Genomic DNA, 922,746 nt, shown 5'->3' with positions numbered 1-922,746 from the left:
GACCACGCGAAGAAGTCCGCGCTGTTCAACTCCGGCGCCGAGGCGGTGGAGAACGCGGTGAAGATCGCCCGGTCGTACACCAAGCGCCCCGCGGTGGTGGTGTTCGACCACGGCTACCACGGCCGGACCAACCTCACGATGGCGCTGACCGCGAAGAACATGCCGTACAAGGAGGGCTTCGGGCCGTTCGCGCCGGAGGTGTACCGGGTGCCGCTGGCGTACGGGTACCGCTGGCTGACCGGGCCCGAGCACGCGGCGGAGGAGGCCGCGGCGCAGGCGATCGACATGATCACCAAGCAGATCGGCGCCGACCACGTGGCCGCGATCGTGATCGAGCCGATCGCGGGCGAGGGCGGCTTCATCGAGCCGGCGAAGGGCTTCCTGCCGCGGATGGCGCAGTTCGCGAAGGACAACGGCATCGTGTTCGTGGCGGACGAGATCCAGACCGGCTTCTGCCGGACCGGGCAGTGGTTCGCGTGCGAGGACGAGGGCGTGGTGCCGGACCTGATCACCACGGCGAAGGGCATCGCGGGCGGGCTGCCGCTGGCGGCGGTGACCGGCCGAGCGGAGATCATGGACGCGGCGCACTCCGGTGGCCTGGGCGGCACCTACGGCGGCAACCCGGTGGCGTGCGCGGCCGCGCTCGGCGCGATCGAGACGATGCGGGAGCTGGACCTGCCGGCGCGGGCGCGGCGGATCGGCGAGGTGATGACGCCGCGGCTGCGGGCGATGCAGGAGAAGTTCCCGGTGATCGGGGAGGTGCGCGGCCGGGGTGCGATGATCGCGGTCGAGCTGGTGCAGCCGGGCACGAAGGAGCCGAACCCGGCGGTGACCGGCGCGGTCGCCAAGGCGTGTCACGCGGCCGGCCTGGTCGTGCTGACGTGCGGCACCTACGGGAACGTGTTGCGCTTCCTGCCGCCCCTGGTGATCGGCGAGGATCTGTTGAACGAGGGCTTGGACATCATCGAGGAGGCCCTCGCCGGCGTGTGAACCAGGCGGTCCGTGTGACGGATGTGAACCGTGCGACACGGGGGACGGGGTCGTGAAGAAGGTGTGCGAGCCTGATGGCGGACGGGTGATCGACGACCCTGATGAGCCGCCTGTGACGTACGGTTTCCGAGGAACACCCCGCACGTGGCCGAATCCCAGCGAGGAGGCCGCGGGCGACACCGCGCCGATGAATCCCCATCACCGGCGCAGCAGTGCCCTCGCGCACGAAGCAGCCGGGACCTTTGGCTCCGGCAATCCTCGCCGATCGGCTGGCCGTTCGTCCCAAACCCCCCGGGACGGACGGTACGGCGATCGCCCTGGCCGCCCCGGAACTCTCCCCCCTGTTCCGGGGCGGCTGACTCCTTTCCGGGCGCTCTTCGCGCTGCTCACCGTCTTCGCGCTCGCCGTCACCGCCTTCTGCCTGCTGACCTGGCAGGTGTCGGCCGGCGGCCGGCTGGTCGCCGACGACGGGCGGCTGCTGCGCGACGTACGGCGCACGGCCGCCGCGCATCCCGGCTACGACGGGCTCGCCCATCTGCTGTGCGACCTCGGCGACATCGCGGTGGCCGTGCCGGTGCTGCTGGTCGCCCTGGTCCTGGCCGCCCGTCTGGGGCGCCGGGCGGGGCTGCCGCGCTGGTGGGTGCCGCCGGGCGCGGCGGCGCTGGCGATGTGCCTGCTGCCGGTGCTGGTGGGTGCGGTGAAGTCGGGGGTGGACCGCCCGGCGCCGGGCCGGGTGCACGCCGACCCGAACTACGGCTACTTCCCCTCCGGGCACACCGCGACGTCCTCCATGGCGTTCGGGCTGGCCGCGCTGGTGCTGCTGCCGTTCGTCCGCCGTACGGCGGTGCGCGCGCTGCTGGCCGCGGGCACCGTGCTGCTGGCGCTGCTGGTGGGCGTGGCGCTGGTGTGGTGCGACTACCACTGGCCGCTGGACGTGCTGGCGAGCTGGTGCCTGGCGGTGGCGCTGCTGTCGGCCGCGGCGGCCGCGCGGCTGGTGCCGGGGGCGGCCGGCCGCGGCGGCGGCAGCGACGAGGAGGCGGACGGGGATGCGGGCGGGGACGGCACGGGCGGCGACGCCACGGAGGACGGCGCCCGCGGGGGCCGCGACGGGGTCTGAGCGGCGCCCGCGGGGTCGGCAGGGGGTCAGGAGTTGGTCGGGAAGCCCAGGTTCAGGCCCGCGTGCGAAGGGTCGGGCCACCGCTGCGTGACCGCCTTGCCGCGGGTGAAGAACCGCACCCCGTCCTCGCCGTAGGCGTGCGCGTCGCCGAACAGCGAGGACTTCCATCCGCCGAAGGAGTAGTACGCGACCGGCACCGGGATCGGCACGTTGATGCCGACCATGCCCACCTCCACCTCGTGCTGGAAGCGCCGGGCGGCGCCGCCGTCGCAGGTGAACAGCGCGGTGCCGTTCCCGTACGGGTTGGCGTTGATCAGCGCCAGGCCCGCGTCGTAGCTGGGCACGCGGACCACGGAGAGCACCGGGCCGAAGATCTCGTCGTCGTACACGGACATGCCCGGGCGGACGTGGTCGAAGAGGGTCGGGCCGAGCCAGAAGCCGCCGGGGTCGCCGTCGATCGCGTGCTTGCGGCCGTCGGTGGCGAGGACGGCGCCGTCGGCGGTGCCGGCGTCGAGGTAGGCGGTGACCTTGTCGCGGTGCGCGCCGGTGACGAGCGGGCCCATCGCCGAGCCGGGCGCCGAGCCGGGGCCGACGGTGAGGGTGGCGATGCGCTGCTTGATCCGCGCCACCAGGTCGTCGCCGACCGGGTCGACCGCGACCAGCACGGACACCGCCATGCAGCGCTCGCCCGCGGCGCCGTAGCCGGCGTTGACGGCCGCGTCGGCGGCGAGGTCCAGGTCGGCGTCGGGCAGCACCAGCATGTGGTTCTTGGCGCCGCCCAGGGCCTGGACGCGCTTGCCGTGGCGGGTGCCGGTCTCGTAGACGTGGCGGGCGACGGGGGTGGAGCCGACGAAGGAGACCGCCTTGATGTCGGGGTGCTCCAGCAGCCGGTCGACGGCCGCCTTGTCGCCGTGCACGACGTTGAACACCCCGTCGGGCAGCCCGGCTTCGCGCCACAGCCCGGCGAGGAAGTTCGCGGCGGACGGGTCCTTCTCCGACGGCTTGACGACCACCGTGTTGCCGGTGGCGATGGCGAGCGGGAAGAACCACATCGGCACCATGGCGGGGAAGTTGAAGGGCGAGATGATCGCGACCGGGCCGAGCGGCTGGCGCAGCGAGTAGACGTCGACGCCGGTGGACGCCTGCTCGGTGTAGCTGCCCTTGGCCAGCTGCGGGATGCCGCAGGCATACTCGACGACTTCGAGGCCGCGGGCCACCTCGCCGAGCGCGTCGGAGTGCACCTTGCCGTGCTCGGAGACGATCAGCGCGGCCAGTTCGTCGCGGCGGGCGTTGAGCAGCTCGCGGAAGGCGAAGAGCACTCCGGTGCGCTTGGCGACGGAGGTGTTCCGCCACTCGCGGAAGGCGTCGACGGCGGCGCCGACCGCCTCGTCCACGACCTCGGGTCCGGCGAAGTCCACCTGCGCGGTGATGCGGCCGGTGGCCGGGTCGTAGACGTCGCCGTGCCGCTCGGCGGTGCCCGTCCAGGGGCGGCCGGCGATCCAGTGGGTGAGGTGCGAGGTCGTCACGGGGTGAACCCTTCCGTCGTCGTCTGCCGCCAGTGTCGCCACGGGCGGCGGGCTGCCACAAGCACCCGGGCCGGGCCGGAGGGCCCGGGACCTACCCACCGGCGAGCTGGGCGGCCGCCTCGTGCATCGCCAGTTCCAGCACCACCGGGTCGGTGAGGTGCCCGGAGCCGTCCGGGGGGACCAGCCAGCGCACTCCCCCGGTCGGCCGGCCGGGGTAGGGCACCACGATCCAGGTGCCGCGCCCGGCCCCCCGCACCCCGGTGCCGAGCCAGCGGGCGGCGGTGCCCGGCGGCACGAAGAACCCCATCCGGGCGTCGCCGAAGTCGGCGAGCACCGGGCCGGTCCGGCCCATCAGCCGGGTCAGCACGTCGAGCGTGGGATAGCCGATCCTGCCGGGCAGGATCAGCACGTCCCACTGCCGCCCGGCGGGCAGCAGCGCCACCCCGAGCGCGCTGCGCTCCCACTCCCACCTGCACCCCCGCGGGTCGTCCGCTACCGAAGCCAGCCACTCCACCGCGCTCTTCGCGCCTGCGTCGGCCATCGTGGGCCCCCTCCGTCTCTCGTGTGACGCGTCTGCCGTCACACGAGAGACAGGGGTGGGGCCGGATCATTACGCGGGTTTCGCTACCCATTGGTAGTGATCCGGCTCACAGCCGGGGAGGCGCGGGCCGGGTGCGGGCCGCTCACGAGTCGAAGCCGAGACCGGCCCGGTCCAGGGCGCGCAGCCACAGGTTGCGCCGCCCCTGCGCGCGGTCGGCGCGGGCCAGTGACCACTGGGTCAGCCCGATCCCGGCGGTGGCCAGCGGCTCGGGCGGGAAGGGCAGCGGGCGCTCGCGCACCATGGTGAGCGCGGTGCGCTCGGTGGGCCGCCCGGCCAGCAGGTCGAGCATCACCTCGGCGCCGAACCGCGTGGCGCCGACGCCGAGTCCGGTGTACCCGGCCGCGTACGCGACCCTCCCGCCGTACGCCGTGCCGAAGAACGCCGAGAAGCGGGTGCAGGTGTCGATCGCGCCGCCCCAGGCGTGGCTGAACCGCACCCCCTCCAACTGCGGGAAGCAGGCGAAGAAGTGCCGGGCCAGCCGCAGGTACGTCTCCGGGCGGTGGTCGTACGCGGCGCTCATCCGGCCGCCGCGCGGGTAGATCGCGTCGTAACCGCCCCACAGCACGCGGCCGTCGGCGGTCAGCCGGAAGTAGTGGAAGCGGTTGGCGCTGTCGCCCAGGCCCTGCCGGCCGCGCCAGCCGATCGCGGAGCGTTGGTCGGCGGTGAGGGGTTCGGTGGTCAGGGCGTAGTCGTAGACCGGCACGGTGTGGTGCCGGGTGCGGCGCAGCAAGGAGGGGAACACGCCGGTGCCCAGGGCCACATGGTGGGCGAGCACCCTGCCGTACGGGGTGCGCACGGCGAGCGCGGCGCCGTGCCGGACCAGGGCCGTGGCGGGGGTGTGCTCGTGGATGCGCACGCCGGCCCGGGTGGCGGCGCGCTTCAGGCCCCAGGCGAGCTTGGCCGGGTGGACCAGCGCGACGCCCCTGCGGTCGTACAGGCCGGCGCGGAAGGTGGGCGAGTCGACCTCGGCGCGCACCTGGTCGCGGTCGAGCAGTTCCAGGTCCAGGCCGTGCCGCACGGCGGTGGCGTGGGCCTCGCGCAACTCCTCGACCTGGTGGTCGGCGGTGGCCACGTCGATCTCGCCGGTCCGCTCGAACTCGCAGTCCAGGCCGTAGCGTGCGACGGCGGCCTCGATGGCGTCGAGGTTGCGCTCGCCGAGCGCCTGGAGGGTCGCGAACTCCTCGGGCCAGCGCGCCAGTCCGTTGGCGGTGCCGTGGGTGAGGCTGGCCGCGCAGAAGCCGCCGTTGCGGCCGGAGGCGGCCGCGCCGATCCGGCCGCCCTCGACCAGCACCACGTCCCGGTCCGGGTCGCGCTCCTTCGCCAGCAGCGCCGTCCACAGCCCGCTGTAGCCGCCGCCGATCACCAGCAGGTCGCAGTGCTCGGCGCCGGCCAGGGCCGGCTCGGCGTCCGGCCGGGCCGGGTCGTCGAGCCAGTACGGCAGCGGGCGGGCGGCGGCGAGCGCGCGGGCCGGGTCCATGTCAGCCACGCGCCTTCCTGCGGCCCCCGACCAGCTGCCCCGCCAGCACCAGCAGCACCGCGAGCACGAACACGGCGGTGCCGATCACGTTGACCTGTACCGGGGTGCCGCGCTGCGCCGAGCCCCAGACGAACATCGGGAAGGTGACGCTGTTGCCGGCGTTGAAGCTGGTGATGATGTAGTCGTCGAAGGACAGCGCGAACGACAGCAGCGCGCCGGCCGCGATGCCGGGTGCCGCCAGCGGCAGCGTGACCCGCAGGAAGGTCTGCGTCGGGGTGGCGTAGAGGTCCTGCGCGGCCTGCTCCAGCCGCGGGTCCATGCTCATCACGCGGGCCTTGACCGCGGTCACCACGAAGCTCAGGCAGAACATGATGTGCGCGATGAGGATGGTCCAGAAGCCGAACTGGATGCGCATGTTGAGGAAGAGGGTGCCGAGCGAGGCGCCCATCACCACCTCGGGCATCGCCATCGGCAGGAAGATCAGCATGTTGGTGGCGGCTCGGCCGCGGAAGCGGTAGCGGGCCAGCGCGAAGGCGGTCATGGTGCCGAGCACGGTGGCGGCGAGGGTGGCGTAGACCGCGATCTTCAGGCTGAGGGTGAGCGAGCCGCACATGCCGGCGACGCCGCAGGGGTGCTGCCAGGCGTCGGTGGAGAACTGGTTCCAGGTGTAGTTGAAGCGGCTCTTGGGCTTGTTGAAGGAGAAGGCGAGCACCACCAGGTTCGGCAGGATGAGGTAGCCGAGGGCGAGGACGCCCGCGATCACCACGAGGTTGGCGCGCAGCCGGCGGATCAGGCGCATCAGACCAGCTCCTCCGTTCCGGCCCGGCGGATGTAGAGGGTGACGACGGCGAGGATGACGGCCATCAGGAGGAACGAGAGGGCGGCCGCCGTCGGGTAGTCGAGCACCCGCAGGAACTGCGACTCGATGACGTTGCCGATCATCTGCTGGTTGGTGGAGCCCAGCAACTCGGCGTTGATGTAGTCCCCGGAGGCGGGGATGAAGGTCAGCAGGGTGCCGGCCACCACGCCGGGCATCGACAGCGGGAAGGTCACCTTGCGGAAGACGGTGAACGGGGTGGCGTACAGGTCGCCGGCCGCTTCGTGCAGCCGGCCGTCGACCCGCTCCAGCGAGGTGTACAGCGGCAGGATCATGAACGGCAGGAAGTTGTAGGTCAGGCCGCACACCACGGCCAGCGGGGTGGCCAGCACCCGGTCGCCCTGGGTGATCCGCAGCCAGGACGTCACGTCGAGCAGGTGGACGTCGTTGAGGAAGGACACCACCGGCCCCTGGTCGGCGAGGATCGTCTCCCAGGCGAGGGTGCGGATCAGGAAGCTGGTGAAGAACGGCGCGATCACCAGGATCAGCAGCACGTTGCGCCACCGCCCGGCCCGGAAGGCGATGGTGTACGCCAGCGGGTAGCCGATCACCAGGCACAGCGCGGTGGCGATGCCGGCGTAGACCAGGGAGCGCACGAAGTGCGGCCAGTACTCGCTCAGCGCGTCCCAGTAGGTGGCGAAGTGCCAGGTGACCTTGAAGCCGTCCTCCAGGGTGCCGGTCTGCACCGAGGTGGACGCCTGGTAGACCATCGGGGCGACGAAGAAGACCAGCAGCCAGGCCACCCCGGCCAGCAGCAGCAGGTAGGGCACCCGACGCCGGCGGGCGGCGGCCCGGCGCATCGCCTTGGGCGGCCGGGGCGGCGCCGCGGCGGGCGGCGGCAGGGGTTCGGTGGCGGCGGTCATACGGCGGCCCCCTCGGCGGACTCGGTGCGGTCGGTGCCGCCGGCCCGCGACTCGGCGCCGCCGGTCCTCCCGTCGCCGGCCGCGTCGTCCAGCCCCGCGTCCAGGCCGGCGCCGATGTCCTGTCCCGCGTCGAGTCCGAAGGTGTGCTCGGGGTTCCAGTGCAGGACGACCGGCGCGCCGGGCACCAGCCGGGCGTCGCGCTCCACGTTCGGCACGAAGACCTCGAGGCCGGTGCAGACCGGGCTGTCGACCACGTACTGGGTGGACACGCCGATGAAGCTGGAGTCCACGATCCGGCCGGATATCCGGTTCCGGCCGGCGGGCACGCCGGCCGCGTCGTCGCGGTGCACGAGGGTGATCTTCTCCGGGCGGACCCCGGCCAGCACCCGGTCGCCGCGGGCCGCCTCGGTACGGCAGCGGGCGGCGGGCAGCGCCAGTTCCTGCCCGGCGCGGGTGAGCGTGAGGGTGCCGTCGGCGACGCCGGTGACCTCGGCCTCGATCAGGTTGGAGGTGCCGAGGAAGTTCGCGACGAAGGTGGAGGAGGGGTTCTCGTAGAGGTCGGCGGGCGCGCCCATCTGCTCGACCCGGCCGGCGTTCATCACCGCGACGGTGTCGGCCATCGTCATGGCCTCCTCCTGGTCGTGGGTGACGTGGATGAAGGTGATGCCCACCTCGGTCTGGATGCGCTTGAGTTCGAGCTGCATCTGGCGGCGCAGCTTCAGGTCGAGCGCGCCGAGCGGCTCGTCGAGCAGCAGCACCTTCGGCTGGTTGATCAGCGCGCGGGCCACCGCGACGCGCTGCTGCTGGCCGCCGGAGAGCTGGTGCGGCCGGCGCCGGGCCAGCGGGCCGAGCTGCACCAGTTCGAGCATCTCGCCGACCTGCTTCTTCACCGGCTTGATGCCGCGCCGGCGCAGCCCGAACGCCACGTTCTCGTAGACGTCCAGGTGCGGGAAGAGCGCGTAGTTCTGGAAGACGGTGTTGACCGGGCGCTTGTACGGCGGCAGCGCGGTGACGTCCTGGCCGCCCAGGTGCACCGCGCCGGTGCTGGGCGTCTCCAGGCCGGCGATCATCCGCAGGGTGGTGGTCTTGCCGCAGCCGGACGCGCCGAGCAGCGCGAAGAACGAGCCGGCCGGCACCGCCAGTTCGAGCGGGTGGACGGCGGTGAAGGCGCCGTAGGACTTGCTGATCCCGGTGAGGCGGACGGCGGCGTCGGCGGACTTCGCTGTGCTCGTGCTGGGGGTCGTCATGGGTTGTCCTCGGGGGGTGCGGGAGCAGGCCGGGGTCAGGCGCCGATGAGCTTGGAGAACTTGTCCTCGTACCGCGCGTCCTGGGCGTCGGTGAGCGAGCGGAAGTCGTGGCCCTTGGCGTCCATGGCCGCGTCGGGGATGATCAGCGGGTTGCTCGCCAGCTTCGGGTCGATCTTCGCCAGGTACGGCTTCACCCCGGCGACCGGGCACACGTAGTTGATGTACGCCGAGACCTGCGCGGCGACCGCGGGCTCGTAGTAGTAGTCGATCAGCCGTTCCGCGTTCGTCTTGTGCCGGGCCTTGTCGGGGATCAGCAGGTTGTCGGTGGACGACAGGAAGCCCGAGTCGGGGAAGACGTACTCGATGTCGGGGTCGTCGAGGCGCAGTTGGACCAGGTCGCCGGCCCAGGCCAGGCAGGCGGCGATGTCGCCCTTGCTGAGGCCGTCGGTGTAGTCGTTGCCGGTGAACTTCCGGATCTGCTGGCTGTCGACGGCCTTCTGGATGCGGGCGACGGCCGCGTCGAAGGTGTCGTCGGTGACCTTCTCGGGCAGCTCGCCCATGTCGAGCAGGGTCATCCCGATGGTGTCGCGCATCTCGGAGAGCATGGCGACCTTGCCCTTGAGCGAGCTGTCGTCGAGGAGTTGGGAGACGGAGCTGATCTTCCGCCCGCCGGTGGCCTTCTTGTTGTAGGCGATACAGGTGGCGATGCCCTGCCAGGGGTAGGAGTAGGCGCGGCCGGGGTCCCACTCGGGGCTGCGGAAACGCTGCTCCAGGTTGGCGTAGGCGTGCGGCAGGTTCGCGGAGTCGAGTTGCTGCACCCAGCCGAGCCGGATCATCCGGCCGGCCAGCCAGTCGGTGAGCACCATCAGGTCGCGGCCGGTGTCCTGGCCCGCGGCGAGCTGCGGCTTGATCTTGCCGAAGAACTCGACGTTGTCGTTGATGTCCTCGGTGTACTTGACCTTGATCCCGGTGCGCTTGGTGAAGGCGTCGAGGGTCGGATGGTGCTTGCCGTCGTCGGTGACGTCGATGTACTCGGTCCAGTTGGAGAAGTCGACCACCTTCTCCTGCGCCGAGTGGTCGGTGGAGACGGTGTCGCCCTTGCGGCCGGCCGCGGGGATGCCGCAGCCGGTGAGGCCGACGGTGGCGACCGCGCCGAGCCCGGCGGCCCGCAGCAGCGAACGGCGGGCGAGCGCTCCTCGTCCGCTGGTCATGCTGCGCGCCATGGCGGCGCGCTGGGGCGGTGTGAGGGTCTCGAACAGCTCCATGGGTGGTGCCCTTCCGAGGGATCGGCCGGGTGGCGCCGGGCGGGTGGGCCGGGGGCCGGACGGGAGGACCGGCCAGGGGTGGCCGGGGCGCCCCGCCGGGGTCGCGAATCCATGTACCAGCGTGGTCAAAGCCTGGATTGATGGCTGATCCTGGCAGAGCCGACCGCCTCCAACAAGGGATTCCGTTGTTGCCTTTTGGTTAATCGACGAAATCTGTGCTCCGACCTTTCGCTACGCCCCGCGCCGGCAGGACCCGTACCCGGGGGCGGGGCGCATTACGATGAACGGCACCGGCCGCGCGCCGGCCCGTCCCGCACGCCCCTCCGGAGGAACCCCGCATGCCCGAGACCGTCCCCGGCCCCTCCCCCGCCGCCGTCCCCGCCGCCGGCGCCGGTCTTGACTCCTTCATCGCCGGGCTGCCGAAGGCCGAGCTGCACGTCCACCACGTGGGCTCCGCCTCGCCGCGGATCGTCTCGGAACTGGCCGCCCGGCACCCGGACTCCAAGGTGCCCTCCGACCCGGCCGCGCTCGCCGAGTACTTCACCTTCAAGGACTTCGCGCACTTCATCCAGGTCTACCTGTCCGTGGTGGACCTGATCAGGGACGCCGAGGACGTACGGCTGCTGACGTACGAGGTGGCGCGGGACATGTCCCGGCAGCAGATTCGCTACGCCGAGCTGACCGTGACGCCGTACTCCTCGACCCGCCGGGGCATCCCCGAGCAGGCGTTCATGGAGGCGATCGAGGACGCCCGCAAGGCCGCGGAGGCGGAGTTGGGCGTGGTGCTGCGCTGGTGCTTCGACATCCCCGGCGAAGCGGGCCTGGAGTCGGCGGCGGAGACCGCGCACCTGGCGGTGGACCTGCGGCCGGAGGGCCTGGTCTCCTTCGGGCTCGGCGGGCCCGAGATCGGGGTGCCGCGGCCGCAGTTCAAGCCGTACTTCGACCGGGCCCGGGCGGCCGGGCTGCACAGCGTGCCGCACGCCGGCGAGGCCACCGGCCCGCAGACGATCTGGGACGCGCTGGACGTCCTGGGCGCGGAGCGGATCGGCCACGGCACCAGCGCCGTGCAGGACCCCCGACTGCTGGACCACCTCGCCGAGCACCGCATCCCGTTGGAGGTCTGCCCGACCTCCAACATCGCCACCCGGGTGGTGCCCACGCTGGAGGAGCACCCGATCCGGCGGATGGTCGAGGCCGGCGTCCTGGTCACCGTCAACAGCGACGACCCGCCGATGTTCGGCACCGACCTGAACACGGAGTACGCGGTCGCCGCCCGGCTGCTGGAGCTGGACCGGGCGGGCCTCGCGGAGCTGGCGAAGAACGCGGTGCACGCGTCGTTCCTCGACCCGGCGGGCAAGGCGCGGCTGGCGGCGGAGATCGACGCGTACACCGCCGCGTTCGTCGACGCCTCCACCGGCGGCACCGGCGTCCCCGCCGCGCGGGGCTGACGCCATGGCCCCGCGCCCTGGACACCGGGTAACGGTCGTCGCCCATAGGGGCGACCCTTACGTGCACCGCGAGAACACCCTGCCCTCGGTGCGCTCCGCCCTGCACAAGGGCGCCGACGTCGTCGAGGTGGACATCCGCCTCACCCGGGACGGCGTGCCGGTGCTGCTGCACGACGCGACCCTGGAGCGGCTGTGGGGGCGCCCGGCGCCGGTGACCTCGCTGACCTACGACGAGGTGGCCGAGGCCACCGGCGGCGGCGTGCCGGCCTTCGCGGACGCGCTCGCCGAACTCCTGCGGCGGCCCGGCCCGGCCCGGATGCTGATCGACCTCACCGAGGTCCCGCAGGCGGCCGCGGCGATCACGGCGGTACGGGAGGCGGGCGCGGCCGACCGGGTCTACTACTGCGGCGAGTTGGCCGCGATGCGCGAGGTGCGCGCCCTGGAGCCGTCGGCCGAGGTCGCCATGACCTGGACGACCTCCGCGCGCCCCACCGACTCGCTGATCGACGGCCTCGGCCCGCGCTGGCTCAACCTCCGCTTCGGGCTGGCGAATCCGGCCACCGTCGCCTGGGCGCACGACCGCGGCCTGCTGGTCGCCGCCTGGACCGCGGACTGGCAGCGCTCGATGTCCCGCCTGGTGGCGGCCGGGGTGGACGCCATCACCAGCAATCGGCTGGACGCGCTGCTGCGCGTGGCGTCCCGGCCCGCCTGACCGCCCGGCCTCACCACCCCTGCCAGTGCAGCACCTCCGCACGCGGCACCCGCCGGGCCGGCCGGAAGTCGGTGCCGATCGTGTACGCGACGGGGATGAACGCCACCTGCATCAGCCGCTCGTACGGCACTCCCAGCGCCCGGGACAGCTCGCGCTCGTACGCCAGGCCGCCGGTGGTCCAGCAGGAGCCGAGGCCGCGTTCCCGGGCGGCGAGCATGAAGCTCCACACGGCGGGGAGGATCGAGCCCCAGGTGCCGGCCTGGCGTTCCACGGAGGCGCCGTCGGTCCGTCCTTCCACATAGGGGACGACCAGTGCCGGCACCCGGTGGAGGTTCGCGTGGAGGTGGGCGAAGCCGGCGCCGACCCGCGCCATCCGGCCGGACGCCACGTTGGCGCGCCGGACGTCGCGGGCGGTCAGCGGCTCGGCGTCGCCGGGCGCGGCCGCGCTGGCCCGCCAGATGTCGGCGACCTCGCGGCGCTTGTCCTCGTCGGTGACGATCACGAAGTGCCAGCGCTGCCGGTTGCGGCCGGTCGGCGCCTGGACGGCCAGGTCGACGCACTCCTCCAGCAGGTGCCGCGGCACCGGGCGGTCGAGGTCGAGCCGCAGCCGTACCGCGCGGGTGGTGGACAGCAGCTGGTCGGAAGTCAGGTCCAGGTTCATGGTGTTGAGGGTGGCGGGCGGGAGCGTCTGGCGGCCAGCGCCGCATTCCACCCAGTGGAAGGCGGCCGGTTGGAGCCTTGCCCGGGGGAAGTCCGCCGGTGGAGGCCACCTGGTGGAAGCCGCTTCCGCCCCTGGAAGCGGGGGTACACCCCCGGTCGAGTCGGCGAAGGGCGAGTGAGATGTCCGGCAACTCCCGTACCCCGGGGCGCACCGTGTCCGCGAAGCTGCTGGCGGTGCTCGACGCGTTCACGCAGCGGACGGGGACCGGCCAGGCACCCGCCGGCGGTCTGCGGCTCAGCGAGATCGCGCGGCGCGCGGACCTGCCCGCGCCCACCGCCCTGCGTCTGGTGCGCGAACTCGTGGCGTGGGGCGGCCTGGAGCGGTTCGCCGACGGTTCGTACCGGCTCGGCACCCGGCTGTGGGCGATCGGCGGGACCTCACCGTGCCCGCACCGCCTGCGCGCGGTGACCCGCGAGCCGCTGCGGGACCTCGCCACCGCCACCGGCGGCCGGGCCGAGGTGGCCGTGCTGGAGCGCGGCGCCGCGCTGGTGCTGGAGGGCGCGGGCCCGGGCGCGGGCGGCGGGGCGGACCGGTTGTCGCTGCACGCCACCGCGCTCGGCAAGGTGCTGCTCGCCTGGGGCCCGCCGGCCCCGGTCGGCCCGACGGAGCGCTTCACCGCCCACACCCGTACTGCGGGTGGCCCGCTGGAGCGGGAGTTGCGGCGGATACGGCAGGCCGGATTCGCGCTGGCCAAGGAGGAGTTCCGGCTCGGCGAGGTGGCGGCGGCGGTGCCGCTGCGTACGGAGGAGGGCAGGGTGGCCGCCGCGCTGGGCGTCACCGTGCTGTCCACGGTGCCCGTGGCGCGGGTGCTGCCGCACCTTCGACGGGCCGCCGCCAGGGCCGGGGTGGTCGGCGGCCCACCGGGGTGGCGGGACGGGTGAGCGCGGGACGGTGCCCGAACGGGCGGCCCGCCCCGGCCCGTCCCGGCCCGACCGACACCGGGATGACAGCCGGCCCGGTGCGGTCACGGCACTACGGCCTGCTCACGCCTCCAGCGACGTCATGACGTGCTTGATCCGGGTGTAGTCCTCGAAGCCGTACGCGGACAGGTCCTTGCCGTAGCCGGACTGCTTGAACCCGCCGTGCGGCATCTCGGCGACCAGCGGGATGTGGGTGTTGATCCACACGCAGCCGAAGTCCAGCTTCTTGGACATCCGCATCGCCCGGCCGTGGTCCTTGGTCCACACCGAGGAGGCAAGGCCGTAGTCCACGTCGTTGGCCCAGGTGAGGGCCTGCTCCTCGTCGGTGAACGACTGCACGGTGATGACCGGGCCGAACACCTCGCGCTGCACGGCCTCGTCGTCCTGCAGCAGCCCGGAGACGACGGTGGGCGCGTAGAAGTAGCCCTCCTCGCCGACCCGGTGGCCGCCCGCCTCGACCTTGGCGTGCGCGGGCAACCGCTCGATGAAGCCGGTGACCTGGGCGAGCTGGTTGGCGTTGTTGAGCGGGCCGAAGAGCACGTCCTCGTCGTCGGGTAGGCCGGTCCTGGTGCCGGCGGCGGCCTTGGCCAGCGCGGCGGTGAACTCCTCGCGCACGCCTTCCTGCACCAGCACCCGGCAGGCGGCGGTGCAGTCCTGGCCGGCGTTGAAGAAGCCGGCCACCGCGATGTCCTCGGCGGCCTTGGCCAGCGCCGCGCTGTCGAGGTCGTCGAAGACCACCACGGGGGCCTTGCCGCCCAGCTCCAGGTGCACCCGCTTGACGTCCTTGGCGGCGGACCCGGCGACCTCGATACCGGCCCGCACCGAGCCGGTGATGGACGCCATCGCCGGCACCGGGTGCTCGACCATCAGCCGGCCGGTGTCGCGGTCGCCGCACACCACGTTGAAGACGCCCTTGGGCAGGACGCCGGCGATGATCTCGGCGAGCAGCACCGTGGAGGCCGGGGTGGTGTCGGACGGCTTGAGCACCACGGTGTTGCCCGCCGCGATCGCCGGGGCGAACTTCCACACCGCCATCATCATCGGGTAGTTCCAGGGCGCGACCTGCGCGCACACCCCGACCGGCTCGCGCCGCACGATGGAGGTCAGGCCCTCCATGTACTCGCCCGCCGAGCGGCCCTCCAGCATCCGGGCGGCGCCGGCGAAGAACCGGATCTGGTCCACCATCGGCGGGACCTCCTCGCTCGCGGTCAGCGCGAGCGGCTTGCCGGTGTTCTCACTCTCCACCGCGACCAGCTCGTCGGCGCGCGCCTCGATCGCGTCGGCGATCTTGAGCAGGGCCTTCTGCCGCTCGGCGGGAGTGGTGTCGCGCCAGCCCGGGAAGGCGGCCTTGGCGGCGGCCATCGCCGCGTCGACGTCGGCCTGGCCGGACAGCGGAGCGGTCGCGTACGCCCGCCCGGTGACCGGGCTGACCACCTCGGTGGTACGCCCGTCGGCGGCGTCGCGGAATTCTCCGTCGATGTGGTTGCGCAGAGTACGGAGTTCGGTCACGGCGCTTGCTCCCTGGTCCTTCTGGTCCATGTCCATGGGGTGAGACGCAGCCCAGCTTAGCGCCAGAACTGCCGTATTCGACACACCCGCCCGGCCAGGACAACCGATTCGGTGTTACAGAAGGCTTAACACAACGGAATTCATCGTGAAGGGCTTGCGGGACCGTCGACCTCTCCTGCACAGTGGTGCGCGTGGCCACTCGTGACATGAACGGCACTTCCGCCTCGATAGACGCGGTGTCGAAGGCGATCATCGAACAGCTCCAGGAGGACGGGCGCCGCCCGTACGCGGCGATCGGCAAGGCCGTGGGGCTGTCGGAGGCCGCGGTGCGCCAGCGGGTGCAGAAACTGCTCGACCAGGGCGTGATGCAGATCGTCGCGGTGACCGACCCGCTCACCGTGGGCTTCCGCCGCCAGGCGATGGTCGGCGTCAACGTCGAGGGCGACCTCGAACCGGTCGCCGACGCGCTCGCGGCCCTCGACGAGGTCGAGTACGTCGTGCTCACCGCCGGCTCCTTCGACCTGCTGGTGGAGATCGTCTGCGAGGACGACGACCACCTGCTGGAGATGATCAACAAGCGCATCCGCGCGCTGCCAGGCGTCCGCTCCACCGAGACCTTCGTCTACCTCAAGCTCCGCAAGCAGACCTACACCTGGGGAACCAGATAGCCATGACCGCTCCGAACGCCGATCAGCCTGATCTGTCGAAGTCCGCGTACGACCACCTGTGGATGCACTTCACCCGCATGTCGGACTACCAGGACGCCCCGGTGCCGACCATCGTCCGCGGCGAGGGCTCCTCCATCTACGACGCGCACGGCAAGCGCTACATCGACGGCCTGTCCGGGCTGTTCGTGGTGCAGGCCGGGCACGGGCGGCACGAACTGGCCGAGACCGCCTACAAGCAGGCGCAGGAGCTGGCCTTCTTCCCGATCTGGAGCTACGCCCACCCCAAGGCGGTCGAACTCGCCGAGCGGCTGGCCGGATACGCCCCCGGGGACCTCAACAAGGTCTTCTTCACCACCGGCGGCGGCGAGGCGGTGGAGACCGCCTGGAAGCTGGCGAAGCAGTACCACAAGCTCACCGGCAACCACACCAAGTACAAGGTGATCTCGCGTGCGGTCGCCTACCACGGCACCCCGCAGGGCGCGCTGTCGATCACCGGACTGCCCGCGCTCAAGGCCCCGTTCGAGCCGCTGGTGCCCGGCGCCCGCAAGGTGCCCAACACCAACATCTACCGCGCCCCGATCCACGGCGACGACCCGGAGGCGTTCGGCCGCTGGGCCGCCGACCAGATCGAGCAGGAGATCGTCTTCGAAGGCCCCGAGACGGTCGCCGCGGTCTTCCTCGAACCGGTGCAGAACGCCGGCGGCTGCTTCCCGCCGCCGCCCGGCTACTTCCAGCGGGTCCGCGAGATCTGCGACCGGTACGACGTCCTGCTCGTCTCCGACGAGGTGATCTGCGCGTTCGGGCGGCTGGGCACGATGTTCGCCTGCGACAAGTTCGACTACGTCCCCGACATGATCACCTGCGCCAAGGGCATGACCTCCGGGTACTCCCCGATCGGCGCGTGCATCATCTCCGACCGGCTGGCCGAGCCGTTCTACCGCGGCGACAACACCTTCCTGCACGGCTACACCTTCGCCGGCCACCCGGTCTCCGCCGCCGTGGCCCTCACCAACCTCGACATCTTCGAGCGCGAAGGGCTCAACCAGCACGTGCTCGACCACGAGGCCGCCTTCCGCGCCACCCTCGACAAGCTGAGCGACCTCCCGATCGTCGGCGACGTACGCGGCAACGGCTTCTTCTACGGCATCGAACTCGTCAAGGACAAGGCGACGAAGGAGACGTTCACCGACGAGGAGACCGAGCGCGTCCTGTACGGCTTCCTGTCCAAGGCGCTCTTCGACAACGGGCTCTACTGCCGCGCCGACGACCGCGGCGACCCCGTCATCCAGCTCGCCCCGCCGCTCATCTCGGAGCAGCCGCTTTTCGATGAGATCGAGGACATCCTCCGCGATGTCCTGCGGACGGCCTGGACCAAACTCTGACGACGCCCCCTCGCCGGGGCGGGGGGGTGCCCTGGCGGGCGGCGGGTGCCCAGGGTGCCTTACAGGGGCGCGGGGAACTGCGCGACCAGCCACCGTCGTGGCGCGCCGGGCCCGCAGGCCCAGGCCCCGCGGCAAGATTGCCGGACCACCGGCAGTGGTGGGTTGCTCGCGCAGTTCCCCGCGCCCCTGGTTGGTGAACGTCCTCCCGGGCGGGGGGCGCTCGGCCGATCGGGGGGTTCGCCGCTGCGCCTGCAAGGAATCGCCGGGGTCGGATGCATACCGTGCCGGAGAGTGACCGGACAGGCGCCGGGCTCGTTGCCCGAGTGAACTCGCAATCCGCGGAGGTACGGCATGGAGGCCCCGCCCGACAACGACGTGCTCTGGGCTCGCGCCCTGCGCCACTCCTACCAGGGCTCGCCCGCGCTGCTCGGCGTGTCCGTCAGCGTGCGGGCCGGGGAGATCCTCGCGCTCGCCGGTCCGCGCGGCTCGGGGAAGTCGACCCTGCTGCGCTGCCTTTCCGGGCAGCTCGTCCCGGACGAGGGCGAGGTGTGGTTCAACAGCGGCCCCGTGCACACGCTGCCCGAGACCGCCCGGGAGCGGCTGCGCCGCGACCGCTTCGGCTGGATCGGCGCCGACCCGCAGCTGCTGCCCGAGCTGAACGTCTGGGAGAACGCCGCGCTGCCGCTGCTGCTGCGCGGCGAGAGCAGCAGGACCGCCCGGGCCGCCGCCTGTGAGTGGCTCGACCGCCTGGACATCGGCGACATCGCCCGCCGGCGCCCGACCGGGCTGCCCGCCGCGAAGCGCCAACGGGTCGCCGTGGCAAGGGCGTTGGTCACCGGACCGGCGGTGGTCTTCGCCGACGAGCCGACCGCCCCGCTGCACCGCAACGACCGCGCCCACGTCCTGCGCACCCTCACCAGCGCGGCCCGCACGCACGGCATCACCGTCGTCCTGGCCACCAGCGACCCCGACATCGCCGCGCACGCCGACCGCGTCATCCCCTTCGCCGACGGCCGCGCCGGAACTGCTGCCCAGGATCAGGACCAGGACCTGTCCGCGCCCCGCCCGGCCACCGTATGAGCGCCCCCGGCGCACACCCGGGCCGCCACGGCGGCGCCGCGGTGCGGAGCGGCTCGTGCTGAGCCTGCGGCTGCTGCGCGGGGCCCGGCCCGCCGCGCTGGGCCGATGGGCCCTGGTGGCGCTCGCGTCGTGCGGCAGCGGCCTGCTCCTGCTGGCGGCCCTCGGCTGGGCGCTGGCGCACCCGAAGGGCGGGACGTCGGACGCCGTCGCACGGCTCGGCTGGTGCGTCGTTCCCCTCGTGGTCACCGTGCAGCTCGCGGTCGCGGTGGGCCGCGCGCAGTCCGGCGGCTGGCCCCGGGCCGGCCTCGCCGCGGTCGGTCTCGGCCGCAACGGCGTGGTGCTGCTGACCGCGGCGACGGTGACCGTGGTGAGCGCGTTCGGCAGCGTGCTGGCCCTGCTCGCCTTCCTCCAACTGCGCGGCGACGTGACGGGCGTGCCCTACCACGGCGTCGGGCCCGGACTGCTCGCGGCGGGCCGGAGCCTGCCGCCGGCCGGCGCGGTGACGCTGCTCGCGCTGGTCCCGCTGACCGCCGGTGTCGCGAGCGCGGCGCGGCTGCGCGCCGAAGGCAAGTCCGCCGAGGACATGCCGGGCGGGCTGCCGTGGGGGGTCGCGCTGGTCGCCGTGGGTCTGGCGATCGAGGTGACGGCGCCCGACGGGCACAGCTTCCCGCTGCCCAGCGGGCTCGGCTCGATGGCCCCGGCCGCGGTCGGCGGCTGGGTGCTGACCGCGGCGGGCCTGGTGCTGGCGGGACCGGGGCTGGTCTACGGCTGCGGGCGGCTGATCGCCGCGTACCGGCCGGGCGGGCTGCGGCTGCTGTCCGGCCGCGGCCTCCAGCACGAGGCGCGGCGGCTCGGCCGCCCGCTCGGCCTGCTCTCGGCGACCGCGGCCGTGGCACTGTCCGGATACGGCCTGCACCAGCACAACGGCCGGACGCTGGGCCCGGTGACCACGTTCGCGGCGACGCTGGTCTGCGTGTGCGTGCTGGCCTCGACCGCGGTGGCCGCCATGGAGTCCCGCACGGAGCGTGCCTCCACCACCGCCGCGCTCCGCGAACTGGCGGTGCCCGCCACCATGCTGCGCGCCTCGGCGGCCGTGCGCACGGGCGCCCTGGTGGTCGCGTTCCTGGTGCCCACGCTGCTGGTCGCGGCGCTGTCCCCGACGCCGTAGCGCCGTATCCCGGATCGCCGGGCACATGACGCGGCGCCGTGTGCGGTCATCCGCGCGGCGCCGCGTCAACAGCGCGACGCCGAGGTCCTCCTTCGCCACGGCCCGGCGCACACCTGAGCGCGCTATCGTGCTCGCGTGCCAGCGCCTACTCCCCCCGATTCGCCCCATCCGCCCCATCCGCGGCTGCCCCGCCCCACGCGCGGCGCCCGCCGTCCGCCGGAGCCGCCGAAGGAGCCCTCGGACGCGGCACCCGAGCCCATCCACCGGGCCCGCAGGGTGGAGACGCTGGAGGAGTTCGACGCGGTCGCGCTCGGTGGGTCGTTCGCGGACTGCCGGGTGCGGGCCGTGGACCTCACCTCGCGGACCTTCGCGCTGCTGGTGACCGACACATCGGAGGCGGTGTTCCTCGGCTGCCCGATGGAGCCGCAGGCCCTGGCGCACGTACGGGCCGGCGGCGCGCTGGTCTTCCCGCTGGTGCCCGGCCTGCCGTTCGACCCGTACCGCGCGGCGCCCTACCGGCCCGAGGAGCTGTACGCGGACCTGGCCGAGGGCGGGTACGCCGCGACGCCGGACGCGCTGACGTACGCGTGGTGGCTGCGGACCTCCGCGGAGGGCGACGTGTTCGCCTCGATGCTGCGCTCCATCCACGACGACGCGGTCTCCGACGTACTGGACGAACGGCTCGGCGGCGCGCGGGTCGTGGGGGTGATGGGCGGGCACACGATGGAGCGCGGCACGGAGGCGTACGCGGGCGCCGCGCGGCTGGGCCGGTCGCTGGCGGAGTCCGGGCTGACGGTGGCGACCGGCGGCGGGCCCGGCGCGATGGAGGCGGCCAACTTCGGGGCGTACGCGGCCGCGTACGACGACGTCATGCTCGGCAAGGCGCTCGACGTGCTGGCGGGCACCCCCTCCTTCACCCCGTCCGTCGACGCCTGGGCGTCGACGGCCTTCGAGGTACGCGACCGCTGGCCGGACGGCGGGCCCTCCTACGGCCTGCCGACCTGGTTCTACGGCCACGAGCCGCCCAACGCCTTCGCCGCGCACATCGCGAAGTTCTTCGCGAACGCCACCCGTGAGGACGGCCTGCTCTCGCGCTGCTCGGCCGGGGCGGTCTTCCTCCCGGGCGCCGCCGGCACCGTCCAGGAGGTCTTCGACGCGGCCACCGCGAACTACTACGGTTCGCACGGTGAGCCCGCGCCGATGGTGCTGGTGGACCATGCGTACTGGACGGACGAGTTGCCGGTCTGGCCGCTGCTCCACGCCTTGGCGGCGGGCCGTTCCATGGGGGGACGGATCGCCCTCGTGGACAGCGTGGACGATGTCCCGGCGGCCCTGGAACGCCTGGGTTCCGCGTAAGCGCACCCGGCCCGCCAGAGCTTCGCCTGGGAGGTCCCCCAACGCCCCTGTTCGTCCAGACGACGATGGCGAGCAGCCATCAACAGGGGCGCGGGGAACTGCGCGACCGGCCCACCACCGGCGGACGGTCCGGGAACCTACGGGACCGGGCAGGACGGGCGGACCGGCTCAGCCTCCCGCAGGGCTGAGCACGACGACGTCCGCCGCCTCGAACGAGGCACCCACGGACGCGCCGAGTTCCGGGGCCTCGCGCAGGGCGCACTCCGCTTCGAGGGCGGGGCCGCGCTCGGGCCGGAGCATGACGCCGACGTGGCCGCCCCGGAAGGTCCGCGAGGTGACCTCGCAGCGCAGCCCGGCGGTGTCGGGTGGGCCGAGCCGCACCCCGGAGGGCCGGACGAGGATCAGGTGCTCGCCGTCGGGGGTCCCGTCCGGGACGGGCAGTTCGCCCCAGCCGGTGACGGCGACGGCACCGCTGACCGTGCCTCCGGTGATGTTGTCGAACCCGAGGAAGCGGGCCACGAACTCGGAGCCGGGCCGCTGCCACACCTCCAGCGGGGTGCCGCTGCGCTCGATCCGCCCGTCCCGCATCACCACCACCCGGTCGGCGAGCGCGAACGCCTCGCCCTGGTCGTGGGTGACGGCCAGCACGGTGGTGCCCAACTGCCCGAACAACCGGCGCAGTTCGACCACGAGCCGCTCCCGCAGGGAGCGGTCGAGCTGGCCCAGCGGCTCGTCGAGCATCAGCAGGCGCGGCTCGGGCGCGAGCGCGCGGGCCAGGGCGACCCGCTGCTGCTCGCCACCGGAAAGCGTGGCGACCGGGCGGGCGGCGGCCCCGGGCAGGCCGACCAGGTCGAGGAGTTCGGCGGTCCGCCGGTCCCGGTCCTCGCGCGGCATCTTGTGCATGCGCGGCCCGAACGCCACGTTGCCGCCGACGTCGCGCTGCGGGAAGAGCTGGTGGTCCTGGAACATCAGCCCGACCCCGCGGCGGTGCGCGGGCACGCCCACCTGGTCGGCGCCGTCCAGCAGCACCCGGCCGCCGTCGAGCGGCTGCAGCCCGGCGACCGCGCGCAGCAGCGTGGACTTGCCACTGCCGCTGGGCCCGAGCACGCAGACGATCTCGTGCGCGGAGGCGTCCAGGCTCACCGCGTCCAGTGCGGTGCGCGCCCCGAACCGTACGGTGGCGGCGTCCAGGCTCAGCAGGGCATCGGTCATCGTGGGCTCTCCGAGCGGGCAGGGGCGGCGGGGGCCTCGGGTACGGCGGAGGGCTCGGGCGCCGTGCGGGATGCATTGGCCCGGGGAGCCGGAGCCAGGCCCTGCGCGGCGGCCCGTACGTCCTTACCGCCCGGCGCGTCCTTGCGGCGCGGCGTCGTACGCCCGGACAGCGGGTACTCCAGGATCAGCAGGCTGGCCGCGCAGACCACCATGAGGATGGTGCTCAGGGCCATCGCCTGGCCGTAGTTCATCTCGCCGGCCCGGCCGAGCAGGCGGGAGACGGCCACCGGGAGGGTGGGGCTGTCGGGCCGGGCGATGAAGACCGTGGCGCCGAACTCGCCGAGCGACACCGCGAACGCGAACCCGGCCGCGATGCCCAACGCCCGCCCGACCAGGGGCAGTTCGACCTCGCGCCAGACCCGTAGCGGGGACGCGCCGAGCACTGCGGCGGCCTCCCGCAGCCGCTCGTCGACCGCCCTCAGCACCGGCAGCATCACCCGTACCACGAACGGCGCGCCGACCAGCGCCTGCGCGAGCGGCACCAGCAGCCAGGAGTCGCGCAGGTCGAGCGGCGGCTTGTCGAGCGTGATCAGGAAGCCGAAGCCGACCGTGACCGCGGAGGTGCCCAGCGGCAGCATCAGCAGCCCGTCGAAGCCGCGCATCAGCCGCCCGCTGCGGCGGGTGAGCGCGGCCGCGGCCAGCCCGCCGACCAGCAGGGCGATGACGGTCGCGGCGGCGGCGTAGCGCAGCGAGTTCCAGACCGTGTGCAGCGGTGAGACGAGGAAGGTCCCGTCGGCGCTGGTGGAGCCGAGCGCGCGGTAGAAGGCGAAGCCGTAGCCGTTCGGGCCGTCGAGGGAGCGGGCCGCGAGCACGCCGAGCGGCAGCAGGATCAGCAGCGCGATCGACCCGAGGACGGCGGCGAGCAGCGTGCGTTCGCCCGCGCCGCGCGGGCGGTGCGCGGTGCCGGCCGGGTCGACCAGCCGCAGCGCGGACTCGCGGCGGCGGGCCGTCCACGCGTGCACGGCCAGGATCGCGACGACCGCGACGAGTTGGAGCAGGGTGAGCACGGCCGCGGTGGGCAGGTCGAAGATCTCTGCGGTCTCCCGGTAGATCTCGACCTCCAGGGTGGCGCGGGTGGGGCCGCCGAGGATCTGGATCACGCCGAAGGAGGTGAAGGTGAACAGGAAGACCATCACCGCGGCCGACGCGACGGAGGGGGCGAGGGCGGGCAGGGTGACGCGGCGCCAGGCGGCGAGGCGGCCCGCGCCGAGCATGCGGGCGGCCTCCTCCTGGCGCGGGTCGAGTTGCGCCCACAGGCCGCCGACGGTGCGGACGACCACGGCGTAGTTGAAGAAGACGTGCGCGATCAGGATCGCCCACACGGAGGTGTCCAGGCGTACGCCGAAGAGGCTGTCGGTGAAGCCGCCCTGCCCGAGCAGCGCGAGGAACGCCGAGCCGGCGACGACGGTCGGCAGCACGAACGGCACGGTGACCACGGCCCGCAGCAGCCGCTTGCCGGGGAAGTCCAGCCGGGCGAAGGCGTACGCGCCGGGCAGCGCGACCGCGAGGGTCAGCGCGGTGGACGCGCCGGCCTGCCAGCAGGTGAACCACAGCACGTGCCGTACCGAGCCGTCGCCGAGCACGTCGCCGATCCGGCCGAGCCGCCAGTGGCCGCCCGGGTGCAGGCCCCGGCCGACGATGGACGCCACCGGGTAGGCGAAGAAGGCGGCGAAGAACGCCAGCGGCAGGGCGGCCAGGGCTAGCCCGGTCGCGGTGCGGCGGCGCCCCGCCTTCCGGTTGGCAGGCCCTGCCTCCAGCTTGGCGGACCCTGCCTCCAGGTTGCCGGGCCCCGCCTTCCCGACGGCTACAGGACGATCGAGTTCCACGACTTCACCCAGTCGTCCCGCTTCGCGGCGATCTTGTCGGGCGCGAGCGTCGTCGGGTGCGGGACCTTCGCGCCGTACTTGGTGAACACCTCCGGCTCGGTGGCGCCCTTCACCACCGGGTCGACGTACATCTGGAGCGGCATGTCCTGCTGGAAGGTCCTGCTGAGCATGAAGTCGATGAACGCCTCGGCGCCCGCCGGGTTCTTCGCGCCGTGCAGCACTCCGGCGAACTCGATCTGGCGGAAGCAGGTGCCGGTGGCCACCCCGACGGGTGACTGCGCGGGCGGCGGGTTGACGCCGACCACCTCGGCGGGCGGGCTGGAGGCGTAGGAGACCACCAGCGGCTTGTCGCCCTTGGCCTTCTTCCCGGCGGCCGACCCGGAGAAGGCGCTGTCGTACGCCTGCTCCCAACTGTCGACGACCTGGACGCCGTTGGCCTTCAGCTTCTTCCAGTACGCCTGCCATCCCGCGTCGCCGTAGGTGGCGGCGGTGCCCAGCAGGAAGGCCAGGCCCGGCGAGGAGGTGGAGACGTTCTCGGTGACCAGCAGGTTCTTGTACTGCGGCTTGATCAGGTCGGCGAAGGTCTGCGGCGGCGCGAGGTGGTGGGAGGTGAAGTAGGCGCGGTCGTAGTTGACGCAGACGTCGCCGGAGTCGATCGGCGTCACCCGGTGCTTGCCCGCGTCGAGTTGGACGTCGGCGGGCACCTGGTCCAGGCCCTTGGCGGTGTAGGAGTCGAACAGGCCGTTGCCGAGGGCGCGGGAGAGCAGGGTGTTGTCGACGCCGAAGAAGACGTCGCCGCGCGGGTGGTCCTTGGTGAGGATGGCCTGATTGACCGCCGCGCCCGCGTCGCCGCCGCGCAGCACCTTGACGGTGTAGCCGGTCTCCTTGGTGAACTCCGCCATCACCGACTTGGAGGCCGCGAACGAGTCGTGGCTGACCAGGGTGACGGTCTTCGACGGCTTGCCGCCGGACGCCTTGCCGGAGCCGGAGTCGGACCCCGAGCCGCCGCAGCCGGCGAGGACGGTGGCGCCCGCGGTGGCGAGGACGAGCGCGCCCACGGCACGCCGACGAATGGTGCTCTTCACTGTGCTGACTCCCTACGCCGGTATGACCCGGATCAGGTGGGAGGGTCTGCGGCCTGGGCTTCTCGACGGTCTCGCCGTCGCCCCAGCCGCACTCTCAGCGCCGTCTCAGGCGCTCCCCTGTCGGATGTTCATTTGTCCAGATGTTCATTCAAGCGGTGCGACCAGCGCACCTGCGCACCGTATCAGCGCGCGGACGCGGCCAGCTGACCGCAGGCCCCGTCGATCTCCTGACCGCGGGTGTCCCGTACGGTCACGGGCACGCCGTGCGCCTGAAGGGCGGCCACGAACGCCCGCTCGTCCTCCGGGCGGGAGGCGGTCCACTTCGAGCCCGGGGTGGGGTTGAGCGGGATCAGGTTGACGTGCACCCGGTGGTTCTTGAGCAGCTTGCCGAGCCGGTCGGCACGCCACGCCTGGTCGTTCACGTCGCGGATCAGGGCGTACTCGATGGAGACGCGGCGGCCGGAGACGTCGGCGTAGTGCCAGGCGGCGTCCAGCACCTCGCGGACCTTCCAGCGGGTGTTGACCGGCACGAGGGTGTCGCGCAGTTCGTCGTCGGGGGCGTGCAGGGACACCGCGAGGCGGCACTTGAAGCCCTCGTCGGCGAACCGGTGCATCGCGGGGACCAGGCCGACCGTGGAGACGGTGATGCCGCGCTGGGACAGCCCGAGCCCGTCGGGCGCCGGGTCGGTGAGGCGGCGGATCGCGTCGATGACCCGGCGGTAGTTCGCCAGCGGCTCGCCCATGCCCATGAAGACGATGTTCGACAGCCGGTCCGGGGCGGCGCCGGGGCCCGCGCCGGGCACCTCGCCGTCGCGCAGCGCGCGCATCCCGGCGACGATCTGGTGCACGATCTCCGCGGTCGACAGGTTCCGGTCCAGACCCGCCTGGCCGGTGGCGCAGAACGGGCAGTTCATCCCGCAGCCCGCCTGCGACGAGATACACATCGTCACCCGGTCCGGGTACCGCATCAGCACCGACTCGACCAGGGTCCCGTCGAACAGCCGCCACAGCGTCTTGCGGGTCTCCCCGTCGTCACACGACGCGTGCCGCACCACCGTCATCAGCTCCGGCAGCAGATCTCCGGCCAGCTTGCCCCGCGCCCCGGCCGGAATGTCCGTCCAGGCCGCCGGGTCGTCCGCGTAGCGCGCGAAGTAGTGCTGCGACAACTGCTTGGCCCGGAACGGCTTCTCCCCCAGCTCCGCCACCGCCTCCCTCCGCTCCGCGGGCGACAGGTCGGCAAGATGCCGCGGCGGCTTCTTGGCCCCGCGCGGCACGGCAAACGTCAGTTCTCCGGGTACAGGCATGATGCCTACCAGTGTCGCAGACTCCGCGGAGTGCCCTGTTCGTACGGCCGGCGCCGTGCGAGGGCCGGGCGCGGGTGGGTGGTCAGCCCTGGCCGACGAAGGCCACGAGGAGGAGCCAGACGACCGGGGCGGTGGGGAGGAGGGAGTCGAGGCGGTCCATGATGCCGCCGTGGCCCGGGAGGAGGGTGCCCATGTCCTTGATGCCGAGGTCGCGCTTGATCATGGACTCGCCGAGGTCCCCGAGGGTGGCGCTGACGGCGGCGGCGAGGCCGAGCAGCAGGCCCTGCCACCAGCGGCCGTCGTCCACGAAGAACTGCATGAGCAGCGCGCCGGCCACCATGGCGAAGGAGATCGCGCCGAACAACCCCTCCCGGGTCTTGCCGGGGCTGATCCGGGGGGCGAGCTTGTGGCTGCCGAAGCGCCAGCCGACCGCGTAGGCGCCGGTGTCGCTGATCACGGTGAGCAGGAGGAACACCAGCACCCGGCGCGGGCCGTCGTCGGCGGCGAGCATCATGACGACGAAGGTGGCCAGGAAGGGCACGTAGAACGCGGCGAAGACGGCCGCGGTCACGTCGCGCAGGTAGTCCTCCGGCGGCTTGGCCATCCGCCAGACCAGGACCGCGAGCGCGGTCAGCGCCATCGCGATCCACGCGCCGTCGGCGCCCTTCAGGTACCCCGCGATCACCATGGCGGTGCCGCCGATCGCCAGCGGGATCAGCGGCGCCTGGATCTGCTTGCGCTCGGCGAGCCGGGAGGTCAGCTCCCACAGGCCGATCACCACCGCGACCACCACGATGCCGACGAACACCGCCTTGACGACGAAGAGCGCCGCGACCACCACCGCGCCGAGGCCGACGCCGACCCCTATCGCCGCCCGCAGGTCCCGGCCGGCGGACTTCTTCGCGGGCGCGGCCGGCGGCTCGGACCCGCCCGCTCCGGAACCGGGTCCGGGGCCCCGGCCCGGTGGCGGCGGGTCCTGGGGCGGCGAAGGGGGTGGCGGCGGCATGGTGGAGATCTTCCTCCTGACCCCGGGCTCCGTGGCGGAACCCGCCGCGTGACCGGCACGTGGCGAAACGCCCCAGGAAGAATCGTTCACGGAGCGTCGCCTCGCGTCGTCGTCAGGGTGGTGGTCGGCGTGGTGGTCGGCGGGTGTGGTCGGCCGGGAGATGTGCGACCCGGGCAGGGGGCGGTGTGCGCGGAGAAGCGAATCTCCACGCGGTGTGCTGCGCGGAGGTCAGACCTCCAGCAGCTCCGTCTCCTTGTGCTTGAGCAGCTCGTCGATCTGCGCCACGTACTTCGACGTGGTGTCGTCGAGCTCCTTCTCCGCGCGGCGCACCTCGTCCTCGCCGGTCTCGCCGTCCTTGACGAGCTTGTCCAGGGTCTCCTTGGCCTTGCGCCGGACGCTGCGGATGGAGATCTTCGCGTCCTCGCCCTTGGTCTTGGCGACCTTGATGTACTCGCGCCGGCGCTCCTCGGTGAGCTGCGGGAACACCACCCGGATGATCCGGCCGTCGTTGCTGGGGTTCACACCGAGGTCGGAGTTGCGGATCGCCTCTTCGATGTTGCGCAGGCTGCTGCTGTCGAAGGGGGTGATCACGGCCATCCGCGGCTCGGGCACCGCGAAGGAGGCGAGCTGGTTGATCGGGGTGACCGCGCCGTAGTACTCGGCGACGATCTTGTTGAACATCGCCGGGTGCGCACGGCCGGTGCGGATCGCCGCGAAGTCGTCCTTGGCGACGACGACGGCCTTCTCCATCTTCTCCTCGGCCTCAAGGAGGGTCTCTTCAATCACCATGTGCTCCTGGTATTCAGAAGGCAGAGCCGTCGGGTCGGGGCCCCTGCGCACGTCTTCCTGCACGGTCTCGGACCGGGCAGCCTGTTGTCCATACCGTCCGCGCCGGTCACGCCCTGGTGCCCTGGTCGTTGACCAGTGTGCCGATCTTCTCACCCTTGACGGCGCGGGCGATGTTGCCCTCGGCGAGCAGTTCGAAGACCAGGATGGGCAGTTTGTTGTCCTGGCAGAGGGTGATCGCCGTGAGGTCGGCGACCCGCAGGTCGCGGGCGATCAGCTCGCCGTACTCCAGGGCGTCGAAGCGGACGGCGTTCGGATTGTGCTTGGGGTCGGAGTCGTAGACCCCGTCCACCCCGTTCTTGCCCATCAGCATCGCCACCGCGTCGATCTCCAGGGCGCGCTGGGCGGCGGTGGTGTCGGTGGAGAAGTAGGGCATGCCCATGCCCGCGCCGAAGATCACCACGCGGCCCTTCTCCAGGTGCCGGACGGCCCGCAGCGGGATGTACGGCTCGGCGACCTGGCCCATGGTGATGGCAGTCTGCACCCGGGTCTCGATGCCCTCCTTCTCCAGGAAGTCCTGGAGCGCGAGGCAGTTCATCACGGTGCCGAGCATGCCCATGTAGTCGGAGCGGGCCCGGTCCATGCCGCGCTGCTGGAGTTCGGCGCCGCGGAAGAAGTTGCCGCCACCGAGCACGACCGCGATCTCGTAGCCCTCGCGGACCACCGCGGCGATCTCCCGGGCGATGGCGTGCACGACGTCGGGGTCGACGCCGAGACCGCCGCCTCCGGCGAACGCCTCACCGGAGAGCTTGAGCAGGTAGCGGCGGGGAGTGGACCCGTCGCGGCCTTCGTGACGCCGTCCGCCGTCGTCGTCGTGGGTGGGGGTGTGGTCGCGGGCCTTGCCGGCGCCTTCGGCACCATCATCCATGGGAGATCTCCTCGTGCACGTACCGAGGAGGCCATTGCCGTGGGTCCTTGTCGGTTCCCGGTACGGCAATGGCCTCCTCGTCACCTCTGCGGCCGGCCGGCGGGCGACCGGCCGCGTACGGCCCCAGCGGGACCGTCTGTCTGTCGCCGCGCGGCCGCGGGGCGACCGTGCGGACGTGGGTGGCAGCCCGCCGCGGCCGAGTGGTGTCCGCGGCCGGACCGGCGGGTGCCGGTGCGAGCGGACGTCAGACGCCGACGCGGAAGCGCGCGAAGTGCTTCAGCGTGACCCCGGCCTCGTCGAGCACCTTCTGCACGGTCTTCTTGGAGTCCTTGGCGAACGCCTGCTCCAGGACGACGTTCTCCTTGAAGAAGCCGTTCACCCGTCCTTCGACGATACGCGCCAGGGCGGCCTCCGGCTTGCCCTCCTCGCGCGCGGTGGCTTCGGCGACCCGGCGCTCGTTCGCCACGGTCTCCTCGTCGATCTCGTCGCGGCTGAGGAACTTCGGGGCGAACGCGGCGATGTGCTGCGCGACGTCCTTGGCGGTCTGCGGGTCGGCCTTGTCCAGCTCGACCAGCACGCCGACCTGCGGGGGCAGGTCCGGGCTGGTGCGGTGCAGGTAGGAGGCGACGTAGCCGTCGGTGAACTGCGCGAAGCGGTCCAGCACGATCTTCTCGCCGAGGGTGGCGTTGGCCTCATCGACGAACGCCTGGACGGTCTGGCCGTCCTTGATCTCGGAGTTGAGCAGCGCGTCGATGCCGGCCGGCTTGTTGGCGGCGACGTGCGCGGCGATCGCGTCGGCGACCGCGACGAACTTGTCGCCCTTGGCGACGAAGTCGGTCTCGCACTTCAGCTCGACGAGGACGCCCTCGGAGTTGTCAGCGGCGATGAGGGAGACGACCGCGCCGTTGGAGGCCGAGCGGCCCTCGCGCTTGGTGACGCCCTTCTGGCCCTTCACACGGAGGATCTCGACGGCCTTGTCCAGGTCGCCTTCGGCCTCGGTGAGGGCGTTCTTGCAGTCCATCATGCCCGCGGCGGTGAGCTCGCGGAGCTTCTTGACGTCGGCGGCGGTGAAGTTCGCCATGGGTGTGAGTCTCTTCCCGGATGGTCGGTGGATCTACGGGTGAACGGCGGGGGCGCTGGGCCCCCGCCGTCGTCACGCGTGGTGCTGTTCCCGGACGCTCGCGTCCGCGGGTGATCAGGCTCCGGTGGAGTCGTCGCCCTCGGTGGCCGCGGGCGCGGCGTCGGCGGCCGGAGCCGCGGGCGCCTCGTCGGCCGGAGCAGCGGCCTCGTCGGCCGGAGCAGCGGCCTCGTCGGCGGGGGCCTCGGCGGCGTCGGCGGCGGGGGCCTCGGCAGCCGGGGCGGCGGCCTCGGTCGCCGGCTCGGAGTCGGCCTTCTTCTCACCCTCGAGCAGGTCGCGCTCCCACTCGGCGAGCGGCTCGGCGACGCCTTCGGCCTTCTTGTCGCCGGTGGCGGCGCCGGAGCGGGCGATGAGGCCCTCGGCGACGGCGTCGGCGATCACGCGGGTGAGCAGCGTGACGGAGCGGATCGCGTCGTCGTTGCCCGGGATCTTGTAGTCGACCTCGTCGGGGTCGCAGTTGGTGTCGAGGATCGCGACCACCGGGATACGGAGCTTGCGCGCCTCACCGACGGCGATGTGCTCCTTCTTGGTGTCCACGATCCAGACGGCGCTCGGCACCTTCTGCATCTCGCGGATACCGCCGAGGGTCTTCTCCAGCTTGTCCTTCTCGCGGGAGAGGACCAGCAGCTCCTTCTTGGTGAGGCCGGAGGCGGCCACGTCCGAGAAGTCGATCTCCTCGAGCTCCTTCAGGCGCTGGAGGCGCTTGTAGACGGTCGAGAAGTTGGTGAGCATGCCGCCCAGCCAGCGCTGGTTGACGTACGGCATGCCGACGCGGGACGCCTGCTCGGCGATTGCCTCCTGCGCCTGCTTCTTGGTGCCGACGAACATGATGGAGCCGCCGTGCGCGACGGTCTCCTTGACGAACTCGTAGGCGCGGTCGATGTACGACAGCGACTGGAGCAGGTCGATGATGTAGATGCCGTTGCGCTCGGTGAAGATGAAGCGCTTCATCTTCGGGTTCCAGCGGCGGGTCTGGTGCCCGAAGTGGACGCCGCTCTCCAGCAGCTCCCGCATCGTGACGACGGCCATGGCCGTACTCCTTGATGTGCTCGGTTACCGTGGCCACCGGACGGCGGCCACGCCTGACGTCCCGACGCGCCTTGCCACAAGGGACCGAGGGGCGCGGCCACCGCCCGTGACCATCAAGGTCCGGGGTTGGTGGCGGGGCGTGCGAAGTCGACCCGGTGACCCGAGTCGCCAGAGAAAGTGTACGGGACCGCTGGAGTCGCAGGCGACACTCGACTTGTCCACAGGCCGCGGACCAAGATCATCGCGGGGTGGGCGCCGTGCGTCATCGTGGGCACATGGCGTACACGGCGGCGTGGTTGACGGTGATGGTGGCGGTGCTGGCGGCGGGCGGAGGCGTGGGGCCCGGGGCCGGCGCGGGAGTTGGGGCCGACGGCCGGCCCGGCGGTGGGGCCGCCGGTGGTGGCGCCGCGGCTCCGGTCAGGTCGGGGTACGGCGCCGGGGCGCGGGTGCCCGCGGGCTGCACCGGACCGCCCGGACCGGCAGCGCTGTGCTGGCCGGTGGCGGGGCCGGGGGCGCGGGGGCGGCCGCTGTTGCTGCGCGGCTTCGAGCCGCCGGCGACCGCGTGGGCGGCGGGGCATCGCGGTGTCGATCTGTCGGCCGCGCCGCGCGCGGAGGTGCGGGCGGCGGCTGCGGGCGAGGTCGCCTTCGCCAGACCGGTCGCCGGGGTCCCGGTGGTGGTCGTCGCGCTGCCCGGCGGCCTGCGCACCACCTACGAACCGGTACGGGCCGCGGTCGCGGTCGGCGCGCGGGTGGCCGCAGGGGACCGGCTGGGCGAGGCCGCCGCCGAGGTGCCGGCGCACTGCGCGGCGGCCTGCGTGCACTGGGGGCTGCTGCGCGGCGACGTCTACCTCGACCCGCTCACCCTGCTCCCGCCGGCGCTGCGCCGGGCCGGACCGTCGCGGCTGCTGCCGGTGGACGGGGCGGCCCGGGCGTAGCGGAACCGGTCGGTCCGGTGGTCAGTCCAGCGGCATCGCGGCGGCCAGCTCGCGCCATTCGGCACGTGGAAGGGCGGTGTCGGGGCGCAGCACCTGGATCGCCACATGGTCGGCGCCGGCCTCGTGGTAGGCGGCGACCCGGGTGCGGACATCGGCGGCGTCACCGATGGCGAAGAGCGCGTCGAGCAGTTGGCCGCTGCCGCCGTCCGCGAAGTCCTCGTCGGTGAAGCCGAGCCGCCGCCAGTTGTTGACGTAGTTGGGAAGCTGGAGGTACATCGACAGGGCGCCGCGGGCCGTCGCGTGGGCCCGGCCCAGGTCGGAGTCGAGGACGACGCCCAGCTCGGGCGCGAGCAGCTTGCCGGGGCCGAGGGCGGCACGCGCCTGGGCGACGTGCTCGACCGTGACCAGATACGGGTGCGCGCCGGCGGAGCGGTCGGCGGCGAGCTTGAGCATCCGCGGACCGAGCGCGGCGAGCACCCGCCGTCCGGCCGGAACCGGGGCGGGGGCCGAGTCGAGGCCGTCGAGGAACTCGACCATCTTCGCGTACGGGTGCGCGTAGCCCTCGGTGATCGGGGCGTGGCTGACCCCGAGGCCGAGCAGGAACCGCTCGGCCGCGCCGGCCTCCAGGTCGGCGATGTTCTGGGCGACCTCCGCCGCGGGCTGGTTCCAGACGCTGAGGATGCCGGTGGCCACGGTGATGCGGCGGGTGGCGGCGAGCAGCGGCACCGCACTGGCGACGGGCGGCGATCCGCCGAGCCAGATCGCGCCGTAGCCGAGTTCGTCCAGCTCGGCGGCGGCCTCGCGGTTCTCACCCTGGAACTCGCTGTCGCCCTGGCCCAGCCGCATGTTCCACACGCCGACCCGGCCGATGTCCTGTTGCTGTGCTCCTGAAGTCATGGCAACGGCAACAGGGCAGTGCGGGCGGGCTATTCCGGGCTGTCCGCCGACCGGGTGACGCCGTGCAGGGCCATGGCGACGGCCGCCTCGACGATCTCGGTGGGCAGCTCGGCGGCACCCAGCTCGATCCGGCGGACGGCGGCGTCGACCACGCCCTGCAGCAGCATGGCGGTCAGCCGCGGCTCGGGGTGGCCGAGGCAGGACAGCGCGGCCACCACCATGGCGACCAGGCCGCCGTGCGCCGCCCGGATCTTCTCCCGCGCGCCGGCGTCCAGCTCACCGGCGGAGATCGCCACGACCGCGCGGTGCCTGCGGTCGCCGACCAAGGTGAGCTGGCTGCGGACGTACGCCTCGATCTTGTCCGCGGGGGTCTCGGCGGCCTGCATCGCGGCCTCGACCTCGGCGGCCCAGACCGGGAAGTCGACCGCGCACAGCTCCTCCACGACGGCGGCCCGCGAACGGAAGTACTCGTAGACCGACGAACGGGCCAGCCCGGTCCGCTCGGCGAGCGCGGGGAAGGTGAGGGCTTCGGTGCCGCCCTCGGTCAGCAGGGTGCGGGCGGCGTCCAGCAGGGCGCGGCGCTGCATCATCCGGTGCTCGGCCACCGAGGCCGCTCGAATTCTCGGCATTACCCCACTGTAGACAGTCCGGCTCAGCGTGCTCCCATGTCGGCGAGCTTCGCCCGTAGTTGGAGCACGGACTTGGTGTGGATCTGGCTGACCCGGCTTTCGGTGACGCCCAGTACCTGACCGATCTCGGCGAGTGTGAGCCCCTCGTAGTAGTAGAGGGTGACCACGGTCTTCTCCCGCTCGGGGAGGGTGCTGACCGCGCGGGCGAGCAGGCGGCGCAGCTCGCGGTCCTCGGCGACCTCGGACGGGTTGTCCGCGCCGGTGTCCTCCAGGGTGTCGACCAGGCTGAGCCGGTCGCCGCTCTCGGCGCCGACGTGCAGCAGTTCTTCGAGGGCGACCACGTTGGCGAGGGAGAGCGCGCTGAACACGCCGTGCAACTCCTCCAGGCCGACGCCCATCTCGGCGGCGACCTCGGGCTCGCTGGGGGTACGGCGCAGCTTCGCCTCAAGGGTGGCGTAGGCGCGCTCCACGGCGCGGGCCTTCTGCCGGACCGAACGGGGAATCCAGTCCAGGGCACGCAGTTCGTCGATCATGGCGCCGCGGATGCGGGTGATGGCGTAGGTCTCGAACTTGATCGCCCGGTCCGGATCGAACTTCTCGATCGCGTCGATCAGCCCGAACACCCCGGACGACACGAAGTCGGCCTGTTCCACGTTGGCGGGCAGCCCGACGCTGACCCGGCCGGCCACGTACTTGACCAGCGGCGAGTAGTGCAGGATGAGCTGTTCCCGCAGCCGCGCGTCCCCCGTGGACTTGTAGGTCCGCCACAACGCGTCGAGCGAGGTGGGTGCGGCGGGCCGGGGAGTGGCCCGGGCGGTGGCCACTGCCGTCGCCTGTTCGGACCCGGGGGTGTGCTGGGGCATACGTTGTCGTGAGCCGTTCTGCCTTGGCGTGGGCGGGAGATCAAACCTCCGCGAGCGTAGCGTGACCATAGTGTCGCTGATTGCTACGGCATCCGTGTGGGACATGCGCAGATACGTTCCTCTACGGGTGCGGGTGGTCCGGAACGGGCGCGGGGTAGCGCACCGGACCGTGTGGGGGCGTGAGGGCAATAATGCGCCGCATCCCGCCGCCGCGCCGTCCGCCCTGCGAACACCGCAGGTCAGCGAGGTTTCCTGTCACCTGATGGGGTGTCGGCGGCGTCAACCTGCCCCACTTCCCGGGCTGTCGCGCGCGGTACGGACCAACCTCCAGCGCCCGCACTCGCGTACGACGAACCCGAGGGCCCGCAACTCGTGCAACCCGCTCAGCGTGTCGGCGGCCGAGATCCCCAGCGTGTCGGCGATGTCCTGCTCCGCGGCGTCCCCGCGGCCGGGCAGCGCCTCCAACACCCGCGCGGCGCCCGGTCGCAGGAGGTCCCTGGGCAGCACGGGTCCGCGCCGCACCGGGGCGAGGTCGGCGCCGATCTCCCCGACCAGCTCGACCACTTCGGCCGCGTCGGTGACCATCACCGCTCCGCCGCGCAGCAGTTCGTGCACCCCTTCCGACATGGCGCTGGTGCACGGCCCCGGCACACCCATGGTGATCCGGCCCAGCTCCGCCGCCCGCCGAGCGGTGATCAGGGACCCGCTGCGGTAGCGGGCCTCGACCACCACCGTGCCCCGGGTCAGCGCGGCGATGACGCGGTTGCGCTGCACGAACCTCGACCTGGTCGGATGCTCACCCGGCGGCAACTCCCCGACCAACAGGCCCCGTTCGGCGATCCTCGCGATCAGGTCGGTGTTCCCCCGCGGGTAGGCCACGTCGATCCCGCTGGCCACCACGCCGATCGTGGCACCGTCGGCCTCCAGGGCGGCGCGGTGCACGGCGCCGTCCACGCCGTACGCCGCCCCCGACACCACCGCCCACCCCGCGCCCGCGAGTCCCGCGCCGAGCCGGACCGCCATGTGCCTGCCGTAGTCCGTGCAGGCCCGGGCGCCGACCACCGCGACCGACCGCAGGGCCCACAGCCGCAGCGACGGTCTCCCGCGCACCCACAGTCCGTACGGCCGCTGCACGCCCAGGTCGTCGAGCTGGCCGGGCCAGTCGCCGTCGCCCGGGCACAGGAACCGGCCGCCCGCCCGGTGCGCCGCGGCCAGGTCCGCCACCGGGTCGGCCCGCGCGGCCCTGATCCCGTAGCTCTCCGTCCGCCCGGCACCGGCCCCGGGCAGCCGCCGCCCGCCGAGTGCGGCCCGCAACGCCGCCCGCGGACCCAGATCCCGCACCGCCCGGCCCATCACCTTGTCACCGGGGTCGGCCACCCGGGTCAGCGCGACCCGGGCGAGCCGCTCCTGCCACCCCACCGCCGCACCGGCGCCGCCGGCCCCCGTCAACTCGCCGCTCCCGTAAGCCGCCCGCAGCTCCTCCTCGGCAGCCGCCCGCCCGCCGGCACGACCCCGGACACCAGCGGCACCGCCCCCGCCCCCACTGTCTCCGGCACCGCCCCCACCGGTATCCGCACCGGCGCCCGCGGCCACCACACCGACTTCCGCATCGGTCCCCGCGCCCGCCTCCGGAGGCTCCCCGGCCGCCTCCAACCGCTCGGTCCACGCCGCCTCGGCGCCCTCCTCCCCCGCCATCACACCCCTCCCGTCACGGCCGGCACTCCCCTGTTCACCCCGGTGCGCAACTGGAGCGCCAGCAGCACGTGTTCGGGGGTCGGGCAGTCCGCACCCGCGAGGTCGGCGACCGTCCACGCCACGCGCAGCACCCGGTCCAGGCCGCGGGCGGTGAGCAGGCCACGCTCCATGTCCCGCTCGACTGCGCGCAGGGCGCCGGCGGCGACATGCCAGCGGGTGCGCAGCTCATGTCCCGGCACCTCGCTGTTCAACCGCCAAGGGGTGTCCTGGTAGCGGGCGGCGGCACGGGCCCGGGCTTCGAGGACCCGCGCGCCGACCGCGGCCGAGGGCTCCCCGGGGGTGCCCACGCCACCCGGTCCGATGAGCTCGGCGCGGCTGACGGGCTCGACGTCCACCCGCAGGTCGACCCGGTCCAGCAGCGGGCCGGACAGCCGGGCCTGATAGCGCCGCACCGCGCTCGGCGAGCAGTCGCAGCCCCCGCCGAGCACCGAATACCGCCCGCACGGGCAGGGGTTCGCGGCCAGCACCAGCATGAAGCGGGCCGGAAGCCGTATCACCCCGGCGGCCCGGGCCACGATGACATGGCCGGATTCCAGCGGTTGCCGCAGCGCGTCGAGCGACTGCGAGCTGAACTCCGGTGCCTCGTCCAGAAACAGCACTCCGCGATGGGCGAGCGAGACCGCGCCCGGCCTCGGCAGGCCGCTGCCGCCGCCGACGAGCGAGGGCATCGTCGCCGAGTGGTGCGGCGCGCAGTAGGGCGGGGCGTCGACCATGGGGCGGCCGGTCGGGAGGATGCCCGCCACCGAGTGCACCGCGGTGACCTCCAGCGACTCCTGGCGGGTCAACGGCGGCAGGATGCCCGGGAGCCGCTCGGCGAGCATCGTCTTGCCCGCGCCCGGCGGACCGTTCAGATAAAGGTGGTGGCCACCGGCCGCGGCGACCTCCAGGGCGAGCCGGGCCGCCCGCTGCCCGGCGACGTCGGCCAGGTCGGGACGGTGCTGGTCCGCGCCGGGGCCGCCGCCTCCCGCGGCCGCGAACTCCGCGCTGCCGAATCCACCGCCGCCGAACCCGGTCCCGGCGAACGCGCCCGGTCCGCCGCCGGCACCCAGCCCCGCGCCGGCACCTCCGCCGGGCACCGCCAGACCCGCCAGCATCGGGTCGGGCCGCTCCCGCCCGGCGCTCTCGTCCGGCTCCTCGGGCACCGCCTCGTCGTTGAGCACCGCGACGAGCTGGCGCAGGCTGCGGACGCCCAGCACCGAGACGCCGGGCACGAGGGCCGCCTCGGACGTGGTGCGCTCGGGCACCACCACCTGCCGGTATCCCGCGTCGGCGGCGGCGAGCACGGCCGGCAGCACGCCGCGCACCGGGCGGACCCGCCCGTCGAGCCCCAGCTCGCCGATCATCATCAGGTCGGCGATGGCGCTCGGCGCGATCCGGCCGCTCGCGGCCAGCACGGCGCAGGCCACGGCCAGGTCGAAACCGGAGCCGCCCTTGGGCACCGACGCCGGGCTCAGCCCCACGGTGAGCTTCTTCTGCGGCCAGGTCTCGCCGCTGTTCACGATCGCCGCGCGCACTCGGTCGCGGCTTTCCACCAGGCTCTTGTCCGGCAGCCCGACCAGGGCGAAGGCGGCCACGCCCGGCTCCAGATCGGCCTGGACCTCGACGACGACGCCTTCCACGCCGATCAGGGCGACCGAGCAGGTGCGTGCGAAGCCCATCACGCCACCCCCCGCACGTGCTCGACCCGGGGCGCGCCGCGCGCGGGCAGCACGACTCCGACCAGGTCGATCCGGACGCCGCCCGGCGGCGCCCCGCCGTGCTCGGCGGTCCATCGCTCGGCGAGCGACCGCAGTCTGGCCGCCTTACCGGGGGTGATCCCCGCCATGGGGTGCTGGTGGCCGCCCTCCCGGCGGGTCTTCACCTCGCACACCACCACCGCGTCGCCGTCGGCCGCGACGATGTCGATCTCGCCCCGCCGGCCCCACCGCCAGTTCCGCTCCAGGATGTCCAGCCCGGCGTCCCGCAGCGTCCTGGCGGCCACGCCCTCTCCGTACCGCCCCAGCGCACCTCGTGCGTTCATGAGTACCACCTCCGTCACTCACTGTGACAGGAGGTGGTCCCACAAAGATGATCTTGAACCTCAGCCTGTGGATAACTTTCCGGGCCGCGCCACGACGCTCGCGCCCGGGCCGGCCCGACCCACCCGGGGCGGCCGGCCCACCCCGGCCCGGCCGCCCCGGCTCAACCCGAGTTCATCCCATCCTCAGCTGTTGAAGCCCGAGTCGTCCGACGGCAGATCGAGGTCCGCCTTGTTCAGCTCCTCGATGTTCACGTCCTTGAACGTCAACACCCGGACCTGCTTGACGAAGCGAGCCGGCCGGTACATGTCCCAGACCCACGCGTCGGCCATCGACACTTCGAAGAACACCTCGCCCTGGACCGAGTGCACCTGCATCTCGTAGTCGTTGGTGAGGTAGAAGCGCCGCTCGGTCTCGATCACGTACTTGAACAGGCCGACGACGTCGCGGTACTCCCGGTAGAGCTTCAGCTCCATCTCGGTCTCGTATTTTTCGAGGTCCTCGGCGCTCATGGCATGTTCCCCTTCAGCCGTACGTGACCCCATTGTGCGCTACCGGAAGACCACCGGAGCCGCACACCGCCGTATCGCTGTGGGAGCGTCAGCCCGCCCGCCGCCGGACGAGGCCGGCCAGCGGGGTGTACGCGGCCCCGCCCAGGATCAGCAGCACCCCGGCCACGATCGCCGCCGCCAGCCAGCGCAGCGGGCCGTGGGGGGACGCTCCGCCGCCGGAGAGCCCGTCGAAGGCGGAGGTGCGCTGCACCGTCCCCACCCGGCTCAGCGGCCACGCGGTGGCCTCCACCCGGGCCTTCACGTCGGACGCCGGCACCGAGCCGCGCTGGGCGTCGTCCAGCCGCAGCCGGGAGTCCTCGGAGACGGCGCGGTTGTCGCCGACGAGGAACAGCTCGCCCTTGGGCACCTTCGTGTCGAACTTCGACGCCGACGCCAGGCCGGGCGCGGCCAGATAGGTCTCGTCGACGGCTTTGCCGTCGACCATCAGCCGCCCGCGCGCGTCACAGCAGGAGACCGTGTCACCGCCGACCCCGACCACCCGCTTGACCTCGGGCAGGTCGCCCCACAGCTTGTCCTTGAAGACCACGATGTCGCCGCGGTGCACCTGGTCGCCGGAGATCCGCTGGGCCAGCACCTTGTCGCCGGGGCTGACCGTGGGCTCCATCGAGCTGGTCGGCACCGTGTAAGGGCGGTAGACGACCGCGGCCCAGCCGAAACCGCCCAGGAAGAGCACGCAGCCCAGGGCCACGGCGATCCCGGACAGTCTGTGCCCGGTCCCGCCGCGGCCCTGGGCTATCGCTCTGCCGCTGCTCGTACGTGTCGCGCTCATGGAGCCGCACCCTACCCGTCGGTACGCGCCCCGGTCAGCCCTCCGCGCCCTCGGACGCGCCCGCCGCCTCGTGCTTGCGCAGCAGCCTGCGCCGCCGCAGCATCACCAGCGGGATCGCACCCGCCACGCCGACCGCGGCCGGGCCCGCGGTGCCGGCCGCGTTGATCCCAGACTGGGAGAAGGTGCCGGGGATTCCCAGCCAGTCCCAGCGGTTGATCGGCCAGGCGACCACGACCGCGCGGCCGACGACCTGCTTGGTCGAGACGGTGCCGTCGGTGTGCTTTCCCTTGTACATGCCCACGTGGTAACGGGAGTCGAGCGAGTCCTGGCGGTGGTCGCCCATCACCCAGATCCGGCCCTTGGGCACGTGGACGGTGAACGGCATGTCCGGGGTGCACGGGGTGTTGCCCGGGAAGACGTAGGGCTCGTTCAGCGGCTTGCCGTTGACCATCACCGGGCCGGTGCCCTTGCAGCTGACGGTGTCGCCGCCGACCCCGATCACCCGCTTGATCAGGTCCTTCTCCTCGGCCGACGGCATCAGGCCGACGAAGCTGAGGGTCTTCTGCAGGCCGCGCACCGCCGGGTTGCTGCTCGGCGGCGGGTTCTCCGGCAGCCAGCCGCCGGGGTCGTGGAAGACCACGACCTCGCCACGGCTCGGCGTGGAGCCGAACCACGGGGTCAGCTTGTCGACCAGCACCCGGTCGCCCTTGAGCAGGGTGTTGTTCATGGAGTCGGACGGGATGGAGAACGCCTGCACCAGGAAGGTCTTGATGATCAGCGCCAGCACCAGCGCGATGCCGATCAGCAGCGGCAGCTCCTTCCAGAAGGAACGGGGCTTGCGCTCGGCGGCGTGTGCGGGATCACCGCCGGACGAGTCGCCGCCGCCACCCGTGGCGCCGGGCTCGTCGGGGCCGCCGGAGTCGTGGCGCCGCGCGCCGTCGCCGCTCACGCCGCCCACGTCCTCCGGCCTGGTGCCCGCCACCGGGACGTACCCGGGTTCGTACCCCGCGCCCTGGTCGTAGCCGGCCTGGTATCCGTTGCCGCCCGCGCCGCCGGGTGGGTATCCGCCCTCCGCCCCGGCGTCCCGGCCGGGGTCATAGCCGCCGGCGTAGCCGCCGTCGGAAGGCCCGGGGACCTTGCCGGCGGACGGGACGCCGTGCGCACCGTTCCGAGTCGTCTCCTCGGGGACCACGCCATCGGCCTCCGTGCCGTCCGCAGGGGGCACCGGGCCGTCCCCCTTCTCGGGCTCGCCGGAACCGGACCGCGCGCCGACCACCAGGTCCCCCACATCCACTCCTCATTCGATATCGTCGCCTGCCCCGGAACCGGCGCAGGCCCACCATTCCCATAACGAGCGGGAGTTCCGCAGGAGTCGGGAGCGGGTCGGTCCTTTGAGCATTGTTGGCCGAGCCGCCGGCCCCATCCACCATAGTGGTGCCGGCTGTGCGGGCGGGGATCGCCGCGTCCGCCTGCGGCACCGAACCGAAGGTCGAGGGCTCCTTCAGCCGCCCCCAGTGGCCGATCGGCCAGCCGATCACGAAGGCCCGTCCGACCACCAGGTTCTGCGCGATGGTGCCCTCGGTGCGCTTGCCGTCGATGACCTGCTGCATGTGGTAACGCGAGTCCGCCGAGTCCGAGCGGTGGTCGCCCATCACCCACAACCGACCGAGCGGTACGTGCACGGTGAACTTGATCATCGACGGCGGGTTACCGGGATACAGGTACGGCTCGTCCAGCGGTTTGCCGTTGACCGTCAGCCGCCCCTGGGCGTCGCAGCAGCTCACCGTGTCGCCGCCGACGCCGATCACCCGTTTGATCAGGTCCTGCTCGCCGGAGGCCGGCAGCAGCCCGATGAAAGTGAACACCTGCTTGATCTGCTTGATCACCACCGGGTCCGGCTTGGGCGCGGGCTCGCCCTGGAGCCAGCCGCCGGGGTCCTTGAAGACCACCACGTCACCGCGGTGCGGCTCGGCGCCGAACCACGGGGTCAGCTTGTCCACCAGCACCCGGTCGCCGATCCGGATGGTCTGCTCCATCGAGCCGGACGGGATCACGAACGCCTGGAGCAGGAAGGTCTTCAGCACCAGCGCGATCACCAGCGCCACCACGATCAGCAGCGGCACCTCGCGGGCCATCGAACGGCGCCTCTTGCGCTTGACCTTGCGGGCCAGCTTGCGCCGCTCCAGCCGGCTGCCGCTGACCGGCGGCGCGGGCGGCGCGTCGGTGCCACGCGGCCGCCCCCGGTTACCCATGCGAGCCGGCCGGCGCGGGCACGTGGGAGAAGACGGCGGGGCGGCGCACCCGGGTCCAGTGGCCGGGCGGCCAGGCGATCCACTCGGCGCGGCCGATCACCTTGCCGACCGGTACGGTGCCGCCGCCCGGGTCGCCGAGGTGCTCGCGGGAGTCGGCGGAGTCCGCGCGGTGGTCGCCCATCACCCACAGCCGGCCCGGGGGCACCACGATGTCGAACGGCTCGCTGGAGGGCGCGTTCCCGGGGTGCAGGTAGGTCTCGTCGAGCGCGTGGCCGTTGACGCTGACCCGGCCCTGGGCGTCGCAGCAGGTGACACGGTCGCCGCCGACACCGATCACGCGTTTGACGTAGTCGGTGCCGCTGGTGGTGGAGAAGGAGTCCTTGCCGTCGAACACGATCACGTCTCCCCGGCGGGGCGTGCCGCCGAAACGGTACGCCAGCTTGTCGACCAGCACCCGGTCGCCGATCCGCAGCGTGTTCTCCATGGAGGAGCTGGGCACTTCGAAAGGCTCCACCACGAAGTGGCTGACCAGCAGCAGCGCCGCGCAGCAGGCGAGAGCGAGCAGCAACGTGCGGTTCCAGTCGTCCCACCAGTCGGCGAGGCGCTCCCTCATGACGGAACGCGACCGCCCCTCCAAGTCCGCCTCGTCGGCGGTGGGGGAACGGTCGCGCTCCGGGGTCACTGCTTCGCTGTCCATCGGGGCGGAAGCTTATCCGGCCCGCCCCAAGGGAGAGTCAAACGATCAGTTGTCGCGCTTCTCCTTGATCTTCGCGGCCTTGCCGCGCAGCTCACGGAGGTAGTACAGCTTCGCGCGGCGCACGTCGCCGCGGGTGACGACCTCGATCTTCTCGACGATCGGGGTGTGCACCGGGAAGGTGCGCTCGACGCCGACGGAGAAGCTGACCTTGCGGACCGTGAAGGTCTCGCTGATGCCCGCGCCCTGCCGGCGGATGACGACGCCCTTGAACTGCTGAACACGGGAGCGGTTGCCCTCGATGACGCGCACGTGGACGTTGACGGTGTCGCCGGGGCGGAAGGCCGGCACGTCGGTGCGCACGCTGGCGCTGTTGACGCTCTCGATGAGGTTGGTCATGGTCGTTCGTCGCTTCCTCGCCGATGCCACAGGTCATCGACGGCATGTCGTCTTGGATGTCCGGGTTGTCCTACGGTGCGGTCGCCCGGCACCGGGCGGCGGCTGTCCCCCTGTGGCAGGGGCGCGCGCCGGGCAGGCAACAGCGGGTCATTCTTCCACGGCGTCGGGGTTGCGCCCAAATCGGCCGCCGGGACCCGGCTGCCAGCCCAGGATGCTGAGCATCTCGCGGTCCTTCTTGTCGAAGGCCGCGGGGTCGGCGCGCTCGATCAGGTCGGGCCGGTGCGCGACCGTACGGCGCAGCGCCTCGTCGCGGCGCCAGCGGGCGATCTTCCCGTGGTGGCCGCTGAGCAGCACCTCGGGGATGCCGCGGCCGCGCCAGGCCGGCGGCTTGGTGAAGACCGGGCCCTCCAGCAGGTCGGCCATGGCGCCGGGGGCGAAGGAGTCGTCGGCGTGCGACTGCGCGTTGCCGAGGACGCCGGGCAGCAGCCGGGCGACGGCCTCGGTGACGACCAGGACGGCGGCCTCACCGCCGGCCAGGACGTAGTCGCCGATGGAGACCTCGTGGACCGGCATCCTGGTGGCGTACTCGGCGGTGACGCGGCTGTCGATGCCCTCGTAGCGGGCCGGGGTGAAGATGAGCCAGGGGCGCCGGGACAGCGCCACGGCGGTCTCCTGGGTGAAGGGGCGGCCGCTGGGGGTGGGGACGACCAGCACGGGCTCGTGGGCGCCTTGTTCGTACCCGTCGGCGATGGTCTGGTCGAGGGCCTCGCCCCAGGGGCCGGTCATCATCACCATGCCGGGGCCGCCGCCGTACGGGGTGTCGTCCACGGTGTGGTGGCGGTCGCCCGCCCAGCCGCGCAGGTCGTGCACGCGGACGTCGAGGCGGCCGGCCGCGCGGGCCTTGCCGACCAGGGAGACGTTCAGCGGTTCGAGGTACTCGGGGAAGATCGTGACGACGTCGATCCGCATGTCAGGCGCCGTCGCTCTCGCGCCGCGCGTCGCCCGCGCCGGACGCGTCGCTCTCGTCCCCGGCGACATTCTCGGCACCGGCACCGGCGTCAGCACCTTCACCGGCCTCGACCTCGGCTTCGCCATCGGCCTGACCGCTGGCCACCTGGGCGTCCGCCTCGTCCAGCAGCCCGGGCGGCGGGTCGATCACGGCCCGCTGCGCGTCCAGGTCGATCTCGGGCACGATCTCCATGACGAACGGCACCAGCACCTCGCCGCCGCCGGTGCGCGCCACCACCAGCAGGTCCTGGTACGGCAGGTGCGAGACCTCGGTGATCCGGCCGACCTCGCGGCCGTCCACGGTCACCACGTCGAGGTCGATGAGCTGATGGTCGTAGAACTCCTCGGGGTCCTCCGGGGTCTGCTCCGGGTCGACCTCGGCGATCAGCATGGTGCCGCGCAGCGCCTCCGCGCCGTTGCGGTCGCTGACGCCCTCGAAGCGCAGCATCAGGCGGCCGCTGTGCACCCGGCCGGTGGCGATGGTGAGCGGCCCGGTGGCGGCCGGGTCGGTGGCCAGTACGGCGCCGGGCGCGAGCCGCAGTTCCGGCTCGTCGGTGCGCACTTCGACGCTCACCTCGCCCTTGATGCCGTGGGCGCGTCCGATCCGGCCGACTACGAGCTGCACGTCCTGCTCAACTCCCGCTGTGGGAACGGTGGGAACCGCACCTGAGGGGCGCGGCGGAAACGCACCGGGCCGGAGGCGGTGTAGCCGCCTCCGGCCCGGTGCAACGAAAACCCGATGTGCCCGCGGCGAACGCCGGCACGTGCGGGGCGCGGCAGGGCGCGCTCAGCGCACCTGGTCCACGTCGACGAGGTCGACGCGGACACCACGGCCGCCGAGAGCGCCGACGACGGTGCGCAGCGCGCGGGCGGTGCGGCCGTTGCGCCCGATGACCTTGCCGAGGTCGTCGGGGTGCACCCGGACCTCCAGCACACTGCCTCGGCGCAGGGTCCGCATGCCGACCTGCACATCGTCGGGGTTGTCGACGATGCCCTTCACGAGGTGCTCAAGGGCCTCCTCAAGCACGCTCAGGCCCCGGTGGACTCGGCAGAGGCGGTGGCCTCGGCGTCGTCGGCCTTCTTGTCAGCCTTGTCGGCCTTCTTGGCCTTGGGGGTGATCGCCTCACCCTTCGGCTCGTCGGCGGTGTCCTTGGCGGCGGCCTCGAACAGCGCGCGCTTGTCGGCCTTCGGCTCCGGCTGGAGCAGCGGGGCCGGGGCGGGCTCGCCCTTGAACTTCTGCCAGTCGCCGGTCAGCTTCAGGATGGCGAGCACGGGCTCGGTCGGCTGCGCGCCGACGGAGAGCCAGTGCTGCGCGCGCTCCGAGTCGACCTCGATGCGCGACGGGTTCTGCACGGGGTGGTACAGACCGATCTCCTCGATGGCCCGGCCGTCACGGCGGGTACGGGAGTCGGCGACGACGATGCGGTAGTGAGGCGCGCGGATCTTGCCCAGGCGCTTCAGCTTGATCTTGACTGCCACGGGAGTGGGTTCTCCTGAAGTTGACGTGTTTGGGCACACGGACGGCCCACGTGGGGTTGTGGAAGTCGTGCGCCCGACGGACGCGTCAGCCGAAGGAGAGAGGGTTCCTGCACGGCTGTCGAGTTCTCAGCTAAACATTGTGCCACAGTCAGCCGACCCCAACGACCTCCGGGATACGGAACGGCTGCCCGCACGCTCCGCACATGATCGGGGCCTGGGCCAGCACCGAGGGCACCACCCGGACATTCCGCCCGCAGTCGCAGACGGCCTTGACGCGCACGCCGCCGCCCGAGGAGCCGTGCCGGGCGGCAGGTCCACGGAAGGAGCGGGCGGTGTCGGCGGTGGTGGCCACGGTGTGCGCCTTCAGAGCGCGCTGCAGCCGCTCGATGGTGCCCCGGTAGCGCTTACGGGTGTCGGGGCGCATCACCACGAGCGAGAAGCCGCTGCTGGGATGCGGCTCGTCGGCGTGGTCCAGGCCCATCTCGTCGGCGATGGCGAGGAATCTGCGGTTGTGGTAGCGGCCGGCGCGTGAGGTGTCGCGGATGCCGCGGGCCGCGGCGATCCCGTGCACAGCCTCGTGCAGCAGCCTTTCGAAGGAGAGCTCGGTGCCGCAGGCGGACGAGGACTCTCCGATCAGGGACTCGGGCGCGGCCAGATCGGGCAGCTCGGGATGGTGCCGTTGAATATCGGCCCAGGCGACTGCCAGCTCGGCGGCGAGAACAGGTGGTGTCGTGCTCACGCCGTGACAACGAGCCGGGCGCCCCCGGTGTTCCGATTCCGGGCTAGCCCAATTAATTTGCACTGATCGGTCAGTTCCGGATGTTGCGCATGGATACGCATGACGCAGGGCGGGTGCGGAGGGACCGGAGTAACACCGGTGAACCTGCGCACCCGCCCCAAGCGCGGACGTATGAACATATTCCGTACACCGCTGATCGGTCAGCGGACGCCGGAGGGGAACCAGCCGGCGCGGATGCGCCCGATGCCCGACGCGGGCCTGGCGGGCCTGGTGGCGCCGGCCTGGTGGCCGCGGGCCTAGTAGGCGCGGGCCACGACGGCCACGGTGCCGGGGGCGTCGTCGGCGACGGGCACCGATCCGTCCTCGGCGACCAGGCAGCGCACCGAGACGCCCTGCTCGGCCAGCTTCGCCTCGCCCTCCGGCCCCAGGTCCGCCCACGGGATGCGGGCCCAGCCGGTGGCCGCGGCCTCGGCGGCCTCGGCGACCGTGGCCACGTCCACGGTCCGGGACAGCCGGCGGTCGCGGGACTCCTGGAGCAGCCGTGCCTGGTCCTCTTCCATCGCCTTGGGCAGCAGGGTCTCCAGCGCGTCCAGGGAGACCGGCTCCTTGCCGCCGGGGATGCGGCGGGCGACCATCGCGGTGCCGCCGGCCAGGTCGCGCGGGCCGATCTCGACCCGCAGCGGCACGCCCTTGAGCTCCCAGTCGACCGCGCGGCGCCCGAAGGGGGTGTCGGTGCGGTCGTCCACGACCACCCGCATCCCGGCCGCGCGCAGCTTCTCGCCGACCTCGTGCACCTTCGCCACGACGGCCTCGTCGTCCTTGATCGCCATCACCACGACCTGCACGTGCGCCAGCCGCGGCGGCACCCGCAGCCCGTTGTCGTCGCCGTGCATCATCACCAGGGCGCCGATCATCCGCGTGGTGCTCCCCCAGGACGTCTGCCAGACGTGCTCCTGGGTGCCCTCCTTGGACAGGTACGACGTGTTGAACGCCTTCGCGAAGTTCTGCCCCAACTCGTGGCTGGTGCCCAGCTGGAGCGCCTTGCCGTCACCCATCATCCCCTCCAGGGTGAGGGTGTTGATCGCGCCCGCGAACCGCTCCTTGACGGTCTTGCGGCCCGGCACCACGTCCATGGCCAGGACGTTCTCCATGAAGTCGCCGTACACGTCGTACTGGATACGGGAGGCGAACTCGCGGGCGTCGTCCTGGGTGGCGTGCGCGGTGTGCCCCTCCTGCCACAGGAACTCCGTGGTGCGCAGGAACAGCCGCGGCCGCAGCTCCCATCGCACCACGTTCGCCCACTGGTTGATCAGCAGCGGCAGGTCGCGGTAGCTCTGCACCCACTTGGAGAAGTACTCGTTGATGATCGTCTCGGACGTCGGCCGGACGACGATCGGCTCCTCCAGCTCCTTGCCGCCGCCGTGCGTCACCACCGCCAACTCCGGCGCGAAGCCCTCCACGTGCTCGGCCTCGCGGGTGAGGTAGGACTGCGGGATGAAGAGCGGGAAGTACGCGTTCTGCGCGCCGACCGCCTTGATCCGCGCGTCCATGTCGGCCTGCATCCGCTCCCACAGACCGTAGCCGTACGGCCTGATCACCATGGTGCCGCGCACCGGTCCGTTGTCGGCCAGCTCGGCCTTGTTGATCAGGTCCTGGTACCAGCGCGGGAAGTCGTCCGCCTGAGGGGTGAGAACGGGAGCCTTAGCCATGGGCCGATGGTAAGGCCCCGTGCCACCCCAGCGTGAATCGGCCGTCGCCGAGCGCACGCCGGCGCACGCGAGCCGCGTGAAACACGGGCGTCGCCTGAAGTTCACGAGAACGCGTCCCCCGCCCTCTGGACGGGGGCGCGAAACGGCAGTTGTCTGGCATGCAGGGACGAGTACGGCCCCTGGCACCACAGCACGGGGAGCAGAAGGCGGTTCCGGTCGGCTGATGGGAGCTCTTCCATGACGGCTACGCTCTATCGCGGCTCCAGGCCCGGCACGCGGGGCAGGGCGCGGGACTGGGCGGAAATCCAGGAACGGATGCTCGTTCCGCTCTACGAGACGGTGTACGACCGGCTGGAGGTGGGGGCCGGCACCCGGCTGCTCGGCCTGGGGTGCGGCAGCGGTCTGGCACTGATGCTCGCCTCCGCGCGGGGCGCCGCCGTCACCGGCCACGACCGTGACGCCGAGCGGCTGGCCCTGGCTCGCGAGCGCCTGGCGGCGAGGGAGCGCGAGCGCCCGCCGGAGCACCGTACGCGACTGCTCGCCGGCGACCTGCGCCTCGCGGACCTGCTCACCGGGGATCTGCGCACCGACCGACCGCGCGGCACGGTCGCCCTGGCGGCCAGGACCCCCGCGCTCAGCGGGGCCGCGACCGCCGGAAACGGCAGGACACCGCCGCCCGCGCCCGACGCCCCCAGCGGCGCGGGAGGGCCCGCCGCCGACCGGTCCGGTTCCTGGCCCGGCCGGGGCTACGACGTCGTCACCGCCTTCGAACCGGCCGCGCCCGCCGCCGAACTCGGGCCCGCGCTGGCCGCGGTGGCACGCACCGCGCGGCGCGGCAGCACGGTCGTGCTGGCCGGCTGGGGCCCGCCCGAGCGCTGCGCGACCTCCCACGTGCTCAAGGTCGCCACGCGGCTGGCGGAGCCGCGCGGCGCCGCGGCCCCCACCCTGCGGCTCAGCGGCCGCGACGACCTGGAGGACCTGGCGCGTACGGCCGGGCTGCGGCCCGACGGCTCGGGGCGCGTCTCGTGCCCCTTCGGCTACCCCGACCTGCCCAGCGCGGTCCGCGGCCTGCTGTCCACCGGGCTGTTCGACGCGGCCGTCGCCGCCACCGACCACCAGCAGGTCGACAAGGAACTCGCCGAGGCCCTGCACCCCTACCGCCGGCCCGACGGGTCGGTACGGATGGAGAACGTCTTCCGCTACCTGATCACCCGCACCTGACCCCGAATCCGGGAACGCCCAGCCGCATCACGGCAGCTCCGCACCACCGCACCACCGCGCGTCACCGGGAAAACGGCTGGCCGCTCCCGGGTCCTTCGGGCGAGAGTGGCCGCATGCCGACGCACCCCGCTGCCCTGTCCCCCGACACCCCCGCCGTCGTCCGCCTGGTCAAGGCCGGACGGGAGAAGGTCCGCTACGACGCCACCGTGCGCTCCGACGACGGAGTCCGCGTGACCGTCACCGCGCCCTGGTCGCTGCCCACCGTCCGCGACTTCGGCTTCGTCCGCTTCGAACCCGGCGACGTCTTCACCGAGCACTACTGGCGCGACCGCTGGTACGCGATCAAGGAGGTGCGGGACCCGGCCGGCGCCCTGAAGGGCTGGTACTGCGACATCACCCGCCCGGTCGCCGTCGAGGAGGCCACGCTGCTCTCCGAGGACCTGGACCTCGACCTGTGGGTTTCCGCCGACGGCGGCGACGTCCTGCGCCTGGACGAGGACGAGTTCGAGGCGAGCGGGCTGGCCGGGCGGGACCCGGCGGCCGCCGAGGCGGCGGTGCGCGCCCTGGACGAGCTGGAGCGGGTGGCCAGGGACGGCGGGCTGGCGTCCCTGCTGTGAGCCGGCCGGCACCCCTTGCCGCGCCAACCATGCGCCCTTGCCGCGCCGACTTGCCGCGCTAGGCGGTCGGGCCCTGCCACTCCTCGGCGGTCAGCGCGAAGCGCTCGTGGTCCCGCCAGGCGTCGTTGATGAACAGCATGCGCGGCGAGAAGCCCTCGTGGCGGAAACCGAGCCGGCGGGCCATCGCGAGGGAACGAGTGTTGTCCGGCTGGACGTTGATCTCCAGCCGGTGCAGCCCGAGCCCGTCGGGCCGCGCCCTGAAGCAGCGGTCGACCACCAGCCGCAGGCCGAGCGTCATCCGCCCGGTGCCCGCGTACGGCAGGTAGCTGTCGTAGCCGAGCGCGGCGTTGCGGAAGCGGCCCAGCACGATGTTGGCGACGTTGCAGGTGCCCACCAGCCCGCCGGTCCCACGGGCCGCGCCGGCGCCCCCGGCCCCGTCCGGGTTCCCGGCCGCGTCGTCGTCATCGACGATCAGGTACGTCCGCAGGCCGGCGCCCTGCCGCCGCAGCAGCTCGGGCAGCGCGTCCGGCTCGACCGGGTTCCACGGCCGCAGGTGCGGGTCCGACCGCAGGACGGCGGCGCGGTGGGCCTCGGCGTCACCCGCCCGGGGCTCGCGGATCGAAATACGCATGGTCATATCATCGCAGGAAGTCCCCTGACGCCGCGCGCCGTCCACGTGCGGAGAGCCGCCCACCGCAGCCCCGCTCGCCCGGCCGAACAGCCGGCCGGGCGCTCTCCAGGGGCCCGGCCGGCACGGCCGTGCGCCCTGGAGGCGAGCGGCGTCAGCCCATGAACTTCTTGAACTCGTCCGGCAGCTCGAAGTCCTTGCCGCCGGGCAGGCCGAGCCCACCGTCCTCGCCGCCCTGTTGCTGCTGCTCGCGCTTGGCGGCGGCCGCGGCCGCCTCGGCCTTGCGCTTCATCGGGTTGCCCGACTGCCGCTTGCCCTTGGCCTGCTTCTGCTGCTTCTTCTGCCGGCCGGGACCGCCGCCCATGCCCGGCATCCCGGGCATCCCCGGCATGCCGCCGCCCTGCGCCATCCGCGACATCATCTTGCGCGCCTCGAAGAACCGCTCCACCAGGCTCTTGACCGCGCTGACCTCGACGCCCGAACCCTTGGCGATCCGGGCCCGGCGCGAGCCGTTGATGATGTGCGGGTCGGCTCGCTCGGCGCGCGTCATCGACTTGATGATCGCGGCGGTGCGGTCGACGTCCTTCTCGTCCAGGTTGTTGATCTGGTCCTTGATCTGGCCCATGCCCGGCAGCATGCCGAGCAGCTTGGAGATGGAGCCCATCTTGCGGACCTGCTCCATCTGCGCCAGGAAGTCGTCGAGCGTGAACTCCTTGGGGCCCTTCGCCAGCTTGGCGGCCATCTCCTCGGCCTGCTGCTGGCTGAAGGTCTGTTCGGCCCTCTCGATCAGCGACAGGACGTCGCCCATGCCCAGAATCCGCGACGCCATGCGGTCCGGGTGGAAGGTGTCGAAGTCGTCCAGCTTCTCGCCGTTGGACGCGAACATGATCTGCTTGCCGGTCACGTGCGCGATCGACAGGGCGGCACCACCGCGGGCGTCGCCGTCGAGCTTGGAGAGCACCACGCCGTCGAAGCCGACGCCGTCGCGGAACGCCTCCGCGGTGTTCACCGCGTCCTGGCCGATCATCGCGTCGACCACGAACAGGATCTCGTCGGGGTGCGTGACGTCGCGGATGTCCGCGGCCTGCCGCATCATCTCCTGGTCGACGCCGAGCCGGCCGGCGGTGTCGATCACGACGATGTCGTACTGCTGCGTCTTGGCGAACTCGATGGAGTCCTGGGCGACCTTGACCGGGTCGCCGACGCCGTTGCCCGGCTCGGGCGCGTAGACCGCGACGCCGGCGCGTTCGCCGACGACCGAGAGCTGGTTCACCGCGTTCGGGCGCTGGAGGTCACAGGCGACCAGCAGCGGGGTGTGGCCCTCCTTCTTCAGCCACTGGCCCAGCTTGCCGGCGAGCGTGGTCTTGCCGGCGCCCTGGAGGCCGGCCAGCATGATCACGGTCGGCGGCTGCTTGGCGAAGCGCAGCCGCCGGGTCTCGCCGCCCAGGATGGTGACCAGTTCGTCATTGACGATCTTGATCACCTGTTGCGCCGGGTTCAGCGCCTGGGAGACCTCGACGCCGAGCGCACGCTGCTTGACGTTGGCGATGAAGGCCCGCACCGCGGGGAGCGCGACGTCAGCTTCCAGCAGCGCGATACGGATGTCGCGCGCGGTGGCGTCGATGTCCGCCTCGCTCAGGCGGCCCTTGCCCCGGAGGCTCTTGAAGGTATTCGCGAGGCGATCAGACAGAGTGTCGAACACGGTGGTCGCAGGTCCTCAGGGGTCGGGGGCGGAGACAGTCGCCTTCCAGGGTATCCGGCCCGCGCGCCGAGCCGGATGCCCCGGGCGGAAGCTGCCGGAATCGGCGCTCACCGCAGGGCGGCCTCCACCTGTTTCGCCACCTCGGCCGCACGGGCCGGCGGCAGCGGGTTGCCGTCCTTGCCGACGAGGTAGAAGGCGTCGACCGCGTTGGCGCCCAGGGTGGAGATGCGCGCCGAGCGGACGGTGACGGCGGTCGCGGTCAGCGCGAGGCCGATCCGGTGCAGCAGCCCGGGAGCGTCGTGCGCGCGGACCTCCAGCACGGTGGCGGTGTGCGAGGTGTGCCCGGGGGCGATGGTGGCCCGGGCCGGCGGCGGCACGATGCCGCGGCGGCGCGGGTAGGCGGACTCGCGCTCAGCCAGCCGCGCCTCGATGTCGAGGGAACCGTCGAAGGCGCGGGCCAGGTCGGCGCGCAGCCGGGCCGCCTCGGGCAGCGCGCCGTATTCCGCGGACACCCGCCAGCTCAGCAGGGCCACCGGGCCCTCCCCCACCGGGTCGACCGAGCGCAGGTCGGCGGCGCGCACGGTGAGCCGGTGCAGCGCGAGCACCCCGGCGGCGTGGGCGAGCAGACCTGGCCGGTCGGGCACCGCGACGAGCAGTTCGACGCCCAGGGCCTCGTCCTGGGCGTCGCCCTCCGGCTGCGGCTCGGCCTTGGCGTGCAGGGCCAGTACGGGGCCGCGGGTGCGGGCGGCCTCGATCGCCAGCCGCTCCTCCTCGGCGGTGGGCTCGCGGTCGCCGTTGTCGGGCAGGTCACCGGTGTCCAGGGCGCCGGCGACGCGGTCCACGAGGTCGGCCAGGAGCGAGGCACGCCAGGTGCTCCAGGCGGCGGGGCCGGTGGCCAGGGCGTCGGCCTCGGTGAGGGCGGCGAGCAGTTCGAGGGTGGAGGTGTCGCGGACGGCCTCGGCGACCATGCGGACGGTCTCGGGGTCGTCGAGGTCGCGGCGGGTGGCGGTGTCGATCAGCAGCAGGTGGTGGCGGACCAGCAGGGCGAGGGTGTCCACGTCGGCGGCGCCGAAGCCGATCCGGGCGGCGACGTCGCGGGCGATCACCTCGCCGGCCGCGCTGTGGTCGCCGGGCCAGCCCTTGCCGATGTCGTGCAGGAGGGCCGCGGTCAGCAGCAGGTCGGGGCGGCCGACCCGGCGGGTGAGGCCGGACGCCTGGACGGCCGTCTCCACCAGGTGCCGGTCGACGGTGAAGCGGTGCACGGCGTTGCGCTGCGGGCGGCAGCGCACCCTCTCCCAGTCGGGGATGAGCCGGGTGACCAGCCCCTCGGCCTCCAGGGCCTCCCAGACCGGCACGGTGGACTCGCCGGCGCCGAGCAGCGTGAGCAGCTGTTCACGGGCCTCCGCGGGCCACGGCACGGGCAGCGGCCGGGACGCGGCCGCCAGCCGCCGTACCGCGTGCAGGGACAGCGGCAGATCGGCCTGTGCGGCCGCGGCGGCGGCACGCAGCGGCAGCACGGGGTCGCGGTCGGGCTTGGCGGCCATCGCGAGCACCGCCTCGCCCTCCTGCTCCACGACGCCCTCGGCGAGCGGGACCCGCTCGGCCGCCGTCTGCGGGGCGGGGGTACGGCCGCGGCCGAGCAGGCCGCGGCGGCGCGGGCGGGACTCGCGGGCGCGCAGCACCCGGCCGACCTCGCGCCAGGTGACGTCGGCGGCGTAGGAGATGCGGCGGGCGGCCTCGTAGACCTGGCGGAGCAGGGCGTCGGCGTCGAGCAGGCCGAGAGCTTCGGCGATCTGGTCCTGCTCCTGGAGGGCGAGCCGGTCGGTGGCACGGCCGGTGACCAGGTGGAGGGCGTCGCGGGTGTCGAGCAGCCGGGTGCGGGCCTCTTCGAGCCCTTCGCGGGGGGCGTCGGCGAGCCAGGACGCGGCGACGGCGCGCAGCGCGGTGGCGTCGCGCAGCCCGCCGCGGGCCTCCTTGAGGTCGGGTTCCAGCAGGTAGGACAGCTCGCCCTGGCGTTCGGCGCGTTCGGCGCACAGTTCGTGCAGGGCGGGCAGCCGCTTGGGGGCCTGGTTGCGCCAGTCGGCCAGGACGGCGCTGCGCAGCCCGGAGGTGAGGGCCGCGTCGCCGGCGATGTGCCGGGCGTCCAGCAGGCCGAGTTGGACCTTCAGGTCGTCCGCGGCGGTCTTACGGGCCTCCGCCGGGGTGCGGACCGAGTGGTCGAGGGCCAGCCCGAGGTCCCACACCGGGTACCAGACCCGGTCGGCGAGGGCGGCGACGGACTTCGGGGAGTCGTGCAGCAGCACCAGGTCGAGGTCGCTGCGCGGGGACAGCTCGCCGCGGCCGTAGCCGCCGACCGCGACCAGTGCCCAGTCGGTGGTGTCGACCGCCTGGGCGGCCTCGGTGGCCAGCGCGGCCAGCCACCGGTCGGTGAGGGTGGCCAGGGCGGCACGGCGCGGCGGCCCGGGCTGCCCCTCCTCGGTGAGGAGGTGCAGCCGGGCCGCCGCGTAACCGTGGCCTTGCGCTTCGACGCTTTCGGTCACTGGTGCTCCGCTGTCTTGTCGTCGAGCCGCGGCTCGGGGTGGCCGGGGCTTGCGACCGGGGGTGCGATGGTCGTCAGAGCGCGTCGGGCCCGCGCTCGCCGGTACGGACCCGGACGGCCGTGTCGACCGGCAGGCTCCACACCTTCCCGTCTCCGATCTTGCCCGTTCTGGCCGCCTTGACCACGACCTCGATGAGCTGTTCGGCGTCGGCGTCCTCGACCAGGACCTCGATCCTGATCTTCGGCACGAGGTCGACGGTGTACTCGGCGCCCCGGTAGACCTCGGTGTGGCCGCGCTGGCGGCCGTAGCCGCTGGCCTCGGTGACGGTCAGGCCCTGGACGCCGAACGCCTGGAGGGCTTCCTTGATCTCGTCGAGCCGGTGCGGCTTGACGACGGCGGTGATGAGCTTCACGCGTCCACCTTCTTGGTCAGGCCGCTCTCGAGGCCGGCGGGGGCCGCGTGCGAGACGCTGCCGACTCCGGTGAAGTCGTACGCGGTCTCCGCGTGCTCGGCCTGGTCGATGCCGCTGATCTCGACCTCCTCCGGGACCCGGAAGCCCATCGCCATGTCGATCAGCTTGGCGAGGATCGCGGAGCAGACCAGGGAGTAGCCGAGGACCGAGAAGACCCCGATCGCCTGGACGCCGAGCTGGTGCCAGCCGCCGCCGTAGAAGACGCCCTTGACGTCCTGGCCGACGCCGCCGGTGGCCAGCAGGCCGATCAGCAGGGAGCCGACGATGCCGCCGACCATGTGGACGCCGACCACGTCGAGGGAGTCGTCGTAGTTGAAGCGGTACTTCAGGCTGACCGCCGCCGCGCAGATGACGCCGGCGATGACGCCGACCGCGATGGCGCCCAGCGGGCTGACCGAGGCGCAGGAGGGGGTGATCGCGACCAGGCCGGCGACCGCGCCGGAGGCGGCGCCCAGGGTGGTGAAGGAGCCGTGCCGCACCCGCTCGTAGAGCAGCCAGCCGATCATGGCCGCGGCGGTGGCGATCTGGGTGTTGATGAAGACCGTCGACGCGACGCCGTCGGCGGTGATCTGCGAGCCGGCGTTGAATCCGAACCAGCCGAACCACAGCAGGCCGGCGCCGAGCATCACCCAGGGCATGCTGTGCGGGCGCATCGGGTCGCGCTTGAAGCCGACCCGCTTGCCGATGACGAGGATCACGCCGAGGGCCGCCGCACCCGCGTTGATGTGGACCGCGGTTCCGCCGGCGAAGTCGATCACGCCCTTCTGGCCGAGCCAGCCGCCGCCCCACACCCAGTGGGCCACCGGGAAGTACACGACGGTCGCCCACAGGGCGATGAACACCGACCACGCGGTGAACTTGACCCGGTCGGCGAGCGCGCCGCTGATCAGTGCGGGCGTGATGATCGCGAACATCAGCTGGAACGCGGCGAACGCGAAGACCGGGGTGCCGGTCGCGCCCCACAGGTCGCCCGGTGCGATGTCCCGAAGGCCCAGCCAGCGCGTGCCGCCGAGGAATCCGCCGTTGTCGCCGTCGAAGGCGAAGCTGAATCCGTAACCGGTCCACAACAGCGTTATGATCCCGAGGCTGATGAAACTCATCATCAGCATGTTCAGGGCACTCTTCACACGGACCATGCCGCCGTAGAAGAACGCCAGACCCGGTGTCATCAGCATCACGAGCGCGGAGCTCAGAAGCAGAAACGCGGTATTGCCGGTATCGAGCGTGGGCCCGTGGGCGGCCAGTGTGATGATGGCTGGTGCCATCGGCGTCTCCTCGTCATCCGAACGGCCCGTGCGGGCGGTGCAGGGGTGGGCCGGTATTGGCCTTGAGATTGGCCGAGACGGGTTTCACCCGATGCCATAGGATGTTTCACCGCCGTGACGAAGAAGTCACCCGTGTTACGCGGAGATGAACCATCCGGGTGTTCGGTGAAGGATGTATACGGGTGGGAAAGAAGACGACCGGCCGGGCGGCGCGGCGACGGCGCCGGGCGGTTTCGCGGTTATGCCGACTCGGCGACTTCCGGGAGTTCCTCGGAAAGCCGCTCGGCGAGCCGGACCACCTCGGGCACGTCGCCGAAGTCGCGGACGGCGGCGTGGGTGGTCTTGCGGATGCGGGTGTTGACCCGCTCGGAGCGGACCCGCCTGGCGACTTCCATCGCCTCGACGGTGTAGTGCGCGGCCTGCTCGGGCTCGCGCATCAGCAGCTGGACGGTGCCCATGCCGACCAGGTTGAGCGCGTAGGCGCGCTGGTGGACCGGGTCCTCGCGGAAGCCGTCGACGGCTTCGAGCATCTCGGGCTGGGCGAGGGAGGCGTAGGTGGGGCTGCGGCCGGCGACGTAGGCGAGGTCGCGGTAGGAGTGCGCGTTCTCGGCGTGCAGCTCGGCCTCGGTGAAGAAGTTGATCCAGGCCGGTTCCTCGCCCGGGCGGGCGTCGGCGAAGGTGTCCTCGGCCATCCGGACCGCGCGGTGGCACTTGTTGACCTGGCCCATGTTGGCGTAGGCGCGGGCCTCCAGGGTGTAGAGCATCGCCTGCGTGGCGGCGCCGGCCGAGTCGCGGCTGCCGTACTGGGCGAGGTGGATGAGCTCCAGGGCGTCGTCGGGGCGCTCCAGGTGGATCATCTGGCGGCTCATGGAGGAGAGCACGAACGCGCCGAGCGGCCGGTCGCCGGCCTCCTTGGCGGCGTGCAGCGCGAGGACGAGGTACTTCTGGGCGGTGGGCTGGAGCCCCACGTCGTAGCTCATCCAGCCGGCGAGGGCGGCGAGGTCGGCGGTGATCCGGTACAGCCGGCGGGCGACGGGCTCGGGGTGCGGCTCCTGGAGCAGGTCGGTGATCTCGTGCAGTTGGCCGACGACGGCTTTACGGCGCAGCCCGCCGCCGCACTGGCTGTCCCACTCGCGGAACATCGCGGCGGTGGACTCCAGGAGTTGCAGCTCCTGCTCGGACAGCCGGGACGGGCGGCCGGCGTCGCGGCCCACGGCCGGCGCGGCGGCGGGACGGGCCGGCGACGAGCTGGGCACCAGCCAGCGCTGCATGGGTTCGAGCAGCGCGGGCCCCGCGGACAGGACGAGGGAGGCGCCGAGGAAGCCGCGGCGGCCGAGCATGAGGTCGCTGCGGGAGAACTCGTTGATGAGCTGGACGGTCTGCGGGCCGGCCCACGGCAGGTCGATGTCACCGCCGGAGGGCGGCTGCTGGGCGGAGCGCAGGCCGAGGTCCTCGACGGGGACGACGCATCCGAAGCGTTCGGAGAACAGCTCGGACAGGATGCGCGGGATGGGCTCCCTGGGCTGCTCGCCGTCCAGCCAGCGCCGCACTCTTGACGTGTCCGTGCTGACGTGGTGTGCGCCCAACTGCCGTGCCCGGCGGTTGACTTGACGAGCGAGTTCGCCCTTGGACCAGCCGCTGCGCACGAACCACGAGGTCAACTGCGCGTTGGGCTGCTTGTCCGCTGTCCCGGTCACGGCCGCGCCCCCATCCCGCCTCTTCTACCAACGTAAAGTAGCGCCACGGTCACCCCTCCTGCGACCGCAATTGCGGAAACGCCACCATTCGCCACCCCTTCGGATGAACTCTGTTGCGGCCGCAGGCGATTCACTTGACACATGCCACTGGGAGCGGCGCTCGCGAGTGCGTAACCAACGGCGGGCGCGATCAGTTGGAGGGGTCATGGTGTTCACGATCGGCACAATGCGTGAGATGCGGCAGCACCGGACCGTCGTGCGGCACGCCGCCAGGATGGCAGCGCTCCCCGGCGTGTGGAGTGCGGTGCGCCGCAGGGCGCGCACCGCGGTGTGCGGCACGGTCGCCGAGTACACCGGGCTGTGCGGCTGGGCGGTGGTGCCGGGGACCCGGGCGGCGCGCGGCGGCGAGGTGTGCTCGTGCGGGGAGCCGCGCTGCAAGGAGCCGGGCGCCCACCCGCTGGACCCGGCGGCCGAAGTGCCGGCCGGCGCGGGGCCGGAGGCGGTCGCGCGGATGTGGGAGCGGATGCCGGGCGCGTCGGTGCTGCTGCCCGCCGGGCGGACGTTCGACATCATCGACGTGGCCGAACTGCCGGGCCGGCGGGCACTGGTGCGGCTGGAGCGGATGGGCCTGCACCTGGGGCCGGTACTGCTGACTCCCACCGGGCGGGCGCAGTTCTTCGTGGCCCCGGGGGCGGCCACCGAACTCCCGCACCTGCTCTACCGGATGGGCTGGGACGACGCGCGGCTGGACCTGCGCTGCCTCGGCCCCGGCGACCATGTCACCGCTCCTCCCTCGGACTTCGGCGGGCTCGGCCCGGTCCGCTGGCTGCGCGAGCCCCGGCTGGACTCGATGCCCCATCCCCCCGAGGCGCGCCTCCTCCTGGGCACCCTGGCGTACGTGTCCCACCGCGCGCGGGCCTGCGCGTAAGGCTGTCGCGTCCTCGGATACGTGCTCGGCGTATACGTACGGGACGTATACGCGCTCGGCCCACGTGTAAGGGGCGCCCACTCCTGGTGGGCGCCCCTTACACGTGGGCTGACGTGGCGAGCGATCGAGTGGCCGAGTGGCCGACACCCGCGGCCGGACCCGGGCGGGCTACTCGCCGATCAGCGCGTCGACGAACGCCTCCGGCTCGAACGGGGCGAGGTCGTCCGCTCCCTCGCCGAGGCCGATGAGCTTGACCGGGACACCGAGTTCGCGCTGGACGGCGACCACGATGCCGCCCTTGGCGGTGCCGTCGAGCTTGGTGAGCACGATGCCGGTGATGGCCACCACCTCGGCGAAGACGCGGGCCTGCACCAGGCCGTTCTGGCCGGTGGTGGCGTCCAGGACGAGCAGCACCTCGTCGACCGGGCCGTGCTTCTCGACCACGCGCTTGACCTTGCCGAGCTCGTCCATCAGGCCGGTCTTGGTGTGCAGCCGCCCGGCGGTGTCGATCAGCACGGTGTCGGCACCCTCGGCGATGCCCTCCTTGACCGCGTCGAACGCGACCGACGCGGGGTCGCCGCCCTCGGGGCCGCGCACGGTGCGCGCCCCGACGCGTTCGCCCCAGGTCTGGAGCTGGTCGGCGGCGGCGGCCCGGAAGGTGTCGGCCGCGCCCAGCACCACGCTGCGGCCGTCGGCGACCAGCACCCGGGCGAGCTTGCCGGTGGTGGTGGTCTTGCCGGTGCCGTTGACCCCGACGACCAGCACGACGGCCGGGGACTCCTCGTGGCTCTCGGTGCGCAGCGTACGGTCCAGGGTCGGGTCGACCAGCGTGACCAGTTCCTCCCGCAGCAGCGTGCGCAGTTCATCGGGGGTACGGGTGCCCAGCACGCGCACCCGGGTGCGCAGCCGCTCGACGAGTTCCTGGGTCGGGGTCACACCGACATCGGCGGTGATGAGGGTGTCCTCGACCTCCTCCCAGGTGTCGTCGTCCAGCCGCTCCCGCGACAGCAGGGTGAGCAGGCCCTTGCCGAGCGAGTTCTGCGAACGGGACAGGCGGGAGCGCAGCCGTACCAGCCGGCCCGCGGTCGGCTCCGGCTGCTCGACCACGACCTGCTCGGGGACCCCCACCTCCTCGGGGGCCTCGGGCGCGGCGGTCGCGCCGGGCAGCTCGACCTCCTCGATGGTCCTGCGGGACTCGTCCCGTGGGGTCTCGGCCTCATCCCCGACGTGCGGTTCGGCGGGAGGCTTGGTGATCGTCGGGGTGCTCGGCGGGGACGGCGGCAGCTGCTGCTTCTTCTTGCGGCGGCTGCCGACCACCAGCCCGCCGGCCCCGAGGAGCACGACCAGGGCAATGACGACGACAAGGATGACGGTTTCCATAACCCCCCCAGTATCCCTGCTCGCGTGCCGCGGGAGGCTCCCCGCCGGGCTGCGGTCCCGGCACGCGCCGGGACCGGCTCAGCCGGAAGGCCGCGCGGGTGTGTCCTGTGACGCCGGCCTCCCGCCGGGCAGGTCGCGCAGGATCGCGGCGCTGCCGGCGTCCGCCGGGTAGTACGACTCGATGGAGATCTCTTCGAGCGTGATGTCCTGCGGGGTCCCGAACGTCGTGACGGTCGAGAACAGGCTCAGCTCGTGTCCTTGGAAGCGGAAGACCATCGGGGTGGCCACCTCCGCCTGCGGCCCGGGGGCTGCTCCGTCGGGTGCCTGCCCCGCGAAGTACTCGTCGTACAGGGCACCGACCACCGGATCGCCGGTCCTGGCGACCTGGCGCGAGAGCCGGGCGCGAAGGAAGGAGCGGACCTCGGGCAGATTCACGATCAGGGGGGCCAGGCCCCGCGGGTCGAGCCCGAGCCGCACCATGTTGACCGGAGCGTCGAGCAGGTCGGGGTCGACGTACGCGAGGAAGTGGTCGACCGGCGCGTTGGTCATCAGGATGTTCCAGTGCCGGTCCACAACCAGGGCCGGGTAGGGCTCGTGTGCGCGCAGCACCCTGGCCACCGCGTCCCGAACCGCCGCCATGTCCGGCGTGTCGAGCGGCCGCTCGCGGTAGCACGGTGCGAAGCCGGCCGCCACCAGCAGGCGGTTGCGGTGCCGCAGCGGCACGTCGAGCTGGTCCGCAAGCCGGAGCACCATCGCGGCGCTCGGCCGGGACCGGCCGGTCTCGACGAGGCTGACGTAGCGCGGCGAGACGCCGGCCGCGAGCGCGAGGTCGAGCTGGCTCAACCGCCGGCTGCTCCGCCACCCGCGCAGCAGGCTGCCCACATCCTCCACGCGACCGACCCTAGCCGCGTCCCCGACCGCGGTCCATGAACTCGGAGTTCATCGACACCCCCCGCTCCGGCCGCCAGAATCCCGGCCATGACCACTGACCACAAGGACCTGGTACTCGCCTGCCTGGAGCTGTACGGCAAGGGCGACCTCGACGCCCTGGCATCACTCATGCGCGACGACTACGTGGATCACGGACTGCCGTTCCGGACCTCCACGCGAGCGGAGTGGCTGGCCGCGGCACGTGAACTCCCGCTCACCGACCTGCGGATCGACATCCGCCGGCTCATGGCGGAAGGCGACTACGTGACCGTGTTCTCGCGGCGGGGGCTGCCGGACTCCGCGCTCGACATCGCCGTGGCCGACCTCTTCCGCCTCCAGGACGGCCTGATCGCGGAGCGGTGGGAGGTGGTCGAACCCGTCCCGGGGACCGACGCCCCGGACCCGCTGGCGAAGCTGTGACGGCGTGGCGCCGTGGCTCGGTGGTGCCGTAGCTCGGTGGCTCCGTAGCTCCGTGACTGCGGTTCCCCGGCTCAGCCGGCCCGCAGGCCCCGGTCGGCGAAGGCGATCAGCCACTCGAAGCTCTCGTCGATGTCGGCGCTCCACTGGAAGCCGTTGGCAGCCTGCAAGGTGGCGAACCCGTGGCACAGGCTGCGCAGCATCCGCAGCGCGTGGTCCACGTCGGCCGGCGCGACGTCGTATCCGCGCAGCACCGCCCTGAACGCGTCGAGCGACCGCTGGCCCTCGACCGCCAGCGGGTCGTCCGGGCCCGACGGTTCCACGCCGATCGTCGCGGCGTACCGCCCGGGGTGCTCCACGACGAACGCGCGGAAGGCGCGCGCCGCCACCGCCAGGGCGTCGCGGCCCGCGTAGCCCTGGATCGCGCCGCCGATGACGTCCGCGGCCTGGCCCAGCGCCAGGACCGCGATGCGCCGGTTGAGATCGTCCTGGCCGGCGACGTGCTTGTACAGGGACGGGGTGCGCACGCCCAGCCGCTCGGCCAGCGAACCCATGGTCAGCTGGGCGAGGCCCACCTCGTCGGCGAGGGCGGCACCGGCCGCGACCACGGTCGCCCGGTCCAGGCCGGCCCTAGGCACGGGCGGTGACCGTACGGAGGAAGTCGAGCACCAGCGACACGACCTGGTCGGGGAACTGGTCGTGCGGGTAGTGCCCGGCGCCCTCGATCATCTCCAGGCGTCCGAGGCCGGCCGGCAGGGCCTCGACGATCGCCGTGCCCTCGGCGTGCGGGTCGGCCCAGTCGGGGTCGAGCGTGCCCATCACGACCAGGACCGGGGAGCTGACGTTGCCGAGCTGCGCGCCGGCGTCGGTCGGGGCGCTGCGGCCCATGCCCTGCATCGCCTTCATCCGGCCCGGCTCGCGCATCATGGCGTCGACCCGGCCGAGGTACTCGTCCCAGCCGGCCGGCTTCGCGCCGGGGTAGGCCACGTCGAGGTACGCCTTCCACAGCCGCACGCTGCCGAACATCCCCGCGCCGACCAGCCGCAGCATGCCCCGCCGGAAGCGCTTCACCCGCAGGTCGCCCAGGCGGATCGACTGCTTGCGGGTGAACGGCCCCAGCTCGACGACCGCGCTGATCAGCGAGGGCTCCTGGGCCGCGGCGATGGTGGCGGCGCCGCCGGAGATCGAGTGCCCGACGAGTACGGCCGGGCCGCCCAGGTGCCGGATGACGGCGAGCAGATCACCGGCGATGGCGGTACGGCTCCAGGCCGGCCACGCGACGCTGGACTCGCCGCTGCCCCGCAGGTCCACGGCGGCGACCCGGTAGCCCGCCGCCACCAGCGCCGGCATCACCTTGCGGTACGCGGCGCGGCTGTTCCCCATCCCGTGCGCGAGGACGATGAGCGGACCGTCTCCCGCCACTTCGTACGCGATCGTGCCGCCGTCGACGGCGAGGTACTCGGTCATGGCATCCCCCTGAAGCTCGGATCTGGCTAATTCCGTTAGCTAAAAGCTAATCCCATTAACCAACCTTGTCAACGCCCCCGCGATCGATCCGCCCCTCCCAGCGTCCCGCCCCGCACCCCGCCCGGCGAACTCGCAGGTCACAGCGCCGCCGGCGGCAGATCCGGCACCCGGGGACGCGAAAGACGCGAGCCACCGTCGCCGTGCAAACGCCTCCGCGGCCCGTACGGCGTTCCGCGCGGCTCGGGTGCCTCAGTCGACCCTCAACTCGTAGTGGAGCCGTTGAGCGGCGGCGGAGAATGCCGATACGTCGACTTGGAAGGCGGTGCCGTCGGCGTCGAGGGTGACGCGGACCAGTTCGAGGACGGGGTCGGCCGCGGTGAGGCCGAGGGCTTCCCGCTCGGCCGGCAGCGGCAGCCGGGCGCGGACGTCTTCGCGTACGGTGCGGGCGCGATGGCCGAGCGCGGCAAGCAGGGTGACGGCGCCGCCGCGGATCTTCGAGGTGCCCGCCAGCGCGGTGCCGCGCGCGACGCTCACCGGGTAGTAGGTCACGGTCACTTCGGTGGGTTCGCCGTCCAGCAGGATCACCCGGCACCGTTCGACCACGACTTCGCCCTCACCCACGCCGAGGAGCCTCGCCACCTCCGCGGGCGCCGCAGTCTCCCCGGCCCGCACGATCCGCTGCGAGCCGCTCCGGCCGCGCGCCGCCGTCTCCTCGCTCCACGCGTCCCGCTCCCCTTCCGCCCGCGCCCGCACGTAAGGCGCCGACCCGTGCACCCATTCTTCTCCGGTGCCCATCAGCCCGGCTCCTCCCGTTCCCATGCCCGCGCTGTGGCGCCCGCGCGGCTTCAGACGACGCCGAAGTCGACGGCGCCGGAACAGACCAGGTCCACGAAGGAGGCCCACTCCACAGGGGTGACGACGAGAGCGGGGCCCGCCTTGTCCTTGGAGTCGCGTACGCCGACCGCGTGCGCGAGCGGCGCCACCTCGACGCAGGCACCCCCGGAGTCATTGCTGTAGGACGACTTCCGCCACGCCTGTTCCAGGGCCGCTTCCGTCGAAGGGCCGCGCATGTACTCGTTCCTCGGCATCTCCATCACCACTCCTCCGTCGTGCGAAAGGCGCTGCTTCGACCCTGACGGCACAACGCCCTTGCGGGGAGCACGGAACACGCCAAAACCGTACGGCCCCCAACCCGTCAGCGCGGAGACACGTACGGTGCGGCGACCGCCCGCCCGACTTCAGACGACGCCGAAGTCGACGGCGCCGGAACAGACCAGGTCCACGAAGGAGGCCCACTCCACAGGGGTGACGACGAGAGCGGGGCCCGCCTTGTCCTTGGAGTCGCGTATGCCGACACAACCAGGCACGTCCGCTATCTCGACACAGTTGTTCGTGCTGCCGCTGTAGCTGGACTTGCGCCAGCACATCGGGGTGTCCATCACTTACCTCTTCGCTTTCTTGGGCAGGACTTCGTCGGCGACCTTGGCGATGTAGTCGAGAGAGTCTGCGGGATTGAGCGCGGATGACCGTAGAGCATCGAAGACCAGGGTGTAGCCGGCCACCTCGTCGTGCGTCTCCAGGTAGAGGCTGCTCGAAAGGTTCTCCAGGAAGACGACGCCCGCGTCATTCGGCACGGCAAACGAGAAGATGACGAACGGGCCGGACAGCCCGGCGTGAGCGCCGACGTCGTAGGGCAACACTTGCAGCGTGACGTTGGGCCGTTCGACGACCTTCACGAGGTGGTCGAGCTGAGCACGCATCACTTCCGTTCCACCGATGGGAGTCCGAAGCGCTGCCTCGCCGATGATCGCCCAGAACCGGACCGGCCCGTCCTGCCGGGTGAGGATCGTCTGCCGCTCGATCTTCACCCTCATCAAGGTGTCCACGTCGTCATCGCGAACCAACGCAGGGTTGGCGCGGATGACCGCCCGACTGTAGTCCTCCGTCTGGAGAAGACCGGGAATCAGAATCGACTCGAAGGCACGGATGTAGTCGGTGTCGGCCTCCAGCTCGAGGTAGTTGGCATAGGCCGGGGCGATGATCTGGCCATAGGCATCCCACCAGCCTCGCTTGCTGCCATGCCGCGCGAGTTCGGTGAGGCGCGCCCGCAAGTCCTCGTTGGACACGCCGTAGTCGTTCAGGAGATCGCGCACGTCGCGCGCCCGAACTCCCAGGTAGCCGAGTTCGATTCGGCTGATCCTGGAACGGTGACACTCCAGGACGCCGGCAGCGTCCTCAAGTGACCTACCGGCCTCCTCTCGGAGCTTCCGCAACTCGGACCCCAGGCGCCGTCGCCTGACGGTCGGTACCTGCTCGGCTGCCATCGTGCCCTCCCTTTGCCCAGCAGTCTGCCCGGTTCGACCCCGCGATGGTACTCAGCGATCGTGGAACTCTTCCTACGGAACGGTTCCTGACGCACTATTGCGAACCGCACAGTCCGAGGTCTAGCGTAATGACGCCATCACGTTGAGTACGCACTCGCCGTGGACTGCGACGCACGGAGACCTGCTGCGAGGTGGAAACCGTGCCGTTGGGAGACGAGGCCCCGGCACACTCCGCAGCAACCTTCCGCCCACGTCAACCGCACGCCTCCGAAGGAGCCCTGTCATGTCTCTGAACGCCGGCCGATTTTCGGCGAAACTGCTGGACCCGACGCTGTCCGCGCGGTCGCTGTACGGGGCCGAGTTGAGGTACTACCGGGAGCGGGCCGGGCTGACTCTGGAGGAGTTGGCGGACCGGCTGCACATCGAGATGTCGTTCCTCGCCCGGATCGAGCAGGGGGAGCGGCGGCTGTCCGACGAGTTGGCGCGGGCGGTGGACGACATCCTCGGCACCGGCGGCTTCTTCGCACGGAACCTGGTGGTCGCCCGCTCCGCGCCCGCCCCCGGGCGGCTCACCCCGCTCGCGGAGTGGGAGTGGCTGGCGACCGCCATCCGGGAGTGGGACGCCGCGCTCGTGCCGGGCCTGCTCCAGACGGACGCGTACGCCGAGGCCGTCGCGAAGACGTATGCCGCGCTGCTGGCGGACCGCCCCACCCGGCACCGTTGGGACGCGAGGCTGTCGCGGACCCCCGTCCTGCTGGACCCGCGCGGCCCCCGCTACACCGGGGTGCTCGGCGAGGCCGTGCTGCGCCGCCCGCTCGGCGGTCCCGCCGCCATGGCCGGGCAACTCCGCCACCTCGCCGATCTGGTCCGCCGCGAGCGCATCACGCTGTACGTCCTCCCGCTGACCGCCACCCCGCACCCCGCCGCCACCGACGGGGCGTTGCGCGTCATGACGTACGCCGAAGAGAACCCCACGCTGCACTTCACGGCCCACCACACCGGCACCCACCAGACCGACCCCGCCGCCGTCGCCCTCGCCCACCTCACCCACGACCTGCTCGCCGGCGCCGCCCTGCCCCCGGCCCAGTCGCTCACCCTGATCGAGAGCGCCGGGGCCGCCTACCGTGCGGAGGCAACCGGAGAACGGTCCGCCGAGCGCGCCGCGCTGTCGGAATGACGTTGCGGCCCAGTGCGCGAACGGCCGAGCCGCGAGGTCACCCCGTAAACAGCCGGTCCAACGCCGCCTGGCTCTCGTCGTCCGCGGCGCGGTAGATCAGCAACCGCTGATCCGGGTCTTGGAGTGGCACGAGGACTTCGAAGTGCAGGGCGACCACACCCACGTCGGGGTGCCGCAGCACCTTGCGGCCACGCCCGTTGGCCTTGATGTCCCGCTCGGCCCACAGCCGCGCGAACTCCTCGTCGCCGGCGAGGCATTCGCTGATGAGGGCGCTCAGCGCCGGGTCCTCCGGGTGGGTGGCCCACGCGGCGCGCAGGTGGGCGATCCCGTCCCGCACGACCCGTTCGCGGTCGTCGTAGAACTCCCGCATGCCGGGGTCCAGCAGGCACAGCCGCATCGCGTTGCGCTCGGACGGCGGCAGCCGGTCGAAGGTCGGCAGCAGCCTCGCCATCTCGCCGTTCCAGGCGAGGATGTCGTAGCGGTGGTTCATCAGCATGGCCGGTCGCGGCGACAGGTCGGCGACCAACCGGGCCAGCGACGGGTCCGCGGCGGTGGCGGGTTTGTCGGCGCCGCGGGGGCGCTGCTGAGCCAGGCCGAAGAGGTAGGCGCGTTCGTCGGGGGCGAGGCGCAGCGCCTGTGCCAGCGCCTCCACCACACCCACCGAGGGGCGCAGCCCGCGGGCCTGTTCCAGTCGCACGATGTAGTCGGTGCTGACCCCGGCCAGCTCGGCGACCTCCTCGCGGCGCAGTCCGGGGGTCCGCCGGGCCTGCCGGCGCGTCGGCAGGCCGAAGTCCCCCGGGTCCAGGCGTTCGCGCCGGGTCCGCAGGAACGCGGCCAGCTCCTGCGTCGCGTCCACGGTGCCACGGGTCATGGTCGGACCAACTGGCTGGCTGGGACTGGTATTCCCAGGAAGATCCCTCCCTTACCCCGCTCCCGCGGGGGTCGCAGGCTGGCGGAGACGGCGACGTTCACGAGCACAGGAGGACCTGATGTCACTCACCCTCGACACCTACCGGCTGCTGGGCCGCTCAGGACTGCGGGTGTCACCGCTGGCCCTGGGCACGGCGACCTTCGGCAACGAGTGGGGCTGGGCCGCCGACCCGGACGACGCGCGCAGGCTGTTCGACACCTACGTCGAGCGCGGCGGCAACTTCATCGACACCGCCGGCGGCTACGGCGGCTCCGAGCGGATGCTCGGCGAGTTCACCCGCGACCGCCGCGAAAGCCTGGTGCTGGCGACGAAGTACACGACGCTGCGCCGGCCGGGCGACCCGAACTCCGGCGGCGCCCACCGCAAGAACCTGTTCGCGTCGGTGGAGGCCAGCCTGCGGCGGCTGAACACGGACCACCTCGATCTGCTCCTGCTGCACGTGTGGGACTTCACGACCCCGGTCGAGGAGATCCTGCGCGGCCTGGACGACCTGGTCCGGCAGGGCAAGGTGCTGTACGTGGGGATGTCCAACACCCCGGCCTGGGAGATCTCGCGCATGCAGGCCATCGCCGACCTGCGCGGATGGTCGCCGCTGGTCTCGCTGCAGATCGAGTACAGCCTGATCAACCGGGGCGGGGAACGTGACCTGATGCCCATGGCACGGACGATGGGCCTGGGCGTGACCCCGTACTCGCCGCTGGGCGGCGGCGTGCTCTCCGGCAAGTACAGCCGCGCCGACCTGACCGCGGCGAACCCCGACTCCGGTGAGAGCACCCGCAAGAGCTTCAACGCCGCACTGGGCATGGTCACCGAACGCACGCTGGACATCGCCGACGTCGTACGGGAGGTCGCCGAGGAGGTGGGGCACACGCCCGCCCAGGTCGCGCTGGCCTGGACCCTGCGCAACCCGGCCGTGACGGCGCCTGTCATCGGCGCTCGCACCCACGAGCAGCTGGTGGGGAACCTGGCCGCCCTGGAGGTCGACTTCACCGCCGGCCAACTGGCCCGCCTCGACGAGGTCAGCGCGATCGACCTCGGCTACCCGCACGACCTGCTCTCCGGTGACCACATCCGCAACGTGACCGCGGGTGGCCTGACGATCGAGGCCCGCCGCTGACGTACGGCCGGACGCGCGCCCGGTACGGCCGAACGCGCGCCCCCACGGAGGCCGGTCAGCCCATCTCCTCCAGGGACTTGCCCTTGGTCTCCTTCACGAAGAGCAGCACGAAGGGGATCGAGGCCAGCGCGAAGCACGTGTAGATGACGTACGTGCCCGACAGGTTCCAGTCCGCCAGGCTCGGGAAGCTCGCGGTGATGGCCCAGTTGGCGATCCACTGCGCGGAGGCGGCGACGCCGAGGGCGGCCGCGCGGATCTTGTTCGGGAACATCTCGCCGAGGAAGACCCAGACCACCACGCCCCAGGACAGCGCGAAGAAGAGCACGAAGCAGTGGGCTGCGACGAGGGCGACGGTGCCCTCGGCGTTGGGGAGGGTCGCGCCGTGCTTGGAGGAGAACGCCCAGGCTTCGAGCGCGAGCGCGATCGTCATGCCGGTGGAGCCGATCAGGGCGAGCGGGCGGCGGCCGATCCGGTCCACGAAGATCATGGCGATCACCGTGCCGATGATGTTCACGATCGAGGTGGTGAAGGAGTAGAGGAACGAGCTGGTCGGGTCGATGCCGACGGACTGCCAGAGCGTGGCGGAGTAGTAGAAGGCCACGTTGATGCCGACGAGTTGCTGGAACGCGGACAGCCCGATGCCGATCCAGACGATCGGCATGAAGTTCGGCATCCGGCCGCGCTTGGAGCTGAGCAGGTCGCGGAAGCTCGCCTTGTGCTCTCGGTGCATCGCGGTGCGGATCTGGTTCATGCGCGCGTCGAGGTCGGTGCCCTTTGCCTCGACCTCGGCGAGCACCGACCGGGCCTCCTTGTCGCGGCCGACGGCGAGCAGGAAGCGCGGGGACTCGGGGATGGCGAAGGAGAGCAGCCCGTAGATCACCGCGGGGATGACCATCACGCCGAGCATGACCTGCCATGCCTCCAGGCCGATCAGATGGCCGCGCTGGTCGCCGTTCGCGGCTTGCAGGATGCCGTAGTTGACGAGCTGGGAGATGGCGATGCCGAGCACGATGGCGCCCTGCTGGAAGGAGGCGAGCCGGCCGCGGTAGGCGGGCGGCGAGACCTCGGCGATGTAGGCGGGGCCGATCACCGAGGCCATGCCGATCGCGAAACCGCCGATGATCCGCCACATCGCCAGGTCCCACAGCGCGAACGGCAGCGCGGAGCCGATCGCGCTGATGGTGAAGAGCACCGAGGAGATCTGCATACAGCGGATGCGGCCGATCCGGTCGGCGATCCGGCCCGCCGTGGCGGCTCCGATCGCACAGCCGATCAGCGCGATCGCGATCACCTGGGCGAGCGCCGCCGAACCGATGTCGTACTTGGAGCGGATCGCCTCGACCGCGCCGTTGATCACCGAACTGTCGTAGCCGAAGAGGAAGCCGCCCATCGCGGCGGCCGCGGTGATGAAGATGACGTGGCCGAGGTGCTCGGTCGGCGGCGGCACCTGGCCCGACGTGCCGGCCGCTGTCGTGGTGCTGGTCAAAGTGCGCTCCTCGGGCTCGGCGGTGAGCCCTCACATGGAGGGTTCGGATCTTCCAGTGTTGGCGGACGACGTAACGGCCACCACCCGAACGTATGGTCAGACGTTCGGAGATTATGCCTACATGTTTGGAAGATAAAAAACCGAGAAGGCTGGCAAAGAGGGGTCAGTGGCGGATCTCACCATGGAAAGCAAGGATGAGACCGGCTGGCAGCTTCAGCATGTGAACGATCAGACGGCGTGGGCGGCCGTCCGCTTGCCGTCCCGGAGCCGCTGGCTGATCACCTTGGACACGCCGTCACCCTGCATCGATACTCCGTACAGGGCATCGGCGACCTCCATCGTGCGCTTCTGATGGGTGATCACGATGAGCTGCGAGCTCTCCTGGAGTTCCTCCATGATCCGGATCAGCCGTTGCAGGTTGGTGTCATCGAGCGCCGCCTCGACCTCGTCCATCACGTAGAACGGGCTCGGCCGCGCCTTGAAGATCGACACCAGCATCGCCACCGCGGTCAGCGAGCGCTCACCACCCGACAGCAGCGACAGCCGCTTCACCTTCTTCCCCGGCGGCCGCGCCTCAACCTCCACCCCCGTGGTGAGCATGTTCTCCGGGTCGGTCAGCAGCAACCGGCCCTCGCCACCGGGGAAGAGCCGGGAGAAGACGCCCTCGAACTCGCGGGCGGTGTCGTGGAAGGCGGCGGCGAAGACCTGCTCCACCCGCTCATCGACGTCCTTGATCACCTGGAGCAGGTCGGCGCGGGTCTTGCGCAGGTCCTCCAACTGCTCGGTGAGGAACTTGTGCCGCTCCTCCAGGGCCGCGAACTCCTCCAGCGCCAGCGGGTTGACCTTGCCGAGCTGCGCGTACGCCTTCTCCGCCGCCTTGAGCCGCTTCTCCTGCTCGGCGCGGACATACGGCACGGGCTGGTTGCGCGGGTGCTCCGGGTCGTCGGGCAGCACCTCGCCCTCGGCCGGCGGCGAGGGCGGCACCGGCAGCTCCGGGCCGTACTCGGCGACCAGCCCGGCCGGCTCCATGCCGTGCTCCTCCAGCGCCTTCGCCTCCAACTGCTCGATCCGCAGCCGCTTCTCGGCGCCCAGCACCTCGCCCTTGTGCACGTCACCGGTCAGCCGGTCCAGTTCGGACTTCAGCTCCCGGCCGCGCCGCCGCTCGGCGCCGAGTTCCGCCTCCCGCTCGGCCCTGGCCTGCTCGGCCGCCAGCCGCTCGGCCTCGGCCCGGCCCAGCGAGACCTGCACGCACTCCAGCAGCCCGCGCGCACCGGCCAGCACGGCCGCCGCCACCGACGCCTCGTACGCCAGCCGGGCCCGGCGCCGCTCGGCCCGCGCCCTGGTCTCCCGCTCGGCGCGGGCCGCCCGGTCCAGCCCGTCGGCCCGCCCGGCCAGGCTCTTGACCCGCTCCTCGTGGGTGCGCACCTGCAAGCGCGCCTCCATCTCGGTCTGCCGCGCGTTGGCGCCGTCGGCGGCCAGCCGGTCCCGGGCGAAGGTGTCCGGCTCCTCCTCACCCGGCTCCTGCTGCGCCTCGCTCAGCCGGTACGACAGTTCCTCGAACTCCTCACGCGCCGCGGCCAGCGACTCCTCGGCACGGACCACGGCCGCCGCCGCGCGGTCCGCCTCCCCCGCCGCCGCCCGCGCCTGGCCGCCGTACCGGCCGAGTTGCTGCGCCACCGACGACTTCGCCTTCTCCGCGGCCCGGCGCCGCTGCCCCGACTCGTCGACCTCCCGCGCCGCCGCGGCCCTGCGCTCCTTGGCCGCCTGCTGGCGCTCGGCCAGCTCCGCGCACTCCTCCGCCAGCCGCTCCAGCTCGGCGCTCGCCTCGTCCACCTGCGCCTGCACCTCCAGCACGCTGGGCGACTTCGCCGAACCGCCCTGCGCCAGATGCGCGGCCAGCACGTCGCCCTCGGCGGTCACCGCGGTCAGCTCCGGGTGCCGGGCGACCAGCGCCTCGGCGTCCTCCAGGGTCGGCACGACCACGAACCCGTGCAGCAACCGCCGCACCGCGGGCAGCAGACCGGCGTCCGCGGCCACCAGGTCCACGGCGTCGCGCGCCTGCGCGGGCAGCCCGGCGCCTTCGGGTCTCGGCGCCGGCAGCCCGGGCGCGGCGACAGCCGATGCCGTACGGTCCGCGGCCGTACGATCCGCGGCGGTACGGTCACCGGCCGCGTGGGCGGGCGAGCCGGACTCCTGGACCCTGCGGTCCGCGTCCCCGCCGCCGGGTGCGGCAACTCCCCCGCCGCAGGCGCGAGCCGCCTCGCGGCCCGTGTCACGGCCGGGGTCCGTACGGTCCCCCGCCGTCTGGCCGGGCAGGACCGCCTCGGGGGTCACGGCCGGCGCGGCGAGCAGCAGCGCGGCGCGGCCGCCGTCCTCCTTGCGCAGCAGCCGCAGTGCCTCCGCGGCCGCGGCCGGGCCGGCGACGGCGACCGCGTCGGCGGCGACCCCCAGGGCGGCGGCGACCGGGACCTCGTAACCGGGGGTGACCCGCAGCAGCGTGGCGGCGGAACCGAGCACACCGGCGAGCCCGTCGGGGGCGCCGGCCCGGGCGAGCAGCGCCCCGGTGCCGTCCTTGCGGCGCAGCGACGGGGCGAGGGCGTCGCGGCGGGCGGCCACCGCGGCGCGGCGGCGCTCGGCGGTGGTGGCGTCCTCCCGCGCGGCGCTGAACTCCTCCTCCGCGGCGGCCTGGGCGGCGCGGGCGGCCTCGAAACGGGCTTCGAGTTCGGTGTCGTCGGCGTCCAGGCTCTCCACCTGGGCGCGCAGTTCCTCGTACTCGGCCTGCGCGGACTCGGCGCGGTCGCGGGCCTCGTCGCGGGCTGCGGCGAGTCGGCCGATCTCGGCCTCGGCCGAACCCGCCTTCGAACGGGCCGCGTTGACCTGCGCGTTCAGCCGGGCCAGGCCCTCACGGCGGTCGGCGATGGCACGGGCGGCGACCCGTAGCCGGGTCTCCTCCTCGGCGAGCCGCCGTTCGAGTTCCGCGCGGTGGCCGACGGTGTCCTCCAGGGCGCGTTCGGCCGCGTCGAGCGCTTCGGTGAGTTCGGCCTCCTGTTCCCGGATACGGGCGGCCTCGCGCTCCATGTCCTCCGGGTCCCGGCCGCGCCGTTCCTCGGCGGGCTGGCCGACGGCGTGCCGGTGGCGCTGCTCGGCCAGCCCGATGGTGCCGCGCACCCGCTCGGTGAGCTGGGACAGGGCGTACCAGGTGGCCTGGGCGTCGTTCACCCGCGGGGTCAGCGCCCGCACCTGCTCCTCAAGGCGGGCCTCGCGCTGCACCGCGGCGGCCAGTTCGCTCTCGACGGCGTCCCTGCGCTCCTTGAGGGCGGCCTCGTCGGCGACTTCCGCGCGCAGCGCCTCGCGCAACGTCACCAGGTCGTCGGCGAGCAGCCGCAGCCGGGCGTCGCGCAGGTCGGCCTGGATGACGGCGGCGCGGCGGGCGACCTGCGCCTGGCGGCCGAGCGGCTTGAGCTGGCGGCGCAGTTCACCGGTGAGGTCGGTGACGCGGGCGAGGTTGGCCTGCATCGCGTCGAGCTTCCGCAGCGCCTTCTCCTTGCGCTTGCGGTGCTTGAGGACGCCGGCCGCCTCCTCGATGAAGGCACGCCGGCCCATCGGGTCGGCGTGCAGCACCGAGTCCAGCTGGCCCTGGCCGACGATGACGTGCATCTCGCGGCCGATGCCGGAGTCGGAGAGGAGTTCCTGGATGTCGAGCAGCCGACAGGTGTCGCCGTTGAGCTGGTACTCGCTGCCGCCGTTGCGGAACATGATCCGGGTGATGGTGACTTCGGCGTACTCGATGGGCAGCACGCCGTCGGTGTTGTCGATGGTCAGCGACACCTCGGCACGGCCCAGCGGGGGGCGGCCGGTGGTGCCGGCGAAGATCACGTCCTCCATCTTGCCGCCGCGCAGCGACTTGGCACCTTGTTCACCCATCACCCAGGACAGCGCGTCCACCACATTGGACTTGCCGGAGCCGTTGGGCCCGACGACGCAGGTGATTCCGGGTTCGAAGCGCAGCGTCGTCGCGGAGGCGAACGACTTGAAGCCGCGCAGCGTGAGGCTCTTGAGATGCACGCCGGTCGACTCTACCCGCCGGGTGCGGTTTCACCGAGGAATATGCAGGGCAGATCAGACGTAGAACCGGGGCAACGGGTGATCGTCGAGCATGGGAAGCGTTCCCAAGGGGAGGCCAGGGGCAAGGAACAGCCGGGGCGGCGAGCAGTTCGCGACACGACGAAGGGACGCCGAGAAGGCGTCCCTTGAAGTGCCGTAGTCATATCTCCTTGCGGCGATGCGCAGCGGTGACAGGCGAAGGCATGTCGCGTGGTCCGTACACGCGATGAATGTCCGGCACGGGAGTTCCAGCGGTGAAAGCCGACCGCAAACGCGGCGGAGCAGAGCCGAGGAAACAACCGTGGAGGAAATCACGGTGAAAGCCGTGATGAAAGCCGTGACGAAAGGGGCGGCGGGTCCTGGGGACGCCGTCCGGCGATATCGGTGGGGGAAGTGACCCGTCACCCGCCGGATCAGGCGAGCGCGGGCTCCGCGCGAGTGACGTCGAGGCTGTTGAGCAGCGACTCTTCACGCGATGCGACAGTCAGGGCGTCGTTCTCCGCCTGCATGCGGATCAGCTCGGACTCCAGGTCCTGGACGCGCTGCTGAAGCCTTCGCATCTCGGCGAGGAGTCGCGGGTCGGGACCGCCGACGTAACCGAGAAGCGCCTTTGCCATGATGAATGGTCCTCCACGCTGAGTGACCGACCGGGGCGGGTGGGTCGTGGGTGAGGGGTACACTCCCGCACAAAGCTCGATGCCGCGGCTTCCATATCATTCATTGGTGCCGCGATGCGCGGGGCTTCCAGCGTCTCACCAAAACGGGGGACGGTCAACACGATCACAGCCCAGCCGTCGGGTCCGCCTCAGAAAACACGGCGCCGACGTGCGCCGCGGGCTGCCCGCGTGGTCGTTCGCGAGGCTTGACGATCATCCTCGCTTGGGGGCAGCCTGACACGCCGATCGCCGGAAGGCAACGGGTTGTGGTCATCGGATCTCGAATCCTTGATATCCGCCCCGGGTGACCCCCCAGATTTCCGTCACCCCGTCGACCCGCCCGGGCGTGTCGCCGTGCCGCAGCCATTCCAGTAGCCGCTCGCACTGCTCGAAGGCGCCTTCCGCGACCACCTGGACCCGGCCGTCGGAGAGATTGCCCGCGTAGCCGGCCAGGCCACCGATCTCCAGGGCGGTCGCCCGGGTCCACCAGCGGAAGCCGACGCCCTGCACCCGGCCGCGGACCCAGGCGGTGAGCCGGACCTCTTCGTTCATGAGGGCACGCTATCCCGCCCCGATCCACCCGGTCGCGGCCGCCTGACCTCCGAACCTCGTCCGCCATGGCCAACATTCGCTACAGTCCCCCCTCAACGGCTTCACCCGTTCGGAGTAGTCCAGGCGAGCAGTGAGAGCAGTGAGGAGTGCGGCGATGGGGCGTCACAGCCGACATGCCCAGCCCGCGGCCCCGCAGCCAGGGCCGCGCGGCCACCGCGGCCGCCGCAGGCACCACCCGGTACGGACGGGGCTGCTGGCCTCGTCGGCGGCGCTCGCGGTGGGCGCGGTCGCCGCGTCCTCGGGTCTGCTGTCCGAGATCAGCGGCGAGCTGGGGCACCTCGACGGCGACGGCGGTGTGACCCAGGCGGACGGGGCCGGGCCGGACGGCGGCGACTCGCCCTCCTCCCTCACCGACACCAACACCCCGACGTCCGACGGCACCAGCACCACCGCGCCCGGCTCGCCCACCGCGACCACGCCCGGCGGTGCCCCCGCGACGACCCGTGGCGCCTCGCCGTCCCACCCGGCCACCACCAAGGCCGCCGCGCCCTCTCCCACCCGCACCACCGCCGCGCCCACCACCCCGGTGAAGACGACCGCGCCGCACACCGCCGCGCCCTCCACCGTGCGCCCGGCCACCACCAACGCAGTCACCTCCGCGCGGGCCCAGATCCTCACGCTGGTCAACGAGCAGCGTGCCACCGCCGGCTGCCAGCCGCTCACCGCCAGTTCCTCCCTCGACACCCTCGCGCAGAACTTCAGCGACGAGATGGCCGCCCGCGGCTTCTTCGACCACACCGACCCCGACGGCAACGACCCGTGGGACCGCGCGAAGAAGCTCGGCATCACCAACCTCGGCGGCGAGAACATCGCGATGGGCCAGGCCGACGCCCAAGCCGTGATGACCGCCTGGATGAACAGCCCCGGCCACCGCGCCAACATCCTCAACTGCGACTACAAGACCCTCGGCGTCGGCATCCACTTCGGCACCGGCGGCCCCTGGTGGACCCAGGACTTCGGATACTGATCGCGTTCGGGCACTGATCGTCCTTCGGCCGCCGGGTCAGGAAGGGTTCGGGCGCGGGTCGGGAACGGACGCGGCTCGGGCACAGCTGGGGGATCAGGCACGGACTCCGCCCCGCTCGGCTCCGCGCGTTCCGCTCGGGAATGACCCGGGAACCCGGGGGTAATCGGACGACGCCCGCCCGACAGCTCCCCGGCAGACCCTAGGTGCCGGCTGCGAATCCGCTGGGAATCCCTCACCACCCCCGCACCGCCCTCCTCCGTCTGACCTGTCACAACGTCCGGCGGCCACGGCCCGCTGGACACAGCTACCCCTCACATCACAGCCTCCTCATATCGGCGGCTGCCAGGTTCTGCGTGTTGACCAAGCGAAGAGGAGCGCCATCATGAACGACCACGACACGACAGGCTGCTCGACCGCCGGTTCGGACCCGGCGACCACCGCCGCGCAAGCGCACCGGCCGAGTGCCTGGCGATCGCTGCCGAAGAAGAAGGGGACGTGGATCGTGGCCGCCGGGATGACCTGCGCGGTGGCCGGCCTCGGCGTCTTCTCGGCGTCGACGTCGTCAGCCGCGTCGGCGTCCGGCACCTCGGCCGCCGCCACGTCCACCCCCACCGCGACGCCGACCGCGCCGGGCTCCGGTGGCGGCGCCCGGTCCGGGCCGGCCGCCGGAGGCTCCAGCGGCATCGTCGACACCACCTCCGCATCGGGCTTCACCTTCGCGACCGCGACCGGTGTGAAGGTGACCGTCGACGAGACGGCCGGTACGACCTACCTGCGGGGGACCCACCACACCTCGGCGAGCGCCGTGCACAAGGGCTCGAGCGTCCTGGTGCTGGGGACGGTCGACACCGCGACCATCACCGCCACCCAGGTCGTGGTGCAGCCCGGTGGCGACGGCGGGGCCGCGGCCGCCGAGAAGTCCGGGGTGATCCCCTTCCAGCAGGGGACGCCGTCGCCCACGAAGTCGGTGGGCAAGGTCCCGTCGGACTACACCGAGGGCGAGGGAACGGTCGTCAGCGGCACGGCGGCCGACAGGGCGACCACGGCCGCGCAGTCCGTCTTCGCCGGCGGCATCGTCGACCGCGTGGTGAAGCTGGCCGACGGCGAGTACGAAGTCCACAACATCAGCATCAACTGGCCGCACCACGTCTTCGTCAGCAAGAGCTTCAAGGTGCTTGGCGCCGAGTAGCCACGCAACCACCGCGGGCGTGCGGCCGCCTCTCGCGTCCCACCGCGTCGCCCCTGGCGGCATGCCGCCAGGGGCAACACAGCCAGCGGGGGCACCGAACCACTTGAACGGCTTCCCGTCGCGCATCAAGGTGGCCGGCGTCGTGGTGCCCCGGGGGCGGGCAACGTACCGGCTTTCGGCACGGGCGAGCGAGGCCAGACCGTACAGCGCGGGGCCGACCGAACATGCGCCGGCCGCCGAACAGGTCCGCGGCGCGCCCGCCGAGCAGCATGAAGCCGCCCGGACCGAACCTGGGGCAACGAGCACAGCGCCCGCTGCGCCCACGAACCACGACGGCACCCCTCGGACGCGTTCATCTAGGCTGGAGCCATGAGCGAGGTGGTGGAGCGGGCGGCAGAGCCGGGGACCGAGCGGGGCGGGCCGCCGGACGCGTTCGACGTGTTCTCGCGGAACTGCCCCTCGCGCGCCACGCTGGAGCACGTCACCGGGCGCTGGGGCATCCTGACGCTGACCGCGCTCGCCCACGACACGCTGCGGTTCAACGCGCTGCGGCGCAGGGTGGACGGGGTGAGCGAGAAGATGCTCTCCCAGACCCTCCAGGCGCTGGAGCGCGACGGGCTGGTGATCCGCGAGGCGCAGCCGGTCAACCCGCCGCACGTCGAGTACCGGCTCAGCCCGCTCGGGCGGGAGACCACCGACCGGCTGCTCGCCCTCATCACGCTGGTCGAGGACCGGATGCCCGAGGTGCTGGCCGCGCGCGGGCGCTACGACGAGGCGCGCGGCACCGGCTGACAGCGCGGGCAGAAGTAGCTGGAGCGGTTCATCCACGCCCTGCGCCGGATCGGGGTGCCGCAGCGGCGGCACGGCTCGTCCTCGCGGCCGTACGCGTCCAGGGAGCGGTCGAAGTAGCCCGACTCGCCGTTCACGTTGACGTACATGCTGTCGAAGCTGGTGCCGCCGGCGGCCAGCGCGTCACCCATCACCTCCCGGATGTGGGTGAGGAGTTCGGCGGTGCGCGGGCGGGTCAGCGTGGCGGTCGGGCGGTCGTAGTGCAGCTTGGTGCGCCACAGCGCCTCGTCCGCGTAGATGTTGCCGACGCCGCTGATCAGCGTCTGGTCGAGCAACGCCCGCTTGATCGTGGTCTTCTTGCGGCGCAGCGCCGCGTGGAAGGCGTCGTCGTCGAAGGCTGGGTCGATCGGGTCGCGGGCGATGTGCGCGAGCGGCTGCGGCAGTTGCTCCGGGTCGCCCGGGACGGTGTCGTGCACGGAGAGCCCGCCGAAGGTGCGCTGGTCCACGAAGCGCAGGTCGGTGCCCTCCGTGTCCTCGAACTCCAGGCGGACCCGCAGGTGCTTCTCCGCGGGGGCGTCCTCGGGGCGGATCAGGAACTGGCCGCTCATGCCGAGGTGGGCGACCATCGCGGTGTCCTCGGTGAGCGGGACCCAGAGGTACTTGCCGCGGCGGTGCGGGGCGGCGAGGGTGACTCCGGTGAGGCGGTGCGTGAAGTCGTCGGCGCCCGCGGGGTGGCGGCGGACGGCGCGCGGGTGCAGGACGGCGGCCCGGGCGACGGTACGGCCGGCGGCCCACTTGGCGAGGCCGCGGCGGACGACTTCCACCTCTGGTAGTTCGGGCACGGTTTCCTTCCCCGCCCGCCCCTTGATCCTCAGACGCCGGGCGGGCTGATGAGGATCAGCCCGCCCGGCGGATGAGACGCGGGTCAGCCCGCAGGCGAGTTGGACGCTTCTCGGATGGAGCGCCATGCCGCTTCCGCGGCCTGCTGCTCCGCTTCCTTCTTGCTGCGGCCGGTGCCGGTGCCGTACTCGACACCACCGACGCGGGCGGCAGCCGTGAAGGTCTTCTCGTGGTCGGGGCCGGACTCGGAGACGACGTACTCGGGGACGCCGAGACCTTCGGCGGCGGTGAGTTCCTGGAGAGAGGTCTTCCAGTCCAGGCCGGCGCCGAGATTGGAGGACTCCTCGATCAGGGGGTCGAAGAGTCGATGGACAAGAGCCGAAGCCGCGTCGAGGCCCTGGTCGAGATAGACCGCGCCGATGACCGCTTCGAGGGTGTCCGCCAGGATGGATGCCTTGTCCCGTCCACCGGTTCCCTCTTCACCACGGCCGAGCCGGATGAACGCGCCCAGGTCGAGCCCGCGACTGACCCCGGCAAGGGCCCGCGAGTTGACCACCGCTGCCCGGAGCTTGGCCAACTGGCCCTCGGGGAGATCGGGGTGGGTGCGGTAAAGGGTGTCGGTGACCACCAGGCCGAGCACGGAGTCCCCCAGGAACTCCAGCCGCTCGTTGGTGGGCAGCCCGCCGTTCTCGTACGCGTACGAGCGGTGGGTCAGCGCACGCACCAGAAGGGCGGGCTCGAGGTGGTACCCGAGCCGCCCTTCCAGAAGCGTGTGGGACGAGGCTTTGTCCGTGGCGGCCTTCTTCGACACCGGAGCGTCGGGCGTGGAGGACGTGGAGGACACTGAGCCTGTCACCTGCCGATCAGACCTCGAGGACCTGACGACGGTTGTAGGTGCCGCAGCTCGGGCACGCGATGTGCTGGAGCTTCGGCTCGTGGCAGCGCTCGCATGCCACCAGGCTCACGGGCGCAGCCTTCCACTGCGAACGGCGGTGGCGCGTGTTGCTGCGCGACATCTTCCGCTTCGGAACAGCCACGGCTACTTCTCCTGGTTCTCGTCGGCACCGTCTCCGGTGCCGTTCTGCTGGAAGTCCTGCAAGGCGGCCCAACGGATGTCGGTCGCCTCGTGGTGGTGGTCCGGGTCGTCGGCGAGCCGCGCTCCGCACTGGGAGCACAGGCCCGGGCAGTCCTCCCGGCACACCGGCTGCATGGGCAGTGCGAGCACCACCGCGTCCCGCAGCACGGGTTCGAGGTCGAACAGGTCGTCCTCGAGATACAGCACGTCGTCCTCCTCGGAGGCCGCGGCGTCGTCACCGGCTTCGTCCCTGCGGGCGGTCCGGGTGTCGGCGTCGGGGTAGGAGAACATCTCCTGGAACTCCGCGTCCAGCTCGCGCTCTAGCGGCTCCAGGCACCTGGTGCACTCCCCCGTCAGCGGTGCATGGGCGGTGCCGGTGACCAGCACACCCTCCATGACCGACTCCAGGCGGAGCTCCAGCTCGACGTCATTGCCCTCCGGCACCCAGATGACATCGGCGATGCCGAGGTCCTTGGGCGCGGAGACCGTGCGGGAGACCTTCTTCATCGCACCAGGACGCCGACCCAGCTCGTGTGTGTCGAACACGAGGGGGTTGCGGTGGTCGAGGCGGGTGTTCAGGGCTTCCTGCTTTCATCGGTACGGCCTGCAACGATACGGCCGCGTCCGCGCGAACCCCGGTGAGGGGGCCCGGATGGACGGGCAGGCCGAAGCGCCGGTGCGTGACACGGCTGGAGCCAACAGGATACTGGACACTTCGCCCGGACCCAAACAGAGCGGTCCCGGAGGGTTCAGCCCCTGCTCGGCGGGCTGCTCACAACCCCTGTTCCAGCTCCCGGAGCCGGTTGAGGTCGATCATCCCGGTGTCGAAGAAACTGGTCTCGTCCAGCGCGGCGGGCTGCTGCCCGGGCTGCTGGCCCGGCTGCTGCTGGCCGTACTCCTGGCCCTGCTGCTGGTACGGGATCTGCGGCTGCTGCTGCGGGTACTGCGGGTCGTATCCCCCGGCCTCCGTCGGGGCGACCCCCAGCTGGGGGTAGTCGTAGCCCTGCTGCTGGCCGCCGTACGGGTCGTAGCCGGCCTGCGCGTACTCCTGCTGGCCCTGCTGGGGCGGCAGCGGCTGCGGGACCTGCGGATAGGCGCCCTGCTGGGGCTGCTGCGCGTACATGTCCTGCTGCTGGTAGCCGTAGGCGGGGTCGGGCTCGTAACCCGGCTCGGCGTCGTAGCCCGGCTCGGCGTCGTAGCCCGGCTCGGCCTGCTGCGGAGGGGCCGGCTGCGCGGCAGCGGCGGCGGCCGGGGTGTAGCCGTACTGCGACAGGTCGGCCTGGCCGTCGGCGGAGGGCGCGGCGAGGCCGGCCATGAACTCGTCGTCGGACTGCCGGTGGACCTCGGGGCCGCCCTCGGCCGCGTCGGCGGCGGCCATCTGCGCGGCGAGGTCGTCGATCGGGTTGTGGCCGGTGAGCTTGAGCCGGCCCCGGCCGACCGCCTGGAGGGTCTTGCTGAGCACCGCCTCGAAGGCGCGCATCTTGGTGTCGACGTACTCGTCGGCGCGGCGGCGCAGCGTCTCCGGGTCGGAGCTGCGCTCGGGGGCCTCCGGGTCGTCCTCCGCGAAGCCCGCGCCGCCCTGGCCGTCCTCGGCGTACGGGTCGCGGCCGAGCAGCTTCTCGCGGCCCCGGTCGACCGAGCCGATGGTCTTGGTGAGGACCACCTCGAAGTTGGCGAGCTTGCTGTCGACGTAGTCGTCCGCCTCGGCACGGATCTCGTCGGCCTCGCGGCGGGCCTCGGCGATGATCCGCTCGGCCTCGTCCTGGGACTGCCGGGCGATCTGCGTGTCCGAGACCATGGAGCCGCGCTCGGCGTGCGCGGACTCGATGATCCGCTGCGCCTCGGCGCGGGCCTGCTGGACCATCTGCTCGCGGTCGCCGAGGAGTTCCTGGGCCTGGGACAGAGAGTCCGGGAGCGCCGCGGCGACCTCTTCGAGCATCGCGAGCAGTTCGGCCCGGTTCACCACGCAGGAGGCCGACATCGGCATGGACCGGGCACTGGTGACGGTCGCCGTGATCTCATCGAGCTTCTTCTGGACGTCCACAGCGGCAAAGCCTACTGCTGCCGGAGCCGGGCGTTGAGCGCGTCGAGGACCGGTGGGGGGACCAAGTGGGAGATGTCGCCGCCCCATTGGGCGACTTCCTTGACCAGACTGGAGGACAGGAAGCTGTAGGCGGGGTTGGTGGGCACGAAGAGCGTCTCCACGCCGGACAGGCCGATGTTCATCTGGGCCATCTGCAACTCGTAGTCGAAGTCGCTGACCGCCCGCAGCCCCTTGACGATGGCGGGGATCTCGCGCTGCTTGCAGAAGTCGACGAGCAGGCCGTGGAAGGACTCCACCCGGACGTTGCCGAGGTCCGCGGTGACCTCCTCGATCAGCGCGATCCGCCGGTCGATGTCGAACAGGCCCTGCTTGGCCTTGTTGATCATCACGGCGACGTACACGGTGTCGTACAGCCGGGAGGCTCGGGCGATGATGTCGAGGTGTCCGTTGGTGATGGGGTCGAAGGACCCCGGACAGACTGCGCGGCGCAAAACTGGCTCCTCGCTCTCCGTACCGGTCGGGCGGGTGCTGCGGTTCATGGCGGGCTCACAGGGACTCGTGCGGGCCGGGCCGACCCGCATCTGCGCTGCCGGGCGCACGACTTCATGACCCGGCGGTAACTTCGGCGGCGCGACCGTACCAAAGAGTCGCCTCGCCGTACTTGCGCGAGCGCAGCCCGGCGAAGCCGTCGGGCCAGCCGAAGACACCGCCGCGCGTCCTGCGTTCCACGGTGACGAGTGCGTCCGTGGTCAACCAGCAGTTGGCCAGGAGTGTGAGCAGGATCTCCCGCAGCTCGTCGTCCGGCACGTCGTAGGGCGGATCGAGGAAAACCGTGTCGTACGGGGGGCCGGACGGCGGCCCGGCCACCGCCTTCTCGGCGCGGCCCGGACGCACCTCGGCGCCGGGCAGCTTCAGGGCGGTGACGTTCTCCCGGACCACCTGGGCGGCGCGCGGGTCCGCCTCGACCAGGAGGACGTGGGCGGCGCCGCGGGACAGCGCCTCCAGGCCGACCGCGCCCGAACCCGCGTACAGGTCGAGCACTCTGGCCCCTTCCAGGGTGCCGCGCAGTGACTCCCAGGTGGAGAAGAGCGCCTCCTTGGCCCGGTCGGAGGTGGGGCGGGTGCCGTTGCCCGGGGGGACGGCCAGCCGCCGGCCGCCGGCCGCTCCGGCGATCACGCGGGTCATGACTTGCTCACAGCTCCGACCCTACCCGTCGGGTGTGCGGGCGCCGCCCGGGGATCGCGGTCCGGGCGGTCGCGGCCCCGGGAGGCGGCAGTTGAACGCTTCCGGCGTACGACCTGGTGCGCCGGGTCGTCAGCCCTTCTCCAGGTACTCCTCGCGGTCCGCGTCGAGCAGGCTCTCCAGCGCGCTGCGCAGGTCGGGGCGTCCGGCCAGGTCGGGGTCGGCGGCGACCAGCGCGGTGGCCTCGTCGCGGGCCGCGGCGATCACGTCCTCGTCCTCGATGACGGCGAGGACCCGCAGGCTGGAGCGGCTGCCGGACTGGGCCTGGCCGAGCACGTCGCCCTCCCGGCGCTGCTCCAGGTCGATCCGGGACAGCTCGAAGCCGTCGAGGGTGCGGGCGACCGCGTCGAGCCGGGTCCTGGCCGGGCTCGCCTCGGGCGCCTCGGAGACCAGCAGGCACAGCCCGGGGGCGCTGCCGCGGCCGACCCGGCCGCGCAGCTGGTGCAGCTGGGAGACACCGAACCGGTCGGCGTCCATGATCACCATCGCGGTGGCGTTCGGCACGTTGACCCCCACCTCGATGACGGTGGTCGCCACCAGCACGTCGACGTCGCCGGCGGCGAACCGGCGCATCACGTCGTCCTTGGCGTCGGGGGCCATCCTGCCGTGCAGCGCCTCGACCCGCAGGCCGCTCAGCGGGCCCTTGGCGAGCTGGTCGGCGACATCGAGCACGGCCAGCGGCGGGCGGCGCTCCTCGCCCTCGTCGGCGGCGCCCTTCGCGGCCGCCTTGCCACTCGCTTTCCCGCTCGCCTTCCCGCTGCCGCCCGCGGCCTTCGCGTCCTCCTCGTCGCCGATCCGCGGGCAGACCACGTACGCCTGGTGGCCGGACTCGACCTCCTCACGGACCCGTTCCCAGGCCCGGGCGAGGAAGTGCGGCTTCTCCTCGGCCGGCACCACGTGGGTGGCGATCGGGGAGCGCCCGGCGGGCAACTGGTCGAGCACCGAGGTCTCCAGGTCGCCGAAGACCGTCATCGCGACCGTGCGCGGGATGGGGGTGGCCGTCATCACCAGCAGGTGCGGCGGCTGTTCGGCCTTCGCGCGCAGCGCGTCGCGCTGCTCCACCCCGAAGCGGTGCTGCTCGTCCACGACCACCAGCCCCAGGTCGCGGAACTTCACCTTGTCCTCGATCAGGGCGTGGGTGCCGATCACGATGCCCGCGTCCCCGCTGATCAGGTCGAGCAGCGCCTGCCTGCGGGCCGCCGCGCCCATCGAGCCGGTCAACAGCACCACCTTGGTGCCCAGTTCGGAGCCGCCGAGCATGCCGGACTCCGCCAGGTCGCCCATCATCTCGGTGATCGAGCGGTGGTGCTGCTGGGCGAGCACCTCGGTCGGCGCGAGCATCGCCGCCTGGCCGCCGGTGTCCACCACGCCGAGCATCGCGCGCAGCGCCACCAGGGTCTTGCCGGAGCCGACCTCGCCCTGGAGCAGCCGGTGCATGGGGTGGTCGGTGGCCAGGTCCGCGAAAACCTCGGCCGACACCGCCTGCTGGCCCTCGGTCAACGTGAACGGCAGTCGCCCGTCGAACGCCGTCAGCAGCCCGTCCTCACCCGGCACCCGCGGCACCGCGGGCAGCGCCGACTCGTCGGCCCGGCGCCGGGCCAGCGCCACCTGGAGCACGAACGCCTCGTCCCACTTCAGCCGCTGCCGGGCCACCTCGATGTCCCGCTTGGTGCGCGGCCGGTGCACCTTCTCCAGCGCCTCGGGCAGCGCCACCAGATCCCGCCCGGCCCGCAGCTCCGCCGGCAGCGGCTCGCCGACCCCGGCCCAGCCGATCGCGCCGAGCGAGTCGATCGCGGTGTCCACGGCCTGGGCGATCCGCCAGGACGTGATCTGCTTCACCGCCGGGTACAGCGGGATCAGCCGGTTCGCGAACGCGTCGACCGCGTCCTTCGCGTCCGGGCCGTCGTCGGCCTCCGCGTCGAGCAACTGGTAGTCCGGGTGGGCGAGTTGCCGGGTGCGGTTGAAGACCGAGACCTTGCCGGAGAACATCCCGCGGCGGCCGGGCAGCAGCCGGTGCGCGTGGGCGTGCGCGGCCTTGCTGAAGAAGACCAGGGTGAGCGAGCCGCTGCCGTCGGTCACCACGACCTCCAACCGCACCCCGGACCCTCCGCCGTACGTCCGCTTGTCCGCCTTCGCGATCTGCGCGACCACGGTGACGTACTCGTCGACCGGCAGGTCCGCCAGCCGGGTCAGCTCGCCGCGCTCCGCGTACCGCCGCGGGTAGTGGTGCAGCAGATCCCCCGTCGTGCGCAGCCCGAGGTGCTCGTCGAGCACCTTGGCCGTACGGTCACCGACGAGCTTGCGCAGCGGGTCGTCCAACGGGTTCCCAGTCATCACGCCCAATCTTTGCGCACCGCGCCGACAACGGCACAAGCCACACGGCGCAGGCACAGTGACGGGCGTGCCCCACTCGCACGTGTGGCGCTGTCCCGCGGGTGCCGTTCTTACGCTTCGCGGCCCCAGACCGGGCGCCCACGCGTAAGAACGGTTCGCCGTTGTAGCCGGCGAGCCAAAGGGCGCGCCGGTGTCGAAAAGGAGAACGCGCGGAGATCCTGAGGAACGAAGGATCGAGCACGATCGACTGTCGACACCGGATCTCAGCGCCCGGAGGCGAGCCGGCGGCAAAAAAGGGGTTGAGCGGGTGCCCAACACGTAAGAACGGCTCCCACCTCACGGCACCCACCCCACCAACGGCTCCCACGTCACGGGGCGCCCATTCCGGGAACCGGTCCTCACCGCCCGTAGGGCCCTCGCTACTCCACCCGATTTGCGGTCGCCCGCTCCGGGAACCGGTCCCACCTGCCCGTCGGGGCCTTACTCCACGCCGATGAGGAGAGGGGTGGCCGTGTCGCCGCCTTCGTAGGTGACCGTGTCGACCGCGAGGTGGTGGTCGTGGACGTGGGCGCGGAGGCGGTCGGCGAGGTCGGGTGGGGCGGTGGGGCCGAGGACGAGGGTGACGAGTTCGCCGCCGGCGGTGAGCATCCGTTCCAGCGTGGCGACCGCGGTCTCGGCGAGGTCGGCGCCGATGACGGCGACGTCGTCCTCGATCAGGCCGAGGATGTCGCCGGCCTGGCAGATCCCGGCGGTGGTCCAGGACTGGTGCTCGGCGACGGCGAGTTCGGCGTAGCGGGTGGCGCCGGCGGCCGCGGTCATGGCGACCACGTCCTCGTCGAAGCGGCGGCTCGGCTCGTGGACGGCGAGCGCGGACAGGCCCTGCACGGCCGAGCGGGTGGGGATCAGGGCGACCCGTACGCCGTCGGCCCTGGCCTGTTCGGCGGCGGCGCCCGCCACGTGCCGCAACTCCGTGTCGTTGGGCAGCAGGACGACCTCGCGGGCGTGCGCGCGGCGGATGGCGGCGGCGATCTCGCCGCTGGCGGGCCGCTCCCCCGGGCGTACGGCGACCACGGTCGCGCCGGCCTGGCCGCACAGTTCGGCGAGGCCGTCGCCGCGGACGACGGCGACCACGGCCCGTACGGCTCGCTCGCCGCGCGGTCGCCGGGCCTGGTCGCCGAAGTGCGTGACCCTGATCCGGTACGGCCGCCCGGCGTCGATCGCGGCCTCCAGCGCGGCCCCGACGTCGTCCACGTGGACGTGGACGTTCCACAGGCCGTCGCCGCCGACCACGACCAGTGAGTCGCCGAGCGCGTCGAGCCGGCCGCGCAGCCCGTCCACGGTGGCGTCGGTGCCCTCCAGCAGGAAGATCACCTCGAACGCGGGTCCGTCGGCGCCGAACGCGGAACCGTCGGCGCAGGGCTCGGCGTCGGGGTCGCCCGCTCCCGGTCCGTGGGCGTGCGCGTGGCGGAAGGAGGTGCCCGTGCCGGAGACCGGCCGGTCGGTGGGGGGCTCGCCGGTGACGACCTCGCAGAGCGCGCCGAGCAGCGCGACCAGGCCGAGGCCGCCCGCGTCCACCACTCCGGCCCTGCGCAGCGCGCCGAGTTGGCCGGGGGTGGCGGCCAGCGCGGCGAGGGCGGCGGCGTGGGCGGCCCGTGCCACCTCGGTCATGCCGCCCTCGGCGGCGCGGGCCGCCTCGGCGGCGCGGGTGGCGACGGTGAGCATGGTGCCCTCCACCGGCCGGGCCACGGCCGCGTAACCGGCCTCCGCGGCGGCCGCGAGCGCGCGGCGCAGGTCGTCCGCCGCGATCCGGCCGTCCGGTCCCGGAGGCGCGGCCAGCGCCTCGTTCACGCCGCGCAGCAACTGGGCGAGGATGGTGCCGGAGTTGCCGCGGGCGCCGATGAGGGCCCCGTGCGACAGGGCGCGGAACGCCTCGGTGAGGGTGGGCGCGGGGGCGCCGTCGGGGTCGGCACGGCCGGCGGCGTGCGCGTCGAAGACCGCTTCGACGGCCTGCGCGGCCGACTCGACGGTCAGGTAGAGGTTGGTGCCGGTGTCCCCGTCGGCGACGGGATAGACGTTGATCGCGTCGATCTCCTCGCGGGCCCGCCCCAGCGCCCGTAGCGAGAGCCGGCACCAGGAACGCACCGCGGCCGCGTCGAGCGTGGGGGGCAACAGGTCCTCCTTGCGGGGCACCGGGGGCGCCGGGGTCGGGAGTTCGGCGGTCAGGCGGTTCGGACGTCGGGCGGTTCTGCGGCCGGCGCGGTTCGGAAGTCGGCGGTCCGGGCGTCGGGGGCCGGGGTTCCGGCGTCCTGGGGTGGGGCTGCTGGTGAGCGTACTGCCGGGCGGGAGGACGGGCAGAAGGCGACGGCCGGGTGGTGCGGGCGTCCGGCGGCCGGCGGGCGCACTCCCTGCCGGCAACCTGGCCGTCACCTGCCGATCTCCCGTACGGTCACCGGGTGGTCACCGGCGGAGTCCGGGCGGCCACCGGCCGGGAGGGCGTCCGGACCGTGGTAGTTTCGTTCTACGGGAGCGGTCGTTGTATGCTGCTCCGGTTGCCTGGGGCTCTCCCGGGTTTTCTCACCGTAAATGCATCTGAGCATCTGAAGTCTTTGGAGTGACCCGTGGCTGCTAACTGCGACGTCTGCGGCAAGGGGCCGGGCTTCGGCAACAGCATCTCCCACTCGCACCGCCGTACTCCGCGTCGTTGGAACCCCAACATCCAGCGCGTGCGTGCGGTTGTCGGGAAGACGCCGAAGCGCCTCAACGTCTGCACCTCGTGCATCAAGGCCGGCAAGGTCACGCGCTGACCGCAGCGCAGTCCTGGTGGCTACCTGAAGCCGATCCACCTCACGGTGGATCGGCTTTTCAGCGTTCCCCGGTGCGGGTCCGCCAGCCGTGGTCGACCGGGCCGATGCCCGCCCCGAGCGGGAAGCCCGCCTCGATGGCGCCCCTGACGTACTCCTTGGCGTAGCCGACCGCCGCGGGCACGTCGTGCCCCAGCGCCAGGTACGAGGCGAGCGCGCTTGCCAGGGTGCAGCCGGTGCCGTGGGTGTGGCGGTTGGCGTACCGGGGCGCGCGGTACCACCGCTCGGTGCGGCCGTCGGAGAGCAGGTCCACGGCCTCCGCGTGCCGCTCGGCGCCGGGCAGGTGCCCGCCCTTGACCAGCACCCAGCGCGGGCCGTACCCGAGCACCGCGCGGGCCGCCGCGCGCATCCCCGCCTCGTCGGCGACCACGACACCGGTGAGCCGGGTCACCTCGTCGAGGTTCGGGGTGGCCACCGTGGCCAGCGGCAGCAGCCGGCCGCGCACCACGTCGACCGCCTCCTCGCCCAGCAGCGCGTCGCCGTGCTTGGAGACGGCGACCGGGTCGACCACCACGGGTACGTCGCGGTCGAGCCCGTCGAGCAGGTCGGCGACGGTGACGGCCGTCGCCGCGGAGGCGAGCATGCCGGTCTTGACCGCCTGCACCCCGATGTCGTCGACGACGGCGCGGAACTGCGCGCGGACCGCGTCGACCGGCAGTTCCCAGGCGCCCTGTACCCCCAGCGAGTTCTGCGCGGTGACGGCGGTGAGCACGCTCATGCCGTGCACGCCGAGCGCGAGCATCGTCTTGAGGTCGGCCTGGATGCCCGCGCCGCCGCCGGAGTCGGAGCCGGCGACGGTCAGCACCCGCGGTGGCGCGGTGCGCGGCTGCCGGGGCGCGGCCGGCTCACTCGTGGCGCCGGGCGCGTCCGGGCCGCTCACGCGTCGGACCCGAAGTGGTCCCAGCCGCCGGCCTTGTCCCAGGGAGCGCCGTCGACGGTGACCCGCGGGGTGCGTCCGGCGGGCGCGGTGACGTCGCCGATGATCCGCCAGCGGGCCGGGAGTTTCACGTCGCGCGGGAACGCGGCCACGATGGCGTGGTCCTCGCCGCCGGTGAGCACCCAGTGCAGCGGATCGACACCGACCGCCTGGCCGATGTCCGTCATCTGCGCGGGTACGTCGATGGCGGCGGAGCGCAGGTCGATGTCCACGCCGCTGGCGGCGGCGATGTGGCCGAGGTCGGCGACCAGGCCGTCGCTGACGTCGGTCATCGCGGTGGCGCCGAGCTCCGAGGCGGCCGGGCCCGCGTGGTACGGCGGCTCGGGCCGGCGGTGCGCCTCGACGAAGGCGCGCGGCGAGCGGAACCCGCGGGAGAGCACGGCGAGTCCCGCGGCGGACCAGCCGAGCCAGCCGGTGACGGCGATCAGGTTGCCCGCGCGGGCGCCGGCGCGGGTGACGGCGGCGCGGTTGCGCAGGTCGCCGAGGGCGGTGATGGACACGGTGATGGTGTCGCCGCGCACCACGTCGCCGCCGACCACCGCCGCACCGGCCACCTGGCACTCGTCCCTGATGCCGTCCATCAGCTCGACCGGCCAGGTGACGGGCAGTTCGGCGGGCACCACGAGGGCGAGCAGCACCGCGGTGGGCACCGCGCCCATGGCCGCGATGTCGGCGAGGTTCTGCGCGGCGGCCTTGCGGCCCACGTCGTAGGCGGTGGACCAGTCGCGGCGGAAGTGCCGTCCTTCGAGGAGCACGTCGGTGGTGGCCACCACCCGGCGGTCGGGTGCGGCGACCACGGCGGCGTCGTCGCCGGGGCCGATCTGCACCGCGGGGGTAGAGGTGAGGCGGGAGGTCAGTTCCCTGATGAGCCCGAACTCCCCCAGCTCGCCCACAGTCCCCTTCATATCGTCGTCCCCTCGATTCTCGGCCGGTGCCCGTGCTCCGGTCCGTTCCACTGCGTGTTTCCCGCCAATACGGGGGTCTGGTACCGCGCGGGTCTCCCCGCTGCGCGCGGCGACGCGATAACGTGGCGTCTCCCCTCCCACATGATCCTCGAAGCCGCCCTGGAGGTTCCGTGGTACAGGCGTACATCCTGATCCAGACCGAGGTCGGGAAGTCCTCGGCAGTAGCGGAGGTGATCTCCAAGATCGACGGAGTCATTCAGGCGGAGGACGTCACAGGTCCCTATGACGTCATCGTCCGCGCCCAGGCCGACACGGTCGACGAACTCGGCCGCATGGTGGTCGCCAAGGTCCAGCAGGCGGAAGGCATCACCCGTACGCTGACCTGCCCGGTCGTCCATATATAGCCCCCGCCGAGCCCTGAAAGCGGGGCTCTCCCTATGCTTTCCCGGTGATGTTCTACCGCCGGGTCGTGCTGATCTCCGTGTCCGCCGCCGCGTGCCTGTCCGCGGCGGCGGTCTACGTGTTCACCGCTTCCGGTGGCGACGACGAGTCGGTCGCCGTCCCGGTTCCGGGCTCCCAGGTCACCGCCTACTGCAAGGCGCTGCACGCGCAGTTGCCGAAGAAGGTCAACGGACTGCCCGGCCATGATCTCAAGCCGGTGTCCCCGCTGACCGCCGGATGGGGTGATCCTACGATCGTGCTGCGCTGCGGTGTGCCGCGTCCGGCCGCGGACGACTCGGTGAACACCGACGGGGTGGAGGTCGACGGTGTCGGCTGGTCCATCGAACCGCAGTCGGACGGTTCCTTCCGGTTGACCACGACGCTGCGCAAGGCGTACGTCGAGGTGGTGCTGCCGAAGAAGTACGCCACCGACCTCGGGCCGCTGACCGATCTGGCCTCGGCGGTCAAGCACACGATCCCCGCCGGAATCTGAGCGCGGCACGCTCGGCTCGGCGGGGATCGGTGCGGACGGCGGGTCGGGGCCGGCGCCGCGGTCAGCGCAGGCCGGTGGAACGGCGCAGCGCCGCCTGGATGAGCAGGTCGATCAGTTCGGTGTAGCCGACGCCGCTCTCCTGCCACATCCGCGGGTACATCGAGATCGGGGTGAAGCCGGGCATGGTGTTGATCTCGTTGATCACGAACTCCCCGCTGTCCAGCAGGAAGAAGTCCGCGCGGACCAGGCCCTCGCAGGACGCGGCCTCGAACGCCTCGACGGCCAGCCGCCGTACGCGCTCGGTCTGCTCCTCGGTGAGCGGGGCCGGCACGATGCCCTCGGCGGAGTCGATGTACTTCGCGTCGAAGTCGTAGAAGTCGCTGCTGGACGCCGGCGGGATCTCGGCGGGTACCGAGGCGCGCGGGCCGTCCGCGAACTCCAGCACGCCGCACTCGATCTCGCGTCCGCGCAGCAGCGCCTCGACGAGCACCTTCGGGTCGTGCCTGCGGGCCTCGGCGAGGGCGGCGTCGAGTTCGTCGGGGCCCTCGACCTTGCTGATGCCGATGGACGAGCCGGCCCGGGTCGGCTTGATGAACAGCGGCCAGCCGTGCACTTGCGCGAAGTCCAGCACCTTGCGGCGGGCGGCGGCCTGGTCCTGCTCCCACTCGCGCGGGCGGATCACCGTGTACGGGCCGACCTTCAACCCGAACGAGGTGAAGATCCGCTTCATGTACTCCTTGTCCATGCCGACCGCGGAGGCGAGCACGCCCGCGCCGACGTACGGCACGCCGGACAGTTCCAGCAGCCCCTGGAGGGTGCCGTCCTCGCCGTAGGGGCCGTGCAGCATGGGGAAGACGACGTCGACCTCGCCGAGTGCCTTCGGCACCGCGCCGACCTCGGTGTAGACGACCTCCCGGTTGCCCGGGTCGACGGGCAGCAGGACCGCGCCGTCGTGGTCGGTGACCTGCTCGACGCTGGGCATCCGCCGCTCGGCGATGGCCATCCGCTCGGGTTCGTCGGCGGTGAGCGCCCAACGGCCCTCGGTGGTGATGCCGATCGGCAGGACGTCGTACTTGTCGCGGTCGATGGCGCGCAGCACGCTGGCCGCGGTCACCACGGACACGCCGTGCTCGGAGCTGCGCCCGCCGAACACGACGGCGACGCGCGGCTTGCGGTCGTAACTCGGCCGCTCGGAGTGCTGATCCGGGCTCTGGGGCGATGGCAGGTTGCTCATGTCGCGTTGACCTTACCGTTCGGGTTTCGCGGAACGTGACATCAACTCCTTGACGGCCACGACGGGTGACTTCCCGTTGTGCACGATGTCGACCACGGTCTCCGTGATCGGCATGTCGACGCCGTGCCTGCGGGCGAGGTCGGCGACGGACTCGCACGACTTGACGCCCTCGGCGGTCTGGCTGGTGGCGGCGATGGTCTCGGCGAGGCTCATGCCGCGGCCGAGGTTGTGGCCGAAGGTGTTGTTGCGGGACAGCGGGGAGGAGCAGGTGGCGACGAGGTCGCCCATCCCGGCGAGGCCGGCGAAGGTGTACGGGTCCGCGCCCATCGCCAGGCCCAACCGGGTGGTCTCGGCGAGGCCGCGGGTGATCAGGGACGCCTTGGTGTTGTCGCCCATGCCCATGCCGCCGGCGATGCCGACCGCGAGCGCGATCACGTTCTTCACCGCGCCGCCGAGTTCGCACCCGGTCACGTCGGTGTTGGTGTACGGCCGGAAGTACGCGGTGTGGCAGGCGGTCTGGATGCGGCGGGCGGCGGACTCGTCACGGCAGGCGACCACCGCGGCGGCGGGCTGGCGGGCGGCGATCTCGGGGGCGAGGTTGGGGCCGGTCAGCACCGCGACGCGGGCCGGATCGACCTTGGCGACCTCCTCGATCACCTCGCTCATCCGCTTGGCGGTGCCGAGTTCGACGCCCTTCATCAGGCTGACCAGGACCGCGTCGGGACGCATCAGGGGCGCCCAGTCGGCGAGGTTGGCGCGCAACACCTGCGACGGCACGGCCAGGAAGACGAATTCGGCGCCGGCCGCGGCTTCGGCCGGGTCGGTGGTCGCCGTCACGGCCGGCGGCAGCGTGATCTCGCTGGAGTACTCCGGGTTGATCCGGGTGGTGTTGATGGCGGCGGCGAGGTCGGGCCGGCGCCCCCACAAGGACACCTCGCAGCCCGCGTCGGCCAGCACCATCGCGAACGCGGTGCCCCAGGACCCGGTGCCGTACACGGCGCAGCGAGCCGTCACGCCGCCCCCTTGCCGTCGTTGCCCTTGGCGTCCTTGGCCGCCTTGCGCGGGTCGTACAGGCCGTCCGGGGCGGGGATGCCGCGGACTTCCGCCAGGAGTTGCTTCACATCGGACATGATGGCCCCGGTGACCTCGCGCAGCACCTCGGCGGTGGGCTCTTTGCCGTACCAGGCGCTGAGGTCGACCGGCGGGCCGACCAGCACGCGGTGCGTCTTGCGCGGCAGGAAGCTCGGCTTCTTCGCGTACGGCGGCAGGAACTCGTTGGCGCCCCACTGGGCGATCGGGATCACCGGTGCCCGGGTGAGCAGCGCGACGCGGGCGACGCCGGTCTTGCCGACCATCGGCCACTGGTCCGGGTCCCGGGTGAGGGTGCCTTCGGGGTAGAACGCCACGCACTCCCCCTTGTTGACCGCCTCGACCGCCGAGCGGTACGCCGCCGCGGCGTCGGCGGTGGCCCGCACCACCGGGATCTGCCCGGTGCCGCGCATCACCGCGCCGACGAAGAACGGCTTGAACAGCGCCGCCTTCGCCAGGAAGCGCGGAAGCCGACCGGTGTTGTACTGGAAATGCGCGTACAGCAGCGGGTCGAGGTAGGAGTTGTGATTCACCGCGGTGAGGAATCCTCCCTCGGCCGGAATGTTCTCCATTCCGCGCCAGTCCCGCTTGAAGAGCACGATGAGCGGCGGCTTGGCGATGGCGGCCGCCAGGCGGTACCAGAAACCGATTCTGCGGCGGGACACCCGGGACTCCTCTTCGTTGCCGGTGGCGCCGCTCAAGGATCGCGGCTACCGAGAGGTTAACGCCAGCGGTTCACGTCCGGCGGGGCACCTCTGCCACCGGGCTGCTACCGGGCTGGTACCGGGCGCCCGACGGTTCCACGGGGCCGGCCGCGCCCGGGCCCGGCGGCGTTGTCGGTGGTGGCCCGCACAATGGACGACGTGGATGAGGCGAGGTGGTCGCTGGTCGTGCCGTTGAAGCCGCTCGCGGTGGCCAAGAGCAGGCTGGCGGCGGCGGGGGCGGTACGACCCGCGCTGGCACTGGCGTTCGCGCTGGACACGGTGGGCGCCGCGCTGGCCTGCGCCGAGGTCGAGGACGTCACGGTGGTCACCGACGACGCGACCGCCGGTGCCGAACTCGCCGGGCTCGGCGCCTTCGTCGTGGCGGACTCCCCCGCCGCCGGGCTGAACGCGGCGCTGCGGCACGGCGCGGAGACGGTCAGGGCGCGCCGGCCGCATGCTCCGGTCGCGGCCCTGAACGGCGATCTCCCGGCCTTGCGGCCGGGGGAACTGGCGGAAGTGCTGCGCGCGGCTGCGGGGGCCTGTGAGCGGGCGTTCCTCGCCGATGCGACCGGCGTGGGGACAACGTTGCTCACCACGGTGCCGTATCTGCCGCTTGCTCCCGGGTTCGGCGGGGCGTCCCGTGCGCGGCACCTCGCGTCCGGGGCCGCCGAGATCACGCTCCCCGCGGCGCCTTCGGTGCGGCAGGACGTGGACACCCTGGAAGACCTCGCAGTTGCGCTCGCGCTGGGCGTCGGCCCGCACACGGCAGCGGCGGCGGCGAGCCTGACCCCCCAGGGCGGGTAGTCCTGCCGGTTCCGGGACCACCTGTCGGTGGTGGGTTGCTCGCGCAGTTCTCCCCCTGGCTTCGCCGGGAGGTACCCCCACCCCCAGAGCTTCGCCTGGGAGGTGCCCCCAGCGCCCCTTGGTGTGTGGCCCTCTTTTCGCGGAATGAGCCGCACAGGACCAGGGGCGCGGGGAGCTGCGCGACAAGCCAACCGCGGACCGGAAGGTCCGGCAACTCACGGGACCGGGCATCCCGGGCGGAACGCTTAGGCTTGCCCGTATGCAGGCCACCGCGTTCACCTTCGATCCCGTCAGCCGCGCCGGCAGTGTGCTGCTGGACGACGGCACACCGCTGGAGTTCGACGCCGCGGCGTTCGACGCGGGGCGGCTGCTGCTGCTGCGCCCGGGCCAGCGGGTCCGTATCCGCACCGAAGGCGCGGGTACGGCCCGCCGCGTGACGTTCCTGACCCTGCAGACCTTCCCGGACTCGGGTCCCGACCCGGCCTGACCCGGCCCCGTCCGACCCGCGGACGCGGACGCGAAATAGCGCGGGCCGGGCGCCCCGTGGGAAGGGGGCCCGGCCCGGCGCGGTGAAGCGGGTGGAGCGGGTGGAGCGGTGGAGCCGTAACGCGGCTGTCACCTGGCGGCGGCGCGCTTCGCGGTCTTGCGGGCGGAGCGCTTGGCCGGCGCCTTCTTGGCGGTGGTCTTCTTGGCGGGCGCCTTCTTGGCAGCGGCCTTCTTCGCGGTGGTGGCCTTCTTCGTGGCGGACTTCTTCGCGGTGGACGCCTTCTTCGCGGTGGCCTTCTTGGCCGCCGTGGTCTTCTTCGCGGCCGCGGTCTTGGCGGTGGCCGCCTTCCGCGCGGTGGTCGCCTTCTTCGCGGCGGCCTTCTTCGTCGCGGTGCGGGCGGTGGTGGAGGCACCGCCGCTCAGGCTGCCCTTGGGCGCCTTCTTGACCGCGACCTCGCCGCCACGCGGAAGCTTCTTCGACCCGCTGACCAGGTCCTTGAAGCCCTGCCCCGCACGGAACCGCGGCACGGAGGTCTTCTTGACCCGGACCCGCTCCCCGGTCTGGGGGTTGCGAGCGTAACGGGCGGGACGCTCGACCTTCTCGAACGAACCGAACCCGGTGACCGAGACCCGGTCACCGGAGACCACCGCGCGGACGATCGCGTCGAGAACCGCGTCAACCGCGTCCGCGGCGGCCTGCCGGCCGCCCACCTTGTCGGCAATCGCTTCTACGAGCTGCGCCTTGTTCACGTCTTCCCCTTCGGAAACTTGCCCGGCGAATGAGTACGGGCTGATTTCGCACGCTAGGCGGATATATACCGCAAATCAAATACGAAACGGGCGAATCACCCTTGTGCCGCAACGAACTCGGTACTCCGCGTGATCAGTGATCGGGGATTCCGAGCTCGTCCAACTCAGCCGTTAACACCTCCAGGCGCCGTGCCGCGTCGGCGAGATCGTGCTTCGCCACCGCGGTCACCGCGAGCAGTCGCCGGGTCAACTCCCGCCTTGTCCCGTCCGGGACTTCGGGATTGGCGACACGCGCGTGCGCCTGCTTCAAACGCGCGGCGAGGACCCCGTAGAGCTCCAGTTGGCCGTCGCGTTCCATGCGTCGATTGTGCCATCTGCGGCGAGTTGTCGAGCGCGACAGGGCCAACCGGGTGTTCCGAGCCTGTTTTCCAGTACCCATGGCGGGGTGGTGTCCGGGTCGTCCGGACACGCGAAAGCGCCCCCCACGAGGACGTGAGGGGCGCTTGCGCGGTGCGTGCGGCGGCCGGACCAAGGTCCGGCCAGGGGCGTCAGACCCTTGCGGTACTGGGCTTCCAGGACGGCCGCGTGCTCTCGAACGCGGCGATGTCCGGCTCGTTGGCGAGCGTCAGGCTGATGTCGTCCAGCCCTTCCAGCAGCCGCCAGCGGGCGTTGTCGTCCAACTCGAACGGCGCGGTCAGCGGCCCCTGCGGGCGGTCGGCACGCACCTCGCGGGCAACCAGGTCCACGGTGATCTCCGCGGTCGGGTCGGCCTCGACGAGCTGCCACAGCTCCTCGACGGTCTCCTGCGGCAGCACCACTGTCAGCAGCCCGTTCTTCAGCGAGTTGCCGCGGAAGATGTCCGCGAAGCGGGACGAGATCACCGTCTTGAAGCCGTAGTTCTGCAACGCCCAGACGGCGTGCTCGCGGGACGAGCCGGTGCCGAAGTCGGCGCCGGCCACCAGGACGGTGGCACCCGCGTACTGCGGCGCGTTGAGCACGAACGAGTCGTCCTTGCGCCACGCCTCGAACAGGCCGTCCTCGAACCCGTTGCGGGTGACCTTCTTCAGCCAGTGCGCGGGGATGATCTGGTCGGTGTCCACGTTGCTGCGGCGCAGCGGCACGGCCCGGCCGGTGTGGGTGGTGAAGGCTTCCATGGCGGCTCAGACCTCCGTCAGGACAGGGGCGTCGGACAGGTCGGCGGGCGAGGCGAGGTGGCCGAGCACCGCGGTGGCGGCGGCCACCTGCGGGGAGACCAGGTGGGTACGGCCGCCCTTGCCCTGCCGTCCCTCGAAGTTGCGGTTCGAGGTGGACGCGGAGCGCTCGCCGGGCGCGAGTTGGTCGGGGTTCATACCCAGGCACATCGAGCAACCCGCGTGCCGCCATTCGGCGCCGGACGCGGTGAACACCTTGTCCAGGCCCTCCTCGACGGCCTGCAGCGCCACCCGCACCGAGCCGGGGACCACGAGCATCCGTACCCCGTCGGCGATCCGGCGGCCCTGTACGACGGCGGCGGCCGCGCGCAGGTCCTCGATCCGGCCGTTGGTGCAGGAGCCGACGAAGACAGTGTCCACGGCGACCTCGCGCAGCGGCTGCCCCGCGGTCAGACCCATGTACTCCAGGGCCTTCTCGGCGGCGATCCGGTCGCTGGCGTCGGCGTACGACGCCGGGTCCGGCACGGACGCGCTCAGCGGCGCGCCCTGGCCCGGGTTGGTGCCCCAGGTGACGAACGGCGCCAACTCGGCCGCGTCGATCCGCACCTCGTGGTCGAAGACGGCGTCGTCGTCGGTCCTGAGCGTCTTCCAGTACGCGACGGCCGCGTCCCAGTCGGCGTCCTTGGGGGCGTGTGCGCGGCCCTCCAGGTAGTCGAACGTGGTCTGGTCCGGGGCGATCATGCCCGCCCTGGCGCCCGCCTCGATCGACATGTTGCAGACGGTCATCCGGGATTCCATCGAGAGCTTCTCGATCGCCGAGCCGCGGTACTCGATGACGTAGCCCTGGCCGCCGCCGGTGCCGATCCGGCTGATCACCGCGAGGATCAGGTCCTTGGCGGTGACGCCGTCGGGCAGTTCGCCGTCGACGGTGACCGCCATCGTGCGGAACGGGGCCAGTGGCAGCGTCTGGGTGGCCAGCACGTGCTCGACCTGCGAGGTGCCGATACCGAACGCCAGCGCGCCGAAAGCGCCGTGCGTGGAGGTGTGCGAGTCGCCGCAGACCACGGTGGTGCCGGGCTGGGTCAGGCCCAACTGCGGCCCCACCACGTGCACCACGCCCTGCTCGACGTCACCGAGCGGGTGCAGCCGCACCTCGAACTCCGCGCAGTTCTTGCGCAGCGTCTCCAACTGGGTCCGGGAGACCGGGTCGGCGATCGGCTTGTCGATGTCGAGGGTCGGGGTGTTGTGGTCCTCGGTGGCGATGGTGAGGTCGGTACGGCGCACCCGCCGGCCGTTCATCCGCAGCCCGTCGAACGCCTGGGGGCTGGTCACCTCGTGCAGGAGGTGGAGATCGATGAAAAGCAGATCAGGTTCGCCTTCGGCGCGGCGGACGACATGGTCGTCCCAGACTTTCTCCGCGAGTGTCCTACCCATCGCTGTCCCTCCGGCCCGCGTCGTCGCGGGGCCCACTAGGTGTTGGTCCTGCGCTGTGCTCCCAGCGTGACGCGTTCCCGGGAAAATTGAACTTGCGTTTCACACTCTGAGACGCGAGTATCGTTTCATGGACAACTCTAGCGGCGTCGGCGTTCTCGACAAGGCGGCTCTGGTGCTCAGTGCGCTGGAGTCGGGTCCGGCCACCCTGGCCGGGCTTGTCGGTGCCACGGGCCTGGCCCGCCCCACCGCGCACCGCCTGGCGGTCGCGCTCGAACACCATCGCATGGTGGCTCGCGACATGCAGGGCCGCTTCATCCTGGGCCCGCGCCTGTCGGAGCTGGCCGCCGCGGCCGGCGAGGACCGGCTGCTGGCCACCGCGGGGCCGGTGCTGACGCACCTGCGCGACATGACCGGCGAGAGCGCGCAGCTCTATCGCCGCCAGGGCGACATGCGGATCTGCGTGGCCGCGGCGGAGCGGCTGTCCGGGCTGCGGGACACCGTGCCGGTCGGCTCCACGCTGCCGATGAAGGCCGGCTCGGCCGCTCAGGTCCTGATGGCCTGGGAGGAGCCCGAGCGGCTGCACAGGGGCCTGCAGGGCGCCCGCTTCACCGCCACCGCGCTGTCCGGGGTGCGCCGCCGGGGCTGGTCGCAGTCGATCGGCGAGCGCGAGCCCGGGGTCGCCTCGGTCTCCGCGCCGGTGCGCGGGCCGTCCAACCGCGTGGTCGCCGCGGTGTCGGTCTCCGGGCCGATCGAGCGGCTCACCCGGCACCCGGGCCGGATGCACGCCCAGGCCGTGGTCGACGCCGCCGGCCGGCTCAGCGAGGCGCTGCGCCGCTCCGGATGAACGACGAAGCCCGCCGCGGACCGCGGCGGGCTTCGTGTCGAACTCTGTACCCCCGACCGGATTCGAACCGGCGCTACTGCCGTGAGAGGGCAGCGTGCTAGGCCGCTACACAACGGGGGCCCTGGCGATCCTCGCGTCGTCCAGGCCGGGAGCGACCCGACGTGGACGGAATGAAAGGATCTGTACCCCCGACCGGATTCGAACCGGCGCTACTGCCGTGAGAGGGCAGCGTGCTAGGCCGCTACACAACGGGGGCTCGCACTTGCTGAAGTGCTGCTGGGGTACCAGGACTCGAACCTAGAACAACTGAACCAGAATCAGCCGTGTTGCCAATTACACCATACCCCACCAAAACGCAATCCCGGTGAGGGATCTTGTTCGGTGTGCGTCTCCGGTTCGGGCCTTGGCCCTGTCCGGCGGCGCAGGAAGAACATTACCCGATCCGGGACGGCGCTCCAAAACGAGTATCGCCAAGTCCCCCCGGAACCGGGCCGGTGCGCCCCTCGGACGCACCGGCGGACCCGCCGGCGTCAACGCAGCCGGGCCATCAAAGCGTGCTCGACGAGCGTGATCAGCGCGCTCTTCGCCTCGCCACGGTGCCGGGCGTCGGTGGTGATGATCGGCGCCTCGGGACCGATCTGCAGCGCCTCACGGACCTCCTCGGGGCCGTACGGCTGGTGGCCGTCGAAGCCGTTGAGGGCGATCACGAACGGCAGCCCGCTGTTCTCGAAGTAGTCGACCGCCGGGAAGCAGTCCGCCAGCCGCCGGGTGTCGACCAGGACGATCGCGCCGATCGCCCCGCGCACCAGGTCGTCCCACATGAACCAGAACCGGTCCTGCCCCGGGGTGCCGAACAGGTAGAGGATCAGGTCCTCGTCGAGCGTGATGCGGCCGAAGTCCATCGCCACCGTGGTGGTGGTCTTGTCCGGCGCGTGCGTGAGGTCGTCGATGCCGGCTGACGCGGAGGTCATCACGGCTTCGGTGCGCAGCGGGTTGATCTCCGAGACGGCACCGACGAACGTGGTCTTGCCCACGCCGAAGCCGCCCGCCACCACGATCTTCGCGGAGGTGGTGGCGCGGGCCGGACCGCTAGAGCTTCCGAAGTCCACTGAGCACCCTTTCAAGCAGTGTCACATCTGGCTGGCCGCCCGCGGCCTCGTCGCCGCCGGGCTGGTGGATCGCGACCAGTCCGGCCTCGGCCAGGTCGGCGACAAGAATGCGGACCACACCGAGCGGGATGGTCAGCAGCGCGGAGATCTCGGCCACCGACTTGACCTCGCGGCACAGCAGGCAGATCCGCTGGTGCTCGGGGAGCTGCCCGCGCAGGCGCTCCGGGTCGGCGGTGGTGCTGACCAGCGCCTCGATGGCGAGCTGGTAGCGCGGCCGGGTCCGCCCGCCGGTCATGGCGTAGGGGCGGACCAGTCCTGAGGGTGTGCGTGAGCGGCCCGCGTCGTGCCGGCCCTGCCCCTGGCCGTACCCCTGGCCCTGACCTTGGCCGTATCCCTGGCCCTGCGCCGGCGGGCGGCCGTGCTGGCCCTGGCGCTGCCCCGGCGTCTGGCCCTGCGGTGGCGGGGCCTGCGGCGGGGCGTACGGCTGGATGCGGGGCTGGCGGTAGGGCGTGCCGGGCTGCCCGGGCTGCTGCTCCGGGTCGGGCGCCGACGGGTAGGTGTACGGGTTCGCCGGCTGCTGGGGCTGGTTGCCGTACGGGTCTCCACCGGGGGAAGTGCTCACGAGTCCTCCTCCTGAAACGGCCGCGCTGCCACCCGAGCACCTGGCAGGTGCCCGGGCGTGCCCGCCGCCCATGCGTTAGTTGAGCAAGCTGCCCTGAAGTTCGGCCCGAAGGTCGGGGGTGAGTACGCTTCCTGCCCGGTCGACGAGCAGGGCCATTTCGTAGCCGACCAGACCGATGTCGCACTCCGGATGCGCCAGCACCGCCAGCGACGAACCATCCGACACCGACATGATGAAAAGGAAGCCCCGCTCCATCTCCACCACCGTCTGGTTCACACTGCCCCCCTCGAAAATCCGGGAGGCACCAGCGGTCAACGACGTCAACCCCGAGGCCACCGCCGCCAACTGATCCGCACGATCACGCGGAAAACCATCAGACATCGCGAGCAGCAGGCCGTCGGCGGAGACCACCACCGTGTGGGACACCCCCGGGGTGTTGTCCACGAAGTTGGTGATCAACCAGTTCAGATTCTGTGCCGCCTGGCTCATCGGACTCAACTAGCGCTCCTGGTTCTGGGGGCCGCCGAATCGGCTGTCGGCGGCCTGTCCGTTCGTGTCAGTTCCAGCAGTGCGCCCTTGCTGGACGCCACGTCGCAGATTACTCAACCTGCCACGTACGTCCTCCGGTGCGCGGGAGACCTGTGGGCCGCCCTGCGGGGTCTGTGCCGCGGCACCCGGGACCAGGTTGGCCTTGGGTACCCGCCGTGGCAGGCCGGAGGGGGTGACCCCGCCTGCCTTGGGCTCGCGGACCGACTCGGCCCGCTGCCAGTGCTCGTCGTTCGTCGACCGCCAGTCGGTGCCGTCCGGCTGGGGTTGCTCGTGGGGATCGGTGGACTCCTGGGCGGGCTGCTCCCCCGCGGGCGGCGCGGCCTGCGGGTTCGGACCCGGCTGCCGGCTCGGCTCGCTGGGCTGCTGATCGGACTGCTGGTCGGAGGGGCTGGTGCGCTGCCGTTCGCGGCGCGGTAGACCGGCGTCCGTCAGCGAAGGCGAGACTACGCTCTCGGAGGGTCCCTCGGGGAGCGGCGGAACGGATTCCGTTACCTCCGGTGTGTCCTGCGGCCATCCCTCCTGAGCAGGGCCGTAACCGGGAGCCCCCGGGAACCCGGCCTGCTGACCGCCGTCTTGGTACTCCGTGCCGTATCCGGGCTGCTCGACGTAGGGCGCCGCGGGGTCGTAGGTCTGGCCGGAACCGGTCCCGTACTGCTGCTCGAAGAAACCGTTCTGCGCCGGACCGGCCGAAAAGCCGTTCTCCGCCGGGGCCTCGGCAGGAGGTTGACCCCATCCGCCCGCCGGCTCGGTGTAGCCCTGCTGCTGGTAGCCGGGCTGGAAGCCCTGTTCGTACGCCTGCTGCTGGTAGGCCGGGTCGAAGCTGGGGTCGTACCCCTGGGTGTATCCCTGCGGGTACTCCTGGGCGTACCCCTGCGGGTAGCCGCCCTGGCCGGCGAAGTCCCCGGCGGCCGGCTGCTGGGTGCCGAAGTCCTGGCTTCCGAGGTCCTGGCCGCCGAGGTCCTGGCCGACCGGGTCGAAGTCGGCCGATTCCCTTCGCTGCTGGGGCAGTTCGACCGGCTGCTCGCCGTCCTGACGGTCCGAGGCGGCGGCCTCCAGCTGGGCGCGGCGCTCCTCGCGCAGCAGCGAGCGGCCGACCGGGTCGAGCGCGCGCGGGCCGTTCTCGTCGTAGCGGGAGTCGTCGAAGCCGAGTTCGGCCGCGGTGCGCTGCCCGTTCACCTCGGGCCGCAGCAGGCCGGGCTGGTCGGCCGCGTGCTCCGGGACGATCCGGGAGACGGTGAAGTCGCTGTCGGGCTCGACCGGGTCGCCGCCACCGCCGTGGGTGATCGGCTCGGGCAGCATCACCAGCGAGGTGGTGCCGGCCTGCTCGCCGGAGGGGCGCAGCTGGACCCGGATGCCGTGCCGCTCGCAGAGCCGGCCGACCACGAACAGGCCCATCCGCTTGGCGATCTCGACATCGATCGTGGGCGGGTCGGCGAGCTTGTGGTTGATGTCCGCGAAGTCCTCGGCGGTCAGGCCGATGCCCTTGTCGTGGATCTCGACCATCACCCGGCCGTCCGGCAGCCGGGTCGCGGTGACCCGCACCTTGGTCTGCGGCGAGGAGAACGAGGTGGCGTTCTCCAGCAGCTCGGCGAGCAGGTGCACCAGGTCGCTGACCGCGCTGCCGTGGATGTCGGTCTCGGGTATGCCGACCAGTTCGATCCGGTCGTACGCCTCCACCTCGGACGCGGCGGCGCGCAGCACGTCCACCAGCGGCACCGGCTGGTTCCACTGGCGGCCGGGCTCCTCGCCGGCGAGCACCAACAGGTTCTCGCCGTTGCGCCGCATACGGGTGGCGAGGTGGTCCATCTTGAAGAGGTTCTCGAGCTGGTCGGGGTCGGCCTCGTTGTTCTCCAGCTCGGTGATCAGGCTGAGTTGGCGCTGGATGAGGCCCTGGTTGCGCTGCGAGAGGTTGGTGAAGATCGCGTTGACGTTGCCTCGCAGCAGCGCCTGCTCGGCGGCGAGCCGGACCGCCTCGCGGTGCACCTGGTCGAAGGCGCGGGCGACCTCGCCGATCTCGTCCCGGGTGTTGATCGGGATCGGCGCGACCTGGGTGTTCACCCGGCCCGGGTCGGTGCGGGAGAGCTGGTCGACCAGTGCGGGCAGCCGGGTCTCGGCGATGTCGAAGGCGGCCGCGCGCAGCCGCCGCATGTTGCGGGACATCGAGCGGGCCATCAGCGCGGCCACGATGAACGCGATGATCAGCGCGACCAGCACGATCGCGGAGTTGATGAACACGTCGCGCTTGGCGTGGGAGGCCAGGTGCGAGGAGTCCGCGGCGGCCTGGTCGGCGAGGTGGGTCTCGACCGAGCGGTAGGCGTCGAAGGAGAGCGTGGCGGCGGAGAGGTAGGACGCGGGGGTGACGCCCTCGGCGTCGAGCCGGGCGACGGTGTACGCCGGGTCCGTCAGGTCGGTGACCATCTTGGTGAGGTCCGGCGGCACGACGTAGGCGGTGTGCGCGGCCTTCGCCTTGTTCAGCGCCGTGGTGATCTGCGCCTGGCCCTGCTTGACCGCGTTGTCCTGCGCGGCCTTGAGCCGGGCCTGGTCCGCGGTGCTGCCACCGCCGTCGTACTCCTCCAGCGCGATGCCCTCAAGGTACTGGTACGAGCCGAGCGCGGTCTTCTGGAGGGCGAGCTCCTGCGCGGAGGGGTGCTTCTCGACGAGGATGTGGACGCCGATGGAGCGGGTCAGCGACTCGGCGGCCTTGGCGAGCGAGATGGCGTACAGGGTACGGCCGTAGGAGGCGCTGTTGCCGGTGCCGAAGCCGAGTTCGTTGGACAGCTCGCTCAGCGGGTGCTGGATCCTGACGTACCACTCCTCGGTCTGCACCCCGGAGAGCTGGCCGGTGAAGGCGGACTTACGGAGCGAGGGGAGCTGCGGCTCGACGCTGCGGAAGCTGGCCATCCGGCGCTTGAGGTCGGCGCCGTCGGGTATGCCGATCGCGGCCTTGTCGAAGGCGCGGGCGGCGGCGTCGGTGGTGGCGTAGGCGGACGACACCTCCTGCGCGTCGCGGTGGCCTGCCAGCAGGGGCACCACGGTGGTGTCGCGCTCGTTCTCCAGCGCGTTGCCGTACGTGGCGGCGGCGCGGACGAGGTTGGCGATGTGCACCGCGTCGTCGGCCTGCTGCCAGGTGCTGACGGCGCTGTTGACGCGGAAGCCGCCCAGCACGAGTGCGACGAGGACCGGGATGAGGAGGATGGCGTTCAGCCGGGTGGCCATCCGCCAGTTGCGCGCGCTGAACCGGCCGCCCGGCCCCGGCATGTCCTCGGCCACCGGCTCCGGGCTGCTGCCCGGACGCTGTGGCGGAGTGAAGTTCCCACGCGGGCCCTGCCCGGTACCCGCCTCAGCTCGCCTCGTGTTCCTCACTGGACCAACAACCTCTCGGCGACGGCGCAACAACGACGGCCGTTCCTACGCTCAGGTTCTGCGAATTCCAGCACGTCATGCAGGTGCACGCCAAACGTCTGGCTTCCGGCGGGCTCCGTGAGAAGGCTAGAGATAAAAAGGGCATAAGTCCAAAGGCTGAGCAAACCATAAGACAGACGTACACGCGGTGGCACCGGCCGAGCGCGAGCCGTGTTCGCGACCTCCCGGAAACTCTCTCGAAATGTTATGAAGAGCAAGGACCCGTTACGTCGTGCGACATAACGGGTCCTCGCGTTACCGGCCGGCGAAATCGCCGGCGGCACAAGCTACTTGAGACGTGCCAGCAGCGCGTGCTCGACGAGCGTGATCAGCGCGCTCTTCGCCTCGCCACGGTGCCGGGCGTCGGTGGTGATGATCGGCGCCTCGGGACCGATCTGCAGCGCCTCGCGCACTTCTTCCGGCCGGTAGGGCTGGTGGCCGTCGAAGCCGTTGAGGGCGATCACGAACGGCAGCCCGCTGTTCTCGAAGTAGTCGACCGCCGGGAAGCAGTCCGCCAGCCGCCGGGTGTCCACCAGCACCACGGCGCCGATCGCGCCGCGCACCAGGTCGTCCCACATGAACCAGAAGCGGTCCTGGCCCGGGGTGCCGAACAGGTAGAGGATCAGGTCGTCGTCGAGCGTGATGCGCCCGAAGTCCATCGCCACGGTGGTGGTGGTCTTGTCCTGCACGTGGCTCAGGTCGTCGATCCCGGCCGACGCCGAGGTCATCACGGCCTCGGTGCGCAGCGGGTTGATCTCCGACACCGCACCCACGAACGTGGTCTTGCCCACGCCGAAGCCACCCGCCACCACGATCTTCGCGGAGGTGGTCGACCGCACCGGCGGCGCGCCGTACGCCGGCTGCTGCGCTTGCGGCCTAGAGCTTCCGAAGTCCACTGAGCACCCTCTCAAGCAATGTCACATCTGGCTGGCCGCCCGATTCGCCGCTGCCGGGCTGGTGGATGGCGACCATGCCGGCCTCGGCGAGGTCGGCCACAAGAATCCGGGCCACACCGAGCGGTATCGCGAGCAGAGCGGAGATCTCGGCCACCGACTTGATCTCACGCGTCAGATGGCAGATCCGCTGGTGCTCTGGAAGCAGTCCCGCGTACTGCGCCGGGTCGGCGGTGGTGCTGACCAGCGCCTCGATCGCGAGCTGGTAGCGAGGCCGGGTACGGCCACCGGTCATGGCGTACGGCCGCACCAGCGGCTGGTCGCCTTCCACCCCGTACGGCGCGTGGTGGGACGCGCCGTACGGGCCCGGCGAGGCGGGTGGCGGGGTCATGAGGGTCCTCCGTGTCCGGGCAGTGCTATGGCTGGTGCGGAAGTACGGGAACGTTCTGTTGTGCGGGCGGTTGTCCGCGGATGCGTGCGGGTCACCCGGCGGCGGGGTGCGGTGCTCAGTTCAACAGGCTGCCCTGGAGTTCGGCCCGAAGGTCGGGGGTCAGGACGGCACCCGCGCGGTCGACGAGCAGGGCCATTTCGTAGCCGACCAGACCGATGTCGCACTCCGGATGCGCCAGCACCGCCAGCGACGAACCATCCGACACCGACATGATGAAAAGGAAGCCCCGCTCCATCTCCACCACCGTCTGGTTCACACTGCCCCCCTCGAAGATCCGGGAGGCACCAGCGGTCAACGACGTCAACCCCGAGGCCACCGCCGCCAACTGATCCGCACGATCACGCGGAAAACCATCAGACATCGCGAGCAGCAGGCCGTCGGCGGAGACCACCACCGTGTGGGACACCCCCGGGGTGTTGTCCACGAAGTTGGTGATCAACCAGTTCAGATTCTGTGCCGCCTGGCTCATCGCACTCAACTAGCGCTCCTGGTTGTTCATGCCGAGACCACGGCCGTCGGTGGTACCGGTACCGCCGGCCTGGCGGCCCTGCTGGATGCCCCTGCGGAGGTTGGTCAGACGTCCGCGCACGTCGTCGGGGGAGCGGGAGACCTGCGGGCCGCCCTGGGGGGCCTGCTGGGGAGCCGCGCCGCCCGCGACGAGATTCGCCCGGGGGACCCGCCGCGGCAGGCCGGAGGGAGTGACCCCGCCCGCGGTGGGTTCCCGGATGGATTCGGCCCGCTGGCGCAGTGCGTCGTTGGGCGAGGTACGCCAGTTCGGGGTCTCCCGCGGCAGCGGCTGGGCGCTCGGTGCGGCAGGCACCTGGGCGCCGCTCTGCGCGCTGTTGTGTGCCGCGGGGTCCTGGCCCTGGCTCTGGGTCTGCTGGCCCTGGCCGGCCGGCGCGGTGGCCTGGGTGGCCGGCTGCGGGCCACCGGTGAGGCGCTGCGGGCCGCCGGCGGGGTTCGGTCCCGGCCGGTCGGTACGCGGGCGCTGCGGCGGGGCGGTGCGGCCCACCGGACGGGGCGGCGGCGCCTGCTGGCCCCGCGCGCTCTGCTCGACGTGGATCTGCTGCATCCGCTCGGCCTGGCCGGTACGGAACCAGTCGGACTCGATCGACGCGAAGATCGGCGTCGGCTCGTCGCCCCGGGTCGGGGCCGGGGGCAGCGCCATCGGCTCGGCCGGGCCGGGGAGTTGGGGCTCGGGGCGCGGCGCGTGCTGCGGGCCGCCCGGCTGGCCCTGGTACGGCTGCCCGTTGTGCTGCTGCCCGTTGTGCTGCTGCGGCTGGTGCGGCATCGGGTACTGGCCGCTGGTGTCGCCGAGGCCCGGCATCGGCTGCGAGCCGGTGTCGTACGCGTCCGGCCGCTGCTGCGGCTGGCCGCCCTGACCCTGCGGGTTCCAGCCCGGGGTGCCCTGGGGGCCGCGCGGCCCGCGCTGCGGCATCCCGCCGGGCCGCGCGGGCCCGGGCTGCTGTGCCGGGTACGAGCCGGAGCCGTCCTCGGAGCGGACCGCCGGGAACTGGCTGGTGTCGCCGGGACCACCGGAACCACCGGGAATCGGGAAGGAGCCCGTGTCACCAGGACGACCGCCACCCTGACCCTGCGGCTGACGCTGCCCCTGCGGGAAACCGTCGTTGCGCACGGCCGGGAACTGGCTGGTGTCACCAGGGCCACCGGGGATCGGGAACGAACCGGTGTCGCCGGGACGACCGCCGCCCTGCCCCTGCGGGAAACCGTCGTTACGCACGGCCGGGAACTGGCTGGTGTCACCAGGACCACCGGAACCACCGGGGACCGGGAACGAGCCCGTGTCGCCGGGACGACCGCCACCCTGACCCTGCGGGAAACCGTCGTTACGCACCGCCGGGAACTGGCTGGTGTCACCAGGACCACCGGAACCACCAGGGACCGGGAACGAGCCCGTGTCGCCGGGACGACCGCCACCCTGACCCTGCGGGAAACCGTCGTTACGCACCGCCGGGAACTGGCTGGTGTCACCAGGACCACCGGAACCACCGGGGACCGGGAACGAGCCTGTGTCACCGGGACGACCGCCACCCTGACCCTGCGGCTGACGCTGCCCCTGCGGGAAACCGTCGTTGCGCACGGCCGGGAACTGGCTGGTGTCACCAGGACCACCGGAACCACCAGGGACCGGGAAGGAACCCGTGTCGCCCGGACGACCGCCACGCTGGTCGTCGGAGTTCCAGCCGGGGGTGCCCTGGGGGCCGCGGGAACCGCGCTGCGGAAGGCGGTTCTGCGAGCCGTCGTCCTGGCCGGTGGGCGCGCCACCGTCGGCGCGGACCGCCGGGAACTGGCTGGTGTCGCCGGGACCGCCGGGGGCCGCCGCCGGGGACTCGCCGGCGCCGGGGCCGCCGCCGTGCCGCGGCGCGGGGCCGGAGCGGCCACCGAAGACGTCGGAGCGGAAGCCGGAGGGGCCGGTGTTCTGCGGCTGCGGGACCGGGAAGCCGCCGGGGCCCTGGGGCCCGGGGGCGCCGGGACCGGTCGGCTGCCCGTGCTGGCCGTGCCGGCCGGGGCCGGGCTGCGGCCGCCCGCCGGGGCCGGACTGGTCGAAGGCGTCGAACGCGGGCGCCTCGACGTCCTCGTGGCCGCGCGGGGTGTCCTCGCCGAAGCCCTGCTGCTGGTTGTCCTGCGCGGCCCAGCGCGGGCCGCCCTGCTGCTGGCCACCGGGACCGCCGGGGCCGCCCTGGTCGCCAGGGCCGGCGGCCGGTCGCCCGGCACCGGGGAGCGCGGGGCGTGCCGCGCCCGCGCCGACCTGGCCGCGCTGCCCGGCACGGTTGCCGCCGGCCTGGCCCGCGTTGCCGAACGCACCCGCGATGCCGGTGCCGGCACCGCCCGCGACGGCACCCGCGGGACGCGCGCCGGGGCCCGCGTTCTTCGCGTTCGCGTTGGCGCCGCCCTGCGTGACGTCGACCGGCAGCATGACCAGCGCGGTGGTGCCGCCGGAGTCCGACGGGCGCAGCTGGATGCGGATGCCGTGCCGCAGGGACAGCCGGCCGACCACGAACAGGCCCATCCGGCGGGAGACCGAGACGTCCACGGTGGGCGGGTTGGCCAGCCGCTCGTTGATGTCGGCGAGGTCCTCCGGGGACAGGCCGATACCGGTGTCGTGGATCTCGATCAGCACGCGGCCGTCGGGCAGCGAGTGACCGGTGACCCGCACCTTGGTCTGCGGCGAGGAGAACGAGGTGGCGTTCTCCAGCAGCTCGGCGAGCAGGTGCACGAGGTCGTTGACGATACGGCCGGTGACCTCGGCCGACGGCACCGATGTCAACTCGATCCGCTCGTACTGCTCCACCTCGGACGCGGCGGCGCGCAGCACGTCGACCAGCGGGACCGGGCGGGTCCACCGGCGGCCGGGCTCCTCACCGGCGAGGACCAGCAGGTTCTCACCGTTGCGGCGCATACGGGTCGCGAGGTGGTCGAGCTTGAACAGCGAGGAGAGCTGGTCCGGGTCGGCCTCGCGCGACTCCAGTTCGGAGATGAGCGACAGCTGGCGCTGGATGAGGCCCTGGCTGCGGCGGGAGAGGTTGGTGAACATCGCGTTGACGTTGCCTCGCAGCAGCGCCTGCTCGGCGGCGAGCCGGACCGCCTCGCTGTGGACCTCGTCGAACGCGCGGGCCACCTGGCCGATCTCGTCGCGGCTGTTGATGCCGATCGACTCGACCGAGGTGTCGACGTCCTGCGGGTCGGTGTCGGAGAGCTGCTTGACCAGCTCGGGCAGCCGCTTCTGGGCGACGTCCTGGGCGGTCTGCTGCAGCCGGCGCAGCGAGCGGACCATCGAGCGGCCGACGACGAACGCGCCGACCACGGCGACGCCGAGGACCAGCAGGATGATCGCGCCGGATATCAGCGCCTCGCGCTTCGCCTCGCTCTGCAGGTGCAGCGACTTCTGCTGCATCTCGCTGAGCAGCGAGCGCTCGATCTGGTTCATCGCGTCGATCTTGGTCTTCGCCGCGTCGTCCCAGTCCAGGTACGAGCTGTTGATCTTGGTGATCGCGGTCTGCGAACTGGCGATCCGCTCGCGCTCGTTGTCGTGCGCGGCGATCGTGTCGTTGTCGCCCTGGATGGGGCGCAGCAGTGCGGCGGCGTCGGTGCCGTAGACCTTCATGAACCGGGTGATCGCGGTGTTCTCGTCGACGGCCGCCCACTTCACCGACTGGTACTCGTCGGCGTTGAGCTTGCCGCCACTGGCGAACGCGGCGCTGATCACCGCGCGCTGCATCGACTCGTACTCCTTGGCGGAGGAGAACGCCGACAGCGCGCGGGTCGCCTTGATCATCTCGGAGTTGCTGGTGGCCTGCGCCATGTCCTGGGAGAGCGACAGCAGCGAGGTGACCAGACCGTCGTACTCGGAGACGGTCTGCGCGATGCCCGACTGGGAGGTGTACGCCTCGCTGCGGATCTCGTTGAGGTTGGCGAGCTGGCCGCCGATGGCGACCAGGGTGGCGCGGACCCCGCTGAAGACCGGGTCGGAGTCCGAGATGTTGTCGGTCGCCTGCTCGTAGAGCTTGAGGTCGCGGTCGGTGGCCTGGCGGGAGGCGGCCACCGCGTCGTTGCTCTTCTGGTTGGCCGACAGCGGGCCCGCCGAGCTGTCGCGCTCCTCCTGGAGGGCGGCGGCCAGGTTGGTGGCCTGCTCGGTGATGTCGGTCAGGGTCTTCATGTGCTCGAGCTGGTGGATGTTGTCCACCGAGTTGTTGATGCGCAGGCCGCCGAGGGCGGAGGCGGTGACCACGGGGAGGGCCAGCAGCGAGATGAGTCTGGTGCTGATGCGCCAGTTGCGCATGGCTATTCGGGGGCCGGGCTTGCCGTCGAGGCCGGTGATCTTGCCGGCTTCGAGGCCGCTGGGCATGCTCATCCGCCCGGGGGCCGCAGTGGTACCCGGCGTGGCGGTTCCGGAGTCGGCCGCGGCCTGGGAGCCGTTGCCGGCCCCGCCGGGCTGCCGCTCCGAGTCGCCCGCAGCGCCGCTGTCCCTCTTGAAACGTCCCTGCACTAGCGTCGCAACCTCTGGACCAGGCGCCCCTCGCCGTAAGGCTGAAGGGACGGTGTCGAGTCATGGGGGCTCAGGCCGACCCGGGTCGCGGGACGGCTGATGTGCCCTTCACCGCCGCTCGGTGTTCCGTCCGCGCCCCCTGCGCGCCGGTTCGTTGTGATGCGGCGGTCCGGGGAATTCCAGCACAGTGCCGGATCTCCCAACAAGGCCCGCAGCCGTCCTGTTGGAATGTGTCACTCGTCGCGATGGTCCATACACACAGCGTCGAGCGCCAGGGCGGCGATATGGGGCGATTACGGGCCGCGATGGTAACTGGTTGCACCGGTGTCAGGCCGCGCCCACTCCGGCGACAAGCGACCATTTCCACACCTCCGTGCACTTTGCCCGATTCGCCCGCGCGCGCCGATTGTCCGAATGGCGGGAAATGCGCCGTAGTTCGTGAGCAAAATCACAGAGCGTCAGATGTCTGCGCCCGGCCACGGCGGGAATGGGCGGCACTAGCCTGGTGCTTTACAGAAGTCGCGGTGATGTCAACCGCGGCCCGCCCCCACCACCGAGACCCGAGGTCCACACGGCAGATGAAGACCACCTTGATGTTCCGTCAGATGATCGCCAACCCGCGGCGCACCACTCTCGCGCACCTCAAGGACGCGTCCGAACTGACCGGCACGCCGGCCGTGGTGGACCCGACCGCCGGCGAATCCGCCGAAACCGCGGTGAACACGCTGCCGCATCGCACCGCGAACCCGCGTCGTACGGTACTCAACGAACTGCCGCAGACGCCCGTCGCCCCCTGAGTCCGACGCTGACCTGCGGCGATCACCGAGTCGGATGAGGCCGGGCCGGCCGCTAGGCTGAGCGCATGCGCATCGTCAGGTTCTCCATCGACGGCAACGTGGCGTTCGGAGCGGTCGAGGGCGACCCCACCGGCGGCCCCGAGGCTCTTGTCGTCGACATCATGAAGGGCGTGCCCTTCGCGGACTTCGAGCTGTCCGGCACGAAGGTCCCGCTGGACAAGGTGCGGCTGCTGTCGCCCGTCCTGCCCAACAAGGTGGTCGCCATCGGCCGCAACTACGCGGCCCACGCCGCGGAACTGGGCCACGAGGTGCCGGACGCGCCCTGGGCGTTCTTCAAGCCGTCGACCTCGGTGATCGGCCCCGGCGACCCGATCGTGTACCCATCGTTCTCCCACGAGGTGCACCACGAAGCGGAGTTGGCCGTCGTGATCAGCCGTCTGTGCCGGGATGTGCCGCGGGACCGGGTCAAGGACGTGATCCTCGGCTTCACCTGCGCCAACGACGTGACGGCCCGCGACACCCAGCGCACCGAGAAGCAGTGGGCGCGGGCGAAGGGCTTCGACTCCTCCTGCCCGCTCGGCCCGTGGATCGAGACCGGCCTCGACCTCGACGCCGTCGGCGACCTCGCGATCACCGCGACGGTCAACGGCGAACTGCGCCAGGCCGGCCGCACCCGGCAGATGCTGAACTCGGTCGAGGACCTGATCGTCAACATCACCGAGGCGATGACGCTGCTGCCCGGTGACGTCCTGCTCACCGGCACCCCCGCGGGCGTGGGCCCGCTGCTCCCCGGCGACGAGGTCGCCGTCACCATCGAAGGCATCGGCACTCTCACCAACAAGGTGATCTCGCGTGGCTAGCGCATCCGCTCCTGCACCCTCCTCCCCCACCTCCGGCGACACCGGCGTCCGCGTCCGGTTCTGCCCCTCCCCGACCGGCAACCCGCACGTCGGGCTGGTCCGCACCGCGCTGTTCAACTGGGCCTTCGCCCGGCACGAGCAGGGCACCCTGGTCTTCCGCATCGAGGACACCGACGCGGCCCGCGACTCCGAGGAGTCGTACCAGGCGCTGCTGGACTCGATGCGCTGGCTCGGCCTGGACTGGGACGAGGGCCCCGAGGTCGGCGGCCCGTTCGCGCCCTACCGGCAGTCCCAGCGGATGGACCTGTACGCCGACGTCGCGCTGCGGCTGAAGCAGGCCGGGCACGCGTACGACTGCTACTGCACCACCGAGGAGCTGGAGGCCCGCCGTGAGGCCGCCCGCGCGGCCGGCCGCCCCTCCGGGTACGACGGCCACTGCCGGGACCTCAGCGCCGAGCAGATCGGCGCGTACCAGGACGAGGGCCGCGCCTCGATCGTCCGCTTCCGGATGCCGGACCGCCCGATCGTCTTCACCGACCTGGTCCGCGGCGAGCTGACCTTCACGCCGGAGAACGTGCCGGACTACGGCATCGTGCGGGCCAACGGAGCGCCGCTGTACACCCTGGTCAACCCGGTGGACGACGCGCTGATGGAGATCACCCACGTGCTGCGCGGCGAGGACCTGCTCTCCTCCACCCCGCGGCAGATCGCGCTGTACGACGCGCTGATCGAGCTGGGCGTCGCCAAGGCCGTCCCGGCCTTCGGCCACCTGCCGTACGTGATGGGCGAGGGCAACAAGAAGCTCTCCAAGCGGGACCCGCAGGCGTCGCTCAACCTGTACCGGGAGCGCGGCTTCCTGCCCGAGGGGCTGCTCAACTACCTCTCGCTGCTGGGCTGGTCGTACTCCGCCGACCAGGACGTCTTCTCGATCGCGGAGATGGTGGCGAAGTTCGACATCGCCGACGTCAACGCCAACCCGGCCCGCTTCGACCTGAAGAAGGCCGAGGCGATCAACGCCGACCACATCCGGCGGCTCGGCGTGAAGGAGTTCACCGAGGCGTGCGCGCCGTGGCTGCGCGCTCCCTTCGCGCCCTGGGCGCCGGAGTCCTTCGACGAGGCCGCGTGGCAGGCGATCGCGCCGTACGCCCAGACCCGGGTGGCGGTGCTCTCCGACATCACCGCGAACGTCGACTTCCTCTTCCTCGACGAGCCGGTCGACGACGAGGCGTCGTGGGCGAAGGCGATGAAGGAGGGTTCCGACGCGCTGCTGCGCACGGCCCGGGAGAAGCTGGCGGGGGCGGACTGGTCCGCCCCCGAGTCGCTCAAGGACGCGGTGCTCGCGGCCGGCGAGGAGCACGGTCTCAAGCTGGGGAAGGCCCAAGCGCCGGTCCGCGTCGCGGTCACCGGCCGTACGGTCGGCCTGCCCCTCTTCGAGTCCCTCCAGGTCCTGGGCCGCGACCGCACCCTGACCCGTATCGACGCGGCTCTGGCGAAGCTGGCCTGACCCTCCGGGGTGCCCCGTCCTGTGTGACACGGGACCTTGCGCATGGTGGGTGGCTTGTCGCGCAGTTCTCCCCCAGAGCTTCGCCTGGGAGGTGCCCCCACGCGCCCCTGAGTATGTGCGGCTTCTCGCATGCTTGCCCCGGGAGTACCCGGGCAAATCCAGGGGCGCGGGAACTGCGCGAGCCCCCCGGCAGGTGGTCCCTGAACCGACAGAACGCACCACCCCGGGGGGTCAGGGGCCGTCAGCCCTGCCAGGAGTGGGGGGCGCGGAAGCCCGGGGTGCGCTCGAGACGCCGCCAGCCGGCCGTGGAACGCACCGGCGCGGTGTGCGCGGCCTCATCCGCACCGCCGGCCGCGGCACGCGCCAGCAGCAGCGCGGTGAGCGCGGCGAGCTCCTCGGGGTCCGCGTGACCCTTCTCGACGCGCACCAGCGAATCCGTGGGAGTGCTCACGATGGTCTCCAAGGGTGAACCGCCGGGCAGCTTGCCGAGGTGGTCCGGGTCGTTCGGATGATCGGGGTCGGCCGGAGTGTGCGCCGCGTTCAGGAACGTGGCGCTCACCGGCTGCGGTCGAGGGATCACTGCGGCGGGTTGCCGTGCTTGCGGGACGGCAGGTCGGCGTGCTTCGTGCGGAGCATGGCCAGCGAGCCGGCCAGCACCTCACGCGTCTCGGCCGGGTCGATCACGTCGTGCACCAGGCCGCGCTCGGCGGCGTAGTACGGGTGCATCAGCTCGGCCTTGTACTCCTTGACCATCCGGGTCCGCATCGCCTCCGGATCGTCGGCGTCGGCGATCTGCCGACGGAAGATCACGTTCGCCGCGCCCTCCGCGCCCATCACCGCGATCTCGTTCGTCGGCCACGCGAACGTCAGGTCCGCGCCGATCGACTGCGAGTCCATCACGATGTAGGCACCGCCGTACGCCTTCCGGAGGATCAGCGAGATCCGGGGGACGGTGGCGTTGCAGTAGGCGTAGAGCAGCTTGGCGCCGTGCCGGATGATTCCACCGTGCTCCTGAGCGACGCCGGGCAGGAAGCCGGGTACGTCCAGAAGAGTGATGATCGGGATGTTGAACGCGTCGCACATCTGTACGAAGCGGGCCGCCTTCTCGGACGCCTCGATGTCGAGCACACCGGCGAGCGAGGCGGGCTGGTTGGCGACGATGCCGACCACCTGGCCGTCGATCCGGGTGAGCGCCACGATGATGTTGGTGGCCCAGCGCTCGTGGATCTCCAGGTACTCGCCGTCGTCGACGATCTCCTCGATCACCTTGTGCATGTCGTACGACCGGTTGCCGTCGGCCGGCACCAGGTCGAGCAGCACGTCGCTGCGGCGGTCCACCGGGTCCTGGTTCTCCGCCGCCGGCGGGTTCTCCCGGTTGTTCTGCGGCAGCAGCGAGAGCAGGTAGCGGACCTCCTCCAGGCAGGTCTGCTCGTCGTCATAGGCGAAGTGCGACACGCCGGAGACCGCCGAGTGCACGTCGGCGCCGCCCAGGCCGTTCTGGCTGATCTCCTCGCCGGTCACCGCCTGCACCACGTCGGGGCCGGTGATGAACATCTGCGAGGTCTCCCGCACCATGAACACGAAGTCCGTGAGCGCCGGGGAGTAGGCCGCGCCGCCCGCGCACGGGCCGAGCATCACCGAGATCTGCGGGATGACGCCGGAGGCGCGGGTGTTGCGCTGGAAGATCCCGCCGTACCCGGCGAGCGCCGAGACGCCCTCCTGGATACGGGCGCCCGCGCCGTCGTTCAGCGACACCAGCGGCGCGCCGGCCGAGATCGCCATGTCCATGATCTTGTGGATCTTCTGCGCGTGCGCCTCGCCCAGCGCGCCGCCGAAGATCCGGAAGTCGTGCGCGTACACGAACACGGTCCGGTCGTGCACGGTGCCCCACCCGGTGATCACACCGTCGGTGTACGGCCGCTTCGCCTCCAGCCCGAAGCCCGTGGCCCGGTGCCGGCGCAGCGGCTCCACCTCACGGAACGAGCCCTCGTCCAGCAGCAGTTCGATCCGCTCGCGCGCGGTCAGCTTCCCCTTCGCCCGCTGCGCCTCCGTGGCCTTCTCGCTGGGCCCCCGACGCACCTCCTCGCGGATCGCACGAAGCTCCACGACGCGCCCCCGGGCGTCGTTCGCCGGGACGGGCAGCTCTTGCGATGTGGTCATGTATTGACAGTACGAGCGTGCGGGGTCGGAACGGGCCATCTACTTCGTACAGTGTCCACCGGCTCTGCCTGGTGGGTCTCGACAGACGGCGAGGTGGGGCGGGGTCCGGAGGCCCGGGCCGGAGCCCGCCCCGTTTGGCGGGTTCATGCCGCCAAGGCGGTGATCGCCGTCAGCGTCCGGCGACGGCCTCGGCCAGCGCGAGTACCCGCCGGGCCTCCTCGACGTGCAGGTTCTCGATCATCCGGCCGTCCACGGTGACCACGCCGCGCCCCTGTGACGTGGCCTCTTCGAAGGCGGCGATGATCCGCCCGGAGCGCTCGATCTCCGCCGGGGTGGGCGCGAAGATCCGGTTGCAGGGTTCGAGCTGCTTCGGGTGGATCAGGGTCTTGCCGTCGAAGCCGAACTGCCGGGCTTGGAGGGTCTCCGCCTCGAAGCCGCTCAGATCGTGGACGTCGTTGTAGACACCGTCCAAGATGACCTTGCCCGCGGCGCGGGCGGCGAGCAGGGCGAGCGACAGCCCGGCGAGCAGCGGGGCCCGGCCGGGGACGTGCTCGGCGTGCAGTTCCTTGGCGAGGTCGTTGGTGCCCATCACCAGGACGGTCAGCCGCGGTGACGCCTCGGCGATGGCCCGCGCGTCGAAGAGCGCCGCCGGCGTCTCCAGCATCGCCCAGACGGCGGTCCGCTCCGGGGCGCCGGCCGCCTCCAGTGCCGCCTCGACCTCCCGAACGGTCCGCGCGGAGTCCACCTTGGGGACGACGACGGCGTCCGGGCCGGCCGCGGCGGCGGCCTTGAGGTCGTCGGCGTGCCAGGGGGTGCCGGGGGCGTTGACCCGGATGGTGACCTCGCGGTGGCCGTACGCGCCGCTCGCCGCGGCGGCCGCCACCCGCTCACGGGCCTCGGCCTTCGCGTCGGGGGCGACGGAGTCCTCCAGGTCCAGGATGAGCGCGTCGGTGGGGAGGGTCCTGGCCTTCTCCAGGGCGCGCTCGTTGGCGCCGGGCATGTAGAGCACCGAGCGGCGCGGGCGCGGGGCGGAATCGGAAGCGCTCGCGGAGAGGTCGGCGGAGGTGCTCATCGGGCGGCCTCCTCGGCGGCGGCGGTGGCGGCGGCGTAAGCGCGGGCGAGTTCGGGGTCGCGGGCGGCGAGCGCGTCCGCCAGTTCGGCGACCACCCGGCACTGCTTGTAGGTGGCGTCGTCCTGCATCTTGCCGTCGATCATCACCGCGCCGGTGCCGTCGCCCATCGCCTCGATCACCCGGCGGGCCCAGGCGACGTCCTCGGGGGCGGGCGAGAAGACCCGCTTGGCGATGTCGATCTGCACCGGGTGCAGGGACCAGGCGCCGACGCAGCCGAGCAGGAAGGCGTTGCGGAACTGGTCCTCGCACCCGGTGACGTCCTTGATGTCCCCGAACGGCCCGTAGTACGGCAGGATGCCGTTCGCGGCGCACGCGTCGACCATCCGGGCGATCGTGTAGTGCCACAGGTCCTGCTGGTAGGTGGGCCGGGGGGCGTCGACCGGGGCACCCGCGGCGGGGTCCTCGCGCACCAGGTAGCCGGGGTGGCCGCCGCCGACCCGGGTGGTCTTCATCCGGCGGCTGGCGGCCAGGTCGGCCGGGCCGAGCGACATGCCCTGCATCCGGGGGCTGGCGGCGGCGATCTCCTCGACGTTGCCCACACCGGCCGCGGTCTCCAGGATCGCGTGCACCAGGATCGGCCGGGTCAGCCCGGCCTTCGCCTCCAGCTGGGCGAGCAGTCGGTCGACGTAGTGGATGTCGTGGGCGCCCTCGACCTTCGGCACCATCACGACGTCGAGCCGGTCGCCGATCTCGGCGCCGAGGGTGAGCAGGTCGTCCAGCGCCCAGGGCGAGTCGAGGCTGTTGATCCGGGTCCACAGCTGGGTGTCGCCGAAGTCGGTGGCCCGGGCGATCTTCACCAGGCCGGCCCGGGCCGCCTCCTTGCGGTCGGCCGGGACCGCGTCCTCCAGGTTGCCCAGCAGCACGTCGACCTTCGGCGCGATCGACGGCATCTTGGCCGCCATCTTCTCGTTGCCCGGGTCGAAGAAGTGGATCATTCGCGAGGGGCGGAACGGCACGTCCCTGACGGGGGCCGGCGCCCCCACGGCCAGCGGGCGGAAGAAGTCCTTCGCCGAGCGCATGCGATCTCCCGGTGGTGTCGGGTCGAGGGTGTGGCGCTCACCCTACGACCGCGAGCGCCCGACGGTTACCCGTCAGTAGATGTGCCGTTGGTCACCGGGGTCCAGCGCAGCGTCATATCCGGTTCACGCTCCATGTTCCGCGAACCGTCGTTCAGATCCACCACCGTGAAGCCGTGGCGCGCGTAGAACGCCCGCGCGTCGGTGTTGCGCTGGAAGACGTGCAGGTCCAGCCGGTCCGGCCGGTGCTCCTTCGCCCGGGCCAGCAGCAGCGAGCCGATGCCGCGCCGCCGCACCTCCGGCAGCAGGTACAGGTGCTCCAGCCACTCCCCCTCCACCGCCGCGTAGCCCAGCACCGCGCCGCCGGCGTCCACCGCGACCCACACGTCCGCCTCGATGAGCACCACTTCGCGCACCCAGCGCTCCACCTCCGCGTCGGTGCGCTTGCGCGGCGGCAGCCACGGCATCGCGACCTCGCGCGAGGTGATGTGCGCCCGCGCGATGGCGGCGGCGTCGGCGGCCTCGGCCGGGCGTACGACGATCTTCTCTTCCACGGTCTCCGTCACGCCCCGCAGGTTAGGGCCCCGCGGCCGCCGGATCGACCGGTTTTCCCGCGGCGGAGGTGGCGGGGGTACGGCGGGGCAGCCGCGGGGCCCTGACCTGCGGCCCTACCCGGGCCCCTAGTCCTGCGGCTCCAGGCCGGCCCGGATCAGGCCGTAGGCGCAGGCGTCCTCGAGTGCCTGCCAGGACGCGGCGATGACGTTGTCGGCGACGCCGACCGTGGACCACTCGGCCGCGCCGTCGGACGTGGTGATGAGGACCCGGGTGGTGGAGTCGGTGCCGGAACGGCCTTCGAGGATACGGACCCGGTAGTCGACCAGCGCGAACGTGCCGAGCTGCGGGTAGATCTGCTCCAGCGCCACCCGCAGGGCGCGGTCGAGCGCGTTGACCGGGCCGTTGCCCTCGGCGGTGGCGACGATCCGCTCGCCCTTCGCCCACAGCTTCACGGTGGCCTCGTTGGCGTGCGAGCCGTCGGGGCGGTCCTCGGTGATGGCGCGCCAGGACTCGGTGCGGAAGAAGCGCCGCGGCCCGTCCGGCCGGCCGGCCTGGAGTTCGTCGCGCAGCAGCAGCGCGAAGGAGGCGTCGGCGGCCTCGTACGTGTAGCCCTTCAGCTCACGCTCCTTGACCCGGGCCACCACCCGGCCGACCAACTCGCGGTCGCCGCCGAGGTCGATGCCGAGTTCCTTGCCCTTCAGCTCGATCGAGGCGCGGCCGGCCATGTCGGAGACCAGCATCCGCATGGTGTTGCCGACCCGCTCGGGGTCGATGTGCTGGTAGAGGTCCGGGTCGACCTTGATCGCGGAGGCGTGCAGCCCGGCCTTGTGCGCGAACGCGGACACGCCCACGTACGGCTGGTGCGTGGAGGAGGGCAGGTTGACGATCTCGGCGATGGCGTGCGAGATCCGGGTCATCTCGCCGAGCGCGCCCTCGGGCAGCACCCGCCGGTCGTGCTTGAGTTCCAGCGCGGCGGCGACCGGGAAGAGGTTGGCGTTGCCGACCCGCTCGCCGTAGCCGTTGGCGGTGCACTGCACGTGCGTGGCGCCGGCGTCCACCGCGGCAAGGGTGTTGGCGACCGCGCAGCCGGTGTCGTCCTGGGCGTGCATGCCGAGCCGCGCGCCGGTGTCGGCGAGCACCTGCGCGGTGATCGCCTGCACCTGCTTGGGCAGCATCCCGCCGTTGGTGTCGCAGAGCACCACCACGGACGCGCCGGCCTCGTGCGCGGCGCTGACCACGGCGGTGGCGTACGCCGGGTTGGCCCGGTAGCCGTCGAAGAAGTGCTCGCAGTCCACGAAGACCCGGCGGCCCTGGGCGACGAGGTGCGCGACGGTGTCGCGGACCATCTCCAGGTTCTCCTCCAGCGTGGTGCGCAGTGCCAGTTCCACGTGCCGGTCATGGGACTTGGCGACCAGCGTGATGACCGGCGCGCCGGACTCCAGCAGCGCGTTGACCTGCGGGTCGTCGGCGGCCTTGGCGCCCGGGCGGCGGGTGGCGCCGAACGCCACCAGCGTGGCGTGCTCCAGCTCCAGCTCGGCGGCGGCCCGGGCGAAGAACTCGGTGTCGCGGGGGTTGGCACCGGGCCAGCCGCCCTCGATGAAGCCCACACCGAAGTCGTCCAGGTGCCGCGCGATGCTCAGCTTGTCGGCGACGGTGAGGTTGATGCCCTCGCGCTGCGCGCCGTCGCGCAGCGTGGTGTCGAAGACGTGGAAGCTGTCGTCGGGTTCGGCGGTCATGGCAGTTGCAACTCCTGTCGGGTGGGTGGGGTTACCCCCGAACGGCGTTCACCATCCGGAGGTTCCGACTCCACTTGCCCCCAGTCTCCTCGTGCGCTCCCGCCTCCGGCGCGGGTGGGCCGGGAAACGAAAAAACCCCTCGCGGATGCGAGAGGTCTGCACGCGGGTCTGAGGCACGGTGGCGTTCCACTTGGGTTCAGCGGAAGCGTCACTGCGGACCGGCGTGCCTGCGGCCAATAATCAGCGTGGCGTACGAGGACACAGCTGCAGTGTGGCACACCTTTCCGCCATTCGGGTTGCCGTCTCACGTTCTGGGCCCCCGCCGCGGAGGCGGGGGCCCAGCGTCTCGGGGGGGCTACACGCCGAGCGGGTGCATCCAGCCGTGCGGGTCGGCGGCCTGGCCCGTCTGGATGTCGAGCAGCGCGGAGCGCAGTCGCATGGTGACCTCGCCCGGACCGCCGTCGCCCACCGTCCAGTTCGCCCGGGTGGACTTGACCGAGCCGACCGGGGTGATCACGGCGGCGGTACCGCAGGCGAACACCTCGGTGAGGGTGCCGTCCTCGTTGCCGTGCTTCCAGTCCTCGACGCTGATCCGGCCCTCGCCGACTTCGTACCCGAGGTCGGCGGCGATGGCGAGCAGCGAGTCCCGGGTGATCCCGGGCAGCAGCGAACCGGTGAGCGAGGGCGTGACGATCCGGTTGCCGTACACGAAGTACAGGTTCATGCCCCCCATCTCCTCGATCCAGCGCCGCTCGATCGCGTCGAGCCAGACCACCTGGTCGCAGCCGTGCTCGATGGCCTGCGCCTGGGCGACGAGGGAGGCCGCGTAGTTGCCGCCGGTCTTGGCCGCGCCGGTGCCGCCGGGGGCCGCGCGGACGTACTCCTCGGAGAGCCAGACCGAGACCGGCTTGACGCCGCCGGAGAAGTAGGCGCCGGCCGGGGAGGCGATGACCAGGAAGAGGTACTCGTCGGCCGGGCGGACACCGAGCCCGACCTCGGTGGCGATCATGAACGGCCGCAGGTAGAGCGAGGCTTCGCCCTCGGTGGGCACCCAGTCCTTGTCCTGGCGGACCAGCACGTCGCACGCCTCGATGAAGGTCTCCACCGGCAGCTCGGGCATCGCCAGCCGCCGCGAGGACGCCTGGAAGCGCAGCGCGTTGGCCTCGGGGCGGAAGGTGGCCACGCCGCCGTCGGGCTGGCGGTACGCCTTGAGGCCCTCGAAGATCGTCTGCGCGTAGTGCAGCGTCATGTTCGCCGGGTCGACCGACAGCGGGGCGTACGGGACGAGCTGGGCGTCGTGCCAGCCGCGGCCGGCAGTCCACCTGATGGTGACCATGTGGTCGGTGAAGTACCGTCCGAAACCGGGGTCGGACAGGATCGCCTCGCGCTCGGCCGCGGGCAGCGGGTGCGAGGAGGGCTTCAACTCGATCGTGGGCGTCGTCATCTTCAGTTCCTTCACCATGTCGCTGACGCCCTTGAACGTACTGCTAGGACGTCCTACTTTCCCGCCGTGCAGCGGCCCCGCCACTGATTATCGCAGCGACGGGGCCGGGTCGTACCTGTGGAGCCGGCTCTGCCGGGTCAGCCGGCCACGCGAGCGGCCAGCGCGTCGCCGATCTGCACCGTGGAGCGGGCCGGGCCGCCGGTGCGTTCGGCCAGGTCGGCCTGGACGGCGGCGTCGATCCGGTCGGCCTCCGCGTCGTAGCCGAGGTGGCGCAGCAGCAGCGCGACGGAGAGCACGGTCGCGGTCGGGTCGGCCTTGGACTGGCCGGCGATGTCCGGGGCCGAGCCGTGCACGGGCTCGAACATCGAGGGGAACTCGCGGCTGGGGTTGATGTTGCCGCTCGCCGCCACGCCGATGCCGCCGGAGACGGCCGCGGCGAGGTCGGTGACGATGTCGCCGAACAGGTTGTCGGTGACGATCACGTCGAACCGCTCGGGCTGCGTGACGAGGAAGATCATGGTGGCGTCGACGTGCAGGTAGTCGGTGCTGACGTCGGGGAACTCCTTGCCGACCGCCTCGAAGACCCGGGTCCACAGGCCGCCGGCGTGCACCAGCACGTTGTTCTTGTGCACCAGGGTGAGCTTCTTGCGCGGGCGGGCCTGGGCACGGGCGTACGCGTCGCGCACCACGCGCTCGATGCCGTACGCGGTGTTGAGGCTCACCTCGGTGGCGACCTCGGCGGGGGTGCCGGTCCTGATCGCGCCGCCGTTGCCGGTGTACGGGCCCTCGGTGCCTTCGCGGACCACCACGAAGTCGATGTCCGGGCTGCCCGCGAGCGGGGTGCCCACGCCGGGGAACAGCTTGCTGGGCCGGAGGTTGACGAAGTGGTCGAAGGCGAACCGCAGCTTCAGCAGGAAACCGCGCTCCAGCACGCCGGACGGCACCGACGGGTCGCCGATCGCCCCGAGCAGGATCGCGTCGTGGGCCTTCAGCTCCGCGAGGTCCGCGTCGGTGAGGGTCTGACCGGTGGCGTGATAGCGCTTGGCGCCGAAGTCGTACTCCTTCGTCTCCAGCTTGGTTTCCTGCGGGAGGGCCGCGGCGAGGACTTTGAGACCCTCGGTGACGACTTCTTGACCGATTCCGTCGCCGGGGATCACTGCGAGGTTGATGCTGCGAGACATGCGGGGCACCCTACTCCGCGTCTTGACCTATGACACGGCATGTCCGCATGTCGGACGCAGGTGTGTGGGTACGGGGTGGGGGGTGGGTACGGCTACGGCTCAGTGCTCGTGGCCGGTGGAGCCGCCGTTGTCGCGGCGGTCCATGGAGCGCTGCAGGGCGCGCAGGGCGTTCTGGCGGGCGGTCTCGTCCATGGTGATCAACTCCATTGGAAAGCGGTGGAGACGGGTGGAGGTGAGACGTGCCATGGAACGCGGGCGGAGAGTCGCGCCGCGGGGGGTGACCCCGCCTGGAGTGCGCCGGACTCCTGTCCGCCGTCCGCTCGATCGAGCGGGAAACGTTCGGCTTCTTCCAAAGCTAGGACACAGCGGACGTCCTGTCGCCAGGATTACTCGGACTTCCTACTATCTGAGACGGCCGGTCGTCCGTTCGGCCCCCCCGCGCTGCGAAAACCGTTTCGGGCAGCCCCAAAAGGGCCGCCCGAAACGGCAGCCCGCGGGGAAGCCACCACGGAGCCCGTCATGGAAGCCGCCCCCGTCTCCACGGGGGTCAGGAGACGGGGGCGGCGGAACGAGGGGCCGAGGTGCTCAGCCCTGGTGCGGGTAGCGGTAGTCGGTCGGCGGGACCAGCGCCTCCTTGATGGCACGGGTCGAGGTCCACCGCAGGAGGTTCTGCGCGGAGCCGGCCTTGTCGTTGGTGCCCGAGGCACGGGCGCCACCGAAGGGCTGCTGGCCGACCACGGCACCGGTCGACTTGTCGTTGATGTAGAAGTTGCCGGCCGCGAAGCGCAGCCGCTCCATCACGTGCGCCACGGCCGCGCGGTCGCGGGCGACGACCGAGCCGGTGAGGGCGTACGGCGCCACGGACTCCATCTGGTCGAGCATCGCGTCGAAGGCCGTGCCGTCGCTGTCGTCGTAGACGTGCACGGCGAGCAGCGGGCCGAAGTACTCCTGGCGGAAGATCTCGTTGCCCGGGTCGGTGCAGAGCAGCACCGTCGGGCGGACGAACCAGCCGACCGAGTCGTCGTACGTGCCGCCGGCCACCACCTCGACGGCCGGGTCGGCCTTGGCGCGCTCGATCGCGGCCTTGTTCTTGGCGAACGCGGCCTCGTCGATGAGGGCGCCGACGAAGTTGGTGAAGTCGGTGACGTCGCCCATGGTGATGCCGTCGACCTCGGCGGCGAACTCCTCCTTGAAGCCGCCCTCCCAGATCGAGCGGGGGATGTAGGCGCGCGAGGAGGCCGAGCACTTCTGGCCCTGGTACTCGAAGGAGCCGCGGGTGAGCGCGGTCTTCAGCACCGCCGGGTCGGCCGACGGGTGGGCGACCACGAAGTCCTTGCCGCCGGTCTCGCCGACGATCCGCGGGTAGGAGCGGTAGCCCTCGATGTTCTCGCCGACCGTGCGCCACAGGTACTGGAAGGTCTTGGTGGAACCGGTGAAGTGGATGCCGGCCAGGTCGGGGTGGGTGAGCGCCACCTCGGAGACGGCCTCGCCGCGCCCGGTGACCAGGTTGATGACACCGTCGGGCAGCCCGGCCTCCTTCAGCAGCCGCATCAGCAGCAGCGCGGAGTGCGTCTGGGTGGGCGCCGGCTTCCACACCACCACGTTGCCCATCAGCGCGGGGGCGGTGGGCAGGTTGCCCGCGATCGCGGTGAAGTTGAACGGCGTGATCGCGTAGACGAAGCCCTCCAGCGGGCGGTGGTCGAGCCGGTTCCACACGCCGGGCGCGTTGGCGACCGGCTGCTCGGCGAGGATCTGCCGGGCGAAGTGGACGTTGAACCGCCAGAAGTCGACGAGCTCGCAGGGGCTGTCGATCTCGGCCTGCTGCACCGTCTTGGACTGGCCGAGCATGGTGGAGGCGACCAGCGTCTCCCGCCAGGGGCCGGCCAGCAGTTCGGCGGCGCGCAGGATGATGGCGGCGCGGTCGTCGAAGGAGGTGGCGCGCCAGGCCGGGGCGGCGGCCAGCGCCGCGTCCACGGCGTCCCGCGCGTCCTGGCTGTCGGCGGCGGCGCCGCTGCCCAGCTTGGCGGCGTGGTTGTGCGGCTGCACCACCTCGAACCGGTCACCGCCGCCCTGCCGTTCCCGGCCGCCGATCACCAGCGGCAGCTCGATCGGGTTGCCGGCCAGCTCCTTGAGCTTCGCTTCGAGCCGAGCGCGTTCCGGGCTGCCGGGCGCGTAGGTGTGCACCGGCTCGTTGACCGGCACGGGGACCTGGGTCACAGCGTCCATGGAGCGTGTCTCCTTGTGGGATCGGTTCAGCGGCTGGGGGCGAAGGAGCGCAGGAAGAAGGCGAGGTTCGCCGGGCGCTCGGCGAGGCGGCGCATGAAGTAGCCGTACCAGTCTGCGCCGTAGGGGACATAGATGCGCATACGCTCTCCGGCCGCCGCGAGTCGCCGCTGCTCGGCGGTGCGGATGCCGTAGAGCATCTGGAACTCGTAGGAGCCGGGCGCGCGGCCGGCGCGGGCGGCGAGGTCCTGGGCGATGGCGATCATGCGCGGGTCGTGCGAGCCGACCATCGGGTAGCCGTCGCCCTCGAAGAGGGTCCGCAGCGCGCGGACGTAGGCGCGGTCGACGGACTTGCGGTCCTGGAAGGCGACGTGCGCGGGCTCCTTGTAGGCGCCCTTGACCAGCCGGACCCGCGAGCCGGCGGTGGCCAGGTCGCGGGCGTCGGCCTCGGTGCGGAAAAGGTACGACTGGAGCACGGCGCCGGTGCGCGGGTGCTCGCGGCGCAGCTCGCGCAGGACGGCCAGCGTCGAGTCGACGGTGGTGTGGTCCTCCATGTCGAGCGTGACGGTGGTGCCGGTCGCGGTGGCGAGTTCGGCGACCGCGCGGACGTTCTCCAGCGCGACGTCGTGGCCGCCGTCGGGCAGCGCCTGGCCGAAGGCGGAGAGCTTCACCGAGACCTCGGCGCGGTCGCCGAGGTCCGCGGCGGCCAGCGTCTCCAGCAGCCGCAGGTAGGCGTCGCGGGTGTGCCGGGCGGTGGCCCGGTCGGTGACGTCCTCGCCGAGGTGGTCGAGGGTGACGTCGAGACCGCTCGCGGTCAGCGCGTGGACGGTGTCCATCGCGGGGTGCAGCGCGTCACCCGCGACGAAGCGCTCGACCACCGGACGGGTGACGGGCGCGGCGGCGACGACGCGGCGCAGCCGGTCGCTGCGCGACGCGGCGAGCAGCACGGGACCGAGCACTGGGAGCCTCCTGGCGGGTGGCGGGACAGCGGAGGGGAAAGGGTTGTGGGTGCGGCGGGGGTACCGCCGCACCGGAGCGGCAGCACGGATCACGTGCCGTCACCGTGAATCTAGGTACCGGCCGCCGCGCGGGCCATCGACACCTGTCACGCATCCGGGTGCGACCCCTCATACATATGTATGAGGGCGATGAGGGAGAATGGACGCGTGGCCGCTGACTACGGTGATTTCCAGGATCTGGTGGACGAGGTCTCGGCGCTGCTCGGGGCGCCCGCGACGCTGGAGGACCGGGACTTCCGGCTGATCGCGTTCGGCGTGCACGACGGCGACGACGAAGCGGCGGTCGACCCGGTGCGGACCCGATCGATCCTGACCCGGCGCTCGACCGCGGAGGTCCGCGCCTGGTTCGAGCGGTTCGGCATCGCCCGCGCCACCGCCCCGATCCGTATCCCCGCGGCCCCCTCGGCGGGCGTCTTCACCGGCCGGCTCTGCCTGCCGGTCCGGCACGGCGGGGTGGTCTACGGCTACGTCTGGCTGCTCGACGAGGCCGACCACTCCCCCGCGCAGCTCAGCGCGGCGATGTCGGTCGCGGCACGGATCGGCGACCGGCTCGCCGCGATGTCGGTGGCCGGGACCGAGGCAGCCCAGGCGCTGCGGGCGCTGCTCACCGGGGCGACCCGGGCCGCTCGGGACACCGCGGAGGACTCGCTGCGCAAGGCGCTGGGCCCGGACGCGGACGAGCCGCACGCGCTGGTGTGCGTGTGGCCGCCGGACCGGGGCGGCAAGCGGCTCGCCGCGTCCCCGCCGGACCGCTGGGCCGAGCACACGGACGACCTGCCGGGCGCGCGTACGGTGCCGGGCGCCGCGGCGATCGTGCGGGTGCCGGGGTGGGGCCGCTGGGAGACGGTCGCGGTGCTGGTACGGCTGCGCTCGCCGCAGGTGCTCGCGCCCGCGCGGACGGCCGCGACCCGGGTGCTGTCCGCGCTCGCGGCGAGCGCGACGGCGAGTGCGGGTGCACGTGCGGGTGAGGCTGCGGGGGCGGGCAGGGACGCGGCCGAGCCAGGCACCGGCACCGGTGCCGCCGAGACGGACGGGCTGGTCGCGGGGGTGAGCGACGCGCGCACCGCGCTGGCCGCGCTGCCCGGGGCCTGGCAGGAGGCGACCGCGTCCGCCCGGGCCGCCCGGGCCCAGCCGCTGCTCGGCCCGATCGCCAAGTGGTCGGGGATCGGCCCGTACCGGCTGCTCACCGCGCTGCCGGCCGACGCCCCACCGGACCCGGCGATCGCTCCTCTGCTCACCGCGGCACACCGCGAACTCGCCCACACCGCCGAGGTGTTCCTCGACCACGCGGGCCAGGCCGGCCGCACCGCCACCGCCCTGGCGATCCACCGCCAGACCCTCTACTACCGGCTGTCCCGCATCGAGCAGCTCACCGGACTCGACCTCTCCGACGGCGAGTCCCGCCTCCTGCTCCACATGGCCCTGAAGGCGGCCCGCCTGTAGAGGGGCGGACCGCACCGCGGTCGTATACGGCTACATGCTGTCGATCTCGGTCAGGTCGATGTCGATGGTGAACGGAGCGGAGAGCTTGAGGCGGTCGTGGTGGATGCCGGTGAGCGCGTACGCGTGGCCGAGCCGGTCCAACTCGTAGGTGTGGACGACTGGACGACCGCTGTCCATCCGCTCGACCAACCAGAAGTGCGGGATGCCCGCGTCTGCATAGAGCTGCGGCTTGCGCGCCCGGTCACGGCCGGCGGACTCCGGCGAGACCACCTCCACGGCGAGGACCACGTCCTCGGCCCGGTAGCTCGTCTCGGCGTGTCCGCCAGCCGGTACCGCCCGTTCGTGCAGCACCGTCAGGTCCGGTTCCGGCCGGTTCTCCCTGTCCAGCACGATGGTCATTTCCCGGCGCACCCTGAGGTCCTTCGGCGCCAAGCCACGAAGTGTGTAGACAAGTAGATCCAAGACCAGAGCGTGAAAACTCTTCTGCGGACTCACGAAAACGAGGCTCCCGTCGATCAGCTCGGTGTGCGGCGGGAGATCGGGGATGCGGTCGAGGTCGTCCGCGGTGAAGCCACCCGGAGGGGGGAAAACCCAGTCCGGGAGTTTTTCGGCAGTCATCTGTCCTCCCATGGACGGGATCTTGTCGGTATTGATCAGATGAACGCCAGAAAACACCGGCGCTACCACCCAAAAGGGTTATTTGTAGTACCGGTGTTCCCTGGTCAGAGCGCTCAAATCAAGCGTACGCGCAATCGTCGTCCGGAATTCAGTCCGTGAGATTGACGGCGCGGGCCGACGTCGCACCGATCTCGTCGGCGATGTCGGTGAGGACACCGGCCGGGATGGTGGAGTCGACGGTCAGCGCCACCAGGGCGTCGCCGCCGGCGGCCGCGCGGGCGACCTGCATGCCGGCGATGTTGACGCCGACCTCACCGAGGATGCGGCCGATGGTGCCGACGATGCCCGGGCGGTCGGTGTAACGCAGGAAGGCCATGTGGTCGGCGAGCGCGAGGTCGACGTCCTCGTCGCCGACCGCGACGACCTTCTGCAGGTTCTTCGGGCCGGCCAACGTGCCGGAGACCGACACCTCGGTGCCGTCGGCGAGGGTGCCGCGCACGGTGACGAGGTTGCGGTGGTTGGGCGACTCGGAGCTGGTGGTGAGACGGACCTCCACCCCGCGCTCCTGCGCGAACAGCGGCGCGTTGACGTACGACACCGTCTCGGCCACGACGTCCTCGAACACGCCCTTGAGCGCGCTGAGTTCGAGCACCTTCACGTCGTGCTGGGTGATCTCGCCGCAGACCTCGACGTCGAGGCGGGCGGCGACCTCGCCGGCCAGCGCGGTGAAGATCCGGCCCAGCTTCTCGGCGAGCGGCAGCCCGGGCTTGACGTCCTCGGCGATGACGCCGCCCTGCACGTTGACCGCGTCCGGGACCAGTTCACCGGCGAGCGCGAGCCGCACCGACTTGGCGACCGCGATGCCCGCCTTCTCCTGCGCCTCGTCGGTGGAGGCGCCCAGGTGCGGGGTCGCCACCACGTTGTCGAACTGGAAGAGCGGGGAGTCGGTGCACGGCTCCTTCGCGTACACGTCCAGGCCCGCGCCGGCCACCCGGCCCTCCTTGAGCGCGGCGGCCAGCGCCTCCTCGTCGACGATCCCGCCCCGCGCGGCGTTGACGATCCGCACCGACGGCTTGACCTTGTGCAGCGCCTCGTCGCCGATCAGGCCGAGCGTCTCGGGGGTCTTCGGCAGGTGGACGGTGATGAAGTCGGAGACCTCCAGCAGCTCGTCCAGGGTGAGCAGCTTGACCCCCATCTGGGCGGCGCGGGCCGGCTGCACGTAGGGGTCGTACGCGACGACGTTCATCCCGAAGGCGGACATCCGCTGGGTGACCAGGACGCCGATCCGGCCCAGGCCCACCACGCCGAGGGTCTTCTCGCTCAGCTCGACGCCGGTGTACTTGTTGCGCTTCCACTCACCGGCCTTCAGCGCCGAGTTGGCGGGCGCGATGTTGCGGGCGGTGGCGATGATCAGGCCGCAGGCGAGCTCGGCGGCGGTGACGATGTTGGAGGTCGGGGCGTTCACGACCATCACGCCGGCCTTGGTGGCGGCGGCCACGTCGACGTTGTCCAGGCCGACGCCCGCGCGGGCGACGACCCGCAGTTTGTTCGCGGCGGCGACCGCCTCGGCGTCGACCTTGGTGGCGCTGCGGATCAGGATGGCGTCGACATCGGTGATCGCGGACAGCAGTTCGGCTCGGTCCGCGCCATTGCAGTGCCGGATCTCGAAATCCGGGCCGAGCGCGTCGACCGTGGCCGGCGACAGCTCTTCTGCGATGAGTACGACAGGCTTCTGGCTCACGTGGTCCTCACTTGTTCCTGCGGGGGCGGCCGGTCCCGTGGGGCCGCTCCGGGGAGGGCGGGGTAGTGGGCTGACGCCTGAGCTCGCGCAGTGGCCGGCCGAGGTACGAGGCCGTCCGCGGAGCGAGTGAACAGGAAGCCCACCCATCAGGGGATGGCATGCCGCGTGGAAGACGCACGACGCTGTGAGCCTGACGCGCTTGTTAAGGGAGTGTATCGGCGGGGTGGACCAGCGCCATCGCCGAAATGGAAGGATCACCCACAAGGGTTGCGTCGCTTCGTACAAACCCCGCCGGTTCTCCCCTGTTCAGGGGACCGGCCGGTGTACGAAGCGACGCTCGTCCGGCATTCGTCCGGGGGGTCGCCCCGGCGCGGCCTTACGCCTCCTCGTCCACCCAGCTCATCAGCTTGCGCAGCTTGCGGCCGGTGGTCTCCAGCAGGTGGCCCTCGTCGGCCTTCTTGTACTCGTTGTACTTCGGCAGGCCCGCGTTGTACTCGGCGATCCAGTTGTTGGCGAAGGTGCCGTCCTGGATCTCGCCGAGGATCTTCTTCATCTCGGCCTTGGTGTTCTCGTTGATGATCCGCGGGCCGGAGACGTAGTCGCCCCACTCGGCGGTCTCGGAGACCGACCAGCGCATCTTCTCCAGGCCGCCCTCGTACATCAGGTCCACGATGAGCTTCAGCTCGTGCAGGCACTCGAAGTACGCGATCTCCGGCTGGTAGCCGGCCTCGACCAGGGTCTCGAAGCCCGCCTTGACCAGCGCGGAGGTGCCGCCGCACAGCACCGCCTGCTCGCCGAAGAGGTCGGTCTCGGTCTCCTCGGTGAAGGTGGTCTTGATGACGCCGGCGCGGGTGCCGCCGATGCCCTTGGCGTACGAGAGCGCGAGCGAGAACGCCTTGCCGGTGGCGTCCTGCTCGACGGCCACGATGCACGGCACGCCGCGGCCTTCCTCGTACTGACGGCGGACCAGGTGGCCCGGGCCCTTCGGGGCCACCATGCAGACGTCCACACCGGCCGGCGGCTTGATGAAGTCGTAGCGGATGTTGAGGCCGTGGCCGAAGAAGATGGCGTCGCCGTCCTTGAGGTTGTCCTTGATGGAGTCCTCGTAGACGCGGGCCTGGATCGGGTCGGGCACCAGGATCATGATGACGTCGGCTTCGGCGGCGGCCTCGGCGACCGTCACCACGCGCAGGCCCTGCTCCTCGGCCTGCGCCTTGGACTTGGAGCCCTCGTGCAGACCGACGCGCACATCGACGCCGGAGTCACGCAGCGACAGCGCGTGGGCGTGGCCCTGGCTGCCGTAGCCGATGACCGCGACCTTGCGGCCCTGGATGATGGACAGGTCGGCGTCGTCGTCGTAGAACAGCTCGGCCACTTCGGGTCTCTCCTTGGATCGGTTGGTACGGCCCACCGTACGACGGGTGGGCGAGAAGGGGTTTCGGGGTCTCGCCATACGGATCGGCCGGCGCGCGGATCACCCGCGCCGGCCGATCCGCTGCTTCACGCGGAACGGTCGAGCGCGCGCAGGCTCCGGTCGGTGATGGAGCGGGCGCCGCGGCCGATGGCGATGGTGCCGGACTGGACCAGCTCCTTGATGCCGAACGGTTCCAGCATCTTGAGCATGGCCTCCAACTTGTCGGCGCCGCCGGTGGCTTCGATGGTGACGGCCTCCGGGGAGACGTCGACGGTCTTGGCGCGGAAGAGCTGCACGATCTCCACGATCTGCGACCGGGTCTCGTTGTCGGCCCGCACCTTCACCAGCACGAGTTCACGGGCGACCGCCGCCGACGGGTCGAGCTCGACGATCTTCAGCACGTTGACCAGCTTGTTGAGCTGCTTGGTGACCTGTTCGAGCGGCAGTTGGTCCACCACGTTGACGACGATGGTGATCCGCGAGATCTCGGGGTGCTCGGTGGTGCCGACCGCGAGGGAGTCGATGTTGAAGCCGCGGCGCGAGAACAGCGCGGTGATCCGCGCGAGGACGCCGGGCTTGTTCTCCACCAGGACGGAGAGGGTGTGCTTGGACATGTCTGTGATTTCCTTCGTCGGACGTCAGTCGGCCGCTCTTCTGGTCGGACTTCCTGCTCTCTCCCTCCGCGGACGGCCTCGTTCCTCGGCCGCCCACTGCGGGAGCTCGGGCGTCAGTCCTCCGCGCCGTCACCGAAGTCAGGCCGGACATCTCGGGCCGCCATGATCTCGTCGTTGGAGGTGCCGGCCGCGACCATCGGCCAGACCATGGCGTCCTCGTGCACGATGAAGTCGACGACCACCGGGCGGTCGTTGATCTCGTTCGCCTTGGCGATGACCGCGTCCAGTTCCTCGGGGGACTCGCAGCGCAGACCGACGCAGCCCATCGCCTCGGAGAGCTTGACGAAGTCCGGCACCCGGGTGCCGCGGTTCTTGATGGAGCCGACGCCCTGGGTGGAGCCGGGCACGCTCTCGGCGCCGGAGTGCAGCACCGTGTTGGAGAACCGCTCGCCGTAGAAGAGGTTCTGCCACTGGCGGACCATGCCCAGGGCGCCGTTGTTGATGATGGCGACCTTGATCGGGATGTTGTTCAGGGCGCAGGTGGTCAGTTCCTGGTTGGTCATCTGGAAGCAGCCGTCGCCGTCGATCGCCCACACGGTGGCGTCCGGCCGGCCCGCCTTGGCGCCCATCGCGGCGGGCACCGCGTAGCCCATGGTGCCGGCGCCGCCGGAGTTGAACCAGGTGCCGGGCTGCTCGTACTTGATGAACTGGGCGGCCCACATCTGGTGCTGGCCGACTCCGGCCGCGAACAGCGTTCCCTCGGGGGCGAGTTGACCGATCCGCTCGATGACCTGCTGCGGGGAGAGGCTGCCGTCCTCGGGCACCTCGTAGCCGAGCGGGTAGGTGTTGCGCCAGAAGGACAGCTGCCGCCACCAGTCGGTGTAGTCGCCGCGGTGGCCGGCCTCGTGGTCGGCCTGGACGGCGACGATCAGGTCGGCGAGCACTTCGCGGGCGTCGCCGACGATCGGCACGTCGGCGACCCGGTTCTTGGAGATCTCGGCCGGGTCGATGTCGGCGTGCACGACCTTCGCGAACGGCGCGAAGGTGTCCAGCCGGCCGGTGACGCGGTCGTCGAAGCGGGCGCCGAGCGCGATGATCAGGTCGGACTTCTGCAGCGCGGTGACCGCGGAGACGTCGCCGTGCATGCCCGGCATGCCGACGTGCTGTGGGTGGCTGTCGGGAAACGCGCCGAGCCCCATCAGGGTGGTGGTGACGGGCGCGCCGGTCAGCTCGGCGAGGATGCGCAGCTCCGCGGTGGCGCGGGCCTTGAGCACGCCGCCGCCGACGTACAGCACCGGGCGGCGGGCCTCGTTGATCAGCCGGGCGGCCTCGCGGATCTGCTTGGCGTGCGGCTTGGTCACCGGGCGGTAGCCGGGCAGGTCCTGCTGCGGCGGCCAGCTGAAGGTGGTCTGGTTCTGCAGCGCGTCCTTGGCGATGTCGACCAGCACCGGGCCGGGGCGGCCGGTGCCGGCGATGTGGAACGCCTCGGCGATGGTGCGCGGGATCTCCGCCGGGTCGGTGACCAGGAAGTTGTGCTTGGTGATCGGCAGGGTGATGCCGCAGATGTCCGCTTCCTGGAAGGCGTCGGTGCCGATGGACTTCGAGGCGACCTGGCCGGTGATGGCCACGATCGGCACCGAGTCCATGTGCGCGTCGGCGATCGGGGTGACCAGGTTGGTCGCGCCCGGGCCTGAGGTGGCCATGCACACGCCGACCTTGCCGGTGGCCTGCGCGTAGCCGGTGGCGGCGTGGCCGGCCCCCTGCTCGTGCCGGACCAGCACGTGGCGGACCTTGGAGGAGTCCATCAGCGGGTCGTACGCCGGCAGGATCGCGCCGCCCGGGATACCGAATACGGTGTCGGCGCCGACGGCCTCGAGGGAGCGGATGAGGGCCTGTGCACCAGTCATGCGCTCCGCGGGGGCGGCGGGCGCCGCGCTGCGGCTCCGCTGCGGGTGGTGGGACCCGGTGGCCTGCTCGGTCATCTGCGTTCTCTTCTCTCGAAGATGAGGGTTTGCGGTGGTGCGTCGGTGCTCTGGTACTGCGGTGGCTGCGCCGGCGTTCTGGTGCCGGACAACAAAAAACCCCTCGTGCCGTGAGGCAAGCGAGGGGAGCGCGCCGGTGCGGTGCGAGGCGGGTGATGCCTCGGTCAGCCGACGCGCTTTCCAAGTACGAGAATTCGGGTGCGCATGGCACAGACCCTCCTCCCGCCCCCGCTCGGGTGTCAAGCCGGTGGGACGGGCGTCTCAGCATTCGAGCACACCGGGTAGCCACCGCGGGCCAGCGAACCGCGCAGGTGGTGCTCGTCGAGCGGGCCGGAGAAGGCCATCCCCAGGCCCTGCGCGCAGCCCATCTCGCGCATCGCCTGGACCTGCTCGGGCCGGTCGATGCCGTCGGCGACGGCGCGGATGCCGAGGTCGGCGGCGATGCCCAGCAGGCCGCGGGTGATCTTGTGCAGCCGGCTGGATTCGACCACGCCCTCCGTGAAGGCGCGGTCGAGTTTGATCACGTCGACCGGCAGGGTGCGCAGGGCGCCCAGCGAACCGTATCCGGCGGCGAAGCCGCCGAGCGCGATCCGCACCCCGAGCCGCCGCAGGCCGGCCAGCCGGCGCTCCAGCTCCTCCGGCGCGATCCGCGGGTCGCCGCCGGACAGTTCGACCATCAGGCCGCCGGGCGGCAGCTCGTGGCGGGCCAGAAGCCTCTCGATGCCGGTGACCGGTGGGTCGCGGTGCAGCAGGCGGCGCGCGGACAGCCGTACGGTGACCGGGACGCGGTGGCCGGCGCCGTAGCGGAGCGCGGCCTGCTCGACGGCCTGGTCCAGCAGGCGGTCGAGCAGCCGCGCGGTCTCTAACCCGCGCTCGCCGTCCTCACCGGCGGCGTGCAGGAACTCGGCGGGGGTGGAGAGCAGGCCCTGCGGGGTGCGCCAGCGGGGGCGGGCCTCCACGCCGGTGATCCGGCCGCCGACCAGTTCCACGACGGGCTGGTGCAGCAGGGTGAACTCGCCGTCGTCGAGCGCCTTCCTGACCCGGCCGGCGAGTTCGGTGCGGCGCACGGCATCGGCCTGGAGCCGGGGGGCGTACAGCTCGACGCGGCCCTTGCCGGACTGCTTGGCCCGGTACATCGCCAGGTCGGCGTGGCGCATCACGTCGCCGGGGGCGGCGCCGGGCTCGGCGAAGGCGATGCCGACGCTCGCGCCGACCCGGACCTCGACGCCGTCCACCCGGTAGGGCTCGGAGAGCACGGTGCGCAGCCGGTCGGCGATGTCGCGGACGCGGTCCTCGACGGCGCGGGCCGCCGGGCCGGAGCCGGAACCCAGGCCCGAGCCGGACGGCGGCTCGGTGGGGGCCGCCCGGGGACCGGGGATCGGGCCGTGTCCCAGGTACGCGGAGTGGCCGGAATGGCCGCCGGGGTGCGCCGGACACGTCGGGTGGCCCAGCGGGTACCCGGGGTGGTCGGCGGTGTGCCCGGAGTACGCGGCGTGCGCCGGATACGGGGCCGGGTGCGCGGCCTGGCCGGTGTCCGGGCCCGAGATGAGCGCGGCGAACTCGTCGCCGCCGAGCCGGGCGGCGATGTCGCCGGAGCGGAGGGTGTCCCGCAGCCGGCGGGCGGCCTGGATGAGCAGGTCGTCGCCCGCCTGGTGGCCGACGGTGTCGTTGACCGCCTTGAACCCGTCGAGGTCGACGTAGAGCACGGCGGCCCTGGCGTCACCGGACCGGCGGCCGCCGACCGCCCGGCCGAGCCGTTCGAGGAACAGGGCGCGGTTGGGCAGGTCGGTGAGCGGGTCGTGCGAGGCGTTGTGCTGCAACTGGGCCTGCAGCCTGACGCGTTCGGTGATGTCGCGGCTGTTGAAGATGAGGCCGCCTTGGTAGCGGGTGACGCTGGACTCGATGTCCAGCCAGCCGTGCCGGCCGCCGCGGGAGCGTTCGCCGGGGCCGCCGCGGGACCGCTCGGAACGGTCCGGCCGGTCCGCCCGCTCGGATCGGTCCGCCCGCTCGGATCGGTCGGCGCGGTCGGGTCGGTCGGCGCGGATACGGCACTCGATGCGCGTCGACGGTTCCTCGCCGGGCGGGGCGGCCAGGAAGCGGCGCACCTCGTGCAGGACCCGGCCCAGGTCGTCGGGGTGGATGTGCGCGGCCAGTTCGGTGCCGACCATCTCCTCCGGGTCCCGGCCGTACACCCCCTGGGCGGCGGGGCTGACGTACCGCAGCACGCCGGTGGGCGCGGCGATCATGATGACGTCGCTGGAGCCCTGCACCAGGGAGCGGAAGTGGTTCTCCTTGTGGGCCAGTTCCTGGGTGAGCGCGATGTTGTCGAGCAGCATGATGCCCTGCCGGACCACCAGGGCCATGACCACGGTGCAGCCGGTGAGCAGCACGACGCGGTCGCACTTCTGGCCGGTGATCACGTTGTAGAGGATGCCGAGGGTGCAGACCGCGGCGGCCAGGTACGGGGTCAGGGCGGTCAGCGAGGTGGCGACCCGGCGGGTGGTGGCGCCGGTCCTGCGGGAGGAGTGCGCGTGTGCGTACAGCCGGGCGCCGACCCAGGGGGCGTACGCCAGCAGCAGGCTGCCGGCGAACCAGCCCGCGTCGAGCACCTGCCCGGAGCGGTAGTGCGCCCGCAGCAGCGGGGAGGTGAACAGCGCGTCGCACAGCACGGTGAGCGCGAGGGCGGCGATCGCGGTGTTGACCGCGGCGCGGTTGACCCCGGCACGCCGGAAGTGCAGCGCGAGCACCATGCTCACCAGCACGATGTCCAGCAGCGGGTACGCCAGAGAAAGGGCCATTCGGGCGGTACTGGGCCCGTCGATCGCGGCGGTGCGGGCCAGCGCCAGGCTCCATGACAGGGTGAGCAGCGAGCCGCCGATCAGCCAGGTGTCCAGTGCGAGACACACCCAACCGGCTCTGGTCACGGGGCGTTTGGCGAGCACCAGCAGCCCGATGATCGCGGGCGGGGCGAACATCAGGAAGCAGAAGTCGGCGGCGGAGGTCTGCGGCACGGGGCGGCGCAGTACCACTTCGTACCAGCCCCAGATGCCGTTGCCGAAGGCGGTCATCGCCGAGGAGCAGGAGAACAGCAGCCAGGCCAGGCGGTGCGGGCCGGCGGCGCGGCGCGCGTACAGCAGCGCGGAGACGGCCGCGGCGGCCGCGGCGGCGGCAAGCCCGAAGTCGCCCATGATCAGGGCGGCTTCGTGGCTCCCCCAGCCGAGCGAGGCGCCGGTGGTGTAGCCGCCGCAGACCAGGGCCAGCAGGAGCTGGGGCAGCAGGCCGACGGTGGCGTGCCCCTGGTCCTCTGCGGTGGTCTGCGGTGCCGCGAGCACGGCTCCTCCGGTGCTCATGGTGCGGTCCGGTGTGCCGCGGTACGCCGGCGCCGCGTGATCGGTTCTCGCTGTCGGTCCTGCATCGCCCGCCCCCCTCACTCTGTCGTCGTTCACAGCGCCGCGCCCGTGGTCGTTCGGTCACGACGTGCCCCCGAATGCCGACGATACACCAGATTGGTCACTCTGGGATAGGTACTTCCTACTGTGTGTAACCGTCAGGGGGTTGCCGGTCGTACCAGGCCATGTCCCGCCGCCTCGCGGCGCGTTCGGCCGCCGGCGGGCGATCAGCTCTCGGCGACCACGTTCTCCAGCGGCAGGCCCGCGGCGAACCGCTCCAACTGCGCGCGCACCAGCCGCTGGGCGCGCGGCAGGAACGCGGAGGTGCTGCCGCCGACGTGCGGGCTGATCAGCACGCCCGGCGCGTGCCACAGCGGGTGGCCGGCCGGCAGCGGCTCGGGGTCGGTGACGTCGAGCGCCGCGATCAGGCGCCCCGACTCCGTCTCGGCGAGCAGCGCCTTGGTGTCCACCACCGGCCCGCGCGCGACGTTCACCAGCAGTGCGCCGTCCTTCATCGCGGCCAGGAACGGGGCGTCGACCAGACCGCGGGTCTGCTCGGTGAGCGGGGTGGTGAGCACCACGACGTCCGCGCCCGGCAGCAGCCCGGTCAGCTCGTCCATGGCGCGCACCGGGCCGCGCGGCGAGGAGCGCGCGGTGCGGGCGACCCGCTCCACCGTGCACTCGAAGGGGGCCAGCCGGTCCTCGACGGCGGCGCCGATCGAGCCGTATCCGACGATCACCACGCGGCGGTCGGCGAGCGCCGGGTAGAAGCCGGAGTACCACTTCTCGTTGTCCTGCCCGCGCACGAAGCGGGGGATGCCGCGCAGCGAGGCGAGGATGAGGGCGACGGTGAGTTCGGCGGTGCTGGCCTCGTGCACACCGCGGGCATTGCAGAGCTGGACGCCGGGCGGCAACTGCCCGAGGTGGGGCGCGATGTGGTCGACGCCGGCGCTGAGCGTCTGCACCACGCGGACGTTGCGCATCCGCGCGAGCGGGCGCCCGCCGGCGACCGGGCCCTTCATGTACGGGACGACGTAGAAGGCGGCGTCGGCCGGATCGGCCGGGAACTCCTCGGCGCCGTCCCAGAAGACGTAGTCGAAGGCGTCCGGAAGTCCGTCGATCTCGGCCGGCGGCAGGGACAGCCACACCGTGGGGCGGTCGGTGGACGCGCTCTGGCCTGGGGTGGGGTCGGTTCGGGTGGTGTCGTTCATGGTCAGGAGGCTATGGCACAGTGGGGCGGCGCAAGGAGGTTGTGACGGGTGGAGCGCAGAAGGGTCGGGGCCACGGCGCTCGACGTGGGCGCGGTCGGCCTCGGCTGCATGCCGATGAGTTGGGGTTACAGCGCCTCGCGGCAGGACGGCGCGCAGGCGCCCGGCGGGCGCCGGTCCGGCGGGCACTCGCTGCGGGTGGTGCACGCCGCGCTCGACGCGGGGGTCACCCTGCTGGACACCGCCGACATGTACGGCCCGTTCACCAACGAGCTGCTGCTCGGACGGGTGCTCAAGGAGCGGCGGGCGGACGTGTTCGTCTCCACCAAGTGCGGGCTGCTCGTCGGCGAGCAGCACATCGTGGCCAACGGCCGCCCGTCGTACGTCCGCAGGGCCTGCGACGCGTCGCTGCGCCGGCTGCAGACCGACACGATCGACCTCTACCAGCTGCACCGGATCGATCCCGAGGTGCCGGTCGAGGAGACGTGGGGGGCGATGGCCGAGCTGGTCGCGGCGGGCAAGGTGCGCACGCTGGGCCTGTGCGCGGTGGGCGCGCGCGGCGGGCGGAGCAGGGGCGGCCGGGCGGGCCGCGGCCGGCTGCACGACGAGACGATCCGCCAGCTGGGCCGGGCCCAGCAGGTCTTCCCGGTCGGCTGCGTGCAGGCGGAGTTGTCGGTGTGGGCGCCCGAGGCGCTGGCGGAGCTGCTGCCGTGGTGCGTGGCGCGCGGGATCGGCTTCCTCGCCGCGATGCCGCTGGGCAACGGCTTCCTGACCGGCACGCTCACCCCCGGTGAGGGCTTCGAGCGGGACGACATGCGGGCCCGGCACCCGCGCTTCACCGCGGAGATGATGGCCGCGAACCAGCCGATCGTGGCCGGGCTGCGCCGGGTGGCCGCCCGGCACGACGCGACGGCCGCGCAGGTCGCGCTCGCCTGGGTGCTCGCGCAGAGCCCCTCGGTGGTGCCGGTGCCCGGCACCAGGTCGGCCGACCGGGCGGCGGAGAACGCGGCGGCCGCGGACCTCGTCCTGACCGCGGCCGACCTCGCCGAGATCGCCGCGCTGCCGGCGGCCCAGGGGTCGTGGGACTGACCCCGCGGGTCCATACGGCTGGGCCGTGTGAGGAAGGCGGCACCGTCCGCACGGTAGGCGGAGCCCGCGGTGCCCGACCCTCCCCCACGACCCAGGGCTCGTGGAACTGACCCCACGACTCCCTACGGCTCGGCCGTGTGAGGAAGGCGGCACCGTCCGCACGGTAGGCGGAGCCCGCGGTGCCCGACCCTCCCCCACGACCCAGGGCTCGTGGAACTGACCCCACGACTCCCTACGGCTCGGCCGTGTGAGGAAGGCGGCACCGTCCGCCCGGTGGACGGAGCCCGCGGTGCCCGACCCTCCCCCACGACCCAGGGCTCATGGGCCCCCAGATCGCAAGGCGATACGGGCGCCCCCAGCCGTCAGGCGAGGGGAGACTCCCCCACACGGCCAGGGCCCACCGGAATCCGCGGCGAAGCGGCCCCGGCGGGTCCGGGGGCCCCGGCGAACCCGGGTCCCCGGCACCGGACGCCGGTTCACCGATGCCCCCGCTGCCCGTCCGGCCGCGTGCCGCTGTCCCGCTGATCGTGAACGGGCCCTTCACCAGGGCGAGATGTGGTGTGCTTGGCTGGTGGGGGCCCGGCGGAACCGGGTCCGGCAGAACTGGTGGATCGACGGTTGCGGGAGCTGACGGTGAAGGCTAGCGGCAGGTCCGTACGGGCGTCGGCGCGCGGTGGGGCGTGGGTCGCGGGGGTGCTGGCGGCGGTACTGGTCGGCGGGTGCTCCTCGTCGGCCTCGCCCAACCTGGCGCATCCGACGGGGCGCAGCGCACCCGCCTTGCCGCCCGCGGGCGGCAGTGCCGCGCCCTCCGGGGGCGCGACCCCGTCCGCCCCGGCGTCCACGCCGCCCGCGAAGGGCACCGTGAAGGTCACCGCCACCGTCGCGACCGGGCTGAGCGCCCCCTGGGGCCTGGTCCAACTCCCCGACGACAGCCTGCTGGTGGCCGCCCGCGACACCGGCCGGATCTCACGGATCGACCCCAAGACGCACTCCGTCACCCAGATCGGCCTGGTGCCCGGCGTCACCCACACCAAGGGCGGCGAGAACGGCCTGCTGGGGCTGGCGGTCTCACCGGACTACGGCTCCGACCACCTCGTCTACGCCTACTTCTCGACCGAGTCCGACAACCGCATCGCCAGCTTCCTGTACGACCCGTCGCGGCCCAAGGGTGAGCAACTGGGCGCGCCCGACACGATCCTGCGCGGCATCCCCACCGGTTCCCTGCACAACGGCGGCCGGATCGCCTTCGGGCCCGACGGCGACCTCTACGCGGGCACCGGCGAGACCGGGCAGCGGTCGCTCGCGCAGAACATGTCCTCGCTCGGCGGCAAGATCCTGCGGATGACGCCGGACGGCGAGGTGCCCACCGACAACCCGACGCCCGGCTCGCTCGTCTACTCCCCCGGCCACCGCAACGTCCAGGGCCTGGCCTGGGACGACCAAGGGCGGCTGTGGGCCTCGGAGTTCGGGCAGGACACCTGGGACGAGCTGAACCGGATCGAGCCGGGCAAGAACTACGGCTGGCCCACCGTCGAGGGCATCGCCCACCACCCGGGCTTCGTCGACCCGGTCGAGCAGTGGCACCCCGCCGACGCCTCGCCCAGCGGCATCGCCTACGCGGCGGGCTGCATCTGGATGGCCTCCCTCAAGGGCGGCCGGCTGTGGCGTGTCCCGCTGGCCGGGGCCAAGGCGTCCGCCGCACCCCAGGCGTTCCTCGACGGCAAGTACGGTCGGCTGCGTACCGTCGTCGCGCTCGACGACCACACGCTGCTGCTCACCACGAGCAACACCGACGACCGCGGCACCGCGCACTCCGGCGACGACCGCGTCCTCCGACTCACCGTCTCCTGAACCGTCTCCTGACCCCGCCGACGGCCAACCAGGCGGCGCGCGACCGGGCCGCAGGCAAGCAGCGGCCGGGCGGCCGCCGCAAGGGGCCGCTGCTCCCGGCGGCGCTCGGCCCTCGCGCTATCGCGCTATCGCGCCTTCGGGAAGAGCTGGAGGCGATGGGTGAGCGCCGCGGCCTCCGTGCGGGTGGACACGGACATCTTGGCGAGGATGTTGGAGACGTGGACGCTCGCCGTCTTCGGGGAGATGAACAGTTCCTCGGCGATCTGCCGGTTGGTACGGCCGTCGGCCACCAGGCGCAGCACATCGCGCTCGCGGGCGGTGAGCCCGAGGGTGCGGACCGGGTCCTCGGGGGCGGTGCGCAGCCGCGCGCGCTGGGCGAGCTCGGCGACCCGCCCGGCCAGCGGCACCGCACCGATCCCGGTGGCGGTGGCGGTGGCGAGGCCGAGCAGGCGGCCGGCCTCGTCGCGCGCGCCGGCTCCGCCCTCGGCGAGCAGGGCCTCGGCGCGGCACAGCCGGACCCGGGCCAGTTCGAGCGGCCGCTCCTCGGCGGCGAAGGCATCCTCGGCCGCGGCCCACAACGCGGTGTCGTCGCCCACGAGTTCGGCGTCGAGCAGTGCCGCGTAGGCCCGGCTCAGCGAGGTGGGCCGGGCCAGCTGCGCCGCGGCGGAGCGTACGGCCTCGGGGTCGATGCGCGCGCCGGTGACCATGATCGGCCAGGCGAACCGGGACGAGCCGAGCGGGAAGCCGTGCGTGATCGCGCGTGCCAGTTCCGCGCCGGCGTCGGCGGTCCGGCCCTGGGCGAGCGCGACTCGCATGCCGAGCAGCATCAGCGGCAGTTGGTGCTGCGGCTGGCTGTCACTGCGCAGCCCGTCCGCGGCGGCGGCAAGGTGCCCGGCGGCGGCGTCGATGTCGCCGGTGATGAGGGCGAGGAAGCCGAACAGCAGCTCGCCGCCCGCCTTCAGATAGGCGCTGGGGACCAGCCGGTTGGCCTCGGTGAGGCAGGCCGCCGCCTCGTCCAGGCGGCCGAGCGAGAGCAGCGACTCGCCCTCGTCGAGGAGCATCCAGGATCGGGTCAGCCCGGAGATCTGGGAGTCCGCGAGGGTCTGCCCGGCGCGGGCCACCCGCAGCGCGTCCACGGATCGGCCGGCGCCTTCGAGCACGGAGGCGAGGTTGCCGTGCGCGCGGGCGATGAGGCTCGGCAGCGACAACTTGACGACCTGTGCCAGCACGTCCTCCATCTCGGCGATGCCGCCTTCGACGTCGCCGCAGTCGGCCTGGAGGACGCCGAGGGTGATCCGTGCCTGGAACTCGGTGTCGCGGGTCCCGGCCCGCCGGGCGAACTCGACGGCCTGCTCGGCGGCGGTGATGCCCGCGGCACTGGGGTTGTGGATCATGATCCAGCCGGCGGTCTGCGCCAGCACCTCGGCGTGCGCGGCCGACGACGGCAACCCGCGGACCAGCTCCTGTGCCCTGCCCAGCTCCTCCCAGCCGTCGCCGCGGCCCAGGTCCTCGATCAGCCGGGAGCGCTGGGACCAGAACCAGGCGGCCCGCAGCGGGTCCTGCGCACCGTCCAGCTCGATCAGCCGCAGCGCCCGCTTGGCCATCGTGTAGGCGCGTTCGCGCTCGCCGCCGAGCCGGGCGGCGACGGTGATCTCGGCGAGCAGGTCCAGGAAGTGGATCGGCCGTTCCGGGTCGCCGGTACGGGCCGCCGAGGTGTACTCGGCGCGGACCAGTGGGGCGTACGCCTCGACGAAGTCGGCCAGCCGCAGCGCTTCTCGGACCTCGGCGGGCGCGGTGTCCCACAGTTCGAGGGCGCGTTCCAGCAGGCGGTACTGCTCGGCGTAGGCGCGCCGGTCGCGGGCCTCGACGGCGGCGCGCAGCACGGCGGGCAGCGCCTTGGCCGGGTCGTGTGCGGCGTACCAGAAGCTGGCCAGCCGGGCGGCGCGCTCGCCGGCCCGGACCAGGGACGGGTCGGCTTCGATCGCCTCCGCGTAGCGGCGGTTGATCCGGCTGCGCTCGCCGGGCAGCAGGTCGTCGCCGACCGCCTCGCGGACCAGGGAGTGGCGGAAGCGGTAGCCGTCGCCGTCGTCGGAGGGCAGCAGGATGTTGGCGCCGACGGCGGTGCGCAGCGCGTCGAGCAGGTCGTCCTCGCTCAGGCCGGTGATGGCGTCCAGCAGGCGGTACTCGACGGCGTTGCCGCCTTCGGCGACGAACTTCGCGACCCGCTGGGCCGATTCGGTCAGCTGCTCGACGCGGACCAGCAGCAGGTCGCGCAGGGAGTCGCTGATGCCGCTGAGGCAGTCGCCGCGGATGCTGCAGGCCAGTTCCTCGACGAAGAAGGGGTTGCCGTCGGAGCGGGCGAACACGTCGTCGACCACCGCCTCGCCCGGGGTCTCGGCGAGGATCGCGGTGAGCTGGCGCCCCACCTCGTCGCGGCTGAAGCGGCTCAGCTCGATGCGCTCGACGGTACGCAGCCGGTCGGTCTCGGCGAGGAACGGCCGCAGCGGGTGCCGGCGGTGGATGTCGTCGCTGCGGTAGGTGGCGGCGATCAGCAACCGGGCGCGCTGCACCGAGCGGAACAGGTAGGAGAGCAGTTCGCGGGTGGAGCGGTCGGCCCAGTGCAGGTCCTCGACGACCACGACGAGGGTGCGGTCGGCGCCCAGCCGCTCCAGCAGGCGGGCGGTGAGTTCGAAGAGCCGGACCCGGCCCTCCTCGTCGTGCTGGTCGCGGCGGCCGGCGCCGCTGTCCCCCAGTTCGGGCAGCAGCCGGGCGAGTTCGGCCTCCTGGCCGGCCACGGCGCTGGTCAGCTCGGTGCCGAGGGTGCGGTAGAGGTGGCGCAGCGCGGTCGAGACCGGCGCGAAGGGCAGGCCCTCCGCGCCGATCTCCACACAGCCACCGATGGCGGTGACGGCCCCCGCTGCACGCGCCGCCGCCATGAACTCCTCGGTGAGCCGGGTCTTGCCGACGCCCGCCTCGCCGCCGATGAGCACCGCCTGCGGCTCGCAGCCGTCGGCGGCGGACAGCGCGGCGACAAGCCGGGCCAGTTCGGTGTCGCGGCCGATGAACTCGGGGCTGAGGGACTGCGTCTGCACGTTTCCGAGCATCGCACGCCCGGCGCCTGTAGCGACACCGATTACGGCCCGGGGTGCGGTGGCGGGCCCGTTCCTCGCCGCACCCCGGGTCGCCGGCTGGGTGGTCATGCCGCGCCACGCGGGCTCGGGGCCCGGTGGACGCGGCCGAGGGAGCCCGCGCCGGAGCGATCGGTGGAACCGACCCGGGAGGTGCCGGCGCGATCGGAGGGAGACGCCCCCTCGGCGTCCGTGCGCGCCGCGGTGTGCGGCTGGGCGCGGCGCGCCTGGGCGCGGGCCCGGCGCTGCGCGGCGCGACCGGCCTTCGCCTCCTCGACGAGGCGACGCTCATCGGCGCGACGGCGGAGTTCGGCGCTACGGGCCTGGTGGAGTTCGTAAGCAAACATCTGGCTGCTCCTTGGAAGTGCTGCTCTCTTTGTGCCTCCTAGCTTCGTCTCCAAGGGGGGTCGGCCACATCGGGCAGCTTCCCGAAGTTCCGCTGCCTGCCGGGGCCTTCATGTGCCTAGGCGGCCGCACGATCTGCCTAGGCAGTACTCAGATGCGCCTTAGCCGGTGCCTTATCCGAACGCGCGGGGCCTTAGACGCCTTATAGGACACCTGAGGGCGCCTTAGTCGGCGTCGAACGGACTGAGCCGGACCGCGCCCGGGTACGGGCACGCGCCGGGGTCACGCGCCCCGGTGATCCGCCGCGGTCATACGGTGACGCGCCCCGCGGGTGGCTCGACCGCGGTCAGGGCGCCTGCGGGTACCGTGCCCGGCGGCACGGCGCCCGGTGGCACGGCGCCGGCCGGTGACGGGACGGGTGCGGCGGCGGGCGGCCGCGCGGTCGGCACCGTCTCGATGTTGAGCTGCGGCAGCCGTCGGTCCAGCCAGCCCGGCAGCCACCAGTTGGCCGGGCCGAGCAGGTGCATCAGCGCCGGGACCAGCAGGGTGCGCAGCACGAAGGCGTCGAGGGCGACCGCCGCGGCCAGGCCGATGCCGAACATCGCGATCACCCGGTCCCCGCTGAGCACGAACGCCAGGAAGACCGCGACCATGATGACCGCCGCGGAGTTGATCACGCGGCTGGTCTCGGCGAGCCCCACGCGTACCGCCCGGCGGTTGTCCCGGGTCTCCCGCCACTCCTCGTACATCCGGCTGACCAGGAAGACCTGGTAGTCCATGGAGAGCCCGAACAGCACCGGGACGAGGATCACCGGCAGGAACGGTTCGATCGGCCCGGCCCGGCCCAGGCCCAGCCATTCGCTGCCCCAGCCCCACTGGAAGATCGCGGTGACCACGCCGAAGGAGGAGGCGACGGCGGCGACGTTCATCACCGCGGCCTTGACCGGGACGCCGATCGAGCGGAACGCGAGCAGCAGGAGCAGGCAGCCCAGCCCCACCACGCAGCCGACGAAGAGCGGGAGCTTCCCGATCACCACCGCGGCGAAGTCGTCGTAGCTGGCCGTGGAACCACCGACGTAGACCTGGAGGTCGGTGCCCTTCTCCGCGGTCGGCAGCACGTCGTGGCGCAGTTCGTCGACCAGGTGGGAGGTGGCGGTGGACTGCGGGGAGCTGTCGGGCACCACCGTGATGACGCCGGTGCTGCCGGAGGCGTCGATGTCGGGGCCGCTGACGGAGGCGACGCCTGGGGTGTCCCGGAGGGTCTGCGGCAGGTGTTCGAGGGCGACCAGCGCGCCCGCGCTGTCGGTGGTGGCCACCAGGGTGAGCGGGCCGTTGGTGCCGGGCCCGAAGCCGTCGGCGAGCAGGTCGTACGCCTTGCGGGTGGTCGCGGTGGAGGGGTCGTTGCCCTGGTCGGAGGTGCCCATGTGCAGCGAGAAGGTGGGCAGCGCGAGCACCACCATGACGACGGCGGCGAGCGCGCCGAGCAGCCGTGGGTGCCGGGAGACGAACCCGGACCAGCGCGCGGCGACGCCGGTGGCCGGCTGCGCGGGGGTGTCGGCGCCGCGGCAACCGGCGTGCTCCTCGGATCGGCGGTGCTGCGCGGCCTGGCAGCCGCCGCCGTGTGCCAGCGCCCGCCGCTCCCTGCTGCTGAGCGCCCGTTGGCCTATGAAGCCGAGCAGCGCGGGCAGCAGCGTCACCGACGCGGCCACCGTGAGCAGGACCGTCAGCGAGGCGGCGACCGCGACGCCGTTGAGGAAGCTGAGCCGGAGCAGCAGCATGCCGAGCACCGCCACGCACACCGTGCCGCCGGCGAAGACCACGGCCTTGCCGGTGGTGGCCACCGCCTCCTCGGCGGCCCGGGCGACGGACAGCCCGCGTTTGAGGCCCTTGCGGTGCCGGGTGACGATGAACAGCGCGTAGTCGATGCCGACGCCCAGCCCGATGAGCATGCCGAGCATGGGGGCGAAGTCGGCGACGGTCATCGCGTGGCCGAGCAGCACGGTGCCCATGTAGGCGGTGCCGCAGCCGATCAGCGCGGTGGCGATCGGCAGCAGCATCGCCGCGAACGACCCGAAGGCGACCAGCAGCACCACCGCGGCCACCGCGACCCCCACCACCTCGCTCAGGTGGGCGCTGGCCGCCTCGGTGTTGCCGACCGCCTCACCGCCGAGTTCGACCTCCAGGCCGGGTCCCTGGCCCGCCTTGGCGGTGTCCACCAGCGCCTGGGCCTGGCCGCGGCTGACGCCGTCGGCGTCCTTGCCGTAGCCGACGGTGGCGTAGGCGGTGTGGCCGTCGGAGCTGATCTGGGCGGCGCCCGAGGAGCCGTAGGGGCTGATCACGGAGGTGACGCCGGGCAGGGCGCGGGCCTGGTCGAGCACCTTCGTCATGGTCTGCTCGACGGCGCCGGCGCGTACCGTGCCGTGCTCGGTGTGCCACACGATCGAGTCGGAGTCGCCGGCCTGTCCGGGGAACGCGGTTCGCAGCAGGTCCGCGGCGTGGCTGGACTCGGTGTTCGGCGCTTCGTACTTCTGGGAGTACGCGGAGCCGGCGACCGTGGCAGCGGCGGTGAGTCCCACGAGTGCGGTGAGCCACAGCAGGACGACGGTGAGTCGGCGGCTGAGGCACCACCGGGCGAGTACGGCCATGGGCTGCTGTCCCCTTGCGGGTGCGGTTGCGTGGTCGGTACGCCCCGCGTGTCCCGTGGCGATACGTGCCGCCTACTGTGCCAGGAGAAAGAGATCCTTTGCGGCTTTCGTGCTGCTCCTCACAACTGTCCGAAAAGGATAAAGGCGGCACCCCCGGATCGGGGGTGCCGCCTCCTCGGGCGTGTCGTCCAGGTCGCCCTGGAGACGTCCTCCGGGTCAGCCCTGGAGCTTCTCCAGCACCAGTTCGCGCACCCGCTTGGCGTCCGCCTGGCCGCGGGTCAGCTTCATGACCGCGCCGATCAGCGCGCCGGCCGCCGCGAGGTTGCCGCCGCGGATCTTCTCGGCGACCGCCGCGTTGTCCGCGATGGCCTGGTCGACGGCCGCACCGAGCGCGCCGTCGTCGGAGACGACCTTCAGCCCGCGCTTGTCGACCACCTGGTCCGGGTCGCCCTCGCCGGCCAGCACGCCCTCGATGACCTGCCGGGCCAGCTTGTCGTTGAGATCGCCGGCCGCCACCAGCGCGGCGACCCTGGCCACCTGCGCCGGGGTGATCGCCAGCGCGGACAGCTCCGCACCGGTCTCGTTGGCGTGCCGGGCCAGTTCGCCCATCCACCACTTGCGGGCCGAGGCCGCGTCCGCGCCCTCGTCGATGGTGGCCGTGATCAGGTCGATCGCACCGGCGTTGAGCGCGGACTGCATCTCGAAGTCGGAGATGCCCCACTCCTGCTTGAGCCGCCCTCGGCGGGCCAGCGGCAGTTCGGGCAGCCCGGCCCGCAGTTCCTCGACCCACTCGCGAGCCGGGGCGACCGGCACCAGGTCCGGCTCGGGGAAGTAGCGGTAGTCCTCCGCCTCCTCCTTGATCCGGCCGGAGGCGGTGGAGCCGTCCTCCTCGTGGAAGTGCCGGGTCTCCTGCACGATGGTGCCGCCCGAGGAGAGCACCGCGGCGTGCCGCTGGATCTCGAAGCGGGCCGCCCGCTCCACGCTGCGCAGCGAGTTGACGTTCTTCGTCTCGCTGCGGGTGCCGAACTTCTCCCGGCCGTGCGGGCGCAGGCTCAGGTTGACGTCGCAGCGCATCTGGCCCATTTCCATCCGGGCCTCGGACACCCCCAACGCCTTGATCAGCTCGCGCAGTTCGGCGACGTAGGCGCGGGCCACCTCCGGTGCGCGGGCGCCGGCGCCCTCGATCGGCTTGGTGACGATCTCGATCAGCGGGATGCCGGCCCGGTTGTAGTCCAGCAGGGAGTGCGAGGCACCGTGGATACGGCCGGTCGCGCCGCCGATGTGGGTGGACTTGCCGGTGTCCTCCTCCATGTGGGCGCGCTCGATGAGCACCCGGAAGATCTCGCCGTCCTCCAGCTGGACGTCCAGGTAGCCGTTGAAGGCGATCGGCTCGTCGTACTGCGAGGTCTGGAAGTTCTTCGGCATGTCCGGGTAGAAGTAGTTCTTCCGGGCGAACCGGCACCATTCGGCGATCTCGCAGTTGAGCGCCAGGCCGATCTTGATGGCGGACTCGATGCCGATCTCGTTGACCACCGGCAGCGCGCCCGGCAGGCCCAGGCAGGTCGGGCAGACCTGCGAGTTGGGCTCGGCGCCGAGCTCGGTGGAGCAGCCGCAGAACATCTTCGTCCGCGTGCCGAGCTCCACGTGGACTTCCAGGCCCATCACCGGGTCGTACGACGCGAGCGCGTCCTCGTAGGACAGCAGGTCCGTGACGGTCACTGTTCCCTGTACCTCTTCTCCGTCGGTCCGTCAGTCCGCAAGGACGTCGTCATCGCTCAGCCGGCGCAGCTCGCGTACGAGCAGCACGATGCCGGTGGTCACCGCGGCGGCGCGCAGCACGGCGTCGATCAGCTGGAGGTTGTCCTCCTCGCTGCGGGCGGAACGCACCTTCTTCACCGCGGTGAAGGCGCTGAACAGCGAGGTGCCGATGGACAGGTAGGTGCCCCTCTTGCTCTTGCCGCCCTTGGCCGACAGGTCCGCCGAACCGTTGTGCTTGCCGCTGGTGCTCTTCGCCGCGGACTTCGTCTGGGTGCTCATAGCTGCGGTGCCTCCTCAAGTAGCGGGTGGCCCCACTTCGACACGAAGGCGGCCTCTACTGCGGCGCCGACCCGGTAGAGCCGGTCGTCCTTGAGCGCGGGCGCGATGATCTGCAGGCCCACCGGGAGACCATCCTCCGGGGCGAGGCCGCACGGCAGCGACATCGCCGCGTTGCCGGCCAGGTTGACCGGGATGGTGCACAGGTCGGCGAGGTACATCGCCAGCGGGTCGTCCGCGCGCTCGCCGATCGGGAACGCCGTGGTGGGCGTGGTGGGCGAGACGATGACGTCCACCTGCTCGAAGGCGCGCTCGAAGTCGCGGGTGATCAGGGTGCGGACCTTCTGCGCGGAGCCGTAGTAGGCGTCGTAGTAGCCGGAGCTGAGCGCGTAGGTGCCGAGGATGACGCGGCGCTTGACCTCGGGGCCGAAGCCGGCCTCGCGGGTCAGCGCGGTGACCTCCTCCGCGGACTTGGTCCCATCGTCGCCGACCCGCAGGCCGTAGCGCATGGCGTCGAAGCGGGCCAGGTTGCTGGAGCACTCCGACGGCGCGATCAGGTAGTACGCCGCCAGCGCGTACGTGAACGACGGGCAGGACAGCTCGACGATCTCGGCGCCCAGCTCGCGCAGCAGTTCCACTGACTCGTCGAACCGCTGGACCACGCCGGCCTGGTAGCCCTCGCCGCCGAACTCCTGGATGACGCCGATCCGCAGGCCCTTGACGTCGCCGTTGCGGGCGGCCTCGACCACCGGCGGCACCGGGACGTCGACCGAGGTGGAGTCCATCGGGTCGTGGCCGGCGATCACCTCGTGCAGCAGCGCCGCGTCCAGCACGGTGCGCGCGCACGGGCCGCCCTGGTCGAGCGAGGAGGAGAAGGCGACCATGCCGTAGCGGGAGACCCCGCCGTAGGTCGGCTTCACCCCTACGGTGGCGGTGACCGCGGCGGGCTGCCGGATCGAGCCGCCGGTGTCGGTGCCGATCGCCAGCGGCGCCTGGTACGAGGCGAGCGCCGCGGCCGAGCCGCCGCCCGAGCCGCCCGGGATACGGGTGAGGTCCCACGGGTTGCCGGTCGGGCCGTACGCGCTGTTCTCGGTGGAGGAGCCCATCGCGAACTCGTCCATGTTGGTCTTGCCGAGGATCACCACGTCGGCGGCCTTCAGCTTCCTGGTGACCGTCGCGTCGTACGGCGGCAGCCAGCCCTCCAGGATCTTGGAGCCGACGGTGGTCGGTACGCCCTCGGTGGTGAAGATGTCCTTCAGCGCCAGCGGCACCCCGGCGAGCGGGCCCAGCTCCTGCCCGGCGGCGCGCTTGGCGTCCACCGCGCGGGCCTGGGCGAGCGCGCCCTCCCGGTCCACGTGCAGATACGCGTGCACCTTCTCGTCCACGGCCTCGATCCGGGCCAGGTGCGCCTCGGTCACCTCGACCGCGGTCAGCTCGCCGGACGCGATCTTCTGCGCCGTCTCGGCGGCGGTGAGCCTGATGATGTCCGTCACGGCGTCAGTCCTCCCCCAGGATCTGCGGGACCTTGAAGCGCTGCTGCTCCTGCGCGGGCGCACCCGACAGCGCCTGCTGCGGGGTCAGCGACGGCCGGACGGTGTCCGAGCGCATCACGTTGGTCAGGGGCAGCGGGTGAGAGGTCGGCGGGACGTCCTCGCCGGCCACCTCGGATACACGGGCTACGGCGCCGATGATGTCGTCGAGCTGTCCGGCGAAGTGGTCCAACTCTTCGCGTGACAGCTCCATCCGCGCCAGCCGGCCGAGGTGGGCGACCTCCTCGGGCGTGATGCCAGGCATGCAGCGGTCCTCTGCGGGGTGAGATGTCAATGGGTGCCCAATCCTACGGTGCCCCGCGGAAGTCCCCGCACCCCGTTTCCCCCCCGGGGGGGTGCCTCCGCGGAAGCGGGTACGGACCAGGGGCGCTACGCCCGCTTCGCGGGAAGCGCCGCCGCGGGCCGCTGCCAGCCGCGGTCCCCCCGCGCCTGAAGCCAGTGCGTCGCCTCCTGCTCGGGCATCGCGGCGGCGACCAGCCACCCCTGCACCGCATCGCACCGCAGGTCCCGCAGCCGCTCCCACGTCTCGTCGTCCTCGACTCCCTCGGCCACGACCATGAGCCCGAGGGAGTGCGCGAGGTCGATGGTGCAGCGCACGATCTCCGCGTCCTCGGCGTCCGCGATCAGCCGGGCCACGAACGAGCGGTCGATCTTCAGCTCGCTGACCGGCAGCCGCCGCAGGTGCACCAGCGACGAGTAGCCCGTGCCGAAGTCGTCCAGGGACATCTTCACGCCGTGTCCGGTGAGCCCGTTGAGCGTGTCGGCGGCACGCTGCGGGTCCTCCAGCAGGACGTGCTCGGTGATCTCCAGCTGGAGGGAGCCGGGCGGCACCTGGTGGCGGGCCAGCCGCGCGGCCACCGCCCCGGCGAACCCCGGACTGTGCACGTCGCGCGGCGAGACGTTGACGGCGACCGGGACGTCCAGGCCCATCGCCCGCCACCGGGCGATCTGGGCGAGCGCGGTGTCCAGGACGTACTCGGTGAGCCGCGGCATCAGCCCGGAGGTCTCCGCCATCGCGATGAACTCCTCCGGGTTGACCCGGCCCCGCTCGGGGTGCTCCCAGCGGACCAGCGCCTCGAGCCCGGCCACCTGGCCGTCGAACCGCACCTTCGGCTGGTAGTGGAGTTCGACGTCGCCCGCGTCCAGCGCCCTGCGCAGGTCGCCGAGCAGTCCCAGCCGGTCGGGGGTGTTGGCGTCGCGGGTGGCCTCGTAGACCTCCGCGCCGCTGCGGTCCCGCTTCGCCTGGTACATCGCCACGTCGGCGCGGCGCAGCAGCCCTTCCGCGTCGGACGCGTGCTCGGGGAAGACGCTGACGCCGGCGCTGGCCTCCAGCACCAGCGTCAGCCCGTCGAGGCTGAGGGGTGAGCCGAGCGCGGCGACCAGGGTGCGGGCGATCCGCTGCGCGCGGGTGGCGGAGTCGCAGGCGGGCAGCAGCACCGCGAACTCGTCGCCGCCGAGCCGGGCCGCCTCGGCGCCGCGCGGCAGGGCCAGCCGCAGCCGGTCGGCGACCTGGAGCAGCAGCCGGTCGCCGGCCAGGTGCCCGAGGGTGTCGTTGACCGACCGGAACTTGTCGAGGTCGATGAGGATCAGCCCGACCCGGCCCCAGCCCGCGGGCGCGGGCTCGCCCGGCTCGGCGCGGCCGACGGTCCGCGCGGCGTCGATCGCGGACCAGGTGCGCTCCAGCAGCCACTGGCGGTTGGGCAGGCCGGTGAGCGGGTCGCGCAACTGCTCCTCGGCGCGGGCGTGCACGATCCACAGCGTGGAGTCGAGCGCGATCAGCGGGACCGCGAAGAGCGGCAGCAGCGCCGGCTGGTCGCAGGCGACGACGAGGATCAGCGGGGAGATGCCGAGCAGGGCCGCGCCGACCAGCCCCTGCCGGACCAGCGCGGTGCGCGCCACCGTGGGCAGCCCGCCGCGCGGCGCGAACGCGGCCCACAGCAGCACCCGGGTCGCCGCGAGGTAGGCCAGTGCGGTGACCACGACGCAGGGCAGCGCCGACCAGCCCCAGTCGGCCGTCGTCCAGGGGTGCGCCACGGACGGGTGGATGCCGAACAGGTCGAGGCTGAGCGCGCCGGCGCCGATGCCGAGGATGTCGATCGCGCCGTGCAGCCCGGCCTGCCGCCAGTGGTGCCGGCGGGCGGCGCCGACCAGCACCACCACCGCGAGGCTGACCAGCACCGCGGGCACCCAGCCGAACAGCAGCAGCACCGCGAGCACGAGGGCGGCACCGGAACCGGTGCCGCCCCACCAGCGGTCGCGCCCCATCGCGACGAGATGGCCGACGATGATCCCGCTGAGGACGGCGAGCGCCCAGCCGATCCGGCCGCCGGGGAACAGCGCGTCGCCGTTGTCCAGCAGCCGGCCCACACCGGCGGCCAGCGCGGCGGCCGCGGCGACCAGTACGGCCCACCGCACCAAGGGCGCCGGGCTCGCGGGGAGAACGGGCGCGGCCACGCTGCTTCGGGGCAGCCGTGCCGCTCCGGCACTCTCCGTGGGTTCCATACCCGTGTCCCTCTCACAGCCCATGAAGCAAGCAGGTGCGCGGGTGCCGGGGGACGCGGTTCGGCCGATGGGCCGCCGCGATCCTGCCGCCCCGACAGGAGCGCTCCTCAACAGTAGGCCGCGACAGCGCGCCGCGGGCACCGATCGGCCGTCAATGCTTCAGTGCGCCCCGGTGGGTTCGCGCCCGAACTCCCCCGTCTGATATAGGCCGATCGGGTGACATGTGGCGCTAGGGCCTGTCGTTTGGATCTCCGTGGATGAAGGAGCGGCGTCCGGTGCGTGCAACTGCAAGGCGGAGGAGGGAGACGACGCGGAGCGTCGGCGACCGACGAGAACGCGGCAGATGTGCGTGCCGGACGCCGCGACGCCGCGGAGATCCGAACGACAGGCCCTAGGTCAGTCTGATTCGCCGTCGGATGCCGTGCCTGGGGCGGGATCGGACGGCGTGTCGGCGGCCGGCGCCGGATCATCGGCTGCCGGGTCCGGGTCGGACGCCTGCTCCGGGTCGGACGCCGGCTCCGGCGGGTTCACCGCCATCGCGCGGGCCGCGTCGGCACCCTGTTCGAGGAGGACCCCGAAGCCGGCCTCGTCGAGGATCGGGACCTTCAGCTGGACCGCCTTGTCGTACTTCGACCCGGGGTTGTCGCCGACCACCACGAAGTGCGTCTTCTTCGAGACCGCGCTGGTGACCTTCGCGCCTCGGCCGCCCAGTTCGTCCTTCGCGCCGTCGCGGGTGTGCCCGGTGAGCGTGCCGGTCACCACCACGGTCAGTCCCTCCAGGGGCCTGGGGCCCTCGTCGGAACCCTCCTCGGTGAACTTCACGCCGGCCGCGCGCCACTTCTCGATGATCTCCAGGTGCCAGTCCACCGCGAACCACTGCTTGAGCGAGGCGGCGATGGTCGGCCCGACCCCGTCGACCGCGGCCAGCTCGGCCTCCTCGGCGTCCTTGATCCGGTCCAGGTCGCGGAACTCGCGGGCGAGCGCCTCGGCGGCCACCGGGCCGACGTGGCGGATGGACAGGCCGGTGATCACCCGGGCCAGCGGGCGCTCCTTGGCGGCCGCGATGTTCTCCAGCATGGACAGCGCGTTCTTCTTCGGCTCGCCCTTCTGGTTGGCGAAGAAGGTGACGACCTTCTCCTCGCCGGTCTCCGGGTCGCGCTTGGGCAGCCCGCTGTCCTGGTCCAGGACGTAGGAGCGGATCGGCAGCAGGCGCTCGATGTCGAGGTCGAAGAGGTCACCCTCGTCGGCCATCGGCGGCTGGTCGGGGGCGAGCGGCTGGGTGAGCGCGGTCGCCGCGACGTATCCGAGCGCTTCGATGTCCAGGCACCGGCGGCCGGCGAGGTAGAAGATCCGCTCGCGCAACTGGGCCGGGCAGCGCCGCGCGTTGGGGCAGCGCAGGTCGATGTCGCCTTCCTTCATGGGCTGGAGGGCGGTGCCGCACTCGGGGCACTCGGCGGGCATCGCGAACTCCCGCTCGCTGCCGTCCCGCAGGTCCGCCACCGGGCCCAGGATCTCCGGGATGACGTCGCCGGCCTTGCGCAGCACCACGGTGTCGCCGATCAGGACGCCCTTCTTCTTCACCACCTCCTGGTTGTGCAGGGTGGCGAACTCGACCTCGGAGCCGGCCACGGTGACCGGTTCCACCACTGCGTACGGCGTCACCCGGCCGGTGCGGCCGACGCCGACCCGGATGTCCACGAGCTTGGTGTTGACCTCCTCCGGGGCGTACTTCCAGGCGATGGCCCAGCGCGGGGCGCGCGAGGTGGAGCCGAGCCGGCCCTGGAGCGGGATCTCGTCCACCTTGACGACGACGCCGTCGATCTCGTGCTCGACGTCGTGGCGGTGCTCGCCGTAGTACGCGATGAACTCGCGGACGGCGGCCAGCGAGTCGACCACCTTGTTGTAGCGGGCGGTGGGCAGGCCCCACTCGTGGAGGAGGGCGTAGGCGTGCGACTGGCAGTCGATGTCGAAGCCCTCGCGGGCGCCGATGCCGTGCACCACCATGCGCAGCGGGCGGGTGGCGGTGATCCGGGGGTCCTTCTGGCGCAGTGAGCCGGCCGCCGCGTTCCGCGGGTTGGCGAACGGCTTGTCGCCGCCTTCGACCAGCCGGGCGTTGAGCTCCTCGAACTTCTCGCCGGGGAAGTAGACCTCGCCGCGGATCTCGACCAGGTCGGGCACCCGGTCGCCGGCCAGCCGGTCGGGGATGTCGGCGATAGTGCGGACGTTGGGCGTGATGTCCTCGCCGGTGCGGCCGTCGCCGCGGGTGGCGGCGCGGGTGAGCCGGCCCTGTTCGTACGTCAGGTTGACCGCGAGGCCGTCGACCTTCAGCTCGCACAGGAAGTGGTACGGGCTGCGGGTGTTGTCCGGCGGGCCCAGCTCGGCCGCGACCCGGTCGGCCCAGGTGGTCAACTCCTCGTCGCTGAAGGCGTTGTCCAGCGAGAGCAGGCGCTCGCGGTGCTGGACCGAGGTGAACTCGGTCGCGTAAGCGCCCGCGACCTTCTGGGTGGGCGAGTCGGGGGTGCGCAGCGCCGGGTGCCGCTCCTCGATCGCCTCCAGCCGGCGCAGCAGCCGGTCGAACTCGGCGTCGCTGACGACCGGTGCGTCGTTCACGTAGTAACGGAAGCGGTGCTCCTCGACCTGCTCGGCCAGGCGCGCGTGCTCCTCACGGGCCTCGGCGGGGATGTCCGCCCGGCCGGCCTCCTGCTCGGCTGCCACGTCCGTGTCCCTCCTACCAATCGGGCCGCAAGCGGCCGCACTCCGGCGTCACTCTGGGTTGTCGACGAGCGAGCGTGCCGCCCTCGCGCAGTGCACGAGCGCGGCACGGGCATAGGCCGGTGAGGCCCCCGCCAGACCGCAGGACGGGGTAATGGCGACGGAGGACCCCAACGCCCCCGGTGCCAGTCCCAACCTGCGCCACAGCGCCCGAACACCACTGACGCTACCCGCTGGGTCTGACAACGGGGCATCCGTGCCTGGCACGACACCCGCGAACAGCGCGGTGCCGGCCTCCACGGCCTCGCCGAACGCGTCCCAGTCACGCTCGGTGAGCAGGTCGAAGTCGAAGGAGACCCCGGCGACCCCGGCCCGGCGCAGCAGCGCGAACGGCACCTCGGGGGCGCAGGAGTGGACGCTGACGGCGGCGCCGGCCGCTCCCGCCGCGTCGACCAGGTCGCGCAGCGCGCCCTCGACGACCGCCCGGTCCACCGCGCGGTGGGTGCGGTAGCCGCTGGCGGTCCTGATCTCGCCGCGCAGCACCGCGGTGATGCCCGGCTCGTCCAGTTGCAGCAGGAGAGCGGCGCCCGGCACGCGGCGGCGGACGTCCGCGAGGTGCGCGGTCAGGCCCTCCGCGAGGGACGCGGTCAGGTCGCGGACCGCGCCGGGGTCGCGTAGCGCCGCCTCGCCGTTGTGCAGTTCGACGGCCGAGGCCAGCGTCCACGGGCCGACCGCCTGGATCTTCAACGGGCCCTGGTGTCCTTGCGTGAACTCCTCCAGCGCGTCCAGGTCCTCGCCCAGCCATGACCTGGCCCGCTTGGTGTCGCGCCCCGGTCGGTCCCCGAACCTCCAGCCGCTGGGCTCCACCCGTGCGTACAGCTCCACCAGCAGGCCGAGGGTGCGGCCGATCATGTCCGCGCCCGGGCCGCGGGCCGGCAGCTCGGGCAGGTACGGCAGCGCGCCGACGGCCTCCGTGGCCACCCGGGCGGATTCTCGCGCGTCTCCCCCCGGCATCGAGCCCACGCCTGTCGCGGCGCCCTCGGGCAGGGTGAAACGTTCGCTGGTCTCGGTGGTCGCCTCGGTGCTCACGGTGGCAGCGTAGACGGCTCCCCGCCGCCGGGGTTCGCGTGTCCGCCCCGGGGGGACCGCTTACCGCGCGGGGCGCAGCGTCACGTCGGGGATCGTGGCGTCGCGCGGGAGGTCGAGGACGGAGAGAACCGTCGTGGCGACGGACTCGGGGTCGATCCAGCGCGAGGGGTCGTAGGGCTTGCCCTCCTGCTGGTGGACCTTCTGCTGCATGGGGGTGGCGGTCCGCCCGGGATACACGGTGGTGACGCGTACGCCGTGCGCCTGCTCCTCCGCGCGGAGCGAGTCCGCGAGGGCCCTGAGCCCGTGCTTGCTCGCGGCGTACGCGCTCCACTCGGCGTGTGCCTGGAGCCCGGCGCCGGAGTTGACGAGGACCACGGTGCCCCGGGAGAGCCGGAGTTGGGGCAGCAGCAGCCGGGTGAGTTCGGCGGGCGAGACGAGGTTCACCGCGAGGGTGTGCTCCCACAGCTTCGGGGTGAGGTCGCCGACCGGTCCGAGGTCGACGGTGCCGGCGCTGTGCAGGAGGGAGTCCAGCCGGTCCGGGAGCGCCTGCTTCTCCAGCGCCCAGGACAACCGGGCCGGGACCGCGAGGTCGCCGACGAGGGTCCGCGCCCCGGGGAACGCGTCGGCCAGTTGCCGGGCCCGGCCCGCGTCGCGGGCCAGCAGCCACAGTTCGTCGCCGCGGGCCAGCAGCCTTCGGGCCACCGCCGCGCCGATCCCGGACCCGGCACCGGTGACGAGGTGGACGCTCACGCGTGCTCCTGGAGGTAGGCCAGCGCGTCGGCGCCGTCGTCGGAGAAGTGCACCAGCTCGGAGAGCGGCAAGGGCAGGAAGCCCTCCTCCTCCATCCTGCGGAACTGCGCGGCCAACCCGTCGTAGAAACCCGCGCTGTTGAGCAGGACCACCGGTTTGGCGTGCAGTCCGTGCTTCTTCAGCTCCAGGATCTCCGTCGCCTCGTCGAGCGTGCCGGTGCCGCCGACCATCACCACGATCGCGTCGGAGCGGCGCAGCAGTTCGGCCTTGCGGGTGGCGAGGTCCGGTGCGATCACCATCTCGTCGGCGCCTGCGCGGGCCTTGGCGCGCAGGAACTCGACGGAGACGCCGACCAGCCGCCCGCCGGCCTGCTGCACACCGTCGGCGACGACCTTCATCAGGCCGGACTCCGAGCCGCCCCAGACCAGCGTGTGGCCGGCCCTGCCGAGCAGGTCGGCGAACTCCCGGGCGGGCGCGGTGTAGCGGTCGGGCAGGTCGGCGGCGGAGAGGAACACGCAGATGTTGAGCGGGCGGGTCGGCCGCGGCCCGGCGGCACCGGTGGCGGCAGCGGTGGCCGTGTCGGCAGTGGTGGCCGTGTCGGCCGCGGTGCCGGGTGCCGCACCGGTCACGACGCCGGTCGCCGTGTCGGCCGCGGGGGTGCCCACGGGAGTGGTCGCGGAGTCGTTCGCGGAGCTGGTCACAGAGTCCACCACGGGATCGGTCGTCGGGTCGGTCATGCGGTGCGTCCGGCGGCGGCCGGGGTGGGCCGGTTCCGGCCACGATCCCGGTCGCGATCCCGGTCGCGGTCGGTGGTGGCGATCGTCGCCGAGCCGACGACGCGGGTGCCGTCGTAGAGCACGACCGCCTGACCCGGGGCGATGCCGCGCATCGACTGGGCGAAGGTGACGTGCAGGGTGCCGTCGAGGAGTTCGGCGGTGGCGGTCACCTCCTCGCCGTGGGCGCGCAACTGCGCGGTGTACGCGGCCCGGCCGGTCGGCGGGGTGCCGCACCAGCGCGGGCGGATCGCGGTGAGCGCGGTCACGTCGAGCGCCTCGGCGGGGCCGACGGTGACGGTGTTGTCCACCGGCGAGATGTCCAGGACGTAGCGCGGCTTGCCGTCGTCGGCGGGGACGCCGAGCCGCAGGCCCTTGCGCTGGCCGACGGTGAAGCCGTACGCGCCGGTGTGGGTGCCGACCACCGCGCCGCTCTCGTCGACGATCTCACCCTCGCGGGTGCCGAGCCGCTGGGCGAGGAAGCCCTGGGTGTCGCCGTCGGCGATGAAGCAGATGTCGTGGCTGTCGGGCTTGCGGGCCACCGTGAGGCCGCGGCGCTCGGCCTCGGCGCGGATCTCGTCCTTGGTGGCCGCGGTGTCGCCGAGCGGGAACATCGCGTGGGCGAGCTGCCGCTGGTCCAGGACGCCGAGGACGTAGCTCTGGTCCTTGGCGACGTCGCCGGAGCGGTGCAGTTCGCGGCTGCCGTCGGGGGCGGTGCGCACGGCGGCGTAGTGGCCGGTGCAGACCGCGTCGAAGCCGAGGGCGAGGGCCTTGTCGAGGAGCGCGGCGAACTTGATCTTCTCGTTGCAGCGCAGGCACGGGTTGGGAGTGCGGCCGGCCGCGTACTCGGCGACGAAGTCGTCCACCACGTCCTCGCGGAAGCGGTCGGCGAGGTCCCATACGTAGAAGGGGATGCCGATCACGTCGGCGGCGCGCCGGGCGTCCCGGGAGTCCTCCAGCGTGCAGCAGCCGCGGGCACCGGTACGGAAGCTCTGCGGGTTCGCGGACAGGGCGAGGTGCACCCCGGTCACGTCGTGGCCCGCCTCGGCGGCCCGGGCGGCCGCGACCGCGGAGTCGACGCCGCCGCTCATGGCTGCCAGCACGCGGAGCCGCTGTCGCGGGGGCTCAGTCGGGAAATCGGTCACCCGACCAGGGTAACGGCCCGCCCTCCCCCGCCCGCCCGCCCTTTTCCGGCGCGCGCTCGGCCGGCGCTCGCCGGCGCCCGGCCGGGCTCAGCCCGCGCCGTCCCGGCCCGCCTCGCCGCCGTCCCGGTCGTCGTGCAACGCGCCGACACAGCGGCCGAGCAGGTCCTTGAGCGCGGCGCGCTCCTGGGGCGTGAGCGCGTCGGACATCCGGCGCTCGATACGTACGGCCCGCTGGTCGGCACGGTCGAGAAGCGCCGCTCCCTCGTCGGTGAGGCGGGTCTCCAGCACCTTCTGGTGCCAAGGGTGCGCCGTTCTGGTCACCAACCCCCGCTCTTCGAGGGTCTTCAGGACGGCGGTCATGGCCTGCGGTGTGACCAGGCAGGCCCGAGCCAGCGCGGCGCCTGAGATACCGGGGCTGCCCGAGAGGGCGAACAGCGCGGCGTACTGCGCGACGGTGAGGTCGAGCGGCTTCAGGGCGGCGCCCTTCGCGGCCATCAGGACCTGCTCCGCGCGCTTGATGTCCAGCCCGAGCCGCTCGCCTTCTGGCAGTCCCATACCACCCATCGTACAGATGTGAACTGATGACAAGACTTGAAGATGTATCAATGCCTTGATATATCTCAGGGCATGAGTACCCCGGTCGCACACACGGACCCGCGCCCCCTGCACGGCAAGGTGGTCCTCGTCACCGGCGCCACCCAGGGCATGGGCTGGGACCTCGCCCGCCATCTCGCCGGCGACGGCGCGACCCTCCTGCTGCACGGCCGCGACCCCGGGCGGCTCCAGGAGGCGGTCGAGGCCGTCCGCGCCGCCGCTCCGGGCGCGGCCGCGCGCGGCTACCTCGCCGACCTGGCGGACCTCGACCAGGTGCGGGAGATGGCCGCCCGCGTCATCGACGCGGAACCCCGCCTCGACGTGCTGGTCAACAACGCCGCGGCCGGGGGCGGCAGCGAGCCGGCCCGGCGCGACGTGAGCCGCCAGGGCCACGAACTGCGGTTCGCCGTGAACCACCTGGCGCCCTACGCGCTGATCCGCGCGCTGCTGCCGCTGCTCACCGCCTCGGCGCCCGCGCGCGTCGTCAACGTCGCCTCGATCGGCCAGACACCCGTCGACTTCGACGACGTCATGCTGGAGCGCGGCTACGAGGGGCTCGACGCGTACTGCCGGAGCAAACTCGCGATGATCATGTCCACCTTCGACCTGGCCGAGGAGTTCGCCGACCGCGGGATCACGGTGAACGCCGTACATCCGGCCCACCTCATGGACACCCCGGGCGTGCGCGAGTACGGCTTCACGCCGGTCGTCGGCACCGCCGAAGGGGTCGCGCCGACGGTCCGGCTGATCGCCGACCCGGCCTTGGCCGGCGTCACCGGCCGCTACTTCGACCGGTTCACCGACGCGCGGGCGCACGACAGGGCGTACGACCCGGCGGCACGCGCCCGGCTCGCCGAGATCACCGAACGGCTCACCCGCGTGGGCGGCGGCAGCGCTGCGGCCGGGGCCGGCCGCCAACAATCTGGGGGGTAGTGGGGAGTGGATCAAGGGGCGGCGCCACGCGGCTTCCGGCTTCGCGTCCAAGGCGGAGGAGGGAGGCGATGCGGGGGACCGTCGACCGACGGCACCACAGGAGACGGCGCCGCGAGCCCGCTCCCCCACGCCCCCGAACCCTAAGCGCTCGCTCAGTTTTTGCCCGGGAGGACTGGACGGGCCGGCCATACCGCTGGGTAACATGCGGTATGGCACAGAGCACGGCCCCCGCGGCCATCGGCGACAGCGAGTTCGACCGGGACACCTCGGTCCGGGCCCGGGCGGGCGAGCCCGGGACGTACGACGCGGAGCTGTCCGAGGGGTGGACGATCGTCTCGGCGATCAACGGCGGGTACCTGCTCGCGGTGGCCGCCCGCGCGCTGCGCGAGGAGCTGCCCCACCCGGACCCGCTGACGATCACCGCGCACTATCTGACCTCGGCGCAGCCCGGCCCCGCGGTGGTCCGGACGCAGACGGCCCGGGCCGGGCGGAGCATGTCCACTGGGCAGGCGTCGGTCTTCCAGTACGACGAGCACGGCGACGAGGTGGAGCGGCTGCGGGTGCTGACCGCCTACGGCGACCTCGACGCGCTGACGGACGAGGTGCGGACCTCGGCGCGGCCGCCGGAGATGCCCGGGTACGACGCGTGCGTGGGCACGGAGAGCGCCCCGGAGAACGCGCCGTTCGTCGGGTCCACCGCGATCATGGACCGGCTGGACGTACGGCTCGACCCGGCGACCGCCGGGTGGGCAATCGGGGCGCCCTCCGGGGTCGGCGCCATCCGCGGGTGGCTCGGGCTGGCGGACGGGCGCGACCACGATCCGCTGTCGCTGCTGCTCGCGGTCGACGCGCTCCCGCCGACCGCGTTCGACCTCGGGCTCAAGGGGTGGACGCCGACGCTGGAGCTCACCGTGCACGTACGGTGCCGGCCCGCGCCCGGGCCGGTGCGGATCTCTCTCACCACGCGCAACCTCGCGGGGGGATTGCTGGAGGAGGACGCGGAGGTCTGGGACAGCGCGGACCGCCTCGTCGCCCAGTCCCGCCAACTCGCGCGGGCCCCCCGGGGGTAACGGACCCACCCGGCTGCCCCGTCTGTGATGCACGGGACCTTGCGGTCGGTGGGTGGCTTGTCGCGCCGTTCTCCCCCCAGAGCTCCGCCTGGGAGGTGCCCTCACGCGCCCCTGAGCAAGTGCGGCTTCCCGCGTGCTTGCCCCGGAGGAACCCGGGCGCATCCAGGGGCGCGGGGAACTGCGCGGCAAGCCCCCACCGGGAGGTGGTCCCTGGACCGACAGGACGGGGCAGCCGGGCGGGTCGGGGACACCCTTAGAATCGGGGGACCATGGCCTACCTCGATCACGCCGCCACGACGCCGATGCTCCCGGAGGCGGTCCGGGCGATGACCGCGCACCTGACGGTGACCGGCAACGCGTCCGCACTGCACGCAGCCGGCCGTCAGGCCCGCCGTACCGTCGAGGAGTCCCGGGAAGCGCTGGCCGCGGCGCTCGGGGCGCGGCCGAGCGAGGTGGTGTTCACCGCCGGGGGCACGGAATCGGACAACCTCGCCGTGAAGGGCCTGTTCTGGTCCCGCCGGGCGGAGGACGCGCGGCGGGTGCGGGTGCTGGCGAGCCCGGTGGAGCACCACGCGGTGCTCGACGCGGTGTACTGGCTCGCCGACCACGAGGGCGCCGTCGTGGAGTGGCTGGCGGTCGACGGACACGGCCGGGTGCGCCCGGAGGCGCTGCGGGCCGCGCTGGAGCGGGGCGCGGGTCCCGACGATGTGGCGCTGGTCACCGCGATGTGGGCGAACAACGAGGTCGGCACCATCCTGCCGGTGCCCGAACTCGCCGAGGTCGCCCGCGAGTTCGGGGTGCCGATGCACTCCGACGCGGTGCAGGCGTTCGGCCAGCTCGACCTCGACTTCGCCGCCAGCGGCCTGGACGCGATGACCGTCACCGGGCACAAGGTGGGCGGCCCGTACGGCGTCGGCGCGCTGCTGCTGCGGCGCGAGGACACGCCCGTACCGCTGCTGCACGGCGGCGGGCAGGAGCGCAGCCGGTCCGGCACCCTCGACGTGCCCGCGATCGCCGCGTTCGCCGCGGCGGGCACGCTGGCGGCCGAGCGGCGCGCGGAGTTCGTCGGCCATGTCGGCGCGCTGCGCGACGAGTTGGTGCGCGGCGTCCGCGCGGCCGTACCCGACGCGGTGCTCAACGGCGACCCCTCCCCCGACGGACGGCTCGCCGGCAACGCCCACTTCACGTTCCCCGGCTGCGAGGGCGACGCGCTGCTGCTGCTCCTCGACGCCCAGGGCATCGCCTGCTCCACCGGTTCCGCGTGCACCGCGGGTGTGGCCCAGCCGAGCCATGTGCTGCTCGCCATGGGCCGTTCGGCGGCCGATGCCCGCGGCACGCTGCGCTTCTCCCTCGGGCACACCTCCACCGCCGACGAGGTGGCCGCGCTCACCGGCGCCATCGGCGGCGCGGTGGAACGCGCCCGCGCCGCCGGCCGCGCCTGACTGACGCCGTACAGCGGCACGCGCACCCGGCCACTACGTCGTGCGCAGCGCCTCCACGCCGACGCTCTCGGGCGTCCGCGGCCCGGGCAGTCCCGGTCCGGTGCCGGCGGCGCCCGCCTTCGGGCGGCGCTTGCCGCGGCGCTCCAGCGCCTCCGCGAGCTGGGAGAGCACGGCGTTGACCACGATGTAGATCGCGGTGACGCTGAGGTAGCTCTGCAGGAAGTCGTGCGTGTAGGAGCCCAGCACCTTTCCCTGGTTGAGGAGTTCGGGGTAGCTGACGACGTAGCCGAGGGTGGTGTCCTTGAGCAGGCTGACCAGTTGGGAGACCAGCGTGGGCACCACGAGCCGGACCGCCTGCGGCAGCACCACCAGCCACATCACCTGGCGGCGCCGCATCCCGAGGGCGTAGCCGGCCTCGGACTGGCCGCGGTCCAGGGCGAGTACGCCGGCCCGGAAGATCTCGGCGAGCAGCGCGGACGTGCACAGCACCACCGGGATGACCAGCTCCCAGAAGACCGGGAAGGTGTAGCCGGCGCGCGGGATGCCCATCAGGAAGACGTACAGCACCAGCAGCAGCGGCACCGAGCGGAAGAGTTCGACGAAGCCGCCGGCCGCCAGCCGCAGCACCCGGTGCGGCGAGAGCCGGCCGAGCGCGAGCAGCGCGCCGGCCGGCAGCGCGAGCAGCGCGGCCATCCCGGCTGCCTTGAGGGTCCGCACCAGGCCCTGCAGCAGGAACCGCTGGTAGGGCCACTGCCCGAACGGCTGCCATCGGGCGTGGTCGAGCTGGCCGTGCCGCGCGAGCTGGTGGACGCCCAGGGCGATCAGGCCCGCGATGACCAGTACGGACAGCGCGGTGGCGAGGCGTATCCGGCGCCGGGCCCGCGGGCCGGGCGCGTCGAAGAGCACGCGGTTCGGTCCGGTCATCTGCGCACCGCCATCCGCTTCTGGAGCCGCCCGGCGAGCAGCCCGACCGCGAGGGTGATCAGCACGTAGCCGACCGTGGCGAGCAGGAACGTGGGCACCGGCTCGTCGTACTGCAGGTCCAACCACTGGGTGCGGCCGATGAGTTCGCTGACGCCGACCGCCGCGCCCAGCGACGAGGAGAGCACCACCCCGATGAACACGTTGGCGAGCGGTTGGACCATGGTGCGGAACGCCTGCGGGAGGATCACCAGGGCCAGCGACTGGCCGAAGGTCATGCCGATCGCGCGGGCCGCCTCGGCCTGCCCGACCGGGACCGCGTTGATCCCCGCCCGCACCGCCTCGCAGACGTACCCGGCGAAGTACAGCGCCAGGCAGATCGCCTCGGAGGTGAACAGTGAGTAGGTGATGCCGGCGTCGGGCAGGCCGAAGACGAACAGCACCAGGAACGCCAGCAGCGGCACGTTGCGGAACACCTCGACGTAGAGGGTGCCGAGCACCCGCAGCGGGAGGATCGGGCTGACCCGCATCACCGTCAGCAGCGTGCCGAGGACGACGGCGCCGGCGAAGCCGAGCAGGGACAGCTCCAGGGTGGTGCCGAGCCCGCCGGCGAGGTAGCCGAGGTGGTGGAGGACCTCATGCATGACGCCTCGTCAGGACCCGTCGGCGGAGCCGATGGTGGGCGGCGCGGGCGGTGAACCGGCGATCTTGGTGCCGACGGTGGCCTTCCACAGCTTGGCCCACTCGCCGTCCGCGTAGATGGTCTTGAGCCACGCGTTGACGAACGCCTTCGCCTCCGGGTCGGCCTTCGGCAGCCCGATGCCGTACGGCTCCTGGGTGAACGGCTGCCCGACGACCTTCAGTTGGGGGTCGCTGACCACGTCGCCGAGCAGGATGCCCTGGTCCAGCACGTAGGCGTCGGCGCGCCCCTGCTTGACCGCGGCGACGCACTCGCCGTCCTCCTGGAAGAGCAGCGTCTTGGCCTTGGGGGCGAACTTCTTCAGGTCCAGCGCGGCGGTGGAGTTGCCCTCGGTGGCGACCGTCTTGCCGTTGAGGTCGGCCGGCTTGGTGATCGTGCTGTTGCCCGCCTTGACCAGGATCGCGTCGCCCGACTCGTAGTAGGGCCCGGCGAAGGCGACCTTCTGGGCGCGCTGCGGGGTGATGGTGTAGGTGGCGAACACGGTGTCCACGGTGCCGTTCTGCAGCATCGTCTCGCGGGTGTCCACGGTGACCAGCGAGAGCTTCGTGGCGGGCTTGCCGGTGATGTACTTCGCCAGCATCTGCGACAGGCCCGCGTCGAAGCCCTCCAACTGGCCACTGACGGGGTTGCGTTGGGAGAACATCGCGGAGGAGTCGGTGCCGCCGACCAGCAGGGTGCCGCGCTTCTTGACCTTGGCCATCCAGGAGCCGGCGGTGATCGCGGAGGCAGGCGCGACCGGGGCGGCGGCGACCACCTGCGCCTGGGTGTACGCCGACGGCTTGCCGGCGCCGGACTTGCCGCCGGGCGAGGACGGCAGCGACGAGGAGCCGCCACCGCCGCACGCGGTGAGCGCACCGGCCAGGGCCAGCGCCGTGCCGGCGGCGGCCATCCCGCGCCTTCCGCCGCGCCCCCTGCCGCGCCCTCCGCCGCCGACACCGATGGCGCCGCCACCGCCACCAGCGCCGATGCCACGCTCGCGTCCGCGGGCCGACCGGTTGCCGTTCTTCTGGGGAATCATGGATCTCCTTCGGTACGGGTGGGCTGGCCGGCGACGGACGGGTCAGTGCCGGAGGATCGTGGACAGGAAGTCGCGGGCCCGCTCGGTGCGCGGCTCGGTGAAGAACGCGTCGGGTTCGCCGGTCTCGACGATCTGGCCGTCGTCCATGAACACCACCCGGTCCGCGGCCCGGCGGGCGAATCCCATCTCGTGGGTGACGGCGACCATCGTCATGCCGTCGCGGGCGAGGCCGACCATCACGTCGAGCACCTCCCGGATCATCTCCGGGTCCAGCGCCGAGGTCGGCTCGTCGAAGAGCATCAACTTGGGGTGCATGGCGAGCGCGCGGGCGATCGCGACGCGCTGCTGCTGACCGCCGGAGAGCTCCGCGGGGTGCCGGGACTCCTTGTCCCGCACGCCGACCCGGTCCAGCAGCGCCCGGGCCTCCTCGACCGCCTCGTCCCTCGGCACCTTGCGCACCCGGGTCGGGCCGAGCACCACGTTCTCCAGCACGGTCTTGTGCGCGAACAGGTTGAACGACTGGAAGACCATCCCGACGTCGGCCCGCAGCGCGGCCAACGCGGTGCCCTCCTGCGGCAGTTCGCGGCCGTCGAAGACGATCCGGCCGGAGTCGATCGTCTCCAGCCGGTTGACGCACCGGCACAGCGTCGACTTGCCGGACCCGGACGCGCCGAGCACGACCACGACCTCGCCCTCGTGCACGTCGAGATCGACATCGCGCAGGGCGACGAGGTCGCCGAACCGCTTGCTGACCGACTCGATGCTCAGCAGCACTTTTCCGGTACGGCCGAATCCGCGCTCGGGCGTACCACCTGATGACCTGTCCGCGTCTTCGACCATGTCAACGACGATAGGGCGCGACGCGGCCGGCGGGTAAGAGCGGCATGCTCATCGGGTCGCGGGCTCCGGACGCTGGTCGGCCGCGTTCTCCGGGTGGTGGCAGGCGACTTGGTGGCCCGGGGCCAGCTCCACCAGCGGCGGCTGCTCGTCCCGGCACACGTCGGTCGCCTTCCAGCAGCGGGTGTGGAAGCGGCAGCCGGACGGCGGCGAGATCGGTGACGGCACGTCGCCGGTGAGCAGGATGCGGCCGTTGCTGCTGACCGGCGCGGCCCCCGTACCCGCCGTGCTCCCCTCGGCCGCCGAGCCCTCGGTGCCGCTCGCCGCCGCGACCTCGGTGCCCTCGGCACCGTCCGCGGCCACCGCCGGCTTCACCGTAGGCCGGTTGCGCCGCTTCGGGTCCGGCACCGGCACCGCCGACAGCAGCGCGGTGGTGTACGGGTGGAACGGCGTGCGGTAGAGCGTCTCGCGGTCGGCCAGCTCCACGACCTTGCCGAGGTACATCACCGCGATCCGGTCCGAGACGTGCCGGATCACCGACAGGTCGTGCGCGATGATCACGTAGGTCAGGCCCAGTTCGGACTGCAGGTCGTCCAGCAGGTTGACCACCTGCGCCTGGATGGACACGTCCAGCGCCGAGACCGGCTCGTCGGCGACCACCAGCTTCGGGCGCAGCGCCAGCGCCCGGGCGATCCCGATCCGCTGCCGCTGCCCGCCGGAGAACTCGTGCGGGTAGCGGTTGTAGTGCTCGGGGCTCAGGCCCACCAGCTCCAGCAGCCCCTGGACCTCTTTCTTCACCCCGTTCTCGGTGGCGACCTTCTGCAGCCGGAACGGCGTGCCGACGATGGTGCCGATGGTGTGCCGCGGGTTCAGCGACGAGTACGGGTCCTGGAAGATCATCTGCACGTCGCGGCGCAGCGGGCGCATCGCGCCGGTGCTCAGGTGCGTGATGTCGCGGCCGTCGAACTCGACCGTGCCGCCGGTCGGTTCCAGCAGCCGGGTGATCAGCCGGCCCATGGTGGACTTGCCGCAGCCGGACTCGCCGACCACGCCCAGCGTCTCGCCGGCGTTGACCTGGAAGTCGATGCCGTCGACCGCCTGGACCGCGCCGACCTGGCGGCGCAGCAGGCCCTTGGTGATCGGGAAGTGCTTGGTCAGCCCGGTGACCTTCAGCAGCGGTTCCCCCGGCGGCTTGCGCGGCGCGGGGGTACGCGGCTGCGGCTCGGCGCCGGCGGCCGGACCGCCCTTGTCCAGCGAGGTCTTCTCCGCCACGGTCTCGTCCCGGCCCTTCCCGGCTTCTGCGTCCTGGCTCTTCACAGCTTCGGCTCGATCTCCTCGGTCCAGATCCTGGCCCGCTCCTCGTCGGCGAGGTGGCAGGCGGACAGATGGCCCTCGGCCACCTCGCGCAGCTCGGGCACTTCGGTCTCGGAGGCGCCGCCGGTCAACTCGGCGTACGGGCAGCGCGGGTGGAAGGCGCAGCCGGTCGGCACGTTGATCAGGCTGGGCGGCGAGCCCTTGACCGGGTTGAGCCGGTCGGTGCGCTCCCGGTCCATTCGCGGCATCGAGCCCAGCAGGCCCCAGGTGTAGGGGTGTTGGGGCTCGCCGAAGAGCTTCTCCGCGGTGCCGCGCTCGACCACCCGGCCGGCGTACATCACCAGCAGGTCGTCGGCGACCTCGGCGACCACCCCGAGGTCGTGGGTGATCATGATGACCGCGGAGCCGAACTCCTGCTGCAGGTCGCGGATCAGGTCGAGGATCTGCGCCTGCACGGTGACGTCGAGCGCCGTGGTCGGCTCGTCGGCGATGAGCAGTTCGGGGTTGTTCACCAGCGCCATCGCGATCATGGCGCGCTGGCGCATGCCGCCGGAGAACTGGTGCGGGTAGTCCCGGAAGCGCTTGCGCGGCTCGGGGATGCCGACCCGGTCCAGCATCTCCATGGCCCGCTGGGCCGCGATCTTCTTGGGCACCTGGTGGTGCACCCGGTACGCCTCGACGATCTGGTTGCCGATCGAGTAGTACGGGTGCATCGCCGAGAGCGGGTCCTGGAAGATCATCGCCATCTTGCGGCCGCGCAGCCGGCGTACCGCGTCCGGCGGGGCGCCGACCAGTTCCTCGCCGTCGAGCCAGACCTCACCGGAGATCCTGGCCCGCGCGGTGCGGTGCAGGCCCATGATCCCCAGCGACGTGACGGACTTGCCCGACCCGGACTCGCCGACGATGCCGAGGGTACGGCCGCGCGGCAGGTCGAAGCTGAGGCCGTCGACCGACTTCACCACGCCGTCGTCGGTGTCGAAGTGGATGCGCAGGTCGCGCACGGACAGGTAGGCGTCCTGGGCGGCGGCCGGTTCTGCGGGCGTTTTCAGCAGCCTGTCGGCGGAACTCACGAGTACCTCACGCGGGGGTCGAGGACGGCGTAGGCGAGGTCCACCAGCAGGTTGCAGACCACGACGAAGAAGGCGACCACCAAGGTCACGGCCATCACGATGGGCAGGTCGTTGGCGGTCACACCCTGGATGGCGTAGGCGCCCATGCCCGGCAGCGAGAAGACCTGCTCGGTGATGACCGCGCCGCCGACCAGCAGCCCGAAGTCCATGCCGAAGATGGTCACGATCGGGGTGAGCGTGGAGCGCAGCGCGTGCCGGACCACGACGTCCCGTTCCCGCAGGCCCTTGGCGCGCGCGGTGCGGATGTAGTCCTCGCCCATGGTCTCCAGCATGCCCGCCCGGGTGAGCCGGGCGTACAGCGCGGAGTACAGGAAGGCGAGGCTGCACCAGGGCACCAGCAGGTTCCACGCCCAGTCGGCGGGATTGTGCGTGAACGACACGTAGTTCATGCCGTTGCTCCACAGCGGCCACTGCACGGTGAACACGCTCAGCGCGAGGATGCCGGTGAAGAAGATCGGCAGCGACACGCCCATCAGGGCCACGCCCATCGACAGCCGGTCGATGATGGTGCCCCGCTTCAGCGCGGAGACCACGCCCACCGCCACACCGGTGACGACCCAGATCACCGCGGCCCCGATCGCCAGCGAGAACGTCACCGGGATACGGGACTTCAGCTGCGGCCAGACCTCGACATGGCTCTTGAAGGAGTAGCCGAAGCAGGGCGCGTTGCAGTGCACCGGGTCGGGACCGTAGTGGTAGTCGGCGCCGGCGACCAGCGCCTTGAGGAAGTGCCAGTACTGCTCGTAGAGCGGCAGGTCGAAGCCGAGGTTCTTCTTGATCGCCGCGACGGCCGCCGGGTTGGCGTCCTTGCCCACGTACTGCGTGGCGAGCTGGGTGGTGGTCTGGCCACCGATGCGGGGGACGAGGAAGAAGATCGCGAAGGTGATCATGCTGACCACCAGAAGGAGCACGATCGCGGCGAACACGCGACGGATGAGGTAAGCGGTCACGGCCGTTCCGGCTGGCGTCCGCCCGGCCCGGATCGGGGGCCGGACCGGGCGGACGCCGGAGCCTTCACCTGCCTTTCGGTGCGTAGGAGCCTTGCGGCTACTTCGAGGAACCCATCAGCAGGAAGTCGTACATGCCCAGGTACGCCTGAGTGACCGTCACGTTGGTGGCGGAGTCCGGGCGGTAGAGCAGGTTCTTGCGGTAGATCAGCGGCACCACCGAGGCGTTCGCCATCACCATCTTGTCGATGTCGCCCCACGCCTTGGTCCGGGCGGCGGTGTCGGTGTTGGAGATCGCCGAGGACAGCGCCTGGTTGATCTTCGGGTCGTTCAGCTCCATCAGGTTGTTGCCACCGGACGGCTTGATCGCGCTGCCGTCGACGATCTGGTCCAGGAACCCGTAGCCGGTCGGCCAGTCGGCGCCCCACGCCATCATCATCATGCCGACGCCGTGCGAGTGCACGTAGTCCGGGACGCCCGCGTAGTTGGAGAAGTACTTGTCCGACGGGAAGGTCTTGATGTTGACGGTGATGCCGACCTTCTTCAGCGCCGCCTGGATGGCGGTGGCGCCGTCGATCTCGGGCTGCCGGTCGCTGCGCGCGGTGAGCGTGGTGGTGAAGCCGCTGGGCTTGCCGCACGCCGCGAGCGCCGCCTTGGCCTTGGCCACGTCACCGTTGTTGCCCGCGGTCGGGTACTCGTCGAACTTGGTGTAGCCGTTCACCGACGGGGGCAGCAGGGTGCTGGCCACGTCGCCCTTGACCGCGCCGCCCTCGGCGTTGACCACGGAGGTCTTGTTCACCGCGTACTGCACGGCCTTGCGGCAGTTGATGTTGTCGAACGGCTTCACGTGCAGGTTGAGCGCCATGTACGAGGTGGCGCCGGCGATGGAGTCGTCGGTGTGCGCCAGCCGGTTCTTGTTGCCCAGGATCTTCGACTGCGTCTCCGCCTCGACACCGGTGCCCTGGAGGTCGACGGTGAGGTTGTCGGAGAGCAGGTCGTTGTCGATCGTCTTCTGGTTGACGTTGAACTTCAGCACGTACTTGTCGGGCAGCGCGGTGCGGATCGGGTCGGTGGCCTTGCTCCACTCCGGGTTGCGCACCAGCGTGGCGCCCTTGCCCTCGGAGTAGGAGGAGAACTTGTACGGGCCGGTCGACTGGATGTGCTGCACGTACGTGGCGCCGGTGTCCTTGGACTGCTCGACCGGAGCGGTCTGCGAGAACGTCGCCAGGTAGTCGAAGTCGGCGAACGGCTGCGCCAGGTGGAAGACGATCGTCTGGTTGTCGGGCGTCTCTATGGACGACAGCCCGTTCGGGCTCTTGTCCTTGTACGGGCCCTGGTACTTGCTGTCGTCGGCCAGGTAACTCTTGAAGTACACCGGGCCGTTGGACATCACGTCGGGCGCGAAGTTGCTGCGCTCGATCGCGTACTTGACGTCCTTGGAGGTCACCGGGGTGCCGTCCTGGAACTTCACACCCGTGCGCAGGTGGTACGTCCAGGTCTTCGCGTCGGGGCTGGAGGTGCCGAGTCCGGTCGCCAGGTCCGGGACCACCGTCAGACCCGCCTTGCCGGCCGCCGGCTTGAAGGTCAGGAGCGTACGGGCGTAGAGCCGGGAGAAGTCCTGCACCCAGCCGTAGTAGGTGTTGCCCGGGTCGAGGGAGTCAGGGCCGGTGGAGTGGTCGGCGGTGACCGTCCCGCCCTTCTTGCTCGACGCGTTGACGATCGAGGTCAGCGCCTGGTCCTTCTTGCCCGAGCCGCTGGAGCCGCCCGAGCCGCCGCAGGCGGACACGCCGAGTGCCATCGCCAAGCAGAGCGCGAGAGCGGAGGTCACCTTTCTGGTGTTCATACCGGGGTACGCCCCTCACTTCCTATTTGAGTCGCCGGGTCGGCCATGGGTGCCGCACGGCACACGAGGTGCCACCCGGGGTCGGTGGGTCATCCCTGCGGAATCACTTGCTGCGCGGATCGAGGGCGTCCCGCAGCCCGTCGCCGAAGAGGTTGAAGGCCAGCACCGTGATGAAGATCGCGAGGCCGGGCACGAACATGTACTGCGGGTCGGACTGGTAGACGTCGACCGCGCTGGTCAACATGCCGCCCCAGGAGGCCTGCGGAGGCGCGATGCCGACCCCGAGGAAGCTCAGGGCGGCCTCGAACAGGATGTTGGTGGGGATCAGCAGCGTGGAGTAGACGAGGATCGGCGCCACGAGGTTCGGCAGCAACTCGCGGAAGAGGATGAACGGCCCGCGCGCGCCCATGCCGCGGGCGGCGTCGACGAACTCGCGCTCGCGCAGGCTCAGCGTCTGGCCGCGGACGATCCGGCCCATGTAGGGCCAGTTGAAGAAGCCGATCACGAAGATCAGCACGCAGATCCGCAACGGAAGCCCGCTCAGCCCGAAGGCGCCGTCCTGCAGCGAGGCCGAGATGGAGATCGCGAACAGCAGCAGCGGGAAGGCGAGGAAGACGTCCATCAGCCGGCTGATCAGGCTGTCCACCCAGCCGCCGTAGTAGCCGGCGATGACGCCGAGCACGGTGCCGATCACGTTGGACAGCACGGTGGCACCGGTGGCCACCAGCATGGAGATCCAGGAGCCCTCGATGATCCGGGCCAGGATGTCGCGGCCGAACTTCGGGTCCACGCCCAGCGGGTGGGACCAGCTCATGCCGCCCCAGCCGCCCTTGGGCGACAGCAGTTCGGGGTCGACCAGGTTCTGGTGGAAGGCGTTCGGATCGAGGTTGAAGACCATCTCGATCGGCTTGGCGAGGATCGCCAGCAGCACCAGCAGCAGCACCACCACGCCGCCGGCCATCGCGACCTTGTCTCGTCTGAGCCGGCCCCAGGCGATCTGACCGAGCGAGCGCCCCTCGATCATGCCTCGCCCGGCCCCGCTGAGTACGGCCTCCGGATGCGCTTCGGCCTGTCCGGAGGTGGTCTCGATAGGTGCGGTCATGGCGTTTGCCGACCCCTCTCGCCGGTGGGTAACCGGCGCGCGCCCGCCGCTGTAGCGGCTTCCTCGTCAGTTGGTGCACTTGATGCGGTAGTTGCAGATGGCACTGAGGTCACCCACAGTGGCCGCTCGACGTGATCATGCGTGCGACGTGCGTATCCACTACGCGCGTTGCGGTTGGGACATGTCAACACCAAGGTGTCTTGCCGCTGGATTCTTCTTCTGGTTGGCGATCACCCGCCAGACCTGGCCGCGAAGGGATGCGCAACTGTGATGTGGGTGGTTCTTTCATCGTTACCGACGCGTACCTCGGGGTACGGTCGGTTGATGGACGAACGGCTGCGCGCGGTCTGCGACCTGATGATGCCCCAGGCCCGGGAGATGTCGGGCCTGCACGAATACGACGGCCGGGTGCAGGATCTGTCCCCCCAGGGAGTCCGCGACGGGCTGGCGGCCATGGCCCGCGCCCGGCGCGGCGACCCGCTCCGGGACCCGCACGACGAAGCCCACCTTGCGGTCTTCGAGGAGGCCCTGCGCGTGCAGTTCGGCGAGCTCGAACTGCACCGGCGCGACCCCTACCCGCACCTGTCCAACCTCGAACTGGCCTGCTACGGCCGGGAGTACGCCCCGCGCGGGGACCGCGCCCGGGCCCGCCGGGAACACCTCGCGCGGTGGCCGGAGGCCGTGGACGCCGCACTGTCCTCGCTCGACCAGGTACGGGCCCCGGTCGCCGAGGCGCTGCTCGGTTCGGTGCTCGGCCTGGCCGCCGACCTGGACCCGGACGCCGGCGAGGTCGAACGGGCCGCCCTGCGCGCGCACGAGCGGCTGGTCGGCCACATCCAGCACATCGCCGAACACGGCGACCCCGACCCCCGGCTCGGCGGACGGGCGCTCGCCGCGCTGATGGGCGCCCAGGAGGGCGTGCGGGTGGACCTCACCGAACTGGCCGGGCGGGCCGACCGGGAGCGCGCCCGGCTCACCGAACTGCTCACCGACTCCTGCCGCGTCCTGGACCCGCGCAGCGACGTGGACGAACTGCTGCCCGGCCTGCTCGCCGACCACCCGGGCGCCGACGGCGTGATCGCCGAGGCGGCCCGACTCACCGAGGAAGCCATCGAGTTCACCCGCGAGCGGGGGCTCGCGCCCTACGTGGACGGCGAGTGCCTGGTCGGCCCGGCGCCCGCGTCCCGGCGCTGGGCGATGGCCATGATGACGTGGTCGGCGCCGGCCGAGCCCGACGCGCCCTCCTGGTACCACGTGACGCCGCCCGACGCGGACTGGCCCGCCGACGAGCGCGAGGAGTGGCTGACGGTCTTCAGCCGCACCAGCATGCCGTCCATCACCCTCCACGAGGTGGCCCCCGGGCACTTCGCGCACGGCCGCGCGCTGCGCCGGGCGCCGTCCCCGGTCCGTCGCCTCCTGCACAGCCTCTCGTTCTCCGAGGGCTGGGCCCACTACGTCGAGGAGGTCTGCCTCGACGAGGGGTTCCGCGCGCGTGACCCGCGCTTCGCGATCGGCGTGGCCCTCGAAGCGCTGGTCCGGGTCACCCGGCTCACCTGCGCGATCGGTTTGCATACAGGGGCGCTGTCGCTGGACGAGGCCGCGAGGTACTTTGTGCGCGACGCCCACCTTTCGCCTGCGGCGGCCTCGGCGGAGGCGCGGCGCGGCACGTTCGACGCGGGCTATGGGCGGTACACCTGGGGCAAGTTGGAGATCCTCCGGGTGCGCCGGCGCGCGGAGCGGGAGTGGGGCGCGGACTTCTCCCTGCCCCGTTTCCACGGTGCCCTCATGCACTTGGGCAGCCCGCCTTTGGGGTTGCTCGACGCGGTGGTCCGCCCGCCCGGCCCCACCACGTGATGTCCCGGACCTTACGGTCCGCTGTGGCTTGTCGCGCAGTTCTCCCCCTGGCTTCGCCGGGAGGTGCCCCCACCCCCAGAGCTTCGCCTGGGTGGGGGTGCCCCCGGCGGAGCCAGGGCGAGTACCCCCAGCGCCCCGGTAAGTGCGGCCACTACCAGGGGGTCAGGGGCGCCCTACCTGTCGAAGAAGGGGCGGCCGAAGGTGCGCATCCAGAGGGCGACCGGGTCGTAGGGGTCGGCCATGGCCACCGTGGAGACGGCGACGCCGTCAGGTACGCCGGCGACCGCCTGCTGCATCATGAGGCGGACGGACTCCACCGCCTGCGCGGCACCTTCGTAGAGTTCGACGCCGATCGCGAGGTAGGGCTCGCCGAGTACGGGCTGCACCCAGGCCTGCCGGAGCGCCCGCACCGCGGAGGTGCGGTGCGCGGCCTGCGCGAGAAGCGCGTAGAACTGCGGCATCTGCAGGGACGGTTCCCCGATCTGGAGCGGGCCGGCGGGCAGCAGGTCGAGCCCGACCGCGATCCTGCGCAGGTCCGCCCAGGGGATGCCGATCCCGCCGCCGGCCGCGTGCGGGTTGAGCCACAGCCCGGAGCGGTCCGGGTAGAGGGTCTGCGCGATGTCCCGCCCGGAGACCACCTCGTGGTCGCGGTTCCAGCCGCTGGCGGCCAGCTCACGCGGCGAGGTGAAGCACGGCGCGTAGCCGTACCCGCCGATCTCCATGGTGCCGTACTGCGCGTCGGACGCCCCGGAACTGCCGTGCCACAGCAGCATCCACACCTGGCCCTCGGCGAGTGACGCGAGCAGGTTCTCGTATGCGTCGAACCGGCCGGGAGCCACCTGGAGCAGCATCTGCTCCACATGGCCGGCCTGCGCCGCACCGCCTTGCGCGCCCGCGATCACGTGGGACCGCCCCTTTCCCCTCGTTTCGTTCTGCTCTTCGCACGACATCAAACCAGGTCGAGTGTGCCCAGCGGTATGGCGACCGACTCAAGCGGAACCGGCTATAGACCAGGTATACGACCGTTGAACGGGCGCGAGGCGGCCGGACCCGCCCGCCACACGACCGCGGCCAAGATCACCGCCGGGCCGCGGCCCGATCACCGCCCGACCACCGCCGGGCCGCAGCCGGTTCGCGGCTCGCCCGCGGACTCGCCCGCGAACTCGGTCGCGGACTCAGTCGCGGGCGAAGAACGGCCGCACCGTCTCCAGCAGCCAGTCGCCCACCGGGTCCTGCGCCACGTCCAGCAGGATCAGGTGCACCGGCCACGGCGGCGGGGCCACGCCCATCGCCCGGCCGAGCGCGTCCATCGCGGCGGCCCGGTCGTCCTCCTGCCAGCGGTCGAGTTCCACACCGATGAACAGGGCGGGCGGCTCCTCCTCCACGGCGGCCAGCGCCCGCCGGCCGGAGAGCAGCACCGGGGTGACCGCGAACTCGCCGGCCGCGGCGGCCAGGAAGTCCACCGGTTCCTCGTCGTGGCCCGGCTCCCACAGCCGCACCCGGGCACCGGGGGGCGCGTCCGCGCCGCGTACCCCGGAGAACTGCGGCGCGCGCTCGCCCGGCACCGGCCGGCACAGCTGGGCCACCGCGGCCGGCGGCAGCGGCACGCCGACCGCCCCGCCGGGGTTGACCGCGATGCCGACCAGCGGCGGCAGCCCGCGGGCGAACTCGTGCACCGGCGCGACCGTGCAGGACATGCCGTCCGCGGCCTGCCGGAACTGCTGCTCGGAGCTGAAGACCGGTACGTAGGGCGCGCCGCCGAGCACGACGGTCGGCAGGTCGAGGCCGGCCGCGTCCGGCGAGCCGCCGTTCGGCAGCGGCACCCACACCTGGGAGCGGCCGAGCACCTCCAGCAGCCGGGGTGTGGCCGACGGATTGCCGAGGCTGGCCCCCAGCACCTCTTCCAGCTCGTTCGCCGGCCATATGTACGGTGCCGGATTCTCCATGTCCACCCTTGTCCGCCCGTGTACCGCGTCTGTAGCGTTGTGCAGCGTCGTGCCCGGGAAACCCTAACCGCTGCCGGGGGCCGGGGACCCTGGGCATGCAATGATGAAGACCACAACTTGCATACCGGCCGTTCGAGGCCGCGCGGGAGAGCCCCGGACCTGTGCACGCGACCAGTTCGCGGGCGCCGGGACGGGCGCCGAAGGAGCAAGTCCTCCCTTGAATCTCTCAGGCACAGATACCGCGCGGGCGAGGCAGATCTGAAAAGCGGCGGAGCCGTCGGCGCACCCTCGGGTGTGCGGTCCCGCCCACCCAAGGTGCAAACCGCGGCCCGCGCGAGCGGGGTTCACGGTGAACCTCTCAGGTTCCGATGACAGATGGGGAGTGTCCATCCGTCATCTCTCCTTCCTCTTCACCGAGACCGAGCCTGGGAGCCTGTCACCGATGAGCGAACCCCGTCACACCGCGCTCGACGCCCTGCACCGCGCCCTCGGCGCGACCATGACCGACTTCGCCGGCTGGGACATGCCGCTGCGGTACGCCAGCGAGCGCGAGGAGCACCAGGCGGTCCGCACCCGGGCCGGTCTCTTCGACCTGTCGCACATGGGCGAGATCACCGTGACCGGCCCGCAGGCGGGCGAGGCGCTGGACCACGCCCTGGTCGGCCACCTGTCCGCGCTGGCGGTGGGCCGGGCCCGCTACACGATGATCTGCGCGCCCGACGGCGGCATCCTCGACGACCTGATCGTGTACCGGCTCGGCGAGCAGGAGTTCATGATCGTCGCCAACGCGTCCAACGCGCAGACCGTGCTCGACGCGGTGGCGCTGCGCGCGGCGGAGTACGACGCGCAGGTCCGCGACGACCGCGACGCGTACGCGCTGCTGGCCGTCCAGGGCCCGCAGGCCCCGGCGATCATGAAGGCGGTGACCGACGCCGACCTGGACGGGCTGAAGTACTACGCCGGGCTGCCCGGCACCGTCGCCGGGGTGGACGCGCTGATCGCCCGCACCGGCTACACCGGGGAGGACGGCTTCGAGCTGTTCGTCGCGCCGGCCGACGCCGAGCGGCTGTGGCGGGCGCTGACCGATGCTGGCGAGTCGGCCGGCCTGGTGCCGTGCGGGCTGTCCTGCCGGGACACGCTCCGCCTGGAGGCGGGCATGCCGCTGTACGGGCACGAGCTGACCGCCTCGGTCACGCCGTTCGACGCCGGGCTCGGCCGGGTGGTCAAGTTCGACAAGCCCGGGGACTTCGTCGGGCGCGCCGCGCTGGGCGCCGCCGCCGAACGGGCCAAGGACCTGCCACCGCGCAAGCTCGTCGGGCTGGTCGCGCAGGGCCGCCGGGTGCCGCGGGCCGGCTACCCGGTCACCGACGCCTCGGGCGCGGTGATCGGCGAGGTCACCTCGGGCGCCCCGTCGCCGACCCTCGGCAAGCCGATCGCGATCGCGTACGTGGACGCGGCGCACGCGGCGCCCGGCACGCCGGGGGTCGCGGTGGACATCCGCGGCTCGCGGGAGCCGTACGACGTCGTGGCGCTGCCGTTCTACCGGCGCGAGCGCTGAGCGGACCGAGCCCGCTCCCCCGTCGCCCCACCCGGCGCCGGTTCCGCGACTCGCACCGCACCGCACCTCGCCGTTTCCCCGTTCTTCCCCCTCGCCCCCCTTTCCCTCAGCTTTCCGTTTGCCGTGCCGCACCCGCGAGCACCCCTGTCGATCCGGGAGAATTCAGCCATGAGCATCAACCCTGAGCAGCTTCGTTACAGCAAGGAGCACGAGTGGCTCTCCGCCCCCGCCGACGGCGCGGCCACGGTGGGCATCACCTCGCACGCCGCCGACGCGCTCGGCGACGTGGTCTTCGTCCAGCTCCCCGAGGTGGGCGCGACGGTGACCGCGGGTGAGACCTGCGGCGAGCTGGAGTCCACCAAGTCCGTCAGCGACCTGTACTCGCCGGTCGGCGGCGAGGTCACCGAGGTGAACCAGGACGTCGTCGAGGACCCGTCGCTGGTGAACACCGCGCCCTTCGAGGGCGGCTGGCTGTTCAAGGTGAAGGTCGCCGAGGAGCCGTCCGACCTGCTGTCCGCCACCGAGTACGACGCCTTCATCGAGAACTGAGGGAACCCGCGATGTCGCTGCTGAACCAGTCCCTGCACGAGTTCGACCCGGATGTGGCGGCCGCGGTCGACGCCGAGCTGCACCGCCAGCAGTCCACGCTGGAGATGATCGCGTCCGAGAACTTCGCGCCGGTCGCCGTGCTGGAGGCGCAGGGCTCGGTGCTCACCAACAAGTACGCGGAGGGCTACCCCGGCCGCCGCTACTACGGCGGCTGCGAGCACGTCGACGTGATCGAGCAGCTCGCCATCGACCGGGTCAAGGCGCTGTTCGGCGCCGACGCGGCCAACGTGCAGCCGCACTCGGGCGCCCAGGCGAACGCCGCCGCGATGTTCGCCCTGCTCAAGCCGGGTGACACCATCCTCGGCCTGGACCTGGCGCACGGCGGGCACCTGACCCACGGCATGAAGATCAACTTCTCCGGCAAGCTCTACAAGGTCGCCGCGTACCACGTGGACGCGGAGACCAACCTGGTCGACATGGCCGAGGTGGAGCGGCTGGCCAAGGAGCACCACCCGCAGCTCATCGTGGCGGGCTGGTCGGCGTACCCGCGGCAGCTGGACTTCGCGGAGTTCCGCCGGATCGCCGACGAGGTCGGCGCGTACCTGATGGTCGACATGGCGCACTTCGCCGGGCTGGTCGCGGCCGGGCTGCACCCCTCCCCCGTGCCGTACGCCGACGTGGTCACCACCACGACCCACAAGACGCTCGGCGGCCCGCGCGGCGGGGTGATCCTGGCCAAGGCCGAACTCGCCAAGAAGATCAACTCGGCGGTCTTCCCGGGGCAGCAGGGCGGCCCGCTGGAGCATGTGATCGCCGCGAAGGCGGTCGCGTTCAAGGCCGCGGCGACGGACGAGTTCAAGGACCGCCAGTCCCGTACGCTGGAGGGCGCGAAGATCCTCGCCGACCGGCTGACCCGGCCCGACGTGGCGGAACTCGGCGTCTCCGTGCTCTCCGGCGGTACCGACGTCCACCTGGTCCTGGTCGACCTGCGCAACTCCGCGCTCGACGGCCAGCAGGCCGAGGACCGGCTGCACGCGGTCGGCATCACCGTCAACCGCAACGCGATCCCGAACGACCCGCGGCCCCCGATGGTCACCTCGGGTCTGCGGATCGGCACGCCCGCGCTGGCGACGCGGGGCTTCACCGCCGACGACTTCCGCGAGGTCGCCGACATCATCGCGGCGACGCTCACCGCGTCGCCGGCCTTCCCGCCGTCGGAGAGCGGGCCCTTGCGGCAGAGGGTCACCGCGCTGGCGGAGAAGCACCCGCTGTACCCGGGCCTGTAGCCGGGTCGCCGGTTCGTGTCCGCCCGCGCCACGTGGTCGCGGGTACTCCCCCGTGCGAAGCTCAAGGGGGAGGCGGGCACGAACCGGCCACCGGCCGGCCGGCGGGACACCGTATCCGGCCCGGCAGCGCGCCCCCGCCGAGCGCGGCCGCAGCACCCTGCGGACAACGGCGTCCGCGAACCCCAGGAGCTAAGAACACCGTGGCAATCTCCGTCTTCGACCTGTTCTCCATCGGAATAGGCCCGTCCAGCTCGCACACCGTCGGCCCGATGCGGGCGGCGAACATCTTCGTGCACCGCCTGAAGAACGAGGCGCTGCTCGCCCATACCGTCTCCGTCCGGGCCGAGCTGTTCGGCTCGCTCGGGGCGACCGGCCACGGCCACGGCACCCCGAAGGCCGTCCTGCTGGGCCTGTCCGGCCACTCGCCGCGCACCGTCGACGTGGAGACGGCCGACGACGAGGTCGCCCGTATCCGCGCCGAGCACCGGCTGGGCCTGCTGGGCACCCACGAGATCGCCTTCGACGCCGACACCGACCTGGTGCTGCACCGGCGCCGCTCGCTGCCGTACCACGCCAACGGGATGACGCTGTCGGCGTACGACGACGCCGGCGAGGTGCTGCTGGCGAAGACCTACTACTCGGTGGGCGGCGGCTTCGTGGTCGACGAGGACGCGGTCGGCGAGGACCGGATCAAGCTGGACGACACGGTGCTACGCCACCCCTTCCGCACCGGCGACGAACTGCTGCGGCTGTCCCGGGAGACCGGGCTGTCGATCTCCGCGCTGATGATGGAGAACGAGAAGGCCTGGCGCGGCGAGGCCGAGATCCGGGCCGGGCTGCTGGAGATCTGGCAGGTGATGCGGGACTGCGTGGAGCGGGGCATGTCCCGTGAGGGCATCCTGCCCGGCGGCCTGAAGGTGCGCCGCCGCGCCGCGCAGTCCGCCCGCCAGCTGCGGGCCGAGGGCGATCCGTCCACCCGCGCGATGGAGTGGATCACCCTCTACGCGATGGCCGTCAACGAGGAGAACGCGGCGGGCGGCCGGGTCGTCACCGCCCCCACCAACGGCGCCGCCGGGATCATCCCGGCCGTCCTGCACTACTACCTCGCCTTCGTCTGCTCGCCCACCACCTCCGCCGCCGACCGGGACGACGCGGTGGTCCGGTTCCTGCTGGCCGCGGGCGCGATCGGCATGCTCTTCAAGGAGAACGCCTCCATCTCCGGCGCCGAGGTCGGCTGCCAGGGCGAGGTCGGCTCGGCCTGCTCCATGGCCGCGGGCGGCCTCGCGGAGATCCTCGGGCTCACCCCGGAACAGGTCGAGAACGCCGCCGAGATCGGCATGGAGCACAACCTCGGCCTCACCTGCGACCCCGTCGGCGGCCTCGTCCAGATCCCCTGCATCGAGCGCAACGGCATGGCCGCGGTCAAGGCCGTCACCGCCGCCCGCATGGCCATGCGCGGCGACGGCCGCCACCACGTCTCCCTCGACAAGGTCATCAAGACCATGAAGCAGACCGGCGCCGACATGAAGGTCAAGTACAAGGAGACCGCGCGGGGCGGGCTCGCGGTCAACGTGATCGAGTGCTGACGGCATAGCCGCTGACCTGCGGCTTCCGGTTTTCCGGCTCGGCGCTGGCTAGGTGAGCCGCAGGATGCGCTCGGCGTTCGCGTGGGCGACCTTGGCCTTGTCCGGTGGGGCCAGGGGCGCGGTGCGCATGAACTCGGCCGCCGTCGCGGTCGGCTCGAACGGGTAGTCGATCGAGAACATCACGTTGTCGACGCCGATGGTCTGGATCGCGTCGACGAGCGCCGCGTGCGAGAACACGCCGGAGGTGGTGATCACGATGTTCGTTCCGAAGTACTCCGAGGGCGCCTTCTTCAGCGGCCGCTGCACGTCGGGGTCGAGATCGCGGTAGCGGGCGTCGACGCGGTAGAGCTGCGCGGGCAGGAACTCGCCCATGTGCCCCAGGATGATCCGGGCGCCGGGGAACCGGTCGAAGACGCCGCCGAAGACCAGCCGCAGCGCGTGCCCGCCCGTGCTGTGGTTCCAGCCCCACGTCGCGTGCTCCAGCCCCGGGTACCCCTGGACGACGTTCCAGTGGTCGGACGGCACCGGGTTCGGGTGGATGTAGAGCGGGACGCCGAGGTCCTGCAGGGTCTCCCAGAACGGCGCGTACTGCGGCTCGTCCAGGTAGTGGCCGAGGGTGTGGTCGTTGACCAGGGCGCCGCACAGGCCGAGTTCCTCGATGGCGCGGCGCAGTTCGGCCGCGGCCCGCTTCGGGTCCTGCAGCGGGACGGCGGCCAGGCCCTGGAACCGGCCCGGGTGCTCGCCGACGACGGTGGCGAGGAAGTCGTTGGCCATGCGGGCGTCGGCCACCGCGATCCGCGGGTCCGGCTGCATCTGGACGCCGGGGGCGGTCAGGGAGAGCACCTGCAGGTCGACGCCGTTCCGGTCCATGTCCGCGAGCCTGAACTCGGTGAAGTCGGGCAGCAACCGCCTTACGTTCGCGAGCACTTCGGGCTTCAGGGGGATATGGCCGACCGGCGAGCCCTGGGTCTGCAGCTTGTCGTACCAGAACGCTTCCTCTAGGGCGATCAGCTTCATCGGAGCGCCTCTCATCCATCCGTTCCGCTTGAGTCACGGATCGGCGGTGCCGTCGGCGGAAGGGCGGCGGACACCGCGCAAACCATTAAGTAGCTTAATGGTTCTCAGTGCTACGGTAACACGGTGCCCAGCGAAGACAAGTCGACCCAGGAACCGCTCGCCAAGCTGCTGTGGCGGGCCCACAACTGGTTCCGTACGGCCGTGACCGCGCACCTTGAGGACGGCGCCGGCGGGGTGAGTCCGGCGCACGCGACGCTGCTGAGCCAGCTCGATCCGGACGGCATGCCGATGTCCGACCTGGCCCGGCAGATGGGTGTGAGTCCCCCGGCGACCCACCAGATGGTCCACCAACTCGCCGCCCTCGGGCTGCTCCAGGTGGTGCCGAACCCCCGCTCGGGACGGTCGAAACTCGTCGTGCTCACGCCGGAAGGTCTCACCCGCCGCCGGCAGGCGCTGGAGGTACTCGACGATCTGGAGGCGGAGTTGGCGCAGCGGATCGGGAAGCGGCGGGTCACGGCGCTGCGTGACGCGCTCGAACAGGGCTGGGGTGACACCGCCGCCGCGGACCGTACGTCCACGGCGGCGGGTGCGTAGCCCGGATTGGTGTGGCCCCGAATTGGCGCAGTCGGGATCGTGCGTGCGCCCGCCCGTCAGTCGGGGCGGGCGCACGACGGCCGGCCGTTGGCAGGCGACCGTTGACGGTCAACGGCCGGCCGTTGACGGGGCGAGGGTTCAGACGCCCTCGTTGATGTCCACGTCGGCCGGGGTGGTGCTGAGTTCCTCGCCGAAGTAGGCGCCGACCCCGCTGGTGCCCATGGTGGAGGAGCCGAAGTTGGCGGTGCCGGTGCCGGTCAGACCGGTGGTGGTGCCGTGCAGCACCCAGACCGCGCCGGTGCCGGCGTTCTCGTCCGGGTCGCCGATCACCACCTGCGCCGGGTCGGAGGGCGTCGCCGGGAGCGCGCCGACCACGGCGCCGAACTTGTCACCGCTCTCGGAAGCGCCGGGTACGCCGTCGGAGTTCTGCGTGAAGACCTGGGAGCCGGTCCCGGTGACACCCTTCGAGGAGCCGAGCAGGAGAAGGAACGAGCCCGCGTTGGTCAGCCCGTCGTAGTCCTCACCGGGCACGCCCGCGACGACGTCGGCGTACCCGTCGCCGTTGACGTCACCGACCGCCACGGATGCGCCCATCGCGTCGCCGGTCTCGCCGACGCCCGGGACGCCCGGGGTGTCCTGGTTGATCCACACCGGCGGGAGGGTGGTGCTCTGACCGTGGGGGCCGCCGTAGACGATCGTGACGGCGCCGCCCTTGACCGGCAGGTCCTCGTCGCTGTCGTAGTAGTCGGTGCTGTGGCCGAAGACGATGTCCCCGTAGCCGTCGCCGTTCACGTCGCCGATCGCCACGCTCTGGCCGGGCACCCGCATCCCGCTGGTCTGCTTGGCGTATCCGGCGTAGGTGAACCCGTTCGCGCCGCCCAGCAGCAGGTAGCCGCGGTAGGAGTCGGGCTCGTCCGTGTCGGTGACCAGGGCCACGAGGTCGGTGGTGCCGTCGCCGTTGATGTCGCCCGCCGCGATGCTGTGCAGGGTCACCGTGTCGCCGCGCTCCACATCCCACAGGTTGAGGTCGGAGACCGAGGCGACCTTGCCGTCCGCGCCGATCCCGGACAGCGTCCGCAGGGTCTGGCTGCCGTAGGAGGTGACCAGTTCCTGCTTTCCGTCGCCGTTGAAGTCGCCGGCCTGGAGGAAGCCGCCGACCCCCGCGTGCGCGGTGGCTCCGGTGTCGATGGCGGTGGCGTTGCCCAGACCGGACGCGCTGCCCCACAACACGGTCAGCATGCCCGCGTCGACACCGGACGCGTCGGTGCCGATGTCCTCCCCGGAGGCGCCGACCACGAGGTCGGTGTAGCCGTCACCGTTGAGGTCCACCGGCACCACCGTGGACCCGAACCGGTCAAGTGCCTCGGAGCCGCCGGGGATTCCGGGGCTGTCCTGCGCGAACAGGTAGTGCTTCGCCTGGTCGACGCCGCCGGCCGCGCCGTACACCACCGACACGTAGCCGGCCTCGGACTTGCCGCTGGCGGTCCCGTACGGCGAACCGACCGCCATGTCGGCGTGGCCGTCCCCGTTGAAGTCGACGACCTGCGCCTTCTGGGTGGCTTTGGCCCCCGCGGTGGCCGCGTGCGCGGTGCCGCCGGGGGCGGCCTGGGCCACCGCCGCCGGTGCGACCACCGCGCTGACCACGGCCACGGCAGCCGCCAGCGCCAGCCGGTGGGCGCGACGGGGGATACGTTGAGACATTCGGGCTCCGTTCAACGATGATGCGACGACCGGATGATGTTCCGGTGAACTCCCGCGACGTAGGACTCGCCGGCCCGGGGAACAGTTGTACGGGCGGAAGGGATCGGTCCGTGGGCCCGCGACGGGCCCGGGCGGATGTCGGCTCTCGGCTTTCGGCTTTCGGCTTTCACTGCCGGTTGTTCGCCGGGGTCACCAGGCCAGGGCGAGGTCCATCGTCTGCTGCCAGTAGGTGGTGGCGAGGGAGTCGTCGATGTAGACGCCCTTGGCGGGCAGCGAGGGGTGGGCGGCGCTGCCGACGCTCCCGACGCCGGAGCGGCCGGAGAAGTAGACCTCCAGGCTCTTCACGGTGCGGCCGTTCTTGCCGCTGCCGTCGCTCGCGGACAGGGCGACCGAGGCGTAGCCGGACTGGCCGGGCTCCAGGGTGACCACGGCCTGCGGCACGGAGTCCTTGATGACCGGCGGCACCGCCTGCGCGTCGGTGAACCTCAACTCCGGGTAGTTGTAGAGGTAGCACGTCTTGCTGCCGGTGTTGGTGACCGTGAGCAGCATGTGGTTCACCGGACGGTTCAACGGAGCCGCCACCACCTTCGTGTCGGAGCCCTGGCAGGTGACCGGCGCCCCCGAGGCGGCCGGGACCTTGGTGGGAACACCCTTCGCCGCCGGCCGGGTAGCACCCGACCCCGCGGACGGCTTGACCCCGGACGGCGCCGTGGTGGCCGGCGCGGACCCGCCGTCAGCGGAACCCGCGGCCGTGGAATCCGCGGCCATGGGGGCGCCCGCCGAGGGCGCCAAGGTCGCCGAGACGTCAGCCGTCGAAGCACCCTCGTTCCTGCTGCCCGATCCATCGTCACTGCAGGCGGTCAGGGAGAGCGCAGCGAGCACGACGGTCGCGGCGGCACCGAGGAGACGGCTACGGGTGTTTCGGATGATGGACATGAGGTCGTGCCTCTTTCGCGGTTCTGGTGGTCGGAGTGCTTGGATGAGGGGAGCTTGTGGGGAGATCCGTCCCAACCGCCACGCGCGGCGGACAGTTGGGGACACTGGAACGCAGAACACCGCTCTGAGCAGGGGGAACACGGTGCCCCTGGAACGCTGGAACGGGACACTGCGAAATGGAGGCACGGGTGTCGGGTGCGGCAGGAGCCAGGGAGACGGACCAGTTCGCGACGCTTCTGCGCGAGCTCAAGGACCGCTCGGGACTGAGCTACGGGGGGCTGGCCAAGCGGCTGCACATGAGCACGTCGACGCTGCACCGCTACTGCAACGGGACCGCGGTCCCGAACGAGTACGCGCCGGTGGAACGCCTCGCACGCGCGTGCCGGGCGACCCCGCAGGAACTCGTGGAGCTGCATCGGCGCTGGGTGCTGGCGGACGAGGCGCGCAGGCTCAGGGGGGATCAGGCGGCGGCGACGCGGGCGGAGGCGGCGGCTTCGGGTGACGCCGGCGCGGGTACGGTCGCGGGCGCGGCGGCGGGCGCGGCAGCCGGTCCGGCCGCGGACTCGGCGTGGGCCCCCGCCCCGGCACCGGCCCCGGACACAGCTCAGGGCGCCGGCTGGGCCGATCCCGCGGCCGGGGCAGGGGCGCCGCAGACGGCGGGCACCGGATCAGCGGCGGAGTCGGACCGTACCGCGGCACTTCCCGCCTCCTCCCCCGGACCGTCGCCCGCACCAGGACTGACAGCGGGACCCGCGCAGGACGGGGACGGCGGGCCGGACGAGCCGGACGGCCAGGTCGTCGTGCGGCTGCCGCGTGGCCCCTCGTCGCCGCGGCGGCGCCGCAACGCGCTGATCGCCTCCGCCGCGGCGGCCGCCGTGCTCGCGACCACGGCGCTCGTCGCACACCCATGGGACCGGGCCGGCGACAACGCCCGTGACCAGCAGGCCGTCGGCGCCACCGCGAGCAGCGACACGGCCGACGCGAAGGCGCCGTCCACCACCCCGTCGCCGACCGGGTCTCGGCACACCCGGTCCGCGTCGCCGTCGACCCCCGCGAGCAGCGGCACGTCCGGTGCCCCGCAGGGCGTGACCACCCAGGGCGCGAAGTCGACGCCCACCGGGAGCAGCAGCAAGGGCACCCCGCTCACCGTCGGCGTCCGCCCCTACGCCTTCGACGATCCGTGCCGCCAGCACTTCCTCGTCGACAGCGCGCCCGCGCAGGTCGGCCCGCCCGGGAACGAGCAGGACGCGCCGCGATGGGCCGCCGCGTACGGCGGGGTCTCCTCGGGCGAGCAGCGGATCGCCCTCACCATCCAGGGCACCGGCTCGGACACCGTCGTCCTGCAGGCGCTGCACGTACGCGCCATCAGCAGCGGCGCCCCGCTCGCCTGGAACGACTACTCGATGGGGGTCGGCTGCGGTGGCGGCGTGGACGTCAAGACCTTCGACATCGACCTCGACAACGGCAGCCCCACGGCCACGGTCCTGAACGGTCAGCGCAACTTCCCCTACAAGGTCAGCGAGTCCGACCCGGAGGTCTTCTACGTCACTGCGCACACCAAGGCGCACGACGTCCGCTGGGACCTGAGCCTGGACTGGTCCAGCGGCACCCGCAGCGGCACGATCAGCATCAACGACAAGGGCACCCCCTTCCACACCAGCGCAGACGTCGACCGCCCCGGCTACGACTACCCCAACGGCGGCAGCGACTGGATCAAGCGCGACAGCTGACCGGCCTCGTAAGGTCGTACGCGGTACGGTCCCGCCAGCGTGCTCCGTCCCAGACGATCAGGTGGACCGCGCGGACGTGGCTGGTCAGCGGCAGGGACGCGGCGAGTTCGGCCTCGCACGCGTCGTGCGCGGCGCCGGAGTCCGCGGGGTCGTCGCTGACCGCGACCGTCAGGTGCGGGCCGGGCCCCGGACCGAAGATCCCCCGGTACGGCAGCGCTTCGGGCCAGCGCCGCGTGAGGTCCTTGGTCAGCGCGACCACCGGGTCGTGCGGCCACGGGTCGAGGTAGAGCACGCCGGGATAGCGTCCGAACTCGCCGAACGTCAGGGTGAACGCGTCGTGCCCGGCGAACAGTTCGGCCAGTTCACGGTGGACTCGCGCGTCGATGCGGCTCTCGTGCAGGAACGGGTAGAGCACGGTCACATGCGCGGGGAACCCGGCCCGGACCAGCGGGTCCGCCTCGGGAACCTTGATGGTGAGTGCGGTGTCGCCGGGGACGTCCGGCCACCCGTCCTCCTCCTGCGCGCGCTGCGTGGTCTGCATACTGCTCCTGTCTGCGCGACCTACCGGGCCGGAACCGCGGGAGCCCACGCCCCGGCGAGACCTGAACCGGCCCCGACCCCGACCCCGGTCATGACGTGTCCGGCTGCTCCTGGCGTATCGCAACACCGGCGATCACCGTGGCCACACCGATGATGTCGCGCCAGGTGGGTATCTGGCCAAGCACGACCAGCCCGATCACAGTGGACGACGCGGGCAGCAGCGCCAGCAGGAAGGCCAAGACGGACCGCGGCAGCCGGGCCATGGCCAACTGATCGCTGGCGTAGGGAATGACGGAGGAGCAGACTCCCACCCCGATCCCCCACAGCAGCCACAGCAGCCACAGCGGGTGGACGAAGGCGGTGCCGGCGTCGCCGATCCCGAACGGGGTGGCCACCACCGCGGCGACGACCATGCACGCGCCGAGCTGGTCGATCCCCGCCATCGCACTGCTCCGCCGCTCGCCCGGGTCACGTTCGCCAACCGGGCCCGGTCGTCGCGATCCGGTGGCCGAGGACCATGTAGAGCATGAAACCGACGCAGTTGGCGAAGGCGTATCCGAACCCGAGGCGCTCACCGGCCAGGCGTACATCGGTGAGAACCGCCACCCCACCGACGGCCAGGGCGAGCGCGGCGAGGTTGCGGCCGCTGTGGCTCCCGACGAGGGCCAGGACGACCACCCCGAGGAACTCGATCGCCCCCACCGTCGACAACGGCAGCCGGTCGACGGCCAGCGGGTCGCTGCGGCACCGGACCGTGCTACGTCCACCGCCACGGGTGCGGCTGCCGGTCAGGAACCCGCGGGCGAGCGGGCTGTAGGGCAGCACGCCGAGGTCGCGGCAGAGCGGGATCATCTCCCGCTCCTCCTCGCGGTAGGCGAGGTTGTAGAGGTTCTGCATCGACACGAATCCGCTCCACCCGTGGGCCCGGGCGGTGTACTGCGCCTTGGCGAACTGCCACGCGTACACGCTGGATGCCCCCGGATATCGGACCTTTCCCGCCCGCACGAGTTCGTCGAGGGCGCACATCGTCTCCTCGATCGGGGTCGCGTCGTCCCATCGGTGAATTTGGTACAGGTCGATGTGGTCGGTGCCCCGCCGGCGCAACGACGCGTCCACCGCGGCGTGCAGGTGCTTGCGGGGCAGGCCCCGCGAGGTCGGCGCGTCGCCCATCGGGAAGTACACCTTCGTGGCGAGCACATAGTCGTCGCGGGAGCCGAAGACCTCGCGCAGCAGAGTGCCGGTGACCTCCTCACTCGCGCCCTGGTCGTACATGTCCGCGGTGTCGAAGAACGTCCCGCCCGCCTCCGCCGCCGCCCGCACCAGGGGCAGCGCCGCGTCGGCGTCCAGGTGCCAGGCGCGGCGCGAGGTGTCGCCGTAACTCATCATCCCCAGCCCGACCCGCGACACCACCAGGCCGGACAACCCGACGCGCGAATACCGCATGCTTCCCCTTGTCCCGCCGAAATGGCGTCGTATTCGCTGTTTACGACCTTGACCGCCCGGCTATTCTCCTCTGCACCGGGCTTCCGTTGAAGCCGATATTGAAGCCCTAGGAGCGAATGTGCCTGGAAAATCCAAGAAGAAGAGGCGGATTTCCTTTGGCGAGCCACACCCGGCCCTGGACGAGATGAACGTCAGACTCCTCGCCGAACTCCACCGCAACCCACGCCTGCCCATGTCCGCCCTCGCCCGCATCGTCGGCATGTCGGCGCCCGCCGTCACCGACCGGGTGCGCCGGTTGGAGGAGGACGGCGTCATCACCGGCTTCCGCATGGCCGTCGACCCATCGGCACTCGGCCTGCCCGTCACCGCCCTGGTACGGGTACGGCCCGGCCCCGGACAACTGCCCAACCTGATGGCCCTCGCGACCGACCACGAACAGGTCAGCGAAAGCCACCGGCTCACCGGCGAGGACTGCCTGCTGCTGAAGATCCACACGGCGACCATCGACGGCCTCGAAGCCGACCTCGACGAGTTCCTCCTCTACGGCCAGACCACCACATCCCTCGTCGTGGCGACCCCGGTCCCGCCACGCCCCCTTCCACTCCCCTCACCCGCCGAGTAGGACTCTCCCACGGGCAGCACCGGGCACCCATGGGTGAACACCGGGCCGATTCCTCTCCGTTGGACCTCCCATCGACCCCTCAGAATTGGTCTGGACTATTGACAGGTTCAGACCATTTCCGTTTGAGTGCTGACTCCGGTCCCACTTCGCACCCCCACAAGGAGTGGCACGTGTCGAGACAACGGTTCATCGCCTTCCTCACCGCGCTCGCGGTCGCGGTCGGCCTGGCGGTCATGGTCCCCTTCGCATCCTCCGCTTCAGCCACGGACTGCGCCGCCGCCTGGAGTTCCTCCTCTGTCTATACGGGCGGCCAAACCGCCTCTTACAACGCGCACAACTGGTCGGCGAAGTGGTGGACCCAGGGCGAGACCCCCGGTTCCGCAGACGTCTGGGCCGACCAGGGCGCCTGCGGCAACTCAGGCGGCGGCACCGGCGGCTCGACCGGCGGCAACGACAGTTGCAGCTACCCCGCCTGGGTCGCGGGCCAGAACTACGTCACCGGCGACATCGTGCAGTACACCAACGGCAGCGACTACATCGCCACCCACGACAACCCGGGCTACGACCCGACCATCAGCACCTGGTACTGGAGCCCGTACAGCTGCTCCGGCGGTGGCGGCACCACGCCCCCGACCAACGGCGCATTCGTGGTCAGCGAGGCGCAGTTCAACCAGATGTTCCCGAACCGGAACTCCTTCTACACCTACGCCGGCCTCACCGCCGCCCTCAGCGCCTACCCGGGCTTCGCCACCACCGGCAGCGACACCGTCCAGAAGCAGGAGGCCGCGGCCTTCCTCGCCAACGTCAGCCACGAGACCGGCGGCCTCGTCTACGTCACCGAGATCGACAAGTCCGGTAACTACTGCGCCTCTGAGCCCTACGGCTGCCCGGCCGGTACCTACTCGTACTACGGGCGCGGCCCTATCCAGCTCAGCTGGAACTTCAACTACAAGGCCGCGGGCGACGCGCTCGGCGTCGACCTCCTGGACAACCCCAGCCTCGTCGAGACCGATCCCGCCATCTCCTGGAAAACCGGACTTTGGTACTGGGACACCCAGACCGGACCGGGCACCATGACCCCGCACGACGCCATGGTCAACGGCGCCGGCTTCGGCGAGACCATCCGTAGCATCAACGGCAGCATCGAGTGCAACGGCGGCAACCCCGCCGAGGTCCAGGACCGCGTCAACGCCTACGAGAACTTCACCTCCATCCTCGGCGTCCCCGCGGGCAACAACCTCTCCTGCTGACCCGGCCCCTGCTCCACCCGCGCCCCGCACGCTGACGCGCCCCGCCCTCGGCGGGGCGCGTCAGCGTGCCGGGACGACGACCACCGCGAGCACACCGCCCCCGGGCCGTCACCGGCCGGCCGTCGGGGCAGTACTGAACGTCGTCTCGCCGCCGACGGCTATCGCCGGGACGTGGGAGCCGTGAGAGCCGCGGGCGCGATCGCGGACCTTCTTGACGTAGGAGCGCGTGAACGCGGCCGGCAGGCCGAAGCCGAGGACCTGGACGATGACCCGGGGCAGAGTCCCGGAGCCGGCGGCCTCGCAGGCAAGGGTGGCAACCGCACTGAGCGTAAAACCGATCGTCCAGGCGCCGGTGAGCACCGTGCAGGTACGCCGGAAGAGCGGAGTGGTCCATACCTCCGGTGCGGTATGCCGCTTGGCGATGCCCAGGACGAACGGCCGCCGCACCAACAGCGTCACCGCTGCAATCAGCGCCAGCCACGCCGAGGACAGTCCGCCGGCGACATCACGCAGCGGCGAGTGAGGGTCGGCGAAGGCCACCGCGGTCAGCGCACCGAAGTAGGCAACCGTGCCGAACTCCAATATCTGCGCGTCCGCGGTCACTCCCGCCCTGCGGTCCTTCACCAGAAAGAGCACGCCCAGGGCCAGCGCCAGAAGCGCCGCCCACTGCCAGGCGAGACTCGACACGACGGCGAACACGATCCAGGGGAGAAAGCCTCGCAGCTGGCTCACGGCGACTGTCCCTTCCGCTTATATGCGAATTGACGACCCGGCGGGGATTTCCCGCTGCTCGAAAATGTACGGTGATGACGGCGCCGCGTCCTCCACCCCCGGGTTGATTCCCGGGTGGAGAAATTTCTCCACCCGGACTCCACCCGTGGGGGGATGACGACTCCCGCCGCAGGTCGTAGCGTTGACGAAAACGAGGTCGGAGCACGCCCATTCGGGACTGGACCGGCGTCGGCCCCTTTCACCGCGCGAGCAAGGAAATTCGAGGATGCCATGTCTCTGGCTATGGAATCGAATCACCGTCAGTACTGCAAACGGACCGCGTCCACCGATCCGCAGGCGTTCCGCATCTCTCCCGCAGGCGCGATCGAATACGGCCACGCGCCGGGTCCATGGACGGACACGACCATGCGCCTCCTCACGGCCCCTCCATCCCGCCGGCACCGGCGCCGCCACCGACACCCGCTCACCGCAATCCCGCGCGGGCCGGCCGAACTCGACTTCGCCGAGGGCTCCTTCACCCACAGGTCGCCCTGTTCTCCTCGGGTCAGACGCCGTCTCACGCGTCGTTGCGGTTCTTCCAGCGGAAGGTGAACAGGCACAGCAGGAGGCCGCCGACGCACCACGCGGCGAGGACCAGGGCGGTACGGCCGAACTCCCAGGCGCCCGCCGGTTCGAGGGCGGCGGCGGCCTGCGGTAGGAAGACCCCGCGCAGCCCCTGGCAGAGCCACTTGAGCGGGAAGAAGGAGCCGACAGTGAGCATCCAGTTCGGAATCGTGTCAATGAGGATGTAGACACCGGAGATGAACTGGAGCACCAGGAAGGGCAGGACCACCACGGAGGTGGCGCTGCGTCCGGACTTCGGCACGCTGCTGATCGCGATGCCGAGCAGCGCGCATCCGGTGATGCCCAGGACGAACACCCAACCGAAGGTCAGCCACTTGACGGGCGTGGAGGGCAGGTCCACGCCGTACACGGTGGTGCCGAAGACGAGGAGGATCGCAGTTTCGAAGATGCCAGTGGTCAAGACCAGCCAGATCTTGCCGAGGAAGTACGCGGCCGGGGGCATCGGGGTGCCGCGCAGCCGCCGCAACACCTTCTCGTCCCGCTCGATCGCGATCGAGATGCCCAGTGACTGGAAGCTGGTCGACATGATGCCGGAGGCGATCATCGAGGTGACGTAGTACTGGGAGGCGCTGGTGCCCGTGTTCTTCATGTTGTCGCTGAAGATCGAGGCGAAGAGAAAGAGGAAGATGATCGGGAAGGCGAAGGTGAAGACGACCTGCTCACGCTGACGGAAGAAGAGCTTGATCTCCATCGCGCCCCGGTGCAGACCGAGTTGCCAGGCACCGGGCAGCCGTGCGGTGGCGGTGCCGTCGTGGCCGCCGCGACGGCCGGCCAGCCGGCTGGTGCCGCCCGCGCCTCGCCCCTCGGCGGGACCGGGGTCGGTGCCGAGACTGGCGCCTGGGTCGGCGCCGAGGCCGGCGCCCGGGCCGGCACCGGACGCGGGATCGGGATCGGGATCGGGGTGGCCCGCGGGAGTCGGGGCATTCGCCGCGGTCATCGCGGGGTCTCCTGTCCGATGAGTCGCAGGTAGACGTCCTCAAGGGTCGGCTGGGTCACCCGCAGTCCGGGTATCTCCCCGTCGAAGCGGCGGGCGAGTTCGGTGACGACGCGGGTCGGGGTGTCGGTCTCCTCGGCGTGCGAGGTGCCGTCGGGGCCGGTCCAGTGGACGGTCGTGCGGGCGTCGGCGCGGCCGGCCAGCGTGCCGGGGGCGCCCTCGGCGACGACCTTGCCCGCGGTGATCACGGCGAGCCGGTCGGCGAGGGCTTCGGCCTCCTCCAGGTAGTGCGTGGTGAGGATGATGGTGGTGCCCTCGTCGGCGAGGGAGCGGATCAGTTCCCAGAACTGCCGCCGGGCCACCGGGGCGAAGCCGGTGGTGGGCTCGTCGAGGAGCAGCAGCCTCGGGTCGCTGATCACGCCGAGGGCCACGTCGAGCCGGCGGCGCTGGCCGCCGGAGAGCGCTTTGACACGGCTGCCGGTCTTCGCTTCGAGCCCGACCAGCGCGATCACCTCCGCCGGGTCGCGCGGGTAGGGGTAGTAGCGGGCGAAGTGCCGGACCGTCTCACCGACGGTCAGCTCGCTCACCGCCGACTCGTCCTGCCATACGATGCCGACCTGCGCCTTCCAGGCCCGGTCGGCGGTGGCGGGGTCGGCGCCCAGGACGGTCACCTCGCCCTCGTCGCGGGAGCGGTGACCCTGGAGGATCTCCACGGTGGTGCTCTTTCCGGCACCGTTGGGCCCGAGGATGCCGAACACCTCGCCCGCCCTGATGTCCAGGTCGAGCCCGTCCACCGCCATGACGTCGCCGTACCGCTTGCGAAGACCCCGTACGCGTACCGCGTCCCCCTCAGCCATGCGACCAGTGTGCCGCGCTGGGGCCGCCGCCCGAACGGGAACGGCGAAACCGTACGAACGGATGAACGAGGCTGAATGCGCGCCTGGTTGACGGCCGCACAAGGGTGCCGTTGTGTCCCGGTTGGATAACGGGCGGGCGGTGCGGGGGGTTCGTCCTTACTCTGACTGTCCTACCGGGTTCGCCAGGGGGGTACCCGGGATCGATCAGGGGACGTCAGGGACATCATGAATCGCTTTCGCATGCTCGCCGCCGGGTCCGTGGCCGGTGCGGCCGTCGCCGGGGCGCTGCTCGTGCCGACTCCGGCGAGCGCGTCGGCCGGGTCCGTGCACTTGCACAAGATCTACTACAACAGCCCGGGGGTGGACCGGCGGACGAACGCGAGCCTCAACGCGGAGTACGTGCAGATATCCAACACCACCGGCAAGTCGGCGAGCCTGAAAGGTTGGACCCTAACGGATGCGTCGAAGCACAAGTATACCTTCACCACTTACACACTTGGTGCTCACAAAACCGTGACCATACACACCGGCAAGGGGAGCAACACGGCCGCCAACCGGTATCAGGGTCGTTCCGCGTACGTCTGGAACAACGACAAGGACACGGCCACGCTCAGGTCTTCCAGGGGCACCAAGATCGACACCTGCTCGTACAACTCGACGCGGGTCGCGTACAAAATGTGCTGACGCCTCGACCAACCGCCGAGCAGGGCGGAACGGGCAACCAGGAGGGGCGGCGGATCGTCGTTACGATCGCCGTCCCTCCGCTGTTTCGGAGGGACGTTTTGGTATCCATGCAGTATCAAAGGCACAAAGGCGAGTGGCGGGCGAGACGGCGTTAGCAGGTATTTGACACGCCGGGAAACCCACTCGTAGAGTCAGCCCCCGTCAACTCCGAGTAATTCCCGGGCCAAGCGCGGCTCAGGGCGGAATTTCCGTTTTGGCGCGTTCTGACAGCCGTGACCACCCCCGCCCCACCGGGGAGACGGCTTCTACTGGCGACCGACACACGCGCCGACGATGGAGACTGAGGACGGGGATGCACGGTGAGTAGCCGGCACCAGCGCGAGCCACGAAAAAAGCCGCGGCACCCGTCCTTCGAAGGACGGTACATCTGGCACTCCGCCGCCGACGACCGGCAGTTGGCCGACGCCTGCGTGGATGTGCAGGCGGGCCGCTACCTGAGCGCCTCCGAAACCCTGCGGGAGACGCAGGACGACTTCGGTTTACGCGCCCACCGCTCGCTGGTGCTCGCCTCCGAGGCATGGGACTCGGATCTGACGGAGCGTTGGGTCGCCGAGGAGCCCTGCGCCGAGTCGGCGCTGCTGTGGGCCCGGGTCGCCGTCCTGCGCGCCCTGCGCGCCGCGGACAGCAAGGACGACCGCGCCACCGCGCTGTCCCGGATAGCCCTGGCCGCCTGCCAGCAGGCGGCCGGCCACGCACCGAAGGACCCAACCCCATGGGTGGCCCAACTCGCCCTGGCCCGCTTCCATCGGTCGTTCGACCCGGCCCCGCAGGGCCTGCTGACCGCGCCGCCCGGACCCTGGCGGCTGCTGTCCCACATCCTGCGGCTCGACCCCTGGAACCGCGAAGCGCACCACCGCTTCCTGTCCATCTACTTCCCCCGCAACGGCGGCCGCGCATCCGAAGTCTGGGACGTGGCCGCCTTTCTGAGTCAACGGGCCCCCAGCGGATCACCGCTGTCGCTGCTCCCCCTGGTGGCCCTGGTCGAGAACTACAACCCGTCGGCACCACTCGCCTACAAGATGTGGGAGCAACCGCCGTGGAGCACCGCGGCGTTGAGCATTTACCACAAGTGGCTCCCGAACGTGGCCGGTTACCGGTTCACGCCGGTGGTGGATCTGTCGTACCTGGCGCACGCGCTGGTCATGGCGCGCAAGGAGTTCGAGGCGCGGGCGGCCTTCATGTTGATGGGCCCGTATGCCTCACGCATGCCCTGGAGCGCGTTCGGCGCCCCGGAGGAACAGCTCACGAAGGCCCGAGAGGCATGCGGCCTCACCGTGCCCGGCGGTCCGTGAGCCCATACCGGTACCGGTCGACCAGATCCCACCAGAATGGACGGTTCGCATGTCTGACCCAGCAGTGACCAGCCGCGACAGGAGAACGGACCAGGCGGCACCGATCGCCCTGGACGACGACGCCACGCTGCATGCGATGGGCTACCCGCGGAAATTGACCCGGCGATTCCGGGCATTCGACAATTTCGCAATCTCTTTCACCATCATCAACATCATTTCCGGCATCTTCTCGGCGTTCGGGATGGGAATGGCCGGCGGCGGCCCGCGCATCCTGATCTTCGGCTGGATCGGGGTGTCGGTGATGGTGCTCTTCGTCGGGGCCGCCATGGGCGAGATCGCCTCGGCCTACCCGACCAGCGGTGCGCTGTACTTCTCCGCGGGCAAGCTCGCCAAGCGGCACAACGGCGCCTGGTCCTGGTACACCGGCTGGCTCAACTTCATCGGCCAGGTGGCCGGCACCGCCGCCACCGACTACGCCGCCGCGACGTTCATCCAGTCGTACATAGCCATGCAGTGGGACTACACGCCCACGCTCAAGAAGACCGTGCTGATCACCGCGGCCATCCTGCTGGTCCACGCGCTGCTCAACACGTACACCGTGCGGTTGGTCGCCCTCATCAACCGGATCTCCGTGTGGTGGCTGATCATCGGCCTGCTGGTGATCGTGATCTCGCTGATCTCGGTGCCCTCGCACCACCAGCACGCGAGCTACGCCTTCCACTACGTCAACACCACCGGCTTCCACAGCGCGATCTACGCGGGGCTGCTCGGTCTGCTGGTCACGAGCTGGACCTTCACCGGCTTCGACGGCAGCTTCCACATGTCCGAGGAGACCGTCCAGGCCACCGTCAACGCCCCCAAGGGCATCGTGCGCGCCATCGGCTACTCGGCGATCACCGGCCTGATCCTCATGGTCGCCCTGGTGTACTCGATCCGTGACTACGGCAGCGAGGTCACGTCGTCCGCGCCGCCGGTCCAGATCCTGATCGACGCGCTCGGCCAGGGCCTGTCCAAGGCGATCCTGGTCATCATCATCGGCGCCATGCTCTTCTGCGGCCTGGCCAACATGACCTCCAACACCCGCATGATCTTCGCGTTCTCGCGGGACGGCGCCATGCCCGGCTCGCGGCTGTGGCACTCCGTCTCCCCGCGCACCCGCACGCCCGTCAAGGCGGTCTGGCTGGCCGCGGCCTCCTCGCTGGTACTGGTGCTGCCGGGCTGGTGGTCGCACACCGCGTTCAGCGCCGTGGTCAGCGTCAACGTGGTGGGCCTGTTCCTCTCCTACGGCATCCCGATCTTCCTGCGGCTGCGCCTGAAGGACGAGTTCGCCGCCGGCCCGTGGCACCTCGGCCGCTGGAGCAAGCCGGTCGGCATCGTGGCGGTACTGTGGATCATCACCAGCAACGTGCTGTTCATGCTGCCGCAGGCCACCCCGATCACCGCGAGCACGTTCAACTACGCACCGATCGCCCTCGCCGCGGTCCTGGTGATCGCGACGCTGTGGTGGTTCGCCACGGCCCGCAAGTCCTTCCACGGACCGGTCAGTTACGGCGGTCCCGACGAGGTCGCGGCGATGGACCTGGTCTGAGCGGCGGTCATCGCGCCGGCGCACCGGACCAGGCAGTAGCCAAGCGGGGAGTTCCAGCGGGGCGATCCAGCAGGACGACCATGCGGAGCGGCCCAGCAGGAGACCGGCAGCGCGCCGGCGGACCGGCACCATGCCGGCGGAAGGAGAGGAACGCGTGCGGGACGACCTCACCGTCACCCAGGCGACGGCTGCCGAGTGGGACGAGATCGTGGCGTGGACCGCCGGCGAGGGCTGGAACCCCGGCCACGGCGACGCGGCCCACTTCCTCCCCAGCGATCCGGCCGGCTTCTTCGTCGGCCGGCTGGACGGCCGCGTCGTGTCGGCCGTCTCGGTCGTGGTGTACTCCCCCGAGTACGCCTTCCTCGGCTACTACCTGGTCCATCCCGGCCACCGCGGTACCGGCCTCGGCCTCGCCACCTGGAACGCCGCGCTGCCTCACGCCGAGGGCCGGGTGATCGGCCTCGACGGGGTTCCGGCGCAGCAGGCCACCTACGCGCGTGCCGGGTTCGCCCCGGCCTACCGCAACGTCCGCCACACCGGCCGTCCGCGCACGGCCGGTGCGGCGACGGACCCCGCCGTCCTCGCGGTGCGGCCGCACCACCACCGGGCGATCGCGGCGTACGACCGCGGCTGCTTCCCCGCCGCCCGCGCCGACTTCGTGTCCCGCTGGCTCACCGACGACGGCCACACCGCCCGGGTGCTGCTCGGCGCCGACGGCGGCGTCCGCGGGTACGGCGTCATCCGCCCGGCACACCAAGGCCACCGCGTCGGACCGCTGTTCGCGGACACCGCCGAGGAGGCCGGCGTCCTCTTCGACGCCCTCGTCGCCACGCTGCCGCCCGAGGCAGAGGTGGCCATCGACATCCCCGACCTGTACCCGGCAGCGGCGAAGCTCGCCGCCGACCGCGGCCTGACCGCCAGTTCGGAGTGCCTGCGGATGTACAGCGGCACGGTGCCGGTGAGCCGCGTCGAGGCGGTCTACGGCACCACGTCCCTCGAACTCGGCTGACGGTACGGCCGATCAGCTCGGCCGATCGGACGGCCACATGACGGATCAGCCGACCGGCATGACCTCGATCGACGGCCGCCCGGGCGAGTCCAGGTACAACCGCTCCTTCCTGCCGTCCTGTTCGAGCTCCACCGTGAGCCGGTAGGGGTAACAGCCGGGGGCGAGAGTGGCGACCACCGCGCCGGCCCAGTAGCAGTAGACCGGGGTGTACGGGTCGCGCATCCGGTCGGGCACGCCGTACCTCTTCAGGTCGGTGCAGACCTTCACCTCGGCGACGTCGTCCTCGTCGCCCTCCTCGCCGTCGAGGAAGACGACGCCGCCGATCCTGGGCAGCGGTGGCCAACTTCCGCCCGAGCGGGGCGACATGGCGATCGGCCGGACGATCCAGTTGAGCACCTGGCCCTGCTTGCAGACCGTCCTCAGGTCGGCGGTGCCCTGGCCGGCGCCGCCGACGCTGTTGTCCATCATGAAGACGGCGCCGTCCAGCGAGCGGGCGGCGGTGGCCTTGGCCACGTCCACGAAGGTGACGACGTTGAGCTGGACGGAGTTGAGCTGACCGGGGTAAGGACGGTCGGGATCGGGCCGGTCGGGGCCGGGGCCGTCGGGGTCGCGCCGCTGCCCGGCCGACGTCGTGGCGGGTCTCATGGCGGTGCGGTCACCTCTCCCCGGTCAGCAGCGGCGACAGTTCGGTGACCATCGGCTCGGTCCTGCTGCCCAGCAGGAACGCGATGCGGTACGGCGTGGCCGGGATGGCGTCCTTCTTCACGGTGCCGGTCCAGTACGTGATGTCGGTGCCCGGGTAGATCTTCCGGATCGGCTCGCACACCGACGGGTCGATCTCGACGGTGTCGATGGCCAGATACGCCTCGCACTCCAACGGGATCGCGGACCAGAGGAGTTGGTCGCCGGCCCGGACCACGGTACGCAGCTGCTCGGTACCGTGACCGGTCGAGCCGGCCGCCTTCCCGGTGTCGTAGAGGTACAGGTTGCGGTGCAGGGCGCCCGTGGCGAGCGCGCCCACCACGTCGATCACCGCGGCGATCGAGATCGGCCGCCGTTCGTCGTCCCGGCCCCGGCCTCCGCCGGCCGAACCCGCCCCGCTCGTCTGGTGCTTCGCCGCGGTCATCGCCCATCCCCTTCCGGCTTGCGGCAGTCCGCCGCGCCTGTGCCGAACCCGGCGGCGGCTGCGCGGATCGGCAGCGGCCCCAGTCCGGCCTTGGTGAACCCGTTGCGCTTCGGGGCGGTCCTGATCCTGACCGCCGAGTCGTACGCCAGCCGCACCGGCTCCCATCTCCACTGCCCGTCGCTTAACACCGGTTCGTGCAACTCGATCCGCATCGTGTACCCGTACGTGCCCGGCCGGGTGGTGTCGACGGACGCGGACCAGTACCAGCCGTCGGTGACCTGGTCCGGCGAGCCGTAGACCGCCGGGTGGAGCACGCCCTTGTCGACCGCCTCGCCGACGACGGCACCGAGCACCGGCTCGGGGTGGGCGTGGCCCGCGGGGAACCAGCCGGACCTCGGGGTGTGGAGCCCACCGGTGATGTCGGCGACCCTGCCGACCGGCTTGCCGCCCGGTTTGCCCAACGGCTTGCCCACCGGCTTGCCGCCCGACGTGCCGCCCGCGCGGGCCGGCGTCCTGGCGGTGCCGCGGCCGCGTTCGGCCGCGAGGTAGCCGCGCGGGACGGTCGGCGGGATCGAACCGAGGCTGTACAGCGCCCAGTTGATCACCTGCTCGTCGGCCTGCGAACCGTCGCTCCAGTAGCTGCCGTTGATCGCGGTGATCAGGTCCGCGCTGCCCAGGCCGACCGAGCCCTGGAGCCGCGCGTTGTCGAGGAGGTGGATGCTGCCCTCCAGGGTCCGGCTCTCCAGGGCGGCGGCGACGTCCACCAGCACGACGACCGCCACTTGCTGGTTCATACGGCCCACCTTCCTTCTTCCTTGTACGGGCGCGGTGTGCGGTGCGTGGCCCGCGGTGAACGGCGTTGCGGTGCACGGCGTGCGGTGCGCAGCGTTCCTACGGGCACAGCAGCGACGGGGTGTCGACGTACGCGAGGCTGGACTCGCCCCCGGACATGCGGAGTTCCAGCCGGTAGCGCTGCGGCACACCGCGCGGCATGTCGGTGGGGACCACGCCGGACCACACCGCCAGGTCCGGTTGGGCGCTCGCCGGGGCCTCCCCCAACTCCCCCGAATCCCCCTGCTCCGGGCCCAGGAACACGATGCGTTGGATCGCCACCGGCGTCTGCACGTCCAGCGGCACCGCCGACCACTGGACGACCTGGCCGGGGCGCACCACCGTGCACAGGTCGGGGGTGCCCTGCCCCCGGCTGTCGCACCCGCTGTCGTCCATCAGGCAGAGGTGGCCGCCGCGCAGGGTGCCCGCGGAGAGCGCCCCGACCACGTCCACGGCGACCGCGATGTTCACCTGCGGCTGCACGCGGGGCCTCACCGGGCGGTCCAGTCGGCCGTACGGTCGCGCACCAGCGGCACCTTGCCGACGGCGGTGCGCTCGATCTCCGGCGAGTCGCGGTGCACGAACCGCAGGTCGAAGCGGTATCCGCTCTTCGCGATCGACACCGGGTCGGCCTCCCACTGGTTGTACACGGACAGGGCCAGCGGCAGGCTCTCGGCGAACGCGCGCTGCACGCCGTGCGCGCCCAGCGCCTCGTCCAGCCGGTAGGCGGCGCCGGGCACGTCGTCGACGGCGGCGAGCAGGGTGAGCAGCTTCGACTCGCGGTGGTTGACGAACTGCACGTCGTACGCGGCCTCGTCGAGGTCCAGCACCCTCCCGGCCCGCAGCCGGTCGCGCAGTGCGGCGTAGGCGCGGGCGGCGGCGTACTGCGTGTCGCCCAGGTGCAGGACGTCGCCGCTGCGGCCGGCGAACTCGAACCTCTGGGTGCGCAGGCCTGGTTCGTCGGTCCTGGGCCGGCGGATCATCCGGTCGCCGAGCTTGAGCCGCAGCAGCGGCGCCTCGTGGGCGTGCAGGCGGGTGACGACGAGTTCGCCCTCCGCCCCCTCCGGCACCCAGCGGCCGCTGTCGTCCACGAGCTCCACCAGGTGCAGTCCGGGCACGGCCGCCAACCACGGTGAGGACTCGCTCAGTTGCAGGCCGATGGTCTCGGCCTGGGTGGCGGCGAAGTAGCTGAGGATGGACAGGTTCGGGTACATCGCCTTGAGTTCGGCGCGCTTGCGCCTGGCGAGCACCCCGCTGCCGTACATCGCCACCCGGAAGCTCTCCTTGGCCGGGCGGCTCATGCCGGCGCCGAGTTCGGTGAGGATCGCGATGCCGGCGGTGATGCCCATCAGCGCCTTGGGGCCGGGGTAGGAGAACATCTGCTCGATGACGGCGGTGCCGACCGGGCCGGCGCCGATGTAGTTGACGCCCGGCACGCTCTGCAGGACACCGCCGACCATGGTGCCGCTGCTCCACATCTGGTAGTCGGCGAGCGTGGTGAACAGCCACTTCGGGTCGTCGCCGGTGAGGTGGGGGGCGAGCATGTGCCGGCCGATGAAGTCGCCGGCCAGCCGGTAGGTGTCCTGCAACTCCCGCAGCGAGTACACCGTTTCTACCGGCAGGCCGCCGCTGGTGCCGCCGCTGGCGACGATCTCGAAGCCGCCGCGGGCCAGCGGCACGACCAGTCCGGGCCGTTCGCCCATGAACAGCTCGCGCTGGGTGTCCTTGTCGGCGAGCGGAACGCGCTGCCACTCGTCGTACGTCGCCGGGGTGTCGGGCACTCCGGCCCCGGCCAGCCGCTCGCGCCACAGCGGGTTGAGCCGCACGGTGTGCACCATCTGCTGCAGCCGGCGGAGCACCAGCGCGTCCTGCACCTCGTGGTCCACCGCGCTGTACGGGGTGCCGAGCGTCTGCTCGCAGGCCCGCAACACGCCCAGGAAGGAGGGAAGTTGGGAGACCTGCTCGATGGTCGCCGGGCGGTGGTCGAGGTCGGGGATCAGACGCCTCACCAGCTCGGTGCGGCCGGCCGCGGCGGTGTTCTCGGTCAGCATGCTCGCTCAACTCCCTGGCCGGCCGTCCGGATCTCCGCGAGCAGGGTCCGGAAGTGGTCGGCGGTGGTCCGGTGGTTCATCAGCACGACGCGCAGCGCGGCGGTCCCGTCGACGTCGACCTTCGAGATGAAGAAGTCGCCGCGGGCCTTGATCCGGTCCCTGATCGCGATCTGGTGGCGGTGCACGTGGTGCTCGGGCAGCCCGGGCGGGCGGTGCCGGAAGCACAGGATGTTCGCCTCCGGGTGGTGCGGCGCCTCGAAGTCCGTTGCGGCGCGGACCAGTTGGTACGCCCGCTCGGTGAGCCGGCACAGCTGCTCGATCCGCTCGGCGAACAGCGCCGGCCCGTAGACCGCCCACAGCACCCACAGCGGCATGATCATGGGGCGCTTGGTGCACTCCAGGTTCCGGTCGCCGCTGTCGAGCGCGGTGTAGAGGTCGGGCTCGTCATCGAAGACGTAGCTGGCCTGCTGCCGGAAGGCGCCGGCGCCGGCGTTCTTGTCCCGGTGGAAGAGCAGGGTGCACGGCGCGGGCACGAACATCATCTTGTGCGCGTCCCAGGTGAGCGAGTCGGCCTTCTCGATGCCGCGCAGCCGGTGCCGCAGCCGGCCGGAGAGGAGCAGGCTCGCGCCGTGGGCACCGTCGACGTGCAGCCACAAGCCCATCTCCCCTGCCAGGTCGCCGAGTTCGTCCAGCGGGTCGAACGCACCGAGCGCGGTGGTGCCGGCCGAGGCGACCAGGCAGAAGACGTCCAGGCCGCGGGCCTTGGCGGCGTCGAGCGTGGTACGGGCCGCGTCGGGGTCGATCTGCTTGGCGGCGTTGAGCGGCAGCCGGACGATCTGGGACTCGCCGACGCCGATCACGCCGGCCGCCCGGGCCACGCTGTAGTGGGCGTCGGCGCCGATCGCGATCGCCGGCCGGGCCCCGCGCCCGCCGAACGTGGCGGCGCCGTCGGCCCAGAAGCCCGGGAAGGCGCGGTTGCGGGCGGCCAGCAGCGCGGTCAGGTTGGCCAGCGAACCGCCCGACGTGGTGGTCATGCAGAACCGCCCGGGGTCCCAGCCGATGTACGCGTTGAGCTCGGCGGCCATGATCTGCTCGGCCACTTTGGGCAGTTGGGCGGCCTCGTAGAACGACGAGGGCTGGTTGGCCACCGATCCGGCGAACTCCACGACGGCCGCGAGCGGCACCGAGCCGGTGAACTGCCGGCCCATCGCACCCGGCGAGTGCACCTGGATGCCGGTCCCCAGGTAGAGGTCGACGATCGCGGCCAGCCGGTCCCCGTCGAAGTCGGCGACCCGCTCGCGCTCCCGCGTCATCAGCGAGCGCGCGGTCGTGGCCAGCACCCGCGGGTCGGACAGTTCGAGACCGCGCACGGAGTGGTCGCCGATGTGCCGGGCCAGCTGTCCGAGGGTGCGCTCGGCGGCCGTACGGAAGTGCGCGGGGCCGAACGCGGCTGCCTCCGGTGGGTCTTGGGCAGGCGCGTCCGCGTCGCGCGACTCGGTGTACGGCTCGGCGTACGGCTCCGACTGCTGCGACGGAATGCGACCCGCGGCCCCTACCGCGGCCGCATGGGGCTCTGCCATGCGTGGTCCCCCTCGATACAGCGTCCTGCTGCTCGGAGGATGGCAACGCCGTTCCGTGGACGTCTACGCGCTTCACTCACATAGGGTGCGAGATTCGCCCGTACAGCCCAATCCAGGCGCAGTTGCGCGCGGGTGTGCGAAGCGGACGCCCGCGAGGGGGTGGATGGGGACGCGGACCACGGCGACGGCGGCAGCGGCAGCGGCAGCGGCGGCGGCAGCCGCAGCGCGGACACCGTGGGCACGGCGGACGACGACGGCTGCGCGGGGAGGGAGGGCTACGCGGGGAGGAACGGCCGGAGCATCCGCCGCAGGTCCGCCTCGTCGAGGATGTGCAACGCGCGGGCCGCGATCCTGCCTTGCGCGTCGATCACGACGGAAGCCGGCACGCTCTGCGGATTGACGCTGTTCCTGGGGAACTTCAGCACCTGCCGCCCGGACGGGTCGAACAGGCTCGGGTAGGGCAGGGCGAACCGCTTCGCGAAGGCCGCGCCGTTCGTCCGCGAGTAGTCGCGGGTGTCGATACCGAGGAACCGCACACCCTGCGCGCGGGTGGACGCCGCGACCGCGGCCAGCCCGGGCGCTTCCGCCCGGCAGGGACCGCAGTTGCTGGACCAGATGTTGATCACCACCACGTGGCCCTTGTACGCGGCGAGGCTGTCGCGGCCGCCGCTCAGCGTGGTGCCCGCCAGGTCGGGCGCCGCCACGCGCCGGGTGGCGGCGATCGGGGCGAGGTCGTCGGTGCCGGTCGACGTGGAACCGCCGCCCCCGCACGCGGCGAGCAACGGGGCAACGGCCAACGCGGCGAGCAGCGTTCGCCGGGTACGGCTCCACCGCACCCGGCCCGGCCGGCGCGGCGCTTCCCGACGAGGAATCCGGATCACGCCGCCCAGCCTCGCACAGGGTCCGAACTCCCCTTCATCCGGGCCGGGTTCGAACTCGCCCTCGCTCGCGCCGGGTTCGGGTCGGCGCCTGAGCCGAACGCACGCGCTCCCCGTGGCGGATCACGTGACGAAGCCGCGCGGGCGGCAGGGCGGTCACGGCAGCGTCAGCACCCGCGGGCCGGACGCGGTGACGGCGACGGTGTGTTCGATGTGCGCGGCACGGCTGCCGTCGGTGGTGCGCAGGGTCCAGCCGTCGTCGGCGGTGAAGTACGCGTTGCGCCCGCCGGACATCAGCATCGGCTCGATCGCCAGCGTGAGGCCGTGCCGCAGCGGGAAGCCGCGGCCGGGGCGGCCGCGCCCGGGCACGTGCGGGTCCTCGTGCATCCGCCGCCCGATGCCGTGGCCGCCGAAGTCCGGGGGCATGCCGCAGCCGGCCGCGTCGGCCACCTCGCCCACCGCGTACGAGATGTCGCCGATCCGGTTGCCGGCCACTGCGGCGGCGATCCCCGCGTCGAGCGCGCGCTGGGTGGCGTCGATCAGCGCGACGTCCTCGGGGCGGGGCGTGCCGACGATGAAGCTGATCGCGGCGTCGCCGGTCCAGCCGTCCAGTTCGGCGCCGCAGTCGATGCTGACCAGGTCGCCGTCGCGCAGCCGGTAGCCGTCCGGGATGCCGTGCGCCACCGCGTCGTTGACCGAGGCGCAGATCACCGCGGGGAACGGCACGGACGCGAACGACGGCCGGTACCCGAGGAACGGCGAGCCCGCGCCCGCTTCGGCCAGCACCACGCGGGCCACCTCGTCCAGCTCGGTGAGCGTTACGCCGACCGCCGCGGCCGTCCGCGTGGCGCCGAGCGCGTCGGCCACCACCCGCCCGGCCTCGCGCATCGCGTCCAATGCCGCGTCCGTCTTGATCTCGACCATGGAACGCGCCTCCCCATTCTCATACCGGATAACTATCCCGGTATTAGTATCACGTCCATGGTGCGCAATCCCCTGACCCCCGAGGAGCGGGCCCGTGGCGAACGCCTCGGCGCCCTGCTCCGCGCAGCCCGCGGCGACCGGAGCATGACCGCCGTCGCGGCCGCGGCCGGCATCTCCGCGGAGACGCTGCGCAAGATCGAGACCGGCCGCGCTCCCACCCCGGCCTTCTTCACGATCACCGCCCTCGCCAACGCCCTCGGCCTGTCCGCCGACCGCCTGGCCGCCGAGTGCAGCCCACCGGAGCCCGAAGCCCTGACCGCCTAACGCCCGGCGCCTGGCACCCGGCCTCCAGCACCCGGCGCCCGGGAACCCGTCCGACGCAGCCCCTGCGACGCCTCACCACCGCGACGAACCCGAGCCGGCCCGCGCACCCGGCCGCCATACAAACGTTTCACCCCAGGTCCACCCACTCGCGGGCCGCCACGCTTGGACCGGCCGGCCCGACCCGCCCGCCCAGCGCGCCTCCAACCGCCGCCTCCCCCACCACCGTTGGCACAGATATGGGGCGCCGGACCCTGGACGCTCGCGCGGCACAGCACATAGTCTCGCGTCGTTCCGCCATTATGAATCGTTTCACCTCTATCGTGGGAGCCGCGCACGCCTCCCGTGCGCGACCGTTCGAGACGCGAGGCGCCCGGCGCCCTTCCGGGCGGAACTGTCATGTTCATGACCTGATGCGACAGGAGCCGACATGGACCGTCCGACCGATCCGACCGATCCGACCCGCTCGACCCGCCCGGCGGGCAACCCGGCGGCGCCCGCCCGCCGCACCGTGCTCAAGTCCCTGGGCGCCGCCGGTGCCGCCGCCGCGGCCGCCCCGCTGCTGCCCGCGACCACCGCACACGCCGAGGGCGCCGCGCGCGCCGACGCACCGCTGCCGATCGACTGGCACGCCGCCGGCCATGTGTCGAAGACCACGCCGACGCTCCAGGTCGTGGTGAACCCCAAGATCCGCCGGGAGTCGCCGATCCACGACAGCGTCTACCGCGCGCTGCGCAACCTCGACACCGACTACGTGCGCTTCGTGCCGTGGTTCCCCTACCCGAAGCTCGGGGTGGCCGAGCTGGAACCGCCGGCCGACGGCCGTACCAGCTGGGACTTCTCGCTCATCGACCCGCTCGTCGAGGACTTCGAGAAGGCCACCCGCGGCAGATCGACGATCCTCAACTTCAGCACCATCCCGGAGTGGATGTGGCAGCCCACGCCATGGACGCTGAAGGACGGCGCGCTGCACGTGGTCGGCGGCGACATCGGCATCGCCGCGAGCGGCACGGACTGGACCGACTACACCTTCGCCGTCGACGTCACCCCGCGGGCGACCGGCGTGCAGGACGGGGCCGACTACGCGCAGGCGGGCTGGACGGTCCGGATGCGGGACCCCGGCAACGGCTACGGGTTCCTGCTGTCGAACTACCCGTACAGCGCCCCGGCGCAAAGCGGCTACATCGTCTTCGTCCCGTTCAAGGACGGCCAGTCGGGCCCCGTCCGGGCCACCGCGCTGCCGTTCGCGGTCGAGGACGGCCGGACCTACCAGGTGCGCACCACCGCCGCCGGCTCCACCCTGACCGTCAGCGTGGACGGCGCGGACGTGCTGACCGTGCAGGACGACACCTTCGCCGCCGGAACGGTCGGATTCCGCGAACACGGTTCGGAGTCGGCCGACTTCGACAACGTCGTCGTGACGTCGGCCGACGGGACGACGCTGCTCTCCGACGACTTCTCCGCCGACCTGTCCCGCTGGACGGCCCCCGTCGCCTACCCGGACGACCCGGACGCGCCGGACTTCGGCTACTCGCAGGGGCAGCGCCTGGCCGTGCCGGTCTCGGTCGTCGCCGACTACTACCGGCGGCTGGTCTCCTGGTACACCGCCGGCGGCTTCACCGACGAGTACGGCGCCTTCCACCGGTCGCCGTACCACTACCAACTGCCGTACTGGGAAGTGCTCAACGAGGTCGACTTCGAGCACGCCATGACCCCGCAGGAGTACACGGAGCTGTACGACGCGATCGTCACCGCGATCCACGAGGTGTCACCGCGCACCAAGTTCGTCGCGCTGGCGCTCGGCAACCCCGCCGGCTTCGACTTCTACCGCTACTTCCTGGACCGGGCCAACCACCGGCCCGGCGTCCCGCTCGACCTGATCAGCTACCACTTCTACGCCGTGCCCAACTCCGCCGACACCGCGGACGACTACGGGCCGGACGGCTTCGCGCAGGCGGACGGGTTCCTCGCGACCGTCGCCCAGGTCGAGCAGATCCGCACCTCGCTGGCACCCGATGTCCGCACCACCGTCGACGAGTTGGGCACGATCCTGCCCGACTCGGCCACCCAGTCCGACCCGGCGCCGATCCCCGACGCGTACTGGAACTTCTCCGGCGGGCTCTACGCCTACGTCTTCGCCCGGCTCGCGCTGATGGGCATCGACATCGTGGGCGAGAGCCAGTTGATGGGCTACCCGAGCCAGTACCCGTCGGTGTCGATGCTGGACTGGACGACCGGCGCGCCCAACGCGCGTTATCGCGTGCTGGAGTTGATTCTCGACGAGATCCGGCCCGGCAGCCGGCTGATCGAACTCCCCGACCAGCCGTCCGGCGACGTGTACGCCCTCGCGCTCGACGACAGGGGCCGCCGCAAGGTGCTGCTGGTCAACAAGACCAACGCGCCGGTCACCGTCACGATCGACGGGCTGCGCGGAGCCCACGTCAGGGTGGTGGACCAGAAGTCGGCCGGCGGCGACATCCGCGGCGAGTGGAGCAGCGCCGACTCCTACCCGCTGGGCGGATACGCGGTCGCGGTGGCGACGCTCACGACGTGACCGGCTGACCGGCTGACCGGGGCCGACCGGTTGAGAGGGCCGTTACGCTCGGCCCAACCGACCTGTGGAGGCCCCGTGTCCGGGTACGTCACCGTGCAGACCACGACCGACAGCGCCGAACGCGCCGAGCAGCTGGCACGGGTGGCGGTCGAGGCCCGCGCCGCGGCCTGCGCGCAGATCGACGGGCCGATCCGCTCCGTCTACTGGTGGGAGGGCGAGGTCCGGGCCGAGCAGGAGTGGCGGGTGCTCTTCAAGACCCCGGCCGAGCGGTACGACACGCTCCAAGCGCTGCTCAAGTCCGCCCACACGTACGACACTCCGGAGATCATCGCGGTGCCGATCGAGCGCGGCAGCGCGCCGTACCTGGCCTGGCTCGACGCGGAGACGGCCGCGGGCTGACCGGCCACCACCGCCACCACCCTCCGGCCCGCCCGTACCTCCCGATCGATCGCGGGAGCGTACGGGCGGGCCGGCGGACGGGCGCACGGGCGGGCGTCCCTACGGGCGTTACGCCGCCACCGACGCCTCGGCGATCTGCTCGGCGCTGGGCGCCAGCCGCGGCGACAGCGCGGTGACCGCGATCGCCACCACCATGAAGGCGGCCGCGACCAGCAGTCCGCGGTGGAACCCGGCCACCAGCGCGTCGGACTGGGAACTGCCGTGCGCGAGGTCGGAGGTGGTCTTCGAGGTGGACAGCGTGGTGACGACGGCGAGCCCGAGCGCGCCGCCCACCTGGTTGAAGGCGGTGACGACACCGGAGGCGGCGCCGGCCTCGTGCGCGGAGACGTCGGCGACCGCGGCGATCTGCGCGGGTACCGCCACGGACGTGATGCCCGCGCCGAACAGCAGCAGGCCGGGCAGGAGTTGGCCGGCGTACGACCCGTCGGCGCCCGCCGCGGTGAGCAGCAGCAGCCCCACCGTGCTCATCATCGCGCCACCGATCTGCACCGGGCGGGTGCCGAACCGGGTGACCAGCGGGGTGGCCGCGACCGCGCCGAAGATCGCTGTGCCGCCCATCGGCAGGAACTCGACCCCCGCGTGCAGCGCACTGCCGTGCCTGACCTGCTGGAGGAAGATCGCGGTGAGGAAGAACATCGACAGGAAGCCGGCCCCGTTGAGCGCCAGCGCGCCGCCGGCCGTGCTCAACGCGCGGGAGCGCAGCAGCCGCAGCGGCACGAGCGGCGCCGCCGCGCGGGACTCGACCACCAGGAATCCCGCGAGCATGGCGACGCCCGCGACCAGGCAGCCGATCACCTCGAACGAGGACCAGCCGACCGGCTCGGCGCGCACCACGCCGTAGACGACCGCGAGCAGCCCGCCGGTGCCGAGCAGCGCGCCCGGCAGGTCGAACGAGCGCGCGCCGGCGCGCGGCGGGAAGTGCCGTACGAACAGGGGCGCGGCGATCACCAGGCCGACCACGATCGGCACGTTGACGATGAAGACCCAGCGCCAGCTGAACGAGTCCACCAGCACGCCGCCCGCGACGACTCCGAGGGTGCCGCCGAGTCCGGCCAGGCCGCCCCAGATGCCCATCGCGATGTTGCGGCGGCGGCCGTGCTCAAAGGTGACGGTGAGGATGGACAGCGCGGCCGGCGAGAGCATCGCGCCACCCAGCCCCTGGACCGCGCGGGCCGCGATGAGCAGCCCGGGCGAGCCGGCCAGGCCGCCGGCCAGCGAGGTCACGCCGAACAGGACGAGCCCGGCGACGAAGATCCGGCGGGCGCCCAGCAGGTCGGCCGCGCGGCCGCCGAGCAGCAGGAATCCGCCGAACAGGAGGGTGTAGCCGCTGATCACCCATTGCAGGCCGTCGGTGCTGAAGCCGAGGTCGGACTGGATGTCGGGGAGCGCGACGTTCACGATCGTCACATCGAGCACCACGATGAACTGAGCGAGGGCCAGCACGGTGAGCGTGGCCCAGGGACTGCGTCGCATGGCGTCTCCGCAGGTAGCTGGTGGGAGCAGATCCGGGCAGGCCGGAATGAGCAGGTACGCCGAATGTGTACGGCGTATGCTTACGGGGTCACCATACATGAGACGTGTACGACGTATACCTAGGGAGGCCGGCCGCGGACCGCGCGCGGGATCGACGGGTACGCGCCCTGCGTACGATGTACACGACCGAGCTGATCGGAAGGCGAGAGATGGCCGCGCAGAAGCGACTCAACCGCGACGAGCTGATCGCGACGGCCTTGTCCCTGACCGACACGGAGGGCCTGGGCGCCGTCACGATCCGGCGGGTCGCCCAGCAGCACGACGTGACGCCGATGGCGCTCTACCGGCACTTCCCGGACAAGGAGGGCCTGCTCGACGCGGTCGCCGAGAGCCTGCTCGCCGCGGTCGAGATGCCCGCGCCGGACGACCGGCCCTGGTACGAGCAGCTGGAGGACGTGCTGACCGCCGTGGTCAAGGCGCTGGTGCCGCATCCGAACGCCGCCGTGCTGCTGCTCACCCGGGTCACCGGGAGCGAGCCGGGCCTGGACATCACCGAGCGGGTGCTCGCCCAGCTCGGCTCCGCCGGCATGGACGTCCAGCAGGGCGCGGACAGCTCCTGCCACGTCCTGGCGTCACTGATCACCCTGGTGATCGGAGAGCCCGGGCACGCCTCGGGCGACGCGGAGGAGCACGAGGCCGCCGTCCGCGCCAAGCGGGCCCATCTGAACTCCCTCTCGCCGCGCCGCTATCCGCACGTGGTGGCCGCGGCCGGCCCGCTCGCCGAGTGCGCGAGCGCCGAGTTGTACTACCGCCGCGGGATCGAGCTGATCGTCACCGGCCTGCGCGGCCTGCGGAGCGGGTCGCAGCCGGTGGCGGGATAGCCCCGATCCCGACCCCGACCCCGTCCGCGCCCACTCCCCCACGGCCCCGCGTCCGCGCCGGCGAGGTCCGGTCCGGCGGTCCGGTCCGAGAGTCCGGTGGTGCCGCAAGTGCTACCACGTCACCGAGTCCGGCCGGGAGGAACCGCGGGCGTGGCTGACCGAGGTCGAGCCGAGCCGTACGGTGCGCAGCGAAGTCGCCCTCCGCGCCTTCCTGTTGCCCACCCTCGCCCGGAGAACGCCGCCGGCCTGGCCCGGGCGCAGGAGCGGTTCCATCGCCAACGGGCCGAGGAGATCGGCCGGTTGCGCGATCTGGCGACCGCCCCCGGCAGCTCCGGGTTCGGCGCGTACGCGGTGGAACTGGGGGTACGCCGGTCCGCCGCCACCGCGGAGTGGGCGCGGTGGGCCGCCGAACTCCTCGAAGCCGAGGCGAAGGACGCCGGCTCCGGCAGGCCCTGGACCCCGGACGGCGACGCGCACCCCTCCCGCGCCCCGGACGGCGCCGCGCACCCCTCCTGACCCCGCGCCCGTCGCCCACCGTGAGCGGGCCCACGGCGACAGGCACGGAGAATTAACTCCAAGTACCTTCTGCGGCCAGATCTACGCGCGTATCTTGAGCGCGTTCGCGCGTGTCTCCTCCTCCCTCCCCGGGGGCAGTAGCGCCCGCGGCACCGTAAATCGCCCACCGCACAAAGGAGATCCCCTCCGGTGTCGCACTCCCCTGAGGGCGCCTCGCGCCCCGCGAGACCCGGTACGCCCGGGCAGGCCGCGCCTTCCGCGCAGGCCGCGTCCGCCCCGCACCCGCCGCGCTCGGCCCTGCTGCGCAAGCGGGTCCTGCCGTTCGGCATAGCCGGCGCCGTCGTCCTGGCGGGCATCGGCGTCCACTCCGCTTTCGCCACGCCGTCCGCCGACGCCGTGGTCGCCGAGGTGTACGGCGGTGGCGGCAACGCCGGTGCCACCTACACCAACGACTTCGTCGAGCTGGCCAACTCCGGTGCCGCCACGCTGGACCTGAGCGACTACAGCATCCAGTACCTGTCGGGCGCGCCGACCGCGACCTCCAAGTGGCAGGCCACCCCGCTGACCGGGTCGCTGGCCGCGGGCGGCCGCTACCTGGTCGGCGAGGCCGCAGGCACCGGCGGCAGCACCGCGCTGCCGGCGCCGGACGCGACCGGGAACATCGCGATGTCCGGCACGTCCGGCACCATCGCCCTGGTGCAGGGCGCCGACCCGCTGACCTGCGTGACGGCGGCGGACTGCGCCGCGGACTCCCGGGTCAAGGACCTGGTCGGCTACGGCACGGCCGTGGTGCACGAGGGCAGCGGCCCGGCGGCCGGCGCGAGCAACACCGCGTCGGTGGCGCGCAACGCCACGCTGACCGACACCGACGACAACGCGGCCGACTTCACCGCGGGCGACCCGACCCCGCAGAACGCCGCGGGCACCGGCGGCAGCGGCCCGACCTCGCCGCCCACCACCCCGCCCACCACGCCGCCGACGTCACCGCCGGCCACGGTGAAGATCCACGACATCCAGGGCGACACCCGGGTGTCGCCGTACGAGGGCAAGGCGATCAGCGGCGCGACCGGCATCGTCACCGGCGTGCGCGTCTACGGTTCGTCGCAGGGCTTCTGGTTCCAGGACCCGAACCCGGACAACGACCCACGCACCAGCGAGGGAATCTACGTCTACACCAGCTCCACTCCCACGGTCTCGGTCGGCGACAGTGTCTCTGTCGCCGGTACGGTCTCGGACTACTACCCGGGCGGAACCACCTCCGGGGGCCAGGCCGTCACGGAGATCACCAAGCCCACGGTGACCAAGATCTCCAGCGGCAACCCGGTGCCCGCCCCCGTGGTCCTCGACGACAAGAAGGTTCCCGACTCCTTCGCGCCCAGCGCGGGCGGCGGTTCCATCGAGAGCTTCCCCCTGCGCCCGTCCGAATACGCGCTCGATTTGTACGCTTCCCTCGAAGGGATGAACGTCCAGATCGGCGACAGCCGGGTGGTCGGCGCCACCGACCCGTACTCCGAGCTGTGGGTCACGGTGAAGCCGAAGCAGAACCCGACCAAGCGCGGCGGCACCCTCTACAAGGGCTACGACGACTCCAACTCCGGCCGGCTGATGGTGCAGTCGCTCATCCCGACCTCCACCTCCGCGTTCCCGACCGCGAACGTCGGCGACACGCTGAAGGGCACCACCACCGGTCCGCTGGACTACAACCAGTTCGGCGGCACGTACGCGCTCCAGGCGCGCACCCTCGGCACCGTCAAGAGCGGCGGCATCAAGCCCGAGGTCACCGCGAAGGCGTCGTCGGACCAGGCCACCGTCGCCACGTACAACGTGGAGAACCTGGCGCCCGACAACCCGCAGTCGAAGTTCGACGCGCTGGCCAAGGGCCTGGTCACCAACCTGCGTTCGCCCGACGTGGTGGCGCTCGAGGAGATCCAGGACAACGACGGCGCGAAGGACGACGGCGTGGTGGCCGCCGACCAGACGCTGACGAAGCTCACCGCCGCGATCGCCGCGGCCGGCGGCCCGCACTACCAGTGGCGCGGGATCGACCCGGTCAACGACAAGGACGGCGGCGAGCCCGGCGGCAACATCCGCCAGGTGTTCCTCTTCAACCCGGCCCGGGTCGGCTTCATCGACCACGCCGGCGGCGACTCGACCACCGCGGTCGGCATCACCGGCAAGGGCGACAAGACCGAACTCACCGCCTCCCCCGGCCGGATCGCGCCGAACGACCCGGCGTGGAACAGCAGCCGCAAGCCGCTCGCGGGCGAGTTCACCTTCGGCGGCAAGAAGCTGTTCGTGATCGCGAACCACTTCGACAGCAAGGGTGGCGACCAGGGCGTCGACAGCCGCTTCCAGCCGCCGGTGCGCAGCTCCGAGGTGCAGCGGGTGCGCCAGGCGATCCTCGAGCACGACTTCGTGGAGCAGTTGGAGGCCGCCGACCCGAAGGCCGACGTCGTCGTCCTCGGCGACCTCAACGACTACCAGTTCTCGCCCGCGGTGTACGCCCTCACCGGCAACGGCAAGGCGCTGACCGACCTGGTCAACACCCTCCCGGTCGCGGAGCGTTACTCCTACGTCTACGAGGGCAACTCCCAGGTGCTCGACCACATCCTGGTCAGCCCGAACCTCGGCAAGCACGTGGACTACGACGTGGTCCACATCAACTCCGAGTTCGCCGACCAGACGAGTGACCACGACCCGCAGGTCATCCGCCTGAAGCCGTGACGCGTAACGCCTAGCACGTAGCACGCAGCGCGCAACGCCCTTCAAGGGCAGGCCCGTTGACGGGTGACGGCGGCCACGGAAGTGGCCGCCGCCGCCCGTTCGCCGCACCCACCGCGCGGCTGCCGTACCCGCCGCCCGCCGCCCGCGCGGCGAACCTCAGCGGTGGCCCAGCACGTTGACCACTCGTCCGCTGGGGTCGCGGACGAAGAAGCGCCGCACACCCCACTCCTCGTCCTGCAGCGGGTGGACGATCTCGGCGCCGCTCTCCCGCATGAGCGCGTAGGCCGCGTCCACGTCGCTCACCTCGACGCTCAGGTCAGGGGTGACGGGCGCGGTCCTGTCCTCGCTCATGATGCTGATCTGCGCGGCCGGGCTGGACGGGGAGGCGAGCGTCATGATCCAGCCGTGGTTCATGACCTCCTCGAAGCCCAGCAGCCCGTAGAACTCCCGGCTCTCCCCCGCGGCTTCGGACTGGATGTTGGGCACGACCCGGCGAACGGTCATCGACGACTCCAAGTGCGGACGGACGGACGTGTTTCCGTGCCTCCAGGAGTACTACGGCACGCCCACCGCCGCACGTTCACCGGCCCGCTCGGTCACGTCGGCAGGGCAGACTGGTCGCCGCACCGGCGTCCCCCGGCGCGTCGCCCGGCACCGTACGAAAGCGGAGCAGATGACCACACCGACCGATCGCGTCGACCACGAACTGATCCGGGCGGCGGCCGATGTCGCGGCCACGGCCTGCCGGGGCGACAACCACACCATGGCGGCCGCGGCCCGCGCCCGGGACGGCCGCATCATCACCGCGGTGAACGTCTACCACTTCACCGGCGGCCCCTGCGCGGAACTGGTCGCGCTCGGCACGGCCGCCACCCAGGGCATCGACGACCTCGTCACCATCGTCGCCGTGGGCGACCGCGAGCGCGGCGTCGTGCCCCCGTGCGGCCGTTGCCGCCAGGTCCTCCTCGACTACTTCCCCGCGCTGACCGTCATCGTCGGCGCCGGCGACCAGCTCCGCGCCGTCCCGATCACCGCGCTGCTCCCCGAGAGCTATGTCTGGGCCGACCACCAACTCGACACCGACTGACGGGGGTTCCCCTCCACCGATGGCGCGCAACGACAAGAAGCCCGACGTCTCGTGGTCGACGGCACGACATTCCTGTGGTCCGTGCGGCACCAACACCCTGTCGGGCAGGGCCAGGAGACGATCTGCCGCGAGGTCCTCTCCCTCCGTCGCCTCGGGGCCTCCGGACGGCTCATGATCGTCTTCCAGGCAGGCCCCGGCCGCGTGGTCCCCGACGGCTACGCCCCCTCCGGCGCCATCGCCACCTCCAACGGCCCCTGGCTGAACCTGCACGAACCCGGCACGGCCCGGGCCTTCCTGGACGAGGCCACGGCCCGCGGCTGGGACCCGCCGTCCACCCCGGCCGCCGAACAGCTCGACGGCCGGCCCCTGTACGAGACCCTCACCGCCCCGAGCCGCCCGCCGACCCTCAACCGAACCCCCGCCGCACCCGTACGACCAACTCCGTGACGTCCACCGGGTGGTGCCCCTCTCCCGCCGCCCGGGCTCAGGCGGGGCGTTTGGCGACGACGACCACCCCGGGGCCGATCTGCTCGTCGGCGGGGAGCCGGAGTTCGGCGACGGGGCTCAGGCCGGCCCGTTCGATCAGGTGGACGAGTTCTTCCGGCCGCCACTTGTGCGTGGTCCAGCGAACGGACACGCCGCCGTACGCCTCGGTGCGCACCGCGTCCTCGTCTCCGACGTGGGTCGCGGTGATGAAGTGCCCGCCGGGCTTCAGGGCGCGCGCGAACATGGCGAGCACCTGCGGAAGGACGTCGCGCGGGAGGTTGAACAGCGACCACCACCCGAGCACGCCGCCGAGGGACCCTTCCGCGAGGTCGAGTTCGGTGGCGGAGGCGACGTCGAAGCGGCACTCCGGGTGCAGTCGGCGGGCGTTCTCGATCATGCGGGGCGAGAGATCGACGCCGGACGCGTCCAGGCCGCGCTCGACGAGGTAGGCGGTCACCGTTCCGGGTCCGCAGCCGACGTCGAGCACCGGGCCGAGGTCGCTCACGGTGTCGGCGAAGGCGTCCATGGTCGCCTTGAGCCAGGGCTGGAGACGGATGTCGCCGAGCCCCGTCGTCGCCACCATGTGAACGTAGTTGTCCGCCACCCGGTCATAGGACTCGCGAACCTTGTCGAGGTCGGCCGGGCGGTCAACGGAGTGTGCACGCATCGGCCCACCATAGGACGACGGCCCTGGGGACGGCAGGACAACAGGCGATCGGTGCACGGGGAATGCGGAATCCGGTGCGCCCGCACCGCGGCGGGCGCAGCGGCAACGGCGGCAACGGCCGCCACGGCCGCCACGGCGCGGAAACCGGTGGCCCCGCAGTCCGCGGCCGTGCACACTGACCCGGTGATCGACTCCCAGCCGCCTGCCGCCGCGCTCACCTGGGCGGCGGAAGTCGCCGGCCCCGAAGCCTCCGCGCGCACCGTACGGCGACTGCTCGGGGGCACCCACGCCGCCACGCACCTGCTGGAGACCGTGGACCCGGCGCACGAGATGATCCTGCACCGCTACCCGCCCGGCGACCGCGCCGCCGCTCGGGCGGCCGTCGTCCTGGCGGCGCTCGACGGACTGGGCGGCTGGGCGCCTCGGCTGCTCGGCGCCGACCCCGAAGGAGAGCGGTTCGGCGAACCCGCGACCTTGATCACCCGTCTCCCCGGCCGCTCGGACATCACACCGGCGTCCCCCGAGGTGGCGGCGGTCCAACTGGGCCGCACCCTGGCCCGGCTCCACGAGGTCCCGCTTTACGGGCTCACCGGACTGCGGGACGGAATGGCAGCCATCAAGGACGCCGCCTCCGCCCATGCCGCCGCCTCCTCCGACCCCGGCACCGGCCCTGCTCCCGCTCCCGCCTCCGCGATCCTGGCCTCCCACGGCCACCGCCTCACCGAGGAAGCACCGGTCCTGACGCACTACGACTACTGGTCGGGCAACGTCCTGTGGCAGGGGGACCGGCTCACCGGCGTCATCGACTGGTCCGGCGCCTCACTGGCACCGCGCGGCTTCGACGTGAGCTGGTGCCGGCTCGACCTCGTCCTGCTGCACGGCCCGGCCGCAGCCGAGACGTTCCTGGCCGCGTACGAGGAGGCGGCCGGCCAGGACCTGCCCGCCATGGTGCTGTGGGACCTGTTCGCCCTCACCAACTCGCGTCACTCCGTGGAGACTTGGTACCCGAACTACCAGGATCTCGGGCGCACCGACCTCACCCCGGCAGAGCTCCGCACGCGCCACACCGCGTGGACCGACGACCGCCTCGCGCACTACCGCGCGCTCCCGTCCTCCGGGCGGATCTGAGCGCGCCACCCGCCGCCCACTGCCGCAACCCACCACCGGCAACGCGCCACCGCACCAGCTGCGTACGGCGACCGGCATCCCCAACGGGCACCCCACCGCTCCCCGTTACGCCCCCACACCCCCGAGCACCTCCGCACGCTCTCCCGCACCCCGCCGAACGGATCACTGTGGGACAGGAGTTGCGCAGGGTTTGTGTGGGGCGGATTGACTCCCAGGAAGCGGGGCACTAGACCACTGTCTGACCGAGAGAGCGCTCTCACGAGCGTAGCGACCCTGTACACGGACCCCACCCGGGCAGGAGAGATGCACGGCAGCCGTATGCGCGTCGTGAACTCAGCGCTTCCTCATGGCACTTGCGCGCCCACGGGCGCAACCCCCCACAGATTCCGATCGGGACAGGAGACCGCATGTCCAGCGGACAGGTACCAGAGCAGGAGAAGGCGCAGGGCGGGCCAGGCCGCGCCGGCCGCGCGGCGCGGCGCACCCGCAGGCCGAAAGGACGGTTGGCACTGACCGCGCTGGCCGTGGCCGCGCTGAGTCTGGCCGGGATGACCGCGGCCACGGGCACCGGAAGCGCGGCCGCCCCGACCGCGGCCACCGTCGCACCGAACGACGTGCCCGCGCCGCCTGCCGGCTTCACCACCACCTGGAGCGACGACTTCAACGGCGCCGCGAACACCGGTGTGCCGTCGTCGGATTGGAAGTACGACACCGGGCCGGGCAGCAGCTTCGGCACCGGTGAGATCGAGACGATGACCAACAGCACCTCGAACGTCTACGAGGACGGCAACGGCCACCTGGTGCTGAAGGCGCTGCACGACGGATCGGACCCGGGCTCGGGCTGGACGTCGGGCCGGATCGAGACGCAGAGCGACAGCTTCGGCGCGCCCGCCGGCGGCGTGGTGATGATGCAGTCCTCGATCCAGCAGCCGGACCTGACCACGGCCAACGGCGCGGGCTACTGGCCCGCGTTCTGGATGCTCGGCTCGACGCTGCGCACCGGCACCACCTGGCCGACCTCGGGCGAGGTGGACATCCTGGAGGACATCAACGCCCGCAGCTCGGTGTTCGGCACGCTGCACTGCGGCACCAACCCGGGCGGCCCGTGCAACGAGTCGACCGGCATCGGCTCCGGCGAGCACGCCTGTTCCGGCTGCCAGACCGGCTACCACACGTACGCGGTGCAGATCGACCGCTCGGTGTCGCCCGAGCAGATCCGCTGGTACCTGGACGGGCAGAACTACTTCACCGTCAACTCCACGCAGGTGGACGCCACCACGTGGGCGAACGCCGTGGACCACCCGTTCTTCATCATCTACGACCTGGCGATGGGCGGCGGCTTCCCCGACGCGTTCGGCGGCGGCCCCAACTCCTCGACGGTCTCCGGCGGTCAGATGAACGTCGACTACGTCGCGGTCTACAACAAGGCGCCGTAGCCGCTTGAGCGTCGCACCGCACCACTCCACGCACCGCGGCACCCCATGAACGGCGGGTGGGCCGGACTCCGTGTCCGGCCCACCCGCCGCGTCCACGCACCCCGGACCGCCGTACGGCGAGGCGGCCCGCCGTGTCGTGCTCAGGTCCTCACACGGTCAGGACGATCTTCCCGGTCGCGTGGCCCGTCTCGCTCTCCCGCTGCGCGTCGGCCGCCTCGGCGAGCGGATAGGCGCGGTGCACGGCGAGGTGGAGCTTTCCGGCGGCGAGCAGGGCGAGCGCCTCCTCGAAGGCGGGCCGGCTGCGGTCGGATTCGCCGCCGCCGGTGAACGCGATCCCGGCCTCCTTCGCGGCCACGGCGTTGGCGACGGTGATGACGCGTTCGCTGCCGCCGGTCAGTTCGACGGAGTCCGCGAGGGCCTGCGGCTGACCGGAGAGGTCGAACGCGGCGTCGACCCCGTCGGGAGCGAGGGCCCGTACCCGCTCGACGAGGCCGTCGCCGTAGCGGACCGGTACGGCGCCGAGCGCGCGCAGGCGCTCGTGGTTGGCGTCGCTCGCGGTGCCGATCACCTTCACGCCGCGCGCGACCGCGAACTGGACGGCGACGGTGCCGACCCCGCCGGCGGCACCGTGCACGAGCAGCGTCTCGCCGGGCCGCAGGGCGAGGGGCTCCAGCGCGCGGTAGGTGGTCTCGGTGGCGACCGGGAGCGCCGCGGCGGCGGCCCAGTCGAGACTGTCCGGCTTCGGTGCCAGGCGGTCGGCGGGCGCGAGGGCCTGTTCGGCGTACGCACCGGTGACGGTCTGGCCGAAGACCTCGTCGCCGACGGCGAACCCGGTGACGCCGGAGCCGACCGCCTCGACCACGCCCGACGCCTCGACGCCGGGCACGTGCGGGAAGGGGGTCGGGAAGACCTGCTGCATGGCGCCGGAACGGATCTTGCTGTCGACCGGGTTGACGCCCGCGGCGCGCACGGCGATCCGCACCTGCCCGGCGCCCGGCTCGGGCAGGTCGACGTCAAGGGTGTGCAGCACGTCAGGGGTGCCGAACTCGGTGAAGGCGATGGCCTTGGTCATGGCGTGTCCCGTTCCCTGGTTCGTGAGACCGGCATGATTCCGCCGACCGCCGCTGGGAATGGGCCACACGATGGTGAGCTCGGCGGAGTCCCTTGCACCGGCCGCCTGGTGGCTCCACCATACGTCTCGCCTGGCTCCCTGACCTTTACTTCGGCGCCGAGGCGGACGACCGTCGCCTGATTGGCAGTGCGCCGCTCCCTCGCGGTGGCGTTGCGGCTCAGCAGGCATTGTCAGTGCCCCCGTTTAGCCTGTCATCGTGAAGATCATGGTGCGGGTGCGGCTGCCGCCGGGGCCGGAGGAGGCGGCTGCGCTGGCGGCGACCCTGCGGGTGGTGAACGAAGCGGCGGACGCTGTCTCGGCGGTCGCGTTCGCGAAGGGCGCTACCTCGCGCAATGACCTCCACAAGTTGACCTACGGTCGGCTGAAGGGCGAGTTCGGGCTGGGTGCGCAGGCGGCGGTGCGCACGGTGAAGAAGGTCGTGGACGCGTACGCCGCCTTGCGCGGCAACGTCCGGGCCGGGCGGCTCGGTCCGGAAGGCTCCCCGCGCCGGGCCCGGACGACGAGCAAGCGGATTGCGTTCCGGCCGGACGCGGCGCAGCCGTTCGACGACCGGATGCTGTACTGGCAGCACGACGCGGGCACCGCGAGTATCTGGACGGTGGCGGGGCGCTTGAAAGGTGTGCGGTTCACCGGCGCGCCCGACCACTTGAAGACCCTCGCCGGGTTCCGGAAGGGCGGGAGCGATCTGGTGTGCCGGGAGGGGAAGTGGTTCCTGCTCGCGGTGTGCGAGGTCCCAGCCGTCCCACTGAACGTCCACCCGGTGGACTGGATCGGGGTGGACCGGGGCATCGTCAACCTCGCCACGACCTCGGACGGCAGGAACTACTCCGGCCGCAGGCTGTCGCGCTACCGCAGGTGGCAGGGCCGCAAGAGGGCGGAGTTGCAGGCGAAGCGGACTCGTAGTGCGAACCGCCGGTTGAAACGGCGGGCGAGGAGGGAGGCGCGGCACGCCGCGCACATCAACCACACCATTGCCAAGGACTGCGTGGCCGTCGCTGGGGGTCCCGCCCAGGCGGAGCTCTGGGGGAGCACCGGTCGCGGGATCGCCCTGGAGGAGCTTCGGGGTATCCGCGACCGGGTACGGCCCCGCCGCGATCAGCGGGCCGCGCTGTCCTCCTGGCCGTTCCACCAACTCGACCGGTACATCGCGTACAAGGCTGAGAGCGCCGGGGTCCCGGTGATCTGGGTGGAGCCGGCCTACACATCGCAGATGTGCCCCAGATGTGGGCACACCGCGAATAACAATCGTCCCGACCGGGACACCTTCTGCTGTCGTCGGTGCGGGCTCGCTGGCCCCGCCGACCACGTCGCCGGGGTCAACGTGCGAACCGCGCACGCTCGGCGTGGGTTCTCATCAACGGACCCGCACCACAACGGACATAGCCCGAAGTGGTGGATGCGACCCGTGACCGTCCTCTCGTAGGGGGCAGTCGGGAGCGCGACGAAGCCTGAGACCAGGTCGACGAGACCGGCCTTCAGGGCCAAGAAGTTGATGTCGCCAACATTCTCGGCAAGTTGGGTGCCGGTTCGCGCGGGGAGGCGGTGGCCATGGCCCACAGCGCGGGCGTGGCCCAGGGCACCGTGGCGGCGATGGCCGCTGCCACGACGGGGGGCCGTGAGGCGGCCCGGCCCGACGGGATCACGGCGGCGACGAGGATGTCGGGCACGGCCCGCCCGGGTACGGGGTCGGCGGGTGCGGTGCGCGGACCCGGCACCGCGGCCACCGCTCCCCCGCCCGGCGCGGCGACCGGCCCCCGCGCCCGCAAGGCCACGCGCACCGGCACCGGAACCGGCATCGGCAGCGACACCGACGGCGGCACGACGACCGGCGCGAACCGGAAGGCCCGTACGGCACGGGCGAGCGGCGCCGCACCCCAGGCACCCCAGGCACCCCAAGCACCCCAAGCGCTCCGGGCGGCCCGCACGACCGGACCCGCGACGCCGGCCACCTGGCCCGCGACCCCGGCGATCCGCCCGCCGCGCGCGGTCGGCGACTGAGCGCGGCGGGTACGCGCGAAGACGTACCGCAGCAGCAGGAAGCGGGCGATCCCGGCGGCCCCGGAGGCGGCGAGGTAGACGCCCTGCCGCACCAGGGCGCCGCCGCCGGTGTGGAAGGCGTCGTAGCCGAGCAGCGCGCCGGTGGTGAAGAGGTACGACAGCAGGACCGTGAGCCCGCTCGCGCAGTGGTCGCTCCAGCTCGCCCGGCCGCGCCGGAAGGTGAAGCGGGTGTGCAGTTCGGTGGCGAGCAGGGTGGTCACGACGGTGACGACGGCGTTGGCGGCGGCGACCGGCGCGCGGTCGCCGACCAGCAGCAGCGCGCCGCTGCCCAGCAGGGTGACACCGCCGCCGAAGACCACGAACCGGACGAAGGCCGGTACGGCGCGTATCGCCGCCGGGGCGGTGCCCGCCCCCGTTGCTGCCATGGTGCCTGCCACAGGCTCTCCTCGTGTTGCCGACCGACCACCCGAGCCTCTCGCGGCGGCGCGGCCCTGCCCATCCGGCGAATCCCCCAACTCCTATGGGGGCTTACCCCACCATGGAGTCAGGGTGAACCCCCTACAGGGTCTCACCGGTCACATAAGCATTCTCTATATGAAAAGGTCATGAGAGAGTTTAACCATCATTTACAAGGTGGGTGGCACATGTCACCCTTTCATCCACAAGTAATATGCCCGGTTTGTGGCGAGAGACACGCTTCCCAAACTTGCTCTCGCACCCCGACCCGTGCGAGAGTCGAGTACAACGGCCGCCACGGACCCGAGCTCGGCCGTTCCCAGGGCGCCGCGGAACACCCCCCCTGCTTCGCGGCGATGTTGAAGAGGCCCCCCGCTGTCATCCCCCCCGACGCGCGGAGGGCCTCTTCCCGTTCCCGACGGTTCCCGACGAGTGTCCCGCACCGCTCCTGACGAGTGTGCCGCACCCCTCAGATCCGGTCCATGACCCGCAGCTCGAACCACGTGGTCTTGCCGCGCGGCTGGAGGTCGACCCCCCAGCGGTCGGAGAGCTTGTCGACCAGGAAGAGCCCGCGGCCGCTGGTGTCCATCTCGCGCACCGGCATCAGGCAGGGCAGCGCCCGCGACGGGTCGCGCACCTCCACCCGCACCCAGCCGCGCCGCCGTTGCATCCGCAGCCCGAACATCCGCGCGCCGGTGTGCCGTACCGCGTTGCCGACCAGTTCCGAGACGAGCAGTTCCACGGTGTCGGCGAGGTGCGGCAGGCCCCACATCCGCACCACCGACAGCGACAGCCGGCGGGCGGTGGAGGCCGACTCGGGCCGCGAGGCGAGGTGCACCTCCTTGACCGAGGGGTCCCCGATCAGCTCCAGTGCCTTGGCCGCGGCGGCGGCTGCGTCGTCGGGGTCATCGGCCTCACCGGGGTCGTCCGCGGCCATGAGCGGTACCCCACCGGCCACTTGTGCCGCCTGCCGCGGCTGCTCCGCACCACCCCGTACCGCCATGTCTTCATGATGGCCGTAACAGGACGGGTTCGCCCGGTAACCCCGCTAATTCATCTGAACCGGCGTCACCCGCGTCACACGGCGCCGGCGCGCCCCCGGCCGGGCGGCCGCGAACACTCGTGACCGCGCCCGCGACCGCCCGCGAAGCGAACCGCGCTCAGGCGAACTCCGCCTGGCCGGGGCCGTTCTCGACGAAGCTGCGCATCCCCGTCTCGCGGTCCTCGGTCGCGAACAGTCCGGCGAACAGAGTGCGTTCGAGGGTGAGCCCGCTGGCGAGGTCGGTGTCCAGACCGCCGTCCACGGCCTCCTTCGCGGCCCGCAGCGCGTACGCCGGGCCGCGGGCCAACTGCCGCGCCCACGCCAGCGCCTGCGCGTACACCTGCTCGGCCGGGACCACCCGGTCGACCAGGCCGAGCGTCTGTGCCTCGGCCGCGCCGACGGTCCGGCCGGTGAAGATCAGGTCCTTGGCGCGGGACGGGCCGACCAGCCGGGCCAGCCGCTGGGTGCCGCCCGCGCCCGGGATCAGCCCGAGCAGGATCTCCGGCTGGCCCAGCTTGGCGTTCTCCGCGGCGATCCGGATGTCCGCGCACAGCGCCAGCTCGCAACCGCCGCCCAGCGCGTAGCCGTTGACCGCCGCCACCACCGGCTTCGGGATGCGGGCCACCGCGCTGAAGGCGTCCTGCAACCCGCGCGAGCGGTCCACCATGTCCTGGTACGACATCGCCCGCATCTCCTTGATGTCCGCGCCCGCCGCGAACACCTTCGGGCCGCCCCACACCACCACCGCCCGTACGTCCGCCCGCGCGGCGGCCTGCTCGGCCAGCTCCTTGAGCAGGTCCTGCATCGCCGCGTCCAGCGCGTTCATCGGCGGCCGGTCCAGCCGGATGGTGCCGACGCCGTCCTCGACCTCAAGAATCACCGGGGTTTCAGTCATGACCGGAGCGTACGACGACGGCCCGCCCCGGCGAAGGGCGGGCCGTACGGTCGAACACGATCAGGCGGTCCACTCGCTCCACGGCATGTTCCAGCCGTTGAGGCCGTTGTACCACTGCACCGTCTTGTCGTGGGAGTTGGTCACCTGGACCACGTCCCCGATCAGCGAGTTGTTGTAGAACCAGGCGGCCGGTGTGCTCGCGTCACCCGCGCCGCGCACGTCGTGCAGCCCGACGCAGCCGTGGCTGGTGTTGCTGTGGCCGAAGACGGAGGTCGCGGCCCAGTAGTTGCCGTGGATGAAGGTGCCGGAGTTGGTCAGCCGCATCGCGTGCGGCACGTCCGGGATGTCGTACTCCCCGCCGAAGCCGACCGTGTCGCCGTTCATCCGGGTCTTGATGTACTTCTCCGAGATCACCATCTTGCCGTTGTACGTGGTGTGGTCCGGAGCGCCGGAGGAGATCGGGATGGTCCTGATCGCCTTGTTGTCGCGGTAGACGGTCATGGTGTGCTTCGCCGCGTCCACCACGCTGACCTGGCGGCGGGCCACCGTGAAGTGCACCGACTTGTTCTGCTTGCCGTACACCCCGGGGGCGCCCTCCACCCCGTCCAGGTTGAGCTTGAGGGTGACCTTGGTGCCGGCCGCCCAGTAGTCCTGCGGGCGGAAGAAGAGCTGGGTGTTGCCGTTCCAGTGGCCCGCGATCGGCACGGACGGCGACGCGGTGACGCTCAGCCCCTGCTCGACGGCCTTCTTGTTGGTGATCGGCCGGTTGAAGTTGAGGTACACCTCCATGCCGACACCCACGGTGGAGTTGTCCTCCGGGGTGAAGAACCCGACGAAGGAGTCCTTGGGCACCACCGTGGTGAAGGTCGCGTGCTTGTCGGACTCGCGGCCCGAGGAGTCCTTCGCGGACGCGTCCACCGTGTACTCGGTGGAGGTGTTCAGATGGCCGCTCGGCGCCCAGCCGAGCCCGTCGGACGTGATGCTGCCGTCCACCGGGTTGCCCTTGTCGTCCTTCACGGTCACCGTGGACAGCTTGCCGCCCGTCGCCGCCACCTTGAGCACGCCGGTGGTCGCGACGTTGCTCGCGCCGTCTTTGGGCGTGATGTCGACGACCGCCTTCGAGACGGTCGTGTCCGGGGCGCTGGTCTTGGCGCCACCGCCCTTGCCGTCGTCGCTGCCCGAGCTCGCCTTGCTGCCGCTGCCGTCGGGACCGCAAGCGGTCACCACCAGCATCAGCGCTCCGAGCACCAGAGCCGCAGCCGCGTGCCTTCTGGCACCACGGGCCCCACCTATCGGCTTCAAAGTCCTGACTCCCCTACCGCGCGACACACCCGAACTCCCCCTGCCAGCGCAAGAAAACCATATGAACCGCGTACCCGTGCCACGGGAATGTCACTGTTCCGTCCCAACTGCCATCCGGGTGTCTACCCGAAGACGCGGCCGGTCAACGCACGATTCACCTCAGGAGTACCGGGTGTGCACGTGTGCGGATACCCGCCGCGGCTCAGAGCGCGGACCCGGCGGTCCACTCCGGCCAGCTCAGGTTCCACCCGCTCATCCCGTTGTCCGGGGCGACCGTGGCGTCCGGGGAGTTCACCACCTCCACAGTGTCGCCCACGATGGACTGCCCGTAGAACCACCCGGCCGGCGTGTCCGCGCCGCCGCCCTTGCGGTCCCGCAGGCCGACGCAGCCGTGGCTGACGTTCCGCGTGCCGAAGACGTACGGCGGCGACCAGTAGTTGCCGTGCACGAAGGTGCCCGATCTGGTCAGCCGCATCGCGTGCGGCACGTCCGGGATGTCGTACTCCCCGCCGAAGCCCACGGTGCTGCCGTTCATCCGGGTCACCTTGTACTTGTCGGAGATCATCATGATGCCGTTGTACGTGGTGTGCTGGTCGCTGCCCGCGGAGATCGGCAGCACGCGCAGCAGGTGGCCGTCGCGGACCACGGTCATGGTGTGGGTGAGCACGTCCACGGTGCTGTGCTGGTCACGGCCGACGGAGAAGGCCACGTCCTTGGACTGCACGCCGCGCACGCCCGGGGTGCCCTGCACCCCGCGCAGCCGCAGATGGAGGGTGACCCGGGTGCCCGGCTGCCAGAACCGGGCCGGGCGCAGGTCAAGCCGCTGGTCGCCGAACCAGTGGCCGGTCACCTCGACCGGCGGCACGCTGGTGACGCTGACGCCGCGCTCGACAGCGGCCCGGTCGGTGATGTGCCGGGTGAAGTCCAGGGAGATGATCATTCCGGTGCCGACGGTGGTCCCCGTCTCCGGGGAGTAGACACCGACGAACGTCGGCGGCTTCGTCGCCGGCCCGGTGCTCGCCGACGGGCGCGGCTTGTCGTCCGCGCCGCCGCCCGCACCGCATCCGGCGGTCAGCACCGCCAGTGCCGCCACCGCCGCGGCGATCACCGCGACCGGACCCTTCGTTGCACGCTGTGCGCGCGTCGCCACACCTGTCACACAAGGTCAACGACGTGATGCCGGGTTGGTGACTGCGGGGCGGCTTCGGGGTGACGGGCCACCCGCGCGGGAACAATGCCTGCAAAGACACGGTCGGCCGCCGGGCACGGGACGCCTGGCGACGCCGAGAGCCGTGCCGGAGCCGCTGGAGGGCAGACACGTGTCCGAGACGCGCGAGTTCGGCGCCGCCGGGCGGGCGGAGCCCTTCCCCCGCCCGGCCCCGGGAGCCCGTGAAGTGCCCCAGCAGCCCGGCATATCCGGCATACCCGGGGCCCCGGCCGCACCGCCGGGGCCCCGTACGAGCACGACGAGCGGCACGGGCACGACGAGCGGCACGAGCCGTACGCGCAGCGCGGGCCCGGAGACCGGCGCCGCCCCGGCCTCCCCCGCCGACGCGCCGCCGGCCCCCGCCACCGTCTGGCCCGGCTCCCCGCAGCCGCTCGGCGCCCGCTTCCACACCGGCCCCGACGGCACGCCCGGCACCAACTTCGCGCTGTGGGCGGGCGGCGCCGAGTCCGTCGAGGTCTGCCTGTTCGCCGACGACGGCACCGAGACCCGCGCCCCGCTCACCGAACTGACCCACGAGGTGTGGCACGGCTTCCTGCCGGGCGTACGCCCCGGGCAGCGCTACGGCCTGCGGGTCGACGGCCGCTGGGACCCCTGGACCGGCGCCCGCTGGAACCCGGCGAAGCTGCTGCTCGACCCGTACGCCCGCGCGGTGGACGGCGAGTTCACGATGCTCCCCGAGGTGTACGGCCACGCGCGCGACTGGCCCGAGCAGGACGTCGCCGACACCGTGCGCGACAACCGCGACTCCGCGCCGTACGTCCCCAAGGGCGTGGTGGTCGAGGACGACGACGACTGGCAGGACGACCGCCGCCCCAAGACGCCCTGGTCGGACACGGTCATCTACGAGCTGCACGTGCGCGGGTTCACCCGGCGGCACCCCGACGTCCCGCCGGAGCTGCGCGGCAGCTACGCCGGCCTCGCCCACCCGGCCGCGATCGCGCACCTGACCCGGCTGGGCGTCACCGCCGTGGAGCTGCTGCCGGTGCACCAGTTCGCCGACGAGGAGCACCTGCTGCGCCGGGGCCTGCACAACTACTGGGGCTACAACTCGATCGGCTACTTCGCCCCGCACGCCGGCTACAGCGCCAGCGGCAGCCGCGGCGGGCAGGTCGGGGAGTTCAAGCGGATGGTGCGGGCGCTGCACGCGGCGGGCATCGAGGTGATCCTCGACGTGGTCTACAACCACACCGCCGAGGGCGGCCAGGGCGGCCCGACGCTGTCGCTGCGCGGCATCGACAACCGCGGCTACTACCGGCTCGGCCCGGACCCGCGCGGCTACTCCGACTACACCGGCTGCGGCAACACCCTCAACGTGGTGCAGCCGCACGTGCTGCGCCTGATCACCGACAGCCTGCGCTACTGGGTCACCGAGATGGGCGTGGACGGCTTCCGCTTCGACCTCGCCGCCGCGCTGGCCCGCTCGCTGCACGACGTGGACATGCTCTCGCCGTTCCTCGCGGTGATCGCCCAGGACCCGGTGCTGCGCCGGGTGAAGCTGATCGCCGAGCCGTGGGACGTCGGCGACGGCGGCTACCAGGTGGGCGCGTTCCCACCACTGTGGACCGAGTGGAACGACCGGTTCCGCGACACCGTCCGGGACTTCTGGCGCGGCGCGACCGGCGACGTGCGCGACCTCGGCTACCGCCTGTCGGGGTCCAGCGACCTCTACGACTGGGGCGGCCGGCGGCCTTACGCCTCGGTCAACTACGTCACCGCGCACGACGGCTTCACCCTGCGCGACCTGGTCAGCTACAACGGCAAGCACAACGCGGCCAACGGCGAGGACGGCCGGGACGGCACCGACGACAACCGCTCCTGGAACTGCGGCGCGGAGGGCGGCACCGACGACCCGGACGTCCTCGCGCTGCGCCACCGCCAGTTGCGGAACCTGCTGGCCACGCTGCTGCTGTCCACCGGGGTGCCGATGCTGGTGGCCGGCGACGAGATGGGCCGCACCCAGGGCGGCAACAACAACGCCTACTGCCAGGACAACGAGACCGGCTGGGTGGACTGGTCGCTGCGCGAGGACCCGTGCTGGGCGGCGCTGCTCGACCTGGCCGCGCGGCTGATCGCGCTGCGCCACGCGCACCCGGTGCTGCGCCGCGGCGGCTTCTTCTCCGGCCTGTCGCTGGCGCCCGAGGGACTGCGGGACGTGACCTGGTTCGGGCCGGACGGGCAGGAGATGGCCGAGGAGGACTGGTTCGCGCCGTCCGCGACGCTGGGCATGCTGCTGTCCGGCCGGGACATCCCGCAGCGGGACGCGCGCGGCGAGCCGGTGGTGGACGACAGCTTCCTGCTGATCGTGCACGCCGACCACCGCCCGCTGGAGTTCACGCTGCCGGGACCGCCGTGGGCGTCGGGGTACGAGGTGGTGCTGGACACCGCGGAGGACGGAACGGCCGGTCAGCCCGCCACGGACGGAACGGACGGCCAACTCCTCGCGGGCGGACGGCCGGTGACGATCTCGGCACGCTCGGTACGGCTCCTGCGGGTACGGCCGGAAGCGGGCTGAACCCGGCCGTCCCGGTCCTTCCCGGCCGCCCCCGCCCGACCTGGGCCGTCCCGGCATCTCGCAGGTCAGAACCCTGTGGAAGTTACCGAGTGGTCCAGTCCATATTGGCGGGGTGAGCTCTCCGCATTTCGGCCCCGAAGCCGCCACCGCCGTTTCGGGGCCTTCCGTACGCCCGCCGGCCGGCCCGCTGTGGTCCGCCAACTTCCGGTACTTCTTCACCGCCCGCACGGTCGCGATGCTCGGCGACACCATGCTGCCCGTGGCGCTGTCGGCGGGCCTGCTCGGCTACGGCTACTCGGCCGGCGACATCGGCCTGGTGATGGCCGCGTCCACCGCCTGCTTCGCCGGGTTCGTGGTCTTCGGCGGGGTGTTCGCGGACCGGTTCGACGCCCGCGCGCTGATGATCGGCGCGGACCTGGTCCGGGTCTGCTCGCAGTCCACCGCGGCCGTCCTGTTCGCCACCCACCAGGTGCGGCTGTGGGAGATGGCCGTGATCGCGGTGATCAACGGCACCTGCGCGGCGATGTTCCAGCCCGGCGTGGCCAGCACCATCGTGCGGGTGGCGACCGACGTGCAGGGCGCCAACGGGGCGACCCGCACCGCCGAGTCCGTGGCCAGCCTGGTCGGACCCGCGCTCGCGGGCGTGCTGGTCGGCTTCACCTCCACCGGCGTGGTCTTCGCCGCCCACGCCACCACCTACCTCGCCAGCGCGCTGTGCCTGATCTCGCTGCGGCTGCCGCCGCTGCCGCCGCGGCTGACCGCGGCCGTCTCGACCTTCCGGGCCGACCTGGCCGAGGGCTGGCGGGAGTTCCGCGCCCGCACCTGGATGTGGTCGGTGATCCTCGTGTGGATGGTCTACATGGTGTGCACGGTCGGCCCGTACACCCCGCTGGCCGCCGCCGAGATCATCCCGGCCCACGGCGCGGGCGCCTACGGCCTGGTCAACTCCGCGCTCGGCGCCGGCACCGCGCTCGGTGCGCTGTGCGCGATGCGGATACGGTCCAGCCGGCCGTTGCGGGCCGGCTCCCTCGCGCTCTTCGGCACGATGCTCATGCCGACGTCCGTCGGGCTCGGGCTCCCCGTCTGGGCGATCACCTGCTGCATGCTCGTGGCCGGGGCCAGTTCGGCCTACTGGGGCGTCAACTGGGCGACCAGCGTGCAGACCCAAGTGCCCGGGGACATCCTCAACCGCATCCACGCCTACGAAGTCGCCGGCTCCATCGCCATGGTCCCCGTCGGCCAGGCCATCGCCGGCCCCGCCTCCACCACGTTCGGCGCCCGCCACGTCCTCCTCCTCGGCGGCGCCGTCCCCCTCCTCGTCGCCACCGCCCTCCTCGCCATCCCCGCCGTCCGCAACCTCCCCCGCAAATAGCTCCCCACGGTGCCGGACCCCCCAGGCCGCCCCGTCCCGTCGGCCCCAGGACCACCTCCCGGTGGTGGGCCCCCGCGCCGCTCCCCGCGCCCTACGGCAACCCGCCGCGAGCCCTCAGCCCCGACCCCACGCCGTACCCGGTTACGCGCGCAGTTCCCCGCGCCCCTGGGAAAGCGCGGGCTTTCCGCGCGCCTGGGAACCCCCACCACCCCCAGCGGGAACCCGGAACCCGCAACACCACCGCAACCAGGTCAGGTTCGTTCCAAGGAAGCAGCCGCACTTACTCAGGGGCGCGTGGGGGTACCTCCCAGGCGAAGCTCTGGGGGAGAACGGCGCGACAAGCCCCCCCCACCGGCAAGTGGTCCCGGAACCGACAGAACGCACCACCCCGGAGGGTCAGCCCCCCACCACCACCCTCAACTCCCCCAGCGCCTCCCCCACGAACTCCCCGAGCGAACGCCCACCCTTCCCCCCGGGCACCCCACCCCCGCCCGCATCAACCCCGACCCACTGCTCGAACCCCACCTTGAACACCGCGATCCCCGCTTCCCCCGCCAGACTCGCCGCCGGCTCCGCGACCCCCCGCCGCCGCAACCCCTCCGCGAGCCGCGCCGATATCGACGCCAGCTTGATCAACTCCCGCTCCCGCAACTCCTCGTTCGCGAGGATGATCGACTGCCGCTGCCGGGCGAACTCGTACCGCCCCGCGAACACCTCCGCCACCCCCGCCAGCGTCGCCGCCACCGCCTCCAACGGCGTGGCCGCCGCAGGCACCCCCGCCAGCGTGTCCACGAAGAGCTCCTCCAGCTGAGCCGCCCCCGCGAACAGCACCTCGCGCTTGTCGGCGTAGTGCCGGAAGAACGTCCGCTCGGTGAGCCCCGCACGACTCGCGATCTGCGCGGCGGTGGTCTGCTCGAACCCCCGCTCCCGATAGAGCTCCATCGCGGCCTGTTCGAGCCGCCCCCGCGCGTTCGGCTCCCATCGACCCATGTCCCGATCCTACGTGATAGCAGTGACTGACATCGAGTGCTACGGTTGATAGCAGTGACTGACATCGGCAGTCGCGACCCGGCATATGCCGGCCTACCCTGCCTACCAGGAGGCTCCCCTCATGCGTGTGTTCATCACCGGCGCGTCCGGCTGGATCGGCTCCGCGGTCGTACCGGAAGTCCTCGGCGCCGGCCACCAGGTGATCGGGCTGGCCCGCTCCGACGCCTCGGCCGACGCCCTCGCCCGGGCCGGCGCGGAAGTGCGCCGCGGCACGATCGACGACATCGACACGCTGCGCGACGCGGCCGCCGAGTCCGACGGCGTGATCCACCTGGCCTTCAAGCACGACATCGCGTTCAGCGGCGGCTTCGAGGCCGCGGCCGACGCGGACCGCCTCGCCATCGACACCTTCGGCGAGGTGCTCGCCGGCTCCGACCGGCCGTTCGTCATCGCGTCCGGCGTGCTCGGGCTGTCCCCGGGCCGGCTCGCCACCGAGCAGGACGGCGTCGCCGGCAGCCCGGTCGGCGACCATGTGACCGGCGGTCCGGCCAAGCGGCTGGCCAACGCGCACGCCACGGCCGCCCTCGCCGAGCGCGGAGTGCGCTCCTCCGTCGTCCGCCTCCCCCCGACGGTGCACGGAGACGGCGACCACGGCTTCCTCGCCACCATCGTCGGCACCGCCCGCGCCAAGGGCGTCTCCGGCTACGTCGGCGACGGCGCCAACCGCTGGCCGGCCGTCCACCGTTCCGACGCCGCGACCCTCTTCCGGCTGGCCCTGGAGAGCGCCCCCGCCGGATCGACGCTGCACGCCGTCGCGGACGAGGGCGTGCCGATCCGCGAGGTCGCCGAGGTGATCGGGCGCCACCTCGACCTGCCGGTGGCCTCGATCGCCCCCGACGACGCGGAGGCCCACTTCACCTGGATGTCCACCTTCATCGGCCTCGACAGCCCCGTCTCCAGCGCCCGCACCCGCGAGCTGCTCGACTGGCAGCCGACCGGCCCCGGCCTCCTCGAAGACCTCGACAAGGGCCACTACTTCACCACTCCGACCGCCTGACCCGCTCCCCTCTCCCCGTACCGACCGCCGGTCCGACCCCCCGCCCCACCACCCGCAGCCGGGAACAGGCTCTCCTGCGCATCCTGGGCGCGGCGGGCCGGCCCGGCCCGCCCCAGCACCTCGGCGCCCTGCCCCTGCCGTCCCCGCGCGCCGCCGACGACGTGGCGCCGGGCACCGGCCGCGGGCTCTTCACCGCCGCCCACGAGCAGTTGCTCCACCTCCACCACAGCGCCCTGCTGCCGCCAACGCCGCGCCCCGCCACGGCCGATGACGGCGGGCGGGGCGCGGCTCTCGCTCCTGCGCCGTAGCCGGCGCGCGGGCGCTACACCAGGCTGTCCTGCCACGCCTGGTGCAGCCCGGCGAAGTGGCCCTCGTCGGCGATGAGTTCGGCGGGGGTGCCGTCCTCGACGACGTGGCCGGCCCGCATCACCAGGACCCGGTCGGCGATCTCCACCGTGGACAGGCGGTGCGCGATGATCACCGCGGTACGGCCGCGCAGCACGGTGTCCATGGCGTGCTGGACGGCCTGTTCACCGGGGACGTCGAGCGAGGACGTCGCCTCGTCGAGGATGAGGACGGCCGGGTCGGCGAGCAGCGCCCGGGCGAACGCGACGAGTTGGCGCTGCCCGGCCGAGATCCGGCCACCGCGCTTGCGGACGTCGGTGTCGTATCCGTCGGGCAGGGCGGCGATGAAGTCGTGCGCGCCGATCGCCTTCGCCGCGGCCTCGATCTCCTCGCGGGTGGCGTCGGGCCGCCCGATGGTGATGTTCTCCGCGACGGTGCCGGAGAAGAGGAACGCCTCCTGGGTGACCATGACCACGCCCCGGCGCAGATCGTCCCGGGCAAGGTCACGCAGCGGCACGCCGTCGAGCAGCACGCGGCCGTCGGTCGGGTCGTAGAAACGGGCGAGCAGCTTCGCGAGCGTGGACTTGCCCGCGCCGGTCGCGCCGACCACCGCGACCGTCTGCCCGGCGGGGATGCGCAGGTCGAAGGTGGGCAGCACCTCGCCGCCGGTGCGGTAGGCGAACCGCACGGCGTCGAAGACGACCTCGCGGCCGGGCAGCGCGTCGTCGCCGCGGGCCGGCAGCGCTTCCGGCCGCTCCGGCTCCGGCACGGTCGGCGCCTGCGCGAGCAGCCCGGCGATCTTCTCCAGCGACGCGGCCGCGGACTGGTAGGAGTTGAGGAACATCCCGAGCCGGTCGATCGGGTCGTACAGCCGCCGCAGGTAGAGCACGAACGCGGCGAGCACGCCGAGCGCCATGCCGCCGCCGGCCACCCGGTAGGCGCCCCACAGCACGATCCCGGCGATGGTGATGTTGGCGATCAGCCGGGACCAGACGACGTAGCGCGCCATCTCCAGGATCGCGTCGCCGTTGGCCTGGTAGTGCCGCCCGTTCAACTCGGCGAACGCCTCGTCGTTGGGCTGCTCGCGGCGGAACGCCTTGACCGGGCGGATGCCGTTCATCGTCTCGGTGAACTTCACGATGACCGCGGCGATCGCGGTGGAGCGCCTGCGGTACGCCTCGACGGCGCGGCCCTGGTAGCTGCGGATGGCCAGGTACAGCGGGCCGTACGACACCAGCGTGAGCAGGCCGAGCTTCCAGTCCAGGAAGAGCAGCAGGGCGGTGATGTAGACGGCGGAGAGCACGACCTCGATCAGCTCGTCGAGGCCGTCGTTGAGCAGTTCGCGGATCGACTCGACGTCGGAGGTGGCGCGGGCGATCAGCCGCCCGGAGGTGTAGCGCTCGTGGAAGTCGAGGCTGAGCGTCTGGGCGTGCCGGAAGATCCGCCCGCGCAGGTCGACCAGGACGTCCTGGCTGACCCGGGCGGCGGCCCTGATGAACACCCGTTGCAGCGTGCCGGACGCGATGCCGCAGCCGATGTAGCCGCAGGCCACCGCGATCAGCGGGCCGTGCCGGCCGTCGCGGACCGCGGGGATGGCGTGGTCGATGGCGTAGGCGACCAGCAGCGGGCCGACCTGGACGGCGGCCTGCTGGATCAGCAGGTAGATCGCCGCGGCCCACACCCGTTTGGAGTGCGGGCGCAGCAGGGAGCGCAGCAGCCGGAGTTGGGCGTTGCGCGGCGCGGGGAGGACGTCCCGGTCGAACGGGTCGCCGTCGCCGGGCGGCGCGGGCGTGGCGGATGCGGCTGCGGCAGGCGCGGCGGGCGCGGTGCTCGCCGCGGGGCTCGGGACGGTGCCGGTCGCGGCGCCCGTGAGGTCCGGGGAACCCTGGGTGCCCTTGGGGTCCGGGGCGTCCGGCGTGGGTCCCGTCGTGGTGGCGGCCGAGGGGGTCATCAGGCGTCGCTCCCTTCGAGCGCGGCGAGTTCGTCGTGCTCCTGCGCGCCGCCCGACATCAGATAGCGGTACTCGGCGCTGTCGCGCAGCAGGTCGGCGTGGGTGCCGACGGCGGTGATCCGGCCGTCGGCGAGCAGGGCGACGCGGTCGGCGAGCATGACCGTCGAGGGCCGGTGGGCGACGACCAGCGCGGTGGTCTCCCGCAGCACGTCCCGCAGCGCGGCCTCGACCAGCGCCTCGGTGTGCACGTCGAGCGCGGACAGCGGATCGTCCAGCACGAGGAACTGCGGGCGGCCGACCACCGCCCGGGCCAGCGCGAGCCGTTGCCGCTGCCCGCCGGACAGGCTCAGCCCCTGCTCGCCGACCTGGGTGTCCAGGCCCTGGGGCAGCGCGTCCACGAAGTCGCACTGCGCGACGGCCAGCGCCCGCCGCACCGCCTCCTCGTCGGCGCCGCCCGGACCCGCGCCCATCGCCACGTTCTCCCGCACGGTGGCGGAGAAGAGCGTCGGCTCCTCGAAGGCGACGGCGACCAGCGCGCGCAGCCGGTCGGCGGCCAGCCCCGCGGTGTCGACGCCGTCCAGGGTGATCCGGCCGCCGGTGGCGCGGTGCAGCCGGGGCAGCAGCGCGGTCAGGCTGGTCTTCCCGCAGCCGGTGGCGCCGACCAGCGCCATCGTCTCGCCGGGGCGGATGTGCAGGTCGATGCCGCGCAGCAGTTCAGGGCTGTGCGGCGGGGCGTCGGGGTAGCGGAAGCGGACGTCCTCCAGCCGGATGCCGTCGGGCCGGGCGTCGTCGCCGGTGCCGGTGGCGTCGGCCGCGGTCGGGGTGTCGCAGACCTCGAAGTAGCGGTCGGCGGCGGTAGCCGACTCGTTGCTCATCGCGAGCAGGAAGCCGATCGACTCGACCGGCCAGCGCAGCGCGAGCGCGGTGGACAGGAACGCCACGAGGGTGCCGGCCGACAGCTTGTCGTCGGCGACCTGGAGCGAGCCGACCACCAGCGCGGCGCCGAGCGCGATCTCCGGGAGCGTCATGATGACCGCCCAGAGGTTGGAGAGCAGCCGCGCCTTGTGGATCTCGGTGTCCCACAGTTCCCGGGTCTGCCGGCGGAAGGCGTCGGCCTGGCTGCGGTGCCGGCCGAACGCCTTGATGATGCGGATGCCGAGCACGGACTCCTCGACGAGGGTGGCGAGGTCGCCGGCCTGGTCCTGGGCCCGGCGGGCGGCGAGCGCGTAGCTGGTCTCGAAGTACGAGCACAGGATCATCAGCGGGACGGCCGGGGCGAGCAGCAGCAGCCCGAGCAGCCAGGACTGGCTGAAGAGGATCGCGAAGCCGATCAGGATCGTGGCCCCGTTGACCACCAGGAACACCAGCGGGAAGGCGAGGAACATCCGCAGGATCTGCAGGTCCATGGTGGCCCGGGAGAGCAACTGGCCCGATGCCCACCGGTCGTGGAAATCCACCGGCAGGCGCTGCAAGTGCTCGTAGAGGTCTTTTCGCATGGCCGCCTCGACGCCGGCCAGCGGGCGGGCCACCAGCCAGCGCCGCACGCCGAACAGGCCGGCCTCCAGCAGCCCGAGCAGCAGCACCAGCCCGCCGCCGAGCCAGACCCCGCCCGGGTCGCGGTCCTGGACCGGCCCGTCGACCATCCACTTCAGCACCAGCGGGATGAACAGCGACATGCAGGACGCCACCACCGCGACGACCGCCGAGACCGCCAGTCTCACCCGCACCGGTCTGACGTACGGCCACAGGCGGACCAGGGAGCGGACGGTGGATCGGTGGCGGTTTTCCGGCGCGGTCGTATCGCTGGTGGGAGAGGTCACTTGTCGACACTAGGCCCACCCTGTGACAGCCCTCATCCGGTTTTCCGGCCGGACGGCCCGCCGGTGCGACCGGGTACGCCCGGCTGATCGACCGGCGAACACGCGTCCCCTCTGTCCGTTATGCGAACTCAACTCCCCGGTGAACGAACGAGTTTCGGCCAAGTTCGCCCCATAGTCATGACATGGACAGGTAAAGAATGCCACTCTGTGGCCCGTTCCACAGCAGCACCACGGAGCTATCCGCACCACGCAGTCCTCTTCTCCACCCCCACCATCCGGCGGCTCACCATCCCCTGCTGTCCGGACTGTCCCGGCCGCCACTCCGCGGCCGACGCAGAAGGAGCGACGAGTGCGACACACCCTCCGCACGTCCCGCACCCCCCGTCCACCCCACGCGGCTCGCACCGCGGCCGGCGCCCTGCTCGCCGGCGCCGCGATGCTCGCGGTGGCCCTCCCGGCGAACACCGCGGCCGCCGCCCCGGACCCGGGCACGGCCGCCGCGAGCGGCCACGCGCAGCCGAGGTCCGGCGCCCTGCCCGCCTCGCTGTCCCCCGCGCAGCGCGGCACCCTGCTCGCCCAGGCGCAGGACGCGAGCGCCGCGACCGCCACGTCCCTGCACCTGGGCGCGAAGGAGCGCCTGGTCGTCCGGGACGTGGTCAAGGCCGCCGACGGCGGCCTGCACACCCGCTACGAGCGCACCTACGACGGCCTGCCGGTGCTCGGCGGCGACCTCGTCGTGGCGACGGACGCGGCCGGCCGCACCACCGGCGTGGACCGGGCCACCGACGCGACGATCGCGGTGCCCACCGAGACCGCCGCCAGGAGCGCCTCCTCCGCCCGGTCGTACGCCCTGAGCGCCGCGAAGGCCGCGGGCGCGGCCTCCCCCACCGCGTCGGCAGCGCCCCGCAAGGTGGTCTGGGCGGCGAGCGGCACCCCGACGCTCGCCTGGGAGTCGGTGGTCGGCGGCCTCCAGGACGACGGCACCCCGAACGAGCTGCACGTCATCACCGACGCCACCACCGGCGCGAAGCTCTACCAGTACCAGGGCATAGAGAACAGCGTCGGCAACAGCGAGTACAGCGGCCAGGTGAACATCACCACCACCAAGTCCGGCTCGTCGTACGCGCTGACCGACGGCAGCCGCGGCGGCCACAGCACGTTCAACCTGAACCACGCCAGCTCCGGCAAGGGCACCCTCTTCACCGACACCGACGACGTGTGGGGCGACGGCAAGGGCACCACCGCGCAGACCGCCGGAGTGGACGCGGCCTACGGCGCCCAGGAGACCTGGGACTTCTACAAGAACACCTTCGGCCGCAACGGCATCGCCGACGACGGCCGGGCCGCGTACTCCAGCACCCACTACGGCAACAACTACGTCAACGCCTTCTGGGACGACTCCTGCTTCTGCATGACCTACGGCGACGGCTCGGGCAACGCCCACCCGCTGACCGCGATCGACGTGGCCGGCCACGAGATGAGCCACGGCGTCACCGCGGCCACCGCGGGCCTGAACTACTCCGGTGAGTCCGGCGGCCTCAACGAGGCCACCTCCGACATCTTCGGCACCGGCGTGGAGTTCTACGCCGACAACGCCGCCGACCCGGGCGACTACCTGATCGGCGAGAAGATCGACATCAACGGCGACGGCTCACCGCTGCGCTACATGGACAAGCCCAGCAAGGACGGCGCCTCCAAGGACTACTGGTCCTCCAGCCTCGGCGGCCTGGACGTGCACTACTCCTCCGGCCCGGCCAACCACTTCTTCTACCTGCTCTCCGAGGGCAGCGGCGCCAAGGTGGTCAACGGGGTGTCGTACAACAGCCCGACCTACGACAACCAGTCGGTGCCGGGCATCGGCCGGGACAACGCGCTCAAGCTCTGGTACACCTCGCTGACCGAGTACTTCACCTCGACCACCAACTACGCCAAGGCCCGGACCCAGTCCCTCCAGGCCGCGGCCGACCTGTGGGGCGCGGGCAGCGCCACGTACAACACGGTGGCCGACACCTGGGCGGCGATCGGCGTCGGCAGCCGGGTCGACTGATCGGCCGTCAGCCGGAGTGATTTTTGCCGGTTTCCACCGGTGTGGGGTGATCGTCCCCTGGGGCCCGATTCCGTACAGTGCGGTTCTGGAAACCCGCACCACCCCGTAGGAGATGGATTATGGCAACCGGAACCGTGAAGTGGTTCAACTCGGAAAAGGGCTTCGGCTTCATCGAGCAGGACGGCGGCGGCTCCGACGTCTTCGCCCACTACTCCAACATCATGGCCACCGGCTACCGGGAGCTGCTGGAGGGTCAGAAGGTGGAGTTCGACGTCACCCAAGGCAACAAGGGCCCGCAGGCGGAGAACATCCGCATGCTCGACAGCGCGGTCTGAGGACCGCCGTCCGGCTTCACCCCAGTGGCTGAGCGGAGGCCCGCACCACGCACATCGGTGCGGGCCTCCCCCCTGCCCGGGGCGCTTCGCTAGCGCAGCACGCCCGCCGTCATGCCCTCGGTCTCCGGCGGGACCGCGACCAGGCCCAGCTCGGCCGGGGTCGCCAACAGCGGATGGGCCGGCAGCACCCGGGCGGTGTAGCCGAAGGCGCCGGTCCGGTCCAGGGTGAGCGGTCCCTCGAAGGTGTAGCGGCCCGCCACGTCGGCGCGCGCCACCGCTTTGAGCGACTGCACCGCGGGCGCGGTGAGCCGGTCCGCGGCGTCCACCGGCCCGGACAGCAACTGGACGTCCACGTCGGAGGGGTCGAGGCCGCCGAGCGCGACCTGCACCCGCAGCGTGAGGGTGGAGCCCAGCTCCGCGGCGTCGTCCACCGCGCCCTCGGCGGAGACGGTCTCCACGTGGTCGACCGCGACCCGCGGCCACTCCTGGCGCACCCGCCGCTTCCACTGCGCGAGTTCGGCCGCGGCCGGGCCGCGCACGGCCCGGTGCGAGCGGGCCGCCGGGGCGTAGAGCTGCCGGACGTAGTCACGGACCATCCGCCCGGCGAGCACTTTGGGGCCCAGCGTGCTCAGGGTGTGCCGGACCATCTGGACCCAGCGCTGCGGCAGGCCGTTCCTGCCCTGGTCGTAGAAGCGCGGGGCGACCTGCTGCTCCAGCAGGTCGTAGAGCCCGGCGGCCTCCAGTTCGTCGCGCCGGTCCTCGTCGGTGACGCCGTCGGCGGTCGGGATCGCCCAGCCGTTCTCGCCGTCGTACCACTCGTCCCACCAGCCGTCGAGGACGGACAGGTTGAGGCAGCCGTTGAGCGCGGCCTTCATCCCGGAGGTGCCGCACGCCTCCAGCGGGCGCAGCGGGTTGTTGAGCCAGACGTCGCAACCGGGGTAGAGGGTGCGGGCCATCCGCATGTCGTAGTCGGGCAGGAAGACGATGCGGTGCCTGACCCGGGGGTCGTCGGTGAACCGCACCAGCTCCTGGACCAGCCGCTTGCCGCCCTCGTCGGCGGGGTGGGCCTTGCCGGCCACCACGATCTGGATCGGCCGCTCCGGGTGCAGCAGCATCGCGGCCAGCCGCTCCTTGTCGCGCAGCATCAAGGTGAGCCGCTTGTAGGAGGGCACCCGGCGGGCGAAGCCGATGGTGAGCACGTCCGGGTCCAGGACGTGGTCGGTCCAGCCCAGTTCGGCGTCGTTCGCGCCGCGCTGCCGCCAGGAGGCGCGCAGCCGGCTGCGCACGTCCTCGACGAGCTGCTCGCGCAGGGTGCGGCGCAGCTCCCACACCGCGGCGTCGGGCACGTCGGCGACCGCCTCCCAGCGTTCGGCGCCGCCGATCATCAGGGCGTCCTCGGCGCGCGAGGCGCCGAACTGGCGGCTGCCGAGCCGCAGCACCTCCGGCGCCACCCAGGTGGGCGCGTGCACGCCGTTGGTGATCGAGGTGATGGGCACGTCCTCGGGGTCGAACCCGGGCCACAGCCCGGCGAACATCTGCCGGCTGACCGCGCCGTGCAGCGTGGAGACGCCGTTGGCGCGCTGGGCCAGCCGCAGGCCCATCACGGCCATGTTGAACAGGTCGGGGTCGCCGCCGGGGTAGGTCTCGCGGCCGAGTTCGAGAATCCGGCCGACGTCCACGCCGGGCAGCTCGCCGCCGTCGCCGAGGTGGCGGGCGACCAGGTCGCGGGTGAAGCGGTCGATGCCGGCCGGGACCGGGGTGTGGGTGGTGAACACGGTGCCGGCCCGCACCGCTTCCAGGGCCGCGTCGAAGTCGAGCCCCTCGTGGGACAGCTCCCTTATCCGCTCCAGGCCGAGGAAGCCGGCGTGGCCCTCGTTGGTGTGGAAGACCTCGGGCTCGGGGTGGCCGGTGATCCGGCAGTAGGCGCGGACGGCGCGGACCCCGCCGATGCCCAGCAGCATCTCCTGGAGCAGGCGGTGCTCGCTGCCGCCGCCGTAGAGCCGGTCGGTGACGTCGCGTTCGGCGGGCTGGTTGGGCTCGACGTCGGAGTCGAGCAGCAGCAGCGGCACCCGGCCGACCTGGACGGTCCAGATCCGCGCGGTCAGCGTCCGGCCGCCGGGCAGCGCGAGGGTGACCCGGGCCGGGGTGCCGTCGGCCTCGCGCAGCGGGCTGACCGGCAGCGAGTTGGGGTCGAGGACGGGGTAGTGCTCCTGCTGCCAGCCCTCGCGGGACAGGCTCTGCCGGAAGTAGCCGTGCCGGTAGAGCAGGCCGACGCCGATCAGCGGCACGCCCAGGTCGCTGGCGGCCTTGAGGTGGTCGCCGGCGAGGATGCCCAGGCCGCCGCTGTACTGCGGCAGTGCCCAGGTGATGCCGAACTCGGGTGAGAAGTAGCCGACGGCGGCGGGCAGGTCGCTCTGCTCCTGGTACCAGCGGGGCCCGGCGGTGTAGTCCGCGAGGTCCTCCTCGGCGGCGGTCAGCCGGCGCAGGAAGCGGCGGTCGCCGGCGAGCGCGGCCAGCCGCTCCTTGGAGACCGAGCCGAGCAGCCGGACCGGATCGCCCTGGGCGGCCCGCCAGCCTTCGGGGTGGACGCTGCGGAACAGCTCCCTGGTCTCCTCGTGCCAGGACCAGCGTAGGTTCGCGGCCAGTTCCCCCAGCGGGCGCAGAGGTTCCGGCAGGACGGTGCGCACGGTGAATCGACGGATTGCCTTCACGCCTTCGACCGTAGCCCGGTGGGCCGGGGGGCGGGCCGGTTGTCCACGATCTCCAGGGCCAAACGCCCGAACGGAGGCTCACGGAAGCGAACGCCTGACGGGCCTGGGCGCGGGCGCGTTCGAGACCGGTCGGCGGGCACGTCCACCGCAGGCCGCGGAGGGCTGCGGGGGTACCGAGGGGGTGCGATGCTGGTGCCTGGAACGAGACGGCGTGCGAGCGGCTCACCGGCGGCGTTCGCCCACCCGCAGGCGTACGCGGGGGCGCGCAAAGGGGCGTGAAGCTCTCACACCGAGCGTGCGTAAGGGGTGCGGCCGGTCGGCGGATCGGTCACCACGAACGCGCGCACTCGCCGCGCGCTACCGAAACGGCGTCAGAGGGTGCGTTCAGTCCGGGAAGCGTGGGCAGGCTCGGACGTGTGCGACCCCGCACCAGCACCAGCACCGCACCGCACCGCACCGCACCGCACCGCACCGCACCGCACCGCACCGCACCGGCAGCCACCCGGGTGAACCCCTCCCGGAGGGACCCCGCAGGCGAGCCGGTTCGGCCAAGAACAGTTAAAAAGTAGCGAGGCTCCCCTCCCCGGGCAGTCCCGGATACCCCGTGCACCGAAGTCACCCGCGCGTCAGTCGAGCCCGTCCCGTCCCGAGCTGTCAGGTGAGGAAATGATCGGTCGTATCCCCGTCGTCGATGTCCAGCCGAGTGTGGACTGCGGCAGAAGGCCCGCCAAAGCGGTGGTCGGTGAGCGGTTCCAGGTGACCGCCACCGTCTTCCGCGAGGGCCATGACGCGGTGGCCGCGAACGTGGTGCTGCGCGACGGCTCCGGCCGGTCCGGACCGTGGACGCCGATGCGGGAGCTGGCGCCGGGCACCGACCGTTGGGGGGCGCACATCACTCCGACGGCCGAAGGGCGCTGGACGTACACGGTCGAGGCGTGGTCGGACCCGGTGGCGACCTGGCGGCACACCGCGGGCATCAAGATCCCGGCCGGCATCGACACCGAACTGGTGCTCGCCGAGGGCGCGCACCTGCACGAAAGGGCCGCGGCCGGAGTGCCCAAGGGCGACGGCCGGCCCGCGGTGCTCGCCGCGGTGGACGTGCTGCGCGACTCCGCCCTCGCCCCGGCCGCCCGGCACGCCGCCGCGCTGGCCCCCGAGGTGGTGGCGGCGCTGGACCGCTTCCCGCTGCGCGAACTGGTCAGCGCCTCCCGGCCGATGCCGCTGCACGTCGAGCGCGAGCGCGCCCTGTTCGGGTCCTGGTACGAGCTCTTCCCGCGCTCGGAGGGCGCGACCGCCGGGCCGGACGGGCGGCTGCGTTCGGGCACCTTCCGCACCGCCGCCGAGCGGCTGCCCGCGGTGGCCGCGATGGGCTTCGACGTGGTGTACCTGCCGCCGATCCACCCGATCGGCTCGGCGTTCCGCAAGGGCCGCAACAACAGCCTGACCCCCGGGCCCGACGACGTCGGCTCGCCGTGGGCGATCGGCTCGCCCGAGGGCGGCCACGACGCGGTCCACCCGGACCTGGGCACCCTCGCCGACTTCGACCACTTCGTGGCCCGCGCCCGCGACCTGCGTCTGGAGGTCGCCCTCGACTTCGCCCTGCAGTGCTCGCCGGACCACCCCTGGGTGGAGAAGCACCCGGAGTGGTTCGCGCACCGCGCCGACGGCACCATCGCCTACGCGGAGAACCCGCCGAAGAAGTACCAGGACATCTACCCGATCGCCTTCGACCAGGACTTCGCCGGCATCGTGCGGGAGACGCTGCGGGTGCTGCGGCACTGGATGGCGCACGGCGTCCGGATCTTCCGGGTGGACAACCCGCACACCAAGCCCGTGGTCTTCTGGGAGAAGGTGATCGCCGACATCAACCGGACCGATCCCGACGTGATCTTCCTCGCCGAGGCGTTCACCCGCCCCGCGATGATGGCCACCCTCGGCAAGATCGGCTTCCAGCAGTCGTACACCTACTTCACCTGGCGCAACAGCCGCGCCGAACTCACCGACTACCTGCGGGAGCTGAGCGGGGACGGCGCGGCCCACATGCGGCCGAACTTCTTCGTGAACACCCCCGACATCCTGCACGCCTATCTGCAGAACGGCGGCCGACCGGCCTTCGAGACCCGCGCCGTGCTCGCCGCCACCCTCTCTCCGAGCTGGGGCGTCTACGCGGGATTCGAGCTGTGCGAGGGCACCCCCGCGCACCCCGGCAGCGAGGAGTACGCCGACTCCGAGAAGTACGAACTGCGGCCGCGTGACTGGGCCAAGGCCGAGGCCGAGGGGCGCTCGCTGGCCCCGCTGCTCACCACGCTCAACCGGCTGCGCCGCCGTCACCCGGCGCTTCGGCAGCTGCGGGACATCACGTTCCACCCGGTGGACAACGAAGCCCTGCTCGCGTTCTCCAAGCGGCACGGCGACGACGTCGTACTGGTGGTCGTCAACCTGGACCCCTTCCACACCCAGGAGGCCACCGTGTCGTTGGACATGGCGGCGCTCGGGCTCTCCTGGCACGAGTCGTTCCCGGTACGCGACGAGCTATCCGGTCAGACCTACCACTGGGGCAGGGACAACTATGTGCGCCTTGAACCGGGCCGCGCGCCCGCGCACGTCCTGTCGCTGCGACCGTCTCCATCGATCGGAGGGTCACTCAGTTGATCGTCAACGAACCCGTTCCTGACACGTTCGAGGACACGCCGGCCAAGGACCGTGATCCCGAATGGTTCAAACGGGCGGTGTTCTACGAAGTCCTCGTCCGCTCGTTCCAGGACAGCAACGGCGACGGCGTCGGCGACCTGAAGGGGATCACCGCCAAACTCGACTACCTGCAATGGCTCGGCGTGGACTGCCTGTGGCTGCCGCCGTTCTTCGCCTCCCCCCTGCGGGACGGCGGATACGACGTGGCGGACTACACCGCGGTACTGCCGGAGTTCGGCGACCTCGCCGACTTCGTGGAGTTCGTGGACGCCACCCACCAGCGCGGCATGCGCGTCATCATCGACTTCGTCATGAACCACACCAGCGACCAGCACCCGTGGTTCCAGGCGTCCCGCAGCGATCCGGACGGGCCGTACGGCGACTACTACACCTGGGCGGACGACGACAAGCAGTTCTCCGACGCCCGGGTCATCTTCGTGGACACCGAGACGTCGAACTGGACCTTCGACCCGGTCCGCAAGCAGTACTACTGGCACCGCTTCTTCTCCCACCAGCCGGATCTCAACTACGAGAACCCGCAGGTGCAGGAGGAGATCCTGGCCGCCCTGAAGTTCTGGCTGGACCTGGGCATCGACGGCTTCCGGCTGGACGCCGTGCCCTACCTCTACCAGGAGGAGGGCAGCAACTGCGAGAACCTGCCGCGCACCCACAGCTTCCTGAAGAAGGTGCGCGCCGAGATCGACGCGCACTACCCGGACACCGTGCTGCTCGCCGAGGCGAACCAGTGGCCGGAGGACGTGGTCGACTACTTCGGCGACTTCCCGGCCGGCGGCGACGAGTGCCACATGGCGTTCCACTTCCCGGTGATGCCGCGGATCTTCATGGCGGTGCGCCGCGAGTCGCGCTACCCGGTCTCCGAGGTGCTCGCCAAGACCCCGGCCATCCCGGCGAACTGCCAGTGGGGCATCTTCTTGCGCAACCACGACGAGTTGACGCTGGAGATGGTCACCGACGAAGAGCGCGACTACATGTACGCGGAGTACGCCAAGGACCCGCGGATGCGCGCCAACATCGGCATCCGGCGCCGGCTGGCCCCGCTGCTGGACAACGACCGCAACCAGATCGAGCTGTTCACCGCGCTGCTGCTGTCCCTGCCCGGCTCGCCGATCCTCTACTACGGCGACGAGATCGGGATGGGCGACAACATCTGGCTCGGTGACCGCGACGGGGTGCGCACCCCCATGCAGTGGACGCCGGACCGCAACGCCGGGTTCTCCTCCTCCGACCCCGGCCGGCTCTACCTGCCGACCATCATGGACCCGGTCTACGGCTACCAGGTCACCAACGTCGAGGCGCAGATGAGCTCACCCAGCTCGCTGCTGCACTGGACCCGGCGGATGATCGAGATCCGCAAGCAGAACCGGGCGTTCGGCGTCGGCTCCTTCACCGAACTGCCGTCGAGCAACCCGGCGGTGCTCGCCTTCCTGCGGGAGGACGGCGACGACCTGGTGCTGTGCGTGAACAACTTCTCCCGCTTCGCCCAGCCCACCGAGCTGGACCTGCGGCAGTTCGCGGGCCGGCACCCGGTGGAACTGATCGGCGGGGTGCGCTTCCCGGCGATCGGCCAACTGCCGTACCTGCTCACCCTGGCCGGGCACGGCTTCTACTGGTTCCGGCTGCGGCGAGACCCGTCCTGACGGCGGGGGCCGGGCGGACCGGCCCCCACTGGGCCGCTCCCCCGGCTCCCCGGGCTCGACCGGCCCCTCGGCGTAACGTTCCGTCACCCGGACGGTTACGTCCGACCGCCGGGAGGTTACGTTCCCGCGCCCGAGGTGCGGGGGGCCCGCACCTTTGGGACGATCAAGCGAAACCCGCAGCAGCCCGTACGGCGGTTTCCTGTCACCCGGCCGGGGCAGGCTCCCCGTGTCGCCGGACAGCCCGAACCCGTCATCCGGGAGGCTGGCGCATCCGCCGCTCGACCCAGCGGCAGGGTGCGCGACTCCCCCGGGGAAAGGACGTCATGTCGGACAGCTCCTGGACCCGTGTCCCCGCCGTCACCGGCCGCGATCTCGTGCCGGGGCTGCTTCGCTCCCTCGACCCGCTGCTGCGCGGCTGGCTGCCACGACAGCGCTGGTTCGCCGGCAAGGGCCTGCCGATCGGCGACTTCCGGCTGGCCGCCGCGACCGAGCTGGTTCCCCCGGGTGGCCGACTCGGCCCGCTCGGCCTGCTGCACGTCCTGGTCGACGTGGAGCAGCCCGGCCGGCCGCCGGACTGCTACCAACTCCTGCTCGGCGCGCATCCGCTGCTGCCGTCCGCGCTGGTGCGCACCGCCCTCGGCCCGGCCGTCGGCGGCCCGTACGACGGGCTGACCCTCTACGACGCACCGCACGACCCCCGAATGGCCGCACTTCTGCTGGAACGGCTCAAACTGCCCGGCCGCAGCGGGGACCTGCGCTTCACCACCGAGCCGACCGCCGAGTTCCCGCCCGGGCTGGCCCCCCGGGTGTCGACCGCGGAGCAGTCCAACACCTCCGTGGTCTACGGCGACCGCTACATCCTCAAGCTCTTCCGCCGGGTCTCGCCCGGCACCAACCCGGACCTGGAACTGTCGCTCGCGCTGGCCCGGGCCGGGTCGCGGCGGGTGGCCGAGCCGGTGGCGTGGTTCGAGGGGCTGGACGGCGACGACGGCGACAGCGCCCCGGCGCGGGGCCGGGAGCCGACCACCCTCGGGGTGCTCCAGCGCTTCCTGCCCGGCTCGTCCGACGGGTGGGCGCTCGCGCTGGCGTCGGTGGCCGAGGACGGCGACTTCCGGGCCGAGGCGGCCGCGCTCGGCCGGGCCACCGCCGAGGTGCACCAGGCGCTCGCCTCGGCCCTGCCGGTGCACCGGCTCGACGACCGCGCGCTGGAGCGGGTCGCCGCCGCGATGACCCGGCGGCTGGAGGAGACCGCCGCCGAAGTGCCCGCGGTCCGCCCCTTCGCGGGCGCGCTCCGCTCCGCCTACGACGACCTCGCCAAGCTCGGCGCGGGCACCGGTCCCGGCGGGGTGGTGATCGCCCAGCGCATCCACGGAGACCTGCACCTCGGCCAGGCGCTGCGCGGGCCGGACGGCGAGTGGGTGCTGATCGACTTCGAGGGCGAACCGGCCCGCCCGCTGGCCGAGCGGCGCCGCCCCGCGCCGCCGGTCCAGGACGTCGCCGGCATGCTGCGGTCCTTCGACTACGCCGCCCACCACAGCGGCAACGGCCCCTGGGCCGCCAGGCACCGCGACGCGTTCTGCGCCGGGTACGCCGGGGTCGCCGGCACCGACCCGCGCGAACAGCCCGTGCTGATACGGGCCTTCGAGACCGACAAGGCGGTGTACGAGGCCCGGTACGAAGCCCGGCACCGTCCCGCCTGGCTGCCCATCCCGCTCTCCGCCCTGGCCCGCCTGGCCGCGTCGCCGGCCCCGTCCCCCCTGTCCGCGTCCGAATCCGAGGAGTGCTCGCCGTGACCCCCGCCGCACAGCCCCCGCGCCAGCCGTCCCCCGGTGACGGCGCCCTCCCGGAAGCCGCCGCCCGCGGCTACGACGCCACCACCCCCCACCCCGCCGCCTCGGGCGGCCCCGCACCAAGGGGGCGCGCGGAACTGCGCGAGCAACCGGCCACCGACCCGGTGGTCCGGGACGAACCGAACCGCCCCACCGGGACGGTGGCGGCCACCCCGAACCGCAACGGTGCCGCTGCCGACAGGGGCTCCGGGGGCACCCCGAGAGATCAGGGAGCGGCCACCCCACACCGCAAGGGCACCGCCGACGACGGCTCCGGGCTCAGCCCTGACGAAAAGTGGCGGCTGCTCAACGGCACCCACCACGACCCGCACGCGCTGCTGGGAGCGCACCCCGAGCCGGGGGGCCTCCGGTTCCGGGCCCTGCGCCCGTTCGCCCGGTCCGTCGCGGTCGTCGTGGACGGGGAACGCAGCGAACTGGCCGCGGAGGGCGACGGACTGTTCTCCGCGCTGCTCCCCCTCGCCGACGTGCCGACGCAGTACCAGCTCGCGGTGACGTACGACGCCGGCGAGCTGGTGGTCGAGGACCCGTACCGGTTCCTGCCCTCGCTCGGCGAGTTGGACCTGCACCTGATCGGTGAGGGCCGGCACGAGCAGCTGTGGAAGGCGCTGGGCTCGGAGCCGATGACGCACGGCGGGGTGACCGGCACCCGTTTCGCGGTGTGGGCGCCGAACGCGCGCGGGGTGCGGCTGGCCGCGGACTTCAACTTCTGGGACGGCACCGGACTGCCGATGCGCTCGCTGGGCTCCTCGGGCGTGTGGGAGCTGTTCGTCCCGGGCATCGGCCCCGGCACCGCCTACAAGTACGAGATCACCCGCCCGGACGGCTCGCGCGGCATGAAGGCCGACCCGATGGCCCGCGCCACCGAACTCCCGCCGGCCACCGCCTCGATCGTCACGCGGTCGTCGTACGACTGGAACGACGCGGAGTGGATGGCGCACCGCGCGGACACCCCGCTGCACCGCGCCCCGCTGTCGGTGTACGAGGTGCACCTGCCCTCCTGGCGGCCGGGCCTGGACTACCGCGGCCTGGCCGAGCAGTTGCCCGCCTACGTGCAGGAACTCGGCTTCACCCACGTGGAGTTGATGCCGGTCGCCGAGCACCCCTTCGGCGGCTCGTGGGGGTACCAGGTCACCTCCTACTACGCCCCGACCTCGCGGCTGGGCTCGCCGGACGACTTCCGGTTCCTGGTGGACGCGCTGCACCGGGCCGGCATCGGCGTGATCATGGACTGGGTGCCGGCGCACTTCCCGAAGGACGAGTGGGCGCTGGCCCGGTTCGACGGGGAGCCGCTGTACGAACCGGCCGACCCGCGCCGCGCCGAGCACCCCGACTGGGGCACCCTGGAGTTCGACTTCGGCCGCACCGAGGTCCGTAACTTCCTGGTGGCCAACGCGGTGTACTGGTGCGAGGAGTTCCACATCGACGGCCTGCGGGTCGACGCGGTGGCCTCGATGCTCTACCTCGACTACTCCCGGGAGGGCGGCGACTGGCTGCCCAACGTGTACGGCGGCCGGGAGAACCTGGACGCGGTGGCCTTCCTCCAGGAGATGAACGCCACCGTCTACCGGCGCTGCCCCGGCGCGGTCACCATCGCAGAGGAGTCCACCGCGTGGGACGGCGTCACCCGCCCCACCCACCAGGTCGGCCCGACCGGCTTCGGCGGCCTCGGCTTCGGCCTGAAGTGGAACATGGGCTGGATGCACGACACGCTGGAGTACATGGCGCACGAGCCGGTGCACCGCAAGTACCACCACAACGAGATGACGTTCTCGATGGTGTACGCGTACAGCGAGAACTACGTCCTGCCCATCTCGCACGACGAGGTGGTGCACGGCAAGCGGGCGCTGGTCGAGAAGATGCCCGGCGACTGGTGGCAGCGGCGGGCCGACCACCGCGCCTACCTCGGCTACATGTGGGCCCACCCGGGCAAGCAACTGCTCTTCATGGGGCAGGAGTTCGCCCAGGGCGCGGAGTGGTCGCACGAGAGCGGCCCGGACTGGTGGCTGCTGGACGAGACCTACTCCGCGGCCGGCGACCACCGCGGGGTGCGCGACCTGGTCCGCGACCTCAACGCGGTCTACACCGCGACGCCCGCGCTGTGGCAGCGCGACACCGACCCGGGCGGCTTCGAGTGGATAGACGGCGGCGCCGCGGAGGACAACACGCTGTCCTTCCTGCGCTACGACACCGCCGGGCGCCCGCTGATGTGCGTCAGCAACTTCTCCCCGGTGGTCCGCCAGGACTACCGGCTCGGCTGCCCCGAAGGGGTCTGGACCGCGGTGCTCAACACCGACGAGACCCGCTACGGCGGCAGCGGCGTGCGGGTGGAGGGGCCGGTCAAGAGCGAGCCGTCGCCCTGGCACGGCCGGCGCCACAGCATCACGGTGACCGTCCCGCCGCTCGCCACGGTCTGGCTGCGGCCGGCCATCGACTGAGCCGGCCGCGCCGCGGGTGGCCGCGCCGCGCCGCCCGCCCGCGGGTCAGACGTCGGGTCGCAGCGTGCGGCGCAGGTGGGCGCGGGCGGACGGTGGCAGGCGGCGGAAGACGGCCTTCGCGGGGGAACGCAGCCGCTCGTCGGCGGCCGCCCGCATCAGCACGGCGCGCCGCAGGGAGGTCTTCTGCGGCGGGGAGACGCGCAGTTGGAGCTGGCCGCCCGGGCCGTTCCAGCCGGCCACGACCATGCGCGGCGGGGTGCCGACGACGGCGAGGCGGGCGGCGTGCCGGCCGGGGTGGCCGGCGCTGCGGGCGCTCGCGGGGAGGATCACTCGCGGGCGGCGGCCCACGCCCAGCGACTGGACGTCCAGCCACAGTTCGTAGCGCCCGGGGTCCAGGGGGCCGCCGCCGGCGAGGGTGAGCGGGTCGATGACGGTGTCGGCGGCGAGCACGACGTGGCAGCGGCCGTCCCCGATGTCCTCGAGCCGCGGGCGCAGGTCGTTCTCCGGGTACCAGTACAGGGTCTGCCGGGGGTCCTTGACCAGCACCTCGCCGTGCGCGTACGCGAAGGGGTCCTTGACCTCCCACGTGTCCTGGCCGGGTATGTCGGCCAGCAGCCCGGGGTCGAGCAGGAGGCGGCCGTCGTCCTGCCGGGCGAGGGTGACCGGGCTGCCGTCGGCGTGCGCCAGCCAGACCCGCAGCGGCAGCGTGAGCCGGCCGCCGTGCCAGCGCGCGGCGCCGACCTCGACGCGCAGCCGGATGTCCTGGGAACGGCGGCCGAGTGCGACCAGCCCGTCGAGGTTGCCCTGCTCCAGCAGGTGGGCCCGCAGCCCCGCGATGCCGGGCAGTCCGGCGGCGACACCGGGCGGGAACTCCTCGCGGGCCAGGTCGCGGACGATCCGGAAGTGGCGCTCCAGTTGCTTGCCGGTGCGCTGGAGCACCCGGGGCTCGGTGACCGGACGGAGGATCTCCACCCGGTAGTTGCGGCGCAGCATGCGGTCCTGGACCTCGCCGGGCTCGGAGCGCTCCTTGACCGCGCGCACCACGTTGCGCAGGTGCCCGTAGTAGTCCTCGGGGCTGGGCGGCCGGCTGCTGTTGTTGCCGCCGTCGCCGCGCCGCTGCCAGTGGTAGACCGGGCGGTCGCCGAGGATGGAGACGGTCCTGGCCAGCGGGTAGGCGCGGGCGAGGAAGAGCTGGTCCTCCAACCGGACCCGGCCCTCGGGGAATTCGATGCCGTGTTCCAGCAGGAAGTCGCGGCGGAACATCTTGTGCGGGGTGAGCGTCTCGAAGAGTTCGGTGTCCTGGACCGAGCAGCGCTCCCGGGTGTGCCGGAAGATGTTCCCGGGCCCCTGCATCTCGCCGTGCGCCTTTCCGAACACGATGTCGGAGCCGTTGCGCACCGCGAGCGCGTGCAGCCGTTCCAGTGCGTCGGGGGCGAGTTCGTCGTCCTGGTCGACGAAGTGCACATACGCGCCCCGGGCCAGCCTGATCCCCACGTTGCGGGGTTTTCCCGGCCAGCCGGAGTTCTCCTGCTCATGCACTCTGACGTGCGGGAACTCCTCGGCCAACCGGGCCAGCCGCTTTGCCGAGTCATCGGTGGAACCGTCGTCGACGTAAATGACCTCATAGGCGTCCGGCCCGATGGTCTGCCCGGTCAGCGACGGAGCGCAACGGTCTATGTACTCTCCGGCGTTGTAAACGGGTACGACAATACTGGCCTTCAGCACGGCAATTCCCCTCCACGCACCACTTGAACAGTGCTTTGCTTGGGAGACTGCCGAACGTGGCGAAGAGTTGTACGGGACTTGACCGGCGGGTGAAGGTCCTCGGACGACGGACTCGGATGACGGGCCTCAAGTGAACGGCCCCGGCGGTCAGTACACCGATTCGGCCTCGTCCATCCGGTCCTCGGGGACGGTCTTGAGGTGGGTGATGGCGTCGGCGAGCGGCACCATCATGATCCGGGTGCCGTGCAGCGCGGTCATGTGCCCGAACGAACCGGCGTGCGCGGCCTCGACCGCGTGCCAGCCGAAGCGGGTGGCCAGCACCCGGTCGTACGGAGTGGGGACACCGCCGCGCTGGATGTGGCCGAGGATGACCGGGCGGGCCTCCTTGCCCAGCCGGGTCTCCAACTCGCGGGCGAGGGTGGTGCCGATGCCGGTGAAGCGCTCGTGGCCGAACTTGTCGATGGCGCCGACGCCGTAGTCCATGGTGTCCTTCGCCGGGTGCGCGCCCTCCGCGACGCAGACCACCGCGAACTTCTTGCCGCGGGCGAAGCGCTTCTCGACCATGTCCACCAGGTCGGCCGGGTCGAAGGGCCGCTCGGGCACGCAGATGCCGTGCGCGCCGCTGGCCATGCCCGCCTCCAGGGCGATCCAGCCCGCGTGCCGGCCCATCACCTCGACCACCATGACCCGTTGGTGCGACTCGGCGGTGGTCTGCAGCCGGTCGATCGCCTCGGAGGCGACGGTGACGGCGGTGTCGAAGCCGAAGGTGCGGTCGGTGCCGTTGATGTCGTTGTCGATGGTCTTGGGCACCCCGACCACCGGCATCCCGGCGTCGGAGAGCATCCGGGCGGCGGTCAGCGTGCCCTCGCCGCCGATCGGGATGAGCACGTCGATGCCGTAGGCGGCGCACAGTTCGTCGGCGTTGTCGGCGGCCTCGCGCAGCCGGGCGCGCTCCAGCCGGGCCGAGCCGAGGATGGTGCCGCCGCGGGCCAGGATGCCGCTGACGGAGTTGAGGTCGAGTTCGCGGAACCGGCCTTCGAGCAGGCCGACGAAGCCGTCCTCGAAGCCGATCACCTCGTCCGTGTGGCCGGTCAGCGCACGATGCACGACCGATCGGATGACGGCGTTGAGGCCGGGGCAGTCGCCGCCGGCGGTGAGCACTCCGATGCGCATGGGCGATATCTCCAGGAGACACGGATAGCGGTTCGCGGGTCGGGCGCGGGTCCGCACCGCCCTCGCGGGTCGGCAGAACGGGCCCCCGGCGTCACGGGGACTTCGGGATCAGGGTGCACTCCGTGATCCGCCCGACGACGAAGTCGTCCACATTGCGGACGGTCGCCGCCACGATCTCCTCCACGGCGTCCACCGTGAAGTACGCCTGGTGCGAGGTGACCAGCACCTGCGCGAAGGTCAGCAGCCGCGCCAGGGTGTCGTCGGTCATCACCTCCAGGGACTTGTCGTAGAAGAAGACACCGGCCTCCTCCTCGTACACGTCGAGCCCGACCCCGCCGAGCCGGCCCTCGCGCAGCGTGTCCACCAGCGCCCCGGAGTCGATCAGCGCGCCGCGGCTGGTGTTGACCACGATCGCGTCGTCCTTCAGCTCGGACAGCCGCCGGGCGCCGAGCAGGTGGTGGGTGGAGGGCATCAGCGGCACGTGCAGGCTGATCAGGTCGGACTCGCGCAGCAGCCGGTCCAGTTCGACGTACTCCATCCCCATCTCCTGGCACTGCGGGCTGACCGAGATGTCCCAGCCGAGCAGCCGCATGCCGAAGCCGCGGGCGATCGAGGCGAACGCCGAGCCGATCCGCCCGGTGCCGATCACCCCGGCGGTGCGGCCGTGGAAGTCGCGGCCGAGCAGGCCGTCCAGCCGGAAGTCGAAGTCGCGGGTGCGCGAGGCGGCCCGCACGATCCGGCGGTTGAGCGCCATCGCCAGCGCCCACGCGAACTCCGCCACCGCGTACGGGGAGTAGCGGGCCACCCGGGCCACGGTCAGGCCCAGCCGCTCGGCGTGCGCGAGGTCGATGTTGTTGTAGCCGGTCGAGCGCTGGGCGATCAGCCGGGTGCCGCCGCGCACCAGCGCCTCCAGCGCGGGCGCGTCCAGGACCGCGTTGACGCTGGTCGACACCGCTTCGTAGCCTGCGGCGAGCGGCAGGGTGTCGGCGGTCAGGACGGTCTCCAGGCAGCGGACCTCGTGCCGCGGCGCGAAGGCGCGCTCCAGCAGGGGCCGTTCGTCGCGCTGCACTCCGGTGGCCAGGACCTCCATGGCACCGCCCTCCCTCTTCACTCCCTCTCACTCTACGTGCACAACCGGTTCCGCCGGCCGGACCCGCCGGAGCCGCCGGAGCGCGCCCGGCCGGCTGAGCCGAACGGCCCAGCGCACCGTCCGTCCCCCGACGCGTCCCCGGTATGCCCCGCCCTGGTCGGGCATTCGCCCGGTTGGGGCGTTAGCGTCTGCTGTACGTACGCGCGATCTGCGCACGTACGCACCTACACACACCGCGCGGGCCGGAGCCGGCCCGCGGCACGGGTTCGGCAGGAACGGAGCACAGGGGTGACGCGCAGCGTCTATGTCACGGGCATCGGCCGTGGCGACGGCCGCCAGGTCGTGGAGCTCGGAATAATGGAGCTGCTGACCCGGCAGGTGGACCGGGTCGGGATCTACCGTCCGCTGGTCCATGACACCCCCGACCGGATCTTCGAACTGCTGCGCGGCCGCTACCGGCTCACCCAGGACCCGGCGACATTCTTCGGCATGGGATACGAGGAGGCCGCCGCGCTCCAGGCCGAACAGGGCCAGGAGGCGCTGACCGCGCGGCTGGTCGAGGGCTATCTGCGGGTCGCCCGGAGCTTCGAGACGGTGCTGATCCTCGGCTCGGACTTCGCCGCCACCAACCTGCCGGCCGAGCTGGGAGTGAACGCCCGGCTGGCGAACGAGTGCGGCGCGTCGGTGCTGCCGGTGATCGGCGGCCGCGACCAGAGCGCCGAGTCGGTGGTCGCCGAGGTCCGCAACGCCCACCACGCCTACACCAACCTCGGCTGCGACGTGATCGCGATGATCGCCAACCGGGTGGACCCGGCGCAGCTCGACGCCGCGACCGACCAGTTGCGGCGCAGCCTGGACGTACCGGTGTACGTGCTGCCCGACGAGCCGGCGCTGTCGGCGCCGACGGTCCGGCAGATCGTGGAGACGCTGGGCGCGGAGGTGCTGCTCGGCGATGACGCGGGGCTGGCCCGGGACGCGATGGACTTCGTCTTCGGCGGTGCGATGCTGCCGACGTTCCTGCCGGCGCTGACCACGGGCTGCGTGGTGGTCACCCCGGGCGACCGCGCCGACCTGATCATAGGGTCGCTGGCGGCGCACTCGGCCGGGTCGCCGCCGATCGCGGGCGTGCTGCTGACGCTGGGCGAGAAGCCCGGCCCCGACATCCTCCAGCTCGCCGACCGGCTGGCCCCCGGCACGCCGGTGGTGGCGGTGCCGACCGGGTCGTTCCTCACCGCGACCGAGCTGTTCGGCCTGGACGGCAAGCTCGGCGCGGGCACCCCGCGCAAGGCGGAGACCGCGCTCGGCCTGTTCGAGACGCACGTGGACACCGCCGAGCTGACCGACCGGCTGTCGGTGGCCCGCTCCGCGCGGGTGACCCCGATGATGTTCGAGCACGCGCTGCTGGAGCGGGCCAGGTCCGACAAGCGGCGGATCGTGCTGCCGGAGGGTAGCGAGGAGCGCATCCTGCGGGCCGCCGAGGTGCTGCTGCGCCGGGGCGTGTGCGAGCTGACCCTGCTCGGCGAGGAGGACGTGGTCCGCAAGAAGGCCGGCGACCTCGGCATCGGCCTGGACGACCCGGCGCTGGACATCGTCGATCCGCACACCTCGCCGCTGAGGGACCGTTTCGCCGCCCTGTACGCCGAGCTCCGCGCGCACAAGGGCATCAGCTACGAGCTGGCGTACGACGTGGTCGCCGACGTGTCGTACTTCGGCACCCTGATGGTGCAGGAGGGCCTGGCCGACGGCATGGTCTCGGGCGCGGTGCACTCCACGGCCGCCACGATCCGCCCGGCCTTCGAGATCATCAAGACCCGGCCGGGCGCGGCCATCGTCTCGTCGGTGTTCTTCATGTGCCTGGCCGACCGGGTGCTGGTCTACGGCGACTGCGCGGTGAACCCGGACCCGGACGCCGAGCAGCTCGCGGACATCGCGATCCAGGCGGCGGGCACCGCGGCGCGCTTCGACGTGCAGCCGCGGGTGGCGATGCTGTCGTACTCCACCGGCACCTCCGGCTCCGGCGCCGACGTGGACAAGGTGCGGGCCGCCACCGACCTGGTCCGCGCGCAGCGGCCCGACCTGCTGGTCGAGGGCCCGATCCAGTACGACGCGGCGGTCTCCCCGGTGGTCGCCGCCACCAAGCTGCCCGGTTCCGCGGTGGCCGGCCAGGCCACGGTGCTGGTCTTCCCCGACCTCAACACCGGCAACAACACCTACAAGGCCGTGCAGCGCTCGGCCGGCGCGGTCGCGGTCGGCCCGGTCCTGCAGGGGCTGCGCAAGCCGGTGAACGACCTGTCCCGGGGCGCGCTGGTGCAGGACATCGTCAACACGGTCGCGATCACCGCGATCCAGGCCCAGGGGGACCCCCGGTGACAGCGGCGACCCGCGTACTCGTGCTCAACTCCGGCTCCTCGTCGGTGAAGTACCAGTTGCTCGACATGGCCGACCACTCCCGGCCCGCGGCCGGCGTGGTGGAGCGGATCGGCGAGGAGGGCGGCGTCGCCGACCACGCCGAGGCGCTGCGGCAGGTCGCGCGGCAGCTCGACGAGCAGGGCCTGGGCCTGGACTCGCCCGCGCTCGCCGCGGTCGGGCACCGGGTGGTGCACGGCGGCACCCGTTTCACCGAGCCGACCCTGATCACCGACGAGGTGGTCGCCGAGATCGAGAAGCTGGTGCCGCTCGCGCCGCTGCACAACCCGGCGAACATCACCGGCATCAAGGTCGCCCGCGAGCTGCGCCCGGACCTGCCGCAGGTGGCGGTCTTCGACACCGCCTTCCACGCCACCATCCCGGAGGCCGCGGCCCGCTACGCGATCGACGCGGCCACCGCCGACCGGTACGGCATCCGCCGCTACGGCTTCCACGGCACCTCGCACGCCTACGTCTCCCGGGCCACGGCCGCGCTGCTCGGCAGGGAGCCCGCCGAGGTCAACGTGATCGTGCTGCACCTGGGCAACGGCGCCTCGGCGTCGGCGGTGCGGGGCGGGGAGTGCGTGGACACCTCGATGGGCATGACGCCGCTGGAGGGCCTGGTGATGGGCACCCGCTCGGGCGACATCGACCCGGCGGTGGTCTTCCACCTGGAGCGGGTCGGCGGCATGGGCAGCGACGAGATCGACGCCCTGCTCAACAAGCGGTCCGGCCTGCTGGGCCTGTGCGGCGACAACGACATGCGGGAGATCGGCCGCCGGATGGGCGAGGGCGACCCGGCCGCCCGGCTCGCCTTCGACGTCTACGTCCACCGGCTGCGCCGCTACGTCGGCGCGTTCACCGCGGTGCTCGGGCGGGTCGACGCGATCGCGTTCACCGCGGGCGTCGGCGAGAACTCCGCCGCGGTCCGCGCCGCCGCCCTGCGCGACCTGGATGCCCTGGGCATCGCGCTCGACCCGGTGCACAACGCGATCCGGGCCGGCGGCGCCCGGCTGATCTCCACCGCCGCCAGCCGGGTGGCGGTGGCGGTGGTCCCCACTGATGAGGAGTTCGAGATCGCGCGGGATACTTACCGCTTGGTGAGCGGTTGAGGACTGACACCCAGATTATTCCGGAGCGGAACAAACCGATAGGATAGCGCCCATGCGCCGAGCCAAGATCGTCTGCACCCTGGGTCCCGCCGTCGACTCGTATGACCAGCTCAAGACGCTGGTCGACGCCGGTATGAACGTGGCCCGCCTCAACTTCAGCCACGGCAGCCACGCCGAGCACGAGAACCGGTACCAGCGCGTGCGCAAGGTCGCCGAGGAGACCGGTCGCGCGGTCGGCATCCTCGCCGACCTCCAGGGGCCGAAGATCCGGCTGGCCACCTTCGCCGACGGACCGGTCGAGCTGGTGGCCGGCGACGAGTTCGTCATCACCACCGAGGAGGTGCCCGGGGATCGGACGATCTGCGGCACCACCTACAAGGGCCTGCCCGGCGACGTCTCGCAGGGCGACCCGATCCTGATCAACGACGGCAACGTGGCCCTGCGGGTCATCGAGGTCGAGGGCTCCCGGGTCCGCTCGCTGGTGGTCGAGGGCGGCGTGATCTCCGACCACAAGGGCATCAACCTGCCCGGTGCCTCGGTGAACGTGCCCGCGCTGTCCGAGAAGGACATCGAGGACCTGCGGTTCGCGCTGCGGATGGGCGTCGACATGGTCGCGCTCTCCTTCGTCCGGGACGCCAAGGACGTGCGCGACGTGCACCGCGTGATGGACGAGGAGGGCCGCCGGGTCCCGGTCATCGCCAAGGTGGAGAAGCCGCAGGCGGTGGAGAACATGGAGGACGTCGTCATGGCGTTCGACGCCGTGATGGTGGCCCGTGGCGACCTCGCGGTGGAGTACCCGCTGGAGCGGGTGCCGGTGGTGCAGAAGCGGCTGATCGAGCTGTGCCGCCGCAACGCCAAGCCGGTGATCGTGGCGACCCAGATGATGGAGTCGATGATCACCAACTCCCGGCCGACCCGCGCCGAGGCGTCCGACGTGGCCAACGCGATCCTGGACGGCGCGGACGCGGTGATGCTGTCGGCGGAGTCCTCGGTCGGCAAGTACCCGATCGAGACGGTCAAGACGATGTCGCGGATCGTGGAGGCCGCCGAGGAGGAGCTGCTCTGCCGCGGGCTCCAGCCGCTGGCGCCGGGCAAGAAGCCCCGCACCCAGGGCGGCGCGGTGGCCCGCGCGGCGGCCGAGCTGGCCGACTTCCTCGACGCGCGCACCCTGGTGGCGTTCACCAAGTCCGGTGACACCGCCCGCCGGCTGGCCCGCTACCGGGTGCCCGAGCCGGTGGTCGCGTTCACCACCGACCCCGCCACCCGCAACCAGCTCGCGCTGACCTGGGGCGTCGAGACGTTCGTGGTCGAGCACGTCGACAACACCGACGCGATGGTGGAGCTGGTCGACCGGGAGATGCTCAAGCTCTCGGAGTACGCCAAGGGCGACACCGTCATCATCACGGCCGGCTCCCCGCCCGGCGTGCCCGGCACCACCAACCTGGTCCGGGTGCACCACCTCGGGAACTGACGGCCCGACCGACCAGCGGCCACGCACCCCTGTGGGAGGGGGTACGTGGCCGCTGCTGTTCGCCGAACCCTCGGAACGCTAGGGCAGGTCGGGCAGCACCTGCATGCCGGGCACGTGCAGGTTGCCGCCGAACTGGCCGGCGTTGATGACCGTCACGTCGGTGAAGAACAGCTCCGGCAGGGTCAGCGGCGGCGGCGCCTTCGGGGTGAAGGTGATCGGGATCAGGCCGAGCAGATTGCCGCTGAGCGACTCCGTGTAGAGCGTCGTGGTGCCGCCGGTGATCGTGGACGTGGAGCCCTTGGCGGCCTTGACCTCGGTGTGGCCCTTGCCGTTCGCGCCGACCACGAACTGGTCGAGGTCGCCGATGTCGATGCCGCTGGTGGTGAACTTCAGGACGTCCTTGATCTCACCGCTGGCCGTCTTCACCTGCACGATGCCGTCGTAACTGAGGCCGTGCAGGGTCAGGATGCTGCTCTTGAGCACCCAGGGCTGGTCCGGCAGAAGGGGGATGCCCCCCTCGGTCTTCGCGTCGTCGAGCGCCTTGGCGTCGTACGTCGGGCAGGGGTAGCCCTGCTTGCCGTCGGAGCCGGCCGTGGACGAGGGCGACGGGCTGTCCGTCGGCTTCGGGGTCGCGGTGGCGTCCTTGAGGGCCTTGGCGGCCTTCTTGGCGGCGTCCGTGGTGCTCTTGCCCGCGTCCTTGGCGGCCTTCTTGCCGCTGTCCGTCGCACCGCCCGCATCCGAGCCGCCGCTGGGCGACGGGTCCGGCTTCGGCGCGGAGGTGGTCGGCGCCGGGGTCGGGCTCGTCGTGGTGGGCGCGGGGGTCGGGTCGGTCTTCTTGCCGCCGCCCAGCAGCCCGTTGAGCAGGTCGCCGAGGCCCAGCGGGTCCAGCGGGTTGTACGACGAGGTCGGGCTCGCCGTGGGCGTCGGGGCGGTGGTGGCCGTGGACTTGGTGTCCTTGGCCGCGCTGTCGCCCGAGGCGCTCGGACTGGCGCTCGGGGACGGCTTGTCGCCCTCCGGGCTGGCCGACGGCGAGGGCGTGCCCGAGCCGTCCTTGGCGCCGTCCTTGCCGGTCGACCCGGACTTCGCGTCCTTTCCGCTCTTGTCCGTCTTCTTGGCGTCCTTGGTGTCCTGTCCGCTCGCCGTCGGGGACGGCGTGTCGGACTGGGAGACGCACGCGCCGGGCGCGAAGGACGGGGTCGAGGGCTCGTCGGCCTGGGCGAGGTGCGGGGTCAGGCCCATGCCCATCAGCACCGCCGTCGGCATCGCGGCGAGCGCCACCGCCTTCCCGGCGGGGACATGCAGCTTGGTCAGCAGCGACTTGCGCGGAGCCGCGTGGCGCGGCCCCGAGGTCGCCCTGACGCGTGGCCCGTCGCTCGTGGCCGGCTGAGCGTCGTCACCCAGCACGGTGCCTCCCGTTCTCCTTGGTGGTCTCTTCGTCGCCGCGGCCGCCGGCGAGCACCGGCTCCTCGGCACGTTGCGGCTCGTCGCCCCGCGCCTGCGCGGGCACGAACGGCTCGTCCGGCCGCGTGGTGTCCGGGGTGCCCTGGTCCTCGCCCGCCGGGCCCGGGTCACCGTCGGGCAACTCGGCCTTCTCACCGGGCTCGTCGGTCGCCGGGACGCCGGGCGCCCAGGACACGGCGAGCGCGCCGCCGAGCAGCGCGAGCAGGAAGCCCATCACGAAGCCGCCGACGTTGGACTTCGGCAGCGACACCAGGGCGAGCAGGATCGAGGCGACGCCGGAGAAGATCCGTACCGCGGGCTGGAACCACATGGTCAGGCCCAGCACGAACAGCAGGACACCGATGATCAGCGAGGCGGACCCGGTGGTGGTGGACATCCGCACGGTCAACTGGCCGAGCGTGAGGTCCGCGTACGGGAAGTACGCGATGGGCAGGCCCGCGAGGAGGGTCAGCAGTCCGGCCCAGAAGGGGCGTTGCCACCTCCAGTGGCGGAACGCCAGGCGTCCGTAGCGGAACCGGGCACTCAGTCCTGTCGACTCGGCGCTCATCGAAAACAGCTCCCTGGGACTGGCTTGGTGCGGTGGAAATACGTTCGGCGGCCGGGGCGAGCCGCGACCGGCGCGACTCGCCCGTGGCCACTCGGCGCGGCTTTCGCCAGGTCGCCTAGTAGCACTCGACTCCGGAACCGGAGCCCTTCTTCACGCTCATGCTCAGACCGGCGAGCTTGAAGGTGCCGGCACTGGTGGCCCAAGCGGTCTGGTCCACGTCCGTCAGGACGGCCCGGTCGGCCTCCTGCGCGAACGAACCCGGGTCGGCCTTGTCGCCCGACGCGATCCCGGGGCCCTTGTGGCTGTCCCCCGCCGCGACACCGATGTTGATGTCGTAGAAGGTCGCATCCGCGTTGAGCTGGTTCAGGTCGATGTAGAGGTTGCTGGCCTTGACCTTCTTGCCGTGGTTTCCCGCGGTGAGCCGCAACGTCACATCGCCGACCAGCGGGACGTTCGGCAGCACCACCGACTGGCAAAGGCCGGTGATGGTGGCCGACTTGAAGGCCGACACCGCGACCGGCTGAGCCTTGCCGTCGTGCTGGACGTCGACCGCGCCGTACTGGATGAACCCGGTGCCGTCCAAGGTGTCGGCGTGCACCTTGAACTCCTGGCCCGACACGCTGAAGGACGCGGCCAGCGCCCCTTGCGCCAGTGCCACGCCTATCGCGGCCGAGGCCGCGATACTCGGCACCATGACGACGGCGAACCGCCGCCATCTGGTACCGCCACGAACGAGCGACTCCATACTTCCTCCTTCTCGGACGTACATCTCCGGCCGGATCGTTCAGGCCCGGCCCGGGATGGGAGAAGTGCTACGTCCTCGGAAAGGAGAGCGCCGGTGGTCGGCGAGCCGTCCCTCCCAGGGGAGTACGGACGGCGATGTCCGAAAGCCGGCGATCACCCCCGAGCGACAACCACTGGCCACGCTCTCGCGCAACCTTGCGGGACAGGCTCCATCCGGTTCCATCCGTGGACGGAGACCCCCCTGTCCCGGGGCGGCGGCGATCACCGCACACCCCGCCCGGCGGGGACCCGTTACCCGTCGTACCGACTGGCGGCCGGACGCACGGTTACGGGACCGAGCTTGGCCGATCGTGGTCCATTCGGAGCCGGTGCACAAGGGGGTTCGTTACCAGCGAGTAACGGCAGAGCGTCACCAACATGATCGCCAGGCCGATTTATATGACGCTGCGTAACCAAATTCGGAGGGAGCGAATCCGGCATCACCGGACAACAACTCGCAAAGAGGGGCGGTCTTCCTACCGGAAGTAACAGCGGCCGCCCATTGTCACGGTTTGATAAAGTGCGGCCGCCGTGTCGCTAAATCCCTGAGTACGCGAAGCCCGCCGCGCGGGTCAGAACAGCACCCTGGCAAGGGCGGTACGCGCCGCGGCCACCCGCGGGTCGTCCGGGCCGATCACCTCGAACATCTCCAACAGCCGCAGCCGCGCCCGGTCGCGGTCCTCGCCCGCGGTGCGCCGCACGGTGTCCACCAGCCGCCCGAAGGCGTCCTCGACGTGACCGCCGACCAGGTCGAGGTCGGACGCGGCGAGTTGGGCGTCGATGTCGTCGGGCGCGTCGGCCGCCGCCCTGCGCACCTGCTGCGGGTCGGCACCCTCCACCCGCTGCAACAACTCCGCCTGCGCCAGGCCCAGTTTGGCCTCGGCGTTGGCCGGCTCGTCGGCGAGCACGTTCTTGTACGCCTGGACGGCGCCGGCCAGGTCGCCCGCGTCCAGCGCCTCGTGCGCCGCGCCGAGCGCGAGCTCCTGCGGGGTGGCGGGGCGGGGCGGGGCCTCCTCGGCGGGCTCCTCGGCCGCGTCGCCGGGGTCCACCTCGGCGCCGACGATGCCGAACCGCTGCTCGGCGACCGCGATCACCTGGTCGAGCACCTCGGTGATCTGCTCCTCGGGGGCGGCGCCCTGGAAGAGCGGCATCGCCTGCCCGGCCAGCACCGCGAAGACCGCCGGCACCCCCTGGACACCGAACTGCTGGAAGAGCATCTGGTTGGCGTAGACCTCGGCCGTGGCGAGGACGAAGCGCCCCCGGTACTGGCCGGCCAGCCGCTCCAGCACCGTGTTGAGCTGCTTGCTCTGCTCGGCCTGATCGGCCCAGAAGCTGATGACGACCGGGACCTCGGCGGAGCGCTGCAGGACATCGCTCTCGAAGGTCGCCTCGGTCACCTCGATGACGAGCGGGGAGGCGGGGGCGGCGCCCGGGCCGGCCTCCTGGCGTTGTGCCCTGGCCTGCTCGGCCTTCGCCTTGGCCTCAGTGGCCGCCTTCACCGCGGCGAGGTCGACCACGCCGCTCATGGACATGTTCCGTGGCTGCATGAGGCAATCCTCCCCCCTCGCGGAGCAAAGCGTGTACAGACCCCGGGACCCGCCGGCTTGCGGGCACCGGGGATGGTCCCCGGCGCGGCGGTGAGACCGCCGCGGAACGTGCTGAGTACGGAATCCCCGTCCGTACGGTGTGGCTGTCGCGTCGGTGGGCCACGTGGTCCACCCTTTCGCTACGAGTCGTAGCGTAACTGCCGGGCACGGGCCGCGCGGTGGCGGGTGTTGTGACAACCGTCACTCGACCCACGAAGGCTACTGGCCGGTATGGTCCGGCCTATGCCCCCCACTCAACCGGCCCACTCGCACAAACGCACCGGCCGGCCCAGAAGTGCCGAGGCGGACCGCGCGATCCTGGACGCGACCCGCGCGGCGCTGGTGGAGTTGGGCTTCGGCGGGTTGACGCTCGGCGACGTGGCGGCCCGCGCGGGCGTGGCGAAGACCACCTTGTACCGGCGCTGGGCGGGCAAGAACGAGCTGGTGGTGGACGCGCTCGCGGCACTGTTCGAGGAGCAGTTGGAGCTGCCGGACCGCGGCAGCCTGCAGGCCGACATCGAGGGCGTGGTGCTGCGCTTCGCCGGACTGCTCAACCGCCCGGAGACCCGGACCTCGTTGATGGCGGTGGTCTCCGAGGCGAGCCACGACGAGGCGCTGCGGGAGCGCATCCGGGAGGCGATCGTCGACCGGCAGAAGCACCTGGTGCTGCTGGGCCGGGCCCGCGCGCAGTCGCGCGGCGAGCTGCCCGGCGACGAGGGCGCCGCGGACCCGGCCCGCGACGACCTGATCTTCGACGTGGTGGCGGGCGCGGTGGTGCACCGGGTGATGGTCAGTTCGGAGCCGGTCGACCAGGAGTGGGCCGACCGGCTGGCCCGGCTGCTGGTGGGCGGCCTGACCGCGAACCCGGGCTGCTGAGCCCGGGTCCACCTTCCGTCCGGGCCGCCTCGGCTCCGGCCCGGTGTCCAGGCCGCAGCGCACTCCCGTCGGCCCGCCGCCCCTCGGTCCACCTCCACACCGGCCCGCGCCACCCCGACCCGCCGCCGCCTCAGCCTGCCTCCGCCTCCACACCCGCGACGAAGTGGTCGAACTCGCCGGCCTTGACGCCCTTCACGAAAGCCTCCCACTTCGCGGGCGTGGTCACCGCCACCACCTCAGGCCGCTCTGTCTCGCGGATGTAGATCAACCCGTCGTCACCGACGGTCGCTTCGAGGGACACCAGGTTCCTTCCTCGGAGATGCCGGTTGAGTGCGTACGAGGTTACGGGCGTTGCAGCCCGTAGCATCCCGTGATCAACTCGGCTTCAGGAAGGGGGTGTTGGTCTGTTCGGGTGACGTCCGATCAGAATCGGGCCGGCTCCGTGTACGATCCCCACTCGTCGCGCAGCACGCCGCAGACCTCACCGAGCGTGGCCTCGGCCCGGATCGCGGTCAGCATCGGCTCGATCATGTTGGACCCGTCGCGGGCGGCGGCGAGCATCGCGTCGAGCGCGGCGCGCACCGCCGTGTCGTCGCGGGCCGCCTTGCGGTCGGCCAGCGCCCGCACCTGCTCGCGCTCCACCTCGTGGCTGACCCGCAGGATCTCCAGGTCGCCGGTGACCGAGCCGGTGTGGCAGTTGACGCCCACCACCTTCTTCTCGCCCTTCTCCAGCGCCCGCTGGTAGCGGAAGGCGGACTCGGCGGTCTCCCCGGTGAAGTAGCCGTCCTCGATGCCGCGCAGGATGCCCGAGGTGATCGGGCCGATCGGGTGCTGCCCGCTCGGCACCGCCTTGGCGCCCAGCTCCCTGATCCGCTCGAAGATCTTCTCCGCGTCCGCCTCGATCCGGTCGGTCAGCGCCTCCACGTACCAGGAGCCGCCGAGCGGGTCGGCCACGTTGGCCACCCCGGTCTCCTCCATCAGCACCTGCTGGGTGCGCAGCGCGATCTCGGCGGCCTGCGCGCTGGGCAGCGCCAGCGTCTCGTCCAGCGCGTTGGTGTGCAGCGAGTTGGTGCCGCCGAGCACCGCCGACAGCGCCTCGACCGCGGTGCGCACCACGTTGTTGTACGGCTGCTGGGCGGTGAGCGAGACGCCCGCGGTCTGGGTGTGGAAGCGCAGCCACTGCGCCTTGTCCGAGGTGGCGCCGTACTCGTCGCGCATCCAGCGGGCCCAGATCCGGCGGGCGGCCCGGAACTTGGCGATCTCCTCGAAGAAGTCCAGGTGCGCGTCGAAGAAGAAGGAGAGCCCGGGCGCGAAGGTGTCGACGTCCAGACCGCGGGAGAGGCCGAGCTCCACGTAGCCGAAGCCGTCGGCGAGGGTGTACGCCAGCTCCTGCGCGGCCGTGGAGCCCGCCTCGCGGATGTGGTAGCCGGAGACCGACAGCGGCTTGTACGCGGGGACGGAGCTCGCGCAGTGCTCCATCAGGTCGCCGATCAGCCGCAGGTGCGGGTCGGGCGCGAAGAGCCACTCCTTCTGCGCGATGTACTCCTTGAAGATGTCGGTCTGGAGCGTGCCGTTGAGCACGCCGGGGTCCACGCCCTGGCGCTCGGCGGCGACCAGGTACATGCAGAAGACCGGCACGGCCGGGCCGGAGATCGTCATCGAGGTGGTGACGTCGCCGAGCGGGATGCCGCCGAAGAGCACCTCCATGTCGGCCGCGGAGTCGATCGCCACGCCGCAGTGGCCCACCTCGCCGAGCGAGCGCGGGTCGTCGGAGTCGCGGCCCATCAGCGTCGGCATGTCGAACGCGACGGACAGGCCGCCGCCGCCCGCCTCCAGGATCATCTTGTACCGCTCGTTGGTCTGCTCGGCGTTGCCGAAGCCGGCGAACTGGCGGATGGTCCAGGTCCGGCCGCGGTAGCCGGTGGCGTGCAGGCCGCGGGTGAAGGGGTACTCACCCGGCCAGCCGATGCGGTCGAAGCCCGGCACGTCGGCGCCGGGCGGCGGCCCGTACACCGGCTGCACGGGGTCACCGGAGAGGGTGGTGAAGTCGGCGTCCCGGGTGCGCGCTGAGTCGTAGCGCGCCTGCCAGCGCCGGCGGCCTGTCTCGATCTCGTGGGCGTCCATGCCTCAAATTTACTTGGACGTCCTACTAAATGTCGACGGGGAGTGGACCCGCACTCGGGTGAAGCCGAGGGATACGCCCCTGACCTGCGACGGAGCGGCAGGTCAGGGTGAAATATCGGTCAGACCTCGACCGGCTCGGCGGCCTTCTCGGCGCCGATCACCTTCGGGGCCAGCTCGCGGGTGACGCGGCGCTCGACGAAGAAGGCCGCGGTCGGCACGGTGCCGGCCAGCAGCACCCAGGCCATCCGGCCCAGCGGCCACTTCGCCTTGGTGCACAGGTCGAAGGCGAAGACGAGGTAGACCACGTAGAGCCAGCCGTGGGCGAAGCCCACGATGCCGGTGGCGGTGCTCGCGCCGTCGATGTGGAGCACGTACTCGGCGATGACGCTGAGGGTGAGCACGATCAGCAGCACACCCGTCACGTAGGCCATCACCCGGTAGCGGGTCAACACGCTGGATTTCATGGGTACGAGCGTAAACCGCCCGGAAACTCCCCCCGACTCCGGGGCGGCCCCTCAGACCCCGTGCTGCTCAGGGCCCCCACCCCCTCTTGCACGGGCGCCGGCCCCACCGCTCGGGCGTCGGCCCTCATCCCTCCGGCTGGAAGTCACCCGCCGCTATCCGCAGCGGGCGCAGCAGCGCGAAGATCTCGCCGCACTCCTCCTCGTCGTAGACGCCGAGGCCGAACTCCATCGCCATCAGGTCGCGGGTCGCGGACTCGACGATCTCCCGGCCCTTGCCGGTGATGGAGGCGAGGGTGCCGCGCCCGTCGTTGGGGTTGGGGCGCTTGTCGACGAGGCCGGCGGAGACCAGCCGGTCGACGGTGTTGGTCACGGAGGTGGGGTGCACCATCAGCCGCTCGCCGATCTTCGACATCGGCAGCTCGCCCTCCTTGGAGAAGGTGAGCAGCACCAGCGCCTCGTACCGGGCGAAGGTGAGGCCGTACGGCTTGACCACCGCGTCGACCTGGCCGAGCAGGATCTGCTGGGCGCGCATGATGGAGGTGATGGCGGACATCGAGGGCACGCCGCCCCAGTGCCGCGTCCACAGCTCGTCGGCGCGGGCGATGGGGTCGAAGGGCAGGCTCAACGGCTTTGGCACGCCCCGAGCCTACCCGCCGGTCACATACCGGGCACAGGTGTCCACCGTGTGGGCACTACCGCAGGCGTGCGGCGCGCAGTTGATCGGCCACCGGCTGCAGGGCCTCGCGGTAGGCGGCGAGCGCGCCGGGGGCGAGCAGGTCGATGAAGTGCTCCCGGACCGAGGCGACATGGCGGGGGGCGACCTGACGCATGGTGGCCCAGCCCTCGTCGGTGAGGACCGCGTACAGCCCGCGGCGGTCGGACTCGCAGTCCACCCGGCGGACCAGGCCGGCGCTCTCCATCCGGGTGATCTGGTGGGAGAGCCGGCTCTTCGACTGGAGCGTGCACTTCGCCAGATCGCTCATCCGCATCCGGCGGTCGGCGGCCTCGGAGAGGTTGACCAGGATCTCGTAGTCGTTGTTGGTCAGGCCGAACGGCTGGAGGTCGCGCTCGAGTTGGTACATGAGCAGGCGGCTGACATCCAAGTGAAGGCGCCAGGCCCGCTGTTCGTCCTCGTTGAGCCAGGTGGTCGTGTCACCCGCGGTCTCGGTCTCCATGGTCCCCATGGCCCCTATGCTACCGGGAGTTGCACCTCGATCGATCACCAGGGTAGCCGTGTGGTCACCCTGAGGAACGAGCGCGCGGACGCGGGGGTTACGCCCCGGGGTGCGCCAGGGCGTCGATCAGGTCGTCACGTGCCCGGCTCGGGACCCGCGCCGGTGGCGCGTTCGGCCAGCACCGACTCGGTCGACTGCAGCAGCACCTGCCCGGCGCCGACGAACTCGTACTGGTGCTCCTCGCCCGACGCGCCCCCTATCCCGGTCATCGCCCGGATACCGCCGAGCACGCCGCGCAGGTACGCGTGGTCGTAGTGGTGGCAGGGCGACGGGCAGTCGGCCCAGCCGACGAGCGCCTGCGGGTCGACCCGGATCGGCGGCTCCACGAAGTGCACGGCGCCGTTGGAGGCGGCCACGAACTTGCCGGTGCCGATGAGGGTGAGGAAGCCCGGGATGATCGACTGCTTCAGCGACAGGCCGGGTTGGAAGGCGAGCAGGTTGCCCGAGCGGATGGTGAGGTTGCCCTCGTCGAGGTCGTAGGAGTTGATGTCGTACGACCGGTCGGCGAGCAGCATCTTGCCGCGGCCCTGCGCGACCACCCACTCGGCGGCGTGCATCGGCGAGTGGAAGTTCTCCGCGATGAGGTGGTCCAGCGGGCCCGCGCCGATCGCCTGGAAGTCGATCTGCCCGAAGAAGGCGATCATCTTCCCCTTCTGCAGGAACCACTGGCCGTCCAGGTCCACGCTGAAGGCGTACGGGTTGACGTTGTCGTTCGACGGCAGCGTCCACGCGTCATGGATCACCGGCCCGCCCGGCGGCGCGGGCGGCACCTGCGGCGGCACGGAAGGCGGCGACGAGGGCGGGGGCGGAGGCGTGGAAGCGCCCGCGTGTCCGTGGAACTCCGGGGACGTCACAGCTTCTCCTCCGACGCCTGTACGTACACCGTGCCGTTGCCGGACAGCTCCAGCTGGAACGCCTCGCCCGAGCCGCGGCCGACCATCTCGCGCCAGCCGAGCGCGGTGGTCAGCTTGTTGCGGACGTCGCCGCGGTGCGCGACATACGCCTGCGGGTCGACATGGACCGGGCCCCGGGCGGTGATCGGCAGCTCGATGACGCCGCCGTGCGCCATGAACGCGACCGAGCCCTTTCCCGCCAGCGTGGTGGTGAACAGGCCCTGGCCGGTGACCTGGCCGCGGATCACGCCCATCACGCCGCCCTGCGAGCCCATGAACATCGTGCCCTGCCGGAGCGAGCCGTCGAAGGCGAGCAGCCGGTCGGCCTCCACGTAGAGCGTCTCGCCGGTGAGGTCCACGGTGTGGATGTGGTGGCCGCCGTGGCCGAACATCACCGAGCCCGGCGGGGTCCCGCCGGGGCCACCGGGCCCGATCGGCACCTCCACGGTCATCAGCGGGGTGGCCTCGTTGGCCACGCGGCGGCCGATCATGGACATCACCCCGCCCTGGCCGCCGGTGATGCTGGGCGTGAAGGTGACCGGGCCGCGGTAGGCGAGCATGGCGCCTCGCTGGCTGAACACCCGCTGCCCGGGCGCGATGTGCGCCTCGACCATCTTCGAGTTGATCCGGGTGAACGGCACTACAGCTGCCCCCCGACCGTGACGCGCTCGCTGGGCTGGACGTAGACCAGGCCCTCGCCCTCGAAGCGGAGCTGGAAGCTCTCGCCCGAGCCCTCGCCGATCAGGGTGCGCCAGCCGACCGCGGCCTGGAGCTGCTGGCGCAGGCCCCCGGTGTGCGCGATGTACGCGCCCGGGTCGACCACGAGCGGGGTCTTCGCGCTGACCCGCAGCACGATCGCGGGGCCGTCGGACATGATCGCGGCCTGGCCGCTGCCCTCGACGGTGGTGGTGAACAGGCCGTTGCCCTGGGAGGCGCCGCGCAGCCCGGTGAAGGTGGTGCCGGTGCGCAGCGACGGCTCGGTGACCAGCAGGTTCGACGCCTCGACATAGAGCTTCTCGCCGCTGAGCCGGACCAGGTTGATCTCGGTGGCGCGGTCGGCGAAGTAGCAGGTGCCGTGGCCCTTGACCTCCATGACGGCCATCGACTCACCGGTGATGCGGCGGGTCATCAGGCCGCGCAGGCCCTCGCCGCCGCCGGTCATCTTCTTGAAGGTCATCTCACCGTCGTAGGCGACCATGGCGCCGTTCTTCGCCTTGACCGCGTCGCCCGCCAGGTCGACGGCGAGCACGCGGGTGCCCTGCAACCGGAAGTTGGCCATGGGTCACACGGTATCGGCCGACGGGCGGCGCCGGACCGGAAGCGGCGCCTTGCCGGCGTCGTCCTGACCGCCGAACAGCCCGCCGGCCGGCGTGCCCGCGGTGTCCGCCGCGCCCGCCGCCGCCTCGACCTCGATCAGCGACTCCCCGCGCCGGGCCGCCTCGAACGCCGCGTGGCCGCCGCGCAGCCCGAACAGCCGCTTGCCGATGAGGATGTAGAGCACCGCGACGACGTTCAGCGCGAGCGTGCCGACCTTGAACCCGCTCATCTTCTCGGTGAGTTCGTAGACCTCGATCGGCAGGAACGCGGCGGTGGCGATGACCGCCAGGTACTCCGCCCAGCGCTTGCCGAACCACAGCCCGACGCCCTCGACCGTCTCGATCAGGGCGTACCCGAGCAGGCCGCCGGCCACCACGTGCAGGGTCGACTTCTTGTAGTCGAAGGTCTTCTGGATGGTGCCGACGACCGGGGAGTGGTCCAGGTCGTAGCCGAAGTGGTCGGCGACCGGGCGGAAGACGGTGAGGTCCTGCTCGAAGAGCCGGCGCACCGCGTCCTGGGAGTTGGAGAACTTCCACACCGCCCAGGCGGCCAGGATCACCAGCACCCCGCGCAGCACCCGCTCGACGGCGAGGAAACGCAGGATGAACAGGTCGCGCAGTGCCCGGCCGCGCGGCACCAGCGGGGCCTGCTCGGCCGGCCCCGAGCCGTGCGGCTCGCCGAGCACGAAGTCCCCGCAGCGCAGGCAGCGCCAGACGGTGCCCACGGCGGTCCTGGCCTGGAGCCGCTCGCGCAGGCCCGGCTCGTCGGGCGCGTAGGTGATGTGGCCCTTGCTGGCGCAGTGCCTGCGGTCCCAGTCTCTGCTCATCGGTGTCGGTCCCCGTGGGTGGTGGTCGCTCGGAAACGGAAGGTACAGGTGGTGACGCGGTGCGCCGGCACCGTGGCCGGACGGCGCTCCGTGGAGAGGGACGTTATCGCCCGTCGCGCGGTTGCCCACCCCGGGCGCGGGTCATCGATACGGTCCGGTGATAATGGAGAAGAGTTTGTGATCGTCTTCACAAGGCCTTCGCATCCGCCCGTCCGCACATCGCACCCGACCGTTTTCGACAGCGAGGTTCCCGTGGAACTGAAGACCGCCGCCGCTCTGCGCCGGCTGCGCCTGATCTCCGCCCCGGAGGCGGCGTCCTTCGTGATCCTGCTGGTGTGCGTGGTGCTGAAGAGCACCACGGACTTCAACGCCGTGCCCGTGATGGGCATGGTGCACGGCATCCTGTTCATCATCTACGTGCTCTTCTGGGCCGACGCCTGGAACCGGGCGCGCTGGCCGCTCGGCCGCTCGGCGCTCTACCTGGTGCTGTCGGTGCTGCCCACCGGCGGCTTCTTCGCGGAGCGGATGCTGGCGCGCGAGTGCGAGACCGCGGTGGCGACGGCGCGGGCGGCCCTGGAGCAGGCCGCGGCCGAGGGCTCGGCCGGTTCCGACCAGGACGCCGAGGCGGTGACCTCCGCGTGATCGTCGCCTTCTCCGTGACCCCGCTGGGCGTCGGCGAGGACGTCGGCGAGTACGTCGCGGACGCGGTGCGGGTGGTCCGCGAGTCCGGGCTGCCGAACCGCACCGACGCGATGTTCACCTCGATCGAGGGCGAGTGGGACGAGGTGATGGACGTCGTACGGCGCGCGGTGGCCGCCGTCGAGGCCCGCGCGCCCCGGGTGTCGCTGGTGCTCAAGGCCGACATCCGGCCGTCGGTGACGGACGGGCTCACCTCGAAGGTCGAGACGGTGGAGCGGTTCCTGGCGCGGTGACGGCATGACGTGATGACGGCATGACGTCATGGGCGCGGGACGTGGGACGTTTCAGAGCAGGCCGCCGGTCGCCATCGCGATGCCCAGCGGGGTGCGTTCGTAGAGCACCTGGTGGCCGTAGCGGCGGGACCTGAGCAGCCCGGCGTCGCGCAGCACCGCGAGGTGGGCGGAGACCGAGGACATCGCCAGGTCGTGCCGGTGCGCGAGGGCGGTGGTGGTCGTGGGCGCGTCGAGGCCGGAGAGGATCGCGGCCCGGTTGGCGCCCAGCAGCCGGACCAGGGCGTCGGACGCGCTGGGCCCGGTGCGCGCCCACAGGCCGCCGACCCCGCGGGCCGGGTAGACCACGGTCGGCTGCCACGGTGGGTCGAAGGCGCTGCTCGCCTCGGGCCAGAAGAAGACACTGGGCACCAGCACCAGGCCGCCGCTGGGCGAGGGCAGCCGCTCCTTCTCCGGCACGCCGCCGCCGACCGACAGCGCCCCCTCCGACCAGTTGAGCAGCGGATGCAGCCCGGTGAACAGCCGCTGCATGCCGCCGTCGGCCAACCGCCGCGCGTGATAGGCGACATCCGCCTCCAGCACCGCCCGCAGCCGCGGCCAGTGCGGCGCGAGCAGCGCGGACCACACGTGTTCGTACTGCCCGGCCAACTGCCGTACGGTGCCGGCCGGGTCGGCGAGCATGGCGCGGCCGCGACGGGAGTCCCTCGCGCCCGGGGTCTGGGCCAGCGCCCGCGCGATCTGCTGCCGGGCGACCTCCGGATCGGTGGCGCGTATCGCGGCGGTCTCGTCCTCCAGCGCGGCCAACGGCACCGCGGGGACGGGGTGGAGGAAGTCGGGGCCGTGGCCGTTGCCCGGAGTGAGCAACCAGAACGCGATCAGGTCGAGGCCGGCGGCGACCGTACGGACCTGGCGCAGCCACGGAAGGTGATAGCCGTGCCGGTCCGGGTGGGAGAGGGTCCGGATCGCCCCCTGCGCCTCCCGCAACGGTGAGATCGCGAAACGGCAGCGCAGCAGTTCCTCGGCAGTGAAGCGCATGCGCTGCGACATCACACCCCCCAAGATTCGGCAGCAGCCGAAAGACTACGACGGGTGGGGCCAGTGCCACCAGTGTGATGTCATGACAACGGACAGCGAGCACCCGTCTCGTGAGGGGAACCACTCCTCGCAGTCGGGCTCGGACAACTCCCCCGACACCCAGGGGGAGAAGAAGAGAAGCGCCGGATACGGCGCGGTGTTCGCGGTACGGGAGTTCCGGGCGATGTTCGCCGCCCATGTGCTCTCGATGCTCGGCACGATGTTCTGCGAAGTCGCCCTGGCGGTCATGGTGTTCCGGCAGACCGGCTCCGCGCTGCTCACCGCGCTGGTCTTCGCGCTGACCACGCTGCCGTACGCGCTGAGCGGTCTGCTGCTGTCCGGCATCACCGACCGTGCCCCCGCCCGGCGGGTGCTGGTCACCTGCGACCTGCTGTCGGCGTCGTGCGTCGCCCTGATGGTCATCCCGAACATGCCGATCGCCGCGCTCCTGGTGCTGCGGATGGGCGTCTCGATCATCTCGCCGCTGTTCACCGGCACCCGCGGCGCGAGCCTGTCCGAGATCCTGGACGGCGACCTGTACGTGCTGGGCCGCTCGCTGATCTCGACGGTCTCCCAGACCTCGCAGATCATCGGCTTCGGCGTGGCCGGCCTGGTGGTCGCCTGGCTCACCCCGCGCCAGACCCTCTACATCACCGTGTGCACGTTCCTGTGCTCGGCGCTGCTGCTGCGGTTCGGCACGCTGCCCCGGCCGGCCCGCGACACCCGGGGGGCGGCGCTGATGCGCGAGTCGCTCGCGGCGAGCGGCCGGTTGCTGTCGCAGCCACGGATCAGGGCGCTGCTGCTGATGTGGTGGGTGCCGCCGATGTTCTTCGGGGTCGCCGAGGGGGTGGCGGTGCCGTTCGCGGCCGATTCCGGCGCCGGATCGGTCGGCTACGGCATCTTCCTGGCCGCGATGCCGGCCGGCACCGTCGTCGGTCAGATGGCCGCCGGGTCGCTGCTCGGCCCGGAGGCCAGGGACCGGATCACCCTGCCGCTGGCGGCCGTCGCGCTGCTGCCGATGCTCGCGTTCTTCGTCCATCCCCCGCTGCCGCTCGCGGTGGGGCTGCTGGTGCTCACCGGCCTGTGCGGCGCCTACGCGCTCGGCATGGACCGCTGGTTCGTGCAGGCGGTGCCGCTGGACATGCGCGGCCGGGCGATGACCCTGCTCGGCACCGGCCTGATGACGCTGCAGGGCATCGGCCTGACGGCCGGCGGCGCGGTCGCCGAGGTGGTCCCGCCGTACGCGGTGGTCGGCGGCGGCGGGCTGGTGGGGACGGCCGGGGTGTTCATGGTGCTCAGGTCAGTGCGCAGGACCGGCATCACGCGCGAGGCGGCGCCGGCTGCAAGCGAACCGGTGTAGGGCGCCGGCGCGGCCACGGCGGGCGAACGAACCGGCGTAGGGCTCCTACCCGGCGAGCCGACCGCCCGGCCCGGCGCGACGCGGCCACGGCGCGCGGGCCGGCGCGGGGCCGCGATCGGCGGCCCCGCGCCGCTACGACTCCGTCAGGCCCGCGACGAGTTCGTCCGCCGCCGCGTACGGGTCGAGCGTGCCGTCGGTCACCTTCCCGGCCAGCGCGGAGAGCCGGGCGTCGCCGTGCAGGCTGCCGATACGGCGGCGCAGCGCGGTGACGGCGATGGTCTCGATCTCGCCGGCGGCACGGGTACGGCGCCGCTCGACGAGGGCGCCGTGCTCCTCCATCCAGCCGCGGTGCTTGTCGAGGGCGTCGAGGAGTTCGTCGGTGCCCTCGCCGCGGCTGGCGACCGTCTTGACGATCGGCGGCCGCCAGTCGCCGGCCGCGCGGGCCTCGCCCAGGCCGAGCATGTGGTTCAGCTCGCGGGCGGTGGCGTCGGCGCCGTCGCGATCGGCCTTGTTCACCACGTAGACGTCGCCGATCTCCAGGATGCCGGCCTTCGCGGCCTGGATGCCGTCGCCCATGCCGGGGGCGAGCAGCACCACCGAGGTGTCGGCCTGCGCGGCGATCTCCACCTCGGACTGGCCGACGCCGACGGTCTCCACCAGCACCACGTCGCACCCGGCGGCGTCCAGCACCCGGATGGCCTGCGGGGCGGCCCACGCCAGGCCGCCGAGGTGGCCGCGGGTGGCCATCGAGCGGATGTAGACGCCCGGGTCCGAAGCGTGCTCGGACATCCGGACCCGGTCGCCGAGGAGGGCTCCGCCGGAGAACGGTGAGGACGGGTCGACGGCGAGCACGCCGACCCGGCGGCCGGACCTGCGGTACGCCGTGACCAGCGCCGAGGTCGAGGTGGACTTCCCGACGCCGGGTGAACCGGTCAGCCCGACGACATAGGCTCCGCCGGTCAGCGGGGCGAGCGTCGCCATCACCTCGCGCAGTTGCGGGGAACCGCCCTCCACGAGCGAGATCAGCCGCGCCACCGCCCGCGGCCGCCCCTCCCGCGCCTGCTCCACCAGCGTCTGGACGTCCGCTGCTTTTTGTGGCTCGGTTCGCCGCCGGTCGCTTTGACCCGGTGTCGACGGTCGATCATGCTCGCTCGCTCTCCCCCTGCCTTCGGCGGAGGCACTCCCATCGCTCACTGCGCGTGTTCTTCCTTTCGACACCGGCGCGACCTTTGGCTCACTCGCCCGTAGCCACCGTTCTTCCGTCAGCGGACCGCGGGCACCGTTCCTCCGTAGGCCGGCCCCGTGGGCACCCTTTTCCCGTCAGTTGCCCGGGACGCGGAGGATCAGGGCGTCGCCCTGGCCGCCGCCGCCGCACAGGGCGGCCGCTCCGGTGCCGCCGCCGCGCCGCTTGAGCTCGAGGGCCAGGTGCAGCACGATACGGGCGCCGGACATGCCGATGGGGTGGCCGAGGGCGATCGCGCCACCGTTGACGTTCACCTTTTCCGGTGTCACGCCCAGGTCCTTCATCGACTGCACGGCGACCGCGGCGAACGCCTCGTTGATCTCGATGAGGTCGAGGTCGCCGACGGTCAGCCCCTCCTTGCGCAGCGCGTGGTTGATCGCGTTCGACGGCTGGGACTGGAGCGAGTTGTCCGGCCCGGCCACATTGCCGTGCGCGCCGATCTCGGCGATCCAGGACAGGCCCAGCTCCTCCGCCTTGGCCCGGCTCATCACGACGACCGCGGCGGCCCCGTCGGAGATCTGCGAGGAGGTGCCCGCGGTGATGGTGCCCGCCCCGGTGGCGTCGGCGAAGGCGGGCCGCAGCCGGCTGAGCGACTCCGCGGTGGTCTCCGGGCGGATGCCCTCGTCCTGGGCGAAGATCACCGGGTCGCCCTTGCGCTGCGGGATCTCCACCGGGGTGATCTCGGCGTCGAACAGGCCGTTCTTCCGGGCGGCCGCGGCGCGCTGGTGGGACAGCGCGGCGAACTCGTCCTGCGGGGCGCGCTCGATGCCGAGCCGGGTGTTGTGCCGCTCGGTGGACGCGCCCATCGCGATCTCGTCGTAGGCGTCGGTCAGGCCGTCGTGCGCCATCGAGTCGAGCATCTCGATCGCGCCGTACTTGTGGCCCTCGCGGGACTTGGGCAGCAGGTGCGGCGCGTTGGTCATGGACTCCTGGCCGCCGGCCACCACGATCTCGAACTCGCCGGCCCGGATCAGCTGGTCGGCGAGGGCGATCGCGTCGAGGCCGGACAGGCACACCTTGTTCACGGTGAGCGCGGGCACGCTCATCGGGATGCCGGCCTTGACCGCGGCCTGCCGGGCCGGGATCTGGCCGGCGCCGGCCTGGAGCACCTGCCCCATGATCACGTACTCGACCTGGTCGCCGGCGATGCCGGCCCGGTCCAGCGCGGCCTTGATCGCGACGCCGCCGAGGTCGGCGCCGGAGAACGTGCGCAGGCTGCCGAGCAGCCGCCCCATCGGGGTGCGGGCGCCGGCGACGATCACGGAGGTGCGGGCTTCCTGACTGGTCATGGTGCGGCCCCTTCGGCTGAAGAGAAGTTAACGAGGGTTACCGTCAATGTACTGACCGGTAGTCGCCGGGTCACGAGGCGGAACGTGTGATGGCGCGCACGTTGCGTGACTGCCCGCCGGTACGGTGAACTGTGCGCATGCTGACACGCATCGACCACATCGGGATCGCCTGCTTCGACCTCGACGCGACCGTCGAGTTCTACCGTGCCACGTACGGCTTCGAGGTGGAGCACACCGAGGTCAACGAGGAGCAGGGTGTCCGCGAGGCGATGATCAGGATCAGCGGGACGGACGACGGCGGCGCCTCCTACCTGCAGCTGCTGGAGCCGACCCGGGAGGACTCCGCGGTCGGCAAGTGGCTGGCGAAGAACGGCGAGGGCGTGCACCACATCGCCTTCGGCACCGGGGACGTCGACACCGACGCCGAGGCGGTGCGCGACAAGGGCGTGCGGGTGCTCTACCAGGAGCCGCGGATCGGCACCATGGGGTCGCGGATCACCTTCCTGCACCCCAAGGACTGCCACGGGGTGCTCACCGAGCTGGTCACCTCCGCCCCGCACACCCCCGACGCCGGCGACAAGGCGTAGCGATCCGGCCGAACCGGGCCTCCAGGACCGCCGAACAGGCCCGAGACCACTGACCCAACCCCGGTGCCGCCCGGTAGAGTGACCGAGGGCCGACCGGGGTGGGCGGCCGGGAGCACGCTCCTGGGTACGCTCCCGCTCCGTGACGTTGATCTGACACCATTCTTCGTATAGCTCTGTTCTCTCAAACCGAGCTACGGAGAATCTCACCCGGTTGGCGGGTGAGGACGCCAGGAGACCGATGGGACCGCGGAGTGCGGGGCAACGACAGCTACCGGGCTGACGACCAGCTCTCTCGACTCGAAGCCGAGATGGACCGGCTGCGTACCGAGCGCGGCAAGGCGGTCGATCACGCCGACGACCTCGGCTACCAGGTCGAAGTGCTGCGCGCCAAACTGCACGAGGCGCGCCGCAATCTCGCCACCCGTCCCGCCTACGACAACATCGGCCACCAGGCCGACCAGCTGCTGCGCAACGCCCAGATCCAGGCCGACCAGCTGCGCGCCGACGCCGAGCGGGAGCTGCGCGAGGCCCGTGCCCAGACACAGCGGCTGCTCCAGGAGCAGGCTGAGCACCAGGCCAGGTTCGAGTCGGACTGGCACACCGAGGCGATCGCCCGCCGCCGCCAGCTCGACGAGGAGCTCGCCGAGCGGCGCGCCACCGTCGAGACCCACGTCAACGAGAACGTGGCCTGGGCCGAGCAGCTGCGGGCCCGCAGCGAGTCGCAGGCCCGGCGGCTGCTGGACGAGACCCGCGCGGAGTCCGAGGCGGCGCTGACCGCCGCCCGGGCCGAGGCGACCCGGATCGCCGAGCAGACCAGCCAGCGGCTGACCGCGGAGGCCGAGTCGGCCCGCGCCGAGGCCGAGCAGTTGCTGCGCCGGGCGCGCGCCGACGCCGAGCGGCTGATGGCCACCGCCTCCGCGCAGGCCACCGAGGCCACCACCGAGGCCGAGGCACTGCGCACCACCACCCGCAGCGAGTCCGACGAGGCCAGGACCCGCGCCACCGAGCTGTCCCGGCTCGCCGACGAGCGGTCCAGGGCCGCCGAGGAGACGCTGCGGCAGGCCACCACCGAGGCCGAGCGGCTGCGCGAGGAGGCCGCGGCCGGCGCCGCCAAGCGGCTGGCGGCCACCGAGACCGAGAACGAGCAGCGCACCAAGACCGCCCGCGCCGAGATCGCCCGCATGGTCGGCGAGGCCACCAAGGAGGCCGAGGCGGCCAAGGCGGAGGCCGAGCAGACCGTCGCCGACGCCCGCGCGGAGGCCGACCGGATCAGGGCCGAGGCGCAGGAGACCGCCCGCGCCAAGGCCACCGAGGACGCCGCCGCCCAGCTCGCCCAGGCGGCCAGGTCGGCCGAGGAGATCCTCACCAAGGCGTCCGAGGACGCCCGCTCCACCACGAAGGCCGCCGCCGAGGAGGCCGAGCGCATCCGCCGCGAGGCCGACGCGGAGGCCGAGCGGCTGCGGGCCGAGGCGGAGGCGTCGGCGCAGGAGCTGCGCGGCGCCGCCCAGGACGACACCGAGGAGTACCGCGCCAGGACCGTCGAGCTCCAGGAGGAGGCCCGGCGGCTGCGCGGCGAGGCCGAGCAGTTGCGCGCCGACGCGGTCGCCGAGGGCGAGCGCATCCGCGGCGAGGCGCGGCGCGAGGCGGTCCAGCAGATCGAGGAGGCCGCGAGCAAGGCCGAGGAACTGCTCGCCAAGGCGAAGGCCGACGGCGACGAGGCGCGGCAGGGCGCGACCGCCGAGGCCGACCGGATGCGCACGGAGTCCGTGGAGCGGGCCTCGGCGCTGAACACCAAGGCCGAGGAGGCGCTGCGGCAGGCGCGCGCGGAGGCCGACGAACTGCGCGCGGAGGCCGGGCGGCAGGCGGAGGCGGCCAAGGAGGCGGCCGAGCAGACCGTCGCGCAGGCCCGTACCGAGGCCGAGGCGGTCGCCGCGCGGATGCGCGAGGAGGCCGAGGGCGACCTGGTCCGGCTGCGCGAGGAGGCCGAGGCGCGGGTCGTCGGAGCCGAGCAGGCACTGCGCGAGGCCACCGCCGAGGCGGATCGGGTCCGCGCCGAGGCCGGCGAGGAGGCCGAGCGGCTGCGCGGCGAGACCGCCGAGCGGGTCCGCGTCCTTCAGGAGCAGGCCGAGGCGGAGGCGGTACGGCTGCGCGACGAGGCGGCCTCGGACGCGGCGCAGACCCGCGCGGAGGGCGAGTCCGTCGCCGTACGGCTGCAGGCCGAGGCGGCCGCCGACGCCGAGCAGCGCAGGACCGAGGCGCAGGAGACCGCGGACCGGCTGCGCGCGGAGGCCGCGGCCGCCGCCGAGCGGATCGGGGTGGAGGCCGCCGAGGCGCTGGGCGCGGCCCAGGAGGAGGCGGCCCGGCGCCGCCGGGAGGCCGAGGAGGTGCTGGGCGCGGCCCGCACGGAGGCCGAGCAGGAGCGCACCCAAGCCCGCCGGGAGAGCGAGGAGTTGCTGGCCGCCGCCCGCAAGCGGGTGGAGGACGCCGGCGTCGAGGCGGACCGGCTGGTCGCCGAAGCGGAGCAGCGGGCAACGGAGTTGGTGGCCGCCGCCGAGGGGACCGCGCAGCAGGTGCGCGACTCCGTCGCCGGGCTGCGTCAGGAGGCCGAGGAGGAGATCGCCGGGCTGCGGTCGGCCGCGGAGCACGCCGCCCACCGGATGCGCGCCGAGGCGCAGGGCGAGGCGGACCGGCTGCACTCCGACGCCAACTCCGAGCGGGAGCGGGCCGGTGAGGACGCGTCCCGGGTCCGCCGGGAGGCGGCCGAGGAGGCCGAGGCGGCCCGCGCGATGGCCGACCGCACGGTCAGCGAGGCGATCGAGGAGTCCGACCGGCTGCGTTCGGAGGCGCGCGAGGACGCGAACCGGATGCGTACCGACGCGGCGAACCAGGCCGACCAACTCGTGGGCAAGGCACGCGAGGAGGCCGAACGCCTCGGCGCCCAGGCCCGGGACGCGCTCGCGAGCGCCGAGCGGACCGCCGAGGACTCCCGTACGCACGCGCAGCGCATCCTGGACGAGGCGCGCGAGGCGGCGAACAAGCGGCGCAGCGAAGCGGCCGAGCAGGCCGACGAGTTGATCGGCAAGGCGCAGGCGGAGGCGGTCACGACGCAGACCGCGGCGGAGCAGCACGCCGACGCGATGGTCGGCGCGGCCCGCACCGAGGCGGAGCGGATCGTCAACGAGGCCACCAACGAGGGCAACGGGATGGTGGAGCGCGCCCGCACCGACGCCGATACGCTACTGGCCGAGGCGCGCAACGACGCCACCAACACCCGCAACCGCACAGCGGAGTTGCGCCGCCGGGTGGAGTCCGAGGTGGAGGAGTTGCACGAGCGGGCCCGCAAGGAAGCCGCCGAGGCCATGAAGGTGGTCGGCGAGCGGGTGGACAAGCTGGTGGCCGCCGCGACCGAGCAGTTGGGGGAAGCGGAAGCGAAGGCCGCCGAGATCAAGAGCACCGCCACGTCGGAGGCGAGCAAGGTCCGGATCGCCGCCGTGAAGAAGGTCGAGGGCCTGCTCAAGGAAGCGGAGCAGAAGAAGGCCGAGGCCGAACGCGAGGCGGAGCGGGTCAAGGGCGAGGCGCGCGCCGAAGCCGAGCGCGTCGTGGCGGAGGGCAGAAGGGAGTTGGAGGTCCTGGTGCGCCGCCGAGAGGACATCAACGCGGAGATCTCCCGGGTCCAGGACGTGTTGGAGGCGCTGGAGTCGTTCGAGGCGCCCGGCGGGTCCGGCAAGAGCGCCGTCGCGGCCGGCGCGGGCGCACCCGCCACTCGTACGAGCGGCAAGCGGTCCGACGAGGCTCCACTCGATTGAGCGGACATTCTCCATACCGAATACGCAATGGCTCGGTGACACGCCGCCGCGCCCCCTAGGATTCCCCCTATCACCTCACCGGTCTGAATCATCGACAGGAACCCCATGAGCGACACTTCCTCCCCCTTCGGCTTCGAGCTCGTGCGTCGCGGATACGACCGCGGTCAGGTGGACGACCGCATCACCAAGCTCGTCGCCGACCGTGACAGTGCGTTGACCCGGATCACCGCGCTGGAGAAGCGCATCGAGGAACTGCACCTCGAAACCCAGAACGCCCAGGCCCAGGTCACCGACTCCGAGCCGTCGTACGCCGGTCTCGGCGCCCGTGTCGAGAAGATCCTCCGCCTCGCCGAGGAGGAGGCGAAGGACCTGCGCGAGGAGGCCCGCCGCGCGGCCGAGCAGCACCGCGAGCTGGCCGAGTCGGCCGCCGCGCAGGTCCGCAGCGACGCCGAGTCCTACGCCTCCGACCGCAAGGCGAAGGCCGAGGACGAGGGCTCGCGGATCGTCGACAAGGCGAAGGGCGACGCGACGCAGCTGCGCGCGGACGCGCAGAAGGACGCCTCGGCCAAGCGTGAGGAGGCCGATGCGCTGTTCGAGGAGACTCGCGCCAAGGCCGCCCAGGCCGCCGCGGACTTCGAGACCAACCTGGCCAAGCGCCGCGAGCAGTCCGAGCGGGACCTGGCGTCCCGTCAGGCGAAGGCGGAGAAGCGGCTGGCGGAGATCGAGCACCGCGCCGAGCAGCTCCGCCTGGAGGCGGAAAAGCTGCGCACCGACGCCGAGCGCCGCGCCCGCCAGACGGTGGAGACCGCGCAGCGCCAGTCCGAGGACATCGTCGCGGACGCGAACGCGAAGGCCGACCGGATTCGCAGCGAGTCCGAGCGCGAGCTGGCGGCGCTCACCAACCGCCGCGACAGCATCAACGCGCAGCTGACCAACGTGCGCGAGATGCTGGCCACGCTCACGGGTGCGGCCGTCGCCGCGGCGGGCTCCCCCGCCGACGACGAGCCGGTCTCGCGCGGCGTCCCGGCCCAGCAGTCCCGCTGACCGGCACTTCCGCGCCGGCCGGCGGCTCCGCCCCGCGGTGGTGCCACTGGCCGGCGGCTCCGCTCGCGGGCTGTGCCACTGGTCGGCGACCGGTGGAGGCACGTTTTTCCACAACCCCCGCCCCTCCTCGGGCGGGGGTTGCGCCGTCTGAAGTAGCCTCGGGCCCATGATTGAGTTGCAGGGGCTCACCAAGCGGTACGGGGACAAGACCGCAGTCGACCATTTGACCTTCACCGTGCGCCCCGGCGTGGTGACGGGCTTCCTCGGGCCGAACGGCGCGGGCAAGTCCACGACGATGCGCATGCTGCTGGGCCTGGACAACCCGACCAGCGGCAGTGTCCGGATCGACGGCAAGCACTACGCACAGCTCAGCGAACCGCTGAAGTACATCGGCGCGCTGCTGGACGCCAAGGCGATCCACGGCGGCCGCACCGCGTACAACCACCTGCTGTGCATGGCGCAGTCCAACCGCATCCCCAAGCACCGGGTGGACGAGGTGCTGGAGACGGTGGGCCTGAGCGCGGTGGCGAAGAAGCGCTCCAAGGGCTTCTCGCTCGGCATGGGCCAGCGGCTGGGCATCGCCGGGGCGCTGCTCGGCGACCCGGAGATCCTGATGTTCGACGAGCCGGTCAACGGACTGGACCCGGAGGGCATCCACTGGATCAGGAACCTGATGAAGGGCCTGGCCGCCCAGGGCCGCACGGTCTTCGTCTCCAGCCACCTGATGAGCGAGATGGCGCTGACCGCCGACCACCTGATCGTGATCGGCCGCGGCCGGCTGATGGCGGACACCTCGATGTCCGACTTCATCGAGAAGAACTCGCGGTCCTACGTCCGGCTGCGCTCTCCGCAGCAGGAGCGGTTCAAGGACGTGATGGCCAAGGCCGGTTACACCGTGGTGGAGACCGGCGACGGAGCGTTCGAGATCACCGACGGCGACGCTGCCGCGCTCGGCGAACTCGCGGCGCAGCATCAGCTGGTGCTGCACGAACTCAGCCCGCAGCGGGCGTCGTTGGAGGAAGCGTTCATGCAGCTCACCGCGGAGTCGGTGGAGTACCACGCGCATGGCCAGGTCGGCCCGGGGCCGGTCGGCGGGCCCGGGGCTCCGGTGCCGGGCAGTGCTGCCGGGCAGCAGCCCGGGGCGCCCGCGGGGCAGCCTCCGTACGGCTCCTCGCCGTACGGAGCGTCGCCGTACGGTGCCTCGCCGTACGGACCGGGGCAGGGAGTGCCGCAGGGGCAGGGCCAGGGCGCGCCGCAGGGGCAGGGCTGGCAGCAGCCGGGCCAGGGCGGTCAAGCGGCTCCGCCGCCTCCCGCCGCCCCCGAGTGGGGCGCCCAGTGGCGTGACAACGGCAAGAAGAAGGGGCACTGACCCATGGCCTCGACCTCCGCCGTCCTCCAGTCCGAGTGGACGAAGATCCGCTCGGTGCGCTCCACCGTGTGGACGCTCGCGCTGGCCTTCCTGGTCACCATCGCGCTGGGCGCGATCATCAGCGCCGTCTTCAACAGCCAGTGGAGCTCGATGTCGCCGTCCGACAAGGCGACCTTCGACCCGACGAACACCAGCTTCTTCGGCATGACCCTCGGCCAGCTCGCGCTGATCGTCTTCGGCGTGCTGGTGATCTCAAGCGAGTACAGCACCGGCATGATCCGCACCTCGCTGGCCGCGGTGCCGCAGCGCGGCCACTTCTACGCCTCGAAGGTCGCGGTCGCCGGGGTGCTCGCCCTGATCGTCGGCATGCTGACCAGCTTCCTGACCTTCTTCGTCGGGCAGGCGCTGCTCGGCTCGCACAGCGCCTCGATCGGCGATCACGGCGTGCTGCGCGCGGTGTTCGGCGCCGGGCTGTACATGACGCTGATCGTGCTGTTCTGCGTGGGCACCGCGGCGATGCTGCGCAGCCCGATGCTGGGGCTGGGCATCCTGATGCCGTTCTTCTTCCTGGTCTCGCCGATCCTCAGCGCGGTGCCGAAGGTCAAGTCGGTGGCCCGCTACTTCCCCGACCAGGCCGGACAGAAGATCATGCAGGTGGTGCCGGGCTCCGGGGACCACACGTCGTACGGCCCCTGGGGCGGTATCGGCATCATGGCGCTGTGGGTGATCGCGGTGCTCATCGGCGGCTACGTGGTGCTCAAGCAGCGCGACGCCTGAGCCCGGGTCCGCCCGCCGGTCCGCGCCTCCGACAGGACCGCCCGCACGGGCGCGTCACGACGCTTCGGGAGCACGGAACGCGTCACTCGAACGAGTGAATCCGCCGACGGGCGCGACCACCGAGAGAACCGATGCCGCGGACCGCGTCAGTAGCGCGGCGCGCGTCAGTACCGCGGTGCGTTACGGGACCGCTGCACCTTGCTGGTGCGGCGGTCCCTCGCGTTCCAGCAGGCGCGGTGCCAGTGCCGGCGGTCGTCCACCCCGGCGTACTCCCGCCAGGCCACCACGTGGCCGACGCCGGGCGGGATCTCCTGGTCGCAGCCCGGGCAGCGGTAGTGCTTCGCGGAGGCGCTGCCGGCGATCGGCCGCACCACCCACTCCTCGCCCTGCCACTCCTCGGTCCGGCCGCCGCCGACGCCCGACTCGCGCTCCTGCGCGGGCGCCGGCTTGTACGGGCGGTTACGTCGCGGCGACACGGACACCTCGCGCTCTGCCCGGCCAGGCCCCGGGCTGCACTGGTTCGACAGCGGACCGGTCCGAGCCGCCGGGGCCGAACCGTCCCTCCAGGTTACGCGTACGACCCGGGCCCGGCGGCACACCCACCCGCGGCCCGCCGCCCTCCTGACGCCCGCCCAGCGCCCTTCGGCAGCTCTTCCGCAGCCCTTCCGCAACCCGCCCGCCTCCCGGCTGCCGCCCGCTCATCGGCTGCCGAAAATCATGAAAACTCCCGGGCCAGGCCGTGCCTTTGGCACGTGCCAAGCGTTGGACGGGGAAAGAGGGAGTGCGTGATGCGCGTTGGGACGTTCGTTCTCGCGGCCCAGTTCCCCGGCCAGGGCCAGGGCGAGGCGCTGAGCCGGGCGATATCCACGGCCGACGCGGCGGAGGCTGCGGGGCTGGACTCGGTGTGGCTGGCCGAGCATCACTTCGTGCCGTACGGCGTCTGCCCGTCGGCCGTCACCCTTGCCGGGATCATGCTCGGCCGCACCTCGCGGATCGGGGTCGGCACCGCGGTGAGCGTGCTGCCCACCGTCCACCCGGTCGCGCTCGGCGAGCAGGCGGCGCTGCTGCACCTCGCCTCCGGCGGCCGCTTCACCCTCGGTGTGGGGCGCGGCGGGCCATGGGTGGACCTGGAGGTCTTCGGCACCGGACTCGACGCCTTCGAGCGCGGCTTCCCCGAATCGCTCGATCTGCTGATGCGCTGGCTGAGCGAGCCCGCCGTGGCGGCGAACGGCCCGCGGTACGCCTTCCGCGAGGTGGCGGTGGTGCCGCGGCCGGACGAACTCGACGGGCGGCCGGGCCCGCCGGTGGTGGTGGCGTGCACCTCGCCCGGGACCGTACGGGAGGCCGCCCGGCGCTGCCTGCCGATGCTGCTGGGCATGCACTGCGGCGACGACGACAAGGCGGCGATGGTCGCGATGTGGCGGCAGGCGGCGCTCGCCGCCGGGCACCCGCCGGACGTGGTCGCGGCGGCCGGCCATGTCTCCGCGGGAGTGGTGCAGGTCGCCGACACCCGCGCGGACGCCGTGGAGGTGCTGGCGAAGGCGATGCCCGGCTGGCTCCAGCAGGGCCTGTCCGCGCACCGCACCTACGACGGCAGCCCGCGTGCGATGCGCGACCCGCACGGCTACACCGAACTGCTCTGCGCCCTGCACCCGGTGGGGTCGCCGCGGCTGTGCGCCGACCGGCTGGCCGCCACCGCCGAACGCACCGGCATCACCCGCTTCGCCCTGCTCGCCGAGGGCTCCGGCGACCTCGACGCGACCATGGAGAACGTCGCCCGGCTCGGCGGCGACGTGCTCCCGGAACTGGCCTGATCCGGTGCGGAGCGCCCAGCACGGCGGCACGCCTGGTTGTGTGCGGCGCCGTTGATCGTTCATGGCCGCCGGTCCGGCCGCGGCGGGTGGGCGCGCCGACCGGCCCCGCGGACGGGCCGATCGGCGCGGCCGGCTCAGCAGTCCCGCAACTCCGGCGACTGGTTGAGCACTTGGGACCGCAACGAGGTGAACTCGTCAAAGCTGCGCTCCACCGCCGGGTCCCAGGGGAACACCGCCACCCGGTGGCAGTTCTGGAAGGCCAGCCGCACCCCGAAGTGCCGTTGCAGCGCGCCGCGTATCGCGTCGCTGGCCAGTGCGCGCAGCAGTTGGCCGCGTTCCTTCTCGCTCGGCGGCGGCACCTGGTTGTCGGCGAACTCCCCTCCGTCGACCTTCAGTTGCGCCACCAGCGAGCTGATCATCTCCCACGCGTAAGGGAGGGACGTCCGGACGCAGTCGACGAACTCCTGCTCGTCGACCTCGCCTCGCTCGGCCTGTTCGAGAAGGGCCGGTGAGACGTCGAGCGACATGGGTACTCCTCTCGTGACCACGCGTCCTGAGGGGACGGGGGTCTGCGGGCACCGCGCACGGCCGGAAGCGCCGTGCGGGAGGACGTGTTGCCCGGAGGCCGTCCCAAAGTGCGGATCGTCGGCCCCGGTACGTCAACCGTAGGCGTCACCTGCGCGGCCGCACCAGGCGGCGACACCCACAACCGGCCAATTTTCCGGGCGGGGGCGGGGTCGGATAGCGTTGCACACCATGCGCCTCGTGATCGCCCGCTGCTCCGTGGACTACGCCGGTCGGCTCTCCGCTCATCTCCCTTCCGCCACAAGGCTGTTGCTGATCAAAGCCGACGGCAGCCTGTCCGTGCACGCGGACGACCGCGCCTACAAGCCGCTGAACTGGATGTCCCCGCCGTGCTCGCTCAAGGAGGGCGACGACGGTGTGTGGACGGTCACCAACAAGGCGGGCGAACAGCTGATCATCTCGATCGAGGAGATCCTGCACGACTCGTCGCACGAACTCGGGGTCGATCCCGGTCTCATCAAGGACGGCGTCGAAGCGCACTTGCAGGAGCTGCTCGCGGATCGGATGGAGGTGCTCGGCGCCGGCTGGACCCTGATCCGGCGCGAGTACCCCACGCCGATCGGCCCGGTGGACATCCTCTGCCGCGACGGGGGCGGCGCCACGGTGGCGATCGAGATCAAGCGGCGCGGTGAGATCGACGGGGTGGAGCAGCTCACCCGCTACCTCGAACTCCTCAACCGCGACACCAGGATCGCGCCCGTGAAGGGCGTGTTCGCGGCGCAGGAGATCAAGCCGCAGGCACGCGTGCTCGCGACTGATCGCGGAATCGACTGCGTGGTGCTGGACTACGACGCGTTGCGCGGCATCCAGGACGACAAGCTCCGCCTCTTCTAGGGCCCCTGACCCGCCCGGGTGGGCGGTCCTGTCGGTTCAGGGACCACCTGCCGGTGGGCGGTTGTGGCGCCGTTCCCCGCAAGTGGTCCGCCCGGTCCGCCCGGGCTGGCCCGTCCTGTCGGTTCCCGGAACACCCGCCGGTGGGCGGTTGCTCGCGCCGTTCCTCCCCCAGAGCTTCGCCTGGGAGGTGCCCCCAGCGCCCCTGTCGGGGCTGCTCGCTGTGCGCATCCCGGGGGCGGGACGCCCTCGGCTACGGGGTCGGCGACTCGGGGGTGGCGGAGGGCGTCTCGGACTCCGTGGGCGTGTCCGGGGTGGTGGCGGGGGCGCTGGCAGTTTTGCTGGATGTGTCGGTCGGAGTATCGGTCGGGGTGCCCGTCGGGGTGTCGCTCGGCGTCGGCGACGTGGTGGGCGACTTCGAAGGGCTCGTGGGCGGCGTGGTGTGGTGTGTAGGGGGTGTGGTCGGCTTGCCGCCGCCGCCCGGGTGGCCCGCGCTTGGGGTGGTCGGGGGCGTGGTCGCGGGGGTCGTGGCCGTGGTGCCGGTGGGGGTGGTGGTGCCCGCGGGGGTGGAGTCGGTGGGGGTGGAGGTCGTTGAGGGCGAGGCGGTGGACGAGTTCGCCGGCGGGGAAGCCGTCGTGCCGTCCTGGGCCGGGGCCTGCGTGGTGTCCGGCGGGTCCTGCTGGACGGACTCGATCGGCTTGACCTGGTTGTCCGGGTGGTCGTCGCCGCCCGAGGTGGCCCCGAGGGTGACGATCGTGCCGACCACGGCGGCGATCAGGACCCCGGTGCCCGCGGCCACGAGGTTGCGGCGGGAGCCGACCACCGCGAGCTTCCGCACGCTGGGCGCGGCGTGCCCCGCGGCGGGGGCCGCGCCGGGCGCGGGCGCCTTGCTGATGAGCACGGGCGGCACGGCCTCGGGCAGCGCGAGCGTCCCGGTGGCCGCCGACTGCGGCTCGGCCGGCGCCGCCGCCGGCGGGATCTCCGGTGCGGCGCTGCCGGCCAGGTCGGTGACGAGCGCGAGGGTGCGGCGGCCCACGACCGTGCCCTGCCGGTCGGCGAGCGCCGCGCGCAGCGCGATGGACGCCTCCAGGTCGGCGCGGGCCCGGTCGAGGTGGCCCGTGCACAGCGCGAGCACCCCGAGTTCGTGCAGGAAGTACGCCTCCTCGGCGACCTCCCCCGACAGCCGCGCGGCCTCCTGGCCGATCCGCAGCGCCCGCTCCCAGGCCCCCCAGTGCAGCGCCGCGGCGAACGCGGGCGCGACCGTGCGGGCCAGCAGCACCGCGGCACTGGCGTGCCCGCCGTCACGGCAGGCCGTCATCGCCGCGATGATCGCCTCGGACTCGGCGGTGGCCCGCTCGGGCGTGACCGAGGGGTGCCCGGTCCACCAGGCGTAGTGCAGCGCCGCGGTGTGCGCCTGGACGTCGGAGAGTTCGCCGTCGACCGACAGGCTCGGGGCGAGCTGCGGTACGACCCCGGCCGCCAGCCGGAAGTGCGCGGCGACCGGCACCGCGAGCCCGACGGACGTCAACTCGCCGAGCGCCGCGTCACCGTGGGTGTCGCCGACCAGCGCGGGCAGGTGCGAGGGGTGCGGGCACTCGCCGTCGAGGGCGACCGCGAAGGCCAGCGCCTCCCGGGCGGCCTCGCTCAGCCGCGAGGCGAGCAGGTCCGCGGGCGCGGCGCTCTCCGCGAGCGAGGGCAGCGGGGCCGGTGCGGGCCGCCGTACGCCAGGGGACGGCACACCGGTGCCGGGGGCGCCCTTCTCCCACACCGAGTCCTCCCACTCCGCCGGTTCGGCCTCCTCGACCGGCGCGCGCAGCGCGTCCCGCTGCCGTAGCAGGGCGCCGGCCTGCACGAAGCGCAGCGGCAGCCCCTCGGACTCGAACCACAGGTCGGCCGCCCAGGCGGCCTCGTCCTCGGCCAGCGTCCGGCCGGCGGCAAGCTGGAGCAGGTCCAGGCTGGCGACCCGGGTGAGGCCGGCGAGGAAGACCTCCTCGACCATCGAGTCGGCGGCGGGCGCGGGCACGCCGGGCGTGGCCGACATCAGGAAGGCGCATTCCGGGGCCGCGGCGAGCAGTTCCTCCAGCGCGGCGCCGCCGAACTCCAGGTCGTCCACCACGACCACGGCGCCGATCGGGCGCAGCAGCCCGGGCAGCTCGGCGCGGGCCGGGCGGTAGCCGTCACCGGCGTAGACGACGGCGTAGAGGTCCTGCAGGACGTCGGCGACGGTGCGGTGGTAGCCGGACAGCCACAGCACGCCGTCGGGCGCGAGGTCGCCGCAGGCGTTGGCCACGGACTCCAGCAGGGCGGTGCGTCCGGCCCCGGACGGGCCGGTGACGCGTATGGAACGGCCGCGGGCCAGCAGCCGTATCAGCCGCTCCCGCTCCTCGTCGCGCTCCAGCAGCGGCAGTTCGGGGCCGGGCGGCCCCGGCGGCGGGGTGGGCCGGGCGCCGGCGCTCCGCGCGGTGCGCTCCGCCTTGGTCCGGCGCGCGGGCACCGGTGCCTCCTCGGGCGGGCAGGTGACGACCTCGGTGCCGTCGACATGGTTGATCGTGAGCAGGTAGTCCGCGGTCACCACGCGCTCGACCCTGGTGCCCGGGCCGCTGCCACCGCCCACCTCGGGGGCGAGCGGGTCGCGGGCCGGCCGGGTCACCCGCGGCACGGGCGAGGTCGCGTCGAAGAGCGACGGGGTGCTGCTCGGTCGCAGCGCGGGCAGCCGGTCGCCGTCGGCGACCGCTCCCGCGGCGAACGCGTCGAAGCTGCCGCCCGACCGGGCCCCTCCCCCGGTCCCGGCCCCGCCGGACCCGCCGAAGGCGTCGAACGACCCGGACACCCCGGAGTTCCCGGACGCCCCGAAGGTGCCGAACCCGGAGCCCGGCGCGGAGCCGCTCAGGTCGCGGTCCGCGGGGGCCAGTCCGCCCGGGCCGCTGACGTCGACGGCCGGGGCGTCGGCGAACCCGCCGCCGAACCCGTCACCGAACTCGGCGATGTCGCCGCCTCCGCTGAACGGCACGACGCCCGCGCCCGGGTCCGCCGGCTGCGCCGGGTCGACCGCGGCCGGAGCGAAGGGGTCGAAGTCGTCGGCGAGCGGGTCGTACGCGTCGAGCCCGGCACCAGGTGCCCGCTCCTCGCCCGCGTCACCCGGACCCGTGAGGTCGCCGCCCGTACCGTCGCCGCCCGCGGCGCTGCCGGCCGCTTCCGTGACCGCGTCGCCCGTACCGCCCGCGTCGTCCGCCTCGCCCTCGGCGCTCTGCTCCGTCCCGCGCAGGCTCTTCCCGCCGGTCCCGAACGCGTCGAAGCTCTCGGCGCCCTTCAGCCGCGCGACGGCTCCGGCGCCGGCCGCGAGCCCCAGCCCGTCGTCCCCGGCGGCCGGGTCCTGGAAGACCGCGGGCGTGGCGAAGGCGCCAAGGCCGAACGGCGGCTGCGCGGGCGGCTCCGGCGCGGCCGGCCACTCGCCGCGGGGCTGCTCCTGCCGCGCGCCCGGCCGCGGGGCGCCGGCCGCGAACGCGTCGAACGCCCCCGCCGGGCGCCGGCCGGCCGAACCGCCGGAGGCGCCGCCGAACGGCGACACCCCGGACGCGGCCGGTCCCGGCCGGTCCGCACGGGCGCCGTCGCCCCGCGTGAGGTCGTCACCGCGACCGGCCGCACGGCCGTCGTCGCCGTCCGGGTCCTCGACGGAGTCGAAGCGCTCGGTGTGATCCATGTCGTACGCCCCCAAGGTGCGTCACTGGTTGGGGGCCGCCACGGGCTGCCGCGGGTCCGCGCTCACGGACCGCCGCCCGGATTCCCCTACTGCGGCGTACGCGGTGGCACGCCTCCTGGCCATCGATGCGCAAACTCTAAGGGCTCGCACACCATCCATGAAGTGCCGGGGGTGCCTCACCTGCGAGAAGCGTCCGTTACGCCTTTTACGTGCGGTTGGCTGCCGCGGATTACGTTTCCGCCTCGAACGCGAGGATTCGGTGCAGCCGGGTGGCGATCAGCAGCCGCTGCATCTGTGGGGGCACACCGCGCAGCACCAGCCGGCGGCCGCCGCGGCCGGCCCGCCGGTGCGCGCCCATGATCACACCGAGGCCGGTCGCGTCCCACGAGTCGAGTTCGGTCAGGTCCAGCACCAGGTCGCCGTGCCCGGCGTCCAGCGCGGTGTGCAGGGCCGTACGGGCGTCCGCAGCGCTGCGCACGTCGAGGCGCCCCCCGACGACCAGCTCGGCGTGGTCGCCCCTGATGTGCATAGTCACTCCCGGACGGTGCTGGCATGGACACGGTGCTGGTGCGGACACGGTGCCGGCATGGATGCCGTGCGAGCGGCGTGAACGCGTCGACCCGTCAGTCCTCACACAACTGACGGTCCGTCGTATACAGAAGTTGCCGCCTGTGAGCGAACCGAGACCGAATTCACTCCTTGGAGTGACGTCGGTTAGTACGTGTAGAACCCCTGCCCGCTCTTTCGGCCCAGGTCACCCGCGTCGACCATCCGCCGCATCAGCTCCGGCGGGGCGAACTTCTCGTCCTGGGACTCGATGTAGATGTTCCCGGTGGCGTGCAGCAGGATGTCCACCCCGGTGAGGTCGGTGGTGGCGAGCGGGCCCATCGCATGCCCGAAGCCGAGCTTGCACGCGGTGTCGATGTCCTCCGCGGTGGCGACCCCGGACTCGTAGAGCTTGACCGCCTCCACCACCAGCGCGGAGATCAGCCGGGTGGTCACGAAGCCCGCCACGTCGCGGTTGACGACGATGCAGGTCTTGCCGGTGCGCTCCGCGAACTCCCTTGCCCGGGCGAGCGTGTCGTCGCTGGTCTTGTGGCCGCGGACCAGCTCGCACAGCCCCATCAGCGGCACCGGCGAGAAGAAGTGGGTGCCGACGACCCGTTCGGGGCGCTCGGTGGCCGCGGCGATCTTCGTGATCGGGATCGCGGAGGTGTTGGAGGCGAGCACCGTGTCGTCGCCGACCAGCCGGTCGAGGGTGCGGAAGATCTCCCGCTTCACCTCGACCTCCTCGAAGACCGCCTCCACCACGAGGTCGGCATCGGCCGCCGCGTCCAGGTCGGTGGTCGTGGTGATCCGGGCGAGCGCGGCCTCGGCGTCCTGCGCGGTCAGCTTCCCCTTCGCCACGAACTTGTCGTAGGACGCGGCGATTCCGCTCCGGCCGCGGGCCAGCGCCTCGTCGGTCACGTCCCGCAGAACCACCTCGTAGCCCGCCTGCGCGGACACCTGCGCGATGCCGGCGCCCATCAGTCCGGCTCCGATGACGGCGACCTTCTTCGCCACGGCACACACCTCTCCGTCGGGGTATCTGGCCCGGACCCTAACGCCCCTTCAGCACCGGGCGCAGCATGATGTCGGCCGCGTCACCGTGTGTCCTTGGTCGCACAGTTGGGGCGGCGCGGCCGGTTGGTGGCGGCACGGACCGGGCCGGGCAGGCCCTACGCTCGTCGGCATGGTCAACCTCACCCGTATCTACACCCGTACCGGCGACGACGGCACGACGGCGCTCGGCGACATGAGCCGTACGGCCAAGACCGACCCGCGGATCGGCGCGTACGCCGACGCCAACGAGGCGAACGCGGTGCTCGGGGTGGCGCTCGCGCTCGGCGATCTCGCGGAGCCGGTGGCCGCCGTCGTGACCCGGGTCCAGAACGAGCTCTTCGACGTGGGCGCGGACCTGGCCACCCCGGTGGTGCCGGACCCGAAGTACCCGCCGCTGCGGGTGGAGCAGCCCTACGTGGACCGGCTGGAGGCGGAGTGCGACCGCTTCCTCGCGGAGCTGGACAAGCTGCGCAGCTTCATCCTGCCCGGCGGCACCCCGGGCGCGGCACTGCTGCACCAGGCGACCACCGTGGTCCGCCGGGCCGAGCGCTCCACCTGGGCGGCGCTGGACGAGCACGGTGACACGATGAACCCGCTCACCGCCACCTATCTGAACCGGCTCTCCGACCTGCTCTTCATCCTCGCCCGCACCGCCAACGTCGCCCGCGGCGACGTGCTGTGGGTGCCGGGCGGTGAGCGCTGACGCGACCACCGTCGGCCACCGGCGCCGCCACGGCCGTCGTGGCGACCGTCGTAACCGCGGCCGTCCGTGATCGGGCGAGGTCTTGTCCCGGCCGCCTCCTCTGGTTTTGACTATGACCTCTGGCTTTTGACCATGCCCGGCCGAGCCACCGGGCGGCGTCACGCGAACGGAGGGGCCGGGTTGCACGAGGACATGATGGTCGGGGGGCGCTATCGGGTGCAGCGCGTGCTGGGGAACGGCGGACTCGGCGAGGTCTGGGAGGCGCTGGACGAGACCCTCCACCGGCCGGTCGCGATCAAGTTCGTCACAGGTGTCGTGCAGTACCCGGAAGCGGCCAGGCGATTCGCCCGCGAGGCCAGGACCCTCGCCTCGCTCAACCACGGCAGCATCGTCACGGTGCACGACGCCGGGACGCTCGACCACGACGGCCGGCCGCTGCCCTACCTGGTGATGGAGAAGCTGAACGGCCTCACCTGGCAGACCGCCCAGGTGGCCGCGGTCGGCGAGACCGGGGCGCGGCTGGCCGACGCCCTCGCGCATGTCCATGCGGCGAAGATCGTGCACCGGGACATCAAGCCCGCCAACATCATGATCTGCCCGGACGGACGGGCCGTGCTGATGGACTTCGGCATCGCCCGTGACGACAACTCCCTGACCCGGACGCTCACCAACACCGGTTACGGCTTCGGCACCCCCGCCTACATGGCACCGGAACAGCTCCAGGGCGAGACGGCCACGCCCGCCTCGGACGTCTACGCGCTCGGCCTCGTCCTGGTCGAGAAACTCACCGGCCAACCCGGCCCCGTCGCCCACCAGACCGACACCGGCCGCGCCGCGATCCCCGGGCACCTGATGCCGTTACTCACCCGCATGACATCGCCGTTCCCCCAGGACCGGCCGTCCGCCGCCGAGTGCGCACGGCAGTTGCGCGGGCCCGTCCCACCGCCCGCGCCGGCAGCGCCGCCGACTCTCGTACTGCGCCGGCGGCAACCCCCGAAGCTCCTCCTGCCCGTGGCTTCGGCAGCGATCTTCCTGGTCTCCGCGTTCCTGCCCGCGATGGGAGGGGGAGACGACCAGGCCGTGGTGCCGTTCTTCGCCTGGCAGTCCCGCCTGGCCCTCGAGGGCGATTACCGGAACCAGGGGGACTGGCCGGCGATCACCACCGCGCTCGTCCTCCTCGGACTGATCGCGACCCTGGTGCTGAGCGTCACGCTCAGGCCGAGCACCGGAACCCTGCCCAGAGCGGTGGGCCGCGCCGGCGCGGCGCTGACCGCGGGATGCCTTGTCTGGCAGGCGGTCGAGGGCGCCCCCTACTACGGCTCCACGTACCACCCCGCGCCCGGTAGCGGCATGTGGCTCTTCTACCTGGCGACGGCCTTGACCCTCGCCACCTACGTCTACCGCGACGTCGACACCCGCCGCACCGCCCGCACGGCTACGCCACGTTGACGCGTTGGCCGGGCGGGGCCGCCTCCAGCCAGGCGAGGAAACCCGTCAGGGCGTCGTCGCTCATCGCCAGCTCCAGCCGGACGCCTCGGTGGACGCAGCAGAGCACCACCGCGTCCGACAGCAGGGCCAGTTCCTCCGAGCCCTGGGGTTCGCGGCGGCCGGTGACCTCGATCGAGGGGCGCTCCAGCACCTGGCGCGGCCGGATCGCGTAGGAGAAGACCCGGAACCACTCCACCCGGTCACCGCTGTAGCGGGCCACTCCGTAGACCCAGCCCTTGCCGGCGGCCGACTCGGCGTCGCCGGCCGGGGCCGGGCGCAGCGAGCAGTCGAAGGTGCCGCCGGGGCGCTGGATGAGGCGCCGGCGCAGCCCGAAGAGGAAGAGACCGAGCAGCGCTGCCACCAGGACCGCGCCGCCCACTTCGAAAGCGAGGATCACGTCCACCGACCTCCTCGCCTCGAATGAGTTGCCGCCCTTGCTGTGCCGGTGCCGCGGACCGCCCCTGCGGGCGGTCCGCGGCACCGTGGTCCTGCTGGTACTACGTCCTGCGGTCAAACGTCCTTCAGCGTGCGCCCGCCGCGGCGGCGAGCCGCACCTCCGCCCGGCGCTCGGCACCGGCGTCGTCCTCGGACTTGGAGCGCTGCAGTGCCCGCTCCGCCCGGTCGACGTCGATCTCGTCGGCGAGTTCGGCGATCTCCGCGAGGACGGAGAGCTTGTTGTCCGCGAAGGAGATGAACCCGCCGTGCACGGCGGCGATGACGGTGCCGCCGTCGCTGGTCCTGATGGTGATCGGACCGGACTGGAGCACCCCGAGCAGCGGCTCGTGGTTGGCCATGATGCCGATGTCACCCGACTTGGTACGGGCGACGACCAGGTTGGCCTCGCCGGACCAGACGTTGCGGTCCGCGGCGACCAGCTCGACGTGAAGATCGGCCAAGACGGCTCCTCGGGTTGGCACCCACCGCCTGCGGAGGATGCGTAGGACACAGAATAAGGGGTGCGACCGGAAGGCTGGTCCGAGGACCCCCTGCGGAGTCCACCGGATCGCCCCCCGGTCGCGTGGGCCTGGCGGCCCGGGTGGTGCGAGGCGTCAGCTCACGCCCAGCTTCTTGGCGTTGGCCTTGAGGTCCTCCAGGCCACCGCACATGAAGAACGCCTGCTCCGGGAAGTGGTCGAACTCACCATCGGCGATCGCGTTGAACGCCGTGATGGACTCGTCCAGCGACACGTCCGAGCCGTCCACACCGGTGAACTGCTTCGCCGCGTGGGTGTTCTGCGACAGGAAGCGCTCGATCCGGCGGGCACGGAAGACGGTGAGCTTGTCCTCCTCGCCGAGCTCGTCGATACCGAGGATGGAGATGATGTCCTGGAGGTCCTTGTACTTCTGCAGGATTCCCTTGACGCGCGAGGCGCAGTCGTAGTGCTCCTGCGTGATGTAGCGCGGGTCCAGGATGCGCGAGGTGGAGTCCAGCGGGTCCACCGCGGGGTAGATGCCCTTCTCCGAGATCGGCCGCGAGAGCACGGTCGTCGCGTCGAGGTGGGCGAAGGTGGTGGCCGGGGCCGGGTCGGTCAGGTCGTCCGCGGGGACGTAGATCGCCTGCATCGAGGTGATCGAGTGACCACGGGTCGAGGTGATCCGCTCCTGGAGCTGGCCCATCTCGTCCGCCAGGTTCGGCTGGTAACCCACCGCGGAGGGCATCCGGCCGAGCAGCGTGGAGACCTCGGAGCCGGCCTGGGTGAACCGGAAGATGTTGTCGATGAAGAACAGCACGTCCTGGCCCTGCACATCGCGGAAGTACTCCGCCATGGTCAGACCGGCCAGCGCGACCCGCAGCCGGGTGCCCGGCGGCTCGTCCATCTGACCGAAGACCAGCGCGGTCTGCGGCAGCACGCCGGACTCTTCCATCTCCGCGATCAGGTCGTTGCCCTCACGGGTGCGCTCGCCGACGCCGGCGAACACGGAAACGCCCTCGTGCAGCTTCGCCACACGCATGATCATTTCCTGGATGAGCACGGTCTTGCCGACGCCCGCGCCGCCGAACAGGCCGATCTTGCCGCCCTTGACGTACGGGGTGAGCAGGTCGACGACCTTCAGGCCGGTCTCGAACATCTCGGTCTTCGACTCGAGGTCGTCGAACTTCGGCGCCTTGCGGTGGATCGCCCAGCGCTCGGTGACCTCGGACTCGGCCGCCGGCTCGTTGAGGATCTGGCCGAGGGTGTTGAAGACGCGGCCCTTGGTGACGTCGCCGACCGGCACGGTGATGCCGTTGCCGGTGTCGGTCACCGGGGCCTGGCGGACCAGGCCGTCGGTGGGCTGCATGGAGATCGCGCGGACCAGGCCGTCGCCGAGGTGCTGCGCGACTTCGAGGGTCAGCGTCTTCTTCGCGCCCGCCTCGGCGTAGTCGTCGACCTCGACGTGGAGGGCGTTGTAGATCTCCGGCATGGCGTCGACGGGGAACTCCACGTCGACGACCGGGCCGATGACCCGGGCTACGCGGCCGGCGGCCACGCCGGCCGTGGGTGCCGTTTCAGCAGTGGTGGTCATAGTGGTCAGTCACTCCCCGCGCTCGCGTCGGCGAGGGCGCTGGCGCCACCGACGATCTCGCTGATTTCCTGGGTGATGTCGGCCTGTCGGGCCGCGTTGGCAAGCCGCGTGAGCGACTTGATGAGGTCTTCCGCGTTGTCCGTGGCGGACTTCATCGCCCGGCGGCGGGCCGCGTGCTCGGAAGCGGCGGCCTGGAGCAGGGCGTTGTAGATCCGGCTCTCGACGTACCGCGGCAGCAGCGCGTCGAGCACGCCTTCCGCGGACGGCTCGAACTCGAACAGCGGCAGGGCCTCGCTCTTCGCCGGTGCGGCGTCGCCGTCGCCGACCCCGCCGTCCTGGTCCTTGACCGACAGCGGCAGCAGCCGCCGGTCCACCGGGTTCTGGGTCATCATCGACACGAACTGCGTGAAGACGATGTGCAGTTCGTCCACGCCGCCGTCGGCCGTGTCCGCCAGCACCGACTCGATCATCGGTGCCGCCGCGGCCTTGGCGTCGGCGTAGCTCGGGCTGTCCGAGAAACCGGTCCAGGAGCCGGCGACCTTGCGCTCACGGAACGCGTAGTACGCCACCGCCTTGCGGCCGATCAGGTAGGAGTCGACCTCCTTGCCCTCCGCGCGCAGCCGCTCGGTGAGCCGCTCGGCCGCCTTGATCGCGTTGGACGAGTACCCGCCGGCCAGACCGCGGTCGCTGGTGATGACCAGCACCGCGGCACGGCTGGGGTGCTCCGCCTCGGTGGTCAGCGGGTGCTTGGTGTTGGAACCGGTCGCGACCGCGGTCACCGCGCGGGTCAGCTCGTCCGCGTACGGGGACGAGGCCGTCACCTGACGCTGGGCCTTGATGATCCGCGAGGCCGCGATCATCTCCATCGCCTTGGTGATCTTCTTGGTGGCGGTGACGGACCTGATCCGGCGCTTGTAGACCCGAATCTGTGCGCCCATGCGATCAGCCCTCGACCAGCAGCGCGCCCGAGGACGTCTCGAACTGCTTCTTGAAGGCGGCCACCGCGTCGGTCAGCGCTTCCACGGTCTCGTCCGGCAGCTGGCCGGTCTCGACGATCGCGGTGAGCATCGACTTGTGCTCGCGGTGCAGGTAGTCCAGCAGCTCGCGCTCGAACCGGCGGATGTCCTCGACCGGTACGTCGTCGAGCTTGCCGGTGGTGCCGGCCCAGATCGACACGACCTGGTCCTCGATCGGGAACGGCGCGTACTGGCCCTGCTTGACCAGTTCCATCATCCGCTGACCACGGCCGAGCTGCGCCTTGGAGGCCGCGTCGAGGTCGGAACCGAAGGCGGCGAACGCCTCCAGCTCGCGGAACTGCGCCAGGTCCAGCTTGAGCCGGCCGGCCACCTTGCGCATCGCCTTGATCTGCGCGGAGCCGCCGACCCGGGAGACCGAGATACCGACGTTCAGCGCGGGCCGCTGGCCGGCGTTGAACAGGTCGGACTCCAGGAAGCACTGGCCGTCGGTGATGGAGATGACGTTGGTCGGGATGAACGCCGACACGTCGTTGGCCTTGGTCTCCACGATCGGCAAACCGGTCATGGAGCCGGCGCCGAGGTCGTCGGAGAGCTTCGCGCAGCGCTCCAGCAGGCGGGAGTGCAGGTAGAAGACGTCACCCGGGTACGCCTCGCGGCCCGGCGGGCGGCGCAGCAGCAGGGAGACGGCGCGGTAGGCGTCGGCCTGCTTCGACAGGTCGTCGAAGATGATCAGGACGTGCTTGCCCTGGTACATCCAGTGCTGGCCGATGGCCGAGCCGGTGTACGGGGCGAGGTACTTGAAGCCGGCCGGGTCGGACGCCGGGGCGGCGACGATCGTGGTGTACTCCAGCGCGCCGGCCTCCTCCAGCGAGGCGCGTACGCCCGCGATGGTGGAGCCCTTCTGGCCGATGGCGACGTAGATGCAGCGGACCTGCTTCTTCGGGTCGCCCGAGCGCCAGTTGTCGCGCTGGTTGATGATCGTGTCGATGGTCAGCGCGGTCTTGCCGGTCTGCCGGTCACCGATGATCAGCTGGCGCTGGCCGCGGCCGATCGGGGTCATCGCGTCGACGGCCTTGAGGCCGGTCTGCATCGGCTCGTGCACCGACTTGCGCTGCATGACGGTGGGCGCCTGGAGTTCGAGGGCACGCCGGCCCTCGGTCTCGATCTCGCCGAGGCCGTCGATCGGGTTGCCCAGCGGGTCGATGACCCGGCCGAGGTAGCCCTCACCGACCGCGACGGAGAGCACCTCACCGGTGCGCTGCACCGGCTGGCCCTCCTCCACGCCGTCGAACTCGCCGAGGATGATCGCACCGATCTCGCGCTCCTCGAGGTTGAGGGCGAGGCCGAGGGTGCCGTCCTCGAACTTCAGCAACTCGTTCGCCATGGCCGAGGGCAGACCCTCGACCTTCGCGATGCCGTCACCGGCAACGCTGACCGTGCCGACCTCCTCGCGCGAGGCGGCGTCCGGCTGGTACGACTGGACGAAAGTATCCAGCGCGTCCCGGATCTCCTCCGGCCGGATCGTGAGCTCCGCCATCTGGGTTCCCTGCTCTCCTTGTTGGGCCCTGTATTCCTCACGGCCCAACTAGGGCCGCCTTCATGCGTGTTGCGTTGGTGGCTGTCAGCCGGCCATACGGCGGGCGGCTTCGTCGAGCCGGTCCGCGATGGAGCCGTTGATGACCTCGTCGCCGACGCGTACCCGCACCCCACCGAGGACCTCGGGGTCCACGTCAAGGTTCAGGTGCACCGGGCGGCCGTAGATCCGGGACAGCGCGTCTGCGAGCCGCTGCTTCTGCCGGTCACTGAGCGGAACGGCCGAGACCACTTCCGCCACCGTCCGGCCCCGGCGGGCCGCTGCCAGCTTGGACAGGGATTCGATCCCGCCCTCCAGGCTACGTCCTCGCGGCGCGGTGACCAGTCGTACGACCAGCCGTTCCGTGACCGGATTGGCGCGGCCGCCGAGCAGCGTGCCCAGCAGGGCAGCCTTGGCGTCCGCGGTCGCGGCCCGGTCGGCCAGCGCGGCGCGCAGCTCGCTGCTGCCCGCGGCGATCCGGCCGAAGCGGAAGAGCTCGTCCTCGACGTCGTCCAGGTCGCCACCGCGCTGGGCGGCGATCAGGTCGGCGGTGTCGGCCAGCTCCTCCAGGGCGTCCACCAGGTCACGCGAGCGCGACCAGCGGGACCTGACCATGCCGGCCACCAGGTCGACCGCTTCGCCGCCGATCTGGCTGCCGAGCAGCCTGCGGACCAGCTGCGCCTTGGCCTCACCGGTCTGTGCCGGGTCGGTCAGCGCGCGCCGCAGTCCGCTCTCGCGGTCGAGCAGCGTGGTGACCGAGGACAGCTCGCCGGCGAGACCGGCCGCGTCCACCGACGTGCTGTCGGTCAGCGCGTCCAGCCGCTCGCGGGCGGCCGCCAGTGCTTCGCGGCTCGCACCGTTCATCGCGCCGCCTCGGCGGACGATGCGGCGCTCTGCTCCAGGCCGTCCAGGAAGCGGTCGACCACGCGGGACTGCCGGGCGGAGTCCTCCAGGGACTCGCCGACCACCCGGCCGGCCAGGTCGGTGGCGATCTTGCCGACCTCCTGCCGGAGGCTGACCGTCACCTGGCGGCGATCCGCTTCGATCTGGGCATGGCCCGCCGCGATGATGGAGTCGCGCTGCCGCGAACCCTCCTCGCGCATCTCCGCGATGATCTGCGCGCCCTGCTCGCGAGCCTGCTCGGTGATCCGGGCCGCCTCGTGGCGGGCCTCGGCGAGCTGGGCCTTGTACTCCTCAAGCGTGCGATTGGCGTCGGCCTGAGCCTTCTCCGCCCGCTCCAGGCCACCCTCGATCGCGTCATGCCGCTCCGCGAGAGTCTTCTGGATGTTCGGCAGGAGCTTCTTTCCGAGGATGCCGAAGACGATGAAGAAGCAGAGCAGGCCGACGATCAATTCAGCGGTGTCGGGGATGAGCGGGTTCTGGGCCCCCCCCTCCGCCAGGAGGTTCATCATGTCCGAGCCTTTCGTCGGGTACGGCTACTGACGGTCCGGGTCAGGCCGAGAAGATGAAGGGCACGACCAGACCGAGGAGCGCGAGCACCTCACACAGGGCGAAGCCGAGGAACATGTTGGTACGGATGACCGGCATGGCCTCGGGCTGGCGGGCCATGGCCTCGATCGAGTGGCCGAAGACCAGACCGATGCCGACACCGGGGCCGATTGCGGCGAGACCGTAGGCGACGGCGCCCAGGTTGCCCTTGATCTGGATGCTGTTGGCGGCGAGGTTGACAAGCTCGGCAGACATCTTCCCTGTCTTCCTTAAGTGTTGCGGTCCGCTGGGGTGCTTCCCAGTGGAGGGTCCGATTGGGGCGAGTGGGGGGTCAGTGACCCTCTTCAAGCGCTCCGCTGATGTAGATCGAGGCGAGCAGCGTGAAGATGTACGCCTGGAGGAACTGGATCAGCACCTCGAAGGCGGTCATACCGGCTGCCAGGACGAACGAACCGCCGGCGACCGCCGACAGGAACGAGGGGGTCAGCAGGTACCAGCTTGCGACGCTGAACATCACGATCAGCATGTGGCCGGCGAACATGTTGGCCCACAGCCGCACCGCGAGGGTGAACGGGCGGGTGATCACGTTCTGGATGAACTCCAGCAGCACGATCAGGGGGACCAGGAACTTGGGCAGGCCGGGGATCCAGACCAGGTTCTTGACGCCGCCGCGGAAGCCGTGCGTCTTGAAGGTCAGGTACATGTACGTGATGAACACCAGCGCGGCCAGCGCGACCGGGAACGCGAACCGCGACATCGGCGGGAACTGCGCGACCGGGATGATCGACATGATGTTCATGAACCACACGAAGAAGAAGATCGACGCGAGGAAGGGGACGTACTTGTCGCCCTTCTTGCCGATCACTTCGCGGGCGATGCTGCGGGCCACGAAGGTGTAGCCGATCTCACCGACCAGCTGCAGCTTTCCCGGCACGAGCTTCGGCTTGCTGAACGCGGCCCAGAAGAATCCGACGACGAGCAGCATGCAGATGATCGCGAGCAGCATCGGCTTGGTGAAGTCGAAGCTGCCGATGCTGAAGATCGGCTTGAAGTCGAACGAGTTGAGACCCGGAGCGGGGAATGCGCAACCGTGCTGGATGTGGCATCCAGCTTCAGCGAGCAGCGTGTGGGCACTCACCCGTGACTCCTTCGTCGTGACGCATAAGTAACGGCAACCTTGTGTGTCAGCGCGGCTGGTGGGGCCGCTGTTCGGCACTGCGGGTAGGGCGTGGCGAAGCTCGCTCGGTCCGCTGAGAGCCCGCATCGCGTCGCGGGCATCCGTCTTCCGTGCCGCCAGTGCGGTTCCGGTTCCGAATACACCGCAGGGCGCGGGGGCTTGACCCTCTGCATGTGCGAGGGGCCCTCACGTCCGGATGCGACTTCGGACGATAGCAGACCTGGATGAAGGCCCCTTACCCTCCCCTTACGTAGCATCGCGCGACCCCGTCCCGACCGCGTCCGCCTCCTGCTTCCGTGCGGCGGGGACCGAGGGTTCGGGATCGACGTAGAGCATCCGGCTGGTCAGCGACTGCTTGACCTGCCCGCCCACCCAGGCGAGCGCGGTGACCAGCAGGGTCAGGCCGAACGCGCGGCCGTTGAAAGCGCTGGTGTTCTTGAAGACGACGATGAAGACGCCGATCAGCAGGATCTGCACGGCGTAGACCAGCATCCCGGCGGACATCGCCAACTGGGGCTGGTTCTGGGTGATCCGCATCAGCGCCCACGAGCCGAGCGCGAAGAAGACAGCGACCACGGCAACCGCCACCACACCGCCGAGCAGGCCCTTCTCGCCTGCGACGAGGGCGCTGACAACAATGGCGATGACTCCGACGGGTCCGGCCGCGAGGGCCGAGCCCCGGAGAATCCGGGCGTCGTTGGGCTGCATGGGGCGGCTCCTCCGGCGGGAGTTGGGGCGAGCGGGTGTCGTCGGAGACGAGCGGGGCGAGGCGGGACGGCAGCGAGGGTGTGCCTCTCGCCGGAAGACCGTCTCTCTCAAGGTCTTTCGGCGCGTTCCCTGCTTTCGTGAACGGTATCACAAAGTATTTGATGCGGTCTTTACCATGAAGATGTGCTGCCTGTCACACACAGGAGGTAGCAACACGCCGTCCTATTTACCTGAGTTGTCCCTCGATCGGGAAACGACCGATTACGGCGCGTTGTTGATCGACTACCGTTCACCGGCCGCTGTTGGCGGTGGGCGCGGGGTGGGTGGTGGTGGGCGCGGACCGCTCCGGCAGCCGGGGCCGATCCCCCACCGCCGTCGAGCCGTTGAGCGCCGGCCGGTCCGGGCCGCGCATCTCCCGCTCGGCCGCGGCCGCGGCGGCCGCTAGCCGGCGGCGCCTGCGGCGGTAGCGCGGCGGCACCACCGACTCCGCCCAACGCGGCGCGTGCGGCCGGAAGGCCGGCAGCAGCAGGACCACCAGGCCGATCGCGCTCAGCGCCACGATCACCAGCACGATCCACAGGCTGGAGGAGCTCACCGAGAACGCCACCGCGGAGAAGGCGAACAGCGCCGCCCAGAAGTACATGATCAGCACCGCGCGGCTGTGCGTGTGCCCCAACTCCAGCAGCCGGTGGTGCAGATGCCCGCGGTCGGCGGCGAACGGCGACTGGCCGCGCCAGGTCCTGCGGACCACCGCGAGCACCAGGTCCGCGGCCGGGATCGCGATCATCGTCAGCGGCAGCAGCAGCGGCATGTAGACCGGCACCATGAAGTGCACGGTCTGCCGGGTGGACCCGGTGAAGTCGGTGATGGCGTCCGGGTCGACCTGCCCGGTGATCGAGATCGCGCCGGACGCCAGCACCAGGCCGATCAGCATCGAGCCGGAGTCGCCCATGAAGATCCGCGCCGGGTGGATGTTGTGCGGCAGGAAGCCGACGCACATGCCGATCAGGATCGCCGAGAAGAGCGTCGCGGGCGCGGCCTGCTCGATGCCGTAGCCGTACCACATGCGGTAGGCGTACATGAAGAACGCGATGGACGCGATGCACACCATGCCGGCCGCCAGGCCGTCCAGGCCGTCCACGAAGTTGACCGCGTTGATGGTGATCACCACCAGCGCGACGGTGAGCAGCGTGGACTGCACCGGGGTGAAGATGATCGTGCCGAAGCCCGGCACCGGCAGCCACAGGATGGCCAGCCCCTGGAAGACCATGACGCCGGCGGCGATCATCTGCACGCCGAGCTTGATCAGCGCGTCCACGCCCCACTTGTCGTCCAGCACGCCCAGCAGCCAGATCAGCCCGGCCCCGGAGAGCAGCGCCCGCGGCTCGCTGGAGAGCTTGAAGACCCCGGAGAGGTTGCTGAGGTGCGCGGCGACCAGCAGCCCCGCGCACAGCCCGCCGAACATCGCCATGCCGCCCAGCCGGGGGGTCGGCTCCTTGTGCACGTCGCGGTCGCGGATCGGGGGCATCGCGCCGGCCGCGATCGCGAATTTCCGCACCGGGCCGGTCAGCAGATAGGTGACGGCGGCGGAGACGCACAGGGTCAGCAGATACTCGCGCACAGGCAGCCTCCGACGTATTCGGGGGTGCGGCGGGCACGCGCACACGTCCGGGGGATCTTCACAGCGTCACACCCTAGTGGTGGCCGGGCCGGGACGGCGAACACCTATCGAGACTCACAGGCGGCCCGGACGGTTGCAGATGGCCCGTTGTGGGCAGGTAAAGAGATCGGCCCGGCCGCGGTGACCGCAGAAACCGCAGGTCGGCGGCGAGGCGGCGGTCGGCCCCGGGCGCGGGAGGATTCGCGCGGCGCCGGGAGAGCGACCAAGATCACGGTCCGGCCGCAGCCCGACGGCAGTCGGATCACGGACCGCCGGAGCGGGTCAGGCGGTCGAACGATCGGCCCGTGGGCGGCCGTGGGGCCGTGCGACGGGGCGGTGGGGCGGTTGCAGTGCGGTGGGGCCGTTGCAGTGCGGCGGTGGGGCCGGTCTGCCGGTCAGACGGTCGCCGGAATCCCGGTGAGCGCGGTCCTCCGGTCAGACCGTCGCCGGAATCCCGGTGAGCGCGGTCACCACCGGGTCCAGGGCGTCGTGGATCTCCTCGCCGATGCTGCGGAAGTACGAGATCGGGGCGCCGTACGGATCGTGCACCTCGTCGGCGTCCGGGCTGGGCGCCAGCAGCCAGCCGCGCAGCGCAGCCGCGGCCCGGACCAGCGAGCGGGCCCGCTCGGTGACGCTGCCGTCGGGCAGCGTGGCCGGGTCTATCGCCCGCACCAGCCGGGTGAACTCCTTGAGCGTGAAGGTGCGCAGGCCCGCCGCGTGCCCCATCGAGATGACCTGGGCCCGGTGGTCTCGGGTGGCGGTGAGCACCAGGTCGGCGTCGATGACGTGGTCGTCGAGCAGCTCCCGACCGGTGAATTCGGCCGGGTCCGCGCCGTGTTCGGCGAGCACCGCCGCGGCGTGCACCTCCATCGGGGCCCCTTCGTGGCCCCAGGTGCCCGCCGACTCCACGAGGATGGCGTCCGCGCCGGCACCCAGCCGCTGGGCGAGGCCGTGCCGCATCAGCCGCTCGGCGATCGGCGAGCGGCAGACGTTGCCGGTGCACACGTGCAGGACGCGCAGCACGTCGAGGGGGGCGTGAGCGGGGTGGCCGCCTCCCCCGATTCCGGTCGGCGCAGTGGTGAACCCCCGTATGGCACGCCCGTCGGGCGTGGTCAACGGCGCTCCTCCAAGTCGGGTACCACCTTGCGCAGCTCCTCGGCGCTGATCGCACCGGCCCGCAGCAGCACCGGCACCTTCCCGGTGACGTCGACGATCGAGGACGGCACGGCGGCGGGCGTGGGTCCGGCGTCGAGGTAGATCGCCACGGAGTCGCCGAGCATGCCCTGGGCGGCGTCGCAGTCCTGCGGGGACGGCATGCCGGTGAGGTTGGCGCTGGAGACGGCCATCGGGCCGGTCTCGGTGAGCAGCTCGATGGCGACCGGGTGCAGCGGCATCCGGACCGCCACGGTGCCGCGGGTGTCGCCGAGGTCCCAGCGCAGCGACGGCTGGTGCTTGGTGACCAGGGTCAGCGCGCCCGGCCAGAAGGCGTCGACGAGCTCCCACGCCTGCTCGGAGAAGTCGGTGACGATGCCGTGCAGCGTGTTCGGGGAGCCCACCAGCACCGGTGACGGCATGGAGCGGCCGCGGCCCTTGGCCTCCAGCAGGTCGCCGACCGCGTCCTTGTCGAAGGCGTCCGCGCCGATGCCGTAGACCGTGTCGGTCGGCAGCACCACGAGTTCGCCGCGCTTGACCGCCGAGGTGGCCTCGCGCAGCCCGGTGACCCGGTCGGTCGCGTCCGCGCAGTCGTATCGCCGTGCCATGGGAAGTCCTCCATTAGCTCTTCTGCCGCCGTTGCGGGGGATGCTGTGTTCACGGTGCCGCTTTGCCGGCGGAGGTCCGCGCTCTCACGGTGTCGCCTTGCGGGCAGTGGTGAATCGCGGCCGGTTGTTGAGGTCGGGGTGGTCGGCCGCGTCCGCCCAGCCGGCGTCCTCCTTGAAGATCCACGGCACCTGGCCGCCCTGGGAGTCGGCGTGCTCGATGACGACGACGCCGCCGGGCCGCAGCAGGCGGTGCGCCGTGCGCTCGATGCCGCGGATGGTGTCCAGGCCGTCCTCGCCGGAGAACAGGGCGAGTTCGGGGTCGTGGTCGCGTGCCTCGGGTGCGACGTACTCCCACTCGGTGAGCGGGATGTACGGCGGGTTGGAGACCACCAGGTCGACCTGGTGGTTGAGTTCGGGGAAGGCGGCCAGCGCGTCGCCGTGCCGCAGGTCCACCTTGCTGCCGGCGACGTTCTTGCGGGCCCACTCCAGCGCCTGCTCGGACAGCTCCACGGCGTGCACCCGGGACCGGGGCACCTCCTGGGCGAGCGCGAGCGCGATCGCGCCGGAGCCGGTACACAGGTCGACGATCAGCGGCTCGGCGACGTCCATGGCCCGGACGGCGTCTATGGCCCAGCCGACCACCGACTCCGTCTCCGGGCGGGGCACGAACACCCCTGGCCCGACCTGGAGTTCCAGGTAGCGGAAGAAGGCCCGGCCGGTGATGTGCTGGAGGGGTTCGCGGGCCTCGCGGCGGGCGACGGCCTCCCAGTAGCGCGCGTCGAAGTCCGCGTCGGCCACGGTGTGCAGCTCGCCGCGCTTGACCCCGTGCACGTACGCGGCCAGTTCCTCGGCGTCGAAGCGGGGCGAGGGCACGCCCGCGTCGGCGAGTCGCTGGGCGGCCTGGGCCACCTCGGCGAGCAGCAGGTTCACGTCCGCCCCCTTCTCAGCTGCCGTCGCCGGCCGCGGCCAGCTTCGCGGCGGAGTCGGCGTCCACACACGCCTGGATCATCGGGTCGAGGTCTCCGTCGAGCACCTGGTCCAGGTTGTACGCCTTGAAGCCGACCCGGTGGTCGGAGATGCGGTTCTCCGGGAAGTTGTAGGTCCGGATGCGCTCGGAGCGGTCCACGGTGCGGACCTGGCTGCGGCGGGCGTCGGACGCCTCGCGCTCGGCCTCCTCCTGGGCGGCGGCCAGCAGCCGGGAGCGCAGGATGCGCATCGCCGACTCCTTGTTCTGCAGCTGGCTCTTCTCGTTCTGGCAGGAGACCACCAGGCCGGAGGGAAGGTGGGTGATCCGGACCGCGGAGTCGGTGGTGTTGACCGACTGCCCGCCGGGGCCCGACGAGCGGTAGACGTCGATCCGCAGCTCGTTGGGGTTGATCTCGACCTCGACCTCCTCGGCCTCCGGGGTGACCAGCACGCCGGCGGCAGAGGTGTGGATACGGCCCTGCGACTCGGTGGCCGGCACCCGCTGCACCCGGTGCACGCCGCCTTCGTACTTCAGCCGGGCCCACACGCCCTGGCCGGGCTCGTGGCTCGCCTTGGCCTTGACGGCGACCTGGACGTCCTTGTAGCCGCCGAGGTCGGAGGCGTTGGCGTCGAGGATCTCGGTCTTCCAGCCGACCCGCTCGGCGTACCGCAGGTACATCCGCAGCAGGTCGCCGGCGAACAGCGCGGACTCCTCGCCGCCCTCGCCGGCCTTCACCTCCAGGATGACGTCCTTGTCGTCGCTGGGGTCACGCGGCACCAGCAGCAGCCGCAGCCGGTCGGTCAGCTCCTCGCGGTGCTTCTCCAGCTCCTTGACCTCGGCGGCGAACTCCGGGTCGTCGGCGGCCAGTTCACGCGCGGTCTCGGCGTCCTCGCCGGTCTGCCGCCAGGAGCGGTAGGCGGCGATGATGGGGGTGAGCTCCGCGTACCGCTTGTTGAGCCGGCGGGCGTTGGCCTGGTCGGTGTGGACCGCGGGGTCGGCAAGCTGCTTTTCGAGGTCGGCATGTTCGCCGATCAGTTCCTCGACCGCCTCGAACATCATGTATTCCTGGAGGAGTAGGTGCTGCCTGGGACCGGGCCGCCGTGGGACGGGCGCCGCCGGCTGGGACGCGAGGACGACAAAGCGCCGGTCCGGTCACCCTGGGCTGGGCGACCGGAGACCGGCGCTGGTCGGGTCGCTACTTCTTGGCGGACCCGGCGTTCTTGCCGAAGCGGGCCTCGAAGCGGGCGACGCGGCCGCCGGTGTCGAGGATCTTCTGCTTGCCCGTGTAGAACGGGTGGCACTCGGAGCACACGTCCGCGCGGATCTGGCCGCTGGTCTCGGTGCTACGGGTGGTGAACGAGGCGCCGCAGGTGCAGGTGACCTGGGTCTCTACGTACTCGGGGTGGATCTCGCGCTTCAAGGGTGCTCCTAGGTTCGGGAGGGCGCCGGGTCGCTCATGCGGGTTGCGTGGGCGTGAACCGGGGCCAGCGGACCAGTCTGCCAGCACTGGCCGCAGCTACCAAAACCAGGTCCGGCCCCGGATAATTCCCGCGACGTCCTCGCAGGTCAGCGCGGTGCGCGCGAGGGTGACGCCGGGAGGACGGGGCTGACGCGGCGCCCGGGGTGGACGCCTACGGCGAGGTCGGACCCGACGGCTTCGAGCTGGCCGACCCCGACGGCTTCGGAGCGGCCGGCGCCGTGGCCTTGCCGCCGACCACCTTGCCGGCGTCCACGTGGTCGGCGACCGAGCCCTTCGTGGCGTCGGCCGGGATCGGCTTGTCGGCGCGCAGCGCGGCCCACACGATGTCGGCCTGCGACTGGATCGGCTCGACCCGGTTGGGGTTCGCGGGGTCGTAGCGCACCGGCAGGGTCACCATGTGCACGTCGCCGGAGTGCAGGTGCTGCACGCTCTCGGCGAGCCCGGTCAGCTTGTTCACCGAGCCGAGGCCGGTGTCGGTGGTGACCGCCTTGGTGGCGGTGTCGGCGACCGAGAACAGCTTCGTCGGGCTGCTGAACAGCCCCAGGCCGCCGATCCGGTCGATCAGCGCCTTGATGAACGCCTGCTGGAGCTGGATACGGCCCAGGTCGCTGCCGTCGGCGACGCCGTGCCGGGTGCGGACCAGGCCGAGCGCCTGGTCGCCGTTGAGGGTGTGGGTGCCGGCCGTCAGGTTCAGGTGGCTCTTGTCGTCGTGGATCGCCTTGGTGGTGGTCAGCGGCACCCCGCCGAGGTCGTTGACGAGGTTCTTGAAGCCGGTGAAGTCGACCTCGATGTAGTGGTCCATCCGCAGCCCGGTGAGCTGCTCGACGGTCTTGACCGCGCAGGCCGGGCCGCCGACCTCGTAGGCGGTGTTGAACATGACCTGCTGCCCGGCCGGCTCGACGGCCCCCTTGGCGCCGGTGCAGGCCGGGCGGTTCACCAGGGTGTCGCGCGGGATGCTCACCACGCTGGCCGTCTTGTGGCCCTTGGCCAGGTGCACGATCATCGCGGTGTCGGAGCGCGCGGTGCCGCTGTCGTGGCCGTACGCGCGGTTCGCGCCGGAGCGGGAGTCCGAGCCGAGCACCAGGATGTCCATCGAGCCGTTGTCGAGCCGGGCCGGGCGGTGGGTGCCCAGGGCGCCGTCGATGTCGACGCTGTGGATGTTCGCGTTGAGCCGGTGGTAGAGGTATCCGGCGCCGGTCGCGCCGAGCAGCACCACTCCGGACGCGGTCCAGGCGACGATGTGCAGGGTGCGCCGGCGGCGTCGGCGGGCCACTCCCGCCCCGCTGGGGCTGGAGCCGGTCCGCGGCTGCTGCTCGTCCGGCATGGCGGCACCTCGGCTTCCTGAGCGTCCGGCGTCAGGCGTCCCGCGGGTCCGGTGTGCGGCCCCGCGGCTCCCGACGCCGGGAATGTCCGTAACGTCAGACGTTCCATCGTGCGCCCGGGGTGCGGGTGCCGCCATTCGAGGGGCGAGCGGGCAGTGGGCCGACGGGGAGTCGACGGGGGCCGAAAACCGCGACCGCCCGCGTATCCCCAGGTCAGCTGGGGTACGCGGGCGGTCGGACCGATCCTGGCGGTTACTGTCAGTCGTTGTTCTGGCCAGGGGTGGTCTTGGCGATCTGCATCAGGAACTCGGCGTTGGACTTGGTCTGCTTCATCTTGTCCAGCAGCAGCTCGATCGCCTGCTGCGAGTCGAGCGCGTGCAGCACCCGGCGCAGCTTCCAGACGATCGCCAACTCCTCGCGGTCCAGGAGGATTTCCTCCTTGCGGGTGCCGGACGGGTCGACGTCCACCGCGGGGAAGATCCGCTTGTCGGCGAGCTTCCGGTCGAGCTTGAGCTCCATGTTGCCGGTGCCCTTGAACTCCTCGAAGATCACCTCGTCCATCCGCGAGCCGGTCTCGACCAGCGCGGTGGCCAGGATGGTCAGCGAGCCGCCGTCCTCGATGTTCCGCGCGGCACCGAAGAAGCGCTTCGGCGGGTAGAGCGCGGTCGAGTCGACACCACCGGACAGGATGCGGCCGGAGGCGGGCGCCGCCAGGTTGTAGGCGCGGCCCAGCCGGGTGATGGAGTCGAGCAGCACCACCACGTCGTGGCCCAGCTCCACCAGCCGCTTGGCCCGCTCGATGGCGAGTTCGGCGACGGTGGTGTGGTCCTCGGCGGGCCGGTCGAAGGTCGAGGAGATGACCTCGCCCTTCACCGAGCGCTGCATGTCGGTGACCTCTTCGGGCCGCTCGTCGACGAGGACGACCATCAGGTGGCACTCGGGGTTGTTGGTGGTGATCGCGTTGGCGACCGCCTGCATGATCATCGTCTTGCCGGTCTTCGGCGGGGCGACGATCAGGCCGCGCTGGCCCTTGCCGATCGGCGAGACCAGGTCGATGATCCGCGTGGTCAGCACGCCCGGGTCGGTCTCCAGCCGGAGCCGGTCCTGCGGGTACAGCGGGGTGAGCTTGTTGAACTCCGGACGGCCGCGGCCGGAGTCGGCGCCCATGCCGTTCGCGGAGTCGAGGCGGACCAGCGCGTTGAACTTCTCGCGCCGCTCGCCGTCCTTGGGCTGGCGCACCGCGCCGGTGACGTGGTCGCCCTTGCGCAGGCCGTTCTTACGGACCTGGGCGAGCGAGACATACACGTCGTTCGGCCCCGGCAGGTAGCCCGAGGTGCGGATGAACGCGTAGTTGTCGAGGATGTCGAGGATGCCCGCGACGGGGATCAGCACATCGTCGTCGGCGACCTGCGGCTCGCCGCCGCCACCGAACTCCTCGCGCCCGCGGCCACGGCCACGGCGGTCGCGGTAGCGGCCCCGGCGCCGGCCGCGGCCCTCGCCGAATTCGTCGTCGTCCTGCGGGCCGCTCTGCTGGTGCTGGGCGCCCTGGTGCTGCTGCTGGCCGCCACCCTGGCCGCCGCCCTGCTGCTGGCGGTCCCGGCGGCTCTGGCCGCCGCTCTGCTGGCCCTCGCCGCCGTCCTCGCCGCGGTTGCGCTGGCGGTCGCGCTGCCGCTCGCGGCGGTCACCGCGCTGGCCGCGCTGGCGCTCCTGGCGGTCGTCCCCGCCGCCCTGCTGCTTGGCGTCGCCGCCCTTGGCCTCGGAGCCCTTGGCCTCACGGCCCTCGGCGCTGTCGGCAGCGGCCTCGGCGGCACGGTCGGCGCCGCGCTCGCCCTGCGCCCGCTCGCTCGCGGAAGCGGCAGCCTTCGCCTTCTCGCCGGCCGGCTGGCCGGGGATCTCGATCTGCTGCTGCTTCGCCTCCTTCGGCTCCTTCGCGGCCGGTGCGGCGGCCGCGGGGGCCTCGGCGGACTCCGCCGCCTGCTCCAGCCGGGCCCGCGAGGTGGCGCGGCGCTTGGGCTTCTCGGCCGGCGCGCCGGTGGCGGCGGCGGGCTTCTCGGCCGCGGCGGCACCGCCGCCGGCCTGGCGCTCCTTGATCGTCTCGATGAGCTGGCCCTTGCGCATCCGCGCGGTGCCCTTGATACCGAGACCTGCGGCGACCTGCTGGAGTTCGGCCAGGACCATGCCCTCCAGGCCGGTCCCGGACCGGCGGCGCCGTGCGGCCGTGGCAGCACCGGTGGCAGGCGCGGCGGCTTCGGACGCGGCGACAGTGTTGTCTGCGCGCACGCCCATCAGATCGGTGGTGTCGCTCACGAAGGGTCCTTCCCTGGAGCGGGCGTCGGCCTGTCTGGCTCGGCGACCGGTCGTGCTGACCGGGTCTGGCGTTCCCGCTGCTTCGACCCGGGGCGGTGGTCTGCCTGATGGCGGCAGAAATACATAGATGCTCTCGGCACGGGAGAGAACTCGTACCGAATCCGGAGCGTGCTCGACACTTCCCGGACAGGCTGTCCGGCCGACCCGGACTGGCTGCCTATACGGTGTGGGAGGCTCCCGGAGAAAGTGCGGTCCCACTGCGGGGACACAGCCCATCGCGCCCAAAGGGCGGCGAATGCTGGCTTGAGGTTAACACTACCCGGTCCAACAGATATTCCCCCTCTCTTCGACCGGCAATCGTGTCACTGCCCACCTGCGAGCGGCAGGACACTCGCCCCGGCGGCGTCCAACGCCAGGCGGTTGGCCGCCCAGCCGTCACCCGCGAGCCGGGAGACCTTGTCCGCGGCGCCCTCGTCGGTGAGCGCGAGCACGGTCGGCCCGGCACCCGATACGACAGCAGGGACGCCCTCCGCGCGTAGACGGTTCACCAGCGCGAGGGATTCCGGCATCGCCGGCGCCCGGTAGTCCTGGTGCAACCGGTCCTCGGTGGCGGGCAGCAGCAGCTCGGGGCGCCTGGTCAACGCCTCGACCAGCAGCGCCGCCCGGCCCGCGTTCACCGCGGCGTCGACGTGCGGAACGGTACGGGGCAGCAGCCCGCGGGCGGTCTCGGTCAGCACCGGCACCCCCGGCACGAAGACCACCGGAACCAGCGACCCGGCCGGCTCCATCCGGACCGCCCGCGCGGCCCCGCCGTCGGTCCAGGCCACGGTGAAGCCGCCCATCAGACACGCCGCGACGTTGTCGGGGTGCCCCTCGATCTCGGTGGCCAACTCCAGCAGGGCCGTGTCGTCCAGCCCCGCCGGGCCGCCTATCGTCACCGCGCGGGCGGCCATGATGCCCGCGCAGATGGCGGCGGACGACGACCCCAGACCGCGGCCGTGCGGAATGCGGTTCGCACAGACCACCTCCAGGCCGCGCGGCTGGCCGCCGAGCAGGTCGAAAGCGGTGCGCAGGCTACGGACCACCAGGTGTTTCTCGTCGCGCGCCAGCGTGTCGGCACCCTCACCGGCGATGTCCACGTGCAGACCGGAGTCGGCGACGCGCACCACCACGTCGTCGTACAACCCCAGCGCGAGGCCGAACGCGTCGAAGCCCGGGCCGAGGTTCGCGCTGGTCGCGGGGACGCGCACTCGTACTGCGGCGGCGCGAAACGCTGGACCGGCCATCGTTCGACGAATCTCCTTGGTGCGTACGCCCTGCGGGCGTGGCTCCGTTGCCAGGCGGCGAGGCGGGAAATGGCGATGCGGCGGCATCAGCCGGAACTCGGCGCGATTGCGCCGCTGGGGTAAGCCTATCGAAACAAGGTTCCCCCGCGACATAGGGCGCACGGACCGCGCGTGATGCGTGTCGCCTTCGCGGCGTGCGCCCCTTACGGAAGTGACCTATGGGGAGGGGGTGCCAGAGGGGTGCTTCGCGGGACGACAGTGCCCCTTGCCCGGGCGGGGCGCCGTCGCGGAGGACGGCAACTCCGTAGGGGCGCGGGGAACTACGCGACCGGCCCACCACTGCCGGTGGTCCGGCGAGCTCGCCGCGGGGGCTGGGCCTGCGGGCCCGGCGCGCCACCGCCGTGGCCGGTCGCGCGGTTCCCCGCGCCCCTGGGTGGTTGCCGTCTTCCGCGACGGCGCCCACGCGCCCCTGGTGAGTTGCCGTCCACCGCGACGATGCCCACCGCCCCTGGTGAGTTGCCGTCTTCCGCAAGGAACCCCCGCCCGGGGAGGGGGTTCCCTGGTCCATCAGGTTCAGGCGAGGCCCAGTTCCGTCGCGGCGGCGTCCGCGTCGACGGGGACCGTGATGGGCTGGGGGGCGCCGGCGACGGCCCAGTCGGGGTCCTTGAGCCCGTTCCCGGTGACCGTGCAGACGATGCGCTGGCCGGGATCGACGCGGCCCTCGTCCACGGCCTTGAGCAGGCCGGCCACGGACGCGGCGGAGGCGGGCTCGACGAAGACGCCCTCCTTGCCGGCCAGCAGCCGGTAGGCCGCGAGGATCTGACGGTCCGTCACCGCTTCGATGAGGCCGCCCGACTCGTCGCGGGCCTGCTCGGCGAGCTGCCAGGACGCGGGGTTGCCGATCCTGATCGCCGTGGCGATGGTCTGCGGCTCGCGCACCGGCGCGCCGTTGACGATCGGGGCCGAACCGGCCGCCTGGAAGCCCCACATCCGCGGTGTGCGGCTGGCGAAGCCGTCGGCGGCGTATTCGCGGTAGCCCTTCCAGTACGCGGTGATGTTGCCCGCGTTGCCCACCGGGAGCACATGGATGTCGGGCGCGTCGCCGAGCGCGTCCACGATCTCGAACGCCGCGGTCTTCTGCCCCTCGATCCGCACCGGGTTCACCGAGTTGACCAGCGCGACCGGGTACTTCTCGCTGAGACCGCGGGCGAGGTCGAGGCAGTCGTCGAAGTTGCCGTCGACCTGGAGGATGCGGCTGCCGTGCACCAGCGCCTGGCCCATCTTGCCGAGCGCGATCTTGCCCCGCGGCACCAGCACGGCGCAGACCATCCCGGCCCGTACCGCGTACGCGGCGGCGGAGGCGGAGGTGTTGCCGGTGGAGGCGCAGATGACCGCCTGGGCGCCGGCCTCCTTCGCCTTGGAGATCGCCATGGTCATGCCGCGGTCCTTGAAGGACCCGGTGGGGTTGGCCCCTTCGACCTTGAGCAGGACGTCGCACCCGGTGCGCTCGGAGAGCACCTGGGCCGGCACGAGCGGAGTGCCACCCTCCAGCAGCGAGACCACCGGGGTGTCCACGCCCACCGGCAGGCGGTCGCGGTACTCCTCGATGATGCCCCGCCACTGGTGGGTGCCGGACATTCGGAGCTGGTCGACCTTGACGTTCATAACGGTGCTACTCCCCTTCCACGCGCATGATGCTGGCCACGCCGCGTACGGTGTCGAGTTCGCGCAGACTGGCGACGGTCGCCGAGAGGGCGGCGTCCGTCGCACGGTGGGTGACGACGACGAGCGATGCCTCGCCGCCCTCGCGCTGCCCGCCACCGCTCTGCTCGACGGCGGCGTCGTCGCCGCTGCCTTGGTTCCTGCCCTGCTGGCGCACCGTGCCGATCGACACGTCGTGCTCGGCGAACACCGTCGCGACCTGAGCCAGGACGCCCGGTTTGTCCGCCACGTCAAGGCTGATGTGGTAACGGGTGACCACATCCCCCATGGGGCTGACCGGCAGTCGCGTGTACGCGGACTCGCCTGCTCCGATGGTAGCGGCGAGTTTGTTGCGGCAGGCCGTCACCAGGTCGCCGAGAACGGCGGAGGCGGTGGGCGCGCCACCGGCGCCAGGACCGTAGAACATCAACCGGCCGGCCGCCTCCGCCTCGACGAAGACGGCGTTGTACGCCTCGCGGACCGAGGCGAGGGGGTGGCTGAGCGGGATCATCGCCGGGTGCACTCGGGCGGTGACCGAGCGGCCGTCGGTGCTGCGCTCGCAGATCGCGAGCATCTTGACCGTGCAGCCCATCTTGCGCGCGGAGGCGATGTCGGCGGCGGTCACCTCGGTCAGGCCCTCGCGGTGCACGTCGTCGATGGTGACGCGGGTGTGGAAGGCGATGCCGGCCAGGATCGCCGCCTTCGCGGCGGCGTCGAAGCCCTCCACGTCGGCGGTGGGGTCGGCCTCGGCGTAACCGAGCGCGGTGGCCTCGTCCAGCGCCTCGCTGTAGCCGGCGCCGGTGGAGTCCATCTTGTCGAGGATGAAGTTGGTGGTGCCGTTGACGATGCCCAGCACCCGGTTGACCCGGTCGCCGGCCAGCGACTCGCGCAGCGGCCTGATCAGCGGGATCGCGCCGGCCACCGCGGCCTCGTAGTACAGGTCGACACCGTGCTCGACGGCCTTGGCGTGCAGGCTCGCGCCGTCGGCGGCGAGCAGCGCCTTGTTCGCCGAGACCACCGAGGCGCCGTGCTCGAACGCGGTGGTGATCAGGGTGCGGACCGGCTCGATACCGCCGATCACCTCGACCACGACGTCGATGTCGCCGCGTTTGACCAGCGCGGTGGCATCGGTGGTGAGCAGTTCGGCGGGAACGCCGTCGCGCACCTTGTTGGGGCGGCGGACCGCGATCCCGGCCAGCTCGATCGGGGCACCGATCCGCGCGGCGAGGTCGTCCGCCTGCGTCGTGATGATGCGCGTGACCTCGGAGCCGACCACACCGCACCCCAGGAGCGCCACCTTCAGCGGACGCGTACGCATCATCCGACCTCGTCTCTCGTCAAACGTCTCACTCGTCGAACCGTCCGGCCGATCCCGCCGGGCCGGGCTGCGCGAGCAGGCTCTCGCGCGGTCGGGCGCGGGCGCGCCCGTACCTCGTTGAAAAGTCCAGTCTCACGCACCGGACGGGAGAATCCACGCCCTGTCCGGATCGCGAGACCGCCCGGGCGAACCTTGAGATCTTCCGCCCGCCCGGCGATCTTCCACGAATTGCGTGGGCAACCGGCGGCGCCCACCGCAACTTCCGTCTCCGCACGCCCTGGTAGCCCACCGCTGCCGCGCCGGCCTCATCCTGGCGCGCGGTTGCCGCACCCCCTGCTGGTGACCCTCTCGTCGCGGAGGGACCCGCACACACTCAGGTGCGCGTGGGGGCACTCCCCCTGGCTCCGCCGCGGGCGCCCCCACCCAGGCGAAGCACAGGCGAGGCTCTGGGGGGAACGGCGCGAGCAACCGCCCACCGACAGGTGGTCCCTCAGCCGGCAGAACCACCCACCCCGGAGGGTCAGGGGCACCCCCGCAAGGGGTCAGCCGACATCGAGGCGAAGCAGGTCCTCCTCCGTCTCGCGGCGGACGATCACCCGCGCCTGCCCGTCCGCGACCGCGACCACCGGCGGCCGCAGCGCGTGGTTGTAGTTGCTGGCCATCGCCCGGCAGTACGCCCCGGTCGCGGGCACCGCGATCAGGTCCCCCGGCGCGAGGTCGGCCGGCAGGAACGCGTCCTTGACCACGATGTCCCCGCTCTCGCAGTGCTTGCCGACCACCCGCGCCAGCATCGGCTCGGCGGTGCTGGTGCGCGAGACCAGCGCGACGCTGTACTCGGCGTCGTAGAGCGCGGTGCGGATGTTGTCGGACATGCCCCCGTCGACGCTGACGTACGTCCGCAGGCCGTCGAGCGGCTTGATGGTGCCGACCTCGTAGAGCGTGAACGCGGTCGGCCCGACGATCGCCCGGCCCGGCTCGACCGACAGCCGCGGCGGGGTCAGCCGCGCCGCGTCGCACTCCCGCGCCACGATCTCGCCGAGCGCCTTCGCGATCTCCTGCGGCTCGCGCGGGTCGTCCTCCGGGGTGTACGCGATGCCCAGGCCGCCGCCGAGGTCGATCTCCGGCAGTTCCACGCCGTGCTCGTCGCGGACCTCGGCCAGCAGCGACACCACCCGGCGGGCGGCCACCTCGAACCCGGCCATGTCGAAGATCTGCGAGCCGATGTGGCTGTGGATGCCGACCAGGTCGAGGCTGTCGAGCCGGAGCACCCGGCGCACCGCCTCGGCGGCCTGCCCGTCGGCCAGGCCGATGCCGAACTTCTGGTCCTCGTGCGCGGTCGCGATGAACTCGTGGGTGTGCGCCTCGACCCCGACGGTCACCCGGATCTGCACCCGCTGCCGGCGGCCCTGCCGGGTGGCCTCCGCGGCGACCCGGGCGATCTCCTGGAAGGAGTCCAGCACGATCCGGCCGACGCCCTCGCGCACCGCCCGCTCGATCTCCGCGGAGCTCTTGTTGTTGCCGTGCAGCGCGATCCGCTCGGCGGGCATCCCCGCCGCCAGCGCCACCGCGAGTTCGGTGCCCGAGCAGACGTCGAGGTTCATGCCCTCCTCGTGCAGCCACTTCACCACGGCGCGGGAGAGGAACGCCTTGCCGGCGTAGAACACGTCGGCCTCGTGCCCGAAGGCCGACCGCCAGGCGCGGCACCGGGCCCGGAAGTCGGCCTCGTCCAGGAAGTACGCGGGCGTGCCGTACTCGGCGGCGAGGTCGCGTACGTCCAGCCCTGCGACCTCCGCGACGCCGTCGGCGTTACGGGTCACGGTGCGCGACCAGATCCGCGGGTCGAGGGAGTTGAGGTCGGCGGGCGGGCCGGCGTAGTGCCCTTCGGGCAGGACATCGGCGTGGCGGGGGCCGGCGGGGTGTGCGGAACGGCTCACTTCGGGACTTCCTCGGGGCGTGCGGGCGGGGGTTCAGGTCGGTCGGGGTCCACGTCCGGCCGGGGTCAGGCCAGACCCGGTCCGGGGTTCGGTCGGGCCAGGGCGGGGGTTCGGTCAGGCCCGGTCCGGCGTTCAGATCGGTCGGTCGGGGCTTCAGATCCGGTCGGGGGCGCTGATGCCGAGCAGGTGCAGGCCGTCCGCGAGCACGATCCCCGCCGCGTCGGTGAGGCGGAGCCGGGCCGCGTGGACGGCCGAGGGTTTCTGGTCGCCCTTCGGCAGTACGCCGCACTCGTCGTGGAACCGGGCGAACGCGTCGGCGAGCCGCTCCAGGTGCCGGGCGACCCGGTCGGGGCCCCGCCGGCGGGCGGCGCTCTCCACCACGCGCGGGAAGTCGGCGATCAGGCCGAGGAGTTCGGTCTCCGCGGGGTGGTGCGAAGGGCTCGGTACGCCCGGGGACGCCGGCGAAGGGCCGCCGCCGTCGACCGGAGCGGGATGCGGGCCGGCCTCTTCGACCGTACACGTGTCCGCCGTGTCCGCCTCGCCGTCGGCCGGCATGCCCAGGTCGTGGGCGTTGCGGAGCAGGGCGCGGGTGCGGGCGTGGGCGTAGCGGACCCGGAACAGCGGGTTGGCCTCGCGCTGTGCGAGCAGGGCGGCGCGGGCGGGGGCGTCCAGGCGCGGGACGTCCTCGGCGGGCGGGCGGAGCAGGGCCCAGCGGGCGGCGTCGCGGCCGAGGGCGGATTCGAGGGTGGCGAGGGTGAGGGGGGCGGTGCGGCCGGTGCTGAGTTCGGCGGGGGCCGCGCTGAGATCGGCGGGGGTGACGCTGAGATCGGCGGGGGTGGCCGGTTCGGCGACTTCGAGGGGCTCGGGCGGGGTGTCCGGGGCGGCCGGGCGTGCGCCGGCGGCCCGCAGCAGGACGTTCGCCACCTCCGCGACGAGCGTGCCGCGTACGGCGCCGTCGGTCGCGGCCACGGTGACCCGCTCGTCGGCGAGCCCGTCGCCGTACCCGTATCTCTCGCGCTCCTCGCGGACCCTGCGCACCACCACGTCGTACGCGCGCGAGCTGAGCGTGATGTTCAGGAAGCCGGCGCCCGCGATCTGCACGCCCGCGATGCCGGGCTCCCGGGCGAGCCGGCGGCGCAGGATCTCCGCGACCTCCCGGGCGGTGCGTCCGGCCGGCCCGGCCAGCTGGAGTGCCACGTTCGTGGCGTAGTCCCCGCAGCCGGGGCGGGGCGGCCGCTGCACCACCACTTTCTCGGGCACCTCCACGGCCAGCTCGGCCGCGTCCACGGCACGGCGCACCGTGGTCAGGACGGTGCGGGACAGCTCGGCGGGGGTCACGGGAAAAGCGTAGGCGAGGGAGGGGGTGGGGAGGCGAGCGGGTTTACGGCCCGGCGTGTGGGCCGGGGCACGGTGCGGGTGTGCGCGTACGTGCTCGTACGAGGTGCCGCGGGGGTGCGATGAGGCACGGTGAGGTGCGCTCAGGCGCCGGAGCCGGGTCCGGAGGTGGCGGCGGCCTGGTCCTGGGGCTGGTCGGGCGGCTGGTCCGCGCGGCGCTCCCCCGGCACTCCGGACGGCGGCCCGGGTTCCTCCGGCGCCTCGGCCGGGCGGGGGCCGCGCCGGACCAGCCGACGTACCGTCTCCACGAGCAGCGCGGGCTCGAACGGCTTCGCCAGATACGCGTCGACCCCGCCGGGCCCACTGACCGCCTCCGGCAGGTTCCCCGCGCTGATCATCACGATGCCCACCTGCCGCGTCCGCGGGTCCGCCCGCAGCCGCATCGCGGTCCGCGCTCCGTCCAGCCGGGGCATCACCACGTCGAGCGTCACCACGTCCGGCTGCACCGAGTGCACGATCTCCAGGCACTCGGCACCGTCAGCCGCGGTCACCACCTCGAAGCCCTCCAGCTCCAGGTTGACCCTGATCAGTTGCCGGATCACCCTGTTGTCATCGACAACAAGCACCCGGCCGGACGCTCCCGCCACACCCGAAATCGTAGGCGCCCCCCTCGCGATGCGTCCGCGTTTTGCCCATTTCTTCCCCGCGACGGGTGAACCCGGCCCCCACCCACCCGCCCTCCCCCCGCACCCCCGAAACCCCGTACACGTCCACCCTCCCCAACCTGCTAATGTTCTTCCCGTCGCCCCCGTAGCTCAGGGGATAGAGCAACGGCCTCCGGAGCCGTGTGCGCAGGTTCGAATCCTGCCGGGGGCACTCCGCAGGAAGTGCCGAAAGACCCCGCCACCAGCCACGTCGCTGGGTGCGGGGTCTTCGTTCGTGTGCGGCCGGATGCGGCTCGCGGCAGCCGTCTGACGGTGATCACGTTGTAATAGCGTGTTGATCTTCGGGTACTTCGTAACGGGTTGGAGAGCGTTTCACGGGTCTCCGACGCCCGCACGTGGCGCCGGAAACCACGTCGCCCACGAGGCGATGAATCAGTGGCGGACGCCCGGGTGGAGAGCGATCTCCGCGATCTCCCGCACGCGGTCCATGGTGACACCGGTGCGCTGTTCGACTGCCAAGGGGTGGTCCGTCGGCTCCAGCTCGATGAAGGGACGCTGACCGACAGGACGAGTGTGGGCGTTCGTCTTCAGATCGAGGGTGCTGGGCGAGTACAGGCTCAGCTCAGTAGTCAGCCAGCCGAAGTACGGCTTCTCTGCTTCGCGGCCGGGCGTGTTCCACCTTTCCACCGCACGGGCGTAGTTGTCTCGACTCAGAGAAACCCAGACGCCCCAAGAGAAGGACTTGTCCCCACCGAGGACCGGTATCTCGACCAAGCCCTTGATGAAGAAGTGCTGGCCCTTGATGACGCACTGCTCGGAGGAGAGCATGCTGTCCGGATCGTCCGCGAAACTCTGATGCCACACATCAGGAGCCACGGTCGAGTAGTTCATCGGAAGCTCCGTGTGGAACTCCCCACAACACGAGCAGGTGAAGCCGAGATCGTTCGCCATGGCCGGAGCCTAACCAGGCGGCCTCCAGACGTGATCGTCGGCCCACACGAGGAAAGACCGGAGCCCCGGACCAAAGGCGGTCCAGGGCTCTCGTTCGTTGGTCAACTCGTCGTATCAGTGGGCCAGGCCGTCCGCCTCCCCTAGCCCCTGCATGATCCGATCGTTCATCTCGGCCTCCTGGCCGTCAATGCACTTGGCGTAGATCCTGAGGAGCACGTCCACCGAGTGGCCAGCCCGCGCTGCGACCTCTGGCGCTGGCACTCCCGAGTTGAGCCACTGGGAGACGCCCGCGTGACGGAGGTCGTACGGGCGAGCCGCCATGACCGATGCTGCCTGGCTCGGGGTGAAAGCCAGCTCCCGGGCCTGCTTCCAGGCTCGGGAGTACGAGGACGCCGCCACCACGTTGCCGTACTCGCTCTGGAAGAGCCGACCGTCATCCGCCGTACCGAACTCCTCCACGTGGTCCCGGAGCAGGACCACCAGCGGAGGCGGAATCGGGACGACGCGCGCCTCCCCCTTCTCCCGCTGTTTCAGGCCGCGGCGGTCGTGTGCCTCGCCCGAATCCGTCCACGCCTTACCCGCCGTGGGCCGGGTCTCCGTCAACTCGATGCGGCCCCAACCCGTTCGCGGAAGAGTGCAGTCCGAGCGGCGGAGTCCCAGCGCCTCCCCCGGGCGCATGGCCGCGTAGTACAGGCAGCCGAAGAACGCCCGGAGCCGACGCCCGCTGGCCCGGTCGTAGCGACCCACGTAAGTCACGGCGGTGAGGAGTTCGCGGGCCTGGCGCGGGTTGACCACGACCCGACGGTCCACCTCCTGGACCGCTCGCTTCCCGCGCTTACGACGAACCCGGGTGAGGGGGTTGGACGGCAGCACCTCCAATTCGACCGCGTACTCCAGCGCGTTGAAGACGACCGCCCGGCGACGACGGTACGTCTGCGTAGCCGCCGGCTGACCGTCCAGCTTCCGCCCGAGCGCATCGATCAATTCGTGCACCCGCGACAGCTCTCCCAGTTCGGCCACCGGTAACGACGCCTTTTCGATCCAGGCGACGGCCGCCACGATCTCCGTCGGCCGCTCCCGCTTGCGCCGCGGCGGAGGCAGCACGTACGAGCGCAGCGCTCGACGCAGCACCTCAGGCGACGGGCGGCCACGCGTCGCCTTGACCGGGACGGGCACAACCACGGCCAGGGCGTCGGTCATGCTGTCCCGGTGCTTGGCCGACGCGTCCGCCCAACGGTGGTCCAGGTAGCGCAAGACCAGATCGAGGAACGACAGCGCAGCCTTGCCACCTCGCAGAGAATCCGGCAGTCCAGAGACTGTGTCGAACGGCTCGCCCTTCTCCACCGCCCGCAGCAGCTTCGACCGGAAGCGGTCCGCGAGCGCCTTCGTCTTGTGTGACTCGCTGAACGTCTGGCCGCCCACCACCCAGCGCACGATGTAGGTCAGCCGCTTCGTGGTCTTGTTCTCGCTGATCTTCCAGACGGAGACCTTGTACGACTTCACGCGGCTCCCTCCGCCCGGTCCTCCAGCCACGCGTTCAGCACCGTCCGCCGGACCCGCAGCTCTCCGTTCGGCAGTCGGATGCAGCTCGGAGCGAGGCCCAACTCCCGCCAGCGGTAGAACGTTCGCCGGGAGACGCCGCCCAACTCGTCCAGCACCTCCCGGACGGTCAGCAGGTCGGCTCTCCGCTCACGCGCCACCATCCCGGCCACCTCCTGCCCGTACAGAGGCGGCGAGGAGAGCCGCCTCCGGCGAGTAGCCGCGGCCGGCGTAGCGCCAGTTCCCGACCGTGGCGGTAGAGCGATCCCCGAGGCCGAGCCCGACGCGCTGTTCCTCCGCCCGATGGTCGGCGCGGGCAGCCCGCAGCGCCGTGAGGGTGGTCGAGTAGCGGCGGGACTTGGTGGAGAAGTGGCCGCCGTACCCGAGCATGTGGGCCCAGCGGCGCAGGCCGAGCGGTTCGAAGTCGGGCAGGCCGCCGAGCCACCAGCACGTAGCCACAGCTCGGAGGACGTGTCGCCGTACCGGCAGGAGAACCAACTCCCGGGCATTGCGGATACGTCCGTCGACCGCGCCGGCAGCCTCCGCACCTTTGGTCGCGTACTTGGCGATGTAGCCCGCCACAGCGGCCGAAGTGAGCTGCCCGGCGCCGAACTCCGCGATCGGTCGCACGTCGACCTGAGCCCCGAACCGCAGGGTCCGCCGCCCGACGACCGGTGCACCGGGAGCAACCAGCCGAACCCGACCGACCGCAGCCGACACGGCGTCGGCGAGGAGTTCGGTGGTCGCCCAACGGGGCGGAGCCGACTCGGAACCGTCCGGGCCGTCGAGTCGGATCACAGCGTGGAAGTGGACGAGGCCACGCCGCTGGTACTCCGCGACCTTCGCGTACGACAGCCGGACCGACTCCGCCAACCGCGCACGGTCGACGCCGACCCGTCGAGCGATCTCTCGACGCAACTCCAGGACGAAGCGATGCCAGAGCCGACCGGCGAACGCCTGCCAGAGCACGGCGCCGGCGTAGTCGTAGCAGCGCGGGCACAGCGCCTCCCCGAGCCGCGGATCATCGGCCGTGTGCCGTACCGGGCAGCCGACCGCCGTCCCGTGCGGGCAGCGCTCCCCCGACCGACGCGGTCGGCAGACCCGTACCCGACCCTCCCGCTCTCGCCGCGTGTGGACGGCCCCGAACCCGGGAGCGGTCAGCGTTGCGAACACCCGCGGGTGCCCGCCGATCGAAACGGGAGCCGACTTGCCGCCGACGAGCCCGGTCCGGATCAGGTGGTACGTGTCGGCCCGGTAGATACGCGCGCAGGTCGGGCAGACGCTCGCCCGCCTGTTACCGCACGCGACCAGTAGCCGGCCGCCGTAAGTGCCGGAGTCGTACGACCTCAGCACCTCGCCGGTCGCGGAGTCGACGAGAACCGCGGACCCGACCAGGTGAATCGGGTTGGTGCACCCGTCGAGACGCAGGACGTTGCGGCGCCAGGCGTCGAAGTCCGGGGCGGCGGCCCGGGTGAGGAGGGCTGCCACGCTCGCGGGGGTGGCGTTCATCGGCGACCACCCCCGAACGCCTGCCACATCACGGCCGCTATGGCCTCCGTGCGGGACTTGGCGCTGAACCTCAGGGTCGGATCGGTGAGCCACAGCGCGGCGGCGTGCGCGGGGCAGAGCCGACGTTCGAAGCCGTCCAGGCCGATGAGGACGACCTGTTCGCGGCCGTCGCACGTCGGGCGGTCCGGATCTCGCAACTCGCAGTCAGGCGGGCGCGATTTGCGCGGGCGATTGGCGGTGGACACAGTGTGAGTGCTCCTTTCACTGCTCATGTGGCGGTGGGAGTGGGTTCCTGGCGGGGTCGGGTTTGGCGACTTCGCGCCCCGCCGGGAGTCCTTTGCGCCTGAGAGCGCACGGGTGGATCTGGGCATGGCTGTCCCCTTCGACGTGCGGGGATGGTTGATCAGAAGTGCAGTTGGCCGAGGAATGTGCTCACGCCGGTGAGTACGGACTGCACGAGCGGTGCGGCGCCGGTCGCGGCGAGCAGGAAGCCGAACGTTCCGCTGAGCAGGACGTCGGGCAGCCGCAGGTATCGGATGCGGACGAGGAACCAGATCAGGAGGCCGAGCAGGACGACGGCCGAGGCGGTCACGATCACGGCGGGTCCCCGGTCACTTCTCGGTGTCGAGGTCGAGGCGTTCGATCACCGCGACGGCGGTCGGTCCGGGCTTGGCACTGTCGGGACCGTTCACCGCGGCGCGTAGTTCGGGCAGTTGCGGCGTGAGGTGGGCGTGGGCGGCCGCGGTCGTTTCGGCGTCCGTCTCAGACACCAGGAGCGAGCGAGCCCGCTCCCAACCGTCGCCGGATGCGAGGACGGCAGTGCCGGCCTGATCGGGACGGATCGCCTGTGCCGCCTTGAGGGCGTCCGGGTTGAGGTCCCCGAGGGCCATCTCTGCCGTGCCGGGGTCGGCGACCCGATGGCAGACCCGGCCACCGAGCTGGGCACGGAGCGCGGTGACTCCCGGCCCGAGGTCGGAGCCGACACGCTGGCCCGCGACCACGAGGAACACCCCGAGGGCCGCACCGAGTTGAGCCAGGCGGATGAGCGCCGTACCGGCCGCGTGCGCCTCGTCCTTCTCGCTGCGGTTGGCGACGAGGAACAGCTCCGCCAACTCGTCGACGATCACGACCACGGGCACCGGCTGTTCGCCGGTCGGCAGGCCCCACACATTCCTCACGCGAGCGGAACGGCACAGCTCCATACGGTCGAGCGTGAGGTCCACCAGCGCCGCCAGGAGTCGTACGGCCTGTGCGCGGTTGGTAGCCAGCGCGGACAACCTCGACTCGTAGAGGGACAGTTCCATGCCGCCCTTGCAGTCGATCCCCACGAGGGCGACCAGTTGCCGAGCGAGTCCCGCCACAAGAGCATTGATCAGGGTGGACTTGCCGGAACGGGTGGCACCGACGATCAGCCAGTGCGGTATCTGGCGCAGGTCGACCACCCACGCGACCCCACTCTCCAGGACGCCGACAGCGACGCTGAGCAGTCGCCCGCTGTCCCGCTGGGCCAGGACCCGCGGCATGGTGAGCGGATCGGCTACCGAGGCGGCAAGCCGTACGTAACCGGGGCGCCACGACGTGACCCGCACTCCGTGCACCTGCCACGCCTCTGCCATCGCAGGTGCGGCCTTGACGAAATCCGCCGGCACTTGGCCGGGCAGGAGGCGTACGACGAGCCGGAAGCCGCCACGTGTCGGTCGAATCGGTCCCCGGCGCGGTACTCGGGGTTGCGGCGGGGGTGCCCCGTTCCCGACGAGCCCGGACACGACGGTCAACGCGGCCTTACGGCTCACCGCCAGACCGCAGCCGGCCATGAGCGGCCGCCACGTTCGGGTCACCCGCACGCAGGTGAGGGGGAAGCCGACTGCCAGCCACCAGGCGGTGGGGTAGCGACGCCGCAGGATCGGGGCGGCCACCACGGCGCCAGCGACAAGGGCGAGGAACAGGACGAACAGCAGGCCGGGAGTCTTCGAGGACGACGCCGTGCCAGCAGAGGCAGCAGCTAAGAGAGTCACTGTGCGGCCCCCTTCCCGCTGGTAGCCGTGGCGGCGAGCGGTCGGATCTCGGAAGCGCGGAAGGCGATGCCGTGCCGCCCCTCGTTCTCCCACGGGGTGGCCACGAGGTCCCGCACCTGCACGGGCATCCCGAGCTGCACGCCGGACGGCTCGCCGACCACGCTGACGTTCACCACGTCGGCCCCTCCCCCGGACATCAGGCACAGCCCGACCTGGAAGACGGTGCGCCCGGTGTCCCGGTCCACGCGAAGCTGTCCGGTCTCCCGGTTGGCGACACGCGGAGCCGGGGGCACCGCGCAGATGATCGCCGTGAACTTGGCGGTGTCGATCGGAAGTGTTGCCACGGTTCTGAACTCCCCTGAGGTCATGGGCAGGAGAGGACTCCTCGCCCTGATTGACAACCCGTAGTACGGGTGAGAGTCCAGAGTGCGACCCGTAGTACGGGTTGTCAAGTGATTGACGATGCGAGAGGCTGTCCAAGCAGATGGGCAGGCTGCCTATCTGCTTGGACGAGCAGGAGCCCACGAGGCCACCGGAGGCCCGATGCCAGCGGAGAACACGCAGCCCAAGTACCGGCAGATCGCCGACTACCTGCGACGCGGCATCCTGGACGGCACGTACCCGGCCGGCCAGCCGCTCCCCTCCGAGGAAGCCCTAGCGAAGCAGTTCGGCGTCACGCGCCCGACGGTCCGTCAGGGGCTCACGGAGCTCCGCGCATCGGGCCTGGTCGAGGTCATCATGGGCCGAGGAACCTTCGCCCGCTCCCCCCACAGCCGCCCGAGCATGACCCGTCCCCGAGGCGTCCGGCGTAAGAGGAGCGGCGGTTACGCCGAGGCGGACGAGATCCAGTGGACAGAAGCCGAAGAGGCCATCGCCACTCGCACAGACGCCCCGCTCGCCCTGGCCGATCTCCTTCGCGTCCCGCCGGGCGAACCGCTCTACACCTACGACGTGTTGCAGACCGCGGGCCCGACCTTCCGCCAGCTCCACCGCACCTACGTGCCGTTCTCCATCCTGGTCGGCACCAAGTACGAAGACGAAGCTCCCCCGCCGGCGCCCCAGCTCTACGCCGCCCTGGCGGATCTGGGCCACGAACTCCACTTCACGGAGTACCTGCGCCCCCGCATGCCGCTCCCCGACCAGGCCCAGGCCCTCCGCCTCCCCGAAGGCGTCCCCATCCTGACCATCCTCCGCGTCACAGCGAACGAGCACGACAAGCCCCTTGCCCTGGAGGAGTTCCAACTCCCCGGCGACGACCTGGAGCTGTCCTACCCCCTCTGACCGCGCCCCACGGTCCAAACTTTCTCTACGTCTTCAAGGCGGCTCGCTGTCGCTCGCCGCGCGCTCCCCGGCTCCACCGGTCGCGCGCCAGCGGCGAGCCACATGACCAGGCTCAGACAGGCTGGCCGTGGCTGGGGTGGTCGGCTCGCGGCTTTAGGCAGCCACCATGGGGCGAGCCTCGAAGGTCGGGGCCCACTTCGGGCTATTGCGGGCAGGTCCACAGCCTGCCCGAGTCGCGGCAAGCTTACGGGCCCCGATCTCTCGCCCCATGGCAGCTCCCGCCCAAACCCGCTCCGCCGACCTACTCGGTGAGAGCATCCGCCATATATCGGGCTGCTATCGGAAGATCGAATTCGTCAACGTCGTAGCCAGAACGAAAGAGCACCGGCTTTTTCTCCATAGGGCGAAGAACGATCTCGTCCGGGAAAGCGCCCCCCGGCTGAAATGGTCTGTACGGGTGGATGCTGGCGGGATTATCATCACGAATAGATGTAAAGATCGCAGGATAGCGAATGCCCTCTCTGCTTATGTCCAGCATCCTCTGGCTCGAAAATCCATACCAGAGAAGCCAGCGAGGCACCCGGTCTCGATCAAGAACCTTAGCGAACCACGAATTCCCTTCAGGATCACTTTCTTCCAGAAGTGAAAACGATGCAAGATCTGGATATCCCTGCAGGAGTAGAGACCAGCCGCGGACTTTCATTTCACGCGAAAGCGCGCTGAAGTACTTTTCCGGGAGAGCCTTCCACAAGGCAAACCTGTTCCGCGACGTCGTCAGAAGTCTATCCTTGACGATATCACGCACATATTCTGGCTTAGACATGATGCGAACGGTTCTATTTAGGACACTCACGAAGAGGTCGTAGAGTGGTAGGAGATCTCCCCCATCACTTTCTGCGAGCGCATCATAGTATTGCCCCTGGTCGACCCTGGATTGTATCAGCAAGGGAGGGAATCCGTTGCGAGCGAGCGCCATGTTTGCAAGAATTCTTGCCATCCGCCCATTGCCATCTTCGAAGGGGTGAACATGCGTGAGCCACGCGTGAATTATCGTTGCCTCTAGAGCCGGGTCGACTGAGCATGCCTGCCACCAATCGGATAGCTCCCGCATTTTGAGTGCTACGCAAGAAGCGGTACTCGGTCGACCGAACGCGACCGAGTCTGTCTGCTCTCCGGGCTACCTCGACCACGAATGATACCGTGATGCCGAGTTCCAAGTGCATCTCGATAAGCCCTTCGGGTGCTACTCGAACTTCATACGCGGGAGATGTTCTTGAAACGCCAGTCTTGATCTTAACGACCCCGGATTCTCGGAGCTCAGTGATCCGGCCAGTGATGCCTGTCTTTGATTTTTGAACGTCTGTGTTTCTGAGACTGCGGACATAATCCTTGCCTCGCCTGGATAGGTGTGACGATCTAACCGTTCCATCCAGGCTGAACCAACGCATATCCATTGACAGATCAAACTTATCTAGCGCCTCAACCATGCCGTCCAAACCAGGAACTATCCGCTCCCACCGCCGCACATCCTGTTCTTTCTCCGCGGCATCAACTAGCTTCAAGAAATCACGCATTGCGGGGTCGGCAATGGACGAATCTACAATCGCGAGATCTTCATCGATTTCACCAACAACCTCAGGAACGCTGGGACGCACATGCAGGACAGTGCTCCCCCTAGAGATGCCCGTAAGTTCAAGCTCAACCTCTTTACGAGCAGCCGCAGAGACTCCTTCCCTCAATGGCTTCAGGAGCGTATCGCCGATGCGGAAATCAAGAGCTCCACGCTTGGCAGCTTCCCCGCGTAGACACACGAGAAGCTCCTCCTGAAGCTGTGCCGCGGCGTCGTAGTGGCGTACTGCGTCGAGCCAGTGCCGGCGCAGCTCCTCGTCGTGGGCGTCTTCGTTGAGATGTTCCGCATCCTGATCGGCAAAAAAGCGTGCGTTGGCCTCACGGTTGCGCTCCAAGGCACGTTGCCGCCAGTTGGTGCTCACAACGTCACCTCCACGTAGCCGCGTCGGGGGGCCGCGCTCTGCAGCGTCGGCTCTCCCTTGTCTACCCCATCGGGCCGACAACGCTGCCACCAGTCGTCCCAGGCCCCGCGCTCACGAAGGTAAGACTGCTCGACCGGGTCAAGCTGTTCCGGGCGAAAGACAGACACGATCGGGCGATAGCCCACTCTGACCGGTGAAACCCCAAGCTCGGCCAAACGTGCCTTGCGGTTGAAAGCCGACGTGAGCCACCGCGTCCCCTCCCGGCCACGCATCGCAGCCGCCGTGCCCTCGTCAACCAGGACCGTGAGATCTATGTTCTGAGGGTTCACCTTGGTACTGACGTAGCTGCCACCCAGCCAGATGGCATGGATGAGGGAACCATCTGTGCCGATCGCGGCTCGACCCTCTCTGTCAGCCTTGTGTGAGACATCCGGCTTTGCCGGGTTAGCCTGAGAGGGCACCGACAGGAGAACCATCCCCTCATGACCAGCACGAATCCCGCGCCCGATCCCGCGCCCAGGCCGAAGCGTCGCTCCTTCAGCCCGGAGTACAAGCTGCGGATCGTCGCCGAGTACGACGCGGCCCCGAAGAACGAGAAGGGTGCGATCCTGCGCCGAGAGCGCCTCTACCACTCTCACGTCAAGGAATGGCGGGCCGCTCGGGACGCCGGCGCCCTGGAGAACCTGGCCGACCGCCGCACGAGCCCCGCGAGGCCGAAGAAGTCGGACGCCGAGACGGAGAACGACAAACTGCGTCGCCGGGTGGAGCGGCTCGAGAAGGAACTGGCCCAGAACAAGGCCGCCCTGGAGGTCATGGGAAAAGCTTCCGCGCTCTTGGACATGATCTCCAGGGGCGCGGACTGAAGTCTGCCGCCGCCCCGGTCATGAACGACGCCTTCCACGGCGTCGAGACCGAGCTCGGTGTCGTGGCCGCTTGCCGACTGACCAGCCGCTCCCGCGCCACCCACTACCGCCGGCTGCGGCCACCGGCCGCACCCCGACCCCGCACGGCCGGCGCCCAGCCGTCCGCCCTGAGCGCCGAAGAGCGCCTGGCCGTAATGGAGTTGATGAACAGCGCCGAGTACGCGGAACTGCCGCCCGCGCAGATCTGGGCCCGCGAGCTGGATGCCGGCCGCTACCACTGCTCGGTCTCCACGATGTACCGGATCCTGCGGGAACACAGCCAAAGCGGTGAACGCCGCCGCCAGGCGACCCACCCTCCCCGGGTGGTGCCGGAACTGGTCGCCACCGGCCCGTCACAGGTCTTCTCCTGGGACATCACCAAGGTCGCCGGACCGACGAAGGGCGTCTGGTACCACGCCTACGTCATCATCGACATCTTCAGCCGGTACATCGCCGGCCACACCGTCGAACGCGCCGAGTCCGCCCAGCGGGCGGAGGAACTGATCCGGAACCTGTCAACGTGATCAAGGCAGGTAGTTCGATCTATTGCTGGGCCGGGATCGTTTGATCGTGGTGTCGGAGGTCGGCCGGTTTGTTGATCCAGGCAGCCTCGGGAAGTTTTGGGGGCTCGGGTGGTCTGCGGACGAACCGCTCGGGGTGTTGTTGATAGGCGCTCGCGAGGACGTCGGCGCGCATCTCGCGGAGCTGGTCGGCGAGACCGAAGTGCACGTCGTAGGGAGCGTGCATCGCTATCCCCGAGTGTCGGTGGGTGAGGTTGTACCAGTCGAAGAAGCCGGTGCACCAGGTGCGGGCGTCCTCGATGCAGCCGAACCGGTCAGGGAAATCGTGCCGATATTTTAGGGTTTTGTACTGACTTTCCGAGTACGGGTTGTCATTCGACGTCTTCGGTCTCGAGTGAGACTTGGTGACACCCATATTACTGAGCATCTGCGCGACGTTGTGGGCGATCATCGGCGATCCCCGGTCGGAGTGGATCGTCAACTTCCCCCGTTCAACGGGGTACTTGGAGATAGTGGAGGACAGAAACTGCTCGGCGAGCTCCTTGTTCTCGGATGCGGCGATCATCCAGCCGACGGTGTAGCGGCTGTAGATATCAATGATCGTGTAGAGGCAGAAATAGCTGCCCGGATACGGGCCCTTCAGCTTGGTGATGTCCCACGACCACACCCGGTTCGGCGCGGTCGCGATCAACTCGGGCTTCTTCCGCGGCGGATGGACGGCCTGGCGCCGACGCTCACGGACCTCGCCGTGCCGGCGCAGGATCCGGTACATCGTCGCCTCCGCACACAGGTAGGTGCCCCGGTCCAGCAACACCGCGTAGATCTCGGCCGGTGCCATGTCGACGAACTCCCCCGACCGCAACACCGCCAACACCTCCGCTTCCTCGGCCTCGCTCAGGGCCCGCGGATCGCGCTTACGCTCCCGGGTCGGCTTCACCGGCGGCGGGGACGTGCGGTGGTGGCGATACCAGGTCGCCCGGCTCATGCCGAGCGCGGCGCACGCCTTCACCCGGCCGACCAGATGGGACAGCTTGTCCAGGGCAGCCGCGCGGGCCGCCTCGAAGGCCGACCCGCCCAGGTCGCCGGCCACCTCAGCGGCCGCCGCTTCCACCGGGGTCACGTGTTCTCGCCGTTGTTCGTCGTGGCGCTGTCCGTGGCGAACTGGTCGAGCAGCGCGGAGAGTTTTGACTGCACCTCGATGACGGTGCGGGCCTTGCCCAACTCGGCTTGCAGCTTGGCATTTTCGGTCTCGAGCCGGGCGATCTCCTTGTCCCGCGGATCGGCCTTCGGCCGACCCGCCGGCGCGGCCAACGCCTCCTTTGCACCCTTGTCCCGCTGCTGGCGCCAGGTTGTGATCAGTGACGAGTACAGGCCCTCGCGCCGCAGCAAGGCACCCTTGGCCTGCTTGTCGAGCCCCTCATACTCGGCCAAGATCTTTGCCTTGTACGCCGCCGAGTACCGGCGATGACCCGCCGAGCGGGGTGTCACCTGCGGATCCGAGGTCCCGTGGTCGTTGGTACTGGCCACCAAGCACTTCTCCTTCTCCACCCTCGGCTCAATGAATCATCCAGTATGCCTGACTCGACCTACGTTGCCAGAGAGGGCATTGGCGATGTGGGTCCTCTGTGTCCGGACAGTCACCCTCGCTTGCCGGCAGCCTCGAAGACCGCGCGTACGTCCTCGACGTGGCGGCCCTCCAAGGTCTGGTGGACCAAGAGGTCGTGGCCCATGCGGCTGAGGACGTTGGCGCCCATGTTGGGGTCGCGGAGGCCGATGAGCTGACGGGGGTAAGGAGGAGCGTCCGGGCCCGCGTAGTCGAGGGAGAGGGTGCCCGCAAAGATCGCGTCGGTGATGGCCAGAACCGCCTGGACGAAGTGGTCGTAGAGCCCGGCGGTCGACTCGATGCCCGGTCCGGCGTAGAGCCAGCCGGCGAGGAGCGGTTCGAGGTAGACGCCCGTGGTGTGGACGTCGGTCGGGGCGTAGTTAGTGACGAAGTCGCGGAAGCAGTCCCGGGCCTGGTCGATGTGGCCGTCGATCGGTAAAGGTGCGGGCGGGCGGTTGGCGGGCATGGGGATTCCTTGAGGGTCGCAGGGATGGTTGTCGATCAACGGCAGCGCGGATGTCACGGCGCGAACGGGTGTCTTGGAAGCCGAGAAATGGCTGCCCACACGGCTCGTCGCCTCGGTGCGGGCTGCGGCGCTGGGGCGCCGGTCCCGCCCCGATGCGACGACCACGCAACAGATCAGCCAGGGCGCAAGGCCCGCTTGTCGATTCCGGCCGAGTCGAACTCCGCCTCCAGGTCGACGAACGTGCAGCCGCGCAGTTCCATAGCCATCTGCGAGGCCAGCACCCACGGCATCCGTACGTCCCACCAGGGCAACAGCACCTGCCCCACCGGCAGCGGTCCGGCCGGCCCCGGTTCGTACAGGGCGCCGAGGACGCCTCCGGGTCGAGGGTCCCTGACGCGTACGGCGACGTGACCGCCGCGCCGGAGGAACGGGCACATGCGGACCGACAGCGCGGCGCACGGCAGGCACACCGGCGGGTGCGTCGCGCCCATCTCCTCCGGCCAGCCCGGCCAGTCGTCCCGGTCATCGCCGAGCAGCCACAACACGCCGTCGTCATTGCGGTCGGCGGGGCCTGCGCAGACCTGGCACAGGAGCTTGCGCATGGTGCGGCGCTGCCGGGCGGCATGGACCGTGCCGAACTTCGGACGCCCCTGCCCGGGACGGATGACGCTGCGGTACCAGAGGACGCCGTGACGATCCCGGTCGTGCAGCGTTTCGTCGGCGTAGGCGATGCCGCGCCCACTGGGGCGATTGACGATACGGGCGGCGGGACGGCTCTCGGCTGTCCAGGAGGCGATGTACGGCACGGTGGGCTGGCTCGGCGGAGCGTCAACCGCGCGCGAGCGCTCCTTGGGTGTCGGTACTGGTGCGTGGGGCATGAGGTGGCAAGTCCCTCGGGGTAGTCGGTCAACGGCCGTCTTGGTCAGGTGGTTCGGCCGGCTGGTGAGAACGGGCCGGGGGAAGGAGTACGACTCGTCCCTCGGTTGTGCTGCTGAGCCATCTCTGCCGCCAGACCGGCGGCGATCAGGCGTGCCAACTCCCGGCAGACGTCGGGGCGTACGGTTCCGACGGGGACGACGCCTTGTCCGATGACGTTGACGTCGGCCTTCAGGCCAGGGACGTCGGACGCGAGGCCCGCGCCGGTGAGTTGACGGGCGAGGGCCTCCGCGGCACGGCGGGCATCGGACCATCCGCGCACGTACGGGATGCCAGGGGCGAGGGTCTCGGCCGATCGGGCGCACACGCCACGCGGGTCGGTCATGTCGTCGGCTCCCCTTCCTGGGGTGCGGTGGCGGTCAGCCCGAGGCGCAGCAGCTCGGCGACGCGTTCGGCGGTGTGCGGGGCGATGCGGCCGAGGTCGACATAGCCCAGGCCGAAGGCGTTCATGTCGGCCCGCAGGTACGGGAAGTCGCGGTGCAGTCCGGCAGAGGTGAGTACGTCGCGCAGCGCGGTGGTCGCGTCGCGGGCCGCGTACCACTCGGCCGTGTCCAGCGGCGTCCCATCGCCGGCCCCGAGCCGACCGAACTCTCCCGGCCCGCTTCCGTCATCGGGCCTCATGCAGTTCCACCTCCCCGAGGTGTGCAGCCCGTGCGATGAGGTCAGCGGAGGCAGCGAGCATCACAGCGACGGCGGTTGTGCGGCCCGAGGAGGGCCCACCCTCGCCGACCGGAGGGCACAGCCACTCGTACCGATCGCCTGTCAGCGTCAAGGGACCGGGCACGACGAGCACCGCGTCCGCGTCGAGGTACCGGAACACGGGTGGAGTACTTGTCTCCTCCGCCAGTACACGGTGGAAGCTGCCACGGGACCGCGGCGGGAGCATGAACCCGATCTGCCGGGCGGCCCAGTCGGCCAGCACGGGGCCCGAAGGCATACGGCGGCGCCGGAGCTGGCCGAAGGTCTCCAGTCCGAGTTCCTGGCCGACCACCAGCACCTCGAAGTGCTCCCCCACCGGCAGGGCGTAGGGTGCCCGCGGATTGTGCCGCCAGAGGTTGCGGCACTCCTCGCCGTCGACAGCGGCGCGCGTCAGCCACTGGACGCCCGATCTCGTGACCCGTTGCATGCCCGCTCCCTCCCTTCTCGTCAGGCGGCGAGAGATGACCTCCGCCGCCGTTCCAGATTCGATGTGGACGGCATGGACAGGGCAGATGACGGCAGGTGACGGGTGATGACGAGGCGACACCCGGCGCGTCATCCCCCGTCACCGTCGACCGGCGGCCGGGACGCGGAATTCGGAGTTCCCTCCGGCGTCCCGACACGTACGGTGGTGGGGCAACTACATGTCATCCACGACGGGGAGGGCGCACGATGGCGGGCGCTCCGGAGCAGATCGGCTTACGCCTCAAGGCGGCTCGCCAGCAGCGGGGTTGGAGTCAGCCCCGGTTGGTCAGCCAGTTGCGCCGCCGCGCCCAGGCGAGCGGGCAGGCGCTACCGTCCGACGCGAGCGTCAAGCGGAGGTTGGCGAGTTGGGAGAACGGGCACAGCGTGCCGGACGAGTTCTACGGTCTGCTGCTCGCGGGTGCCCTCGACCTCGGTGCGGCTGAGCTGGGCCTGTCCCCCAGCGGAGTACGGGACGGCTCGCTCCTGGAGATTCGGTACCCGCCCTCCCCCGAAGCGGCGATCTCCACGGTGGACCAACTCTGGCGCGCCGACCTCCACGGATACGAGCCCCTCCTCAACGCCGCGCCCTCCGAACCGGCGTGGAGCGACGCCTCGTTGCGCTGGTTGGTCGCCCCCGAACCGGCTCCGCTGACCGCCGACAGCCACACCGGGGCCCGGGTTGGCCTCACCGACGTGGCCGTGATCAAGTCCACCGGCGACACCTTCGCGATGCTGGACGACCGGTTCGGCGGCGAGCATGCTCGGCACGCGGTGGTGCAGTACCTCAGCCACGACGTTGCCCCGCTCCTCCACGGCCGTTATGCCGACAACGTCGGCCGAGCGCTGTTCTCCACCGTCGCCGAGGTCACGCTCCTCAGCGCATGGATGTCCTACGACGCCGGCCAACACGGCCTCGCACAGCGCTACTTCCTCCAGGCGCTCCGTTTCGCCCAGGACAGCGGGGACCGCCGGCTCGCCGGGAGCATCCTGTCCGCGATGAGCCACCAGGCCACGTTCCTCGGTCACTTCACCCAGGCCGCAACTCTCGCGCGTGCCGCCCGCATGGGCATCTCCGGCGTGGCAACGCCGACGCTCATGGCCCAGTTCCACGCCATGGAAGCCCGCGCACTGGCCCGCACCGGCGACCGGCACGCCTGCGAACTCGCCCTCGCCGAGGCCGCACGGCACCTCGACCGCCGCAACGACGGCGACGAACCCGAGTGGATCACCTACTTCGACGAGGCCGAACTCGCCGCCGAGGCCGCCCACTGCTTTCGCGACGTCAACAGCGCTCGCCAGGCTGTCGAGCATGCCCGCAACGCCATGAGCGGCAGCCACGTCCGATCCGACTTCTTCGCGACCATGGTGCTGGCTGACGCGCACCTTCGGGCCGGCGAGCTGGAGGAGGCGTGTCGCGTCACCCTGGACGCTCTGGACCTGGGCGAACAACTGAGGTCGGCCCGGTGCGTCAGCTACCTCGCCGAGTTCCGGACCGCACTTGCTCCGCACGCCAAGAGCGCCGCCGTGCGCGAGTTGCACGAACAAGCCGTAGGTCATCGCATGTGGGATGCCGCGGGCCAGAATCAGAATGGGGGGCGGGGATGAGCAGTTGGCTGGTCACTCTGGCCAGTGCAGCGGGGGGTGGTGTCCTCGCCATGGCAGCAACAACGGTCACCGATCACCTCCGTTGGAAACGTGACCGTGCCGAGCAGTGGAGCGCCAAGCGCTTCGAGGCTTACCGGGAGTTCATGAACGTCATGCACGTCCAGGTGGGCGCCGCCCGCTCCTTGGCAACCACACACGGACTTCTCGACGGCCCGCCTCCGGTCAGCGAGGAAGAGGGTGTGCGGGAGATAGCGGAGTCCGATCGCACTCTCGCGCTCGCCTATGAAACCGTCCAATTGCTGGGCAATGAGCGCACTGGCTCCGCAGCCCATGCATGGCGAGCGGCTGTATGGCAGCTGAGCGACTACGCCCGCGGTGAGCTTCCTGCCGAGCGAAACGACTGGGCCGTTGCGTACACGACGTACCGCGAGGCGCGCGACACGTTTCAGGCCGCCGTACGAGGCGATCTCGGTATTGGGGGTCCCGGCTTCCAAAGAAGGCACCAGACGACACCCGCCGAACCCGGCGGCGTGAGGCAGACCTCCTAGGGTTCGCAGATCACCGGACCGACTGAGTGCCTAAAAGACTCCCCAGTCGCGCCGGCTGCCGTTCGTCCGGATGGCCTCCACCCGTCGTACGAACTCCTCGGCGGCTCGCGGCTCAGCCGCCGCCTTCCCACCCATCCACAGTGTCATCATCAGCTCACGCACGTCGGCAAGGACCGGATAGCCGGGCCAGTTCATCAGGTCGAAGCCGTAGTGATGGACGAAGGACTCGTACTGCTCGCGTGTGTGCCAGCCGTAGCGGTCGTAGTAGATGGCGGTGAGGATCAGGTCCCACTCGCGCGGTGCCAAGGCGAAGCCGTCGAGGTCGATCAGCACGGCTTGACCGGAACGGTCACGGAGGATGTTCCCGATGTTCGCGTCGCCGTGGATCAGCCCGAACGGCAATACGAAGTCGAGGCGGCCATAGTCCTTCTCCAGACGGTCGGCGTGCTCAGCAAGGAACTTGACGTCCTCGGGCTGTACGCCGACTCCCAGGCCCCGCAGTGACGCGCGCACCTTCGCGAAGGGATCGAAGTACGGCAACCCCAGTGACTCCGGCTCCTCAAGCCAGTGCAGCCGCTTGAGAAGGTCGGCGAGTTCCGCAACGCTCGCGTACTCCTCCGCGTCCTGGACGCTTTCCCAGAAGGTGACGACGCGTCCACCCACGACGAGCGGCTGCGCGACGTTGGATACGACTCTGTTCGCGGGGAAGCTCTCTGCCGCAAGCCATCGCGCGACACGGACGGCCCGCTCCATCTCGGCAAGGGCGTCAGGGTCGGCCGCGATACGTACGATCACGCGCAGGGCGGCTAAGTCGTAGACCGCGTTGGAGCCGAGCCGAACCAATCGGGCGCCTGCCGGGTCCAATCTTGCCGTAGCGCACGCTTCTTCGAGCACCGCGAGGGTTGCCTCCGCGGTGAAGCCCGCGGCCCCGCCATCTGCCATGTCATCGCCAGAGACCCCACTCGCCATGCAACCGACCATACGGCCCGCCTCCCGCACCTGACAGGTGGTTCGCGTCGTAGGGACGTAATGATCACGCCGCGCTGAACCGCGTCACAGTCCTTCCACCCAGCTCAGCAGCCTACAAACAGCAACAGCCTGCCCGCTCCAGAGCCGTGTGCCCAGGCTCGAATCCTGCCGAGCGGGACACGGCACCCGCTGCGCGCTTGTCGTGCTTCCTTCACCACCGGTCGCGCGCCTCCCACGGCGGTTGCCCCCGCTGCGATCGTGGCAGCGGAACCTGTGCCCATCGTCAGCCCGAGAGGAGCAACCGTGGGAGAGCGCCAGCCGAAGTGCCACGCCCTTACGCTGAAGGGGACGAGTTGCCAGCGTCCAGCGATGAAGGGTTCATCACGCTGCCAGGATCATCAAGGCGCGTGGTCGGCACACGAGGCGAACAAGCGCCGCGCAGCCAGCAAGAAGACCACCAAGAAGAAGCGCTGACGCATCGTTGTCGCTCTGGACAAGCACAGCCAGACTGATGGCATGCCTCCCAGCCTTCCATCCGGCATCCAAGTTCGTCCCTCGATCGCTGCTGAGGGAACGGTGGATGCCGACCGCGACCGTGAGAGTCTGCTGGAGCGGCTGAACCAGGCAGTGCGCCTGCCCGAGGACTTCGGCGGCCTCCCAACGGTGGTGCGCCTCCTCGATCGACTCACGGCAGTCGAACCGAGCCGCGGGGATCACGTGTAGATTCCCGACACGAACGCGCGCCTGGCTCCATCAACGATGCTGAGGCAGGGCTTTCCCGACCCGGATGTCCATGTCGTCGCGTCCCAGTACGGGGAGGATGCTCACCGCCGGGGTTGGCTCCGCCTAGATGTACTGACCCGTTAGGTTGGGGACGCGGCTGGCGGGTGGTTGGCCTTTGAGTGCGGTGTGTCCGCGGTGGTGATTGTAGGTGTGGAGCCACTGCTGATAGGCGGCGCGTCGTTCGGCGTCGGTGCGGTAGGGCTTCGCGTAGGCCCATTCGTCCAGCAGGGTGCGGTTGAACCGTTCGACCTTGCCGTTGGTCTGGGGCCGGTAGGGCCGGGTGCGTTTGTGTGAAATACCTTGCTCGGCAAGGGAGTTGCGCCACAGATGTGACTTGTAGCAGGAGCCGTTGTCGGTCAGGACCCGCTGGACGGTGATACCGGCGGCGGCGAAGAAGGCGTGGGCGCGCTGCCAGAACCCGACGGCGGTCTCTTTCTTCTCGTCGGCCAGGATTTCGCTGTAGGCCAGGCGGGAGTGGTCGTCGATGGCGTTGTGCAGGAAGCTCATGCCCGCCTTGGTGCGGTTCTTGCGGCCTGCTTGCCGGCCGAGGACCTTGTGGCCGCCGCCGTCGGGGATGTTGCCGAGTTTCTTGATGTCGACGTGGACGAGGTCGCCGGGGGCGGCGTGTTCGTAGCGGCGGATCACCCGGCCGGTGGCACGGTCCAGGTGGGCCAGGCGGGCCAGCCGGTAGCGGGTCAGGACACGGTGCACGGTCGCCGGGTTCAGCCCGAGAAGGTAGGCGATACGGGCCGGTCCCCACCGGCGCAGGACACGGACCTTGATGATCCGCCGCTCGGTACGGGTCGGTGTCCGGCGCGGGCTGGAGTGCGGGCGCGAGGAGCGGTCGACCATCCCGGCCTCGCCCAGCTCCCGGTAGCGGGCCGCCCACCGCTGAGCCGTGGTGGGCGAGACCTGGAAGCGTTCGGCGGCCCGGCGCAGGGTCCACCGGTCGTCAACGATGCAGCGGGCCAGCCGCAGACGGCCGGTCTCGGTCAGAGGTGCATTACGGTGGGGCATGAGGGCCTTCTGATCGTTCGATGTCGATGTCGCAATCCACACCGAACCCGGAAGGCCCTTACTCGTTCAAGATCACCCCACCGTGATCACTGTCACCAACCTCCGTGGACAGAACACCTAGACCGTACGCTTACGCCCGCCGAGCACTCGGCCGTCGTCGACACCGCTACGCCCTGGTCGAGGAACAACCGCTCACTGAGCGTTTTCAGCGTTGCCTCTCCAGGGTGAGGACGGCTTTGGTGATGACGCTCATGCGGTTGGGGCTGATGCGGGATCTGCGGAAGATCTGCCAGGACTTCAGTCGTGCCATGCCTCGTTCGACGGGTGCTCGGGCTGCGGACAGGGCCCGGTTCGCGGTCTGCTCGGTGGGTGTGAGTTCGCCGCCTGGTGGGCGGCGCTTGGCGGTGGTGACCCAGTCGCCGGCGCCGATGTAGGCCATGTCGGCGAGGATCGGGACGCCCTGTCGCGCGCAGATCCGAAGGATCTTGTGGTTGCGGGCGGCTGTCAGGTCGTGGGTTCGGCCCGGCAGTGCCGGCGACAGCCAGAGGATTTCCCCGCTGGGGTCTGTGACGACCTGCACGTTCACCCCGTGCCGCTTGTGTTTCGAGGAGTAGTCGGCCCTGCCGTCGCCGACGCGGTCGCACTCTGCGAGCGTGCCGTCCAGGAGGACGAAGTCCGGATCGTGTGCGCGCAGCGTCTTCAGCAGGCCCGGCGCCTGCTCGGCGAGCAGGCCGGTGACCGCGGTGACGTAGGCATGGGCGGTTCCGACTGATATCCCCAAGGCCGAGGCGATACGGGCGAGGGTGTCGTGGCGGCGCAGGTACACCAGTGCGATCAGCGCACGACGGTGCGGCGGGAGTTTGCACCGGCGGTCACCTCCACGGGTGACGATGAGCATCGTGACCCACTCGACCAGGGCGTGCGGCAGGTCAAGTGCGATCCCGTATGGAACCGACGTCACCGACTGACGGTGCCGTGGCTCCAGTAGATCGGAGCACCTGGATCTCGCGCAGGACAGGCCGAGGCAGGTGAGTGGAGGGTGGTCATGCCTGAGTGCCTTTTGGGCGCCCGTACCTTGCGCCGGCGAATTCCTTGAGCGGTTTATTGAACCGCTTGGGGTGGACAGACGAGTGGCTGTAGGTCACGTCGTAGAGGGAGTATCCGCCAGCTTGATGTGGGTGAATCCCGTTCGCGCTACGCAACTCGGGTGCTGGAACGCTGCCGTTCTTGAACCATGCCACTACGACGCCGTTCTGGACGGTGATGTGCTCCAGCGTTTGCCAAGTGACCGAAAACCCTAATTCCGGCCTTCCCCCATTGGCGTCTCGGGAAAATCGAATTCCCTCATGGTCCAGGGTGACAGTGTCCGACGCCGCGAACAGCCCGGCCAGCCAGCCCACGCCGCACCCGATTCCCATCACGACGGCAATGATTCCGAATTCAACCGCCAGACTGCCAAAGATCATGTCACCCGTATCAAGGTCGTTGCCCGACTTCCTCAAACACCACATTCCCAGGACTGCCAGAAGTATCGTGGGAAGGCATCCCCACCCAGCAAGGAAGCCGCCCGTGGCGTCCGAGTACTCGTCCCCGTATTTCTTGATGAGCTCGCTGGCACTGTTGGTGACAGTGACCGGCTTGAGGCGGGCCGTCGGCTGCTTCTTCGGTGCCGCAGGAGGGGCCACCTTTGGCTTGGGTGCCTCCGCCAACATTGCCAGCGCCTCGGATATGGTGGGCCGGTTCGCGGGGTCTTTCTCCAGCAGGTGAGTAATGAGGGCTCCCATTTTCCCCTTTGCCTTCACCGGTGGAGCGGGCTGCTCGGTGACCGTTGCGATCGGATTCTCCACTGGGAACGGCAGTGCACCTTCCACTGCCGCGTACAGGGTTACCCCTAGTGAAAAGAGATCCGACCTGCCGTCTCCTCGTTCGCCGCAGAGCCGCTCGGGAGCGATGAAGCCGGGCGAGCCGATGACGTGGGCGTACTGGGTCATACGCGTGTCTGCCTGCGCTACCGAGATCCCGAAGTCGGCGAGCAGCACCTGGCCGTTCTCGGCGAGCAGCACATTGGCCGGCTTCACGTCGCGATGCACAACTCCCGCGTCATGCGCTGCAGCCAGCGCGCGCAGCACAGCCTGGGCGATATCGCGTACCTGCTTCATCGGCAGGGGGCCAGCCTCGCGCATCTTGTCCGCGAGGGACTGCCCCTCCACCAATTGCATGACGATCCAAGGGACTTCGTCTATGACGACGACGTCATGCACGGTGACGATGTGCGGGTGGTCGCGCAGCCGCGCGGTATTACGGGCCTCCCGGGCGGCTCGCGTCAACAGTTCCGCACGTTGCTGCTTCGGCAACGCGCTACTGAGGGCCACCTGTTTCACGGCCACGTCAACACCCAAGGAAGTGTCGTGGGCTCTCCACACCTTGCCGAACCCACCGGCCCCCAGCTGCTGGCCAAGCCGGTATCGGCCACCGACCAATGACCCCTGCCGCACCTCGCTCGCCATGACTCCCCCGTTCCCCACGAGCAGGCCTACCTGCACCACTGTTCACTTCAGCACGGACAGGAGACGCGGGTGTGCCACATCCGGTTCCCGCACCCCGACGGCCCCTCCCACAACGATCTCACCCAGGGTGAGCTACACCCATACTCTTCACAGAAGTTGTACGACACGTGGCGGCGGCCCCGGGGGCGACCTGAACCGCCCCCGGGCTGGGTTACATGAGGCTGAACTGGTCGGGGTTTCCTTGAGGCGGGTCGGGCGCCATGGGGGGCGCGTCCGGGGCGTTGCGGTTGTGGCGCAGCCACCAGGCGAACTGCCAGTTGCGGCAGGTGCGGTAGCGGGTGGAGGGGTGCATCGGTGCTTCGGCGGGGATGTTGTGTTCTCCCCAGCCGGTGATGGGACGGGCCTCTTCGAGGCTGACGTGGAGGCCGGGTACGAGCGCGTCGCCTTCCCAGTGAGGTTTTCTCAGCGAAATGATCTTCGCGAAACGTTGTGAACCGCTCGCCCTTGGGCGGATCGGACGAACCCATCCTGGTCGTGGGCAGACGTAAAGCCCCTGGTAGGACAGGTCTCACCACAAGAACTCGTCCGAACCGCCAGAGGCTTCACGTTGGTCACCTATGTTGCCACGCTCGACGTCCCGCGCCACGTCGTGGAGCACCTTTCACGACTGCTGGCCGCCCACCGGCGACGGCTGCGCACCCCGCGGGGGTCGCGGGCGCTGGGTCCGTTCCGCCAGGCCCTGCTGGTCCTGCGCTGGTTCCGCGGGAAGGCTTGCGTGCACTGCCTGGCCCGCGACGCTGGCGTCTCGCAGGCCACCGGCTACCGCTACCTCCACGAAGGCATCGATGTCCTGGCGGAACAGGCCCCCGACCTGCACGACGTCCTCAACCGCTGCAGGCGGGACGGAATGACGCACGTGATCCTGGACGGCACGCTCATCGAGTCCGACCGCCTCGCAGGCGTCCGCGACAACGGCAACGACCTCTGGTTCAGCCAGAAACACAAGGCATTCGGCGGCAACGTGCAGTTCCTGTCCGCCCCGGACGGAACCCCGCTGTGGGTCTCCGACGTCGAGCCCGGCTCCACACCCGACATCACCGCCGCCCGCATCCACGCCCTGCCCGCCCTGTACAAGGCCGCTACCGACGGGCTACCGACCCTCGCCGACAAGGGCTACATCGGCGCCGGCATCGGCATCCACGTCCCGGTCCGCCGCCCCAAGGGCAAGTCCGAACAAGCCCTCCACACTGACACCCGCACCACGAACACCCTGATCAGGGACTTGCGCGCCCTCGGCGAACGCGCCGCCGCCGAACTCAAGGAACGCTGGCGGGCGCTGAAGCACGTCTCACTCAGCCCCAGCCGGATCGGCGACATAGCCCGCGCCGCACTCGTCCTCAACGGAATCTGGAAATGATCTTCGCTGAGAAAACCTCACTGATCGGGTGACGGGGCGGTGTGGGATCGGAGTGCGCAACGGGCAGGGCTCCCGTGCCGTTGAGGGAGGTGTTCGACGTCTCAACTCAGCAACACAGGAGCCCTGTTGGTTCCGTATCCTGCCGCACTTGACCTGCCGCACGCCCTGGTCGAGTGGGTCACGATGCTCATCGTCACCCGTGGAGGTGACCGCCGGTGCAAACTCCCGCCGCACCGTCGTGCGCTGATCGCACTGGTGTACCTGCGCCGCCACGACACCCTCGCCCGTATCGCCTCGGCCTTTGGGATATCAGTCGGAACCGCCCATGCCTACGTCACCGCGGTCACCGGCCTGCTCGCCGAGCAGGCGCCGGGCCTGCTGAAGACGCTGCGCGCACACGATCCGGACTTCGTCCTCCTGGACGGCACGCTCGCAGAGTGCGACCGCGTCGGCGACGGCAGGGCCGACTACTCCTCGAAACACAAGCGGCACGGGGTGAACGTGCAGGTCGTCACAGACCCCAGCGGGGAAATCCTCTGGCTGTCGCCGGCACTGCCGGGCCGAACCCACGACCTGACAGCCGCCCGCAACCACAAGATCCTTCGGATCTGCGCGCGACAGGGCGTCCCGATCCTCGCCGACATGGCCTACATCGGCGCCGGCGACTGGGTCACCACCGCCAAGCGCCGCCCACCAGGCGGCGAACTCACACCCACCGAGCAGACCGCGAACCGGGCCCTGTCCGCAGCCCGAGCACCCGTCGAACGAGGCATGGCACGACTGAAGTCCTGGCAGATCTTCCGCAGACCCCGCATCAGCCCCAACCGCATGAGCGTCATCACCAAAGCCGTCCTCACCCTGGAGAGGCAACGCTGAAAACGCTCACTGCAAGAGGTCGTGGCCGAGTTCGGCCCACCGTCTGTCACCTTTGGCTCCACCGAGCCGGACCGGCCCAAGACCGTCAGCTACGCCACCTCCGACCCCGCGGCCGCTGTGGTCGCCTTTCACCTCGGCTTCGCGCCGCCGGAGACGGACACAGGTTCAGGCAAGGGATCACCGACCAGCCCGGCTCTGCTCGCGGTCCGCGTCCACGACGGCTTCTTCGGCGGATGGGAAGTCACGCCACTCGGAGAGAGTCAATTCGGCTGAACCTTGGTGCTCAGAGCCCGTCGCCCACGTCGTAGGGACGTAATGATCACGCCCTCACCCACCGCCCGGACCCGCTCCCGCCCAGCTCAGCGCCCCGCAAACAGCAGCGGCTCCCCCAGCCTCCGGAGCCGTGTGCGCAGGTTCGAATCCTGCCGGGGGCACACCTAAAAGGCCCGTTGACCTGCGGAAACGCGGATCTGACGGGCTTTTATTTTTGCGAAGACACACGGCCGGCGAGGCCGTTGCACTTTTCGCCACGCACACTCGACCAGGCCGCTGACCAGGCACTTTCAGACGCGAGTGGTTCGTCGACCACCCAAGCGAGGGGCACTTTCCGCAGCCTGTGGCGTATTCGTGACGCGGAAGGAAGACCGCCAGGCAGGACAGGCAGGATGCCCAGGGCGCATGCGAGCGAGGCGTGCCGTCGCTAGGCCCTGCTGGAGCGCCTTGAAATCCCGGCCGCCTTGCTGCGGAAACGGAGCCCGCATCGTCACGGAGTGCGACGGCGTCAGCCGCGGCGAAGGGTCGCGCTACTCGTACTCGCCCAGGAACTTGTCGATGCGATCATTCGCGACCGTCTGGCGCCCGTAGAGACACTTCGCATAGGTGCGCAGCAGCGTCTCGACGGTGTTGCCGGCCCGCTCGGCGACCTCGGTGGGATCCACTCCCGCGTTCAGCCACGTCGACAGCGCCGAGTGCCGCAGGTCGTACGCGCGGGCAACAAGAGGCGATTCCACCAGACCTGGTGGGAGCGCCAGGACACGTGCGTCTCGCAAGGTCGTGCAATAGCCGCTGGAACCCAGCACTCGTCCCCGCTCGGTGAAGAACATTCTTCCGTCGGCCGCCGTGCCGAACGTGTCGACGCTCTGTCTCCAGATCGTCACCAATTGTGGCGGCAGTGGCACCACACGAACCGCTCCACTCCTCCGGCTCTTCAGACCGCGCTCATCGTGGTTACAGCCGCTGTCCGTGTACTTCTTGCCGGCTTGCGGACGAGTCTCGTGCAGCACGAACCGGCCCCAGCCGTGTGCCGGCAGAACGCAGTCCTGGTACTTCACGGCCACGGCTTCTTCGGGCCGCAGACCGGCGTAGTACATCCCCGCGAAGAACCCCACCAGCCGCCGTCCCCGAGCCCGTCCGTACAGCCCTACGTACGACAGGGCGTCCAGCAGCGAGCGCGCCTGGCCCGGATTCACCAGAACTCGCGGATCAACCTCCTCGTCGTCCCTCGGCACCTGCCAGCGGATCTCGGGAATCAGGTCCTCACCAGCGCCGCCCCCGCCGAACGCATAACCGACCGCATTCACCAGCGCCTTCTTACAGTGCCGTTGTGTGCTTCCCGGCACCGCAGACCCATCCGCTCGAACGCTCAGCGACCGGATGACCCCCTTCATCACTTCCGGATCCAGAAGATCGTCCACAGGCCGCGTCGCCCGAGCCACCCAGCGCAACGCCATCCGCTCGTCGCCCGGCACCTTCCGGTCCGCCGGACGCGGCACCACGAACGCCCGAAGCCGCAGCGCCCGGCGCAACAGCTCCTCGTCGGGTCGCAGCGTCCGTCCTCTGATCATGGCCAAAGTGAGGGCGCACAGTCCGTCGTTGTCTTCACAACGTGTCTTCGCCGCGGTCTGCCGCCAGCGCACCTCCATGTACTCCAGCGCGAAGTCATACCAACTCCGACCAGCAAAAGGCGAACTCCGACGCTCGGCCACGGCAACCCCAGGGCCCCCGCCGGCGCCGGATTCGCGCCTCACAGCGCTCACCAACTCAGCCGCCAGCTCATCGGCAACGCGCCTGACACTCGCCGACGTGCCTCTCCCCCGCCCCACGGCGCCCGGCATGCCTGGGCGCTTCCCCGCACTCGCCTTTCTGGCGCGCCCTGCCTGATTCCGCATGACGCTCGCCACCTCTCTACCTGTTCAACGATCGACGCCGAGGAGGGGTGCCACTCAGCGGGAGCCGCAGACCAAACGATCTGCTGGCGAAAATCCAATAGCTGACCGTTTCAACGCAACGCCGTACAAGACCGCCTCCCGCAGGCTCGCCCCTCCCCAGCCGCGCGAGGCATACTGCGTGTATGCAGCCAGGGGTGCGCTACGCGGACATCCGCCCGTACACGGTTCCCGAGTCGCTCAGCGAGTTGGCCGGGCCGACGAGCGGGATCGTCAGCCTGCCCCTGAGCCTGGACTGGTCCCAGCAGAGCCGCTACAACCTCGGCATCGACAAGGACCGGCGTCGCCTCTACGAGACAGTCATCCGCGAAGCCATGGACGTCTCCGAACTGCGGCGGTTTCTTGACGAAGGGCTGCTGCTGCGCCTGTGGCCCTCGCTCTGGCTGCCCGCACGCGCGAAATCGCTGTGGCAGGAGAGATTCCCCCAGCTGAGGTCCGCTGCCGCCGCATAGTGTGATCCGCATGGACCACCTCCACGCCCGTCTGACCCGGCTCGCCCTGGCGGCCGCAGCCGGGGACGGCTTCGTACTCGCCGGCGGATACGCCGTCCAAGCCCACGGCATCCTCAACCGCGTCTCCGACGACGTCGACCTCTTCACCAATCAAGGTGATCCGCAAAGATTCTACGCTGCGGTGAACGCAGTACAGGACGCCTACACGTCCGACGGGCTGACGGTTGAGGTGATGCGATCTGGAGATTCCTTCGCGCGCCTGCTGGTCACCGATGAAGACGGCCGGCAGACGAAGGTGGAGATGGGCTACGACTGGCGTGCTGAACCGCCCGTCATGATGGAAGTCGGCCCGGTCCTGCACCCCGACGACGCCGTCGCCAACAAGGTCTCCGCCCTCTACTCCCGCGCGGAAGCCCGCGACTACGTCGACGTACACGCTGCCCTCACCAGTGGACGCTACTCGGCCGAGGACCTCCTTCGCCTGGCCGAAGAGCGCGATCCGGGCTTCGACCGCCCCATGTTCGCCCAGGCGCTGCGCGCCTCAAGACGCTGGGACGACGAGGACTACATGAAGTACGGCCTCGACGCCGAAGCCGTCACCCGCCTGCGTTCCGCAATGGAGTCATGGGCCGACGAACTGGAACTCGACGCCCGCCGCCCAACTGACGAGCTGCGGCCGTCCCAGGACAACCAACTGGGCACCACCAGCCAGAGGCCGACAGGCAGTCCGACTTCCAAGCCATCGGCACCTCCGCGAGGCGACGGTCCCGGAAGGAAGCCATAGCAACCGCTGACACCCCGCCGGACCTCGTGGACCGGTGCCCGGCCAGCAGAACTCGCGCCAAAACGCACAACGTCGAGGAACCTGACGCTTGTCTCCGCGGAAGATGAGCGGGCACCCCTCGTCATATGGGATGCGGGCGCTCTCCCCGGAACTGGCGGGCACGTGTCCACGCAGCGGGGCAGAGCCCACCTGACCGGGAACGGAGGCAGTCGCACCCGCACGCTCAGACCGTACTGCGCCGCGCTTACAGCGGACTGGCTCCCTGGCGACGGGGTGGGACCGGGTGCTGTCATCGGCGGCCGCCGCTCCTCTGGGGCCGCTTACGCGACGGCTCGACCTTGTAGGTGCGCTGACGGCCGCTTTCGTCGACTTCGTCTACGCGCCCGCCGTGGGGAAGTCGCTCCATGATCTCCACTGCGGTGGCCCGGCGTTCCCGCTCCGACATCGCAGCTGTACGTCCCCTCGCGAGCTCCAGCAAGATTTCCCTCAACCCCGCGCTTCCGCGTCGACTTATCAGCCGCATAGCCAGTCCCAGGGCATATCAGAGCTCCACCAGATCCAGAACGGTTCACACCGAGTTCGGACTGGTGGCAGCCGGAGATATTCATCTGGGTCTTGACCGGCCGAAGTGCCCTCTCCCCTCAGTTGTTGGTGAAGGGCACGTGAGCGGGGTCGTCGGCGAAGCGGAGCACGTCGTGGGCGTGATCGCGCAGGCGTTGAAACAGGTTGTGGGCCGGAGTCTGTTTCCGGCCCGGCGCTCGGGGATGGAGCGAGAGCCCGACGGCGATGCCCTGATAGAAGGCTTCGAGGTGCAGCAGCAGGGCCTCGGAGGCGATCTCGCTGATCTCGTCGGAGCACACCCTGATCGCCTGTGTTCAGGCCGGCCAGGGCCCACCGGATCTGCTGGTGCCATCTCTGGGCGGGGAAGTCCTCCTCGGCCGCGGTCAGTTCGCGGATCAGGTGCGCGCCGCACAACTGGGGTCCGCAGTGGGTGTATCCGGAATACAGGGAGAGCGAGTCGTGGACCAGGACGCCGCGGTAGTGCGGCAGCACCTTGCCCTGGTCGGCGCCGTCTCGGGAACGAGGCGCGAGGTGGAACTGGGTGAGGAAGTCGGTGCAGGCCACGTGCAGTCAGCGCCGTACGGCCCCGATCCGGGTGGTGGTCTCGTCCGCGTGCAGGATATGCCCCATCACCAGCAGGGCCCGGATCAGGTTCAGGGAGTCTTCGACCAGGTCGGCGGCCTCGTTCAGCAGGGAGGTCACCCAGCCGGTGGAGACCTCCGTGCCGGTCACGTCCGCGATCAACTGCGCGGTCCGCTCGACCGGGATGTGCTGGAAGACCAGCAGGTAGACGGCCAGCGCGCGCACGTTCGGGCCGTAGGAAGAGGGCGACCCGGCGATCTGTCCGGGCATGGGCTCGGCGGTGACCGTGCCGCACGCGCACCGGCAGCGATGGGCCCGGTGCTCGGTGACCATCACTGTGGTTAGGGGGATGTCACGGACCTGGCGGCGCTCGAAGCCGATGTTGTCGCTCCCGCTCAGCGCGCTCCCGCAGCCGGTACAGGCCGCCGGGACATGGTCCTCGGTGACGTCGGGGTTCTCGGTCATGGCCAGTCCGGCCCCGCCCGCCCCGGGCTGACGGCCCCGCTTGCGTCCGCTCTTGGGTGCCGCCTTCTTCTCCGGCCGCCCGAAGGTGTCCGACGACGACGGCATCGAGGAGTTGCCCGAGTTGCGGCCAAGACGCCGCTCCAGCTCCGACACCCGCGCGGTCAACCGTTCATCCCGGATCCACCGGTTCACTTTGTGAGTGATCGTTTTCGGTGATCGGGGCGATGTATCTGGCGGCGGGCGTGGGGTGGCCGCTGGTCTGCCCAGCTTTTCCACATGTCCACAGCGCTCGGGCCCTGACGGGGCGGGTCGGATACGGGCAGGTCAGGCCGGTTGGTGCGGGGTGTGTACGGCGTGGAAGAGAGCTTCGAAGGCGTCGTGCCAGGGCCAGAGTTCGGGTAGGTGCAGGGTGAGCCGCCGGGCTGAACGGGCCAGCCGGGCGGGCACGTTGATGAGGTGATCGCGGATGGTCGCGCACGTCGCGCGGGCGTGGACGGTGCCGGTAAGCGTCCCGCAGGCGCGGGTCAGATTGAAGGCAAGGGCGGCCAGCGCGAGCCAGGCGGCATTCGCCTGGAAGCTGCCCGAGGGGGCGTGCGCGAACAGTCCGTTCTTCAGCTCACAGATCACCTGTCCCACGATCGCGTGCCGGCGGTGGTCACGCTCGGCGTCGGTGAGCGGCAGCGTGCTGTCGGTGAATGCGGCATGGTAGCGCCAGGTGGTGAACAGCTCGACCTGGCCCCCGGGCACCGACGCCGGGTTGAGGCGCTTCACGCGGCGCACGATGAGGCGGGCGGTGACCTGCTGCTTCTTCGGTTTCGAGGTGAAAGCGGTGTAGGGGATCTCGGCGATTTCGGCGTCCGATATCCAGCGTTCCTCCTCGCTGTCCCAGATCGCCTGGGGGTACTTGATCGCCCTCCTAGCCGTCTCGTCGATGGCGGCGATGGCCTGCTTGATGGAGGCGTTCATCCGCACCGTGACCGAGAAGCGGGCGCCGGCGGCCCGGCAGGCGGAGATCACCTCGGCGGCGTAGTAGGCCGAGTCCGCCCGCACGATCAACATGCCCCTCGCGCCAGATGCGCGGGCCGTGCGGATCGCCTCGGCGGCGAACGATCCGGCTCCGCGCACCGAGTTCACGCTGCCCTTGCGCAGTCTGGTTGCGGCGATCACCGGGGCGGCCAGCAGCGTGGACAGTGTCACGATCAACGCGTTCAGGCCCTTGACCTTGTTGTATCCGTAGCCCGCCCCTGCTTGGCATAGCCGTAGACCGGCTTGATCGTGTCGTCCAGGTCCAGGTAGGCGACCGTTCCCGCACCGGGCAGCAGCGGAGTGTGCGAGGCCAGCCGGGGCAGGAACCGTCGGGCCACGGCGTGCAGTTGTTTCACGTGTCCGTGGGTGAAAGACCGCAGGAAACTGCCGAGAGTGGAGGGGGCGCGCACCCCGGTGAACAGGCGCCGCATCGCGCCGTGCTACAGCCGGTCCATATCGTCGATGCTGTCCGCGCCCGCGGCCATGCCCGCGATCAGCGTCATCGCCTTGGCGGCCGGGAAAGCGCCGGTGCCGTCCTTCGAGGCCGGCAGCCGCACCAGCTCGCCGATCAGGCCCGGCAGCCCGCACCGCTCGGCCAAGCGCACCAGCGGCGCGAGCCCGCCGTACGCGACCAGATTCGGATCATCGAACCGTGCGGAGACCTTCGCCGCGGCATGGGAAGATTGCATCTCAGAAGTGCCTTGCCGATCGTGCGTGCTGGAAGCCTAGAGAACTCCCATCATCGCAGGTCACAAGGCACTTCCTCGTCCCCAGCAGCATCACGGCCGGACATCAACCCGTGGATCCGGGCTGAGGGGTCACTTCAACCTGAGCGGACACCCCGACGGCACACGCCTCGCCCGCAGACTCACGAATCAATGTTCCGAAGCTCAGACAATCCGACCTTGGCGCTCCCCAATGAATCCTTAAGGACCTGGCGCCCGTCCGTCGCAACCCACACCTTTCGCCCCCCTGCCTCAAATTCTTCGGAAAATGAAACCCACGCCTCGAATACGATGCGAACCAGATCTCTGCGCACAGCGCTTCGGCGAGAAATCTCCTCAATTTCAAGGGCCAATTTACCGGAAGTCGCACACCATTTATTGAACTTTGCATCTTCCGTCAGAATTTCACCGAGGAGTACGATCGCATCATTTCCAAGCATTTCGCTTGAGAGTAGCAAAATGACGAGGTTTGTCACGGCCGATTTCGTTGGCATCCGCAATTCGGGGGGCAACGGCCACCTACTCTCCACGCGGCCATCTCCTCGCCACTCGCCCACACTCGACGGTCCAACAGTAGTACAAAATACCCCCGATCGTAATACCCCAACTACCGGAAGCGAAAATTACACACCTTCGAACCGGTGGAATCTATCCATGGAGCTTAATGAATAGAGTGTTCAAATCATCAGTCTCCAGCCCCTCGGGTATGTCAACGCCCCCCTTGCGCAATACATCGGCACAATATGTGGCGCAGCTTCGCGTATCATAGTCGTAAGGGCCGAAACTTTCACCTTCGGTTCTCATTTGATACAGCATCGCAGCTTGGGCATCCGGCAGATCAAAGGTGACTTTGAGGACGATCCGCGAGGGAGGACCGACATATTCCCGAGCGTGAGCAAGGTCGCCTATGTACCCCCACTGCTCGGTGTGCAAGGTGCGGTCCCCATAGGTCACTGAGATCGATGCGTGCTTCGGCCTGGTGCCGGCATCCAAGTGAACAGTCGCCGTTCCTGCCTTGCTTTGCGGAAGTTCGCACGACTTCTCGCCGCCACCTGTGTTGTGCACCAAGATCGGCGTGGTCCCGGCCAGCACATAGTATGTGTGCTGACGGCCCTGCTCTACGTGCTTAATCGCAGGTCGGAGGCGGTTTGGCGGTCCGCTGACGTCCGTGGTTGTGCGTTGATGTCCGTGGTTGTTGCCGTCACTACTGCCGTCAGCGGTCTAGACCACATGAGGTGTCTGGCGGTCCGCCCTCATTCGGCTCCCGTGCCGTGCGGGTTGTCCCTATCCTGGCGTCATGAGTACCTTGCGTGAAGAACTGCACGAGCTGATCGACCGGCTACCGGAGTCGCAGGTCGCGCCGATACTGGCCCTCGTGCGGGAGAGCACTCCGGCCGAGGACGGCGGGGACGAGTGGCCCCTGCCCGACTTCGTCGGCGCGCTGTCCAGCGGTAAGGGCGACCTGGGCGCCCGCTCCGGCGAGATCCTGCGTGCCGAGCTGGGGCGCGAGTCCGAGTGATCATCTGGGACACCGGGGCGCTTGTCGCCGCCGCCGATGCCGACGACCAGGACCACGCTCGCTGCGTGGAGCTGATGCGCCGCACCCCACGCCCGCTGCTGGTCCCCTATCCCGTGCTCACCGAGGTCTGCTACCTCCTGGAACGCGAGCACGGCACCCGCGCGAAGCCGCCTTCCTGCGCTCTGTCAGTCTGGGGCAGATCAGCCTGATCCCCCTGGCCGCCCAGGACATCGACCGCATGGTCGAGCTGGTCGAGAAGTACGCCGACTTCCCTCTCGGCGCGGTCGACGCCTCCGTCTTCGCGGTCGCCGAACGACTCGGAGCCGACGCCATCGCCACCCTCGACCGCCGCCACCAGCGTCGTCCGCCCCAAGGCGCCCCTCTCCTTCACCCTGCTGCCGTAGGCCAGCCGCAATGGCCGAAACAGCGTGGGCTGCGCCTCCGGCAGGATCGGGGCTTGAGCGGGAGGGGTCTCTCGTCGGTCAGGCAGCTTCGCCGGGCCAGGATGCTCCGGGGCCGCCCAAGGGCCACAATTGTGACACTTCACCCGCGTCGAGATGATCGGGCCTCAGCCGCCGACCGTCAGCCACGATGGCGGGTGCGCCGAACGGCCACCCGTCACGTGTGTCTCGCTCAGCCCCCACCGGCACCAGTCACGCTGTCCATGCCGTCACGGCCCGAGCCAGCCGACGGGCCCAGGCGTACGCGACGACGGTCCGGCCCAGCCGAGGGCCCTGCCCTGCCGGTCGGGTCCGTGGGTGTGCCGGGCGTGCGCGCCGAGTGGCCGGTGGGCGTCGCCAGCGGGGCGGCAGACAGGAGCGGGCGGCGGTCACCGGCCGCCGGCGCCGCGGCGGCCCGCGTCAGCGGGGCGCCCTTGAACCAGTAAAGAAACTCTGAACAGCTCGAACCGCTCGGAGCTGATGGTCTTGGTGGGAAGACTGGCGAGGCCGCTGCTGCGGGTGCGCTGGAGGGTGCGGCGGAGAAGATCCGCGCCCACGGGGTCGCGAACAACTCCACCGGCCGCACCATTGCACCCGGCTTCAGCCCGGTAGGCAGGCCCGTCTCCGGGACCGTGATCTTCAGGACCTCGGCCCGGCCGTCCTCCATCAGCATCACGGTCACCGTGTACAGCGACGCCCCGGTCTCCCGGTCGGTGGCGACCTCCCCGGTCTACTGGTCCTTGATCTTCAGCACCGGCTCGGTGCCCGCGATGCACACCGCCGACGGCAGCAAGGCAACACGGATTCGAGTCATGGCCATGCCATCACATCCTCGTTCGATGGAGCCGCTTGATCGCAGTCCGCGATCGCGTCCATCGCCGCCCCGAACAGCCTGTCCCACGCGGTCTGGGCTATCGTGGCCTCCACGGCCACCTGGTTCTGATACGACGTCATAAACGTTCATGATCACGGTGGCCGTACCCATGTCTACACCCGCCCCCGCAGGCTACCTACCAGCACAGACGACGGAACTACAGCTGCCGTGGCTGAGCCGTACGGCTAAACCGCACTGGGCCTTGGCGTAACCCGGAGCCGTTCAGTCGCGCCGTCGAGAGAACCTCGGAGAAGTCGAGGTGAGTCTACCTGGGACGTCTGGCGTCTTCTTCGTTCCAGATCGAGATCACGTGCCCCTCGCCATACTGCTCGATGACGATTGCTCGGGCTTCGCTCGACGACGAAGCCATCAGCCGCAATTGAATTTCCGGTTGGCCAGCAATCCGAATAAAGCCGATGTACTCGCGCTTCGGCTCTCCTAGCTCGGCGTTCATCATGTCTCCCGTGGCTTATCTGTAGGGATTGAGGCAAATCGCGCTATGGCAGAACGCTCCGATAATCGTCCCCGGGCTTTGCAGAACTCCGCTAATCGCGTCCGGCGACATGGACGAGATGTCGTGAATCCTCACACCAGGAAGATCCCCAAATCGGGCAACATCGTCAGTGTAAAAGCGGTATTCCGAAGTCATGGCACCAGCCGCATTACCATGTACCCCAGTGAGGATATGGATGTCATCCCCACGCTTAAGAGCGCCGTTCACGATGCCGACGAAGCTTTCCTGCGCGATGACTGCGTTTGTGGTAAATACTCTCCCGCCAGCCGTATTGCTGCCATCTCGCCACAACGGCGGCGCCCCTCGATCAGAATACCCAGGGACAGGGCCCAAATCCCTGATATTCGTAGCTGGACCAAGTGTAGCGCCATCTCCACAAGTGTTATGCACGAGTACCGGAGTTGTCCCCGCCAGTACATAGTACGTGTGCTATGTGGCACCCTCGACCTGCTCTTTCGCAGGTCAAGCGCGGTTTTATGGTCCGGTGAAGTGCGCAGATGTCCGTGGTCGTGCGGGGTTGTTGCCGTCAGTTACTGCCGTCAGGCGGTTCAGCCCAGGTACGGCTTCTCGCGCTGTTCCAGGAAGTGCTGGAGCCTGAGTCGTTGGGTGTGGTGCATCGGCAGCTGCTTGATCTCTTCCGACGGTACGAACCCGAGTTCGGTGGACTCGTCGGAGATTGCCAGTTGGCCGCCGGTGATGCGGGCGGTGAAGCAGACGTTGAACTGGCGGCGGACCTCGCCGTCGGTGTAGGCGATGATGTGTTTCGGGTCGGTGTAGGTGCCGACCAGGCCGGTGATCTCGACGTCGAGGCCGGTCTCCTCTTTGACCTCGCGGACGGCTGTGCCTGGCAGGGAGTCGGTGAGGTCCATTCCGCCTCCGGGCAGGGCCCACAGGTCGTTGTCGCGGCGGCGCTGGAGGAGGATGCGCCCGTGGTTGTCGGTGACGACGGCGGAAGCGGCGACGACCATGCTGTTCGGCTTGGGCGCGTTGGGGTCGTCGTAGTACTCGGTGCGGGCCACGGTCAGCCTTCCTCTCGTACGGGCGTCGCCGTCGCCCACACGGCGTCGAAGCTGTCGGCGTAGGTGTCGAACATGCCGCTCTCCTGGTGCCGGCGAAGGTGCCACACGGGAGGGGCGTAGGCGTTGACGCCCCAGACGTGTGCGTTGACGAGTTGCTGGTCGTCGGCCCGGTAGAGGGAGTTGTAGAGCGTGGCGCCGTGGGTGCGGACTTCGATGCCGGGGGTGTCGGCGAGCGGCTTGTAGTGCATGAGCGCGAGGCGGCAGCGGGATTCGATGCCGTGCCCGAACCGCTCCTCCTGGCCGCGGGCTTGGACGTTGTCGCTGTCGGGGTCCCCGACCGCGATGCGGACGGTGCAGCCTTCGGCGGCACGTTCGCTGAGGAGTTCGTTCAGCCGCGGGTACGCCTCGTGGAGGAAGACGGCCGCGTAGACGAGGATGTCGATCCGTTCCCGGGCCTGGGCCATCAGGTCGGTGAACGTCGAGACGGGAATGTCGGCCCGCTGCCCGTAGAGCGCGACCAGTTCGGGGCTGATGGCGCGGGCGGGGCGGGCCTGGCGGAGCGCCGGCCAGAGTGCGTGCACGTCTTCTCCAAGGGCCTTGGCCGCCTGGAGGGCGGTGGCACGACGTGGGATACGCCCGAGGTTCACCCAGCGCTCGACCGACTTGGGGTCAACCTCGACCTGCTGGGCGAGTGCGGCGTATGTCCAGCCTCCCGCCGCCATGACGGCTCGTAGTCTCTCGTTCGGCACGAGTCTCCCCTTTCGGCGCGGGACGTCCCGAAGTGGGGTTTGGTGGAGGTTCCTTCGTCCTGGTGACCGGCGTGAGGATCGGTGCCGACCCTGCGGCTCCAACAGGCCCGGGGCACGCCTCAACGCCGCCGAGGAGCGTCACTGTGCGAATGATCGCCACCTCATGTGTTCCCGCCCTGCGTCTGGACGCCCGGTCGCGGGCCGCCACGCCGGGGTGGTCCCGATGACGGTCCCCGCCCCTGATGCCGACGGGCACGCCGTCTCGGCCGATGCCGGTGCCCTGGTGGTCGACCGGCGGAGCGGCAAGGTGGGCGTGGTGATGGGGCGTGCGGGGCCGTACGTGCAGCTTCGGCCGCCGGGAGGTGGCCTGGAGTGGGACGTGCCGCCCGGGGACGTGCGTCCGCCGACCCGGGCCGAGGAGTTGGGCGCGAAGGTTGCCGTGGCTAACCGGGGGTGGGGGCGGTGACCCCTCGCTCGGTCCTGCGCTACGTGACCTGGACTCTCCAGCCCGACCGCGAGCCGGACGCGGAGCCGGTCCTGTACGCGATGCAGTGCGCCGTGGACGGCGAGACGTCCCCGACGAGCGAGGACTTCGCCGAACCGCAGGACTGGGTGCTGCGGCACTTCAGCCGGAACCCGTCCCACCACACCTACCGGGAGATCATCACCCGCCCCTGGCGGACCTGGCGCCAGACGTGACCCGCCTCGGTCGCCCAGGCGCCGCACCGCGCTGATCCACCCGACTCCCGTCCCTGCCGGGCTCAGCCGATCGAGGCTCCCCCGTCCTCGTCAGCCCCGGCAGGGACGGGCCCCATGTGAGTGCCGCGCCCATGACTGTGAGGGTTAGGGTTTTGGCCTCTGCCACAGAAAGTCAGCCACGACGGCGGGCGCGACGACCGGCCACCCGCCATGTGTGTCTCGCTCAACCCCGCACCGGCATCAGCCCAGTTATCTCCATCGTCACGGCCCCCAGCCAGGCAAGAAGCATGGGCGTCCGGGACGACGCGAGCCCGCCGGGCACTTCTCAGGTGCGCGCCCGACCGGCTGAGCGATCGGACGAGGGGCTTCCGGCTGGGATCCGGCCTGCGCTCCCGGGCTCTGCGCGCCGAGTGGTCGGCGGCCGTCGCCAGCGGGGCGGCAGACAGGAGCGGGCGGCGGTCACCGACCGCCGGCGCACGGCGGCCCGCGTCAGCGGGGCGCCCTTGAACCAGTAAAGAAACTCTGAACAGCTCGACACGCAGCCCTGCCCGCCGGACCCCTCTGGAGGGCCTCTTGCCTGACCTCACTGAGCATTGCTGGGGTCCGCACTCGAGCCGGACTCTCCGGCCTGGAGGGCCCAACCCCGAGTCCGGCGATAGCCGGATCCGGAGGTTGGACTCGCTGACGAGGGGACTCCGCGGCCCAACCTTGTTGCCGTCAGCTACTGCCGTCAGGAGCTCCCGCAGGACCCGCGAGGTTCAAGGTCCGCAGTGATGACCGACACTTCTTCACCTATTATTCCAATTCTTCAAGACAGCTTTTCTTCCGGAGGGAAGAGGGAATTATGAAATATCTAGTGCCCGATCCCATCACACTCGCGTGCCGCCAGTCGGGCCATGACACTCGTCGGAGTGGAGGTTTCGCAACTCAGCGAAGCGCCTGCGCTGCACGGCGATAAACGAGTGCATGCTTTCCTGCCTCCTCCCGTAGGGCGCGCGTGCCACCATAGTTGAGCACATCGACTGCCGCATTTTGGCAGTCTGCTTCGAATTCAACCAGCGAGCCCCAGCCTTCCGCGTCAATGGCGATCGGCCAATTACCTGCAGCCTCTAGGGCTTTCTCGCCGATCCGCTGCAACGACCCTTCGGAGCAATTCTCGCCAATCAGTTCAAGAACCATCTCGATCATCGACATTCCAGCGCCGAAGAAGGCTGCGGCATCCGCCGTCTCCGGATATTGGGCACTCAGTGACGAACAGTCATGGATGGCGGTTCGAACGACGTCGTAGTCGAGTTCACGTCGTCGTGTAAGCGCGATCATCCCAGCCTGGATCCCAGCATCCACGCCATAGTAGGCGTCCTCCACCCCGGCCGCTTCGGCCAGGATGTACAGGGCACCACCAACCCGAATCGCTGTAGCACAAGCCAATGACTTCGACGCTGAACCTTCCGTCGTCTCCTGGGAATCAGGCATCTCGATCTCCTCTCCATACTGCTCCAACCCGGCGCGACCATTACCACTCCGCGGACCTGTCGGATGTCAAAGTGGCGCCTCTCCGGGTCAGGAAAGTCTCACACTCCGGGCAGATCGGTCTACTGACGACCAGAATTCTTGGTCGCATCTGCAACACGCCTGCGACCTCGTTGAACAGTTTTACCTCGACATGCCACAGGTCCGCCTTGGCCACCAGCTTCTGCGGCTGCGGCACACGGAAACCGAATTCCCCCTGACCGGCCGAGTCCAGCTCGTTGTACTGAGACCCGGTGAGGTCGGAACGCGCTCCTGCTGCGTAGAAGTCCATTCCGCCCTCCCCGCTCGGCAGGTCGGCATGGAGTCCGCCCATTGTCCGATACTTCGCACCACCGCCAGCCGCGGTCGTGATGTCATCGACGCTGTCTTGGATGTGCCCGACATCACCGAGGGGGCACGACCCGTCTTCGGTGTTGTGCACCAAGATCGAGACGCCAGCCGCGAGTACATAGTACGTGTGGAGTTGCTGGACGGTGAGGTTCCAGCGGTTGGCGGTGCCAGGCGTGGCGTGGGTGGAGAGGACGGTGGCGTGGGTGTCGGTGGCTGTGTTGAGGGCGTCGCCGGGCTTGAGTTGGCCCGCGGGGACCCAAGTGTGAGTGGTGTCGTCCCAGAAGGGGTGGTTGGAAGTGGTGTGGAGGGTCGCGGCCTTGCCGTCGCTGCCCTCGATCGTCACGTCAAGGAGGTCCTTGTCGTGGTTGATCCAGACCGCCTGGACCTCACGAGGGCCCTTGTGCTTGCCGGTTGCCGGGTCCGCGGACTCGACCTCGTCGCCCTTCTTGATCTTGCCGATCGGCTTCGTCTTGCCCTTGGCCAGGAGGACGGGTGTGTCCGGGGAGAAGCTGCATCCCTTGGTCCCGCCACTCCGAGTCGTGTCATCGTGGGCGCCCTCAGAGGCAGAGCTCGGCGCATCCTTCGAGCCGGAGCTATGGGCATCGTCCGAGCCAGAAGAATGGCTGTCGGGTTCGGCTTTGGGCTTCTCTTTCGAACCGGTTTTCGGATCGCTGGCCTCATACCACCTGTCAGGATCGGCATTGCTCGGATCGGGGGAAACCTCCTCCTCCGGCGCCGGCATGTATGAGCCGTGTGGCGAATCTTCAGACAATCCAGAGGGGCCGTGCTCGGACTCTTCGTCCTGACTCGTGGCATCGTCGCCGGCTATACCGCAGTCCTCGCCCATAGCTGCGCAGGTGGCGGTGAAGGCCGGCCCCAGTGCCATACCGCAAAGCGGCGTCGCCATGCCCCAGGTGAGGATGTCGCCCCCGCAGGTGACGACAGCGGTACCGTCGGCCAAACCCGCGACCGCCCATGGCGCGACCTCGCCGACCCCTTTCGCAATTGACTTGAGGGTTCCGCTTCCGGGGATGCCCCACCCTGCCTGTGTAGCCGTTCCCGAGCCCGTCCCATAATCCGTCGCCGTGGTCGCGCCCGTGGAGCCGCCCGAGCCGGCGCCACTCCCGCTGGACATGCCGGCGCCAATTGCGGAGCCGCCTCCGGCGCCGCCCGTCGGCATGTTCGCCAAGCCGGTGGGGTCGCTGCCGCTGGCGGGGTTGTCGCCGGCGTAGCTGTAGCCGCCCATCTGGTTGGGGTCGCCGGCCTCGAAGACCGGATCGGGGGTGAGGAAGCGGCCGGTGGTGGGGTCGTAGTTGCGGGCGCCGAGCAGGTCCAACCCGGTGGTGGTGTCGGTGGGTTGGCCGAGGTAGCCGTGGTTCTCGTCGGCGGAGACCCAGGTGGTGGGCTTGGTTCCGCGCGGGTTTCCGTACGGGTCGTAGTAGCGTCGGGTCACCGCCAACGAGTCGGCGTCGATCGCGGTGGTGGCCGTGCCCTGGAGGTTGGCGACCTGGTAGGTCACCGTGCCCGCACTCGACCGGGTGATCGTCGTGCCGTCCGGCCCGGTGTAGTTCCGCAGGGCCGTGCAGGTCTTGGCAGTGACATTCAGGGTGATCTGCTCAGCGCCGCCGAAGAGGTAGAGGATGCGAGTCTTGTCCTGCCCGTCGACCGACGACGTCTGCTCCAGCAGGCTGCCGTCGGCGTCATACAGGTACGCGCTCGTGTTCGTGCTCATACCCGACGGCGTCGAGACCGTCGCAGTGCGGCCCTCGGCGTCGTAAGTGAGGGTCTGGGTCTGGCCGGGCGGCAGCGCGTTCGTGCCGGTGCCGATCGTGGTCCAGGTCTGGCCGGCGCTGCCACACGTCGCGAGGGTCAGAGTGGTGCGCAGGGTGGACGACCCGCCCGGGTCGGTCACACACATCGCGGTGTTCGCGACGCTGACGATCGTGCCGGAGGTGGTGACCTTCCACTTCTGGGTGGCGTCGCTACTGCACGTGTCGAGCGTGACGACGGTGCCGGCCTTGGTGGCGTTGCCGGTGGTGTCCAGGCACATGCCCAGCACCTTCACGGTGCCGTCGGTACCGAACGCCCACTGCTGCGCGGCGGAGTTGTTGCAGGTGTACGTGCGGATGACGGCGCCGGGCGCGGTGTTGGCGTTGGCGTCGTCGATGCAGTACTTGACGCCGCCGGTCAGCGCGAACCCGGTGACCAGCGGGCCGGTCGTGGTCGTCTTCCGCGAGACCGTGTCACCGGCGTTCGTCCCCGCCGGTAGAGCTGCGGGATCGGCATAGGACGGCGTCTGGGTGGCGGTGCCGACCGTGGGGTTGCTGGTGGTGGTGACGCCGGCCTGGTTCGGCATCGACGCGGAGGCGGCACCATTCGCCCCGGCATAGGCAGTGCTCTGCGTGGTGTCGTTGAGCGCGTTGCCGGTGGTGTCGTGGTTGACCATGCCGGTGCGGTCGCCGAGCAGGTCGTAGCTGTACGTCTGCCAGTACGGCGCGGGGCCGCCGACCGTCGGAGCCTTGACCGGCGAGGTCGCGGTGGTCTGGACGGAGGACGTGTTGCATCCGCCGACTGCTCCCACCGTCGCGGCGGTCGGGTCGGTGATGCCGGCGGTGTCGCTCCAGGCGGCGGTCAGCCGCTGGAAGGTGTCGTAGCTGAAGCACTGCGTGTCGTGTGTGGTGTTGTTCTGCAGGTCGTCGGAGGCGGTGATCTCGCCGGCCTGGTTGTAGCGGTAGCTGTCGACGTCGAGCGCAGTCGTCGACGGCTGGGCATGGGTGGTGGTCTGGATGGTCCGCCCGGTGGTCTGGTCGTAGGCCGCGGTGGTGACGAGTTCCTTACCCGGGACGCCGTAGTTGGTCTGCTGGACCCGGCCGAAGGGGTCGTGGACGGTTCCGTCCAGGTAGTCGGGGGTGTCGGAGATGGACAGTCCCCCGGAGAAGGAGTTGAGCAGGTCCGCCCGGTTGTAGGCGTAGGTGAGCTCCTCCTTCGGAAGCCCGCCGTCAGCTTGGTAGTTGACCGTGTTGAGCAGGCCGACACCGGGCGTGTAGCCGGCTGATTCCGTATAGGTGACGGTGCCGCTGCTCGGCGCGCTGGTCTGCCCGGCCGCGGGGAATCCGTCCTCGGCAGGCACAGTCAGCGTGCTGCCGAGCGGCTGGTAGTTGGTGTTGTAGCCGGTAACGGCCTGCGTGTACGCCTTGCCGGACGCGCCGCCGACATAACGGGTGGAGGACGTCGGATAGCCCTCGGCCCCGGGCAGCGTGTCGTAGATGTACGACGCCTGCTTCTTGGAGGAGTCCGGTGTCGCCGACCACGGGCCGGAGTAGGTGGCGGTGACGCGGTTGTCCCAGTCGTAGGTGTAGGACAGCGTCTGGCCGCGGGGGTCGGTGCTCTGGAGCAGGTTGCCCATGACGTCGTACTTGTCGTACGTGCTGGTGCCGGCGTCAGGATCGGTCTGCTTCGTCTCCTGGCCGAGCAGGTTGTACTGGTACGACCAGGTGTTGCCCGCCGAGTCCTTGATCGAGGAGACCTGACCGGCCGGGAAGTAGCTGTAACGGGTGGTGGAGTCGGCTGCCGGTACGGCTCCGGCGGTGCCCTGCGTCCACAACGCCGTGGTGCCGTTGCTCGCGACCACGGCCACGGTGGAGTCGTTGCGGACCTTGAAGGTGGCGCCGGTGGTGGCTGTAAGGCCGGTGCTCCACTTCGAGGTGCCCGTCGTGGTGTAGACACCGAGGTTGCCGTCGGTGCCGAACTTGGCGTAGGCGCCGGGGTTGCCGGAGGTGCCGCTGTGCCAGATCTGCGTGCCGGTGGTGAGCGAGGTGAGGACGAGGTCGCCGTCGGCTTGCATGGACAGCCGCACGCTGTCGCTGGTGAGCGACGTGCCGGACGGGATGAGCTGTCCACCGGTGAGGGTGACGTCCTTGGCGGTGTTCTTGACGATCGTGCTCGTGGTCTGGCCCAGGCCGTTGGTGAACGTCGCGGTGGACGGCCCACCGGCAGGAGCCGTGCTGTCCGTCTCGTCCATGCCCGGGTAGGTCGTGGTGGTCGACCACTGCTTGATCGCGTTGTGCCACAGGGTGCTGCCGGTCGCCCTGCCTTGGCCGTCGTAGTCCGTGGTGGTCTCGGACGGGATCTCGTCCTCGTTCGCGGCGAACAACGTGCCCGACGGCGGCGTGTCCGGCTCGGAGTAGGCCGCATACGAGATCGTCGGCCAACCGTGGGAGTCGTAGAAGGAGTCCGAGATGACGCTGCCGTCGTCCGCTACCGAATCCTGCTGCGTCTGGCGGGGCTGGAGCATCCCGTCGTAGATGGTGACGGACGTCCCGTACGAGTCGTCGTCACGGCGTGTCTTGGTGGTGACCGAGGTCGGGTCCCCGGGATGGGTGATGGTGCCGCCGGGCGCGGCCACGGCACCGGGGTCGATCGAGTACGTGTACGTCATGTCGGCGCTCTGCGTCGCTTTGTCACGACCGGGCAGCCAGACGGCGGTACGCCGGCCCAGGGCGTCGTAGTCGGTGTCAGTGGTGCGCCCGTTCTGGTCGACGCTCTCGGTCGTCACGCCACGCAACGGATCGAAGTCGCTGACGACCTTCCACTGCTTGCTGTTGTACGTCTCCGACTTGGTCGGCGCGGTGTTGCTACCGCTACTGCTCCAGGCCGGGGTGAAATCGGTGTGCGTCTTCTGGCCGGTCGCGTCCACCGCGTCCGTGATACGGCCTGCGCCGTCGTAGGCGGTGCTGGTGGTGGTCTGCCACTGCTCGGTGCTGCCGGTGTAGGAGGTGGCGGTCCGTACGGCGGTCGGTTCACCGGTTGGCGAGACGGTGCCGAACGTGCCCAGCGACGTGAGGGTGCCGTTGTAGTAGGTCTGCGAGTCCGAGATCAAGTTGCCGGAACTGACCGCGTCCGAGCAGGGACCGGCGTGTGAGGTGGCCTGGTCCGGATAGGACAGCATCATGGTGTTGCTGTCCGGCGCCGTGGCGTAGGAGGTGGTCGCACACGTCTCCTGCGTAGCGTCGGAGACGTCGCCCTGGGAGTCGACACTGATGGGTCGGCCCTGGCTGTCGTAGGCGGTGTCGGTGCGCGACTGGCGCCACTTCTTGTCGGCGAGGAGCGTGTACACACGTGCCTCGGCAGCGGTCGGCCGATGCGCGGTCAGCGCGGGCAGCGCGGAAAGGGCAGGCTCGCTGTCGCCGGGATTGTCGTCCTGGGTCCAGGAGGTCCAGGCGGTCCTGTTGTGGCTGGCCGTGGTGGTGAGGGAGAACGGCCCGTTGACGGACTCGGAGTCGATGCTTCCGCCGGCCGCCGTGTAGGTGTCGGTCTCCAACGGGGTGCCTGCGAGCGCGTCGGAGTCGGTGACGGTCTCGACCGTGTCGCCGCCGACCTGGGCGGTGACGCTGACCGAGCGGCGGGTGCCGTCGGCCTTGTAGTCGCCGTCCATGCCCTGGAGGTACGTCGTGGTCTGCTGGGTGACCGGTTCAGGTGCCGCACCCGTCTGGACGGTGACGGTGTCGAAGCCGCGGAACTGGTCCCAGGTGCGGTACTGGTCGTCCGTCAGGTCCGAGTCGTCACGGTGCCACGCCGCGTCTCCGTAGCCGTAGGTCGTGACCTGTGCTTCCGAGCCCGCGGGGATCTTCTGCGCGTCGGGCTTGTACTGGGCGGCGATGGTGAGGTCCGACGCCGTGACCTGGTGGACCGTGACCTTGTTGAACCAGTCCTCGATCGGTTTGGACGCACCGGGAACGGTCCAGTACACGGGATAACAGGAGTTGGTGTTGGAGTCCGCCATCGAATCCGACAGCGTCTTGCCGGCACACGGTGTCTCGTTGTAATCCACCGCGACGGACTCGCCCGTCTCGGTCTGGATGGAGGAGATCCGGGGGCGGTACAGCGGGGGCGCGGCCGGCTCGAAGTCGTTGACCCGGTTGTCGATCTCCGTGCCGGTGAACGAGATCTCGTTCAGGGAGATGTCGCTGTTTCCGTTGCCGTACGTGTCCTTGCCCGTGTGCCGGATCGACTGCAACCACATCACAGCCTGGAGCGACCCGGCATCTTTCGGGTCCACGCTCTCGCCCGTCACCGGGTCGACCGCGCCGCCTGCGTCCGAGTACACCTGGCCGAGCTGGTAGCTGTCGACCGGCAGGAGCTTGTCGGTCGAGGAGTCCTTGACGTGGACCTCGGTCGTGATGGTGTCAAGACGCGTGGTGTTCCAGAAGGTGGGCCCACCGATGATGCAGACGTCCGGTGGCACGGTGGTCGCATCGTCCGGCAGTTTCGTCTTGTCGGTGGAGTCGCAGTTCAGGTCGTACGGGACGTCAGGCCAGTGGGGCGCCGAGGAGTCCGTGAGGTCCCCTGCCGCGCACTTCGTGTACGACGACGTCGCCTGGCAGCGCTGCTCCGAGGCGAAGTCCACCTGGGCCGAAGGGGTGTGTCCGGCCTGCTCGTCGGCGAGCGTGTAGCCGTAGCTGATCGACTTCAGGGTGCCGCCGCGGGTGTATGGCGTCAGAGTGCCGGTGTCGCCGATGGCCGCTTGACCGCCGCCCAGGTCGTAGTAGTTCGTCTCCGCGGAGTAGTCGTAGCGCTGCACGAACCCGGACGGCGAGACGACGAAGTCCAGGTTCCACCGCCAGCCCTCGGGGTCGGCGCACTTGGACGCCTTGCCCTTGGCGGAGTCGTAGCACGGGTCGGAAGATTGGGGATGGAGCACCGGTACGCCCCAGGCCGACTGTGTGGAGTCGTCCGACGGCGTCCCCGACTGCTGCTTGCCCGCGGTTCCGGCCGCCGTCGGGCTGTGGTCGGCACCGAAGTACGCTGCTGTGCCGTCCGTGCTCAGGACCCGGTAGTACAGACCGTCCTGGAGGCCGTTCGCCGCTCCGGACAGCTCCTGCACGACGGTGCCGTCGTCACCCTGAAGCCGCCACTGCGCGACTTCCCCGGCGACGCTGGAGTCCTTCCCGTCGGGCACCAGCACGCCCGAGTGGGCCCCGAAGGAAATGGTGGCGTTGTCTCCGCCCCAGCACTCGTCGCCGGACGCCTTGAGGATCTTCTTTCCGCTGCTGTCCAGCAGGGTGCTGCACGGGCGGTACGTACGCTCGACGAAACCCGGCTGGTAGTCCCAACCGTCACCGATCCACGAGGACTGCGAGTTACGGGCCGACGTCTCACCATCAGTGGACTGCGAGTCGTACGACAGGGCCACACCCGGAGCGCTGCCGCCGACCGCGGCCGGCACGTCGATCGGGTAGGAGTACGTGAACGCACCGGTGGCGGAAGCCTGCCACGTGCTCGACGGGGTCAGCGACGTGGCAGCGTAGCTTCCCTGCGAGCCACTGCTGCCGGATGTGACCGCGAGAGCGGTGGTGGCCGCCGTCGCGGTGGCGTCCGAGCCGGCCACCTTGCTCTGAGCGTGATCTGTTGTGGTCGTGCTCCCGGCTGCCGCGGCGAGCGACACATCGGCGGTCAACTCGGCCGATCCGGCACGGTTGGTGAAGGCGATCGGCGTCCGCTTCTGGCAGGCGGCGACCTGCGGCGTCGTCAGTGCGCAAGCGGGCACCTGCTGCACCTGGAGCCGCGCGCCGTAGCCCCCGCCGTACGCCTTGGTCAGCGAGGAATAGTCGATGACGACCTTGACGTGGTCCGCTGTGGACCTGCCGTCGGAGCGGGTGACACCGAGCAGCATCCCGTTGGCCCCGAACTGCACTGCCTTGCTGTGGGAGGCGAGTTGCACCCGCACCGACGAGGCAGCAGTAGCGGCATGGTCGTTCTTGGTCTTGGACGCGCGCGCGACCCACACAGGGAGGGAGCCGGCTCGTACCGGTTTCGCGGAACCGGTCGCCGCCGCCGACTTCAGCGTGACGGTCGCGCTACCAGCCGCGGCCCAGGACGGCTTCGACGCCTGATACGGCGTCAGGGCCTTCCCGCCCGGTGTCTTGACGTTCTCGGTTGCCGTCAGCTTGTGGCCGCCGGGCGTCGGTGTGGCGGCGAGTTTCACCGGATTCCACAGGTCTCCCTTGAAGCCCGCTGAGGCGGTCGGCGCCTGCGCGAACGCCTCGGGCACCAGCAGCGCCGTCACCACGGCCATGACCACGGCACAGATCAGCGACCGCATCCAACTGCGGTGTCGTCGTGCCGCGAAGAAACCCCGCCCGCCAGCCATCGCGGTAACGCCCCCCTGGTACGAAGCCCGTGACGGGCCGTGTGAACACGACCACAGAAGGTGTGATCGCCCGGTGGAGGCTATTGAGGCCGAACAGGCATTTCAATAGCCTGTGTCAGCCCCGTGGGCACCTCGTGCTCCTCTTGCGTAACCCATGTGTGCGATTCGTGAAGGTATGAAAGATAGCCAAAGCTGGAGAATCGGACAGTCGGTCGATCACCGAACGTGGTGGATCGCTGTTGCAAACGTGTGATGGATCACAGGCCCTGGGGGGTCCTGACCTAAAGGAAGTGCCATCGTTGTTCCATTACCGCGCAAAAAAGCGCGTCCTGTCCCGTGCCCGAGTCCGGCGCACGGCCTTGATCACCGCAGCTGTTGCCGTACTGTTCACAGCGCCTGCCCTGCCTGCCTACGCCGACACGCTGGCTCCGCCGGACGACCCGCTGGCAGCGGCTCAGGATCAGGCAGTGGCGAACGACCAGGCGGTGCCGGTCGACGCGCTGACCACCGAGACCTACAGCGTCACCGCCAACCCCGACGGCTCCTTCACCTCGACGTCCGATGTGATGCCGGTTCGTGTCCGTGAGAACGGCGGCTGGACTCCGGTCGACGCCGCGCTCGAGTCCAACCCGGACGGGACCTACTCGCCCGCCGCGACACCCAACGGCGTCACGCTGTCAGGCGGCGGCAGCGGCCCTCTCGTGACGCTCCACCACGCGGACGGGTCGAGCATGTCCCTGTCCGTGCCCTTCACCCTTCCCTCGCCCACCGTGAACGGCTCGAACGCGACGTACACCTCGGTGCTCCCGGGAGTGGACCTCTCGGTGTCGGTGACGGACCAGGGCGGGTTCAGCGACGTCCTGGTGGTCCATGACGCGCAGGCCGCAGCCAATCCTCTGATCCGGCAGCTGACGCTGGCCGCGTCCACCGACGGACTCACCCTGTCCGCCACTCCATCCGGCGGGATGGAAGCCACCGCGTCGAACGGAGATCTGGACTACGCCACTCCGCAACCGCTGATGTGGGACTCCGGTACCAGCGGCGCGGCGACGGCCGCCTCAGCTGGCCAGCCTTCGGCGCGGGCGGCGACGGACGACCCGGGCGGCTCGTCGGCGGCCGGACCCGGCCCGGACTCCCAAGTGGTGCCGGTGCCCATGTCCACCAGCGGAGAGGGGCTCACCCTGACCCCCGACCCGTCGGTACTGACCGACCCGGCCACCACCTACCCGCTCTACATCGACCCCGCCACCAACCCGGTGTCGGAGACGGCCGGTCACTACGACGAGGTCTACTCCAACTCCGCCTGCTCCAACGCTCCGCAATACGACCAGCCACAGGACAAGGGCGAAGGGGTCGGCTACCAAGGCAGCGGCGGCGCCTGCGGCAGCGGCATCGAGCGCTCCTACTACGCCATCAACACAGGCAAGCTGACCCCCTCCATGGTGGTCTCCAAGGCCGTCATCGCCATCTCAACCACGTACGCGGCCAGTTGGGACTGCTCCCGGAACCAGCCCATCACCCTTCACACCACCGACTCCATCGACAAGAACACCGACTGGAACAATCGACCGGGCGTCCTCGACTCCGACTACCCAGCGGTCACCACCCACGTCGCCAGTGGCGCCAACCCCAGCAGCAATTGCAGTAACCACACCGCCGACTTCAGTGTCGGGGCACAAGCCCAGACCATCGCGGACCGAGGCCATGACGTGTGGACGGTCGGCCTGTACGGCAACGAGTCGAGTTCCGACCTCGACGACTACCTGCGGATGTCGACCACCTTCGTCCTCACCGTGACCTTCGACATACCCCCGTCGGTGCCGACAAGCCTGCACACCGTGCCGGCCGCCGCCGGCGCCAACGCCGCCTGCACGACCAGCGGAGACGGATGGTTCGGTGCCTCCACCACCACCGGAGGTTCCAGCAACGTGAAGTTGGCCGCCACGGTCACCTCGAACGTCTCGGGAGAGACCGTCGCCGCCCACTTCCACGTCTGGGACCGAACCGTCCTCGACTCCAGCGGCGCCGCCCTCGACAAGTCCACTCCGGCCACCAGCCAACTCGCCTCGGGAACCGGAGTCACTGCCCCGATCGGCTTCGTCCTCAAGGACGGCCACGAATACGGGTGGGACGTCTACGCGACGGACAAGGCCGGGAAGAGCTCCGCCATCAGCGACCACTGCTGGTTCCGTACCGACCTCACCCCTCCCCCGACCCCGACCATCACACCCAACTCCTCCTTCCCCAGAGTCGGTGACGGCGCTGCCGACCCGGTCGTGTACGCCAGTCCCACCGGCACCACCACGTTCGCCGTCACCGGGACCGACAGCCCCGCCTCGGACAGCAGTTGCACCCCGAACGCCTGCCTGAGCAGCGGCATCGACCACTTCGTGTTCGCGCTGGACAGCGAACCCACCGCGAGCAGCACGATAGGTCGCGTGACCGGCACCACCGCTGGTGTCTCCACCGGTTCCCTCGACGTCCCGCTGAGCCACTGGGGCGTCCACACGCTCTACGTCGACGCCGTGGACAAGGCCGGCAACATGTCTCAGGCGCCCTCCAGTTACACCTTCGTCGTGCCCTGGAACCAGAACTCGGCCTACCGGCCGGGAGACGTCACCGGTGACGGCAACCCCGACCTCCTGGTCACCACCAAGACCGGTGATCTGGAAGTACTTCCCGGCGGCATGGATCCCGCGTCGAGCGCGGCACCCGTCCAGACCGGGCCGGTGGCGGGAACGAAGCCGGCCCCCGTCGGCGGACCGGCCATCGTCTCCACCGCTGCCCAAGCTCCCGGCGGGGGTGACTGGACCCACTACCTCCTCGCCCACCGTGGCAACGTGTCAGGCGGTGAAGGCGACGACCTCTTCGCCTACGACAAGGACACGGCCAAGCTCTACCTCGTCAAGAACGACCTCGACCCGACCAGCGACGCCACGAGCACACCGTGGTCGGAGTACCCCGGCTACATCGACAAGGGCCCGGACCGGGACATCGAGTTCGCGAAACCGGATTGCGAGAGCGCCGAGCACGATCCGAACGACGCGCACTGCCGCGACGCGGGGTACAGCAAGGGCGCCACGATCACTCAAATGGTCGTCGCCGGCAACGCCTACGACGACGTGCAGGGCAACCCGACTCTGATCACCGTGGAGAACGATGAACTGTGGAGCTACCAGACCACCCCAGGAGGGCTCCTCTACCCGCGGCTGCTCGGCGACGGCGACTGGTCCGGCCTGACACTCCTCGCCCCCGGCACCGTCAACGGCACCTCCACCCTCTGGGCCCGCGACAACACCACCGGCGCCCTCTACAGCTACTCCCTGGCACTCGATCCGGCGACCAACAGCGTGCCACTCCTGCACGCCGCCACCCACATCACCCTGGGCCTCACGCTGCCGCCCGCCGACTACCCGTTCGTCTCCTCCCCCGGTGACGCCAACGGCACCACGGCGGACGGAACGGCCGACGGTTGCCCCGATCTCTTCGCCGTCACCGCGAAGGGCGAACTGGCCGAGTTCCAGGGCGTCATGAGTGGGTCCACCTGCGGCACCGGATTCAGCGCCGCCCTGCCCCTCGGGCCCGCGACCGACTCCTCCACCCACTGGTGGAACCTCGACGAAGGCTCCGGCACGACCGCCGCCGACCACAACGGCTCACTCGACGCGACGCTCAGCGGCGCCGCCGCCTGGACGACCGACACCACTCGCGGCAAGGTCCTCGACCTCGACGGAACCACCGGCTACGCCGAGACCGGCGGGCCCTCGCTCGACACGTCCAAGAGCTACACGGTCTCCGCCTGGGTCAAGCTCACCTCCACCACCGCGAACTCCACCTTCCTCTCCCAGTCCGACTCCAGCGGCAACACCAACGCCTTCCAGATCTACTACTCCTCAGGCGCCAACGCCTGGGCCTTCAACCGCCACAACTCCGACAACACCGTCTCCACCGACTTCACCGGTGTCTACAGCTCCACGACACCGACCGTCGGCAAGTGGACCCGCCTGGTGGCCGTCTACGACTCCACCGCCCACACGATGTCGCTCTACGTCGACGGCAGCAAGGCCGCCACCACCCAGTGGACCGGCACCGACTGGAACGCCGCAGGGCCACTTGAAATCGGCCGCCGCCAGTTCACCGGCGGCTACGGCGAGTACGCCAACGGCGAGATCAACGACGTACGCATCTACAACACGGCACTCCCCCTCGCAGATGCCGTGAACATGTCCGACAGCCCGAAGGTCAGCCAACTCGACTGAGCCGACGCCGCAGTCACCGTGTCAGCCCGCTCCCTCATCAATGGGGGGCGGGCGGGCTCGGGATACCACCACCCAAGCCCTTCGGACCACCGGTCGCCTCAGCTCGACCATTGTCAGAACCGGACAGATTCCTCGCAGTGCCCGGCCCCGGCTGAGGTCCCCTGGCTGCACTCCCAGTGCACATTCGGTCTCCGGATGGACACCGGACGTGACCCGCAGGAGTCGCCAGTTCTTGAGGGTGGCCATGGCCTGTTCGACGAGCGCGCGAATCTTGGCGTGGGACCGGTTCGCTGCTTTTTGTCCTGGGGAAAGGGTCACCCATCGTCCCCAGTACGGGATCCGGACTGCTCCGCCGGCGCCGTGGAAGCCCTTGTCGGCCCAGCACGTGATGTCGGCCTGGGCGAGGGCGTCGACGATGCCGTGTTCGCGGGCGGCTCGGATGTCGTGGATGGCTCCCGGGTAGGGCTGGCGAGGCCCACAGCAGGCGGCCGAACGGATCGGTCAGGACCTGCACGTTCATGCCGTGCCTCCTGTGCTTGCCTGAGTAAAAGGGTCGGTCCGCGGCGATGCGGTCGATCGGCAGGAGCGTGCCGCCGAGCAGGACGAACGCTTTCCCCGATGCCTCGCGGACGGCTTGTTCGAGCACGGGCGCCAGGGCGGCCAGGAGATCGACGGCTTCGGTGATATACCGGTACACGGTCGTCGTGCCGATGCCGAACCCGGCTGTGAGCTGGGCGTAGGGATGCCCGTTTCGGAGGTGGGCGAGGGTGAGCAGTGCCTGTCGGCTGACGCTCAACCGGGGCCACCGGCTGCCGATCGCACGCCGGCGTTCGCCCAGACGGGCGCTGAGGAAGCGAAGATGTGAGCTGGACAGCCCCAGGCCGGACGGGTAGACAAGCACGTGACGCCTCTGGCGGTACGGGAGATCTTGGTCGTGAACCTGTCCACCAGGGGCTTCACTCGTCTGTCACGCCAACTGTCCTACTAACAGGGCAGGTTGAGAAAAGCTCAGGGACTGCCAGCACACCAGGAGGGGCGCCAATATCAGCGACCAGTCATCGCCAAATAATCTGATGAGCTATCAGATTTGGCTTCGGAGCGAGTGGCGTATTTGTGACGGAGAACGCATGACGAAGCGTCATACAATGCCCTGACCTGCGGAAACTCTGGAAAGAGCTTCGGCCTCCGGAGCCGTGTGCGCAGGTTCGAATCCTGCCGGGGGCACAACCGGATTGAGGCTCTGACCAGCGGAAACGCCGGTCAGAGCCTTTCTTGTACCTGCCACAACGCACACGGTCTTCCGACCGTTGCTCTCCTCGGCGTCCGAACCCTACAAACCAGCACTTTGCGGACTCGGGATGGCCAGCGCCGCAGGTCAAGCGGCCAGTTGTCGCGCGACGACCGCCTCCTCCCTCACGGAGGACGCCCTGCGGGCCGCATTCGCCCGTCAGCCGCGTTCCTCCTGCGCAGCGCCGTGACCTGCGACAAATGCCGCAAACGCAAGAGGTCCCGAGGTCTTGGTTAACGGCTTCGCGCCGGGACGAAGTTTGTCGGATAGCGACAATAGCTTCCCCGCGCCGTGTCTTAGCAGGTAGGACGCTGCGACGGGAAGAAAGCGGGACCCATACACCCTCTCGGCCGAGCGCTCAGCCGCCATGCGCTGCCCCGTGTGGGCGAGGGAGGCAACGGACGCCCCCTTGCACCTTCACCGGCCCGGCGGCTAGTACTCCAGCCCTAGATCGCGATCTTGCTGGTGGAGGACCGCCGGCCGAGCGTAGGGGCCCGCCCTGCAGCGGGATTCTGGGGTTGGGAGGTCAACCCAGGTCGGGCCGAGCCGGCACCAGCCGGACCCTGCTCTGCACCGCACGGATCTCCGCCAGCACCTGATCGACCATCTCGAACGGCACGATCCGGGTCAGCTCACCGATATGCCCCGGCGCGAACACACCCGCCGCTACCCCGACCGGCCTTGTTTTGACGAACGTCCTCCACCCCCAACTGAACGGCGTTGCTGCTGGAGGTCACCGACTCCTCGCTCCCGAACGTCCAGCAGGAGGTCTTCCGCCCGGTTCAGGTGGCCCAGCGCTTCAGTACGGTGGACGAAGCCGTCGCCCTGGCCAACGCCACCGAGTACGGCCTGAGCGCCTGCGTGTGGACCCGCGACGCCGACCGCCCGCTGCGGGTGGCCCGCCGGCTCGATGCGGGGCTGATCTCCGTCAACAGCTGGGCCAACCTCGCCGTCGAGACGGAAGAGGGCGGCTGGAAGGCAAGTGGCCTGGGACGGGTCGGCGGAGTGGCCAGCCCCGATGACTTCACCGAGTACAAGCAGATCACCCAGAACTACGCGTGAGCCCCCGTTGTTCTCGCTACAGCGCCAGCAGCGGGAGCAGGACCTCGTCGACCACGGCCCGCACCTCCTGATCGGGGACGGTGCCGCGGTCGATGTGCTCGGCCACGATCAGCCGCGGGCCGATCGCCGCGGTGCGCGCGGTGGCGCGCTGCGGGGCGGCCTGGCCGCGGTCGACCGCCGTACGCATGCAGTCCAGCAGGACGACCCTGTGCGGATCGATGACCTGGTCCATGACCTGGGCGAAGATCTCGGGATGGCGCGGGCGCTGGGTCAGCAGGGGCCGCAAGGCGCGTCCGCGTGGCTCGTCCAGAAGCCGGGCGAATTTGGTGAGCAGGACCAGCAGGTCACCGCGCAGGGTGCCGGTGTCCGGCGCTGCGAGTCGGCCCAGACCGGCGTCGTCGTCCTTGAGCGCGGCCAGGACGAGTTCGGCGGTGGTGCTCCAGCGGCGGTACAGCACCGACTTCCCGGTGCCCGCCCTCGGGGCGATCTTGTCGAAGCTCAGCTCCTCGAAGCTGGTCGCGGCCAACTCCTCCAGGGTCGCCCGGAAGATCGCCTGGGTCAGCTCCGCGCCTCGGCGGCGGGTGGCGGACGCCTGGAGCTGCGGGGACGGTGTTGCGGAGGAGGCGGTCACCCTTCCCGTTATAGCCCTCGGCGTCGAATCGCGTCGACCAGCCGAGCGGTGTAACTTCAGCTTAAGAAACTAGTCCGTCCTCTATTTACGGGAGCTCTGCACCATGAACGCACGTCTTGAGGACCGCGCCGCGATCGCCGACCTGATGACCGGCTGGATGCACCGCGACCTGAGCGAGTGGGACCAGCTGCGCGCCCTCTTCCACCCCGGCGCCACGATCGCGATCACCTGGTTCGACGGCCTGGCCACCGACTTCGTCGAAGGATCGGCCCGCATGGGCGCCTCCGATCTGCGCAACAAGCACGTCATCGCCGGCCCGTCCATCACCTTCAACGGCGACCGGGCCCTGGTGCAGACCAACGCGATGATCATCGCCGAGAACACCGCCATCGAGCTCGGCGCAACCGCCCACAACCGGTTCCTGGACCAGGTCGAGAAGCGCGACGGCGTCTGGCGCATCAGCCGCCGCGACAGCAGCTACGACATGAGCTCCTTCAACTTCCTGACCAAGGTCCAGGAGATCGACGAGAAGGCCGTGAGCGCCTTCCCGCGCGAGTACGCCGCTCTGGCCTACCTGCTGGAGAAGTCCGGCTTCCCGATCGTGCGTGAGTTCCCCACCCGCGACAGCGCCCTGGAAGCCGAGATCAAGGCCGCCGACACCGCCTGGCTCAACGAAGCCTGACCACTCCCCCGGCCGTCCCGCACCACCGCCCACCACTCGGACCACCATCAAGGACCGCCTCCTGCCGCACCTGGAAGCCACTGACCGCGCCGACACCTTCGTTCCACACAGCATCGAAGAGCACCTGGTCGACCTGGGCGAGATCAGGATGAACTACGCCACCCTGGGTGACCCCTCCCTGCCGGCGCTGCTGCTGGTCCCCACCCAGTCCGAGTCCTGGTGGGGCTACGAGCGCGCGATGCCGCTGCTGGCCGAGCACTTCCAGGTGTTCGCCGTGGACCTGCGCGGCCAGGGCCGCTCCACCTGGACCCCGGGCCGCTACACCGTCGACGTCATGGGCGGCGACCTGGTCCGCTTCATCGACCTGGCGATCGACCGCCCGGTCATCGTCAGCGGCATGTCCTCCGGCGGCGTTCTCGCCGCCTGGCTGTCCGCGTACGGCAAGCCCGGGCAGATCCGCGCCGCCGTCTACGAGGAGTGGGGGGATGCGACCCGAACGTTGGCTTCTGCCAAGGCAGTTGCACGCATGTGTGGAACGACGAACCCGCCACGGGGTATCTCTTCGGAGCGCCGGCCCGCGGGATGCGGGGGCGGGACACCGAGTTCCGTCACTCGACCGCCAACGACGGCGTGATGAGCTTCCTCGTGGGGCTGCCGCTGGAGACCCGGGCCCGCGAATACCGGCTCACGGCGGCGGAAGGCCAACGGGGCTGTCCGGTCGAGCTTTACCGAGACTGGACCCTCAGCGGCGACGACGGCTTCCTGCGCGAGCTGTGACCACAGGCACGCAAGGCCATGGAGTTCTGCTGGATACCTGGCGGCTGGGACCAGGGGCGTCTGGCGCGGCTGCGCACCGCAGCCGAGGCAGTCTTCGCCCTGGAGGCACGCTCCCTCAAGTTGCCGCATCAGCGCGTCGCGGCAGCGCCTGCGCGAGTACGGCTTCTCAGCGATCGAGCTCAAGGGCGGAGTCTTCCGTCCGAAGGAGGAGATCGAAGCCGTCCGGGACCTCCACCAGGCTTTCCCGGACCATGGAGGCCCGGGGGTCTGGCACCACGACTCACACGGCCGGCTCGGTGCCACGAACCGCGCCGAACCGCCGTCGACGCCTCCTTCGATGTCACGCGACCGGGCTGGTCAGCGGTTCGGTGGGATGAGCCCGTTCTCGTAGGCGAAGATGACTGCTTGGACCCGGTCGCGAAGGCGCAGCTTCGCGAGGACACGAGCAACGTGCGTCTTGACGGTGGTTTCCGAAAGGACGAGTCGGCCGGCGATTTCCTGGTTGGTGTGGCCGGAGGCCATTTCCGTGAACACCTGCCGCTCGCGCTGGGTCAACGGCGCGAGGACGTCCTTCGCGGGTGTGCCCGTGCCACCGGCGTGGAAGGTGTTGGCGTAGCTGTCGAGCAGGCGGCGCGTTGTGCTGGGGGCCAGGATCGCGTCGCCCGCGGCCACCGTACGGATACCCGCGATCAACTCCTCGGTCCGGGCGTTCTTGAGCAGGAAGCCGCTCGCGCCGGCATGCAGACCGGAGAAGGCGTATTCGTCGACGTCGAAGGTGGTCAGGATCAGCACCTTCACCTCGGGCAGGTGGGCGGCGATGTGGCGGGTGGCCTCGATCCCATTGGTCCCCGGCATGCGGACATCCATGAGGACGACGTCCGGTCTGAGCGCCGCCGCCTGAGCAATGGCCTGCGCGCCGTTCGCCGCCTCCCCCACCGCTTCCATGTCCGGCTGCGCGTCGATGATCATCTTGAAGCCGCGCCGCAGCAGGTCCTGGTCGTCGGCGAGCAGCACCCGGATGGTCATGCCGCACCTGCCGGGTCGGTCACTGCGAGGTCGGCAAGGACCTCCCAGCCGCCGCTGCGGGTCGGGCCCGCGTGGAACTCGCCTTGGTAGAGAGTGGAGCGTTCGCGCATGCCGGCCAGTCCGTGTCCGGTTGCCGCACGGGGCGGTGGTGTGGCGGATTCGCCGTCGTTGGTGATCCGTATGCGGACACGATCGTCGCGGTAGGCGAGGGTGACGACCACTCGTCGTACGTTGCGGCCGTGTTTGAGTACGTTGGTCAGGCTCTCCTGGACAATGCGGTAGATCGTGAGCTGTGTGGTCGGCGCCAGGTCCCCCGTTTCGCCGGAGATCGCGAGTTCCGCCGTCAGGCCGGCAGACCGGGCGATCGAGATCAGGTCCGTCAGTTGCGCGACGCCGGGCTGGGGCACGAGACCCGCTGCTCCCGCGCCGCGCAGAACGCCCAACATGCGCTGCATTTCGCCCAGTGCCTGACGCCCGACTTCCGAAGCCTGGGTGACCGTGTCGCGCACCGGGCCCTCGGGGGTGGTCGCGACGGCGGCGTCGTTGAGGGTGATCATGACCGCGAGACTATGGGCGATGACGTCGTGCATCTCGCGTGCGATACGGGTGCGCTCCTCGGCAACCGCGATCCGGGCCTGGTGGTCGCGGTCGCGTTCGGCGGTCTCGGCCCGTTCGATCATCGAGGCCAGATAGGCACGGCGGGTGCGCACATAGAGGCCGATGACCAGGGCGGCGGTGACGGTGCCGGTGGCCATCAGCGCGGTCAGCCACTGCCGGCCCTGCGGTGTCCACTGCGCGACGGCCATGACGACGCCGCTCTCCCCCACGACCAGGGCCGCCACCAGCAGCCAGCGGCGCCGTTCCCAGGCGCCGAGGGAGTACAGCATGATCAATACGGCCAGGACGGCGGCGATGGCCACCACGTCGGCGAGCCACATCGCGAGGCAGATCGCGGCAACAAGCGCCGCGGCGGCTGCCGGGGCGCGGCGGCGCACGGCCAGCGGCGCCGCCACCGCCATGTCCCAGTACGGTGCGAAGGCGCTGCGGTAGTCGGGACCGTAGACGTCGGCCAGCACCCCCACGAGGGCGACGCCCGCGGCCAGCAGCACATCCGGCATCAGCGGATGTGTTGCCGGCGGGACGCCGACGCGATCGGGAGGCATGTCTCAGCGTCTCACTCAGGCGTCGCGGCGGCGCAGCGTGACGGCTGCCGCGACGGTGGCCGCGACCGCCCAGGCGCACAGCACGAGCACGCCGGCTGTGGGGGAGAGGTGCGGAGCATCGGGCTGGGCCACCGTGAACGCTTCCCCGGCCTGCGAGGGAAAGAACTGCGCGATGTGCTTTCCCGCCGAGCCGAAGAGGCTGAACAGCTGGGGCACGACGAAGATCAGGGCGAAGAAGCTGACCAGGGAGCCGGGCGTGGAGCGCACCATCCAGGCGATCATTCCGCCGATCACCCCGGCCAGGACCATGTACAGGCTGGTGCCCAGCACGAACCGCCACACCCCGGGATCGGACAGCGAGAACCCCGGACGGGTCTGGCTGATCACCGCCTGCGAGGCGAGAAAGGTGATGACGGTGATCGTGGTCATCACCACCGCGGTGATGACGAAGAACACCGCCAGCTTGGCCCACAGCACCGGCAGGCGCTTGGGGACCGCTGCGAAGGTCGAGCGGATCATGCCCGTGCTGAACTCACTGGACACGAACAGCACGCCCAGCGCCCCGATCAGCAACTGCCCCAGGAAGTAGCCCTGCAGCGGCGCCGAGGACGCGAGGTCGTTGGCGTCCTGGTTCCCGGTGAGATGGCGCGTGTTGAAGCCGACGACCAGCCCGATGGCCAGCATCCCGACAACGGCCGCGCCCAGCACCGCCCAGGTCGACCGCAGACTGCGCCACTTGATCCATTCGGACTTCACCGCCCGCGCGAGAGAGACCGGCTGGCTGTCGACGCGGGCCGGGGCGCTGCGCAGTGCGGCGGCGGTGGCATCGGTGGTGGCGGTACTCATGCGGCGTCCTCGGTGTACTCGACGGTGGAACGGTAGTCGACCGAGTCGTCGGTCAGGGCCATGTACGCCTCTTCCAGGGACGCCGCATGAGTGGCCAGTTCAAAGAGCGTGATCCCGGCGCCCGCGGCGATCGTCCCGATGTGATCGCTGGTCAGGCCCCGCACCTCCAGCGTCTGCTCGGCGATGTCGCGGACGGTCACGTCGCCACTCGCCAGCAGCTGAGCGAGCTGCCCTGCCTGGGGGGAACGGACCGTGACCACATCGGCGGACGCCCCGGCGATGAAGTCCGCCATCGACTGGTCCCGCAACAGCCTGCCCTTCCCGACCAGGATGATGTGGTCGGCGGTCAGCGCCATCTCGCTCATCAGATGCGAGGACAGGAACACGGTGCGGCCTTCGCCTGCCAGCCCCTTGAGCAGGTTGCGGATCCACCGCACCCCGTCCGGGTCCAGCCCGTTGACCGGCTCGTCGAGGATCAGCGTCTGCGGATCGGCCAGCAGCGCCGAGGCGATCCCCAGCCGCTGTCCCATACCCAGGGAGAACGCTCCCGCCCGGCGACCCGCGACATCGCCGAGACCGACCATCCCGATCACCTCGTCGACCCGCCTGGCCGAGATCCCTGCCGTGGCCGCCATCGCCAGCAGATGGCTGCGTGCCGAGCGACCGGTGTGCACCGCCCGGGCCTCCAGAAGCGCTCCGACCTCCGCCATCGGACGCTGGTGCTCGGCGAACGGCTTCCCGTTCACGGTGACCGACCCGGAGGTGGGGGAATCCAGACCCATGATCATGCGCATGGTCGTGGACTTGCCGGCGCCGTTGGGACCGAGGAAACCGGTGATGACACCCGGCTCGACGGTGAACGTCAGACCGTCGACGGCCAGCTTGTCCCCGTAGCGTTTGGTCAAACCCTCGGCCTTGATCACGCGTCCTCCAGAAGTTGCCCGACTGCCGTTTCAGCCTAGGAGGCCGGCCCCGTCCCGAAGTCCTCCGCCCGAGGTGTCTTACGGGCCTGCCGGGTCATCCACTCGGAGGACCCAACCGCCCCACCCAGGGGCCGGGACCTGCTTGGCGCGTCCCGCACCCCACACCCCGGCCACCTGGCAGAACCTCGCCATCGGCACACTGAAGCCGACAGGAGTCACCGACATCACCGCCCGGCTCCGCCACGACGCCCGAGCAGGGGACGGGCCGGGAACAGGCGCTCGCCTCCGGTCGGGCGCGGGCCCGCGCGTGCCGCGCCGCCCTCGCGGCCGCGCCGCGCTCCCCCACGCCGGACGGGACTTCACCGCGCCGCACGGTGGCATGACGACGCGGTTGCGCACCGGCGATGTCACCGGGTCCCGACTCGCCGTCGCCGTCGAACGGCTCGGGGTTCGCCTGCCGCCCGGTCCGCGCTTGGGGGTGGGGTGGTGCCTCCGTGTCCTACGGGCGCCGTCCTCTTCACCATCAGCGGCCCGGCCACCGGCAAGGCGGCGGACTGCTCCGTTCGGGCGCGGGGGGACAGGGAGTCCGTCAGCGTCTTCGTGGCTCAGGTGGTCCTGAGGCGGCCGTCCCTGACACTCCGGCCGCCCCAGGGGCGCCATCATGATGCTGCTCCGACGCCGGACCCCTACCCGGCTCGGCCAGGACCTGGGCGGGGCGATGCGGGAGATCGTGCGGATGGGTACGGTCCGGGCGCCGCAGTCCAGGCGACGGCTGCGACGGTCGCCAGCAGGGCGGCCCCGGCCACCGGCAGGACCCGGCCACCGAGCATGCCCCGGCCGAGACCGAGGACGGCGGCGAGGCCGATGACCGCCCCGGTCAGACCGCAGACTGTCCGAACTCGCCGGCCTCACCCGGCTGCGCCGCTCCCGCGCCGCCGAACCGCTGATCGCACTGCTGGTCGACGCCGCAATCGCCCACACCAAGGCCAACCTCGAACCCGTCGACTCCCCCCTGCGGCTCACCGCGCTGGCCTCTGCCGTCGCCTCCGCCCGCCCCGCCGAAAAGCCCGCCGAGCAGCCCGCCTCGGCAACCCCGGAAAGCAAGGGCGCGTAGCGGCACCCGGCCCATGGGCCACGGCGCCCGGGCGTCAGCCCAGTTCCAGATCGGCGACGGGTGCCGACCACCGCGACCTCGCGGAGGACGGCCGTCCTGCCGGGCGCGGTCGCCGAGACACAGCCCGCGCCCGGGTCAGTGCCGCCAGGGCGGCAGCGGCACCACCCGCGTGTCCTCCACGGCCCGATTCTTCAGGCCCCGGTCGTCATGGACCTCACCGGAGTCGGTCCACCTCTTGCCCGCCGTCGGGCGGGTCCGGTGAAGCGTGGCGCTTCCCCAGCCCCGGCGCGGCAGCGTGCAGTCGTCCTCGGACAGCCCGATGGCCTCCGCCGGACTCAGACCGGCGTCGTACATGGCGGCGAACAACCCCACCAGCCTTCGGCCAGGGGCCCGGTGGTAGCCGCCGACATAGGAGACGGCCGTGAGGAGCGAGACGGCCTGGGCGGGATTGGCCACCACCCGCGGATCAACCTCGGTGGCCGCCTTCGGTTTCTCCCACTTGACCGCGCCTACCGGGTTCTCGGCGAAGTCCCCCGGTCACGGCGTAGTTCAGAGCCGCCACGAAGGTCTTCCGCTTGCGGCGCGCCGTCGCCTCGGCAGCCGACTTCCCGTCCGCAACGACAGACGGCGCCGGCAAGGTCACCACCCTGCTGCCCGACATCCTGGGCTCCGTCGTCGCCACCGGCGACAGTACCGGTGCCCTCACCGGGACCTACACGTACGATCCGTTCGGCACGGTCACGGCACCTGCGGGGGACACCAACCCGATCCGGTACACGGGCCTTGCCTCGGGTCCCGGACTCCCGAACGGCCCGCAGTACAACAGGGATCGCTTCTACTCACCGGCCCAGGAGCGATTCGTCAGCCAAGACCCGGGCGGGCTCGCCGCAGGCAACGCGGACCTCTACGCCTACGGCTCCGGCGACCCCGTCGAGGGCAACCGTCGGGAGACCCGGATCGAAAGGCCACGCGATGTTCGCGCCTACCCCTTCACCTTCCTAAAGCGACGTGACGAGCCCAACAGGGCATCTCCCCTTCGTCACGTCACCTTTGTGGAAGGCTCCGATGGCCGCGTCCCCGACGGGTAACCAGGCGAGGACGTCCTTGGTCGTCCTGCTCTTGGGTGGTCACAACCGACCGGTGCGCGCGATCACCTGTCTGGCGAAGTCAAGCATCTGATCAAGGTCGGGGAACGGTGCGAAGGCGTCCACGAACGCCTCGTCCGCACCGGATTCCGCGAAGCGCTTGAGCTTGTCGGCCAGCGAATCAACGGACGTGCCCGGTTCGAGGTTGATACGTATGGCCTTCTTCAGTGCGTCGGGATCGCGGCCGGCCTCCTGCGCCGACTGGCGCGCGAGCGACCACAATCGGTCGGCGACCTCGTCCGGCAGGAAATCGATCCCGAGCCAGCCGGTGGCGCTGCGGCCGACCCGGCGCATCGCGGCCTCGCTGGTGCCGCCGATCCAGATGGGCGGCCCGCCTGCTTGCACCGGTCGCAGGTCGGCGTGGACCGGCGGCAGCGAGAAGAACTCGCTGTCCCAGGAAACCGGGTTGGTCGTCCACCACTGGTGCAGGAACGCCAGCAGGTCATCGAGCATCCGCCCGCGCCGGTGCCAGTCCGCGCTGCGGGAGATGTCGTGCTCGTCCTTCATCCACCCGAGTCCCACTCCGACTTCGAGACGGCCGTCGCTGAGCACGTCGAGCGTGGTCAGCATCCGGGCCAGGTGCGGGGGCTCCCAGTAGAAGGTGCTGAGCGTGCTGGCATTAAGCCGCACCCGGCTGGTCGCCGTCGCGGCGACGGTCCACAGCAGCACCGGGTCGAGATAGCGCCTCATCTGCGGCGGGTACGGCTGCTCTTTGCCCGGATAGATGCTGTGCATATCGACCGGCTGGACCAGGCGATCGCCGACCCACAGCGTGTCGTAGCCAAGGTCCTCGATCCCGCGGCAGAACGTGCTCAGGCCGGCTGCGCTGCCGATGGCGGGCCCGATGATGGGAAGTGTGAAACCAAGCTTCATGGCGAGCCCCTTCGGTGTTCCGTGGACCGTCGGGTCAGACGGGAAGCTCGGTGATGCCGAGGGCGAAGTCCAGGTTCCCCACCCCATGGTTGGCGAGGCCGACCGTGACCACGCCCGCTCCTTCCAGCCAGTGCGCCATCGTCAGGCCGCCGACGTCCAGCGGGCGCAGCCCGAGGCTCTCGATGAACGCCTCCACGCGTGCCTTGGCCTGCGCGTCGTCGCCGGCGAGGAAGACGTCGGGCCGGCCCTTCTCCAGGACGTGACGGAAGACGGTGTTGAACGCCTTTACCACGCCGGCGCCAGCCGGGGCCGCTTTGGCGACTTCCTGCGCGATCGAGGTCTCCTCGCGGTGGGCCAGCCCGTCGAACGTGGAGTTGAAGGGGTTGCTGATGTCGACGATGACCTTGCCGGCGAGAGTCTCTCCGTAGTGGGCGACGGCCGGAACGACGCCGTCGTAGAGCAGGGCCATGATGACGATGTCCCCGGCCGGCGCGGTGCCCCATTCCCCTGTCGTGGTGCCGCCGCCGAGAGTCTTGGCCAGGTCGGTGGCCTTGGCCTGATCACGGCCCATGATCTCGACGGTGTTGCCGCCCGCTACCGCTCGCGCGCCGAGGGTGCGGGCCATGTTCCCGGTGCCGATGATGCTGATGCTGCTCATGAGGTGTTCTCCCTGGTTGTTGTGTGGTGTTTGGTTCAGATGGCGGTGGTGCCGCCGTCGGCGACGAGTTCCATGCCGTTGACGTAGCTGGAGTCGTCGGAGGCGAGGAAGAGGGCGGCGGTGGCGATCTCGTCGGGGCGGCCCATCTGGCCGCGGGGGATGAGGGACTCGAACTGGCGCTTGGTGGCCTCGTCGAAGAGTTCTGCCTGCTTGGCGGTGGCGACCTGGCCGGGGGTCAGGACGTTGACGCGGATGCGGCGGTCCTTGAGCTCGTTGAGCCAGACGCGGGCCCACGCCTGCTGGACGGCCTTGCTGCCGGCGTAGACGCTCCAGCCGGGGAAGGCGCCGAGGGAGGCGTTGGAGCCGGTCATGAGGATGGAGCCGCCGTCGTTGAAGAGCGGCAGGGCCTTCTGCACGGTGAACAGGGTGCCGCGGGCGTTGAGCCCGAACCAGGTGTCGAACTGGGCCTCGGTGATCTCTCCGAGCGGCGCGGGCTCGCCCCCGCCGGCACTGGCCCACAGCACGTCGAGACTGCCCTTCTCCCGCTTGACGGCGTCGTACAGGCGGTCCAGGTCGTCCAGATCGGCGGCGTCGCCCCGGACGCCGGTGACGTTGCGGCCGATCTCCTTCACGGCCTCGTCCAGGGCCTCCTGGCGGCGGCCGGTGATGAAGACGTGCGCCCCCTCGTCGACGAACAGCTTCGCGCCGGCCAGCGCCATGCCGGTGGTGCCGCCGGTGATGACCGCGACCTTCCCGTCAAGCTTCCCCATGATTGCTCCCTCGGGTCGGTGATGCCGTGTGTACCTGGGGTGACGGTGTTATGTACACCGCCCTGTGTTCTTAAGGTACGGGCCGGGAGGCCGGGACGCAAACTATGTACACCAGTCGTTATCCATCTCGGGTACCATGGAGCCATGACGGAGTTGGAGAAGGGCCCCATGGGCCGGCGCCGCGGCCGGGGCGCCCGCGAGCGCATCATCAGCGCATCCCAGCAGCTGTTCCGCGAGCAGGGCATCAACCGCACCGGCATGAACGAGCTCTGTGCGGCGGCCGAGGTGTCCAAGCGCACGGCCTACCAGCACTTCGGCGGCAAGGACGAACTCGTCGCCGAGTACCTGCGGCGGTTCGACCCCTCCGTTCTGTCCGGCGTGTTCGACCGCACCGACCTCACCCCCCGCGCACGGCTCCTCGCCGCCTTCGACATCTCCCCGGACACACCCTTGTGCCCCTACATCGCCGCCGCCGTAGAGCTCCACGACCCCCAGCACCCCGCGTCCCAGTACGCACGCGACTACAAGAAGGCCGTCTCCGCGCGGCTCGCCGACACCGCCCGCGAAGCCGGCGCCGCCGACCCCGAACAGCTCGGCGAGCAGCTCGCGCTGCTCATCGACGGCGCCGCGGCCCGCACCCGGGTCCTCAATGCCGATGCCTTCCCCACCGCCGCCGCCATCGCCGCCGTCCTCATCGACAACGCTCTCCCCGCCACGGCGGGCCACGACCGCCGACGGGAAGAAGTACCGAGTTGACCTGGCACTCCGGCCAGGCTGAACTCGTTGCCGGCCACGCAGCTGCACCCGCTGGTACGCGACACCCCCTGTCGGCACCTGGCGAGGACCTGCTGGCTTTTACGGAACTGGCCGCCCGCTGAAGGCCACAGCAGAAGCCGCTGGAGAGACCGCGACCCGCGAGGATCCGCTGCCGCGGTCGGCCGGATAGATGCCGGCCCAGCACGCTGCCGTAGCGGCCGAACACCTCAGCGTTCTGCCGGACAGATCAATGGCGCCGAGGATTGTCCGTTGCGGACCTCGCCCTCATCCTGCCACCGACACCCGATCGGTGGACACGCTGAAAATGCTCAGTGTCGCCTGGTACGGGCTGCTCCGTCACACGCCGGCCGCAGTCCACCGGAACGTCATTTGCCGGAACTCCCGCCCCCGCCGGCGGCCGATCACCAGCCCGCCACCCACCCCGGTCAACCCGCCCTGCCTGCCGGCGTCCTCGTCCCGCCAGCGGAAAACAAGGTCACCCAGCGCAACCGGAAAGCACGTGTGCCCGACCGCACTCCTTCACGCCCCCCGTGCCGGTCTCAGCCAGGGATGCCAGCACACCGGGACGGGTACGAATCCGGGTGACCGAACGACACTGGGCAACCTGACAGCACCTCAGATTCCAGTCCGGGGCGAGTGGCGCATTTGTGACGCACAACATATGACGAAGTGTCGGAAAACGCTCTGACCTGCAGAAATCCCGGAAAGAGCCTCCGGAGCCGTGTGCGCAGATTCGAATCCTGCCGGGGGCACAACCGGATTGAGGCTCTGACCAGCGGAAACGAGCCTTTCTTGCGCCTGCCGCCACGTACACGGCCCTCTGACCGTTGCTCTATTGAGGCCGAGAGACGCCCAAGGCGGAACCTCGTTCGCCAACTGGCTTTCTCACCAAGCCCACCGTGGCCTGCGGTGATCCAGGAAACGCACACGGCGTCGAGGGTTGTTGCTCTTTCTGACCGGATACATGGTGCGACACGGCTTGGGGCGTCGCGTCCTGGCGTCAGCTGCGGGTCAGGAGCCGAGGATCTGCGCCTTCTGTGCCTCGAACTCGGCTTCTGTGAGCACGCCTTGGTCCTTGAGGTCGCCGAGATCCTTCAGTTGGGCGATCTTGCCGCTCATGTCGTCAGTCGCTGTTGTCGCCGGGGCCGGTGCCGGTGCGGTGGGGGCGGCCTGCGGGGCTTCCTGCTGGGCCCAGCGCCCGGCTTGGCGGCGGGAGACCCGGTTGGAGACCGCGGTTGCGGTTCCCGCGACGACTGCGGTGCGGGCGACGCCGCGAAGTAGACCTGGCATGGTGGTGCTCCTCTTCGGGCAGGCGGACCGGGAAGTCAGACCCTGTTCTCGGCGGTGTCGAGGGCGGCCAGGAGTTCCTGGACCGGGATGCGACCGTCGGCGACGAGCCGGCCGCCGCCGCGGCGTACGGCTGCCGCGAAGGGTGCGGCCCAGGTGTTCTCGTAGACGAGGATGCCGGCGGAGCTGCCGGGCTCCAGGACTGCACCGGCGTCGTCGATCTCGTCCTGGCCGAGCAGCCCGGAGGAGATGCCCTCGAAGACGGCGAGGTCGACACCGCCGTCATCGGTCAGATCGCCGAGTTCGACGCCGACGACGGAGCCGTCCCGTTCCTTCCGGATGAAGCTGAGGTCCAGAATCCGGATGACGCCCCGGTCGACCAGGTCGACGAGCAGAGGTAGTCCTTCCCCGGTCATCCGGCCCCCCGGAAACTCGACCACCACGTAGTCGATCGGTCCCAGCTCGTCCGGTTCACTGGCTCCGGTGCTCATGTCGACTCCTCAGCGGCTCGGTGCGAACTGGACCGCGCATCAGGGCGGGGATCAGGCGATTCGTCTGGTCGTCGCGTCGGTCGGACAGCGTGCTGCCGGCCAACGGGCGGGGTGCGGGCGTACGGTCGGGTCGGCCTACTCGGCCATTCCACCAGCGGGCAGCCGATCGCGCATTTCGACGCTCACCGGGTCCGCTCCGGGGGTGGTGGGCTTCAGCTTCTTGACGATGACGACCTCGCCGCTGGGCTTGTGCACTGCCACACGCGATGACGTGCCCGAGGAGCAGCGTTCTGCGGCCCGGGCCCCGTCTGGAGGGTGGACAAGGACGCAAGGGCCTGTCTGCTCCGGCCCCGGTGCCTGGAGGCCGGTGCTGTTCGACCCACAGGAGTTAAGTGATGGCTTCCCGTGGTTCGCACAAGCGCAGGCGCGGCTGGCCGGCTGTTGTCGCGAGCGCCGCGATTCTCGCGACGGGCGCAGGAGTGGCGGTTGCCGCGACCGGGAACGCGGCGCCCGTGAAGGCCGCTCCGGCCGCCGCTGCCACCGCCAAGCCCACCCCCGAGGCCCCCGCCGTGCAGGTGGTCTCGCCGGGGCAGAAGATCTCCGTCGGCGGCGGCAGTGTCTGGCTGACCTCGAAGGGCCTGGACCTCGCCCCGAAGAACCTGGGCTCCGTCAGTCCGACCGTCCTCCCGGGGCGGGCGTTCTGCCCGGCAAGGTGTCCACCGTGGTCGGCGGCAACTCCTCCGGTGTGGTGCGGGCAGGGGCCTTCCGCCTCCCGGCGACGCGGACGACCTCGGTCACCGTCGGGAACGTCAAGGCCAAGGTCATCACACTCGCCGGCACCCCCGGGTGGGTCGCCTTCTCCACCGGCGGCGGCCGGGCAGGAGCCAAGAGCGCGTCCGCCCTCACCGTCACCGTCCGAGCCGCTGACGGCACGATCCTGGCGTCCCAGACCAAGTCCACCGGCGACTGACCACCCAGAAGGAGCCGACGGAGTCGGGCTCGGCTCGGCTCGGCTCGGCTCGGCTCGGCTCGGGTCGGGTCGGGTCGGGTCGGCTCGGCTCGGCTCGGCTCGGCTCGGGTCGGCTCGGGTCGGGCTCGGGTCGGCTCGGGTCGGGTCGGGTCGGGTCGGCTCGGCTCGGCTCGGCTCGGGTCGGGTCAGCGAACGGTGAGGACCACTTTGCCCGTGATCCGGCCGGTGTCACCGAGCGCATGGGCCTTCGCGGCCTGCTCCAGGGGGAAGGACGCCTCGATGACAGGACGCAGGGCGCCGGTCCTGACCAGCTCCGCCACCGCGAGCATCCCCGCCTGATCCGCCTCGACCAGCATCAGTTGGTGACGTACGCCCAGTTCGGCGGCTTCCTCCGTCAAGGCGCGGGTGTTCGAGAGCACCAGGGAGACGAGGATGCCGCCCTTGCGGAGCGTCCGCAGGGAACGGGCCGCGTAGTCGCCGCCGATGAGGTCCATGACCACGTCGACCTTTTCGGTGGCGTTCTCGAAGTCCTCGGTGCGGTAGTCCACGATCTCGTCGGCGCCGAGCTCGCGGAGCAGGTCGTGCTTGGCCGCGCTGGAGGTGCCGACCACGTGGGCGCCCAGGGACTTGGCGATCTGGACCGCGATGTGGCCCACGCCGCCGGCAGCCGCGTGGATCAGGACGCGCTGACCGGCCTGGACATCGGCCGTGTCCACCAGGGCCTGGCGGGCGGTCAGGGCGGCGAGCGGGATCGCGGCGGCCTGGACGTGGTCGAGTTCGGCGGGCTTCCGCACCAGAGCACGGGCGGGAGCGGTGACGTACTCGGCGCAGGCTCCGTGGCCGTGGGGGTAGGGCAGCATGCCGAAGACCTCGTCACCGGCCTTGTGCAGGGACACGCCGGCACCGACGGCCTCGACGACGCCGGACACGTCCCAGCCCAGGACCAGGGGGAGTTGTCCGATGAAACCGGGAAACTGCCGGTGCTTCCAGTCACTTGAGTTCATGCCCGCCGCATGGACCCTCACCAGGACCTCGGACGGTCCGGGGACGGGCCGGTCGATCCGGACTTCCCTCAGCAGGTCGGGGCCGCCCAGTTCGTCCTGGCTGATCGCCCGCATCGTCGCCTTCGTCATACGCCCACCCTTCCGCTCCGGCCGCCCGGCCCGACAGCCGCCCGGCAGTCACCAATTGAGAGTCTTCAGCCACGCACCGTGTGTCGAGCGGCCCCGCCGCTCCCCGGCGACCCCGGGTGCCCCCGCCGCGGACACCGCCCCCGGACCACCCGTCAGGGCTTCGCCGCCGGCCCGATCTCCAGCGTCCTGTGGCCCAGTTGGCGCATCAGGTCGGCCATGTCGAACCACGCCGAGCGCTCGATCACCTTCTCGCCGCGGAACCGGTCGATCCCGACGGCGGCGAAGGTGGCCGTGCGGCCGCTCGGCGGCAGCCCGCGGAAAGGGCCGAGTTGGGTGCCCTCGCAGACGACCCGGGTCACCACGACATCGCCTTCCGCGATCTGCTCCCGCACCAGGTCCTTGATGTCCGGGAACGCCGTACGGAAGGCACGGACCCAGATCCGGACGCCCTCGGGGCCGCGCAGGTCGAACTGCGGCCAGTGGAAATCCTCGTCGAACAGTTCGTCGGCGAGGTGTAGTTCTCCGCGCGTGATGATGTTCTCGAAAAGCATCGCGATGCGCTGCTTTCGGGCTTCCGCGGATGTCCCGGAAGGGACCGCCATGACGTGACTCCTCTCGGTCGCCGGTGGTACCCAGTCATAGAACAATCCGCCCCGCATGGCCAAGAGCAGCCAATGCGGAAGAGACGAGTTGGGCAAGTCCGACAACTCGCCGGCGCGTATCGAAGAGGCGTTGCGACCGCTCGGTGCAACAGTGACACTGGAGCCAGGCCGCACCCGGGAAACAGGAAACAGGGAGACGTCGAATGACCGGTAGTCACCTGAACAATGTCGGGAATGTTGACCGGTTCCTGGAGAGACTGCAGTCCTTCGAAGCGAACGAAGCCTTGATCTCCGACAATCGCCGTTTCCGTTACGGTGAATTGCTGGAGGCCGTCCGGGACTGGCAGCAGTACCTGGATTCCCAGGCGGTGGGTCCGGGGTCCGTGGTCAGTCTGGAGGGCGGCTACTCCCCCGGCAGCTGTGCCGCGTTGCTAGCCCTGATCGGGCGCGGCGCGATCGTCGTCCCGCTGGGGAGGCTGCCGGAAGCCAGACGCGCGGAGTTCCTCGACGCCGCACAGGTGGAGGTCACCCTCGACGTGGGCGCCGACGGCGGACGGCGGGGCGTGGCCACGGGGCGTACGGCCGACCACGAGTTGTACCGCCGGCTACGGCTGGCCGGCCTTCCCGGGCTGGTGCTGTTCAGCTCGGGTACCACCGGGCGCAGCAAGGCGTCCGTGCTGGACTTCGACAAGGTGCTGGGGCGCTACCGGACCCTGCGGAAGCCCCTGCGCATCCTTTCCTTCCTCAGCCTCGACCACATCGGCGGGATCAACACCCTGCTGCACACGCTCAGCCAGGGCGGCACGGTGGTCACCGTGTCGGAGCGCACGCCGGACACGGTCTTCGCCGCGATCGCCGGGCACCGCGTCCAAGTGCTGCCGACCACCCCGACGTTCCTCAGCATGGCTCTGCTCTCCGGCGCGGCGGCCCGCCACGACACGTCGTCCCTGGAACTCGTCACGTACGGCACCGAGCCGATGCCCCAGCGGACGCTGCGGCACCTCGGGGACGCATTGCCGACGGTCCGGTTCAAGCAGACGTACGGCCTGTCCGAACTGGGCATCCTGCCCACCCGGTCCAAGAGCAACGACACGGTCTGGCTCAAGCTCGGCGGCGAGGGATTCGAATACAAGATCGTCAACGATATCCTCTGGGTGCGTTCCGAGATGGCGATGCTCGGCTATCTCAACGCGCCGACACGGTTCGACGACGACGGATATTTCGACACGCAGGATGTCGTCGAGGTGGAAGGCGACTACATCCGGATACTCGGCCGCCGTTCCGAGATGATCAATGTGGGCGGCGAGAAGGTCTACCCCGCCGAAGTGGAAAGCGTGTTGCTGGATCTCGAAAACGTGGCGGATGCCACGGTGTCCGGAATTCCCAGCCCGGTGACCGGAATGGCGGTGAAAGCGGTCGTGCGGCTGATAGCCGACGAGTCGGGTGAAAGCGTGGAACGCAGGCTGAGGAAGGCGTGCCGGCAGCGGCTCGAACCCTTCAAGGTTCCGGCGGTCGTGGAGGTGTCGGGAGACCCGCAGCACAATGACCGCTTCAAGAAGATGCGCGGGCTGTCGTGAGCGCCGCGGCCGCGCAACCGCGCACGGCGGTGGTGAGCGGCGGCAGCCGCGGGCTCGGCAGGAAGCTGGTGGAGAGGCTGCTGGCCGACGGTTGGCGCGTCGCGACCTTCAGCCGGAAGGCGAACGGTTTCGTCGAGGAGCAGCGTGAGGCGCACCCCGACACGTTCTTCTGGCAGTCCACCGACGTGCTGGAACCCGGTGCGACGCGCGAGTTCACCGACGCCGTCGACGCGCGGTTCGGCCGGATCGGCCTGCTGGTCAACAACGCGGGGGTGTTGCACCAGGGGCTCCTGCTGACCATGCCGCCGGCCCAGGTCAGGGAGTCGCTGACGGCGAACCTGCTGGCCCCGGTCGAGCTCACGCAGGCCTGCGTGCGGTCGATGAGCCGGACCGGCGAGGGCGTGGTCGTGAACGTCTCGTCCATCAACGCGGTCCGCGGCTACCGCGGGGTCGCCGCCTACGCCGCCGCCAAGGCGGGCATGGAGGGGTTCAGCAGGAGCCTGGCCCGGGAGCTCGGCCCGATGGGCATCCGGGTCTGCACGGTCACTCCGGGCTACTTCGACTCGGACATGTCCGCCGGCGTCACCGATCGCAACCGCGAGCGGATACAGCGGCGGACTCCGCTGGGCCGGCTCGGCACGGCCGAGGAAGTGGTGGACGCGGTCCTCTTCCTGGCCTCTCCGGCCGCCGCTTTCATCACCGGACAGTCCCTTGTCATCGACGGAGGCATCTCATGTTGACCCGTGAAGAGCTGACGAGCGTGATACGCGAGAGGATCGGCATGATCCTCCTGGACGACCTCGACGACCTCGGCGAGTTCGACCAGCACGACGACCTCGACGGCGCCCCGGGCACGGGCGCCGCTGCCTACCGTGGCACCGACAACCTCGTCGACATCGGCCTGAACTCCCTGATGCTGGCGCGGCTGGTCATCCAGCTCGCCGCGGAGTTCGGCAGCGATCCCTTCTCCGACGGAAGCGCCACCCTGGCGGACGCGCACACGGTGGACGAGCTGGCCACCGTCTACGAACACGCCCTGCGCAGCGGCTCGGAGCAGCCGGCATGACGGTGACCGCCCCCCATCTGCGTCTCGGCTCGATCGACGAGTACCTCGGCCCGGCGGAGCGGCGCTTCTTCGGGACCGGCTACCGCCGCGCGTCTCATCACGTCAGTGAGGTGCGCGTCCTCCCGGACGACGGGGCCGGCCAGGTCGTCACCGCGCGGGTCACCATCGGGTATCCCGGCGACTGGTCCAGAAAGAAGGACGAGATCGACGTGCCGCCGCACGTCAGCAGCATCGACACTCTCGTCCTGGGCCTCCAACTGGCCGAGGCCCACCTGGCGCACGGCTACCGGCTCAGCCCGGAGCAGCGGCGCGCCGCCCGGCTGCGCCGGATCACGCTCATCGCCGGCGTGACGCCGCAGGAGGAGCTCGCCGACCTGCCGGCGACCGCTCGGCTCCGCGGCACCAGGCCGCTGCCGGAGGCGCCGGGCGTCTGCGTCTCGGTGTACGAGTGCCACGTCGGTGTGATGCGGGCGCGGTACGAGATCGCGCACGCGGCCCCGGCCGGCGCCGTTCGGCCGACCGGGTTCCCGCGGCTTGAGGACGCGCTGGGTCCGGCCGGCACGCGGTACTACGGCGCCGGGTTCGCCCTGCGTGGGCAGCGGTTGACCGATGTCACGGTGGACACCGAGCAGTTGTCCGCGCGTGCCTCGGTGCTCATGGAGCAGCCGGGGGCGATGCCGGACGGCGTCGAGGGCGCGACGTCTCCGATGTTCTCCCCGGTCGACTGCTTCGTCTCCTGCCTGCAACTCGCACAGGTGCTGATGTACGAGATGGACGACATCCGGCGCAGCGACAGCAACGCCCTCTGGATGCTGCGGACTTCGCTGGACACCACCCGCCCGCGGGTCCCGGTGGAGGCCGGATCGCCGTACCCGGTGCGGACCGAGGTGACCGCGTCCCATCTCCTGCCGCTGCGCGGCAGGTCCTGGCGGAACACCGAGATCTCCGGCGAGCTGGCCGGCATCCGTCTGCGCTGCTCGCTCGCCCACGCTCTGCCCGAGAAGACCGAAACGACCGACACCCCCGCCAGAACGCCGTAAGGAGCCGAGACCTTGAAACTGGCAGTTTCCGGTACCTACTCGTCCGGCAAGACCCTGACCGTCATGACCCTGGCGCACTACACCGGCATCCCGCGCACGCTCGCCGCGACGATCCGGGAGATCATGCCCCTCGCCGTTCCCGGGAAGACGCTCTCCCAGGTCACCCCGGCGGAATACCTGCAGCTCGCGATGCGCCGGCACGTCGGGCGCGCGGTGGCGGAGTCCCGGTTCCCCGACGGGTTCCTCTCCGACGGCTCGTCGCTGCAGGAGTGGATCTACGCGGCCACCCGTCTCGCGTACGGGATGGACCCCTCCTCCACCAGCCACCTGGAGCGGATACCGAGGGAGGAACTGACCCCGGAGATGCGCTTCTTCGAAGCGGTGGTCGCCCAGTACGGGCACGCGTTCAAGCAGCACGTGAAGGCGACGTTCGACTCCTTCGTCCACCTCGCCAACGAACTCCCGCTGAGCGCCGACGGTCACCGGCCGATGAACTCCGCCTTCCGGGACGAGTGCGACACGATGCTGCTCGGCACGCTCGACGAGTTGCGTATCCCGTACCACGTGATCAGCGGTTCCTTCTCCGAACGGCTGGGCAGGATCGTCGACTTGTTCGGCTTTCCCGTGGTCATGCCGGTCGATGAGGCCATCGCTCTCGGCCGGCGGGAGTACGCACGGATCGACAAGCGGATGGAGGCCGACCGCGCCGCGGCCGCCGCCTGACCGGACCACCGCTCGTGGCCCACCGACCCCGTGTCCGGAACACGATCAACCCATGGCAACCAGCACATGACCACCAGAAGGAGAACCGACACCATGCCTGTCGACACCGGGCTTCAGCACTCCGGCGAGTTCACCCGCGTGGACTCGGCGAAGGACTCGAACTGGTTCATCCGCTTCATGGACCTGGCCAACGCACTGCCCGAGTACGGCGCGGTGCGGCGCACCCTGGCCGAGGGGCTGGGACCGCTCACGGGCAGGCACATCCTCGACGTCGGGTGCGGCACGGGGGACGACGCCCGGGAGCTGGCCGCGCTGGTCGGCCCCGAGGGCCGGGTGACCGGCGTCGACCTGAGCGAGGCGATGGTCGGCGAGGCGCGCGGGCGCAGCGCGGGCTCGTCGCTGCCGGCCGAGTTCGCGGTCGGGGACATCCGGCGGCTCGACTTCGCGGACGGGTCCTTCGACGGGGTGCGGGTCAAGCTCGTCCGGCAGCACTGCCCCGACCTGGACGAGGCCGACAACGAGGTGCTGCGGGTGACGCGCAGGGGCGGGCGGATCGCGGTCTTCGACTACGACTTCGACACCCTGACCGTGGACCACCCGGACCGCGAGGCGACCCGGACCGCCGTACACGCCTTCTGCGACAACCACCGGCACGGCTGGAACGCCCGCTCGCTGGAGAACCGCTTCCTCGATCTGGGTGTGACCGGGGTGACCCTGACTCCGCACACCGTGCGGATGTCGTACGCCTTCTTCCAGGCCTCGCTCGGCGAGTTCGTGAACACCACGGTCGCGTCGGGCGGCCTGGCCTGGGCGCCCGAGGAGTTGGCCGCCTGGTGGCAGCCGCTGGAAGAGGCCGAGAAGCGGGGCAGGTTCTTCGCCTCGATCAGCGGCTTCGCCCTCTCCGGCACGCGTTGAGGCGGTCGAGGCGCTGAATCGGGCCCCGCCTCCGCGGGCACGGCCTCAGCGCCTCGGGCCCCGGGCCTCGCCGCCCGCAAGCTCCGCCTCAGGCCCTACGGTTCCTCCGCCACCAGGATCAGCTCGCGCAGCAGAGCGCCCAGCCGCTCCCGCTTCGTGGCCGAGATCCCGTCGAAGAGCTCGGCCGTGGCCTTCGCGTGCGCCTGCACGCCCCGCTCGGCCAGTTCCCTGCCCTCGTCGGTGAGGGCGACCAGCAGGGAGCGGCGGTCGTTCGGGGCGAGCCGGCGGGTGATCAGTCCGCGGTCCTCAAGGCGCCCGAGCCGCTTGGTGAGACCGGGGCCGGAGATGAGCAGCCAGTGGCTCAGCTCCGTCGGCGTCGTCTCCCCGGCGGGTCCGCTGCGCAGCAAGGTGGCCAGCACGTCGAACTCGCCGCGATCCATGCCGAGCGGAGCCAGGCACGCGGTGGCGAGGTCCTCCAGGAGGCGCGCCATCCGCGTGATGCGTTTGGAGACGGCCATCTGCTCCAACGGCAGGTCATGGGTCCGCCATGACCACTGCCCCAGCATCCTGTCGATGGAGTCCTGTCGGTCCATGAGGCAATCCTACCCGACCGCAAAGCCGGGGAATAATTTTCCAGCTAATACATATCCAGCTAAGCAAACTGCTAGGGTCGTGCCTATGACTAGCCAGGACTTGAGCCGGCCTGTGCCCCGCACCCGCGAGGCGACGTCGGAGCCCGTCGGCCGCAGCAGCCTCGCGGTTGCCTTCATCACGCTTCTCGTCATCGGCACCGACCTGTTCGTGGTCTCGCCCCTGCTGCCGGACATCGCGCACCAATACCACGTCTCCGCGTCCGTGGCCGGGGTCACCGTCACCACGTTCTCGCTCGCGTACATGATCGGCGCTCCGATCATCGGCACCCTCGCCGACCGGGTCGGCCGCCGGACCGTCCTCATCGGCGGCCTGACCGTCTTCGGCCTCGCCAACGCCCTGACCGGCCTGTCGCCGTGGTTCGGCATGCTGCTGGCCGCCCGGGTGCTCGCGGGTCTGTCGGCCGCCGCCGTCACACCCTCCGTGCAGACCCTGGTCGGCCTGGCCGCTCCGCCCGAACGCCGCGCCGGCTGGCTGGCCGTCGCCGCGTCGGGCTTCCTCGTCTCGCTCGCCACCGGCGCCCCCACCGGCACCGCCGTCGCCTCGCTGCTGAGCTGGCGGGAGACCTTCTTCGGGATCGGCGGGGTGACGCTCGTCCTCGTCGTGGTCAACCTGTTCTCCTGGCGCAGCGTGGCGCCGGGCGGCGCTCCGGGCGCCGGCCGCGCCCCCGCGGCCGGCCCGCGCAGCAGCGCCGTCACCAAGGCCCGGGCGGTCTCCGTCACCGGGCTGTGGGCCTTCGCCGTCTACAGCCTCTACACCTACGTCGGCACCGCGCTGACCGACAACGCCCACCTGTCGACCGGCATGGTCGCCGTCGCACTGGTCGTCTACGGAGTCGGCGCCGTCGCGGGGAGCCTGAGCGGAGGCCGGCTCGCCGACCGCTACGGTGCGACGCGGGTCGTCACCGGCAGCCTGGTGGGCCTGTCGGTGCTGGAAGTGCTCCTGGTCCTGGCCTTCCACGCCCCGACCGCGGTACTGCTCCTGGTCCTCGGCCTGTTCGCGCTCAGTGCCTTCCCCTGCCTGCCCGCCTTCCAGTCCCAGCTGATGCACACCTTCGGGAGCGAGATCGGCTCGGTCATGGCGTGGAACAGCAGCTTCATGTACCTGGGCACCTCGCTCGGGTCCGCGGCGGGCGGCGTCCTGCTCTCCTCGGCCGGATTCTCCTGGATCGCCCCCGTGGCCGCCGCCGTGGGCCTGTTCGGCGCGCTCGTCCACGCACGGTGGGCCCTGCCCGTCGCCCGGCCGGCCTGAATCGGCCCGCCCCGTCGAGACCGCAGGAGGCAATCACCCATGACACCCCATCCGTTCCCGGAGTCGACCGAGGTGGTTCTGGAGGTGAACGGGACGACGCACCGGCTCTCGGTGCCCGCCCGGATGACCCTGCTGGACGCTCTGCGCGACCTCCTCGGGCTCACCGGCACCAAGAAGGGCTGCGACCGCGGCGAGTGCGGTGCCTGCACCGTGCACGTCGAGGGGCAGCGGATCAACTCCTGCCTCGCCCTGGCGGCACAGCACGACGGACGGTCCGTCACCACCATCGAGGGGCTGGGCGGCCGGACCGGCGAGCACCCCGTGCAGCAGGAGTTCGTCGCACACGACGCCCTGCAGTGCGGTTTCTGCACACCCGGCCAGATCATGTCGGCCACGGCCTGCATCCGCGAGGGCCACGCCGATTCGCCGGAGGAGATCCGGGAGTGGATGAGCGGCAACATCTGCCGCTGCGCCGCCTACCCGCAGATCGTGTCCGCGGTGGCGGCCGCCCGGGCCCGGACGGAGCGCGCCGGTGCCTGAACCCGGATACCTGCGGGTGGCGGACACCGCCGCCGCGCTTGCCGCACTGACGCGATACGGCCCCTCCGCCCGGCTCATCGCCGGAGGTACCGACCTGGTCAACCTGATCAAGGAGGGGATCGAGCGGCCGGACGTCCTGGTCGACATCGGCCGGCTGCCGCTGGACACCGTCCGGGCGGACGGGGACGGCCTGTGGATCGGCGCCCTCACCACGATGAGCGCCGCGGCCTGCCACCCGGCGCTGCGCTCCGGATATCCCGCCGTCGCCGAGGCGCTGGAACTGTCCGCCTCCCCGCAGATCCGCAACGCGGCGACGATCGGCGGCAACCTGCTCCAGCGCACCCGCTGCCCGTACTTCCGGGCGGAGACGAAGCTGCCGTGCAACAAGCGACAGCCGGGCTCGGGCTGCGCGGCGAGCGCCGGCCACGACCGGACCCTGGCCGTGATCGGTGGGAGCGACGCCTGCCGGGCCTGCCACCCATCCGACCTCGCCGTGGCGCTGGTTGCCCTGGACGCGGAGCTCACCACCGAATCCCCGCGGGGCAGCCGCACCCTACCGCTGGCGCGGCTCTACCTCCTGCCGGGCGACGCCCCGGAACGGGAGACCGTACTGGAACCCGACGAGATCATCGTCGCCGTCAGGGTGCCGTCCTCCCCCGCCGCCGCGCGCTCCGGCTACCTCAAGGTGCGGGAGCGCGCCTCGTACGAGTTCGCCCTCGTCTCGGCGGCCGTCGCCGTGGAGACGGACGGGGCGCTGATCCGCGACGTCCGGATAGCCCTCGGTGGGGTCGCCCCCCGGCCCTGGCGGCTGTATGAGGTCGAACGGCGCTTGCTGGGAAGGGAGTTGACCGAGCCGGTGGTGCGGGAAGCGCTGGCGTCGGCGCTGGACGAGGCCCGCCCGCTGAAGAGCAACGGTTTCAAGATCGAGCTGGCCCGGCGCTCGACCTGCCGGGCACTGCTGGAACTCCGGGACAGAGGGGTGGTCCGCACGTGAGCACCGAAGTCACCCGCACGGACGCCTTGGCGAAGGTCACCGGTCAGGCGAAGTTCGCGGCCGACCAGACGGTTGATCCGCTGCGGCACGCGTTCCTCGTCACCGCCACCGTGCCGAGCGGCCGGATCTCCTCGCTCGCGACGGAGGCGGCGGAACGCTCACCGGGGGTGGTGGCTGTGCTCACGCACCTCAACGCACCCCGGTTGTCGCCGCCCCAGGGCCTGTACATGCACCGGCTGCTCCCGTTGCAGGACGACGAGGTGCACTACGAGGGCCAGCCGGTGGCCGTGGTGGTCGCCGAGCGTCCCGAGCAGGCGAAGGCGGCAGCGGAGGAGCTGCGCGTCAGCTACGTTCGCGAGTCGGTCCCGACGTTGCTGGACGACGCTCTCGGCGAGGCGTGGCGGCCCACTCCCATCCCGCGGTGGGGCCCTGCGGACACCGCCGTGGGGGATGTCGCCGCGGGCCTGGAAGCGGCCGACGTCGTCCTCGAACGCCACTACCGCACGGCCAACCGGCACCACAACGCGCTGGAGCCGGCCGCCACGACCGCCCACTGGGACGAGAAGGCCGGGCTCACCCTGTACGACGCCACGCAGGGCGTCGCCAACGTCCGCACCGTCGTGGCCAGTGCCCTCGGCCTGGCACCGGAACTGGTCCGCGCGCTCTCCCCCTGGACCGGCGGCGGCTTCGGCAGCAAGGGCCACGTCTGGCCGCACCAGATCATCGCCGCCATGGCCGCCCGGGCAGTGGGCGGAGGTGTCCGGCTGGTGCTGACCCGTGCGCAGAGCTTCACCTCACACGGCTACCAGCCCGCCACCCGCCAGACCGTCACCTTGGGGGCCACCACGGGCGGACGGCTGCTGGAGATCCGCCACGCCTCGGTCAACCAGACCGCGCGCTACGCCGAGTACCCCGAACTGGCCGCCACCGGCACCCGGACCGCGTACGCCTGTCCGGCGATCGAGACCACCCACCGGGTGGCACCGGTCGCCACCATCGTGCCGACCCCGATGCGAGCCCCGCACGAGGGCCCGGGCATGTTCGCCCTGGAGACCGCCATGGACGAACTCGCGGACGAACTCGACCTGGACCCGGTCGAGTTACGGCTGAGGAACTACGCGGAGACCGACCCGACCAGCGGCCGGCCGTTCAGCTCCAAGGAGCTGCGCGCCTGCTATCTGACCGGGGCCCGGGTCTTCGGCTGGAAGGACCGTCCGCCGCGCCCGCGCGCCCGGCGGGAGGGCCACGAGTACATCGGCTGGGGCATGGCCACCGCCCTGATGAACCAGTACGCCTTCCCCGCCTCGGCCAGGGTGGGTGTGGACCGCTCCGGGGCCGTACGGGTGGAGACGGGCAGCCAGGAGATTGGGACGGGCACGTACACCGTGCTCGGCCAGATCGCCGCGGAGACCCTCGGCTGTTCCCCGGACCAGGTCACCGTGATCCTGGGTGACAGCCGCCTGCCGGCCTCGGGGATGTCCGCCGGCTCCTCCACCACGCTCAGCGTGGGATCGGCGGTGCGCGCCGCGGCGGCCGACCTCCTGGAGCGGTTGGCCGCGATCGGCGGCGACCCGGCCGACCGCCCCGGACCGCCGTCCGGTGGGTCGCCCGAGGCCCGGTGGCAGCAGATGGCCCGCGGCCTGGCGGGGAGCGGTTCGAAGTGGCTGTGGGGCAGGGGCGGGTGGGCTCCGGAGGACAACGGCTCGTCCCCGCACACGTTCGGCGCGGTCTTCGCCGAGGTGGCGGTCGACGCCGAACTGGGGCTGACCCGAGTGCGCCGCGTGGCCGGCGCGTACAGCGCGGGACGGATCATCAATCCGCTGACCGCCCGCAGCCAGATCATCGGCGGGATCGTGTGGGGCATCGGCCAGGCACTGCTGGAGCAGTCGCACACGGATGCCGGACTCGGCCGGTTCGTCTCCAAGAACCTGGCCGGCTACCTCGTGCCGGTCCAGGCCGACGTTCCTGACGTGGAGGTGGAGTTCATCGAGGAGTACGACGCCTTGAGCGGCACGATCGGGGCGCGGGGCGTCGGTGAACTCGGGGCGGTCGGCGTGTCGGCGGCGATCGCCAACGCCGTCCACCACGCGACCGGCATCCGGGTCCGGCAACTGCCGATCGCCCCCGAGGCCCTCCTGATTCCGGACGCGTGATCGTGACGGCCTTACCGGTGCCCTTGCGGAACCGTCACCGCGTCCGGCACCCGCGGGGCGGGCAGCGTCCGCCGCTCGGACCTGGCCTGGTGGCCGGGGCGTTCCGCCCCGCGGTGGGCGGTCGGGGGTTCCGGCTTCTCCAGGGCCGAGAACGCGAAGGCCGCCGACACCAGTGCCAGGTGCCGGTGCCAGCCGCCGAACGACCGTCCGCCGAAATCGTGGACGCCGAAGTCGCTTTCGAGTCGTTCGACGTCCTGGCCGTGCCGACGCAGCACGGGCAGCGCCAGACCGAGGATGCGCAGGTCCCACGGGTCGATGTTCGTCACCCAGTGGCGCGCCGGGTCGTCGCGCTGGATCGGTTGCTGGGTCACGACCCTGATCGCCGAGTGCGCGGTGCCGCGATCAGCGAGCTGGACGACCGAACTGGTCACCCTCCCCGGAGTGGCGGCGATCTGGCCTTCCTCCGGAAGCGCCGACGCGTCGACGCAGACGAGGAAGTCGATGTCCCGCTTGGCCAGTTCCCGGATCAGACGCTCGGCCCTCGGCCATCCGGAGCAGTCCGCGACCACCGGGCGCCGGGGCAGATCGCCTCTGCGGATCGCCGCGTCCAGCAGATCGACACCCGCCTCCCAGCCGTGCTCCAAGCGGTACTCCTCCGGCACCCCGGCGCCTTTGCGCAGCTCTCGGTCGACCATCCAGCGCCCGCGCAGCAGTATCCGCCAGTCGACGGGAACGCTGGACCGCTGCGAGGAGAGGAAGAGCGCGACGCCCATCTGACCGTTGATCGTCCGGCCGGACCGCCGGACGAACCAGCGGCCGGCACCCACCGACGCGTCACCGCGCTTCCGGATGAACACGCTGTCCAGCACCCACAGTTCCGGCGGCAGCCTGCTGGAGACCACCGGGGTACAGCGCCGCGCGACCGTCGGCGCGATCGGCTCCCGCCGTACGCACCGCCACCGCCTCGACCGGTTGCGGGAAGCGGGCCTCGGCGACACCGAACTCGCTCGCCTGCACTCGCCGATCGGCCTCGACCTGGGCGCGCGCACTCCGGAGGAGACCGCCATCGCCATCGCCGCCGAGATCGTCGCCCACCGCCGCGGCGGCGGCTGCCTTCCGTTGAGCGCCACCGACACCCCGATCCACCACGAGCCGTCGCGGCACACGATCCCCACACCCGAACGGGCAGCGCGACAGGCCTCCAGCGCATTCGCGTGGTAATAGCCGGACGATACCGATCCGTCCGCTCATGGCCATTTGCGTCGATTCAGCACGATGACATAGCGGTGACGCGGGCGCGGGCGAAGTCGCCGATCCCGGCCGCCGACTCCGCGACCGCGAATCAAGCCGCCGGAATACGGAAGGAAAAATTCCGATTGCAATTGCATCACCGCACCCCTCCTCTCCCGGATGATCATTGGTCGATTGCACAGAAAGAAACCCATGATATTGCAAAAACCGCAGTTCAGCGCACCAGGCGTCGTTTGGCCGAGCATCGCTATCCAAAACGGCGAACCGCGGCAGCCTTGACAACAAGGCGGTCGAGCAACAGGCTATAGAAGGCATAGCCAGCATTCGACCGGTCAAATCGCTGCGCAGATTCTCGCCACTCAATCGGTCGGAAATCTGCCGCCAGGACGAAAGGTTGAGATCATGGTAGCTCCTGTTGCTGAGGGAACTCAGACAACTTCCGCAGGAATCGTCTTCGATGCGCTCATCGGGCGCCTCAGCTACGACGAGGAATTCGCAAACGCACTCACCGCGAACCCTGGCGACATGCTCGACCTCGCCGGCCTGCACCTCGACAAGTCGAGCGTCGAACTGTTCATCAAGAGTGACCCGCAGCGCTTCGACCTCATCTGCGACCGACTCGCGGAACTGGTTCACCCCGACGTGATCGTCGCGGTGTCGGCGCCTACCTGCGACTGAGCGACTGGGCGCCCGGCCGAATTTCTTTTGGCCGGGCGCTTTCGGCCGCTTGGTCCTTCCATGACCAGGTGTCCGATCTGCCCGCTGCTCCAGTGACTGCTTTGAGGAGGACGTCATCGTGGCGCGCATTGCTCTAGTAAATCTTGCCAGTATGCCGATGCCCGGGAACGAGCCCATCTTCCCTATCGGCGCGCGCTGCTTGCAGTCCGCGCTCGAACTGGCCGGACACGAAACCCTCCTGGTGGACTTCGTCGAGACACCGAAGGCCTTCGACGATCTGTCCTGGGCCTCGCAGCACTGGGACGTCATCGGCTTCTCGATCCGGAACATCGACCCCATCGACCTGGCCCGCGAAGGCTTCGTTCGCTACTACCAGCAGTTCATCCAGCGGGTCCGCGAGGCGGTGGGCTCGGCGGCGCCCGTCATGGTCGCGGGCGGGCCCGGCTACAGCCTGTTCGGCAGCGCCCTGCTCAAAAGGCTCCAGCTGGATGTCGGCGTGGTGGGCCCGGGCGAGACGGCAATGCTGGACATCGCCACCGATCCGGAGAAGTACCGGGGCTCAGGACGCAACCTCACCGGCGGACGTTACGAAGGCTTCCTGACCGACCGCCTCGACCATCCGGCCGCCCTCCTCCAGGCCTACGCCGGCTCCTCCACCGCCATGATCGGGATCGAGACGAAACGCAAGACCTGCTACCAGGAATGCGTGTACTGCCCGTACGCCCACATCAGCGGTGACAATCTCGGCGACCTCAAGCCCATCTCCCTGATCGAGCACGAGATCCGCGGGATATACGAGGCGGGAGTGCGCCGGATCTTCTTCACCGACGCCATATTCAACAGCGAGATCCGATTCGCCAAGCAAGTGGTCGCCCTGCTCGCCGACCTCAAACTGCCCGGCCTCACCTGGACCGGTTACTTCGCACCGCGGCCGTTCGACGACGAATTCGCCGAGCTGGTCGCCGCCAGTAACGTCGAATCGGTCCTGATCTCCCCGGACAGCCTGGACGTCGCCATGATGGGGCGACTGGGCAAGCGTTTCGACACCCGGCACGTCACCCGGTTCATCGAGCGCTGCCGCGCACACGACCTCAAGACCCGCGTCAATCTGGTCTTCGGCGGTCCCGGCGAGACCGAGGAAACGGTCCGCGTATCGGCCGAATACGTGAACGCGCACCTGCGCACCGGGGAGCCGGTCCTGAACATCGGTTTCCGGGTCCTTCCGGCCACTGCCCTGGCCCGCCAGGTCGGAATTCCGGACGACGACCTCGTCGAACCGACTTTCTACCCGTTGGACCCCGACCTGTTCGGCTGGGTGATCAAGTACTTCGATGGCCAGTTCCTCCCCAACGAACGGCTGTTGCACATCATGGTCGGCAACATCGCCAGCAAGAAGATGACCAAGGTTCCCTATCCCGAGGAATCGGCCGAAATCGCGCCGACCGGATTCCCCTATCTGGCACTGACCCGGAGGCCCGCGGATGCTTGATACCGCGTCCGGGTCCGCACTTCCACGGTCGCCGGAGGACGTGCAGGTCCTCGGCCCCGCCGACCTGCGGGACGTTGCCGACCTGGTGGCCGGGCACCGCTTCACCGATGCGATCCTCCACGCGGAGCTGTCCGACCTCGACCGCTACCGGTGGATGGGACGACGCCGGCCCGACGGCGGTCTTGCCGCAGTGCATCGTTCACTGCGCTGGGGCGACTACCTGTTCCTCAAGGGCGTCTTCGTCCATCCCGAGGCCCGCGGCGGTGACCACGCCCTGCGTCTCGCGTTCGCACTGCGCCGCCTGGCACAACGAGCAGGACTGCGCGGGATCGCCGCCTGGGTCTCCGAAGGCAGCCCGGCCCAACTCGTGCTTGCCGAGCGATTGCGACTGCGGCGGGCCGGCGACCCGCTCCACCTGTTCGCGCTGCCCTTTGCGGCCCTGCCGGAAGGCGAAAAGACCGGAGACGGCCCGCCGTCACCGTCCTTTGCGCTCGGGCGGATCGAGGACCTTCTTTCCCCCGACCGCGGCAAAGGGCCGGGGGAAGCTCTGGTGCCGGATCTGCTGCCCGTCCCGCCCTTGACCGGCAGCCCCCCGATCGCCGCCCACCGGGCGGTTCTCGATCGGGACCGCCTGCTCCTCGGTGCGCTTCCCTGCGCAGCGGTGAGTGACGTCGCGGCTCTCCTGGCGGAACTCGCGCCGTTCGCCACCGTATTGGACATGCCGGAGATCGAGATTCCGGTGCCGCTTTCGGCCATCACGCTCATGCTGTGGCTGGGCGGTCGCAAGGGGCGGCGGGTGAGCGGTCGGCCGGTCCACGTCGGCCGATACGAATTCTGACCTCAGAAGGGACAAGCGATGGGAACACAGGCTCCCGAAGCCGCTCAGCGAGGCGCCCAGGACGGATCGAACGCGGTCGCCGAACTCCTTGACGACTACCCCGCCGTACGCGACGGCCAGTGGCTGTATCTCGTCATACCGAGGTCCATGCACGCCATACGTGTTCCGGCTGACCAGGAGGCGGCCGCCCCATGGCGTCAGGTCCTGGCCGACTACCCCTCCCTGCGGGACACACGGCTGTACCGGCGTCAACCCGACCCCTGGGGCGTCACCCTGGTGGTCGGCCACCGGTGCAACCTCAGCTGTGTGTACTGCTTCAGCGAAGTGGGCCACAGCACCGCGAGTCTGGAAGCGGACCGCATGCTGGCCATCGTCGACCACACCCTGGAGCGTCGACCCGGTCCGCAGAACAAGCTGTTCGGGGTCAACTTCTTCGGCGGGGAACCCACCCTGGCCATCAGTGACATCGAGAAGGTGGTCGAGCACACCGAACGGGCGTGCGCGGCCAAGAACGTCACTCCCTACTTCACGATGGTCACCAACGGCACCGCGCCTCTCGCGGTGCTGCAGTACCTGGTGGACCACCGTTTCACGCTGACCGTGTCGATGGACGCGGCGCCGAAACGCCAGGGCGAGCAGAGGATCTACGGCAAGCGCCACAACGTCGGCCAGACCATGGACACCATCAGGTTCCTCGCGGAAGCCGGTGTCCCCTACCGCGTCCGGTCCACGGTCACCGGCGAGACCGTGCACCACATGGGAGAGACCGTCGGGTTCTTCGCCGACCTCGGCGCCAACTTCGTCCACTTCGAGCCGGTCGGACCGGTCGGGACCACGACGCCGGGACGGCTGTCCCGCTACTCCGAACCCTCGGCCGAGGACTACGCGGAGAACCTGCTGCGCGCCATGGACGTCGCTCGGGGCATCGACGCCAGCGTCTTCAGTTACGCCTTCCAGCACCTGCTGTCCAGCCCGCCCCGCTCCTACTGCGGACCGATGAGCAGCGGGGACTCCTACCACGTCCTCAACGCCACCGGCGAGCTGATCATGTGCCCCGAGATGCAGGACCCCGCCCGCAACAAGCAGTACGGCCACAACGTCGGGCAGGCCACCGACCGCAACGTGGTGTTCGTGGACCTGCTGCGCAAGGACCAGATCGGGCAGGCGGCGCTGCCGTCCCAGCACCAGTCCTGCCAGACCTGCTACGCGCGCGACATCTGCGACAGCGGGTGCCCGTCACGCAACATCCAGGCCACCGGCAGTCTCACCAAGCTGGACCGGTACTCCTGCGCCGTCGCCAAGCGGGTGTGCGCGGACGTCCTGCGCCGCTTGGCGGTCGAGACCTTCCGTTCCGTGGAACCGACCGCGGAGCCGCTGGTGAAACCCATCTCGCTGCCCCGGGAGCTCTGCTCCGTGCCGCTGGTGGGCAGCGCGATCGGCATCCTGCAACGGGCCAGGGTCGTGTTCGCCCTGACCGGAGAGCGCCTCGACCCGGCCGTCGACACCGAGATCGCCCGGCTCACCCGGCTCGGAGCCACCCTGTGAGTTCCATGCGCTCGTGGCCGAATCCCCTGGTGCCGGTGGGGGATCGGCCGCCACCCATGGAGGAGGGCGTGCGCCTGGGTGCCGCCAACCTCCGCAGGGCACTTCGCCGGTTGGGCACGGACCGGGCGCCGGTGCCCGGCACTTCGACGGTCGAGCTCCGCCTCGGTGCGCGGACCACCACCATGGTGGTGCACGTGCCCGAGTCGGCGGGCCCTCGCCCGCCGGCCCTGATCGTGCTGCACGGCGCCGCGAACACCGGGGCCAGAATGCTGCCGTCCTTCGTCGGGATCAGCGAACGGCTGGGCATGGTGCTGCTCTGCCCGGACGCGCAACTGCTCGACGACGTCGTGGGGAAGCTGGACGTGAGCGGCGTCTTCGCCAAGCACTTCCGCCACCCGCGGTGGAGCGGCCGCGACGACGACTTCCCGGTGGCGGCCCTGCGTTGGGCTCTGGAACACCTGGACGCGGACCCGGACCGTATCGTGCTGGCCGGCGTGTCCATGGGCGGACTGGCGTGCTGGAACCTCGCCATGCGGGGGTGGCCGCGGTTGGCGGCGGCGGTGCCGATCAACGGCGCCCTGTCGATGTGGGAAGCGTTCGGCAGCGACCGGCGCACCCGCTTCCTGCTGCACAACGTGCTGCCGCTACCGCTGTTCGTCATCCACGGCGCCCAGGACAAGCGCATCCCCCCGCAGTTCGACCGGACCTCCGTGACGCAACTGCGCGAGGCCGGCCACCAGGCACTGACCTACGTCGAAGTCCCCGACGGCGACCATCCACTCGGTTCGCTGCACTTCGAGGACGACGGCGAGCTGGTCGCGAGCCTGTCGGCCTGGTTGAGGGACCGTCGGAGAGAACCGGATGTGGCACACGTGCGCCACCGCGCCCTCGACGACCGGCACGGCAGGGCCCACTGGGTCGCCCTGTCGGGTGTCGACCCGGCGGGCGCCGAGGTGACCGCGGAGCGCACCGACGACGACGCGTACGACCTGCGGGCCGAAGGCGCGGAGCAGGTCCGGCTCTACCTGACGAGTGATCGGCTCGACGCCGGGCAACAGGTCCGCGTCGTGGTCAACGGCGAAACCTCGACCGTCCGCTTCCGTCCCAGTGTCGACACGGTGTTCCGTACCCACCGCCGGCACTGGGACCCCGCACTGACCGCGGAGGCGGTCGTGACCCTGGACGTGCCCGGTTCGGCGCCGCGTCCCCGTGACGATCCGGAGGAAGAAAGCCCCAGCGATGCTGACACGATCTGAAGTCCGACACGCGCTCCGGTCCGTCGGCGCGGACCAGGAGGCACTGTTCGCCGAGGCGAGCCGGCTGAGGGATGAGAACTTCGACCGGGCGGTGCTCCTTCGCGGGGTCATCGAGATCACCAACGTGTGCCGGGTGAACTGCGACTACTGCCCGATGCGGCGGGACAACCTCGCTCACCTGGACCGCTTCGTCATGAGTCCGCAGCAGATCCTGGAGCGCGCGGAGCACATCCGCGGCGCGGGTATCGACATCGTCATGTTGCAGGGCGGCGAGACGCCGAGTCTCTTCCCCACCCTGCGCGAGGTCATACCGGCCCTGCGGCGCATGTGGGACGGCCAGGTGGAGATCCTGCTCAACCTCGGCAACTTCTCGCGCCGACAGTACGAGGAATTAAGGGAGTTGGGCGCCAACAGCTATATCATCAAGCACGAGACCAGTGATCCCGTGCTCTTCGAGCAGATGCGCCACGAGAAGCTGGACGCGCGGCTGGAACGGATAAGGACCCTGCTGGACCTGGGATTCAAGGTGGGCACCGGTCTCATCTCCAGCCTCCCCGGGCAGAGTCTGGAAAGCGTGATCGACGACATCGAACTCGTCGGCGAGTTGGGTGTGCAGATGTGCAGCGTGAGCCCGTTCGTCCCGGCTCCGGACACCCCGCTGATGCTTTCTCCCACCGGCGACCTCCAGCTCGCGCTCAACGTCATCGCGACCCTGCGGGTCTGCTATCCGGGCCTTCTCATACCGTCGGTCAGCGCCCTGGAGAAGACCAGTTCCGGCGGGCAGTCCCTCGGTCTGGCCGCCGGAGCGAACGTGATGACCAGCAATTTCACCGGCGACGCCAACGCGGAGCGGTACCTGATCTACGGAAAGGAACGGTTCGTGGTCGGTCTGGATCACGTGCGGGCCGTGATCGACAGCATGGGGCTGGCCGTCCGCGGGTCGGCCTTCCTGCCCGAGGGGGCAGAGTGACCCCTCGGAAAGAACGGCGGCCGCCCCTCGAACGGCGGCTGATCCTGTCCTTCGGAATCCTGTCGCTGGGCACCGGCATGTCCACCTCGGTGCTGGCCGTCTACCTGGTGCGGCAACTCCATGCGAGCGCGGGCGCCTTCGGTGTGACGATGAGCCTGGCGGCCTTGTGCGGCATGGTGTCCGGCCCGCTGGCCGGCCGGCTCGCGGACAACGGCAGCGCCCGGCGCACGTATGCCGGGCTGGTCTGCACGATGGCCGTCGCCACCGGACTGCTCGCGGTCGTGAACGCCTGGACGGCGTTCGTGCTGATCTGCCTGCTCTTCATCTGCGGTCGGGGCAGCGGCGCCGTCATGGGCGCGCTCGTACGGCGAGAGGTACCCGCCGACCGTCGGGTGCGCTACCGGGCCATGGTGAAGACCGTGAGCAACGCGGCCATGCTCATCGGTCTGAGCCTCGGAGGCGTCGTCCTGTCGCTCGACTCGCGCCCGCTGTTCCGGACCGCCTTCGTCGTCGAGGCCCTGACCCTGTGTACCGCGGGCTTCCTCGTCGCCACCGCACCCAGCGGAACACCGCAGCCCCGGGCCGCCGACGCACCGAGCGGCCAGAGCGCCGGTGCGGGCGCGGCACCCGAACCGGGCAAGTCGGGACGCCGCATGGTGTACCGGGACGGCCGCTTCCTCGGTCTGGCGGGGCTCAACGCGTTCCTGCTCCTCTACTCGTCGGTGTTCTCCGTCGCCCTCCCCCTGTGGATCTCGGCCCAGGCGTCGTCACTGCTGTGGCTGGTCTCGGTCGTCTCCGCCCTCAACATCGGCGTCGTGCTGCTGCTGCAGGTTCCGGTCTCCAAGAACCTGAGCGGCGCGGTCGCCGCGGTGCGGGCCGGGCGACGCGGCGGCATCCTGCTGGGCGCGGGCCTCGCGATGTTCGCGGCCGCCGGTGCCGTGCACGGCACCGGACCCAAGGTGGCGGCGATCATCCTGCTGGGTCTGCTGGTGGCAGGCGGCGAAGTGCTGTACTCGGCCGCGTCCTGGGAACTCGTCTACACGCTCGCGCCCGCCGAGTCCGTGGGGGAATACCAGGGCGTCTACAACATGGGCCTGGACGTCAGCATGCTGGTCGCGCCCGCACTGTTCGGCTGGCTGGCCGCTGACCGGCACACCGCCGCATGGATGGTGATGGCGGGACTCTTCGTCGCCTGCGCGCTGGCCCTGCGCCCGATCGCGGGCCGGGGCCCCCAGCCGGACCCCAGTGACGCGGAGCCGGACCGCGATGTGGCGGAGGCCGTCCGATGACCGCCCCCGGCGCACCGGCGACGCGGCGCGAACTGGCCGCGCTCCTCACCGAGGCGGGCGGCCGTCTCGACGACACCGGGATGGAGGAACTGCGGCCGCTGGTCGACGACTACGTTCAGCGGCTGGACTCCGCGGGTGCCGGTGAACGCGCGGTGATCGCGGTGACGCAGGAGCGGGCGGAGGACTTCTTCGCGGTCGTTCTCGCGGCCTGGCAGACGGACTCCGTACCGCTGTTGTGCGAAAGCCTGACGGACGCGCCGCTCGGTCCGCTCGGCGCGGAGCTGTCGCCGTCGGCGCGCGTGTGCCGGCCGGTGGGCTCCGACGTCGCGGCGGAAGGGGATTCGACCGCCATACTCCACATGACATCGGGTTCGACCGGCCCGCCCAGGATCGCCAGGCGCAGTTGCGGCAGCGTGCTCAACGAGGCCGCCGGGTACCGCACACGGCTCCCGCTCGGCCCCGACGACACCGTGTACGTGCCGACCCCGTTGACGCACTCCTACGGCTGGGGGATCGCGTTCGCCGCGCTCATGGCCGGCTCCCGGCTCGACGCGCGCCGCCTCGTGCACGCCCGACGGGCCGCCGCCCGAGCCGGAGCCTCGAGCGTCGTGGCGCTCACGGCCCCGACGGCCGACCTGCTCGCCGCCACGCCGGCGACCGCGTCCGCGGGGCCGCGGATCGCGATGGTCGGCGCCAGCCGCGTCAGCCGCGACCTGGACGAGCGGTTCGCCGCGAGGTTCGGCGTCCGGCTCACCCGGAACTACGGGTGTTCGGAGACCGGCCCGACCTTCATCGGCTCGGCCGGGCTGCCGGAAGGAGCCATCGGCACTCCCATGCCGGGGGTCACGGTGCTGGCACCGGACCCGGGAGCCGAAGGCGAGCTGCGCCTGCTGCTGGACGCGCCGGTCGAGGGCTTCCTGGGCGCGGCCGATCCGCCCCGGACCCGATGGGACACCGGCGATCTGGTGCGGCGGGGACGGGACGGCGTGGTGACGTTCGTGTCCCGGCTGCACCCCTCGGCCCGGCTCAACGACCGGACCGTGGACCTCGACGGACTCTGCCGCGCGATACGTCACGTACCCGGTGTCGTCGAGGTGTTTCCCGTCGTCCTGGTCCGCTCCGCCGGTGAGACCGAGGACCTGTACGCCGTCGTGCAGGGCGAGGGCGTCGACCGGGCCCAGGTGGAGCGGAGCCGTTCGACGTTCCCGGCCGGCACGGGCTCCGTCCGGCTGGTCCACTGCGACGAGTTGCCCGTGACGGCCGGCGGAAAGGTCGACCGGGCCCACGTCATCAAGCTCATCGACGCGGAATGGCCGGGACGATGAGCGGGCCCCCACCGGACCGGGACCGGGCGCGGGAGACCAGGCGTGCGATGGCCCGGATCGTCGCGGCCAGGCTCGAACGCAGTGGGGTCCGCGGAATCCCGACCGACGCTCTGTCGGATGACCCGCGGCTCAGCCAGGCCGACTTCGCGGCACTGGGACTCAACTCCGTCGACTGGATGGGCCTGGCGACCGAGGTGGAGGACGCGTTCGGGATCGAGCTCCCGGACGAGGTGCTGCTGGACCCGGAGCACCGCTCGGTCGCGGGATGGAGCGAGCACGTGCACCACCTGATCCGGCCGCGGACGGCCACCGTGGCTGAACCGGAGCGCGGCATCGACGACGATGCGCGCGGGAAGAAGGGCGATCCATGCGAATGACAGAGCGCGGCGAGCGCTACGTGGTGTACGACGACTTCCTCCCCCCGGCGGTCTTCGACCAGGCGGTGGAGCTGATGGAGCGCTCGGCTCTGGGCGAGACCGGAAGCGTGATCTCCGCCGAACTCGACGGCCCGGCGCACCGGACCCGGGGCATGCACTTCCCCGCGTCCATCGGCGAGACCCGGACCAGTGGACGGCCCGCGGTGTTCACCCGCATCACCCAGGCCGTGCGCACCGAGACCGGGCTGTTCGGCGCGGCCGGTATCGACTGGGACCGGCTCACCTTCACGTTCTGGCAGTACCCCGCCAACAGCCGGCTGGGCTGGCACAACGACGCCGGGCGCGGCCGTCGCGGGGAGTACATCCTCTATCTGCACCGCGAGTGGGACATCTCGTGGGGTGGTGAGTTGATGCTGATCGACCATGAACCGCGCACCCTTCTCCCCGCGGCCGGCAACGGGCCGGACCCGGAGGAGACCACCGCGAGCGGCTCCGCGGGCCTGGTGAACAAGATCCTGCGCACGTGCGAGCGGAGCCCCGTCGCCGTACTGCCCCGGCCCAACCGCCTGGTCATGGTGATGTCGGACACCCTGCACACCATCCGGAGAGTGGACCACACCGCGGGTGAGAACCGGCGCTGTTCGCTGACCGGCTTCGCCTACCTCAACAGGAAGTTCCAGCCGGATTCCGAGCGCAACCGGGATCTGGCCAGGAACTCCATCCTGAACAGCACCACCCCCTGAGACGAGGGCGCAGGCCGGACGTCCGCAGGGTGTGTCCGCATCCGTCACCACTGTCCCCCTTCCCTCTCCGGAGGAATGCCCGTGAACGCATCACAGCCCGTCGTCACCGACAGGCGGCGGTTGCATGTCGTGTCCCAGGAACTGGCGCCGCGCAGGCTGGAGTCGGACGGCGCCGGACGGCGCTACGCGACCTTCGAGGTCCGGCCGCTGTCCCCTCTCATCGGGGCGGAGATCCGCGGGGTCGACCTCGCCCGGCCGGTGGACGCCGACACGCTGACCGAACTGAGACGGGCGTTCCTCGACTGGAAGGTCCTCTTCTTCCGCGACCAGACGCTCACCGCCCGTCAGCAGGCCGCGTTCGCCCGGAACTGGGGGGAACTGCAGGCGGCCCACCCCCAGCGCAGGGCCGAAATCGACGAAGTGGCGCGGCTGGAGCACGACCGGGACAACCCCGGAAGTGAGAACGTCTGGCACAGCGACGCGTCGTTCTACGAGGCACCGCCGCTCGGCGCCGTCCTGCGCGCCGTCGACCTGCCGCCGCTCGGCGGTGACACCTTGTGGGCCGACACGGCCGCCGCCTACGACGGGCTCCCGCAAGACGTCAAGGAGCGCCTTGACGGGCTCCGGGCGGTCCACGAGCTTCCCGCGGCGAGCGGCAGCATCGCCGTCCTGCTCAGGAGCATCAACGCGCGGAGCGGCCGGCCTCCGGTCGAGCATCCCGTGGTCCGCACGCATCCGGAGACAGGTCGCAAGTCCCTCTACGTGAATGCCGCGTTCACCTCCCACCTCGTCGGTCTCCCCGACGACGAGAGCGAAGAACTCCTCGGCTTCCTGCTCCATCAGCTGTCCTACCCGGAGTACCAGGTGCGCTTCCGCTGGGAGGCAGGGTCCGTGGCCTTCTGGGACAACCGGACCACCGTTCACTACGGGGTCAACGACTACTTCCCGCAACACCGTCTGATGGAGCGCGTCGTCATCGCCGGCGACCGTCCGGAGTGACCGGGACAGCACCCGCCGGCCGGTCACCCCCTGCCCGTGACGGGTCGTGGGGGCGAGGGCGAGCGTGTCGGTGGTCATCGGGCAACCTTCTCGATGGTGTCCGCGGGGGTGCTGTGGTACTCCACGGCGTCGTGCGTGAGTTGCATGAACGCGGTCTCCAACGAGACGGACTGCGGGGCGAGTTCGTACCGCGCGATACCGAGCCGCCGGCCCATACCGAGGGAGAAGGCGCCGACCCGCTTGTGGGCCACGCTGCCCAGCCCCGCCGGCTCGATCACCTCGTCCACCCGGCGGCGCGGGATGCCGTGCGTGTGGGCGAGCGCCATCAGGTGCCCGAACGCGCTCCGCCCGGGGTGGACCGCCTTGGCGTCCAGCAGGACACCGATCTCCCGCAGCGGGGCCCGATGCTGTGCGTACGAGCGACCGCCGACGGTGACCGAGCCCTTGGTCGGCGCGTCCGAGCCGACGATCATGCGCATGGTCGTGGACTTTCCCGCGCCGTTCGGCCCGAGGAAGCCCACGATCATGCGCATGGTCGTGGACTTTCCCGCGCCGTTCGGCCCGAGGAAGCCCGTCACCTCGCCCGGCCGCACGGAGAACGACAGCCGGTCGACCACCGTCTTGTCCCCGTACCGCTTGGTCAGCCCGCGCGCTTCAATCATCCCTGTGGTCCTCTCGCGTCTCACGCCCGGTCGCGAAGCCTGCCGCGACCGGCCTCTTCGACGCTACGAGCACGAGCGGCCGTCTCCCTGGAACCACGGGCGACCCTTCGCAGGCCCACTGGTACCGCGGTACCAGTGGGCCCTCATCAAGCGGAATGACCGGCCGTGCCCGCCCACCTGTTCCGGCTGGCGGTGATCCGCCGCCGCGCGACGCCGGGGACCGTCGCGACGGGTCGCGCGCCTATCCGCGCCCGGTCGCCTGCTCGTCACCCGCAGATCGCCTGCCGCTCACCCCGACTCGGCAAAGTTGGCTGTACAACTTGACCGACCCGACCCACCGAGGGGAACAGCATGGCGGCGCAACCAGCGGTCGTACCTGCCACTCGTCACCTGTCCGCACGGATCACCGCCCTGCCGGCGGCCTGGCTGCGGGACAACTGCCCGTGTCCCGAGTGCCGCGATCCGCGCACCGGCCAGAAGCTCTTCCAGATCACCGATCTGCCGCGGGGACTCGCCGTCGAGGAGGTGGTGGAGCCGGGCCCCGACTCGCCCTGCGTAGAGGTCGGATGGGCACCGGACGGCCACCGGTCCCCGTACACCGTCGGCTGGCTGGACGCCCACCGCCCCGCGGACTCCCCCCTCACCGGGGACCGGCGCACCGAGACGGGGAAGGAGCTGTGGAGCGCGGCGGATCTGGCGGGGCGCCTGCCGGAGGCGGCCTGGGACGACTACCTCGCCGACCCCGCCCGGCGCGCCCGGGTGCTCGAAGCCTTGCAGCGGCTGGGCTTCGCCCTGCTGCGCGAGGTGCCGGTGCGGGAGGGCCAGGTGCTGGCGGTCGCCGAGACCTTCGGTCACGTCCGGCAGACCAACTACGGCCGGCTCTTCGACGTCAGGGTCGAGCCGGACCCCAACAACCTCGCCTTCACCTCGGCGCGGATCACCCCGCACACGGACAACCCCTACCGCGACCCGGTCCCCACCGTGCAGTTGCTGCACTGCCTGGAGAACTCCGCGTCCGGCGGCGACTCCGGGCTCGTCGACGGCTTCCACGCGGCGGCGCTGCTGCGGGCGGAGGACCCCGAGGCGTTCGCGGTGCTGACCGGTACGCCCGTCCCGTTCGTCTTCCGTGACGACCGCACCGAACTGCGCGCGGACCGCCCGCTGATCGAGGTGGACGCGCGCGGACGGATTCGCGAAGTCCGTTTCAACAACCGGTCGTTCGGCACGGTACGGCTGCCCGCGGCGGAGCTGGACGCGTTCTACGCCGCCTACCGCGCCTTCGGCGAACTGCTGCTCCGGCCCGGCCTGCAACTGGACTTCCGGCTGGCCCCGGGCGACTGCCTGGTCTTCGACAACACCCGCCTGCTGCACGCCCGTACCGCGTTCGCGCAGGACGGCTCCCGGCACCTGCAAGGCGCGTACGCCGACCTGGACGGGCCGGCGAGCTGCCTCGCCGTACTGCGCCGGGCGGATTCGCCGGCCCCGCTGGCCGCGCTCTTCGACGGGGCCGGGGCGGCGGAGTACCTGGGCGAAGAGGTCACCATGGCCGCGCACATGCTCCAGGCGGGCGCGCTGGCCGAAGCCGCCGGCGCCCCGCCGCACCTGGTGGCGGCGGCCCTGCTGCACGACGTCGGCCACTTCGGCGAGCACGCGACGGGCGCCGAAGCGACGGCGGACGCCGACCCCGCAGCGGACACCGACACCGACGTCACGGAATACGGCGACACCCGGCACAGCCACACCGGCGCCGACCTCCTCGCCCGCTGGTTCGGGCCCGAGGTCACCGAACCGGTACGGCTGCACGTCGCCGCGAAGCGGTACCTGTGCACGGTGGAGCCGGGCTACCGGGAGGGCCTGTCCGCCGCCTCCGAGCACACCCTGCGGCTGCAGGGCGGCCCCATGACCGAGGCGCAAGCCGCCGCCTTCGCCCGCCGGCCGTACGCGGCCGACGCGGTGGCCGTACGCCGCTGGGACGAGCAGGCCAAGGAACCGGGCGCCGCCGCACCGGAGTTCGGCCACTTCCTGCCGCTGCTCACCTCGCTGCTGCACGGGTAGCGCCCTGGCCACGGGGGGCGCCGCGCCCGGCCGGTCGGGCGGGAGCGGCGCACCACGCCGTCGGGGGTCAGGGCGTACGGCGGTGGCGACGGCCGAGCGCCGACGCGGCTATCGAGTTGTGCACCGTGAACGCGACGGTGCCGGGAAGGTAGCGGTCCTCCGACCACTCGACGGGTGCCCCGACCGGGTCGGTGGAGCGGCGGCGCTCGCGCAGCAGCGCCTGCCCCTCGCCGCATTCCAGCAGCCGGGCGTCGTCGGTGTCGGCGAGCACGAGGTCGATGGTGTGGTCGGCGTCGGCGAACACCACCCCCTGCTCCTGGAGCGGTTCGGTGTGCGAGACCGCGTCGGCGGGGATACCGGCCACCAACTCCCCCACCCACACCGGGTAGACGCTGCGTTCGACCATCACCGGGCGGCCGGACAGCGTCCGCACCCGCAGCACGACGACGACCTCCGCGCCCGGTTCAAGGCGCAGTTGCTCCCTCTCCCGCGCGTCGGCGGCCCGCCGCTCGATCCGCTCCACCCGCCCGCCGGGCTCCTCGCCCACCGAGCGCGCCCAGCTGGTGAAGCTGACCAGCTCCGCGAAGCTCTGCACGCGCGTCGTGGCGAGCACCACCCGCCGGGTGCCGCGGCGGGAGGTGACCAGGCCGTCGGCGCGCAGCGACCCGAGGGCCTGCCGGATGGTGCCGCGGGAGACGCCGTACCGCTCCGCCAGCGCGCTCTCGGCCGGGAGCTTGCCGCCCGATCCGTACTCGCCGGCGGCGATCGCCTCGCGGAGGTCGGCCGCGACCCTGCGATAGAGCGTGCCCTTCCCCGGCACCGCGCTGTCACCTTGCAACGTCGCTCCTCGTCACCGCGCCACGGTCGAGCCCTTCCGCTCCGCTGGACCCTATCCGCTCTCCGTCACCAGGCGTCCCCCGCGACGGACCGCCGGCGCCGCCCGGACGCCGACATTTCGCCACCGTCTCCCGGCCGTCGCCGTGCCGTTCACCCGCCGGACACGGGCGTCGGGCGTACTGGCGAAAGTTGTACAGCCAACCTCGGCGTTCGTTCCGTCGGCGGTCATCCGACCCGCCCTCCGCGCGCCGCTCCCCAGGAGGAATCCCGTGACAGTCCCTCGTGTCCGCGTTGCCGCCATGGCCGCCGGGCTCACCGCCGCGGCGCTCGCCCTGACCGGGTGCGGCTCCGCCTCAGGCACCGCGGCCTCCGCGGGCGGCAGCGGCAAGAGCGCGGCGACCGCCGCCTCCGCGGCGGACTTCGGCGGCATGCCCGCCCTGGTCGCCGCCGCCAAGAAGGAGGGAACGCTCAACGCCATCGCGCTTCCCCCGGACTGGGCCAACTACGGCGCCGTCATCAGCGCCTTCGAGAAGAAGTACGGGATCAGGGTCGCCGACGAGAACCCGGACGGCGCCAGCCAGGACGAGATCACCGCGATCACCTCGCGCAAGGGCCAGGGCCGCGCCCCCGACGTGGTCGACCTGGGCAACTCCTTCGCGCTGAAGGCCGCCTCGCAGGGCATCCTCGCGCCCTACAAGGTCGCCTCGTGGGACGACATCCCCGCCGCCCAGAAGGACCCGGGCGGCCTGCGCTACGACGACTACGGCGGCTACGTGTCCATCGGGTGCGACGCCAAGGCGGTCAAGGAGTGCCCGACCACCTTCGCCGACCTGCTCAAGCCGCAGTACAAGGGCAAGGTCGCGATGAACGGCGACCCCACCAAGTCGGGTTCGGCGTTCGGCGGCGTCTACGCGGCCGCGCTGGCCAACGGCGGCTCGCTGGACGACATCCAGCCCGGCCTGGACTTCTTCCACAAGCTGAAGGCGAACGGCAACTTCAACCCGGTGGAGTCCACGCCGGCGACCGTCGAGAAGGGCGAGACGCCGATCAGCATCGACTGGGACTACCTCAACGCCGGCTACGCCAAGGAGTTCGCGGGCAAGGGCCTGGACTGGCGGGTGGCCGTGCCGGCCGACGGCCAGTACGCCCAGTTCTACAGCCAGGCGATCAACAAGTACGCCCCGCATCCGGCGGCCGCCCGGCTGTGGGAGGAGTTCCTCTACAGCACCGAGGGCCAGAACCTGTGGCTGCAGGGCTACTCCCGCCCGGCGGAGCTGCCCGCCATGACGCAGAAGGGCACCGTGGACAAGGCCGCCGCCGCGAAGCTCCCGGCGGTCTCCGGCAGCCCGCGGTTCCCGACCACGGCCCAGGTCGACGCGGCACAGAAGGCCGTGCTCGCCGGCTGGGCCAAGGCCGTGAGCTGACCGGCACCATGACCACGGCTCGCGCCGGGACCGCTGCCGCCCCCACCCCCCGCAAGGCCACTCCCCGCAAGGCCACCTCCCGCGAGGCCGGCCCCCGCCGCCGGCCGCGCGCCGCCGGGTGGCTCGCCGTCCTGCCGCTGATCGTCTTCGTCCTGGTGGTCTTCGGGCTGCCGGCCTTCGCGATCGTCACCAACGCCTTCAGGACGTCGGCCGGCACGCCCGGCGGCCGGCACTGGACCACGGACAACCTCAGCCAGTCGGTGCACGGCGCCTACCTCACCGCGCTGTGGGGCAGCGTCAAGCTCTCCGCCCTGACCGCCGCCGTCGGCGTGCTGGCCGGCCTGCCGCTCGCGCACGCCGTCGTGACATCGCGCTTCCGCGCGCTGCGGGAAGGCGTGCTCGCCGCCTCCGGCGTGCTGGCCAACTTCGGCGGCGTGCCGCTCGCCTTCGCCTTCGTCGCCACCCTCGGCAACTCCGGCGAGCTGACCCGCGCCCTGAATCTGGGCGGGCACGGCTGGAGCCTGTACTCCTTCACCGGCCTGAGCGTCGTCTACCTGTACTTCCTCGTGCCGCTGATGGTGCTCACCATCACCCCCGCGCTGGACGGCCTGCGGGCCCAGTGGCGCGAGGCGGCACAGAACAGCGGCGCCACCAGCCGCCAGTACTGGCTGCACGTCGCCCTGCCGGTCCTCGCCCCCTCCCTGATGGGCGGCTTCGTCCTGCTCTTCGGCAGCGCCTTCGCCGCCTACGCCACCGCGGCCGCGATCGTCGGCAGTTCCGTGCCGCTGATCACCCTGCAGATCGCCAACGCGCTGTCCGGCAACGTGCTGGCCGGACAGGGCAACGTGGCCCTGGCGCTGAGCCTGGACATGATCGTGATCGCGGGCGCGGTGATGGCCCTGTACATCCCCCTCCAGCGCAGGAGCGCACGATGGCTGCACTGACCCCGCCGGCCGCCGGCGCCGCGCGGCCCGCGCGGGCACCCGGCGGCCGCCGCCGGCCCCGGCTGTGGCGCGGGGTCGTGGGCCTCGTCGCCGCGCTGTACTTCCTCGGCCCCATGGTCTTCTCGGTGCTCTTCACCGTGGACGTCCCCGGCCAGGGACTGACCCTCGGCTCCTACCGCGGGATACTCGGCGCCGAGGGCTTCGGGAGCAGCCTGCGGCTGACCCTGGAGCTGGCCGCGGCCACCACCGCGGTGACCCTGCTGCTGCTCGTGCCCGCGCTGATCGCCGTGCGCCTGACCGCTCCCCGGCTGCGGGTGCTGGTGGAGGTGCTCTGCTCGCTGCCGCTGGTGGTGCCCGCGGTGGCGCTGACGGCGGGCATCAGCTCGGTGTTGCAGTGGGGTCCCGACGACTTCGCCGACACCCCGCTCTTCCAGACCTTCAACGCCGTCCAGAACCCCGGCTTTCCGGTGGTCCTGCTGCTCGCCTACGTACTGATGGCCCTGCCGCTGGCGTACCGGACGCTGGACGCCGGGCTGCGCGCGGTCGACCTCACCACCCTGGTCGAGGCCGCCCGCAACTGCGGGGCGAACTGGCCGCGCGCCGTCGTCCAGGTGGTGCTGCCGAACCTGCGCGGCGCCCTGCTGAACACCTGCTTCCTCACGCTGGCCCTGGTGCTGGGCGAGTACACCGTCGCCTCGATCCTCGGCTTCCGGCCGTTCGCGGTGTGGATCGTCTCCCTCGGCGGCAGCGACGCGCAGATGTCGGTGTCGGTCTCGGTGCTCAGCCTGGTCCTCACCTGGGTGCTGCTGCTGGTGCTCGCCGCCGCCGGGCGCGGCCGATCGGCCCGTGCCTCCGCCGGCACCCGTACCTCCCGCGGCGAGCGGAGCGATCGCGGCCCCCGCGGCGCCCGCACCGCACCGACGCCCACCGCCGAGGAGAACTCATGACCGCCACCACCGCGGCAGCCCAGGCCGCCGCGCACGCGCCGGGAACCGGCGGCGCCACCGTCGAACTCCGCGGCCTGCGCCGTACGTTCGGGAGCACGGTGGCGCTGGACGGGCTGGACCTGGCCGCCGGGCCGGGCGAACTGCTGGCGCTGCTCGGCCCGTCCGGCTGCGGCAAGACCACCGCGCTGCGCATGGTGGCCGGTTTCGAGCATCCGGACGCCGGCGACGTGCTCGTCGACGGCGAGGACATCACCGGCGTGCCCGCCCATCGGCGCGGCGCGGGCATGGTGTTCCAGTCCTACAGCCTCTTCCCACACCTGACCGCCGCCGGGAACGTCGCCTTCGGGCTGCGGATGCGGGGCGCCGGCAAGGCCGAACAGCGCGGCCGGGCCGGTGAGTTGCTGGACCTGGTAGGCCTGGCCGACCTCGCGGGGCGCTACCCGCACCAGCTGTCCGGCGGGCAGCAGCAGCGGGTCGCGCTGGCCCGCGCGCTGGCGCTGGAACCGCGCGTACTACTGCTGGACGAGCCGCTGTCCGCTCTCGACGCCAAGGTCCGGCTGGCGCTGCGCGAGGAGATCCGCCGGCTCCAACTCGACCTGGGGATCACCACGTTGTTCGTCACCCACGACCAGGAGGAGGCGCTGTCGATGGCCGACCGGGTGGCCGTCCTGCGCGCCGGGCGGCTCGAACAGGTAGCGTCCCCCGCGGAGTTGTACGCCCGTCCGGCCACCGCGTTCGTCGCGGAGTTCGTCGGCACCATGAGCCGCATCCCCGCGGCCAGGGCCGGCGGCGGCCCACAGGTCGAGGTGCTGGGCGCACGGCTGCCGGTGCAGGGCGAGCTGCCCTCCGACGGCGAACTGGACGCCCTGGTACGGCCCGAGGCCGTGCGGGTCACCGCCGATCCGCGCGGCGCCGCGCGGGTGGTCGCCGCGTCCTTCCTCGGCGCGGTCACCCGGGTCACCGTGCGCCTCCCGGACGGCACCGAGGTAAAGGCCGACGTGCCCACCGAGAGCGCCGCCGCCTTGCCGCTGGGCTCGCCGGCCGCGCTCACCCTGCCCGAGCGTCCCGTGCTGGTGGACCGCCGGGCCGCCTGACCCGCTGCCCGGCCGACTCCGAACTCCCCCTCCAGGAAGGGCATTCGTGCACTCCCGTACCGTCCGGCTCCGTCCCGCCGCCGTCCTGTTCGACATGGACGGCACCCTCGTCGACACCGAGCACCTGTGGTGGCGGGCCGTCACCGAGATCGCCGACCGGCTCGGGTACCGGTTGACCGACGCCGACCTGCCGGAGGTGGTGGGCCGCCCGGTCGGGCACACCGCCGGGTATCTCCACCGCGTCGTCGGGCCGGCCGTCACCGAGGCGAGGATCGCCGCGGAACTCGACGACGCCTTCGCCGCACGCGTGGCCGGCGACGTACAGCCGCAGCCGGGCGCGCTGCGGCTGCTGGCGGAACTGCGGGACGCCGGGGTACCCGCCGCCCTGGTCACGGCGTCCCCCCGGCGGGTGGTCGACCTGGTGCTGCGGACGCTGGGGGCGGACTGGTTCGCGCTGACCGTGGCGGCCGAGGACACCGTCCGCCCCAAGCCCGACCCGGGACCGTATCTCGCCGCGGCGGCCCGGCTCGGGGTGCCGCCCCGGAGCTGCGTCGCGGTGGAGGACAGCCCGCCCGGCCTGGCCTCCGCGCGGGCGGCCGGCTGCCGGGTGGTGGCGGTACCGTCCACGGTGCCGCTCGCGCCGGGGGCCGGCGTCCTGGTGGTCGGGAGTCTGGAGGAGGTCGACCTGGCGCTGCTCTCCTCGCTCGACGCCGCCGGGGTCTGATGCCGCCGCACCCGCCGCCGGGCCCGACCAGTTCCACGGGAGTCACGTTGCCCTACCTGCTGCTCGCCCTCGCCATCGCCTGCGAGGTCTGCGCCACCAGCTGCCTGAAACTCACCGACGGCTACACGCGGTTGCTGCCCACCGTCGGCGTGGTGATCGGCTACGTGGTCTCGTTCGTCCTGCTGGGGCGGGCGCTGACCCGGATACCGGTGTCCGTCGCCTACGCCGTCTGGTCGGGGGCCGGCACCGCGGCGGTGGCGGCCATCGGAGCGGCGGCCTTCAACGAGGCGCTGGGGTGGCCCCAGTGGACGGGCATCGCCTTGATCATCGTCGGCGTCGTGGTGCTGAACGTCCACCGCGCGTGAGCGTCGGACGTGAGCGTGGCGCGTGAGCGTCGGACGTGAGCGCACCCCGGCCTCACCCGCCCGCGTGCCCGCGTGCCCGTTCGATCCGGCCTCCGGCCTGCCCGGCCCGGTCTCCGGCCCGAATGGCGGGTGAGATGTTGCCGCGCCGGGGGGCCGTGGTGACGATGAGCGGGACGTCACCCCGGTACCGATGAGCGCGGGGCCGAACCGCGCCGGTCACGGCGAGCGGAAGGAGCCCGTGCGATGAGGGTCATGCTGAGTGCCCGAATGGACACCCAGGTCGCCAACAAGGCGATCAAGAACGGCGCCATGGAAAAGCTCATGCAGTCGCTGGCGGAGCAACTCAAGCCCGAGGCCGCCTACTTCTTCGCCCGCGAGGGCGAGCGGTGCTCCCTCTTCGTCTTCGACATGCAGGACAGCTCGCAGTTGCCCGGCATCGTCGAGCCGCTCTTCGAGGAACTCGGCGCACGGATCGAGATCCAGCCGGTGATGAACGTCGAGGAGCTCCGGAAGGGCCTCGCCGCCGCGCGCTGACCGCCCCGGGGCCTCCACGTCCACGGCCGCCCGCGTACGGAGCCGCTCGCCGAGCGGCCTCGTACGCGGGCGGCTCCATGACGCGGGGCGGCCCGGTACGCCTCGGGCCCCGCCCACTCGGCCCGCTCCCTCCGCCTACCGCCCCGCTCCCGTCGGTCAGAGTTCATCTGCGACCGGTGTGCCGCTCACCCGCGCGCTGCTGAAATGAATGGCGCCGGCGAGCAACAGGACGTGTCACAGGGCGACTTGGAGGTCCGAGCTGATGAAACTCCGGTATGCGGGAGGTGCGACCGCGGCGGTCGCCGCCGCGATGGCGCTGCTGCTGCCGCAGGCGGCGTACGCGACCACATGGACCAGGCTCCCGGACTACTCCACCTGGACCGGGATCACCGCGCTGGAGCGCGGGCAGGGCATCGCGACCGACGGCACGTACTTCTACTACTCGGGCACCTACAGCCTGGACAAGGCGACGGTCAGCGGGAACCAGGAGACCGCCTCCAACGCCCTGGCGATCCCCACCGCGTTGAGCGGCCCCTACGGCTCCGACCACATCGGTGACATCGACGTCTACGGCGGATACGTGATCGCCCCGCTGGAGGACGGCAGCGACTACCAGCACCCGCTGCTGGCGCTGTACAACACCGGCGACCTGAGCTGGACCGGGCGCTACGTCCAGTTGCCGCTGGCGCTGCTGCCGGGCGGCGTGCCGTGGGTGGCCGTCGACGCGGCGGCCGGGCTCGTCTACACCGCGGCGTGGAACCAGGACGCGGCCCTGGGCACCGACGAGTTGGTCGCCTACCGGCTCGCCGACCTGCTGTCCCTGCCGGCCGGGGCGGCGCTGCCGGTCGCCCGGACCGTCCGGCTGTCGCGGCCGCTCAGCCGAATCCAGGGCGCGGCCATGCTGAACGGCGTGCTCTACGCCTCGGTGGACGGCGACGGCGACAAGGCGGTGTACGGGATCGACCCGTCGACCGGTGCGGTCACCCGCGCCTTCTCGCAGGACGTCCAGCCCGACGACGAGGTCGAGGGGATCGCGGCGCTGGACCTCGGCCCGAGCGGCGGCCAGCTGCACGTCCTGAACGTGGGGTCCGGCTGGAAGTCGATCTTCCTCTACCTCCAGCACTACCAGCCGGCGGGCTGACCTCGCCCGTCTCCGCCGGCGCCGGCCCACCGCCGGCGCGGGCCGACGCCGTACACCAGCAGCACTGCCGTCACGGGGGACGAGCGACGGCGTAGCGCGGAACGGCCGGCGTACGCGGCGACGTACCGGCGTCCCGGCCGGGGCGCGGCGTGACGTTCGTCTCCGTCGTATGACAGCGGTCACCGTCCCGTCACAGGCGGCGCACAGCGGAAACCCCCGCGGGCGCCTCGCTGTCCTCATGAGTGTCAGCCGATGCAAGTGACCAGCTCATCGCTAGGGGAAACCATGATCCGCCGTACCGCACTCGCCACCGTCGCCCTGGGTTCCGCCGCTCTGCTCCTCACCGCGTGCGGCTCGTCCCACTCCGCCGCGAGCGGGCCGGCGAACGGTGCCAAGGCCTCCACCGCCGGTTCCGCGGCCCCCTCGAACCCGGCGAGCCCGGCGACCCCGGCGACTCCCCCGAGCAGCCCGGCCGGCGCCGGGAACGCGCCCGCCCCGAACGCGGCCGCGCCCACCACCGCACCCGCGCCCGCGCCCACCACCGCCCCGGCCGTCGCGCCCGCCGCGCCCGCTGCCGCGACCAAGACGGCGAAGCCGATACACACCCAGACCCTGGTGGACGGCAGCAAGGCCGAGATCTACAAGCTCGGCGACGAGCACTACCTCGCCAAGGTCGTCAACAACGGCGAGCTCTTCGTCACGCTGGAGACCCACGGCCACGACGCCGGGCTGGACGCCAACGACATGTTCCTCGAGCTCTCGCTGGACGGCACCCTCCACTCCTGGATGGGCGGCGGGAAGCAGGGCCCGGGCACGTTCAAGCTCGCGGGCGGCTGGACCGCCAAGGTCACGAAGATCGGCGAGCTGCGCTACCGCGCGCAGATCCTCGGCAACGAGGGCGAAGTGGACGCCACGGTGGAGACGAACCAGCACGACGTCGGGCTCGACGCCAACGGCATCTACATCGTGCTCAGCGACGGCGGCATCATCAGCGCCCACGCGTGACCGCCGGTCCGGACGGTGCCGGCGGGCCGCCGCGCGGCGATCGCACCGCGCGGCGGCCCGCCGGCACCGTGACCTGAGCGTTTCGGGCGGCCCGGGGAATCAATCAGGGCCGCCGAACGCTGTCCAGTAGGTGAAGAAGATCGGATTCCTCTCCTTCGGACACTGGTCGCCGAACCCGCACTCCGAGACCCGCACCGCCGCCGACTTCCTGCATCAGTCGATCGATCTCGCGGTCGCCGCGGAAGAGTTCGGCGCGGACGGTGCGTACTTCCGGGTGCACCACTTCGCGCAGCAGGCGGGCAGCCCCTTCCCACTGCTCTCGGCCATCGGCGCGCGGACCTCGAAGATCGAGATCGGCACCGGTGTGATCGACATGCGGTACGAGAACCCGCTGTACATGGCCGAGGAGGCCGGCGCCGCCGACCTCATCTCCGGCGGGCGGCTCCAACTCGGCATCAGCCGCGGGTCACCGGAGCAGGTGATCGACGGCTGGCGCTACTTCGGTTACGCCCCCGCCGAGGGCGAGACCGCCGCGGACATGGCCCGCCGGCACACCGAGGCGTTCCTCAAGGTGATCGAGGGCGACGGCTTCGCGCAGCCGAACCCGCGCCCGATGTTCCCCAACCCGCCCGGGCTGCTGCGGGTCGAGCCGCACAGCGAGGGGCTGCGCGAGCGGATCTGGTGGGGTTCGGGCTCGAACGCGACCGCCGTGTGGGCCGCGCGGATCGGGATGAACCTGCAGAGTTCCACCCTGAAGGACGACGAGACGGGCGAGCCGCTGCACGTCCAGCAGCGCAAGCAGATCGAGGCGTACCGCGAGGCGTTCCGAGCGGCCGGCCACCAGCGCACCCCGCGGGTGTCGGTCAGCCGCAGCATCTTCGCCCTGACCAACGACCTGGACCGGGCCTATTTCGGCCAGGACCGCGAGTCGCGCGACCAGGTCGGCATGATCGACGACACGACCAGGGCGATCTTCGGCCGGTCGTACGCCGCCGAGCCGGACGCGCTGGTCAAGCAGCTCCGGGAGGACGAGGCGATCCAGGCCGCGGACACCCTGCTGCTGACCGTCCCGAACCAGCTCGGGGTGGATTACAACGCGCATGTGCTGGAGAGCATCCTCACCCACGTGGCCCCGGAGCTCGGCTGGCGCTGACCCGCCCACCCGGGCTGCCCCGGCCCGCCGGCAACCCGGCCTGACCCGAACCGCAGGCCACCACCCAGCACCCCCGGCCCACCCAGCAACCCCCGGCCCAGCCGCTCGCCCCGGCTGGGCCGCACCCTTTTTCGGGACCGCCGCCGCGGAAGGACCGTCACCGCGCCGGCGCCGTATACGACGCGCCCGCCCGCGCCGCCGCCCCACCGTTCCGCCTGACAAGCCGCAATACTCCGCGCCACCGGTCCGGCGACCGCACGCGTCGAACGGCCGCTCCGACAGCGACTTCCGTCGACTTCAGTCAGAAATATCCTCGCACGCCACCCGCCAAGGCCGCCCCGGAAGGCGCCCGTTGGTCGGGATCGAGCCGACCTGCGCGGGCACACCGGGCAGCGCCCGCACACCAGGGCGCGAGGTCGCCCGGACTGGCCCTGACATGGGCTGACGACCACTTTTAGGCATATTCAACCCCGCTCACCGATGCCCGCGCCGGCCCCGCCCAACCGCCCGATCTCCTTGCCAAAGCGCCTATCTGACGCATCGTGCGGGTTCCGTGGGAGTCCTGAAGGAAGTCTTGACTTCTGCTCATACCAAGCTGAACAGTGTGTCAGCGAGATTTCGTCAGCCCGGCAGGCAGCCGCGATGCACGGTGCGTCGTACGCGAAGGAGACATCGTTGTCATACCTACGCAATCCGCGCACTCCGCGCATGCCACCGTCAACGGTGCCGGCCTGCTCCCCCATGAACCTGTGCCCCAGCGGGGTATGACGTGAAGGAGACAACCATGCGCTCCCGAAGACTCAGATCAGCAGTTGGACGACGAGTGCTGACCGCCGCGTTGGCGGTGAGCGTGGTCGCCGGGGTGCCGGCGGTGGCGCAGGCGAGTCCGCAGTCCGCGGCGCTGTCCGCCGCGGACTCGACGCAGCCGATCTACCTGAACACGCACTACACCTTCGCCGAGCGGGCCGCGGACCTGGTGTCGCGGATGACGGAGGCCGAGAAGGTCGCGCAGCTGCAGACCAACAACGCGCCGGCCATCCCCCGGCTCGGGGTCCAGCAGTACACGTACTGGAGCGAGGGCCAGCACGGCATCAACCGGCTCGGTGCGGACACCGAGGCCGGCGGTCAGGGCGAGCTGGACGTCACGGCGACCAGCTTCCCGGTGAACTTCGCCTCCACGATGTCGTGGGACCCGGAGTTGACGTACCAGGAGACCACCGCGATCTCGGACGAGGTGCGCGGCTTCCTCGACAAGTCGCTGTGGGGGAAGGGCCAGAACAACATCGGCCCGTCCGCGTCGGACTACGGCGACCTCACCTTCTGGGCGCCGACGGTGAACATGGACCGTGACCCACGATGGGGGCGGACCAACGAGTCGTTCGGCGAGGACACCTATCTGGCGTCCACGATGGCCGACGCGTTCGTCAACGGCTACCAGGGCCAGACCCTCACCGGCAAGTCGCAGACCCCGTACCTGAAGGTCGCGGCGACCGCCAAGCACTACGCGCTCAACAACGACGAGAACAGCCGGCACACCCAGAGCGCGAACACCACCGACGCGAACATCAGGGACTACTACACCAAGCAGTTCGCCAGCCTGGTGCAGGACGCGCACGTCTCCGGTGTGATGACCTCGTACAACGCGGTGAACGGCACGCCGGCGCCGGCGGACACCTACACGGTGGACCAACTGCTCCAGGCCACCTACGGGTTCGGCGGGTACACCACCTCCGACTGCGGGGCGATCAGCGACGTCTACTCCTCCGGCGGCCACAACTGGGCCCCGCCCGGCTGGACGACCAACGGCACCACCTGGACGAACACCGCCACCGGCAAGCAGGTCCCCGCGGCGGCGGGCGGGCAGGCGTTCGCGCTGCGCGCCGGCACCCAGCTGAACTGCGCCGGCGGGGAGATGAACACGCAGAACATCGACGCGGCGATCTCGATCGGGCTGTTGACGCCCGGCGTGGTCGACAGCGCGCTGACGAAGCTGTTCACCGTCCGGATGCAGACCGGCGAGTTCGACCCGGCGAGCAAGGTCGCCTACACCAAGATCACCAAGGACCAGATCGAGTCGCCCGCGCACCAGGCGCTGGCCGAGAAGGTCGCGGCCCAGGACCTGGTGCTGCTGCAGAACGACAAGGTCTCCGGCACCTCGGCCCCGCTGCTGCCGGCGAACCCGAAGAAGCTGAACAACATCGTGATCGTCGGCAACCTGGCGAACACCACGACGCTGGGCGGCTACTCCGGCCAGCCGACGCTCAGGGTCGACGCCGTGCAGGGCATCACCGCGGCGGTCAAGGCGGCCAACCCGTCGGCGACCGTCACCTACGACGCCTGCGGCACCTCGACGGGCGCCACCACGCCCGCGGCGTGCTCGGCCGACACGCAGTCCGCGATCAAGAAGGCGGACCTGGTGGTCGTGGACGTCGGCTCGGACATGGGCGTGGCCGACGAGGGCACGGACCGCTCCACGATGGCCCTGCCCGGCAACTACGACTCGCTGATCAGCCAGGTCGCCGCTCTCGGCAACCCGCGTACGGCGCTGGTCATGCAGGCCGACGGCCCGTACGACATCCAGCAGGCCCAGAAGGACTTCCCGGCGGTCGTGTTCAGCGGCTACAACGGCGAGAGCCAGGGCACCGCGCTCGCGCAGGTGCTCTTCGGGCAGCAGAACCCGTCCGGCCACCTGGACTTCACCTGGTACGCCGACGACTCCCAGCTGCCGTCGGTCGACAACTACGGGCTCTCCCCGTCCGAGACCGACGGCCTCGGCCGTACGTACATGTACTTCACCGGCAAGCCGACCTACCCGTTCGGATACGGCCTGTCCTACTCGCAGTTCACGTACTCCGGCGTCAAGGTCGGACCCGGTTCGGTCTCCGCGGACGGCACGGTGAAGGTGGGCTTCGACGTCACCAACACCGGTACGACCGCGGGCGCGACGGTGGCCCAGCTCTACGCGGCGCCGCAGTCCGCGGCGTCCGGCAGCCAGTCGCCGAAGGAGCAGCTGGTCGGCTTCAAGAAGACGGCGGTGCTCGCGCCGGGGCACACCCAGCACGTCAACCTGTCCGTCAAGGTCGCCGACCTCAGCCAGTGGGACGAGAGCGCGCTGAAGCAGGTCGTCCAGAACGGCTCCTACCAGTTCCGCGTCGGGCCCGACTCCGCCACCGTGGCGGGCTCCGGCACGGTGCGGGTGCACGGCGCCATCACGCCGAAGGTGCGGTCCGTGACGGTCCAGCCGGACGAGGTGCTCTTCCAGCCCGGCGGCACGCTGGACCTCACCGGCACCAACCCGATGAAGGCGGCGGACACGAATCCCTCGCTGGAGCAGAAGCACGCGGCGGCGGACCACATCGTCGAGGCGGCCGACAACGACCAGTCGCTCGCCGACCTGTCGCACGCTCACGTCACCTACCGCAGCAGTGACCCGCGGGTCGCCACGGTCAGCGCGCGTGGTGTGGTCACCATGCGGGCGCCCGGTGCCGCGACGATCGACGTGACGGTGAACGGCGTGACCGGCAGCACCCCGATCGTGGTGCAGAACCCGTTCGCTCTGCAGTCGGCGGCCGTGGTGAAGCCGAACACCACGATCACCGCGACCGCGACGTTCGCCAACACCAGCGCGCAGGCCGTCCGCAAGCTCTCGCTGGGTCTCGACTCGCCGAGCGGCTGGGCGGTGAAGGCGACCTCTCCGGTGTCGCTGTCGAACGTGGCGCCCGGTCAGAAGGTGACGGCCACCTGGAGCGTCACGGTGCCGGCGTCCGCGAGTCCGGGCACCCAGGCGGAGTTGGACGCGTCGGCGGAGTTCACCGGCGGCGCCGGTGCCTACTCCGAGGCCGCGGTCAGCGCGGTCACGGTGACCTCGGGTGCCACGCCCGAGCAGGTCACCCCGGTGGTGACCGGGACCAACCCGCCGGCCGGGAAGTTCCAGGTCGTGCTGAAGAACCCGTCGGACACCCCGACCACGGTGACCGGGGTCAACTGGAAGCTCGGCAGCGCGTCGGGCACCCAGCCGGTCAGCGCGACCATCGCGCCCCAGGAGTCGGCCACGGTCGACGTGCCGGTGACGGGTGTCACCTTCGGCAAGGGCTCGTCCTTCACGGTGACCAGCGTCATCGCCGGCGACCTTCCCTCGGAAGCCCTGTCCGGGCATGTCTCCTTCCTGCCGGTGGTCAACAAGAGCCTCGGCAAGTCGTGGACGCTCGACCAGGTCGAGGACGGCCCCGCGGTGGACATGTCCGCGACCGCGGACGGGAAGTGGGTGACGCTGGACGGCTCGCAGCCGTACGGCGGCGACTCCGACCTGTCGGGCAAGGTGTGGCTCGACTGGGACTCCGACAACCTCTACATCACGGCGAACCTCACCGATGACGTCCAGTCGCAGCCCGCGACCGGAGCGGACATCTGGCAGGGCGACTCCCTGCAGTTCGCGGCGACCTCGGGCGTGCCGGGTGCCTCGGCCACGGAGAGCACCGCCTCCGCCAACGGGCACTACGAGTACGGTGCCGCCCTCACCTCGGCCGGCCCCCAGCTCTACCGCTGGACCGCACCGACCGAGGGCAGCGGAGAGGTCACCGACGCGACCGTCACCGTGACCAGGGACGAGGCGACCCACACCACGCTCTACGAGATGGCGCTCCCGTGGAGCGACGTCAGCTCGGTCCAGCCGACCGACAACACCGTGTTCTCCTTCGCGTTGGACGACAACGACAAGGACAACGGGGTGCGCAAGGGCTACGACCAGTGGGGCGACGGCATCGGCTCCAGCAAGGACGTGGCCGGCTTCAACATGGCCCAACTGATGCCCGCGAGCTGATCGCACCCGCTCCCCGCACGACCCCCTCGTGCGGGGAGCACGGTTCCACCTGACACCCACCACGGCCACCTGCCACGCTTCGATCCAGCCAAAGGACCCGAAGCGCGCCAGGTGGCCGTGCCATTGCGCCCGTCCGCCGGGTCCGCCCGAACGACGCTGCGGCTCAACTTCCTCCTTTGGTAAGCGAGTTCGGGGGTGGGTGGGTGCGCTCGGTGTGCTCTCTTCACCACCGGGCGCACGACTGCCCGGGGTGGGGGGTTCGCTGCGATCGTGGGGAACGCATGCGAGTGCCGTGGATGACCTCGTCGAGGAGTGATCGTGGGAGAACGCCAACTGATATGCCATATACGGACGTTGCGCGGGCGGAGATGCCAACGTCCGGCGATGGAGGGCTCGTCGCGGTGCGCGGACCACCAGGGTGCGTGGACGTCGTACGAAGCGGAGAAGCGCGGGGGCGCCGAGCAGGAGAGGTGACGGCCGCGCGGGGGGGGCGCGACGGGGTTCCCGGGACAACCGGGGCAGGGGGCGCCCGCCGTCGGGGGCGACGGGTGAGCGGGGGCCGGGGGCTGATCTAGTGTTCTGGGCTATGAACGCAGCAGAGGAGCTGACCGAGCCCGATCGGATGATCGCGTACGCCCTGCAGGTCAACGGGCGCGCGACCTGGGGGGCGATCGCCCGGGCGCTCGGGTTGTCGGAGCGGACGGTGCAGCGGCGGGGGCAGCGGCTGCTGGACGCCGGACTGGTGCAGGTCTCGACGTATCTGGACACGACGATCGTCGGCGAGGCGCATCCCCTGGTGCTGCGGCTGTCGACCCGCACCGGGGTCGCGCTCCAGGTCGGCGAGGAGCTCGCGCGCCGCCCGGACGCCTCGTCGGTCTCGGTGGTCGAGGGGTCCGGCGACGTGGTGTGCATGCTGCTGCCGCGCACCCGCCAGGACAGTTCCCGGCTGCTGCTGGCCGAGCTGCCGGCGATAGACGGCGTGGTCTCGGTGGAGGCCAGCACGGTGCTGCGCTACTTCCGGTCCGGTTACGACTGGAGCGTGGGCGTGCTGCCCGCGCCGGTGGTGCAGACGCTGCGCGCGGACACCCCGGCGCGCGGCGCGACCGCGTCCGGGCCGGTGCAGCTGACCCAGGAGGACGAGGCGCTGGTCGCCGCGCTCGCCGAGGACGGCCGCGCGACCGTGATCTCGCTGGCCAAGGCGGCGGACATCTCCGCGCCCACCGCCCGGCGCCGTCTGGAGGCGCTGTTCGGCGCGGGCGCACTGCACGTACGGACCGAGCTCTCCTCGGCCGTGCACGATCTGCGGGTGGAGGCGCTGATCTGGCTGAGCGTGCCGCCGGACCAGGTGGAGGCCGCCGGCGCCGCGCTGGGCTGCCGCCCGGAGGTCCGTTTCTGCGTCGCCTGCACCGGCTCCTCGCAGATCCTCGTGGACTGCCTGGTGTCCGACCCGGCCGCGCTCTACTCCTTCCTCACCGGGGCCATCGGCTCCCTCGGCTCGGTCACCGTGGCCCGGTCCTCGGTGGTCCTGGAGGCACTGCGACGCGGCCCGATGCAGATGGCGAACATGAGACACAAGTGAGCCTCATCTGTCGGAACAAGAAAGAAACCATTGCCGAAATAGCCGACTAGGCATAATCTCTCCTCATCCAGAACGAGGAGAGATCGATGCGGCTTCACGACGCGGCTCTTGCCGCAGGGCTCGACTGGTCGGCCGGCCACCTGGTGGACGGCCGGCGGGTCCAGCCACACGGGGAGCGGGAGATCACCGTGGTCAGCCCGCGCGACGGCAGCGTCGTCGGGCTCCTGGCCGCGGCCGACCGGACGGACGTGGACCAGGCCGTCCGTGCCGCCCGGCTGGCCTTCGAGGACGGCCGCTGGTCGCGGCTGCCGGCCGCCCGGCGCGGCGAGATCCTCATCCGCTTCGCCGACACGGTCGCCGCCCACGCCGAGGAACTGGCGCTGCGCATCGCGATCGAGATGGGCAAGCCGGTCCGCGAGGCGCTCGACGTCGAACTCGCCGCCGTCGCCGACTGCCTGCGCTGGTACGGCCAGCTCGCCGACAAGCTCGCGGACGAGAACCCGGCCTCGCCGGGCGACGCGCTCGCCCTGGTCACCCGCGAGCCGGCCGGCGTGGTCGCGGCGGTCGTGCCCTGGAACTTCCCGCTCACGATGACCGCGTGGAAGCTCGGGCCGGCCCTGCTGGCGGGCAACAGCGTGGTCCTCAAGCCCGCCGAGCAGACCTCCTTCTCGGCGCTGCGCCTCGGCGAACTCGCCCTGGCGGCGGGGCTCCCCGCGGGCGTGCTCAACGTCCTGCCCGGGCTCGGCCCGGAGGCCGGCGAAGCGCTCGGCCGCCACCCCGACGTCGACGTGCTCGCCTTCACCGGGTCCGTCGCGGTCGGCCGCCGCTTCCTCGGCTACGCCGCCGAGTCCAACGGCAAGCGGGTCTGGCCCGAACTGGGCGGCAAGTCCGCCAGCGTGATCCTCCCGGACGCCGACGTCGCGAAGGCCGGGCGCACCACCGCCTGGGCCTGCTTCTACAACCAGGGCCAGATGTGCAGCGCCTCCTCGCGCATGATCGTCCACCGGGACGTCGCGGACGAGGCGATCGCGGCCGCGGTTGAGGAGGCGCAGCGGATGCGGCCGGCCGACCCGCTGGACGCCGACGCTCCGTCGGGCGCGCTGGTGAGCGAGGCGCATCTGGAGCGCGTGCTCGGGCACGTCCGCGGCGCGCTGCGCGACGGCGCGACGCTCGCCGCCGGAACCGCGGAGCGCTTCGTGCCCAGCGAGGCGCTGGTGCGCGGCAGCTATCTCGCGCCCGTGGTGCTCACCGGGGTCACCGAGAAGATGTCCATCGCCCAGGAGGAGGTGTTCGGCCCGGTGCTGTCGGTGCTCGTGGTCGACAGCACCGACGAGGCGGTCCGGCTGGCCAACGCGACACCGTACGGCCTGGCCGCCGGGCTGTGGACCCGTGACCTGTCCACCGCCCACACGGTGGCGCGGCGGCTGAAGGCCGGATCGGTCTGGGTGAACTGCTACGAGGAGGGTTCCATGGCCATGCCCTTCGGCGGCACGGGCGCGAGCGGCTTCGGCCGCGACAAGTCCGCGCACGCGATCGACAAGTACACCGACCTGAAGAGCACCTGGTTCCAGCTGGAGCCCCGATGACCAGCCCGCTGCCCGCCGTGAACGGCCCGGTGCCCACCGCGCACCGCCCCGTACTGGTCGCCGTCACGAGCTGGCGCCGCCCGCTGGACACGTACCTGGGGGACGGCACCGACCTCTACACCCTCGGCACCGAGTACGCCCACGCGGTGAGCGCGGCCGGCGGCGTCCCGGTGCTGACCCCCACCCTCACCGCGGAGGAGGCCGAGGTCGTGCTGGACACGGTGGCCGGGGTGCTGCTGTCCGGCGGCGGCGACGTCCATCCGGCGACGTACGGCGCTGCAGGTGCCGCGGGCGCGGCGGGCTCCGCCGACTCGGCCGGCGACCTCGACCCCGGGCGGGACGCGACGGAGACCGCGCTGGTCCGCGGCGCGCTCCGCCGCCGGATGCCCGTGCTGGGCATCTGCCGCGGCCTGCAGATCGCCAACGTGGCCCTGGGCGGCACCCTCAAGGCCGACCTCCCGGTCACCGCGGCGCATCCGGCCGTCCACGGCGCGCAGGAGCTGCGGAACCTGCGGCACGAGGTGCGCACCGACACCTCCTGGCTGCGCGACTGCCTGCCCGCCCCCGCGCGGGTCAACTCCATCCACCACCAGGCCCTGGACCGGATGGCCGCCGCGCTCCGCCCGGTCGCCTGGGCCGCCGACGGCGTGATCGAGGCGGCGGAGAGCCGCACGCCGGACTGGTACTTCCGGGGCGTCCAGTGGCACCCGGAAAAGATGACGGCGCCCGGTGAGCGGCACCACGCCGACATCCTCTTCGACGACTTCGTGGCCGCGGCCCGCGGGTACGCCGCGCGGACCCGCTCCGCCGCCTGACACCCCGTCCACCGACGGCCCCCCAGCCCGCTCATACCGTGCGCTTCCGCGCACACCATGAGCCTCCTCACAATCCGTTCCTGTCCGAAATAAGACGAACTATCGTTCTTATCACCGCTCGCACGTGTGGCGACGGTCATCACTTCCGGAGAAACCTATGAGCACCGACCGCCGGATCTACCTCCAGTTCGACGACGGCACCCGCGCCGTGGCCACCCTCGCCACGGACGACGCACCCGAGACGTGCGCGGCCATCTGGGACGCCCTGGCGGAGCCCGTGACCGAGAAGGTCATGCACGCCATGTACGCCGGGCCGGAGATCATGTTCGGCCTGCCCGAGCAGGCGCACACCTTCGACCCCCGGGCCCTGCCCGCGGAGAACCAGCAGGTGATCCCCGGCGCCGGCGACCTCATCTGGTTCTTCCAGGAGCCCGGCCAGATGTCCGGCCTGAACTTCGAGCTGTGGGAGGTCGGCATCTTCTACGGCAAGGGCGGCCGCGTGTTCGGCCCGCTGGGCTGGACCCCCTGCACCATCTTCGCCTCGATCACCGAGGGGCTGGCGGAGTTCGCCGCGGCCTGCGCGGAGACCCGGGTCAGCGGCGTGCGGTCGCTGACCATCGGCCGCGTCGCGTAGTACGAACGCCCCCGCCCCGAAGCCACACACCCTGCGAGAAAGTACGGCGCCCCTCATGAAGATCAGAAAGAGCATCCTCGCCGGCACCGCCGCGGTGGTCGCCGCCGGCGTCCTGACCGCCTGTTCCGGCTCCTCCTCCGACAACGGCGGCAGCTCGCCGAAGAACTCCGCCGGCAGCGGCACCTCGACCGCCTCCGTGCAGCTGCCCGCCGGCGCCAAGGGCGACCTGGTCGCCCCCATGGTCATCGGCTACCCGCCCTACGCGATGCTGGAGTCGGGCAAGGCGGTCGGCGTGGACGTGGACCTGGCGGACGCGCTCAGCGGGCCGTTCGGCAAGAAGGTCCAGCAGAAGAAGGACTCCTTCGAGAACGCGCTGCTGGGCGTGAACCGCGGCACGTACTTCGGCGCGTTCGGCGCGGACGTCACCGCCGAGCGCGAGAAGTCCTTCGACCAGGTCGCCTTCCTTGAGGACCACTACGAGTTCCTGTCGCTGAAGGGCAGCCCGGCGATCGGCGGCTCGATGGACGACCTGTGCGGCAAGAAGATCTCCATGGTCGCCGCCTCCAGCTCCATCCCGGTGCTGAAGGAGCAGTCCACCACCTGCGTCAAGGCCGGCAAGGGCGCCATCGACGTCAAGACCTTCGCCGACCAGGGCGCCGCGACCCTCGCGGTGCGCAGCAAGCAGGTGGACGCCACCACCGCGACCGTCACCAACCTCGGCTACGTGGCCAAGCAGTCCGGCGACGTGTTCACCCTCGGCGGCCCGCACTACCTGTCGGTCTACATCGGCGTGGCCACCAAGAAGGGCAGCGGGATGGCCCAGTCCGTCGCCGACGGCATCGACGCGCTGATCAAGGACGGGTCGTACCAGAAGATCCTGGAGCGTTACGGCGTCGAGAAGGCCGGCGTGACCAAGGCGCTCGTCAACCCCTCCCCGAACCCGACCAACTGAGGAACCGGCCATGGCCGACACCAGCAAATCGCCCCAGGGGACCGCGCTCCCCGGGAACACCGCGCCGCCCCCGGCCGACCGCGCAGCGGGGGGAGCCGCCGTGCTCCCCCCGCACCCCTTCGCCGGGATGACCCGCTCCCCGCACCCCCACTACGCGCGCAAGGTCGCGGCGGTCGTGGTCGTGCTCGTGTGCGCGTTCTGGCTGCAGGGCCTCGCGCGCAACAAGAACCTGGCCTGGGGCACCGTCGGCGACTACTTCTTCGACCACTCGATCCTGCAGGGCCTGGAGCGGACGGTGATCATCACCGTCGCCTCCATCGCCATCGCGGTCGTCCTCGGCGCGGTGCTCGCCAACATGCGGCTCTCCGCCAACTCCGTGCTCCGCGGGGCGGCCGGCGTCTACGTGTGGTTCTTCCGCTCGATGCCGCTGCTGGTCCTGCTGATCCTGGTCTACAACTTCTCGCTGATCTATCCCGCGCTGGGGCTCGGCATCCCGTTCGGGCCCCAGTTCTTCGACGTCGACACCAAGAACCTGGTGCAGCCGGTCACCGCGGCGATCGTCGCCTTCGGGCTCCAGCAGGCGGCGTACACCTCCGAGGTGCTGCGCGCGGCGATCCTGGCCGTACCGAGCGGGCAGCGGGAAGCGGCGACGGCGCTGGGCATGTCGAACATCCGCACCCTGCGCCGGATCGTCTTCCCGCAGGCCCTGCGGACCGCGGTGCCGCCGATCGCCAACGAGTCGATCAACCTGCTGAAGTCCACCTCCCTGGTGGCCTTCATCTCGGTGCCGGACCTGCTCTACTCCGTCCAGCAGATCTACAACAGCAACTTCCAGGTCATCCCGCTGCTCATCGTCGCCAGCCTCTGGTACATGATCATCGTCTCGGTGATGTCGGTGGGCCAGACCCTGCTGGAGCGGACCCTGCGCAACACCCGCGGCCGGTCCGCGAACCGGCCCAAGGCAATCGAGGTGGACCAACCGTGACCTCCACAGAGACGACCGCGACCGCCACGGGCAGCGGCCCCATCCTGCGCGCGGTGGACATCACCAAGCGGTACGGCGACCTGACCGTCGTGGACCACGTGAGCCTGGACGTGGAGCGCGGCGAGACCATCTGCCTGCTGGGGCCCTCCGGCGCGGGCAAGAGCTCGTTCCTGCGCTGCCTGAACATGCTGGAGAAGACGGACGAGGGAGCCGTCCTCCTGGACGGCGAGCTCCTCGGCTACCGGCCGCACGGCACCGCCGTCCGCGAGCTGCCGAACCGCCTGGAGGCCGCGCAGCGCCGGAACATCGGCATGGTCTTCCAGGGGTTCAACCTCTTCTCCCACATGACCATCCTCCAGAACATCATCGAGGCACCGGTCGGCGTGCTCGGCCGCAGCAAGGCCGAGGCGACCCGACGGGCCCGGGAGCTGCTGGCGCTGGTCGGGCTCAAGGAGAAGGCGGACGCGTACCCCGCCGAGCTGTCCGGCGGGCAGCAGCAGCGGGTGGCCATCGCGCGCGCCCTCGCCATGGACCCCCAGGTCCTGCTCTTCGACGAGCCGACCTCGGCGCTGGACCCCGAACTCGTCGCCGGCGTGCTGGACGTCATCCGGTCGCTGGCCAGTTCCGGAATGACGATGCTGATCGTCACCCACGAGATCGGCTTCGCGCGGGAGGTGTGCGACCGGTTCGTTTTCATGGAGAACGGGCGGGTGGTGGAGACCGGCCCGTCCGCGCGGCTGACGCCGACGGGCGCCGCGCACGAGCGCACCCGGGCATTCCTGTCGACGGTGCTCTGAGGGGCGGCGTAGCAGGGTCCCGAAGGGGCGAGAGAACTCAGGGCCGGATCAGGAGGCCAGGACGCCGAGAGGGCGCCCTGGCCTCCTTTTGCGCGCCCGTCGCCGCGCCACCGTATCCATGCGTCACCGGATCACCGGATCACCGCATCACCGGATCACCGCATCACCGCGTGCCCACGTCGCCGCATCCCCGCGCCTCCGCTCCTCCGCGTCCCCACGTCGGCAAATCACCCGAAATCACCCGCCTAGCCGATCACGCGCGCTTCCTCATGTCCGATTCGATGGCATAAGCGCTTCTTGGGCAATTTGCACGTCTAAGCCATTATTAAGAAGGAAAAGCGTCCGCACTTTCCGCGCCCGCACCCTTACTTGGCGTTTCCCCACCGGGCGGTCCGACGTGATGCACGACATAGGACACACGTCACCTACGAAGCCGGTTAGTGCATTCACGGGCGCCCCCGCCCCGCTATCCGGGGCGAAAACCGCGGCGGCCATGGCCGTCTACTAAGCGGCATAGCACATAGGGCAATTGTGGACCCTTTTATCGGCTGCTAACAATGTGCTCGCCACAGCGCATCGATAAACGAAATGCGGGTCGGAATGACGAGGGGGGCCGACCACCACTGAACAAGCAATCGTGAAGAGGTCCGCAGATCATGCCCAAGCATGCCCACAACAACTCGATGAAGAAGCGTCTCGTCTCCACCCGGGGCGCCATCGTCGCCGGCACCTTCGCCGCGATAGCCTGCGCCACGCTGGCCGGTACGGCCCAGGCCGCCGAGCCGTCCGCCGCGAAGAACGCGCCGCACACCGCGGGCACCGCTCACGCCAAGCACGGCGCGCACTGGCGGGGCCACCACTCGTTCACCACGTACACGGTCAAGCCCGGCGACACCCTGATCGGCATCGCCCGCGCCCACAAGTCCCCGGGCGGCTGGCACGCCATCGCGTGGGTCAACAAGATCCACAGCCCGTACATCATCCACCCGGGCCAGGCGCTCAAGGTCCCGGCCGGCAAGGCCACCCCGGCGAAGTCCGGCGCCTCCGCCTCCTCCACCTCGGCCGTGTCCTCCTCGGCCACCACCGCGAAGGCGGCCCCGTCGACGGCGAGCAGCTCGACCGCGTCCTCGACCGCCACCACGGCGTCCGACGCGTCGGCCAGCACCACGACCACGGCGACCCAGACCTACCCGGACAACCTGGACGGCTGGATCAACCAGGCGCTGGCGATCATGAAGCAGAACGGCATCCCGGGCAGCTACGACGGCATCTACCGCAACGTCATGCGGGAGTCCTCGGGCAACCCGAACGCCATCAACAACTGGGACTCCAACGCGGCCGCGGGCACCCCGTCCAAGGGCCTGCTGCAGACCATCCAGCCGACGTTCGACGCCTACCACGTGGCGGGCACCTCGAACGACATCTACGACCCGGTCGCGAACATCGTCGCCGCGTGCAACTACGCGTACCACGTGTACGGCTCCATCGACAACGTCAACGGCCCTTACTAAACCGCTCGCGGGGCGCTGTCCCCCGCCCGCGCCTCCCGACCCGCCGCCCTCCTCACCGGGCGGCGGGCCGGGGCCGTTTCGGGGCCGTCACGGGGCCACCCGTCCGGCTCCCCCGGCCCGCGCCCCGGACGCCGTGGTTCCGCGAAGCACCAGGTGAGAGGCCTCTGACCGGGGATCACGCCGCGCTACGCTGCTGCCGGGCCCGGCCGGACCGTCCGGCGGGCCGGAGGGGGACGGCATGACGCGCAAGCAGAGGATCACGACGTACCTGGCCACCGCCACGGCGCTGGCCGGCACCGCGCTCGCCGCCGGCGCGACGTCCGCCGGCGCCGCCACCGCGCGGTTGGAGGGCAACTCCCCGGTCGTCCTCCCGGGCTGCGCCGTCGTCCAGGAGATCCAGCTCCAAGGCTCCCCGGCCCACGACCACATGCGGTGGGAGACCGAGGGCGACTCCCAGGGCTGCCACGCCTGGATCCAGGACGACGCCGGCAACCGCGCCGCCGTCATCGAGTCCCAGCAGATCACGACCGCGGGCTACCACCACAGCTCCTGGTACTACGACGGTCCCGGCCACCTCATGACGGTCTGCGTCCAGCGCGGCACCGACAGCGCCTGCGGCCCGACGAACTGACCCGGCAACGCGAGGCGGGCGCCGCCCCGGCCCCCTGGGGGGGGGTGGGGTGGCGCCCGCCGGTTCGGTCGGGTGGGTGGCGCTACCAGCGGTACCAGCGGTTCCGGCTGCCGCTGGAGTGGGTGCCGCGCACCAGGAATCCCAGCAGCCACACCACAAGCGCCACGACGGCGACCCACCACAGCAGGTGGATGGCGAATCCCACGCCGAAGAAGATCAGCACGAGCAGAAGAACGACGAGCAACGGTCCCATGGCGATCAGCCTCCGAGGAAGCGCCTGCCCCTGCCCGGGGGGATCATGCGGGGCCCCGGCCCCGGATGGCCCCGCCGCCGGGGCGGGCGGGCCCGGGAGCAGGGCTGCGGGCACGCACCCGCCGGGGGTCGGCCGGAAAAGGCGCCGTTCGTCCTCTTGGTGAGCAAACATCATAAAATTTCCGGTATGGACCTCAGACGGCTGGACAACCTGACGGAACGGACGCCGCCGCTGGCGATCGTCATCCCGCTCGCCCTGGTGGTCCTCATCACCGTCGCGGACGCGGTGTCGCCGAGTGACGTCTTCCTCAGCCCCATGCTCGTGGTCGCGCCGGCGCTGACCGCGTCGTTCGCCGGGCCGTGGCGCACCGCGGCGATCGCCGTCGTGGCCGTGGGCGCGCAGGCATTCGTGGCCTTCGTGACCCAGGGCTCGGGCACGGTAGCCCGCGCGTGGCAGCTGGTCGCGCTGATCGTGCTCTCCGTGCTCCTGGTCTTCTTCAGCTACATCCGCGACCGGCGCAGCAGGCAGCTGAGCCGGGTCAGACTCGTCTCCGAGACCGCCCAGCGGGTCCTGCTGCGGCCACCGCCGCAGTACGTCGGGCCACTGCGGATCGCCTGGCTCTACCTCACCGCCGAGGACGACACGCAGATCGGCGGCGACCTCTTCGCCGTCACCCGCAGACGCCCCGCCACCAGCCGCGTGATCATCGGGGACGTCCGCGGCAAGGGGCTGCCCGCCATCGCGGAGGCGTCGGCCGTGCTCGGCGCCTTCCGGGAGACCGCCCGGTTCTGCGACACGCTGCCCGAACTCGCGGAGGCCCTGGAGGCACGGGTCAGCCTGGACATGGACGAGGTCGCGGAGAGCCAGGAGGACCCGGGCGAGCACTTCACCACCGCGCTGCTGCTGGAACTCCCCGACGGCGACAGCGGTCCGGTCCTGATGGCCAGTTGCGGACACCCGGCCCCGCTCGTGATCGGCTCCGACGGCCAGGTCACCGCCACCAGCTGCACCGCCCCCTCGCCGCCGCTGGGCTCCGGCTTCCTGCCGGCCGTCGGGGTCCACGCCGACGAGATCTCCTACGGCGACGGCGACACGCTCCTGCTCTACACCGACGGGCTGATCGAGGCCCGCTCCCGGCAGGGCATCTTCTACCCGCTCGTCGAACGCGTGGCGACCTTTCCTCCGGCCCTGACCCCGGAGGCCCTGCTGCGGCACCTGCGCCAGGACCTGCTCCACCACACCGGCGGCCGCCTCTCCGACGACGCGGCCCTGCTCGCGATCACCCGTACGGTGCAAGGGCAGGGGGCGGGGGCCTCGCACGGCGCCGACCTCATGTGAGCAGGGCCCACGGCCTGGTGCGACGAGCCGCCGCGACGACCTGGCGTTGACAGGCCGCGGGTCGGCTCGTCAGCGCGGGAAGTCGCGCTTGTGCCGGAGCCACGGCCGGCGCGGCGGTCCACCCGCTCCCGGTCCCGGCCGTCCGCCCGGTCCCGGCGCCGCGGGCCCGGTCGGGCTGTCCGCGGCGGGCGGCGGCTGCGGGGCGGCGCGGTCCGCCGGGTAGAGCCCCTCCTCCGAGTACAGCGCCGTGGCGATCGCCTCGACCGTCTGCTCGTCGGTGAAGCCCTCGGACCCGGGGATGTGCGGGACACAGCCGACCAGCACGCCGTCCCTGATCACCTGCGCGTCGAGCCCGGCGGCTCCGCCGGGCGTCCACACGGCCTCGCTTCCGTCCCCGATGACGACGCGGATGCCGAAGCTGTACACGCCGGTCTCAGTTCGATGGGCCATGACGTCTCGCGCGCGAAGTTGGGAGACCATGCGGTCGATACGGTCGGCTTCCATCGTCTGAGTACCTCGCTTCCGGCCTGCGCCGGCGCCACCGTGTCGTTTGGCGCCGACCGGCAGTCGGTATCGCCCTTTCCACGGTACTGCGGGGGCGCGCCGCTGGTCGGCCGAGCGGCCACGGGGCCACGACCCGGACGGTCAGGACCGGGGACGGTCAGGACCGGGCCCGCCGCTCCCGCACCGTCCTCGCGTCCCGGCGGCGCGCGGCGAAGGTGAGGCCGAGCCAGCTCGTCCAGCCGATCGGCTGGAGCGCCCAGTAGCTCAGAATCCGGTACAGCAGGGTCACCGCGATCGCCTGGTCCGCGTGCAGCCCGTAGAAGACCAGCAGCGCGGCGAGGCTGGTCTCCACGATGCCGAGCCCGCCGGGCGTGAGCCGCAGCGCACCCGACATCTGGGTGAGCGAGTACGCGACGAGCACCCCGCGCCAGGGCACGGCGACGCCCAGTCCCCACGCGCACGCGACGAGGCAGGCCGCGTCGAGCAGCCAGTTGCCCAGGGCCAGGGTGAGCGGCGGCAGCCACGGGCGCACCCCCGGCCGTACCGCCCGGACCTCCCGGGCGAGGCGGTACAGCCCGTCCTCGACGTTCCACAGCCGGCGGGAGCGGACCCCGACCCGGCGCCAGATCCGCCACGCCCGCCGCCGTACGAACGCGAAGCGGGGCAGGAGGGCGGCCAAGGCGGCGAGCACCACGAGGACCGCGGTCAGCCAGAGCACGGCGGTGCGCAGGCCGCTCGGCCCCGCCCTCCCGCTGGCCAGGACGCCGACCACCAGCAGCAGGAACAAGGTGGTGGCCGACATCAGGCCGGCGACCGCGAGTGCCGCCCCGGCGAGCGCCAGCGACACGCCGCGGCGGCGCAGTTGCCCGTACAGCCACGCGGCAGCGAAGGCCGCGCCGCCGGGCAGGGTCCCGGCCACGGCGTTGGCCGCCAGGGCCATGGCGCCCATCAGGGCGAGCCGCAGCCGGGCCCCGCCCAGCTTCAGCAGTCGCCACTGCAACGTCGCCAGGCAGGTCAGGGAGAGCGCCTCGAACAAGGCGGCCAGTGCCAGCGGGGCCGGGCGGACCACCGCGATCTGGTGCAGCGCCACCACCAGGTCGTGCCGCCGGTCCACCGCGAGCGCCACGGCGGCGGCCATCAGCACGGCGGAGAGCACCCACCACACCGGGTGCCGGGCCCGCCCCGGACCGGAGTCGGCATCCCCGGAGTCGACCGTTTCCTCCGCTCCGCCCCTTTTGTTCACCACGCGAGACACGGTACGGCGGGGCCGCCGCCGGAACCGTCAGGCCACGGGGGCGCCGCCCGACCCGCGAGGCCCGCCCCGCGCACGGCACCCACCGGACCGCCGCGCCTACACGTGGTACGGAACGTTGGTGACGACGATCTTCGGCAGCGTCCGCAACGCCCGCTGGAGCCGGCTCGCGGTCCGGCTGTGCAGCAGGCGGTAGCGCCGGCGCCGCGTCACGATCTCCGGGACGACGATGGTGAGGGTGAGCTGCGGCTGCTGCTCGTGCAGCGCCTCGATGTAGTGGACCAGCGGGGCCACGGTCGCCCGGTAGGGCGTGACCAGCACCTCCAGCGGCAGGTGGTCGCCCCACACGTGCCAGTACCCCCGGAAGCGGTCGGCCTCCGCCTCACCGGGGCTGAGGTGCAGCGCGAGGACGGGCTGGCGCAGGGACGCGGCGTAGGCGAGCGCCCGCATCCCGGCCAGGTCCAGCGTGGAGATCGGCACGATCGACAGGTTCCGGATCTCCTCGGGGCTCTCCTCGTCCTCCCGGACGGTCCCGTTCGCGGCCGGCCCCGGCCCGGCCGGTACGGCGGAGGACGCCGCGGGCGGGGGCGGGGGCTCGGGCGGCGGCGCCGGGGGGTCGCACTCCTCGTGGGGCGGGGACTCGGGCGACGCGGGGACCTCGATCGCCTGCGGGTGCAGCCGGAGCGCGGCGCGGACCTCCTCGTAGTGGTGGTGGATGCGCGTGGTCACCAGGAGGAACAGCCCGACGGCGAGGATGGCCACCCAGGCGCCCGAGGTGAACTTGGTGATCCCCGCGGTGACGAAGACGAGCGCGGACAGCACGCAGCCGGTCGCGTTGAAGAACAGGCTCTTGCGCCAGTGCCGGTCGCGCAGCCGCCACCAGTGGCGCACCATCCCGGCCTGGGACAGCGTGAAGGCGAGGAAGACCCCGACCGCGTAGAGCGGGATGAGCGACGCGGTGTTGCCGCTGAACGCGACGAAGACCACCGCGGCGGCCACCGACAGCACCCCGATGCCGTTGCTGAAGGCGAGCCGGTCGCCCAGCCGCAGGAACAGCCGCGGCGCGTGCCCGTCGCGGGCCAGCAGGAACAGCACCCGGGGGAAGTCGTTGTACGCGGTGTTGGCGGCCAGCAGCAGGACCGCGGCGGTGGCGATCTGGGTGAAGACGTACATCGGCCCGGACCCGAAGCTGCGGTGGGCGAGTTGGGAGAGCACGGTCTCGCCGGAGCGGGGCACGACGCCGTCGAGTCGGGCCAACGCCGTCACCCCGGCGAACAGCGTGATCAGCAGGCAGATCATCCAGGTCAGCGTGGTGCGGGCGTTGCGCCACTCGGTCGGCTGGAAGGCCGGCACCGCGTTGGAGATCGCCTCGATGCCGGTCATGGCCGTGGAGCCGGAGGCGAAGGCGCGCATGACCAGCAGCACGCCGACGCCCTCGGTGGCGTTCAGATGCGGGGTGGGCGTGGCGTGGAAGTCGCGCCCGGCGGCGTCGGACAGGCCCACCCCGACCAGCACGAACATCGCGATGATGAAGGCGTAGGTCGGGGCGGCGAACAGCGCGCCGGCCTGCCGCAGCCCGCGCAGGTTCCCGACCAGCAGCAGCGCGATCACCCCCGCGCCGATCGGCACGGTGTACGGCGACAGCGACGGCAGCGCGGAGGTGATGGCGGCGACGCCGGAGGCGATCGACACCGCGACGGTGAGGATGTAGTCGGTCATCAACCCGGCCGCGGCCACCAGGCCGGGCACCCTGCCGAGGTTGTCACCGGCCACGATGTACGAGCCGCCGCCGTGCGGATACGCGCGGATCGTCTGCCGGTAGGACACCCCGACCGCGAGCATCAGGAACGCGACGGCCGCCGCGATGGGCGTGGTCCAGCCGAGACCGGCGGTGCCGGCCAGCACCAGCACGGCGAGCAGGGCCTCGGGGCCGTACGCCACGGAGGACAGCGCGTCGGCGGAGAGCACCGGCAGCGCCACCAGCTTGCGCATGCGCTCGCGCGTGACCGCGGTGCTCTTCAGCGGCGCCCCGATCAGCGCGTGCCGGACCTGGTACGCGGCGCGGGCCGCACCGGAGGAGGGCACCGCCTCCTCCGGCGCCGTGGCGGTGCCCAGGGTCGCCACCCGGACCATCCGGCCGAAGCGGTCGGGGCCGATCTCCTCGGCCGACGGGAAGCCGCCGAGGTCGGGGTCGACCGGCAACTCGTGGCGCTGCAGGTCCGCGTCGTCCGACACCCGGGCCCACGCCTGCCCGACCTCTCCCAGCACCCGCAGCTGGTCCTCGTCGAGACCGGGCAGCATCTCCGCCGGGCCGGGCACACCACCCCTTGCACCGGGCGTGCCACCACCACCATCACCGTCACCACGTGCAGATTTCACATCACTCAGTGTCACCCACGGCGCGATGCGGGCCCGCTTCCCGCGCGGACGACCCCGGTGGCGGTGCCACCGGGGTCGTTGTCCGCGGGGAGCCGCACCCACGCACGGGCACCGCTACGGAAGAACGGTTCGCCGTGGTAACCGGCGAGCCAAAGGGCGCGCCGGTGTCGAAAGATGGGGACCGGATCTAAGCGCCCGCCGGGTCCCCCCGCCGGAGGCGGGGGGACCCGGCGGGAAAAGGGCGCCCCTCAGGCGTGGAGGCCCATTTCGGCGGAGAGCTTCGCCAGGGCCTCCAGGCGGCGCTCCAGGCTCGGGTGGGTGGAGAAGACGGTCGCGAGGGGCGAGCCCTCCTTCAGCGCCGGGGTGAAGAAGAACGCGTTGAAGGCTCGCGCGGTGCGCAGGTCCTCGCTGGGGATACGGGCGATGGTGCCGCTCACCTTGACCAGCGCGGACGCCAGTTCGGAGGGCCGGCCGGTCAGTTCGGCCGCACTCCGGTCGGCGGCCAGCTCGCGGTAGCGGGACAGCGCGCGGATCAGCACGAAGCTCAGCGAGTACACCACGATGGACACCGCCATGATCATCGTGAGCAGCAGCAGGGTGTTCTGGTCGCGGCGGCCTCGGCCGAACAGTTCCGAGTAGAAGGCGAAGCGCACCAGCAGCCCCGCGAGCACGCCCAGGAACGAGGCGATGGTGATCACCGCGACGTCCTTGTGCGCGACGTGGGACAGCTCGTGGGCGAGCACGCCGTCCAGCTCGCCCGGTTCGAGGCGCCGCAGCAGGCCGGTGGTCACGCAGATCACCGCGTGGTCGGCGCTGCGCCCGGTGGCGAAGGCGTTCGGCAGGTCCATCTCCGAGACCGCCACCTGCGGCTTCGGCATGTCGGCGAGGGCGCACAGCCGGTCGACCGCGCCGTGCAGCTCGGGCTGCTCCTGCGGGGTGACCTCGTGGGCGTGCATCGCGAACAGCGCGATCCGGTCGGAGAACCAGTACTGCGCCGCCAGCACACCGGCCGCGATCACCACCACGACCACCACGGACTTCAGCAGCGCGATGAGCACGGCGATGAACGCCACGAACACCAGGCCCAACAGGAAGACCACCGTCAGCATCCGGACCGTGAGCCGCCAGTCAGGCGCGAAACGAGAGCGCACAACCGCTCACCTCATCTCCACGGAGCCGGCACCGACGTACCGGCCCCATTCCCGCGGTGACCGGCACACCCGACGGCCGGAATCCCGCCACTGTCCAGTGTGCTCCGCTTTCGCGGCCGGCGGGGCCGCGAATCCGCAGGCCACCGCCCCGGGGTGGGGCACGGGCGGGGGTGCGGCGAGGGATGCGGGCGCGGCGTGTTCTCGCGGCCCGTCCGCCCGGGTCCGGCCGGGTCCGCCCGGGTCCGGCCGGGTCCACCCGGCTCCCGGTCCGGGTCCGCCCGGGGGTCCGGCCCGCCCTCGTGCCGGCAGGGTTCCGCCGGCCGCAACCCATCCGGTCGGCGACTGCCCGTGTGTCTGCGCGCCCGCGGACGGGGCGTCCCGGCCGTGTGACCGGCTCCGTATCCCATTCTGATGGGGCGTCAGCAGTACCGCTGGCGGGAGGCGTCGAGAGGCGGGCGTTGCGCTCATGAGCCACCGGCTGCGCGTGGGCTGGGCCGCCGCCCTCTGTGTCCTGTCCTTCGCCGCGGTGTGGGTCCTGCAACGTGTCACGCACGTCTCGCTCATCGACGTCATGGTCTACCGCGCGGCGGGCCGGACCGTGCGCGAGGGCGGCGACCTGTACGCCATGCACGCCACCTCCGCGATGCTGCCGATGACCTACCCGCCCTTCGCCGGGCTGCTGTTCGTCCCGCTGACCTGGCTCGACGTCGCCCACATGCGCACCGCGGCGACCGCGGGGAACCTGCTGCTGACCGTGGTCCTCGCCGGACTGTCGCTGCGCCTGGTGCTGCGCCGCCGCCCCGGCGCGGCCGCCGTGCTGGGCACGGCCGCCTGTGCGCCGTGGAGCGAACCGGTCTGGACCACCATCCGCTACGGCCAGGTCAACATTCTCCTGGTGTGCCTCGTGCTGTGGGACTTCACCCGGCGGCCCGGCAACCGCTGGGCCGGGATCGGCATCGGGCTGGCGGCGGCCATCAAGGTCACGCCGCTGCTGTTCCTGGTGGTGCTGGCCGGGGCGGCCGCGGCCACCCGCGGGCGCGGCACCCCCTGGCGGCGCCGCTTCCTCACCGCCACCGGCAGCTTCGCCGGCGTCACGCTGCTGGCCGCCGCGGTGCTGCCGCACGACTCGCTGCGCTACTGGACCAGTTGCGCCTTCGCCCCCGACCGGTCGGGCTCCGCGGTGAACATCGCCAACCAGTCCGTGCGCGGCGTCGTGGCCCGCGCGCAGCACACCGTGCACCCCACGTCCCTGTGGCTGGCCGCCGCCGTCCTGGTCGCCCTCGGCGGCACGGCCGTCGCGGTCGCGGCGCTGGCCGCGACCGGCCGGGTGCCGAACGCCACCGCGTGGGGAGCGGTGGCCTGCGGTGTCACCACGCTCCTGGTCAGCCCGATCACCTGGACCCACCACTGGGTGTGGAACGTGCCCATGACGGTCCTGCTCGTCCACGAGGCGCTGCGTCGACGCGGCCTGCGCTGGTCCCTGGGCGCGGCGGCGTGCGTGGTGGTCTTCTGCTGCGACGTCGTGTGGACCCTCCCGCACGGCGCCGGCCGGCCCGAGCTCCACGAGAACACCGGCCAGATACTGCTCGCCGCGAGCTACCCGCTGGCCGGGCTCGCCTTCCTCGCCACGGCCGCCGCCGTCACGGTACGGCCCCGCGCGACCGCTCCGGCGGAAACCAGCACCGTGTACCCCTGACGGCCGGCCCGCGTGCGGGACGTCCCCCTTGTCCTGGCGGCCGGGGGCGTGCCCGGCGAGCCCCACCACCGGCCGGCGGGCCGCACGACGGAAGGACCCCATGAGCGTCGCGTCGCAGAGCAGGATGGCCGGCCTGGCGCGGGAGGCCGCCAGGTTCGGCGCGGTGGGCGTCAGCGGCATCTTCGTCAACCTGGGCGTGTACAACCTGCTGCGCCGCTACGCGTCCCTGCTCGTGGTGCAGGCCGGCGTGATCGCCACCGTGACCGCCGTCGCCTTCAACTACGTCGGCTTCCGCTACTTCACCTACCGCGACTGCGACCGGCGCCGCCGGCTGCGGCGGATCACGCTCTTCCTCGCCTTCAGCGCGGTCGGCGTCGTGATCGAGAACGGCGTCTTCTACGGCGCGACCCGGGGGCTCGGCTGGAGCAGCCCGCTGCGCAGCAGCGCCGGGAAGTTCGCGGGGATCGCGCTGGCCACCGCGTTCCGCTTCTGGGCCTACCGCACCTGGGTCTTCACGGCGCTGCCCGCCGCCCAGGACCCCGCCCGGCCGGCCGGCGAGGAGTGAGCGCCGGCGGACCTCCGCCCTCCGCGCGTACGCACCCGACACGCACCCGACGCGCACACGCGGAACCGGTCACGGAGCCGTCTGCCGGAACCGGTCGCGCTCAGCCGTCCGGCCGCGCCCTCACGGGAGCAGACTGGAAGGGGAAGGCGTCCCGCCGGATGGTGGGCCCGCCTGCCGGGAACGGGCGTGGGAGGTGCGATGAACGGATCGCTACCGCTGGGCCGGATCGCCGGTGTACCCCTGCGGGTCCACTGGAGCGCCCCCCTGCTGATCGTCGTCCTGAGTTTCGGGCTGGCCGGCGGGGTACTCCCCGCCTGGGCCCCCGGCCACTCCGGGGCTGCCTACGACGCGTGGGCGGTGGTCGGCGCGCTGCTGCTGATGGTGAGCCTGGTCGCGCACGAGGCGGCGCACGCCCTCGTCGCCCGCCGGGCCAAGGTCGAGGTGGAGGACGTGACGGTCTTCGCGCTCGGCGGGGTGACCAGGATGGGATCGGCCACCACCGCGCGCAGCTCGGGTTGGATCGCCGCGGTCGGCCCGCTCACCAGCCTGTTCCTGGGCGGCCTCGGCCTGGGCGCGGCGGTGCTGGCCGGCGACGTCCTGCACTGGACGCTCTTCGCCGCGCTGCTGGCCTGGACCGGCTGGGCCAACGTCCTGCTCGCCGCCTTCAACCTGATCCCGGCCGCGCCCCTGGACGGCGGCCGGGTGCTGCAGGCGGTGATCTGGCGGATGCGCGGGGACCGCGAGAAGGCGGCCCGGATCGCCGCGCGCTGCGGGCAGGTGGCCGGTGTGCTGATGATCGCCGGCGGCTGGCTGGAATTCCTCGCGGGCGGCGCGGCCGGGCTGTGGCTCGCCCTGGTCGGGCTGTTCGTGCTGATGGCCGCGTTCTCGGAGGTGCGCCGGTCGGTGCTGTTCGAGGCCGTACGCGGGGTGCGGGCCGCCGACGCGATGCGCCCGGTGGCCACCGGCCAGGACTGGCAGACCGTGGACCGGTTCCTCACCGAGACGATGCCGCGGGCCACCGGCCAGGTCGTGGTGCCCGTGACGGACCTCGACGGCCGGCCCAGCGGGGTGGTCACGGTGCCCTCGCTGCGCGCGGTGCCCCTCGCGCAGCGGGCCCAGGTCCGGGTGCGCGACATCGCCGCGCCCCTGGAGAGCTGCACGCTGGCCGCACCCGACGACCAGGTCACCGACATCCTCGACCACGCCGTGAAGACCGCGGGCCGCCCGATCCTGGTGATGGCGGACCGGCACGTCGTCGGGATGATCACCACCGAGGACATCATCGGCTTCACCCAGCACCGGCCGCCGCACCCGCCGGCGTGGCCGCCCACCCCGCACAGCGCCGGGCACAGCCGCTGACGGGTGCGCGCGTCCAACGGCAGGCGCGCGCCCGGCGGTTGGGGCGGGCCCCGCGTCAGGCACGCGCTCCGCCGTAGAGGGAGGCCACGTTCTCCCGCGGGGCGGGCTGGTGCCGGACGGCGGGTCCCTCGGCGAACCCGGTCAGCACGTTCTCGGTGACCTTGGTGACGAACCCCCGGGTGCGGGCGTCCATCTTGTGGTCCCGCCCGTCCAGGCCGGTGCCCGCCATCAGCCCCTCCACCCAGCGCATGGTGCCGGTGGAGAAGACACCGGCGCCGCTGGGCACCGTGTAGTACGCGGAGTCGGAGTGGCTGTGCTTGCCGTGGCACACCAGCGGCGAGTGGGCGACGACCTCGATCGACCTGGGCATGGGAGAGCCCGGGGTGACCCGGTCGTACTCGACGCCGACCAGGTGGGAGAAGCTCTCGCCCCGGCGCACCCCGGTGCCGCGGAAGGCCCAGTGGCCGGGGTTCTCCACGACGTAGGGGGCGTCGGTCGGGAAGCCCTCGTACAGGACGCCGGTCAGTGAGGACTCCGGGTCGGCCCCCGGGCCGCTGCGGAAGTCGGTGGTCGCCATGTGCGGGTGGTCGGCGAGGTAAGGGTCGGCGTAGAAGTCGGTCTTGTAGCAGACCACCGGGGGCGGCGCGGTGGCCGTGGCGGCGGCCAGCCGGACCCGGCGGAAGCAGGTGTTGGCGCCCAGGAAGGCCAGGTTGGTGCCGGCGTCGCGGGCCGCCGTGACATGCTGCCGCTGCTCCGGCGTCCAGTACTCGTCGTGGCCGAGCGCCACCGCGGTGGTCGCGCCCTTCAGCACGCTCGGGTCGCGGTGGACGTCCATCCCCGTGGTGTACGCCAGCGGGATGCCCGACCGCTCGGCGAGCACCACCGCGGCCCGCTCGTAGACCAGGAACTTCTCGGCGCCGCTCTTGGCGTAGGGCCGCTCGAAGGACACCTCGTACGCCCGGCGCGCGTACGAGCCGTCCGCGCCGTAGTAGAGGCAGTTGCCGCCCCAGTCGTTGTACGCCTGCCAGGTCGCCGGGGCGTGCATGAGAAGGGTGCGGCCGTGGGCGCTGGTCGAGCGGACCACCAGGGGGACGTACCGCTGGTGGCCGCTGTCGGCCTCCAGCCGCAGCAGGTAGGCGCCCGCCGGCCAGCCGTCGGCCGGGATCTCCAGGCTGCGGTCCCAGCCCGCGTGGATCATCCGCGTGTCCAGGGCGGTGCTGTACGGGCCCTGCCGCCGGCCGGCCACCGTGTGCGAGGCCCACACCAGGGCCGCCTGCTTGCCGTCGTACCAGCCCACCCGGAAGGCGGAGACCCGGAACGCCCGCGCCGTGGTCGACACGTGCAGCCCGAAGGTCTCCCCCGGCAGCACGCTGACCCGGTCGGCGTAGCCCTCGATCGCGTGCGGCGGGCCGATCGGGCCGAGCCGCCAGTCGTCGGTGCCCTTCGGCGCCGCGTGCCCGGTGAGGCGGTACGCGCCCGGGTCCGGCGCGGGCGGCGTGGGGCGCGCCCGGTGCGGGCTCCCGCCGCATCCGGCGCTCGCGACGACGACCAGCCCGGACGCCGCGACCCGCAGCACCCGACGTCGCCCCGGCCCGCCCGGGCTCGCCGGATCTGCCGGATCTGCCGGACCTGCCGGACCGGTGCCGTCGGCGCCACCCCTGGCCACGTGCCCCTCACCGCTGCGCATGACGCCGCCCTCTCCACCCGTCTCCACCGCTCGCCCCCTCGATCCTGCGCCGGCCCCGGTCCTCGGGCGAGCCGAACACGACCGAACGGCGGTACCGCGTACGGCTGTTCGGCCACCGGCCCCCATCGGGGAGGATCTTGGGCAGGATTGGCAGCATGAGCGAGGCCACCGGCAAGTACTCGATCACGATGCCACGTGATGTCGCCGAAGCCGCCAGGACCCGCAGCGGCCCCTCCGGCCTGTCCGCCTACGTGACTGCCGCCGTCGCCCGCCAGATCGAACGCGACAACCTCAACGAACTCATCCGGGTCGCCGAGGCCGAACACGGCCCCATCACCGATGAGGAGGTCCAGTCGCTGCGCGATCAGCTCCACCGGGCTCGCGTGGAGCAGACGCGGGGCGGAGCGAACGCCGCGTGACCCGCTCGCCGGCCGTTCCCGGTGGCACGCTGGTCCTGGACCGAAGCACTCGCGAAGGCTGTCATGCGGGACCACGGGGTCACGGCGTGGCTCGCCCTGGCCCGCGCCGACGACCTGCGCGTCATCACCTCCGCGGCCACCCTGGCGGAAGCCATCCATCCTCGCCTCAGCCGCCCGGCCCGGCCTTCGAGTGGACTCTCTCCCGGCTGATCGTCGAACCCGTCACCGAGCCGATCGCCCGCCATGCCGCCGCCCTGCTCGCCGACGCCGGCCTGCACGGTCGCAAGTACGCCATCGACGCCATGCTCGGCGCCACGGCGCTGGCCGCCCCGAAACCGGTCACCGTGCTCACCTCCGATCCGGCGGACCTCCTCGCGTTGTGTGGTGGCCACATCACCGTCATCAAGATCTGAGGTCGTCGGCGCGGAGCCGGCGGTCGGTGGGATGGGCGGCGGGGGCCGGGTGCCCCGGGCTCAGGTCGCCGCCTGACGCCACTCGGGGAGGTGCCGCGCCGCCGCGGATGAGAAGGTATGCGGTACGGGCGGCGGACCGGGGGCGCCGGTCCCGTCCTGGTGCAGCGGAAGCGGAGAGACCTATGAGCACGCCGGACGGCGGCAACGGTCGGCGTGACGGATACGAAGGTCCGTACGGGGAGGACGGGTACCCGCGGGACGGCGGGTACCCACAGCAGTACCCGGCCCAGTACGGCGGGTACGACCAGCAGGGTGGATACGAATCGCAGGCGCAGTACGACCCGCAGGCACCGTACGACCCGCAAGCCCAGTACAACCAGCAGGGCGGGTACGACCAGCAGGCGCAGTACGGCCAGTACGGCGGGTACGACCAGCAAGCACCGTATGGCCAGCAGGGCGGGTACGAACCGCAGGCCCCCTACGCGCAGGAGCAGTACGGGCCGTACGGCTACACCTCCGTGCCGCAGCAGAGCGCGCCGGACCCGGACCCGTACCGCCACCTCTACCGGGACGACGACGCCGACTACTCCCTCTACTACGCGCCGAACGTCTACGGCGGGGCCAGCGGGGACGTGGCGGCGGAGGCGACCGGGACGTTCCCGGTGATCGACGTGGACCGGGCGCCGCCGCGGGAGGCGGGCCGCGAACCGGCCGCGGACGGCAAGGCCAAGTCCAAGGGCTCGGTTCTCGGTTCGAGCGCCGTGATGGCGCTGGGCACCATGGTGTCGCGGGGCACCGGCTTCGTCCGCAACATGATGATCGCCGCGGCGATCGGCCAGGGCGTGATGGGCGACTCGTACCAGGTCGCCTACACGCTGCCCACGATGGTGTACTTCCTGGTCGGCGGCGGCGCGCTGAACGCGGTGTTCGTCCCGCAGCTGATCCGCAGCATGAAGAACGACGCGGACGGCGGCGAGGCGTACGCCAACCGCCTGCTGACGCTGGTGATCACCGCGCTCGGCGCCGTGGTGCTGGTGATGGTGGCGGCCGCGCCGCTGCTGGTACGGATGCTCTCCCCCTCGCTGATGTCCACCCCGGCCAGCGCGCACGTCACCGTGGACATGGCGAGGTACTGCCTGCCGACGATCTTCTTCATGGGCGTGCACGTGGTGGCCGGCCAGATCCTCAACGCCCGTGAGCGGTTCGGGGCGATGATGTGGACCCCGGTGCTCAACAACGTCGTGGTGATCTTCACCTTCGGGATGTACATCTGGGTGTTCGGCAGTTTCGGCCACTCGGCGGTCAGCCCGAACACCATCTCCCCGCAGGGCGTACGGCTGTTGGGCGTCGGCACCCTGCTCGGCCTGGTGGTGCAGGCCCTGTCGATGCTCCCCTACCTGCGCAGGTCCGGGCTGCACTTCCGGCCGCGCTTCGACTGGCGCGGCCACGGTCTGGGGCACGCCGCCAAACTCGCCCGCTGGACCTTCCTGTTCGTGCTGGCCAACCAGGCCGGGCTGATCGTGGTCACCCAACTCGCCACCGCCGCCGAGAAGTCCGCGGCGTCGCACGGCTTCGCCAGCGGCACCGGCCTGGCCGCGTACACCAGCGCCCAGACCATCTGGCAGCTGCCGCAGGCGGTCATCACGGTCTCGGTGATGAGCGCGGTGCTGCCCCGAATATCCCGGGCCGCCTCCGACGGCGACGCGGCCGCGGTCCGCGCCGACATCTCGCACGGCCTGCGCACCTCCGCGGTGGCGATCGTGCCGGCCGCCTTCCTCTTCCTCTCCCTCGGCCCGTGGATCGGCGCGCTGATCTACGGCACCGGCGCCAACGGCGGCCGCTCGGTGGGCTACATGCTCGCCGCGTTCGCCCTCGGCCTGATCCCGTACTCGGCGCAGTACGTCATGCTGCGCGGCTTCTACGCGTACGAGGACACCCGGACGCCCTTCTTCAACACGGTGTGGATCGCCCTGGTCAACGCGGCTGTCGCCGGGCTGTCGTTCCTGCTGCTGCCGCCGCAACGGGCCGTGATCGGCATGGCGTTCGGCTACGGCGTCGCGTACTTCGTCGGCCTGATGGTCGCGCTGCCCCGGCTGCGGCGCCGGATCGGCACCCTCGACGGGCCGCGCATCCGCCGCACCTACGGCCGCCTGATCGTCGCCAGCGTCATCCCCTCGATCCTGAGCTTCCTGCTAGCCCGGACCACCGAGCACATCCTGGGCGGCGGCCTGCTCGGCGCGGCCGGCGCCCTGTTGATCGGCCTCGTGGTCCAGATCGGCCTCTTCCTCGCGATCGCCAAGCGGATGCGGATCGAGGAGCTGAACGCGCTGCTGGGCATGGTGCGCGGCCGGCTGGGCCGCTGACCGGGCCGGAACGCGTTGTCGGAGGGTCGCCCTAGGGTCGTGGTGGAGTGATCGTGAGGGAGGGGGCGGGCGCCGATGGTGCTGCTGGAGGTGCGCAGTCGCGCGGTGGGGGTGCCGGACGGGCCGACGGTGCCGGCGGTGTGGCTGGAGGTGGCCTCGGACGAGGCCGTGCTGACGCTGCGGGAGATCGTGGGCCGCGCGGTCGAGGCGCAGCTCGCGGCGGCGGACGCGGCGGACGGCGAAGGGGCCGCTTCGGGCTCCAAGGGGTCGCGCGCGGCTCGGAGTTCGGTAGGCGCCCAGTTCCGGTCCGGCCCTGACCGTACCGAGCCGGTGGGCGGCGCGGTGGCCGAGACGGAGCGGGCGATGGCGGCGATCGACCGCGGCCTGGTCGCCGTGTTCGCGGGCGGCCGCCGGCTGGAGTCCCCGGACGATTCGGTGGCGGTCCGTCCGGGCGACCGGATCACCTTCCTCCGCGTCACCGCGCTGGTCGGCGGATGAGCGCCGTCCCGGCCACGGACGCCGCGGCCCACCGGCTCGCCGAGTTGCTCGCCCGGACCCCCAGCCCGTTGCGGCAGCTCGCCGACGACGTGCCGTTCGACATCTCGGTGGAACTGCACACCTTCCTGCGGGAGGCGTTCGGCCCCGGGTCCTACGGCCTGCACGAGTGCTGGGACGCGGCGGCCCGCGCCGTCCTGGAGCGCCCCGTCACGCCGGAGCGCACCGCCCTGCTGCGTTCCCTGCTGCTCGGCAACAGCTCCGGCTTCCGCGGGTGGGAGCTGATCCGGCTCGTGCAGGGCCTGTACGACGCGGGGGCGCTGGACGACGACGTCCTGCACCCGCTGCTGCGCGTGCGCCATCGGTCCTGGGAGCTGTGCCCGGTCGATCCGGCGCGCCGGGAGCAGCCGCACTTCCACGACCGGCCCGCGCTGTGGGACGAGGCCTCCGCGGGCTGCCGTGACAGGATCGCGGACTCCCTCGACCGCTTCGTCGACCTGCTCTCCGCGGCGCCCACCGCGGAGAGCGTCAGGCAACTCCCGCCCTGGCGCCCGCGCGGCACGCGGTTCTTCCTGCGGGCGCTGGAGCTGTGGCGGGCCGAGACCACCGCGCCGTGCGGGGACCGCGCCCGCGGCACCGCCGCCGTGTACCTGGCGCAGGCCCGCCTCACCGAGGCCGAACAGGTCTCGCTGATCACGGAGTTGGGCACGCGTCCCCGCGCCGAGCGCAAGGCGGCCGTGACTCTCGCGGCGGCCGCGCGGGAACAGCCCCTGGACCTGCTGGAGTTGCTCGACGCCGCCGACGCGCGACCGCTGGCCCGCCTGATCCGTGACGGCGTCGCGCCCGTCGACCCGGAGTCCGATGCGATCGACCTGGGCGCGCTGCGCCGTGTGGAACTGCCGGCCGAGCGGATGGCCGAACTGCTCCCGCTGCTGTGCGCCACCGCGACGACGGTCACGGCCGACCTCGCCGGCCTCGGCGCCGGGTCGGCCGGCGCGGCGGACGACCTGCCGGAGTTCCTGCTCGCCCGGTACGGCCTCAACCGGCCGCGGGTCCGCGAACGGCTGCGCCGGCACGCGTACTCGGCGATCGCGTGTCTGGGCCTGCTGCCACTGGCCGCCGGCGAGACCGTACTCGACCGCTATCTGGAGCTGCGCGGCTGCGCGAAGGCGGCCACCCGGTTCGGCGCCGAGCGCCGCGCCAACCACCTGCGGGCGGTCCACGCCGGGCTGTGGCACCTCGCTCAGATCACCGGGTACCCGTCGGCCGACCGCCTGGAGTGGGACATGGAGGCCCGGCTGGCCACGGACACCCCGCAGCGCTGGAGCGTCGGGGCGTACACCCTCGCCGTCGACCTGGCCGACCCCGCTGTGCCCCTGCGGGTCGAACGCGCCGGCAAGCGGCTCGCGTCCGTGCCGAAGCAGGTCCGGCAGGACCCTTCGTACGGCGAGATCCGCGCCGTACAGGAGCGGTTGCGCGAGCAGGCCCGCAGGGTGCGCACCGGGCTGATCGAGCCGCTGGTGGCCGGGGGCGACCTGCTGGACGCGGCCGCCTTCGACCGCCTGCTGGCCCTGCCCGCCGCGCGGGCCATGCTGCCCGCGCTGGTGTTGCGCACCGCCGACGGCGTGTTCGGCCTGCTGGACCTCTCCGGCCCCGCCCCCGCGCTGGTCGGCCTCGACGGCGTACCGGTACCGATCGGAGCCGGCGGCGGGATCGGGGTCGGGGTCGGCGCGGCCCATCCGCTGGACCTCGCCGCCCGGGACCTGCTCGGCGGGTGGCAGCGCGAGATCGTGCGGCGGCGGATACGGCAGCCGGTCAAGCAGGTCTTCCGGGAGTGGTACCGCCTCACCGCGGCCGAGCGGGAGGACGGCACCTGGTCACTGCGGTTCGCCGGGCGCGACGTGGCCGGCGCGGTCGCCGGGCGGCTGCTCACCGCCCGGGGCTGGCGGGCGTCGGTGCGCGAGGACCAGCCGTTCGCGACGCGGCGCCTGGGCGGCTGCCACGCGGTGCTGCGCTTCGACGAGTTGGGCCACTTCCTGGGCGAGGGCTCGGCCAGGACCGGGCCGACCGGGTTCGTCGAGACGGTCGACGGCCCCGGCCACAGCCTGGTGCTCGGCGCGGCGGTGCCGCTGGCCCGGGTGCCGGCGCTCGACCTGTCCGAGGCGCTGCGTGACGTGGACCTGGTGGTCTCGGTCGCCGCGCGGCAACTGCCGTCCGATCAGTCGCCGTCCGATTCGGCGGTGGCGGTCCGCGCCGCGCTGCTCGCCGCCCTCGTGGCCGAGCTCGGCCTGGACCGGGTCACCCTCGACGGCCGGTACGCCCGGGTGCGCGGCACCCGCGCCGACTACCGCGTGCACCTCGGCAGCGGCAGCGTCCACGTCGACCCGGGCGGCCACCTGTGCATCGTCCCGGCCGGGTTGACCCGCACACCGCACCGTGACCTCTTCCTCCCCTTCGCCGACGACGACGAGCAGACCTCGGTGATCCTCAGCAAGGTCCTCCTCCTCGCCGACGACGAACACATAGCAGATCAGGACATATTAGGGCAGATCGCCCACGTGACGGCGTCGGTCGACTGCTGAAAGAATGCCGCGTGGAAACAGTTCTGAAGAAGTGGGAGTGTGGGGGGAGGTCGGGGGTAAGAGGCCGAAGAGCAGTTCCGACGACTGAGGATGATGACATGACGGTGGCCACGCAGACCGCAGAAGCATCCGTCCAGCCTGCCGCGACGGGTTCCGCTACCTCTCCCGGTGCCCCCCAGTCAGGCGTGCACGCAGGGTCGGTCGGTGAACTGCCCTGGATCGAGGAGGCCGGCAAGGTCGCCCCCAAGGACGCGCGGGCGCTGTCGAAGCTCTTCTTCGACCGGCTGCAGACCCTTGAGGAGGGCACCCGCGAGTACAGCTACGCGCGGAACACCCTCATCGAGATGAACATGTCGCTGGTGCACTTCAGCGCCCGCCGGTTCCGCAGCCGCGGCCCGGAGGAGATGGAGGACATCCTCCAGGTCGGCACGATCGGCCTGATCAAGGCGATCGACCGGTTCGACCTGAGCCGCGAGGTGGAGTTCACCACCTTCGCCGTGCCGTACATCGTGGGCGAGATGAAGCGGTTCTTCCGCGACACCAGCTGGGCCGTGCACGTGCCGCGCCGGCTCCAGGAGCTGCGGGTCGAGCTGGCCAAGGCCCGCGACCACCTCACCGCGGTGCTGGACGCCAAGCCGTCCGTCGCCGAGCTGGCCGCCTACCTGGAGATCGGCGAGGAGGACGTCATCGAGGGCCTGGTCGCGTCGAACGGCTACACCGCCGGCTCGCTCGACCTGCCCGCCGGCGACGAGGAGGGCGGTTCCGACAGCAGCCGGCCGTACGCCGAGTCGATCGGCGCCTGCGACCCGGCGATGGAACTGGTCGAGGACTTCCACGCCCTCGCCCCGCTGCTGGGTCGGCTCGACGACCGCGAGCGGAGCATCCTGCGGATGCGCTTCGCCGACGAGATGACGCAGGCCGAGATCGGCGCCGAGCTGGGCTGCTCGCAGATGCACGTCTCCCGGCTGCTGTCGCGCACCCTCACCAAGCTGCGCAACGGGATGCTCACCGAGCGGTGAGCCGCCCCACGCAGCAACCCCGCGCCACCGGGTGAGCCGCCCCACGCACCTCGACCAGGTGCCGATCCACCCCGGGCCCGCCCGCCGCACACCGATCCGCGGCACGCGCTGAGCGCCGTTCCGACTCCGAGCCCCGCATGGTCACGATGCGGGGCTCAGTCGTGTGCTCATCGCCCGGCATGCCCCCATCTGCGCCAAGCCCGCCACCCGTTCCGCGCGTCCCGGTCGGCGTCGGGGCGCGCGGCCAGCACGCTTGGCCCATGAGGCACTGGTTGGGCGGCACGCACGGCATGCAGACCTCGGGCGCCGGGCGCGAGCAGCTCTTCCTGCTGCTGGCCGGGCTGGTCTGCTCCTTCCTCTTCATCCGGTTCAGCACCCGGATGATCCGGCGGCAGGTGTCGTGGTGGCCGGGGAACGTGCAGCCGGGCGGGATGCACATCCACCACGTGGTCTTCGGCCAGGTGATGATGATCGTCGGCGGGGTGGGCGCGTTCGGGATCAGCGGCGGGCCGGTGGCGCACGACATCCTCGCGGTGGTCTTCGGCATGGGCTGCGGGCTGGTGCTGGACGAGTTCGCGCTCGTGCTGCACCTGGAGGACGTGTACTGGAAGGAGGAGGGCCGGCGGTCGGTCGACGCGGTGATCCTCTCCGTCGCGGTGATCGGGCTGCTGGTGGCGGGCGAGGCCCCGCTCGGCGGGTACGTCGGCGGGGGGTCGTACGGGTCGTACGCGGTGGCCGCGGTGCTGCTCGGGTTCGTGGTGCTGTGCCTGCTCAAGGGCAAGGTGTGGACCGGGCTGCTGGGCGTGATGGTGCCGGTGCTCGCGGTGGTGGGCGCGCTGCGGCTGGCCCGGCCGCACAGCCCGTGGGCGCGCTGGCGCTACACCGCGCGGCCACGCCGGATGGCGCGGGCCGAACGGCGCGAGGAGGGCGCGCGGCGGCGGGTGATGGCCGCGAAGACCGCGGTGATGGACGCGGTCGCCGGGGCACCCACCCCGGTGTCGCTGGCGAAGCGGGCGTCGGCGGTGCCGACGGTCGTGGAGGTGCCGCCCTCGCGGCTGGAGTTGCTGCTGGGCCGGGTGCTGGGGCCGCTGCGCGGGCCGGGCGCGGTGATCGCCGTGTGGTACTTGCGGCTGGCGGCCGCGGTGGACGTCGTCAGCGGACTGGTCGGCCCGCTGCGCGACCGGGTGCGGGCCGCGAGCGGCGGCGGTCACGTCTCCGCGTTCCTGGTCAGTCCGGGATTCACCGGCGCCGCGCTGGCGTTCGTGCTGTCGGTGAGCCTGCGCCGGCGCAAGCGGGCGGCGTGGCTGCTCACCACGGTGGCGACCGCCGCGTACACCGTGGCGATCGCGATCACCGTCGCGGCGGCGCCGGGGGCGCACCGGCACGCCGCCAACTGGCTGGCGATCGCCCTGACGTTGCTGCTGCTGGGCGCGCTGCTGGTGTCGCGCACCGCCTTCAACGTGCGCGGCGAGCGGCGCAACATCGCCGTGGGCCTGCTCAGCCTGGTGGTGGGGGCGGCGGTCGCGGTGGGCGCCGGCACCCTGCTGGTCCAGGCCACCGACCAGGACCCGCCGTCGCGTTGGGGCCCCAGCGCCCGGTACGCGGCGGTACGGACGCTGACGCTGTCGGCGATCTTCGACCACCCCGGAATCAGGGTGCCGTGGTGGGCGGACCTGCTGATCAACCTGATCAGCGTCGCGCTGCTGCTGCTCGTGGTGCTGGCGTTCCTGCGTGCGCCGCGCGGCCGGGACCGGCTGCTGCCCGCGGACGAGCGGCGGTTGCGGGCGCTGCTGCGGGCGGACGGCGGCCGGGACTCCTTCGGGTACTTCGCGCTGCGCCGGGACCGCGCGGTGTGCTGGGCGCCGGACCGGCGGGCCGCGATCGTGCACCGGGTGGTGAACGGCGTGACGCTCGCGGCCGGCGATCCGGTGGGCCCGCCGGCCGCATGGCCGGCGGCGGTCGCGCACTGGCTGGACACCGCCCGCCGGCACGCCTGGGTCGCGGCCGTCGCGCACGCGGGCGACAGCGCCGCGGGCGTCTACACCGCGGCCGGGCTGCACGGCCTGGACTCGGGCGTGGAGCCGGTGGTCGAGGTCGGCGCGCTGCCGGCCGAGCCGGCCCGGCTGCGGCAGGCGATGGAGGGCGCCGGCTACACGGTGGTGGTGCGCCGCGAGCGGGAGGTGGCCGAGGAGGAGTGGGTACGGCTGCGGCAGCTCGCCGACGCGTGGCGGCGGCACGGCCGGGCGGCCGGCGGGGTGCAGCTGGGGCGGCTCGGCGACCCGGCCGACCCGGGCTGCGTGATCGCGGAGTGCCGCGACCGGCACGACCGGACCTGCGCGCTACTGGCGTTCGTGCCGTGGGGCGAGGACGGGCTGACGCTGGCGCTGCTGCGGCACGACCAGGAGTCGGGGCACGGCCCGGTCGATCTCGTCCTCACCGAGGTGCTGCTGCGGGCGCACACCGGCGCCGAACCGGTGGCGGACGTGGTCCGCGTCTCGCTCAACCTCGCGCCGTCCGACGGCGAGCAGGCGTACGCGGCGTACCGGCCGCGCTGGGCGACCCGGCACCTGCTGTACGAGCGGCGCGCCGAACTCCCCCGGGTGATCGCCGCCGCGGCCTACACCGAGGGCCTGCGCCTCGCCGCCGCACGAACCGCCCGGGCTTCCCGCTGGGCCGTGTTGTGGAAGTAGCGCCGTTCGCCCGAAGGGCGGGGCCCGTGGCGTCTGGTGCTCCCCCACAGCCTTCGGCGTGGGGGTGCCCCCAGATCGCAAGGCGGAGGATTGCCCTCGTAGTGGGCCTACTCGGACAAGCCCGACAACGCTGGGGGCACTCCCCCTGGCTTCGCCGGAGGCACTCCCACCCGCCGAAGGCAGGGGGAGAGCGCGCGTACCAGGCGCCACGGGGCAGGCGGGACTTCCAAAACACGGCCTAGGGCCCGCCCGGGGGTGGCCGCGCGGGCGGTTCGGGGCCGCCCCGATGGCCCCCTCCCTGCGGCTGTTCGGGCACGCCCGCCGCCGGGCGCACCCTTTTCCGCGGATTTCCGCTGCCGAAGTCGGCTGCGCGGTGCGGGAATTCCGGCGCCTCGGGTCGGCCGCCAGGGAATCGCCCGGACGAATTTCGCGGTGGGCGCATACGGCAGCCGAATGAGGCGGGCGAATGCGCCAGCCGAATACGCCTTCCGGGAACCGAATCCCGGATGTCCGGCCGCGTTCCGTCCGCCCGAAGCCGCGCTCGCGGATTGAGCCGGACGGGGCGGGGCCAAAGGAAAAGCGCACCGTGCCGAAAGGGAGCAAGCGCGGGTCGTACGGCCCGTACGACCGCCACGGGACCCGCCGCGCGGCGGGCGCGTCCCCGGCGGGCGCCCGCCGGTCGTACGGGCGACGCCCGCACCGCGGACGGGGACCCGGGCGGCCGCCCGGCGGGCGCCCCACCATTGCCGGCGCCCGCAATTCCGACCGCGCGGCACCGTACGCGGCACGGAACGCGGGGGAAGTCGGCGGTGAAGTCCGCGGCTCGCGGGAAACCCGGGCCGGGGCGGCCGACTTGTACCGCGGTGACCAGCGCGGCGGCGCCCAGGACAGCCCGCACCGGACGCCGTCGAGACGGCGAGCGCGAATGCCAGGCTCTCCCCTGAGATCGGACGGAACGTCAACTCCGGTTCATCCAAACGGTGTTGATATGAAGTCATGATGGGCTGACGCCGCCGAGATCCACGCCCGGACCGCGCCCGGACCAGGGCGAAAAGCCCGCCGAACCCCCGCCCGCCGGTGAAGCGGAGGCCGATCGACCGGTCCCCGCGGGACGGCGGCAGGGGCAGCCGCGCCCGGTCGCCTTCGCGCCGCCGGAGGGAAACCGGGCCGCCGCCGTCAAGCCGGCGCCGGCAGATCGTCGCACGCGCCACCCGTTCGCGGTCGGCATTCGCGACTCCAACTCCTTCCGGCCTACGTAACGGTAGGCTCCCTCTCCGTACCTGACCGCGATCGCCCGCGACGCCGGCCCGGGGACCGGTGCGCCCACCATCGCGCCCACCCCGTGGACTCCACCGCGGACTCCACTGCGGCCGCGACTGCCACAACCCTCGAAGGGGTGGAAAATTCGGTTGTCTGATCGAGCGACTCGCCCGAATTCGCCGCCTTCTTCCGCACATATGGGCGGCGGGCAAATGCAGCGGCTTGGCGCGGAACGGCCGCCTGTATATGATCGCAAAGTGGCCGCACCAAGGCCGTTCCGCAATGGCCAGGCACAATCGAATCCAGTACGGCGCCCCGAACCACTCGCACCGCGCGACCGTTCGGCCGGGCGATCAGGACACCACCCACGCCCGCTCGTTCCGGTCGCCGGCCGGCGTGATCCAGCGAGCCGCCGCACCCCCGACGGTGAGGACAGGCAAGTGACCACGGCCGTCAGCCGCAGCCTCCGCAGGCACCCGGCCCGGTGGCCGCGTCCCGCCCGGGGGCGGTTGTCCGCGGGCCCGCCGCCGTCATCGACTGTCAGCGTCTCCAGACACCGCCAACCCCGGACGGGCGCCCCGCCGCGTCCAGATTCCTGAGGATCTGATGACCACTTTGATACAGGAGGCGGCAGCTGCGCTGCTGTTGGCCCTCGCGCTGGCCGCCGGCGGTGCGGCTCTGCGGTTCCGCCGTATCGCCCGCACCCGGCAGCGGCAGGCCGAGCAGCAGCACGCACAAAGCCATGCCACGGTCCTGGCCGAGCAGGAGCGGGTACACCAACTCGCCGACCAGCAAAGGGCGTTGGACGACGCGCTGGGCTACCTGGCGTCGGCCGGCCTGGCCGAGGCCACCGCTGCGGCGCTGGAACCCGGCGAGAACCGCGAGGTCGAGTTCGTGCTGCCGCAGCCGCTGGCCGGCACCCTGGCGGCGCAGCGCATCGAGGAACTGGTCTCCCAGCACACCGCGTTGGTCCGGCAGACCCGGCGCGACGCGCAGGACGCCGCGGAGTTGCGGGTCGAGAAGGCCCACGAGGACGCCCGCGACGCCACCCGCGCGGCCGTACTGACCTTCGCCTCGGCCCTGGTGAGCCTCGGTGCCGAACTCGCCGAGGAGGTCAGCGTGGGGGTGCGCCGGCACCACGGCGACGACGCGTACGAGACGCTGATGGAGATCGACCACACCGCCCAGCAGATGCTCCGTATCGCCCAGGGCTACATGGTGCTGTCCGGCGGCACCCTCGGCCGCCGGCTGCCGGCCACCGAGTTCACCGACATCGCCCGGGCCGCGATGGGCCGTATCCAGAACTACGAGCGGGTGCGGGCACAGGAGCTGGACCAGGCGGTGGTGCCGCGCGCGGTCGAGGCGCTGGTGCACACCCTGGCGATCCTGCTCGACAACGCCGTCCGCTACGCGCCGCCGACCTCCTACGCGGAGGTGTCCTTCCGTACCGGGCACAACGGCGTGACGGTGGTCGTGGACGACGCCGGGCTGCAGATGAGCACCGAACAGCTGGAGCGGGCCCGGGAGATCCTCAGCGGCAAGCAGTCGCTGGACATCCACGCGCTCGGCGCGTACCCGCAGACCGGCTTCCGCGTCGCGGCCCAGCTCTCGGCGCGCTACGGCTTCCGGATCGACCTCGAAGCGCCCAACCTGTTCGGCGGCACCCGGGCGCTGGTGTTCGTGCCCGCCGCGCTGCTGACCACGCTGCCGGCCGAGCAGCCGGCCGGCCACCGCGCGGGCCTCGGCGCCGATCAGCCGTACCTCCCGGCGCAGGGCCACCCGAACGGGCCGCAGGCGCACTCCGGTCACCCGGGGCAGCACGCGCAGCCCGCGCCGAGCCCGCAGCCGGTGCAGGCCGCCCACGACCCGCAGCCGTACGCGGCGGGACCCTCGTACGGCTCCGACAGCCGTCACGACGGGTCGCTCGGCGCCCAACCGGCGACCACCGCGAGCGGGTTGACCCGACGCCGGCGCCGGCCGCAGCCGGCACCCGCGCCCGCCGCACCCGCCGCGCCGGTGGCCGAGACCCGGCCGGGCCGGCCGGACATCGCCGCCGCGTGGGCCGACGGGTCCCGCCGGGGCCGGGCGCTGTCGGAGCAGGCACCTTCAGCGGCCTCCTCCTCGGCGGGGAGCCGGCCGGACCCGGACGAGGGTCCGCGGGAGGCCCTGCCGGACCACCCCTGGGGCACCGACCGGCAGGGCACGTCGGAGAACACGTCGGCCACTTCGAAGGGCGATTCCTGACCATGTTGAAAGCTCACGACGACAATGCGCTGGGGTGGCTGCTCGACGAGCACCTCGGCAATTGCCCGGGCGTGCGGTTCGCGGTCCACATGACATCAGACGGCCTGCTCAGCTCGTACACCAAGACCATCGACAAGGACACCGGCGACAAGCTCGCGGCCGTGACGGCGGCGCTGCGGGCGGCCGGGCTGGCCTGGGCCGAGGTCACCGGGCGGCGGGGTGAGCCCAACTCGGTGCGCCAGCACCTGATCGAGACCGACCAGTGGATCGGGCTGACCTCGGCCGCCGCGGAGAACTCGCTGCTGGCGGTCTGCGCCGAACTCGACAGCGACATCGGGCTGATCAGCGAGCGGATGAACGCGCTGGCCCAGCGGGTCGGCCACGAGCTGGTCAGCAGGGAGCGCCGACCCGTCGGCGAGGGCGGTCGGGCGAGGTGAGCGGCCCGCGGCGTGACCCGGATGTGGTCCGGCCCTACGTCCGCACCGGCGGGCGCAGCCGCCCCTCCCGCGACGTACGCCTGGAGTCCCTGGTGATCGCCGCGCCCGCCCCGGTGCAAGGACTGGAGCCGGACGCCCGCCGGGTGTTCCTGCTGTGCCGCGGCGGGGTGCTGGCGGTGGCGGAGATCGCCGCCGGGCTGGAACTGCCGCCGTCGGTGGTCAGGATTCTGGTCTCCGGCCTGATCGACTCCGGCCACCTCGCGGCCCCGGTCCGCCGTACCCGCGCCGACGCGCCGTCCACCGACCTGCTGAAGGAAGTGCTGCATGGCCTCCGCTCCATCGCCTGACGCCGGCCTGTCCGAGATGACGGGCCTGTCCGGCGAGACCGCCCGTTCCGACGACGACTCCGCCGCCGAGCCGCTCGGCTTCGACTACCTCCCCTCCACCATCACCCGCTCGGCGAAGCTGCTGGTCACCGGGCCGTTCGGGGTCGGCAAGACCACCTTGGTGGGCACCGTCGCGCCGCTCGTGCTGCGGATGGACGAGCCCATGACCGAGGCGAGCGTCGGCGTCGACGACCTGCGCGGCACCCCGGAGAAGACCACCACCACCGTGGCCATGGACTTCGGCCGGCTGCACCTCAACGAGAGCCTGGTGCTCTACCTGTTCGGCACCCCCGGCCAGGTGCGGTTCAAGCCGCTGTGGGAGGGGCTGGCCGACGGCGCGCTCGGCGCGCTGGTGCTGGTCGACACCCGGGACCTGGACCGCTGCCACGACGTCCTGGACCTGCTGGAGGAGTACGACACCCCGTACGCCGTGGCGATAAACCGCTTCGACGACGGGATGGAGTACCCGCTGGACGAGGTCCGCCAGGCCCTCGACCTGGACGACGCCACCCCGCTGACCACGTGCGACGCGCGGGACCGGCAGTCGTGCCTGGGTGCCCTGATCACGCTCGTCGAATTCCTGTCCACCCGCCAACTGGAGCCCCGCCCGTGACGTCCCCGCCCTATGCCGACCCCGCGCCCGCCACGCACGCGCCGGGCCGGCGCGTCCCGCTCTACACCGAGGAGTTCGCCGCCGACCCGCACGGCGCCTACGACCGGATGCGGGCGGAGTTCGGCCCGCTGGTGCCGGTGGACCTCTCGCCCGGCGTCCCCGCCACCCTCGTCATCGGCTACCCGCAGGCGCTGCGCATCCTCAACGACCCGCAGCGCTTCCCGGCCGACCCGCGGGTGTGGCAGCGCGACGTGCCCGACGACTGCCCGGTGAAGCCGATGATGGAGTGGCGGCCGAACGCGCTGCGCTCGGCCGGCGAGGAGCACCACCGCTACCGCGGGGCGAACACCGCGAGCCTGGACCAGGTCAACCAGCACCATTTGCGGGCGACCGTGGAGCAGGTCGCCGCCGAGACCATCGGCCAGTTCAGCCCCACCGGCACGGCCGACCTGCTCACGCAGTACGCCTGGCCGATCGCCTTCCGCGTGCTCAACGAGATGCTGGGCTGCCCGCCGCAGATCGGCCAGCGGGTCGCCGACGGCATGGCCGCGATCTTCGAGGGCGTGGACGCCGCCGCCGGGAACGTGATGCTCGGCCAGGCGCTGCGCGACCTGACCACCAGCAAGCGCACCTCCCCCGGCGCGGACATCACCAGCTGGCTGATCGGCCACCACGCGGCGCTCAGCGACGAGGAGATGGACCACCAGCTGGTCACGCTCTACGGCGCCGGCATCGAGCCGACCACCAACCTGATCACCAACACGCTGCGGCTGATGCTCACCGACGACCGGTTCTCCGGCAACCTGCACGCCGGCAGCCTGTCGGTGCGCGACGCGCTGGACGAACTGCTCTTCACCGACCCGCCGATGGCGTCGTACTGCGTGTCGTACCCGCCGCGGCCGATGGACGTCGACGGGGTGCGGCTGCCCGCGCACCAGCCGGTCGTCATCTGCATGTCCGCCGCGAACAACGACCCCTCGATCGGCGCCGCGCCCTCCCGCCGGGTCGGCAACCGCGCCCACCTGGCCTGGAGCAACGGCCCGCACGCCTGCCCGGCCAAGTCGCACGCCTACCTGATCGCCGAGACCGCCCTGGTCCACCTCGTCGACGCGCTGCCGGAGATGGATCTGGCCGTCCCCGCCGAGGAGTTGACCTGGCGGCCAGGACCTTGGCACCGCGCGCTCACCGCGCTGCCGGTGACCTTCCCGCCCGTCCCCGCCCCGCCCGCGCCCCAGAGCTGAACGGAGCACTCCGCCGTGTCCCAGCCCACCCCTCTCGTCCTGGACCCCACCGGCTCCGACCCGGACTCCGAGCACGAGAAGCTACGCTCCCAGGGCCCCGCCGCCCGCGTCGACATCCTCGGTGTGCCGGCCTGGGCCGTCACCGACCCGACCCTGCTCAAGCAGCTCCTGACCGGCCCGGACGTCTCCAAGGACGCCCGGCAGCACTGGCCGGCGTACGACCACGCGGTCGCGACCTGGCCGCTGGCGCTGTGGGTGTCGGTGCACAACATGTTCACCGCGTACGGCGGTGACCACCGCAGGCTGCGCCGGCTGGTGGCACCCGCGTTCAGCGCCCGCCGGATAGCCGCGCTCGGCGACCGGGTCGAGCAGATCGTCAGCACGCTGCTGGACCGGCTCGACGAGCAGTCCCACGACGCCCCCGACGCCCCCACCGACCTGCGCGAACTGTTCGCCTACCCGATACCGATCCAGGTGATCAGCCATCTGATGGGCCTGCCCGAGGAGCAGCAGGCAGGCTTCCGTACCGTGGTGGACGGGGTCTTCTCCACCACCCTCACCCCCGACGAGGCGATGGCCAACACCGTGCGCCTGTACGGGGTGTTGGACGACCTGATCGCCGCCAAGCGGACCGCGCCCGGGGACGACATGACCTCCCTGCTGATCGCCGCGCGCGACGAGGAGGGCGACGGCTCGGCGCTGTCCGAGACCGAACTGCGCGACACGCTGCTGCTGATGATCAGCGCCGGCTACGAGACCACGGTCAACCTCCTCGACCAGGCGATCTCCGCGCTGCTGACCCACCCCGACCAGCTGGCGCTGGTCCGGTCCGGGGACTCGGACTGGTCGTCGGTGGTGGAGGAGACGCTGCGGCTGGAACCGGCGGTGAAGAACCTGCCGATGCGCTTCGCGGTGCGCGACATCCCGCTGCCCGACGGGCAGATGATCGCCGCGGGCGAGGCGATCCTCGCCGCGTACGCCGCCGCGAACCGGCACCCCGACTGGCACGGGGACACGGCCGGGCAGTTCGACCTCACCCGTACCGCGCCCGGCCCGGAGCACCTCGCGTTCGGCCACGGCGTGCACTTCTGCCTGGGCGCCCCGCTGGCCCGGCTGGAGGCGGTGGTCGCGCTGAGCGCGTTCTTCACCCGCTTCCCCGACGCCCGCCTGGCGACCCCCGCCGAAACCCTCCCCCGGGTGCCCTCCCTGATCACCAACGGCCACCAGACCCTCCCGGTGGTCCTCCGCCCCACCGACTGACGCTCCCCCACGACCCACCCTCGGCGGGCCGCCCCACTCCGGGGCGGCCCGCCGCCCCTCGCCTCCCACCGAACCCTTCGACGAGACCTCGTCCCGGCCGACTCCGCCCACCCGCGCATGCCGCCGCGCAACCCGCGTGCCCTGCCGGTCGGTTCCCGGTTCGGCCGCGCTCCGGACGGGTTCGCGCCGAGGCGACCACGGGAGTGGCCCGCGCGGCGGCTCAGAGGGTGGCGAGGGCGGGGAGGAGGAGGGTCGCGGCGGTCACGTCGGGGGTGAGCGGGCGGTCCCCCGGGCCGGCCGGGAGCGCGGGCGAGGTCAGGACCGCGTGCACGGGTGCGCCCGGGTCGAGAAGGTCCGCGGGCTGGATACGCAACGCCCTTACCGCCGCGACGAGTTCGCAGGCGAGCACGAGCCGGTAGGCGCCCGCGGCTCGGAGCGCCTGCCGTGCCGCCTGGGAGGCGAAGCTCGCCGCCTCTTCGAGACCGCGGGAGATGACGGTGTGCCCGGCGGACGCGGGCGACGAGGCGGAGGCCCGCAGCTCCGCGAGCGCGGAGTTCGCGCTGTACTCGAGGATCATGATCCCGGAGCTGGCCGCGGGCCCGTCCGCGAGGAAGGGCCGCAGCCCGGTGATGTCGGGGTCGCCGAGGTGCCCGAGGCGGGCGGTGGACAGCCGGGCGGTCTGCAGCACGGCCAGCGAGAGCTGGTCGAGCGCGAGGCCGAGCGGCGCGGCGAAGAACCCGCCGTGGTGGTAGACCGCGGGACCGCCGTCCGGCCCGCCGTCCTCGGTGATCAGCGGGTTCTCCGAAGGGCAGTTGATCTCGACGCCGAGCACCCGGCGCAGCGCGCCGACCGCTTCCAGCGCCGGCCCGTGCACCTGCGGGAACGCCCGGAAGCCGTACGGGTCCTGGATGCGCCGGCCGGGCGCCTGCGGGCGTTCCGGCTGCCCGAGCAGCCTGCGCACCTCGGCGGCGGCGTGCAGGGTGCCGGCGTACGGGCGCAGGGCGTGCACCGGAGCGGCGTACGCCTCCAGGGAACCACCGACCGCGGCCAGCGAGAGGGCGGCGATGGCGTGCGAGGCCCGCAGCAGGACGTCGATGTCGTGGCAGACCAGCGCGGCCTGGCCGAGCGCGAGGGCGTTGCTGCTCATCAGGGCGAGCCCGTCGCCGCGCTGGAGGGTGACAGGCGCGGGTCCGGGCGCGGTGGCGCTGGTGTGCAGCGGCGCGACCGGTCCGCCGTCGGGGTGCGGGTCGGCGTGGACGCCCACCGGCCCCGGCTCGGTGGAGTTCGCGCCGGGCGATACGGGACCGGGCGGTACGGCTCCGGGCGACGCGGGACCGGCCGGCACGGGACCGGCCGGTACGGCGCCCGGCCCCGCCTCGCCGTGCCGCACCCCGCCGTCCCGTACCGTTTCCGCGCCCAGCACCTCCGCGCCCCGCGCCTCCGCAGCGATCGGGTCGAGTTCCGGCCCCAGCGCCCCCACCGGGTCCGCCAGCCAGGGCCGCTCACCGATCAGCGTCAGCCCGGTCTGCGCGAGCGCCGTCAGATCGCCGGTGCCGACCGCCCCGTACTCGTTGACGGCCGGGTGCACATGCAGCCGCAGCGCCTCGACCATCGCGTGGACGAGTGCGGGCTGGAGGCCGGAGCCGCCGGCCAGCACCTGGTTGGCGCGGACCGCCAGCATCGCGCGGACCTCGCGGGCGGGCAGCAGCGCGCCGACCCCGCCGGCGTGGCTGCGCAGCAGCCGCAGGTCCTGCTCGTCCTTGTCCTCGTCGCTGAGGAAGACCATCCGGTTGGCGCCGACGCCGGTGTCGCGGCCGTAGATCCGGCCGGAGGCGGCGAGCCGCTGGGCGGTGCGCCAGGAGCGTTCGGCGCGTGCGTACGCCTCGGGCGGGACGACGGGTCCGGCCACGCCGTCGGCGAGCAGTGCGACGCCGTCGGCGTCGAGGCCGAAGCCGTCGAGGACCGCGCCGGCCGCCTGCGCCCGCTGGGGTGCGGAGGAAGCGTCGTTGCCGCGGTGCGACGACGACTCAGGGGCTGTTCCCATGGTCGCCTCCGGCTGAGGGCGGTACGGAAGGGTGGTTCGGAGAGGTGGTGCGGAGGGGCCGTCCGTCACGGTCGCGCCCCGGGTCGTACATCGTGCGGGCTCCGGGGTGTGCGGATGCGTGCTCCGGGGCGCCCCGGTCGTCCCCGGCGCCCGGGCCGGACCAGGCCGCCCCGGGGTGCGCTCGGCACCCCGGGGCCGTCCTCAGGCCCGTACGCGGGCGTACGCGGGCCCGGCTCAGCGCTCCCCGCTCAGCTGACGCCGATGGACTTCAGCCACGCCTGCGCGACCGCGAGCGGGTCCTTCTTGTCCGTCTGCACCTGGGTGTCCAGGTCGAGCAGCTTCGCGGTGTCGAGCTTCGCCGACACGCTGTTGAGCGCGTCGACGCCGGCCTGCGAGAGCCCGGACTTGTAGACCAGCGGAAGCACGTTGCCGAAGCCGAAGAGGCTCTTCGGGTCCTGGAGCGTGACGAACTTCTCGGACGAGATGGTCGGGTCGGTGGTGAAGATGTCCGCGGCCTGGACGTTGTTGCTCTTCAGCGCCGACTCGGTGAGCGGGCCGCCGGCGTCCAGCGCCTTGAAGGACTTCGGCACCACGTTGTACTCGGACTTCAGGCCGACCAGGCCCTGCTGGCGGGTCTGGAACTCCGGCGAGCCGCCGATCACGAGGTCCTTGCTGATCGAGGCGAGATCGGCGATCGAGGAGGACGCGGTCAGGTGGTACTTCTTCGCGGTGGCGGCGTTGACCGTCACCGAGTCCTTGTCCTCGGCCGGGGCGTCCTTCAGCACCGTCAGCTTCGGGTCGAGCTTCGCGGTGATCGCTGAATCCGTCGCGGCCGCCGTCGTGGCCACCGCCTTGGGGTTCAGGTAGGACAGCAGCGCGCCGTTGAACTCCGGCATCACCGTCAGCGTGCCGTTCTTCATCATCCCGTAGGTGGTCTCACGGGTGCCGATGTTCAGCTTGTAACTGACCTTGATGCCCTTGGACTTGAGGGTCTCGCCGTAGATGTAGGCAAGCACGGTGCTCTCGGCGAAGTTGTTGGAGCCGACGACCACGGTGCCGCCGGACGCCTTCTTCCCGGCCAGCGGGTCGCTGCCGCTGTCGCCGGACGAGGAGGAGGAACAGCCCGCCAGCAGGGGCGCTGCCACGGCAGCGACGACCGCCACGGCGGCCAGTCGGAGGTAACTCGGGCTGGACCAGGTGCTGTTCTCGCGAGTAGTCACGGTTTCCGCTTCCGGCTCGGTGTTCGAAAGATGATCAACGTTGTTCGAAACATGCCTTGGTGACGATCCAATCCAGCCGCTTCCCACCCAGTCAAGTGAAGGCTGGTCACCGATTGGCATCGACGGGTGCGAAGCGCCGATCCGGCCTCCGGCGGTACCCCGCTGACCTGCGACGGAACCGGATCACCACAGGTCGGTGCGTGGACGGACTTAACAGGATCTTGATGTACTGGCCAGGTGCCGGACGACAAGACGAGGTAGTCTCCGGGCAGTTGGCGACCATTCCCGGACTGACACGGGGAGTTTTCGGCCACTTCCGTCCGACCAAGGTGACGAAAGTGGTCAAAGTCACGGAGGAGGGCGCGTCGTGTCCGCGAACGGAGCGATCGGACCGGAACGAGAGCATCCGGTACCGGAAGTCCCGCACGATGGCGACCGTCCGCCCCGAACATCCGCACTCGCCCGCTTCGCCGACCGCCGGCCCTTCCGGCGCAAGCTCGACGTGCTGCTCGGCGTCCCCCTCGTCGTGATCGCCCTGCTGCTCGGCTATGTGATCTCCGGGCTGGTCGGCCAGGCCAGGGACGCGGGCTCCGCCGCCCAGCTGGTCCGCAGCAGCCGCCAGGTCGCGACCCTGGTCGACCGGGTCGAGTCCGAGCACCAGCAGGCGCTGCTGCTGTCGGTGCGCTACGAGTCGGCCACCACCGGCGGCCGGCCGTCGCTGACCGCCTACCGCGACGCGCAGGACGCGGTGGACCGGCAGGTCGCCGCGGTCCGCCGCGCCTTCGGCTCGCGGCTGCCGGCCGCCGAGGAGCAGGTGCTCAAGGAGATCGACGGCCTGAGCAGCCTGCGCAGCACCGTGGAGCAGAGCTACCTGCCGGCCGACAACATCGACCCGGCGTACACCTCCGCGATGGACGACCTGATCGACGGCCTGGACCTGGACACCAGCACCAACCTCTCCACCACCCGCACCGGCAGCCTGCTGGACTCGCTGCTGCGCGCGGAGGCCGCGCACAGCTCCTTCGAGACCAGCGTGTTCTCCGCGCAGACCGGTGACGCCAACGCGCTGATCGAGTTCGTCCACGCGGTCGGCGACGAGCAGGTCTACACCACCGAGGCGGCCCGGTTCGACCGCTACGCGACCTCCCGGCAGAGCGCCGAGCTGGCCGGGATCGAGCAGGGCACGGCCTGGAACACCATCTCGCAGCAGTACGCGGGCCTCCAGGTGGACCCGAGCTCGCTGGTGGCCAACGGCCCGGCGGCGATCAGGGCGGCCTTCACCTCCGCGCTCCAGGCGTACCCGCAGTACCAGCAGCAGGCGGAGAGCCGGCTGCGCGTCACCAGCTCGCTGATCGGCCAGATCGCCGACCGGGCCGATCGCGCCTCGGACAACGCGTGGTGGCGGGCGGCCTGGCTGCTGGCCGGCGCGCTGGTCGCGTTCGTGCTGTGGCTGGCGCTGTCGGTGGCGATCCGCCGCTCGGTGATCCGGCCGGTGCAGGCGCTCACCGGGGCGGCCGCCGAGGTCGCGGAGGTGGCCGGGCGGGAACTGGCCCGGGTCGCCGACGACGACGCGGTGGACGCGAGCCCGCCGCGGCTGCGGGAGATGCCGGTGACCGCGCGCGACGAGATCGGCGACCTGGCCGCCGCCTTCAACCGGGTGCAGACCACCGCGGCCGCGCTGCTGGAACGGCAGGTGCTCAGCCGCCGCAACACCGCGGAGATGTTCGGCAACGTCGGCCGCCGGGTCAGCAACCTGACGGCCCGTCAACTCTCCCTGATCGACGCGGTGGAGCGCGGCGAGACCGACCCCGCGCTGCTGGACCGGCTCTACCGCATCGACCACCTCGCGGTACGGCTCCAGCGCAACGCGGACAGCCTGATGCTGCTGGCCGGTATCCGCGAGACCGGCATGGAGGCGGGGCCCACCCCGCTCACCAACGTGGTGCGCGCCTCGCTCGGCCAGATCGAGGGCTACCAGCGGGTCTCGCTCAGCGCCGAGACCGAGGTCACCGTCGCGCCCGACATCATCGCCGACCTGACCTTGATGCTCGCCGAGCTGCTGGAGAACGCGGTCGCCTTCTCGCCCGCCCGCAGCCCGGTCGAGGTGACGGTGAGCGCCCGCTCCGAGGGAGCGCTCATCGAGGTCACCGACCACGGCCTGGGCATGAGCGCGGCCCGGCTCGCCGAGGAGAACGCCCGGCTGGTGCGCCGCGAACGCCTCGACCTGGTGCCCACGAAGGTGCTCGGCCTGTTCGTGGTCGGCAGCCTGGCCCGGCGCTGGGGCGTGCGCGTCACGCTGACCCGTACGCAGGGCGGCGGCGTCACCGCGCAGGTGGCGATCCCGTCGGCGCTGCTGCTGATGATGAGCCCGTTCGCGGAGCCGAGGAAGCGGCCGGACACCGGGAACGGAGCCGGCGGCGTCGCCGGAACCGAGGGCCGGGCCGGGCGCAGGTCGTACGAAGGCGGGCCCGCGGAACTCGAACGAGGCGACCTGGCCGAGCGCGGCGAGCGGGCCGGACGGGGTCCGCGGCACGCCGCCCGGGTGCCCGAGTCGGGTCCGGCCCGCCCGCACCCGGAGCCGGGCAGCGACACGGAGGCCGGCGGCGGCGCCCGGCACGCGGCACCGAACCGCCCGGACGCGCCCGCGCCGCTCCCCCGCAGGGTGCCGCAGCGCAACGCGGCGATCAGCTCCGCGGCCGTGCCGTCCGCGCCGGCCGCACCGGTCCGCCGCCTCGGCCCGGGGCAGGGGACCGCCCCGACCGGCAACGGAACCGGGAACGGGAACGGAACAGCGCCGGGCGGCGCCGCGACCGGCGCACGGACGGTGAACGGCGCGGCGAGCGGGCCCGGTTCCGCGGGTGCCTCCACCGCACCGGGTACTCCCGCCGCGCCCGGCACACCCGCCCACGGGAGTACGTCGCCGGGCGGGCTGCGGCGCCGCGTGAAGGGCGCCACCCTCGCCACCACGCTCGGAGCGGCGGCCCCCGCCGCCCCGGCCGCCGCCGGCCCCGCCGTACCCTCTCCCCCAGACCCGCACCGCCCCGCCGCAGACGCCGAGCAAGTCCGCTCCGAGCTGGACGAGTTCGAGGCGGCGGTGGAACGGGCGCACCGCGACACCGCGGCGGCCGACACCGGCCAGAGCCGCACCACACTGGACACGGGGTTCCCGGAAGGAGCCGAAGAGTGACAACGCCGACAGGTGGCGGGCCCGAGGAACTGCGGGCCGCCGCAGCCGATTTCACCTGGCTGCTGAACCGTTTCGCCACCGAGACCGCGGGGGTGGTGGACGCCATCGCGGTCTCCTCCGACGGCCTGCTGATCGCGGTGTCGCAGCTCCGCGACCCGGCGGACTCCGAACGGCTCGCGGCGATCGTCTCGGGCATGACCAGCCTCGCGGCGGGCGCCGCCGGCAACTACGGCCTGGGCCCGCTGAACAAGGTGATCATCGACCTCGCGGAGGGCCACATCCTGGTCTCGGCGATCGGCAGCGGTGCCGTCCTGGGCGTGGTGACCTCCAAGGAGGCGAAGCTCGGCAACATCGCCTACGAGATGACGGTGTTCGCGAACCGGGCCGGGGCGGCGCTCAACCCGGAGCTGGTGCTGGAGTTGAAGAACACCGTCGGTTCGCCGTCGGCCCGTTGACGTACCGGCCTCCCGCGTACGGGCAGTTGACGCATCCGCGGCCGGGCGGGTACGGCCGGTACGCGTACCACCCCTGCACGCGCGGGCAGTTGCCGTACCGGGCTGCCACGTACGGGCAGTTGACGTACCACCTGTGCACGTATCCGCGGCCGGAGGCGCCGGCCGCCGCTGAGCGCACACCGCTGACGGCTCACCGCGAGGAGGTGAAGGCCCATGGGTGCCGGTGACGAACCGGTCGACCGGGCGCCCGCCGTACGGCCGTTCCTGGTGACCGCGGGCCGGGTGGCCGGGTCGGGCGGCGGCTCGGACCTGCCTCCGATCCCGGTCGAGACCCAACTCGTGGCGACGGCCGCCGGGTTGGAGCGGCTGGACCTGATGTCGTTCGAGCGGCACGACATCGTGGCGGCCTGCCGCCGACCGCAGTCGGTGGCCGAGATCGCGGCCACGCTGCGGCTGCACCTCAACGTCGTCCGGGTGCTGGCCGAGGACCTTTCGGCGGGCGGCCACCTTTCGGTGTACGTTCCGAGCGCCGACATCGCCCGCGACGTTTCCGTACTGCGAAGGGTTATCGATGGTCTCCGCACCATCCCCGACTCCGGGGGGACACTCCGTGACAACGACTGAGGCGCCCGGCCGGGGCGCTCCCCCGCTGCCGGTGAAGATGGTGGTCGCGGGCGGGTTCGGGGTCGGCAAGACCACCGCGGTCGGGTCGATCTCGGAGATCCGGCCGCTCACCACCGAAGCGGCGATCACCGAGGTAGCCGCGGGGGTGGACGACCTCAGCCACACCCCGCACAAGACCACGACCACCGTGGCGATGGACTTCGGCTGCATCACCATCGACGCCGGCCTGAAGCTCTACCTCTTCGGCACCCCGGGCCAGGAGCGGTTCGGCTTCATGTGGGACGACCTCGTCCAGGGCGCCCTCGGCGGCCTCGTCATCGTGGACACCCGCCGACTCGACGACTGCTATGCCGCGGTCGACTACTTCGAGCACCGCCGGATACCGTTCGCGGTCGCGGTGAACGCCTTCGACGGGCGCGTCGAGCACACCCTCGACGAGGTGCGGTGGGCACTGGACGTGGCGGAGAACGTCCCCGTCATCACGTTCGACGCGCGGGAGCGGGGTTCGGTGCGGGACGCGCTGCTGGTCGTGCTGGACGTGGCGCTCACCCGAGCGGAAGGGTGAGCGGGGACCGTTGAAGAGCCGCTCGACCCCTCAGCGCAGGAGGGCTCGTTTCAGCAGCGGGGCGAGCGGCTTCTCGACCAGGCGGTGCAGCAGCCAGGCGAGCACCAGCATCATCCCCACGGCCAGCAGGAGCACAGCGGCCGGCGGTAGCGCGGTGCTGTGCACGAGGACGGCGACGGTGACCGTGCCCAGGTGGTCGTGGACGAGGTAGAACGGGTACGTCAGAGCGCCGGCCGTGGTCAGCCAGCGCCAGTTCAGGCGGGATATGGACGGCACCATGGTCACCGCCGCCACCGCGGCGAAGCCGAAGGCGACCACAGCGATCACGCCGAGTTCCGTGCGGTGGTGGAAGACGCTCATGTGCTCGGGCGCGACGTTCGCCTTGACCGCGTTGCGCTGGCCGAGCAGGAAGCCCACCACGACCACGCCCCAGGACATCGCGTCGTGCCCGAAGCGGTACACGAGGTACATCCCCATGCCGGCCACGAAGAACGGCGCGTACTCCGGCATGAGCGCGGTCTTCGCGAACGCCTCCCCCGAGGTGTCGGCGTAGAGCGCGAGGACCGTCCAGGCCGCGCAGAACACCAGCACGCGGCGGCGGGTGGCGCCCGGCCAGACCACGGCGAGGGCGAAGAGCAGGTAGAAGCGCATCTCGGCCCAGAGCGTCCAGCACACGCCGAGCACGCGCTCGGCACCGGCCGGCATCTGGAGCATCGTGAGGTTCGTCAGCAGGTCCGGCCGGGACACGACGTGGCGGCCGGCCAGCGCGAAGACGGCGGTGACGATGATGAGAGCCGCCCAGTAGGCGGGGTACAGGCGGGTCACGCGGGACACCGTGAAGCCCTTCAGGTCCCGTCCCCAGCCGGACATGCAGATCACGAACCCGCTGATCACGAAGAAGATCTCGACGCCCAGACAGCCGTAGGAGAACGGTCCGGCCAGATACGGGAAGACCTCCGCGGGCGAGCGGCCCCACGACTGGTCGATGTCGCCGCCACGACCCGCGTAGTGGTAGCCGCAGACCATCAAGGCGGCGACCAGCCGGAGGCCGTCGAGGGCGCGCAACCGCCCTCGGGGGACGGAGGCCGGGGCCGCCGGCCCTTGGGACCGCGCCGCGGCGGCGGGCAGCGGGGCGGGCGAGGCGCTGGGTGTACGGCCGGCCGGCCGGCCGAGGGACGGGGGCGTGAGGGGGTTCATCTCCGGCGGGACTCCTTCGAGTCTTGTCGAGGTGGCGCCGCGGGGGAGCCGTGCGGGTGCGGGTGCGGAACGAGCGCGAGCGGCAAGAGGAAGCCGATCGTCCGATCAGACACAGTCCCCACCTGAAGGGATGCACGGATATCCGGCCGCACGGGACATGTCATCGAAGCGTCTTCCGTGCTTCAGTCCGCGTTCCCCGAACGGTGGGCAAATCGCCACCCGGGACGAACCGGGGCGCGCGTCGAAGGAGCCTCACGTCAAGGGCGAGCGGACGTCGAAGGAGCCGGGCAACGATCGGCGGGCGGCCGGCCAACACCCCGGATCGGGCGACATACCCGCATCCGGCTTCCTCCGCTTGCTAGCGTGCTGGCCCTGTCCCTACGGGTGACGAGGACCTACGTCGAACGTGGAAGCGGTGCCGGCCGTCGCGACGGCCGCCGCCCGAGCCACCGGATGCACCGGAAGAGGACCGAGATGGCGACCGATCGGAACGGGCCGGGCGACCCGGGCGACTTCGCTGACGGGCCCGAGAGTTCGGCGGAGCGGGTCGCGCTGTGGCGCGCGCTGCACGTACAACTCGACGCGCCGCCGCACGTGTTCGTGGACGAGGTGGGGCTGCGGCTGGTGGCCCCTCCGGAGGGGTGGCGCGACCGTCCCGACATGGACCCCGAGGCCAGCCGCGGGTTCCGCGCGGCCATCGTGTCCCGGGCGCGCTTCATCGAGGACCTGGTCGCCGAGCGGGCCGGGCAGGGCGTGGACCAGTACGTCATCCTCGGCGCGGGGTTGGACACGTTCGCCCAGCGCGAGCCCGAAACCGCCGCCCGGCTCACGGTGTTCGAGGTCGACCAGCCCGCCCCGCAGGCGTGGAAGCGGCGCCGCCTGGACGAACTCGGTTACGGCGTCCCCGCGTGGCTGCGCCTGGTCCCGGTGGACTTCGAGGCGGGCGACTCCTGGCTGGACCGGCTCGTCACCGCCGGGTTCGACCGCTCCCGGCCCGCCGTCTTCGTCTCCGCGGGCGTCACCATGTACCTGACCCGGGAGGCGACCGAGGCCACCCTCCGCCAGATCGCGGCCCTCGCCCCGGGCACGACCCTCGCGATGACCTTCCAGCTCCCCACCGAACTCGTCGACCCCGTCGACCGCCCGATCCGCGAGGCCACCCTCAAGAACGCGCGCGCCTCCCGCACCCCCTTCATCAGTTTCTACGCCCCGCACGAGATGCTCGCCCTGGCCCGTACGGCCGGGTTCCCCTCCGCCCACCACGTCTCCGGCTCCGACCTGTGCCACCGCTACTTCACCGCCCGCCCCGACGCCCTCCGCCCCTCCACCGGCGAGGACTTCCTCATCACCACCGCCTGACCCCGCGGCGCGCCCCCGGCGCTTCCCCCGCTACTCGCCTCCCACCGGCTCCAGCCGCCCGGCGGGCGGGGTGGCCGCGCGCCGCTGCCCGGGGGGAGGGCGCCCCCGTTCGCCCGGTCCGCCCCGTCCGCCCGGGGGGAGGGCGCCCCCGTTCGCACGCGAAAAGGGCGCCCCCTTCCCGTGGTCGGCACAACCCCGGGGCGCCGCGTTCGGCTACTTCCGCGTGCGGACCAGCAGGCGGACGAAGTACGGCGTGCCCACCACCGCTGTCATGAGCCCCGCTCCCAGTTGGGCCGGGGCGATCACGGTGCGGCCCAGGAGGTCGGCCGCGCAGACCAGGGTCGCGCCGAGCATCATGGCGACCGGGAGGACGCGGAAGTGTCGGCGGCCCACCAGTGCGCGGGCCGCGTGCGGGGCCACCAGGCCGACGAAGCCGATGGTTCCGGCGGCGGCGGTCGCGGTGGCGCTGAGCAGCACGGCGACCGCGAGGAACCCGAAGCGCGTGGGGGCGAGCCGTAGTCCGAGCAGGCGGGGGGTGTCCTGGTCGAGGGAGACCAGGTCGAGCTCGCGGCGCCTGACGACCGCGTAGCCGGTGCCCGCGAGGAGGACGACCGCGACCGGCGCCAGGTCGGGGCCGGTCCGCCCGTAGGTCGAACCGGACAGCCAGGTCAGGGCCTTGGTGGCGTCGAACGGGTCGGTGAGCACGATGACCAGGCTGATGAGCGCGGTGGTGGCGGCGGACACGCCGACGCCGACCAGGACCAGCCGGTTCTGCTGGAACCCGCCGCGCGCGGCGAGCCCGAAGACGATCAGGGCGGCGGCCGAGGACCCGGCGAACGCCGCCCCGGCGATGCTCCACGCGCCGGCCGCCGGCACCGAGGTGACCAGCAGTACGGCGCCGAGGCCGCCCCCGCCGGAGACGCCGAGGATGCCGGGTTCGGCGAGCGGGTTGCGGGTGACGGCCTGCACGAGCGTGCCGGACAGCGCGAGCGCCGCGCCGGCCAGCAGCGCGGCGCCCACCCGGGGCACCCGGGTGTCCAGCACGAAGGTGACCCCTTGACCGGCCCTGCCCAGCGCCCAGTTGGTGACGTCGCCGAGCAGCAGCTTGGTGTCGCCGAGCAGCACCCCCGCGATCACCACGGCGACCAGCACCGCGGTGAGCACGACCAGGCAGACCGCGAACCCCGCCCGGCTCGGCACGCGCATCCGGTCGGTGTCGGCGGCGGCCGCGGAGTCGCGGGCCCGGAACGCCATCGCGATCAGGAACGCCGCGCCGACGACGCTGGTGATGACGCCGGTGGGCACCGCGGGCGCGGACTGCTTGCTGACCAGCGCGCGCAGCAGCACGTCGGAGCCGAGCACGAGGGCCGCGCCGACCAGTCCGGCGAAGGGCACGGCCGCCCGGACCCGGACGAGCGTGCGCAGCCGGCGGGCCAACGGCCGTACCAGCGCGGGCGCGCACAGCCCGACGAACCCGATCGGCCCGGCGAGCGTCACCGCCGCGGCGGACAGCAGCGCGGCGAGCACGACGACGGTGACCCGGGTGCCGCGGACCGGGACGCCGACGCCGCGGGCCGCGTCGTCGCCGAGGGCGAGCGCGTCGACGCGGCGGGCGACCAGCAGCAGCCCGGCGAGGCCGACCGCGACGACCGGTGCCATCTGGTCGACGCCGGCGAACCCGTTCTGGCTGATGCTGCCCTGGCTCCACTGGTACAGGCCGTTGGTCCGCTCGGGAAAGAGCAGCAGCAGCGCGTCGGTGATCGCGCCGAGCCCGAGCGCGAGGGCGCTGCCGGCCAGCACGAGCCGGACCGTACCGGCGCCGAGGCCGGACAGGCTGAGGACGACGGCTGCCGCGGCCAGGCCCCCGGCGAACGCGACGCCGGAGGAGGCCAGCAGCGGGAGCGAGGCGCCGGTGACGGTGAGCACCCCGAGCGCGAGGTACGAACCGGCGTTCACCGCGAGCGTGTCGGGGGCGGCGAGCACGTTGCGGCTCACCGCCTGGAGCGCGGCGCCCGCGCTGCCGAGCGCGGCGCCGACGAGGATGCCGGCCACCATCCGCGGCAGCCGCGAGGCGATGACCACGGAGGCGTCGGCCTGGTCGGCGTGTCCGGTCAGCGCCTTCCACACCTCGCCCGCGCCGACCGCGGCGGTGCCCTGCGTGATGTCGACCATCGCCAGCGCAGCGACCACGAGCACGAGCGCGCCGGCCGCGGCGGCCGCCCCCGCGCCGGACGTGGCCGAGGCCGTACGGGCGGGGGCGGGCGCGGTCGTCTCGGTGACGGCCATGGCGCTACTTCGTCAGGGCGTCGACGAGGCCGTCGATGTACGCCTCCATCGACCCGGGTCCGCCGAACATCCAGACGCCGTCGGGCAGCCGGTGCACATGGCCCGCCTTCACGAACGCCAGCGACTTCCAGACCGCGTTCTTGCCGAGGTCGGCGGTGAACGGGTCGCCGTCGCTGCTGTTCTGGATGTAGGCGAACGACACGTCGCCGAGGCCGGTGAGCCCTTCGACGTCGGTGGTGGCCAGGCCGTAGCTCTTGTCGCCCTTGACCGTCCAGGCGTTCTTCAGGCCGAGTTGCTCGTTGACGGCGCCGATCAGGGAGCCGCTGGTGTAGGCGCGCACCGAGACCTGGTTGGACACGACGTAGCTGTCGGCGAAGGCGATCTTCTTCCCGGCCAGGCCCGCGTCCTGGAGCTTCTTGCGGCCCGCGGCGAGCTTGTCCTGGAAGGCGGTCTTCACGGCCGTCGCCTTCGCCGTGGTGCCGGTGGCGCGGGCGATGAGGTCGAGGTCGTCGGTCATCGTGCCGATCTGGTCGGCGGCGTCGGCGGGCTTCACCACCAGGACGGTGGCGACCTTGCGCAACTGCTTCAGCACCGAGGGCGAGAGGTCGGTGGTCGCCACCACGAGGTCGGGGGTGAGGGCCGCGATCGCGTCGGTGCTCGGCTCGCCGCGGGTACCGATGTCCTTGGGCGAGTCGGTCAGCGGGGCGGCCTTGTCCCAGTCCGTGTAGCCCTTGACGTCCGCGACGCCGACCGGGGCGACGCCGAGCGCGACGAGGTCCTCGACGACGTCCCACTCGGTGCCGACGACGCGGGTGGCGGGGTGGTCGAGGTGCACCGTCGCGCCGGACGCGTCGGTGAGCGTGACCGGGCCGGCCGGCGTCGCCGAGCCGCCGGCGGACGCGGAGGGGGAACCGGCGGAGTCCGAGGAGTCGGTGGAGTGCTCGGTGGTGCCGCAGCCGGCCAGGACGAGCACCGAGGCGAGGGTCGCGGAGAGGGCCGCGACGGCGGGGAGACGTCTCATGAGGGGGTGTGGTGCCTTTCGCTTCGTGCGTGGTGGCGGCCGACCGCGCGGGTGCGCAGCCGACCGGTCGCGGGGTCGGTGTCCACGTTGATCCGGATGCCGTAGACCTCGGTGAGGCGCTCGGGAGTGAGCACCTCGTCGGGGGTGCCGTCGGCGACGATCCGTCCGTCGTGGAGCAGGGCGATCCGGTCGGCGACGGCCGCCGCCTGGTCGAGGTCGTGCAGGACCACGCCGACGGCGATGCCGTGGTCGTCGGCGAGGTCGCGGATCAGGTCGAGGAGTTCGACCTGGTAGCGCAGGTCGAGGTAGGTCGTCGGCTCGTCGAGCAGGAGCACGCCGGTCTCCTGGGCGAGGCAGCCGGCGAGCCACACCCGCTGGAGCTGTCCCCCGGAGAGGTGGTCCACGCCGCGGCCGGCCAGGCTCTCCAGGCCGGTCAGCGCGAGGGCCCGGTCCACCGCCGCGGTGCCGCCGGGGTCCGGCCGGCCCCAGCGGCCCCGGTACGGGTAGCGGCCGAACTCGACCACGTCCCGCACCGTGAGCCCGCTCGGTGTCGGCCGGCCCTGCGTCAACAGGGCGATACGGCGGGCGAACTCGCGCGCGGACAGCACCCTGCCGTCCAGGGCCGCCTCGGTGCCGCCGTCGAGCGTGAGCGTTCCGGTGCGCGGGTCCTGGAGGCGGGCGAGCGTACGCAGCAGCGTCGACTTCCCGCTGCCGTTCGGCCCGACGAGCGCGGCGACCTGGGCGGGCCGCAGCGTGATCGCGACGCCGTGGACGACGTCGGTGCCGTCGTACGCCACGGTCACGTCCGCGGCCGACAGTTCATGGCCACGGCGCGGCGGCGCCGACTTCTCGGAACGTTCCCCAACTCTCACGCGAGTTAGGATAGCCTTACTTTACTTCACCCACGGTCAGGGGTGCCTCACCGGAGGTCAGGGGACGCTCGGCGGGAACCGGCGGCCTCGAACGGGGCGGCCGGGCAGGGGATCGCCACGCCGGGCAGGTGGGATCATCGCGCCATGACGCGTACCGACATGCCACCCGCCTTCGACGAGCGCACGATGCTGACGACGTTCCTCGACTACGCGCGCGCCACGGCGGTCGCCAAGTGCGCGGGGGCGTCGGCGCAGGACGCCGCGAAGGCTCCGCTGCCGGGGTCGCCGTTGATGACGCTGGGCGGGCTGCTCAGCCATCTGCGGTGGGTGGAGTACTGGTGGGTGCAGGTGATGTTCCTCGGGGAGGAGGACACCGAGGGCCCCTGGACCGACGAGGACCCGGACCGGGAGATGCGGATCGGCGCGCGGACCCCGCTCCCGGAACTGATCAGCGCGTACGAGGAACAGAGCGCGCGCTACCGCGAGTTGGTCGCCGCCACCGACCTCGCGGCGACCGCGAAGCGCCCGACGCGGGACGGAACGTACGTCACCCTCGGGTGGGTGCTGATGCACCTCATCGAGGAGACCTCGCGGCACAACGGCCACATCGACGTCCTGCGCGAACTGGCCGACGGCACCACCGGCGACTGAGCGTACGAGCGCGCCCCTCGGCCGCGGTCAGACGCGAGTCAGACCGCGATCGGACCGCGATCAGACCGCGGGGTACGTCTCCCGCAGGAACCCGGTCACCAGCTCCGTGACCTCCTCGGGCCGCTCCAGGCCGGGGAAGTGCCCGGCCCAGGGCAGTTCGACATGATGAACGTCGGCGCCGGTGAGCAGTTTCGGCAGCCGGGCCCCGATCTCCCGGAAGTCGGTCACGTCGTGCCCGCCCGACACCGCGAGGCACGGCGCGCCGACCGCCGACAGATCGACCGTCACCTCCCTGCGCCCGGCCCCCTCAGGCGCAGCCAACTGCACGTCGAACGCGCGTTGTTGCATCGTCCGCACCGCGGCCTGCGCCTCGTCGCCGGCGTCCGGCCCCAGCCAGGTCTCCACGTTCAGCTCCACGGCCTCCGCGATCTCGCCCGCCTCCAGCAGCGCGTCCTCCCGCTCGCCGATCGCGCGCAGTTCGGCGCTGGGTTCGTGCCCCGGCAGCCCCGGGCACAGCAGCGCCAGCGCGGCCACCCGCTCCGGGCGGCGCGCGGCGATCTCCAGCGACACGTGTCCTCCGTACGACGACCCGACCAGCGCGGCCCGCTCGATGCCGAGGACGTCCATCAACTCCATGACGTCCTCGGCGTCGTTGTGCCGCTCCCCCGGCAGCGGCGACTCGCCGAACCCGCGGAAGTCACAGGCCAGCACGCGGTATCCGGCGGCCACCAGCGCGGGCACCTGCCCTTCCCACATCCGCCGGTCACACACCCCGGAGTGCAGCAGCACCACCGCGGGCCCGTCCCCCGTCACACCATGCGCAAGCGTCATACGCCCGACCCTAGGTCCCGCGTCCTGGCAGCGCCTCCCGATTTCGCTCTCGGCGCCATCACGAGGCGGCGGCACGGGAGGCGGTGACGGCGCCGAAGGTCCGGCGCCCGGAGGCGGTTCACCAATCCGCGGCTCGGCGACGGCAGTTCACCGCCAGTGCGGCGGGAGGACGCGGAACTCGTTGCCGTCGGGGTCGGCCAGGGTGACCCCGACGGTGTCGGTCCCAGGGGGGTCGAGACGGGTCGCGCCCAGCGAGAGCAGGCGTTCGACCTCGGCGTGGAGGTCGCCGTCGGCGGGCGGTGCGAGGTCGAAGCGCACCCGGTCCCGGCCGGACCTCGGCATCAGCGGCGGGCCGCCCCAGGTGAACTTCGAGCCGCCGTGCGGCGACTGGATCGCGGTCTCCTCGTCCTGGTCCCAGACCAGGGGCCAGCCCAGGGCCTTGCTCCAGAAGTAGCCGACCGCCTGCGTGCCGTCGCCGGACAGCGCCCCGATGAAGCCGCAGCCGGCGAGGAAGTTGTTGCCCGCCTCGATGACGCAGAACTCGTTGCCCTCCGGGTCGGCCAGCACCACATGGCCCTCTTCGGGGAGTTGGCCGACGTCGGTGTGCCGCGCGCCCAACTCCAGTGCCCTGGCCACCGTTTGCCGCTGGCCCTCCGGGGAGCTGCTGGTCAGGTCGAAGTGCGCCCGGTTCTGGGCGGTCTTCGACTGGTCGGTCGGGAGGAAGCGGATACGGAAGCCGGTGTCGTCGGCGGGCGGCAGCACGATGCCGCCGCCGTCAGGGTCGTCCGCGGACTCCCGGCCCAGGAAGGCGGACCAGAAGCGGGCGAGGCGCGGCGGCGAGGTCGCGTCGATGCAGAGGGCGAAGAGTGAGGACGTCATGGTGCTGGGCTTCTCCGGTTCCGGTGGCCGACCGGCCACGGCCGGCGGGGCGCGGTGTCCGCCCCTCCCGCCGCAGCCTAGGAGCGCCCCGGCCCGGCCGCATCCGAGTTACCCGGTGGCCGGTCCGCCCGCGGAAAGCGTCGGCGCGGCGCCGAAGCCCGTCGGACCTTCCCCGTCGCCCATCGGCCCGCCCCCGAAGTCCCCCTGGCCGTCCGCCGTCCCGGACCGCACCAGCCACCCGGTGAGTACGGCCCCGCCCAGCGTCACCGCGCCGGCCACCACGAACGCCTCGTCGAGTCCGGCCTCCAGCAACGACGTCCCACCGGGCTGCTCGACCCGATCCTGCGCCACGCCGCAGGGTGAACCCGCCGCACGGCGAACCCGCCGCAGCGTGAAAGCCCCGCACGGTGAACGCGCCGACCCGGGGCCCCCGGTCAGCGGCAGAGGGTCAGGTCGACCGTCTCGCCGCCGCGGAGGACCGTCGGGCTGAGCGGCGAGACCGCGATGACCGCGCCCGGCTTGCACGCGGGAACCGCCCGGTAGGTGACCTTGCCGACCGTGAGGTCGCCGTGCGCCAGCGCCTCCTTGGCCATGTCCAGGTTCATGCCCCCCAGGTCGAACGGCTTGACGTACGGCACCGTGGTGTCGTTGCCCTTGACCGCGGTCGGGGTCGGGGTCGGGGTGCCGTGCGCGGCGGCGGAGTGCGAGGGGTGCGAACCGGTGCCGACGGTGGCCAGGGCGGTGCCGCCGCCGACCACGATGAGGGCCGCGGAGGCGGCGGCGATGAAGCCGGCCCGCTTGCGGCGCGTACGGCTCTTGATGCCGGTGGCGTCGAAGTGGGGCGCGGGGGAGGTGCGGGAGAAGTCGTTCAAGGCGGTCACCAGTTCCTGTTCGAAGGGGTCGACGTGGGTGTCACCGTCATGGCCGCCTGAGGACGGCGACGCGTAGCCGGTCATCGGATGGGGTTTCCTTTCCGGGACCGCGGTGACGGAGGTTCGGCGAGCGCGGGCATCTGGGCCCGCAGCTTCTCCAGGCCGCGGGTGAGCTGGGACCGTACGGCGCTCGGCGAGATCCGCAGGTCCTCGGCGATCTCGGCGTCCGAGAGGTCGTGGAAGTAGCGCAGCACCACGACGGTGCGCATGCCGATCGGCAGACGTTGCAAGGCGCGGACCAACTGGTCCCGGCTGTCGACGCGGCCGTACTCGTCCCCCGGGGCGGGCCGGTCGTCACCCGCGTCCTGCTGGGGTACGACCCGGCGGAAGCGCCGCCAGCGGTCGTTGGCCAGATTGACCATGATGCGCCGCACGTAGGCGTCCGGCACGTCCTTTGCGGCGATGGTGCGCCAGCGGCGGCAGGCGCGCTCCAGGGTCTCCTGGACCAGGTCCTCGGCCGCCTCCCGGCTACCGGTCAGGACCAGGGCGCCGCGGAACAACACCCCCGAACGGGCGGCCACGTAGGCGTGGAAATCCTCCTCCGGGCCCATCCCGGACGACGCCGCGGACGCCGGATCGGATCGGCCGCGCCGACCGAGCCGACGTGTGCGCACCGCCTCGGAAAGCGGCGCATTCCATTTGGCTGCCAGAGCCACACCGTCCCTCCCTTCCTGTCCCCCCATTGACGGCGGGGCGGCCTCGGCTGCTGCACCGCTTCGTTGAGACCTGCGTCACAAGGGGTGTGGCTGGGGGGCCGGTTGGGGGGGTGCGGGCGGGAGCGGGGGCAAGGGCGGGCACCGAGCGCCGCCCGCACGGAGGTCCGGCGGGCGGCGCGGGGTGGTGCGGTCGGCGGGTGGCTCGGGTGAGCGGGTGGAGCAGGTAGCTCGGGTGGAGCAGGTTGAGTGGGCTACATCGGAGTCGGCTTGAGCAGGGCGAACGGAGCACCCTGGGGGTCGGTGACGACCGACATCCGGCCCGCCACCATGTCGAACGGCGGGGCGAGAACGGTCCCGCCGCGCTTGACCAGCGCGTCCACCGTGGAGTCGGTGTCGTCCACCGCGAAGTAGGCCAGCCAGTGCCCGGGCGTGCCGGGCGGGTCGTTGTCGAGCAGCGACGCACCGCCGACGGTACGGTCGCCGACCCGCAGCTCCCAGTAGTCGTCGGCGCCGTCCATCGGCTTGATCTCGATGCCGAAGACCTCGCCGTAGAACGCGGTGGCGGCGAGCACGTCGGGGGTGTGCAGCTCGTTCCAGAGCAGCGCGCCGGCCTCGTTGACGATCCGGGCGCCGGAGAACTCGCCGGGCTGCCAGACGCCGAACACCACGCCCTGCGGGTCGGCGGCGATCAGCATCCTGCCGAGGCCGCCCACGTCCATCACCGGGGCGATCAGGGTGCCGCCCGCGCCGACGATCGCGTCCTGGGTGGCCTGGGCATCGGTGGTGGCGAGGTAGCTGGTCCACACGGTCGGCGGAACGGCCATGCCCTCGGCCGCCATCGCCTTGCCGATGCCGGCGACCGCCTTGCCGTTCAACTCGCAGACCGTGTACCCGCCGAACTCGTCCGAGCCGACCTCGCCCTGCCAGCCGAGCAGGTCGCGGTAGAAGTCCAGCGCGGCCTGCTGGTCCTTCGCCATCAGATCGACCCAGCACGGGGTGCCGGTCGCGTACGGAGTGGTCACTTCGGGCATTTTCGCCCCTTCTGGTGGGTTTCCGGAACGACCAGACTCGCCTCACGGACCCCGCTCCACGGCTCGACACGCTGTCGCGCCCGCCGGATGCCCGGAATGCCGGAGCACCGGCCGGAGGCCGGCCGCGTCCCGGGTCCGGGCGCCGTTTCCCGGGTACCGTCGTGAGGACCTACGGCGTACGGCAGTTGGGCGAGGGGGTCGTGGTGACGGGTGTGGAGATCGCGGTCGGGTACGTGTTCGCGTGGCTGGTCCGCAAGGCCGGACGGGTGGGCAGGCGCGCGGACGCCGAGGTCGACCGGGGCCTGGACGCGGGCATGGACCGGCTGCACGAACTGGTCAGCGCCCGGCTCGGCGCCGATCCGGCGCTGGAGCGGGCCCGGCAGGAGGCCGAGGCCGGCCGGACCGAGCCGAGCGAGCGCACCCGCCGCCGGCTGACCGACGCGCTCGACGACGCGGCCGAGCACGACGAGGACTTCGCGCGCGCCCTGGCCCACGCGGTCGACGAGGTACGAGCGGCCGGCCCGATCGACACCGCGACCCGCACTGGTGCGGCGAGCGCGAGCGACGGGGGCCACGCGAACACGGGCGTGCGCCGCCCGGGCGGCGCGGCGGGCGGCGGTACGGCGTCCGCGCGGGACACCGGGAACGCCACGGCGAACGGGCCGGGCAGCGAGGCGAACTCGGGCGTCGACTACAGCTGACCCGCGCGGTGCCGCCGGCGGTCCCGGTGTACGGCCCGTACGGCGCCCGGAGCGCGAGCGGCGCGGACCGTTCAGCGGACCGTGACCCGTATCAAGGGGCGCCCGGGCGACAGTGACCCGTCACCGGAATCAGCGCAGCCCCTTCCACTCCTCCAGACGGCCCGCCGCCTCGACCGTATCGGGGTGCCCGGCACCGAACAGCCGCGCGCGGTCGGCCACGACGCGCTCCAACAGGACGACGGCCTCGTCCGTCCGCCCCGCCCACCGATAGGAGGCCGCGAGGTTCACCCGGGAACTGAGGGTGTCCGGATGCCCGGCGCCCAACAGCCGCTCGCGATCGGCCAGCACCCGCTCCCCGATGCCGATGGACTCAGCCGTCCGCCCCGCATACCAGTAGGCGACGGCGAGGTTCGCCCGGGAACTGAGCGTGTCCGGATGCCCGGGTCCCAGCAACCGCTCCCGATCGGCCAGCACCCGCTCCCCGATGCCGATGGACTCAGCCGTCCGCCCCACGTCCCGATAGGCGACGGCGAGGTTCGCCCGGGAACTGAGCGTGTCCGGATGCCCGGGTCCCAGCAACCGCTCCCGATCCGCCAGCACCCGCTCCCCGACGCCGATGGCCTCAGCCGTCCGCCCCACGTCCCGATAGGAGACCGCGAGGTTCGCCATGGAGCTGAGCGTGTCCGGATGCTCGGACCCCAACAACCGCTCCCGATCCGCCAGCACCCGCTCCTCGATGCCGATGGCCTCGCCCGTCCGCCCCGCATACCCGTAGGAGGCCGCGAGGTTCGCCCGGCTGGTGAGGGTGTCCGGATGCTCGGACCCCAGCAACCGCTCCCGATCCGCCAGCACCTCCTCCTCGATGCCGATGGCCTCGGCCGTCCGCCCCGCCTGCCAGTAGGCGGCCGCGAGGTTCGCCCTGCTGGTGAGGGTCTCGGGGTGCTCGGCACCAAGCAACCGCTTGCCGGCAGCGGCAAGGTCGTGCCAGTGGGTGATCGCTGTGGCGTACGGGCCCATGGCGAGGAAGCTGTGTCCTGCCCGGTGGAGGACCGGGTGGGTATCGGGTTGCCACAGCAGGTCGGCGGCGTGGGATGCCAGGGCGTCGGTGTTGGCGCGCAGGACCGCGCTCAGCTCGGGCGCGGTGTGGTCGGCCTCGGGCCACGCCGCCAGCAGGGCGTCGGCAGCGGCCTCGACGGTCGGGGCGAACTGGTCGGCGGGAGTGGCCTCGCGGGCGGCGCGGGCGGTGAGCGCGTGCAGGCGCACCGCCCGAAGGCCGGCGCGGGAGTCGTCGGAGATCAGGCCGTAGCGGTGCAACAGCCGTACGGCCGCGCGGGCTTGGACCGCGTCGACCGGGCCGGAAGGCGTCGAACCGGGAGCCGTCGGGATGGAGCGGTGGGCGGTCAGGTAGTCGGTGACCGGGTCGGTGGCCCACAGGTCCCGGGGGTGTCCGGCGGGGTCCAGGACCGCGGCCAGGCGCAGCGCCGGGAGGGCCAGACCGGGCGGGTCGCGGTGCTCGGCGGCTTCCAGGGACAGCAGCAGGGTGGCGGCGACCTGGCGGCCGTAACCCTCGGTGTCCGCGTCGGGCGGAAGGACGTCGGGCAGGCGGGTGGTGCGGTCGGTGAACAGCCGCAGGTAGTGGGCACAGGGCACGTCCTGGTTGACCATGTAGCCGGCGGCGTGCGCGAGGGCGAGCGGCAGCAGGCCCAACTCCCTTGCAAGAGGGGCCACATGGTCGTCCAGCAGGTGCGCCGCGCCGGCGCCGGTCAGGCGGGCGCTCAGGTAGGCGTCAGCCTCCGCGGGGGTATAGCTGTCGATGTCCACGACGGTACGGCCGCCGCCGGACAGCCGTGCCTCGCGGCGCCGGGTGGTGGCCAGCGCCCGGCCGCACCCGGCCGCGGACGCGGGCGGCCACCACGGGTCCAGCGCGTCCAGATCGGTGACGTCGTCCAGGACCACCAGCCACGAGCGGGGCGTGGTCGCCAGCCACGCGGTGAACGCCCGCGCGTCCGCCTCCGCGTCCGCGCCCGAGGCCCCGGGCGCCCGGACCAGGCGCGCGGCCCGGGCGTAGGAGTCGGTGACCTGCTCGGTGCCGGCGGCGTCGATCCACGCCACGAACTCGGTCCCGGCCGCGAGCGCTTGGTGGGCGTACGCGGCGGCAAGTTGCGTCTTGCCGACTCCGCCGCCGCCGGCGAGCACCTGGGTCAGTACGACCGTGGTGGCGTGCCCGGCGGTCGCCGCGTCGATCCGCTCGCGCACGTCGGTACGGTCCTGGAACGCCGAGGCCAGCGCCGGTACGCTGCCCAGCCGCAGCGGCCACTCCACTGGTGCCTCCGGCGGGGGCACGACGTTCACGGTGCCGATATGCAAGACCCCGCTGGAGGCGATGCTCCCGTCCGAAGCGCTCGCCGCCCCGCTGTCGTGGACCGCAACGGCGCCCGTGGCAGCGGCTGTTGGCGGAGGACCGCGGTAACCCGTCACCGCACGGCCGCCGTCCACGGCGTTCGCGTCACCGCTCCCCGCGACCGTCACCCCGTCGCGCGGCGCACCCGTATCCGTATCGGCGTCCGCACCTGCACCCGCGTCCGACGACCCCGGTCCAGCCCCCTTCGCGCCCTTGCCGCCCCTCCGGTCCCCTCGCACCGCACCCCCTGTCGGAGCCCACCATCAGAAGCCACCACCGGCAACCCGCGCCGCGACCTCAGCAATACCAGACACCTCCCCGGCAGGAGCCGGTTCCAGCCCACCCGGGCCCGCCCGCCGTATCACCGGACGGCTCCGGGCCCCACCCGGCTCACTCGGCTCACCCCGCTGACGCAGCCGACGCAGCCGACGCAGCCGACGCGTCGGGCGTACGGACGTGCTGCGTGAGGAACAGGGCCGCGCGGTCCAGCGCCAGGTCCGCGTCGTCGAGAACGCCGGCGAACGCCTGGAACACGTGCGGCACGTCGGCGGTGACGTCCAGGATGACGTCCACGCCGGCCGCCCTCGCACGCGCGGCCAGTCGCGTGGAGTCGTCCAGCAGGATCTCGTTGGTGCCGACCTGGATGAGCATCGGGGGGAAGCCGGTCAGGTCGGCGAGGACGGCCGGGCTGAGCAGGGGCTGGCGTGGGTCCTGCCCGGCGAGGTACATGGCTCCGGTGTGTTCCATGGACGCGCGGGTGAAGATCGGGTCGATGCCTTCCTTGGTGTCCATGCTCTCGCCCGTGCGGGTCGCGTCGACGCCCGGGGAGAACATCACGAGGGCGGCGGGCAGCGGCAGGCCCGCGTCGCGGGCGGCCAGGCAGGTCGTGACGCTGAGGCCACCGCCGGCCGAGTCCCCGGCGAACGCGATGTCCGAAGGGTCCCGACCACTGTCGAGGAGGGCGCGGTAGGCGCTCAGCGTGTCCTCGATCGCGGCCGGGAACGGGTGCTCGGGGGCGAGGCGGTAGTCCACCGAGTACGCCCCGAAGCCGGTCCTGGCCACGAGGTGCCCCGTCAGCGACAGCGCGGTTTCGGGGGAGCCGAACACCCAACTGCCGCCGTGGAAGTACAGGATCGTCCCGGCCCGCGGCCCGCTGTCCGGCTCGACGTGGAGTGCGGGCCGGTCGCCGAGAGCCGTCCGCACGCTGCGGATGCCGTCGGGCACGATCATCTGCGCCATCAGCTCCTCGAAACCGGCTCGGATCGCCTCGACCGACTGAGGGCCCTCGGGCCGCGGCTGCCGCAGCATCGCGTCGACCCGCGCACGCTGTTCCTTGTTCATCGTCTTCTCCTGTCGCGGATAGCTTCCACAGAACTATATGCCGTGGAATCTAACGTAGACTATATGCCGTGACATCCAAAGCGAGCGGCGAGACGGTCGACCTCCCGGGCTTCTTCTCCGACCTGGTCCGATGCGAGACGCGTCTGTACAACGCCCTCAACGACCGCCTCCGCGAGCGGCACGAGATCGTCACCTCGCAGTTCGAGGCCCTGCGCTATCTGCGCGACCACCCCGGGGCCCGAGTGGCGGACCTGGCCGCCGAATTCGCCATCGGCATCGGCGCGACCAGCAAGACCGTCGACCGGCTGGAGAAGCAGGGTTGGGCCGTTCGGCGACCGAATCCGTCCGATCGCCGCTCCTCGCTGCTGGCCCTGACCGACGACGGCCTGCAACTGGTCGACGCGGCAGAAGAGACCTTCACCGAGCGGCTGGCCGAACTGACCGCGGAGGCGTGCAAGGCGTCCTCCATGACGGCTGCCGCACAGGCCCTGTCGGCGCTGCGTTCCGACCTGGAGCGCGAGCAGATCGGCACACCCACGGGCTGACGCGTCTCCCGCGGGTCGCCCCACCCGCCGGTCGGGCGCGAGGCGGACGCGCACCGCGCACCGGGCACACCCGAGTCCGCCCGGCGGGCGCGGTCGGCCGGGCACCCGAAAACCACTGGAGCCGCGCATCCGCGTGCCGTTACGGTGCTTCCGCCCGCAGCCATCGCAGTCTCCCGGTCGAGGACGAGCCGTTGTACACCAAGTGAGCACCCCCGAGCGCTGATCCGTCGCGCGTCGCCGCTGTGCGCCGCGCTCCTTTCCGCTGCGGTCCTCTCACTGGAACCGGTGTCTCTCCATGTCCAAGTACCTTGTGGTTCTCCCTACTTGCCCGCCGACCCTCGTCTGCCCGCCACCCCTCCTCCTCCGCTGCCGCAGGTGTTCGTCCGAGTACTCCCGGCTGAACGGCGCGTTCCGCGTACGGGGCGGCCCGGACCGCACCGACCGGCCGGCCTGGCAGTCGCCGTACGGCCCGCCGCAGCACCGCGCGCACCGCGGCCGTTGGGCGCCCGTGCCGGGGGTGTCAGCGACGTCCCGTTCGGCGGTGAGGCGCGAGCAGTTGTGCGGCCGGTGCGCATGACAGCCGACCGGCCGCCGGCGTAAGCCCGACCGGCCGCCGGCGTGGGCCCGACCGACCGCCCGCTCCCCCGAGGCCATCCCAACTCCGCCCCGATCCCGTCGACTTCAGCTCGACGGGATCGGGGCGCGCTCGAACGCGTCGGCGTGGTCGGCGACCCACTCGGCGAACGACCTCGGCGGCACTCCGAGAATGTCGGCCACCGCCGAGGTGATGTACGCGGGCCGTCCGATCGTCGCGCCCCATGCGGCGAGCAGCATGTCGACGACCGGGCGCGGCGCCTTCCCCTCCGTCGCACCGCGGAACTCGTCCGGCGACAGCTCCTCGAACCTGATCGGGCGCCCCAGGACATCTCCGATGATGCCCAGCTGCGCTGCCTGGCTCAGCGACTCGGAGCCGGTGAGGACGTAGTCGCCGCCGGCGTGGCCGTCCTCGTACAGCACCCGCGCCGCGACGGCCGCGATGTCACGGTCGTCGACGGGCGCGGTCTCGGCGGCGCCGTAAGGCCACCGGACGACATCGCCGGCGCGGAGGGCGGGCGCCCACCAGGCCGTCGCGTTGGAGGCGAACATCCCCGGCCGGATGATCGTCGACTCGATTCCGGCGGCCGCGAGGAGTCGCTCGATCTCGGCGTGCAGCACCGCCATGGGGTTCGGCTGACCGAAGAAGGGGTGCGGCGTCCGGTGCGGCGAGGAGAGGAAGACCACGCGCCGCGCGTGGGTCGCCAGGCGCCCGACGACTGCCGCGGCGCTCGTCGGCGGCGCGGTCCACAGCAGGAAGACGGCGCCGGCGCCGCGCAGCGCCCCGTCGAGGGACGCGGGCACGGTGAGGTCACCGGTGACGACATCGACGCCGGCGGGCAGCTTCGCCGCTGCTTCGGTCTGGCGGGTGAGTGCGCGGACCGGTACGCCCGCGGCCACGAGCCGGTCGATGACGCCGCGCCCGATCCGGCCGGTGGCGCCGGTGACGAGCACCGGTGGCATGGGAGTTCGGGTCGTAAGTGCCTCGCCGCGGTTCACGGGCAGGCGCGCGGAGCCGCGGGAACCGTCTCGGCCCGGGTCGGAAATGTCTGAAGGAGTCACGCCCGCATCAAACCGTTACCCGGTTAAAAAGACAACCCGGTTACACATTGATACACTGCTCACATGACCGAGCCGACAGGGCTGCGCGAACGCAAGAAGGCGCGGACCCGTGATGCCATCGCCGACGCGGCGATCACCCTGTTCCTGGCGCACGGATTCGACCAGGTCTCGGTCAGCGACATCGCCGCGGTGGCCGAGGTCTCCAAGCCCACCCTCTTCCGGTACTTCCCCAGCAAGGAGGACCTGGTACTACACCGGTTCGCCGACCACAACGGCGAGGCCGCGCGCGTCGTACGCGACCGCGGGCCCGGCGTCTCCCCCGTGACGGCGCTGCACCGGCACTTCCGGGCCGGCCTCGATCGCCACGAACCCGTCACCGGCCTCAGCGACCACCCCGCGGTGGTGGAGTTCCACCGCCTGGTGTTCACCACCCCGAGCCTGGCGGGACGGCTCACCCAGTACATGCTCGATGACGAGCACGCCCTCGCGTCGGCCCTCGATCCGGGCCCCGATATCCGCGCACGGCTGCAAGCGGCCCAGGTCCTCGCCGTCCAACGGGTCCTCGCCCGCGCCAACTGGCAGAAGATCGCCGACGGCCGCGCCGCCGACGACGTCCACCCCGAGGCCGTCGCCGACGCCGACCACGCCTTCGCCCAACTCCGATAACGGGCTCCGCGAGCGCCGTTCGGTCAGTCGCCGTCCGGCCGCCACAGCCAGCGGAGGGCGTCGGGGAGGAGGACGCCCGCGTGGTTGGGGGTGTGGGGGCCGTCGCCGAGGACCAGGCGGAAGTCGTAGCCCGCTTCGGCCAGGGCGGCCGCGACGCGGAGGTTCTCGGCGAGCCAGTTCCGTTCGGGTTCGTTCCACCGCAGGTCGCGGTGGCCGGCTTGGAGGAAGACGCGCAGTGGCTTGCGGGGGGTGTCGGGGAGGAGCCGGGGGTAGGGGTTGCCGTTCGGCATCTGCGTGAAGCTGGAGAGGTAGCCGATGACGCGGCGGAACCTGTCGGGCCTGAACCAGGCCGCGGTGAAGGCGCAGTTGCCGCCGCTGCTGCCCCCGCAGATGCCCCAGCGTTCCGGCTCCTCGGCGATGGCGTATCGCGCGGTGACCTGGGGGATGATCTCGGTCAGCAGGAAGGTGACGTAGCGATCGTCGAAGGCGTCGTACTCGTGGTTGCGGTTCTTCGGGGCCTCGGTGTCCGGGAAGACGCCGGGGTCGACGAACACGCCGATGGTGGGCGGGATGTCGCCGCTGTGCACGAGGTTGTCCAGGACCGTCGCGCCGCGCACCTGCCCGTCCGGGTCCAGGTACCACCAGCCGTCCTGGAACACCATCAGCGACGCCGGCGACGAAGGGTCGTACCGGCTGGGCACGTGGACCCAGAACTTCCTTACGGTGCCCGGGTAGATCGCGCTGCCGGTCCAGTCGAAGGCGATCGTCTCGCCGGTGGGCACGCCCGGCCGCACCACCGAGTCGGGACCGTACGCGTAGCGCACGTCCGACTGGTCGAGCGGAAGCGGCCGGTAGGGAATCTCGCTGCTCACCCTGGGCACCCTAACTCCGTTGCTCCGCAAGGGTGTACGGGGCGGGGGCGGATCGGGTCAGCTCGGGGGGACCCAGGAGAAGTCGTCCGCGGGAGTGCGGGCCGGGGAGAGCCAGCGCAGGTAGGGGTCGGCGAGGCCGAGGGAGCGGTCGTGGTGCGGGGCGGCTCCGCGCAGGCTCGCCCCGACCAGGTAGAGGGTGTTGCGGCGGGCGAGGGGACCGCGCAGGGCGGGGATGTCGAGTCCGGTGGTGGCCAGCAGCCCTGGCGCCTCGGCGAACACCCAGGCCACCGGGCGCCGTTGGGCGGCCTGCCGGAGTTGGGCGACGAACGCGGTACGCGCCTGGGCGGTGAGGTAGCTGAGCAGCGACGCGGTGAACACGACCACCGGCTCGCGGCCCGGCAGTTCGCCGAGGATACGGGCGGTGTCCGTGGTCGCGTCGCCCCGCACGACGCTCGCGGCTGCCGTGGACGCCGCGAGGGCGAAGGCGCCGCGCAGGGTGGCGAGTTCGGCGGTCTGCTCGGGCCAGACGAACGCCTCCAGCCAGGCCCGGGCGCCGGGGTCGGACAGGTCGATCGGGTGCTGGTCGACGCCGAGCCGCCGTGCGATCGGCGGCACCGCTCGGAGGAAGCCCGCACCGCACGCGCCGGCGCCGTTCACCTCGCCCCGCACCCGGCCCCGCCCCTCGCTCCCCACCTCGCCCCGCGCCCCGCCCCACACCCCGCTCCACTCCTCGCCCCTCACCTCGCACGACACCACGACCCGCGAACCGTCGCACCCGGTCGCCGCCTCCCCGTCGAACCGGTAGTCGTAGCGATCGAAAAGCAGGTTCAGCCCCGCGCTCGCGCCGACCTCGACCAGGTGCACCGGCCCCGGCCAGTGGCGTTGGACGTGATCGACACCGAGCCGCAGCGCGACGCACCGGCGGATCTCGTTCGTCTGGGTGGACCGCTCCGACAGCAGGCGGGCCAACTCGTCACGATGCCGGCGGCAGAACGCGGCGAACGCCGGCACCAGTTGGCCGTCGACCGCCCGGCTCCCCCCGTGGATCGGGTAGTACGCGGCCAGCTCCGAGCCCCGGCCGCTCGCCAGCAGCCGGTTCACGGCGGCGAAAAGAAGGCTGGGCCGGCGCTGGTCCTCCGGTGCGTCGAGCAGCAGCGCGAGCAAGTCCCCGTCACCCACGACGCCTTCGCTGAGGGCCGCGTACACCGGGGAGCGCCCGGCGCCCTGGATCGCACCGAAGACCCCGAACAGCCGCCGCAGCCGCCCGACTTCGTCCTCGCGCCGAGGGTCACTCACGCCAACGCACCCGCCCCGCTCCGGCGCCGGTGTCGCACACCGACACCGACACCACCGCCGAGGTCCACCGCCGACGCCCACCCCGCACTCACTCCGACGCGGCCTCTTCCGCCTCCCCCTGGAACCCGGCCTTCTGGTCGAGCATAGGCGCAGCCGTTCCGCGGCCGACCTGGTGGTCGGAGCGCAGTTCGCGGAGCCTGCCGAGGATGTCCCGCATGTTCGCCATCGGAAGTGCCTGGACCAGGCCCGTCATGTCACCGCCGCCGATGTACTCGGGGACCTGGAACTGCGCGAACTCCCGCACGATCCGGATGACCGCGGCGTTCTCCGGACCGAGCGCGTCGATCTCGGCCCGCAGCTCCGCCTCCAGTTGCATGGCGATGCGCCTGCGCTCCTTCCGCGCCTCGATCTCGTCGATCTCGTCCGCGGTGCCGGCGCCTTCGAGCTTCGCCACCAGGAACCGGTTGTTCATCTCGGCGAGGAATTCCCGCTTCATCGCTTCGTTCATACTGGCGTCCTCGGGCTGGAACTCGCCCAGCGTGGTGCCCTTGGCCTCGACACCCCACACCAGCAGGGCGTTGCGGACCTGGGCGGTGAGGTCGGTGCGCGTCTCGGCGTACCTGCTCAGGAACTCCTGGATGGTGGCGGCGGCGGCGATCTGGCTGAAGTAGGACTCCACCGTGGCGCCGAGGACCCGCTCCACGAACCGCTGGACCGGCGCCGGGTTGTGGGACAGTCCGCCGATCCCCGAGGTGGTGCCGCCGAACTGGCTGACGAGCACCGGCGCGATCCGCTCCGGGATCTGGAGGCTCTGCTTCATCTCCACATGGACCCGGTGGCCCTGGATGGTCACGGTGATCTGTTCGAGTTCGGCGTCGTAGTTGCGCTGCGCCTCCGCGCCGGTCTTCTTGGTCCACTCCAGGATCAGCAGCCGGGTCGGGATCAGCATGACCCTGACGAACCAGGGGTTGAGCGCGCAGACGGCACCTTCGCCGAGCGTCTCCTGCTGCACACCGCGACGGCCCCCGGCCGCCAAGAACACCCACGGCAGCCGGAAGCTGCCGTGCCCCTCCACCCGCGGCGCCACGGTCTCCGCCGCACCGTCCCGCGGGGGTTCGGCGCCGTCGAGGGTGACCACCACGCCGGTCGCACCGATCGGGATGGCGATCTCCTGGAGGCTCTCGACGGTGAGGCCGTCGCGGGACTCCCGCACGTTGGCGACGGTGGTCACCTTGAACAGGGCCGGGTTGATGTCGTAGTAGGCGCCGCCGCCGAGGATCGCCAGTTGCCGGCCCTGCTCGCCGCCACCGGACAGGAACGCGTGTCCGTCCTGGAAGCTGTTGCACTCCACATGCCTGCCGAACGGCCGGTGCGGTGGCCGGATGCCGCCCGCCCTGGCCTCCACCACGCCCACCGTGCCGGGGGGTACGTACGTGCGCGGCTCGGTCTCCACGGTGAAGAGCATCGTGTTGATGTAGTACGACTGGCCGCCCGCCAGCGTGTTGGCCTGCCGGCCCTGCTCACCGCCGCTGAGCAGGAACCGCGGCCCGTCCTGGAAGTTGTCGCACTCCACCTGCCGCGCGAGCGGCTGGCCGGCCGGACGGCTGCGGCCCTCCACCGCCATGACCACGCCGATCCTGCCCTCCGGGATGTCCACCCTGGGCACGATCTCCACCGTGTACAGACCGGGGACGAGCCAGCTGGAGCCGTTGGTGGGCAGCACCCGCGCCTGGAGGCCCCGCTTGTCGAACGGGGTGACCCGCCTGAACACGGGATCGGACGGTCCGAACCGCCGCCGGACGATGCCGACATGGCCGGGCGGTACCACCACGCGCCCGGTCACGCCGACATACCCGGCGCCCGCGGCCAGGAGCACGAGGATGACGATCGCCGTGATCATTGCAGTGTTCCCCGTTCGTCCAGGCGTAGGTGTACAGCCAGCGCTGTGGCGCTCCACTGGTCGTACCAGTCGGCGACGTGCTCGTTCTGCGGATTGCGGAGCGTCGGGAAGAAGCCGGCGCGGCGGCCGGGCCCGGCGCGGTCGGCGAACTCCTGGTAGCCGGCCGGCACGACGTCGTCGATCGCCCGCCGCCAGCCGCACGCCACCGACAGGTTCAGGAACTCCGCGTGCCGTCCCTTGCGGACCCGCGCGAGGCCGCGTTGGACCCGCAGCCCCTGCCGGTCGTGGGTGTGGCGCGCCCACACGGCATCGACCCCGGCCAGCAACTCCGCCGGGAGGCCGTGGGCGTCCCGCACCCGCAGCCAGCCGTCGCCGGCCCGGTTCGCGGCCTCCAGCAGCAGCGAGGTGGTCAGCAGATCGGCGTGGGTGTACTCCTTCTCCGCCAGGTACGTGTCCAGGCGGCTGAGTCCGGTGGCCGCCGGCACTCGCACGGTCCGGACCGAAGGCCGGGTCGGCGGCTGCGGGAGGACGGCCACCGGGTCCACCTCGGGACCGTCCGGCGCACCGCCCTCCGGCCCGGCGGCCACCAGCCGTTCCAGCAGGGCCAGTTCGCCCTCGCCGAGTAGCCGGCCGTCCCGCGCGTCGACGTACCACGTGTTGGCCAGGTGGAAGTTGCGCTCACCGTGCAGCAGGATCGGCACGAACGGACGCCCGTGCTGCTGACCTTCGAGGATCATCCGGGTCACGTCGTCGGAGTCCTGCGACTGGGGCGACATCAGGACGACGATCCCCACCGCGTACCGCAGTTGCCGGCGGACCGTCCAGAAGTGGGCGTCGCCCGGGCGTAAGTCGCCGATCGACCACACCGGCAGCCCGCCGGCGCGGAGTTGCCGCACGAGTTCCCCGGCGTACTCGGCGTCGGCGCCCGCGTAGCAGACCACGAAGGAGTGCTCGGACGGTTCGGTGAGCGGGCGCGGCGGCGCCGGCTGCGACGCCGCGAGGTTCTCCTCGGCCGCCGCCACCCGGTCGGGCGCGGCCTCGCCCAGGATGACGGCGGCGATCTCGTCGACTTTCTCGTCGTACTGGTGTCCGGCGATCTCGCGGAAGTCGCGCCAGACGCGGTTCGCGGCGAAGGGCGGAAGGGCCACGTCGCCTATCAGCACCGGAATGAAACGGAGTTGACGTTCCGCGGAGGCGAGGGCGAGAGCGGCGTACTCCTCCATGACGCGCGGTGAGCCGACGGATTCCGGGCTGATGATCGCTATTCCGTGGGAGGCGCTACGGATCGCCGCGTCGAGTCGGTGCACCACCACGTCACCGAAGCTCAGACTCCATCGATCGAGGAAGATCCGGATGCCGGGCCGGTTCAGCCGCTTGGCAAACCCCTCGGCCCATTCGCTGTCCCCCGGCGCGTGGGAAATGAACACGTCGATCACTCCGCCGCCCCCCTGCCCGCTACACCGCAAGCCTGACCGCCCTCCTCCTCCATGGTAGGAGGAAATCGGGCAACCCGGTGGTTCCCAAAGGAAATTCAGCGGCGGAGTTCGGCAGGCGCCGCCACTCATCCACCGAGCCGGCGCACGCCCCGGCCGAACGGTCAGGAGCCCGCGCCCAGTTCGGTCGGCCGCAGCGCACGGACCAGCAGGTCGACCCGCGTCTCGTACTCGGCGTCGCCGCAGGCCAGATCCAGCGGCACCCGAATCCGTGCGAAGGGCGGCAGCTCCACCGGCTCGGCCAGCACCGGTATGAAACGGCGCCCTCCGGAGTGCACCCGCTGGAGCAGGGCGGCGTATTCGTCCATGATCCGCGGATCGCTCGTCGTCGCCCGGCTGAAGATCAGTACGCCATTCGCCGAACCCAGGAGCGCGCGCTCCTTCTCCAGGATTTCCACCAGCCCGGGGCCGATCCACTTCGCCAGGAAGATCCGCAGCCCGCGGAGGCGTAGTTGTTCGGCCAGACGCACGGCGTGCGGCTCGTCGGCTTCGGCGTAGGAGATGAACACGTCGTAGGAGGAGCCGAGTTCGGAAGGGGGCGCGGAAGCGTCAACTGCCGGTGGCGCCGGGGGATCATGGCGGCGCCGTATTTGACCCCTGAGAGTGACGTAGGTGAAATACGTCGCCACCACGCCAGTTGCCATCGCGGCAACCGCTACGAGCAGATTCGCCCAAGCCATCAGCCGAGCGTACTGGAGTGGCCCCGAGCCCGACCGCGAAAAGCGTCCACCCATCCAGTAGGCCGCCGCCCCATCTCCGCCGCCTCGCCTTGCCCGAGCGCCCCCGGGGGCGTCCGGGACTCACACGGCCGCGCCGTGCTCGCGCGTCAGCCGCCGCACCTCGGCATCCTTGAACGCCCGCACCTCCTCCACGATCCCGCTGGCGGCCAGTTCGTCGACCGGGACGCAGTGGTCCATGCGCTGGATGCAGACGCTCACCATGTAGACGCCTTCTTCGCTCATATACAGGCGGATGCCGTAGTAACCCTCCTGGCAGTCCGAGTCGTTGTTGAACCGGCACGATGCGCACGTATCCGGGAGCCGCACGGGCAGCAGCCGCTTGACGTAGACCGCCCGCCCACCGAGTGCCCGGTACAAGGTCCGTTCGTCGGAGGTACCTGCGGTGAACGTCCGAAGCACCGGTTCGGCCCCGACCCTGTGCAGGACCTCGGTGATCGCGGCGGTGGAGTCGGAGCTACGCTCGATGTTCGTCAGCATCCGCACGTCGGCGTACTGCCCGTGGGACTCGATCAGGTGGACCACGCGGTCCACGTGCCCCACGTCCGGCACCACGATGTTCACGGAGGCTTTCACGCCGTGCGACACGGCTTCCCGGATGGTCTGCCGCGCTGCTCGGATCTTGATCTGGGCGAGGCCGGCAGACCTCAAGCGCTCGGACTGGACCGTCTGGAGCTCTGCGGCCGTGGTGCCGAACACCGAGACGTTGATCCGGTCCAACCCTGCCCCCGAACACTCTTGCATGACCTGCGGCCCGCGCTCGCCGTTGCTGGTCATGCCGACCACCAAGCCCATGCTGGTGAGCCCGGAGATCAGGCCGGACACCTCGGTGTGCAGGGTGGGTTCCCCGCCCGTCAGATGTACTTCGTCGGCGTCGAAAGCCTGGGCCACGGCCTTGACGGCGCGCCGGAACGCCATGCCTGGAACCATTTTCGCGGCGAGGAACGAGACGCCGATGGTCTCGGCGTAGATGGACACGCGGCCTGTCCTGCCCGGGCCTGAGAGGATCGGAAGCAGGGGGCGGCCCCGGTAATCGGCCGTGACGAGCGTTCCCTCGTTGTGGCAGAAGGTACAGGCCAACCCGCAGTCGTCGATGATCTTGATGCGGATGGCCTTGTCCCGCACGATGCGGACGGGCGTGCGCGGGGGCGTGAGCGAAGTCATGGCCACGGAGGTCTCCCCCCTCATTCGAAGGTGAGCCGGGGGATCGACTCGATGTCGATGCCGTACCGGCGGTAGACGGCGGTCGTGTTCTCGCTGGTGAGTGCGTCCACGGGCAGCCCGAGGGCCTCGGCCACGCGGTGGACGTGGCCGCCGCTGTTCCCCTCGATCTCCAGGTAGGGAGGGATGCGCGGCCAGTGGTCGAGCTCGACGGACGCGCCGAGCACCGACCAGGACGACCGCCGGTTCTCCTGGTACGCCTTCGGAAGGTAGCCGAGCTTGCCGAGAATGGCGTGCGTGGCGTCGAAGTCGCTGACCGCCGTCTCGGTCTCGCGGACCCCGTCGATCGCGTCACTCAGGATCTCCTTCACGCACAACGTCGCGGTCTCCCCGTTGTCCCTCAGCCGCACCCACGTCCCGGACCTGCCCGGGATGTCGTAGACGTAGCGCCGCTGGAGCCGGTCCCCGACGTGCTCGGCACCGGCTTCCAGCAGCCTGGCGCGGATCTCGTCGGGGTCGATGCCGAGAAGCTTCGCCTCGAACTCGATCGCCGTCGTACCCATATGCATTACCTCCTGTGGATCGGGACGGTGCACCCAGAACACCACGGTGATCGGCTGACTCACGGTCAGCTCACGTACCGTGCAAGACCTTTGCACGCTGTGCAAACAGTCTCGACGCCCACGCCGTGACGCGTACCGTGGAACCGCCCGGTTGTGCGGCATGTGGGAGGGTCTGGTGTTTGTCGACCCGTTGTGGAACAGCGCGAGAGCACGCGAGTTAGCCGCGCAGCGGCGACTGGGCGCGCTGATCCGGCTCGGGCGCGAGCGGCGGGCTTGGACCCAGGCCGCCCTTGGCGAGCGGCTCGGCTGTTCGCCGGCCACGGTTTCCCGGCTGGAGCGGAGCACGCGGATCGTCGACCTGGTACTGGTGCAACGCGCCGCCCTGGAAGTGGGCGTTCCCCGACACGTCCTGGTGACTTCTCTCGCGCCACCTCTCGCGATGGCCTCGGCGGACACTAAGGTGACGCGCAGGTCGTGTGCGCCGCCGTATGATGCTCACCGCCACGGCGGCTGCCGGACCGGCCGCTTTGCTGATGGGGCTGGACGAGGCCCTGGCGGATACTCCGGCGCCGCGGGAGGCCGGGCCGTTGGACGTACGGTTGACCGCGGCGCGGACCTTGTATGACAAGGGCGCACACCGGAAGTTGCTCGGGGCGCTGCCGGGGCTGTTCGCGGATGCGCACGCGGCCGCCGCCTCACGGCGTGAGCTGGATCAGGCCAGGCTCGCCGCCGTTTACAGCCTCGCCTCCGCCGTACTGGTCAAGCTCGGCTGGTACGAACGCGCACGGCTCACCGCGGACCGGGCCCGTACCTGGGCACAGATCTCCGGTTCGCCCCTCGCGACGGCCGCCGCCACGAGGGAGTTGGCGATCGTGCTGCGCCACCAGGACCAGAGCGCCGCCGCGCAGCGGCTCATGGCGTCGGCAGCCGCGAATGTGGAGGCGACCGGGCTGCGTACCGATGCGGCGGCGGCCGCGTACGCGCAGATGCTGTGCACCCTCGCCTACACCTCTGCGCGGGACGGACAGCGTGGCGAGGCACTGGCGATGACGGAGGAGGCCCGCCGCACCGCGCGGCGGCTGCCCGCGACCGTACCGGTGGGCCAGCTGTTCCCGATCAGCAAAGCAGCGGTCGACCTGTACACGGTCAGCGTGCACTGGGCACTCGGAGACGCGGGCGCCGCGCTGGAGGCTGGGCGGAACCTCCGCGCGGACCAGTTCCCGACGGCCGAGCGGAAGGCCCGGATGGGTACGGACATGGCACGGGCCTGGTGGGCGTGGAACCGGCCCGAGCAGGCCGCCCGCGCGCTGCTGGACGCCTATCGGGCCAGCCCGGGGGAGGTCCGGGACCGACCCGCGATCCGCGGCATCGTCCGTGAGCTGGCCGACCGGCACCCGCGCACCAGCGGCGTGAACGAGTTGCGCGCCGCCGTGGCGGGGGTTGCGTAACCGCCTGCCCGGGCACGGTCAGACGGTGGGGAGTTCGCCCGCGCGGACGGCACGGACGAACGAGGTCCACGCGGCGGCGGAGAACGTCAGCTGCGGTCCGCCCGGGTCCTTCGAGTCGCGTACGGGGACGACCCCGGAGACGTTCGGAGCGAACTCGACGCACTCGCCACCGTTGCCGTCGCTGTAACTGCTCTTCACCCAGTTCGCGGCATGGAGAGCGGGGAGGGTGCTCATTGGCTGTACTCCTTCATCACGTCGCGGATGAGCTGCAGCGACTCCCTCGGCGGCATCGCAGCGGCTCGCAAGCGATCGTACTGCTGCTGGGCAGCCGAAACGCCAGACGCGGAGTCTTCAACGTGTCCATGCTGCATCGTCTCCGTGTAGAGCTGCGTGTCGCCCTCCGCCGGCGTCAGAAGGATGAACATGGATGCGCCGCCAGGCACGCCCTGGTTGAACGGAGAGACCTGGACAGTGACGTGCGGAGACTCTGCCTCGTCGAGCAGACGGGCAAGTTGACCTGACATCACATCGCGGCCGCCGATCACCGTACGCAACGCTGCCTCGTGCAGGACAACCCAGAGCAGAGGTTGCTCAACCCGTTGCCGCAGCGCTGCTCGACGCGCGAGACGCGCCTCAACTAGCTCGTCGGCCTGCTGCTTGTCGTCGCGCGGGTGGACCTGACTGAAGATCGCCGTCGCGTACTCCCGTGTCTGGAAGATGCCCGGGATCACCACTGGCGCGTAGAACAGCATCGCCATTGCGTCCCGCTCCAGATTGACGTACGGGATGAACCAGCCCGGGTGGCCGCGCTCGCTCACGCGGACCCGTAGGCGCGCGAAGAACCCGGGCGTACCGAAGATGCGGTCGCACGCTTCCGCGAACTGCTCGGACGCGAGGAGCTTGCCGCTCTCCACGCGGGTGACGTAGGGGCGTTCGTACCCCGTTTCCGCAGCCAACTGGGCCTGGGTCATCCCGCGTTGCTCCCGGGCGAACCTGACCTCCTGGCCGAAGTAGGCGGCACCGTCCTGGCGTTGGGACATGCGTGTGGGCATGTGCTCCCTCCTCGCTCTGAGTTCGGGCCCCTTTGGAACCCGTTTTTCGCTGGCGAAGGTACCGGTCAGACGCGACGCTGGAAACACAGAGCGAGGGCGTGAACACGGAGAGGCGACCGTCATGCCGTACCCCGAGGGGACCTGGGTGGTGGACACCCGCACCGGCGACCTGGGCGAGGTGATGCGCAGAACCCCCGGGCTGCTGTCGCTGAGCCGCCTGGGCAACCGGGGGCTGTGGGCGGCGGAACCGTGCAGCGTACGGCGGGCGCGGCCCTCGGAAGTCGCCTCGGCGGAAGCCGCTTCCGGGGTGTGGGAGGGACGCGTGGGGAGCCCGGGGGGCGGCACGGAGGGCGAGCCCTTCACTCGTACGTATGAGCACGCGCGGGCACTCGGAAAGCTCGCTCCGGAAAAAATCGCGCAGAAAGGGAAATTGCAGATGGAACCCACCACGATGGACACCACCGCGCTGACGTTGCCGGACGGCCCGAGGAAGGGCGGCACCGCCTTACCGGTGACCGGGGCGCCGCAGGCACGTGAGTGGAGGATCACCACGACCAGCCGGCACACCGTGAGCGGGTATCTGCCGCCGTGGGCGACGGAGGACCCCAGCGAAGTGGACGTGCCGATCGAGCACTTGGCCGCGCGGCTGGTGGACGTGCACCACTACGCCGACTTCGAGGGCCAGATCGTACGGAACGCGCGGCGCACCGGGCACGACGGCGCCGAACCCGCCGACCTGCACGTGTTGTGCGGCAGCATCGACTGCCTACCGTTCGCGGCGGACCCGGACCCGCGCGTGCCGACGGTGAACGTCAATCTCACGCCGGAGTGCTGGCTGAGCGACCTGGGGCCGGACGACGTGCTGCGGTTGGTGGCCCAACTGCGGTCGCAGGCCGACCGGTTGGCGTACGAGGTGCACCCGGCGCTGGTCGCGGCGCGGGCGGACTGGGCGGCGGCCCACGGGGACGGCGCGGACGCCGTGGCCGTCCACCTCGCGGGGAGCCGCGGATGAGCGCCCACCTTCGTACCGGCGTCGACAACTCCGGTGTGCCCGCGGTCCCTTACATCACGACGTGGAGCGCGGAGGACCGTACGGCCGGGGCGGTGACGCTGCGGCCGGACCGGTGCGGCATCGCGTACCTGGACGAGACGCCGCACGACCGGGACCGCGAGGGCGCGTTGTGGCTGCGCACGGGGCTGGCGCGGGGGCGCGGCCGGCCCAGGTTCGGCGCGGTGCATCCGGCGCGCCAACGGCGGGCGATGCGGCTGATGTTGTGCCAGGTGTGCGCGGGGCCCGCCGACCGGGACGAGCGCGGGGTGCTGTGGCTGCTCGGCGACGACCACGACGACTGGCCGGGCTGGCCCGAGGAGATGGGCGCCACCCATCCCCCGGTGTGCCGCCCCTGCGCGCTCGCCTCGCTCCGCCTGTGCCCGTACCTGCGCCGCACCCACACCGCAGTCCGCGTCGCCCGGCCCCGACTCGGCGGCGTGCACGGCATGCTCTACGCTCCCCCGTCCGACCCCGGCGACCCGCGCCCCCAACCCCTCGGCCCCGCCCTCGTCCCCTACGACGACCCCCTCATCCCCTGGGTCCTCGCGTCCCAACTCGCCATGCGGCTCAGCCAATGCACCCTCGACGAGCTCGATGTCAGGCTTCCGGCGACGCGCGGATGAGTGCGGCCGGCTCCTCGTCGGTGACCTGCGCGGCCTCTTCGGAACGCAGCCGGATCGTGCCCACCCCGCGCCGGGCGACACCGGCCGGACAGAAGCCGTCCTTACGGTGAATTTCCTTGTACGGAAAAGGCATTGATGCCCGAGGCGGCCCGATTGCAGACTCTCCCGCGTCCACATCCACCAAGGGGGATCAATGATCAGGAAAACCGCAATCCGCACGATGGCGGTGGGGGCCGTCCTCGCCTCGGCGCTGGCCCTGCCGGTCGCGACCGCCAGTGCCTCAACCAGCTCGGCCGCCACGCCCGACACCATGAAACCGGCAGCGAGCGACTGCTGGTCGGTCAGCCCCACGCCCAACAATTCCGACGGCTACCTCAAGACCAACGGATCGTTCCACCTCAAGTCCGGGGTGGGCGCGGGCTGCTCGAACATCAATCTCTACGGATCAGGCACGGGCTTCTACGCCTGGTGCTACGTCAACAACCCGAGTTCCGGCATCTCGTGGGTCTACGGCCGCATCCAGGGCACCAGCTCGACGCGCGGTTGGTTCTCCATCGACAGCCTGAACTTCGTGTCCGGCAGCGTCAACTACTGCTGACGTCCAGCCCCACCCGGCCCGGTGCGCGTTGCCTGACATCAGGCAGCGCGCACCGCGCCGTCTGCAAGGGGAAAGGGCAGTTGCCGAGCGTGGCCGAGCGGATGTTCCGTGCTCCGGCGAGGTCTCACCCGCCCGGGGCGGCCTGCTCGGGTGCCTCGTCGAGCGCGGCGAGCACCGCGTCGCCGTTCGCCCTCGCCCACTCGGTCAGCATGTGGATCGGCTCGATCAACGTCGCCCCGAGCGCGGTGAGTTCGTACTCGACCCGGGGCGGCACCTCCGCGTAGGCGTGGCGGCTGACGAGGCCGTGCGCGGCGAGCCGCCGGAGCGTCTGGGTGAGCACCTTGCGGGAGATGCCGCCGATCAGCTCGACCAACTCGCCGTGCCGCACCGGGCCCTTGCTGAGTCCGTAGAGCACAACCACCGTCCACTTGTCGGCGATCAGCTCGACCGCCAGACGCGCCGGGCAGTCGGCGAGAAAGAGATCACCGGGGGGACCGAAACCGCTCATGGGACCAAAGGTACCTGCGGGTTCCGGTCGGAAACCTAGCCTGGGTGCTCCCCCCCTTCCGAGCCAGGAGAGTCATGCGAACCATCACCCAGCAGACGCTCGGCGGTCCCGAGGTGCTCACCGTCGTGGACACGCCCGAGCCCCGCCCGATTCCGGGCGAAGTCCTCATCCGGGTCAAGGCGATCGGGCTGAACCCGCTGGAGGCGCGCCTGCGCGCAGGCGAGTTCCCGCTGATCGGCCGGCCGCCGTTCGTCCTCGGCTGGGACATCAGCGGCGTGGTCCAGGACGCGCCGCAGACGTGGCGGCTCCGGCCCGGCGACGAGGTGTTCGGGATGCCGCGGTTCCCGCTGGCGGCGAGCGCGTACGCCGAGGTCGTGGCGGCCCCGGCGTTGCACCTGGCCCGCAAGCCGACGTCGCTCTCGCACGTCGAGGCGTCGGCGCTGCCGGTCGTCGGGCTGACGGCGTGGCAGGGTCTCGTCGACCTCGGCGACGTGACCGAGGGCGACCGCGTCCTCGTCCACGGCGGCGGTGGCGGGGTCGGCCACGTCGCGATCCAGATCGCGAAGGCGCTCGGCGCGTACGTGATCGCGACCGCCGGCGGGAGCAAGCGGGCGTTCGTCGAGGGGCTCGGCGCCGACGAGGTGATCGACTACACGGCGGTCGACTTCAGCGAGGCGGTCCGCGACGTCGACGTCGTGCTCGACACGGTCGGCGGCGACACCGCCGAGCGGTCGCTCGACGTGCTCCGCCCGGGTGGCCACCTGGTGACGGCGGTCGCCGAGGAGGACGCGGCACTCGCCGCCGCGTACGAGGCGGCCGGCCTCCGCTTCAGCGGCATCGCGGTCGACCCCGATCCGATCGCCCTGCGAGGGCTCGTCGCGCTCGTCGAACAGGGCAGGCTCCGGGTCCACGTGCAGGAGACGTTCCCGTTCGAGCGCGTCGCCGACGCACACCGGCTGCTCGACGGCGGCCACCTCCAGGGCAAGCTCGTCCTCACCGTCTGATCCCGCCGCGGGCCTGCCATGCTTCGGCCATGGGTTCCCCGCGCGGCACCGCTTCCGACACCTCGTGGCTCGGTACGCCGATCGACGTGCGACCGCTGTTCGCACCGGAGTCGGCGTCCCTGCTGGGCCTTCTCCGTACGCTGCGGCCCGCCGATTGGGGGAAGGCGGCGGTGCCGGGCTGGACGGTGCGCGATCTCGCCGCCCACCTCCTCGGCGACTACCGGGGCCGCCTCGGCTGGGCCACACCCGGCTTCCGGCCCGCCTTCGGGCCCGGCGAGACGCTGGAGGCCTTCATCCATCGCGTCAACCAGGAATGGGTCGACCTCCACGCCGACACGGACCCGGCGACGCTCGTCGGCGCACTGGAACGCACCGGCGCGCAGGTCGCCCGGCAGTTCGAGGGGGCCGACCTCGACGCCATGGGGCTGGGGGTGTCCTGGGCCGGGGCCATGCCCACCGCTCCCAACTGGCTCGACACGGCAAGGGAGTTCACCGAGTACTGGACCCACCGCCAGCAGATCCGCCATGCCGTGGGACGGGACACGGACACCGCGACGCGTCCCCTGGCGGCGGTCCTGGACACCTTCCTGCGCGCCCTGCCCCACACGCTGCGCGACACCCCGGCGACGGCGGGAACACAGGTCCAGGTGGTCATCGACGGCCAGTCCGGGGGCACTTGGACCGCCACGGCCACCCCCACGGCCACCCCCACGGCGACCGAGGCCGCCCGCTGGTCGCTCGCGGAAGCCCCCGCCGGCCCACCCACCGCATCCGTCCGCCTGGACCCGGAGACCGCCTGGCGACTGTGCTCACGCGGCATCGAGCCCGACGCGGCCCTGGCAGCCGCCCACCTCCAGGGAACTCCCCACCTCGCCCGCGCGGCCCTGCACATCGTGTCCATCGTCCGCTGATTCCCACGGAGATCCGCAGCGTCCGCCCATCGGACACCCCCGCCCAGCGGCGCCCCCAGGAGGCGGGCTCCTTATCGCCTTGCACCTCCCGGCGCCGCCCTGTTCCCTTCAGCATATGAACGCCCCCGACGCCGACCTCGAACGTGGCCAGTGACGTGCTGCCCTACGTCCATCGGGTCACCAAGTACGACCCCGCCGATCGGGACCGGGACGGCTCCTACATCGGCGGCGAGCCCGCGGTCAGCGACCACGGGCCGGTCGAGGCGGCCTACCTGGAGGCGGTCGTGGCCTTCGCCGAGGACACCGGGGTCGATCACCTGGCCATTCGTGAACCGGGGATCGGGCCGGGCTTCGTCGACTTCGGCGCCGAGCCGCCCATCGAGGGGCACGGACTGGCCGGGCTCTTCCCACCCGACCTCACGGGGTACCACGACGGCGCCGAGGTCCCGGTCACGGTGGGCCTGGCGCTGGTGCGGGCGATGCTCCGCGACAACGGCGCGTGGTGCCGCCTGGAGGTCGAGGGCAGGTTCAGCGTGCACGTCGGGTGGGACCAGTACCTCTACATCGGCAGCAGCGAGCCCTGCCCGCGGGCGTTGGACCGCACCCGCGCGCTCGGGCTGTTCCCGGAACGGCTCGACGCTTCCCCCTACGACGCCGACTTCGACGAACCCGGCGAACAGCGCCCGGCCGACGAGGACTTCTGGGCGCAGGTGCGGGATTGCGTGGCCGCCGGCCGAGCGGCGATCCTGGAGGAGACCTACGTCTCCAACGCCACCCGCTGGCACCGGCTCGGCGCGGAGGCCCTCGACGACGTCCGGGCCCGGCTGACCCCGCGCGCCCTGCTGGCCGTCTGGCCGGACCTGTCCACCGACATCCCCGCCCTCCTCGCGGAACTGCCGGACGAGGGCCTGATCGAGTGCGTCCGGGAGGACCAGGACGGCCTGATCACCAGCGTCGTCGCCGATGAGACCGACTTCGCGGGCATCACGGCATGGCTCACCGGCGCCCGCGCCGCAGCCGTTCTGCCCATGTACGTCGACGAACGCCACCCGCTCCTCACCGCGGTCCTGCCGGACGGCGACGGTGTCCTGCGGGCGCGCTGGGGGGCGTAGCCGTACGGGCGCACGCCGGACGGCGAAGTGGCCGGTGGGCGGTGGTACGTTCGGCGGGTGTGGGAGGTCGACTACTCGCCCGTGGGGATGACGGCGCCGGACGGGCCCGCGGTGCCCGCGGGGTTTCACGGGCTGACCGTGCGGACCCGGCTGGGGGTCGGGACGTACGACGCGGCGGCCCGCGCGCTGTTCGGGTGGGAGATGCACCGGGGCACCCCGTTGCTGGACGTGCCCGCGGGCACCCCGGACGCCGCGCCCGGGGTACGGGTGACGGTGCGGATGGGCCCGCTGCACGCACCGTGCCAGGTGGTGTGGACACTGAACGAGGCCGACCGCACGGGCTTCGCGTACGGGACGCTGCCCGGGCACCCGGAGTGCGGTGAGGAGTCCTTCGTCCTGCGCCGGCACCCGGACGGCTCGGTCGACTTCACGGTGCACGCCTACAGCCGTCCCGCCGCCTGGTACCTGCGCGCCGCCGGCCCACTCGGCCGCCTCGGGCAACGTGTGGCAGCCGACCAGTACGGCAGGGCGCTGCGCCGGGCGAGCCGTACGGACCAGCCCGCGTAGGGGTCGCCGGGAGCCAGGCGGTGCCGTCGGAGTTCGCGTGCCGCGTCCCCGTGGCCGACGGGCCAGGCGGCGGGCGCCTGTTCGGGTTCAGGCGGGGAGCTCACCCGTAGCCGCGTCGAGCGCCATCACACGGCCGTTGACGGAGGTGTACACGAAGCCGTAGGCAGCCGCCATATCGCTGCCCACCTTTTCCAGTAGTCCGGTGGACCAGCGCTGCGAGCCGTCACCGGTGTCGATGGCGTAGACGGTGCCGTCCTTGTCCTCGGTGCTGGCGACGAAGACCAGGTCACCCGCCAGTGCGATCTGCGTGGGGTACTCCTGACTGGTCTTCACCATGTGGCCCCACTTCCTCTTCCCCGTCGACGAGTCGAGCGCGTGGACCAGTCCGTTTCCCAGATCGTCGCCGCCGGTGAGGTAGATCGTGTCGCCCGCCGCGCGGATGCTCTCCCCGTTGTACTTGAGCGACCACTTCCTGGTGCCCTCGGCGGCGTGGAGCGCGTAGAGGGTCGTGGAGTCGTCGAGGACGTACACGACTCCGCCGGACACGACGGGTGGCTGGTCGAGGCGTGCTCCGGAGCTGAGCGGGAAGACCCACTTCTTGGCGCCGCCGGTTGCGTCCAGCGCGTGCAGGGCCTTGCCGCCGCTGACATACACGGTGCCGGCGGCCACCGTCAGAGCGCCGGAGTCCTTGTCCCCCAGCGGGTGGTCCCACAGCTTCCGCCCGCTGTCCGCGTGCACGGCGTACGCATGGCCGTACGCCGTGAAGTAGACGATTCCGCCGGCCACGACCGGCGCCTGGTCGGAGTCGCCGAAGGTGCAGAACCACTTCTTCCTGCCCGTCGCGTCCAATGCGCCCAGGCCGTACGTGCTGCCGACCTGCCCGGCCGTGTACACCGCCCCGTCGGCGGCCGTCAGGGGGTCGCTGAACCTGTACTCCCGGGAGAAGTCGGCGGGGCCTTTCCAGCGCTTGCGCCCGGTGCGCGCGTCCAGGGCGACGACGGTCTCCTCGGTGGAGACGTACAGGGCACCGTCGGCCACGGTGAACCGCGGCGGCCTGTCGTCATGGTTCGGACCCTCGATGGCGTACTCCCACGGGTCCACCTTCTTCTTGGGCTTCGGCGGGGTGTGGCCGCCGGTCTTCAGGGCGATCCCGATGCCGCCGGCCACCACAGCGGCCCCGCCCAGGCCCATCCACAGGACGCCGCGCCGCCCGAAAGTCCTGGGCGCCTCGGGTGCCGGAGCCCCGCCGGCCCCCGGCGGGGAGGCGGGCGGTGCGAACGGTGTACCCGTCTGGGTCGGCAGCTGGTGCGCGGGGGCGGGCGTACGAGACGGGGGAACGGCGGGGGCCATGGGTACGTCGGGAGCGGTCGGCGTCGGCACCCGCACCGGCGCCAGGTTCAGCGCCCGCAACTCGTCATGGACGGCGGCCGCCGACTGCGGACGGTCCTCCGGCTGCTTCGCCAGCAGCCGCAGCACCAGCGCGTCGAGCGCCGCGGGCACCCCGGTCCGCACCGAACCCGGCGTCCCGGGCGCCCTGGTGAGGTGCGCGGTCATCAGCGACACCGGGTCGCTCACCTTGAACGGCGGTTCCCCGGTGAGCAGTTCGTGCAGCACGCAGCCGAACGCGTACAGGTCGCTGCGCGCGTCCCCGGGGTGCTCCGCGAACCGCTCCGGCGCCATGTACGCCAGCGTGCCCATGACCTGGCTGGACTTGTCGGTGGCGGCCATGAAACGGGCGATGCCGAAGTCGAGGACCTTCACCTCGCCCTCACCGGTCAGCATGAGGTTCGCGGGCTTCAGGTCCCGGTGCACCACGCCCGCCTCATGCGCGGCGGCCAGCGCGGCCGCGGTCTGGGCGGCCCATTCGACGCTCACCGCGGGCGCGGGCGGGCCCTCCTCGTGCAGCACGACCGCGAGGTTCCGCCCGCTCACGTACTCCATCACGAGGTAGAGAGCGCCGTCGCTCGGGTCGCGGCCCAGGTCGTGAACGGTGACGACCCCGCGGTGGTTCAGCCCGCCGGCCGTGCGCGCCTCCCGGAAGAACAGGTCCGCGGCAAGGCCGTGCTGGTGGTCCGGTAGCAGCTTCACCGCCACCCGGCGCCCGATCACCCGGTCCCGGCCCTCCCACACCTCCCCCATTCCGCCCCGCCCCACGAACGCCACCAGTTCATACCGGTCCGCTACGACTCGCACCTCTACGTCCCTCCCGAGCGTTCCCCCGCCACCCCAACCACCCCGCACCGTAACGGAATCGCCCCGCCCCACGCGCCCCAACTCCCGTCCACCGCACCACCCCCGTGCCGCCGGGGAAGCCGAAGGGCCGGTCCGCGTGAGGCGCGAACCGGCCCCCGGCCGTGAACTCCGTTGCGCAGAGCCTCAGTTGCTGCGCCGCACCCCCGGGGAGACGACCAGGCGCTCGATCAGCCAGATCAGCCCGACCATGGCCAGCGCGAGCAGCGCGATCAGGGTCGCACCGCCCACCACCGTCGAGTAGTTGCGCTGGTAGAGGCCGTCCACGATGTACCGGCCGAGGCCGCCGAGGCTGACCGTCGCGGCGATCGCCGCGGTGGAGACGACCTGGATCGTCGCCGAGCGCAGGCCGCTGATGATGAGCGGGAGCGAGGCGGGCACCTCGACCTGGAAGAGGACCGCCATCGGCCCCATGCCCATGCCGCGGGCCGCGTCCACCGGGGCCGGGTCGACCGTGCGGATCGCCTCGTAGGAGGTGACCAGTATCGGCGGGACCGCGAGGGCGATCAGCGGGATCATCACCGGGACCAGACCGATGCCGAGCCAGAAGAACATCAGCACCAGCAGACCGTAACTGGGCAGCGCGCGGCCCGCGGTGGCGATCAGCGCGAGGGCGTTGCCGCCGCGCCCGGTGTGGCCGGTGATCAGGCCGATCGGCAGCGCGATGGCGGCGGCGATGGCCAACGCCTCGAAGGTGTAGCCGAGATGCTCTTCGAGGCGGTGCGGAACGCCGTACTCGCCGTGCCAGTGCGCACTGTCGCTGAAGAACACGTTCATGAAGTGGAAGATGTTCACCTGGCCGCGCCTTCCAGCTCGGCCGGACCGTCCGCGTGGTCGCCGCCCTCACCGGATTTGGCGGGTTCGACGGCGGAGGCGAGGCTCGCCCGGCGCGCGGCCTTGCGGCCACGCGGCATCCAGGGGGTGAGCAGCGTTCGCACACCGATCAGCAGCATGTCGATCACGACGCCGAGGATCGCGATGGACACCACCGACGTCACCGCGAGGTTGGACCGGTGGTAGGCCAGCGCGTCACCGAGCAGGTTGCCGAGGCCGCCCTGGTTGCCGATGATCGTCCCGACGCTGACCAGGCTGATGCTGGAGACCGTGGCCACCCGCAGCCCGGCGAAGATCGCGGGCACCGCCATGGGCAGTTGCACCTGGAAGTAGCGCTGGAAGGAATTGAAGCCCATCGCCTCGGCGGCCGCCAGCGTCTCAGGAGGCACCGATCTGACGCCGTCGACGATCGACGGCAGCAGGATCACCAGGCTGTAGATGGTCAGCGGGATGATCACGGTGGTCGCACTGTCGCCGGTGTAGTCGATCAGGAAGACGAAGAACGCGATCGACGGGATGGCGTAGAGGATCGTGGTGACCCACAGCACCGGCGGATACAGCCACCGGAACCGCACGCACGCCTGAGCCAGCGGCAGCGACACCGCGAGGCCGATACCGACCGGGATCAGGGACTCCTGAAGGTGCACGCCGATCAGTCCGGCGTAGGAGTGCTGGAGGTCGCTGGGAAGATCGAAGAATCCGTTGCCGCCGCTGCTCATGGGGCGACTCGCACCGCTTTGGAGTCACGGCCGGCCGGGCCGCTCCTGCCACCGCCCACCCCGCCGGCGCCCTCACGCTCCGCGTGCGCGGAGCGGATCGCCGCGCCGATGGTGGCCTGCGAGGTCACCCCGACCACCCGCCCGGTGTCGTCGACCGCGACCGCCCACCCGGTGGGCGAGAGCACCGCGCAGTCCAGCGCGTCCCGCAACGACTCGCGGCCGAACTCGAACGGCCGCCCGTAGCTGATCAGATCGGCGGCCGGGACGCCGTCGGCGCCGCCCGCGAGATCCTTCGGCTCGGCCCAGCCCAGCGGCTTGCCGTCTGCGTCGGTGACCAGCAGGTACGGGGTGTCGGCGGTGGTCCGCTCGGAGACCTGCGCGGCGGTGGAGTCGACCGGGACGACCGGCACGGTGGTGAGTTCCAGGCCGGCGGAGGTGAAGAACGACAGCCGCCGCACCCCGCGGTCGGTGCCGAGGAAGTCCTCGACGAAGGCGTCGGCCGGGTGGGAGAGCAGCTCGTCCGGCGGCGCGAACTGGGCGAGTTTGCCGCCGGTACGCAGCACCGCGATCATGTCGCCGAGCCGGATCGCCTCGTCGATGTCGTGCGTGACGAAGACGATGGTCTTGCCCAACTCCTCCTGGATGCGCAGGAGTTCCTCCTGGAGCACCTTGCGCACGATCGGGTCCACCGCGGAGAACGGCTCGTCCATCAGCAGCACCGGCGGGTCCGCGGCGAGCGCCCGGGCCACCCCGACGCGCTGCTGCTGGCCACCGGAGAGCTGGTACGGATAACGCCTGGCGAGCGAGGAGTCCAGGCCGACCCGCTCCATCAGCTCGGACGCGCGCTTGCGGGCCCGGCTCTTGTCCCAGCCGAGCATGCGCGGGACGGTGGCGATGTTGTCCAGGATGGTGCGGTGCTGGAAAAGGCCCGCATTCTGGATGACGTACCCCATCGACCGGCGCAGCGCGTTCACCGGCTGCTGGTGGATGTCGGCGCCGTCGAGCAGGATGCGGCCCGAACTCGGCTCCACCATGCGGTTGATCATGCGCAAGGTGGTGGTCTTGCCGCAGCCGGAGGGCCCTACCAGCACGGTGATGGAGCTGTCCGGTATCTCCAACGACAGGTTGTCGACCGCTGTCGTGCCATCGGGATACCGCTTGGTTATCGACTCGATCTGTATCAAAAGTCCGTGTCCCCTCCGGGATTGGGCATCGGTGCGGCCTGCTCCCGGGCACGAACGCACAAGCCGTCGCGGGCAGAGTCTAGACCGCGAGTATTACAGGAGTTTGGAATTGGCCAAGGCGGCTGGTCTTATGCCCCGCCACGACTGCACCATGTCATGCCGCACGACTTCCGACCGTGACGGTTCTCACGCTGGGTGACGACGGCCGGCCGTATCGCCGTACGGCCGGCCGTGCGTCCTGCTACGCGTCCCGCGCGCGCAGCACCGCCGTCCCGGCGAGCAGCGCCGCGCCCGCCCAGCACGCGAGCACCCCGAGTCCGGCCCACGGCCCGATCGGCTGGGTGTGCAGCACGGACGGCACCGTGGTCTGCACCGCGAGCCCCGCGCTGGACGGCCCGATCTGCTGGAGGTGGCGCTGCAAGTGCGGGTCCGCCACCAGCGCGGCCGTGATCGGGAAGAGGTAGAGCAGCGCGAGCACGGCGCCGATCGACGTGCCCGGGTCGCGTACGACGGCGGCCGTACCGAGCGCGAGCAGCGCGACCAGCACCAGGCACAGGGCCGAGCCGAACCCCGCGCGCAGCACCGAGCCGTCGGTCGCCGACAGCGCGGGCCGAGCGGACGCGGGCAGCAGCAGCCGCCCGGCCAGCAGCGACCCGCCGACCGACAGCAGCGCCGCGGGCAGCACCATCGAGGCGAGCACCGCCGCCTTCGCGGCCAGTACGGTGCCCCGGCGCGGCATCGCGGCGAACGTGCTGCTCAGCATCCCCGTGGAGTGCTCGCCCGCGATCATCGCCGCACCGAGCACCGCGGCCACCGCCTCGCCGAGTTGCACCCCGGTCAGACTGACCTTCGCCGCGTCCGTGCCGGGGTGGTACGACACGGTCGCCGCGGCCACCGCGCCCAGCACGACGGTCAGCACGACGAGCGCGCCGAGCAGCGGCCGGGTGCCCGGGAGCGTCCACACCTTCGTCCACTCGGCGCGCACCGCGTCCCGCAGGGGTTCGAAGCGGGGCGCGGGGGCGCGGGGTTCGGGTGCGCGGAAGGCGGGCGGCCCGCCGGGGCGTTCAGGCGCGCGGGATGCCTCGGGTGTCGCGGACGGCACGGATTCTCCTGCCGGCGCGGGGAGTTCGGGCCCGCCGGGTGCGGTTCTCATGTGTCCCTCCCGCGCAGCAGCGCGTACGCGACGGCGAGCACGACCGCGGTCCAGCCGCACAGCACGGCCAGCCCCGCCCAGGGCGGCAGCGGGTAGTAACCGTCGGACGGCGCGTAGACGTTGGCGACCTGGTGGTAGCGGAGTGTCGTCTGCTGGATGGCGAACGCGGCCGCCGGCGTCACCCGCAGCACCCAGTCCGCGGCGGCGTCCGGGAGGGCGGTCATCGCGAGGATGTAGGGGAGCACCACACCGGCGACGACGGCGGTGACCGCGCCGGTCGCGCGGCGCAGGATCGTGCCGGCGCCCAGCGCGAGGACCGCGGCCAGCGCGACCAGCAGGGCGGTGCCGACCACCACCCGTGTCTCGGTGCCGAAGCTCGCCGGGAGGATGAAGACCTCGTGGGAGCGCAGCCGGTGGAGGGTGAGCACGAGCGTCAGCACGGACGCGGCGAGCCCGACCGCGAAGGCCGCCGCGCCGACCACCACCGCCTTGGCGGCGAGCACCTGGCCGCGGCGCGGCTGCGCCGCGAGGGTGGTGCGGATCAGGCCGCGCCGGTACTCGGCGGTGACGAACGACGAGCCGACCACCACCACGACGAGCAGCCCCGCGAACGTGCCGCCCAGCCCGCGTTCGATGCTCCGCGCCCCGAAGACCTGGCCGCCCACGGCGGGCGCGATGTCGCCGGAGCCGCTGACGGAGAAGGTCTCGCCGTTCGCGGTGGTGCGGTGGGTGGCGGCGGACAGGGAGGTGGAGAGCGGGTCGCCGCCGACCTCGGTGGTCTGCCAGCCGTGCGCCGCCCGCGCGGTGGAGCTGCCGCCGGAGCCGCTCCCACCGGTGCCGGTGCCGGTCCCGCCGCCGCTCCCACCGGTGCCCGTGCCGGTGCCGCCGCCGCTCAGCGTGACGCGGTCGAACGCGGCCGTGGCGCGGGTCGGTGCGCTCGTCGCGCTGCTGCCGAGCGCGTGCCGGTCCACCTCCATGTGCGCCGAGGAGGTGACGAAGAGGCCGACTCGGGCGGTCGCGGGCAGGTCGGGCAGGGTCGCGGTGCCGACCGTCGTCCAGTGGGTACCGTCGGGCGAGGTCGCGCCGGTCAGCGTGCTGCCCGCGCGGGTCAGGCGCAGCCAGCGGGGGGCAGCGGAGGAGGGCGCGGCGACCTCGGGGCCCGCCGTGTCGTGGGTGAAGTCGCTCTGCATGCGCACCCCGTGGCCGCCGGTCACCATGACCGCCGCGTAGGTGCTGCCCGGCGCGGTGCCCGACTTGACCATCAGGCCGGCCTTGGCCCACGCCTCCAGGTCGGGGGTCCCGGTCCCGTCCGGGGTGGGCGCCGCGATCCGCCCGGTCATCGAGGTGATCCGGGCGGTCAGGGTGCCGTCGGTGCCCAACGGCCGCTGGACGAAGGTGAAGTCGTCGACGACGGCCACCCCGCCCGGCCCCTTCGGCGGCCCGCACACCTTCATGCCCGGGCAGCCGCCGGACCGGGTCGCGTCGGCCGAGGCGTAGCCGATGCCCACGACCACGACGAGCGCGGCCACGAGGGCGAGCACCCAGCCCCGTACGGTGCGCAGCTTCGTCCACTCGGCGCGGACGGTCAGCAGGAAGCCGTTCACGCCTGCTCCCCCTCGCCCGCGCCGCGCACGTCCTGACCGCCGCGCACGTCCTGACCGCCGCGCACGTCCCGGCCACCGCGTGCATCCCGTGCGCCGCCCCGGTCCTGGCCGCCGCCCGGGTGCGTTCCGCTGAACTCGACCTCGTCCCTGGTCAACCGCATGTACGCTTCCTCCAACGTGGCCCGGTGCGCGGTGACTTCGGCGAACGGGACGGCGCCGCGGGTGAGATGGGCGACGACCTCCTCCGCCGGCAGCCCGGAGACGTGCAGCGCGCCCGTACCGGCCGGGACGGCGCTGCCGCCCGCCGCGGTGAGGACCTCGGCGGCCCGGTCCGGCCGCGGCGTGCGCAACGTGACGTGACCGCCGGCCGAGGCGGCGGCGAGGAGGTCGGCCACCGACGTGTCCGCGACGACCCGGCCGCGGCCGACCACCACCACATGGCTCGCGGTGTCCTGGAGTTCGCTCATCAGGTGGGTCGAGATCAGCACCGCCCGGCCCTGATCGGCCAGCGTGTGCAGCAGGCCGCGCAGCCACACGATGCCCTCGGGGTCCATGCCGTTGAACGGCTCGTCCATCATCAGCACCCCGGGGTCGCCGAGCAGCGCCGCCGCGATGCCCAGCCGCTGCCGCATGCCGAGCGAGAAGCCGCCCGCGCGGCGGCCCGCGACCGCGGTGAGGCCGACCTGCCGGATCACCTCGTCCACCCGGCGCGCGCCGATGCCCTGCGAGCGGGCCAGCCACATCAGGTGGTCGCGGGCCCGGCGGCCCGGCTGGAGCGCGGCGGCGTCCAGCAGCGCGCCGACGTGCGTCATCGGCCGGCGCAGCGCGCGGTACGGCCGGCCGCCGATCAGGGCGGTGCCCTCGTCGGCGGTGTCCAGGCCGAGCACCACCCGCATCGTGGTCGACTTGCCGGCGCCGTTCGGCCCGACGAAGCCTGTGACCCGGCCCGGTTCGACGCTGAACTCCATTCCGTCCAGGGCCGCGGTCGCCCCGTATCGCTTGCGCAGGGCCCTGACGGCCACTCCCATCTCGCCCATGGCGACGTGTCTCCCTCCGTGCGCGCGGCCGCCACCGCCGTCCGGCGGCGTACCCGCGCTGTCGGCACCGGTTGTACGGCGCGGGCGGTGTCGGCGCGGTGACGGCCGCCGTCACCGCGCTGTCACCGGGCCGCTGGCATCGTGGACGCATGAGAGTGCTGGTGGTCGAGGACTTCGAGGTGCTGGCGACGGCGCTGGCGACCGGGCTGCGCCGCGAGGGCATGGCGGTGGACGTGGCCCTGGACGGCACGCAGGCGCTGGAACGGCTCGCCGTGACCCGTTACGACGTGGTCGTCCTGGACCGCGACCTGCCCGGGGTGCACGGGGACGAGATCTGCCGGGGGCTGGCGGAGGGGCCGGCGCAGAGCCGGGTGCTGATGCTCACTGCGGCGGCGGCCGTCAGCGACCGGGTGGACGGGCTCGCGCTGGGCGCCGACGACTACCTCCCCAAGCCGTTCGACTTCGCCGAACTGGTCGCCCGGGTACGGGCGTTGGGTCGTCGCTCGACGCCCGCGCTGCCGCCGGTGCTGGCCGGCGGCGGGGTGCTGCTCGACCCGAACCGCCGCACCGCCTTCCGCGCCGGGCGCCGGCTCGACCTGAGCCCCAAGGAGTTCGCCGTGCTGGAGTGCCTGCTCGGCGCCCGCGGCGCCGCCGTCTCCGCGGAGGAGCTGCTCGACCGGGTCTGGGACGAGGCGGTCGACCCCTTCACCACCACCGTGAAGACCACCGTCCGGCGGCTGCGGTTGAAGCTCGGCGACCCGCCGGTGATCGCGACCGTCCGCGAGGGCGGCTACCGGATCGAGGAGTCGTGAGCGCCGCGCCGACGGCCGCGCCGGGCGGCCGGCCACGGCGGGTGACCCGGCTGCTGCCGCGGCCCCGCACCCTCCGGATGCGGCTCGCCGTGCTCTACGGCGCCCTCTTCCTCGCCTCCGGGGTGCTGCTGCTCGCCATTCCGAACCTGTTCGTGGGATCGTCCTCGGCCGTCAAGGCGCCGGGCCCGGACGTGCCGCCGTTTCCGGACGGCTCCAGGCCCGTGCTCCCGATCCTGGGCGGCGGCCGGGCCTCGCTCGCCGAGACGCAGCGCGGGCGGGACATGGACCGGTACGTCACCGGGTCGGTGATCGCGCTGGTGGCGCTGGTGGCCCTGTCGGTGGGGCTGGGCTGGCTGCTGTCGGGGTGGCTGCTGCGGCCGCTGCGCACGATCACCGCGACCGCCGGGGAGATGTCGGCGGCCAGCCTCGGGCGGCGGCTCGCCATCCGCAGCTCGGGGGACGAGTTCACGCAGCTCGGCCGGACCCTGGACGACCTCTTCGCCCGGCTGGAGGCGTCCTTCACCGCGCAGCGGCACTTCGTCGCGAACGCCTCGCACGAGTTGCGCACGCCGCTCGCCGCCGAACGCACCCTGCTCCAGGTCGCGTTGGCCGATCCGGACGCCGACGCGGCGACGCTGCGGGCCGCGTGCGAGCAGGCCCTGCTGCTCGGCGCGCAGCAGGCCCGCCTGATGGAGGCGCTGTTCACGCTGGCCACCGGGGAGCGCGGGGTGCGGCGGCGGGAGGACTTCGACCTCGCCGAGGTCGCGGCGGGGGTGCTGGCCCGCCGGGGCGACGAGGCGGCCGGCCTGCGCATCCGGGTCGAGGCCGCCCTCGATGAGGCCCCGGTCTCCGGTGACCGCGGCCTCGTCGAGATCCTGCTGGACAACCTCGTGGACAACGCGCTGCGCCACAACCACCCCGGCGGCGACCTCCGGGTCCGCACCGCCGTCTCCCCCGGCCACCGCGCCCACCTCGAAGTCGCCAACTCGGGCCCGGTGGTCCCCGAGGCCGACCTCGATCGCCTCTTCGAGCCCTTCCAGCGGCTGGGCACGCCCCGCACCCGCGCCCGGACCGACGACGCCCACCACGGCCACGGCCTGGGCCTGGCCATCGTCCGCGCCGCCACCACCGCGCACGCCGCCGCCCTCACGGCCACGCCGCACCCCGCCGGCGGCCTCACCGTGCGCGTCGACTTCCCACCCGGGGACGCGAACGGCCCGGGTGGCTCGGGTGACGCGGGCAACGTGGGCGGCCCGGCCGGCAAGGACGCGCCGACGGGATCACCCTGACCGGCAGCCACCGGGGGCGGTACGGGTACGGGCCGGGGTCCGTACCCGGGCTCAGGCGCCGGGCTTCTGCTTGGCCACCCGCCGGCGCAGGGCCGGACCGATCCGGACCAGGGCCCGCCGTTCGATGCCGTTGATCCGCTTCTCGACCGCGGCGACCCGCTTGCGCAGCGCCGCGGCCTCCTTCTCCGCGGTGACGTGCCGCTTCTCCGCGGCGGCGACCCGCTTCCGCAACTCCCGGTTCTTCTTGGCGAGGTCGTTCGCGCGCCGCTCCGCGGAGGCGTGGTCCGTGGCGATCTGCTCGCGCAGCCGGGCGAACCGGTAGCGCAGCGCCCCGTCGTCGGTGCCGTCCCAGAGGCTGACGGACGGCGGGAGTTCGGTGCCGGCCAGGCGGGCGTCGAAGGCCGCGCCCGCGTCGCCGTGGGAGTAGGTGTTCGCCAGGTCGTTGCGGTCGAGGAAGTCGGTGTACCGGGTGAAGCGCTCCTTGTGGCCGTTGAGCAGCCCGCTGAAGTCGGCCTGTTCGTACAGCTCGGCGGGGTCGGTGTCCGCGGGGACGTCGGTGAGCATCCGGTGCGGCAGGTCGAAGTAGCGGCACAGTTCGAGCGTGCGCGAGTCGTGCGTGAGCACCACCGCGGGGGTGCCGGCCAGCAGCGCGGCGATGTTGCCGTGGATGCGGGTGCCGTACGCGAAGTCGTGGCCCGCCAGTTCGTCGAGCCAGGTCCGGGGGTCCAGCGGGACGCGGACCTTGTCCGCCCGGAACAGCTCGTGGGTGAGCTGGAGCGGGAAGGAGCTGTGCCGGCCGGCCTCGGCCGAGGTGTCGCCCCAGAAGAGCAGTTCGGCGTCGACCAGGTTCTGCGCGTAGTACGTCAGGGCCGGGAAGCGCTCGTAGGCGTACCGGGCGAGGCCGCCGATGTCGCCGACCGGGATCGCGTCCGGCGACAGGTTGATCGCGATCCGCGCGTCCGGACCGATCGTGCCGGGGTCGGAGGGCACCGGGAAGACGTCGCCGTGCAGGAACATCGACGGGCAGCCGATGATGTCGACCTGGTCGAAGCCGAGGCCGCGCAGGTACGAGGCGGTGAGCTCGCCGCGCACCCCGATCGAGGCGGAGCGGTCGAGGACGGCCCGCACGAAGCGCCGCACCGACTCCTCCATCGGCCCGAGCGTCCCGAGGTCGTAGTCCGCGCCGACCTGGGCGCCGACCCCGACCACCACCACGGGGATGGTCAACTGCTCGATCAGCGCGGACAGCCGGTCCAGCGAGGCGCGGAAGCTCGGCCGGAAGGCGTTGGCCAGCGGCACCACGAAGACGTCGTACTCGTCGTTGATCCGCGCGGCCCGCTGCTCCGACGCGTCGGTCCTGATGCCGTTCGAGACCACCTCGGTGTCCGGGGTCAGCAGCATCCGGTGCACCGCGTCGCTGAACAGCAGATTGCCGGAGTTCGTGCCGAAAAGGTCCTGGTGCAGGAACTCGGCGTGCGTGGCGGCGTGGAACGGGCTCTTCCCGGACCGGATGAGTATGCGCTTCACGTGCCACCCCTCGCTCTTTCGGACAGGGGACAGCTCTCACCTGGCGCGACGCACGTCCGGGGCCGACCTCCGAGCGGGGACGATACCCCACGGCACTTTGAATTCCTATACGAAATCATGGGGAAGTACAGGGGAACTCATGGCGCCTCACAGGGAAATCCTTGGTGCGGCAAAGATCGACCCATTGACTGTGCATTACTTGTGCCTCGTCTGTGCGCCCCGGCCGCACGCACCCCCGGGCAAAGGGTGCCCGGGGGCGGGCCGGGGACGGGGATGGGCTTGGATGGAGGGGAGGCGCAGCACGAAGAGAGAAGAGAAGGGCGGGTCGCGGGATGGCGGTTACGGCGCTGGTGGTGCAGAACACTCCGACCGGTGGGCCGGGGCGGTGGGAGCGCTGGCTGGACGAGGGCGGGCTGACGCTCGACGTGGTGCGCGGCTACGCGGGGGAGGAACTGCCCGAGCGGCTGCGCCCGCGCCACCAGGCACTGGTGGTGCTCGGCGGCGGCTACCTGCCGGACGACGACGCGCGGGCGCCGTGGCTGGCCCGGACCCGTGAACTGGCGCGCGAGGCTGTGGAGTTCGGGCTGCCGGTGTTCGGGATCTGCCTGGGCGGGCAGTTGCTCGCGCAGGTCGCGGGCGGCGCGGTGCGCGGGGAGCACGGCCAACCGGAGTTCGGCAGCACGCAGTTGACGCTGCGCCAGGAGGCCGCGGACGACCCGCTGTTCGCCGGGCTGCCGGCGCGGCCGCACGCGATCGAGAACCACGTGGACGCGATCACCGCGCTCCCGCCGGGCGCGACCTGGCTCGCCTCCACCGACGGTTGCCCGTACCAGGCGTTCCGGCTGGGCGAGCGCGCGTGGGGCGTGCAGTTCCACCCCGAGGCGGAGGCGGAGCGGATCAGCGGGTGGGACACCGACCGGCTGGCCCGGCACGGCGCCGACCGCGACACCCTGCACCGCGCCGCCCTCGCAGCGGACGCGGAGTCCGCGGCGGTCTGGCGCGAGGTGGCGCTGCGCTTCGCCGGGCAGGCGGTGGCCGCGGCGACGTGACGCGGCGCGAAGCGGCGGGCGCCCGGACGTACGCGCGGACGTACGCGCACGTGCACGCGTCCGGGCCCGCCGCGGGCTACCAGCGGGCCTGCTCCGCCAGCGAGCGGGCGAGCGGCGCCACGGACTTCGCCGGCAGCGCGATGTGCCCGGCGTCGTCGTCGACCACGTCCACCATCAGCAGGATGTTCCCCGACGTCGCCGGCAGCGTCACCACCGCGACGTTGCCGGACGGGGTGAGCACCGGCGTGCCGGGCTTCGCCGCCAGGCACTTGGCGTAGTACGCCTCCAACTGAGAGCTCGGCAGGTGCGCCCGGGACGCGATCAGCGGAAGCGTCATGGACAGCGCCGGGTCCTTGCCGCTCGCCGGGTCGTCGGTCCGGGTGGCGACCGTGGTCAGATCCGTCTCCTGCGCGCCGATCGTGTAGTTGCAGTAGACGACCACGCCGTGCGTCTTGGCCACCGGCGCCGCCGGGTCGGCGCCCTTCTCGGTGTCCGCGCTCACCGCGTCCTTGTCCCGCATGAGCGCCGCGTGCCCGGTCAGCCCGGCGCTCCTGGCGGCCTTGTCCATCCGGTACGGCACCGGGCACGTCGTGGTCTTCCCGGCCGCCACCTCGTCCCCGAGCTTCACCAGCCCGGACGGGTCCAGCTTCTTCCCCGCGCCCGACGACCCGCCGCCGCACCCGGCCGACGCGACCGCCACGGTTCCCAGGACGACCGCCGAGGCCGCCATCCGGCCGATCCGGCTCCTCATCGCCGTCACTCCCCCCACTCCCCCCACTCGGCACGATCCGGGGACCGTACCACCCGAGGAGACCTCGGCCGCCGCGGCTCAGCCCTTCAACGAGCCGTTGAGCATGCCGCGTTCGAAGAGCCGCTGGAGTCCGAGGTAGACCAGCACGCTCGGGATCATCAGCATCAGCGACGCCGCCATCCGCACCCCCTCGCCCTGCTCCTGGCTGGAGGACAGGCTCGTGACGACCAGGGTCATGGTGTACATGTGCGGGGTGGAGGCGACCAGCAGCGGCAGCAGGTACTGGTCCCAGATCATCAGGAAGCCGAACACCGCGCAGGTGCCCAGCGCGGGCCGGCACAGCGGCAGGATGATCTGGAAGAAGATCCGCAGGTCCCGGGCGCCGTCGACGCGGGCGGCCTCCTCCAGTTCGGCGGGGATGGTCTTCATGAACCCGGTGAGCACGTAGATCGGCAGCGCCCAGCCGACCACCGGAAGGATCAGCCCCGAGTACGAGTCGAGCAGGTCGCTGCCGCCCAGCGGGTCGGGGACCTTGCCGAGCACCAGGTAGAGCGGGATCGCGATGACCTCCTCGGGCATCATCATGGTGGCGAGGATCGCCAGCAGCACCACGGCCTGGCCGCGGAACTTCTTGCGGGCCAGCGCATACGCCGCGAAGGCGCTCACCGTGACCTGGAGGAAGAGCCCGACGCCGGTGACGATCACCGAGTTGAGCAGCCCCCGGCCGACCCCGAACCGGAAGGCGGTGCGGATGTTGGCGAGGGTGAAGTGCCCGGGGAAGAGCGACATCTGGCCGGTCTTGAGGGTGGTGCCGCTGAAGACGGTGGCGACCATCGTCCACAGCGGCATCACGAAGACGAAGAGCACCGCGGCGTAGAGCACGACACGGACCGCGGTGCGGGTCCACGCCTTGGTGGGCATCCGCAGGCCCAGCGCGGTGGTGGGGGCGCTCATGCTGCTCATGCCTCCTTGCGCCTGCGCCACCACAAGGTGAGGCAGGTCAGCAGGACGGTGACCAGGAACAGCACGGTGGACACGGCCGAGGCCATCCCCAACTGGTTGTTCTGGATGCCCTGTTTGTAGGTGTAGGTGACGATGGTCTCGGTGGAGCCGGCCGGGCCGCCGCCGGTCAGGACGTAGATCTCGGTGAAGACCCGCAGCCCCCGGATGATGCCGAGGGTGAGCACGATGGTGGTCACCGGGCGCAGCGACGGCAGCGTGACGTGCCGCAGCCGGTGCCACGCGCCGGCCCCGTCGATCGCCGCGGCCTCGTACAACTGCCGGTCGATGCCGGCCAGTCCGGCGACGAAGATGACCATGTCGTACGGGGCGCTCTTCCACACCTGGATCAGCATCACCGAGGCGAGCGAGGAGTGCGGCGAGGACAGGAACGGCTCCGGGCCCAGGCCGAGATGGCCGAGCAGGGAGTTGAGGGTGCCGTAGCCGCCGGGGTAGAGGATGGTGTTCCACAGTTCGGCGACGGCCACCATCGCGGTGACCACCGGCAGGAACGCGGCGGTGCGCAGGATGCGCAGATGCCGGGCCGGGCCTTCGAGCAGCAGCGCGAGCCCGAAGCCGAGCAGTGCCGAGGCGGCCACCGTGACCAGCGCGTCCACGACGGTGTGCTCGACCGCCGAGCGCAGCGCCGCGTCGTGGAAGGCGGTGCTGAAGTTGTCCCAGCCGACCCACCTGTTGCCCAGGTAGGGACGCACCTCGAAGAAGCTGAGGTACATCCCCCACAGCGTCGGCCAGAACTTGAAGACGCCGAAGAGGACCAGTACGGGCGCCAGGAAGAGCCAGGGGGTGGCCACCCGCGGCCACCTGGGCAGGGCGCGCGGCGCGGAGGGGGTGCGGTTGCCGGCCGGGAACCGGGGGCGGCCGCTGCGCGGGCTGCCTCCGGGCCGGTCCTTGGTCAGGGCCATGTGTCGTCTGCCGTCTTCTTCTGCCGTCGTCTGCTACGGGCATCGGTGCTGCGGGCGTCCGCTGCTTCGGGGTACCGGCGGGCGGGCACCGGCTACTTCTTGAGCAGCGACCGGTACTGGGAGTCGAGCGAGGCCAGCGTCTTGCCGGGGTCGCCGCAACCGGACAGCATCTTGTTGAGGCTCTCCGAGGCGTCGCTGCGGTAGGTCTCCCAGCCGGGGGCGCTCACCGGCTCGTAGGTGGAGCTCTTCGCGTAGACCTGCTGGGCGACCTGCCAGCGCGGGTCGCCCGCGTGCACGGTCGCCGGATCGACGGTGGTGTTGATCGGCAGCCGCACGATGGTGGACGTGGGCACGCCGGTCATCCCGGTCTTCTGCGCCTCGGGCGAGACCATGTACGAGGCGAGCGCGTCGAAGTCGGCGGCGCGCTTGGAGCCGGCCATCGCGTAGACGGTGGTGCCCTCGGCGAGGCTGCCGGTGCCCTTGGGCCCGGCCGGCGGGGCGACCACGTCGTACTTCCCCTTGACGGCGGTGGCGTCCATGGTCGCGTAGGCGTAGGGGCCGGTGAGGTACATGCCGGCCACGCCGGTCTGGAACGCCTTGTTGGTGTCGGTGGTCAGGTTGTTGAGCGCGCCGGGCTGGACCACCTTGTCGGTGCAGTACAGCTTCTCCAGGAACTGCGCGGCCTGCACCGCCTGCGGCGAGTCGATGACCGAGCGGAAGCCGCCGCTGCCGGTGGGCTCCAGGAAGTTGCCGCCGGCCTGGTAGAGGAAGTTCGACCAGAACCAGGAGAGGTAGCCGCGCTGGGTGGAGCCGGGCACGGCCAGGCCGTAGGTGTCGTTCTTGCCGTTGCCGTCGGGGTCCTGGGTGGTGAACGCCTCGGCGACCTTCTCCAGGTCGGCCCAGGTCTTCGGCGGCTGCATGCCGACCTTCTTCAGCCAGTCGCTGCGCACCAGCAGGACGTTGGCCTGCGCGGAGAACGGCACGCCGTAGGTCTTGCCCTGGTCGTCCGCCACGGACTTCCACGCGGCGCCGCTCACCTGGGACGCGCCGCTGATCTTCGCCTGGTCGACCTCGGTGATGATGCCCTGGCTCTTGAACGCGCCGAGTTGGGAGCCGTCGTCTATCACCACGTCGGGCAGCTTGTGGGCGGCGGCGGCCGCGTTGAGCTTGGTCTCGAAGTCGGTGTTGGTCATGAAGAGCTGGACCTTCACGCCGGTCTTCCTGGTGTAGCCGTCGAAGACCATCTGGTAGGCCTTCTGCGAGTCGCCCGCGCCGCGCACCCAGACCTTCAACGGGCCCGACGCCGAGCCGCCGCCGGACCCCCCGCCGCACGCGGTGAGCGCGGTGGAGGCGGTGACGAGGGTGATCGCGAGGGCCGCCATCGGAAGGGCTCGTCGCCGGCGGGTGCTGCCTGTGGTGCTGGTACGGGGCGCGCTCATCGTCCACTCCGTTCATGTACTGGAATCATGTCCACATCCAGGAATAGCCGGGACCCTAGGGCGAGGCGGCGGCGCGGTCAAGGGTTCCGACACGTTTGCGCAGCCCTCTTGACGCGGACGGACAGTCACCCTAGCTTCACCAGACGTCGCAATGGTTCAGTATTGCGACTCAGATTCATGCACATGAACTCGATCACGCCGGCACGCCATCGATCCGGGAGGCACCCCACATGCCCGACCGACCCCTGCTCACCACCGCGTTGGCCGCGCTCGCCGCTACCGGCGGGCTCGTCGCGGCGGGCGGCACCGCGTCCGCGACCGCGGCCGACGCCGCCCGCCCCGCCGCCTCGTCCCACGCCGTTTTCCACGCCGCGACGGTCTCCGTGTCCACCTCCGACCAGCTCGTGGCGGCCCTCGCCGCGGCGGCGCCGGGTGACACCATCCAGCTCGCCGACGGCTCGTACACCGGCAAGTTCGTCGCCACCACGGCGGGCACCTCGTCGAAGCCGATCACCCTGGTCGGCAGCGCCAAAGCGGTCCTGCACAGCTCGGAGTACACCGGCCCGTCCGCGGTCGCCACGAACGCGCGGGCGGCGTCCCCCACCGCCGCCCGCGCCGCATCCGCCGCCACCCCGGCCTCGTCCTGCCCGACCGGCGGCACCGGCTACGGCCTGTACCTCGACGGCGCCGCCTACTGGCACCTCACCGGCTTCACCGTCGACACCGCGAGCAAGGGCATCGTCATGGACGCCGCCCCGCACGTGACCATCGACGGCGTCGAGGTGCGCAACATCGGCGACGAGGGCGTCCACTTCCGCAAGGGCAGCTCCGACGGCGTGATCGAGAACTCCTACGTCCACGACACCGGCCAGAACCAGCCCGGCTACGGCGAGGGCGTCTACATCGGCTCGGCGAAGAGCAACTGGGCCTGCTACGCGGGCTCCAGCGGCGTGGACGCCTCCGACGACGTGCAGGTGCTGAAGAACCGGATCGGCCCGAACGTCGCAGCCGAGGGCCTGGACATCAAGGAGGGCACCAAGAACGGCGTGGTCAGCGGCAACACCTTCGACGGCGCCGGCGAGCAGAACGAGAACTCCGCCGACTCCACCATCGACGCCAAGGGGGACGGCTACCGGATCGACGGCAACAAGGTCTCCGACCCCTACCTCGACGGCTTCCAGACCCACACCGCGCAGTCGCCCTACGGCTGCGGCAACACCTTCTCGGACAACACCTTCTCCCTCACCGCCTCCGACGGCTACGGCATCAACGTCACCAACAACAAGAAGTGCGACGACGACGACCAGAACGTCGTCTACGACTCCAACACCTCCAGCGGCGGCAAGGGCCTGACCGACATCACGGTCACCCCGAGCAGCTGACCCCCTCTCCTCCTCCCGGCGAGGACCCGTCCGCCGGGAGGAGGAGCACGCACCCACGGGCGCCCGGCGGAAGCCGCCGGGCGCAGCTCCGGGAGCGAGACCGCGCGGGCGGCCACCCGCGTGCCGCGAGGTCCGGCACCGCGGGTGAACCGGCCGCCCGCTCGGTCCCCGAGCCCACCTTTGAACCGCAAGGAGCCAACGACGTGTCCCTCTTCCACGGCGTGCTGTTCTTCCCCGTCACCCCCTTCACCCCCACCGGGCAGGTCGCCCCCGACCTGCTGGCGCGCCACGTCCGCGCCGGCCTGGACGCCGGCGCCGGCGGCGTCTTCGTGGCCTGCGGCACCGGCGAGTTCCACGCGCTGGAGCCCGAGGAGTACGCCTTGGCGGTACGCGCCGCGGTCGAGACCACCGGCGGGCGGGTGCCCGTCCATGCGGGCGCCGGCGGCCCGCTCCCGCTGGCCCGCGCCTTCGCCCGCGCGGCGCGCGCCGCCGGTGCGGACGGCCTGCTGCTGATGCCGCCGTACCTGGTGCGCTCCCCCGCGGCCGGCCTGGTCCGCTACGTCGAGCAGGTCGCGGCGGCGACCGACCTGCCGGTGATCGTCTACCACCGCGGCACGGCCGTCCTCGACCCCGCCTCGGCCGCCGAAGTCGCCCTGCTGCCGCAGGTCGTGGGCATCAAGGACGGCTACGGCGACCTGGAGCTGATGGCGCGGATCGTGACCTCGGTCCGGCAGGCGCTGCGCGAGCGGGGCGAGGGCAAGCCGTTCCAGTTCTTCAACGGCCTGCCCACCGCCGAGGTCTCGGTGCCCGCCTACCGGGAGATCGGCGTGGAGCTGTACTCCTCGGCGGTGTTCTGCTTCGCACCCGACATCTCGACCGCCTTCCACCGGGCGGTGGAGAGCGGCGACGGCGACCTCGTCGAGGGACTGCTGGCCACCTTCTTCCGCCCGCTGGTGGCGCTGCGCGACCGGGTGCCCGGCTACGCGGTCGCCCTGGTCAAGGCGGGAGTACGCCAGGGCGGTCTGGACGTCGGCGGGGTGCGCCCGCCCCTGCTCGACCCGGCCGAGCCGGACCTCGCGGAACTCGCCCGGATCACCGCGGCCGGGCGCGCGCTGGCCGCCGCCCAGCCCGCCCGCGCCCGGCGGTGAGCACGGCGAACGGATACGCGGGCGGTGCCGAGCGCGCCATCGCGGCGCTGTCGAGCCCTCTTTGAGCCAGGATGAAAAGCACCGCCTGTCCGGTTTACCTCCGTTGACGACGACAGCTTCGAAGTCCAGGATGGGGCCTGCATGTTGATCTTCGCGCGCGGGTCGCGCCCGACGGCTGGCGACGGCCCACAGGACCGGCCGGGCCGGCGACTCCCCCCGTGGTCGCCGGCCCGGCTGCCGTCTTTTTCGGTCATGCCGCGAATTCGCCACGCCGAATGGCCGTGCTTCGCCACACCACCCGCCGAAGACGCGTAACGTAGGACCTGCGTGGCGGCCCCCATCCCCCCCCGGGGCCGTCACCGCATCGTTCGGCGGCCCCGGGTTTCCCCGGGGCCGCCGTTTTGTGCGCGCTCAGTGCCCGAACAGATGCCGCGCGTGGTGCCGTGGGCGGGATGGCGCGTCGACGCGGTGCGATCCCTCGCCGGCGCCGGTCACGGCCGTCCCCGACCCGGCGGGCGCGCCCGCCGCCGTGTCCTCGTCGCCGACCCGCGCCGCCGGCGTGTCCCGTTCGCGGGCGGTGGCCGCCGCGTCACGTCGGATGGCACGGTTCCTGCGCGCCTTGCGGCGGTGCAGCAGCCCACCGGTCATCGCCATCATGCAGCCGAGGCCGAAGATCAGGGCCAGCGCGAGTCCGGCGCAGAAGAGCGCGAGCCCGTTCATGGACGCGATGTGGTGACCGAGGATGGTCACGTCGTAGTGCGGGCCGCCCGAGATGTTGTCCGCGATCGCGAGTCCGACGAAAGCCGCGGTGCAGGCGAGGAGCAGAAGTCCCAGGATCAGCATGTGCGGTCACCTCCGTGTGAAGGAGCTCCTGACCCGGCGGGTACCCCGAACCCGGATCTCCACGCGCCCCGCGGGGCCAGCTCGGCCACGGGATCACCGCGCGCACCGCCTCAGGCCGGCCCGGCCGCAAGGGCCGCCGCACGCACCGCCCCGGGTCAGCGCAGCCGCAGGGCCGCCTCACGCACCGCCCGGGCGTCCTGGCGCACATCCGCCAGACCGGGCAGCGCGGTGTCCCCTTCCCCGCTCAGCTGCCGCGCCCAGGCCATGAGCTGCCGCCGGAACCCGGTGTGCCCGGGCTCCGCGGTGTGGACGCGGCGCTCGGCCAGCCCGCGCCCGGCGTCCCAGCTCTCGACGGTGAGCGTGGCCGCTTCGTCGCGCGCCCACGGCGAGGGCAGCGTGAGGGTGGCCACGCCGTCCTCCGCGGTGAACTCCAGCGCCTCCCGGTAGCGGCGGTGCCCGGGCAGCCGTTGATGGGTCAGGTCGACCACGAGCGCCTCGTCGGGGCGCCAACGGCAGCTCACGCCGGCGCCCCCGGCCCACAGATCGGCGTGCAGCAGCGATCCGTACAGCTCCCGGCCGCTGCCGGCCAGCGCCGCGTGCACCAGGTTCACCTGGTGGATGAGCGATCCGCCGAGCCCCCGGGCGTACGCCTCCCGCTGCGCGCCGGTGGACCCCGGCCCGAGCGCGCGGGCCAGCGCCTCCCGGGCCCGCGGCGGCTGCGGGCCGAAGGGCGGCGGGTCGTACGGCACCAGGTGCGCGACCTGGTGCGGCGCGTTCGGGTCGTGGATGTCCACGGTGAACCGGCGGGCTTGGTCGAGGCGGTCGCGGCAGTGGTCGACGAAGAGCCGCACCACCGGGTCGTGCCGCTTCATGTAGCCGGCCGCGACCGGCAGTCCGGTGCGCCGCTCGGCCGCGGTCAGCTCGTCGATCTCCGCCGGGTCCAGGCTCACCGGCTTCTCGCACAGCACCGGCAGCCCGGCGGCCAGGCACTCCGCGACCACCTCGCGGTGCGTCCACCACGGTGTGCACACCAGCGCGCCCCGCGCCCCGGCCCGCACCGCCTCCTCGGCCGACCCGCACACCGGGACCCCGCCGAACCCGGAGTGCCGCAGCGCGTCGACGTGCCGCGGGTCGGTCTCCACCACGGCGGCCAGCCGCAGCTCCCCCGGCAGGTCCCGCACCTCCCGCAGGTGCGCGGCGTGCGCGACCTTCCCCGCGCCGACGAGCACCACGGGCACCGGCCGTCCCGCCGACCGGCTCCGCGCCGGGAGAGGGCTGTCGGAAAGGCCCGGCTGTGCCATCGGGAACCTCTTTCTGCGTCCATCGGAAAGGTGGCGTTCGGCGGTCGCGTGATCGATTATGGGGTGGTGCGCCGTCGGCCGACAAAGGAAGGCCGAAGCAGCGCCTCTGGCACCTGACCTATCCATTGCTAAAGTCGCTACGGGCGTCGACTCGGCAACCGCGCGAGCCCGCCGGGGCAACACAGGGTGTGAAGTGAGGGGGAGCGGACGTGGCCGGTGTGGCACGACGTGGGGACGCGGACGCGGCCGGTATCGGACTCGCGATATACCGGGCGCTGCTGGCCAACGGCTCTTGCGAGCGCGAGACGGTCAACGCGAGCCTGGGCCTGGCCGACGAGGAGGCCGCGGTCGGCTGGCGCGAGCTGGACGACCTCGGGCTGGTGCGGCCGAGCTGGCGGCCGGGCAAGACGGACTCCGTCGAGCCCGACACGGCACTCATGGGCCTGCTGGTCAAGCAGCGCAACACTCTCGTCGCGCAGCGTGATGAGCTGACCGCCGTGGTCAAGGCGGCCGAGACGCTGATGGAGCGGTACCGCCCCGTGGTGACCAGGGAGCCCGCCGACGTCGAGGTGGAGGTGCTCAGCGGGCCGGCCCGCCGCCGGGAGTTCGTACTCGATTTCGCCGCCACCATCTCGGAAGTCGTCTCGTCCATGCATCCGGGCCCGCTGCCTCCGCCGGAATTCCTGGAGAATTCACTGGAGACCGACCGCGCATTCATCGACCACGGCATCAGGGTGCGCGCGATTTACGGGCAGAGCGTGAATTCCGGACCGCGGCAGCGTAAATACCTGAGCGATCTCACGGCACTCGGAGCGGAGGTCAGGCTTATTCCGCAGGTGCCTTTCGACCTCCTGGTGGCCGACGAGCACAGCGCGTTGATGACGTCCGATCCGTCGAACCCGGAGGGCCCGGCGGTGGTCATTCGCGGCCAGACCCTGATCCGCACCTACCTCGCGATGTACGAGGACTGCTGGCTGCGCGCCGTGCCGCACACGGCCAAGACGTCGACCAGCCCGGACGACGAGCACGAACTGACCGAGCAGCACCGCACCACCCTGCGCCTGCTCGCGAATGGCCTGACCGATGAGCGCATCGCCAGGAAACTGGGGGTATCCCTGCGCACAGTGAGTCGCCTGGTGTCAGAGGTGATGCGCTATCTTGATGCGGAGAGCCGATTCCAGGCCGGCGTACTTGCGGCCACCAACGATCTGATCTGAATGTGCGCATTCGCGCCATGGCGTACTTTCGCACCATCGGAAGATGGCGCTCCACTTGTCGGCATTGGCATCCTGGAGCAGGCTCATGCACATTTGAGCTCAGGAACCACTTCAGGCTGCCCCCGGCCTTGACTGCTAAGGAATCCGATGTCGCGTAAATGGCTCAGGGCCCACGCGCCCGCCGTCGCTGCATTGGCGCTCGCACTCGGCTCCATCGGCAGCACGGGTGTCGCCGTCGCCGCCGATGCTCCCCCCGTGGCTCCGCCAGCCGTCAGCACCCCGCACACCGCCGCGGTACAGTCCGCGACCCTCACGTCGAGCGACTCCGACAGCGGCACCAACCAGCAGGTGTTCTCTCCCACCATCTGGTTCCCGCCGTCCTAGAGCGCCGACCGTTCACGCAGCCCCCGCGCTGTACGGCCCGAGATGGTTCACGGGCCGTACAGCGCTTCCTGCGTGTGGGGGGCCGCGGTGATGGGGGGACGGCTCCGCAGGAAGTCTCGGGCTGGGGTTTCAGCAGGCGCCGATGCCGGTGGGCACGGCGGGGAAGCTGGGGAAGCGCAGTATCCGCAGGGCTTCGCGGAGTACCGCGTCGATGTCCGTGGCGGCGTCGTCGGCGGCCGGGTGTACGGCCAGCCAACCCAGATGCCGGCGCAGGAATGCGGCGAGGGCCGGTACCGTCCGCAGGGGGAGGCGAACGGTCCGGCCCTCGACAATCAGATCGGCCCAGGAGGCGAGAGTGCCTCGTACAGCGGCGCGCGCCTCGACAGCCGGCCCGTTCAGGGGGATGCCGGGCCGGGCAGTGCCGGTCTCTCGGTCGCCGGAGTCCGGCGCCGGTACGAGCGCGACCTCCAACTCGCCGTATACCCGGGGAAGCAAGGCGAGTTGCCGATCCAGCCGCTCCTGGCAGGGCACGCACAGCGCCGGGTCCGTCTCGACACACAGATGGTGTGCGCTCCGGAACTCGATCTCCTGCACTGAGTCGTTCCCTTCTCGCCGGGGGCGGTAAGAAGAGCGAACCAGGAAGCGGGTGATCCGGACAATGCCCGCCGACCGGCCGGAATCCGCAATGGCGCGATCGCGCAACAGAGCACCTGTCAAGGCAGTCACCAGGGGTGGCGGAACACGTGTTCCGGGACGCCTGTTGCGGCCGGTCAGCGGTCCTTCACGGTGATGCCGAGAGTCTGCGCCAGGGCGGGTGCGAGGTCCAGCAGTTGCCCCGAACTGATCACCGCGCCGCGCAGGCTCTCGTACCCGTCGGCGAGGTCGATGCCGACGGCGCCGCGCAGGTCGGTCCGCTTCAGCTCGGCACGGCCGAAGCGGGCCTGCTCCAACCGGCTGCCGGGGAAGGCCACCCCGTCCAGCCGGGCCTCGCCGAGATCGACGTCGCGCAGCACGCAGTCCTCGAAGACCACGTCGTGCAGCCGGGCCGCGCGCAGGTTCACCGAATCGAGCTTGCAGCGGCGGAAGACCACCCGGCGCAGCACCGAGCCGAACGCCTCGACCCCCGCCAGCGAGCAGCCGATCAGCGCGGAGTCCAGCCAGTTGCTCTCGGCGAGCGAGACACCGGTGAGCCGGCTGCCGGACGCCCACAGGTCGTTCATCCGGGCGCCGCGCAGGTCGGTCTCGGCGAAGGAGCAGTCGGTGACGGCCGATTCCAGGAAACGGGACCCGGTGGCGCGGCTGCGGGCGGGGAAGTCGATCCGGTCGAAGTGCACGGTGTCGTAGTCGCCCTCGACCTCCAGCGGACCGGTGTGCGGGCGCAGCAGCTCGGCGTAGGGCAGGTCGGCGAGGTCGTCGGGTGCGTCGGGGGCGTCTGCGGGGGTCATGGCGGCCACCCTAGGGCCGGGCACCGACAGCGGGAGGGTGAGAGCCGGGCGGACGTGGGGGCCGGCGGCAGGCGGGCGCCGGGCGGGTCAGGCGGCAGGCGCCGGGCGGGCGCGGCACGGGGCGCGGCATCCGACTTAACGGACATAGCGGTCGCCGGTTGCTAGCGTGACGGCCCATGAGCGCAACGTCGGCGACCGCTCCTCCCCCGCCCGGGCCGCCGCGCCCGGTGCCCCCGCACGGCGCCGCGCGGCCGCGCCCGGCCGCCCGCCGCGGGGTGGAGCTGTGCCTGCTGGTCGCGGCGGTGGGCATCTCGGTCTACGGCTACGCGGAGGTGGGACTGGCCCGCAGCGGCGCGGTGCCCAAGGACGCGCTGGCGTACGGCGGCGGGCTGGGCGGGCTCGCGCTGCTGGCCCATGTGGCGGTGCGGGCGCGGGCCCGGTACGCCGATCCGCTGCTGCTGCCGATCGCGGTGCTCCTCAACGGCCTGGGCCTGGTGCTGGTCTACCGGCTGGACCTGGAGCCGGTGCTCGGCCCGCGGGCGGCGCCGGCCCAACTGGTGTGGTCCTCGCTGGGGGTGGGCCTGTTCGCGGTCGCGGTGCTGGCGCTGCGCGACCACCGGGTGCTGGCGAGGTACACGTATGTGAGCGTGACCGCGGCCCTGGCGCTGCTGGTCATGCCGATCGCCTTCCCCGCGGTGAACGGGGCGCGGATCTGGATCAGGGCGGCCGGGTTCTCCATCCAGCCGGGCGAGTTCGCGAAGGTGCTGCTGGCGATCTTCTTCGCGGGCTACCTGGCGGCGAACCGCGCGGCGCTGGCGTACGCCGGGCGCCCGTTGCCGGTCGCGGGCCGGCTGAAGGGGCTGCGGCGGCTGCAGTTGCCGACCGGGCGGGTGCTGGGGCCGGTGATCGCGGTGTGGCTGGCGAGCGTGGGCGTCCTGGTGCTGGAGCGCGACCTGGGCACCTCGCTGCTCTTCTTCGGCCTGTTCGTGGTGATGCTGTACGTGGCGACCGGACGGACCGGCTGGACGGCGGTGGGGCTGCTGCTGGCGGCGGCCGGCGCGGCCGCCGTGGGCGAGACCGAACCGCACGTGCACGCGCGGGTGCAGGACTGGCTGCACCCGTTCGCGTCGATCGCCGCCGGGCAGGGGCCGAGCCAGCTCGCCCAGTCGCTGTTCGCCTTCGGCAACGGCGGGGCACTGGGCACCGGGCTCGGCCAGGGCTCGTCGTACCTGGTCGGGTTCGCCGCGAAGTCGGACTTCGTGCTGGCCACGGCGGGCGAGGAGTTGGGGCTCGCCGGGCTGTGCGCGCTGCTGGGGCTGTACGCGCTGCTGGTGGCCCGGGGGTTCGCGGCGGCGCTGGCCACCCGCGACCCGTTCGGGCGGCTGCTGGCGGCGGGCCTGGCGTCGATCCTGGCGCTCCAGGTGTTCGTGGTCACCGGCGGGGTGATGGACCTGATCCCGCTGACCGGCATGGCGATGCCGTTCCTGGCGCAGGGCGGCTCGTCGGTGGTGGCCAACTGGCTGATCGTGGCGCTGCTGGTACGGATCAGCGACCGGGCCCGCCGCCCGGAGCCCGAACAGCCCGCGCCGGCCGGAACGGCCGGCCCCGACACCCCGCCGCCCGCGAAGCCGAGGCACCCGGAAAGCACGGAAAGCCCGGGAAGCACGGGGAGTTCGGGGAGCACGGCGTGAACCGCTGCGTGCGGCACGCCGCCGCCTTCTGCTTCCTGCTGCTGCTCGCGCTGCTCGCCAATGCCACCCGGGTGCAGCTCGTCGAGGCCGGCGGCCACGCCGCGAACCCCGCCAACCGGCGCGCCGACATCGCGCTGTACGCCCGGCCGCGCGGCGACATCCTCGCCGGCACCCGCACGGTCACCGGATCGCGGCCCACCAGCGGCCAGTTGAGGTACGTCCGCACCTACGCCGACGGCCCGCTGTACGCGCCGGTCACCGGCTTCGCGTCGCAGACCTACGGCGCCACCCTGCTGGAGGGCACCGAGAACGGCCTGCTGGACGGCACCTCCCCCGCGCTGCACGAGCAGCCGCTGTGGCGGGAGATCACCCGCGCCCGGCAGCGCGGCGGCGACGTGCACACCACGATCGACCCGGCCGCGCAGCAGGCCGCGTACGACGGGCTGGCCGGGCGCAGGGGCGCGGTGGCCGCACTCGACCCGGCCACCGGGCGCATCCTCGCGCTGGTCTCCTCGCCGTCCTACGACCCGGGTCTGCTGTCGGGTGCGGGCCCTTCGGTGACGGCGGCCTGGAAGCGGTTCAACGCCGACCCCGAACAGCCGATGCTGGACCGCGCGATCCGGCAGACCTACCCGCCCGGTTCGACGTTCAAGGTGGTCACGGCGGCGGCCGCGCTGGCCGGCGGCGAGGTCACCGACCTGCGCGCGCCGACCGACTCGCCCGACCCGTACCGGCTGCCGGGCACGGACGTCGCGCTGACCAACGAGGGCCCGGGCTGCCGCGACGCCAGCGTGTACGACGCCTTCCGCTACTCGTGCAACACGGTGTTCGCGAAGCTCGGCGCGGACCTGGGCCCTCAGGACGTGGTGGCGCAGGCGGAGCTGTTCGGCTTCAACGACAACGAGTTGCGCATCCCGCCGAGCGTCGCGAAGAGCAACGTGGACACCACGATGAGCCCGGACCAGGTGGCGCTCTCCTCGATCGGGCAGTACGACACCACCGCCACGCCGCTCCAGATGGCCATGGTGGCGGCCGCGGTCGGCGACGGCGGGCGGCTGATGGCGCCCTACCTGGTGGACCGGGTCACCAACCACGCCGGGACCACCGTGTCCGAGACCCGGCCGCACACCCTGCACCAGGCGGTCGGCACGCGGACGGCGGCGGCGCTGCAGCAGTTGATGGAGGCGGTGGTCACCGACGGCACCGGGACCAACGCGGCGATCCCGGGGGCGGTGGTCGGCGGGAAGACCGGCACCGCGCAGCACGGCCTGGCCAACGCCGGTACGCCGTACGCCTGGTTCCTGTCCTACGCCAAACCGCCCGGCAGCAGCCGGGCGGCGGTGGCGGTCGCGGTGGTGGTGGAGGACGCGGACGCGGTGCGGGCGGACATCTCCGGCGGCGGCAACGCGGCGCCGATCGCCCGCGCGGTGATGGAGGCGGTGCTCAAGGAGCCTGCGGCGGGGGTCAGTTCACCTGCGGGAAGCTGAACGCGTAGCCCTGGCTCTGCAGCCAGGTCAGGGTCTGGTCGAGCGCGGCCACGGTCTGCGAGCGGTCGCCGCCACCGTCGTGGAAGAGGATGGTCGGGCCGTTGCCGATCTCGTACTTGACGGTGCCGACGATGGCGCCGACGCCCTTGCGTTCGTAGTCCTTGGTGTCGATGTTCCAGCCGAGCGGGCGCAGGCCGTGCTGGGCGGCGAAGGCGCGGCTGGCCGGGGTGAAGGCGCCGCCGGGGGCGCGGTAGTAGTACACCCGGGCGCCGCCGGACGCCTGCTCGATCATGTTCAGCGCGTCCAGGATCTCCGACTCCTGGTAGGCGACCGGCTTCTTGTCCATGCCCTCGTCGTGGTGGACGGTGTGATCGCACAGCCGGTGGCCGGCGGCGACGACCTCGCGGACCGTGGCGGGGTTGTCACGGGCCTGCGGGCCGATCATGCAGAAGGTGGCGTGCACGTGGTGCTTCTTCAGCACGGCCAGCACCTTCGGCGTCCAGAACGGGTCGGGCCCGTCGTCGATGGTGATGTTGACGGCTTTGCCGGGGGTCTCGGCGGCGTGCACGATCGAGTCGGGCACGAGCGGGTACTGGTGGCCGGGAGCCGTCGAGTGGCCGCCCTTGCCGCCGGAGCCGCCACCGGTCTTGCCGGTGCCCGCGCTGCCGGTGGAGCCGGAATGCGCGGAGTTCTGCGGCGCCTTCGGGTCGTCGGCGGCGGAGGAGTGCTTGCCGGAACCGGGCGCGACGATCGCGGTGACGACGGCGGCGAGCACCACGACGGCGACGGCCAGCGCGATCGCGACCACCTGCGGGGCGGACTTCGCCCGCGAGCGCTGCGGCGGCCCACTGTTCCAGCCGGGGCCGCCGTTCCACTCGGGCCCGCCGTTCCAGCCGCCGTCGTTCCCGTAGGGGCCGCTGTTCCCGTCGGAGCCGCCCGCCCCGTTCCCGCCCGGTTCGTACGGCGGCTGCTCCGGTATCCGTCCCCGTGCCGTCATGTGTACCCCGCCCGCTTTCCGTCTCGCTCGGCTCCTTGGCGCGACCGGGTCGCCTCCCGGTCCGCGATCGGATAGATGCCGTCACCCACCGTACGGTTCCGCGCCCGAGCGGCGGCACCGGCACCGTTACAGAACCCGGACCAATGCCCACGGACCGGATGCCGCCGGGACGGTGACCTCGCACTACCCGCGGGGCGGGGCGGTGAGGCCGGAGCAGCGCCGCAACTGCCCGTAGCGGTCGGTGATCCCGGCGGCCGCGGCACCGGTCTGCGGCTGCGGCACCCCGTCACCGCCGACGATCCCGGGGGTGAAGCGGGCGCCGGTGACCTTGCCGGCGCGGGTGACGGTGATCGTGGTCACGCCGGTGTCGTCGGAGTGCGGGTAGGGCGAGGAGCCGTACCAGAGGAAGTTGCCGAAGCCGTAGGCGACATAGGTGGGGCCGAGCATGCCGGAGCCGAGCATCACATGGGCGTGGGTGCCGACCACGGCGGTGGCGCCGGCCGCGGACAGGTCGGCGGCGATCGACTTCTGGTCGGCGACCGGGCAGCTCTCGCCCTCGATGCCCCAGTGCAGGTAGACCACCACCACGTCGGCGTGCGCCTTCGCGGCGCGGACGGCGGCCAGCAGTCGCGGCCGGTCCAGCGCGGAGGCGATGCCGGGGGTGGCGGGACCGGCCCGGAAGTCGGAGTTGGTGATGTCGTAGACCTGGCTGGCGGCCAGCACCGCGAGCCGCACGCCGTGCACGGTCTCGGTGTACGGGCGGTACGCCTCGGCCTGGTTCGCGCCGATGCCGATCACCGGGATCGGTGAGGCGTGCTTGGCGGCCACGGAGTCGGCCAGGCCCTGCGGGCCGTAGTCCACGGCGTGGTTGTTGGCCATGGTGACCGCGTCGACGCCGGAGTCGTGCAGCGCGGTGAGGGCGGCGGGGCTGGTGCGGAAGTGGTAGATCTTCGCCTGCGGGGTGCCGCGGGTGGTGATCGCGGACTCCAGGTTGACCATCGAGAAGTCGGCGGCGGCCAGTTGCGCGGACATCGGGCCGAGCGCGGGGTCGACGGTGAGCCGGCCGGCGGTGCGGCCGGTGAAGTGGACGTCGCCGGCGAAGGCGAGGGTGAGGGTGCCGTCGGTCCCGGTACCCGTGTGGTCGCCGCCGCGCGCCGAGGGTGCGACGGAGGTGCCCTGGCCGGCCGCGGCGGGCTCCCCGGACGGACCGCTCCCGGTGCCGGACCTCGCGGCGGCCTGCCCGCCACCGGCTCCGTGCACCAGGTACAGCGTGCCGGTGACGGCGGCCAGCAGCCCGGCGAGGCCGAGCGCCGCGTTCCGGCGCCGCCGGGCCCGGGCCCGGCGGGCGGTGCGGCGCCGGTCGGACCGGGCGCCGGGCGGCGGCGTCCGGTCCTCGCCGTGCTGCTGCGGGCTCTCCCCCGGCACGTGGGGCGGGGTGCGCCTGGTGGCACGGCGCCCGGGGCGCGATGATCTCGGACCAGCATTCATCACATAAACATACGATTAGCGCGTCCGTGATCATGACGGGGGCCGCTATGTCCGGGGCGCGGCCCCGGCCGGTTCACCGCCCTGGGCGATGGCGTCCGTCACCTCGGCGACCCGGGCGGCCTCCTCGGCCGCGAACCGCTCCGCGTCCAGTTGCTCGGCGATCTCCTCGTCCTGACTCATCAGCAGGTCCAGGTTGGAGTCGCCCAGGTCGAAGACGCCCAGGTCCACGTACGCCTTCTGGAGCCGCGGCCCCCACAGCCCGATGTCCTTCACGCACGGCACGATCCGGCTGAAGAGCAGCTTCCGGAACAGGTGCAGGAACTCCGACTGCTCGGTCATCTCGACCGCCTCGGCCTGCGGGATGCCGAAGTTCGCCAGCACCTCGGTGCCGCGCAGCCGGTCCCGCATCAGGTAGCAGCCCTCGATGACGAACTCCTCGCGCTCGCGCAGTTCGGCGTCGGACAGCTGCTTGTAGTAGTCCCGCAGCGCCATCCGGCCGAACGCGACGTGCCGCGCCTCGTCCTGCATCACATAGGCGAGGATCTGCTTGGGCAGCGGCTTGTCCGTGGTGTCGCGGATCATCCCGAACGCGGCCAGCGCCAGCCCCTCGATCAGCACCTGCATGCCGAGGTACGGCATGTCCCAGCGGGAGTCGCGCAGGGTGTCGCCCAGCAGCGCCTGGAGGTTGTCGTTGATCGGGTAGAGCATCCCGACCTTCTCGTGCAGGAACCGGCCGTAGATCTCGGCGTGCCGGGCCTCGTCCATGGTCTGGGTGGCCGAGTAGAACTTCGCGTCCAGGTCGGGCACCGACTCCACGATGCGCGCCGCGCAGACCATCGCGCCCTGCTCGCCGTGCAGGAACTGGCTGAACTGCCAGGAGGTGTAGTGCTGCCGCAGCAGCCCGCGGTCGCGCTCGCTCATCGCGTCCCAGTACCGGGTGCCGTACAGCGTCATCGCCTCGTCGGGCGTGCCGAGCGGGTCGTACGGATCGACCTCCAGGTCCCAGTCGATCCGGCGCACCGCGTCCCACTGCTTGTCCTTGCCCTTCTGGTACAGGGCGAGCAGGCGGTCGCGGCCGTCGTCGTACTCCCACGAGAAGCGGGCGGCGCCCTGGGCCGGGACCTGCCAGGTCCACTCGGTGGGCGGCTGCGTGTAGAGACCTTCCGTCGACATCGACACACTCCGATCGGGCGGCTGCTGGTGTCCGCGCCCTCGCTCGCGGCGACGGCCGAACCGGACCGGTCCCGGCCGGTCCGGTCCACGCGGTCCGCGCGGTCCGACTCGGCGCCGTTGCCGCACAAGGGCTTGACGGGCTTGTTGACACAGAGTCTCATAAGAACCGTACCCCAGGTAACCCTCATGCGGCGGAGGCCGGTTGACCATGGACGCGACCCTCATCGACCGGGAGAAGACGGCGGAGCGGCTGCTGTCGGCCTCGGCGAAGCACTCCTTCGACCCTGACATCGAGCTGGACTGGGAGGCGCCGTTCGAGGACGGCGCCTGGTTCTGGCCGCCCGAGCTGGTCTCGCTCTACGACACCCCGCTGTGGCGGCGGATGCCGCAGGAGCAGCGGTTGGCGCTGTCCCGGCACGAGGCGTCGTCGCTGTGCGCGTCGGGCGTGTGGTTCGAGACGATCCTCATGCAACTGCTGCTCCGGCACACGTATTCGCTCGATCCGACGAGTGCGCATGTGCGCTACGCGCTCACCGAGATCGCGGACGAGTGCCGGCACTCCAAGATGTTCGCTCGGGCGGTGACGAAGTTCGGGACGCCGGTGTACGGGCCGAGCAGGTTGGATCACTCGCTCGGGCGGGTGCTCAAGACGTTCTCGACCACGCCGGGGTCGTTCACCGGGACGCTGCTGGCGGAGGAGATTCTGGACTGGATGCAGCGGTTGACGTTTCCGGACGAGCGGGTGCAGACGTTTGTGCGGGGTGTGACGCGGATTCATGTGGTGGAGGAGGCGCGGCATATCCGGTACGCGCGGGAGGAGTTGCGGCGGCAGATGGTGACCGCTCCGCGGTGGGAGATCGGCCTGACGCGGGCGATGTCGGCGGAGGCGGCGCGGGTGATCGCACGGTCGTTGATCAGTCCGAAGGTGTATGCGAATGTCGGGCTTGATCCGGCGGAGGCGGTGGCGGCGGTGCGGGAGAGTGGGCACCGTCAGGAGATGATGCGGCACTCGGCGAAGAGGTTGATGGACTTCTTCGAGGAGATCGGGTTGTTGCGGGGGGCTTCGAAGCCGTTGTGGAAGGCTTCGGGGTTGCTGTAGGTGCTTGAGCGCTTCGGGGTTGCTGTAGGTCCTTGGCGCTTCGGGGTTGCTGTAGGTCCTGATGCGGTCGCTGGGGCTGCGGCGGCGGGGTTCGAGACTGCATATTCACGGCGCCTGCGGGGTTTTCGTGACCTTGCCGTACTCCTCGCGCCACAAATATACGAACGTCTCGAACCCCGCCTCCTCCGCCCCCGCTCCGGTCCTCCATGGGGGGGCGCTACCGACACCGTGGGGGGTGCCTTGGTGCCGTGAGGTGAGGGGTGCCGTGTGGGCTGGGGTGGGGGGCCGTGTGGGCTGGGGCGGGGGGGGTGCCTTGGTGCCGTGGGGTGGGGGGCCGTGTGGGCTGGGATGGGGGGTCAGGGGGTGAAGAGGGTGGTGACTCGGGTGAGGAGTTGGTGGCCCGGGCTGGTGGGGGTTTCTTGGGAGAGGGCGAGGGCGGCTGCCTCGGCTGCTTCCGGTTCGGTGACGGCGGTGGCGACGAGGAGGGCGGTGAAGTGGTCGACCAGCCAGCCGCGGAGTTCGGGGAGTGGGGGTTGTTTGTCGTTGTCGAGCCAGAGCAACGACACGGCTTCGACGGAGGCGATCCAGGAGCGGACCATCATGGACAGGCGGATGCCGGGTTCGGTGACGCCGAGGTGGAGGAGGACCTGTTCGGCGGCGCGGCGGCGTACGCCGTCGACGATGGCGTCGGTGCGGCTGGTGCCCACGACGCTGCCGCCGCGCAGGAGGGCGCCGTAGGCGGCGTCGTGTTCGTCGACGTAGGCGAGGTAGCGGTCGAGGGCGTCGGCGAGGCGCTGGGTGGGCGGGCCTTCGGCGGGGACGCCGAAGCGGCCGATGAGCTCGTCGGCGGCGCCGAGGACGGCGGCCTCGTAGAGCTGCTGCTTGCCGCCGGGGAAGTAGCGGTAGACGAGCGGGCGGGAGACGCCCGCGGCCGCGGCGACGTCCTCGACGGAGACGTCCTCGGGGCGGCGGTGCCCGAAGAGGTCGAGCGCCGCCGCGAGCAGCTGCTCGCGGCGTTGCTCCACGCTCATCCGGCGGTAGGCGGGCACCGCGCTGCTGCTCATACCCGGCAGCCTAACGACCCGATCCACTCGCCATCGCGTCCCAGGTCGTAACGACCTGCGTTGCCTGTCGTGGGCCTGCCGGTGGTCGTGGGAGTGTGGGGCCGTGCGACACGAGAAGACCGAGTTCGTCGGTGGGCCGCTGGACGGTCGGGTGCTGGAGGTCATGGTGGGGATGACCGGGCAGCCCCCGTTGGACTACCGGGTGCCCGTGCCCGCTCCTGAGGGCGGCCCGGAGAAGGTGCACGTCTACCACCGGGAGCGCGGCGAGGGCCGTGGCAGCCGGTGGGTGTTCGTGTACGACCCGGAGGGCAGTCCGCATCCGAACCGGCCCAAGTGGCCGTGGTCGAAGCGGCGGTGAGGGCCGGCGAGGGGAAGTGGCGTGCCGTGGTGGCGGGTTCGGGGTGCCCGTGGCGGCGAATGTTGGTCCGGACCATTGACGGAATTGGTCTGGACCTGTTTGCTACCCGGTGACATGAGCACTCCTCGCCGAAGGAGCATCCCCCCATGCCCACCGCCACCGCACCCGATCCGCACGGGCCCACCGTGCGCACCGGCTCCCCCACTCGCCGGCGCGCCCTCGCCGCCGCCGCGACCGCCCTCGCGGGCGCGCTCGCCGTCGGCGGCATGGTCGCCCTCGCCCCGTCCGCCAGCGCCGGGGAGTTCCTGACCAACGGCGACTTCGAGTCCGGCACCCTGTCCGGCTGGACCTGCGACGCGGGCGCCCAGGCCGTCACCGGCCAGGCGCACAGCGGCAGTTACGCCCTGAAGGGCACGCCGTCCGCCTCCGCCACCGGCCAGTGCGCCCAGACCGTCACCGTCGCCCCGAACACCGCCTACACGCTGTCCGCCCAGGTCGACGGCTCCTACGTCTACCTCGGGGTGGACGGCGGCACCTCCACCTGGACCGCAAGCACCGGCGCCGGCTACGCCCCGTTGAGCGTGTCCTTCACCACCGGCGCGACGCAGACCACCGCGAAGGTCTACGTGCACGGCTGGTACGGCGAGCCCTCGTACCTCGCCGACGACATCTCGCTCCAGGGCCCGGGCAGCGGCACCACCACGCCCCCGACGACGCCGCCCACCACCCCGCCGACGACTCCCCCGACCACGCCGCCGACCTCCCCGCCCTCCGGCGACCTGCCCACCCACGCGCTGGTCGGCTACCTGCACGAGACGTTCGCCAACGGCTCCGGCTACACCAAGCTCGCCGACGTCCCCGACGACTGGAACATCATCGACCTCGCCTTCGGCGAGACCGACTCCCCCACCTCCGGGGTCATCCACTTCACCCGCTGCTCGGTCAGCGAGTGCCCGTCGGTGGAGTCCGACGCGGACTTCAAGGCCGCGATCAAGGCGAAGCAGGCCGCGGGCAAGAAGGTGCTGCTGTCCATCGGCGGCGCCAACGGCGAGGTCCAGCTCACCACCACCGCCGCGCGCGACGCGTTCGTCTCCTCGGTGAGCTCGATCATCGACCAGTGGGGCCTGGACGGCGTCGACATCGACTTCGAGAACCAGTCGCTCTCGCTCAACACCGGCGACACCGACTTCAAGAACCCGACCACCCCGGCCATCGTCAACCTGATCGCGGCGATCAAGTCGCTCAAGGCGAAGTACGGCAGCGGCTTCGTGCTGACCATGGCGCCGGAGACGTTCTTCGTGCAGATGGGCTACCAGTACTACGGCACGGGTCCGTTCGGTGGTCAGGACCCGCGCTGCGGGGCGTACCTGCCGGTGATCTACGCGCTGCGCGACGACCTGACCCTGCTCACCGTCCAGGACTACAACTCCGGGCCGATCATGGGCCTGGACAACCAGTACCACACCATGGGCGGCGCGGACTTCCACATCGCCATGACGGACATGCTGCTCACCGGCTTCCCGGTGGCGGGCAACACCTCGAACATGTTCCCGGCGCTCGACCCCTCGCAGGTCGGCATCGGTCTGCCCGCGTCCGTCAACGCGGGGAACGGCTACACGTCACCCGATCAGGTGGACCAGGCGCTCGACTGCCTGACGAAGAAGACGAACTGCGGCTCGTACACCACCCACGGCTCCTGGCCTGGGCTGCGCGGCCTGATGACCTGGTCGATCAACTGGGACGGCTACAGCGGCTGGGCGTTCTCGCACAACTTCGACAGCTACTTCGGCTGATCCGGGTCCCGGCCGACCGATCCCGCCTGACCTGGGGGGCGAGTCGCCGCCCCGGAGCTGCCCCCGGGACGGCACGGCTGCCCGCGACCCCTGCTCACAGGGTCGCGGGCAGTCCCCTGCCGGGCCGGAGATGACGGATGATGGCGGGTGGACGACGGGTGGCCCGCGGATGGCTCCGCGTCGAATCCTCGGCCGTGCGGGTCCGTTCCGCGGAGATTCGGCCCGTACCTCTGTCGAAGATATGACAATCCATGATTGGCTACCGACGCTGCTTGTTACCCGCCGGTCATGGGGAGATGAGGGAATGTCAGTGGCCCGTCAGCCCAGCTCGTGGTTCCGCTCGGCCGTGGTGTGCGGCACCCTGCTCGCCGCCGCGGCGCTGTCGCTGCCCGCCGCCCAGCAGGCCGCCGCCCAGCCGCACGACCCGCCGGCCGGGCAGGTGCCGCTTTCCACGCTCCTGACCCAGCTCCAGACGTACTACCAGCAGACCGAGACGGCCACCGAGGCGTACAACCAGGCCAAGGAGACCGCCGACCAGAAGCGCACGGCGGCCCGGAAGATCGACAAGCAGCTCGCGGACCAGAAGTCCGCGGTCGCCGACAGCCGGGCCCAGCTCGGGCTGATGGCCACTCAGATGTACCGCAACGGCGGCGTGTCGCCGTATCTGTCGCTGCTCAGCGGGCAGACCCCGCAGGACTTCTTCGGGCAGCGGCACGTCCTGGGGCAGATGGCGCAGCAGCAGCGGAGCGTGCTCGGGCAGCTCACCTCCGGCGAGGCGAAGCTGAAGAAGCTCAACACGCAGGCGCAGAAGGCACTCGACACCGCCGAGCAGGCGCAGACCGTCGCCGGGACGAAGCAGAAGGACGTGCAGGCGCACCTCAAGCAGGTCGAGCAGGTGCTCGCCGGGCTGACCGGGGTGCAGATCGCCGAACTGCAGAAGCTGGAGCAGGCCGACACCGACAAGGCCCAGCAGGAGCTGATGGACTCCAAGGCGCTGGGCGGCGACCCGGCGCTACGGGCTCCCTCGTCGGCCGGTGACCGGGCCATAGGGTACGCCTTCGACCAGCTCGGCAAGCCGTACGTGTGGGGGGCGCAGGGGCCGGACTCGTTCGACTGCTCGGGGCTCACCTCGCAGGCGTGGGCGCACGCGGGCACCGTCATCCCGCGCACCAGCGAGCAGCAGTGGGCGCAGCTGCCGCACGTGCCGCTGGCCCTGCTGCGCCCGGGTGACCTGGTGATCTACTTCAAGGGCGCCTCGCATGTGGCGCTCTACATCGGCGACGGTCTGGTCATCCAGGCGCCGCGCCCGGGGTCGTACGTCAAGGTCTCGCCGATCGCGGCCAACCCGATCCTCGGCGCGGTCCGCCCCGACCTCGGCGAGCAGCCCGTGAGCGACTACCGGCCGAGGTCCATCCCGAAGAACGCGGAGCAGCCGCTTCCGATCGCCGCGGAGACGAAGGCCCCGGCGAAGCCGTCGAAGAAGCCGTCGAAGAAGCCGTCGAAGAAGTCTTCGAAGGAGTCCTCGGCGAAGAGTTCGGGGAAGGGCTCCGCCGTGTCCTCGGGCGAGGGCTCCGCGAAGCCCCCGGCGAAGGGGACCGTCGATGGCTCCGGCAAGGACTCCTCGGACGGCGGTGAGTCGGCGAAGTAGCCGCCGGCTCAGCCCTGTTCGCCGGGTCCGCCCGCCGCTGCCGACGTGCCGACCCGCGCGAGGTAGCCCTGCGCGAGCTTCGGGTCGTAGAACCACTGCTCGAAGTCGGCCGGGTTGTCGAAGCCGTTGGCGAACCGGTCGGCGACGGGCTGGAGTTCACCGGCCGCGCCGATCAGGCCGAGGACGTGCTCGGGGGGCGGCGCCAGCATCGCGTTGGTCCACTTGGTGACCGGCGCCGCCGCCTCCCAGTACCGGTCGAAGGTGGCCTGCATCCAGGCGCGGTCGAACGGGCGGTCGCCGTGCGCGGTGATCCGCTCCAGGTAGATCGCCGCGCACCGGGACGCGTTGTTGGAACCCTGGCCGGTGACCGGGTCGTTGGCGACCACGACGTCGGCGACGCCCAACGTGAGCCCGCCGGAGGGCAGTTCGCCGATCGGGCGGCGCACGGTCGGGGCGAAGCGGCCGGACAGGGTGCCGCCGGCGTCGGTGAGTTCGACGCCGGTGGCGCGGGCGTGCTCCCACGGGACGTAGCGCCGCATCAGGTCGAGGGTGAGCCGCAGGTGCTCCGCGGGGTCCTTGACGCCCGCGAAGACGTCCGCGGGACCGCCCGGGAGGGCCTCCCAGAAGAGGATGTCGCAGGGCCCGGAGGTGGTCAGCGCGGGGATCACGAAGAACTCGCCGATGCCCGGAACCAGGTTGCAGCGCACCGCCCGCACCTCGGGGTGCTCCGGCCGGGGTCCGAGACCGTGCACATAGGCGACCGCGAGCGCGCGCTGCGGGGCGTCGTACGGCGAGCGGTCCGCGTCCCGGCCGAACATCGACACCAACTCGCCCTTGCCCGCGGCGACCAGCACCAGGTCGTAGGCGCGGGCGAAGTAGTCCAGGTCGGAGACGGCGGCGCCGTGCACGACCACCTTGCCGCCGCGCTCGGCGAACGTCTCCAGCCAGCCGGACATCTTCACCCGCTGGTCCACCGACTGGGCGGTGCCGTCGAGCCGGCCGAGCCAGTCGATCGCGCGGGTGCCGTCGGGGGCGGTCACCGAGACACCCAACCCGTTGACGTCCGGGGCCTGTTGATGCCAGAAGTCGATATCGAGGTCGTGCTCGTGGGCCAGCGAGCCGGCGAACATGCACTGCGTGGACATCACCCGGCCGGTGCGTATCTCGTCCGCGGTGCGGTTGGTCATGACGGTCACGCCGTAGCCCCGCGCCTGTAGCCCCAGGGCGAGTTGGAGCCCGGCCTGACCGGCTCCGACGATGAGAATGCTGCGCATGGCGACTCGCTCGCTTCTTCGCTGTCCGACTGACGTGCACACACCCGTACCCGTCCGCACGGCAACCTACCGGCCCGGGCCGCGCGGCCACAGGGTCCGGGCCTGCCGCCCGGGCCCGCCCCGCCTCACCCGCCGTCCGGGCTCGCGGTCCTGACCCGCCGTCCGGACCTCCGCGGCGTCAGATCACAGCGGCTGCTCGGCCATCGCGTGCGTGACCAGCGCGAGCAGCGCGTCGACCACGGAGCGCCGCTCGCGGGCGTCGATGACCAGGACCGGGATGTGGTGCGGCACGGCCAGCGCGTCGCGCACGTCGTCGGGGCCGTAGGCCGCGGTGCCCTCGAACTGGTTGACCGCCACGGTGTAGGGCAGACCGGTGCTCTCGAAGTAGTCCAGCGCGGGGAAGCAGTCCGCCAGCCGCCGGGTGTCGGCGAGCACCACCGCTCCTATCGCACCGCGCACCAGGTCGTCCCACATGAACCAGAACCGCTGCTGGCCCGGCGTGCCGAAGACGTAGAGCACCAGGTCCCGGTCGAGCGTGATCCGGCCGAAGTCCATCGCGACCGTGGTGGTGGTCTTCTCCGGCGTGGCCGCCAGGTCGTCCAGCGCCTCGCTCGCCTGGGTCATGACCGACTCGGTGGTCAGCGGGGTGATCTCCGAGACGGAGCCCACGAACGTGGTCTTGCCCACGCCGAAACCGCCGGCGACGACGATCTTCGTGGAGACCGGTGCGCGGTCGCGCGTGGTCTGCCAGTCCCGCAAGCCCTCCTGCTGGTCAAAGCCTGCGAAGTCCACTGAGCACCCTTTCGAGCAGCGCGCGATCGGGTCCACCGGGACCGTACCCGGTGCCGTACACGCGAATTCTTCCCTGGTCGGCCAGGTCGCTGATCAGGACCCGGACGACACCGAGCGGTATCCGCAGCAGTGCGGAGATCTCCGCCACCGACCGCAGCGCGCGGCACAGTTCGACGATCGCCCGCAGTTCGGGCATCACCCGCTCCGCCCAGTCGCCCCTCGTGAGGGCGGGCTGTTCGTCCGGATGCTCGATCGTAGCCACGAAAGTCTCGACCAGCAGCACATGCTCGGAACGCGTACGGCCGCCGGTGAGCACGTACGGCCGCACGCGGGAGGTGCGGCGGTCGCCCTGGCGCTGCCGCGCCGCGGCGCCCGGGGAGGCCGTCGGCGGGGCGGTGGGCGGGCCGGACGTGCCGGCCGGTCGGATCACCGGCCGCCCTCCATCGCCTGCCGCAACTCGCCGCGCAGCGACGGGGTCAGCACGTGGCCGGCCCGGCCGACGAACAGGGCCATGTGGTAGGCGATGACGCTCAGGTCGCACTCGGCGCCGGCGTGTACGCCCAGCAGCGAGCCGTCGCTGATGGACATCACGAACAGCATGCCGTCCTCCATCGCGACGGTGGTCTGCCGCACCTTGCCGCCGTCCATGAGGCGGGCCGCGCCCATGGTGAGCGAGGCCAGCCCGGACACCACCGCGGCCAGGTCCATCCGGACGTCGGAGATCCGGATCGGCCCGGCCGCCTGCCGTGGCGCGACCGGGTCGGGCTCCGAGCTGAGCAGCAGCAGACCGTCGGAGGAGACGACGGCGACCGAGCGGACGCCGGGCACCTCGTCGACGAAGTTCGCCAGCAGCCACTGGAGGTTGCGGGCGTCGTGGCTCAGTGCGTCGGAGTGGACGCCGGTGCCCGAGTGGGCGCCGGTGCCATGGGTACTGGTGGAGCTGGTGGTGCTGAATTGCGTGCGGACCGCGTTCAACGGGTCGCCTCCTCGACGGTGTCTCCCGGACTGGTTGCCGTGGCGGGCCGTGCCGCCGTTGTCTCCGTGGCCCCTCGTGTCTCCAACTCGGCGTCCCTGCGGCCGTCCCGCAGACCGCGCTGCAACCCGGCCAGCTTGCGGCGCAGCCCTTCCGCGTCCAACGGCTCGGTGCGGCGCCTGCCGTCCTGCGCGGCGGCCCGTATCCCGCTGGCCTTCCGCACCCGGCGCGGCAGCGTCCCGTCGGGCCCGTCCGCCCCGGGGTTCAGAGGCGGCGGGAGCGGCGCGGTGGCGGCATGCCGCGGCGCGTACTCGGCGCGCGCGTGCTCGACCGACGGTACGTGCCCCGCCGGCGGTACGGCGCCGCCCGGCGGTACGGCCCCGGGTGCGCTCCCGGCCGGGGGTTCGGCGGCCGGCCGGGGCGCGAGCGGGGGCTCGGGAACGGCCGCGGGTTCAGCCGTAAGCGGCTGCACTTGCATGTCCGGCAACCCCGTCGAGGACATCCGCGCAGGTGGGACGCGCAGACGTTCGACCCGGACCCGCGGCTCGGCCGGGGGGTCGCCGAGGTCGGGCCCGGGGCCGTCGGTGGTCTGCTGCCCAGGCAGCGAGAAGGCGGCGGGCGTCCGCGCGGGCGGTTGCCGCTCGGGCAACGGCGCCTGCGGCAGGGCCGGTTCGGCGGTCTGCTGCCCCGGCACGGGGTGGTCGGACGCCGACTGCTGGCGGACCCGCCGGGCGAGGGGCGGGAGCCCGCCCGCCGGCGGCTCCGCCGAGGACGGCTCGGACGGTGCGGGCGGTGCGGGCGGTGCGGACGCCACGGGCGGTGCGGGCTGCTCGGGCTGCGCGTGCTGCGTGCCCTGCTCGGCGAAGTGCGCGTCCACGAAGGGCTGTTCCACCGGCGGCCGGCCCTCCGACGGCCGCGCGGGCACGGGTGTCCCGCCGCCCGCGCCGTACTCCGCGCCGAGCCCGGCACCGAACTCCCCACCGAGCACGGCGTCGTACTCCGCGCCGTCATCCCCGCCGAGCCCCGCGCCGTATCCCGCGTCCGCGTCCGGCACCGCGCCGTACCCCGGCTCGGGCGACCCAGCGCGCTGGCCGGGCAGCACCCGGGCGAGCGGGTCGACCGTGGGCACCAGCAGCCGCGGCAGGACCGCGACGGCCGTGGTGCCGCCGTTCGGGTGCGGGCGCAACTGGACCCGGACGCCGTGCCGGTGGGCGAGCCGGGCCACCACGTAGAGACCGAGGCCGGCCGCCGCGCTCGGCGGCTCCGGGTCGGGGTCGACCAGCAACGCGTTGAGCCCGTCGATCCGCTCCGGGGGCACCCCGATGCCCGAGTCCTCGACCGCGACCATCACCTCGCCGCTCTCCATCACCCAGCCGTTGAGGTGGACTTCGGCGCTGGGAGCGGAGAACGCGGCGGCGTTGTCGAGCAGTTCGGCGATGAGGTGGCTGACGTCGTCGGCCGCCCGGCCGGCCACGTCCGCCTCGGGCATGGCCAGGATGCGGACGCGTTCGTACCGCTCGACCTCGGAGAGGGCCGCGCGAGCCACGTCGATCAGCGGGACCGGGCGGGCGGCGGCGCCGTGGCTGTGCTCGGTCCCGGTGAGCACCAGCAGGTTCTCGCTGTTGCGGCGCATCCGGGTGGCGAGGTGGTCGAGGCGGAACAGCGTCGCGAGTCGCTCGGGGTCCTGCTCGTGCTCCTCCATGCCCTCGATCAGGGTGAGTTGGCGCTCGATCAGGCCGAGGGTGCGCAGCGAGAGGTTGACGTGGACGACCTGTACGGCGTTGCGCGCGGTCGCCCGGTTGAGGCGCTCGGCGATCTCCTCGCGGGAGCGCATCAGGTCGTCGCGGGTGCGGGCGAGTTCGGCGCGGGCCACCAGCGCCGCCTGGTGCTCGGCAGCCAGCGCGGTGTGGGCGGCGGCGGACTCGGTGCGCTCGGCGGCGAGTTCGCCGGCGCGGGTGCGCAGCGCCTGGGCCTCGTGGGTGAGGGCGTTGATCCGGCGGGCGACGGCGGCGAACTCGTCGGCGCCGATCACCTCGGCGCCCTGGCCGCTCTCCGGGTCCGCCCGGGACCAGCGGTGCAGGGCGGCGAGCGGGCGGGTGAGCGTGCGGAAGAGGGTGACCAGCACGGCGAGCAGCAGGATCAGGCACAACGCGGCCAGTGCGGCGCGCAGTTCGAGGACGGTGACCTCGTGGTCGCGGTGCGAGGCGGCGGTGGCGGCCTCGTCGGTGGCGGCCGAGGACTCGACGCCGCGCATCAGGGAGAGCCGGGCGGCGAGCGCGGCGCCGACCTTCTTGGCGCCCAAGTCCCGGTCGGCGGAGGTGAGTTCGCCGCCGCCCAGTAGCTGGTTCAGGTCGCGGTCGGCCTCGGCGGTGTCGGCGCCGGTGACGGTCTGGTCGTAGTCGGTGCGGACCCCCGCGGGCGCGGAGGCGTGGAACTCGGCGAGTGCGGCCTGTTCCTGGAGCCGGGCGGCCTGGGCGTCGGCGACCAGGCCGTGCTGGTCGCCGCCGGCGGTCAGTCCGGCGACGAGCAGGCCGCGCTGCACGGCGGCGGCCGCGGTGGCCCGGCCGAGCGGCGCGGTGACCGGTCCCGCGGCGCGCCCGACCGCGTCGACCAGCGGCTGGTAGGCGGCGACGGCGGCCGGCGCGGAGGAGGCGGCGCGGGCGGAGCTGCGGACGGCGGACAGGGTGGCGAGCGCGGTGCGCAGGTCGGCGGAGAGGTGGCCGCCGCCGGTGACGTCGGCGACCTGGCGGTCGGTGCGCTGCTGGTCGGCGGTCGGGGTGCCGGGCTGCCCGGCCGCGACGGACACCGCGAGGTCGTCCCGCTCGTCGGCGAGGTCGGCGGCCAACCTGGTCGCGCGGACCGCGAGTCGGGCGTCGCCGACGGCGTCCTGGGCGGCCGACAGGTCTCCCACGGCGAGGGCGACCCCGGGCGCGGCCGCGGCCAGGACGATGGCCGCGCAGACCAGCAGGGCGGCGAGCATGCGCTGCCTGACCCGCCGTTCGCGCCGTCGGAGACGTCGTTCACGCACTGTCGGTGCTCGCAATCACGAGTCGCGGGGGCCCGGGACCGTCCCCGGGATACGTGCAGAATCCCTCAGACCCTCGCAGGCCAGCGGGTTCGGGGGCCAGGCGTCCCCTCCCCGGACACCCGAACGAGTGAATCGCACAGGTGAGTTGACCGACAAGTCCGGCACGGGTGGCACCCTCCGCTCGGCACCCGTCGCCGCTGGCACACGCCGTTCCGCTTTGGCAGGATGCCCGCGCACAGCAGCGCGTCGCGGTGGTACGGACCAACCGGCTGCGAGACTGACCCCATGCGGATCGAGACGGCGACCGAGCCCGGGACGACGGGCGTGCCCAACGAGGACTTCGCGGCGGTGGCGCTTCCGGCGTCCGGCGCCGGCGGCGTGGTGGTGGTGCTGGACGGGGTGACGCCGCCGCCGGACAACGGGGGCTGCGTGCACTCGGTGCCCTGGTTCACCGCCCGGCTGGGCGGCGCGCTGCTCGAACTGTCCCTGGCGCGGCGGGAGTCGGAGCTGGCGGACTGCCTGGCCGACGCGATCGCGCGGACCGCCGAGGCGCACCGCGGCACTTGTGATCTTTCTCACCCGCTGACGCCGCAGGCCACGGTGGTCGTCGCCCGCTGGGACGAGGCGGCCGTGGAGTACCTGGTGCTGTCCGACTCGGTGCTGCTGGTCGAGGACACCGCAGGGGTGGTGACGGCGGTGCTGGACGACCGGATCGACCGGCTGCGGGCGACCGGGGTGCGGGTCGGGCCGCTGCGGAACCAGGAGGGCGGCTTCTTCACGGCCGCGGCCGACCCGTCGGCGGCGACCCGCGCCGTGACCGGCCGGCTGCCCCGCACGGACGTCACCGCGCTGGCCGCGCTCACCGACGGCGCCACCCGCGCGGTGGAGTACTACGCCGTGGACGACTGGGCGGGCACCTTCGCGCTGCTGCGCAAGGCGGGCCCGGAGCGGCTGTTCGCCCGGGTGCGCGCGCTGGAGACCGAGCAGCCGCCGCCCGGCAAGCAGCATGACGACGCGACAGCCGTACTGATCGAGCTGTAGCCGGGCACGGGCGAGGACCCGCAGCCACGTACGGGCGAGGACCCGCAGCCGCGTACGAGCGGGGCCCGTAGCCGTGTCCCGGGCGGGTTCTGCCGGTCGGCCCCGCCCGGGGGCCGACCGGCCCGCGCGCTACCCGGACTGCGTGGCGTTGAGGCGGTGCAGGAGGCGGGCGAGTTCGGCCACGTCGCTGGGGTCCCAGGCCGCGAGCTGCCCGAGGTAGCGCTCGCGGCGCAGCCGCCGCACCCGGGCGAACCGCTCCCGGCCCTCGTCGGTCAGCCGCATCAGGTAGGCGCGGCCGTCGGCGGGGTCGGGTTCGCGGGCGACCAGCCCCAGTTCCTCCATCGCGCGCAACTGCCGGCTCATGGTGGCCTTGCCGACGCCGAAGTACCCCGCCAGGTCGGTGGCCCGCTCGGGCTCGACCTCGTCCAGCCGGACCAGGATGCCGTAGGCCGCGGCCTCCAATCCGGGGTGCACCGCGCGGGCCAGGTCGCCCGAGGCGGCCCTGGCCCGGCGGAAGAGCACGGTCAACTCGCGCTCCAGCGCACCCGCCACGCCGTCACCGGGCGGCTCCGTTCCGCCCGTGCCGCCGGCATCGCACGCGGCGCGGTTCGCTTGGGTCACAGGGGCCCCGCTTTCAACGGCTGAAAGTTTTCTTCACAGACGGTGGTTTCCGCAGCACGTCAAGTATTTCGCAGGCGTAGACCAACGGCGGTTACCGGTCCCTCTTTCCACGCGCGTAGCGCCCAACGTACCGTCAGTTCTGTCATGACCACACCATGGTCATGCGAGTCCCCCACCTGCCCCTCCTGGAGGCACGCATGTCCCACGGAGTCTTCTCCGTCGTGCACGGCAACGGCTCGGCCAGAACCCGGCTCGCGGTTCTCGCCGGCCTGATCGTCTCCCTCCTCACCCTGGCGTTCACCGCTCCCGGCGCGGCCCATGCGGCGACCGCGGCCGGCACCGGTACGAGCGCCGGCCACCTCACCCACCCGGAACTGGACTGGATGGGCTCGACCGTCGCGGCGCACGAGGGCTCCAGCGCGCACGGCTCGGCCGCTTCCGGCACCGTCTCCCCGATGGTGACCCAGACCCCCGGCATGGACGTCTCCGCCTACCAGGGCAGCGTCAACTGGGCGACCGCGTGGGCGAACGGCGGCAAGTTCGCGTACATCAAGGCGACCGAGAGCACCTCGTACACGAACCCCGACTTCGCCCAGCAGTACAACGGTTCGTACAACGTCGGCATGATCCGCGGGTCGTACCACTTCGCCACGCCGGACACCTCCGGCGGCGCGACGCAGGCGGACTACTTCATCGCGCACGGCGGCGGCTGGTCGGCCGACGGCAAGACCCTGCCGGGCGCGCTGGACATCGAGTACAACCCCTACGGCGCGACCTGCTACGGCCTCAGCCAGGCCAGCATGGTGAGCTGGATTCACGCGTTCGCCAACGAGTACCACGCCAAGGAAGGCGTCTACCCGGTCATCTACTCCACCTACGACTGGTGGTCGACCTGCACCGGCAACAACAGCGGGTTCGCGACCACCAGCCCGTTCTGGATCGCCAAGTACTCCTCCAGCGCGGGGACCCTGCCGGGCGGCTACGGCTTCTACACGTTCTGGCAGTACGCCGACTCCGGCACGTTCCCCGGTGACCAGGACTACTTCAACGGCCCGATCTCCGGGCTCCAGGCTCTCGCGAACGGGTAACCCGGTAACGGGACCGCCCGGGCAAACGCGGAGTTCCCCGCGCCCCCTGACAGGTGCGGCTCGCCCTCCTTGCGGAGGGAGCCGCACCAACAGGGGCGCGGGGAACTGCGCGCTCAGCAGGCCACCGGCCCGCGGCCGGGAACGGCGAGCGACCGCGGCGGAGGGGCGCAACCCACCACCGGGAGGTGGTCACGCGGCGATCGGGACCTCCTCGGCGGGGGTGTCCGCTTCCGCCGGCTCCAAGGCCAGCGCCAGCACCTGGCGGACGTCGCTGACCGGGTGGACATCGAGCACGCCGAGGATCTCCGCGGGGACGTCGTCGAGGTCGGCCTCGTTGCGCTTGGGGATCACCACGGTGGTGATCCCGGCGCGGTGCGCGGCCAGCAGCTTCTGCTTGACCCCGCCGATGGGCAGCACCCGGCCGGTCAGGGACACCTCACCGGTCATGGCGACGTCGGTACGGACCCGGCGGCCGGACAGCAGGGACGCGAGGGCGGTGGTCATGGTGACACCCGCGCTCGGGCCGTCCTTGGGCACGGCGCCGGCCGGCACGTGCAGGTGGACGCCGCGGTCCTTGAGGTCGCCGACCGGCAGCTCCAGTTCCGCGCCGCGCGAGCGCAGGAAGGAGAGCGCGATCTGCGCGGACTCCTTCATCACGTCACCGAGCTGGCCGGTGAGCTGGAGCCCGGACCCGCCGGTCTCCGGGTCGGCCAGCGACGCCTCGATGTAGAGCACGTCGCCGCCCGCGCCGGTGACCGCGAGGCCGGTGGCCACACCCGGTACGGCGGTGCGCCGCTCCTCCGGGTCCTGCGCGGCCTCGGGCACATGGTGCGGCCGGCCGATCAGGGCCCGCAGGTCGCCCGAGCCGACCGCGAACGGCAGCTCCCGGTCGCCCAGTTCGTGCTGCGCGGCGATCTTCCGCAGCAGGCGGGCCACGGTCCGCTCCAGGTTCCGTACGCCCGCCTCGCGCGTGTACTCGCCGGCCAGCCGGCGCAGCGCGTCCTCGTCCAGGCTCACCTCGTCGGCGGCCAGGCCCGCGCGCTCCAGCTGGCGGGGCAGCAGGTGGTCACGGGCGATGACGACCTTCTCGTCCTCGGTGTAGCCGTCGAGCCGGACCAGCTCCATCCGGTCCAGCAGCGGCTCGGGGATGGCCTCCAGCACGTTGGCGGTGGCCAGGAACACCACGTCGGACAGGTCGAGTTCGACCTCCAGGTAGTGGTCGCGGAAGGTGTGGTTCTGCGCCGGGTCGAGGACTTCGAGCAGCGCGGCCGCCGGGTCGCCCCGGTAGTCCGAGCCGACCTTGTCGACCTCGTCGAGCAGCACCACCGGGTTCATCGACCCGGCCTCCTTGATCGCGCGCACGATCCGGCCGGGCAGCGCGCCCACGTACGTCCTGCGGTGGCCGCGGATCTCGGCCTCGTCGCGGACGCCGCCGAGCGCCACCCGGACGAACTCGCGGCCCATCGCGCGGGCCACGGACTCGCCGAGCGAGGTCTTTCCGACCCCGGGCGGCCCGACCAGCGCCAGGACCGCGCCGCCGCGGCGGCCGCCGACCACGCCGAGACCGCGGTCGGCCCGGCGCTTGCGGACCGCCAGGTACTCGGTGATCCGCTCCTTCACGTCGTCGAGGCCGGAGTGGTCCGCGTCCAGCACGGCCCGGGCGCCCGCGACGTCGTAGGTGTCCTCGGTGGTGGTGTTCCACGGCAGTTCGAGAACGGTGTCCAGCCAGGTCCTGATCCACGAGCCCTCCGGGGAGGCGTCCGAGGAGCGCTCCAGCTTCTCGACCTCCTTCAGGGCGGCCTCGCGGACCTTCTCGGGCAGGTCGGCGGACTCCACCCGGACCCGGTAGTCGTCCGTCTCGTTGTCGGGGTCGCCGTTCAGCTCGGCCAGCTCCTTGCGGACCGCCTCCAGCTGCTGGCGGAGCAGGAACTCGCGCTGCTGCTTCTCCATGCCCTCCTGGACGTCCTTGCGGATCGTCTCGGCGACGTCCTGCTCGGCGAGGTGGTCGCGCAGCCACTGCGTGGCGAGCTTCAGCCGGGCCACCGGGTCGGCGGTCTCCAGAAGCTCCACGCGCTGCTCCACGCTCAGGAACGGGGAGTAGCCGGAGTTGTCGGCGAGCTGCCCGGCGTCGTCGATCTGCTGCACGCGGTCGACCACCTGCCAGGCGCCGCGCTTGCGCAGCCAACTGGTGGCGAGCGCCTTGTACTCCTTCATCAGCTCGGCCACGGTGCCAGGCGCCCCCTGCGGCGCCGGCTCCTCCACGACGGTGCCCTCCACCCACAGGGCCGCACCCGGGCCGGTCGTGCCCGCGCCGATCCGCACCCGTGAGCGGCCCTTGATCACCGCGCCGGGGTCGCCGTCGGACAGCCGCCCGACCTGCTCGACCGTCCCGAGGGTGCCCACGGCCGCGTAGTTCCCATCGACCCTCGGCACCAGAAGCACGCGGGGTTTGCCCGCCGTGTCCCCGGCGTGGGCCGCCTGGGCGGCCTCCACCGCGGCCCGCACTTCGCTGTCCGTCAGGTCGAGCGGTACGACCATGCCGGGCAGCACGACCTCACCGTCGAGCGGCAGTACGGGGAGGGTGAGGTTGGAACTCTTCGGCTCAAACGCCATGATCGCTCCCTTTGCAAGCAAGTTGAGTACACCTGACTCAATGCAAAGGGCTCCGCCCGTGTTCCCGGCCCTACGTTCGCCCTGAGCGATCACCTGCGGTGGGCCGGGAGCAGTCCCCCCGGGAGGGGGGTTCCTGTCGGCTCCGGGACCTTGCGGCCAGTGGTGGGCTGGTCGCGCAGTTCTCCCCCAGAGCTTCGCCTGGGAGGTGCCCCCACGCGCTCCTGAGATTGGTGCGGCTCCTCCGCTGAAGAAGGGCTTCCCGGAACCGCAACTCAGCAACGGCGAGCAACGACCCCCAAGGGGCGCGGGGAACTGCGCGCTCAGCAGGCCACCGGGCGCAAGATCCCGAAATCCACAGGTGCGGCACCCCCGAGGGGCATCCCCGTGCCCCCGAGCCTGCGACAACGCTCTTTTCGCGGAAGAGCCGTCACGAATCCAGGGGCCCGGGGAACGGCGGGCGCAACCCCCCACCGGCAGGTGGTCCCGGAACCGACAGAACGGGGCACCCCGGTGGGTCAGTCCCGCGCCCGCAGAAACGCCGAGGTGGAAACGCGTCCGACCAGGTCGAAACGGGTGGAGCCGGCGAGGTAGGCGTCCGCGCCCTCCTGGACGCCGGCCCACTTGTTGTCGCCGTAGTCGTCGAGGACCACGACGGCGCCCGGGGCCGCGATGCTCTCGGCCCACTCGAGGTCCTCGGTCACGCCCTGCGCGGAGTGGTCCCCGTCGATGACGATCACGCCGTACTCCCGGTCGGAGACCGCCGCGCGCACGTCGGGGTCGCCGGAGAAGCCGACCTGCACCCGGGCCCGCTCGCCCGCCTTCCCCCCGAGCGCCAGGTTCGCCCGGACCACGTCGAGCCGGACCGGCGTACCCGTGGGGTCGAGGCCCTCCAGCCCGCCCGGCTGGAGCTGCGTACCGACCAGCGGGTCCACGATCGTCAGCTCGGGCTCGATCCCCGCGCGGTGCAGCATCCGCAGCATCGTCGCCGAGAAGAGCCCGTACAGCGTGCCGATCTCCAGCACCTCCGCGTTGGGCGGGTCGAGCAGCGGCACCGTGGCGAGCTTGCCGCAGACGTTCTGGGTGGAGCCGGCGAGCCGGCCGACCGCCAGCGCCTCCAGCGCGATCACGTTGCGGAACGCGACCGTCACGTTGCGCCGGGCCGCCTTCGGGTCGGTCCCGCTGACCTTCGCCACCTCGGCCACCAGCTTGTCGATCTGCGCCGCGGTGGGCAGCCGGGGGCCGCTGCGGCCGGTGCGGTCGAAGAGCAGCCCGACCGCGTACTCCTGGCCGCGCAGCTCGCCGACCTGCCGGCGCAGTTGCTCCAGCTCCTTCACCTCCCGCCGCAGGGCGTCCAGTTCCTTGCGCAGCCGGGAGACAGGGCGCTGGACGCGCTGGTCGACGAGCGTCGTGGCAGGGCGCAGGAGCCGCTTGGCCATCGGGCTGTTCAGAATGGGCGACATGGCCGGAACCTACGCCGCGCCCCAGGGGCCCGGACCATCTGCGGGCACAGAACAACGGAAGTCCTCCGGTACGGGAGTTGAACGCCCGATGACGCGGCGGCCGACGTCCGGCCATGGGTTTGCCCCGGGTCCGTCAAAATGGGGTCATGGCGGCTTTGAACACGCGTGACCCGCGCTTCCCGACCCCTGGTCCCGGCCTCCTGACCGGCGAAGGACCGGTCGTGCTGGACCGGCGCGACGGCCCGTACGGGGAGGCGGTGCTGCGCCGGCGCGGCGCGCACCTGGAGATCATCGCCAACGGCACCTTCCTGATGGACACCTCCGACGGCCGCTCGGAGCGGCTGCTGGTCGACGTGGCGCTGGACGCGCTGCCGGCCGGCCGGGACCGGGCGAGCGTGCTGATCGGCGGGCTCGGCGTCGGCTTCTCGCTCGCCCGGGCCGCCGGCCAACCGCGCTGGGCACGGATCGACGTGGTCGAGCGGGAGCAGGCGGTGATCGACTGGCACCGGGCCGGCCACTTCGCGGCGCACACCGACGGCGCGCTGGACGACCCGCGGGTGCGGCTGATCACCGCGGACCTGCCGGCCTACCTGCGGACGGCGCCCGGCGAGCGGCCCGGTACGGAGCCCGCCGGCGCAGGCGCGCGCCCGCCCGCCGGCGGCTACGACGCGCTTTGCCTGGACATCGACAACGGCCCGGACTGGACAGTCACCGACAACAACGGCAGTCTCTACAGTCCCAGCGGCCTCGACGACTGCCGGGAGCTGCTCAGCCCCGGCGGTGTCCTGGCCGTGTGGTCCGCGCAGCCCTCGGCCGCCTTCGAGACCGCACTCAATGGGGCGGGGTACACCGGGGTGCGCACCCTTGAGGTTCCGGTCGCGCGTGGCGTGCCCGATGTGGTGCATGTAGCCGTCAAGGCGTGAAGGCGTCATAGTCAGGGCAGCGGCCCGCCCCGTACGCTGCCGGTAACGGACGAGCTTGTGGGGCGGAAGCGGAAGTGGACAGCGCACAGACAACAGGCGCGCAGCGCCGGGTTCTGGTGGTCGAGGACGACCAGACGATAGTTCAGGCGATCGCGGCCCGCCTCCAGGCCGAGGGGTTCCAGGTCCGCACCGCGGGCGACGGGCCGTCCGCGGTCGACGCGGCCCACGCCTGGCAACCCGACCTGCTGGTGCTCGACGTGATGCTCCCCGGGTACGACGGGCTGGAGGTCTGCCGGCGGGTGCAGGCCGACCGGCCCGTTCCGGTGCTGATGCTCACCGCGCGCGACGACGAGACGGACATGCTGGTCGGCCTCGGCGTCGGCGCCGACGACTACATGACCAAACCGTTCTCCATGCGCGAACTGGCCGCGCGGGTGCACGTCCTGCTGCGCCGGGTGGAGCGGGCCGCCGACGCGGCCTCCACCGTGCGGGGCGCCAGCATCCACCTGGGCGACCTGGAGATCGACCACACCCAGCGCCGGGTCCGGGTCGGCGGCACCGACGTGCACCTGACCCCGACCGAGTTCGAGCTGCTGGTGTGCCTGGCCCACCAGCCCCGGGCGGTGCTCTCCCGCGAGCAGTTGCTCGCCGAGGTGTGGGACTGGACCGACGCGTCCGGCACCCGCACCGTGGACAGCCACGTCAAGGCGCTGCGCCGCAAGATCGGCGCCGAGCGGATTCGTACCGTGCACGGCGTGGGCTACGCGCTGGAGAACCCGGCGCCATGAGCCAGGGGCCCACCGGGGACCCTGCGCGCACCCGGAATCCGGCGCGGGCCCTGAGCGGCTCGGGGCCGGCCCGGGGCAGGGTGCCGGCCATCGTGCTGCGCGGCCGGCAGGTGGTCCGCGGGTGGCTGCGGCAGTTGTGGGAGGCGCTGCGCCCCTGGGACCCGACCCGCTCGATCAAGGCGGCACTGCAGGCGCTGGTGATCGCCTCCGTGATGATCACCACGCTGCTGGTGACGCTGGCGATCCACTCGCGGACCGAGATCCGGGTGATCACGATCTTCTCGATCATCGCCTCGCTGCTGATCACGCAGATCGTCGCCACCAACCTGACCGCGCCGCTGCGCGAGATGACCGCGGTGGCGCGGGCGATGGCGGGCGGCGACTACACCCGCCGGGTGGCCCGGGTGCGCCGCGACGAGGTGGGCGAGCTGGCCGAGACCTTCAACCGGATGGCCGCCGACCTGGCCGCCGTGGACCGGCACCGCAAGGAGCTGGTGGCGAATGTCTCACATGAGCTGCGGACGCCGATCGCGGCGCTGCGCGCGGTGCTGGAGAACGTGGTGGACGGCGTCTCGGCCGCCGACCCGGAGACCATGCGGCTGGCCCTGCAGCAGACCGAGCGGTTGGGCAAGCTGGTCAGCCAGCTGCTCGACCTGTCCCGGCTGGACAGCGGGGCGGTGCGGCTGGACGCCAAGCGGTTCGAGGTGTGGCCGTACCTGTCGGCGGTGCTGAAGACCGCCAGCCTGGGCGCCGACCGCACCAAGGCCGGCGGCACCCTCACCCGGGCCCGCGCGGACGTGCCGCTGCACCTGGACGTGTCGCCGCCGGAGCTGGTGGCGTACGCCGACGGGGAGCGGCTGCACCAGGTGGTGGCGAACCTGGTGGACAACGCGATGAAGCACAGCCCGCCCGGCGGCCGGGTCACCGTGCGGGCCCGCGGCGGGTCGGCGCCGGGCAGCCTGGACCTGGAGGTGCGCGACGAGGGCCCGGGCATCCCCGAGGCGGACCGGGTCCGGGTCTTCGACCGCTTCCACCGGGGCTCACATCCGGGCACGGACGGCGGCACCGGTCTCGGCCTGGCGATCGCGCGCTGGGCGGTGGATCTGCACGGTGGCCGGATCGAGGTGGCCGAATCCCCGCGTGGCTGCCGCATCCACGTCACCCTCCCGGGGATGCCGCCGCAGCCGCGTTGACGCGGCGGCATGGCGGTGACGTGCGACGCCGCCGCAGACCGGGCGGATGGCATAGACCACTGGCCCGGCGAACCCACAAGAGGGACCACTTTCCCGCCACGATCCGTCCCGAAACCAGTCTTCGGGTGTGACTTGCGCGACGACTGGCCCCCTAAACTGCGTGAAGGGGTCAGGTAGGCGTAGCCTTTATTCCCGCTGTCCACCATCTTGTGAAGCGGAAGAGGGCGGTTGCCGCCGTGTCGCCACAGTCCCCCAATAGCTCTAGTGTCTCCACCGACCACGAAGCGCAGGGCGAGGGCCCCGCAGCGGGTTTCGGCCCGAATGAGTGGCTCGTGGACGAGATCTACCAGCAGTACCTCCAGGACCCGAACTCGGTAGACCGAGCCTGGTGGGACTTCTTCGCCGACTACAAGCCGGACGGCTCCGCCGCTCCGGCCGCTCCCGCGGGCCAGGGCGGTGCCTCGGGCGCCGCCGCCCGCGCCAGCGCGGGCGTGCCCGGTTCCACGCCTCCTTCCGCGCCTGCCGGCCCGCAGGCCGCCGCGGCGCCTGCCCCGGCTCCGGCGGCTCCGACCGCGCCGGCGACCCCCGCCGCGCCTGCCGCTCCGGCCCCGCCGGCACCGGCCGCGGCCAAGCCGGCCGCGCAGGCTCCCGCCCCGGCTCAGCCCGCTCCCGCGGCGCCGGCCCCCGCGGCCAAGCCCGCCGCCGCCCCGGCCGCGGCGCCCGCCGCCGCCGCCGAGACGGAGTACGTGCCGCTGCGCGGCCCGGCCGCCGCCGTGGCGAAGAACATGAACGCCTCCCTGGAGCTGCCCACCGCCACCTCGGTGCGGGCGATCCCGGTGAAGCTGCTCTTCGACAACCGCATCGTCATCAACAACCACCTCAAGCGGGCCCGGGGCGGGAAGGTCTCCTTCACCCACCTCATCGGCTACGCCATGGTGCAGGCGCTGAAGACGATGCCGGCGATGAACCACTCCTTCGCGCTGAAGGACGGCAAGCCGACGCTGGTCAAGCCCGAGCACGTCAACCTGGGCCTGGCCATCGACCTGGTGAAGCCGAACGGTGACCGCCAGCTCGTGGTCGCGGCCATCAAGAAGGCCGAGACGCTGAACTTCTTCGAGTTCTGGCAGGCGTACGAGGACATCGTGCGCCGGGCCCGCTCGGGCAAGCTCACCATGGACGACTTCTCCGGCGTCACCGCGTCGCTGACCAACCCCGGCGGGCTGGGCACCGTGCACTCGGTGCCGCGTCTGATGCCCGGCCAGTCGATGATCCTCGGCGTCGGCTCCATGGACTACCCGGCCGAGTTCCAGGGCACCTCACAGGACACCCTGAACAAGCTGGGCATCTCCAAGGTCATGACGCTGACCAGCACCTACGACCACCGGGTGATCCAGGGCGCCGCCTCCGGCGAGTTCCTGCGGATCATGAGCCAGCTGCTGCTCGGCGAGAACGACTTCTTCGACGACATCTTCGCCGCGCTGCGCATCCCATACGAGCCGGTGCGGTGGCGCACCGACATCGACACCGCGCACGACGACGACGTCACCAAGGCCGCCCGGGTCTTCGAGCTGATCCACTCCTACCGGGTGCGCGGCCACGTGATGGCCGACACCGACCCGCTGGAGTACCGCCAGCGCAAGCACCCGGACCTGGACGTCCTGGAGCACGGGCTGACCCTGTGGGACCTGGAGCGGGAGTTCGCGGTCGGCGGCTTCGCCGGCAAGTCCCTGATGAAGCTGCGCGACATCCTCGGCGTGCTGCGCGACTCGTACTGCCGGACCGTCGGCGTCGAGTACATGCACATCCAGGACCCCAAGCAGCGCAAGTGGATCCAGGACCGGATCGAGCGCCCGCACGCCAAGCCCGAGCGCGAGGAGCAGCTGCGCATCCTGCGCCGGCTGAACGCCGCCGAGGCGTTCGAGACGTTCCTGCAGACCAAGTACGTCGGCCAGAAGCGGTTCTCGCTGGAGGGCGGCGAGTCGGTCATCCCGCTGCTGGACGCGGTGCTGGACGCCGCCGCCGAGTCCCGGCTGGACGAGGTCATCATCGGCATGGCCCACCGCGGCCGGCTGAACGTCCTGGCGAACATCGTCGGCAAGTCGTACGCGCAGATCTTCCGCGAGTTCGAGGGCAACCTCGACCCGAAGTCGATGCACGGCTCCGGCGACGTGAAGTACCACCTGGGCGCCCAGGGCAACTTCACCGGCCTGGACGGCGAGCAGATCAACGTCTCGCTCGCCGCGAACCCCTCGCACCTGGAGACCGTCGACCCGGTCATCGAGGGCATCGCCCGCGCCAAGCAGGACGTGATCAACAAGGCCGGCACCGACTTCACGGTGCTGCCGGTCGCGCTGCACGGCGACGCGGCCTTCGCCGGCCAGGGCGTGGTGGCCGAGACGCTCAACATGTCGCAGCTGCGCGGCTACCGCACCGGCGGCACCGTGCACGTGGTGATCAACAACCAGGTCGGCTTCACCGCCGCCCCGGAGTCCGCGCGCTCGTCGATGTACAGCACCGACGTGGCCCGGATGATCGAGGCGCCGATCTTCCACGTCAACGGCGACGACCCGGAGGCCGTGGTCCGCGTGGCGCGGCTGGCCTTCGAGTTCCGGCAGGCGTTCAACAAGGACGTCGTGATCGACCTGATCTGCTACCGCCGCCGCGGCCACAACGAGTCCGACAACCCGGCCTTCACCCAGCCGCTGATGTACGACCTGATCGACAAGAAGCGCTCGGTGCGCAAGCTCTACACCGAGTCGCTGATCGGCCGTGGCGACATCACCCTGGAAGAGGCCGAGCAGGCGCTGCAGGACTACCAGGGCCAGCTGGAGAAGGTCTTCACCGAGGTGCGCGAGGCCGTCGCCGCGCCGCCGGAGAGCCCGAGCCAGGACAACCAGGCCGAGTTCCCGGTCGCGGTGCCGACCGCGGTCTCCAGCGAGGTCGTCAAGCGGATCGCCGAGTCCCAGGTGAACATCCCCGACCACGTCACGGTGCACCCGCGGCTGCTGCCGCAGCTGCAGCGCCGGGCGGCCATGGTCGAGGACGGCACCATCGACTGGGGCATGGGCGAGACGCTGGCGATCGGCTCGCTGCTGCTGGAGGGCACCCCGGTCCGGCTGGCCGGCCAGGACTCCCGGCGCGGCACCTTCGGCCAGCGGCACGCGGTGCTCATCGACCGGGTGACCGGCGAGGACTACACCCCGCTGCTGTACCTGTCGGAGGACCAGGCCCGCTACAACGTGTACGACTCCCTGCTCAGCGAGTACGCCGCGATGGGCTTCGAGTACGGCTACTCGCTGGCCCGGCCGGAGTCGCTGGTGATGTGGGAGGCCCAGTTCGGCGACTTCGCCAACGGCGCCTCCTCGATCATCGACGAGTACATCTCGGCGGCCGAGCAGAAGTGGGGCCAGACCTCCGGCGTCACGCTGCTGCTGCCGCACGGCTACGAGGGCCAGGGCCCGGACCACTCCTCGGCCCGGATCGAGCGCTACCTCCAGCTGTGCGCGCAGAACAACATGACCGTCGCGTTCCCGACCACCCCGGCGAACTACTTCCACCTGCTGCGCTGGCAGGTGCACAACCCGCACCACAAGCCGCTGATCGTCTTCACCCCGAAGTCGATGCTGCGGCTGAAGGCGGCGGCGTCGAAGGCCGAGGACTTCACCACCGGCCAGTTCCAGCCGGTGATCGGTGACACCACGGTGAAGCCGGAAGAGGTCCGCAAGGTCGTCTTCTGCACCGGCAAGGTCTACTACGACCTGATCGCCGAGCGGGACAAGCGCGGTGCGGGCGACGTGGCCATCATCCGGATCGAGCGGCTCTACCCGCTGCCCGGTGCGGAGATCCAGCAGGCGCTGGCGCCCTTCACCAAGGCGCAGAAGTTCGTCTGGGCCCAGGAGGAGCCGGCCAACCAGGGCGCGTGGCCGTTCATCGCGCTGAACCTGATCGACCACCTCGACCTGGTGCTGGGCGCCGCTCCGGACAACGCGGACCGGCTGCGCCGCGTCTCGCGGCCGTCCTCGTCGTCGCCCGCGGTGGGTTCGGCGAAGCGGCACCAGGAGCAGCAGCAGAACCTGGTCAGCGAGGTCTTCGAGATCTGACCGGCGGCGGCCGCGCGGTTCCCCCGGTTCCGCGCGGCCGCCCGCACCTGACGGCCGGCGGCCCCCTGCCCTTCCCGGGCACGGGGCCGCCGGCCGTTGCGGTGGCTGCGGCCGCGGCAGCGCGGCGACACGGCTGCGGGCCGGCGGGGCTACGGGACTACGGGACTACGGGACTACGCGCTGAACGGCTCGAAGTCCCAGAACGGCAGGGCGCGGGCCCTGGCCGCCGCCGTGCGCGGGTGGCCGGGCCCCAGGGCGCCGCTGAGGGCGCGCACGGCCTCCAGGTCGAGGGCGTCCGCCGCGTCGGCACGGCCCGCGTGCCGCAGGGCGGCGGCGTGCGCCAGCCGGCACAGCACGGCCAGCGGGTGGGCGGCGCCGAGGGCCTGTTCGGCGCGGGCGGCCGCGTCCTGGGCGGTCCCGACCGCGGCCGGGTCGCCGGTCTCCCCCTGCGCGACGGCGGCGTTCAGGGCGCAGCCGACCGTCCAGGGGTGCCCGGCGCCGACCGCCCGCGCCATCGCCGCCAGCGCCGCCTCGGCCTGCCCGCACGCCTCCGCCCGCTCCCCCGCCACCCGCAGCACCAGCGCGTGGTTGGCGAGCGCGCCCGCGGTGTAGGCGTGCCCGTCGCCCAACTGCCCCCGGTAGCGGGCCAGTACGGTGCCGGCCAGCTCGTGGGCCCGGTCCAGGTCGCCGTGCTCGCGCTCGTAGCAGGAGTACGACGCGGCCACCCGCAGCGTCAGCGGGTCGGTGTCGCCGAGTACCCGCTCGCACCGGTTCATCAGCCGCCCGAGCGTCGCGCACGCCCTCGGCCCGTCGCCGGCCTGGCCCTGGCACTCCGCGAGGTTGTGCTCGGCCCGCAGCGACTGCGGGTTGTCCGGGCCCAGCACCTCCGCGTGCTGGGCGCAGTTGCCCTCCTGGACCCGCAGCGCCTCCTCGAACCGGCCGAGCAGGCGCAGGTCGTGGGCGTAGGAGTCCTCCGACGACAGGGCGCGGGAGTGGCGGGCGCCCAGCCGGGCCCGCTGGGCGTCCAGGGTCCGCGCGTCCAGGGCCAGCGCGTCGCCGTAGCGGCCGAGCAGCCGGAAGGTGACGGCGGTGTTGTTCTGTGCGGTCAACTCCCCCGCCTCGTCGCCGATCCGGGCGTAGCCGGTGCGCACCAGCTCGGCGAAGTCCAGCGCCTCGCGGTACTGCCCGAGGTGGCGCAGGTCGGCGGCGAGACTGCCGGCCGCGCGCAGCACCAGCAGGTCGGCGCCGCCGCGGTCGGCCCGCAGCCGTTCGTACGCGTCCCGGTCCAGGGCCTCGCTCTCGGTGTACTCGCCCAGCGCGCGCAGCAGGTTGGCGCGGTTGTGGGCGAGGTCCCACAGGCGGGCGTCGCCGGGGTCGAGCAGTTGCGGCCAGTGCTCGTTGGCGCGGCTGGCGATGCGCAGACCGGCGCCGTACTCGCCGGACAGGAACAGGTAGCGCAGGCAGCGGATCACGGTGGTCTGGACGACCGGATCGGCGGACTCCAGGGCGCCGGACGCCGCCAGGTGCGGCACGATCTCGGCGTAACGCAGCCACCGGGCGGGCTCGTTGGGGCGGCCGGGGTCGGCGGCGACCAGCGCGTCCCGGACCACCCCGGCGTAGCGGTCGCGGATCTCCGGCGGCATGTCGGCCCGCACCGCCTGGTAGACCAGCCGGTGCATCTGAATGACCTCGGCGGCGCCGGCCGGTTCCTCGCCGTCGGTGTCCGGCGGGTCGGACTGGATCACCGACCACTGGGCGAGCTTGCCGATGGCCGCGTCCCACCGCTCGGGGTCCGTGGTCAGCCAGGCGAGTTCGGGGGCGACGCCGTCGCCGGTCGCGCCGCGGTCCGGCAGGTCACGCAGCAGCCGGACCGGGACCGGCCCCGGCGCGAAGAACACGCACAGCCGCAGCAGGTCGACGGCCTCCGGCGTGTCCTCGCGCAGCCGGTCGAGCACGATCGAGAACGCGCCGAAGTACGTCATCCGGAAGTCCGCGGAGATCTTCAGGCCCGACTCCACGTCCGCGCCGTGCCGGAGCATCCCGATGTACTCGTCGACCGGCATGTTCGAGTCGTCGAGTGCGCCCGCACTCTGGTCCAGCGCCAGCGCCAAGTCACCCAGCGCGTCGGCGAGTTTGTCCGCGTCGGAGACGTCCAGCCGCGGCGCGCGGCGGCGTACGAACGCCACCGACTCGTCCCGGTCGTACACCGGCACCTCGATCAGCGCGCTGTTGTGCTCGCCCCACTCCCGGTTCTGCGAGGTGATCAGCACATGCCCCGGCCCCGTCGGCACCAGGTCGTGGACCTCTTCGGGCTGGTCGGCGCCGTCGAGCACCACCAGCCAGCGGAAGTACGGGTCCCCGCGGCGCAGCGCGTCCCGGACCGCGCGCAGCCGCTCGCCGTACTCCCGCCCGGTGACCAGGCCGAGGACGGGGGCCAGGCCGGCCAACTGCTCGCGCAGGCCGCCGCGTTCACTGGCCCGCACCCACCACACCACGTCGTACTCGCCGGCGAAGCGGTGGACGTACTCGGTGGCGACGTGGGTCTTGCCGACGCCGGACAGGCCGATGAGCGCGCTGACCGCCGCGCCCGGCGGGGCCTCGGTGAGCCGGCGGTGGAGCAGGGCGAGCACGTCCTCGCGCCCGGTGAAGCGGGAGTTGCGGCGCGGCACCCCGCCCCAGACCGCGGGCGGCCGCAGCGGGAAGCGCGGGGCGCCCCAGCCGCCCGAGCCGCCCGAGCCGCCGAGGGTGTCGTCGGGCGACGTGCGCCGCGACGGGACGCCCAGCCGGGCCAGCACCCGCCGCTCCGCCTCGACCTCGTCCACGTCCCGCAGGTCCACGACCCCCAACAGATCTGCCGCCGAAGGCAGTTCGGCGGCGGTGACGCGGACCGCGGCGAAGCGGTCGCTGTGGTCCGGCACCACCGCGCGCAGCGCCGAGTTCCACTCGTCCGGGTCACGCAGGCCCAGCCGGAAGTACCACTCGCTGAACACCACCAGCACCCGGCCCCCGGACAGCAGCAGGTCGCGCAGCCCCTGCTCGACGGCGGCACCGGCGGCGCCGGCGGCGACGTCCCAGCGCTGCATCGACACCTGGACGCCCTGGCGTTCGAGGCGGTGGGCGATCCACACCGCCCAGGGCCGGTCGGTGCCGGCGTAGCTGATGGTGACGCGCGCGTGCGGGGCGCCGTCGGGCTCGGCATCGGGCTCCGGCTCGGGGCCGGGTGCCGACTCGGGTTCGGCGTCCGGTGCGGGGCCGGGTGCCGGCTCGGGCGCGGCGACCACGGGAGGCGGGGTCAGCCCGTACGGCCCTTCGCCGTAAGCCCCTTCGCCGTACGACCCGGCGCCGTAGCCGCCCGCGGCCTCGCCTTCGCCCTCGCCCGCCGCCACCCGCAGCGGGACGCCCTCGGTCGCGCCGTCCGCCGGTCCCGCGCCCGCCGCCACCACCTCGACCGGCAGCCCGGCCGTACGCACCGGCACCCCATGGGCGTTGAAGACCGACAGCCGCAGCAGCGCGGGGCCCGGCTCGGCGCCCGCGGTGACCACGAACCGCGCCGGGCCGTAGGTGCCGCCGAAGCGGTGCAGCACCACGGACGGGTGGCCCAGCGCTTCGCAGACCAGGTGCGGGCTGCCGTCCAGGGCGATCCCGAAGGCGAACTCCTCCTGCTCGTACGGCCATGCGTCGGGGTCGCAGGTGCTGCGCAGGTCGACGGTGACGAGGTAGCCGCGGCCCGCCTCCGCGACGCGGGGCCGGCCGACGACGGGTTCGACGCGCAGCCGCGCGCCCTCGTCGCTCACGGTGCCGCCGATCCCGGTCGGCGGGGCGCGAGTTGGAGGGTGGTCTGCGGGTGGCCGTAGTAGACGTACATGAAGTGGTAGAGCAGCGAGAGCACGCGGCGCTGGGCTTCGACGTCCTGGCCGCCGCCGGCTTCCTGGGTGCGCGGGATCTGGCGGGGCAGATTCCTGACCGCGTCGTCACGGAAGTCGCGGAGCATGTGGGCGATCGGCTGGCCCGGGTTGCGGCGGGCGTGCTCCACCAGGTGCCCGAGCAGGGCCCGCGCCTCGGTCTCCTCGACCTCGCCGCGGGTGGCGATGCACGCCTTGGCGCCCTTGCGCAGGAAGAGTTCGGAGAAGCCACGCAACGCGTCCTCACCGCCGCCCCTGTTGTCCACCAGCCGGCCGGAGTGGCAGACGTTGAGGCACACCAGGGTGCCGCCCGTCCCGCTGCCGCCGCGCAGCGCGCTCATCGCCGGCTCGTCCATCTCGTACCAGGTGAGCATGCCCGCCGTCAGGTCGTCGATGCGCTTGCCGTGGGTGCCGTGGCAGCCCATGTAGACCAGGCCGATCCCGGGGTCCGCGGCGGGTGCGTCAGGTGCGCTGCCTGGTCCGGTGGGCGCGGCGCCGTACTCCCCCGTCGCGCCGTCCGTCCGGTCCGGGGAGCCGGGCGCGGCCGACGGCCCGTTCCCGCGGCGGCGTTCGTCGAGGCGGTCGAGGAACCCGTCGACGTCGGTGTGCGGTTCGTGCTCGAAGGGCGAGAAGACACCGATGTCCTGGCGCATCCGCTCGTCGAAGTAGCCGACCACCCGTCCCGAGCAGTGCGCGGGTTCGTCGAGCAGCGGGCGCTGGAGTTCCCTGATGGTGGTCCAGCGCGCGACCGGTACGGCGGCGCCGAGCGGCAGGTCGGGCCCGGTATCGCCGCCGTCGTTGAGCAGCAGCATCTCCCACGGGATCTCGTACTCGGTGTCGTCCCAGATCACCAGGTGCAACGCGGTTCCGTGCCGGTCCCGTTGCTCGTTGAGCCAGCCGACCAGCGGGCGCTGCCGGTGCGACCAGTGGCGCACCGCGCGGTAGAACTGGCTGGGTACGGCGCCGCCCGCGCGCACCCGGTCCAGGTTGATGTTCGTGGGCGGCAGTTGGGGCGTGCGCGAGAGGTACGGCCGGGTGGGCGGGCCGCCGCAGGCGCCGGTGAGCAGGTAGGCGGGCTCGTCGTCGCCGGATCGCACCCGCTGCACGCGGAGTTGGACCAGCCCGTCCGGCAGCCGTTCGGTGGGGTCGGCGGTGACGCTGCCGAGCACGTCGGGCGCGCCGTCGGGCACGGCGGCCTCCGGTGCCCGCGCCGGGCGGGGCGCGGGCAGCCGTTCCGGCCGGGGGCTGCGCGGGCCGGTGCCCGGGCCCACCACGCGGCCTCCGGTGAGCCATTCGGCGGCCCGCCGCATCCGGTCAGAGGGCGGCATCGGCGTCCCCCCGCGTTCCAGGACCGGCCACCACGCACCCGCCGAGCGCGTCGGCCAGCTCGAACGGCAGCTCGGCGTAAGGCTGCGCGCCGGTGTCCAGCACGACGCAGTGCAGCCGCATCCGCCCCAGCGCGCCCAACTGGCCCGCGGCGGCGAGCGCGTCCTGCACCCCGCGCCGGCCCACCGGCCCGTCGTGCCGGCCGGTGAGGCTGGTGCGCAGCGGTACGTTGCCGCGGCCGTCGCTGGCCACCACCAGCCACGCCTCGGCGAGCGCGGTCGGCTGCTGCTGGAACGCGCGGCGCACCAACTGGGCGGCCAGCAGCAGCCCGTGGGCCAGCGGGGTGGCCCGGCCCGGCGGCCGGTAGAGCGCTTCGGCGAGCCGCGGGTCGAGCACGTTGCGGGCGTGGAAGGTCTGCGCGCGCAGCTCGTCGGCGGCCGACGCGCCGCCGACCTCGACGACGGCGACGGTCGCGCGGGCCGCGTACGCCCACTGCACGTAGGGCGCGAGCGCCTGCGGCCACTCCCACTCGGGCCGGCTGGTGTGGTCCAGCAGCAGCACCAGCATCCGCTCGGGTTCCACGGCGCGGGCGTGGCTGCGCAGGTCGGCGGGGCTGATCACGACGCCGCCGCCGCGGCGGGTGCGGCCGGGCAGCCACTGGTGCTTGGCCGCCTCGATGACGGTGGGCACGAGCGCGAGGTCCCGCAGGTCGGTGGCCCGGCGGATGCCGGTGACCGGTCCGCGGTCGGCCGCCGGGCCCGCGTCGCGCCGCCACGCCGCGCGCAGCGGCGCGAACTCCCGCAGCGGCTCGGCCTCGTCCTCCGGGTAGGGGTCGTTGCCCGGGGGGTCGGGGGCGTGGTCGGCGAGGGGCCCGAGCGGCTCCTCGGGCCCGGGTGCGGGCAGTTCGGCGGTGCGGGTGGCGGTGCCGGGCCCGGAGCTGCGCGGTGGGCGGGCGGGCGCCGCTTCCGCGGGCGGCAGGGGCTCGCTGCGCGGCGACTCGGCGGGCTCCTCGGGGCTGCCGGGCGCGGGACGGTGGGCGCCGCCCGGCGCGAGCCCGATCAGGCGGGCCGCCTCGGCGACGTGCTCCGCGGTGGTGGCCGGGGCGGGGGCCTCGCCGAGTACGGCCAGCGCGCGGGCGATCCGGGCCAGCGCGACGGCTCGCCGCTCCCCCGGGGCCAGGTCGGCCGCGCGGGCGAGGGCGTCCTCGTCGAGCGGCGGTCCGCAGTCCCTGCCGCCGGCCGCGGCGCGCGCCGCGAGCCGCACGAGCGCCTGCCGTACGCCGCTGCCCCGCCAAGCGGCCACCGGGTCCGCGGGCAGCCGCAGGTCGGGCACCGCCAGGCGCAGCGGGAAGCGGTCCAGCAGGTGCGGGGAGACCCGGCCCGCGTCCTCCGTACGGCAGAACGCGAGCCAGCGGGCCCGCGGCCGCCACACCTCGCTCACCCCGTGGCGCTCGACGGCGGCCACGTCCGCCCCCAGCACCGTGACCGCCGCCCGCAGTCCGGGCAGCGGCAACCGGGCCAGGTCCGACACGATCACGACCCGCGGCGGCGCGGCGGGGTCGGCCTCCACCAGGTCGCCGCCGAGCACCTCCAGCGTGATCCGGCCGCCCGCCGGCCGCAGCCTCGTACGCGACCACAGGTCGTCCTCCCGCACCCCGGCGCCCAACCGCACCACCGGCCCTGCGGCCGCGGCCGAACCCTGTTGCCCGGGAAGGCCGTTGCGGATGCCGGCCGGCTCCCCTCGCGGGACCGCGTCCATGGCCGTCGACGCGAACACGCCGGCGACCGGAGCCGCCAGCTCGGGCGGGACGTCGAAGAGGAGGACGCCGGTGAGGTGGGGGTCGGCGGCGGCGCAGGCGAGGACGCGCAGGAGGCGGTCGAAGGCGGGCGAGGTGCCTTGCGGCGTGCGGCCGGCGGGCGTGGCGTCAGGGGGCGTGGTGCCGGACGGCGAGGTGTCGGGCGGGGTCATGCGAGGAGGTCGTCGAGGCGGGCGAGGTCGTCGGGGGTCCAGTCGGCGGAGCCGCCGTGGGTGCTCTCGGGCCGGCGGTGCCGCAGGGCGAGCGGCGCGGTCGCCCGCAGGTCCGCGGCGGTCACCGCGGGGGCACCCTCGGCGGCGGCGTGCGCGCGGGCGGCCTGGAGCATGACCACCTCGCCGCGGTGGCCGACCACTTGGAGCGCGGCGGCGATGTCGGCGCAGCGCCGGACCACGGCGTCGGGCACCTCGACGTCGAAGAGCCGGGCCCGGGCCGCGAGGAGCCGTTCGCGGCGCTCCCGGTCGAGCCGGTGCCCCTCGGCGAGCCAGGCCGAGCCGGGGTCACCGCTCTCCTCGTCGAACCGCAGCACCGCGCGGAGCATGGCGTGCCGCTGGTCCGCGTCGAGCGGCTGCGCGGTGGCCATCAGGCCGAACCGGTCCAGGAGTTGGGGCCGTAGCCCGCCCTCCTCGGGGTTCATCGTGCCGACCAGCCCGAAGTTGACGCTCATCACCTTGTCGATGCCCTCGCGCTGCACGGACAGCACCCCGGTCGAGGAGACGTCGAGGATGATGTTGACGACGTGGTCGTTGAGCAGGTTGACCTCGTCGATGTAGAGCAGGCCGTCGGCGTGGGCGGCCTCCAGCAGTCCGGGCTGCTCCCTCGTCTCGCCGCGCAGCAGCGCGTTCAGCTCCCAGCCGCCGAGTACGCGGTCGTCGGTCGCGTCGATGGTGAGGGTCACCGGCAGCCGGCCGCGGGCCATGAGCGCGAACGCCCGTACCACGGTGGACTTCGCGGTGCCGGGCTGGCCGGAGATCAGCACTCCGCCGATCGCGTCCGCGATGAAGTTCAGCTCCAGCGCCAGCTTCAACTCGTCCTGGCCGACGACGTAGCTGTACGGCAGGATCGCGATCCCCCGCGGCGGCCCGCCGTCTCCCCCGCGCCCCGGGTCCCCTTGCTCGGGTGCGCCCTGCCCCGCGTCGCTCTGTTCCGCGTCGCCCGGTTCCGCCTCGCCCCGCTCCGTCCCGGCCGTCACGACGCGGTGCCGGACTGCCAGCGGAACGTCACCTGTAACTGGGCCTCCGCCGAGCTCTGCACGACGTACGCGCCCAGCGAGGCGTCCAGCTTGATGCCCACCTGCATCTCGACCTCGTCCGGCCGGGTCCCGTCCGGCAGCGCCCGGAAGCGGGTGGCGGCGATCTCCGCGCAGCGGCAGGCGAGCGCGATGCCGTCCTCGTACACGTCGCGGGACAGCTCGGCGACGCGGCGTGCCGGGTTGCCGCGGGTCTCGCCGGAGTACACCCCTTCGGCGGGGCCGACCGGACCCGGCACGGCGGCCGGGCCCGGCTCGACCTGGACGTAGACGGGCGGCGCGCCCGAGGTGGCGGGCGGGCCGCTGACTATGGACATGTTCCTCGTCCCCCATGGCGGTTGTGGCGTGCGCGGGTCACGGCGGGCGTGGCCCGGTCAGGAGCTGAACGGCTCGAAGTCCCAGTACGGACGGCTCCGGGAGCGGGCCGAGATCGTGTGCGGGTGCTGCGGGCCCAGCGTGCGGGAGAGGGCTTCGAGCGCCTCCTCCTCGACCTTGTCGGCCTCCTGGCGCTTGCGCAGGTTGCGCAGGTCGGTGGCGAGCGCGATCCGGCACGACAACGTGAGCGGGTGCTCCTTGCCGAGCCCGGCCGCGGCCTTGTCGGCGGTGATCCGGCTCAGCTCCACGGCGCTCTCCGGGTCGCCGCTGAAGTTCCGGGCCGCCGCGACGTTGAGCGCGCAGCCCAGCGTCCAGGGGTGGTTCTCGCCGACCACGCGGGTCATCGCGACCAGCGCGTCCTCGACCTCGATCTGGGACTGCTGGCGCTCGCCGGCCGCCCGCAGCAGCAGGCCGTGGTTGGCCAGCACGCCCGCGGAGTACGGGTGGCCGTCGCCGAACTGCTGCCGGTACCGGGCCAGTACGAGCTCGCCCTGCTCCCGGGCCCGGTCCAGGTCGCCGTGCTCGCGCTCGAACGTGGACAAGGTGGCCGCCACCCGCACGGTCAGCGGATCGGTGTCGCCGAGCACCCGGTCGCAGCGCTCCAGCAGCCGGGCCAGCAGGTTCGCGGCGCGCGGCCGGTCACCGCCGCGCTGGTAGCACAGCGCGAGGTTGTGCTCGGCGCGCAGCGTCTGCGGGTTGTCGGCGCCGAGCACCGTGCGGTGGATCTCGGCGTTGCGCTCCTGCACCGACGTGGCCTGCTCGTAGCGGCCGAGCAGCCGCAGGTCGTGGGCGTAGGAGTTCTCCGACGACAGCGTCCAGTTGTGGCGGTCGCGCAGCAGCTCGCGCAGCGCCTCCATCGTCACCTGGTCCAGCCGGAAGGCGTCGGAGTAGCGGCCGAGCAGGCGCAGGGTCAGGCCGATGTTGTTCTGGGCGACGAGGGTGCGGGAGTCCTGCCCGCCGACCAGTTCCTGGTAGCCGTCCCGGACCCGCACCGACAGTGCCAGCGCCTCGTCGTAGCGGCCCAGCGCGCGCAGGTCGGCCGCGAGGCCGCCGCCGGCCCGCAGCGCGAGCAGGTCGCCGTCGCCGCGGTCGCGGCTCAACTGCTCGTAGGCACGGCGGTCGATGGCCTCGGTGGTCTCGTAGTCGCCGGTGGCGCGGATCGCGTTGGCCTGGTGGTGGGCGAGGTCCCACAGCCGGGGGTGGCTGGGTTCGAGCAGCCGGGGCCAGGTCTCGGCGGCGGTCGCGGCGATCCGTTGCGCGGTGCGGTACTCGCCGGACAGGTAGAGGTAGCGCAGGCAGTTCAGCACCGTGAGCTGGATGTCCGGGTTGGTGGACTCCAGCGCGTGGGACGCCTCCAGGTGCGGGACGATCTCGGCGTAACGCGGCCACAGCCGGGTGTCGTTGGGGCGGCCGGGGTCGGCGGCGGCGAGCAGCTTGCGGACCACCCGGGAGTACAGGCTCTGCTCGTCCTGGGGCATGTCGGCCCGCACCGCCTGGTAGACCAGCCGGTGCATCTGGATGACCTCGTTGGTGCCGACCGACTCCTCGTTGTCGGTCTCGGGCGGGTCGGACTGGATCACCGACCACTGGGCGAGCTTGCTGACCGCCGAGTTCCACAGCAGCGGGTCGTCCATCAGCCCGGCGAGCTGCTCGGGCACGTCGCGGATCGGCAGGTCGCGCAGCAGCCGGATCGGGATCGGCCCCGGCGCGAAGAACACGCACAGCCGCAGGAAGTCGACGGCTTCGGGCTTGTCCTCGCGCAGCCGGTTGAGGAGTATCGAGAACGCGGTGAAGTACGTCATCTGGAAGTCGGCGGCGACCTTCAGCCCGGACTCCACGTCCGCGCCGTGCCGGAGCATCCCGATGTACTCGTCGACCGGCATGTTCGAGTCGTTGAGGGCGCCCGCGTTCTGGTCCAGCGCCAGCGCCAGGTCGCCCAGCGCGTCGGCGAGTTTGTCCGCGTCGGCGAGGTCGAGCCGGGGAGCGCGGCGGCGTACGAACGCCACCGACTCGTCGCGGTCGTAGACCGGCACCTCGATCAGCGCGCTGTTGTGCTCGCCCCACTCACGGTTCTGCGAGGTGATCAGCACGTGTCCCGGCCCGGTGGGCACCAGGTCGTGGATCTCCTCGGGCTGGTCGGCGCCGTCGAGCACCACCAGCCAGCGGAAGTACGGGTCCCCGCGGCGCAGCGCGTCACGGACCGCGCGCAGCCGCTCGCCGTACTCCCGCCCGGTGACCAGGCCGAGGGCCGGGGCGAGGCCGGCGAGCTTCTCGCGCAGGGTGCCGCGCTCGCTGGCCCGCACCCACCACACCACGTCGTACTCGGAGCCGAAGCGGTAGACGTACTCGGTGGCGATGTGGGTCTTGCCGACGCCGGACAGGCCGTGCAGGGTGGCCACGCCCGCGCCGGGCTCGGCGGAGGTGAGTTCCTGGTGCAGCCCGAACAGCAGTGCCTCGCGGCCGGTGAAGCGGGTGTTGCGGCGGGGCACGCCGCCCCAGACCGCGGGCTGCTCCAGCGGGAAGCGGGGGCCGCCCAGGCCGATGAGGGTGTCGCTGGGCGACGTGCGCGGCGGGGTGATGCCCAGCCGGGTCAGCACCCGGCGTTCGGCCTCGACCGCGCCCAGGCCCCACAGGTCGGCCGCGCTCAGCGCGGCGGCGGCGCTGGGCAGCGCGGCGGCGGTGACGCAGACCGCGGCGAAGCGGTCGCTGTTCTCCGGGACCACCTCGCGCAGCGCCGAGTTCCACTCGTCCGGGTCACGCGGGCCGAGCCGGAAGTACCACTCGCTGAGCACCACCAGCACCCGGCCCTCGGACAGCAGCAGGTCGCGCAGCCCCTGTTCGATGCTGGCCCCCGGAATGACGTCCCAGCGCTGCATCGACACCTGGAGGCCGTGCCGCTCCAGCCGGCTGGCGATCCACGCCGCCCACGCCCGGTTGTACCCCGCGAAGCTGATCGTCACGGGCCCCCGCCCGGCTGCTGATGAAGCGGTGTTCCGCCCTCCGGCCATGCGACCGACTCCCTCGTTGTACGCGCGTAGTCCTCTGACGGTGCGACAGGTGGCTGCGCCAGAAACTACACCGAATGCTCCCCCGTTGACGCGTCGTCATGCCGGTTCGCGCCCGTTCGTGGTCATCTGCGCCCGTCGGCGCCGCCAGATGACCCGGGCCGTCTCGACGTAGGCGGTGGCGCGGGCCAGGTGGCCGTCCGGCGGAGCGTGCTCCTTGAGCCGAGTGTGATGCGCCGCCATCGCGTTGGCCAGAGCCCGGCCCTGCCGGGTGAGCGCCCGCGCGCCGAGGAGCTGCGGCAGCGCGGCGCCGACCTGCTCGCGGCAGCGGCAGTGGTCGGCCCAGGCGGCGTCCCTGCGGGCCGGGTCGATCAGCGCCTTGGCGGCCCGCAGGTGGAAGTCGGCGAGCGCGAGGTGGGCGTACGCGCCCTGGAAGAGCCCGTCGAAGGGCCGCGGGTCGGGCCGCCAGGGCGCGAAGTAGCCGGGGGTGTCGTCCGCGGTGTGCAGCACCGCCAGTTGGGAGACGGCCAGCAGCTTGGCGTGCTGGAGTTCGTGCACCAGCGTCGCGGCCAGCTCCAGGCCGTCGCGCGGGGTGCTGCTGAGCAGTGCCCCGAACGCCTCGCCCCGGGTGGCGCTGCACTGCGCGCCGGGCGCGCCGGCCAGCGGCACGACGCAGTCCAGCAACGCGCCCACCTCGGCCGCCCGGGTGGGGCCGCCCAGCCGCAGCCACGGCCGCGCGTCGCGCCACGCGATCCGCCAAGCGGCGTGCCCGCCGAGGTCGAGCCGGTCCGCGATGTCCAGGCCGTAGGGGTTGGTACGCCGCTCCTCGTCGCGGTACGGGTCCACGTCGTCGATCAGCACGGCGCGGCCGTCGGGGTGCCGCAGCGCCTGGAGCGGGCGCCAACCGGGGGCGGCGGAGCGCCAGATGCCGTCGGCGCCCAGGCGGACCTCGACGGAGCCGGGCAGCGGTCCGGGCGTGTCGGGGCTCTGGCCGGAGGCCCGGGCGGGGCCGGGGCCGGGGCCGGGCGGCAGCGGGACCAGCCAGAGCCGGCGGGGCTCGCCGATGACGCGGATGCGGGGCGCGGGCGTGCCGGGAGCCGGCGAGCCGGCGGCCGGGAGGAGGGCCGGGCGGTGGCCGCCGAGGGTGGGCAGCCGCAGCTCGCCGTCGCGCAGCGGGACGTCGACGGTGAAGCGCAGGCCCGCGCGGGCGGCGGCGGCCGCCGCGAGCCCGGCGAGGTGCGGCAGTTCCTCGACGGCGCGGTGCGCCTGCCCGGGCCGGGTCAACGCGCGTAGGCATCGCTCGGCCCAGGCTCCGGTGTGCGGATACTGCACGACCTGGCGGGTCGCGGCGCTGTCCGCGCGGTCGGCGGCCTCCAGCAGCCGCCAGTCGCGCAGCACGCGGTCGGCGGTGCCGGCCGGCAGGACGCCGGCGGGCGCGTCCATGACCGCCTCCAGCAGGGCGCGCAGGGTCAGCAACCGGCGTGCGTGCTGGTGCGAGACGAGCAGGGCCAGCAGCTGCGGGGTGCTGCCGGTGCTGCCGAGTACGGGCAGCATCTCGTCGGGTAGTGCGCTGTCGGCGGGGGCGGGTGCGGGGGTGGTGGTGCCGGGCGGGTTCACCGGATGGTCTCCCGGGTCATGGGGCGGCCGAATCCGGTGTCGGCCGCCTGGGCGAGTCGGTGGGCGGTGTGGCGGACGAGCCGGGCCAGGTCGGCGCAGTACACCGAAGGGTTGCCGAAGCCGGCGCCGGCCCGGTAGCGGTGGGCGTAGTGGCCGCCGCCGCAGACCGTGACCAGGGCGCAGGCCCGGCAGGCGGCGCCGAGGGCGGCGAGGCCGGCCTGGCGGGCGGCGACGCCGGGGTGGGCGAGGGCGTCGTCGAAGCTGTTGCGGAAGACGTCGAGACCGGTCGCGGCGGCGCCCTCGTAGGCGGACTTGAGCGAGTCGACCTGCTCGATGGCGCCGTCGGTCTCCACCACGACCGCCGTGAACGGCTGGAGGCCGAGCCGCTCGATCGCGGCGGGCACGCCCAGCAGCAGCGCGACGCACTCCTCGAACAGCCGTATCCGGGTGCGGCGTTCGGGCGCGTCCCACCACCGGTCGAAGACGGTGGTCAGCCAACGGCCGTACGGTGCCGGGTCGTCGGCCGGTGCGGGCAGGCCGGGCGGCGGGCTGGTCCAGTTGCCGTGCGGCAGCAGCAGGTCGATCGCGGGCGGGTCGAAGGCCAGCAGCGAGTCGTAGACCTCGACCGGGTCGTGCCGCAGGTCGACCACGCACAGCACCCCGCCGTACGCCTCCGGCGCGTGGGCGGCGAGCAGCCGTAGGCCCGCTGCGGCGGCCGGCCAGGAGGGGCGGCCGGCGTGGTCCACGCGCTCGCGGTTGTGCCCGGGCAGGCCGCCGTCGAGGCTGGCGCCGATCCGCAGTCCGGCGTCGGCGAGGGTACGGACGCGGTCGCGGGTGAGCAGGGTCGCGTTGGTCTGCACGCTGCCGTGCACCGCGCAGCCGGGCGGGAGCGCGGCGCGGATCACGTCGAGGTCGGCGGCGAGGCGTTCGGCCCCGGCGAGCAGCGGTTCGCCGCCGTGGAAGACCACGGAGACGTCGGTGAGGCGGTGCGCGGCGGCGTGTTCGGCGATCCGGGCGGCGGTACGCGCGGTCACCTCGTCCGCGGGGACCCGGGGGCGGTCGCGCCAGGTGTGGTCGGGCCCCGCGTACAGGTAGCAGTAGGTGCAGGCGAGGTTGCACCGGCTGTGCGTCTTGAGGATGAACTGCCGTATCGGCGAAGGCGGTTCGGGTGCGGGTCCGGATACGGGTGCGGGCTCCGACACGGAAACGGGTGCGGGGTCCGACACGGGTGCCGGTGCCGGCGCGGTCATGGGCCCGGGCGCGGCTCCTCGCGCGGCTCCTGGCGCGGTTCCTGGTCGACCCGGGGCGGGGGCGGCGCCGACCGGGCCGGACCGCCGGGGTGCCCCGGCAGTGTGCCGCACGTCATCACCTCCCCCGGGCGTGGGCCACCGAGGGACTTCCCACCGGCCCTCGCGGTTGTTCCCGCCGGGCGCCGGGCAGCAAACACCCGGACGGGTAATTGGCCGTATCCCTTCCGGGGCGCGTCCAAAAGCAGGCCGGCGCGCGGAGGCGCTCACGGGGTGTCGTTGTCGAACCCCCACAGCGCCTCACTGCCCGGCGCGGCCACCCGCTCCCGCAAATCGCTGACCAGCGCGGACAGTACCGGGTGCCGTACCGTGCGCAGCGACTCCAGGTCCATGCCGAGCAGGTCGATTCCGGCCTCGCGAAGCGCCGGGTCGCTGTACGCCTCCGCGCCGCCGTAGGGTCGTTCCTCCATCGCGCGCCTCCCAAGCCGTCCGGTCGTCCCGCTGTCCCCAGGTCCCCCGCTGTACCGCTGGTACCGCTGTTCCCGCTCGTGCCGCTCTTCCCGCGCCTTTCCGTCCCCACCGCCCGTCACGTCCATGGTGCCCCTCCGGGTGCACGCTGTCGCCACCGTTACCGCACCCACCGGCCCCATCACCTTACGGAACAGGGTGGTTGCGCGGGCGCCGCCGGATCGCGCGCGGCTCACGCGGCGCCCACCCGGCGGTCACACGGCGGTCAACTGGTCAGCGCGTCAAGGCGCGCGCCGGTGTCCCGGCCCTCCTCGCCTCCGTCGTCGGGGAGTTGGCGCCACTGGCGCAGGGCCGCGCGGTAGGCGTCCACGGCGGCGCGGGGCCGGCGGGCGGTCTCGTAGGCGTCGCCGCGCCAGTGGTGCGCCCTGGCCGCCAGCCGCACCATCGGCTCGGGCTCGGCGGAGGAGCGGGCGGCGTCCGAGGCCGCGGCGGCGGCCTTCCGGTACGCCTCGGCGGCCTGGTCGAGGCGCTCCGGCCGGCGCGAGTGCTGGGGCACCAGCCGGTGCGACTCGCCCAGCTCGAACCATATCCGCGCGGCCAGATCCGCCCCGTCGGCGCCCTGCGCGGCCAGCCCGAGCACCTGCTCGGCCTCGCGCAGGTCCACCGGTTCCTGCTCGGCCCGGTAGCGCAGTATCAACGCGCGCCCCAGCATCAGCAGCCGCTCCGGCTGCTCCGGGTCGGACTCGGGTGTCTCCATCCGGCAGTCCCGCAGCACCAGCACCGCCCGGTTGACGAACGTCCAGCCGCCGGGCAGTTCCGACCGGGCCAGCAGCGCCGCGCCCCACTCGGCCACCAGGTCGCGGTACTCGGTCCGGTCGCGCGGGGTGAGCCGGCACGCCTCCTCGAACCGGCCCGCCGCCGCCTCCAGTTCACCGGGCGGGCCGCCCTCGGCGTGCCGGGCCACCCTGATCCGGCCGGCCCGGGCCAGGATCGCGGCCCGCTGCAGCCGGTCGCGGGTCTCGCCGAGGGCGCGGTCCACCAGCCGCTGCGCCTCCACCAGCCTTCCGCCGGACAGGAGTTCGGCGTCCACCAGGCTGAGCGTCGCGGCGGTGACGGCCTCCGGAGCGGCCTGCTCGCGGCGCAGCGCGATCAGCGCGCCGGCGTAACTGCGGCCGGCCTGCTGCGCGTAGGTCTGCTTGCGCTCCCGGCTGCCCGCGGCGTCGGCCAGCCGCAGCAGCGCGCGCCCGAGGGCGAGGGAGAGTTCGCTGGGGCGGGGGCGCTGCGGCGACCAGGAGTCGGCGACCGCCTCCAGCGTTCCGACCGTCTCCTGGAGCAGCGCCGTGTCACCGCTGATCGCCCACTGCTCCTCCAGTACCGCGACCCGCTCCAGCGTGGCGTCGAGCTGCTTCGCGGAGTCCAGGCCGGGCGCGGCGCACACGGCGGTGAACTCCCGGTCGGCGCGCTGGAGCAGTTCGAGCGCGCCGCGGTTGTCGCCGATGGCGGCGAGTTCCTGGGCGGTGGCCTGGAGCACCCGGGCGCGCACCGCGCGGGCCGGCAGCGAGGAGTGGTGGGCGGCGGCGGTCTCGGCCGCCTCGCGGGCCTCGCCCAGCAGGTCGGTGCCGCCGCGCAGCCGCCACAACCGCAGCAGTTGCTGGGCCAGTTCGGTCCACAGCTCCGGGTCGAGGCCGCGCACCCGCTCCTCCGCGGCGGCCCGGCGCAGCATCGCCACCGCGTCCAGCAGGTTCTGCACCATGCCCTCGGCGGTGAACCGGTCCGCGAGGTCCCGGGCGCGCTGCACCACCGTCGAGGACTGCACCGCCTCGTACGCGTCGGAGTACGGGCTGGGGGCGGTGCCGTCGTCGGGCAGCGGCATGAAGCGCTCCAGCACCCGCGCGGCGACCTCCGCGAACGGCTGCCGCGACTCCGTGATGGTGCCATCCTCGCCGCCCCGGCCGGCCCCGGACCCGGACCCGTCGGGCCCGAAGCCGCGAGCGGCGTGCTGGACGGCGGAGCGCACCGCGGCATCCGCGGTCGGGTCGCCGGGGCCCTCGGCGAGCTGGGTGATGGCCAGGGCGGGGAAGTTGGGGCCGGACTTGCCGAACCGCTGCTCGACGTACTCCGAGCAGTGCTTGAGCACCAGGCGCGCCTCGTCCACGCCGAGCGGGCCGAGCAGTGCGTCCCGTACGCCGGGCGCGAAGTGGTACCACCGCTGGTCGTCGCCGCTCTTGCGCACCACGAGGCCGCTGAGCAGCACCTCGGCCAGCTCCGCGGGGCCGGAGTCGGGCAGCATGGTGCGCTGCACGAGCTGTATCACCGGCAGGAACAGCGGGGCCGCGGCGAGGTAGACCGCGAGTTGGGCGGCGGCGGGCGACGCGGCGGCGCGGAACCGGCGGACCAGCGCGGGCACCGGCACCGTCGCGCGGCGCGGCCGTACCCGGACCGCGGGCTGGTCGGCGCGCACCCAGCCGACGGCCGCGGGCACCTCGCCCGCGCCCATCCCGGCCAGCAGCCGCGCCCACGCGCCCAATGCCGCGGCGGTGGGCGGCAGTACGGGCACCGGCAGCGCGTCGGGCGCGGCGGGCACCCCGGTCGCGCCGGGCGAGAACCGCAGCGGCGAGGCGAGCAGCATCCCCTCGGCGCGGTGCAGCACCCCGTAGGAGACGGGCAGCAGGGTGCGGCTCCACAGCCGGGCGGGCAGCGGCTGGAGCACGCCGACCGGGCCGTGCCGGCTCAGCCGGTGCAGCAGCCGGTGGGCCTGCCCGGAGCGCCACAGCGGGCCGGCGCAGTCACTGACCATGAGGGTGATACGGCGGCCGGTGGGGTCGCTGAGCTGCTCGGCGGAGCGCAGGCTCGCCGGTTCGGGGTCGAAGCGGCCGCTGACACCGAGCGTGCCGTCGGGGGTGGCGTGCAGATAGCGGACGTGCACCTCGTGGAAGGCGCCGAGGCGTTCGAAGACGCTGCTCAGCTCGCGCAGCATCCGCTCCCACACGAACATCGAGGAGGAGGTGTCCATGAGCAGTTGCATCGCGGCGTCGCCGTGCGAGGCCGGGCGGAAGACCGGCAGCAGCAACCCGCCCGCGCGGGCGGCGCGTTCGGCGGTGGCGGACTCGTCCAGCTCCACCCGCAGCGGGCGGGCCGGGCTGCGGTAGCGCTGCAACGGGCGCAGGGCCGACTGGAGTTCGAGCAGCTGGGGCAGGGTGCCCGCCTCCGGGACGGCCACTCCGAGCGCGGCTCCGGCCGGGGTGGACCCGACCTGGCCGGGGTAGCCCTCGCCGGGGTAGAGGCTGATCACGCGGTCTTCCGGGGGGACGTGGACCGGTGGGGGCTGGGCCGGGGGCACCAGGCGGGTGCCGGCGCCGTCGGTGCCGTCGGGGCGGTGCGCGCGCGGGTACTCCACGCCGGCGCCGGTGCTGCCGCTGTGCGGGCCGACCAGGGTCTCCGGGTCGGGCCGCGCGGTCGGGCGCGACCAGCGGGCCAGCCACAGGGCGTCGGCGATCTCGGCGGGGTCGGGGTCGAGTCCGGCCCGGCTGATCGCGCTGACCACCCGGGTCAGCGGGTCCGGGGCGCGCGCGGCGGCGCGGTCACCGGGGTCGGCGCCGCCGCCCGTGGCCGCGCCCGTGCCCTCGCCCGGGTCGGCGCCCGTGCCGCTGTCCGAACCGCTCTCCGAAGTGCTCGCTGAAATGCTCTCCGAGCTGGTCTCCTGGCTGTTTTCCTGGCCGTCGGCCGGGCCGCTCTCCGGCCCACCGTGCGTGCCGCCGTTCGGCGCGGTGCGCGCCGTCAGGTCGTCGTCGGCACGGTGGTCGTCGGGCTGCCGTCCGGGGCCCCTCTCGGCCATGATCGCCTCACCTGGGCCTGTCGAGCCGCTGGATGAGCATGTCCGCGAGCCGGGCGCGGGACGGCGGCGCCGCGTGGTGGGTGAGGTATATCGCGTTCAACAGCTGGTCGGTGGCGAGCAGTTCGCTGCGCGAGCGCTCCAGGAAGCGCTGCACCAGGTCGTCGCCGACGGTCGCGGCCTCGTCGCCGAGGTGGGCGCGCACCACGGTCGAGAGCCGTTCGTGGTCGGGCCGGCCCAGCTCCAGGTGGATACAGCGGCGCAGCAGCGGCGGCGGGAAGTCCCGCTCCCCGTTGCTGGTCAGGATCACGAACGGGAAGGCCCGGCAACGCACCCTTCCCTCACGCAGCGTGACGCGGCTGCCGTCGTCGGTCAACACGTCGACCTGCGGCTCGCGTTCGGCCAGCCGCTCCAGCTCCGGGATGCCGAACTCGCCCTCCTCCATCACGTTCAGCAGGTCGTTCGGCAGGTCGATGTCGCTCTTGTCGAGCTCGTCGACGAGCAGCACCCGGGGCTGCGCGGTGGGCAGCAGCGCGGTGCCCAGCGGGCCGAGCCGGATGTAGCTGCCGATGCCGCCGGGCGGCACGGTGCCGGAGTTCGCGGCGATCTGGGTGTCCTGGAGCCGGGCGATCGCGTCGTACCGGTACAGGCCGTCCTGCAAGGTGCTGCGGCTGACGATCGGCCAGTGCAGCACCCGCCCCAGGCCCAGTTCGTACGCGACCGCGTGCGCGAGGGTGCTCTTGCCGGCCCCGGGGCTGCCGGTGACCAGCAGCGGGCGGCGCAGGTAGAGCGCCGCGTTGACCATCTCCAGCTCCTCCGGGCTGGGCCGGTGCATCTCGGCCATGTGCCGGTACGCGCCCAGCCGCCGGGCCGAGGAGCTGTCCGGGCCCGGGCCGCTGCCGACCAGCGGGCCGCCGTCGAAGTCCCGCCACGGCGGCGGCTCCGGCAGACCGTCCATGCCGGTGTGGGGTTCGCCGGTGCCGCGGTAGATGAGCCATTCGCCGGCCGCGCCGGACTCGGTCCCGTCACTCATCGCGATACCCCCGTCGATCCCGGGCGTCGGTGTTCGTCATGGAGTCTCCAGCAGCTCGTCGGTTCCTGGAAGGGGTCGGGTGGGATCGTCGTAGAGCAGCGCCAGCCCGCCCGACCAGAACATCTCCGGCACACCTTTGGCGACGGCGGCGCGCAGGCCCGCGAGTTGGGCGGGCAGGCCGGCGGCCGTCCGGGCGGCGTGGACGGCTTGCGGCAGGCCGCGGTGGAGGTCCGAGCAGATCCGCTGGGACTCGATCTCGTCGCGCCGCCACAGCGCCACCGAGTAGCCGCAGCGCAGCAGCCGGTGCAGCGCCTCGGGGGCGGTGGCGCCGCTGCGGCACAGCACGGGCAGCATCTCCCTTGGCCGGGAGCGCAGTTCGGCGTCCTCCGGAAGCGACTGCTGCTGCGAGTCGAGGCAGTCGAGCACTTCGGTACGGGGCAGCCGGCGGTGCAGGGTCTGCCAGCGGCTGAGCCGCTCCTCGGCGACGGCCGGGTCGGTGTCCGACGGCGGGTCGGTGCGGCGCACCACGACCGGGCGAACCGCGCCGAGCGTGGTGCCGTCCGGATCGAGCCGCCAGGTGTCGGCGGCGAAGGCCATCAGCGAGCCGGGCACGGCCAGTTGGAGCGCGGCGACATAGCCGGGCTCGTCGCAGCGGCGGAACGCCTCGGCGAGCGGCGCGGCCAGCCGCGCGGGCAGGTCGGCGACCGCGGTGCCGTGGAAGTCCTCGTGCACGCAGTCGACTTCGCCGCTCTCCGGGGACACCGTGACCCGCCAGTCGAAGCGGTCCGGCTCCCAGCCGCGCGGGATGATCTCCAACTGGGCCTCTCCACGCGCCCGCAGCGCCGGCTCGGTGCCGGCCTGCGGCGGCACCTCCGCGCCACGCGCCCGCAGCCGCGACATCCGCTCTCCTATCAGCGAGTTGCGGAAGAGCATGCTCAGGCCCTGGTCGGCCGCGGTGGACTGGGCCCACTCCCACAGCTCCCGCTCGTCGGACTCCTGGGCGGACTGCGGGCGTTCGGCGGTGGCGGCGAGCACCGCGTAGCGCAGCACCGCCTCCAGTTCGGAGCCGCGCCGCAGGTCGTAGAGCAGGCCGAGGCCGTCGCGCCAGGCGCGGGGGGCGACCGCGAAGCCCTGGCCGGCGCCGCCGCGCACCTCCGTGACGAGGTCGCCGAGCGCGCGGGCGCCGGAGGGCGGCGGGAGTTGGGCGAGCAGGCCGAGCAGGGTGGTGCGGCGGCCGGGGGTCAGGGCGCGGCCGGCGGCGGCGCCGATCTCGCTGTGCGCCTCGGTCCAGCCGTAGAAGTCCCGGTTGAGCAGGAACTTGTGGTGGTCGGCGTGGTAGAGGTCGTGGGCGGTCATCACCCGGTGGTACAGGTCGTCGGCCGGGTTCTCGGCGGTCGGCAGGAGGCGTAACTGCTGGATGCTGACGGCGAGTCCGCCGTCCCGCTCGGCCCGGCGGGCCTGCAGCACGCCGATCACCTCGCCGCGCACCAGGTCCACCACCGGCCCGCCGGACAGGCCCTGCGGCATCTCGTCGTCGTTGCTCAGCCGGAGCAACCCACCGCCACCGGCGCCGAGTTGGCCGCTGATCACGCACCGGCCGCTGTACGGCATGAGGATGCCGCCGAGCGGCAGCCAGCCGAAGTACGCGACCGGGTTGGTGGTGTAGCCCTTGGCGGTGCGCTCGGTGAGCCACACGCAGGGGTGGTCGAGCGGGTCGACCAGCCGGATCAGCGCCAGGTCGGGGGCCGGCCAGCCGGACGGGCCGCGGCCGCCGGCGCCGAAGCCGGCCGCCGCGCCGCCGTATCCGGCGTCCTGGCCCTGGTTCTGGCCGGGGATGCCGGAGGCCGGGCCGGAGGGCTGGGCCCACTCGACGACGCCCGCGAGGAGCTGGTCGCGGTAGCCGACGCGCACTTCCTTGCGCGGCGCGCCCACGAGTGTCACCTCCCCTTCGGCCCTCGCGACATGGGCACAGGTGAGCACCCAGTTGGGCGCGACGAAGAAGCCACTGCCCAGGAGAGGATTCCCGGCCTCCGCGCCGTGAATGCGTACGGTGGCCTCCTCGGCGAGCGGGACCAGGATCTCGGCAGCCTGGCCAAGCTGCTCCGATGCGCCCCCGGACGTCACCGTGCGCCCCTTGCCCCGCCATCGGCGCACGCGGCGGCGCGGGCGGCGGCTCCCATCGGCCCCAGGGGCCGCGACACCCCCACCGGCCGCATCCCCGCGGGCCGCGCCGCCGCGGGCCGCACCGTGGCCGTGGTCCGCGTGGTCCCCGCGGGCCGTAACCCCGCGGTCCGCGTCGTCGCCGTGCTCCCCGTGGTCCGCACGAGGGCACGCGCCGCGCCGCATACCGCGGCCTGCTGGCCGATCGCCGACGTCCGCACGCGCTCATTCCCCCCACTGCCGGGTAGTGCAAGGAAGGTTATCTCCCGCCCGACCTGCATGGGGGCCTTCCCGGACACTGCCTATCCTTGACGGTGTGCGGGCCACGCGGGCCGCCGGCCTCGCGGCCCGCCCCGGGCGGCTCGCCGCCCCGGTGGTTGCTGCGTTTTTCCTGCCCGTCCGTCGCCCGTCCCACCCCTGTTCCGGAGCAGATCTTGTACTTCACCGACCGCGGTATCGAGGAGCTGGCAGACCGGCGCGGCGAGGAGGAGGTGAGCTTCGACTGGCTGGCCGACCGGCTGCGCGAGTTCGTCGACCTCAACCCCGAGTTCGAGGTGCCGGTCGAGCGGCTGGCCACCTGGCTGGCCCGGCTCGACGACGAGGACGAGGACGAGTAGCCGGCAGCCCGCGGGCCCCTTCTCGACCCCCGGATTCCCCTCCGGAACCCCGGGTCCCCGTCCGAAACACGGGGTTCCCGACGACAACTGCTTGACTTGCGCAGCACGCGATATATCGTGTCTCTCAGAAGACGCGATATGTTGCGTTGGGCGGGCACCCGAGGAGGGGCAAGATGAGCGGCACGTCGGAGCGGCACGTCGCCGAACCGGAGAAGTTCGTCTTCGACGAGCTGATCGACACCCTGAAGGTCCGGATCGTCAACGGCGCGATCAACGTCGTCGGCACCGACGACGGCCCGGCCCGGGTGGAGATCACCGAGCTGGAGGGCTCGCCACTGAAGGTGCGGCTGAAGGACGGCACCCTCAGCGTCGGCTACGACGACATGGAGTGGAAGGCGTTCTCCAAGTGGTGGGACCGCAAGGGCTGGGCGCGCCGCGCGGAGATCTCGCTCGCGGTGCCGCAGCACACCAGGGTCGAGGTCGGCGTGGTGGGCGCCAACGCGGTGGTCTCCGGGATCAGCGGCGCCACCACGGTGCAGGGGGTCAACGGCGACGCCACCCTGGTCGGCCTCAGCGGCTCGGTGAAGGCGCACACCGTCGGCGGCAACGTCGAAGCGCAGTCGCTCTCCGGCGACCTGAGGTTCAGCACCGTCTCCGGCAACCTGACCGTGGTCGACGGCAGCAGCGAGGTCAAGGCGGACTCGGTGAGCGGCAACATGGTGCTCGACCTGGACCCGTCCGGCGGTGGCGAGGTGCGGCTGACCACGGTCTCCGGCGAGATCGCGCTGCGCATCCCCGAACCGGGCGACGCCGAGGTCGACGTCAACACCACCAGCGGCAACGTCTTCTGCGCCTTCGAGGAACTGCGGGTCTCCGGCAACTGGGGCGCCAAGCGGATCACCGGGATCATCGGCAGCGGCACCGCGCGGCTCAAGGCCACCACGGTCTCCGGGTCGCTGGCACTGCTGCGCCGCCCACCGCTGGACGACCCGGCGGGCCCGGCAGGACCAGCGGGACCCGCGGAAGCGGCAGGACCGGCGGAACCGTCCGGCTCCGGCGGGCCGAGTGACACGAGCGGCGACACCCCCTCGCTGCGGAAGGACGTCTGACATGCCCCCCGTCTTCGCCCACGGCCGCCTGCGCCTGTACCTGCTCAAGCTGCTCGACGAGTCCCCGCGGCACGGCTACGAGGTGATCCGCCTGCTGGAGGAGCGCTTCCAGGGCCTGTACGCGCCCTCCGCCGGCACCGTCTACCCCCGGCTCGCCAAGCTGGAGCAGGAGGGCCTGGTCACCCACTCCACCGAGGGCGGCCGCAAGGTGTACGCCCTGACCGCCGACGGCCGGGCCGAACTCGCCTCCCGCGCCGACGAGATCGCCGGCCTGGAGGCCGAGATCCGCGAGTCGGTCTCCTCGCTGGCCGCCGAGATCCGTGAGGACGTCCGGGGCGCCGCGGGGGACCTGCGCCGCGAGGTCCGCGCCGCGGCCCAGCAGGCCCGTACCGGGCCCGACGGCCACCCCGGCGCGGGCCGGCACGGGCTCGGCGACGCCCAGCGGCAGTGGAAGGAGCAGACCAAGCGGGCGAAGGAGGAGAGCCGCCGGGCCAAGGAGGAGGCGCGCGACGCCCGCCGCCAGGCCAAGGCCGCCCGCGAGGCCGCGCGCGACGCGATGGACACCGCGCGCGACGAGATGCAGCGGATCGCACGGCAGGTGCAGGAGCAGGTGCAGTCGCACGCGAAGGGCGGCGACTGGCAGAGCGGGCTGCGCGAGGGGCTCGCCGAACTCACCCGCGAGCTGGGCCAGTTCGGCCAGCCGCCGGCCTCTCCCCCGCCGGCGCCCCACGCCGCGCCCGCGGCACCCGGCGCTCCGACGCCTCCCGCGCCGCCGACCCCGCACTCTCCCCCGGGCCCGCCCGCCGCACCGGCGCCGTCCGCACCGCCCGCCGGTGCCGACGGCCGCGACACCGAACCCGACGACGGCCTGCCGCCCTCCGACGACCCGCGCCGCGACCTCGAACGGCTCCTCGACCGCTTCCGCGACGACATCCGCGACACCGCCCGGGACCTCGGCGTCACCGACCGCCAACTGCGCGAGGTACGGCGCCACCTGTCGGCCGCGGCGGCGCACATCTCCGCCGCGCTGCACGGCCACGGGCCTACGTCGTGAGCACCACCTTGCCGAACGCCTCGCCCTCCGCAAGGCGTTCGAAGCCCTCCCGGGCCCGGTCCATCGGCAGCACCGAGTCGATCACCGGCCGCACCCCGGTCGTGGCACAGAAGCCGAGCAGGTCCTCCAGCTCCTCCTTGGTGCCCATGGTCGACCCGACGACCTTCAACTCCAGGAAGAAGATCCGGTTGAGTTCGGTCGCCGGCGGGTTGGCGCCGCTGGTGGCCCCGGAGATCACCAGGGTCCCGCCGGGGCGCAGCGACTTCACCGAGTGCGACCAGGTGGCCGCGCCGACCGTCTCGATCACCGCGTCCACCCGCTCCGGCAGCCGGGCGCCCGGTTCGTACGCGCCGTGGGCGCCCAACCCCTGGGCCCTGGCGCGCTTGGCGGGGCTGCGGCTGGTGGTGTAGACGCGCAGGCCGGCCGCCTTCGCCAGCACGATCGCGGCGGTGGCGACGCCGCCGCCCGCGCCCTGCACGAGCACCGAGTCGCCCGGCCGGACCCCGGCGTTGGTGAACAGCATCCGGTAGGCGGTCAGCCACGCGGTGGGCAGGCACGCCGCCTCCTCGAAGGAGAGCTCCGGCGGCTTGGGCAGCACGTTCCACGTCGGCACGGAGACCTGCTCGGCGAAGGTGCCCTGGTATTTCTCGGTGAGGATCGAGCGTCGCTCGCGCGGGCCGACGCCGTGGCCGGTCTGGCCGATCACCGAGTGCAGCACCACCTCGTTGCCGTCCTCGTCCACCCCGGCCGCGTCGCAGCCGAGGATCATCGGCAGGCTCTCCTCGCTCAGCCCGACCCCCCGCAGCGACCACAGGTCATGGTGGTTGAGCGAGGCGGCCCGCACCTTCACCCTCGTCCACCCGGGCCGCTCCGGCGGCTCCGGCCGCTCCCCCGACTCCAGCCCCCGCAGCGGCTGCTCCGCATCGATACACCCGGCATACACGGCAAACATCCCCCGACCCTAGGCCCCCTACCCACCAGTACGGAAGCACCCCCCCGGTGTGACCCGAGCCCCTTCCCCCTCCCGACCCGCCTAAAAACCCCCGGTGTCCAACTCCACGTCAAAGGGCCCCGGCAGCCGCACCGGCGCCCCGAACGGGTGCGTCCCGCGCACCTCGGTGTACCCGAGCGGCCCCGGCTCCGCGAACAACGTGCAGGTACGCTCCTGCCGATCCACGAGCAGGTACAGCGGCGCGCGGTACTCGGCGTACCTTCGGCGCTTGGCGATCCGGTCGGTCTCGCCGTTCGACTCCGAGGTGACCTCGACCACGAGGAGCGTCTGCTCCGGCAGCAGCGCACCGGCCCCCTTGGCCAACCCGTGCGGCACCACCGCGAGATCCGGGACATACCAGTTGCTGCTCCCCGGCAGGTCCAGATTCCCCGACCCCGCCACGCAGCCCAACTCACGCAACGCGCCGGCGATCTGCTCCCTGATGGACGAGGCCACGAACTCGTGGTCCCGGCTCGGCGCCACCGGATCGATCACACCCTCGACGATCTGCACCCGGTCCCCCCGGATGTGCTGGATCGCGTACTTCAACGCGGTCTCAGGATCACCGACGGCATACAGCTCCGGCTCTGCGGTCAACGGTCCTCCTCACACGCCCGACGTACGACGACACCTTCCCACCCGGTCTACCGCACCCCGCTCCCCCGACGCCCGCGCCCGCGAACCGAATCACCCGTTCGAGTGGCCGGTAGGGGGAGGTGTGCCGCAGACGCTCCTCCCCCGTCGAACCGACCGCCCGGCCACCCGGCCCGGAGGGCTCAGCGCCTCGCCACGCCCTCCGCCCGGGCCGCCGCCGCGACCGCCGCGGTGACCGCCGGGGCCACCCGCGGGTCGAAGGGGGACGGGATGACCCGGTCCGCGGACAGTTCGCCGGCGACCACCGCGGCCAGCGCCTCCGCGGCCGCGAGCTTCATCGTCTCGGTGATGGCCGAGGCCCGCACCTGGAGGGCACCCGCGAAGATGCCGGGGAAGGCGAGCACGTTGTTGATCTGGTTGGGGAAGTCGCTGCGCCCGGTGGCCACCACCGCCGCGTACTTGTGCGCCACGTCCGGGTGAACCTCGGGCGTGGGGTTGGCCATCGCGAAGACGAAGCAGCCCTCCGCCATCCGCGCCACCGCCTCCTCCGGCACGGTGCCCCCGGAGACGCCGATGAAGACGTCCGCACCGACCAGCGCGTCCTGGAGCGAACCGGTCAGCCCCGCCTTGTTCGTATACGAAGCCACCTCGCGCTTCACCGCGTTGAGGTCGTCCCGGCCCGCGTGCACCACGCCCTTGCGGTCGGTGACCGCGACATCGCCGACCCCCGCCTCCAGCAGGATCTTCGCGATCGCGACGCCGGCCGCCCCCGCGCCGGAGATCACCGCCCGCAGGTCGCCGAGCGAACGGCCGGTGAGCGTGGCCGCGTTGCGCAGCGCCGCGAGGGTGACCACCGCGGTGCCGTGCTGGTCGTCGTGGAAGACGGGGATGTCCAGCGCGTCCTTCAGCCGCCGCTCGATCTCGAAGCAGCGCGGCGCGGAGATGTCCTCCAGGTTGATCCCGCCGAAGGACGGCGCGAGCCGCACCACGGTCTCCACGATCTCGTCGACGTCGGTGCAGGCCAGCGCGATCGGCACCGCGTCCACGCCGCCGAACTGCTTGAAGAGGATCGCCTTGCCCTCCATCACCGGCAGCGACGCCTCCGGCCCGATGTCGCCCAGCCCGAGCACCGCGGTGCCGTCCGTGACCACCGCGACGACCTGCGACTTCCAGGTGTAGTCGTGCACGAGTTCCGGCCGTTCGGCGATCGCCGTGCAGACATCGGCCACGCCGGGCGTGTAGGCGAGCGACAGGTCGTCGGCGTCGCGGACCGGGACGGTGGCGACCACCTCCATCTTGCCGCCGCGGTGCAGCGCGAACACCGGGTCGATCGGAAAGTCTTCGTCCGCTTCGGCGGTGTCCGTACCGTTTCGGGGATTGACGATCTCCGCTGCCACTGTGTGACCCCTTGGTCGAGAAGGTGAGGGTGAGTGCTCGCCCCGGTATGGGGAGAGGTGGGCTCGGCGCCGCTGCCACCGGGTACGAGTAGCCGGGGTGACAGGGCGGCACCAGGCGCGCCGCACGCACGCCATAGGCCCCGGATGAGGGGTGAAGGACCCGTTCTACCGGAAGCAGGTTTCCGATGACGAGTGCAAAACGATCGACACGGCCCCCATCGCGGTCCGGCCTTGGTGTGCCGGCCCGATGGCAGCCCGGGGATGGCCCGTTATCCGATTTTGACACAACGAGAACCCTGCCTGGCGCTGTCCGGATGGCAAGATGCACAGATCACACTGGGTGGCGGCACTCGAAGATGCGTGCCCCCGGCGCCCAAGAACCGACTGTAGGTAACACGCTCGTTTCGTTGGAGGACACAGCGATGACCGCAGGCTCCCCTCGGTGTTCGACCCCCCTCACTCGCCTCACCGCGGTCGCCGCCCTCGCGGTCGCCGGCGCCCTGGTGCTCACCGGGTGCGGCGACCAGACCAAGAAGGACGACTCCGGTAGCTCGTCGGGAGGTTCGTCCGGTGGTACGTCCTCGACCAGCACGTCTGCGGCGCCGTTCTTCGCGAAGCTGCCGAAGAAGTTCCAGGACGCCGGTGTGATCAAGGTCGGCACCGACGCCTCGTACGCACCGATGGAGCAGACCTCCAACGGCAAGATCATCGGCATAGACCCCGACATCGGCGCCGCGCTGGCCAAGCAGTTGGGCGTGAAGCTCGAGTTCACCAACGGCCAGTTCGACGGTCTGATCACCTCGCTCTACACCGGCCGCGAGGACATCGTGATGTCCGCTATGAGCGACACCAAGGACCGCCAGCAGGGACTGGACGACAAGGGCAAGAAGACCGGCAAGGGCGTCGACTTCGTCGACTACTACATGTCCGGCTCCTCGCTGCTCGTGCAGAAGGGCAACCCGAAGAACATCAGCTCGCTCGCCGACGTGTGCGGCAAGACCGTCGCCGTCCAGCGCGGCACGATCTACGAGGACGCGTTCAAGAAGCAGAAGACGGCCTGCGGTTCGAAGGGCCTGAACATCCAGGCGTTCGACACCGATGCCGAGGCGCAGACCCGGGTCAAGGCCGGCGGCGCGGTCGCCGACCTCAACGACACCCCGGTGGCCGCCTACATCGCGCAGAAGTCCGGCAACGGCAAGGACTTCCAGATCGCCGGCTCCCCGGCCGACGCCGGCCCGTTCGGCATCGCGCTCGACAAGAGCAACAGCCAGCTGCGGGACGTCCTCCAGCAGGCGATGAACGCGATCATCCAGGACGGCAGTTACGCCCAGGTGCTGCACAAGTGGAACGCCGACAGCGGCGCGATCAAGACCGCCGCGATCAACGGCGGCTCCTGACATGACCGGTGCAGTGGCCGGCCCCGAACCGGCCGACACCCCGGCGAACCCCCCGTCCGACACGTCGCCGAAGACCCCGCCGCAGGCCCCGCCCGGCGAACCGGCCGGCGCGCCGCCGGCCACCGTGCCGTACGAGCCGATCCGCGCCATCCCGGTGCGCCACTACGGGCGCTGGGTGGCCGGGCTGGTCGTGCTCGCCCTGCTGGGCTGGCTCGCCTACGCGTTCTCCCAGGGCGACATCCTGTGGGGCACCGTCCGCGGCCGGCTCTTCGACCACACCATCCTCCAGGGCGTGTGGCACACCATCCTCATCTCGGTGTGCTCCATGGCCATGGGCCTGGTGCTCGGCGTGCTCTTCGCGGTGATGCGGCTGTCGAAGAACCCGGTGACCGGCGCCGTCGCGTGGCTGTACATCTGGTTCTTCCGCGGCACCCCGGTGTACGTGCAGCTGCTGATGTGGTTCAACCTCGCGTTGATCTTCCACACCATCAACCTGATGCCGGTGTACAAGAACGACACCACCGCCGTGATGACCCCGTTCGTGGCCGCCCTGCTGGGCCTCGGCCTCAACGAGGGCGCGTACATGGCCGAGATCGTCCGGGCCGGCATCCAGTCGGTGGACGTGGGGCAGTCGGAGGCGTCGCAGGCGCTCGGCATGACCGGCGCGAAGACGATGCGCCGGATCATCCTGCCGCAGGCGATGCGGGTGATCATCCCGCCGTCCGGCAACGAGTTCATCAACATGCTGAAGACCTCGTCGCTGGTGTCGGTGGTGCAGTACACCGAACTGCTGCGCGCCGCCACCAACATCGGCAGCGACACCACCGCGATCATGGAGATGTACTTCGTCGCCTCGATCTGGTACCTGGTGCTGACCAGCGTCTTCAGCGTCGGCCAGTACTACATGGAGCGGCGGTACGCGCGTGGTTCGCAGCGCTCGCTGCCGCCGACCCCGTGGCAGAAGGTCATGAGCAACCTGACCACCGTGCGCCGACCGAAGGTGGCCTGAGATGAGCACCCCCAGCAAGGGCGCCGGCCTGGTGAAGTCCGGCGTCGAACCGATGGTGCGGGCCGAGGCGGTGCACAAGTCCTTCGGGGCCGCGCACATCCTCAAGGGCATCGACCTGGAGGTGGCGCCCCGCGAGGTGTTCTGCCTGATCGGGCCGTCCGGCTCGGGCAAGTCCACGTTCCTGCGGTGCGTCAACCACCTGGAGCAGATCAGCGCCGGCCGGCTGTGGGTCGACGGCGAGCTGATGGGCTACCGCGAACACGGCGGCAGGCTCTACGAGTTGCGGGACCGCGAGGTGGCCGCCAAGCGGCGCGACATCGGGATGGTCTTCCAGCGGTTCAACCTCTTCCCGCACCTCACGGCGATCGAGAACGTCATGGAGGGCCCGGTGCAGGTCCGCCGGGAGACCAGGGCGGTGGCCCGGGAGCGGGCCCAGCGCCTGCTGGACCGGGTGGGGTTGGCGGACAAGGCGGCCAGCTACCCGTCCCAGCTGTCCGGCGGGCAGCAGCAGCGGGTGGCGATCGCGCGGGCGCTCGCCATGGAGCCCAAGTTGATGCTCTTCGACGAGCCGACCTCCGCGCTCGACCCCGAACTCGTCGGCGACGTGCTCGACGTGATGCGCGGGCTCGCGGAGGACGGCATGACGATGATCGTCGTCACCCACGAGATGGGCTTCGCCCGTGAGGTCGGCGACGCGCTGGTCTTCATGGACGACGGCCAGGTCGTGGAGTCCGGCCACCCCCGCGACGTGCTGGGCAACCCCCAGCACGAACGCACGAAGGCCTTCCTCTCCAAGGTGCTGTGACGCCCAGCCACGGTGCCCCGACCCCCCGGGGTAAGCGCGGCTTCCGCGTGCTTGCCCCGGAGGTGGCCGAGCAAATTCAGGGGCGCGGGGAACTGCGCAACAAGCCACCGCGGACCGCTAGGTCCCGTGCGGCGAGGACGGGGCACCCCGGGGGGACCGCCCTAGCGCAGCGCCAGCGTCATTGCGTCCGAGGGCGAAGCCCACACCGCACGGGCCTCCCGGAACCCAGCGGAGCGCAACGCCTCGGCGTGCCACCCCGCGGACGGCGTATCCCCGTCCGCATGCTCCCCGTAGATGCGGAACCGCTCCGCCGTGGCCTCGGCGAGCGCCGGCTCGGCCGCGGCGAGCTCCCACCACTCGGCCCAGCCGAGCACACCCTCCGCGCGCGCCCGCTCCATGCGGGCGTGCCGCAGCGCGGACTCCGCCGCGTTGATCAGGGGCGTGCCGGGATCGGGCATGTGATCGGCGTTGAGGAACACCCCGCCGGCCCGGACCAGCCCGGCCAACTGCCCGTAGAGCACGCTCAGCTCGTCGGAGTGCAGCCAGTGCAGCGCGGTCGCGGTGAGCACCGCGTCGTAGGAGTCGTACGGGAGGGTGTCCGGCCAGTGCGGGTCCTTGAGGTCGGCGGTGACGAAGGAGGTCCGGTCGTCCTGAGCGAAGGACCCGCGGGCGATGATGAGCAGCGCCGGGTCGAGGTCGACCCCGGTGCTGCGCGCCTGCGGGAACCTCCGCAGCAGCCGGTCCGTGATACTTCCGGTACCGCAGGCGAGATCCAGCACCCTGGGCGCGTCGCCGACCGTCGCCTCGACCATGTCGAGCATCACCCGAAAGCGTTCCTCCCGGTCGGGCAGATACCACTCCTGCTGGCGATCCCAGCTCCGCTGCCAGGCGGCCCAGTCCGTGCCGTGCCGATCGCTCCTGGCGCTCTCGGATGTGATGGACACTCCGAACCCCTCCTTGCATGTAATACCCTAGTAGCCCAAGCGGCTATTACAGAGCCTAGACCGTGACCAGTAAGGACCACAAGTGGAACTGGCTTATTACTCGGACTACGCCGTGCGCCTGGTGAACACCGAGGAGCCGCGGCGCGGCACCGACACCCTGACCTCGACGGACACCGTCCGGGAACTGTGCGGGAACAGCACCCAGCTCGCCGCGCGGGTGGTGGAGAGCGACGTCGCGCGGCTGCGCGCGGTGCGGACCCGGCTGCGCGGGATCTTCGAGGCGGCCGACGAGCAGGACGAGGTCCGCGCGGTGGACCTGCTCAACGCGCTGATGCTGGAGTTCCCGGTCAGCCCGCAGATCTCCGGGCACACAACCGTCAACGAGGAGACCGGCCGGCCCGACTGGCATATGCACCTGGCAGATCACGCGGTGAACACCGCGGCCGCCTACTCGGCAAGCGCCTGCATGGGGTTGGCGGTCCAGGTCACCTCATTGGGCGTGGACCGGCTGGGAATCTGCGAAGCGGCCCCCTGCCGCAACGCATACGTCGACACATCGACAAACCGCTCGCGCCGGTACTGTTCCGACCGCTGTGCCACCCGCGCGAACGTGGCGGCTTACCGGGCCCGCAAGCGCCTGGAGAACGACCGGTCGGCCCGCAGCGGGCGCACGCACGACGCCGCCCAGGACGCGACCCCCGCCACCGAGCGCTGAAGCTCACCCGGCGGCCGGAACCGGCCTCTGGCCCGGGCCAGCACCAGCTCGTCCGGCACGGTGCCGAACTCCCGGCTGTCGTTGGCGACGAAGGCGTTGTCCCCCATCACCCACCAGCCGCTCTCGCGGCGCTCGACCGCTCGCTTGACGATGAGCAGGTCCTGCTGGAGGGGATGCCGCATCACCACGACGTCCCCCTCGCGTACCTGCTCGGCTCCGCTGCTCACCTTCTGGATCAGCAGCCAGTCGCCGTGCAGCAGTGTCGGTGCCATCGACGGACCGGTGACCTCGACGAGCTGCCATGACAGCCTCGCCCCCTGTTCCCGCATCCTCCGCCTCCAGGTTCGTTTCTTCCCCCAGGGTGACACCAGACTTTTGTCCTAAGCCACCTGGGGCAGCCGGGAAAACGACTACCCCAGGGAGTAATGTCGCACCTGAAAGACGATCACGAGGAAGGACGGCCATGTTCACTCGCCTGTTCGCGCCCAAGGTGAAGGTAAGCGCACACTGCGACCTGCCGTGTGGTGTGTACGACCCGGCTCAGGCCCGCATCGAGGCCGAGTCCGTGAAGGCGGTGCAGGAGAAGTACCAGGCCAACGAGGACGCTGACTTCCGCACCCGCGCTGTCCTGATCAAGGAGCAGCGTGCGGAACTCGCCAAGCACCACGTCTCGGTGCTGTGGAGCGACTACTTCAAGGCCCCGCACTTCGAGAAGTACCCGCAGCTTCACCAGCTCGTCAACGACACCCTGAAGGCGCTCAGCGCCGCCAAGGCGTCGAACGACCCGGCGACCGGCCAGAAGGCCCTCGACCTGATCGCCCAGATCGACAAGATCTTCTGGGAGACCAAGCAGGCCTGACCGCCCGCCGCGCCACCCGCAGACGACCGACGGTCCCGTCTGTGTGACGTTCCCCACGTTTACGTGCGGTGTCACACGATCGGGGCCGTCGTCGTCTGTGGCGGCGCTCAGATCTCGTCGGCCAGCTCCTGGAGCAGCCGCCGCTTCGGCCGCGCGCCCACCAGGACCTTGACCGGCTCGCCGGCCCGGAAGAGCATCAGCGTCGGCATGGACAGCACGCCGTACGCGGCCTGGGTGGCCGGGTTGGCGTCCACGTCGAGCTGGACGATCCGCAGCCGCTCGGCCTCCTCGACGGCGATCTCCGCGAGCACCGGCGCGATCATGCGGCACGGCGGGCACCAGGACGCGGTGAAGTCGACCAGCACGGGCAGATCGGAGGCGAGCACGTCGGCGGCGAAGGTCGAGTCGGTGGTGACGGGCACGCCCGGGTGCGGATGACCGGCGGTCGTGCCGGTACTCCCGGTGACGTGCGTGCCGGCGTGCGTGCTGCCGGTGCCGTGCGTGCTGCCGGTGGTGATGGTCATGGCGACGTGGTCCTCTCGGTCGGTGGGCCCAGCTCGCACATCGGTTCCTCGCCGGCCCCCGCGGCCAGTTCCGCCCGGGCGAGCTGCGCGGCGACCTGGTCGCGTACGGACCGCAACCGCTCGACGCACGCGTCCAGTTCGGCGAGCTTGCGCCGGTAGACCGCGAGCGAGTCCGCACAGGTGTCGCCGGATTCGTGGCCGGCCCGCAGGCACTCGACGAAGGGGCGGGTCTCCTCCAGGCCGAAGCCGAAGTCCTGGAGGGTGCGGATCTGCGCCAGCAGCCGCACGTGCTCGTCGCCGTAGGAGCGGTAGCCGTTGGCGGCCCGCCCGGCGGGCGGCAGCAGCCCGAGGGATTCGTAGTAGCGGAGGGTACGGGTCGTGGTGCCCGCCCGGTCCGCGAGTTCACCGATGCGCATGCGAACGACCGTAGACCTTGACGTATGCGTCAAGGCCAGCCCCGGCGGGCGGCGGCGCGCGGCCCGGAATCACCCGACTCGCACCGACCCGCACCCCGGGCTCTGAAGAAAACTTTCAGGATTTACGTCGAGGAGGTTGCTTACTGCCAGCCGACCTCGCCAGGCTGCGGCCCAGTACTTCTCTCCATGCACGCCCATCCGGAACGCGAGGAGCCTGGATGCACCACCCCCTCAACCTCCCCCGCAGGCGCAGAGCGGCCACGCTGGTCGCGGCGATGTCGCTGCTGGCCGGCCTGTCGGTGACCGCGGTCACCACGACCACCGCGCGCGCCGCCGACCCGCAGTCCACGCGGCAGGCCGAATTCACCTCGGCCGCAGCCGAGTTCGGCGTCCCGGCGCCGGTGCTCGAAGCGGTGTCGTTCTACGAGACCCGGTGGGAGGACCACGCCGGGCAGGAGAACGCCGAGGCGGGCTACGGCCCGATGAACCTCACCGACCTCACCACCAAGGAACTCGACGCCGACGGTCTGACCACCCAGTCCCCGCGCTACGCCGACCTGCTCAAGGCGCCCGCCGAGCACACCGCGGCCGCCGCGGCCGCGCTGCTGGGCACCGACACCGCGACCGTGCAGAGCGACGAGACGCAGAACATCCGCGGCGGCGCCGCGCTGCTCGCCTCGTACGCCAGGAGCTACGGCCACGGCAAGCTGCCGCGGACCGTCGACGGCTGGTACGCCGCCGCGGCGCGCTACGGCCAGTCCACCGAGGACAAGGTCGCGCAGGCGTTCGCCGACGGCGTGTGGAGCGCCATGCGCACCGGCGAGACCCGGACCACCGAGGACGGCCAGCAGATCACGCTGGCCCCGGTGCGCGGGCTGCACCCGAACCGGAACGACGTGCGCAAGCTGGGCCTGAAGGACGTCACCCCGCCGGTGAGCGACCAGAAGCCCGAATGCCCCAAGTCCGTGACGTGCAACTCCATCCCGGGCGCCTACACCCTGCTGGACCCCAGCGACCTCGGGGACTACGGCAGCCACGACATCGCCGACCGCCCCAACGGCGGCCTGGACATCCGCTACATCACGCTGCACACCACCGACGAGACCTACGACGGCACCCTCGACCTGTTCCGCGACCCGACCTACGCGGCCGGCGCGAACTACGTGGTGCGCTCCTCCGACGGCCTGGTCACCCAGATGACGCCGGACAAGGACATCGCCTGGGACAGCGCCAACCGCTCCTTCTACCAGCACTCGATCGGCATCGAGCAGGAGGCGTGGGCCACCCACGGCGCCGCCTGGTTCAGCGAGGACCTCTACCGCTCGACCGCCAACCTGGTGAAGTACCTCGCGGCGAAGTACGACATCCCGCTGGACCGCGCGCACATCCTCGGCCACGACAACATCCCCGGCGGCACCGAGACCGGCATCGCCACCCAGCACTGGGACCCGGGACCGGGCTGGGACTGGGAGCACTTCTTCGACCTGCTCGGCGCGCCGATCCACGCCACCGCGAAGAAGGGCAGCGACATCGTCGCGATCAAGCCCGGCTACCGGAACAACAAGCAGACCACCACGTACTGCGACGACGTGCAGGGCTACAAGCAGTTCCCCGGCCCGTACCGCAGCTTCGACTGCCCGGTGACCTCCAGCGACACGCCGTCCAGCTTCGTGCCGCTGTACACCGCGCCGAGCACGAGCGCGCCGCTGCTCGCCGACCCCTACCTGCATCCGACCGGTGCGGGCACCGATGCCATGAACGACTGGGGCGACAAGGCGCCCGCCGGTGAGCAGTACGTGGTCGCCGACCGCCGGCCCGGCTGGACCGCCATCTGGTACGGCGGGCAGGAGGCGTGGCTCCAGGACACCGCCCAGCACCCGACCACCGTGCCGGTGAAGGCCGAGCGGATCGTGCCCAAGGCCGGGCGCACCACGATCCCCGTCTACACCACGGCCTACCCGGAGGCGTCGGTCTACCCGGCGGACTTCGTGGCCTTCGAGGGCGGCACCGCGCCGCGCCCGCAGACCCCCGCGAAGAAGTACTCGATCGCGGCCGGCCAGTCGTACGTCGCGTCGGGCCCGGCGGTGAACACCGACTCGTACTTCGCGATCTACTACGACGGGTCCGCGCCGCACGACCGCACCGACTTCATCGGCAAGACCAAGGTGTACGAGATCGTCTACAACCACCGGATGGCGTTCGTGAGCGCGGACGACGTGGACGTGGTGCCGGCGAAGTGACGTCAGGACCGCGGTGAACCGGCGGCCGGCAGCGGCCGAGCGGCGGCGAGGCCGACGGCCGGAGGTCGGTTCACCGTGACGTCAGGACGTCGAAGGACCGGAACGACGGGAGCGGCCGGGTGCGCGAGGTCAGCGCGCCCGGTCGCTCTCCAGCGCCTGGTGGGTGATCCGCAGCGCACGGCTGGACAGGTCGAAGGTGCGCTGCGCCACGCACACGAACAGGCAGTCCACCACCACGAGTTGGCTGATCCGGCTGGCCATCGCGCCCGGCCGGAAGGTGGTCTCCCGGCCCGCCGACACCAGGACGAAGCCGGCGAGCCGGGCGGCCGAGGACATCGGGTGGTTGGTGATCACCACGGTGGTGGCGCCCAACGCGGAGGCGCGGCGCAGCGGTTCGAGCACGTCGCGGCTCTCGCCGGAGTGCGAGACGGCCAGGAACACGTCGCCCTCGCCGAGCAGCACCGCGCTGGTGAGCGCGGACTGCGAGTCGCCGTGCGCGTGGCAGGGCCGGCCGACCCGGGCCAGTTTCTGCTGCAGGTCCTGGGCGACGAGCCCGGAGGCGCCGACCCCGGCGATGTGCAACTGCCCTCCCCCGCATACCGCCTTGACCGCGCCGGTGAGCTGCTCGGGGTCGAGCTGGGTGGCGGTCTCCAGCACCGCCTGGGACTCGGTGTGCACCAGCTTGGCGATCACCTCGCCGGCCGAGTCGTCCGGGGTGATGCCCGCCGAGAGCGTCGAGCGCGGGCTCTGCCGGGCCGCCGACGCGGCGAGCGCGAGCCGCAGTTCGGGGTAGCCGGCGAAACCGAGCGCGCGGGCGGTGCGCACGATCGAGGACTCGCTGGTGCCCGCCAGCGCGCTCAACTCCGAGATGGTGCTGCGGGCCACCTGGGCGGGGTCGCGCACGATGAGCGCGGCGATCCGCGCGGCGGCCGGGGTGAGCGAGGGCAGCAGCCCGCGCACGGTCGCGGTGAGCGCGTCTCCCGCGTCACTGGCCGCAGTGGCTCCCGCCGCTGCGGACCTCACGGGTCTCGGGTCCTCTTCAGGCACGGGAGTAAGGATGCACCGTGAATCCCGCTTGTGGGGGCGGTGCGCCAAGAAAACTCCGGTTCTTGCGACGGCTGCCGCGCGCCGTCAGGTGTCACCCATGCGGGTGACACTTCCGCCTGACCCTCCGGGGCGGGCACGGTGGGAGCCGCACTTGCTCGGAGGGGCGCCCGGGAGAATGGGTGGGTGAACGTATCCGTACCGCTGCCCCCGGGGCACCCTGGAGGGCGGCTGCCGACTCCGTTGGTGGAGGTCGCCGACGAGCGGCTGGCCCGGCACGGAGTGCGCCTGCTGCTCAAGCGGGACGACCTGGCCCACCCGCTGCTCCCGGGCAACAAATTCCGCAAGCTCGCCCCGAACCTGGCCGCCGCCGTCGAGGCCGGCCACGACACCCTGCTGACCTTCGGCGGCGCCTACTCCAACCACCTGCGCGCCACCGCCGCCGCGGGCAAACTGCTGGGCCTGCGCACGGTCGGCGTGGTGCGCGGCGACGAACTGGCCGGCCGCCCGCTCAACGACTCGCTCGCCGGCGCCGCCGCCGACGGCATGCGGCTGCACTTCCTCGACCGCGCCGCCTACCGCCGCAAGACCGAGCCGGGCGTCCTGGCCCCGCTGCTGGAGCGGTACGGCCCCGCCCATGTGCTCCCCGAGGGCGGCTCCAACTCCCCCGCGGTGCACGGCTGTACGGAGCTCGGCCGGGAGATCGGCGCGGCCGCCGACGTGGTGGCGGTCGCCTGCGGCACCGGCGGCACCCTGGCCGGGCTGGCCGCCGGACTGCCGGCACCGGCCCGCGCGATCGGCGTCGCGGTGCTGCGTGGCGGCTTCCTCACCGAGGAGGTGCTGCGGCTCCAGCAGGACGCGTTCGGCGGGCGGCGCGGCGACTGGAGCGTGGCGGACCGCTTCCACTGCGGCGGCTTCGCCCGTACCACCCCGGCGCTGGACGCCTTCACCGCCGACTTCGCGGCCCGGCACCGCGACGCCCTGGACGGCAGGGACCTGGAACGCGTCTACGTCGCCAAGACGCTGCACGCCGTCTTCCACCTCGCCGAGGAGGGCGCTTTCCCGCCCGGCACCCGGGTCGCCGCCGTGATCACCGGATGAGCGAACCGGACGCTCGTACACCGCTCACACCGTACGGTCGTAATCTGGTGACATGATCCGCGCCGCGACCCCCGAAGACGTCCCCGCCATCCAGGCGATGATCCGCGAACTGGCCGCGTACGAGCGGGCACCGCAGGAGGCGCGGGCGACCGTGGCGCAACTGCGGGACGCCCTGTTCGGCCCCGACGCGGTGGCCTCCGCGCTCATGGCGGAGCCCGACGGCGAGGGCGACGGCGGCGGACCGGCCGGGTTCGCGCTGTGGTTCCGGAACTTCTCCACCTGGACCGGGAAGCCGGGCATGTACCTGGAGGACCTGTACGTCCGCCCGGACATGCGCGGCGGCGGCCACGGAAAGGCGCTGCTGGCCGCGCTTGCGGCGATCTGCGTCGAGCGCGACTACGAGCGCTTCGAGTGGACGGTGCTCGACTGGAACGAACAGGCGCTCGGGGTCTACCGGTCGATCGGCGCGCTGCCGCAGGACGAGTGGACGGTCCAGCGCCTGTCAGGCCCCGCCCTGCACGCGCTGGCGGCCCGGGCCGGCACGCGCGCCGAAGCGGAGATCACCGGATCAGCGATCACTGCAACCGGTGCGACCATCCCATCGTCCAATCAGACGCCGACTCATGCGCGTTGAGTCGGCAGCGCGCACTCCACGTTCCGTACCCGTACGCTTACGATCGGTGACAGAATGGGAAGGGGCCGTGCGCCGTCCGGGCGACAGCCGGGTACGGATCGCGGTAGCGTCGCTGCGAACCAGAGCAATCACTGTGTGCCACCTTGGAGGTGTGGGTGTCCCAGATCGCAGGCGAGCCCGGGTCGAAGGACTTCGTCGAGGTCCGGCTGCCCGCGGCGGGAGCGTATCTGTCGGTACTGCGGACGGCCACGGCCGGACTCGCGGCCCGGCTGGACTTCACCCTCGACGAGATCGAGGATCTGCGGATCGCCGTCGACGAGGCGTGCGCGATCCTCTTGCAACAGGCCGTCCCCGGTTCGGTGCTGAGCTGCGTGTTCCGGCTGGTCGGGGACTCGTTGTGGGTCACCGTGTCGGCGCCGACCACCGACGGCCGCGCACCGGAACGCGACACCTTCGCCTGGACGGTGCTCTCCGCGCTGGCCGGCGAGGTGGACTCCACCGTCGCGGAGGACCGGACGGTCAGCATCAGTCTGCACAAGAAGCGCGGCGCCGTACCCGGGCTGTCGTGAGGCATGTGAGGCGGCCGTCGTGAGTCCAGCAGACACCCCCGGCCCACCCGCGGAGCACGACGTGCCCGCGGCGCGCGGGCATGCCTCCGTGCCGGCCCAGCAGCCGGACCCCGTGGGCGCCGGGCCGGGTGGGCCGCCGCGGCCGTCGGCAAGACCGCACCCCGATCCCGGGGCGGCGGACCCCGACCCCGGCCTGGCCCGGGGCCGGACGGACCGTAGGGAAGTGATGGACGCGTCGGAGCAGGCGGAGCAGGCGGACCGGATGGATCAGCACGAGCACGCGGCATCGGCGGAGCAGCCCGACCAGCCGGCCCGGCCCGAGCAACCGGGACGACCGGACCAGCCGGGACAACCCGAGCAGGCCGAGCAGGCCGAGCAGGCCGAGCAAGCGGACCAGCCGGAGCGGCCGGAGCAGTCCGAGCGGCCCGAACAGGAGCCCGCCGCGGGCGAGTCCGCCGAGCAGCACGACCCGCACGACCGCTCGGGGGCCCGCGCGCTCTTCGTCGAGCTGGGCAAGCTGCCCGAGGGCTCGCCGGAGCGGGCCGAGTTGCGCAACCAGTTGGTGCGGATGCACCTCCCGCTGGTCGAGCACCTCGCCCGTCGCTTCCGCAACCGCGGCGAGCCGCTGGACGACCTCACCCAGGTCGCCACGATCGGGTTGATCAAGTCCGTCGACCGGTTCGACGTCGACCGCGGGGTGGAGTTCTCCACGTACGCCACGCCCACGGTCGTCGGCGAGATCAAGCGGCACTTCCGGGACAAGGGCTGGGCGGTCCGCGTCCCACGCCGGCTCCAGGAGCTGCGGCTGGCGCTCACCAGCGCCACCGGGGAGCTGTCCCAGCGGCATGGGCGCGCGCCCACCGTGCACGAACTCGCCGAGCACCTCAAGATCTCCGAGGAGGAGGTCCTGGAGGGGCTGGAGTCCGCGAACGCGTACAGCACGCTCTCGCTCGACGTGCCCGACACCGACGACGAGTCGCCGGCCGTCGCCGACACGCTCGGCTCCGAGGACGAGGCCCTGGAGGGGGTCGAGTACCGCGAGTCCCTCAAGCCGCTTCTGGAGCAACTCCCGCCGCGTGAAAAGACGATCCTGCTGCTGCGGTTCTTCGGGAACATGACGCAGTCGCAGATCGCGCAGGAGGTCGGTATCTCCCAGATGCACGTCAGCCGCCTCCTCGCCCGCACCCTCGCGCAGCTCCGCGACAAGCTCCTCATCGACGAGTAGCCCTTGCCGGGCCGGCCGAGCGGACCCCCCGGGGTGGTGTGTGCTGTCGGTTCAGGGACCACCTGCCGGTGGGGGCTGGTCGCACCATTCCCCGCGCCCCTGGATATGCCCGGGTCCCTCCGGGGCAAGCCGCACATACACAGGGGCGCGTGGGGGTACCTCCCAGGCGAAGCTCTGGGGGAGAACGGCGCGACCAGCCACCCACGGGCCGCAAGGTCCGGGCAGTCACGGGGTCGGGCTAGGCGGCGGTCCTGTTGATACCCAGTGCATCGGTGGTGGCGGGGTGGACGAGGAGGACGAGGCCCGCGAGCGCGAGCACCCCGAGCACCGCGCCGGAGGCGACGAACCCGGCGCCGTCGCTGCGCACCATGTTCCAGCTGATCGGGAGCGCGACGAGCTGGACGATGAGCGCGGGCCCGCGGCTCCACTGCCGGGCCCGGCGCAGCCCGTACGCCGCGAGGAGCGGAAGCGCGGCGAGGGCGAGCACGAGGAACCCGGGCAGCACGTCACTGCTGCCGCCGAAGAACATCGTCACGCCCCACGCGGCGATGGAGAGCCCCTCCAGCCCCGCCACCGCGGCCGCGGCGGTCAGCCGCAGGGGCGGCGGCCCGGTCGGCTGCCCGGCCGGCGGCACCTGTGCCGTGGGGCCGGCGGCCATGCCGTCTCCCCCGCCCGCGCCGGACTCCTTGCGCTTCGTCGTCTTCTGGCTCACACGTGCCAGCGTAGCCCGGCGTGAAAATCCGTAGGTACGCTGTCGAGCATGCGTGCTCTTCTCGTGGTCAACCCCGCCGCCACCACCACCAGCGCGCGGGTCCGCGACGTGATCAGTACCGCGCTGTCCAGCGATCTGAAGCTGGAGGTGGCCACCACCGAGTACCGCGGGCACGCACGGGACCTGGGCCGGAGGGCCGCGGAGGGCGGCGAGGTCGAGCTCGTGGTGGCCCTCGGCGGCGACGGCACCGTCAACGAGGTGGTCAACGGCCTGCTGCACCACGGCCCCGACCCGGAGACCCTGCCGCAGCTCGCGGTGGTCCCCGGCGGCTCGACCAACGTCTTCGCCCGCGCCCTGGGCCTGCCCAACGACGCGGTGGAGGCCACCGGCGCCCTGCTGGACGCGCTGCGCGCGGGCTCCTCCCGGACCGTGGGCCTGGGCCTGGTGAGCGGCACCCGGGGCAGCGAGGACGAGGGCGTACCGCCGCGCTGGTTCACCTTCTGCGCGGGCCTGGGCTTCGACGCGGGCGTGGTCGGACGGGTCGAGCAGCAGCGGGAGTTGGGCAAACGCTCCACGCACGCGCTGTACCTGCGGCAGGTGGCCCGCCAGTTCATGGCCGACCCGCACCGCCGGCACGGCACGATCACGCTGGAGCAGCCGGACCAGGAGCCGATCGAAGAGCTGTCCACCGCCATAATCTGCAACACCGCCCCGTGGACGTACCTCGGCAACAGACCGGTGTACGCCTCCCCCGGGGCGTCCTTCGACACCGCGCTCGACCTGCTGGGCGTCACCAAGATGTCCACGGTCGCGGGCGCCCGTTACGCGGCGCAATTGCTCCGTTCCACCCCGGAGCGCGGGCCCCGGGGCAAGTACGCGGTGGCGCTGCACGATCTGACGGACTTCACCTTGCATTCGCAGGCTCCGCTGCCCTTCCAGGTCGACGGTGACCACCTGGGACTGCGTACGAACGCAACCTTCACAGGCGTACGCCGTGCACTGCGTGTGATTGTGTAAGTCGAAGAGCCTAAAGTCCTTTTACTCGAACGTTTAGGCTGCCCCGCACCCCATGGAAGTACGGCTGTGACCGAGGCGACACCGAGGAATCCAAAAAAACTTCCCTGAAGGGGTTGTATCTCCAGCCGAGGTTTGCGAGTCTCTTACTGGCGATCGGGACGGCCGACAAACGGCCCCCATGAGAGCCCGAATCTCCTACCTCACACCAAGCGGGACCGCACCAGCCAGCGAAGGCTGGGTGGCGTCCCGTTCCCTGTGGGGGGATTCGTGAAAGCGTTCACATTCACAAGCAACCTGTTTGTCACACAAGGAGTTGGAGCAGCCATGGACTGGCGTCACCGCGCCGTTTGCCGCGAGGAAGACCCCGAGCTCTTCTTCCCCATCGGCAACACCGGTCCTGCGCTGCTGCAGATCGAGGAAGCCAAGGCCGTCTGCCGCCGCTGCCCTGTCATGGACCAGTGCCTTCAGTGGGCGCTGGAGAGCGGTCAGGACGCCGGTGTCTGGGGTGGCCTCAGCGAGGATGAGCGTCGTGCGATGAAGCGCCGCGCCGCCCGCAACCGGGCCCGTAACGCCAGCGCCTGAGAGACCGGACGACCCAGAAGCCTTAGCCCCGAGCCGCAGCGCGCAGCACCTGCCAATACGCGCAGCACGCAGTATCGCGAGAAGCCCCGTACCGGATGGGTACGGGGCTTCCGCGTGCTGTCCCGCCGGCCGTGCGGCGGGCCGGCGGCGCTCTCAACCGTCAGGCGTCCAACGGCAGTTCGAGGGTCACTCGGGTGCCGGAGCCGGCCGGGGCCGGGAGCATGTCGAAGGTGCCGCCCAACTCGCCCACCACCAGGGTGCGGACGATCTGGAGGCCGAGGTTGCCCGCCCGCTGGGCGTCGAACTCCGGTGGCAGGCCGCGCCCGTCGTCCTGGACGGTGACGGTGATGCGGTCGCGGCCGCGGGTCGCGGTGACCTCCACGGTGCCCGACTCCCCCGGCCCGAAGCCGTGTTCGAGGGCGTTCTGGACGAGTTCGGTCAGCACCATGGACAGCGGGGTGGCGGTCTCCGCGGTGAGGATGCCGAACTTGCCGCCGCGCCGGGTGGTGACCCGTCCGGGTGAGATCTCCGCCACCATCGCCAGCACCCGGTCGGCAATCTCGTCGAACTCCACCTTCTCGTCCAGGTTCTGCGACAGCGTCTCGTGCACGATCGCGATCGACCCGACCCGCCGCACCGCCTCGTCCAGCGCCTCACGGGCCCGCTCGGAGTCCATCCGGCGGGCCTGCAGCCGCAGGAGCGCGGCGACCGTCTGGAGGTTGTTCTTCACCCGGTGGTGGATCTCCCGGATGGTGGCGTCCTTGGTGATCAGCTCCCGCTCGCGGCGGCGCAGTTCGGTGACGTCGCGCAGCAGCACCAGCGAACCGGTGTGCACGCCCTTGGGTTTGAGCGGGATCGAGCGCAACTGGATCACCCCGTCGCCCGCCTCGACCTCGAACTCCCGGGGCGCCCAGCCGCTGGCGAGCTTCACCAGCGCCTCCTCCACCGGGCCGCGGTCCGGGGCGAGTTCGGCGGTGGCCCGGCCCAAGTGGTGGCCGACCAGGTCGGCGGCCAGGCCGAGCCGGTGGTAGGCGGACAGCGCGTTCGGGCTGGCGTACTGCACGAGGCCGTCGGCGTCCAGCCGGATCAGCCCGTCGCCGGCCCGCGGCGAGGCGTCCATGTCCACCTGCTCGGCCGGGAACGGGAAGGACCCCGCGGCGATCATCTGCGCCAGGTCGGAGGCGCTCTGCAGATAGGTCAGCTCCAGCCGGCTCGGGGTGCGCACGGTCAGCAGGTTGGTGTTGCGGGCGATCACCCCCAGCACCCGGCCGTCGCGCCGGACCGGGATCGACTCCACCCGCACCGGCACCTCCTCCCGCCACTCCGGGTCGCCCTCGCGGACGATCCGCCCCTCGTCCAGCGCCGCGTCCAGCAGCGGGCGCCGGCCGCGGGGCACCAGGTGGCCGACCATGTCGTCCTGGTAGGAGGTGGGGCCGGTGTTGGGGCGCATCTGGGCGACCGAGACGTACCGGGTGCCGTCCCGGGTGGGAACCCACAGCACCAGGTCGGCGAAGGACAGGTCGGAGAGCAACTGCCACTCCGAGACGAGCAGATGCAGCCATTCGAGATCGGATGAGTCGAGGCCGGTGTGCTCGCGGACGAGGTCGTTCATGGAGGGCACGCCTGTGAGCGTACCTCCCTGCGAAAGCTGTGAGGTTCGGCGCGTTTCACGGCGCGTCCGACCGGGAATTCACGGACGGAATCGGTGGCACACCCATGGACAAGGCCGACTGGTCTAGTCCACAATACTGATAAGCAGACCTCCGCCCTCCCCGCACAGGAGGACGGATCGAGGCCAAGGCGTTCTCTGCCCTGACTACGCCTGACGCCTCACTGGTCGGCCCTATCGGGTCGGAAGGGCACCGCACACCCGTCCGACCACGGTGCCGACGGCAGCTCCGGGCTGCGGTGCTGGAGAGGTTGAGGGTCCTCTCCCGGCACCGCGGCCCGAAGTGTTCTACGGCCAGGCGCGCAGGGCCAACTCGGCTATCGCGGACAGCTCTTCACGGGTGGCGCCGTCACGGGACTGCTGGGACATGCCCTGGATGACGGCGCCGACGTAGCGTGCGAGGGCGTTGGCGTCGGTGTCCGGGGGAAGCTCGCCGGCGTCGACGGAGGCGGCGATCCGGACCCGGATCGCCTCGACATTGGCCTCGCGGCGGGCACGGAGCGCGTCGCGCACCTCCGGGGTCGTGCAGTTCGCGGCCCCGCTGATCATGAGGCAGCCGCGCGGGTGGGCCTCGTCCGCGTACTCGATCGCCGCCTCCCGCAGCAGGCGGGCCACGGCGGCAGCGGCGGTCGGCTCCTCCGCGAGCGCGCGTTCGCCGAAGGCCCCGTAACGGGCGGCATAGACGTCCACGACCTCCGCGAACAGGGCCCGCTTGTCGCCGAACGCGGCGTAGAGGCTGGGCGCGCCGATCCCCATCACCCGGGTCAGGTCCGCGACGGACGTGGCCTCGTAGCCGTGCTCCCAGAAGGCGCGCACCGCCTGGTCGAGGGCGGCCTCTCGGTCGAAGGCGCGGGGGCGGCCGCGGGGCCGGGTGGAAACCATGCCGACATTCTATAGCGACCGCTAGACAATGTGGTACGGTCCCGTCGCAGTCATTCTGTAGCGATCGATAGAGAAATCGGGTGCGGGCCATGACGAACACGGGTACGGCGGCGGGCACGGGCGCGGATACGGCCGTGCGCTCCGGCACGGCCACGGCGGCGGGCCCCGGACCGCTCACCGGCAGAACCGCCCTGGTCACCGGCGGCAGCCGCGGCATCGGCCGCGGCATAGCCCTGCGGCTGGCCCGCGACGGCGCCAGGGTGGGCGTGCACTACGGCACGAACAAAGCCGCCGCCGACGCCACGGTCGCCGCGATCCAGGCGGCCGGCGGCGCCGCCTTCCCGCTCGGCGCGGACCTGGCCGACCCCGACGCCCCGGAAGCGCTGTGGGCGGCCTTCGACCGGGCCGCGGACGGGCTGGACATCCTCGTCAACAACGCCGGCATCGGCGTGGCGAGCCCCTTCGCCGACATCGACCGGGCCGAGTTCGACCGGGTCTTCGCGGTCAACACCCGCGCCCCCTTCTTCCTCACCCGCGGCGCGCTGTCCCGGCTGCGCGACGGCGGCCGCATCGTCAACGTCTCCACCGGCCTGACCCACAACGCGGTGATGCCCGAACTGATGGCCTACACCATGTCCAAGGCCGCGCTCGACGTCTTCACCCGGGACCTGTCCAAGGAACTCGGGCCGCGCGGCATCACCGTCAACGCGATCGCGCCCGGGATCATCGACACCGACAACACCGCACCGGTCATCCGTACCTCCGACGCCGCCTGGGAACAGGCCGCCGCCTACTCCGTCTTCAAGCGGGTCGGCGCCCCCGAGGACGTCGCCGACGCCGTCGCGTTCCTCGCCTCCGACGCCGCCCGCTGGATCACCGGGCACTGGCTCGACGCGACCGGCGGCTCCCTGCTCTGACCGGCGGAACGCGCCTGCACCCGGCGCGCGTCCACCACCAGGCGCACGTCCACCGGGGACCGCCCCGCTACCGGGTCTCGGTCACCTTCGCCAACGCCCGTGGCGCGTCCGGGTCCTGGCCACGCGCGACCGCCACCTCGTAGGCGAGCCGCTGCAACGGGATGATCTCCAGCACGGGTTGGAGCGCTTCCGGCAGCCTCCCGGTGGGCAGCCCGAAGCCGCCCGTGGCCGCCTTGACCTGGACCCGGGGGCCGATCACCACGAGGTCCGCGCCCCGCCCGCGCAGCCGGTCCAGCACGGGCTGCAGCGCCTCGCCGCCCCGGCCCTCGGTGACGATCGCGATGACCGGGGAGATGTTGTCGACCATCGCCAGCGGGCCGTGCAGCAGGTCGGCGCCGGAGTAGGCGAGCGCGGGGATGTAGCTGGTCTCCATCAGCTTCAGCGCGGCCTCCTTCGCGGTCGGGTAGCCGTATCCGCGCGAGGTGATCACCATCCGCTCGGCGAAGCGGTACCGCCCGGCCAGCGCGCGCACCTCGGCGGAGCGGTCCAGCACCTCCTGCACGAGGTCGGGCAGCACGGCGGCGGCCGCCCCGTCGTCGTCGCGCAGGCCCATGACGAACAGGTAGAGCACCAGGAGTTCCGCGGTGTACGTCTTCGTCGCGGGCAGCGCCTTCTCCGGCCCGGCCAGTATGTCGAGGTGGAACTCCGCGACCTCCGCCAGCGGCGAGTCCGGGTTGTTGGTGACCGCGAGGGTGATCGCGCCGGCCCGGCGGGCGGCCCGCGTGGTGGCGACCAGGTCGGGCGAGCCGCCGGACTGGCTGACGCTGACCAGCAGCACGTCCTCCAGGTGCGGGGTGGCCCCGTACGCGGTGACGGTGGACATCGAGGTCAACCCGCAGGGCAGGCCCAGTTCCACCTCGAACAGGTACTTCGCGTACAGCGCCGCGTGGTCGGAGGTGCCGCGGGCGCTGAGCAGCACGAACCGGGGCCGCCGGGCCGCGATCCGCTGGGCGGTCCGGCGCACCTGGGGCGCGGCCTCGGCCAGGACCCGGCGCAGCACCTCCGGCTGCTCGGCGATCTCGCCGAACATGATCCAGCCCGGCTCACCCGCGCGCGGGGCCGGGGACGACGCAGAAGCCGACATCCCCACCGCCTCCATCCCACCCGTCCGACCTCCACCAGTCGAACACAGGACGCCCCCCGCCGCACCACCGGAGTGGCCCAATCTGATAGATTGGTCTATACCACATGTATCCTTCTTGAGAACGGCAGGCCCAGCGTGGAAGTTGTCATCGTGCCGGACGCCGCCGCAGGCGGCGAAATCATCGCGGAGGCCATGGCCGCCCTGCTGCGCCGCAAGCCCGACGCACTGCTCGGCGTGGCGACCGGTTCCACCCCGCTGCCGGTCTACCAGGCACTCGCCGCCAAGGTGCGCTCCGGCGCCGTGGACGCCGCCAGGGCCCGGGTCTGCCAGCTCGACGAGTACGTGGGCCTGCCGGCCGGCCACCCGGAGTCGTACCGCTCGGTGGTGCTGCGGGAGGTGGTGGACCCGCTCGGCCTGTCGCCGAAGTCGTTCATGGGTCCCGACGGCGCCGCCACCGACGTACGGGCGGCCTGCGCGGCGTACGACGCGGCGCTCGCGGCGGCCGGCGGGGTCGACCTCCAGCTGCTCGGCATCGGCACCGACGGGCACATAGGGTTCAACGAGCCCTGCTCCTCGCTCGCCTCCCGCACCCGGATCAAGACCCTCACCGAGCAGACCCGGGTGGACAACGCCCGCTTCTTCGACGGCGACATCGCGCAGGTGCCGCAGCATGTGATCACCCAGGGCATCGGCACCATCCTGGAGGCGCGGCACCTGGTGCTGCTGGCCACCGGCGAGGGCAAGGCCGAGGCCGTCGCGCAGACCGTGGAGGGCCCGGTCGCCGCCGTGGTGCCCGCCTCCGCGCTGCAGTTGCACCCGCACGCGACGGTGGTGGTCGACGAGGCCGCCGCGTCCAAGCTGAAGCTGGCGCCGTACTTCCGCGCCACCTTCGCCGCGAAGCCGGACTGGCAGGGGCTGTAGCCGGCGGCGCCCCCGCACCCGGCCCGGCCGCCACGGGCCGTCCGTGACGACCAGACGCCGCGGGCTCCTTCCCGGAGCCCGCGGCGTCTGCCGTATCCGGCGCCTTCCCGGCCGCCGCCTGCCCGCGCTACGCCTCGCGGCCGACGATCGCCTCCGCCGCGGCCTCGCCGCAGACCCGGGCGGCGCCGTGCGTGGCGATGTGCAGCGAGCCGACCGGCGGGGCCTGGGGCACGCCCATCTCCACCACGATCGTGTCCGGGCGGGCGGCCAGCAGCCCGTCCAGCGCCCGCGCCATCCACGCGTGCCGGTGCGCGTCGCGGACCACGGCCACCACCCTGCGGTCGCCGGCCGCGGCGAGCAGTTCGGTGACGTCGTCGGTGCGGTAGGTGCCGGTGCGGGTACCGGGCAGCAGCCGCTCCAGTTCCGCGGCGACTCCCCACGGGGTCACGTCGCCTACCGCGATGTTCGCCATCGGGGTGAACGCCGCCACGTAGGGCGGGTTGTCCAGCGGGGTGAAGCCCTCGGCGCGGGTGATCCGCAGCGCCCGGCGGGCCGCCTCCAGGCCGATGTCGGAGTCGGGTGCGCTCCCCTCCGCCGCACCCGACCGCTGTGCGACCGCCCAGGCGGCCAATTCCCTCACCCGGCGCGCCGCGTCGGCCAGCCGCTCGGCCGGCAGCGAGCCGTCCCGTACCGCCGCCACGATCGCGTCGCGCAGGTCCAGCGCGGTCTGCTCGTCGCACAGCCCGCCGCCCACGCAGATCGCGTCGCACCCCGCGGCCAGCGCCATCACGGTGCCGCGCTCGATCCCGTACGTGGCCGCTATCGCCTGCATCTCGATGCCGTCGGTGACCACCAGCCCGTCGTAGCCGAGGCCGCCCTCCTCGCGGGGGGCGCGCAGCAGGCCGCCCAGGACGGCCGGGCTGAGCGTGCCGGGCAGGTCCGGGTCGAGCGCGGGCACCAGGATGTGCGCGCTCATCACGACCTTGGCGCCGGCCGCGATCGCCGCCCGGAAGGGCACCAGTTCGCGGGCCCGCAGGGTGTCGAGGTCCACGTCGATCCGCGGCATCGCGTGGTGCGAGTCCACCGCGGTGTCGCCGTGGCCGGGGAAGTGCTTGACCGAGGCGGCGACGCCCGCGGACTGCAGGCCCTCCACGTAGGCCGCGGTGTTGCGGGCCACCAGTTCGGGGTCGGCGCCGAAGGAGCGCACCCCGATCACCGGGTTGCCCGGGTCGGAGTTGACGTCGGCGGACGGCGCCCAGTTGAAGTTCACGCCGCAGGCGGCCAGCCGGCGGCCGAGTTCGGCGGCGACCGCGCGGGTCAGCTTCAGGTCGTCGACCGCGCCGAGCGCGAGGTTGCCGGGGAACGACGAACCGCCGCGCGCCTCCAGCCGGGTGACGTCGCCGCCCTCCTCGTCGGCGGCGACCAGTACGTCGGGGCGCGCCTCCCGCAACTGCGCGGTGAGCGCTGCCACCTGCTCCGGTGACTCGACATTGCGGGCGAACAGGCCGACCGAGCCGAGCCCTTCGCCGAGCAGCCGCAGCACCCACGCGGGCGCGGTGGTGCCGGCGAAGCCGGGCTGGAGGACGGCGAGCGCGTCCGCGGTGACGGTGTCCTGGTGCGGGCCGGTGGCGCCGCCGAGGTGGTCGGTGTGGGCGATGGGACTCATCCCTTCACCGCCCCGGCGGTCATGCCGGCGACGGCTCTGCGCTGGAGGACCAGGAAGACGATCACCACGGGGATGGTGAACAGGCTGGACGCGGCCATCGTAGCGCCCCAGTCGTCACCGAAGTTGGTCTGGAACTGGGTGATCCACAGCGGCAGGGTCTGCCCGCTCTCCTTGTTGAGGATGAGCACCAGGGGGAACTCGTTCCACGCGGTGATGAAGCCGAACAGCGAGGTGGACATCAACCCCGGCGCCAGCAGCGGCAGTACCACCCGGACGAACGCCTGGAACCGGGTGCAGCCGTCCATCAGGGCGGACTCCTCCAGTTCCTTGGGCACCGCGGCGATGAACCCGCGCAGCGTCCAGATGGAGAACGGCAGCACCATCATCATGTAGAAGAAGGTCAGCGGCACCAGGCTGTTGAGCATGTCCTGGTCGCGGACGATCAGGTAGACGGAGATCGTCATGACCTCCCACGGTGCCATCTGGGCCATCATCACGATCAGGATGAACGCCTTGCGGCCGCGGAAGCGCATCCGCGCCACCGCGAACGCCGCCGCGGTCGCCACCACCAGCGACAGCAGCACCGAACCGAGGGTGACGGTGAGGCTGTTGCGCACCAGCGTCCAGAAGCCCGCCGCGTGCACGGCCTTGTCGAAGTGCGACATGGTGCCGTGGACGGGCACGAAGACCGGGGTGGTGGAGATGATGTCGAGGTCCGGCTTGAAGGCCGTCGTCAGCATCCAGTAGACGGGGAAGACGAAGAAGACGAAGAGGATGACCGCGACGACGTTGGGCCACAGCCGTCCGAACGTGGAGCGCCTCACAGCTCGTCCTCCTGCTTCAACATGATCCGGAAGTAGTAGGACATCAGCACCAGCAGGATGAGGATGGTCAGCACGGAGATCGCCGCGCCCGTGCCGTAGTGCTGGTTGCCGACGCCCTCGACGTAGGCGTAGACCGGCAGCGTCTCGGTCAGGCCCTCGGGGCCGCCGGCGTTGAGCGCGTAGACCTGGGTGAACGCCTTGAACACCCAGATGACCTCAAGGAACGCGGTGCTCAGGAAGAACGGCTTGAGCATCGGGAAGAGCACCGAGGTGAAGGAGCGCCAGGCGCCCGCGCCGTCCATCCGGGCGGCCTCGAAGATCTCCCCGGAGATGGTGGTCAGACCCGCGTAGAGGTTGAGCGCGACGAACGGGATCGACTGCCAGACCACCATCAGGGTGATGACCGCGAAGGTGGAAAACTGGTGGCCGAACCAGTTGTAGCCCTGCATCGAGTGCCAGCCGAGCTTGTTCAGGGACCAGTTGACCACGCCGTAGCGGGTGTCGAAGAGCCACTGGTAGACGGTGGTGCCGGCCACGATCGGCATCGCCCAGGCGAGCACCATCCCGATCGACAGCAGCAGCCGCATCCGCTTGCCGAGCCGGTACAGCAGCAGCCCCACCAGGGTGCCGGCGATCATGATCAGCACGACGTTGGCGAGGGTGAAGAAGACCGAGCGCTCGGTGGTGTGCCAGAAGTCGGCGCTGGTCAGCTGGGCCTTGTAGTTGCCGAACCCGGTCCACTGGGTGGTGTGCTGGATCAGCTGGAAGGCGTTGAGGGTCTGGAACGAGATGATCACGTTCCGCACCAGCGGGTAGCCCAGCAGCAGCACGGTGGCCGCCAGCGCGGGCAGGATCAGCAGGTACGGCACCGAGCGGCCGGCGACCGCGCCGCCGACGGACCGCGCCTTGCGGGGGGCGGCCGGCGGCTGTCCCGCGGTGCGCGCGCCGGAGGGCCCGGGTATGGCCGCTCCCTCGTCGGGGCCCCGTACTTGCGTCCCTTTGTACTGCGCGGCCATGCTTCCCTCTTCCTCGTACCGTCCGCTGCAAGGCGCTGTGCCGGGCCCGGGCGCCCGCCGCTCAGGACGGCGGGCGCCGGGACCCGGACCGGGTGACTACTGCTGGCTGAGCCGCTTGTCGATCTCGGTGTCCGCCTTCTTGGCGGCCGCGCTCGGGGACTGGCCCTGGAGCACGCCGGTCATGAAGAGGGTGGTGATCGGGTTGGGCGCGTTCTCGACGTTGCCCCACGCCGGGATGAGCGGGGTGGTACCGCCGTTGGCCGCGGCGGCCGCGGAGACGGTGCCGAACTCGTTGCCGGTCAGGTTGGAGTCGAGGCTCGCCTTGTTCGGGACGACGCCGCCCTCCTTGGCCAGCTCGCCCTCGAACTGGTCGGACATCGCCATCTTCAGGAAGTTCTGGGCCAGCTCGGGGTTCTTGCTCGCCTGGGAGATCGCCAGGTTGGAGCCACCGACGAAGACGCTGGCGGTCTTGTCCGCCGTCTTGCCCGGGAAGGCGAAGAAGCCGACCTGGTCCTTCAGCGCCGGGTTCTTGGTGATGGCGCCGGCCGCCTCCCAGCCCAGGCCGAGGAACGCGCCGACGTCGCCCTTGGCGAACACGTCGGACTGCTGCGGGGTGGCCTCGTCCTTGTCCTTCGGCGCGGTGCCGTAGGAGTTCACCTTCTTGTACAGGTTGATCGCCGCGGCGGCCTGCGGGGTGTCCAGGTTGCCGGTGTACTTGTCGCCGTCCTTCTTGACCAGGTCGGCGCCGGCGTCCAGCAGGAAGCCGTCGAAGCCGTACCAGTCCTGGCCGGGCAGGTAGAAGGCGTCCTTGGTGCCCTTGGCCTTGATCTTGTCCAGGTCGGAGAAGAGCTCGTCCTGGGTCTTCGGCGGCGTGGTGATGCCGGCGTGGGACCAGATCTTCTTGTTGTAGACGACGACCCGGCTGGCGAAGTACCACGGGGCGGCGAACTGCTTGCCGTTGTAGACCGCGGAGCCGTTGAGCGCCGGCACCCAGTCGCTGCCGCCGATGTCGGCCTTGACGCTGGTGAGGTCCTTGAGGCCGCCGGTCGCCGCGTAGTACGGGGTCTGGGTGTTGCCGACCTCGATGACGTCCGGCGGGGTGCTCTCCGACAGCGCGGTGGTGAGCTTCTGCTGGATGCCGTCCCACTGCTGGACGGTGATCTTCAGCTTCGCGCCGGGGTACTGCTTCTCGAACGCGGCGGTGATGTCCTTGGTCCACCCGGGCGGGTTGGAGCCGCTCATCAGCCACACGTTGAGCGTCTTGCCCTTGAAATCGGCCGGCCCGGCCGAACTCCCCTTGGCCGAATCGGACTTGTCACTGCTGCCGCCACAGGCCGCGACTCCGGTCAGCACTGCCGCGACACCGATCGCAGCGATGAGCTTGCGCCTCATGCCACCCTCCTCAAGGATGCCCGAAACTCCCCCCACCGCCCGAAATGTCGGCTGCCGCACGCGCATTGCAGCCGCGTCCTGCTCGTGGGTCTGGGATTGGTCGTTAATGGTTTAGACCAGTACCCGGAGCTTGGCCTAGACCTTTAGGGGTGTCAAGGGTGTATAAGAACACCCGTCGGACCTGTTATCGGACCGACACCTGAAGGGCATCAGCCACCCACCGCCTCCCTCCGGCAGGGGAGCCCGTGCCACCATGTGACCGCGATCAACGGAGGAGCCGGTGACGGCAGTACGACGGCAGTCGGGAGTACACGGCATGGACAGCGACACGGGCAGCAGCGGGGAGCCCACGGGGAACGGCACCGCCGGCCGCACCGCCCGCGTGCCGAAGTACTACCGGCTCAAGCGCCATCTCCTGGACATCACCCAGACCATGCCGCCCGGCACCCCGGTGCCCCCGGAGCGCACCCTGGCCACCGAGTTCGACACCTCCCGCACCACCGTGCGGCAGGCGCTGCAGGAGCTGGTGGTCGAGGGCCGGCTGGAGCGCATCCAGGGCAAGGGCACCTTCGTGGCGAAGCCGAAGGTCTCCCAGGCACTGCAACTCACCTCCTACACCGAGGACATGCGCGCGCAGGGCCTGGAGCCCACCTCGCAACTGCTGGACATCGGCTACATCACCGCCGACGACCGGCTGGCCGGGCTGCTGGACATGAAGGCCGGCGGCCGGGTGCTGCGGATCGAGCGGCTGCGGCTGGCCAACAGCGAGCCGATGGCGATCGAGACCACCCACCTGTCCGCGAAGCGCTTCCCCGCGCTGCGCCGCAGCCTGGCGAAGTACACCTCGCTCTACACCGCGCTCGCCGAGGTCTACGACGTGCGGCTGGCCGAGGCCGAGGAGACCATCGAGACCTCGCTGGCCACCCCGCGCGAGGCCGGGCTGCTGAGCACCGACGTCGGGCTGCCGATGCTGATGCTCTCCCGGCACTCCGTGGACACCACGGGGGAACCGGTGGAGTGGGTGCGGTCGGTCTACCGCGGCGACCGGTACAAGTTCGTCGCGCGGCTCAACCGCCCGACGGACTGAGCCCCACCGATCCGAATGCTGTCGTACGAAGGCCCGCCGGACCCGCCGGCGGGCCGCTTCGGCGTTCCCTCGTACGGCTGATATCCGCACAGGTAGTGACGCCTGTCACTCCCCTCCCCTAGATTCCTGCGCACCACATTGATCGCTCTAGGGGACGGGAGCACCAGCTGTGCCGACCGCGCCGACACAAGTACCCCCACCGCGCCGACCGGCGGACGGACCACGACCGGCGGTCACGCCCGCGCGGGTCGTCGCCGGAATCTGCCTGATCATTCCGCTCGTCAGCACGCTCTGGGTCAGCTCCTATTCGCGGCTGACCCCGACCTTCATCGGCATCCCGTTCTTCTACTGGTACCAGCTCGCCTGGGTGCCGGCCTCGGCGGTGCTCACCTACTCCGCCTACGTGCTGGTCCGGCGTGACGCGCGCAGCCGCAAGGGAGGTGCGGCCAAGTGAAGAACCACGTCGACGGGGTCGCGCTCGCCATCCTCATCTTCTTCTTCGTCGCCGTCACGGCGATGGGCTTCATGGCCGCGCGCTGGCGGCGCGCGGACAACGCGCTGCACCTGGACGAATGGGGGCTGGGCGGCCGCAGTTTCGGCACCTGGGTGACCTGGTTCCTGCTCGGCGGCGACCTCTACACCGCGTACACCTTCATCGCCGTGCCGGCCGCGATCTACGGCGCCGGAGCGTCGGGCTTCTTCGCCGTGCCCTACACGATCATCGCCTACCCGCTGGTCTTCCTCTTCCTGCCGCGGCTGTGGTCGGTCTCGCGCAAGCACGGCTACGTGACCTCCTCGGACTTCATCCGCGGCCGGTTCGGCTCCAAGAGCCTGTCGGTGGCCGTCGCGCTCACCGGCATCGTGGCCACCATGCCGTACATCGCGCTCCAACTCGTCGGCATCCAGGCGGTGCTGGACGTGGTCGGGGTCGGCGGCAGCGACTCGACCAACTGGTTCGTCAAGGACCTGCCGCTGCTGATCGCCTTCGGTGTGCTCGCCGCGTACACCTACTCCTCCGGGCTGCGGGCACCCGCGCTGATCGCGTTCGTCAAGGACGCGCTGATCTACATCGTGATCGCGGTGGCGATCATCTACATCCCGTACAAGCTCGGCGGGTTCGGCGACATCTTCCACAAGGCGGGCGCCGCGTACGCGGTGAAGAACCCCGCCACCGGCAAGCCGCACGGCTCGCTGACCGTCGCACCGCAGGCCCAATGGGCTTACGCCACGCTCGCGTTGGGCTCCGCGATGGCGCTGTTCCTCTACCCGCACTCGGTGACCGCGGTGCTCTCCGGCAAGAGCCGCACCGTCATCCAGCGCAACACCGCGATCCTGCCGCTGTACTCGCTGATGCTCGGGCTGCTGGCGATGCTCGGCTTCATGGCGGTCGCCGACGGCGTCGGCAAGAACGTCAAGGGCTACAACGCCCAACTCGCCATCCCCCAGCTCTTCGAGAACGTCTTCCCGAGCTGGTTCGCCGGGGTCGCCTTCGCCGCGATCGCGATCGGCGCGCTGGTACCCGCCGCGATCATGTCCATCGCCGCCGCGAACCTCTTCACCCGCAACATCTACAAGGACCTGATCCGCCCGAACGCCACGCCCACGGAGGAGACCCGCGTCTCCAAGCTCGCCTCGCTGGTGGTGAAGGTCGGCGCGCTCGTCTTCGTGCTGTCGATGGACAAGACCGTGGCGATCAACTTCCAACTGCTGGGCGGGATCTGGATTCTGCAGACGGTGCCCGCGATCGTCGGCGGGCTGTTCACCCGCTGGTTCCACCGCTGGGCGCTGCTGGCCGGCTGGGCCGCGGGCATGGCCTACGGCACCTGGAAGGCGTACGACCAGTCCAGCCCGAGCCAGTCGCACTTCGGCGGGAACTCCGACACGATTCCGTGGATCGGCAAGATCGGGTACATCGGGCTCACCGCGTTCGTGCTCAACGTGGTCATCGCGGTGGTGCTCACGCTGGTGTTGCGGGCGGTGAAGGCGCCCGCGGGCACCGATGAGACGGTCCTGTCGGACTACACCGCCGAACCGGGCGAGCCCGACGACCCGGGGGTGCCCCTGACCCCCGAGCCCGCCCCGTCCGCATAGTCACGGTCCCCCTGTGCGGCTCCTTCCGCGGAAGGAGCCGCACAGACACAGGGGCGCGGGGAACTCCCCCGGAGGGGGCACCCCCAGCGACCAGCCCACCACCGGCGGACGGTCCGGCGACTCACGCCAAGGGGCTCGGCGTGCGGAAGGTACGGCGATACGCCTGCGGCGTCGTCCCGGTCCACCGGACAAAGTGGTGCCGCATGGTGGCCGCGTTGCCGAACCCCGCCCGGACCGCGACGGAGTCGACCGTCGCGTCGGTCCCCTCCAGCAACTCCCGCGCGAGCAGGACACGTTGCCCCAGCAACCAGCGGTACGGCGTGGTCCCGGTCTCCTGCTGGAAGCGCCTCGCGAAGGTCCGCGGTGACATGTGGGCGCGCAGCGCCAGTTCCTCGACGGTCACCTCGCGGTCGAGGTGCCGCTCCATCCAGGAGAGCACCCCGGTGACGGTGTCGCTCTGCGCCCGGGGCAGCGGCCGGTCCACGTACTGCGCCTGGCCGCCCTCGCGGTGCGGGGGGACCACCATGCGCCGGGCGATACCGTTCGCGACCGCGCTGCCCTGCTCCTTGCGGACGAGGTGCAGGCACGCGTCGATGCCCGCCGCCGTGCCGGCCGAGGTGACCACGCCGGCGTCGTCGACGTAGAGCATGTCGGCCTCGACCTCGGCCTTCGGGTGGCGCCGCGCGAGCCGTTCCGCGTGCCGCCAGTGCGCCGCGCACCGCCTCCCGTCGAGCAGCCCGGCCGCGCCGAGCACGAACACCCCCGAGCACACGCTCAGCACGGTCGCGCCGCGCTCGACCGCGCGGTTCAACGCGTCGAGCATCGGCTGCGGGAAAGTGCGGCTGTTGTACGAGTCGCCGGCCGGCACCGCGATCAGGTCGGCCTCGTCCAGCCGGTCCAGGCCCTCCGCCACCACCAGTTCGAACCCGGCGTGCGTCCCCACCCGCGGCCCCTCCGCCGAGACCACCGAGAAGTCGTAGACCGGCAACCCCTCTTCGCTGCGGTCCAGCCCGAAGACCTCGCAGACCACGCCGAGTTCAAAGGGGTGAACCCCGTCCATGACCACGGTCGCCACGTTGCGCAACATGTCGTCCAGCCTGCCACGTGGCAGCATGTTGCGGTAGTACGGCAGTGCTGCCACTGTTCGACCGTAAGCGGCGCGAGCACGATTGACCCATGACCGTACTCCTGGACATCGCCGCTCTCCTCGGCCTTCTGCTGGCCCTCACCTTCGTCCCCGTCCTCGGTCTGCGCCACGAGGCGAAGATCACTCGCGAACTGCGGGAGGCGGACCGCAAGCGCGCCGAACTCTGAGACCTCTCCCGCGCCCGCCCGACCGGGGCCCGCCCAGGCCCTTCCGCGGCCCCGCCAGACGGCGGGGCCGCGGCCGCATGCGGCCCGACAACGCGCTCAGGCCACCATGAGATTGACAGCGCGACACAACATGTGGGGGTGCCTGCGGTGGGCGCCACTACATGTATGCTCAACCCCGTTGCCGCAGGGGAAGCCGGTGAAAATCCGGCGCTGCCCCGCAACGGTGAACGGTCGCGCGCCCAGCGCCCCGTACAGCCCGATCGCCTGCCGGCCGACACACTCCCGCGTGCCTTGTGCGCGGGGGTGCCTCCCGAGCCGCCGGGCTCAAGGGGAGGGAACCGTCCGGGCCTCGTGGACTGGGTCGACGGGCGCACGGCGGCGTGCCAGAAAACGGCCCCGCCATGCCTCTCGTCGCTCTCCGCGCGGCCGCCGCCGCGTATGAGGGAGAGCACCACCGTGACCACCGCGCCCACCGCCCCCGTGCCCACCGCCGCCACCTCCTCGGCGGCCCCCGCCACCGCTCCCCCCGGCCGGCCGCGGGTGCCGGAGCCCGCGGACGGCGCCGGCGCCGAACTCCTTCGCATGCTGGTCGAATTGACCGCCGACCTGCCCGACGCCGACCCGGGCCGGGTCACCGCCGCCGCCCTGCGCGGCCGCAGCACCGGCGCCGACCGCGCCGAACTGCGCACCCTCGCCATCGACGCCGCCGCCGGTCTGATCTCCGACGACCCGGTGTACTCCCGGCTCGCCGCCCGCCTGCTGAGCGCGGCGATCACCGAGGAGGCGGCCGGCCAGGGCGCGGTCTCCTTCACCACCTCCATCGCGGTCGGCCACCGCGAGGGCCTGGTCGGCGACCGCACCGCCGCCTTCGTCGCCGCCCACGCGGCCCGGCTGGACGCGCTGATCGACCAGGCGCTCGCCGACCGCGCCGACGACCGCTTCGGCTACTTCGGCCTGCGCACCCTGCACAGCCGCTACCTGCTGCGGCACCCGATCACCCGCCAGGTGATCGAGACCCCGCAGCACTTCATGCTGCGGGTCGCCGCGGGCCTCGCCGAGGACGACGGCGTCATCGCGCCCGGCGGCCCGGCCGAGGTCGGTGGCCCGGCCACGGCAGGCGGCGCGCCCGAGGTGGGCGGCGGCCGCGCGCTGGAGGAAGTCGCCGACCTGTACCGGCTGATGAGCGCGCTGGACTACCTGCCCAGCTCCCCCACCCTCTTCAACTCCGGCACCCGCCACCCGCAGATGTCCTCCTGCTACCTGCTGGACTCCCCGCTCGACCAGCTGGACTCGATCTACGGCCGCTACCACGAGGTGGCCCGCCTGTCGAAGCACGCCGGCGGCATCGGCATCCCCTACTCCCGGGTGCGCGCCCGCGGTTCGCTGATCCGCGGCACCAACGGGCACTCCAACGGCATCGTGCCGTTCCTGAAGACCCTCGACGCCTCGGTGGCCGCGGTGAACCAGGGCGGCCGCCGCAAGGGAGCCGCCGCGGTCTACCTGGAGACCTGGCACGCCGACATCGAGGAGTTCCTCGAACTGCGGGACAACACCGGCGAGGACGCCCGCCGCACCCACAACCTCAACCTCGCGCACTGGGTCCCGGACGAGTTCATGCGCCGGGTCGACGCCGACGCGGACTGGTCGCTCTTCTCCCCCGTCGACGTCCCCGAACTGGTCGACCTGTGGGGCGCCGACTTCGACGCCGCCTACCGCCGCGCCGAGGCCGCCGGCCTGGCCCGCCGCACCCTCCCGGCCCGCGAGCTGTACGGGCGGATGATGCGCACCCTCGCGCAGACCGGCAACGGCTGGATGACGTTCAAGGACGCCGCCAACCGCACCGCGAACCAGACCGCCCGCCCCGGGCGGACCGTGCACTCCTCGAACCTGTGCACGGAGATCCTGGAGGTCTCGGACGACTCCGAGACGGCCGTGTGCAACCTGGGTTCGGTGAACCTGGGCGCGTTCGTGATCGCACCGCGGGACGGTACGGCGGGCGGCGCGGACGGCATCGACGACGCGATCGACTGGGAGCGGCTGGACCGTACCGTGCACACCGCGGTCACCTTCCTGGACCGGGTGGTCGACATCAACTACTACCCGACCGAGCAGGCCGGGCGCTCCAACTCCCGCTGGCGGCCGGTGGGTCTGGGCATCATGGGGCTGCAGGACGTCTTCTTCCGGCTCCGGCTGCCCTTCGGCTCCGAGGCGGCCCGCGCGCTGTCCACGAAGATCTCCGAGCGGATCATGCTCGCCGCCTACGAGGCGTCCTGCGACCTCGCCGAGCGCAACGGCCCGCTGCCCGCGTGGGACCAGACCCGTACCTCCGACGGCGTGCTGCACCCCGACCACTTCGGCACCGCCCCGCACTGGCCGGAGCGCTGGACCGCGCTGCGCGCCCGTATCGCCACCACTGGCCTGCGCAACTCGCTGCTGCTCGCGATCGCCCCCACCGCGACGATCGCCTCCATCGCCGGCGTCTACGAGTGCATCGAGCCGCAGGTGTCCAACCTCTTCAAGCGCGAGACGCTCTCCGGCGAGTTCCTGCAGGTCAACTCCTACCTGGTGGCCGACCTCAAGCGGCTGGGCCTGTGGGACCCGCGGACCCGGGAGGCGCTGCGGGAGGCCAACGGCTCGGTCCAGGGCTTCGACTGGATTCCGGCGGAGGTGCGGGAGCTGTACCGCACCGCCTGGGAGCTGCCGCAGCGCGCGCTGATCGACCTGGCCGCGGACCGTACGCCGTACCTCGACCAGAGCCAGTCGCTGAACCTGTTCCTGGAGACGCCGACGATCGGGAAGCTCAGCTCGATGTACGCGTACGCGTGGAAGCGGGGGCTGAAGACCACGTACTACCTGCGGTCGCGGCCGGCCACCCGGATCGCCCGCGCGGCTTCTTCCGCGGCTTCCGCGGCTTCCACGGCCCCTTCCGCGGCTTCCGCTTCTTCCGCCGCACCCGCGTCCGTACCCGCGCCCGCCGCCGTACCGGTGATCGCCGACGCCGACGCGATCGCCTGCTCCCTTGAGAACCCCGAGTCCTGCGAGGCATGCCAGTAATGACCACCGACACCACCGCGAACGGGACCACGAGCGGGGCCACGAGCGGAACCGTGGACGGGGCCTCCCCCGTCGTGAAGAACCTGCTCGACCCGGGCTTCGAACTGACCCTGCGTCCGATGCGCTACCCCGACTTCTACGAGCGCTACCGCGACGCCATCAAGAACACCTGGACCGTCGAGGAGGTCGACCTCCACTCCGACGTCACCGACCTCGCCAAGCTCTCCCCGGCCGAACAGCACCTGATCGGACGGCTCGTGGCGTTCTTCGCCACCGGAGACTCCATCGTCTCCAACAACCTCGTGCTCACCCTCTACCGCCACATCAACTCCCCCGAGGCGCGGCTGTACCTGTCCCGCCAGCTCTTCGAGGAAGCCGTCCACGTCCAGTTCTATCTGACCCTGCTGGACACCTACCTGCCCGACCCCGACGACCGCGCCGCCGCGTTCGCCGCCGTCGAGAACATCCCCTCCATCCGTGAGAAGGCGCAGTTCTGCTTCCGCTGGATGGACTCCGTGGAGACCGTCGACCGCCTCGCCAACCGCGACGACCGCCGCCGTTTCCTGCTCAACCTGATCTGCTTCGCGGCCTGCATCGAGGGCCTGTTCTTCTACGGCGCCTTCGCCTACGTCTACTGGTTCCGCTCCCGCGGCCTCCTGCACGGCCTGGCCACCGGCACCAACTGGGTGTTCCGTGACGAGACCATGCACATGTCCTTCGCGTTCGACGTCGTCGACACCGTACGCAAGGAGGAGCCCGAACTCTTCGACGCCCAACTGCGCGACCAGGTCACCGACATGATGCGTGAGGCGGTCGAGGCGGAACTCCTCTTCGCGCACGACCTGTGCGGTGACGGCCTGCCCGGCATGAACACCGCCTCCATGCGCGAGTACCTCCAGTGCGTCGCCGACCAGCGCCTGTCCCGCCTCGGCTTCCCCCCGGTCTACGGCTCGGAGAACCCCTTCTCCTTCATGGAGCTCCAGGGCGTCCAGGAACTCACCAACTTCTTCGAACGCCGCCCCTCCGCCTACCAGGTCGCCGTCGAGGGCACCGTCTCCCTGGACGAGGACTTCTGACCTAGCACCTGCCGTGACGGCCCCGCCCTCCTGGGCGGGGCCGTCGTCCTGGGCGGGGCCGTCGTCCTTTCTCCTCCCATCGCCCGTCCCATCGCCTCCCATCAGCCACCTTGGACACTCTCCGTACCCGTGTTCTAACCTCCTGCGTACGAGACCGAACAATGGCAACCCGGGGGGGCTCGCCATGTCACGGCGCGCAGACGACGGCAGCACGTTCAGCGGAATCGATCCGAAGCAACTGCACACGTTCATCACCACGATCAACAGCCACACCGGCCACGACGGCACCACGAGCGCCCAACCCGTGGTGCGCGACTGGATGAGCCGGGCCACCTACCTCGGACTGGACACCTCCACCCTCGCCGCGGTGACCAGGCACCTGTCGTGGGCGCAGGACCAACTCCCCATGCTGCGGCAGCGGCTCTTCCTGGCCCAGCAGACGGAGCAGCCGTATCCCGACTCGAAGCACATGGTCGAAATCGACGACGGCATGGTGGACACCTCCTCCCCCGCTCAGGTGCGCCGAGACTCCACGCAGGCCGTCAAGCTCGCCAAACTCGCCACATCCGATCCGAGCAAGCTCAGCAACGCACAGTTGGAGCAGCTCGACGACCTCCTGGCACTGCACGAGAACAACCCCGATTTTCTCCGAGCAGTTCGCCACCGGACTCGGCCCGTCCGGCACCCTGAGGTTCTACGCGGCCGTCACCGACCCGCGGCAGTTCGCGACCAACCCGCGCAGCAACGTCGGCTTGTCAGCCGACCAGAAGGAGCGGGAAAAACTCCTGGGCGGCCTGGAGAAGTCGATGGGCACCACCCTGGCCACCGCGACCCGCAACGACGACCCGGCCATGCGGCAGTGGAAGAAGACCGTGATCTCCCTCGGCGGCACGGACGTCGGTGACGGACCGGACCAGCACGTCTACGGCTTCCAGGTGATGAGCGACCTGATGCGCAACGGCACCTACGACACGACGTTCCTCGACAGCTACGGGACGTCCTTGATCGCCTTCGAGAAGGCGAACACCAGCGATGTCACCGGCGGCCTGCAAAAGCAGGTCCTCGAGAAGGACGTCCTTCCCTGGGACCAGCCGGACATGATCTACGACCGGATGCACTACGGCGCCGCCAACGACGGCGGCACGGACCCCATGACGGGTTTCATGGAAGCGCTCGGCCACAACCCCGCGGCCTCCACCACCTTCTTCGAGAACAGCAAGAACTTCGACTACCTCACCGAGACCCGCAACTGGCCCGGTGACTCCACCACCAGCCACTCCGCGAAGACCATCGCCGGTTACAAGTCCCTCGGCCACGCACTGGAGTCGGCGACCATGGGCTCCCCCTATGACGCCAACCCACCCCAACTCCACCGCACCAAGGGCACCGCCAAGGTGATGACCGAAGTCGTCAACCGCTACGGCCAGCAGGCGACCGGCACGGACAAGGTCAAGACGCGTGACAGCGGCGCCGACCTCCTCGCCCGCCAGTCCGGCATCGGCCCGAGCCTCGGCCGCATCACGGCGGCGTACATCGACGACGTGGACTGGGGACTGGACGACGACAACGACCTTTCGGTCTACAGCGGAACGAGCAGCGGCAGGCCGCCGAAGGACCGGGCGCACTTCGACGGAGCCCACCTGGAGACGTTCCTGGGGACTCTCGCCCACGACGACGACGCCTACTCCTCGGTGACCAACGCTCAGCAGGCGTACACCACCTCGGTGCTGAACACCCACCCTCCCACCATCGCCAAGAACGACGAGGTGAAGAGCACCGACAGCCAGAACGCGATCCGCATTGGCGCCCAACTCCAGGGCATCATGGACCGCGGCTGGATCGACGAGTACAAGGCCAAGGGCGACAAGCGGGACGCCGACTTCAACGAGAGCGTCGACAAGCGCTCCGAGCGACAACAGATGGTCGCGGGCCTCATCACCGGCGGCGTCTTCGCCTTCGCCCCCGAACCCGAGTCCGGCATCGGCGCCACGATCGTCCCGCTCGTCACCGACGACGTCCACGACCAGATCGACGACCAGATCAGCAAGAACATCGGCGACTACTCGGACTCCCAGCACCGCAACCTGGCCGATATGCGGCAGGGCACGGCGGCCGGCGTCTACAACGCCGGCGGACAGGGGTCCTGGGTTCCCGCCAAGAACCTCGTCGACAACAGCCCACAGGGATGGAGCCGCGCTCAGGTGAAAGCGTTGAACGACGCGCTGACCCAGGCACAGCAAGTCGGCTACAACACGGGCAGCCTCGACCAGGAGCAGGGCGGCAACCTGCCCGTGACCGGAACATGAGACAGGAGCCGACGATGATCGGTACCCGCACATCCCGCCGCCACAGTGTCCTTGCTGCGGCAGCCCTCGGTGCGCTCGGCGTTTCCCTGCTGTCCGGATGCAGCTCCAAAAAGCCCGCGCCGACCAACTCCTACGGGTCTCCGATCAGCATCCAGAGTGCGTGTGACCGCTCCTTCGACACACAAGGCGCCGCGGCGTTGCGAGAAATCACCGGCAAGAACCAGCTGTACCCCGCGCTCGCCGCCGAGCAGCACACCGCACAGCAAGTGGCGAACGAACTCCGCGCGGATCTGGACGACACCGACAACATGAACGAACACGACCTATGCTTCCTCGGCGTGGTCGGCGGACTGATGACGTCGGGACTGGAAATCCAGTTCCAGTGGTCGTCGCGCAAGCCGAGCGACAAGGACTTGAAGAGCGGAGACGACTTCACCGCATTTGGCATCGCCTACGGCGCCCTATCGTTCGACAACGGAACCTATCTGGATTTCACCTGCTCTCTCCCCGGAGCATTGGCCGGTGAAAGCCGGACCCGGTACGTCGAGGCATACGCAAACACCAGCGGCCTCAGCGCCGTCGGCAGCGCCGAAAAGCGTGAGGCCGGCGTCCGCCTGCTGTACTCCCCCGCGGTGAAGGTCGCCGCCGCGCTGGGCTGCCAGGGCAGCGATCTCCCGCCCACGCTGGGCACCTTGAAACCCCTCCCGATGAAGAAGAAGTGACCGAGAGCGGACGGACGAACTCCATGAGCGACAAGGTCCCCAGCCCCATGTGGCAGGCCCTCAACACCCTCTACACGGTCGTGGAACGCGACCTCGACTCCGTGGCGAACGCCCTGCACGCGGCCGACCAGCAGATGGCCGGCGGCAAGGGCGACGTGTGGGTCGGTGCCGCCGCCGTCACCTGGGCCACCGACCTCTCCGGCAACGCCCGTGGCACCAGCACGAAGACGCGGGCCTTCGCCGCATACGTCAAGAAGGAACGCGACGGCCACCCCAAGGAGGTCACCCAGGCCGAGGCCGACGCGGAACGGCGTCAACTCGCCCTGCCGGCCTGACCGTCGTGGACGCACTACGTGACGACAGCTAACGTAGGGCACCGAACGTTGCAGAATGTGGCCACCGTGAAGGGGGGCCGGCCCGGGGGGGCTCTGCACACACCAACTCCTCGGCGCGGCCACGCCCGTCACTCCCGTCACGTCTGCGCACACTGACCACGGGAGACTGGCAACACAATGGCACCCCGAACCAAGTTCAGCGCGGCCGCGGGCACCCTCACGGCAGCAGCCCTCCTCCTCACGGCGTGCGGCGGCGGCCACGACAAGAAGATCGCGTCGAGCCCGACCCCCAGTGATACGACTGCGTCGCAGACAACGGCCCCACCGACGACGCCGGCGGCGGACCCCAGCGCGCCGACGTTCGACCTTCCAAGCGACGTCAAGATCACGATCGACCCGGACACGACTGGCGACAAGACGAAGGACGCGATCCTCCGCGACCAGGCGTACGGGTTGGAGGCCACCTACGTCGCCGTTACCAAGCCGGACAAGAACTTTCCGCTCTTCACGCACTATTTCATCGAGGACGCCGTTGAGACGTGGAGCGAGTCGATTGACACGATGAAAAAGAACCACCACACGATCACGGGCACGGTCCACTACTACGATCGCAAAGTCACCATCGGCAGCAAGACCGCAGGAGTGACGTTCTGCGAAGACCAGCGCAATCTCTACGACAAGGACACCAGGACCGGAAAGGTCGTCACCACCACGCCATCCGCCAACAGCTACATCTTCCATACCTCCCTGATGCGCAAGGCGAAGGATGGGACGTGGCAGACAGCAACTTACGTCTCTCAGCGGGGGGCCGCCCGATGCCAGCCTTGAGGACTGCTCAACGTGCATTTGCGGCCGTGCTGATCACAAGTTGCGGAACGCTGCTGTCGGCGGTGCCCAGCAGCGCCGATGTGGGAGACCTTCCAGGCGGTGCGTCCGCACCGCCACCCCCCAGTACGCCAAAAGCACCCGGAACAATCCATTCCCAGGTGAAATATGACGTGAGCTACAAAGGCCCCGGGGTGCAGATGACCGCGCCGGCCACGTCCAACTGGTCGCCCCCACCATGCTGGTACGAGCCCGAGTTCACTCCCACTCAATTCTCGGACTACATCAACAGCAACTACCGGTCCGCGGAATCGGCGTGGGGGACGATGGGCGACACCTACGGCGCGGACGACTTCCACAAGGGCGACAAGGGCACCTGGTATCAGTTGATCATCCCTGACGCGACCAAAGCCGACGCATGCGTGAACCTCGACCCGTGGAAGTGGATCGCCCCCGACCAGCCGTCCACGCCGGACATTCCGACCGTCGACCCCAAAACGCTTGCGGGGCTCGCGTTCAACCGGACGATTCTGCCGAAGCCGGATATCACGTTACGACCCATCGCCCAGAACCAACTCGTGAACCTGGATACGGAGATCGCGTTCGACAAGGCGCTGCCGAAGGTGTGGGTGACCGCGAGTCTGGACAATCCGGCCTTCGGTATTCATGTGGCGGCGACCACCACGGCCGTGCCCGTGCGGCTGACGGTGGACGCGGGGACGCAGTACGCGGACCCGCAGAGCTGCACGTACGACCTGAAGGCGTCGGGCGGGAAGTACAGCGTGAACACCAAGGACGCGGGGTGCAACGTCACCTACGACAAGGCGTCGCCGAACGGCGGTTACCCGTTGAAGGCGAGCGTCGTGTGGGAGGTCACGTGGACCCCGTCCGCCGACCCCGACGGCCCGCCGAGCGCCCCGGGGCTGCCCAACGGCCAGTCCAGCAAGCAGTTCCAGGTCACCGTGCGCGAAGACCAGACCGTCAATCGCTGACGCGAGGAGGACGCGGGAGGGACACGGGGGGCGGGTCAGTCGTTGGGGACCGTCTCGAACTTCGGGGTGGCCTCGGCCATCTGGCGCATGACGTCCTTGCGGTCGCGCTTGGAGAGGCGGTCGATGTAGAGGCGGCCGTAGAGGTGGTCGGTCTCGTGCTGGAGGCAGCGCGCGAAGTAGCCGGTGCCCTGGAGGACGACCGGGTTGCCCTGGAGGTCCTGGCCGCGGACGACGGCGTAGTCGGGGCGGGCGAGTTCCATGTAGGCACCGGGGACGGAAAGGCAGCCCTCGTTGGAGTCGTCGAGGCGGCGCCGGTCCGCGGGGAGTTCGACCAGGACGGGGTTGCAGAGCGCACCGACGTGGCGGACGTCGTCGTCATCGGCGCAGTCGTAGACGAAGACCTTGAGGTCGACGCCGATCTGGTTGGCGGCGAGACCGACCCCCTCGGCGGCGCGCTGCGAGGCGAACATGTCGTCCACGAGGGCGAGCAGGCTGTCGTCGAAGGCGGTGACGTCCTTGCACTCGCGGTGCAGCACCGGGTTGCCGACCACCGTGATCGGACGAACGGTGCCGCGCTCGCGGTGGGCCGACTCGCGGTCCGCCGCGTCGGTCACGTCGTCGACGAAGTCGAGTTGCTGCTCGGTGTGCTGCTGGGACATCTCCGCCGTACGCCTTCCCGGAACCTGTAAGTGATCCTTCCCAGGGTACGGGACCGCGCAAGGGCGCGATGCCGCCGTCGTGATGCTCGGCACACCGCTTCGGCGCACACCGCTTCGAGCGTCAGCACACCTCTTCGAGGTCCCGCCAGTCCCGGGTGTCGGGGCTGTCGGCCACCCACCCTTCGAGCAGCCCGCGGACCAGGCCGGCCGGCGCGGCGATGCCGCACTCCCGCTCGGGCGTCCAGCCCGGCTCCTCCCCGGCGGGGCTGAGGTGGCTGAGGTGACCGGGATGCCCGGGCTCGCCGTGGTCGTGCGGATCACGCGTCGCGGAGGAGCCGTCGTCCGTGGGCATCCGGCTCTCGGAACAGGTGCGGCACAGCAGCCGGACCGAGGACGACCAGTCCTCGGCGGCGTATCCGGCCTCGGCGGCCAGCCGCTCCAGGGCGTCGCGGTCCGCCTGGGTGCCGGCTTCGAGCAGCACCAGCCAGGTCGGCACGGGTGAGGGCGCCCACAGCTCGATCTCGTCGAAGACCGGGTAGACCGAGGAGCCGGAGCCGCGCTCGGTGGCGCGCTCGCCGTGCGGCACGCCGTCGTGGAGGACCACCTCGCCCCACCGGCGGCCGGAGGACGGCAGCGGGATGGAGAGCACCTCGATCCGGGCCGGGTCGAGCCGGCGGCCCCAGACCACCTCGGCCTCGCCCTCCGGGGACAGCCGCACCGCGGCGCTGCCGAGCGGCAGCCGCACGGACTCCTCACCGGTGCGCTCGGCGGTCCCGGCCGGCATCCGCAGCCCGTACGCCTGCCAGGCTCGGCGGGCCAGCGGCCAGTCCTGGAGCGCGGTGGCGGCGATGCCCAGGTTCCACCAGTCGGGGGCGCCGACCGGGCGGTCCAACAGCGCGACCGCGCGCAGCCCGGCGATCCGGGCCTGCGCCCAGTCGTGCCGGAACTTGTGCAGCAGCGCGAGGTTGTACCAGGACTCGGAGAGCCAGGGCTCCAGATCGGCGGCACGGGTGAGCAGCGCGCCGGCGTCCTCGTAGCGACCGTCGTCGATCAGCGTGAACGCCCGGTCGGTGGCCTGGCGCCACGTGGGCGACGGCCGGTGCCGCACTCTTCCGAAGATCTTCAACGTCGTATCCCGCCTGCCCGCTCAGCCGGTCGGCCCGATGCGGCCCGTACCACCCTGTACGACACCAACCTTGCACATTCTGGCCGTTGTCTCAGCCCGAGCCCGCCGCTTGCGGAACGCGGGCCTCACCCGACTCCCTTGCCCTTCGCACCGGCATCCAACCATGCCCAGGTCGGAGGGTGCGCGGGCACCCTGGCCAGCAGGGGTCCCTCGACCGCCGCGGTCGCCCCGCACAGCGCCGGCAGCGGCCGGAGCCGGGCCGGTGCGGCTGGTTCGACCGGTGCGGCCTGTGCTGTTGGTTCGGCCGGCGCACCGGATACGCCGGATACGCCGCGCCCGTCGCGTACGGGCACCGGGTCGGGAACCACGGGCGCCGCCGGCACCGCGGGCACCGCGAACCGCGGCCGCGCCGCCAGCGCACCCGCCAGCGCCTCCACCATCATCGGGTCGAACTGCGTGCCGGCGCACCGCCGCAACTCGGCCATCGCGGGCGCGTGCGGCCGGGCCGAACGGTAGGTGCGGGTGGACGTCATCGCGTCGAACGCGTCGGCCACCGCCACGATCCTGGCCGCCTCCGGAATCCGCCCGCCCGCGAGGCCGTACGGGTACCCGGTGCCGTCGATCCGCTCGTGGTGGTGCAGGACCGCGGGGCGGGCCTCTCCGAGCACGGAGATGCCGCGCAGTACCCCGTCGCCGTCGACCGGGTGGAGTTGGACCACGTGGCGCTCCTCGTCCGTCAGCGGACCGTTTTTGCGCAGCAGCCCGGTGGGCACCGCGAGTTTGCCGATGTCGTGCAGGGTGCCGCCGAGCCGGACCGCCTCCACCCGGGCCGCGGGCGCGCCGAGTTCGCGGGCGATGAGCGCGGCCAGCGTGCCGACCCGCTCGCTGTGGCCCCTGGTGTAGGGGTCCTTGAGTTCCAGGGCCTGCAGCAGGGCCTGTACGGTCGCCTGCTGCGCCTCCTGCCGGACCCGGCGGGCACAGGCGGAACCCCAGCAGACCGCGGGCGGCTGCGAGCGGCGGTGCGCGGGTGACACGGCGACAGCCTCCTGTCCGTACGAAGATGTACGAGACTCAGGAGGATAGGGCCGTAGCGGGCGGCTATGAGGGTTTTGCCGCCATTACGCCGGAAGGGGGGACCACCGCTCACCCGTAGGAGTGATGTACGGCCGAGCGGCTTGACGGCGTCCAGGCGGTCGCGTGGTAGGGCGTAAAGCCCTCAGGAGACCGGGAGTTCGGGCGGTGCCAGCGGGTTCGGGGCGGGTGCGGAGCGGTGCGCGGGCCGGGCTGCCAGACCGGCCCGGCGGTCACGCGGAGGGTGCCTCGGTCGTGGTGATCTCGGCGCTGAGCGCGTCCTGTTCGGGCACGGCCTCGCCGCGCCGGACCAGCTCGATCCGCATCATCACCTTGGAGCGCAGGTCGCTCGGTACGTCGTCGGAGCCGCAGCAGCGCTTCACCAGCTTCTTGACCGCGACTTCCAGGCCGTACTTCTCCAGGCACGGGTGGCACTCGTCGAAGTGCTCCCGGAACTTGGTGCAGGCATCGTCGGACATCTCGTCGTCGAGGTACTCGTAGAGGTGGTCGAGCACCTCGGAGCAGTCCGTCTCATGTGCGTCTCCGCAGCTCATGAATCCGCGCCCTTCTCATCTGCCACGCCCGCGGGGACGAGTCCGCGGTCCCGGGCGTAGTCCTCCAGCAGTTCGCGAAGCTGGCGACGCCCGCGGTGCAGCCGCGACATCACGGTGCCGATGGGAGTACCCATGATGTCCGCGATCTCCTTGTAGGCAAAGCCCTCGACATCGGCGAGGTACACCGCGATGCGGAACTCCTCGGGGATGGTCTGGAGCGCCGTCTTCACGTCGGAGTCCGGCAGATGGTCCAGCGCCTGGGACTCCGCGGAGCGCAGGCCGGTCGACATGTGCGACTCGGCGCGCGCCAGCTGCCAGTCCTCGATCTCCTCCGAGCCGCTGCGCAGCGGCTCGCGCTGCTTCTTGCGGTAGGAGTTGATGAAGCTGTTGGTGAGGATGCGGTACAGCCACGCCTTGAGGTTGGTGCCCTCGCGGAACTGGTGGAAGGACGCGTACGCCTTCGCGTAGGTCTCCTGCACCAGGTCCTCAGCGTCGGCCGGATTGCGGGTCATCCGCAGTGCGGCCGAGTACATCTGGTCGAGGAACTCCAGCGCGTCCCGCTCGAAACGCCGGCTGCGCTGCGCTTCGGTCTCCTGTGCCGCCCCCGTGGCCGTAGGCACGGGTGGCACCCCCGAACCGGACGCACCCGCGGTGCTCGCCGTGCTGTCGTCGGTGCCGGTGACCGGACCCACCTCCTCGATAACGCCGGCGCGCCCAGAAGTGGACCCGCCCGCTTGGGAGGATATTGCACGGGTGGTGGACGTGCTGGTCGTGCCCTTACCTCGGTCCTGCTCCGGCCACCGGGTCCAGTCCAGGTACGGCGCGGCGGCGGCCTGACCGGCGCTGAGCGGCGCGGACTGCGCGCTCACCCGTGCGGCGGCCTCCTCGCGTGACCGGCATGCGGCTGAAACCATGCGGCTGCCTCTCTCACCCTGTGTGGTACCGCCGGCGCGGTCCCTGTCGACACGCACAACAGCGCGCGCGCTGTCGTCATTCCCGGGAAGGAGAACTGCGCCCGCACGGCCTACCACGCCGGGTGGAGAGCGTTCACGCCGGGGCGGCGAACCCCAGCCCGGCGAGCCATTCCGCGACGGTTCCGGTCAGCAGGGCAAGTGCCGCCTCCTGGGTGACCGGCGCCCGCTTGGGCACCACGAAGCCGTGGTCGCCGTAGGGCACCTCCACCGGCCGGTGGTCCGCCGGGAACTCCTCGGGCCGCCCGAACGTGTCCGCGCCGCCCTGCACCCCGAGCAGCGGCAGTACGGCGGCGGCGCCGGCCAGCTCCTCGTAGCGGGACTTCTCCGGCTTGCCCGGCGGGTGCAGCGGGTACGCCAGCGCGAGGACGGCGGCCGCGCCCAGCGGGTGGGCGGTGCGGCAGGCCACCCGGGCCCCCGCGCTGCGCCCGCCGGCCACCACCGGCAGCCCGGGCGCGGCCAGCCGCGGCCACACCGCGGTCCATCCGACGTCCAGGGTCTTGGGCGCCGGTGCGATCTTCTTCCCGGCAACCCTCCAGGGCTGCTCGACCAGCGCGACGTTCACCTCGCGCTCGGGCAGCGCGGCGGCCAGCGCGGCCAGGTCGCGGGCCGTGATGCCGCCGCCCGCGCCGTGCCCGAGGGCCAGCACGCAGCGCGCCCGGCCCTCGGGGCGATGCCAGGTGATCCGGGCCGGGCCCGCTGGGGTGTCGACGAGTTCGGCGTCAGGGGTGTCCACCCGCCAAGCCTGCCAGAGCCCCGGGGCGGCGCGGGGGGAACGGCGCCCACCCGGCCCGGCCCGGAGCGCCGCGGATCGGACCCGGAGCGCCGCGGATCAGAAGAGCATCTCCTCCTCCGGGGCCGGCAGTTCCACCACCAACTCCGGTCCGTTGTTCCGCACGTTGCTGACCGCGGTGCCGACCGGGTGGGCCCGCAGCAGCCCGGCGGGCGGGGCGGACAGCAGGTCCTGGAGCACGTCGGGGTCGGTGGTGCCCGGGTCCAACCAGGCGTTCCAGCGGTCCGGGGTCATCATCAGCGGCATCCGCGGGTGGATGTCGTGGAGCGCGCGCGGACCGGTGCCGTCGTATCCCGCCAGGTCGGTGCCCTCGGCCTCGGTGGTGAGCACGGTGCACGTGGCCCACCAGGCGCGCGGGTGGCCGTCGGGCAGGGTGCCGTCGCGCCAGAACTCGTAGAGCCCGGCCATCGCGAAGACCGAGCCGTCGGCGGGGGTGACGAAGTACGGCTGCTTGCGGGAGCGCTTCTTGCGGCCCTCCTCCTCCAGCTGCCGCTCCTGGACGCCGGTCACCCACTCGAAGTACCCGTCGGCGGGTACCAGGCAGCGGCGGGCGGCGAGCGCGCGGCGGAAGGACGGCTTCTCCGCGGCGGTCTCGGCGCGGGCGTTGATGAGCCGCACCCCGACGTCGGGGGTCTTCGCCCAGGACGGCACCAGGCCCCAGCGCAGCGGCCGTAGCTGTCGTACCGGATCGGGGGAACCGGAGTCCCGCACAGGTCGGTCGAGTATGACGTAGACGTCCTTGGTCGGAGCGACGTTCCAGTCGGGCGCGAGGCTCTCGGTGGGGTCCCACCGCTGGACCTCGAAGAGGTCGACGAGATCTTCGGGTTTCCGGCTCGCCGCATATCGACCGCACATGACTGCCACACTGCCACGACCGCGGGCCCGACTGACAGCCCGGCCGCACGATCCGGCCGGGACCGTCCCGCCGACGACCCGACCGACCGTCCGACCCGACCACCCGACCGGCGACCCGACCCCCAACCCGGCCCGACCGCCCGGCCCTTACCGAACCGGCACCGCCGGGGCCGCGGGAGAAGCGAGAGGAACGAGCACCGCATGAACGTCGCGAGCATCACCGAGATGTGGGACCGGCTGACCGGTACGCAGCCCGACCCCTCGCACTGGCTGGTGGGGGCGACCGCGCTGATCGCGCTCGCCGCCGTGGTGGTGCGCGGCGCCTGGCACGTCACCCGCAACGCGGTGACGATCGCGCACGAGGGCGGCCACGGCCTGATCGCGCTGCTGACCGGCCGCCGGCTGCAGGGCATACGCCTGCACTCCGACACCTCGGGCCTGACCGTCTCCAAGGGCAAGCCGCACGGCCCGGGCATGGTGCTGACCGCCGCCGCCGGGTACACCGCTCCCCCGCTGCTCGGCCTGGCCGGGGCGGGGCTGCTGACCGCCGGGCACATCACCGCGCTGCTGTGGGGGGCGACCGCGCTGCTCCTGGTGATGCTGGTGATGATCCGCAACGCGTACGGGGTGCTGACCGTCGTCGTCACCGGCGCGCTGTTCCTGCTGGTGTCCTGGCTGACCGATGCGCAGGTGCAGGCCGCGTTCGCGTACCTGGTGGTGTGGTTCCTGCTGCTGGGCGGGGCGCGGCCGGTCGCGGAGCTCCAGAACTCCCGGCGCAGGGACCGCAGCGGCTCCTCCGACGCCGACCAGCTCGCCCGGCTGACGCACACCCCGGCAGCCCTGTGGCTGCTGCTGTTCTACGTCGTCGCGCTGTGCTCGCTGTTCGCGGGCGGCCGCTGGCTGCTGATCCGGTAATCAGCCCGGGGTCGTATCCGGGGCCGTACCGGGCGCCGGTGCCCGGATCGGCGGTCCCGGGGCGCGCCTCCTCACCGCGGGGCCGCAAGGCAGAGACCAGGCGGGGCCGAGGGTAGCCGCACCCTGTTTCCAGCGGATTTCGCCGCTTTCGCCGACTTATCTCCCCGTACCCGAGCCACTAGGCTTGCTGCCCATGACCGACAGCACCGCGCAGACCGACCTGTGGCCGGCCCCGACCGCGCCCGCTGCCGTGGACGCGACCGTCCAGGTACCGGGCTCGAAGTCGGTGACCAATCGCGCCCTGGTGCTCGCCGCGCTGTCCGCGGAACCCGGATGGCTGCGCCGCCCGCTGCGCAGCCGCGACACCATGCTGATGGCGGACGCACTGCGGGCCATGGGCGTGCAGATCGACGAAACGGTCAACCCCGACGGCGGCGAGGCGTGGCGGATCATCCCGGCCGGGCTGCACGGCCCGGCCACCGTCGACGTCGGCAACGCCGGCACCGTGATGCGCTTCCTGCCCCCGGTGGCCGCGCTCGTCGACGGCCCGGTCCGCTTCCAGGGCGACGCGCGGTCGTACGAGCGCCCGCTGCACGGCGTCATCGACGCCCTGCGCGCGCTCGGCGCCCGGGTCGACGACGAGGGCCGCGGCTCGCTGCCGCTGACCGTGCACGGCGTCGGTTCGCTGTCCGGCGGCGCGGTGGACGTCGACGCGTCGTCGTCCTCCCAGTTCGTCAGCGCCCTGCTGCTGTCGGGCCCGCGCTTCAACAAGGGCCTGGAGCTGCGGCACACCGGCCACCGGCTGCCGTCGCTTCCACACATCCGGATGACCGTCGACATGCTGCGCAAGGCCGGCGCCAAGGTCGACGCCCCGCAGGACGGCGGCACCGCCAACGTGTGGCGGGTCGCCGCGGGCGCGCTGCTGGGCCGCGACCTGACGGTGGAGCCCGACCTGTCGAACGCGGCGCCGTTCCTGGCCGCGGCCCTGGTCACCGGCGGCCGGGTCACCGTGCCCGGCTGGCCGCGCCTGACCTCGCAGGCCGGCGACGCGCTGCGCGACATCTTCACCCGGATGGGCGGCTCCTGCGAGCTGACCGACCACGGCCTGACCTTCGCCGGCAGCGGCCGGCTGCGCCCGCTCGTCGCCGACCTGAGCGACGTCGGCGAGCTGACTCCGGTGATCGCGGCGGTCGCCGCGCTCGCCGACGGCGACTCGGAGCTGTCCGGCATCGCCCACCTGCGGCTGCACGAGACGGACCGGCTGGCCGCGCTCGCCACCGAGCTCAACGGCCTGGGCGGCGACGTCACCGAGACCGAGGACGGCCTGCTGATCCGCCCCCGCCCGCTGCAGGGCGGGGTGTTCCACACCTACGACGACCACCGCCTGGCCACGGCCGCCGCGGTGCTCGGCCTGGCGGTACCCGGCATCGAGGTGGAGAACATCGCGACGACCGCGAAGACGCTGCCGGACTTCGCGGAACTGTGGGCAGGCATGCTGGCCCGGCCCGGGGCCACATCCGGGCCCGCCGGCACCGGGCCGGGGCGGGGCTGACGGCCGCCATGCGCCGCTACGGCAAGAACCCCGACGAGGACGACATCCGGGTCCGCCCCAACAGCAGGGGCACCCGCCCGCGCACCTCGATCCGCCCCAAGCACGAGGACGCCGCCGAGGGCATGGTGCTCACCGTCGACCGCGGACGGCTCACCGTCCTGGTGGACGACCGCGAGGTCACCGCGATGAAGGCGCGCGAGCTGGGCCGCAAGTCCGCGGTGGTCGGCGACCGGGTGGCCGTGGTGGGCGACCTGTCGGGCGTCAAGGACACCCTGGCCCGGATAGTGCGGGTGGAGAAGCGCACCTCGGTACTGCGCCGCACCGCCGACGACACCGACCCGTACGAACGGGTGGTGGTCGCCAACGCCGACCAGCTCGCCATCGTCACCGCGCTCGCCGACCCCGAGCCGCGCCCCCGGATGATCGACCGCTGCCTGGTCGCGGCCTACGACGCGGGGCTCACCCCGCTGCTGGTGCTCACCAAGTCCGACCTCGCGCCGGCCGAGCCGCTGCTGGAGACGTACGGCGCGCTCGACGTGCCGTACGTGGTCACCAACCGCGAGGACTTCCTGAGCGGCGGGGTGGACCAGATCCGCCGGCGGCTGGCCGGACATGTCACCGCGCTCGTCGGACACAGCGGCGTCGGCAAGACCACGCTCGTCAACGCGCTGGTGGAGCGGCAGCGGACCACCGGCGTGGTCAACGCGGTCACCGGCCGCGGCCGGCACACCACCACCTCGGCGCTCGCGCTGCCGTTGCCGGGCGACTCCGGTTGGGTGATCGACACTCCCGGGGTGCGTTCCTTCGGCCTGGCGCACATCGATCCGTCCCGGGTGGTGCTGGCCTTCCCCGACCTGGTGCCGGGCACGGAGGACTGCCCGCGCGGCTGTTCGCACGACGAGCCGGACTGCGCGCTGGACGCGTGGGTAGCCGCAGGTCATGCCGAGCCCGCCCGACTGGACTCGCTGCGGCGGTTGCTGGCGACACGTGAGCCGCACGAAGGAGACTGACGGTACCCCCATCGGTTCCCCGGCCCGGCTGTGTGATGATCGGCTGCGAACACAGGCGTGCGACGCACGGCGGAACGACGGATACGGATACGGAGGCACACCCGATGCCCTGGCTTCTCGTGGTGGTCGCGGGGCTCTTCGAGACAGGATTCGCGGTGAGTCTGAAGCTGTCCCACGGCTTCAGCAGGTTGTGGCCGACGGTGGCCTTCTGCCTGTTCGCCCTCGGCTCGTTCGGCCTGCTGACCCTCTCCCTGAAGAAGCTCGACGTCGGACCGGCGTACGCGGTGTGGACCGGCATCGGCGCGGCCGGCACCGCGATCTACGGCATGGCGTTCCTCGGTGACCTGGTCTCCGCGCTGAAGCTCGTGTCGATCTCGCTGGTGATCCTCGGGGTGATCGGCCTGCAGATCTCCGGCTCCTCCCACTGACCTCGCGGCTGCCACTGACCTCGCTCCTGCCGCTGCCCGGCGCCGCCCGCGACCCCGGAGCCACCCGCGCACGGCGCCCGGCCGAACCGCTGCCGCCCGCACCTGACGTCACGTCAACGGCCGTGCCTGCCCCAGGCTTGACGTTCCGTCAAGGTTCGCCGTCAGAATGTCTCCTGACGTCCCGTCACCGGCGATGCCGGGCCAGCAGGCTGCGGACCAGCTGGGCGATCCGCATGCAGGCGTCCTCGTCGCTCGGGGCGGGGGCGATGACGTAGGAGACGGTGAGGCGGATGGCGGCGTCGCAGGCCCAGGCGATGTCGTCGGCGGGCAGCCGGGGGAAGGCGCGGGTCAGGGAGAGGGCGGCGCGGGCGCGCAGCGCGTCGGCGAGGTCGGGCAGCGGCGGGTGCGAGGTGCGGTCGCCGGCGAGGGCCGCGCGGACCAGCGGGCTGCGGCGGGCGTGGCGCAGCGTCCAGCCGGCCGCGGATGCGAACCGTTCGCCGGCGTCGCCGCCGTCCCGCTCGGCGCGAGCGAGCGCCTCGTCGACGCCGCCGAGGTAGGTGTCGGTCTCCCGCCGGGCCAGTGCGCGGGCCAGCCCGTCCTTGCTGTGGAACTCGTTGTAGAGGGTCTGCCGGGAGACTCCTGCGGCCGCGGCCACCTCGACCATCCGGACCTCGGTCCACGACCGGTCGGCGAGCGCGGTGAACGCCGCTTCGAGGAGCGATTCGCGCACGGTAGGCATCGTTGCCTCCCCAATACCGCAAGCGTCGTGGGCCGCGGGCAGCGGGCGTGCCGAAAGAATTGACGCGGGCCGACGCGCTGTCAAGGCTCCGCGACGGTCTGTGTCGGGCCGGGGCCCGGCGGTCCCGCCCGCGGGCCCGCGCAGGCCCGTGGACGTGATGGCCGCGGACCTGGCCGAATCGATACTGTTCGGCACATGCCCGATTACAACGACGACCTGCGGCTGGCCCATGTGCTCGCCGACGCCGCCGACGCCACGACCATGGAGCGGTTCAAGGCGATCGACCTCAAGGTGGAGACGAAGCCGGACCTGACCCCGGTGACCGAGGCCGACAGGGCCGCGGAGGAGCTGATCCGGAGCCAGTTGGGCCGGGCCAGGCCACGGGACGCGGTGCTCGGCGAGGAGTACGGCAGCGAGGGCGGCGGCGCCCGGCGGTGGATCATCGACCCGATCGACGGCACCAAGAACTACGTGCGCGGCGTGCCGGTGTGGGCGACGCTGATCTCGCTCGCGGTGCGCGGCGAGGGCGGCGACGAGGTGGTGGTCGGCGTGGTGTCCGCGCCCGCGCTGGGCCGGCGCTGGTGGGCGGCGAAGGGCGGCGGCGCGTACACCGGGCGCAGCCTGACCTCGGCGACCCGGCTGCACGTCTCACAGGTCGGCCGGCTGGAGGACGCCTCGTTCGCGTACTCCTCGCTGCACGGCTGGGAGGAGGCCGGCCGGATGGAGGGCTTCCTGCACCTGACCCGGAACTGCTGGCGGACCCGCGGGTACGGCGACTTCTGGCCGTACATGATGGTCGCCGAGGGCTCGGTGGACATCTGTGCCGAGCCGGAACTGAGCGTCTGGGACATGGCGGCGAACGACGTGATCGTGCGGGAGGCGGGCGGCCGGTTCACCTCGCTGGAGGGCGAGTCGGGGCCGTTCGGCGGCAACGCGGCAGCGTCGAACGGGCTGTTGCACGAGGAGCTGCTGGGGTACTTGGGACGCGCCTGACCCTTGCCTCACGCGGAACAGCATGTGAACATGAGAATACCCCCGCTTGTGAATATGTGAAACCGTTCACGGAAGGCCACGGCAGGCTTGCGCGGACGGCTCACCCCCTTTCTGGAGGTGCCCCCACATGCTGGTCCGCGACGCGATGAGCACGGTGGTCCTGACCATCGGCCCCGCCCACACCCTCCGCCAGGCCGCCCGCCTGATGTCCGCCCGCAGAGTCGGCGCGGCCATCGTCCTCGACACCGACACCTGCGGCCTCGGCATCCTCACCGAGCGCGACATCCTCGACGCGGTCGGCGCCGGCCTCGACCCCGACGACGAGCACGCCCACGCCCACACCACGACCGACGTCGTCTTCGCCGCACCGGCGTGGACCCTGGAGGAGGCCGCCGCCGCGATGGTGCACGGCGGCTTCCGGCACCTGATCGTGCTGGACGGCCGCGAGCCGGTGGGCGTGGTCTCGGTCCGCGACATCATCCGCCTGTGGGCGCCGGCCCGGTCCGCGGTGCCGGCGTAGGGCCTGAAGGACCCGTAGCGCCTCTCGGGCTTGCGGCAGGCGGATAACTCCGGAGGGGGCCGGAGCCCCGTGGCGTCCGGCCCCCTCCGGTTTTACGGTCAAGCGCTGGTTCAGCCGCGAAGGGCCTGGACCGCGGCGTCCAGCCGCTTGCCGTAGTCAGCGTCCGCCTGGCGGAAGTTGGCGATCGCCCGCTCGACGATGTCCTCGCGCGAGACCTGGGCGAGGGCGCCCGCGAGGTTGTCGATCAGGCGCGTCCTGGCGTCCTCGTCGAGCAGCCGGTAGAGGTCGCCGGCCTGCACGAAGTCGTTGTCCTCGGCGTGCGAGGGCGCCGCGCCGTACTGGGTGGCGCCGGCGACGGCGGTGGACTCCCACAGGGGGCGGCCGGTCTCGACGGGGCCGCCGAAGCTGTTCGGCTCGTAGTTCTTGGCGCCCTTGTGCCGGCCGTCGTACAGGTGGCCGTCGCGGGCGTAGGTGCGCGCCTCGGTGGCGTGCGGGCGGTTCACCGGCAGGTGGTCGGCGTTGGCGCCGACCCGGTAGCGGTGCGCGTCGCCGTAGGCGAACAGCCGGCCCTGGAGCATCTTGTCCGGGGAGGGGCCGATGCCGGGCACGAAGTGCGCCGGGCTGAAGACGGACTGCTCGACCTCGGCGAAGACGTTCTCCGGGTTGCGGTTCAGCTCCAGCCGGCCGATCTCGATCGGCGGGTAGTCCGCGTGCGGCCACACCTTGGTGAGGTCGAACGGGTTGAAGCGGTAACCCGGCGCGTCGGCCGCCGGCATCACCTGGACCTGCACGGTCCAGCTCGGGAAGTCGCCGCGCTCGATGGCCTCGCGCAGGTCGCGCTGGTGGGAGTCCGGGTCGGTGCCGGCCAGCCGCGCGGCGTCCTCGGCGCTGAGGTTCCTGATGCCCTGGTCGGTCTTGAAGTGGTACTTCACCCAGAAGACCTCGCCCGCCTCGTTGCTCCACTGGTAGGTGTGCGAGCCGTACCCGTTGAGGTGGCGGTAGGAGGCGGGGATTCCGCGGTCGCTGAAGAGCCAGGTCACCTGGTGGGTGGCCTCCGGGCTCAGCCCCCAGAAGTCCCACACGTTGTCCGGCTCCTGGGAGCCGGTGTACGGGTCGCGCTTCTGGGTGTGGATGAAGTCGGGGAACTTGACGGCGTCCTTGATGAAGAACACCGGCGTGTTGTTGCCGACGAGGTCGTAGTTGCCCTCCTCGGTGTAGAACTTCAGCGCGAAGCCGCGCGGGTCGCGCACCGCGTCCGCCGCCCCGAGGTTGCCCGCCACGGTGGAGAAGCGCAGGAACGTCTCGGTCTGCTTGCCCACCTCGGAGAGGAACTTCGCGCGCGTCCACTGCGACACGTCGCGCGTCAGCGTGAAGGTGCCGTACGCCCCCGCGCCGCGGGCGTGCACCACGCGCTCCGGGATGCGCTCGCGGTTGAAGTGGGCGAGCTTCTCCAGCAGGTGCTGGCTCTGCACGAGCACCGGACCGCCGAGGCCGGCCGTTTCGCTGTTCTGGTTGTCCGCAACGGGCGCGCCGGACTCCGTGGTCAGCGGAGCCGTCTCCTGAGCAGTCACGTCATGTCTCCCTGGTGTCGGGCTGTCCCTCGGCCGCCGCCGGGCCCCTCGGCCGGCGTCAGACTCGATCCTACGGTAGACATTGTCTAAGTCAAGACGAGAGCCATCTGTGGACCATGTCGTCTTCAGGACCCCGACTGTTAGGCTGGGACACATGAGCGACCTGTTGGAACGACTACGCGAACGCGGCTGGCGCATGACCGCCCAGCGGCGCGTCGTGGCCGAGGTGCTCGACGGCGACCACGTGCACCTCACCGCCGACGAGGTCCACGCCCGTGCCATCGCCCGCCTGCCCGAGATCTCGCGGGCGACGGTCTACAACACGCTCGGCGAGATGGTGAGCATCGGCGAGATCATCGAGGTCGCCACCGACGGCCGCGCCAAGCGGTACGACCCGAACGCGCACCACCCGCACCAGCACCTGGTGTGCGCCGACTGCGGCACCGTACGCGACGTCCACCCCACCGGCGACCCGCTCGCGGCCCTCCCCGTCGAGGAGCGCTTCGGCTTCACCGTCTCCGCCGCCGAGGTCACCTACCGCGGGCTCTGCCCGGACTGCGCATAGCCGCCCGCCCACCCCGTACGCCGATCCGCTCGGCCAGCCGGCGCACCGCCGGCTCGGTCCGGGTCCGGCCGATCCACAGCGTCTCCGGCGGCACGTCGTGTGGCACCCGCGCCAGCCCCCCGAACACCTCCCTGGCCACGCCCGGGTCCGGGTCGTTGGCCAACGGGGCGAGCAGCGGCACCAGTTCGTACGGCTTGGCCAGCCGTCCCACCGCGCGCGCCGCCGCTCTGCGCACCGCCGCACGCGGGTCGGGCAGCAGCCGGGCCAGCGCCCCCACGTCCGCGGCGTCGCCGCACTCCCCCAGGCCCGCGGCGAGCCCGGCCAGCAGCCCCGGCGCGGCGTCCACCGCCTTCACCGCCTTCCGCAACTGCTTGCGGTAGACCTCCGCGGGCGGCTCACCGCGCTGGTAGAGCTTCCAACGGGCCTGCGCCCGCACCATCCTGGCCCGGTCCGCCAGCGGCGCCACCAGCCGCGTGGCCGGCACGTCCGCGGGCAGCGCCGACACCGCCAGCTCGCGCACTCCCGCGCCACTCGCCCATAACAGCCGCCCGGCCTGCTCCGGGTCCAACTCCAGCAGCCGCTGCGCGCACAGCCGCCGGCACACCTGGTCGCTGTCGTGCAGCGCGGTGCGCAACAGGTCGCCGCGGACGTACTCCCCCAGGTCCAGGGCGAGTTCGACACCGAAGCGGCGCACCGGCGGATCGGCGTGCCCGGCCAGCACCCGCACCGCCCGGCGCTGCGCCGGCTCGCCCAGCACCGACCGGTACCCGGCGAGCAGGCCCTGCGCCCGCCGCCTCTCCCCGACCCTCAGCAGCACGCCCACCACCGCGGGCGCCTCGTCCGGGGCGGTACGCGCCAGCAGCGCACCGCGCGCCCCCGCCGCGACCTGCGGCACCCAGTCCACCGCCCGCACCGCCAGCGCCGCCGCGGGCAGCGGCCCCCCGAACGCGGCCAGCGCCTCCACCGCCGCCTGCCGCACCCGCCCGTCCGCCTCCAGCGACGCAACGAGCCCGCCGAGCAGATCGGATGACGGTACGACAGCCTCCGGCGCGGCCGGCACCGTACGCACCCGCTCCGGGCACCGCGCGTGCCGGTCCAGCAACGTCAACAGCCCTGCGGGCGCCCGCCCCAGCGCCTCCACGGCCGCACTCCGCGTCTGCGGGGTTCCCCGCTCCACGGCCCCGCGCAGCCGCGCCAGCAACGCCCTCACGTCCTCGGGGCGCCGCCCCCCCACCACCCGCCCGCACCACGCGGCCCACCGCGCCGCCTCCGCGGCCCGCTCCGCGGATACGTCAACCGCCTCTGCCCGACGCCGCCTGCGCAGCAACCCGCCTCCCGGCCTTGCGCGACTCTCCACCCCCATCGTCCCGCCCCACCCGGCCCCCACCAAGCAGCTTCACCCGGACTTTGCCCGAACAACACGTAAGCCCGAAAGCAGTTGCTTTCGGGCTTACGTCCTACGTGGTAGCGGGGACAGGATTTGAACCTGCGACCTCTGGGTTATGAGCCCAGCGAGCTACCGAGCTGCTCCACCCCGCGTCGTTGTTCCCTCACCATACCCCGCCCCGCCGACCCCACCAAATCCCTCCCCCAATTCCCCTCATTCCGCCCCCACCAGCCACCCCAGGCGAAGCTCTGGGGAGAGAACGGACCGCCCCCACCCACCAAACAGGCAACCTCCAGGAGCAGCACCCCAGGGGCGCGTGGGGGTACCTCCCAGGCGAAGCCCTGGGGGAGAACGGAGCGCACAACCCCACCCCACCGCAAGGCAAACCCACAACCCCAAGGGGCAGCACCCCAGGGGCGCGTGGGGGTACCTCCCAGGCGAAGCCCTGGGGGAGAACGGAGCGCACAACCCCCCACCGGCAGGTGGTCCGGGAGCCGACAGCACCAACCACCCCGGGCGGACCGCCCCAGCGATCACGCAGTGAGTTCGTGGGAAACCGCCGCGGTGAGCCGCGCCGCCCGCTCCGCCACCTCCGGGGGCCCGCAGTCGATCGCACGAGCACACCACGACTGCGCGGCCGGCAGGTCCCCACGCCGCGCCGAAAGCAGCGCCATCCGCAAAGCCGCCCGCCCGTGCCCCGCCTCCGCCGCACGGGTCCACCAGAGCGCGGCCTCCGGCTCGCTCCCCTCCCGCGCGAACAGCAACCCGAGGTTGAACGCCCCGTTGCGCGACCCCGCTTCGGCCGCGAGCCGGTACCAGTGCGCGGCCTCGACCACGTCACCCCGCTTGGCCGCGCCCATGCCGAGCCGCACCTGCGCGCGGCGGTGCCCCTGGCGCGCCGCGCGCTCGTGCCACTCCTCCGCCTCCTCGGCGACCTCCGTACGCCCCTCCTCGTGACCGTCGAGGAGCGCGCCGAGGCGGAAGGCCGCCTCGGGGCTGCCGCCGCCGGCCGCGCAGCGCAGATGCCGCTCGGCGGCGTGCTGGTCGCCCTCGCGCTGGAGGGCGATCGCGACCTGGAGCGCGGCCTCGGCGTGTCCGGCCGCGGCGGCGTGCTCGTACCAGCGCCGCGCGGCGGCGTCCTCACCGCGGGAGGCGTGCAGGATGCCGAGGTTGAAGGCCGCGTCGATACTGCCGGACTCCGCGGCCTTGGAGAACCACGGCTCCGCGCCGGCCGCGTCCCCGCGCTGGAGCAGCAGCACGGCGACCGCGTTGGCGGCCTCGCGGTGCCCGGCGTACGCGGCCTTGCGGTACCACTGCTCGGCTTGCGCGGCCCGGCCGTTGCCCGCGCAGAGCAGACCGAGGTTGTACGCGCCGTTGACGTCGCCGGCCTCCATGGCGGTGCGGTACCAGCGCTCGGCGGTCTGCGTCTCGCCGTCCTGGGCGTGCAGGGCGCCCAGCGCGTTCGCCGCGTTGCCGTCGCCGGCCTGGGCGGCGCGCCGCCACCAGGTCGCGGCCAGGTCGATGTCGCCGGCGTCGCGCAGCAGGAAACCCAGCGCGCACGCGGCGCGGGCCTCGCCGTCACGGGCGGCCGTCAGGTACCAGCGCTCGGCCTCCTTGGTCTCGCCGCGCTCCTCCAGGAGCGTGCCGAGCCGCAGCGCGGCACGGCGGTGCCGCTTGGCTGCGGCCTGGCGGTACCACTGCTCGGCCTCGCGCTCCTGGCCGCGGACCGCGCAGATCCGGGCCAGCCGGTAGGCGGCCTCGCGGTGGCCCTGCTCGGCGGCGCTGCGGAACCAGCGCTCGGCGGCGACGTCCCGCTGGTGGTCGAGCAGGTCGGCGAGGGCGTACGCACCCAGGGCGTGGCCGGCCTCGGCGGCCTGGCGCAGCCAGTACTCGGCGCCGGGCTCGTCGCCACGCTCGCGCAGGTGGCGGCCGAGGGCGTGCGCGGCGGGCGCTGAGCCGGCGACGGCGGCGATCCGCCACCAGCCGGCGGCCTCCTCGGCGCCGCCGCGCTGGTGCAGCAGCAGGGCGAGGTTGTTGGCGGCGGCACGGTCGCCGTCCTGGACGGCACCCCGCAGGTAGGGCTCCGCGCCGTCGAGGTCGCCGCGGCGCAGCAGCAGGGTGCCGAGCGCGCTCATCGCGCCGGGGTCGCCCGCGTCGGCGGCCACCCGGTGCCGAGCCTCGATCTCGGCCTCCTCGCGCATCGCGAGGGTGTCCTCGTCGGGCAGGTCACTGAGCAGGGCCGGCGCCGTGGCCGAGGCGTCGTCGGGGGCGGCCGCGGACTCTTGCGCGGGCTCGGCGCTACGGGGCGCGGGCAGCAACTCGGCCACGGTCACGGCCTTCCGGCCCGTCGGCTCCCGCTCCTCACGGTTCTGACGAGTGTTCAGCAGTCCTGCACCGTCCCCCATAAGCCCCATGGTCGCACCACCTGTCAGCGGCGTACACCTGGTATACCGCACCCCGCTTGGTCACTTCGGCGTTTTATCGACTTCCCGACAAGGGGTCAGGCCAAACACCGTAAACGTGATGTCACACGAACAAGTGAAGTGACCCGAACTCCCTTGACGGTAAGTCTGGTTCTCACCTAAACGGAGCGGCGTCCCGCGACCTGGCGGCGGGCACGAAAAAACGGCCCGGGGTCCCTTGAGACCCCGAGCCGTCGTGGTAGCGGGGACAGGATTTGAACCTGCGACCTCTGGGTTATGAGCCCAGCGAGCTACCGAGCTGCTCCACCCCGCGTCGTTGTGTGCCAACCGTACCACGGCTCGGGATGTCACCTGATCAGCCCGCGTTCGAAGGCTTGGCGGCCTTCGCCGGGTTGACGGCCTTCGCCGCCTTCTCGGCCCGCTCGGCCTCCCGCAGCGCCTTGCCGAGCCGCCGCTGCGCCTCGCCGTACGCCGTCCAGTCGTTCATCCGCATGGCCGTCTGAGCGTCGTCGTACGCCTTCTGGGCCTTCGTCAGGGCCGCCTCGACCTGGGGGTTGGCGGAACTGCCCGGCGGCGAGGCGGTCGGCCCGCCCGGGCTCGCGGGACTGGTCGGGCCGGTGGGGCTCGTCGGGCCGGTGGATGTGCCGCCGCTGCTGCCGAAGAGGGAGTCCAGCGCCTGGTCGAGGGTGTCGTCGAACGCGTTGCGCCCGTTGAAGCTGACGAACACCTTCTTCAGCAGGGGGTAGTCGACGTTCGCGCCGCGCAGGTAGACCGGCTCCACGTACAGCAGCCCGCCGTCCAGCGGGAGGGTGAGCAGGTTGCCGTACTCGATGGTGGAGTCCTTGCCTCGCAGCCGGGAGATCTGCTGGGCGTAGGCGGAGTCGGAGTTGAACTTGCTCTGCACCAGCCGCGGCCCGTCCACGGGGTCGTCGGTGGGCGTCTCCAGCAGGCGTATCTTCCCGTAGTCCGGGCTGGTCGCGTCGGAGTCCACCGCGACGAACGCCGCCAGGTTGCCGCGCCGGCCGGGCGTGAAGGTGGAGGTGAGCGAGAACCTCTGCGCGCTCTGGCCGGGCATCTTCAGGCTCAGGTAGTACGGCGGCACCGCCTTGCCGGACTTGGACGCGGGGTCGTTCGGGACCTGCCAGACCTGGCTGCCGGTGTAGAACTGCGCGGCGTTGGTGACGTGGTACTGGGTGAGCAGCTGACGCTGCACCTTGAACAGGTCCTCCGGGTAGCGCAGATGCGCCATCAGCGCGGCCGGGATCGCGCTCTTGGGCCGCACCGTGTGCGGGAACGCCTTCATCCAGGTCTTGAGCACCGGGTCCTTGGCGTCCCACTGGTAGAGCGTCACGGCGCCGGTGTACGCGTCCACGGTGGCCTTCACCGAGTTGCGGATGTAGTTGACCCGGTTCTGCCGGGCCACCACCGACCGCTGGTTGTCGGTGAGGGAGTCCGCGGTGGTGTTGCCCAGCGTCGTACGCGAGGCGTACGGGTAGTTGTCGCTCGTCGTGTAGGCGTCGACTATCCACACCACGTGCTTGCCGACGACGGCCGGATACGGGTCTCCGTCGATCGTCAGCCAGGGCGCGACCGCCTCGACGCGCTGCTTGGGGGTGCGGTGGTACAGGATCTGTGAACCGTGCCCGATCGCCCCCGAGTAGAGGATCTTCGGCTCGCCGAGCGTCACCGCGTACGCGGCCCGGGTGACCGGGTTGTCGAGGCTGACCCCGCCGTTGCCCCGGTAGGTGGTGGTCACCTCGCGCTTCTTCTCCGCGTAGTCCAGCTCCTTGGTGGGGCCGCCCACGATCGAGTACTGCTTGGTCTGCTCGCCGAAGTAGATCTGCTGCGTGTACGGGCCGAGGGCGCCGGCGGTGGGCAGTCCCTGCTCGGTGTAGACCGGCTGGCCGGTGTGGTCGGAGTCGCTCGACGCGCCGGAACCGGTGCCGGAGCCGGTGCCGGTGCCCGAACCGGCGGTCGAGCCGGCGGTCGAGCCGGCCCCGTTGCCGGTCACGGTGGTGCCTTTGGCCGCGACCATCCCGTAGCCGTGGGTGTACTTGAAGTGGTCGTTGATCCAGTTGTTCTCCGGGATGCCCTTCACGTTCAGCTCCCGGACGCCGACCACGGTGTCCTGCTCCTTGCCGTCGACCGTGTAGCGGTCGACGTCCAGGGTGGAGGGGAAGGAGTAGTAGCTCCCGGACTGCTGGGTCTGCTGGAAGGTCGGTGAGACCACGTTGGGGTCGAGCACCCGGATGGAGGCCGCGCTGCCCGCGTCGGCGCGCAGCTTGGCGTTCGACGCCTTGCTGGTGCCCTTGTAGTCGGACTCCACGGTGTCGTCGATGCCGTACGCGGCGCGGGTGGCGTCGATGTTCCGCTGGATGTACGGCGCCTCCTTGGCGGCCTCGTTCGGCTGGACCTGGAACTTCTGCACGATCGCCGGGTACAGGCCGCCGATCAGGATCGCGGACAGCACCATCAGGCCGAAGCCGACCGTCGGCAGCGTCCAGGTGCGGCGCCACAGCGTGGCGAAGAACAGCAGCGCGCAGATCACCGCGATCGAGAAGAGGATGGTCTTGGCCGGCAGGTACGCGTTGGCGTCGACGTAGCGCAGGCCGGTCCAGTTGTCGGTGGCCTTGATCCCGCTGGACTTCACCGCGAGCGAGTAGCGGTCCAGCCAGTAGGCGACCGCCTTCAGGGAGACGAACAGCCCGAGCAGCACCGACAGGTGCCCGGTGGCTGCCGTGGTGGCGCGGGCACCGGGCGAGGTGATGCGCAGCCCCCCGTACAGGTAGTGCACGAGGACGGCGGCCAGCAGGGACAGCAGCACGACGGCGAAGCAGAAGGCCAGCAGGAAGCGGTACCAGGGCAGGTCGAAGGTGTAGAACGACACGTCCTTGTGGAACTGCGGGTCCTTGGTGTGGAACGGCGTCGCGTTGACGAACAGCAGCCACAACCGCCACTGGCCGGTGGCCGATCCGCCGGCGACCAGCCCGACCACCGTGCTGACCGCGAGCAGCACCCACTTCTTGTACGGCGCGATGCCCATCCGGTACCGGTCGAGGTTCTGCTGCTCGGGCGACATCGCGCTCAGCGGCGGGCGCAGCCGGTGCGCCAGGAACATGTTCGCGCCGACCGCCAGCCCCATCAGCAGCCCGAAGGCGCAGAACAGCGCGATCTTCGTCCACAACACCGTGCCGAACACCGAGGAGTAGTGCACCGACCGGTACCACAGCAGGTCCGTCCAGAAGCCGGCGAACATCACGAACGCGATCATCAGCAGGGCCAGCACGGCCACGGTGACGAGCAGCGTACGGGCGCTGCGCGACGGGCGGCCGACGGTGAAGCGAGGTGCGGGCGCCCCTCCGTCTCCGTCGCGTTCCGGCATCTCGAATACCACGGTGCGCACCTCGAAGTGGTCGGCGATCTCGGGGTGCCCCGAGTCGGACTCCCACAGGTGCAACTAATCGACGCATTGGCCGGTTCCCGATTCCGGTCGGAGAAGGGGGAGGATACTGACATGTCCAACACTGCGACCGAAGGTTCGCCACTCGCGGCGAACCCCCTGACCCGCGCCGTCCTCGAGATCGACACCTATGCGTCGGGCCTCGGCTGGGACCGGCCCGCCCGGCTGTTCGCCCTCGTCGACACCGCGCACCTGCGCACCCGGGAGCCCGCGCTCGCCGACCAACTCGGGCTGGACGCCGCCGACTCGGCGGCCGAGGGCCTGACCCCCATCGAGCAGGACGAGTTGCCGGCCGGGCAGGCGCTCGACGAGTTCCTGGCCACCATCGCCTGGCCCGAGGTGATCGCCGGGTGCGCGCTCACCGTGGAGCGGCTGATGCTGCCGCCGTCCGCCGAGGCGGCCATCCCCGACGACCTGGACGACAAGGCGCTGGCCGCATGGGTCGCCGCGCACCCGGAACGGCAGGAGGTGCGGATGACGGTCGGCGTGCTGCGCGACGGGACGCGGGAGTCGGCTGTTCGGCTGCGCGCGAAGGACTCGGAGACGGAGGTGCTGACCGGCAAGGACCTGGTGCCGGGGCTGGCGGACGCGCTGAGCGCGACCTTCGAGGAGTGAGGGAGGGCGGCTGAGCGCTTAGGACGCCGGGGCCGCGGGAAGCGCGAGGGCCGGGAAGCGGGAGGGCCGCCCCGGCGGTCAGCTCTTGCAGCTCGGCAGCTTCGAGACGTCGCCGTCGCGGATGTCCTTCAGGGCCGCCATGGCGTCGTCCAGGGTCTTCACCTTGACCAGGGTGAGGCCGCCGGGGATGTCCTTGGCGGCCTCCTCGCAGTTGTCGGCCGGGGTGAGGAAGTACTTCGCGCCCTTGTCGCGCGCACCGATCGTCTTGAGGCTGATACCGCCGATCGGGCCGACGTTGCCGTTGTCGTCGATGGTGCCGGTGCCGGCCACGAACGCGCCGCCGGTGAGATTCCCCGGGCTGAGCTTGTCGATGATGCCGAGCGCGAACATCATGCCGGCGCTGGGGCCGCCGACGTCCGCGAGCCGGATGTCGATGGTGAACGGGAACAGGTGCTCCACGCCCGCCTGGATGCCGACGACCGCGCGCTTGGCGCCCTCGTCGTCGGAGGTGCGGGTGGTGATCGTCACCTGCTGGGTGGGCGGCGACTTCTTCTTCACGTCGGCCGCCCTGACCACGGTGAACACGGTCTTCTCACCCGGGGTGTGCTTGGTGACGAAGGTCGCCACCTGGTCGGCCGCGGTGACCTGGTGGCCGTCCACCGCCTTGATCACGTCACCGGCGTGCAGCAGGCCCTCGGCGGCACCGCCCTTGACCACGGCGGCGACGATCACCCGGGACTGCACGGGGATCTTCAGCTCCTCCAGGGCGGCGACCTTGGCGCTGTCCTGCGACTCGCTGAACTCCTCGGCGTTCTCCTGGTCGGCCTGCTCGGCGGTCTGGCCCTTGGGATAGAGGGTGTCGTGCTCGACGACCTTGTCGTCGTGCCGGGCCCAGCCGAGCACCGCCTCGACCAGGTTCATCCGGTAGTCGGCACCAGTGACGCGGACCGTCGTCATGTTCAGGTTGCCGGTGGTGGGATACGTCTTGTGGCCCGAGATGTCGATGACCTTCTCGCCGCCGTAGCTGCCCAGGGTGTTCACGGTCGGCCCGGGCGACATCTCCGCGTACGGAGTCGGTGTCACCAGCGCCACGCACAGCAGCGCTATCAGCGTCAGAGTCGAGGCGAGCAGCGTCGCGGTGCGGCGTGACATGCCCTGACCCTACGGGACCGGTCCGACAACCGGCCCGCGGGGTGAATCCTCCTCGTCCTCCGACGGGATGTCCCCGTCGACGGCGGAAACCGGGGCGCCGCCGGCCGCCGCCGGGGCGACCGAGGACGTCTGCATGGCCTGCCGGAATCGCTCGTATCCGGCGAGCGAGGCGCCGTCGCCGAGGCTGCGCCGGCGAGCGGCCCAGCGGGCCCAGATGGCGGCGGCGACCGCGGCGGCCACCGGAATGAGCAACCAAGTGAGTGCTCCCACTGCGAACTCCCCGATCCCCTATGACCCAAACGAGATTAATCAGACCTATGAGCAGATTAACCACTCGGTGAGTCAACGTTCGGCCGGGGCGCGGGGTTACGCAACCGGAAGTACCACTAACGGAGGGTGTTCGACACCGGCCCGCCGCCTCGCCGAGGGCCGCCCGTCGGCGAGGGAGGCTACGCGCCGACCCAGTCCTGCTTGCCGTCCGCGAAGGTCTGGTGCTTCCAGATCGGCACCTCGCGCTTGAGGTCGTCGATCAGGCGGCGGCTGGCGGCGAACGCCTCGCCGCGGTGTGGGCAGGCGACCGCGACGACCACCGCGATGTCGCCCACCCGCAGGTCACCGACCCGGTGGACGGCGGCGAGCGCCTGTACGGGAAAGTCCGCGGCGACCTTCTCGGCGACCCGGCGCAGCTCCGCCTCGGCAGTGGGGTGCGCGGAGTACGACAGTCCGGTCACCTGGGCGTCGGGGCGGCCGTCGTGGTCGCGGACCGTGCCCACGAACAGCGCGGTGCCGCCGGCGGCGTCGTCGCCGACCGCGGCGAAGACCTCGTCCACCGACAGGGGCGTGTCGCGGATCGCGAGCAGGCGGACGACCGGTCCGTCGTCGGCCGCGCCCCCGAAGGACGCGGGCTCACCGGGTGCGCCGGATACGGATGCCATGCCTTCCATCCTGCCTCACTCCCCCGCTCATATCGTGATGCGGAAACAGTATTCCATTACTGCCGATCGTTAAGGGCCGTCAGGGCTCACCAGCCGTCAGAGGTCACAGGCCGCGGCGCCTGCGGGCGCTGCGCACCACGGCCGCCGCGCCGATCAGGGCGACGGTCGCCCCCGCGGCACCCAGCGTGGTGGCGTCCTTGCGGCCCAGGCGGCGCCCGGCGACGGAGTTGCGGCCCTCGACCTCGGCGAGCAGTTCGGCGAGCACCTGCTCGTTGGACCACTGGGGCCGCCAGCCCGCCTCGTGCAGCTTGCGCCCGCTGACCACCCAGGGGTGCATGGTGTACGCGAGGTCGCCGGCCGGCGACGGGGTCAGGCCCAGCCGGTGCAGCCGGGATGCCGCGCCGAAGGCGACCGCGGCCGGAAGTTCCATCCGGCGGATGCCGGACAGCTCCTCGACCTCCTCCTGCTCCAGCCAGCCGTCACAGCCGACCGCCATCTCGCCGTCGACCTTCTCCAGCACCGCGAACTCCAGCGCCGACACCAGGTCCTCGACATGGCAGAACTGCCAGCACGGCCGGCTGCCCGCCACCACCAGCAGCCGCGGCGACTCGAAGTACCGGGTCAGCGCGGTGTCGGTGTCGCCCACCAGGACCGCGGGCCGCAGGATCGTCACGTTCAGGCCGGGGTGGGCGCGCGGAGCACGGCGGCCGAGCCGCTCGATCTCCAGCAGGTCGTCCACGAAGCTCGCCTCGGACGTCGCCCGCAGCGGGGCGTCCTCGGCGAGCGGCACGTCGTTGTCGGCCTGGGCGCCGTAGACCATCGCCGAGGTGCACAGCACCACGCGGTGCACGCCGGCCGCGGCGGCCGCGGTCAGTACGGTCTGGGTGCCGCGCACGTTGAACGCCGAGCGGGCCTTCGCGTCGGACTCCAGGTCGAGGTCGAGCGCGAGGTGCACCACGACCGACGCGCCGCGCAGCTTCTCGGCGATCGCCGGGTCGCGCACGTCCAGCACCCGCCAGGTCGCCCCGGGCACGTCGCCACGCCGCTCGTCGATCGCGACGACCTTCCTGACCTGGTCGGACTCGGCGAGCCGCATGGCCAGCGCGCGCCCCACCCCGGAAGCCGCGCCAGTGATCGCGACCACCGGCCCGGACCCGGCCCGACCGGGGCTCCGCTCTGGGCGAACGTGTGCTTCTGGGGAACTCACCGGGTGTCTCCCACGGTTGTCTCAGATACGTACAGCGCCATCCTGCCGGACGGGTGTCTACGCTGGAGGTAGAGCCCATCACACCGGGCCGGGCCAGCAAGACCTCCCGACAACCGCCGCACCACCGGCAGCCAGAGTTCCAGCCCACCACGAACCGGCCCCCGACACAGCCCATCACGACACAGATCCGAGGAATCCCGTGAGTGACATCCCATTCGGATTCGGCGTCCCTCCCGAGGAGCCCGAGGACGGGGACGAGGGCAAGCAGCCCAAGGGCGGCCAGCCGAACCCGTTCGGGTTCGGCGGCGACAACCCCTTCGGCCCGGGCGGCGGCGACAACCCGCTCGCGGCGATGTTCGGCTCCCTGAACCCCGGTGACCTGGGCGCGGCCTTCCAGCAACTCGGCCAGATGCTCTCCTACGACGGCGGTCCCGTGAACTGGGACATGGCCAAGGACATCGCCCGCCAGACCGTCGCCCAGGGCACCCCGGACGGCGTGAAGGACGCGAGCGTCGGCCGCGCCGACCGCGACTGGGTCCAGGAGGCGGTCCGCCTCGCCGACCTGTGGCTCGACGGCGCCACGTCCCTGCCGTCCGGCGCGAACACCGCCGTGGCCTGGAGCCGCGCCGAATGGGTCGAGGCGACCCTGCCGGTGTGGAAGGACCTGGTCGACCCGGTCGCCGAGCGGGTGGCCGGCGCCATGGGCGACGTCCTGCCCGAGGAGATGCAGGCCATGACCGGCCCGCTGCTCGGCATGATGCGCTCCATGGGCGGCGCTATGTTCGGCTCCCAGATCGGGCAGGCACTCGGCACCCTGGCCGGCGAGGTGGTCGGCTCCACCGACGTCGGGCTGCCGCTCGGCCCGGCCGGCAAGGCCGCCCTGCTGCCGGCCAACGTGGCCGCGTTCGGCGAGGGTCTGGGCATCCCCCAGGAGGAGGTGCGGCTGTACCTCGCCCTGCGCGAAGCGGCCCACCAGCGGCTCTTCGCCCACGTGCCCTGGCTGCGAGCCCACCTGTTCGGCGCCGTCGAGGGATACGCGCGCGGCATCAAGGTCGACACCGCACGCCTGGAAGAGGCCGTCGGGCAGCTCGACCCCACGCAGCCCGAGCAGCTTCAGGAAGCGTTGCAGCAGGGCATGTTCCAGCCCGAGGACACCCCGGCGCAGAAGTCCTCGCTGGCCCGGCTGGAGACCGCCCTCGCGCTGGTCGAGGGATGGGTGGACGCGGTCGTGCACGCGGCCGCCGCCCCGCACCTGCCGTCCGCGGGCGCGCTGCGCGAGACGCTGCGCCGCCGCCGGGCGACCGGCGGCCCGGCCGAGCAGACCTTCGCCACCCTCATCGGGCTGGAGCTGCGGCCGCGCCGGCTGCGCGACGCCTCCCGGCTGTGGGCCTCGCTCACCGACGCCCGTGGCGTCGAGGGGCGCGACGGCCTGTGGGCGCACCCCGACATGCTGCCGACCGCGGCCGACCTCGACGACCCGGACGGCTTCGTGCACCGCGACGTCATCGACTTCTCCGAGCTCGACAAGCTGCTCGGCGAGGCGGCCGGCGGCACCGGCAGCGGCCCCGAGACGAGCCTGGACAAGGGCGCCAAGGGCACCGCAGGCGGTACCGCGGCCGATGCACCCGCCGGGCCGGAGAAGCCTGCAGAGGCCGAGGACGGCGGTTCAGCCAAGGACGCGAGCGCGGACGCCGAGAGCGCGGACACCAAGCGCCCCGACGACAAGGACGGCGACACCGGCAAGTGAGCACTCTGCACAAGGACGCGGTGGGCGTCCTGGAGAGCTGGCACGCCCCCGACGCCGGTCAGGACGAGCTGCGCCGGGAATACCTGGCGCATCTGGCCGCCCACCCGGACGGCATGGGGAAGCCCTGCAAGGCCGGGCACCTCACCGGCAGCGTGCTCATCCTGGACGCCGAGCGGCAGCGCGTCCTGCTCACCCTGCACGCCAAGCTCAAGCTGTGGCTGCAGACCGGCGGCCACTGCGAGCCCGCCGACACCTCACTGTCGGGTGCCGCGCTGCGCGAGGGCACCGAGGAGTCGGGCATCCAGGGGCTCGATCTCCTGGTGCCCGGACCCGTCAACCTCGACCGCCACCTGGTGCCGTGCGCCTGGCACCTCGACGTCCAGTACGCCGCGGTGGCTCCCCCGGGTGCCGTCGAGTCCATCAGCGACGAGTCGCTGGCGCTGCGCTGGTTCACCTTCGACGAGGTCGCCGAGCTGCCGGACCGGTCGGTCCGCACTCTCGTGGCACGCACCAGGGCTCTGCTCTGAGAAGCGCGGTCCGGCAGGACGGGTAGAGCGGCACGGCCGCCTGGAGACGGACCGGCCGCTGGGAGACCGGCGATCGGAGACCGGTAAGGGGCGCCGCCCCTGGGTGGGCGCCCCTTACCGCGCAGCTCCTCAGGGGCTCAGCGACCGCCCCACACGTTTCCCTGGTTGGCGCCCTGCGCCCCGACGCCGTACTGCGCCCGCAGGCCGTGCAGTTCCACGTTCTGCGGCGGCATCATCTCGCTGGGCTGCACCAGGACGTAGCCCTGGCCGACGAAGTTCAGCTCCCAGCCCTCGCCGGTGTTGCCGCGCCGCCGGAACACCGACGAACTGCTGGTCTGCGCCTGCATCTGGACCCGCAGTGAGGTCGACCAGGCGACGACCGCGTCCGCGTCGCAGGACACGTACGTGTTCGGGGTGACCGGGAGCATCAGCGGCTTGCCCGATGTCATGAGGGCGACCTTGCCCTGCCCGGCGATGGCGACGTTGTACTGCCCGGTGCCGGCCAGGCCGTACTGGCTGTCGACCGCGATGACGTCCCAGTGCAGGCCGGAGTCGAGCGCCAGCACGTAGGCGCTGTCGACGGTGAGACCGTCGTGGTCGACATCCAGGATGTGGATCTGCTGGGCGAGGTTCGCCAGGTACACCGTGCCCTGGCCGGAGCAGCGCATCAGGTCCAGGCCCTCGCCGGTCGCGCGGGCCGCGCTGCGCTGGAAGTGCGACTGGTACTCCCCGTCGAACTCGATCATGCCCTGGTAGGCGACCATCGCGCCCTTGCGGGCGAGGCAGTCCGGGCCGGTGTCACCGTCCAGCCGGACCCGCAGCAGATAGGAGTTCTGCAGGCTGTAGGGGTCCTGGTTCTGGACCTCGGTGAAGGCGAAAAGCGGGCTCTGCATGATGTGTCGCTCCCCCTCAGCCCCGGGCCCGGAGCCGGTCGGTACTGTCCTCGCTGGGCTGGACGACCACGAAGCCCTGGCCGGAGAACGCGATCTGGAACGCCTCGCCGCTGCCGCGCCCGATCAGCGACGACGCCTTGAAGCTGCGCTTGGCCTTCATCTTCAGCCCCGACGACCAGGCCACCAGGGCGTCAGGGTCGACGTACGTCTCGTCGGCGCCGGACCCGCAGTCCACCACGATCGGAGTGCCGCGAGAGGTGATCGCGACCCAACCGGTGCCGGACACCGCGACGTTGAACAGGCCCTGGCCGGCGAACTTCGCCAGGCCCTTGACCCGCTCGACGCCCCATTGCAGGTGCGCGTCGAAGGCCAGCAGGTTGGTGCCGTTGACCGACACCGACTCGTTGTCCAGGTTGACGCAGACCACGTCGGCGCCGTAGTCGGCCAGGTAGAGCAGGCCGTCGCCGGTGCACTTCATCACCGGCGCGCTCTCACCGGTCAGCCACGACGCGGCCATCTGCCGTACCGCCGGCGGGTTCGGCTCGTACTGGATGAAGCCCTCGTAGGCGATCATCGAGCCGGTGCGGGCGTAGAGGTCCTGGCCGGTGGCCATGGCGACCTTGAGCATGGACGAGCCGTGGTTCTCCATCCGGGCGGCGACCGGCTTGGGGGCGTAACCCGCGATCATCTGCTGGTCCATGGCAGGTCACACCTCGTAGGGCTGGACGACGATGAAGTTGCCGGGCGCGCCGCGGAACTGGAGGTTCACGGTCTCGCCGCTGTGGCCGGGGTAGACGCTTCTGCGCAGCCGCACCTGGCTGGAGACGATCACCTGGGAGCCCGCCGACCAGGCGACGATCGCGTTGCTGTCGGCGTAGGTGGTCGGGGTGACCGGGAGGACCACAGGGGTGCCGTGGGTCTTGACGATCACGGTGCCGGTGCCCTGGAACTGCATGGTGAACAGGGCGCCGCCGGGGATGCCGTGGCCCTCGATCCTGCGCACCTCGTACTGGAGCCCCTCGTCGAAGGCGAGCACGTTCTCCGCGGAGACGCAGATCGCGTCGCCCTGCAGCTCGACGGGGTGCAGGTAGGCGGCGTTCTCGGCGAAGAAGACCTGGCCGCCGCCGGTGCAGCGCATGAGCTGCATCTCCTGGCCGGTCATGTTGCCGACGACGCGGCCCCTGAAGCCCGCGCCCTTGTAGGCGAAGTCGACCTTGCCCTGGTAGAGCACCATGGCGCCCTGACGGGCCAGCACCGGCTGTCCGGTGCCCTGGCCGAGGTCGGCGCGCATCATCTTCGGGTTCTGCTGCGTCCAGCGCTGACCGGTGGGCTGCTCGCGGTACTTCTGCATGGAGACGGTGAGGCCCGCGCCCAGGGTGGGCGTCGGCGGCACGGCGTATCCGCTCTGGCCGCCCATCGGGGGTCCGGGCGGGCCGGGTTGGCCGAACTGGGCCGGCTGCCCGGGCTGCTGCGGGAAGGGCGGCGGGGTGGCCTGCCCGGGGAAGGGGGGCGGCGGCGCGGGTGGCGGGACCTGGCCGAAGGGCGGCGCCTGGGCGGGCGGAGTGCTCAACGGCCCGACCATGGTGGGCGCCTGGTGGATCGACAGGCCGCCGGCTCCGGGCAGCGGCGGAGGGGTGGGGCCGACCGGCGGCGCGCCGAACGCGGGGGCCGGCGGTGGGACTTGGACCGGGGGCGGCGGCGCGGGAGCGGGCACGGCGGCCGGCGCCGGGAGCGGCGGCGGGGCGCCCGCGGCAGGCCCTGGCGGCGGCGCGAAACCGGGTGCGGGGGCCGCCGCGCCGGCGGGCGGGGCGAACCCTGGGGCGCCCTGCGGCTCTTGGGCGGCCGGCTCCTCCTCGGCGACCTCGCCGCCGAAGTTCCGCAGCAGCGCGTCGAGCCCGCCGTCGAAGCCCTGCCCGACCGCGGCGAAGCGCCACACGTCCTTGAGGTAGACGTCGGCGAGCATCACCGCGCGCTCGGTGCTGAACTCCGCACCGGTGAAGGCGTACCGCGCCACCTCCTCGCCGCCCGCGACCAGCCGGATGTAGCCGGGCGAGATCTGCGACATCTGCCCGTCGCCGTCGATGGTGGCGGTGAAGGACAGCTTCCGCACCGCGTCCGGAATCCGGTCGAGGGTGACCCGGAAGGACTCGGTGTCGCCGGCCTGCGCGCCGAGGAGCTGGATCGACTCCTCGGGCGACTTCGGCTGGTTGAAGAACACGAAGTACCGGTCGTCCGAGAGCTGTTCGGCCGCGTCGAGCCCGAAGCAACTGATGTCGAACGTGAGGCCGGGAGCAGTGATCTGCACGCCGACATAGAGATCCCTGCCGGCGGTCAGATCAGTGATCTTGGCCTTGTGGCCACGTTGGAACTCCCTGGCCATGCGCGACCTTCCCCCATTCCGCTTGTCGTCCGGCTCGTCGCGCCGCTTCGTACGCGCCCGTCGTCCTTGTGCGTTGCGTCAGGCTAACGGCTCGCATCGGAACCGGCCATCACCAGCTTGTACCGGTAAGGCGCCGGGCTTGTCCCGACGGGGTGACGGGGTGCGCGCGGCCTTGGGGCCGGGGCCGGTCAGTCCTCGCGCGGAGCGGGCGCGTGCGGCAGGCGGTCGACGGCGACGACGCCTTCCAGGAACCCGCGGGCGCGCTCGGTGCGCGGGTAGCTCTCCAGCAGCTTCCAGAACTGCGGGCCGTGACCTGGCACCAGCAGATGCGCGAGTTCGTGCAGCAGCACGTAGTCGATGACGTACTCGGGCATGCCCTGAAGGCGGTGGGACAGCCGGATGCTGCCTTCGGCCGGGGTGCACGACCCCCACCGGGAGTTCTGGTTGGTGACCCAGCGTACGGTGTCGGGTACGGCCCGGGCGTTCAGATACTGCTCGGAAAGACGCTCGGCGCGGGCGGCCAGTTCGTCGTCACCGGGCATCCGGCGGCTCTCCTGAGCGGCGAGCTTCTCCAGCATCACCGTCACCCAGCGCTGCTCCTCGGCCGCGGACATCCGAGCCGGCAGGAGAACGATCGTACGGTCGCCGTCCCGATAGGCGGACACCGTACGGCGGCGACGGGCACTGCGGCGTACCTCGACCGGACCCGTCATGCCTGGGCCACCCGCTCCGCCCGGCTCGCCCGCCCGGGTGCCGCGGGCGGGCTGGTCTGCGATGTCATGGGCAGGATCGGCGGACACATCTCGACGTTACCCGCTGTACGTGGGGGAAGTCCCGCCCCCGGGCCGGTTGCCGCGGGAATCACCTCGCTTTGTACGCATCTTGAACGACTATCCCTCACAGCCTGTGGATAACTTCTCCGGCCCGGTGAGCTTTTCGGGCATGGTGGAGATATCGGTCACTGAGAGTGATTGGGCGATTCGGTGGCGGTATGTCCGAGTGGGCTTTGGCGCGGGCGCGGTGGCGCGCCCGGGGTGTGCTCGGACGCGCCCGGCAGGCGAGGAGGGCCGAGCCATGCGGTTGATGTTGAAGAGCGCGCTGCGCAGGAGCTGGCGGGACCGGGAGTGCGTGCAGTTCGGGGTGGACCCGGAGCGGGCGGTGGTGCTGGAGCCGGTGGACGGCCCGTCGGCCGGTTTCCTGTCGCTGCTGGACGGCACGCGGAGCGCGGACGTGCTGGCCCGCGAGGCGGAGGCGCTGGGCCTGGGGCCCGACCGGGTCCGGCACCTGCTGGGCCTGCTGGCGGAGGGCGGCGTGCTGGACGACGCCTCGGCGCACTCCGACCTGTCCGGGGCGCTGCGGCACCGCACGGACATGCTGGACCGGCTGCGCCCGGACCTCGCGGCCCTGTCGGTGGTTCACCCGGGCCCGGGCGCGGGCGCGCTGCGGATACGGCACCGGCGCGCGTCGCGGGTGCGGGTGCTGGGGGCGGGCCGGGTGGGCGCCGCGGTGGCGTCGGTGCTGTCGGCCGCAGGGGTGGGGGCGGTGGACGTCGTCGATGTGGGGCGGGTCGAGCCGTGGGACATCGGCCCGGCGGGCTTCCCCGCCGAGCAGGTGGGTGAGCGGCGCGATGCCGCGGGAAGGGGTGCGGTCCGCCGCGCCGCGCCCGGGGTGACCCGCGGGCACGGCCGAGCCGGACCGGGTGGCGCCTCGCGGGCGCCGGGAGCGGTCGGCGAAAGCGGCGCCGGGGCGGCGGGCGGCGGCGCGCTCACCGTGGTCGCCCCTCGGGACGGACTGCTCGCCTACGCACCCGACGCGGCCCAGGCGCGCCGCCTGGTGGCTTCGGGAGTGCCTCACCTCTACGCGGGAGTGCTGGAGGGCACCGGCCTGGTCGGGCCGCTGGTGCTGCCCGGGCGGAGCGGCTGCGGGGAGTGCCAGCTGCTGGCGCTGACCGACCGTGATCCGGCCCTGCCCCGGGTGCTGGCCCAGTTGCGCTCCGGACGCCCGTCCGCGGTGCCGGCCTGCGACATCGCGCTGGCCACGGCGGTGGCGGGGTTGGCGGCGGCGCATGTGCTGGCCCACCTGGACGGGCGGATGCCGCCGAGCGCGGGCGCCCGGGTGGAGCTGTCCCTGTCCCGCTTGTCCACCCGGGTGCGGGCGCTGACTGCGGACGGCCGCTGCGGGTGCGGGGCGGCGGCGCGGCGGCGGACCGTCGGCGCGCCGGGGGCGCGAGGAGCGATCACCGCCGACGCGCCGACGGCGAGCGTCGGAGGTGGTGGCGCCGTAAGTCGGGAGGCCGGAAGCGGGGGCGGCGGGAGCCAGAGCGCCGGAAGCGGGGGCGGCACTGCGGAAACCCACCGTGCCGAGGCCCACGCGGCCGGGCCCGCCACGCCCGCCGGGGCGTGGACGGGGACCGGCGTCCGGCCACGGCTCGGGGCAGGGCCCGGCCCGGGGACACGGGCGGCGGCGGGGCGCGCATGCGGGACCGCTGCCGCGGGTGGAGAGGGCCTCGGCGGCGGGGCCACGGGGTCCCGGGAGCGCTCGCCACAGGCGATAAGTCGAGATCGTCACGGCCGGGCGGCGGCCGAGGGAGGCACAATGGCCATGTGACCGACGGGAAATGAGGGGGCGCATGTCTGATCTTCCGCGCAAGGCGGTGACTCGCACCGCGAAGCTGGCCGCGCTTCCTCTGGGCTTCGCCGGGCGGGCCACGCTCGGGCTGGGCAAGCGGCTGGGCGGCCGGCCGGCCGACGAGGTCGCCAGCGAGTTGCAGGAGCGCACCGCCGAACAGCTCTTCAAGGTGCTCGGGGAGCTGAAGGGCGGCGCGATGAAGTTCGGGCAGGCCCTGTCGGTGTTCGAGTCGGCGCTTCCGGAGGACGTCGCCGGACCGTACCGCGCGGCGCTCACCAAGCTCCAGGAGGCCGCTCCGCCGATGCCGGCCCGCACCGTGCACCGGGTGCTGTCCGAGCAGCTCGGCAAGGACTGGCGCTCGATGTTCACGTCGTTCGAGGACATCCCGGCCGCGGCCGCGTCGATCGGGCAGGTGCACCGGGCGGTGTGGAGTGACGGCCGCCTGGTCGCGGTGAAGGTCCAGTATCCGGGGGCCGGGGACGCGCTGCTGTCCGACCTCTCGCAACTGGGCCGGGTGGCACGGCTGTTCGGCCCGCTGGTGCCGGGAATGGACGTGAAGCCGCTGCTCGCGGAGTTGCGGGCCCGGGTCGCGGAGGAGCTGGACTACGAACTGGAGGCCGCGGCCCAGCACGCACACGCGGAGGAGTTCGCCGGGGACCCCGATGTCGAGGTGCCGGATGTGGTGCACCAAGCGGACCAGGTGCTGGTCACCGAGTGGATGGACGGGGTGCCGCTGTCGGAGGTGATCTCGGGCGGGAGCCAGGAGATGCGGGACCGGGCCGGACAGTTGCTGGCGCACTTCCTGTTCGCCGGCCCGGCCAGGACCGGGCTGCTGCACGCCGATCCGCACCCGGGCAACTTCCGCCTGCTCGTCGACGACGGCCCGGCGGAGGGCTGGCGGCTGGGGGTGCTGGACTTCGGCACGGTGGACCGGCTGCCGGAGGGCCTGCCGCTGCCGATCGGCACCGCGCTGCGGCTGGCGCTGGCCGACGACGCGGAGGAGGTGTACCGCATGCTGCGCGCGGAGGGCTTCGTCAAGCCGACGATCACCCTCGACGCGGAAGCGGTACTGGACTATTTGCGGCCGATCATCGAGCCGGCCGGGCGGGAGGAGTTCCGGTTCGACCGGGCGTGGATGCGGGCGCAGGCGGCCCGGATCGCCGATCCTCGGTCGCCGGCGCACCAGTTGGGCAAGCAGTTGAACCTGCCGCCGTCGTATCTGCTGATCCACCGGGTGACGTTGAGCACGGTCGGGGTGCTGTGCCAGCTCGGCGCCGAGGTGCGGCTGCGTGCGGAGTTGCAGCAGTGGCTGCCGGGGTTCGACCCGGAGGGCACTGCGGCGTCCGCGTGAGCTACCACCAGGCGGAGTCGAGGCGCCCCTCGATGCTGCGCAGGTGTTCGCGGGCGCAGGTGTCGCAGAAGTAGACGCGGCGCCCGTTCTCGACGGAGCAGGTCCAGGTCAGCGGAAGGCCCTGGGCGGTGGCGCCGCAGCGACCGCAGGCCGTACCGGACGTGCGCGGTGTGCTGGACGGTGTGCCCGTCGTCGTGGCCTGAGAGGGTTTCTGATCCACTGGGTGACGATACCTCCGCGGACGCCGGCTTTGTCGCGATAACGCACTGCGGGACCGGTCCTGGTCGGACCGGTCCCGCGGGATCGTACGTGGTCAGCGTTGCTTCGAGGTTTCCGGTGTGCCGTTAGGGCATCCCGGTCACGCCGCCAGGGCTGTCGCGTGCGCCGGCTACTGCATGACCGCCATGGCCAGCGCGCGCCGGGCGCGCATCGAGGCGCGTTCGGCACGGCGCTGGAGCCGGCGGGCGGTGAGCAGGCGCTGCGACCTACGTTGCTGTTCGGCCTCGCGCAGTCGCTGTTGCATATGGGCACGAGCCAGGGCTTCTGGCATGAGTTGCATCTCGAGGTTCCTGTTCTGGGTCGACGCGAAGGCGTCGGGAGTGCGTGCGAGCTGATCGGTGCGGGAAGTCGTCATCGGCGCCTGATTCTTGGAGTTGCGGTGCTTCGGGTCATGCGTCAAGGGCCGGTCGATCGTGCCGGGCCGGGTGCGGAACATGGCGCGAGTGCTCATGCCGCGACGGCGTTCTTACGCGGACGGCCACGCGGCCGCTTGCGGGGAACCACGACGCCCTGGATGAACAGCTCGCCGCCCCAGACACCCCAGGGCTCGCGGCGGTCCTTGGCGCCGGCGAGGCACGCCTCGCGGACCGGACAGGTCTGGCAGAGGGACTTGGCGTACTCCACGTCCGCCGGCGACTCCGCGAAGAAGACCTCGGGGTCGTAGGTACGGCACGGGACGGGCACGCCGAGTCGCTCGATCTCGTCGTCGAGCTCGGTGAGGGGCAGCAAGGTGTTCTCCGGAGGGTCTGCGCTGGGGTCCCCGACGGCAGTGCCGAGGGGAGGGTGGTCGGTGAGGTCGCCGGTGGGCGTCCCGGTCAGGTCGGGCTGAAGTCCGGACGTGTCGTGCGGGGCGGAATGCACGGTGTTCGTTCCTCGTCTGTCGGTCCGGCCGGTGGGCCGGTCTTCGGTTGTGTCTGTCTGCGTAGACAGCGATCTCCGGGTGGAGAAAACAGAAGGGCCGCGGTTCCCGGTGTGGGATTCCGCGGCCCTGAGGGTGCCGACCTGACTCGATGTCAGGTTGGATCACTCCAGGGTTCAGGCCCGCGGAAGGCCCACATACCGTGCTGCGTCTTCTTTTGCTGCTGTCCGATCACCAGTCCGGCGGCAATGGCGCCCTTGACACCATTGGCACCGCCCTTGGCAGCCTTCGCGCTCGTCGCGCCGGCGCCGGCAGCCGCAGAGGTAAAGGCATAGGCGGTTGCCTGTGCCTTCGCCGCCGCTACCGCGGGCGCCCCGGTCGGTCGCTCACTGTGCTCACGCACCGGCAGGACCGGCAGCAGAGCAGAGGTGAGGGACCGGCGGTTGCCATGCAGCGAGACCACGGAGACGTCGAGCGAGCAGGCGGCTGCCATGACCGGACGATCGGTCATTTTGGTGATGGTGATGTTGCTGCTCACTGTGCTCGCCTCCTCTCGGCGTCTCGTAAGGGCAGTGGACCGGACTTGCCTAGTACATCACAGTCTTGGCGGCTCTTGGAAGACCCGTTCTCGACCGTGCTCACGCAGGCTATGAGGACTCCCGCGGGATGCGCAAACTATTTTTCGGCATCTTCCGAAGAAGATTCCACGCCCTCCTGCGAGTTGGCCGGAAGGGCCTCTTCCGGTACTTCGTCCGGAGCGTCGTATTCCGCGCTGTCCTGGGCTTCGTCGGCTTCGTCCAGGGGAACTCCGGTGCACAGCGCCAGCACGTCGGCGCCGAACTTGTCGAGTTTGCGGGCGCCCACGCCGGGGATCGCGGAGAGCCCCTGCTCGTCGGACGGCCTGACCTCGGCGATGGCCAGCAGCGTCTTGTCGGTGAAGACGCAGTAGGCGGGCTGGCCGAGCGCCTTGGCCTGTTCCATCCGCCAGCCGCGCAACCGGTCGTACAGCGCCTCGTCGAGGTCGGAGGGGCAGTCCTCGCAGCGCATCAGCTTGATCTCGCCGGCTTCGGACAGGGTCCGCCCGCACACCCGGCACAGCACCGGGCCGCGGCGCCTGCTGCGGCCGCCCGAGCCGCGCTCGGCGCCGCCCTGGCCGCCGGCCCCGCCCCGGGCGCCGCGCGGCGCGGACCCCGGCCGCAGTCCGTCCATGAAGCGGGAGGGCCGCCGACCGCCGCGCCCGCCGGGCGAGCGCGACAGCGCCCACGACAGCGACAGGTGCAGACGGGCGCGGGTCACCCCGACGTAGAGCAGCCGGCGCTCCTCCTCGATCTGCTCGTCGGTCTTGGCGTGGGTGATCGGCAAGGTGCCCTCGGTCAGGCCGACGAGGAACACCGCGTCCCACTCCAGGCCCTTCGCGGCGTGCAGCGAGGCGAGGGTGACGCCCTCCACCGTCGGGGCGTGCTGGGCGTTGGCCCGTTCGTCGAGCTCCGTGACGAAGTCGGACAGCTCCGCGGTGGGCCGGGCCGCGGTGAAGTCCTCCGACAGCCGCACCAGCGCCGCCAGCGACTCCCAGCGGTCGCGCACCGCGCCGGAGCCCGCGGGCGGCTCCGAGGCCCAGCCGCGCGAGCTGAGCACCGCCCGCACCTGCTGCGGGATGGTCTCCCGCTCCTCGCCCGGGTCGGCGGCCGCGCGCGCCGCGCCACGCAGCAGCATGCCCGCCTCGCGCACCTCGGGCCGCTCGAAGAACCGCTCGGCGCCGCGCAGTTGGTAGGGCACCCCGGCGTCGGCGAGGGCCTGTTCGTACACCTCGGACTGGGCGTTGATCCGGTAGAGCACGGCGATCTCGCTGGGGCGAACCCCGGAGTCGATCAGGTCCTTGATCCGGCGGGCGGCGCCCTCGGCCTCGGCCGGCTCGTCCGGATACTCCGTGTAGACCGGGTCGGGGCCCGGCTCGCGCTGCGAGATCAGCTCGAGCCGGTGGGCGGCGGCGTGGCCGCGGGCCTGGCCGAGCAGGCCGTTGGCCAGGCCGACGACCTGGGGGGTGGAGCGGTAGTCCCGGACGAGCTTGACCACGGTGGCGTCCGGGTGGCGGGTGCGGAAGCCGAGCAGGAAGTCCGGGGTGGCGCCGGTGAACGAGTAGATCGTCTGCGAGGCGTCGCCGACCACGCACAGGTTCCCCCGGCCGCCGAGCCACAGCTCCAGCAGGCGCTGCTGGAGCGGGCTGACGTCCTGGTACTCGTCCACCACGAAGTGCTGGTACTGCGAGCGGACGGTGTCCGCCACGTCCGGCCGGTCCTGGAGGACGCCGACGGTCAGCAGCAGCACGTCCTCGAAGTCGATCAGGCCACGGTCGCGCTTCAACTGCTCGTACGTCGCGTAGATCCGCGCGACCTCGGCCGGGTCGCGCGGCACGTCGCGCGAGGTCTTGGCGGCGACGGCCGGATACTCCTCCGGCACCGTCTGGGTGACCTTGCACCACTCGATCTCACCGGTCACGTCCCGCAGCTCGCTGCGGTCCAGCCTGATCCGGGAGCGGGCGCCCGCCTCCGCGACGAGCTGCACCTTGCGGTCCATGATGCGCGGCATCTCGCCGCCGATCGCCCGCGGCCAGAAGTACTGCAACTGCCGCAGGGCGGCGGAGTGGAACGTCCGCGCCTGCACCCCGCCCGCGCCCAGCTGCCGCAGCCGCCCGCGCATCTCCCCCGCCGCGCGCGCGGTGAACGTCACCGCGAGCACCGTCGAGGGCTGGAGGATGCCCGACCGCACTCCGTACGCGATCCGGTGGGTGATCGCACGGGTCTTGCCGGTGCCGGCGCCGGCCAGCACGCACACCGGGCCGTGCAGTGCCGTGGCGACGGCGCGCTGCTCGGGGTCGAGTCCGTCGAGCACCGCGTCCGCGGAGTCGGGCATCGCGGGGAAGAGCGAGTCGTGGGTTGTCGCAGTCACACCGCCACTGTGCCAGGTTCCGGCGACACCCCGGCGAAGTTATCCACAGGCTTGCCCGTCCGGTGTACGGTCCGGGGCGCGGCGGCGGCATCGAAGCGGCGCCGGAGCAGGGGCCGGGGCGGGACCGGAGCAGCGCCGGAGCAGGGGCCGGGGCGGGACCGGAGCGAGGCGGAATGCATGCGGCGCCCCGGGCGTTCGGAGGAATGACGACACCTCGTCCGGCGTTGCCGGATGGAGGACCCCGAGGACCCCTGGACGAGGAGCGGATCACCACATGTCCGGCACCGTGACCATGTACAGCACAACCTGGTGCGGCTACTGCCGCCGGCTCAAGAGCCAGCTCGACCGGGAAGGCATCGCCTACACCGAGATCAACATCGAGCAGGACCCGGAGTCGGCGAAGTTCGTGGAGGAGGCCAACGGCGGCAACCAGACGGTGCCGACCGTTCTGGTCGTGGCGCCCAGCGGCAAGAAGTCCACGATGACCAACCCGAGCCTCGCCCAGGTCTCCCAGGCGCTCAGCGCCTGACGTACGGCACGCCCCCAGGCGCCCCTGCCCGCGCCCGGGGGCGCCTGACCGCCTGCTCCCGGGAGACCGCCCGGGGACCCTCCGTGGCCGCCCGGCGCCGGTGCTACCTTCGGGATCATGGACGACGCCGCCGGGTTCCAGGACATACCGCCGACCACGCTCGCCGACCTCCTCGGCCGGGAGCAGGTCATGGACATCCTCATCCGGCCGCTGTGGCCGTCGATGCCGCGGGTGGCCGGTCCGGCCTTCACCGTGCGGTGCCCGGCGGGTGACAACCTCATGCTGCACGCCGCCATCCACCGCGCCCCGGCCGGCTCCGTCATCGTCGTCGAGGCCGGCGACGTGGACTACGCGGTCGCCGGCGGCAACGTCTGCGCGGTAGCCCAGCGGAACGGGATCGCGGCCTTCGTGATCGACGGCGTGATCCGCGACCTCGGCGAGATCCGCGACATGCGCTTCCCTGTCTTCGCGCGCGGCGTGATCCCCATCCCGGGCGGCAAGGCCGCCGTCGAGCCCCTCAACGCCCAGGTCACCTGCGGCGGTGTCCAGGTCAACGCCGGCGACATCGTCGTGGCCGACGAGGAGGGCGTCGTGGTCGCGCCCCGGGACCGCGGTTCCCGTCTGCTCGCCGACGCCCGCGCGAAGCTGGCGAAGGAGTCCGCCGAGACCCTCGACATGTGGGAGGCGGCGCACCGCGCCCGCATCGACCAGATCCTCGCCGCCCAGGGCTACCAGGACTGACCCGGCCGCACCCACCCGGCCGTCCACCGGCTCCCGCCGCACCCGGCCCGCACCGGCACCCCGCGGGGCGCGGAAGTGGGACGGTGGGGGAATGCAGGGAAATCGGGAGGGCGTGGTATGCGGCGTGGCCCGCACCGCGACGGGCGAGCCGCTCGGTTCCTACTTCGTCGCCGTGACACCGGACGAGCCCAGGATGCTCCGCTTGGCGGCCCCCTTCACCAGCCCGACCGGCTTCTTCTCGCTGTCGCTGCCCGCGGGCGGGTACACGATCCGCGCCGGAGTGCCCCACCACGACGGGCGGCCGGCACAGGGCGGCGCGCGAGCCGACGTGGTGGTGGGCGAGGTCACGTACGTCGAGGTGGTGGGCGCCTCGGGCGAGCCCGGGGGGACGGACCTCGCGCACCTGGCCCTGCTGAGGGAGTACGAAGGCGGGGCGCTGTCGGCGCGGGAGCGGACGCCCGCGGTCGAGGTGGTGGAGTACGACCCGCGGTGGCTGCGCCGGTTCGCCGCCGAGCGCGACCTGCTCACGGACGCACTGCCCGGCGCACGGGCGATCGAGCACGTGGGGTCGACCAGCGTGCCCGGGCTGTGCGCGAAGCCGACCATCGACGTGATGGTGGTTCTCGACGATCTGGCAGCAGTGGCCGCTCGGGTGGAGCCGCTGGCACGGATCGGGTACGAGTACCGCCCCGGGTCGTTCGCGGCCGACGAGGGGCACATGTTCCTCCGCAAGATGGCGGACGGAAAGCGGACGCACCACCTGCACGCCGTGGCCGCCGGCTCCCCGCTCGCCGACGAGTACCGCCTGTTCCGGGACTTCCTCATCGCGAACCCGGAGGCCGCGCGCCGCTACGGGGTGATCAAGCGGACCCTCGCCGCCCGGTTCGCGTACGAGCGGCAGGGATACGTCGAGGAGAAGGAGCGCCTGGTCGCCGTGTTGATGGCCGGTGCGCGGGAGTGGCGGCGAACAGGTCGCGCGTGGAGTCCCCGCTAGCCTCGGGCCTCCGTCGCTCTCCGGTACGGCGGCACCCGCAGGCACGCGTCATCGGCACCCTCGGCAATTTCGACAGCCAACTGTGCAGTTGGCTGAAGAGAATGCTAGCCTTCAGAAGATGGACGAGCAGCGTGCGCCGGAGCGGGCACCGGAACCGGAGCGGGAGCCGTCGTCGGCGCCTGACCCGGCGGTCCTCGCCGGTGAGCTGCGCGTCGTTCTCGGGCAGCTCACCCGCAGACTCCGCGAGCAGGGACACGGCAGCGACCTCACCCGGTCCCAGTCGTCGGTCCTGCTCAGGATCGAGCGCGACGGAGCGGCGACGGCGACCGTACTGGCGCGCGCCGAGGGCATCCGCCCGCAGTCGATGGCGAAGATCGTCGGCGTCCTGGAGGACGCCGGGCTGATCAGCGGTTCGCCGGACCCGAGGGACGGCCGAAAGACCGTACTGAGCCTCACCGAGACCGCGCGCGAGAAGTTCCGTACCGGGCGGCTGGCGAAGGAGGACTGGATGACGCAGGCGATCGGGGCCGGGTTCTCCGCCGAGGAGGTCGCGCGGCTCGCCTCGTGCACCGACCTGCTCAGACGGCTCGCCCAGTCGCCCTGACCCGTCCCGCTCCCGCCTCCCCGGCACCGCTCCGCCGCTCCACCTGCGCCGTCCCGGCCCCACCGCCGCTTCCGGCGTGCCCTCACCCGGCTTCTCGACACCTCACCACCCCGCCACTCCGAAGGACTTCGCATGCCCGTCACCACCCTCGACCCGAAGACCGCGCTCATCGTCGTGGACCTCCAGGCCGGCATCGTCACCCTGCCGCTCGCCCACCCCGTCACCGGGATCGTCGACCGCTCGGCGGACCTGCTGCGGGTGTTCCGCGACCGCGGCCTCCCCGTCGTCCTCGTCAACGTGTCGGGGGCACCGTCGGGCCGGACCGACCAGGGCCGCCCCGGCACCCGTTCGTTCCCCGAGGGCTGGACCGACCTCATCCCGGAACTGGACCGGCAGCCCGAGGACATCCTCGTGACCAAGCACGCGCGCAGCGCCTTCACCGGCACCGGCCTGGCCGACCGGCTACGGGCACTCGACGTCACGCAGGTGGTCGTCACGGGCATCGCCACCGGCAGCGGCGTGGAGTCCACCGCCCGGGACGCGCACGAGCAGGGCTTCCATGTGACGCTGCCCGTCGACGCCATGACCGACCGGGACCTGACCACGCACGAGCACAGCGTGGCGCACGTCTTCCCGCGCATCGCCGAGGTCGGCAGCACCCAGGATGTCCTGGACGTCCTGGCCCAGTGACCGTGTCCGGACCGCGGACCGAGGAACGCGCCCTGGCGACGACCGGGGCGCGTTCCCCTCGGCGCCACCCCGGGCGTGGCCCTCGTCGCTTTAGTGCCTGACGGCAGGTCAAACCATCCCCTAGCCTGAATCCATGCTGAGCGAACTGGTCTACCTGTCCGACGCGAAGTTACGGCAGTTCGTCCCGTTGGCCCGGCGCCGCTTCAGTGGCCGGCTCAAGATGGCGCTGAAGGTCTCCACGCCCCTGGTCGGCGTGGACGTGTCCCCCGCCGCCACGAACGACGAGCGGGAGCGCCTCGACCATCTGCGGCGGGTGACCGAGCAGATCGAGAGCCACGCGCGCTGGTTCACCGATGCCGAGCACCGCCCGGGTCAGTGGATCTGGTTCGAGGCCCCGCTCAACGACATGCTGCTGGACGACCCGTTCAGCCACATGGTGGTCTTCCTCGACCCCGGCGACCCGGTCGAGGGCTACGACCCGGTGGACGCCTCCGGCCGCAAGGTCCGCCTGCTGATGCACGGTTCCGCCGAGCACCTGCTGCTGCCGGCCCTGCCACCACGGCAGGAGCCGCCGCCCGCCGCGAGGACCGTCACGGAGTACGCCACCGGCGGCACGACATGGACGTCCGGTGGCGGCGGCTCGTCCACCTCCCCCGGCTACAGCGAGGTCACCAGGAGCCGGGCGTGGTTCAGGCGCGAAGGCGGCCAGGCCCACGACACGCTCGACACCCTCGGCCACCAGGACCTGCCGGTCCTCCCGGCGGACTCCCCACCCACAGAGGTGTCCAGGCTGGGCCACTTCCACCGGGGCACCGCCGAGCTCGTCGACTGGCTCGACCGCCGCGCGTCCGCACCCACCGCCGCCTGGACACGGGGATACGCGCGCGTCACCGCCGACCTCGCCTACCCGCCCGTCGGCGGCGACACCGCCGCCCCCTTCAGCAGAGTGGTGATCGCCAGCCCGCTGTACGTGGAGTACGCGCACGACCTGCCGTAGCGCGCCGGTCAGTGGCACGCCCGCCAACCCGCCAGGCTCGCAGGACCGCGCACCCGTGGACCCGCACACCCGCGGCTACCGCGCCGCCGCGGCTCCCCCCTGCTTCGGCAGCGGCTTGCCGTACCACAGCTCGATCAGCCGGGCCGCGATCGAGATGCCGAACGGGGGCAGCACCTCGCCGGACTCGAAGGCGGCGCGCAGGTCCTCGCGGGAGAACCAGCGGGCCTCGTGGATCTCCTCGCCGTCGACGTGGATGTCGGAGGAGGTGGCCTGCGCCATGAACCCGAGCATGAGGCTGGACGGGAACGGCCAGGGCTGGCTGGCGACGTAGGAGACGTCGCCGACGGTGACGCCGGCCTCCTCGAAGACCTCGCGGCGCACCGACTGCTCGATGGACTCGCCGGGCTCCACGAAGCCCGCGAGGGTGGAGAAGCGGCCCTCGGGCCAGTGCACCTGGCGGCCGAGCAGGGCGCGGTCCTCGTCGTCGGTGACGAGCATGATCACGGCGGGGTCGGTACGCGGGTAGTGCTCGGCGCCGCAGGCGGGGCAGCGGCGGATGTGGCCCGCGGCGGCGATGACGGTGCGCTCGCCGCACCGGGAGCAGAAGCGGTGCATGCGCTGCCAGTTCTCCAGCGCGACGGCGTGCACCATCAGCCCGGCCTCGATCGGGGCGAGCAGCCCGCCCACCTCGCGCAGTCCGGCCGGGCGGGCCGCCTCGTCCATCCGCCCGGGCAGGGTGTCCTTCTGCAGGGCGAAGTAGCGCACGCCCTCCTCGTCGATGCCGAGGAAGTAGCGGTGCTGCTCGGTCTCGGGGGCGTCGAACGCCGGGGTCATGACGAGTTCGGCGCCGCCGTCGGGGGTGTCCTCGACCAGCACCTGGCCGCCGGAGACGACGAAGACCCGGGTGGTGGGGTGGCTCCAGGCAGCCGCGAGCCACGCCTCGTCGAGCCGATGGTGGGCCGCGCGGTCCACCCCGGTGTAGGTGAGGCTCAGCGGCTTCGATGTCGCGTCGAGTTCGGTCAAGGCGTCTTCCCAACTCCCCTTTGCGGTGCCTGCGATGCCTGCGGTACGAGCCGTACGAGCGGTGCCGGCCGTACGAGCGGTACGGGTTCCACGCGAGCGGGCGCGAGGTGCCCGTTGCGCCGTCGGCCCGCGCCGCTCACCGGCTGCTCGGCCACGGTTCGGCCGCCCAGTCCGCGGCGAGCTCCGTCCACAGGTGCGCCGCGGTCTCGACGCCCTTGAACAGCAGGTCGAGATCCACTTTCTCGTCCACGGAGTGCCAACCGTCGGACGGCACGGAAATTCCCAGGAACAGTACGGGAACGCCCAGTACGTCCTGGAGGTCGGCGGCCGGCCCGGACCCGCCCTCGCGGGTGTACCTGATCTCCTGGCCGAAGGCGCGGCCCATCGCGCGGACCAGCGAGCGCAGCGCCGGGTGGTCCAGCGGGGTCAGGCACGGGCGGGTGCCGTCGCCCCAGAACCGGATCTCGTGCCGGATGCCGTCGGGCAGCCGGGCCGCCACCCAGTCCGTGACCAGTTGCCGCACCCGGGCGGTGTCCTGCCCCGCGACCAGCCGGAAGGAGAACTTGATCTCCGCGGTGGACGGCACGATGGTCTTGCCGCCGGGGCCGCCGTAGCCGGCGTGGATGCCGTTGACCTCGGCGGTCGGCCGGGCCCAGATCCGCTCCAGGGTGGTGTGGCCGTGCTCGCCGAGCGCCGCGTGCGACTTGGCCGTACGCAGCCAGCCCGCCTCGTCGAACGGCAGCTCCGCCAGCAGCGCCCGCTCCCGGTCGGTGAGTTCCACCACACCGTCGTAGAAACCGGGGATCGACACCCGCCGGTCCTCGTCGTGCAGCGCGGCGACCAGCCGGGCCGCCTCCGTGGCGGGGTTGGGCACCGCGCCGCCGAACGAGCCCGAGTGGATGTCCTGGTCCGGCCCGTACAGGTCGATCTGGCCGTCCACCAGGCCGCGCATGCCGGTGCACACCGTCGGGGTGTCCTCGGCCCACATGCCGGTGTCCGAGACGATCACGGTGTCGCAGGCGAGCCGGTCGGCGTGCTTCCTGATCAACGGCCCGAAGTGCGGCGACCCGGACTCCTCCTCGCCCTCGACCAGCAGTTTCAGGTTCACCGCCGGAGCGGTGCGGCCGGTCGCCGCCAGGTGCGCGCGCAGGCCCAGGGTGTGCAGGAAGACCTGGCCCTTGTCGTCCGCGGCGCCGCGTGCCCGCAGCCGCCCGTCCTGCTCGACCGGCTCGAACGGGTCGGTCGCCCAGCCGTCCTCCCGCGCGGCGGGCTGCACGTCGTGGTGCCCGTAGACGAGCACGGTGGGTGCGTCGGCCTCACCGCTCGGCCACTCGGCGAAGACCGCCGGGCCGCCGCCCTCGGTCTCCCACACCTCCGCCACCGGGAAGCCGGTGTCGGTCAGTGCCGCCGCGAGCCACTCGGCGCTGCGGCGTACGTCGGGGGCGTGGTCCGGGTTCGCGGAGACGGACGGGATACGGAGCCAGTCCCTCAGCGCGGCGAGGAACGCGGCGCTGTGTTCGGCGATGTACGGGGCCGGGTCGGCGGGGTGCGGGTGGACGGCGTTGTCCGGGGTCGTACGCATGGCTTTCAGCGTACCGGCCGCGTCGTCGGCCCTGCTCCGCCGCCTGCCGCCGACCCCGCCACCGACCCTGCCGGCGCACCCCCGCACCCCGCGCCCGCCCGCTGTCAGTGCGGCGGTTCCCCGGCCCGGTCCGGCGGATCGGGGCTGAGCAGCCGCTCCAGCGCGGCCCGGTCCGGCAGGTCCGGGGGCCGCAGCAGCGTGCCGGTGCGGATGTGCAGGAACGCCGCCCGCACCCGCTCCAGCGGCACGCCCTGCTGCTCGGCCCAGGCCAGCCGGTAGATCGCGAGCTGCAGCGGGTCCGCGGCGTCGGGCCGGTGCCCGGTCTTCCAGTCGACGATCTCGTACGTGTACGGGTCCGCGTCGTGGCCTGGCGGCTCGGTGGAACCGGTCTCGGCGGCCACGGCATCCGCGCGTACGGCGTCCGTACGTTCCCGGTACACCGCGTCGATGCGGCCGCGGATGAGGCGGCCGGCGAGGGTGAGGGTGAAGGCGGCCTCGACGCGGTAGGGGGTGCGCTCGGCGTACGGGGTGCGCAGGAAGGCGTCCTTGAGGGCGGCGAGGTCCTGCTCGTCGGCGATGTCGTCGCCGGGTTCGATGCCGGGCAGGTCCTCCGGGGCGAAGAGCGGGCGGGCGTCGAAGCGGGACTCGACCCAGGCGTGGAAGCGGGTGCCGCGGCGGGCGGCGGGGGCCGGTGGGCGCGGCAGGGGGCGGGCCAGGTCGCGGGCGAGGCCGTCCGGGTCGGCGGCCAGCCGCATGAGCTGGGTGGCGGTGAGGGTGCGCGGGAGGGGGACGTCGTGGACGGTGGCGCGGGCGCGGCGGAGTTCGCCGGTGAGGGCGGTGAGGTCGCGGTCCCAGGCGGAGACGAGGCGGGAGTCGTCGGGAGGGAGCGGGGGATCGGCGGGGTGGGGGGCGCCGGTGGAGTCGGGGGTGGGGTGGCCTTTCCCCCGGGTGGGTTGCGGGGGGAGGGAGGGGCGGGGGGATGCGGCGCGGGTGGGTTGCGGGGGGAGGGGGGTGTCGGAGGCGTCCGGGCGGGTGGCGTCGATCTGGGCGCGGACGGTCTTCGCGGCATGGCGGCGCCGTTCGAAGGCGGCCGGGTCGAGGGGCAGCGGCCAGGGGGGTTCGGTGGCGGAGGCGAGGGCCGGGTTGTCGGCGTCCTCGGCCGGGGGCTCGGCCCACACCTCGATCTCGCCGTGCCCGGCCTCGCAGTGCGCGCGCAGGGCGTCGAGGAACGCGGACGGCCCGAACGGCTTGGACTGGGTCGGCCCCCACCAGTGCCCGGAGCCGAGCAGGAGGGAGCGCGGCCGGGTGAAGGTGACGTAGCCGAGCCGCAGTTCCTCGATGCGCTGGTGCTCCTTCATCGCGGCGCGGAAACCGTCGAGCCCGGCCCGGGTCCACGCCTCCACGTCGGGGAGGGTGGCGGCGTCACCGCGCAGACCGTGCGGCAGCACCTTCGCGTTGAGCGGCCACAGCTCCCGTCCGCGTTCGCCGGGAAAGCCCTTGGCGACCAGACCGGGCACCACGACCACGTCCCACTCCAGGCCCTTGGCCTTGTGGGCGGTGAGCACCTTCACCGTGTCGTCGCCGCCGGGCAGCGAACTGTCGAGGCCCTTCTCGTACTGCGCCGCGGTGTGCAGGAACCCGAGGAACGCCAGCAGCGTCGCCTCCCCGTCCAGCCCGGCGAAGGACGCGGCCACGTCGAGGAACGCGTTGAGGGTCTCCTGGCGGCGGGCGGCCAACGCGTGCGGTGACGCGGCCAGCTCCACTTCGAGCCCGGTGACGGCCAGCACCCGGTGCAGCACGTCCATCAGCGGGTCGGCGAGCGCCCGGCGCAACTCCCTTATCTCGGCGGCCAGCCGCGCGAACCGCACCCGCGCCTCGGCGGAGAACGGCAGCTCGTCGCCGGTTTCGGCGTCGAGGAACGTCTCCAGCGCGTCGGTCAGCGACACCACCTCGGCCGGATCGACCCCTTCCACGGCCGCCGCGAGCCGGTCCGGCCCCTCGCCGTCCGCACCGCCGCCGGGCCCGGGTCCGTACCGCACCAGCAGCCGGGCCCGGCGGCCGAGGAGCGCCAGGTCGCGCGGGCCGATCCGCCAGCGCGGGCCGGTCAGCAGCCGTACCAGGGCCGCGTTGGCGGTCGGGTCGTGCAGCACCTCGCAGGTGGCGACGAGATCGGCCACCTCGGGCAGGTGCAGCAGCCCCGACAGCCCGACCACCTCGACCGGCACGTCCCTTGCCACCAGCGCCGCGTGGATGTCGGCGAAGTGCGCGGCCGTACGGCACAGCACCGCGATCTCGCCGGGCGGCGTGCCGGTGCGCACCAGGTGGGCGACGGAGTCGGCGAGCCACGTCGTCTCCTCGGCCTGCGTGGGCAGCAGCGCGCAGCGTACGACGCCGTCGCGCTCGGCGCCGGGGGCCGGGCGCAGCGCCTCCACGCCTTCGTGCCGGGCCCGCAGTTCGACGGCGAGGGTGTTGGCGAGGTCCAGCAGCCGGCCGCCGGAGCGGCGGTTCTCGCTGAGCGAGTAGCGGTCGGCGGGCCGCCCGTCCGCGTACGGGAAGTGCCGGGGGAAGTCGTCGAGGTTCGCCACGGACGCGCCGCGCCAGCCGTAGATCGCCTGGCAGGGGTCTCCGACCGCGGTCACCGGATGCCCGGTGCCGCCCCCGAACAGCCCGGCGAGCAGCAGCCGCTGCGCCACCGACGTGTCCTGGTACTCGTCCAGCAGCACCACCCGGTACTGGTCCCGCAGCAGCGCGCCGACCTCCGGGCGGCCCTGCGCCAGCTCGGCGGACAGCGCGATCTGGTCGCCGAAGTCCAGCAGGTCGCGGCCCTTCTTCTCCTGCCGGTAGGCGGCGGCCAGTTCGGCCAGGTCGCGGCGGGCGGCGGTGGCGTGCGCCACCTCCTTCACCCAGGCGTAGCCGCGCATGCCCGGGTCCAGCTCGCCGAGCCGCGCGGCGAGCCGCGTGTCATGGGCGCGCAGCCGCTCGGCGGGCACCAGGTGCTCCGACAGCTCGCCGGACAGCGCGAGCAGGTCACCGATGAGCGTGGGCAGCCCCTTGGTCAGCGCCGGGTACGGGCCGGGCGCGGCCCGCAGCACCTTCGCCGCCAGCTGGAAGCGGGTGGCGTCGGCAAGCAGGCGCGCGGTCGGCTCCAGCCCGATCCGCATGCCGTGGTCCTTCAGCAGTTGCCCGGCGAACGCGTGGTACGTCGAGATCTGCGGGTCCCCCGGCACCTGGTCCGGGTCCAGGGCCGGGTCGGGCGGGCCGTCCGCCTCGCCCGGGGTGATGCCCGCCCGCGCCAGCGCCCGCCGCACCCGCTCGGAGAGTTCCGCGGCCGCCTTGTTGGTGAAGGTCAGCCCCAGCACCTGGTCCGGCGCGACCTGTCCGGTGCCGACCAGCCACACCACCCGCGCGGCCATCACTGTGGTCTTCCCCGAGCCCGCCCCGGCCACGATCACCCCGGGAGCGGGCGGCGCGGTGATGCACGCCATCTGCTCGGGGGTGAACGGGATACCCAGCAGCTCCTTGAGCTGATCAGGGTGGTGGAGAGGGTTTGCCACCCAGCGAGGCTATCCGGCCGGGCCGACACGCTTCACCGGCCGGCCCGCCCGTTCGGGGGCAGGTCAGACCGAGTCAGACCGACAGGTGCGGAGCGTCGCTGCCCACCGAGGAGAGGTCGACGGTGTCCTTGGCCGGCGGCGCGGATATCCGCGGTGCCTTGCCGAAGTCGCTGAAGCGGAGGCCCCCTCCGCCGTCGGTGCTGACCAGGCCGAGGATGTACGGCGTGCCGTCGGCGGCGACGTACACCGTGTTGGTGGTGCCGTCGTCGTCGCGCTCGTGGAGCGGGACCACGGCCCGGCCGTAGCGGCTGGCCGGGGCGTCCTTGCCGGTCACCTCGTCGCCCTCCTCGACCGAGGCGAGCAGGGAGTCCAGCTTGCAGAACTGGTCGAGGTCGTCCGCCTCCTGCTCCTGCGCGGGCAGCCTGACCCACTTCCCGGCGAAGGCCCGGGCCAGTACGTCGCCGTGACTGTCGTCCTGGTCCTCCCAGTAGGAGGCGTCGGCCTTCAGGTAGTACGCGTCGTGGATGCCGATGACCTGGACCGGGTCCTCCCCGTCGTTCTCGAGGGAGGCCGCGCACTTTCCGGAGGCGGTGAGCGCGGCGGTGATGTGCGCGTCACCCTCGTCGTCGGAGAGGACGACGTCGACGGTCACGGCCGTCACGGAGTCCATCGCCTCCTCGGCCTTCGAGAAGATCTGGTCGGCGCTCTCCCCCGCGAACGCCCCGGTCTCGGCGGTGGTGGCCGCCGGTACGACGATCGGCGCGCCGCCCGCGTCCGTGTCCCCGCCGCAGCCGGTCAGCACCGCCACGGCCACCGCGGTGCCGAGCACCGCCGCGCAGAAAGTACGTCTGGCCGCCATGGCCGCCCCCCTTGCATCCCCCCAGGGGCCCGCGCTGGTGGCGGCGGGCACCCGGAATCCCCTTGCTCTGTACACAGACCATAGCGTCCGGCTGCGACAGCGTGCTGTGGGTTATCCACAGGCCGTCACACCCACCCCGGGTGCGCTCCGACCCCGGCGTGCGCTTCTTCCCGGCGTGTGTTCCGCCCCCAGCGCCCGCTTCTACCCCGCGCTCGCTCCTCCCTCGCGCTCACTCCACGACGTGCCGGCCCTCCGGCCGGGCGGTGCAGGCCGAGCGGAAGGCGCAGTGCGCGCAGTGCTGGCCGGCCGCGGGTGTGAAGCGCTCGTCCAGCACCCGCCCGGCCGCCTCGGCGAGGAGGTCCTGGGCCCACTCCCCCTCGATGGGCTCCTGCCGCTGCACCGCCGGGAGCGCGTCGCCGCCCTCCTTGCGGGTGGCGCCGAGCCGGAGCTGCACGAGTTCGGCGCCGCCGGGGTGCGGACGGGCCCCGCCGAAGAGCGGGTCGACGGCTCCCTCGCGGACGGCGAGCTGGTAGACCGCGAGTTGGGGGTGCCGGGCGACCTCCTTCGCGGTGGGCTTGGCCCGCCCGGTCTTGAAGTCCACGACGTACGCCTGCCCTTCGGCGTCCGTCTCCACCCGGTCCATGCTGCCGCGGATGCGCACCTGCGCGTCGCCCGCCTCCAGCGTCACGTCGAACGCGTGCTCCCCGGCGACCGCCTCGCGGCCCCGTTCCATGACGTGCCAGCGCAGGAAGCGCTCCAGCGCGGCGCGGGCGTTCTCCCGCTCCTGCCGGGACTTCCAGGGCGCGTCGAACGCGAGCGCGTCCCATACGGAGTCCAGCCGCGCCATCAGCACGTCGAGGTCGGCGGGGGCACGGCCGGAGGCGACCTCGTCGGCCAGGACGTGCACCACGTTCCCGAAGCCCTGCGCGGCCGTCGACGGCGGCTCGGCCTTGACCTCGCGCCCCAGGAACCACTGCAGCGCGCAGGTGTTGGCGAGCTGGTCGAGCGCGCTGCCGGACAGCACGACCGGCTGGTCCCGGTCGCGGACCGGCACGGCCGACCGGGTCGGCTCGTACACCCCCCACCAGCGCTCGGGGTCCGCGGCGGGCACCAGCGCGTGGCCGTCGTCGGTGAGCGAGGCCATCCGGGCCAGCCGGCGGGCGGCGGCGTCACGCAGTTCGGGAGACACGGTCGGGTCCACGGTGGTCGCGCGCAACTCCGCGACGAGCGCGGCCACCGCGAGCGGGCGGCGCGGCCGGTGGCCCACGTGCACCGGCTCCACGCCGAGTTCGGCGAGGAACCGGGAGGGCTGGTCGCCGTCGTCCGCCGCGGACTTCACCGCCGTCACCAGCAGCCGGTCCCGCGCGCGGGTCACCGCGACGTAGAACAGCCGGCGCTCCTCGGCCAGCAGCGCGCCCGGGGTGAGCGGCGGCGCGAGGCCGTCACCACCGATCCGGTCCGCCTCCAGCAGCGAGCCGCGGCGGCGCAGGTCCGGCCACACGCCCTCCTGCACGCCCGCCACCACCACGAGCGGCCACTCCAGGCCCTTCGCGCGGTGCGCGGTCATCAGGCGTACGGCCTCGGGCCGGACCGCGCGACCGCCGAGCGTGTCGGCCACGATGTCGAACGACGACAGCTCGTCGATCAGGTTCAGCGCGCCGCGGCCCCCCGTGCGCTCCTCCGCCCGGGCCACCGTCTCGAACAGCGCGCACACCGCGTCCAGGTCGCGGTCGGCGTTCCGTCCGGCCGGACCGCCGCGCAGCGCCGCCCGCTCCAGCCGGCCCGGCCACGGCGAGCCGTTCCACAGCGCCCACAGCGCGTCCTCGACGGTGCCGCCCGCCGCGAGCCCCGCGCGCGCCGCGGCCAGTTGCGCCCCGATCCGCCGGGCGCCCCGCGCGTACGAGGCGTCGTGCGTCGCCAGCCGCTCCGGCCGCGCGACCGCCTCCGCGATCAGCAGGTCCGAGGGACGCGGCACCGCCACGCCCGCCGCCCGCTCCTCCTCGCGCAGCGCGCGCCCCAGCTTCCGCAGGTCCGCCGAGTCCATGCCGCCCAGCGGCGACGTGAGCAGGGTCAGGGCGTCCTCGACGGAGAGCCCGAGAGCGTCCCCCTCCGGGCCGTCGTCCCCACTCCCGTCCCCGCTCCGGTCCGCCGACACGGATACGGCTACGGCCTCGTGCCCGTCCGCGTCCCCGGTCCCGGCCTCCTCCGCGACCTCGCCCTCCTCCACGGCCTCCCCCACGGCCTCGGTCCCGGCCATGTCCCCGCGCGCCGCCGCGGGCGCCGCCGCTTCCGCCGCCACCCGCAGCGCCAGCAGCAGCGGCGCGACGGCCGGGTCGGCGTGCAGCGGGGTCGCGGACGGGGCGAGGTCGATCGGGACACCGGCGGAGGCGAGCGCGCGGCGCAGCGTGGGCAGCGCGGAGGTGGTGCGGGTGAGGACCGCCATGTCCGACCACGGGATGCCGTCTTCGAGGTGGGCGCGGCGCAGGGCGTCGGCGATGGCGTCGAGTTCGGCGCCGGGCGTCGGGTGGGTGCGCACCGCGAGGGCGCCGCCGGGGCGGTGGGCGGCGGGCGCGCGGTGGGCGCGGGCCGCTGCGGCGGGCAGGCGGGGCAGCGCCATCCGGCCGGCCAGCCGCCCGGTGGCGGCGAGCAGCGCGGCGCCGGCCCGGCGGTTGCCGGTGAGCACGCGCACCGGGGCGGGGCGGCCGGCCCGGTCGGGGAAGGCGGCGGGGAAGTCGAGGATGCCGTTCACGTCGGCACCCCGGAACGCGTAGATCGACTGGTCGGGGTCGCCGAAGGCGACGAGGGTACGGCCCTGCCCGGCGATCGCGTGCAGCAGCCGGACCTGTGCGGCGTCGGTGTCCTGGTACTCGTCGACGAAGACCGCGTCGTAGCGCCCGGCGAGTTCGGTGTGCACCTCGGGCCGCCGGACCAGCCGGACCGCGCGGTGTACGAGTTCGGTGTAGTCGATGACGCCCTGGAGGTCGGCGACGTCCAGGTACTCCTGGAGGAAGGCGGCCGCGGCGAGCCAGTCGGGCCGGCCGATCCGGCGAGCGAAGTCGGCGAGCGCGCGGGGGGCGAGGCCGAGTTCGCGGGTGCGGGCGAGCACCGCGCGCACCTCGTCGGCGAAGCCGCGAGTGGTGAGCGCCGCCCGCAGGTCGTCGGGCCAGCTCACCTTGGCGCGGCCCTCGCGGGCGAGCCGGGCCTGTCCGGCGAGCAGTTCGCGGACCATCAGGTCCTGCTCGGGCCCGGACATCAGCCGCACCGGCTCGGCGAACAGGTCCGGGTCCTGGTGGGCGCGCAGCAGCCCGTAGCAGAACGAGTGGAAGGTGGTGGCCTGCGGCGCGGCGCTCGCGCTGCCGGTCACGGCCTGCGCGCGGGCGGCCATCCGGTCGCGCAACTCGACGGCGGCGGCGCGGCCGTAGGTCAGGACGAGCACCCGGTCGGCGGGGGTGCCGGCCCGCACCCGGGCCAGCACGGCCTCCACCAGCGTGGTGGTCTTCCCCGTGCCGGGGCCGGCGAGCACCAGGAGAGGTCCCTGCCCGTGCTCAACCACAGCGCGCTGGGATGCGTCCAGCACTGGAGGCGCGGCGGACACCGCCGGCGCGCGCACCAGCCGGTAGCCTCCGACGCCCGGGCGGGTCGCACGGGCGTCGCCGGTCCGGTCCTCCCGGCCGGGCGCCGCGGGGGCGCCGCCAGGGGAAACGCGAGGAAGTGGGGAAGAGGGGTTCACGTGGTTCGCCGGTTTCGTGGTGGTCAGGCAATGTACTCCGTACGGGCTGGTCGCGGCATGCGTTGCCTCCGCATGGCGGAAGCTGGATGACATGACCCTCCGGCCGTCATCCGCCGCTCGCGCCACCCGCAGACCCGGGCGCGCCCTCGGCGCCGGCGCCGGGCGCCCGCCCGGGGCCGTCCGGCGTGTGCGTGCCGTCCGGCGAGAGCCCGTCCCAGCGGGCCGCGCGCATGTCCAGGCGCGGTATGTGCCCCTGGGCGGCGGGGCCGACCGTCCGCAGCGGGGTGCCCTCCGCGCGGTACGCGGCCAGGGCGCGCTGCTCGTGCCCGGCGAGCAGCACCCCGTCGGAGCGCACCACCCGCCACCACGGCACCACCGCCCCGTACTCCGCCATCACCCGGCCGACCTGACGCGGACCGCCCTCCCCCAGCCACTCCGCCACGTCGCCGTACGTCATGACCCGGCCCGGCGGAATCAGGTCCACCGCGTCCAGCACCTTCTCCGCGTACGGGCCCAGCTCGCCCGCCCCGGTCGCACCGCTCTCCTCGCTCACCCGGCCAATCCTGCCGCACACCGCCGACACCGGGGGGCTACGGCTCCGTACGCGCACAGCGCATGCCACCATCGTCCGGGCGGTGACTGGTGATACGAGACCAAGAAGAGACAACAGGGGACAAGCAGGGCGCCGGCGAGGCCGTGGAGGCCGCCGGCGCTCCTGGAGCGCTGTCCCCGTCCGCCCCTGAGCCGCAGGTCGCGGTGAGCGAGGACAGCGACCGGGGCGCGAAGGCGGTGGCCGGCGGCTCAGGTCGCTCAGGTGGCTCCGGCGGCTCAGGTGGCTCCGGCAGCTCGGACGGCAACGGCAGCTCGGACGGCTCCGGCAACTCCGGCACGGACGGGTCGGGCAGCTCGGAGGGCGCAGGCGCCCCGGGCGACCCGGGCGGCACCGGGTCCACGCGCGGCGCCCCCGACCGCCCCGCCGACCCCCACAACCCCGCGCAGCCGCCCGCCCCCCAGCCGCACGGCTCGCACCGGGCACCGGAAGAACCGTTTTGGTCCTCACCGGACACCGAGGACCTGTCCGGCGGCGACCTGCCCGCCGACGGCGCGCCGCTCGAACCGGCCGGCGCCACCCGGCAGGCCGTGTCCGTGGACGAGCCGCTGCTCGCCGCCCGGGTGCACCGCCCCGCCGACCTGGTGCGCTTCTTCATGGGCCTGCTGGGCATCGGGGTGGTGCTCGCCATCGCGGGCTTCGCGCACGCCACCACCAACGGCCTGGAGACCGACATCACCAAGGGCGCCATGCGGGCGCCCGACTTCTTCTCCTCGTTCACCGGCACCACCGCGAGCGTGGCGGTGCTCATCGTGCCGGTGGCGTTCGCCGTGGAGCGGCTGGTCAGACGGGACGGGCTGCGGATCGCGGACGGTGTGCTCGCGGCCGTACTGGCGCACGGCGCCGCGCTCGCCACCGACCTGTGGGTCACCAACGCCGCCCCCGGCTCGATCCGCGAGGCGCTCTCGCACGGCGCGCCGACCGGCCTGGGCATGACCGACCCGGTGCAGGGCTACCTCGCACCGGTGATCGCCTACGTCACCGCCTCCGGCATGGCCAGACGCCCGCGCTGGCGGGTCGCGCTGTGGTTCGTCCTGCTGCTGGACGCGTTCGCGGTGCTGGCCGGCGGCTACACCACGCCGTTCTCCATCGCGCTGACCCTGCTGATCGGCTGGGCCGTCGCCAACGGCACGATCTACGCGGTCGGCTCGCCGAACGTCCGCCCCACCGGCCAGAACCTGCTCGCGGGCCTGCGCCGGGTCGGGTTCGCGCCACTGACCGCGCGCCGGGTGGTGGAGACCGGCCCGGAGAGCGCGGACTCCGACCGCGGCCGCGCCTACCTGGTCACCCTGGAGGACGGTCCGCCGCTGGACGTGACCGTGGTGGACCGCGAGCAGCAGGCGCACGGCTTCTTCTACCGGGCCTGGCGGCGGATGTCGCTGGTCGGCGGGATCACCCAGCGCCGCAGCCTGCTGTCCCTGCGGCAGGCGCTGGAGCAGGAGGCGCTGCTGGCCTACGCGGCGATCGCGGCCGGCGCCAACGCGCCGAAGCTGATCGCCACCTCGGAGCTGGGCCCCGACGCGGTGATGCTCGTCTACGAGCACATCGGCGGCCGCCGCCTGGACGCGCTGGACGACGACGAGATCACCGACGCCCTGATGCGCGAGGCGTGGACGCAGGTGCGCGCCCTGCAGTCGCGGCGGATCGCGCACCGGCGGCTGGTCGGCGAGTCCCTGCTGGTGGACCGGAACGGCACGGTCTTCCTCACCGACCTGCGCGGCGGCGAGATCGCCACCGGCGACATCCTGCTGCGGATGGACATCGCGCAGTTGCTGACCACCATGGCGCTGCGGGTCGGCCCGGCGCGGGCGGTGGGCGCGGCGCTGTCGGTGCTCGGTCCGGACGCGGTCGCCGCGTCGCTGCCGCTGCTGCAGCCGATCGCGCTGAGCCGTTCCACCCGCGGCGAGCTGAAGATGCTCAACCGGGCCCGCGCGGTGCGGGAGCGCGAAGCGGTGCTCGCCGCGCTGGCCGCGGACAAGGAGGCCAGGGAGCGCGGCAGGGCGCACCCCGCCCGCGAGCCGGCGCCGAGCACCGCCACGGTGGCCGCCGAGCCGGACGGCTCGGCGGCCAAGACGCCGTCGAAGGCGGAGCGGAAGGCAGAGACCAAGGCGGAGAAGCGCGCCATGGAGGACGCGCTGGAGGAGATCCGCGAGGAGGACCTGCTGTCGCGGATCAGGCAGCAGGTGCTGCTGATCCGCCCGCAGGCGCCCGTCGAGCCGGTGCGGCTGGAGCGGATCAAGCCGCGCACCCTCATCACGGTCATCGCGGGCGCCTTCGCCGCGTACTTCCTGCTCTCCCAGCTCTCGTCGGTGCCGATCGGCCACGCCATCGTGCACGCGGACTGGAAGTGGGCGCTGGTCGCCGTGGTCGGCTCCGCGGCGAGCTACGTCGCCGCGGCCGGCGCGCTGTCCGGTTTCGTACCGGAGCGGCTGTCGTGGCCGCGGACGGTGATGGCGCAGGTCGCCGGGTCGTTCGTGAAGCTGGTGGCGCCGGCCGCGGTGGGCGGGGTGGCGCTGAACACCCGCTATCTGCAGAAGGCGGGGGTACGGCCCGGGCTCGCGGTGGCCAGTGTGGGCGCCTCGCAGCTCGTCGGGCTCGGTTCGCACATCGTGCTGCTGATGGCGTTCGGCTTCATCACCGGCACCGAGAAGACGCCGTCGCTGTCGCCGTCCAGGACCGTCATGGCGGGGCTGCTGACCGCGGGTGTGCTGGTGCTGGTGGTCACCGCGGTGCCCGCGCTGCGGAAGTTCGTCTCGACCCGGGTGCGCGCGCTGTTCGCGGGCGTCGTGCCGCGCATGCTGGACGTGCTCCAGCGCCCGGCGAAGCTGCTCACCGGCATCGGCGGCACCCTGATGGTCACGGTGACCTTCGTGCTGTGCCTGGACGGCTGCGTACGGGCCTTCGACGGCAACCTCAGCTACGCGACGATCGCGGTGGTCTACCTCGCGGGCAACGCGCTGGGGTCCGCGGCGCCGACACCGGGTGGTGTCGGCGCGGTCGAACTGGCGCTGACCGGCGGCCTGATCGCGGCGGGGCTGCCGAAGGAGGTGGCCACCCCGGCGGTGCTGTTCTTCCGGCTGCTGACCTTCTGGCTGCCGGTGCTGCCGGGCTGGCTCGCCTTCACGCACCTCAGCCGCAAGGGCGAGTTGTAGGACCGGAACAGGGACCGGAACGGGGAGCGGGACAGGGACCGGGACGGTGGCCGTCCTGCCGGCCGGCGGGACGACCCGGTCGGCAGGATCGGCGGCTCACTGGTCCTCGATGTCCGAGATCTGCTTCGTCGCGAGGTCGGACTGGACCTTCAGGTACGTGTAGTACGGGCTGCTCGGGTTGCCCCAGGTGAGGCGGACGGTGCTGAAGGCGTGGCCGGCGCCGCCGCCGTCTGCCGTGACCTGCCAGCCGATCGGGTTGTCCTGGGCGCGCAGCACACCGTCGGCGTGCTGCGCGGCCTCCCACGCGGCCAGCTTCGTCCGGAAGCCGCTGGTCAGGTAGTGCTCGCGCAGTCCGTTGCGCAGGTCGTCGTTGCGCGCGTCCCACACCACGTCGATGTAGGCGCCGTAGAAGTCCGCGACGCGGTCGACGGTCGACTGCGGGTCGCCCGAGCGGACCGACCCGGCGGCCTGCGGCACCTCGGCGCCGGTGGTGTGGTCGCCGTGCACGCCGCCCGCGGACTGGGTGGGCGCGGCCGGGTGCGTGCCGTGGGTGGTGCTCGCCTGGGCGGCTGCCGCGGGCGCGGCGACGGCGAGACCGAGCGCGACGGCGGTGAGGGCGAGCCGGCGGACCGTGCTCCGGGTACGGGTACGCGCGAGTTGCATGTCTGGCCTGACCTTTCGTGAGATGTGTGGTGATAGACCACTCTTATCCAATAAGCGATCTGACACCCCGTAAGACCGTCTGTGTCCAGGAAGGGTTGTCCTTCGTCCGGGGAAATCCCGTGAACTCCGCGCATCCGGCGGCTGCTGACGGCGTGACACGTCCGTGACCCAATAGGCACTGCACCGCCCTCGAACAGGCTGTTCCGCTTCGATACGGTGAAAGCCTGGATACGGGGACCAGACTCGGGTGTACGTCATTGCCGCGGACCCGGTGGCTCCCTTTGCGACGACCGATCGGGAGCTCTCCACGATGCGAGCACGCACCGCAGTGACCGCCACCGCATTCGCGGCGGCCACCGCCCTCACCCTGACCGCCTGCGGCGGCGGCTCGGGCGGCGGTGGCGACAAGATCTCGACGTCGCCGAGCACTTCGGCATCGCCCTCGACGTCCACCGCCTCACCGAGCGAGGCGAACGGGGCGTCCCTGCGGATCGACCCCACGTTGAAGCTCCCGGCCGACCTGAAGGCCCAGTTCCAGTGGGCGACACCGAAGAACGCCGACCAGGCCGCCGCGCTCTCGGGCGCCGCCAACTACATCCAGGCGATCGACCACGCGGTCACCAAGCAGAACAAGAGCGACCCGGGCCTGCTCGGGTACTCCGCCGACAGCGCCCTCACCTACGCCCAGGGCTACGTCCAGCAGAACGTCGACCAGAAGCTGACGATGACCGGCACCGACCGCTACTACGGGCCCACCTTCACGATGGGCAGCGGCGGCGCCTCCGTCGAGGTCAAGCTCTGCAACGACCAGTCGAAGCTGTACAGCAAAGAGGTCGTCGGCGGAAAGGTGCACGTGACCGGGGCGAGCGACCGGAACTACGTGTCCTGGGACATCGTCATGGTCAAACTCCCCACCGCGAAGGCGGTCTGGCAGGCGCGCGAAGTCACCGTGAAGGAGAAGGCACTCCAATGCAAGCAGTGAACGCCAAGAGAGCGGCGCGGCGCGGCCTGGTGCTCGCCGGAGTGGTCGTCCTCGCCGCCGCCGGACCCGGCTACGCCTACACCGGCACGTCCAAGGACACCCCGACGAGCCATACTTCGGGCGACAGCAAGAACGGCACCCTCACCGCCGGTGCGGGAGCCGTCAGCGTCACGTACCCCTCCGGCTCCCCCAGCGGGGATTCGCACCCCCTCACGTCCGTCGACGTGCACTGGACGCCGCCGCCCTGCTGGATCGGCCCGATAGCCGACCCGGTGACGTTCAAGAAGAACGTCCTGGACGGGGTGAAGGCCACCAACGTGCCGGGGCAGGCGAACTACGCCCTCGAAGCCATGGACCAGTACAAGAAGCACTACGACAGCAACTACACCTGGGACGGCAGCGGCAAGGGCTACAAGGACTTCAACATCGACCAGCAGGGCAAGGGCATGTTCTGGGGGCCGGTGGAGAACCCGGACGCCCCGAACAGCCTGGACAAGTTCGCCTGCAACTCCACGATCCCCTTCTTCGTGCCCAACGGGCAGCGCCCGCCCGCCGGCACGCCGAACGTGATCACGCCCGAGATGCTGTCGAAGATCGCGTACGCGCACACGCAGGTGCCCGGCGTGACGATCAAGACCAACCCGGTGAACACCCAGACCGTCAACCTGCCCACCTGGGTGCGGCTGGACGAGAAGTACACGCCGGTGAAGGTGCGGGCATCGGTGGACCTCGGCGGCGGACAGCAGATCTGGGCGGAGACCACCGCGAGCCCGACGAGCGTGCACATCGACCCGGGGACGTCGGACGCGACGGTGTACCCGGCATCAGGCGACTGCCCGATCGCGGGGGACGGGACAGTCGGCGCGGATTACAACGGGAACCCGAAGGCCGATCCGCCGTGCGGTGTGACCTACCTCAGGTCCACCCAGGCGACCGGGCCGTTCGACCTCGACGTCACCGCCACCTGGAGCGTCAGCTGGACCGGCTCGGACGGCGGCGGCGCGGCCCTGCCCGACGGCCGTATCCAGCAGCCCAAGCAGGTCACCGTGCAGGAGATCCAGTCCATCAACCGCTGACCCACCCGCGGGCACGGCATGGGTGACACGGCATGAGCAGCACGGCATGAGTAAGGGGCGGCACCCCAAGGTGCCGCCCCTTACTGTCGCCTGGCCTAGTAGACCGGCTTGTCCGGCTCGATCGTGTTCACCCAGCCGATGACGCCGCCGCCGACGTGCACCGCGTCGGAGAAGCCCGCGGACTTCAGCACCGCCAGCACCTCCGCGCTGCGCACGCCCGTCTTGCAGTGCAGCACGATCCGCTTGTCCTGCGGGAGGTGTTCGAGGGCCGAGCCCATCAGGAACTCGTTCTTCGGGATGAGCTTCGCGCCGGGGATCGACACGATCTCGTACTCGTTCGGCTCACGGACATCGATGATCTCGATGTTCTCGCCGTCGTCGATCCACTCCTTGAGCTGCTTGGGAGTGATCGTGGAGCCGAGCGCGGCCTCCTGGGCCTCCTCGGAGACGACGCCGCAGAACGCCTCGTAGTCGATCAGTTCGGTGACGGTCGGGTGCTCGCCGCACACCGCGCAGTTCGGGTCCTTGCGGACCTTGACCTGGCGGTAGGTCATCTCCAGGGCGTCGTAGATCATCAGCCGGCCGACGAGCGGGTCACCGACGCCGGCCAGCACCTTGATCGCCTCGGTGACCTGGATCGAGCCGATCGAGGCGCACAGCACGCCGAGGACGCCGCCCTCGGCGCAGGAGGGCACCATGCCGGGGGGCGGGGGCTCCGGGTACAGGCAGCGGTAGCAGGGGCCGTACTCGGACCAGAAGACCGACGCCTGGCCGTCGAAGCGGTAGATCGAACCCCAGACGTACGGCTTGTTGAGCAGCACGCAGGCGTCGTTGACCAGATAGCGGGTGGCGAAGTTGTCCGTGCCGTCGACGATCAGGTCGTACTGCGCGAAGATCTCCATCACGTTCTCGGCTTCGAGCCGCTCTTCGTGCAGGATCACGTTCACGTACGGGTTGATGCCCTTGACGGTGTCCCGGGCGGACTCGGCCTTGGAACGGCCGATGTCGGCCTGGCTGTGGATGATCTGGCGTTGCAGGTTCGACTCGTCGACCTCGTCGAACTCGACGATGCCCAGCGTGCCGACGCCCGCCGCCGCCAGGTACATCAGCGCGGGCGAACCGAGGCCGCCGGCCCCGACGCACAGCACCTTCGCGTTCTTCAGCCGCTTCTGCCCGTCCATCCCGACGTCCGGGATGATCAGGTGGCGCGAATACCTGCGGACCTCGTCAACGGTGAGTTCGGTGGCCGGCTCGACCAGGGGTGGCAGCGACACAGGGACCTCAGCAATACGGTTGGGTAGGTCATCGGACAGTAGGTACGGGCGGCCGCCCGCACGTCCTGGCCCTGTAACACTGCCACGCCCTTCTTCATTCCAAGACACCCGGTCCGAAGGCCGAGACGAAACCTGGTCACATGCTGGGCGGCGGCTCCTCGCGCACCCTGCGCACCGCTTCGTTCCAGTACCCGGGCAGGCCCGCCCACGGGTCCGCGCCGTCCCGGTCGGTGCGGTCGGTCATGTACACGGTGCCCGCGCCCTGCCAGCGGGCGACCCGCAGCGCGGCGTCCAGGTGCGTGGCGGGCAGGCCGTGCACCAGGTGCGCGAACCGCCTCGGCGGGTACTCCGCCGTCCACGCGGGCACCTCCGACCAGCGGTAGCGCGTCCACGGCCCGGCGAAGAGCACCAGCTGGTCGGCGAACTCGGCATAGCCGGGGTAGGGGTGCGCGCCGGGCGCGAGCACCACCCGGCCGCCCTCCGGCAGCAGCGCCCGCAGGGTCGCGGTGGCCCGGCGGCACTGCGCCGCCTCGGCGCGGAGCGTGGGCGCCCGGTCCACGTAGAAGCCGTCCACCTGGTACCAGTCCCGGTAGCGCGAGGCGTCCGCGACCAGCTCGCCGTACGGCCTGGTGCCGTACACCGCGTCCAGCCGTCCGAGGAGTGGAACGGCGTTCTCACGGACGCGGGTGAGGGCCTCGGCGCAGAGGGCGTCCGCGCGGCTGCCGGGGCCGGACGACACGTCGAAGGCGGCCCAGTCCACCGGCGCGCCCGGCCGGGCCAGTTCGGCCCACTCCGCGGGCGCGACCAGCGGGTGCGCGAAGAGCGGCACCCCGAAGCCGGTTCTGGCTCCGGGGACGGCCGGGGCCGGGCCGTCCGGCGCGACACCGGACCGCTCGCCCCTGGCCGGGTGGAACCTTGACGAGTCGGCCCCGGGCGCCGCGGCCCCGGACAGGTCGGAGACGGGCGGATCGGACATCGACGGGCCGGACGTCGAAGGTCCGGACGTCGAAGGGCCGGACGTCGAGGCGCCGGACGCGGCCGACCGGGCCGACGGGGACAGGTCCGATCGGCCGCGCGGGGCGGCCAGGGGGTCGCCGCGGGTCGACGGATCGCTGCGCGGGAACGGGTTCAGACGCGGCATGCCGCCTCCATCCACACATCGGCCAGCGACTCCTCCAGGCCGATCCGTGGCCGCCAGCCGAGCCGGTCGCGGGCCGTACGCACGTCGGCCTGCTGCCAGGACCCACAGCCGTCCGGATACGGCGCCGCGTTCGGCGGGTCGTCCAGCTCGCGCAGCGCACCGTCGTACCCGGCGACGTGGGCGAGGGCCGCGGCCATGTCCCGCATCCGCACCGCGCGCCCGCTGCCGATGTTCACCACGCCCTGCGCCGCCGACAGCGAAGCGGCGTGCACGGCCCTGGCCACGTCGCGCACGTCCACGAAGTCGCGCTGCGCGCTCAACCCGCCGAGCTTCAGCTCGCCGTCGCCGTTCTGCATCGCCCGGCGCAGCGCCTCCGCGACCCGGCCCAGCGGCGCCCCCGTCGGCGTGCCCGGCCCGACCGGGCTGAACACCCGCAGCACCACGGCGTCCAGGCCCGACCCGAGCACCAGCTCGGTGGCGGCGAGCTTGCTCACGCCGTACGGGCCGCCTGGTCGCGGCGACGCGTCCTCGCCGGTGGACGAGCCGACCGGCGAGGGGCCGTACTCCGACCCGCAGCCGACCTGCACCAGCCGGGCCGCGACCGAACTGCGGCGCAGCGCCTCGCAGACGGTCGCCACGGCCACGATGTTCTGCCGGGTCAGGTCGCGGGCGTTGCCCCGGGTGGAGCCGGCGCAGTTGACCACCACCCCCGGGTGGACCGCGTCCACGAACCGCGACAGCACCCCGGGCGCGCCCGAGGCGAGGTCGAACCGCACGTCCGCGTCGTCGCTGCGGCCCAGCGCGGTCAGTTGGCAGGCGGGGTCGGCCAGCAGGCGTTCCGCGACGTGGCGGCCGATGAAACCGTCGGCTCCGAGCAGCAGCACCCTCATCGCACACCCCGCCGGGTCCGGCGCCCCGCGACCGTACGGCCGCCCGCCGGCGCGGGCCGCGCCGGGGGCGGCGGGACGGGGATCGCGAACGGGCCGACCGGCACGGCCCCCCAGGTCGGCGCCGCCGGTGGGCGGCCGTACAGGTACGGGGTCCCGGGGAATTCCGGGGTGATCGCTTCCGGAGTGGTCCGGGCGGACGGGCGGTGCGTGCTCACGAGGGTTCTCCTGGTTGGTGATACAGCAGGTCAGATGCGGTGGGCCGAGGCGCGCGGGACGAGGTGGAGGGAGTGCGCGGCCAGGACCAGGGCGGCGGCGCCGCAGGCGACGGCCTCGGCGGGGCCCGCCGGGAGCAGGGTCGGCAGCAGGGCTTGGGCGGCCACGGCGACGGCGAGGCCCGCGGCGGCGGTCCGCGGCGCGCCGTGCACGGCGAGCAGGCGGGCCGCGAACAGCAGCACGCCGACGGCCGAGCCGCGGAGCGAGCCGAGGACGGCGAGCAGGACGAGCAGGGTCGCGGCGTATCCGGCCAGGGCCGCGATCAGCCGTGGACGGACCGCGTCGGCGAAGTCGGCGAGGCCGTGGCTGGGGGCGAGTTGGGCACGGGCGCTCGACGCGAACCAGCGGGCCAGGGCTGTCGCCGGGAGCAGGGTCAGCGCGAGTACGGCGAGGGTCCCGGTGCCGACCGGGTCCGGGCCGCAGCGGGCCAGGGCGAGCAGCGCGACGACGCACATCGCCGCGGGCACGCGGGCCGCCGCGCGGCCGGGGACGCGTAACGGTCCCCGGCTCAGCGCCGGCCACGCGGTGCCGGCGAGCACCGCGACCGCGACGGCGCCCGGGGCGTGCAGGGCCGCGGCGAGGGTGCAGGCCGCGGCCGGCAGCAGGTGCAGGGCGAGGTCGCGGGGGCGCGGCCGCACGAAGGTGCGGGTCACGGGGGTGGGGGCGCTCCGCGGGGGTGTGCGGGGGACCCGGGCGAACAGTTCCTCTGCGAGGCCGAAGACGTCGCGGTGGCGCAGGCGTCGTGCGTCCACGTCCGTGACGCCCCGCGCCTCCAGGCCCGCGGCCACCTCCCACGGGTCGGCTGCGCCCGCGATCATCGCGTGGTGGTGGTGCATCACCCCGCGGACCGGGTCCGCGGGGCCCCTGCGCCGCGGCGCCCCCGGGGTCGGCGGGACGCCCCCTCCCTCCCGCTTCCCCTCCCCCGAGCGACCCGCCGGTGGGACGGCGCTCTCGCCGTCACGGCCCGCGGCCGCCGTGCGATCACCCGCCGGTGGCCGCTTGCTCGCCCGGTCCCCCGCGCCCCTACGGGGCCCGCCCATCGACGGCGAGCCACTCACGCCGTCACGGCTCACGGACCCTGCTCGGTCACCCTCCAGCGGCGAGACGCCCTCACCGCTACGGCTCGCTGTCCCCGTGCGATCAGCTGCCGGCGGGACGGCGCCCACGCCGTCACGAACCGCAGGACTCGCCTGGTCACCCGCGGGCGGCGGGGTGCGGGGGCCGTCGTTCGCAGGGGTCGGCGGGATACGCGGACGGGTGGGGAGTTGATAAATCGATTCGCCTGGGGATTGCAGAAGCGATTCGTCTCGGGGTGGCATGGGGGCTCCTAGCGGCACGGGGTGAGGGCTTCCGCGGGGGCGACGAAGGGTCGGGGGGCGCCTGTGGCGTCGTGGAGGGGCTCGCGGGGGACGGGGTGGCGGGCGACGACGGAGAGGTAGGCGTCGCGGAAGGCGTGCACGCAGGTGGTCACCGTGAAGAGCGCGAGCGCGCGCTCGCGTGCGGCGGCGCCGAGGCGGGTGGCCCGCTCAGGTCCGCGGAGGAGTTCGAGCGCCGCATCGGCGAGCGCGCGCGGGTTCCGCGGGGGCACGATCAGCCCGGTGCCGCCGATCACCTCGCGCACGGCGCCGACATCCGTGGAGACCGTCGGGCGACCGCAGAACATCGCCTCGACCAGGTTGAGCGGGAAACCCTCCGCACTGCTGCTGAGCAGCACCACGTCGCCCGCCGCGTAGGCGTCCGCGGGTTCGGGCGCGCCAGGAGACCCGATCTCCTCGAAGACGACCGGGCTCTCGCCGACGGCGTGCGGGTGGGCCGCCTCGTCGGGGAAGAGCTGCGCGGCCAGGCTCCGGCAGTGCCCGAGGTACCCGGCGCAGCGCTCGTCGGTGACGGGGGCGTGGAAGACCCGCAGCCGGGCCTGCGGCTCCTCCGCGCGTATCGCGTGGAAGGCGTGCAGCAGCGCGATCAGGTCCTTCGCGGGGTCGGCCCGCCCCACCCAGACGACCGTGGGCTCGGCCCGCACGGCGGGCCGCCGCGCCTCCTCCTCGGACTCCTCTCCCGCCCGGGCGAAGCGCCCTGCGTCGATGCCCGGGTGGACGGTGCGGATACGGTCGGTGGGCGCGCCGCACCGCTCCTGCCAGCGGCGCACATGGGTCGAGCCGGGGGTGACGAGCGCGGCCTGCCGGTAGGACTCGCCGGCCAGCAGCCGGTGGTAGTCCCCGAGCAGGACCCGTACCGCGGGGGTCAGCCCGGCCGCGCGGTGGGCCAGCAGCGCCTCCCGCACCCGCACGGTGTACTCGGTGACGATCAGCGGCGTACCGCAGAAGCGTTTGGCCAGCAGCCCGGGCAGTGTGGCGGGGCCACCGGAGACGGCGTGGCACACGTCGGCGGAGCCCAGCTCGCCGGGGCCGTACCAGGGCAGCGACAGCGGCCGCAGCTGGTGCTCCAGCAGCGCGGCCACCGCGAGGAGTTCGGTGACGCCGATGTCCCCGAGCAGGGGGCGTACGCCGGGTGCGTGGCAGGCCGCCTCCAGGGCGGTGAGGGCGTCCTCGCTCCGTATCAGCTCGGGCAGTCCGCCGTGCTCGGCGGCCAGTTCGGCGAGGCCGTACAGCCCCGCGGCGAACCGGTCGGCGCGGTCACGGCCGCGCGCCGGGCGGCCCCGGCCGGCACTGTCCGCGGCACCCGCGAGCGCGGCGGCCAGGTCCCCGAAGTGCCAGCGGAACGCGGCCCGCCTGGCCTTCCGTTCGGCCCGGCCACCGCCCCGCACCGGGGCCGGCGGCTCGCCCCACAGCCGCTCGGCCCTGACCCGCTTGACCGGCGGGGGCGGGTCCACCCGGCCCCCGGCCTCGGTCCGCGGCGATCTGCTGAGCGCGTACACATCGAATTCGTGGTGCGCGAGACCGCGCACCAGGCGGTCGCACCACGCACCTCCTTCACCTCGCGCATACGGGTAACCACCCTCGGTGAGTAGTGCGATGCGCACGAGTGCGCCCCCTCTCGGCGTGCCGGATGTACGGTCGCTGCCGGGTCGGGGTGCTGCGCGGTTCGATGACGCGGTGGCTGTGCCCGTCCGGCGCGAAGCACGCTATGCCGGGACAACGGTGCTTCGGTGGACGGTTGTCCGCGCTGCCACCAAAAGGGGTGAAGGGGCGTAACTTCCGCGCGCGGCCGCCGTTTACCCGGCTTGCGCGGCGCCGGCCGGGGCCGCGGCCAGGGGAACGGCTACGGGAACGGCCAGGGGTTGGGGGTGCAGGTCGGGCCGCCGTCGAGGGACAGGAACTTGGTCTGCTGCATCATCACCGGGGCGGGGGCGCCCTCGCGGGGGCAGCCGACGTGGTTGTGGCCGAGGCGGTGGCCGACCTCGTGGTTGACCAGCATCTGCCGGTAGGCGTGCATGCGGTCCGGGCCGTACGTCGCGGCGCCCTGGGCCCAGCGGTACGCGTTGATCATGGTGCGCGGGGTGGACGCGGCGTCGCAGGAAACGTTGTCGACCGTGGTGTCGAGGCCGGACTTGGCGCACCACTTGGCGGTGGTGCCGGGGCTGGCGAGGGTGACGACGATGTCGGCGGGGCCGGAGGAGACCCGTTCGAACGTCATCGTGCCGCCGTGACCCCAACTGCGCGCGTCGTTCAGGGTGGTGAAGACGGCGTCGGAGAAGAGCCGGGGGTCGAGGTCGAGCCCCTTCTCGACGTCGACCCGGAAGCGCATCACCTTGCCCTTGCCGGGGGCGGCCTGGTGGCCGGGCACGGTGGTGAAGGCGCCGGAGAGGCTGAGGTGCGGGTCGAGCGGATACTGCCTGGCCATCTGCTCGTCGTACGACGCCGGGCTCGCGGTCACGGGCGCCGCGGACGGGGTGGACGGCGCGGCGGAGGTCTCCTCCGCCGAGGGGCCGGAGTCGCCGCTGGGCGTGGCGTCCTCCTCGGTGCGGTGGCCGCGGTGCAGTTGGGTGCCGGCCAGCACCGCGATCGCGGCCAGCGCGGTGGCGGCGGCGACGGCGGTGAGCGCGCGGGTCCTGCCGCGTCCGGCGGCGCCGGACGCGGCGGGCGCCGCGGAGTCGTCCGTGCCGCTGCCGCCCTCGTCACCCGAGGCGGCGGAGCCGGGCGTCGGGTGCGACACGAGGCGCGGCGACGGCTGGTCGAAGGCGTCCACGAACTCCTGCCGGGGCCGCGGCATCACCCGCCCCACCTGGCCGTGCCGGGGAAGGGAGCCGTGTACGGCGGGCGAGCTGAGCGCGGACGCGGTGTCGTACGGCGCCCAGTCCTCGGCCCACTCCTCGACCGGGTCGAACGGCAGGTCGCGGCGGCCGGACCGGGCGGCCGACCAGGCACCGGGGGTGCCCCAGGCGTTGTGCTCGGGATGCTCGGGCCGGTCAGGCCGATCGGGGTCGCCGGGGCGGGAGCCGGACGAGTCGTCCGGGTCGTACGGCAGCGGCGGTTCGGCCGGGTCGCGCGGGCTCCACGGTTCGTCCGGACCGTCCGAGCCGTCCATGCCGTACGGGCTCAGCGGCGCGAAGTAGTCGCTGTCGTCGGCGGGGCCGCGGCGGCGGCGTCCGGTGCCGGGGGTGGCAGGGGGGATCGGGCCGCCGCTGACGAAACCACCGGAGTCGGGTATCCGCTGCTCCCAACGGTCCTGCTCCCAGCCGTCCTGTTCCCAGCGGTCCTGGCTGTCCCGGTCGTCCTGACCGTCTGTCGCGCTGTGCTTCCCCACGCCCTCGATCAGCTCCTGGTCGCCGCGTCGGTACTCGGACCCCTGCCCATGCCCGCACCCGCCAGGCCGCCGGGCTGCCGCGGGCCGCCGGCGTCGCGCCGTCGCGCGGCCACGTCGGACAGCAGGTCACGGAAGGCCCGGTCGACCAGCGCCGGGTACTCCATCATCGCCACGTGCCCGCTGCCGGGGATGAGCAGCAGCCGCCGGTCGCGGAAGGCGCGGGCCGCGTGACGCGCGGATCTCATCGACACCAGCTTGTCGCGCCCGCCGTAGACCAGCAAGGTCGGCGCGAGCACCCGCTCGGCCTGGCGCCACGGCGCGTGCTGCCCGCCGAGGGTGTAGGCGTCGGCGAGCCCGCGGATGGAGCGGACCATCGAGTCCCGGAAGTACGGCAGGTTCAACCGCCGTTCGTACTCGGCCGCGGCGTCCTCGCGGGCCTGCGCGTCGACCACGCCCGGGTCGCCGTAGCAGAGCGCCAGCAGGCCGGCGGTGCGGCGCTCCGGGCTCCAGTCCCGGGTCAGCCGGGTGAAGAGCCGGAGCACGCCGGGGACCGCGGTGAGCGTGGTGGGCCAGGCGGTGAGCTGCGGCGGGACCTCGGGGAGCGCGGGCGAGATCAGGGTGAGGGTGCGCACCAGGTCCGGGCGGGCCGCGGCGACCTTGACGGCGACCGCGCCGCCCATGGAGTTGCCGAACAGGTGGACCGGCCCGCGCCCGTCCGCTTCCAGCAGCCGGATCACGGCCCTGGCGTGCCCGGGGATCGAGTAGTTGCCGTCGTCCGGCGGCGGGGAATGGCCGAATCCCGGCAGGTCCGGGGCCTCCGCGCTGACCACGTCGGAGAGCCGGGCCATCAGCGCGGACCAGTTCTGCGAGGAGCCGCCGAGGCCGTGCACGCACAGCGCGGGTTCCGGTCCGCCGTCGGTACGTGACCGCACCACCAGGCTGAGCCCGGGCAGCCCCACGGTCCGCACCGTCTCGCCTGCCGCCAGATGCGGCCCCTCCGGTGGTACGGACGCCGGTGCTACGGCCGCGCGGGGAAGATCGGTCGAGGGCATGCGGCAATATTACGAGACGATCACGTCAACGGCCGAGTGTTCGCGGCCACATGCGGCCGGAAACGACAGGCGAGCGGCGGAAAGCCGCCATCCCGCACTGCACGGGCGCGCGCCTGCTCCTAGGCTCGAACGTGGCGGTATCGCGCGTTCCGGCACAAGGAGGGGCAATGTCCGACCAGACCGGCAGCACCAGTGGCAGCCCTAAGGGCGGCGCCGGGGGGCCGGCCGCCCGCGGCAGGCTCGCCGCACCGGACGAGTCCGACGGCACGGACGAGTGGGACGAGCGGGACGGGATCGGCGAGATGGACGAGGCGGAGGCCGCGGAAGCCGCCGAGGCCGCGCAGGAGGCGGCCGGCCTCGGCTTGGAGGAACCCGAGGCGGACACCGCGGAGCAGCGCGCCGAACTGCTCCAGCAGCGCGACGACCGGATCACCGCCCGCCCCGCCGACCAGGCCACCGAGGCCGACCCGGCGGACGTCGCAGAGCAGCACCGTACGGTCGCCCACGACGAGGACGACTACCGCTGACGGTGCCCCCACGCCCCGCGCCGGTGAACCGCCGCGGTGCGGGCGGGACCGGAGGGACCCGTCGGGACTTCCGTCCGCAGGTCCCAGGAAGTGAGAATGTCCGTCCGCACGGCGCACAGGGTCGTTACTGAAAAGTACGATGGCCATCGCGGTGTTCATTCGTACCTTCACCAGAACTGGGAGGCGGCGTGACAGCCATCGAGCAGACTCAGGCGGCACGGCCGCGTGGCACCCGCCTGCCCCGCAGGGCTCGGCGCGAGCAGCTGCTGGGCGCGGCCCAGGAGGTGTTCGTCGCGCAGGGTTACCACTCCGCGGCCATGGACGACATCGCCGAGCGGGCCGGGGTCAGCAAACCGGTGCTCTACCAGCACTTCCCCGGCAAACTCGAGCTCTACCTCGCGCTGCTCGACCAGCACTGCGAGTCGCTGCTCCACTCGGTGCGCACGGCGCTGGCGTCCACCACGGACAACAAGAAGCGCGTCGAAGCGACGATGGACGCGTACTTCGCCTACGTCGAGGGCGAGGGCGGCGCCTTCCGGCTGGTCTTCGAGTCCGACCTGACCAACGAACCCGCGGTGCGGGAGCGGGTCGACAAGGTCGCGCTCCAGTGCGCGGAGGCGATCAGCGAGGTCATCGCCGAGGACACCGGGCTGCCCACCGAGCAGTCCATGCTGCTCGCGGTCGGCCTCGGCGGCGTCTCCCAGGTGGTGGCCCGCTACTGGCTGGCCAGCGGCAGCGACGTGCCCCGCGACACCGCGGTCCAGTTGCTGACCTCGCTCGCCTGGCGCGGCATCGCCGGGTTCCCGCTGCACGGGGCCGAGGGCGAGCACCGGCCCGAGCAGGGCTCCGAGGACGCGCGCTGAACCTCGTTCCACCAGGTGCGGGGCCGGACCTTCGGGTCCGGCCCCGCACGTGCTCGTCGCGCACCGCCGCGGGCCTGTTCGCTCACGGCGTTTCCGCCGTGCCGGTACCGCCGGTCGGGCGGGGCTAGTCTTTGCTGCGTACGGCGCGATTCGACCGCGCACACCGCCCGACCATCGGAGGTATCCAAGCCGTGGAGGTCAAGATCGGCGTGCTGCACGCGCCGCGCGAGATCAACATCGAGAGCGCGCAGTCGGCGGCTGAGGTGGAAGCCGCCGTCGCCGAGGCGCTGTCCGGCACCAGCAAGCTGCTGAGCCTGGTGGACGAGCACGGACGCAAGGTCCTGATCCCCGCCGACCGCCTTGCCTACGTGGAGATCGGCGAGCCCGCCACCCGCCGCGTCGGCTTCGGCGCCGCGCTCTGACCGCGCCCCGCCGCAGGCCCTGAAGCCGCGCCCCCACCGGGGGGCGCGGCTTCTGCGTTCCCGCGGCCGGCGGGCGGGCGGTCAGCGTGGAGCCGAGGGATCATCCCGGGCGGGCACGACGCCGTCCCACGGGACGAAGGTCGCGAGGTCCACGGTGTGTTCCGCACCGGTCCCCCACCGCACGTGGACCACGGTGCCCGAGACGTCGAGGTGGACGGCGTCCGTGACGTCGACGGGACCGGACCGCGCGAGGGCGTGCAGGGCGACGAGGACGGTGGCCGGACCGTCGGCCGTGGCGGTGAGCACGGGAACGGCGGAGTAGGGCCCCACCGCGTTCGTGTCGCGCTCGGCGTGCGTACCAGCGGCGCTCCAGCCGTAGAGCCCGGCGGCCGTCGCGGCGAGGCCGTCCGCACGGACGACGACGGCGGTGCGCTCCCCCGCGGCCGGGTACGACTCGACCGGCGACCCGTCCGCGACGGCCCAGCCGCCCTCGCGCACCGGGCGCGGCCCCGGGGTCCGGACGAGATGGGCCCGCAGTTCGAGGTCCGCGTCGAGGATGCTGACGCTCACGACGGAGCAGCCGGGGAGCAGGCGGCCGCCGATCTGCGGCAGGTGGACCGACCCGGCGACGGGACCGTCGACCCGCATCGCCCGGATCACCCCGCGGTGGCTGGCCCGACCGTCCGCGTCGAGCAGCGCGAGGTGCCCGTCGACGTTCCCGTCCCATCCCCCGGCGGTGCCGGGCGCGGTGTGGCTGGAGTAGCCGAGCTTCGCGTAGTGCGGGTCGTCCGGGTCCGCCCGGGTCGGCTCGACAGGGATCTCGCAGTGGTCGCTGCCGTGGTTGGCCAGCCGGACGATTCCGTCCCGCTGCGTCGTCAGGAGCCAGCCGAGCGACGGCATGACCCTCGTCCCAGACGCGGTCTCGGTCGGCTGCGGTTCCTCGACCGCGGTCCACACCGGCGCGTCGCGGTCGATCGCCAGCCCGAGGAATCCGATGCCCGCCAGGTACGGCGACCCGAAGCCGCTGTAGGTCTGCGCGACCGGTTCGTACGGGCGGTACCACCCGAGGTCCAGCGGCCGGTCGATGCCGACACCGGCGCCGGCGAACCGGGCGAGCACCCCGGACGCCAGCCGTCGCGTCGCGCCCGGGGTCAGCGGGTTGACCCCGGAGATCTCCGCGCACCACAGGGCCGCGAGCGCGGCGGTCCGGTAGGTGAGCGAGCGACCCACGTGCAGCATCGAGCCGTCCGGGGCGACGGTGTCCGCCCACGACTCCACGAAGGCGCCCAGGCGTTCGAGGTGGCGCGCGCCGTCCGGCGTCGCGGTCCGGCCGGTCATCCGGTACCAGGCCCACAGGTACGGGTGGATCGCCCACGCGTTGTAGTAGTCGATCGCGTGCTCGGGCCCGTCGGTGTACCAGCCCTGTTCGAGGTACCACGACTCGACGCGGCGGACGTTGCGCTCGCCGGTGCACGCGGAGGTGTCCGCGCCGACCGACCGCAGGAACCCCTCGGCCATCGCCGGGAACAGCTGCCAGTTGTTGTGCCAGACCTCCAGCCGGGCGTGGTGGCGCAGCCAGTCGGCGATGCGGAGCTGCTCGGGCCGCGTGAGGCGTTCCCAGAGCCGCTCCCGGCTGATGTGGAGTCCGAAGGCGATGTTCGCGGCCTCCACGATCGAGTTCGTGACACCGGTGACCGGGGCCCGGCAGGTGACGCCGAGCGGCCAGGACTCCGCGCCGTCCGGGTCGGTTCCCGCCAGCAGCGCGCGGGCGTACCGCTCGGTGAGCGCCTCGGCCTCGCCGCCCGGGGCGCCGGCGATGAGCGGGGCGGCCAGCAGGAAGGACCGGCCGACCGTCTCCATGCCCTCGCGGCGCTCGCCGTCGCCGGTGACGCGTCCGGGCAGCCGCGGCAGGGCGCCGCCAGGGCTGTCGAAGGGTTCGATCCGCTGGAGCCAGCGCCGGCCGACGGCGTCCCAGTGCGCGCGCGTCCACCCGGTCAGGGGCGAGCCGGCCTCGTCAGGTGCCGGAAGCACGAAGGTGTCGGGTGCGGTGCCGGTCATGCGTCCGCCACCTCCGCCCGCGTGCTCGCCACCGCGCCGGCTCCCTCGTGAGTCGTCGGGCTCGCCTCCGCGCTCGCCGCGTTGCCAGCCGCCGCCCTCGCCGGCCCGGCCGCGCGGACGGCGCCCGACGCGATGTCGACGCTCCACCGGTCGACCCAGTCCAGCCGCGCCTGCCCGTCGCCGATGCGGATCGGCATCCAGACGGGCAGCGAGCGTTCGAGACGGTCCGGACGCCAGCGGTCGCCGATGTACACGTACGTCGTGTGCTCGGTGCCCGCGATCGTGGCGATCGTGCTGATCTGGGAGTCGTACGTCGCGGACCCGGCCGGGGCGAACCGCCGCCACGGCGACCACGGCCCGGCGAGCGCGGGCGCCGTCGCGTACCGGTTGTCGTTGGTCGCCCACCCGGTGAGGTCCGAGCCGAACAGGTAGTACGTACCGCCGACGCGGACGAGCGCGGGCGACTCGTAGCCGTGGTCACCGCGCTCGCCGAGCGTGGTGGCGACGAGGGCGTCGACGGCGAGCAGGTCCTCGGTGAGCCGGTAGAGGTGCAATCCGCGCTCCCGGTCCTCGGAGAGCAGGTAGCCGGTGTCCTCCTCCATGTACACGCCGATGTCGCGGCTCGCATTCCCCAACGGCCTTACGCTGCCGTGGTATTCGTACGGCCCGATCGGGTCGCTGCTGCTGGCGAATCCGACCCGCGCGTCCGCGTAGTCGGCGGAGTCCACGTGGACGAGGAGGACGTACCGCCCGGTGCGCGGGTGCCGCAGCACCTTCGGGCGTTCGACGACGCGGCCAGGGGCGAGGTCGCCGTGGCCGGGCTCGAGGGAGGTCCCCTCGTGGCGCCATGTGGCGAGGTCGGCGGAGGAGTAGCAGGCGATCCCCGCGAACGTCCCGCCGGCGCGCTTGTCCTCGCCCCAGGCGAAGAACCGGTCGCCGATCCGCAGGATGCCGACGCCGTGCAGCTGGGCGAACCGCCCGTGCTGGTCGAGGAAAGGCCGGGCGGTCTCGATGACGGCGCCGCCCGCCGTCCCGCGCGGGTCCCCCGTCATCGCGCGGTCCGTGCCACGCGGAGGGCATGTCCGCGGCCGGACGGCGACGGCGGCACGGCGGGCGACGGCCGGTCGGGGCAGGGGGCAGTGGTGGTGTCGGTCATGGTGGTGACCCTCCGGGTCATGCCTGGATGACGGCTCGCTCGAAGGCGATCGGGTCGGTGAACGCGCCGGTCGCGCTGAACGCGAGCGCCTCGCGGACGGCGTTGCCCGCCAGCCGGCGCAGCTCGTTCCCCAGCGATCCGGCGATGTGCGGGGTGATGAACGTGTTCGGTGTGGAGCGCAACCGGGCACCGGCCGGGAGCAGTTCCGGCTCGGTGACGTCGAGGACGGCGGTGAGGTCGCCCCGGTCGAGGCGGTCGGCGAGCGCGTCCTGGTCGACCAGCGCCCCGCGGGCGGTGTTCACCAGCGTCGCGCCCGGGCGCATCCGCTCGATGGCCGTCCGGTCCAGCATGCCGACGGTCTCCGGCAGCAGCGGCGCGTGCAGCGAGACGACGTCGCTCACCGCGCACAGCTCGCCGAGTTCCATGAGCGCGACCCCGAGCCGGGCCGCCTCGGCCTCGCCGACGGTCGGATCGCTCAGTACGACGCGGACGTCGTACCCGCGCAGCCGCTCGATCACAGCGCGGCCGACGCGGGAGGCGCCGACCACCCCGACCGTGATCCCGTACATGCCGACGGTCGGCCAGGATTCCTCGACGTCGACCGGGGCTCCGCCGGCCCGCCGCAGCGCGTCCGCGGCGCCGAGCGCCCGCTTCGCGGCGAGCACGATCACGGCGACCGTGAACTCCGCGACGGGCACCGCGTTGGCGGTGGCGCTCGACGTGATCGCGATGCCGCGCTGCCACACCGCGTCGTCGACCACGGGCCGGAGCGAACCGGCGGAGTGGACCACGGCGCGCAGCCGCGGCATCCGGTCCAGGCGCGCCGGGTCGAGAACGGGCGTGCCCCAGCCGGTCACGAGCACCTCGACCTCGGCGAGGCAGGCGGCGTCCGCCCCGCCGGCGTCGAGGTCGAGCGGCTGGTCGGCGAGCACCCGGACCGTGCTCGCGGCGTGCAGCGCGGCCACGTCGCCGGGGTCGAAGACCCGGGCGAAGGTCTCCTCCGGCATCGCGAACGCGACCGCGACGGCGCGCACCGCATCGACGTGCGGTGGCCCCATGGTGTTGGTGTGCGACGTCATCTTGTCGGTCGACTCCCCTCCGGAGAACAGCGACTCACAGCTCAGCCCGGAGTGATGTTCGAAGTCAAGGAGAAGGTTGCAAGTGATCAGGAATCGCACATCCGCCGGACCGACTGCCGCACGCTCAGCGTCGGCGCCAGCGTCATGTGCCGCCGGGCGAACCCCAACTCGGCGGCCGTGGAGAGCCGTTCGAAACACATCGTCGCGGCGAACCGGCCGACGTCGTGCTTCGGCGGCGCGACGGCGGTCAGAGGCACCGCGGCGAAGGCGGCGACCTCGTCGTCGTAGGCCACCACGGACAGGTCGCCGGGTATGGCGACGCCCATCTCCAGCACGGTCTTCACGAACTCCACCGCGTACTGGTCGGAGTGCACGAACACCGCGGTGGTGCCGGCTCCCAGACATCGCTTCACGTAGCGCCGGGTCGCCGCCCCCACGGCGTTCATCTCGTCGATCACCTCGACCGGAGCGTCCGTGCGCAGGCCGAGTTGCCGGACGGCGCGGTCGTACCCGATCTGCAGTTGGGGAGAGGTCGGGGTGTCGAACATCGCCACGCCGACCGAGCGGTGCCCAAGGTCGGCGAGGTGCCGGATGGCGATCGCGGCACCGGCGGCATGGTCGCTGCGGACGGACTCCAAGGTGGCGGCCCCGCTCGGGGCTTCGGTGACGGCCCGTTCGACGACGACCACGGGCATCGTCGCCTCGCCGAGCAGTTCCAGCGTCCCGAACGCGTCGGCGATCGTCGTCGTGACCAGCAGCCCGTCGATCTCGCTGGACATGAACCGCTTGATCTGCTGCCGTTCCAGGGCCTTGTCGTACTGGGAGATGCCGAGCACGACACGTCCGCCGAGGGCGTCGGTGCGCTCGGCGACACCGGCGACGATCTTCGGGAAGTAGTAACCGGGGTCGGGAACGACGAGCCCGAGGGTGAACAGCGCGTTGTTCGGCTCCCCCGGCGCGGAGCGCGGCGCCGGCCGGTGCGGGACGCCCGCGGTCGGGTAGGTCTCCACCGACACGGCGCCGCCGTGCACGCGCCGCAGGACCCCGCGCTCGGCGAGTTCGCCGAGATCGCGCCGGACGGTCATCGCCGAGATGCCTTCGCGTGCGGCGAAGTCGGTGGCGGACAGGCTGCCGTGGATGCGCAACTCGGCCAGGATGCGCTCCTGACGCTGACTCGGGTGCATCGTCGCTCCCTATGTGCGTTTCATGTGCGGATGAATAATCGCTCTTGACTCTCATCATATGAGCACTTAGAGATATCGCAGTGTTCGAACGCCGCACCGTGCTCGCTGCCGAGCCGGCTCCCGGACACCTGGACCACCCGAGGCAAAGGAGCCGCATGAGCGCGAAGTTGGTCGCCCCCGCAGCGACCCGCACCGACCGCCACGGTCGTGCGCTAGTCGACCGCCGAGTCCCGTTCCTCGCCCGGCTACGGCGGGACTATCCGCTGCTGATCATGGTGACGCCGGCAGTGGTCCTGCTGCTGCTCTTCGTCTACCTGCCGCTGTTCGGCAACGTGATCGCGTTCATGGACTACCAGCCGTACATCCCGATCTCGCAGAGCCCCTGGATCGGCTTCCAGAACTTCCAAGTGCTCTTCTCCGACCCGGCGTTCTGGCGGTCGGTGGTGAACACGCTGGAGATCACGCTGATGCAGCTGGTGCTCTTCTTCCCGGTCCCGATCGCGCTCGCGCTGCTCATCCACTCGCTGGTCTGGCCGTGGCTGCGCGTACTGGTGCAGTCGGTGCTCTACCTGCCGCACTTCCTGTCGTGGGTGATCGTCGTCGGGTTCTTCCAGGAGTCCCTGGGATCTGGCGGCGTGGTCAACCACATGCTGCGCCAGGCCAACGAGTCGACGATCACCGTCATGAGCGACCCGTCGACCTTCAAGCTGCTCCTCACCTCGCAGCTCATCTGGAAGGACGCCGGCTGGGGCACGATCATCTTCCTCGCCGCGCTCGCCGCCGTCGACGACTCGCTCTACGAGGCGGCGGCGATCGACGGTTCGGGGGCGTGGAGCCGCTTCTGGCACGTCACGCTGCCCGGCATCCGGCCGATCATCGTGCTGCTGCTGATTCTCCGGCTCGGCGAGTCGCTGTCCGTCGGGTTCGAGCAGATCATCCTGCAGCGGAACGCGGTCGGCGCGCACGCGGCCGAAGTGCTCGACACATACGTCTATTACCACGGCGTCGTCGACGGCAACTGGGGTGTCGGCATCGCCGTCGGGCTCATCAAGGGCGTGGTCGGATTCGTGCTGATCCTCGGGGCGAACAAGGCTTCCCACATGCTCGGAGAACAAGGGGTGTATTCGCGATCATGAGCACTGTCCGCCGTCCGGTCTGGGCCGGAAAACCCAAGCCCGTCGTGCTGGCGCTCAAATGCGTCGCCGTTGTGGTCCTCCTCGCCGTCATCCTCTTCCCGTTCCTGATCGTCTTCTCGACGAGCGTGTCCAGCAACGACGACATCACCGCCGCGGGCGGCTATGTCGTCTGGCCGAAGTCGTTCAACCTGTCGGCGTACTCGCAGATCCTGACCGGCGGCATCGTGACCCGGGCGATCGTGGTGACCGCGCTGGTCACGCTCATCGGCACGGCGATCAGCGTCAGTTCGACCGTGCTCGCCGCATGGGCGCTGAGCCGTCCCGGATCGCTGTTCCAGCGGCCGCTGCTGACCTTCGTGCTCGTCACGTTCCTGTTCACGCCCGGCCTCATCCCGCTCTACCTCGTGGTCAAGCAACTCGGCCTGGTCAACAACTACTGGGCACTGATCCTGCCGTCGGCATTCAGCGTCTTCAACCTGGTCGTCGTGCGCGGATTCATGATGGGAATACCGAAGGAACTCATCGACAGCGCGAAGATGGACGGCGCCGGCGAATGGCGCGTGCTGTGGAAAATCGTCCTCCCGCTGTCCCGCGCGGTCATCGCCGTGGTGACCCTCTTCTACGCGGTCGGCTACTGGAACGCGTTCTTCAACGCCCTTCTCTACATCAACGACTCGACGAAGTGGACGCTGCAACTCGTGCTCCGAACCTATGTGTTGCAGGGGTCCTCGCTCGTCTCCGGTGTCGGTGACACCACCATCCACCCCGCCGCGCAGTCCGTGCAGATGGCGGTCGTGATGATCGCGATCGCCCCGATCGCCCTCGCCTACCCGTTCGTCCAGCGGCACCTCACCAAGGGTGTGCTCACCGGGGCCGTCAAGGGCTGAGCCGCCGCAACCACCAGACATCGAAGCCCGCTTCGAAGGAGAAGCCCGATGAACCAGCCCACCGGATCGATCAGCCGCCGCAAGCTCCTCGGGGGCGCCGCATTCGGGCTCCTCGCCCTCGGCACGGGCGGCGCGCTGTCCGCCTGCTCGTCCAGCGACGCCGCGAGCATGAACAAGCTCTCCGGGACGCTCTCCCCACTGCCGACGTACGTACCGGTGGCCAAGGGCCCCAAGGCCGACCTCGCCGGGAACTCGATCGTGCAGCCGGTCTACTACGCGTCCCCGACGGAGAGCGAGCTCTTCCAGTCCGTCACGGGCCCGATAGGCGACGGCAGTTCGACCACCGGATTCGTCGTGACCTACGACGCGCCGCCCCCGGCGAACAACACCTTCCTGAGCTACGTCGACAAGCTGGCGAACACGAAGTTCGACCTGACCTTCGTGCCGGGCGACTCCTTCGCGGAGAAGTTCGCGACCATGATCGCCGGCAACGGCCTGCCGCAGATGGTCGAGTTCCTGACGTTCGCGATGCCGCCGCGCTACCCGCAGATCCTCGCCTCGCAGTTCCAGGACCTCTCCGAGTTCCTCTCCGGCGACCACATCAAGCAGTACCCGAACCTCGCGAACATCCCGACCCCGTCGTGGGTCAGCGCCCGGATCAACGGCAAGATCTACGGAGTCCCCGAACACCGGCCGCCCTTCGGCAGCATCCTCGTCTGCCGTCCGGACGTGATCAAGAAGCTCACCGGCCAGGAGCCCGCGCCGAAGAACGAGGACGACTTCACCGAGCTGTGCAAATCCGTGACGGACGCGAAGGCGAACCGGTACGCCATCTGCGGGCAGGGCGGCGCGAACGGCGTCGACTGGGGATACGACATCATCGGCGCCATGTTCGGGGTGCCGAACGGCTGGGAGCGCACCGGCGGGAAGTTCGTCAACAAGTACGAGACCGAGGAGTGGGTGCGCGCCGTCAGCTACATCAGGAAGCTGAACGCGGCCGGCTACTACCACCCCGACACGCCGAGCCTGCAGAACGCGCAGGCAAAGACGTACATCGCCAACGGCACCGTCCTGATGCACATGGATGGCATCTCCGCCCTCCTCGACACCACGCTGCCGAACGGCGTCGTGACCGGCGCGGTCGTCCCCTTCGGCGCCGACGGCGGCAAGGGCGCCAACTACCAGGGTTCGTCGAGCTTCTCCTTCACCGCGCTGAAGAAGGCCGGCGCGTCGAAGATCAAGGAGCAGCTCCGCATCCTCAACTACCTTGCCGCGCCCTTCGGTTCGAAGGAGACGTTCGACCTCACACACGGCAAACAGGGCGTCCACTACACGGGTTCCGGTGCCGACGCCGCGCTGACCAAGGCCGGCGACACGATGGTCAACGCCAGCGCGCTGTACCGCCTCGCCGCCGGCCCGCAGGTGCTCAACCTCGCGATCCGCAGGGACGAGCAGCTCCGGCGCTCGCACGAGTGGCAGGTCGCGACGCAGCACATGCTGGTCCAGAGCCCCGTGACCGGGCTGTACTCGGCCACCGCGTCGCAGTCCGCGTCCGCCGAGTCGGCGGTCCTGGACGCCATGAACGACTACATCCTGGGCCGCGCGAACCTGTCCAAGGTGCGCGGCGCCGTCAGGACCTGGACCTCCAGCGTCGGCAACACCATTCGCGCCGAGTACGAGAAGGCGTACGAGAAGCAGCACGCCTGACCTGAAGCGTCAGCAGTGCCGTCCAGTCGATCACCAAGGGACCCGCACCCGTGCATACCAGCGACACCTCTTTCCGTTCCCTTCTCACTCCGGAAGTCCGCGCCGCAGTACGCGTCGGGACCTGGTCCCCGGCCCCGCCGGTCCAGGACCGCGCCGCGTGGGCGGCCGTGGACGAGCGCGACCGGCGCGCTCTCGGCGACGGGCTGCTGCGTTGGCGGGAGAAGGCCGCCCGCGAGCAGCACAGTCTGACCAGGTGGGCCGCGTACAGCCGGACCGGTGACAGGCAACCCCAGGAGCGCGCCGAACACGCGCTCTGCGGCCTGGTGGCGTCCACCGCCCTGTTGCTCGGCGTCACGGGTGACGCCGAACTGGTGCCAGAACTCGCCGACGGGGTCTGGCGGTTGTGCGAGCTCAGCGCATGGTGCCTGCCCTCCCACTACGCACTGCCGGAGTCCGGCGAGCGCCCGTTCCTGCCGATCCCCGGACGGGACGTCCTCGATCTCGCGGACGCGTCGATCGGGGCCATGCTGGCCGGGATCGACGCCATCGCGGGCGAGCGCCTCGAACGGGACTACCCGGGCATCCGTGCCCGCGTGCACCACGAGATCCGCCGCCGCGTCCTGGACCCCTGGGAGAAGGAGGTCTACTTCTGGCACGGCGTCGACGGACCGCCGAACAACTGGGCGCCATGGATCGTGTCGAACGTCCTGGTCTGCGCCGCCGTCGTGGAGACCGACCGGGACCGGCTCGTCGCCACGATCGACCGCGCACTGGTCATCCTCGACCGCTTCCGCGCAGGCTACGACGACGACGGAAGCTGCGACGAAGGCGCCACCTACTGGTGGTGGGCCGGCGCCACCCTGTTCGAAGCCCTCGACCTTCTGGCGGAGTTGACGGCGGGAGCGCTCGACGGCTTCCCGGTCCGGCCCGTCCCGCAGATGGCCCGCTTCCCGATGGCCATGCAGATCGGCACCGGCTCGCAGGTCAACTACTCCGACGGCTCGGCCGCGATGCCGGAGAACGCGAACTGGCACCTGCTCGCCCGCTTCGGCACCCGCGTCGGTGACGACCAGGTCGTCCGGCACGCGCGGTGGATGGGCCGCGCGCATGCGCTGCGCTTCGACGGTCAACTCGCGCCCCTGTTCCGGCGCACGCTCGCCGCGCTCCGCGCCCCGGGCTGGACGGACGGGGAGGCGGCGGCCGGCATGCCCGCGGCGCTCTACCTGCCCGGCACCGAGGTCGCGGTGGCCCGCGAACGCGCCGGGGACGTCTCGGGCCTGTTCGTCGCCGCCAAGGGCGGGCACAACGACGTCAGCCACAACCACAACGACGTCGGCGGCGTCATCGTCTCGCTGGACGGCGCGCCGGTCCTCATCGACGTCGGGGTCGGCGTGTACCGGCGCGAGACCTTCGAGCCGGCGACCCGGTACACGATCTGGACCATGCGGAGCGGATGGCACAACGTCCCGCTGCCCAACGGGGTGGAACAGCGGCACGGGGTGGAGTACCACGCCACGGACACCGCCTTCGACGACGACGGGACCACCACGGGGCTGGAGATGGACCTCACCGCCGCATATCCGGACGTCAGCCGTCTCGAGCGCTGCGCGCGCACGGTGCGGCTCGACCGCCGGGACCCGGCCGTCGAACTCCGTGACTCGTGGGCCTTCACCGCAACCGGAACCATGACCCTCGTGCTGATGACCGCGTTCGAACCGAGGCCGGAGGCAGGGGGATTGCGCGTCGGCGACGCTCGACTGGCGTTCGACACCGACCGGTTCGACGCTTCCGTCGAGCCCGTCGACCTCGACGACGCCAAGCTCGCCAAGGTGTGGAACGGGCGGGTGTACCGCACCCGGCTGGTGCAGCGCGCGGCCGCGCCGGCCGGCGGGCACGTGCTCCGGGTGACCCGCGCCGGCGCCGGCTGATTCTCATTCACCGAGTGTTCCGGATTTACCGACAGGTCCGAATCAATCGGCGGCACGGATTCGGAACTCCGGCGACCTGCGCCGGGCATGTGCGAGATATGTTCTCTTCGGACGCGGCCCTTGCCCGGCGGATTCACGAAAGCGCATCATAAAAAACAACGTCGTTTTCGTCGTTTTCAAGGGAGAGAACGCATGACGGAGTCGAATAAGATCAGCCGGAGAACCGCCCTCGGTCTTGGACTGGCCACGGCGGCATCCGGCACGTTTCTCGCCGGGCCGGCGGCCGCCGCGACCGGGGGCGGCCACCACGGCCACGGGCACGGGCACGGCGGTGCGAAGCCGAAAATCACCGCGGCTTTCACTCCGGACACCACCACGGTGCTGCGGAACCCGCTCGACGGCTGGGCCCTCTACGCCAACACCTCGTTCCCCTCGGACTACTGGACGCAGTACGACGCGGTGCCGATCGAGGGGTCGACCGAAACCGCCAAGGTGACCGACTACGCGTCCGTGTACTACATGCGGGTCGCCTGGTCCCTGCTGGAGCCGTCCGAGGGCGTGTACGCGTGGCAGTCGGACACGCCGATCAAGCTCGCCATCGACGAGGCCCGCGCCCGCGGCCTGCGACTGGCCTTCCGCATCGTGGTCGACAGCCGCGACAAGTCGTACAACTTCACGCCGGACTACGTGCGCGACTCCGGCGCCCAGGGGTACGAGACGCAGACCGGCAGCACGACGGTGTGGTCGCCGTACCCGGACGACCCGGTGTTCCAGGAGAAGTTCGCGGCGTTCATCCAGGGATTCGCGGCGGAGTTCGGCGACCCGGCGGTCACGGATTTCATCGACGGGTACGGCCTCGGGAAATGGGGAGAGGGGCACTCGGTCGAGTACCTGGACGCGTCGAACCGCGAGCCGGTGCTCAGGTGGATAGTCGACCTGTACTCCACCGCCTTCCCTTCGGTGGCCCTCGCGATCAATTACCACCGGCTCATCGGAACCGGAATGGATTGGGGCGACCCGGATCCCGACAGCGAGCGGCTGCTCGACATCGCATTCGACCGCGGATACGTGCTGCGTCACGACGCGTTCGGCATGACCACGTATTACAGCGACTGGGAGAAGGCCATCGCCGCGAAATGGCGGTACAAGCGGCCGATCATCATGGAGGGCGGGTGGGTCACCGGCTCCATGAACTACAGCGTGGACCCGCGGGGTTATCAGACCGTCGCCGACGTGCGAAAGGGGGAATTCGACGACTCCGCGGAGGCACACGTGAACATGATGGACTTCCGGGTCGGCGAGTGCCTGACGTGGTTCGCGGACGCCTATCCCCTGGTGCAGCAGTTCGACGGCGGCGGCGGATACCGGCTCTACCCGACGCAGGTCGTCGCGCCGAGCACCGTCTCCGCCGCCGGGACCGCCGACTTCACGCACACGTGGGACAACCTCGGCTGGGGCTACCTGCCGAACAACATCCCGGCGTGGAACCAGCGGTACAAGGTCGCGATCGCGCTGCTCGCGTCCGACGGCGCCGCGGCGAAGGTCTTCGTGGACGCGAACAGCGACCCGTCGACCTGGCTCAACGGCAGCCCGACGTCGTACACGTTCAAGTCGACGACGCTCGGGGTCGTGAAGGGCTCCTACAGGTGGGGCGTCGCCATCGTCGACACGACGAAGGGCAGCGCCCCCGGTATCGAGCTCGCCGCCCAGGGCACCACCACCAACGGCTGGCTCGTCGTGGGTGACGTCCAGGTCGTGTGAGAACCCGGCTGGAGGGCACGTTCGCGACCCGGGTGCGCCCTCCGGCCGCCAACTCCCCTGCCGCTCGGACCGATCCGGTGCCGCGGCGTCTGGTGCGGCGGTCAACTGGTCGCTGAGATGTTCGATCCCGCAGCAGACGGGTGAGAGGCGCTTTGCTTCGGTGGACGGCGGGGTAGGAGTGGTACGGACCGGTCCCGTTCCGTACGTGCCACCGGAGGGATTTCACGATGCTGTGGGAAGCCGTCGTCTTCGCCGCCCTCGGGCTGCTGGCCGCCTGGACGGCGAGCCGGATGTTCCCGCTCCGGCTCCCCGCCTCTCTCCTGGTCCTGGCCACCGGCCCGGTCGCCTCGCTCGTCGGCGGGCTCGTCACCTACAGCATCGTCGGCGGCCACCACCCCGAAGCCACCTTCCCCGCCGCCCTCCTCACCGCCGCGGCCCTCCTCAGCGTGCTCGCCCGCCCGCCCCGCCGCGGTCGCCACGCGAAGATCCTGAGCCCCTGACCCTCCTCCTCCCCGAGCAGGACGGGGCACCCGGGGGGTCAGGGGCACCGACTACGCCGCAAGCCCCAGCGAAGCCATCCGCTTGGTGTGCGCCTCCGTGATCCGCGAGAACATCCGCCCCACCTCCGCGAGGTCGAACCCGTCGGCGACCCCGCCCACCAGCATCGTGGAGAGCGCGTCGCGATCCGCGACCACCCGCTGCGCCTGCGACAGCGCCTCCCCCATCAGCCGCCGCGCCCACAGCGCGAGCCGCCCCCCGACCCTCGGCTCCGCCTCGATCGCCGCGCGCACCTTCTCCACCGCGAAAGTGGCATGCCCGGTGTCGTCGAGAACCGCGAGCACGAGCGTGCGGGTGTCGGAGTCCAGCCGGGCGGCGACTTCACGGTAGAAGTCGGACGCGATCGAGTCGCCCACGTACGCCTTGACCAGGCCCTCCAACCAGTCCGACGGCGCGGTCTGGCGGTGGAAGCCGTCGAGCGCCGCGGCGAACGGCGCCATCGCCTCGTGCGGCGCCTCGCCGATCTCCGCGAGCCGGTCCCGCAACTGCTCGAAGTGGTGGAACTCGGCGGACGCCATCGCGGCCAGCTCCGCCTTGTCCTCCAGCGTCGGCGCGAGCTTCGCGTCCTCCGCGAGCCGTTCGAACGCCGCGAGCTCGCCGTACGCCAGAGCGCCGAGCAGGTCGACGACCGCGGCGCGGTACTGCGGCTGCGCGGACGCCGCGGCCCAGTCCTGGGCCGCGATGCCGGTAACGGTCGGCTGGTGGTCGGTGGGCGTCTCAGCAGGCGTGTCCATGCTGGGCACAATAGCCAAGTCCACGGCCGCGGACGCCCCCGGTGACGGCTTCACCCGCCCTGTCGTGGCCGCCCCGGTACGCCGCCCGGCGGTGACCGCCGAGAGGCCGCCGTGACCCGATGACGTCCCGAACGAAACATTTGATCGGGTGCAGCTACGTGTTTCCGGGGTAGAGTGGTAATGGACCCGTCGACAGTCGGACTGGCATCGACCTACGACGGGCCACGTGTGCAACACCTGGATGCCCGGTCGGTGGCCCGATCGGCTCCGAACCGACCGCCTTCCCGTCATCGGGAGGGGCCCACTCGCGGCTTGAGCGAGGGCAGCGGTCCCGCGCCTAAACGGCCGACCTATGGCCGTACGACACCTCTGCGCGGTCAGTGACCGGTTCGTCGCACCCGACGTGCCGGCTTGCTCGACCCCCTCGCCGCCAGTGCCGCGTCTCACAGAAGAGGCAACATCCTGACCACCACGACTTTTCGCAGCCTTGGAATTCTCGACGAGACCGCCGAAGCCCTCGAGGCCGTCGGCATCATCACCCCCTTCCCGATCCAGGAGATGACGCTCCCGGTCGCCCTCGCGGGCAACGACGTCATCGGCCAGGCCAAGACCGGCACCGGCAAGACGCTCGGTTTCGGCCTGCCCCTGCTGGAGCGGGTCACCGTCGCCGCCGACGTCGAGGCCGGCCGCGCCACGCCCGAGCAGCTCACCGACGCGCCGCAGGCGCTCGTCGTCGTCCCCACCCGCGAACTGTGCCAGCAGGTCACCAACGACCTGCTCACCGCCGGCAAGGTCCGCGCGGTGCGAGTCACCGCGATCTACGGCGGGCGGGCGTACGAACCGCAGGTCGAGGCGCTGAAGAAGGGCGTCGACGTGATCGTCGGCACCCCCGGCCGCCTGCTCGACCTGTCCGGCCAGAAGAAGCTGAACCTCAAGCACGTCCGCGCCCTCGTCCTCGACGAGGCCGACGAGATGCTGGACCTCGGCTTCCTCCCCGACGTCGAGAAGATCATGGCCATGCTGCCCGCGCGGCGCCAGACCATGCTCTTCTCCGCGACCATGCCCGGCGCCGTGATCAGCCTGGCCCGGCGCTACATGTCGCAGCCGACCCACATCCGCGCCACCGCGCCCGACGACCACGGCGCGACCGTGGCCAACACCACGCAGCACGTCTTCCGCGCGCACTCCCTGGACAAGCCGGAGCTGGTCTCCCGCATCCTCCAGGCCGAGGGCCGCGGCCTGGCGATGATCTTCTGCCGCACCAAGCGGACCGCGGCCGATGTCGCCGAGCAACTGGAGAAGCGCGGGTTCGCCTCCGGCGCGGTGCACGGCGACCTCGGTCAGGGCGCCCGTGAGCAGGCGCTGCGCGCGTTCCGCAACGGCAAGGTGGACGTCCTCGTCTGCACCGATGTCGCCGCACGCGGTATCGACGTCGAAGGCGTCACCCACGTGATCAACTACCAGACGCCGGAAGACGAGAAGACGTACCTGCACCGGATCGGCCGCACCGGCCGGGCCGGCGCCTCCGGCACCGCGATCACCCTGGTCGACTGGGACGACATCCCGCGCTGGCAGCTCATCAACAAGGCGCTGGAGCTGACCTTCAACGACCCGGAGGAGACCTACTCCACGTCTCCGCACCTCTACGAGCTGCTCGGGATTCCCGCGGGCACCAAGGGGATACTGCCTCGGGCCGAGCGGACCCGTGCCGGGCTCGACGCGGAAGTGGTCGAGGACCTCGGCGAGACCGGTGGCCGCGGCCGCCGCCCCGCCGGCCGTGACCGCACTCCCGCGGCCCCGGTCGAGGAGCGCGCGCCCCGCACCCGTACCCCGCGGCAGCGCCGCCGCACCCGCGGTGGCTCCGCCGTCACCGGCGAGACCGTGATCGCCGCCGCCACCGAGGCCGTCCCCGTCGCCATCCCGACGACGACCGACGCCCCGGACACCGACGAGCCGCGCAAGCCCCGCCGGCGCCGCACCCGCAGCCGCGCAGCCGCCGCCACCGCGATCTCCCCGGACGCCCCCGAGCAGACCGCCCCCGCGGACGCCACCCCGCCCACGGAGGAACCCGTCAAGGTTCCCCGCCGTCGCACCCGCAAGGCCCCCACCGCCTGACCCCCGGGTTCCCCCGCGCCCCTGGATTACTGCGGCCCTTCCTGCGCCAAGCAGGAAGGGAGCCGCACATACAGAGGGCGCGTGGGGGTACTCCCCTGGCTCCGCCGGGGTACCCCCACCCAGGCGAAGCTCAGGCGAAGCTCAGGCGAAGCTCTGGGGGAGAACGGTGCGACAAGCCACCCACTCACCGCGAGGTCCCGGAGCCAACAGAACGGGTCACCCCCGGGAGGGTCAAAGCCACCCACCCACCGGCAAGGTCCCGGGAACCGCAAACAGGGGCACTCGGGGGGGTCACGCCCCCACCAACCGCAACGTCTTGGACATGTGAGCCGCGTAATCTCACTGCATGAGCCGACCGAGCACCCTTGAGCTGCCGACGAACGTGGTCTCGCGCCAGATGAAAACCTCGCGGGGATCGTTCGCGGTGCTGGACGGCGCCCCCGCCAAGGGGGCGGAAAGACGTGGACATGTCCTCCTGATCCCGGGCTTCACCGGAAGCAAGGAAGACTTCCTCGACCTGATCACGCCGTTGACGGCCGCGGGATTCCACGCCGTCTCGGTGGACGGCCGCGGGCAGTTCGAGTCGGCCGGCCCGAGAGACGAGAAGGCGTACGCCCGGAGCGAGTTGGCGGCGGACGTCCAGGCGCAGGCGGTGGCCGTGGCCGAGGCGTACGGCACGGACGCGCCCCTGCATGTGCTGGGCCACTCGCTGGGCGGCCACATCGTACGGGCCGCCCTGCTCTCCGACCGCTCCGTGCCGTACGCCTCGCTGGCGCTGGTGAGTTCGGGTCCGGCCGCGATCGAGGCGAACCAGCAGGTGCGGACGCAGTTGCTGATCGACCATCTGCCGACGATGGACATGGAGACCGCCTGGCAGGCGATGCGGGCGATGGACGCCGGGGCGGAGGCGGACAGCGCCGGGGACGCGGAGGGGCGCACCCCGACGTGGCTGGAGGACTTCCTGCACCGCCGCTGGTTGGGCACCGTACCCGAGCAACTACTTTCCACCGCCCGGCAGTTGATGTCCGAAACCGATCGAGTGGCGGAGTTGGCGGCGCTGCCGCTCCCTAAACTCGTACTCTCCGGCGAGGTGGACTACGCCTGGCCGGTGCCGTGGCTGGACGAGATGGCGGTACGCCTCGGCGCGCGGCGCGTCGTGATCAAGGACGCCGGACACTCGCCCAACGCGGAGCGGCCCACCGAGACCGCGGCAGCGTTGGTTGCCTTCTGGAAGGACGTCGAGGGGCAGCAGAAGGACTCCCTCACCAGCAAGTAGTCAAGGTCGGAAAGTTTTTCGTTAGCCTAGGGAATGTTTTGAAGGGGGTGTTCGTTGACCACACATGTAACGCGCGACGAAGGGAGAAGCCCCATGCGCTTTGAGATCATGCGACTCGACGACGTCAACGGTGAGGCCGTGGACAGCACCGTCGTGGACGCCAACGCTGTCGACAGGATCGTGCAGCAGGCCGCCGCTCTCGGCCAGCGCATCTACATCCGCCCCGCGGACTGATCGCAGGCCCACGCAACGGCGCCCCGTACCGAATGGATGTACGGGGCGCTTTCGTCCGTCCGGGGCCGGACGCCTGGTCCCGTCCGGGACCGGAGGGTCAGCCCTCGCCGTGGATGAAGCCGAAGATGCCGTTCGCCACCGACTGCACGGCGATCGCGGACAGCAGCATGCCCGACAGCCGGGTCACCAGCACCACCCCGCCCTCCTTGATCAGCCGGATGATCGCCAGCGAGTACCTCATGGTCAGCCACAGGACCGCGTGCATCGCCACGATCGCCACCCACACCGAGAGCTGCTGCCCGAAGCCGTTCGCGTGCTGCACCGCGAGGATCACCGTCACGATCGCCCCCGGACCGGCCAGCAGCGGCATGCCCAGCGGCACCAGCGCCACGTTCACGTCCTTCGTCTGCGTCGGCTCGTCCGCCTTGCCCGTCAGCAGGTCCAGCGCGATCAGCAGCAACAGCAGTCCGCCGGCCACCCGCAGGGCGGGCACCGACACATGCAGGTAGTCCAGGATCTGCTGGCCGCAGATGCCGAACACGGCGATCACCCCGAGCGCCACGGACGCGGCCTGCCACGCCATCCGCCGCTGCACCTTCGTCGCGCGCCCCGACGTCAGCGCCAGGAAGATCGGCGTGATTCCGGGCGGGTCCATGATCACGAACAGGGTGAAGAACACGGACCCGAACAAGGTGATGTCAAACATGCGGAAGGCTTTCTGAACGTACGAGCGCGCCCCGAAAGGGGGGCGCTGAGGGTGGGGGTGTCTCCCGGCGAAGCCGGCGGGAGGACGGGAGGACCAGGACGGGAGGAACTGCGCGACCGGGCACCGCGGAACGCGAGGTTCCGCGAGGTCCCGCGAGCCGTGGGCAAGGGCAGGGGCGGACCCGGGAGGGTCGACCCGGAGAATCCGGCCCGCTAGACCGCCGAGATGGGCACCGCGCCCGTGGCCCGGCGCGCGATCTCGCGGTACACCTCGGGATCGGTGACGCACGATCCGAGCCGGACCGTCTTGCGGTCGCCGTGGTAGTCGCTCGAACCCGTCGCCAGCAGGTCGTGTTCCGCGGCGAACGCGCGCAGCCGCGCCCTGGTCGCGTCGTCGTGGTCCACGTGGTCCACTTCGATGCCGTCGAGCCCGGCGGCGGACAACTCGGCGATCACCGCTTCCGGCACGGTCTCGCCGCGCTTGTGCGCCCCCGGGTGCGCGAAGACGGTCACCCCGCCCGCGCCCTTCACCAGCCGCACCGCGTCGAACGGGTCGAGTTCGTGCTTGGGGACGTACCCGCGGCCGTCGTTGGCCAGCCACTGCTCGGTGAACGCGTCCGAGACGCTGTCGACCACGCCCAGCTCGACCATCGCGGTCGCGATGTGCGGACGGCCCACGGAGCCGTCCCCGGCGATCCGGGCGACCTGCTCCCAGGTGATCGGCACGCCCAGCTCGCGCAACTTGGCGACCATGCCCTGCGCCCTCGGCACCCGGTCGTCCCGGACGAGTTCGCGCTCGCGGTACAGCTCCGGCTCGGCCGGGTCGAACAGGTACGCCAGCATGTGCATGCTGATGCCGTCGATCCGGCAGGACAACTCGGCACCGGTCACCAACGTCAGGTCCCCGCGCGCTTCCAGCCCCGCCAGCGCGGCGGTCGCCTCGGCGTAACCGCCGACCGTGTCATGGTCCGTGAGCGCCACCACGTCCAGCCCCGCGGCCGCGGCGTTCCGCACCAACTCGGCCGGCGAGTCGGTGCCGTCGGAAGCCGTGGAGTGGGTGTGCAGGTCTATACGCACGACTCGCTCCGCGGGTGGCTGGGGGTTGGGTGGCCGTCGCCAGGATAACCCGCCCGGGTGGTGCGTTCCGTCGTACGGCTCCCACCGTGCTTGCCCGGGGAACACCCGGGCACATCCAGGGGCGCGGGGTACCTCGCGCGCAACCCACCACCAACAGGTGGTCCCTCAACCGACAGAACACACTCCCCCGGAAGGTCAGGGGCACCGCTACGCGATAAGGCGGGGGGCGAGCGCGCCGCACGGCAGGAGGTCCACCTCGGCGCCGGCGTCCCGCAAATCCGTGAGGACGAGCTCGTCGTACATCAGCAACCCGGTCTGCTCGGGCCAGACGATCGCCCACAGCCAGAGCCCGCGGGCCTCGCCGGCGAAGACCACGCGGTCGTCGGGGACGCCCGCGACGTGCCAGAGGGGTGTGGGGCGCCCGGCCGCGAGGACCTTCGCGTGCGGCGGCATGTCCACGCACATGTTCGGACCGGGGTCGGGCCCGTCGATCCCGGCGAAGCGCGCGCCGAGCCCGACCCCCAACTCCTCTGCCACGAGCATGAGTTCACCGGGACCTCCGAGCGGCCCCGGCCCCGAGCAGGAGACGGCGGTGGCACGGCCGCCGCTGCGGTCGTCACCGGCGGCGGCCACTCCGGAGAAGAGCCAGCCGACCGGCAGCGGCCAGGGCATCCAGACCGGCACCTGGGAGCGGTTCACGACGACGCCGAGCGCTTCGACACTGGGAGGCACCACCGGCTGGAGCGGATACACGGTCCCGTGCACGTCGCACTGCCAGGAATCGGCGAAGAGTCCGGGCGCACGGACCCTGCCACCGCACTTCGGGCAACTGGGTTCGCCCCTCATAGACCCTTACGCTCCTCCTGGCCCCTCCCCACGTCAAGGACGATCACCCGTCCGGACCCGCCGCCGCGCACCCTAGGCGGTCAGGGGCACCGCCGTCCGCAGGGCGTCCCGCAGATCCGTCTCGTGGGCCAGCCAGCGGTCCTGGAGCGCCGCGGCACCGTGCACGCGTTTCCACGCGGCCTCGGCCGGGGTCATCGGCAGGAGCGGGAAGAAGCGGACCGGGTCGAGGGGTTCGGGGAGCGTGAGGTCCGGCACGAGACCGCCGGGTTCGGCGACGAGCACCGCGGAGAAGGGCGCCCCCGGCCACAGCGGCTCGGTGGTGTCGAGGGAGCCGCCGGGCGCGATGACGAGGCCCTCCACCTGAGGGGAGGCGGCGAGCACGGCCAGCGGGCGCAGCACTTTGTCGGTGTCGGCGAGCCCCGCCCGGACGGTGAGCAGCAGCTCTCCGCGCGGCCCGCGCAGCGGGTCCGCCACGGTGGCGAGCGGGTCGGCCATCGGCTGCGCGGACATCCCGAGTGTGGCGTATCGCACCAGGTCACCGGTGGTGTAGCGGAGCACCTCGACCCGGTCGGTGCCGACGAAGGTGACCGCGGCGCGGGCGTCGGGCGCGCCGAGGACATCGGACAGCCGCGCTTCGACGAGCGCCAGGACATCAGCCATACGGCGAGCATAGAACGCGTACAGAACCGGTAAGGCGGCACCGAGGAGGTGCTCGGACTTGCTAAGGTAGGGCGTTCACTCGCGCACCAAGGACATCCCTCAGCGGGGATCGACCGGAGGAGGTGGGGACTGACATGGATCCGAGTCGACCGTGCAGTACCGGCAGCTCTTCCGTATGCCATTTCGCGCGCTGAATTCCCCGCAGTACTCGCACGTCACGCGTTCTCTACCCGGCTGACCGGGTCCAAAACGCGTCACCTCGCGAGTCGCGGTCCACCCCCACCGGATGTGAGGGGGAGGCACAGCTCCCGCGGAGCCCGCGACAGCGGAAGAGCGCCCTGAACTGCCTGCGATCACCACGCCCTGATCCGCATTTCAGTGCGGCGCCATGCCGTCGGCCAGTCCGTGAAGGAGCTTGCCATGTCGATGATCCGCGACCTGCGTGCAGTAGTCCGTCCTGCCCTGCGGCCGACCCTGCGCAGGACCACCACGTCCTACGAGTACGACCCCGTCCCGGAGCCGCGCGCCGCCAGCGCGATCGTGGACTGCGCGGTCTACCGCGACGGCCTGCGCCACGGCGACGTCACGGACCCGCACGAGGCGCTGAAGATGGTGCGCGCCGGGCGGCCCGGGCCGCAGTGCGACGGCAGCGACGGCTTCGTGTGGATCGGGCTGCACGAGCCCACCGAGCAGGAGTTCGCGGGCATCGCCGAGGAGTTCGGCCTGCACCCGCTGGCGGTCGAGGACGCCGTCCACGCCCACCAGCGGCCGAAGTTGGAGCGGTACGACAACTCGCTCTTCGCCGTCTTCAAGACGATCCGCTACGTCGAGCACGCCGAGCTCACCTCCACCAGCGAGGTGGTGGAGAGCGGCGAGGTGATGGTCTTCACCGGACGCTACTTCGTGATCACCGTCCGACATGGTGGGCACGGGTCGCTGCGCGCGCTGCGGCACCGGCTGGAGGACGACCCGGAGCTGCTGGCCAAGGGCCCCTCGGCCGTACTGCACGCGATCGCGGACCAGGTCGTCGACGACTACCTCGCGGTCTCCGAGGCGGTGCAGGACGACATCGACGAGGTGGAGATCGACGTCTTCTCCGCCGACAACGGGAAGACCTCGCGCGGTGGCGACGCCGGGCGGATCTACCAGCTCAAGCGGGAAGTGCTGGAGTTCAAGCGGGCGGTGTCCCCGCTGCTGCGGCCCATGCAGCTGCTCGGCGAGCGGCCGATGCGGCTGATCGACCCGGAGATCCAGAAGTACTTCCGAGACGTGGCCGACCACGTCGCGCGGGTGCACGAGCAGGTCACCGGGTTCGACGACCTGCTCAACTCCATCCTCCAGGCCAACCTCGCGCAGGCCACCGTCGTGCAGAACGAGGACATGCGCAAGATCACCGCGTGGGCGGCCATCCTCGCGGTGCCGACCATGATCACCGGTGTGTACGGCATGAACTTCAAGCACATGCCCGAACTCGGCTGGAAGTACAGCTATCCCGTCGTGCTCGCCGCGACCCTGGCGATCTGTTACGCGATCCACCGGGGCTTCCGCCGCAACGGATGGCTGTAGGGACGCCCCCGGAGTCCCCTCCGGAGTGGTACGGCCGGCCCGCGGCGGGCCCGTACGCTTGTGCGGTGACCACTCCCGAGAGCACCGCCACCCCGCCCCGTGCGGCATCGGCGGCGGACGAGAAAGCGCCCGAGGCCGGGCGTGGAGTGGACCTGACGCTGCTGGGCGTGGCGATCGCGGGTGTGTCCTTCTCGGCCCCCCTGATCGCGGCGACGGCCGCACCCGCGCTGGCCATCGCCTTCTGGCGGAACGCGATGGCCGTGGGGGTGCTCAGCCCGGTGGCGCTGTGGCGGCACCGCGGCGAGCTGCGGCGGATGGGCCGGCGCGCGCTGGGCCTGTCGGCGCTGGCCGGGCTGGTGCTGGCCGCGCACTTCGGGATGTGGCTGCCGAGCCTGAACATGACGTCGGTCGCCACCTCGACCGCCCTGTGCACCACGACGCCGATCTGGACCACCCTGATCCTGCGGCTGCGCGGCCACCGCCCGCCGCGGCTGGTGTGGGGCGGCACCGCGCTCGCGGTCGTGGGCGTGCTGATCCTCACCGGGATCGACCTGTCGACGGACGGCCGGGCGCTGGTCGGCGACGCGCTGGCGCTCGGCGCCGGGCTGGCCGCGGCCGTCTACATGCTGCTCGGCTCGGAGGTGCGGCGGACCGCGACGACCACCGCGTACACCTTCGTCTGCTACACGACCACGGCGGTGGCCCTGCTGTGCGCGTGCCTGGTCTCCGGGTCGGCGCTGGCCGGGTACGACGGGGAGACCTGGCTGAAGATCGCCGCGCTGACGGTGGCGGCGCAGTTGCTGGGCCACTCGCTGCTGAACCGGGTGGTGCGGGGCCTGGGGCCGTCGACCACCTCGACCGCGATCCTGCTGGAGACCCCGGGTGCCGCGCTGATCGCGGGGCTGTGGCTCGGCCAGACCCCGCCGGCGGCCGCGTATCCCGCGCTGCTGGTGATCCTCGGCGGCCTGGCCCTGGTGATCCTCTCCGACCGCCGCCGCTAGTCCGCAAACGGGGCACTAACCTGGGCACATGTCGACGCCGTCCACGCCGCCCGCCTCCCCCGCGCCCTCCGCCGTGCCTTCCGCCGACGAGGAGTTGTCGGCCCTGGTGGAGGAGGCCACGAAGAAGTCCGGGCTGGTCTGGGTCAACGGCCAGGCGGTGTGGCACCTGTGGCTGGACGGGAGCCTGCACCTCGTCGCCGGGCCCGGCGAGCAGCCGGTGCCGGGGCTGGTGGACGGCGGGACCGCGACCGTGACCGTACGCAGCAAGGACAAGGGCGGGCGGCTGGTCACCTGGTCCGCGCGGGTCGAGGTGCTGGCGCCGCACGGCGAGCCGTGGGAGGCCGCCGTCGGCGAGCTGAAGGGCAAGCGGCTCAACGCGGTCGACGCCGAGTCGGTGCCGTCGCGGTGGGCGGCCGAGTGCCAGGTCTTCCGGCTGGCGCCGACCGGGAGCGTGCCGGAGCACCCGGGCGCGATGCCCGACACCTCGGGCGCCGTCGCCCCCGTCGCCACCTCGGCGACCACCCGCTCCCCCGCGCCCGCGGGACTGCCGAAGCTGCTCGCCCGGCGTCGCAGGACCTGACCGCGGACGCGGCGCCCGGGGCGGGGCGAATCGAGGCGGGTGCGCTACTTGCCGACGGTCTTGCCGTAGTCCAGCACCTCGGACTTGGCCGGGGCGGCCAGGGTGAAGTCCTGGCCCCAGTCCGAGAGGGTCAAGGTGCCCGCGCCCCCGACGCGCTCGTAGCGCAGCGGGTAGGGCGTGTCCTTGAGGGAGACGTCCAGCGAGCCGCCCTTGGTGCCGTCGAGCGCGATGGTCCTGGTGGAGCCGACCTTGCGGTGGGCGCCGGTCCTGACCGTGCCGTCCAGCACGAAGAGGTCGGCGAGCAGCGTCTTCTTGTCGGTGAACCCGGAGAACTGCTGGTAGGAGGGGTCGTTCGGCGGCACCTTGACGTACTTGCCGTTGAGCTTCGCGGCGGCGGCCTTGCTGTCCTTGTCGCTGCCGCCGTCACCGTAGAAGTCGGCGCCGGCCTTGAGGTAGAGGGCGTCGTCGACCCGCAGCAGCTGGAAGGTGTCGCCCTTGCTGGTGACCTCGCCGACCCCGCCGTTGGCGCGCAGCCGCATGTCGAGGCGGTAGGTCCGGCCGCCGCTGACCACGGTGCCGGCCAGCCGTACGGCGGCGGCGCTCGCGGCGGCGGACTTCGCCTTCTGCTCGATGGTCCGTGCCGGAAGCTTGCCGACGCCGTTGGTGCCCGCGTCGGGGTCGCCCCCGAAGCCGAGGCAACCGGTGAGCAGACCGCTCGCGCCGAGCGCGGTCAGGGCGGCGGCGACAGTCCTGCGGCCGTGGTGCACGGGTTCTCTTCCTCCAGGGACGGCGGCTGCGGGCGGCCTCGAAGCTACCGCAGGGTTACTCCCGGGGACCATCCCATGGGGCAGGCAAGATCGGCCCGGAGTAGCCTGAGCGGGTGCGGCGGGTGTGGCCCGCAGGCACCGGAGCAGCCCTCCGCGGACCGTAGGAGGCCCCCAACATGGCGGCAGGCGCCCCTCGGGTCTTCGTCTCGCACCTGGCCGGGGTCGCCGTCTTCGATCCGAACGGCGACCAGGTCGGGCGGGTGCGCGACGTGGTCGTCATGCTGCGCGTCGGAGGGCGCCCGCCCCGGGTGCTGGGCCTGGTCGTCGAGGTGGTCAGCCGGCGCCGGATCTTCCTGCCCATGACCCGGGTCACCGGTGTGGAGTCCGGTCAGGTCATCACCACCGGCGTGGTGAACATGCGGCGCTTCGAGCAGCGGCCGACCGAGACGCTGGTGCTGGGCGAGCTGCTCGACCGCAGGGTGCGGCTGGCCACCGACGAGTCGGGCTCCCCCGCCGAGACCCCCACCGCCGTGGCCCGCTCCGCCGCCGACGAGGCCCTGTCCGTCGAGGTCACCGTGCTCGATGTGTCCATGACCCAGCTGCCCTCCCGGCGGGACTGGGAGATCGACAAGGTCTTCGTCCGGCGCGGCAAGAGCGGGGCGCTGCGCCGCCGAGGCGAGGCGCTGACCGTGGACTGGTCGGCGGTGAGCGGCTTCTCGCTCGCCGAGGAGGGCCAGGGCGCGGAGAACCTGGTGGCGACCTTCGAGCAACTGCGCCCGGCCGACCTGGCGAACGTGCTGCACCACCTGTCGCCCAAGCGCCGCGGCGAGGTGGCCGCCGCCCTCGACGACGACCGGCTCGCCGACGTCCTGGAGGAACTGCCGGACGACGACCAGGTGGAGATCCTCAGCAAGCTCAAGGAGGAGCGGGCCGCGGACGTGCTGGAGGCGATGGACCCCGACGACGCCGCCGACCTGCTCGCCGAGCTGCCGACGGACGAGCAGGAACGCCTCCTCACCCTGATGCAGCCCCAGGAGGCCGCGGGCGTACGGCGGCTGCTGTCGTACGAGGAGCGCACCGCGGGCGGGCTGATGACCACCGAGCCGATCGTGCTGCGCCCGGACGCGACCGTGGCCGACGCGCTGGCCCGCATCCGCAACCCCGACCTGTCCCCCGCGCTGGCCGCCCAGGTATACGTGTGCCGGCCCCCGGACGACACCCCGACCGGGAAGTACCTCGGCCTGGTGCACTTCCAGCGCCTGCTGCGCGACCCGCCCTTCACCCTGCTCGGCGCGATCGTGGACACCGACCTGCAGCCGCTGGGCCCGGAGACCGCGCTGCCGTCGGTGACGAGCTTCCTGGCCACGTACAACATGATCTCCGCGCCGGTGGTGGACGAGAGCGGTTCGCTGGTCGGCGCGGTGACCGTGGACGACGTGCTGGACCACCTGCTGCCGGACGACTGGCGGGAGACCGCGCTGTACGGCGCGGAGGGCGGCACGGACAGCGGCACGGACGGGGACGACGACGCGGACGGCCGCGGCACGGACGAGCGCGCGGAGGCACCCGATGGCCGCTGACGAGCGCGAGCGGACCCGCCACCCGGCGGGGGCCACGGCGACCGGACGGCCGCGCAAGAACCGGCTGGACCAGCCGCGCGAACCGCGCCGCAGCCTGCTGCCGTCCTACGACCCGGACGCGTTCGGCAAACTCTCCGAGCGGGTGGCGCGCTTCCTCGGCACCGGGCGGTTCATCGTCTGGATGACGGTGATCATCATCGTCTGGGTGCTGTGGAACGTCTTCGCGCCACGGAACTTCCAGTTCGACCACTACCCGTTCATCTTCCTGACGTTGATGCTGTCGCTGCAGGCGTCCTACGCGGCCCCGCTGATCCTGCTCGCGCAGAACCGGCAGGACGACCGGGACCGGGTCAATCTCGAACAGGACCGCAAGCAGAACGAACGGAACATCGCCGACACCGAGTACCTGACCCGGGAGGTGGCCGCACTGCGGATGGGCCTGGGCGAGGTCGCCACGCGGGACTGGATTCGCTCGGAACTCCAGGACCTGGTCAAGGAGATCGACGAGCAGCGGCACCGTGCCGAGCGGCGCAACGAGCGGCACGGCCAGGACCGGCACGGTGACCAGCGCCGCCCGCGCAGTGACGAAGGCGACGGCCGGGGCCGCTGAAGGGCCGCTCGGGACCGCCGTATCCTCGTGCGTATGGCTACCGCTCTGCACGGTTCTACCCCGACCGGCACCCCCACCGACGACGCTGTACGCGCCGCGCTGGCGACCGTTGACGACCCGGAGATCCACAAGCCGATCACCGAACTCGGCATGGTGAAATCCGTCGACATCGCCGCCGACGGCTCGGTCGCCGTCACCGTCTACCTCACCGTGTCCGGCTGCCCGATGCGGGACGAGATCACCGGCCGGGTCACGGCAGCGGTGCAGGGCGTGGCCGGGGTGACGTCGGTGCGGGTGGCGCTGGACGTGATGAGCGACGAGCAGCGCCGCGAGCTGGCGTCCTCGCTGCGCGGCGGCCAGGCCGAGCGGGAGATCCCCTTCGCCCAGCCCGGCTCGCTGACCCGGGTCTACGCGGTCGCCTCCGGCAAGGGCGGGGTCGGCAAGTCCTCGGTGACGGTGAACCTCGCCGCCGCGATGGCCGCGGACGGGTTGAAGGTCGGCGTGGTCGACGCGGACATCTACGGGCACAGCGTGCCGCGGATGCTCGGCGCGGAGGGCCGTCCCACCCAGGTCGAGAACATGATCATGCCGCCGTCGGCGAACGGTGTGAAGGTCATCTCGATCGGCATGTTCACCCCCGGCAACGCGCCGGTGGTGTGGCGCGGGCCGATGCTGCACCGCGCGCTCCAGCAGTTCCTCGCGGACGTCTACTGGGGCGACCTGGACGTCCTGCTGCTCGACCTGCCGCCCGGCACCGGCGACATCGCGATCTCCGTCGCGCAGCTCGTGCCGAACGCGGAGATCCTCGTGGTGACCACCCCGCAGCAGGCGGCGGCGGAGGTCGCCGAGCGGGCCGGGTCGATCGCCGTGCAGACCCACCAGAAGATCGTCGGCGTCGTGGAGAACATGGCGGGGATGCCGTGCCCGCACTGCGACGAGGTCGTCGAGGTGTTCGGCACGGGTGGGGGCGACCGGGTCGCCGAGGGGCTGTCCCGCACCACCGGCACCACGGTGCCCGTACTCGGGCGCATCCCGATCGACGTGCGGCTGCGCGAGGGCGGCGACGACGGCCGGCCGGTGGCCCTCACGGCGCCGGAGTCCCCCGCGGGGGCGGCGCTGCGGGGCATCGCCGCGAAGCTCTCCGCCCGCGAGCGCGGGTTGGCGGGGATGTCGCTCGGGATCACCCCGCGCAACAAGTTCTGACGGCTCCCCCGGGCTGCCCCTGCCCGCCGGCTGCGGGAACACCTGCAGGTGGTCCCTCAACCGACAGAACGGGCCACCCCGGGGGGTCCGGTCACCCCGCGTACGCGGTGAGGTCGGGGATGGCGGCCAGGGCGAGGCCGTAGGCGGACATGTTGCGGCCGTACGCCCCGAGGTGCACTCCCGCGGCGGAGCCGGCCATCACCCAGCCGTATTCCGACTCGCGGTAGTGGAAGGGGGTGGGGACGCCGTCGACCGGGAGGGTCAGGGACGACCATCCGGGTCCGGTCAGCTCGTCCGCGAGCTCCCACGCCGCCGAGGTCTGCTGGTCGAGCCAGTCCTGCCGCAGCGCGCGGTCCATCCGGGTGGGCCAGGTCGCCGAGAGCAGCCCGGAGCCGGCCAGCCAGGCCGCGGAGGAGACCGAGGTGGCCTCCATCACACCGGTGCCGTCGGCGCTGCGCCGTAGCGGCCGGTGGGCGACGGTGACCACGACCGCGAACTTCTGGCCCTCCGGGTCGGCGGCCTCGGCCTTGAGCGACGGCTCGTCGCCGTGTCCGGTCGCTCCGTGTTCGACGGTCCCGTCCGCGCTGGCGCCGAGCAGACCGAGCCACCGGGGCCCGGTGAATGCCTGGTCCAGCCCGTACCAGGGGAAGTCGGCCAACAGGTAGCCCTCGACCGCCCCCTGTTGCGTGCCGGTCTTCGTCTCCATATGGGTCGCGCCTCCTCGATGACCGCCCTCCTGGGCGACATGCCATCTTGCCCGACCATGGGCGGGTTCGGGGCGCGAAACGGCGTGGGGTGATGCCGAACACACGGACAACGGCCATGCAATCGGGTGAAAACGTGGATTCGGGTTGACGCTCCCCGGATCAGGTCGCGTCGGAGTCGTACGGCGGCGGCTCGTCCGGACCCAGCTTCTTCAACCGGTCGGGGGTGCCGCCGGAGTCCGCGGAGCCGGCCCCGGAAGAAGCCGTCCCCGAAGAGGCTGACGACGAGGACGAGCCGTTGACGCCCGTCCTGACCCCGTTGACCGCGTCGGTTACCTCCGCCATGTCCTTGCGCAGGTCGGTGACGTCGGTGAGGTCCTTGCGCAGGTCAAGGCTCTTGCCGAGGTCCTTCAGCTCGCCGAGGCCGTACTCGTCGTTCTCGCTGTTGATCAGGTTCTTGCGGATGAAGGTCTTCGGGTTGAGGTCCTCGAACTCGAAGTCCTTGAACTCCGGCCCCAGCTCGCGGCGGATGTCCTCCTTGGCGCTGTCGGAGAACTCCCGCACCTTGCGGATGAAGGCCATGGCGTCCTGGATCAGCTTCGGCAGCTTGTCCGGGCCGAAGACAAGCACGGCAAGGACCACGATCGCGACCAGCTCCAGCGGGCCTATGTCGAAGAACACCTTGCAGCTCCTTGAGACGTCCACGGCCGGCGTGGGCAGGGACCGGCGGAATTCACGGTACCTGCCCGAGCAAGCGATACGGGAGTGGCTGTGGCCAACACTATGCTGCCGCCCGGTAAAGACCTGCGCTGACACCGGTCGGTGCCCGACGCCGAACCACCGCTCAGTGCAGCGGGAACGAGCCGTTCGACGCCTGCTGGACCGGCGGTATCAACGGCACGGAGGTGGCCGACGCGACCACGATCCGCTCGCGCCGCTGCTCCTCGCGGTCCGAACTGAGCACGCCGCGCGGGATGGTGCCGCGGGTGTCGGAGACCTGACCGGCGCTGAGCGGGCTGACCGCGGGGCCGTCGTCCGGCCGGGCGCCGCTGTCCATCGCCGCCTCCATCGGCAGCGCGCTGCCGATGGCGATCGCGGCCATCGAGAAGGCGCCGGCCGCGGCGAAGGCGAAGCGCCGACCCCGGGAGGTGCTGTCGTGGACCCGGAAGCCGCGGCCGCGCCCGTCACCGGACGGCACCAGATCGGCGGCCGGGCCGAGGAAGGAGAACTCCTCGCGCCGCGCGCCCCCTGATCGGGCCAGGCCGGAGCCGGAGCGACCGGTGTCGGACCTGCCGGGGTCGGAGAGCACCGAGTCGGGAAGCGTCGGCCGCGAGCCGAAGAAGCCGCCGTCGAACGGGCCGCGACGGTGGCCGACGCTGCCCGCCTCGTCGGCCGACAGACCCTCGGGCCGCGCCGGGCCACCGGGGCCGTCCTGGCCGTCCATGGCCGGCAGGCCCTGCAGCCGCGCCAGCAGACCGGCCGATATGGCCGGCAGCTCCGAGCCGGCGATCACGCTCTTGAGCCGGCGCTGCTCGGCGGCGGCGGCCTTGCACTGCGTACATGTCGCGAGATGGGCCAGCACCCGGTCCCGGCTGTCGTCCGTCAGCTCGCCGTCGACGAAGGCGGAAAGTCGGTCACCGAGGTGCTGCTCGGCGGGTGCAGGACGTTGGGGACGGTGCTGCTCGCCTGAACCGCTGCTGCTCACGCTCTCCCGCCCTCCAGGGGTTTGGACCCGGTGGCAGCGAACGCGGGCGCCGGGCGCGCTCCGGGCGCCCGGTGCTCCAGAGCCTTGCGCAGGTGCGAGCGGCCGCGGTGGATGCGGCTTCGCACGGTGCCGAGTTTCACCCCGAGGGTCGCGGCGATCTCTTCGTACGACAGCCCCTCGATGTCGCAGAGCACCACGGCGGCCCGGAACTCCGGCGCGAGGGTGTCCAGCGCCTGCTGGACGTCCGCGTCGAAGTGGGTGTCGCTGAAGTGCTGCGCGGGGGACGGCTCGCGGCTGGGCAGCCGCTCCGCCGCGTCGTCGCCGAGAGCGTCGAAACGAATGCGCTGCCGGCGCCGCACCATGTCCAGGAAGAGGTTCGTGGTGATGCGGTGCAGCCAGCCCTCGAAAGTGCCGGGCGTGTAGGTGGACAGGGAGCGGAAGACCCGCACGAAGACCTCCTGGGTGAGGTCTTCCGCGTCGTGCTGGTTCCCGGTCAGGCGGTAGGCCAGCCGGTACACCCGGGCACTGTGCGTGCTGACGATCTCCTCCCAGGAAGGAGGCGTCCACGTCTGGCCGTCTCCGTCGGTAGCGAACGTCGCGGTCGCGGAGTCGGTCCTGGGTGAACGGTCATCAGCTGTGTCGGTCACGGATTTCGGCTGTCCGGCGGACTTTCGGAAGCGGTCGAGCATTCCTCGGTCACCGGCCGCAGCCGCACCTCCCCTGTCGGCTCTGGTGGTCTCCAGTAGAGCCCCTACCATATCCACCTCGCCCGTTAGCTCCGGATAAGTGCGCTGTTGCCAAAGCGGAGAGGGGGCTGCCGCTCCATCCCCGCGGGGGGCCGTTGCCACCCGTCCTCTCTAACGCCCGGTCCCATCAGCAGGTTCCCGGCGGCAACGGATACAGTCGCCCGGGCGGCGCAATTGCAAGGAGAACACCGGACAAGGGGAGCGGCCATTACCGGCAACCGGCAGGCGAGCTGGGCGTTCGCGGACGCCTTCGTCGCCGAGGACGACGCCTTGATACGCGCCCGCGCCCGCTCGCGTACGGAGGGGCTGCGCGCGGTCTCCCCCGGCACCGGCGCGGCCCTGCGACTGCTCGCCGGGGCCTGCGACGCGAAGTCCGTGGTCGAGATCGGCACCGGCACCGGCGTCTCCGGCATCCACCTGCTGCGCGGCATGCGGCCCGACGGGGTGCTGACCACCGTGGACTCCGAACCCGACCGCCAGCAGCTCGCCCGCGAGGCGTACCGCGAGGCCGGGGTCGCCGCCAACCGGGCCCGCTTCATCTGCGGCCGCGCCCTCGACGTGCTGCCCCGCCTCACCGACGGCGGATACGACCTGGTCTTCTGCGACGCCGACCGGCTGGAGTGCCTGGACTACCTCGACGAGTCGCTGCGGCTGCTGCGCCCCGGCGGCGTGCTCTGCTTCGAGGGCGCCTTCGCCCAGGGCCGCGCGCTGGACGCCGCCCACCAGGACGCCGAGTCCCTGCACTTGCGCGACCTGATGCGGGCGGTCCGGGACAGCCCGCGGCTGGCCCCGGTCCTGCTGCCCACGGACGACGGCCTCCTCTGCGCCATCCGCCGCGCATGAGCACGGCCACGTACGTGGGACGTACGTGGCCGTGACGATTCGGGACCGCTGGTCTCAGACGATGGCCTTCTTCAGCGCATCGCCCAGGGCGTCCGCCTCGTCCGGGGTCAGCTCTACTACCAGCCGCCCGCCGCCCTCCAGCGGAACGCGCATGATGATGCTCCGCCCCTCCTTGGTCACCTCGAGCGGGCCGTCACCCGTCCGCGGCTTCATGGCCGCCATGCTCGTTCCCCTTCCTGAAACCAGCTCGGACTCGAACACATTGGTTCTCGGCCATTATCCCGCATCAGTCGACCTGATGACCAATAGCCGAAGCACTCCGTTGTACATTCCGATCCCCCAAACCCGGCTATTTCGCCGGGTCGGGCCGCTTCCGGGCCCGGCGCGGTTTGATGTACGTCACATGTCGGACCGTCACCGGGTCCGGCATCCTGGCCAGGACACTTGCCGCGACGAAGGGGTTCTGGCATGGGCGAGAGCGTGCTGTACGAGGTCGAGGACGGCTTGGCGACGGTCACCCTGAACCGACCGGAGGCCATGAACGCGCTCGACACGGATACGAAGAACGCGTTGCGCGAGGCGCTGCGGACCGCGGGCTCCGACGACGCGGTGCGCGCCGTGCTGCTCACCGCGACGGGCCGGGCGTTCTGCGTCGGACAGGACCTCAAGGAGCACATCGGCATCCTGGAGTCGGGCGGCGGCCTGGCGACGGTCGCCGAGCACTACAACCCGATCGTCACCGCCCTGGCCACCATGCCCAAGCCGGTGGTCGCCGCGGTCAACGGGGTGGCGGCCGGGGCGGGCGCGGGGTTCGCGTTCGCCGCGGACTACCGGCTCGCCGCGGACACGGCGTCCTTCACCACCGCGTTCGCCGGGGTGGCGCTGTCCACGGACTCAGGGATGTCGTGGACGCTGCCGCGGCTGGTCGGCCAGGCGCGGGCCGCGGAGTTGCTGCTGTTCCCGCGGCCGGTGCCGGCGCAGGAGGCGCTGGCGCTCGGCCTGGTGCACCAGGTGCTTCCGGCGGCGGAGCTGGCGCAGGCCGCGGTCGCGGTGGCCCGGCGGCTCGCCGACGGCCCGACCGTCGCGTACGCCGCGATGAAGGAGGCGCTGGCGTACGGGGCGTCGCACACGCTGGAGGAGTCGCTCGCCCACGAGGACACGCTCCAGGCGCGGGCGGGGGCGTCGGCGGACCACCGTGAGGCGGTCTCGGCGTTCGTCGAGAAGCGGAAGCCGAGGTTCGAGGGGCGCTGATCCGAGGGGCGCCGCGTGGCCGGAGCGGCGGCCGGGTCAGCGGGCCGTACAGTCCGCCAGGTGGTCGTTGACCAGGCCGCACGCCTGCATCAGGGCGTGCGCGGTGGTCGGGCCCACGAAGCGGAAGCCGCGTTTCTTCAGGTCCTTGGAGAGCGCGGTGGACTCGGGGGTGGTGGCCGCGACGTCGGAGAGGGTGCGCGGAGCGGGGCGGCTCGCGGGGTCCGGGGCGAAGGACCAGACGAGGGCGTCCAGGCCGCCGTCGTAGCTGTCGCGGACCTCGCGGGCGGCGGCGGCGTTGGAGATCGCGGCGTCGACCTTGGCGCGGTTGCGGATGATCCCGGGGTCGGCGAGCAGCCGGGTCCGGTCCTCGTCGGTGAACGCGGCGACCTTGTCGATGGCGAAGTGCCGGAAGGCGGCGCGGAAGGTCTCGCGGCGGCGCAGGATGGTGATCCACGACAGCCCGGACTGGAAGGCCTCCAGGCAGATCCGCTCGAAGAGGGCGTCGTCGCCGTGCACCGGCTTGCCCCACTCCTCGTCGTGGTACGCCAGGTAGTCGGGGGTGGACAGGCCCCAGGGGCAGCGGAGCAGGCCGTCGGGGCCGGGGATGGCGGTGCCGTCACTCACCCGTGCCGCCCGGGAGGCCGTCGGGGCCGGCCACGGGCCGGTCGGGGCGGGCGGCGGGCTCTGCGTAGCCGCTGCCGGGCCCGCCACCGTATCCGTGGCCGTATCCCTGCCCGTTGCCGCCGCCGCTCCCGTACGGGGCGCCGGGGGCGATCTGGGGGGACGTGCCCGGCACGGCGGGGGTGTCGTAGCGGTGCGCGCCGGCGGGGGCGCCGGCGAGGTGGGCCTCCAGCTCGGCGATGCGGGCGTCGCGTTCGGCCAGCTCCGCGCCGAGCCGCTCCAGCACCTCGTCCACGTCGAGCATGCGGTAGCCGCGCAGGCCCACCGGCAGCCGGACCGCGTCCACGTCGGCGCGGACCAGCGGGCGGTCGGGGGGCAGCCGGTCCTCGAGCCGGTCGGGCTGGGAGTCCTTGAGCGCGCCGCCGTCGCCGAGTACGGCCAGCGCCACCGCGGCGACCACCGCGACGAGCGCGATGAGCATGAACCAGAACACGTCGATACTCCCGGGGTACGGCCCAGGGACCTGCCGTCCGGATCGGCGGGTCCTCCATGTCAGGCACGATCGTGCCACGATCGCATGAGTCTGAGATGAGGAGTGACCGTGGGACTTCGGCTGGGCAGCCGGGAATTCGGTGAGCGGGAGCCGGTGATCATGGCGATCGTGAACCGGACGCCCGACTCGTTCTACGACCAGGGCGCCACCTTCACCGACGAGCCGGCGCTCGAACGGGTCGCGCAGGTGATCGCCGAGGGTGCCGCGATCGTGGACATCGGCGGGGTCAAGGCGGGGCCGGGCGAGGAGGTGTCGGCGGACGAGGAGATCCGGCGCACCGTCCGGTTCGTCGCGGAGGTGCGGCGCCGCCACCCCGACGTGGTGATCAGCGTGGACACCTGGCGGCACGAGGTGGCGCGGGCCGTCTGCGAGGAGGGCGCCGACCTGCTCAACGACGCGTGGGGCGGGGTCGATCCCGAACTGGCGGAGGTGGCCGCGCGGTACGGGGTGGGGCTGGTGTGCACCCACGCGGGCGGGGTGCGGCCGCGGACCCGGCCGCACCGGATCGGCTACGACGACGTGATGGCCGACATCCTCCGGGTCACCGTCGGGCTCGCCGAGCGCGCCGAGAAGCTGGGGGTGCGGCGCGACGGCATCCTCATCGACCCCGGGCACGACTTCGGCAAGAACACCCGGCACTCGCTGGAGGCGACCCGGCGGCTGCCCGAGATGACGGCCACCGGGTGGCCCGTGCTGGTCTCCCTGTCCAACAAGGACTTCGTCGGGGAGACGCTGGACCGGCCGGTCAAGGAGCGGCTGATCGGGACGCTCGCGACCACCGCGGTGTCGGCGTGGCTGGGGGCGCAGGTGTACCGGGTCCACGAAGTGCAGGAGACCCGGCAGGTCCTGGAGATGGTCGCGGCGATCTCCGGTGCGAGCGAGCCCCGGGTGGCCCGGAGGGGGCTCGCCTGACCCTCTGGGGTGGGTCAGGGGCGCCCTGCCTACGCGCTTTCCTTCGTAACCCTTTCGACCGCGTCGTCGACGTCGTCGGTGACGTGGAAGAGTTCGAGGTCGGCGGGGGACGCCTTGCCCTCGGCGACGAGGGTCTGGCGGACCCAGGAGACGAGCCCGCCCCAGTACTCGGTGCCGAAGAGGACGATCGGGAAGCGGGTGACCTTCTTGGTCTGGACGAGCGTGAGCGCTTCGAAGAGCTCGTCGAGGGTGCCGAAGCCGCCGGGCAGGACCACGAACCCGCGGGCGTACTTGACGAACATGGTCTTGCGGACGAAGAAGTAGCGGAAGTTGACGCCGATGTCGACGTAGGGGTTGAGCCCCTGCTCGAAGGGCAGCTCGATGCCGAGACCGACGGAGACCCCGCCGGCCTCGAGCGCGCCCTTGTTGGCCGCTTCCATGGCACCGGGCCCGCCGCCGGTGATGACCGCGAAGCCGGCCTCCGCGAGGGCGCGGCCGATCCGGACCGCGGCGTCGTACTCGCGGGAGTCGACCGGGGTGCGGGCGGAGCCGAACACGCTGACCGCCGAGCCGAGTTCGGCGAGCGCGCCGAAGCCCTCCACGAACTCGGACTGGATACGCAGCACCCGCCACGGGTCGCTGTGCACCCAGTCGGTGGCGCCGCGGCTGTCCAGCAGACGCTGGTCGGTGGTGCCGGAGAGCACCTGTCCACGTCGGCGGATCACCGGCCCGGTGTGCCGTTCCGGCCAGCCCTTGCCCTCCGGGCGGCCCTCGGCGGCGGCGTTGGCCGCGGCTGCTGCGTCCTGCCGGTCACCGGCGTTCCCACCCGCGTCGTCGGAGTCGGTTGCGTCTGTTGTCATACCCGCAGCGTACGCATCAGGGTGCCGTCGACGGGGCCAAAGGCACCGCTCGCGGCGCTTCCAGCCGCCCGCTGAGCCAGGTCAGGGCGCCGGGGAACATCCGGCTCCAGGTCTTCCAGTTGTGCCCGCCCGCGGTCAGCTGGACGGTGCTGACGGTGCCGGGCGGCCGTACCGCGTCGGCGATCGCGTCGGCGAACTTCGGCGGGCTCTCCCGGTCCTGGAGGCTGGACTCGACCAGGATGTGGGCCGCCGGGCGGCCGTTGCGGGCCAGCCACAGCGGGTTGCGCACCCCGTGGGCCGGGTCGTCGGGTGCGAGCGCGGCCGCGGCGGCGAACCGGTCCGGGTAGTCCAGGGCGAGCCGGGCCGCGCAGTAGCCGCCGGTGGATATGCCCATCACCGCCCAGCCGGCGGGGCCGGGCAGGGTACGGAAGTTGGCCGCGACGGTGGTCGGCACGTCGTCGGTGAGCCAGGTGGCGACCTTGCTCTTGCCCGGCACGTCCGCACAGCCGGTGTCCACCCGGTCCGGCGTGATCGTGGGCAGCACCAGGATCGCGGGTTCGGCCCGGCCCGCCGCGATCTCGCCGGCCATGATCCGGCCGATCCGCATGCCGCGCAGGAAGCTGTGCGGCGTGCCGGGTATGCCGTGCAGCACCTCGATCACCGGGAAGCGGGTGTGGGCGTACTCCTTCGCGGCGTACTGCGGCGGCAGCCAGACGATCACCTCGCCCTTGGTGCCGGAGTGCCAGCCGCGCACCGTGGCGCGGCGGAATCCCGCGGAGTACGAGCCGAACACCACGTGGTAGTCGGGCACGGCGGGCGTCACGGCCGGGTGGGCGGCGGAGGCGGTGCCGCCACCGCCGCTGTTGGCGTCGCCGAGCAGGTCGGCCCAGGAGGCGTAGAAGCCGTACTGGTTGTTCACCAGGACCATCATCAGGCAGATCGCGGTGGCCTGGCAGAGCAGGATCATGCCCACCCGGGCCACGGTGCGCACCGCGCGGGGGCCGCGCACCTTCGCCCACAGCAGGAGCGCGGCCACCACCGCGCCGACCGCCGCGATCAGGAGCACCACGGCGAACCACGTGCTGGTCAGCCCCATGACCGTGTCCTCTCCCCCCGAACTTCGCCCGGATCGGGCGTATCCGATCACACCATGGCGGATGGGAGGATGCGCGCGCACCCCAGTTCGGTTGCTCGGACCGCCCGGACTATGGGGTGAGCCACTCCCGCAGCTTGCGCTCGGCCTCCTGGACGGCGGCGATCCGGACGTTCTCCTCGCGGGTGTGGGCGAGGGTGGGGTCGCCCGGGCCGTAGTTCACCGCGGGCACGCCGAGCGCGGAGAAGCGGGCCACGTCCGTCCACGCCTCCTTCGCCGCCGGCGGGGTGCCGATCGCCGCGACGAACGCCGCCGCGGCCGGCTGCGACAGGCCGGGCAGCGCGCCCGGGGCGCTGTCGGTGAGCACCACCTCGAAGCCGTCGAAGACCTCGCGCACCCGGTCCAGCGCCTCGGCCTCGCTCTGGTCAGGGGAGAAGCGGTAGTTGACGGTGACCGCGCAGGTGTCCGGGATCACGTTCCCGGCGTGGCCGCCCTCGATCAGCACCGCGTTGAGGCCCTCCGGGTAGACCAGGCCGTCGATCTCCACCCGGCGCGGCTCGTACGCCGCCAGCCGGGCCAGGATCGGCGCGGCCTTGTGGATGGCGTTCTCGCCCAGCCAGCTGCGGGCGGAGTGCGCGCGGCGGCCGGTGGTCTGCACCCGCACCCGCAGCGTGCCCTGGCAGCCGCCGTCCACCCGGCCGTCGGTCGGCTCCATCAGCACCGCGAAGTCCCCGGCGAGCCACTCCGGATGGCGCTCGGCGAGGCGCTTGAGCCCGTTGAACTCGGCGGCGATCTCCTCGGCGTCGTAGAAGACGAAGGTGAGGTCGCGGTTGGGCTCCCGCAGTCCGGCGGCGAGTTTGAGCTGGACCGCCACGCCCGCCTTCATGTCCGAGGTGCCGCAGCCCCACAGCACTCCGTCGGAGTCCAGCCGCGACGGCAGGTTGTCGGCGATCGGGACGGTGTCCAAGTGGCCCGCCAGCACGACCCGTTCCGTACGGCCGAGCTCGGTCCTGGCCACCACCGCGTTTCCGTCCCGGTCCACCCGCAGATGCGGTTGCGCCGCCAGCGCCGCCGCCACCAGGTCGGCCAGCTCTCCCTCCGCCCGGCTCACCGATTCCACGTCCACGAGCTGAGCTGTCAACCCGGCGACGTCCTGCTCCAAGTCCAACACGGTTCCCATCCCGCCAGCGTAGGCGGTGCCCGCGGGTGCGACGGGAGGAGCCGCACACGAGCAGGGGCGCGGAAAACGGCGGCAAGCCCCCACCGGCAGGCGGGTCCCTGAATCGACATGACGGGGCAACCCGGCGGGTCGGGGCGCTCACATTCGGTAGGGTTCGGCCGTGCCCGAGTCGCCGTCCCCAGCGAGCAAAGAAGAGAAGCGCGGCCGCGGCTGCGGCCTGCGGTTCGCCGCCGGTTTCATCGTGTTGCTGGCCCTCGCGGGCTACCTCGCGTACCGCTTCGAGAACCACGAGAACCCGGCGGCCGCCGGCTGCACCGTGAAGACCGACGGCAACGACCTGACCCTCGACCAGGACCAGGCCGCGAACGCCGCGACGATCGCGGCCGTGTCGATCTCGCGCGGCCTGCCCGAGCGCGCGCTGACGATAGCGCTCGCCACGGCGATGCAGGAGTCTCGGCTGGTGAACCTCGACACCGGGGACCGCGACTCGGTCGGCCTCTTCCAGCAGCGCCCCTCGCAGGGGTGGGGCACCGCCAAACAGATCCAGGACCCGGTGTACGCGTCGAACGCGTTCTTCGACAGCCTGGTGAAGATCCCGAACTACACCCGGCTGCCGGTGACCGTGGCCGCGCAGCGGGTGCAGCGCAGCGGCTACCCGGAGGCGTACGCGCAGCACGAGACGGACGCCACGATGGTGGCCGCCGCGCTGACCGGGCAGAACGAGGCGGCGCTGAGCTGCACCACCGGCGCGAACACCGCGTACAGCGCCGGCGGGAGGCTGGGCGACACCGAGAAGGTGACGGCCCTGCTGAAGCGGGAGTTCGGCAGCCAGGTGCGGCCGCGGGACGACAGCGACCCGCGCACCGTGGCGGTGCCGTCGGCGCCGCCCGGCGGTTCCACGACCGGCGCCGGCAAGCAGCGCGGCTGGGCGCTGGCGCAGTGGGCGGTGGCGCACGCGCACGACCTGAAGGTGGAGCAGGTGAGCTTCGGGGACATGCGCTGGCAGGCGAAGAAGTCCGGCAAGGGGTGGCAGAAGACGTCGGACCGGTCCGGAACCAAGGGCGCTTCCGCGCCGGCCGCGGACACGCTCGTACGGATCACCGTCGCGCGGTAGTCCCGGGGCAAGCACGGTGGGAGCCGCACTTGCACAGGGGCGCGGGGAACCGCGCGCAGCCCACCACCGACAGGTGGTCCCTCAACCGACGGAACCCACCACCTCGGAGGGTCAGCCGAGCCGATCCACCGCGGCGGCCACCCGCTCATCCGTCGCGGTGAAGGCGATGCGGACGAAGTTCTGCCCGGTGGGGCCGTAGAACTCGCCGGGGGCGACGAGGATGCCCTGCTTGGACAGGTCCCCGACGGTCTGCCAGCAGTCCTCGTCGCGGGTGGCCCACAGGTAGAGGCTGGCCTCGCTGTGCTCGACCCGGAACCCGGCGGCCTCGAAGGCGGTGCGCAGCGCGGCCCGGCGCCGGGCGTAGCGCGCCTTCTGGTCGACCGCGTGCTCGCGGTCGCCCAGGGCCGCGACCATCGCCGCCTGTACCGGCTGCGGCACGATCATCCCGGCGTGCTTGCGCACCGCGAGGAGTTCGGCGACGGCCGCGGGGTCGCCGGCGAGGAAAGCGCCCCGGTACCCGGCGAAGTTGGACCGCTTGGACAGGGAGTGGACGGCGAGCAGGCCGTCGTGGGTGTCGCCGCACACGTCGGGGTGCAGGACCGAGACCGGCTCGGTGCCCTCCCAACCGAGTTCGATGTAGCACTCGTCGGAGACGACGAGGATGCCGTGCTCGCGGGCCCAGGTCACGATCCGGCGCAGTTCGGCGGCGGACAGCACCCGACCGGTCGGGTTGGAGGGGCTGTTGAGCCAGAGCAGCCGGGTGCGGGCAGGGTCGAGATCGGTGACCGGGTCGTCGTAGCCGGCCGCTTCGGCCCGGGCGATGAGCGCCCCGATCTCGTAGGTCGGGTAGGCGAGCGCCGGGTAGCCGACCTGGTCGCCCTCGCGCAGGTCGAGCAAGGTGGGCAGCCAGCCGACGAGTTCCTTGGAGCCGATCAGCGGCAGGATGTGCGCCGGGTCCGCGCCGCTGACGCCGTGCCACGTGCGCAGGTAGTGCGCGGCGGCCTCGCGCAGCGCGGCCGTGCCGTAGGTGAGCGGGTAGCCGGGGCTGTCCGCGGCGGCGGTCAGTGCCTGCCGGATCACCTCGGGGACGGGGTCCACCGGGGTGCCCACGGACAGGTCGACCACGCCGTCGGGGTGCGCGGCCGCCGTGGCCTTGTACGGCTCCAGGCGGTCCCACGGGAAGACCGGGAGGCGGGCGGAGATGCTCAACGTGCTCACTCTCGCAGGGTGGTTCGTGCGGGCGGCGCAGAACACCGGGCCCCTTGACGACCTGGTGCACGATGGGCGGCGGGCTCGCGCCGCCCTGCGACTCCGTCTGCGGCGTTGCCGAAGTGTCCTCAGGAAACCACCCTGAGGACACTTCGGCGCCTTGCATCCGAAGCCCCATGACGCCGCTCGCTGATCCACCGTCCATCGTGCACCAGGCCGTGCCGGCAGCGGTGCGCTGCCGTACGGGGCCCGGCGGTGTCAGCCCCGGGGGGTTGTCACCGGGTCACTGGTTCTGCGGGGGAAGTGCCGCGATGAAGGGGTGGTCGCGCTCGATCAGACCCAGCTTCGAGGCGCCACCGGGCGAGCCGAGTTCGTCGAAGAACTCCACGTTCGCCTTGTAGTAGTCCTTCCACTCCTCCGGGGTGTCGTCCTCGTAGAAGATCGCCTCCACCGGGCAGACCGGCTCACACGCGCCGCAGTCGACACACTCGTCCGGATGGATGTACAAGGACCGGGAGCCCTCGTAAATGCAGTCGACCGGGCACTCTTCGATGCACGCCTTGTCCTTGACGTCGACACAAGGCTGCGCGATGACGTAGGTCACGCTGTCGTTCCTCCTCGGTAGGGCTCATCTCGCGCGGGAGCGCGGCGTCGTCGATGCCCACACCTAGTATCTCCGTTCCTGGGCACGTTCCGAACAGGAGGGGCAGGCATGCGAGGGGTTTTCTCGTCCGGAGCTCGACTCGAAATCAACATTACCCCCGCTGACGTGGGAAAACGCGTCTCGGTCCGGCAGTTGGTCCAGGTCGCCGACGGGCATCCTATGTTCACCGATACGGTCGGTGTTCTCGCATCCTGGAATACGGGAGTGGTCTGCGTCACTCGGCGGACCGGAGAGACGGTGCGGATCGAGGAGGAGACACTGGTGGCGGGGAAGGTGGTGCCGCCCGCTCCGGAGCGGCGTGACAGAGGCCGGAGCAGGCCGGGAGTGCCCGCGGTGACGGCCGAGGAGATCGAGGCGGTGGCGTCGCGGGCCTGGCCGCCGGCGGAGTCGGCGCCGCTGGGCGGCTGGGTGCTGCGCGCGGCGGGTGGTTTCACCCGCCGCGCGAACTCGGTGCTGTTGACGGGCGACCCGGGGATGCCGCCGGCGGAAGCGCTCGCCGTCGTGACACGGTGGTACCAGGAGCGCGGGCTCGCGCCGCTGTTCCAGGTGCAGGACTCCTCGCCCTACGTGGCGGAGTTGGACCGCGCGGGGTGGGTGCGCGAGGCGGACACCCTGGTCCGTACGGCCCCGCTCGCGCCGTTGACGTCTCTGGCCGAGGCCGTCGGCCGCCCGGTGGAGCTGTCGCGCACCCCGGACGCGGCCTGGCTCGCCTCGTACCACCGCACCGGCGAACTCGCCGACGCCGCGCTCCAGGTGGTCTCGGGCGGGCCGTCGGTGTGGTTCGCCACCGCGCCGGGCGCGATCGGCCGGGCCGTGGTCGAAGGGCCCTGGGCGCTGTTCGGCGCGGTCGAGGTGGCACCGGACCAGCGCCGGCGCGGCCTGGCCACCACCGTGATGGGCGCGCTCGCCCGGCGGGCGTACGACGAGGGGGCGACCGCCGCGTACCTCCAGGTCGAGGCGGACAACGCGGCCGCCCGCGCGCTCTACGACCGGCTCGGCTTCACCGACCACCACGGCTACCACTACCGGCGCCCCCCGGCATGACGGCTCCGGTACGCGAACGGTTCGCCGCGGCCGCCCGCGAGGAGCGGCCCGACCTGGCGGAGTTGTGCCTGCTGATCGGCGCGGAGGCGGACCCGGCGCTGGACGGCCCGGTGGCGGACCTGGCCCAGATCGAACTGGACCGGCTCGCCGGACTGCTCCCGTACGGCTCCACCACGCCGCAGGACTGGGCCCAGGCGCTCAGGCGGGTGCTGGGCGCCGGGCACGGCTTCCACGGCACGCCCGCGGACTACGGGCTGCTGTCGTCGTCGCTGCTCCAGGAGGTGCTGCGACGGCGGCGCGGGCTGCCGATCCTGCTGTCGGTGGTGTGGATGGAGGTGGCGCGACGCGCGGGGGCGCCGGTGCACGGCGTGGGGCTGCCGGGGCACTTCGTGGTGGCGCTCGGCGAACTGGAACCGCACGGCGCGGAGTTCGGCGCGGAGTTCGACAACGGCCCGGCGCCGTACGTCCTGGTCGACCCCTTCGACGCGGGCCGCGTGCTGTCCCGGCCGGACGCCGAACGGCTCATGTCGGGCTCGGTCGGCGGCATCCAGGCCGGTACGGGGGCGGGCGGCCGCGCGATGGCCGCGCCCGCGCCGGCCGACACGCTGGACATCGTCCGCCGCGTGCTCAACAACATCCGGGCCTGGGCCGCACCCCGGCCCGAGCGCCTCCCCGTCCAGCTCTGGACCCTCGACCTGACGCTGCTCCTCCCCCGCCATCCGGCGCGCCTGCGCTACGAACGGGCCCAGGTCCTCGTCCAGATGGGCGACTTCCTCGGCGGTGCGGCCGAGATGGAGGAGTACGCCGAGGTGATCGGCTCGTTCGACCCGGAGACCGCGGCAACCATCCGCACGCAGGCGCGTGCCGCGCGGGCCCGGCTCAACTGACCTTCTTTCGGGGGAGGAGCCGAGCAAGTTCAGGGGCGCGGGGAACTCCCCCCCAGAGGGGGTGCCCCCAGCGACCAGCCACCCGCGACTACGCGGACGGGGCACCCCGGCGGGTCACAGCCACCCCTTCTCGCGGGCGATGAGGACGGCCTCCGCCCGGTTGCGCGCGCCGGTCTTCTGGATCGCGGTGGAGAGGTAGTTGCGCACCGTGCCCTCGGACAGCAGCAGCCGCCGCGCGATCTCCGCGTTCACCGAACCGTCGGCGGCGGCGTTGAGCACTTCCCGCTCCCGCCCGGTCAGCGGGTCCGCGCCCTCGGCCAGCGCGGCCGCGGCCAGCGAGGGGTCGATCACCCGCTCCCCCTGGAGCACCCGCCGTACCGCGTCGGCGAGTTGCGCGGCGGGCGCGTCCTTCACGAGGAACGCCTCCGCCCCCGACTCCATCGCGCGCCGCAGGTATCCGGGCCGGCCGAAGGTCGTCACGATGACGACCTTCACCCCGGGAGCCGCCTTCCGGAGCAGCCCCGCCGCCTCGATCCCGGTCATCCCGGGCATCTCGATGTCCAGCAGCGCCACGTCCGGCCGGTGCTCCAGCACGGCGGCCACCACCTCGTCGCCCCGCGCCACCTGCGCGACGACCTCGATGTCCGCCTCCAGCCCGAGCAGCGTGGCCAGCGCCTCCCTGACCATCGACTGGTCGTCGGCCAGCAGCACTCGGATCATCCCCGTCACCCCGGCAGGGTAGCGGCTCCGCTCGGCGGGGTCCGGCCCGGGAGGGGCGTCACCCGGTGATGCGCATGAGGGCGATGTGGTTGTCGAAGACGGTGAAGGCGAAGTCGGAGGGGCCGTTGAAGCCGTTGCCGCCGACCTCGGCGGAGACCGTCGTGGTGTCGCCTTCGGTGCGGGTGCCGGTGACCCGGAGGGTGACCTGCCTGCCGATGAACTCGGCGTCGCTCCACTCCCGGACGGCGTCGTGGCCGCGGAAGATCCGGCCCCAGTCGTCCACGGCGCCGTCCGGCGCGAACGCGGCAAGGAAGTCCTCGGTGTTCCCCGCGCTCGCCGCCTCCAGAGCTGCGGCGATGGGGATCGGCAGGGGCTCGGCGCTGGTCATGCCCGCTCAACGAGGGCCCGCGGGCCAGGTCACGCACCGTATGGGCCGACCGGGGGGGCGGACGGGGAACCGGCCGGGGCGAACCGGAAACCGGCCGGAAACCGGCGGGGAGCCGTTCGCGGCACCGGCGCCGTATGACATCTGTCATGCGGATGTCACGACCGTACACACTGCCGCCGGGCCTCCTCCTCGGACCACAGTGGTGCCATGACCGCAGCATCAGTGAGTACGACCACGCAACAGCAGGACGGGGCCCGCGGCCCGGGGCAACCCGTGGTGAGCTTCCGGGACGTGAGCAGGAGTTTCGGGGCCGTCCAGGCGGTCGCCGAGGTGAGCCTGGAGCTGCACCCCGGCGAGACGGTGGCGCTGCTGGGGCCCAACGGCGCCGGCAAGTCCACCGCGCTCGACCTGCTCCTCGGGCTGAAGAACGCCGACCGCGGGGAGGTGAACGTGTTCGGCACCAGCCCGACGCAGGCGATCGCCAAGGGCCGGGTCGGCGCGATGCTGCAGAGCGGCGGGCTGATGGAGGAGGTCACGGTGCGCGAGCTGGTGGGGCTCGCCTGCGACCTGCACCCGAAGGCGTACCCGGTGGACCAGGTGCTGACCGCCGCCGACCTCACCGACATCCGGGACCGGAAGGTGAACAAGCTCTCCGGCGGCCAGGAGCAGCGGGTCCGGTTCGCGATGGCCACGGCCGGCGCGAACGACCTGATCGTGCTCGACGAGCCGACCACGGGCATGGACGTGAGCGCGCGGCAGGCGTTCTGGGCGACGATGCGTGCACAGGTCGACCAGGGGCGCACCGTGCTGTTCGCCACCCACTATCTGGAGGAGGCGGACGCGATCGCGGACCGCGTGCTGGTCCTGCACCGGGGCCGGCTGATCGCGGACGGCACGGCGGCGGAGATCAAGGCGCGCGCGGGGGCGCGCCGGATCACCTTCGACCTGGCCGACGGGATCGACGAGCAGGCGCTCGGCGCCCTGCCGAACGTGGTGGGCCTGGACGTGACCGGCCCGACCGTACGCATCCGCTCCAACGACGCGGACGCCACCATGCACGCGGTGTACGGGCTCGGCCTGTACCCGCGCAACCTCGAGGTCGCCGGGCTCGGTCTCGAGCAGGCGTTCCTCGCCATCACCGACGCGGCGACCAACGCAGAGGAGGCGGGGCAGCGATGACGACGCTGATCCGGCTGGAGATCACCCGCACCCTGCGGAACCGCAAGTTCATGTTCTTCTCGGTGCTCTACCCGGCGTTCCTCTTCCTGGCGATCAGCCTGAGCTACAAGAAGAGCGACACCGTCGGCGACAACGGGCTGTCGGCGGTGGCCTACCTGATGGTCTCGATGGCCGCGTTCGGCGCGATGACGGCGGTGCTGATGGGCAACGCCGAACGGATCGCGCGGGAGCGGGAGAAGGGCTGGGTGCGGCAGCTGCGGCTGACCGCGCTGCCCGGCCGCGGCTACGTCACCGCGAAGGTCGCGTCGGCGGCCACGGTGAGCCTGCCGTCGATCCTGGTCGTGCTGCTCATCGGCGGACTCGTGAAGAGCGTCCGGATGGACACCTGGCAGTGGGTGGCGATCGCCTTCAGCACCTGGGCGGGCAGCCTGGTCTTCGCCGCGCTCGGGGTGGCGATCGGCTACCTGGCCACCGCCGACGTGGCCCGGCCGATCTCCATGCTGTTCTACTTCGGCCTGGCGGTCCTGGGCGGCCTGTGGGTGCCGATCTACAGTTTCCCGCAGTGGTTGCAGAACCTCGCCGGCTACCTCCCGGCGCGGCCGTACGTGGCCCTGAGCCAGGCGATCGAGGTGGGGAACGCCCCGCACGCCAAGGACGTCAGCGTCCTCGTCGTCTATCTGCTGCTCTTCGCGGGGGCGGCGGCCTGGCTCTACCGCAAGGACACCCGGAAGGCGTGACCGTATGACCGGCGAGTGGTGGCGCCGCCGCGCCGGGGACGGCGCCCGGCAGGGCGGCGGTCCCGGCGCCGTACCCGAGGACGGCGGCGAGCCGTGGCCGAAGTGGCGGCAGGAGGTGGAGGACGCCGACACCAGCCCGATGGGCCGGCCGCCGGAGAACCGCCGGCAGGCGATGATCAAGCTGATGTGGATCGGCATCTGGCTGCTCTACCTGGCCTCCCCGGTGAGCGACCTGGCCAACGGCAGCCACTCGCTCGCCGCCGTCGTCCCGGCCGCCTTCGGCCTGATCGTGTTCGTCGCCGGGTACCTGGTGCTGGCCTTCTTCCGCACCAACAACCCCGGGCCGCCCCAGCCCTGGGTGTACGCCCTGCTGGTCGCGCTCGCCTCCTTGGCACTGGCGCTGTCGGCCCTGCTCGGCAAGAACTGGCTGGTGCTGTTCGTGTACGTGGGGGTGGCGTGCGGGGCGGCGCTGCCCGGCAAGGACTCGCGGTGGGCGGTCCCGCTCTCGGCGGCGCTGCTCGCCGCGACCGGGGCGGTCGTCGATCCGCACGGCACGCTCTACCCGTCGCTGCTGGTGCCCGCCCTGCTCGGCGGGTTCGCGATGATCGGCGTGCAGCAGCTCGTCCGGACCATGCGGGAGTTGCGCTCCGCCCGGGACACCGTGGCGCAGCTGGCCGCGACCGAGGAGCGGCTGCGGCTCGCCCGCGACCTGCACGACCTGCTCGGGCACTCGCTGTCGCTGATCACCCTGAAGAGCGAACTGGCCGGACGGATGCTGCCGGACCGGCCGCGGGACGCCGCCCAGCAGGTCGCCGACATCGAGTCGGTCAGCCGCCAGGCGCTGGTGGACGTGCGCGAGGCGGTCAGCGGCTACCGGCGCCCCACCATGGCCGCCGAGGTCGCCTCGGCCCGCAGCGCGCTGGCCGCGGCGGGCGTCTCGGCCCGGCTGCACGTGCCCGACCGGATCGAGGGCCTCACCCCGGCCGGGGAGGGCGCGCTGGCCTGGGCGCTGCGCGAGGCGGCGACCAACGTCATACGGCACAGCGGCGCGACGACCTGTGTGGTGGCCCTGGAGACGGGCGGCGGCAGCGCGACACTGACCGTCTCCGACGACGGGCGCGGGCCGGACGGCTCCCGCCCGCCGGGCAACGGCCTGACCGGGCTGGGCGAGCGGCTGATCCTCGCGGGCGGCAGCCTGAAGACCTCCCGGGCAGGTGACGGCGGCTTCACGCTCACCGCGACGGTGCCGCTCGCCGCGGCGCCGGTGGGTGCGAAACAGCCGCCGAACGGCGAGTAGTAGGGTCCGGGCTGTGCCCGAGACCCCCGAGATCCCCGAGATCCCCGCGCCGAGCCAGCCGATCCCCGAAGATCCCGAAGCCGCCGGAGCCGCGCCCGCCGCGGACACCGACGGCGAGGGCGTCGACGCGACCGCGGGACCGGAGCCCGAGCACGGCGCCGCCGCACCGGACCTCGGCGAACCCGGCTTCGCCCACTCGGCCGCGGTGGTCGCCGGCAGCCTCGTCCCGGACTCCGTACTCCAGGTCGCCGCCCGCGCGACGCTGCCGTTCCAGGCGGCCCGCGCGGACCTGAGCTTCGCCACCGCCTTCTGGTACAACGACCTGATCGAGACCGGCGGTGACCACGAGGTCATCCGGCAGTACCTCGTCACGGCCGCGCCCCGCACCCGCTTCGAGATCGGGCAGTGGACGCTGCGCGGCGACCTCACCGACCCGGAACAGCCGCTCGACGAGCTGGTGATGGGCGGCTTCGCCAAGCGCTGGACGGTGCTCGACGGCCTCGGGGTCGCGGTGATGCCCACCGTCGACCTGCACCTGCACGCCGAACGCAAGGGCTGGCGCTGGGACACCCAGGAGATCACCGACGGGCTCGCCGCGCAGCCCGACGACATCGCGGCGATCGGCGACGACCCGCTGCCCGCGTACGTCCTCGGTCACGAGGCCGACGACAGCGGCGCCTCCGCGCACCCCGACCGACCGCAGGCGCTGCTGGCGGGCGAGGTGCGCCGGGCGGCCCCCGACGCGCCGCTGACCTGGTCGGGTCAGCTGCCCACCGGCTTCGACGGCTCGCCGGTCTTCGCCGCCCTGCCGCTGCCCGACGAGCAGTTGAAGCTGCTCTGCCTGGGGGTGGCGCTGCCGGGCGCGGGCGGGCCCGACGCGCCGGCGACCGTGGTGGCCTTCGCCGAACTGCGCTCCGCCATCCACGCGCTGGCCCCCCGCCGCAGGCGCCACTGGTGGCAGCGCGGCTGAGGGGCCCGGCCCGGGGAGCCGCCCGCAGGAGCCGGCCCGCGAGGGCCGGCCGAGGGGCGGCTCCTCCCGGTTCCTGACGGCTCTTACCGGCTCCTGCGTGCTCCTACTGCTGGACCGCGTCCTGAAGCGTCACGCTGCGCCCGGCGACGGTCTTGGAGTTCAGCGCCTGGATCAGCGCGGTGGCGACGTCCTGCGGGGTGACCGCGGTCTTCGATCCGTTGCCGCGCTTCAGCAGCACCCCGTCGAAGGAGTTGCCGTACAGCGCCTGGAGCGCCTTCAGGTCGATGTGCGGGGCGAGTTGGCCGTCCGGCGTGGCCTGCATGGTGAGGAACTGCGGCAGCGTCTTGTTGAACGGCAGGTCCTGGCCCCCGGCCAGGATGTGCACCGGACCCATCATCGCGGTCTTGCCGAAGCCGTTGACCGCCTTGTCCAGCGTGGCCTGGGTGACCTTCGGCTGCACGGTGGTGGCCCGGAGGTCGATCGGGGTGTTGCGGCCGGACTCGGCCCGCAGCCGGTAGGCCGCGGAGACCTGGGTCGCGGCGGCGTTCACGTCGACGGACTGGCTGGGCTTGCCGGGCACCGCGACGGCCTTGCCGTCGGTGAAGCGCACCATGCCGTCCGTGCCCTGGCTCGACGGCCCCGCGACCGTCGTCAGCGCCGCCTTGAGCTTGTCCTGGTCGACGACTATCACCGGGTCCGTGACCCGGGTCTGGCCGAAGAGCGAGCCGACCACCGAGACCGGGTTGTAGTCGGAGTGCGCCACCTTGCGGACGGTGGCGTCGGTGTCGATGGACAGGCCCGCGATCGACGGCTTGAGCGAGTGCTGCTTGCCGTCGACGGTGACGGTGAGAGCCGCGGTGCCCCGGTTGCCGAGCGCGTGGTTCAGCTTCTTGACGGCCGTCGCCTGGCTGGTGTTGCCGATGTCCACGCCGAGCACGGTGGTGCCCTTCGGCACGTCGGAGTGGTTCATCAGCAGCCCGGCGCCGTACGCGAGGACGGCGGCGCCGACGACCGCGACACCGAGCAGCGCGAGCTTGGAGCGGCCCTTCTTGACCGGCTTGGCCGACTTCGCCGGGGTGGCCGGCGTGGACGGCGCCGCGGGTCCTGGCGGCGGGACGGACCCGGGGGCACCGGGTCCGGGCGGCGGCACCGCTCCGGGGCCGCCCGCGGCGCGCCCGGGGCCCTCCCCCGACGGCACCGGCGGGATGCCGCCGACCAGGGTGTCGCCGGCGCCCCGCCGCCGGGGCGGCTCGGAACCGGCCGGGGCCGGCGGGCGGAAGGCGTGCTCGCCGGTGTCGCCGCCGATCGGCGGCACCCGCATGTCACCGGTGGCCGGGCCGGTGGTGGCCCCGGCGGGCGGCGGCAGCGGCGCGGCGCCGCCGCCGCCGGGCGCGAACGGGTCGGTGGGGATGCCCCGCGGCACCCCGGGCGGGAAGTCCTCGGTGCCGAACGGCGCCGGCCCGGAGCCGGGTTCGGCGCGGCCCTCGGCGCCCGCGGGGGTCTCGAAGGGCGAGGCGAACCCGCCCGACGGCGTGTCGTGCGGGCCGCGCGCGGCCGGGGCGTCGTCGAACGGCGAGCCCACCGGCGGCGGCAGGAACGCCTGCGGAATCTGCTGCGTACCGGTGTCGGAGTCGGTGAACGGCTCGGCGAACTGCTCGGCGTACGGCCCCGCGAAGGGGTCGTCCGCGCGCGGGGTGCCCCCGGCGGGAGTGCCCGCGCCGAAGAAGCCGTCCGCGACCGGGGACCCGGCGTCCGGTGCGTCGCCGCCGCCCGGGGACCGCACCGGCGGCACCGTGAAGCCGCCGCCGGCCGTCCCGTTGCCGGGCGCACCGCCACGCTGGAAGTCGCCCTGGAAGCCGTCGCCGGAGAAGCCCTCGGAGAAGCCGTCGCCGGTCGCCCCCGCGCCCGGCGGGAAGCCCGTCGGGGCCTGACCCGAACCGCCGCCGGGAGCCGCGCCGGTGTCCGTGCCGAAGCCGGGGCCGCCGCCCGGGAAACCGTCGTTCGGGAAACCGTCGCCCGGGAAACCCTCCCCCGGGAAACCGTCGTTCGGGAAGCCGTCGCCCGCACCGGAACCCGCGGCCGAGCCGGAACCGGAGCCCGTACCCGGAGCGGAACCCGCGCCCGTACCGGCGACCGAGCCCGTACCCGAGCCCGTGGGGCCGACCGGCTTGCGCGGCGCGAACCAGTCGCTGGTCTTCTCCTTCTTCTCCGCCCGCTCCTGCGGAGCTTCGCCGCCCTGCCCGCCGTCGGCGGGCGGTTCACCGGCGGAGGCGCCCGCGGTGCCCGGGGCGGCGGTGTCCGGGGCGCCCGCGCCCTGCGGTCCGGCCGCGGGGGCCGCGGCGCCCTCCTCGACGGTGGTGCGCATGACGACCGGCGGGATCGGCCGGGAGCCGGGGATGTTGATCCTGATCCGGGTGGTCAGCGTCGTCTCGGTCCTGGGCTCGCCGGCCGCGTCCGCGTCCGTGCCCTGCTCGGCCGCTTCGGCGCCGTCCTGCTCCTGGCCTGCCGGACGCGGCCGCTCCTGCGGGTGCAGCGACGGGAAGGGGCGGGGGCCGTAAGGCGGGGTCCCTGACGGGTACGCGGCACCGCCGCGTCCCTGGGGACCGGAGGACGAACTGTCAGTTTCACGACTCAAAGGAGGCTCTCCCGGTTAGCCACGCCGCCCGACACATCACTTGGCAGGCGGCTCGCCGGCGCACCCACCATACCGACCTGTGCGCGGAGGCGACTGCGGTCCGGCGGAACGCTGGGGCACACCCAACCATGCGTCGGCCCCTGCCCGCCAAGTCAGGCCCTATTCGTGCCGGATGAGGGTACTTGGGGCAGCGTGGCGCAGATCACCGCCGACAGCGCCCCGCCGAGCAGGTAGATGTACGGCCCGATGCCGGCGGCGAGCAGGAAGTCGCCCTCCGGCTGGGAGCCGCTGAGCAGGATCACGCACACCAGCCAGACCGCGGCGGGCACCACGGTGCCCAGGCGGGTGCCGGTGAGCTTCCCGCCGCCGTAGAAGGCCGCCACGCACCCGGCGAGCGCCAGCAGCAGCCCACCGGGCTCCCAGGCGGCCTGCACGAGGGCGCCGGCCACCGCGATGGCCACCGCGAGCACGGCGAGGCCGAAGTACCCGGCGATCCGGGCGCCTTGCGTCCCCCGCGGGTTGCTGGACAGCGGCCGGATCATCGGCGTACGGGACGGGGCCGGACCGCGGCCGGCGGCGGGGCGGCTCATCGCGCACCGCCGGGCGCCTCGGCGGCCTCTGCTCCCGCGCCGAACAGGTCGTCCGCGCGGCCGGTGGACTCGCCTCGCACCTGCCGGTAGTACTCGACGGCGAAGAACGGCTGGCCGAGGTCGTTGGAGAGCGCGAAGAAGGGGCCGTCGACGGCGATCTGGGTGGCGTGCGCCCGCATCGCGGCGGTCTTGCGGTCGGCGTAGGCCGAGCCGTCGACCGACGCGGTGACGAGCGCGTCGTCGACCACGCCGGGGACGTCGTCCGGGGTCGCGACGCCCTCGAAGGGGAAGTCCCGGCCCTCGGCGGCGAGCCGGTCGAAGCCGGCCTGCACGACCGAGCGGGGCGTGCAGATCTCGTAGACGCGGTCGATCCGGTGGCCGCGGTCGGCGGCGAGTTCGTAGCCGCGCATGGCGACGCGGTGCGCCTGGATGTGGTCCGGGTGACCGTAGCCGCCGTTGTCGTCGTAGGTCACCAGGACCTGGGGGCGCACCTCCAGGATGACGTCGGCGAGGTGGCCGGCCGCCTCGTCCAGGTCGGCGCGCCACAGGCAGGCCGGATCGTCGTTCTGGGCGACGCCCATCATCCCGGAGTCCCGGTAGCGGCCGGGGCCGCCCAGGAAGCGGTGGTCGGTGACGCCCAACGCGGCCATGGCGGAAGCCAGTTCGCCGATCCGGTGCTCGCCCAGGGTGTCGTCGCGGTCCGCGGCGAGATGGGCCAGCTCCGGCGGAATGACCTCGCCCTCCTCACCGAGGGTGCAGGTGACGAGGGTGACGAGGGCCCCCTCGGCCGCGTACTTGGCCATGGTGGCGCCGTTGTTGATCGTCTCGTCGTCCGGGTGGGCGTGGACGAACAGCAGGCGCCGCTCAGGAGGGCCGTCGGGAGCATCGGTCATGGTCGAAGCCTACGGCTCCGCCCACCGGACCCGGGCAGCGGCCGCCGCTGCTGCCCGCCGTCCGCCTGCCCGCCGGTATGACCGTCAGATCTTGATGTTGGAGATCGTCTGCGCCACGTTGCTGGTGAGGTCGGTGATCTGGGGCGCCCACGAGGAACTGGCAAGGTAGAAGCCGAGCAACGTACAGGCCACCGCGTGTCCCGCCTTGAGCCCCGATCGGCGGATCAGCAGGAACACGATGACTAGCAGCAGCAGCACCGCCGAAATCGAGAGTGCCACAGCGGCTCACCTCCTCATACGCAGGGTCCATGTCAGTTGCCACATGCTTATTACCCACCCACGGCTACGGATCATAACTTTCCGTGCGACCGCATATGTCGGAGCACGGAAGCACGCGGGGGCGCATGACCAGATCCAGCCAACGGCCGTGCCCGGTACGGCGGGTGGGCCGGCGCCGGACCGCCAGGTCAGGGCGGCGCGGGCGGCACCGGGCGCTAATACAGGGGCGATTGTCAGTGCCACCCTCTAGGGTCGCGGGTATGACGTACCTCTCATTCCCACGGCAGCACGCGAGGACACAGCGGTTCACTCTCGGGGCGCCGCGGGCCTTCGCGGTCGCGCCGGGCGGGGACCGGGTGGCGTTCGTGCGCTCCCGGTCGGGCACCGAGCGGGAGCAGTTGCTGTGGGTGCTGGACCTGGCGGCGGGCGGCGCGGACGCGGCGGCGGTGGAGCGGCTGGTGGCCGATCCCGCCGCGGTGCTGGGCGGTGCGGACGAGGAGTTGCCCGCGGCGGAGCGGGCAAGGCGCGAGCGCAGCCGGGAGGGCTCCGCGGGCGTGGTGGCCTTCGCCGTGGACCAGGCGGTCGAGCTGGCCGCCTTCGCGCTGTCGGGGCGGCTGTTCGTGGCGGATCTGACCGCCGCGGAGACAGCCGCGGAGGAGACAGCCGAAAAGGCGGCCGAAGGCACCGGCGGCGGCGCCGCGCCCGCGGTGCGCGAACTGCCGGTGCCCGGCCCGGTGGTGGACCCGCGGCCGTCCCCTGACGGCCGCTGGGTGGCGTACGCGGCGGGCGGCGCGCTGCGGGTGGTCGGCGCCGATGGCGCGGGGGCCGACGACCGCGCGCTCGCCGAGCCTGACGGCGCGTCGGTGACGTGGGGGCTGGCGGAGTTCGTCGCGGCCGAGGAGATGGACCGCACCCGCGGCTTCTGGTGGGCGCCGGACAGCAGCGCGCTGCTCGCCGCCCGGGTGGACGAGGCGCCGGTCCAGCGCTGGTGGATCTCGCAGCCCGCGCACCCGGACCGGGCGCCGGTCGAGGTGGCCTACCCGCAAGCGGGCACGCCCAACGCGGAGGTGACGCTGGCCCTGTTCACGCTGGACGGCTCGCGCACCGATGTCGAGTGGGACCGGGACCGCTATCCGTACCTCGCGTCGGTGCACTGGTCGGCGACCGGTTCCGCGCTGCTGCTGGTGCAGACCCGGGACCAGCGCGCGCAGGCGTATCTGACCGTGGACCGTAAAACCGGCGCGACCGAGACGGTGGCCGTCGAGGAAGATCCAACTTGGCTGGATCTCTTCCCCGGCGTGCCGGTCCGCACCCCGGCCGGCGAGCTGGTCACGATCACCGACACATCGGGAGCACGTGCCCTGCAGGTGGGCGAAAGGACGCTGACCGGCCCGGAGTTGCACCTGCGGGCGGTGCTGGACACCGGCGCCGAGGACATCCTGGTGACCGCCTCCTCCGGTGAGACGGCGGCCGAGCCGGAGATCGGCGAGGTGCACGTCTACCGGGTGGACCTCCGCGGCACGGACGCCGCCCCGGTCCGGGTCTCCACCGAACCGGGGGTGCACACCGCGGTGCGCGGCGGCGGCCTGACGGTGCTGACGACCTCCACCCTGGACCGCCCGGGAGCGGTGACCCGGGTGCTGCGCGACGGCGCCGAGGTCGCCCGGATCACCTCCCATGCCGAGACCCCGTCCCTGACCGCGCGGCCCCGCCTGCTGGAAGCCGGGCCGCTGCGCATCCCGACCGCGGTCCTGCTGCCGACCGGCTGGAGCGAGGACGACGGCCCGCTGCCGGTGCTCCTCGACCCGTACGGCGGCCCGCACGGCCAGCGGGTGTACGCGGCGCACAACCCGCACCTGGTCTCGCAGTGGTTCGCCGACCAGGGCTTCGCGGTGATCGTGGCCGACGGCCGCGGCACCCCGGGGCGTTCGCCCCGGTGGGAGAAGTCCATCGCCGGCGACTTCGCCGGGATCTCGCTGCCCGACCAGGTGGCGGCGCTGCACGCGGTCGCCGAGCGGTATCCGCTGGACCTGGGCCGGGTGGCGATCCGCGGCTGGTCGTACGGCGGCTATCTCGCCGGGCTCGCGGCCCTGCGCCGTCCGGACGTCTTCCACGCCGCGGTGGTCGGCGCCCCGGTCACCGACCTGCGGCTGTACGACACGCACTACATGGAGCGCTACCTCGGCGACCCCCGCGAGCAGCCCGAGGTCTACGAGGCGAACTCACTCGTGGGCGACGGCGGCCTGGTGCGGGCCGCCGAGCCGGCCCGGCCGATGATGGTGATCCACGGCCTCGCCGACGACAACGTCCTGGTCGCCCACTCGCTGCGGCTGTCCACCGCGCTGCTGGCGGCCGGCCGTCCGCACGAAGTGCTGCCGCTGTCCGGGGTCACCCACATGACCGCCCCCCAGGAGCAGGTAGCCGAGAATCTGCTGCTGCTCCAGGTGGACTTCCTCAAGCGCGCCCTCAGCGGCCGCCCGCACGGATAACCCGCCGGTCGCAGCTCCGGCTGCCGCCCCATCCGCCGCCCACCCGCCGGCCGGTCCGCCGGAGAACCCGCGGAGCGCACCACCGAAGATCCCGCCCGAAGCCCCGGACACATCGCGTCCGGGGCTTCGGCGTTCATACGAACCGGAAGGAATGCTCACACCATTCCGGCCAAGGGGAGGACGGCGAGGTTAGGGGGAACGGCCGGCCGGGGACCACATCATCACGAGCCCCGACCGGCCTACGGCACCCGCACGGCCGTACGTTGTTCAGACTGCTCGGTCCGTATATCGGAGCTGCGACAGAAAAGTTGCTTGCATGTAAACGCGCTACGTCCCAAAATATCCGTTTTGCCCGTTTCAAATATCAGATGTCAAGCACGTACGGACACCAATCTGCAAAACCTTCGCTCAAGATGCCAAACAACAAGCTTTCTTCCCTCCTTCCCCCCTTGACTGGAAGTTGATTCCATTGCGAAAGTCCCGCTCAACACGCGTTGCGCATCGGCGTTGTACGCACGTTTTCGGTCCCGGGGAAGTGTGATGACAAGTCCTAGTAAGGCTGCCGCTGAGAGTGCCGGCAGCCTCACTCTCGACCCAGAGGGCGGCAACCCCGACCCCGGGCAGCACCAGGCACCCGAACTGGTGGGCCGGTCGCCGCGGCAGCTTGCCTGGATCAGGTTCAAGCGCGACAAGATCGGCATGCTCTGTGCCGTCGTCGTGGCGATCTTCATCCTGGTCGCGATCTTCGCGCCCTTGATCGTCAAGCTGTACGGCCAGAACGCGTACTCGCTCTACGGCCAGGACGACGGCCTGCTCAACGCCTACGGCCTGCCGATCAAGCCCAACGGTGGCATCGACGGCACCCACTGGTTCGGCATCGAGCCGCGCCTGGGCCGCGACGTGCTGGCGCTGCTGATCTACGGCATCCGCACCTCGCTGGGCGTCGCGGTGTGCGTGACGATCCTCTCGGTGCTCCTCGGCGTCGTGGTCGGCCTGGTGCAGGGCTACATGGGCGGGCGCACGGACTACTTCGTCGGCCGGGCCTCCGACTTGATGATGTCCTTCCCGCAGCAGCTGTTCTTCATCGCCTTCACGCCGGTGATCCTCTCGCTGTTCGTCAAGCCGGGTGCCGGCGAGCCCACCTACCTGCGGTTCACCGCGCTGGTGCTGGTGCAGTTCATCCTGGGGTGGATGTCGCTCGGCCGCCTGGTGCGGGCACAGGTGCTGTCGCTCCGGGAACGCGAGTACATCGAGGCGGCCAAGCTCTCCGGAGCGTCCAGCAGCCGCATCATCCGCAAGGAGCTGCTGCCCAACCTGTGGACCACGATCCTCGTGCAGTCCACCCTGCTGGTGCCGGTCAACGTGACGGCCGAAGCGGGTCTGTCCTTCCTCGGCGTCGGCATGCAGCAGCCGACCCCGGACTGGGGACTGATGTTCCAGGACGCGGCCGCGAACTACCAGTCCGACCTCACCTACATGTTCTTCCCCGGCATCGCGATGGTCATCTTCGTCGTCGCCTTCAACCTGCTCGGGGACTCAATCCGGGACGCTCTCGATCCCAAGACCATCCGCTGATGAGTGTCCACGTCGTCTCGCCGGTCCCGGGGAGCGGCAAGGCCAGTTCGATGACAGGCAGGAATAGATGAAGAAGCGTAGGGCGTATAGCGCCGCAGCTGTGCTGTCGGTGGGGGCTCTGGCCCTGAGCGCATGCAGTAGCGGCAACGGCGGGGGCGGGTCCGACAACCCGAGCAGCGGCAGCTCGACCGCCGCCACCACTGCGAAGGTGCAGGCCATCACGGTGGGCACCGCTGCCGACTCGGTCGGTCCGGCGCCGGCCGTCGCGGGGGCGAAGAAGGGCGGCACCGCGATCGACCTGGAGCCGGCCGGCATCAACCACCTGGACCCGGCCGAGGCGTACGTCAACCAGGAGCAGGTCATCGGGCAGCTCTTCAGCCGCCAGCTGACCAACTACAAGATCGACCCGACGACCGGCAAGACGGTCCTCGTGGGCGACCTCGCCACCGACACCGGCACCTCCTCGGACGGCGGCAAGACCTGGACGTTCCACCTCAAGGACGGCCTGAAGTGGCAGGACGGCACGCCGATCACCTCTGACCAGGTGAAGTACGGCATCGAGCGGCTGTTCTCCAGCTTCGAGACCGCCGGCCCGCAGTACGTCCAGCAGTGGCTGACCGGCTCGACGGACTTCCGCAAGGTCTACGGCGGCCCGCAGGGCGGCAAGTCGCTGCCCGACTCGGTGCTGGCCACCCCGGACGACAAGACCATCGTCTTCCACTTCAAGGCGCCGCACGCCGACGCCCCGTACGCGATGGCGCTCTCCGGCTCCGGCCCGATCCTGAAGGCCAAGGACACCGGCCCGAAGTACGACACCGCGCCGTTCTCCGACGGCCCGTACGTGGTCAGCAGCTACAAGCCGGGCAAGGCCCTGGAGCTGACCCGCAACAAGTACTGGGACCCGAAGACCGACCCGATCCGCGGCGCGTTCCCGGACAAGTGGGACATCCAGCTCGGTGTCGAGCAGCCCGGCCTGACCCAGCGCCTGGAGCAGCAGAGCGACAGCGACAAGAACGCGGTCTCGCTGGTCCAGTCCGCCGACCCGACGCAGATGTCGGTGCTCGCCGGCTCGCAGTACAAGTCGCGGCTGGAGAGCAACTACCAGCCGTTCGTGGACGTGTTCAACATCAACGTCTCGCGGATCACGAACGTGAAGGTCCGCCAGGCGATCATCTACGCGTTCCCGATGCAGCAGGTGCAGACCGCGCTCGGTGGCCCGCAGCAGGGTGAGCTCGGCACCAACCTGATCGGCCCGACGGTCTCCGGCTTCAAGGCGTCCGACCCGTACGGCAAGCTGACCAAGCCGCTCGGCGACCCCGAGAAGGCCAAGCAGCTGCTCAAGGAGGCGGGCGTCAAGGACCTGCACCTGTCCTTCGCGTACTCCAACTCCGGTCAGCGCTGGGCGAACGTCGCCACCACGCTGAAGAACTCCTTCGCCAAGGCCGGCATCACGCTGGACGCCAAGGCCATCGACCCGACCGCGTACTACACGCTGATCGGCAAGAAGGACAACCCGTACGACCTGTACCGCACCGGCTGGGGCAGCGACTGGCCGAACGCCTCCACCGTCATCCCGCCGACCCAGGACGGCCGGCTGATCGCGGACGACGACCCGAACTACTCGCACCTGAACGACCCGAAGGTCAACACCGAGATCGACCGGATCAGCAAGATCACGGACCTCAACCAGCAGGCCGCCGAGTGGCAGACGCTGGCTGAGACGATCATGAAGACCGACGCGCCGTCGATCCCGTACCTGTACGACAAGTACTACAACATCTACGGCGAGGGCCTCGGCGGCGTCAGCTACAACTCCGCCTACGGCACGATCAACCCGAACACCATCTACGTGAAGTAGTCGGCACCACCGGCGTCGGCCCCGCGGCAGCATCGCGGGGCCGGCGCCACCGGCGCGAGCCGAAAGCTCCACCCGATCCCTCCCGCTCTCGACCGGCGCCGCCACCCGCGGCCCCCCTACGGAAGAGCCCGACCCCATGCTCCGTTTCCTCACCCGCCGGGTGCTAGGCGCCGCAGTCATCCTCGTACTGATCAGCCTGGTGACATACCTGCTGTTCTTCGCCCTGCCGAGCGACCCGGCACTGCTGTCCTGCGGCAAGAACTGCACGCCGTCGAACATCGCCCAGATCCACAAGAACCTCGGTCTCGACAAGCCGGTCATCGTCCAGTGGTGGGACTACCTGGTCGGCATCTTCGGCGGCCGTCACCTGCCGATGGGCAACTGCCCGGCACCGTGTTTCGGGCTCTCCTTCAACAACCAGACCCCGGTCTGGTCGCTGCTGAAGGACCGCTACCCCACCACCCTGTCGCTGGCCATCGGCGGCTCCTTCACCTTCCTCGTGGTCGGCGTCGGCCTCGGTCTGATCTCCGCCTGGAAGCAGGGCTCGATCTTCGACCGCGCCGCCAGCTCGGTGTCCCTGCTGGGCCAGTCGGTGCAGATCTTCTTCATCGGCCCGCTCGCCATCTACGCGTTCTCCTACAAGCTGGGCTGGCTCAACCGCGGTGGCGACCCGAGCTGGACCAGCAACCCGGGTGCCTCCTTCTCCGGCATGGTGCTGCCCTGCCTGGTGATGTCGGTCATCTTCTGGTCCAACTACAGCCGCCAGACCCGCTCCCTGATGGTCGAGCAGCTGTCCGAGGAACACGTACGGACCGCCCGGGCCAAGGGCATGGGCTCCCGCTACGTCTTCCTGCGGTACGCGCTGCGCGGCGCCATGGGCCCGATCATCACCATCTTCGGCATCGACCTCGGGTCGGTCTTCGGCGGTGCGATCATCACCGAAGCCACCTTCGGCCTGCACGGCCTGGGCAACCTCGCCGTCTCGGCCGTCACCCAGCAGGACCTGCCGCTGGAGATGGGTGTGATGCTGATCGGCGCCACCTCCATCGTCGTCTTCAACATCATCGTCGACGCCTGCTACGCCCTCATCGACCCACGGATTCGGCTCGCATGAACCCGGCGCACCCCCTACCGCACCAGGCTCCGGACCCGAGGAGAGCCCCGAAGTGACCACAGTGACCAAGCCGGACCCCGCACCCGAACCCAAGGGTTCGCTGAGCACCGACCCGTTCCTCTCCGTCCGCGACCTCTATGTGCGGTTCGCGACGGAGGACGGCACCGTCAAGGCCGTCGACGGGCTGTCGTTCGACCTCGAACGCGGAGAGACGCTCGGTATCGTCGGCGAGTCCGGGTCGGGCAAGTCGGTGACGAACCTGGCCATCCTCGGGCTGCACAACCCGCGCAACACCACCATCAGCGGAGAGATCACGCTCGACGGCCAGGAGCTGACCGGGGCGAGCAACCGCACCCTGGAGCGGCTGCGCGGCAACAAGATGTCGATGATCTTCCAGGACTCGCTCACCGCGCTGTCGCCCTACTACACGGTGGGGCGGCAGATCGCCGAGCCGTTCATGAAGCACACCGGCGCCTCCAAGCGGGAGGGCCGGAACCGGGCGATCGAGATGCTCGCCAGGGTCGGCATCCCGCAGCCGCAGACCCGGGTGGACGACTTCCCGCACCAGTTCTCCGGCGGTATGCGGCAGCGCGCGATGATCGCGCTGGCGCTGGTCTGCGACCCGGAGCTGGTGATCGCGGACGAGCCCACCACGGCGCTCGACGTCACCGTGCAGGCCCAGATCCTCGACCTGCTCAAGGACCTCCAGCAGGAGACCGGCACCGCGATCATCCTGATCACCCACGACCTGGGGGTCATCGCGAACACCGCGGACAACGTGGTCGTGATGTACGCGGGCCGGGCGGTGGAGCGCGGCACCACCCGGGAGATCCTGAAGTCCCCCGAGCACCCGTACGCATGGGGCCTGCTGGGTTCCATCCCGCGGCTGAGCGCCTCGGTGGACGTGCCGCTGGCACCGATCCCGGGGACCCCGCCGAGCCTGCTGAACCCGCCCACGGGCTGCCCGTTCCATCCCCGGTGCGCCTTCGCCGCGACGGTCGGCGGCGACCGGTGCAGCACGGAGCGGCCGCAGCTGCCGGACGGACGGGGCTCCGCGTGCCACCTGACCGCAGAGCAGAAGCGTGACATCTTCATCGAGCAGATCCAGCCGCGGCTGCGCTGACCGGGAGTCGAGGAACCAGCAATGAGTGAACAGCAGAAGCCGAGCCTGGAGAAGGGCGCTACGGCCGACGCGGCTGCGGTGACGGAGGAAGCCGGCGCGGCGCCGGAGACGGCCGTGCCGGTCAAGCGCCCGGAACCGGGCGAGCGGCTGCTGGACGTCACCGGCATGCGCAAGTACTTCCCGATCCACGGCGGCTTCGTGTTCCAGCGCCGGGTCGGGGACGTCCGGGCGGTCGACGGTGTCGACTTCCACATCGACAAGGGCGAAGCGCTCGGCATGGTCGGTGAGTCCGGCTGCGGCAAGTCCACGACCGGACGACTGGTCACCCGTCTGCTGGAGCCGACGGCAGGCCGGGTCGAGTACGCCGGGCAGGACATCACGCACGCCTCCCGCAAGCAGCTGGCGCCGATCAGGTCCGAGATCCAGATGATCTTCCAGGACCCGTACGCCTCGCTCAACCCGCGGCAGACGGTCGGCAACATCATCTCCGCGCCGATGGAGATCAACGGGATCAACCCGGCCGGCGGCCGGGAGAAGCGGGTCCGCGAGCTGCTGGAGACCGTCGGTCTCAACCCCGAGCACTACAACCGCTTCCCGCACGAGTTCTCCGGCGGCCAGCGGCAGCGCATCGGGGTGGCCCGCGCCCTGTCGGTGAACCCGAAGCTGATCGTGGCCGACGAGCCGGTCTCCGCGCTGGACGTCTCCATCCAGGCGCAGGTGGTGAACCTGCTGCAGAAGGTGCAGAAGGAACTCGGCATCGCGTTCCTGTTCATCGCGCACGACCTGGCGATCGTGCGGCACTTCTCGCAGCGCCTTGCGGTGATGTACCTGGGCAAGATCGTGGAGATCGGCGACCGCGACTCGATCTACACCAAGCCGCGCCACCCGTACACCCACGCGCTGCTCTCCGCGGCGCCGGAGGCGGACCCGGACGACAAGGGCCGCGAGCGCATCCGGCTGGCCGGCGACGTGCCCTCGCCGATCAACCCGCCGTCCGGCTGCCGCTTCCGCACCCGCTGCTGGAAGGCGCAGGACGTCTGCGCCGAGCAGGAGCCGCCGCTGGTGCAGCTCGGCGACAGTGTGGACGGCCACATGACCGCCTGCCACTTCCCCGAGGAACCGACGGTCACGGCGCGCGAGGAGGACATAGTGCTCGACCCCGCGCTCGCCGCTGCCGAGGAGTCGAACGCGGTGGCCTCCGCGTCGGAGGAGTCCGCCTGACCCTGACCGCCTGACCGCCTGACCGTGGCCACGGCCACCGCGGGCCCGTGCGGTGCCGAACGCCAGGGCCGTGTCCCGACTCCCTGCGGGGAGTCCCGGACCCGGCCCTGGCGTTCGGCACCGCACGGGTGGCTCTCACTCCGGCGGGACGATCTGCTTCTCCTCGGCGAAGTGGCACGCCGAGGGGTGCTCGGCCGGGCCCGCGGTGCCGCGGAAGACCTCCGGCACCGCCAGCGGCGGCTCCTTCTCGGCGCAGATCTCCTGGGCCTTCCAGCAGCGGGTGCGGAACCGGCAGCCGGACGGCGGGTTGGCGGGCGAGGGCACGTCGCCGGCCAGGATGATCCGCTCCCGGTGCTCGCGCGCCTCCGGGTCGGGCACCGGCACCGCCGAGAGCAGCGCCTGCGTGTACGGGTGGGTCGGGTGCTCGTAGATCTGCTCGTCCGAGCCGATCTCCACGATCTTGCCGAGGTACATCACGCCGACCCGGTCGGCGATGTGCCGCACGATCGACAGGTCGTGCGCGATGAACATGTACGAGAGCTGGAACTCGTCCTGCAGCCGCTCCATCAGGTTGACCACCTGCGCCTGCACCGAGACGTCCAGCGCGGAGACCGGCTCGTCGGCCACGATGATCTCGGGGCGCAGCGCCAGGCCGCGGGCGATGCCGATCCGCTGCCGCTGGCCGCCGGAGAACTGGTGCGGGTAGCGGTTGATGTACTCGGGGTTGAGGCCGACCACGTCCAGCAGTTCCTGCACCCGGCGCCGCCGGTCGCCCTTCGGGGCCACCTCGGGGTGGATGTCGAAGGGCTCACCGATGATGTCGCCGACCGTCATCCGCGGGTTCAGCGAGGTGTAGGGGTCCTGGAAGACCATCTGGATGTTGCGGCGCACCGCCTTCAGCGCTCGCCCGGACAACTTGGTGATGTCCTCGCCCTTGAAGACGATCTCGCCCGCGGTGGGCTCCTCCAGGTTCATCAGCAGCTTGGCCACGGTGGACTTGCCGCAGCCGGACTCGCCGACGATGCCGAGCGTCTCCCCCGCGTACAGGTCGAAGTTGACGCCGTCGACGGCCTGGACGGCGCCGATCTGCTTCTTGAAGAGGATGCCGCGGGTCAGCGGGAAGTGCTTGACCAGGCCCCGGACGGTCAGGATCGGCTCGCGCCCGGAGGGGTCGGGCGGCACGGGCCGCTCAGGCGTCTGCGGACGGGAGGCTGTCGTCATCCAGGGTCTCCTTCCAGAAGTGGCAGGCGCTCGCCCGGTCCTGGTCGACCCGGTACAGCGGGGGCACGTCGGTGCGGCACACGGCCTGCGCGCGCGGGCAGCGCGGGTTGAAGGCACAACCGGGCGGGATGTGCAGCAGGTTGGGCGGCAGGCCCTTGATCGCGTACAGCTCGCGGCCCTTCTGGTCCAGCCGCGGGATGGAGTCGAGCAGGCCCTTGGTGTACGGGTGGGCCGGCGCCCGGTAGATGTCGTGGACCGGCGAGGTCTCCACGATCCGCCCCGCGTACATCACCGCGATCTTGTCGGCGACGTCCGCGACCACCCCCAGGTCGTGGGTGATCAGGATCAGGCCCATGTTGTACTCGCGCTGCAGCTCCGCGAGCAGGTCCATCACCTGCGCCTGCACGGTCACGTCCAGCGCCGTGGTCGGCTCGTCCGCGATGATCAGGTCCGGCTCCAGGGCCAGCGCCATCGCGATCATCACGCGCTGCCGCATACCGCCGGAGAACTGGTGCGGGTACTGCTTGACGCGCTCGCGGGCAGCCGGGATGCGGACCCGCTCCATCAGCTCGATCGCCTTGGCGCGGGCGTCCTTGCGGGACGCCTTGTGGTGCACCCGGAACATCTCGCCGAGCTGCTCGCCGACGCTGAGCACCGGGTTGAGCGAGGACAGCGCGTCCTGGAAGATCATCGCCATCTTCGCGCCGCGGACCCGGCGCCGCTCCTCGGTGCCGAGCTTGAGCAGGTCCCGGCCCTGGAAGACCACCTCGCCGCTGGTGATGAAACCGGGCGGCGTGTCGAGGATGCCCATGATCGCCTGCGCGGTGACCGACTTGCCCGAGCCGGACTCGCCGAGCACCGCCAGCGTCTCCCCGGCGTTCACCGAGTAGTCCACGCCGTTGACCGCCTTCGCGGTGCCCTCCCTGGTCCGGAACTCCACGTGCAGGTCGCGTACGTCGAGCAGCGGGCCGCCGTCGGCGGGCGGCCGCCCGGGCGCCACCATCGCCGCGTCCGTGGCTCCTGTGCCACCTGTTGGCATCGCGACGCCTCCTAGCGCAGCTTGGGGTCGAGGGCGTCGCGGACCGCGTCGCCGAGCATGATGAACGCCAGCACGGTGATGCTGAGCGCGCCCGCCGGCCACAGCAGCATGTGCGGCGCGTTGCGGATCTCGTTGGACGCGTCGGAGATGTCGATGCCCCACGAGACGGTGGGCGGTTTCAGGCCCACCCCGAGGTAGGACAAGGTCGCCTCCAGCGCGATGTACGTGCCCAGCGCGATGGTGCCGACCACGATCACCGGGGCGACCGCGTTGGGCGCGATATGGCGCACCAGCATCCGGGAGTTGCCGGCGCCGAGCGCGCGGGCGGCCTGCACGTAGTCGTTCTGCCGCGCGGTGATCACCGAGCCGCGGGCGATACGCGCGATCTGCGGCCAGCCCAGCAGCACCATGAACCCGACCACCGGCCACACCGTGGAGTTGGTCACCACCGACAGGAAGACCAGGCCGCCGAGGATCACGGGGATGCCGAAGAAGACGTCGCTGATCCGGGAGAGCACCGCGTCCCACCAGCCGCCGAAGAACCCGGCGAGGCCGCCGAGCACGCTGCCGAGGATGACCACGCCGGCGGTGGCGCACACGCCGACGGTGACCGACGCCCTGGCCCCGTACACCACCCGGGTGTAGACGTCGCGGCCCTGGTTGTCGAAGCCGAAGGGGTGCCCGGGGGACGAACCCTCCTGCGCCCTGGCCAGGTTGGCCTTCAGCGGGTCCTGGGTGGCGATGGTGCCGGGCCAGATCGAGATGAAGATCAGGAAGAGGATGATCAGCGCGGAGATGATGAAGATCGGGTTGCGCCGCAGGTCGCGCCAGGCGTCGGACCACAGGCTGCGGGGCTTGGCGGCCGGGCCGCCCTCCTGGCCCTCCCCCGGCGGCTTCTCCAGGGTCTCCGCGTCGGTGGCGGCCAGGTCCATACCGCCGCCGAAGCCGCTGGTCGGCGCGATGGCCTGGTTGGGGTCGACCGCTTCGTTCGGGTCGATCGGTTCAGGCATAGCGAATCCTCGGGTCCAGGACCGCGTAGAGCAGGTCGACAAGCAGGTTGGCCAGCAGGAAGACCAGCACCAGGATGGTGACGAAGCCGACCACGGTCGGCGCGTTGTTGCGCAGGATGCCCTGGTAGAGCTGGTAGCCGACACCGTGGATGTTGAAGATCCGCTCGGTGACGATCGCGCCGCCCATCAGGGCGCCGATGTCGGTGCCGATGAAGGTCACCACCGGGATCAGCGAGTTGCGCAGCAGGTGCCGGATGATCACCCGGCGCCGGGGCAGGCCCTTGGCGACGGCGGTACGCACGTAGTCGGCGCGGGTGTTCTCGGCGATGGAGGTGCGGGTCAGCCGGGTGACGTAGGCGAGCGAGACCAGGGCCAGCACCAGCCCGGGCAGGATCAGTTCGTTGAACGGCGCGCTCGGCGACACCGAGGGACTGGTCCACTGCAGCTCCACGCCGAAGACGTACTGGAGCACGTAGCCGGTGACGAAGGTCGGCACCGAGATGACCACCAGGGTCAGCAGCAGCACCCCGGTGTCGACCGGTTTGCCTCGCCGCATGCCGGTGATCACGCCGAGGGCGATGCCGATGATGATCTCGAAGATGATGGCCACGATGGTCAGCCGGATGGTGATCGGGAAGGCGCTGCCCATCAGCGAGGTCACCGACTGCCCGTTGAAGGCGGTGCCGAAGTTCCCGCTGAAGATGTTCTTCATGTAGTGCAGGTACTGGGCGCCCAGCGAGTGGTCGAGGTACAGGTCGTGCCGGATCTGGGCCGCGGTGGCCGGGTCGGGTGCCCTTTCGCCGAAGAGCGCGGCGACCGGGTCGCCGAGCGCGTAGACCATGAAGAAGATCAGGAACGTGCTGCCGATGAACACCGGGATCATCTGGAGCAGCCGCCGGATCACATAGCGTCCCATGGGGCCTCCTGCACGGGGAGTGGGCGGAGGCCGCACCGGGGCGACCCGGTGCGGCCTCCGGCCGGTCTCACTTGACCTTGATCTCGTTGTAGACCGGGACGCTGAACGGGTTGAGGAGGACGTTGCTCAGGTTCGAGGAGTAGCCCGCGCTGCCGTTCTGGTACCACAGCGGGATCGCCGGCATGTCCTTGACCAGCAGCTTCTCCGCGTCCTGGAAGGTACTGATCGCCTTGCCGGTGTCGCTGTCGGCGTTCGCCTGGTTGACCAGCTTGTCGAACTGCGGGTTGCTGTAGTGCGAGTCGTTCGACGAGGCGTTGGTGAAGTACAGCGGCTGCAGGAAGTCCTGGATCAGCGGGTAGTCCATCTGCCAGCCGGACCGGAACGGGTTGGTCATCTGCTTGTTGGTGATCTTGTTCCGGAAGTCGGCGAAGGTGCCGGTGGGCTCGCCCACGCACGCCTTGTTGTTGCCCAGCACGTTGTTGATGCTGTTGCAGACCGCGTCCACCCACTCCTTGTGCGAGCCGGTGTCGGCGTTGTAGCCGATGGTGATCTTCCCGCCGGGCAGGCCGCCGCCCTGCGCGATCAGCTGCTTGGCCTTGGTGGGGTCGTAGGTGCACTCCTGGCCGCACAGCCCGGCCTTGTAGCCGCCCGCGCTGCCGAGCACCGGCGAGGTCCAGTCGGTGGCGGGGGTGCGGGTGTTCTGGAAGATCTGCTGGGTGATCTGCTTGCGGTTGATCGCCATCGACAGGCCCTGCCGGACCATCGCGGACTTCGCCGACGACCAGCGGTTGCTGTACAGCGGGAAGGCGACGGTCTGGATGATGCCGGCCGGCTCGTTGATGTAGCGGCTGCCGAGGTCGGACTTGACGTTCTTCAGCTGCGAGGCCGGGATGTCGTCGACCAGGTCGATGTTGCCGGCCTGCAGGTCGGTGTACGCGGTGTTGTTGTCGGTGTAGACCCGCAGGTCGACGCCCTTGTTCACGGCCGCGTCCGGCCCGGTGTACCCGTCCCACTTGCGCAGGGACATCTGGGTGCCCTTGGTGTAGTTCTGGATCAGGTACGGCCCGTCGCCGATCGGCTTCTTCAGCCAGGCCGCTTGGTTGGTGAAGAACGACTGCGGCAGCGGGTAGAACGCCGCGTAGCCGAGGGTGTCCGGCCACAGCGAGAACTTCTGGTTGAGCTTCACCTTGAACTCGGTGTTCGACACCTTCGTCAGACCCGAGAGCTTGGTGGCGGTGGCCGTGGCGCCGGCGGCGTCCGGGTGCACCTTGTCGTAGCCGTCGATCTGCTCGAAGAAGAAGGCGTTGAGCTGGGCGTTCTTCAGCAGCGCGCCGTAGTTCCAGGCGTTGATGAAGGAGTCGGCGGTGACCGGGGTGCCGTCGGAGAACTTGAAGCCCGGCTTGATCTTGATGTCGAAGTTCTGCGCGTCGGTGCTGGTGATCGACGAGGCGATCAGGTTCTCGGCCTTCGCCGTCTTCGGGTTGTACTTCTTCAGGCCGCGGAAGACCATGTCGAGCACCTTGCCGCCCTGCACCTCATTGGTGTCGGCCGGCTCCAGCGGGTTCTGCGGGTCTCCCCAGGAGGCGCGGACGATTCCGTTGCTGCTGCCGCCGCTGCTGCCGCCGCTGCTCCCGCCGCCGCAGGCCGTGGCGGCCAGCGCGACCGCCAGCACGCCCACCGCACACCTCACGCGTGTGGCTCCGCGCATCGAACGCCTCCTCCTGGGTCACAAATGGCATGTGAGTACTCATGACACCCCAATACGGACACGACCGCACTTCTTCGCTCCCGTGTCGTGGGCCCAAAGTGCGGGTCAGGAGGTGGCCGGGTGGCGGAAGTTCACCCGGTTGGCCGCGCCCGCGCGGTCGCGGAACCCGTGCACGCCGAAGCGCCCCGGCCCGCGGCAAGGCGGACCGGGGCGCTCCCGGGTGTTATACGACGGCGGCTCGCGCAGCGGGCCGGCGCCGGCTGTGTGCGACGGTGCGTCAGGCGGCGTCGGCGGACGCGCTGCCGACCACATCCTTCTCCGCCGCGAAGTGGCACGCCGACTCGTGCGCGGCCGGGCTGTCGGAGCCCGCGAAGACCTCCGGCACCGCGAGCAGCGGCGTCTCCTGCGCGCACCGCTCCTCCGCCTTCCAGCAGCGGGTGCGGAAGCGGCAGCCGGACGGCGGGTTGGCGGGCGAGGGCACGTCGCCGGAGAGGATGATCCGCTCCCGGTGCTCGCGCGCCTTCGGGTCCGGCACCGGCACCGCGGACAGCAGCGCCTGCGTGTAGGGGTGGGTCGGGTGCTCGTAGATCTCGGTGTCGGTGCCGATCTCCGCCATCCGCCCCAGGTACATCACGCCGACCCGGTCGGAGATGTGCCGCACGATCGACAGGTCGTGCGCGATGAAGATGTAGGACAGGCCGAACTCGTCCTGCAGCTTCGCCATCAGGTTGATCACCTGCGCCTGCACCGAGACGTCCAGCGCGGAGACCGGCTCGTCGCAGATGATGATCTCCGGGTTGAGGGCCAGGCCGCGGGCGATGCCGATCCGCTGCCGCTGGCCGCCGGAGAACTGGTGCGGGTAGCGGTTGATGTACTCGGGGTTGAGGCCGACCACGTCCAGCAGTTCCTGCACCCGGCGCCGCCGGTCGCCCTTCGGCGCCACCTCGGGGTGGATGTCGAAGGGCTCGCCGATGATGTCGCCGACCGTCATCCGCGGGTTCAGCGAGGTGTAGGGGTCCTGGAACACCATCTGGATGTTACGGCGCACCGCCTTCAGCGCCCGGCCCGAGAGCCGGGTGATGTCCTCGCCCTTGTAGAACACCTCGCCGGAGGTGGCCCGCTCCAGGTTCATCAGCAGCTTGGCCACGGTGGACTTGCCGCAGCCGGACTCGCCGACGATGCCGAGCGTCTCCCCCGCGTACAGGTCGAAGGAGATGCCGTCGACGGCCTTGACCGCGCCGATCTCCTTCTTGAAGAGGATGCCCTGCGTCAGCGGGAAGTGCTTGACCAGGTTGCGGACCCGGAGGATGGGCTCGCGGACGGCGGGCTCGCCGGCGGCGGGCTCACGAGAGGTGCGCTCACGGGAAGTGGGCTCAGTCACCGATCGTCTCCTTCCAGAAGTGGCAGGCGCTGCCCCGCTCGGCGCCGACGGTGTGCAGCGTCGGCACCTCGGTACGGCACACGTCCTGCGCGATCGGGCAGCGCGGGTGGAACGCGCAGCCACCGGGGATACGGGTCAGGTTGGGCGGCAGGCCCTTGATCGCGTACAGCTCCTGGCCCTTCTGGTCCAGCCGCGGGATCGACTGGAGCAGGCCCTTGGTGTACGGATGCGCGGGCGCCCCGTAGATGTCGTGCACCGGCGAGCTCTCCACGATCCGCCCCGCGTACATCACCGCGATCTTGTCGGCGACGTCCGCGACCACCCCCAGGTCGTGGGTGATCAGGATCAGGCCCATGTTGTACTCGCGCTGCAACTCCGCGAGCAGGTCCATCACCTGCGCCTGCACCGTGACGTCCAGCGCCGTGGTCGGCTCGTCCGCGATGATCAGGTCCGGCTCCAGGGCCAGCGCCATCGCGATCATGATCCGCTGGCGCATACCGCCGGAGAACTGGTGCGGGTAGTCGCCGATCCGGTCCTTCGCGGCCGGGATGCGCACCCGGTCCATCAGCTCGATCGCCTTGGCCCTGGCCTGCTTGCGGGACATCCCCTGGTGCACCCGGAACATCTCGCCGAGCTGGTAGCCCACGCTGAGCACCGGGTTGAGGGAGGACAGCGCGTCCTGGAAGATCATCGCGATCTTCCGGCCGCGTATCCGGCGCCGCTGCTCGGCGGACATCTTCAGCATGTCCTGGCCCTGGAAGAGGATCTCGCCGTGCGTGATCCGGCCGGGCGGCATGTCGAGGATGCCCATGATGGTCTGCGCGGTGACCGACTTGCCGGAGCCGGACTCACCGAGCACCGCCAGCGTCTCACCGGCGTTCACCGAGTAGTCGACGCCGTTGACGGCGCGGGCCACCCCGTCACGGGTGTGGAACTCCACGTGCAGGTCGCGTACTTCCAGCAGCGGAGTGGTGGACGCGGGCGCCGCGGCGCCCGCCCTCTCGTCGGTGACAGTCAACGTGACGCCTCCTAGCGCAGCTTGGGGTCGAGGGCGTCGCGGACCGCGTCGCCGAGCATGATGAACGCCAGCACGGTGATGCTGAGCGCGCCCGCCGGCCACAGCAGCATGTGCGGCGCGTTGCGGATCTCGCTGGACGCCTGGGAGATGTCGATGCCCCACGAGACGGCCGGCGGCTTGAGGCCGACGCCGAGGAAGGACAGCGTCGCCTCCAGCGAGATGAACGTGCCCAGCGCGATGGTGGCCACCACGATGATCGGGGCGAGCGCGTTGGGCGCGATGTGCCGCAGCAGCATCCGGGTGTTGCTCGCGCCGAGCGCGCGGGCCGCCTGCACGTAGTCCTGCTGCTTGGCGGTGATCACCGCGCCGCGCGCGATACGCGCGATCTGCGGCCAGCCCAGCAGCACGATGAAGATCGACACGGTGGTGACGGTGCCGCCCTTGACCACGGAGAGGAACACCACGCCGCCGAGCAGGATCGGGATGCCGAAGAAGACGTCGCTGATCCGGGAGAGGATCGCGTCCCACCAGCCGCCGAAGAACCCGGCGAGGCCGCCGAGCAGCGAGCCGAGCACCGCCACCCCGAGGGTGGAGAAGATGCCGACCGACACCGACGCGCGGGCACCGTACACCGTGCGGGTGTAGACGTCGCACCCCTGGGTGTCGAAGCCGAACGGGTGCCCGGAGGTGGCCCCCATCTGGGACTTGGCCAGGTCGCAGGAGAGCGGGTTGCCGCTCGCGAGCACGCCCGGCCACAGCGAGATGAAGATCAGGAAGAGGATCAGCAGGCCCGATATGTAGAACATCGGCTTGCGGCTGAGGTCGTGCAACGCGTCGGACCGCAGGCTGCGGGCCTTCTCGCGCTCCTTGCCCTGATCGGAGGGCTTCTGGGGGGTGGTGGCGACGCCGTTGACCACCGAGTGGCTGTCGGTCATCTCAGACATACCGAATCCTCGGGTCCAGGACCGCGTAGAGCAGGTCGACGAGCAGGTTGGCGGCGAGGAAGACGATCACCAGGATGGTGACGAAGCCGACCACCGTCGGTGGGTTCTGCCGCAGGATGCCCTGGTAGAGCTGGTAGCCGACGCCGTGGATGTTGAAGATCCGCTCGGTGACCACCGCGCCGCCCATCAGGGCGCCGAGGTCGGTACCGAGGAAGGTGACCACGGGTATCAGCGAGTTGCGCAACAGGTGCACGGTGACCACGCGCCGCCGGGGCAGGCCCTTGGCGACGGCGGTACGCACGTAGTCGGCGCGGGAGTTCTCCGCGACCGAGGTGCGGGTCAGCCGGGCCACGTACGCCAGCGAGACGCCGGCCAGCACCAGGCCCGGCATGATCAGGTCGCCGATCGGGGCGCCCTCGGCGACCGCGGGGTTGGCCACGTGCCACTTCACACCGAAGAAGTACTGGAGCAGGTAGCCGGTCACGAAGGTGGGGACCGCCACCACGACCAGGGTGAACGCCAGCACGCCGGAGTCGGCGAACCGGCCGCGCCGCAGGCCCGCGACGAGGCCCAGGCCGACACCGACCACCGCCTCGATCGCGAAGGCGACCAGGGTCAGCCGGATGGTGACCGGGAAGGCGGTACCCATCAGCTCGGTGACCGGCTGGCCGCTGGCCGAGGTGCCGAAGTCACCGGTGAAGATCTGCTTCATGTAGTGGATGTACTGGGCCGGTAGTGAGTGGTCCAGGTACATCGCGTGCCTGATCTGCGCCGCGGTGGCCGGGTCGGGCGCTTTGTCGCCGAACATGGCCGCCACGGGGTCGCCGAGGGCGTAGACCATGACGAAGATCAGAAACGTCGTGCCGATGAAGACCGGCACCATCTGGAGCAGTCGCCTGATGACGTAGCGCCCCATGTGTCCTCCATGGATCGGACCAGACGGTGGTGCCGCGCCCGCCCCGGGGTCGCCGGGGCGGGCGCGGCACGGCATCAGGTCAGCTGTTGACCGTGATGTCCGTGTAGACGGGGTAGCTGAACGCGTTCTCGGTCACGTTGGACACGCGCTTGGACCAGCCCGCCTCGCCGTTCTGGTACCAGAGCGGGATCACCGGCATGTCCGTGAAGAGCAGCTTCTCGGCCTGCTGGTAGAGCTCGGTCGCCTTGGTGGTGTCCGGCTCGGCGTTCGCCTGCTTGATCAGCGCGTCGAACTTCGGGTTGCTGTAGTGCGAGTCGTTCGAGCTGCCACCGGTCGCGTACAGCGGCGTCAGGAAGTCGTCGATCAGCGGGTAGTCCATCTGCCAGCCCGACCGGAACGGGTTGGTCATCTCACCCTTGGTGATCTGGTTCCGGAAGTCGGCGAAGGTGCCGGTGGGGGCACCCACGCACGCCTTGTTGTCGCCCAGCACGTTGTTGATGCTGTTGCAGACCGCGTCCACCCACTGCTTGTGGGAGCCGGAGTCGGCGTTGTAGCCGATCGTCATGTGGCCGCCGGGGATGCCGCCGCCCGCCTTGATCAGCTCGCGCGCCTTGGCCGGGTTGTACGTCACCGCGTCGCCCGCGATGGTGGCGCTGTAGCCGCCGGCCGCGCCCAGCACCGGCGAGGTGAGGTCGCCGGCCGGGGTGCGGGTGCCCTGGAAGATCTTCTGGGTGATGGTCTTGCGGTCGATCGCCATCGACAGGCCGAGCCGGACCTTGTCCATGCCGGGCGCGTTCCACGCCTTCTGGTTCAGCGGGAACGACACGGTCTGGATGATGCCGGCCGGCTGGTTGAGGTAGCGGCCGTCCAGGTCGGACTTGGCGTGCGTGAGCTGCTCGGCCGGGATGTCGTCCAGCACGTCCAGGTTGCCGGCCTGCAGGTCGGCGTAGGCGGTGTTGGAGTCGGTGTAGACCTTGAGCAGCACGCCCTTGTTCTTCGGCTTGCTCGGCCCGGTGTAGTACGGGTTCGGGACCAGCTTCATGCTGGAGCCCTTGGTGTAGGACTCGACCTTGTACGGGCCGTCACCGACCGGCTTGTTGAGGTAGCCGGCGTGGTCGGTGAAGAACGACTTCGGCAGCGGCGCGAACGCCTTGTAGCCGAGCCGGTCCGGCCAGGTGGAGAACTTCTGGGTGAGCTTGACGGTGAAGGTGCTGCTGTCCACGACCTTCAGGCCGGACATGGTCTTCGCCGTCGGCGCGCCGCTGTCCGGGTGCACCTTGTCGTAGCCCTCGATGTCCTCGAAGAAGTACGCGTTGAGCTGCTTGTTGGTGAGCAGCGCGCCGTAGTTCCACGCGTCCACGAAGGAGCTGGCGGTGACCGGGGTGCCGTCGGAGAACTTCAGACCCGGCTTGAGCTTGACGGTGAAGTTCTGCTGGTCGGTCGTGTCGATCGACTGGGCCGCCTCGAGGTTGGCCTTGCCGGTCTTCGGGTCGTACTCCTTGAGGTCCATGAAGATCATGTCCAGGACCTTGCCGCCCTGCACCTCGTTGGTGTTCGCGGGCTCGAGCGGGTTCTGGGGGTCACCCCACCAGGCCCTGACGATCCCGTCGTTCGAGCCGCCGGCCTTGTCCGAGCTTCCGGAACCGCAGGCGGTCGCGGCCAGCGCGACTACCGCCGCTCCTACGACCCACTTGGCGCTCTTGGCACCGCGCATGGGTATGCCTCCTCAGGAGTCACTGTCGATACATGTGTCGATGTGTGAGAAGGCCGAGCGCCCCCTGACACCCCTGACAGCGACTGCGACCTTCTGTGCTCGTGAGTCGGCGCGGCAGTGGCTGCGCGTGACCCATTGACCCGAGCTCAACCTGATCCACTATCCGCTACGGAAGGGGGCTGCCGTGCAGCCGTGATCACGCCCAGGTCACGAGGGCACGCCTACACCGTCCTGAAATCCGGACAATCCGGAACGTATACAGACACGCACAAATCGGAAATGTGATCTAACTAACGACCACTTGTGTCCGATAAACGGACGGCGGACAAACGGCGCAGGTCATGCCGAAGGGGCGCTGGACGTGACTCCCAGCGCCCCTTCGGTGACAGATCTAGCGCTTGGCGCGAGCGGCCGCGCGGCCGCGCTCCTTCTGGTCGAGGACGACCTTGCGGATGCGGACCGTCTCCGGAGTGACCTCGATGCACTCGTCGTCGCGGCAGAACTCCAGCGACTGCTCCAGCGACAGCTTCCGCGGCGGCACGATCGACTCGGTGACGTCCGCGGTGGAAGACCGCATGTTGGTGAGCTTCTTCTCCTTGGTGATGTTCACGTCCATGTCGTCGGAGCGCGAGTTCTCACCGACGATCATGCCCTCGTAGACCTCCGTGGTCGGCTCGCAGAACAGCACGCCGCGCTCCTGGAGGTTGGTCATCGCGAACGGCGTCACGACGCCGGCCCGGTCCGCGACGAGCGAGCCGTTGTTGCGGGTGCGCAGCTCGCCGAACCACGGCTCGTGGCCCTCGAAGATGGAGTGCGCGATGCCCGTGCCGCGGGTCTGGGTGAGGAACTCCGTCCGGAATCCGATCAGGCCGCGGGACGGCACGATCCACTCCATCCGAATCCAGCCCGACCCGTGGTTGGTCATGGTCTCCATCCGGCCCTTGCGAGAGGCCATCAGCTGGGTGATCGCGCCCAGGTGCTCCTCCGGCGAGTCGATGGTCATCCGCTCGATCGGCTCGTGCACCTTGCCGTTGATCTCCCGGGTGACCACCTCGGGCTTGCCGACGGTCAGCTCGAAGCCCTCCCGGCGCATCGTCTCCACCAGGATCGCCAGCGCCAGCTCGCCGCGGCCCTGCACCTCCCAGGTGTCCGGGCGCTCGGTCGGCAGCACCCGCAGCGACACGTTGCCGACCAGCTCGCGCTCCAGCCGGTCCTTCACCAGGCGCGCGGTCACCTTGTGGCCCTTGCCGCCCTTGCCGACCAGCGGCGAGGTGTTGGTGCCGATCGTCATCGAGATGGCCGGCTCGTCCACCGTGATCAGCGGCAGCGCGATCGGGTTCTCCGGGTCGGCCAGCGTCTCGCCGATCATGATGTCCGGGATGCCGGCCACCGCGCAGATGTCACCGGGACCGGCGGACTCCGCGGGCTTGCGGGTCAGCGCCTCGGTCATCATCAGCTCGGTGATGCGCACGTTGGAGATGGTGCCGTCGCGCTTGATCCACGCGACCGTCTGACCCTTCTTCAGGTGCCCCTCCTCGACCCGCAGCAGCGCGATACGGCCGAGGAAGTTGTCCGCGTCGAGGTTGGTGACGTGCGCCTGCAGCGGCGCCTGCTCGTCGTACGTCGGCGCGGGGACGGTGGACAGGATGGTGGAGAAGAACGGCTCCAGGCTGTCGCTGTCGGCCGGCACCGTGCCGTTGTCCGGCTTGGTGAGCGAGGCGATGCCGTCACGCGCGCAGGCGTAGACGATCGGGAACTCGATCTGGTCCTCGTCCGCGTCCAGGTCCAGGAACAGGTCGTACGTCTCGTTGACGACCTCGTCGATCCGGGAGTCGGGGCGGTCGGTCTTGTTGATGCACAGGATCACCGGCAGCCGGGCGGACAGCGCCTTGCGCAGCACGAAGCGGGTCTGCGGCAGCGGGCCCTCGGAGGCGTCGACCAGCAGCACCACCGCGTCCACCATGGACAGGCCGCGCTCGACCTCACCGCCGAAGTCGGCGTGGCCGGGGGTGTCGATGATGTTGATCGTGACCGGGTCGCCACCGTCCTTCGGGTGGTACCGGACGGCGGTGTTCTTCGCGAGAATGGTGATGCCCTTCTCGCGCTCCAGGTCGTTGGAGTCCATCATCCGGTCGTCCAGATGCTGGTGCGCGGCGAACGCCCCGGCCTGCTTCAGCATGGCGTCCACCAGGGTCGTCTTCCCGTGGTCGACGTGGGCGACGATGGCGACGTTACGGATGTCGTGGCGCGTGGACATGAATGCGGCGCTTCTCCCGGAATCGTGGATGGCGTCGCGCCTTCTCCTTCGACGCGAATCGCCCGCCGGGCAGGGTCACGCCACGGCCTCACCCCATGGTACGGGGAGCTACGAGGTGCGTTGACGACCGCGGCTCCCTCCGGGGCGGGATCGGAGGGAGCCGCGGTCGTCGAGGGGCACGGGGAACGGGACGGGCACCCCGGTGGCCCGGGGCGCCGCAGCCGCTACTTCCGGAACCCGATGTTCTGGTAGCTGGGGGTCTGGAACCCGAAGGCCCCGGCGTTCGCCACGTTCGTCCTGAGCGCGACCACCTCGGGGCGCTGGTAGAGCGGGATCGACGCGGCCGCCGCCCAGATCCGCTCGTCCGCCTGGTTCGTGAGGCTGCGGGCCTGCCCGGAGTCGAGCTCGGAGCCGGCCCGGGCCATGAGCTGGTCGATCTGGTCGGTGCCGACCCGCGTGTAGTTCTCGGCGACGGCGAGCGACCCGTCGGGCGCGGGCACCGGCTTGGCGAAGATCGGCGTGTCATCGGTGGCCGGGAACGCGGTGCCGGGCCAGGAGTACAGCGCCAGGTCGAAGTCCCCGGACGCGATGTGGTCCTGGAAGAAGCTGTCGTCGTCCACCTTGCTGATCTCCGTGCGGATGCCGATCTGCGACAGCATCCGGGCGATCTGCCCGCCCACGTCGTCGAGCGTCGGCGAGTCGGCCGGCAGGACGAACCGCATGGTCAGCCCCTTGCCGTCCTTCGTCACCGCCCGCGCCGGCTCCACCACGGTCAGCGCCCCGGACGCGGAGGTGCGGCCCGAGCCCGCGGCCGGCCCGGCGGCCTTGTCACCGGTCTTGCCGGCGGCCGGCCGTTGCCAGCCCGCGTCGGCCAGCAGCGCCGCGGCCTGCTGGGCGTCCGCGGTGCCCAGCGCCGAGCTGTGGTCGCTGTACCCGGCCTGCGAGGGCAGCACCAGGTGGTTGCCGAGCGGCTCCGCGGGCAGTCCGAGCGGCTTGAGCACGGTCGCGGCGATCTTCTTCCGGTCGATCGCGCGGGCCACCGCGTGCCGGATACGCTCGTCCGCGAGCGGACCGGAGCTGCCGTTGAGCGCGAGCTGCGCGTACGCGTCGTCCGGGGCGGTGCGCACCCCGACACCCTTGGTGCCCTTGGCCGCCTTCAGCTCGCCCGGGTCGATCTCGGCCACGTCCAGCTTGCCCGCGGCCAGCTCCGCCGGGCGCTTGTCGCGCGGCGTCGCGGTCAGCACGATCTGGTCGAGCTTGGCCCGGCCGCCCCACCAGTGGGTGTTGCGGGCGAGGGTGACGGTGCCGGCCTCGGCGTCCTCCGCTTTGACCGTGAACGGGCCGGCGGACACCGCCAGCGCGGTGCGCACCCCGTCGTTGAAGGCGTCCGCGCTGCCGGTCACCGTCTTCGGGTACAGCGGCGCGAAGAGCGAGCGCCAGTCCGCGTAGGGAGTGGCGAAGGTGACCGTGACCTGGTGGGCGCCGGCGCCGGGGGCGATCGCCGAGATCCGGTCGTAGCCGGCGTTGCGGGCGGTCCAGAACGAGGTGTTCTTGCCGCCGAGCGCCTTCCACTGCGAGGTGAAGTCGGCCGCGCCGATCGCCCGGCCGTCGCTCCACTTCGCCTTCGGGTTGAGGTCGTAGGTGACGACCTGGCGCGGGTCCTGGGCGGTGACCTTCGCCGCGGTCACGTAGTCCCGGTCGAGCCGGGGGGCGCCGTGGGCGTCCAGCCGGAACATCGCCGGCAGCGTCGCGCCGGTGACGGTGGCGGTGCCGGCGTCCGCGTCGGCCTGGAAGGCGTTGAGGGTCTTCGGCATCTCGTCGACGGCCCAGGTGAGGGAGCCGCCGTCGCGCACCCCGGCGCGGGAGACCGCGGCCACATCGGTGCCGGCGGTGCCGGCCGCCTTGGTCCCGGACGAGGAGCAGGCGGTCAGCGCGGTGGCGCCGACCGTCAGCGCCAGGGCGACACATGCCGTGGTCGACACGGCACGACGGCGCCGTTCCGGGGCGGCCGGCGGTACGGCGGTCGGTTTCGCGCTGCGGTTCATGGGCTCGGACACCTCCGCGGCCCGGCCGGCGCCGCTCTGGGGCGCACGACCGGGACGTCATCGATCGGCCTGAAGCACGGGGACGGGGAGAGTGAGGGCCCGGCCCTCACTGCAAGAAGACCTGTGCCCCTTTCGACCCGTGACACGACGCACCTGCGCCCGGGGTCCACCCGGACGGCTCAGAAACCGCCGCCGACCGCCGTACGCACCAGGTCGACCGCCGGTCGCGTCACCGTCGCATCACCTGTCACGCCGTCGGCCGCGCCACCGGCCGCCCGGCGGTGTCCCGCCCCGGGCCGCACACGGTCGGTGCAGCGGTCTTCACAAGAGCAGGTGTGACACGCGACACTCTCAAGCGCTGCTTCCCCACTTCGCACGGCGACAGATGGCGAGGGCGCTCCATGTCCCTGCACGACGACCTGACTTCGGTCCAGCGGCGGCTGGACGACCTGATGCGCTGCGTGGCGCGGCTGGACGAGCACGCCGGCGACACCCTGGACATGCGCCGGGTGCGTGCGACCGCGGACCATCTGCGGGACAGCCTGGCCCTGCTGCAGGAGTCGGTGCCCGCCGCCGCGGACCGCCGCACCCTGGAGATCGTCTCGATCCCGGACGCGCCGTACGACCGCGGGCTGTGGGCGGACGCCGAGGACGAGGGGCTCGGCTCTCCCTACCGGCACGCGCCCTGACCCCTTCCGCCGGCCGCGAGTCCGTACGGACGGCCGGCCGCGGCCGCTCCCCCGGGCCGCCGACGAATCCCCCTCTCCCCTCCCCGGGCGGCCCCGGCGCATGACGCCGGCGACCGCTCCCGCGGCCTTCCCGGCCCCGGCCCGCCGCCTCGCGGCGGGTGCGCCCCTTGCCATCCCCCGCGGAGTCACCTTTGTCCACCGGAACCACCCCGAGCACCCCACCGAGCACCTCGCCGTCCCCGCCGCCTGCGGCCGCCCCCGCGCGGATCGCCCACGGCGTCGGCAGCCCCGGCCGCGCGGCGATATCCGCGCCACACCTGAGAACGGACCGATGGTGGCTGCCGCCCCTGGTCAGCGCGCTCGGCCTGGCCGCGTTCATCGGCTACTCGACCTGGCGGGCGTTCGCGAACAGCCACTACTACGCCGCGCCGTACGTGTCGCCGTTCTACTCGCCGTGCCTCGCCTCGAACTGCACGGACATGAACGGCGGCGCCGACTGGCACCTGTTCGGGAACTGGTGGGGCCTGTCGCCCGCCCTGTTGGTGCTGATCTTCCCGCTGGGCTTCCGGCTGACCTGCTACTACTACCGCAAGACGTACTACCGGTCGTTCTGGCTCTCCCCACCGGCCTGCGCGGTGGCCGAACCGCACACGTCGTACAGCGGCGAGACCCGGCTGCCGCTGATCCTGCAGAACGTCCACCGCTACTTCTTCTACCTGGCCGTGGTGGTCGCGGGCATCCTCACCTACGACACGGTGCTCGCCTTCCGCGACCGGCACGGCAACTGGGGCCACGCCGGGCTCGGCACCCTCGTGCTGCTGGTGAACGTCGGCCTGATCTGGGCGTACACCCTCTCCTGCCACTCCTGCCGGCACATCATCGGCGGCAAGCTGCGGCACTTCTCCGCCCACCCGGTGCGCTACCGGCTGTGGGGATGGGTGGGAGTGCTCAACGGCCGCCACATGCTGCTCGCCTGGTCCTCGCTGATCAGCGTCGGTGTCGCGGACCTGTACGTGTACCTGGTGTCCAGCGGCGTATTCGACGATCCGAGGTTCTTCTGAGATGACGAATGTGGAACGGCACGCGTACGACGTGGTCGTGGTCGGCGCGGGCGGCGCGGGGCTGCGCGCCGCGATCGAGGCACGGGAGCAGGGACTGCGGACCGCGGTGATCTGCAAGTCCCTGTTCGGCAAGGCGCACACGGTGATGGCCGAGGGCGGCATCGCGGCGAGCATGGGCAACGTCAACTCCGGCGACAACTGGCAGGTGCACTTCCGCGACACCATGCGCGGCGGGAAGTTCCTCAACCACTGGCGGATGGCCGAGCTGCACGCCAAGGAGGCCCCGGACCGGGTATGGGAACTGGAGACCTGGGGCGCGCTGTTCGACCGCACCGCGGACGGGAAGATCTCGCAGCGCAACTTCGGCGGCCACGAGTACCCGCGGCTGGCGCACGTCGGCGACCGTACCGGCCTGGAACTGATCCGCACCCTCCAGCAGAAGATCGTCTCGCTCCAGCAGGAGGACCACGCCGAGAGCGGCGACTACGAGTCCCGGCTGAAGGTCTTCCAGGAGTGCACGGTCACCCGCGTGCTGAAGGGCCCCGGCGGCGAGGTCGCCGGGGTCTTCGGGTACGTCCGCGAGTCGGGCCGGCTGTTCGTGATCGACGCGCCCGCGGTGGTGCTGGCCACCGGCGGCATCGGCAAGTCGTTCAAGGTCACCTCCAACTCCTGGGAGTACACCGGCGACGGGCACGCGCTGGCGCTGCTGGCCGGGGCGCCGCTGATCAACATGGAGTTCATCCAGTTCCACCCGACCGGGATGGTCTGGCCGCCGTCGGTGAAGGGCATCCTCGTCACCGAGTCGGTGCGCGGCGACGGCGGGGTGCTGCGCAACAGCGAGGGCAAGCGGTTCATGTTCGGCTACGTACCGGACGTGTTCAAGGAGAAGTACGCGCAGAGCGAGGAGGAGGCCGACGGCTGGTACACCGACCCGGACCACCACCGCAGACCGCCGGAGCTGCTGCCGCGCGACGAGGTGGCCCGGGCGATCAACTCCGAGGTGAAGGCCGGCCGCGGCTCCCCGCACGGCGGGGTGTTCCTGGACGTGTCCACCCGGCTCACCCCCGAGGAGATCACCCGCCGGCTGCCGTCGATGCACCACCAGTTCAAGGAGCTGGCCGACGTCGACATCACCGCGGAGGCGATGGAGGTCGGGCCGACCTGCCACTACATGATGGGCGGGGTCGACGTGGACCCGGACACCGCGGCCGCGGCCGGGGTGCCGGGGCTGTTCGCGGCCGGCGAGGTGGCCGGCGGGATGCACGGCTCCAACCGGCTGGGCGGCAACTCCCTGTCCGACCTGCTGGTCTTCGGCCGCCGCGCCGGGCTGCACGCGGCGCGGTACGCGGCCGGCCTCGGCGACGGCCGCCCGGTCGCGGACGGCGCACAGATCGACGAGGCCGCGGCGGAGGCGCTGCGGCCGTTCGAGGCCGCGGGCGCGGCGGGGAGCGGGGCCGAAGCCGGCCCCGTGGAGAACCCGTACACCCTGCACCAGGAGTTGCAGCAGGTGATGAACGACCTGGTCGGAATCATCCGGCGGGCCCCGGAGATGGAGCAGGCACTCTCCCGGCTGGCGGTGCTGCGCGAACGGGCGGCGCGGGCCGGGGTGGAGGGGCACCGGCAGTTCAACCCGGGCTGGCACCTGGCGATCGACCTGCGCAACATGCTGCTGGTCAGCGAGTGCGTGGCGCGGGCGGCGCTGGAGCGTACCGAGAGCCGCGGCGGCCACACCCGCGACGACCATCCGGAGATGGACCGCACCTGGCGCAAGGTCAACCTGGTGTGCGAGCTGTCGGACGCGGCCGGCGGCGCGGTGGACCTGCGCCGCCGCCCGACCAGCCCGATCCGGCCCGACCTGCTCGACCTGTTCGAACGGGACGAGCTGCTGAAGTACCTGACGGACGAGGAGTTGGACGCGTGAGCGCTTACACGGCCCGGTTCCGGGTGTGGCGGGGCGACGCCGAGGGCGGCGGGCTGCGGGACTACGACGTCGAGGTGAACGACGGCGAGGTGGTGCTCGACATCATCCACCGGCTCCAGGCCACCCAGGCGACCGACCTCGCGGTGCGCTGGAACTGCAAGGCGGGCAAGTGCGGTTCGTGCAGCGCGGAGGTCAACGGGCGGCCCCGGCTGATGTGCATGACCCGGATGTCGGTCTTCGCGCGGGACGAGACGGTGACGGTCACCCCGCTGCGGGCCTTCCCGGTCGTCCGCGACCTGGTCACCGACGTGTCCTTCAACTACGCCAAGGCCCGCGAGATACCCGCGTTCGTGCCGCCGAAGGGCGTGGCGGCCGGCGAGTACCGGATGGCGCAGGTCGACGTGGAGCGCTCGCAGGAATTCCGCAAGTGCATCGAGTGCTTCCTGTGCCAGGACACCTGCCATGTGGTGCGCGACCACGAGGAGAACAAGAGCGCGTTCGCCGGGCCGCGGTTCCTGATGCGGGTCGCCGAGCTGGACATGCACCCGCTGGACGCCGCCGCCGCGGACGGCGGCCCGACCCGGGCGGAGTCCGCGCAGGACGACCACGGCCTGGGCTACTGCAACATCACCAAGTGCTGCACGGAGGTCTGCCCCGAGCACATCCACATCACCGACAACGCGCTGATCCCTTTGAAGGAACGTGCCGTCGACCGCAAGTACGACCCACTGGTGTGGCTCGGCGCGAAGATCCGCCGGCGCGGCCAGTAGGCCGGCTCACGGCACGGCCGCGCCACCCTAACGGTCGCTCCCACTGCGGGAGTTCATCCGACGGGTGGCGCGGCCGCCGGCCACGCCACCTCCAGCACCCGCGGGTTGCCGTCCCGGCCCAGCCGCAGGATCGGGCTGGCCTTGCCGACCGGATTGCTGCCGGTCCGGCTGGTCTGGTAGTTCGCGGTGAACCGGATCGGGCCGCTCGCGCCGAGCACCTGGTGCGCGCCCTGGAGCGCGCCGAGTTCGCCCGCCACCGCGTCGGCGCGCGGCTGCCGCTGCTCGGTCAGCCGCACCGCGGACACCCCGGTCAGCGTCGCGTCGTACGCCGTCATGGTGTTGCCGTCGGTCAACGTGCCGCCGGGGAAGAGCCGTTGGAAGGTCTGGTCGAAGGCGCGGAAGCCACGGGCGCCGTCCTGCTCGTCCCGCGCCGCCGCGGGGTCGTGGGCCGACGTCCACTCGTCGGGGTGCGCGACGCCCGCGTATTCCACCGTGACATGGCCGTTCAGGTCGCGCCGGAACTGCGGGGTGACCGCCAGGTTCGACATGTCGTCGCCGCTGACGATCTCGATCGACTTGTCCAGGCAGGTGCTGGCGAAGGCGTGCACCAGCACCCCGACGTCCTGGCCGCGCCCGGCGAAGAGCACCACCGCGGGCTGCTGGGCGCAGATGTCCAGCGCCATCTGGCTGATCCGGGTGGAGACCTCCTGCTCGGCCTCGGCCTGTTCGGACTCCGACGTGGCCCGGTCGCGCTTGGTCGTGTCGAACGGCTCCACGTCCACGATCCGGTGGTGCGGTATCGCGGCGAACTTCCGGAAGCCGCTGACCAGCGTGGCGTCGTAGCTGTCGCCCGCGTTGCCGTCCTCGACCAGCACCGCGCGGGTGTAGTCCGCCTGCACGTAGGACAGCGCGGCGGCCATGTTGTCCTGGTTGCTCGGGGCGACCCGGACGAAGTTCTTGATGTCGCTGAAGCTGTCGGCGGTGATGCTGGAGCCGACCACCGGGATGTTCCGGGCGGTCAGTTCGCGCACCGCGCTGCGGGTGCCGTCCAGGCTCAGGCCGAGCCCGGTCACGGCCGCCACGTGCTGGGCGGTGGCGTGCTCGATCGCGGAGGTGGCCGCCTTCCACTGGTTGGCCTGGTAGCCGTCGCTGCCGATCAGTAGCTGGATGTACGGCGCGACGCCCTCGACGTTCTGCCGGTTGGCGTAGTACTGCGCGGTGTAGGCGCCGCGCACCTGCTCGACGACGGCGGACATCGCCATGATGCTGCCGCTGTGCGCGGAGATCGGCAGCAGCACCACCACGCTGACGTAGTCCTTCGGGTGTTCGCGGGTGACGTCCCGGTTCTCCTTCCGGATCGCCTGCTCGACGCCTTTCAACCGCGGGTCGAACGGGTACGAGCCGTCGGTGATGCCGACGCACTCGCCGTTCGCGCCGTGCTCGGTGACGGCGGTCGCGCCGCCGCGCATACACGGCTGGTTCCTGATCCGGTCGACCAGCGCGAACACGCCGAACATTCCCGCGACGAGACCCGTGACGACCGCCGCCACCACGCCGATCCGCATCGGGCGGGGCAGGTTTCCGTACCACTGTTCGGGGACTCGGAGCATGCGCGGCACTCTCATCGATCCCACTCCTCCTCGATGAGGTGGTATTTTCCGGATTCCTGGAACAGCGCCTCGTTGCCGCCGCAGATCGCGGCGAGGTTTCCGTACTCGGCGGAGATCAGCCCGGCCAGGTGGTGGCGCGGGTCGAACGACCGGTCGCCGTAGAGCCATCGCGCGGTCACCAGGCGGCTGATGGTCCGGTTGCGGTCGCGCGGGTCGGGCCGCCCGGCGAGCGCGGTGACGAAGGTGCGCGGATCGCCCTCCGTACGCAGCCGGTTGGGGGCCGCGGCCACCTGGCGCAGGATCACCTGCCAGCTCTCGGGCGACGCGCAGCGGTCGTACTCCCGCTCCAGGTACCCGGCGACCGCGGTCAGCGGCTCCCGGCGGGACGGGGTGGCCTGCGCGAGCAGGTGGTGGTGGCGCAGCGGCGCGTCGTGGGCGCCGGAGTAGTGGGCGGCGTAGCCCTGGTGGGCGCCGTCCCACACCTCGGGGAGCGCGGCGAGCCGGCGGTGCAGCAGCAGGGCGGCCAGCGGGTGCAGCCGGGCGGCGGGTCCGACGGGCGCGTCCGGCGCGCCGTCCGGGTCCGGTTCGGCCGCGCCGTCGAGCGGGTCGGGCACCTCCGCCAGCCACAGCGCCGCGCCGAGCCGGCGGCGGGCGGTGGCGGCGTCGAACCGGGTCCAGCCCAGGAAGTGCAGCGCCGCGGTGCCGGCGCCCAGCCGCAGACCGGGGGTGAGCGCGAGCACCGCCATGGTGTCCAGCAGCGAGCCGCCGTCGGGGCCGATGCCGCCGTCCGGCCCGTCGACGTGGTCGTCGGCGAGGATGCGGCGCAGCAGGTAGGCGGCCACGGTCGGAGCTCCGGTGGCCCCGTCCTCCGTCCCCTCCGCCGACCCGGGCGGGGTGGGGCGGGCCGGCGCGGTCCAGTGGTCGGGCAGGTACTCGGCGGCGGGCAGCGGCCGGTCCAGCAGCCGGCGCGGGTCGTCCCCGGCCGCCTCGGGCCGGGCCAGCAGGTGGGCGAGCCGATCGACCGCCTCGGGGTGGCCGTCGGTCAGGTCGCTCAGGTGGCTCGCGTCGCGCTTCTGGCTGCCCAGCACGCCGCTGCCGCACATCACCACCACGTCCTCGCGGCCGAGGCCGGTGAGCCGGATCGGGTACCACCACACCGGGTGGTCCGCGCCCGCGGGCGCGGCGGGGTGCCGGACGGCGAAGCTCAGCCGGTCGTCGGTCGAGGCGAGCGGCGCCATCGCGGTGTGCGCGCGGCCCCGTCGGGCGGCCACCACCAGCGCGGGGTCGGGCCGCTCGCGGGCCCGGTGGCTCTCGCGGCGGCACTCGGCGAGCAGTTCCAGGAACAGCTCGCCGGCCCGGCTGCCGGCGTTGTCCAGTATCAGCAGGCAGTTGGCGGGCCGCTGGCCGCGCAGCGAGCGCCGGTTGAAGTCCGTGCGCAGGTCGGCCAGCAGGGCGGCGCACACCGTCTTCAGCGCGGTGCGGGCCGCGTCCGGCGCGTCGCTGCGCCCGTGGTGGCGGCGGTGGATCTCCCACAGCCGGTCCTCCGCGCTGCCGACGCCGGGGGCGTGGTCCTTCAGCCAGCTCCTGGCCTCGGCGTCGCCGCGCCGGCGCCGGCCGACCGCGGACAGCAGCAGGCCCAGCGCCCTGGCCGTGGCCGACAGCAGCACCTGCTGGTCGGCGGGGAGCAGCGGCGCGGCCCGGGCCGCGAGGCCGTCGAGCGCGGCGTGCGCGGCGGCGTCCTGCGGGCCGGCCCGCAGATACGCCTCGAACGCGGCCCGGCCGCCGCCGGCGTCCACGAAACTCAGTGCCTTGAAGAGCATCCGGGTGCGGCAGAAGCGGATCGGGCGGATGCCCGGGACCCGGCGGCCCCAGCCCTGGATCGCGGCCAGCACGATGTCCTCGACCGCCTCGGCCCGGCCCAGGTCGAGCCGGACGCTCAGGCAGCGCCCGCTGAAGTCCGTCCACAGCCGGTCCAGCAGCACCGAGCCGCCGCTGCCGCGCGGGCCGACCAGCAGCACGATCGGCAGCGGCCGGGCGGGGACGCCCGAGCGTCTCAGCGCGTCCCCGGTGAACTCCACCACCCGCACGCGGCCGTACAGCCTGCCGTCCGTCATGTCCCATGTCTCCCGCCGTCAGGACCGGCACCGCGCCGGACCCGCCCCCATCGGACGCACCGGATGCACCGGGGCGCCCTGGTCCACCGAGTCGCCGGGTCGCCCAGGCCCCCGGAAATTCGGTGCCAATGATGCTCCGGGCATCCGGTCCGCCGGAATATCCGGCGCCTTCCGGGGCACCATTGGCACCGAATTACGGAATGGCTCGGGATTCCCCGGGTGCTCCCGGCGAATCCCGCGGAATCCCGGGCACCCGTGCCCCGGCGAACCAGGGGGAATCCCGGGTCGCCCGGTGCGGAATCCACGCGGGCGCGCGCGTTTCCGTCCCGGACGGGAATCTTCCTCCGGGGCCCGGAGGAAATCCCCCATCGATGGAATAGGGAGAGTAGACCGGCCCGAACGGGACCCGTCCCGAAAACCGGAAACCCTCCCACTTTCGGGGAATTTCCGCTAGGGCGTGTCCCGCGGCACGGGCGGGGCACGGTATCGGGCTCGGGACGGCTCCCCGGTCGCGCGACGCATAAGCCGCACATACGCTCCCGAAAAGAGCCACGCGGTGGGCCGTGGCGCGGACAGCGGGAGGCAACGCGGTGCGCCACAAACGTAAGTCGTCGGCCGCCGCGCTGGTGGCGCTGGCCGCACTGGCGATGGGCGCGGGGCTGCCGCTGCGGGCGGTCGCGGACGCCCCGATACCCCTGGCCAGGACCGGCCAGGTCACCGACAGGGTGGGCGCGCTGCAGGGCCGGACCGCGGAGGTGCAGGCCGCGCTGAACCAGCTCTACGACCGGCAGAAGCTCCAGCTCTTCGCGGTCTACGTCAACGGCTTCTCCGGCGCTTCCCCGCAGGACTGGGCGAACGCGACCGCGGTGAAGAACGGCCTGGGCCGCAGGGACGTCCTGCTGGCGGTGGCCACCCACGACCGCCAGTACGCGGTGTCGGCGGACCAGGAGTCGGGGCTCACCCAGCGGCAGATCGACGAGGTCGGCGACCAGGCGATCGAGCCCGCGCTGCGGCACGACGACTGGGCGGGCGCGGCGGTCGGCGCGGCGACCGGCTACGACGCGGTGCTCGACGGCCACCCGGTGACCGCCCCGGCCATCACCCCGGGCGCGGCGGACCCGGGCGGGGCTGGCAGCCGCTCGTCCGGCTCGGTGTGGATTCCGGTGGTCGCGCTGGGCGCGGCGCTGCTGCTGGGCATCTGGGCGTACCGCAGGCGGGCCGCCCACCAGCGCCCGGTGCGGACGTCGGCGGGGCAGGGCGCGAGCGAGTGGCGGACGCGGCCGAAGCAGCCGGTGCCGGTCACGCCGCTGCCGGAGCTGGACGCGCAGACGCGCGAGCTGCTGGTGGCCACGGACGACGCGGTGCGCACCAGCCAGGAGGACGTGGGGTTCGCGGCGGCGCAGTTCGGCGAGGACGCCGCGCAGCCGTTCGGCGAGGCGGTGGAGTACGCCAAGGGCGAGCTGACCGCGGCGTTCCGGCTGCGGCAGAAGCTCGACGACGCCTACCCCGAGGACGACGAGACCCGGCGGCAGATGCTCGACGAGATCCTGTCGCGCTGTACCCAGGCGAACCGGCGGCTGGACGCGGAGTCGGAGGCGTTCGACCGGCTGCGCGCGATGGAGGCCAACGCCCCGCAGGTGCTGGCGCGGGCCGAGGAGAAGGCGGCGGCGCTGCCGGCCAGGATCGACGCCGCGGCGGCCGCGCTCGGCCCGCTGGCGCAGCGGTACGCCGACTCGGCGCTGGAACCGGTGGCCGGCTACCCGGCCGAGGCCCGCGACCGGCTCGGCTTCGCCCGGACCAGCCTGGAGCAGGCGCACACCGCGATCGGCTCCGACCACGGCCGGGCCGCGGTCTTCGTCCGCGCCGCCGAGGGCGCCCTGGACCAGGCCACCATGCTCGCGGACTCCGTCACCCGAAGGGAGCAGGAGCTGCACGCGGCCGACACGAAGCTGGCCGAGGCTCTCGCCGAGACCGAGGCCGACCTCGCCGAGGCCCGCGCGATCCTGGGCGCGGGCCCGGCCCCGGGCGGCAGCACGCAGCCGCCGGCGGGCCCGTACGGGAACGGCCCCGGCAGCGGCCCGACCACCTCGGGTACGGGCGCCGCCGACTGGCTGAACGGTCCGGCGGGCGGCGATCATGAGGGCGCGGGCGGCGGACCGGCGCCGGCGTATCCCTCCGGGCCCGCGCACGCGGAACTGCGCGGGCGGGTGGCGCGGGCGGAGAGCGTGCTCTCGGCGGTGCGTACGGAGCTGGCGGCCGGGCGGCCGGACCCGATCGCGGCGCTGCGGCGGGTCGAGGAGGCGGACGCCGCGCTCGACGGGGCCCTGGCGGGGGCCCGGGAGCAGGAGGCCGGGCAGCGCCGGGCCTCGGCGCTGCTGGAGCAGGCGCTGCTGGCGGCGCGCAGCGAGGTCGCGGCGGCCCGGGACGTGGTCACCACGCACCGCGGCGCGATCGGCAGCCAGGCCAGGACCCGGCTGACCGAGGCCGAGCGCCGGCTGCGGCGGGCGGAGGCGCTGGCGGCGAGGGAGCCGCAGGAGGCGCTGGAACACGCCCGCGAGGCGGACCGGCTGGCCCGCGAGGCCCAGACCTACGCGCAGGAGGACGTCACCGGCTTCGGCGGGCGGCGAGGGCGCGGCGGTCACGGCGGCGCCGGCGGCATGGGCGGGGTGGGCGGCGCCGTGCTCGGCGGCATCCTGCTCGGCGACCTGCTCGGCGGCGGCCGGACCCGCGGCTTCGGCATGGGCGGCTACGGCGGGTACGGCGGCGGGATAGGGGGCGGCGCAGGCCCCGGCAGCTTCGGCGGCGGCGGGACCCGCGGCCGGATGGGCGGCGGCGGGCGCTTCTAGGGCCGGCCGGCCGACGGGCCCGGTCCGCCGGCCCCCGCTCCCGCCGCACGCACGGCACGCACGGCACACCCCGCATCCGCGGGACCTCGCGGACGCGGGACCCCGAAGACCGAAGGACCCCAGGTCAGTCAAGGAGTAGCCATGACGAAGCAGACGATCCTCGGCCGGGTGGCGCAGCTCGCCAAGGCGAACATCAACGCGCTCCTCGACCAGGCCGAGGACCCGCAGAAGATGATCGACCAGCTCATCCGGGAGTACACCGAGAACATCAAGGAGGCCGAGGACGCCGTCGCCGGCACCATCGGCAACCTGCGGATGATGGAGCAGGACCACGCCGAGGACGTGTCCGCCGCGGCGGAGTGGGGCGGCAAGGCGGCCGCGGCCAGCCGCAAGGCGGACGAGCTGCGGGCGGCGGGCGGCGGCGGGGAGGCCGACCGGTTCGACAACCTCGCCAAGGTGGCGCTCGGCCGCCAGCTCCAGTCCGAGAAGGAGGCGCGGACCGCGGAGCCGGTGATCGCCTCGCAGAACGAGGTGGTGGACCAGCTCCGCGGCGGCCTCGACGACATGAGGGAGCGGCTGCGGCAGTTGCAGGCCAAGCGGGACGAACTGGTCGCCCGCTCCCGTACCGCGCACGCGCGGAACACCATGATGGACGCGGTCAAGAGCGTCGACGTCCTCGACCCGACGAGCGAGTTGGGCCGCTTCGAGGACAAGGTGCGGCGCGAGGAGGCCCGGGCGCAGGGCCGTCAGGAGCTGGCCGCCTCCTCGCTGGACGCCCAGTTCGAGTCCCTGGACGCGGCGGGCGACAGCGCGGAGATCGACGCCCGCCTGGCCCGGCTGAAGTCCGGCGCGGCCTGACGGCGCGGCGCCGGACAGCGCCGTACAGCGCCCTAGAACATGCTGAGCAGGTCGTCCACGGACGGCCCGGCGGAGCCCGGCTGGCCGCCGCGCAGCGCCAGTTCGAACCAGACGGTCTTGCCGCGGTGGGTGCGGCGGCTGCCCCAGCTCTGGCTGAGCATCGCGACCAGTTGCAGGCCGCGCCCGCCCTCGTCGGTGTCCCGGGCGCGGCGCCGGCGCGGCTGCATCAGCGCGTTGTCCCACACTTCGCAGACCAGGGTGCGGTCCAGCAGCAGCCGTAGCCGGATGTCGCCGTAGCCGTGCCGCAGCGCGTTGGTGACCAGCTCGCTGACGAGCAGTTCCGTGGTGTCGACGAGGTCGTCGAGACCCCACTCCAGCAGCTGGTCGCGGGCGAGTTCGCGGGCCTTGGCGACGGAGGTGGGCTGCGGCGCGAGCGTCCAGTCGCCGACCTGCTCGGCCGGCAGCCCGCGGATACGGGCCATCAGCAGCGCGATGTCGTCCTCGCCGTGGGCGGTGTCGAGGGTCGCCAGGATGTGGTCGCAGACGTCCTCCAGCGGGCGGGCCGGGCCGGCCAGCGAGGCGCGGAAGGCGTCAAGGCCCTCGTCGAGCGGGTGGTTGCGGGACTCGACCAGGCCGTCGGTGTAGAGGGCGAGCAGGGCACCCTCGGCCAGCTCCACCTCGACCTCCTCGAAGGGCTCGCCGCCGACGCCCAGCGGCACCCCCCGGGGCACTTCGAGCAGCAGCGGGTCCTCGCCGGGCTCGACCACGACCGGCGGCAGGTGCCCGGCGTTGGCGATGGTGCACCGGCGGGTCACCGCGTCGTAGACGACGTAGATACAGGTGGCGAGGTAGACCTCGGCGAGGTCGACGTCGGCGGGGTTCTTCGAGCGGCGGGTGCGGCCGGCCGAGGAGGAGCCGAGCCCCTCGGCGACCTCGTCCAACGCGCCCAGCACCTCGGCCGGTTCGAGGTCGAGCATCGCCAGGGTGCGGACGGCGGTGCGCAGTTCGCCCATCGCGACGGCCGCGCGCAGGCCGCGGCCCATCACGTCGCCGACCACCAGGGCGGTGCGGTGGCCGGGCAGTTCGATGACGTCGAACCAGTCGCCGCCGACCTCGGTCTCCATGCTGCCGGGCAGGTAGCGGCAGGCGATGTCGAGGCCGGTCGCCTCCGGGTCGTCCGGCGGCAGCAGGCTGCGCTGGAGGATCAGCGCGCGTTCGTGCTCGCGGCGGTAGAGCCGGGCGTTGTCGAGGAAGATGGCGGCGCGGGCGGCCAGTTCCTCGGCGAGCATCCGGTCCCGCTCGGTGAACGGCTCGCTGCCCTTGGCCCGGGAGAACTGCACCAGGCCGAGGACGGTGTCGCGGGCCACCATCGGCACCACCAGGGTGGACTGCACCAGCGGGGTGCCGCCCAGGTCGTGGCCGCCCTCGCCGTCGAGCACCTGGAGCTGGGCGGTGCGCAGCGCGCGGGCGCTGGCGGAGCCGAACCGGAAGCGGTGCACCGAGCCGACCGAGACCGGACCCTCGCTGGGTTCGACGTCGTCGTCGCCGGCCATCGCCACCGGGGCGTCGGAGACCGAGCTGGCGAAGGCGACCCGGCGGACCTCGCCGCTGCCGTCGGTGGTGCGGGCCAGGTCCTCGGCGCCGGACAGCAGCGCCTGGTAGAGGTCGACGGAGGCGAGGTCGCAGAAGTGCGGCACGGCCACGTCGAGCAGTTCGCGGGCGGTGGTCTCCAGGTCGAGGGAGGTGCCGATCCGCGAGCCGGCCTCGTTGAGCAGCGCGAGGTTGCGGCGGGCGTGGGCGGCCTCGCGCTCGGCGCGCTGCCGGCCGGTGACGTCCATCGCCAGGCCCGCGACACCGATCGGGCGGCCGGAGTTGCTGTGCAGCCGGTACAGCGAGATGGACCAGCGGCGGCGGGCCGGGTCGCCGGGCACGGTGCCGACCAGCGGCATGTCCAGCACCGCGTCGCCGGTCTCCAGTACCTGCCGCAGCGCGGCGGACAGCCGGTCGGCCTCCACCCGGGAGAGGAAGTCCTGCGGGCCGCGGCCCGGTTGCTCGGTCGGGCGGCCGAAGACCGCGGCGAAGCGGTCGTTGACCCGGACCAGGCGCAGGTGGGTGTCGAAGAGCACGAAGCCCATCGGGGACTGCCCGAACACCGCCTGGGAGGCGGCCAGATCGGTCTCGATCTGGCGCAGCGCGGCCACGTCGACCGCCAGGCACAGCGCGCCGTGGTCGGCGGGCATCACGTAGACCTCGGCGCGGCCCTCGGCGCCGGAGGCGTCGCGGTACGGCACCAGGCCCTGCCACTCGCGGCCGTCGAGGATCTTCGCCAGCCGCTGGTGCGCGCGCGTTTGCACGTCGGGCGGCGCGAAGGCGGCGATCGGGTCCTTGCCGACGGCCTCGGCCGCGGTCAGCCCGAAGAACTCGGTGGCGCGCTCGCTCCACTGGTCGATCCGGCCCTCGGCGTCAAGGGAGAAGGAGGCGACGCGTATGTAGTCATACAGGGACCCGGGCGGGCTGGACTGCCAGACGCCGGCCTTTGCCGCGTCCGCGTCGTCGTCGCCGGGCGGAACCGCCCCTGCTGGCATGTCGCTCACTCGCCCGACCCCTCCAGCTCAGCACACATGGACCGGTTGGACCCGAGTATTCAGCATGGCGACCGTCCAGCACACGGTCTTGTCGATCACAGCATCATCTCGGCTCCTGGGGCGCGGGGGCCGTCCCCGGAACACCACGGTCGCACCTCTCGCTCCCGCCTCTTCGGCATACCCGGCACAGTCGCTCGCAACCATCGAGCCCGTCGGCGCCCCCGGCAGCGCCCTGCGGTCACGGCAGAGCCAGTTCGAACCAGACGGTCTTGCCGAGCGAGCCGTGCCGCGTCCCCCACCGCCGGGACGCCCCGGCCACCAGTTGCAGGCCCCGCCCGCCCTCGTCGTCCTCGGCCGCCACCCGCTCGCGCGGCGGGTCCGGCAGCGGGTCCGACACCTCCACCAGCAGCGAGCCGCCGCGCACCATGCGCACCCCGATCGGGCCGTGCGCGTACCGCAGCGAGTTCGTGACCAGTTCGCTGACCAGCAGCACCGTGACGTCGGTCAGCGACGCCAGGCCCCAGGACGCCAGGGTGTCGCGGACCCGGCGGCGCGCCAGCCGGACCGCGCTCGCCTCGGCGGGGAAGGTCCAGGCGGCCGTGGAACCGGCCGGCAGGCCGCCGAGGCGGGCCATCAGCAGCGCCACGTCGTCCGGCTCGCGGTCGGGGTCCATCGTGGCCAGCAGGTCGTCGCAGGCGTCCTCCAGGGAGCCCAGCCGGCGGCACAGCGTCTCCCGCAGCCGCTCGATGCCCAGGCCGATGTCCTTGCCGCGGGCCTCGACCAGCCCGTCGGTGTAGAGCACCAGGACCGCGCCGTCGGGCACGTCGAGCTCGGTGGTCTCGAAGCGGACCCCGCCGACGCCGAGCGGCACCCCGGTGGGCAGGTCCAGCAGCCGGGCGTAGCAGCGGTCCGGGTCGTCCTGGTGCTCCACCAGCACCGGCGGCGGGTGGCCGGCCTGGGCGATGGCGCAGCGCCGGGTGGAGGGGTCGTAGACGGCGTACACCGCGGTGGCCATCCAGCCCTCGGTCCGGTTCTGGGCGAGGTCGTCGCCCAGCTCGTTGACCCGGCGCAGCAGTTCGTCGGGCGGCATGTCGAGGCCGGCGAGGGTGCGGACAGCGGTGCGCAGCCGGCCCATGGTGGCGGCGGCGACCAGGCCGTGGCCCATCACGTCGCCGACGACGAAGGCGAGCCGGCCGCCGCCGAGCGGGATGACGTCGAACCAGTCGCCGCCGACCTCCGCGCCGCTGCTGCCGGGCACGTAGCGGTAGGCGATGTCGACGCCCGGCGGCTCGGGGACGGTACGCGGCAGCAGGCTGCGCTGGAGGGTCAGCGCGCCCTCCCGCTCGCGGACGTACAGCCGCGCGTTGTCCAGGGCGGTGCCGGCCCGGTCGGCGAGGTCCACGCCGAGCGCGAGGTCGTCGCGGTCGAAGGGCTCGCGGCCGCGGTCGCGGGCGACCACCAGCAGCCCGAGCACCACCCCGCGGGCCCGCAGCGGCAGCACCAGCATCGAGTGGAGGCCCAACTCCAGGGCGGCGTCCACCTTGGGGTCGTCGGGGTAGGTGGTGGCGCGCAGTTGGTCATCGCCGTCGAGCAGCCGCGGCTCGCCGCCGGCCAGCACGGTGCCGAAGACGGAGCGCCGGGTGAAGCCGATCGACTGGCCGCGCCGCAGCATCCGTTCGACCTGCGGGGTCCAGTGCGCGGCGCCGACGCCGAGCTGGCGGAGCGGCTGGGTCTCGCGGAAGCCGGCGGTCGGCAGGTCGCCGCCGCCGGCCACCTGCGCGTGCAGCAGCACCCCGGAGTAGCCGGCGAAGGTGGGCACCAGCGCTTCGGCGATGGTCTCGGCGACCCGGCGCACGTCGAGCACGCCGGCGATCCGCGAGCCGACGTCGTTGAGCAGGGTGAGGCGGCGGCGGGCCCGTTCGGCCCGCTCGGCGGCCTGCACCCGTTCGGTGACGTCGATCACGGTGGCGCTGACGCCCAGGACCCGCCCGGCCCGGTCGACCAGCCGGTGGTACGACAGCGAGCGGTGGCCGCGGCCGCCCGGGGCGGGCGCCACCACGTCGATCACCGGCCGGCCGGTGTGCAGCACGCGGCGCTGGAGCGCGGCCAGTTCGCGGGCGGTCTCGGCGTCGAGGAGCTCCTCGACGCTGCGGCCGATGTGGTCGGCCGGCAGCATGCCGTTCATGGCGGCGAGCGCGTCGTTGACCCGTACGTAGCGCAGGTCGCGGTCGAGGATCGCGACGCCGAGCGGGGAGGAGTCGAACAGGGAGTCCAGGGCGGCGAGGTCGTGTTCCAGGGTGCGCAGCCGGCTGGTCTCCGCGAGGGAGGCGAGCACGAACGGGCGGCCGTCGCCGTCGACGAGCAGGCTGGCGCGGGTGTCGACCTGCACGGTGTGGCCGTCGCGGTGGCGCAGCGAGAGGATGCCGTTCCAGCGGCCGGTGCGCAGCAGTTCGCCGAGGATCTGCTCGGGCCGGCCGTCGCCCTCGGACGCGTCCGGGGGAAGGGGGTTCCGGGCTCCGGGGCGGGACGGCTCGGCGCCTGCGGCCCCCTCCTCCCCTGTGTCCGCGTCACCGGGGAACGGCTCGGGCGGGCCGAAGAGTCCGCCCACCCTGCGGCCGACGATGTGCTCGCCCGCCCAGCCCAGGACGTCCTCCGCCAGCGGGCTCCACAGCAGCACCCGGCCGCTGGTGTCCAGCATCACGACGGCCACCCGGAGGGCGTCCAGCAGGGTGCCGGAGGCGCGCGGCCCGCCGGCGGCGTCCGGCTCCTGGCCGGGGAGCGGCGCGGAGGGCGGTTCGGGCGGCGGCGGTACGGGCCGGGGGGCGCGGCCGGGCGGCGCCCCGGGGTCGTCGCCGCTGGCGCTCATACGTTGCACCCCCGACCGGGTCGGGTCGGGTGTGCGCGCACCCGACCTCCAAGAGAGGTTTACCCCCTCTTACCCGATATTGCCCTTTTCTGCGCAGGTGTGCGCGGAAGGGGCCGTCACGCCTCGGCCGCGCGGGGCACGACCTGCTCGATCACGTACACCTGCGGCGGGGCCGACGGGGCGGCGGGGTAGGTCAGGGTCTCGGCGACCCGCTCGGCCTCCGCGCGTGTCGCGTACCGCCCCACCCGGTAGCGGTTGCCGCCCTCGTCCTGCCGTATGAGGACCCAACCGAACTCCGACGTCACTACGCCGCCCCCTCCTTCGCGCCTCGGCCGCCGCATCCGGGCCGGTCCCGTGCTGGCGGAATCGGCGATGCGCATATGCCCGACCCTACGCCCGGGGTTCACCCGGCGGGCACGGAATGACACGAAGAGGTACCGATCCGGCCACTCGTTCGACCTGAAGTTGACGCTCCGTCAGCGCCCCTTCCGGGCACGGCGATACGGCGCGTCCGTACGGCACGGCGATACGGCGCGGGGCGCGGCGAGGCCGACGCCCCGCAGCGCCCCGCGACGCGGTGCGGGGCGCCTACGGCCTCAGCGCACGGGCAGGTGGTAGACGGCCCGGTAGCGCTCCGCCGGGATCACCACGTCGGCCGTCTCCACCGGCCGCCCCGATGCGTAGTACGTGCGGCGGATCTCGATCACGATGTGCCCGGGCACGCCGCCCAGCGCCGAGGTCTCCTCGGCCAGCCCCGGCCGCGCGCCGACCTCCTCGGACATGTGGTCGACCAGCACGTCGATCGCCGCCATCCGGGGCACCACGCCCTGCCCACCGACCGGCCCCTCCTCCGGGAGCAGCACCGGGGTGCGGGCGGTGAGCGCCAGCGGCTCCCACGAGGTGGAGAGCATCGACGGCTCGCCCTCGGTGCGGAACAGGTAGCGGGTGCGCATCACCCGGTCGCCGACCTGGACGCCCAGCCGCTCGGCGATGTCGGCGGACGCGGAGTCCTGCACGCTGCGGGACTCCCAGGTGCCCTTGCTCTCCTCGTCGGCCTGCTCCTGGCGGTAGGGGCTCGGCAGACCGGTCGGCCGGAAACCGCTGCGGACGATCCTGCGCCGCTCGGGCCGCTCGCGCACGTAGGTGCCCGAGCCCGAGCGGCCCTCCACGTAGCCCTCCGCCATCAGCACCTTGCGCGCCTCCAGGGCCACGGTGTCCGAGACGCCGTAGTCGCTGCGGATGCGGGCCTGCGAGGGCAGGCGGGCGTGGGGCGGCAGCGTGCCGTCGAGGATCTTCCGCCGCAGATCCCCGGCGACGCGCAGATAGGCGGGCTGCTCACCGAAGGCCACGTGCCCCTCCCAGGGGTTGACTGTGTGCGACAGCTTGGCAACCCTCGGTGCACGACCGCAAGCTCTCCCCTGAACGTCACCCGACGTGCGGGAGCCCGGATCGGAGCCCGTAGGACCTCCCACCGTGCTCGTACGCCGCACCCGTCACGCTCCCGCCGGGCTCGCGCGGGCCCCGCCGCCCTTCGCGCGGCCGGCCGGTCAGGGACGGATCAGACGCCCACCCCCGAGTCGCCGCCGTCGTCGGAGGAGCCGCCGTCGGAAGAGCCGCCGTCGGACCCGCCGTCAGACCCCTTGCCGTCCGACCCGCCCCGCACCGAACCGGTCACCTTGGCGTCGGCGTCGCCGAAGAAGCAGGTCACCGAGCGGTCGCCGGCGGCCCACAGCGACCTCTGCGGGCCGAAGAAGAACAGCCGCATGCCGTCCTGGAGCGACCCGCCGTCCAGGTACTCGCTCATCTGCTTGCCGCAGGTCGCCTGGGCCTGGCTGGTGATCGCGTCGACGCCCGGATAGGAACCGCTCGTGCTCGGGTCGAGGCTGTAGGTGTAGAACGCCTCGGCGTCGTGCGCCTTGGCGCAGTCGACCACGTTCACCGTCCGGGACACCTTCGCGCCCCCCTCGAACTCCTTGAGCGAGTGCCCGACCGTGTTGAAGCACTGGCCGGCCTTGATGTCCTGGACGTTGGTGTTGCCGCCGTCGTCCAGCACGCCGAGCGCGCCGAGCGTGATCAGCAGCGCGGTCAGCAGGGTGGTGATCGAGTTGATCGTGATGCCCGCGATGGCCAGGCCGCGCCCGCGCTGCCCCTGCCGCTTGCCCTGCTTCAGCCCGCCGATGCCAAGACCCAGGCCGAGCAGCGGAACGCAGGTGAAGGACGTCACCAGCGAGGCGATCGACAGCCCGTTGGTGGTGCGGTTCGCCGCGTACCAGCCCGCGCCGGGCCCCGGATACGCGGTGTACTGCCCGGGAATCCCCGGCCCGCCCGGGGCCGCGTACGGATTCGGGTTCGGCTGCTGGTAGGGCCCCGGCCCCGCGCCGTAGGGCGGCTGGCCGTCGCCGCCGTACGGCGAGGGCTGCGCGTACGGCGTCTGCGGATAGCCGTACGGCGGGCCGGACCCGTACGGCGAAGAGGAGCCGCCGTAGGGCGGATCGGGGGCGGGGGGCGGCGGCGGGGGGCCGGCCGGGTATCCCCCGGGCGGCGGCGGCTGGTCCTCAGGGGACGGCGGCGGAGATATGTCCACCAGGGGAGTTTACGATCCCCTTACCGCTACGCCCCCACCGTCCCGTCGACTCCTTCGCGAAGGAAGTCCGCGTGGCCGTTGTGCCGTCCGTACTCCAGCAACACGTGCACCATCACCATCCGCAGGCTCACTTCTTCCTCCCACCTGGGCTGGTATCCGGCCACGTCCAGCGACGCGGCCGCCGCCTCGATCCGCCGGGAGGCCGCGACCTCCGCCTCCCACGCGCCGAACGCCTCCGCCCGGGTCGAACCGCTCGCGTCGTACGCCGCCTGGAAGTCGATCTCCCGCGACCACACCATGGGGGCGTCGTGGTCCTCGAACACCCGCCGGAACCAGGCCCGTTCGACCTCCGCCAGGTGGCGCACCAGGCCCAGCAGCGACAGCGTGGACGGCGGCATCGAGCGCTGCCGCAGCTCCTCGTCGCCGAGCCCCGCGCACTTCATCGCCAACGTGGCCCGGTGGTAGTCGAGAAACGCCCGCAGCGTCTCGCGCTCCGTCCCGAAGTTCGGCGGCCCGACACGTACGTCCTCGATCTCGCTGGTCATGGCAGGAGCCTAGAGGAGCACGGCGGGCCGCCGAACGGCAGGCGGAGCCTTGCGGGTCAGGGGCGCGCGGGTCAGGGGCGCGGGTCGCACGCGGTGGCCCGGGCGCGGGCCTCCCACCGGCCGATCTCCGCGCGCGGCCGCTCCAGATGGCCGACCACCCGTTTCGCCCTGGCCTGGCCGCGGGCCGCGAAGGGGCGGCCGACCCGCGCGTACGTCACCGCGTGCCGGCAGGCGGCAGGGGGGCGCGTTGTGGCGTCGGGGGAAGGTGCGCCATGATCCGACGGATGGACCAACGTACTCATACCTGCCTGTGTTTCTGCCTGCGCGACGGCGCCGACGGCCGTACGGAGGTGTTGCTCGGGCGCAAGAAGACGGGGCTCGGCGCGGGGAAGGTGGTCGGTCTCGGCGGGCACGTGGAGCCCGGCGAGAGCGCGGCCGAGGCCGCGGTGCGCGAGGTGGCCGAGGAGTCGGGGCTGGTGGTCGACGCGGCCGACCTGCGCTCCGCGGCCGTCGTCGACTGGCGGTTTCCGGCCCGGCCGGCCTGGGACATGTGGGTCACCGCGTTCACCACGTCCCGCGTGCTCGGGGAGGCCGCCGAGACCCGCGAGATCGCGCCGCTCTGGGTGCCGGTCGACGCGCTGCCGCTCGACTCCATGTGGGACGACGCCCGCCATTGGGTTCCCCAGGTGCTGGCGGGGCGCACCCTCGACGCGGAGATCGTCTTCTCCGACGACAACGAACACGTCGCCTCCGCCACGATCCGTACGGTGCCCTGACCCGCCGGGGTGGTGCGTTCTGTCGGTTCAGGGACCACCTGCCGGTGGAGGGTTGCTCGCGCCGACCGAAAGGTCCCGTGGATCACAGGTCGGGGCACCCCCGGGAGGGTCAGGCTCGCGCGGGAACGGGGGCACTACCGAGGGCGTCGCGGCGCAGAGGCATCGTCAACGTCGTCATGCGGCGCCAACCGTGCACGCGCTCGTAGAGGTAGGTGAGGTGGATGCCGAAGCGGATCAGCGCGGCGGTGGGCGCCGGCCACCGCAGGATGCGGCCCATCCGGGCCATCACCGCGAGGCTCACATCGCGGTGCACCCGGATCTCCGCGTGCGCGCACTCGCGCAGTACGCGGTGGATGACCCGGCCGTGCCCGGCGGCAGCCAACCGCAGCAACTCCTCGTGGCAGTAGGCGAGGTGGTTGTCCTCGTCGTGCGAGATCGCCCGGACCGCGCGGCCGACCTCCGGGTGCTCCGCGAAGTACCTGAGCAGCAGCGCCATCTGCTCGGACGCGCGCTGCTCGGTGACCCGGCTGTGCGCCAGATACGTGACGATGTCCTGCTCGGTCAGCGGCTGGTCCGCGCGCAGCCGGGTGTGGGCCAGCCCGATACCGGCCCGCTCCAGCAGCATCGTGTAGTCGGTGTCGGCCGGCACCGGCACCGGCTCCAGCCCGCGCTTGCGCAGCAGCGCGTTGAAGATCCGGCCGTGCTTGTCCTCGTCGGCGCCGTGCCGGGCGATCTTCGGGGCCAGCTCCCGCTGCGAGGGGGGCACCAGCGCGGCGATCCGGCCGTTCTCCCAGCCGCCCTGGGCCTCGCCGCTGGCCGCGATGGAGCAGAAGAGCCGGTAGGCGTCGTCGTCGTCCACGATCGAGGTGAACAGCCCGCGCACCGAAAGCATCCCGTACCCCTCTCGCCGCCCAGCAGGTATCAGCGCCAGTCAAGGTTGGCCCCGGCCGGACCGCAACCGCATCGTCCCCGCGGTTCGCCCATCCGGGCGACTCCCGCGGGACCGTGCGGCCGGCGGGCTCAGCAACCGCCATAGCCCTCCCAGTTCGCGACGGTGTCGTGCTGGGTGCCGCCGTCGATCACGAGGGTGCGGTTGCCGACGTAGGCGCAGCCGGCGGTCTCCTCGTTGTTCGCCCAGGCACCGCCGAGCGTGTACTTGTACTGGATCGTGGTGGGGCCGGCGGCCTTGACGGTGGCGGTCCAGTGGGTGGCGTCGACGCGGGTGAAGGCGATCCCGTCCGGTGCCCAGTCGGCGGCGCCCCCGCCGAGCGCGGACAGGGTGCCGGCCAGGTAGACGGTCTTGCCGCTGGGGTCGGTGGCGGCGGGCACCGTCAGGTCGATCACCTCGACGTTGTTCGCGGTGGTGGTGGCGGTGACGGCGGCGGAGGCGTCGGACTCGTTGCCGTCGGTGTCGTAGGCGGTGACGGTGTAGGTGTACGCGGTGGTGGGCGTGAGGCCGGTGTCGGTGTAGGTCGTGCCGGTGGTGGTGCCGGCCAGGGCGGTGGCGCCGCTGCCGGTGGCGCGGTAGACGCGGTAGCCGGCCACGGTGCCGCCCGAGGTGTCGGTGGCGGCCTGCCAGGACAGCGCGGCGGTGGTGCTGGTGGCGGTGGCCTTCAGGCCGGTCGGGGCCTGTGGCGGCGGTCCGGGCGTCTTGGTGGTGACGTGGATGCTCGCCGAAGCGGGCGAGGTGCCGATGTTGTTGGAGGCGGTGACGTAGTAGGTGTAGCCGGTGGCGGCGTCCAGGCCGCTGTCGGCGTAGGTGGTGTCGGCGGTGGTGGCGACCAGGGCCGCGGTGCCGCTGCCGGTGGCCCGGTAGACCTGGTAGCCGGCCGCGCGCGCGTCGCCGGTCCAGGACAGGGTGACGCCGGTGGTGCGGACGGCGGTGGCCGCGAGGCCGGTGGGCGCGGCCGGGGCCTCGGTGGGCGGCGCCGCGCACACGTCGAAGGTCTGGCAGACGGCGGTGGGCGTGTCCACGTCCTGGCCGGCGGAGATGTCGACGGCCAGCCGCACGTACTGGGCCATCGCCCACATCAGCGGGGTGGCGGAGTTGTCGGGCTTGCCGAAGGTGAAGCCGTTGGTGCCGGTGCTGCCGCCCCAGACCTGCTCGGAGATCTGGTGGTCGGCGGCGGCGCCGGCCATGGTCCCGAGTGCGGACTGCGCGCCGGTGAGGTCGCCGGCGGCCACCTCGTACTCGCCGCGCTCGCCGGTGAGCACCGGCCAGGGCTGCCCGGTGCCGGCGCCGGTGTAGTCCGCGCCCGAGCCGGTCTCGCCGTAGCCGTCGAAGCCGTAACGGTGGTCGATGGCGCCCTCGGGGGTCCGCACAGCGATCTGTGCGTCGTCGACGCCGAGGGTGTTCGTCACCTCGGTGGACTTCGGGGCCAGCACCCCGAGCCGGACCAGGTCGAGGAAGCTCTGGTCGACCACGGTCCGGTCGTCGTGGTTGCCGCCGCCGTTGGCCAGGCCGATGGTGGCGCCGGAGTCCGGCTGACCGTCGGGGGTGATCCGTAGGAAGTAACTTCCGTTCCCGTAGGAGCCGTTGGTGGTGTAAGTCCAACTGTCCACCTTCGACGCCCAGTCCTTGGCGGTGGTCAGCCACGAAGTGGCGTCCGCGGTATCGCCGTTGGCGGTGGCGAGCTGAGCGGCGCAGACCAGGCCGGCGATCTCGGCGGCGATGGTGGCCGGGGAGTAGCCACCGTTCTCCTCCCAGCGCTCCTGCCCGGTGGTGGGGCCGTTGGACGCGATGAAGGCGGCCAGCAGCTTCACCTTGGCGAAGTCGGCGGCGCCGGTGCGGCCCAACTGGTAGGCGAGGATGATCGGATCGGCCTGCTCGTCCTGCTGGTTGCCGCCCCACATCGGGTTGCCGTTCAGCCAGGTGTTCTGCTTGACCTGCCCGTTCGCGGACATCTCGTAGTCGAGGATGTACGTCAGCGCGTCGCTCGCGTCCTGCTTGTCACCGACGGCCAGCAGCGCGGAGGCCATCTGGTACTCGTCGCGGGTCCACACCAGGTGGTAGCCGTGCTGCCCGCCGCCGTCGGCGCCGACCGACGCTCCCCACGGGGTGGACGGCGAGGCGACGAAGGCACCGGTGTACGTCTTGTCCTCGTCGGCCTTCAGCTCCATCAGCGAGATCTCGTACTGCGTGAGCAGGTCGGGGCTCGAAGTGACCGACGCCGGCGGCGAGTCGAGGCCGGCCCACCAGTCGTGCCAGCCGGACTGGAAGGCGCTCTCGGTGGCGGCGAAGCCGGCCGCCAGCGACGCGGAGGCGTCCGAGACGGCCGCGGCGGTGGTCGCGCCGAAGGCCAGCGCCATGGTGAAGGTGGTCGAACCGGAGGCGGCGACCGGGATGCCCGCGGTCTGCTCGATGTGACCGGGACTGGGCACCGCGCTGTAGGGGGTGGACAGTTCGTGGCCGCCGGTGAGCTGGGCGCTGCCGCTGCTCGCGGTGCCGACGTAGCCGGTGGAGGCGGTGGTGAAGGGCACGGAGGCGGCGAGCGCGCTGGCCACCGGGCCGTTGGACGCGGTGAGGTCGCCGCTGGCGTCGTCGGTGCCGCCGCTGTTGCCGTTGCCCTGGTTGTCCAGTTGCGGCAGGTAGTCCGCGTAGAGCGCCAGCGGGGTGGCGGAGTTGTTGGTGAAGGTGGTGTGCACCAGGATCACCGAGCGGGCCGGGTCGGCGACGTAGGTCTTGGTGATCGTGTACGCGCCGGAGGTGGCGGTGTTGGTCTGGGTGAAGGTCGGCGACTTCGGGTCGGCGAGGGCGACCTGGTGGGTGGTGGAGCCGATCTCGTCGTCGGTGAAGGTCGAGCCGTCGCTGACGTAGAACTGGAGGCCGTAGGTGTCCGGGTTGTCGGTCTGCGGGTAGTACACGTTCTGCAGCGCGCCGTTGGCGAGCAGGTACCAGACCTTGGAGTCCGGGCCGATCGCGGTGGCGTAGCCCTGGGTGCCCAGCGGCTCGTTCCAGCTGGAGGCGGAGCCGGGGCCACCGGGGGCGGTCGCGGCGCCGGCCGGCGGGGAGGTCCAGGCGACCGCGGCGGCGAGCAGGCCCGCGCAGGCGGCGGCGACGGTGAGCAGGCGTCGGCGGGATGGGGGCGCGTCGGACGGGCGGAGCGGCATATGCATGACTGCCTTCCGGGTGGGGGGATCTGCGAGGGAGGGCGAGGTGCCGTCGGCGTGGGGTGCCTTCGGCGAGGCCCGCGCGACGGGGCCCGGACACGCGCCGGTCCGGGCCCCGTCGCGGGGCGACTGCCTTGCTGCCGGACTTCCAGGTGCCTTACTTCCAGGTGTCGTCGAGCGTGAGCGAGCCAGAACCGCCGGTGCCGGCGGTGCGGTTGGCGCCCGACTCCCATGTCACGTTCCCGGAGGCGTCCTTGAGGATGTACTTGTACTCGAAGGACGTGTTCGGCGGCAGGTTCGCGGTGCCGGACCAGTGCGCCTGGTCGGTGGAGCTGAGCGCGATCGCCTGGGCGGGGGCCCAGTCGCCGAGCACCGGGATCGAGCCGGTCACGTAGACCTTCTGGCCGGCGGGCGCGGACTCCGCCTCGTGGAAGGCGACGGCGACCTGGTTCGCGCCGCCGGAGGACTGGACGCCCCAGGTGTCGTTCAGGGTGCCGCCTGCGCTGCCGGTGCCGGCGGTGTGGTTGTTGCCCGGCTCCCATGTCACGTTCCCGGACGCGTCCTTGAGGATGTACTTGTACTCGAAGGACGTGTTCGCCGGGAGGTTCACCGCACCGGTCCAGGCGGTGCCGTCGGTGGAGTCCAGCGGGATCGCCTGGGTGGTGTCCCAGCCGGCCAGCGCCGGAATGGAGCCGACCAGGTAGACCTGCCGGCCGGAGGGCGCGGCCTCGGACTCGTGGAAGGTCTCGGTGACGGTGCCGGCCGGCGGGGTGGTCGGGGGCGTCGTCGGCGGCGTGGTGGGCGGGGTGGTCGTCGAGGTGCCGGCCTGGTACAGCGCGACGGAGTCGTGCGCGGGCACGGTCACCGAGGCGGTGCCGTCCGAGCCGACGGTGACGGTGGAGCCGCTGCAGCCGCCGGAGGAGGTGAGGTCGCCGTGGATGACGTCGCAGTACGTGCCCGCGGCCAGGCCGGTGGTGAAGGTGCCGGTCACCGCGGAGTCGCTGTTGTTCAGGCTGATCCACGCCTGGTCACCGCGGCTGAACGCGATCGCGTTGCTGCCGTTGTCCCACCAGTTGGCGACCTGCCCGCCCTGGGCCGCGTTGTGCCAGCCGACCATGTTCGCGATGCCCTGCACCCGGTCGGTGCACACCCACGCGCTGGAGGAGCAGTCGGTGTCGGTGACGTAGCCGTTGCCGTCGGCCGGCGGGGAGTCGTCGGAGCTGTTGAAGGCGAAGCCGGAGTACACCGTCGGGGCGCCGTATCCCCAGGCGAGCATGAACTCGGTGGCCAGCGTGTACTGCGAGCCGTTCTTGTAGTTCAGGGTGCTGCCGTTGCGCTCGGTGTCGTGGTTGGTGACCATCGCGCCGTCCTTGTCGGCCGGCTCCAGGCCCCAACTCTGGCCGAACGTCTTGAGGTTGGCGATGTTCCCCTGGAACTGCGCCTTCATCGCGTTGGCGTAGTCGAAGCCGATCACGCTGCCGTTGGACTCGAACGCGGCGGGCGCGAGGTTGCCGCCGCTGCCGAGCGCGACCTCCTGCAGGACGTACGGCCGCGCGCCCCACTCGGTGTCGGAGAGCCGGGACTCGATGTTCGCCATGTCGGACTGGTTGATGTGCTTGGCGGAGTCGACCCGGAAGCCGTCGACTCCGTAGCCGATCAGCTTGTTGAGGTATCCGGCGATCTTGCCGCGCACGTCGTCGGTCTCGGTGTAGAGGTCGGCGAGGTTGGACAGGTCGCACTCCTGGACCTGGGTCTGGTTGTTCCAGTCGTCGATGGCCATGTCGGCGTTGGGGCAGTTGGCCGGGGAGGTGTGGAAGTCCGAGGGGGCGTAGGGGACTTGGCCGTAGGACTTCGAGCCGACGTTGAAGCTGTCGCCGCCGTAGGAGTCGGTGCTGGCCTGGTCGTTGCCGGACATGTGGTTGATCACCGCGTCGGCGTAGACCTTGACGCCCGCGTCGTGGCAGGCGGTGACCATCGACTGGAACTGCGCCTCGGTGCCCATCCGGCTGTTCAGGTCGTAGCCGACCGGCTGGTAGATCTCCCACCAGGGGTGCGCGCCGGACAGCCGGATCGAGTCCTGCGGCGGGGCGACGAGCACCGATCCGTAGCCCTTGGGGCCGAGTTGGGTGGTGCACTCGTTCGCGACCGACGGCCAGTTCCACATGAAGAGGTTGGCGGTCACGTCGCTGCCGTTGCCGCCGCTCGCGGCCGCGGTGGTGGCGGGGCCCGCGTGCGCGGTGCCCTGGACGGCGGCGAGCGGGACGACGGCGCCGGCCACCAGGGCGGCGGCGGCGAACAGGGCCCGGCGGACGCCTCGTCGGCCCCCGCGCCGCGGCGTCCGCGGCCGGCCGCCGTGCGGCTCGGCGTGGCGTGACGCCGGGGATCGCGGCTCCGAGGAGGGCGACTCGAAGCAGGGCGGCTCCGCGCGGTGGGGGGGATCGGCGCGGTCTGGTGAGCGAAGCATGGATGGCTCCCGCTGATGGTGGAGGACTGCGGCATGCGTACGCGACCACCCGGCTCCGACGCGCCTCGGACGAGCGGCCCGGTGGCCCTCCCGTGGGCCCCCGGAGCCAACCGCCGTGGCAGGCACGGCGGTTGAACGCGAGGTAGACCATGCTCCGGACCGGCAGCCCCGTCAAGACGTGCTGCAACAACTTTCCTGGTGTTGCAGAAAGCTTGCGCAGTGCGGTCCAGGGCAGGCCGGGGAGAATCACCTTTTGCGGTGGGTTACCGGGAAATCACCGAGGACGGCCCGGTACGGCTGCCACGGTTGCGGGCATGGACGCAGATGCGACGCCCGCTCCTGACCTGCAGGACGGCCACGCCGGAGACCGGACCGAGCCCCGAATCGTCGCCGAGGCCGAGCGCGGGTCCGTGCCCGAGTACGAGACTGTTCCCGAGCCTCGATCCGAGCCCGGGGCCGAGCTGGCCGTCGGGCCCGGGGCCGGAGCCGGGTCCGGCGCTCCGGCCTGGAGCCAGGAGCGCTACCGGGACGGGATGTTCAGCCACGCCGTCGACGGCGAGCGCGGCCGTCTCCAGCTGCTGGAGTCCGTGCTCGACGAGGCCACCCGGTCCCGGCTGACCGCGCTCGGCCTGAAGCCCGGCGACGACGTGCTGGAGGTCGGCGGCGGCGCGGGGTCGGTGGCCCGCTGGACGGCCGGGCAGGGCGCCCGGGTGACCGTGACCGACCTGGACACCGCCTTCCTGGGCGATCTGTCCGGGCCCGGGGTACGGGTGCTGCGGCACGACATGTACACCGAGGACTTCCCACCGGAGTCGTTCGACGTGGTGCACACCCGCTTCGTCCTGCTGCACCTGCCCGACCCGGACCGGGCGGTGGCGCGGCTGGCGAACTGGCTCAAACCGGGCGGGGTGCTGCTGGTCGAGGAGCCGGCGTCGTTCCCGGTGCTCGACTCCCCGCACGCGGCGTACCGCACCGTGATGCGTGCCTTCCGGGACCACCTGGAGCGCGCGCTCGGCTCCCACACCGCGTGGGCCCGGAGCCTGCCGGTTCCCTTGCAGCGGGCCGGACTCGGCGAGGTCGGCATCGACCCGCGGCTGCAGGTCGTGTACGGCGGCGGGGCCGAGACGCGATGGTGGCAGATGACCCTGGAGCAGGCCCGCGAGGGGATCGTGGCGGCGGGCCTGGCGCGCGACGCCGACTTCGAGGCGGCCTACCGGGAGATGGGCGCGCCCGACTTCGTCGACCTGTCCCTGGCGGTGTTCGCGGCGTGGGGCCGGCGGGTGCTGTGACACCCGCCGGCCCCACGGTCCCGGCGGGCCGCGCGGGACGCCGTCCGGCCGTCGGCGCGGCCCCGGCACGGCCCTCGCGCGGTCGACCCGCGGCCGTGCCCCCGATCGGCTCTCGTACAGCTCTCAGGAAACTCCCCGGGAGGCTCCTCAGACGGCCGGGGCGCCGACCAGGTGGTCGGCGGGGATGCCGCCCTTGAGCGGGTGGTAGTAGTCCTTGATGGCCTCCACCCAGACCGGCACCGTGACCCGGTCCGCCGCGTCGGGCGCGAACGCGTCGAACAGCGCGTGGATGTTGGGGAGTCGGAAGCCGATCGCGGTCATCAGCGCCACGAACAGCGGGCGTTCGATCAGGCCGTCGCCGTCCGGATCGCCCAACGCGGCCAGGGCGTGGGCGAAGTCGGCGATCGCGTCGTCGAACCGCTCCGGCGCGAGCACGCACGCCTGGAACTCCTCGTAGCTGATCCGGCCGTCCTGGTTGGCGTCCAACTCCGTGACCAGCGTGGTCCAGTAGCGCTGGAAGGCGGCCGCCATCGCGGCCCTGGCGGCATCGTCGGAGGCGGTCGCCGCTTCGGCCACGCGCCGGTTCATCAGGTCGAAATCGTCGGGTTCGAGGTATCCGTTGCCGTCCGCGTCGAACAGCGTGAAGACCAGCTTGACTCGGTTGATCGCTTCGGTGCGCATCCTTGTCCCGCCTTCCGTCGGAATCCGGGGGCACCGGGGACCCCCGGAGACTCTGCGGTTCCACTGTGCGAGCCTCCGTGCCGCCCCGGCCCGGGAACGGCCGGGCTTCACCGCAATGAGTGAGCTTCCCGGGACAAACCCGGCGGAGCCGGCGCACGGGAGCTCCACACGGCGGTCACGGGGCTCGCGTACGGCGCTCGCGGGCCCCTGGCGGGCGGCGGGCGCTGCCGGGCGGGGCGGCGCGCCCGGCGCGCGGGCGGTCGGCGCGCGGGCGGTCGGCGCGCGGGTTTCAATGGGCGTATGGGTTCGAGCGGGCCTGGGCGGCGAGGCGACGCCGACGGGCCGGAGGGACCGGCGCGCCGGTCGCGAGGCGACGCGGCGCTGGTGGTGGACGCCCGCAAGACGGTGGTGAGCTGCACCAGGCGGGCCGCGGCGCTGCTCGGATGCAGCCCCGACGCGCTGCGCGGCCGCGATGTCGTGGAGCTGTTCGAAGACCCCGGGACCTGGTCCGTGCTGGCGTCGGGCGCGCTCGGCGGCCGGCAGAACACCGGCGGGGTGGTGCTGCTGCGGCCCGGCGGCGGGACGCTGCACGTCCGGCTGCGGGTGTCCGTCCTGGTGCCGGACGGCGCGCACGGCGTGCACTTCCTGCTGCGGATGGCGCAGGGCGGCCCGCCGGGCCCGGACCGGGCCGAGCCGGGCGCCGCGGCGCAGGACCCCGACCCGAGTGCCGAGGACACCGAGCCGCGCGCCGAGGACGGCCCGCTGAGACGCCCGCGGCTGGCCACCGCGGGCGGCAGCGCGTCGGAGCGGGCCGACCTGCGGTACGCGTCCGCGGCGGCGATCGGCGGGTCACTGGACATCACCCGCAACGCGGAGGACCTGGCGGCCGTCCTCGTGCCCGCCTTCGCGGATCTGGCCGCGGTCGACCTGACCCTCTCCGTGCTCCAGGGCGAGGAGCCCGCCCCGTTCACCGGCGCGACGCCGCTCCGCCGGGTGGCCGTGGCGGCGGTCGACGGGTGGCCGCAGGAGCTGTACCCGCGCGGCGCCACCCTGACCGTCGGAGACGTCGCGAGCGAGCAGGTGCGGCGCGGCGCCGCGGGCTTCCTGCCCGACCTCACCGAGCTGCGGTCGCTGCTGGCGGCGCAGGAGGAGCGGTCCCGGCTGTTCCTTCCGCCCGGCGCCACGTCGCTGCTGCTGATGCCGGTGCAGGCGCGCGGCCTGGTCCTGGGCACCGTGCTGCTCTGGCGTACCGGCCGGCGCCGCCCGTTCGACGAGAACGACGCCGGCCTCGCCGACGAGGTCGCCTCGCGGGCCGCGCTGAGCATCGACAACGCGCGCCGCTACACCAAGGAGCGCCGTACCGCCGAGACCCTTCAACGCAGCCTGCTGCCAAGGGTGGTGGAGGAGAGCACGGCGGCCGAGACGTCCGGCGTGTACGTGCCCGGCGGCACCCCCGAGGGCATCGGCGGGAGTTGGTTCGACGTCATCGAACTGTCCTCCGCCCGGGTCGCGTTCCTGGTCGGGCGGGTGCCCGGGCACGGGCTCGGCGCGACCGCCGCGATGGGCCGGCTGCGCGCCGCGGTGGGCACCCTCGCCGACCTGGACCCGGCGCCCGACGAACTCCTCAGCCACCTCGACGACTTGGTCGTGCGCTTCGCGAACACCGACGACCGCGACCCGGTCCACACCGGTATCGAGGGCGCGCTGCGCGGGGCCTCCTGCGTCTACGCGACCTACGACCCGCTCACCGGCCGCTGCCTCATCGCGTCGGCGGGGCACCCGGGACCGGTCCTGGTACGGGGAGGGGCCGCCGGGCCCGGCCAGGTCGACGCCACCGATCCGGCCGGACCCGACGCCACCGAACCGCCGGCCGCCGCCGAACCGCTGGTCGCCGAGCAGGTCGAGGTCACCGCGGGCCCGCCGCTGGGCACCGGCAACGGGCCTTTCGAGATGGCCGAGTTGCTGCTGTCCGCCGGAGACGTCCTGGTCTTCCACAGCGACGGCGCCGCACCGCGCGACGACCCGGCCGGGCACCGCCGGCAGGCGGCGGTCGCGGAGGTCGCGCGGTCGGCGGCGGCGAGCGGCCGCTCGATGGCGGACGCCGGCCGCGAGCTGCTCGGCCGCCTCTCCGACCCGGCCCCCGACCACGACCAGGCCCTCCTGCTGGCCCGCACCCGCGAGTTGCCCGCCGACCTGACCGCCGGGTGGACGGTGACCGCCGACCCCGAGGCGGTCGCCGAGGTCCGTTCCGGCGTCACCGACCAGCTCACCGCCTGGGGCCTGACCGAACTGGCCTTCAGCACCGAGCTGATCGTCAGCGAACTGGTCACCAACGCCATCCGGTACGCGGGCGCGCCGATCACCGTCCGGCTGATCAAGGACCAGCGGCTGATCTGCGAGGTCTCCGACCCCAGCCAGACCCAGCCGCACCTGCGCCGCGCCCGCCTCACCGACGAGGGCGGCCGCGGGCTGTTCCTGATCGCCCAGCTCACCCACCGCTGGGGCAGCCGCTACACCCCCGAGGGCAAGACCATCTGGACCGAGCAGCTCCTCACCCCCCGCTGACCGCTCCCCCGCCCCGACGCCGCCCCGCCCGTACCCGCGACAGAGCCCCCGGACGGCGTGCTGCCGTCCGGGGGCCCTTCGACGCTGTCGGTGTCAGTCGTCGTTGTCCGCGGACGGGATGTAGGCGCCGGGTACGGCGTCCGGTGCGTAGATCTTGCTCTCACCGGGGTACGGCTTCGCCCAGTTGTGCGTCTGGTACCAGGTGAAGTGGTTCATCTGGGCGGGCGGGGCGTAGTCGGGCACGGCGTTGGGGCCGGTCAGCCGCTGCTTCGACTTCCAGGCGTTCCACTGGGCCGCCACGGTCTTCTCGGCCGCCGGCACGCTCACCGACGGCACGGCCGCCGCCTTGGGGTCCTGCGGTGCCGGGGTGTCCACGCCGCACGACGGCGGGGTGGTCACTCCGGCGGTCAGCGAGGTCCGGTTGGGCAGCGCCGTGAACGGGGTGTCGTCCGGCTTGGCCCGGAACGCGCCCGTCATCGGGCTGGCCGCGCTGTCCTTCTGGTTCATCGGGTGGATGCCGAGGATCTGCTCGATGGTGCGGATCATGGTGATCTGCGAGTAGTAGTGGTCGTCCACCACGCCGTGCTGCGCATAGGGGCTGATGATCTGGATCGGCGCGCGGTGGCCGTCGACGTGGTCGAGGCCGGCCTGGGAGTCGTCCTCGACGACGAAGATCGCCGAGTCCTTCCAGTACTTGCTGTGCGAGATCGTGTCGACCATCCGCCCGACGGCGAGGTCGTTGTCGGCGACCTGGGCGGCCGGGCTGGCCGGGCCGCCGGTGTGGTCGCTGGAGAGCCAGAACATGTTCAGGTTCGCCGGACCGTTCTTCTCGAAGTCCTGCTGCCAGATCTGCTCCCGGTAGATGTCCGGGACGCTGGTGTCGAACTTCGGGAAGGTGGGCAGCGAGACGTTGTTCAGCGACGGGATCGGCGAGGAGGAGTCGAGCGTGTAACCGCTCGGCTGGCCGGTCGCGTTCATGTTCCTGGCGTCGCAGTACAGGTTCTGCCAGCTCGCGTCGGCCGGCTTGGTCAGGAACTGCTGGAACTCGCCGAAGTCGCGCACGGTCTTCCCGGCGGCCTGCGCGCCGGTCCACAGGAAGCCGCTCTTCTGGTGGCCGAGCGCGTCGTCCTCGGTGTCGTAACTGCGCGTGTACTCACCGGCGGAGGACTCGGTGTACTCCGGATCGTCGGCCTGCATCAGCCAGTTGTGGCCCTCGGCGGAGTTGGTGCCGATGTCGTAGGTGTTGTCGTACAGCCCGAACTGCGTGGCCAGCGCGTGCTGGTTGGGCGTCACGTTCTCGCCGAACTCCGTCAGCGCCGGGTCGCCGTCGCCCTGCGGCATGTCGCCGAGGACCTGGTCGTAGGTCCGGTTCTCCTTGACGATCAGGAAGACGTGCTTGATCGTCGACGGGTCGCCCAGCCGGGCCGGGACCGGCACCGCCTTCGCCTTGCGGCCCTTGGCGAGCTTGACGTCGCTGCTGGTCCAGCCGTTCTGCTGGAAGACCTTGGCGGTCTCGGCCCTGATCACGCGGTCGTTCGGCAGCGTGAAGTGCGTCAGGCTGGACGTCGTGTCATGGGTGCCGTGCCCGGCGCTGGTGGTGGGGCGGCGGGAGTCGATGCCGCGGGTGTTGGAGACGACCACCTGCTTGCCGACGGTGGTGATCTCCGCGGGGAAGTAGTCCGTCGGGAGCAGGCCGACGTAGCTGACCGGCTCCTGCGCGGTGCGGTACTTGTAGACGGCGATCGCGTTGGCGCGGCCGAGCGTCACCAGCAGGTGGCCGTCGTCGGTGAGCGTGACCGCGTCGGGCTCGTAGCCGACCGACGCCTCCGGCCAGGGCTTGGTGGAGATGGTCTGGACGACCTTGCCGCGGGCGGTGTCGATCACCGCCACGTCGTTGCTGGCGGTGTCGGTGACGAACACCGTGCCCTTCTTCGCGTACAGCGCGGTCGGGTGCAGGCCGACGTTGATGGTCGCGGGGGCGGCGGCCGGCGTCGCCAGGTCGATGACGCTGACGGTGCCGGTGGTGGTGGCGCCGGTCACCGGGCTGGCCGGCACCTGGGTGTTGTAGGAGTTGAGCGTGGTGTCGCCGCTCTTCGCCGGCCGGCCGCCCTCGTTGCTGACGTAGAGCTTGCCGCCGACCTGCACGAGGTCGCGCGGCGCGTTGCCGACCGCCCAGCTCTGCTCGATGGCGCCGGTCGCCGCGTCGATGGCGACCACCCGGTTCTGGCCGTTGACCGCGGAGTACACGGTGGAGCCGTCGGCCGAGAACACCGCCGCCCCGACCAGGGCGTGCTTGGCGCCGTCCGCCGGGATCTTGACGGACACCGGGTCGGCGAGGGTGCCGTCGGCGTTCACGGTGAAGCGGGTGTAGCCGTCGGTCTGGCCCAGCCACAGTTGCGAACCGTCGGGCGAGTACGAGGGGCCCTCCTGGCCCACGTCGTTGCCGCTGATCCTCAGGTTCGCCGCCGCGTTGTTGCCGACGAGCTGCTGCACCTTCCAGGTCTTCAGGTCCACGATGGTCAGCGCGCCGTCGCCATCGGTGACCGAGGCCGCGAGGTGGGTGCCGTCCGGGCTGACCGAGGACGACATGATCTTGCCGTCGTTGATGACGAGGCGGTCGCCGTACGGCGCGAGGTACTGGTCGCTGGAGATGACCTGGCCCTTGTCGGTGGTCTGGCCGACCTGCTGGGTGCCGAACTGGTGCGTCTGGGCGAACGCGGTGCCGGTGGCGCCCAGCGCGAGCGTGGTGAGGCCCGCCGTGACCAGTACCGTCCGGCGGCCGATGCGCCGGCCGAGAAAGACGACTTGCGCCTTCCCGACACGCCTTCGGCGGCGTGTTACCTGCATCAGGTTTTATCCCTTCGGGGTGGTGTGGAGCAGCTCGACATTGCCGTCGAACTGCCAGAGCGGGTTCGGCGCGTCGCCGGTCGGGGAGCGCACCAGGAAGTAGCCGTTCACTTCCTTCGGTCCGTCGCCGTCGGCCACGTACCGCCCGTCGGAGGTGACGTCGAGCTGGTAGACGGCCGTGCCCGGGGCCTGGACGCCGGGGAGGTGCCAGGTGACGACGCAGCGCCAGTCGTTGCCCGCGCCCTTGGCGGCGACATGGCCGTCGCTCTTGTCGCACGTCGCCGAGACCCGCAACTGCGCCTCGGTGACGGCGGGGCGGTTGAGCTGCTCGGTCTGCATCCGGTACAGGTGCCCGAAGGCCGTGGCGACCGACCGCTGCAGCTTGTTCCGGTCGATGCCGGAGCCCGTCGAGGGGGTCGCGACGGCGACGACCGCGACCGTGACGGCGAGCAGTCCGGCCAGCGGCAGCAGCCCGGCGGTGATCGCGCGGCGTCCGGAGCCGTCGTTGGTCAGGTTGGTGAAGTCGCGCCGCAGGAAGAGCAGATAGGCCAGCACCGTCGCGGCCACCGCCCACACCAGGCTGACCGCGATGCCGATCAGCAGCGGCCCGACTTGCGCCGGGCTGGTGAACAGGCCGTTCCAGGCGATGAACGCGTAGCCGGGCAGCGCCAGGCGTACGGCGACGGGCAGCGGCAGGAGCTGGGCCAGTTGCATGGCGAGCGCGACGAGCGCGGGCAGCAGCAGCCCCATCGGGGACCGGCCCAGCACGACCGACCCGAGCAGGCCGATCGCGGCGAGCGCCAGCGTCGGGGCGAGCGCGCAGGTCCAGGCGAGCAGGACGTTCCCGGCGGCGGACGACGGCGACAGCAGGTGGCCGTCGAGACCGACCAGCGGGTGGTTGCCGACCGCCGCGAGGCCGCCGACCACACCGGACGCGGTCAGCCCGACCACGAGCAGCAGGATGACGGTGAGGCTGGCCAGTGCCTTCGCCGCGAAGATCCGCCGGTGGGACCTGACCGCCACCAGCAGGTGACGCCAGGTGCCGAGCCGGTCCTCGGCGGCGAAGACGTCGCCGGCGACCAGCGAGGTCAGCAGCGGGAGCGCCCAACTGCCGGCGAACCCGAGCACCACCAGCGGCCCGGCCCACCCGGTGGCGTGCATCCAGCGGCCGAAGAGCGTGTCGGAGGGGAGCGTGCTCTGCTCACTCACCGCGGCGACGAAGAGGGCCGGCGCGATCCAGCAGACGAGGACCAGCAGCCGGACGCGCCACTGCGAGACCAGCTTGACCAGTTCGAAGCGGTAGGCACGCGCCACCGAGACGGGGCGCACCCCGACGGCGGTCCCGCCGTCGGCGGCGGCGGTCGCGGCCGTGTCCACGGTCGTCGGCGTCGCGGTCATCGGCCGGCCTCCTCTTCTTCTTCGGTGAGGGCGAGGAACGCGGCTTCGAGCGGCGACGACACGGGGGCGAGCTCGCGCACCGCGACGCCGGACCGGACCAGCCCGGCCACCAGTTCGTCGAGCGCGGGCACCAGGGCCCGGACGACGAGCACTTCGGCGCCGCGCCAGGCCCGGGCGTCGTCCACGACGGTGATCCCGGCGGTGCCGGCGGCCAGCCGGCGGGCGGCCGGCAGGTCGGAGCTGAGCAGCCGGTAGTCGAGTTCGCGGTTCTCGGCGGCGAGCTTGCTCAACGGGCCGGAGAAGACCACCCGCCCGGTGGCGAGGATGGTGGCCTCGGAGCAGAGCGCCTCCAGGTCGTCCATGCGGTGGCTGGAGACCACCACGGCGGTGCCGTCCGCCGCGAGCCTGGTGAGTACCCCGTGGACGTGTCTCTTCCCGGCCGGGTCGAGGCCGTTGGAGGGTTCGTCGAGCACGAGCAGCCGGGGCCTGGTGAGCAGGGCGGCGGCGAGCCCGAGCCGCTGGCGCATGCCCAGGGAGTAGCCGCGGACCCGGTCGTCGGCGACATCGGTGAGCCCCACCTGGTCCAGTACGTCGCCGATCGCGCCGGTCCGCGGGTCGTGACCGCGCAGCGCGACCAGCGCGGCGAGGTTCTGCCGGGCGGTGAGGGAGGGGTACAGGCCGGGTCCGTCGACGAAGCCGGCGACGCCGTCGGGCGCGGCGAGCGCCCGCCCGACCGGTGCGCCGAGGATCTCCAGGCGCCCGCCGTCGGCGACGGACAGGCCCAGCAGCAGGCCGAGCAGGGTGGTCTTGCCCGCGCCGTTCGGGCCGACCAGGCCGTGGATCTGACCCTGCGCCACATCCAGATCGATCCCGTCGAGTGCGACGACATCGCCGAAGCACTTGGTGATCCCACGTGCCCGGACCGCGAGGGGTGTGTCCATGAGTCCCTTCCTCCTGAGCCTCAAGGGACCCTAGGGACCGCACACAGCGCCGCCACGGACGTCGAGTTGAACACTTGCGGAACACCCGGCGACCGGATTCCGGCACTCCGATGCCGGCGCCGTGACAGCGGGTCGACCACGCGTGAAAGCCGCTGGTCAGGGCCGGTGGTGATCCGGGCACGACTGCGGGCCGGCCCGGGCCGAGGGGCGGGTGGACGCTCCCCGGCCGGGCCGGCCCCGACCGCGGCCCCGGAGCCGGGGCCGCGGCTTGGCGTCAGCTCAACTCGGCAGGGTCCACTGCTGGTTGGCGCTGTCGGCGCAGGTCCAGATCTGCAGCCGGGTGCCGTTGGCCGAGCTGGGGCCGGTCGCGTCCAGGCACTTGCCGGACGCGGGGTTCAGCAGCTCGCCGTTGGACTGGTGCTGCCAGACCTGCGCGCCGGTGCCGTTGCAGTCGTACAGCTGCACCTGGCTGCCGTTGGCGGTGCCGGCCGCGGCCACGTCCATGCACTTGCTCAGCGCGGTCAGGGTGCCGTCCGAACCCACCGTCCACTGCTGCGCGTTGGTGCCGTTGCAGTCGTAGAGCTGCACCGCCGTGCCGTTGGCGCTGGAGGCGGACGCCACGTCCACGCACTTGCCGCCGTATCCGGTGATCTGGCCGGTCGTGCCGCCGCCCGGCGGGGTGCTGCCCCCGCCGCCGGTCAGCTGGTTGAAGATCCGGGAGTAGGCGTAGCCGACGCCCTTGTCGTAGTAGTCGACCTCCCAGAACGACAGCTCCTGGACGCCGTTGGACGCGGCGAAGCTCTCCAGCGTCTGCGCGTCGGACTGCGAGAAGTACTCGTTGTCGTCGTTCTGGCCCGCGATCGGGGTCAGCCCGAGCCGGCCGTAGGCCGCCGAGGTGGAGATGCCGTAGAGGCCGGCGAGCTGTCCCGCGGTGGCGCGGGCACCGGACTCGGCGTCGTTGAGCGCGTTCTCGCCGTCCCCGAAGTCCATCGTCATGATGTTGACCGCGCTGACGTTGACGCCCTTGCTCTTGGCGTCGGTGAGGACGCCGTACTCCTGGGAGGGCAGGCCGTTCGGGGCGACGGCGAGGGTGTAGGCCACCTGCACCGCCGGGTTCTGCGCCTGGAGCGCGGCGAGCGCCTGGTTGCGGCGCTGGTTGGACGCGGTGTCGCCGAGCGTGCCGCCCTCGATGTCGAAGTCGAGCCGGGTGATCCCGTAGGTGTTGACGACGTTGGCGTAGGCGGCGGTGAGCGAGGAGACCGACGTGCAGGTCTGGGCGAGTTCCCCGCCCTCGGCCCCGCCGAAGGAGATGATGGCGGTGCCGCCGGCCGACTTGAGCGCGTTGATCTGCGAGGTGTACGCGCCGACCGAGTCGCCGCTGCCCTCCCACTCCGCGGTGCAGCCGGACTTCGGGGTGAGGAAGGCGAGCGTGTAGTACTTCAGCCCGGTGGCGTTCATGTCCGACGCCATGTCGTTGGCCGTGTTGCCGTCGATCTGGAGGTAGGGGGCGGCGAAGTGGGCGGGCAGGCCGGTGTCGGCGTGGGCCTGGCCCGCAGCGCCGAGGAAGGCGGCTGCGGAGGCGAGGGCCATCGTGGCAAGGGACGCGATGCCGTGTCTGAGACGCATGCGTGGCTCCGTGTGGGCCGGTGGTGGGGGGGTGTTTCATCTCGGCCGAGCAGAACCGGAGTCTGCGACGGAACGCGAGACCGCGTCAAGGCTTCTGTAAGCAAACCTTCCTGACCGGATGCGTTCAGGCCGTACCGCCGAGTCAGCGCCCGCGCACCGCGGTTGACCCGCCGCCCCGCCCCGACCTGTGCGTTCACAAGCTGTAGACACCTGCCGTCCGGCCCCGCCGCCCGGCCGTACCGGACGTCAACAGCGTGCAGAAGATGAAGACTTGACCATCGGCGCCGGGCGGACGGACCTGCGGCGCCGGGTGGCGCCCGTGGCCGCGCCCGCCGGGGAGATCACCTGGTCCCCCGCGCCTCGGCACCGCTGACGTGCGGTGTCAGACCAATGCCTTGACATGCCCGCAACGGCTCTGCTTCTTTCATGAAACACACATTGCTGAGAGGCCGGACGTTCGTCAGCCGCACGCGCGCCACCACGGTCGCGGGGGTGCGCTGGTCCGGGATGTGCCGCACTTCTTGTTTCAGAAACACGAACCCTGCTGGGAAAGGGCGTCATGAAACGTTTCTTGAAACTGGGCCGGACGGCGCGTCGCGCGGTCGGACCCGGAGCGGCCGCGGTACTCGTGGCCGCCGCGCTCTCCACGGTCGGCGCGGCCAGCGCGCACGCCGCCGTCTCCCCCTCGACCTGGTACAACCTGGTGGCCGGCAACAGCGGCAAGTGCGTGGACGCGGCGGCGGCCGCGACCGCCAACGGCACCGCCGTCCAGCAGTACACCTGCAACGGCAGCACCGCTCAGCAGTGGCAGCTCCAACCGGCCACCGACTCCGGCTACTACACGATCGTCAACGCCAACGGCGCGCAGCCCGCCATCGACGTGGACGGTCCGTCCACCGCCAACGGCGCGCTCATCCACCTGTGGTCCAACGGGGGTTGGAGCAGCCAGGAGTGGCAGCCGGTCCAGGAGAGCAGCGGCTCCTACCACTTCGTCAACCACTACAGCGGCCTGTGCCTGGACGTCCCGAGCGCCTCGACCGCGGACTCGGTGCAGCTGCAGCAGTACACCTGCAACGGCAGCAGCGCGCAGTCCTTCGCGTTGAACGACCCGGGCAGCGGCACGGGCGGCACTCCCCCGCCGACCAACCCGAACAACCCCGACCTCGGCCCCAACGTGAAGATCTTCGACCCGTCGATGTCGTCGTCGTCGATCCAGTCGACCATCAACTCGGTCTACAGCTCCCAGCAGTCCAACCAGTTCGGCAACAACCGCTACGCGCTGCTGTTCACGCCGGGCAGCTACAACGTGGACGTCCCGGTGGGCTTCTACACCCAGGTGGCCGGCCTGGGGGCGTCGCCCGACGACGTCTCGCTGACCGGCGGCGGGGTGCACGTGGACGCCGGCTGGTCGGGCGGCAACGCCACCCAGAACTTCTGGCGCGACGTGGAGAACCTCTCCGACACGCCCAGTTCGGGGACGCTGGAGTACGCCGTCTCGCAGGCCGACCCGTTCCGGCGGGTCGACGTGCACGGCAACATGATCCTGGACGACAACACCTCGGGGAACAACAGCAGCAACTGGTCCTCGGGCGGGTTCATCGGCGACTCGCGGGTCTCCGGCCAGGTCAACTCCGGTACCCAGCAGCAGTTCCTGACGCAGGACACCTCCATGGGCAGCTGGGCCGGGTCGAACTGGAACATGGTCTTCGTCGGCGACAACGGCGCCCCCGCCCAGTCGTTCCCGACCTACACCACGGTCGGCCAGTCCCCGACGGTGCGCGAGAAGCCGTACCTCTACACGGACTCGACCGGCCTGTACAACGTCATGGTGCCGAGCCTGCGCACCAACGCCACCGGCCCGGACTGGACCGGCGGTTCGACGCCGGGGACCTCGATCCCGATCACCCAGTTCTACGTGGTCAAGTCCGGTGACACCGCGGCCACCATCAACGCGGCGCTCTCCTCCGGGCTGAACCTGCTCTTCACCCCCGGCGTGTACCACCTGAACGCGCCGATCAACATCACCCGCCCGGACACCGTGGTGCTCGGCCTGGGCCTGGCCACGCTGATGCCCGACAACGGCGTCACCGCGATCACCACCGCCGACGTGGACGGCATCGACATCGCCGGGCTGATCGTCAGCGCGGGCACCACCAACAGCAGCTCGCTGGTGCAGATCGGCCCGGCCGGCTCCTCGGCGAGCCACGCGTCCGACCCGACCACGTTGCAGGACGTGTTCTTCCGGGTCGGCGGCGACGTCGCCGGGAAGGCCACCCAGTCCCTCGTCGTCAACAGCGCGAACACCATCGGCAGCGACCTGTGGATCTGGCGCGCCGACCACGGCAACGGCGGCACCGTCGGCTGGAACACCAACACCGCCGCCAACGGGCTGGTGGTCAACGGCAACAACGTCACGATGTACGGCCTGGCCGTCGAGCACTACCAGCAGTACCAGACGCTGTGGAAAGGCAACGGCGGGCGGACGTACTTCTACCAGTCCGAGATGCCCTACGACGTGCCGAACAACGCCAGTTGGACACCAGGCGGCGGGGAGAACGGCTACCCCTCCTACAAGGTGGCCGACTCGGTCACCTCGCACCAGGCGTGGGGGCTCGGCGTCTACTGCTACATGAGCACCAACCCGTCGGTGGTGGCCGACCGCGCCATCGAGGTGCCCGGCAGCGGCTCGTCCTTCCACGACATGGTGACCGTCTCGCTGGGCGGCAGCGGCACCATCAGCCATGTGATCAACAACTCCGGCGGCCAGGTCAACGGCGGCACCACGGTGACCTATCTGACCTCGGGGCCGTGACGAGCACCGGCGCGGCGACCGCGTAGTGCGGTCGGGCGCGACGGGTCCGGCGCTGACGACCTGCACCAGGTCGTCGGTGCCGGGCCCGTCGCCCGTGCCGTGCGCGGCTGTCAGGAGACGGTCGTCGAGGTCAGCACCGGGTTCGGCGAGGGGTAGCAGGCGGTCGGCGCGTTCACCGTGAAGATGCTGGAGGTCACGTTCGCGGTGAAGGTCAGGCCGGGGCTGGAGTAGCTGCTGCCCGCGAGTTGGGTCTGCACGGTGGTGCCGGAGGCGCCGGCGGTCAGGTCCAGGTTCAGCGTCGGCAGCGTGAAGGTGCTGCCGCCGCTGATCGGGCCGGGCACGGTCAGCGCGATGGTGCCGCCGCTCACCGAGACCGACGGGGTGCCCGAGCCCAGCCCGGAACCGCCGCTGAGCGTCTCGCCGGTCAGCGTCGCGTTCGCCGGCACCGGCGCGGTCAGCGTCAGCGAGCTGATCGAGTTCACGGTGTTCCCGTTGACGGACGAGGGAACGGTGATCGCGTCCGGGGCCAGCGACACGGTGAAGGCGCTCCCGGCGGCCACGGAAGCCGGCGCGGTGCCGTTGACTCCCGCGTCGATGGTGAAGGTCTCCGCGGAGACGATCGGCGGTGTGGCCTGGCAGGCCAGGCTCAGCGGGTTGTCGGCGGCCGACGCCGCGCCGGAGGACAGCCCGAGCGCGGCGACCACGCCGAGCGCGGCCACGGGCAGGGCATAACTGGTGCGCATGTGTCTCTCCTGTTCCGGGCCCCCGGCCGCTTCGTCGAGGCCGGGGCTGTGGGGGTGGGGTACCGGGCACCGAGGAGATCATCATGTTCATGACATGTTCACGGCGGCCCACGCCGGAATATCCACCTGCCGGCCCGCGTGGTTAAGGGGGCGTTTCGGCCGTTGTCCCGCCCTCACCGGGGCCGTGCTGCGCGGCGTTCGACCAGGTCGCCCCGGGCGTGCGAGGGCGAGCCGCCTGCGCTTTCCGATGCCTGGCGGCCGTGGCGGGCGAGCGATCCACGCTGAAACGCGTGTGGCCGAAAGGGCCACCGTGACGTGTGGGGAGAGCAGGGAGGGCGGGGCCGGCTGCTTCGTCGACGCCGCCCCCGGACCGCTCGACGTCCGCAGGGGGCTTCCCACCCGCCTACTTCACCGCGCCGGCGGTCATGCCGGACTTCCAGTACCGCTGGAGCATCAGGAAGAGGACGACCAGCGGGGCCACCGAGACCAGCGATCCGACCACGGCCAGCAGGTAGTCCTGCGGGTGCCCCTCGGACAGCGCGGAGGAGTACCAGACGTACAGACCGAGGTTGACCGGGTAGAGCTTCTTGTCCGACAGCATCACCAGGGGCAGGAAGAAGCTGTTCCAGATCTGGGTGAACTGGAAGAGGAAGATCGTCACCGAGCCGGGCGCGAGCATGGGGAAGGCGATCCGGCGGAAGGTCCTGAACTCGCTCGCGCCGTCCACCCGGGCGGCCTCCAGCACCTCGCCGGGGACGTAGGACGCGCTGAAGACCCGGGCCAGGTAGACCCCGAACGGGAACACCAGGCCGGGCACGAAAACGCTCCAGTAGGTGTTCACCAGGCCGACCTTGGCGGCGATCAGGTACAGCGGGATCGCCATCGCGGTGCCCGGCACCATCACGCCCAGCAGGACCAGGGCGAAGAGCTTCTCCTTGGCGGGGAAGGCCAGCTTGTCGAAGGCGTACCCGGCGGCGACGCTGAGCACCGTCGCCAGCAGCGCGCCGACACCCGCGTACAGCACGGTGTTGCCCATCCAGCGCAGGTAGATGCCGTCCTCGGTGCTGAACAGGTACCGCAGGTTGCCGAAGAGCGCGAAGTGGCGGCCCGGCGCGAATCCGTTGGTGGCGAACAGGTCCTGGCGGCTCTTGGTGGACGACAGGACCAGCCAGAGCATCGGCAGCAGCGTGTACAGGGCGGCGAGCCCCAGCATCGCGGTCACCCCGGCCCTGGACAGCAGGAGCGACTGACGGCTGCCGGGTATGCGCGGCCCGCGCCGGACCGGCGGCTTCCCGCCGGTCGGCGCCGGCGCCGCGGCGGGCGGCGCGCTGAGCGTCGTGGGCTCGGTCATGGCTGCCTCCTGCGGCGCGGAAAGCGGGTGACGAGGAACGACAGGGCCGCGGCGAACAGCGCGATCAGCAGCGAGGCGGCCGCGGCCAGTCCGAGGTCGTCGCGGGTGAACGCGGCGGTCTGGACGTACATGTTGGGCGTCCAACTGCTGCCGATCGCGCTGGAGGCGCTGTAGATGACCTTCGGTTCGGTGAAGAGCTGGACCGACCCGATCACGGTGAACAGCACGGCCAGCGCGATGGCCGGGCGGATCATCGGCACCTTGATCGACAGCGCGGTACGGATGCCGCCCGCACCGTCGAGCCGCGCCGCGTCGAGGGTCTCGCGCGGCACCGCCTGGAGCGCGGCGTAGAAGATGACCATGTTGTAGCCGATCCACTCCCAGACGGCGATGTTGGCCGCGGAGAACACCGCGTTGTCCGCCGAGAGGAAGTCGACGTGCAGGCCGGCCGACCCGAGCAGGTCGATCACCGGGCTCAGTCCCGGCGTGTAGAGGTAGACCCAGATGAGGGCCGCGATCAGGCCGGGCACCGCGTGCGGGAGGAACAGCGCCAGCTGGAAGAAGGCGCGCGCCTTGACCAGGGCCGAGTCCAGCAGCAGGGCGAGGACGAGCGCGCCGCCGATCATCACCGGGAGGTAGACGGCGGCATACGCGGCGATGGTGAGGAAGCCGTTCCGGAACGCCGGGTCGGACAGCGCCCGCGTGTAGTTGTCCAGGCCGGCGAAGACCTGCTGGGTGCCGCCGAAGCCGAGGCCGGAGGTGCGGGTGGTGAACAGGCTCAGCCAGCCGGCGTAGACCAGCGGGGCGAGCACGACGGCGCTGAAGAGGACGAAGAACGGTGCCAGGAGCAGCGCGGCGGTACGGCGCTGGGCACGGACGGACGGGCTGGCCATACCGGCCTTTCTCGACGGGAGAGCGCGGAGGGGGCGTGGGGCGGGGACGGGACGGGTGCCCGGGCGGGTGTGCGGCAGCAGGACCGGCGCCCGGGGACCGGGCGGATGTCCGGCGGCCGGACGGGTGCGCACGCCGCGGGTGCTACGGGGCGAGCTTCATCCCGCGGTGCTGGATGTCCTTGACGGTGTCCTGCTGCGCGCCCTTGAGGACGTCGAAGAGGTTCGCCTTGCCCTCGGCGACCTTCGGGAGCTGGTCGACGATGGCCGTGTTCGTGGTGCCCATGTCGGGTCCCCACGTCCAGCCCGGCTTGACGGCGTCGTAGGACTCGCCGGCCACCGCGTACACGTCCTGGCCGCCGAAGTAGGTCGTGGGGAAGGCCGCCTTGGTGACCGGTACGAGCTTGGGGTCGGCGGGGAACATGCTGCTGGTGCCGCCGGAGACCCACGCCTTCATGCCCTGCGGGTCGGTGGTGATCCACTTGATGAACTCCGCCGCGGCCGCGCTGTTCTTGGCGCCCTTGGGGATGACGAACGACGAGCCGCCGTACATGCCGGAGGCCGGCTTGCCGTCCCAGGTCGGGACCGGTGCCACCGACCACTTGCCGGCCTGGTCGGCGACGGTCGCCTGCTGGGAGCCCGCGCACCAGCTCGCGCAGACGTAGGCGACGGTGCGGTTCTGCTGCACGCTGGTCCAGAACGGGTCGAGCGAACTCAGCGAGCTGACCAGGTCCTTGCGGGCGAGGTCGCCCCAGAAGTCGGCCACCTTGCGGGAGGCCGCGTCGTCGAGCGACACCTTCCAGGCGTCCTTGTCCGTGCCGAACCACCGCGCACCGGCCTGCCAGGCGAGGCCGGTGAACAGGCTGGGGTCGTCGGTGTAGAACACGCCGCCGCGGGCCTTCGGATCGGACTTCTTGACCTGCTGCGTCATGTCCCGGTACTGGTCCCACGTGGTGGGGACGGAGATCTTGTGGTCCGCGAAGAAGTCCTTGCGGTAGTAGAGCATCAGCGGCGCCGCGTCACGGGGAACGCCCCAGGTGCTGCCGCCCAGTTGGACCAGCCGCTGGACGGAGGCCGGGAAGTCGGTCCTGACCAGCGAGCCGAGCGACCCGGGCAGGCTCTCCAGCATGCCCTGGGTGGCGAACTGCGGCAGTTGGGGGTACTCCACCACCGCGACGTCCGGGACGGTGCCGGCCCGGACCGCGTTCGTGAGCTTGGAGTAGTACTCCTGGCCCGAGGGCATCGACTCGAAGCTCACCTTGATGCCCGGGTGGGTCCGGTTGAATGCCGCGGCGACCTTGTCGGAGCCCTTGACGAAGGACCAGAAGGTGACCTTCCCGGTGTCCTTGCCCGCCGCGGACCCGCCGCCGTCCGAGTTCCCGCATCCCGTGACGAGCAGGCCGAGTGCCGCGACGGAGCAGGCCAGGGCTGCCAGTCGGCTACGAAACATGATGTGCCACCGATCGTTCGCTTGGGTGTCACCGCAAGTATTCGCTACACACGACAGCCAGTCAATGCATATGATTTCGAATGAAGGAAACGAAAGCAAACGCTATTCGTCGGTCAGGCGCCGGCCTGCCGGTCGGCACCGCAGGAGGCCCGCACCCGCAGCTGCGGGCGGAGCAGGATCTCGGCGAGCGGCGCGGAAGGGTCGGCCCGGCGGCGCAGCGCGAGGTCCAGGGCCCACGCCCCCACCGCCTGCTTGGGCGGGGCCACCGCGGTCAGCGGCACATCGCTCAACTCGGCCACCTCGTCGTCGTAGGTGACCAGCGCCAGGTCCTCCGGCACCCGCAGTCCCCGCGCGCGCAGGATGCCCACGAGGGCGATGGCGTCGATGTCGTTGTGCACCAGCGCCGCCTTGACCTCACCGGCTTCCACCGCCCGCACCACCTCCTCGAAGCGCGCGTCGGCCGCGGTGGCGTCACCGCTGGTGTCGATGAGGTACTCCGGCCACGGCGTCAGCCCGATCGCCGCCACGGCGTCGGCGTAACCGGCGCTGAGCAGCGGGGTGTTGGGGCTCTCCACCCGGGCCACCAGGGCCACCTTGTCGTGGCCGAGCCCGGCGAGGTGGCGCACCGCCAGGGCCGCGCCGTAGGCGTGGTCGGAGGCCACCTGCTCCAACTGCCCGGCCCGCAGCCCCACCCGGCGCTCCACGAGCACGGCCGGTGTGCCCAGGCCGCTCAGCCACTCCTCGGCCTCGTCCAGCGGGCGCAGCCCCGAGTGCAGCATCAGCAGCAGGCTGTCGACGCCGCCGGCCAGGAGCTGGCGCACCTGTTCCTGGTTCTCCGCCAGCGACTCCCCGGAGACCGCCAGCACGACGCGGACGCCGAGCGGGCGGGCCGCGTTCTGGACGCCGCGGATCACCTCGGCGTAGTAGTAGCCGCCCGGCGGCACCACCAGCCCGACGGCGTGCCGTTCACCGGCCGGCGCCGGGCCCGCGGTGAGTGCGGTGGATGCGGTGGGAGCGGTGGCGGCGGGTGGCTCGGCCGGGGCCAGCGCCCTCGCACCGCCGTGCACGCGCGTGAGCAGTCCGCGGCCGGCGAGTTCCCGTACGTCCTGGCGCAGCGTGACGGCGGAGACGCCCATCTCCGCCGCGAGTTCCTTCACGGTGATCGAACCCTGGCGCTCCACAGCACGCAGAATCGCCTCACGCCGTTCCTCAGCCAACACGTTCAGTCCTCTCTCGGCACGAGCGTGAGCCGTCCACCTTCACTCGACAACCGAAAGATATCAATCAAAGGTCGATACGGCCGGGGACCGGCGGCTTTCGCCGCCGGCCACGGCTCGGCGTACAGCGGGAAGCGGGCGGCCCCCGTCAGCGGGCAACCCTTCAGCGGGCGACCGGTCAGCGGGCCGGCCGGTCGTCGACCTCGACGAGGTTGCGGTCGCGCAGGGTGTAGAGCAGACCGCCCTCGGCGTTGACGTGCGGGCCGCTGTACCAGGCGCCGTTGATGCCGGCGACCACGGTGCTGACCGCGAACGTCCGCGGGTGGACGCGGAAGAGCGTCGTGTCCGAAACGCCGTAGACCGTGCCGCGGTTGACGACCATGGCGGCGAACCCCGTGCACACGGCGCTCACATCGGCGGTGTGCACCAGCGTGCGGGTCCTGACGTCGATGACGAACAGCCCGCCCTTCCTGCCCAGTCCGTACAGGTACCGGCCCTGCACGGCGAGCGCGGCCACCCCCGCGGGCTGCCGCGGGTCGATCCGCCACCGCTCCCGCCCGGTCACCGGATCGACGGCGACGACGGCGGGAGTCGGTCCCCCGGCGGCCGCGTTGTCGCCGCCCAGGTACGCGACGCCGCCCTCGTTCGCCACCGCCCGGACCATCTGGACGTCGTCGATCGGGTTGACGTAGGAGGCCGACTTCCCGGTCCTCGGCGAGTACGTCCACAGGGCGCCGCCGCCCTCGGTGTCGGACTGCACGGCCACCAGGAGCAGTTGGTCGGCCAGGTCCCAGGACGTGTCCAGCGGGCGGTTCTGCTGGCTGGGGAAGTTCGCGACCTGGTGCGGCTGCGCGTTCCGGGCGGCGGGGTCGTACCGCCAGATGCCCTGCGCGTCGTACTGGCCGGTGTACAGGCTGCCCCGGATCACCTCGGCGTCCTTGGCCTCGCCGGGCACCAGAAGGTTGACGACCTCCCCGGTCCTCCGGTCGTGCCGGGCGACGCCGCCGTTGCCGCCGACGTAGACGTACCCGCCGCCGGCCGCGATGCCCATGCCCAGTTGCGGGCTGGCGGGCGCGCCGGCCGCCAGCAGGTCGGTGACCACGGACGTCTTCGCCGCCAGGTCGATCTCGGCGACGAAGCCGTAGCCCGAGACGACCTCCAGGTCCCCGTCGATGTGGTCCAGGCCCCAGATCTCGCCGAGGTCGGGCCCGGAGAACGCGACGGGCGCGATCGTCCGGTCCGCCTTCGTGTACGCCTGCACCCCGGACTCGGTGGCGAAGTAGACCCGGTCGTCGTCCCAGGTGAACGACTTGATGGTGTCGCTCTGCGTGGTCACCAGAGTGTAGGAGGACAGGTCCTCCAGTTCCATCACGGCGATCTTCCCCGGCTCCACGGCGCCCGAGGTGCTGACCACCAACTGGTCCCCCATGACGGCCAGTTCCCGCATGCTGGGGTCCTGCTCCATCTCCTTGGGCACGACCGACGCGAAGGTGCGCGCCGCCCGGTCGTAGGCGAACAGCGACGCGCGGCTCGCGCCGCCCCCGCCGGCGAGGATGCTGCCCGCGCCGAAGAAGACGGTGTCCTGCGAGGCCGCGACCGCCCTGGCCAGGGTCGCGTTCGGGTCGGGGACGCCGAGGTTGGTGACGGCGCCGGTGGCCGGGTCGTACTCCCACAGGGCGGGCGCCTTGCCCGGCAGGCCGCCCACCGCGTAGACGGTGCCGTCGGGGGCGACCGCGAGATCGCGGATGTCCCGGTCCTCGGTCCGGCCGACGGCGACCGCGGGCTGGTCCGGCGTCGTGAGGTCCCAGCGGAAGAGGTTCGGCCCGCCCTGGTCGGCCTTGAGCAGGACGCCGACGTAGAGGTAGCGGCCGGTGGGGTCGGCCGCGAGCGCCTGGATGGAGGGCTCGGGTTCGGCGTCGATGGGGGTGTGCGCCACCACCTTCCGGGTCGACCGGTCGAACCCGACCACGCAGGCGGGGTCCAGGTTGCGTGACCCGACGTAGACGGTGTCGCCGACCAGCAGCCCGCTCATCAGCGAGAACTGGACGAGGCCCGGGCCCAGGTCGGTCACCGTCGTCCGGGGCCGCCCGGCGGTCGCGGCGTCGGCCCGGCCGGCGAGGACGGACTCCGCGGCTGCCGCCAGCCCCAACGCGCCGCCGGCCTGCAGCAGTCGGCGCCTGCTCAGGGAAGCGTGGTCGGTCATCTGTACTCCTGAAGGTGTCGGATCTGGGGGTTCTGGGAACTCTGGGGATTCATGTCGCGGGTTCGGATCGCCACCGCACGGCGCGGATCGGCGTCCCTGGACGTGCGGGCACGGGCGCGCGATGCGGGCGCGCGTCACGACAGGTCGAAGACGCGGATGTCGTCGTGCTCGACGATCCGCGTGGGGACGTCGCCGTTCGCGATCGACTCCGACGGCCGGTACAGGCCCCACTTGAGGTAGCCGTGGTCGGCCGGGTCCGCGGGCTGATACGTGCGGATGTTCTCCCACGCGGCTTCCGGGACGTAGTCGCACTGGCCCGGGAGCTGCACGGAGACCCTGAAGTAGCCGGTGTCGTCGGTGGTCCAGCTCGCGTCCACCCGGAAGTTCATCCACTGGTCGACGTAGGGGCGGAAGTCGGGCACCACGGTCGACTGCCGGTCCATCTGCGGCGACCTGAACGCGATCGCGTTGCGCTTCGTCATCAGGTAGAACGCCGGGGGCTGGGCGCCCCCGTACTTGCCCTGGAAGACGATGTCGCCCGTGTCGCTGTCGCCCGCCGTGTACGGCTGCCAGTCCTTGAGCAGCACGCTGAACTCGTAGCGCTGCACGTCGCCGACGTCGAACTGCCCGTTCTTCAGCTGGTCGGTGGCGCTCTCGCTGCGCGGGGCGCCGTCGGAGACGTATCCCGGGTCGCCGAGCGTCACCTTGTGCTGGACCGCGTATGAGCTGTCGTGTCCTGGCTGCACGACAGCGGAGGCGTCGGGGGCCGTGGCGTGCGTGGTGGTCAGGCCCGGCACTCCCGAATCCAGGGTGCCGCTCTCGTAGTTCACCTGCAGGATCTCGGTGGCGGTGGGTCCGGTGGCCGCGGCGCCGGCGCACGTGGTCGTTCCCTCGGCGGCCCGCGCGGCATGGCACAGCAGGACGGGAGCCAGCAGGACTCCCGCGCAGAACGTGGTCGACATCTTGCGCAGCTTGGTCATCTCACCCCTCGACAGCTCGGCACGGCGGGTGGAGCCGGTCGTGAGGACGCACCCACAACGCGGCAACGGCCACCCGAAGCAACCGAACCGTGAATTTTCGGCGCTCAAGCGACATCACCCGAATGCATATCGAGTGCACTTGCGTTGGCTGCATGGTGGCACGCTGTTCATCGATATCGAAAGACCGGCGACGCACATCCATCGCATCCAAGGTCAACACGGGTATTGTGGCTTCCACACTCGCTACCCATGGCGTCCGCCAGCATCGAATCAAAGCCACGCCCCACACCCTGTGACTTTCGTTCGATGGGAAACGACACGGAACGAAGGGTCGACGGACCGGGATACGGCGCGCACCGCCGCCGGTGGGCCGGCCGTGGCGACCGAGGGGGCGCACCCGCGCCGCGGGCGAGGATCGGCCGAAACTCGTCCCCGCGGTGCCTGTGCAGTCTCTTGACGCTAAATGGCATGAACCGCTCAACTATCCGCATGGATAGGAAGAGACACTTCGTAATGCGAGCCAGGCCGTGATCGCCGGCATCCGCAGTCCCTACCGCCGGGCGCTCGCCGCCCTGTCCGTGCTGGCCGCGGGCGCGGCGCTCATCGCCGTGCCGGGTACCGCCGTGGCGGCTGCCGCGCCGGCCACCGCCACGACCGCCTCCTCCGCCGCCGCTCCCCACGCCGCCCCCGCCTCCTCCCCCGCTCTCACCTCCGCTTCGGACGCCTCCGCCTCCGACGCCTCCGCCATGGCGTCGGCCCACGACGCGCTGGTCCGCCTGCTCGGCAAGGCGCACGCCGCCCAGGTCGACCTCCGCCGGCTGTCCGGCGGCACCGACCGCTACCGGGTCGAGGCGCTGGGCGGCCACCTGACCGTCAGCGGCACCACCCCGGCGACCGCGCTGCGCGGCTTCGGCACGTATCTGCACGACGTCGTGCACGCGGACTTCTCGCTCAACGGCGACCAGGCGCACCTCCCGGCGCGCCTCCCGCTCCCCAAGGCTCCGCTCACCGGTGACGCCGTCGTGGCCCACCGGTTCGCGCTCAACGACACGAACGAGGGGTACAGCGGCCCGTACATGACGTGGACCCAGTGGCAGCACCGGATCGACGTGCTCGCGCTGGACGGGATCAACGAAGTCCTGGTCTACGAGGGCCAGGACGCGGTGTACGAGCAGACCTTCGAGAAGTTCGGCTACACCGCGGCCGAGATGCGCTCGTGGATTCCGCAACCCGGTCACCAGTCGTGGTGGATGCTGCAGAACCTGTGCTGCCTCGGCAGCCCGATCCCCCAGGAGCTGATCGACTCCCGCGCCGCGCTCGGCCGGCAGATCACCTCCCGGCTCCGCTCGCTCGGCATGACCCCCGTCCTGCCCGGCTACTACGGCACCGTGCCACCGGACTTCGCGCAGAAGAACGCCGGCGCGCACACCATCGCGCAGGGCACCTGGAACGGCCTGAAGCGGCCGGACTGGCTCGACCCCACCGGTGCGGACTTCACCGCCGTGGCCGCGGAGTTCTACCAGGCGCAGACCCGGCTCTTCGGTCCGAGCACGATGTACAAGATGGACCTGCTGCACGAGGGCGGCCAGGCCGGCGACGTGGACATCCCGGACGCCTCCCGCGCCGTGCAGGACGCCCTGGAGAAGGCCCACCCCGACGCGATCTGGGCCATCCTGGGCTGGGAGAACAACCCGTTGCAGGCCACCCTCACCGCGGTCGACCAGTCCAAGATGCTCGTCGTGGACGGCAACTCCGACCAGCCGAACATCACCGACCGGGACCACGACTTCGACGGGGTGCCCTACGCCTTCGGCACCATCTGGAACTTCGGCGGCCACACCAACCTCGGCACCAGCCTGACCACATGGAACACCAAGTTCCACCAGTGGCTCGCCCGGCCGGGCACGGCGCTGAACGGGATCGCGATGATGCCCGAGGCCATCGACAACAACCCCGCGGCCGTGGAGTTCTTCTCCGACCTGGCCTGGGAGCCGACCGCGGTCGACGTCCACCCGTGGTTCGCCGACTACGCCACCGCCCGGTACGGCGGGAGTGACCCGCACGCGACCGCCGCCTGGAGCATCCTGGCCGACACCGTCTACTCCTGGCCGGCCACCAATGACACCAAACACGTCACCGGCGTCTACGAGTTGCAGCCGTCGCTGACCAGGAGCGGCGGCTCGGTGGGCTACGACCCCGCGCAACTGCGCTTGGCGCTGGGCGACTTGCTCGCGGTGCGCCCGTCGCTGCGGACGAGCACCGCGTACCGCTACGACGTCGTCGACCTCGCCCGGCAGGTGCTCGCCAACGACGGGCGGACCCTGCTGCCGAAGATCCGCACCGCCTACTCCGCCCAGGACCGTTCGCTCTTCGAGCAGTTGACCGGCACGTTCACCGGCGAGATGAAGCTCCTCGACCAACTGCTCGGCACCGACGGCAACTTCCTCTTCGGCTCCTGGCAGGCGGACGCCGCGGCGCAGGCCGGTTCGCCGGCCGAGGCGGCGGCGCTGCAGTACGACGCGCGCTCCCTGCTCACCCAGTGGTCGAAGACCGGCGTGATCCAGGACTACGCCGCCCGCGAGTGGAACGGCCTGGTCGGCGACTACTACCTGCCGCGGTGGCAGAAGTACTTCGACGGCCTCGACCAGTCGCTGCGCACCGGCGAACCGGCGCCGGCCATCGACTGGATCGCCGTCGCCGAGCAGTGGGACGAGAAGACCACGCAGTACCGCAGCACGCCGGCCGGCGACGCGCACGCCCTCGCCGAACGGGTCGCCGACCTCCCCTCGGGCACCCTGGCGCTCGACTCGGCGCAGTCGGGTGCGGCCCCGCGCGGCACCGTCCGGGTGACGGCGACCTTCGTGAACAGCAACCCGGTGCGCGCCGCCGGGCAGCCGGACTTCGTCCTGCGGGCGCCGGCCGGGTACCGCGTGCGGCCGGTCAGCGGGCCGGCCTCGACCACCGTGCCCACGAACGGTACGGCGAGCCGGAGTTGGGACGTGACGATCCCCGCGAGCGCCACCCCCACGACGGTGGCGCAACTGTCCGCCCGGGTCACCTGGGCCTCGGGCAGCGCGCACGGCTCGGCCACGGCCGGCAGCGGCGTGCTCGTCGCCGGACCCGTGTCCGACCCGTACCGCACCACCGCCACCACACCGTTGACGGTGGCCCAGAGCGGGTCCACGCTCGCCCTCGCCGGGGGCGGCGCCGACCAGTACAAGGGCTCCGACGAGTACGGCACCGTCTACCGCCCCGGGCTCCTCGCCGACCGCACGTCGGTGACGACGCAGGTGCGGGCGCAGGGCGACAGCGCGCCCTACGCCCGGGCCGGCCTGGTGATCTCCTCCGACCTGGCCGCGCCGGGCTCCGGCGGGTACGCGACGCTGGCGGTCACTCCGGAGCACGGCTGCATGCTGAGTTGGGACTCCGACGGGGACGGCCGGCTCGACCACTACCTCGAGGACGACGGGCTCACCGCCCCCGCGTACGTCCGGATCAGCCGGTCCGGCGACACGGTCACCGGGGCGTGCAGCACCGACGGCACGAACTGGGCGGTCGTCGGATCGGCGACGGTGCCCGGCATGAGCCCGGCCGAGGACGCGGGCGTGGACTTCTCGGCGGTCAACCAGAACACCCACCAGAGCGGTTACGCCGTCTTCCAGGGCCTGACCGTCTCCGCCTACGCGCCGCGCGACACCTCAGGGGACCCGGTGGTGAGCGTCGGCCGGCCCGCGACCGCGCTCTCCTCCGAGGCGGGCAGCCCGCCGTCGGCGGCCGACGACGGCGACCGGACCGACAAGCAGTACTGGGGCGGGGTGATCGGCGACGCCGGCACCTGGTGGCAGGTCGACCTCGGCTCGAACCAGCGGCTCTCGTCGGTGAACGTGCGCACCTACGTGGACGGAAAGCGGTACTACACCTACCTGTTGGAGGGAAGCACGGACGGCACGCACTGGTTCTCGCTCGGCGGTAAACTCTCGACTGCGGTGGCCGCCGACTCCGGGGACAGCTACGCGACGGACGCCCAGGCCCGCTACGTACGGGTGGTCGGCCTGTCCAACTCGGCCAACGGCACGTTCCACCTGAGCGAGGTGACCGTGCGAGCCGCCGCCGACTGACGCTACTGACGCCGTGGCCGCCCGCGGGCGCCGGAATCCGGGAGGCCGGCACGTGACGCACGGCGCCACCGGCACCGCCGTACTGCGCGAGCTCAACCGCATCGCGGTGCTCGACGCGGTACGGCGGGCCGTGCCGGTGCCGTTGCGCATCGCCGAGATCGCCGACCGCACCGGGCTGGCCCGGCCCACCGTGCGGCAGGCCGTCGACCTGCTGATCGAGCGGGCATGGCTGGTCGCCGTACCGGGCACCGAGGACCGCTCGGTCGGCCGGCCGGCCACGCGCTTCGCGCTCGACGGCCGGTCTCGTCCCGTGCTCGGGATCGACGTGGGGCCGCACCGGGTCACCGCGGTGGTGGCCGAGGTCAGCGGGCGCCGTCTGGCGACGGTCCGCAAGGTCGTCGGCCGGTCGCGCGCGGCCGACGTCCTGTCCGCGATGGACGCCGCCGTACGGTCCGCGCTCGCCGAGGCGGGGGTCGACGCCGGGTCGGTGGCCGCGGCCGCGGCGGGTTCGCCGGGGCTGATCGACGCCGCGACCGGCACGGTGGAACTCGCGCCGAGCGTCGCGGGCTGGCCGTCACTGGCGATCGTGGAGCGGGTACGGGCCGTCGTGCCCTGCGCCGTACATCTGGAGAACAACGCCAACCTCGCCGCGCTCGCGCTGGCCCGCGCCCAGGACGACCCGGACGGGACGCTGCTGGCCGTCCAGTGGGGTGAGCGCCTCGGCGCCGGGATCGTGATCGACGGCCGGCTGCACCGGGGGACGCGGAGCGCCGCGGGCGAGATCGGGTTCATCGGGGAGGGCGCCCGCCTGGTCACGGCGGGCGGGCGCGGCGAGTTGGAGAGCCGGCTGTCGTCCGAGGCGATCGGCCGGCGCGGTGTCGAGGCGGCCGCCGCGCACCCCCGGTCCGTCCTCGCCACGCAGATCGCGGCCGGTACCGACCCGGCCGCCGCCGTCTTCACCGCGGCCACCCGCCGCGACCGGGCCGCGCTCGCCGTCGTCGACGACATCGCGGGCACCTTCGCCAGGGCGATCGCCCCCGTCGTCCTCGCCCTCGCGCCCGGCGCGGTCGTGATCGGCGGCGGGGTGGCCCGGGCGGGCCCGGTGCTGGCCGACGCCATCGCCGCGCATCTCGCCGAGCGCGTCCTGGTCTGCCCCCGGGTCTCCCTGTCCGCGCTCGCCGAGGACGCGGTCGTCTCCGGCGCCATCCAGCTGTGCACCGACGAGGTCTGGGCCGCCGCGCTGACCTGACGCCTCGTCCCGTCCCGGGCCGGCGGGGAGGCGGCGGCGGGGGCGCCTCAGGGTTGTGAGCCGCGCGGCGCCGGTGCGATGCTGGCCGTCATGCCCCCGCTTCCTCGCGTGCCCGACCACGGAGAGGTCCTCGCGGAGGTGCGGAAGGTACGGCGGGCCGGCGTCGTCAGGCTGCGCACGCTGGACGTGCCCGCTCTCACCGGGATCGCCCGGGACGTTCCGGTTCCGCGGGAGGGCGGCGAGGGGCCGGGCGGGGCGGTGGAACGGGTGCTGCGCCTGGCCGTCTCCCGGCTGGACGGCGGCACGCTGCAGGCCGCCGCCGAGTACAGCCTCGGCCTCTTCCCGGGCACCCGGGACTGGCCGGCGAGCGACCGGCGCAGGAGCGCCGCCCAGGTGTACGGGGTGAGCGTCGAACGCTTCCGCAAGCACCACGAGTTGATCGTTCTCGGGCAGGTCGCGGAACTCGTCGTCCGGCTCGCGGAGCGGGTGCCGCGGGACATCGGGGCCGCGAACGGGACCGGTTCCGGCAGCGGCAGCGGCAGCGTCGAGCATCCGCTCGGGCCCGAAGCGTACGACCGCGTCCCCGCCGCGCACCGGGCCCTGCGCGTGCGGGTGCACCACCGCACCGTGCCCGTGACGGTGCACGTCCACGCCGTCGACCTCCTGCGCGACATCGACGTGGTCGTCTCACCGTCGAACACCTACTTCGTGCTGCCCCCGCCCTACAAGTCGTCCGTCTCCGCGACGCTGCGCCGCGCGGGAGCGCGCCGGGACCCCATCGGCGGGCTCGTGGACGACCGCATCGAGGACGAGTTGCGGCGGTGGACCGCCCGGCACGCGCCGGCCGGCCGGGAAGCCCGACCGGGCACCGTCGCCGTCACCTCCGGGGGCGAGCTCGGCCGTCAGGGCATCCGCCGGATCTACCACGTGGCCCTGGCCGTACCCCGCCCTGAGACCAACGACTACCAGGTGCAGCCCGCCGACATCACCAGAGGAGTCGCCCGGGTCTTCGCGGTGCTGGCCGAGGAGGCGCCGAGGTACGAGCCGCCGCTGCGCTCGATCTGCCTGCCGCTGCTCGGTGCCGGTCGCGGCGGCCTGACCCCGTCGGCGAGCTTCGGCGCGCTGTGGGCCGCGGTCGAGGCCGAACTCGCCCGGGGCGCCGACTGGGACGTCCATCTCGTCGTACGCCGCCACGACCGCGCCGACCTCCTGGTCAGGCTGCTGGCCGGCACGGAGGCCACGGGGGTGGACGGATGAGCCCGGACCCGGCCGGGCCGGCCGAACCGTATGTCGTCCTCGCCGCCGCGGCGGCACGCTGGGACCTCGTCGAGGGGCGCCTCGGACCGGACCTGCGCGCCCGGCTGGCCGCGTTGCTCGGCGTGGTGCGCGACGCGGACCGCCCTCCCGGCCTCCGCCGCGCCGCGGCGGGAGATGCCGCGAATCTGCTGCGCGAGCGGCTGCCCGACGTGTTCGGACAGGAGGTGCAGGAGGCACAGGCGCGGCTGGTCCCTGGCGGCGCGGTGGCCGGGCCGCTGCTCGTGGAGGGTTTCGCGGCCGAGGACCTCGCGGTGCTGCTGGTCGACGGGCACCGCATGGTCGGGCCCGTCCTCGGCCCGGTGCGCGCGCGGCTGCTCGCCGAACCCGCGCTGGACGCCGAGACGGTGCTGGAGCACGGCAGCGACCCCTTCGCCCCGGATCTGATCCGGCTGCCGGGGGTGGGCGGGCAACTGCGGCTGCCGCGCTTCCAGTTCACCGAGGATGTCCGTCCCCGGCCGGTCGTACGGGAGGTCAACGCGCTGCTGGCCGCCGACCGCGACCCGTGGGGCACCGCCGACTGGTGGCTGTCGGCCAACGCGTGGCTCGGCACCAGCCCCGTACGGCTGCTCGGCACCGGTGGCGACCGGCGGCTCGTCGACGTCGCGGGGTTCCTGCTGGAGAGTGAGTAGCCCGTGCCCAACTACCGCCCGCCCGAAGCGATGACGGGCACCCCCGGCAAGGTGACGCTGCCCCGCGGGACGCTGCTGCACCGTATCCACGGCTCCCACCGCGCGGCCGAGGGCTTCAACCCGAAGCCCGCGCACTGCCTCTACGGCGGAGGCCGGTTCGACGCCACCTCCTGCGATCCGTACGGCTACCTGTACGCCGGGCTGAGCGCGACGGCGGCCGTCTGCGAGACCCTGCTGCGCTCGCTGCCCTTCGATCCCGCGGGCGGGCCCCGGCTGCTGCCGCGCCGCGCGGTGCAGGGGCGCCGGCTGAGCGCGCTGCGGCTCACCGCCGACCAGCACGTGCTGCCGCTGATCAGCGCGCAGGACCTGGCCGCCGTCCACCAGGACACCTGGCTCGTGCACACCGAGGCGCAGGAGTACCCGTACACCCGCGACTGGGCGCACTGGCTCCGCCGCCAGACCGAGCCGTGGGCGCAGGGGCTGGTGTGGGCTTCCAAGCGGGAACCGGCGGAGCGCTCGGTGATGCTGTTCGGCGACCGCGTCCCGGCCGACGCGCTGCGGATCGACGAAGGCGGCACCGTCGACTTCGACACCGCGCAGGGGCGGGAGTGGCTCAACGCCGTGCTCCGGCCCTATTACGTCCAACTCGCTCCCTGAAAGCAGCACTTGGACCACTCTCTCCGCTGAACCCTGGGACCCTCGTCACCGTGACCGCGCAGAACCCGACACCCGCTCCCGACGAGCACGCGAACACCGACACGTACGAGGACGAGGACGCGTACGAGTCCGGCGACGACGCGTACGAGGACGGCGACGAGCTGCGCGCCGGGCGCGAGGAGATCCTCGCCGCCCTCGCCGCGACCGCCTCCGATGATCCCGCGGCGCCCGTCCTGTGCGCCCGCGCCGGCACGCTCAGCTACCGCCTGTGGCTGCTGGAGGGCCGGCCGGAGGACCTGGAACTGGCCGCCGAGGCATTCGGGTTGGCCTTCCGGGCGCCCGGCGACGACGGCGAGTGGGCCGTGTGGCGGATCGAGTTCGGGCATGTCCGCCGCTGCCAGTACGAAGCCGAACCGCGCCCCGAACTCCTGGACGAGAGCGAGGAGTTGCTGCGCGACGGGATCTCCGGCCTCGCCGATCGCGGCGAACGCGGCGAACGCGGCGAACGCGACGGCCTCGCCCGCCTCCTGGGGCTCCACCTGCTCGCGGTCTGCGCCAAGGAGCGCTTCCAGGACTTCGACGGCCCGGCGGAGCGGCGCGCCGAACTGCTCGACGAGGCCCTGCGGCGGTACGAGGAAGCCGACGGCGCGCTGCCCGGCGACGCGCTCCCCGGCGACGAGGAAGCCTCGCCACCGAGTGAGGACGCCCTGGAGCTGACGGTGTCCCGGGCCTATCTGCACCTGGAGCGCTGCGAGGTGCGCTCCGACCCGGCCGACGCGTCGGCCGCGGCCCGCCTCTACGGCATGGTGTTGGACGCCGCCCCGCCCGGCATCGACCTGCCGTTCCTGCGCCACAGCCGCGCCCTGGCCCTCATGGCCCATGGCCGGATGACCCGCGACCGGGCCGAACTGGAGCTTTCCCGAGGTGAGTTCGACTCGGCCGTGCTCGAAGCGACCCGGACCGCGGGCGAAGCCCCGCCCTGGGCCTGGGAAGCCGAGATCCGGTGCGTCTTCATCCGGTTCCTGATCTGGGCCACCTGGAAGGACCAGGCGCACGCCGCCGCGGCCGAGGTGGAACTGGCCAGGCTGCTGGCCGATCCGGCCGACGTCGACCGGCTCCTGCCGCAGTACCTCGACAGCTTCGGACGGCTGCTGTACGAACGCGGCGGCGTGCGGGGCGACAAAGCCCTGCAGGATCGGGCGATCGCCCTCATCCGGCGGGCTGTTGACGCGTGGGTGCCGGAACGCGACGGCCGGGTCACCGTCACCGCTCTGCTCCTCGCGGTCTTCCAGCAGAACCGCTACCTGGAGGACCCCGATCCGCGGCGGCTGCGGGACGCGGCCGAAGGCGCGGACCTGGTCCTCGCCGACGAGCAACTCGACGACGACCTGCGCAAGATGACGCAGCTGACCGGCTTCTGGGCCCGCGCCATGCTGAAGGACGCGCACGGCGTCACCCTCGAAGCGCCGGACGACGTGCCGGAGGCCGTCCGCCTCGACGGCGCGCTCGCGGCGTACCAGAGCCTGCTGGGCGACATCGAACAGGGGCACACCTTCCTGGACTTCGGCGACGGGGACCAGGGCTTCCCCGGCATGTTCGGCAACGTCGACGGCGACAGCCGGCGGGCCAGGACCTTCGACGCTGAGTACGCGCTGTTCCGGGGCCTTGAGTCGCACGAGGAGCGGGCCCACCTCGCCGCCTCCTTGCTGCTGCGCCGGATGCTCATCGACCCGCACGGCACCCACGTCACCGCCGAGCAGAAGGCCGAGTTGATCGACTGCGTCCTCAGCTTCGGCCAGGACGACCCGCAGTGGCAGCGCCGGGCCCACGCCGTCGCCGCGCAGGCCCTCATGCTCGGCAGCGACTCCCGCACGGCCGGCGGCATGGACGAGGTGCTGGACCACCTCGCGCGCGCGGAGCCCACCACGGGCGCGCCGGGCGGCACCGACGGCAGAGGTCTCGGCATCGAACTCATCCGGCTCACCGCCACGGCCACCCGGGGGCAGACCGCCGCAACCGGCGACGACGGCGTGGCGGCCCGGGGCCAGTGGCAGCGACTGCGGGACGACCCCCGGGTGACCCCCTACCTGCGCCGGATGCTGGACACTCAGCAGGCCGCGGTCGACGCCCAGGCCGCCGCCCAGCGCGGCGACCTCGCCACCGCGGACGGCCACCTCGCCGCAATGCTCGCGGCACACGCGGCGCTCGACCCCGACGACCCGTCCCGCATCGAGGTCTGGACGCTCCTGGAGAACGCCCGCTCCGTCCGCGACCACGCCGCCCGCACCCTGGGCGCCCCACCCGCACCGCCACTCGTCGGCCGCCCGTCCATCGCTCAACTCCGGTCCGCGGCGAAGCAGTTGCCGCGCGACCACCGGACGTGGGTGCTCGGCGACAACGCGATCGCCCGCTTCGCCCGGGCCGCCGACCGGCAGGACGCGGAGGCGTTGGCCGAGGCGATGAAACTGCTCAAGGAAGCCCACGACCTGGCCGACGAGGGCAGTGACAGCCGGCTGCGGTACGCCCACTGCCTCGGTTCCGGGCACTGCGCGCTCGCCGAGGTCCAGCGCCTGCCCACCGCCCGGGCCCGCCATCTCTCCCAGGGAATCGCCCTGTTGGAGTCGGCGTTCGCGCTGGCCGGCGGCCCCGACCACCGGCTGTACGCGCTCGCCGGCCTCGCCCTCGGCCGCGCCTACCGGACCCGCGGCGAGCTGCGCGGCGACGACCGCGGCGCGGGCCGCCGGGTCGGGCTCGACGCGCTGCGCGGCCACGCGTGGGCCGCGCTGCTCCAGTCGGGCACCGAACACGCCGCCCAGGCCGTGGTGCAGGCCACCGACACCGCGTTCGAGGTCGCGGGCTGGTGCCTGCGCGACAACGTTCCCGAGCAGGCCGTCCGGGCCCTCGACGCCTGCCGCGGCCTCGTCCTGCACGCCGCCACCACCTCCCGTACGGTGCCCGAACGCCTCGTCGCCGCGGGCCGCGACGACCTCGCCGCCGAGTGGAGCGCCGCGGGCCTCGGACCCGCCGACCCGGCCGACCCCCTCACCGCTGTCCAGGCGCCCCTCGCCGTGCCCAGCAGCCTGCGCCGCCGCGTCCTCGCCGCCCTCACCGGGACGGACCCGGTCCAGGACGGCCTGCTCGACCCGCCCGACCCGGACGAGATCGCCGCCGCGCTGCGCACCCTGCGCAAGGACGCGCTGGTCTACCTGGTCCCGGCGACGGGCGACACCCCCGGCAGCGCCGTGGTCGTCACCTCGACCGGCGCCGGGCACGCCGTTCCGCTGCCGACCCTGGCCGCGGACGCGGCGGCGCTGCGTGACTACGTCCGGGCTCCGGTGGCGGGCTCCGGCGACGCGCCCGCGCCGGGCACGTTCCCCGGCTCCGGGTCCGGGTCCGGGTCCGGCCGCGTCCTCGGGCCGGTGCCCGGCTACGCGTCCGCCTCCTCGGCCACCGCGTCACTGCGCAGCCGCCTCGACCGGGTGTGCGGGTGGGCCTGGTACACGGGGATGCGGCCGCTGCTCGACGTGTTCGCCACCCGGACCGGTCGCGTCCCGCGCCTCGTCCTCGTGCCGATGGGAACCCTGGGGCTCGTGCCCTGGCACGCCGCATGGCGGCAGGGGCCGGACGGAGGGCGCCGGTACGCGCTGCACGACGCGGAGATCTCGTACGCCGCCTCCGCCCGGCTCCTGTGCGATGTGGCCGCCCGTCCGCCGGCCGCCCACACGGGTGCCGCGCTCGTCGTGGGCGACCCCACCGGGGATCTGCGGTACGCGGGCGAGGAGGCCGACGCCGTGCAGCGGGCCTTCTACCCGCGCGGCCGGTTCCTCGGGCACCGCGAGGGCGGAGCGTCGGACGGACCCGGCACGCCGGCGGAGGTGCTGGCCTGGTTGACGGGCGAGGCGGCGGGGGGCGCCGACGGCCCGGCGGGCGCCGGGGTCGAGGAGGGTGCCGGGGTCGCGGGGACCGCCGGGGTCGAGGAGGGCGCCGTACTGCACCTGGCCTGCCATGCCGCCATCTCGGCAGACACCCGCCACACCGCCCATCTCGCCCTTCACGGCGGCGAGTTGGCGGCCGAGGACCTCACCGAGGCCACGGGCGCGACGGGCGGCAGCGGGCTCGGCCTCGTCCTGCTCGCCGCGTGCCGCACCCATGTCTCCGGGCGCGGCCACAACGAGGCGTACAGCCTGGCGACCGCCTTCCTGGTGGCCGGCGCCCGGTCGGTCATCGGCTCGCTGTGGCCGGTGCCGGACGACGCGACGTCGGTGCTGATGTTCCTGGTCCACCACTACCTGCGCGCCGAGGGGGAGCCGCCCGCGACGGCACTGCGCCGGGGCCAACTGTGGATGCTCGATCCGGCCCGGGAGCTTCCCGCCTCCCTGCCCGCGTCCCTCGCCGAACGCACCCGGCACATCGACCCGGACGACCTGAGCGCCTGGGCGGGGTTCACGCACCTGGGCCAGTAGGCCCCCCGGGCACCACGGTCCGCACGGTGATGGTGCGGGTGGCCCAGCGGACGGGTACGGCGCCGGTGACGCGTCCGGCCTGGCGCCGGCCACCGGACCGGTCCGGGCCCGCGAACCGCAGGACTTCCGCGGTCCCCGGGTCCTCGGCCGCCGCACCGTCTTCGCGGCTGACCGCGCGGGCCGGGTCCCACGCCGGCATCTGGAACGGCACCGTGTTCAACTCGCCTTCGGCGACGATGAGTTTGAGCCAGTCCCGGGCCTCGGCTCCCGGGACGACCGGACTGGTGGGCAGCAGGGAGAGTTGCACCGGGTCGCCGTCCAGCGCGTGGCCGGTGCGGCCCGGGCCGATGAAGTGCCCTGGAAACAGGGCGGAGTCGGCGGCGTAGCTGTCGGTCAGGTCGAGCAGGACGCACCACAGCGGGCGCTGCGAGCGGTTGTGCAGCCGGATCGAGACCCAGGGCTCGCGCGGCCGTTCGGCGGACCCGACGCCGTACGCGCGGACGATCTCGCCCCGGCCGTCCGGGACGAGCGCCGGCCCGTCGGGCGCGTCCCAGGGAACGATCTCCACGCGCACCTGGTTGTCCAGCACCGAGGGCCGCGACGTGAAGTCCCGCAGCCGCCGCCACCCGGCGAGATGCGTCAGGCACGCGGCGACCCGTCGCGAGTCCGGGTCGCCCGCTCCGTTCCCGGCCGGGTCCTCGCCGAACGGCAGCGGTTCCACCAGTGCGGTGCCGTCCCGGTCCAGCACCGACGCGAACCCGTCCCGCGCCACCACGCGGAAGTGCGGGTCACCGCTGTCCCCGGGCGCATCGACGACCTGGAGGAGCGGCGACGGCCCGCCGCCCGGCCCGGCCGACGCGACGGCCGCCGCCAGCCGCTCCGCGGCGCCCGGCAGCCCGTCCGCTGCCACGCTCACGGTCGCCGGCGCCGACGCCAGCGCCGACAGCACCACCGGGTAGACCCGCGCCATGTCGGGCAGCCAGTCCACCGGGTCCACGAGGGTGCGGTCGGCGCGGACCACGCGGGCCCGCAGTACCCCGCCGGGCGCCGTACCGTCCGCGCCTCCCGCAGGGTTCGGGCTGTCCGAACTGTCCGTGCCGATAGGGCCGTTCGGGCCGGCCGCCCAGCCCCCGTCCACCACGCCGAACTCCGTGCCCTCGGCCCCGGCGCCGTCCCGCAACCCGTGGCCGGTGCCGCAGTCCACCTCCCAGCCGTGCGCCCCGAAGCGCAGCAGGTGGTCCCCCGTCGCTCCCGCGACCGCGCCGCCGAGGAAGGGCAGATCGGCGACGCCGGGTGCCTCGGGATACAGCACCGGCCGCTGCCCGCCGCCGGCACGCTCGACCCGGGCGTCGGCCGCGGCCAGCAACTGCCGGTACGTGGTGTCCGGGCCCGCGGTCCGGGCCGCGGCCAGCAGGGCGTGCGTGAAGACACCGTGCCGCCGCCCGTCGAACTCCCCCTCGTACGAGAGCTGATCGAGCCTGCTCGCGGCCAACAGCACGTGACGCGACGGGCCTTGGGGCAGTTCCACGTCCCGCGTCACGCTCTGAGCCGCATCCCCCGCCATGTCCTCGCGCGCCACGCTCCGCGCCGTCTCCTCTTCCCCCCACCGCGGCAGCGGTGGCGCGAAGCGCGCGGTCATGCCCGCCGCCTCCGCGTCGTCCCGGGTGGCGCCGCCGGAGTAGCAGCAGTCCAGCACCGCCACCACATGGACGCCGCGGCCCGCGACCTCGCCGAGCAGTGCGCCCAGCCGTTTGTCGAGCAGCGGGCCGTCCGCGCAGACCAGTGCCTGGTTCCGGCCCGTCGCCTCGATCAGCAGGTCCGCGCCCGAAGCGACCGCCTCGGTGCCGTGCCCGGAGAACCAGAAGAGCGCGGTGTCCCCCGGGCCCGCGGCCCCCAGGAACGTACGGATGCCGTCCTCCACCGCCGCAACGGTCACCGCGCCGTCGAGCAGGACCCGTACCCGGGCGGCGCCCCCGGTGCGGTCCGTCAGGAGCCGACGGGCCTCGGTGATGTCGTTGACGCAGCCGGTGAGCGGCTTGGCGATGTGCGCAGGGTAGGCGTTGACGCCCGTCATGAACGCATGGATCGACCCCATGGTGGGCAGTCTGCCAGCCGCGTCGAGCCGCTCGCGCGAGCGAGCCGGGCGCCGACCGGGCGAATCCTGGGCGCAATTCGGTTATTCGACCGTGAAGCCGCGCTTCCGGTCGCAGAATTGACGCAGCGTCACTAGTCTTCGTCTCTCGCAGCCGCCACGCTGAAGCTGAAGAGGGCACGCACCGCGGAGACGGCGAACGCCTTCACTCACGTCGGGGGACACATGGGTCACTTGGAACGGCCACGGCGGATCGTGCAGAGCGGCGGTGCGGCGACGCCCGCGATGTCGCCGCCTGCCGTGTCGCCGCCCGCCATGTCGCCGGACCTCCTGCGCCGCACCGAGCAGGGGACGGGTACCGGGCCCTCCTCCGGCCGGGTCGTCGGCCGGACCGGGCCCCACCTCCCGCTGCGCCGTGCGGCCCTCGCCCCGCGCCCGCAGGACCTGCGCGACGCGGTGGGCCGCCTCGACGCCGGCTTCGACGAGAGCGTGTGCAAGCAACTGGCCGAGTGGATTCGCGACCAGTACGAGACCGGCTACGGCGAGGCCCCCGTCGGCTTCTTCGCCGTCTGCCACCTCGGCCCCCCGTACATCGACCATCAACTCAACCTCTTCCAGCAGATCGTCCGGCACTTCACCCCCTTCGAGGCGGTGCCCGAACCCTTCGCGGCCGCCCGGATGCTGGTGCGCTCCGGCGGCTACGCCTTCGTCGAGGTCTACCCCGGCGGGCTGCTCCTGCCGGTCCTCGACGACGGGACCGTGGTCCGTCCCTGACCCACCCGCTGCCGACGCCCCCGACCGGAACCGTGTGATCGGAGAACAACCGCATGTCCGAGGTGGACTACGCCCTTCATCGGAAGGTGCAGCAGGTCAGCAACCTCGTGGTCCGGCTCAGCGAGCAGGTGGGTTCCGTGTCCGGCCAGGTGGCGGCCGTCGAGTCCCACCAGCAGCAGACCCGCACGGAACTCCAGCAACTGCGCGACGAGTTCCTCGCCTTCGTCCGGACCGCACAGCTCACCGCCAACGTCCAGCGCGCCGAGACCCGCGTCGGCGTGATCCAGGACCAGGTCGACCACGAGTTCGGCCACCACAAGACGGTGCGCCGCACCGCGGTCGGGATGCTCCAGGCCTTCGACCTGGGCCTGGTCTCCGAGGACAACGTCCGCCTCGTCAGCGACCAGTTGATGATCCAGACGCCGCGCTACTGGCTGGCACCCGCCCTGGTGGCACTGGCCTCCTGGTCGGCCGACGACCGCACGTTGTGCGAGAAGGCCGTGGAGGAGGCGTTCCGGCGCTCTCCGGAGCACACCTCGCTGTTCTTCGCCCTGGTGCTGCGCCGGCAGCAGCGCAGGGCGGCGGCCGTGCGCTGGCTGCGCCACTACCTGATCGCCCAGGACCCGGCCGCGCTCGGCCGGGAGTTCGCCGTCATCCTGGAGTCCATCGCCCAGGGCGCGTTCGGGCTCGCCGGCCGTGAACTGCTCGACACGACACTGGCCGGCTGGCGCGAGCGGTTCATGGACGACGACGACTCCCAGCGGCGGCAGATCACCCGCTGGCGCGACGAGATCGACTCCCTCGCCCGGCCCTCCACGGTGGCCGAGTTCCCGCGCCTGGCCCAGGTCAGCCCGCAGTGGCCGCAGCTCGGCGGCGTCCTCGGCCGGGCCCGCGCCCAGCAGGCCGTGCTCGACAAGTACCAGGCCGTCATGGACCACGTCGGCCGACCCACCGAGCGGATCGAGGACGCGGTGGACGACATCCTCGACCGGCTCGTCTCGGGTTATGACAACGAGGAGTTGCCGCTCCGCCGCGACCTCGCCTTCAACCACGCGGTCATCGACCACGGCGGCGACCTGGACGCCGCCCGCAAGGCATCCGACGCGGACTCCGCCTCGTACGACGAGACGCTCGACTACCTGACCGTGCAGACCACCGCCGCGCTCAACCCGGCGGCCCTCGGCACCTCGCCCGCCACCCGCCAACTGGCCGTCGCCGCCTGCCACGAGTGGTTCCTGCAGGCGCACGCCGGATTCACCCGCGACTACCGGGCCGCCGTGCCGCCGGATGTCCAGGCGCAGTTCGACACGACGTGCACGGTGGCCGCGCAGACCTTCCGACTTCCGCAGTGGAATGGTTCGTTCACCCGGCCGATGCCCGACCTGGAGCAGTCGCTGACCGCGCACTGGGACCAGCACATGGCCCCCTTCGTCGCTTCGTACGCCTTCCCGTGGGTGAGGAAGGCGGCGCCGCTCGCGCTCGTGATCACCGGCGTCCTGGTGGTCATCGGGGCCTTCAGCATGCCGGCCGCCCTGGTGATCTCTGCGGTCGTGGGCGGCGTCTGGGGCCTGATCCTGTACAACGGCGCCCAGGCCGCCCGCCGGCTCCAGGACAACGCCCGCACGATCCTCGAACAGGCCAAGCTGGAGTCCCTCCACCAGCTGCGCGCCGCCTCCGCCGAACTCACCGACTGGAAGCAGAAGTTGCGCACGGCCGAGGACGTCGAGCCGCGCTGCCGGGAGATGATCAAGTCGCTGAGCACCGCTGTTCACAGCGGTTCGCCCTTCGAGGGCCGCACCGTAGGCAAGGAGGGACCCGCATCATGAGCGCCACCGGCCCCGGCCCGTACCCCACCGAACCGCCCCCGCCCCGCAAGCCGCCCGGGGAGACCGCCTGGTCCTCGTCCGGCGCCGGTTCCCCATGGGCCTCCTCCGCCGGCGGGAGAACCGGGGAACGTGTCACCAGCCGGGTCCGCAGGGTCGTCGAGGGCCTGCCCGACTGGGAGCCGCTCCCGCCGGGCGAGACCCTCGTGCGCAGGCCCGGCGGCTCGGTGTGAACGCGTACTGGGGGCACGGCGGGCCGTACGAGACGTGGGTGGAGTTCCTGCGGCGCTGGGCGGCCGAGGAGCCGGTGTCCCCCGGCGCCCTGCCGCCGCTCGCCGACGACCGGTTTCCGGCCGAGACCTGGGCGCGGCTGGCGGAGCACCTCGGCCGGGCCCTCGACACCCGGCTCACCGCCTGGGCCGACCGGCTGGTCGAGGCGCTGCTCGCGGCTTCGGACGAGTTCTCGGCGGGTCGCGCGCTGGCCCAGGCCAGAAACGGGCTGCAGGCCGTACGGGCGCTCGCCGGGCACCCGGGACTGCCCGAGGCGACGCGCACCCGGCTGACCGACATGGTCGACGGCCAGATCCGTGATCTGCAGGACCAGTTGGAGCGCTCCCTGGACCGGGCAGCCGCAGAGAACGGCTCCGACCCCCGCTGGGTGGAGCAGCGCCGGCGCACCTTTCGGGACAACCCGCTGACCGCCGCGCTCCCGGCCGGCCCGCCCGCTCCGGGGAAGGCGGCGGCCCGCGGGAAGGCGGACCCGAACGCGGACCCGATCCCGGACCCGGACCCGTGGGCCGTCGATCCGGCGGCCCGCCCGCGCCGCCGGGTGATCACCAACTGAACCCGACCGAACTCCTTTCCTGGCCAAGCCACTTGCTCACCCGGCCCAGCCCCCGCCCCCGCCACGTGCCCACGTGACTCGGCCCCCGCAGACCCCGCCGACGCAGACCCCGCCCCGCAACTCCGCCCACGCGACCGAAGGCCCGCATGTCGAACTACTCCGAAAGCCTGGCCCACCTCGACAGCTACATCTCCGCCCGGGTGCCCGTGATCGGTATGCGCTCCATCGAGCAGCAGCGTGCCCTGCGGCTGCTGCGGGACGCGGCCAACCAGCCGCGCCGCAGCACCATGCCGTTCTGGATCTACACGCGGGCCACCGGGCTGCGCGACCTGCGCACCAACGCCCCTGTGCACGACGACCGTTCGCTGGTCGGCGCGATGGACTTCGCCGCGAAGCAGTTCAGCGGCCGGGCCAACGCGACCGTGGTCCTCGTCGATCCCGACCACCTCGAGGACGACACTCCCGTCACCCGGCACATCGCCGAACTCGCCCGGCTCGCCGACAACAACTCCGGCAGTATCGTGCTGATCACGGACGCGCCCATCTGGAGCGGGCTGCAGCGCCTCGGCATGAGCCTGCACCTCGACCTGCCGGACACCGACGAGATGTACGACGCGCTGACCGGCTTCCTCGGCGACCACCAGGGGCACATCCCGATCGAGTGGGACCAGGACGACGCCCGGCGCGCGGCCGAGTTCCTCTGCGGTGTCACCGAGGCCGAGTGCATCAACCTGATGGCCACCATCGCCGCCAAGGGCTCCATCCTGAAGGGCGACGTCCTCGGGCTCGCCCAGGCGAAGGACCGCATCTTCTCCGATCTCACCGGGCTCGAACGCGTCCAGCTCAAGGAGGGCGACTACACGATCGGCGGCCTCACCAACCTGCGCAAGTGGCTCGCCCGCAAGCACGACATGATGCACGCCGACCTGCGCGACACGGCACTGCGGCCGCCACGGGGCGTCCTGCTGGTGGGAGTTCCGGGCTGCGGCAAGTCGCTGTCGGCGAAGGCCATCGCCCACGAGTGGCAACTCCCGCTCTACCGGCTCGACATGGCCAGCATCCACGGCAAGTACCTCGGCGAGTCCGAGGGCCGCTTCAGGGAGGCCCTCGCCATGGCGGACCGGGTGGCGCCGTGCATCCTGTGGATCGACGAGATCGAGAAGGGCCTGGCGGGCCGGGACGACATGTCCGGCGTACCGCAGCGGATCATCGGGCAGTTCCTCTTCTGGCTCCAGGAGTCCCGCTCGCGGGCCTTCATCGTGGCCACCGCCAACGACATCCGCAGCCTGCCGCCCGAACTCATGCGCAAGGGAAGGTTCGACGAGTTGTTCTTCGTGGACCTGCCGGACAGTCAGGACCGCAAGGAGATCATCGAGGTCTACTACCACCGCTATCTGCGGACCGACCCCGACCCGGAGCAGGTGGACCGGCTCGTCGACCTGTCGGAGGGCTTCGCGGGGTCCGACATCGAGTCCACCCTCCACGACGTCGGCGAGGAGGCGTTCCGATGCGGTGGCGCCGACCGGCTCAAGCCCTCCTACCTCCTCGACGCCTTCGCCAACACCGTGCCGCTGAGCCGGCTCAACCCCGAGCAGATCGAGGAGATCCGCGCCTGGGGCCGCGAACGCGCGGTCCCCGCCGGCCGCGTGTCGACCATCACGGCCCCCGGCGCCTCCGGGCCGGCCCGCCGGATCGTGTTCATGGACGAGTGAGCCCGCACGGCACCGCCCGGCCAATGTCCCGGCCAATGTCCCCGCCGGCGGAGTCGGCCGCCCGGCCGCGGGCCAGTGCGCGCGCGGTGAGTTCCGCGAACGCCTCCGGGTTGTCCAGCATCACGTTGTGCCCCGAGTCCGGGACGGGCACGACCGACACGCCGGCCGCGGTGAGCTCGGCCGCGCCGGCCGGCTGCGTGTCGCCTGCGGGGTGCAGGTAGGTACGCGGGATCTCCAGGGCGAGCAGCTGCTCGCGCATGATCGGCGTGCCGCCCCTTGCCAGCTGCACGGCGCTGCGGTGGAGCGCCTCACGGCCCGCCAGCCGCATGGTGGACCACCAGTGGGGGCCGACCCGGATGCCGACCTCCTCCCATCCGCCGGCGAGGAACTCCTCCTCGGAGTAGGTGGCGATGCCGCTGCTGCCGGGGAGGTGCCGGGTGGGGACGACCGGGTCGAGGTTGGCGTCCACCAGCACCAGCCGCCCGACCAGGTCGGGATGGCGGGTGGCGAGCACGATGGCGACGGCGCCGCCCATGCTGTGCGCGATCACGTCCGCGCCCTGGACACCGGCGGCCGTCAGCGCCGCGGCGAGGGCGTCGGCGTGCTCCTGCAGGGTGTAGCCGAAGGCCGTGGGACGGTCGCTGATCCCGAACCCGAGGAGGTCGACCAGGAGCGAGCGGTGCCCGGCCAGGGCGGGGTGCGTGGCGGCCGCGGTGAAGTACGGACCGGACGACGCGCCCAGCCCGTGCAGGTAGACGCGAGCCGGCGCGGCGGCTCCGTGGATCTCCACCCAGCGGATGTGTGCTCCGTCGGCCGTCACGGGGGCAGCGTGCATGTCCGTCCTCCTCAGTCGTTCAATACCTCGCTTAGACTATACATAGACACCGATGTATTGGCCGGGTGGGAGAGGATGGGGACATGCTGGAACTGGCCATCCTGGGCTTCCTCTACGAGCAGCCGCTGCACGGCTACGAGCTCAAGAACCGCGTCGCCCAGCTCACCGGGCACGTACGGCCCATCGCCGACGGCACCCTCTACCCGGCGATCAAGCGGCTCGAACGGGCCGGCTGGATCCAGCGCCGCACCGAACCCGGCAGCAGGGCCGCGCCGCGCCACACCCTCACGCTGACCGACTCGGGCCAGGAGGAACTGCTGCGAAGGCTGCGCGAGGCCGACGGCGCCGACATCAGCGACGAGAACCGCTGGTTCACCGTGCTCGCATTCCTGCGGCATCTGAGCAGCCCCGGCGAGCAGGCAGCCGTGCTGCACCGGCGGAAGGCGTTCCTCGGCCGGCCGTCCAGCTTCTTCTACGAGGAAGGGCGGCCGCAGCGGGCCGAGGAGTTCGACGACCCCTTCCGGCGGGGCGTCCTGACGATCGCCCGGGCGACCTCCCGGGCCGAACAGCGCTGGCTCGACGCGACACTGGAAGAGCTGGAGGCGCGGGAGCAGGGCTGACCCGCACCCTCGGGAGGCCCGGAACGACACGGGACGACGGTGGGGCCGTTGCAGCAGGTGGGGCCGTCACGGCGGCCGACGCCGTCGGTGCCATGGGGAACGTCGGGCCGACGCGCGTGCCGGGCGACCTTCCGCCCGGCACGCGCTACCGACTCACGAACAGCTGCAGTTACAGCAGTTCGGCGGCGGAGCGCAGCAGAAGGACGCACTCGCCTCCGTCATACCGTGACCCGCCGTGAGCGACTGGCTGTGCTCGTCCCCGGCCAGCGAGTCCAAGTCGAGGTCCAGCGCGAGGTCGGCGACCGCCGCAGCAAGCGAGGGTGAGCCGTTGCTGTTCTCGTTCATCAGAGCCCTCCTTTCGAACCTAATGGAGCATCAACACGCATGTTCGGGCGCCCAGTTCGGACACTAGCGTGACGAATGGGGTCTGTGAAGGGGATGGACTAGACCATTGAGCTGAGCTAGTGTCGGCCGCCCGGAGGTCGTGGGCACGGCTTCGTCCGGCGCCTCCCCGCGCCTTCCGCCCGCGAGAACACGTTCCCGCCGCGGAACCCCGATGGAGGTGGCGATGAGGCCGAGGCTGCTTCCCGACACGCATCTGCTGCCCTCCGAACGGGGCGTGGTGATCAGCGGGCCCCGGCACACGGCGGCCTTCGCGCTGCCGGGAATCCACCCGTGGCTGGAACGGCTGCGGCCGTTCCTGGACGGCGGCAGCGACCTGGAGCAGCTCACCGCCGACCTCCCGCCACAGGCCGCGCGGCACGTCCGCACGCTGGTGGAACTGCTGGCCCGGGAGGGCTTCGTACGCGACGCCACGGCGGATCTTCCGCACGGCCTGAGCCCGCGGATACGCGCGCACCACGCCGCGCTGATCGACTTCGTCGCGGCGCGCGCGGACTCGCCCGAGCACCGCTTCGAGCGGTACCGCGACTGCGCTCCCCTGGTGGTCGGCAGCGGACGGATGGCACGCGCGCTGGTCCTCGCCCTGCTCGCCTCGGGGGTGGCCCATGTCCGCCTGCGACGCGGCGAGGCCGACGAGGGTCCGGAAGCCGCGGGGGACACGGCCCGGCTGAGCGCGTGTGTCGCGCTGCTCCAGCAGGAGGGCGGATGCTTTCACTACGAGGCCCTGGGCGCGGAGACCTCCGAGCTGCCCGCAGACGCCGGGATGGTGCTGCTCGGCTCGGACGTGTGGGACCCGGAACTGGCGGACCAGGCCCGCGCGCTGGCGACCCGCGGCGGGCTCCGGTACGGGCAGGCGATGGGACGGGGCGACCACGTCGTGATCAGTTCGGTGGGCGTTCCCGAGGGTGCCCCGGAAACTCCAACCCCCGTGGAGCCGCGGGATGGTGGGCCCGATCACGACGCGACCGGCGCCACGGGTGCGGGCGGTCCGGCTCACCCGCCGGAGCCGAGCGCGTACCTCGGTGGCCCGGTGGCGGCGCTCGCCGCCAACCAGCTCTGCCTGCACCTGCTGCGCCGGGTGGCGGGCCTGGACGACACCGGCGAGAGCACCGACCCGTCACTGGTGACCGATGCCGCGGTCCTGGATCTGCCCACCGGCCGCTTCCTCGGCGCGGAGGCGCGGTGACCGGCGGGGCCGCCGGCCGGACCGGCACGACCGCGGGGACCGGTGCGACGGCGGTGACGGGCGCGACGGCGGGGACCGGCACGGCCAGCACGGCCAGTACGGCCCCCGAGGCACCCGCGCCCCCCGAAACCGCCACCACCGCAAGGAGTTTCGCGAGCGAGGACCCGTTCCCCTCGTCGCTCTGGGCGGACGCGGTCTACTCCCGCCGGGCCATCCCGCCCACGCTCGCGGCGGGACACCCGGCACCCGGAACGGCCGGCGCGGAGCCCGACCCGCTCCCGCCCGGGCCGCGCCTCCCGCTGGCGCCTCCGCCGCTCCACCTGGCGCCCTCCCCCGGTTCCCCGGCCACCCTCGCCGACCCGGCCGTGCTCGCCGCGCTGCTGCACTACTCCTACGGCCTGCTCCAGCACGACCTGACCCCGGGCGGCTGGCCGCTGCACCGCGCGGTGGCCTCCGCGCGGTGCCGCTACCCGAGCGAGCTCACCCTGCTCACCCCCACCGCGGCCTTCCGATTCGATCCGCTCCACCACCAACTCGTGCTGTTGCGGGGGTCGTTGAGCGATGATCGGGACGGCGGTCCCGGCACCTCGCGGTACGTCGTGATCACCAGCCGGTTCGCCCGGACGGCCCGGCTCTACGGCGGCTACGCCCCGCGGCTGTGCGCCCAGGAGGCGGGGATGCTGCTGGGCGCGGTGCACCTGGTCGCCACCGCGCTCGGCCTGCGCACCCGGCCCGGCCAGGACCGGGAGACGCTGCACGACCTCTGCGCGAACCGGCTGCCGGCCATGGCTGAACACCCCATGGGCTACCTGGAGATCCTGGGACCGGCGGCGCCCCCGGCCGACCGTGCGGCCTGGCCACCACCCGACCTGGCCTCGGTGCTCCGCGCCCGCCACTCCGGCGCCGCGCTCTTCGACCCCGAGCCCGTTCCCGCCCCGCGGGAGTTGCTCATCGATCTCGAACCCGCCCTCGCCGCGGCGCCGTTCACCGACTTCTCCTGCCACCTGCTGGTCCAGCGCGTCGCCGGCGCCTCCCAGGGCCACTACGTCCACAGCGGCGGCCGCCTGCGCCAGGCCCACGACGGCGACCCGCTGCCGCTGCTCGAACGGATCGGGCAGACCGAGGGCCGGGTGTCGATGAACTTCCGCTCCACCGCCTGCACCGCGTACCTCGCCGTGCGGCGCGGCGCCGCTGTCGCGCGGCACGGCACCGACGCCTTCCGCAGGCTGCACCTGGTCGCGGGGGCGGCGGCCCATCTGCTGTGCGTGGTCGCGGCGCGGCACGGCCTGTCCGCCCGGGTCCACAACGGCTACGACGCCGCCGGCGCCGAACGCCTGCTCGGAGCGGCCTCGGGCGAGGAGACCGTGCTCTTCCAGGTGGCCGTCGGCACGGCACGCCCAGGCGCCGCCTTCCGCGTCCCCGTGGTGTTCTGATGAGCCGGAACACGCCGCCTTCGACCGATCGCCCCGCGCTCACCACTCCTGCGCCCGCCCCCGTTCCGGCCCCGGCCGACCAGACCGTGGGAGTGCGGATCGCCGGGCTGCCGACCACCGCGCTCGACGCCTCCCGCATCCCGCGCAGCACCGAACTCGGCATGCGCGTCGCGTCGTTGGACCAGCGGCTGACCGTCGACGCGGCCCGGCTGAGCGATGCGCTGTACGCCCTGATCGGCACCGAGCCGGCCCGCCCCTTCAAGGCCCGGCTGGTGGGCCTGCGCCGCGCCGTGCACCAAGGCGCCCGTATCGGCTCGCTGTTGGACGCGGCGGCCCCGCCGGACGTACTCGGCGCCGCGCTCGCCGAGCGCCTCCACCACCACGCCGATCTGCGTCGGACCCGGGCGGAGCTCTTCACCGAACTGAGCAGCGTCCTACCGGTCGAGACCCGGTCGGCGGCGGCCGCCCTCGCCGCGCTCGTCCAGGACCCGGCGTTCGCCACCGGTCTCGACTACGCCAGTCCCGACCTCTACGAGGACCTGCTGCGCTGGGGCGAGCGCGGCACGCCCGAACGGCGGCCGCTGGACGGGGCGGCCGTGCGGCTGGCCAAGTACGCGGGCCGTGCGATGGCCAAACCCAGCCCGTTGACCACCTTCGCGGCAGTCGGCTTCGGCCGCTGGGAGGTGGACGCCGGCGCCGGTGTGCGGCTGGAGAGCTCCGTCCGGGCCGAGGTGGCCGAGGCGGGTCTGCTGCCGCTGTCCCGGATCGCCGCCGCGCTCGCCCACGTGCCGGAACTGGGCGCTGCCGTGCGGCTGCGCGTCAACCCGTCGGCCACACCGGTGTCTTCCCCCGAGGGTGAGCGGTGGCTGTTCACCGCGCCGGGCCCGTCCGGCGAGGTACGCGCCCTGCCCGCCACACCCGCGCTGGCCGCGATCCTGGCGGCGGTCCACGAGGAGCCCAGCCCCGTACGGCTGCGCGCCCTGCTCGGCGCGCCCGGCCCGGGGGGCACCACGACCGGCGCCGCCGACTCCCCCGGCTCCGCCGCCGACGCCGTCATCGCCCGGCTGGTCCGGCTCGGCCTGCTGGAGGTCCGGCTCGGGCCGCCCGACCAGGAGCTCGACGCCGCCTCGCTGGACGACTGGCTCGGCAGCCACCTGCCCGCACCGCGGCACCGCGACCGCCTCACCCCTCTGCTCGACGACCTGCGCGCCATCCGCGACGGGATCGACGCCGCCCGGGCCGCCGCGCCCGGCTCCCACCGGGACCTCGCCGCCGCCCTGCGCCGGCACACCACGGCCGCCGCCCGACGCCTCCAACTGATCGGCCCGAACGAACAGCTGGACCGAGGCCCGGTGTACTTCCACCACACCGTCACGGTCGGCACGGCCGCCGTGCTCGACCCGGCCTCCTGGCGGCCGGCGCTCGCCGACCTGGCACGGATACCCGCGCTGCTCGCCCCGTTCGACACCCTCGCACCGCCGCGCGACGCACTCCGGCAGCGCGCCCTGACCGCGTACGGCCCGGGTTTCCGGCAGCCCTTCACCCGCTTCCTCCAGGACTTCGGCGCCTGGTGGGCCGCACCCGGGACACACGCTCCGAGCGAGCGCGACGTTCAACGGCAGGACGAGCTGCGCCAGTTGCTCGCCGGCACTCCGCCCGCGCACGACGGCACCGTCCGCCTCGCGCCCCAGGCCGTCAGCGAACTCTGCGGCGCCTGGCCCGACCCGGACACCTCCGGCGACCACCACGCCTACTACGTCCAGACCCTGCCCGACGGCCCGACCGCCGGGCTCGGCCTGGTGCTCAACACGGTCACCTGCGGGCATGGGACCGGCCGGACCCGGATCGCCCGCCTGCTCGACGCGGCGGCCGGAGCGGCCGAACCCGAGGAGGTCGAACCCGGGGTCGCCGATCCCGACGCAGCCGAACCCGACACCGGCCGGCCCGAGGCAGCCCACGAGGGGCTTCCCGGCGACTGTCCCGCGGGCACCCCGCTGCACGTCGAGTTCGACGCCGTCTTCGGCAGTGCCCTCAACCAGCGGGCGGCGGCCACCCGTTACGCGATCGACCTGGACGGCGCCACCTCGCACCGGCCCCCCGAGCGGTTGATCCGCCCCGCCGACCTGGACGTCGTGCACGACCCGCGCACCCGCCGCCTCCACCTGCTCCACCGCGCCACCGGCCGCGTCGTACGGCCGCTGCACCTGGGCCTGCTCGCCACGCCACTGCTCCCACTGCCGGCCCGGTTGCTGGCGGAGGCGTTCGGTCAGACCTCCTACGCCTTCTGGTCGGACTGGCCGCAGTTGTGGCAACTGCTCCCGCCGGAGCGGACCGCGCCACCGGGTACGGACCCGGGGGCGGCGCCCGGCGCGGGCTGCACGAGGATGCCCCGGCTCGCCCTGGGGGCCGTGGTGCTGCGCCGGGCGACCTGGTTCGTCGACCGCGGGCGGGCGCCGGCCCGCGCCGCCGGGGAGCCGGACGCCGCCTACCTGGTCCGCGTGCACGCCTGGCGGGCCGCGCTCGGCCTGCCGCCGCGCTGCTTCCTGCGCACCCTCACCCCACGCCCCGCCGACGGCTTCACCGGCCCCGCGCTGCACGACAAGGACCGCAAGCCGGTGTACGTCGACTTCGCGCACGCCCATCTGCTCCGCGTCTTCGAGCGGGCGGCCGCCACCGGCCGGCCGCTGCTGCTCACCGAGGCCCTGCCCGACCTCCACGACGCACCGGCCCACCGGGACGGCCGCCGGTACGCGACCGAGTTCCTGATCGAACTGCCCGCCGCCCCGCTCCCGATGCCGGACCGGCAGGCGCGGACATGCTGACCCGCCCGCCCGGAGGCGTACCGGACCCGAATCCGGAGCCTCAGCCGGAGCCCGCCCCGGCACCGGACCCGCAACCCGACGACCGCTGGGTCAGCGCCCACGTGTTCACCGGGCATCCGCTCGACCTGGTGGTGCGCGCGCTGCTCCCCGAGGCCGTCGCGGAGTTGCGCCGACGCGGCCTGGCCGACCGCTTCTTCTTCCTCCGCCACTGGCAGGGCGGTCCGCACCTGCGCCTGCGGGTACGCCTCACCACGCCGGCGGCAGAGCCCGCGGTACGCACGACGCTGGACGCGCACGCCGCCGCGTTCTTCCGCGCCCGGCCGCCGTCACCGGCCATGACGGAGAGCCAATACCAGGCGCTGGCAGGTCAGTTGGCTGCCCACGAGCCGGAGAGCGAACCCGGCACCCTGGCTCCTCACGACAGCCTCTCCTTCCACCCCTACCGGCCGGAGCACGGCAAGTACGGCCGGGGTGACGCGCTGCGGGCCGTCGAGGACGCGTTCGCCACCTGCAGCGAACTGGCCGTCGCCGCGGTCCTGGCCGAGTGGGGCCCGGCACGGCGGGCGGCGCACTGCTTCGCCCTGCTGACCGGCAGCCTGGACGCGGGTGTTGCGCCGGGCCGGCCGGCACCGGACCTGCCGGCCCGGTACGGCGACCGGCGGGCCGCCCTGCTCACCGTCGCCCGAGCAGCCCGCGCGGTCCGCGCGCAGGCACCGGCGGAAGCCACCGGCCAGGCCGGCGCCGACCCGGTGCACCAGTGGCTCGCGTCCTGCCGGAACGCGCAGCGGCGGTCCGCCCTCCCCGACCGGCTGGCCGGCCATCTGACCCACCTGGCCTGCAACCGCCTCGACGTGCGGCTCGGCCAGGAGGCGACCCTGCGCGGCCTGGCGCTGCTGGCCGTAGCGGAGTTGACGGGCGCCGACGGCCCCGCGCGCCGCGACGGCGCCGAACCACCGTAAGGCCGGCCCCCGTAGCGACAGGCTCACGAAAGCCCGCGGCGAAGAGCCCGGACCACAGAGAACCACGAAGGAGGGACCCCCGTGGCAGCCATCCCGCCGACCGACGAGCCGCAGTGGCGCGCGGCCCACATCGCGTACTTCGGTGACGACACCGACCAGTTGATCCTCCAGGCCGTACGGCCGGTGATCGAGCGCTGCGCCGGTCACGTCGCCTCGGCCTACGTGCTGCGGCACTGGCGCCGCGGTCCCCATCTGCGGCTGGTGGTCCAGGCCACGCCGGCCGCCTTCGCCGAGTTGGTGGAGCCCGCCGTCTCCGAGCTGATCGGCGGATATCTGACCACGCGGCCGTCCGCGGCCCCCCTCGACGAGGCCGCCCTGCTGCCGCTGCACCGCCGCCTCGCCGCGGCCGAACGGGAACCCGGCCCGCTGACCCCCTTCTACCAGGACCACGCGATCACCTGGGAGGAGCACGACCGCCGGGTCGACGTGCTGGGCTGTCCGGTCGGCGCGGACGAGTTGGCGCTCTTCTACCAGCAGACCAACGACCTGATGTTCGAGCACCTGGAGGCCGTCGCCGCGGGCCTGCCGCGCGAGACGCTGGCCCTGCGCCTGATGCTCGCCACCGCGCACACGCTCTGCCGGCACCCGCAGGACCCCTCGATCCGCCGCGGGTTCGTCTCCTTCCGCTCGCACGCCGAGGGCTACCTGAGCACGGTCGGCCCCCAGGTGCGGGACGCCTTCGCGCGGCGGTACGCGGCCAACCGCGCGGTGCTCACCGACCAGGTGCGTGCCGTGGTCGCGGCCTTCGACACCGCCGGGGCCGAACCCGAGGGGTCGGACACCGCGGCCGGGCCGGACCAGGCGGCAACGCTGCGGCGCTGGGTGGCCGCGATCGACCCGCTGGGCAGCCGCTGGACCGCGCTGTACGAGGCCGGCGAGATCCCCGAGGCGGAGATCCCGACCGACGAGGAGAACGGCATCGGCGGACTGCTCACGGCCAGCCCGCTGCACCGGGCGATCAGCGGCAGCGCCACGTACAAGCAGATGATGTACCGGGACCCGCGCTTCCTGCGCTACCGCCTGATGCTCAACTACACCTATCTCCACCTCTCCCGTCTCGGGCTGCCCGGCCTGACCCGCTACCTGCTCTGCCACCTCGCGGCCGACGCGGTGGAGGAGGTCTACGGGGTCAGCGCGCTCGAAATGGTGCTGGCCACCGCGGCGGACACCCCCGGTACGCCGGAGCGCGCCACCGCAGCGGCGCGGACGCACGGATGAGGACCGCGCCAGCGGCTCCCGGGCCCGACGCCGACCCGGCCGACCAGGATGACCTGTCCGACGCGGCCCACCCGTCCTACCCGCCGCCCGCAGACACCGGAGGGGCGGCGGCCCGCCGCTACCACGCGCGGTACGGCCGGGTGCTGCCCGCCATCGACCCGGCTGCGGGCAGCGCCCCGCCCACACATCACCCGGGCGCGCCCGTCCTCCCCCTGCCGTTCCCGCCGGTCCTCCCCCCGCCCCCGGCCGGCCTCGACTCGCCTTCCACCGAGCCCGATTCACCCTCCGCCGACCGCGATCCGGCCGCCTCCCTGGAGCGCCTGGGCGCCCTGCTCGCGCTGCTCAACGGCGTCACCCGGGTCGACTGGACCGGCGCGGGGGTGGGTGCCGGCCGGCCGGTGCCGTCCGGCGGCGGCACGTATCCGGCCGAGGTGTACACGGCCGGCGCCGCCGGGCTCTGCCACTACCTGCCGTCGGCCCACGCACTCGAACTCCTCTCCCGCGCCGACCTGCGCGCCGACCTCGCCCGCGCGCTGGACCGGCCGCCGCCCGAGCAGCCCGAGTCGGTCCTGCTGATCACCAGCCGGCTGGACGCGAACCTGGCCCGCTACGGCCCCTTCGGCCACCGGCTGCAGGCGCTCGACACCGGCGTGCTGACCGGGCAGGCGCTCACCCTGCTGGAGTCGGCCGGCGCCGCGCCGACGGCGCACGCCCGCTTCGCGGGCGGGGAACTGGGCCGCCTGCTCGGCCTCGACCCCGAAGCGGAGCGCGTCCACGCCGTGGTCACCGCCCGGACGCCCGGCGCGATCGCGCCCGACGCCCCGCTGCTGCGCCGCCGTTCGGCCCGCTCCGGCTTCGAGCCGGTCCCCGTTCCGCTGGCCGCCCTGCTCACCGTCCTGGCGGACGCCGCCCGCCCGATCCCCCTGGACCACGCCGCCCCCGCCGGCTGCGACCTGTACGTGGTCGCCCACCGCGTCACCGGGCTTCCGGCCGGCTGCCACCGGCGCGACCCGGGCACGGGCCGGCTCGTACCGGTCACCGGGGACGGCACGCCCCGGAGCCTGTTCCCACCCGGCGGGCCGGGCGAGCTGGCCGGGTACGAGGCGGCCTGCGCGGTGCTGGTGACCGGCGACTACGAGTCGGGCTATCCCGAACACGGCGACCGCTGGTACCAGATGCTCAACCTGCGGGCGGGCGTCATCGGCCAGCGGATCGGCCTGGCCGCCGCGCGCGCCGGACTCGGCGCCGGGCTCCGCTGCGACGTCGACACCGCGGCCGCCGACGCCTTGCTGGGCGCGCACCCCGCCCGTACGGACCCGGACCTTACGCACCCGGACCGCGCGGACCCCGGCCGTACGCACCCGCACGGTGCCGACCCCGCCCGTACGCCCCCCGACCGCACCACGCTGCTCGCCGCTCTGCTCGGCCAGGAACGCGGCAGCGGCACACCGGCCTGCCATCTGCTCCACCCGACCGTACCGACCCCTCCCCGGCCGAGGACACCGTGATCACCTACGACTCCGCGCCCCTCCTGCGCGCCGACGCCTTCCTGACCCCGAGCGGCAGCGGCACCGTCTACGTGCGCTCCAGCCAGGGCACCGACCTGATCGCCGCCCCCGGCATCGCCGACTGGCTGGACCGGCTCGCTCCGTTCCTGGACGGCGCCCGCACGGTGGGACAGCTGGTCGGCGGCCTCGACGCGGCCCGGAGCGCCATGGTGCTCCGCGTCCTTCAACTCATCGACAGCCACGGCCTGTTGACGGACCAGGCCGCCCCCGGCCCGGAGCGGCGCACCGCCGCCTACGCGCGGCTGCGGGTGCTGGTCCTCGGGGCGCCGCCCGCGGTCGGCGCGCTGACGGACGCGCTGCGGCTGACCGGCCTGCCGGCCGTCACGCCGGTCGCCGACCACGCGGCGGCCGCGACCGCGGTCGCGGCCGGCGGCCACGACGCGCTGCTGCTCCTGTCGGCGGGCGACGATCCGCCCTCCGTCGCCCGGCTCGACGAGGACTGCCGCGCACACGGCCTGTGGTTCGCCGCCGCCGTCCATGACGCGGAGTCCTGGTGGCTGGGCCCGACGCTCTCCCCCGGTCCCGACCGCGCCGCCGGCGGCTGGCTCGGCGCCTGGCTGCGCGTGCACGGCACGCAAGCCGCCACTCCCCTCCCCCAACACCCCTCGGAGGCGGCCGAGTTCGCGGCGACCTTGCTGGCGCACCGCTTCCACCGGGCCTTCCTCGACTCCTCCACCGCGGCGGCCGAGCCGGAACCGCTCGTCCGGCTGGACACCGCGACCCTGACCACCACCCGCCACGCCTACCGCCCCCACCCGGCCGCGCTGCCGGCGGCGCCGGAGTCCGAGGCGCGGTTCCTCGCCGGAATCACCGCCCTGCGCGACGGCCCGGCCGTCGGCCCCGAGGAGTTCTCCCGGCGCGCGGCCGGCTGCATCGACCCGCGCGCCGGACTGCTCGCGGACCTGGACGAGGGGGAACTGCCGCAGTTCCCCCGGCATGCCTCCCGGGCCCTGGTCCGCGACCCGCGCACCGGCCGGGCCGCGCACCAAGTCCACGCCACCGGGACCGACTTCACCACCGCGCGCCTGCGCACCGCGTCGCGCGCCCTGGCGCTGTACGCGCTGCTCGCCCTCGACCCGCGGCGGTTCGTCCCGGGGCCCGGCGGGCCCTCCTTGTGGGCGTGGTCCCCCGAGCGCGGCACGGCCCACCTGGTGCCGGCGGCCGCCGTATCCGCGCGGGGACCGGGCGCGCCCCGGGGTCTCGGCTCGGGCGCCACGTTCACCGAGGCGGTGGCGGCGGCACTTCGCGACCTGCGCTGCCCCACGCACGGCGCGCTGATCGTGCCGCTCGACCACGATCCGGCCGCCACCGCGATCCTGCCCTACCTGCTACGAACGGTGCGCTGCGATGACTGACGGCCTCCTGGCGACCTTCCCCCGGACGCACCACGACGGCGGCCTGCTCGGCCAGGCGCTCGTCCGCCGGTCCGGCGCGATGGCGCGGCCCCGGAGCGAGGTACCGCTCCTGAGCGACGTGCGGCTCCTGGCCGCCGACACACCCGACGCGGCGGCGACGCGCGCGCCTGAACTGGCCGCCGCCGGTGGGCCGTTCCTGCTCGTCGTCGCGGAACTGGACCGCGTGGTCATCGGCCCGCTGGTCCGCCCCGGCACGCCGGGCTGCCACCGATGCCTCGCCGCCCGCCGCGCCGGGGCACGTGACGACGCCGCCGAAGAGGCGGCCCTGCACGCCACCTACGGCAACCGCCTCACCGGCACGGTCTCGCCCCTGCTCACCCCGATCGCCGCCGACCTCGCCGCGCAACTCGCCCTGAACCGGCTCAGCACCGCGGCGACCGCCGACCCGACCTCAGCCACGACCACCGCGACGACCTCAGCGGCGACCCCGGCCGCGACCACCGCGGCACCCAGCACCGTATCCACCGCTGCACCCACCACCGCCGGCGCCGAGTACACCGTCACCATGCTCCGCCTCAGCGACCTGGAGATCACCCGGCACCGCTTCCTGCCCGACCCCCTCTGCCCCGAGTGCGGCGGCCTGCCCGACGACTCCCCCGCCGACGCCGCGATCCCGCGCGTCACCCGGCCCAAGCCGGACCCGACGGTCACGCGGGTCCGGAACCTGCGCGCGGAGCGGGCCGTACTGGAAGCCCGCTACGCCGACGACGAGACCGGCGTCCTCAAGGGACTGCGGGCCCGCGGACTGCACACGCTGCCGTTCGCCGAGGCCAAGGTCGGCCCGCCCGAGTCGGTCGACGGCGGTTACGGCCGCGCGCTCGACTTCCGCACCGCCCGGGTCACCGCGATCGCCGAGGCACTGGAGCGGCTCGGCGGAGGCCGCCCCGGCGGCCGGCGCACCGTGGTGCACGGCAGCCACCGCGAACTCGCCGCCCGGCACCCCGGCGCCGTACTGGACCCGGCGACCACCGGCGGCCACGAACCCCACCGCTACCAGGAACCCGGTTTCCCCTTCCAGCCCTACCACCCCGACCTCGTGCTGCCGTGGGTCTGGGGCCACTCCCTCACCCGCGAACAGCCGGTCCTGGTCCCCGAGAGCCTGGTGTACTACCGGCTCGGCCGGCATCACCCGCGGTCCGCCCGGCCGTTCGTCTCCGAGATCTCCAACGGCTGCGCGCTCGGCGGCTGCGTCGAGGAGGCCGCGCTGTACGGCCTGCTCGAACTCGCCGAGCGCGACGCGTTCCTGCTCACCTGGTACGCCCGGCTCCCGGCGCCCGCACTCGACCTGCACTCCGCGCGCGACCGGCGGATCGGCCTGCTCGCCGACCGTATCCTCGAGCGCACCGGCTACCGCGTCGAGGTCTTCGACGTGACCGGCGCCGAGCGCGTCCCCTGCTTCTGGGCCGCCGCCGTGGACGCCCAAACGACCTCCGCTCCCGGCAGCGAACCGGCGGCGCCCCGCCCCCGGGTGCTGTGCGCCGGCGGCTCGGGGCTCGATCCCGAACGGGGTGTCTTCGGCGCGCTGCACGAACTGGTCACCGCCATCGAGGCGTACCGGCTGATCTACCCGAAACGCGTGGCCGACGCCGCCCGGATGCGCGAGGACCCCGAGCAGGTCCGCCTGATGGACGACCACGCGCTGCTCCACTGCGACCCGATCGCCGCCCGCCGCCTCGACTTCCTGCTCGCCCCCGGTGGCCGACCGCCCCAGGAGCGCCGCGACCTGCGCGAACTCGCCGACCACTACGCCTGGCCGCCCCACGCCGACCTGCGCGCGGATCTCGACGAGGTGGTGGGCCGGTTCGCCGCGTCCGGCCTCGAAGCGATCGTCGTCGACCAGACCACCCCCGTGCACGCCGCGTCCGACCTCTCCTGCGTCAAGGTCCTCGTGCCCGGCCTGCTCCCGATGACCTTCGGGCACCACCTGCGCCGCATCAGCGGACTCGACCGCGTCCTGACCGCCCCGCACCCCCTCGGCCACACCCCCCGCCGACTCCCCGAGGAGATCAACCCCCACCCTCATCCGTTCCCCTGACCAGCCACCGGCCGCCGGCCACCGGCGGCCACCCGGCCGCGGGATCACCCGGTCTCGCAGCACCCCGATGACAAGGGCGCCCAGGTGTAGCGCACGTGCACACCCTGGGCGCGGAGCCAGGCGGCCTCGCGGGTGCGCAGTTCGCGCGCGGACTCCGGGGCGATGGCGCTGGGCCAGCGGACGAGCACCGTGCCGACGTGGCCGGTCTGTGCCAGCTGTCTCACCCGCCGCCACCCGCTGCGTCGGGCCGGGTCGGACTCGCCGTACGTGTCGGTGATGACCTCGGAGATCGTCAGCCCGCGCTCCTCGGCGAACGCGTGGCCTTCGATCCGCGCGCGCTGCGTGGCCTCCCCGGGCGCGCACCGGGCTCGGTCGGCGCACACGTACAGCACGACGGAAGAAGCGGCGTCATCGTGAGGAGTCATGGGCACCTTCCGCGAGGAGAACGAGGAGGAGTGGGAGAGGTTCCGCCGCGCGCAACGGTGAACGCGGCGGGGGCGTGCGGTCGTTGCCGTGGGTCGGCGCGACCGGTCCGGTGCGGCGGCCGACCGTTCCCCACGGCCTCACGGGTGGGCCGTCAACTCTGCCCAGACGACCTTTCCTTCGGCCCGCGTCGAGCGTGCGGAGCCCCAGGTGTCCGCGAGTTGCTGGACGAGGAACAGCCCTCGCCCACTCTCCTCGCCGGGGCCGGCGCGGTGCTCGGGCGGGAGGACCGGAGTGCTGCCCTCGTCGTGCAGCTCTATCCGCAGACGCCGCTCGTCGCCGGTCAGCGTGAGGCCGCACAGGACCTGACCACTGCCGGTGTGGAGCACGGCGTTCGTGGTCAACTCGGAGACCATCAGCACCGCGTCGCCGCAGGTGTCGTCGGGCAGCCGCCACGCGCGGAGCCGGTCCCGCACGGTGTCGCGGGCGGGTCTCACGCTGGAACGCAGGGCGGGCAGGCCGAACCAGTACTCCCGGCACGGCACGGTCCCGGCTAAGGCCGGAGCCGGAGGGGAGGGCGTGGACAGAGTCACAGGTGTCGCCTTCCAGCGCCTCCGGGGGGCGGGGCGCGGTGAGGGGATACGGGACTGCAACGCGAGCGGTGCGAGGCGTGCGCCGAGGCACGTGACCAGCGGTGGGGGGCCGACGACGGCATCGACATCACGGGTGCTCTCCGGCACCGGATTCTGCGTCATTACTGTGCCTTGACCGCTCACAGGTCCACTATGCGCGTGCGATAGCTCACGCTGCAACCGACTCCCTGATAATCTCAGCAGCGCTTGTATCACTCTGGTGTCATCATCAAATGGCTGTAAGAATGGCTTTGTTGACGATCACTCAGGGGGTTGGGCGTGAGCGAAGCCCGTACCGGCACCAGCGCGCCGACGGTCCTGCGGATGATCCTCGGCCGTCGGCTGCAGGACATGCGGCTGGGCGCCGGTGTCTCGCTGGAGGACGCGGCGAAGGCCCTGCGCGTGACCCCCCTGACGATCCGCCGGCTGGAAAAGGCCGAGGTCGCCCTGAAGCCGCTCTACGCGGAGAAGCTCCTGCAGACGTTCGGCGCGGACCGCCAGGAGATCGACGAGTTCGTCGACATGGCCGAGCAGGCCAACAAGCCCGGCTGGTGGCACTCCTACCGCGACGCCGTCCCCAGCTGGTTCACCGCCTACGTCAGCCTGGAGACCGGCGCCAAGACCCTCCGCACGTACGAACCCCAGTACGTCACGGGCCTTCTGCAGACCCACGACTACGCACACGCCGTGCTGCGCGGCGGGTTCCCCAACGACAGCGAGGAGGAACTCGCACGCCGGGTGGAGCTGCGGCTGCGCCGCCAGAGCCTGCTGGAGCGGGCGGACGCCCCCACGCTGTGGGTGGTCATGGACGAATCGGTCCTGCACCGGGTGGTGGGCGGCCCGCACGTGATGCGCGAGCAGCTCGAACGGCTCCTGGACGCCTCCGAACTCCCGCACGTCAGCCTCGACATCGTGCCCTTCAGCGCGGGCGCGCATGTCGGAGCGTGCGCCCCGTTCACCTATTTCCGGTTCGAGGAACCCGAGCTGCCCGACATCGTCTACAGCGAGCTCCTCTCCGCCTCCGTCTACCTTGACCAGCGCGCGGACGTCGTCTCCCATCTCGAGGCACACAACCGCATGGCGCTGCTGACGTCTTCCGAGGACAGCAAGACCCTCTTGAACCGCATGCGTAAGGAGTACTCATGACGATGACCGACGAGAGCGTCTACAACGGCATGCCGGCGCGCAATCTCGGGGAACAAGGCTGGGAGCGCCCCTGGAGCGGGCCGAACGGCGGTCAGTGCGTCGAGACCAAGCAACTCGCCGACGGCCGCGTGGCCGTACGGCAGTCCACCGATCCGGCCGGCCCGGCGCTGATCTACACGCCGGAGGAGATCGCCGCGTTCGTCCGCGGCGTCAAGGAGGGGCTGGCCGATCACCTGGCCGCCGGCTGAGCCGACGGCGAGCGGAGCCGCCGGGCGATCCGACGGTGAGCGGAAGGGACGACGACACCGGTCCCGCCCCCGGCCCGCGGGCCGACAGACACACGCATGAAGGGGAGAACATGACCACCAGGCAGGCCGGCCGCGACCTCGACACGAGCAAGGCGCACTCGGCCCGGATGTACGACTACTTCCTCGGCGGCAAGGACCACTTCGAGATCGACAAGGAAGCCGCCCTGGTCGCCGCCCAGGCCCACCCCGGTATCTACGTGACCGCGCGGGAGAACCGGGCGTTCATGCACCGGGCCACCCGGGTGCTGGCCCAGGAGCACGGCATCCGCCAGTGGCTCGACATCGGCACGGGTATACCGACCGAGCCCAACCTGCACCAGGTGGCCCAGTCCGTCGCGAGCGACGCCCGCGTGGTGTACGCGGACAACGACCCGCTCGTCCTCAAGTACGCCGAACGCCTCATGCGCAGCACCAGCCAGGGGCGCACGGCCTACGTCGAGGCCGACATCACCGACCCCGACGCGCTGATGAGTTCCGTGGAGGACGCGGGGGTCCTGGACTTCGACCAGCCCATCGCGCTCTCCCTCAACGCGCTCATGCACTTCATCACCGACCCGCACGACCCGTACGCCATCGTCCACCGCCTGCTCGACCCGCTCCCGGCGGGCAGCGCCCTCGCCATGAACCACTGCACGCCCGACTTCGACCCCGTCACCTGGAACAGGGTCGCGGAGGTCTACACGAAGTCCGGTTCTCCGGTGCAGTTCCGCTCGCACAGCGACGTCCGCCGCTTCTTCGACGGGCTCGACCTGATCGACCCCGGCATCTGCTGCTGCCACCGCTGGCGTTCCACCGAACCCGCCGCCCACGGTGCGGAGATCCCGGACGCCGAGATCAGCCTGCTGGCAGGCGTGGGCATCAAACGCTGACCCGACCCCACCCGGCAGTTCGACCGGCCGGGCGCCGGGCGCCGCGACCGGTGCGGGGGTTATGGGGTGGGGGCGGGGCCGCCGATGCCCTGGGGGTCGGGGGTGGTGGCGGCTTCGGACATGGTCGGGTCCGGGAAGTCGCGGGCGGCGCGGTCCAGGATGGCGCGGTAGGGGGTGAGGGTGGCGGCGCGGGCGGGCGGGATGGTCCGCTCCACCGTGTCGAGCAGGGCCCGCAGGCGGCGCTGGACCTGGAGGGAGCCGGCTCCGTAGCCGAGGATCTCCGCGAGGGCCAGGTCGAGGAGCTGGCTCCAGCCGGGGCGGGGGATGGTGACGAGGGCGGCGCCGTCGCGGTCGCGGAGGGTGGCCGGGCCGAGCGGCCGGGGGGCGAGGCGCAGCAGGGCCGCTTCGATCTGGTCGAGGGCCTGGACGGCGGTGGTCGGGTCGTTGACGGCGGGTGACAGGGCGCGGATCGCGACGTCGACGAGCAGGCGCAGCCCGTACGCGGGGTCGTGGTCGATACGGCGGGAGGGCCCGAGGCGTACGGCGCGGACCAGGCGTCGTGCGTCGGACTCGGCCGGCGGCCCGGGGGTGACGCGCAGGAGGGGCTCGCCGGGTTCGACGAAGCTGCCGACGGCCGTCAGGCAGGTGACGTGCAGGCCGCTGCCGGCGGCGGCCGCCGCGATGGCGGGACCGTCGATGTGCTGGACGACGCCGCCGCCGGTCGCGGCGACCACGGCACCCTCCGGTTCGGGCCCGGCAGCCGGCCCTGTGGACGGCTCCGCTGCTGCCGCGTCCTGCCAGACGCGGTCGAGTGCCTCGTGCAGCCGCTGCCCGACCGCGCGGACGAGGCCGCCGCCGGTGATCACCTCCCGCAGCCCGGCGAGCGTGCGCAGGATCGTGCCCGTGGACAGGACGACGAAGACGATGGCCAACGTGACCGCCAGGTCCGGCACATGGTGCTCGCGGACCTGCGCGAGGACGACGAGGGAGTACACGGCCGTGCCGGTCAGCGCGCCGAACAGCACCAGCGAACGCTCGAAGAAGCCCAGCACCCCGGCGAGCCGGGACGACATGCTCTGCACGGACTGGACGACCAGGGTGACGGCGGTCAGCACGAAACCGGTGAGGGTGATGATGCCCGACGCGATCGCCCCGAGGGTGGCCTGCGCGGCGGACGCGTCGTAGGACAGGCCGCCGAGGTTCCTGGTCCGTTCCAGGTGCGGCAGCCACCAGCCCAGCAGCGCCCCGGCGGCCACGAGCGCGACGGCCAAGCCGCGGTTGGGCCACGTCGCGCGGGGTGAGCGGCGGGAGCGGCGGCGGCCGGTGGCGGACAGCAGGTTGCGCATGGCCCTCACTTCTGCGATCCGGCCGGCGGCCGGGCGACCGCGGCGATGGCGTCCTCGACGGTGGCGTGCACGGCGTCGGGGCCGAGCCGGGCGGCGAGCCGGTGGTGGTCGAACGCGGGGCGGGCCACCGCGCGCAGACCGGCGAGGTGCAGGGCGCTGCCCTGACGGTCGAGGGCGGTGCGCAGCTCGTCGAGGGTGTCCAGGACGGGGACACCGAGGTGGTAGCTCGCGCCCAGGTCGAGGACGACGGTGTGGGGTCGGGGGTGGGCGGCCGAGGCCAGCGCGAGCAGGCCCAGCCGGGTGCGGTCGGAGTTGCCGAAGAACAAGGCGCCGTCCAGCCGGGTGGCGAGGACCCCGGGGACGGTGGTCGCGCCGGGGTGCTGCGCGGTGTCGCCGTACAGCCGGCCGCCGGGCAGCCGGCCCAGGACCGACAGGTGCGCGGTGCTGGCGGCGGCGATGAACAGCACCAGTGACAGCGCCACCGCCAGTAGCAGCCCGGGCAGCAGGTCGAAGAGCAGCACCCCGGTCAGCGCGGTCAGCGCCACCCCCAGGCTCGCCCGGTCCGCTCGGGCGTAGCGCCGCAGTTCGGAGGTGGACAGGAAGCCGCGGACGGCGACGATCACGATCGCGCCGAGCACCGGCTCGGGCAGGTCGGTGAAGAGCGGGGTGAGGAAGGCGCCGGTGAGCAGGATGAGCACGGCGGCGATCAGCGAGGTCAGCTGGGAGCGCGCCCCGGCGGACTCGGCGGCGGCGCTGCGCGAGGCGCTGCCGGAGACGGCGAAGCCGCGGACGAAGCCGACGGCGACGTTCGCGAATCCGACCGCCGCCATCTCCCGGTTGCCGTCCACCTCGTCGCCGTGCCCGCGCGCGAACCGCGAGGCGATGCTGAACGCCTCGGCGAACACCACCAGCGACACCCCGCAGGCCCCGCCGACCAGCTTCCACCAGTCCGCGGCCGGGATACCGGGCAGGTGGGGCACCGGTACGGCCGAGGGGATCTTCCCGACCACCTCCACCCCGTGGTCCTTCAGCCCGGCCGCCGCGGACACCGCCAGCGCCACGACCAGCACCACGAGGGACGCGGGGAGCCTGGGGACGTAGCGCTCCAGCGCGAACAGCGCCGCCAGTGCCGCGGCCCCGACGACCAGCGAGGCGAGCGACCAGTCGGGCAGGTGCCGCAGCAGCGTCCACAGGCGGGGGAAGAACTGCCCGTCGCCGCTGGACACCCCGACGATCTTCGCGGCCTGGCGGACCACGATGGTCAGCGCCATCCCGAAAAGGAAGCCGTACAGCGCCGGTTCGGCGAGGAAGTTCGTCACGAACCCGAGTCGGGCCAGCCCCGCGGCCAGCAGCACACCGCCCGCGACCACCGCGAGCGCCGCTGACAGGCCCACCGCCCGCTTCGGGTCCGAGGTGATGCCCGCGACCGTCGCACCCGACAGCACCGCCGCCGCGGAGGTCGCCCCGATGATCAGGAACCGGGAGCGGCCGAGCAGGACGTACGCGACCAGGGCGACCGGCGCGGCGTAGAAGGCGTTCTGCGGCGGCACCCCCGCGATCTGCGCGTACGCCACGCACTCCGGGACGATCAGGGCCCAGGCGGTCAGCGCGCCGAGCAGGTCACCTCGGGCGCCCGGGCCGCTCACGCCGGACAGCATCGACCGGACGCGGACCGGCAAGTGCGCTCGTACGGCCACCGATCCACCTCCTCACGACGCGATGACGATGACCGCGACGACGAAACCGGCGAGCACCAGCAGGGCCGCGGTGAGCACGGGCGGGCTCACGAGGCGGCCCAGGGGCAGCCGGTGGCGCATCCGGGCCTGGCGGACGCGCCACTGGACGTATCCGGTGACCGTGACGCCGCCCGACAGAGCGACGAGGTAAGCGCCCAGCGCCAGCCGCAGGCCGCGCGGGGTGATGACGGTGAGCTTGACGACGGCGAACGAGGCGGCCAGCAACGCCAGCGCGGTACGCGACCAGGCCAGCAGGGTGCGCTCGTTGGCCAGGGTGGCCCGGTAGTCGGGTTCCTCGCCCCGCTCCCACCACGCGCCCTCCGCGGTCGACCGGTGGGCGTCGTCGCGTCCGGACCCGGTGGCCGGGTCGTCGTCCCCGGCCATCAGCGGCCGCTCTCGCGTGCCGGGACCGCCGCGGCAGCGCTGCTCGCGCTCACCGGGTCAGACCGCTGATCGCGTCGCCGACGTACTTGGCGCCCAGGACGACCAGCACCGTCGTCATGATCGCCGCGTTGTGCCGGGCCATCCAGGTGCGCCACTCCCCCAGTACGGCCTCGGACCGGCTGCCGCCCAGCAGGTACGTGCCCAGCGGCAGCAGGGTGCACAGCGACGCGACGAGCACCATCAGGACGGCGGCGACGGTCTTGCCGCCCGTGCTCGCGCCGGAGGCGGCGATGGAGACGGCGCCCCCGATCGCGAGGACCAGGTTCTTCGGGTTGGCCACCGCGAGCGCCGCGGCCAGACCGGCGGACTTGGCGGGCGAGAAACCGTCGATCGCCCGCATCCACCCGGGCGGCGCCGCCTCCTGCCCCTCGCGCGGACGCCGGCGCCACTGCCCGGCGCCCAGCACCAGGAACACCAGCCCGAGCGCGAGTTTGAGCCAGTACGTCCAGCGCCCCGGCCCACCGTCGCCATGGGAGGCGTCCCCGCCCGAGCCGACCAGCACCACCACCGTGACCAGCACGGCGAGCGCCACGATCCATCCGGCGGTGAACGCCATGCCGTTGGCGCGTCCCTTCGGCGTGGCCAGCATGAGGATCACCGCGATCAGCGGCAACGGACTGATGGCGATCCCCACGGCGGACGCCAGCATCTGCCCGATCGCGTCACCCACGGCACCACACCCTCCGGTCACAGGAATGCTCCTCACGCTCCGCGAGCCCACCGGATGCCGCGACCCGGTGGACCCACGTGGGTGAGCGGCCCGGCGCAGAGCCGGGCAGGACGCCTACGCGCCCGCGTGCCGCCCGTAGCCACCGCCGCCGGGGTGGTGCGGCTTCGGCGTCGTACTGGGCGGGCACGACTCGGAACCGGTCGGCGTGGGCGTGGGTGTGGGGGTGCCCGTGTCGGTCGGGGTGGGGGTGGGAGTGGGCGTACCGGTGCCGGTCGGCGTCGGGGTAGGCGTCGGCGTACCCGTATCCGTCGGGGTAGGCGTGGGCGTACCGGTGTCGGTCGGCGTCGGAGTGGGCGTCGGCGTACCCGTATCCGTCGGGGTGACCGTCGGCGTACCCGTATCGGTCGGCGTCGGAGTGGGCGTCGGCGTACCCGTATCCGTCGGGGTGACCGTCGGCGTACCCGTATCGGTCGGGGTCACCGTCGGCGTACCCGTGTCCGTCGGCGTGGGGGCCTCGCAGGTCACGGCGACGTGGCCGAGTTCCAGGCGGGTGACCGGACCGTCGTAGGCGACGGCCCCGTCCGTGTCGCGGAACGTGCCGGTGATCGTGATGTCCAGGCCGGCGCGCGCGGAGGACACCGGCTGGTAGGCCCCGCCGGACGGGTCCTCGAACCGGTCGTAGACCACGGTGAGCGTGGCGCTGCTGACGCTGTCGACGCCGAGTTCGGCGCCGGTGACGTCCAGTTGCGTGGTGCCCGGGGGCACCCCGTGGCCGAGGACGTCGATCTCGTCGGAGTCCGTGTGGGCGTAGGCGAGGGCGAGCGGGCCGACCGGCGCGGGGAGGCACTCCGTGTAGGAGTCGAGGGACCCCACGCTGAGGAAGTCGGGACGGGTCAGGGCCAGGGTGAAGCCGGACGCCTGTGCCTGCGCGTAGTTCTTCTCCGGCTCCGCGTCGGTCAGCGCGACCCCGTTCCCGTGGACGGTGAGGTGTTGCAACACGCCGGACGGGTCGGAGAAGTCGCCCTCGTCGAGCCCCGCGTCCGGGGCAGAGCCCGCCGTGCCGAACACGCCGTGGAACGCGGTCAGCCCGGCCACGGGCACGTCGGAGACGGTCAGGTCGGCCAGGGTGCTGGTCGCCACGTCGCCCTCGGCCGCCGAAGCGCCGGGACTGACAGCGGCGAAGCACACGCCGGCGAGGGCGGCGGCGGTGGTGACGCCCAGCACGGCCCGGGCGGCCGCCCGGCGACGGTAGGTGCCGCTTCCGCGGCGCGGGGGGAGAGTCATCGGCATGCCCACATGAGACCGTGCCGCCCCGCGGCGGGTGTGGGACGTTCCGCCGAACAGGTGTGTCGCCACCCGCTCGGGCCCGTACGCGTGCGTCCTCACCGGTTACCCCGGATGGAGCACGTGCGGTCGATGGCGGTGGCCGCCGGGCGGAGGGTGGAGACGTTCGTGCCGATCGTGCGGCCGTCACCGTCGCCCGCCAGCAAGGGAGTCCGCGTTGTCCGAGCACACCGAGCCCAAGCCCGCGCAGCCGACCATCGCCGCCGCCAACCAGCAGGTCACGGCACGACTGCCCTTCGACGACACGCGGGACCTGGAGAACGCCAAGCGCGGCTTCATGGGCACGGCGCGGGACAACCTGATCGCCGACGGCACCGGACGCACCGTGTGGGACCTGACCGCGTACGGCTTCCTGGACGGGGACTGCCCGGACACCGTGAACCCGAGCCTGTGGCGGCAGGGCCGGCTCTGCGCCGACCACGGCCTGTTCGAGGTGACCGAGGGCATCTACCAGATCCGCGGTTTCGACCTGTCCAACATGACGCTGGTCGAGGGCGAGCGCGGCATCCTCGTCATCGACCCGCTGCTGACCGAGGAGACCGCCGCCGCGGGCCTGGCCCTGTACCGGGAGCACCGCGGGGACCGCCCCGTCACCGGCGTGCTGTACACCCACAGCCACGTCGACCACTTCGGCGGGGTGCGCGGAGTCGTCACCGACCAGGACATCGCCGGCGGCGTACCGATCTTCGCCCCGCTGGGCTTTCTGGAGCACGCGGTCAGCGAGAACGTCTACGCCGGCACCGCCATGTCCCGCCGCTCCGCCTACATGTACGGCGCCGCCCTGCCCAAGGGCGCTCGCGGCCAGATCAGCGCGGGACTGGGCCAGACCACGTCGACCGGTGCGGTCACCCTGATCCCGCCGACGCACGACATCACCCGCACCGGGCAGACCGAGACCGTGGACGGCATCCGGATGGTCTTCCAGCTCACCCCGGGCACCGAGGCGCCGGCCGAGCTGAACATCCACTTCCCGGACCGTTCCGCCCTGTGCATGGCCGAGAACGCCACCCACAACCTGCACAACCTGCTGACCCTGCGCGGTGCCGAGGTCCGCGACCCGCACGTCTGGGCGGCCTACCTCACCGAGGCGGTCGCGCTGTTCGCGGGCTCCTCGGACGTCGCCTTCGCCTCCCACCACTGGCCGGTGTGGGGGCGGGAGGAGCTGACGCGTTTCCTGTCCGAGCAGCGTGACCTGTACGCGTACCTGCACGACCAGACGCTGCGCATGCTCAACCAGGGCCTGACCGGCCTGGAGATCGCCGAGGCGATGCGGATGCCGCCCGCCCTGGAACGCGCCTGGCACACGCACGGCTACTACGGCTCCGTCAGCCACAACACCAAGGCGATCTACCAGCGTTACCTGGGCTGGTTCGACGGCAACCCGGCCCACCTGTGGGAGCACCCCCCGGTCGAGGCGGCCCGCCGGTACGTGGAGTTCATGGGCGGCGCCGACGAGGTCGTGCGCCGGGCGCGGGAGTCCTTCGCCGACGGCGACTTCCGCTGGGTGGCCCAGGTGGTCAACCACGTGCTGTTCGCCGACCCCGGCCACGCCGGCGCCCGCGAGTTGCAGGCGGACGCGCTGGAGCAGCTCGGCTACGGCAGCGAGAACGGAACCTGGCGCAACTTCTACCTGATGGGCGCGCTGGAACTGCGGGACGGCTCGGTCGGCACCCCCATCGCGACCGCCTCACCCGACATGTTGGCCGCGCTGACCCTCGACCAGCTCTTCGACTCCCTCGCGATCCGCGTGGACGGCCCGCGCAGCTGGGACGCGGACATCGCCGTGCGCTGGAACATCAAGGGCCAGGACCCCGTCACCCTGCATCTGCGCAACGGCGTCCTCACCCACACCACCGGCACCGGGCCCGCCGCGGCCGACCCGCAGGTCGAGGTCACCCTCACCGAAGCGGACCTGCGCGCCCTGCTCGCCGGCGCCACGGCCCCCGCGGACCTCGCCGCCCAGGACGGCGTGAAGGTCACCGGCCACGCCGGCAAGCTGCCCGAACTCCTGAGCCACCTCTCCGCCCCCGACCCCGGCTTCGCCATCGTCACCCCCTGACGCCGCAGTTCCTCGAAGCCGGAAGCACGACACCGGGCCCGCTCCCTTTCAGTGCGGGCCCGGCGTCATGTGCAGTGCCGGCCGGCTACTCCTTCGCGGCCACGTCCTTGTCGTTGCCCCACGATCACGAGGCGGTCAGGCCGGCTCGGTGAAGAGGGGGCCGAGGTCCGGCCAGCGGGCGGCGGTGGCGAAGACCGGGATGGTGCCCAACGGCGCGTGCCGCTCGATGACTTCGCCGCCGGTGAGGGGCTCGCCGGTCCACACGTCGACCCAGTCGCCGGCCGGCAGGTAGACGCTGCGACCGGTGGCACCGGGCTCGGTGACCGGGGCGACCAGCAGTGCGGACCCGAGGAGGAACTGGTCCTGGTGGTCCCAGACGGCCGGGTCGTCGACATGGTCGAAGAACAGTCCCCGCATCAACGGCTTGTTCTCGGCGAGCCCCGCCTCCGTCTCCGCGACGAGGTAGGGGACCAGGCGCTCGCGCAGCTTGGCGTAGCGGCGGAAGACCTCCAGTACCCGAGGATCGCCGGAGCGTTCGGCGATGTTCCACGGGGTGCGGTCACGCAGCGGCAGGCGGTGGTGGTTGAACTCGGAGTGGTACTGCATGATCGGGACGAACGTGGAGAACTCCGTTGCCCGCAGATAGAGTTCGGCGTCCGGCACGTCACCGGAGAAGCCGGCCAGGTCCCAGCCCCAGTAGAGGATGCCGCACGCGGAGGCGGTGATTCCGGCGTTGACCGAGTGCCGGTAGGCGGCCCAGGTGGAGTCCTCGTCGCCGGCCCAGAAGGCGCCGGCGGTCTGCGAACCGGTGAAGCCGGCGCGGCTGAAGGTGACCGGCGCCTTGCCGCACTCCTTCAGCAACTCCCCATAGGCGCGGGGGTATTCGACCGGGTAGCGGTTGTTGCCTGCGTCGCCCGCCGTGCCGTCGGCGTAGTGCAGGTCGGCGCCCCAGGCGTGCTCGCCGCCGTCCGTCTTGAAGCCGTCGACGCCGATCTCGTCGACCAGGTACCGGCGCTTGGACAGCCACCACGCGCGAGCCTTCGGATCGGTCAGATCCGGCATCAGGGCGAGGGGGAACCACCATCCGCGGTTGCGGTAGGGGCGCGCGCCGTTCTCCTCCAGGACGCCGTAGCCGTTCTCGATCATCGCGCGCGCGTCGGCGGCGGCCTGGCCGGCCGGGTGCGGGCGCATCTTCATCAGCGGGATCTGCCAGAGCAGCACGCTGACGCCGCGCGCGTGGAGCTCGTCGACCATGCCCTTGGGGTCCGGCCAGGCGCCCTTCGCGGGGAAGGTGAAGTCGGCCAGCCGGTGCGGCGAACCGTCCTCGTGCACGTCGTAGCGGGCGTCACGGAAGGCGGTGAAGGTGGACTCGTCGCTCCACGCCTCGATGACCAGGGCCCGCACCGGGATGTCCAGTTCGCGGTGGGTGTCCATCTCGGCCATCACCCGGGCCTGCGTGTTCCACTCGTTGCCGCTGGCCCACAGGCCGAACACCCAGTCCGGGAGCCGTTCCGGGCGGCCGGTCTCGTCGAGGAAGGCGCCGAGGACCTGGTCGGCGCGGCCGGCGTAGCCGGCGGTGTCGAGCACGCCGTCCGGGCCCACTTCGGCCTCGATCCACAGCCGGTCGTGTTCCGCGGCGCCGACGTCGTACCAGGTGCGGCGTGAGGTGCGGACGTGGAAGCCCCACCCGTCGCCGCCGACGACCATGGCGAAGGGCATCGGCAGGTAGCTGCGGCTGGTGAATCCCTGGCCCTTGTACTGCTCGAAGACCTGCGCGTCCAGGGAGCGGCCGCGCTGGTCGACCGCGTTGTAGCGCTCGCCGAAGCCCACCACGTGCTCGGCGGGCGCCAGCCGCAGCGCGAAGCGGACCCGCAGCGGGGTGCCGTCGCCCGCGGTCAGCGTGCGGGTGCTGCCCTCGACCAGGCGGCTCGCGGCGGCCCCGGTGACGGTGAGCCCGGTGGCGCCCTCGTGCCAGGCGGCGGGGCTGACAGTATACCAACTCGTCGTGTACGTACGGCCGTCCGCGTGCGTGGCGACGAACCGGTAGCGCGCGGACGCGCCCTCGGCCAGCGGCTCGGGGCGGGCCACCCACCGTTTGCGGTCCTGGCGCGCGGCGCCGGAGGCGGCCGCGGCGAGGTGGCTGTCGCTGTCGCCGCCGGAGTCGCCGACCGGCGCGGCGCCCTGCTCCTCGCCGCTCTCCACGGCGGCGGTCAGCAGCAGGGCCCGGTCCGCCGTCAGCCATTCGCAGACCACGGCGGTGACCTGCGGGCCGGTGGAGGCCCGCACCTCGAACCCCTGTCCGGCCAGTGGGGTGGCGGGGACACGCTGGTCGTCGGTGGGCTGGTAGGGGTGGCCAGAGCCGTGCGGGCGGTGGCGGATCACGGGGTGACTCCCAGTTCGTCGGCGAGGATCAGATACATGGCGTGGGACCAGAGCAGCGGGGTGGCGTTGGGCCCCCAGCGCTCCTCCCATTCGGGCAGCCGGCGCGGCGCCTGGAGCCTTACCCCGGGGGCCTGTTCGGGCAGCAGGTGCTCGGCGGTGGCCTGGGCCGCGATCCAGTCCAGCTCGCGCAGGGCGTCGTCCCTGCGGCCTGTGCGCGCGTAGTGCCAGCCGAGGAAGCCGGCGAGCACCGGCCACTGGCCGCCGCCGTAGAAGGTGTCGCCCAGGTAGCGGTAGACGCCGCCGTCGGGTTGGGCGATGTCGAGTTCCACGGCGTGCACGGTGGCGCGGGCGACGGGGCCGTCGAGCGGGACGTTGCCGAACGGGGTGAGGCACGCCAGCAGGCTGCCGTCGACCTGCTTGCTGCCCAGCCACTTGGCCAGGTGGCCGTCGAACAGGCCGCGTTCCTCGATCATCGCGTCGATGGCGTCGACGGTGTCGGCGCACACGTCGTCCAGCCCGACCGAGGCCGCCATCCCCGACGCGCGCACCGCGTGCAGGCCGCCGCGGATCGCGCCCAGGGTGGCCCCGTGCACCTGGTCGGCGTACTCCTCCCACCAGTCGTAGCAGGGCGTCGCCCAACTGGCGGCCAGGTAGCCGATGGTGAGCCGGACCGCGTCGCGGTACGGCGCGTGATCCCCTTCGTGCCGGGCGAGATGCTCGGTCAGTGCCCACAACCACGTTCCATAGCCGTCGAGTTGGAAATCCCACCAGCCCACTTCGCCGGTGTCCCCGCCTTCGAGGGTGTAGCGCGTCGGCAGGCGGTCGCCCTCGGTCGGCTGCTCGCCGCGGCGCGCCGCGGCGATGAGCTTCTCGATGCGCGCGGACCGGTCGGTGAGGACCTTCGCGCTCCAGCGGTGGAAGGCGTCCGCGCTGCCGGCCGCCCCCGCCCGGGAGGCCGCCTCGGCGACGAACGAGCCGTCGCGCAGCCAGGAGTAGCGGTACACCTCGTACTCCGGGCAGGCCGGGTAGGCGCCGGAGGAGTGCTGGTTGCCGGTGATCACCTCGATGCTGCGGCGCAGCAGAGCGGAATGGTCGGGGGCGTGCGGGTCGGGCACGGGGTCTCTCCTGGAGTACGGGTGGTACGGGCGGTACGGAGGTGCGGGCGGTACGGGGCTCAGTCGTCGTGCGACAGCAGTGGCTGGACCTGGCGGGCTGCCGTGGCGAGGGCCTTCTCGACGGTCGCCGAACCGGTCGTGACGGCCTGGAGTTCGTTGGTGACGATGTCCGCGATCTGCGCCTGGTGGACCAGTTGGGGGGAGGGCGCCACGTGCTTCAGCGCCTCGAAGACGGCGGCGCGGTTGGTCGGCGGCGTCTGCGCGAGGTAGCTCTTGCGCAGGCTCGCGCCCGTCGCCGGGGACAGCTCCCAGGAGGTGTCGATGCGCAGCTTGGCGACTTCCTGGGAGGTCGTCAGATAGCGCATCCACTGCCAGGCGGCGTCGGCGTTCTTCGACTGGCTCGACATCGCGAGGGAGTTCTGGAAGACCGACTCGGCCGGGGTGGCGGTGCTCGCCGCGGGTTCCTGGACGACGTCCCAGCTCAGGCCGTGAACGGCGGCGAGGTTGGGGAAGAACCAGGAGCCGCTGTGCCAGATGCCGAGCTTCCCCTCCTCGAAGAGCCTGGTGTCGTAGTCGGTGCTGCCGCCCATCTGCGCCTGGGTGGGCATGGTGCTGCCGACCTTGCCGGTCAACCACCGTGCGGCGGCGATGCCTTGCGGGCTGTCGAAGGCGACCCGTGTGCCGTCCTCGGACAGGAAGCTGCCGCCGTTCTGCGCCAGGGCCTTGGTGAACTCCAGGTAGGTGGTGTTCTGGTAGTCGCCGAACACGCCGTGGCCGAGGGCGGCGATCTTCCGTGCGGCCCGCTGCTCGTCCTGCCAGGTCCAGTGCGCGGTGGGATAGGCCACGCCCGCCGCGTCGAAGAGCTTCTTGTTGTAGAAGAGGAGTTCGGTGGAGAAGCTGGACGGCAGGCCGTACTGCCGGCCGTCGTAGCGGAAGCCGGCCAGCGAGGACGCGGAGAAGTGGCCGGCCACCGCGTCGGCGCGGACGCGGGAGTCGAGGTCGGCGAGGGCTCCGGAGTCCGCGAAGGAGGCGAACTCGTCCTGGTTGAGCTCGAAGACGTCCGGGGCGGTGCCACCGGCCGCACTCGTCTGCAACTGGGTGAAGTACTGGTCGAACGGCGCGCTCTGGACCTGGACGTCGATGCCCGGATGGGACCGCTCGAAGGACGTCGCCAGCCGCGCCAGGTCCTTGAGGTGGTCGGGCGCGGCGGTGAACGTCATGTAGTGCACGATCCGCCGGCCGTCCCCGGTCGTGGTACGGGTCACCGAACCGTGCGCGCAGCCGGCCACCAGGGCGACGACCGCGGTCAGGAGCGCGGCCGGGCGCAGCAGCCGGCGTACGGCCCGGCGCGGGGCGGGAATACTCATCGGGGCCTGCCTACTTCAGTCCGGTGGTGGCGATCGAACGCACCACGTGTTTCTGCGCGACCAGGTAGATCAGCAGCATCGGGATCACGCTGACCACCGAGCCCGCCATCACCACGTTCCAGTGGGTGGTGAACTGGCCCTGTAGCGCGGACAGCCCGAGCGGCAGGGTGTAGAGCTCCGGGGAGCGGGTGACCACCAGCGGCCAGAGGAAGTTGTTCCAGGAGGCCATGAACCCGAACACGGTGAAGGTCGCCAGCGCGGGGCGCACCAGCGGCAGCACCACCGTCCACAGGATGCGCAGATGGCCAGCGCCGTCCACCAGCGCGGCCTCCTCCAGCTCACGGGGGACGGAGAGCATCGCCTGGCGGATCAGGAAGGTGCCGAAGGCGGAGGCCAGGCCGGGCAGCAGAATCCCGGCGTAGGTGTCGATCAGGCCCAACTGCTTCATCTCCACGAACAGCGGGACCAGCAGCACCTGCTGCGGGATCATCATGGTCGCCAGGTAGATCATGAACAGGGCGTCGCGACCGCGGAAGTGGAAGCGCGCGAACGCGTACCCGGCCAGCGTGCTGGTCGCGAGCTGGACGGCGGTGGAGACCACCGAGATCCACAGCGAGTTGCCCAGGATGCGCCAGAACGGCATGGCCGAGGTCAGCGTGCCGAAGTTGCCGCCGGTCAGATGGCGGAGCGAAGGCGCGGACCCGAGGGAACCGTCCGGCTGGAACGCGGTGAGCACCATCCAGGCGAACGGGAAGAGCATGCACAGCGCGCCCACGACCAGAACGGCGCTCACCCCGATCCGGGCAGCGCCGGAGCGGCGACGTGCACCGCGGGACGCGCTCGGCTCGGGTTCCACCAGATCGTGCGGGCGCACCCGGGGGGTCGTCGCGGTCACTGGGCGTCCACCACCTTTCGCTGCAGCCGGCTCTGGGCCAGCGAGACGAGCAGGATGACGACGAACAGCACCCAGCTCAGGGCGCTGGCATAGCCGATCCGCCCGTAGCGGAAGGAGTCGTCGTACACCGCGGAGACCACGGTCGTGGTGGCGCCGGCGGGTCCGCCGCCGGTCATCACGAAGACCTGGTCGAACACCTGGAAGCCGTTGATCACGGAGATCATCACCACGAACAGCGTCGACGGCGCCAGCAGCGGGAAGGTGACGTACCGGAACCGGTGCCAGGAGCCGGCGCCGTCGATCATCGCCGCCTCGTAGACGGCCTGCGGGATCGCCTGGAGCCCGGCCAGCAGGATCACCATCACGAAGCCCAGGTCCTTCCAGGCCGAGGCCAGGACGACCGAGGCCATCGCCCAGTCCGGGTCGGTCCACCAGCCGGGGCCGTGGATGCCGAACCAGCCGAGCACCGTGTTGAAGGCGCCGGACTCCGGGTTGAGAATCCACTTCCAGACCAGGGCCACCACGACCCAACTGGTCACCACGGGAAGGAAGTAGATCCCGCGCAGCAGGTTGCGGCCGCGCATCGCCCGGTTCAGGCCCAGCGCGATGAGCAGCCCGCCGACGTAGACCAGGGGCAGATACCCGACGACGTAGAGGAGGGTGTGGCGGAACGCCTTCCAGGTGGCCGGGTCGCTCAGCACGTCCCGGTAGTTCGCCAGCCCCGTCCAGCGCATCGGCTTGAGCAGGTTCCAGTCGTGGAAGCTGATCCACAGCGAGCCGAACATCGGGCCCAGCACGAACGCCAGGATGAGCACGAGGCTCGGAGCCAGCAGCAGCGCCAGCAGGGCCGCCTTGCGGGGACCGCGCAGGGTGTTCATGACGCCCCGCCGCCGACCATGCCCATCCGGGCTCGGACCGCTTCCGCGGGTCCCTCGCCGGGGGCGTCGCCGCCGAACGGCGCGGACAGCACGACGGCGGCGGCGCCGCGCGCCCACGCCTGGTCGTTCCAGTCGTCGGTGATCACGGTCAGCCCGTTCGTGGGGCGGAAGAGGTGGCCGCGCAGGGCCGGCTCGAATCCGTCCCGCAGGTACGGCCAGAACGCCGCGCCCTCCCCGGTGACGACGACCGCGCCCGGGTCCAGCACGTTGGCGACGCCCGCGAGGGTGCGCCCGAGCAGCCGGCCGGCCGCGCGCAGCAGTTCCAGCGCCGCGCTCTCCCCCGCCTCGGCCAGGGCCATCAGCGACTCCGGCCGGTCGCCGGGTTGGAGCAGGCCGTGCTCGACGGCGGTACGCAGCAGTCCCGCGAAGCCGAGGTACGCCTCCAGGCAACCGCGGTTGCCGCACTGGCACAGCCGCCCGTTGTCAGTCACCGGAACGTGCCCGATCTCACCCGCGGCACCGGTGGTGCCGCGGCGCACCGCGCCCCGCTCGACCACGGCGAGACCGACGCCGTGACCCAGGGTGAGCACCAGGAAGTCGTCCCGGCCCCGCCCGTGCCCGTACAGGAGTTGGGCGGCGCCCACGGTGTTCACGTCGTTGTCCACCAGGACCGGCAGCCCCAGCGCCCGTGACAGCGTCCGGCCCAGCGGCACCGCATGCCAGCCGAGGGTCGGCGAGTCGACGATCCCGGCCGGATCGACCCGGCCGGGGACGCCCACTCCCACGCCCAGCAGCCGTGGCTTCTCCGCGGGCTGCGTCAGCTCGGGCCCCAGAAGGGCGATGAGCCGATCGGCGGCGTCGTCGTCGACCGCGTCGAAGGGGTGGGTGAGGGCACCGCTGACCGTGCCGTCCAGGGTGACGTGCACCAGGGTGACGTGGTCGGGGGCGACCTTGATTCCCACGGCGCGCCCCGCGTCGGCCACCACGGCGAGCCGTATGGCCGGCCGGCCGCCGACCGAGGGCACCGAGCCCGCCTCGGCGATCAGGCCCTCCAGGAGCAGGCGTTTGGTGATCTGGGTGACCGTGGCCTGGCTGAGGTCGAGCCGGCGGGCGATCTCCACGCGGCTCAGCGGCCCGCTCCGCCCCAGCAGCGCCAGCACCGCCGTGCGTGACAGACCACGAGGCGAGGTGGGGACGGTGGTGGACACGCTTCCCAACCCCCTTCCGTTGGCGACTAGTAGTAACTTCGGCAAGTAAATTTAGTCGCAAATTTAAGTCGGGGCGGCGGCGCTGTCAATCCCCGGGTGGATGCGGGCGGGGTGGATCAGGGCAGGTCGGGGCTGTGGGTGTGCACGGGGTGGGGGTGCGGGATCGCTCGGAGCGGGGGTGCGGACGGGGCCGGCGGGGACGCCGGAGCGCGCGGAGCGTGACGCGCGGGTGCGCGCGGAGCGGGGGTACGGGTGCGCGCGGAGCGGGGGTGCGGGTGCGCGCGGAGCGGGGGCCGGGTCCAGGCCGGACGGGCGCGGGTCCGGCCTGGACAGGTGCGGCCGGCGACGACCCTGCGTCGATCTCCCGCGCGGCCGATGCCACGCGCCGTCCACGGCCGTCAGAACGGGAGGCGCCACCCGCCGATCAGGGCCCCGACCAGGTATTTCCTTATTGGCGGCGTGCGTTGACGCCTTCTACAGAGCGGCGGCGAGTTCGCGTACCACCTCGGCGAAGCCCCGTACGAGGGGGCTGTTCGAGCCCTTGCACCAGGCCAGCGCGACCCTCAGGGGCTCGACGTCGGTGAGCGGGACCCAGGACAGGTCGGGGCGGGCGTAGTACAGGGCCATGTTCGCCGGGGCGAAGCAGACCGCGGTGCCCTCGGCGACCTGCTCCAGCATCTCCTCGACGTTGTCGTTCTTCGGTCCCCATCGCGGTGCGGAGCCGTCCGGTCTGGGGTTCACCGCCCACCAGTCGACCCACTCGCGCGGCGCCCGCTCCGTCCACAGCAGCGGCTCGTCCTTGACCTCCAGGATGCCGATGCCCGCACGTCCCGCCAGCGGGTGCCCGGCGGGCAGGCCGACGACCCGGGGTTCGGTGTGGACCACCTCGGTGTGCAGGTCGGTGAGGTCGGTGGGCAGCCAGACGAAGGCGACGTCCACCCGGCCGTCGCGCAGGGCGGCCGCCTCCTGGCCCCAGTCGAAGCGCTTCGGCTCCACCCGGACGTCCGGATTGCGGCGGGCGAACTCGGCCCGGGCCCGGGTGGTCAACTCGCCTGCGCCGCTTGCCTCGAAGCCGACCCGAAGCACCGCCTTCTCCTGGCAGCGGTGGCGTTCCGCCACGGCGAGGACACGGTCCGCCTGGCGCAGGGTCCGGCGTGCCTCGGTCACCACGTCGCGCCCGGCAGGGGTCTGGGTCACGCCGCCGGAGTGCCGCTCGAAGAGGAGAACGCCGAGTTCTGCCTCCAGCTTCCGCAGCGCGGACGACAGGGCCGGCTGGCTCACGTACAGCCGCGCCGCGGCCCGGCCGAGGTTCCCCTCCTCGGCGATCGCCACGAGGTAGTTCAACTGCCGTAGCTCCATGGGCGAGAGCATAACCAGCGGCGATAAACGCTCCTTATGGATCGTGTCGATCTCTGTCTTGGACGGCGGGGCCGGGCGGGGGCCGTAATGGAGACACACGCCGGGACACCGCCTCGGCCGTGTTCGCCGGCCGGCACCCGGCCGGCTTCCGGAACCACCCTGGAGATCCCGATGAGCGACAACGCCCGCACCGCTGCTGCCCCCGCCGCTGACACCGGCACCCGCTCCGCGACCGGCAAGGTCTGGCTGATCACCGGCGCCAACTCCGGTTTCGGGCAGGCGATCACGCGGGTGGCCCTCGCCGCCGGTGACACCGTGGTGGCAGCCGTCCGCCGCCCCGAATCCCTCGACGAACTCGCCACCGCGCACCCCGGCCGCGTCGTCCCCGTCGCCCTCGACGTCACCGACCCGGCCCGCATCACCGCCGTCGTCGCCGAAGTGATCCTCTGGTACGGGCGGATCGACGTACTGGTCAACAACGCCGGCCGCGGACAGATCGGCGCCGTCGAGGAGACCACCGACCGCGAACTCCGCGACCTGATGGCCCTGCACTTCTTCGGCCCCGCCGCGCTCACCCGCGCCGTACTCCCGCACATGCGCCGGCAGGGCTCGGGCGCCGTCGTGCAGATGAGCAGCATGGGCGGCCGGTTCTCCTTCCCCGGCGTCGGCGCCTACTCGGCCACCAAGTTCGCTCTGGAGGGGCTGTCCGAGGCGCTGGCCCTGGAAGTCGCCCCGCACGGGATCAAGGTGCTCATCGTGGAGCCGGGGGCGTTCCGGACCGGGTTCGCCGGCGGCGGTGCGCTGCAGCAGTCGGCGCCCCTGGACGCGTACGCGGAGACCGTCGGCCCGGTCCGCGCCGGGCTCCCGGACAGCGACGGCAAGCAGCCCGGGGACCCCGAGAAGGCCGCCGCGGCGATCCTGACCGCGTTGGCCGCCGAGCAGACCCCGCTGCGACTGGCCCTCGGCAACGACGCCACCGACGCCATCGCCGCCCAGCTGAAGGCCGCCGGCGAGGAGGCGGCGGCCTGGGAGGCGGTCAGCCGGGGCACCGACTTCGACGGGGAGTGAGGGGCGGCGGCAGCCCGGGCAGCTCGGCCTCCGCACCGGCGCCCGCACCCGCACCCGCACCCGCACACCGCAATGCGCAACACACCGAGCACCGGAAAGACCTGGAAGGAAGATCCATGAACCGCAACGGTGACGTGCGTGACGAGGGGACGGCGCTCCCCGGTGAAGGGACCGAAGCGACAGGTGACTTCCACCGACTCGCCTCGCCGCCCGCGCACTTGGGAGGGACCGCTGCGAGCAGGCAGCCTGCGGCCGACCTGAGGGGTAGTGCCTCGTCCGGCCCCGCGGCAGCCGGCAACCGGCCGGGGCCGGCTCTCCGGTCCACGGTGCTGGTTGCCTGCCTGGCCTTCTTCGTCATCACGCTGGACACCACCGTGGTCAACGTCGCCCTGCCGAGCATCGGGCAGCAGTGGGACGGCCAGGTATCCGCACTGCAGTGGGTGGTCACCGCGTACACCCTGCTCTTCGCGGCCCTGCTCCTGTCGGCCGGTGCCATCTCCGACCGTATCGGCGCGAGCCGCGCCTTCACGATCGGGCTGTCCGTCTTCACCCTGATGTCCGCGCTGTGCGGGCTGGCACCCAACCTCACTGTGCTCATCGCCGCGCGGGCGATTCAGGGCGCCGGAGCCGCTGTGATGATGCCGGCCTCGCTCGCCCTGGTGCGCCAGGCGTACGACTCCCCGGCCCAGCGCGCTCGCGGAATCGCCCTGTGGACCGCGGGTGGCGGTGTGGCGGTCGCGGCCGGTCCGGTTGTCGGCGGCGCGCTCACCACCGGGCTCGGCTGGCGGTGGATCTTCTTCGTCAACCTGCCGGTCGGCATCTTCGCACTCGTCGGCATGCTCCGGGCGCCCCGCTCCCCTCGCGGACGCTCCCCGATGGACCCGGCCGGCCAGGTCACCGCCGTCATCGCCCTGGCGGCCCTGGTGTTCGCCGTCATCACCGGAGGGTCGGGCGGGTGGACGAGCCCGACGACGATCGGCGGCTTCGTGCTCGCCGTACTCGCCGGCACCGCGTTCCTCCTGGTCGAGTCCCGGCAGAGTGATCCCGCCGTGCCGCTGACGTTGTTCCGCATCCCCTCGGTGGCTGTCTGCACCAGCGCGGGTCTGGCCCTGAACTTCGGCTACTACGGCCTGGTCTTCGTCTTCACGATCTTCTTCCAGGAGCACCGCGGAGCCTCGGCGCTCACCGCGGGGCTGATGTTCATCCCGATGACGGCCTTCACCACCCTGGTCAACCTGCTCGCCGGCAAGCTGACCAACCGGTACGGGCCGCGCCTCCCGCTGATCCTCGGTCAGGTCATCCAGACAGTCGGCATCCTGGGCCTGCTCCTCGTCCGTCAGGACACCCCGACCCCCGTGCTGCTGGCCCTGCTGGTGCCGCTCGGCATCGGCGGCGGACTCGCGATCCCGCCGCTGACATCGGTGATGCTGGAGTCGGTGCCGCACGAGCGGGCCGGCCTCGCATCCGGAGTACTCAGCGCCGCCCGGCAGTTCGGCGGCGCGATCGGAGTCGCCCTGCTCGGTGCGCTGATCGCCGACTCCACCCACTTCATGACGGGGATGCGGATCAGCCTGGGTGTCGGGGCCGCCGTGCTGGTGGTCACCACCCTCGGCGTGGCCCTCTTCCTGCCCGCCAACTCTCCAGCCTCGCGGCTCCCGTAGCCCCCCACCCGACACAATGCGCCGACCTACGGCACGGCCCCGGCCTGACCAGCCGGGGCCAGCCATGTGCAAGTCAGAGACGCCCTGGAGCGCGATTCCTGTCTCATCCTCCGAGGGCGAAGTCACGGCAGCCGGCATCCGCCTCGGCCGGCCTGGGCCACGGACGAGTCGTCGCCGGGCGCTGCCCGGCGCCCTGGACCCGACGGGCCCCGACTCCGCGGCCGACAGGGGACATCCGTCGAGGGGCCCCACCACGAGGGGGCCCGTCGACGTCAGGCCCGGGAGGAGCCGGCCGAGGCCCCGGAGCGGGGCGCGCTACGTCCGGTTCGACATCCGCCCGGGGGCCGGCGGTTCCGGGTTCAGCTCCCAGTTCCGGGCCGCGGCCACCAGGTGGTCGTGGAGCCGGGCCAGGCGCAGATCGGCGAGGGCTCCGTGCCGTGTGGCGAGGTGGTACGTGTTGAGCGGGGGGATGTCCGGCTCCCAGAGCGGTACCAGCAGGCCCGCCGCCATTTCGTCGGCGCACAGATACGTGGGGATGACCGAGATGCCCGCGGACGAGCAGACCGCCGCGATGACGGCACGGAGGTCGGGGACGACCGCCGACGGCACCCGCGGCGGCGGTGCGTCGAAGACGCTGCGCCAGTAGTGGTCGATGATGGGGAACGTCTCGCCGTAGGCGATGATCGGCAACTTCTCCAGCGCTCGCGGCCCGTCGACCGCCAGGGCGCCGGAGGGGATGGTCTCGGCGACCTGGGGCGATGCCAGCAGGGCGAGTTCCTCGTCGATGAGCGCCACCGAGTCCACCCCGCGCATCCGCGGCTGGACGGTGGAGACGACCATGTCCATGTGGCCGGTCCTGAGGTCTTCGAGGAGGTCGGGCGCTTCCCGGAAGCTGATCCGGATGTCCAGGCCGGACGCGATGAGTTCGCTGATCGAGGCCATGAGCCTCGCGGTCACCAGTTCGGCGGGGCCGCCGAGGCGTACCGGTCTGCTGCTGGGGCTGGTGTCGAAGTGCCGGCAGATGGCCGCGTTGAGGTTGGCCATGGGGGCCTGCACCTCGTAGGCCAGGGCCGTTCCCTCGGAGGTGGGTACGGCGCCCTGCGGGGTGCGGTCGAAAAGCGGTTTGCCGAACTTGCTTTCCAGTCCCCGGATATGCTGCGTCACGGCCGGCTGGGTGATTCCGAGCTTCTGTGCCGCCTTTGTGAAGGAGCCGGTATGGTAAACAGCGATAAACGTCTGCAGCCAACCCAGTTGCACGTGTCCGACCCCTCTGCGACGGAATGACCAATCATGCTGATGCGTGCAATGTCCACGGCGACATGCATGTGTTTCACCTTCGTTCTGAGTGCTATTCGATAAAAGCAATTATTCTGGGCGGTATCAATCGTTATCAGAGATCCTGATGACGTGGTTCGGAGGGCTTCAGGAGGCTCGGTCGCGGAGCCGCGGGGGCGGAACCGGAGCCGGGAAGCGGGCGCGGAAATGACACCGGCAGGCGGGACCCGCGCGCCCCGGCCGTCACGACGGGGCGCAGGTCTCCGCCTGCCGGTGGGTTCGGATGCGGTCAGGCGCCGAACTGCTCGATGATCAGCTCAGCCACCTTGGCCGCGCTGGCCGGGTTCTGCCCGGTGACGAGCCGACCGTCGGCGACGGCGTGCTCGGCGAAGTTGTCCGTCTTGGTGAACTTCGCGCCCTTGTCGACCAGGGCCGATTCCAGCGCGAACGGAACGACACCGGTCAGGCCGACGGCCTCCTCCTCCTCGTTGGTGAACGCCGAGACCTGCTTGCCCTCCACCAGGTGGGAGCCGTCCGAGAGGGTGAGGTTGACCAGGCCGGCCGGCCCGTGGCAGACGGCGCCGACGATCCCGCCGTGCTCGTAGATCTCCGCGGCGAGCCGGGTGAGGACGGTCGCGTGGGGGAAGTCCCACATGGTGCCGTGGCCGCCGGCGAAGTAGACGGCCTGGTAGTCGCGGGCGCTGAGCGCGTCGGCCGACGGAGTGTCGGACAGGGCGTCGCCGTTGGCCTCCAGGAACTCCGCGGTCACGGTGTCACCGGGCTTGATCCCGTCGCGTGGCGGCTTCCCGCCGGCGACGGAGACGAAGGCGATGTCCCAGCCGGCGTCCTGGAAGACCCGGGCCGGGTGGGCGACCTCGGGCACGTAGAAGCCGGTGTTGCGACCGGTGTCGCCCAGCTGGCCGTGCGAGGTGAGTGCGAACAGTACCTTGGGCATGGCGAATGTCCTTCTGGTTACGGGGATCAGGCGGTCAGGGTGGTCAGTTCGGGCAGGTACACGCGGCGCTGCCTGCGGCTGATGGCCTGCTCGACGTGGTCGGGCGTGTGGTAGCCCCACCAGGCCCACAGGCTGGTGGCGCCGGTGTCGCGGACGGCCAGGGCGTTGGTGATGTGGTCGTCGATGAACGTCACGGCGGAGGACGGGAGTCCGTCGCTGAGGGCGATCTCCCGTACGGCCGCGCGTTTGTCGGAGCACTCGCCGACGACCTGCACCACGGTGTTCTCCAACTGGTGGTGGGCCAGGATCTCCCACACGCTCGCCGCGTCCTTGGCCGTCACGATCGAGGTGCCCCTGCCCTGGTGACGGCGCAGCAGTCGGTCCACGCCGGGGTAGACGGTGTGCATGTCCAGCCAGGCGTCCTTCTGCCGCGCGCGAAGCGCGGAGCGGACCGCGGTCGCGCCCCTGACGAGTCCGGCCGACTTCGTGGGCGGAATACCCGTCAGCAGGCGATCGTAGTCCTCGACCCCGCGGATGCTCTCGGCGGCGGTCTCACGGGCGGCCATGAAGTCGCCGAGGAGGCGGGCGTAGCCGCGCACAGTGCGGAAGCGGGCCAGGAACCCGGCCGGCAGCGCGGCGACCAGTTCGTCGATCGGCTTGTCCGCCACGGTGTCGGGGTCGTGGTCGGCGTAGTACGTCACGAGGGCGCACTCGGTGAACGCGTCGGCGATGACGCCGTCGAAGTCGAGTATCAGCACGGTGTCTCCTAGTACTGCAACGGTGTTTGCCGTGACGGGCGGGCAGGTCGGGTGTCGGGGATTTCCTGCGGGGTGTTGCTGAGGTCGGGTCGTGGGCTGGTGAGTTGGATGCGGTGCATGGGCGGTTCGTGCACCGGTTCAACCGGTCGGAGCCGCGGGAGTCGGCGCTGGCGTGTTTCCTGCCCACCCGTCACGGCAAGCACCGACGCAGTACTAGGGGGTGCACGGGGGCGGGCGCCGGACCGGGGTGGGAGACGCCCGTCCCCGTGCGAGGCGACGGTGGCCCGAGACTCAGGCCACCGCCACCTGGTTCTTGGCGACGGTCTCGAAGACCAGTTGCATGAACTTGCCCACGTAGGCGTAGTACGAGCAGGTGATGATGTGGCCGTCCACGATCACGTCGGAGTCGACGACGTCCGCGCCGGCGTTGATCACGTCGTCGCGCAGCCCGATGTAGGCGCAGGCCCTGCGCCCCTTGAGGACACCGGCGGAGACCATGATCCACGGGCCGTGGCACAGACCGGCGACGACCTTCTGCCGGGCGTCCATGGTGCGCAGGAACTCCAGCACGTGCGCGTCCTGGCGGACACGGTCCGGGGCTTCGTGGCCGCCGGTGAGGATCACCGCGTCGTAGGTGTCCGCGTCGAGCTGGTCAAAGGAGACCAGCGGCTTGGCGGTCTTGTCCATCGGCAGCGGTATCCCGTACTTGCCGACCACGTGGGCGCCGTTCTTGGTGGCCACGTCCACCGTCCAGCCCTCCTCGATGAGCCGGTAGTAGGTGTAGACGACGTCGTGGTCCTGGAAGCCGGGACCGGTGATGATGACGGCACTGGGCATGATCGGTGTCCTTCTCTCTGGGTCGGGTCTGCGGGCCAGGTCTCTGCGGCAGGTCGCTGCGGCAGGGCACCGGGTCAGGCGGAGTTGGCGATGGAGAGGTAGTACTGGTCGAGCGTGGGACGCCGTACATCGCTCCGGACCGGAACGAGGATGTCGATCTCGCCGGTGACGACACCGGTGAGCCCGAGCGCGATGTGGAACAGGTCCTCCTCCTGGCGCCGGTAGAAGATGTCCATGCCGGCCCGGATGGAGAACGCGAACTCCGCCCCTGGGCTGCGGTCGCGGAGCCGGGCCTGCGGCAGGTAGGAGATCGGCTTGGCCGGCAGGTCCGGGGACTCGGTGTAGTCCTGCTCGTAGGCGGTGCCCTGCCGGTCGTAGTTGTCGCGCAACCGGATCAGGTCGAACTTGTTCCGCGGTGCCTCGACCTCGATGAGCCACAGCGGTTCGGGCCCCAGGCTCCTGGACGAGTGGAACGCGCCCCCGCCGATCCGCAGGATCGTTCCGGCGGAGAGCGGGACCTGCCCGGTCAGCGTGTCCGTGACCCCCTCTCCCGCCAGGCACAGGAGGTAGGTCAGCTTGCGGGGGTGGACGTGCATCGACGTGGATTCGCCCGAGTTGATCCTCAGGTTCCACACGTCGATGAAGTCGTCCACGAAGACGCGGTACTCCAGCCCCCACGGCTTCGGGATGACCTCGTTCAGGTGCTCGTCGTCGTCCAGGTGCTCGTTCGCCACGCGGGACCCCTTGCGGACCGCCTCGTTGAGTGCGGCGAAGTCGCGTGGGCCGGGGTCGATCCGCACCAGCAGGTCGGCCGGCTGCGTCTCGCGCATCATCTCGGACATGCGCTGCTCGTCCTATCTGTCGGTCGGTTTGTGAACCCCCCGGTCCGAGAGTGGACGCTAGACGGCTGACCGAGGCGGGCTCAAATAGCGAGAGCGGCAGTCCCCGATAACAGCCATGTGGTCCCCGGACGTCGCAATGCCCATCCCCGCGGATTCTTATTTGTTGGCCGGTCGGAACGTGCGGCAGGGTTCCTTTCCGAAAGGCGCCGGCCCTTCCCCGCAAGCAGCGGTCATCGGCGTCCTCACCGACTCGACAGGGGAGAAAACCCGTGACTACACCCATGCCCGCCCGCGGTCGCCAGGCCGCACCACGGAACAACGCGCCCGTCCAGATCAACTCGATCGGCGTGCTGGGCTACGAGTCCTGCTCCGAGCAGGACACGATCACCCCGCTGGAGATCTTCAAGGGGGCCGCGATGGTCCTCAGCGGCGGGATCGCCCCCTGGCAGCGGGAATCCGCCAACCGCGACCTGGACGTCAGGTTGGTCTCGCTGGAGCCCGGCGTCGTCAAGATGCAGATGGGCACCAACGTCGTGGCGGACTCCGTGCTGAACGACGACGAGCTCTTCGACATCCTCTACATCCCCGGCGGTGTCGGCTCCGGCGCGCTGTTGACCAACGACCGGGTGCAGAAGTTGATCCGCCGGCACCATGAGGCCGGCAAGGTCATCGCCGCCAACTGCTCCGGCGTGGGCGTGATCGCCCGCTCCGGCATCGTCAACGACGAGCCGCTGACCTGCGTGGCCGCGGTGGCGCGCGGTCTGCGCGGCGAGGGCTTCAACGTCTCGAAGGCCCGCCACATGTGGGTCGCCAACCCCGCCTCGCGGATCTGGACCTTCACCGGCTCCTACGGCGTCAACGGCGGCGCGGTCGCCCTGGTGGCGCACTACTTCGGCCGCGAGGTCGGAACGATCGTCTCGATGATGTTCGACACGCTCGGCGGGATCGGCGACGTGATCTTCGAGGAGACCGGGCCGGAGTTCTTCCAGAACCCCTCGCTGGAGGAGTCCTTCCAGGACTTCTTCCAGCCCATGCTCTACCCGCCGCTGGACGAGAACGCGGAAGCCTGACCCGACCCGCAGACCTGGAGCCGTCACATGCCCACGCCCGTCGAACTCCGAGACCTCAGCTGGATCCGCGGCGCCCTGCAGACCGCGATCGCGCTGGAGCACGCCACCATGCCGCTGTACTGCGCGGCCATGTACTCGCTGGAAGTACAGAACTACCCGTCGTACAACACCATCCGCAGCGTGCTGATGGAGGAGATGGTCCACATGGCCATCGCCTCCAACATGGTGGCCGCGCTCGGCGGCAGTCCCGACATCAAGGGGTTGAACCCGCCGTACGCGGGGCGGGGCGGGCTGCCCGGGGGCACCGCCCCGGACCTGCGGCCCCGGCTGGCGAAGCTGTCGAACGCCAGCCTGGAGTCCTTCATGCGGCTGGAGGCCCCGGAGTTCATGCTCAACTCGCGCCAGCGCGGGTCGGCCTACCCCACGATCGGCTCCTTCTACGACGCCGTGCGGGAGGCCGTCGTCCGCAACGCGGACGCGGTGGAGCTGGCGGTGCGCCGCGGCGGGCCGGCCAACCAGGTCGGCGGCAACCTGGGCTATCCCACGTTCGAGAAGGATGACCAGGACCCGGTGGGCTCGTTCCTGCGGGCCCTGGACATCATCACCGAACAGGGCGAGGGGCAGGGCGTGGGCACGGTGGAGACCGTGAAGGAGGACTTCCAGAAGGAGGGATCGCACTACGCCCGCTTCGCCGAGCTGCGCTACGGGCGCCGGTACGTCCCGCAGGACGGCGTCTCCATCACCCGCGAGACCGAGCCCGATTTCTTCAGCGGTGAGGAGATCGCCTGGCCCGTCGTCATCAACACGCTGGCCGTGCCGGCGGACGGCTACGAGGCGGTACTCGCCCTCGACCCGCGGGAGGCCGAGGTGCGCAAGGAGCTTGACGGCTTCGACGACGCCTACACCCAGATGCTGGTGGCGCTGGACACCTCCTGGAACGGACCGGTGGAGACCTGGTGGCCCTCGCTGGGCGCCGCCGTGACCCAGATGGACCAGATGCGGGTCCGCTCGTGCTTCACCATCATGCGCAACCAGATCCCCCCCACCGCGGTGGCGCGGCTGGAGGAGCTGTACCCCGAGGAGTTCCGGGCGCTGGACCACTACACCGACCTGGCCGAGCCGATCTTCTACGGACCGCGCTTCCTCAACACCCTGTGAGACACCCCGTGAAACGCCTGGTGGCGAGCCGGGACGGGCAGCCGCGACCGCTCCCCCGCCCAGCAGCGCCGCGCCGAGCCCGCCGGGCCTGACCCGGCACGCACCCACCCGACCCCTGGAAGGATTCCCCATCGTGACGATCACCGCGACCGCACGCCAGATCATCAAGCCCGGCACCGAGTCACACCTCGACGCGCTGATGGCCCAACTGGAGCGGGACATCCGCGCCAACGAGCCCGGCTGCCTGCGCTTCGACTACGTCGTCTCCGCGGACCGGCCCGGCGAGCGCCTGGTCATCGAGGAGTACGCGGACGAGAACGCCCTGGAGGCCCACAAGCACACCGACTACTTGGCGGCCTTCATACCCCGGCTCCTGGAGTGCCTGGAGGAGCCGCCGGCCGTGGAGGTGTACCGGCCGGCGGAGGCCAAGCCGGTCCTGCCCGCGTCCTGCTTCCACATCGGCGTCGTGGTGCCCGACCTGGCCAAGGCCGTGGAACAGTACGCGGAGTGGTTCGGCATCGAGTTCGCCGAACCCGCCACCTTCGAGATCCCGTACCTGGAGCAGGGCGGCACGGGCGCCCCGGGCAAGATGACCGCTGCCTTCTCCCGCACCACGGAGCCGCAGTACGAACTCATCCAGGCCGACGGCGACGGCATCATGTCCGTCGAGCACGCCGGGAAGGTCCTGTACTACGGCGTGTGGGAGCCCGACATGGCGGCCCGCGTGGCGTGGTTGGAGGCGTCCGGCATCGGCGTGGACGCGTACTTCCGACCCGCCGAGGGCGAGACTCCGTTCGCCCTCATCACCGCTCCCGACCTGATGGGCGTACGCATCGAGTACGTGGGGATCGAGGACAAGCCGGCAATCGCGGAGTGGGTCAACAGCGGTCGCTATCCTGGGCTTCAGGGACGCTGACCGGTTCTCGCGCTGTTCAGCACTGCCGTGAAAGCACGTTGATGCACCATCAACTGTTCGAGTCCACACCGCCCGCCGCCGTTCGGAGTGTGTGACGACGGCCGTCCCGACCCGTCAGGGCCCTGGGGCGGCCGTGTCGCATGGATCGGAGGCGACGCCCACCGCGAGCGCCCACCACGAGCGCCCACCACGAGCGCCCACCACGAACGAGGAGAGCAACGATGGCCAACGTCACCCTGATCACCGGTGGCAGTTCGGGGATCGGCGCCGCGACCGCCCGCAGGCTGCTGAAGGAGGGTCACATGGTGGCGATCACCGGCCGGGACCCGGAGAAGCTGAGCGACTTTGCGGCTGGGCAGGACGCCGGGCACGACCTGATCACCATCCCCGGGGACACCTCGGACCCGTACGACGTGCAGACCGCGGTCAAGACGACCGCCCAGGCATGGGGCCGCCTGGACAACGTGATCGTCAACGCCGGCTTCTCCCTCCCCGGCACCCTGGCCGACCACGTGCCCGAGGCCATGCGGGCCATGCTGATGACCAACGTGCTCGGGCCCGCGCTGGTCGTCCGGGAGGCGCTGCCGTACCTCAAGGACACCCGGGGGCGCATCGTCATCGTCGGATCGGTGGCGGGGGTCAAGAACACGCCCGGCAACTTCTACTCCGTCACCAAGTGGGCCGCGCACGCCCTGGCGGAGAACACGCGGATGGCCGTCACCAACGACGGCGTCGGCGTGACGCTGATCGCGCCCGGCAAGGTGGACACCCCGTTCTGGGACCACCGCGGGGGCACGCCGGAGGGCCCCGCGCTGACCGCCGAGAACATCGCCGAGAGCATCCTCTTCGCCCTCAACCAGCCCGAGGGAATGGACGTCAACCACATCCAGATGCGGCCCATCGGCCAGGTCTGACCGGGCCGTTCGCGGCCGGAAGTGTCGGGCCTACCCCGGCACACGACACGCCGCCGTCCAGCACGAAGTGGACGGCGGCGTGTACGTACCGCGGCTCAGCAGACCTCAGGCGAATGATGCACAGCCGGCCTCCCCACCGCGCGCCCTTGCTTCATCACCGCCTGTTTGACTTCGCGGACCTCCGCGTTCGCCTTCTCGACGGATCGCAGGATCGGTCCCAGTCGCGCCTGGAGCAGTGCTCCGGCCGAGGTGAGTTCGATCGGGCGCCGATCCCGGTGAAATAGTTCGGCTCCGAGGGATCGCTCCAACTCCTTGATCTGGCTGGTCACCGTGGATTGGGCGCAGTGGAGCTTCTCGGCGGCCTTGGTGAAGCTGAGTTCGTTCGCCACTTCGCGAAATGCCATCAGATGATAGACCTGCAAGTTTCCCCCATGGTCGGTCGCCATTGAATCCAGGATGCGAGGCCCGGAATCACGGGGCGGGACGCGGAGGGGCATGCGGCCGTCGGGCGGGCGGCGGTCGTCGTCGGTCGCCGCTGAAGGTTCCATGTGCACGATCAAGACAAGCCCCCGTTGCTGTGTGCCCCCGCGTAGCGAGGGTTCCAGTCACGCTTGACCCGAATACGATAAACCTTCTGCAAGGTATATTGCAAGGATTATTCAAATGCGTCCGACCGCATCCGAGCCAATGGCACAGTGGATAGTCGGAGGAATCTGAGAAAAGTGATGAACCGCATAGGGGATCGTAGCAACCTGCAGGTCGCCCGGGGCGTCGCCGACGGAAAACTGACCAAATGACCTTTCTGGATTCACTTCGGCAACAAAGCTCTCTGCTTTCACTGCGGCATCAGAGAATGCTCCGTATCGTCCCGTGCCGGGCCGGGCTCGGCCGTTTGTGAGCCGTCCCTGGACCGCCCCGACCGTCCGGCGCCCCGAGCCGTCTCCGGGCGCCCCGGTGGTCTCAGGCCGTCTCGGCGAGTGGGCGGGACGGCGGCTGGTGGCGGCGGGCCAGCCGCAGCACGGCCTGCATGGGCGCCTCGGCCGGGCCCAGCCCCGTCCGCCAGCGCGCCTCGATGCTCACCGGCGCCAGCCCCTCGCACACGTCCAGCTCGACCAACTCCCCGTCCTCGAGGTCGCCGACGACGGACAGGTGCGGCATCAGGGCGACGCCGCGGCCGTGGCAGGCGAGCCTGCGCAGCGCCGCCAGCGACCCCGTGACCATGCTGACGCAGGTCCGCGAGGTGAGGTCCTGCCCGAAGCGGTCGACCAGCATCTGCGAGGTGCAACCAGGCTCGGCGATCAGGAACTCCGCCTCCAGCAGCATCCCCTGGGAGATGCGCGGCACCTTGGCGAGCGGATGGCCCGGGCCGGCGACGAGGACGGTGCGGTCATGGCCCACGACCGCGTGCGGCCCTATGGTCGGCACCCCGTTGTCGAACACGAACACCAGGTCGAGCCGGCCGGCGGCGAGGTCATCCTCCAGTTGCGCCCGCCGGGCGACCACCATGCTCACCTCGGCGGCGCCCTCGGGGCCGGCCGCCCCCTGGGCCAGGGCGGCGAGGATGTCCGGCAGCCACTCGCCGGCCAGGGTCTCCAGTGCCCCGATGCGCAGCCGCGGCCGGCCGCTCCGCACCACCCGGCGCATCTCGTCCTCAAGGTTCAGCGCCTCGCGGGCGTAGGGCAGCAGCCGCTGCCCCGCCTCGGTCAACGCCGCCCCGGCGTTGCTGCGGTTGAACAGGCTCGCGCCCAAGTCGCGCTCCAACCGCTGCAGTTGAACGCTCAGCGTGGACTGCGCGTAACCCAGCCGCTCGGCGGCTGCGGAGATCCCACCGAGGTCGGCGACGCTGACGAAGGCGCGAAGATGTCGTTGGTCCACTTCTCCATGATGCCATCGAAAAGTCCGATGGCGCCATCGAAAGGACAGCCTGGTCGCACCCCGCCGGACTTCGGGACGCTGATGCCATGACTCTGACCAGTGGCAAGACTCCCGTCGTGGACGAACCGGCACGGAGGGGCCCGAACGGCCACTTCGCGGGCATCGTGGTCGGCAACTTCCTCGTGCTGCTCGACACCTCGATCCTCAACGTCGCCCTGCCGGACGCACGGCACGACCTGCACGCCTCCGCAGCGGCGCTGCCCTGGGCGGTGGACGCGTACACCGTCGTCTTCGCCGGGCTGCTGCTGGCCGCGGGCGCCGTCGCCGACCGGTGGGGGCCGCGCCGGATCTACCGCATCGCGCTCGCCGCCTTCGGCGTCATCTCGCTGCTGTGCGCCCTGGCGCCCGACGTGGGCACCCTGATCGGCGGACGGGCGCTGCTCGGCGTCGCGGCGGCCGGACTGGTCCCCGCGTCCCTCGGCCTGCTGGCCGCCCTGTTCCCGGATGCCGCGCAGCGGTCCCGCATGATCGGCGCCTGGGCCGCCATCAGCAGCATCGGACTCATCCTGGGGCCGGTGCTGGGCGGCGCACTGGTCGAACTCGGCGGCTGGCGGCTGGTGTTCCTCGTCAACCCGCCGATCGCCTTCGTCACGCTGCTGCTGGCGCGCGGACTGAGTGGGCACCGGCCGCAGAACGAGCCGAGGCCGGTCGACCGCGCGGGGCTGCTGCTGTCCGTCGCCGGGCTGAGCGCGCTCACCTTCGGGCTGGTGGACGCGGGCACCTCCGGGTGGGGCCGGCCCGCTCCGCTGCTGGCCCTGGGCGGCGCCCTGATCGCCTTCGTGCTGCTGGTCGTCGCCGAACGGCGGGCCGAGGCACCGATCCTGCCGCCGGCGCTGATCGGGCTGACCCGGGTCAAGGCCGACCTGATGGCCGGCGCCATGGCGTCCTTCGTCTTCTACGGCGTGCTGTTCGCGCTTACCCAGTGGATGGTCCTGGAACGCGGCCTGTCGGCCCTGCAGACCGGCCTGGCCTTCCTCCCGATGACGCTCCCCATGTGCTTCATGCCGTTCTTCGCCGGACGGATCGTCGCGCGTGCCGGCGCCCGGCCGGTGCTCCTCGCCGGCCTCGGCCTCGACGTGGTCTCCGGACTCCTGCTCGCCCTCTCCGGGACGCACACGCCGCTGGGGATGATCATCGGCATGCAGGTGGTGCTCGGCTTCGGCAGCACCCTCGCCATCCCCGCGGCCACCGCCGACATGGCGGGCGCCGCCCCCTCCCACCTGGCCGCGACGGGACAGGGCGCGCTGAACGCCGGACGCCAGGCGGGGTCCGCGCTGGGCGTCGCCGTGCTCGGCACCCTGTCCACCCTGCACGACTCCGGGATCGTCCTGGCCGCGGGTGCCGTCCTCGCCTTGGGCGTCGTCGTCCTCGCCCGGCCGCGACCGGTGCCGGCCACCGCGTGACAGCGGCCGTACCGGACGGACAGCCGCACGCGCGCGAGTGCCGGCCCACCATCACGGTGGGCCGGCACGGGCACGGGCACGTCCAGTCCGCCCGACCGGAACGGCCGGGCGGACTGGGCAGCGCGTCAGACCGGGGTCCGCACCACGCGGTGCGCGGCGAAGGACTGGCGGTCGCCCACCCACGCGTCACGCGGGGCGACGGCCTCCAGCCGGTCGAGGTCGTCCTGGGACAGCTCGACGTCGGCGGCCTTGGCGTTCTCCTCGACCCGCTCGGCCCGGCGCGTCCCGGGGATCGGGACGACGTCGTCGCCCTGGGCGAGCAGCCAGGCGAGCACGAGCTGAGCGGGCGTCACCCCGCGCGCCGCGGCCAGCGACCGCACCTCGGCGACGATCGCCTCGTTCTGCTTGAGGTTCTCGGCCTGGAACCGGGGGTCGTTCTGCCGGAAGTCGCCGGCACCGAAACCGTCCACGCCGACCGGCCCGGCCAGGAAGCCGCGGCCCACCGGGCTGTACGGAACCATCCCGATGCCCAGCCGGCGGGCCGTGGGCAGCACGTCGTCCTCGATGTCGCGCCACCACAGCGACCACTCGTACTGCGCGGCGCTGATCGGGTGGGTGGCGGCGGCCCGTTCGAGTTCCTCGGGGCTCGCCTCCGACAGCCCGAGGTGGCGGACCTTGCCCTCGGCCACAAGCTCGGCCATCGCCCCGACCGTCTCCTCGATGGGGACCTGCGGGTCGACGCGGTGCTGGTAGTACAGGTCGATGCGGTCCGTCCCGAGCCGGGCCAGCGAGGCTTCGCAGTGGCGCCGGACGTTCTCCGGGCGGCCGTCGACCCGGACCCCCTCCGGGCTGCGGACGATCCCGAACTTGGTGGCCAGCACGACCTGGTCGCGCCGGCCGGCCAGGGCTTTGCCGAGCAACTCCTCGTTGTGGCCGCTGCCGTAGCTCATCGCCGTGTCCAGGAAGGTGACCCCCTGGTCGACGGCGCGCTGCAGGACCGCGATCGACTCGGCGTCGTCGGCCGCTCCGTAGCCCTGGGACATCCCCATGCAACCGAGTCCGACAGCGGATACGGTGAGCCCCTCCGGCCCGATGATTCGATTGTCCATGAGGTCACCGTAACCGCGTCCCCCAGCGCCATCCATAGGACGTCTTTCCTAGTAACGAGAGTGCCAGGATGCCCCATACGGTGACCCAGGCAAGGGAGTTGGGCGATCTGCTCCGCTCTCGCCGCGAACGGCTCCAGCCCTCCGACGTCGGCCTTCCGCCGGGCACTCGGCGCCGGACCCGCGGCCTGCGCCGCGAGGAGGTGGCCCAGCTCGCGTCCATCTCTGCGACCTACTACGCCTTCCTGGAACAGGGCCGCGAGGTACGGCCCTCCCGGCAGGTCCTCGACGCGCTGGCCGCGGCGCTGCGACTCGACGTGTACGAACGGGCCCACGTCCACCAACTCGTCCACGGCGCCCCGCCGGAACCGGCGCAGACCTCCGCCGCCATGGAGACGCTTCCGCCCGCCGTCGTCTCCCTCGTCGACCGGCTCGACCCGTGCCCTTCCTACGTCACCGGCAGGCACTGGGACGTGCTGGCGTCCAACCGGGCCGCCCGGGTGCTGTGGACCGACTGGCCGGCCCGGCCGCCGCAGACGCGCAACATGCTCTGGTGGATGTTCGCGGACCCGGAGGCCCGGCGGATCGTCGTCGACTGGGAGGAGGAGGCGTCGGCGCTGCTCGGACGGCTGCGCACGGCCGCGGCCAGGCATCCGGGCGACCCCGGCTTCGCCGACCTGCTCGAACGCCTCCACGCGGTGAGCCCGGAGGTGCGGGAGTGGTGGCCGCAGCACAAGGTCGACACCGTCGGCTCGGGCACGAAGCGGCTGCGCCATCCGGAGCTCGGCGAGTTCACCCTCCACCACGTCGTGCTCCAACTCGCGGACAACCCCGAGCACAAGGTCGTCACCTGTACCCCCTCCCCGCAGGACCGCCCCCGCGTCGAAGCCCTCCTCCGCCGCCCCCGCCCCACCCCCTGATCGCTCGCGCCCCGAACCCGCCGCCGTTGCCCGGCCCACCAGCACGCCGCCGGGGCACGGAGAGGGGGGACCTGCGGAAGGAGCCGCCCGGCGGGGTCGGCGTCGAGCCGAACGACCACAGCCTCGGCCGCTCGCGCGGCGGCCTGACCGCCAAGGTGCATCTGGCCGTTGAGCAGGGCCAGAAGCCGAGGTCCATCGTGATCACGGCCGGACAGCGCGGCGACTCCCCGCAGTTCGAGCCGGTCCTGAACAAGGTCCGCGTCGCCCGCCGAGGCGTCGGACGGCCGCGCACCCGGCCTGATCGCGTCCGCGCCGACAAGGCATAGGCCTCACGTAAGAACCGCGCCTGCCTGCGACGACGCGGAATCCGCTGCACGATTCCGGACAAGGCCGACCAGGCGGCCCACCGCAAGAAGCGCCGCTCTCGCGGCGGCCGGCCGCCCAGGCTCGACGCCGAGGACTACAAGGCGCGGCACGCGGTCGAGTGCGGGATCAACCGCCTCAAGAGGCACCGTGGCGTGGCGACGCGCTACGACAAGCTCGCGGTCCGCTACGAGGCGACCGTCCTCATCGCAGCCATCAACGAGTGGCTGTGACCAGCGCATTCGATACACGCCCTAGATCCTGACCAAGCAGAGCGGAAGGGCGGCACCCGCGCCGGGTGCCGCCCTTCAGCCGTCTCGGTTTCCGTCTCAGCGAAGAGCAGGAGCGCACCGACGGGTCGGTGCGCGTCCCGTCTCCTCGGCGATCAGCCGGAGGCGAGCTTGGCCGCGATGAGCTTCTTGCCGCCTTCCTCGTCGTTCTTCATCTCGTCCCAGCTCAAGCCGAGGGCGTCAAGCGTCGCGCGGGCCTCCTCGACCCGCTTGGCGTCCGGGCCGTCGGCCGCCAAGCGGTAGAGGGCGGCGGCATGCTGCTCACGCTCGTTGACGCCGACGTCCTTCGTCAGGTTCAGCGTCTGGAGCAGCCGCTTCCGCTTGGACGGGACAGCGCCGGTCCGGGCGTCCGGCACACCCGTCTGGTGCCATCGATGGGAGAGCTTCTTCCACCCCTTGTAGCTGGCCAGCCCCAACGCCACCGCGGCGGCGGCGGCGGCCAGTCCCCAGCCGACCGGGGTCGCGGCGACGGCACCCGCGCCGGCCACGGCGGCGCCCATGATCGCCGCCGTGGCGATGATGGAGGCTATGGAACCGCCGATGCTCAGCATGGAGCCCACGGCCGTGATGCCCTTGCGGAGCCTGCCGCTCGCGTTCTTCCGTACCGCGTATGCCTGGATGTCCCGCAGCGAGATCTCGTCGCTCACGGTGCCGTCGTAATGTTTGGCCTTCTCCGCCAGTCCCTTGACGGCCTCGTGCATGGCGTCGGAGGCGGGCTTCAGCGCCGCGTATTCCTGCTCTCCGCGGGTCAGTTCCGCCTCTGCCGCGGTACGGTCCGTCTCCGCCTGGTCGACGGCCTCCTTGAGAGGTTTGAGGGACCCGCGATCGACGTCCTCCCCGCGGGTCGCGCGCTCGTCCAGCTCCTGTATCCGGCTCGTGTACTCCCGCTTCGCCCGGCGGAGTTCCTCGTCTGCTTCCCTCACCTTGTGGAGCAGCGCGGGCAGCAGGTCCTTCGCCGCCTTCAGTGCCTCCGCGGGCGCTTCCTCTTTCGCCATCAGGGCCCGCAGAGCCCGGATCCGCTGGTCTGCCTTGTAGGACTTCCTGGCGTAGCGACCCACCTGTAGGACCGACGAGGGAAGCCCGATTCCCGTTCCGGCCAGGGAGGCATGGTTGGCGGCCGCCTCGCCGACGAGGCCTCCCGCCAGACTCGCGGCCTGACTCCCGGTGCCCGAGATGTTCGAGAACACGTCGTTGCCGGCCGCTTTCTCGTCACGGGACGCTATGTGGTGCTTGGCCGTACCCGCCGCCGAGGCCTTCTTGGCCGCGTTGGCGTCGTAGAGCTCCTTGCTTTTCATGCCGGTCCCGACGACCGCCGCGCCCAGGCTCATGCCGGTGAGAGCGTTGCTGCTGGCGCCGCTGGGGGACATGCCCGCCGAAGCGGCGTCGGCCGCGGGCGAGAAGGCGTCCATGACGCCCGACACCGCCGCGCCGCCGCGCCGTTGCACCGTCACCTGCGTGGTCTTCCGCTGCACGGCCGGCTCCGCCGTGGCACCGTGCGCGGCGGCTTCCTCCGGTCCGGCGGCGATCGGCTGGGCGGGAGCCGGACCACTCATCACCCGCGTGGCGTTCGCCTCCGCTTCTTGTTCGAAGCGGTCGGAGGGGTCGGAGACCTTGAGCCCCGACCCGTTGTCGGTACCGGCGACGGCACCCTGGCGCTGCTGGACGACATGGGTGAGTTCGTGGGCGAGCGTGTGCGTGTCATCGCCGCCGTCGCCGATGACGACGTGGTTGCCGCTGGTGTAGGCGCGGGCGTCGATCTCCGCGGCCGAAGCCCTCGCCGTGGCGTCGTCGTGGATGCGGACGTCGGAGAAGTCGGCGCCCAGCCGGCTCTCCATGTCGGCGCGGGTGGCGCCGTCGAGGGGGCGGCCTCCGGAACGCAGGACGTCATGGACGGCCGACCGCTGCACCGCGGACTCCTGCCCGGCCTGCTGGTGGCCGGACCCGGGTCCGTGCCGGTGCGGTTTCCGCGCCGGGCCGTCGGTGCGGAGCATCTGCACGACAGCGGCGTTGCCCACGGCGCCCTGCAGGGCGAGTATGCCTTGTGGCGAGACGAAGCCGGTTTCTGGTGGCGCGGGTACCGCTGTCTTGACTCCGGAGGCCCGGTGCGGTTTTCCTTCGTTGGCCGTCTCTCGTTCTTTGCCGTGCGTCCGCACCGAGAGCACCTTCCCGTGTTCGACAGTGTGGAGTTCCTGGATACAGGGGTGCTGAGCCGTGCGGAAGGTACGGGAGGGCAGAGTCCGGCGTCTGAACAGGCAAGTGCACCGGCGGTGCGCCCTCCGATGCGTGTCCGGCGACGAGGCGGCGAGGCGGACCTGCGACTCCGGAGCCTTCCCGAACTCGTCGCCGCGGCCGACGACATCTGTCGGCACGTACGCGGTGCCCGCCTCAGTGCGGCCGCGGAAC

Annotated in this window: 796 protein-coding genes, 6 tRNA genes, 9 pseudogenes and 3 riboswitches (2 of these 814 only partly in view); of the genes and pseudogenes, 333 read left to right on the top strand and 478 right to left on the bottom strand. The window is 72.0% G+C overall.

Features of this window, described 5'->3' with window-relative positions:
- Window positions 1-990, top strand: partial view of a 4-aminobutyrate--2-oxoglutarate transaminase gene (gene gabT, locus OG370_RS31105; RefSeq protein ID WP_328470080.1) — the 3' portion only. It extends 342 nt beyond the left edge of the window; the window shows 990 of its 1,332 coding nt (coding positions 343-1,332); its start codon lies beyond the left edge, outside the window; its stop codon occupies window positions 988-990.
- 436 nt (window positions 991-1,426) lie between these two features.
- The gene (locus OG370_RS31100; protein ID WP_328470078.1) at window positions 1,427-2,107 is read left to right on the top strand and encodes a phosphatase PAP2 family protein; all 681 of its coding nucleotides are present in this window, start codon (window positions 1,427-1,429) and stop codon (window positions 2,105-2,107) included.
- A 26-nt stretch (window positions 2,108-2,133) separates the two neighbouring features.
- On the opposite strand, the gene OG370_RS31095 is transcribed toward OG370_RS31100, so the two are convergent.
- The 7 genes from OG370_RS31095 to OG370_RS31065 form a co-directional block, all read right to left on the bottom strand.
- Window positions 2,134-3,633 (bottom strand): CoA-acylating methylmalonate-semialdehyde dehydrogenase, encoded by a 1,500-nt coding sequence (locus OG370_RS31095; protein ID WP_328470076.1) that lies wholly within the window; start codon window positions 3,631-3,633, stop codon window positions 2,134-2,136.
- A gap of 91 nt (window positions 3,634-3,724) precedes the next feature.
- Window positions 3,725-4,174 (bottom strand): hypothetical protein, encoded by a 450-nt coding sequence (locus OG370_RS31090; RefSeq protein ID WP_328470074.1) that lies wholly within the window; start codon window positions 4,172-4,174, stop codon window positions 3,725-3,727.
- Between the two features lie 142 nt (window positions 4,175-4,316).
- Window positions 4,317-5,711, bottom strand: a complete 1,395-nt coding sequence (locus tag OG370_RS31085; RefSeq protein WP_328474601.1) for an NAD(P)/FAD-dependent oxidoreductase — start codon at window positions 5,709-5,711, stop codon at window positions 4,317-4,319.
- Window position 5,712: 1 nt separating this feature from the next.
- Window positions 5,713-6,510, bottom strand: a complete 798-nt coding sequence (locus OG370_RS31080) for an ABC transporter permease (RefSeq protein WP_328470072.1) — start codon at window positions 6,508-6,510, stop codon at window positions 5,713-5,715.
- Window positions 6,510-7,451 carry an ABC transporter permease gene (locus OG370_RS31075; RefSeq protein ID WP_443060775.1) on the bottom strand — a complete coding sequence of 314 codons (942 nt, stop codon included), beginning with the start codon at window positions 7,449-7,451 and terminating at the stop codon, window positions 6,510-6,512. Before OG370_RS31075 ends, OG370_RS31080 begins: the two co-directional genes overlap by 1 nt.
- Window positions 7,448-8,698 (bottom strand): ABC transporter ATP-binding protein, encoded by a 1,251-nt coding sequence (locus OG370_RS31070; protein WP_328470070.1) that lies wholly within the window; start codon window positions 8,696-8,698, stop codon window positions 7,448-7,450. The genes OG370_RS31075 and OG370_RS31070 overlap by 4 nt, the downstream gene beginning before the upstream one ends.
- Before the next feature lie 35 nt (window positions 8,699-8,733).
- Window positions 8,734-9,963, bottom strand: a complete 1,230-nt coding sequence (locus OG370_RS31065) for a polyamine ABC transporter substrate-binding protein (RefSeq protein WP_328470068.1) — start codon at window positions 9,961-9,963, stop codon at window positions 8,734-8,736.
- A gap of 338 nt (window positions 9,964-10,301) precedes the next feature.
- Here OG370_RS31065 and OG370_RS31060 point away from each other — a divergent pair, with 338 nt between their 5' ends.
- A complete protein-coding gene (locus OG370_RS31060; RefSeq protein ID WP_328470066.1) occupies window positions 10,302-11,411 on the top strand; it encodes an adenosine deaminase in 1,110 nt (369 codons plus the stop codon).
- Between the two features lie 4 nt (window positions 11,412-11,415).
- A complete protein-coding gene (locus OG370_RS31055; RefSeq protein ID WP_328470064.1) occupies window positions 11,416-12,123 on the top strand; it encodes a glycerophosphodiester phosphodiesterase in 708 nt (235 codons plus the stop codon).
- 10 nt (window positions 12,124-12,133) lie between these two features.
- Here the strand turns inward: OG370_RS31055 and OG370_RS31050 are convergent, their stop codons facing one another.
- Window positions 12,134-12,784, bottom strand: coding sequence for a nitroreductase family protein (locus OG370_RS31050; protein ID WP_328470062.1), 651 nt, complete (start codon window positions 12,782-12,784; stop codon window positions 12,134-12,136).
- Window positions 12,785-12,963: 179 nt separating this feature from the next.
- Between OG370_RS31050 and OG370_RS31045 the strand changes: the two genes are divergently transcribed.
- The gene (locus OG370_RS31045; RefSeq protein ID WP_328470060.1) at window positions 12,964-13,725 is read left to right on the top strand and encodes an IclR family transcriptional regulator; all 762 of its coding nucleotides are present in this window, start codon (window positions 12,964-12,966) and stop codon (window positions 13,723-13,725) included.
- A gap of 102 nt (window positions 13,726-13,827) precedes the next feature.
- On the opposite strand, the gene OG370_RS31040 is transcribed toward OG370_RS31045, so the two are convergent.
- Window positions 13,828-15,273, bottom strand: coding sequence for a gamma-aminobutyraldehyde dehydrogenase (locus OG370_RS31040; RefSeq protein WP_328470058.1), 1,446 nt, complete (start codon window positions 15,271-15,273; stop codon window positions 13,828-13,830).
- A 206-nt stretch (window positions 15,274-15,479) separates the two neighbouring features.
- Here OG370_RS31040 and OG370_RS31035 point away from each other — a divergent pair, with 206 nt between their 5' ends.
- The 5 genes from OG370_RS31035 to OG370_RS31015 all read left to right on the top strand — a co-directional run bounded on the left by OG370_RS31035 (window position 15,480) and on the right by OG370_RS31015 (window position 20,927).
- Window positions 15,480-15,941: an Lrp/AsnC family transcriptional regulator gene (locus tag OG370_RS31035; protein ID WP_328474597.1), complete on the top strand. Its 462-nt coding sequence runs from the start codon at window positions 15,480-15,482 to the stop codon at window positions 15,939-15,941.
- Between the two features lie 2 nt (window positions 15,942-15,943).
- The gene (locus tag OG370_RS31030; RefSeq protein WP_328470056.1) at window positions 15,944-17,323 is read left to right on the top strand and encodes an aspartate aminotransferase family protein; all 1,380 of its coding nucleotides are present in this window, start codon (window positions 15,944-15,946) and stop codon (window positions 17,321-17,323) included.
- Between the two features lie 351 nt (window positions 17,324-17,674).
- Window positions 17,675-18,403 (top strand): ABC transporter ATP-binding protein, encoded by a 729-nt coding sequence (locus tag OG370_RS31025; RefSeq protein WP_328470054.1) that lies wholly within the window; start codon window positions 17,675-17,677, stop codon window positions 18,401-18,403.
- 55 nt (window positions 18,404-18,458) lie between these two features.
- A complete protein-coding gene (locus OG370_RS31020) occupies window positions 18,459-19,571 on the top strand; it encodes a hypothetical protein (RefSeq protein WP_328470052.1) in 1,113 nt (370 codons plus the stop codon).
- A gap of 258 nt (window positions 19,572-19,829) precedes the next feature.
- On the top strand, window positions 19,830-20,927 hold the full coding sequence (locus OG370_RS31015) for an LOG family protein (RefSeq protein WP_328474595.1): 1,098 nt from the start codon (window positions 19,830-19,832) through the stop codon (window positions 20,925-20,927).
- A gap of 168 nt (window positions 20,928-21,095) precedes the next feature.
- Here the strand turns inward: OG370_RS31015 and OG370_RS31010 are convergent, their stop codons facing one another.
- The 9 genes from OG370_RS31010 to rpsB all read right to left on the bottom strand — a co-directional run bounded on the left by OG370_RS31010 (window position 21,096) and on the right by rpsB (window position 31,301).
- Window positions 21,096-22,139 carry an ABC transporter ATP-binding protein gene (locus OG370_RS31010; protein ID WP_328470050.1) on the bottom strand — a complete coding sequence of 348 codons (1,044 nt, stop codon included), beginning with the start codon at window positions 22,137-22,139 and terminating at the stop codon, window positions 21,096-21,098.
- Window positions 22,136-23,956, bottom strand: a complete 1,821-nt coding sequence (locus tag OG370_RS31005; protein WP_328474593.1) for an ABC transporter permease — start codon at window positions 23,954-23,956, stop codon at window positions 22,136-22,138. Before OG370_RS31005 ends, OG370_RS31010 begins: the two co-directional genes overlap by 4 nt.
- Before the next feature lie 47 nt (window positions 23,957-24,003).
- The gene (locus OG370_RS31000) at window positions 24,004-25,110 is read right to left on the bottom strand and encodes a thiamine ABC transporter substrate-binding protein (RefSeq protein ID WP_328470048.1); all 1,107 of its coding nucleotides are present in this window, start codon (window positions 25,108-25,110) and stop codon (window positions 24,004-24,006) included.
- A riboswitch (TPP riboswitch) is annotated at window positions 25,103-25,239 on the bottom strand. (Overlaps the previous gene by 8 nt.)
- A 53-nt stretch (window positions 25,240-25,292) precedes the next feature.
- Window positions 25,293-26,414 (bottom strand): 23S rRNA (adenine(2503)-C(2))-methyltransferase RlmN, encoded by a 1,122-nt coding sequence (gene rlmN, locus OG370_RS30995; protein ID WP_328470046.1) that lies wholly within the window; start codon window positions 26,412-26,414, stop codon window positions 25,293-25,295.
- An 82-nt stretch (window positions 26,415-26,496) separates the two neighbouring features.
- Window positions 26,497-27,420 (bottom strand): phosphatidate cytidylyltransferase, encoded by a 924-nt coding sequence (locus OG370_RS30990; protein ID WP_443060774.1) that lies wholly within the window; start codon window positions 27,418-27,420, stop codon window positions 26,497-26,499.
- A 228-nt stretch (window positions 27,421-27,648) separates the two neighbouring features.
- On the bottom strand, window positions 27,649-28,206 hold the full coding sequence (gene frr, locus OG370_RS30985) for a ribosome recycling factor (protein ID WP_328474589.1): 558 nt from the start codon (window positions 28,204-28,206) through the stop codon (window positions 27,649-27,651).
- A 109-nt stretch (window positions 28,207-28,315) separates the two neighbouring features.
- Window positions 28,316-29,134 (bottom strand): UMP kinase, encoded by an 819-nt coding sequence (gene pyrH, locus OG370_RS30980; RefSeq protein WP_328470044.1) that lies wholly within the window; start codon window positions 29,132-29,134, stop codon window positions 28,316-28,318.
- A 244-nt stretch (window positions 29,135-29,378) separates the two neighbouring features.
- Complete coding sequence (gene tsf / locus OG370_RS30975; RefSeq protein ID WP_328470042.1) at window positions 29,379-30,215, bottom strand: translation elongation factor Ts; 837 nt, start codon at window positions 30,213-30,215, stop codon at window positions 29,379-29,381.
- Window positions 30,216-30,329: 114 nt separating this feature from the next.
- The gene (gene rpsB / locus OG370_RS30970) at window positions 30,330-31,301 is read right to left on the bottom strand and encodes a 30S ribosomal protein S2 (RefSeq protein WP_328470040.1); all 972 of its coding nucleotides are present in this window, start codon (window positions 31,299-31,301) and stop codon (window positions 30,330-30,332) included.
- Window positions 31,302-31,576: 275 nt separating this feature from the next.
- On the opposite strand from rpsB, the gene OG370_RS30965 reads away from it, so the two are divergent.
- Window positions 31,577-32,236 (top strand): peptidoglycan DD-metalloendopeptidase family protein, encoded by a 660-nt coding sequence (locus OG370_RS30965; RefSeq protein WP_328470038.1) that lies wholly within the window; start codon window positions 31,577-31,579, stop codon window positions 32,234-32,236.
- Window positions 32,237-32,257: 21 nt separating this feature from the next.
- Here the strand turns inward: OG370_RS30965 and OG370_RS30960 are convergent, their stop codons facing one another.
- The 17 genes and pseudogenes from OG370_RS30960 to OG370_RS30880 all read right to left on the bottom strand — a co-directional run bounded on the left by OG370_RS30960 (window position 32,258) and on the right by OG370_RS30880 (window position 46,310).
- Complete coding sequence (locus OG370_RS30960; protein WP_328470036.1) at window positions 32,258-33,133, bottom strand: LLM class F420-dependent oxidoreductase; 876 nt, start codon at window positions 33,131-33,133, stop codon at window positions 32,258-32,260.
- Between the two features lie 29 nt (window positions 33,134-33,162).
- Entirely contained in the window at window positions 33,163-33,720 is a 558-nt protein-coding gene (locus tag OG370_RS30955; RefSeq protein WP_328474587.1) for a TetR/AcrR family transcriptional regulator, read from the bottom strand.
- 65 nt (window positions 33,721-33,785) lie between these two features.
- Entirely contained in the window at window positions 33,786-34,625 is an 840-nt protein-coding gene (whiG, locus tag OG370_RS30950; protein WP_328470034.1) for an RNA polymerase sigma factor WhiG, read from the bottom strand.
- Window positions 34,626-34,904: 279 nt separating this feature from the next.
- The gene (dprA, locus tag OG370_RS30945; RefSeq protein WP_328470032.1) at window positions 34,905-36,320 is read right to left on the bottom strand and encodes a DNA-processing protein DprA; all 1,416 of its coding nucleotides are present in this window, start codon (window positions 36,318-36,320) and stop codon (window positions 34,905-34,907) included.
- The gene (locus OG370_RS30940) at window positions 36,320-38,038 is read right to left on the bottom strand and encodes a YifB family Mg chelatase-like AAA ATPase (RefSeq protein ID WP_328470030.1); all 1,719 of its coding nucleotides are present in this window, start codon (window positions 38,036-38,038) and stop codon (window positions 36,320-36,322) included. The genes dprA and OG370_RS30940 overlap by 1 nt, the downstream gene beginning before the upstream one ends.
- Window positions 38,038-38,443: pseudogene (locus OG370_RS30935) on the bottom strand (YraN family protein). Before OG370_RS30935 ends, OG370_RS30940 begins: the two are co-directional and overlap by 1 nt.
- Before the next feature lie 140 nt (window positions 38,444-38,583).
- On the bottom strand, window positions 38,584-38,910 hold the full coding sequence (locus tag OG370_RS30930) for a DUF2469 domain-containing protein (RefSeq protein ID WP_033173060.1): 327 nt from the start codon (window positions 38,908-38,910) through the stop codon (window positions 38,584-38,586).
- An 88-nt stretch (window positions 38,911-38,998) separates the two neighbouring features.
- Window positions 38,999-39,739, bottom strand: a complete 741-nt coding sequence (gene lepB / locus OG370_RS30925; protein ID WP_328470025.1) for a signal peptidase I — start codon at window positions 39,737-39,739, stop codon at window positions 38,999-39,001.
- Between the two features lie 34 nt (window positions 39,740-39,773).
- Entirely contained in the window at window positions 39,774-40,721 is a 948-nt protein-coding gene (lepB, locus tag OG370_RS30920) for a signal peptidase I (RefSeq protein WP_443060908.1), read from the bottom strand.
- Window positions 40,722-40,833: 112 nt separating this feature from the next.
- The gene (gene lepB / locus OG370_RS30915) at window positions 40,834-41,991 is read right to left on the bottom strand and encodes a signal peptidase I (protein WP_328470023.1); all 1,158 of its coding nucleotides are present in this window, start codon (window positions 41,989-41,991) and stop codon (window positions 40,834-40,836) included.
- On the bottom strand, window positions 41,984-42,688 hold the full coding sequence (lepB, locus tag OG370_RS30910; RefSeq protein WP_328470021.1) for a signal peptidase I: 705 nt from the start codon (window positions 42,686-42,688) through the stop codon (window positions 41,984-41,986). The genes lepB (OG370_RS30915) and lepB (OG370_RS30910) overlap by 8 nt, the downstream gene beginning before the upstream one ends.
- Before the next feature lie 45 nt (window positions 42,689-42,733).
- Entirely contained in the window at window positions 42,734-43,084 is a 351-nt protein-coding gene (gene rplS, locus OG370_RS30905) for a 50S ribosomal protein L19 (protein WP_328470019.1), read from the bottom strand.
- A gap of 147 nt (window positions 43,085-43,231) precedes the next feature.
- The gene (gene trmD, locus OG370_RS30900; protein ID WP_328470017.1) at window positions 43,232-44,053 is read right to left on the bottom strand and encodes a tRNA (guanosine(37)-N1)-methyltransferase TrmD; all 822 of its coding nucleotides are present in this window, start codon (window positions 44,051-44,053) and stop codon (window positions 43,232-43,234) included.
- A gap of 1 nt (window position 44,054) precedes the next feature.
- A complete protein-coding gene (gene rimM, locus OG370_RS30895) occupies window positions 44,055-44,717 on the bottom strand; it encodes a ribosome maturation factor RimM (protein WP_328470015.1) in 663 nt (220 codons plus the stop codon).
- A 162-nt stretch (window positions 44,718-44,879) separates the two neighbouring features.
- Window positions 44,880-45,119: an RNA-binding protein gene (locus OG370_RS30890; RefSeq protein ID WP_093716568.1), complete on the bottom strand. Its 240-nt coding sequence runs from the start codon at window positions 45,117-45,119 to the stop codon at window positions 44,880-44,882.
- 2 nt (window positions 45,120-45,121) lie between these two features.
- Window positions 45,122-45,571 carry a 30S ribosomal protein S16 gene (rpsP, locus tag OG370_RS30885; RefSeq protein ID WP_328470010.1) on the bottom strand — a complete coding sequence of 150 codons (450 nt, stop codon included), beginning with the start codon at window positions 45,569-45,571 and terminating at the stop codon, window positions 45,122-45,124.
- A gap of 148 nt (window positions 45,572-45,719) precedes the next feature.
- Window positions 45,720-46,310, bottom strand: a complete 591-nt coding sequence (locus tag OG370_RS30880; RefSeq protein WP_328470008.1) for a hypothetical protein — start codon at window positions 46,308-46,310, stop codon at window positions 45,720-45,722.
- A 171-nt stretch (window positions 46,311-46,481) separates the two neighbouring features.
- On the opposite strand from OG370_RS30880, the gene OG370_RS30875 reads away from it, so the two are divergent.
- Window positions 46,482-46,610, top strand: a complete 129-nt coding sequence (locus tag OG370_RS30875; RefSeq protein ID WP_328470006.1) for a hypothetical protein — start codon at window positions 46,482-46,484, stop codon at window positions 46,608-46,610.
- Here OG370_RS30875 and proS read toward each other — a convergent pair.
- Window positions 46,607-48,019, bottom strand: a complete 1,413-nt coding sequence (gene proS / locus OG370_RS30870; protein WP_328470004.1) for a proline--tRNA ligase — start codon at window positions 48,017-48,019, stop codon at window positions 46,607-46,609. The two genes, OG370_RS30875 and proS, sit on opposite strands and share 4 nt — an antisense overlap.
- A 237-nt stretch (window positions 48,020-48,256) precedes the next feature.
- On the opposite strand from proS, the gene OG370_RS30865 reads away from it, so the two are divergent.
- Together OG370_RS30865 and OG370_RS30860 are read left to right on the top strand one after the other, a co-directional pair.
- Complete coding sequence (locus OG370_RS30865; RefSeq protein WP_328470002.1) at window positions 48,257-49,240, top strand: SAM-dependent methyltransferase; 984 nt, start codon at window positions 48,257-48,259, stop codon at window positions 49,238-49,240.
- 113 nt (window positions 49,241-49,353) lie between these two features.
- A complete protein-coding gene (locus OG370_RS30860) occupies window positions 49,354-49,857 on the top strand; it encodes a DUF402 domain-containing protein (RefSeq protein WP_328470000.1) in 504 nt (167 codons plus the stop codon).
- A 58-nt stretch (window positions 49,858-49,915) separates the two neighbouring features.
- Here OG370_RS30860 and OG370_RS30855 read toward each other — a convergent pair whose 3' ends face one another.
- From OG370_RS30855 to nsdA, 6 genes are all read right to left on the bottom strand, one after another.
- Entirely contained in the window at window positions 49,916-50,494 is a 579-nt protein-coding gene (locus tag OG370_RS30855; protein WP_328469997.1) for a GNAT family N-acetyltransferase, read from the bottom strand.
- 145 nt (window positions 50,495-50,639) lie between these two features.
- Window positions 50,640-52,187, bottom strand: coding sequence for a signal recognition particle protein (ffh, locus tag OG370_RS30850; protein WP_328469995.1), 1,548 nt, complete (start codon window positions 52,185-52,187; stop codon window positions 50,640-50,642).
- 107 nt (window positions 52,188-52,294) lie between these two features.
- Entirely contained in the window at window positions 52,295-54,727 is a 2,433-nt protein-coding gene (locus tag OG370_RS30845) for a [protein-PII] uridylyltransferase (protein WP_328469993.1), read from the bottom strand.
- A gap of 73 nt (window positions 54,728-54,800) precedes the next feature.
- The gene (locus OG370_RS30840) at window positions 54,801-55,139 is read right to left on the bottom strand and encodes a P-II family nitrogen regulator (protein ID WP_328469991.1); all 339 of its coding nucleotides are present in this window, start codon (window positions 55,137-55,139) and stop codon (window positions 54,801-54,803) included.
- Window positions 55,136-56,464 carry an ammonium transporter gene (locus OG370_RS30835; RefSeq protein WP_328469988.1) on the bottom strand — a complete coding sequence of 443 codons (1,329 nt, stop codon included), beginning with the start codon at window positions 56,462-56,464 and terminating at the stop codon, window positions 55,136-55,138. The genes OG370_RS30840 and OG370_RS30835 overlap by 4 nt, the downstream gene beginning before the upstream one ends.
- Before the next feature lie 239 nt (window positions 56,465-56,703).
- A complete protein-coding gene (nsdA, locus tag OG370_RS30830; RefSeq protein WP_328469986.1) occupies window positions 56,704-58,161 on the bottom strand; it encodes a transcriptional repressor NsdA in 1,458 nt (485 codons plus the stop codon).
- A 205-nt stretch (window positions 58,162-58,366) separates the two neighbouring features.
- On the opposite strand from nsdA, the gene OG370_RS30825 reads away from it, so the two are divergent.
- A complete protein-coding gene (locus OG370_RS30825) occupies window positions 58,367-59,089 on the top strand; it encodes a bifunctional DNA primase/polymerase (protein WP_328469984.1) in 723 nt (240 codons plus the stop codon).
- 168 nt (window positions 59,090-59,257) lie between these two features.
- Here OG370_RS30825 and ftsY read toward each other — a convergent pair whose 3' ends face one another.
- The gene (gene ftsY / locus OG370_RS30820) at window positions 59,258-60,469 is read right to left on the bottom strand and encodes a signal recognition particle-docking protein FtsY (RefSeq protein WP_328469982.1); all 1,212 of its coding nucleotides are present in this window, start codon (window positions 60,467-60,469) and stop codon (window positions 59,258-59,260) included.
- A gap of 78 nt (window positions 60,470-60,547) precedes the next feature.
- Window positions 60,548-61,360 carry a helix-turn-helix domain-containing protein gene (locus OG370_RS30815; RefSeq protein ID WP_328469981.1) on the bottom strand — a complete coding sequence of 271 codons (813 nt, stop codon included), beginning with the start codon at window positions 61,358-61,360 and terminating at the stop codon, window positions 60,548-60,550.
- An 87-nt stretch (window positions 61,361-61,447) separates the two neighbouring features.
- Between OG370_RS30815 and OG370_RS30810 the strand changes: the two genes are divergently transcribed.
- Complete coding sequence (locus OG370_RS30810; RefSeq protein ID WP_328469979.1) at window positions 61,448-61,819, top strand: nuclear transport factor 2 family protein; 372 nt, start codon at window positions 61,448-61,450, stop codon at window positions 61,817-61,819.
- Window positions 61,820-61,890: 71 nt separating this feature from the next.
- On the opposite strand, the gene OG370_RS30805 is transcribed toward OG370_RS30810, so the two are convergent.
- The 6 genes from OG370_RS30805 to OG370_RS30780 form a co-directional block, all read right to left on the bottom strand.
- Window positions 61,891-62,424 carry a TetR/AcrR family transcriptional regulator gene (locus OG370_RS30805; RefSeq protein ID WP_328474583.1) on the bottom strand — a complete coding sequence of 178 codons (534 nt, stop codon included), beginning with the start codon at window positions 62,422-62,424 and terminating at the stop codon, window positions 61,891-61,893.
- Between the two features lie 22 nt (window positions 62,425-62,446).
- Window positions 62,447-63,283: an alpha/beta fold hydrolase gene (locus tag OG370_RS30800; protein WP_328469977.1), complete on the bottom strand. Its 837-nt coding sequence runs from the start codon at window positions 63,281-63,283 to the stop codon at window positions 62,447-62,449.
- A gap of 249 nt (window positions 63,284-63,532) precedes the next feature.
- Window positions 63,533-64,078, bottom strand: a complete 546-nt coding sequence (locus tag OG370_RS30795; protein ID WP_328469975.1) for a UTRA domain-containing protein — start codon at window positions 64,076-64,078, stop codon at window positions 63,533-63,535.
- Window positions 64,079-64,128: 50 nt separating this feature from the next.
- Entirely contained in the window at window positions 64,129-64,377 is a 249-nt protein-coding gene (locus OG370_RS30790) for a DUF397 domain-containing protein (protein ID WP_443060773.1), read from the bottom strand.
- Between the two features lie 144 nt (window positions 64,378-64,521).
- On the bottom strand, window positions 64,522-64,722 hold the full coding sequence (locus OG370_RS30785; RefSeq protein WP_328469973.1) for a DUF397 domain-containing protein: 201 nt from the start codon (window positions 64,720-64,722) through the stop codon (window positions 64,522-64,524).
- Window positions 64,723-64,725: 3 nt separating this feature from the next.
- Window positions 64,726-65,607 (bottom strand): helix-turn-helix domain-containing protein, encoded by an 882-nt coding sequence (locus OG370_RS30780; RefSeq protein ID WP_328469971.1) that lies wholly within the window; start codon window positions 65,605-65,607, stop codon window positions 64,726-64,728.
- Between the two features lie 283 nt (window positions 65,608-65,890).
- Here OG370_RS30780 and OG370_RS30775 point away from each other — a divergent pair, with 283 nt between their 5' ends.
- A complete protein-coding gene (locus tag OG370_RS30775; RefSeq protein WP_328469969.1) occupies window positions 65,891-66,784 on the top strand; it encodes a helix-turn-helix domain-containing protein in 894 nt (297 codons plus the stop codon).
- A gap of 37 nt (window positions 66,785-66,821) precedes the next feature.
- Here OG370_RS30775 and OG370_RS30770 read toward each other — a convergent pair whose 3' ends face one another.
- Window positions 66,822-67,655: a helix-turn-helix transcriptional regulator gene (locus tag OG370_RS30770; RefSeq protein ID WP_328469967.1), complete on the bottom strand. Its 834-nt coding sequence runs from the start codon at window positions 67,653-67,655 to the stop codon at window positions 66,822-66,824.
- A gap of 118 nt (window positions 67,656-67,773) precedes the next feature.
- Between OG370_RS30770 and OG370_RS30765 the strand changes: the two genes are divergently transcribed.
- The gene (locus OG370_RS30765) at window positions 67,774-68,832 is read left to right on the top strand and encodes an aldo/keto reductase (protein WP_328469965.1); all 1,059 of its coding nucleotides are present in this window, start codon (window positions 67,774-67,776) and stop codon (window positions 68,830-68,832) included.
- 55 nt (window positions 68,833-68,887) lie between these two features.
- On the opposite strand, the gene OG370_RS30760 is transcribed toward OG370_RS30765, so the two are convergent.
- From OG370_RS30760 to OG370_RS30745, 4 genes are all read right to left on the bottom strand, one after another.
- Window positions 68,888-70,318, bottom strand: coding sequence for a sugar porter family MFS transporter (locus tag OG370_RS30760; protein ID WP_328469963.1), 1,431 nt, complete (start codon window positions 70,316-70,318; stop codon window positions 68,888-68,890).
- 228 nt (window positions 70,319-70,546) lie between these two features.
- Window positions 70,547-74,383, bottom strand: coding sequence for a chromosome segregation SMC family protein (locus OG370_RS30755; RefSeq protein WP_328469961.1), 3,837 nt, complete (start codon window positions 74,381-74,383; stop codon window positions 70,547-70,549).
- A 452-nt stretch (window positions 74,384-74,835) separates the two neighbouring features.
- Window positions 74,836-75,039 (bottom strand): hypothetical protein, encoded by a 204-nt coding sequence (locus OG370_RS30750; RefSeq protein WP_328469959.1) that lies wholly within the window; start codon window positions 75,037-75,039, stop codon window positions 74,836-74,838.
- A gap of 309 nt (window positions 75,040-75,348) precedes the next feature.
- A complete protein-coding gene (locus tag OG370_RS30745; protein WP_328469957.1) occupies window positions 75,349-75,630 on the bottom strand; it encodes an acylphosphatase in 282 nt (93 codons plus the stop codon).
- Between the two features lie 154 nt (window positions 75,631-75,784).
- Here OG370_RS30745 and OG370_RS30740 point away from each other — a divergent pair, with 154 nt between their 5' ends.
- The 3 genes from OG370_RS30740 to OG370_RS30730 all read left to right on the top strand — a co-directional run bounded on the left by OG370_RS30740 (window position 75,785) and on the right by OG370_RS30730 (window position 78,638).
- The gene (locus OG370_RS30740) at window positions 75,785-76,657 is read left to right on the top strand and encodes a CAP domain-containing protein (RefSeq protein WP_328469955.1); all 873 of its coding nucleotides are present in this window, start codon (window positions 75,785-75,787) and stop codon (window positions 76,655-76,657) included.
- A 382-nt stretch (window positions 76,658-77,039) separates the two neighbouring features.
- Window positions 77,040-77,846 (top strand): hypothetical protein, encoded by an 807-nt coding sequence (locus OG370_RS30735; protein ID WP_328469953.1) that lies wholly within the window; start codon window positions 77,040-77,042, stop codon window positions 77,844-77,846.
- Window positions 77,847-78,215: 369 nt separating this feature from the next.
- Window positions 78,216-78,638 (top strand): winged helix-turn-helix transcriptional regulator, encoded by a 423-nt coding sequence (locus OG370_RS30730; protein ID WP_328469951.1) that lies wholly within the window; start codon window positions 78,216-78,218, stop codon window positions 78,636-78,638.
- Here OG370_RS30730 and mutM read toward each other — a convergent pair.
- The 9 genes from mutM to OG370_RS30685 all read right to left on the bottom strand — a co-directional run bounded on the left by mutM (window position 78,611) and on the right by OG370_RS30685 (window position 88,339).
- Window positions 78,611-79,477 (bottom strand): bifunctional DNA-formamidopyrimidine glycosylase/DNA-(apurinic or apyrimidinic site) lyase, encoded by an 867-nt coding sequence (gene mutM / locus OG370_RS30725; RefSeq protein ID WP_328469949.1) that lies wholly within the window; start codon window positions 79,475-79,477, stop codon window positions 78,611-78,613. The genes OG370_RS30730 and mutM overlap by 28 nt on opposite strands.
- 83 nt (window positions 79,478-79,560) lie before the next feature.
- Window positions 79,561-80,331: a ribonuclease III gene (gene rnc, locus OG370_RS30720; protein WP_402446665.1), complete on the bottom strand. Its 771-nt coding sequence runs from the start codon at window positions 80,329-80,331 to the stop codon at window positions 79,561-79,563.
- A gap of 7 nt (window positions 80,332-80,338) precedes the next feature.
- Complete coding sequence (gene rpmF / locus OG370_RS30715; protein WP_069465182.1) at window positions 80,339-80,512, bottom strand: 50S ribosomal protein L32; 174 nt, start codon at window positions 80,510-80,512, stop codon at window positions 80,339-80,341.
- 2 nt (window positions 80,513-80,514) lie between these two features.
- Window positions 80,515-81,129 carry a YceD family protein gene (locus tag OG370_RS30710; protein ID WP_328474577.1) on the bottom strand — a complete coding sequence of 205 codons (615 nt, stop codon included), beginning with the start codon at window positions 81,127-81,129 and terminating at the stop codon, window positions 80,515-80,517.
- A 193-nt stretch (window positions 81,130-81,322) separates the two neighbouring features.
- Entirely contained in the window at window positions 81,323-82,594 is a 1,272-nt protein-coding gene (locus OG370_RS30705) for an ATP synthase F0 subunit B (protein WP_328469944.1), read from the bottom strand.
- 11 nt (window positions 82,595-82,605) lie between these two features.
- Window positions 82,606-83,085: a pantetheine-phosphate adenylyltransferase gene (coaD, locus tag OG370_RS30700; protein ID WP_328469942.1), complete on the bottom strand. Its 480-nt coding sequence runs from the start codon at window positions 83,083-83,085 to the stop codon at window positions 82,606-82,608.
- 112 nt (window positions 83,086-83,197) lie between these two features.
- Window positions 83,198-83,779 (bottom strand): 16S rRNA (guanine(966)-N(2))-methyltransferase RsmD, encoded by a 582-nt coding sequence (rsmD, locus tag OG370_RS30695; protein ID WP_328469940.1) that lies wholly within the window; start codon window positions 83,777-83,779, stop codon window positions 83,198-83,200.
- Between the two features lie 129 nt (window positions 83,780-83,908).
- Window positions 83,909-86,170 carry an ATP-dependent DNA helicase RecG gene (recG, locus tag OG370_RS30690; protein WP_328469938.1) on the bottom strand — a complete coding sequence of 754 codons (2,262 nt, stop codon included), beginning with the start codon at window positions 86,168-86,170 and terminating at the stop codon, window positions 83,909-83,911.
- Between the two features lie 480 nt (window positions 86,171-86,650).
- A complete protein-coding gene (locus OG370_RS30685) occupies window positions 86,651-88,339 on the bottom strand; it encodes a DAK2 domain-containing protein (RefSeq protein WP_328469936.1) in 1,689 nt (562 codons plus the stop codon).
- A 449-nt stretch (window positions 88,340-88,788) separates the two neighbouring features.
- Here OG370_RS30685 and rpmB point away from each other — a divergent pair, with 449 nt between their 5' ends.
- A complete protein-coding gene (gene rpmB / locus OG370_RS30680; RefSeq protein WP_093737864.1) occupies window positions 88,789-88,974 on the top strand; it encodes a 50S ribosomal protein L28 in 186 nt (61 codons plus the stop codon).
- A 58-nt stretch (window positions 88,975-89,032) separates the two neighbouring features.
- On the opposite strand, the gene thiD is transcribed toward rpmB, so the two are convergent.
- Both thiD and OG370_RS30670 read right to left on the bottom strand, forming a co-directional pair.
- Window positions 89,033-89,836 (bottom strand): bifunctional hydroxymethylpyrimidine kinase/phosphomethylpyrimidine kinase, encoded by an 804-nt coding sequence (gene thiD, locus OG370_RS30675; RefSeq protein ID WP_328474576.1) that lies wholly within the window; start codon window positions 89,834-89,836, stop codon window positions 89,033-89,035.
- A gap of 71 nt (window positions 89,837-89,907) precedes the next feature.
- On the bottom strand, window positions 89,908-90,873 hold the full coding sequence (locus OG370_RS30670; protein WP_328469930.1) for a thiamine-phosphate kinase: 966 nt from the start codon (window positions 90,871-90,873) through the stop codon (window positions 89,908-89,910).
- Window positions 90,874-91,043: 170 nt separating this feature from the next.
- On the opposite strand from OG370_RS30670, the gene OG370_RS30665 reads away from it, so the two are divergent.
- Entirely contained in the window at window positions 91,044-91,277 is a 234-nt protein-coding gene (locus OG370_RS30665; protein WP_328469928.1) for an Lrp/AsnC ligand binding domain-containing protein, read from the top strand.
- A 47-nt stretch (window positions 91,278-91,324) separates the two neighbouring features.
- Complete coding sequence (locus OG370_RS30660) at window positions 91,325-91,807, top strand: DUF3515 domain-containing protein (protein WP_328474574.1); 483 nt, start codon at window positions 91,325-91,327, stop codon at window positions 91,805-91,807.
- A 61-nt stretch (window positions 91,808-91,868) separates the two neighbouring features.
- Here the strand turns inward: OG370_RS30660 and OG370_RS30655 are convergent, their stop codons facing one another.
- Genes OG370_RS30655 through OG370_RS30645 form a run of 3 tightly spaced genes read right to left on the bottom strand, consistent with a single transcriptional unit; the run spans window position 91,869 to window position 94,795 of the window.
- Window positions 91,869-93,041, bottom strand: a complete 1,173-nt coding sequence (locus OG370_RS30655) for a D-alanine--D-alanine ligase family protein (RefSeq protein ID WP_328469926.1) — start codon at window positions 93,039-93,041, stop codon at window positions 91,869-91,871.
- A gap of 12 nt (window positions 93,042-93,053) precedes the next feature.
- On the bottom strand, window positions 93,054-94,055 hold the full coding sequence (locus OG370_RS30650) for an NAD(P)H-dependent glycerol-3-phosphate dehydrogenase (protein WP_328469924.1): 1,002 nt from the start codon (window positions 94,053-94,055) through the stop codon (window positions 93,054-93,056).
- Window positions 94,052-94,795 carry a lysophospholipid acyltransferase family protein gene (locus tag OG370_RS30645; protein WP_328469923.1) on the bottom strand — a complete coding sequence of 248 codons (744 nt, stop codon included), beginning with the start codon at window positions 94,793-94,795 and terminating at the stop codon, window positions 94,052-94,054. Before OG370_RS30645 ends, OG370_RS30650 begins: the two co-directional genes overlap by 4 nt.
- Before the next feature lie 189 nt (window positions 94,796-94,984).
- Here OG370_RS30645 and cofC point away from each other — a divergent pair, with 189 nt between their 5' ends.
- Together cofC and OG370_RS30635 are read left to right on the top strand one after the other, a co-directional pair.
- Window positions 94,985-95,638, top strand: coding sequence for a 2-phospho-L-lactate guanylyltransferase (cofC, locus tag OG370_RS30640; RefSeq protein WP_328469921.1), 654 nt, complete (start codon window positions 94,985-94,987; stop codon window positions 95,636-95,638).
- A 259-nt stretch (window positions 95,639-95,897) separates the two neighbouring features.
- Window positions 95,898-96,125 carry a hypothetical protein gene (locus OG370_RS30635; RefSeq protein ID WP_328469919.1) on the top strand — a complete coding sequence of 76 codons (228 nt, stop codon included), beginning with the start codon at window positions 95,898-95,900 and terminating at the stop codon, window positions 96,123-96,125.
- Window positions 96,126-96,253: 128 nt separating this feature from the next.
- Here the strand turns inward: OG370_RS30635 and OG370_RS30630 are convergent, their stop codons facing one another.
- The 4 genes from OG370_RS30630 to leuC form a co-directional block, all read right to left on the bottom strand.
- Window positions 96,254-96,874 (bottom strand): HU family DNA-binding protein, encoded by a 621-nt coding sequence (locus tag OG370_RS30630; protein ID WP_328469917.1) that lies wholly within the window; start codon window positions 96,872-96,874, stop codon window positions 96,254-96,256.
- Window positions 96,875-97,007: 133 nt separating this feature from the next.
- A complete protein-coding gene (locus OG370_RS30625) occupies window positions 97,008-97,232 on the bottom strand; it encodes a hypothetical protein (protein WP_328469915.1) in 225 nt (74 codons plus the stop codon).
- A gap of 190 nt (window positions 97,233-97,422) precedes the next feature.
- Window positions 97,423-98,028, bottom strand: coding sequence for a 3-isopropylmalate dehydratase small subunit (gene leuD / locus OG370_RS30620; protein WP_328469913.1), 606 nt, complete (start codon window positions 98,026-98,028; stop codon window positions 97,423-97,425).
- Window positions 98,029-98,034: 6 nt separating this feature from the next.
- On the bottom strand, window positions 98,035-99,459 hold the full coding sequence (gene leuC, locus OG370_RS30615) for a 3-isopropylmalate dehydratase large subunit (protein ID WP_328469911.1): 1,425 nt from the start codon (window positions 99,457-99,459) through the stop codon (window positions 98,035-98,037).
- A gap of 127 nt (window positions 99,460-99,586) precedes the next feature.
- Here leuC and ndgR point away from each other — a divergent pair, with 127 nt between their 5' ends.
- Entirely contained in the window at window positions 99,587-100,303 is a 717-nt protein-coding gene (gene ndgR, locus OG370_RS30610) for an IclR family transcriptional regulator NdgR (RefSeq protein WP_328469909.1), read from the top strand.
- Window positions 100,304-100,350: 47 nt separating this feature from the next.
- Here ndgR and OG370_RS30605 read toward each other — a convergent pair.
- The 11 genes from OG370_RS30605 to OG370_RS30555 form a co-directional block, all read right to left on the bottom strand.
- Window positions 100,351-100,423 (bottom strand) — tRNA-Glu (locus tag OG370_RS30605).
- A 63-nt stretch (window positions 100,424-100,486) separates the two neighbouring features.
- Window positions 100,487-100,559, bottom strand: a tRNA-Glu gene (locus OG370_RS30600).
- Between the two features lie 20 nt (window positions 100,560-100,579).
- Window positions 100,580-100,651 (bottom strand) — tRNA-Gln (locus tag OG370_RS30595).
- Window positions 100,652-100,833: 182 nt separating this feature from the next.
- Window positions 100,834-101,412 (bottom strand): GTP-binding protein, encoded by a 579-nt coding sequence (locus OG370_RS30590; RefSeq protein WP_328469907.1) that lies wholly within the window; start codon window positions 101,410-101,412, stop codon window positions 100,834-100,836.
- Window positions 101,393-102,034: a DUF742 domain-containing protein gene (locus tag OG370_RS30585; protein ID WP_328469905.1), complete on the bottom strand. Its 642-nt coding sequence runs from the start codon at window positions 102,032-102,034 to the stop codon at window positions 101,393-101,395. The genes OG370_RS30590 and OG370_RS30585 overlap by 20 nt, the downstream gene beginning before the upstream one ends.
- A 75-nt stretch (window positions 102,035-102,109) precedes the next feature.
- On the bottom strand, window positions 102,110-102,523 hold the full coding sequence (locus OG370_RS30580) for a roadblock/LC7 domain-containing protein (RefSeq protein WP_093787504.1): 414 nt from the start codon (window positions 102,521-102,523) through the stop codon (window positions 102,110-102,112).
- A gap of 9 nt (window positions 102,524-102,532) precedes the next feature.
- On the bottom strand, window positions 102,533-105,841 hold the full coding sequence (locus tag OG370_RS30575) for a sensor histidine kinase (protein ID WP_328474569.1): 3,309 nt from the start codon (window positions 105,839-105,841) through the stop codon (window positions 102,533-102,535).
- Window positions 105,842-106,272: 431 nt separating this feature from the next.
- The gene (locus OG370_RS30570) at window positions 106,273-106,881 is read right to left on the bottom strand and encodes a GTP-binding protein (protein ID WP_402446689.1); all 609 of its coding nucleotides are present in this window, start codon (window positions 106,879-106,881) and stop codon (window positions 106,273-106,275) included.
- Window positions 106,862-107,269, bottom strand: coding sequence for a DUF742 domain-containing protein (locus OG370_RS30565; protein WP_328469901.1), 408 nt, complete (start codon window positions 107,267-107,269; stop codon window positions 106,862-106,864). The genes OG370_RS30570 and OG370_RS30565 overlap by 20 nt, the downstream gene beginning before the upstream one ends.
- A 115-nt stretch (window positions 107,270-107,384) precedes the next feature.
- Complete coding sequence (locus OG370_RS30560) at window positions 107,385-107,798, bottom strand: roadblock/LC7 domain-containing protein (protein WP_037917495.1); 414 nt, start codon at window positions 107,796-107,798, stop codon at window positions 107,385-107,387.
- 9 nt (window positions 107,799-107,807) lie between these two features.
- Window positions 107,808-112,337, bottom strand: coding sequence for a sensor histidine kinase (locus OG370_RS30555; RefSeq protein WP_328469899.1), 4,530 nt, complete (start codon window positions 112,335-112,337; stop codon window positions 107,808-107,810).
- 578 nt (window positions 112,338-112,915) lie between these two features.
- Here OG370_RS30555 and OG370_RS30550 point away from each other — a divergent pair.
- The 3 genes from OG370_RS30550 to gltX all read left to right on the top strand — a co-directional run bounded on the left by OG370_RS30550 (window position 112,916) and on the right by gltX (window position 115,498).
- Window positions 112,916-113,134, top strand: a complete 219-nt coding sequence (locus tag OG370_RS30550; protein ID WP_328469897.1) for a hypothetical protein — start codon at window positions 112,916-112,918, stop codon at window positions 113,132-113,134.
- Between the two features lie 65 nt (window positions 113,135-113,199).
- Complete coding sequence (locus OG370_RS30545; protein WP_328469895.1) at window positions 113,200-113,994, top strand: fumarylacetoacetate hydrolase family protein; 795 nt, start codon at window positions 113,200-113,202, stop codon at window positions 113,992-113,994.
- A complete protein-coding gene (gltX, locus tag OG370_RS30540; protein ID WP_328469893.1) occupies window positions 113,987-115,498 on the top strand; it encodes a glutamate--tRNA ligase in 1,512 nt (503 codons plus the stop codon). The genes OG370_RS30545 and gltX overlap by 8 nt, the downstream gene beginning before the upstream one ends.
- A gap of 241 nt (window positions 115,499-115,739) precedes the next feature.
- Here the strand turns inward: gltX and OG370_RS30535 are convergent, their stop codons facing one another.
- The 10 genes from OG370_RS30535 to OG370_RS30490 all read right to left on the bottom strand — a co-directional run bounded on the left by OG370_RS30535 (window position 115,740) and on the right by OG370_RS30490 (window position 127,904).
- Complete coding sequence (locus OG370_RS30535; RefSeq protein WP_328474564.1) at window positions 115,740-115,952, bottom strand: acyl-CoA carboxylase epsilon subunit; 213 nt, start codon at window positions 115,950-115,952, stop codon at window positions 115,740-115,742.
- A gap of 122 nt (window positions 115,953-116,074) precedes the next feature.
- The gene (locus OG370_RS30530; protein WP_328469891.1) at window positions 116,075-117,658 is read right to left on the bottom strand and encodes an acyl-CoA carboxylase subunit beta; all 1,584 of its coding nucleotides are present in this window, start codon (window positions 117,656-117,658) and stop codon (window positions 116,075-116,077) included.
- Between the two features lie 169 nt (window positions 117,659-117,827).
- A complete protein-coding gene (locus OG370_RS30525) occupies window positions 117,828-118,730 on the bottom strand; it encodes an HpcH/HpaI aldolase/citrate lyase family protein (RefSeq protein ID WP_328469889.1) in 903 nt (300 codons plus the stop codon).
- Window positions 118,727-119,809 carry an HpcH/HpaI aldolase/citrate lyase family protein gene (locus OG370_RS30520; protein ID WP_328469887.1) on the bottom strand — a complete coding sequence of 361 codons (1,083 nt, stop codon included), beginning with the start codon at window positions 119,807-119,809 and terminating at the stop codon, window positions 118,727-118,729. The genes OG370_RS30525 and OG370_RS30520 overlap by 4 nt, the downstream gene beginning before the upstream one ends.
- A 65-nt stretch (window positions 119,810-119,874) precedes the next feature.
- Window positions 119,875-120,372, bottom strand: coding sequence for a GNAT family N-acetyltransferase (locus tag OG370_RS30515; RefSeq protein WP_328469885.1), 498 nt, complete (start codon window positions 120,370-120,372; stop codon window positions 119,875-119,877).
- Between the two features lie 114 nt (window positions 120,373-120,486).
- A complete protein-coding gene (cimA, locus tag OG370_RS30510) occupies window positions 120,487-122,097 on the bottom strand; it encodes a citramalate synthase (RefSeq protein WP_328469883.1) in 1,611 nt (536 codons plus the stop codon).
- Window positions 122,098-122,452: 355 nt separating this feature from the next.
- The gene (locus tag OG370_RS30505; RefSeq protein WP_328469881.1) at window positions 122,453-123,541 is read right to left on the bottom strand and encodes a branched-chain amino acid aminotransferase; all 1,089 of its coding nucleotides are present in this window, start codon (window positions 123,539-123,541) and stop codon (window positions 122,453-122,455) included.
- Window positions 123,542-123,678: 137 nt separating this feature from the next.
- Window positions 123,679-124,722, bottom strand: coding sequence for a 3-isopropylmalate dehydrogenase (locus OG370_RS30500; protein WP_328469879.1), 1,044 nt, complete (start codon window positions 124,720-124,722; stop codon window positions 123,679-123,681).
- A 585-nt stretch (window positions 124,723-125,307) separates the two neighbouring features.
- Window positions 125,308-126,948: an L-glutamate gamma-semialdehyde dehydrogenase gene (gene pruA, locus OG370_RS30495; protein WP_328469877.1), complete on the bottom strand. Its 1,641-nt coding sequence runs from the start codon at window positions 126,946-126,948 to the stop codon at window positions 125,308-125,310.
- 26 nt (window positions 126,949-126,974) lie between these two features.
- On the bottom strand, window positions 126,975-127,904 hold the full coding sequence (locus OG370_RS30490) for a proline dehydrogenase family protein (protein WP_328469875.1): 930 nt from the start codon (window positions 127,902-127,904) through the stop codon (window positions 126,975-126,977).
- Window positions 127,905-128,093: 189 nt separating this feature from the next.
- Between OG370_RS30490 and OG370_RS30485 the strand changes: the two genes are divergently transcribed.
- The gene (locus OG370_RS30485; RefSeq protein WP_328469873.1) at window positions 128,094-129,407 is read left to right on the top strand and encodes a PucR family transcriptional regulator; all 1,314 of its coding nucleotides are present in this window, start codon (window positions 128,094-128,096) and stop codon (window positions 129,405-129,407) included.
- A gap of 30 nt (window positions 129,408-129,437) precedes the next feature.
- Here the strand turns inward: OG370_RS30485 and OG370_RS30480 are convergent, their stop codons facing one another.
- From OG370_RS30480 to OG370_RS30450, 7 genes are all read right to left on the bottom strand, one after another.
- Complete coding sequence (locus OG370_RS30480) at window positions 129,438-130,025, bottom strand: Uma2 family endonuclease (protein WP_328474562.1); 588 nt, start codon at window positions 130,023-130,025, stop codon at window positions 129,438-129,440.
- Between the two features lie 148 nt (window positions 130,026-130,173).
- Complete coding sequence (gene serA, locus OG370_RS30475) at window positions 130,174-131,766, bottom strand: phosphoglycerate dehydrogenase (RefSeq protein ID WP_328469871.1); 1,593 nt, start codon at window positions 131,764-131,766, stop codon at window positions 130,174-130,176.
- Between the two features lie 376 nt (window positions 131,767-132,142).
- On the bottom strand, window positions 132,143-133,141 hold the full coding sequence (gene ilvC / locus OG370_RS30470) for a ketol-acid reductoisomerase (protein ID WP_328469869.1): 999 nt from the start codon (window positions 133,139-133,141) through the stop codon (window positions 132,143-132,145).
- A 125-nt stretch (window positions 133,142-133,266) separates the two neighbouring features.
- Complete coding sequence (gene ilvN / locus OG370_RS30465) at window positions 133,267-133,794, bottom strand: acetolactate synthase small subunit (protein WP_328469867.1); 528 nt, start codon at window positions 133,792-133,794, stop codon at window positions 133,267-133,269.
- A gap of 113 nt (window positions 133,795-133,907) precedes the next feature.
- Window positions 133,908-135,776 (bottom strand): acetolactate synthase large subunit, encoded by a 1,869-nt coding sequence (locus tag OG370_RS30460; RefSeq protein WP_328469865.1) that lies wholly within the window; start codon window positions 135,774-135,776, stop codon window positions 133,908-133,910.
- 239 nt (window positions 135,777-136,015) lie between these two features.
- Window positions 136,016-139,126, bottom strand: coding sequence for a putative bifunctional diguanylate cyclase/phosphodiesterase (locus OG370_RS30455; protein WP_328469863.1), 3,111 nt, complete (start codon window positions 139,124-139,126; stop codon window positions 136,016-136,018).
- Between the two features lie 266 nt (window positions 139,127-139,392).
- Entirely contained in the window at window positions 139,393-140,313 is a 921-nt protein-coding gene (locus tag OG370_RS30450) for a 2-hydroxyacid dehydrogenase (RefSeq protein WP_328474560.1), read from the bottom strand.
- A 111-nt stretch (window positions 140,314-140,424) separates the two neighbouring features.
- Between OG370_RS30450 and OG370_RS30445 the strand changes: the two genes are divergently transcribed.
- Complete coding sequence (locus OG370_RS30445) at window positions 140,425-141,462, top strand: aldo/keto reductase (protein ID WP_328469861.1); 1,038 nt, start codon at window positions 140,425-140,427, stop codon at window positions 141,460-141,462.
- Between the two features lie 633 nt (window positions 141,463-142,095).
- A complete protein-coding gene (locus tag OG370_RS30440) occupies window positions 142,096-143,313 on the top strand; it encodes a PQQ-dependent sugar dehydrogenase (RefSeq protein WP_443060772.1) in 1,218 nt (405 codons plus the stop codon).
- Window positions 143,314-143,438: 125 nt separating this feature from the next.
- Here the strand turns inward: OG370_RS30440 and OG370_RS30435 are convergent, their stop codons facing one another.
- The 14 genes from OG370_RS30435 to OG370_RS30370 all read right to left on the bottom strand — a co-directional run bounded on the left by OG370_RS30435 (window position 143,439) and on the right by OG370_RS30370 (window position 162,541).
- Window positions 143,439-146,417: a helix-turn-helix transcriptional regulator gene (locus OG370_RS30435; protein WP_443060771.1), complete on the bottom strand. Its 2,979-nt coding sequence runs from the start codon at window positions 146,415-146,417 to the stop codon at window positions 143,439-143,441.
- Between the two features lie 92 nt (window positions 146,418-146,509).
- A complete protein-coding gene (locus tag OG370_RS30430) occupies window positions 146,510-146,788 on the bottom strand; it encodes a hypothetical protein (RefSeq protein ID WP_328469857.1) in 279 nt (92 codons plus the stop codon).
- 306 nt (window positions 146,789-147,094) lie between these two features.
- Window positions 147,095-149,431, bottom strand: coding sequence for an MMPL family transporter (locus tag OG370_RS30425; RefSeq protein WP_328469854.1), 2,337 nt, complete (start codon window positions 149,429-149,431; stop codon window positions 147,095-147,097).
- 216 nt (window positions 149,432-149,647) lie between these two features.
- Window positions 149,648-151,150, bottom strand: a complete 1,503-nt coding sequence (gatB, locus tag OG370_RS30420; protein ID WP_328469852.1) for an Asp-tRNA(Asn)/Glu-tRNA(Gln) amidotransferase subunit GatB — start codon at window positions 151,148-151,150, stop codon at window positions 149,648-149,650.
- 30 nt (window positions 151,151-151,180) lie between these two features.
- Complete coding sequence (locus OG370_RS30415; protein ID WP_328469850.1) at window positions 151,181-151,468, bottom strand: hypothetical protein; 288 nt, start codon at window positions 151,466-151,468, stop codon at window positions 151,181-151,183.
- Window positions 151,465-152,958: an Asp-tRNA(Asn)/Glu-tRNA(Gln) amidotransferase subunit GatA gene (gatA, locus tag OG370_RS30410; RefSeq protein ID WP_328469848.1), complete on the bottom strand. Its 1,494-nt coding sequence runs from the start codon at window positions 152,956-152,958 to the stop codon at window positions 151,465-151,467. Before gatA ends, OG370_RS30415 begins: the two co-directional genes overlap by 4 nt.
- A gap of 4 nt (window positions 152,959-152,962) precedes the next feature.
- Entirely contained in the window at window positions 152,963-153,259 is a 297-nt protein-coding gene (gatC, locus tag OG370_RS30405; protein WP_202236395.1) for an Asp-tRNA(Asn)/Glu-tRNA(Gln) amidotransferase subunit GatC, read from the bottom strand.
- Between the two features lie 125 nt (window positions 153,260-153,384).
- Window positions 153,385-155,517, bottom strand: a complete 2,133-nt coding sequence (locus OG370_RS30400) for a putative bifunctional diguanylate cyclase/phosphodiesterase (protein WP_328469845.1) — start codon at window positions 155,515-155,517, stop codon at window positions 153,385-153,387.
- Between the two features lie 396 nt (window positions 155,518-155,913).
- Entirely contained in the window at window positions 155,914-158,232 is a 2,319-nt protein-coding gene (gene ligA, locus OG370_RS30395) for an NAD-dependent DNA ligase LigA (protein WP_328469843.1), read from the bottom strand.
- A 48-nt stretch (window positions 158,233-158,280) separates the two neighbouring features.
- Window positions 158,281-159,318 carry a methionine synthase gene (locus OG370_RS30390; RefSeq protein ID WP_328469841.1) on the bottom strand — a complete coding sequence of 346 codons (1,038 nt, stop codon included), beginning with the start codon at window positions 159,316-159,318 and terminating at the stop codon, window positions 158,281-158,283.
- A gap of 60 nt (window positions 159,319-159,378) precedes the next feature.
- Window positions 159,379-160,068 (bottom strand): SDR family oxidoreductase, encoded by a 690-nt coding sequence (locus OG370_RS30385; protein WP_328469839.1) that lies wholly within the window; start codon window positions 160,066-160,068, stop codon window positions 159,379-159,381.
- Window positions 160,065-160,589, bottom strand: coding sequence for a TIGR00730 family Rossman fold protein (locus OG370_RS30380; RefSeq protein ID WP_328474556.1), 525 nt, complete (start codon window positions 160,587-160,589; stop codon window positions 160,065-160,067). The genes OG370_RS30385 and OG370_RS30380 overlap by 4 nt, the downstream gene beginning before the upstream one ends.
- A 212-nt stretch (window positions 160,590-160,801) precedes the next feature.
- Window positions 160,802-161,986 (bottom strand): tRNA 2-thiouridine(34) synthase MnmA, encoded by a 1,185-nt coding sequence (mnmA, locus tag OG370_RS30375; protein WP_328469837.1) that lies wholly within the window; start codon window positions 161,984-161,986, stop codon window positions 160,802-160,804.
- 87 nt (window positions 161,987-162,073) lie between these two features.
- The gene (locus tag OG370_RS30370) at window positions 162,074-162,541 is read right to left on the bottom strand and encodes a MarR family winged helix-turn-helix transcriptional regulator (protein WP_328469834.1); all 468 of its coding nucleotides are present in this window, start codon (window positions 162,539-162,541) and stop codon (window positions 162,074-162,076) included.
- Window positions 162,542-162,613: 72 nt separating this feature from the next.
- Between OG370_RS30370 and OG370_RS30365 the strand changes: the two genes are divergently transcribed.
- The 3 genes from OG370_RS30365 (at window position 162,614) to OG370_RS30355 (ending at window position 166,025) form a co-directional block, all read left to right on the top strand.
- Window positions 162,614-163,513 (top strand): SDR family NAD(P)-dependent oxidoreductase, encoded by a 900-nt coding sequence (locus OG370_RS30365; protein ID WP_328469832.1) that lies wholly within the window; start codon window positions 162,614-162,616, stop codon window positions 163,511-163,513.
- Between the two features lie 209 nt (window positions 163,514-163,722).
- On the top strand, window positions 163,723-164,583 hold the full coding sequence (locus OG370_RS30360; protein WP_328469830.1) for a thioesterase family protein: 861 nt from the start codon (window positions 163,723-163,725) through the stop codon (window positions 164,581-164,583).
- 269 nt (window positions 164,584-164,852) lie between these two features.
- Window positions 164,853-166,025: a cysteine desulfurase family protein gene (locus OG370_RS30355; RefSeq protein WP_328469828.1), complete on the top strand. Its 1,173-nt coding sequence runs from the start codon at window positions 164,853-164,855 to the stop codon at window positions 166,023-166,025.
- A 33-nt stretch (window positions 166,026-166,058) separates the two neighbouring features.
- Here the strand turns inward: OG370_RS30355 and OG370_RS30350 are convergent, their stop codons facing one another.
- From OG370_RS30350 to OG370_RS30310, 9 genes are all read right to left on the bottom strand, one after another.
- A complete protein-coding gene (locus OG370_RS30350; protein WP_328469826.1) occupies window positions 166,059-166,949 on the bottom strand; it encodes an amino acid ABC transporter permease in 891 nt (296 codons plus the stop codon).
- A complete protein-coding gene (locus OG370_RS30345) occupies window positions 166,946-167,590 on the bottom strand; it encodes an amino acid ABC transporter permease (protein WP_328469824.1) in 645 nt (214 codons plus the stop codon). Before OG370_RS30345 ends, OG370_RS30350 begins: the two co-directional genes overlap by 4 nt.
- 9 nt (window positions 167,591-167,599) lie before the next feature.
- On the bottom strand, window positions 167,600-168,664 hold the full coding sequence (locus tag OG370_RS30340; protein WP_328469822.1) for a glutamate ABC transporter substrate-binding protein: 1,065 nt from the start codon (window positions 168,662-168,664) through the stop codon (window positions 167,600-167,602).
- A gap of 42 nt (window positions 168,665-168,706) precedes the next feature.
- On the bottom strand, window positions 168,707-169,504 hold the full coding sequence (locus OG370_RS30335; protein WP_328469820.1) for an amino acid ABC transporter ATP-binding protein: 798 nt from the start codon (window positions 169,502-169,504) through the stop codon (window positions 168,707-168,709).
- Window positions 169,505-169,552: 48 nt separating this feature from the next.
- Window positions 169,553-170,818 (bottom strand): ABC transporter ATP-binding protein, encoded by a 1,266-nt coding sequence (locus OG370_RS30330; RefSeq protein ID WP_443060770.1) that lies wholly within the window; start codon window positions 170,816-170,818, stop codon window positions 169,553-169,555.
- The gene (locus OG370_RS30325; protein WP_328469818.1) at window positions 170,815-171,885 is read right to left on the bottom strand and encodes an ABC transporter ATP-binding protein; all 1,071 of its coding nucleotides are present in this window, start codon (window positions 171,883-171,885) and stop codon (window positions 170,815-170,817) included. The genes OG370_RS30330 and OG370_RS30325 overlap by 4 nt, the downstream gene beginning before the upstream one ends.
- Window positions 171,882-172,895 (bottom strand): ABC transporter permease, encoded by a 1,014-nt coding sequence (locus OG370_RS30320; RefSeq protein WP_328469816.1) that lies wholly within the window; start codon window positions 172,893-172,895, stop codon window positions 171,882-171,884. Before OG370_RS30320 ends, OG370_RS30325 begins: the two co-directional genes overlap by 4 nt.
- Window positions 172,896-172,992: 97 nt before the next feature.
- Window positions 172,993-174,735: an ABC transporter substrate-binding protein gene (locus OG370_RS30315; protein ID WP_328469814.1), complete on the bottom strand. Its 1,743-nt coding sequence runs from the start codon at window positions 174,733-174,735 to the stop codon at window positions 172,993-172,995.
- Between the two features lie 103 nt (window positions 174,736-174,838).
- Window positions 174,839-175,837: an ABC transporter permease gene (locus OG370_RS30310; protein ID WP_328469812.1), complete on the bottom strand. Its 999-nt coding sequence runs from the start codon at window positions 175,835-175,837 to the stop codon at window positions 174,839-174,841.
- A 324-nt stretch (window positions 175,838-176,161) separates the two neighbouring features.
- On the opposite strand from OG370_RS30310, the gene OG370_RS30305 reads away from it, so the two are divergent.
- Window positions 176,162-177,691 (top strand): DUF885 family protein, encoded by a 1,530-nt coding sequence (locus OG370_RS30305; protein ID WP_328469810.1) that lies wholly within the window; start codon window positions 176,162-176,164, stop codon window positions 177,689-177,691.
- A 173-nt stretch (window positions 177,692-177,864) separates the two neighbouring features.
- Here OG370_RS30305 and OG370_RS30300 read toward each other — a convergent pair whose 3' ends face one another.
- Together OG370_RS30300 and OG370_RS30295 are read right to left on the bottom strand one after the other, a co-directional pair.
- Window positions 177,865-178,593 carry an enhanced serine sensitivity protein SseB C-terminal domain-containing protein gene (locus OG370_RS30300; protein ID WP_443060769.1) on the bottom strand — a complete coding sequence of 243 codons (729 nt, stop codon included), beginning with the start codon at window positions 178,591-178,593 and terminating at the stop codon, window positions 177,865-177,867.
- Between the two features lie 273 nt (window positions 178,594-178,866).
- Window positions 178,867-179,637, bottom strand: coding sequence for an enhanced serine sensitivity protein SseB (locus OG370_RS30295; protein ID WP_328469808.1), 771 nt, complete (start codon window positions 179,635-179,637; stop codon window positions 178,867-178,869).
- 133 nt (window positions 179,638-179,770) lie between these two features.
- Window positions 179,771-179,889: riboswitch (glycine riboswitch) on the top strand.
- 190 nt (window positions 179,890-180,079) lie between these two features.
- Between OG370_RS30295 and gcvT the strand changes: the two genes are divergently transcribed.
- The 4 genes from gcvT (at window position 180,080) to OG370_RS30275 (ending at window position 184,616) form a co-directional block, all read left to right on the top strand.
- Entirely contained in the window at window positions 180,080-181,195 is a 1,116-nt protein-coding gene (gene gcvT / locus OG370_RS30290; RefSeq protein ID WP_328469806.1) for a glycine cleavage system aminomethyltransferase GcvT, read from the top strand.
- A gap of 168 nt (window positions 181,196-181,363) precedes the next feature.
- The gene (gene gcvH, locus OG370_RS30285) at window positions 181,364-181,744 is read left to right on the top strand and encodes a glycine cleavage system protein GcvH (RefSeq protein WP_328469804.1); all 381 of its coding nucleotides are present in this window, start codon (window positions 181,364-181,366) and stop codon (window positions 181,742-181,744) included.
- Between the two features lie 11 nt (window positions 181,745-181,755).
- Window positions 181,756-183,030: a serine hydroxymethyltransferase gene (gene glyA / locus OG370_RS30280; RefSeq protein WP_328469802.1), complete on the top strand. Its 1,275-nt coding sequence runs from the start codon at window positions 181,756-181,758 to the stop codon at window positions 183,028-183,030.
- A 200-nt stretch (window positions 183,031-183,230) separates the two neighbouring features.
- Window positions 183,231-184,616: an L-serine ammonia-lyase gene (locus tag OG370_RS30275; protein ID WP_328469800.1), complete on the top strand. Its 1,386-nt coding sequence runs from the start codon at window positions 183,231-183,233 to the stop codon at window positions 184,614-184,616.
- Between the two features lie 48 nt (window positions 184,617-184,664).
- On the opposite strand, the gene OG370_RS30270 is transcribed toward OG370_RS30275, so the two are convergent.
- On the bottom strand, window positions 184,665-185,648 hold the full coding sequence (locus OG370_RS30270; RefSeq protein ID WP_328469798.1) for an amidohydrolase family protein: 984 nt from the start codon (window positions 185,646-185,648) through the stop codon (window positions 184,665-184,667).
- 108 nt (window positions 185,649-185,756) lie between these two features.
- Between OG370_RS30270 and OG370_RS30265 the strand changes: the two genes are divergently transcribed.
- Window positions 185,757-186,227, top strand: coding sequence for a MarR family winged helix-turn-helix transcriptional regulator (locus OG370_RS30265; protein ID WP_328469796.1), 471 nt, complete (start codon window positions 185,757-185,759; stop codon window positions 186,225-186,227).
- A 138-nt stretch (window positions 186,228-186,365) separates the two neighbouring features.
- On the opposite strand, the gene OG370_RS30260 is transcribed toward OG370_RS30265, so the two are convergent.
- A complete protein-coding gene (locus tag OG370_RS30260; RefSeq protein WP_328469794.1) occupies window positions 186,366-187,928 on the bottom strand; it encodes an FG-GAP and VCBS repeat-containing protein in 1,563 nt (520 codons plus the stop codon).
- A 189-nt stretch (window positions 187,929-188,117) separates the two neighbouring features.
- Window positions 188,118-188,864 carry a DUF4232 domain-containing protein gene (locus OG370_RS30255; RefSeq protein WP_328469792.1) on the bottom strand — a complete coding sequence of 249 codons (747 nt, stop codon included), beginning with the start codon at window positions 188,862-188,864 and terminating at the stop codon, window positions 188,118-188,120.
- Between the two features lie 176 nt (window positions 188,865-189,040).
- On the opposite strand from OG370_RS30255, the gene OG370_RS30250 reads away from it, so the two are divergent.
- Entirely contained in the window at window positions 189,041-190,594 is a 1,554-nt protein-coding gene (locus OG370_RS30250; RefSeq protein WP_443060768.1) for a helix-turn-helix domain-containing protein, read from the top strand.
- On the opposite strand, the gene OG370_RS30245 is transcribed toward OG370_RS30250, so the two are convergent.
- From OG370_RS30245 to OG370_RS30235, 3 genes are all read right to left on the bottom strand, one after another.
- Complete coding sequence (locus tag OG370_RS30245) at window positions 190,578-191,135, bottom strand: 2'-5' RNA ligase family protein (RefSeq protein WP_328469788.1); 558 nt, start codon at window positions 191,133-191,135, stop codon at window positions 190,578-190,580. The genes OG370_RS30250 and OG370_RS30245 overlap by 17 nt on opposite strands.
- 88 nt (window positions 191,136-191,223) lie before the next feature.
- Window positions 191,224-191,577 carry an EamA family transporter gene (locus tag OG370_RS30240; RefSeq protein WP_328469786.1) on the bottom strand — a complete coding sequence of 118 codons (354 nt, stop codon included), beginning with the start codon at window positions 191,575-191,577 and terminating at the stop codon, window positions 191,224-191,226.
- Between the two features lie 25 nt (window positions 191,578-191,602).
- The gene (locus OG370_RS30235; RefSeq protein WP_328469784.1) at window positions 191,603-192,577 is read right to left on the bottom strand and encodes an aldo/keto reductase; all 975 of its coding nucleotides are present in this window, start codon (window positions 192,575-192,577) and stop codon (window positions 191,603-191,605) included.
- 184 nt (window positions 192,578-192,761) lie between these two features.
- On the opposite strand from OG370_RS30235, the gene OG370_RS30230 reads away from it, so the two are divergent.
- Both OG370_RS30230 and OG370_RS30225 read left to right on the top strand, forming a co-directional pair.
- A complete protein-coding gene (locus OG370_RS30230; protein WP_328469782.1) occupies window positions 192,762-193,199 on the top strand; it encodes an Lrp/AsnC family transcriptional regulator in 438 nt (145 codons plus the stop codon).
- A gap of 170 nt (window positions 193,200-193,369) precedes the next feature.
- Window positions 193,370-194,449, top strand: a complete 1,080-nt coding sequence (locus OG370_RS30225) for a glycoside hydrolase family 19 protein (RefSeq protein WP_328469780.1) — start codon at window positions 193,370-193,372, stop codon at window positions 194,447-194,449.
- A gap of 108 nt (window positions 194,450-194,557) precedes the next feature.
- On the opposite strand, the gene OG370_RS30220 is transcribed toward OG370_RS30225, so the two are convergent.
- From OG370_RS30220 to OG370_RS30210, 3 genes are all read right to left on the bottom strand, one after another.
- Complete coding sequence (locus OG370_RS30220; protein WP_328469778.1) at window positions 194,558-195,181, bottom strand: hypothetical protein; 624 nt, start codon at window positions 195,179-195,181, stop codon at window positions 194,558-194,560.
- A 556-nt stretch (window positions 195,182-195,737) separates the two neighbouring features.
- On the bottom strand, window positions 195,738-196,496 hold the full coding sequence (locus OG370_RS30215; RefSeq protein ID WP_328474550.1) for an ABC transporter permease: 759 nt from the start codon (window positions 196,494-196,496) through the stop codon (window positions 195,738-195,740).
- A 242-nt stretch (window positions 196,497-196,738) separates the two neighbouring features.
- Window positions 196,739-197,596, bottom strand: a complete 858-nt coding sequence (locus OG370_RS30210; RefSeq protein WP_328469776.1) for an ABC transporter ATP-binding protein — start codon at window positions 197,594-197,596, stop codon at window positions 196,739-196,741.
- A gap of 240 nt (window positions 197,597-197,836) precedes the next feature.
- Between OG370_RS30210 and OG370_RS30205 the strand changes: the two genes are divergently transcribed.
- From OG370_RS30205 to OG370_RS30190, 4 genes are all read left to right on the top strand, one after another.
- Window positions 197,837-198,280: a lamin tail domain-containing protein gene (locus tag OG370_RS30205; RefSeq protein ID WP_328469774.1), complete on the top strand. Its 444-nt coding sequence runs from the start codon at window positions 197,837-197,839 to the stop codon at window positions 198,278-198,280.
- Between the two features lie 425 nt (window positions 198,281-198,705).
- On the top strand, window positions 198,706-199,632 hold the full coding sequence (locus tag OG370_RS30200) for a hypothetical protein (RefSeq protein ID WP_328474548.1): 927 nt from the start codon (window positions 198,706-198,708) through the stop codon (window positions 199,630-199,632).
- Window positions 199,633-199,768: 136 nt separating this feature from the next.
- Complete coding sequence (locus tag OG370_RS30195) at window positions 199,769-201,220, top strand: amino acid permease (RefSeq protein WP_328474546.1); 1,452 nt, start codon at window positions 199,769-199,771, stop codon at window positions 201,218-201,220.
- A gap of 154 nt (window positions 201,221-201,374) precedes the next feature.
- Window positions 201,375-202,229: a GNAT family N-acetyltransferase gene (locus OG370_RS30190; RefSeq protein WP_328469772.1), complete on the top strand. Its 855-nt coding sequence runs from the start codon at window positions 201,375-201,377 to the stop codon at window positions 202,227-202,229.
- A 45-nt stretch (window positions 202,230-202,274) separates the two neighbouring features.
- Here OG370_RS30190 and OG370_RS30185 read toward each other — a convergent pair whose 3' ends face one another.
- From OG370_RS30185 to map, 8 genes are all read right to left on the bottom strand, one after another.
- On the bottom strand, window positions 202,275-202,874 hold the full coding sequence (locus OG370_RS30185; RefSeq protein WP_328469770.1) for a hypothetical protein: 600 nt from the start codon (window positions 202,872-202,874) through the stop codon (window positions 202,275-202,277).
- A gap of 10 nt (window positions 202,875-202,884) precedes the next feature.
- Window positions 202,885-203,355, bottom strand: a complete 471-nt coding sequence (locus OG370_RS30180; protein ID WP_328469768.1) for a hypothetical protein — start codon at window positions 203,353-203,355, stop codon at window positions 202,885-202,887.
- A complete protein-coding gene (locus tag OG370_RS30175; protein ID WP_328469766.1) occupies window positions 203,352-204,149 on the bottom strand; it encodes a hypothetical protein in 798 nt (265 codons plus the stop codon). Before OG370_RS30175 ends, OG370_RS30180 begins: the two co-directional genes overlap by 4 nt.
- Before the next feature lie 97 nt (window positions 204,150-204,246).
- Window positions 204,247-204,669: a hypothetical protein gene (locus tag OG370_RS30170; RefSeq protein WP_328469764.1), complete on the bottom strand. Its 423-nt coding sequence runs from the start codon at window positions 204,667-204,669 to the stop codon at window positions 204,247-204,249.
- 8 nt (window positions 204,670-204,677) lie between these two features.
- Complete coding sequence (locus tag OG370_RS30165; RefSeq protein ID WP_328469762.1) at window positions 204,678-206,237, bottom strand: hypothetical protein; 1,560 nt, start codon at window positions 206,235-206,237, stop codon at window positions 204,678-204,680.
- Window positions 206,231-207,817 carry a pyridoxal phosphate-dependent decarboxylase family protein gene (locus OG370_RS30160; RefSeq protein ID WP_328469760.1) on the bottom strand — a complete coding sequence of 529 codons (1,587 nt, stop codon included), beginning with the start codon at window positions 207,815-207,817 and terminating at the stop codon, window positions 206,231-206,233. The genes OG370_RS30165 and OG370_RS30160 overlap by 7 nt, the downstream gene beginning before the upstream one ends.
- A 275-nt stretch (window positions 207,818-208,092) precedes the next feature.
- The gene (locus OG370_RS30155) at window positions 208,093-208,614 is read right to left on the bottom strand and encodes a TlpA family protein disulfide reductase (protein WP_328469758.1); all 522 of its coding nucleotides are present in this window, start codon (window positions 208,612-208,614) and stop codon (window positions 208,093-208,095) included.
- A 237-nt stretch (window positions 208,615-208,851) separates the two neighbouring features.
- Entirely contained in the window at window positions 208,852-209,619 is a 768-nt protein-coding gene (gene map / locus OG370_RS30150; RefSeq protein WP_328469756.1) for a type I methionyl aminopeptidase, read from the bottom strand.
- Window positions 209,620-209,676: 57 nt separating this feature from the next.
- On the opposite strand from map, the gene OG370_RS30145 reads away from it, so the two are divergent.
- From OG370_RS30145 to cutA, 3 genes are all read left to right on the top strand, one after another.
- Window positions 209,677-209,943 (top strand): helix-turn-helix domain-containing protein, encoded by a 267-nt coding sequence (locus OG370_RS30145; RefSeq protein WP_328469754.1) that lies wholly within the window; start codon window positions 209,677-209,679, stop codon window positions 209,941-209,943.
- Window positions 209,944-210,370: 427 nt separating this feature from the next.
- A complete protein-coding gene (locus OG370_RS30140; protein WP_328469752.1) occupies window positions 210,371-212,494 on the top strand; it encodes a GH39 family glycosyl hydrolase in 2,124 nt (707 codons plus the stop codon).
- Window positions 212,495-212,569: 75 nt separating this feature from the next.
- Window positions 212,570-212,893 (top strand): divalent-cation tolerance protein CutA, encoded by a 324-nt coding sequence (gene cutA, locus OG370_RS30135; protein ID WP_328469750.1) that lies wholly within the window; start codon window positions 212,570-212,572, stop codon window positions 212,891-212,893.
- A gap of 108 nt (window positions 212,894-213,001) precedes the next feature.
- Here the strand turns inward: cutA and OG370_RS30130 are convergent, their stop codons facing one another.
- Window positions 213,002-214,426 (bottom strand): MFS transporter, encoded by a 1,425-nt coding sequence (locus OG370_RS30130; RefSeq protein ID WP_328469748.1) that lies wholly within the window; start codon window positions 214,424-214,426, stop codon window positions 213,002-213,004.
- Between the two features lie 176 nt (window positions 214,427-214,602).
- On the opposite strand from OG370_RS30130, the gene OG370_RS30125 reads away from it, so the two are divergent.
- The 3 genes from OG370_RS30125 to OG370_RS30115 all read left to right on the top strand — a co-directional run bounded on the left by OG370_RS30125 (window position 214,603) and on the right by OG370_RS30115 (window position 218,547).
- Window positions 214,603-215,307, top strand: a complete 705-nt coding sequence (locus OG370_RS30125; RefSeq protein WP_328469746.1) for a TetR/AcrR family transcriptional regulator — start codon at window positions 214,603-214,605, stop codon at window positions 215,305-215,307.
- A gap of 300 nt (window positions 215,308-215,607) precedes the next feature.
- Window positions 215,608-215,823 carry a hypothetical protein gene (locus tag OG370_RS30120; RefSeq protein WP_328469744.1) on the top strand — a complete coding sequence of 72 codons (216 nt, stop codon included), beginning with the start codon at window positions 215,608-215,610 and terminating at the stop codon, window positions 215,821-215,823.
- Window positions 215,824-216,120: 297 nt separating this feature from the next.
- Complete coding sequence (locus tag OG370_RS30115) at window positions 216,121-218,547, top strand: endonuclease/exonuclease/phosphatase family protein (RefSeq protein WP_443060907.1); 2,427 nt, start codon at window positions 216,121-216,123, stop codon at window positions 218,545-218,547.
- A 156-nt stretch (window positions 218,548-218,703) separates the two neighbouring features.
- Here OG370_RS30115 and OG370_RS30110 read toward each other — a convergent pair whose 3' ends face one another.
- Window positions 218,704-219,051, bottom strand: a complete 348-nt coding sequence (locus tag OG370_RS30110) for a VOC family protein (protein ID WP_328469742.1) — start codon at window positions 219,049-219,051, stop codon at window positions 218,704-218,706.
- A gap of 169 nt (window positions 219,052-219,220) precedes the next feature.
- On the opposite strand from OG370_RS30110, the gene OG370_RS30105 reads away from it, so the two are divergent.
- Both OG370_RS30105 and OG370_RS30100 read left to right on the top strand, forming a co-directional pair.
- A complete protein-coding gene (locus tag OG370_RS30105) occupies window positions 219,221-219,634 on the top strand; it encodes a cytidine deaminase family protein (protein WP_328469740.1) in 414 nt (137 codons plus the stop codon).
- 51 nt (window positions 219,635-219,685) lie between these two features.
- On the top strand, window positions 219,686-220,081 hold the full coding sequence (locus tag OG370_RS30100; protein ID WP_328469738.1) for a hypothetical protein: 396 nt from the start codon (window positions 219,686-219,688) through the stop codon (window positions 220,079-220,081).
- Window positions 220,082-220,118: 37 nt separating this feature from the next.
- On the opposite strand, the gene OG370_RS30095 is transcribed toward OG370_RS30100, so the two are convergent.
- Complete coding sequence (locus OG370_RS30095; protein WP_328469736.1) at window positions 220,119-220,787, bottom strand: class I SAM-dependent methyltransferase; 669 nt, start codon at window positions 220,785-220,787, stop codon at window positions 220,119-220,121.
- A gap of 183 nt (window positions 220,788-220,970) precedes the next feature.
- Here OG370_RS30095 and OG370_RS30090 point away from each other — a divergent pair, with 183 nt between their 5' ends.
- Both OG370_RS30090 and OG370_RS30085 read left to right on the top strand, forming a co-directional pair.
- Entirely contained in the window at window positions 220,971-221,915 is a 945-nt protein-coding gene (locus OG370_RS30090) for a phosphotransferase family protein (protein ID WP_328469734.1), read from the top strand.
- Between the two features lie 407 nt (window positions 221,916-222,322).
- Complete coding sequence (locus OG370_RS30085; RefSeq protein WP_328469732.1) at window positions 222,323-223,351, top strand: glycoside hydrolase family 16 protein; 1,029 nt, start codon at window positions 222,323-222,325, stop codon at window positions 223,349-223,351.
- A gap of 148 nt (window positions 223,352-223,499) precedes the next feature.
- On the opposite strand, the gene OG370_RS30080 is transcribed toward OG370_RS30085, so the two are convergent.
- Window positions 223,500-224,423 carry an NADP-dependent oxidoreductase gene (locus tag OG370_RS30080; RefSeq protein WP_328469730.1) on the bottom strand — a complete coding sequence of 308 codons (924 nt, stop codon included), beginning with the start codon at window positions 224,421-224,423 and terminating at the stop codon, window positions 223,500-223,502.
- 265 nt (window positions 224,424-224,688) lie between these two features.
- On the opposite strand from OG370_RS30080, the gene OG370_RS30075 reads away from it, so the two are divergent.
- A complete protein-coding gene (locus OG370_RS30075; protein ID WP_328474542.1) occupies window positions 224,689-225,906 on the top strand; it encodes an RNA-guided endonuclease InsQ/TnpB family protein in 1,218 nt (405 codons plus the stop codon).
- Window positions 225,907-225,958: 52 nt separating this feature from the next.
- Here the strand turns inward: OG370_RS30075 and OG370_RS30070 are convergent, their stop codons facing one another.
- The 5 genes and pseudogenes from OG370_RS30070 to OG370_RS30050 form a co-directional block, all read right to left on the bottom strand.
- Window positions 225,959-226,918 (bottom strand): hypothetical protein, encoded by a 960-nt coding sequence (locus OG370_RS30070; protein ID WP_328469728.1) that lies wholly within the window; start codon window positions 226,916-226,918, stop codon window positions 225,959-225,961.
- A gap of 488 nt (window positions 226,919-227,406) precedes the next feature.
- Window positions 227,407-227,874, bottom strand: a complete 468-nt coding sequence (locus tag OG370_RS30065; protein WP_328474540.1) for an ATP-binding protein — start codon at window positions 227,872-227,874, stop codon at window positions 227,407-227,409.
- Window positions 227,875-228,097: 223 nt separating this feature from the next.
- Window positions 228,098-228,874 carry an enoyl-CoA hydratase/isomerase family protein gene (locus OG370_RS30060; RefSeq protein WP_328469726.1) on the bottom strand — a complete coding sequence of 259 codons (777 nt, stop codon included), beginning with the start codon at window positions 228,872-228,874 and terminating at the stop codon, window positions 228,098-228,100.
- Between the two features lie 60 nt (window positions 228,875-228,934).
- Entirely contained in the window at window positions 228,935-230,107 is a 1,173-nt protein-coding gene (locus OG370_RS30055; RefSeq protein WP_328469724.1) for a L,D-transpeptidase, read from the bottom strand.
- A gap of 271 nt (window positions 230,108-230,378) precedes the next feature.
- Window positions 230,379-231,167 (bottom strand): annotated as a pseudogene (locus tag OG370_RS30050) (Ig-like domain-containing protein); the annotation flags it as partial.
- A 430-nt stretch (window positions 231,168-231,597) separates the two neighbouring features.
- On the opposite strand from OG370_RS30050, the gene glgX reads away from it, so the two are divergent.
- Both glgX and OG370_RS30040 read left to right on the top strand, forming a co-directional pair.
- A complete protein-coding gene (gene glgX / locus OG370_RS30045; RefSeq protein ID WP_443060906.1) occupies window positions 231,598-233,916 on the top strand; it encodes a glycogen debranching protein GlgX in 2,319 nt (772 codons plus the stop codon).
- A 103-nt stretch (window positions 233,917-234,019) separates the two neighbouring features.
- Window positions 234,020-235,288 (top strand): MFS transporter, encoded by a 1,269-nt coding sequence (locus OG370_RS30040; protein ID WP_443060905.1) that lies wholly within the window; start codon window positions 234,020-234,022, stop codon window positions 235,286-235,288.
- A 396-nt stretch (window positions 235,289-235,684) separates the two neighbouring features.
- On the opposite strand, the gene OG370_RS30035 is transcribed toward OG370_RS30040, so the two are convergent.
- On the bottom strand, window positions 235,685-236,278 hold the full coding sequence (locus tag OG370_RS30035) for a TetR family transcriptional regulator (RefSeq protein WP_328469720.1): 594 nt from the start codon (window positions 236,276-236,278) through the stop codon (window positions 235,685-235,687).
- A gap of 121 nt (window positions 236,279-236,399) precedes the next feature.
- On the opposite strand from OG370_RS30035, the gene OG370_RS30030 reads away from it, so the two are divergent.
- Window positions 236,400-237,335, top strand: a complete 936-nt coding sequence (locus OG370_RS30030; RefSeq protein WP_328469718.1) for an SDR family oxidoreductase — start codon at window positions 236,400-236,402, stop codon at window positions 237,333-237,335.
- A gap of 322 nt (window positions 237,336-237,657) precedes the next feature.
- Here OG370_RS30030 and OG370_RS30025 read toward each other — a convergent pair whose 3' ends face one another.
- Both OG370_RS30025 and OG370_RS30020 read right to left on the bottom strand, forming a co-directional pair.
- A complete protein-coding gene (locus OG370_RS30025; RefSeq protein ID WP_328469716.1) occupies window positions 237,658-239,631 on the bottom strand; it encodes an ABC transporter ATP-binding protein in 1,974 nt (657 codons plus the stop codon).
- The gene (locus OG370_RS30020; RefSeq protein WP_328469714.1) at window positions 239,631-241,451 is read right to left on the bottom strand and encodes an ABC transporter ATP-binding protein; all 1,821 of its coding nucleotides are present in this window, start codon (window positions 241,449-241,451) and stop codon (window positions 239,631-239,633) included. Before OG370_RS30020 ends, OG370_RS30025 begins: the two co-directional genes overlap by 1 nt.
- Window positions 241,452-241,887: 436 nt before the next feature.
- Between OG370_RS30020 and OG370_RS30015 the strand changes: the two genes are divergently transcribed.
- Together OG370_RS30015 and OG370_RS30010 are read left to right on the top strand one after the other, a co-directional pair.
- Window positions 241,888-243,498 (top strand): M4 family metallopeptidase, encoded by a 1,611-nt coding sequence (locus OG370_RS30015; protein WP_328474536.1) that lies wholly within the window; start codon window positions 241,888-241,890, stop codon window positions 243,496-243,498.
- Window positions 243,499-243,617: 119 nt separating this feature from the next.
- Window positions 243,618-243,833 (top strand): cold-shock protein, encoded by a 216-nt coding sequence (locus OG370_RS30010; RefSeq protein ID WP_328469713.1) that lies wholly within the window; start codon window positions 243,618-243,620, stop codon window positions 243,831-243,833.
- A gap of 89 nt (window positions 243,834-243,922) precedes the next feature.
- On the opposite strand, the gene glgP is transcribed toward OG370_RS30010, so the two are convergent.
- Window positions 243,923-246,544 (bottom strand): alpha-glucan family phosphorylase, encoded by a 2,622-nt coding sequence (gene glgP, locus OG370_RS30005; protein ID WP_328469711.1) that lies wholly within the window; start codon window positions 246,542-246,544, stop codon window positions 243,923-243,925.
- A 666-nt stretch (window positions 246,545-247,210) separates the two neighbouring features.
- Here glgP and OG370_RS30000 point away from each other — a divergent pair.
- The 4 genes from OG370_RS30000 (at window position 247,211) to glgB (ending at window position 255,178) form a co-directional block, all read left to right on the top strand.
- Window positions 247,211-249,196, top strand: a complete 1,986-nt coding sequence (locus OG370_RS30000; RefSeq protein ID WP_328469709.1) for an alpha-1,4-glucan--maltose-1-phosphate maltosyltransferase — start codon at window positions 247,211-247,213, stop codon at window positions 249,194-249,196.
- Window positions 249,193-250,893, top strand: coding sequence for a maltose alpha-D-glucosyltransferase (treS, locus tag OG370_RS29995; RefSeq protein ID WP_328469707.1), 1,701 nt, complete (start codon window positions 249,193-249,195; stop codon window positions 250,891-250,893). Before OG370_RS30000 ends, treS begins: the two co-directional genes overlap by 4 nt.
- A gap of 323 nt (window positions 250,894-251,216) precedes the next feature.
- Complete coding sequence (locus tag OG370_RS29990; protein ID WP_328469705.1) at window positions 251,217-252,686, top strand: maltokinase N-terminal cap-like domain-containing protein; 1,470 nt, start codon at window positions 251,217-251,219, stop codon at window positions 252,684-252,686.
- On the top strand, window positions 252,683-255,178 hold the full coding sequence (gene glgB, locus OG370_RS29985) for a 1,4-alpha-glucan branching enzyme (protein ID WP_328469703.1): 2,496 nt from the start codon (window positions 252,683-252,685) through the stop codon (window positions 255,176-255,178). The genes OG370_RS29990 and glgB overlap by 4 nt, the downstream gene beginning before the upstream one ends.
- A gap of 45 nt (window positions 255,179-255,223) precedes the next feature.
- On the opposite strand, the gene OG370_RS29980 is transcribed toward glgB, so the two are convergent.
- The 3 genes from OG370_RS29980 to OG370_RS29970 all read right to left on the bottom strand — a co-directional run bounded on the left by OG370_RS29980 (window position 255,224) and on the right by OG370_RS29970 (window position 259,166).
- Complete coding sequence (locus OG370_RS29980) at window positions 255,224-256,903, bottom strand: glycosyltransferase (protein WP_328469701.1); 1,680 nt, start codon at window positions 256,901-256,903, stop codon at window positions 255,224-255,226.
- A 147-nt stretch (window positions 256,904-257,050) separates the two neighbouring features.
- On the bottom strand, window positions 257,051-258,076 hold the full coding sequence (locus OG370_RS29975) for an ATP-dependent 6-phosphofructokinase (RefSeq protein WP_328469699.1): 1,026 nt from the start codon (window positions 258,074-258,076) through the stop codon (window positions 257,051-257,053).
- A gap of 91 nt (window positions 258,077-258,167) precedes the next feature.
- Window positions 258,168-259,166, bottom strand: coding sequence for a 2-hydroxyacid dehydrogenase (locus OG370_RS29970; protein ID WP_328469697.1), 999 nt, complete (start codon window positions 259,164-259,166; stop codon window positions 258,168-258,170).
- Between the two features lie 288 nt (window positions 259,167-259,454).
- Here OG370_RS29970 and pta point away from each other — a divergent pair, with 288 nt between their 5' ends.
- The 3 genes from pta to pyk are packed head-to-tail and all read left to right on the top strand — an operon-like array spanning window position 259,455 to window position 264,155.
- Entirely contained in the window at window positions 259,455-261,536 is a 2,082-nt protein-coding gene (pta, locus tag OG370_RS29965; protein WP_328469695.1) for a phosphate acetyltransferase, read from the top strand.
- Window positions 261,533-262,684 carry an acetate kinase gene (locus OG370_RS29960; protein ID WP_328469693.1) on the top strand — a complete coding sequence of 384 codons (1,152 nt, stop codon included), beginning with the start codon at window positions 261,533-261,535 and terminating at the stop codon, window positions 262,682-262,684. Before pta ends, OG370_RS29960 begins: the two co-directional genes overlap by 4 nt.
- Window positions 262,685-262,736: 52 nt before the next feature.
- Window positions 262,737-264,155, top strand: a complete 1,419-nt coding sequence (pyk, locus tag OG370_RS29955) for a pyruvate kinase (protein WP_328469691.1) — start codon at window positions 262,737-262,739, stop codon at window positions 264,153-264,155.
- Between the two features lie 78 nt (window positions 264,156-264,233).
- Here the strand turns inward: pyk and OG370_RS29950 are convergent, their stop codons facing one another.
- The 4 genes from OG370_RS29950 to OG370_RS29935 all read right to left on the bottom strand — a co-directional run bounded on the left by OG370_RS29950 (window position 264,234) and on the right by OG370_RS29935 (window position 268,493).
- Window positions 264,234-265,559, bottom strand: a complete 1,326-nt coding sequence (locus OG370_RS29950; RefSeq protein WP_328469689.1) for a hypothetical protein — start codon at window positions 265,557-265,559, stop codon at window positions 264,234-264,236.
- Window positions 265,549-266,163 carry a DUF6114 domain-containing protein gene (locus tag OG370_RS29945; RefSeq protein WP_328469686.1) on the bottom strand — a complete coding sequence of 205 codons (615 nt, stop codon included), beginning with the start codon at window positions 266,161-266,163 and terminating at the stop codon, window positions 265,549-265,551. Before OG370_RS29945 ends, OG370_RS29950 begins: the two co-directional genes overlap by 11 nt.
- Window positions 266,164-266,278: 115 nt before the next feature.
- A complete protein-coding gene (locus tag OG370_RS29940) occupies window positions 266,279-266,908 on the bottom strand; it encodes a DUF6230 family protein (protein WP_328469684.1) in 630 nt (209 codons plus the stop codon).
- Between the two features lie 610 nt (window positions 266,909-267,518).
- Entirely contained in the window at window positions 267,519-268,493 is a 975-nt protein-coding gene (locus OG370_RS29935) for a tetratricopeptide repeat protein (protein WP_328469682.1), read from the bottom strand.
- A 282-nt stretch (window positions 268,494-268,775) separates the two neighbouring features.
- On the opposite strand from OG370_RS29935, the gene OG370_RS29930 reads away from it, so the two are divergent.
- Entirely contained in the window at window positions 268,776-269,408 is a 633-nt protein-coding gene (locus OG370_RS29930) for a TetR/AcrR family transcriptional regulator (protein WP_328469680.1), read from the top strand.
- Between the two features lie 130 nt (window positions 269,409-269,538).
- Here OG370_RS29930 and OG370_RS29925 read toward each other — a convergent pair whose 3' ends face one another.
- The 9 genes from OG370_RS29925 to OG370_RS29885 all read right to left on the bottom strand — a co-directional run bounded on the left by OG370_RS29925 (window position 269,539) and on the right by OG370_RS29885 (window position 276,267).
- The gene (locus OG370_RS29925; protein ID WP_402446861.1) at window positions 269,539-269,709 is read right to left on the bottom strand and encodes a DUF397 domain-containing protein; all 171 of its coding nucleotides are present in this window, start codon (window positions 269,707-269,709) and stop codon (window positions 269,539-269,541) included.
- A gap of 122 nt (window positions 269,710-269,831) precedes the next feature.
- Entirely contained in the window at window positions 269,832-271,532 is a 1,701-nt protein-coding gene (locus OG370_RS29920) for an acyl-CoA mutase large subunit family protein (protein ID WP_328469678.1), read from the bottom strand.
- Window positions 271,533-271,651: 119 nt separating this feature from the next.
- Window positions 271,652-271,996 (bottom strand): DUF3817 domain-containing protein, encoded by a 345-nt coding sequence (locus OG370_RS29915; protein WP_328469676.1) that lies wholly within the window; start codon window positions 271,994-271,996, stop codon window positions 271,652-271,654.
- A gap of 124 nt (window positions 271,997-272,120) precedes the next feature.
- The gene (locus OG370_RS29910) at window positions 272,121-272,633 is read right to left on the bottom strand and encodes a MarR family winged helix-turn-helix transcriptional regulator (protein WP_328469674.1); all 513 of its coding nucleotides are present in this window, start codon (window positions 272,631-272,633) and stop codon (window positions 272,121-272,123) included.
- Between the two features lie 55 nt (window positions 272,634-272,688).
- Window positions 272,689-273,171, bottom strand: coding sequence for a MarR family winged helix-turn-helix transcriptional regulator (locus OG370_RS29905; protein ID WP_328474532.1), 483 nt, complete (start codon window positions 273,169-273,171; stop codon window positions 272,689-272,691).
- A 134-nt stretch (window positions 273,172-273,305) separates the two neighbouring features.
- Window positions 273,306-274,001: an AIM24 family protein gene (locus tag OG370_RS29900; RefSeq protein ID WP_328474530.1), complete on the bottom strand. Its 696-nt coding sequence runs from the start codon at window positions 273,999-274,001 to the stop codon at window positions 273,306-273,308.
- An 80-nt stretch (window positions 274,002-274,081) separates the two neighbouring features.
- Window positions 274,082-274,765, bottom strand: coding sequence for an AIM24 family protein (locus tag OG370_RS29895; RefSeq protein WP_328469672.1), 684 nt, complete (start codon window positions 274,763-274,765; stop codon window positions 274,082-274,084).
- Window positions 274,765-275,403 carry an AIM24 family protein gene (locus OG370_RS29890; RefSeq protein WP_328469670.1) on the bottom strand — a complete coding sequence of 213 codons (639 nt, stop codon included), beginning with the start codon at window positions 275,401-275,403 and terminating at the stop codon, window positions 274,765-274,767. The genes OG370_RS29895 and OG370_RS29890 overlap by 1 nt, the downstream gene beginning before the upstream one ends.
- 3 nt (window positions 275,404-275,406) lie before the next feature.
- Complete coding sequence (locus OG370_RS29885; RefSeq protein WP_328469668.1) at window positions 275,407-276,267, bottom strand: DUF2127 domain-containing protein; 861 nt, start codon at window positions 276,265-276,267, stop codon at window positions 275,407-275,409.
- 252 nt (window positions 276,268-276,519) lie between these two features.
- On the opposite strand from OG370_RS29885, the gene OG370_RS29880 reads away from it, so the two are divergent.
- On the top strand, window positions 276,520-276,909 hold the full coding sequence (locus OG370_RS29880) for a DUF3817 domain-containing protein (RefSeq protein WP_328469666.1): 390 nt from the start codon (window positions 276,520-276,522) through the stop codon (window positions 276,907-276,909).
- Window positions 276,906-277,199, top strand: coding sequence for an MTH1187 family thiamine-binding protein (locus OG370_RS29875; RefSeq protein WP_328469664.1), 294 nt, complete (start codon window positions 276,906-276,908; stop codon window positions 277,197-277,199). Before OG370_RS29880 ends, OG370_RS29875 begins: the two co-directional genes overlap by 4 nt.
- Before the next feature lie 51 nt (window positions 277,200-277,250).
- Here OG370_RS29875 and OG370_RS29870 read toward each other — a convergent pair whose 3' ends face one another.
- Window positions 277,251-278,243 carry an ArsR/SmtB family transcription factor gene (locus OG370_RS29870; RefSeq protein WP_328469662.1) on the bottom strand — a complete coding sequence of 331 codons (993 nt, stop codon included), beginning with the start codon at window positions 278,241-278,243 and terminating at the stop codon, window positions 277,251-277,253.
- Window positions 278,244-278,313: 70 nt separating this feature from the next.
- Between OG370_RS29870 and OG370_RS29865 the strand changes: the two genes are divergently transcribed.
- A complete protein-coding gene (locus OG370_RS29865) occupies window positions 278,314-279,630 on the top strand; it encodes an MFS transporter (RefSeq protein ID WP_328469660.1) in 1,317 nt (438 codons plus the stop codon).
- 132 nt (window positions 279,631-279,762) lie between these two features.
- On the opposite strand, the gene meaB is transcribed toward OG370_RS29865, so the two are convergent.
- On the bottom strand, window positions 279,763-280,701 hold the full coding sequence (gene meaB, locus OG370_RS29860) for a methylmalonyl Co-A mutase-associated GTPase MeaB (protein ID WP_328474528.1): 939 nt from the start codon (window positions 280,699-280,701) through the stop codon (window positions 279,763-279,765).
- A 249-nt stretch (window positions 280,702-280,950) separates the two neighbouring features.
- Entirely contained in the window at window positions 280,951-282,135 is a 1,185-nt protein-coding gene (locus OG370_RS29855) for an acetyl-CoA C-acetyltransferase (protein WP_328474526.1), read from the bottom strand.
- Between the two features lie 164 nt (window positions 282,136-282,299).
- On the opposite strand from OG370_RS29855, the gene mce reads away from it, so the two are divergent.
- The 5 genes from mce (at window position 282,300) to OG370_RS29830 (ending at window position 289,745) form a co-directional block, all read left to right on the top strand.
- Window positions 282,300-282,749, top strand: coding sequence for a methylmalonyl-CoA epimerase (mce, locus tag OG370_RS29850; protein WP_328469658.1), 450 nt, complete (start codon window positions 282,300-282,302; stop codon window positions 282,747-282,749).
- A gap of 251 nt (window positions 282,750-283,000) precedes the next feature.
- Window positions 283,001-286,555 carry a polarized growth protein Scy gene (gene scy, locus OG370_RS29845; RefSeq protein ID WP_328469656.1) on the top strand — a complete coding sequence of 1,185 codons (3,555 nt, stop codon included), beginning with the start codon at window positions 283,001-283,003 and terminating at the stop codon, window positions 286,553-286,555.
- A 105-nt stretch (window positions 286,556-286,660) separates the two neighbouring features.
- Window positions 286,661-287,599, top strand: coding sequence for a cellulose-binding protein (locus OG370_RS29840; RefSeq protein WP_328469654.1), 939 nt, complete (start codon window positions 286,661-286,663; stop codon window positions 287,597-287,599).
- 166 nt (window positions 287,600-287,765) lie between these two features.
- Window positions 287,766-288,968: an ABC transporter ATP-binding protein gene (locus OG370_RS29835; RefSeq protein ID WP_328469651.1), complete on the top strand. Its 1,203-nt coding sequence runs from the start codon at window positions 287,766-287,768 to the stop codon at window positions 288,966-288,968.
- Between the two features lie 3 nt (window positions 288,969-288,971).
- Window positions 288,972-289,745 (top strand): ABC transporter permease, encoded by a 774-nt coding sequence (locus OG370_RS29830; protein WP_328469649.1) that lies wholly within the window; start codon window positions 288,972-288,974, stop codon window positions 289,743-289,745.
- A 164-nt stretch (window positions 289,746-289,909) separates the two neighbouring features.
- Here OG370_RS29830 and OG370_RS29825 read toward each other — a convergent pair whose 3' ends face one another.
- Complete coding sequence (locus tag OG370_RS29825; protein WP_328469647.1) at window positions 289,910-290,221, bottom strand: ATP/GTP-binding protein; 312 nt, start codon at window positions 290,219-290,221, stop codon at window positions 289,910-289,912.
- Between the two features lie 312 nt (window positions 290,222-290,533).
- On the opposite strand from OG370_RS29825, the gene OG370_RS29820 reads away from it, so the two are divergent.
- Window positions 290,534-291,559, top strand: a complete 1,026-nt coding sequence (locus OG370_RS29820; protein ID WP_328469646.1) for an LLM class flavin-dependent oxidoreductase — start codon at window positions 290,534-290,536, stop codon at window positions 291,557-291,559.
- Window positions 291,560-291,693: 134 nt separating this feature from the next.
- On the opposite strand, the gene OG370_RS29815 is transcribed toward OG370_RS29820, so the two are convergent.
- Window positions 291,694-292,086: an SCO5389 family protein gene (locus OG370_RS29815; RefSeq protein ID WP_328469644.1), complete on the bottom strand. Its 393-nt coding sequence runs from the start codon at window positions 292,084-292,086 to the stop codon at window positions 291,694-291,696.
- A gap of 229 nt (window positions 292,087-292,315) precedes the next feature.
- On the opposite strand from OG370_RS29815, the gene nucS reads away from it, so the two are divergent.
- Window positions 292,316-292,978 (top strand): endonuclease NucS, encoded by a 663-nt coding sequence (gene nucS, locus OG370_RS29810; protein ID WP_328469642.1) that lies wholly within the window; start codon window positions 292,316-292,318, stop codon window positions 292,976-292,978.
- Between the two features lie 250 nt (window positions 292,979-293,228).
- Here nucS and OG370_RS29805 read toward each other — a convergent pair whose 3' ends face one another.
- The 3 genes from OG370_RS29805 to OG370_RS29795 all read right to left on the bottom strand — a co-directional run bounded on the left by OG370_RS29805 (window position 293,229) and on the right by OG370_RS29795 (window position 298,238).
- Window positions 293,229-296,675 (bottom strand): hypothetical protein, encoded by a 3,447-nt coding sequence (locus OG370_RS29805; RefSeq protein WP_328469640.1) that lies wholly within the window; start codon window positions 296,673-296,675, stop codon window positions 293,229-293,231.
- Between the two features lie 229 nt (window positions 296,676-296,904).
- Complete coding sequence (locus OG370_RS29800) at window positions 296,905-297,204, bottom strand: STAS domain-containing protein (RefSeq protein ID WP_328474524.1); 300 nt, start codon at window positions 297,202-297,204, stop codon at window positions 296,905-296,907.
- Window positions 297,205-297,389: 185 nt separating this feature from the next.
- Window positions 297,390-298,238 (bottom strand): 3-hydroxyacyl-CoA dehydrogenase family protein, encoded by an 849-nt coding sequence (locus tag OG370_RS29795; RefSeq protein WP_328469638.1) that lies wholly within the window; start codon window positions 298,236-298,238, stop codon window positions 297,390-297,392.
- Window positions 298,239-298,407: 169 nt separating this feature from the next.
- Here OG370_RS29795 and OG370_RS29790 point away from each other — a divergent pair, with 169 nt between their 5' ends.
- Together OG370_RS29790 and OG370_RS29785 are read left to right on the top strand one after the other, a co-directional pair.
- Window positions 298,408-298,980, top strand: a complete 573-nt coding sequence (locus OG370_RS29790) for a cob(I)yrinic acid a,c-diamide adenosyltransferase (RefSeq protein ID WP_328469636.1) — start codon at window positions 298,408-298,410, stop codon at window positions 298,978-298,980.
- Between the two features lie 180 nt (window positions 298,981-299,160).
- Window positions 299,161-300,429, top strand: coding sequence for a serine/threonine-protein kinase (locus OG370_RS29785; protein ID WP_328469634.1), 1,269 nt, complete (start codon window positions 299,161-299,163; stop codon window positions 300,427-300,429).
- On the opposite strand, the gene OG370_RS29780 is transcribed toward OG370_RS29785, so the two are convergent.
- The 24 genes from OG370_RS29780 to OG370_RS29665 all read right to left on the bottom strand — a co-directional run bounded on the left by OG370_RS29780 (window position 300,416) and on the right by OG370_RS29665 (window position 326,573).
- Entirely contained in the window at window positions 300,416-300,865 is a 450-nt protein-coding gene (locus OG370_RS29780) for a DUF2550 domain-containing protein (RefSeq protein WP_328469632.1), read from the bottom strand. The two genes, OG370_RS29785 and OG370_RS29780, sit on opposite strands and share 14 nt — an antisense overlap.
- 124 nt (window positions 300,866-300,989) lie before the next feature.
- Window positions 300,990-301,364 carry a F0F1 ATP synthase subunit epsilon gene (locus OG370_RS29775; protein ID WP_328469630.1) on the bottom strand — a complete coding sequence of 125 codons (375 nt, stop codon included), beginning with the start codon at window positions 301,362-301,364 and terminating at the stop codon, window positions 300,990-300,992.
- A 153-nt stretch (window positions 301,365-301,517) separates the two neighbouring features.
- Window positions 301,518-302,972: a F0F1 ATP synthase subunit beta gene (gene atpD, locus OG370_RS29770; RefSeq protein ID WP_328469628.1), complete on the bottom strand. Its 1,455-nt coding sequence runs from the start codon at window positions 302,970-302,972 to the stop codon at window positions 301,518-301,520.
- Window positions 302,973-302,977: 5 nt separating this feature from the next.
- Window positions 302,978-303,910, bottom strand: a complete 933-nt coding sequence (locus OG370_RS29765; protein WP_328469626.1) for a F0F1 ATP synthase subunit gamma — start codon at window positions 303,908-303,910, stop codon at window positions 302,978-302,980.
- Between the two features lie 4 nt (window positions 303,911-303,914).
- A complete protein-coding gene (gene atpA / locus OG370_RS29760; protein WP_328469624.1) occupies window positions 303,915-305,486 on the bottom strand; it encodes a F0F1 ATP synthase subunit alpha in 1,572 nt (523 codons plus the stop codon).
- An 84-nt stretch (window positions 305,487-305,570) separates the two neighbouring features.
- A complete protein-coding gene (locus OG370_RS29755) occupies window positions 305,571-306,386 on the bottom strand; it encodes a F0F1 ATP synthase subunit delta (RefSeq protein WP_328469622.1) in 816 nt (271 codons plus the stop codon).
- On the bottom strand, window positions 306,383-306,934 hold the full coding sequence (locus OG370_RS29750; protein ID WP_328469620.1) for a F0F1 ATP synthase subunit B: 552 nt from the start codon (window positions 306,932-306,934) through the stop codon (window positions 306,383-306,385). The genes OG370_RS29755 and OG370_RS29750 overlap by 4 nt, the downstream gene beginning before the upstream one ends.
- A gap of 40 nt (window positions 306,935-306,974) precedes the next feature.
- Window positions 306,975-307,226: an ATP synthase F0 subunit C gene (atpE, locus tag OG370_RS29745; RefSeq protein ID WP_328469618.1), complete on the bottom strand. Its 252-nt coding sequence runs from the start codon at window positions 307,224-307,226 to the stop codon at window positions 306,975-306,977.
- Window positions 307,227-307,302: 76 nt separating this feature from the next.
- A complete protein-coding gene (gene atpB / locus OG370_RS29740; RefSeq protein ID WP_328469616.1) occupies window positions 307,303-308,109 on the bottom strand; it encodes a F0F1 ATP synthase subunit A in 807 nt (268 codons plus the stop codon).
- A 285-nt stretch (window positions 308,110-308,394) separates the two neighbouring features.
- The gene (locus tag OG370_RS29735; RefSeq protein WP_328469614.1) at window positions 308,395-308,856 is read right to left on the bottom strand and encodes a hypothetical protein; all 462 of its coding nucleotides are present in this window, start codon (window positions 308,854-308,856) and stop codon (window positions 308,395-308,397) included.
- 289 nt (window positions 308,857-309,145) lie between these two features.
- Window positions 309,146-310,477: an MraY family glycosyltransferase gene (locus OG370_RS29730; protein ID WP_328469612.1), complete on the bottom strand. Its 1,332-nt coding sequence runs from the start codon at window positions 310,475-310,477 to the stop codon at window positions 309,146-309,148.
- A gap of 474 nt (window positions 310,478-310,951) precedes the next feature.
- Window positions 310,952-311,632, bottom strand: coding sequence for an arsenate reductase/protein-tyrosine-phosphatase family protein (locus tag OG370_RS29725; protein WP_443060767.1), 681 nt, complete (start codon window positions 311,630-311,632; stop codon window positions 310,952-310,954).
- Window positions 311,629-312,276 carry an L-threonylcarbamoyladenylate synthase gene (locus OG370_RS29720; RefSeq protein WP_328469610.1) on the bottom strand — a complete coding sequence of 216 codons (648 nt, stop codon included), beginning with the start codon at window positions 312,274-312,276 and terminating at the stop codon, window positions 311,629-311,631. Before OG370_RS29720 ends, OG370_RS29725 begins: the two co-directional genes overlap by 4 nt.
- A gap of 84 nt (window positions 312,277-312,360) precedes the next feature.
- Window positions 312,361-313,206, bottom strand: coding sequence for a peptide chain release factor N(5)-glutamine methyltransferase (gene prmC / locus OG370_RS29715; RefSeq protein ID WP_328469608.1), 846 nt, complete (start codon window positions 313,204-313,206; stop codon window positions 312,361-312,363).
- Between the two features lie 13 nt (window positions 313,207-313,219).
- Complete coding sequence (gene prfA, locus OG370_RS29710; protein WP_328474520.1) at window positions 313,220-314,299, bottom strand: peptide chain release factor 1; 1,080 nt, start codon at window positions 314,297-314,299, stop codon at window positions 313,220-313,222.
- A gap of 139 nt (window positions 314,300-314,438) precedes the next feature.
- Window positions 314,439-314,663, bottom strand: coding sequence for a 50S ribosomal protein L31 (gene rpmE, locus OG370_RS29705; protein WP_202236258.1), 225 nt, complete (start codon window positions 314,661-314,663; stop codon window positions 314,439-314,441).
- A 211-nt stretch (window positions 314,664-314,874) separates the two neighbouring features.
- Entirely contained in the window at window positions 314,875-316,047 is a 1,173-nt protein-coding gene (locus OG370_RS29700; RefSeq protein ID WP_328469601.1) for an LCP family protein, read from the bottom strand.
- 256 nt (window positions 316,048-316,303) lie between these two features.
- Complete coding sequence (gene rho / locus OG370_RS29695; RefSeq protein WP_328469599.1) at window positions 316,304-318,352, bottom strand: transcription termination factor Rho; 2,049 nt, start codon at window positions 318,350-318,352, stop codon at window positions 316,304-316,306.
- Between the two features lie 362 nt (window positions 318,353-318,714).
- Complete coding sequence (gene thrB / locus OG370_RS29690) at window positions 318,715-319,638, bottom strand: homoserine kinase (protein ID WP_328469597.1); 924 nt, start codon at window positions 319,636-319,638, stop codon at window positions 318,715-318,717.
- Between the two features lie 573 nt (window positions 319,639-320,211).
- The gene (thrC, locus tag OG370_RS29685) at window positions 320,212-321,276 is read right to left on the bottom strand and encodes a threonine synthase (RefSeq protein WP_328474518.1); all 1,065 of its coding nucleotides are present in this window, start codon (window positions 321,274-321,276) and stop codon (window positions 320,212-320,214) included.
- A gap of 34 nt (window positions 321,277-321,310) precedes the next feature.
- Window positions 321,311-322,660, bottom strand: a complete 1,350-nt coding sequence (locus OG370_RS29680) for a homoserine dehydrogenase (protein ID WP_328469595.1) — start codon at window positions 322,658-322,660, stop codon at window positions 321,311-321,313.
- 539 nt (window positions 322,661-323,199) lie between these two features.
- Window positions 323,200-324,591, bottom strand: coding sequence for a diaminopimelate decarboxylase (gene lysA, locus OG370_RS29675; protein WP_328469594.1), 1,392 nt, complete (start codon window positions 324,589-324,591; stop codon window positions 323,200-323,202).
- A 153-nt stretch (window positions 324,592-324,744) separates the two neighbouring features.
- Window positions 324,745-325,929 carry an ArgS-related anticodon-binding protein NrtL gene (gene nrtL / locus OG370_RS29670; protein ID WP_328469592.1) on the bottom strand — a complete coding sequence of 395 codons (1,185 nt, stop codon included), beginning with the start codon at window positions 325,927-325,929 and terminating at the stop codon, window positions 324,745-324,747.
- 140 nt (window positions 325,930-326,069) lie between these two features.
- Entirely contained in the window at window positions 326,070-326,573 is a 504-nt protein-coding gene (locus OG370_RS29665) for a response regulator (RefSeq protein WP_328469590.1), read from the bottom strand.
- Between the two features lie 157 nt (window positions 326,574-326,730).
- Here OG370_RS29665 and OG370_RS29660 point away from each other — a divergent pair.
- Window positions 326,731-326,802: transfer RNA gene (locus OG370_RS29660), tRNA-Arg, on the top strand.
- A 221-nt stretch (window positions 326,803-327,023) separates the two neighbouring features.
- Here the strand turns inward: OG370_RS29660 and OG370_RS29655 are convergent.
- From OG370_RS29655 to OG370_RS29620, 8 genes are all read right to left on the bottom strand, one after another.
- Window positions 327,024-327,482, bottom strand: a complete 459-nt coding sequence (locus OG370_RS29655) for a DUF2199 domain-containing protein (protein WP_328474516.1) — start codon at window positions 327,480-327,482, stop codon at window positions 327,024-327,026.
- A gap of 174 nt (window positions 327,483-327,656) precedes the next feature.
- The gene (locus OG370_RS29650) at window positions 327,657-329,045 is read right to left on the bottom strand and encodes a tyrosine-type recombinase/integrase (RefSeq protein ID WP_328469588.1); all 1,389 of its coding nucleotides are present in this window, start codon (window positions 329,043-329,045) and stop codon (window positions 327,657-327,659) included.
- Window positions 329,042-329,245, bottom strand: coding sequence for a helix-turn-helix transcriptional regulator (locus tag OG370_RS29645; protein WP_328469586.1), 204 nt, complete (start codon window positions 329,243-329,245; stop codon window positions 329,042-329,044). Before OG370_RS29645 ends, OG370_RS29650 begins: the two co-directional genes overlap by 4 nt.
- On the bottom strand, window positions 329,232-330,590 hold the full coding sequence (locus OG370_RS29640; protein WP_328469584.1) for a replication initiator: 1,359 nt from the start codon (window positions 330,588-330,590) through the stop codon (window positions 329,232-329,234). Before OG370_RS29640 ends, OG370_RS29645 begins: the two co-directional genes overlap by 14 nt.
- Entirely contained in the window at window positions 330,587-330,835 is a 249-nt protein-coding gene (locus OG370_RS29635; protein WP_328469582.1) for a hypothetical protein, read from the bottom strand. The genes OG370_RS29640 and OG370_RS29635 overlap by 4 nt, the downstream gene beginning before the upstream one ends.
- A 158-nt stretch (window positions 330,836-330,993) precedes the next feature.
- Window positions 330,994-331,188 carry a hypothetical protein gene (locus OG370_RS29630; RefSeq protein ID WP_328469579.1) on the bottom strand — a complete coding sequence of 65 codons (195 nt, stop codon included), beginning with the start codon at window positions 331,186-331,188 and terminating at the stop codon, window positions 330,994-330,996.
- A 13-nt stretch (window positions 331,189-331,201) separates the two neighbouring features.
- The gene (locus tag OG370_RS29625) at window positions 331,202-332,383 is read right to left on the bottom strand and encodes an FtsK/SpoIIIE domain-containing protein (RefSeq protein ID WP_328474514.1); all 1,182 of its coding nucleotides are present in this window, start codon (window positions 332,381-332,383) and stop codon (window positions 331,202-331,204) included.
- A 218-nt stretch (window positions 332,384-332,601) separates the two neighbouring features.
- Window positions 332,602-332,949 (bottom strand): SCO3933 family regulatory protein, encoded by a 348-nt coding sequence (locus OG370_RS29620; RefSeq protein ID WP_328469577.1) that lies wholly within the window; start codon window positions 332,947-332,949, stop codon window positions 332,602-332,604.
- 199 nt (window positions 332,950-333,148) lie between these two features.
- On the opposite strand from OG370_RS29620, the gene OG370_RS29615 reads away from it, so the two are divergent.
- Window positions 333,149-333,886, top strand: a complete 738-nt coding sequence (locus OG370_RS29615; protein ID WP_328469575.1) for a GntR family transcriptional regulator — start codon at window positions 333,149-333,151, stop codon at window positions 333,884-333,886.
- Window positions 333,887-334,187: 301 nt separating this feature from the next.
- On the opposite strand, the gene OG370_RS29610 is transcribed toward OG370_RS29615, so the two are convergent.
- The 3 genes and pseudogenes from OG370_RS29610 to OG370_RS29600 form a co-directional block, all read right to left on the bottom strand.
- Complete coding sequence (locus OG370_RS29610) at window positions 334,188-334,709, bottom strand: hypothetical protein (protein ID WP_328469573.1); 522 nt, start codon at window positions 334,707-334,709, stop codon at window positions 334,188-334,190.
- 204 nt (window positions 334,710-334,913) lie between these two features.
- Window positions 334,914-334,997 (bottom strand): annotated as a pseudogene (locus tag OG370_RS41565) (hypothetical protein); the annotation flags it as partial.
- Between the two features lie 876 nt (window positions 334,998-335,873).
- Window positions 335,874-336,353, bottom strand: coding sequence for a DUF6932 family protein (locus OG370_RS29600; protein WP_328469569.1), 480 nt, complete (start codon window positions 336,351-336,353; stop codon window positions 335,874-335,876).
- Window positions 336,354-336,359: 6 nt separating this feature from the next.
- On the opposite strand from OG370_RS29600, the gene OG370_RS29595 reads away from it, so the two are divergent.
- The gene (locus OG370_RS29595; RefSeq protein ID WP_328467943.1) at window positions 336,360-336,740 is read left to right on the top strand and encodes a hypothetical protein; all 381 of its coding nucleotides are present in this window, start codon (window positions 336,360-336,362) and stop codon (window positions 336,738-336,740) included.
- A gap of 20 nt (window positions 336,741-336,760) precedes the next feature.
- On the top strand, window positions 336,761-337,303 hold the full coding sequence (locus OG370_RS29590; RefSeq protein ID WP_328469567.1) for a hypothetical protein: 543 nt from the start codon (window positions 336,761-336,763) through the stop codon (window positions 337,301-337,303).
- Between the two features lie 19 nt (window positions 337,304-337,322).
- Here OG370_RS29590 and OG370_RS29585 read toward each other — a convergent pair whose 3' ends face one another.
- The 7 genes from OG370_RS29585 to OG370_RS29555 form a co-directional block, all read right to left on the bottom strand.
- Window positions 337,323-338,411, bottom strand: a complete 1,089-nt coding sequence (locus OG370_RS29585) for an IS3 family transposase (RefSeq protein ID WP_328459254.1) — start codon at window positions 338,409-338,411, stop codon at window positions 337,323-337,325.
- A gap of 5 nt (window positions 338,412-338,416) precedes the next feature.
- On the bottom strand, window positions 338,417-338,827 hold the full coding sequence (locus OG370_RS29580; protein WP_328459253.1) for a transposase: 411 nt from the start codon (window positions 338,825-338,827) through the stop codon (window positions 338,417-338,419).
- A 110-nt stretch (window positions 338,828-338,937) separates the two neighbouring features.
- Window positions 338,938-339,369: a hypothetical protein gene (locus OG370_RS29575; RefSeq protein WP_328469565.1), complete on the bottom strand. Its 432-nt coding sequence runs from the start codon at window positions 339,367-339,369 to the stop codon at window positions 338,938-338,940.
- Between the two features lie 173 nt (window positions 339,370-339,542).
- Window positions 339,543-340,247: a hypothetical protein gene (locus tag OG370_RS29570; RefSeq protein WP_328469563.1), complete on the bottom strand. Its 705-nt coding sequence runs from the start codon at window positions 340,245-340,247 to the stop codon at window positions 339,543-339,545.
- Between the two features lie 44 nt (window positions 340,248-340,291).
- Window positions 340,292-340,630, bottom strand: a complete 339-nt coding sequence (locus tag OG370_RS29565; protein WP_328469561.1) for a hypothetical protein — start codon at window positions 340,628-340,630, stop codon at window positions 340,292-340,294.
- A complete protein-coding gene (locus OG370_RS29560) occupies window positions 340,627-340,926 on the bottom strand; it encodes a hypothetical protein (protein WP_328469559.1) in 300 nt (99 codons plus the stop codon). Before OG370_RS29560 ends, OG370_RS29565 begins: the two co-directional genes overlap by 4 nt.
- Window positions 340,913-341,431, bottom strand: a complete 519-nt coding sequence (locus tag OG370_RS29555) for a bifunctional DNA primase/polymerase (RefSeq protein WP_328469557.1) — start codon at window positions 341,429-341,431, stop codon at window positions 340,913-340,915. The genes OG370_RS29560 and OG370_RS29555 overlap by 14 nt, the downstream gene beginning before the upstream one ends.
- 245 nt (window positions 341,432-341,676) lie before the next feature.
- On the opposite strand from OG370_RS29555, the gene OG370_RS29550 reads away from it, so the two are divergent.
- A complete protein-coding gene (locus OG370_RS29550; protein ID WP_328469555.1) occupies window positions 341,677-343,074 on the top strand; it encodes a helix-turn-helix domain-containing protein in 1,398 nt (465 codons plus the stop codon).
- On the top strand, window positions 343,071-343,622 hold the full coding sequence (locus OG370_RS29545) for a hypothetical protein (protein WP_328469553.1): 552 nt from the start codon (window positions 343,071-343,073) through the stop codon (window positions 343,620-343,622). Before OG370_RS29550 ends, OG370_RS29545 begins: the two co-directional genes overlap by 4 nt.
- A gap of 30 nt (window positions 343,623-343,652) precedes the next feature.
- Here the strand turns inward: OG370_RS29545 and OG370_RS29540 are convergent, their stop codons facing one another.
- Window positions 343,653-344,591: a phosphotransferase family protein gene (locus OG370_RS29540; RefSeq protein WP_328469551.1), complete on the bottom strand. Its 939-nt coding sequence runs from the start codon at window positions 344,589-344,591 to the stop codon at window positions 343,653-343,655.
- 516 nt (window positions 344,592-345,107) lie between these two features.
- Here OG370_RS29540 and OG370_RS29535 point away from each other — a divergent pair.
- Entirely contained in the window at window positions 345,108-345,314 is a 207-nt protein-coding gene (locus OG370_RS29535) for a hypothetical protein (RefSeq protein WP_328469549.1), read from the top strand.
- Between the two features lie 123 nt (window positions 345,315-345,437).
- On the opposite strand, the gene OG370_RS29530 is transcribed toward OG370_RS29535, so the two are convergent.
- The 4 genes from OG370_RS29530 to OG370_RS29515 all read right to left on the bottom strand — a co-directional run bounded on the left by OG370_RS29530 (window position 345,438) and on the right by OG370_RS29515 (window position 349,250).
- Window positions 345,438-346,391 carry an IS481 family transposase gene (locus tag OG370_RS29530; protein ID WP_328468607.1) on the bottom strand — a complete coding sequence of 318 codons (954 nt, stop codon included), beginning with the start codon at window positions 346,389-346,391 and terminating at the stop codon, window positions 345,438-345,440.
- Between the two features lie 205 nt (window positions 346,392-346,596).
- Window positions 346,597-347,289, bottom strand: coding sequence for a transposase family protein (locus tag OG370_RS29525; protein WP_328474512.1), 693 nt, complete (start codon window positions 347,287-347,289; stop codon window positions 346,597-346,599).
- A 145-nt stretch (window positions 347,290-347,434) separates the two neighbouring features.
- A complete protein-coding gene (locus tag OG370_RS29520; RefSeq protein WP_328469547.1) occupies window positions 347,435-348,898 on the bottom strand; it encodes a serine/threonine-protein kinase in 1,464 nt (487 codons plus the stop codon).
- A 211-nt stretch (window positions 348,899-349,109) separates the two neighbouring features.
- Entirely contained in the window at window positions 349,110-349,250 is a 141-nt protein-coding gene (locus OG370_RS29515) for a hypothetical protein (RefSeq protein WP_328469545.1), read from the bottom strand.
- Between the two features lie 255 nt (window positions 349,251-349,505).
- Between OG370_RS29515 and OG370_RS29510 the strand changes: the two genes are divergently transcribed.
- The 3 genes from OG370_RS29510 to OG370_RS29500 all read left to right on the top strand — a co-directional run bounded on the left by OG370_RS29510 (window position 349,506) and on the right by OG370_RS29500 (window position 351,464).
- Window positions 349,506-350,315: a transposase family protein gene (locus tag OG370_RS29510; RefSeq protein ID WP_328462371.1), complete on the top strand. Its 810-nt coding sequence runs from the start codon at window positions 349,506-349,508 to the stop codon at window positions 350,313-350,315.
- A 126-nt stretch (window positions 350,316-350,441) separates the two neighbouring features.
- Entirely contained in the window at window positions 350,442-351,191 is a 750-nt protein-coding gene (locus tag OG370_RS29505) for a transposase family protein (RefSeq protein ID WP_328469543.1), read from the top strand.
- Between the two features lie 21 nt (window positions 351,192-351,212).
- Window positions 351,213-351,464 carry a hypothetical protein gene (locus OG370_RS29500; protein ID WP_328469541.1) on the top strand — a complete coding sequence of 84 codons (252 nt, stop codon included), beginning with the start codon at window positions 351,213-351,215 and terminating at the stop codon, window positions 351,462-351,464.
- Window positions 351,465-351,994: 530 nt separating this feature from the next.
- On the opposite strand, the gene OG370_RS29495 is transcribed toward OG370_RS29500, so the two are convergent.
- Window positions 351,995-353,176 (bottom strand): site-specific integrase, encoded by a 1,182-nt coding sequence (locus OG370_RS29495; RefSeq protein WP_328469539.1) that lies wholly within the window; start codon window positions 353,174-353,176, stop codon window positions 351,995-351,997.
- Window positions 353,177-353,541: 365 nt separating this feature from the next.
- Here OG370_RS29495 and OG370_RS29490 point away from each other — a divergent pair, with 365 nt between their 5' ends.
- Complete coding sequence (locus OG370_RS29490; protein WP_328469537.1) at window positions 353,542-353,868, top strand: hypothetical protein; 327 nt, start codon at window positions 353,542-353,544, stop codon at window positions 353,866-353,868.
- 10 nt (window positions 353,869-353,878) lie between these two features.
- A complete protein-coding gene (locus OG370_RS29485; RefSeq protein WP_328469535.1) occupies window positions 353,879-354,652 on the top strand; it encodes a nucleotidyl transferase AbiEii/AbiGii toxin family protein in 774 nt (257 codons plus the stop codon).
- A 641-nt stretch (window positions 354,653-355,293) separates the two neighbouring features.
- Here the strand turns inward: OG370_RS29485 and OG370_RS29480 are convergent.
- From OG370_RS29480 to OG370_RS29460, 5 genes and pseudogenes are all read right to left on the bottom strand, one after another.
- On the bottom strand, window positions 355,294-355,512 hold the full coding sequence (locus OG370_RS29480) for a hypothetical protein (protein ID WP_328474910.1): 219 nt from the start codon (window positions 355,510-355,512) through the stop codon (window positions 355,294-355,296).
- 28 nt (window positions 355,513-355,540) lie between these two features.
- Window positions 355,541-356,452: pseudogene (locus tag OG370_RS29475) on the bottom strand (IS66 family transposase); the annotation flags it as partial.
- 132 nt (window positions 356,453-356,584) lie between these two features.
- Window positions 356,585-357,975, bottom strand: a pseudogene (locus OG370_RS29470) (IS1380 family transposase).
- A 179-nt stretch (window positions 357,976-358,154) separates the two neighbouring features.
- Complete coding sequence (locus OG370_RS29465; RefSeq protein ID WP_328469533.1) at window positions 358,155-358,487, bottom strand: hypothetical protein; 333 nt, start codon at window positions 358,485-358,487, stop codon at window positions 358,155-358,157.
- Between the two features lie 172 nt (window positions 358,488-358,659).
- A complete protein-coding gene (locus OG370_RS29460; protein ID WP_328469531.1) occupies window positions 358,660-359,103 on the bottom strand; it encodes a hypothetical protein in 444 nt (147 codons plus the stop codon).
- Window positions 359,104-359,308: 205 nt separating this feature from the next.
- Between OG370_RS29460 and OG370_RS29455 the strand changes: the two genes are divergently transcribed.
- Together OG370_RS29455 and OG370_RS29450 are read left to right on the top strand one after the other, a co-directional pair.
- Window positions 359,309-359,530 carry a hypothetical protein gene (locus tag OG370_RS29455; protein WP_328469529.1) on the top strand — a complete coding sequence of 74 codons (222 nt, stop codon included), beginning with the start codon at window positions 359,309-359,311 and terminating at the stop codon, window positions 359,528-359,530.
- Window positions 359,502-360,416 carry a type II toxin-antitoxin system VapC family toxin gene (locus OG370_RS29450; RefSeq protein ID WP_328469527.1) on the top strand — a complete coding sequence of 305 codons (915 nt, stop codon included), beginning with the start codon at window positions 359,502-359,504 and terminating at the stop codon, window positions 360,414-360,416. Before OG370_RS29455 ends, OG370_RS29450 begins: the two co-directional genes overlap by 29 nt.
- A gap of 693 nt (window positions 360,417-361,109) precedes the next feature.
- Here the strand turns inward: OG370_RS29450 and OG370_RS29445 are convergent.
- From OG370_RS29445 to OG370_RS29435, 3 genes are all read right to left on the bottom strand, one after another.
- Window positions 361,110-361,301, bottom strand: a complete 192-nt coding sequence (locus OG370_RS29445) for a hypothetical protein (RefSeq protein WP_328469525.1) — start codon at window positions 361,299-361,301, stop codon at window positions 361,110-361,112.
- 605 nt (window positions 361,302-361,906) lie between these two features.
- Window positions 361,907-362,377: an NUDIX hydrolase gene (locus OG370_RS29440; protein ID WP_328469523.1), complete on the bottom strand. Its 471-nt coding sequence runs from the start codon at window positions 362,375-362,377 to the stop codon at window positions 361,907-361,909.
- A 2-nt stretch (window positions 362,378-362,379) separates the two neighbouring features.
- Window positions 362,380-363,099, bottom strand: a complete 720-nt coding sequence (locus OG370_RS29435) for an XRE family transcriptional regulator (protein WP_328474510.1) — start codon at window positions 363,097-363,099, stop codon at window positions 362,380-362,382.
- Between the two features lie 250 nt (window positions 363,100-363,349).
- Between OG370_RS29435 and OG370_RS29430 the strand changes: the two genes are divergently transcribed.
- Together OG370_RS29430 and OG370_RS29425 are read left to right on the top strand one after the other, a co-directional pair.
- On the top strand, window positions 363,350-363,592 hold the full coding sequence (locus OG370_RS29430; protein ID WP_328469521.1) for a hypothetical protein: 243 nt from the start codon (window positions 363,350-363,352) through the stop codon (window positions 363,590-363,592).
- Window positions 363,580-363,825: a DUF7848 domain-containing protein gene (locus tag OG370_RS29425; protein WP_328469520.1), complete on the top strand. Its 246-nt coding sequence runs from the start codon at window positions 363,580-363,582 to the stop codon at window positions 363,823-363,825. The genes OG370_RS29430 and OG370_RS29425 overlap by 13 nt, the downstream gene beginning before the upstream one ends.
- Window positions 363,826-364,752: 927 nt before the next feature.
- Here the strand turns inward: OG370_RS29425 and OG370_RS29420 are convergent.
- Both OG370_RS29420 and OG370_RS29415 read right to left on the bottom strand, forming a co-directional pair.
- Window positions 364,753-365,298: a hypothetical protein gene (locus OG370_RS29420; protein ID WP_328469518.1), complete on the bottom strand. Its 546-nt coding sequence runs from the start codon at window positions 365,296-365,298 to the stop codon at window positions 364,753-364,755.
- 40 nt (window positions 365,299-365,338) lie between these two features.
- Window positions 365,339-373,786: a ricin-type beta-trefoil lectin domain protein gene (locus OG370_RS29415; protein ID WP_328469516.1), complete on the bottom strand. Its 8,448-nt coding sequence runs from the start codon at window positions 373,784-373,786 to the stop codon at window positions 365,339-365,341.
- A gap of 515 nt (window positions 373,787-374,301) precedes the next feature.
- On the opposite strand from OG370_RS29415, the gene OG370_RS29410 reads away from it, so the two are divergent.
- Window positions 374,302-378,093 (top strand): LamG domain-containing protein, encoded by a 3,792-nt coding sequence (locus tag OG370_RS29410; protein ID WP_328469514.1) that lies wholly within the window; start codon window positions 374,302-374,304, stop codon window positions 378,091-378,093.
- A 213-nt stretch (window positions 378,094-378,306) separates the two neighbouring features.
- Here OG370_RS29410 and OG370_RS29405 read toward each other — a convergent pair.
- A pseudogene (locus tag OG370_RS29405) lies at window positions 378,307-378,994 on the bottom strand (transposase family protein); the annotation flags it as partial.
- A gap of 913 nt (window positions 378,995-379,907) precedes the next feature.
- Window positions 379,908-380,039, bottom strand: a complete 132-nt coding sequence (locus OG370_RS29400; protein WP_328469512.1) for a transposase domain-containing protein — start codon at window positions 380,037-380,039, stop codon at window positions 379,908-379,910.
- Between the two features lie 62 nt (window positions 380,040-380,101).
- On the opposite strand from OG370_RS29400, the gene OG370_RS29395 reads away from it, so the two are divergent.
- Window positions 380,102-380,443 carry an aldehyde dehydrogenase family protein gene (locus tag OG370_RS29395; protein ID WP_328469510.1) on the top strand — a complete coding sequence of 114 codons (342 nt, stop codon included), beginning with the start codon at window positions 380,102-380,104 and terminating at the stop codon, window positions 380,441-380,443.
- A 16-nt stretch (window positions 380,444-380,459) separates the two neighbouring features.
- Here OG370_RS29395 and OG370_RS29390 read toward each other — a convergent pair whose 3' ends face one another.
- Window positions 380,460-381,074, bottom strand: coding sequence for a TetR/AcrR family transcriptional regulator (locus OG370_RS29390; RefSeq protein ID WP_328469508.1), 615 nt, complete (start codon window positions 381,072-381,074; stop codon window positions 380,460-380,462).
- A gap of 103 nt (window positions 381,075-381,177) precedes the next feature.
- Here OG370_RS29390 and OG370_RS29385 point away from each other — a divergent pair, with 103 nt between their 5' ends.
- From OG370_RS29385 to OG370_RS29375, 3 genes are all read left to right on the top strand, one after another.
- Window positions 381,178-381,756 (top strand): nuclear transport factor 2 family protein, encoded by a 579-nt coding sequence (locus OG370_RS29385; protein WP_328469506.1) that lies wholly within the window; start codon window positions 381,178-381,180, stop codon window positions 381,754-381,756.
- Between the two features lie 148 nt (window positions 381,757-381,904).
- Window positions 381,905-382,390, top strand: coding sequence for an alpha/beta fold hydrolase (locus OG370_RS29380; protein ID WP_328469504.1), 486 nt, complete (start codon window positions 381,905-381,907; stop codon window positions 382,388-382,390).
- Entirely contained in the window at window positions 382,390-382,533 is a 144-nt protein-coding gene (locus OG370_RS29375) for a hypothetical protein (RefSeq protein ID WP_328469502.1), read from the top strand. Before OG370_RS29380 ends, OG370_RS29375 begins: the two co-directional genes overlap by 1 nt.
- A gap of 357 nt (window positions 382,534-382,890) precedes the next feature.
- Here the strand turns inward: OG370_RS29375 and OG370_RS29370 are convergent, their stop codons facing one another.
- From OG370_RS29370 to OG370_RS29350, 5 genes are all read right to left on the bottom strand, one after another.
- Window positions 382,891-383,559: a response regulator transcription factor gene (locus OG370_RS29370; RefSeq protein WP_328469500.1), complete on the bottom strand. Its 669-nt coding sequence runs from the start codon at window positions 383,557-383,559 to the stop codon at window positions 382,891-382,893.
- Complete coding sequence (locus OG370_RS29365) at window positions 383,556-384,722, bottom strand: sensor histidine kinase (protein ID WP_328469498.1); 1,167 nt, start codon at window positions 384,720-384,722, stop codon at window positions 383,556-383,558. The genes OG370_RS29370 and OG370_RS29365 overlap by 4 nt, the downstream gene beginning before the upstream one ends.
- Before the next feature lie 15 nt (window positions 384,723-384,737).
- Window positions 384,738-385,568, bottom strand: coding sequence for an ABC transporter permease (locus OG370_RS29360; RefSeq protein WP_328469496.1), 831 nt, complete (start codon window positions 385,566-385,568; stop codon window positions 384,738-384,740).
- A complete protein-coding gene (locus tag OG370_RS29355; protein WP_328469494.1) occupies window positions 385,565-386,491 on the bottom strand; it encodes an ABC transporter ATP-binding protein in 927 nt (308 codons plus the stop codon). The genes OG370_RS29360 and OG370_RS29355 overlap by 4 nt, the downstream gene beginning before the upstream one ends.
- Before the next feature lie 1,249 nt (window positions 386,492-387,740).
- Window positions 387,741-388,064 (bottom strand): hypothetical protein, encoded by a 324-nt coding sequence (locus tag OG370_RS29350; protein ID WP_328469492.1) that lies wholly within the window; start codon window positions 388,062-388,064, stop codon window positions 387,741-387,743.
- Between the two features lie 116 nt (window positions 388,065-388,180).
- On the opposite strand from OG370_RS29350, the gene OG370_RS29345 reads away from it, so the two are divergent.
- Window positions 388,181-388,693 (top strand): RHS repeat-associated core domain-containing protein, encoded by a 513-nt coding sequence (locus OG370_RS29345; protein WP_328469490.1) that lies wholly within the window; start codon window positions 388,181-388,183, stop codon window positions 388,691-388,693.
- A 39-nt stretch (window positions 388,694-388,732) separates the two neighbouring features.
- Here the strand turns inward: OG370_RS29345 and OG370_RS29340 are convergent, their stop codons facing one another.
- The 3 genes from OG370_RS29340 to OG370_RS29330 are packed head-to-tail and all read right to left on the bottom strand — an operon-like array spanning window position 388,733 to window position 391,051.
- Window positions 388,733-389,623 (bottom strand): TIGR03619 family F420-dependent LLM class oxidoreductase, encoded by an 891-nt coding sequence (locus tag OG370_RS29340; RefSeq protein ID WP_328469488.1) that lies wholly within the window; start codon window positions 389,621-389,623, stop codon window positions 388,733-388,735.
- Window positions 389,624-389,657: 34 nt separating this feature from the next.
- Window positions 389,658-390,281: an NADPH-dependent F420 reductase gene (locus OG370_RS29335; protein WP_328469486.1), complete on the bottom strand. Its 624-nt coding sequence runs from the start codon at window positions 390,279-390,281 to the stop codon at window positions 389,658-389,660.
- 35 nt (window positions 390,282-390,316) lie between these two features.
- Complete coding sequence (locus OG370_RS29330) at window positions 390,317-391,051, bottom strand: SDR family NAD(P)-dependent oxidoreductase (protein ID WP_328469484.1); 735 nt, start codon at window positions 391,049-391,051, stop codon at window positions 390,317-390,319.
- A 144-nt stretch (window positions 391,052-391,195) separates the two neighbouring features.
- Between OG370_RS29330 and OG370_RS29325 the strand changes: the two genes are divergently transcribed.
- On the top strand, window positions 391,196-391,807 hold the full coding sequence (locus OG370_RS29325) for a TetR/AcrR family transcriptional regulator (RefSeq protein WP_328469482.1): 612 nt from the start codon (window positions 391,196-391,198) through the stop codon (window positions 391,805-391,807).
- A gap of 1,032 nt (window positions 391,808-392,839) precedes the next feature.
- Here the strand turns inward: OG370_RS29325 and OG370_RS29320 are convergent.
- From OG370_RS29320 to OG370_RS29310, 3 genes are all read right to left on the bottom strand, one after another.
- A complete protein-coding gene (locus tag OG370_RS29320) occupies window positions 392,840-393,118 on the bottom strand; it encodes an SHOCT domain-containing protein (protein WP_328469480.1) in 279 nt (92 codons plus the stop codon).
- 35 nt (window positions 393,119-393,153) lie between these two features.
- Window positions 393,154-393,606, bottom strand: a complete 453-nt coding sequence (locus OG370_RS29315) for a DUF6325 family protein (protein ID WP_328469478.1) — start codon at window positions 393,604-393,606, stop codon at window positions 393,154-393,156.
- Between the two features lie 135 nt (window positions 393,607-393,741).
- On the bottom strand, window positions 393,742-393,867 hold the full coding sequence (locus OG370_RS29310; protein ID WP_328469476.1) for a hypothetical protein: 126 nt from the start codon (window positions 393,865-393,867) through the stop codon (window positions 393,742-393,744).
- Window positions 393,868-394,318: 451 nt separating this feature from the next.
- On the opposite strand from OG370_RS29310, the gene OG370_RS29305 reads away from it, so the two are divergent.
- Window positions 394,319-394,576 carry a hypothetical protein gene (locus tag OG370_RS29305; RefSeq protein ID WP_328469474.1) on the top strand — a complete coding sequence of 86 codons (258 nt, stop codon included), beginning with the start codon at window positions 394,319-394,321 and terminating at the stop codon, window positions 394,574-394,576.
- 185 nt (window positions 394,577-394,761) lie between these two features.
- Here the strand turns inward: OG370_RS29305 and OG370_RS29300 are convergent, their stop codons facing one another.
- Both OG370_RS29300 and OG370_RS29295 read right to left on the bottom strand, forming a co-directional pair.
- A complete protein-coding gene (locus OG370_RS29300) occupies window positions 394,762-395,709 on the bottom strand; it encodes an NADP-dependent oxidoreductase (RefSeq protein WP_328469472.1) in 948 nt (315 codons plus the stop codon).
- Window positions 395,710-395,861: 152 nt separating this feature from the next.
- Window positions 395,862-396,311, bottom strand: a complete 450-nt coding sequence (locus OG370_RS29295; protein ID WP_328469470.1) for an ester cyclase — start codon at window positions 396,309-396,311, stop codon at window positions 395,862-395,864.
- A gap of 203 nt (window positions 396,312-396,514) precedes the next feature.
- On the opposite strand from OG370_RS29295, the gene OG370_RS29290 reads away from it, so the two are divergent.
- The 6 genes from OG370_RS29290 to OG370_RS29265 all read left to right on the top strand — a co-directional run bounded on the left by OG370_RS29290 (window position 396,515) and on the right by OG370_RS29265 (window position 401,632).
- Complete coding sequence (locus tag OG370_RS29290; protein WP_328469468.1) at window positions 396,515-397,888, top strand: class I adenylate-forming enzyme family protein; 1,374 nt, start codon at window positions 396,515-396,517, stop codon at window positions 397,886-397,888.
- Window positions 397,885-398,628, top strand: coding sequence for an SDR family NAD(P)-dependent oxidoreductase (locus OG370_RS29285; RefSeq protein ID WP_328469466.1), 744 nt, complete (start codon window positions 397,885-397,887; stop codon window positions 398,626-398,628). Before OG370_RS29290 ends, OG370_RS29285 begins: the two co-directional genes overlap by 4 nt.
- Entirely contained in the window at window positions 398,622-398,954 is a 333-nt protein-coding gene (locus tag OG370_RS29280) for a phosphopantetheine-binding protein (protein ID WP_328469464.1), read from the top strand. Before OG370_RS29285 ends, OG370_RS29280 begins: the two co-directional genes overlap by 7 nt.
- Window positions 398,951-399,994: an AvrD family protein gene (locus tag OG370_RS29275; protein ID WP_328469462.1), complete on the top strand. Its 1,044-nt coding sequence runs from the start codon at window positions 398,951-398,953 to the stop codon at window positions 399,992-399,994. The genes OG370_RS29280 and OG370_RS29275 overlap by 4 nt, the downstream gene beginning before the upstream one ends.
- 12 nt (window positions 399,995-400,006) lie before the next feature.
- Entirely contained in the window at window positions 400,007-400,717 is a 711-nt protein-coding gene (locus OG370_RS29270) for an AAA family ATPase (protein ID WP_328469460.1), read from the top strand.
- Window positions 400,718-400,810: 93 nt separating this feature from the next.
- A complete protein-coding gene (locus OG370_RS29265) occupies window positions 400,811-401,632 on the top strand; it encodes a methyltransferase domain-containing protein (RefSeq protein WP_328469458.1) in 822 nt (273 codons plus the stop codon).
- 95 nt (window positions 401,633-401,727) lie between these two features.
- Here OG370_RS29265 and OG370_RS29260 read toward each other — a convergent pair whose 3' ends face one another.
- Window positions 401,728-402,225 carry a MarR family winged helix-turn-helix transcriptional regulator gene (locus OG370_RS29260; RefSeq protein ID WP_328469457.1) on the bottom strand — a complete coding sequence of 166 codons (498 nt, stop codon included), beginning with the start codon at window positions 402,223-402,225 and terminating at the stop codon, window positions 401,728-401,730.
- Window positions 402,226-402,310: 85 nt separating this feature from the next.
- On the opposite strand from OG370_RS29260, the gene OG370_RS29255 reads away from it, so the two are divergent.
- From OG370_RS29255 to OG370_RS29240, 4 genes are read left to right on the top strand one after another with little or no spacing between them, the layout of a single operon-like run.
- Window positions 402,311-403,534 carry an MFS transporter gene (locus OG370_RS29255; RefSeq protein ID WP_328469455.1) on the top strand — a complete coding sequence of 408 codons (1,224 nt, stop codon included), beginning with the start codon at window positions 402,311-402,313 and terminating at the stop codon, window positions 403,532-403,534.
- Window positions 403,535-403,573: 39 nt separating this feature from the next.
- Window positions 403,574-404,074 carry a (2Fe-2S)-binding protein gene (locus tag OG370_RS29250; RefSeq protein WP_328469453.1) on the top strand — a complete coding sequence of 167 codons (501 nt, stop codon included), beginning with the start codon at window positions 403,574-403,576 and terminating at the stop codon, window positions 404,072-404,074.
- Window positions 404,067-405,068: an FAD binding domain-containing protein gene (locus tag OG370_RS29245; protein WP_328469451.1), complete on the top strand. Its 1,002-nt coding sequence runs from the start codon at window positions 404,067-404,069 to the stop codon at window positions 405,066-405,068. The genes OG370_RS29250 and OG370_RS29245 overlap by 8 nt, the downstream gene beginning before the upstream one ends.
- Window positions 405,065-407,221 carry a xanthine dehydrogenase family protein molybdopterin-binding subunit gene (locus tag OG370_RS29240; RefSeq protein ID WP_328469449.1) on the top strand — a complete coding sequence of 719 codons (2,157 nt, stop codon included), beginning with the start codon at window positions 405,065-405,067 and terminating at the stop codon, window positions 407,219-407,221. Before OG370_RS29245 ends, OG370_RS29240 begins: the two co-directional genes overlap by 4 nt.
- Window positions 407,222-407,232: 11 nt before the next feature.
- Here the strand turns inward: OG370_RS29240 and OG370_RS29235 are convergent, their stop codons facing one another.
- Window positions 407,233-408,123 carry a transposase gene (locus OG370_RS29235; protein WP_328469447.1) on the bottom strand — a complete coding sequence of 297 codons (891 nt, stop codon included), beginning with the start codon at window positions 408,121-408,123 and terminating at the stop codon, window positions 407,233-407,235.
- Window positions 408,124-408,139: 16 nt separating this feature from the next.
- Here OG370_RS29235 and OG370_RS29230 point away from each other — a divergent pair.
- The 12 genes and pseudogenes from OG370_RS29230 to OG370_RS29175 form a co-directional block, all read left to right on the top strand.
- Window positions 408,140-408,442 (top strand): annotated as a pseudogene (locus OG370_RS29230) (XdhC family protein); the annotation flags it as partial.
- A 432-nt stretch (window positions 408,443-408,874) separates the two neighbouring features.
- Complete coding sequence (locus tag OG370_RS29225; RefSeq protein WP_328469445.1) at window positions 408,875-409,150, top strand: hypothetical protein; 276 nt, start codon at window positions 408,875-408,877, stop codon at window positions 409,148-409,150.
- A 118-nt stretch (window positions 409,151-409,268) separates the two neighbouring features.
- Window positions 409,269-410,639, top strand: coding sequence for a B12-binding domain-containing radical SAM protein (locus OG370_RS29220; protein ID WP_328469443.1), 1,371 nt, complete (start codon window positions 409,269-409,271; stop codon window positions 410,637-410,639).
- The gene (locus OG370_RS29215) at window positions 410,632-411,477 is read left to right on the top strand and encodes a GNAT family N-acetyltransferase (protein WP_328469441.1); all 846 of its coding nucleotides are present in this window, start codon (window positions 410,632-410,634) and stop codon (window positions 411,475-411,477) included. The genes OG370_RS29220 and OG370_RS29215 overlap by 8 nt, the downstream gene beginning before the upstream one ends.
- Before the next feature lie 18 nt (window positions 411,478-411,495).
- Window positions 411,496-413,022, top strand: coding sequence for a radical SAM/SPASM domain-containing protein (locus OG370_RS29210; RefSeq protein ID WP_328469439.1), 1,527 nt, complete (start codon window positions 411,496-411,498; stop codon window positions 413,020-413,022).
- A 68-nt stretch (window positions 413,023-413,090) separates the two neighbouring features.
- A complete protein-coding gene (locus OG370_RS29205; protein WP_328469437.1) occupies window positions 413,091-414,278 on the top strand; it encodes a CocE/NonD family hydrolase in 1,188 nt (395 codons plus the stop codon).
- Window positions 414,262-415,248, top strand: coding sequence for a biotin synthase BioB (locus OG370_RS29200; RefSeq protein WP_328469435.1), 987 nt, complete (start codon window positions 414,262-414,264; stop codon window positions 415,246-415,248). Before OG370_RS29205 ends, OG370_RS29200 begins: the two co-directional genes overlap by 17 nt.
- On the top strand, window positions 415,245-416,537 hold the full coding sequence (locus tag OG370_RS29195) for an MFS transporter (RefSeq protein ID WP_328469433.1): 1,293 nt from the start codon (window positions 415,245-415,247) through the stop codon (window positions 416,535-416,537). Before OG370_RS29200 ends, OG370_RS29195 begins: the two co-directional genes overlap by 4 nt.
- On the top strand, window positions 416,534-417,862 hold the full coding sequence (locus OG370_RS29190; protein ID WP_328469431.1) for an AMP-binding protein: 1,329 nt from the start codon (window positions 416,534-416,536) through the stop codon (window positions 417,860-417,862). The genes OG370_RS29195 and OG370_RS29190 overlap by 4 nt, the downstream gene beginning before the upstream one ends.
- A 47-nt stretch (window positions 417,863-417,909) precedes the next feature.
- Window positions 417,910-418,239 carry an acyl carrier protein gene (locus OG370_RS29185; RefSeq protein WP_328469429.1) on the top strand — a complete coding sequence of 110 codons (330 nt, stop codon included), beginning with the start codon at window positions 417,910-417,912 and terminating at the stop codon, window positions 418,237-418,239.
- Window positions 418,230-418,982 carry a 2OG-Fe(II) oxygenase gene (locus OG370_RS29180; protein ID WP_328469427.1) on the top strand — a complete coding sequence of 251 codons (753 nt, stop codon included), beginning with the start codon at window positions 418,230-418,232 and terminating at the stop codon, window positions 418,980-418,982. Before OG370_RS29185 ends, OG370_RS29180 begins: the two co-directional genes overlap by 10 nt.
- Before the next feature lie 81 nt (window positions 418,983-419,063).
- On the top strand, window positions 419,064-419,981 hold the full coding sequence (locus OG370_RS29175; protein ID WP_328469425.1) for a TauD/TfdA dioxygenase family protein: 918 nt from the start codon (window positions 419,064-419,066) through the stop codon (window positions 419,979-419,981).
- 164 nt (window positions 419,982-420,145) lie between these two features.
- Here the strand turns inward: OG370_RS29175 and OG370_RS29170 are convergent.
- Window positions 420,146-420,643 (bottom strand): annotated as a pseudogene (locus OG370_RS29170) (ATP-binding cassette domain-containing protein); the annotation flags it as partial.
- 351 nt (window positions 420,644-420,994) lie between these two features.
- Between OG370_RS29170 and tmpA the strand changes: the two are divergent.
- The gene (gene tmpA / locus OG370_RS29165; RefSeq protein WP_328469423.1) at window positions 420,995-422,698 is read left to right on the top strand and encodes a 2-trimethylaminoethylphosphonate dioxygenase; all 1,704 of its coding nucleotides are present in this window, start codon (window positions 420,995-420,997) and stop codon (window positions 422,696-422,698) included.
- Between the two features lie 67 nt (window positions 422,699-422,765).
- Here tmpA and OG370_RS29160 read toward each other — a convergent pair whose 3' ends face one another.
- A complete protein-coding gene (locus OG370_RS29160) occupies window positions 422,766-423,536 on the bottom strand; it encodes a GntR family transcriptional regulator (protein ID WP_328469421.1) in 771 nt (256 codons plus the stop codon).
- A gap of 298 nt (window positions 423,537-423,834) precedes the next feature.
- On the opposite strand from OG370_RS29160, the gene OG370_RS29155 reads away from it, so the two are divergent.
- The 20 genes from OG370_RS29155 (at window position 423,835) to OG370_RS29060 (ending at window position 447,175) form a co-directional block, all read left to right on the top strand.
- Window positions 423,835-424,959, top strand: a complete 1,125-nt coding sequence (locus OG370_RS29155; protein WP_328474508.1) for an ABC transporter substrate-binding protein — start codon at window positions 423,835-423,837, stop codon at window positions 424,957-424,959.
- Between the two features lie 8 nt (window positions 424,960-424,967).
- The gene (locus OG370_RS29150) at window positions 424,968-425,903 is read left to right on the top strand and encodes an ABC transporter permease (RefSeq protein WP_328469419.1); all 936 of its coding nucleotides are present in this window, start codon (window positions 424,968-424,970) and stop codon (window positions 425,901-425,903) included.
- Window positions 425,891-426,850 (top strand): ABC transporter permease, encoded by a 960-nt coding sequence (locus OG370_RS29145; protein WP_443060766.1) that lies wholly within the window; start codon window positions 425,891-425,893, stop codon window positions 426,848-426,850. The genes OG370_RS29150 and OG370_RS29145 overlap by 13 nt, the downstream gene beginning before the upstream one ends.
- The gene (locus tag OG370_RS29140; RefSeq protein ID WP_328469417.1) at window positions 426,847-427,944 is read left to right on the top strand and encodes an ABC transporter ATP-binding protein; all 1,098 of its coding nucleotides are present in this window, start codon (window positions 426,847-426,849) and stop codon (window positions 427,942-427,944) included. Before OG370_RS29145 ends, OG370_RS29140 begins: the two co-directional genes overlap by 4 nt.
- A 46-nt stretch (window positions 427,945-427,990) precedes the next feature.
- Complete coding sequence (locus OG370_RS29135; protein ID WP_328469415.1) at window positions 427,991-428,668, top strand: HAD family hydrolase; 678 nt, start codon at window positions 427,991-427,993, stop codon at window positions 428,666-428,668.
- A 47-nt stretch (window positions 428,669-428,715) separates the two neighbouring features.
- Entirely contained in the window at window positions 428,716-429,033 is a 318-nt protein-coding gene (locus OG370_RS29130) for a DMT family transporter (RefSeq protein WP_328469413.1), read from the top strand.
- Between the two features lie 252 nt (window positions 429,034-429,285).
- Window positions 429,286-429,567, top strand: coding sequence for a hypothetical protein (locus OG370_RS29125; RefSeq protein ID WP_402451203.1), 282 nt, complete (start codon window positions 429,286-429,288; stop codon window positions 429,565-429,567).
- A 262-nt stretch (window positions 429,568-429,829) separates the two neighbouring features.
- Complete coding sequence (locus tag OG370_RS29120) at window positions 429,830-430,708, top strand: hypothetical protein (RefSeq protein WP_328469409.1); 879 nt, start codon at window positions 429,830-429,832, stop codon at window positions 430,706-430,708.
- A gap of 285 nt (window positions 430,709-430,993) precedes the next feature.
- On the top strand, window positions 430,994-431,713 hold the full coding sequence (locus OG370_RS29115) for a hypothetical protein (protein WP_328469407.1): 720 nt from the start codon (window positions 430,994-430,996) through the stop codon (window positions 431,711-431,713).
- Window positions 431,714-431,843: 130 nt separating this feature from the next.
- Window positions 431,844-432,866, top strand: a complete 1,023-nt coding sequence (locus OG370_RS29110; RefSeq protein ID WP_328469405.1) for an LLM class flavin-dependent oxidoreductase — start codon at window positions 431,844-431,846, stop codon at window positions 432,864-432,866.
- A gap of 784 nt (window positions 432,867-433,650) precedes the next feature.
- Window positions 433,651-437,685, top strand: a complete 4,035-nt coding sequence (locus OG370_RS29105) for a glycoside hydrolase family 3 C-terminal domain-containing protein (RefSeq protein WP_328469403.1) — start codon at window positions 433,651-433,653, stop codon at window positions 437,683-437,685.
- Between the two features lie 586 nt (window positions 437,686-438,271).
- A complete protein-coding gene (locus tag OG370_RS29100; RefSeq protein ID WP_328469401.1) occupies window positions 438,272-439,264 on the top strand; it encodes an Lrp/AsnC family transcriptional regulator in 993 nt (330 codons plus the stop codon).
- A gap of 86 nt (window positions 439,265-439,350) precedes the next feature.
- Window positions 439,351-440,850, top strand: coding sequence for an aldehyde dehydrogenase family protein (locus tag OG370_RS29095; protein ID WP_328469399.1), 1,500 nt, complete (start codon window positions 439,351-439,353; stop codon window positions 440,848-440,850).
- Complete coding sequence (locus OG370_RS29090; protein WP_328469397.1) at window positions 440,847-441,665, top strand: gamma-glutamyl-gamma-aminobutyrate hydrolase family protein; 819 nt, start codon at window positions 440,847-440,849, stop codon at window positions 441,663-441,665. The genes OG370_RS29095 and OG370_RS29090 overlap by 4 nt, the downstream gene beginning before the upstream one ends.
- A 157-nt stretch (window positions 441,666-441,822) precedes the next feature.
- Window positions 441,823-442,299: a DUF3830 family protein gene (locus OG370_RS29085; protein ID WP_328469395.1), complete on the top strand. Its 477-nt coding sequence runs from the start codon at window positions 441,823-441,825 to the stop codon at window positions 442,297-442,299.
- A 55-nt stretch (window positions 442,300-442,354) separates the two neighbouring features.
- A complete protein-coding gene (locus OG370_RS29080) occupies window positions 442,355-443,251 on the top strand; it encodes a transporter substrate-binding domain-containing protein (protein WP_328469393.1) in 897 nt (298 codons plus the stop codon).
- A 10-nt stretch (window positions 443,252-443,261) separates the two neighbouring features.
- Window positions 443,262-444,236: an amino acid ABC transporter permease gene (locus OG370_RS29075; RefSeq protein WP_328469391.1), complete on the top strand. Its 975-nt coding sequence runs from the start codon at window positions 443,262-443,264 to the stop codon at window positions 444,234-444,236.
- Window positions 444,237-444,277: 41 nt separating this feature from the next.
- Window positions 444,278-445,033 (top strand): amino acid ABC transporter ATP-binding protein, encoded by a 756-nt coding sequence (locus OG370_RS29070; RefSeq protein ID WP_328474504.1) that lies wholly within the window; start codon window positions 444,278-444,280, stop codon window positions 445,031-445,033.
- 656 nt (window positions 445,034-445,689) lie between these two features.
- Window positions 445,690-446,544, top strand: a complete 855-nt coding sequence (locus tag OG370_RS29065; RefSeq protein WP_328469389.1) for a transglycosylase SLT domain-containing protein — start codon at window positions 445,690-445,692, stop codon at window positions 446,542-446,544.
- A 238-nt stretch (window positions 446,545-446,782) separates the two neighbouring features.
- Complete coding sequence (locus tag OG370_RS29060; RefSeq protein ID WP_328469387.1) at window positions 446,783-447,175, top strand: hypothetical protein; 393 nt, start codon at window positions 446,783-446,785, stop codon at window positions 447,173-447,175.
- Window positions 447,176-447,257: 82 nt separating this feature from the next.
- Here OG370_RS29060 and OG370_RS29055 read toward each other — a convergent pair whose 3' ends face one another.
- Window positions 447,258-447,428 carry a hydrophobic protein gene (locus OG370_RS29055; protein WP_328469385.1) on the bottom strand — a complete coding sequence of 57 codons (171 nt, stop codon included), beginning with the start codon at window positions 447,426-447,428 and terminating at the stop codon, window positions 447,258-447,260.
- A gap of 186 nt (window positions 447,429-447,614) precedes the next feature.
- On the opposite strand from OG370_RS29055, the gene OG370_RS29050 reads away from it, so the two are divergent.
- On the top strand, window positions 447,615-448,766 hold the full coding sequence (locus OG370_RS29050) for a PP2C family protein-serine/threonine phosphatase (protein ID WP_328469383.1): 1,152 nt from the start codon (window positions 447,615-447,617) through the stop codon (window positions 448,764-448,766).
- A 69-nt stretch (window positions 448,767-448,835) separates the two neighbouring features.
- On the opposite strand, the gene OG370_RS29045 is transcribed toward OG370_RS29050, so the two are convergent.
- The 4 genes from OG370_RS29045 to htpX form a co-directional block, all read right to left on the bottom strand.
- Window positions 448,836-449,216 (bottom strand): hypothetical protein, encoded by a 381-nt coding sequence (locus OG370_RS29045; protein ID WP_328469381.1) that lies wholly within the window; start codon window positions 449,214-449,216, stop codon window positions 448,836-448,838.
- A gap of 211 nt (window positions 449,217-449,427) precedes the next feature.
- Window positions 449,428-450,516, bottom strand: a complete 1,089-nt coding sequence (locus OG370_RS29040) for a lysylphosphatidylglycerol synthase transmembrane domain-containing protein (RefSeq protein ID WP_328469379.1) — start codon at window positions 450,514-450,516, stop codon at window positions 449,428-449,430.
- Between the two features lie 105 nt (window positions 450,517-450,621).
- Window positions 450,622-452,823 carry an APC family permease gene (locus OG370_RS29035; protein ID WP_328474502.1) on the bottom strand — a complete coding sequence of 734 codons (2,202 nt, stop codon included), beginning with the start codon at window positions 452,821-452,823 and terminating at the stop codon, window positions 450,622-450,624.
- 326 nt (window positions 452,824-453,149) lie between these two features.
- Window positions 453,150-454,052, bottom strand: coding sequence for a zinc metalloprotease HtpX (htpX, locus tag OG370_RS29030; RefSeq protein ID WP_328469377.1), 903 nt, complete (start codon window positions 454,050-454,052; stop codon window positions 453,150-453,152).
- A gap of 466 nt (window positions 454,053-454,518) precedes the next feature.
- Here htpX and OG370_RS29025 point away from each other — a divergent pair, with 466 nt between their 5' ends.
- The 3 genes from OG370_RS29025 (at window position 454,519) to OG370_RS29015 (ending at window position 457,672) form a co-directional block, all read left to right on the top strand.
- Window positions 454,519-455,748 carry a glycosyltransferase 87 family protein gene (locus OG370_RS29025; protein ID WP_328469375.1) on the top strand — a complete coding sequence of 410 codons (1,230 nt, stop codon included), beginning with the start codon at window positions 454,519-454,521 and terminating at the stop codon, window positions 455,746-455,748.
- Window positions 455,749-455,848: 100 nt separating this feature from the next.
- Window positions 455,849-456,313, top strand: a complete 465-nt coding sequence (locus tag OG370_RS29020) for a GtrA family protein (RefSeq protein ID WP_328469373.1) — start codon at window positions 455,849-455,851, stop codon at window positions 456,311-456,313.
- A 198-nt stretch (window positions 456,314-456,511) separates the two neighbouring features.
- A complete protein-coding gene (locus OG370_RS29015; protein ID WP_328469371.1) occupies window positions 456,512-457,672 on the top strand; it encodes a site-2 protease family protein in 1,161 nt (386 codons plus the stop codon).
- Between the two features lie 55 nt (window positions 457,673-457,727).
- Here OG370_RS29015 and OG370_RS29010 read toward each other — a convergent pair whose 3' ends face one another.
- Entirely contained in the window at window positions 457,728-459,359 is a 1,632-nt protein-coding gene (locus OG370_RS29010) for a N,N-dimethylformamidase beta subunit family domain-containing protein (RefSeq protein WP_328469369.1), read from the bottom strand.
- Window positions 459,360-459,514: 155 nt separating this feature from the next.
- Here OG370_RS29010 and OG370_RS29005 point away from each other — a divergent pair, with 155 nt between their 5' ends.
- The 13 genes and pseudogenes from OG370_RS29005 (at window position 459,515) to OG370_RS28945 (ending at window position 476,781) form a co-directional block, all read left to right on the top strand.
- Window positions 459,515-459,778: a CopG family transcriptional regulator gene (locus OG370_RS29005; RefSeq protein WP_328469367.1), complete on the top strand. Its 264-nt coding sequence runs from the start codon at window positions 459,515-459,517 to the stop codon at window positions 459,776-459,778.
- Window positions 459,775-460,191: pseudogene (locus OG370_RS29000) on the top strand (DNA-binding protein). Before OG370_RS29005 ends, OG370_RS29000 begins: the two are co-directional and overlap by 4 nt.
- A 182-nt stretch (window positions 460,192-460,373) precedes the next feature.
- Window positions 460,374-462,554 carry a murein biosynthesis integral membrane protein MurJ gene (gene murJ / locus OG370_RS28995; RefSeq protein WP_328469365.1) on the top strand — a complete coding sequence of 727 codons (2,181 nt, stop codon included), beginning with the start codon at window positions 460,374-460,376 and terminating at the stop codon, window positions 462,552-462,554.
- A 75-nt stretch (window positions 462,555-462,629) separates the two neighbouring features.
- Window positions 462,630-463,052, top strand: coding sequence for a hypothetical protein (locus OG370_RS28990; RefSeq protein ID WP_328469363.1), 423 nt, complete (start codon window positions 462,630-462,632; stop codon window positions 463,050-463,052).
- Entirely contained in the window at window positions 463,049-465,631 is a 2,583-nt protein-coding gene (locus OG370_RS28985) for a DUF7737 domain-containing protein (protein ID WP_328469361.1), read from the top strand. Before OG370_RS28990 ends, OG370_RS28985 begins: the two co-directional genes overlap by 4 nt.
- 98 nt (window positions 465,632-465,729) lie before the next feature.
- On the top strand, window positions 465,730-466,650 hold the full coding sequence (locus OG370_RS28980; RefSeq protein ID WP_328469359.1) for an RNA polymerase sigma factor SigF: 921 nt from the start codon (window positions 465,730-465,732) through the stop codon (window positions 466,648-466,650).
- A gap of 260 nt (window positions 466,651-466,910) precedes the next feature.
- Window positions 466,911-469,340, top strand: a complete 2,430-nt coding sequence (locus OG370_RS28975; RefSeq protein ID WP_328469357.1) for a phosphatidylglycerol lysyltransferase domain-containing protein — start codon at window positions 466,911-466,913, stop codon at window positions 469,338-469,340.
- Window positions 469,341-471,206: 1,866 nt separating this feature from the next.
- Window positions 471,207-472,844, top strand: coding sequence for an ATP-binding protein (locus OG370_RS28970; protein WP_328469355.1), 1,638 nt, complete (start codon window positions 471,207-471,209; stop codon window positions 472,842-472,844).
- A 2-nt stretch (window positions 472,845-472,846) separates the two neighbouring features.
- Window positions 472,847-473,281, top strand: a complete 435-nt coding sequence (locus OG370_RS28965) for a roadblock/LC7 domain-containing protein (protein ID WP_328469353.1) — start codon at window positions 472,847-472,849, stop codon at window positions 473,279-473,281.
- A complete protein-coding gene (locus OG370_RS28960; RefSeq protein ID WP_328469351.1) occupies window positions 473,278-473,628 on the top strand; it encodes a DUF742 domain-containing protein in 351 nt (116 codons plus the stop codon). Before OG370_RS28965 ends, OG370_RS28960 begins: the two co-directional genes overlap by 4 nt.
- 16 nt (window positions 473,629-473,644) lie before the next feature.
- On the top strand, window positions 473,645-474,280 hold the full coding sequence (locus OG370_RS28955) for a GTP-binding protein (protein WP_443060904.1): 636 nt from the start codon (window positions 473,645-473,647) through the stop codon (window positions 474,278-474,280).
- Window positions 474,277-475,521 (top strand): cytochrome P450, encoded by a 1,245-nt coding sequence (locus OG370_RS28950; RefSeq protein ID WP_328469347.1) that lies wholly within the window; start codon window positions 474,277-474,279, stop codon window positions 475,519-475,521. Before OG370_RS28955 ends, OG370_RS28950 begins: the two co-directional genes overlap by 4 nt.
- A 15-nt stretch (window positions 475,522-475,536) precedes the next feature.
- Window positions 475,537-476,781, top strand: a complete 1,245-nt coding sequence (locus tag OG370_RS28945; protein WP_328469345.1) for a cytochrome P450 family protein — start codon at window positions 475,537-475,539, stop codon at window positions 476,779-476,781.
- A gap of 220 nt (window positions 476,782-477,001) precedes the next feature.
- Here OG370_RS28945 and OG370_RS28940 read toward each other — a convergent pair whose 3' ends face one another.
- Window positions 477,002-478,825 carry an aromatic amino acid ammonia-lyase gene (locus OG370_RS28940; RefSeq protein ID WP_328469343.1) on the bottom strand — a complete coding sequence of 608 codons (1,824 nt, stop codon included), beginning with the start codon at window positions 478,823-478,825 and terminating at the stop codon, window positions 477,002-477,004.
- Window positions 478,826-479,073: 248 nt separating this feature from the next.
- The gene (locus OG370_RS28935; RefSeq protein ID WP_328469341.1) at window positions 479,074-480,045 is read right to left on the bottom strand and encodes an ABC transporter substrate-binding protein; all 972 of its coding nucleotides are present in this window, start codon (window positions 480,043-480,045) and stop codon (window positions 479,074-479,076) included.
- A gap of 367 nt (window positions 480,046-480,412) precedes the next feature.
- On the opposite strand from OG370_RS28935, the gene OG370_RS28930 reads away from it, so the two are divergent.
- From OG370_RS28930 to OG370_RS28915, 4 genes are all read left to right on the top strand, one after another.
- Entirely contained in the window at window positions 480,413-483,232 is a 2,820-nt protein-coding gene (locus tag OG370_RS28930) for an ATP-binding protein (protein WP_443060765.1), read from the top strand.
- Complete coding sequence (locus OG370_RS28925; RefSeq protein ID WP_328469339.1) at window positions 483,229-483,687, top strand: roadblock/LC7 domain-containing protein; 459 nt, start codon at window positions 483,229-483,231, stop codon at window positions 483,685-483,687. Before OG370_RS28930 ends, OG370_RS28925 begins: the two co-directional genes overlap by 4 nt.
- A gap of 213 nt (window positions 483,688-483,900) precedes the next feature.
- The gene (locus OG370_RS28920) at window positions 483,901-484,311 is read left to right on the top strand and encodes a DUF742 domain-containing protein (protein WP_328469337.1); all 411 of its coding nucleotides are present in this window, start codon (window positions 483,901-483,903) and stop codon (window positions 484,309-484,311) included.
- Entirely contained in the window at window positions 484,259-484,876 is a 618-nt protein-coding gene (locus tag OG370_RS28915; RefSeq protein WP_328469335.1) for a GTP-binding protein, read from the top strand. Before OG370_RS28920 ends, OG370_RS28915 begins: the two co-directional genes overlap by 53 nt.
- Before the next feature lie 30 nt (window positions 484,877-484,906).
- Here the strand turns inward: OG370_RS28915 and OG370_RS28910 are convergent, their stop codons facing one another.
- Window positions 484,907-486,073 carry an acyltransferase family protein gene (locus OG370_RS28910; RefSeq protein ID WP_328469333.1) on the bottom strand — a complete coding sequence of 389 codons (1,167 nt, stop codon included), beginning with the start codon at window positions 486,071-486,073 and terminating at the stop codon, window positions 484,907-484,909.
- Between the two features lie 474 nt (window positions 486,074-486,547).
- Between OG370_RS28910 and OG370_RS28905 the strand changes: the two genes are divergently transcribed.
- Window positions 486,548-487,432 carry a class I SAM-dependent methyltransferase gene (locus OG370_RS28905; protein WP_328469331.1) on the top strand — a complete coding sequence of 295 codons (885 nt, stop codon included), beginning with the start codon at window positions 486,548-486,550 and terminating at the stop codon, window positions 487,430-487,432.
- Window positions 487,433-487,645: 213 nt separating this feature from the next.
- Here OG370_RS28905 and OG370_RS28900 read toward each other — a convergent pair whose 3' ends face one another.
- The 3 genes from OG370_RS28900 to OG370_RS28890 are packed head-to-tail and all read right to left on the bottom strand — an operon-like array spanning window position 487,646 to window position 491,611.
- On the bottom strand, window positions 487,646-489,718 hold the full coding sequence (locus OG370_RS28900; RefSeq protein WP_328469329.1) for an iron ABC transporter permease: 2,073 nt from the start codon (window positions 489,716-489,718) through the stop codon (window positions 487,646-487,648).
- A gap of 4 nt (window positions 489,719-489,722) precedes the next feature.
- Entirely contained in the window at window positions 489,723-490,739 is a 1,017-nt protein-coding gene (locus OG370_RS28895; protein ID WP_328469327.1) for an iron-siderophore ABC transporter substrate-binding protein, read from the bottom strand.
- A complete protein-coding gene (locus OG370_RS28890; RefSeq protein ID WP_328469325.1) occupies window positions 490,736-491,611 on the bottom strand; it encodes an ABC transporter ATP-binding protein in 876 nt (291 codons plus the stop codon). Before OG370_RS28890 ends, OG370_RS28895 begins: the two co-directional genes overlap by 4 nt.
- A 144-nt stretch (window positions 491,612-491,755) precedes the next feature.
- On the opposite strand from OG370_RS28890, the gene OG370_RS28885 reads away from it, so the two are divergent.
- On the top strand, window positions 491,756-492,262 hold the full coding sequence (locus OG370_RS28885; RefSeq protein WP_328469323.1) for a DinB family protein: 507 nt from the start codon (window positions 491,756-491,758) through the stop codon (window positions 492,260-492,262).
- Between the two features lie 60 nt (window positions 492,263-492,322).
- Here OG370_RS28885 and OG370_RS28880 read toward each other — a convergent pair whose 3' ends face one another.
- From OG370_RS28880 to OG370_RS28855, 6 genes are all read right to left on the bottom strand, one after another.
- Window positions 492,323-493,093, bottom strand: a complete 771-nt coding sequence (locus OG370_RS28880; protein ID WP_328469321.1) for an alpha/beta fold hydrolase — start codon at window positions 493,091-493,093, stop codon at window positions 492,323-492,325.
- Between the two features lie 147 nt (window positions 493,094-493,240).
- On the bottom strand, window positions 493,241-493,972 hold the full coding sequence (locus OG370_RS28875; protein WP_328469319.1) for a VOC family protein: 732 nt from the start codon (window positions 493,970-493,972) through the stop codon (window positions 493,241-493,243).
- Window positions 493,973-494,080: 108 nt separating this feature from the next.
- Complete coding sequence (locus OG370_RS28870; protein ID WP_328469317.1) at window positions 494,081-494,323, bottom strand: hypothetical protein; 243 nt, start codon at window positions 494,321-494,323, stop codon at window positions 494,081-494,083.
- Window positions 494,324-494,406: 83 nt separating this feature from the next.
- Window positions 494,407-494,928, bottom strand: coding sequence for a PASTA domain-containing protein (locus OG370_RS28865; RefSeq protein WP_328469315.1), 522 nt, complete (start codon window positions 494,926-494,928; stop codon window positions 494,407-494,409).
- A complete protein-coding gene (locus OG370_RS28860; RefSeq protein WP_328469313.1) occupies window positions 494,925-495,455 on the bottom strand; it encodes a SigE family RNA polymerase sigma factor in 531 nt (176 codons plus the stop codon). Before OG370_RS28860 ends, OG370_RS28865 begins: the two co-directional genes overlap by 4 nt.
- Window positions 495,456-495,811: 356 nt before the next feature.
- Window positions 495,812-496,591 (bottom strand): VOC family protein, encoded by a 780-nt coding sequence (locus tag OG370_RS28855; RefSeq protein WP_328469311.1) that lies wholly within the window; start codon window positions 496,589-496,591, stop codon window positions 495,812-495,814.
- 161 nt (window positions 496,592-496,752) lie between these two features.
- On the opposite strand from OG370_RS28855, the gene OG370_RS28850 reads away from it, so the two are divergent.
- Window positions 496,753-497,292 (top strand): hypothetical protein, encoded by a 540-nt coding sequence (locus OG370_RS28850; protein ID WP_328469309.1) that lies wholly within the window; start codon window positions 496,753-496,755, stop codon window positions 497,290-497,292.
- Window positions 497,293-497,421: 129 nt separating this feature from the next.
- On the opposite strand, the gene fxsT (OG370_RS28845) is transcribed toward OG370_RS28850, so the two are convergent.
- Both fxsT (OG370_RS28845) and OG370_RS28840 read right to left on the bottom strand, forming a co-directional pair.
- Window positions 497,422-499,644, bottom strand: coding sequence for an FxSxx-COOH system tetratricopeptide repeat protein (gene fxsT / locus OG370_RS28845; protein ID WP_328469307.1), 2,223 nt, complete (start codon window positions 499,642-499,644; stop codon window positions 497,422-497,424).
- A gap of 448 nt (window positions 499,645-500,092) precedes the next feature.
- A complete protein-coding gene (locus OG370_RS28840) occupies window positions 500,093-501,034 on the bottom strand; it encodes an alpha/beta hydrolase (RefSeq protein WP_328469305.1) in 942 nt (313 codons plus the stop codon).
- Window positions 501,035-501,102: 68 nt separating this feature from the next.
- Between OG370_RS28840 and OG370_RS28835 the strand changes: the two genes are divergently transcribed.
- Window positions 501,103-501,579: a MarR family winged helix-turn-helix transcriptional regulator gene (locus OG370_RS28835; protein WP_328469302.1), complete on the top strand. Its 477-nt coding sequence runs from the start codon at window positions 501,103-501,105 to the stop codon at window positions 501,577-501,579.
- A 681-nt stretch (window positions 501,580-502,260) separates the two neighbouring features.
- Here the strand turns inward: OG370_RS28835 and OG370_RS28830 are convergent.
- Window positions 502,261-503,136: an NAD(P)H-binding protein gene (locus OG370_RS28830; RefSeq protein ID WP_328469300.1), complete on the bottom strand. Its 876-nt coding sequence runs from the start codon at window positions 503,134-503,136 to the stop codon at window positions 502,261-502,263.
- A 162-nt stretch (window positions 503,137-503,298) separates the two neighbouring features.
- On the opposite strand from OG370_RS28830, the gene OG370_RS28825 reads away from it, so the two are divergent.
- Window positions 503,299-503,901 (top strand): TetR/AcrR family transcriptional regulator, encoded by a 603-nt coding sequence (locus tag OG370_RS28825; RefSeq protein ID WP_328469298.1) that lies wholly within the window; start codon window positions 503,299-503,301, stop codon window positions 503,899-503,901.
- A gap of 23 nt (window positions 503,902-503,924) precedes the next feature.
- On the opposite strand, the gene OG370_RS28820 is transcribed toward OG370_RS28825, so the two are convergent.
- From OG370_RS28820 to OG370_RS28790, 7 genes are all read right to left on the bottom strand, one after another.
- Window positions 503,925-504,773, bottom strand: coding sequence for an alpha/beta hydrolase (locus OG370_RS28820; protein WP_328469296.1), 849 nt, complete (start codon window positions 504,771-504,773; stop codon window positions 503,925-503,927).
- A 57-nt stretch (window positions 504,774-504,830) separates the two neighbouring features.
- Window positions 504,831-506,069: a DUF2332 domain-containing protein gene (locus OG370_RS28815; RefSeq protein WP_328469294.1), complete on the bottom strand. Its 1,239-nt coding sequence runs from the start codon at window positions 506,067-506,069 to the stop codon at window positions 504,831-504,833.
- Window positions 506,070-506,157: 88 nt separating this feature from the next.
- A complete protein-coding gene (locus OG370_RS28810) occupies window positions 506,158-507,969 on the bottom strand; it encodes an SPFH domain-containing protein (protein WP_328469292.1) in 1,812 nt (603 codons plus the stop codon).
- Window positions 507,966-509,396, bottom strand: coding sequence for a TIR domain-containing protein (locus tag OG370_RS28805; protein WP_328469290.1), 1,431 nt, complete (start codon window positions 509,394-509,396; stop codon window positions 507,966-507,968). The genes OG370_RS28810 and OG370_RS28805 overlap by 4 nt, the downstream gene beginning before the upstream one ends.
- Window positions 509,397-509,566: 170 nt before the next feature.
- Window positions 509,567-510,142, bottom strand: coding sequence for a toll/interleukin-1 receptor domain-containing protein (locus OG370_RS28800; protein ID WP_328469288.1), 576 nt, complete (start codon window positions 510,140-510,142; stop codon window positions 509,567-509,569).
- A gap of 120 nt (window positions 510,143-510,262) precedes the next feature.
- On the bottom strand, window positions 510,263-511,363 hold the full coding sequence (locus OG370_RS28795; RefSeq protein WP_328474498.1) for a radical SAM protein: 1,101 nt from the start codon (window positions 511,361-511,363) through the stop codon (window positions 510,263-510,265).
- 20 nt (window positions 511,364-511,383) lie between these two features.
- A complete protein-coding gene (locus OG370_RS28790) occupies window positions 511,384-511,923 on the bottom strand; it encodes a class IV adenylate cyclase (protein WP_328469286.1) in 540 nt (179 codons plus the stop codon).
- A gap of 160 nt (window positions 511,924-512,083) precedes the next feature.
- On the opposite strand from OG370_RS28790, the gene OG370_RS28785 reads away from it, so the two are divergent.
- Together OG370_RS28785 and OG370_RS28780 are read left to right on the top strand one after the other, a co-directional pair.
- Window positions 512,084-512,548, top strand: coding sequence for a helix-turn-helix domain-containing protein (locus OG370_RS28785; protein WP_328469284.1), 465 nt, complete (start codon window positions 512,084-512,086; stop codon window positions 512,546-512,548).
- Complete coding sequence (locus tag OG370_RS28780; RefSeq protein WP_328469281.1) at window positions 512,457-513,371, top strand: transcriptional regulator; 915 nt, start codon at window positions 512,457-512,459, stop codon at window positions 513,369-513,371. Before OG370_RS28785 ends, OG370_RS28780 begins: the two co-directional genes overlap by 92 nt.
- A gap of 18 nt (window positions 513,372-513,389) precedes the next feature.
- Here OG370_RS28780 and OG370_RS28775 read toward each other — a convergent pair whose 3' ends face one another.
- Together OG370_RS28775 and OG370_RS28770 are read right to left on the bottom strand one after the other, a co-directional pair.
- Window positions 513,390-513,605, bottom strand: coding sequence for a DUF397 domain-containing protein (locus OG370_RS28775; RefSeq protein ID WP_328469279.1), 216 nt, complete (start codon window positions 513,603-513,605; stop codon window positions 513,390-513,392).
- Entirely contained in the window at window positions 513,602-514,423 is an 822-nt protein-coding gene (locus OG370_RS28770; RefSeq protein WP_328469276.1) for a helix-turn-helix domain-containing protein, read from the bottom strand. The genes OG370_RS28775 and OG370_RS28770 overlap by 4 nt, the downstream gene beginning before the upstream one ends.
- A 121-nt stretch (window positions 514,424-514,544) precedes the next feature.
- Here OG370_RS28770 and OG370_RS28765 point away from each other — a divergent pair, with 121 nt between their 5' ends.
- From OG370_RS28765 to OG370_RS28755, 3 genes are all read left to right on the top strand, one after another.
- A complete protein-coding gene (locus OG370_RS28765; protein WP_328469274.1) occupies window positions 514,545-515,435 on the top strand; it encodes a DUF6907 domain-containing protein in 891 nt (296 codons plus the stop codon).
- A complete protein-coding gene (locus OG370_RS28760; protein WP_328469272.1) occupies window positions 515,432-516,097 on the top strand; it encodes a hypothetical protein in 666 nt (221 codons plus the stop codon). The genes OG370_RS28765 and OG370_RS28760 overlap by 4 nt, the downstream gene beginning before the upstream one ends.
- A 193-nt stretch (window positions 516,098-516,290) precedes the next feature.
- Entirely contained in the window at window positions 516,291-516,695 is a 405-nt protein-coding gene (locus OG370_RS28755) for a hypothetical protein (protein WP_328469270.1), read from the top strand.
- 124 nt (window positions 516,696-516,819) lie between these two features.
- Here OG370_RS28755 and OG370_RS28750 read toward each other — a convergent pair whose 3' ends face one another.
- A complete protein-coding gene (locus OG370_RS28750) occupies window positions 516,820-517,203 on the bottom strand; it encodes a winged helix-turn-helix transcriptional regulator (protein WP_328469268.1) in 384 nt (127 codons plus the stop codon).
- Window positions 517,204-517,277: 74 nt separating this feature from the next.
- Here OG370_RS28750 and OG370_RS28745 point away from each other — a divergent pair, with 74 nt between their 5' ends.
- The 4 genes from OG370_RS28745 to OG370_RS28730 all read left to right on the top strand — a co-directional run bounded on the left by OG370_RS28745 (window position 517,278) and on the right by OG370_RS28730 (window position 520,797).
- A complete protein-coding gene (locus OG370_RS28745) occupies window positions 517,278-518,207 on the top strand; it encodes an NADP-dependent oxidoreductase (protein ID WP_328469266.1) in 930 nt (309 codons plus the stop codon).
- 29 nt (window positions 518,208-518,236) lie between these two features.
- Window positions 518,237-519,118, top strand: a complete 882-nt coding sequence (locus tag OG370_RS28740) for a maleylpyruvate isomerase family mycothiol-dependent enzyme (protein WP_328469264.1) — start codon at window positions 518,237-518,239, stop codon at window positions 519,116-519,118.
- 143 nt (window positions 519,119-519,261) lie between these two features.
- Window positions 519,262-520,230 carry an RNA-binding protein gene (locus OG370_RS28735; RefSeq protein WP_328469262.1) on the top strand — a complete coding sequence of 323 codons (969 nt, stop codon included), beginning with the start codon at window positions 519,262-519,264 and terminating at the stop codon, window positions 520,228-520,230.
- A gap of 57 nt (window positions 520,231-520,287) precedes the next feature.
- Window positions 520,288-520,797, top strand: coding sequence for a DUF1990 domain-containing protein (locus tag OG370_RS28730; RefSeq protein ID WP_328469260.1), 510 nt, complete (start codon window positions 520,288-520,290; stop codon window positions 520,795-520,797).
- A gap of 87 nt (window positions 520,798-520,884) precedes the next feature.
- Here the strand turns inward: OG370_RS28730 and OG370_RS28725 are convergent, their stop codons facing one another.
- The 7 genes from OG370_RS28725 to OG370_RS28695 form a co-directional block, all read right to left on the bottom strand.
- A complete protein-coding gene (locus tag OG370_RS28725; protein ID WP_328469258.1) occupies window positions 520,885-522,990 on the bottom strand; it encodes a serine/threonine-protein kinase in 2,106 nt (701 codons plus the stop codon).
- A gap of 183 nt (window positions 522,991-523,173) precedes the next feature.
- Window positions 523,174-523,824, bottom strand: a complete 651-nt coding sequence (locus tag OG370_RS28720; protein ID WP_402442639.1) for an ABC transporter permease — start codon at window positions 523,822-523,824, stop codon at window positions 523,174-523,176.
- Window positions 523,825-523,838: 14 nt separating this feature from the next.
- On the bottom strand, window positions 523,839-524,600 hold the full coding sequence (locus OG370_RS28715; protein ID WP_328469254.1) for an ABC transporter permease: 762 nt from the start codon (window positions 524,598-524,600) through the stop codon (window positions 523,839-523,841).
- Entirely contained in the window at window positions 524,597-525,784 is a 1,188-nt protein-coding gene (locus OG370_RS28710; RefSeq protein ID WP_328469252.1) for an ABC transporter ATP-binding protein, read from the bottom strand. The genes OG370_RS28715 and OG370_RS28710 overlap by 4 nt, the downstream gene beginning before the upstream one ends.
- A 241-nt stretch (window positions 525,785-526,025) precedes the next feature.
- Window positions 526,026-526,937 (bottom strand): ABC transporter permease, encoded by a 912-nt coding sequence (locus tag OG370_RS28705; RefSeq protein ID WP_328469250.1) that lies wholly within the window; start codon window positions 526,935-526,937, stop codon window positions 526,026-526,028.
- Window positions 526,934-528,541 carry an ABC transporter permease subunit gene (locus OG370_RS28700; protein ID WP_328469248.1) on the bottom strand — a complete coding sequence of 536 codons (1,608 nt, stop codon included), beginning with the start codon at window positions 528,539-528,541 and terminating at the stop codon, window positions 526,934-526,936. Before OG370_RS28700 ends, OG370_RS28705 begins: the two co-directional genes overlap by 4 nt.
- A complete protein-coding gene (locus OG370_RS28695) occupies window positions 528,538-529,578 on the bottom strand; it encodes an ATP-binding cassette domain-containing protein (protein WP_328469246.1) in 1,041 nt (346 codons plus the stop codon). Before OG370_RS28695 ends, OG370_RS28700 begins: the two co-directional genes overlap by 4 nt.
- 149 nt (window positions 529,579-529,727) lie before the next feature.
- On the opposite strand from OG370_RS28695, the gene OG370_RS28690 reads away from it, so the two are divergent.
- Together OG370_RS28690 and OG370_RS28685 are read left to right on the top strand one after the other, a co-directional pair.
- A complete protein-coding gene (locus OG370_RS28690) occupies window positions 529,728-530,390 on the top strand; it encodes a response regulator transcription factor (RefSeq protein ID WP_328469244.1) in 663 nt (220 codons plus the stop codon).
- Window positions 530,387-531,679, top strand: coding sequence for a sensor histidine kinase (locus OG370_RS28685; protein ID WP_328469242.1), 1,293 nt, complete (start codon window positions 530,387-530,389; stop codon window positions 531,677-531,679). The genes OG370_RS28690 and OG370_RS28685 overlap by 4 nt, the downstream gene beginning before the upstream one ends.
- Before the next feature lie 51 nt (window positions 531,680-531,730).
- On the opposite strand, the gene OG370_RS28680 is transcribed toward OG370_RS28685, so the two are convergent.
- On the bottom strand, window positions 531,731-533,206 hold the full coding sequence (locus tag OG370_RS28680; protein ID WP_328469240.1) for a polysaccharide pyruvyl transferase family protein: 1,476 nt from the start codon (window positions 533,204-533,206) through the stop codon (window positions 531,731-531,733).
- 332 nt (window positions 533,207-533,538) lie between these two features.
- Here OG370_RS28680 and OG370_RS28675 point away from each other — a divergent pair, with 332 nt between their 5' ends.
- Window positions 533,539-534,255, top strand: a complete 717-nt coding sequence (locus OG370_RS28675; protein WP_328469238.1) for a type 1 glutamine amidotransferase — start codon at window positions 533,539-533,541, stop codon at window positions 534,253-534,255.
- 76 nt (window positions 534,256-534,331) lie between these two features.
- Here OG370_RS28675 and OG370_RS28670 read toward each other — a convergent pair whose 3' ends face one another.
- The 4 genes from OG370_RS28670 to OG370_RS28655 all read right to left on the bottom strand — a co-directional run bounded on the left by OG370_RS28670 (window position 534,332) and on the right by OG370_RS28655 (window position 538,367).
- Window positions 534,332-535,015, bottom strand: a complete 684-nt coding sequence (locus OG370_RS28670; RefSeq protein WP_328469236.1) for a hypothetical protein — start codon at window positions 535,013-535,015, stop codon at window positions 534,332-534,334.
- Window positions 535,016-535,084: 69 nt separating this feature from the next.
- Entirely contained in the window at window positions 535,085-535,969 is an 885-nt protein-coding gene (locus tag OG370_RS28665; RefSeq protein WP_328469234.1) for a carbohydrate ABC transporter permease, read from the bottom strand.
- Entirely contained in the window at window positions 535,966-536,928 is a 963-nt protein-coding gene (locus OG370_RS28660) for a carbohydrate ABC transporter permease (protein WP_328469232.1), read from the bottom strand. The genes OG370_RS28665 and OG370_RS28660 overlap by 4 nt, the downstream gene beginning before the upstream one ends.
- Before the next feature lie 92 nt (window positions 536,929-537,020).
- Window positions 537,021-538,367, bottom strand: a complete 1,347-nt coding sequence (locus OG370_RS28655; RefSeq protein WP_328469230.1) for an ABC transporter substrate-binding protein — start codon at window positions 538,365-538,367, stop codon at window positions 537,021-537,023.
- A 230-nt stretch (window positions 538,368-538,597) separates the two neighbouring features.
- Between OG370_RS28655 and OG370_RS28650 the strand changes: the two genes are divergently transcribed.
- Both OG370_RS28650 and OG370_RS28645 read left to right on the top strand, forming a co-directional pair.
- Complete coding sequence (locus tag OG370_RS28650) at window positions 538,598-539,749, top strand: right-handed parallel beta-helix repeat-containing protein (RefSeq protein ID WP_328469228.1); 1,152 nt, start codon at window positions 538,598-538,600, stop codon at window positions 539,747-539,749.
- A 203-nt stretch (window positions 539,750-539,952) separates the two neighbouring features.
- A complete protein-coding gene (locus tag OG370_RS28645; protein ID WP_328469226.1) occupies window positions 539,953-540,897 on the top strand; it encodes a 5-dehydro-4-deoxyglucarate dehydratase in 945 nt (314 codons plus the stop codon).
- 411 nt (window positions 540,898-541,308) lie between these two features.
- Here the strand turns inward: OG370_RS28645 and OG370_RS28640 are convergent, their stop codons facing one another.
- Window positions 541,309-541,740, bottom strand: a complete 432-nt coding sequence (locus OG370_RS28640; RefSeq protein ID WP_328469224.1) for a hypothetical protein — start codon at window positions 541,738-541,740, stop codon at window positions 541,309-541,311.
- Between the two features lie 155 nt (window positions 541,741-541,895).
- Complete coding sequence (locus OG370_RS28635) at window positions 541,896-542,978, bottom strand: Gfo/Idh/MocA family protein (RefSeq protein WP_328469222.1); 1,083 nt, start codon at window positions 542,976-542,978, stop codon at window positions 541,896-541,898.
- A 272-nt stretch (window positions 542,979-543,250) separates the two neighbouring features.
- Between OG370_RS28635 and OG370_RS28630 the strand changes: the two genes are divergently transcribed.
- Together OG370_RS28630 and OG370_RS28625 are read left to right on the top strand one after the other, a co-directional pair.
- Window positions 543,251-544,258: a helix-turn-helix transcriptional regulator gene (locus OG370_RS28630; protein WP_328469220.1), complete on the top strand. Its 1,008-nt coding sequence runs from the start codon at window positions 543,251-543,253 to the stop codon at window positions 544,256-544,258.
- Window positions 544,259-544,513: 255 nt separating this feature from the next.
- A complete protein-coding gene (locus OG370_RS28625) occupies window positions 544,514-544,642 on the top strand; it encodes a hypothetical protein (RefSeq protein ID WP_328469218.1) in 129 nt (42 codons plus the stop codon).
- Between the two features lie 129 nt (window positions 544,643-544,771).
- On the opposite strand, the gene OG370_RS28620 is transcribed toward OG370_RS28625, so the two are convergent.
- Both OG370_RS28620 and OG370_RS28615 read right to left on the bottom strand, forming a co-directional pair.
- Entirely contained in the window at window positions 544,772-545,236 is a 465-nt protein-coding gene (locus tag OG370_RS28620) for a hypothetical protein (RefSeq protein ID WP_328469216.1), read from the bottom strand.
- Between the two features lie 176 nt (window positions 545,237-545,412).
- Entirely contained in the window at window positions 545,413-546,087 is a 675-nt protein-coding gene (locus OG370_RS28615; protein WP_328469214.1) for a pentapeptide repeat-containing protein, read from the bottom strand.
- 176 nt (window positions 546,088-546,263) lie between these two features.
- On the opposite strand from OG370_RS28615, the gene OG370_RS28610 reads away from it, so the two are divergent.
- Both OG370_RS28610 and OG370_RS28605 read left to right on the top strand, forming a co-directional pair.
- Window positions 546,264-547,778, top strand: coding sequence for an FtsW/RodA/SpoVE family cell cycle protein (locus tag OG370_RS28610; RefSeq protein ID WP_328469212.1), 1,515 nt, complete (start codon window positions 546,264-546,266; stop codon window positions 547,776-547,778).
- Entirely contained in the window at window positions 547,775-549,265 is a 1,491-nt protein-coding gene (locus OG370_RS28605; RefSeq protein WP_328469210.1) for a penicillin-binding transpeptidase domain-containing protein, read from the top strand. The genes OG370_RS28610 and OG370_RS28605 overlap by 4 nt, the downstream gene beginning before the upstream one ends.
- Here the strand turns inward: OG370_RS28605 and OG370_RS28600 are convergent.
- From OG370_RS28600 to OG370_RS28590, 3 genes are all read right to left on the bottom strand, one after another.
- On the bottom strand, window positions 549,243-550,262 hold the full coding sequence (locus OG370_RS28600; protein WP_443060764.1) for a polysaccharide deacetylase family protein: 1,020 nt from the start codon (window positions 550,260-550,262) through the stop codon (window positions 549,243-549,245). The genes OG370_RS28605 and OG370_RS28600 overlap by 23 nt on opposite strands.
- 183 nt (window positions 550,263-550,445) lie before the next feature.
- Entirely contained in the window at window positions 550,446-551,687 is a 1,242-nt protein-coding gene (locus OG370_RS28595; protein WP_328469208.1) for a CapA family protein, read from the bottom strand.
- Between the two features lie 108 nt (window positions 551,688-551,795).
- Window positions 551,796-552,923, bottom strand: coding sequence for a ferritin-like domain-containing protein (locus OG370_RS28590; RefSeq protein WP_328469206.1), 1,128 nt, complete (start codon window positions 552,921-552,923; stop codon window positions 551,796-551,798).
- 208 nt (window positions 552,924-553,131) lie between these two features.
- Here OG370_RS28590 and OG370_RS28585 point away from each other — a divergent pair, with 208 nt between their 5' ends.
- Window positions 553,132-554,022: an AurF N-oxygenase family protein gene (locus tag OG370_RS28585; protein ID WP_328469204.1), complete on the top strand. Its 891-nt coding sequence runs from the start codon at window positions 553,132-553,134 to the stop codon at window positions 554,020-554,022.
- Window positions 554,023-554,378: 356 nt separating this feature from the next.
- Here OG370_RS28585 and OG370_RS28580 read toward each other — a convergent pair whose 3' ends face one another.
- A complete protein-coding gene (locus OG370_RS28580) occupies window positions 554,379-555,086 on the bottom strand; it encodes a TetR/AcrR family transcriptional regulator (protein WP_328469202.1) in 708 nt (235 codons plus the stop codon).
- Between the two features lie 103 nt (window positions 555,087-555,189).
- On the opposite strand from OG370_RS28580, the gene OG370_RS28575 reads away from it, so the two are divergent.
- The 3 genes from OG370_RS28575 (at window position 555,190) to OG370_RS28565 (ending at window position 558,885) form a co-directional block, all read left to right on the top strand.
- Window positions 555,190-555,444 (top strand): hypothetical protein, encoded by a 255-nt coding sequence (locus OG370_RS28575; RefSeq protein WP_328469200.1) that lies wholly within the window; start codon window positions 555,190-555,192, stop codon window positions 555,442-555,444.
- Window positions 555,445-555,590: 146 nt separating this feature from the next.
- Window positions 555,591-557,237, top strand: a complete 1,647-nt coding sequence (locus OG370_RS28570) for a chitinase (protein ID WP_443060763.1) — start codon at window positions 555,591-555,593, stop codon at window positions 557,235-557,237.
- Between the two features lie 304 nt (window positions 557,238-557,541).
- Window positions 557,542-558,885 carry a C40 family peptidase gene (locus OG370_RS28565; protein WP_328469198.1) on the top strand — a complete coding sequence of 448 codons (1,344 nt, stop codon included), beginning with the start codon at window positions 557,542-557,544 and terminating at the stop codon, window positions 558,883-558,885.
- Between the two features lie 8 nt (window positions 558,886-558,893).
- Here the strand turns inward: OG370_RS28565 and OG370_RS28560 are convergent, their stop codons facing one another.
- From OG370_RS28560 to OG370_RS28540, 5 genes are all read right to left on the bottom strand, one after another.
- A complete protein-coding gene (locus OG370_RS28560; protein WP_328469196.1) occupies window positions 558,894-560,159 on the bottom strand; it encodes a styrene monooxygenase/indole monooxygenase family protein in 1,266 nt (421 codons plus the stop codon).
- A 183-nt stretch (window positions 560,160-560,342) separates the two neighbouring features.
- Complete coding sequence (locus tag OG370_RS28555) at window positions 560,343-560,951, bottom strand: GTP-binding protein (RefSeq protein WP_328469194.1); 609 nt, start codon at window positions 560,949-560,951, stop codon at window positions 560,343-560,345.
- Window positions 560,932-561,279: a DUF742 domain-containing protein gene (locus OG370_RS28550; protein ID WP_328474492.1), complete on the bottom strand. Its 348-nt coding sequence runs from the start codon at window positions 561,277-561,279 to the stop codon at window positions 560,932-560,934. The genes OG370_RS28555 and OG370_RS28550 overlap by 20 nt, the downstream gene beginning before the upstream one ends.
- 98 nt (window positions 561,280-561,377) lie before the next feature.
- Window positions 561,378-561,833 carry a roadblock/LC7 domain-containing protein gene (locus OG370_RS28545; protein WP_328474490.1) on the bottom strand — a complete coding sequence of 152 codons (456 nt, stop codon included), beginning with the start codon at window positions 561,831-561,833 and terminating at the stop codon, window positions 561,378-561,380.
- A gap of 89 nt (window positions 561,834-561,922) precedes the next feature.
- A complete protein-coding gene (locus tag OG370_RS28540) occupies window positions 561,923-564,904 on the bottom strand; it encodes a sensor histidine kinase (protein ID WP_328469192.1) in 2,982 nt (993 codons plus the stop codon).
- 333 nt (window positions 564,905-565,237) lie between these two features.
- On the opposite strand from OG370_RS28540, the gene OG370_RS28535 reads away from it, so the two are divergent.
- On the top strand, window positions 565,238-565,993 hold the full coding sequence (locus tag OG370_RS28535) for a protein phosphatase 2C domain-containing protein (protein ID WP_328469190.1): 756 nt from the start codon (window positions 565,238-565,240) through the stop codon (window positions 565,991-565,993).
- Window positions 565,994-566,122: 129 nt separating this feature from the next.
- On the opposite strand, the gene OG370_RS28530 is transcribed toward OG370_RS28535, so the two are convergent.
- Window positions 566,123-566,545 carry a MarR family winged helix-turn-helix transcriptional regulator gene (locus OG370_RS28530; RefSeq protein WP_328474488.1) on the bottom strand — a complete coding sequence of 141 codons (423 nt, stop codon included), beginning with the start codon at window positions 566,543-566,545 and terminating at the stop codon, window positions 566,123-566,125.
- 266 nt (window positions 566,546-566,811) lie between these two features.
- Here OG370_RS28530 and OG370_RS28525 point away from each other — a divergent pair, with 266 nt between their 5' ends.
- Window positions 566,812-567,702, top strand: coding sequence for a lysozyme (locus OG370_RS28525; RefSeq protein ID WP_328469188.1), 891 nt, complete (start codon window positions 566,812-566,814; stop codon window positions 567,700-567,702).
- Between the two features lie 189 nt (window positions 567,703-567,891).
- Here OG370_RS28525 and lon read toward each other — a convergent pair whose 3' ends face one another.
- Window positions 567,892-570,315, bottom strand: a complete 2,424-nt coding sequence (gene lon / locus OG370_RS28520; RefSeq protein WP_328469186.1) for an endopeptidase La — start codon at window positions 570,313-570,315, stop codon at window positions 567,892-567,894.
- A gap of 515 nt (window positions 570,316-570,830) precedes the next feature.
- On the bottom strand, window positions 570,831-571,775 hold the full coding sequence (locus OG370_RS28515; protein ID WP_328469184.1) for a class I SAM-dependent methyltransferase: 945 nt from the start codon (window positions 571,773-571,775) through the stop codon (window positions 570,831-570,833).
- A 146-nt stretch (window positions 571,776-571,921) separates the two neighbouring features.
- Between OG370_RS28515 and OG370_RS28510 the strand changes: the two genes are divergently transcribed.
- The 4 genes from OG370_RS28510 (at window position 571,922) to OG370_RS28495 (ending at window position 578,779) form a co-directional block, all read left to right on the top strand.
- Window positions 571,922-572,698 (top strand): spermidine synthase, encoded by a 777-nt coding sequence (locus OG370_RS28510; RefSeq protein ID WP_328469182.1) that lies wholly within the window; start codon window positions 571,922-571,924, stop codon window positions 572,696-572,698.
- A 74-nt stretch (window positions 572,699-572,772) separates the two neighbouring features.
- Window positions 572,773-573,486 carry a response regulator transcription factor gene (locus OG370_RS28505; RefSeq protein ID WP_328469180.1) on the top strand — a complete coding sequence of 238 codons (714 nt, stop codon included), beginning with the start codon at window positions 572,773-572,775 and terminating at the stop codon, window positions 573,484-573,486.
- Window positions 573,483-574,679 carry a HAMP domain-containing sensor histidine kinase gene (locus OG370_RS28500; RefSeq protein ID WP_328469178.1) on the top strand — a complete coding sequence of 399 codons (1,197 nt, stop codon included), beginning with the start codon at window positions 573,483-573,485 and terminating at the stop codon, window positions 574,677-574,679. Before OG370_RS28505 ends, OG370_RS28500 begins: the two co-directional genes overlap by 4 nt.
- Before the next feature lie 236 nt (window positions 574,680-574,915).
- Complete coding sequence (locus OG370_RS28495) at window positions 574,916-578,779, top strand: multifunctional oxoglutarate decarboxylase/oxoglutarate dehydrogenase thiamine pyrophosphate-binding subunit/dihydrolipoyllysine-residue succinyltransferase subunit (RefSeq protein WP_328469176.1); 3,864 nt, start codon at window positions 574,916-574,918, stop codon at window positions 578,777-578,779.
- Window positions 578,780-578,952: 173 nt separating this feature from the next.
- On the opposite strand, the gene fxsT (OG370_RS28490) is transcribed toward OG370_RS28495, so the two are convergent.
- The 12 genes from fxsT (OG370_RS28490) to OG370_RS28435 form a co-directional block, all read right to left on the bottom strand.
- Window positions 578,953-582,573, bottom strand: coding sequence for an FxSxx-COOH system tetratricopeptide repeat protein (fxsT, locus tag OG370_RS28490; protein WP_328469174.1), 3,621 nt, complete (start codon window positions 582,571-582,573; stop codon window positions 578,953-578,955).
- Window positions 582,570-584,009: a CHAT domain-containing protein gene (locus OG370_RS28485; protein ID WP_328469172.1), complete on the bottom strand. Its 1,440-nt coding sequence runs from the start codon at window positions 584,007-584,009 to the stop codon at window positions 582,570-582,572. The genes fxsT (OG370_RS28490) and OG370_RS28485 overlap by 4 nt, the downstream gene beginning before the upstream one ends.
- Window positions 583,996-585,975, bottom strand: coding sequence for a magnesium chelatase (locus OG370_RS28480; RefSeq protein WP_328469170.1), 1,980 nt, complete (start codon window positions 585,973-585,975; stop codon window positions 583,996-583,998). Before OG370_RS28480 ends, OG370_RS28485 begins: the two co-directional genes overlap by 14 nt.
- A complete protein-coding gene (locus tag OG370_RS28475) occupies window positions 585,972-587,012 on the bottom strand; it encodes an AAA family ATPase (RefSeq protein WP_328469168.1) in 1,041 nt (346 codons plus the stop codon). Before OG370_RS28475 ends, OG370_RS28480 begins: the two co-directional genes overlap by 4 nt.
- On the bottom strand, window positions 587,009-587,386 hold the full coding sequence (locus tag OG370_RS28470) for a CU044_2847 family protein (RefSeq protein WP_328469166.1): 378 nt from the start codon (window positions 587,384-587,386) through the stop codon (window positions 587,009-587,011). The genes OG370_RS28475 and OG370_RS28470 overlap by 4 nt, the downstream gene beginning before the upstream one ends.
- Window positions 587,387-587,443: 57 nt before the next feature.
- Window positions 587,444-590,452 carry an FxSxx-COOH system tetratricopeptide repeat protein gene (gene fxsT, locus OG370_RS28465; protein ID WP_328469164.1) on the bottom strand — a complete coding sequence of 1,003 codons (3,009 nt, stop codon included), beginning with the start codon at window positions 590,450-590,452 and terminating at the stop codon, window positions 587,444-587,446.
- A 96-nt stretch (window positions 590,453-590,548) separates the two neighbouring features.
- Entirely contained in the window at window positions 590,549-592,066 is a 1,518-nt protein-coding gene (locus OG370_RS28460; protein WP_328469162.1) for an aKG-HExxH-type peptide beta-hydroxylase, read from the bottom strand.
- Window positions 592,063-593,316: an FxsB family cyclophane-forming radical SAM/SPASM peptide maturase gene (locus OG370_RS28455; protein WP_328469160.1), complete on the bottom strand. Its 1,254-nt coding sequence runs from the start codon at window positions 593,314-593,316 to the stop codon at window positions 592,063-592,065. The genes OG370_RS28460 and OG370_RS28455 overlap by 4 nt, the downstream gene beginning before the upstream one ends.
- A 263-nt stretch (window positions 593,317-593,579) precedes the next feature.
- The gene (gene fxsA, locus OG370_RS28450; RefSeq protein WP_328469158.1) at window positions 593,580-593,783 is read right to left on the bottom strand and encodes an FxSxx-COOH cyclophane-containing RiPP peptide; all 204 of its coding nucleotides are present in this window, start codon (window positions 593,781-593,783) and stop codon (window positions 593,580-593,582) included.
- Between the two features lie 263 nt (window positions 593,784-594,046).
- Window positions 594,047-597,616, bottom strand: coding sequence for an SAV_2336 N-terminal domain-related protein (locus tag OG370_RS28445; protein ID WP_328469156.1), 3,570 nt, complete (start codon window positions 597,614-597,616; stop codon window positions 594,047-594,049).
- A gap of 7 nt (window positions 597,617-597,623) precedes the next feature.
- A complete protein-coding gene (locus tag OG370_RS28440; protein ID WP_328469154.1) occupies window positions 597,624-598,646 on the bottom strand; it encodes an AAA family ATPase in 1,023 nt (340 codons plus the stop codon).
- 36 nt (window positions 598,647-598,682) lie between these two features.
- The gene (locus OG370_RS28435; RefSeq protein ID WP_328469152.1) at window positions 598,683-600,770 is read right to left on the bottom strand and encodes a VMAP-C domain-containing protein; all 2,088 of its coding nucleotides are present in this window, start codon (window positions 600,768-600,770) and stop codon (window positions 598,683-598,685) included.
- A gap of 470 nt (window positions 600,771-601,240) precedes the next feature.
- On the opposite strand from OG370_RS28435, the gene OG370_RS28430 reads away from it, so the two are divergent.
- The 3 genes from OG370_RS28430 (at window position 601,241) to OG370_RS28420 (ending at window position 603,586) form a co-directional block, all read left to right on the top strand.
- Entirely contained in the window at window positions 601,241-601,423 is a 183-nt protein-coding gene (locus OG370_RS28430; protein WP_328469150.1) for a DUF6104 family protein, read from the top strand.
- Between the two features lie 173 nt (window positions 601,424-601,596).
- Window positions 601,597-602,532 carry a DUF4097 family beta strand repeat-containing protein gene (locus tag OG370_RS28425; RefSeq protein ID WP_328469148.1) on the top strand — a complete coding sequence of 312 codons (936 nt, stop codon included), beginning with the start codon at window positions 601,597-601,599 and terminating at the stop codon, window positions 602,530-602,532.
- A gap of 1 nt (window position 602,533) precedes the next feature.
- Window positions 602,534-603,586, top strand: coding sequence for a PadR family transcriptional regulator (locus tag OG370_RS28420; protein ID WP_328469146.1), 1,053 nt, complete (start codon window positions 602,534-602,536; stop codon window positions 603,584-603,586).
- On the opposite strand, the gene OG370_RS28415 is transcribed toward OG370_RS28420, so the two are convergent.
- The 3 genes from OG370_RS28415 to OG370_RS28405 all read right to left on the bottom strand — a co-directional run bounded on the left by OG370_RS28415 (window position 603,576) and on the right by OG370_RS28405 (window position 606,568).
- A complete protein-coding gene (locus OG370_RS28415; RefSeq protein ID WP_328469144.1) occupies window positions 603,576-604,538 on the bottom strand; it encodes a zinc-binding dehydrogenase in 963 nt (320 codons plus the stop codon). The genes OG370_RS28420 and OG370_RS28415 overlap by 11 nt on opposite strands.
- A gap of 81 nt (window positions 604,539-604,619) precedes the next feature.
- Window positions 604,620-605,174, bottom strand: coding sequence for a Uma2 family endonuclease (locus OG370_RS28410; protein WP_328469142.1), 555 nt, complete (start codon window positions 605,172-605,174; stop codon window positions 604,620-604,622).
- Between the two features lie 179 nt (window positions 605,175-605,353).
- Entirely contained in the window at window positions 605,354-606,568 is a 1,215-nt protein-coding gene (locus OG370_RS28405) for an NAD(P)-dependent malic enzyme (RefSeq protein ID WP_328469140.1), read from the bottom strand.
- Window positions 606,569-606,990: 422 nt separating this feature from the next.
- Between OG370_RS28405 and OG370_RS28400 the strand changes: the two genes are divergently transcribed.
- Genes OG370_RS28400 through OG370_RS28390 form a run of 3 tightly spaced genes read left to right on the top strand, consistent with a single transcriptional unit; the run spans window position 606,991 to window position 609,779 of the window.
- On the top strand, window positions 606,991-607,965 hold the full coding sequence (locus OG370_RS28400) for an ABC transporter substrate-binding protein (protein ID WP_328469138.1): 975 nt from the start codon (window positions 606,991-606,993) through the stop codon (window positions 607,963-607,965).
- A 1-nt stretch (window position 607,966) separates the two neighbouring features.
- Complete coding sequence (locus OG370_RS28395) at window positions 607,967-608,974, top strand: amino acid ABC transporter permease (RefSeq protein WP_328469136.1); 1,008 nt, start codon at window positions 607,967-607,969, stop codon at window positions 608,972-608,974.
- 52 nt (window positions 608,975-609,026) lie between these two features.
- On the top strand, window positions 609,027-609,779 hold the full coding sequence (locus tag OG370_RS28390; protein WP_328474486.1) for an amino acid ABC transporter ATP-binding protein: 753 nt from the start codon (window positions 609,027-609,029) through the stop codon (window positions 609,777-609,779).
- Between the two features lie 161 nt (window positions 609,780-609,940).
- On the opposite strand, the gene OG370_RS28385 is transcribed toward OG370_RS28390, so the two are convergent.
- Window positions 609,941-610,723: a class I SAM-dependent methyltransferase gene (locus OG370_RS28385; protein WP_328469134.1), complete on the bottom strand. Its 783-nt coding sequence runs from the start codon at window positions 610,721-610,723 to the stop codon at window positions 609,941-609,943.
- A gap of 82 nt (window positions 610,724-610,805) precedes the next feature.
- Here OG370_RS28385 and OG370_RS28380 point away from each other — a divergent pair, with 82 nt between their 5' ends.
- Window positions 610,806-611,438 (top strand): CGNR zinc finger domain-containing protein, encoded by a 633-nt coding sequence (locus tag OG370_RS28380; protein WP_328469132.1) that lies wholly within the window; start codon window positions 610,806-610,808, stop codon window positions 611,436-611,438.
- On the opposite strand, the gene sodX is transcribed toward OG370_RS28380, so the two are convergent.
- On the bottom strand, window positions 611,342-611,767 hold the full coding sequence (sodX, locus tag OG370_RS28375; protein ID WP_328469130.1) for a nickel-type superoxide dismutase maturation protease: 426 nt from the start codon (window positions 611,765-611,767) through the stop codon (window positions 611,342-611,344). The genes OG370_RS28380 and sodX overlap by 97 nt on opposite strands.
- Before the next feature lie 134 nt (window positions 611,768-611,901).
- Here sodX and sodN point away from each other — a divergent pair, with 134 nt between their 5' ends.
- Entirely contained in the window at window positions 611,902-612,297 is a 396-nt protein-coding gene (gene sodN, locus OG370_RS28370) for a superoxide dismutase, Ni (protein ID WP_103884447.1), read from the top strand.
- A gap of 107 nt (window positions 612,298-612,404) precedes the next feature.
- Here the strand turns inward: sodN and trxA are convergent, their stop codons facing one another.
- Entirely contained in the window at window positions 612,405-612,821 is a 417-nt protein-coding gene (gene trxA / locus OG370_RS28365) for a thioredoxin (protein WP_328469126.1), read from the bottom strand.
- The gene (locus OG370_RS28360) at window positions 612,818-613,237 is read right to left on the bottom strand and encodes a MerR family transcriptional regulator (protein WP_328469124.1); all 420 of its coding nucleotides are present in this window, start codon (window positions 613,235-613,237) and stop codon (window positions 612,818-612,820) included. The genes trxA and OG370_RS28360 overlap by 4 nt, the downstream gene beginning before the upstream one ends.
- 218 nt (window positions 613,238-613,455) lie before the next feature.
- On the opposite strand from OG370_RS28360, the gene OG370_RS28355 reads away from it, so the two are divergent.
- On the top strand, window positions 613,456-615,477 hold the full coding sequence (locus tag OG370_RS28355) for an N-acetylmuramoyl-L-alanine amidase (RefSeq protein WP_328469122.1): 2,022 nt from the start codon (window positions 613,456-613,458) through the stop codon (window positions 615,475-615,477).
- A gap of 129 nt (window positions 615,478-615,606) precedes the next feature.
- Here OG370_RS28355 and OG370_RS28350 read toward each other — a convergent pair whose 3' ends face one another.
- Entirely contained in the window at window positions 615,607-616,500 is an 894-nt protein-coding gene (locus tag OG370_RS28350; RefSeq protein WP_328469120.1) for a MurR/RpiR family transcriptional regulator, read from the bottom strand.
- Between the two features lie 207 nt (window positions 616,501-616,707).
- Here OG370_RS28350 and OG370_RS28345 point away from each other — a divergent pair, with 207 nt between their 5' ends.
- The 4 genes from OG370_RS28345 (at window position 616,708) to OG370_RS28330 (ending at window position 620,050) form a co-directional block, all read left to right on the top strand.
- Entirely contained in the window at window positions 616,708-617,622 is a 915-nt protein-coding gene (locus OG370_RS28345; RefSeq protein ID WP_328469118.1) for a 1-aminocyclopropane-1-carboxylate deaminase/D-cysteine desulfhydrase, read from the top strand.
- Between the two features lie 52 nt (window positions 617,623-617,674).
- Complete coding sequence (locus tag OG370_RS28340) at window positions 617,675-618,256, top strand: GNAT family N-acetyltransferase (RefSeq protein ID WP_328469116.1); 582 nt, start codon at window positions 617,675-617,677, stop codon at window positions 618,254-618,256.
- A gap of 155 nt (window positions 618,257-618,411) precedes the next feature.
- Entirely contained in the window at window positions 618,412-618,825 is a 414-nt protein-coding gene (locus OG370_RS28335) for an anti-sigma regulatory factor (protein WP_093740726.1), read from the top strand.
- 262 nt (window positions 618,826-619,087) lie between these two features.
- On the top strand, window positions 619,088-620,050 hold the full coding sequence (locus tag OG370_RS28330; protein WP_443060903.1) for an RNA polymerase sigma factor SigF: 963 nt from the start codon (window positions 619,088-619,090) through the stop codon (window positions 620,048-620,050).
- Window positions 620,051-620,288: 238 nt separating this feature from the next.
- On the opposite strand, the gene OG370_RS28325 is transcribed toward OG370_RS28330, so the two are convergent.
- Window positions 620,289-620,762: a hypothetical protein gene (locus tag OG370_RS28325; protein ID WP_328469110.1), complete on the bottom strand. Its 474-nt coding sequence runs from the start codon at window positions 620,760-620,762 to the stop codon at window positions 620,289-620,291.
- A gap of 48 nt (window positions 620,763-620,810) precedes the next feature.
- Here OG370_RS28325 and OG370_RS28320 point away from each other — a divergent pair, with 48 nt between their 5' ends.
- Window positions 620,811-621,779, top strand: a complete 969-nt coding sequence (locus tag OG370_RS28320) for a diacylglycerol/lipid kinase family protein (RefSeq protein WP_328469108.1) — start codon at window positions 620,811-620,813, stop codon at window positions 621,777-621,779.
- 324 nt (window positions 621,780-622,103) lie between these two features.
- The gene (locus OG370_RS28315) at window positions 622,104-622,361 is read left to right on the top strand and encodes a WhiB family transcriptional regulator (protein ID WP_037913060.1); all 258 of its coding nucleotides are present in this window, start codon (window positions 622,104-622,106) and stop codon (window positions 622,359-622,361) included.
- Between the two features lie 160 nt (window positions 622,362-622,521).
- Here OG370_RS28315 and OG370_RS28310 read toward each other — a convergent pair whose 3' ends face one another.
- Both OG370_RS28310 and OG370_RS28305 read right to left on the bottom strand, forming a co-directional pair.
- Window positions 622,522-623,973, bottom strand: coding sequence for a sensor histidine kinase (locus OG370_RS28310; protein ID WP_328474482.1), 1,452 nt, complete (start codon window positions 623,971-623,973; stop codon window positions 622,522-622,524).
- Window positions 623,974-624,318: 345 nt separating this feature from the next.
- A complete protein-coding gene (locus tag OG370_RS28305; protein WP_328469100.1) occupies window positions 624,319-624,912 on the bottom strand; it encodes a TetR/AcrR family transcriptional regulator in 594 nt (197 codons plus the stop codon).
- Window positions 624,913-625,001: 89 nt separating this feature from the next.
- Here OG370_RS28305 and OG370_RS28300 point away from each other — a divergent pair, with 89 nt between their 5' ends.
- A complete protein-coding gene (locus OG370_RS28300; RefSeq protein WP_328469098.1) occupies window positions 625,002-625,829 on the top strand; it encodes an SDR family oxidoreductase in 828 nt (275 codons plus the stop codon).
- A gap of 67 nt (window positions 625,830-625,896) precedes the next feature.
- Here OG370_RS28300 and OG370_RS28295 read toward each other — a convergent pair whose 3' ends face one another.
- Entirely contained in the window at window positions 625,897-626,973 is a 1,077-nt protein-coding gene (locus OG370_RS28295; RefSeq protein WP_328469096.1) for an SIS domain-containing protein, read from the bottom strand.
- A 135-nt stretch (window positions 626,974-627,108) separates the two neighbouring features.
- Here OG370_RS28295 and nagB point away from each other — a divergent pair, with 135 nt between their 5' ends.
- Complete coding sequence (nagB, locus tag OG370_RS28290) at window positions 627,109-627,894, top strand: glucosamine-6-phosphate deaminase (RefSeq protein WP_328469094.1); 786 nt, start codon at window positions 627,109-627,111, stop codon at window positions 627,892-627,894.
- A gap of 127 nt (window positions 627,895-628,021) precedes the next feature.
- Here nagB and OG370_RS28285 read toward each other — a convergent pair whose 3' ends face one another.
- The 4 genes from OG370_RS28285 to OG370_RS28270 all read right to left on the bottom strand — a co-directional run bounded on the left by OG370_RS28285 (window position 628,022) and on the right by OG370_RS28270 (window position 632,792).
- A complete protein-coding gene (locus OG370_RS28285; protein ID WP_328469092.1) occupies window positions 628,022-629,560 on the bottom strand; it encodes a glycoside hydrolase family 3 protein in 1,539 nt (512 codons plus the stop codon).
- Window positions 629,557-630,384 (bottom strand): carbohydrate ABC transporter permease, encoded by an 828-nt coding sequence (locus OG370_RS28280; RefSeq protein ID WP_328469090.1) that lies wholly within the window; start codon window positions 630,382-630,384, stop codon window positions 629,557-629,559. Before OG370_RS28280 ends, OG370_RS28285 begins: the two co-directional genes overlap by 4 nt.
- On the bottom strand, window positions 630,381-631,400 hold the full coding sequence (locus OG370_RS28275; protein ID WP_328469088.1) for a carbohydrate ABC transporter permease: 1,020 nt from the start codon (window positions 631,398-631,400) through the stop codon (window positions 630,381-630,383). The genes OG370_RS28280 and OG370_RS28275 overlap by 4 nt, the downstream gene beginning before the upstream one ends.
- 96 nt (window positions 631,401-631,496) lie before the next feature.
- Entirely contained in the window at window positions 631,497-632,792 is a 1,296-nt protein-coding gene (locus OG370_RS28270; protein WP_328469086.1) for an extracellular solute-binding protein, read from the bottom strand.
- Window positions 632,793-633,108: 316 nt separating this feature from the next.
- Here OG370_RS28270 and OG370_RS28265 point away from each other — a divergent pair, with 316 nt between their 5' ends.
- From OG370_RS28265 to mctP, 3 genes are all read left to right on the top strand, one after another.
- Complete coding sequence (locus OG370_RS28265) at window positions 633,109-633,879, top strand: GntR family transcriptional regulator (protein ID WP_103884760.1); 771 nt, start codon at window positions 633,109-633,111, stop codon at window positions 633,877-633,879.
- Between the two features lie 169 nt (window positions 633,880-634,048).
- Window positions 634,049-634,333 carry a DUF3311 domain-containing protein gene (locus OG370_RS28260; protein WP_443060762.1) on the top strand — a complete coding sequence of 95 codons (285 nt, stop codon included), beginning with the start codon at window positions 634,049-634,051 and terminating at the stop codon, window positions 634,331-634,333.
- Window positions 634,330-635,970: a monocarboxylate uptake permease MctP gene (gene mctP, locus OG370_RS28255; RefSeq protein WP_328469080.1), complete on the top strand. Its 1,641-nt coding sequence runs from the start codon at window positions 634,330-634,332 to the stop codon at window positions 635,968-635,970. The genes OG370_RS28260 and mctP overlap by 4 nt, the downstream gene beginning before the upstream one ends.
- Window positions 635,971-636,091: 121 nt before the next feature.
- Here the strand turns inward: mctP and OG370_RS28250 are convergent, their stop codons facing one another.
- Entirely contained in the window at window positions 636,092-637,057 is a 966-nt protein-coding gene (locus tag OG370_RS28250; RefSeq protein ID WP_328474478.1) for a helix-turn-helix domain-containing protein, read from the bottom strand.
- 89 nt (window positions 637,058-637,146) lie between these two features.
- Between OG370_RS28250 and OG370_RS28245 the strand changes: the two genes are divergently transcribed.
- The 8 genes from OG370_RS28245 (at window position 637,147) to OG370_RS28210 (ending at window position 646,594) form a co-directional block, all read left to right on the top strand.
- On the top strand, window positions 637,147-637,284 hold the full coding sequence (locus OG370_RS28245; RefSeq protein WP_328469078.1) for a hypothetical protein: 138 nt from the start codon (window positions 637,147-637,149) through the stop codon (window positions 637,282-637,284).
- A gap of 186 nt (window positions 637,285-637,470) precedes the next feature.
- Window positions 637,471-637,533: riboswitch (cobalamin riboswitch) on the top strand.
- Window positions 637,534-637,866: 333 nt separating this feature from the next.
- A complete protein-coding gene (locus OG370_RS28240) occupies window positions 637,867-640,338 on the top strand; it encodes a ribonucleoside-diphosphate reductase subunit alpha (protein WP_443060902.1) in 2,472 nt (823 codons plus the stop codon).
- The gene (locus tag OG370_RS28235) at window positions 640,338-641,414 is read left to right on the top strand and encodes a ribonucleotide-diphosphate reductase subunit beta (RefSeq protein WP_443060761.1); all 1,077 of its coding nucleotides are present in this window, start codon (window positions 640,338-640,340) and stop codon (window positions 641,412-641,414) included. The genes OG370_RS28240 and OG370_RS28235 overlap by 1 nt, the downstream gene beginning before the upstream one ends.
- A 752-nt stretch (window positions 641,415-642,166) precedes the next feature.
- Complete coding sequence (locus OG370_RS28230; RefSeq protein ID WP_328469074.1) at window positions 642,167-643,720, top strand: hypothetical protein; 1,554 nt, start codon at window positions 642,167-642,169, stop codon at window positions 643,718-643,720.
- A 14-nt stretch (window positions 643,721-643,734) separates the two neighbouring features.
- The gene (locus tag OG370_RS28225; RefSeq protein WP_328469072.1) at window positions 643,735-644,442 is read left to right on the top strand and encodes a hypothetical protein; all 708 of its coding nucleotides are present in this window, start codon (window positions 643,735-643,737) and stop codon (window positions 644,440-644,442) included.
- 23 nt (window positions 644,443-644,465) lie between these two features.
- Complete coding sequence (locus tag OG370_RS28220; protein ID WP_328469070.1) at window positions 644,466-644,777, top strand: hypothetical protein; 312 nt, start codon at window positions 644,466-644,468, stop codon at window positions 644,775-644,777.
- Window positions 644,778-644,954: 177 nt separating this feature from the next.
- Complete coding sequence (locus tag OG370_RS28215) at window positions 644,955-645,605, top strand: hypothetical protein (protein ID WP_328469068.1); 651 nt, start codon at window positions 644,955-644,957, stop codon at window positions 645,603-645,605.
- A gap of 170 nt (window positions 645,606-645,775) precedes the next feature.
- Complete coding sequence (locus OG370_RS28210; RefSeq protein WP_328469066.1) at window positions 645,776-646,594, top strand: hypothetical protein; 819 nt, start codon at window positions 645,776-645,778, stop codon at window positions 646,592-646,594.
- A 35-nt stretch (window positions 646,595-646,629) separates the two neighbouring features.
- Here the strand turns inward: OG370_RS28210 and def are convergent, their stop codons facing one another.
- From def to OG370_RS28175, 7 genes are all read right to left on the bottom strand, one after another.
- On the bottom strand, window positions 646,630-647,253 hold the full coding sequence (def, locus tag OG370_RS28205) for a peptide deformylase (protein WP_328469064.1): 624 nt from the start codon (window positions 647,251-647,253) through the stop codon (window positions 646,630-646,632).
- Window positions 647,254-647,374: 121 nt separating this feature from the next.
- A complete protein-coding gene (locus OG370_RS28200; RefSeq protein ID WP_328469062.1) occupies window positions 647,375-648,379 on the bottom strand; it encodes a tetratricopeptide repeat protein in 1,005 nt (334 codons plus the stop codon).
- Between the two features lie 125 nt (window positions 648,380-648,504).
- Window positions 648,505-649,413, bottom strand: a complete 909-nt coding sequence (locus tag OG370_RS41560; protein WP_443060760.1) for an HD-GYP domain-containing protein — start codon at window positions 649,411-649,413, stop codon at window positions 648,505-648,507.
- A 270-nt stretch (window positions 649,414-649,683) separates the two neighbouring features.
- Window positions 649,684-650,004 carry a mycothiol system anti-sigma-R factor gene (gene rsrA, locus OG370_RS28190; RefSeq protein ID WP_328469060.1) on the bottom strand — a complete coding sequence of 107 codons (321 nt, stop codon included), beginning with the start codon at window positions 650,002-650,004 and terminating at the stop codon, window positions 649,684-649,686.
- Complete coding sequence (locus OG370_RS28185) at window positions 650,001-650,633, bottom strand: sigma-70 family RNA polymerase sigma factor (RefSeq protein WP_328474474.1); 633 nt, start codon at window positions 650,631-650,633, stop codon at window positions 650,001-650,003. The genes rsrA and OG370_RS28185 overlap by 4 nt, the downstream gene beginning before the upstream one ends.
- Window positions 650,634-651,051: 418 nt before the next feature.
- Entirely contained in the window at window positions 651,052-651,711 is a 660-nt protein-coding gene (locus OG370_RS28180; RefSeq protein WP_328469058.1) for an alpha/beta hydrolase family protein, read from the bottom strand.
- Between the two features lie 96 nt (window positions 651,712-651,807).
- Complete coding sequence (locus tag OG370_RS28175; protein WP_328469056.1) at window positions 651,808-652,623, bottom strand: SOS response-associated peptidase; 816 nt, start codon at window positions 652,621-652,623, stop codon at window positions 651,808-651,810.
- A 201-nt stretch (window positions 652,624-652,824) separates the two neighbouring features.
- Between OG370_RS28175 and OG370_RS28170 the strand changes: the two genes are divergently transcribed.
- The 4 genes from OG370_RS28170 to OG370_RS28155 all read left to right on the top strand — a co-directional run bounded on the left by OG370_RS28170 (window position 652,825) and on the right by OG370_RS28155 (window position 656,528).
- Window positions 652,825-653,538, top strand: a complete 714-nt coding sequence (locus tag OG370_RS28170; protein WP_328469053.1) for a M50 family metallopeptidase — start codon at window positions 652,825-652,827, stop codon at window positions 653,536-653,538.
- Window positions 653,539-653,731: 193 nt separating this feature from the next.
- Complete coding sequence (gene aroA / locus OG370_RS28165) at window positions 653,732-655,090, top strand: 3-phosphoshikimate 1-carboxyvinyltransferase (RefSeq protein WP_328469051.1); 1,359 nt, start codon at window positions 653,732-653,734, stop codon at window positions 655,088-655,090.
- 8 nt (window positions 655,091-655,098) lie between these two features.
- The gene (gene rsgA, locus OG370_RS28160; RefSeq protein WP_328469049.1) at window positions 655,099-656,100 is read left to right on the top strand and encodes a ribosome small subunit-dependent GTPase A; all 1,002 of its coding nucleotides are present in this window, start codon (window positions 655,099-655,101) and stop codon (window positions 656,098-656,100) included.
- 104 nt (window positions 656,101-656,204) lie between these two features.
- Window positions 656,205-656,528, top strand: a complete 324-nt coding sequence (locus tag OG370_RS28155) for a DMT family transporter (protein WP_328469047.1) — start codon at window positions 656,205-656,207, stop codon at window positions 656,526-656,528.
- A 184-nt stretch (window positions 656,529-656,712) separates the two neighbouring features.
- Here OG370_RS28155 and OG370_RS28150 read toward each other — a convergent pair whose 3' ends face one another.
- Complete coding sequence (locus tag OG370_RS28150) at window positions 656,713-657,267, bottom strand: TetR/AcrR family transcriptional regulator (RefSeq protein ID WP_328469045.1); 555 nt, start codon at window positions 657,265-657,267, stop codon at window positions 656,713-656,715.
- A gap of 195 nt (window positions 657,268-657,462) precedes the next feature.
- Here OG370_RS28150 and hisN point away from each other — a divergent pair, with 195 nt between their 5' ends.
- The gene (hisN, locus tag OG370_RS28145) at window positions 657,463-658,260 is read left to right on the top strand and encodes a histidinol-phosphatase (RefSeq protein ID WP_328469043.1); all 798 of its coding nucleotides are present in this window, start codon (window positions 657,463-657,465) and stop codon (window positions 658,258-658,260) included.
- 127 nt (window positions 658,261-658,387) lie between these two features.
- Window positions 658,388-658,780, top strand: coding sequence for a CBS domain-containing protein (locus OG370_RS28140; RefSeq protein ID WP_328469041.1), 393 nt, complete (start codon window positions 658,388-658,390; stop codon window positions 658,778-658,780).
- Window positions 658,781-658,890: 110 nt separating this feature from the next.
- Here OG370_RS28140 and OG370_RS28135 read toward each other — a convergent pair whose 3' ends face one another.
- Window positions 658,891-660,351: a catalase gene (locus OG370_RS28135; RefSeq protein ID WP_328469039.1), complete on the bottom strand. Its 1,461-nt coding sequence runs from the start codon at window positions 660,349-660,351 to the stop codon at window positions 658,891-658,893.
- A 154-nt stretch (window positions 660,352-660,505) separates the two neighbouring features.
- Between OG370_RS28135 and OG370_RS28130 the strand changes: the two genes are divergently transcribed.
- Complete coding sequence (locus tag OG370_RS28130) at window positions 660,506-660,916, top strand: Fur family transcriptional regulator (protein WP_328469037.1); 411 nt, start codon at window positions 660,506-660,508, stop codon at window positions 660,914-660,916.
- Here the strand turns inward: OG370_RS28130 and OG370_RS28125 are convergent.
- The 5 genes from OG370_RS28125 to OG370_RS28105 form a co-directional block, all read right to left on the bottom strand.
- Window positions 660,882-662,126 (bottom strand): HEAT repeat domain-containing protein, encoded by a 1,245-nt coding sequence (locus OG370_RS28125; protein WP_328469035.1) that lies wholly within the window; start codon window positions 662,124-662,126, stop codon window positions 660,882-660,884. The genes OG370_RS28130 and OG370_RS28125 overlap by 35 nt on opposite strands.
- A gap of 252 nt (window positions 662,127-662,378) precedes the next feature.
- Window positions 662,379-662,455: transfer RNA gene (locus OG370_RS28120), tRNA-Met, on the bottom strand.
- 381 nt (window positions 662,456-662,836) lie between these two features.
- Window positions 662,837-664,717 carry a tetratricopeptide repeat protein gene (locus OG370_RS28115; protein ID WP_443060759.1) on the bottom strand — a complete coding sequence of 627 codons (1,881 nt, stop codon included), beginning with the start codon at window positions 664,715-664,717 and terminating at the stop codon, window positions 662,837-662,839.
- 245 nt (window positions 664,718-664,962) lie between these two features.
- Window positions 664,963-665,039: transfer RNA gene (locus OG370_RS28110), tRNA-Met, on the bottom strand.
- A gap of 42 nt (window positions 665,040-665,081) precedes the next feature.
- Window positions 665,082-668,108 carry a UPF0182 family membrane protein gene (locus OG370_RS28105; protein ID WP_328474470.1) on the bottom strand — a complete coding sequence of 1,009 codons (3,027 nt, stop codon included), beginning with the start codon at window positions 668,106-668,108 and terminating at the stop codon, window positions 665,082-665,084.
- Between the two features lie 132 nt (window positions 668,109-668,240).
- Between OG370_RS28105 and OG370_RS28100 the strand changes: the two genes are divergently transcribed.
- Entirely contained in the window at window positions 668,241-668,801 is a 561-nt protein-coding gene (locus tag OG370_RS28100; RefSeq protein ID WP_328469033.1) for a PPA1309 family protein, read from the top strand.
- A gap of 78 nt (window positions 668,802-668,879) precedes the next feature.
- On the opposite strand, the gene OG370_RS28095 is transcribed toward OG370_RS28100, so the two are convergent.
- The 4 genes from OG370_RS28095 to OG370_RS28080 all read right to left on the bottom strand — a co-directional run bounded on the left by OG370_RS28095 (window position 668,880) and on the right by OG370_RS28080 (window position 672,095).
- Window positions 668,880-669,953: a YlbL family protein gene (locus OG370_RS28095; RefSeq protein ID WP_328469030.1), complete on the bottom strand. Its 1,074-nt coding sequence runs from the start codon at window positions 669,951-669,953 to the stop codon at window positions 668,880-668,882.
- Window positions 669,954-669,962: 9 nt separating this feature from the next.
- Window positions 669,963-670,223: a hypothetical protein gene (locus tag OG370_RS28090; protein ID WP_328469028.1), complete on the bottom strand. Its 261-nt coding sequence runs from the start codon at window positions 670,221-670,223 to the stop codon at window positions 669,963-669,965.
- Between the two features lie 179 nt (window positions 670,224-670,402).
- Window positions 670,403-670,888, bottom strand: a complete 486-nt coding sequence (locus tag OG370_RS28085) for a molybdenum cofactor biosynthesis protein MoaE (RefSeq protein WP_328469026.1) — start codon at window positions 670,886-670,888, stop codon at window positions 670,403-670,405.
- A gap of 103 nt (window positions 670,889-670,991) precedes the next feature.
- On the bottom strand, window positions 670,992-672,095 hold the full coding sequence (locus OG370_RS28080) for an SDR family oxidoreductase (protein WP_328469024.1): 1,104 nt from the start codon (window positions 672,093-672,095) through the stop codon (window positions 670,992-670,994).
- A gap of 199 nt (window positions 672,096-672,294) precedes the next feature.
- Between OG370_RS28080 and OG370_RS28075 the strand changes: the two genes are divergently transcribed.
- Entirely contained in the window at window positions 672,295-673,842 is a 1,548-nt protein-coding gene (locus OG370_RS28075; protein WP_328469022.1) for a zinc-dependent metalloprotease, read from the top strand.
- Window positions 673,839-674,369, top strand: coding sequence for an NUDIX hydrolase (locus OG370_RS28070; RefSeq protein WP_328469020.1), 531 nt, complete (start codon window positions 673,839-673,841; stop codon window positions 674,367-674,369). Before OG370_RS28075 ends, OG370_RS28070 begins: the two co-directional genes overlap by 4 nt.
- Before the next feature lie 137 nt (window positions 674,370-674,506).
- Here OG370_RS28070 and OG370_RS28065 read toward each other — a convergent pair whose 3' ends face one another.
- The 4 genes from OG370_RS28065 to OG370_RS28050 form a co-directional block, all read right to left on the bottom strand.
- Window positions 674,507-675,262, bottom strand: a complete 756-nt coding sequence (locus tag OG370_RS28065; RefSeq protein WP_328469018.1) for an AIM24 family protein — start codon at window positions 675,260-675,262, stop codon at window positions 674,507-674,509.
- 16 nt (window positions 675,263-675,278) lie between these two features.
- On the bottom strand, window positions 675,279-675,962 hold the full coding sequence (locus tag OG370_RS28060) for an AIM24 family protein (RefSeq protein ID WP_328469016.1): 684 nt from the start codon (window positions 675,960-675,962) through the stop codon (window positions 675,279-675,281).
- Window positions 675,963-675,968: 6 nt separating this feature from the next.
- Window positions 675,969-677,642, bottom strand: a complete 1,674-nt coding sequence (locus OG370_RS28055; RefSeq protein ID WP_328469014.1) for a TerD family protein — start codon at window positions 677,640-677,642, stop codon at window positions 675,969-675,971.
- A 188-nt stretch (window positions 677,643-677,830) separates the two neighbouring features.
- Window positions 677,831-678,442: a M48 metallopeptidase family protein gene (locus OG370_RS28050; RefSeq protein ID WP_328469012.1), complete on the bottom strand. Its 612-nt coding sequence runs from the start codon at window positions 678,440-678,442 to the stop codon at window positions 677,831-677,833.
- A gap of 274 nt (window positions 678,443-678,716) precedes the next feature.
- Between OG370_RS28050 and OG370_RS28045 the strand changes: the two genes are divergently transcribed.
- Entirely contained in the window at window positions 678,717-680,249 is a 1,533-nt protein-coding gene (locus tag OG370_RS28045; RefSeq protein WP_328469010.1) for a ThiF family adenylyltransferase, read from the top strand.
- Window positions 680,250-680,271: 22 nt separating this feature from the next.
- The gene (locus tag OG370_RS28040; protein WP_328469007.1) at window positions 680,272-681,621 is read left to right on the top strand and encodes an ABC1 kinase family protein; all 1,350 of its coding nucleotides are present in this window, start codon (window positions 680,272-680,274) and stop codon (window positions 681,619-681,621) included.
- A 1-nt stretch (window position 681,622) separates the two neighbouring features.
- Here OG370_RS28040 and OG370_RS28035 read toward each other — a convergent pair whose 3' ends face one another.
- The 5 genes from OG370_RS28035 to OG370_RS28015 all read right to left on the bottom strand — a co-directional run bounded on the left by OG370_RS28035 (window position 681,623) and on the right by OG370_RS28015 (window position 685,705).
- Window positions 681,623-681,841, bottom strand: a complete 219-nt coding sequence (locus tag OG370_RS28035; protein ID WP_328469005.1) for a hypothetical protein — start codon at window positions 681,839-681,841, stop codon at window positions 681,623-681,625.
- 168 nt (window positions 681,842-682,009) lie between these two features.
- Window positions 682,010-682,351 (bottom strand): hypothetical protein, encoded by a 342-nt coding sequence (locus OG370_RS28030; protein ID WP_328469003.1) that lies wholly within the window; start codon window positions 682,349-682,351, stop codon window positions 682,010-682,012.
- A complete protein-coding gene (locus OG370_RS28025; RefSeq protein ID WP_402442625.1) occupies window positions 682,348-682,719 on the bottom strand; it encodes a WhiB family transcriptional regulator in 372 nt (123 codons plus the stop codon). Before OG370_RS28025 ends, OG370_RS28030 begins: the two co-directional genes overlap by 4 nt.
- A gap of 194 nt (window positions 682,720-682,913) precedes the next feature.
- Window positions 682,914-683,297 (bottom strand): hypothetical protein, encoded by a 384-nt coding sequence (locus OG370_RS28020; RefSeq protein WP_443060758.1) that lies wholly within the window; start codon window positions 683,295-683,297, stop codon window positions 682,914-682,916.
- A gap of 137 nt (window positions 683,298-683,434) precedes the next feature.
- Complete coding sequence (locus tag OG370_RS28015) at window positions 683,435-685,705, bottom strand: ATP-dependent DNA helicase UvrD2 (protein ID WP_328468999.1); 2,271 nt, start codon at window positions 685,703-685,705, stop codon at window positions 683,435-683,437.
- Window positions 685,706-685,979: 274 nt separating this feature from the next.
- On the opposite strand from OG370_RS28015, the gene OG370_RS28010 reads away from it, so the two are divergent.
- The 6 genes from OG370_RS28010 (at window position 685,980) to OG370_RS27985 (ending at window position 690,260) form a co-directional block, all read left to right on the top strand.
- Complete coding sequence (locus OG370_RS28010) at window positions 685,980-686,234, top strand: mycoredoxin (RefSeq protein ID WP_328468997.1); 255 nt, start codon at window positions 685,980-685,982, stop codon at window positions 686,232-686,234.
- Window positions 686,235-686,351: 117 nt separating this feature from the next.
- Window positions 686,352-686,975 carry an RraA family protein gene (locus OG370_RS28005; protein ID WP_328468995.1) on the top strand — a complete coding sequence of 208 codons (624 nt, stop codon included), beginning with the start codon at window positions 686,352-686,354 and terminating at the stop codon, window positions 686,973-686,975.
- 91 nt (window positions 686,976-687,066) lie between these two features.
- Window positions 687,067-687,969, top strand: coding sequence for a GrpB family protein (locus tag OG370_RS28000; protein WP_328468993.1), 903 nt, complete (start codon window positions 687,067-687,069; stop codon window positions 687,967-687,969).
- Window positions 687,970-688,087: 118 nt separating this feature from the next.
- Window positions 688,088-688,573: a MarR family winged helix-turn-helix transcriptional regulator gene (locus OG370_RS27995; protein WP_328468991.1), complete on the top strand. Its 486-nt coding sequence runs from the start codon at window positions 688,088-688,090 to the stop codon at window positions 688,571-688,573.
- A 132-nt stretch (window positions 688,574-688,705) separates the two neighbouring features.
- Window positions 688,706-689,263: an isochorismatase family cysteine hydrolase gene (locus OG370_RS27990; RefSeq protein WP_328468989.1), complete on the top strand. Its 558-nt coding sequence runs from the start codon at window positions 688,706-688,708 to the stop codon at window positions 689,261-689,263.
- Between the two features lie 133 nt (window positions 689,264-689,396).
- The gene (locus tag OG370_RS27985; protein ID WP_328468987.1) at window positions 689,397-690,260 is read left to right on the top strand and encodes an SAVMC3_10250 family protein; all 864 of its coding nucleotides are present in this window, start codon (window positions 689,397-689,399) and stop codon (window positions 690,258-690,260) included.
- A gap of 75 nt (window positions 690,261-690,335) precedes the next feature.
- Here OG370_RS27985 and nudC read toward each other — a convergent pair whose 3' ends face one another.
- The 6 genes from nudC to OG370_RS27955 form a co-directional block, all read right to left on the bottom strand.
- Window positions 690,336-691,283: an NAD(+) diphosphatase gene (nudC, locus tag OG370_RS27980; RefSeq protein WP_328468985.1), complete on the bottom strand. Its 948-nt coding sequence runs from the start codon at window positions 691,281-691,283 to the stop codon at window positions 690,336-690,338.
- 136 nt (window positions 691,284-691,419) lie between these two features.
- Complete coding sequence (locus OG370_RS27975; protein ID WP_328468983.1) at window positions 691,420-692,865, bottom strand: M20/M25/M40 family metallo-hydrolase; 1,446 nt, start codon at window positions 692,863-692,865, stop codon at window positions 691,420-691,422.
- Window positions 692,866-692,969: 104 nt separating this feature from the next.
- A complete protein-coding gene (locus OG370_RS27970; protein WP_328468981.1) occupies window positions 692,970-696,419 on the bottom strand; it encodes an ATP-dependent DNA helicase in 3,450 nt (1,149 codons plus the stop codon).
- A gap of 73 nt (window positions 696,420-696,492) precedes the next feature.
- A complete protein-coding gene (locus OG370_RS27965) occupies window positions 696,493-697,278 on the bottom strand; it encodes a hypothetical protein (protein ID WP_328468979.1) in 786 nt (261 codons plus the stop codon).
- Window positions 697,279-697,507: 229 nt separating this feature from the next.
- A complete protein-coding gene (locus OG370_RS27960; protein WP_328468977.1) occupies window positions 697,508-700,888 on the bottom strand; it encodes an ATP-dependent helicase in 3,381 nt (1,126 codons plus the stop codon).
- A 226-nt stretch (window positions 700,889-701,114) separates the two neighbouring features.
- Window positions 701,115-701,570, bottom strand: coding sequence for an MGMT family protein (locus OG370_RS27955; RefSeq protein ID WP_443060901.1), 456 nt, complete (start codon window positions 701,568-701,570; stop codon window positions 701,115-701,117).
- Between the two features lie 527 nt (window positions 701,571-702,097).
- On the opposite strand from OG370_RS27955, the gene OG370_RS27950 reads away from it, so the two are divergent.
- The gene (locus OG370_RS27950) at window positions 702,098-704,770 is read left to right on the top strand and encodes a lysylphosphatidylglycerol synthase domain-containing protein (protein WP_328474466.1); all 2,673 of its coding nucleotides are present in this window, start codon (window positions 702,098-702,100) and stop codon (window positions 704,768-704,770) included.
- A gap of 96 nt (window positions 704,771-704,866) precedes the next feature.
- On the opposite strand, the gene OG370_RS27945 is transcribed toward OG370_RS27950, so the two are convergent.
- A complete protein-coding gene (locus OG370_RS27945; protein ID WP_328468973.1) occupies window positions 704,867-705,433 on the bottom strand; it encodes a hypothetical protein in 567 nt (188 codons plus the stop codon).
- Between the two features lie 310 nt (window positions 705,434-705,743).
- Between OG370_RS27945 and OG370_RS27940 the strand changes: the two genes are divergently transcribed.
- Entirely contained in the window at window positions 705,744-706,415 is a 672-nt protein-coding gene (locus OG370_RS27940) for a hypothetical protein (protein ID WP_328468971.1), read from the top strand.
- Window positions 706,412-707,491, top strand: coding sequence for a hypothetical protein (locus tag OG370_RS27935; protein WP_328468969.1), 1,080 nt, complete (start codon window positions 706,412-706,414; stop codon window positions 707,489-707,491). The genes OG370_RS27940 and OG370_RS27935 overlap by 4 nt, the downstream gene beginning before the upstream one ends.
- A 95-nt stretch (window positions 707,492-707,586) precedes the next feature.
- Here the strand turns inward: OG370_RS27935 and moeZ are convergent, their stop codons facing one another.
- The 7 genes from moeZ to OG370_RS27900 form a co-directional block, all read right to left on the bottom strand.
- Complete coding sequence (moeZ, locus tag OG370_RS27930; RefSeq protein ID WP_103884379.1) at window positions 707,587-708,765, bottom strand: adenylyltransferase/sulfurtransferase MoeZ; 1,179 nt, start codon at window positions 708,763-708,765, stop codon at window positions 707,587-707,589.
- Window positions 708,766-708,901: 136 nt separating this feature from the next.
- Window positions 708,902-709,717: a spherulation-specific family 4 protein gene (locus OG370_RS27925; protein ID WP_443060900.1), complete on the bottom strand. Its 816-nt coding sequence runs from the start codon at window positions 709,715-709,717 to the stop codon at window positions 708,902-708,904.
- 176 nt (window positions 709,718-709,893) lie between these two features.
- Window positions 709,894-710,796 (bottom strand): NAD-dependent epimerase/dehydratase family protein, encoded by a 903-nt coding sequence (locus OG370_RS27920; protein ID WP_328468965.1) that lies wholly within the window; start codon window positions 710,794-710,796, stop codon window positions 709,894-709,896.
- A 245-nt stretch (window positions 710,797-711,041) separates the two neighbouring features.
- On the bottom strand, window positions 711,042-711,887 hold the full coding sequence (locus tag OG370_RS27915; protein WP_328468963.1) for a hypothetical protein: 846 nt from the start codon (window positions 711,885-711,887) through the stop codon (window positions 711,042-711,044).
- Between the two features lie 509 nt (window positions 711,888-712,396).
- Entirely contained in the window at window positions 712,397-714,049 is a 1,653-nt protein-coding gene (locus OG370_RS27910) for a DUF3492 domain-containing protein (RefSeq protein ID WP_328468961.1), read from the bottom strand.
- 239 nt (window positions 714,050-714,288) lie between these two features.
- On the bottom strand, window positions 714,289-715,773 hold the full coding sequence (locus OG370_RS27905) for a DUF3152 domain-containing protein (RefSeq protein WP_328468959.1): 1,485 nt from the start codon (window positions 715,771-715,773) through the stop codon (window positions 714,289-714,291).
- A gap of 8 nt (window positions 715,774-715,781) precedes the next feature.
- Window positions 715,782-716,825: an alpha/beta fold hydrolase gene (locus OG370_RS27900; RefSeq protein WP_328468957.1), complete on the bottom strand. Its 1,044-nt coding sequence runs from the start codon at window positions 716,823-716,825 to the stop codon at window positions 715,782-715,784.
- Between the two features lie 167 nt (window positions 716,826-716,992).
- On the opposite strand from OG370_RS27900, the gene OG370_RS27895 reads away from it, so the two are divergent.
- The 3 genes from OG370_RS27895 (at window position 716,993) to OG370_RS27885 (ending at window position 718,637) form a co-directional block, all read left to right on the top strand.
- Window positions 716,993-717,352: a hypothetical protein gene (locus tag OG370_RS27895; protein ID WP_328468955.1), complete on the top strand. Its 360-nt coding sequence runs from the start codon at window positions 716,993-716,995 to the stop codon at window positions 717,350-717,352.
- Between the two features lie 188 nt (window positions 717,353-717,540).
- On the top strand, window positions 717,541-718,215 hold the full coding sequence (locus OG370_RS27890) for a TetR/AcrR family transcriptional regulator (protein ID WP_328468953.1): 675 nt from the start codon (window positions 717,541-717,543) through the stop codon (window positions 718,213-718,215).
- A gap of 191 nt (window positions 718,216-718,406) precedes the next feature.
- Entirely contained in the window at window positions 718,407-718,637 is a 231-nt protein-coding gene (locus OG370_RS27885; RefSeq protein ID WP_328468951.1) for a DUF3107 domain-containing protein, read from the top strand.
- Window positions 718,638-718,718: 81 nt separating this feature from the next.
- Here the strand turns inward: OG370_RS27885 and OG370_RS27880 are convergent, their stop codons facing one another.
- The 4 genes from OG370_RS27880 to OG370_RS27865 all read right to left on the bottom strand — a co-directional run bounded on the left by OG370_RS27880 (window position 718,719) and on the right by OG370_RS27865 (window position 724,114).
- On the bottom strand, window positions 718,719-720,695 hold the full coding sequence (locus tag OG370_RS27880; protein WP_328468949.1) for a DUF2264 domain-containing protein: 1,977 nt from the start codon (window positions 720,693-720,695) through the stop codon (window positions 718,719-718,721).
- Window positions 720,692-721,747, bottom strand: coding sequence for a family 43 glycosylhydrolase (locus OG370_RS27875; protein ID WP_328468947.1), 1,056 nt, complete (start codon window positions 721,745-721,747; stop codon window positions 720,692-720,694). Before OG370_RS27875 ends, OG370_RS27880 begins: the two co-directional genes overlap by 4 nt.
- Before the next feature lie 121 nt (window positions 721,748-721,868).
- Window positions 721,869-722,930, bottom strand: coding sequence for a hydroxyacid dehydrogenase (locus OG370_RS27870; RefSeq protein WP_328468945.1), 1,062 nt, complete (start codon window positions 722,928-722,930; stop codon window positions 721,869-721,871).
- An 86-nt stretch (window positions 722,931-723,016) separates the two neighbouring features.
- Window positions 723,017-724,114 carry a LacI family DNA-binding transcriptional regulator gene (locus OG370_RS27865; RefSeq protein WP_328468943.1) on the bottom strand — a complete coding sequence of 366 codons (1,098 nt, stop codon included), beginning with the start codon at window positions 724,112-724,114 and terminating at the stop codon, window positions 723,017-723,019.
- A 155-nt stretch (window positions 724,115-724,269) separates the two neighbouring features.
- Between OG370_RS27865 and OG370_RS27860 the strand changes: the two genes are divergently transcribed.
- The 6 genes from OG370_RS27860 to OG370_RS27835 all read left to right on the top strand — a co-directional run bounded on the left by OG370_RS27860 (window position 724,270) and on the right by OG370_RS27835 (window position 732,033).
- On the top strand, window positions 724,270-725,250 hold the full coding sequence (locus OG370_RS27860; RefSeq protein ID WP_328468941.1) for an ABC transporter permease: 981 nt from the start codon (window positions 724,270-724,272) through the stop codon (window positions 725,248-725,250).
- Window positions 725,247-726,137: a carbohydrate ABC transporter permease gene (locus OG370_RS27855; RefSeq protein ID WP_328468939.1), complete on the top strand. Its 891-nt coding sequence runs from the start codon at window positions 725,247-725,249 to the stop codon at window positions 726,135-726,137. The genes OG370_RS27860 and OG370_RS27855 overlap by 4 nt, the downstream gene beginning before the upstream one ends.
- A gap of 48 nt (window positions 726,138-726,185) precedes the next feature.
- Entirely contained in the window at window positions 726,186-727,844 is a 1,659-nt protein-coding gene (locus OG370_RS27850) for an extracellular solute-binding protein (RefSeq protein WP_328468937.1), read from the top strand.
- A gap of 50 nt (window positions 727,845-727,894) precedes the next feature.
- The gene (locus tag OG370_RS27845) at window positions 727,895-729,772 is read left to right on the top strand and encodes a heparinase II/III family protein (protein WP_328468935.1); all 1,878 of its coding nucleotides are present in this window, start codon (window positions 727,895-727,897) and stop codon (window positions 729,770-729,772) included.
- 192 nt (window positions 729,773-729,964) lie between these two features.
- Window positions 729,965-731,533 carry a DUF4832 domain-containing protein gene (locus OG370_RS27840; protein ID WP_328468933.1) on the top strand — a complete coding sequence of 523 codons (1,569 nt, stop codon included), beginning with the start codon at window positions 729,965-729,967 and terminating at the stop codon, window positions 731,531-731,533.
- A gap of 227 nt (window positions 731,534-731,760) precedes the next feature.
- Window positions 731,761-732,033, top strand: coding sequence for a hypothetical protein (locus tag OG370_RS27835; protein WP_328468931.1), 273 nt, complete (start codon window positions 731,761-731,763; stop codon window positions 732,031-732,033).
- A gap of 51 nt (window positions 732,034-732,084) precedes the next feature.
- Here OG370_RS27835 and OG370_RS27830 read toward each other — a convergent pair whose 3' ends face one another.
- A complete protein-coding gene (locus OG370_RS27830) occupies window positions 732,085-732,825 on the bottom strand; it encodes a ferritin-like fold-containing protein (RefSeq protein WP_328468929.1) in 741 nt (246 codons plus the stop codon).
- Between the two features lie 411 nt (window positions 732,826-733,236).
- Between OG370_RS27830 and OG370_RS27825 the strand changes: the two genes are divergently transcribed.
- From OG370_RS27825 to OG370_RS27815, 3 genes are all read left to right on the top strand, one after another.
- Complete coding sequence (locus OG370_RS27825; RefSeq protein WP_443060757.1) at window positions 733,237-734,940, top strand: DEAD/DEAH box helicase; 1,704 nt, start codon at window positions 733,237-733,239, stop codon at window positions 734,938-734,940.
- Between the two features lie 346 nt (window positions 734,941-735,286).
- The gene (locus OG370_RS27820; RefSeq protein ID WP_328468927.1) at window positions 735,287-736,216 is read left to right on the top strand and encodes an alpha/beta fold hydrolase; all 930 of its coding nucleotides are present in this window, start codon (window positions 735,287-735,289) and stop codon (window positions 736,214-736,216) included.
- Window positions 736,217-736,309: 93 nt separating this feature from the next.
- Window positions 736,310-736,450, top strand: coding sequence for a hypothetical protein (locus OG370_RS27815; RefSeq protein ID WP_200823142.1), 141 nt, complete (start codon window positions 736,310-736,312; stop codon window positions 736,448-736,450).
- Window positions 736,451-736,547: 97 nt separating this feature from the next.
- Here OG370_RS27815 and OG370_RS27810 read toward each other — a convergent pair whose 3' ends face one another.
- From OG370_RS27810 to OG370_RS27795, 4 genes are all read right to left on the bottom strand, one after another.
- Window positions 736,548-737,156, bottom strand: a complete 609-nt coding sequence (locus OG370_RS27810) for a MarC family protein (RefSeq protein WP_328468924.1) — start codon at window positions 737,154-737,156, stop codon at window positions 736,548-736,550.
- Between the two features lie 212 nt (window positions 737,157-737,368).
- Window positions 737,369-738,232: a PHP domain-containing protein gene (locus tag OG370_RS27805; protein WP_328468922.1), complete on the bottom strand. Its 864-nt coding sequence runs from the start codon at window positions 738,230-738,232 to the stop codon at window positions 737,369-737,371.
- 207 nt (window positions 738,233-738,439) lie between these two features.
- Window positions 738,440-739,078, bottom strand: a complete 639-nt coding sequence (locus OG370_RS27800) for a DUF6758 family protein (protein WP_328468920.1) — start codon at window positions 739,076-739,078, stop codon at window positions 738,440-738,442.
- 72 nt (window positions 739,079-739,150) lie between these two features.
- Complete coding sequence (locus tag OG370_RS27795; protein WP_328468918.1) at window positions 739,151-739,738, bottom strand: suppressor of fused domain protein; 588 nt, start codon at window positions 739,736-739,738, stop codon at window positions 739,151-739,153.
- 420 nt (window positions 739,739-740,158) lie between these two features.
- Here OG370_RS27795 and OG370_RS27790 point away from each other — a divergent pair, with 420 nt between their 5' ends.
- The 3 genes from OG370_RS27790 (at window position 740,159) to OG370_RS27780 (ending at window position 742,885) form a co-directional block, all read left to right on the top strand.
- Complete coding sequence (locus tag OG370_RS27790; RefSeq protein WP_328468917.1) at window positions 740,159-741,304, top strand: magnesium and cobalt transport protein CorA; 1,146 nt, start codon at window positions 740,159-740,161, stop codon at window positions 741,302-741,304.
- A gap of 65 nt (window positions 741,305-741,369) precedes the next feature.
- On the top strand, window positions 741,370-742,305 hold the full coding sequence (locus OG370_RS27785) for a DMT family transporter (RefSeq protein ID WP_328468914.1): 936 nt from the start codon (window positions 741,370-741,372) through the stop codon (window positions 742,303-742,305).
- A gap of 28 nt (window positions 742,306-742,333) precedes the next feature.
- Window positions 742,334-742,885 carry a hypothetical protein gene (locus tag OG370_RS27780; RefSeq protein WP_328468912.1) on the top strand — a complete coding sequence of 184 codons (552 nt, stop codon included), beginning with the start codon at window positions 742,334-742,336 and terminating at the stop codon, window positions 742,883-742,885.
- Window positions 742,886-742,929: 44 nt separating this feature from the next.
- Here OG370_RS27780 and OG370_RS27775 read toward each other — a convergent pair whose 3' ends face one another.
- Complete coding sequence (locus tag OG370_RS27775) at window positions 742,930-743,724, bottom strand: hypothetical protein (RefSeq protein ID WP_443060756.1); 795 nt, start codon at window positions 743,722-743,724, stop codon at window positions 742,930-742,932.
- Between the two features lie 104 nt (window positions 743,725-743,828).
- Here OG370_RS27775 and OG370_RS27770 point away from each other — a divergent pair, with 104 nt between their 5' ends.
- Genes OG370_RS27770 through OG370_RS27760 form a run of 3 tightly spaced genes read left to right on the top strand, consistent with a single transcriptional unit; the run spans window position 743,829 to window position 747,045 of the window.
- The gene (locus OG370_RS27770) at window positions 743,829-745,232 is read left to right on the top strand and encodes a magnesium transporter MgtE N-terminal domain-containing protein (RefSeq protein ID WP_328468908.1); all 1,404 of its coding nucleotides are present in this window, start codon (window positions 743,829-743,831) and stop codon (window positions 745,230-745,232) included.
- Window positions 745,222-745,842, top strand: a complete 621-nt coding sequence (locus OG370_RS27765) for a DUF1003 domain-containing protein (RefSeq protein ID WP_328468906.1) — start codon at window positions 745,222-745,224, stop codon at window positions 745,840-745,842. Before OG370_RS27770 ends, OG370_RS27765 begins: the two co-directional genes overlap by 11 nt.
- A gap of 33 nt (window positions 745,843-745,875) precedes the next feature.
- A complete protein-coding gene (locus OG370_RS27760) occupies window positions 745,876-747,045 on the top strand; it encodes an Mrp/NBP35 family ATP-binding protein (RefSeq protein ID WP_328468904.1) in 1,170 nt (389 codons plus the stop codon).
- Between the two features lie 91 nt (window positions 747,046-747,136).
- Here OG370_RS27760 and OG370_RS27755 read toward each other — a convergent pair whose 3' ends face one another.
- The 4 genes from OG370_RS27755 to sigE all read right to left on the bottom strand — a co-directional run bounded on the left by OG370_RS27755 (window position 747,137) and on the right by sigE (window position 750,212).
- Window positions 747,137-747,751, bottom strand: a complete 615-nt coding sequence (locus tag OG370_RS27755) for a hypothetical protein (protein WP_328468902.1) — start codon at window positions 747,749-747,751, stop codon at window positions 747,137-747,139.
- Between the two features lie 160 nt (window positions 747,752-747,911).
- Window positions 747,912-748,430 (bottom strand): sec-independent translocase, encoded by a 519-nt coding sequence (locus OG370_RS27750; RefSeq protein WP_328468900.1) that lies wholly within the window; start codon window positions 748,428-748,430, stop codon window positions 747,912-747,914.
- 163 nt (window positions 748,431-748,593) lie between these two features.
- Window positions 748,594-749,454: an anti-sigma factor family protein gene (locus OG370_RS27745; RefSeq protein WP_328468899.1), complete on the bottom strand. Its 861-nt coding sequence runs from the start codon at window positions 749,452-749,454 to the stop codon at window positions 748,594-748,596.
- Complete coding sequence (sigE, locus tag OG370_RS27740; protein WP_328468898.1) at window positions 749,451-750,212, bottom strand: RNA polymerase sigma factor SigE; 762 nt, start codon at window positions 750,210-750,212, stop codon at window positions 749,451-749,453. The genes OG370_RS27745 and sigE overlap by 4 nt, the downstream gene beginning before the upstream one ends.
- 162 nt (window positions 750,213-750,374) lie before the next feature.
- Between sigE and OG370_RS27735 the strand changes: the two genes are divergently transcribed.
- Window positions 750,375-751,043 carry an O-methyltransferase gene (locus OG370_RS27735; protein WP_328468897.1) on the top strand — a complete coding sequence of 223 codons (669 nt, stop codon included), beginning with the start codon at window positions 750,375-750,377 and terminating at the stop codon, window positions 751,041-751,043.
- A 54-nt stretch (window positions 751,044-751,097) separates the two neighbouring features.
- Here OG370_RS27735 and OG370_RS27730 read toward each other — a convergent pair whose 3' ends face one another.
- Window positions 751,098-751,265 carry a DUF3117 domain-containing protein gene (locus tag OG370_RS27730; RefSeq protein ID WP_073493047.1) on the bottom strand — a complete coding sequence of 56 codons (168 nt, stop codon included), beginning with the start codon at window positions 751,263-751,265 and terminating at the stop codon, window positions 751,098-751,100.
- Between the two features lie 246 nt (window positions 751,266-751,511).
- Between OG370_RS27730 and OG370_RS27725 the strand changes: the two genes are divergently transcribed.
- Entirely contained in the window at window positions 751,512-752,294 is a 783-nt protein-coding gene (locus tag OG370_RS27725; protein WP_328468894.1) for an enoyl-CoA hydratase-related protein, read from the top strand.
- 36 nt (window positions 752,295-752,330) lie between these two features.
- On the opposite strand, the gene OG370_RS27720 is transcribed toward OG370_RS27725, so the two are convergent.
- Together OG370_RS27720 and OG370_RS27715 are read right to left on the bottom strand one after the other, a co-directional pair.
- Window positions 752,331-752,918, bottom strand: a complete 588-nt coding sequence (locus OG370_RS27720) for a DNA-3-methyladenine glycosylase I (RefSeq protein ID WP_328468892.1) — start codon at window positions 752,916-752,918, stop codon at window positions 752,331-752,333.
- A complete protein-coding gene (locus OG370_RS27715) occupies window positions 752,911-753,408 on the bottom strand; it encodes a DivIVA domain-containing protein (RefSeq protein ID WP_328468890.1) in 498 nt (165 codons plus the stop codon). Before OG370_RS27715 ends, OG370_RS27720 begins: the two co-directional genes overlap by 8 nt.
- Window positions 753,409-753,567: 159 nt before the next feature.
- On the opposite strand from OG370_RS27715, the gene folP reads away from it, so the two are divergent.
- A complete protein-coding gene (gene folP / locus OG370_RS27710) occupies window positions 753,568-754,380 on the top strand; it encodes a dihydropteroate synthase (protein WP_328474464.1) in 813 nt (270 codons plus the stop codon).
- A 29-nt stretch (window positions 754,381-754,409) separates the two neighbouring features.
- Here folP and OG370_RS27705 read toward each other — a convergent pair whose 3' ends face one another.
- From OG370_RS27705 to dapE, 3 genes are all read right to left on the bottom strand, one after another.
- Complete coding sequence (locus tag OG370_RS27705; protein ID WP_328468888.1) at window positions 754,410-755,240, bottom strand: TIGR00730 family Rossman fold protein; 831 nt, start codon at window positions 755,238-755,240, stop codon at window positions 754,410-754,412.
- Between the two features lie 16 nt (window positions 755,241-755,256).
- Window positions 755,257-756,336 carry an alpha/beta hydrolase gene (locus OG370_RS27700; RefSeq protein ID WP_328468886.1) on the bottom strand — a complete coding sequence of 360 codons (1,080 nt, stop codon included), beginning with the start codon at window positions 756,334-756,336 and terminating at the stop codon, window positions 755,257-755,259.
- 109 nt (window positions 756,337-756,445) lie between these two features.
- Window positions 756,446-757,513, bottom strand: a complete 1,068-nt coding sequence (gene dapE, locus OG370_RS27695) for a succinyl-diaminopimelate desuccinylase (RefSeq protein WP_328468884.1) — start codon at window positions 757,511-757,513, stop codon at window positions 756,446-756,448.
- A gap of 160 nt (window positions 757,514-757,673) precedes the next feature.
- On the opposite strand from dapE, the gene OG370_RS27690 reads away from it, so the two are divergent.
- Window positions 757,674-758,627 (top strand): heavy metal transporter, encoded by a 954-nt coding sequence (locus OG370_RS27690; protein WP_328468882.1) that lies wholly within the window; start codon window positions 757,674-757,676, stop codon window positions 758,625-758,627.
- Window positions 758,628-758,738: 111 nt separating this feature from the next.
- Here OG370_RS27690 and dapC read toward each other — a convergent pair whose 3' ends face one another.
- The gene (dapC, locus tag OG370_RS27685) at window positions 758,739-759,845 is read right to left on the bottom strand and encodes a succinyldiaminopimelate transaminase (protein WP_328468880.1); all 1,107 of its coding nucleotides are present in this window, start codon (window positions 759,843-759,845) and stop codon (window positions 758,739-758,741) included.
- 274 nt (window positions 759,846-760,119) lie between these two features.
- The gene (fdxA, locus tag OG370_RS27680; protein ID WP_018089397.1) at window positions 760,120-760,440 is read right to left on the bottom strand and encodes a ferredoxin; all 321 of its coding nucleotides are present in this window, start codon (window positions 760,438-760,440) and stop codon (window positions 760,120-760,122) included.
- A gap of 108 nt (window positions 760,441-760,548) precedes the next feature.
- Between fdxA and OG370_RS27675 the strand changes: the two genes are divergently transcribed.
- Together OG370_RS27675 and OG370_RS27670 are read left to right on the top strand one after the other, a co-directional pair.
- Complete coding sequence (locus OG370_RS27675; RefSeq protein ID WP_328468877.1) at window positions 760,549-761,544, top strand: GNAT family N-acetyltransferase; 996 nt, start codon at window positions 760,549-760,551, stop codon at window positions 761,542-761,544.
- Window positions 761,541-762,431: a transglutaminase-like domain-containing protein gene (locus OG370_RS27670; protein WP_328468875.1), complete on the top strand. Its 891-nt coding sequence runs from the start codon at window positions 761,541-761,543 to the stop codon at window positions 762,429-762,431. Before OG370_RS27675 ends, OG370_RS27670 begins: the two co-directional genes overlap by 4 nt.
- Window positions 762,432-762,545: 114 nt before the next feature.
- On the opposite strand, the gene OG370_RS27665 is transcribed toward OG370_RS27670, so the two are convergent.
- Window positions 762,546-763,151, bottom strand: a complete 606-nt coding sequence (locus tag OG370_RS27665; protein WP_328474462.1) for a response regulator transcription factor — start codon at window positions 763,149-763,151, stop codon at window positions 762,546-762,548.
- Window positions 763,152-763,209: 58 nt separating this feature from the next.
- Window positions 763,210-763,539 carry a nuclear transport factor 2 family protein gene (locus OG370_RS27660; protein ID WP_328468873.1) on the bottom strand — a complete coding sequence of 110 codons (330 nt, stop codon included), beginning with the start codon at window positions 763,537-763,539 and terminating at the stop codon, window positions 763,210-763,212.
- A gap of 207 nt (window positions 763,540-763,746) precedes the next feature.
- On the opposite strand from OG370_RS27660, the gene OG370_RS27655 reads away from it, so the two are divergent.
- The 4 genes from OG370_RS27655 (at window position 763,747) to OG370_RS27640 (ending at window position 767,722) form a co-directional block, all read left to right on the top strand.
- Entirely contained in the window at window positions 763,747-764,718 is a 972-nt protein-coding gene (locus OG370_RS27655; protein WP_328468871.1) for an ABC transporter ATP-binding protein, read from the top strand.
- Window positions 764,715-765,455 carry an ABC transporter permease gene (locus OG370_RS27650; protein WP_328468869.1) on the top strand — a complete coding sequence of 247 codons (741 nt, stop codon included), beginning with the start codon at window positions 764,715-764,717 and terminating at the stop codon, window positions 765,453-765,455. Before OG370_RS27655 ends, OG370_RS27650 begins: the two co-directional genes overlap by 4 nt.
- A 139-nt stretch (window positions 765,456-765,594) precedes the next feature.
- A complete protein-coding gene (locus tag OG370_RS27645; protein WP_328474460.1) occupies window positions 765,595-766,752 on the top strand; it encodes a sensor histidine kinase in 1,158 nt (385 codons plus the stop codon).
- A 13-nt stretch (window positions 766,753-766,765) separates the two neighbouring features.
- Window positions 766,766-767,722 (top strand): hypothetical protein, encoded by a 957-nt coding sequence (locus tag OG370_RS27640; RefSeq protein ID WP_328468867.1) that lies wholly within the window; start codon window positions 766,766-766,768, stop codon window positions 767,720-767,722.
- Window positions 767,723-767,825: 103 nt separating this feature from the next.
- Here the strand turns inward: OG370_RS27640 and OG370_RS27635 are convergent, their stop codons facing one another.
- The 4 genes from OG370_RS27635 to OG370_RS27620 form a co-directional block, all read right to left on the bottom strand.
- Complete coding sequence (locus OG370_RS27635) at window positions 767,826-770,357, bottom strand: hypothetical protein (RefSeq protein WP_328468865.1); 2,532 nt, start codon at window positions 770,355-770,357, stop codon at window positions 767,826-767,828.
- 152 nt (window positions 770,358-770,509) lie between these two features.
- Window positions 770,510-770,947, bottom strand: coding sequence for a DUF6113 family protein (locus OG370_RS27630; protein WP_328468863.1), 438 nt, complete (start codon window positions 770,945-770,947; stop codon window positions 770,510-770,512).
- The gene (gene mshB / locus OG370_RS27625) at window positions 770,944-771,840 is read right to left on the bottom strand and encodes an N-acetyl-1-D-myo-inositol-2-amino-2-deoxy-alpha-D-glucopyranoside deacetylase (RefSeq protein WP_328468861.1); all 897 of its coding nucleotides are present in this window, start codon (window positions 771,838-771,840) and stop codon (window positions 770,944-770,946) included. The genes OG370_RS27630 and mshB overlap by 4 nt, the downstream gene beginning before the upstream one ends.
- 84 nt (window positions 771,841-771,924) lie before the next feature.
- On the bottom strand, window positions 771,925-772,119 hold the full coding sequence (locus tag OG370_RS27620) for a hypothetical protein (RefSeq protein ID WP_328468859.1): 195 nt from the start codon (window positions 772,117-772,119) through the stop codon (window positions 771,925-771,927).
- A gap of 260 nt (window positions 772,120-772,379) precedes the next feature.
- Here OG370_RS27620 and OG370_RS27615 point away from each other — a divergent pair, with 260 nt between their 5' ends.
- From OG370_RS27615 to OG370_RS27590, 6 genes are all read left to right on the top strand, one after another.
- Window positions 772,380-774,608, top strand: coding sequence for a S9 family peptidase (locus tag OG370_RS27615; protein ID WP_328468857.1), 2,229 nt, complete (start codon window positions 772,380-772,382; stop codon window positions 774,606-774,608).
- A gap of 540 nt (window positions 774,609-775,148) precedes the next feature.
- Complete coding sequence (locus OG370_RS27610; protein WP_328468855.1) at window positions 775,149-776,183, top strand: ABC transporter permease; 1,035 nt, start codon at window positions 775,149-775,151, stop codon at window positions 776,181-776,183.
- A 67-nt stretch (window positions 776,184-776,250) separates the two neighbouring features.
- Entirely contained in the window at window positions 776,251-778,041 is a 1,791-nt protein-coding gene (locus OG370_RS27605) for an ABC transporter substrate-binding protein (RefSeq protein WP_328468853.1), read from the top strand.
- A 136-nt stretch (window positions 778,042-778,177) separates the two neighbouring features.
- Window positions 778,178-779,155: an ABC transporter permease gene (locus OG370_RS27600; RefSeq protein ID WP_328468851.1), complete on the top strand. Its 978-nt coding sequence runs from the start codon at window positions 778,178-778,180 to the stop codon at window positions 779,153-779,155.
- A 52-nt stretch (window positions 779,156-779,207) separates the two neighbouring features.
- Window positions 779,208-780,278, top strand: a complete 1,071-nt coding sequence (locus tag OG370_RS27595) for an ABC transporter ATP-binding protein (protein WP_443060755.1) — start codon at window positions 779,208-779,210, stop codon at window positions 780,276-780,278.
- A gap of 21 nt (window positions 780,279-780,299) precedes the next feature.
- Complete coding sequence (locus OG370_RS27590; RefSeq protein WP_328468849.1) at window positions 780,300-781,499, top strand: ABC transporter ATP-binding protein; 1,200 nt, start codon at window positions 780,300-780,302, stop codon at window positions 781,497-781,499.
- Between the two features lie 135 nt (window positions 781,500-781,634).
- Here the strand turns inward: OG370_RS27590 and OG370_RS27585 are convergent, their stop codons facing one another.
- The 12 genes from OG370_RS27585 to OG370_RS27530 all read right to left on the bottom strand — a co-directional run bounded on the left by OG370_RS27585 (window position 781,635) and on the right by OG370_RS27530 (window position 797,668).
- Complete coding sequence (locus OG370_RS27585; RefSeq protein WP_328468847.1) at window positions 781,635-782,720, bottom strand: ABC transporter ATP-binding protein; 1,086 nt, start codon at window positions 782,718-782,720, stop codon at window positions 781,635-781,637.
- On the bottom strand, window positions 782,689-783,723 hold the full coding sequence (locus tag OG370_RS27580) for an ABC transporter ATP-binding protein (protein ID WP_328474456.1): 1,035 nt from the start codon (window positions 783,721-783,723) through the stop codon (window positions 782,689-782,691). Before OG370_RS27580 ends, OG370_RS27585 begins: the two co-directional genes overlap by 32 nt.
- A 47-nt stretch (window positions 783,724-783,770) precedes the next feature.
- Window positions 783,771-784,769, bottom strand: coding sequence for an ABC transporter permease (locus OG370_RS27575; protein ID WP_328468845.1), 999 nt, complete (start codon window positions 784,767-784,769; stop codon window positions 783,771-783,773).
- Window positions 784,762-785,685: an ABC transporter permease gene (locus tag OG370_RS27570; protein WP_328468842.1), complete on the bottom strand. Its 924-nt coding sequence runs from the start codon at window positions 785,683-785,685 to the stop codon at window positions 784,762-784,764. The genes OG370_RS27575 and OG370_RS27570 overlap by 8 nt, the downstream gene beginning before the upstream one ends.
- A 67-nt stretch (window positions 785,686-785,752) precedes the next feature.
- A complete protein-coding gene (locus OG370_RS27565; RefSeq protein WP_328468840.1) occupies window positions 785,753-787,393 on the bottom strand; it encodes a peptide ABC transporter substrate-binding protein in 1,641 nt (546 codons plus the stop codon).
- Window positions 787,394-787,670: 277 nt separating this feature from the next.
- Window positions 787,671-788,702 carry an ABC transporter ATP-binding protein gene (locus OG370_RS27560; protein WP_328474454.1) on the bottom strand — a complete coding sequence of 344 codons (1,032 nt, stop codon included), beginning with the start codon at window positions 788,700-788,702 and terminating at the stop codon, window positions 787,671-787,673.
- A 64-nt stretch (window positions 788,703-788,766) separates the two neighbouring features.
- Window positions 788,767-789,792 (bottom strand): ABC transporter ATP-binding protein, encoded by a 1,026-nt coding sequence (locus OG370_RS27555; RefSeq protein WP_328468838.1) that lies wholly within the window; start codon window positions 789,790-789,792, stop codon window positions 788,767-788,769.
- Window positions 789,793-789,803: 11 nt separating this feature from the next.
- Window positions 789,804-790,736 (bottom strand): ABC transporter permease, encoded by a 933-nt coding sequence (locus tag OG370_RS27550; protein ID WP_328468836.1) that lies wholly within the window; start codon window positions 790,734-790,736, stop codon window positions 789,804-789,806.
- The gene (locus tag OG370_RS27545) at window positions 790,729-791,652 is read right to left on the bottom strand and encodes an ABC transporter permease (RefSeq protein WP_328468834.1); all 924 of its coding nucleotides are present in this window, start codon (window positions 791,650-791,652) and stop codon (window positions 790,729-790,731) included. Before OG370_RS27545 ends, OG370_RS27550 begins: the two co-directional genes overlap by 8 nt.
- Before the next feature lie 79 nt (window positions 791,653-791,731).
- A complete protein-coding gene (locus tag OG370_RS27540; protein WP_328468832.1) occupies window positions 791,732-793,366 on the bottom strand; it encodes a peptide ABC transporter substrate-binding protein in 1,635 nt (544 codons plus the stop codon).
- A 391-nt stretch (window positions 793,367-793,757) separates the two neighbouring features.
- Window positions 793,758-795,623, bottom strand: coding sequence for a translational GTPase TypA (gene typA, locus OG370_RS27535; RefSeq protein WP_328468830.1), 1,866 nt, complete (start codon window positions 795,621-795,623; stop codon window positions 793,758-793,760).
- Window positions 795,624-795,847: 224 nt separating this feature from the next.
- Window positions 795,848-797,668: an ABC transporter family substrate-binding protein gene (locus tag OG370_RS27530; RefSeq protein ID WP_328468828.1), complete on the bottom strand. Its 1,821-nt coding sequence runs from the start codon at window positions 797,666-797,668 to the stop codon at window positions 795,848-795,850.
- 401 nt (window positions 797,669-798,069) lie between these two features.
- Between OG370_RS27530 and OG370_RS27525 the strand changes: the two genes are divergently transcribed.
- The 4 genes from OG370_RS27525 to OG370_RS27510 all read left to right on the top strand — a co-directional run bounded on the left by OG370_RS27525 (window position 798,070) and on the right by OG370_RS27510 (window position 802,109).
- Window positions 798,070-798,357, top strand: a complete 288-nt coding sequence (locus tag OG370_RS27525; RefSeq protein ID WP_328468826.1) for a hypothetical protein — start codon at window positions 798,070-798,072, stop codon at window positions 798,355-798,357.
- Between the two features lie 191 nt (window positions 798,358-798,548).
- Window positions 798,549-799,418, top strand: a complete 870-nt coding sequence (locus OG370_RS27520; protein WP_443060754.1) for a hypothetical protein — start codon at window positions 798,549-798,551, stop codon at window positions 799,416-799,418.
- A 1-nt stretch (window position 799,419) separates the two neighbouring features.
- On the top strand, window positions 799,420-801,339 hold the full coding sequence (locus tag OG370_RS27515; RefSeq protein WP_328468824.1) for a fumarate reductase/succinate dehydrogenase flavoprotein subunit: 1,920 nt from the start codon (window positions 799,420-799,422) through the stop codon (window positions 801,337-801,339).
- Window positions 801,336-802,109: a succinate dehydrogenase/fumarate reductase iron-sulfur subunit gene (locus OG370_RS27510; RefSeq protein WP_328468822.1), complete on the top strand. Its 774-nt coding sequence runs from the start codon at window positions 801,336-801,338 to the stop codon at window positions 802,107-802,109. The genes OG370_RS27515 and OG370_RS27510 overlap by 4 nt, the downstream gene beginning before the upstream one ends.
- 53 nt (window positions 802,110-802,162) lie before the next feature.
- Here the strand turns inward: OG370_RS27510 and OG370_RS27505 are convergent, their stop codons facing one another.
- Window positions 802,163-803,734 carry an ABC transporter substrate-binding protein gene (locus OG370_RS27505; protein ID WP_328468820.1) on the bottom strand — a complete coding sequence of 524 codons (1,572 nt, stop codon included), beginning with the start codon at window positions 803,732-803,734 and terminating at the stop codon, window positions 802,163-802,165.
- Window positions 803,731-805,833, bottom strand: a complete 2,103-nt coding sequence (locus OG370_RS27500; RefSeq protein WP_328468818.1) for an ATP-binding protein — start codon at window positions 805,831-805,833, stop codon at window positions 803,731-803,733. Before OG370_RS27500 ends, OG370_RS27505 begins: the two co-directional genes overlap by 4 nt.
- 647 nt (window positions 805,834-806,480) lie before the next feature.
- Between OG370_RS27500 and OG370_RS27495 the strand changes: the two genes are divergently transcribed.
- Complete coding sequence (locus tag OG370_RS27495; protein WP_443060899.1) at window positions 806,481-808,679, top strand: TPM domain-containing protein; 2,199 nt, start codon at window positions 806,481-806,483, stop codon at window positions 808,677-808,679.
- 141 nt (window positions 808,680-808,820) lie between these two features.
- Window positions 808,821-809,537, top strand: a complete 717-nt coding sequence (locus OG370_RS27490) for a PspA/IM30 family protein (protein WP_328468814.1) — start codon at window positions 808,821-808,823, stop codon at window positions 809,535-809,537.
- A gap of 32 nt (window positions 809,538-809,569) precedes the next feature.
- On the opposite strand, the gene OG370_RS27485 is transcribed toward OG370_RS27490, so the two are convergent.
- The 7 genes from OG370_RS27485 to OG370_RS27455 form a co-directional block, all read right to left on the bottom strand.
- Window positions 809,570-812,122 carry a SpoIIE family protein phosphatase gene (locus OG370_RS27485; protein WP_328474450.1) on the bottom strand — a complete coding sequence of 851 codons (2,553 nt, stop codon included), beginning with the start codon at window positions 812,120-812,122 and terminating at the stop codon, window positions 809,570-809,572.
- A 238-nt stretch (window positions 812,123-812,360) separates the two neighbouring features.
- On the bottom strand, window positions 812,361-814,988 hold the full coding sequence (locus OG370_RS27480) for a SpoIIE family protein phosphatase (RefSeq protein ID WP_328468812.1): 2,628 nt from the start codon (window positions 814,986-814,988) through the stop codon (window positions 812,361-812,363).
- 116 nt (window positions 814,989-815,104) lie between these two features.
- Window positions 815,105-815,293 carry an SPOR domain-containing protein gene (locus OG370_RS27475; RefSeq protein WP_328468810.1) on the bottom strand — a complete coding sequence of 63 codons (189 nt, stop codon included), beginning with the start codon at window positions 815,291-815,293 and terminating at the stop codon, window positions 815,105-815,107.
- Window positions 815,294-815,584: 291 nt separating this feature from the next.
- On the bottom strand, window positions 815,585-816,337 hold the full coding sequence (locus OG370_RS27470) for a GntR family transcriptional regulator (protein WP_328468808.1): 753 nt from the start codon (window positions 816,335-816,337) through the stop codon (window positions 815,585-815,587).
- Between the two features lie 209 nt (window positions 816,338-816,546).
- Window positions 816,547-817,572 (bottom strand): DUF4190 domain-containing protein, encoded by a 1,026-nt coding sequence (locus OG370_RS27465; protein WP_328468806.1) that lies wholly within the window; start codon window positions 817,570-817,572, stop codon window positions 816,547-816,549.
- 26 nt (window positions 817,573-817,598) lie between these two features.
- Window positions 817,599-818,117, bottom strand: coding sequence for a DinB family protein (locus OG370_RS27460; RefSeq protein WP_328468804.1), 519 nt, complete (start codon window positions 818,115-818,117; stop codon window positions 817,599-817,601).
- 71 nt (window positions 818,118-818,188) lie between these two features.
- Entirely contained in the window at window positions 818,189-818,335 is a 147-nt protein-coding gene (locus OG370_RS27455; protein WP_328468802.1) for a hypothetical protein, read from the bottom strand.
- 66 nt (window positions 818,336-818,401) lie between these two features.
- On the opposite strand from OG370_RS27455, the gene OG370_RS27450 reads away from it, so the two are divergent.
- Window positions 818,402-818,893: an 8-oxo-dGTP diphosphatase gene (locus tag OG370_RS27450; RefSeq protein ID WP_328468800.1), complete on the top strand. Its 492-nt coding sequence runs from the start codon at window positions 818,402-818,404 to the stop codon at window positions 818,891-818,893.
- Window positions 818,894-819,002: 109 nt separating this feature from the next.
- Here the strand turns inward: OG370_RS27450 and OG370_RS27445 are convergent, their stop codons facing one another.
- From OG370_RS27445 to OG370_RS27435, 3 genes are all read right to left on the bottom strand, one after another.
- A complete protein-coding gene (locus tag OG370_RS27445) occupies window positions 819,003-819,785 on the bottom strand; it encodes a ferritin-like domain-containing protein (protein WP_328468798.1) in 783 nt (260 codons plus the stop codon).
- A gap of 128 nt (window positions 819,786-819,913) precedes the next feature.
- The gene (locus tag OG370_RS27440; RefSeq protein ID WP_328468796.1) at window positions 819,914-823,009 is read right to left on the bottom strand and encodes a glycoside hydrolase family 15 protein; all 3,096 of its coding nucleotides are present in this window, start codon (window positions 823,007-823,009) and stop codon (window positions 819,914-819,916) included.
- Between the two features lie 151 nt (window positions 823,010-823,160).
- The gene (locus tag OG370_RS27435; protein ID WP_328468794.1) at window positions 823,161-825,467 is read right to left on the bottom strand and encodes a carbohydrate-binding module family 20 domain-containing protein; all 2,307 of its coding nucleotides are present in this window, start codon (window positions 825,465-825,467) and stop codon (window positions 823,161-823,163) included.
- Between the two features lie 314 nt (window positions 825,468-825,781).
- On the opposite strand from OG370_RS27435, the gene OG370_RS27430 reads away from it, so the two are divergent.
- Window positions 825,782-826,756 (top strand): class I SAM-dependent methyltransferase, encoded by a 975-nt coding sequence (locus tag OG370_RS27430; RefSeq protein ID WP_328468792.1) that lies wholly within the window; start codon window positions 825,782-825,784, stop codon window positions 826,754-826,756.
- 147 nt (window positions 826,757-826,903) lie between these two features.
- Here the strand turns inward: OG370_RS27430 and OG370_RS27425 are convergent, their stop codons facing one another.
- Window positions 826,904-827,437: an EF-hand domain-containing protein gene (locus OG370_RS27425; RefSeq protein ID WP_328468790.1), complete on the bottom strand. Its 534-nt coding sequence runs from the start codon at window positions 827,435-827,437 to the stop codon at window positions 826,904-826,906.
- Window positions 827,438-827,737: 300 nt separating this feature from the next.
- Here OG370_RS27425 and OG370_RS27420 point away from each other — a divergent pair, with 300 nt between their 5' ends.
- The gene (locus OG370_RS27420; RefSeq protein WP_328468788.1) at window positions 827,738-830,002 is read left to right on the top strand and encodes an ATP-binding SpoIIE family protein phosphatase; all 2,265 of its coding nucleotides are present in this window, start codon (window positions 827,738-827,740) and stop codon (window positions 830,000-830,002) included.
- A 93-nt stretch (window positions 830,003-830,095) separates the two neighbouring features.
- Here OG370_RS27420 and OG370_RS27415 read toward each other — a convergent pair whose 3' ends face one another.
- The 4 genes from OG370_RS27415 to OG370_RS27400 form a co-directional block, all read right to left on the bottom strand.
- A complete protein-coding gene (locus tag OG370_RS27415; RefSeq protein WP_328468786.1) occupies window positions 830,096-832,849 on the bottom strand; it encodes an alkaline phosphatase family protein in 2,754 nt (917 codons plus the stop codon).
- 6 nt (window positions 832,850-832,855) lie between these two features.
- Complete coding sequence (locus tag OG370_RS27410) at window positions 832,856-834,247, bottom strand: ABC transporter permease (RefSeq protein ID WP_328468784.1); 1,392 nt, start codon at window positions 834,245-834,247, stop codon at window positions 832,856-832,858.
- The gene (locus OG370_RS27405; RefSeq protein WP_328468782.1) at window positions 834,244-835,188 is read right to left on the bottom strand and encodes an ABC transporter ATP-binding protein; all 945 of its coding nucleotides are present in this window, start codon (window positions 835,186-835,188) and stop codon (window positions 834,244-834,246) included. The genes OG370_RS27410 and OG370_RS27405 overlap by 4 nt, the downstream gene beginning before the upstream one ends.
- Window positions 835,189-835,467: 279 nt before the next feature.
- Window positions 835,468-836,814, bottom strand: a complete 1,347-nt coding sequence (locus OG370_RS27400) for a ricin-type beta-trefoil lectin domain protein (protein WP_328468779.1) — start codon at window positions 836,812-836,814, stop codon at window positions 835,468-835,470.
- A 559-nt stretch (window positions 836,815-837,373) separates the two neighbouring features.
- Here OG370_RS27400 and OG370_RS27395 point away from each other — a divergent pair.
- Window positions 837,374-839,626 carry an RICIN domain-containing protein gene (locus tag OG370_RS27395; protein ID WP_328468777.1) on the top strand — a complete coding sequence of 751 codons (2,253 nt, stop codon included), beginning with the start codon at window positions 837,374-837,376 and terminating at the stop codon, window positions 839,624-839,626.
- A gap of 110 nt (window positions 839,627-839,736) precedes the next feature.
- On the opposite strand, the gene OG370_RS27390 is transcribed toward OG370_RS27395, so the two are convergent.
- The 7 genes from OG370_RS27390 to OG370_RS27360 all read right to left on the bottom strand — a co-directional run bounded on the left by OG370_RS27390 (window position 839,737) and on the right by OG370_RS27360 (window position 848,460).
- Complete coding sequence (locus OG370_RS27390; RefSeq protein WP_328468775.1) at window positions 839,737-840,369, bottom strand: cyclase; 633 nt, start codon at window positions 840,367-840,369, stop codon at window positions 839,737-839,739.
- 403 nt (window positions 840,370-840,772) lie between these two features.
- Window positions 840,773-841,720, bottom strand: coding sequence for a carbohydrate ABC transporter permease (locus OG370_RS27385; protein WP_328468773.1), 948 nt, complete (start codon window positions 841,718-841,720; stop codon window positions 840,773-840,775).
- A complete protein-coding gene (locus OG370_RS27380) occupies window positions 841,717-842,613 on the bottom strand; it encodes a carbohydrate ABC transporter permease (protein WP_328468771.1) in 897 nt (298 codons plus the stop codon). Before OG370_RS27380 ends, OG370_RS27385 begins: the two co-directional genes overlap by 4 nt.
- Window positions 842,614-842,755: 142 nt before the next feature.
- Window positions 842,756-844,060 carry an ABC transporter substrate-binding protein gene (locus OG370_RS27375; RefSeq protein WP_328468769.1) on the bottom strand — a complete coding sequence of 435 codons (1,305 nt, stop codon included), beginning with the start codon at window positions 844,058-844,060 and terminating at the stop codon, window positions 842,756-842,758.
- Between the two features lie 113 nt (window positions 844,061-844,173).
- Window positions 844,174-845,280, bottom strand: coding sequence for a substrate-binding domain-containing protein (locus OG370_RS27370; protein WP_328468767.1), 1,107 nt, complete (start codon window positions 845,278-845,280; stop codon window positions 844,174-844,176).
- A gap of 175 nt (window positions 845,281-845,455) precedes the next feature.
- Window positions 845,456-847,480, bottom strand: a complete 2,025-nt coding sequence (locus OG370_RS27365; protein ID WP_328468765.1) for an outer membrane protein assembly factor BamB family protein — start codon at window positions 847,478-847,480, stop codon at window positions 845,456-845,458.
- A 134-nt stretch (window positions 847,481-847,614) separates the two neighbouring features.
- Window positions 847,615-848,460, bottom strand: coding sequence for a heparin lyase I family protein (locus OG370_RS27360; protein WP_328468763.1), 846 nt, complete (start codon window positions 848,458-848,460; stop codon window positions 847,615-847,617).
- 527 nt (window positions 848,461-848,987) lie between these two features.
- On the opposite strand from OG370_RS27360, the gene OG370_RS27355 reads away from it, so the two are divergent.
- From OG370_RS27355 to OG370_RS27330, 6 genes are all read left to right on the top strand, one after another.
- Window positions 848,988-852,578: an alpha-N-acetylglucosaminidase TIM-barrel domain-containing protein gene (locus OG370_RS27355; protein WP_328468761.1), complete on the top strand. Its 3,591-nt coding sequence runs from the start codon at window positions 848,988-848,990 to the stop codon at window positions 852,576-852,578.
- A 52-nt stretch (window positions 852,579-852,630) separates the two neighbouring features.
- Entirely contained in the window at window positions 852,631-853,827 is a 1,197-nt protein-coding gene (locus tag OG370_RS27350; protein ID WP_328468759.1) for an ROK family transcriptional regulator, read from the top strand.
- A 90-nt stretch (window positions 853,828-853,917) separates the two neighbouring features.
- The gene (locus OG370_RS27345) at window positions 853,918-855,084 is read left to right on the top strand and encodes a hypothetical protein (RefSeq protein WP_328468757.1); all 1,167 of its coding nucleotides are present in this window, start codon (window positions 853,918-853,920) and stop codon (window positions 855,082-855,084) included.
- On the top strand, window positions 855,081-855,773 hold the full coding sequence (locus OG370_RS27340; protein ID WP_328468755.1) for a hypothetical protein: 693 nt from the start codon (window positions 855,081-855,083) through the stop codon (window positions 855,771-855,773). Before OG370_RS27345 ends, OG370_RS27340 begins: the two co-directional genes overlap by 4 nt.
- A 3-nt stretch (window positions 855,774-855,776) precedes the next feature.
- Complete coding sequence (locus OG370_RS27335) at window positions 855,777-856,430, top strand: RES family NAD+ phosphorylase (RefSeq protein WP_328468753.1); 654 nt, start codon at window positions 855,777-855,779, stop codon at window positions 856,428-856,430.
- A 50-nt stretch (window positions 856,431-856,480) separates the two neighbouring features.
- Complete coding sequence (locus tag OG370_RS27330) at window positions 856,481-860,893, top strand: CHAT domain-containing protein (RefSeq protein WP_328468751.1); 4,413 nt, start codon at window positions 856,481-856,483, stop codon at window positions 860,891-860,893.
- Here the strand turns inward: OG370_RS27330 and OG370_RS27325 are convergent.
- Window positions 860,874-862,988, bottom strand: a complete 2,115-nt coding sequence (locus OG370_RS27325; protein WP_328468749.1) for a caspase family protein — start codon at window positions 862,986-862,988, stop codon at window positions 860,874-860,876. The genes OG370_RS27330 and OG370_RS27325 overlap by 20 nt on opposite strands.
- A 222-nt stretch (window positions 862,989-863,210) precedes the next feature.
- Between OG370_RS27325 and OG370_RS27320 the strand changes: the two genes are divergently transcribed.
- The 5 genes from OG370_RS27320 to OG370_RS27300 all read left to right on the top strand — a co-directional run bounded on the left by OG370_RS27320 (window position 863,211) and on the right by OG370_RS27300 (window position 868,138).
- Window positions 863,211-863,759, top strand: a complete 549-nt coding sequence (locus tag OG370_RS27320) for a hypothetical protein (protein ID WP_328468747.1) — start codon at window positions 863,211-863,213, stop codon at window positions 863,757-863,759.
- Between the two features lie 53 nt (window positions 863,760-863,812).
- On the top strand, window positions 863,813-865,585 hold the full coding sequence (locus tag OG370_RS27315; protein WP_328468745.1) for a hypothetical protein: 1,773 nt from the start codon (window positions 863,813-863,815) through the stop codon (window positions 865,583-865,585).
- Window positions 865,582-865,815 (top strand): hypothetical protein, encoded by a 234-nt coding sequence (locus tag OG370_RS27310; protein ID WP_328468743.1) that lies wholly within the window; start codon window positions 865,582-865,584, stop codon window positions 865,813-865,815. Before OG370_RS27315 ends, OG370_RS27310 begins: the two co-directional genes overlap by 4 nt.
- The gene (locus OG370_RS27305) at window positions 865,812-866,426 is read left to right on the top strand and encodes a hypothetical protein (protein WP_328468741.1); all 615 of its coding nucleotides are present in this window, start codon (window positions 865,812-865,814) and stop codon (window positions 866,424-866,426) included. Before OG370_RS27310 ends, OG370_RS27305 begins: the two co-directional genes overlap by 4 nt.
- 146 nt (window positions 866,427-866,572) lie before the next feature.
- Window positions 866,573-868,138, top strand: a complete 1,566-nt coding sequence (locus OG370_RS27300; protein WP_328468739.1) for an AAA family ATPase — start codon at window positions 866,573-866,575, stop codon at window positions 868,136-868,138.
- Here the strand turns inward: OG370_RS27300 and OG370_RS27295 are convergent.
- Window positions 868,125-868,973, bottom strand: a complete 849-nt coding sequence (locus OG370_RS27295; RefSeq protein ID WP_328468737.1) for an alpha/beta fold hydrolase — start codon at window positions 868,971-868,973, stop codon at window positions 868,125-868,127. The genes OG370_RS27300 and OG370_RS27295 overlap by 14 nt on opposite strands.
- Window positions 868,974-869,056: 83 nt before the next feature.
- On the opposite strand from OG370_RS27295, the gene OG370_RS27290 reads away from it, so the two are divergent.
- Entirely contained in the window at window positions 869,057-869,593 is a 537-nt protein-coding gene (locus OG370_RS27290) for a PadR family transcriptional regulator (RefSeq protein WP_328468735.1), read from the top strand.
- Between the two features lie 153 nt (window positions 869,594-869,746).
- Here the strand turns inward: OG370_RS27290 and OG370_RS27285 are convergent, their stop codons facing one another.
- On the bottom strand, window positions 869,747-869,938 hold the full coding sequence (locus OG370_RS27285) for a thiomuracin/GE37468 family thiazolyl RiPP peptide (RefSeq protein WP_328468733.1): 192 nt from the start codon (window positions 869,936-869,938) through the stop codon (window positions 869,747-869,749).
- A 223-nt stretch (window positions 869,939-870,161) separates the two neighbouring features.
- On the opposite strand from OG370_RS27285, the gene OG370_RS27280 reads away from it, so the two are divergent.
- The 8 genes from OG370_RS27280 (at window position 870,162) to OG370_RS27245 (ending at window position 882,691) form a co-directional block, all read left to right on the top strand.
- Window positions 870,162-871,181 carry a hypothetical protein gene (locus OG370_RS27280; protein WP_328468731.1) on the top strand — a complete coding sequence of 340 codons (1,020 nt, stop codon included), beginning with the start codon at window positions 870,162-870,164 and terminating at the stop codon, window positions 871,179-871,181.
- The gene (locus OG370_RS27275; RefSeq protein ID WP_328468729.1) at window positions 871,178-872,614 is read left to right on the top strand and encodes a hypothetical protein; all 1,437 of its coding nucleotides are present in this window, start codon (window positions 871,178-871,180) and stop codon (window positions 872,612-872,614) included. The genes OG370_RS27280 and OG370_RS27275 overlap by 4 nt, the downstream gene beginning before the upstream one ends.
- Entirely contained in the window at window positions 872,614-875,436 is a 2,823-nt protein-coding gene (locus OG370_RS27270; protein ID WP_328468727.1) for a lantibiotic dehydratase, read from the top strand. Before OG370_RS27275 ends, OG370_RS27270 begins: the two co-directional genes overlap by 1 nt.
- Entirely contained in the window at window positions 875,430-876,395 is a 966-nt protein-coding gene (locus OG370_RS27265; RefSeq protein WP_328468725.1) for a lantibiotic dehydratase C-terminal domain-containing protein, read from the top strand. Before OG370_RS27270 ends, OG370_RS27265 begins: the two co-directional genes overlap by 7 nt.
- Window positions 876,396-876,476: 81 nt before the next feature.
- A complete protein-coding gene (locus tag OG370_RS27260; protein ID WP_328468723.1) occupies window positions 876,477-877,673 on the top strand; it encodes a thiopeptide maturation pyridine synthase in 1,197 nt (398 codons plus the stop codon).
- Entirely contained in the window at window positions 877,670-879,181 is a 1,512-nt protein-coding gene (locus OG370_RS27255; RefSeq protein WP_328468721.1) for a hypothetical protein, read from the top strand. Before OG370_RS27260 ends, OG370_RS27255 begins: the two co-directional genes overlap by 4 nt.
- Window positions 879,178-880,596, top strand: a complete 1,419-nt coding sequence (locus tag OG370_RS27250) for a hypothetical protein (RefSeq protein ID WP_328468719.1) — start codon at window positions 879,178-879,180, stop codon at window positions 880,594-880,596. Before OG370_RS27255 ends, OG370_RS27250 begins: the two co-directional genes overlap by 4 nt.
- A complete protein-coding gene (locus OG370_RS27245) occupies window positions 880,589-882,691 on the top strand; it encodes a TOMM precursor leader peptide-binding protein (protein WP_328468717.1) in 2,103 nt (700 codons plus the stop codon). The genes OG370_RS27250 and OG370_RS27245 overlap by 8 nt, the downstream gene beginning before the upstream one ends.
- A gap of 44 nt (window positions 882,692-882,735) precedes the next feature.
- Here the strand turns inward: OG370_RS27245 and OG370_RS27240 are convergent, their stop codons facing one another.
- Both OG370_RS27240 and OG370_RS27235 read right to left on the bottom strand, forming a co-directional pair.
- Window positions 882,736-883,116: a hypothetical protein gene (locus tag OG370_RS27240; RefSeq protein WP_328468716.1), complete on the bottom strand. Its 381-nt coding sequence runs from the start codon at window positions 883,114-883,116 to the stop codon at window positions 882,736-882,738.
- Between the two features lie 138 nt (window positions 883,117-883,254).
- Window positions 883,255-883,707, bottom strand: coding sequence for an ATP-binding protein (locus OG370_RS27235; RefSeq protein WP_328468715.1), 453 nt, complete (start codon window positions 883,705-883,707; stop codon window positions 883,255-883,257).
- A gap of 318 nt (window positions 883,708-884,025) precedes the next feature.
- Here OG370_RS27235 and OG370_RS27230 point away from each other — a divergent pair, with 318 nt between their 5' ends.
- The 3 genes from OG370_RS27230 to OG370_RS27220 all read left to right on the top strand — a co-directional run bounded on the left by OG370_RS27230 (window position 884,026) and on the right by OG370_RS27220 (window position 886,069).
- Window positions 884,026-884,892 carry a helix-turn-helix domain-containing protein gene (locus tag OG370_RS27230; RefSeq protein WP_328468714.1) on the top strand — a complete coding sequence of 289 codons (867 nt, stop codon included), beginning with the start codon at window positions 884,026-884,028 and terminating at the stop codon, window positions 884,890-884,892.
- Window positions 884,889-885,140 (top strand): DUF397 domain-containing protein, encoded by a 252-nt coding sequence (locus OG370_RS27225; protein ID WP_328468713.1) that lies wholly within the window; start codon window positions 884,889-884,891, stop codon window positions 885,138-885,140. The genes OG370_RS27230 and OG370_RS27225 overlap by 4 nt, the downstream gene beginning before the upstream one ends.
- A gap of 110 nt (window positions 885,141-885,250) precedes the next feature.
- Window positions 885,251-886,069, top strand: coding sequence for an SAM-dependent methyltransferase (locus tag OG370_RS27220; RefSeq protein ID WP_328468712.1), 819 nt, complete (start codon window positions 885,251-885,253; stop codon window positions 886,067-886,069).
- Window positions 886,070-886,128: 59 nt separating this feature from the next.
- Here the strand turns inward: OG370_RS27220 and OG370_RS27215 are convergent, their stop codons facing one another.
- The 5 genes from OG370_RS27215 to OG370_RS27195 form a co-directional block, all read right to left on the bottom strand.
- Window positions 886,129-887,415 (bottom strand): DUF2254 domain-containing protein, encoded by a 1,287-nt coding sequence (locus tag OG370_RS27215; RefSeq protein ID WP_328468710.1) that lies wholly within the window; start codon window positions 887,413-887,415, stop codon window positions 886,129-886,131.
- A gap of 5 nt (window positions 887,416-887,420) precedes the next feature.
- Window positions 887,421-889,112 carry a SulP family inorganic anion transporter gene (locus OG370_RS27210; protein WP_328468708.1) on the bottom strand — a complete coding sequence of 564 codons (1,692 nt, stop codon included), beginning with the start codon at window positions 889,110-889,112 and terminating at the stop codon, window positions 887,421-887,423.
- 12 nt (window positions 889,113-889,124) lie between these two features.
- A complete protein-coding gene (locus OG370_RS27205) occupies window positions 889,125-889,535 on the bottom strand; it encodes a YidH family protein (protein ID WP_328468705.1) in 411 nt (136 codons plus the stop codon).
- 49 nt (window positions 889,536-889,584) lie between these two features.
- On the bottom strand, window positions 889,585-890,265 hold the full coding sequence (locus OG370_RS27200) for a GAP family protein (protein WP_328468703.1): 681 nt from the start codon (window positions 890,263-890,265) through the stop codon (window positions 889,585-889,587).
- A gap of 114 nt (window positions 890,266-890,379) precedes the next feature.
- Entirely contained in the window at window positions 890,380-891,555 is a 1,176-nt protein-coding gene (locus OG370_RS27195) for a hypothetical protein (protein WP_328468701.1), read from the bottom strand.
- A 331-nt stretch (window positions 891,556-891,886) separates the two neighbouring features.
- On the opposite strand from OG370_RS27195, the gene OG370_RS27190 reads away from it, so the two are divergent.
- Window positions 891,887-893,668 (top strand): alkyl/aryl-sulfatase, encoded by a 1,782-nt coding sequence (locus OG370_RS27190; RefSeq protein WP_443060898.1) that lies wholly within the window; start codon window positions 891,887-891,889, stop codon window positions 893,666-893,668.
- Window positions 893,669-893,803: 135 nt separating this feature from the next.
- On the opposite strand, the gene OG370_RS27185 is transcribed toward OG370_RS27190, so the two are convergent.
- From OG370_RS27185 to OG370_RS27155, 7 genes are all read right to left on the bottom strand, one after another.
- On the bottom strand, window positions 893,804-896,050 hold the full coding sequence (locus tag OG370_RS27185) for a glycoside hydrolase family 31 protein (RefSeq protein ID WP_328468697.1): 2,247 nt from the start codon (window positions 896,048-896,050) through the stop codon (window positions 893,804-893,806).
- The gene (locus OG370_RS27180) at window positions 896,047-897,165 is read right to left on the bottom strand and encodes a glycoside hydrolase family 15 protein (RefSeq protein WP_328468695.1); all 1,119 of its coding nucleotides are present in this window, start codon (window positions 897,163-897,165) and stop codon (window positions 896,047-896,049) included. The genes OG370_RS27185 and OG370_RS27180 overlap by 4 nt, the downstream gene beginning before the upstream one ends.
- A 59-nt stretch (window positions 897,166-897,224) precedes the next feature.
- Window positions 897,225-898,532 carry an ABC transporter substrate-binding protein gene (locus OG370_RS27175; RefSeq protein ID WP_328468693.1) on the bottom strand — a complete coding sequence of 436 codons (1,308 nt, stop codon included), beginning with the start codon at window positions 898,530-898,532 and terminating at the stop codon, window positions 897,225-897,227.
- A gap of 10 nt (window positions 898,533-898,542) precedes the next feature.
- Window positions 898,543-899,427, bottom strand: a complete 885-nt coding sequence (locus OG370_RS27170) for a carbohydrate ABC transporter permease (protein WP_328468691.1) — start codon at window positions 899,425-899,427, stop codon at window positions 898,543-898,545.
- Window positions 899,424-900,305 (bottom strand): carbohydrate ABC transporter permease, encoded by an 882-nt coding sequence (locus OG370_RS27165; RefSeq protein WP_328468689.1) that lies wholly within the window; start codon window positions 900,303-900,305, stop codon window positions 899,424-899,426. The genes OG370_RS27170 and OG370_RS27165 overlap by 4 nt, the downstream gene beginning before the upstream one ends.
- The gene (locus tag OG370_RS27160; RefSeq protein WP_328468687.1) at window positions 900,302-901,513 is read right to left on the bottom strand and encodes an ROK family transcriptional regulator; all 1,212 of its coding nucleotides are present in this window, start codon (window positions 901,511-901,513) and stop codon (window positions 900,302-900,304) included. Before OG370_RS27160 ends, OG370_RS27165 begins: the two co-directional genes overlap by 4 nt.
- Before the next feature lie 474 nt (window positions 901,514-901,987).
- A complete protein-coding gene (locus OG370_RS27155; RefSeq protein WP_328468685.1) occupies window positions 901,988-902,872 on the bottom strand; it encodes a LysR family transcriptional regulator in 885 nt (294 codons plus the stop codon).
- A gap of 171 nt (window positions 902,873-903,043) precedes the next feature.
- On the opposite strand from OG370_RS27155, the gene OG370_RS27150 reads away from it, so the two are divergent.
- Window positions 903,044-903,940: an oxidoreductase gene (locus OG370_RS27150; RefSeq protein ID WP_328468682.1), complete on the top strand. Its 897-nt coding sequence runs from the start codon at window positions 903,044-903,046 to the stop codon at window positions 903,938-903,940.
- A 326-nt stretch (window positions 903,941-904,266) separates the two neighbouring features.
- A complete protein-coding gene (locus OG370_RS27145; RefSeq protein ID WP_328468680.1) occupies window positions 904,267-905,601 on the top strand; it encodes an MFS transporter in 1,335 nt (444 codons plus the stop codon).
- Between the two features lie 315 nt (window positions 905,602-905,916).
- Here the strand turns inward: OG370_RS27145 and OG370_RS27140 are convergent, their stop codons facing one another.
- The 5 genes from OG370_RS27140 to OG370_RS27120 form a co-directional block, all read right to left on the bottom strand.
- On the bottom strand, window positions 905,917-906,858 hold the full coding sequence (locus OG370_RS27140) for a LysR family transcriptional regulator (protein WP_328468678.1): 942 nt from the start codon (window positions 906,856-906,858) through the stop codon (window positions 905,917-905,919).
- A gap of 307 nt (window positions 906,859-907,165) precedes the next feature.
- On the bottom strand, window positions 907,166-907,831 hold the full coding sequence (locus tag OG370_RS27135) for a type 1 glutamine amidotransferase domain-containing protein (RefSeq protein ID WP_328468676.1): 666 nt from the start codon (window positions 907,829-907,831) through the stop codon (window positions 907,166-907,168).
- Between the two features lie 26 nt (window positions 907,832-907,857).
- Window positions 907,858-908,589 carry an HAD family hydrolase gene (locus OG370_RS27130; protein WP_328468674.1) on the bottom strand — a complete coding sequence of 244 codons (732 nt, stop codon included), beginning with the start codon at window positions 908,587-908,589 and terminating at the stop codon, window positions 907,858-907,860.
- A gap of 291 nt (window positions 908,590-908,880) precedes the next feature.
- A complete protein-coding gene (locus OG370_RS27125) occupies window positions 908,881-909,426 on the bottom strand; it encodes a DJ-1/PfpI family protein (RefSeq protein ID WP_328468672.1) in 546 nt (181 codons plus the stop codon).
- Window positions 909,427-909,500: 74 nt separating this feature from the next.
- The gene (locus OG370_RS27120) at window positions 909,501-910,268 is read right to left on the bottom strand and encodes a cupin domain-containing protein (protein ID WP_328468670.1); all 768 of its coding nucleotides are present in this window, start codon (window positions 910,266-910,268) and stop codon (window positions 909,501-909,503) included.
- 269 nt (window positions 910,269-910,537) lie between these two features.
- On the opposite strand from OG370_RS27120, the gene OG370_RS27115 reads away from it, so the two are divergent.
- The 4 genes from OG370_RS27115 to OG370_RS27100 all read left to right on the top strand — a co-directional run bounded on the left by OG370_RS27115 (window position 910,538) and on the right by OG370_RS27100 (window position 914,326).
- On the top strand, window positions 910,538-911,338 hold the full coding sequence (locus OG370_RS27115) for a DJ-1/PfpI family protein (RefSeq protein WP_328468668.1): 801 nt from the start codon (window positions 910,538-910,540) through the stop codon (window positions 911,336-911,338).
- Window positions 911,339-911,365: 27 nt separating this feature from the next.
- Window positions 911,366-912,496, top strand: a complete 1,131-nt coding sequence (locus tag OG370_RS27110) for a ferritin-like domain-containing protein (protein ID WP_328468666.1) — start codon at window positions 911,366-911,368, stop codon at window positions 912,494-912,496.
- Between the two features lie 133 nt (window positions 912,497-912,629).
- Complete coding sequence (locus OG370_RS27105) at window positions 912,630-913,412, top strand: antibiotic biosynthesis monooxygenase (RefSeq protein WP_328468664.1); 783 nt, start codon at window positions 912,630-912,632, stop codon at window positions 913,410-913,412.
- 221 nt (window positions 913,413-913,633) lie between these two features.
- Window positions 913,634-914,326 carry an SDR family oxidoreductase gene (locus OG370_RS27100; RefSeq protein ID WP_328468662.1) on the top strand — a complete coding sequence of 231 codons (693 nt, stop codon included), beginning with the start codon at window positions 913,634-913,636 and terminating at the stop codon, window positions 914,324-914,326.
- Between the two features lie 95 nt (window positions 914,327-914,421).
- On the opposite strand, the gene OG370_RS27095 is transcribed toward OG370_RS27100, so the two are convergent.
- From OG370_RS27095 to OG370_RS27085, 3 genes are all read right to left on the bottom strand, one after another.
- Complete coding sequence (locus OG370_RS27095) at window positions 914,422-914,772, bottom strand: LysR family transcriptional regulator (protein ID WP_328468661.1); 351 nt, start codon at window positions 914,770-914,772, stop codon at window positions 914,422-914,424.
- Window positions 914,773-914,985: 213 nt separating this feature from the next.
- Window positions 914,986-915,165, bottom strand: coding sequence for a hypothetical protein (locus tag OG370_RS27090; protein WP_328468659.1), 180 nt, complete (start codon window positions 915,163-915,165; stop codon window positions 914,986-914,988).
- A gap of 121 nt (window positions 915,166-915,286) precedes the next feature.
- Window positions 915,287-916,201 (bottom strand): LysR family transcriptional regulator, encoded by a 915-nt coding sequence (locus OG370_RS27085; RefSeq protein WP_328468657.1) that lies wholly within the window; start codon window positions 916,199-916,201, stop codon window positions 915,287-915,289.
- A gap of 86 nt (window positions 916,202-916,287) precedes the next feature.
- Between OG370_RS27085 and OG370_RS27080 the strand changes: the two genes are divergently transcribed.
- Window positions 916,288-917,664 (top strand): MFS transporter, encoded by a 1,377-nt coding sequence (locus OG370_RS27080; protein WP_328468655.1) that lies wholly within the window; start codon window positions 916,288-916,290, stop codon window positions 917,662-917,664.
- A gap of 125 nt (window positions 917,665-917,789) precedes the next feature.
- On the opposite strand, the gene OG370_RS27075 is transcribed toward OG370_RS27080, so the two are convergent.
- On the bottom strand, window positions 917,790-918,773 hold the full coding sequence (locus OG370_RS27075; RefSeq protein WP_328468653.1) for an aldo/keto reductase: 984 nt from the start codon (window positions 918,771-918,773) through the stop codon (window positions 917,790-917,792).
- Window positions 918,774-918,841: 68 nt separating this feature from the next.
- On the opposite strand from OG370_RS27075, the gene OG370_RS27070 reads away from it, so the two are divergent.
- Both OG370_RS27070 and OG370_RS41555 read left to right on the top strand, forming a co-directional pair.
- Complete coding sequence (locus OG370_RS27070; RefSeq protein WP_328468651.1) at window positions 918,842-919,690, top strand: MmyB family transcriptional regulator; 849 nt, start codon at window positions 918,842-918,844, stop codon at window positions 919,688-919,690.
- A 26-nt stretch (window positions 919,691-919,716) separates the two neighbouring features.
- Entirely contained in the window at window positions 919,717-920,016 is a 300-nt protein-coding gene (locus tag OG370_RS41555; protein WP_443060753.1) for a transposase, read from the top strand.
- 422 nt (window positions 920,017-920,438) lie between these two features.
- Here OG370_RS41555 and OG370_RS27060 read toward each other — a convergent pair whose 3' ends face one another.
- Window positions 920,439-922,358 carry an eCIS core domain-containing protein gene (locus OG370_RS27060; RefSeq protein ID WP_443060752.1) on the bottom strand — a complete coding sequence of 640 codons (1,920 nt, stop codon included), beginning with the start codon at window positions 922,356-922,358 and terminating at the stop codon, window positions 920,439-920,441.
- Window positions 922,359-922,622: 264 nt separating this feature from the next.
- Here OG370_RS27060 and OG370_RS27055 point away from each other — a divergent pair, with 264 nt between their 5' ends.
- Window positions 922,623-922,746, top strand: the 5' end (the start) of a protein-coding gene (locus OG370_RS27055) for a hypothetical protein (RefSeq protein WP_328468649.1). Its footprint extends 146 nt past the window's final position; the window shows 124 of its 270 coding nt (coding positions 1-124); its start codon is at window positions 922,623-922,625; its stop codon lies beyond the right edge, outside the window.

Origin of the sequence: Streptomyces sp. NBC_00448 (genome assembly GCF_036014115.1) — a bacterium.
GTDB lineage: Bacteria > Actinomycetota > Actinomycetes > Streptomycetales > Streptomycetaceae > Actinacidiphila.
The sequence above is the reverse complement of the archived record's forward strand: the minus strand, read 5'-3'. Positions and strand labels throughout refer to the sequence as shown.

Excerpts from the sequence above, each read along its gene's own strand:
- OG370_RS27995 (WP_328468991.1), top strand. The coding sequence starts at position 688,088 with ATGGACGAGCAGCGTGCGCCGGAGCGGGCACCGGAACCGGAGCGGGAG.
- OG370_RS28920 (WP_328469337.1), top strand. The coding sequence starts at position 483,901 with ATGGGTGCCGGTGACGAACCGGTCGACCGGGCGCCCGCCGTACGGCCG.
- OG370_RS31035 (WP_328474597.1), top strand. The coding sequence starts at position 15,480 with ATGAACGGCACTTCCGCCTCGATAGACGCGGTGTCGAAGGCGATCATC.
- OG370_RS28060 (WP_328469016.1), bottom strand. The coding sequence starts at position 675,962 with ATGGACCAGCAGATGATCGCGGGTTACGCCCCCAAGCCGGTCGCCGCC.
- OG370_RS27245 (WP_328468717.1), top strand. The coding sequence starts at position 880,589 with ATGACTGACGGCCTCCTGGCGACCTTCCCCCGGACGCACCACGACGGC.
- OG370_RS28030 (WP_328469003.1), bottom strand. The coding sequence starts at position 682,351 with ATGAGCACTCGCGCCATGTTCCGCACCCGGCCCGGCACGATCGACCGG.
- OG370_RS29190 (WP_328469431.1), top strand. The coding sequence starts at position 416,534 with ATGACCGCCCCCGGCGCACCGGCGACGCGGCGCGAACTGGCCGCGCTC.
- cimA (WP_328469883.1), bottom strand. The coding sequence starts at position 122,097 with ATGACCGCCGAACCCGACGACAGCTTCCACGTCTTCGACACCACGCTG.
- OG370_RS30800 (WP_328469977.1), bottom strand. The coding sequence starts at position 63,283 with ATGACCGAGTACCTCGCCGTCGACGGCGGCACGATCGCGTACGAAGTG.
- OG370_RS27255 (WP_328468721.1), top strand. The coding sequence starts at position 877,670 with ATGAGGACCGCGCCAGCGGCTCCCGGGCCCGACGCCGACCCGGCCGAC.
- OG370_RS29340 (WP_328469488.1), bottom strand. The coding sequence starts at position 389,623 with ATGAAGCTTGGTTTCACACTTCCCATCATCGGGCCCGCCATCGGCAGC.
- OG370_RS28665 (WP_328469234.1), bottom strand. The coding sequence starts at position 535,969 with ATGAGCAGCATGAGCGCCCCCACCACCGCGCTGGGCCTGCGGATGCCC.
- OG370_RS30955 (WP_328474587.1), bottom strand. The coding sequence starts at position 33,720 with ATGCAGCGCCGCGCCCTGCTGGACGCCGCCCGCACCCTGCTGACCGAG.
- OG370_RS27760 (WP_328468904.1), top strand. The coding sequence starts at position 745,876 with ATGGCTACCGCTCTGCACGGTTCTACCCCGACCGGCACCCCCACCGAC.
- OG370_RS27405 (WP_328468782.1), bottom strand. The coding sequence starts at position 835,188 with ATGGACACACCCCTCGCGGTCCGGGCACGTGGGATCACCAAGTGCTTC.
- OG370_RS29545 (WP_328469553.1), top strand. The coding sequence starts at position 343,071 with ATGAGCAGTTGGCTGGTCACTCTGGCCAGTGCAGCGGGGGGTGGTGTC.
- OG370_RS29435 (WP_328474510.1), bottom strand. The coding sequence starts at position 363,099 with ATGGCGGCGGGAGGCTGGACATACGCCGCACTCGCCCAGCAGGTCGAG.
- recG (WP_328469938.1), bottom strand. The coding sequence starts at position 86,170 with ATGACTGGGAACCCGTTGGACGACCCGCTGCGCAAGCTCGTCGGTGAC.
- OG370_RS27135 (WP_328468676.1), bottom strand. The coding sequence starts at position 907,831 with ATGCCCAAGGTACTGTTCGCACTCACCTCGCACGGCCAGCTGGGCGAC.
- OG370_RS29415 (WP_328469516.1), bottom strand. The coding sequence starts at position 373,786 with ATGCGGTCGCTGATCTGTGCCGTGGTCATGGCCGTGGTGACGGCGCTG.
- OG370_RS27645 (WP_328474460.1), top strand. The coding sequence starts at position 765,595 with ATGGGCCGGCCGCCGGAGAACCGCCGGCAGGCGATGATCAAGCTGATG.
- OG370_RS31080 (WP_328470072.1), bottom strand. The coding sequence starts at position 6,510 with ATGCGCCTGATCCGCCGGCTGCGCGCCAACCTCGTGGTGATCGCGGGC.
- gcvH (WP_328469804.1), top strand. The coding sequence starts at position 181,364 with ATGAGCATCAACCCTGAGCAGCTTCGTTACAGCAAGGAGCACGAGTGG.
- dprA (WP_328470032.1), bottom strand. The coding sequence starts at position 36,320 with ATGGCGGGGGAGGAGGGCGCCGAGGCGGCGTGGACCGAGCGGTTGGAG.
- OG370_RS27165 (WP_328468689.1), bottom strand. The coding sequence starts at position 900,305 with ATGAACACCCTGCGCGGTCCCCGCAAGGCGGCCCTGCTGGCGCTGCTG.
- OG370_RS29260 (WP_328469457.1), bottom strand. The coding sequence starts at position 402,225 with ATGGACCGACAGGACTCCATCGACAGGATGCTGGGGCAGTGGTCATGG.
- OG370_RS29065 (WP_328469389.1), top strand. The coding sequence starts at position 445,690 with ATGCCCAAGCATGCCCACAACAACTCGATGAAGAAGCGTCTCGTCTCC.
- thrB (WP_328469597.1), bottom strand. The coding sequence starts at position 319,638 with ATGGCCGGTCCAGCGTTTCGCGCCGCCGCAGTACGAGTGCGCGTCCCC.
- OG370_RS30080 (WP_328469730.1), bottom strand. The coding sequence starts at position 224,423 with ATGACCAAGGCCATCGCCTTCACCGAGTTCGGCACCCCTGACGTGCTG.
- OG370_RS29010 (WP_328469369.1), bottom strand. The coding sequence starts at position 459,359 with ATGCGCAGCGGTGAGGGGCACGTGGCCAGGGGTGGCGCCGACGGCACC.
- OG370_RS27385 (WP_328468773.1), bottom strand. The coding sequence starts at position 841,720 with ATGACCGAGCCCACGACGCTCAGCGCGCCGCCCGCCGCGGCGCCGGCG.
- OG370_RS28740 (WP_328469264.1), top strand. The coding sequence starts at position 518,237 with ATGGGTTCCCCGCGCGGCACCGCTTCCGACACCTCGTGGCTCGGTACG.
- OG370_RS27815 (WP_200823142.1), top strand. The coding sequence starts at position 736,310 with ATGCGCTTTGAGATCATGCGACTCGACGACGTCAACGGTGAGGCCGTG.
- OG370_RS29870 (WP_328469662.1), bottom strand. The coding sequence starts at position 278,243 with ATGTCGCAGCGCATGCGCTTCACTGCCGAGGAACTGCTGCGCTGCCGT.
- OG370_RS27880 (WP_328468949.1), bottom strand. The coding sequence starts at position 720,695 with ATGACCGGCACCGCACCCGACACCTTCGTGCTTCCGGCACCTGACGAG.
- OG370_RS30110 (WP_328469742.1), bottom strand. The coding sequence starts at position 219,051 with ATGACCGTTCGCCGGGTCGTGCCCAACATCCAGTCCGAAGCCGCGGGG.
- OG370_RS28225 (WP_328469072.1), top strand. The coding sequence starts at position 643,735 with ATGATCGGTACCCGCACATCCCGCCGCCACAGTGTCCTTGCTGCGGCA.
- OG370_RS28485 (WP_328469172.1), bottom strand. The coding sequence starts at position 584,009 with ATGCCGCCCTCTGACCGGATGCGGCGGGCCGCCGAATGGCTCACCGGA.
- OG370_RS29590 (WP_328469567.1), top strand. The coding sequence starts at position 336,761 with ATGAACGACGCCTTCCACGGCGTCGAGACCGAGCTCGGTGTCGTGGCC.
- OG370_RS30210 (WP_328469776.1), bottom strand. The coding sequence starts at position 197,596 with ATGGCTGAGGGGGACGCGGTACGCGTACGGGGTCTTCGCAAGCGGTAC.
- OG370_RS30865 (WP_328470002.1), top strand. The coding sequence starts at position 48,257 with ATGACGGCTACGCTCTATCGCGGCTCCAGGCCCGGCACGCGGGGCAGG.
- OG370_RS27945 (WP_328468973.1), bottom strand. The coding sequence starts at position 705,433 with ATGCAACTCGCGCGTACCCGTACCCGGAGCACGGTCCGCCGGCTCGCC.
- OG370_RS29330 (WP_328469484.1), bottom strand. The coding sequence starts at position 391,051 with ATGGGGAAGCTTGACGGGAAGGTCGCGGTCATCACCGGCGGCACCACC.
- OG370_RS27360 (WP_328468763.1), bottom strand. The coding sequence starts at position 848,460 with ATGACCAAGCTGCGCAAGATGTCGACCACGTTCTGCGCGGGAGTCCTG.
- OG370_RS27895 (WP_328468955.1), top strand. The coding sequence starts at position 716,993 with ATGTCCGACCAGACCGGCAGCACCAGTGGCAGCCCTAAGGGCGGCGCC.
- OG370_RS29295 (WP_328469470.1), bottom strand. The coding sequence starts at position 396,311 with ATGGCGGTCCCTTCCGGGACATCCGCGGAAGCCCGAAAGCAGCGCATC.
- OG370_RS29865 (WP_328469660.1), top strand. The coding sequence starts at position 278,314 with ATGACAACGGACAGCGAGCACCCGTCTCGTGAGGGGAACCACTCCTCG.
- OG370_RS27800 (WP_328468920.1), bottom strand. The coding sequence starts at position 739,078 with ATGAGGGGCGAACCCAGTTGCCCGAAGTGCGGTGGCAGGGTCCGTGCG.
- OG370_RS28340 (WP_328469116.1), top strand. The coding sequence starts at position 617,675 with ATGATCCGCGCCGCGACCCCCGAAGACGTCCCCGCCATCCAGGCGATG.
- OG370_RS28240 (WP_443060902.1), top strand. The coding sequence starts at position 637,867 with ATGCTGGTCGAATTGACCGCCGACCTGCCCGACGCCGACCCGGGCCGG.
- OG370_RS29790 (WP_328469636.1), top strand. The coding sequence starts at position 298,408 with ATGGTCAACCTCACCCGTATCTACACCCGTACCGGCGACGACGGCACG.
- OG370_RS30245 (WP_328469788.1), bottom strand. The coding sequence starts at position 191,135 with ATGCAGACCACGCAGCGCGCGCAGGAGGAGGACGGGTGGCCGGACGTC.
- OG370_RS29365 (WP_328469498.1), bottom strand. The coding sequence starts at position 384,722 with ATGCCTCCCGATCGCGTCGGCGTCCCGCCGGCAACACATCCGCTGATG.
- OG370_RS27495 (WP_443060899.1), top strand. The coding sequence starts at position 806,481 with ATGGGCGCGGGGCTGCCGCTGCGGGCGGTCGCGGACGCCCCGATACCC.
- OG370_RS28245 (WP_328469078.1), top strand. The coding sequence starts at position 637,147 with ATGACCGTACTCCTGGACATCGCCGCTCTCCTCGGCCTTCTGCTGGCC.
- OG370_RS28480 (WP_328469170.1), bottom strand. The coding sequence starts at position 585,975 with ATGACCCCGCCCGACACCTCGCCGTCCGGCACCACGCCCCCTGACGCC.
- OG370_RS28975 (WP_328469357.1), top strand. The coding sequence starts at position 466,911 with ATGAGGCACTGGTTGGGCGGCACGCACGGCATGCAGACCTCGGGCGCC.
- OG370_RS29655 (WP_328474516.1), bottom strand. The coding sequence starts at position 327,482 with ATGAACTACTCGACCGTGGCTCCTGATGTGTGGCATCAGAGTTTCGCG.
- OG370_RS27120 (WP_328468670.1), bottom strand. The coding sequence starts at position 910,268 with ATGTCCGAGATGATGCGCGAGACGCAGCCGGCCGACCTGCTGGTGCGG.
- OG370_RS27670 (WP_328468875.1), top strand. The coding sequence starts at position 761,541 with ATGACGGCTCCGGTACGCGAACGGTTCGCCGCGGCCGCCCGCGAGGAG.
- OG370_RS28140 (WP_328469041.1), top strand. The coding sequence starts at position 658,388 with ATGCTGGTCCGCGACGCGATGAGCACGGTGGTCCTGACCATCGGCCCC.
- OG370_RS29920 (WP_328469678.1), bottom strand. The coding sequence starts at position 271,532 with ATGGACGCCCACGAGATCGAGACAGGCCGCCGGCGCTGGCAGGCGCGC.
- OG370_RS29055 (WP_328469385.1), bottom strand. The coding sequence starts at position 447,428 with ATGGGACCGTTGCTCGTCGTTCTTCTGCTCGTGCTGATCTTCTTCGGC.
- OG370_RS27770 (WP_328468908.1), top strand. The coding sequence starts at position 743,829 with ATGGCGGCAGGCGCCCCTCGGGTCTTCGTCTCGCACCTGGCCGGGGTC.
- OG370_RS28720 (WP_402442639.1), bottom strand. The coding sequence starts at position 523,824 with ATGAACGTGTTCTTCAGCGACAGTGCGCACTGGCACGGCGAGTACGGC.
- OG370_RS29530 (WP_328468607.1), bottom strand. The coding sequence starts at position 346,391 with ATGCCCCACCGTAATGCACCTCTGACCGAGACCGGCCGTCTGCGGCTG.
- OG370_RS29290 (WP_328469468.1), top strand. The coding sequence starts at position 396,515 with ATGACCGGTAGTCACCTGAACAATGTCGGGAATGTTGACCGGTTCCTG.
- OG370_RS29360 (WP_328469496.1), bottom strand. The coding sequence starts at position 385,568 with ATGAGTACCGCCACCACCGATGCCACCGCCGCCGCACTGCGCAGCGCC.
- OG370_RS27390 (WP_328468775.1), bottom strand. The coding sequence starts at position 840,369 with ATGCGCACCAGTTATGCCCTGCCCGTGGCCGCGCTCGGCGTGGTCGCC.
- rsmD (WP_328469940.1), bottom strand. The coding sequence starts at position 83,779 with ATGACCCGCGTGATCGCCGGAGCGGCCGGCGGCCGGCGGCTGGCCGTC.
- OG370_RS27420 (WP_328468788.1), top strand. The coding sequence starts at position 827,738 with ATGGGTTCGAGCGGGCCTGGGCGGCGAGGCGACGCCGACGGGCCGGAG.
- gcvT (WP_328469806.1), top strand. The coding sequence starts at position 180,080 with ATGAGCGAACCCCGTCACACCGCGCTCGACGCCCTGCACCGCGCCCTC.
- OG370_RS27590 (WP_328468849.1), top strand. The coding sequence starts at position 780,300 with ATGAGTGAACAGCAGAAGCCGAGCCTGGAGAAGGGCGCTACGGCCGAC.
- OG370_RS29765 (WP_328469626.1), bottom strand. The coding sequence starts at position 303,910 with ATGGGCGCACAGATTCGGGTCTACAAGCGCCGGATCAGGTCCGTCACC.
- OG370_RS27615 (WP_328468857.1), top strand. The coding sequence starts at position 772,380 with ATGACGTACCTCTCATTCCCACGGCAGCACGCGAGGACACAGCGGTTC.
- OG370_RS29520 (WP_328469547.1), bottom strand. The coding sequence starts at position 348,898 with ATGGCGAGCGAGGTGCGGCAGGGGTCATTGGTCGGTGGCCGATACCGG.
- OG370_RS30145 (WP_328469754.1), top strand. The coding sequence starts at position 209,677 with ATGGTGCGCAATCCCCTGACCCCCGAGGAGCGGGCCCGTGGCGAACGC.
- trxA (WP_328469126.1), bottom strand. The coding sequence starts at position 612,821 with ATGACCATCACCACCGGCAGCACGCACGGCACCGGCAGCACGCACGCC.
- OG370_RS27310 (WP_328468743.1), top strand. The coding sequence starts at position 865,582 with ATGAGCGCCACCGGCCCCGGCCCGTACCCCACCGAACCGCCCCCGCCC.
- OG370_RS29150 (WP_328469419.1), top strand. The coding sequence starts at position 424,968 with ATGACCACGGCTCGCGCCGGGACCGCTGCCGCCCCCACCCCCCGCAAG.
- OG370_RS28855 (WP_328469311.1), bottom strand. The coding sequence starts at position 496,591 with ATGCCCGAAGTGACCACTCCGTACGCGACCGGCACCCCGTGCTGGGTC.
- OG370_RS29915 (WP_328469676.1), bottom strand. The coding sequence starts at position 271,996 with ATGAAATCCAGCGTGTTGACCCGCTACCGGGTGATGGCCTACGTGACG.
- OG370_RS30625 (WP_328469915.1), bottom strand. The coding sequence starts at position 97,232 with ATGGAACGCGACGGCCAACTGGAGCTCTACGGGGTCCTCGCCGCGCGT.
- OG370_RS27485 (WP_328474450.1), bottom strand. The coding sequence starts at position 812,122 with ATGCCAGCAGGGGCGGTTCCGCCCGGCGACGACGACGCGGACGCGGCA.
- OG370_RS30345 (WP_328469824.1), bottom strand. The coding sequence starts at position 167,590 with ATGCATGAGGTCCTCCACCACCTCGGCTACCTCGCCGGCGGGCTCGGC.
- OG370_RS28115 (WP_443060759.1), bottom strand. The coding sequence starts at position 664,717 with ATGGGGCTTATGGGGGACGGTGCAGGACTGCTGAACACTCGTCAGAAC.
- OG370_RS30175 (WP_328469766.1), bottom strand. The coding sequence starts at position 204,149 with ATGAACCAGCAAGTGGCGGTCGTCGTGCTGGTGGACGTCGCCGCCGCC.
- OG370_RS30015 (WP_328474536.1), top strand. The coding sequence starts at position 241,888 with ATGCTCGCGGTGGCCCTCCCGGCGAACACCGCGGCCGCCGCCCCGGAC.
- OG370_RS27580 (WP_328474456.1), bottom strand. The coding sequence starts at position 783,723 with ATGGTGGCGCCCGGGCGGCCGCCCGCCGACGGCGGCCCGCTGCTCGAC.
- OG370_RS30340 (WP_328469822.1), bottom strand. The coding sequence starts at position 168,664 with ATGATTCCCCAGAAGAACGGCAACCGGTCGGCCCGCGGACGCGAGCGT.
- fxsA (WP_328469158.1), bottom strand. The coding sequence starts at position 593,783 with ATGGAGGAACGACCCTACGGCGGCGCGGAGGCGTACAGCGACCCGGCG.
- OG370_RS28765 (WP_328469274.1), top strand. The coding sequence starts at position 514,545 with ATGCCGTACCCCGAGGGGACCTGGGTGGTGGACACCCGCACCGGCGAC.
- OG370_RS28695 (WP_328469246.1), bottom strand. The coding sequence starts at position 529,578 with ATGGGCGAGATGGGAGTGGCCGTCAGGGCCCTGCGCAAGCGATACGGG.
- OG370_RS27190 (WP_443060898.1), top strand. The coding sequence starts at position 891,887 with ATGGGCACGGCGCGGGACAACCTGATCGCCGACGGCACCGGACGCACC.
- OG370_RS27375 (WP_328468769.1), bottom strand. The coding sequence starts at position 844,060 with ATGTTTCGTAGCCGACTGGCAGCCCTGGCCTGCTCCGTCGCGGCACTC.
- OG370_RS27380 (WP_328468771.1), bottom strand. The coding sequence starts at position 842,613 with ATGGCCAGCCCGTCCGTCCGTGCCCAGCGCCGTACCGCCGCGCTGCTC.
- OG370_RS27610 (WP_328468855.1), top strand. The coding sequence starts at position 775,149 with ATGACAAGTCCTAGTAAGGCTGCCGCTGAGAGTGCCGGCAGCCTCACT.
- OG370_RS28100 (WP_328469033.1), top strand. The coding sequence starts at position 668,241 with ATGTCCAACACTGCGACCGAAGGTTCGCCACTCGCGGCGAACCCCCTG.
- OG370_RS28265 (WP_103884760.1), top strand. The coding sequence starts at position 633,109 with ATGGACAGCGACACGGGCAGCAGCGGGGAGCCCACGGGGAACGGCACC.
- OG370_RS28285 (WP_328469092.1), bottom strand. The coding sequence starts at position 629,560 with ATGAGTCCCATCGCCCACACCGACCACCTCGGCGGCGCCACCGGCCCG.
- OG370_RS28600 (WP_443060764.1), bottom strand. The coding sequence starts at position 550,262 with ATGACGGCACGGGGACGGATACCGGAGCAGCCGCCGTACGAACCGGGC.
- OG370_RS27675 (WP_328468877.1), top strand. The coding sequence starts at position 760,549 with ATGCGAGGGGTTTTCTCGTCCGGAGCTCGACTCGAAATCAACATTACC.
- OG370_RS30140 (WP_328469752.1), top strand. The coding sequence starts at position 210,371 with ATGGACCGTCCGACCGATCCGACCGATCCGACCCGCTCGACCCGCCCG.
- OG370_RS29115 (WP_328469407.1), top strand. The coding sequence starts at position 430,994 with ATGATCCGCCGTACCGCACTCGCCACCGTCGCCCTGGGTTCCGCCGCT.
- OG370_RS27325 (WP_328468749.1), bottom strand. The coding sequence starts at position 862,988 with ATGGGGTCGATCCATGCGTTCATGACGGGCGTCAACGCCTACCCTGCG.
- OG370_RS28045 (WP_328469010.1), top strand. The coding sequence starts at position 678,717 with ATGCGGTTGATGTTGAAGAGCGCGCTGCGCAGGAGCTGGCGGGACCGG.
- OG370_RS27240 (WP_328468716.1), bottom strand. The coding sequence starts at position 883,116 with ATGACTCCTCACGATGACGCCGCTTCTTCCGTCGTGCTGTACGTGTGC.
- murJ (WP_328469365.1), top strand. The coding sequence starts at position 460,374 with ATGAGCACGCCGGACGGCGGCAACGGTCGGCGTGACGGATACGAAGGT.
- OG370_RS27655 (WP_328468871.1), top strand. The coding sequence starts at position 763,747 with ATGACCGCAGCATCAGTGAGTACGACCACGCAACAGCAGGACGGGGCC.
- OG370_RS28990 (WP_328469363.1), top strand. The coding sequence starts at position 462,630 with ATGGTGCTGCTGGAGGTGCGCAGTCGCGCGGTGGGGGTGCCGGACGGG.
- OG370_RS31030 (WP_328470056.1), top strand. The coding sequence starts at position 15,944 with ATGACCGCTCCGAACGCCGATCAGCCTGATCTGTCGAAGTCCGCGTAC.
- tsf (WP_328470042.1), bottom strand. The coding sequence starts at position 30,215 with ATGGCGAACTTCACCGCCGCCGACGTCAAGAAGCTCCGCGAGCTCACC.
- OG370_RS28810 (WP_328469292.1), bottom strand. The coding sequence starts at position 507,969 with ATGATCACGGCGATCGTCATCCTCGTGCTCCTGGCCGCGGGCGCCGGG.
- OG370_RS29015 (WP_328469371.1), top strand. The coding sequence starts at position 456,512 with ATGAACGGATCGCTACCGCTGGGCCGGATCGCCGGTGTACCCCTGCGG.
- OG370_RS30065 (WP_328474540.1), bottom strand. The coding sequence starts at position 227,874 with ATGGCCGCGGACGACCCCGGTGAGGCCGATGACCCCGACGACGCAGCC.
- folP (WP_328474464.1), top strand. The coding sequence starts at position 753,568 with ATGGCGATCGTGAACCGGACGCCCGACTCGTTCTACGACCAGGGCGCC.
- OG370_RS30525 (WP_328469889.1), bottom strand. The coding sequence starts at position 118,730 with ATGAGCACCTCCGCCGACCTCTCCGCGAGCGCTTCCGATTCCGCCCCG.
- OG370_RS29570 (WP_328469563.1), bottom strand. The coding sequence starts at position 340,247 with ATGCCCCACGCACCAGTACCGACACCCAAGGAGCGCTCGCGCGCGGTT.
- OG370_RS27400 (WP_328468779.1), bottom strand. The coding sequence starts at position 836,814 with ATGCGTCTCAGACACGGCATCGCGTCCCTTGCCACGATGGCCCTCGCC.
- OG370_RS29430 (WP_328469521.1), top strand. The coding sequence starts at position 363,350 with ATGACGGTCCCCGCCCCTGATGCCGACGGGCACGCCGTCTCGGCCGAT.
- dapE (WP_328468884.1), bottom strand. The coding sequence starts at position 757,513 with ATGGGAACCGTGTTGGACTTGGAGCAGGACGTCGCCGGGTTGACAGCT.
- OG370_RS27100 (WP_328468662.1), top strand. The coding sequence starts at position 913,634 with ATGGCCAACGTCACCCTGATCACCGGTGGCAGTTCGGGGATCGGCGCC.
- OG370_RS28540 (WP_328469192.1), bottom strand. The coding sequence starts at position 564,904 with ATGCTCGCCGCCCTGCTGGTCTGCGCGGCCATCGTCCTGGCCGCGGCC.
- OG370_RS29210 (WP_328469439.1), top strand. The coding sequence starts at position 411,496 with ATGGGAACACAGGCTCCCGAAGCCGCTCAGCGAGGCGCCCAGGACGGA.
- OG370_RS30795 (WP_328469975.1), bottom strand. The coding sequence starts at position 64,078 with ATGGGCACCGGAGAAGAATGGGTGCACGGGTCGGCGCCTTACGTGCGG.
- atpE (WP_328469618.1), bottom strand. The coding sequence starts at position 307,226 with ATGTCTGCCGAGCTTGTCAACCTCGCCGCCAACAGCATCCAGATCAAG.
- OG370_RS30055 (WP_328469724.1), bottom strand. The coding sequence starts at position 230,107 with ATGCTGGTGGTGACCGCTTGCGGTCCCGACGGCAGCGGCAGCAAGGCG.
- OG370_RS28795 (WP_328474498.1), bottom strand. The coding sequence starts at position 511,363 with ATGACTTCGCTCACGCCCCCGCGCACGCCCGTCCGCATCGTGCGGGAC.
- OG370_RS27195 (WP_328468701.1), bottom strand. The coding sequence starts at position 891,555 with ATGCCGATGACTCTCCCCCCGCGCCGCGGAAGCGGCACCTACCGTCGC.
- fxsT (WP_328469164.1), bottom strand. The coding sequence starts at position 590,452 with ATGGCCGGAGGGCGGAACACCGCTTCATCAGCAGCCGGGCGGGGGCCC.
- OG370_RS27500 (WP_328468818.1), bottom strand. The coding sequence starts at position 805,833 with ATGACGGACGGCAGGCTGTACGGCCGCGTGCGGGTGGTGGAGTTCACC.
- OG370_RS29300 (WP_328469472.1), bottom strand. The coding sequence starts at position 395,709 with ATGACGAAGGCGACGATGCGGGCGATCAGCCAGGACGAACTGGGCGGC.
- OG370_RS28005 (WP_328468995.1), top strand. The coding sequence starts at position 686,352 with ATGGACGACGCCGCCGGGTTCCAGGACATACCGCCGACCACGCTCGCC.
- glyA (WP_328469802.1), top strand. The coding sequence starts at position 181,756 with ATGTCGCTGCTGAACCAGTCCCTGCACGAGTTCGACCCGGATGTGGCG.
- OG370_RS27295 (WP_328468737.1), bottom strand. The coding sequence starts at position 868,973 with ATGCACGCTGCCCCCGTGACGGCCGACGGAGCACACATCCGCTGGGTG.
- OG370_RS30075 (WP_328474542.1), top strand. The coding sequence starts at position 224,689 with ATGGTGCGGGTGCGGCTGCCGCCGGGGCCGGAGGAGGCGGCTGCGCTG.
- OG370_RS28790 (WP_328469286.1), bottom strand. The coding sequence starts at position 511,923 with ATGGGTACGACGGCGATCGAGTTCGAGGCGAAGCTTCTCGGCATCGAC.
- OG370_RS29090 (WP_328469397.1), top strand. The coding sequence starts at position 440,847 with ATGACCAGCCCGCTGCCCGCCGTGAACGGCCCGGTGCCCACCGCGCAC.
- OG370_RS29680 (WP_328469595.1), bottom strand. The coding sequence starts at position 322,660 with ATGATGCGTACGCGTCCGCTGAAGGTGGCGCTCCTGGGGTGCGGTGTG.
- OG370_RS27550 (WP_328468836.1), bottom strand. The coding sequence starts at position 790,736 with ATGTCTGAGATGACCGACAGCCACTCGGTGGTCAACGGCGTCGCCACC.
- OG370_RS30575 (WP_328474569.1), bottom strand. The coding sequence starts at position 105,841 with ATGCCGGGGCCGGGCGGCCGGTTCAGCGCGCGCAACTGGCGGATGGCC.
- OG370_RS30360 (WP_328469830.1), top strand. The coding sequence starts at position 163,723 with ATGGCACAGAGCACGGCCCCCGCGGCCATCGGCGACAGCGAGTTCGAC.
- OG370_RS29940 (WP_328469684.1), bottom strand. The coding sequence starts at position 266,908 with ATGGAGTCGCTCGTTCGTGGCGGTACCAGATGGCGGCGGTTCGCCGTC.
- OG370_RS28715 (WP_328469254.1), bottom strand. The coding sequence starts at position 524,600 with ATGAGCAGCGGCGGCAACGGATTCTTCGATCTTCCCAGCGACCTCCAG.
- pyrH (WP_328470044.1), bottom strand. The coding sequence starts at position 29,134 with ATGGATGATGGTGCCGAAGGCGCCGGCAAGGCCCGCGACCACACCCCC.
- OG370_RS30025 (WP_328469716.1), bottom strand. The coding sequence starts at position 239,631 with ATGACCCCCTCGGCCGCCACCACGACGGGACCCACGCCGGACGCCCCG.
- OG370_RS28755 (WP_328469270.1), top strand. The coding sequence starts at position 516,291 with ATGATCAGGAAAACCGCAATCCGCACGATGGCGGTGGGGGCCGTCCTC.
- OG370_RS28785 (WP_328469284.1), top strand. The coding sequence starts at position 512,084 with ATGTGGGAGGGTCTGGTGTTTGTCGACCCGTTGTGGAACAGCGCGAGA.
- nucS (WP_328469642.1), top strand. The coding sequence starts at position 292,316 with ATGCGCCTCGTGATCGCCCGCTGCTCCGTGGACTACGCCGGTCGGCTC.
- mce (WP_328469658.1), top strand. The coding sequence starts at position 282,300 with ATGCTGACACGCATCGACCACATCGGGATCGCCTGCTTCGACCTCGAC.
- OG370_RS27865 (WP_328468943.1), bottom strand. The coding sequence starts at position 724,114 with ATGCACCCGAGTCAGCGTCAGGAGCGCATCCTGGCCGAGTTGCGCATC.
- OG370_RS29200 (WP_328469435.1), top strand. The coding sequence starts at position 414,262 with ATGCTGACACGATCTGAAGTCCGACACGCGCTCCGGTCCGTCGGCGCG.
- OG370_RS27440 (WP_328468796.1), bottom strand. The coding sequence starts at position 823,009 with ATGCATATGCCGCTCCGCCCGTCCGACGCGCCCCCATCCCGCCGACGC.
- OG370_RS29610 (WP_328469573.1), bottom strand. The coding sequence starts at position 334,709 with ATGTCTAAGCCAGAATATGTGCGTGATATCGTCAAGGATAGACTTCTG.
- sigE (WP_328468898.1), bottom strand. The coding sequence starts at position 750,212 with ATGGTAGGGGCTCTACTGGAGACCACCAGAGCCGACAGGGGAGGTGCG.
- OG370_RS30835 (WP_328469988.1), bottom strand. The coding sequence starts at position 56,464 with ATGGCACCAGCCATCATCACACTGGCCGCCCACGGGCCCACGCTCGAT.
- OG370_RS30485 (WP_328469873.1), top strand. The coding sequence starts at position 128,094 with ATGAGGGAGAATGGACGCGTGGCCGCTGACTACGGTGATTTCCAGGAT.
- OG370_RS27225 (WP_328468713.1), top strand. The coding sequence starts at position 884,889 with ATGACGATGACCGACGAGAGCGTCTACAACGGCATGCCGGCGCGCAAT.
- OG370_RS30860 (WP_328470000.1), top strand. The coding sequence starts at position 49,354 with ATGCCGACGCACCCCGCTGCCCTGTCCCCCGACACCCCCGCCGTCGTC.
- OG370_RS28315 (WP_037913060.1), top strand. The coding sequence starts at position 622,104 with ATGGACTGGCGTCACCGCGCCGTTTGCCGCGAGGAAGACCCCGAGCTC.
- OG370_RS30125 (WP_328469746.1), top strand. The coding sequence starts at position 214,603 with ATGTACACGACCGAGCTGATCGGAAGGCGAGAGATGGCCGCGCAGAAG.
- OG370_RS28965 (WP_328469353.1), top strand. The coding sequence starts at position 472,847 with ATGTTGAAAGCTCACGACGACAATGCGCTGGGGTGGCTGCTCGACGAG.
- OG370_RS27565 (WP_328468840.1), bottom strand. The coding sequence starts at position 787,393 with ATGCGCGGAGCCACACGCGTGAGGTGTGCGGTGGGCGTGCTGGCGGTC.
- OG370_RS27365 (WP_328468765.1), bottom strand. The coding sequence starts at position 847,480 with ATGACCGACCACGCTTCCCTGAGCAGGCGCCGACTGCTGCAGGCCGGC.
- OG370_RS29805 (WP_328469640.1), bottom strand. The coding sequence starts at position 296,675 with ATGGATCACACCGAGCGCTTCGACTCCGTCGAGGACCCGGACGGCGAC.
- OG370_RS30730 (WP_328469951.1), top strand. The coding sequence starts at position 78,216 with ATGAGCGAGGTGGTGGAGCGGGCGGCAGAGCCGGGGACCGAGCGGGGC.
- OG370_RS28880 (WP_328469321.1), bottom strand. The coding sequence starts at position 493,093 with ATGACGCTTGCGCATGGTGTGACGGGGGACGGGCCCGCGGTGGTGCTG.
- OG370_RS28750 (WP_328469268.1), bottom strand. The coding sequence starts at position 517,203 with ATGAGCGGTTTCGGTCCCCCCGGTGATCTCTTTCTCGCCGACTGCCCG.
- OG370_RS30060 (WP_328469726.1), bottom strand. The coding sequence starts at position 228,874 with ATGACTGAAACCCCGGTGATTCTTGAGGTCGAGGACGGCGTCGGCACC.
- OG370_RS27395 (WP_328468777.1), top strand. The coding sequence starts at position 837,374 with ATGAAACGTTTCTTGAAACTGGGCCGGACGGCGCGTCGCGCGGTCGGA.
- OG370_RS28610 (WP_328469212.1), top strand. The coding sequence starts at position 546,264 with ATGAGCGCAACGTCGGCGACCGCTCCTCCCCCGCCCGGGCCGCCGCGC.
- OG370_RS29005 (WP_328469367.1), top strand. The coding sequence starts at position 459,515 with ATGAGCGAGGCCACCGGCAAGTACTCGATCACGATGCCACGTGATGTC.
- OG370_RS28320 (WP_328469108.1), top strand. The coding sequence starts at position 620,811 with ATGCGTGCTCTTCTCGTGGTCAACCCCGCCGCCACCACCACCAGCGCG.
- OG370_RS27985 (WP_328468987.1), top strand. The coding sequence starts at position 689,397 with ATGCTGAGCGAACTGGTCTACCTGTCCGACGCGAAGTTACGGCAGTTC.
- OG370_RS29890 (WP_328469670.1), bottom strand. The coding sequence starts at position 275,403 with ATGGCCAACTTCCGGTTGCAGGGCACCCGCGTGCTCGCCGTCGACCTG.
- OG370_RS28395 (WP_328469136.1), top strand. The coding sequence starts at position 607,967 with ATGACCGGTGCAGTGGCCGGCCCCGAACCGGCCGACACCCCGGCGAAC.
- hisN (WP_328469043.1), top strand. The coding sequence starts at position 657,463 with ATGCCCGATTACAACGACGACCTGCGGCTGGCCCATGTGCTCGCCGAC.
- OG370_RS29225 (WP_328469445.1), top strand. The coding sequence starts at position 408,875 with ATGGTAGCTCCTGTTGCTGAGGGAACTCAGACAACTTCCGCAGGAATC.
- OG370_RS27075 (WP_328468653.1), bottom strand. The coding sequence starts at position 918,773 with ATGGACAATCGAATCATCGGGCCGGAGGGGCTCACCGTATCCGCTGTC.
- OG370_RS30160 (WP_328469760.1), bottom strand. The coding sequence starts at position 207,817 with ATGGCAGAGCCCCATGCGGCCGCGGTAGGGGCCGCGGGTCGCATTCCG.
- OG370_RS27430 (WP_328468792.1), top strand. The coding sequence starts at position 825,782 with ATGGACGCAGATGCGACGCCCGCTCCTGACCTGCAGGACGGCCACGCC.
- OG370_RS27125 (WP_328468672.1), bottom strand. The coding sequence starts at position 909,426 with ATGCCCAGTGCCGTCATCATCACCGGTCCCGGCTTCCAGGACCACGAC.
- OG370_RS29615 (WP_328469575.1), top strand. The coding sequence starts at position 333,149 with ATGCCAGCGGAGAACACGCAGCCCAAGTACCGGCAGATCGCCGACTAC.
- OG370_RS29145 (WP_443060766.1), top strand. The coding sequence starts at position 425,891 with ATGGCTGCACTGACCCCGCCGGCCGCCGGCGCCGCGCGGCCCGCGCGG.
- atpA (WP_328469624.1), bottom strand. The coding sequence starts at position 305,486 with ATGGCGGAGCTCACGATCCGGCCGGAGGAGATCCGGGACGCGCTGGAT.
- OG370_RS30780 (WP_328469971.1), bottom strand. The coding sequence starts at position 65,607 with ATGGCAGCCGAGCAGGTACCGACCGTCAGGCGACGGCGCCTGGGGTCC.
- OG370_RS27830 (WP_328468929.1), bottom strand. The coding sequence starts at position 732,825 with ATGGACACGCCTGCTGAGACGCCCACCGACCACCAGCCGACCGTTACC.
- OG370_RS29645 (WP_328469586.1), bottom strand. The coding sequence starts at position 329,245 with ATGGTGGCGCGTGAGCGGAGAGCCGACCTGCTGACCGTCCGGGAGGTG.
- OG370_RS30775 (WP_328469969.1), top strand. The coding sequence starts at position 65,891 with ATGTCTCTGAACGCCGGCCGATTTTCGGCGAAACTGCTGGACCCGACG.
- sodN (WP_103884447.1), top strand. The coding sequence starts at position 611,902 with ATGTTCACTCGCCTGTTCGCGCCCAAGGTGAAGGTAAGCGCACACTGC.
- OG370_RS27975 (WP_328468983.1), bottom strand. The coding sequence starts at position 692,865 with ATGCGTACGACCCCGGACAACGCCGTCCACCCGCACCCCGCCGACCCG.
- OG370_RS27070 (WP_328468651.1), top strand. The coding sequence starts at position 918,842 with ATGCCCCATACGGTGACCCAGGCAAGGGAGTTGGGCGATCTGCTCCGC.
- OG370_RS29265 (WP_328469458.1), top strand. The coding sequence starts at position 400,811 with ATGCCTGTCGACACCGGGCTTCAGCACTCCGGCGAGTTCACCCGCGTG.
- OG370_RS29385 (WP_328469506.1), top strand. The coding sequence starts at position 381,178 with ATGAACGCACGTCTTGAGGACCGCGCCGCGATCGCCGACCTGATGACC.
- OG370_RS27445 (WP_328468798.1), bottom strand. The coding sequence starts at position 819,785 with ATGCTTTCGGTGCGCGGGCTGTTCACCTCGATCGTGGACGACGACGAC.
- OG370_RS30965 (WP_328470038.1), top strand. The coding sequence starts at position 31,577 with ATGGCGTACACGGCGGCGTGGTTGACGGTGATGGTGGCGGTGCTGGCG.
- OG370_RS28215 (WP_328469068.1), top strand. The coding sequence starts at position 644,955 with ATGGCACCCCGAACCAAGTTCAGCGCGGCCGCGGGCACCCTCACGGCA.
- OG370_RS27915 (WP_328468963.1), bottom strand. The coding sequence starts at position 711,887 with ATGATCGCGGGCGCAGCCGACCCGTGGGAGGTGGCCGCGGGCCTGGAG.
- OG370_RS31070 (WP_328470070.1), bottom strand. The coding sequence starts at position 8,698 with ATGACGACCCCCAGCACGAGCACAGCGAAGTCCGCCGACGCCGCCGTC.
- OG370_RS28055 (WP_328469014.1), bottom strand. The coding sequence starts at position 677,642 with ATGGCCAGGGAGTTCCAACGTGGCCACAAGGCCAAGATCACTGATCTG.
- OG370_RS29280 (WP_328469464.1), top strand. The coding sequence starts at position 398,622 with ATGTTGACCCGTGAAGAGCTGACGAGCGTGATACGCGAGAGGATCGGC.
- OG370_RS28220 (WP_328469070.1), top strand. The coding sequence starts at position 644,466 with ATGAGCGACAAGGTCCCCAGCCCCATGTGGCAGGCCCTCAACACCCTC.
- OG370_RS28400 (WP_328469138.1), top strand. The coding sequence starts at position 606,991 with ATGACCGCAGGCTCCCCTCGGTGTTCGACCCCCCTCACTCGCCTCACC.
- OG370_RS30580 (WP_093787504.1), bottom strand. The coding sequence starts at position 102,523 with ATGAGCCAGGCGGCACAGAATCTGAACTGGTTGATCACCAACTTCGTG.
- OG370_RS30260 (WP_328469794.1), bottom strand. The coding sequence starts at position 187,928 with ATGTCTCAACGTATCCCCCGTCGCGCCCACCGGCTGGCGCTGGCGGCT.
- OG370_RS27790 (WP_328468917.1), top strand. The coding sequence starts at position 740,159 with ATGTCGATGATCCGCGACCTGCGTGCAGTAGTCCGTCCTGCCCTGCGG.
- gatC (WP_202236395.1), bottom strand. The coding sequence starts at position 153,259 with ATGCCTGGCATCACGCCCGAGGAGGTCGCCCACCTCGGCCGGCTGGCG.
- OG370_RS27265 (WP_328468725.1), top strand. The coding sequence starts at position 875,430 with ATGCTGACCCGCCCGCCCGGAGGCGTACCGGACCCGAATCCGGAGCCT.
- OG370_RS27280 (WP_328468731.1), top strand. The coding sequence starts at position 870,162 with ATGAGGCCGAGGCTGCTTCCCGACACGCATCTGCTGCCCTCCGAACGG.
- OG370_RS29515 (WP_328469545.1), bottom strand. The coding sequence starts at position 349,250 with ATGCACCCCTCCACCCGCTACCGCACCTGCCGCAACTGGCAGTTCGCC.
- OG370_RS28655 (WP_328469230.1), bottom strand. The coding sequence starts at position 538,367 with ATGAGCGCGCCCCGTACCAGCACCACAGGCAGCACCCGCCGGCGACGA.
- OG370_RS29125 (WP_402451203.1), top strand. The coding sequence starts at position 429,286 with ATGCTGAGTGCCCGAATGGACACCCAGGTCGCCAACAAGGCGATCAAG.
- OG370_RS29250 (WP_328469453.1), top strand. The coding sequence starts at position 403,574 with ATGACACCCCATCCGTTCCCGGAGTCGACCGAGGTGGTTCTGGAGGTG.
- OG370_RS27850 (WP_328468937.1), top strand. The coding sequence starts at position 726,186 with ATGAACCAGCCCACCGGATCGATCAGCCGCCGCAAGCTCCTCGGGGGC.
- OG370_RS30335 (WP_328469820.1), bottom strand. The coding sequence starts at position 169,504 with ATGGTCGAAGACGCGGACAGGTCATCAGGTGGTACGCCCGAGCGCGGA.
- OG370_RS29420 (WP_328469518.1), bottom strand. The coding sequence starts at position 365,298 with ATGCCTGATTCCCAGGAGACGACGGAAGGTTCAGCGTCGAAGTCATTG.
- OG370_RS30735 (WP_328469953.1), top strand. The coding sequence starts at position 77,040 with ATGAACGACCACGACACGACAGGCTGCTCGACCGCCGGTTCGGACCCG.
- OG370_RS28745 (WP_328469266.1), top strand. The coding sequence starts at position 517,278 with ATGCGAACCATCACCCAGCAGACGCTCGGCGGTCCCGAGGTGCTCACC.
- OG370_RS28330 (WP_443060903.1), top strand. The coding sequence starts at position 619,088 with ATGGATCAGCACGAGCACGCGGCATCGGCGGAGCAGCCCGACCAGCCG.
- OG370_RS27540 (WP_328468832.1), bottom strand. The coding sequence starts at position 793,366 with ATGCGCGGTGCCAAGAGCGCCAAGTGGGTCGTAGGAGCGGCGGTAGTC.
- OG370_RS30295 (WP_328469808.1), bottom strand. The coding sequence starts at position 179,637 with ATGGAGAATCCGGCACCGTACATATGGCCGGCGAACGAGCTGGAAGAG.
- OG370_RS27515 (WP_328468824.1), top strand. The coding sequence starts at position 799,420 with ATGACGAATGTGGAACGGCACGCGTACGACGTGGTCGTGGTCGGCGCG.
- aroA (WP_328469051.1), top strand. The coding sequence starts at position 653,732 with ATGACCGACAGCACCGCGCAGACCGACCTGTGGCCGGCCCCGACCGCG.
- OG370_RS30765 (WP_328469965.1), top strand. The coding sequence starts at position 67,774 with ATGTCACTCACCCTCGACACCTACCGGCTGCTGGGCCGCTCAGGACTG.
- OG370_RS30990 (WP_443060774.1), bottom strand. The coding sequence starts at position 27,420 with ATGCCGCCGCCACCCCCTTCGCCGCCCCAGGACCCGCCGCCACCGGGC.
- OG370_RS31045 (WP_328470060.1), top strand. The coding sequence starts at position 12,964 with ATGTCCGGCAACTCCCGTACCCCGGGGCGCACCGTGTCCGCGAAGCTG.
- OG370_RS28470 (WP_328469166.1), bottom strand. The coding sequence starts at position 587,386 with ATGTCCATAGTCAGCGGCCCGCCCGCCACCTCGGGCGCGCCGCCCGTC.
- OG370_RS28915 (WP_328469335.1), top strand. The coding sequence starts at position 484,259 with ATGGTCTCCGCACCATCCCCGACTCCGGGGGGACACTCCGTGACAACG.
- OG370_RS31065 (WP_328470068.1), bottom strand. The coding sequence starts at position 9,963 with ATGGAGCTGTTCGAGACCCTCACACCGCCCCAGCGCGCCGCCATGGCG.
- OG370_RS28175 (WP_328469056.1), bottom strand. The coding sequence starts at position 652,623 with ATGTGCGGTCGATATGCGGCGAGCCGGAAACCCGAAGATCTCGTCGAC.
- OG370_RS29575 (WP_328469565.1), bottom strand. The coding sequence starts at position 339,369 with ATGCCCGCCAACCGCCCGCCCGCACCTTTACCGATCGACGGCCACATC.
- OG370_RS30500 (WP_328469879.1), bottom strand. The coding sequence starts at position 124,722 with ATGTCTCGCAGCATCAACCTCGCAGTGATCCCCGGCGACGGAATCGGT.
- OG370_RS27820 (WP_328468927.1), top strand. The coding sequence starts at position 735,287 with ATGAGCCGACCGAGCACCCTTGAGCTGCCGACGAACGTGGTCTCGCGC.
- map (WP_328469756.1), bottom strand. The coding sequence starts at position 209,619 with ATGGTCGAGATCAAGACGGACGCGGCATTGGACGCGATGCGCGAGGCC.
- OG370_RS27570 (WP_328468842.1), bottom strand. The coding sequence starts at position 785,685 with ATGGGACGCTATGTGATCCGGCGGCTGCTCCAGATGATCCCGGTGTTC.
- OG370_RS27205 (WP_328468705.1), bottom strand. The coding sequence starts at position 889,535 with ATGGCCGGGGACGACGACCCGGCCACCGGGTCCGGACGCGACGACGCC.
- ftsY (WP_328469982.1), bottom strand. The coding sequence starts at position 60,469 with ATGGAAACCGTCATCCTTGTCGTCGTCATTGCCCTGGTCGTGCTCCTC.
- OG370_RS28570 (WP_443060763.1), top strand. The coding sequence starts at position 555,591 with ATGCCCACCGCCACCGCACCCGATCCGCACGGGCCCACCGTGCGCACC.
- OG370_RS28515 (WP_328469184.1), bottom strand. The coding sequence starts at position 571,775 with ATGTCGCCCATTCTGAACAGCCCGATGGCCAAGCGGCTCCTGCGCCCT.
- OG370_RS31025 (WP_328470054.1), top strand. The coding sequence starts at position 17,675 with ATGGAGGCCCCGCCCGACAACGACGTGCTCTGGGCTCGCGCCCTGCGC.
- OG370_RS29060 (WP_328469387.1), top strand. The coding sequence starts at position 446,783 with ATGACGCGCAAGCAGAGGATCACGACGTACCTGGCCACCGCCACGGCG.
- OG370_RS28000 (WP_328468993.1), top strand. The coding sequence starts at position 687,067 with ATGCAGGGAAATCGGGAGGGCGTGGTATGCGGCGTGGCCCGCACCGCG.
- OG370_RS29555 (WP_328469557.1), bottom strand. The coding sequence starts at position 341,431 with ATGCAACGGGTCACGAGATCGGGCGTCCAGTGGCTGACGCGCGCCGCT.
- OG370_RS30205 (WP_328469774.1), top strand. The coding sequence starts at position 197,837 with ATGCTCGCCGCCGGGTCCGTGGCCGGTGCGGCCGTCGCCGGGGCGCTG.
- OG370_RS27545 (WP_328468834.1), bottom strand. The coding sequence starts at position 791,652 with ATGGGGCGCTACGTCATCAGGCGACTGCTCCAGATGGTGCCGGTCTTC.
- OG370_RS30455 (WP_328469863.1), bottom strand. The coding sequence starts at position 139,126 with ATGAGCACCGGAGGAGCCGTGCTCGCGGCACCGCAGACCACCGCAGAG.
- OG370_RS28800 (WP_328469288.1), bottom strand. The coding sequence starts at position 510,142 with ATGGCTTGGGCGAATCTGCTCGTAGCGGTTGCCGCGATGGCAACTGGC.
- OG370_RS28085 (WP_328469026.1), bottom strand. The coding sequence starts at position 670,888 with ATGGCATCCGTATCCGGCGCACCCGGTGAGCCCGCGTCCTTCGGGGGC.
- OG370_RS27320 (WP_328468747.1), top strand. The coding sequence starts at position 863,211 with ATGGGTCACTTGGAACGGCCACGGCGGATCGTGCAGAGCGGCGGTGCG.
- OG370_RS30550 (WP_328469897.1), top strand. The coding sequence starts at position 112,916 with ATGAAGACCACCTTGATGTTCCGTCAGATGATCGCCAACCCGCGGCGC.
- OG370_RS27900 (WP_328468957.1), bottom strand. The coding sequence starts at position 716,825 with ATGCCCTCGACCGATCTTCCCCGCGCGGCCGTAGCACCGGCGTCCGTA.
- OG370_RS28355 (WP_328469122.1), top strand. The coding sequence starts at position 613,456 with ATGCACCACCCCCTCAACCTCCCCCGCAGGCGCAGAGCGGCCACGCTG.
- sodX (WP_328469130.1), bottom strand. The coding sequence starts at position 611,767 with ATGCGGGAACAGGGGGCGAGGCTGTCATGGCAGCTCGTCGAGGTCACC.
- cofC (WP_328469921.1), top strand. The coding sequence starts at position 94,985 with ATGGACGACGTGGATGAGGCGAGGTGGTCGCTGGTCGTGCCGTTGAAG.
- OG370_RS28270 (WP_328469086.1), bottom strand. The coding sequence starts at position 632,792 with ATGAGGCGCAAGCTCATCGCTGCGATCGGTGTCGCGGCAGTGCTGACC.
- OG370_RS29215 (WP_328469441.1), top strand. The coding sequence starts at position 410,632 with ATGCTTGATACCGCGTCCGGGTCCGCACTTCCACGGTCGCCGGAGGAC.
- OG370_RS29045 (WP_328469381.1), bottom strand. The coding sequence starts at position 449,216 with ATGGCCCATCGAACTGAGACCGGCGTGTACAGCTTCGGCATCCGCGTC.
- OG370_RS28955 (WP_443060904.1), top strand. The coding sequence starts at position 473,645 with ATGACGGGCCTGTCCGGCGAGACCGCCCGTTCCGACGACGACTCCGCC.
- OG370_RS27110 (WP_328468666.1), top strand. The coding sequence starts at position 911,366 with ATGCCCACGCCCGTCGAACTCCGAGACCTCAGCTGGATCCGCGGCGCC.
- OG370_RS30825 (WP_328469984.1), top strand. The coding sequence starts at position 58,367 with ATGGTGTTCACGATCGGCACAATGCGTGAGATGCGGCAGCACCGGACC.
- OG370_RS28840 (WP_328469305.1), bottom strand. The coding sequence starts at position 501,034 with ATGAACAAGGAACAGCGTGCGCGGGTCGACGCGATGCTGCGGCAGCCG.
- OG370_RS28170 (WP_328469053.1), top strand. The coding sequence starts at position 652,825 with ATGAACGTCGCGAGCATCACCGAGATGTGGGACCGGCTGACCGGTACG.
- OG370_RS27315 (WP_328468745.1), top strand. The coding sequence starts at position 863,813 with ATGTCCGAGGTGGACTACGCCCTTCATCGGAAGGTGCAGCAGGTCAGC.
- OG370_RS28295 (WP_328469096.1), bottom strand. The coding sequence starts at position 626,973 with ATGTCGGCTTCTGCGTCGTCCCCGGCCCCGCGCGCGGGTGAGCCGGGC.
- OG370_RS28860 (WP_328469313.1), bottom strand. The coding sequence starts at position 495,455 with ATGGGCCCGGAGGAGGATTTCCACGCCTACGTGGCCGCCCGTTCGGGG.
- OG370_RS28445 (WP_328469156.1), bottom strand. The coding sequence starts at position 597,616 with ATGGCCGAGAGGGGCCCCGGACGGCAGCCCGACGACCACCGTGCCGAC.
- OG370_RS30130 (WP_328469748.1), bottom strand. The coding sequence starts at position 214,426 with ATGCGACGCAGTCCCTGGGCCACGCTCACCGTGCTGGCCCTCGCTCAG.
- OG370_RS28830 (WP_328469300.1), bottom strand. The coding sequence starts at position 503,136 with ATGCCACCGGTGCTCGTCACCGGCGCCACCGGCCGGATCGGGCGCGGC.
- OG370_RS28585 (WP_328469204.1), top strand. The coding sequence starts at position 553,132 with ATGGACGCGACCCTCATCGACCGGGAGAAGACGGCGGAGCGGCTGCTG.
- OG370_RS29640 (WP_328469584.1), bottom strand. The coding sequence starts at position 330,590 with ATGAACGCCACCCCCGCGAGCGTGGCAGCCCTCCTCACCCGGGCCGCC.
- OG370_RS27505 (WP_328468820.1), bottom strand. The coding sequence starts at position 803,734 with ATGAGAGTGCCGCGCATGCTCCGAGTCCCCGAACAGTGGTACGGAAAC.
- OG370_RS28420 (WP_328469146.1), top strand. The coding sequence starts at position 602,534 with ATGCCCCCCGTCTTCGCCCACGGCCGCCTGCGCCTGTACCTGCTCAAG.
- OG370_RS30415 (WP_328469850.1), bottom strand. The coding sequence starts at position 151,468 with ATGAGCACCCAGACGAAGTCCGCGGCGAAGAGCACCAGCGGCAAGCAC.
- OG370_RS29755 (WP_328469622.1), bottom strand. The coding sequence starts at position 306,386 with ATGAACGGTGCGAGCCGCGAAGCACTGGCGGCCGCCCGCGAGCGGCTG.
- OG370_RS27410 (WP_328468784.1), bottom strand. The coding sequence starts at position 834,247 with ATGACCGCGACGCCGACGACCGTGGACACGGCCGCGACCGCCGCCGCC.
- pruA (WP_328469877.1), bottom strand. The coding sequence starts at position 126,948 with ATGGACGCTGTGACCCAGGTCCCCGTGCCGGTCAACGAGCCGGTGCAC.
- OG370_RS30530 (WP_328469891.1), bottom strand. The coding sequence starts at position 117,658 with ATGACCACATCGCAAGAGCTGCCCGTCCCGGCGAACGACGCCCGGGGG.
- OG370_RS30480 (WP_328474562.1), bottom strand. The coding sequence starts at position 130,025 with ATGACTGCCGAAAAACTCCCGGACTGGGTTTTCCCCCCTCCGGGTGGC.
- OG370_RS30875 (WP_328470006.1), top strand. The coding sequence starts at position 46,482 with ATGAACATATTCCGTACACCGCTGATCGGTCAGCGGACGCCGGAGGGG.
- OG370_RS27835 (WP_328468931.1), top strand. The coding sequence starts at position 731,761 with ATGCTGTGGGAAGCCGTCGTCTTCGCCGCCCTCGGGCTGCTGGCCGCC.
- OG370_RS29885 (WP_328469668.1), bottom strand. The coding sequence starts at position 276,267 with ATGAGCAGAGACTGGGACCGCAGGCACTGCGCCAGCAAGGGCCACATC.
- OG370_RS27270 (WP_328468727.1), top strand. The coding sequence starts at position 872,614 with ATGAGCCGGAACACGCCGCCTTCGACCGATCGCCCCGCGCTCACCACT.
- OG370_RS29180 (WP_328469427.1), top strand. The coding sequence starts at position 418,230 with ATGCGAATGACAGAGCGCGGCGAGCGCTACGTGGTGTACGACGACTTC.
- OG370_RS28525 (WP_328469188.1), top strand. The coding sequence starts at position 566,812 with ATGTCCCACGGAGTCTTCTCCGTCGTGCACGGCAACGGCTCGGCCAGA.
- OG370_RS29140 (WP_328469417.1), top strand. The coding sequence starts at position 426,847 with ATGACCGCCACCACCGCGGCAGCCCAGGCCGCCGCGCACGCGCCGGGA.
- OG370_RS28910 (WP_328469333.1), bottom strand. The coding sequence starts at position 486,073 with ATGAACCCCCTCACGCCCCCGTCCCTCGGCCGGCCGGCCGGCCGTACA.
- thrC (WP_328474518.1), bottom strand. The coding sequence starts at position 321,276 with ATGTCCGGCACCCACCAGTGGCGGGGCATCATCGAGGAGTACCGCGAC.
- OG370_RS28775 (WP_328469279.1), bottom strand. The coding sequence starts at position 513,605 with ATGAGCACCCTCCCCGCTCTCCATGCCGCGAACTGGGTGAAGAGCAGT.
- OG370_RS29565 (WP_328469561.1), bottom strand. The coding sequence starts at position 340,630 with ATGACCGACCCGCGTGGCGTGTGCGCCCGATCGGCCGAGACCCTCGCC.
- lepB (WP_328470021.1), bottom strand. The coding sequence starts at position 42,688 with ATGGACAGCGAAGCAGTGACCCCGGAGCGCGACCGTTCCCCCACCGCC.
- OG370_RS29990 (WP_328469705.1), top strand. The coding sequence starts at position 251,217 with ATGTCGGACAGCTCCTGGACCCGTGTCCCCGCCGTCACCGGCCGCGAT.
- OG370_RS29095 (WP_328469399.1), top strand. The coding sequence starts at position 439,351 with ATGCGGCTTCACGACGCGGCTCTTGCCGCAGGGCTCGACTGGTCGGCC.
- OG370_RS30095 (WP_328469736.1), bottom strand. The coding sequence starts at position 220,787 with ATGCGTGCACACTCCGTTGACCGCCCGGCCGACCTCGACAAGGTTCGC.
- proS (WP_328470004.1), bottom strand. The coding sequence starts at position 48,019 with ATGGCTAAGGCTCCCGTTCTCACCCCTCAGGCGGACGACTTCCCGCGC.
- OG370_RS30315 (WP_328469814.1), bottom strand. The coding sequence starts at position 174,735 with ATGAACACCAGAAAGGTGACCTCCGCTCTCGCGCTCTGCTTGGCGATG.
- OG370_RS30355 (WP_328469828.1), top strand. The coding sequence starts at position 164,853 with ATGGCCTACCTCGATCACGCCGCCACGACGCCGATGCTCCCGGAGGCG.
- OG370_RS29815 (WP_328469644.1), bottom strand. The coding sequence starts at position 292,086 with ATGTCGCTCGACGTCTCACCGGCCCTTCTCGAACAGGCCGAGCGAGGC.
- OG370_RS28095 (WP_328469030.1), bottom strand. The coding sequence starts at position 669,953 with ATGTCACGCCGCACCGCGACGCTGCTCGCCTCGACTCTGACGCTGATA.
- OG370_RS28580 (WP_328469202.1), bottom strand. The coding sequence starts at position 555,086 with ATGAGCAGCAGCGCGGTGCCCGCCTACCGCCGGATGAGCGTGGAGCAA.
- OG370_RS28235 (WP_443060761.1), top strand. The coding sequence starts at position 640,338 with ATGACCACCGACACCACCGCGAACGGGACCACGAGCGGGGCCACGAGC.
- OG370_RS30235 (WP_328469784.1), bottom strand. The coding sequence starts at position 192,577 with ATGCGGTATTCGCGCGTCGGGTTGTCCGGCCTGGTGGTGTCGCGGGTC.
- OG370_RS27490 (WP_328468814.1), top strand. The coding sequence starts at position 808,821 with ATGACGAAGCAGACGATCCTCGGCCGGGTGGCGCAGCTCGCCAAGGCG.
- OG370_RS28705 (WP_328469250.1), bottom strand. The coding sequence starts at position 526,937 with ATGAGAACCGCACCCGGCGGGCCCGAACTCCCCGCGCCGGCAGGAGAA.
- OG370_RS27345 (WP_328468757.1), top strand. The coding sequence starts at position 853,918 with ATGCCCCCGCTTCCTCGCGTGCCCGACCACGGAGAGGTCCTCGCGGAG.
- OG370_RS27525 (WP_328468826.1), top strand. The coding sequence starts at position 798,070 with ATGTCCCTGCACGACGACCTGACTTCGGTCCAGCGGCGGCTGGACGAC.
- OG370_RS27220 (WP_328468712.1), top strand. The coding sequence starts at position 885,251 with ATGACCACCAGGCAGGCCGGCCGCGACCTCGACACGAGCAAGGCGCAC.
- OG370_RS29105 (WP_328469403.1), top strand. The coding sequence starts at position 433,651 with ATGCGCTCCCGAAGACTCAGATCAGCAGTTGGACGACGAGTGCTGACC.
- OG370_RS29930 (WP_328469680.1), top strand. The coding sequence starts at position 268,776 with ATGCCCCCCACTCAACCGGCCCACTCGCACAAACGCACCGGCCGGCCC.
- leuC (WP_328469911.1), bottom strand. The coding sequence starts at position 99,459 with ATGGGTAGGACACTCGCGGAGAAAGTCTGGGACGACCATGTCGTCCGC.
- OG370_RS29025 (WP_328469375.1), top strand. The coding sequence starts at position 454,519 with ATGAGCCACCGGCTGCGCGTGGGCTGGGCCGCCGCCCTCTGTGTCCTG.
- OG370_RS30460 (WP_328469865.1), bottom strand. The coding sequence starts at position 135,776 with ATGACCGAGCAGGCCACCGGGTCCCACCACCCGCAGCGGAGCCGCAGC.
- OG370_RS28760 (WP_328469272.1), top strand. The coding sequence starts at position 515,432 with ATGAGCGCCCACCTTCGTACCGGCGTCGACAACTCCGGTGTGCCCGCG.
- OG370_RS30240 (WP_328469786.1), bottom strand. The coding sequence starts at position 191,577 with ATGGCGGGGATCGACCAGCTCGGCGCGTGCATGGTCGTCGCCGCGGTG.
- OG370_RS28425 (WP_328469148.1), top strand. The coding sequence starts at position 601,597 with ATGAGCGGCACGTCGGAGCGGCACGTCGCCGAACCGGAGAAGTTCGTC.
- OG370_RS28300 (WP_328469098.1), top strand. The coding sequence starts at position 625,002 with ATGACGAACACGGGTACGGCGGCGGGCACGGGCGCGGATACGGCCGTG.
- OG370_RS30790 (WP_443060773.1), bottom strand. The coding sequence starts at position 64,377 with ATGGAGATGCCGAGGAACGAGTACATGCGCGGCCCTTCGACGGAAGCG.
- OG370_RS29905 (WP_328474532.1), bottom strand. The coding sequence starts at position 273,171 with ATGGAGACCGAGACCGCGGGTGACACGACCACCTGGCTCAACGAGGAC.
- OG370_RS28865 (WP_328469315.1), bottom strand. The coding sequence starts at position 494,928 with ATGACCGGCTACGCGTCGCCGTCCTCAGGCGGCCATGACGGTGACACC.
- OG370_RS30435 (WP_443060771.1), bottom strand. The coding sequence starts at position 146,417 with ATGCTCGGAAACGTGCAGACGCAGTCCCTCAGCCCCGAGTTCATCGGC.
- OG370_RS29020 (WP_328469373.1), top strand. The coding sequence starts at position 455,849 with ATGAGCGTCGCGTCGCAGAGCAGGATGGCCGGCCTGGCGCGGGAGGCC.
- OG370_RS29720 (WP_328469610.1), bottom strand. The coding sequence starts at position 312,276 with ATGGCACGGCGATACGACTGCGCGGACGCGACCGACCGGGTCACCGGG.
- OG370_RS30165 (WP_328469762.1), bottom strand. The coding sequence starts at position 206,237 with ATGCTGACCGAGAACACCGCCGCGGCCGGCCGCACCGAGCTGGTGAGG.
- OG370_RS27875 (WP_328468947.1), bottom strand. The coding sequence starts at position 721,747 with ATGACGGGGGACCCGCGCGGGACGGCGGGCGGCGCCGTCATCGAGACC.
- OG370_RS28895 (WP_328469327.1), bottom strand. The coding sequence starts at position 490,739 with ATGAGACGTCTCCCCGCCGTCGCGGCCCTCTCCGCGACCCTCGCCTCG.
- OG370_RS27215 (WP_328468710.1), bottom strand. The coding sequence starts at position 887,415 with ATGCGCAACCTGCTGTCCGCCACCGGCCGCCGCCGCTCCCGCCGCTCA.
- OG370_RS30270 (WP_328469798.1), bottom strand. The coding sequence starts at position 185,648 with ATGAGAGGCGCTCCGATGAAGCTGATCGCCCTAGAGGAAGCGTTCTGG.
- def (WP_328469064.1), bottom strand. The coding sequence starts at position 647,253 with ATGTCCCAGCAGCACACCGAGCAGCAACTCGACTTCGTCGACGACGTG.
- OG370_RS27725 (WP_328468894.1), top strand. The coding sequence starts at position 751,512 with ATGGGCGAGAGCGTGCTGTACGAGGTCGAGGACGGCTTGGCGACGGTC.
- OG370_RS27285 (WP_328468733.1), bottom strand. The coding sequence starts at position 869,938 with ATGAACGAGAACAGCAACGGCTCACCCTCGCTTGCTGCGGCGGTCGCC.
- OG370_RS28440 (WP_328469154.1), bottom strand. The coding sequence starts at position 598,646 with ATGAGTGACGGGACCGAGTCCGGCGCGGCCGGCGAATGGCTCATCTAC.
- OG370_RS29325 (WP_328469482.1), top strand. The coding sequence starts at position 391,196 with ATGACGGAGTTGGAGAAGGGCCCCATGGGCCGGCGCCGCGGCCGGGGC.
- OG370_RS28615 (WP_328469214.1), bottom strand. The coding sequence starts at position 546,087 with ATGACCCCCGCAGACGCCCCCGACGCACCCGACGACCTCGCCGACCTG.
- tmpA (WP_328469423.1), top strand. The coding sequence starts at position 420,995 with ATGGCGGCGCAACCAGCGGTCGTACCTGCCACTCGTCACCTGTCCGCA.
- OG370_RS31090 (WP_328470074.1), bottom strand. The coding sequence starts at position 4,174 with ATGGCCGACGCAGGCGCGAAGAGCGCGGTGGAGTGGCTGGCTTCGGTA.
- OG370_RS30030 (WP_328469718.1), top strand. The coding sequence starts at position 236,400 with ATGCGTGTGTTCATCACCGGCGCGTCCGGCTGGATCGGCTCCGCGGTC.
- rplS (WP_328470019.1), bottom strand. The coding sequence starts at position 43,084 with ATGACCAACCTCATCGAGAGCGTCAACAGCGCCAGCGTGCGCACCGAC.
- OG370_RS30195 (WP_328474546.1), top strand. The coding sequence starts at position 199,769 with ATGGGCTACCCGCGGAAATTGACCCGGCGATTCCGGGCATTCGACAAT.
- OG370_RS29445 (WP_328469525.1), bottom strand. The coding sequence starts at position 361,301 with ATGATGAACGCCGAGCTAGGAGAGCCGAAGCGCGAGTACATCGGCTTT.
- OG370_RS27840 (WP_328468933.1), top strand. The coding sequence starts at position 729,965 with ATGACGGAGTCGAATAAGATCAGCCGGAGAACCGCCCTCGGTCTTGGA.
- OG370_RS28780 (WP_328469281.1), top strand. The coding sequence starts at position 512,457 with ATGGGGCTGGACGAGGCCCTGGCGGATACTCCGGCGCCGCGGGAGGCC.
- OG370_RS29830 (WP_328469649.1), top strand. The coding sequence starts at position 288,972 with ATGGCCTCGACCTCCGCCGTCCTCCAGTCCGAGTGGACGAAGATCCGC.
- OG370_RS27730 (WP_073493047.1), bottom strand. The coding sequence starts at position 751,265 with ATGGCGGCCATGAAGCCGCGGACGGGTGACGGCCCGCTCGAGGTGACC.
- OG370_RS29835 (WP_328469651.1), top strand. The coding sequence starts at position 287,766 with ATGATTGAGTTGCAGGGGCTCACCAAGCGGTACGGGGACAAGACCGCA.
- OG370_RS27175 (WP_328468693.1), bottom strand. The coding sequence starts at position 898,532 with ATGAGTATTCCCGCCCCGCGCCGGGCCGTACGCCGGCTGCTGCGCCCG.
- OG370_RS28360 (WP_328469124.1), bottom strand. The coding sequence starts at position 613,237 with ATGCGCATCGGTGAACTCGCGGACCGGGCGGGCACCACGACCCGTACC.
- OG370_RS29970 (WP_328469697.1), bottom strand. The coding sequence starts at position 259,166 with ATGGAGGTCCTGGCCACCGGAGTGCAGCGCGACGAACGGCCCCTGCTG.
- OG370_RS29275 (WP_328469462.1), top strand. The coding sequence starts at position 398,951 with ATGACGGTGACCGCCCCCCATCTGCGTCTCGGCTCGATCGACGAGTAC.
- rsgA (WP_328469049.1), top strand. The coding sequence starts at position 655,099 with ATGCGCCGCTACGGCAAGAACCCCGACGAGGACGACATCCGGGTCCGC.
- OG370_RS30180 (WP_328469768.1), bottom strand. The coding sequence starts at position 203,355 with ATGACCGCGGCGAAGCACCAGACGAGCGGGGCGGGTTCGGCCGGCGGA.
- OG370_RS28900 (WP_328469329.1), bottom strand. The coding sequence starts at position 489,718 with ATGGCCGTCACCGAGACGACCGCGCCCGCCCCCGCCCGTACGGCCTCG.
- whiG (WP_328470034.1), bottom strand. The coding sequence starts at position 34,625 with ATGCCCCAGCACACCCCCGGGTCCGAACAGGCGACGGCAGTGGCCACC.
- OG370_RS28040 (WP_328469007.1), top strand. The coding sequence starts at position 680,272 with ATGTCTGATCTTCCGCGCAAGGCGGTGACTCGCACCGCGAAGCTGGCC.
- OG370_RS27755 (WP_328468902.1), bottom strand. The coding sequence starts at position 747,751 with ATGGAGACGAAGACCGGCACGCAACAGGGGGCGGTCGAGGGCTACCTG.
- ndgR (WP_328469909.1), top strand. The coding sequence starts at position 99,587 with ATGGACAACTCTAGCGGCGTCGGCGTTCTCGACAAGGCGGCTCTGGTG.
- OG370_RS27300 (WP_328468739.1), top strand. The coding sequence starts at position 866,573 with ATGTCGAACTACTCCGAAAGCCTGGCCCACCTCGACAGCTACATCTCC.
- OG370_RS27290 (WP_328468735.1), top strand. The coding sequence starts at position 869,057 with ATGCTGGAACTGGCCATCCTGGGCTTCCTCTACGAGCAGCCGCTGCAC.
- OG370_RS28310 (WP_328474482.1), bottom strand. The coding sequence starts at position 623,973 with ATGAACGACCTCGTCCGCGAGCACACCGGCCTCGACTCATCCGATCTC.
- OG370_RS27660 (WP_328468873.1), bottom strand. The coding sequence starts at position 763,539 with ATGACCAGCGCCGAGCCCCTGCCGATCCCCATCGCCGCAGCTCTGGAG.
- OG370_RS29750 (WP_328469620.1), bottom strand. The coding sequence starts at position 306,934 with ATGATGAACCTCCTGGCGGAGGGGGGGGCCCAGAACCCGCTCATCCCC.
- OG370_RS27150 (WP_328468682.1), top strand. The coding sequence starts at position 903,044 with ATGAGCGACAACGCCCGCACCGCTGCTGCCCCCGCCGCTGACACCGGC.
- OG370_RS28565 (WP_328469198.1), top strand. The coding sequence starts at position 557,542 with ATGTCAGTGGCCCGTCAGCCCAGCTCGTGGTTCCGCTCGGCCGTGGTG.
- rsrA (WP_328469060.1), bottom strand. The coding sequence starts at position 650,004 with ATGAGCTGCGGAGACGCACATGAGACGGACTGCTCCGAGGTGCTCGAC.
- OG370_RS27650 (WP_328468869.1), top strand. The coding sequence starts at position 764,715 with ATGACGACGCTGATCCGGCTGGAGATCACCCGCACCCTGCGGAACCGC.
- OG370_RS31055 (WP_328470064.1), top strand. The coding sequence starts at position 11,416 with ATGGCCCCGCGCCCTGGACACCGGGTAACGGTCGTCGCCCATAGGGGC.
- OG370_RS31060 (WP_328470066.1), top strand. The coding sequence starts at position 10,302 with ATGCCCGAGACCGTCCCCGGCCCCTCCCCCGCCGCCGTCCCCGCCGCC.
- OG370_RS29185 (WP_328469429.1), top strand. The coding sequence starts at position 417,910 with ATGGCCCGGATCGTCGCGGCCAGGCTCGAACGCAGTGGGGTCCGCGGA.
- OG370_RS29975 (WP_328469699.1), bottom strand. The coding sequence starts at position 258,076 with ATGCGCATCGGAGTGCTCACCGCCGGCGGCGACTGCCCCGGCCTCAAC.
- OG370_RS30770 (WP_328469967.1), bottom strand. The coding sequence starts at position 67,655 with ATGACCCGTGGCACCGTGGACGCGACGCAGGAGCTGGCCGCGTTCCTG.
- OG370_RS30930 (WP_033173060.1), bottom strand. The coding sequence starts at position 38,910 with ATGAGCGCCGAGGACCTCGAAAAATACGAGACCGAGATGGAGCTGAAG.
- OG370_RS30400 (WP_328469845.1), bottom strand. The coding sequence starts at position 155,517 with ATGGAACCCACGGAGAGTGCCGGAGCGGCACGGCTGCCCCGAAGCAGC.
- typA (WP_328468830.1), bottom strand. The coding sequence starts at position 795,623 with ATGTCCACGCGCCACGACATCCGTAACGTCGCCATCGTCGCCCACGTC.
- OG370_RS28250 (WP_328474478.1), bottom strand. The coding sequence starts at position 637,057 with ATGTTGCGCAACGTGGCGACCGTGGTCATGGACGGGGTTCACCCCTTT.
- lon (WP_328469186.1), bottom strand. The coding sequence starts at position 570,315 with ATGGCGTTTGAGCCGAAGAGTTCCAACCTCACCCTCCCCGTACTGCCG.
- OG370_RS28980 (WP_328469359.1), top strand. The coding sequence starts at position 465,730 with ATGACGGTGGCCACGCAGACCGCAGAAGCATCCGTCCAGCCTGCCGCG.
- lepB (WP_328470025.1), bottom strand. The coding sequence starts at position 39,739 with ATGAGCGCGACACGTACGAGCAGCGGCAGAGCGATAGCCCAGGGCCGC.
- OG370_RS28065 (WP_328469018.1), bottom strand. The coding sequence starts at position 675,262 with ATGCAGAGCCCGCTTTTCGCCTTCACCGAGGTCCAGAACCAGGACCCC.
- OG370_RS27600 (WP_328468851.1), top strand. The coding sequence starts at position 778,178 with ATGCTCCGTTTCCTCACCCGCCGGGTGCTAGGCGCCGCAGTCATCCTC.
- OG370_RS31085 (WP_328474601.1), bottom strand. The coding sequence starts at position 5,711 with ATGGACCCGGCCCGCGCGCTCGCCGCCGCCCGCCCGCTGCCGTACTGG.
- OG370_RS30545 (WP_328469895.1), top strand. The coding sequence starts at position 113,200 with ATGCGCATCGTCAGGTTCTCCATCGACGGCAACGTGGCGTTCGGAGCG.
- rpsB (WP_328470040.1), bottom strand. The coding sequence starts at position 31,301 with ATGGCCGTCGTCACGATGCGGGAGCTGCTGGAGAGCGGCGTCCACTTC.
- OG370_RS29600 (WP_328469569.1), bottom strand. The coding sequence starts at position 336,353 with ATGGTTCTCCTGTCGGTGCCCTCTCAGGCTAACCCGGCAAAGCCGGAT.
- OG370_RS28455 (WP_328469160.1), bottom strand. The coding sequence starts at position 593,316 with ATGACCGCGCCGGCACCGGCACCCGTGTCGGACCCCGCACCCGTTTCC.
- lepB (WP_328470023.1), bottom strand. The coding sequence starts at position 41,991 with ATGGGTAACCGGGGGCGGCCGCGTGGCACCGACGCGCCGCCCGCGCCG.
- OG370_RS27870 (WP_328468945.1), bottom strand. The coding sequence starts at position 722,930 with ATGACGTCGCACACCAACACCATGGGGCCACCGCACGTCGATGCGGTG.
- OG370_RS28305 (WP_328469100.1), bottom strand. The coding sequence starts at position 624,912 with ATGGTTTCCACCCGGCCCCGCGGCCGCCCCCGCGCCTTCGACCGAGAG.
- OG370_RS30365 (WP_328469832.1), top strand. The coding sequence starts at position 162,614 with ATGAGTACCCCGGTCGCACACACGGACCCGCGCCCCCTGCACGGCAAG.
- OG370_RS30425 (WP_328469854.1), bottom strand. The coding sequence starts at position 149,431 with ATGGCCGTACTCGCCCGGTGGTGCCTCAGCCGCCGACTCACCGTCGTC.
- OG370_RS27605 (WP_328468853.1), top strand. The coding sequence starts at position 776,251 with ATGAAGAAGCGTAGGGCGTATAGCGCCGCAGCTGTGCTGTCGGTGGGG.
- OG370_RS27530 (WP_328468828.1), bottom strand. The coding sequence starts at position 797,668 with ATGAACCGCAGCGCGAAACCGACCGCCGTACCGCCGGCCGCCCCGGAA.
- OG370_RS30185 (WP_328469770.1), bottom strand. The coding sequence starts at position 202,874 with ATGAGACCCGCCACGACGTCGGCCGGGCAGCGGCGCGACCCCGACGGC.
- OG370_RS29945 (WP_328469686.1), bottom strand. The coding sequence starts at position 266,163 with ATGAGCGCCGAGTCGACAGGACTGAGTGCCCGGTTCCGCTACGGACGC.
- OG370_RS31050 (WP_328470062.1), bottom strand. The coding sequence starts at position 12,784 with ATGAACCTGGACCTGACTTCCGACCAGCTGCTGTCCACCACCCGCGCG.
- OG370_RS30810 (WP_328469979.1), top strand. The coding sequence starts at position 61,448 with ATGACCACTGACCACAAGGACCTGGTACTCGCCTGCCTGGAGCTGTAC.
- OG370_RS29035 (WP_328474502.1), bottom strand. The coding sequence starts at position 452,823 with ATGCTGCCCGGTCTCGACGAGGACCAGCTGCGGGTGCTGGGAGAGGTC.
- OG370_RS29050 (WP_328469383.1), top strand. The coding sequence starts at position 447,615 with ATGGACCTCAGACGGCTGGACAACCTGACGGAACGGACGCCGCCGCTG.
- OG370_RS27585 (WP_328468847.1), bottom strand. The coding sequence starts at position 782,720 with ATGACGACAGCCTCCCGTCCGCAGACGCCTGAGCGGCCCGTGCCGCCC.
- OG370_RS30310 (WP_328469812.1), bottom strand. The coding sequence starts at position 175,837 with ATGACCGCACCTATCGAGACCACCTCCGGACAGGCCGAAGCGCATCCG.
- trmD (WP_328470017.1), bottom strand. The coding sequence starts at position 44,053 with ATGCGGATCGACGTCGTCACGATCTTCCCCGAGTACCTCGAACCGCTG.
- OG370_RS28155 (WP_328469047.1), top strand. The coding sequence starts at position 656,205 with ATGCCCTGGCTTCTCGTGGTGGTCGCGGGGCTCTTCGAGACAGGATTC.
- OG370_RS29820 (WP_328469646.1), top strand. The coding sequence starts at position 290,534 with ATGCGCGTTGGGACGTTCGTTCTCGCGGCCCAGTTCCCCGGCCAGGGC.
- OG370_RS28010 (WP_328468997.1), top strand. The coding sequence starts at position 685,980 with ATGTCCGGCACCGTGACCATGTACAGCACAACCTGGTGCGGCTACTGC.
- OG370_RS30035 (WP_328469720.1), bottom strand. The coding sequence starts at position 236,278 with ATGGGTCGATGGGAGCCGAACGCGCGGGGGCGGCTCGAACAGGCCGCG.
- OG370_RS30560 (WP_037917495.1), bottom strand. The coding sequence starts at position 107,798 with ATGAGCCAGGCGGCACAGAATCTGAACTGGTTGATCACCAACTTCGTG.
- OG370_RS28875 (WP_328469319.1), bottom strand. The coding sequence starts at position 493,972 with ATGACGTCCTCACTCTTCGCCCTCTGCATCGACGCGACCTCGCCGCCG.
- OG370_RS30350 (WP_328469826.1), bottom strand. The coding sequence starts at position 166,949 with ATGACCGGACCGAACCGCGTGCTCTTCGACGCGCCCGGCCCGCGGGCC.
- OG370_RS30960 (WP_328470036.1), bottom strand. The coding sequence starts at position 33,133 with ATGACTTCAGGAGCACAGCAACAGGACATCGGCCGGGTCGGCGTGTGG.
- OG370_RS27920 (WP_328468965.1), bottom strand. The coding sequence starts at position 710,796 with ATGAGGGTGCTGCTGCTCGGAGCCGACGGTTTCATCGGCCGCCACGTC.
- OG370_RS29085 (WP_328469395.1), top strand. The coding sequence starts at position 441,823 with ATGAGCACCGACCGCCGGATCTACCTCCAGTTCGACGACGGCACCCGC.
- OG370_RS30250 (WP_443060768.1), top strand. The coding sequence starts at position 189,041 with ATGGAGGCACGGGTGTCGGGTGCGGCAGGAGCCAGGGAGACGGACCAG.
- OG370_RS31010 (WP_328470050.1), bottom strand. The coding sequence starts at position 22,139 with ATGACCGATGCCCTGCTGAGCCTGGACGCCGCCACCGTACGGTTCGGG.
- OG370_RS30660 (WP_328474574.1), top strand. The coding sequence starts at position 91,325 with ATGTTCTACCGCCGGGTCGTGCTGATCTCCGTGTCCGCCGCCGCGTGC.
- OG370_RS30565 (WP_328469901.1), bottom strand. The coding sequence starts at position 107,269 with ATGACCCCGCCACCCGCCTCGCCGGGCCCGTACGGCGCGTCCCACCAC.
- OG370_RS29840 (WP_328469654.1), top strand. The coding sequence starts at position 286,661 with ATGAGCGACACTTCCTCCCCCTTCGGCTTCGAGCTCGTGCGTCGCGGA.
- OG370_RS28510 (WP_328469182.1), top strand. The coding sequence starts at position 571,922 with ATGGCGGCTTTGAACACGCGTGACCCGCGCTTCCCGACCCCTGGTCCC.
- OG370_RS27630 (WP_328468863.1), bottom strand. The coding sequence starts at position 770,947 with ATGAGCCGCCCCGCCGCCGGCCGCGGTCCGGCCCCGTCCCGTACGCCG.
- OG370_RS27340 (WP_328468755.1), top strand. The coding sequence starts at position 855,081 with ATGAGCCCGGACCCGGCCGGGCCGGCCGAACCGTATGTCGTCCTCGCC.
- OG370_RS29080 (WP_328469393.1), top strand. The coding sequence starts at position 442,355 with ATGAAGATCAGAAAGAGCATCCTCGCCGGCACCGCCGCGGTGGTCGCC.
- OG370_RS29800 (WP_328474524.1), bottom strand. The coding sequence starts at position 297,204 with ATGCACATCAGGGGCGACCACGCCGAGCTGGTCGTCGGGGGGCGCCTC.
- OG370_RS29700 (WP_328469601.1), bottom strand. The coding sequence starts at position 316,047 with ATGCCGGACGAGCAGCAGCCGCGGACCGGCTCCAGCCCCAGCGGGGCG.
- OG370_RS27665 (WP_328474462.1), bottom strand. The coding sequence starts at position 763,151 with ATGATCCGAGTGCTGCTGGCCGACGACCAGTCGATGGTCAGGGAGGCG.
- OG370_RS27425 (WP_328468790.1), bottom strand. The coding sequence starts at position 827,437 with ATGCGCACCGAAGCGATCAACCGAGTCAAGCTGGTCTTCACGCTGTTC.
- OG370_RS29735 (WP_328469614.1), bottom strand. The coding sequence starts at position 308,856 with ATGCAGCCCAACGACGCCCGGATTCTCCGGGGCTCGGCCCTCGCGGCC.
- OG370_RS30655 (WP_328469926.1), bottom strand. The coding sequence starts at position 93,041 with ATGAGCAACCTGCCATCGCCCCAGAGCCCGGATCAGCACTCCGAGCGG.
- OG370_RS28275 (WP_328469088.1), bottom strand. The coding sequence starts at position 631,400 with ATGGCCGCGCAGTACAAAGGGACGCAAGTACGGGGCCCCGACGAGGGA.
- OG370_RS30855 (WP_328469997.1), bottom strand. The coding sequence starts at position 50,494 with ATGACCATGCGTATTTCGATCCGCGAGCCCCGGGCGGGTGACGCCGAG.
- OG370_RS28985 (WP_328469361.1), top strand. The coding sequence starts at position 463,049 with ATGAGCGCCGTCCCGGCCACGGACGCCGCGGCCCACCGGCTCGCCGAG.
- OG370_RS28650 (WP_328469228.1), top strand. The coding sequence starts at position 538,598 with ATGCCCGACCGACCCCTGCTCACCACCGCGTTGGCCGCGCTCGCCGCT.
- OG370_RS27155 (WP_328468685.1), bottom strand. The coding sequence starts at position 902,872 with ATGGAGCTACGGCAGTTGAACTACCTCGTGGCGATCGCCGAGGAGGGG.
- OG370_RS28660 (WP_328469232.1), bottom strand. The coding sequence starts at position 536,928 with ATGGCCCTGACCAAGGACCGGCCCGGAGGCAGCCCGCGCAGCGGCCGC.
- OG370_RS27795 (WP_328468918.1), bottom strand. The coding sequence starts at position 739,738 with ATGGCTGATGTCCTGGCGCTCGTCGAAGCGCGGCTGTCCGATGTCCTC.
- OG370_RS29375 (WP_328469502.1), top strand. The coding sequence starts at position 382,390 with ATGAGCTTCCTCGTGGGGCTGCCGCTGGAGACCCGGGCCCGCGAATAC.
- OG370_RS30785 (WP_328469973.1), bottom strand. The coding sequence starts at position 64,722 with ATGGACACCCCGATGTGCTGGCGCAAGTCCAGCTACAGCGGCAGCACG.
- OG370_RS30745 (WP_328469957.1), bottom strand. The coding sequence starts at position 75,630 with ATGAACGAAGAGGTCCGGCTCACCGCCTGGGTCCGCGGCCGGGTGCAG.
- OG370_RS29100 (WP_328469401.1), top strand. The coding sequence starts at position 438,272 with ATGAACGCAGCAGAGGAGCTGACCGAGCCCGATCGGATGATCGCGTAC.
- OG370_RS28770 (WP_328469276.1), bottom strand. The coding sequence starts at position 514,423 with ATGCCCACACGCATGTCCCAACGCCAGGACGGTGCCGCCTACTTCGGC.
- OG370_RS27450 (WP_328468800.1), top strand. The coding sequence starts at position 818,402 with ATGGACCAACGTACTCATACCTGCCTGTGTTTCTGCCTGCGCGACGGC.
- OG370_RS30430 (WP_328469857.1), bottom strand. The coding sequence starts at position 146,788 with ATGTTTGCTTACGAACTCCACCAGGCCCGTAGCGCCGAACTCCGCCGT.
- OG370_RS29120 (WP_328469409.1), top strand. The coding sequence starts at position 429,830 with ATGAAACTCCGGTATGCGGGAGGTGCGACCGCGGCGGTCGCCGCCGCG.
- OG370_RS28390 (WP_328474486.1), top strand. The coding sequence starts at position 609,027 with ATGGTGCGGGCCGAGGCGGTGCACAAGTCCTTCGGGGCCGCGCACATC.
- OG370_RS29155 (WP_328474508.1), top strand. The coding sequence starts at position 423,835 with ATGGCCGCCGGGCTCACCGCCGCGGCGCTCGCCCTGACCGGGTGCGGC.
- OG370_RS30635 (WP_328469919.1), top strand. The coding sequence starts at position 95,898 with ATGCAGGCCACCGCGTTCACCTTCGATCCCGTCAGCCGCGCCGGCAGT.
- OG370_RS29370 (WP_328469500.1), bottom strand. The coding sequence starts at position 383,559 with ATGACCATCCGGGTGCTGCTCGCCGACGACCAGGACCTGCTGCGGCGC.
- OG370_RS27775 (WP_443060756.1), bottom strand. The coding sequence starts at position 743,724 with ATGGTCCCCGGGAGTAACCCTGCGGTAGCTTCGAGGCCGCCCGCAGCC.
- OG370_RS28640 (WP_328469224.1), bottom strand. The coding sequence starts at position 541,740 with ATGCTGATCCTGGGACTTCTGCTCCTCGCCTGCACCGCGGCTTTCGTC.
- OG370_RS28690 (WP_328469244.1), top strand. The coding sequence starts at position 529,728 with ATGAGAGTGCTGGTGGTCGAGGACTTCGAGGTGCTGGCGACGGCGCTG.
- OG370_RS28675 (WP_328469238.1), top strand. The coding sequence starts at position 533,539 with ATGGCGGTTACGGCGCTGGTGGTGCAGAACACTCCGACCGGTGGGCCG.
- OG370_RS30370 (WP_328469834.1), bottom strand. The coding sequence starts at position 162,541 with ATGGGACTGCCAGAAGGCGAGCGGCTCGGGCTGGACATCAAGCGCGCG.
- OG370_RS28905 (WP_328469331.1), top strand. The coding sequence starts at position 486,548 with ATGGCGACCGATCGGAACGGGCCGGGCGACCCGGGCGACTTCGCTGAC.
- OG370_RS27460 (WP_328468804.1), bottom strand. The coding sequence starts at position 818,117 with ATGACCAGCGAGATCGAGGACGTACGTGTCGGGCCGCCGAACTTCGGG.
- OG370_RS29335 (WP_328469486.1), bottom strand. The coding sequence starts at position 390,281 with ATGAGCAGCATCAGCATCATCGGCACCGGGAACATGGCCCGCACCCTC.
- OG370_RS30215 (WP_328474550.1), bottom strand. The coding sequence starts at position 196,496 with ATGGAGATCAAGCTCTTCTTCCGTCAGCGTGAGCAGGTCGTCTTCACC.
- OG370_RS27855 (WP_328468939.1), top strand. The coding sequence starts at position 725,247 with ATGAGCACTGTCCGCCGTCCGGTCTGGGCCGGAAAACCCAAGCCCGTC.
- OG370_RS30670 (WP_328469930.1), bottom strand. The coding sequence starts at position 90,873 with ATGAAGGGGACTGTGGGCGAGCTGGGGGAGTTCGGGCTCATCAGGGAA.
- OG370_RS27940 (WP_328468971.1), top strand. The coding sequence starts at position 705,744 with ATGCGAGCACGCACCGCAGTGACCGCCACCGCATTCGCGGCGGCCACC.
- OG370_RS29485 (WP_328469535.1), top strand. The coding sequence starts at position 353,879 with ATGGACCACCTCCACGCCCGTCTGACCCGGCTCGCCCTGGCGGCCGCA.
- OG370_RS28105 (WP_328474470.1), bottom strand. The coding sequence starts at position 668,108 with ATGCCGGAACGCGACGGAGACGGAGGGGCGCCCGCACCTCGCTTCACC.
- OG370_RS27575 (WP_328468845.1), bottom strand. The coding sequence starts at position 784,769 with ATGCCTGAACCGATCGACCCGAACGAAGCGGTCGACCCCAACCAGGCC.
- OG370_RS27810 (WP_328468924.1), bottom strand. The coding sequence starts at position 737,156 with ATGTTTGACATCACCTTGTTCGGGTCCGTGTTCTTCACCCTGTTCGTG.
- OG370_RS27700 (WP_328468886.1), bottom strand. The coding sequence starts at position 756,336 with ATGGGGCTGACCAGCACGTGGTTCGCCGTGGTGCTCCTGATCGCGGCG.
- OG370_RS30085 (WP_328469732.1), top strand. The coding sequence starts at position 222,323 with ATGTCCAGCGGACAGGTACCAGAGCAGGAGAAGGCGCAGGGCGGGCCA.
- OG370_RS29535 (WP_328469549.1), top strand. The coding sequence starts at position 345,108 with ATGCCTCCCAGCCTTCCATCCGGCATCCAAGTTCGTCCCTCGATCGCT.
- OG370_RS27765 (WP_328468906.1), top strand. The coding sequence starts at position 745,222 with ATGGCCGCTGACGAGCGCGAGCGGACCCGCCACCCGGCGGGGGCCACG.
- OG370_RS29455 (WP_328469529.1), top strand. The coding sequence starts at position 359,309 with ATGAGTACCTTGCGTGAAGAACTGCACGAGCTGATCGACCGGCTACCG.
- OG370_RS29075 (WP_328469391.1), top strand. The coding sequence starts at position 443,262 with ATGGCCGACACCAGCAAATCGCCCCAGGGGACCGCGCTCCCCGGGAAC.
- OG370_RS30520 (WP_328469887.1), bottom strand. The coding sequence starts at position 119,809 with ATGCGCTCGGCGAAGGACTTCTTCCGCCCGCTGGCCGTGGGGGCGCCG.
- OG370_RS29525 (WP_328474512.1), bottom strand. The coding sequence starts at position 347,289 with ATGCTCATCGTCACCCGTGGAGGTGACCGCCGGTGCAAACTCCCGCCG.
- OG370_RS27990 (WP_328468989.1), top strand. The coding sequence starts at position 688,706 with ATGCCCGTCACCACCCTCGACCCGAAGACCGCGCTCATCGTCGTGGAC.
- OG370_RS31075 (WP_443060775.1), bottom strand. The coding sequence starts at position 7,451 with ATGACCGCCGCCACCGAACCCCTGCCGCCGCCCGCCGCGGCGCCGCCC.
- OG370_RS28970 (WP_328469355.1), top strand. The coding sequence starts at position 471,207 with ATGACCACTTTGATACAGGAGGCGGCAGCTGCGCTGCTGTTGGCCCTC.
- OG370_RS29540 (WP_328469551.1), bottom strand. The coding sequence starts at position 344,591 with ATGGCGAGTGGGGTCTCTGGCGATGACATGGCAGATGGCGGGGCCGCG.
- OG370_RS28150 (WP_328469045.1), bottom strand. The coding sequence starts at position 657,267 with ATGCCTACCGTGCGCGAATCGCTCCTCGAAGCGGCGTTCACCGCGCTC.
- OG370_RS30305 (WP_328469810.1), top strand. The coding sequence starts at position 176,162 with ATGGACGAACGGCTGCGCGCGGTCTGCGACCTGATGATGCCCCAGGCC.
- OG370_RS27415 (WP_328468786.1), bottom strand. The coding sequence starts at position 832,849 with ATGCAGGTAACACGCCGCCGAAGGCGTGTCGGGAAGGCGCAAGTCGTC.
- OG370_RS27780 (WP_328468912.1), top strand. The coding sequence starts at position 742,334 with ATGTCGACGCCGTCCACGCCGCCCGCCTCCCCCGCGCCCTCCGCCGTG.
- OG370_RS28560 (WP_328469196.1), bottom strand. The coding sequence starts at position 560,159 with ATGCGCAGCATTCTCATCGTCGGAGCCGGTCAGGCCGGGCTCCAACTC.
- OG370_RS28130 (WP_328469037.1), top strand. The coding sequence starts at position 660,506 with ATGAGCGACCTGTTGGAACGACTACGCGAACGCGGCTGGCGCATGACC.
- OG370_RS28590 (WP_328469206.1), bottom strand. The coding sequence starts at position 552,923 with ATGTCGACGGAAGGTCTCTACACGCAGCCGCCCACCGAGTGGACCTGG.
- leuD (WP_328469913.1), bottom strand. The coding sequence starts at position 98,028 with ATGGAAGCCTTCACCACCCACACCGGCCGGGCCGTGCCGCTGCGCCGC.
- OG370_RS30105 (WP_328469740.1), top strand. The coding sequence starts at position 219,221 with ATGACCACACCGACCGATCGCGTCGACCACGAACTGATCCGGGCGGCG.
- atpD (WP_328469628.1), bottom strand. The coding sequence starts at position 302,972 with ATGACCACCACTGCTGAAACGGCACCCACGGCCGGCGTGGCCGCCGGC.
- OG370_RS28535 (WP_328469190.1), top strand. The coding sequence starts at position 565,238 with ATGCGGATCGAGACGGCGACCGAGCCCGGGACGACGGGCGTGCCCAAC.
- OG370_RS30940 (WP_328470030.1), bottom strand. The coding sequence starts at position 38,038 with ATGGGCTTCGCACGCACCTGCTCGGTCGCCCTGATCGGCGTGGAAGGC.
- OG370_RS30000 (WP_328469709.1), top strand. The coding sequence starts at position 247,211 with ATGATCGGTCGTATCCCCGTCGTCGATGTCCAGCCGAGTGTGGACTGC.
- OG370_RS28940 (WP_328469343.1), bottom strand. The coding sequence starts at position 478,825 with ATGGGAACAGCCCCTGAGTCGTCGTCGCACCGCGGCAACGACGCTTCC.
- OG370_RS27860 (WP_328468941.1), top strand. The coding sequence starts at position 724,270 with ATGAGCGCGAAGTTGGTCGCCCCCGCAGCGACCCGCACCGACCGCCAC.
- OG370_RS29550 (WP_328469555.1), top strand. The coding sequence starts at position 341,677 with ATGGCGGGCGCTCCGGAGCAGATCGGCTTACGCCTCAAGGCGGCTCGC.
- OG370_RS29320 (WP_328469480.1), bottom strand. The coding sequence starts at position 393,118 with ATGCCAGGTCTACTTCGCGGCGTCGCCCGCACCGCAGTCGTCGCGGGA.
- OG370_RS30750 (WP_328469959.1), bottom strand. The coding sequence starts at position 75,039 with ATGGCAAAGGCGCTTCTCGGTTACGTCGGCGGTCCCGACCCGCGACTC.
- OG370_RS29255 (WP_328469455.1), top strand. The coding sequence starts at position 402,311 with ATGACTAGCCAGGACTTGAGCCGGCCTGTGCCCCGCACCCGCGAGGCG.
- OG370_RS29490 (WP_328469537.1), top strand. The coding sequence starts at position 353,542 with ATGCAGCCAGGGGTGCGCTACGCGGACATCCGCCCGTACACGGTTCCC.
- prfA (WP_328474520.1), bottom strand. The coding sequence starts at position 314,299 with ATGTTCGAGGCGGTCGAGGAACTGATCGGCGAACATGCCGACCTCGAA.
- OG370_RS30740 (WP_328469955.1), top strand. The coding sequence starts at position 75,785 with ATGGGGCGTCACAGCCGACATGCCCAGCCCGCGGCCCCGCAGCCAGGG.
- mshB (WP_328468861.1), bottom strand. The coding sequence starts at position 771,840 with ATGACCGATGCTCCCGACGGCCCTCCTGAGCGGCGCCTGCTGTTCGTC.
- OG370_RS27705 (WP_328468888.1), bottom strand. The coding sequence starts at position 755,240 with ATGACAACAGACGCAACCGACTCCGACGACGCGGGTGGGAACGCCGGT.
- OG370_RS29595 (WP_328467943.1), top strand. The coding sequence starts at position 336,360 with ATGACCAGCACGAATCCCGCGCCCGATCCCGCGCCCAGGCCGAAGCGT.
- OG370_RS28500 (WP_328469178.1), top strand. The coding sequence starts at position 573,483 with ATGAGCCAGGGGCCCACCGGGGACCCTGCGCGCACCCGGAATCCGGCG.
- OG370_RS29380 (WP_328469504.1), top strand. The coding sequence starts at position 381,905 with ATGAACTACGCCACCCTGGGTGACCCCTCCCTGCCGGCGCTGCTGCTG.
- OG370_RS27965 (WP_328468979.1), bottom strand. The coding sequence starts at position 697,278 with ATGGCGGCCAGACGTACTTTCTGCGCGGCGGTGCTCGGCACCGCGGTG.
- OG370_RS28825 (WP_328469298.1), top strand. The coding sequence starts at position 503,299 with ATGACCGAGCCGACAGGGCTGCGCGAACGCAAGAAGGCGCGGACCCGT.
- OG370_RS27435 (WP_328468794.1), bottom strand. The coding sequence starts at position 825,467 with ATGCTTCGCTCACCAGACCGCGCCGATCCCCCCCACCGCGCGGAGCCG.
- OG370_RS27480 (WP_328468812.1), bottom strand. The coding sequence starts at position 814,988 with ATGAGCGCCAGCGGCGACGACCCCGGGGCGCCGCCCGGCCGCGCCCCC.
- ilvN (WP_328469867.1), bottom strand. The coding sequence starts at position 133,794 with ATGTCCAAGCACACCCTCTCCGTCCTGGTGGAGAACAAGCCCGGCGTC.
- pyk (WP_328469691.1), top strand. The coding sequence starts at position 262,737 with ATGCGCCGAGCCAAGATCGTCTGCACCCTGGGTCCCGCCGTCGACTCG.
- OG370_RS30255 (WP_328469792.1), bottom strand. The coding sequence starts at position 188,864 with ATGTCCATCATCCGAAACACCCGTAGCCGTCTCCTCGGTGCCGCCGCG.
- OG370_RS28415 (WP_328469144.1), bottom strand. The coding sequence starts at position 604,538 with ATGTTTGCCGTGTATGCCGGGTGTATCGATGCGGAGCAGCCGCTGCGG.
- rlmN (WP_328470046.1), bottom strand. The coding sequence starts at position 26,414 with ATGCCTGTACCCGGAGAACTGACGTTTGCCGTGCCGCGCGGGGCCAAG.
- OG370_RS29560 (WP_328469559.1), bottom strand. The coding sequence starts at position 340,926 with ATGAGGCCCGATGACGGAAGCGGGCCGGGAGAGTTCGGTCGGCTCGGG.
- OG370_RS30010 (WP_328469713.1), top strand. The coding sequence starts at position 243,618 with ATGGCAACCGGAACCGTGAAGTGGTTCAACTCGGAAAAGGGCTTCGGC.
- OG370_RS30505 (WP_328469881.1), bottom strand. The coding sequence starts at position 123,541 with ATGACGACGCCCACGATCGAGTTGAAGCCCTCCTCGCACCCGCTGCCC.
- OG370_RS30230 (WP_328469782.1), top strand. The coding sequence starts at position 192,762 with ATGAACGTCAGACTCCTCGCCGAACTCCACCGCAACCCACGCCTGCCC.
- OG370_RS27080 (WP_328468655.1), top strand. The coding sequence starts at position 916,288 with ATGACTCTGACCAGTGGCAAGACTCCCGTCGTGGACGAACCGGCACGG.
- OG370_RS28885 (WP_328469323.1), top strand. The coding sequence starts at position 491,756 with ATGACGCGTACCGACATGCCACCCGCCTTCGACGAGCGCACGATGCTG.
- OG370_RS29935 (WP_328469682.1), bottom strand. The coding sequence starts at position 268,493 with ATGCAGCCACGGAACATGTCCATGAGCGGCGTGGTCGACCTCGCCGCG.
- OG370_RS29315 (WP_328469478.1), bottom strand. The coding sequence starts at position 393,606 with ATGAGCACCGGAGCCAGTGAACCGGACGAGCTGGGACCGATCGACTAC.
- OG370_RS27095 (WP_328468661.1), bottom strand. The coding sequence starts at position 914,772 with ATGGCGACCGACCATGGGGGAAACTTGCAGGTCTATCATCTGATGGCA.